867 protein-coding genes, 10 tRNA genes, 6 rRNA genes, 2 pseudogenes and 2 riboswitches (2 of these 887 running past the window's edge) are annotated in these 891,059 nt (G+C 72.8%); of the genes and pseudogenes, 266 read left to right on the top strand and 619 right to left on the bottom strand.

Features of this window, described 5'->3' with window-relative positions:
- Positions 1-2,143, top strand: the 3' portion of a protein-coding gene (gene metE / locus EDD26_RS11265) for a 5-methyltetrahydropteroyltriglutamate--homocysteine S-methyltransferase (protein WP_123697797.1). The gene continues 128 nt to the left of window position 1, outside the view; 2,143 of the gene's 2,271 nt are visible here — the last part of the coding sequence; the start codon falls outside the window, past its left edge; the stop codon is at positions 2,141-2,143.
- A gap of 84 nt (positions 2,144-2,227) precedes the next feature.
- On the opposite strand, the gene EDD26_RS11260 is transcribed toward metE, so the two are convergent.
- Positions 2,228-3,121: a DUF808 domain-containing protein gene (locus EDD26_RS11260; RefSeq protein ID WP_123697796.1), complete on the bottom strand. Its 894-nt coding sequence runs from the start codon at positions 3,119-3,121 to the stop codon at positions 2,228-2,230.
- A gap of 184 nt (positions 3,122-3,305) precedes the next feature.
- On the opposite strand from EDD26_RS11260, the gene EDD26_RS11255 reads away from it, so the two are divergent.
- The 11 genes from EDD26_RS11255 to EDD26_RS11205 all read left to right on the top strand — a co-directional run bounded on the left by EDD26_RS11255 (position 3,306) and on the right by EDD26_RS11205 (position 12,388).
- Positions 3,306-3,518: a KTSC domain-containing protein gene (locus EDD26_RS11255; protein WP_123697795.1), complete on the top strand. Its 213-nt coding sequence runs from the start codon at positions 3,306-3,308 to the stop codon at positions 3,516-3,518.
- 16 nt (positions 3,519-3,534) lie between these two features.
- Positions 3,535-3,915, top strand: a complete 381-nt coding sequence (locus EDD26_RS11250) for a hypothetical protein (RefSeq protein WP_123697794.1) — start codon at positions 3,535-3,537, stop codon at positions 3,913-3,915.
- 189 nt (positions 3,916-4,104) lie between these two features.
- Complete coding sequence (locus EDD26_RS11245; RefSeq protein WP_123698559.1) at positions 4,105-5,703, top strand: TIGR04028 family ABC transporter substrate-binding protein; 1,599 nt, start codon at positions 4,105-4,107, stop codon at positions 5,701-5,703.
- A gap of 5 nt (positions 5,704-5,708) precedes the next feature.
- Positions 5,709-6,641 carry an ABC transporter permease gene (locus tag EDD26_RS11240; protein ID WP_123698560.1) on the top strand — a complete coding sequence of 311 codons (933 nt, stop codon included), beginning with the start codon at positions 5,709-5,711 and terminating at the stop codon, positions 6,639-6,641.
- A complete protein-coding gene (locus EDD26_RS11235) occupies positions 6,638-7,486 on the top strand; it encodes an ABC transporter permease (protein WP_123697793.1) in 849 nt (282 codons plus the stop codon). Before EDD26_RS11240 ends, EDD26_RS11235 begins: the two co-directional genes overlap by 4 nt.
- Entirely contained in the window at positions 7,483-9,138 is a 1,656-nt protein-coding gene (locus EDD26_RS11230) for a dipeptide ABC transporter ATP-binding protein (RefSeq protein ID WP_123697792.1), read from the top strand. Before EDD26_RS11235 ends, EDD26_RS11230 begins: the two co-directional genes overlap by 4 nt.
- Positions 9,138-10,166 carry an LLM class flavin-dependent oxidoreductase gene (locus EDD26_RS11225; RefSeq protein WP_123697791.1) on the top strand — a complete coding sequence of 343 codons (1,029 nt, stop codon included), beginning with the start codon at positions 9,138-9,140 and terminating at the stop codon, positions 10,164-10,166. Before EDD26_RS11230 ends, EDD26_RS11225 begins: the two co-directional genes overlap by 1 nt.
- Positions 10,156-10,797 carry a CMD domain protein gene (locus EDD26_RS11220; protein ID WP_123697790.1) on the top strand — a complete coding sequence of 214 codons (642 nt, stop codon included), beginning with the start codon at positions 10,156-10,158 and terminating at the stop codon, positions 10,795-10,797. Before EDD26_RS11225 ends, EDD26_RS11220 begins: the two co-directional genes overlap by 11 nt.
- The gene (locus EDD26_RS11215) at positions 10,794-11,408 is read left to right on the top strand and encodes an alkylhydroperoxidase domain protein (RefSeq protein ID WP_123697789.1); all 615 of its coding nucleotides are present in this window, start codon (positions 10,794-10,796) and stop codon (positions 11,406-11,408) included. The genes EDD26_RS11220 and EDD26_RS11215 overlap by 4 nt, the downstream gene beginning before the upstream one ends.
- The gene (locus EDD26_RS11210; protein WP_123697788.1) at positions 11,408-12,067 is read left to right on the top strand and encodes a VOC family protein; all 660 of its coding nucleotides are present in this window, start codon (positions 11,408-11,410) and stop codon (positions 12,065-12,067) included. The genes EDD26_RS11215 and EDD26_RS11210 overlap by 1 nt, the downstream gene beginning before the upstream one ends.
- Before the next feature lie 84 nt (positions 12,068-12,151).
- A complete protein-coding gene (locus EDD26_RS11205) occupies positions 12,152-12,388 on the top strand; it encodes a dodecin family protein (RefSeq protein WP_123697787.1) in 237 nt (78 codons plus the stop codon).
- A gap of 78 nt (positions 12,389-12,466) precedes the next feature.
- Here EDD26_RS11205 and EDD26_RS11200 read toward each other — a convergent pair whose 3' ends face one another.
- Positions 12,467-13,696, bottom strand: coding sequence for a cobalamin-independent methionine synthase II family protein (locus EDD26_RS11200; protein WP_123697786.1), 1,230 nt, complete (start codon positions 13,694-13,696; stop codon positions 12,467-12,469).
- A 208-nt stretch (positions 13,697-13,904) separates the two neighbouring features.
- Here EDD26_RS11200 and putP point away from each other — a divergent pair, with 208 nt between their 5' ends.
- The 3 genes from putP (at position 13,905) to EDD26_RS11185 (ending at position 20,897) form a co-directional block, all read left to right on the top strand.
- Positions 13,905-15,461: a sodium/proline symporter PutP gene (gene putP / locus EDD26_RS11195; protein ID WP_123697785.1), complete on the top strand. Its 1,557-nt coding sequence runs from the start codon at positions 13,905-13,907 to the stop codon at positions 15,459-15,461.
- Between the two features lie 139 nt (positions 15,462-15,600).
- Complete coding sequence (locus EDD26_RS11190; RefSeq protein WP_123697784.1) at positions 15,601-19,554, top strand: Pls/PosA family non-ribosomal peptide synthetase; 3,954 nt, start codon at positions 15,601-15,603, stop codon at positions 19,552-19,554.
- Entirely contained in the window at positions 19,551-20,897 is a 1,347-nt protein-coding gene (locus EDD26_RS11185; RefSeq protein ID WP_245989866.1) for a M1 family metallopeptidase, read from the top strand. Before EDD26_RS11190 ends, EDD26_RS11185 begins: the two co-directional genes overlap by 4 nt.
- Before the next feature lie 133 nt (positions 20,898-21,030).
- On the opposite strand, the gene EDD26_RS11180 is transcribed toward EDD26_RS11185, so the two are convergent.
- The 6 genes from EDD26_RS11180 to EDD26_RS11160 are packed head-to-tail and all read right to left on the bottom strand — an operon-like array spanning position 21,031 to position 27,310.
- The gene (locus EDD26_RS11180) at positions 21,031-22,104 is read right to left on the bottom strand and encodes an oxidoreductase (RefSeq protein WP_123697783.1); all 1,074 of its coding nucleotides are present in this window, start codon (positions 22,102-22,104) and stop codon (positions 21,031-21,033) included.
- Complete coding sequence (locus tag EDD26_RS14865; protein WP_211333858.1) at positions 22,101-23,282, bottom strand: M20 family metallopeptidase; 1,182 nt, start codon at positions 23,280-23,282, stop codon at positions 22,101-22,103. Before EDD26_RS14865 ends, EDD26_RS11180 begins: the two co-directional genes overlap by 4 nt.
- On the bottom strand, positions 23,279-24,286 hold the full coding sequence (locus EDD26_RS14860; RefSeq protein WP_211333857.1) for a ketopantoate reductase family protein: 1,008 nt from the start codon (positions 24,284-24,286) through the stop codon (positions 23,279-23,281). Before EDD26_RS14860 ends, EDD26_RS14865 begins: the two co-directional genes overlap by 4 nt.
- On the bottom strand, positions 24,283-25,071 hold the full coding sequence (locus EDD26_RS11170; RefSeq protein WP_123697782.1) for an SDR family NAD(P)-dependent oxidoreductase: 789 nt from the start codon (positions 25,069-25,071) through the stop codon (positions 24,283-24,285). Before EDD26_RS11170 ends, EDD26_RS14860 begins: the two co-directional genes overlap by 4 nt.
- Positions 25,071-26,384, bottom strand: a complete 1,314-nt coding sequence (locus tag EDD26_RS11165; RefSeq protein ID WP_123697781.1) for an MFS transporter — start codon at positions 26,382-26,384, stop codon at positions 25,071-25,073. Before EDD26_RS11165 ends, EDD26_RS11170 begins: the two co-directional genes overlap by 1 nt.
- A gap of 26 nt (positions 26,385-26,410) precedes the next feature.
- Complete coding sequence (locus EDD26_RS11160) at positions 26,411-27,310, bottom strand: polysaccharide deacetylase family protein (RefSeq protein WP_123697780.1); 900 nt, start codon at positions 27,308-27,310, stop codon at positions 26,411-26,413.
- Positions 27,311-27,484: 174 nt separating this feature from the next.
- Here EDD26_RS11160 and EDD26_RS11155 point away from each other — a divergent pair, with 174 nt between their 5' ends.
- A complete protein-coding gene (locus tag EDD26_RS11155) occupies positions 27,485-28,525 on the top strand; it encodes an Lrp/AsnC family transcriptional regulator (RefSeq protein WP_123697779.1) in 1,041 nt (346 codons plus the stop codon).
- 10 nt (positions 28,526-28,535) lie between these two features.
- Here EDD26_RS11155 and EDD26_RS11150 read toward each other — a convergent pair whose 3' ends face one another.
- From EDD26_RS11150 to EDD26_RS11140, 3 genes are all read right to left on the bottom strand, one after another.
- A complete protein-coding gene (locus EDD26_RS11150; protein WP_123697778.1) occupies positions 28,536-29,090 on the bottom strand; it encodes a 4'-phosphopantetheinyl transferase family protein in 555 nt (184 codons plus the stop codon).
- A gap of 251 nt (positions 29,091-29,341) precedes the next feature.
- Entirely contained in the window at positions 29,342-30,652 is a 1,311-nt protein-coding gene (locus EDD26_RS11145) for an alpha-amylase family glycosyl hydrolase (protein WP_123697777.1), read from the bottom strand.
- Between the two features lie 65 nt (positions 30,653-30,717).
- Positions 30,718-31,170 (bottom strand): nitroreductase family deazaflavin-dependent oxidoreductase, encoded by a 453-nt coding sequence (locus EDD26_RS11140; protein WP_123697776.1) that lies wholly within the window; start codon positions 31,168-31,170, stop codon positions 30,718-30,720.
- 135 nt (positions 31,171-31,305) lie between these two features.
- On the opposite strand from EDD26_RS11140, the gene EDD26_RS11135 reads away from it, so the two are divergent.
- Positions 31,306-31,941 (top strand): class I SAM-dependent methyltransferase, encoded by a 636-nt coding sequence (locus EDD26_RS11135; protein WP_123697775.1) that lies wholly within the window; start codon positions 31,306-31,308, stop codon positions 31,939-31,941.
- An 18-nt stretch (positions 31,942-31,959) separates the two neighbouring features.
- Here the strand turns inward: EDD26_RS11135 and EDD26_RS11130 are convergent, their stop codons facing one another.
- Entirely contained in the window at positions 31,960-33,012 is a 1,053-nt protein-coding gene (locus EDD26_RS11130; RefSeq protein ID WP_123697774.1) for a zinc-binding dehydrogenase, read from the bottom strand.
- Here EDD26_RS11130 and treS point away from each other — a divergent pair.
- Positions 33,011-35,341, top strand: a complete 2,331-nt coding sequence (gene treS / locus EDD26_RS11125) for a maltose alpha-D-glucosyltransferase (protein ID WP_123697773.1) — start codon at positions 33,011-33,013, stop codon at positions 35,339-35,341. The genes EDD26_RS11130 and treS overlap by 2 nt on opposite strands.
- 20 nt (positions 35,342-35,361) lie before the next feature.
- Positions 35,362-36,063, top strand: coding sequence for an RraA family protein (locus tag EDD26_RS11120; protein WP_245989863.1), 702 nt, complete (start codon positions 35,362-35,364; stop codon positions 36,061-36,063).
- A gap of 15 nt (positions 36,064-36,078) precedes the next feature.
- On the opposite strand, the gene EDD26_RS11115 is transcribed toward EDD26_RS11120, so the two are convergent.
- Positions 36,079-36,279 carry a hypothetical protein gene (locus EDD26_RS11115; protein WP_123697772.1) on the bottom strand — a complete coding sequence of 67 codons (201 nt, stop codon included), beginning with the start codon at positions 36,277-36,279 and terminating at the stop codon, positions 36,079-36,081.
- A gap of 65 nt (positions 36,280-36,344) precedes the next feature.
- A complete protein-coding gene (locus EDD26_RS11110) occupies positions 36,345-36,620 on the bottom strand; it encodes a hypothetical protein (RefSeq protein ID WP_123697771.1) in 276 nt (91 codons plus the stop codon).
- Between the two features lie 91 nt (positions 36,621-36,711).
- On the opposite strand from EDD26_RS11110, the gene EDD26_RS11105 reads away from it, so the two are divergent.
- Entirely contained in the window at positions 36,712-38,127 is a 1,416-nt protein-coding gene (locus tag EDD26_RS11105; protein ID WP_123697770.1) for a dihydrolipoyl dehydrogenase family protein, read from the top strand.
- A 3-nt stretch (positions 38,128-38,130) separates the two neighbouring features.
- Here the strand turns inward: EDD26_RS11105 and EDD26_RS11100 are convergent, their stop codons facing one another.
- Complete coding sequence (locus EDD26_RS11100; protein WP_123697769.1) at positions 38,131-39,114, bottom strand: aldo/keto reductase; 984 nt, start codon at positions 39,112-39,114, stop codon at positions 38,131-38,133.
- Between the two features lie 234 nt (positions 39,115-39,348).
- Here EDD26_RS11100 and EDD26_RS11095 point away from each other — a divergent pair, with 234 nt between their 5' ends.
- The 5 genes from EDD26_RS11095 to EDD26_RS11075 all read left to right on the top strand — a co-directional run bounded on the left by EDD26_RS11095 (position 39,349) and on the right by EDD26_RS11075 (position 42,677).
- Positions 39,349-39,726 (top strand): YciI family protein, encoded by a 378-nt coding sequence (locus EDD26_RS11095; RefSeq protein ID WP_123697768.1) that lies wholly within the window; start codon positions 39,349-39,351, stop codon positions 39,724-39,726.
- A gap of 7 nt (positions 39,727-39,733) precedes the next feature.
- The gene (locus tag EDD26_RS11090; RefSeq protein ID WP_123697767.1) at positions 39,734-41,005 is read left to right on the top strand and encodes an RNA polymerase sigma factor; all 1,272 of its coding nucleotides are present in this window, start codon (positions 39,734-39,736) and stop codon (positions 41,003-41,005) included.
- On the top strand, positions 41,002-41,847 hold the full coding sequence (locus tag EDD26_RS11085) for an alpha/beta fold hydrolase (protein ID WP_123697766.1): 846 nt from the start codon (positions 41,002-41,004) through the stop codon (positions 41,845-41,847). Before EDD26_RS11090 ends, EDD26_RS11085 begins: the two co-directional genes overlap by 4 nt.
- A gap of 227 nt (positions 41,848-42,074) precedes the next feature.
- Entirely contained in the window at positions 42,075-42,317 is a 243-nt protein-coding gene (locus tag EDD26_RS11080) for a hypothetical protein (RefSeq protein WP_148058739.1), read from the top strand.
- Between the two features lie 129 nt (positions 42,318-42,446).
- Positions 42,447-42,677, top strand: coding sequence for a hypothetical protein (locus EDD26_RS11075; protein WP_123697764.1), 231 nt, complete (start codon positions 42,447-42,449; stop codon positions 42,675-42,677).
- 4 nt (positions 42,678-42,681) lie between these two features.
- Here EDD26_RS11075 and EDD26_RS14760 read toward each other — a convergent pair whose 3' ends face one another.
- Complete coding sequence (locus EDD26_RS14760) at positions 42,682-42,852, bottom strand: three-helix bundle dimerization domain-containing protein (RefSeq protein WP_170165622.1); 171 nt, start codon at positions 42,850-42,852, stop codon at positions 42,682-42,684.
- 108 nt (positions 42,853-42,960) lie between these two features.
- Here EDD26_RS14760 and EDD26_RS11065 point away from each other — a divergent pair, with 108 nt between their 5' ends.
- Positions 42,961-43,146, top strand: coding sequence for a hypothetical protein (locus tag EDD26_RS11065; protein WP_123697762.1), 186 nt, complete (start codon positions 42,961-42,963; stop codon positions 43,144-43,146).
- Here the strand turns inward: EDD26_RS11065 and EDD26_RS11060 are convergent.
- From EDD26_RS11060 to EDD26_RS11030, 7 genes are all read right to left on the bottom strand, one after another.
- Positions 43,139-44,431, bottom strand: coding sequence for a D-alanyl-D-alanine carboxypeptidase family protein (locus EDD26_RS11060; protein ID WP_170165621.1), 1,293 nt, complete (start codon positions 44,429-44,431; stop codon positions 43,139-43,141). The two genes, EDD26_RS11065 and EDD26_RS11060, sit on opposite strands and share 8 nt — an antisense overlap.
- 115 nt (positions 44,432-44,546) lie before the next feature.
- Positions 44,547-45,563, bottom strand: a complete 1,017-nt coding sequence (locus tag EDD26_RS11055) for a LacI family DNA-binding transcriptional regulator (RefSeq protein WP_123697760.1) — start codon at positions 45,561-45,563, stop codon at positions 44,547-44,549.
- 1 nt (position 45,564) lies between these two features.
- Positions 45,565-47,070, bottom strand: a complete 1,506-nt coding sequence (locus EDD26_RS11050) for a sugar ABC transporter ATP-binding protein (RefSeq protein WP_123697759.1) — start codon at positions 47,068-47,070, stop codon at positions 45,565-45,567.
- A gap of 82 nt (positions 47,071-47,152) precedes the next feature.
- Positions 47,153-48,172, bottom strand: a complete 1,020-nt coding sequence (locus EDD26_RS11045) for an ABC transporter permease subunit (protein WP_123697758.1) — start codon at positions 48,170-48,172, stop codon at positions 47,153-47,155.
- On the bottom strand, positions 48,169-49,209 hold the full coding sequence (locus EDD26_RS11040; RefSeq protein ID WP_123697757.1) for an ABC transporter permease: 1,041 nt from the start codon (positions 49,207-49,209) through the stop codon (positions 48,169-48,171). The genes EDD26_RS11045 and EDD26_RS11040 overlap by 4 nt, the downstream gene beginning before the upstream one ends.
- Positions 49,206-50,741, bottom strand: coding sequence for a sugar ABC transporter ATP-binding protein (locus EDD26_RS11035; RefSeq protein WP_123698556.1), 1,536 nt, complete (start codon positions 50,739-50,741; stop codon positions 49,206-49,208). Before EDD26_RS11035 ends, EDD26_RS11040 begins: the two co-directional genes overlap by 4 nt.
- 86 nt (positions 50,742-50,827) lie before the next feature.
- On the bottom strand, positions 50,828-51,817 hold the full coding sequence (locus EDD26_RS11030; protein ID WP_123697756.1) for an ABC transporter substrate-binding protein: 990 nt from the start codon (positions 51,815-51,817) through the stop codon (positions 50,828-50,830).
- Between the two features lie 241 nt (positions 51,818-52,058).
- Between EDD26_RS11030 and EDD26_RS11025 the strand changes: the two genes are divergently transcribed.
- Together EDD26_RS11025 and EDD26_RS11020 are read left to right on the top strand one after the other, a co-directional pair.
- Positions 52,059-53,042, top strand: coding sequence for an aldose 1-epimerase family protein (locus EDD26_RS11025; RefSeq protein ID WP_123697755.1), 984 nt, complete (start codon positions 52,059-52,061; stop codon positions 53,040-53,042).
- A gap of 50 nt (positions 53,043-53,092) precedes the next feature.
- The gene (locus tag EDD26_RS11020; RefSeq protein ID WP_123697754.1) at positions 53,093-54,697 is read left to right on the top strand and encodes an FGGY-family carbohydrate kinase; all 1,605 of its coding nucleotides are present in this window, start codon (positions 53,093-53,095) and stop codon (positions 54,695-54,697) included.
- A 25-nt stretch (positions 54,698-54,722) separates the two neighbouring features.
- Here the strand turns inward: EDD26_RS11020 and EDD26_RS11015 are convergent, their stop codons facing one another.
- Positions 54,723-56,156, bottom strand: coding sequence for a dihydrolipoyl dehydrogenase family protein (locus EDD26_RS11015; protein WP_123697753.1), 1,434 nt, complete (start codon positions 56,154-56,156; stop codon positions 54,723-54,725).
- Positions 56,153-56,407, bottom strand: a complete 255-nt coding sequence (locus tag EDD26_RS11010; protein ID WP_123697752.1) for a DUF1272 domain-containing protein — start codon at positions 56,405-56,407, stop codon at positions 56,153-56,155. The genes EDD26_RS11015 and EDD26_RS11010 overlap by 4 nt, the downstream gene beginning before the upstream one ends.
- Positions 56,408-56,512: 105 nt before the next feature.
- On the opposite strand from EDD26_RS11010, the gene EDD26_RS11005 reads away from it, so the two are divergent.
- Entirely contained in the window at positions 56,513-56,866 is a 354-nt protein-coding gene (locus tag EDD26_RS11005) for a hypothetical protein (RefSeq protein WP_123697751.1), read from the top strand.
- A 32-nt stretch (positions 56,867-56,898) separates the two neighbouring features.
- On the opposite strand, the gene EDD26_RS11000 is transcribed toward EDD26_RS11005, so the two are convergent.
- Entirely contained in the window at positions 56,899-57,918 is a 1,020-nt protein-coding gene (locus tag EDD26_RS11000; RefSeq protein ID WP_123697750.1) for an aldo/keto reductase, read from the bottom strand.
- Positions 57,919-58,055: 137 nt separating this feature from the next.
- Here EDD26_RS11000 and EDD26_RS10995 point away from each other — a divergent pair, with 137 nt between their 5' ends.
- Positions 58,056-58,946, top strand: a complete 891-nt coding sequence (locus EDD26_RS10995) for a dihydrodipicolinate synthase family protein (RefSeq protein ID WP_123697749.1) — start codon at positions 58,056-58,058, stop codon at positions 58,944-58,946.
- A gap of 85 nt (positions 58,947-59,031) precedes the next feature.
- Entirely contained in the window at positions 59,032-59,220 is a 189-nt protein-coding gene (locus EDD26_RS14560) for a hypothetical protein (RefSeq protein ID WP_148058738.1), read from the top strand.
- A gap of 17 nt (positions 59,221-59,237) precedes the next feature.
- On the opposite strand, the gene EDD26_RS10990 is transcribed toward EDD26_RS14560, so the two are convergent.
- Positions 59,238-59,705: a MarR family winged helix-turn-helix transcriptional regulator gene (locus EDD26_RS10990; protein ID WP_123697748.1), complete on the bottom strand. Its 468-nt coding sequence runs from the start codon at positions 59,703-59,705 to the stop codon at positions 59,238-59,240.
- A gap of 82 nt (positions 59,706-59,787) precedes the next feature.
- On the opposite strand from EDD26_RS10990, the gene EDD26_RS10985 reads away from it, so the two are divergent.
- The 5 genes from EDD26_RS10985 (at position 59,788) to EDD26_RS10965 (ending at position 63,535) form a co-directional block, all read left to right on the top strand.
- Positions 59,788-60,525: an NYN domain-containing protein gene (locus EDD26_RS10985; RefSeq protein ID WP_123697747.1), complete on the top strand. Its 738-nt coding sequence runs from the start codon at positions 59,788-59,790 to the stop codon at positions 60,523-60,525.
- Between the two features lie 7 nt (positions 60,526-60,532).
- Complete coding sequence (locus tag EDD26_RS10980) at positions 60,533-60,958, top strand: hypothetical protein (protein ID WP_123697746.1); 426 nt, start codon at positions 60,533-60,535, stop codon at positions 60,956-60,958.
- Between the two features lie 47 nt (positions 60,959-61,005).
- Positions 61,006-61,647 carry a haloacid dehalogenase-like hydrolase gene (locus EDD26_RS10975; RefSeq protein WP_123697745.1) on the top strand — a complete coding sequence of 214 codons (642 nt, stop codon included), beginning with the start codon at positions 61,006-61,008 and terminating at the stop codon, positions 61,645-61,647.
- Between the two features lie 80 nt (positions 61,648-61,727).
- Positions 61,728-62,549 carry a polyphosphate kinase 2 gene (ppk2, locus tag EDD26_RS10970; RefSeq protein WP_123697744.1) on the top strand — a complete coding sequence of 274 codons (822 nt, stop codon included), beginning with the start codon at positions 61,728-61,730 and terminating at the stop codon, positions 62,547-62,549.
- A 107-nt stretch (positions 62,550-62,656) separates the two neighbouring features.
- Complete coding sequence (locus EDD26_RS10965) at positions 62,657-63,535, top strand: helix-turn-helix transcriptional regulator (protein ID WP_123697743.1); 879 nt, start codon at positions 62,657-62,659, stop codon at positions 63,533-63,535.
- A gap of 13 nt (positions 63,536-63,548) precedes the next feature.
- Here the strand turns inward: EDD26_RS10965 and EDD26_RS10960 are convergent, their stop codons facing one another.
- Positions 63,549-64,745 carry an MFS transporter gene (locus tag EDD26_RS10960; RefSeq protein WP_123697742.1) on the bottom strand — a complete coding sequence of 399 codons (1,197 nt, stop codon included), beginning with the start codon at positions 64,743-64,745 and terminating at the stop codon, positions 63,549-63,551.
- Between the two features lie 13 nt (positions 64,746-64,758).
- On the bottom strand, positions 64,759-65,106 hold the full coding sequence (locus tag EDD26_RS10955; RefSeq protein ID WP_123697741.1) for an ArsR/SmtB family transcription factor: 348 nt from the start codon (positions 65,104-65,106) through the stop codon (positions 64,759-64,761).
- A gap of 85 nt (positions 65,107-65,191) precedes the next feature.
- Here EDD26_RS10955 and EDD26_RS10950 point away from each other — a divergent pair, with 85 nt between their 5' ends.
- The 3 genes from EDD26_RS10950 (at position 65,192) to EDD26_RS10940 (ending at position 68,032) form a co-directional block, all read left to right on the top strand.
- Entirely contained in the window at positions 65,192-66,478 is a 1,287-nt protein-coding gene (locus EDD26_RS10950; RefSeq protein ID WP_123697740.1) for an NAD(P)-binding domain-containing protein, read from the top strand.
- Between the two features lie 79 nt (positions 66,479-66,557).
- The gene (locus EDD26_RS10945; RefSeq protein WP_123698555.1) at positions 66,558-67,553 is read left to right on the top strand and encodes a metalloregulator ArsR/SmtB family transcription factor; all 996 of its coding nucleotides are present in this window, start codon (positions 66,558-66,560) and stop codon (positions 67,551-67,553) included.
- A gap of 68 nt (positions 67,554-67,621) precedes the next feature.
- Positions 67,622-68,032, top strand: coding sequence for an arsenate reductase ArsC (locus EDD26_RS10940; RefSeq protein ID WP_123697739.1), 411 nt, complete (start codon positions 67,622-67,624; stop codon positions 68,030-68,032).
- A 245-nt stretch (positions 68,033-68,277) separates the two neighbouring features.
- Here the strand turns inward: EDD26_RS10940 and EDD26_RS10935 are convergent, their stop codons facing one another.
- Positions 68,278-69,060, bottom strand: coding sequence for an alpha/beta fold hydrolase (locus EDD26_RS10935; protein WP_123697738.1), 783 nt, complete (start codon positions 69,058-69,060; stop codon positions 68,278-68,280).
- A 123-nt stretch (positions 69,061-69,183) separates the two neighbouring features.
- Complete coding sequence (locus EDD26_RS10930) at positions 69,184-69,567, bottom strand: hypothetical protein (RefSeq protein ID WP_123697737.1); 384 nt, start codon at positions 69,565-69,567, stop codon at positions 69,184-69,186.
- Positions 69,568-69,948: 381 nt separating this feature from the next.
- On the opposite strand from EDD26_RS10930, the gene EDD26_RS10925 reads away from it, so the two are divergent.
- A complete protein-coding gene (locus EDD26_RS10925) occupies positions 69,949-71,580 on the top strand; it encodes a ribonuclease J (RefSeq protein WP_211333856.1) in 1,632 nt (543 codons plus the stop codon).
- Positions 71,581-71,621: 41 nt separating this feature from the next.
- Here the strand turns inward: EDD26_RS10925 and EDD26_RS10920 are convergent, their stop codons facing one another.
- The 3 genes from EDD26_RS10920 to EDD26_RS10910 all read right to left on the bottom strand — a co-directional run bounded on the left by EDD26_RS10920 (position 71,622) and on the right by EDD26_RS10910 (position 75,618).
- Entirely contained in the window at positions 71,622-72,215 is a 594-nt protein-coding gene (locus EDD26_RS10920) for a GNAT family N-acetyltransferase (RefSeq protein WP_123697735.1), read from the bottom strand.
- 99 nt (positions 72,216-72,314) lie between these two features.
- A complete protein-coding gene (locus EDD26_RS10915) occupies positions 72,315-74,255 on the bottom strand; it encodes an AfsR/SARP family transcriptional regulator (RefSeq protein WP_123697734.1) in 1,941 nt (646 codons plus the stop codon).
- 70 nt (positions 74,256-74,325) lie between these two features.
- On the bottom strand, positions 74,326-75,618 hold the full coding sequence (locus EDD26_RS10910) for a vanadium-dependent haloperoxidase (RefSeq protein ID WP_123697733.1): 1,293 nt from the start codon (positions 75,616-75,618) through the stop codon (positions 74,326-74,328).
- 211 nt (positions 75,619-75,829) lie between these two features.
- Between EDD26_RS10910 and EDD26_RS10905 the strand changes: the two genes are divergently transcribed.
- Positions 75,830-76,357: a hypothetical protein gene (locus EDD26_RS10905; RefSeq protein ID WP_170165620.1), complete on the top strand. Its 528-nt coding sequence runs from the start codon at positions 75,830-75,832 to the stop codon at positions 76,355-76,357.
- 19 nt (positions 76,358-76,376) lie between these two features.
- Here EDD26_RS10905 and EDD26_RS10900 read toward each other — a convergent pair whose 3' ends face one another.
- The 3 genes from EDD26_RS10900 to EDD26_RS10890 form a co-directional block, all read right to left on the bottom strand.
- Positions 76,377-76,790 (bottom strand): hypothetical protein, encoded by a 414-nt coding sequence (locus EDD26_RS10900; RefSeq protein WP_123697731.1) that lies wholly within the window; start codon positions 76,788-76,790, stop codon positions 76,377-76,379.
- A 4-nt stretch (positions 76,791-76,794) separates the two neighbouring features.
- Positions 76,795-77,250, bottom strand: coding sequence for a hypothetical protein (locus tag EDD26_RS10895; protein WP_123697730.1), 456 nt, complete (start codon positions 77,248-77,250; stop codon positions 76,795-76,797).
- Between the two features lie 346 nt (positions 77,251-77,596).
- Positions 77,597-77,824: a hypothetical protein gene (locus EDD26_RS10890; RefSeq protein ID WP_148058736.1), complete on the bottom strand. Its 228-nt coding sequence runs from the start codon at positions 77,822-77,824 to the stop codon at positions 77,597-77,599.
- A 118-nt stretch (positions 77,825-77,942) separates the two neighbouring features.
- On the opposite strand from EDD26_RS10890, the gene EDD26_RS10885 reads away from it, so the two are divergent.
- Positions 77,943-78,476 (top strand): hypothetical protein, encoded by a 534-nt coding sequence (locus tag EDD26_RS10885; RefSeq protein WP_123697728.1) that lies wholly within the window; start codon positions 77,943-77,945, stop codon positions 78,474-78,476.
- 632 nt (positions 78,477-79,108) lie between these two features.
- On the opposite strand, the gene EDD26_RS10880 is transcribed toward EDD26_RS10885, so the two are convergent.
- Entirely contained in the window at positions 79,109-79,792 is a 684-nt protein-coding gene (locus EDD26_RS10880) for a hypothetical protein (protein WP_148058735.1), read from the bottom strand.
- A 278-nt stretch (positions 79,793-80,070) separates the two neighbouring features.
- A tRNA-Ala gene (locus EDD26_RS10875) sits at positions 80,071-80,146 on the bottom strand.
- Positions 80,147-80,227: 81 nt separating this feature from the next.
- Here EDD26_RS10875 and EDD26_RS10870 point away from each other — a divergent pair.
- Positions 80,228-81,592: a TrkH family potassium uptake protein gene (locus tag EDD26_RS10870; protein ID WP_245989862.1), complete on the top strand. Its 1,365-nt coding sequence runs from the start codon at positions 80,228-80,230 to the stop codon at positions 81,590-81,592.
- Positions 81,585-82,295: a potassium channel family protein gene (locus EDD26_RS10865; protein WP_123697726.1), complete on the top strand. Its 711-nt coding sequence runs from the start codon at positions 81,585-81,587 to the stop codon at positions 82,293-82,295. The genes EDD26_RS10870 and EDD26_RS10865 overlap by 8 nt, the downstream gene beginning before the upstream one ends.
- Here the strand turns inward: EDD26_RS10865 and EDD26_RS10860 are convergent.
- The 9 genes from EDD26_RS10860 to pdhA form a co-directional block, all read right to left on the bottom strand.
- Positions 82,292-83,698, bottom strand: coding sequence for a YibE/F family protein (locus tag EDD26_RS10860; protein WP_245989861.1), 1,407 nt, complete (start codon positions 83,696-83,698; stop codon positions 82,292-82,294). The two genes, EDD26_RS10865 and EDD26_RS10860, sit on opposite strands and share 4 nt — an antisense overlap.
- A gap of 152 nt (positions 83,699-83,850) precedes the next feature.
- Complete coding sequence (locus tag EDD26_RS10855; protein ID WP_425453460.1) at positions 83,851-85,020, bottom strand: acyl-CoA dehydrogenase family protein; 1,170 nt, start codon at positions 85,018-85,020, stop codon at positions 83,851-83,853.
- A gap of 53 nt (positions 85,021-85,073) precedes the next feature.
- A complete protein-coding gene (locus tag EDD26_RS10850; RefSeq protein ID WP_123698552.1) occupies positions 85,074-85,934 on the bottom strand; it encodes an HpcH/HpaI aldolase/citrate lyase family protein in 861 nt (286 codons plus the stop codon).
- Between the two features lie 2 nt (positions 85,935-85,936).
- The gene (locus EDD26_RS10845; RefSeq protein WP_123697724.1) at positions 85,937-86,470 is read right to left on the bottom strand and encodes a MaoC family dehydratase; all 534 of its coding nucleotides are present in this window, start codon (positions 86,468-86,470) and stop codon (positions 85,937-85,939) included.
- Positions 86,467-88,401 carry an acetyl/propionyl/methylcrotonyl-CoA carboxylase subunit alpha gene (locus EDD26_RS10840; protein WP_123697723.1) on the bottom strand — a complete coding sequence of 645 codons (1,935 nt, stop codon included), beginning with the start codon at positions 88,399-88,401 and terminating at the stop codon, positions 86,467-86,469. The genes EDD26_RS10845 and EDD26_RS10840 overlap by 4 nt, the downstream gene beginning before the upstream one ends.
- Before the next feature lie 5 nt (positions 88,402-88,406).
- Positions 88,407-90,098, bottom strand: a complete 1,692-nt coding sequence (locus EDD26_RS10835; RefSeq protein ID WP_123697722.1) for a carboxyl transferase domain-containing protein — start codon at positions 90,096-90,098, stop codon at positions 88,407-88,409.
- Positions 90,099-90,102: 4 nt separating this feature from the next.
- Entirely contained in the window at positions 90,103-91,428 is a 1,326-nt protein-coding gene (locus EDD26_RS10830) for a dihydrolipoamide acetyltransferase family protein (RefSeq protein ID WP_123697721.1), read from the bottom strand.
- A complete protein-coding gene (locus EDD26_RS10825) occupies positions 91,425-92,462 on the bottom strand; it encodes an alpha-ketoacid dehydrogenase subunit beta (RefSeq protein WP_123697720.1) in 1,038 nt (345 codons plus the stop codon). The genes EDD26_RS10830 and EDD26_RS10825 overlap by 4 nt, the downstream gene beginning before the upstream one ends.
- Positions 92,459-93,577, bottom strand: coding sequence for a pyruvate dehydrogenase (acetyl-transferring) E1 component subunit alpha (gene pdhA / locus EDD26_RS10820; RefSeq protein ID WP_123697719.1), 1,119 nt, complete (start codon positions 93,575-93,577; stop codon positions 92,459-92,461). Before pdhA ends, EDD26_RS10825 begins: the two co-directional genes overlap by 4 nt.
- Before the next feature lie 174 nt (positions 93,578-93,751).
- On the opposite strand from pdhA, the gene EDD26_RS10815 reads away from it, so the two are divergent.
- A complete protein-coding gene (locus EDD26_RS10815; RefSeq protein ID WP_123697718.1) occupies positions 93,752-94,225 on the top strand; it encodes an Lrp/AsnC family transcriptional regulator in 474 nt (157 codons plus the stop codon).
- A gap of 17 nt (positions 94,226-94,242) precedes the next feature.
- Here EDD26_RS10815 and EDD26_RS10810 read toward each other — a convergent pair whose 3' ends face one another.
- Positions 94,243-94,809 (bottom strand): cyclodeaminase/cyclohydrolase family protein, encoded by a 567-nt coding sequence (locus EDD26_RS10810; protein ID WP_170165619.1) that lies wholly within the window; start codon positions 94,807-94,809, stop codon positions 94,243-94,245.
- Positions 94,810-94,890: 81 nt separating this feature from the next.
- Between EDD26_RS10810 and EDD26_RS10805 the strand changes: the two genes are divergently transcribed.
- On the top strand, positions 94,891-95,772 hold the full coding sequence (locus tag EDD26_RS10805; protein ID WP_123697716.1) for a VOC family protein: 882 nt from the start codon (positions 94,891-94,893) through the stop codon (positions 95,770-95,772).
- A 350-nt stretch (positions 95,773-96,122) separates the two neighbouring features.
- Positions 96,123-96,536, top strand: a complete 414-nt coding sequence (locus EDD26_RS10800; protein WP_148058734.1) for a hypothetical protein — start codon at positions 96,123-96,125, stop codon at positions 96,534-96,536.
- A 9-nt stretch (positions 96,537-96,545) separates the two neighbouring features.
- Here EDD26_RS10800 and EDD26_RS10795 read toward each other — a convergent pair whose 3' ends face one another.
- The 18 genes from EDD26_RS10795 to rplU form a co-directional block, all read right to left on the bottom strand.
- Positions 96,546-97,325, bottom strand: a complete 780-nt coding sequence (locus EDD26_RS10795; RefSeq protein ID WP_123697714.1) for an HpcH/HpaI aldolase/citrate lyase family protein — start codon at positions 97,323-97,325, stop codon at positions 96,546-96,548.
- The gene (locus tag EDD26_RS10790; protein ID WP_123697713.1) at positions 97,322-98,509 is read right to left on the bottom strand and encodes a CaiB/BaiF CoA transferase family protein; all 1,188 of its coding nucleotides are present in this window, start codon (positions 98,507-98,509) and stop codon (positions 97,322-97,324) included. The genes EDD26_RS10795 and EDD26_RS10790 overlap by 4 nt, the downstream gene beginning before the upstream one ends.
- On the bottom strand, positions 98,506-100,515 hold the full coding sequence (locus EDD26_RS10785; protein WP_245989860.1) for an SUMF1/EgtB/PvdO family nonheme iron enzyme: 2,010 nt from the start codon (positions 100,513-100,515) through the stop codon (positions 98,506-98,508). Before EDD26_RS10785 ends, EDD26_RS10790 begins: the two co-directional genes overlap by 4 nt.
- Positions 100,512-101,876 carry an ADP-ribosylglycohydrolase family protein gene (locus EDD26_RS10780; protein ID WP_245989858.1) on the bottom strand — a complete coding sequence of 455 codons (1,365 nt, stop codon included), beginning with the start codon at positions 101,874-101,876 and terminating at the stop codon, positions 100,512-100,514. The genes EDD26_RS10785 and EDD26_RS10780 overlap by 4 nt, the downstream gene beginning before the upstream one ends.
- Complete coding sequence (locus tag EDD26_RS10775) at positions 101,873-103,024, bottom strand: ADP-ribosylglycohydrolase family protein (protein ID WP_123697712.1); 1,152 nt, start codon at positions 103,022-103,024, stop codon at positions 101,873-101,875. Before EDD26_RS10775 ends, EDD26_RS10780 begins: the two co-directional genes overlap by 4 nt.
- A 78-nt stretch (positions 103,025-103,102) precedes the next feature.
- Positions 103,103-104,401 (bottom strand): ABC transporter substrate-binding protein, encoded by a 1,299-nt coding sequence (locus EDD26_RS10770; RefSeq protein ID WP_123697711.1) that lies wholly within the window; start codon positions 104,399-104,401, stop codon positions 103,103-103,105.
- Positions 104,402-104,450: 49 nt separating this feature from the next.
- Entirely contained in the window at positions 104,451-105,275 is an 825-nt protein-coding gene (locus tag EDD26_RS10765) for a carbohydrate ABC transporter permease (RefSeq protein WP_245989857.1), read from the bottom strand.
- An 11-nt stretch (positions 105,276-105,286) separates the two neighbouring features.
- The gene (locus tag EDD26_RS10760; protein WP_123697709.1) at positions 105,287-106,204 is read right to left on the bottom strand and encodes a carbohydrate ABC transporter permease; all 918 of its coding nucleotides are present in this window, start codon (positions 106,202-106,204) and stop codon (positions 105,287-105,289) included.
- Complete coding sequence (locus EDD26_RS10755; RefSeq protein ID WP_170165618.1) at positions 106,201-107,217, bottom strand: LacI family DNA-binding transcriptional regulator; 1,017 nt, start codon at positions 107,215-107,217, stop codon at positions 106,201-106,203. Before EDD26_RS10755 ends, EDD26_RS10760 begins: the two co-directional genes overlap by 4 nt.
- 201 nt (positions 107,218-107,418) lie before the next feature.
- Positions 107,419-107,802 (bottom strand): ribosome silencing factor, encoded by a 384-nt coding sequence (gene rsfS, locus EDD26_RS10750; protein WP_123697707.1) that lies wholly within the window; start codon positions 107,800-107,802, stop codon positions 107,419-107,421.
- A gap of 32 nt (positions 107,803-107,834) precedes the next feature.
- Positions 107,835-109,067, bottom strand: a complete 1,233-nt coding sequence (locus EDD26_RS10745; RefSeq protein ID WP_123697706.1) for a hypothetical protein — start codon at positions 109,065-109,067, stop codon at positions 107,835-107,837.
- Positions 109,064-109,669 (bottom strand): nicotinate-nucleotide adenylyltransferase, encoded by a 606-nt coding sequence (gene nadD, locus EDD26_RS10740; protein WP_123697705.1) that lies wholly within the window; start codon positions 109,667-109,669, stop codon positions 109,064-109,066. Before nadD ends, EDD26_RS10745 begins: the two co-directional genes overlap by 4 nt.
- Position 109,670: 1 nt before the next feature.
- On the bottom strand, positions 109,671-109,850 hold the full coding sequence (locus EDD26_RS10735; RefSeq protein ID WP_123697704.1) for a hypothetical protein: 180 nt from the start codon (positions 109,848-109,850) through the stop codon (positions 109,671-109,673).
- 37 nt (positions 109,851-109,887) lie between these two features.
- The gene (locus EDD26_RS10730; protein ID WP_123697703.1) at positions 109,888-111,135 is read right to left on the bottom strand and encodes a glutamate-5-semialdehyde dehydrogenase; all 1,248 of its coding nucleotides are present in this window, start codon (positions 111,133-111,135) and stop codon (positions 109,888-109,890) included.
- Between the two features lie 102 nt (positions 111,136-111,237).
- Entirely contained in the window at positions 111,238-112,017 is a 780-nt protein-coding gene (gene proB / locus EDD26_RS10725) for a glutamate 5-kinase (RefSeq protein WP_123697702.1), read from the bottom strand.
- On the bottom strand, positions 112,014-113,546 hold the full coding sequence (gene obgE, locus EDD26_RS10720; RefSeq protein WP_123697701.1) for a GTPase ObgE: 1,533 nt from the start codon (positions 113,544-113,546) through the stop codon (positions 112,014-112,016). Before obgE ends, proB begins: the two co-directional genes overlap by 4 nt.
- A 72-nt stretch (positions 113,547-113,618) precedes the next feature.
- Positions 113,619-113,873 (bottom strand): 50S ribosomal protein L27, encoded by a 255-nt coding sequence (gene rpmA / locus EDD26_RS10715; RefSeq protein ID WP_123697700.1) that lies wholly within the window; start codon positions 113,871-113,873, stop codon positions 113,619-113,621.
- Positions 113,874-113,888: 15 nt separating this feature from the next.
- The gene (gene rplU, locus EDD26_RS10710; RefSeq protein ID WP_123697699.1) at positions 113,889-114,197 is read right to left on the bottom strand and encodes a 50S ribosomal protein L21; all 309 of its coding nucleotides are present in this window, start codon (positions 114,195-114,197) and stop codon (positions 113,889-113,891) included.
- Between the two features lie 156 nt (positions 114,198-114,353).
- On the opposite strand from rplU, the gene EDD26_RS10705 reads away from it, so the two are divergent.
- On the top strand, positions 114,354-114,620 hold the full coding sequence (locus EDD26_RS10705) for a DUF4031 domain-containing protein (RefSeq protein ID WP_123697698.1): 267 nt from the start codon (positions 114,354-114,356) through the stop codon (positions 114,618-114,620).
- Here the strand turns inward: EDD26_RS10705 and EDD26_RS10700 are convergent.
- Together EDD26_RS10700 and leuE are read right to left on the bottom strand one after the other, a co-directional pair.
- The gene (locus EDD26_RS10700) at positions 114,617-117,229 is read right to left on the bottom strand and encodes an Rne/Rng family ribonuclease (protein WP_123697697.1); all 2,613 of its coding nucleotides are present in this window, start codon (positions 117,227-117,229) and stop codon (positions 114,617-114,619) included. The two genes, EDD26_RS10705 and EDD26_RS10700, sit on opposite strands and share 4 nt — an antisense overlap.
- Before the next feature lie 190 nt (positions 117,230-117,419).
- The gene (gene leuE, locus EDD26_RS10695; protein ID WP_123697696.1) at positions 117,420-118,103 is read right to left on the bottom strand and encodes a leucine efflux protein LeuE; all 684 of its coding nucleotides are present in this window, start codon (positions 118,101-118,103) and stop codon (positions 117,420-117,422) included.
- A gap of 60 nt (positions 118,104-118,163) precedes the next feature.
- Between leuE and EDD26_RS10690 the strand changes: the two genes are divergently transcribed.
- Positions 118,164-118,781: a vitamin K epoxide reductase family protein gene (locus tag EDD26_RS10690; RefSeq protein WP_123697695.1), complete on the top strand. Its 618-nt coding sequence runs from the start codon at positions 118,164-118,166 to the stop codon at positions 118,779-118,781.
- 106 nt (positions 118,782-118,887) lie between these two features.
- Here the strand turns inward: EDD26_RS10690 and ndk are convergent, their stop codons facing one another.
- The 7 genes from ndk to EDD26_RS10655 form a co-directional block, all read right to left on the bottom strand.
- Positions 118,888-119,298: a nucleoside-diphosphate kinase gene (ndk, locus tag EDD26_RS10685; RefSeq protein WP_123697694.1), complete on the bottom strand. Its 411-nt coding sequence runs from the start codon at positions 119,296-119,298 to the stop codon at positions 118,888-118,890.
- Positions 119,299-119,359: 61 nt separating this feature from the next.
- Positions 119,360-119,737 carry a M50 family metallopeptidase gene (locus EDD26_RS10680; protein ID WP_123697693.1) on the bottom strand — a complete coding sequence of 126 codons (378 nt, stop codon included), beginning with the start codon at positions 119,735-119,737 and terminating at the stop codon, positions 119,360-119,362.
- Positions 119,734-121,203, bottom strand: coding sequence for a bifunctional folylpolyglutamate synthase/dihydrofolate synthase (locus EDD26_RS10675; protein WP_123697692.1), 1,470 nt, complete (start codon positions 121,201-121,203; stop codon positions 119,734-119,736). The genes EDD26_RS10680 and EDD26_RS10675 overlap by 4 nt, the downstream gene beginning before the upstream one ends.
- Positions 121,200-124,478 (bottom strand): isoleucine--tRNA ligase, encoded by a 3,279-nt coding sequence (gene ileS / locus EDD26_RS10670; RefSeq protein WP_123697691.1) that lies wholly within the window; start codon positions 124,476-124,478, stop codon positions 121,200-121,202. The genes EDD26_RS10675 and ileS overlap by 4 nt, the downstream gene beginning before the upstream one ends.
- A gap of 197 nt (positions 124,479-124,675) precedes the next feature.
- Complete coding sequence (locus EDD26_RS10665; protein ID WP_123697690.1) at positions 124,676-125,506, bottom strand: DUF4097 family beta strand repeat-containing protein; 831 nt, start codon at positions 125,504-125,506, stop codon at positions 124,676-124,678.
- Entirely contained in the window at positions 125,503-126,195 is a 693-nt protein-coding gene (locus EDD26_RS10660) for a LuxR C-terminal-related transcriptional regulator (RefSeq protein ID WP_123697689.1), read from the bottom strand. The genes EDD26_RS10665 and EDD26_RS10660 overlap by 4 nt, the downstream gene beginning before the upstream one ends.
- Positions 126,183-127,421 carry a sensor histidine kinase gene (locus EDD26_RS10655; protein WP_123697688.1) on the bottom strand — a complete coding sequence of 413 codons (1,239 nt, stop codon included), beginning with the start codon at positions 127,419-127,421 and terminating at the stop codon, positions 126,183-126,185. The genes EDD26_RS10660 and EDD26_RS10655 overlap by 13 nt, the downstream gene beginning before the upstream one ends.
- Positions 127,422-127,609: 188 nt before the next feature.
- Between EDD26_RS10655 and EDD26_RS10650 the strand changes: the two genes are divergently transcribed.
- From EDD26_RS10650 to EDD26_RS10640, 3 genes are read left to right on the top strand one after another with little or no spacing between them, the layout of a single operon-like run.
- Positions 127,610-128,092 carry a hypothetical protein gene (locus EDD26_RS10650; protein WP_123697687.1) on the top strand — a complete coding sequence of 161 codons (483 nt, stop codon included), beginning with the start codon at positions 127,610-127,612 and terminating at the stop codon, positions 128,090-128,092.
- Positions 128,089-128,697 carry a hypothetical protein gene (locus EDD26_RS14755; protein WP_170165617.1) on the top strand — a complete coding sequence of 203 codons (609 nt, stop codon included), beginning with the start codon at positions 128,089-128,091 and terminating at the stop codon, positions 128,695-128,697. Before EDD26_RS10650 ends, EDD26_RS14755 begins: the two co-directional genes overlap by 4 nt.
- A 21-nt stretch (positions 128,698-128,718) precedes the next feature.
- Positions 128,719-129,573, top strand: a complete 855-nt coding sequence (locus EDD26_RS10640) for an aminotransferase class IV (RefSeq protein ID WP_123697686.1) — start codon at positions 128,719-128,721, stop codon at positions 129,571-129,573.
- Between the two features lie 24 nt (positions 129,574-129,597).
- Here the strand turns inward: EDD26_RS10640 and EDD26_RS10635 are convergent, their stop codons facing one another.
- Entirely contained in the window at positions 129,598-130,482 is an 885-nt protein-coding gene (locus EDD26_RS10635; RefSeq protein ID WP_148058733.1) for a hypothetical protein, read from the bottom strand.
- A 27-nt stretch (positions 130,483-130,509) separates the two neighbouring features.
- Complete coding sequence (locus EDD26_RS10630) at positions 130,510-131,112, bottom strand: TetR/AcrR family transcriptional regulator (protein ID WP_123697684.1); 603 nt, start codon at positions 131,110-131,112, stop codon at positions 130,510-130,512.
- Positions 131,113-131,189: 77 nt separating this feature from the next.
- On the opposite strand from EDD26_RS10630, the gene EDD26_RS10625 reads away from it, so the two are divergent.
- The gene (locus tag EDD26_RS10625) at positions 131,190-132,530 is read left to right on the top strand and encodes an MFS transporter (RefSeq protein ID WP_123697683.1); all 1,341 of its coding nucleotides are present in this window, start codon (positions 131,190-131,192) and stop codon (positions 132,528-132,530) included.
- A gap of 27 nt (positions 132,531-132,557) precedes the next feature.
- On the opposite strand, the gene EDD26_RS10620 is transcribed toward EDD26_RS10625, so the two are convergent.
- Positions 132,558-132,881 (bottom strand): GNAT family N-acetyltransferase, encoded by a 324-nt coding sequence (locus tag EDD26_RS10620; RefSeq protein WP_123697682.1) that lies wholly within the window; start codon positions 132,879-132,881, stop codon positions 132,558-132,560.
- A 53-nt stretch (positions 132,882-132,934) separates the two neighbouring features.
- A complete protein-coding gene (locus EDD26_RS10615; protein ID WP_170165616.1) occupies positions 132,935-133,720 on the bottom strand; it encodes a fructosamine kinase family protein in 786 nt (261 codons plus the stop codon).
- 40 nt (positions 133,721-133,760) lie between these two features.
- Here EDD26_RS10615 and EDD26_RS14750 point away from each other — a divergent pair, with 40 nt between their 5' ends.
- The 3 genes from EDD26_RS14750 to EDD26_RS10605 all read left to right on the top strand — a co-directional run bounded on the left by EDD26_RS14750 (position 133,761) and on the right by EDD26_RS10605 (position 136,871).
- On the top strand, positions 133,761-133,934 hold the full coding sequence (locus EDD26_RS14750; protein ID WP_170165615.1) for a hypothetical protein: 174 nt from the start codon (positions 133,761-133,763) through the stop codon (positions 133,932-133,934).
- Between the two features lie 100 nt (positions 133,935-134,034).
- On the top strand, positions 134,035-136,641 hold the full coding sequence (gene valS, locus EDD26_RS10610; RefSeq protein ID WP_245989855.1) for a valine--tRNA ligase: 2,607 nt from the start codon (positions 134,035-134,037) through the stop codon (positions 136,639-136,641).
- Positions 136,641-136,871, top strand: coding sequence for a hypothetical protein (locus tag EDD26_RS10605; RefSeq protein WP_123697680.1), 231 nt, complete (start codon positions 136,641-136,643; stop codon positions 136,869-136,871). Before valS ends, EDD26_RS10605 begins: the two co-directional genes overlap by 1 nt.
- A gap of 74 nt (positions 136,872-136,945) precedes the next feature.
- Here the strand turns inward: EDD26_RS10605 and EDD26_RS10600 are convergent, their stop codons facing one another.
- Positions 136,946-137,740 (bottom strand): class I SAM-dependent methyltransferase, encoded by a 795-nt coding sequence (locus tag EDD26_RS10600; protein WP_123697679.1) that lies wholly within the window; start codon positions 137,738-137,740, stop codon positions 136,946-136,948.
- Positions 137,741-137,853: 113 nt separating this feature from the next.
- On the opposite strand from EDD26_RS10600, the gene EDD26_RS10595 reads away from it, so the two are divergent.
- Positions 137,854-139,893 (top strand): M3 family metallopeptidase, encoded by a 2,040-nt coding sequence (locus EDD26_RS10595; RefSeq protein ID WP_123697678.1) that lies wholly within the window; start codon positions 137,854-137,856, stop codon positions 139,891-139,893.
- 54 nt (positions 139,894-139,947) lie between these two features.
- On the opposite strand, the gene EDD26_RS14555 is transcribed toward EDD26_RS10595, so the two are convergent.
- The 4 genes from EDD26_RS14555 to clpX all read right to left on the bottom strand — a co-directional run bounded on the left by EDD26_RS14555 (position 139,948) and on the right by clpX (position 145,189).
- Positions 139,948-141,978 carry an iron ABC transporter permease gene (locus EDD26_RS14555; protein ID WP_170165614.1) on the bottom strand — a complete coding sequence of 677 codons (2,031 nt, stop codon included), beginning with the start codon at positions 141,976-141,978 and terminating at the stop codon, positions 139,948-139,950.
- Complete coding sequence (locus EDD26_RS14745; protein WP_123697677.1) at positions 141,975-142,976, bottom strand: ABC transporter substrate-binding protein; 1,002 nt, start codon at positions 142,974-142,976, stop codon at positions 141,975-141,977. Before EDD26_RS14745 ends, EDD26_RS14555 begins: the two co-directional genes overlap by 4 nt.
- 52 nt (positions 142,977-143,028) lie before the next feature.
- A complete protein-coding gene (locus EDD26_RS10575; RefSeq protein ID WP_211333855.1) occupies positions 143,029-143,847 on the bottom strand; it encodes an ABC transporter ATP-binding protein in 819 nt (272 codons plus the stop codon).
- A gap of 64 nt (positions 143,848-143,911) precedes the next feature.
- Complete coding sequence (gene clpX / locus EDD26_RS10570; protein WP_123697676.1) at positions 143,912-145,189, bottom strand: ATP-dependent Clp protease ATP-binding subunit ClpX; 1,278 nt, start codon at positions 145,187-145,189, stop codon at positions 143,912-143,914.
- A gap of 121 nt (positions 145,190-145,310) precedes the next feature.
- Between clpX and EDD26_RS14550 the strand changes: the two genes are divergently transcribed.
- The gene (locus tag EDD26_RS14550; protein WP_170165613.1) at positions 145,311-146,003 is read left to right on the top strand and encodes a copper resistance CopC family protein; all 693 of its coding nucleotides are present in this window, start codon (positions 145,311-145,313) and stop codon (positions 146,001-146,003) included.
- Positions 146,004-146,070: 67 nt separating this feature from the next.
- Here EDD26_RS14550 and EDD26_RS10555 read toward each other — a convergent pair whose 3' ends face one another.
- The 3 genes from EDD26_RS10555 to tig all read right to left on the bottom strand — a co-directional run bounded on the left by EDD26_RS10555 (position 146,071) and on the right by tig (position 148,859).
- The gene (locus tag EDD26_RS10555; protein ID WP_123697674.1) at positions 146,071-146,733 is read right to left on the bottom strand and encodes an ATP-dependent Clp protease proteolytic subunit; all 663 of its coding nucleotides are present in this window, start codon (positions 146,731-146,733) and stop codon (positions 146,071-146,073) included.
- Positions 146,733-147,359 carry an ATP-dependent Clp protease proteolytic subunit gene (locus tag EDD26_RS10550; protein WP_123697673.1) on the bottom strand — a complete coding sequence of 209 codons (627 nt, stop codon included), beginning with the start codon at positions 147,357-147,359 and terminating at the stop codon, positions 146,733-146,735. Before EDD26_RS10550 ends, EDD26_RS10555 begins: the two co-directional genes overlap by 1 nt.
- Positions 147,360-147,506: 147 nt before the next feature.
- Positions 147,507-148,859, bottom strand: a complete 1,353-nt coding sequence (gene tig, locus EDD26_RS10545) for a trigger factor (RefSeq protein ID WP_170165612.1) — start codon at positions 148,857-148,859, stop codon at positions 147,507-147,509.
- A gap of 201 nt (positions 148,860-149,060) precedes the next feature.
- Here tig and sigK point away from each other — a divergent pair, with 201 nt between their 5' ends.
- Genes sigK through EDD26_RS10530 form a run of 3 tightly spaced genes read left to right on the top strand, consistent with a single transcriptional unit; the run spans position 149,061 to position 151,413 of the window.
- Positions 149,061-149,609, top strand: coding sequence for an ECF RNA polymerase sigma factor SigK (gene sigK / locus EDD26_RS10540; protein ID WP_245989854.1), 549 nt, complete (start codon positions 149,061-149,063; stop codon positions 149,607-149,609).
- On the top strand, positions 149,606-150,448 hold the full coding sequence (locus EDD26_RS10535) for an anti-sigma factor (protein WP_123697671.1): 843 nt from the start codon (positions 149,606-149,608) through the stop codon (positions 150,446-150,448). The genes sigK and EDD26_RS10535 overlap by 4 nt, the downstream gene beginning before the upstream one ends.
- A gap of 29 nt (positions 150,449-150,477) precedes the next feature.
- Entirely contained in the window at positions 150,478-151,413 is a 936-nt protein-coding gene (locus EDD26_RS10530) for a DMT family transporter (protein WP_123697670.1), read from the top strand.
- Positions 151,414-151,422: 9 nt separating this feature from the next.
- Here EDD26_RS10530 and EDD26_RS10525 read toward each other — a convergent pair whose 3' ends face one another.
- Entirely contained in the window at positions 151,423-153,063 is a 1,641-nt protein-coding gene (locus tag EDD26_RS10525) for a Na+/H+ antiporter (protein ID WP_123697669.1), read from the bottom strand.
- A 192-nt stretch (positions 153,064-153,255) separates the two neighbouring features.
- Here EDD26_RS10525 and EDD26_RS10520 point away from each other — a divergent pair, with 192 nt between their 5' ends.
- Positions 153,256-153,765 carry a mycothiol transferase gene (locus EDD26_RS10520; RefSeq protein WP_123697668.1) on the top strand — a complete coding sequence of 170 codons (510 nt, stop codon included), beginning with the start codon at positions 153,256-153,258 and terminating at the stop codon, positions 153,763-153,765.
- A 6-nt stretch (positions 153,766-153,771) separates the two neighbouring features.
- Here the strand turns inward: EDD26_RS10520 and EDD26_RS10515 are convergent, their stop codons facing one another.
- From EDD26_RS10515 to EDD26_RS14740, 3 genes are all read right to left on the bottom strand, one after another.
- Positions 153,772-154,212, bottom strand: a complete 441-nt coding sequence (locus tag EDD26_RS10515; protein ID WP_123697667.1) for a CHRD domain-containing protein — start codon at positions 154,210-154,212, stop codon at positions 153,772-153,774.
- Between the two features lie 87 nt (positions 154,213-154,299).
- Positions 154,300-155,319, bottom strand: coding sequence for a nitronate monooxygenase (locus tag EDD26_RS10510; protein ID WP_123697666.1), 1,020 nt, complete (start codon positions 155,317-155,319; stop codon positions 154,300-154,302).
- 38 nt (positions 155,320-155,357) lie between these two features.
- Positions 155,358-155,771 carry a hypothetical protein gene (locus EDD26_RS14740; protein WP_170165611.1) on the bottom strand — a complete coding sequence of 138 codons (414 nt, stop codon included), beginning with the start codon at positions 155,769-155,771 and terminating at the stop codon, positions 155,358-155,360.
- Positions 155,772-155,849: 78 nt separating this feature from the next.
- Here EDD26_RS14740 and EDD26_RS14735 point away from each other — a divergent pair, with 78 nt between their 5' ends.
- Positions 155,850-156,560 (top strand): SDR family oxidoreductase, encoded by a 711-nt coding sequence (locus EDD26_RS14735; RefSeq protein ID WP_170165610.1) that lies wholly within the window; start codon positions 155,850-155,852, stop codon positions 156,558-156,560.
- A 26-nt stretch (positions 156,561-156,586) separates the two neighbouring features.
- On the opposite strand, the gene EDD26_RS10500 is transcribed toward EDD26_RS14735, so the two are convergent.
- Positions 156,587-156,976, bottom strand: a complete 390-nt coding sequence (locus EDD26_RS10500) for a MerR family transcriptional regulator (protein ID WP_123697664.1) — start codon at positions 156,974-156,976, stop codon at positions 156,587-156,589.
- An 89-nt stretch (positions 156,977-157,065) separates the two neighbouring features.
- On the opposite strand from EDD26_RS10500, the gene EDD26_RS10495 reads away from it, so the two are divergent.
- The 3 genes from EDD26_RS10495 to EDD26_RS10485 all read left to right on the top strand — a co-directional run bounded on the left by EDD26_RS10495 (position 157,066) and on the right by EDD26_RS10485 (position 159,728).
- Positions 157,066-157,749: an NADPH-dependent F420 reductase gene (locus EDD26_RS10495; RefSeq protein WP_123697663.1), complete on the top strand. Its 684-nt coding sequence runs from the start codon at positions 157,066-157,068 to the stop codon at positions 157,747-157,749.
- A gap of 110 nt (positions 157,750-157,859) precedes the next feature.
- On the top strand, positions 157,860-159,167 hold the full coding sequence (locus tag EDD26_RS10490) for an NtaA/DmoA family FMN-dependent monooxygenase (RefSeq protein WP_123698545.1): 1,308 nt from the start codon (positions 157,860-157,862) through the stop codon (positions 159,165-159,167).
- Positions 159,168-159,728, top strand: coding sequence for a flavin reductase family protein (locus EDD26_RS10485; RefSeq protein WP_123697662.1), 561 nt, complete (start codon positions 159,168-159,170; stop codon positions 159,726-159,728). It begins immediately after the preceding gene.
- Between the two features lie 34 nt (positions 159,729-159,762).
- On the opposite strand, the gene mmuM is transcribed toward EDD26_RS10485, so the two are convergent.
- The 3 genes from mmuM to EDD26_RS10470 all read right to left on the bottom strand — a co-directional run bounded on the left by mmuM (position 159,763) and on the right by EDD26_RS10470 (position 162,758).
- The gene (mmuM, locus tag EDD26_RS10480) at positions 159,763-160,662 is read right to left on the bottom strand and encodes a homocysteine S-methyltransferase (RefSeq protein WP_148058730.1); all 900 of its coding nucleotides are present in this window, start codon (positions 160,660-160,662) and stop codon (positions 159,763-159,765) included.
- A 22-nt stretch (positions 160,663-160,684) separates the two neighbouring features.
- A tRNA-Pro gene (locus tag EDD26_RS10475) sits at positions 160,685-160,759 on the bottom strand.
- Between the two features lie 211 nt (positions 160,760-160,970).
- Positions 160,971-162,758: a redoxin domain-containing protein gene (locus EDD26_RS10470; protein ID WP_123697660.1), complete on the bottom strand. Its 1,788-nt coding sequence runs from the start codon at positions 162,756-162,758 to the stop codon at positions 160,971-160,973.
- Between the two features lie 160 nt (positions 162,759-162,918).
- Between EDD26_RS10470 and EDD26_RS10465 the strand changes: the two genes are divergently transcribed.
- Positions 162,919-163,608 carry a fasciclin domain-containing protein gene (locus tag EDD26_RS10465; RefSeq protein ID WP_123697659.1) on the top strand — a complete coding sequence of 230 codons (690 nt, stop codon included), beginning with the start codon at positions 162,919-162,921 and terminating at the stop codon, positions 163,606-163,608.
- 98 nt (positions 163,609-163,706) lie between these two features.
- Positions 163,707-164,396 carry a TetR/AcrR family transcriptional regulator gene (locus tag EDD26_RS10460; protein WP_123697658.1) on the top strand — a complete coding sequence of 230 codons (690 nt, stop codon included), beginning with the start codon at positions 163,707-163,709 and terminating at the stop codon, positions 164,394-164,396.
- A gap of 21 nt (positions 164,397-164,417) precedes the next feature.
- On the opposite strand, the gene EDD26_RS10455 is transcribed toward EDD26_RS10460, so the two are convergent.
- Positions 164,418-165,851, bottom strand: a complete 1,434-nt coding sequence (locus tag EDD26_RS10455; protein ID WP_123697657.1) for a GH1 family beta-glucosidase — start codon at positions 165,849-165,851, stop codon at positions 164,418-164,420.
- Between the two features lie 92 nt (positions 165,852-165,943).
- On the opposite strand from EDD26_RS10455, the gene EDD26_RS10450 reads away from it, so the two are divergent.
- The 3 genes from EDD26_RS10450 (at position 165,944) to EDD26_RS10440 (ending at position 168,321) form a co-directional block, all read left to right on the top strand.
- Positions 165,944-166,014, top strand: a tRNA-Gly gene (locus EDD26_RS10450).
- A 77-nt stretch (positions 166,015-166,091) separates the two neighbouring features.
- Positions 166,092-167,573: an HNH endonuclease signature motif containing protein gene (locus tag EDD26_RS10445; protein WP_123697656.1), complete on the top strand. Its 1,482-nt coding sequence runs from the start codon at positions 166,092-166,094 to the stop codon at positions 167,571-167,573.
- Positions 167,574-167,670: 97 nt separating this feature from the next.
- Positions 167,671-168,321 carry a hypothetical protein gene (locus EDD26_RS10440; RefSeq protein WP_123697655.1) on the top strand — a complete coding sequence of 217 codons (651 nt, stop codon included), beginning with the start codon at positions 167,671-167,673 and terminating at the stop codon, positions 168,319-168,321.
- 6 nt (positions 168,322-168,327) lie between these two features.
- On the opposite strand, the gene EDD26_RS10435 is transcribed toward EDD26_RS10440, so the two are convergent.
- The 3 genes from EDD26_RS10435 to EDD26_RS10425 are packed head-to-tail and all read right to left on the bottom strand — an operon-like array spanning position 168,328 to position 170,507.
- Entirely contained in the window at positions 168,328-169,347 is a 1,020-nt protein-coding gene (locus tag EDD26_RS10435) for an Fpg/Nei family DNA glycosylase (RefSeq protein WP_123697654.1), read from the bottom strand.
- 15 nt (positions 169,348-169,362) lie between these two features.
- Positions 169,363-169,848 carry a ribose-5-phosphate isomerase gene (locus tag EDD26_RS10430; RefSeq protein WP_123697653.1) on the bottom strand — a complete coding sequence of 162 codons (486 nt, stop codon included), beginning with the start codon at positions 169,846-169,848 and terminating at the stop codon, positions 169,363-169,365.
- A complete protein-coding gene (locus tag EDD26_RS10425; RefSeq protein WP_123697652.1) occupies positions 169,848-170,507 on the bottom strand; it encodes a mycothiol-dependent nitroreductase Rv2466c family protein in 660 nt (219 codons plus the stop codon). The genes EDD26_RS10430 and EDD26_RS10425 overlap by 1 nt, the downstream gene beginning before the upstream one ends.
- 87 nt (positions 170,508-170,594) lie before the next feature.
- Here EDD26_RS10425 and pepN point away from each other — a divergent pair, with 87 nt between their 5' ends.
- From pepN to EDD26_RS10400, 5 genes are all read left to right on the top strand, one after another.
- Complete coding sequence (gene pepN / locus EDD26_RS10420; protein WP_123697651.1) at positions 170,595-173,135, top strand: aminopeptidase N; 2,541 nt, start codon at positions 170,595-170,597, stop codon at positions 173,133-173,135.
- 14 nt (positions 173,136-173,149) lie between these two features.
- Positions 173,150-174,079 carry a mechanosensitive ion channel family protein gene (locus tag EDD26_RS10415; RefSeq protein ID WP_123697650.1) on the top strand — a complete coding sequence of 310 codons (930 nt, stop codon included), beginning with the start codon at positions 173,150-173,152 and terminating at the stop codon, positions 174,077-174,079.
- On the top strand, positions 174,079-174,462 hold the full coding sequence (locus tag EDD26_RS10410) for a globin (protein ID WP_123698544.1): 384 nt from the start codon (positions 174,079-174,081) through the stop codon (positions 174,460-174,462). The genes EDD26_RS10415 and EDD26_RS10410 overlap by 1 nt, the downstream gene beginning before the upstream one ends.
- Positions 174,462-176,081 carry an FAD-binding dehydrogenase gene (locus EDD26_RS10405; RefSeq protein WP_123697649.1) on the top strand — a complete coding sequence of 540 codons (1,620 nt, stop codon included), beginning with the start codon at positions 174,462-174,464 and terminating at the stop codon, positions 176,079-176,081. The genes EDD26_RS10410 and EDD26_RS10405 overlap by 1 nt, the downstream gene beginning before the upstream one ends.
- 93 nt (positions 176,082-176,174) lie before the next feature.
- A complete protein-coding gene (locus EDD26_RS10400; protein WP_123697648.1) occupies positions 176,175-177,365 on the top strand; it encodes a mannosyltransferase family protein in 1,191 nt (396 codons plus the stop codon).
- Between the two features lie 61 nt (positions 177,366-177,426).
- On the opposite strand, the gene EDD26_RS10395 is transcribed toward EDD26_RS10400, so the two are convergent.
- From EDD26_RS10395 to EDD26_RS10375, 5 genes are all read right to left on the bottom strand, one after another.
- On the bottom strand, positions 177,427-177,846 hold the full coding sequence (locus EDD26_RS10395; protein WP_123697647.1) for a cytochrome c oxidase subunit 4: 420 nt from the start codon (positions 177,844-177,846) through the stop codon (positions 177,427-177,429).
- Between the two features lies 1 nt (position 177,847).
- The gene (gene ctaD / locus EDD26_RS10390) at positions 177,848-179,566 is read right to left on the bottom strand and encodes an aa3-type cytochrome oxidase subunit I (RefSeq protein ID WP_123698543.1); all 1,719 of its coding nucleotides are present in this window, start codon (positions 179,564-179,566) and stop codon (positions 177,848-177,850) included.
- A complete protein-coding gene (gene ctaC, locus EDD26_RS10385) occupies positions 179,566-180,423 on the bottom strand; it encodes an aa3-type cytochrome oxidase subunit II (RefSeq protein ID WP_483923576.1) in 858 nt (285 codons plus the stop codon). Before ctaC ends, ctaD begins: the two co-directional genes overlap by 1 nt.
- Before the next feature lie 199 nt (positions 180,424-180,622).
- Positions 180,623-180,979, bottom strand: a complete 357-nt coding sequence (locus tag EDD26_RS10380; RefSeq protein ID WP_123697646.1) for a HesB/IscA family protein — start codon at positions 180,977-180,979, stop codon at positions 180,623-180,625.
- A 51-nt stretch (positions 180,980-181,030) separates the two neighbouring features.
- Positions 181,031-182,461: a M20/M25/M40 family metallo-hydrolase gene (locus tag EDD26_RS10375; RefSeq protein WP_123697645.1), complete on the bottom strand. Its 1,431-nt coding sequence runs from the start codon at positions 182,459-182,461 to the stop codon at positions 181,031-181,033.
- A gap of 136 nt (positions 182,462-182,597) precedes the next feature.
- Between EDD26_RS10375 and EDD26_RS10370 the strand changes: the two genes are divergently transcribed.
- A complete protein-coding gene (locus EDD26_RS10370) occupies positions 182,598-183,158 on the top strand; it encodes a DUF3043 domain-containing protein (protein ID WP_170165609.1) in 561 nt (186 codons plus the stop codon).
- 176 nt (positions 183,159-183,334) lie between these two features.
- Here EDD26_RS10370 and EDD26_RS10365 read toward each other — a convergent pair whose 3' ends face one another.
- The 25 genes from EDD26_RS10365 to EDD26_RS10245 form a co-directional block, all read right to left on the bottom strand.
- Positions 183,335-184,261 (bottom strand): hypothetical protein, encoded by a 927-nt coding sequence (locus EDD26_RS10365; protein ID WP_148058729.1) that lies wholly within the window; start codon positions 184,259-184,261, stop codon positions 183,335-183,337.
- Between the two features lie 172 nt (positions 184,262-184,433).
- Complete coding sequence (locus EDD26_RS10360; protein WP_245989853.1) at positions 184,434-185,471, bottom strand: quinone-dependent dihydroorotate dehydrogenase; 1,038 nt, start codon at positions 185,469-185,471, stop codon at positions 184,434-184,436.
- Positions 185,468-185,935, bottom strand: coding sequence for a transcriptional regulator NrdR (gene nrdR / locus EDD26_RS10355; RefSeq protein WP_123697641.1), 468 nt, complete (start codon positions 185,933-185,935; stop codon positions 185,468-185,470). The genes EDD26_RS10360 and nrdR overlap by 4 nt, the downstream gene beginning before the upstream one ends.
- Positions 185,935-187,245, bottom strand: a complete 1,311-nt coding sequence (gene hisD / locus EDD26_RS10350; protein ID WP_245989852.1) for a histidinol dehydrogenase — start codon at positions 187,243-187,245, stop codon at positions 185,935-185,937. Before hisD ends, nrdR begins: the two co-directional genes overlap by 1 nt.
- Before the next feature lie 18 nt (positions 187,246-187,263).
- Entirely contained in the window at positions 187,264-190,773 is a 3,510-nt protein-coding gene (gene dnaE / locus EDD26_RS10345) for a DNA polymerase III subunit alpha (protein ID WP_123697639.1), read from the bottom strand.
- Between the two features lie 44 nt (positions 190,774-190,817).
- Positions 190,818-191,738, bottom strand: a complete 921-nt coding sequence (locus tag EDD26_RS10340; RefSeq protein WP_123697638.1) for an RluA family pseudouridine synthase — start codon at positions 191,736-191,738, stop codon at positions 190,818-190,820.
- Positions 191,738-192,283 carry a signal peptidase II gene (lspA, locus tag EDD26_RS10335; protein ID WP_123697637.1) on the bottom strand — a complete coding sequence of 182 codons (546 nt, stop codon included), beginning with the start codon at positions 192,281-192,283 and terminating at the stop codon, positions 191,738-191,740. Before lspA ends, EDD26_RS10340 begins: the two co-directional genes overlap by 1 nt.
- A 71-nt stretch (positions 192,284-192,354) precedes the next feature.
- The gene (locus tag EDD26_RS10330; protein WP_123697636.1) at positions 192,355-193,065 is read right to left on the bottom strand and encodes a DivIVA domain-containing protein; all 711 of its coding nucleotides are present in this window, start codon (positions 193,063-193,065) and stop codon (positions 192,355-192,357) included.
- Between the two features lie 115 nt (positions 193,066-193,180).
- The gene (locus tag EDD26_RS10325) at positions 193,181-193,483 is read right to left on the bottom strand and encodes a YggT family protein (RefSeq protein WP_211333853.1); all 303 of its coding nucleotides are present in this window, start codon (positions 193,481-193,483) and stop codon (positions 193,181-193,183) included.
- 3 nt (positions 193,484-193,486) lie between these two features.
- On the bottom strand, positions 193,487-193,960 hold the full coding sequence (locus tag EDD26_RS10320) for a cell division protein SepF (RefSeq protein WP_123697635.1): 474 nt from the start codon (positions 193,958-193,960) through the stop codon (positions 193,487-193,489).
- 26 nt (positions 193,961-193,986) lie between these two features.
- The gene (locus EDD26_RS10315; protein WP_123697634.1) at positions 193,987-194,652 is read right to left on the bottom strand and encodes a YggS family pyridoxal phosphate-dependent enzyme; all 666 of its coding nucleotides are present in this window, start codon (positions 194,650-194,652) and stop codon (positions 193,987-193,989) included.
- Between the two features lies 1 nt (position 194,653).
- Complete coding sequence (ftsZ, locus tag EDD26_RS10310) at positions 194,654-195,811, bottom strand: cell division protein FtsZ (protein WP_245989851.1); 1,158 nt, start codon at positions 195,809-195,811, stop codon at positions 194,654-194,656.
- A 168-nt stretch (positions 195,812-195,979) separates the two neighbouring features.
- The gene (locus EDD26_RS10305; RefSeq protein ID WP_123697633.1) at positions 195,980-197,029 is read right to left on the bottom strand and encodes a cell division protein FtsQ/DivIB; all 1,050 of its coding nucleotides are present in this window, start codon (positions 197,027-197,029) and stop codon (positions 195,980-195,982) included.
- On the bottom strand, positions 197,026-198,429 hold the full coding sequence (murC, locus tag EDD26_RS10300) for a UDP-N-acetylmuramate--L-alanine ligase (RefSeq protein ID WP_123697632.1): 1,404 nt from the start codon (positions 198,427-198,429) through the stop codon (positions 197,026-197,028). Before murC ends, EDD26_RS10305 begins: the two co-directional genes overlap by 4 nt.
- On the bottom strand, positions 198,426-199,508 hold the full coding sequence (locus EDD26_RS10295) for a UDP-N-acetylglucosamine--N-acetylmuramyl-(pentapeptide) pyrophosphoryl-undecaprenol N-acetylglucosamine transferase (protein WP_123697631.1): 1,083 nt from the start codon (positions 199,506-199,508) through the stop codon (positions 198,426-198,428). Before EDD26_RS10295 ends, murC begins: the two co-directional genes overlap by 4 nt.
- 1 nt (position 199,509) lies before the next feature.
- Positions 199,510-200,730, bottom strand: coding sequence for a putative lipid II flippase FtsW (gene ftsW / locus EDD26_RS10290; protein ID WP_123698540.1), 1,221 nt, complete (start codon positions 200,728-200,730; stop codon positions 199,510-199,512).
- On the bottom strand, positions 200,696-202,222 hold the full coding sequence (gene murD / locus EDD26_RS10285; protein ID WP_123697630.1) for a UDP-N-acetylmuramoyl-L-alanine--D-glutamate ligase: 1,527 nt from the start codon (positions 202,220-202,222) through the stop codon (positions 200,696-200,698). The genes ftsW and murD overlap by 35 nt, the downstream gene beginning before the upstream one ends.
- Entirely contained in the window at positions 202,219-203,319 is a 1,101-nt protein-coding gene (mraY, locus tag EDD26_RS10280) for a phospho-N-acetylmuramoyl-pentapeptide-transferase (RefSeq protein WP_123697629.1), read from the bottom strand. Before mraY ends, murD begins: the two co-directional genes overlap by 4 nt.
- A complete protein-coding gene (locus EDD26_RS10275; protein ID WP_123697628.1) occupies positions 203,319-204,722 on the bottom strand; it encodes a UDP-N-acetylmuramoyl-tripeptide--D-alanyl-D-alanine ligase in 1,404 nt (467 codons plus the stop codon). Before EDD26_RS10275 ends, mraY begins: the two co-directional genes overlap by 1 nt.
- Positions 204,723-204,755: 33 nt before the next feature.
- Complete coding sequence (locus tag EDD26_RS10270; RefSeq protein WP_123697627.1) at positions 204,756-206,297, bottom strand: Mur ligase family protein; 1,542 nt, start codon at positions 206,295-206,297, stop codon at positions 204,756-204,758.
- A 40-nt stretch (positions 206,298-206,337) separates the two neighbouring features.
- On the bottom strand, positions 206,338-208,122 hold the full coding sequence (locus tag EDD26_RS10265; protein WP_245990092.1) for a peptidoglycan D,D-transpeptidase FtsI family protein: 1,785 nt from the start codon (positions 208,120-208,122) through the stop codon (positions 206,338-206,340).
- Positions 208,123-208,221: 99 nt separating this feature from the next.
- Positions 208,222-208,860 (bottom strand): cell division protein FtsL, encoded by a 639-nt coding sequence (gene ftsL / locus EDD26_RS10260; protein WP_123697625.1) that lies wholly within the window; start codon positions 208,858-208,860, stop codon positions 208,222-208,224.
- Positions 208,857-209,843 carry a 16S rRNA (cytosine(1402)-N(4))-methyltransferase RsmH gene (gene rsmH / locus EDD26_RS10255; protein ID WP_123697624.1) on the bottom strand — a complete coding sequence of 329 codons (987 nt, stop codon included), beginning with the start codon at positions 209,841-209,843 and terminating at the stop codon, positions 208,857-208,859. The genes ftsL and rsmH overlap by 4 nt, the downstream gene beginning before the upstream one ends.
- A gap of 98 nt (positions 209,844-209,941) precedes the next feature.
- Positions 209,942-210,373: a division/cell wall cluster transcriptional repressor MraZ gene (mraZ, locus tag EDD26_RS10250; RefSeq protein WP_123697623.1), complete on the bottom strand. Its 432-nt coding sequence runs from the start codon at positions 210,371-210,373 to the stop codon at positions 209,942-209,944.
- A gap of 248 nt (positions 210,374-210,621) precedes the next feature.
- Complete coding sequence (locus EDD26_RS10245) at positions 210,622-211,002, bottom strand: DUF3040 domain-containing protein (protein WP_123697622.1); 381 nt, start codon at positions 211,000-211,002, stop codon at positions 210,622-210,624.
- Between the two features lie 70 nt (positions 211,003-211,072).
- Here EDD26_RS10245 and EDD26_RS10240 point away from each other — a divergent pair, with 70 nt between their 5' ends.
- Positions 211,073-212,185: a polyprenyl synthetase family protein gene (locus tag EDD26_RS10240; RefSeq protein WP_245989850.1), complete on the top strand. Its 1,113-nt coding sequence runs from the start codon at positions 211,073-211,075 to the stop codon at positions 212,183-212,185.
- 3 nt (positions 212,186-212,188) lie between these two features.
- On the opposite strand, the gene EDD26_RS10235 is transcribed toward EDD26_RS10240, so the two are convergent.
- On the bottom strand, positions 212,189-212,521 hold the full coding sequence (locus EDD26_RS10235; protein ID WP_123698539.1) for an Rv2175c family DNA-binding protein: 333 nt from the start codon (positions 212,519-212,521) through the stop codon (positions 212,189-212,191).
- A gap of 66 nt (positions 212,522-212,587) precedes the next feature.
- On the opposite strand from EDD26_RS10235, the gene pknB reads away from it, so the two are divergent.
- Positions 212,588-214,513 carry a Stk1 family PASTA domain-containing Ser/Thr kinase gene (pknB, locus tag EDD26_RS10230; protein ID WP_148058728.1) on the top strand — a complete coding sequence of 642 codons (1,926 nt, stop codon included), beginning with the start codon at positions 212,588-212,590 and terminating at the stop codon, positions 214,511-214,513.
- Between the two features lie 12 nt (positions 214,514-214,525).
- Here pknB and EDD26_RS10225 read toward each other — a convergent pair whose 3' ends face one another.
- Together EDD26_RS10225 and EDD26_RS10220 are read right to left on the bottom strand one after the other, a co-directional pair.
- Complete coding sequence (locus EDD26_RS10225; RefSeq protein WP_123697619.1) at positions 214,526-215,908, bottom strand: class II 3-deoxy-7-phosphoheptulonate synthase; 1,383 nt, start codon at positions 215,906-215,908, stop codon at positions 214,526-214,528.
- 56 nt (positions 215,909-215,964) lie between these two features.
- The gene (locus EDD26_RS10220) at positions 215,965-216,678 is read right to left on the bottom strand and encodes a lysophospholipid acyltransferase family protein (RefSeq protein ID WP_123697618.1); all 714 of its coding nucleotides are present in this window, start codon (positions 216,676-216,678) and stop codon (positions 215,965-215,967) included.
- Positions 216,679-216,834: 156 nt separating this feature from the next.
- Here EDD26_RS10220 and EDD26_RS10215 point away from each other — a divergent pair, with 156 nt between their 5' ends.
- Complete coding sequence (locus EDD26_RS10215; protein ID WP_123698538.1) at positions 216,835-218,640, top strand: AMP-dependent synthetase/ligase; 1,806 nt, start codon at positions 216,835-216,837, stop codon at positions 218,638-218,640.
- 10 nt (positions 218,641-218,650) lie between these two features.
- Positions 218,651-219,487, top strand: a complete 837-nt coding sequence (locus tag EDD26_RS10210; RefSeq protein WP_123697617.1) for a class I SAM-dependent methyltransferase — start codon at positions 218,651-218,653, stop codon at positions 219,485-219,487.
- Here the strand turns inward: EDD26_RS10210 and EDD26_RS10205 are convergent.
- Positions 219,484-219,975, bottom strand: a complete 492-nt coding sequence (locus EDD26_RS10205; RefSeq protein ID WP_123697616.1) for a peptide deformylase — start codon at positions 219,973-219,975, stop codon at positions 219,484-219,486. The two genes, EDD26_RS10210 and EDD26_RS10205, sit on opposite strands and share 4 nt — an antisense overlap.
- Complete coding sequence (locus EDD26_RS10200; protein ID WP_123697615.1) at positions 219,972-223,376, bottom strand: pyruvate carboxylase; 3,405 nt, start codon at positions 223,374-223,376, stop codon at positions 219,972-219,974. Before EDD26_RS10200 ends, EDD26_RS10205 begins: the two co-directional genes overlap by 4 nt.
- A 66-nt stretch (positions 223,377-223,442) precedes the next feature.
- Between EDD26_RS10200 and EDD26_RS10195 the strand changes: the two genes are divergently transcribed.
- On the top strand, positions 223,443-224,366 hold the full coding sequence (locus tag EDD26_RS10195; RefSeq protein ID WP_123697614.1) for a ParA family protein: 924 nt from the start codon (positions 223,443-223,445) through the stop codon (positions 224,364-224,366).
- Positions 224,367-224,689: 323 nt separating this feature from the next.
- Here the strand turns inward: EDD26_RS10195 and EDD26_RS10190 are convergent, their stop codons facing one another.
- The 5 genes from EDD26_RS10190 to EDD26_RS10170 form a co-directional block, all read right to left on the bottom strand.
- Positions 224,690-225,274, bottom strand: a complete 585-nt coding sequence (locus tag EDD26_RS10190) for a MerR family transcriptional regulator (protein ID WP_123697613.1) — start codon at positions 225,272-225,274, stop codon at positions 224,690-224,692.
- 149 nt (positions 225,275-225,423) lie between these two features.
- A complete protein-coding gene (gene ftsR / locus EDD26_RS10185) occupies positions 225,424-226,107 on the bottom strand; it encodes a transcriptional regulator FtsR (protein WP_123697612.1) in 684 nt (227 codons plus the stop codon).
- Positions 226,104-226,556, bottom strand: coding sequence for an FHA domain-containing protein (locus EDD26_RS10180; protein WP_123697611.1), 453 nt, complete (start codon positions 226,554-226,556; stop codon positions 226,104-226,106). Before EDD26_RS10180 ends, ftsR begins: the two co-directional genes overlap by 4 nt.
- 133 nt (positions 226,557-226,689) lie before the next feature.
- Positions 226,690-227,004, bottom strand: coding sequence for an AzlD domain-containing protein (locus EDD26_RS10175; protein WP_123697610.1), 315 nt, complete (start codon positions 227,002-227,004; stop codon positions 226,690-226,692).
- Positions 227,001-227,783, bottom strand: a complete 783-nt coding sequence (locus tag EDD26_RS10170; RefSeq protein ID WP_123697609.1) for an AzlC family ABC transporter permease — start codon at positions 227,781-227,783, stop codon at positions 227,001-227,003. The genes EDD26_RS10175 and EDD26_RS10170 overlap by 4 nt, the downstream gene beginning before the upstream one ends.
- Between EDD26_RS10170 and EDD26_RS10165 the strand changes: the two genes are divergently transcribed.
- Genes EDD26_RS10165 through EDD26_RS10145 form a run of 5 tightly spaced genes read left to right on the top strand, consistent with a single transcriptional unit; the run spans position 227,782 to position 233,668 of the window.
- Positions 227,782-228,387, top strand: coding sequence for a DNA-3-methyladenine glycosylase I (locus tag EDD26_RS10165; RefSeq protein WP_123697608.1), 606 nt, complete (start codon positions 227,782-227,784; stop codon positions 228,385-228,387). The two genes, EDD26_RS10170 and EDD26_RS10165, sit on opposite strands and share 2 nt — an antisense overlap.
- Complete coding sequence (locus EDD26_RS10160) at positions 228,384-229,121, top strand: glutamine amidotransferase-related protein (protein WP_123697607.1); 738 nt, start codon at positions 228,384-228,386, stop codon at positions 229,119-229,121. The genes EDD26_RS10165 and EDD26_RS10160 overlap by 4 nt, the downstream gene beginning before the upstream one ends.
- Complete coding sequence (locus EDD26_RS10155; RefSeq protein WP_123697606.1) at positions 229,118-230,248, top strand: glycerate kinase; 1,131 nt, start codon at positions 229,118-229,120, stop codon at positions 230,246-230,248. The genes EDD26_RS10160 and EDD26_RS10155 overlap by 4 nt, the downstream gene beginning before the upstream one ends.
- A gap of 52 nt (positions 230,249-230,300) precedes the next feature.
- A complete protein-coding gene (locus EDD26_RS10150) occupies positions 230,301-232,838 on the top strand; it encodes an ATP-binding protein (RefSeq protein WP_123697605.1) in 2,538 nt (845 codons plus the stop codon).
- Entirely contained in the window at positions 232,835-233,668 is an 834-nt protein-coding gene (locus EDD26_RS10145) for a hypothetical protein (protein WP_123697604.1), read from the top strand. The genes EDD26_RS10150 and EDD26_RS10145 overlap by 4 nt, the downstream gene beginning before the upstream one ends.
- 1 nt (position 233,669) lies before the next feature.
- On the opposite strand, the gene EDD26_RS10140 is transcribed toward EDD26_RS10145, so the two are convergent.
- The 3 genes from EDD26_RS10140 to EDD26_RS10130 are packed head-to-tail and all read right to left on the bottom strand — an operon-like array spanning position 233,670 to position 236,625.
- On the bottom strand, positions 233,670-234,668 hold the full coding sequence (locus EDD26_RS10140) for an LLM class flavin-dependent oxidoreductase (protein WP_123697603.1): 999 nt from the start codon (positions 234,666-234,668) through the stop codon (positions 233,670-233,672).
- Positions 234,669-234,724: 56 nt separating this feature from the next.
- Complete coding sequence (locus EDD26_RS10135) at positions 234,725-235,903, bottom strand: acetyl-CoA C-acyltransferase (protein ID WP_123697602.1); 1,179 nt, start codon at positions 235,901-235,903, stop codon at positions 234,725-234,727.
- A gap of 44 nt (positions 235,904-235,947) precedes the next feature.
- Positions 235,948-236,625 carry a DUF6766 family protein gene (locus EDD26_RS10130; protein ID WP_123697601.1) on the bottom strand — a complete coding sequence of 226 codons (678 nt, stop codon included), beginning with the start codon at positions 236,623-236,625 and terminating at the stop codon, positions 235,948-235,950.
- 85 nt (positions 236,626-236,710) lie between these two features.
- Here EDD26_RS10130 and EDD26_RS14730 point away from each other — a divergent pair, with 85 nt between their 5' ends.
- Positions 236,711-236,848 (top strand): hypothetical protein, encoded by a 138-nt coding sequence (locus EDD26_RS14730; protein WP_170165608.1) that lies wholly within the window; start codon positions 236,711-236,713, stop codon positions 236,846-236,848.
- Positions 236,849-236,906: 58 nt separating this feature from the next.
- On the opposite strand, the gene EDD26_RS10125 is transcribed toward EDD26_RS14730, so the two are convergent.
- A complete protein-coding gene (locus EDD26_RS10125; RefSeq protein ID WP_123697600.1) occupies positions 236,907-237,509 on the bottom strand; it encodes a VOC family protein in 603 nt (200 codons plus the stop codon).
- Between the two features lie 126 nt (positions 237,510-237,635).
- Here EDD26_RS10125 and EDD26_RS10120 point away from each other — a divergent pair, with 126 nt between their 5' ends.
- A complete protein-coding gene (locus tag EDD26_RS10120) occupies positions 237,636-237,890 on the top strand; it encodes a glutaredoxin domain-containing protein (RefSeq protein WP_123697599.1) in 255 nt (84 codons plus the stop codon).
- A gap of 6 nt (positions 237,891-237,896) precedes the next feature.
- On the opposite strand, the gene EDD26_RS10115 is transcribed toward EDD26_RS10120, so the two are convergent.
- On the bottom strand, positions 237,897-239,873 hold the full coding sequence (locus tag EDD26_RS10115) for a sensor histidine kinase (RefSeq protein ID WP_170165607.1): 1,977 nt from the start codon (positions 239,871-239,873) through the stop codon (positions 237,897-237,899).
- Positions 239,874-239,955: 82 nt separating this feature from the next.
- Here EDD26_RS10115 and EDD26_RS10110 point away from each other — a divergent pair, with 82 nt between their 5' ends.
- Positions 239,956-241,080: a PQQ-dependent sugar dehydrogenase gene (locus EDD26_RS10110; protein WP_245989848.1), complete on the top strand. Its 1,125-nt coding sequence runs from the start codon at positions 239,956-239,958 to the stop codon at positions 241,078-241,080.
- Between the two features lie 6 nt (positions 241,081-241,086).
- Here EDD26_RS10110 and EDD26_RS10105 read toward each other — a convergent pair whose 3' ends face one another.
- Both EDD26_RS10105 and EDD26_RS10100 read right to left on the bottom strand, forming a co-directional pair.
- A complete protein-coding gene (locus EDD26_RS10105) occupies positions 241,087-241,929 on the bottom strand; it encodes an aldo/keto reductase (protein WP_123697596.1) in 843 nt (280 codons plus the stop codon).
- A gap of 38 nt (positions 241,930-241,967) precedes the next feature.
- Positions 241,968-244,466 carry an MMPL family transporter gene (locus tag EDD26_RS10100; protein ID WP_123697595.1) on the bottom strand — a complete coding sequence of 833 codons (2,499 nt, stop codon included), beginning with the start codon at positions 244,464-244,466 and terminating at the stop codon, positions 241,968-241,970.
- A gap of 111 nt (positions 244,467-244,577) precedes the next feature.
- Between EDD26_RS10100 and EDD26_RS10095 the strand changes: the two genes are divergently transcribed.
- Positions 244,578-245,153, top strand: a complete 576-nt coding sequence (locus tag EDD26_RS10095; protein ID WP_123697594.1) for a TetR/AcrR family transcriptional regulator — start codon at positions 244,578-244,580, stop codon at positions 245,151-245,153.
- Between the two features lie 9 nt (positions 245,154-245,162).
- Here the strand turns inward: EDD26_RS10095 and EDD26_RS10090 are convergent, their stop codons facing one another.
- The 4 genes from EDD26_RS10090 to EDD26_RS10075 are packed head-to-tail and all read right to left on the bottom strand — an operon-like array spanning position 245,163 to position 247,531.
- Positions 245,163-246,140 (bottom strand): zinc-binding dehydrogenase, encoded by a 978-nt coding sequence (locus EDD26_RS10090; RefSeq protein WP_123697593.1) that lies wholly within the window; start codon positions 246,138-246,140, stop codon positions 245,163-245,165.
- Positions 246,141-246,184: 44 nt separating this feature from the next.
- Positions 246,185-246,604, bottom strand: coding sequence for a DoxX family protein (locus EDD26_RS10085; protein WP_123697592.1), 420 nt, complete (start codon positions 246,602-246,604; stop codon positions 246,185-246,187).
- 1 nt (position 246,605) lies between these two features.
- Positions 246,606-247,028, bottom strand: a complete 423-nt coding sequence (locus EDD26_RS10080) for an organic hydroperoxide resistance protein (RefSeq protein WP_123697591.1) — start codon at positions 247,026-247,028, stop codon at positions 246,606-246,608.
- A 35-nt stretch (positions 247,029-247,063) separates the two neighbouring features.
- Positions 247,064-247,531, bottom strand: a complete 468-nt coding sequence (locus tag EDD26_RS10075; protein ID WP_245989847.1) for a MarR family winged helix-turn-helix transcriptional regulator — start codon at positions 247,529-247,531, stop codon at positions 247,064-247,066.
- Between the two features lie 103 nt (positions 247,532-247,634).
- On the opposite strand from EDD26_RS10075, the gene EDD26_RS14725 reads away from it, so the two are divergent.
- Entirely contained in the window at positions 247,635-247,805 is a 171-nt protein-coding gene (locus tag EDD26_RS14725) for a hypothetical protein (protein WP_170165605.1), read from the top strand.
- 4 nt (positions 247,806-247,809) lie between these two features.
- Here the strand turns inward: EDD26_RS14725 and EDD26_RS10070 are convergent, their stop codons facing one another.
- Genes EDD26_RS10070 through EDD26_RS10060 form a run of 3 tightly spaced genes read right to left on the bottom strand, consistent with a single transcriptional unit; the run spans position 247,810 to position 250,225 of the window.
- A complete protein-coding gene (locus EDD26_RS10070; RefSeq protein ID WP_123697590.1) occupies positions 247,810-249,255 on the bottom strand; it encodes a cryptochrome/photolyase family protein in 1,446 nt (481 codons plus the stop codon).
- A complete protein-coding gene (locus EDD26_RS10065; RefSeq protein ID WP_123697589.1) occupies positions 249,252-249,407 on the bottom strand; it encodes a DUF2256 domain-containing protein in 156 nt (51 codons plus the stop codon). Before EDD26_RS10065 ends, EDD26_RS10070 begins: the two co-directional genes overlap by 4 nt.
- Positions 249,408-249,442: 35 nt before the next feature.
- Positions 249,443-250,225, bottom strand: a complete 783-nt coding sequence (locus EDD26_RS10060) for a DUF1684 domain-containing protein (protein ID WP_123697588.1) — start codon at positions 250,223-250,225, stop codon at positions 249,443-249,445.
- A gap of 23 nt (positions 250,226-250,248) precedes the next feature.
- Between EDD26_RS10060 and EDD26_RS10055 the strand changes: the two genes are divergently transcribed.
- Entirely contained in the window at positions 250,249-251,784 is a 1,536-nt protein-coding gene (locus EDD26_RS10055; protein WP_123697587.1) for a class I adenylate-forming enzyme family protein, read from the top strand.
- Between the two features lie 16 nt (positions 251,785-251,800).
- Positions 251,801-253,024, top strand: a complete 1,224-nt coding sequence (locus EDD26_RS10050) for a beta-ketoacyl-[acyl-carrier-protein] synthase family protein (RefSeq protein ID WP_123697586.1) — start codon at positions 251,801-251,803, stop codon at positions 253,022-253,024.
- An 18-nt stretch (positions 253,025-253,042) separates the two neighbouring features.
- On the opposite strand, the gene EDD26_RS10045 is transcribed toward EDD26_RS10050, so the two are convergent.
- From EDD26_RS10045 to EDD26_RS10030, 4 genes are all read right to left on the bottom strand, one after another.
- Positions 253,043-253,870, bottom strand: a complete 828-nt coding sequence (locus tag EDD26_RS10045; RefSeq protein WP_123697585.1) for a MetQ/NlpA family ABC transporter substrate-binding protein — start codon at positions 253,868-253,870, stop codon at positions 253,043-253,045.
- Positions 253,871-253,893: 23 nt separating this feature from the next.
- Positions 253,894-254,565: a methionine ABC transporter permease gene (locus EDD26_RS10040; protein WP_123697584.1), complete on the bottom strand. Its 672-nt coding sequence runs from the start codon at positions 254,563-254,565 to the stop codon at positions 253,894-253,896.
- A complete protein-coding gene (locus tag EDD26_RS10035; protein ID WP_123697583.1) occupies positions 254,562-255,302 on the bottom strand; it encodes a methionine ABC transporter ATP-binding protein in 741 nt (246 codons plus the stop codon). Before EDD26_RS10035 ends, EDD26_RS10040 begins: the two co-directional genes overlap by 4 nt.
- Positions 255,303-255,411: 109 nt before the next feature.
- Complete coding sequence (locus EDD26_RS10030) at positions 255,412-256,545, bottom strand: hypothetical protein (protein WP_148058726.1); 1,134 nt, start codon at positions 256,543-256,545, stop codon at positions 255,412-255,414.
- A 119-nt stretch (positions 256,546-256,664) separates the two neighbouring features.
- Here EDD26_RS10030 and EDD26_RS10025 point away from each other — a divergent pair, with 119 nt between their 5' ends.
- The 3 genes from EDD26_RS10025 (at position 256,665) to EDD26_RS10015 (ending at position 259,679) form a co-directional block, all read left to right on the top strand.
- Positions 256,665-257,072, top strand: a complete 408-nt coding sequence (locus tag EDD26_RS10025) for a DUF3054 domain-containing protein (RefSeq protein ID WP_123697581.1) — start codon at positions 256,665-256,667, stop codon at positions 257,070-257,072.
- 52 nt (positions 257,073-257,124) lie between these two features.
- Positions 257,125-257,892 (top strand): phosphatase PAP2 family protein, encoded by a 768-nt coding sequence (locus EDD26_RS10020; protein WP_123698536.1) that lies wholly within the window; start codon positions 257,125-257,127, stop codon positions 257,890-257,892.
- 86 nt (positions 257,893-257,978) lie between these two features.
- Positions 257,979-259,679: an FAD-dependent oxidoreductase gene (locus EDD26_RS10015; protein WP_123697580.1), complete on the top strand. Its 1,701-nt coding sequence runs from the start codon at positions 257,979-257,981 to the stop codon at positions 259,677-259,679.
- An 82-nt stretch (positions 259,680-259,761) separates the two neighbouring features.
- Here the strand turns inward: EDD26_RS10015 and EDD26_RS10010 are convergent, their stop codons facing one another.
- From EDD26_RS10010 to EDD26_RS09975, 8 genes are all read right to left on the bottom strand, one after another.
- Positions 259,762-260,799, bottom strand: coding sequence for a group I intron-associated PD-(D/E)XK endonuclease (locus EDD26_RS10010; RefSeq protein ID WP_123697579.1), 1,038 nt, complete (start codon positions 260,797-260,799; stop codon positions 259,762-259,764).
- A 51-nt stretch (positions 260,800-260,850) separates the two neighbouring features.
- Positions 260,851-260,927: transfer RNA gene (locus EDD26_RS10005), tRNA-Pro, on the bottom strand.
- A 141-nt stretch (positions 260,928-261,068) separates the two neighbouring features.
- Positions 261,069-262,571, bottom strand: coding sequence for a S10 family peptidase (locus EDD26_RS10000; protein WP_123697578.1), 1,503 nt, complete (start codon positions 262,569-262,571; stop codon positions 261,069-261,071).
- A gap of 24 nt (positions 262,572-262,595) precedes the next feature.
- Positions 262,596-263,792 (bottom strand): acetyl-CoA C-acetyltransferase, encoded by a 1,197-nt coding sequence (locus tag EDD26_RS09995; protein WP_123698535.1) that lies wholly within the window; start codon positions 263,790-263,792, stop codon positions 262,596-262,598.
- A complete protein-coding gene (locus EDD26_RS09990) occupies positions 263,785-264,972 on the bottom strand; it encodes an amidohydrolase family protein (RefSeq protein WP_123697577.1) in 1,188 nt (395 codons plus the stop codon). The genes EDD26_RS09995 and EDD26_RS09990 overlap by 8 nt, the downstream gene beginning before the upstream one ends.
- A gap of 8 nt (positions 264,973-264,980) precedes the next feature.
- Positions 264,981-265,481, bottom strand: a complete 501-nt coding sequence (locus EDD26_RS09985; protein WP_123697576.1) for an FBP domain-containing protein — start codon at positions 265,479-265,481, stop codon at positions 264,981-264,983.
- Between the two features lie 92 nt (positions 265,482-265,573).
- Positions 265,574-267,016 carry a glyceraldehyde-3-phosphate dehydrogenase gene (locus EDD26_RS09980; protein ID WP_123697575.1) on the bottom strand — a complete coding sequence of 481 codons (1,443 nt, stop codon included), beginning with the start codon at positions 267,014-267,016 and terminating at the stop codon, positions 265,574-265,576.
- Between the two features lie 106 nt (positions 267,017-267,122).
- The gene (locus EDD26_RS09975; protein WP_123697574.1) at positions 267,123-267,920 is read right to left on the bottom strand and encodes a siderophore-interacting protein; all 798 of its coding nucleotides are present in this window, start codon (positions 267,918-267,920) and stop codon (positions 267,123-267,125) included.
- 97 nt (positions 267,921-268,017) lie between these two features.
- On the opposite strand from EDD26_RS09975, the gene EDD26_RS09970 reads away from it, so the two are divergent.
- From EDD26_RS09970 to pdxY, 4 genes are read left to right on the top strand one after another with little or no spacing between them, the layout of a single operon-like run.
- Entirely contained in the window at positions 268,018-269,280 is a 1,263-nt protein-coding gene (locus EDD26_RS09970; protein WP_123697573.1) for an MFS transporter, read from the top strand.
- Positions 269,277-269,534 carry an ATP-dependent Clp protease adaptor ClpS gene (locus EDD26_RS09965; RefSeq protein ID WP_123697572.1) on the top strand — a complete coding sequence of 86 codons (258 nt, stop codon included), beginning with the start codon at positions 269,277-269,279 and terminating at the stop codon, positions 269,532-269,534. The genes EDD26_RS09970 and EDD26_RS09965 overlap by 4 nt, the downstream gene beginning before the upstream one ends.
- Positions 269,531-270,049, top strand: a complete 519-nt coding sequence (locus EDD26_RS09960; RefSeq protein WP_123697571.1) for a DUF2017 family protein — start codon at positions 269,531-269,533, stop codon at positions 270,047-270,049. Before EDD26_RS09965 ends, EDD26_RS09960 begins: the two co-directional genes overlap by 4 nt.
- Positions 270,046-270,897 (top strand): pyridoxal kinase PdxY, encoded by an 852-nt coding sequence (pdxY, locus tag EDD26_RS09955; RefSeq protein WP_123697570.1) that lies wholly within the window; start codon positions 270,046-270,048, stop codon positions 270,895-270,897. Before EDD26_RS09960 ends, pdxY begins: the two co-directional genes overlap by 4 nt.
- Before the next feature lie 53 nt (positions 270,898-270,950).
- On the opposite strand, the gene der is transcribed toward pdxY, so the two are convergent.
- The 17 genes from der to EDD26_RS09875 all read right to left on the bottom strand — a co-directional run bounded on the left by der (position 270,951) and on the right by EDD26_RS09875 (position 286,891).
- Positions 270,951-272,456: a ribosome biogenesis GTPase Der gene (der, locus tag EDD26_RS09950; protein ID WP_123697569.1), complete on the bottom strand. Its 1,506-nt coding sequence runs from the start codon at positions 272,454-272,456 to the stop codon at positions 270,951-270,953.
- Positions 272,449-273,117 carry a (d)CMP kinase gene (gene cmk, locus EDD26_RS09945; protein ID WP_123697568.1) on the bottom strand — a complete coding sequence of 223 codons (669 nt, stop codon included), beginning with the start codon at positions 273,115-273,117 and terminating at the stop codon, positions 272,449-272,451. Before cmk ends, der begins: the two co-directional genes overlap by 8 nt.
- On the bottom strand, positions 273,114-274,193 hold the full coding sequence (locus tag EDD26_RS09940) for a prephenate dehydrogenase (RefSeq protein WP_245989846.1): 1,080 nt from the start codon (positions 274,191-274,193) through the stop codon (positions 273,114-273,116). Before EDD26_RS09940 ends, cmk begins: the two co-directional genes overlap by 4 nt.
- 31 nt (positions 274,194-274,224) lie before the next feature.
- On the bottom strand, positions 274,225-274,977 hold the full coding sequence (locus tag EDD26_RS09935) for a pseudouridine synthase (protein WP_245989845.1): 753 nt from the start codon (positions 274,975-274,977) through the stop codon (positions 274,225-274,227).
- Complete coding sequence (gene scpB / locus EDD26_RS09930; RefSeq protein ID WP_123697567.1) at positions 274,974-275,573, bottom strand: SMC-Scp complex subunit ScpB; 600 nt, start codon at positions 275,571-275,573, stop codon at positions 274,974-274,976. The genes EDD26_RS09935 and scpB overlap by 4 nt, the downstream gene beginning before the upstream one ends.
- Positions 275,560-276,369 (bottom strand): segregation and condensation protein A, encoded by an 810-nt coding sequence (locus tag EDD26_RS09925; RefSeq protein ID WP_123697566.1) that lies wholly within the window; start codon positions 276,367-276,369, stop codon positions 275,560-275,562. Before EDD26_RS09925 ends, scpB begins: the two co-directional genes overlap by 14 nt.
- Positions 276,353-277,201 (bottom strand): ParA family protein, encoded by an 849-nt coding sequence (locus tag EDD26_RS09920; RefSeq protein WP_123698533.1) that lies wholly within the window; start codon positions 277,199-277,201, stop codon positions 276,353-276,355. Before EDD26_RS09920 ends, EDD26_RS09925 begins: the two co-directional genes overlap by 17 nt.
- 117 nt (positions 277,202-277,318) lie before the next feature.
- Positions 277,319-278,344: a 1-aminocyclopropane-1-carboxylate deaminase gene (locus EDD26_RS09915; protein WP_123697565.1), complete on the bottom strand. Its 1,026-nt coding sequence runs from the start codon at positions 278,342-278,344 to the stop codon at positions 277,319-277,321.
- A 12-nt stretch (positions 278,345-278,356) separates the two neighbouring features.
- Positions 278,357-279,247, bottom strand: coding sequence for a site-specific tyrosine recombinase XerD (locus tag EDD26_RS09910; RefSeq protein WP_123697564.1), 891 nt, complete (start codon positions 279,245-279,247; stop codon positions 278,357-278,359).
- Positions 279,244-279,870 (bottom strand): NUDIX domain-containing protein, encoded by a 627-nt coding sequence (locus EDD26_RS09905; RefSeq protein WP_123697563.1) that lies wholly within the window; start codon positions 279,868-279,870, stop codon positions 279,244-279,246. Before EDD26_RS09905 ends, EDD26_RS09910 begins: the two co-directional genes overlap by 4 nt.
- The gene (locus EDD26_RS09900) at positions 279,870-281,534 is read right to left on the bottom strand and encodes a CTP synthase (protein WP_170165604.1); all 1,665 of its coding nucleotides are present in this window, start codon (positions 281,532-281,534) and stop codon (positions 279,870-279,872) included. Before EDD26_RS09900 ends, EDD26_RS09905 begins: the two co-directional genes overlap by 1 nt.
- A gap of 50 nt (positions 281,535-281,584) precedes the next feature.
- Positions 281,585-283,279, bottom strand: a complete 1,695-nt coding sequence (gene recN / locus EDD26_RS09895) for a DNA repair protein RecN (RefSeq protein ID WP_123697561.1) — start codon at positions 283,277-283,279, stop codon at positions 281,585-281,587.
- A complete protein-coding gene (locus EDD26_RS09890) occupies positions 283,276-284,178 on the bottom strand; it encodes an NAD kinase (protein WP_245989844.1) in 903 nt (300 codons plus the stop codon). Before EDD26_RS09890 ends, recN begins: the two co-directional genes overlap by 4 nt.
- Entirely contained in the window at positions 284,175-284,978 is an 804-nt protein-coding gene (locus tag EDD26_RS09885) for a TlyA family RNA methyltransferase (RefSeq protein ID WP_123697559.1), read from the bottom strand. Before EDD26_RS09885 ends, EDD26_RS09890 begins: the two co-directional genes overlap by 4 nt.
- Positions 284,971-285,111, bottom strand: a complete 141-nt coding sequence (locus EDD26_RS14720) for a hypothetical protein (protein WP_170165603.1) — start codon at positions 285,109-285,111, stop codon at positions 284,971-284,973. Before EDD26_RS14720 ends, EDD26_RS09885 begins: the two co-directional genes overlap by 8 nt.
- On the bottom strand, positions 285,108-286,088 hold the full coding sequence (locus EDD26_RS09880) for a Rossmann-fold NAD(P)-binding domain-containing protein (RefSeq protein ID WP_123697558.1): 981 nt from the start codon (positions 286,086-286,088) through the stop codon (positions 285,108-285,110). The genes EDD26_RS14720 and EDD26_RS09880 overlap by 4 nt, the downstream gene beginning before the upstream one ends.
- A 2-nt stretch (positions 286,089-286,090) precedes the next feature.
- On the bottom strand, positions 286,091-286,891 hold the full coding sequence (locus EDD26_RS09875; RefSeq protein WP_245989843.1) for an MBL fold metallo-hydrolase: 801 nt from the start codon (positions 286,889-286,891) through the stop codon (positions 286,091-286,093).
- Between the two features lie 73 nt (positions 286,892-286,964).
- Between EDD26_RS09875 and EDD26_RS09870 the strand changes: the two genes are divergently transcribed.
- A complete protein-coding gene (locus EDD26_RS09870; RefSeq protein WP_245989842.1) occupies positions 286,965-287,663 on the top strand; it encodes an aminoglycoside 3'-phosphotransferase in 699 nt (232 codons plus the stop codon).
- A gap of 61 nt (positions 287,664-287,724) precedes the next feature.
- Here EDD26_RS09870 and rrf (EDD26_RS09865) read toward each other — a convergent pair.
- The 5 genes from rrf (EDD26_RS09865) to EDD26_RS09845 form a co-directional block, all read right to left on the bottom strand.
- A 5S ribosomal RNA gene (gene rrf / locus EDD26_RS09865) occupies positions 287,725-287,841 on the bottom strand.
- A gap of 127 nt (positions 287,842-287,968) precedes the next feature.
- Positions 287,969-291,086: ribosomal RNA gene (locus EDD26_RS09860) — 23S ribosomal RNA — on the bottom strand.
- A 401-nt stretch (positions 291,087-291,487) separates the two neighbouring features.
- Positions 291,488-293,010 (bottom strand): 16S ribosomal RNA (locus EDD26_RS09855).
- The 16S, 23S and 5S rRNA genes sit together here, the layout of an rRNA operon.
- 529 nt (positions 293,011-293,539) lie before the next feature.
- Entirely contained in the window at positions 293,540-294,571 is a 1,032-nt protein-coding gene (locus EDD26_RS09850) for an HAD-IIA family hydrolase (RefSeq protein WP_123697557.1), read from the bottom strand.
- A complete protein-coding gene (locus EDD26_RS09845; protein ID WP_123697556.1) occupies positions 294,571-295,641 on the bottom strand; it encodes a hypothetical protein in 1,071 nt (356 codons plus the stop codon). The genes EDD26_RS09850 and EDD26_RS09845 overlap by 1 nt, the downstream gene beginning before the upstream one ends.
- 33 nt (positions 295,642-295,674) lie before the next feature.
- On the opposite strand from EDD26_RS09845, the gene EDD26_RS09840 reads away from it, so the two are divergent.
- Positions 295,675-296,718 carry a hypothetical protein gene (locus tag EDD26_RS09840; RefSeq protein ID WP_123697555.1) on the top strand — a complete coding sequence of 348 codons (1,044 nt, stop codon included), beginning with the start codon at positions 295,675-295,677 and terminating at the stop codon, positions 296,716-296,718.
- Positions 296,719-296,761: 43 nt separating this feature from the next.
- Here the strand turns inward: EDD26_RS09840 and rrf (EDD26_RS09835) are convergent.
- The 20 genes from rrf (EDD26_RS09835) to infC form a co-directional block, all read right to left on the bottom strand.
- Positions 296,762-296,878: ribosomal RNA gene (gene rrf, locus EDD26_RS09835) — 5S ribosomal RNA — on the bottom strand.
- A gap of 127 nt (positions 296,879-297,005) precedes the next feature.
- Positions 297,006-300,123, bottom strand: a 23S ribosomal RNA gene (locus EDD26_RS09830).
- Between the two features lie 401 nt (positions 300,124-300,524).
- Positions 300,525-302,047, bottom strand: a 16S ribosomal RNA gene (locus tag EDD26_RS09825).
- 523 nt (positions 302,048-302,570) lie between these two features.
- A complete protein-coding gene (gene tyrS / locus EDD26_RS09820; protein WP_123697554.1) occupies positions 302,571-303,875 on the bottom strand; it encodes a tyrosine--tRNA ligase in 1,305 nt (434 codons plus the stop codon).
- 19 nt (positions 303,876-303,894) lie between these two features.
- Entirely contained in the window at positions 303,895-305,310 is a 1,416-nt protein-coding gene (gene argH / locus EDD26_RS09815) for an argininosuccinate lyase (RefSeq protein ID WP_123697553.1), read from the bottom strand.
- Complete coding sequence (argF, locus tag EDD26_RS09810; protein ID WP_123697552.1) at positions 305,307-306,236, bottom strand: ornithine carbamoyltransferase; 930 nt, start codon at positions 306,234-306,236, stop codon at positions 305,307-305,309. The genes argH and argF overlap by 4 nt, the downstream gene beginning before the upstream one ends.
- Complete coding sequence (gene argB, locus EDD26_RS09805) at positions 306,233-307,174, bottom strand: acetylglutamate kinase (RefSeq protein WP_123697551.1); 942 nt, start codon at positions 307,172-307,174, stop codon at positions 306,233-306,235. The genes argF and argB overlap by 4 nt, the downstream gene beginning before the upstream one ends.
- Positions 307,164-308,342: a bifunctional glutamate N-acetyltransferase/amino-acid acetyltransferase ArgJ gene (gene argJ / locus EDD26_RS09800; protein WP_123697550.1), complete on the bottom strand. Its 1,179-nt coding sequence runs from the start codon at positions 308,340-308,342 to the stop codon at positions 307,164-307,166. The genes argB and argJ overlap by 11 nt, the downstream gene beginning before the upstream one ends.
- Positions 308,339-309,385: an N-acetyl-gamma-glutamyl-phosphate reductase gene (gene argC / locus EDD26_RS09795; RefSeq protein WP_123697549.1), complete on the bottom strand. Its 1,047-nt coding sequence runs from the start codon at positions 309,383-309,385 to the stop codon at positions 308,339-308,341. Before argC ends, argJ begins: the two co-directional genes overlap by 4 nt.
- A gap of 9 nt (positions 309,386-309,394) precedes the next feature.
- Complete coding sequence (locus EDD26_RS09790; RefSeq protein ID WP_170165602.1) at positions 309,395-310,060, bottom strand: SIMPL domain-containing protein; 666 nt, start codon at positions 310,058-310,060, stop codon at positions 309,395-309,397.
- Positions 310,061-310,089: 29 nt separating this feature from the next.
- Complete coding sequence (gene pheT, locus EDD26_RS09785; RefSeq protein ID WP_123697547.1) at positions 310,090-312,558, bottom strand: phenylalanine--tRNA ligase subunit beta; 2,469 nt, start codon at positions 312,556-312,558, stop codon at positions 310,090-310,092.
- Positions 312,558-313,604, bottom strand: a complete 1,047-nt coding sequence (pheS, locus tag EDD26_RS09780) for a phenylalanine--tRNA ligase subunit alpha (RefSeq protein WP_123697546.1) — start codon at positions 313,602-313,604, stop codon at positions 312,558-312,560. Before pheS ends, pheT begins: the two co-directional genes overlap by 1 nt.
- Positions 313,605-313,631: 27 nt before the next feature.
- Complete coding sequence (locus tag EDD26_RS09775) at positions 313,632-314,573, bottom strand: amino acid ABC transporter permease (protein ID WP_123697545.1); 942 nt, start codon at positions 314,571-314,573, stop codon at positions 313,632-313,634.
- Positions 314,570-315,217, bottom strand: coding sequence for an amino acid ABC transporter permease (locus EDD26_RS09770; RefSeq protein WP_123697544.1), 648 nt, complete (start codon positions 315,215-315,217; stop codon positions 314,570-314,572). The genes EDD26_RS09775 and EDD26_RS09770 overlap by 4 nt, the downstream gene beginning before the upstream one ends.
- 63 nt (positions 315,218-315,280) lie before the next feature.
- Complete coding sequence (locus EDD26_RS09765) at positions 315,281-316,204, bottom strand: glutamate ABC transporter substrate-binding protein (RefSeq protein ID WP_123697543.1); 924 nt, start codon at positions 316,202-316,204, stop codon at positions 315,281-315,283.
- Positions 316,205-316,242: 38 nt separating this feature from the next.
- On the bottom strand, positions 316,243-316,980 hold the full coding sequence (locus tag EDD26_RS09760) for an amino acid ABC transporter ATP-binding protein (RefSeq protein ID WP_123697542.1): 738 nt from the start codon (positions 316,978-316,980) through the stop codon (positions 316,243-316,245).
- Between the two features lie 78 nt (positions 316,981-317,058).
- Positions 317,059-317,868 carry a TrmH family RNA methyltransferase gene (locus tag EDD26_RS09755; protein WP_123697541.1) on the bottom strand — a complete coding sequence of 270 codons (810 nt, stop codon included), beginning with the start codon at positions 317,866-317,868 and terminating at the stop codon, positions 317,059-317,061.
- Position 317,869: 1 nt separating this feature from the next.
- Positions 317,870-318,256, bottom strand: a complete 387-nt coding sequence (rplT, locus tag EDD26_RS09750; protein ID WP_123697540.1) for a 50S ribosomal protein L20 — start codon at positions 318,254-318,256, stop codon at positions 317,870-317,872.
- Positions 318,257-318,290: 34 nt separating this feature from the next.
- Positions 318,291-318,485, bottom strand: coding sequence for a 50S ribosomal protein L35 (rpmI, locus tag EDD26_RS09745; RefSeq protein WP_123697539.1), 195 nt, complete (start codon positions 318,483-318,485; stop codon positions 318,291-318,293).
- A 10-nt stretch (positions 318,486-318,495) separates the two neighbouring features.
- A complete protein-coding gene (gene infC, locus EDD26_RS09740; protein ID WP_245990089.1) occupies positions 318,496-319,524 on the bottom strand; it encodes a translation initiation factor IF-3 in 1,029 nt (342 codons plus the stop codon).
- Between the two features lie 272 nt (positions 319,525-319,796).
- On the opposite strand from infC, the gene EDD26_RS09735 reads away from it, so the two are divergent.
- The gene (locus EDD26_RS09735) at positions 319,797-320,153 is read left to right on the top strand and encodes a DUF1844 domain-containing protein (RefSeq protein ID WP_245989841.1); all 357 of its coding nucleotides are present in this window, start codon (positions 319,797-319,799) and stop codon (positions 320,151-320,153) included.
- Here the strand turns inward: EDD26_RS09735 and EDD26_RS09730 are convergent.
- From EDD26_RS09730 to EDD26_RS09705, 6 genes are read right to left on the bottom strand one after another with little or no spacing between them, the layout of a single operon-like run.
- The gene (locus EDD26_RS09730; RefSeq protein ID WP_123697537.1) at positions 320,150-320,971 is read right to left on the bottom strand and encodes an SseB family protein; all 822 of its coding nucleotides are present in this window, start codon (positions 320,969-320,971) and stop codon (positions 320,150-320,152) included. The two genes, EDD26_RS09735 and EDD26_RS09730, sit on opposite strands and share 4 nt — an antisense overlap.
- Positions 320,964-321,713 (bottom strand): bifunctional 1-(5-phosphoribosyl)-5-((5-phosphoribosylamino)methylideneamino)imidazole-4-carboxamide isomerase/phosphoribosylanthranilate isomerase PriA, encoded by a 750-nt coding sequence (gene priA, locus EDD26_RS09725; protein WP_123697536.1) that lies wholly within the window; start codon positions 321,711-321,713, stop codon positions 320,964-320,966. Before priA ends, EDD26_RS09730 begins: the two co-directional genes overlap by 8 nt.
- Before the next feature lie 30 nt (positions 321,714-321,743).
- Positions 321,744-322,379 carry an imidazole glycerol phosphate synthase subunit HisH gene (gene hisH, locus EDD26_RS09720; protein WP_123697535.1) on the bottom strand — a complete coding sequence of 212 codons (636 nt, stop codon included), beginning with the start codon at positions 322,377-322,379 and terminating at the stop codon, positions 321,744-321,746.
- The gene (hisB, locus tag EDD26_RS09715; RefSeq protein WP_123697534.1) at positions 322,379-322,978 is read right to left on the bottom strand and encodes an imidazoleglycerol-phosphate dehydratase HisB; all 600 of its coding nucleotides are present in this window, start codon (positions 322,976-322,978) and stop codon (positions 322,379-322,381) included. The genes hisH and hisB overlap by 1 nt, the downstream gene beginning before the upstream one ends.
- A gap of 9 nt (positions 322,979-322,987) precedes the next feature.
- The gene (locus EDD26_RS09710) at positions 322,988-324,067 is read right to left on the bottom strand and encodes a histidinol-phosphate transaminase (RefSeq protein WP_123697533.1); all 1,080 of its coding nucleotides are present in this window, start codon (positions 324,065-324,067) and stop codon (positions 322,988-322,990) included.
- A 49-nt stretch (positions 324,068-324,116) separates the two neighbouring features.
- Positions 324,117-324,479, bottom strand: coding sequence for a hypothetical protein (locus EDD26_RS09705; protein ID WP_123697532.1), 363 nt, complete (start codon positions 324,477-324,479; stop codon positions 324,117-324,119).
- 221 nt (positions 324,480-324,700) lie between these two features.
- Between EDD26_RS09705 and lexA the strand changes: the two genes are divergently transcribed.
- Positions 324,701-325,324, top strand: coding sequence for a transcriptional repressor LexA (lexA, locus tag EDD26_RS09700; protein WP_123697531.1), 624 nt, complete (start codon positions 324,701-324,703; stop codon positions 325,322-325,324).
- Positions 325,325-325,327: 3 nt separating this feature from the next.
- Here lexA and hflX read toward each other — a convergent pair whose 3' ends face one another.
- Positions 325,328-326,866: a GTPase HflX gene (gene hflX / locus EDD26_RS09695; RefSeq protein ID WP_123697530.1), complete on the bottom strand. Its 1,539-nt coding sequence runs from the start codon at positions 326,864-326,866 to the stop codon at positions 325,328-325,330.
- Between the two features lie 21 nt (positions 326,867-326,887).
- Here hflX and EDD26_RS09690 point away from each other — a divergent pair, with 21 nt between their 5' ends.
- Positions 326,888-327,499, top strand: a complete 612-nt coding sequence (locus tag EDD26_RS09690; RefSeq protein WP_425453437.1) for a class I SAM-dependent methyltransferase — start codon at positions 326,888-326,890, stop codon at positions 327,497-327,499.
- Here the strand turns inward: EDD26_RS09690 and dapF are convergent.
- The 13 genes from dapF to dapA form a co-directional block, all read right to left on the bottom strand.
- Positions 327,483-328,349: a diaminopimelate epimerase gene (dapF, locus tag EDD26_RS09685; protein WP_123697529.1), complete on the bottom strand. Its 867-nt coding sequence runs from the start codon at positions 328,347-328,349 to the stop codon at positions 327,483-327,485. The genes EDD26_RS09690 and dapF overlap by 17 nt on opposite strands.
- Entirely contained in the window at positions 328,346-329,254 is a 909-nt protein-coding gene (gene miaA, locus EDD26_RS09680; protein WP_123697528.1) for a tRNA (adenosine(37)-N6)-dimethylallyltransferase MiaA, read from the bottom strand. Before miaA ends, dapF begins: the two co-directional genes overlap by 4 nt.
- A complete protein-coding gene (gene miaB / locus EDD26_RS09675) occupies positions 329,251-330,726 on the bottom strand; it encodes a tRNA (N6-isopentenyl adenosine(37)-C2)-methylthiotransferase MiaB (RefSeq protein ID WP_123697527.1) in 1,476 nt (491 codons plus the stop codon). Before miaB ends, miaA begins: the two co-directional genes overlap by 4 nt.
- A 40-nt stretch (positions 330,727-330,766) precedes the next feature.
- On the bottom strand, positions 330,767-331,237 hold the full coding sequence (locus tag EDD26_RS09670) for a hypothetical protein (RefSeq protein ID WP_123697526.1): 471 nt from the start codon (positions 331,235-331,237) through the stop codon (positions 330,767-330,769).
- Positions 331,238-331,319: 82 nt separating this feature from the next.
- Entirely contained in the window at positions 331,320-331,916 is a 597-nt protein-coding gene (locus EDD26_RS09665; RefSeq protein ID WP_123697525.1) for a regulatory protein RecX, read from the bottom strand.
- Positions 331,913-332,983 carry a recombinase RecA gene (recA, locus tag EDD26_RS09660; RefSeq protein WP_123697524.1) on the bottom strand — a complete coding sequence of 357 codons (1,071 nt, stop codon included), beginning with the start codon at positions 332,981-332,983 and terminating at the stop codon, positions 331,913-331,915. The genes EDD26_RS09665 and recA overlap by 4 nt, the downstream gene beginning before the upstream one ends.
- Before the next feature lie 159 nt (positions 332,984-333,142).
- On the bottom strand, positions 333,143-333,364 hold the full coding sequence (locus tag EDD26_RS09655; protein ID WP_123697523.1) for a DUF3046 domain-containing protein: 222 nt from the start codon (positions 333,362-333,364) through the stop codon (positions 333,143-333,145).
- Between the two features lie 10 nt (positions 333,365-333,374).
- On the bottom strand, positions 333,375-333,704 hold the full coding sequence (locus EDD26_RS09650) for a helix-turn-helix domain-containing protein (protein ID WP_123698528.1): 330 nt from the start codon (positions 333,702-333,704) through the stop codon (positions 333,375-333,377).
- 121 nt (positions 333,705-333,825) lie between these two features.
- A complete protein-coding gene (locus EDD26_RS09645; protein ID WP_170165601.1) occupies positions 333,826-334,365 on the bottom strand; it encodes a CinA family protein in 540 nt (179 codons plus the stop codon).
- A complete protein-coding gene (pgsA, locus tag EDD26_RS09640) occupies positions 334,362-334,961 on the bottom strand; it encodes a CDP-diacylglycerol--glycerol-3-phosphate 3-phosphatidyltransferase (protein WP_123697521.1) in 600 nt (199 codons plus the stop codon). Before pgsA ends, EDD26_RS09645 begins: the two co-directional genes overlap by 4 nt.
- A 35-nt stretch (positions 334,962-334,996) precedes the next feature.
- Complete coding sequence (locus EDD26_RS09635; protein WP_123697520.1) at positions 334,997-337,822, bottom strand: DNA translocase FtsK; 2,826 nt, start codon at positions 337,820-337,822, stop codon at positions 334,997-334,999.
- 67 nt (positions 337,823-337,889) lie between these two features.
- Positions 337,890-339,563 carry a ribonuclease J gene (locus EDD26_RS09630; RefSeq protein ID WP_281273320.1) on the bottom strand — a complete coding sequence of 558 codons (1,674 nt, stop codon included), beginning with the start codon at positions 339,561-339,563 and terminating at the stop codon, positions 337,890-337,892.
- A 96-nt stretch (positions 339,564-339,659) separates the two neighbouring features.
- Entirely contained in the window at positions 339,660-340,631 is a 972-nt protein-coding gene (gene dapA, locus EDD26_RS09625) for a 4-hydroxy-tetrahydrodipicolinate synthase (protein WP_425453436.1), read from the bottom strand.
- Positions 340,632-340,803: 172 nt separating this feature from the next.
- Here dapA and EDD26_RS14545 point away from each other — a divergent pair, with 172 nt between their 5' ends.
- Together EDD26_RS14545 and EDD26_RS09605 are read left to right on the top strand one after the other, a co-directional pair.
- On the top strand, positions 340,804-342,378 hold the full coding sequence (locus EDD26_RS14545; RefSeq protein WP_170165600.1) for a cell wall-binding repeat-containing protein: 1,575 nt from the start codon (positions 340,804-340,806) through the stop codon (positions 342,376-342,378).
- 104 nt (positions 342,379-342,482) lie between these two features.
- Complete coding sequence (locus EDD26_RS09605) at positions 342,483-344,084, top strand: cell wall-binding repeat-containing protein (protein ID WP_123697517.1); 1,602 nt, start codon at positions 342,483-342,485, stop codon at positions 344,082-344,084.
- 1 nt (position 344,085) lies between these two features.
- Here the strand turns inward: EDD26_RS09605 and EDD26_RS09600 are convergent, their stop codons facing one another.
- From EDD26_RS09600 to dapB, 4 genes are read right to left on the bottom strand one after another with little or no spacing between them, the layout of a single operon-like run.
- Positions 344,086-344,583, bottom strand: a complete 498-nt coding sequence (locus tag EDD26_RS09600; RefSeq protein WP_342769304.1) for a dihydrofolate reductase — start codon at positions 344,581-344,583, stop codon at positions 344,086-344,088.
- 8 nt (positions 344,584-344,591) lie between these two features.
- A complete protein-coding gene (locus EDD26_RS09595; protein WP_123697515.1) occupies positions 344,592-345,407 on the bottom strand; it encodes a thymidylate synthase in 816 nt (271 codons plus the stop codon).
- Positions 345,404-345,904: a hypothetical protein gene (locus EDD26_RS09590; RefSeq protein ID WP_245989840.1), complete on the bottom strand. Its 501-nt coding sequence runs from the start codon at positions 345,902-345,904 to the stop codon at positions 345,404-345,406. Before EDD26_RS09590 ends, EDD26_RS09595 begins: the two co-directional genes overlap by 4 nt.
- Positions 345,901-346,605, bottom strand: coding sequence for a 4-hydroxy-tetrahydrodipicolinate reductase (gene dapB, locus EDD26_RS09585; protein ID WP_123697514.1), 705 nt, complete (start codon positions 346,603-346,605; stop codon positions 345,901-345,903). Before dapB ends, EDD26_RS09590 begins: the two co-directional genes overlap by 4 nt.
- A gap of 65 nt (positions 346,606-346,670) precedes the next feature.
- Between dapB and EDD26_RS09580 the strand changes: the two genes are divergently transcribed.
- Complete coding sequence (locus EDD26_RS09580) at positions 346,671-347,129, top strand: GNAT family N-acetyltransferase (protein WP_245989839.1); 459 nt, start codon at positions 346,671-346,673, stop codon at positions 347,127-347,129.
- Between the two features lie 175 nt (positions 347,130-347,304).
- Here the strand turns inward: EDD26_RS09580 and EDD26_RS09575 are convergent, their stop codons facing one another.
- From EDD26_RS09575 to EDD26_RS09565, 3 genes are all read right to left on the bottom strand, one after another.
- Complete coding sequence (locus tag EDD26_RS09575; protein ID WP_123697513.1) at positions 347,305-347,907, bottom strand: histidine phosphatase family protein; 603 nt, start codon at positions 347,905-347,907, stop codon at positions 347,305-347,307.
- A 64-nt stretch (positions 347,908-347,971) separates the two neighbouring features.
- Positions 347,972-349,345, bottom strand: a complete 1,374-nt coding sequence (locus EDD26_RS09570) for a M16 family metallopeptidase (RefSeq protein ID WP_123697512.1) — start codon at positions 349,343-349,345, stop codon at positions 347,972-347,974.
- Between the two features lie 68 nt (positions 349,346-349,413).
- Positions 349,414-351,678, bottom strand: a complete 2,265-nt coding sequence (locus EDD26_RS09565; RefSeq protein WP_123697511.1) for a polyribonucleotide nucleotidyltransferase — start codon at positions 351,676-351,678, stop codon at positions 349,414-349,416.
- Positions 351,679-351,906: 228 nt separating this feature from the next.
- On the opposite strand from EDD26_RS09565, the gene EDD26_RS09560 reads away from it, so the two are divergent.
- On the top strand, positions 351,907-352,752 hold the full coding sequence (locus EDD26_RS09560) for a hypothetical protein (protein WP_123697510.1): 846 nt from the start codon (positions 351,907-351,909) through the stop codon (positions 352,750-352,752).
- Between the two features lie 124 nt (positions 352,753-352,876).
- Here the strand turns inward: EDD26_RS09560 and rpsO are convergent, their stop codons facing one another.
- From rpsO to EDD26_RS09525, 7 genes are all read right to left on the bottom strand, one after another.
- Positions 352,877-353,146, bottom strand: a complete 270-nt coding sequence (rpsO, locus tag EDD26_RS09555) for a 30S ribosomal protein S15 (RefSeq protein ID WP_123697509.1) — start codon at positions 353,144-353,146, stop codon at positions 352,877-352,879.
- A gap of 109 nt (positions 353,147-353,255) precedes the next feature.
- On the bottom strand, positions 353,256-354,503 hold the full coding sequence (locus tag EDD26_RS09550; RefSeq protein ID WP_123697508.1) for a PrsW family intramembrane metalloprotease: 1,248 nt from the start codon (positions 354,501-354,503) through the stop codon (positions 353,256-353,258).
- Positions 354,504-354,552: 49 nt separating this feature from the next.
- Positions 354,553-356,049 carry an aspartate ammonia-lyase gene (locus EDD26_RS09545; RefSeq protein WP_123697507.1) on the bottom strand — a complete coding sequence of 499 codons (1,497 nt, stop codon included), beginning with the start codon at positions 356,047-356,049 and terminating at the stop codon, positions 354,553-354,555.
- A gap of 92 nt (positions 356,050-356,141) precedes the next feature.
- Positions 356,142-357,377, bottom strand: coding sequence for a kynureninase (locus tag EDD26_RS09540; RefSeq protein WP_123697506.1), 1,236 nt, complete (start codon positions 357,375-357,377; stop codon positions 356,142-356,144).
- Complete coding sequence (locus tag EDD26_RS09535) at positions 357,374-358,405, bottom strand: amidohydrolase family protein (protein ID WP_123697505.1); 1,032 nt, start codon at positions 358,403-358,405, stop codon at positions 357,374-357,376. Before EDD26_RS09535 ends, EDD26_RS09540 begins: the two co-directional genes overlap by 4 nt.
- Complete coding sequence (locus EDD26_RS09530) at positions 358,402-359,271, bottom strand: tryptophan 2,3-dioxygenase (RefSeq protein WP_123697504.1); 870 nt, start codon at positions 359,269-359,271, stop codon at positions 358,402-358,404. Before EDD26_RS09530 ends, EDD26_RS09535 begins: the two co-directional genes overlap by 4 nt.
- A 30-nt stretch (positions 359,272-359,301) precedes the next feature.
- Positions 359,302-360,090: a N5-glutamine methyltransferase family protein gene (locus EDD26_RS09525; protein ID WP_123697503.1), complete on the bottom strand. Its 789-nt coding sequence runs from the start codon at positions 360,088-360,090 to the stop codon at positions 359,302-359,304.
- 53 nt (positions 360,091-360,143) lie between these two features.
- Here EDD26_RS09525 and EDD26_RS09520 point away from each other — a divergent pair, with 53 nt between their 5' ends.
- Together EDD26_RS09520 and EDD26_RS09515 are read left to right on the top strand one after the other, a co-directional pair.
- The gene (locus EDD26_RS09520) at positions 360,144-361,451 is read left to right on the top strand and encodes a M20/M25/M40 family metallo-hydrolase (protein ID WP_123697502.1); all 1,308 of its coding nucleotides are present in this window, start codon (positions 360,144-360,146) and stop codon (positions 361,449-361,451) included.
- Positions 361,451-361,855 carry an ATP-binding cassette domain-containing protein gene (locus tag EDD26_RS09515; protein WP_123697501.1) on the top strand — a complete coding sequence of 135 codons (405 nt, stop codon included), beginning with the start codon at positions 361,451-361,453 and terminating at the stop codon, positions 361,853-361,855. The genes EDD26_RS09520 and EDD26_RS09515 overlap by 1 nt, the downstream gene beginning before the upstream one ends.
- A gap of 390 nt (positions 361,856-362,245) precedes the next feature.
- On the opposite strand, the gene EDD26_RS09510 is transcribed toward EDD26_RS09515, so the two are convergent.
- The 10 genes from EDD26_RS09510 to EDD26_RS09465 form a co-directional block, all read right to left on the bottom strand.
- The gene (locus tag EDD26_RS09510) at positions 362,246-362,656 is read right to left on the bottom strand and encodes a hypothetical protein (RefSeq protein WP_123697500.1); all 411 of its coding nucleotides are present in this window, start codon (positions 362,654-362,656) and stop codon (positions 362,246-362,248) included.
- Between the two features lie 135 nt (positions 362,657-362,791).
- A complete protein-coding gene (locus EDD26_RS09505) occupies positions 362,792-363,721 on the bottom strand; it encodes a cation diffusion facilitator family transporter (RefSeq protein WP_123697499.1) in 930 nt (309 codons plus the stop codon).
- 29 nt (positions 363,722-363,750) lie between these two features.
- The gene (locus EDD26_RS09500) at positions 363,751-364,623 is read right to left on the bottom strand and encodes an aldehyde dehydrogenase family protein (RefSeq protein WP_123697498.1); all 873 of its coding nucleotides are present in this window, start codon (positions 364,621-364,623) and stop codon (positions 363,751-363,753) included.
- On the bottom strand, positions 364,623-366,062 hold the full coding sequence (locus EDD26_RS09495) for an aldehyde dehydrogenase family protein (protein ID WP_123697497.1): 1,440 nt from the start codon (positions 366,060-366,062) through the stop codon (positions 364,623-364,625). The genes EDD26_RS09500 and EDD26_RS09495 overlap by 1 nt, the downstream gene beginning before the upstream one ends.
- A gap of 8 nt (positions 366,063-366,070) precedes the next feature.
- Positions 366,071-367,081, bottom strand: coding sequence for a deoxyribose-phosphate aldolase (gene deoC, locus EDD26_RS09490; protein ID WP_123697496.1), 1,011 nt, complete (start codon positions 367,079-367,081; stop codon positions 366,071-366,073).
- Between the two features lie 135 nt (positions 367,082-367,216).
- Positions 367,217-368,167, bottom strand: a complete 951-nt coding sequence (locus EDD26_RS09485; RefSeq protein ID WP_211333851.1) for a bifunctional riboflavin kinase/FAD synthetase — start codon at positions 368,165-368,167, stop codon at positions 367,217-367,219.
- Positions 368,164-368,502, bottom strand: coding sequence for a hypothetical protein (locus tag EDD26_RS09480; RefSeq protein ID WP_245990082.1), 339 nt, complete (start codon positions 368,500-368,502; stop codon positions 368,164-368,166). Before EDD26_RS09480 ends, EDD26_RS09485 begins: the two co-directional genes overlap by 4 nt.
- Before the next feature lie 113 nt (positions 368,503-368,615).
- On the bottom strand, positions 368,616-368,987 hold the full coding sequence (locus EDD26_RS09475; protein WP_123697495.1) for a hypothetical protein: 372 nt from the start codon (positions 368,985-368,987) through the stop codon (positions 368,616-368,618).
- On the bottom strand, positions 368,984-369,889 hold the full coding sequence (gene truB, locus EDD26_RS09470) for a tRNA pseudouridine(55) synthase TruB (protein WP_123697494.1): 906 nt from the start codon (positions 369,887-369,889) through the stop codon (positions 368,984-368,986). The genes EDD26_RS09475 and truB overlap by 4 nt, the downstream gene beginning before the upstream one ends.
- A 9-nt stretch (positions 369,890-369,898) precedes the next feature.
- Positions 369,899-370,609: a 4a-hydroxytetrahydrobiopterin dehydratase gene (locus EDD26_RS09465; RefSeq protein WP_170165599.1), complete on the bottom strand. Its 711-nt coding sequence runs from the start codon at positions 370,607-370,609 to the stop codon at positions 369,899-369,901.
- A gap of 98 nt (positions 370,610-370,707) precedes the next feature.
- On the opposite strand from EDD26_RS09465, the gene EDD26_RS09460 reads away from it, so the two are divergent.
- On the top strand, positions 370,708-371,712 hold the full coding sequence (locus tag EDD26_RS09460) for a ketopantoate reductase family protein (RefSeq protein ID WP_123697492.1): 1,005 nt from the start codon (positions 370,708-370,710) through the stop codon (positions 371,710-371,712).
- Positions 371,713-371,794: 82 nt separating this feature from the next.
- On the opposite strand, the gene EDD26_RS09455 is transcribed toward EDD26_RS09460, so the two are convergent.
- Positions 371,795-372,496: a nucleoside/nucleotide kinase family protein gene (locus tag EDD26_RS09455; RefSeq protein WP_123697491.1), complete on the bottom strand. Its 702-nt coding sequence runs from the start codon at positions 372,494-372,496 to the stop codon at positions 371,795-371,797.
- Positions 372,497-372,536: 40 nt separating this feature from the next.
- On the opposite strand from EDD26_RS09455, the gene EDD26_RS09450 reads away from it, so the two are divergent.
- Positions 372,537-373,409 carry an HhH-GPD family protein gene (locus tag EDD26_RS09450; RefSeq protein ID WP_123697490.1) on the top strand — a complete coding sequence of 291 codons (873 nt, stop codon included), beginning with the start codon at positions 372,537-372,539 and terminating at the stop codon, positions 373,407-373,409.
- A 181-nt stretch (positions 373,410-373,590) separates the two neighbouring features.
- Entirely contained in the window at positions 373,591-375,006 is a 1,416-nt protein-coding gene (locus EDD26_RS09445) for an RNB domain-containing ribonuclease (protein ID WP_123697489.1), read from the top strand.
- Positions 375,007-375,010: 4 nt separating this feature from the next.
- On the opposite strand, the gene rbfA is transcribed toward EDD26_RS09445, so the two are convergent.
- From rbfA to ispG, 13 genes are all read right to left on the bottom strand, one after another.
- A complete protein-coding gene (gene rbfA / locus EDD26_RS09440; RefSeq protein ID WP_123697488.1) occupies positions 375,011-375,448 on the bottom strand; it encodes a 30S ribosome-binding factor RbfA in 438 nt (145 codons plus the stop codon).
- Between the two features lie 64 nt (positions 375,449-375,512).
- The gene (gene infB, locus EDD26_RS09435) at positions 375,513-378,287 is read right to left on the bottom strand and encodes a translation initiation factor IF-2 (RefSeq protein WP_123697487.1); all 2,775 of its coding nucleotides are present in this window, start codon (positions 378,285-378,287) and stop codon (positions 375,513-375,515) included.
- 72 nt (positions 378,288-378,359) lie between these two features.
- Complete coding sequence (locus tag EDD26_RS09430) at positions 378,360-378,638, bottom strand: YlxR family protein (protein WP_123697486.1); 279 nt, start codon at positions 378,636-378,638, stop codon at positions 378,360-378,362.
- Positions 378,639-378,677: 39 nt separating this feature from the next.
- Positions 378,678-379,667, bottom strand: a complete 990-nt coding sequence (gene nusA, locus EDD26_RS09425; protein WP_123697485.1) for a transcription termination factor NusA — start codon at positions 379,665-379,667, stop codon at positions 378,678-378,680.
- Between the two features lie 52 nt (positions 379,668-379,719).
- Positions 379,720-381,483, bottom strand: coding sequence for a proline--tRNA ligase (locus EDD26_RS09420; RefSeq protein WP_123697484.1), 1,764 nt, complete (start codon positions 381,481-381,483; stop codon positions 379,720-379,722).
- A gap of 50 nt (positions 381,484-381,533) precedes the next feature.
- Entirely contained in the window at positions 381,534-382,283 is a 750-nt protein-coding gene (locus EDD26_RS09415; protein WP_123697483.1) for a hypothetical protein, read from the bottom strand.
- Entirely contained in the window at positions 382,280-383,272 is a 993-nt protein-coding gene (locus EDD26_RS09410; RefSeq protein WP_123697482.1) for a vWA domain-containing protein, read from the bottom strand. Before EDD26_RS09410 ends, EDD26_RS09415 begins: the two co-directional genes overlap by 4 nt.
- Entirely contained in the window at positions 383,269-384,258 is a 990-nt protein-coding gene (locus EDD26_RS09405; RefSeq protein WP_148058724.1) for a vWA domain-containing protein, read from the bottom strand. The genes EDD26_RS09410 and EDD26_RS09405 overlap by 4 nt, the downstream gene beginning before the upstream one ends.
- Positions 384,249-384,749 carry a hypothetical protein gene (locus EDD26_RS09400; RefSeq protein WP_123697480.1) on the bottom strand — a complete coding sequence of 167 codons (501 nt, stop codon included), beginning with the start codon at positions 384,747-384,749 and terminating at the stop codon, positions 384,249-384,251. Before EDD26_RS09400 ends, EDD26_RS09405 begins: the two co-directional genes overlap by 10 nt.
- Positions 384,736-385,623, bottom strand: coding sequence for a DUF58 domain-containing protein (locus tag EDD26_RS09395; protein WP_123697479.1), 888 nt, complete (start codon positions 385,621-385,623; stop codon positions 384,736-384,738). Before EDD26_RS09395 ends, EDD26_RS09400 begins: the two co-directional genes overlap by 14 nt.
- Positions 385,624-385,631: 8 nt before the next feature.
- Entirely contained in the window at positions 385,632-386,636 is a 1,005-nt protein-coding gene (locus tag EDD26_RS09390) for an AAA family ATPase (protein WP_123697478.1), read from the bottom strand.
- A gap of 41 nt (positions 386,637-386,677) precedes the next feature.
- Positions 386,678-387,952, bottom strand: coding sequence for an MFS transporter (locus tag EDD26_RS09385; RefSeq protein ID WP_123697477.1), 1,275 nt, complete (start codon positions 387,950-387,952; stop codon positions 386,678-386,680).
- 7 nt (positions 387,953-387,959) lie between these two features.
- Positions 387,960-389,102: a flavodoxin-dependent (E)-4-hydroxy-3-methylbut-2-enyl-diphosphate synthase gene (ispG, locus tag EDD26_RS09380; protein WP_123697476.1), complete on the bottom strand. Its 1,143-nt coding sequence runs from the start codon at positions 389,100-389,102 to the stop codon at positions 387,960-387,962.
- A gap of 88 nt (positions 389,103-389,190) precedes the next feature.
- Here ispG and EDD26_RS09375 point away from each other — a divergent pair, with 88 nt between their 5' ends.
- Together EDD26_RS09375 and EDD26_RS09370 are read left to right on the top strand one after the other, a co-directional pair.
- Entirely contained in the window at positions 389,191-390,153 is a 963-nt protein-coding gene (locus EDD26_RS09375) for a ribonuclease HI family protein (RefSeq protein WP_245989838.1), read from the top strand.
- 136 nt (positions 390,154-390,289) lie between these two features.
- Entirely contained in the window at positions 390,290-391,114 is an 825-nt protein-coding gene (locus tag EDD26_RS09370) for a class I SAM-dependent methyltransferase (protein ID WP_245989836.1), read from the top strand.
- A 6-nt stretch (positions 391,115-391,120) separates the two neighbouring features.
- Here the strand turns inward: EDD26_RS09370 and EDD26_RS09365 are convergent, their stop codons facing one another.
- The gene (locus tag EDD26_RS09365) at positions 391,121-392,449 is read right to left on the bottom strand and encodes a M50 family metallopeptidase (protein WP_123697474.1); all 1,329 of its coding nucleotides are present in this window, start codon (positions 392,447-392,449) and stop codon (positions 391,121-391,123) included.
- A 46-nt stretch (positions 392,450-392,495) separates the two neighbouring features.
- Between EDD26_RS09365 and EDD26_RS09360 the strand changes: the two genes are divergently transcribed.
- On the top strand, positions 392,496-393,107 hold the full coding sequence (locus EDD26_RS09360; protein WP_123697473.1) for a hypothetical protein: 612 nt from the start codon (positions 392,496-392,498) through the stop codon (positions 393,105-393,107).
- 3 nt (positions 393,108-393,110) lie between these two features.
- Here the strand turns inward: EDD26_RS09360 and dxr are convergent, their stop codons facing one another.
- Complete coding sequence (dxr, locus tag EDD26_RS09355) at positions 393,111-394,193, bottom strand: 1-deoxy-D-xylulose-5-phosphate reductoisomerase (RefSeq protein ID WP_123697472.1); 1,083 nt, start codon at positions 394,191-394,193, stop codon at positions 393,111-393,113.
- A complete protein-coding gene (locus tag EDD26_RS09350; RefSeq protein WP_123697471.1) occupies positions 394,193-394,678 on the bottom strand; it encodes an OsmC family protein in 486 nt (161 codons plus the stop codon). The genes dxr and EDD26_RS09350 overlap by 1 nt, the downstream gene beginning before the upstream one ends.
- 57 nt (positions 394,679-394,735) lie before the next feature.
- On the opposite strand from EDD26_RS09350, the gene EDD26_RS09345 reads away from it, so the two are divergent.
- Both EDD26_RS09345 and ald read left to right on the top strand, forming a co-directional pair.
- Positions 394,736-396,067 carry an aminotransferase class III-fold pyridoxal phosphate-dependent enzyme gene (locus EDD26_RS09345; protein WP_123697470.1) on the top strand — a complete coding sequence of 444 codons (1,332 nt, stop codon included), beginning with the start codon at positions 394,736-394,738 and terminating at the stop codon, positions 396,065-396,067.
- Positions 396,067-397,179 (top strand): alanine dehydrogenase, encoded by a 1,113-nt coding sequence (ald, locus tag EDD26_RS09340; protein WP_123698521.1) that lies wholly within the window; start codon positions 396,067-396,069, stop codon positions 397,177-397,179. The genes EDD26_RS09345 and ald overlap by 1 nt, the downstream gene beginning before the upstream one ends.
- On the opposite strand, the gene EDD26_RS09335 is transcribed toward ald, so the two are convergent.
- The 9 genes from EDD26_RS09335 to EDD26_RS09295 form a co-directional block, all read right to left on the bottom strand.
- A complete protein-coding gene (locus EDD26_RS09335; RefSeq protein ID WP_123697469.1) occupies positions 397,146-399,824 on the bottom strand; it encodes an FtsK/SpoIIIE domain-containing protein in 2,679 nt (892 codons plus the stop codon). The two genes, ald and EDD26_RS09335, sit on opposite strands and share 34 nt — an antisense overlap.
- A 68-nt stretch (positions 399,825-399,892) precedes the next feature.
- Positions 399,893-402,046 (bottom strand): transglutaminase-like domain-containing protein, encoded by a 2,154-nt coding sequence (locus tag EDD26_RS09330; protein WP_123697468.1) that lies wholly within the window; start codon positions 402,044-402,046, stop codon positions 399,893-399,895.
- A complete protein-coding gene (locus EDD26_RS09325; protein ID WP_123697467.1) occupies positions 402,043-403,221 on the bottom strand; it encodes a DUF58 domain-containing protein in 1,179 nt (392 codons plus the stop codon). The genes EDD26_RS09330 and EDD26_RS09325 overlap by 4 nt, the downstream gene beginning before the upstream one ends.
- Position 403,222: 1 nt before the next feature.
- Complete coding sequence (locus tag EDD26_RS09320; RefSeq protein ID WP_245989834.1) at positions 403,223-404,173, bottom strand: AAA family ATPase; 951 nt, start codon at positions 404,171-404,173, stop codon at positions 403,223-403,225.
- A 17-nt stretch (positions 404,174-404,190) separates the two neighbouring features.
- Entirely contained in the window at positions 404,191-409,917 is a 5,727-nt protein-coding gene (locus EDD26_RS09315; protein ID WP_123697466.1) for a fibronectin type III domain-containing protein, read from the bottom strand.
- Positions 409,914-411,272 (bottom strand): serine/threonine-protein kinase, encoded by a 1,359-nt coding sequence (locus EDD26_RS09310; RefSeq protein ID WP_123697465.1) that lies wholly within the window; start codon positions 411,270-411,272, stop codon positions 409,914-409,916. Before EDD26_RS09310 ends, EDD26_RS09315 begins: the two co-directional genes overlap by 4 nt.
- Positions 411,272-412,114: a PP2C family protein-serine/threonine phosphatase gene (locus EDD26_RS09305; protein WP_123697464.1), complete on the bottom strand. Its 843-nt coding sequence runs from the start codon at positions 412,112-412,114 to the stop codon at positions 411,272-411,274. Before EDD26_RS09305 ends, EDD26_RS09310 begins: the two co-directional genes overlap by 1 nt.
- Before the next feature lie 59 nt (positions 412,115-412,173).
- Complete coding sequence (locus EDD26_RS09300; RefSeq protein ID WP_123697463.1) at positions 412,174-413,358, bottom strand: NAD(P)/FAD-dependent oxidoreductase; 1,185 nt, start codon at positions 413,356-413,358, stop codon at positions 412,174-412,176.
- Between the two features lie 9 nt (positions 413,359-413,367).
- Positions 413,368-414,420: a DUF4192 family protein gene (locus EDD26_RS09295; protein ID WP_123697462.1), complete on the bottom strand. Its 1,053-nt coding sequence runs from the start codon at positions 414,418-414,420 to the stop codon at positions 413,368-413,370.
- Between the two features lie 137 nt (positions 414,421-414,557).
- Between EDD26_RS09295 and EDD26_RS09290 the strand changes: the two genes are divergently transcribed.
- Complete coding sequence (locus tag EDD26_RS09290) at positions 414,558-416,282, top strand: gamma-glutamyltransferase family protein (RefSeq protein WP_123697461.1); 1,725 nt, start codon at positions 414,558-414,560, stop codon at positions 416,280-416,282.
- A 10-nt stretch (positions 416,283-416,292) separates the two neighbouring features.
- Here EDD26_RS09290 and EDD26_RS09285 read toward each other — a convergent pair whose 3' ends face one another.
- The 23 genes from EDD26_RS09285 to prmC form a co-directional block, all read right to left on the bottom strand.
- The gene (locus EDD26_RS09285; protein WP_123697460.1) at positions 416,293-417,246 is read right to left on the bottom strand and encodes an aldo/keto reductase; all 954 of its coding nucleotides are present in this window, start codon (positions 417,244-417,246) and stop codon (positions 416,293-416,295) included.
- 39 nt (positions 417,247-417,285) lie between these two features.
- Positions 417,286-418,908 carry a carbohydrate-binding domain-containing protein gene (locus EDD26_RS09280; protein WP_245989833.1) on the bottom strand — a complete coding sequence of 541 codons (1,623 nt, stop codon included), beginning with the start codon at positions 418,906-418,908 and terminating at the stop codon, positions 417,286-417,288.
- A gap of 35 nt (positions 418,909-418,943) precedes the next feature.
- Entirely contained in the window at positions 418,944-419,717 is a 774-nt protein-coding gene (locus EDD26_RS09275; RefSeq protein ID WP_245989832.1) for a polyphosphate polymerase domain-containing protein, read from the bottom strand.
- Positions 419,714-420,283, bottom strand: a complete 570-nt coding sequence (locus EDD26_RS09270; protein ID WP_245989831.1) for a DUF4956 domain-containing protein — start codon at positions 420,281-420,283, stop codon at positions 419,714-419,716. Before EDD26_RS09270 ends, EDD26_RS09275 begins: the two co-directional genes overlap by 4 nt.
- Positions 420,280-421,341 (bottom strand): glycosyltransferase, encoded by a 1,062-nt coding sequence (locus EDD26_RS09265; protein WP_123697458.1) that lies wholly within the window; start codon positions 421,339-421,341, stop codon positions 420,280-420,282. Before EDD26_RS09265 ends, EDD26_RS09270 begins: the two co-directional genes overlap by 4 nt.
- The gene (locus tag EDD26_RS09260) at positions 421,341-422,258 is read right to left on the bottom strand and encodes a phosphodiester glycosidase family protein (RefSeq protein WP_245989830.1); all 918 of its coding nucleotides are present in this window, start codon (positions 422,256-422,258) and stop codon (positions 421,341-421,343) included. Before EDD26_RS09260 ends, EDD26_RS09265 begins: the two co-directional genes overlap by 1 nt.
- 103 nt (positions 422,259-422,361) lie before the next feature.
- Positions 422,362-422,694 carry a TfoX/Sxy family protein gene (locus EDD26_RS09255; protein ID WP_123697457.1) on the bottom strand — a complete coding sequence of 111 codons (333 nt, stop codon included), beginning with the start codon at positions 422,692-422,694 and terminating at the stop codon, positions 422,362-422,364.
- A gap of 22 nt (positions 422,695-422,716) precedes the next feature.
- The gene (locus EDD26_RS09250; protein WP_245989829.1) at positions 422,717-424,165 is read right to left on the bottom strand and encodes a sensor histidine kinase; all 1,449 of its coding nucleotides are present in this window, start codon (positions 424,163-424,165) and stop codon (positions 422,717-422,719) included.
- Positions 424,162-424,893 (bottom strand): response regulator transcription factor, encoded by a 732-nt coding sequence (locus EDD26_RS09245; protein ID WP_425453434.1) that lies wholly within the window; start codon positions 424,891-424,893, stop codon positions 424,162-424,164. Before EDD26_RS09245 ends, EDD26_RS09250 begins: the two co-directional genes overlap by 4 nt.
- 102 nt (positions 424,894-424,995) lie before the next feature.
- Complete coding sequence (locus tag EDD26_RS09240) at positions 424,996-426,645, bottom strand: RecQ family ATP-dependent DNA helicase (RefSeq protein ID WP_123697456.1); 1,650 nt, start codon at positions 426,643-426,645, stop codon at positions 424,996-424,998.
- A 185-nt stretch (positions 426,646-426,830) separates the two neighbouring features.
- On the bottom strand, positions 426,831-427,550 hold the full coding sequence (gene yaaA / locus EDD26_RS09235; RefSeq protein ID WP_123697455.1) for a peroxide stress protein YaaA: 720 nt from the start codon (positions 427,548-427,550) through the stop codon (positions 426,831-426,833).
- A complete protein-coding gene (locus EDD26_RS09230) occupies positions 427,547-427,804 on the bottom strand; it encodes a F0F1 ATP synthase subunit epsilon (RefSeq protein ID WP_123697454.1) in 258 nt (85 codons plus the stop codon). The genes yaaA and EDD26_RS09230 overlap by 4 nt, the downstream gene beginning before the upstream one ends.
- Complete coding sequence (gene atpD / locus EDD26_RS09225) at positions 427,804-429,261, bottom strand: F0F1 ATP synthase subunit beta (protein WP_123698514.1); 1,458 nt, start codon at positions 429,259-429,261, stop codon at positions 427,804-427,806. The genes EDD26_RS09230 and atpD overlap by 1 nt, the downstream gene beginning before the upstream one ends.
- A gap of 24 nt (positions 429,262-429,285) precedes the next feature.
- Complete coding sequence (locus EDD26_RS09220) at positions 429,286-430,170, bottom strand: F0F1 ATP synthase subunit gamma (RefSeq protein WP_123697453.1); 885 nt, start codon at positions 430,168-430,170, stop codon at positions 429,286-429,288.
- A gap of 23 nt (positions 430,171-430,193) precedes the next feature.
- Positions 430,194-431,828 (bottom strand): F0F1 ATP synthase subunit alpha, encoded by a 1,635-nt coding sequence (atpA, locus tag EDD26_RS09215; protein ID WP_123697452.1) that lies wholly within the window; start codon positions 431,826-431,828, stop codon positions 430,194-430,196.
- A gap of 27 nt (positions 431,829-431,855) precedes the next feature.
- Complete coding sequence (locus EDD26_RS09210; RefSeq protein ID WP_123697451.1) at positions 431,856-432,641, bottom strand: F0F1 ATP synthase subunit delta; 786 nt, start codon at positions 432,639-432,641, stop codon at positions 431,856-431,858.
- On the bottom strand, positions 432,641-433,192 hold the full coding sequence (locus EDD26_RS09205) for a F0F1 ATP synthase subunit B (protein ID WP_123697450.1): 552 nt from the start codon (positions 433,190-433,192) through the stop codon (positions 432,641-432,643). Before EDD26_RS09205 ends, EDD26_RS09210 begins: the two co-directional genes overlap by 1 nt.
- Positions 433,193-433,199: 7 nt before the next feature.
- Positions 433,200-433,439: an ATP synthase F0 subunit C gene (gene atpE / locus EDD26_RS09200; protein WP_123697449.1), complete on the bottom strand. Its 240-nt coding sequence runs from the start codon at positions 433,437-433,439 to the stop codon at positions 433,200-433,202.
- 37 nt (positions 433,440-433,476) lie between these two features.
- Positions 433,477-434,307, bottom strand: coding sequence for a F0F1 ATP synthase subunit A (gene atpB / locus EDD26_RS09195; protein ID WP_425453433.1), 831 nt, complete (start codon positions 434,305-434,307; stop codon positions 433,477-433,479).
- Positions 434,308-434,467: 160 nt separating this feature from the next.
- On the bottom strand, positions 434,468-434,929 hold the full coding sequence (locus EDD26_RS09190; protein ID WP_123697447.1) for a Cg1360 family ATP-synthase-associated protein: 462 nt from the start codon (positions 434,927-434,929) through the stop codon (positions 434,468-434,470).
- On the bottom strand, positions 434,926-436,125 hold the full coding sequence (locus EDD26_RS09185; protein ID WP_123697446.1) for an MraY family glycosyltransferase: 1,200 nt from the start codon (positions 436,123-436,125) through the stop codon (positions 434,926-434,928). Before EDD26_RS09185 ends, EDD26_RS09190 begins: the two co-directional genes overlap by 4 nt.
- 4 nt (positions 436,126-436,129) lie before the next feature.
- Complete coding sequence (locus tag EDD26_RS09180; RefSeq protein WP_123697445.1) at positions 436,130-436,798, bottom strand: L-threonylcarbamoyladenylate synthase; 669 nt, start codon at positions 436,796-436,798, stop codon at positions 436,130-436,132.
- A 116-nt stretch (positions 436,799-436,914) separates the two neighbouring features.
- On the bottom strand, positions 436,915-437,775 hold the full coding sequence (prmC, locus tag EDD26_RS09175; RefSeq protein WP_123697444.1) for a peptide chain release factor N(5)-glutamine methyltransferase: 861 nt from the start codon (positions 437,773-437,775) through the stop codon (positions 436,915-436,917).
- A 109-nt stretch (positions 437,776-437,884) separates the two neighbouring features.
- Between prmC and cysK the strand changes: the two genes are divergently transcribed.
- On the top strand, positions 437,885-438,814 hold the full coding sequence (cysK, locus tag EDD26_RS09170; protein WP_123697443.1) for a cysteine synthase A: 930 nt from the start codon (positions 437,885-437,887) through the stop codon (positions 438,812-438,814).
- A 9-nt stretch (positions 438,815-438,823) separates the two neighbouring features.
- A complete protein-coding gene (gene epsC / locus EDD26_RS09165; RefSeq protein WP_123697442.1) occupies positions 438,824-439,378 on the top strand; it encodes a serine O-acetyltransferase EpsC in 555 nt (184 codons plus the stop codon).
- 370 nt (positions 439,379-439,748) lie between these two features.
- On the opposite strand, the gene EDD26_RS09160 is transcribed toward epsC, so the two are convergent.
- The 3 genes from EDD26_RS09160 to EDD26_RS09150 all read right to left on the bottom strand — a co-directional run bounded on the left by EDD26_RS09160 (position 439,749) and on the right by EDD26_RS09150 (position 441,269).
- Positions 439,749-440,120 carry a DMT family transporter gene (locus tag EDD26_RS09160; RefSeq protein ID WP_123697441.1) on the bottom strand — a complete coding sequence of 124 codons (372 nt, stop codon included), beginning with the start codon at positions 440,118-440,120 and terminating at the stop codon, positions 439,749-439,751.
- Position 440,121: 1 nt separating this feature from the next.
- On the bottom strand, positions 440,122-440,436 hold the full coding sequence (locus EDD26_RS09155) for a DMT family transporter (protein ID WP_123697440.1): 315 nt from the start codon (positions 440,434-440,436) through the stop codon (positions 440,122-440,124).
- Positions 440,437-440,446: 10 nt separating this feature from the next.
- Positions 440,447-440,509, bottom strand: a riboswitch (guanidine-III (ykkC-III) riboswitch).
- A gap of 1 nt (position 440,510) precedes the next feature.
- Positions 440,511-441,269 carry an IclR family transcriptional regulator gene (locus tag EDD26_RS09150; protein ID WP_123697439.1) on the bottom strand — a complete coding sequence of 253 codons (759 nt, stop codon included), beginning with the start codon at positions 441,267-441,269 and terminating at the stop codon, positions 440,511-440,513.
- 109 nt (positions 441,270-441,378) lie between these two features.
- Here EDD26_RS09150 and EDD26_RS09145 point away from each other — a divergent pair, with 109 nt between their 5' ends.
- From EDD26_RS09145 to EDD26_RS09135, 3 genes are read left to right on the top strand one after another with little or no spacing between them, the layout of a single operon-like run.
- Positions 441,379-442,830 (top strand): GntP family permease, encoded by a 1,452-nt coding sequence (locus tag EDD26_RS09145; protein ID WP_123697438.1) that lies wholly within the window; start codon positions 441,379-441,381, stop codon positions 442,828-442,830.
- Positions 442,827-444,080: a CaiB/BaiF CoA transferase family protein gene (locus EDD26_RS09140; RefSeq protein ID WP_245989828.1), complete on the top strand. Its 1,254-nt coding sequence runs from the start codon at positions 442,827-442,829 to the stop codon at positions 444,078-444,080. Before EDD26_RS09145 ends, EDD26_RS09140 begins: the two co-directional genes overlap by 4 nt.
- Positions 444,077-444,994: a beta/alpha barrel domain-containing protein gene (locus tag EDD26_RS09135; protein ID WP_123697437.1), complete on the top strand. Its 918-nt coding sequence runs from the start codon at positions 444,077-444,079 to the stop codon at positions 444,992-444,994. Before EDD26_RS09140 ends, EDD26_RS09135 begins: the two co-directional genes overlap by 4 nt.
- A 122-nt stretch (positions 444,995-445,116) precedes the next feature.
- Here the strand turns inward: EDD26_RS09135 and EDD26_RS09130 are convergent, their stop codons facing one another.
- The 12 genes from EDD26_RS09130 to lysA form a co-directional block, all read right to left on the bottom strand.
- Positions 445,117-445,506, bottom strand: a complete 390-nt coding sequence (locus tag EDD26_RS09130) for a hypothetical protein (RefSeq protein WP_123697436.1) — start codon at positions 445,504-445,506, stop codon at positions 445,117-445,119.
- Between the two features lie 23 nt (positions 445,507-445,529).
- Positions 445,530-446,120, bottom strand: coding sequence for a carboxymuconolactone decarboxylase family protein (locus EDD26_RS09125; protein ID WP_123697435.1), 591 nt, complete (start codon positions 446,118-446,120; stop codon positions 445,530-445,532).
- 83 nt (positions 446,121-446,203) lie between these two features.
- Positions 446,204-446,665: a P-loop nucleotide/nucleoside kinase family protein gene (locus tag EDD26_RS09120; protein WP_123697434.1), complete on the bottom strand. Its 462-nt coding sequence runs from the start codon at positions 446,663-446,665 to the stop codon at positions 446,204-446,206.
- A 7-nt stretch (positions 446,666-446,672) separates the two neighbouring features.
- Complete coding sequence (locus EDD26_RS09115; RefSeq protein ID WP_123697433.1) at positions 446,673-446,915, bottom strand: PLDc N-terminal domain-containing protein; 243 nt, start codon at positions 446,913-446,915, stop codon at positions 446,673-446,675.
- Positions 446,916-446,955: 40 nt separating this feature from the next.
- On the bottom strand, positions 446,956-448,101 hold the full coding sequence (locus EDD26_RS09110; RefSeq protein ID WP_123697432.1) for a ScyD/ScyE family protein: 1,146 nt from the start codon (positions 448,099-448,101) through the stop codon (positions 446,956-446,958).
- Between the two features lie 288 nt (positions 448,102-448,389).
- Positions 448,390-449,631, bottom strand: coding sequence for an MFS transporter (locus tag EDD26_RS09105; RefSeq protein ID WP_123697431.1), 1,242 nt, complete (start codon positions 449,629-449,631; stop codon positions 448,390-448,392).
- Between the two features lie 4 nt (positions 449,632-449,635).
- The gene (prfA, locus tag EDD26_RS09100; protein ID WP_123697430.1) at positions 449,636-450,715 is read right to left on the bottom strand and encodes a peptide chain release factor 1; all 1,080 of its coding nucleotides are present in this window, start codon (positions 450,713-450,715) and stop codon (positions 449,636-449,638) included.
- A gap of 1 nt (position 450,716) precedes the next feature.
- Entirely contained in the window at positions 450,717-452,873 is a 2,157-nt protein-coding gene (gene rho / locus EDD26_RS09095; protein ID WP_123697429.1) for a transcription termination factor Rho, read from the bottom strand.
- Between the two features lie 141 nt (positions 452,874-453,014).
- A complete protein-coding gene (gene thrB, locus EDD26_RS09090; protein ID WP_245989827.1) occupies positions 453,015-453,983 on the bottom strand; it encodes a homoserine kinase in 969 nt (322 codons plus the stop codon).
- Complete coding sequence (gene thrC, locus EDD26_RS09085; RefSeq protein ID WP_123697428.1) at positions 453,980-455,050, bottom strand: threonine synthase; 1,071 nt, start codon at positions 455,048-455,050, stop codon at positions 453,980-453,982. Before thrC ends, thrB begins: the two co-directional genes overlap by 4 nt.
- Before the next feature lie 9 nt (positions 455,051-455,059).
- On the bottom strand, positions 455,060-456,352 hold the full coding sequence (locus EDD26_RS09080; protein ID WP_123697427.1) for a homoserine dehydrogenase: 1,293 nt from the start codon (positions 456,350-456,352) through the stop codon (positions 455,060-455,062).
- Positions 456,349-457,737: a diaminopimelate decarboxylase gene (gene lysA, locus EDD26_RS09075; RefSeq protein ID WP_123697426.1), complete on the bottom strand. Its 1,389-nt coding sequence runs from the start codon at positions 457,735-457,737 to the stop codon at positions 456,349-456,351. Before lysA ends, EDD26_RS09080 begins: the two co-directional genes overlap by 4 nt.
- 181 nt (positions 457,738-457,918) lie before the next feature.
- Here lysA and EDD26_RS09070 point away from each other — a divergent pair, with 181 nt between their 5' ends.
- A complete protein-coding gene (locus EDD26_RS09070) occupies positions 457,919-458,614 on the top strand; it encodes a DNA-3-methyladenine glycosylase (RefSeq protein WP_123697425.1) in 696 nt (231 codons plus the stop codon).
- Positions 458,615-458,711: 97 nt separating this feature from the next.
- Positions 458,712-460,433 (top strand): NAD(P)/FAD-dependent oxidoreductase, encoded by a 1,722-nt coding sequence (locus EDD26_RS09065; protein ID WP_123697424.1) that lies wholly within the window; start codon positions 458,712-458,714, stop codon positions 460,431-460,433.
- 139 nt (positions 460,434-460,572) lie between these two features.
- Here EDD26_RS09065 and argS read toward each other — a convergent pair whose 3' ends face one another.
- Positions 460,573-462,231, bottom strand: a complete 1,659-nt coding sequence (gene argS / locus EDD26_RS09060; RefSeq protein WP_123697423.1) for an arginine--tRNA ligase — start codon at positions 462,229-462,231, stop codon at positions 460,573-460,575.
- Positions 462,232-462,293: 62 nt separating this feature from the next.
- On the opposite strand from argS, the gene EDD26_RS09055 reads away from it, so the two are divergent.
- Entirely contained in the window at positions 462,294-462,911 is a 618-nt protein-coding gene (locus EDD26_RS09055; protein WP_123697422.1) for a superantigen-like protein SSL4, read from the top strand.
- A 139-nt stretch (positions 462,912-463,050) separates the two neighbouring features.
- On the opposite strand, the gene EDD26_RS09050 is transcribed toward EDD26_RS09055, so the two are convergent.
- From EDD26_RS09050 to EDD26_RS09010, 9 genes are all read right to left on the bottom strand, one after another.
- Positions 463,051-463,842 carry a transglutaminase-like domain-containing protein gene (locus tag EDD26_RS09050; RefSeq protein ID WP_123697421.1) on the bottom strand — a complete coding sequence of 264 codons (792 nt, stop codon included), beginning with the start codon at positions 463,840-463,842 and terminating at the stop codon, positions 463,051-463,053.
- A gap of 37 nt (positions 463,843-463,879) precedes the next feature.
- Entirely contained in the window at positions 463,880-464,770 is an 891-nt protein-coding gene (locus EDD26_RS09045) for a type II secretion system F family protein (RefSeq protein WP_123697420.1), read from the bottom strand.
- Positions 464,770-465,699 carry a type II secretion system F family protein gene (locus EDD26_RS09040; RefSeq protein WP_245989826.1) on the bottom strand — a complete coding sequence of 310 codons (930 nt, stop codon included), beginning with the start codon at positions 465,697-465,699 and terminating at the stop codon, positions 464,770-464,772. The genes EDD26_RS09045 and EDD26_RS09040 overlap by 1 nt, the downstream gene beginning before the upstream one ends.
- Positions 465,696-467,141: a TadA family conjugal transfer-associated ATPase gene (locus EDD26_RS09035; protein ID WP_170165597.1), complete on the bottom strand. Its 1,446-nt coding sequence runs from the start codon at positions 467,139-467,141 to the stop codon at positions 465,696-465,698. Before EDD26_RS09035 ends, EDD26_RS09040 begins: the two co-directional genes overlap by 4 nt.
- On the bottom strand, positions 467,138-468,325 hold the full coding sequence (locus EDD26_RS09030; protein WP_123697418.1) for a CpaE/TadZ family protein: 1,188 nt from the start codon (positions 468,323-468,325) through the stop codon (positions 467,138-467,140). Before EDD26_RS09030 ends, EDD26_RS09035 begins: the two co-directional genes overlap by 4 nt.
- Positions 468,322-469,062, bottom strand: a complete 741-nt coding sequence (gene cpaB, locus EDD26_RS09025; protein ID WP_123697417.1) for a Flp pilus assembly protein CpaB — start codon at positions 469,060-469,062, stop codon at positions 468,322-468,324. Before cpaB ends, EDD26_RS09030 begins: the two co-directional genes overlap by 4 nt.
- 3 nt (positions 469,063-469,065) lie before the next feature.
- A complete protein-coding gene (locus EDD26_RS09020) occupies positions 469,066-470,055 on the bottom strand; it encodes a TadE/TadG family type IV pilus assembly protein (RefSeq protein ID WP_281273319.1) in 990 nt (329 codons plus the stop codon).
- A complete protein-coding gene (locus tag EDD26_RS09015) occupies positions 470,052-470,447 on the bottom strand; it encodes a TadE/TadG family type IV pilus assembly protein (protein WP_123697415.1) in 396 nt (131 codons plus the stop codon). The genes EDD26_RS09020 and EDD26_RS09015 overlap by 4 nt, the downstream gene beginning before the upstream one ends.
- Before the next feature lie 99 nt (positions 470,448-470,546).
- Positions 470,547-470,765, bottom strand: coding sequence for a Flp family type IVb pilin (locus tag EDD26_RS09010; RefSeq protein ID WP_123697414.1), 219 nt, complete (start codon positions 470,763-470,765; stop codon positions 470,547-470,549).
- A 347-nt stretch (positions 470,766-471,112) separates the two neighbouring features.
- Between EDD26_RS09010 and EDD26_RS09005 the strand changes: the two genes are divergently transcribed.
- From EDD26_RS09005 to EDD26_RS08995, 3 genes are all read left to right on the top strand, one after another.
- Positions 471,113-471,739, top strand: coding sequence for a TetR/AcrR family transcriptional regulator (locus EDD26_RS09005; protein WP_123697413.1), 627 nt, complete (start codon positions 471,113-471,115; stop codon positions 471,737-471,739).
- 36 nt (positions 471,740-471,775) lie between these two features.
- Complete coding sequence (locus EDD26_RS09000) at positions 471,776-472,414, top strand: A24 family peptidase (protein WP_123697412.1); 639 nt, start codon at positions 471,776-471,778, stop codon at positions 472,412-472,414.
- A gap of 43 nt (positions 472,415-472,457) precedes the next feature.
- A tRNA-Arg gene (locus tag EDD26_RS08995) sits at positions 472,458-472,530 on the top strand.
- 119 nt (positions 472,531-472,649) lie between these two features.
- Here EDD26_RS08995 and EDD26_RS08990 read toward each other — a convergent pair.
- Positions 472,650-473,618 carry a hypothetical protein gene (locus EDD26_RS08990; RefSeq protein WP_123697411.1) on the bottom strand — a complete coding sequence of 323 codons (969 nt, stop codon included), beginning with the start codon at positions 473,616-473,618 and terminating at the stop codon, positions 472,650-472,652.
- A 220-nt stretch (positions 473,619-473,838) separates the two neighbouring features.
- Between EDD26_RS08990 and EDD26_RS08985 the strand changes: the two genes are divergently transcribed.
- The 4 genes from EDD26_RS08985 to EDD26_RS08970 all read left to right on the top strand — a co-directional run bounded on the left by EDD26_RS08985 (position 473,839) and on the right by EDD26_RS08970 (position 476,208).
- Positions 473,839-474,432 (top strand): TetR/AcrR family transcriptional regulator, encoded by a 594-nt coding sequence (locus EDD26_RS08985; RefSeq protein ID WP_123697410.1) that lies wholly within the window; start codon positions 473,839-473,841, stop codon positions 474,430-474,432.
- Positions 474,433-474,474: 42 nt separating this feature from the next.
- Positions 474,475-474,780 carry a metal-sensitive transcriptional regulator gene (locus EDD26_RS08980; protein WP_123697409.1) on the top strand — a complete coding sequence of 102 codons (306 nt, stop codon included), beginning with the start codon at positions 474,475-474,477 and terminating at the stop codon, positions 474,778-474,780.
- A gap of 38 nt (positions 474,781-474,818) precedes the next feature.
- A complete protein-coding gene (locus tag EDD26_RS15050; protein WP_123697408.1) occupies positions 474,819-475,157 on the top strand; it encodes a heavy-metal-associated domain-containing protein in 339 nt (112 codons plus the stop codon).
- 187 nt (positions 475,158-475,344) lie between these two features.
- Positions 475,345-476,208, top strand: coding sequence for an SGNH/GDSL hydrolase family protein (locus tag EDD26_RS08970; RefSeq protein WP_170165595.1), 864 nt, complete (start codon positions 475,345-475,347; stop codon positions 476,206-476,208).
- Between the two features lie 21 nt (positions 476,209-476,229).
- Here the strand turns inward: EDD26_RS08970 and EDD26_RS08965 are convergent, their stop codons facing one another.
- From EDD26_RS08965 to EDD26_RS08950, 4 genes are all read right to left on the bottom strand, one after another.
- Positions 476,230-476,637, bottom strand: coding sequence for a VOC family protein (locus EDD26_RS08965; protein WP_123697406.1), 408 nt, complete (start codon positions 476,635-476,637; stop codon positions 476,230-476,232).
- Between the two features lie 10 nt (positions 476,638-476,647).
- A complete protein-coding gene (locus tag EDD26_RS08960) occupies positions 476,648-477,088 on the bottom strand; it encodes a helix-turn-helix transcriptional regulator (RefSeq protein ID WP_123697405.1) in 441 nt (146 codons plus the stop codon).
- A gap of 25 nt (positions 477,089-477,113) precedes the next feature.
- Positions 477,114-477,746: an arsenate-mycothiol transferase ArsC gene (locus tag EDD26_RS08955; RefSeq protein ID WP_123697404.1), complete on the bottom strand. Its 633-nt coding sequence runs from the start codon at positions 477,744-477,746 to the stop codon at positions 477,114-477,116.
- Positions 477,747-477,808: 62 nt separating this feature from the next.
- Positions 477,809-479,242 (bottom strand): helix-turn-helix domain-containing protein, encoded by a 1,434-nt coding sequence (locus tag EDD26_RS08950; RefSeq protein WP_123697403.1) that lies wholly within the window; start codon positions 479,240-479,242, stop codon positions 477,809-477,811.
- A 236-nt stretch (positions 479,243-479,478) separates the two neighbouring features.
- Between EDD26_RS08950 and EDD26_RS08945 the strand changes: the two genes are divergently transcribed.
- The 6 genes from EDD26_RS08945 to EDD26_RS08915 all read left to right on the top strand — a co-directional run bounded on the left by EDD26_RS08945 (position 479,479) and on the right by EDD26_RS08915 (position 486,533).
- Positions 479,479-481,344 carry a phosphoenolpyruvate carboxykinase (GTP) gene (locus EDD26_RS08945; protein WP_123697402.1) on the top strand — a complete coding sequence of 622 codons (1,866 nt, stop codon included), beginning with the start codon at positions 479,479-479,481 and terminating at the stop codon, positions 481,342-481,344.
- Between the two features lie 93 nt (positions 481,345-481,437).
- Positions 481,438-482,082: an FMN-binding negative transcriptional regulator gene (locus EDD26_RS08940; protein ID WP_123697401.1), complete on the top strand. Its 645-nt coding sequence runs from the start codon at positions 481,438-481,440 to the stop codon at positions 482,080-482,082.
- Between the two features lie 52 nt (positions 482,083-482,134).
- The gene (locus tag EDD26_RS08935) at positions 482,135-482,695 is read left to right on the top strand and encodes a sigma-70 family RNA polymerase sigma factor (protein ID WP_123697400.1); all 561 of its coding nucleotides are present in this window, start codon (positions 482,135-482,137) and stop codon (positions 482,693-482,695) included.
- Entirely contained in the window at positions 482,692-483,393 is a 702-nt protein-coding gene (locus tag EDD26_RS14715; protein WP_170165594.1) for a hypothetical protein, read from the top strand. Before EDD26_RS08935 ends, EDD26_RS14715 begins: the two co-directional genes overlap by 4 nt.
- A gap of 104 nt (positions 483,394-483,497) precedes the next feature.
- Positions 483,498-485,609, top strand: a complete 2,112-nt coding sequence (locus tag EDD26_RS08920) for a TPM domain-containing protein (protein WP_123697398.1) — start codon at positions 483,498-483,500, stop codon at positions 485,607-485,609.
- 117 nt (positions 485,610-485,726) lie between these two features.
- Positions 485,727-486,533: a PspA/IM30 family protein gene (locus EDD26_RS08915; protein ID WP_123697397.1), complete on the top strand. Its 807-nt coding sequence runs from the start codon at positions 485,727-485,729 to the stop codon at positions 486,531-486,533.
- Between the two features lie 134 nt (positions 486,534-486,667).
- Here EDD26_RS08915 and EDD26_RS08910 read toward each other — a convergent pair whose 3' ends face one another.
- Positions 486,668-487,219 carry a hypothetical protein gene (locus EDD26_RS08910; RefSeq protein WP_123697396.1) on the bottom strand — a complete coding sequence of 184 codons (552 nt, stop codon included), beginning with the start codon at positions 487,217-487,219 and terminating at the stop codon, positions 486,668-486,670.
- Between the two features lie 257 nt (positions 487,220-487,476).
- Between EDD26_RS08910 and EDD26_RS08905 the strand changes: the two genes are divergently transcribed.
- On the top strand, positions 487,477-488,262 hold the full coding sequence (locus EDD26_RS08905) for a crotonase/enoyl-CoA hydratase family protein (RefSeq protein WP_281273318.1): 786 nt from the start codon (positions 487,477-487,479) through the stop codon (positions 488,260-488,262).
- A gap of 75 nt (positions 488,263-488,337) precedes the next feature.
- Here EDD26_RS08905 and EDD26_RS08900 read toward each other — a convergent pair whose 3' ends face one another.
- A complete protein-coding gene (locus tag EDD26_RS08900) occupies positions 488,338-489,585 on the bottom strand; it encodes a glycosyltransferase (protein WP_123697395.1) in 1,248 nt (415 codons plus the stop codon).
- 53 nt (positions 489,586-489,638) lie between these two features.
- Here EDD26_RS08900 and EDD26_RS08895 point away from each other — a divergent pair, with 53 nt between their 5' ends.
- Complete coding sequence (locus EDD26_RS08895; protein ID WP_123697394.1) at positions 489,639-490,115, top strand: hypothetical protein; 477 nt, start codon at positions 489,639-489,641, stop codon at positions 490,113-490,115.
- Positions 490,116-490,152: 37 nt separating this feature from the next.
- Here EDD26_RS08895 and EDD26_RS08890 read toward each other — a convergent pair whose 3' ends face one another.
- The 16 genes from EDD26_RS08890 to EDD26_RS08815 form a co-directional block, all read right to left on the bottom strand.
- The gene (locus EDD26_RS08890) at positions 490,153-491,607 is read right to left on the bottom strand and encodes an amidase (RefSeq protein ID WP_123697393.1); all 1,455 of its coding nucleotides are present in this window, start codon (positions 491,605-491,607) and stop codon (positions 490,153-490,155) included.
- Entirely contained in the window at positions 491,604-492,035 is a 432-nt protein-coding gene (locus EDD26_RS08885) for a hypothetical protein (RefSeq protein ID WP_123697392.1), read from the bottom strand. Before EDD26_RS08885 ends, EDD26_RS08890 begins: the two co-directional genes overlap by 4 nt.
- Positions 492,032-492,427, bottom strand: a complete 396-nt coding sequence (locus EDD26_RS08880) for a hypothetical protein (RefSeq protein ID WP_148058722.1) — start codon at positions 492,425-492,427, stop codon at positions 492,032-492,034. Before EDD26_RS08880 ends, EDD26_RS08885 begins: the two co-directional genes overlap by 4 nt.
- A gap of 80 nt (positions 492,428-492,507) precedes the next feature.
- The gene (locus EDD26_RS08875) at positions 492,508-493,485 is read right to left on the bottom strand and encodes an SdpI family protein (RefSeq protein WP_123697390.1); all 978 of its coding nucleotides are present in this window, start codon (positions 493,483-493,485) and stop codon (positions 492,508-492,510) included.
- A gap of 53 nt (positions 493,486-493,538) precedes the next feature.
- Positions 493,539-493,943 (bottom strand): hypothetical protein, encoded by a 405-nt coding sequence (locus EDD26_RS08870; RefSeq protein ID WP_123697389.1) that lies wholly within the window; start codon positions 493,941-493,943, stop codon positions 493,539-493,541.
- Positions 493,944-494,040: 97 nt separating this feature from the next.
- On the bottom strand, positions 494,041-494,628 hold the full coding sequence (locus tag EDD26_RS08865; protein WP_123697388.1) for a GNAT family N-acetyltransferase: 588 nt from the start codon (positions 494,626-494,628) through the stop codon (positions 494,041-494,043).
- Between the two features lies 1 nt (position 494,629).
- A complete protein-coding gene (locus tag EDD26_RS08860; RefSeq protein WP_123697387.1) occupies positions 494,630-495,340 on the bottom strand; it encodes a uracil-DNA glycosylase in 711 nt (236 codons plus the stop codon).
- Positions 495,337-496,065 carry a Type 1 glutamine amidotransferase-like domain-containing protein gene (locus EDD26_RS08855; protein ID WP_123697386.1) on the bottom strand — a complete coding sequence of 243 codons (729 nt, stop codon included), beginning with the start codon at positions 496,063-496,065 and terminating at the stop codon, positions 495,337-495,339. Before EDD26_RS08855 ends, EDD26_RS08860 begins: the two co-directional genes overlap by 4 nt.
- A 99-nt stretch (positions 496,066-496,164) precedes the next feature.
- Positions 496,165-497,469, bottom strand: coding sequence for an aspartate aminotransferase family protein (locus tag EDD26_RS08850; protein WP_123697385.1), 1,305 nt, complete (start codon positions 497,467-497,469; stop codon positions 496,165-496,167).
- Between the two features lie 58 nt (positions 497,470-497,527).
- Positions 497,528-498,703, bottom strand: a complete 1,176-nt coding sequence (locus EDD26_RS08845) for an ABC transporter substrate-binding protein (RefSeq protein ID WP_123697384.1) — start codon at positions 498,701-498,703, stop codon at positions 497,528-497,530.
- An 86-nt stretch (positions 498,704-498,789) separates the two neighbouring features.
- On the bottom strand, positions 498,790-499,575 hold the full coding sequence (locus EDD26_RS08840; protein ID WP_123697383.1) for an ABC transporter permease: 786 nt from the start codon (positions 499,573-499,575) through the stop codon (positions 498,790-498,792).
- Positions 499,572-500,387 carry an ABC transporter ATP-binding protein gene (locus EDD26_RS08835; RefSeq protein ID WP_123697382.1) on the bottom strand — a complete coding sequence of 272 codons (816 nt, stop codon included), beginning with the start codon at positions 500,385-500,387 and terminating at the stop codon, positions 499,572-499,574. Before EDD26_RS08835 ends, EDD26_RS08840 begins: the two co-directional genes overlap by 4 nt.
- Positions 500,384-501,253, bottom strand: a complete 870-nt coding sequence (locus EDD26_RS08830; RefSeq protein ID WP_123697381.1) for an ABC transporter permease — start codon at positions 501,251-501,253, stop codon at positions 500,384-500,386. Before EDD26_RS08830 ends, EDD26_RS08835 begins: the two co-directional genes overlap by 4 nt.
- 4 nt (positions 501,254-501,257) lie before the next feature.
- On the bottom strand, positions 501,258-502,274 hold the full coding sequence (locus EDD26_RS08825; protein WP_123697380.1) for a TIGR03842 family LLM class F420-dependent oxidoreductase: 1,017 nt from the start codon (positions 502,272-502,274) through the stop codon (positions 501,258-501,260).
- Positions 502,275-502,317: 43 nt separating this feature from the next.
- Entirely contained in the window at positions 502,318-503,754 is a 1,437-nt protein-coding gene (gene hydA, locus EDD26_RS08820) for a dihydropyrimidinase (protein WP_123697379.1), read from the bottom strand.
- A gap of 10 nt (positions 503,755-503,764) precedes the next feature.
- Positions 503,765-504,613, bottom strand: a complete 849-nt coding sequence (locus EDD26_RS08815) for a nitrilase-related carbon-nitrogen hydrolase (RefSeq protein ID WP_123697378.1) — start codon at positions 504,611-504,613, stop codon at positions 503,765-503,767.
- A gap of 285 nt (positions 504,614-504,898) precedes the next feature.
- Between EDD26_RS08815 and EDD26_RS08810 the strand changes: the two genes are divergently transcribed.
- Genes EDD26_RS08810 through cofD form a run of 4 tightly spaced genes read left to right on the top strand, consistent with a single transcriptional unit; the run spans position 504,899 to position 508,820 of the window.
- Positions 504,899-505,879, top strand: a complete 981-nt coding sequence (locus tag EDD26_RS08810) for an ABC transporter substrate-binding protein (protein ID WP_123697377.1) — start codon at positions 504,899-504,901, stop codon at positions 505,877-505,879.
- Complete coding sequence (locus tag EDD26_RS08805) at positions 505,876-507,024, top strand: iron chelate uptake ABC transporter family permease subunit (RefSeq protein ID WP_123697376.1); 1,149 nt, start codon at positions 505,876-505,878, stop codon at positions 507,022-507,024. The genes EDD26_RS08810 and EDD26_RS08805 overlap by 4 nt, the downstream gene beginning before the upstream one ends.
- Positions 507,021-507,827: an ABC transporter ATP-binding protein gene (locus EDD26_RS08800; protein WP_123697375.1), complete on the top strand. Its 807-nt coding sequence runs from the start codon at positions 507,021-507,023 to the stop codon at positions 507,825-507,827. The genes EDD26_RS08805 and EDD26_RS08800 overlap by 4 nt, the downstream gene beginning before the upstream one ends.
- Before the next feature lie 24 nt (positions 507,828-507,851).
- Positions 507,852-508,820, top strand: a complete 969-nt coding sequence (gene cofD, locus EDD26_RS08795) for a 2-phospho-L-lactate transferase (protein ID WP_123697374.1) — start codon at positions 507,852-507,854, stop codon at positions 508,818-508,820.
- A gap of 15 nt (positions 508,821-508,835) precedes the next feature.
- Here the strand turns inward: cofD and cofC are convergent, their stop codons facing one another.
- From cofC to EDD26_RS08760, 7 genes are read right to left on the bottom strand one after another with little or no spacing between them, the layout of a single operon-like run.
- Positions 508,836-509,441 carry a 2-phospho-L-lactate guanylyltransferase gene (cofC, locus tag EDD26_RS08790; protein ID WP_123697373.1) on the bottom strand — a complete coding sequence of 202 codons (606 nt, stop codon included), beginning with the start codon at positions 509,439-509,441 and terminating at the stop codon, positions 508,836-508,838.
- Between the two features lie 50 nt (positions 509,442-509,491).
- On the bottom strand, positions 509,492-511,732 hold the full coding sequence (locus EDD26_RS08785; protein ID WP_170165593.1) for a transglutaminase-like domain-containing protein: 2,241 nt from the start codon (positions 511,730-511,732) through the stop codon (positions 509,492-509,494).
- Entirely contained in the window at positions 511,729-512,820 is a 1,092-nt protein-coding gene (locus tag EDD26_RS08780) for a DUF58 domain-containing protein (RefSeq protein ID WP_123697371.1), read from the bottom strand. The genes EDD26_RS08785 and EDD26_RS08780 overlap by 4 nt, the downstream gene beginning before the upstream one ends.
- Positions 512,820-513,818: an AAA family ATPase gene (locus EDD26_RS08775; RefSeq protein WP_123697370.1), complete on the bottom strand. Its 999-nt coding sequence runs from the start codon at positions 513,816-513,818 to the stop codon at positions 512,820-512,822. The genes EDD26_RS08780 and EDD26_RS08775 overlap by 1 nt, the downstream gene beginning before the upstream one ends.
- Positions 513,808-514,608, bottom strand: coding sequence for a coenzyme F420-0:L-glutamate ligase (gene cofE, locus EDD26_RS08770; RefSeq protein WP_123697369.1), 801 nt, complete (start codon positions 514,606-514,608; stop codon positions 513,808-513,810). Before cofE ends, EDD26_RS08775 begins: the two co-directional genes overlap by 11 nt.
- The gene (gene coaD, locus EDD26_RS08765) at positions 514,605-515,087 is read right to left on the bottom strand and encodes a pantetheine-phosphate adenylyltransferase (RefSeq protein WP_123697368.1); all 483 of its coding nucleotides are present in this window, start codon (positions 515,085-515,087) and stop codon (positions 514,605-514,607) included. The genes cofE and coaD overlap by 4 nt, the downstream gene beginning before the upstream one ends.
- A gap of 49 nt (positions 515,088-515,136) precedes the next feature.
- The gene (locus EDD26_RS08760; RefSeq protein ID WP_245989823.1) at positions 515,137-517,323 is read right to left on the bottom strand and encodes an ATP-dependent DNA helicase RecG; all 2,187 of its coding nucleotides are present in this window, start codon (positions 517,321-517,323) and stop codon (positions 515,137-515,139) included.
- A 71-nt stretch (positions 517,324-517,394) separates the two neighbouring features.
- On the opposite strand from EDD26_RS08760, the gene rsmD reads away from it, so the two are divergent.
- Both rsmD and EDD26_RS08750 read left to right on the top strand, forming a co-directional pair.
- Positions 517,395-518,015, top strand: coding sequence for a 16S rRNA (guanine(966)-N(2))-methyltransferase RsmD (gene rsmD / locus EDD26_RS08755; RefSeq protein ID WP_123697367.1), 621 nt, complete (start codon positions 517,395-517,397; stop codon positions 518,013-518,015).
- Positions 518,012-518,494, top strand: a complete 483-nt coding sequence (locus EDD26_RS08750; protein WP_123697366.1) for a GNAT family N-acetyltransferase — start codon at positions 518,012-518,014, stop codon at positions 518,492-518,494. The genes rsmD and EDD26_RS08750 overlap by 4 nt, the downstream gene beginning before the upstream one ends.
- Here the strand turns inward: EDD26_RS08750 and thiL are convergent.
- Positions 518,479-519,483 carry a thiamine-phosphate kinase gene (gene thiL / locus EDD26_RS08745; RefSeq protein ID WP_123697365.1) on the bottom strand — a complete coding sequence of 335 codons (1,005 nt, stop codon included), beginning with the start codon at positions 519,481-519,483 and terminating at the stop codon, positions 518,479-518,481. The genes EDD26_RS08750 and thiL overlap by 16 nt on opposite strands.
- Positions 519,484-519,675: 192 nt before the next feature.
- Between thiL and EDD26_RS08740 the strand changes: the two genes are divergently transcribed.
- Positions 519,676-520,134 carry a DUF3515 family protein gene (locus EDD26_RS08740; RefSeq protein ID WP_123697364.1) on the top strand — a complete coding sequence of 153 codons (459 nt, stop codon included), beginning with the start codon at positions 519,676-519,678 and terminating at the stop codon, positions 520,132-520,134.
- On the opposite strand, the gene EDD26_RS08735 is transcribed toward EDD26_RS08740, so the two are convergent.
- Positions 520,131-520,481, bottom strand: a complete 351-nt coding sequence (locus EDD26_RS08735; RefSeq protein ID WP_123697363.1) for an SseB family protein — start codon at positions 520,479-520,481, stop codon at positions 520,131-520,133. The genes EDD26_RS08740 and EDD26_RS08735 overlap by 4 nt on opposite strands.
- Positions 520,482-520,568: 87 nt before the next feature.
- Here EDD26_RS08735 and EDD26_RS08730 point away from each other — a divergent pair, with 87 nt between their 5' ends.
- Positions 520,569-521,207 carry an exonuclease domain-containing protein gene (locus EDD26_RS08730; protein WP_123697362.1) on the top strand — a complete coding sequence of 213 codons (639 nt, stop codon included), beginning with the start codon at positions 520,569-520,571 and terminating at the stop codon, positions 521,205-521,207.
- 121 nt (positions 521,208-521,328) lie between these two features.
- Here EDD26_RS08730 and EDD26_RS08725 read toward each other — a convergent pair whose 3' ends face one another.
- The 28 genes from EDD26_RS08725 to EDD26_RS08590 all read right to left on the bottom strand — a co-directional run bounded on the left by EDD26_RS08725 (position 521,329) and on the right by EDD26_RS08590 (position 548,472).
- Complete coding sequence (locus EDD26_RS08725) at positions 521,329-522,387, bottom strand: alpha/beta fold hydrolase (RefSeq protein ID WP_123697361.1); 1,059 nt, start codon at positions 522,385-522,387, stop codon at positions 521,329-521,331.
- On the bottom strand, positions 522,384-523,013 hold the full coding sequence (locus EDD26_RS08720; protein ID WP_123697360.1) for a CoA transferase subunit B: 630 nt from the start codon (positions 523,011-523,013) through the stop codon (positions 522,384-522,386). The genes EDD26_RS08725 and EDD26_RS08720 overlap by 4 nt, the downstream gene beginning before the upstream one ends.
- 1 nt (position 523,014) lies before the next feature.
- On the bottom strand, positions 523,015-523,788 hold the full coding sequence (locus EDD26_RS08715; protein ID WP_123697359.1) for a CoA transferase subunit A: 774 nt from the start codon (positions 523,786-523,788) through the stop codon (positions 523,015-523,017).
- A 3-nt stretch (positions 523,789-523,791) separates the two neighbouring features.
- Positions 523,792-524,733 carry an alpha/beta fold hydrolase gene (locus tag EDD26_RS08710; RefSeq protein ID WP_123698508.1) on the bottom strand — a complete coding sequence of 314 codons (942 nt, stop codon included), beginning with the start codon at positions 524,731-524,733 and terminating at the stop codon, positions 523,792-523,794.
- Positions 524,730-525,476, bottom strand: a complete 747-nt coding sequence (locus EDD26_RS08705; RefSeq protein WP_123697358.1) for a 3-hydroxybutyrate dehydrogenase — start codon at positions 525,474-525,476, stop codon at positions 524,730-524,732. Before EDD26_RS08705 ends, EDD26_RS08710 begins: the two co-directional genes overlap by 4 nt.
- On the bottom strand, positions 525,473-526,192 hold the full coding sequence (locus tag EDD26_RS08700) for a TetR/AcrR family transcriptional regulator (protein WP_123697357.1): 720 nt from the start codon (positions 526,190-526,192) through the stop codon (positions 525,473-525,475). The genes EDD26_RS08705 and EDD26_RS08700 overlap by 4 nt, the downstream gene beginning before the upstream one ends.
- On the bottom strand, positions 526,189-527,742 hold the full coding sequence (locus EDD26_RS08695; RefSeq protein ID WP_123697356.1) for a class I adenylate-forming enzyme family protein: 1,554 nt from the start codon (positions 527,740-527,742) through the stop codon (positions 526,189-526,191). The genes EDD26_RS08700 and EDD26_RS08695 overlap by 4 nt, the downstream gene beginning before the upstream one ends.
- A 4-nt stretch (positions 527,743-527,746) precedes the next feature.
- The gene (locus EDD26_RS08690; protein ID WP_123698507.1) at positions 527,747-528,877 is read right to left on the bottom strand and encodes a branched-chain amino acid ABC transporter permease; all 1,131 of its coding nucleotides are present in this window, start codon (positions 528,875-528,877) and stop codon (positions 527,747-527,749) included.
- 9 nt (positions 528,878-528,886) lie between these two features.
- Positions 528,887-529,765: a branched-chain amino acid ABC transporter permease gene (locus tag EDD26_RS08685; RefSeq protein ID WP_123697355.1), complete on the bottom strand. Its 879-nt coding sequence runs from the start codon at positions 529,763-529,765 to the stop codon at positions 528,887-528,889.
- Complete coding sequence (locus tag EDD26_RS08680) at positions 529,762-530,469, bottom strand: ABC transporter ATP-binding protein (RefSeq protein WP_123697354.1); 708 nt, start codon at positions 530,467-530,469, stop codon at positions 529,762-529,764. Before EDD26_RS08680 ends, EDD26_RS08685 begins: the two co-directional genes overlap by 4 nt.
- Complete coding sequence (locus tag EDD26_RS08675) at positions 530,466-531,224, bottom strand: ABC transporter ATP-binding protein (RefSeq protein WP_245989821.1); 759 nt, start codon at positions 531,222-531,224, stop codon at positions 530,466-530,468. The genes EDD26_RS08680 and EDD26_RS08675 overlap by 4 nt, the downstream gene beginning before the upstream one ends.
- Positions 531,221-532,429: a substrate-binding domain-containing protein gene (locus EDD26_RS08670; RefSeq protein ID WP_123697353.1), complete on the bottom strand. Its 1,209-nt coding sequence runs from the start codon at positions 532,427-532,429 to the stop codon at positions 531,221-531,223. Before EDD26_RS08670 ends, EDD26_RS08675 begins: the two co-directional genes overlap by 4 nt.
- A gap of 398 nt (positions 532,430-532,827) precedes the next feature.
- Entirely contained in the window at positions 532,828-533,316 is a 489-nt protein-coding gene (locus EDD26_RS08665) for an SRPBCC domain-containing protein (RefSeq protein WP_123697352.1), read from the bottom strand.
- Positions 533,313-533,660, bottom strand: a complete 348-nt coding sequence (locus EDD26_RS08660) for an ArsR/SmtB family transcription factor (RefSeq protein WP_123697351.1) — start codon at positions 533,658-533,660, stop codon at positions 533,313-533,315. Before EDD26_RS08660 ends, EDD26_RS08665 begins: the two co-directional genes overlap by 4 nt.
- Positions 533,661-533,732: 72 nt before the next feature.
- A complete protein-coding gene (locus EDD26_RS08655; RefSeq protein WP_170165591.1) occupies positions 533,733-534,935 on the bottom strand; it encodes a heparan-alpha-glucosaminide N-acetyltransferase domain-containing protein in 1,203 nt (400 codons plus the stop codon).
- A gap of 106 nt (positions 534,936-535,041) precedes the next feature.
- Positions 535,042-536,079, bottom strand: coding sequence for a class II fructose-bisphosphatase (gene glpX / locus EDD26_RS08650; protein ID WP_123697349.1), 1,038 nt, complete (start codon positions 536,077-536,079; stop codon positions 535,042-535,044).
- A gap of 176 nt (positions 536,080-536,255) precedes the next feature.
- Entirely contained in the window at positions 536,256-537,764 is a 1,509-nt protein-coding gene (locus EDD26_RS08645; RefSeq protein ID WP_123697348.1) for a tripartite tricarboxylate transporter permease, read from the bottom strand.
- Positions 537,764-538,318, bottom strand: coding sequence for a tripartite tricarboxylate transporter TctB family protein (locus EDD26_RS08640; RefSeq protein WP_123697347.1), 555 nt, complete (start codon positions 538,316-538,318; stop codon positions 537,764-537,766). The genes EDD26_RS08645 and EDD26_RS08640 overlap by 1 nt, the downstream gene beginning before the upstream one ends.
- Positions 538,315-539,280 carry a tripartite tricarboxylate transporter substrate binding protein gene (locus EDD26_RS08635; RefSeq protein ID WP_123697346.1) on the bottom strand — a complete coding sequence of 322 codons (966 nt, stop codon included), beginning with the start codon at positions 539,278-539,280 and terminating at the stop codon, positions 538,315-538,317. Before EDD26_RS08635 ends, EDD26_RS08640 begins: the two co-directional genes overlap by 4 nt.
- A gap of 37 nt (positions 539,281-539,317) precedes the next feature.
- Positions 539,318-540,328 carry a 4-hydroxythreonine-4-phosphate dehydrogenase PdxA gene (locus EDD26_RS08630; RefSeq protein WP_123697345.1) on the bottom strand — a complete coding sequence of 337 codons (1,011 nt, stop codon included), beginning with the start codon at positions 540,326-540,328 and terminating at the stop codon, positions 539,318-539,320.
- Between the two features lie 160 nt (positions 540,329-540,488).
- Positions 540,489-541,862 carry an MFS transporter gene (locus tag EDD26_RS08625; RefSeq protein WP_245989819.1) on the bottom strand — a complete coding sequence of 458 codons (1,374 nt, stop codon included), beginning with the start codon at positions 541,860-541,862 and terminating at the stop codon, positions 540,489-540,491.
- 133 nt (positions 541,863-541,995) lie between these two features.
- Positions 541,996-542,766, bottom strand: coding sequence for an SDR family NAD(P)-dependent oxidoreductase (locus EDD26_RS08620; RefSeq protein WP_123697344.1), 771 nt, complete (start codon positions 542,764-542,766; stop codon positions 541,996-541,998).
- Positions 542,767-542,789: 23 nt separating this feature from the next.
- A complete protein-coding gene (locus EDD26_RS08615; RefSeq protein ID WP_123697343.1) occupies positions 542,790-543,743 on the bottom strand; it encodes a 3-hydroxyacyl-CoA dehydrogenase family protein in 954 nt (317 codons plus the stop codon).
- Positions 543,744-543,745: 2 nt separating this feature from the next.
- Positions 543,746-544,684, bottom strand: coding sequence for a sugar phosphate isomerase/epimerase family protein (locus EDD26_RS08610; protein ID WP_123697342.1), 939 nt, complete (start codon positions 544,682-544,684; stop codon positions 543,746-543,748).
- Between the two features lie 120 nt (positions 544,685-544,804).
- Complete coding sequence (locus EDD26_RS08605; RefSeq protein WP_123697341.1) at positions 544,805-545,518, bottom strand: GntR family transcriptional regulator; 714 nt, start codon at positions 545,516-545,518, stop codon at positions 544,805-544,807.
- A complete protein-coding gene (locus EDD26_RS08600; RefSeq protein WP_123697340.1) occupies positions 545,515-546,273 on the bottom strand; it encodes a triose-phosphate isomerase family protein in 759 nt (252 codons plus the stop codon). Before EDD26_RS08600 ends, EDD26_RS08605 begins: the two co-directional genes overlap by 4 nt.
- Before the next feature lie 13 nt (positions 546,274-546,286).
- Positions 546,287-546,742, bottom strand: coding sequence for a ribose-5-phosphate isomerase (locus tag EDD26_RS08595; RefSeq protein WP_123697339.1), 456 nt, complete (start codon positions 546,740-546,742; stop codon positions 546,287-546,289).
- Positions 546,743-546,744: 2 nt separating this feature from the next.
- Positions 546,745-548,472 (bottom strand): dihydroxyacetone kinase family protein, encoded by a 1,728-nt coding sequence (locus tag EDD26_RS08590; protein ID WP_123697338.1) that lies wholly within the window; start codon positions 548,470-548,472, stop codon positions 546,745-546,747.
- A 188-nt stretch (positions 548,473-548,660) separates the two neighbouring features.
- Here EDD26_RS08590 and fbaA point away from each other — a divergent pair, with 188 nt between their 5' ends.
- On the top strand, positions 548,661-549,686 hold the full coding sequence (fbaA, locus tag EDD26_RS08585) for a class II fructose-bisphosphate aldolase (protein ID WP_123697337.1): 1,026 nt from the start codon (positions 548,661-548,663) through the stop codon (positions 549,684-549,686).
- A gap of 87 nt (positions 549,687-549,773) precedes the next feature.
- Here the strand turns inward: fbaA and EDD26_RS08580 are convergent, their stop codons facing one another.
- The 3 genes from EDD26_RS08580 to EDD26_RS08570 are packed head-to-tail and all read right to left on the bottom strand — an operon-like array spanning position 549,774 to position 552,813.
- On the bottom strand, positions 549,774-550,994 hold the full coding sequence (locus tag EDD26_RS08580) for a metal-dependent hydrolase family protein (RefSeq protein ID WP_123697336.1): 1,221 nt from the start codon (positions 550,992-550,994) through the stop codon (positions 549,774-549,776).
- Entirely contained in the window at positions 550,991-551,458 is a 468-nt protein-coding gene (locus tag EDD26_RS08575; RefSeq protein ID WP_123697335.1) for a GAF domain-containing protein, read from the bottom strand. Before EDD26_RS08575 ends, EDD26_RS08580 begins: the two co-directional genes overlap by 4 nt.
- A complete protein-coding gene (locus tag EDD26_RS08570) occupies positions 551,455-552,813 on the bottom strand; it encodes an MFS transporter (RefSeq protein WP_245989818.1) in 1,359 nt (452 codons plus the stop codon). Before EDD26_RS08570 ends, EDD26_RS08575 begins: the two co-directional genes overlap by 4 nt.
- 158 nt (positions 552,814-552,971) lie before the next feature.
- On the opposite strand from EDD26_RS08570, the gene EDD26_RS08565 reads away from it, so the two are divergent.
- Positions 552,972-553,880: a MurR/RpiR family transcriptional regulator gene (locus EDD26_RS08565; protein ID WP_123697333.1), complete on the top strand. Its 909-nt coding sequence runs from the start codon at positions 552,972-552,974 to the stop codon at positions 553,878-553,880.
- A 90-nt stretch (positions 553,881-553,970) separates the two neighbouring features.
- Here the strand turns inward: EDD26_RS08565 and EDD26_RS08560 are convergent, their stop codons facing one another.
- Positions 553,971-554,849 (bottom strand): SDR family NAD(P)-dependent oxidoreductase, encoded by an 879-nt coding sequence (locus EDD26_RS08560; protein WP_123697332.1) that lies wholly within the window; start codon positions 554,847-554,849, stop codon positions 553,971-553,973.
- A gap of 53 nt (positions 554,850-554,902) precedes the next feature.
- Between EDD26_RS08560 and EDD26_RS15045 the strand changes: the two are divergent.
- Positions 554,903-555,031 (top strand): annotated as a pseudogene (locus EDD26_RS15045) (TetR family transcriptional regulator); the annotation flags it as partial.
- A 156-nt stretch (positions 555,032-555,187) separates the two neighbouring features.
- Complete coding sequence (locus tag EDD26_RS14945; RefSeq protein WP_245989816.1) at positions 555,188-555,523, top strand: hypothetical protein; 336 nt, start codon at positions 555,188-555,190, stop codon at positions 555,521-555,523.
- A gap of 98 nt (positions 555,524-555,621) precedes the next feature.
- On the opposite strand, the gene EDD26_RS08550 is transcribed toward EDD26_RS14945, so the two are convergent.
- Positions 555,622-556,119 (bottom strand): hypothetical protein, encoded by a 498-nt coding sequence (locus EDD26_RS08550; RefSeq protein ID WP_123697330.1) that lies wholly within the window; start codon positions 556,117-556,119, stop codon positions 555,622-555,624.
- Positions 556,120-556,180: 61 nt separating this feature from the next.
- Complete coding sequence (locus tag EDD26_RS08545) at positions 556,181-557,203, bottom strand: 4-hydroxy-3-methylbut-2-enyl diphosphate reductase (RefSeq protein WP_123698504.1); 1,023 nt, start codon at positions 557,201-557,203, stop codon at positions 556,181-556,183.
- Between the two features lie 72 nt (positions 557,204-557,275).
- Between EDD26_RS08545 and xseA the strand changes: the two genes are divergently transcribed.
- Complete coding sequence (gene xseA, locus EDD26_RS08540; RefSeq protein WP_123697329.1) at positions 557,276-558,499, top strand: exodeoxyribonuclease VII large subunit; 1,224 nt, start codon at positions 557,276-557,278, stop codon at positions 558,497-558,499.
- Between the two features lie 50 nt (positions 558,500-558,549).
- Here the strand turns inward: xseA and EDD26_RS08535 are convergent, their stop codons facing one another.
- Together EDD26_RS08535 and argE are read right to left on the bottom strand one after the other, a co-directional pair.
- On the bottom strand, positions 558,550-559,830 hold the full coding sequence (locus tag EDD26_RS08535) for an MFS transporter (RefSeq protein ID WP_123697328.1): 1,281 nt from the start codon (positions 559,828-559,830) through the stop codon (positions 558,550-558,552).
- A complete protein-coding gene (argE, locus tag EDD26_RS08530) occupies positions 559,827-561,017 on the bottom strand; it encodes an acetylornithine deacetylase (RefSeq protein ID WP_245989815.1) in 1,191 nt (396 codons plus the stop codon). The genes EDD26_RS08535 and argE overlap by 4 nt, the downstream gene beginning before the upstream one ends.
- Before the next feature lie 114 nt (positions 561,018-561,131).
- Here argE and EDD26_RS08525 point away from each other — a divergent pair, with 114 nt between their 5' ends.
- The 5 genes from EDD26_RS08525 (at position 561,132) to EDD26_RS08505 (ending at position 566,257) form a co-directional block, all read left to right on the top strand.
- Positions 561,132-561,380 carry an exodeoxyribonuclease VII small subunit gene (locus tag EDD26_RS08525; protein WP_123697327.1) on the top strand — a complete coding sequence of 83 codons (249 nt, stop codon included), beginning with the start codon at positions 561,132-561,134 and terminating at the stop codon, positions 561,378-561,380.
- Positions 561,377-562,009, top strand: coding sequence for a DUF4245 domain-containing protein (locus tag EDD26_RS08520; RefSeq protein WP_123697326.1), 633 nt, complete (start codon positions 561,377-561,379; stop codon positions 562,007-562,009). Before EDD26_RS08525 ends, EDD26_RS08520 begins: the two co-directional genes overlap by 4 nt.
- A gap of 37 nt (positions 562,010-562,046) precedes the next feature.
- Positions 562,047-563,468, top strand: a complete 1,422-nt coding sequence (locus EDD26_RS08515) for a class II fumarate hydratase (RefSeq protein ID WP_170165590.1) — start codon at positions 562,047-562,049, stop codon at positions 563,466-563,468.
- A gap of 189 nt (positions 563,469-563,657) precedes the next feature.
- The gene (locus EDD26_RS08510) at positions 563,658-565,748 is read left to right on the top strand and encodes a prolyl oligopeptidase family serine peptidase (protein ID WP_123697325.1); all 2,091 of its coding nucleotides are present in this window, start codon (positions 563,658-563,660) and stop codon (positions 565,746-565,748) included.
- Positions 565,745-566,257, top strand: coding sequence for a tetratricopeptide repeat protein (locus tag EDD26_RS08505; RefSeq protein WP_245989814.1), 513 nt, complete (start codon positions 565,745-565,747; stop codon positions 566,255-566,257). Before EDD26_RS08510 ends, EDD26_RS08505 begins: the two co-directional genes overlap by 4 nt.
- 117 nt (positions 566,258-566,374) lie before the next feature.
- On the opposite strand, the gene EDD26_RS08500 is transcribed toward EDD26_RS08505, so the two are convergent.
- The 7 genes from EDD26_RS08500 to EDD26_RS08470 all read right to left on the bottom strand — a co-directional run bounded on the left by EDD26_RS08500 (position 566,375) and on the right by EDD26_RS08470 (position 572,688).
- Complete coding sequence (locus tag EDD26_RS08500) at positions 566,375-566,605, bottom strand: YbdD/YjiX family protein (protein ID WP_123697324.1); 231 nt, start codon at positions 566,603-566,605, stop codon at positions 566,375-566,377.
- 1 nt (position 566,606) lies between these two features.
- Positions 566,607-568,841, bottom strand: a complete 2,235-nt coding sequence (locus tag EDD26_RS08495; protein ID WP_123697323.1) for a carbon starvation CstA family protein — start codon at positions 568,839-568,841, stop codon at positions 566,607-566,609.
- Positions 568,842-568,962: 121 nt separating this feature from the next.
- Positions 568,963-569,310, bottom strand: coding sequence for a DUF3140 domain-containing protein (locus EDD26_RS08490; RefSeq protein WP_123697322.1), 348 nt, complete (start codon positions 569,308-569,310; stop codon positions 568,963-568,965).
- A 41-nt stretch (positions 569,311-569,351) separates the two neighbouring features.
- Positions 569,352-570,023 carry a methionine ABC transporter permease gene (locus EDD26_RS08485; RefSeq protein ID WP_123697321.1) on the bottom strand — a complete coding sequence of 224 codons (672 nt, stop codon included), beginning with the start codon at positions 570,021-570,023 and terminating at the stop codon, positions 569,352-569,354.
- Positions 570,020-571,051, bottom strand: a complete 1,032-nt coding sequence (locus tag EDD26_RS08480) for a methionine ABC transporter ATP-binding protein (RefSeq protein ID WP_123697320.1) — start codon at positions 571,049-571,051, stop codon at positions 570,020-570,022. The genes EDD26_RS08485 and EDD26_RS08480 overlap by 4 nt, the downstream gene beginning before the upstream one ends.
- Before the next feature lie 76 nt (positions 571,052-571,127).
- Positions 571,128-572,030 carry a MetQ/NlpA family ABC transporter substrate-binding protein gene (locus EDD26_RS08475; protein ID WP_123697319.1) on the bottom strand — a complete coding sequence of 301 codons (903 nt, stop codon included), beginning with the start codon at positions 572,028-572,030 and terminating at the stop codon, positions 571,128-571,130.
- Between the two features lie 100 nt (positions 572,031-572,130).
- Positions 572,131-572,688 (bottom strand): prepilin peptidase, encoded by a 558-nt coding sequence (locus EDD26_RS08470; protein ID WP_170165589.1) that lies wholly within the window; start codon positions 572,686-572,688, stop codon positions 572,131-572,133.
- A gap of 171 nt (positions 572,689-572,859) precedes the next feature.
- On the opposite strand from EDD26_RS08470, the gene EDD26_RS08465 reads away from it, so the two are divergent.
- From EDD26_RS08465 to EDD26_RS08445, 5 genes are all read left to right on the top strand, one after another.
- A complete protein-coding gene (locus EDD26_RS08465; RefSeq protein ID WP_123697317.1) occupies positions 572,860-573,669 on the top strand; it encodes a DUF4397 domain-containing protein in 810 nt (269 codons plus the stop codon).
- Positions 573,670-573,797: 128 nt separating this feature from the next.
- Positions 573,798-574,607, top strand: a complete 810-nt coding sequence (locus EDD26_RS08460) for a DUF4397 domain-containing protein (RefSeq protein WP_123697316.1) — start codon at positions 573,798-573,800, stop codon at positions 574,605-574,607.
- An 89-nt stretch (positions 574,608-574,696) separates the two neighbouring features.
- Positions 574,697-575,365 (top strand): class F sortase, encoded by a 669-nt coding sequence (locus EDD26_RS08455; RefSeq protein WP_170165588.1) that lies wholly within the window; start codon positions 574,697-574,699, stop codon positions 575,363-575,365.
- 29 nt (positions 575,366-575,394) lie between these two features.
- On the top strand, positions 575,395-575,964 hold the full coding sequence (locus tag EDD26_RS08450; protein ID WP_123697314.1) for an RNA polymerase sigma factor: 570 nt from the start codon (positions 575,395-575,397) through the stop codon (positions 575,962-575,964).
- Entirely contained in the window at positions 575,945-576,676 is a 732-nt protein-coding gene (locus tag EDD26_RS08445) for an anti-sigma factor (protein WP_123697313.1), read from the top strand. Before EDD26_RS08450 ends, EDD26_RS08445 begins: the two co-directional genes overlap by 20 nt.
- A 1-nt stretch (position 576,677) precedes the next feature.
- On the opposite strand, the gene EDD26_RS08440 is transcribed toward EDD26_RS08445, so the two are convergent.
- From EDD26_RS08440 to uppS, 3 genes are all read right to left on the bottom strand, one after another.
- A complete protein-coding gene (locus tag EDD26_RS08440; RefSeq protein ID WP_123697312.1) occupies positions 576,678-577,793 on the bottom strand; it encodes a winged helix DNA-binding domain-containing protein in 1,116 nt (371 codons plus the stop codon).
- A 132-nt stretch (positions 577,794-577,925) separates the two neighbouring features.
- Positions 577,926-579,263, bottom strand: coding sequence for an RNA 5'-3' helicase PhoH2 (phoH2, locus tag EDD26_RS08435; protein ID WP_123697311.1), 1,338 nt, complete (start codon positions 579,261-579,263; stop codon positions 577,926-577,928).
- Between the two features lie 205 nt (positions 579,264-579,468).
- On the bottom strand, positions 579,469-580,245 hold the full coding sequence (gene uppS, locus EDD26_RS08430) for a polyprenyl diphosphate synthase (protein WP_123697310.1): 777 nt from the start codon (positions 580,243-580,245) through the stop codon (positions 579,469-579,471).
- Between the two features lie 82 nt (positions 580,246-580,327).
- Here uppS and trhA point away from each other — a divergent pair, with 82 nt between their 5' ends.
- Both trhA and EDD26_RS08420 read left to right on the top strand, forming a co-directional pair.
- A complete protein-coding gene (gene trhA, locus EDD26_RS08425) occupies positions 580,328-581,095 on the top strand; it encodes a PAQR family membrane homeostasis protein TrhA (protein ID WP_123697309.1) in 768 nt (255 codons plus the stop codon).
- Positions 581,096-581,149: 54 nt separating this feature from the next.
- Positions 581,150-582,214, top strand: coding sequence for a trypsin-like serine peptidase (locus tag EDD26_RS08420; RefSeq protein ID WP_123697308.1), 1,065 nt, complete (start codon positions 581,150-581,152; stop codon positions 582,212-582,214).
- 187 nt (positions 582,215-582,401) lie between these two features.
- On the opposite strand, the gene secA is transcribed toward EDD26_RS08420, so the two are convergent.
- From secA to EDD26_RS08385, 7 genes are all read right to left on the bottom strand, one after another.
- Positions 582,402-585,215 carry a preprotein translocase subunit SecA gene (secA, locus tag EDD26_RS08415; protein WP_123697307.1) on the bottom strand — a complete coding sequence of 938 codons (2,814 nt, stop codon included), beginning with the start codon at positions 585,213-585,215 and terminating at the stop codon, positions 582,402-582,404.
- A gap of 114 nt (positions 585,216-585,329) precedes the next feature.
- A complete protein-coding gene (gene hpf / locus EDD26_RS08410; protein ID WP_123697306.1) occupies positions 585,330-586,034 on the bottom strand; it encodes a ribosome hibernation-promoting factor, HPF/YfiA family in 705 nt (234 codons plus the stop codon).
- 89 nt (positions 586,035-586,123) lie between these two features.
- On the bottom strand, positions 586,124-586,792 hold the full coding sequence (locus tag EDD26_RS08405) for a ComF family protein (protein ID WP_211333847.1): 669 nt from the start codon (positions 586,790-586,792) through the stop codon (positions 586,124-586,126).
- 62 nt (positions 586,793-586,854) lie between these two features.
- On the bottom strand, positions 586,855-588,507 hold the full coding sequence (locus EDD26_RS08400) for an LpqB family beta-propeller domain-containing protein (protein WP_123697305.1): 1,653 nt from the start codon (positions 588,505-588,507) through the stop codon (positions 586,855-586,857).
- Positions 588,504-590,216 (bottom strand): MtrAB system histidine kinase MtrB, encoded by a 1,713-nt coding sequence (mtrB, locus tag EDD26_RS08395; RefSeq protein WP_123697304.1) that lies wholly within the window; start codon positions 590,214-590,216, stop codon positions 588,504-588,506. The genes EDD26_RS08400 and mtrB overlap by 4 nt, the downstream gene beginning before the upstream one ends.
- 8 nt (positions 590,217-590,224) lie before the next feature.
- Positions 590,225-590,911 carry an MtrAB system response regulator MtrA gene (mtrA, locus tag EDD26_RS08390; protein WP_123697303.1) on the bottom strand — a complete coding sequence of 229 codons (687 nt, stop codon included), beginning with the start codon at positions 590,909-590,911 and terminating at the stop codon, positions 590,225-590,227.
- Between the two features lie 94 nt (positions 590,912-591,005).
- Entirely contained in the window at positions 591,006-592,796 is a 1,791-nt protein-coding gene (locus tag EDD26_RS08385) for an ABC-F family ATP-binding cassette domain-containing protein (protein ID WP_123697302.1), read from the bottom strand.
- Positions 592,797-592,995: 199 nt separating this feature from the next.
- Here EDD26_RS08385 and EDD26_RS08380 point away from each other — a divergent pair, with 199 nt between their 5' ends.
- Complete coding sequence (locus EDD26_RS08380) at positions 592,996-593,889, top strand: SGNH/GDSL hydrolase family protein (RefSeq protein WP_170165586.1); 894 nt, start codon at positions 592,996-592,998, stop codon at positions 593,887-593,889.
- 186 nt (positions 593,890-594,075) lie between these two features.
- Here EDD26_RS08380 and EDD26_RS08375 read toward each other — a convergent pair whose 3' ends face one another.
- A complete protein-coding gene (locus EDD26_RS08375; protein WP_123697300.1) occupies positions 594,076-595,008 on the bottom strand; it encodes a 4-(cytidine 5'-diphospho)-2-C-methyl-D-erythritol kinase in 933 nt (310 codons plus the stop codon).
- 60 nt (positions 595,009-595,068) lie between these two features.
- Here EDD26_RS08375 and EDD26_RS08370 point away from each other — a divergent pair, with 60 nt between their 5' ends.
- Complete coding sequence (locus EDD26_RS08370; protein WP_123697299.1) at positions 595,069-595,461, top strand: MmcQ/YjbR family DNA-binding protein; 393 nt, start codon at positions 595,069-595,071, stop codon at positions 595,459-595,461.
- A 48-nt stretch (positions 595,462-595,509) separates the two neighbouring features.
- Here the strand turns inward: EDD26_RS08370 and EDD26_RS08365 are convergent, their stop codons facing one another.
- On the bottom strand, positions 595,510-596,040 hold the full coding sequence (locus tag EDD26_RS08365) for a hypothetical protein (RefSeq protein ID WP_123697298.1): 531 nt from the start codon (positions 596,038-596,040) through the stop codon (positions 595,510-595,512).
- Positions 596,040-596,951 (bottom strand): 16S rRNA (adenine(1518)-N(6)/adenine(1519)-N(6))-dimethyltransferase RsmA, encoded by a 912-nt coding sequence (gene rsmA / locus EDD26_RS08360; RefSeq protein WP_123697297.1) that lies wholly within the window; start codon positions 596,949-596,951, stop codon positions 596,040-596,042. Before rsmA ends, EDD26_RS08365 begins: the two co-directional genes overlap by 1 nt.
- 168 nt (positions 596,952-597,119) lie before the next feature.
- Here rsmA and EDD26_RS08355 point away from each other — a divergent pair, with 168 nt between their 5' ends.
- Complete coding sequence (locus EDD26_RS08355; RefSeq protein WP_123697296.1) at positions 597,120-598,109, top strand: hypothetical protein; 990 nt, start codon at positions 597,120-597,122, stop codon at positions 598,107-598,109.
- 3 nt (positions 598,110-598,112) lie between these two features.
- Here the strand turns inward: EDD26_RS08355 and EDD26_RS08350 are convergent, their stop codons facing one another.
- Positions 598,113-599,066 (bottom strand): TatD family hydrolase, encoded by a 954-nt coding sequence (locus tag EDD26_RS08350; RefSeq protein WP_123697295.1) that lies wholly within the window; start codon positions 599,064-599,066, stop codon positions 598,113-598,115.
- Positions 599,067-599,180: 114 nt separating this feature from the next.
- On the opposite strand from EDD26_RS08350, the gene EDD26_RS08345 reads away from it, so the two are divergent.
- Positions 599,181-599,765, top strand: coding sequence for a hypothetical protein (locus tag EDD26_RS08345; protein ID WP_123697294.1), 585 nt, complete (start codon positions 599,181-599,183; stop codon positions 599,763-599,765).
- A gap of 135 nt (positions 599,766-599,900) precedes the next feature.
- Here EDD26_RS08345 and EDD26_RS08340 read toward each other — a convergent pair whose 3' ends face one another.
- The 3 genes from EDD26_RS08340 to rsmI form a co-directional block, all read right to left on the bottom strand.
- A complete protein-coding gene (locus EDD26_RS08340; protein WP_123697293.1) occupies positions 599,901-600,368 on the bottom strand; it encodes an SRPBCC domain-containing protein in 468 nt (155 codons plus the stop codon).
- A gap of 113 nt (positions 600,369-600,481) precedes the next feature.
- On the bottom strand, positions 600,482-602,032 hold the full coding sequence (gene metG / locus EDD26_RS08335) for a methionine--tRNA ligase (protein WP_123697292.1): 1,551 nt from the start codon (positions 602,030-602,032) through the stop codon (positions 600,482-600,484).
- Between the two features lie 54 nt (positions 602,033-602,086).
- On the bottom strand, positions 602,087-602,908 hold the full coding sequence (gene rsmI / locus EDD26_RS08330) for a 16S rRNA (cytidine(1402)-2'-O)-methyltransferase (RefSeq protein ID WP_123698499.1): 822 nt from the start codon (positions 602,906-602,908) through the stop codon (positions 602,087-602,089).
- 176 nt (positions 602,909-603,084) lie between these two features.
- Between rsmI and EDD26_RS08325 the strand changes: the two genes are divergently transcribed.
- Positions 603,085-604,848, top strand: a complete 1,764-nt coding sequence (locus EDD26_RS08325) for a dolichyl-phosphate-mannose--protein mannosyltransferase (protein WP_123697291.1) — start codon at positions 603,085-603,087, stop codon at positions 604,846-604,848.
- A gap of 7 nt (positions 604,849-604,855) precedes the next feature.
- On the opposite strand, the gene EDD26_RS08320 is transcribed toward EDD26_RS08325, so the two are convergent.
- Complete coding sequence (locus EDD26_RS08320; protein WP_123697290.1) at positions 604,856-606,598, bottom strand: thioredoxin domain-containing protein; 1,743 nt, start codon at positions 606,596-606,598, stop codon at positions 604,856-604,858.
- Positions 606,599-606,672: 74 nt separating this feature from the next.
- Between EDD26_RS08320 and EDD26_RS08315 the strand changes: the two genes are divergently transcribed.
- Positions 606,673-607,380 (top strand): alpha/beta hydrolase family protein, encoded by a 708-nt coding sequence (locus EDD26_RS08315; protein ID WP_123697289.1) that lies wholly within the window; start codon positions 606,673-606,675, stop codon positions 607,378-607,380.
- Between the two features lie 14 nt (positions 607,381-607,394).
- Here EDD26_RS08315 and EDD26_RS08310 read toward each other — a convergent pair whose 3' ends face one another.
- From EDD26_RS08310 to EDD26_RS08270, 9 genes are all read right to left on the bottom strand, one after another.
- On the bottom strand, positions 607,395-607,820 hold the full coding sequence (locus tag EDD26_RS08310; RefSeq protein WP_123697288.1) for a DUF2695 domain-containing protein: 426 nt from the start codon (positions 607,818-607,820) through the stop codon (positions 607,395-607,397).
- 436 nt (positions 607,821-608,256) lie between these two features.
- Positions 608,257-609,093 (bottom strand): aldo/keto reductase, encoded by an 837-nt coding sequence (locus EDD26_RS08305; RefSeq protein ID WP_123697287.1) that lies wholly within the window; start codon positions 609,091-609,093, stop codon positions 608,257-608,259.
- Positions 609,090-610,247, bottom strand: coding sequence for a bifunctional 2-methylcitrate synthase/citrate synthase (locus EDD26_RS08300; RefSeq protein WP_123697286.1), 1,158 nt, complete (start codon positions 610,245-610,247; stop codon positions 609,090-609,092). The genes EDD26_RS08305 and EDD26_RS08300 overlap by 4 nt, the downstream gene beginning before the upstream one ends.
- 169 nt (positions 610,248-610,416) lie before the next feature.
- Positions 610,417-610,950: a hypothetical protein gene (locus tag EDD26_RS14855; protein ID WP_211333846.1), complete on the bottom strand. Its 534-nt coding sequence runs from the start codon at positions 610,948-610,950 to the stop codon at positions 610,417-610,419.
- A 159-nt stretch (positions 610,951-611,109) separates the two neighbouring features.
- On the bottom strand, positions 611,110-611,928 hold the full coding sequence (locus EDD26_RS08290) for an enoyl-CoA hydratase-related protein (protein WP_123697285.1): 819 nt from the start codon (positions 611,926-611,928) through the stop codon (positions 611,110-611,112).
- Complete coding sequence (locus tag EDD26_RS08285; RefSeq protein WP_123697284.1) at positions 611,925-612,971, bottom strand: enoyl-CoA hydratase/isomerase family protein; 1,047 nt, start codon at positions 612,969-612,971, stop codon at positions 611,925-611,927. Before EDD26_RS08285 ends, EDD26_RS08290 begins: the two co-directional genes overlap by 4 nt.
- Positions 612,972-613,062: 91 nt before the next feature.
- The gene (locus tag EDD26_RS08280) at positions 613,063-614,157 is read right to left on the bottom strand and encodes an oxidoreductase (RefSeq protein ID WP_123697283.1); all 1,095 of its coding nucleotides are present in this window, start codon (positions 614,155-614,157) and stop codon (positions 613,063-613,065) included.
- Positions 614,154-615,065: a methylisocitrate lyase gene (prpB, locus tag EDD26_RS08275; RefSeq protein ID WP_123697282.1), complete on the bottom strand. Its 912-nt coding sequence runs from the start codon at positions 615,063-615,065 to the stop codon at positions 614,154-614,156. Before prpB ends, EDD26_RS08280 begins: the two co-directional genes overlap by 4 nt.
- Entirely contained in the window at positions 615,065-616,570 is a 1,506-nt protein-coding gene (locus EDD26_RS08270; RefSeq protein WP_123697281.1) for an MmgE/PrpD family protein, read from the bottom strand. Before EDD26_RS08270 ends, prpB begins: the two co-directional genes overlap by 1 nt.
- Before the next feature lie 151 nt (positions 616,571-616,721).
- Between EDD26_RS08270 and EDD26_RS08265 the strand changes: the two genes are divergently transcribed.
- Both EDD26_RS08265 and EDD26_RS08260 read left to right on the top strand, forming a co-directional pair.
- Entirely contained in the window at positions 616,722-617,432 is a 711-nt protein-coding gene (locus EDD26_RS08265; protein WP_123697280.1) for a hypothetical protein, read from the top strand.
- Positions 617,433-617,645: 213 nt separating this feature from the next.
- Positions 617,646-618,218 carry a hypothetical protein gene (locus EDD26_RS08260; RefSeq protein WP_123697279.1) on the top strand — a complete coding sequence of 191 codons (573 nt, stop codon included), beginning with the start codon at positions 617,646-617,648 and terminating at the stop codon, positions 618,216-618,218.
- 4 nt (positions 618,219-618,222) lie between these two features.
- Here the strand turns inward: EDD26_RS08260 and EDD26_RS08255 are convergent, their stop codons facing one another.
- Positions 618,223-618,888, bottom strand: coding sequence for a class F sortase (locus EDD26_RS08255; protein ID WP_123697278.1), 666 nt, complete (start codon positions 618,886-618,888; stop codon positions 618,223-618,225).
- Between the two features lie 8 nt (positions 618,889-618,896).
- Positions 618,897-619,670: a hypothetical protein gene (locus EDD26_RS08250; protein WP_123697277.1), complete on the bottom strand. Its 774-nt coding sequence runs from the start codon at positions 619,668-619,670 to the stop codon at positions 618,897-618,899.
- Between the two features lie 220 nt (positions 619,671-619,890).
- On the opposite strand from EDD26_RS08250, the gene EDD26_RS08245 reads away from it, so the two are divergent.
- Positions 619,891-620,505: a hypothetical protein gene (locus EDD26_RS08245; RefSeq protein WP_123697276.1), complete on the top strand. Its 615-nt coding sequence runs from the start codon at positions 619,891-619,893 to the stop codon at positions 620,503-620,505.
- Between the two features lie 60 nt (positions 620,506-620,565).
- Here the strand turns inward: EDD26_RS08245 and EDD26_RS08240 are convergent, their stop codons facing one another.
- The gene (locus EDD26_RS08240; protein WP_245990070.1) at positions 620,566-622,365 is read right to left on the bottom strand and encodes a DEAD/DEAH box helicase; all 1,800 of its coding nucleotides are present in this window, start codon (positions 622,363-622,365) and stop codon (positions 620,566-620,568) included.
- Positions 622,366-622,596: 231 nt separating this feature from the next.
- Between EDD26_RS08240 and EDD26_RS14705 the strand changes: the two genes are divergently transcribed.
- Positions 622,597-623,319: a hypothetical protein gene (locus EDD26_RS14705; protein ID WP_170165585.1), complete on the top strand. Its 723-nt coding sequence runs from the start codon at positions 622,597-622,599 to the stop codon at positions 623,317-623,319.
- A gap of 75 nt (positions 623,320-623,394) precedes the next feature.
- Here EDD26_RS14705 and EDD26_RS08225 read toward each other — a convergent pair whose 3' ends face one another.
- Together EDD26_RS08225 and EDD26_RS08220 are read right to left on the bottom strand one after the other, a co-directional pair.
- Positions 623,395-623,868: a cupin domain-containing protein gene (locus EDD26_RS08225; RefSeq protein ID WP_123697273.1), complete on the bottom strand. Its 474-nt coding sequence runs from the start codon at positions 623,866-623,868 to the stop codon at positions 623,395-623,397.
- 131 nt (positions 623,869-623,999) lie between these two features.
- Positions 624,000-624,989, bottom strand: a complete 990-nt coding sequence (locus EDD26_RS08220) for a hypothetical protein (RefSeq protein ID WP_123697272.1) — start codon at positions 624,987-624,989, stop codon at positions 624,000-624,002.
- Positions 624,990-625,209: 220 nt separating this feature from the next.
- Between EDD26_RS08220 and hrpA the strand changes: the two genes are divergently transcribed.
- The 9 genes from hrpA (at position 625,210) to EDD26_RS08175 (ending at position 637,460) form a co-directional block, all read left to right on the top strand.
- Positions 625,210-629,211 (top strand): ATP-dependent RNA helicase HrpA, encoded by a 4,002-nt coding sequence (hrpA, locus tag EDD26_RS08215; RefSeq protein WP_281273316.1) that lies wholly within the window; start codon positions 625,210-625,212, stop codon positions 629,209-629,211.
- A gap of 53 nt (positions 629,212-629,264) precedes the next feature.
- The gene (locus EDD26_RS08210) at positions 629,265-629,609 is read left to right on the top strand and encodes a DUF6804 family protein (RefSeq protein ID WP_123697270.1); all 345 of its coding nucleotides are present in this window, start codon (positions 629,265-629,267) and stop codon (positions 629,607-629,609) included.
- Between the two features lie 45 nt (positions 629,610-629,654).
- On the top strand, positions 629,655-630,857 hold the full coding sequence (locus EDD26_RS08205; protein WP_123697269.1) for an MFS transporter: 1,203 nt from the start codon (positions 629,655-629,657) through the stop codon (positions 630,855-630,857).
- A 68-nt stretch (positions 630,858-630,925) separates the two neighbouring features.
- Complete coding sequence (locus EDD26_RS08200) at positions 630,926-631,753, top strand: aldo/keto reductase (RefSeq protein WP_123697268.1); 828 nt, start codon at positions 630,926-630,928, stop codon at positions 631,751-631,753.
- A gap of 14 nt (positions 631,754-631,767) precedes the next feature.
- Positions 631,768-632,751, top strand: coding sequence for a TetR/AcrR family transcriptional regulator (locus EDD26_RS08195; RefSeq protein WP_170165584.1), 984 nt, complete (start codon positions 631,768-631,770; stop codon positions 632,749-632,751).
- A 90-nt stretch (positions 632,752-632,841) separates the two neighbouring features.
- Positions 632,842-633,795 (top strand): DUF4349 domain-containing protein, encoded by a 954-nt coding sequence (locus tag EDD26_RS08190; RefSeq protein ID WP_123697266.1) that lies wholly within the window; start codon positions 632,842-632,844, stop codon positions 633,793-633,795.
- 145 nt (positions 633,796-633,940) lie between these two features.
- Positions 633,941-635,248, top strand: coding sequence for a trypsin-like serine protease (locus EDD26_RS08185; RefSeq protein WP_123697265.1), 1,308 nt, complete (start codon positions 633,941-633,943; stop codon positions 635,246-635,248).
- A gap of 102 nt (positions 635,249-635,350) precedes the next feature.
- Entirely contained in the window at positions 635,351-636,709 is a 1,359-nt protein-coding gene (locus EDD26_RS08180; protein ID WP_170165583.1) for a maltokinase N-terminal cap-like domain-containing protein, read from the top strand.
- A gap of 34 nt (positions 636,710-636,743) precedes the next feature.
- The gene (locus EDD26_RS08175) at positions 636,744-637,460 is read left to right on the top strand and encodes an SGNH/GDSL hydrolase family protein (RefSeq protein WP_123697263.1); all 717 of its coding nucleotides are present in this window, start codon (positions 636,744-636,746) and stop codon (positions 637,458-637,460) included.
- 59 nt (positions 637,461-637,519) lie between these two features.
- On the opposite strand, the gene EDD26_RS08170 is transcribed toward EDD26_RS08175, so the two are convergent.
- Positions 637,520-637,864, bottom strand: coding sequence for a histone-like nucleoid-structuring protein Lsr2 (locus tag EDD26_RS08170; protein WP_123697262.1), 345 nt, complete (start codon positions 637,862-637,864; stop codon positions 637,520-637,522).
- 210 nt (positions 637,865-638,074) lie between these two features.
- On the opposite strand from EDD26_RS08170, the gene EDD26_RS08165 reads away from it, so the two are divergent.
- A complete protein-coding gene (locus EDD26_RS08165; RefSeq protein WP_170165582.1) occupies positions 638,075-638,548 on the top strand; it encodes a VanZ family protein in 474 nt (157 codons plus the stop codon).
- A gap of 24 nt (positions 638,549-638,572) precedes the next feature.
- On the opposite strand, the gene EDD26_RS08160 is transcribed toward EDD26_RS08165, so the two are convergent.
- From EDD26_RS08160 to EDD26_RS08125, 8 genes are all read right to left on the bottom strand, one after another.
- Positions 638,573-639,739 carry a nucleotide sugar dehydrogenase gene (locus EDD26_RS08160; protein WP_123697260.1) on the bottom strand — a complete coding sequence of 389 codons (1,167 nt, stop codon included), beginning with the start codon at positions 639,737-639,739 and terminating at the stop codon, positions 638,573-638,575.
- Positions 639,740-639,844: 105 nt separating this feature from the next.
- Positions 639,845-640,732: a UTP--glucose-1-phosphate uridylyltransferase GalU gene (gene galU / locus EDD26_RS08155; RefSeq protein WP_123697259.1), complete on the bottom strand. Its 888-nt coding sequence runs from the start codon at positions 640,730-640,732 to the stop codon at positions 639,845-639,847.
- 65 nt (positions 640,733-640,797) lie between these two features.
- Entirely contained in the window at positions 640,798-642,201 is a 1,404-nt protein-coding gene (locus EDD26_RS08150) for a tyrosine-protein kinase domain-containing protein (RefSeq protein WP_123697258.1), read from the bottom strand.
- 52 nt (positions 642,202-642,253) lie between these two features.
- Complete coding sequence (locus EDD26_RS08145) at positions 642,254-643,750, bottom strand: sugar transferase (protein WP_245989811.1); 1,497 nt, start codon at positions 643,748-643,750, stop codon at positions 642,254-642,256.
- Between the two features lie 112 nt (positions 643,751-643,862).
- Complete coding sequence (locus EDD26_RS14700) at positions 643,863-644,552, bottom strand: arsenate reductase/protein-tyrosine-phosphatase family protein (RefSeq protein WP_170165581.1); 690 nt, start codon at positions 644,550-644,552, stop codon at positions 643,863-643,865.
- Between the two features lie 79 nt (positions 644,553-644,631).
- Positions 644,632-645,663: a glycosyltransferase gene (locus EDD26_RS08135; protein WP_170165580.1), complete on the bottom strand. Its 1,032-nt coding sequence runs from the start codon at positions 645,661-645,663 to the stop codon at positions 644,632-644,634.
- Positions 645,664-645,668: 5 nt separating this feature from the next.
- Positions 645,669-646,841, bottom strand: a complete 1,173-nt coding sequence (locus EDD26_RS08130; protein ID WP_123697254.1) for a glycosyltransferase family 4 protein — start codon at positions 646,839-646,841, stop codon at positions 645,669-645,671.
- Positions 646,838-647,953, bottom strand: a complete 1,116-nt coding sequence (locus EDD26_RS08125) for a glycosyltransferase (RefSeq protein WP_123697253.1) — start codon at positions 647,951-647,953, stop codon at positions 646,838-646,840. Before EDD26_RS08125 ends, EDD26_RS08130 begins: the two co-directional genes overlap by 4 nt.
- Positions 647,954-648,317: 364 nt before the next feature.
- On the opposite strand from EDD26_RS08125, the gene EDD26_RS08120 reads away from it, so the two are divergent.
- Genes EDD26_RS08120 through EDD26_RS08110 form a run of 3 tightly spaced genes read left to right on the top strand, consistent with a single transcriptional unit; the run spans position 648,318 to position 652,046 of the window.
- A complete protein-coding gene (locus tag EDD26_RS08120) occupies positions 648,318-649,301 on the top strand; it encodes a glycosyltransferase (RefSeq protein ID WP_170165579.1) in 984 nt (327 codons plus the stop codon).
- Complete coding sequence (locus EDD26_RS08115) at positions 649,285-650,571, top strand: polysaccharide pyruvyl transferase family protein (RefSeq protein ID WP_123697251.1); 1,287 nt, start codon at positions 649,285-649,287, stop codon at positions 650,569-650,571. The genes EDD26_RS08120 and EDD26_RS08115 overlap by 17 nt, the downstream gene beginning before the upstream one ends.
- Positions 650,568-652,046 (top strand): lipopolysaccharide biosynthesis protein, encoded by a 1,479-nt coding sequence (locus EDD26_RS08110; RefSeq protein ID WP_123697250.1) that lies wholly within the window; start codon positions 650,568-650,570, stop codon positions 652,044-652,046. The genes EDD26_RS08115 and EDD26_RS08110 overlap by 4 nt, the downstream gene beginning before the upstream one ends.
- A gap of 22 nt (positions 652,047-652,068) precedes the next feature.
- Here EDD26_RS08110 and EDD26_RS08105 read toward each other — a convergent pair whose 3' ends face one another.
- Both EDD26_RS08105 and EDD26_RS08100 read right to left on the bottom strand, forming a co-directional pair.
- A complete protein-coding gene (locus EDD26_RS08105; protein ID WP_123697249.1) occupies positions 652,069-653,385 on the bottom strand; it encodes an O-antigen ligase family protein in 1,317 nt (438 codons plus the stop codon).
- A gap of 141 nt (positions 653,386-653,526) precedes the next feature.
- Positions 653,527-655,377: a heparin lyase I family protein gene (locus tag EDD26_RS08100; protein ID WP_123697248.1), complete on the bottom strand. Its 1,851-nt coding sequence runs from the start codon at positions 655,375-655,377 to the stop codon at positions 653,527-653,529.
- 327 nt (positions 655,378-655,704) lie between these two features.
- Between EDD26_RS08100 and galE the strand changes: the two genes are divergently transcribed.
- The 5 genes from galE (at position 655,705) to EDD26_RS08075 (ending at position 659,851) form a co-directional block, all read left to right on the top strand.
- Positions 655,705-656,715 (top strand): UDP-glucose 4-epimerase GalE, encoded by a 1,011-nt coding sequence (galE, locus tag EDD26_RS08095; RefSeq protein WP_123697247.1) that lies wholly within the window; start codon positions 655,705-655,707, stop codon positions 656,713-656,715.
- A gap of 93 nt (positions 656,716-656,808) precedes the next feature.
- Positions 656,809-657,807, top strand: a complete 999-nt coding sequence (locus EDD26_RS14850) for a hypothetical protein (protein WP_123697246.1) — start codon at positions 656,809-656,811, stop codon at positions 657,805-657,807.
- Between the two features lie 80 nt (positions 657,808-657,887).
- A complete protein-coding gene (locus tag EDD26_RS08085; RefSeq protein ID WP_123697245.1) occupies positions 657,888-658,676 on the top strand; it encodes a class I SAM-dependent methyltransferase in 789 nt (262 codons plus the stop codon).
- A 112-nt stretch (positions 658,677-658,788) separates the two neighbouring features.
- Positions 658,789-659,400 carry an NADPH-dependent FMN reductase gene (locus EDD26_RS08080; RefSeq protein WP_123697244.1) on the top strand — a complete coding sequence of 204 codons (612 nt, stop codon included), beginning with the start codon at positions 658,789-658,791 and terminating at the stop codon, positions 659,398-659,400.
- A gap of 4 nt (positions 659,401-659,404) precedes the next feature.
- Positions 659,405-659,851, top strand: coding sequence for a pyridoxamine 5'-phosphate oxidase family protein (locus tag EDD26_RS08075; protein ID WP_123697243.1), 447 nt, complete (start codon positions 659,405-659,407; stop codon positions 659,849-659,851).
- Positions 659,852-659,856: 5 nt separating this feature from the next.
- On the opposite strand, the gene EDD26_RS08070 is transcribed toward EDD26_RS08075, so the two are convergent.
- Both EDD26_RS08070 and EDD26_RS08065 read right to left on the bottom strand, forming a co-directional pair.
- On the bottom strand, positions 659,857-661,224 hold the full coding sequence (locus tag EDD26_RS08070; protein WP_123697242.1) for a glycosyltransferase: 1,368 nt from the start codon (positions 661,222-661,224) through the stop codon (positions 659,857-659,859).
- 51 nt (positions 661,225-661,275) lie between these two features.
- Positions 661,276-661,785 carry a hypothetical protein gene (locus EDD26_RS08065; RefSeq protein WP_123697241.1) on the bottom strand — a complete coding sequence of 170 codons (510 nt, stop codon included), beginning with the start codon at positions 661,783-661,785 and terminating at the stop codon, positions 661,276-661,278.
- 220 nt (positions 661,786-662,005) lie between these two features.
- On the opposite strand from EDD26_RS08065, the gene EDD26_RS08060 reads away from it, so the two are divergent.
- Positions 662,006-662,719, top strand: a complete 714-nt coding sequence (locus EDD26_RS08060) for a TetR/AcrR family transcriptional regulator C-terminal domain-containing protein (RefSeq protein WP_245989807.1) — start codon at positions 662,006-662,008, stop codon at positions 662,717-662,719.
- A gap of 66 nt (positions 662,720-662,785) precedes the next feature.
- Here the strand turns inward: EDD26_RS08060 and EDD26_RS08055 are convergent.
- Positions 662,786-662,861, bottom strand: a tRNA-Ala gene (locus tag EDD26_RS08055).
- A gap of 209 nt (positions 662,862-663,070) precedes the next feature.
- Between EDD26_RS08055 and EDD26_RS08050 the strand changes: the two genes are divergently transcribed.
- Positions 663,071-663,406 carry a hypothetical protein gene (locus EDD26_RS08050; RefSeq protein WP_123697240.1) on the top strand — a complete coding sequence of 112 codons (336 nt, stop codon included), beginning with the start codon at positions 663,071-663,073 and terminating at the stop codon, positions 663,404-663,406.
- 3 nt (positions 663,407-663,409) lie between these two features.
- Here EDD26_RS08050 and EDD26_RS08045 read toward each other — a convergent pair whose 3' ends face one another.
- The 4 genes from EDD26_RS08045 to EDD26_RS08030 all read right to left on the bottom strand — a co-directional run bounded on the left by EDD26_RS08045 (position 663,410) and on the right by EDD26_RS08030 (position 668,505).
- Positions 663,410-664,657, bottom strand: a complete 1,248-nt coding sequence (locus EDD26_RS08045) for a hypothetical protein (protein ID WP_123697239.1) — start codon at positions 664,655-664,657, stop codon at positions 663,410-663,412.
- A gap of 107 nt (positions 664,658-664,764) precedes the next feature.
- Positions 664,765-665,424: a GNAT family N-acetyltransferase gene (locus EDD26_RS08040; RefSeq protein WP_123697238.1), complete on the bottom strand. Its 660-nt coding sequence runs from the start codon at positions 665,422-665,424 to the stop codon at positions 664,765-664,767.
- A 10-nt stretch (positions 665,425-665,434) separates the two neighbouring features.
- Positions 665,435-667,747, bottom strand: a complete 2,313-nt coding sequence (locus tag EDD26_RS08035) for an LLM class flavin-dependent oxidoreductase (protein WP_123697237.1) — start codon at positions 667,745-667,747, stop codon at positions 665,435-665,437.
- Positions 667,748-667,869: 122 nt separating this feature from the next.
- Positions 667,870-668,505 (bottom strand): hypothetical protein, encoded by a 636-nt coding sequence (locus tag EDD26_RS08030; protein ID WP_123697236.1) that lies wholly within the window; start codon positions 668,503-668,505, stop codon positions 667,870-667,872.
- Positions 668,506-668,695: 190 nt separating this feature from the next.
- Here EDD26_RS08030 and EDD26_RS08025 point away from each other — a divergent pair, with 190 nt between their 5' ends.
- The 3 genes from EDD26_RS08025 to mscL are packed head-to-tail and all read left to right on the top strand — an operon-like array spanning position 668,696 to position 669,988.
- A complete protein-coding gene (locus EDD26_RS08025) occupies positions 668,696-669,289 on the top strand; it encodes a 5-formyltetrahydrofolate cyclo-ligase (RefSeq protein ID WP_123697235.1) in 594 nt (197 codons plus the stop codon).
- A 3-nt stretch (positions 669,290-669,292) separates the two neighbouring features.
- A complete protein-coding gene (locus EDD26_RS08020; protein ID WP_123697234.1) occupies positions 669,293-669,571 on the top strand; it encodes an FmdB family zinc ribbon protein in 279 nt (92 codons plus the stop codon).
- Positions 669,572-669,574: 3 nt separating this feature from the next.
- A complete protein-coding gene (gene mscL, locus EDD26_RS08015; protein WP_123697233.1) occupies positions 669,575-669,988 on the top strand; it encodes a large conductance mechanosensitive channel protein MscL in 414 nt (137 codons plus the stop codon).
- Between the two features lie 52 nt (positions 669,989-670,040).
- Here mscL and EDD26_RS08010 read toward each other — a convergent pair whose 3' ends face one another.
- The 3 genes from EDD26_RS08010 to EDD26_RS08000 form a co-directional block, all read right to left on the bottom strand.
- Complete coding sequence (locus tag EDD26_RS08010) at positions 670,041-670,241, bottom strand: hypothetical protein (protein WP_123697232.1); 201 nt, start codon at positions 670,239-670,241, stop codon at positions 670,041-670,043.
- Positions 670,238-674,056 (bottom strand): AAA family ATPase, encoded by a 3,819-nt coding sequence (locus EDD26_RS08005; RefSeq protein WP_123697231.1) that lies wholly within the window; start codon positions 674,054-674,056, stop codon positions 670,238-670,240. The genes EDD26_RS08010 and EDD26_RS08005 overlap by 4 nt, the downstream gene beginning before the upstream one ends.
- 77 nt (positions 674,057-674,133) lie before the next feature.
- On the bottom strand, positions 674,134-675,198 hold the full coding sequence (locus EDD26_RS08000) for a lipid II:glycine glycyltransferase FemX (RefSeq protein WP_170165578.1): 1,065 nt from the start codon (positions 675,196-675,198) through the stop codon (positions 674,134-674,136).
- Positions 675,199-675,340: 142 nt separating this feature from the next.
- Here EDD26_RS08000 and EDD26_RS07995 point away from each other — a divergent pair, with 142 nt between their 5' ends.
- Positions 675,341-675,676 carry a hypothetical protein gene (locus EDD26_RS07995; protein ID WP_148058720.1) on the top strand — a complete coding sequence of 112 codons (336 nt, stop codon included), beginning with the start codon at positions 675,341-675,343 and terminating at the stop codon, positions 675,674-675,676.
- 27 nt (positions 675,677-675,703) lie between these two features.
- Here EDD26_RS07995 and EDD26_RS07990 read toward each other — a convergent pair whose 3' ends face one another.
- A complete protein-coding gene (locus EDD26_RS07990; RefSeq protein WP_123697228.1) occupies positions 675,704-675,994 on the bottom strand; it encodes a DUF4287 domain-containing protein in 291 nt (96 codons plus the stop codon).
- A 105-nt stretch (positions 675,995-676,099) separates the two neighbouring features.
- Between EDD26_RS07990 and EDD26_RS07985 the strand changes: the two genes are divergently transcribed.
- The gene (locus EDD26_RS07985) at positions 676,100-676,678 is read left to right on the top strand and encodes a hypothetical protein (RefSeq protein ID WP_123697227.1); all 579 of its coding nucleotides are present in this window, start codon (positions 676,100-676,102) and stop codon (positions 676,676-676,678) included.
- 57 nt (positions 676,679-676,735) lie between these two features.
- On the top strand, positions 676,736-676,981 hold the full coding sequence (locus tag EDD26_RS07980) for a hypothetical protein (protein ID WP_123697226.1): 246 nt from the start codon (positions 676,736-676,738) through the stop codon (positions 676,979-676,981).
- Here the strand turns inward: EDD26_RS07980 and EDD26_RS07975 are convergent.
- The 7 genes from EDD26_RS07975 to EDD26_RS07945 all read right to left on the bottom strand — a co-directional run bounded on the left by EDD26_RS07975 (position 676,978) and on the right by EDD26_RS07945 (position 681,778).
- The gene (locus EDD26_RS07975; protein ID WP_123697225.1) at positions 676,978-677,742 is read right to left on the bottom strand and encodes a GAF and ANTAR domain-containing protein; all 765 of its coding nucleotides are present in this window, start codon (positions 677,740-677,742) and stop codon (positions 676,978-676,980) included. The two genes, EDD26_RS07980 and EDD26_RS07975, sit on opposite strands and share 4 nt — an antisense overlap.
- A gap of 37 nt (positions 677,743-677,779) precedes the next feature.
- A complete protein-coding gene (locus EDD26_RS07970; protein ID WP_123697224.1) occupies positions 677,780-678,490 on the bottom strand; it encodes a GAF and ANTAR domain-containing protein in 711 nt (236 codons plus the stop codon).
- A gap of 113 nt (positions 678,491-678,603) precedes the next feature.
- Positions 678,604-678,906 (bottom strand): hypothetical protein, encoded by a 303-nt coding sequence (locus EDD26_RS07965; protein ID WP_123697223.1) that lies wholly within the window; start codon positions 678,904-678,906, stop codon positions 678,604-678,606.
- A 154-nt stretch (positions 678,907-679,060) separates the two neighbouring features.
- Positions 679,061-679,135, bottom strand: a tRNA-Arg gene (locus EDD26_RS07960).
- Between the two features lie 92 nt (positions 679,136-679,227).
- Complete coding sequence (locus EDD26_RS07955; protein WP_123697222.1) at positions 679,228-680,034, bottom strand: NlpC/P60 family protein; 807 nt, start codon at positions 680,032-680,034, stop codon at positions 679,228-679,230.
- 100 nt (positions 680,035-680,134) lie between these two features.
- Positions 680,135-680,938: a C40 family peptidase gene (locus tag EDD26_RS07950; RefSeq protein ID WP_123697221.1), complete on the bottom strand. Its 804-nt coding sequence runs from the start codon at positions 680,936-680,938 to the stop codon at positions 680,135-680,137.
- A gap of 168 nt (positions 680,939-681,106) precedes the next feature.
- Positions 681,107-681,778 carry an iron-dependent transcriptional repressor DtxR gene (locus tag EDD26_RS07945; protein WP_123697220.1) on the bottom strand — a complete coding sequence of 224 codons (672 nt, stop codon included), beginning with the start codon at positions 681,776-681,778 and terminating at the stop codon, positions 681,107-681,109.
- 103 nt (positions 681,779-681,881) lie between these two features.
- On the opposite strand from EDD26_RS07945, the gene serC reads away from it, so the two are divergent.
- Positions 681,882-682,985, top strand: a complete 1,104-nt coding sequence (gene serC / locus EDD26_RS07940) for a phosphoserine transaminase (RefSeq protein WP_123697219.1) — start codon at positions 681,882-681,884, stop codon at positions 682,983-682,985.
- Positions 682,986-683,115: 130 nt separating this feature from the next.
- Here serC and EDD26_RS07935 read toward each other — a convergent pair whose 3' ends face one another.
- Both EDD26_RS07935 and EDD26_RS07930 read right to left on the bottom strand, forming a co-directional pair.
- On the bottom strand, positions 683,116-683,835 hold the full coding sequence (locus EDD26_RS07935; protein WP_123697218.1) for a DUF3027 domain-containing protein: 720 nt from the start codon (positions 683,833-683,835) through the stop codon (positions 683,116-683,118).
- Positions 683,819-684,196 (bottom strand): cold-shock protein, encoded by a 378-nt coding sequence (locus EDD26_RS07930; protein ID WP_123697217.1) that lies wholly within the window; start codon positions 684,194-684,196, stop codon positions 683,819-683,821. The genes EDD26_RS07935 and EDD26_RS07930 overlap by 17 nt, the downstream gene beginning before the upstream one ends.
- A gap of 97 nt (positions 684,197-684,293) precedes the next feature.
- On the opposite strand from EDD26_RS07930, the gene EDD26_RS07925 reads away from it, so the two are divergent.
- The 6 genes from EDD26_RS07925 to EDD26_RS07900 all read left to right on the top strand — a co-directional run bounded on the left by EDD26_RS07925 (position 684,294) and on the right by EDD26_RS07900 (position 690,840).
- Positions 684,294-684,608 (top strand): hypothetical protein, encoded by a 315-nt coding sequence (locus tag EDD26_RS07925; RefSeq protein WP_123697216.1) that lies wholly within the window; start codon positions 684,294-684,296, stop codon positions 684,606-684,608.
- Positions 684,608-686,308, top strand: coding sequence for a helicase-associated domain-containing protein (locus EDD26_RS07920; protein WP_123697215.1), 1,701 nt, complete (start codon positions 684,608-684,610; stop codon positions 686,306-686,308). The genes EDD26_RS07925 and EDD26_RS07920 overlap by 1 nt, the downstream gene beginning before the upstream one ends.
- Before the next feature lie 154 nt (positions 686,309-686,462).
- Positions 686,463-688,118, top strand: coding sequence for a DNA repair helicase XPB (locus EDD26_RS07915; RefSeq protein WP_123697214.1), 1,656 nt, complete (start codon positions 686,463-686,465; stop codon positions 688,116-688,118).
- Positions 688,119-688,173: 55 nt separating this feature from the next.
- Positions 688,174-688,869: a response regulator transcription factor gene (locus EDD26_RS07910; protein WP_123697213.1), complete on the top strand. Its 696-nt coding sequence runs from the start codon at positions 688,174-688,176 to the stop codon at positions 688,867-688,869.
- Positions 688,870-690,471: a sensor histidine kinase gene (locus EDD26_RS07905; protein ID WP_123697212.1), complete on the top strand. Its 1,602-nt coding sequence runs from the start codon at positions 688,870-688,872 to the stop codon at positions 690,469-690,471.
- 78 nt (positions 690,472-690,549) lie between these two features.
- Positions 690,550-690,840, top strand: a complete 291-nt coding sequence (locus EDD26_RS07900; RefSeq protein ID WP_123697211.1) for a WXG100 family type VII secretion target — start codon at positions 690,550-690,552, stop codon at positions 690,838-690,840.
- A gap of 191 nt (positions 690,841-691,031) precedes the next feature.
- On the opposite strand, the gene groL is transcribed toward EDD26_RS07900, so the two are convergent.
- The 3 genes from groL to EDD26_RS07885 form a co-directional block, all read right to left on the bottom strand.
- Complete coding sequence (gene groL / locus EDD26_RS07895) at positions 691,032-692,651, bottom strand: chaperonin GroEL (protein ID WP_123697210.1); 1,620 nt, start codon at positions 692,649-692,651, stop codon at positions 691,032-691,034.
- Between the two features lie 151 nt (positions 692,652-692,802).
- A complete protein-coding gene (locus EDD26_RS07890; RefSeq protein WP_123697209.1) occupies positions 692,803-693,357 on the bottom strand; it encodes a LytR C-terminal domain-containing protein in 555 nt (184 codons plus the stop codon).
- Positions 693,354-693,722 (bottom strand): DUF3263 domain-containing protein, encoded by a 369-nt coding sequence (locus tag EDD26_RS07885; protein ID WP_123697208.1) that lies wholly within the window; start codon positions 693,720-693,722, stop codon positions 693,354-693,356. The genes EDD26_RS07890 and EDD26_RS07885 overlap by 4 nt, the downstream gene beginning before the upstream one ends.
- Before the next feature lie 73 nt (positions 693,723-693,795).
- Here EDD26_RS07885 and msrB point away from each other — a divergent pair, with 73 nt between their 5' ends.
- Positions 693,796-694,194 (top strand): peptide-methionine (R)-S-oxide reductase MsrB, encoded by a 399-nt coding sequence (gene msrB / locus EDD26_RS07880; protein WP_123697207.1) that lies wholly within the window; start codon positions 693,796-693,798, stop codon positions 694,192-694,194.
- 66 nt (positions 694,195-694,260) lie between these two features.
- On the opposite strand, the gene EDD26_RS07875 is transcribed toward msrB, so the two are convergent.
- Complete coding sequence (locus tag EDD26_RS07875) at positions 694,261-695,196, bottom strand: DMT family transporter (RefSeq protein WP_123697206.1); 936 nt, start codon at positions 695,194-695,196, stop codon at positions 694,261-694,263.
- On the bottom strand, positions 695,193-695,717 hold the full coding sequence (locus EDD26_RS07870; protein WP_123697205.1) for a GNAT family N-acetyltransferase: 525 nt from the start codon (positions 695,715-695,717) through the stop codon (positions 695,193-695,195). Before EDD26_RS07870 ends, EDD26_RS07875 begins: the two co-directional genes overlap by 4 nt.
- 45 nt (positions 695,718-695,762) lie before the next feature.
- On the opposite strand from EDD26_RS07870, the gene EDD26_RS07865 reads away from it, so the two are divergent.
- Positions 695,763-695,834, top strand: a tRNA-Thr gene (locus EDD26_RS07865).
- A gap of 102 nt (positions 695,835-695,936) precedes the next feature.
- Positions 695,937-696,437: a hypothetical protein gene (locus EDD26_RS07860; protein WP_123697204.1), complete on the top strand. Its 501-nt coding sequence runs from the start codon at positions 695,937-695,939 to the stop codon at positions 696,435-696,437.
- A gap of 46 nt (positions 696,438-696,483) precedes the next feature.
- Here EDD26_RS07860 and EDD26_RS07855 read toward each other — a convergent pair whose 3' ends face one another.
- Genes EDD26_RS07855 through EDD26_RS07845 form a run of 3 tightly spaced genes read right to left on the bottom strand, consistent with a single transcriptional unit; the run spans position 696,484 to position 698,810 of the window.
- Entirely contained in the window at positions 696,484-696,864 is a 381-nt protein-coding gene (locus tag EDD26_RS07855) for a hypothetical protein (RefSeq protein ID WP_123697203.1), read from the bottom strand.
- 36 nt (positions 696,865-696,900) lie between these two features.
- Entirely contained in the window at positions 696,901-697,893 is a 993-nt protein-coding gene (locus tag EDD26_RS07850) for a DsbA family protein (RefSeq protein WP_123697202.1), read from the bottom strand.
- Positions 697,893-698,810: a DsbA family protein gene (locus EDD26_RS07845; protein WP_123697201.1), complete on the bottom strand. Its 918-nt coding sequence runs from the start codon at positions 698,808-698,810 to the stop codon at positions 697,893-697,895. The genes EDD26_RS07850 and EDD26_RS07845 overlap by 1 nt, the downstream gene beginning before the upstream one ends.
- 165 nt (positions 698,811-698,975) lie before the next feature.
- Between EDD26_RS07845 and EDD26_RS07840 the strand changes: the two genes are divergently transcribed.
- Both EDD26_RS07840 and EDD26_RS07835 read left to right on the top strand, forming a co-directional pair.
- On the top strand, positions 698,976-700,049 hold the full coding sequence (locus EDD26_RS07840) for an ABC transporter ATP-binding protein (RefSeq protein WP_123697200.1): 1,074 nt from the start codon (positions 698,976-698,978) through the stop codon (positions 700,047-700,049).
- A gap of 68 nt (positions 700,050-700,117) precedes the next feature.
- The gene (locus EDD26_RS07835) at positions 700,118-701,434 is read left to right on the top strand and encodes a DUF4032 domain-containing protein (protein WP_123697199.1); all 1,317 of its coding nucleotides are present in this window, start codon (positions 700,118-700,120) and stop codon (positions 701,432-701,434) included.
- Between the two features lie 149 nt (positions 701,435-701,583).
- Here EDD26_RS07835 and rlmB read toward each other — a convergent pair whose 3' ends face one another.
- The 4 genes from rlmB to EDD26_RS07815 form a co-directional block, all read right to left on the bottom strand.
- On the bottom strand, positions 701,584-702,555 hold the full coding sequence (gene rlmB / locus EDD26_RS07830; protein ID WP_123697198.1) for a 23S rRNA (guanosine(2251)-2'-O)-methyltransferase RlmB: 972 nt from the start codon (positions 702,553-702,555) through the stop codon (positions 701,584-701,586).
- Positions 702,552-703,961, bottom strand: coding sequence for a cysteine--tRNA ligase (gene cysS, locus EDD26_RS07825; protein ID WP_123697197.1), 1,410 nt, complete (start codon positions 703,959-703,961; stop codon positions 702,552-702,554). Before cysS ends, rlmB begins: the two co-directional genes overlap by 4 nt.
- Before the next feature lie 130 nt (positions 703,962-704,091).
- Complete coding sequence (ispD, locus tag EDD26_RS07820) at positions 704,092-705,234, bottom strand: 2-C-methyl-D-erythritol 4-phosphate cytidylyltransferase (RefSeq protein ID WP_245989805.1); 1,143 nt, start codon at positions 705,232-705,234, stop codon at positions 704,092-704,094.
- 126 nt (positions 705,235-705,360) lie between these two features.
- A complete protein-coding gene (locus EDD26_RS07815; RefSeq protein ID WP_123697195.1) occupies positions 705,361-705,849 on the bottom strand; it encodes a CarD family transcriptional regulator in 489 nt (162 codons plus the stop codon).
- A gap of 244 nt (positions 705,850-706,093) precedes the next feature.
- Between EDD26_RS07815 and EDD26_RS07810 the strand changes: the two genes are divergently transcribed.
- Positions 706,094-706,564, top strand: coding sequence for a hypothetical protein (locus EDD26_RS07810; protein ID WP_123697194.1), 471 nt, complete (start codon positions 706,094-706,096; stop codon positions 706,562-706,564).
- Between the two features lie 22 nt (positions 706,565-706,586).
- Here the strand turns inward: EDD26_RS07810 and EDD26_RS07805 are convergent, their stop codons facing one another.
- Both EDD26_RS07805 and EDD26_RS07800 read right to left on the bottom strand, forming a co-directional pair.
- Entirely contained in the window at positions 706,587-707,270 is a 684-nt protein-coding gene (locus tag EDD26_RS07805; protein WP_123697193.1) for a response regulator transcription factor, read from the bottom strand.
- Complete coding sequence (locus tag EDD26_RS07800) at positions 707,267-708,421, bottom strand: sensor histidine kinase (protein ID WP_123697192.1); 1,155 nt, start codon at positions 708,419-708,421, stop codon at positions 707,267-707,269. Before EDD26_RS07800 ends, EDD26_RS07805 begins: the two co-directional genes overlap by 4 nt.
- 168 nt (positions 708,422-708,589) lie before the next feature.
- On the opposite strand from EDD26_RS07800, the gene phoU reads away from it, so the two are divergent.
- Positions 708,590-709,294, top strand: a complete 705-nt coding sequence (gene phoU / locus EDD26_RS07795; protein WP_123697191.1) for a phosphate signaling complex protein PhoU — start codon at positions 708,590-708,592, stop codon at positions 709,292-709,294.
- A gap of 82 nt (positions 709,295-709,376) precedes the next feature.
- Here phoU and EDD26_RS07790 read toward each other — a convergent pair whose 3' ends face one another.
- From EDD26_RS07790 to EDD26_RS07780, 3 genes are all read right to left on the bottom strand, one after another.
- A complete protein-coding gene (locus tag EDD26_RS07790) occupies positions 709,377-710,126 on the bottom strand; it encodes a phosphoglyceromutase (protein WP_123697190.1) in 750 nt (249 codons plus the stop codon).
- A gap of 70 nt (positions 710,127-710,196) precedes the next feature.
- Positions 710,197-711,909: an ABC1 kinase family protein gene (locus EDD26_RS07785; RefSeq protein WP_123697189.1), complete on the bottom strand. Its 1,713-nt coding sequence runs from the start codon at positions 711,907-711,909 to the stop codon at positions 710,197-710,199.
- Between the two features lie 39 nt (positions 711,910-711,948).
- The gene (locus tag EDD26_RS07780) at positions 711,949-712,509 is read right to left on the bottom strand and encodes a PadR family transcriptional regulator (protein ID WP_123697188.1); all 561 of its coding nucleotides are present in this window, start codon (positions 712,507-712,509) and stop codon (positions 711,949-711,951) included.
- Positions 712,510-712,604: 95 nt separating this feature from the next.
- On the opposite strand from EDD26_RS07780, the gene EDD26_RS07775 reads away from it, so the two are divergent.
- The gene (locus EDD26_RS07775) at positions 712,605-713,444 is read left to right on the top strand and encodes a class I SAM-dependent methyltransferase (RefSeq protein WP_123697187.1); all 840 of its coding nucleotides are present in this window, start codon (positions 712,605-712,607) and stop codon (positions 713,442-713,444) included.
- Positions 713,445-713,560: 116 nt separating this feature from the next.
- On the opposite strand, the gene ygfZ is transcribed toward EDD26_RS07775, so the two are convergent.
- Genes ygfZ through EDD26_RS07760 form a run of 4 tightly spaced genes read right to left on the bottom strand, consistent with a single transcriptional unit; the run spans position 713,561 to position 715,654 of the window.
- On the bottom strand, positions 713,561-714,613 hold the full coding sequence (ygfZ, locus tag EDD26_RS07770; protein WP_123697186.1) for a CAF17-like 4Fe-4S cluster assembly/insertion protein YgfZ: 1,053 nt from the start codon (positions 714,611-714,613) through the stop codon (positions 713,561-713,563).
- Positions 714,610-715,227 (bottom strand): heme-binding beta-barrel domain-containing protein, encoded by a 618-nt coding sequence (locus EDD26_RS07765; protein WP_123697185.1) that lies wholly within the window; start codon positions 715,225-715,227, stop codon positions 714,610-714,612. The genes ygfZ and EDD26_RS07765 overlap by 4 nt, the downstream gene beginning before the upstream one ends.
- A 3-nt stretch (positions 715,228-715,230) precedes the next feature.
- Entirely contained in the window at positions 715,231-715,353 is a 123-nt protein-coding gene (locus EDD26_RS15005) for a hypothetical protein (RefSeq protein WP_281273315.1), read from the bottom strand.
- Positions 715,354-715,393: 40 nt separating this feature from the next.
- Positions 715,394-715,654 carry a hypothetical protein gene (locus tag EDD26_RS07760; RefSeq protein ID WP_123697184.1) on the bottom strand — a complete coding sequence of 87 codons (261 nt, stop codon included), beginning with the start codon at positions 715,652-715,654 and terminating at the stop codon, positions 715,394-715,396.
- A gap of 108 nt (positions 715,655-715,762) precedes the next feature.
- Between EDD26_RS07760 and EDD26_RS07755 the strand changes: the two genes are divergently transcribed.
- Genes EDD26_RS07755 through EDD26_RS07740 form a run of 4 tightly spaced genes read left to right on the top strand, consistent with a single transcriptional unit; the run spans position 715,763 to position 720,446 of the window.
- Entirely contained in the window at positions 715,763-716,404 is a 642-nt protein-coding gene (locus EDD26_RS07755) for a response regulator transcription factor (RefSeq protein WP_123697183.1), read from the top strand.
- Positions 716,401-717,234 (top strand): mycothiol synthase, encoded by an 834-nt coding sequence (mshD, locus tag EDD26_RS07750; RefSeq protein ID WP_123697182.1) that lies wholly within the window; start codon positions 716,401-716,403, stop codon positions 717,232-717,234. Before EDD26_RS07755 ends, mshD begins: the two co-directional genes overlap by 4 nt.
- 12 nt (positions 717,235-717,246) lie before the next feature.
- Entirely contained in the window at positions 717,247-719,508 is a 2,262-nt protein-coding gene (locus EDD26_RS07745) for an RNA degradosome polyphosphate kinase (protein WP_123697181.1), read from the top strand.
- Entirely contained in the window at positions 719,505-720,446 is a 942-nt protein-coding gene (locus tag EDD26_RS07740; RefSeq protein WP_123697180.1) for an NUDIX hydrolase, read from the top strand. Before EDD26_RS07745 ends, EDD26_RS07740 begins: the two co-directional genes overlap by 4 nt.
- 126 nt (positions 720,447-720,572) lie before the next feature.
- On the opposite strand, the gene EDD26_RS07735 is transcribed toward EDD26_RS07740, so the two are convergent.
- The 9 genes from EDD26_RS07735 to EDD26_RS07695 all read right to left on the bottom strand — a co-directional run bounded on the left by EDD26_RS07735 (position 720,573) and on the right by EDD26_RS07695 (position 730,297).
- The gene (locus tag EDD26_RS07735; protein ID WP_123697179.1) at positions 720,573-721,160 is read right to left on the bottom strand and encodes a DapH/DapD/GlmU-related protein; all 588 of its coding nucleotides are present in this window, start codon (positions 721,158-721,160) and stop codon (positions 720,573-720,575) included.
- A 107-nt stretch (positions 721,161-721,267) separates the two neighbouring features.
- Positions 721,268-722,047, bottom strand: a complete 780-nt coding sequence (gene pstB / locus EDD26_RS07730; protein WP_123697178.1) for a phosphate ABC transporter ATP-binding protein PstB — start codon at positions 722,045-722,047, stop codon at positions 721,268-721,270.
- Between the two features lie 5 nt (positions 722,048-722,052).
- Complete coding sequence (gene pstA / locus EDD26_RS07725) at positions 722,053-723,138, bottom strand: phosphate ABC transporter permease PstA (protein ID WP_123697177.1); 1,086 nt, start codon at positions 723,136-723,138, stop codon at positions 722,053-722,055.
- A gap of 3 nt (positions 723,139-723,141) precedes the next feature.
- Positions 723,142-724,074, bottom strand: a complete 933-nt coding sequence (pstC, locus tag EDD26_RS07720) for a phosphate ABC transporter permease subunit PstC (protein WP_123697176.1) — start codon at positions 724,072-724,074, stop codon at positions 723,142-723,144.
- A 106-nt stretch (positions 724,075-724,180) separates the two neighbouring features.
- Positions 724,181-725,290 (bottom strand): phosphate ABC transporter substrate-binding protein PstS, encoded by a 1,110-nt coding sequence (locus EDD26_RS07715; RefSeq protein ID WP_123697175.1) that lies wholly within the window; start codon positions 725,288-725,290, stop codon positions 724,181-724,183.
- Positions 725,291-725,691: 401 nt separating this feature from the next.
- A complete protein-coding gene (locus EDD26_RS07710; RefSeq protein WP_123697174.1) occupies positions 725,692-726,291 on the bottom strand; it encodes a hypothetical protein in 600 nt (199 codons plus the stop codon).
- 86 nt (positions 726,292-726,377) lie between these two features.
- The gene (locus tag EDD26_RS07705) at positions 726,378-727,007 is read right to left on the bottom strand and encodes a DNA-directed RNA polymerase subunit beta (RefSeq protein WP_123697173.1); all 630 of its coding nucleotides are present in this window, start codon (positions 727,005-727,007) and stop codon (positions 726,378-726,380) included.
- 47 nt (positions 727,008-727,054) lie between these two features.
- A complete protein-coding gene (locus tag EDD26_RS07700; protein ID WP_123697172.1) occupies positions 727,055-727,642 on the bottom strand; it encodes a hypothetical protein in 588 nt (195 codons plus the stop codon).
- A gap of 114 nt (positions 727,643-727,756) precedes the next feature.
- A complete protein-coding gene (locus EDD26_RS07695) occupies positions 727,757-730,297 on the bottom strand; it encodes an HAD-IC family P-type ATPase (RefSeq protein WP_123697171.1) in 2,541 nt (846 codons plus the stop codon).
- A 185-nt stretch (positions 730,298-730,482) separates the two neighbouring features.
- On the opposite strand from EDD26_RS07695, the gene EDD26_RS07690 reads away from it, so the two are divergent.
- Positions 730,483-730,555, top strand: a tRNA-Lys gene (locus EDD26_RS07690).
- Positions 730,556-730,655: 100 nt separating this feature from the next.
- Here EDD26_RS07690 and EDD26_RS15025 read toward each other — a convergent pair.
- From EDD26_RS15025 to EDD26_RS07675, 3 genes are read right to left on the bottom strand one after another with little or no spacing between them, the layout of a single operon-like run.
- A complete protein-coding gene (locus EDD26_RS15025) occupies positions 730,656-731,090 on the bottom strand; it encodes a DUF488 domain-containing protein (protein ID WP_123697170.1) in 435 nt (144 codons plus the stop codon).
- Positions 731,090-731,683, bottom strand: a complete 594-nt coding sequence (locus EDD26_RS15040; RefSeq protein ID WP_123697169.1) for a DUF488 domain-containing protein — start codon at positions 731,681-731,683, stop codon at positions 731,090-731,092. Before EDD26_RS15040 ends, EDD26_RS15025 begins: the two co-directional genes overlap by 1 nt.
- A gap of 18 nt (positions 731,684-731,701) precedes the next feature.
- Positions 731,702-732,388 carry a dual OB domain-containing protein gene (locus tag EDD26_RS07675; RefSeq protein WP_123697168.1) on the bottom strand — a complete coding sequence of 229 codons (687 nt, stop codon included), beginning with the start codon at positions 732,386-732,388 and terminating at the stop codon, positions 731,702-731,704.
- A 584-nt stretch (positions 732,389-732,972) separates the two neighbouring features.
- On the opposite strand from EDD26_RS07675, the gene EDD26_RS07670 reads away from it, so the two are divergent.
- Complete coding sequence (locus EDD26_RS07670; protein WP_123697167.1) at positions 732,973-733,671, top strand: phosphotransferase; 699 nt, start codon at positions 732,973-732,975, stop codon at positions 733,669-733,671.
- 138 nt (positions 733,672-733,809) lie between these two features.
- Here EDD26_RS07670 and EDD26_RS07665 read toward each other — a convergent pair whose 3' ends face one another.
- From EDD26_RS07665 to EDD26_RS07650, 4 genes are all read right to left on the bottom strand, one after another.
- On the bottom strand, positions 733,810-734,994 hold the full coding sequence (locus EDD26_RS07665; RefSeq protein ID WP_123697166.1) for an RtcB family protein: 1,185 nt from the start codon (positions 734,992-734,994) through the stop codon (positions 733,810-733,812).
- A gap of 295 nt (positions 734,995-735,289) precedes the next feature.
- Positions 735,290-736,222 carry an aldose 1-epimerase family protein gene (locus tag EDD26_RS07660; RefSeq protein WP_123697165.1) on the bottom strand — a complete coding sequence of 311 codons (933 nt, stop codon included), beginning with the start codon at positions 736,220-736,222 and terminating at the stop codon, positions 735,290-735,292.
- 45 nt (positions 736,223-736,267) lie between these two features.
- On the bottom strand, positions 736,268-736,690 hold the full coding sequence (locus EDD26_RS07655) for a hypothetical protein (RefSeq protein ID WP_123697164.1): 423 nt from the start codon (positions 736,688-736,690) through the stop codon (positions 736,268-736,270).
- 138 nt (positions 736,691-736,828) lie between these two features.
- Positions 736,829-736,902: transfer RNA gene (locus EDD26_RS07650), tRNA-Leu, on the bottom strand.
- A gap of 152 nt (positions 736,903-737,054) precedes the next feature.
- Here EDD26_RS07650 and EDD26_RS07645 point away from each other — a divergent pair.
- Positions 737,055-738,413, top strand: coding sequence for an ABC transporter substrate-binding protein (locus EDD26_RS07645; RefSeq protein WP_123697163.1), 1,359 nt, complete (start codon positions 737,055-737,057; stop codon positions 738,411-738,413).
- Between the two features lie 74 nt (positions 738,414-738,487).
- On the opposite strand, the gene EDD26_RS07640 is transcribed toward EDD26_RS07645, so the two are convergent.
- From EDD26_RS07640 to EDD26_RS07630, 3 genes are all read right to left on the bottom strand, one after another.
- Positions 738,488-739,483, bottom strand: a complete 996-nt coding sequence (locus EDD26_RS07640) for a carbohydrate ABC transporter permease (RefSeq protein ID WP_123697162.1) — start codon at positions 739,481-739,483, stop codon at positions 738,488-738,490.
- On the bottom strand, positions 739,480-740,478 hold the full coding sequence (locus EDD26_RS07635) for a carbohydrate ABC transporter permease (protein ID WP_425453418.1): 999 nt from the start codon (positions 740,476-740,478) through the stop codon (positions 739,480-739,482). Before EDD26_RS07635 ends, EDD26_RS07640 begins: the two co-directional genes overlap by 4 nt.
- Positions 740,479-740,596: 118 nt before the next feature.
- On the bottom strand, positions 740,597-740,959 hold the full coding sequence (locus EDD26_RS07630; RefSeq protein WP_123697161.1) for an A1S_2505 family phage non-structural protein: 363 nt from the start codon (positions 740,957-740,959) through the stop codon (positions 740,597-740,599).
- A gap of 33 nt (positions 740,960-740,992) precedes the next feature.
- Here EDD26_RS07630 and EDD26_RS07625 point away from each other — a divergent pair, with 33 nt between their 5' ends.
- Together EDD26_RS07625 and EDD26_RS07620 are read left to right on the top strand one after the other, a co-directional pair.
- Positions 740,993-741,532 carry a gamma carbonic anhydrase family protein gene (locus EDD26_RS07625; protein ID WP_123697160.1) on the top strand — a complete coding sequence of 180 codons (540 nt, stop codon included), beginning with the start codon at positions 740,993-740,995 and terminating at the stop codon, positions 741,530-741,532.
- A gap of 81 nt (positions 741,533-741,613) precedes the next feature.
- A complete protein-coding gene (locus tag EDD26_RS07620; RefSeq protein ID WP_170165577.1) occupies positions 741,614-742,108 on the top strand; it encodes an SRPBCC domain-containing protein in 495 nt (164 codons plus the stop codon).
- Between the two features lie 7 nt (positions 742,109-742,115).
- Here the strand turns inward: EDD26_RS07620 and EDD26_RS07615 are convergent, their stop codons facing one another.
- Together EDD26_RS07615 and glyA are read right to left on the bottom strand one after the other, a co-directional pair.
- Entirely contained in the window at positions 742,116-743,003 is an 888-nt protein-coding gene (locus EDD26_RS07615) for a bifunctional methylenetetrahydrofolate dehydrogenase/methenyltetrahydrofolate cyclohydrolase (protein WP_123697158.1), read from the bottom strand.
- The gene (glyA, locus tag EDD26_RS07610) at positions 743,000-744,331 is read right to left on the bottom strand and encodes a serine hydroxymethyltransferase (protein ID WP_123697157.1); all 1,332 of its coding nucleotides are present in this window, start codon (positions 744,329-744,331) and stop codon (positions 743,000-743,002) included. The genes EDD26_RS07615 and glyA overlap by 4 nt, the downstream gene beginning before the upstream one ends.
- Positions 744,332-744,385: 54 nt before the next feature.
- A riboswitch (ZMP/ZTP riboswitch) is annotated at positions 744,386-744,464 on the bottom strand.
- Positions 744,465-744,601: 137 nt separating this feature from the next.
- On the opposite strand from glyA, the gene EDD26_RS07605 reads away from it, so the two are divergent.
- Both EDD26_RS07605 and EDD26_RS07600 read left to right on the top strand, forming a co-directional pair.
- Complete coding sequence (locus tag EDD26_RS07605) at positions 744,602-745,372, top strand: SDR family NAD(P)-dependent oxidoreductase (protein WP_123697156.1); 771 nt, start codon at positions 744,602-744,604, stop codon at positions 745,370-745,372.
- Between the two features lie 120 nt (positions 745,373-745,492).
- Entirely contained in the window at positions 745,493-746,005 is a 513-nt protein-coding gene (locus EDD26_RS07600) for a DinB family protein (protein ID WP_123697155.1), read from the top strand.
- Between the two features lie 106 nt (positions 746,006-746,111).
- Here EDD26_RS07600 and EDD26_RS07595 read toward each other — a convergent pair whose 3' ends face one another.
- A complete protein-coding gene (locus EDD26_RS07595; protein ID WP_123697154.1) occupies positions 746,112-749,687 on the bottom strand; it encodes a bifunctional proline dehydrogenase/L-glutamate gamma-semialdehyde dehydrogenase in 3,576 nt (1,191 codons plus the stop codon).
- 135 nt (positions 749,688-749,822) lie between these two features.
- Between EDD26_RS07595 and EDD26_RS07590 the strand changes: the two genes are divergently transcribed.
- The gene (locus tag EDD26_RS07590; protein WP_123697153.1) at positions 749,823-750,710 is read left to right on the top strand and encodes a LysR substrate-binding domain-containing protein; all 888 of its coding nucleotides are present in this window, start codon (positions 749,823-749,825) and stop codon (positions 750,708-750,710) included.
- 42 nt (positions 750,711-750,752) lie between these two features.
- On the opposite strand, the gene EDD26_RS07585 is transcribed toward EDD26_RS07590, so the two are convergent.
- The gene (locus EDD26_RS07585; RefSeq protein ID WP_123697152.1) at positions 750,753-751,592 is read right to left on the bottom strand and encodes a PhzF family phenazine biosynthesis protein; all 840 of its coding nucleotides are present in this window, start codon (positions 751,590-751,592) and stop codon (positions 750,753-750,755) included.
- Between the two features lie 174 nt (positions 751,593-751,766).
- On the opposite strand from EDD26_RS07585, the gene solA reads away from it, so the two are divergent.
- A complete protein-coding gene (gene solA / locus EDD26_RS07580; RefSeq protein WP_170165576.1) occupies positions 751,767-752,954 on the top strand; it encodes an N-methyl-L-tryptophan oxidase in 1,188 nt (395 codons plus the stop codon).
- 15 nt (positions 752,955-752,969) lie between these two features.
- On the opposite strand, the gene EDD26_RS07575 is transcribed toward solA, so the two are convergent.
- On the bottom strand, positions 752,970-754,193 hold the full coding sequence (locus tag EDD26_RS07575; RefSeq protein WP_123697150.1) for an MFS transporter: 1,224 nt from the start codon (positions 754,191-754,193) through the stop codon (positions 752,970-752,972).
- Here EDD26_RS07575 and EDD26_RS07570 point away from each other — a divergent pair.
- From EDD26_RS07570 to EDD26_RS07555, 4 genes are all read left to right on the top strand, one after another.
- Positions 754,162-754,386, top strand: a complete 225-nt coding sequence (locus EDD26_RS07570) for a hypothetical protein (RefSeq protein ID WP_123697149.1) — start codon at positions 754,162-754,164, stop codon at positions 754,384-754,386. The two genes, EDD26_RS07575 and EDD26_RS07570, sit on opposite strands and share 32 nt — an antisense overlap.
- A 38-nt stretch (positions 754,387-754,424) precedes the next feature.
- A complete protein-coding gene (locus tag EDD26_RS07565) occupies positions 754,425-754,712 on the top strand; it encodes a DivIVA domain-containing protein (protein WP_170165575.1) in 288 nt (95 codons plus the stop codon).
- 39 nt (positions 754,713-754,751) lie between these two features.
- Entirely contained in the window at positions 754,752-755,603 is an 852-nt protein-coding gene (purU, locus tag EDD26_RS07560) for a formyltetrahydrofolate deformylase (RefSeq protein ID WP_123697147.1), read from the top strand.
- Between the two features lie 102 nt (positions 755,604-755,705).
- On the top strand, positions 755,706-758,999 hold the full coding sequence (locus EDD26_RS07555) for an ExeM/NucH family extracellular endonuclease (protein ID WP_123697146.1): 3,294 nt from the start codon (positions 755,706-755,708) through the stop codon (positions 758,997-758,999).
- A 69-nt stretch (positions 759,000-759,068) separates the two neighbouring features.
- Here the strand turns inward: EDD26_RS07555 and EDD26_RS07550 are convergent, their stop codons facing one another.
- The 3 genes from EDD26_RS07550 to EDD26_RS14685 all read right to left on the bottom strand — a co-directional run bounded on the left by EDD26_RS07550 (position 759,069) and on the right by EDD26_RS14685 (position 765,024).
- On the bottom strand, positions 759,069-762,470 hold the full coding sequence (locus EDD26_RS07550; protein ID WP_123697145.1) for an error-prone DNA polymerase: 3,402 nt from the start codon (positions 762,468-762,470) through the stop codon (positions 759,069-759,071).
- A 93-nt stretch (positions 762,471-762,563) separates the two neighbouring features.
- Positions 762,564-764,123, bottom strand: a complete 1,560-nt coding sequence (locus EDD26_RS14690) for a DNA polymerase Y family protein (protein WP_245990062.1) — start codon at positions 764,121-764,123, stop codon at positions 762,564-762,566.
- A 217-nt stretch (positions 764,124-764,340) separates the two neighbouring features.
- A complete protein-coding gene (locus tag EDD26_RS14685) occupies positions 764,341-765,024 on the bottom strand; it encodes a hypothetical protein (RefSeq protein ID WP_170165573.1) in 684 nt (227 codons plus the stop codon).
- A gap of 130 nt (positions 765,025-765,154) precedes the next feature.
- On the opposite strand from EDD26_RS14685, the gene EDD26_RS07540 reads away from it, so the two are divergent.
- Genes EDD26_RS07540 through EDD26_RS07530 form a run of 3 tightly spaced genes read left to right on the top strand, consistent with a single transcriptional unit; the run spans position 765,155 to position 768,126 of the window.
- The gene (locus EDD26_RS07540) at positions 765,155-766,120 is read left to right on the top strand and encodes a 1-phosphofructokinase family hexose kinase (protein WP_245989803.1); all 966 of its coding nucleotides are present in this window, start codon (positions 765,155-765,157) and stop codon (positions 766,118-766,120) included.
- A gap of 56 nt (positions 766,121-766,176) precedes the next feature.
- On the top strand, positions 766,177-766,623 hold the full coding sequence (locus EDD26_RS07535; RefSeq protein ID WP_123697143.1) for a GNAT family N-acetyltransferase: 447 nt from the start codon (positions 766,177-766,179) through the stop codon (positions 766,621-766,623).
- Positions 766,624-766,635: 12 nt separating this feature from the next.
- Positions 766,636-768,126, top strand: a complete 1,491-nt coding sequence (locus EDD26_RS07530) for an alpha-amylase family glycosyl hydrolase (RefSeq protein WP_123697142.1) — start codon at positions 766,636-766,638, stop codon at positions 768,124-768,126.
- Positions 768,127-768,210: 84 nt separating this feature from the next.
- Here the strand turns inward: EDD26_RS07530 and EDD26_RS07525 are convergent, their stop codons facing one another.
- The 6 genes from EDD26_RS07525 to EDD26_RS07500 form a co-directional block, all read right to left on the bottom strand.
- Complete coding sequence (locus tag EDD26_RS07525) at positions 768,211-770,019, bottom strand: ABC transporter ATP-binding protein (protein ID WP_123697141.1); 1,809 nt, start codon at positions 770,017-770,019, stop codon at positions 768,211-768,213.
- A complete protein-coding gene (locus tag EDD26_RS07520) occupies positions 770,016-771,929 on the bottom strand; it encodes an ABC transporter ATP-binding protein (RefSeq protein ID WP_123697140.1) in 1,914 nt (637 codons plus the stop codon). Before EDD26_RS07520 ends, EDD26_RS07525 begins: the two co-directional genes overlap by 4 nt.
- Positions 771,930-772,247: 318 nt before the next feature.
- Positions 772,248-772,793 carry a P-loop NTPase family protein gene (locus tag EDD26_RS07515; RefSeq protein ID WP_123697139.1) on the bottom strand — a complete coding sequence of 182 codons (546 nt, stop codon included), beginning with the start codon at positions 772,791-772,793 and terminating at the stop codon, positions 772,248-772,250.
- A gap of 225 nt (positions 772,794-773,018) precedes the next feature.
- A complete protein-coding gene (gene purH / locus EDD26_RS07510) occupies positions 773,019-774,725 on the bottom strand; it encodes a bifunctional phosphoribosylaminoimidazolecarboxamide formyltransferase/IMP cyclohydrolase (RefSeq protein ID WP_123697138.1) in 1,707 nt (568 codons plus the stop codon).
- On the bottom strand, positions 774,722-775,345 hold the full coding sequence (gene purN / locus EDD26_RS07505; protein ID WP_170165572.1) for a phosphoribosylglycinamide formyltransferase: 624 nt from the start codon (positions 775,343-775,345) through the stop codon (positions 774,722-774,724). The genes purH and purN overlap by 4 nt, the downstream gene beginning before the upstream one ends.
- A gap of 26 nt (positions 775,346-775,371) precedes the next feature.
- The gene (locus EDD26_RS07500) at positions 775,372-776,922 is read right to left on the bottom strand and encodes a cell division protein PerM (RefSeq protein WP_123697136.1); all 1,551 of its coding nucleotides are present in this window, start codon (positions 776,920-776,922) and stop codon (positions 775,372-775,374) included.
- 151 nt (positions 776,923-777,073) lie between these two features.
- On the opposite strand from EDD26_RS07500, the gene EDD26_RS07495 reads away from it, so the two are divergent.
- Complete coding sequence (locus EDD26_RS07495; protein WP_123697135.1) at positions 777,074-779,290, top strand: NADP-dependent isocitrate dehydrogenase; 2,217 nt, start codon at positions 777,074-777,076, stop codon at positions 779,288-779,290.
- A 103-nt stretch (positions 779,291-779,393) separates the two neighbouring features.
- Here EDD26_RS07495 and EDD26_RS07490 read toward each other — a convergent pair whose 3' ends face one another.
- Both EDD26_RS07490 and EDD26_RS07485 read right to left on the bottom strand, forming a co-directional pair.
- Positions 779,394-780,221, bottom strand: coding sequence for an endonuclease domain-containing protein (locus tag EDD26_RS07490; protein ID WP_123697134.1), 828 nt, complete (start codon positions 780,219-780,221; stop codon positions 779,394-779,396).
- 144 nt (positions 780,222-780,365) lie between these two features.
- Positions 780,366-781,178, bottom strand: coding sequence for an MBL fold metallo-hydrolase (locus tag EDD26_RS07485; RefSeq protein ID WP_123697133.1), 813 nt, complete (start codon positions 781,176-781,178; stop codon positions 780,366-780,368).
- A 98-nt stretch (positions 781,179-781,276) separates the two neighbouring features.
- Here EDD26_RS07485 and EDD26_RS07480 point away from each other — a divergent pair, with 98 nt between their 5' ends.
- Positions 781,277-781,750: a nitroreductase family deazaflavin-dependent oxidoreductase gene (locus EDD26_RS07480; RefSeq protein ID WP_123697132.1), complete on the top strand. Its 474-nt coding sequence runs from the start codon at positions 781,277-781,279 to the stop codon at positions 781,748-781,750.
- Here the strand turns inward: EDD26_RS07480 and EDD26_RS14680 are convergent.
- The 3 genes from EDD26_RS14680 to sucC form a co-directional block, all read right to left on the bottom strand.
- Entirely contained in the window at positions 781,747-781,914 is a 168-nt protein-coding gene (locus EDD26_RS14680) for a hypothetical protein (protein ID WP_170165571.1), read from the bottom strand. The genes EDD26_RS07480 and EDD26_RS14680 overlap by 4 nt on opposite strands.
- Positions 781,915-782,047: 133 nt before the next feature.
- The gene (sucD, locus tag EDD26_RS07475; protein ID WP_123697131.1) at positions 782,048-782,947 is read right to left on the bottom strand and encodes a succinate--CoA ligase subunit alpha; all 900 of its coding nucleotides are present in this window, start codon (positions 782,945-782,947) and stop codon (positions 782,048-782,050) included.
- An 11-nt stretch (positions 782,948-782,958) separates the two neighbouring features.
- Positions 782,959-784,125, bottom strand: a complete 1,167-nt coding sequence (gene sucC, locus EDD26_RS07470) for an ADP-forming succinate--CoA ligase subunit beta (RefSeq protein WP_123697130.1) — start codon at positions 784,123-784,125, stop codon at positions 782,959-782,961.
- A 186-nt stretch (positions 784,126-784,311) separates the two neighbouring features.
- Here sucC and EDD26_RS07465 point away from each other — a divergent pair, with 186 nt between their 5' ends.
- Positions 784,312-785,034, top strand: a complete 723-nt coding sequence (locus tag EDD26_RS07465; RefSeq protein WP_123697129.1) for a VIT1/CCC1 transporter family protein — start codon at positions 784,312-784,314, stop codon at positions 785,032-785,034.
- Between the two features lie 15 nt (positions 785,035-785,049).
- Here EDD26_RS07465 and EDD26_RS07460 read toward each other — a convergent pair whose 3' ends face one another.
- Genes EDD26_RS07460 through EDD26_RS07450 form a run of 3 tightly spaced genes read right to left on the bottom strand, consistent with a single transcriptional unit; the run spans position 785,050 to position 787,928 of the window.
- Positions 785,050-785,610, bottom strand: a complete 561-nt coding sequence (locus EDD26_RS07460) for a DM13 domain-containing protein (protein ID WP_123697128.1) — start codon at positions 785,608-785,610, stop codon at positions 785,050-785,052.
- A 51-nt stretch (positions 785,611-785,661) separates the two neighbouring features.
- A complete protein-coding gene (locus tag EDD26_RS07455) occupies positions 785,662-786,336 on the bottom strand; it encodes a response regulator transcription factor (RefSeq protein WP_123697127.1) in 675 nt (224 codons plus the stop codon).
- A complete protein-coding gene (locus EDD26_RS07450; RefSeq protein ID WP_211333845.1) occupies positions 786,333-787,928 on the bottom strand; it encodes an ATP-binding protein in 1,596 nt (531 codons plus the stop codon). The genes EDD26_RS07455 and EDD26_RS07450 overlap by 4 nt, the downstream gene beginning before the upstream one ends.
- Before the next feature lie 163 nt (positions 787,929-788,091).
- On the opposite strand from EDD26_RS07450, the gene EDD26_RS07445 reads away from it, so the two are divergent.
- From EDD26_RS07445 to EDD26_RS07430, 4 genes are all read left to right on the top strand, one after another.
- A complete protein-coding gene (locus EDD26_RS07445) occupies positions 788,092-789,132 on the top strand; it encodes a Bug family tripartite tricarboxylate transporter substrate binding protein (protein WP_123697125.1) in 1,041 nt (346 codons plus the stop codon).
- On the top strand, positions 789,129-789,683 hold the full coding sequence (locus EDD26_RS07440) for a tripartite tricarboxylate transporter TctB family protein (protein WP_123697124.1): 555 nt from the start codon (positions 789,129-789,131) through the stop codon (positions 789,681-789,683). Before EDD26_RS07445 ends, EDD26_RS07440 begins: the two co-directional genes overlap by 4 nt.
- Complete coding sequence (locus tag EDD26_RS07435; protein WP_123697123.1) at positions 789,683-791,350, top strand: tripartite tricarboxylate transporter permease; 1,668 nt, start codon at positions 789,683-789,685, stop codon at positions 791,348-791,350. The genes EDD26_RS07440 and EDD26_RS07435 overlap by 1 nt, the downstream gene beginning before the upstream one ends.
- Before the next feature lie 131 nt (positions 791,351-791,481).
- Entirely contained in the window at positions 791,482-791,853 is a 372-nt protein-coding gene (locus tag EDD26_RS07430) for a VOC family protein (RefSeq protein WP_170165662.1), read from the top strand.
- Between the two features lie 69 nt (positions 791,854-791,922).
- Here EDD26_RS07430 and EDD26_RS07425 read toward each other — a convergent pair whose 3' ends face one another.
- Positions 791,923-793,878, bottom strand: a complete 1,956-nt coding sequence (locus EDD26_RS07425) for an FAD/NAD(P)-binding protein (protein ID WP_123698495.1) — start codon at positions 793,876-793,878, stop codon at positions 791,923-791,925.
- Positions 793,879-794,150: 272 nt separating this feature from the next.
- Here EDD26_RS07425 and EDD26_RS14675 point away from each other — a divergent pair, with 272 nt between their 5' ends.
- Positions 794,151-794,321, top strand: a complete 171-nt coding sequence (locus EDD26_RS14675) for a hypothetical protein (RefSeq protein ID WP_170165570.1) — start codon at positions 794,151-794,153, stop codon at positions 794,319-794,321.
- 38 nt (positions 794,322-794,359) lie between these two features.
- Here the strand turns inward: EDD26_RS14675 and EDD26_RS07420 are convergent, their stop codons facing one another.
- From EDD26_RS07420 to EDD26_RS07410, 3 genes are all read right to left on the bottom strand, one after another.
- Positions 794,360-796,738: an ATP-dependent helicase gene (locus EDD26_RS07420; RefSeq protein WP_123697122.1), complete on the bottom strand. Its 2,379-nt coding sequence runs from the start codon at positions 796,736-796,738 to the stop codon at positions 794,360-794,362.
- A gap of 93 nt (positions 796,739-796,831) precedes the next feature.
- Positions 796,832-799,285 carry a lamin tail domain-containing protein gene (locus tag EDD26_RS07415; RefSeq protein WP_170165569.1) on the bottom strand — a complete coding sequence of 818 codons (2,454 nt, stop codon included), beginning with the start codon at positions 799,283-799,285 and terminating at the stop codon, positions 796,832-796,834.
- A gap of 108 nt (positions 799,286-799,393) precedes the next feature.
- On the bottom strand, positions 799,394-800,365 hold the full coding sequence (locus tag EDD26_RS07410) for a glycerophosphodiester phosphodiesterase family protein (protein WP_123697120.1): 972 nt from the start codon (positions 800,363-800,365) through the stop codon (positions 799,394-799,396).
- Positions 800,366-800,497: 132 nt separating this feature from the next.
- Between EDD26_RS07410 and EDD26_RS07405 the strand changes: the two genes are divergently transcribed.
- Positions 800,498-801,484: a Bax inhibitor-1/YccA family protein gene (locus EDD26_RS07405; protein ID WP_123697119.1), complete on the top strand. Its 987-nt coding sequence runs from the start codon at positions 800,498-800,500 to the stop codon at positions 801,482-801,484.
- Between the two features lie 61 nt (positions 801,485-801,545).
- Here EDD26_RS07405 and EDD26_RS07400 read toward each other — a convergent pair whose 3' ends face one another.
- The 14 genes and pseudogenes from EDD26_RS07400 to EDD26_RS07335 all read right to left on the bottom strand — a co-directional run bounded on the left by EDD26_RS07400 (position 801,546) and on the right by EDD26_RS07335 (position 815,336).
- Positions 801,546-801,944 carry a VOC family protein gene (locus tag EDD26_RS07400; protein ID WP_123697118.1) on the bottom strand — a complete coding sequence of 133 codons (399 nt, stop codon included), beginning with the start codon at positions 801,942-801,944 and terminating at the stop codon, positions 801,546-801,548.
- A gap of 75 nt (positions 801,945-802,019) precedes the next feature.
- Positions 802,020-803,009: a bile acid:sodium symporter family protein gene (locus tag EDD26_RS07395; RefSeq protein WP_123697117.1), complete on the bottom strand. Its 990-nt coding sequence runs from the start codon at positions 803,007-803,009 to the stop codon at positions 802,020-802,022.
- Between the two features lie 76 nt (positions 803,010-803,085).
- Positions 803,086-803,541 (bottom strand): Fe-S cluster assembly sulfur transfer protein SufU, encoded by a 456-nt coding sequence (gene sufU, locus EDD26_RS07390; protein ID WP_123697116.1) that lies wholly within the window; start codon positions 803,539-803,541, stop codon positions 803,086-803,088.
- Entirely contained in the window at positions 803,538-804,818 is a 1,281-nt protein-coding gene (locus EDD26_RS07385; RefSeq protein WP_123698494.1) for a SufS family cysteine desulfurase, read from the bottom strand. The genes sufU and EDD26_RS07385 overlap by 4 nt, the downstream gene beginning before the upstream one ends.
- A gap of 79 nt (positions 804,819-804,897) precedes the next feature.
- Complete coding sequence (locus EDD26_RS07380; protein WP_123697115.1) at positions 804,898-806,175, bottom strand: RNA polymerase sigma factor; 1,278 nt, start codon at positions 806,173-806,175, stop codon at positions 804,898-804,900.
- Positions 806,176-806,179: 4 nt separating this feature from the next.
- Positions 806,180-806,629: a YciI family protein gene (locus tag EDD26_RS07375; protein WP_123697114.1), complete on the bottom strand. Its 450-nt coding sequence runs from the start codon at positions 806,627-806,629 to the stop codon at positions 806,180-806,182.
- Positions 806,630-806,673: 44 nt separating this feature from the next.
- Positions 806,674-807,378, bottom strand: a complete 705-nt coding sequence (locus tag EDD26_RS07370; RefSeq protein WP_123697113.1) for a hypothetical protein — start codon at positions 807,376-807,378, stop codon at positions 806,674-806,676.
- Between the two features lie 252 nt (positions 807,379-807,630).
- Positions 807,631-809,202 (bottom strand): glutamine-hydrolyzing GMP synthase, encoded by a 1,572-nt coding sequence (gene guaA, locus EDD26_RS07365; RefSeq protein ID WP_123697112.1) that lies wholly within the window; start codon positions 809,200-809,202, stop codon positions 807,631-807,633.
- On the bottom strand, positions 809,202-809,732 hold the full coding sequence (locus EDD26_RS07360) for a DUF3817 domain-containing protein (RefSeq protein WP_245989800.1): 531 nt from the start codon (positions 809,730-809,732) through the stop codon (positions 809,202-809,204). The genes guaA and EDD26_RS07360 overlap by 1 nt, the downstream gene beginning before the upstream one ends.
- 9 nt (positions 809,733-809,741) lie before the next feature.
- Positions 809,742-810,575 (bottom strand): SURF1 family cytochrome oxidase biogenesis protein, encoded by an 834-nt coding sequence (locus tag EDD26_RS07355; protein WP_123697111.1) that lies wholly within the window; start codon positions 810,573-810,575, stop codon positions 809,742-809,744.
- A gap of 77 nt (positions 810,576-810,652) precedes the next feature.
- A complete protein-coding gene (locus tag EDD26_RS07350) occupies positions 810,653-812,437 on the bottom strand; it encodes a glycerol-3-phosphate dehydrogenase/oxidase (RefSeq protein ID WP_123697110.1) in 1,785 nt (594 codons plus the stop codon).
- 34 nt (positions 812,438-812,471) lie between these two features.
- A complete protein-coding gene (locus EDD26_RS07345; RefSeq protein WP_123697109.1) occupies positions 812,472-813,596 on the bottom strand; it encodes a GuaB3 family IMP dehydrogenase-related protein in 1,125 nt (374 codons plus the stop codon).
- 481 nt (positions 813,597-814,077) lie between these two features.
- A pseudogene (locus tag EDD26_RS14940) lies at positions 814,078-814,464 on the bottom strand (PadR family transcriptional regulator); the annotation flags it as partial.
- Positions 814,461-815,336, bottom strand: a complete 876-nt coding sequence (locus EDD26_RS07335) for a DUF4097 family beta strand repeat-containing protein (protein WP_123697108.1) — start codon at positions 815,334-815,336, stop codon at positions 814,461-814,463. The gene EDD26_RS07335 and the pseudogene EDD26_RS14940, both read right to left, overlap by 4 nt.
- A gap of 641 nt (positions 815,337-815,977) precedes the next feature.
- On the opposite strand from EDD26_RS07335, the gene EDD26_RS07330 reads away from it, so the two are divergent.
- Positions 815,978-816,877 (top strand): hypothetical protein, encoded by a 900-nt coding sequence (locus EDD26_RS07330; protein ID WP_148058719.1) that lies wholly within the window; start codon positions 815,978-815,980, stop codon positions 816,875-816,877.
- A 342-nt stretch (positions 816,878-817,219) separates the two neighbouring features.
- Here EDD26_RS07330 and guaB read toward each other — a convergent pair whose 3' ends face one another.
- Positions 817,220-818,728 carry an IMP dehydrogenase gene (guaB, locus tag EDD26_RS07325; RefSeq protein ID WP_123697106.1) on the bottom strand — a complete coding sequence of 503 codons (1,509 nt, stop codon included), beginning with the start codon at positions 818,726-818,728 and terminating at the stop codon, positions 817,220-817,222.
- Positions 818,729-818,906: 178 nt separating this feature from the next.
- On the opposite strand from guaB, the gene EDD26_RS07320 reads away from it, so the two are divergent.
- Genes EDD26_RS07320 through EDD26_RS07305 form a run of 4 tightly spaced genes read left to right on the top strand, consistent with a single transcriptional unit; the run spans position 818,907 to position 823,119 of the window.
- Positions 818,907-820,328 carry a branched-chain amino acid ABC transporter permease gene (locus tag EDD26_RS07320; RefSeq protein ID WP_170165568.1) on the top strand — a complete coding sequence of 474 codons (1,422 nt, stop codon included), beginning with the start codon at positions 818,907-818,909 and terminating at the stop codon, positions 820,326-820,328.
- A gap of 1 nt (position 820,329) precedes the next feature.
- Positions 820,330-821,346 (top strand): branched-chain amino acid ABC transporter permease, encoded by a 1,017-nt coding sequence (locus EDD26_RS07315; RefSeq protein ID WP_123697104.1) that lies wholly within the window; start codon positions 820,330-820,332, stop codon positions 821,344-821,346.
- Positions 821,339-822,322: an ABC transporter ATP-binding protein gene (locus tag EDD26_RS07310; RefSeq protein ID WP_123697103.1), complete on the top strand. Its 984-nt coding sequence runs from the start codon at positions 821,339-821,341 to the stop codon at positions 822,320-822,322. Before EDD26_RS07315 ends, EDD26_RS07310 begins: the two co-directional genes overlap by 8 nt.
- Positions 822,319-823,119, top strand: a complete 801-nt coding sequence (locus EDD26_RS07305) for an ABC transporter ATP-binding protein (protein WP_123697102.1) — start codon at positions 822,319-822,321, stop codon at positions 823,117-823,119. The genes EDD26_RS07310 and EDD26_RS07305 overlap by 4 nt, the downstream gene beginning before the upstream one ends.
- A 248-nt stretch (positions 823,120-823,367) precedes the next feature.
- On the opposite strand, the gene EDD26_RS07300 is transcribed toward EDD26_RS07305, so the two are convergent.
- The gene (locus tag EDD26_RS07300; protein WP_123697101.1) at positions 823,368-824,654 is read right to left on the bottom strand and encodes an ABC transporter substrate-binding protein; all 1,287 of its coding nucleotides are present in this window, start codon (positions 824,652-824,654) and stop codon (positions 823,368-823,370) included.
- Positions 824,655-824,896: 242 nt separating this feature from the next.
- Here EDD26_RS07300 and EDD26_RS07295 point away from each other — a divergent pair, with 242 nt between their 5' ends.
- The gene (locus EDD26_RS07295) at positions 824,897-826,033 is read left to right on the top strand and encodes an AI-2E family transporter (RefSeq protein WP_123697100.1); all 1,137 of its coding nucleotides are present in this window, start codon (positions 824,897-824,899) and stop codon (positions 826,031-826,033) included.
- A 69-nt stretch (positions 826,034-826,102) separates the two neighbouring features.
- Here EDD26_RS07295 and rarD read toward each other — a convergent pair whose 3' ends face one another.
- Both rarD and groES read right to left on the bottom strand, forming a co-directional pair.
- On the bottom strand, positions 826,103-827,017 hold the full coding sequence (gene rarD / locus EDD26_RS07290; protein ID WP_123697099.1) for an EamA family transporter RarD: 915 nt from the start codon (positions 827,015-827,017) through the stop codon (positions 826,103-826,105).
- A 67-nt stretch (positions 827,018-827,084) separates the two neighbouring features.
- Entirely contained in the window at positions 827,085-827,381 is a 297-nt protein-coding gene (groES, locus tag EDD26_RS07285; protein WP_123697098.1) for a co-chaperone GroES, read from the bottom strand.
- 162 nt (positions 827,382-827,543) lie between these two features.
- Here groES and EDD26_RS07280 point away from each other — a divergent pair, with 162 nt between their 5' ends.
- A complete protein-coding gene (locus EDD26_RS07280) occupies positions 827,544-828,710 on the top strand; it encodes a class I SAM-dependent methyltransferase (protein ID WP_123697097.1) in 1,167 nt (388 codons plus the stop codon).
- 81 nt (positions 828,711-828,791) lie between these two features.
- Here the strand turns inward: EDD26_RS07280 and EDD26_RS07275 are convergent, their stop codons facing one another.
- From EDD26_RS07275 to glmS, 8 genes are all read right to left on the bottom strand, one after another.
- A complete protein-coding gene (locus EDD26_RS07275) occupies positions 828,792-829,589 on the bottom strand; it encodes a hypothetical protein (RefSeq protein WP_123697096.1) in 798 nt (265 codons plus the stop codon).
- A gap of 132 nt (positions 829,590-829,721) precedes the next feature.
- On the bottom strand, positions 829,722-830,096 hold the full coding sequence (locus tag EDD26_RS07270; RefSeq protein ID WP_123697095.1) for a DUF4190 domain-containing protein: 375 nt from the start codon (positions 830,094-830,096) through the stop codon (positions 829,722-829,724).
- Between the two features lie 95 nt (positions 830,097-830,191).
- Positions 830,192-831,238, bottom strand: coding sequence for a tRNA (adenosine(37)-N6)-threonylcarbamoyltransferase complex transferase subunit TsaD (tsaD, locus tag EDD26_RS07265; protein ID WP_245989798.1), 1,047 nt, complete (start codon positions 831,236-831,238; stop codon positions 830,192-830,194).
- Positions 831,235-831,702 (bottom strand): ribosomal protein S18-alanine N-acetyltransferase, encoded by a 468-nt coding sequence (gene rimI / locus EDD26_RS07260; RefSeq protein WP_245989797.1) that lies wholly within the window; start codon positions 831,700-831,702, stop codon positions 831,235-831,237. The genes tsaD and rimI overlap by 4 nt, the downstream gene beginning before the upstream one ends.
- Positions 831,699-832,265, bottom strand: a complete 567-nt coding sequence (gene tsaB, locus EDD26_RS07255) for a tRNA (adenosine(37)-N6)-threonylcarbamoyltransferase complex dimerization subunit type 1 TsaB (RefSeq protein ID WP_123697094.1) — start codon at positions 832,263-832,265, stop codon at positions 831,699-831,701. The genes rimI and tsaB overlap by 4 nt, the downstream gene beginning before the upstream one ends.
- Positions 832,262-834,205 (bottom strand): tRNA (adenosine(37)-N6)-threonylcarbamoyltransferase complex ATPase subunit type 1 TsaE, encoded by a 1,944-nt coding sequence (gene tsaE, locus EDD26_RS14840; protein ID WP_211333843.1) that lies wholly within the window; start codon positions 834,203-834,205, stop codon positions 832,262-832,264. Before tsaE ends, tsaB begins: the two co-directional genes overlap by 4 nt.
- Complete coding sequence (locus tag EDD26_RS07245; protein WP_123697093.1) at positions 834,205-834,570, bottom strand: holo-ACP synthase; 366 nt, start codon at positions 834,568-834,570, stop codon at positions 834,205-834,207. The genes tsaE and EDD26_RS07245 overlap by 1 nt, the downstream gene beginning before the upstream one ends.
- 33 nt (positions 834,571-834,603) lie before the next feature.
- The gene (gene glmS, locus EDD26_RS07240; protein WP_123697092.1) at positions 834,604-836,451 is read right to left on the bottom strand and encodes a glutamine--fructose-6-phosphate transaminase (isomerizing); all 1,848 of its coding nucleotides are present in this window, start codon (positions 836,449-836,451) and stop codon (positions 834,604-834,606) included.
- A 34-nt stretch (positions 836,452-836,485) separates the two neighbouring features.
- Here glmS and coaA point away from each other — a divergent pair, with 34 nt between their 5' ends.
- Entirely contained in the window at positions 836,486-837,418 is a 933-nt protein-coding gene (gene coaA, locus EDD26_RS07235; protein ID WP_245989795.1) for a type I pantothenate kinase, read from the top strand.
- A gap of 97 nt (positions 837,419-837,515) precedes the next feature.
- Here coaA and EDD26_RS07230 read toward each other — a convergent pair whose 3' ends face one another.
- Entirely contained in the window at positions 837,516-838,469 is a 954-nt protein-coding gene (locus tag EDD26_RS07230) for an EamA family transporter (RefSeq protein WP_123697090.1), read from the bottom strand.
- Between the two features lie 109 nt (positions 838,470-838,578).
- Here EDD26_RS07230 and EDD26_RS07225 point away from each other — a divergent pair, with 109 nt between their 5' ends.
- Complete coding sequence (locus EDD26_RS07225) at positions 838,579-839,106, top strand: CGNR zinc finger domain-containing protein (RefSeq protein WP_245990059.1); 528 nt, start codon at positions 838,579-838,581, stop codon at positions 839,104-839,106.
- A gap of 51 nt (positions 839,107-839,157) precedes the next feature.
- A complete protein-coding gene (locus EDD26_RS07220) occupies positions 839,158-840,525 on the top strand; it encodes an APC family permease (protein WP_123697089.1) in 1,368 nt (455 codons plus the stop codon).
- A gap of 73 nt (positions 840,526-840,598) precedes the next feature.
- On the opposite strand, the gene glmM is transcribed toward EDD26_RS07220, so the two are convergent.
- Genes glmM through rplM form a run of 3 tightly spaced genes read right to left on the bottom strand, consistent with a single transcriptional unit; the run spans position 840,599 to position 842,901 of the window.
- Positions 840,599-841,951, bottom strand: coding sequence for a phosphoglucosamine mutase (gene glmM / locus EDD26_RS07215; RefSeq protein ID WP_123697088.1), 1,353 nt, complete (start codon positions 841,949-841,951; stop codon positions 840,599-840,601).
- Between the two features lie 3 nt (positions 841,952-841,954).
- Positions 841,955-842,434, bottom strand: coding sequence for a 30S ribosomal protein S9 (rpsI, locus tag EDD26_RS07210; RefSeq protein WP_123697087.1), 480 nt, complete (start codon positions 842,432-842,434; stop codon positions 841,955-841,957).
- A 20-nt stretch (positions 842,435-842,454) separates the two neighbouring features.
- Complete coding sequence (rplM, locus tag EDD26_RS07205; protein ID WP_123697086.1) at positions 842,455-842,901, bottom strand: 50S ribosomal protein L13; 447 nt, start codon at positions 842,899-842,901, stop codon at positions 842,455-842,457.
- A 227-nt stretch (positions 842,902-843,128) separates the two neighbouring features.
- On the opposite strand from rplM, the gene EDD26_RS07200 reads away from it, so the two are divergent.
- Positions 843,129-843,773 (top strand): HAD hydrolase-like protein, encoded by a 645-nt coding sequence (locus tag EDD26_RS07200; protein WP_123697085.1) that lies wholly within the window; start codon positions 843,129-843,131, stop codon positions 843,771-843,773.
- A 26-nt stretch (positions 843,774-843,799) separates the two neighbouring features.
- On the opposite strand, the gene truA is transcribed toward EDD26_RS07200, so the two are convergent.
- Positions 843,800-844,624: a tRNA pseudouridine(38-40) synthase TruA gene (gene truA, locus EDD26_RS07195; protein WP_123697084.1), complete on the bottom strand. Its 825-nt coding sequence runs from the start codon at positions 844,622-844,624 to the stop codon at positions 843,800-843,802.
- Between the two features lie 90 nt (positions 844,625-844,714).
- On the opposite strand from truA, the gene EDD26_RS07190 reads away from it, so the two are divergent.
- Positions 844,715-846,502, top strand: coding sequence for a glycoside hydrolase family 15 protein (locus EDD26_RS07190; protein ID WP_123697083.1), 1,788 nt, complete (start codon positions 844,715-844,717; stop codon positions 846,500-846,502).
- A 58-nt stretch (positions 846,503-846,560) separates the two neighbouring features.
- Here EDD26_RS07190 and rplQ read toward each other — a convergent pair whose 3' ends face one another.
- The 20 genes from rplQ to EDD26_RS14655 form a co-directional block, all read right to left on the bottom strand.
- Positions 846,561-847,148 (bottom strand): 50S ribosomal protein L17, encoded by a 588-nt coding sequence (gene rplQ, locus EDD26_RS07185; RefSeq protein WP_123697082.1) that lies wholly within the window; start codon positions 847,146-847,148, stop codon positions 846,561-846,563.
- A 36-nt stretch (positions 847,149-847,184) separates the two neighbouring features.
- The gene (locus tag EDD26_RS07180; protein WP_123697081.1) at positions 847,185-848,174 is read right to left on the bottom strand and encodes a DNA-directed RNA polymerase subunit alpha; all 990 of its coding nucleotides are present in this window, start codon (positions 848,172-848,174) and stop codon (positions 847,185-847,187) included.
- 99 nt (positions 848,175-848,273) lie between these two features.
- Entirely contained in the window at positions 848,274-848,672 is a 399-nt protein-coding gene (gene rpsK, locus EDD26_RS07175; protein ID WP_123697080.1) for a 30S ribosomal protein S11, read from the bottom strand.
- A gap of 24 nt (positions 848,673-848,696) precedes the next feature.
- The gene (gene rpsM, locus EDD26_RS07170; protein WP_123697079.1) at positions 848,697-849,074 is read right to left on the bottom strand and encodes a 30S ribosomal protein S13; all 378 of its coding nucleotides are present in this window, start codon (positions 849,072-849,074) and stop codon (positions 848,697-848,699) included.
- 288 nt (positions 849,075-849,362) lie between these two features.
- Entirely contained in the window at positions 849,363-849,476 is a 114-nt protein-coding gene (gene rpmJ, locus EDD26_RS07165; RefSeq protein ID WP_004008316.1) for a 50S ribosomal protein L36, read from the bottom strand.
- 68 nt (positions 849,477-849,544) lie between these two features.
- Positions 849,545-849,766: a translation initiation factor IF-1 gene (infA, locus tag EDD26_RS07160; protein ID WP_123697078.1), complete on the bottom strand. Its 222-nt coding sequence runs from the start codon at positions 849,764-849,766 to the stop codon at positions 849,545-849,547.
- A gap of 116 nt (positions 849,767-849,882) precedes the next feature.
- Positions 849,883-850,776 (bottom strand): DUF3419 domain-containing protein, encoded by an 894-nt coding sequence (locus EDD26_RS07155; RefSeq protein ID WP_148058718.1) that lies wholly within the window; start codon positions 850,774-850,776, stop codon positions 849,883-849,885.
- 120 nt (positions 850,777-850,896) lie between these two features.
- Complete coding sequence (locus EDD26_RS07150; RefSeq protein ID WP_123697076.1) at positions 850,897-852,030, bottom strand: mannitol-1-phosphate 5-dehydrogenase; 1,134 nt, start codon at positions 852,028-852,030, stop codon at positions 850,897-850,899.
- Positions 852,030-852,461, bottom strand: a complete 432-nt coding sequence (locus EDD26_RS07145; RefSeq protein ID WP_123697075.1) for a PTS mannitol transporter subunit IIA — start codon at positions 852,459-852,461, stop codon at positions 852,030-852,032. The genes EDD26_RS07150 and EDD26_RS07145 overlap by 1 nt, the downstream gene beginning before the upstream one ends.
- A 13-nt stretch (positions 852,462-852,474) precedes the next feature.
- Positions 852,475-854,040, bottom strand: coding sequence for a PTS mannitol transporter subunit IIBC (locus EDD26_RS07140; protein ID WP_123697074.1), 1,566 nt, complete (start codon positions 854,038-854,040; stop codon positions 852,475-852,477).
- Positions 854,041-854,071: 31 nt separating this feature from the next.
- Positions 854,072-854,326 carry an HPr family phosphocarrier protein gene (locus EDD26_RS07135; RefSeq protein WP_123697073.1) on the bottom strand — a complete coding sequence of 85 codons (255 nt, stop codon included), beginning with the start codon at positions 854,324-854,326 and terminating at the stop codon, positions 854,072-854,074.
- A gap of 113 nt (positions 854,327-854,439) precedes the next feature.
- A complete protein-coding gene (locus tag EDD26_RS07130) occupies positions 854,440-855,210 on the bottom strand; it encodes a hypothetical protein (RefSeq protein WP_123697072.1) in 771 nt (256 codons plus the stop codon).
- Positions 855,207-856,097: an ABC transporter ATP-binding protein gene (locus EDD26_RS07125; protein ID WP_170165566.1), complete on the bottom strand. Its 891-nt coding sequence runs from the start codon at positions 856,095-856,097 to the stop codon at positions 855,207-855,209. The genes EDD26_RS07130 and EDD26_RS07125 overlap by 4 nt, the downstream gene beginning before the upstream one ends.
- Entirely contained in the window at positions 856,094-856,711 is a 618-nt protein-coding gene (locus EDD26_RS14665) for an ABC transporter ATP-binding protein (protein WP_170165565.1), read from the bottom strand. The genes EDD26_RS07125 and EDD26_RS14665 overlap by 4 nt, the downstream gene beginning before the upstream one ends.
- The gene (locus EDD26_RS14660) at positions 856,711-857,853 is read right to left on the bottom strand and encodes a hypothetical protein (protein WP_170165564.1); all 1,143 of its coding nucleotides are present in this window, start codon (positions 857,851-857,853) and stop codon (positions 856,711-856,713) included. The genes EDD26_RS14665 and EDD26_RS14660 overlap by 1 nt, the downstream gene beginning before the upstream one ends.
- Positions 857,850-858,248 (bottom strand): hypothetical protein, encoded by a 399-nt coding sequence (locus tag EDD26_RS07115; protein WP_123697070.1) that lies wholly within the window; start codon positions 858,246-858,248, stop codon positions 857,850-857,852. The genes EDD26_RS14660 and EDD26_RS07115 overlap by 4 nt, the downstream gene beginning before the upstream one ends.
- Positions 858,245-858,796 carry a hypothetical protein gene (locus EDD26_RS07110; protein WP_123697069.1) on the bottom strand — a complete coding sequence of 184 codons (552 nt, stop codon included), beginning with the start codon at positions 858,794-858,796 and terminating at the stop codon, positions 858,245-858,247. Before EDD26_RS07110 ends, EDD26_RS07115 begins: the two co-directional genes overlap by 4 nt.
- Before the next feature lie 19 nt (positions 858,797-858,815).
- Positions 858,816-859,397: a stage II sporulation protein M gene (locus EDD26_RS07105; RefSeq protein WP_123697068.1), complete on the bottom strand. Its 582-nt coding sequence runs from the start codon at positions 859,395-859,397 to the stop codon at positions 858,816-858,818.
- Position 859,398: 1 nt separating this feature from the next.
- Positions 859,399-859,677 (bottom strand): uberolysin/carnocyclin family circular bacteriocin, encoded by a 279-nt coding sequence (locus EDD26_RS07100; protein WP_123697067.1) that lies wholly within the window; start codon positions 859,675-859,677, stop codon positions 859,399-859,401.
- Positions 859,678-859,754: 77 nt separating this feature from the next.
- Positions 859,755-859,958 (bottom strand): helix-turn-helix domain-containing protein, encoded by a 204-nt coding sequence (locus tag EDD26_RS14655; RefSeq protein WP_170165563.1) that lies wholly within the window; start codon positions 859,956-859,958, stop codon positions 859,755-859,757.
- Between the two features lie 151 nt (positions 859,959-860,109).
- Here EDD26_RS14655 and EDD26_RS07095 point away from each other — a divergent pair, with 151 nt between their 5' ends.
- Positions 860,110-860,580, top strand: coding sequence for a helix-turn-helix domain-containing protein (locus EDD26_RS07095; protein ID WP_170165562.1), 471 nt, complete (start codon positions 860,110-860,112; stop codon positions 860,578-860,580).
- Positions 860,525-861,016, top strand: coding sequence for an ImmA/IrrE family metallo-endopeptidase (locus EDD26_RS07090; RefSeq protein WP_123697065.1), 492 nt, complete (start codon positions 860,525-860,527; stop codon positions 861,014-861,016). Before EDD26_RS07095 ends, EDD26_RS07090 begins: the two co-directional genes overlap by 56 nt.
- On the opposite strand, the gene map is transcribed toward EDD26_RS07090, so the two are convergent.
- From map to EDD26_RS06970, 24 genes are all read right to left on the bottom strand, one after another.
- Positions 860,943-861,773, bottom strand: coding sequence for a type I methionyl aminopeptidase (gene map / locus EDD26_RS07085; protein WP_123698488.1), 831 nt, complete (start codon positions 861,771-861,773; stop codon positions 860,943-860,945). The genes EDD26_RS07090 and map overlap by 74 nt on opposite strands.
- Positions 861,773-862,354 (bottom strand): adenylate kinase, encoded by a 582-nt coding sequence (locus EDD26_RS07080; RefSeq protein WP_123697064.1) that lies wholly within the window; start codon positions 862,352-862,354, stop codon positions 861,773-861,775. The genes map and EDD26_RS07080 overlap by 1 nt, the downstream gene beginning before the upstream one ends.
- Positions 862,355-863,686 carry a preprotein translocase subunit SecY gene (secY, locus tag EDD26_RS07075; protein ID WP_123697063.1) on the bottom strand — a complete coding sequence of 444 codons (1,332 nt, stop codon included), beginning with the start codon at positions 863,684-863,686 and terminating at the stop codon, positions 862,355-862,357.
- 60 nt (positions 863,687-863,746) lie between these two features.
- The gene (gene rplO / locus EDD26_RS07070; RefSeq protein ID WP_123697062.1) at positions 863,747-864,211 is read right to left on the bottom strand and encodes a 50S ribosomal protein L15; all 465 of its coding nucleotides are present in this window, start codon (positions 864,209-864,211) and stop codon (positions 863,747-863,749) included.
- On the bottom strand, positions 864,204-864,392 hold the full coding sequence (gene rpmD / locus EDD26_RS07065) for a 50S ribosomal protein L30 (RefSeq protein ID WP_123697061.1): 189 nt from the start codon (positions 864,390-864,392) through the stop codon (positions 864,204-864,206). The genes rplO and rpmD overlap by 8 nt, the downstream gene beginning before the upstream one ends.
- On the bottom strand, positions 864,389-865,108 hold the full coding sequence (gene rpsE, locus EDD26_RS07060) for a 30S ribosomal protein S5 (RefSeq protein WP_123697060.1): 720 nt from the start codon (positions 865,106-865,108) through the stop codon (positions 864,389-864,391). Before rpsE ends, rpmD begins: the two co-directional genes overlap by 4 nt.
- Positions 865,105-865,476, bottom strand: a complete 372-nt coding sequence (rplR, locus tag EDD26_RS07055) for a 50S ribosomal protein L18 (protein WP_123697059.1) — start codon at positions 865,474-865,476, stop codon at positions 865,105-865,107. The genes rpsE and rplR overlap by 4 nt, the downstream gene beginning before the upstream one ends.
- The gene (gene rplF, locus EDD26_RS07050; protein WP_123697058.1) at positions 865,476-866,012 is read right to left on the bottom strand and encodes a 50S ribosomal protein L6; all 537 of its coding nucleotides are present in this window, start codon (positions 866,010-866,012) and stop codon (positions 865,476-865,478) included. The genes rplR and rplF overlap by 1 nt, the downstream gene beginning before the upstream one ends.
- A gap of 6 nt (positions 866,013-866,018) precedes the next feature.
- Positions 866,019-866,417, bottom strand: a complete 399-nt coding sequence (rpsH, locus tag EDD26_RS07045; protein ID WP_123697057.1) for a 30S ribosomal protein S8 — start codon at positions 866,415-866,417, stop codon at positions 866,019-866,021.
- 82 nt (positions 866,418-866,499) lie between these two features.
- Complete coding sequence (gene rplE, locus EDD26_RS07040; RefSeq protein WP_123697056.1) at positions 866,500-867,066, bottom strand: 50S ribosomal protein L5; 567 nt, start codon at positions 867,064-867,066, stop codon at positions 866,500-866,502.
- Positions 867,059-867,430, bottom strand: coding sequence for a 50S ribosomal protein L24 (rplX, locus tag EDD26_RS07035; protein WP_123697055.1), 372 nt, complete (start codon positions 867,428-867,430; stop codon positions 867,059-867,061). Before rplX ends, rplE begins: the two co-directional genes overlap by 8 nt.
- 3 nt (positions 867,431-867,433) lie before the next feature.
- Positions 867,434-867,802 (bottom strand): 50S ribosomal protein L14, encoded by a 369-nt coding sequence (gene rplN / locus EDD26_RS07030; RefSeq protein ID WP_123697054.1) that lies wholly within the window; start codon positions 867,800-867,802, stop codon positions 867,434-867,436.
- A 26-nt stretch (positions 867,803-867,828) separates the two neighbouring features.
- Positions 867,829-868,113, bottom strand: a complete 285-nt coding sequence (gene rpsQ, locus EDD26_RS07025; RefSeq protein WP_123697053.1) for a 30S ribosomal protein S17 — start codon at positions 868,111-868,113, stop codon at positions 867,829-867,831.
- Positions 868,113-868,448, bottom strand: coding sequence for a 50S ribosomal protein L29 (gene rpmC / locus EDD26_RS07020; protein ID WP_123697052.1), 336 nt, complete (start codon positions 868,446-868,448; stop codon positions 868,113-868,115). The genes rpsQ and rpmC overlap by 1 nt, the downstream gene beginning before the upstream one ends.
- Positions 868,448-868,867: a 50S ribosomal protein L16 gene (gene rplP / locus EDD26_RS07015; protein ID WP_123697051.1), complete on the bottom strand. Its 420-nt coding sequence runs from the start codon at positions 868,865-868,867 to the stop codon at positions 868,448-868,450. Before rplP ends, rpmC begins: the two co-directional genes overlap by 1 nt.
- A 3-nt stretch (positions 868,868-868,870) precedes the next feature.
- Positions 868,871-869,593 carry a 30S ribosomal protein S3 gene (gene rpsC / locus EDD26_RS07010; protein WP_123697050.1) on the bottom strand — a complete coding sequence of 241 codons (723 nt, stop codon included), beginning with the start codon at positions 869,591-869,593 and terminating at the stop codon, positions 868,871-868,873.
- Complete coding sequence (rplV, locus tag EDD26_RS07005) at positions 869,593-869,961, bottom strand: 50S ribosomal protein L22 (protein ID WP_123697049.1); 369 nt, start codon at positions 869,959-869,961, stop codon at positions 869,593-869,595. Before rplV ends, rpsC begins: the two co-directional genes overlap by 1 nt.
- A 25-nt stretch (positions 869,962-869,986) precedes the next feature.
- Positions 869,987-870,268: a 30S ribosomal protein S19 gene (rpsS, locus tag EDD26_RS07000; RefSeq protein WP_123697048.1), complete on the bottom strand. Its 282-nt coding sequence runs from the start codon at positions 870,266-870,268 to the stop codon at positions 869,987-869,989.
- Between the two features lie 12 nt (positions 870,269-870,280).
- Positions 870,281-871,120, bottom strand: a complete 840-nt coding sequence (rplB, locus tag EDD26_RS06995) for a 50S ribosomal protein L2 (protein WP_123697047.1) — start codon at positions 871,118-871,120, stop codon at positions 870,281-870,283.
- Positions 871,121-871,139: 19 nt separating this feature from the next.
- Positions 871,140-871,439, bottom strand: a complete 300-nt coding sequence (gene rplW / locus EDD26_RS06990; protein WP_123697046.1) for a 50S ribosomal protein L23 — start codon at positions 871,437-871,439, stop codon at positions 871,140-871,142.
- Positions 871,436-872,110, bottom strand: a complete 675-nt coding sequence (rplD, locus tag EDD26_RS06985) for a 50S ribosomal protein L4 (RefSeq protein WP_123697045.1) — start codon at positions 872,108-872,110, stop codon at positions 871,436-871,438. Before rplD ends, rplW begins: the two co-directional genes overlap by 4 nt.
- Positions 872,111-872,112: 2 nt before the next feature.
- Positions 872,113-872,763 carry a 50S ribosomal protein L3 gene (gene rplC / locus EDD26_RS06980; RefSeq protein WP_123697044.1) on the bottom strand — a complete coding sequence of 217 codons (651 nt, stop codon included), beginning with the start codon at positions 872,761-872,763 and terminating at the stop codon, positions 872,113-872,115.
- A gap of 8 nt (positions 872,764-872,771) precedes the next feature.
- Positions 872,772-873,080: a 30S ribosomal protein S10 gene (rpsJ, locus tag EDD26_RS06975; RefSeq protein WP_021010896.1), complete on the bottom strand. Its 309-nt coding sequence runs from the start codon at positions 873,078-873,080 to the stop codon at positions 872,772-872,774.
- 389 nt (positions 873,081-873,469) lie between these two features.
- Positions 873,470-873,727, bottom strand: coding sequence for an Rv0909 family putative TA system antitoxin (locus EDD26_RS06970; protein WP_123697043.1), 258 nt, complete (start codon positions 873,725-873,727; stop codon positions 873,470-873,472).
- A 129-nt stretch (positions 873,728-873,856) separates the two neighbouring features.
- On the opposite strand from EDD26_RS06970, the gene EDD26_RS06965 reads away from it, so the two are divergent.
- On the top strand, positions 873,857-874,807 hold the full coding sequence (locus tag EDD26_RS06965; protein WP_123697042.1) for an arginase family protein: 951 nt from the start codon (positions 873,857-873,859) through the stop codon (positions 874,805-874,807).
- On the opposite strand, the gene EDD26_RS06960 is transcribed toward EDD26_RS06965, so the two are convergent.
- The 6 genes from EDD26_RS06960 to hutH form a co-directional block, all read right to left on the bottom strand.
- On the bottom strand, positions 874,788-875,897 hold the full coding sequence (locus EDD26_RS06960) for an FAD-dependent oxidoreductase (RefSeq protein ID WP_170165561.1): 1,110 nt from the start codon (positions 875,895-875,897) through the stop codon (positions 874,788-874,790). The genes EDD26_RS06965 and EDD26_RS06960 overlap by 20 nt on opposite strands.
- Positions 875,894-876,625: a methyltransferase domain-containing protein gene (locus tag EDD26_RS06955; protein WP_123697041.1), complete on the bottom strand. Its 732-nt coding sequence runs from the start codon at positions 876,623-876,625 to the stop codon at positions 875,894-875,896. The genes EDD26_RS06960 and EDD26_RS06955 overlap by 4 nt, the downstream gene beginning before the upstream one ends.
- Before the next feature lie 11 nt (positions 876,626-876,636).
- Positions 876,637-877,782: a type III polyketide synthase gene (locus tag EDD26_RS06950; RefSeq protein ID WP_123697040.1), complete on the bottom strand. Its 1,146-nt coding sequence runs from the start codon at positions 877,780-877,782 to the stop codon at positions 876,637-876,639.
- 185 nt (positions 877,783-877,967) lie between these two features.
- Positions 877,968-879,170, bottom strand: a complete 1,203-nt coding sequence (gene hutI / locus EDD26_RS06945; protein ID WP_123697039.1) for an imidazolonepropionase — start codon at positions 879,168-879,170, stop codon at positions 877,968-877,970.
- Between the two features lie 12 nt (positions 879,171-879,182).
- The gene (gene hutU / locus EDD26_RS06940; RefSeq protein ID WP_123697038.1) at positions 879,183-880,841 is read right to left on the bottom strand and encodes a urocanate hydratase; all 1,659 of its coding nucleotides are present in this window, start codon (positions 880,839-880,841) and stop codon (positions 879,183-879,185) included.
- Positions 880,841-882,442: a histidine ammonia-lyase gene (hutH, locus tag EDD26_RS06935; RefSeq protein WP_123697037.1), complete on the bottom strand. Its 1,602-nt coding sequence runs from the start codon at positions 882,440-882,442 to the stop codon at positions 880,841-880,843. Before hutH ends, hutU begins: the two co-directional genes overlap by 1 nt.
- 181 nt (positions 882,443-882,623) lie before the next feature.
- On the opposite strand from hutH, the gene EDD26_RS14535 reads away from it, so the two are divergent.
- Entirely contained in the window at positions 882,624-883,430 is an 807-nt protein-coding gene (locus EDD26_RS14535; RefSeq protein WP_170165560.1) for an IclR family transcriptional regulator, read from the top strand.
- Here the strand turns inward: EDD26_RS14535 and EDD26_RS06920 are convergent.
- A complete protein-coding gene (locus EDD26_RS06920) occupies positions 883,427-884,665 on the bottom strand; it encodes an MFS transporter (RefSeq protein WP_123697035.1) in 1,239 nt (412 codons plus the stop codon). The two genes, EDD26_RS14535 and EDD26_RS06920, sit on opposite strands and share 4 nt — an antisense overlap.
- 70 nt (positions 884,666-884,735) lie before the next feature.
- Between EDD26_RS06920 and EDD26_RS06915 the strand changes: the two genes are divergently transcribed.
- The gene (locus EDD26_RS06915) at positions 884,736-885,647 is read left to right on the top strand and encodes a LysR family transcriptional regulator (RefSeq protein WP_170165559.1); all 912 of its coding nucleotides are present in this window, start codon (positions 884,736-884,738) and stop codon (positions 885,645-885,647) included.
- Positions 885,648-885,666: 19 nt separating this feature from the next.
- Here EDD26_RS06915 and EDD26_RS06910 read toward each other — a convergent pair whose 3' ends face one another.
- From EDD26_RS06910 to fusA, 7 genes are all read right to left on the bottom strand, one after another.
- Positions 885,667-886,338 carry a hypothetical protein gene (locus tag EDD26_RS06910; RefSeq protein ID WP_123697033.1) on the bottom strand — a complete coding sequence of 224 codons (672 nt, stop codon included), beginning with the start codon at positions 886,336-886,338 and terminating at the stop codon, positions 885,667-885,669.
- 103 nt (positions 886,339-886,441) lie between these two features.
- Complete coding sequence (locus EDD26_RS06905) at positions 886,442-886,672, bottom strand: SCO4848 family membrane protein (protein ID WP_123697032.1); 231 nt, start codon at positions 886,670-886,672, stop codon at positions 886,442-886,444.
- The gene (locus EDD26_RS06900; RefSeq protein ID WP_245989794.1) at positions 886,665-887,231 is read right to left on the bottom strand and encodes a dTDP-4-dehydrorhamnose 3,5-epimerase family protein; all 567 of its coding nucleotides are present in this window, start codon (positions 887,229-887,231) and stop codon (positions 886,665-886,667) included. Before EDD26_RS06900 ends, EDD26_RS06905 begins: the two co-directional genes overlap by 8 nt.
- A gap of 66 nt (positions 887,232-887,297) precedes the next feature.
- Positions 887,298-887,723: a DUF1801 domain-containing protein gene (locus EDD26_RS06895; protein ID WP_123697031.1), complete on the bottom strand. Its 426-nt coding sequence runs from the start codon at positions 887,721-887,723 to the stop codon at positions 887,298-887,300.
- Between the two features lie 48 nt (positions 887,724-887,771).
- Positions 887,772-888,536 (bottom strand): hypothetical protein, encoded by a 765-nt coding sequence (locus EDD26_RS06890; RefSeq protein ID WP_123697030.1) that lies wholly within the window; start codon positions 888,534-888,536, stop codon positions 887,772-887,774.
- A 79-nt stretch (positions 888,537-888,615) separates the two neighbouring features.
- A complete protein-coding gene (gene tuf / locus EDD26_RS06885; protein ID WP_123697029.1) occupies positions 888,616-889,809 on the bottom strand; it encodes an elongation factor Tu in 1,194 nt (397 codons plus the stop codon).
- A gap of 150 nt (positions 889,810-889,959) precedes the next feature.
- Positions 889,960-891,059, bottom strand: the 3' portion of a protein-coding gene (gene fusA, locus EDD26_RS06880) for an elongation factor G (protein WP_123697028.1). Its footprint extends 1,015 nt past the window's final position; 1,100 of the gene's 2,115 nt are visible here — the last part of the coding sequence; its start codon lies beyond the right edge, outside the window; it ends in the stop codon at positions 889,960-889,962.

The raw sequence follows: 891,059 nt of genomic DNA, 5'->3' as shown, positions 1-891,059 counted from the left end.
CGAGGCGGCCCGCGCCAACCGGCTCGCCGACCTGCAGCGGCTCGTCGCGCTCGGCCTGCGCGCCGATGACGCATCGATCCCTGTCGAGGGCGCGCACTACGACCACGTGCTGGATGCGACGCTGACGTTCGGCGCGGTGCCCGCCCGCCTGCGCGGACGACTGCCGTCGGGCCTCGCTGGCGAGTGGCTGCTCGCGCGCGGCGCCGGCGACGACGTGCCGCTCGAGATGACGAAGTGGCTCGACTCGAACTACCACTACCTGGTGCCCGAGCTCGACGCCGCGTCGAACTTCTCGCTCGCGGACACGCGCATCGTCGATCGCTTCGTCGAGGCCGGCGCGGCTGGCGTGCACGCCCGGCCGGTCGTCGTCGGACCCGCGACCTACCTCGCGCTCGCCAAGGGCACCGGTGTCCGCCCGCTCGACCTCGCGGAGCGGCTCGTGCCCGCCTACGCGGCGCTCGCCGCGGCGCTCGCCGCCGCGGGCGCCACCTGGATCCAGCTCGACGAGCCGGCGCTCGTCGCCGACCACGAGGACGCCACGCTCGCCGAGCTGCAGGACGTCGCGCGCGCCGGCATCGAGGCCGCTCGGGCGGCAGGCTTGCGCGTGCTGCTGCACGTCGGCCACGGCGACGCGGCCGGCCGGGTCGAGCCGCTCGCCGACGCGGTCGACGCGCTCGCCGTCGACCTCGTGCGCGGCACGGCCCCCGAGACCGACGGCGTGCAGCTCGTCGCCGGCGTCGTGCACGGCCGCAACGTCTGGCGCACCGACCTCGACGCCGCGCTCGAGGCGCTGCGCGCCCTCGCGGAGCGCGGTCCCGTCTCGGTCGGCACGAGCACCACGCTGCTGCACGTGCCGCACGACCTCGACGCCGAGGCGGCGCTCGAGCCGCGGCTGCGATCGTGGCTCGCCTTCGCCGACCAGAAGGTCGCGGAGGTCGCGACCCTCGCCGCCGCGCTCGCGGGAGACGTCGACGAGGCTGCGTTCGGCGCCGCCCGCGCGGCGATCGACGACCGGCGCGCGGCGCCCGGCGTGCACGACGGCGCGGTGCGCGAGCGCCTCGCCGCGCTGCCTGCCGACGCCCGCACGCGCAGCCCGTACGACGATCGCGCCGCGCAGCAGCGGGCCGCGCTCGAGCTGCCGCCGCTGCCGACGACCACGATCGGCTCGTTCCCGCAGACGGGCGACATCCGCTCGGCCCGAGCGCGCAACGCGCGTGGCGAGCTCGACGACGCCGGCTACGCCGAGGTGCTGCGCGACGAGGTGCGCCGCGTCGTCGCGCTGCAGGAGGAGCTCGGCCTCGACGTGCTCGTGCACGGCGAGCCGGAGCGCAACGACATGGTGCAGTACTTCGCCGAGCACTTCGACGGCTTCGCGCCGACGCAGCACGGCTGGGTGCAGTCCTACGGCTCGCGCGCGACGCGGCCGTCGATCCTGTGGGGCGACGTGGCGCGCCCGGAGGCGTTCACGGTCGAGTGGATCGCCTTCGCGCAGTCGCTCACCGACCGGCCCGTGAAGGGCATGCTCACGGGACCCGTCACGATCCTCGCGTGGTCGTTCGTCCGCGACGACCAGCCGCTCGGCGAGACGGCCGACCAGGTGGCGCTCGCGCTCGCCGACGAGATCGCCGACCTCGAGGCGGCCGGCATCCGGATCGTGCAGGTCGACGAGCCGGCGCTGCGCGAGCTGCTGCCGCTGCGGCGCGAGGCTCGGCCCGCCTACCTGGACTGGTCGGTCGGGGCGTTCCGGCTCGCGACCGCCGCGGCGGCGCCCGCCACGCAGATCCACACGCACCTCTGCTACTCGGAGTTCAACACGGTCGTCGACGCGATCGACGGGCTCGACGCCGACGTCACGAGCATCGAGGCGGCCCGATCGAAGATGGAGGTCGTCGACGCGCTCGCCGGGCACGGCTTCGGGCGCGGTATCGGACCCGGCGTCTACGACATCCACTCCCCGCGGGTGCCGGCGCGCGAGGAGCTCGACGAGCTGCTCTCGATCGCGACCGGCGCCATCTCGGACGAGCTGCTGTGGGTGAACCCCGACTGCGGGCTCAAGACCCGCGGCTACGCCGAGACGGTCGAGAGCCTCGGCAACCTCGTCGAGGCGGCCCGCCGCGCTCGCGCGGCAGTCGCCGTGGCATGAGCGGCGTGCGGCTCGCGGTCTTCGACGCCCTGCCCGACGCAGGCTCGATCGGCCGGATCGCGGGTGAGCGCCGCGAGCCGCACGTCAGTGCGCGGTGCCGACCGGCGCCTTGCGCTTGAGGAGGCGGGAGACACCGAGCACGATCCCGACGACGACGATGCCGAGCACGAACCCGAACAGGGCGGACACGGCGGTGTCGGCGAGCCAGACGATGACCGGGCCTGCTGCTTCGACCGCATCCGTCACGGCGTGGAGCAGGTCGTAGGGGGCGTGCCAGATCGTCTCGGCGAGGTTGGCGATCACCAGGTGCCCGCCGACCCACAGCATGGCGACCGTTCCGACGACGCTGATGACCTTGAACACGACCGGCATGGACCGGACGATGCGTGCACCCGTGGCGCGCGCCGCCGGCGCCTCCTTGGCCATGAGGTGCAGCCCGATGTCGTCGATCTTGACCAGCAGGCCGACGGCGCCGTAGACGAGCGCCGTCATCCCGAGGCCGATCACCACCAGAGCGGCGAGGGTCATCCAGATGCCGAGGTCCGGGTCGAGGCTCGCGAGCGAGATGAGCATGATCTCGGTGGAGAGGATGAGGTCGGTGCGGACGGCGCCGGCCACCAGCTTCTTCTCGTCCCGCACCTCGGTCTCGTCGGCGGCGTGGTGGAAGCCGAACCACTCCATGACCTTCTCGGCGCCCTCGAAGCACAGGTACGTCCCACCGACGATCAGCAGGTACGGCAGCACCCAGGGTGCGAACGCGGACAGGAGGAGCGCGAGCGGGATGATGATGAGGAACTTGTTGAGCAGGCTCCCTCGGGCGATCCGCCAGACCACGGGGAGCTCGCGTGCCGGGCTGAGCCCCTGCACGTACTGCGGGGTGACGGCGGCGTCGTCGATGACGACGCCGGCGGTCTTCGCGCTCGCCTTGAGAGCGGCAGAGAGAATGTCATCGACGACGGCGAGCAGGCCGACCGACATGGGAGCTCCTCAGGGGTAGGTGCACCGCGTGCAGCGGTGGCGACGGGACCGAGCGCGAACTTCGCCTACGTCCATTCTCTCCTGCCGAGATGGACGAAGGCCTCGCCGACCTCGCGGAGGCGGCCGCCGCGCTCGCGTGGCAGCCGCCGCGCGCCGAGGCGGCCGACAGGGCTACCGTTGGCGCATGCCGCGGATGCAGCACGTGGAGTCGTCGAGCGTCGACGCGGTCGGCTTCGATCCCGCGCGCAACGAGCTCACCGTCCGGTTCGTGAGCGGCGACACCTACGTCTACGGCATGGTGCCGCGCGCCGTGTTCGAGGCGCTGCTCGGAGCCGACTCGATCGGGCGGTTCGTGAACGAGCGCATCAAGCCGCGCCACCCGGTGCGGAGCTCGTGATGCCGCGGGAGGCCTGATGCTCACCCTCGCGCTCGCCCGCCGCATCCGCGATGCCGGCGTGCTGTGGGAGCCCGCGCCCGGCGACCGCTTCACGATCGACCGCGAGAGCGTGGCCGGCGACGTGTTCTGGATCAGCCACCTCACGATCGACGTGCACGTGATCCAGGGGCAGCCCGTGCTCGGCTTCAACGGCACCACGGAGTGGGCGCTCGACTCCGTCAGCCTCGACGAGGCGCTGTGGCTGCCGCGCGAGGACCAGCTGCGCGAGCTGGTCGGCGACCGCCTGCTCGCGCTCGAGGCGGGCGACGGCTGGGTCGTGCGGACGGTCGACGGGCGCTTCCGCGACCCGGACGTCGAGGTCGCGTACGCGCTCGCGCTGCTCGCCGCGCTGGAGTGACCCGCTCCCAGCCTGTGTGACGTCATGTTGCGCCGCGAGGTGCGACCGGCCTCCGTGATCGGCTTTGCTTGTGTCAGCACCAAGCACCGCTTATGGAGGTCCCTCGTGATCCGCATCACCCCCCACCGCACCCCGCTCCGCCGACGGCCGTCCGTCCGCCTGGCCGTCGCAGCCGGCGTCGCCTCGACGATGGCCCTGACGGCCTGCGCCGCGGGCGAGGCCGCGGCACCGGGCGCCGCGAGCGATGGCCCGGTCACCGGCGGCACGCTCACCTACCTCGAGCACCAGGCCTACACGACGCTCTACCCGCCGGCCGCGGGCTTCTACCCCAACGGCGCGCTCGTGAACAACCTCACCGCGCGGCTGCTGCACCAGGACCCCGAGACGCTCGAGCTCGAGCCGTGGATCGCCACCGCGCTCCCGGAGGTCAACGGCGACGCGACGGAGTACACCTTCGACATCCGCACCGACGTGACGTACTCCGACGGCACGCCGCTGACCGCCGAGAACGTCGTCGCCAACCTCGACCTCTTCGGCCTCGGCGACCAGGACCGAGCGCTCATCGTGTCGGAGGCCGTCAACAACTACGAGCGCGGCGAGGTCGTCGACGACGACACCGTGCGCTTCCACTTCCGCGCCTCGGCGCCCGGGTTCGCGCAGGCGGTGTCGACCATCAACTCCGGCCTGCTCGCCGACGCGACGCTCGAGCGCGACTCCGAGGGCTTCGGCCCTGGCAACGCCGCCGACATCATCGGCGCGGGCCCCTTCACGGTCGAGTCCGAGGAGGTGGGCACGAGCATCCGCCTCGCCGCCCGCGAGGACTACGCGTGGGCGCCGCCGTCCGCCGAGAACCAGGGCCGACCCTACGTCGACGCCGTCGACATCGTCATCGCACCCGAGGACAGCGTGCGCATCGGCTCGCTCGCCTCCGGCCAGGCGCACATCGCGCGCCAGGTCGAGCCGCAGCACGAGGAGCAGGTCACGAGCGCCGGGCTCTCGCTGCACGCCGCGCAGACGAACGGCGTGAACAACGGGCTGAGCTTCCGCTTCGACCACCCGCTGCTGCAGGACATCGACGTGCGGCGGGCGCTCATCGCCGGCATCGACCGCGAGGAGGTCGTCTCGTCGATCTTCTCGGACGCCTACCCGCTCGCGACCTCGTCGCTCTCGAGCACCGCGCTCGGCTACAGCGAGCAGGAGGACGCCTACGCCTACGACCCCGACCTCGCCGAGCAGCTGCTCGACGACGCCGGCTGGGTCGTCGGCTCGGACGGCATCCGCGTCCGCGACGGGCAGCGGCTGCACCTCGTGGTCAACGAGGCGCTCCCCCAGCCCCGCTCCCGCGACGTCATCACCCTCGTCGCGCAGCAGCTGCGCGAGATCGGCGTCGAGCTCGAGCTGTTCCAGGGCGACCAGGCCGCCCAGACGGCCGCGTCGACCGACATCGACCAGGTCCAGATCTACCACTCCATGGTCGGCCGGGCGGACTTCGACGTCATCAAGAGCCAGTTCTCGATCGACAACCGCAACACGCTGCTGAACGAGGGCGCGGACGGCCAGCCGATCGACGCCGACCTCGAGGCGCTGCTCCAGGAGGTCGCCTCCGAGCCCGACACCGAGGCCCGCGCCGCCGCATCCGCCGCCGTGCAGGCCCACCTCACCGAGCAGGCCTACGTGCTGCCGTTCTTCGAGGAGCCGCAGGTCTACGGCGTGCAGCCGCAGGTGCACGGCTTCGAGACCGAGTCGGTCGGCCGCCCCACGCTCTCGGGCGTGTGGCTCGAGGGGTGAGCCGGATGCGCTTCGCACTCCGCCGCACCGGTCAGGCCGCGCTCGTCGTCGTCGCGACGTTCGTGCTCGCCTTCCTGCTGCTGCAGGCGCTGCCGGGCGACGCGATCGTCGCCCGGTACGCGAGCCCCGAGCTCGGCCTCACCGCGGCACAGCTCGACGAGCTGCGCGCCGTCTACGGCACCGACCAGCCGATCTGGGTGCAGCTGTGGCAGTCGGCCGCGGGCTTCCTGACCGGCGACCTCGGCACCTCGCTGCAGAGCGGCGCGAGCGTCGAGACGCTGCTCGCCGCTGCCCTGCCGTCGACGCTGCTGCTCGCCTCCCTCGGCTTCGTCGTCGCGGTGCTGCTCGCCGTCGGCATCGCGGTGGCCGCGACGAACGGCCCGGGATGGATCCGTCGCGGCTTCCGCTCCCTCCCGCCGCTGTTCGTCTCGATCCCGGTGTTCTGGCTCGGCATCGTGCTGCTGCAGGTGCTCTCGTTCCGGCTCGGCCTCGTGCCCGTCATCAACGCGAGCCCGGCCGAGGCACTCATCCTGCCCGTCCTCACGATCGCGGTGCCGATCGCCGCCCCGCTCGCGCAGGTGCTCATCCGCAGCATCGACGACACCGTCGCCGAGCCGTTCATCGCGGTCGCCCGCTCGCGCGGCGCCGGCCCCGGCTGGGTGCTGTCGCGCGAGGTGGCGCGCAACGCGCTGCTGCCGACGCTCACGATCGCCGGCGTGCTGTTCGGCGAGCTCGTCGCCGGGGCGGTCGTCACCGAGACGGTGTTCGCCCGCTCCGGGCTCGGCCGGCTGACGCAGGAGGCGGTCGCAAATCGCGACATCCCGGTGCTGCAGGCCATCGTCGTCATCTCGGCGATCGGCTTCGTCATCATCAACCTGGTCGTCGACCTCGTCTCCCCCGCGATCGACCCGCGCCTCCGCCGGGCGGTGCACGCATGAGCGCGATCACCGCCGCGCTCGGCGAGCGCACCGCGCGGCCGTCGGTCCGGCCTCGCCCGGCGGCGACGCTCGTGCTCGCCGTCGTGGTGCTCGCGATCGCGCTCGCCTGGGCCGTGCTGCCCTGGCTCTTCACCGCGCAGGACCCGATCGCGGGCGTCGCCGCGGATGCGCTGCAGGCGCCGAGCGCCGCGCATCCGTTCGGCACCGACGCGACTGGCCGCGACCTGCTCGCGCGCGTCATCTTCGGCGCCGGCAACTCGCTCTCGGGCGCGGCGATCGCCGTGCTCGTGGGGCTCGTCGTGGGCACGGCCATCGGCGTGCTCGCCGGCTCGCTCGGTGGACTGCTCGAGGAGGCGCTCATGCGCGTCGTCGACGTGCTGCTCGCCATCCCCGGGCTGCTGCTCGCACTGAGCGTCATCGTGCTGCTCGGCTTCGGCGTCGCGAACGCGGCGATCGCCGTCGGCGTCACCTCCATCGCCGTCTTCGCCCGGCTCGCCCGCTCGCAGGTGGTGCGCGTGCGCCGCAGCGACTACGTCGAGGCGGCGTTCGGCTCCGGCGGCACGTTCCTCGGCGTGCTCGGCAGGCACGTGCTGCCGAACTCGCTCGGCGCGGTGCTCGCCCTCGCGGCGCTGCAGTTCGGCAGCGCCATCCTGCAGATCTCGACGCTCGGCTTCCTCGGCTACGGCGCTCCGCCGCCCATCCCCGAGTGGGGCCTGCTGATCGCCGAGAGCCGCGACTACGTCGCCACCGCCTGGTGGCTCACCACCCTGCCCGGCGTCGTCGTCGCCGGCGTCGTCCTCTCGGCGAACCGCGTCGCCGCCGCCATCAGGGAGAGAAGCGCATGACCGATCCACTGCTCCGCATCACGGACCTCGCCGTCTCCTATCGCTCGCGAAGCGGCCGCCGCACCGCGGTCGACGGCGTCAGCCTCGAGCTCGGCCGCGGCGAGGTGCTCGCGCTCGTGGGCGAGTCCGGCTCGGGCAAGACCACGATCGGCCAGTCGGTCATCGGCCTGCTCGCCCCCGGCGGGCGCGTCGACCGCGGCGCGATCGAGCTGCAGCTCGCCGGCGGCCCGCTCGACCTGACGCGACTGCCCGCGCGCGCGGTGCAGGAGCTCCGCGGGCGCCGCATCGCGCTCGTCCCGCAGGATCCCGGCACCTCGCTCAACCCCGTGCGCACGATCGGCGCCTCCGTCGCGGCGCCGCTGCGCATCCACCGCTGGGGCACGCCCGACCGCATCCGCCGCCGCGTCGTCGAGCTGCTGGACCGCGTGGGCCTCGACGACCCGGAGCGACGTGCCGGGCAGTACCCGCACGAGCTCTCCGGCGGCATGCGGCAGCGCGCCCTCATCGCCGCCGCGATCGCGCTCGAGCCGGAGCTGATCATCGCCGACGAGCCGACGAGCGCGCTCGACGTCACCGTCCAGCGGCGCATCCTCGACCTGCTCGACGACCTGCGCGACGAGCTCGGCTCGAGCGTGCTGCTCATCACCCACGACCTCGCGGTCGCTGCCGAGCGCGCCGACCGCATCGCGGTGCTCCGCGCCGGTGCCGTCGAGGAGGCCGGCGCCACGAGGGAGGTGCTGCGCGAGCCGGCGAGCGCCTACACGGCCGAGCTGCTCGCCGACGCTCCGGCGCTCGACGACGAGTCGCCGCGGCCGCCGCGGCTGCCCGGCGAGCCGTTCCTCGTCGTCGACCGTCTCGTGCACGACTACGGTCGCGGCCGGGATGCGTCCCGCGCCGTCGACGACGTCTCGTTCGCGGTGGAGCGCGGCACGACGCACGCCCTCGTCGGCGAGTCCGGCTCGGGCAAGACGACGATCGGCCGCGCGGTCGCGGGCTTCCACGGCCCCTCGAGCGGGGACATCCGCATCGGCGCGCACGACGTGCCGGCCGAGCGCCGGGACCGCGCGCTCCGCCGCGTCGTGCAGCTCGTCTCGCAGAACCCCTACGCATCGCTCGACCCGCGCCGCACCGTCGGGCAGACGATCGGCGAGCCGCTGCGCAACTGGCGCCCGGCCGACGGCGGCGTGCGCGACCGCCGAGCCCTCGCCCGTCGCGTCGCGACCGCCCTCGACCGCGTCGCGCTGCCCGCCGACGTCGTCGACCGGCTGCCTGCCGAGCTGTCGGGCGGGCAGCGGCAGCGCGTCGCGATCGCCCGCGCGCTCATCATCGAGCCGGAGCTCGTCGTCCTCGACGAGGCGGTCTCGGCGCTCGACGTGACCGTGCAGTCGCAGATCCTCGAGCTGCTCGAGCAGCTCCAGCGCGAGCTGGGCCTCACCTACCTGTTCATCACCCACGACCTCGCGGTCGTGCGCCGCATCGCCGACACCGTCACGGTCCTGCGGCGCGGCCGGGCGGTCGAGACGGGCACCGCGCAGCAGGTGCTCGGCCAGCCGCAGCACGAGTACACGAGGGCGCTGCTCGACGCGGTGCCCGCACCCGACTGGCTGCGGGACCTCCGCGGCCCGCGACGACCCCAGCTGGAGGTGGCGTGATGGCGCCCTCGATCGGATTCTTCACCCGCGTCCTCGACGACGCCTCGGCGCCCGAGCGGTACCGCATCGCGCTCGACCAGGTGGCGCTCGCCGAGCAGCTCGGCTACCGCACCGCCTGGGTCGCCCAGCACCACCTCGACGGCGCCGAGGGCGGCCTGCCCTCCCCGTTCGTGCTGCTCGCCGCGGCTGCGGCACGCACGTCGCGCATCCGCCTCGGCACGGCGATCCTCACGCTCGCGCACGAGCAGGCCGCGCGCGCAGCCGAGGACGCCGCGGTGCTCGACGCGATCGCCGACGGCCGCGTCGAGCTGGGCCTCGGCACCGGCGGCAGCCCGCGCACGCTCAGCGCGTTCGGCGAGGACGCCGCGCACCGCCGCGCCATCTACGACGCGAAGCTCGTGCGGCTGCGCTCGCTGCTCGACGGCTCCGCCGACGTCGAGCTCTACCCGCGCGCCCACGGACTCGCGGACCGCATCTGGCAGGCCACGTTCTCGGCCGAGGGCGCTCGCACCATCGGCGCGCACGGCGACGGGCTCATGCTCTCGCGCGTGCAGCCGCCCCCCATAGACCTGCCCGCCGGCGCCTCGCCGCCGCGCGTCTGGGACGTGCAGCGGCCGCTCGTCGATGCCTATCTGGAGGCGCTGCCCGCGGGCGTCGCTCCGCGCGTCCTCGCCTCGCGCAGCGTCGTCGTCGTCGACCCGGCGGAGCGCCGGTCGGTGCGGGCGCTCGCCGAGCAGGGCATCGGGCGCCAGCTCGAGCAGCTGCAGGGCGTGACGCCCGGCTCGCTCTCGATCGACGAGCTGCTCGAGCGCAGCGAGACCCACCTCGGCACCCCCGCAGAGGTCATCGACTCGCTCGCAGCCGACGTCGTCGCCGCCGGTGCCACCGAGGTGTCGGTCCAGGTCCACTCGGTCGATCCGCACCCCGCCATCGCGGCGCGGTCGATCGAGCTGTTCGCGCGAGAGGTCGCGCCCGCGCTCGGCTGGAAGGTCGGGCACCGACTGCAGGAGGAACGCCATGTCGCATGACGTCATCGACCACCTCGCCGAGATCCCCGCGGGATCCCGGCTCGACGAGATCCGTCGGGCGAGGCCCGACGCTCGCGAGCACGCGCAGCAGAGCTTCCTCGCGCTGCTCGAGCCCGCCGATCCCGGCCGGCTGTCGCTCGCCGACCGCTACGCGGTCGCGGCCTACGTCTCGCTGCTGCACGACGCCGCACCGACGCCGACGCGAGCGTCCTCGTTCTACCTCGAGCTGCTCGGCGACGAGGCGGATGCCGACCTCGTGCGCGCCGTGCGGCGCGCAGCCGACGAGGGACGAGCATCCGGCCCCTACGGCGGCTACCGCGAGCCCGGCCTCGCCGACGAGGCGCTGCCCGGCCCGGTCGCCGTCGTCGACCGAGCCTCGATCCCCGCGCGGCTCGCCGCCGCGCTCGAGCACGCGCACCTGCTCGTGCTGCACCCGCGCGACGCGAGGCCCGCATCGCTCCGCGCGCTCGTCGACGCCGGCTGGGAGGCCGACGCCATCGTGTCGCTGAGCCAGCTCGTCGCGTTCCTCGCATTCCAGCTGCGGCTCGTGCACGGCCTGCGGACGCTCGCCGCCACGCCGGCCGCGGGCGACACCCCCACCCACCACGAGCTGCAGGAGGCACGCGCATGAGCGGCACCCACGACCGCACCCCGATCCTCGACCACTCGGAGCTGCGACGGCCCGAGGCCTTCACGCAGCGCGGTCTCGGCTGGGCGCCGTGGGCGCCGCCCGTCCCGGAGGACGAGCTCACCGACGCGCAGCGCCACGCGCTCGTCGAGGCCTCGCGCTCGTCGAGCCCCTACTTCCGGCTGCTCGCGCGAGACCCCGAGGCGCTCCGCGCCCGCACGCTCACCGACCTCGACATCTTCGGCAACGAGGCGGGCGGGCTGCCGCGCTGGGAGCGCGAGCTCTCGGCCGCCGCGGCGTCGCGCGTCAACGGCTGCGTCTTCTGCGCCTCCGTGCACGCCAGGGCCGCTTCGCGGCTCTCCGACCGCACCGACGACGTGCAGCGCCTGCTCGACGAGGGCGTCGGCGCGCGCGTCGACGACCGGTGGGACGCGATCGTCGACGCCTCGGCGGCGCTGACCGCGACCCCGGCCGCCTTCGGTCCCGAGCACGTCGAGCGGCTGCGCGCCGCCGGCATCGACGACGCCGGCATCGTCGACCAGGTCGCCGGCGCGGCGTTCTTCAACTGGGCGAACCGGCTGATGCTGTCGCTCGGCGAGCCGGAGGTCGTCTGATGGGCGCGCCCGCGATCCTCGACCACGTGGTGCTGGCCGGCCCCGACCTCGCCGCGACGATCGACGAGGTCGAGCTGCGCACCGGCGTGCGCGCGCCGCTCGGCGGCCGACACCCGGGCGGCACAGCGAACGCGCTCATCGGGTTCACCCGTGGCGGCCGGCGCGTCAAGCAGTACCTCGAGCTGATCGGACCCGACGCCGAGGGCGGGTGGGCGGCATCCGAGATCGGCCGGTTCGGCATCGCCGAGCTGCCGGCGCCCGCCGTCGTGAGCTTCGCGATCGCGCCCCACGACCTCGACGCGACGGTCGAGCGCGCGACGGCCGCGGGCGCCGGCATCGCCGCCTTGGTGCCGCTGTCGCGACGCACGCCCGACGGCCGCGAGCTCGCGTGGCGGCTCGGGCTGCCCGAGGACGAGCGGCAGCCGCCGTTCCTCATCGACTGGGGCGACACGGCGCATCCGGCGCTCGACGACATCCCCGCGCTCGAGCTGCTGGCTGTCCGGCGGCTCGCGACCGACGTCGCCGCGGAGACCGCGCGCCTCCGCGCGCTGGGCGTCGAGGTCGGCGACGGACGCGATGCGCTCGAGGTCGTTGCCGCCGACGCCGACGGCATCGAGATCGAGGTCGAGGTCGACGGCCTGCCGGTCGTCCTCCGCTGAGAGGCGGGCCCTTCCGCTGATCCGCGATCCGCGCTTGGCTGTCGGTGCGGGGGCTTCCCCGCACCGCGGTCAAGGAGGACGGCAATGGCATCTGTCGCACGCATCACGACGATCAGCGCTCGCTCGGAGAAGAGCTTCGAGGACGCGATCACGCAGGGCATCGCCCGGGCGGGTCAGACGCTCCGAGGGATCGAGGGCGCCTGGGTCAAGGACCACGTCGTCAACATCAAGGACGGCAGCATCACGTCGTGGCAGGTCAACCTCGAGGTGACGTTCGTCCTCGACGACGCCGGCGCCGCGGTCGACGCGTCAGCCGACTGACATCGGGTCCGACGGACCCGGCCTGAGCGCGGTGACGGTGCACGCCGCCGCCGCGCGCAGGCGCGCCTCACCGGAGGGTCAGACGATCGAGACCGAGGCGCCCAGGCGCTGCTCGGCGAGCCGCGCGCCCCGACCGAGCGACTCGAGCTTGGCGACGGCGATCGACGGGTGGATGCGTCCACCGAGCCCGCAGTCGGTCGACGCGATGACGCGCTCCGGGCCGACGATGCGCGCGAACCGCTCGATGCGGTCGGCGACGAGCTCGGGATGCTCGACCACGTTCGTCGCGTGGCCGATGACGCCCGGCGCGATGCGCTTGCCGTCGGGCAGCGCGACCTGCTCCCAGACGCGCCACTCGTGCTCGTGGCGCGCGTTCGCCGCCTCGAAGGAGTAGCTGCCCGCGTTGACCTCGAGCACGAGGTCGACGATCTCGGCGAGGCCGATGTCGGTCGTGTGCGGGCCGTGCCACGAGCCCCAGCAGAGGTGCAGCCGCACCTGCTCCTCCGGGAGGCCGCGGATGGCGTGGTTGAGCGCCTCGACGCGGATGCGGGTGAAGTCGAGGTAGTCCTCGATCGACGGCTCGGGGTTGATCTGGTCGAAGTTCTCGGCGAGCGAGGGGTCGTCGATCTGCACGATGAGGCCGGCATCGACGATGGCGCGGTACTCCTCTCGGAGTACCTCGGCCCATGCCCAGATGTGCTCCTCCTCGCTGCCGTAGTGGCGGTTCGCGATGCGCGACGCCGACCCCGGCGAGAGCGCGGTGAGGAAGCCCTGCTCGGCGCCCGACCCCTCGAGGCCCGCCTGCAGGTTGGCGATGTCGGCGGCGATGGCGTCCTGGCCGATGTAGCGGAGCGCGCCGGTCGTGGCGGGGAACGCGGTCGCGGGCGTCGACTCCAGCAGCGGGTGCTCCGGGTCGAGGTAGGCGTCGGCGAAGCGCACCCAGTCGCGGCGGTCGGGGAACGACGTCAGGCGGATGTCGCCGGGCGCGGAGCGCTGCGGCGCCTCGGTGAAGATGTCCTCGCCGGTGACCTCGAGGCCCGCGACGCGCTGGAAGACGTAGCTCCACCAGGCGCCGTAGTCCTGCGCGCTCGACATCGCCTTGCCGTACTCGCCGTCGCCGATGATCGTGACGCCCAGCTCGCGCTGGCGGCGCACGAGGTCGGCGACCGCGGCGCTGAGCAGCGACTCGAGCTCGGGGGTGCGCTCGAGCGTGAGGCCGTCGGCCGCGAGCGTGCGGGCGGCGTTGGCCGCGAGCAGCTCGGGCGTGCGGGGCAGGCTGCCGGCGTGCGAGACGTCGATGCGGGGCATGGTGACCTTCCGGTGACGGGGACGAGTGGTCGCGACGCTACCGACGCGCGGCACGCGCATCGACTCCCCCGGTCACGCTTCGTCACACATCCGGCCGCCGCAGCCGACCGTCCGATCGGCGGCGCGGCGCGCCGGGTGTGACCGTTCGCATCCGTTCCTGTGCACAGACCCTGCGTAGGCTGTATGCCGACCCCACGAGGAGACGACGATGTCAGACACAACCTTCCAGCTGCTCGCGATCGCGATCTACTTCGCCGCCATGATCGGCATCGGCGTCTACGCCGCGCGCAAGACGAAGAGCCACGAGGACTACATGCTCGCCGGCCGCGAGCTCAGCCCGTTCACCGCGGCCCTCTCCGCGGGCGCGTCGGACATGTCCGGCTGGCTGCTCATGGGCCTGCCCGGCGCCATCTACGCCGCCGGCCTCATCGAGGCCTGGATCGCCATCGGCCTCACGATCGGCGCCTACCTCAACTGGAAGCTCGTGGCTCCGCGCCTGCGCGCCTACACCGAGGTGGCCAGGAACTCGATCACGATCCCGAGCTTCTTCGAGAACCGCCTCCGCGATCGCACGCGGGCGCTGCGCCTCGTCTCGGGCATCATCATCCTGGTCTTCTTCACCTTCTACGTCTCGTCCGGAATGGTCGCCGGCGGCGTCTTCTTCGAGTCGACGTTCGGGGCGAACTACATCTGGGGCATGCTCCTCGTCAGCGGCGTCACGCTGCTCTACACGCTGTTCGGCGGCTTCCTCGGCGCGTCGCTGACGGATGTCGTGCAGGGGCTGATGATGGTCATCGCCCTGATCCTCATCCCGGTCATCGCCTTCTTCACGGTCGGCGGCCTGCAGGGCGTGCAGGAGGGCATCACCGACTCCGGCGCGGAGCTCAGCGGCCTCATCCCCACGGACGTCGACGGCATGGTCGTGCTCGGCATCATCTCGTCGCTCGCCTGGGGCCTCGGCTACGTGGGCCAGCCGCACATCATCGTGCGCTTCATGGCGCTCAAGTCGGTCGCCGCCGCGAAGCCGGCGCGGCGCATCGGCATCAGCTGGATGGTCATCTCGCTCATCGGCGCCGTCGTCTCCGGCTTCATCGGCATCGCCTTCGTGCAGCAGTCCGGCATGCAGATCGACAACCCCGAGACCGTCGTGCTCGCGATGTCGCAGGCGCTGCTGCACCCGTTCGTCGCCGGCCTGGTGCTCGCCGCCGTGCTCGCCGCGATCATGTCGACGCTCTCGAGCCAGCTCATCGTCTGCTCGTCCGCGCTCGTCGAGGACCTGTTCCAGGTCTTCGTCAAGCGGCAGCCGTCGCAGAAGGTGCTCGTGCTCCTCGGTCGGGCGTGCGTGCTCGCCGTCGCCGCGGTCGCCGCGGTGCTCGCGATCAACCCGTCCGACACGATCCTCGGCCTCGTCGGCTTCGCGTGGGCAGGCTTCGGCGCGGCCTTCGGCCCCATCGTGCTGCTGAGCCTCTTCTGGCGCCGGCTCACGGCGATGGGCGCGCTCGCCGGCATGATCGTCGGCGCTGCGACCGTCTTCATCTGGGACGCGATCGAGCAGGCCACCGAGATCGGCTTCTTCACGCTCTACGAGATCGTGCCGGGCTTCGTGCTCAACCTGCTGGTCGCGATCGTCATCAGCCTCGTGGTGCACCGCCACGACCCCGAGGTCGACGAGGAGTTCACCCGCACGGGCCAGATCGTGGCGCTCAAGCCCGGGGAGTCCCACGTGAGCGCGGCGGCTGCGGCCGACCGCAACGCCCTGCCCTGATCGGCGACGCCGCGCCCGATCGTCACCGGGGAGACCGGACCGCCCCAGAGCGGACACCCGCCGTTCACCCGGCGACACCGGGCGCCGCGGTAGCGTGATCGGTCGCGGCCACCGGGCGCGGCGGGCACACGGAGGCGAGATGAGCGAGACGATCGACGGCGTCCTGGCGGGGGCGCACCTCGCGCCCCCGCCCCGCACCCTGCTCGACGTGCTGCGCGACAGCGTGCAGGCGAACCCCGACGGCTCCGCGATCGAGGACGCGGCGGGCGCGCTCAGCTACCGGGAGCTCATGGCTGCCGTCGTGCGCACCGCAGCGCGCCTGTCGCTCGAGGGCGTCGGCCGGGGCGACCGCGTCGGCATCCGGATGCCGTCCGGCACGCGGGACCTCTACATCGCGATCCTCGGGGTCATGGCCGCCGGTGCCGCGTACGTGCCCGTCGACGCCGACGACCCCGAGGAGCGCGCGACCCTCGTCTTCCGCGAGGCCGCGGTCCGCGGCGCCATCACCGGTGCCGGGCAGTACACCGCGGTGCGCGCCGACGACGCGCCCGCCCCCGCGACCGCGCTCTTCGCGGGCGCGCCCGCGCATCCGAGCACCGCCGGCCTGCCCATCCCGTCGCTGCCCACGCCCGACGACGACGCCTGGGTCATCTTCACCTCCGGCTCGACCGGCACGCCGAAGGGGGTCGCCGTCAGCCATCGCTCGGCCGCCGCGTTCGTCGACGCGGAGTCGCGGCTCTTCCTGCAGGAGGAGCCGATCGGACCGGGCGATCGCGTGCTCGCCGGCCTGTCGGTCGCGTTCGACGCCTCGTGCGAGGAGATGTGGCTCGCGTGGGCGCACGGCGCGTGCCTGGTGCCGGCGCCGCGGTCGCTCGTCCGCAGCGGCATGGACCTCGGTCCGTGGCTCACGCTCCGCGGCATCACCGTCGTGTCGACCGTCCCGACCCTCGCCGCGCTCTGGCCGGCCTCGTCCCTCGAGGACGTGCGGTTGCTGATCTTCGGCGGCGAGGCGTGCCCGCCCGAGCTCGTCGACCGGCTCGCGACCGACGGCCGGGAGGTGTGGAACACCTACGGCCCCACAGAGGCGACCGTCGTCGCGTGCGCGGCGCTGCTGGTGCCGGGCGAGCCGGTGCGGATCGGGCTGCCGCTCGACGGCTGGGACCTCGCGGTGGTCGACGACCGAGGTCGGCCGGTCGCCGACGGCGACATCGGCGAGCTCATCATCGGCGGCGTCGGCCTCGCGCACTACCTCGACCCCGCGAAGGACGCCGAGCAGTACGCACCGCTGCCGTCGCTCGGCTGGGACCGCGCCTACCGCTCGGGCGACCTCGTGCGGTTCGACCGCGACGGACTCTTCTTCCAGGGTCGCGCCGACGACCAGGTGAAGGTGGGGGGCCGCCGGATCGAGCTCGGTGAGATCGAGGCGGCGCTGCAGCAGCTGCCCGGCGTGCAGGCGTCGACCGTCGTCGTGCAGCGCACCGACGCGGGCAACCAGGTGCTCGTCGGCTACGTCGGCTGCGACGTCGCGGCGTTCGACCGAGGGGCGGCGCTGGCCCGGCTCCGCGCGGAGCTGCCCGCTGCGCTGGTGCCGCTGCTCGCACCGATGCCCGAGCTGCCGACCCGCATCTCGGGCAAGGTCGACAAGGCCGCGCTCCCCTGGCCGCTGCCCGGGGCGCTCGACGCAGCCGACGTGGCGGCCGCCGACCCCGCGATCGGGCTGCTCGCCGCCGACTGGCAGGCCGTGCTCGGCGTGCCGGCCTCCGGCGCCGACGCCGACTTCTTCGCGCTCGGCGGCGGCTCGCTCGCCGCCGCCCAGCTCGTCACGCGCATCCGCTCGCGCTCGCCCGAGTTCACGGTCGCCGACATCTACGCCTACCCGCGGCTCGGCGCGATGGCGGCCGAGCTCTCGGCACGCGCGAGCGGCGGTGCGCCGGAGCCGGCCTCGACCCACGACGTGACGCGCACCCCGCGCGGGACGCAATGGATCCAGACGCTCCTCGGCGTGCCGCTCTTCATCCTCAGCGGGATGCGCTGGCTGCTCGCCGCGCTCACCGCGAGCACGATCCTGAGCGGCCTCGACGGCTTCGAGGCGCTCCCCACCGCCGAGCCGTGGCTGCTCGTCGTCGGGCTCGCGGTCTTCGCGACGCCGTTCGGGCGCATGGCGATCGCCGTCGTCTGCGCGAGGCTGCTGCTGCGCGGCGTGCAGGCGGGCGACCACCCGCGCGGCGGTCGCGTGCACCTGCGCCTCTGGCTCGCCGAGCAGGTGGCGCAGCAGGTGGGCGCGGTCAGCCTGGCGGGCGCGCCCTGGGTCACGCTCTATGCCCGGGCGCTGGGCGCCCGCATCGCCGAGGACGTCGACCTGCACGCCGTGCCGCCCGTGACGGGCATGCTGCGCGTGGGCCGCGGCGCCTCGATCGAGCCGGAGGTCGACCTCAGCGGCTACTGGATCGACGGCGACGTGGTGCGCATCGGCGCGATCCGCATCGGCGCCCGCAGCGCCGTGGGCGCGCGCTCGACGCTCGCACCCGGCACCCGCATCGGCAAGGACGCGGTCATCGCGCCGGGTTCCGCGGTCTTCGGTCGCGTGCGCTCCGGCGAGCGATGGGCGGGGTCCCCGGCGAGCCGCGTGGGCGCGGCGAAGTCGTGGTGGGCACCCGAGCGCCCGCCGCGCGACGCGCGCTGGGCATGGGCGTACGGCGCCTCGGCGATCGGCCTGTCGCTGGTGCCGATGCTCGCGCTCATCGCCGGCGGTGCGGTGGTGGCGGCCGGCGTGGCCGGTGCCGAGTCGCTCGGCGAGGTCGCCCTCCGCGCACTCGCTTGGATCGCACCCGCCACGGTCGTCGCCGGCCTCGTGCTCGCCGCGCTCGTCGTGCTCAGCGTGCGACTGCTCGCGATCGGCATGACCGAGGGCGTCTTCCCGGTGCACAGCGCCAACGGCTGGCGCGTCTGGGCGACGGAGCGCGTGCTCGACATGGCCCGCACCGCGCTCTTCCCGCTGTACGCCTCCCTCGCGACGCCCACCTGGCTGCGACTGCTCGGCGCGCGCGTCGGCCGCGACGCCGAGATCTCCACGGTGCTGCTCGTGCCCACGATGACCACGATCCACTCCGGCGCGTTCCTCGCCGACGACACGCTCGTCGCCTCCTACGAGCTCGGCGGCGGCTGGGTGCGCATCGCCCACGCCGAGATCGGCGAGCGCGCGTTCCTCGGCAACTCCGGGATGGCGGGCGCGGGCAATCGCATCCCCAACGACGCGCTCGTCGCGGTGCTCTCGGCGGCGCCCCGCAAGTCGAAGAAGGGCTCGTCGTGGCTCGGCTCGCCGCCCGTCGCCCTGCGGCGCACCGCGGTCGTGGCTGACGACTCGCGCACCTACTCGCCGCCCCCGCGACTGCGGGTGGCGCGCGCCCTGTGGGAGCTGTGCCGCATCGTGCCCGTCATCGTCACGTGCGCGCTGGGCGGCGCCGTCATGCTCGCACTGCTCTGGATCGTGGATGCCTGGGGCGGCCTCGCGGCGGCGCTCCTCAGCGGTGTGGTGATGCTCGCCGCGGGCGCGGTCGCCGCGGCCGTGAGCACCGCGGCGAAGTGGGCGATCGTCGGACGCATCCGCGTCGCCGAGCATCCGCTCTGGTCGTCGTTCGTGTGGCGCAGCGAGGTCGCCGACACCTTCACCGAGATGGTCGCGGCGCCGTGGTTCGCCCACTCGGCGGCGGGCACGCCCGCGCTGGTCTGGTGGCTGCGGAGCCTGGGCGCGACGATCGGCGACGGCGTCTGGGTCGAGAGCTACTGGCTGCCGGAGGCCGACCTCGTGACGCTGCGCGACGCCGCGACGGTCAATCGCGGCTGCGTCGTGCAGACGCACCTGTTCCACGACCGGATCATGTCGATCGACGCCGTCGTGCTCGAGCACGGTGCGACGCTCGGGCCCCACAGCGTCATCCTGCCCGCCGCGACGATCGGGGAGCACGCGACGGTCGGCCCAGCGTCGCTCGTCATGCGCGGCGAGCTCGTGCCCGACCGCAGCCGCTGGAGCGGCAACCCGATCGGCCCGTGGCGCGAGGTCACCTTCGCCGACTACCACGCGGTGAGCGGGTGAGCCCCGCGAGCGGCGCTCGGCCAGCGGTGGACGCGTACGCGCCGGGCTCCGGCGACGTCGCGTGGGATGCGCTGCACTACGACCTCGCCATCGACTACCGGATGGCCACCAACCGGCTCGACGGCGTCGCGCGGATCACGGGTCGGGCCACGACCGAGCTGCGCGCGATCGTGCTCGACCTCGTCGGGCTGCGCGTCAGCCGCGCGACGCTCGACGGGGCGCGACTGCCGCACACCGCGCGCGGCCCGCACGTCACCGTCCGGCCCGCGACGCCGATCCCGGCTGGGGCTCGGTTCGAGCTGGAGGTGGCCTACGGCGGCCAGCCCGCGCCGCGGCGCACGAGCTGGGGCCTCGTCGGGTGGGAGGAGCTCGAGGACGGCGTCATCGTGGCGTCGCAGCCCACCGGCGCGCCGACATGGTTCCCGTGCAACGACCGGCCGTCGAACAAGGCGACCTACCGCATCCGCGTCACCACCGAGCAGTCGTACCGGGCGGTCGCGACCGGCACGCTCGTCGAGGAGCGCACGTCGTCCGGGCGCACGACCCGCACCTTCGAGTGCCGCACGCCGGCCGCGACCTACCTCGCGACCGTGCAGATCGGCCGCTACGTGCGCCGCGCGACGACCGGCGCGGAGGTGCCGGTGGTCGCCTTCTACCCCGCCGCGCTCGAGCGCCGAGTGGTCGCCGACCTGGCGACGCTGCCCGCGATGCTCGCGTGCTTCGTCGAGCGGTTCGGGCCGTATCCCTTCGACGACTACACGGTGATCGTCACGCAGGACGACCTGGAGATCCCGCTCGAGGCGCACGCGTCGGCGATCTTCGGGGCCAACCACATCGACGGCAGGGGCGTCGAGGAGCGGCTCGTCGCGCACGAGCTCGCGCACCAGTGGTTCGGCAACAGCGTCGGGGTGGCCGCCTGGCAGCACATCTGGCTCAACGAGGGACTCGCCTGCTACGCGGAGTGGCTGTGGTCGGAGGCTGCCGGTCGCGAGTCGACGGACGCCCTCGCGCGCATCCACCACAAGCGGCTCGCGGCGCTGCCGCAGGACATCGTGCTGGGCGATCCGGGGCCCGCGCTCATGTTCGACGACCGCGTCTACAAGCGGGGGGCGCTGCTCGTGCACGCGCTGCGCCTCGCGCTCGGCGACGTGCGCTTCTTCGGCCTGCTGCACGACTGGACGGCGCTGCACGTCTCGTCGACGGTCACCTCGGACGACTTCCGGCGCCTCGCGGCGCAGATCGCGGAGCGGCCGCTCGACGAGCTGTTCGACGCGTGGCTCGTCGGCACGGCGCTGCCGCCACTCCCGCAGCGCGGCGGCAGGAAGCGGCGCTTCCGACGCTGAGGCGCGGGCGGGACCGCACCCGCGAGGTGGGTCTACCCGCGACGGGTGGGCCTACCCGCGACGGGTGGGCCTGCGGGCCCACCCCTCGCGCACGCGGCCACCCGTCGGCGACGGTGACGCCGGCAGGCGTCGCTCAGTACGCGCGCCGGTACTGCTGCGGATGCCAGTCGACGTCGACGCCGAGCTCGCCCGCCCAGCGGATGGGCAGGTTCGGGTCGCGGAGCGCCGCTCGCCCGACGCGGACCGCCGCGACGCCGCCGCGCAGCACGGCGTTCGCCTGCTCCGCGGTCTCGATGAGGCCCACGGCCGACACCGGTACGCCCTCCGCCGCGATGCGCTCGGCGAGGTGCACCTGGTAGCCGGGGCCGACCGGGATCTCGGCGAGCACGACCCCGCCGGAGGACGCGTCGACGAAGTCCGCGCCAGCCTCGAGCGCCCACGCCGCGACCTGCGCCGCCTGCTGCTCGTCGAGCCCGCCGTCGGTCCAGTCGGTCGCCGAGAGGCGCACGAGCACCGGCAGCGCCGGCAGCTCGGCACGGATGGCACGCACGACGTCGAGCAGCAGCCTCGAGCGCCCGGCGAGGTCGCCGCCGTACCCGTCGACGCGGCGGTTGGTCAGCGGCGAGAGGAACTGGTGCAGCAGGTAGCCGTGCGCGCCGTGCACCTCCACGACGTCGAAGCCGGCCTCGACCGCGCGCTGGGCAGCCGCGACGAAGGCCGCGACGATCCCGTCCAGCTCGCTCGTGGCGAGCGCCCGCGGCGCCGCGAGGCCGAGGATCGCCTCGTCGGACGCGGAGACCGTCGGCCAGCCGCCCTCGTCGATCGGCACGGAGCCGCGGCGATCGCCGTCCCTGCCGAACCCGGCGAAGGTGCCGGCCTTGGCGCCGGCGTGGCTCAGCTGCACTCCGATCGCGGCACCCGCCTGATGCGCGAAGTCGACGATCGGCCGCCAGGCGTCGCGCTGCTCGTCGTTCCACAGACCCGTGTCCTGCCGGGTGATCCGACCCTCCGGCGCGATCGCCGTCGCCTCGACCACGAGCATCCCCGTGCCGCCGGAGGCGAGCGCGCCGTAGTGCACCCGGTGCCAGGCGGTCGGGACGCCGTCGTAGGCCATGACCGAGTACTGGCACATCGGTGCGATCCAGATGCGGTTGCGCACGCGCAGGCCGCGCACCTCGATCGGATCGGTGATCGACGGCGCGCTCACCGCGACGCCGCCGACGCCGCCTGGGCCACGGGCTCGGCGCTCCCGAGCCGCCCCAGCACGAGCGCCGCGATCGCGCTGCGCTCGAGCATCCCGTCGATGCTGATCCACTCGTGCCTCGCGTGCGCGCCGTCGCCGACCGCGCCGAGGCCGTCGAGGACGGGCAGCCCGAGCGCTGCAGCGAAGTTGCCGTCGCTCGCGCCGCCGACCGAGATCTCGCGCACCACGGTGCCGAGCTCCTCCGCCGCCGACTCGGCGAGCGCGAACAGCCGCGCCGTGCCGTCGGACCGCGGCATCACCGGGCGGTTCCAGCCGCCGGCGACCTCGACGGCGGCGCCGTCGCGGTGCGGCGCGAGCTCGGCGAGCAGCGCGTCGATCCTGGCGCGCTCGGCGTCGTCCGACACGCGCACGTCGACGAGCGCCGTCGCGGTGCCCGCCGTCACGTTCGATCGCGAGCCGCCGTGCAGCGTGCCGACGTTGACGCTCGTGCCGGCGGCGAGGTCGCTCGCGCCGTGCAGCGCGAGCACGACCCGCGCGATCTCGTCGATCGCGCTCACGCCGCGCTCGGGGTCGAGGCCCGCGTGGCCCTCGATGCCGCGTGCCGTCACCTCGAAGATGCCGACGCCCTTCCGCGCGGTCTTCAGCGCGCCCTCGGCGCTCGCCTCGAAGACGAGCACCGCGTCGCAGTCGACGACCTCGGCCTCGATCACGGGGCGGGAGGCGGGCGACCCGATCTCCTCGTCGCCGTTGAGCACGAGACGGATGGCGGGCAGCGGCAGCCCGGCGGCGCGGGCGGCGCGGATGGCCCAGACCGCCTGCACGAGCCCCGACTTCATGTCGAATGCGCCGGGCCCGGTGAGCCGGTCGCCCTCGATGCTGACGGGCCAGCCGGCGAGCGTGCCGAGCGGCCAGACGGTGTCGTAGTGGCAGAGGATCGCCACCTGCCCGGCGCCGCCGCTCGCGGCGATGTCGAGGATCGCGATGTCGCCGTGGGGGCCGCCGTCGACGATCCGCTCCTGGTCGGGCGCACCCAGGCGCTCGGCGACCCAGCCGCGCACCCAGTCGAGCCCCGCGTCGAGCGCGGCGCGGTCGTCCGAGGGCGTCTCCTGCTCGAGGTACGCGACGAGGTCGGCGACCATCGCGTCGCGCGCATCCTCGATGTACGTGCGGACCGCGCTCATGCTGCTGCCATCCCGTCGAGCTCGGCGAGGTGCGCCTCGTCCATCGCGATCGCGCCCGTCTCGAGCCGCACGATCGCGTCCACGAGCCAGGCGGTGAGCGGCGTCGGGATGCCGTGCCGCTGCCCCGCGGCCACGACCGGTCCGTACTGCGTCGGCACCTCGGTGCGACGACCGCGCACGGCGATGTCGCGCCAGATGCCGGACCGCTTCTTCGTCTGCGTGGCGAGCCACGCGACGAGGCCGTCGGTCGCGGCGTCGGCCTCGGCGGCGCCGGCGAGGTAGTCGCCCGGCACGAAGGCGTCGAACCCCTCGAGGGCGATGCCCTCCGCCGTCGCGACGGACAGCACCTCGCGCACGAGCGCGTGCATGCCCCTGCGGTGCCGGTCGATGAGGTCGCCCATGTCGGCGTCGGCGAGCGCCGTCGCGACGAGCATCGCGCCGAAGCCGAGCTTCGACCAGAGGAAGCCGTCGACGTTGTCGGTGACGATCGGCTCGCCCCAGTGCCGGAGGTCGTGGGCGAGGGTGCGCACGCGGTCGCTCACGGGGCCTGCGTGCTCGCCCAGGGCGATCGCGCCGATGCCGCCGTCCTGCACGACCCCGGGGCCGATGACGTCGGCGAAGAGGTCGACGAACGCGGCCACGGTCCGGTCGGCGCCCACGTGCGACGCGATCGTCGCCTCGTTGAGACCGTTCTGCATCGACGCGACCCAGCCGTCGTCGGCGAGCCGCGGCGCGATCCAGGCGGCGACGCCGTCGGTCGCCTGGGCCTTCACCGCGAGCAGCACGGCGCCGAGCTGCTCGGGCGCGTCGTCGGGGGTGCTGATCGGCAGGTTCGCGAGCAGCGCGCCGCTCGGCTGCTCGATGCGCAGGCCGTGCTCGCGCACGGCCGCGACGTGCGCTGCGTCGGCGTCGATGAGCTGCACGTCGGCTCCCGCGAGGTGCAGGTGCACCGCGAGAGTGCCCCCGATGGCGCCCGCGCCGACGATCGTGTACTGCGAGGTCATGCGAGACCCTCCTCCTGGCCGATGGCCGTCCAATGCTGCGGCAGGTGCCATGCGCCGGTGGACGATCCGCCGTCCACGCGCAGCACCTCGCCGGTGATCCACTCCGCCTCGTCGCCCGCGATCCAGACGACCGCGCGCGCGATGTCCGACGGTCTCCCCCGCCGGCCGAGCGGCGTGCCCCCGACGGCGTCGGCGTACTCCTCGGTGACGGGGTTGACGTCGCTGCCGACCTCGACGAAGCCGGGCGCGACCGCGTTCACGCGGATGCCGTGCTGGCCGAGCTCGAGCGCCGAGGCGCGCGTCGCCGCCTCCAGCGCCGCCTTCGACGTCGAGTACGGCGCCGCTCCCGGCCGGGCGCGGAGCGCCGCGCCCGACGAGATGTTCACGACGCTCGCCTGCCTGCCCGCCGCGATCGCCCGCTTGGCGAGGGCGACCGTGAGCAGCACCGGTGCTCGGCTGTTGACGTCGAGCACGAAGTCCCACGTGCGCGCGTCGAGCTCGAGGAAGGGCGTCGCCGGGTAGACGCCCGCGCTCGAGACGAGCACGTCGACGGGGGCGTGCGCCCAGGCGGCGTCCATCACCTCGTCGTGCGCGTGCTCGCCGCGCAGGTCGGCCGCGACGGTGGCGCACGAGGCGCCCCCGGCGGCGCGCACGGCCTGCGCGGTCTCCTCGAGCGGTGCCGCGTGCAGGTCGACGAGCGTCAGGGCGTCGCCGCCGCGCGCGAACGCGATGGCGACCTCCCTGCCGATCCCGCTGCCGGCGCCGGTGACGAGCACGTGGCGCATCAATCGAGCTCCTTGCCCTTGGTCTCCGGCATCGTCAGGTAGACGACGAGGCCGATGGCGGCCGCCGCGGATGCGTACGCCCACACCCAGTCGCCGAATCCGCTCGTGTTCATCCACGTGGTGACGTAGGGCGCCGTGCCGCCGAAGATCGCGACCGCGAGCGCGTAGGGCAGGCCGATGCCGGTGGCGCGGACCTCCGGCGGGAACTGCTCGGCCATGATGACCGCGCAGTTCGCCGAGTAGCCGACGAGCAGGACGACGCCGATGAGCTCGATGGCCAGCAGGGTCCAGAAGTCGCCGTTCAGCAGGGTGAAGGCAGGCCAGGCGAAGATCAGGAAGCCGCCGGCGAACATCGCCATCGTGGGCTTGCGACCGATCTTGTCCGACAGCAAGCCTCCGAACGGCAGCAGCACGATGAAGACGATCATGGCGATGACGTTCGCGAGCAGGGCGAGGTTCAGCGGGATGCCCGTGGTCACCGACGCGTACGTCGGCATGAAGTTGACCCACATGTAGTAGAGGAGCGTGCCGGCGATGGTGATGCCGAAGACACGCAGGCTCGCACCCGGGTGGTCGACGATCATGCGGACGAAGGCGTTGTGGCGACGGGGCGAGTCGGCCTGCTGCACGCGCTGCTTGCCCGTGGCGAACGAGTCGGTCTCCTCGACCGAGCGGCGCAGCCACAGCCCGACGAATCCGAGCGACGCGGCGAAGATGAAGGCGATGCGCCAGCCGTAGCTGTCGATCGCGTCGTCCGGCAGCGTCGTGGTGATGACGGTGCCGACGCCGGAGGCGATGAGCACGCCGGCGGCCACCGAGACCTGCTGCCACGATCCGGCGAACGCCCGGCGCTTCGGCGCGGCCGACTCGACCAGGAAGGCGGAGGCCGAGCCGAACTCGCCGCCCGCTGCGAAGCCCTGCGCCAGGCGCGCGAGCACGAGCAGCAGCGGCGCCGCGATGCCGACCTGCTCGTACGTCGGCGCGAGGCCGATCGCGAGGGTGGCGACCGCCATGAGGGTGATCGTGAAGAGCAGCCCTCGCTTGCGACCGTGGCGATCGGCGTACGAGCCCATGACCGCCGCGCCGACGGGTCGCATGATGAAGCCGACGGCGAAGATCGCGAGGGTGGAGAGCAGTGCGGCGATGTCATCGCCGGGCGGGAAGAAGTGGTGGGCGAAGATCGACGAGAAGGTCGAGTAGATCGCCCAGTCGACGAACTCGACGGCGTTGCCGATGCTGCCAGCGACGATGGCCTTGCGGCCCTTCTTGCTGAGCTTCGTCTGGTGGACGGTCTCGCTGATGGTGGTGGTCATGGCTGCTTCTCTCGAGGTGCTGCGGGTCAGAGGAGGGTGCGGACGTGCGACGCGAGGTCGGCGTGCGTGCCGATCCAGACGTCGTCGAAGGAGCGGATGTGGGCCAGGAGGTCGTCCAGGATCCGGATCCGCGAGCGGTGCCCGATGATGTGCGGGTGCATCGTGAGCTGGAAGAGGCCGCCCTCCGCGCGCGCTGCATCGAACTCGTCGATCCAGATCTGCGTCAGCTGGCGGGGCGGCATGTGGGGGCGGAGGCCGCCGAAGCGGTCCATCATCAGGTACGGCGCGTCGTCCCGGATCCACTCGACCGGGATCTCGACGACGCCCGTCCGCTCGCCGCGCTCGAGCAGCTCGTAGGGCTCCGAGTCGGCCATGAGCGACGAGTCGTACGCGAACCCGAGCTCGCGGATGACTCGCAGGGTGCTCGCGGAGAAGTCCCACGACGGCGTGCGGATGCCGGTGGGTCGGACACCGGTCTGCGACTCGAGCACGTCGAGGCTACGACCGACGAGGTCGAGCTCGTCCTCGTACGTGAGCGCCGTGTTGCGCTCGTGGATCCAGCCGTGCACCGCGAGCTCATGACCGGCGGCGACGTAGCCGGGCGCCTCGTCGGGGCGCAGCAGCGCGCAGACGGCGGGCATGTAGAACGAGGCGGGCGCCTCGTGGCGGCGCAGCAGCTCGAGGATCCGCGGCACCGCGACGCGCGCGCCGTACTCGCCCTGGGCCATCCGGCCCGGTGACGTCTCGCCGTCGCGGAGCGACGGCGTCTCGTGGTCGGAGTCGAACGACAGGGCGACCGCCACGCGCGCACCTCCGGGCCATCGGGCTGCGGGGTCGTCGCTCACGAGCGATGCGCCGGCGCGCACGTGCTCGACGTGCGAGCGCCACTCCGCTTCGGTCCACTGCCACGGCTGCTGCGATTCCATGTGCTCTCCCTCGAGGCGATCGATGCCGCTTCCGCGTCACCATCTCCGCCGACTATAGGCAGAACCGTAGCGCGACGCAAGCGTCATGGGCATTCCAATCACGTTTCGCGCACGTAACGGCAATCTTCGCCAACTGCTCCGGTGACGACCCCGCGCCCTCGGTATCGTGAGGCCATGCAGCGCTTCCCGCCCGGCGAGCTCCCGGCCCTCCTCGACGCGACCGACCTCGACATCGTCGCCGCGCTGCACATCGCGCCGCGCGTGCCGACGGCAGTGCTCGCCGATGTCCTCGGCATGCCCACGAGCACCGCGAACCGCCGGCTGGCGCGCATGCAGCAGGACCATCTGCTCCGCACCGTCGGCCGCTACGCGTGGCAGCTCATCACCTCGAGCAACCCGTTCGAGCTCTGGATCACCTCGGCGCCCGGCGAGTCGCGCGCGGTGCTCGAGCAGCTGCTGCGCATCCCGGATGTGCAGTTCGCGATGCACGCCAGCGGACCGGCCGACATCTACGCCAACCTCTACCCCCTGCGCGGCTCCGATCCGGAGGAGCTGCTCACCGAGCGGATCCCGTCCATCCCGGGCGTGCGCGCGATCGACAGCCGCATGATCCTCGAGTCGGCCAAGGTGGGCCAGTCGTGGCGGTTCCAGCGGCTGGCCGACGAGCAGGTCGCCACCCTCGAGCAGCACCGCACCCCGGTCTCGGAGCCGCCGCTGCGGAGCCTCGACGACCTGTCCGAGCTGGAGTTCCAGACCATGCGGGCGCTCGGCGCGAACGCGCGGGTCTCGGCGGCCGAGGTGGCGCGGCAGGTCGGCACCTCCGCGTCGACGGCGTCACGGGCCATCCGGATGCTGCTGGCGACCGGTGCCGTCTCGCCGCGCGTCGAGATCCAGCCGGAGCTCGTCGGCTACCCGCTGAACGCGGTCGTCTCGATCGACGTGCGGCCTCGAGCGGTGCAGTCGCTGCTCGACTCGCTCGTCGACCACCCGAGCGTGCGGCTGCTGAGCACCGTCACGGGCGACGCGCCGGTGAGCCTCTACGCCGTGTTCGCAGGTCCCGCCGACCTCTCGCGATTCGTGCTCGACGACCTCGGCAGCCGACGCGACGTGCGCTCCACCTCGAGCGTCGTCGCCCTGCGCCTGCAGCGCCGCTACTGGATCGACCGCGACGGCCACCACCTCGGGGCGCAGGTCGAGGGCGTGCTGCGGCGCTGAGCGGCAGGCGTCAGTCGCGCTCGATGGCGAGGCCGACGACGAGGCCGGGTCCGAGGTCGATGTCGTGGAGGTCGTAGGCGCGGGCCGCGCCAGGCACGGAGCCGACGAGGCCAGCGTCGCGGGCATCGAGCACCACAGTCGCCGGCTCGACGCGGAGGCCGCGGCCGTCGGCCTTCAGCACCGCCTCGATCCGCGTCCAGCGCCGCAGCAGGTCGTCGTCGCAGGGCAGCTCGTCGTCGCGGCGCAGCAGACCGCGCAGCGCCTCCACGCGACCCGGTGCGGCCTCGCGCAGCTCGGCATCGACGCCGATGCGGCCGCCGCGCCGGGCTGCGGCGACGTGCCGCGCTCCTGCGTGCGCGAGCGAGACCGCGACGCCCCGCGCCTCAGGCGGCGCCATCACGACGGGCCGCCCGTGCGGACCGCCGCAGTCCGGGCACCGCTGCACGATCGAGACGGATGCGGCGTCGACGCCCGCGAGCTCTGCGACGAGCGTGCGTGCGAGCGCGCGACCAGCGTCCGCGCCGCCGCGCACCTCGCCGACGACCGCCCCCGCTTCGCGCTGCACTGGGCCATCCTCGCAGTCGATCCGACCGGCAGCGTCGGCGCGACAGGTGGCCCTACGCGCGACAGGTAGCGGCGCGCGGGCACCCATCGGGCGCGAGGGCACCCCTCGGGCGCGCGGGCACCCCTCGGGCGCGCGGGCACCTGTCGGGCGCGCGGGCACCCGTCGGGCGCGCGAGCACCTCTCGGGCGCGCGAGCACCTGTCGGGCGTGCGGGCACCCGTCGACGGTCGCGCCGGCAGCCGGCGCAGCCCGTCAGCTGCTGAGCGTCGCCCAGCCGTGCGGCGGGAGCGCGACGCGATCGCCCGCAAGCTCGCCGTCGCCGGCGAGCAGCTGCGTCGCGTCGGCGACGGGGAGGCGCACCGCAGCGTCGGTGACGTTGAGCGCCGTGACGATCGCCGCATCCGCGGTCGCCGTGCGCAGCACGATCGTGCCGTTCTCGACCACGACGACGTCGGTGTGCGCCCGCGTCAGCCACGGGTGCCGGCGGCGGATCGCGATCAAGGTGCGGTGCAGGTCGAGCGTGCTGCGGGTCGCGTCGTCGAGCTCGTCGGCGGGCGTCGGCCGCTCGGGGAACTCCGGCCGGATGGCGTCGTCCCCGCCCCAGCGCTCCTCCTTCACGGCCTCGAGGCCCAGCTCGTCGCCCGCGTACACCGACGGGATGCCCGCCACCGTGCACAGCACCGCGAGCGCGTGCGGCACGAGGTCGCGGCCGACCGAGGTCGCGATGCGCGTCACGTCGTGGTTGCCGAGGAACGTGTAGGGCACGAACGTCGCGAGCAGTGCGTTGTGGCGGCCGATCGCGTGCTCGAGCTCGAAGAGGTTGCGCTCGGCGAGGCTGTGCCAGATGCCCTGCCACAGCTCGTACTGCGTGACGGCATCCATCGTCGACGACTCGACGATCTCGGCGTACTCGCCGTGGATGACCTCGCCGAGGAACCACGCGTCCGCGTGCTGCTCGCGCACCGCAGGCAGCACGCGCGCCCAGAACTCGCTCGGCACGCTGTAGGCGGCGTCGAGCCGCCAGCCGTCGATCCCGCGGTCGAGCCAGTGCAGCATGACGCGCGTCACGAGCTCGGCGGCGGCGTCGCCCCCGTGGTCGAGGGCCACGAGCGCCTCGTGGCCCTCGAAGACCTCCGCGTCGCCGCCCGCACCGAGCTGGAAGAGCGCCGCCTCGTCGCTGCCGGGATCCGCGAGCGCCGCCCGGAACGCGGGGTGCTCGCGCCCGACGTGGTTGAAGACGCCATCGAGCAGCACGCGGATGCCGCGCTCGTGCGCCGCCGCGATCAGCCTGTCGAAGTCGGCGTCGTCGCCGAGCCGCGGGTCGATGCGGAAGTGATCGGTCGTGTCGTAGCCGTGCGTGGTGCTCTCGAACACCGGCCCGAGCGCGATGCCGTTCAGCCCGAGCTCCACGACGTGGTCGAGCCACGACTCGAGCCGCGGCAGGCGGTGCACGATCGGCTCACCCTCGGGATCGTCCCGGTCGCGGATCTGCGCGCCCGTGAAGCCGAGCGGGTAGACGTGCCACCACATCGCCGACAGGGACCAGTGCTCGGGATCGCGCATCCCCCCATTCTGACGCGTGCGCCGGCATTCTGGTGCGTGCGCCGGACGCGTCCCTGCGAGCCGCGTCAGCGGCGCTCGAGCACCACGACCGCGGTGTGCGGCCGCAGCTGCGCGGCCGCAGCGATGTCTCCCCAGCCGTCGAATCGCGCGATCGCCGCCCACAGCTGCGCCCGCTCGTCGCTGAGCGCCTCGCGCGCGCGCACCCGCACGACGCCGTCGACGGTGTCGGCCCACGCATCCGGGTGCGCCTGCAGGTTGAGCCACCAGGCGGGGTCGGCCGCCGCCCAGCCGTTCATCGCCAACGTCACGAAGGCGCCGTCGTGCTCCATGTAGCCGATGATCGCGCTGCGCTCCTCGCCCGAGCGCCGACCCGTGGTGCGCAGCCGCAGCATGCCCATGACGCCGGGGCGCGCGCGCCGCAGTCCGCGCCTGGTCGTGCGGTAGAGCAGCCGGTGCACGACCCACGCGCCGCGGACGAACCAGCGCGGCGGGAGTGCGGGCGTCCGCGTCGTGGCCATGGAGCACCTCCGGGTGAGCGCACGGCCTCCCCACGATGGCCGCGGCGGGCGTACGGTGCCAGCGTAGGGCGCCCGCTCGCTCGACGCCATCGCGGATGCGGCTGCACGGCGGCCCAGCAGGCGGAGGAGGACGGCATGGCGCATCGCGACGGCGACGACGCGTCCGCCCTCCAGCGGCGGGTCTGGGACAGGGCGGCCCCCGACTACGACGCGAGCATGGCGCGCCTCGAGCGCATCTGGTTCACCGGCGGCCGCGAGTGGCTCGGCGCGCGGGCCGTCGGCCGAGTGCTCGAGGTCGGGGTCGGCACCGGCACGAACGTGCCGCACTACCCCGCCGACGCGGTCGTCACCGGCGTCGACATCAGCCCCGGGATGCTCGCCGAGGCGCGCTCGCGCATGGCGGCGCTCGGCCGCCCGGTGACGCTGCTCGAGGGGGATGCGCAGCGGCTGCCCGTCGACGACGCCGCGTTCGACACGGTGGTCTGCGCGCTCGCTCTCTGCAGCATCCCGCAGCCCGCCGTCGCCATCCGCGAGATGCACCGCGTGCTCGTCCCAGGCGGCCGGCTGTTGCTGCTCGACCACGTGGCGAGCAGCGCGTGGCCGCTGCGCGCGGCGCAGCGGCTGGTCGAGCTCGTGAGCGTGCGGGTCGCGGGAGAGCACTTCACCCGCCGCCAGCTCCCGCTCGTCGAGGCGGCCGGATTCACGATCGACGAGGACGAGCGGCTCAAGCTCGGCACGATCGAGCGCATCCGGGCCACGAAGCGCACGTGACGCGAGCCGGATGCGGTCCTAGGCCTCCGGTCCGCCCAAGCGGGGATCCACCATCGTGATGCCTGCCGCCGTCGCGCGATCGAATGCGGGCAGGAGCGTCACGAGCTCCTCGAGCCCCACCGTGCGCTCCACGAGCCGCTGCGGCGCGAGCACGCCGCGCTCGATGAGCGCGAGCATCCCCGGGTAGTCGCGCGCCGCCATGCCGTGGCTGCCGAGCACGTCGAGCTCCCACGCGATGACGCGCGACATCGGCACGCGCGGGTGCCCGTCGATGGGCGGCAGCAGGCCGATCTGCACGTGCCGCCCGCGGCGGCGCAGGCTCAGCAGGGCATCCGCGCTCGTCTGCTCGCTGCCGACGGCGTCGACCGCGACGTGGCTGCCGCCGCCGGTGGTCGCGGCGACCGCGGCGGGCACGTCGGTGCCGTCGGCGAGCACGGCGTGCTCGGCGCCGAGCTGCAGCGCGAGCTCGAGCGCGGCCGGGTTGCGGTCGATCGCGATGGGCCGGGCGCCGAGCGCGCGGGCGATCATCACGGCGCTGAGCCCGACGCCGCCGGCGCCCACGACGGTCACCCACTCCCCTGCCTCCACGCGCGCCCGGCTGACGAGCGCGCGGTACGCGGTCGCGAAGCGGCAGCCGAGGCTCGCGGCGGTCGCGAAGTCGACGCCGTCGGGGATGCGCACGAGGTTCGCGTCCGCGGCGTGGAGCGCGACCTGCTCGGCGAACGAGCCCCAGTGCGTGAAGCCGGGCTGCTCCTGCTGCGGGCACACCTGCGCCTCGCCCGCGAGGCACCACTCGCACCGCCCGCAGCCGCACACGAAGGGCACCGTCACCCGGTCGCCCACCCGCCAGGCGACCACGTCATCGGCCACCGCGGCCACGACGCCCGCGAGCTCGTGGCCGGGCACGTGCGGGAAGGCGATGTCGTCGTGCCCCGCCCAGGCGTGCCAGTCGCTGCGGCACAGCCCGGTCGCCATCACCCGCACCACCACGCCGCCGGGCGGCGGCACGGGCGATGGCACATCGCGGACCGCGGGCGTGCCGCGGACGGCGTCGAGGATGAGGGCGCGCATGGCACGATCCTCGCAGGCGCGACGGGCGCCGAGGCGTGCCGCGCGCATCCGCCCGGACCGCGTCGCACACGAGTCCCGCCCGAGCTGTCGTGATAGGACTGCACACGTGGATGAGCCCGACGAGCACGGCACCGAGATCACCTACGACGAGCAGCGCTACCCCGCTCGTCCCCGACGGCTGCGCCCGCGCGACCAGTTCCGCGGCGGCAGCGTGCGGCGGTTCAGCACCGACCCGCGCACGGCCAACGCGTCGAACCCCTCGTACGTCGAGTGGCTCGTGCGGCAGTCGATGCTCAAGGACTCCGACGTCCTGAGCCGCCAGCTGTCGGGGCAGCCCTCGATGTGGCGCAACCCCTACGCGCGACCGGATGCGCGCCGCGCGATCGGCACGAGCGACGTCTGGTTCACGGCCTACCCGATCTCGCTCATCACGCGGCCGGGGCAGTCGTTCCTGGAGGCGCTCGGCGACGACGCGCTCTGGGCCGCGTTCGAGCACGTCGGCATCAACGGCCTCCACACCGGCCCGGTGAAGCGCGCCGGCGGCATCACCGACTGGCGCGAGACGCCGAGCGTCGACGGCCACTTCGACCGCATCAGCACCCAGATCGACCCGGCCTTCGGCAGCGAGGAGGCGTTCCGCCGCCTCTCCGACGTCGCCGACTCGCACAACGGCAGCATCATCGACGACATCGTGCCGGGTCACACGGGCAAGGGCGCCGACTTCCGGCTCGCCGAGATGGCGTTCAAGGACTATCCCGGCATCTACCACATGGTCGAGATCCCGCCGGAGGACTGGCACCTGCTGCCCGACGTGCCGGAGGGCCGCGACGCGGTGAACCTCGACGCGGCGTGCGAGCGCGAGCTCGCCGAGCGCGGCTACATCATCGGCGAGCTGCAGCGCGTCATCTTCTACACGCCAGGCGTGAAGGAGACGAACTGGAGCGCGACCGCGCCGGTGCTGGGCGTCGACGGCAACGAGCGCCGCTGGGTGTACCTGCACTACTTCAAGGAGGGCCAGCCGTCGATCAACTGGCTCGACCCGACCTTCGCGGGCATGCGCCTCGTCATCGGCGATGCCCTGCACTCGCTCGGCGACCTCGGCACGAGCGCCCTGCGCCTCGACGCGAACGGATTCCTCGGCGTCGAGAAGAGCGCGGAGGGCCTGCCGGCATGGTCGGAGGGGCACCCGCTCTCGCACGCGGCGAACCACATCATCTCGGGCATGGTGCGCAAGGTGGGCGGCTTCACGTTCCAGGAGCTCAACCTGACGATCGAGGACATCCGCGACACCGGTGCCGTCGGCGCCGACCTGTCGTACGACTTCGTCAGCCGCCCGGGCTACCACCACGCGCTCGCGACCGGCCACACGGAGTTCCTGCGGCTCACGCTCATGACGTCGCTCGATCTCGGCGTGGAGCCGGTCGGGCTCGTGCACGGGCTGCAGAACCACGACGAGCTGACCTACGAGCTCGTGCACTGGGCGACGCGCCACCGCGACGACACCTACGTCTTCCGCCACGAGGAGATCTCCGGCGGCTCGCTCGCCGAGCTCATCCGCGCAGAGCTCACCGAGGCGCTCACCGGCAGCGCCGACTACAACCGGGTGTTCACGCAGAACGGCATCGCCTGCACCACGGCGTCGCTCATCGCGGCGACGCAGGGCTTCGCGACGCTCGACGAGATCACCGACGAGGCGATCCCCGCGATCCGCGACGCCCACCTGCTGCTCGCGAAGTACAACGCGTGGCAGCCCGGCGTCTTCGCGCTCTCGGGCTGGGACCTCACCGGCATGCTCACCGTGCCGGCCGACCAGGTGCAGGACCTCATCGCGACCGGCGACACCCGCTGGATCGAGCGCGGCGCCCACGACCTCATGGACGCGGCGCCGGACGCCCCGGGATCGTCGGCCGGGATGCCGCGCGGCCGCGCGCTCTACGGATCGCTGCCGTCGCAGATCGAGCAGCCGGACTCGTTCCTCAACGGCCTCGCCGACGTGCTGACGATCCGCCGAGAGGGCGGCATCGCGACCGCCACGCAGCTCGACGTGCCGCACGTCGCGCACCCGGCCATGCTCGTGCTCGTGCACCGCCTCGACGACGGCGACCACACCGACGAGGATGCGCGCATCCAGGTGACGGTGCTCAACTTCTCGGGCGAGGCGATCGAGGGCACCGTGCACTCGGAGGCGCTGCAGACCCAGTGCGACGTCATCGACGCCGCGACCGGCGACAGCATCGGCCACGTCGACGACCTGCAGAGCTTCAGCGTGAGCCTGCCGCCCTACGGCGGGCTGTTCCTGACGCTCGAGCCGATCGCGGACGAGGGCTGACGCCCGAGGGTCGGAGCATCGTGACCGCCGAGATCCTCGCCGCGTTCCGAGCGCTCTCGACCCCGCACGTCGCGGACGGGTGCATGCGGCTCGGGCTGCCCGTGCGGTGCGCGCCGAGCGGCATGCGGGCCCTGCAGAGCGGCGTGCACGTCGTCGGGCGAGCGCTGCCGGCGCAGCACACGGGCAGCGTCGACGTGTTCCTCGAGGCGATGGAGCGGGCGCAGCCCGGCGACGTGCTCGTCGTCGACGACGGCGGCCGCACGGATCGAGCCTCCGTGGGCGACCTCGTCGCACTCGAGGCGGTCGGCGCCGGGATCGCCGGGATCGTCATCTGGGGCCTGCACCGCGACACCTCGGAGCTGCGCGAGATCGGCCTGCCGGTGGTGAGCCTCGGCACGTCGCCGACCGGGCCTGCGTCGGCGGATCCGCAGCCCGTGGACGCGCTCGAGCGCGCCCGCTGCGGCGAGCACGAGGCGACCCGCGACGACCTCGTGCTCATCGACGACGACGGCGTCATCCTCGTCGCGCTCGAGCACGCGGGCGCCGTGGCGGATGCCGCTGCGGCCATCCGCGACGCGGAGCGCCGGCAGGCGGCCGCCATGGCCTCGGGCACCTCGCTGCGCGAGCAGCTGCGCTTCGCGGACTACCTCGCGGCGCGCAACGAGCGCGGCATCAGCTTCCGCGAGCACCTGCGGAGCCTCGGCGGCGCGATCGAGGAGTGAGCCGCCGCGGCGGGCTCAGTCCAGGCCCGCCGCCCACGCCAGCAGCACGAAGCAGGCCGCCGTCACGGCGACCGGGATCGCGACGACCGTCGCGACGCGGGCCATCGAGGTGCCGGCCGGCCGGTCGGGCGCGCGCAGCTCGAAGAGGACGAAGCCGCCCATGACGAGGATGCCCGCCGTCCACCCGAGGCCGACGAGGAGTGAGGGATCGGGCACGCGCCCATCATCGCGGCATGCACGACCGCTGTCGAGGGTGGATCCGGGCCGCGGCGCGACGCCGCTCAGGTGTGCGAGGCCGCGAACATGATGGCCACGACGCAGAGCACGAGCGTGCCGAGCACCACGCCGAGGATCGCGGGTGCCACGCGTCGGTCGCGCCCCGCCTGGTGGCGGCGCACGCCGACGAGCCCCAGCACGATCGCGACCGCGCCGAGCGGCCCGGCGACGAGGTCGCTGACCACCGGCACGAGCGCGCAGACGAGCGCGACGACACCGAGCACGAGCGCGTACTCCCCCGCCCAGCCGCCGCCGCGATGACCCGGTGGCTCGTCGCGCATGGGTCGATTCTGACGCACGCGAGGCTCGGGCCGGCTGGACCCGCGGCGCGCGCCGCTCGACGGACGTCGAACGGGCACGAGAGGATGCAGCATGACCACCTCGGAGCGCGGCTCGCACGACTACGACCTCATCGTCATCGGCGCGGGCGCCGTCGGGGAGAACGTGGCCGACTACGCCGCGCGGCGCGGCGCTCGGGTCGCGATCGTCGAGTCCGAGCTCGTCGGCGGCGAGTGCTCCTACTGGGCCTGCATGCCGTCGAAGGCGCTCCTGCGGTCGGGCCACGCGCTCCGCGCCGCCCGTCGCGTCGCGGGCGCGCACGAAGCCATCTCGGGCGGGATCGACGCCTCCGCCGTCCTCGCGCGGCGCACGTCGTTCACGAGCGACTGGGACGACTCGGGGCAGGCCGAGTGGGTCGCCTCGGCCGGGATCGACCTGATCCGAGGGCGAGCGCGCCTCGTCGGCCGCGGCCTCGTGCAGGTGGGCGACCGCACGTGCTCGGCGCGCGCCGTCGCGCTCGCGACCGGCTCGGTGCCGACGCTGCCCGACATCCCCGGCCTCGCGGACGCCGCCCCGTGGGGCACCCGCGAGGCGACGTCCGCCGATCACGTCCCCGCCCGCCTCGTGGTGATCGGCGGCGGTGTGTCCGGTGTCGAGCTGGCATTCGCGTTCTCGTCCTTGGGCGCTCGGGTCACGCTGCTCGCCCGCGGCGGCCTGCTCCGCCGCGAGGAGCCGTTCGTCGGTGACCTCGTCGCCGCCGCCCTCCGCGAGGAGGGCGTGGACGTGCGAGACGGCGCCACGCCCACCCGCGTCGAGCGAGGGGACGACGGGATCGTCTCGATCGAGCTCGAGGACGGCGGGAGGCTCGAGGCCGAGGAGCTCCTCGTCGCGACCGGCCGTCGCCCGGCCCTCGACGACCTCGGACTGGAGGACGTGGGTGTCGGCACCGACCTGGGGGTCGACGACACCATGCTCGTCGCCGGCACCGACTGGCTCTACGTGGTCGGCGATGCGAACGGACGCGCGCTGCTGACGCATCAGGGCAAGTACCAGGCGCGGGCGGCCGGCGAGGCGATCGCGGCGCGGCTCGACGGCTCCCCCGTCGCCGACGCCCCGTGGGGCCAGCACGTCGCGACCGCCGACCACGGCGCGGTGCCGCGCGTGGTGTTCTCCGACCCGGAGGTCGCCGCCGTCGGGCTCACCGAGGCGCAGGCGCGCGAGGCCGGCATGGAGGTCCGCGCGGTCGAGCACGACATCGGCAAGGTGGCGGGCGCGAGCCTGCACGCCGACGGCTACACGGGCAGGGCGAAGCTCGTCGTGGACGAGCAGCGGCAGGTCGTGGTCGGCGCGACGTTCGTGGGCCAGGACGTCGCCGAGCTGCTCCACGCCGCGACGATCGCCGTCGTCGGCGAGGTGCCGATCGACCGGCTGTGGCATGCCGTGCCGGCGTATCCGACGATCAGCGAGGTATGGCTGCGCCTCCTGGACGCGTACGGCCGGCCCAGCTGAGCGTCACCAGCGGCCGGCGACGTGCGGCGCGATGACCTCCCGGTAGACGGCCTCGACGCCGGCGAGCGCCTCCGCTGACAGCGGCGGCAGCTCGGCGGCGGCCGCGTTGCTCCGCGCCTGCTCGACGCTCCGCGCGCCGGGGATCACCGTGCTGACGCCCGGCTGGTCGATGATCCATCGGAGCGCGAACTGCGCCATGGTCGCCTCGGCGGGCACGAGCGGCGCGAGCCTCCTGACGGCCTCGAGGCCGGTCTCGAACGGCACGCCCGAGAAGGTCTCGCCGATGTCGAACGCCTTCCCCTCGCGGTTGTAGGTGCGGTGGTCGTCCTCGGCGAAGGTCGTGCGCTCGTCGTACTTCCCCGAGAGCAGGCCGCTCGCGAGCGGCACCCGCACGATGATGCCGACGTTCGCATCGGCGGCGGCGGGCAGCACCGCCTCGAGCGGCGCCAGCCGCAGCATGTTGAGGATCAGCTGCACGGATGCGACGCCCGGCCGGGCGACGGCGGCGAGCGCCTCCGCGCGGGTCTCGACGCTCACGCCGTAGGCCGCGATGCGCTCCTCGGCGACGAGCGTGTCGAGCGCGTCGAACACCGCGTCCTGGCCGTAGACCGCGGTCGGCGGGCAGTGGAGCTGCACGAGGTCGAGGCGCTCGACGCCGAGGTTCTCGCGCGAGCGGTCGACCCACGACCGCAGGTGCTCGAGGGTGTAGTGCTCGGGCAGCTGCGGCACCCGGCGCCCGGCCTTCGTCGCGACGACCACGTCGTGGTCGCCCAGCTCGCGGAGGAACGCGCCGATGATCCGCTCGCTCCTGCCATCGCCGTAGACGTCGGCCGTGTCGAAGAAGCGGACCCCGCTGTCGTGCGCCGCGCGCAGCACGGCGATCGCGTCCTGCTCGCTGACGTCGCCCCAGTCGGCGCCGAGCTGCCAGGTGCCGAGGCCGATCACCGAGACGCTGCGCCCCGTCCGTCCGAGCGTCCGCTGCTCCATCGCATCCCCATCCCGTCGAGTCCGTGTGGTCGATCCCAGTATGGGCGCCGCGTGCTCCGGGACGGCTCCATGAGCGGATGCGGCGCGACCTGTCGATCGGCGGGCCGCTCGATCGTCATCCCCTCGACGGCCGCACCGGCCGCCACGACGAAGGGACCTCCCATGACCACCACCCCCACCACCACGACCCCTCGCTCTACGCTGTCGCGTGAGACCGGCTCGAGGAGGACCACCATGCGCTACACGCTGCTGCTGCACTACCCCGAGGCGACCGCGGAGACGCTCGGCGCCGAGGCCCTCGCCGAGGGCCAGCGCGCCTTCGCGAGCTACGCCGCCACGCTCCACGGCGCGGGCGTGCTCGTCGCCGGCGAGGTGCTGCAGCCGTCGGTCGCGAGCACCACGGTGCGGATGCGCGACAGTGCCCTGCAGGTGCAGGACGGCCCCTTCGCCGACACCAAGGACCAGCTCGGCGGCACGATCGTGATCGACGTGCCCGATCTCGACGCCGCGATCGAGTGGGCGCGGCAGGCGCCGCCCGTGCACTGGGGCGCCGTCGAGATCCGCCCCGGCGCCGTCCACACGGTCGACGGCGCCTGGACCCCGAGCGCCTGAGGCCCGCATGAGCACCCAGGAGGCGCGGGCGGCAGCAGAGCACGCCGCCCGCACCTCCTACGGCCGGCTCGTCGCGCTGCTCGCCGCCCCCACCGGGGATCTCGCGCTCGCCGAGGACGCCCTCGCCGCCGCCTTCGAGGAGGCGCTGCGCCGCTGGCCCGCCGCGGGCGTGCCCACGAACCCCGACGGCTGGCTGCTCACCGTTGCGCGCAACCGGCAGCGGGATGCGTGGCGCTCGGCAGCCGCGCGCACCTCCGCACCGCTCGACGACGACAGCGCGGCCTGGGATCCGCTCGAGCGGCACGACCCGGACGCGATCGGCGACCGCCGGCTCGAGCTGCTGTTCGCGTGCGGGCACCCGGCGATCGACCCGGCGGCGCGGGCGCCGCTCATGCTGCAGGCGGTGCTCGGCTTCGAGGCCGCCCAGATCGCGCGGGCGTTCGCGCTGCCGCCGGCGACGATGGCGCAGCGGCTCGTGCGGGCGAAGCGGCGGATCAAGGATGCCCGCATCCCCTTCGCGATCCCCGATCGGCGAGCGATGCCCGAGCGGCTGCCCGCCGTGCTCGAGGCGATCTACGGCTGCGCGGCGATCGCGTGGCGCGGCGACGCGGCGTCGCTCGCCGGCGAGGCCCGCTACCTGGCGGTCACGCTCGCGACGCTGCTCGAGCGCGAGGCCGAGGCGTGGGGGCTCGCGGCGCTCACGACCTTCTCGCTCGCGCGCCGGCGAACCGGCGCGTTCGTCCCGCTCGAGGAGCAGGATCCGCGCGACTGGGATGCCGCCCTGCTCGAGGAGGCCGAGCAGCACCTCCGCCGCGCGCGCCCCGACGGCCCGCCGGGGCGCTTCCAGCTCGAGGCGGCGATCGACGCCGTGCACTGCGACCGCCGGCGCACGGGCTCGACCGACTGGCGCGCGCTCGAGGTGCTCTACGCGGCGATGCTCGCGACCGCGCCGAGCCTCGGCGCGCACGTCGCCGCCGCGGCCGTGACCGCTCGGCTGCACGGGCCGGCCGCGGGGCTCGACGCGCTGCCGCACGACGCCGACGACTTCCAGCCGTACTGGGCGACGCGGGCGCACCTCCTCGCGGCCGCGGGTCTCGACGCGACCGCGGCGTTCGAGCGCGCTGCGGCGCTCGCCGATGACGACGCCGTCGCCGAACACCTGCGCGAGCGCGGCCGCGCCGCTCGCGCCCTCCGCCACGATCCGAACCGCGTGTCCGGTCGCTCCGAACACCCTCAGCCAGCACCCGCCACGCAGCCCCGACGAGGAGGACCTCCATGACCGACATCCCCGTCAACACCCGCATGCTGGGTCTCAAGGACGTGCGCGTGCACGTCGAGGACCACGGCACCGGAAGGCCCGTCGTGCTGATCCACGGCTGGCCGCTCTCGAGCGCGTCCTGGGCGCCGCAGCGCCAGGCGCTCCTCGACGCCGGCTACCGCGTCATCGCCTACGACCGCCGTGGCTTCGGCCACAGCGACAAGCCCAAGACGGGCTACGGCTACGACACCCTCGCCGACGACCTCGCCGGCCTGCTCGAGCAGCTCGACGTGCGCGACGTCACGCTCGTCGGCTTCTCGATGGGCGGCGGCGAGGTCGCGCGCTACATCGCGCGGCACGGGCAGGAGCGCCTGCGCAGCGTCGTCTTCGCCGCGGCGGTGCCGCCGCGCATGATGCAGACCCCGGACAACCCGGATGGCCCGCTCACCGTCGCGAAGGCGACCGCGATGACGGCACAGCTGACGGCCGACCGCGAGGCGTTCTTCGACGGCTTCACGAGGGACTTCTTCTCGGCGAACGCCGATGGCGACGTGCTCGTGACCGAGGCGGAGCGCCAGCAGGCGATCACGCTGTGCCTGCAGGCCGACAAGCTCGCGGCACTCGAGGCCATGCAGTCGTTCGGCATCACCGACTTCCGCGACGACCTCGAGCTCGTGACGGTGCCGACGCTCGTGCTCCACGGGGATGCCGACGGCATCGTGCCCTTCGAGGGATCCGGCAAGCGCACCCACGAGGCGATCCCGGGCAGCGAGCTCGTGCTCATCCCGGGTGCCCCGCACGGGCTGAACGCGAGCCACCCCGCCGAGTTCAACGCGGCGCTGCTCGACTTCCTTCAGCGCTAAGACCGGCACCGCGGCCGCCCCGCCATCGCGGGGCGGCCGCTCGGCGCCCGGGCGACGCGCCGGGGATTGCCCCTCGCGCTTGTCCCCCAAGCGCGATAGCGTCGGAGCACTGGCCATCGACTTGATGGCAGCCAGCGCAAGCCTCATCCGCAGGTGCGTCCCATTCCCTCTCAGCGCACGTAGCGACTCCGCTGTCTGGCTTCCACAGAAGGGCCCTGGTGGCCGTCATGTTGGATCTGACACTGTTCTCCCCGCTCCTCGTGGCGGCCTCGATCTTCATCCTCGTCGTCGTCGGCATCGTCGTCGTGCTGCGCGTGAGCCTGGCGCGGAGCATCGCCCGCTCGCGCACCGTGGGCCCGGCCCCGATCTCCGCGCCGGCGCCCGACGACACCGGCGCGATGCGACCCGACGACACGGGCGCGATGCGACCCGACGACACCGGCGCGATGCGCGCGGCCGAGTCGATCTGACCGGTCGGCCGTGGGTCAGCCATCGTGGCCGGCGTGTTTCGGCTCGGTGAACGTCTGGTGCACACCGTTGTGCGCCGCCGCAGTGCACCGCCATGCTGGTGGCATGAGCCCCAACGACGGAGCGCGAGCGTGACCATCCATCGCCCGACAGCGACCGCGTCGCGCCACAGCTCGCGCGACGAGGCGGTCGATCGGCTCTACTGGATCCTCACCGAGCTGGACGCCGAGCGCACCGTGTCGTGGGCCGAGGTCGAGCGGCGCGCCATCGCCTACGAGCCGGCAGCGCGCGACGACGCGTGGAGCGTGGCCGAGGGCTCGGCGCTCGAGGCCATCGTCCGGGCGTCGCGGCGCCGGGTGTGACGGGCTAGTCCCGCTTCGCGGCTCGCTTGAGACGCTTCTTCGCGGCGCGCTCGGTGAGCACGAGCAGGAAGTCCTGCACCGGGCTGTGCTCGATCGCGGAGAGCTCCTCCTCGACGATCCGGTCGACCTCGTCGCGGTCGTACTCCGGATGCGTCGCGATGAGCTTCGCAGTCACCTGCGAAGCGATCTCGTCTCGGTCCACGATGCCTGCCACGACGCAAGAATTGCACAGGTTCTGCTTGCACGCCAAGCCGCCCGACGAGCCCTGGATACGCTCGCCGGGATGCAAGAGACGACCACTGCGCACGACCTCGCCCACGAGCTCGGCCACACCGACGCGGGCCGCGCGATCCGCGTCTTCCTGCGCAACCCGGACGACGGTCGAGGCCTGTTCGACGGGCACCGCATCTTCGCGCCATACCGCTTGACGCACGAGCAGGCCGAGCGGGTGCGAGAGCGCTTCAGCTGATCGATGCCCCGTTTAGGGCTCCCGCGCGATCCTGCTCGAACCGCCAGCCGAGCACCTCGCCCATGTGCTCGAGCCGCCACCCGAGGGTCGGTGGGCGCGGCGCGCCGGCGGTGTCGAGCCACGCGAGCTCCTGCTCGACGCTGCTGGTCACCGTGAGCGCCACGCTGGCCTGCGCGCCGACGGCGAGCTCATCCGGGATCTCCAGGTCAGCGGTCGCACCGTGCTCGCGCCACACGACGATGCGCAGCGCCGTCCGCGACCGCAGCTCGATGCGCTCGCCCCACGACGCGTCGTAGGTGGCGATCACGTCGCCCGCACCGACGACCTCGCGCTCGGACAGGTTGCGCGCGACGCTCTCGACCAGTCGCACGATCGCCGCGTCCCGGTCGGCCGATCGACCGATGCCGAGCAGCGCCGCGTGGATGCGGAAGGTCCGGTCACCGACCTCGACGGAGGCACCCACGACGACGGTCCGACCCGACCGGTTGAGGCTCCCCGTCTTCCCGCTGTCGATCCCCGCAGCGCCGAGCGCTCCGTTCGTGCTCGCGACGGGGCCGAGCCCCGGCAGCCACGCCGCGCGCTGCCCAGAGATGGCGCGGAGCGTCGGAGCGTCGTCCACGAGCGCCATCAGCCGCGCGACATCGACGGCGCTCGCGGTGTTGTCGGCGCTGAGGCCCGTCGCGTCGACGATCCGGATGCCGTCCAGGTCGTGCGCCTCGAGCCATCGCCGCGCCTCACCGAGGTAGTTGCGCGTGGTCCCGAACGCCCACGTCGTCAGCGTCGTCGAGGCGTTCGCCGCGCTGCGGAGCATCGACGCGTCGAGCAGCTGGCGCTGGGTCAGCTGCTGCCCGACCGTCACCGGCAGCACGGATGCGCCCTCGCGCGTCACGGCGCGCAGGTCGTCGACGTCGCCCTGGCCGATCGTGATCGTCGGCCCCTGCTCGTCGGCACCGAGCGGGTGTCGCTCGAGCACCACGAGCGCGGCGACGAGCTTGGCGATGCTGGCGATCGGCATCGGCCCCGCGGCGCCGAACGAGCCCTCGGCCCCGTCGACGCCCACCACCCGGAACGCTCCGGCGGCCGACGACCCCGGCCAGTCGATCGCGGCGGGCGCGGCAGCCACGCCGAGATCCGCCCCGACAGCCGCACCCGCGAGCGGGGGCGCGGGCTGCAGCGCCGTCACGGTGAGCGCGGTGCCACCGCCGACGAGCAGCGAGGCCGCGAGCAGCGCGGCGACCGCCCGACCGAGCCACCACCGCCTCCCGCGCTGCCGCGCCGGGGTCATCGCGTCGCGCTCGGCATCTGCATGCCCCCAGCATGCGCCCATCGCGCTGCCCGTGGGAGGCCCTGCCGAACCCTCCTGCCGCGATGCAACGCCGCACGTGCCGCCGCGGGCCCGTTCACGGTCGAGCGCGCGTCGATCCCCGCACGATGAGCCGCGTCGGCAGCGGCGCGTCCTGGCTCGCGCTGTCCGGCTCCTCGATCGCGATGAGCACCTTCTGCATCATCAGCTCTCCGAGCCGGTCGAAGTCCTGTCGCACGGTGGTGAGCGGCGGATCGAGGTAGGCCGCTTCCGGCACGTCGTCGAAGCCGACCACGCTCACGTCCTCGGGCACGCGCAGTCGCCGCTCTCGGAGCGCCGCGAGCAGGCCGATGGCCATCTGGTCGTTCGCGACGAAGACGCCGTCGCCCGCGCGCAGCTCGAGCGTCGACCCGACCCGGTAGCCGCTCTCGGCGCTCCAGTCGCCGGCCGCCGGGTCGCTCGCCACGAGGCCGTGCGCGGCGAGCTCGTCGCGCCAGCCGCGCACCCGCTCGACCGCGTCGGGCATGCTCGCCGGGCCCGCGATGTGCAGGATGCGCTCGTGCCCGAGCTCCGCGAGGTGCCGCACCGCGGATCGCGCGCCGCGGTACTGGTCGATCGAGATCGTCGTCGACGACGCGCGCGGCGTCGCGGCGACCGCGACGAGCGGCACGCCGAGCTCGATCGTGCGGATCGCCTCGAGCACGGCGACGTCGATGACGATGAGCACGATCGCGTCGACGCGCTGGCGCAGCAGCTCGTCAACGGCCGCGCGCACGTCCGTCACCTCGTGCGTCAGGGCGTGCACCGCGTGCACGCTGTACCGCGCCTGCCGGGCCGCGAGGTTGAAGCGCAGCGCGATCGACGTCGGGCCGTAGTCGGGCACTCCGGGCGTGACGAGGCCGATCGTGCGCGTCCGGCGGGTGACGAGGGCGCGAGCGGCCGGGGACGGGCTATAGCGCAGCTGGGCGATCGCGTGCTCGACGCGCTGCCGCGTCGCGGGCCGCACGTTCGGGAGGTCGTTGAGCACGCGCGAGACCGTCTGGTGCGAGACGCCCGCGAGCCGCGCCACGTCGAAGATGTTCGCGGCCTTCGGCGCCGCCTCCTCGTTCGTCATCTCAGTCGTCGCCGCTCTCCGCCACGGCCGCGAGCAGCGACTCGACGGTGAGCCCGTCGGCGTCGAACGACCCGACCGCGAGCCCGTCGCGGAGCGCGACGACCCTGGTCGCGAGCCCGACGACCTCCTCCGGCTCCGCCGAGATGAACAGCACCGCCACCCCGTTGGCGGCGAGGTCCTCGACGAGGTGCTGCACCTCCGACTTCGCGCCCGCATCGATGCCGCGCGTCGGCTCGTCGAGGATGAGCACCCGCGGCGACAGGCACAGCAGGCGTGCGAGCAGCACCTTCTGCTGGTTGCCGCTCGACAGCGTGCCCGCCGGCCGCGAGGGATCGGCGGGCTTGATCGCGAGCGCCTCGATCCAGCTCTCGGCGAGCTCGTCGCGCTGCGCGCGCGAGAGCGGCCGGAGCGTGCCGCGCTCCGCCTGCAGCGCGAGCACGATGTTGTCGGCGACGCTCATCCGGTCGACGATGCCCTCCGCCCGGCGATCCTCGGACGCGTAGACGACCCCGAGCGCGATCGCGTCGCGCGGGTGCGCGAGGTCGCGACGGACGCCCGCGATCTGGACGGTGCCCGACACCGGGCGCTCGACCCCGGAGATCCGGCGTGCGAGGGCCGTGCGTCCGGAGCCGACGGCACCGACGAGCCCGACGATCTCGCCCTCGGCGAGCTCGAGATCGATCCCGGCCGCGCGGCCCCCGACGATGGCGCGAGCGACGACGTGCGGCACGCCGGCGCCCGGCTCGCCGGTGCCGGCAGCATCCCGCCGGGGCTCGGCCGGCGTGCTGCCCGTCATCTGCTCGAGCAGCTCGACGCGCAGCACTTCGCGCGTGCGGTGCTCCCCTACGCAGCGACCCTCGCGCAGCACCGTCACCCGGTCGCAGACCTCGTAGACCTGGTCGAGGAAGTGCGAGACGAACAGGATGGCGACGCCGCGGTCGCGCAGCTCGAGCACGACGCGGAAGAGCTCGGCGATCGCGTCCTGCTCGAGCCGGGCCGTCGGCTCGTCGAGCACGAGCACGCGCGCGTCGGCGGCGACGGCCCTCGCGATCGCGACGAGCTGCTGCGACGAGCGCGGGTGCGCGCCCAGCAGCGAGGCCGGGTCGATCCGGATGCCCAGCTCGTCGAGCGCCGCGGCGGCGGATCGGCGTGCGCGCCGCCAGTCGATGCGGCCGCCGCGCCGCGGCTCGTGCCCGATGCTCAGGTTCTCGGCGACCGAGAGGTTGGGCAGCAGCTCGAGCTCCTGGTGGACGACGCTGATGCCCGCAGCCTGCCCCTCGCGCGGCGATCGGTGCTGCACCGGCACGCCGTCGAGCAGCATCGTGCCCGCCGCGAGCGGGATCGAGCCCGTGATGGCCTTGATGAGCGTGGACTTGCCCGCCCCGTTCTCGCCCAGCAGCGCGTGCACCTCGCCCGGCAGCAGCCGCAGGTCCACGCCGTCGAGCACGGTCTGCGCCCCGAAGCGCACCGTCGCGCCGCGCAGCTCGAGCACGGGGGCGGCGGTCATGGCTCCAGTATCGCGCCGCCCCGGTGGTGCGACGTGCGCCCTCGCGGCAGACACGTGCGCCGGTGCTCCCCGACCGGCGGCCTCAGCGCCGGTCGGCGCGAGCGACGATGAGCCGCTGCACGATGATGAACAGCAGCAGCAGCCCGCCGATGATGATGCGCGTCCACGACTGGTCCGCACCGGTGAAGCTGATGACCGACTTGATGCCGCCGTAGACGAGCACGCCCACGAGCGAGCCGAGCACGTAGCCCTGACCGCCCGCGAGGAGCGTGCCGCCGATGACCACGGCGGCGATCGCGTCGAGCTCGGTGCCCACGCCGTTCAGCGGGTAGCCCGCCCCCGAGTACGCGGTCAGCATGAGGCCGGCGAGGCCGCCGCACACGCCGCTGATGAGGTAGACGATCACCTTGGTGCGGCCCACCGCCAGGCCCATGAGCCGCGCCGACTGCTCGCTGCCGCCGATCGCGTAGACGGTGCGCCCGAAGCGCGTCCAGCGCAGCACCGCGGCCGCGATCGCCACGACGAGCAGCGCGATGATGCCGGTCGGCGTGAGGTACCAGTCACCGATCCGCAGGCGCGTCGACTGCAGCCACAGGACGACGGGATCCTCGACCCGGATCGACGACAGGCTCACCACGAAGGCGAAGCCGCGGGCCAGGAAGAGCCCGGCGAGCGACGCGATGAAGGGCTGCACGTCGAAGTACTGCACGAGCGCCCCGATGAGGGCGCCGATCGCGGCGCCGCCGAGGATCATCGCGGGCAGCACGACGAGCACCGGGATGCCGTCGGCGAGCATCTTCGCGCCGAGGATGCCCGTGAACGCCATCACCGAGCCGACCGACAGGTCGATGCCGCCGGTGAGGATCACGAAGGTGAGGCCCACCGCGAGCATGATGAGGTACGCGTTGTCGAGCAGCAGCGCCGACAGGTTGCGCGGCGTGATGAAGTTGCCGAAGGTCAGCTCCGCGCCCACGAACAGCACGACGAGGATCGCGACGGCGGCGAGCGTCGGCGAGAGCGGCGCGAAGCGCCGGAGCCGGTCGCCGAGCGCCGGGCGCGCGGTCGGGGCGTCGGCGGCAGGCGGGGGTGCGATGGTGGTCATGCGGTCACCTCGGTACGTTCGGGCGTGCGACGCGCGCGGAGGCGCGCGGCAGCTGCGGAGGTCCACCCGTGCACGCGAGGGGACTGGATGAGGACGACGATGATGACGGCCGCCGCCATGAAGACGGGGCTCACGGCCGGCGGCACGCCCAGGAACGTGATGGTCGACAGCAGCGTCTGGATGGTGAGCACGCCGATGACCGTGCCGGCGATGCTGAACCGGCCGCCCATGAGCGAGGTGCCGCCGAGCACGACGGCGAGGATCGCGTAGAGCTCGATGTAGAGGCCGGCGGCGTTCGCGTCGGCCGCCATGATGTTCGAGCTGTAGAGGATGCCGGCGACGCCCGAGAGCACGCCGCTCGCGATGTAGGCGCCCCAGACGATGCCGCGCGAGCGCACACCGGCGAGGCGGCTCGCGCTCGGGTTGATGCCGACCGCTTCGGTGAGCATGCCGAGCGCCGTCCGGCGCTCCAGCAGCACGATGACGGCGATCGCGACGAGCGAGACGTAGAGCGCGAACGGCAGGCCCACGAGGTAGCCCTGCGCCATGAAGCGGTAGGGCGCGCTCGTGACGGTCGTGATGAACCCGTCGGTGATGAGCAGCGCGACGCCGCGCCCCGCGAGCATGAGCACGAGCGTCGCGATGATCGGCTGGATGCCGAGCACGGCGACGAGGAATCCGTTCCAGACGCCCAGCAGGAGTGCGAGGGCGACGCCCATCACGATCGCGATCATGACGGTGCCGACGCCGTCGGGGTCGGACGACGAGTCGATGAAGGTGAGCGACACCGAGCCGGACACGGCCATGATCGCCCCGACCGACAGGTCGATCCCTCGCGTGGCGATGACGATCGTCATGCCGAGCGCGACGAGCATGAGCGGCGCCGAGTTGCGCAGGATGTCGATGAGCGAGCCGTAGAGCTCGCCGTCGCGCACCGTGATGCCGAGGAACGACGGCCGGGCGACCGTGTTCACGACGACGAGGGCGACGAGCGCGAGGACCGGCCAGAGCAGCCGGCTGCGGAGGACGGCCCTCATGCTGCTGCCCTCACGCCTTCGTTCGCGATGTAGCCGATGAGGCCGTCGATGTCGACGTCCTTCGAGTCGAGCTCGCCGATCTTCCGGCGGTCGCGCATGACGACGACGCGCTGCGCCAGGCGCAGCACCTCCTCGAGCTCCGACGAGATGAAGATCACGGAGAGGCCCTCGGCCGACAGCTCGGCGACCTTGCGCTGGATGTCGGCCTTCGCGCCCACGTCGATGCCCCTCGTCGGCTCGTCGAGGATGAGCAGGTCGGGCTCGACCGCGAGCCAGCGCGCCAGCAGCACCTTCTGCTGGTTGCCGCCCGACAGGTTGCGGATGGGGGTGTCGGGGTTCGCGGGGCGCACGCCGAGCGCCTCGATCGCCTCGCGGGCGATGCGGTCGCGCTCCTCCTTGCCGACCACCCGCATCCATCCCCTGCGGGCCTGGATGCCGAGCACGATGTTGTCGGCGACGCTGAGGTCGCCGATGATGCCCTCGCCGCGGCGGTCCTCGGACGAGAACGCGATGCGCTCCCCGATCGCGTGGCGCGGCGTGGGGATGCGCACCTCGCGGCCACCGATCGCGATCGTGCCGACGTCGGCGCGGTCGGCGCCGCACAGCAGCCGCACGAGCTCCGTCCGGCCGGAGCCGAGCAGGCCGGCGAGGCCCACGACCTCGCCGCGGTGCACCTCGATGTCGCTCGGCTCGATCGAGCCGCGCCTGCCGACGCCGCTCGCGCGCAGCACCGGCGTCGCATCGCGGTCGATCGTGCGCTCGGCCGTCGTCGCGACCGCTTCGAGCTCCGCGACGGCGCGGCCGATCATCTGCGAGACGAGCTCGTCGCGCGGCAGGTCCCTGGCCAGGTGCTCGCCGATGAGGCGGCCGTTGCGGAGCACCGTGATGCGGTCGGAGATCTCGTAGACCTGGTCGAGGAAGTGGCTGACGAACAGGATCGCGACGCCGCGGTCGCGCAGGTCGCGCATGACGCCGAAGAGCTGCTCGACCTCGCTGCGGTCGAGGCTCGAGGTCGGCTCGTCGAGCACGAGCACCGTGGCGCTCGTCACCATCGAGCGCGCGATGGCGACGAGCTGCTGCAGCGCGATCGAGTGGCTCGAGAGCGTCGAGCGGGTGTCGAGCGAGAGCCCGAGGCTCGCGAGGTGCCGCGCAGCCTCGCGGTGGGTGGCGCGCCAGTCGATCCCCCACGCCCGGCGCACCTCGTTGCCGAGCATGACGTTCTCGCCGACGGAGAGGTTGGGGCAGAGGTTGACCTCCTGGAAGACCGTCGAGATGCCGGCGGCCTGCGCGTCGGCGGTGCCGTGGAAGTCCCGCTCGGCGCCGTCGACGACGATCGAGCCGGCGTCGATCCGGTAGACGCCCGTGAGCGCCTTGATGAGCGTCGACTTGCCGGCGCCGTTCTCGCCCATCAGCGAGTGGACCTCGCCCCGGCGGAGCGTGAAGTCGACGCCGTCCAGGGCGAGCACGCCCGGGAAGGCGATGGTGATGTCGCGCATCCGGACGACGGCGTCCGTCGCGGTGGGCTGCAGCATGGTGTGCCTCTCGATGGAGCGGCCGTGCCCGGTCGAGAGTCGACCGGGCACGACCATGGCGGATGCGTCCGCCGGTTCCGATGGGATCAGTAGGGCCGGGTGTCGATGACCTCGGCGGCCTGCTCGCTCGTGAAGCTCTGGTCCTCCACGAAGTAGGCGGGCTCGACCTCCTCGCCGTCGAGCACCTGGCGCACGAGGTCGGCGACCTGCTCGCCGAGCATCGGGTTGCACTCGACGATGAAGTTGATCTTGCCGTCGACGAGCGCCTGCATGCCGTCGCGCACCGCGTCGATCGAGACGATCTGGATGTCCTCGCCGGGCGTCAGGCCCGCGGCCTCGATCGCGTCGATCGCGCCGAGCGCCATGTCGTCGTTGTGCGCGTAGAGCAGGTCGATCTCACCGGCGTGCGCCTGCAGGAAGCCCTCCATCACGGTCTTGCCCTCGGCACGCGTGAAGTTGCCGGTCTGCGACGCGAGCGTCGTGATGCCCGAGCCCTCGATGGCCTCCAGGAAGCCCTCCGCGCGGTCGTTGGCCGGCGCCGATCCGGTCGTGCCCTCGAGCACGACCATGTTCGTCTCCTCGTCGCCGAACGTCTCGACCGCCCACTCGCCGGCCGTCTGGCCCTCCTTGCGGAAGTCGAGGCCGACCCAGGTCGCGTACAGGTCCTCCGACGCGCTCACGGTGCGGTCCTCGAGGATCACCGGGATCTCCGCGTCGGCGGCCTCCTGGAGCACGTCGTCCCAGCCGTCCTCGACGATCGGGGCGATGACGATGGCGTCGACGCCCTGGTTGATGAAGCTGCGCACTGCGGCGATCTGCGCCGCCGGGTCGTTGTCGGCCGCGTTGAAGACCAGCTCGAAGCCGTTCTCCGCGGAGAACGCCGCGCGCATCGACTCGGTGTTGGCGCTGCGCCAGCCGCTCTCCGCACCCGTCTGCGCGAAGCCGACGGTGATCACGTCGCCGTCGGCGCCGTCGCTGCCCGCGGGTGCTCCCGCGGTGGAGCCGGCGCAGCCCGTGACCAGCAGCGCGACCGCGCCGAGCGCCAGTGCGCCCTTGATCGTGGATCTCTTGACCATGTTCGGACCTCCTCGTCCTGTGCCCGGCATCGTTGCCGGATCGTGCGCTGGCCGGAGGCTCTCGCACTGCGGCGATGTTAACCCTCACATTTCGCGTTCGGGGGAGTTCCCGAGGTAACGGTTCGATAACGATGATGCGAGGGCTTGGCGGTCATATGGGCCGTGTCGCGCCTCTTCGCGCGTCGTACGTGAGCGATCACATGGAGTGGCGACATCCCCGCCGTGCCCGCATACTGGTGCCATGGAGCGACGAGGCCCGACCGCAGCAGCAGCGCGCGAGCGCTCCCGGCCCCGATCCGGCGACCAGTACGAGCTGCGGCACGGCACGGCCTCCGCGGTGATCGCGAGCGTCGGGGCCTCCCTGCGCGAGTACCGCGACGACGACCGCGATCTCGTGGTGCCCTACCCCGCCGACGCCGTCCGGCCCGCCTACCGGGGCGCGACCCTCGTGCCGTGGCCGAACCGCGTCATCGGCGGCGAGTACGCGTTCGGTGGCGTCGTCCGCCGCCTCGACCTCTCCGAGCCGGAGCGGGGACACGCCCTGCACGGCCTCGGCGCCTGGCGCTCGTGGGAGCTCGTCGAGGCCGACGGCGAGGCCGTCTCGCTGCGCCTGCTGCTCGAGCCGACGCTCGGCTACCCCTGGCGGCTCGAGATCACGACAACCTTCGCGCTCGGCGCGGACGGGCTGGCGCAGCGGGTGCGCGCCGTCAACCTCGACGACGCGCCCGCCCCCTACGGCACCGCGCCGCACCCCTACCTGGTGGCCGGCCCCGGCCCGCTCGAATCGTGGTCGCTCGAGGTGCCCGCCGAGCGCGTGCAGCTCGTCGAGCCGGACTCGCTGACCCCGGTCGGCATCGCGGGGGTCGGAGAGGGCGACGGCGAGCTCGACTTCCGCACCGCCCGCGCCATCGGCTCGACGAGCATCGACCACGCCTACACCGACCTCCGCCGCGACGAGCGCGGCGTCGCGAGCGTGGTCATCACCGACCCGCAGGCCGGGACCGGCGTGCGGATGTCGTGGGACGAGCAGTGCCCGTGGGTGCAGGTGCACACCGCCGACCTGCCGTCCGGCGACCGCGCGCTCGGCCACCGGATCGGCCTCGCGGTCGAGCCGATGACGTGCGCGCCCGGCGCGATGGACGAGCGGCGCGAGCACGTCGGCCCGATCACCGTGCTCGCGCCCGGCGACGACCACACCGCATCCTGGACCCTGGCGCCGGCGTGACCGACCGCCGGACCCCGCACGACGACCCACCCACGCCCTCGAGGAGCAGCATGCAGACCGAACCGACGACCGCGCTGGACGCGCTCCGCGACGGCACCACCAGCCTCGGGATCGAGCTCGGCTCCACCCGCATCAAGGCCGTGCTGGTCGACGACGACGGCACGCCGATCGCATCCGGCAACGCGGCGTGGGAGAACGAGCTGCGCGACGGGTTCTGGACCTACAGCCTCGACGCCGTGCACGAGGGGCTCCAGCGCGCGTACGCATCGCTCGCCGACGACTGCGAGCGCCAGTGGGGCGCCCGCCCCCAGCGCATCGGCGCCATCGGCGTCTCGGGCATGATGCACGGCTACCTCGCGTTCGACGCCGACGGCTCCCTGCTCGTGCCCTTCCGCACGTGGCGCAACGCGACGACCGCGCGCGCGGCCGAGCTGCTCACCGCCGAGCTCGGCGTGCGGATGCCGCTGCGCTGGTCGGCGTCGCACCTGCTGCAGGCGGTGCTCGACGACGAGGAGCACGTCGGCCGGCTCGCCGCCATCACCACGCTCGCGGGCTACGTGCACCGGCTGCTCGGCGGCGCGCCCGTGCTCGGGCCGGACGACGCCTCCGGCATGTTCCCGCTCGCGCCCTCCGGCACCGAGTACGACGCGGAGCTGCTCGCCGCCTTCGATGCGCTGGCCGCTCGCCACGGCGCGGAGGGCCTGCGCATCGCAGACCTGCTCCCCCAGGTCCGCACGGCGGGCGACGACGCCGGAAGCCTCTCGGATGCCGGCGCTCGGCTGCTCGACGCCACCGGCGCACTGCAGGCTGGCGCCGCGCTGTGCCCGCCGGAGGGTGACGCGGGCACCGGCATGGTCGCCACAGGCGCGCTCGCGCCCGGCACCGGCAACGTGAGCGTCGGCACGAGCATCTTCGCGATGATCGTGCTCGACGCCGTGCCGACCGGCGAGCCGCTCGATGCCGACATCGTCGCGACGCCCGGCGGCAAGCCGAGCGCGATGGTCCACTGCGACAACGGCACGGCCGAGCTCGGGGCGTGGGCGGGGCTCTTCGGCCAGTTCGCGGCAGCGGCCGGCGTGACGCTCGCGCCCGACGAGGTGTTCGCGGCGATGCTCGGCGGCAGCGCGGGCGGGAGCGTCGACGAGCTCGTCGCGTACGGCTTCATCTCCGGCGAGCACGCCATCCACCTGCCGCAGGGCCGGCCGCTGGTCGCGCGGCGGGCGGGCGCCGACCTCACGCTCGCCGGCTTCGCGAAGGCGCAGCTGCTCGGCGCGTTCGGCGCGCTGCGGCTCGGCATGCAGCAGCTGACCGACACCGGCGTGCGGCTCGACGAGCTCGTCGCCCACGGCGGCGTCTTCCGCACCCCGGGTGCCGCGCAGCCGCTGCTCGCAGCGACGCTCGACACGCCGGTCCGCGTGACGCCGAGCGCCGGCGAGGGCGGCGCGTGGGGCATGGCGCTCCTCGCCCGCTACCGGCTCGACCGCATCCGCGGCGACGAGCGCGCCCTCGAGGACTGGCTGCTCGATCGCGGCGGCATCGACCCGGGCACCGTCGAGCAGCCGGATGCCCGGCTCGTCGAGGAGTGCGCGGCCTACCACGAGCGGTGGCAGGCGGCGCTGCCGCTCGCGCGGCTCGCGCCGGACGTGCTCGCCTGAGCTCCCCCGCCGCGCGGGTGCGCCGCTAGTGCAGCTCGCTCGCCCGCGTCGGCTCGGCGAGCACGGCGCGGGCGGCGAGGCCGACGATCGCCGTGTAGGTCGGGTAGGCGAAGCGCACGTTCGCGAGCGTCGCGACATCGATGCCCGCCGCCATCGCCGTCGTCACGGACTGGATGACCTCGACCGCGTTCTCGCCGACCGCGTGCGCGCCAAGGATGAGCGACCGGCGCCGGTCGGCGATGAGCTTGAGGAAGCCGGTGCCGCGATCGTCGATCACCGCCCGGTCGAGCTGGTCGTACCGCACCGTCGCGACCACGCACTGCTCGTCGCGTGCGCGCGCCTGCTCCTCGGTGAGCCCGACGCCCGCGTAGTCGGGGTCGGTGAAGCCGCCCGCGGGCAGCAGCAGGTGCGACGTGCGCCGGTTCGCGCCGACGACGGCGTTCTCGGCCGCGGCCTCGCCCTCGAACTGGGCGGCCTGCACGAGCATGTCGCGACCGTTCGCGTCACCCACCGCGTAGATGTGCGGCACGGCGCTCCGGAAGTACTCGTCGACCGGGATCGCGGAGCGCTCCGGCCGGATGCCCGCGCGCTCGAGCCCGAGGTCGTCGACGTCGGCGGGCCAGCCCGCCGCCATCACGACGGCGTCGAAGCGCTCGGCCTGCGCCTCGCCCGCGTCGGTCCAGCGCAGCTCGATCCGGTCGCCGTCCACCCGGCGCAGCTCGTCGATCGACGCGATGCCCGCGCAGACGGTCACCCCCACCCGGCGGAACGCGGCGCTCACCTCGTCGGCGATCGCGGCATCCGAGGGCATGAGGATGCGCGGCGCGATGTCGAGCAGCGTCACCTCCGCGCCGAACGCGTTCAGCACGGTCACGAGCTGCGCACCCGTGTTGCCGCCGCCGATCACGGCGACCCGGGACGGCAGCGCAGCGAGGTGCAGCACCTCCTCGGGCATCGTCGCGAGCTCGGCGCCGGGGATGGGCAGCCGCCGGGAGTGCCCGCCGACGCAGACGAGGATCGATGCCGCGCGCACCCGCCGGCCGCTGTCGAGCACGAGCGTGTGCGCATCCTCGAAGCGCGCGCGTCCCTCCTCGATGAGGTCGACGCCGGCGTCGGCGAAGCGCTGGGCCTCGCGCTTCATCGCGCGGACCTCGTCGACGCGGCCGTGCACGCGCTCGACGAGCGTCGGCCAGTCGATGCCGACGCCCGACACCTCGACGCCGTGCTCGTGCGCGGTGCTGGCGTCGCGGATGAGCCGTGCCGCCTTCGCGAGCACGCGCGTCGGCACGCAGCCGCTGTTGACGCAGGTGCCGCCGAGGTGCTCCGCCTCGAGCACCACCACCGTCGCGCCCAGCTCTCGCGCTCGGAGCGCCGCGGCGGTGCCCGCGGGTCCCGCGCCGATCACCGCGATGTCGTAGTCGTCCGCCGCCTCGTCCACCGTGGCTCCCTCTCCCGTCATGCCCGCGACTCCGCCGCCTCGCGGCAGCTCGCCGACACGACCCTCGTCGTGCTCGCCGGATGCCGGAGCAGCGCCGCGGGCGGTCGCACCGGCCGCAGCTCGAGCGTGCCGCCGCAGTTGGGGCACGCGCGTCCCGGGAAGGCATCGACGCACGCCGGGCACCACGTGCACTCGAAGGTGCAGATGTAGGCCACGTCGCTGGGCGCGAGATCCCGGTCGCAGCATTCGCAGTTCGGGCGCAGCTCGAGCATGGCCGCAAGCGTAGGCCACGCCGTGTCTGCCTGGCCCAAGCGACCGGCAGATGAACAGTGGCCCAGACGCTTGCGCGCGCGCGCGCCTCCCTGCATGCTCGCACCATGAGCGCACTGACTCCGGCCGCAGGCGGCCTCCGTGGCCGCGTCCGGGCCGGCACGCGGCACGACGCGTGGCCGCTCGCCATCATCTCGATCGTGGTCGCCGCCGCTGCCGCTGCCGTGCTGCAGCTCGCCGCGTGGGTGAACACCGTCGACGGCCCCGTCGAGCTGTTCTTCATCGTGGGGATGGTGCTGCTCGTGTGGGCGGCGATCGCCTGCCTCGCCACCGTCATCGTGCTGCTCCGCACGGCTCGAGGTGGCGGCGCGAGCGCCGTCGTGACAGCGGCGGCCGTCGCGATCGTCGCCGTCACCGCGACGCTGCACCCGCTGCTCGGCTCCGGCGGCGCCACGGGCTGACGCGCCGGACCGCTCCCCGAGCGGAGCCGCCGTCAGGGACGACCGGCGTCGGCCGGCGCGAGCACCGCATCGATCTCGTCGAGCACGGCGTCGTCGAGCGGGGTCGCATCGAGCGCGGCGATGTTCGATTCGAGCTGCGCGACGCTGCTGGCCCCCACGATCGCCGACGTCACGCGCTCGTCGCGCAGCACCCACTGCAGGGCGAGCTGCGCGAGCGTCTGGCCCCGCCGGCGCGCGATGGCGTCGAGGTCACGCGCGATCGCGACCTTCGCGTCCGTGATGTCACCGGAGCGGAGCGAGCGCGAGTGGGTCGCGCGCGACCCCGAGGGCACGCCGTCGAGGTACCGGTCGGTGAGCAGCCCCTGCGCGAGCGGCGAGAAGACGACCATCCCCATGCCGAGGCGGCCGACCGCGTCGAGCAGGCCGTGCTCGACGCGCCGATCGAGCATCGAGTACCGCGGCTGGTGCAGCAGCAGGCTGCTGCCCAGACCGGCAATGGTGGCGGCGGCCGCCTCCGTCTGCTCCGGCGAGTAGTTGGAGATCGCGGCGTAGCGGGCGCGACCCGAGCGCACGATGTCCGCGAGCGCCCCCATGGTCTCCTCGAGCGGCGTCTGGGGGTCGGGTCGGTGGTGGTAGAACACGTCGACGTGGTCGAGCCCCATTCGCCGCAGGCTCTGGTCGAGCGATGCGAACAGGTACTTGCGCGAGCCGCCGTCGCCGTAGGGGCCGGGCCACATGTCGTAGCCCGCCTTCGTCGAGATCACGAGCTCGTCGCGGTGCGGCATGAGGTCGCGCTCCAGGTGCCGGCCGAAGCCGTCCTCCGCAGCGCCGTAGGGCGGACCGTAGTTGTTCGCGAGGTCGAAGTGCGTGATCCCGAGGTCGAGCGCGCGGGTGAGGATCGCCCGCTGCGTCTCGAACGGCGTGGTCGCGCCGAAGTTCTGCCAGAGGCCGAGCGACAGCGCGGGCAGCCGGAGGCCGCTCGAGCCGGCCTTGCGGTAGACGGCGCCGGCGGCCTCGTAGCGGTCGCCGGCGGCGGTGTAGCGATCGGTCATGGCGTCCTCCGATGGTTCGTCGCGGCGACCCGCACGATCCTGGACCGTAGCAGCGCTCCGCTGCGCGACGATGGAGCGCGGGCTCGGCGTCGTGCACCCGGCGCGAGCCCGCAGCATCCCGACCACAGAGGAGACCCGTGTTCACCGGACTCAGCGCCTTCCCCCTCACCCCACTGCGCGACGACGCGGTCGACCACGAGGCGCTCGCCGCGATCGTCCGACGGCTCGTCGCCGCCGGAGTCGACAGCATCACCGTGCTCGGCTCGACCGGGTCCTACGCCTACCTCGACCGCGCGGAGCGCCAGGCGGCCATCGCGACCGCCGTCGAGCACGCGGACGGCGTGCCGGTGTTCGCCGGGGTCGGTGCGCTCCGCACCAAGCACGTGCTCGAGCACGCGGCCGACGCGCAGGACGCCGGCGCGCAAGCCCTCCTCGTGGCACCGGTGAGCTACCAGCCCCTCACCGCCGACGACGTCCTCGGCCTCTTCACCGACGTCGTCGAGCACACCGACCTGCCGGTGATCGTCTACGACAACCCCGGCACGACGCGATTCGCCTTCGACGACGCGCTCTACGCGCGGCTCGCCGACCTCCCCGGCATCGCGTCGATCAAGATCCCGGGCATCGCCGACGCGGCGGCCGCGCACGAGCGGCTGCGCGAGCTCCGCGAGCTCCTGCCGGACCGCATCACGATCGGCATCTCCGGTGACGCGCACGCCGCCCGGGGGCTCGCGGCCGGCTGCGACGCCTGGTACTCGGTGATCGCCGGCACGATCGCGCCGCCGATGGTCGCGCTGACGCGGGCGGCGCTCGCGGGCGACCACGACGCTGCCGCAGCCGCATCCGCGCGACTGCAGCCTCTGTGGGACCTGTTCGCCGAGCACGGCAGCCTGCGCGTCACCGCTGCGATCGCCGAGCACCTCGGCATGGCGACGCGCAGCTGCCTCCCCCGCCCGATCCTCGGCCTCGACGACGAGCAGCGCCGCCGCGTCCACGCGGTCGTCGCCGAGCTCGAGCTGGAGGCCTGAGCACCCTCCGCGCGAACGGTGCGCCTGGTACGATTAGTGCACGAAGGTTCGACGCCGGGAGCGGCTCGGGCGGAGCCTCGGACTGATGGAGCCAGCCATGGACGCGCAGCAGCAGCCCACCCCCGTCACGCTCGACGGTCAGCGCCGCCGCGACCCGCAGAGCTTCACGCGAGGCGACGTGCTGGCGATCAAGCTGGCGATCTCCGGCGGCATCGTGCTGTCGCTCGCCGCGACCGCGGCCTTCGTCGCGCTGGTGGTGCTGCCCGGCCTCTGACGGCCGGACAGCGTCGACTAGGCCTTCGGCGAACGGTCGGCGGCGTCCATCAGCCGCCCCATCAGCGAGCGCAGCTGCTCCAGCTCGTCGAGCTCGAGCCCCAGCCGCTCGACCATCGTGCCGGGCACCGCCGACGCCTTCTCGCGGAGCAGACGGCCCTCCTCGGTCAGGGCGATGTCGAGCGTCCGCTCGTCGCCGGGCCGGCGCGTGCGGGACACGAGCCCGGCAGCTTCGAGGCGCTTCACGAGCGGCGAGGCGGTGGCGGGCTCGAGCCGCAGCATCTCGCTCAGCGTCCTGAGCGAGAGCGGCGAGGAGCCCCACAGCGCGAGCATCACCAGGTACTGGGGATGCGAGAGGCCGAGCGGCTGCAGCACCGGCCGATACGCGTTGACGATGCTGCGCGACGCGGCCGCCAGGGCGAAGCAGACCTGGCGCTCGAGCGCGAGCGGATCGTCTGCGATCTGCTGCTCCTGCTCCTGCTCCATCCCGCTCCCTTGGTCGATCGTTCCGATCCCTCAGCCTAAGCGCCCGCGCGGAGGCCGAGCGTGCCACTGCCATGCTGGACCCATGGCGAAGCCTCACGACCTGCTGGCCGTCCTCGTCGACGCCGACAACGTCTCGCCGGCGAAGATCGGCGCGGTGCTCACCGAGATCGCGCGCTTCGGCACCGCCTCCGTGAAGCGCGTCTACGGCGACTGGACGCGGCCGGAGCTGAGCTCGTGGAAGCACGCCGCCAGCGAGCACGTCATCCAGCCGATGCAGCAGTTCGCGAACACCACGGGCAAGAACGCGACGGACAGCGCACTCATCATCGATGCGATGGACCTGCTGTACACGCGTCGCTTCCAGGGCTTCTGCATCGTGTCATCCGACAGCGACTTCACCCGCCTCGCCTCCCGCATCCGCGAGGAGGGGATCACGGTCTACGGCTTCGGCGAGCGGAAGACGCCCGAGGCCTTCCGCAACGCCTGCGACCAGTTCACGTACCTGGAGGTGCTCGACGCCCCCGCGGCCGAGAGCGCCGCGACCGCACCGGTGCCGACCCGAACGCCGACGCCCAAGCTGCGCGCGGACACCAAGCTCGTCTCGGGTCTGCGTGCCGCTGTGGACGCCGCGTCCGGCGAGGACGGGTGGGCAGACCTGGGAGCGGTGGGCCAGTTCATGCGCAAGCAGCACCCCGACTTCGACTCCCGCAACTGGGGATACGCGAAGCTGTCCGACCTCGTGCGCGCGACCGAGCTCTTCCTGGTGGGTCCGCGTCCGCAAGGCGGCCTGCAGATGCGCAAGCGCGGGAACGGGAGCTAGGAGCGCCATGGCGAAGCAGCGCTCGAAGCGACCGAAGCCGTCCGCGCCCCCGGAGGAGCTGACCGTCGTCGTCTGCCGCGGCGGTGACTGCGGCAGCCGGCGCAAGCATCCGGAGGTCGACCACAGCGCGCAGCTCACGGCCTTCCGCGATGGCACGGCTGGATCGGCGAAGGTCGTCCCGAGCAAGTGCCTCGACGCGTGCGAGCACTCGAACGTCGTGGTGGTGCTGCCGAGCGAAGCTGGCAGCGCTGCCGGTGCCACGCCCGTCTGGATCGGCGAGGTGAACGACACCGCGGTGACGAGCGACATCGTGGAGTGGGTGAACGCCGGCGGCCCCGGGGTCGCGCCCGACCCGACGCTCGTGAGCATCCAGGAGTTCCGGCCGACGCGCCTGAGCCGCAGCGAGCTGCAGCCCGGTCACGCCCTGCCCTGACGCCGCTCGCCGGGCACTGCAGGGCAAGCACTGGCAGGCTGACGACCATGACGGATGCGGTGCTCGACCTCGACGGCGTGCTCTCGACGCGCGACACCTTCGCCACGCTGCTGGTCGAGGCGGCTCGCCGCTCCCCCGTCATGGGCGCGCGCAGCGCTCCCGCGCTCGCCCGCTGGCTGCGCGCCGGTCACGACGTGCCGCGGCACGCGGCCGCCTCCCGTGAGGTGGCGCGCACCCTCCTGCGCGGCATGCCTGAGCCGATGTACGACGCGCTGGCGCGCGACGTCGGGGCGCGGCTCGGCAGGATCGCGAGCCGTCGCTCGATGCTCGAGGTGGCAGCGGGGCTGCAACGCGAGGGCGCGCACATCGTCGTCGCCACCGGCTCCGAGCACCGCCTGGCAGCGGCGTTCCTCGCCGCTGCCGGCGTCGAGCACGACCTGCTGCTGGCCTCCACGCTCCGCTGGACGCCGACCGGCCCCGTCTTCGAGCGCCACATCCGCGGCGCCAGCAAGCTCACGGCGATCCGCGAGGCCGGCATCCCGATCGAGCAGCGGCGCTTCTGGACCGACTCGTTCGACGACTACCCGACGGCCGAGGCGGCCGCATCCGTCGTGCTCGTCGCGCCGTCGCGACACTCCGCAGCGCGGTATCGCGCGAGCCCGGTGCCGTTCGAGCTGCTGCTGCGGTGACCTTCCGGGCGTGCCTGCCATGATGACCGAGCGGCCGAACGCCAACCGGCGGATCCGCTCCCCGATCGAGAGCACACGCCATGGCGAGCAAGAAGCAGGGCAAGAAGCAGAAGACCCGACGCGTCGACAAGCAGAAGTACGAGCAGGAGCTCAAGCGCCTGCAGGTCGAGCTCGTCAGCATGCAGCAGTGGGTCATCGCGGCCGACGCCCGCATCCTCGTCCTCTTCGAGGGCCGTGACGCCGCCGGCAAGGGCGGTGCGATCAAGCGGGTGATGCAGTACCTCAACCCGCGCCACGCCCGCGTGGTCGCGCTGCCGCAGCCCACCGAGCGCGAGAAGGGCCAGTGGTACTTCCAGCGGTACATCGAGCGGCTGCCCACCAAGGGCGAGATCGTGCTGATGGACCGCTCCTGGTACAACCGCGCCGGCGTCGAGCGCGTGATGGGCTACTGCACCGAGGAGGAGTACGACCGCTTCCTCGCGCAGGCGCCCGTCGTGGAGCAGATGCTCGTCGACGACGGCATCATCCTCGTGAAGTACTGGTACTCCGTCTCGGACACCGAGCAGGAGAAGCGATTCCGGTCCCGGCTCAACGACCCGATGCGGCGCTGGAAGCTCTCGGACACCGACCTGCTGTCGATCACCAAGTGGGAGGACTACTCCCAGGCCAAGGACGCCATGTTCGACGTCACCGATCGGGCGCACGCGCCGTGGTGGTCGATCAACAGCGACGACAAGCGCGCTGCTCGGCTGAACACCATCAAGCACCTCCTCAGCCAGGTCCCGTACGACCGGCTCGACCCGGACGAGGTCGACTTCCCCGAGCGGCCCGCCCCCGCCGGAACGGCCCGCCCGCCGCTCGAGGAGCTCCGGTTCGTGCCCGATCACGCCGCGACGCTCTGAGCGCGGAGCCCGGAGGCTCGTCTGCGCCGAGACCTACCTGGCCCGCACCGGTGAGGGGTAGTGACCGTGCCTCCCGGCCGGCGAGCGCCGCGCGTAGCGTGGTCGGCATGGGAGACGTCAGGAACGAGGTACGCGAGTTCCTCAGCTCGCGCCGCGCGCGCATCACGCCGCAGGACGCCGGCCTGCCCGCGTACGGCGGCAACCGACGCGTCCCCGGCCTGCGCCGCGAAGAGGTCGCGATGCTCGCAGGCGTCTCGGTCGACTACTACGTCCGCCTCGAGCGGGGCAACCTCGCGGGAGCCTCGGAGAGCGTCCTCGACGCGCTCGCCTCGACGCTCAAGCTCGACGACGCAGAGCGGCAGCACCTGTTCGACCTCGCCCGCGCGAGCGGGCCGACACGACCCCGTCGCGCCCGCGCGACCAGCGCCGTGCGCCCCGCCGTCCAGCAGGTGCTCGACGCGATCGACAGCCCGGCGTGGGTGCGCAACGGCCGGCACGACATCCTGGCGACCAACCGGATGGGCCGGGCCCTCTACGCCCCCGTCTTCGACGACCCGCGACGGCCCGTGAACACGACGCGCTTCGCCTACCTCAACCCCGCGGCTCGCGTGTTCTGGCGCGACTACGATCAGATCGCGAACGACGCCGCCGCGATGCTGCGCATGGAAGTCGGCAGCAACCCGCACGACCCTGACCTCATCGCCCTCGTGGGCGAGCTGTCGATGCAGAGCGAGCTCTTCCGCCAGCGCTGGGCATCCCGCGACGTGATGTTCCATCGCAGCGGACGCAAGCGCCTCCACCATCCGGTCGTCGGGGATCTCGACCTCGACTACGAGTCGATGGAGCTCCCGAGCGAGCCCGGGCTGGTGCTCAACGTCTACACCGCGGCTGCGGGATCGCCGACCGCGGACGCGCTGCGGATGCTCGCCTCGTGGGCGGCGACGCAGGAGGCGACGCCCGCTGCAGAGGCGGTCTCCGAGCGCTGAGGCGCTCGCGCCGTCACGTGAGGCGGGCCAGCGCGAGGCCGACGAGCGCGAGGGCCGCGGCGAGGAGCCCCATCATGGCGTAGGAGCCCGTCGCGACGGCGAGCACGGGTCCGAGCGCGGGCCCGACCGCCGTCACCGCTGTGATGGGCGCGGCGAAGGCGCCGTTGATCGCCCCGTAGTCCCGTGTGCCCCACCGGTCCGCGACCGCGGATCCCTGCACGAGCGTCTGCGCGCCGCGCACGGCGCCCGCGCCGATGCCGATCAGGATCAGCAGCCATGGCGGGCCGGGCACGACGGCCAGCAGCCCGAGGGTGAGTGCGCTCGCTGCAGCGGTCAGGGCGAGCGGCACCCACGGCGACGCGGCGTGCGGCAGCGCGACGTACAGGACCCGGCCGAGCACCTGGCCGGCGCCCAGCAGCCCGAGCCCCCACGCCGCGAGCTCGTACGTCATGCCGCGCTCGGTGGAGAGCGGGATGATCGCGAGGGTCACGCTGTACAGCGACGCCGCGACGGCGATCATCGACAGCTCCAGCGCCCAGAACCGCCGCGTGCGCAGCACCGTCGAGACGGTGTGTCGCGGCTCATCCGCAGGGCTCGGAGGCCGTGGCGGCCAGACGCGCTCGAGGCTCCACCAATGCAGCGGCGTGGTCGTCACGACGAGGACGGCCGCGAGCACGAGCATGGCCGCGCGCCAGTCGAGCACGCTGAGCAAGCCCGCGACCACGGGAGCGAAGACCGTGGACGCGAGGCCGCCCGCGAGCGTGACGACGGTCATCGCGCGACGACGGTCGGCTGCGTGCCTGCGCGTGATGACGGTGAACGCCGCCTGGTACAGCACGGCCGACTGCCCCGATCCGACCACGATCCAGCCCAGCACGAACCAGGGCACGTCGTGTGCGGAGCTGACGATCACGAGGCCGACCGCCCCGACGACGCTGCCACCGGTCATGATGAGCCGCGGGCTGCTGCGGTCGAGCCATCGCCCGACGAGCACCCCGGCGATCGCAGACGTCACGAGCCCGGCCGAGAAGGCCAGCATCACCGTGGTGAGCGCCCATCCCGTGTCGGCCGCGATGACCGGCGCGGCGACGATCAGGGCGTAGTAGAGGATGCCCCAGCTGATGACCTGACCACCGGAGAGCGCGGCGAGCCGCCAGCGGCCGGCTCGGGCTGCGAGCGCGACCCCGTCGGCCGGAGCGTCGGCGCTCACGCAGCCGCTCCCGTCAGAAGGCGCGGAGCGCGGAGGCCGCGGCGTCGAGCGCTGGCCGGACCACGGAGTAGTAGGCCCACTTGCCGCGCTGCTCGCGCTCGACCAGTCCGGCTTCCGCGAGGATCCGCATGTGGTGCGACACCGTGCCCTGCGAGAGCCCGACCGGATCGGTGAGGTCGCAGATGCACGCCTCGCCCTGCTCGCCCGCGGCGATGAGCGACAGCAGTCGGACGCGTGTGGGATCGGCCATGGCCTTGAACGTCCTCGCGATCCGCGCGGCCTCGTCGACGGTCACGGTGGGCTCCGCCGGGGTGCAGCACGTCTTCGACGCGTCGGCGACGATCGTCGTGGTTGCGGTCATGGCGGCAGTCTGCCACACGCATTGACAAACGTCGATACGTTGTTGCACGATCGACGCATCGACATCCTTCGATACGAGGAGCACCATGACCGACCTTCCTGTCATCGTCATCGGCGCCGGCCCGCAGGGCCTCGCCGCAGCGGCGCACCTGCTCGAGCGCGGCTTCAAGCCGATCGTGCTCGAGCGGGGCGCCGGCGCGGGCGCTGCCGTCTCGGAGTGGGGCCACGTGCGGCTCTTCTCGGCATGGGACGAGCTCGTCGACTCGGCGAGCCGGCGGCTGCTGCAGGCGGCGGGGCACGCCATCCCGACGTCGGGCTACCCGAAGGGCGAGGCGTGGGTGCGGGACTACCTGGTGCCGCTCGCGGACACACTCGGCGACCGCATCCGCTTCGGCCTGGAGGTGACGTCGGTCACGCGCCTGGGCCGCGACAAGGTCGTCGATGGCGGCCGCGACGAGCAGCCGTTCGCCGTGCGCGTCGTCGACCACGACGGTCGCGAGCAGCGCCTGCTCGCACAGGCCGTGCTCGACGCATCCGGCACCTGGAGCCAGCCCGGGCCGGCGGGCGCCGACGGCACCCCCGCGCTCGGCGAGCGGGCGGCCGCGGTGCACATCGGGTACCGCATCCCGGCCGACGTGCGCGCACTGGCCGGCGCGCACGTCGCGGTCGTCGGCGCAGGCCACTCCGCGGTGCACGCGGTGCTGCGCCTCGCCGAGCTCGCGGAGCGCCACCCCGGCACCCGCGTCACGTGGCTCCTGCGGCGTCCGTCGGTCGAGGGCGCGCTGGGCGGTGGCGAGGCGGATGCGCTCCCCCAGCGCGCGTCGCTCGGGGTGCGCGCTCGCCGCGCGATCGAGCGAGGCTCGGTCGAGCTCGTGACGGGCTTCCGGGTGGATGAGATCCGCACGTCCGGCGACGGCGTCGTGCTCGTCGCCGAGGACGGCCGCGAGCACGGACCGATCGCTCGGCTGTTCGCCCTCACTGGGTTTCGTCCCGACCTGTCGATCCTGTCGGAGGTGCGGATCGCGATCGATCCCGCGCTCGACTCGGTCGCGGGCCTGGCCGCGGAGATCGACCCGAACGTCCACTCCTGCGGCACGGTCGCGGCGACCGGCGCTGCCGAGCTCGCGCAGCCCGAGCGCGGCCTGTACGTGATCGGGGCGAAGAGCTACGGCCGTGCGCCGACCTTCCTCGCGCTCACCGGCTACGAGCAGGTGCGGAGCGTCGTCGCCGAGCTCGCCGGCGACCACGAGGCGGCCGCGCGCAACGAGCTCGTGCTGCCCGAGACGGGGGTCTGCGGCGGCAGCGGCGACTTCGGCGGGAGCAGCTGCTGCGCCGCGCCGGTGCCGATCGAGCTGGAGCGCGCGACGGTGTGACCGAGATCAGCATGCTGGTCGCTGCAGGACGCTCCCGGTTGCGTCGTGCATCGATGTCCGTCAATATAGAAGCGTGTCGATACAAGGACGGGGGACCAGCACCACGGCGACGAGCGCTCCGTGCTCGCCGACCGCGTCCCACGCCATCAGCGAGCAGGCCGCCTCAACCGTCGCCGCGGCGCTGAAGTCGCTCGCCGACCCGCTGCGGCTGCGCATGCTCTCGGCCATCGCCTCGGACCCTCGAGGCGAGTCCTGCGTGTGCGACCTCGCCGAGCTCGCCGACGTCTCGCAGCCCACCGTCTCCCACCACCTGAGAGTGCTCAAGGATGCGGGTGTGCTCGTCTCCGAGCGCCGAGGCACGTGGGTCTGGTACTCGATCGATGCTGCCGCCCGACCCGCGATCACCGCCCTGCTCGAGAGCTTCGCTCCGGCGGCGCTCACGCCCCCTCGCGATGCAGCGCTGCACCTCGGGCTCGATGACGTCGACGAGGCCCTCACGCATCTCGCGTCCTCGCTGAGGTCGCGGTTCCCCGGGGTGAGCCCCGACGCGGTCACCGGCGTCGTGCGCGAGTCCTACGCCGGGCTCGCGCGCACCGCGAGGATCACCGCGCACCTAGTGCCGCTGACGGAGCGCTTCGCCCGGCAGCGCCTCGCCGACCTGACGCGCGATCGCGCCGCGGGGGCGCCGCAGGTGCTCTTCGTCTGCGTGGCGAACGCGGGTCGCTCGCAGCTCGCCGCCGCGCTCGTCCAGCAGCTCTCGCAAGGACGCGTCGTGGCACGCTCCGCCGGCTCCTCCCCCGCCGCTGCGGTCCACCCGACCGTGCGCCCGCTGCTCGCGTCGATCGACGACGCCGCCGAGTCCGAGGCCTTCCCCAAGCCGCTCACGGACGATGCCGTCCGCGCCGCCGACGTCGTCGTCACCATGGGATGCGGCGACGTCTGCCCGATCATCCCCGGTGTCCGGTACGAGGACTGGGCGGTGGGCGACCCCGCGCTCGCGTCGCCCGAGGGCGTCGCCGCGATCCGCGACGACATCGCGCAGCGCGTCGAGCGCCTCGTCGCCGAGCTCGTCTGAGCAGCCGGTCATCCGCCGCACCACCCCGTTCGTCCGCAGGCCACCTCCGACCCCGAGAGAGAGTCACCATGTCTGAGCACCCCACCGTCCTCTTCGTCTGCGTGCACAACGCCGGCCGCTCCCAGATGGCCGCCGGCTTCGCGACGGCACTCTCGAACGGCGCGGTCGAGGTGCTGTCCGCCGGGAGCGCACCGAAGGACCAGATCAACCCGGTCGCCATCGAGGCGATGGCCGAGGTCGGCATCGACATCGCCGGCAACACGCCGAAGGTGCTGACGGTCGACGCGGTCCGCGAGTCCGACGCCGTCATCACCATGGGCTGCGGCGACGCCTGCCCGATCTTCCCCGGCAAGCGCTACGAGGACTGGGAGCTCGAAGATCCGGCCGGCAAGGACATCGAGACGGTCCGCCGCGTGCGCGACGACATCCGCGGTCGCGTCGAGCGCCTGCTCGCCGAGCTCGTGCCGAGCGCGGGCTGATCATGGGTCAGCTCGACGTCGGCACGCACCGCCGCCTACCCGGGACCACCTACCCCGAGCGCGCGCCGCGTCCTGCGCTGCCGAGGCGCTGATGGTCACGCGGTCGAGCGTGGGGTCGATACCGTTCGAACCAGGGCGGGAACCGCACCGAGCTGGGCTGCTCCGCCTCGAGAAAGGTAGCCGTGACTCCCTGACGCGGCGTCGCCGGGCACCCGTTGCTTCGGTGCCCGGCGGGACAGCCAGTCTCAGTCGGTGCTGCTGAGGATCAATTGGGTCGCTTCGTGCGGTGCGTCCCACTGTGGGAAATGACCGCATCGCTCGAACCAGTGCAGCACCGCGTCGGGGAAGCGTGCCGCTGCGCGCGCAGCCTGCTTCGGCACCGTCACCAAGTCACGACGCCCCCAACCGATCGTGACTCGACCGGGCACTGAGCCTGCGGGGGCGCCCTGTTGCTTGGGCCCCTTGGTCAGAGCGTCCATGGCGGCGCCGGTGGCCGGAGCGTCCGCCAGCCCGCGCACGTCCGGCAGCACGGTCTCGAGGTCGAGCGCCCAGGGCCGCGCCGAGAACTGCGACAACAGGATCGTCCTGCCCGCCGAGGTCCCGAGCAGTGATGGCAACATGCCGCGCAGCGCCCGGACCAGAGCGATCGACGGCCGCAGCGTCGCGCCGAAGACGAGGAGCTCGCGGTCGCTCCAGAAGCCGCCCGGGTTCAAAGCCACGGCATCGCCGCCGACTCCCCGGCGCGCGAGCTCGAGAACGATCCTGCCGCCCATCGATTGGCCGGCCGTGGCGACCCCTTCCAGACCCTGGTCGCGGATGAAGTCCGCGACGGAGTCGGTCAGGGTCGCGATGGAGACCTCGCCGGTCAACGGTGGCGTCTCGCCGAATCCTGGCAGATCGACAGCGATCACCTCACGGTGCGCTGCCAGGTCGTCGATGATCGGGGACCACGATCGCCATCCTGCGCCCAGACCGTGCACGAGCAACAGCGGGCTGCCGCTTCCGCGTCTCACATGGTGCAACGTCATGCCGGGAACGCTATACCCCTCGGGCGTCGGCGTCCTCGGCCACCGCAAGCCGATCCGCCTGCGACGTCGCCGAGCCCGCCGGCGATGCAGCAGTCGCACGGCGCTGCGGATCGACGCCCGCTGCTAGGCCGCGCGCACCCCGTCCTGCTGCGCCGACGTGCTGCTGGCGACGAGCTCGGTGAGCGAGAAGCGCACCGCGACCGCCGCCGTGCCCTGCACGTGCGGGTCGTCGGCGATGAAGCGGCCGCGCACCAGCTCACCATGGATGGCGTCGAGGTGCCGCAGCCGAGCGATGACGTAGAGCAGCTCGCTCTCGAGGACCGCTGACTTGTGCAGGAGCACCTCTCGCTCGACCCAGTTGCGCGCGTGCTGCAGCGCCTCCGCATGGGCGGCGCGGTGCCGCTCGAGGCTTCGCGCGGCCGCCCGGGCGTCGAGGCCGGGCTCGATGTCGCCGCGCAGCAGCTCGATGGGTAGGGTCCGGTTGTCGTTGAAGGTTCCGAGGCTCACCGAGAGTGTTCGGAGCCCTCGCGTCGGCGGACGGGAATCGCGATCCTTGACCGCGTCCAGCAGCCCCGCTCCAGGCGCGGCGGGCGGATGCACCTAGACTGATCCACGGAGACGGCAGCACGGCCTCGCCCTGTTCAGCGCTTCGACCGTCGTCCTCCGTGGCTGCGAGCGGCTGCCCCAAGCGCTCCGCACCACCGGGCCCGGCGATCCTGGCTCATCCAGCATCCGCCCGTCCGAAGCATCACGGGCCCTGAGCGCACCGCGCTCCCCCTCACGCACCACGAACTTCCAAGGAACGATCCCATGCGAAACGCCAGAACCGCCAAGCCCGCGCGACACCATCTCGAGCTCCCCGCTCCCGCAGCCCTGAAGAAGGGGGCGATGCGGATCACACCCCTGGGTGGGCTCGGCGAGATCGGCCGCAACATGACCGTCTTCGAGCACGAGGGCAAGTTGCTCATCGTCGACTGCGGCGTGCTCTTCCCCGAGGAGCACCAGCCGGGCATCGACGTGATCCTGCCCGACTTCTCGGCCATCCGGTCCCGGTTGGCCGATGTCGTCGGGATCGTGCTCACGCACGGCCACGAGGACCACATCGGCGGCGTGCCCTACCTGCTGCGCGAGCGCGCCGACATCCCCATCATCGCCTCGAAGCTGACGCTCGCCTTCATCACCGCGAAGCTCGAGGAGCACCGCATCAAGCCGCAGACGCGCCAGGTGCGGGAGGGCGATCGGATCGATGCGGGCCCGTTCGACCTCGAGTTCCTCGCCGTCAGCCACTCGATCCCCGACGGGCTCGCCGTCGCGATCCGCACGGCGGCCGGCCTCGTGCTCCACACCGGCGACTTCAAGATGGACCAGTTCCCCCTCGACGGGCGCACGACCGACCTGCCCGGATTCGCGCGGCTGGGCGACGAGGGCGTCGACCTGTTCCTCGTCGACTCGACGAACGCCGACGTGCCCGGCTTCATGATCCCGGAGGAGGACCTGGCTCCGGCGATCGACCAGGTGTTCCGCACCGCTCCCCGTCGCATCGTCGTCTCGAGCTTCGCCAGCCACGTGCACCGCATCCAGCAGATCCTCGACGCCGCCGAGCGCCATGGCCGCAAGGTCGGGTTCGTCGGCAGGTCGATGGTGCGCAACATGGGCATCGCCGCCGATCTCGGCTACCTGCGCATCCCTGACGGTCTCGTCGTCGAGATGAAGGCCCTCGAGAAGCTGCCCGCGACCGACATCGTGCTCATCTGCACGGGGTCGCAGGGCGAGCCGATGGCGGCGCTGTCGCGCATGGCCAACAAGGACCACGTCATCGACATCGGCGAGGGCGACACCGTCCTGCTCGCCAGCTCGCTCATCCCCGGCAACGAGAACGCGATCTACCGGATCATCAACGCGTTCACGCGGTGGGGCGCGAACGTCGTGCACAAGGGCAACGCGAAGGTGCACGTCTCCGGGCACGCCAGCGCCGGCGAGCTCGCGTACTGCTACAACATCCTCCGACCGACCGCGGTGCTGCCCGTGCACGGCGAGTGGCGGCACCTCACGGCCAACGCCGCGATCGCGATGCGGACCGGCATCGACGAGAAGCAGGTCTTCGTCGTCGAGGACGGCGTCTCGATCGATCTCGTCGCCGGGAGCGCCCGCATCAGCGGCCGCGTCGCCGCCGATCACATCCTCGTCGATGGCACCACGATGGGTGTCGCCACCGAGGCCGCCCTCACCGACCGGCGCGTGCTCGCCGAGGAGGGCACCATCACGGTGCTCGCCATCATGGAGCACGCCTCGGGCCGGCTGACCGAGCCGCTGGAGTTCTTCAGCCGTGGCTTCGTCGAGGAGGCCGGCTGGGAGAAGACGGCGGCGAAGACGATCGAGGATGCGCTGCGGAGCGCTGCCGAGTCGACGTCGCGCAACCGCGAGGACGTCGAGACGCTCATCACCCGCACCCTGGGGCGCTGGCTGTCGCGTCGGCACCGCCGCAACCCGGTGATCACGACCATCGTCGTGGAGGAGTGAGCCCCCGCCGCTGACGGTTGGCGGCGGCCCTCCCGCGCGCGTCAGCCGCTGGCGGGCGGCACCGTCTTCCGCATCACCGTCTTGCTCTTGCCGATGTGCCGCTCGAAGGTGAAGCCCGCCTGCTCGAACATCGCCCGGGTGCCGTTGTGGAGGAACGACGACGACGTCCGCTTGCCGGCGACGAGCTCGTTGGGGAACGAGACGACCTCGCCTCCACCCGCCTGCGCGATCAGCGCGAGCGCGCCATCCAGGGCCTCCCGAGCGACGCCAGAGCGTCGGTGGTCGCGGTCGACGAAGAAGCAGGTGATGCGCCACGGCGCCGGCCTCGTCTCCCCCGCGTCGTACTGCTTGCGGTGGTAGATGCCCGGCAGCTCGGCCGGGCTGCCGTACTGGCACCAGGCGATCGCGTCGTCGCCGTCGAAGACGAGGGCTGCGTGAGCGACGCCCTCCGCGACGAGTCGCTGCTTGAACGTCGGCCCGTCGTGCTCGCGCTTCACGGTGAGGTCCGTATCGCCGTGGAAGTACGAGCAGTAGCACCCGCCCCAGACCCCGTTGTGCTTCTGCGCGAGCGCGAGCCATGCCGGATACGTCTCCGGCGTCAGCGGCTTGATCACATGCGCCGTCGTCGTGGCCATCGCTGCCTGCCCTCTGCCGGTCCCCGGACCGTGCGCGGACCTCACCGTACCCGGCCGGCTCGGCGCGAACTACCTCGAGATCCGCCGCGGCTATCAGGGCTAGGGCAGCGTCTGCGCGGCGACGAGTCCTGCGGTCTGATGCGCCGTCGAGGCGTCGAGGAACGCGCGCTCGACCGCGGTGAGCGCGGGATGGGCCGCGGCCTGCCAGCGCCGGGCGGTCGTCAGCCTGCCGCCGCGGTAGACCTCGCTGTCGGGTCGACCCATGGCGTCCCAGCCGTCGGCGGTGGCGCCCAGGTGGCGCATGATCCGCTGCCCCTCGACATCGTCCGCGAGCCAGTCCCTGAGCCGCGGCCACGCGCGAGCGAGCCCGTCGTGCGACAGCTGCACCGTCTCCTCATCGGTCGTGAGCAGGCGCGCATCCACGAGCCGATCGACGATCCGCGCATGGGCGTCGTCGATCGCGATCCGTGAGCGCTCGACCCGGCGCGCGAGCACCGTGCCGTCGGCCGTCACCTCGACCAGGCGGAGCAGGATGTCGCGCAGCAGGAGCGCCTCGCGGGTCGAGAGGGCGGCGAGCACCCCTTCTGCGACCGTCGCGACGGCACCGTCGATCTCACCGGACGCCCGGTAGCCATCGACGGTCAGCACGCGGCCCTCGCGACGCGCCCAGACCTCGCACAGGGCGTGTGAGAGCAGCGGCAGCGCTCGCCCCGTGGCGTCTCGGAGGAGGATCTCGACGAGCCCAGGCTCGAGGATCAGCCCAGCCCGCTCGGCGGGCTGCTCGACCACGGCCCGCAGCCGGGCTGGGTCCAGCGGAGCGAGCATCAGCAGGTGCGACGGGATGGTCTGCGCGAACCCGTCGCGAAGGGCGAGGCTCCCGAGGCGGTCGGCGCGCATCGCGACGACCAGCATCCCGGCGAGCGCGATGCGCGACAGGAGGGCGAAGAACTCGTCGAGCTCGTCGGGATCCTCTACAGCGAACGCCCGCTCGCACTGGTCGACGATGAGGAGCGATGGCCCGATCGTGAGTCCGACCTCGCGAAGCGCGTCGGCCGGATGCTCCCCCGGCGTCACGATGGCGACCTCGACGCCGCGTGCCAGCAGCTGCGCGCCGATCCCGGCCCTGACGAACGACGACGTGCCGACGCCCGATGGCCCGGAGACGAGCAGCATGCCGTGCTCGTCGAGCGTCCGCACCGCTGCGGCCACCTCCTGCTCCCGACCGACGTAGCGCTCGGCGTCGCCGGTCCCCGCGGGGTCCGGACCGAAGTACGGGCACTCCGGGTTCGCACTCCGGAGCACATGCTCCGACAGGAGGTGAGGATCCTGTCGGAGGATGGCCGCCTCCAGGTCGGCGAGCTCCGTGCACGGTTCGAGCCCGAGCTCCGCGACGAGCAGCCGCCGAGCCTTGCGCACGGTGCCCAGCGCATCCGCCTGCCGACCCTGGCGATACTGCGCCACGGCGAGGATCACCCAGCGGCGCTCCCGGAGCGGCGCCTCGGCCACGCGGGCGCACGCCGACGTGGCGACCTCCTGCACCTCCCCCGCCTGCAGCTGCGCGTCGAGGAGCAGCTCCTCGACGCTGAGCCGCATCTCATCGAGGCGACCGGACGCGATCTGCGCCGGCTGCCAGTCGGGGAGCTCGACGAACGGCTCGCCCCGCCACAGGGCGAGCGCCTCCGCGAAGGTGTGCGCCGCGCGCTCCGGCTCGCCGACAGCCAGCTGCTCCGTGCCCCTCGCCGCGAGCAGCTCGAACCACGCGGCGTCGACCTCGAGGTGCTCCGGCAGCAGCCGATACCCGCGCGCGGTGGTCTCGATGCGCGCAGGCTCGATGCGTCGCCGCAGCCGCATGATGCACCCGGCGATCACGTGCGTCCACGAAGCCGGGCGGTGGTCGCCCCACAGCGCCGCCGCGAGCGACTCGACCGAGGCAGAGGCACCCAGCCGGACGGCGAGCGCACCCATCACCGCTCGATCCCTCCGCGCCAACGCGATGCGGCCGTCGTCGAGGGTCAGCGCTCCGAGGACGCGCACCTCCATGGCGCCACTGTGACCCTGCCGAGACCCTCCGTCAAGACGGCGGATGCCGCGCCGACGAGCGCCGGCGTGCTCAGCCGTTCGACGGGTGGAAGTGATGGGCGAGCACCCAGTGCGTCACCCGCTTGCTGATGTCGGTGCCGTCCTCCACGGCCGAGCGGAAGTGGATGCCGCCCCAGATGCGGGCGTTCGTCGCCTCGTAGGTCAGGTCGGACGGCCGTTCGAACGTGCGGTCACCGAGCCCGGTCAGACTGGGGATCGTGAAGTCGATCCGCGACGTGTGCAGGAACCGCGCGACCACCCACCCCGCGGCGGGCGTGATGCACGAGTGCGCGCTCGGATACTCCGGGTGGTTCGGCGTCGCCGGGAGCAGCGATGACCACGACGGATCACCCACGGTCGCGGCGTTGCCGTCGGTGTCGCCGGCTCGGATGGCCGTGACCGGGCGCCAGAACGCGTAGTGGTACTTGGCGTCGAGGCAGGCCATCAGCGCGTCCGCGTACGTCACCGACATCATCGCGAGGAACCGTGCAGCATCGACGACGTCGAGCTCATGCTCGAGCACGAAGCTGCGGAACGCGCCGCGCGCCTGCTGGACGGGCGCTTCTGCCCAGAACCTCGCCGCCAGGGTCTGCTCCTCGGTGCGCGTCGTGCTGGCGCTCGAGCCGATCTCACGGACCTCGTCGTACTCGCGAGCCCACTCCGCGCTGCTCAGGTCGGGCGGGCCGGCGGGCCGGAACTGGTCGGCCGAGGCGAGCGCGAAGGGATCCATGAGACCCAGGTACGTACCCACCGGAGGCGTCAGCGCGGTCGGCAGCCAGACCCCCGGGATCGGCGGGTCCGGCGGTGTGTAGGTGACCGGAGCCCGGAAGCCGTCGTCGGCTCGCGCGGCGATCACAGCGGCCGCGACCTCGGCGCCGATCGCCACGCCGTCGTTCTCAGCGGTCCCGTCCGGGATCGCGGCCAGCGCTGCGGCGTAGGCAGGTTCCACGATCGTCGCGGACTGACCCGGCAGGTAGTGGCTCAGCACGCCCCTCGCAGCGGCGGCGACCGCCGCCTCCGTGGAGGCACCGTCGGGCGCATCCGCGTCGACGAGGAACGGCTCGTACCCGCCCTCGACGGCCATCACCGAGTCGTAGACGGCGACCGCCACGTACCCGAAGATGGTGTGCCCTTCGGCCGGAGAGAGCGCGGCGGCCGTGAACGCCTGCGTGCCGACGGCATCCCAGCTCGCGACGGATGCATCCGGTGGGCCGGACTCGTCGTGTCCGTGGCCGCCGGTGGTCGGGCCCGCCATCCCGACGACGGACATCGTCACGAGGAGGGGTGCGAGCAGCACCGCCATCCGCGAAGTCTTGGATCGCATGTCATCTCCCTGGGGCGTCGGGCTGCAGCCCGTCAGATGGGATGACCGTTCTGTCACGCAACGGTATCAGCGCGGTATCAGGCCCGGCGGCGCTCGCAGCGCTCGCACGAACGAACGACGATCCGTTGACTCGCGGCCGCTCACCGTGCAACCGTTCGCCAGCACCTTGGAAAGGAGCCGCGATGGAGCTACACACGCGGAGCGCGACACGATGCTCCAAGCCCTGATGACCACGCCTCGGTCGGCCGTCAGGGTCACTGCTGCTCTGCTCGCGGCGGCGACGCAGGCGGGCTGCGCCGGCAGTGGAGCGGTCGTCGCTCTCGATGACGCTGGAACTGCGGTCTGCTCGCCCGCTGACGACGAGGGGCGAGCAGTGTTCGGGATCAGCACGATCCAGAATGTGTCGGGCTCCGACGTCGAGGTCAGCGACGCAGGGCTGGTGGGCGCAGCCGGCATGGAGCTGATCGGACTCGAGCTGCGCGCGATGGACGACACCGACGCGCACATCGTGGGGGGCGACTACGACCGCTTCGGGCCTAGCGCGATCGCGCTGCCCCAGAGCATCGCCAGGGCTGAGTCGTCCGTGACGCTGATCGGGGTGCGTGTCGACCCGGGCGCGAGCGGCTCAGCCGACGGGATATCGCTGTCGTTCCGGGGCAGCGATGGCTCCGGCGAGGTGGAGACGCTCATCGCGATGCACGTCGTGCCCGCGGACCAGGTGTGCGAGATGGCTCCCTAAGAGGCATCACACCTCCTCGCTAGAGCACGGAGATGACGATGAGGGCGGGCACCGCCGCCGAGACGGTCCAGTCGAGCACGAGCTCACCGCGGAACGCGGGCTCGCTCCAGAACGCTCGGGAGTCGAGGAACCGGACGACGGCGACGGTGAGGACGAGTGCAGCGAGAGCGATGCCGGCGCTGAGGCGCACCAGCTCCCACGGTGCCAGGAGCGCGAGGCCGCCGATGACGCTGGCCGCGAGGAGCCCGTTCGCGATCGCCATGGCTCGACGACTCGCTGCCGCGCCATCTGCAGCCCCGATGAGCGCACTCGGGATCACCGTCTCGATGAGCGTCTTCTGCACTCGCCACCAACGGTGCGAGAGCCCGAACGCCACGAACGCCGCGGCGAGCAGGACGCGCAGCACGAGCTGCGCGATCGCGATCGCGTCCATGGCGTCAGTACGCGCAGAGCGCCAGCTCTGCCTCCTCGGCGAGGATGCGGTACTCCTCGGGCGACCAGCCGTACCGATCCGCCATCTCCCCGTGCTCGACCGCATCGCCCTCGAGGCTCTCGTCGACGTACAGCCGGTCGCACCACTCGTAGCCGACGCCGACGACGAGGTGCCGGAACTGCTCGAGCGACTCGCCCTCGGCAGGCGGCAGCTGCGAGCCGGCGGCGCGCAGCTCCTCCGCCACCTCCTCGGCGAAGTCGAGCTGCCACTCGCGGTTCTCCTCCTGCCACTGCTCCTCGGCCTCGGCATCGAACTCGTCGTAGGCCGGGTCGTCGGCAGGTCCGTACGAGCCGTCGTAGCTCACCCATCCCGAGTCGAGTCCAGGAGGAGCGATGACGCATCCGGTGAGCGCCGCCGCCATCGCGGCGGCGACCGTGAGCGAGGCGAGGATGCGGCGCATGGGCGGCCTTTCGTGCAGGCGGGCTCGGGCGGCCGCGCTGATGCTCGTCGCTCCGTGTGGAGTGTCGCATGAAAGGCGATCATTCCTCTACATCGACAGCCGTCCGTCGGTGCGTACCGAGCGGAGCGCCCGGCGCTCTCCGACGGCGTGCTCAAGCGAGATGCACTCCCGCTCCAATGCGGAGCCGATCCGATCGCTCCGAGCCGAGGCTGCGCTCGCACGCGAGCCGCTCCCCCGATTCGAGGCGATCCAGGCCGTGGCACCGTTCAGCAAGCAGCGCCCGTCTTGCACGCCGCTCCCGGTGAAGCCGGTGGGGGCTGTACGAGACAGCATCGGGTCATATAGCTCAGCCACCCCCGATGGGAGCTTCATCGTCGCGCGAACGACGCTTGCGGCGATCCGCCAACCACCACATCACCGCACCGATCAGCATGAGGAGCAGCGCCAGCGCAGTCACGACGTACCGCCACGTAGCACCCGGTGTGCCGAAGGTCGCGATGGCGATACACGCCCAGCCGGCGATCAAGAGCCATGCCAGAGGGCCGGATTTCCGCGAGCCCGACCCGCTGTCCACGCGCACAGTGTTACACGCGCGCTCGAGCAATGGTGGTTCGCACGCCTTCTTGAGGAACGGCGTCCCGTCGTAGTGCCTCGAGGCGCGCAACGGCAGCCCGTCCATCTAGTGTCGAGCCATGCGGGCGATCCCCCAGACAACGCAGACGCTGGGCGTGCAGTGGGCGCGCTCGCCGCGAAGGGAGTACCGCCCGACGGGATTGCTGCGCCGTTGGACGCCGGTCGATGTTCCCGCGAGCCGGTACCTCGATTGGACCGTCGACGGCGAAGCGATCGGTGACTGGTTCGCGGATGACGACGACCCCCGGTTCGAGACGACTTGGTTGAACGAGACCGACCGCGACGTCAAGATGATTGAGGCGAGCTTGCGGGCACTGCTCGGCGAGCGGACGCGACGGCACCGAGAGGTAGCGTTCGACGAGGGTCGAGTTGCGCTCCTCTTCTGCGCTCAGTGCGGCGGCCTCGGGTGCGGAGCGATCACCGCGGACGTCGCGTTCACGACCAACACCGCCGAATGGCGCGACATTGCGCGCGAGGACGGGGCGATCGGTGGGTTGTTCCCGAACCCGCCACCTCGCACCGTCGTCTTCGACCGCAGCCAGTACGAGGTGACAATTCGGACCCTCCTGGCGGACTGGACCAAGCGCGCCTGAGCGAGTGGTGGTTTGCGCGGCTCGTCGAGCGTCGAGCTACTTGGGCGCCCCTTCGGGTCCATTAAGTTCACCCACGCCTCGCAATCCGCGAGCCTGATCCGTAACACTCCTGTCGATGCCGTGCGAACGATAAGAGCAATGATGCGGTCTTCGAAGCCTCGGCAGAATCCGCTGCGGGCGGCCGTCTTCTTGCTTGCTGGGGGACCGTGCTTGCGGCGGGCGGCTGGTGGATGCTCGAGGCCTTGGGTGCGGACAACGTGATCAGCTCCAGCCGCGGCACCGTAGCGATGACCGCCTGGCCCGCCATCGTCACAGGCGTGGGGGTCGCGATCTACGGTGCAATCCTTCTCGTGCGACACCGGCGTCGCTGACTCCGCTCGCTAACGCCCCGTCCCCACTGCCGCCACTGATAGCCGAGTACGCGCGACTGTTCGACCCGGTGATGAGACGCTCCTCGCAGAGATCGCCTCCCTCGAAATCGAGGAGCCCGGCAAGAGGCCGGTGCACGTCGACGACGCCGTGCGCGCGACCGTGCGGGCGCATCTCTAGCCGGGTCTCTCCTGGAACATCTGAAGCTCGGGCCGCTTTCCTAGGCTCCCCGCTGCATGGTGGTCGGCGCGCCTTCTCGAGCATCAGTCCAACCGGGGCGTCTCGTTTCGCTCCGACGCGCCAAAGCGCGATCGCACCGCGTGGGCACATTCGTCCACCCCCGCTGCGGATAGGTATGCCCCGTAGAGCCAGTCCTCGCTCATCGGCGCGAACGCCAACGACGGTCCGGACCCACCTTTGAGCCGCACATCGATCGTCCATGGCGCGTAACCGCTGCCGAGCGTTGTTCTCCCCATCGTCACCGCCTCGATCTGACTGCCGGTGACAGACATCGCGATGCGCGTCGCCGACCAGCCACTCCACACATCCAGGCGGCCTCTCGAGACCACAAGGATCGGCAAGGCGGCAACGTAGCCGGGTGGCACAGGATCGCCGCGGCGTTGAGCGCCGATGAGCACCGTGTCGCTCGAGTATGCGGGTATCACCAGCGCCTCCGGGAAACTGGATCGCAACCGCGCCAGGCGCCGATGTTGGGCGACCGCGAACGCGGATATCCCGGCCGATGCGACTACAAGACTGCATGTCGCAATCGCGACCAAGGTGAAGGCCCACTGCGCCTCGCCAGACACAACGGCCGATGCTCCGAAGCTCACGACAGTCATGGCTGCCGCGATCGCGATAAGAGCGAAGGCTCTGTAGGGCGCGGCGCCGGCCACCCCGTTGTGCTCGCAGCGCTCGCGAGCTGCGGCGTTGTTCCGCCTTCTCATCAGGGCCGAGTATCGCACTTGGCGATGGCGGCCACTCGCGGGCGGCACGGAGTCGCCAACGGTGGCGGTGACGATGCGCCGAATGACGCTCAGCAGCAGCTACGGGCCGTGAACGATTTCCGGAGGCACCTGTGTGCCAGTCGCGCCGTTCGGCTCCGCTCGCACGCAAGCCGCATGATCGGCACCGCGACGAGGACCGCACCCGCGCCCAAAGGCGGCGACCGACCTGGTCCGACGCGCTCTAGATGCACTAAAACCCCCCGCTGTGCGGGGGGTTTTGGTGGATCTGGGGGGACTCGAACCCCCGACCCCCTGCATGCCATGCAGGTGCGCTACCAGCTGCGCCACAGACCCTCTGCTGCTCTCGGAGCAACCAGATAACTCTACAACACGTTGGGACGGGAAGTCACATCGGCGGGCGTATAGTCGTCGCTCGTGCACGCCACGCGTCCCCAACGGGGGCTCACCCACTTCTGGCAACGCCAGCATCCCGCTCGTCGAATCTTCACCGGCTTCGTCGTGCTCAACCTCACCGGTTGGGCACTGCTCATGCTGCCGATGTCGAAGCAGGGCCCGGGCGGCGCCAGCTGGATCGAGGCGCTGTTCACCGCGGTCTCCGCGGCGTGCGTGACCGGCCTCACGGTCGTCGACACGGCGCTGTACTGGACGCCCTTCGGCCAGGTCGTCATCCTGCTGCTCATCCAGCTCGGCGGCCTCGGCGTGATGGTGTTCGCGAGCCTCATCGGCATCGCCGTCGTCAAGCGCCTGAGCCTCGGCTCTCGGCTGACGACCGCGCAGGAGGCGCACGCGACCGGGATCGGCGGGCTGCGCAAGCTGATCGTGAGCATCCTGCGCATCGCGCTCGTCGTCGAGGGCACCGTCGCCGTCATCCTGTGGCTGCGGTTCTGGCTCGGCCGCGGCGAGGATCCCCTGCACGCGCTGTGGCTCGGCGTGTTCCACGCGGTCTCGAGCTACAACAACGCCGGCTTCGCGCTCTTCAGCGACAACCTCATGGGCTTCGTCGACGATCCCTGGATCCTGCTGCCGCTCGCCGGCGCGACCATCGTCGGCGGCCTCGGCTTCCCCGTCATCATGCAGGTCCTCAAGCACGCGCCGAACCCCCGCCGGTTCTCGATGCACACGTGGCTCGTGCTAGTCGGCACGGTGGCCCTCCTCACCCTGGGCACCGTCGCGATCGCGGTGCTCGAGTGGGCCAATCCTGCGTCGCTCGGCGCACACCCGACGGGCGTGCGCATCCTCGAGGCGTTCTTCCACTCCGTGCAGACGCGCACCTCGGGCTTCAACGCGCTCGACATCGGCACGTTCCACCCGGAGACGCTGCTCGTGATGGATGTGCTCATGTTCATCGGCGCCGGACCGGCCGGCACCGCCGGCGGCATCAAGATCACCACCTTCGGCGTGCTGGCGGCGATCATCATCGCCGAGGTCCGCGGCGACCCCACCGTGACGCTCTTCGGCAAGCGGCTCTCGCGCGCCGTGCACCGTGAGGCGATCACCATCGCGCTGCTGTCGGTCGGCCTGTGCTTCGTCGCGACCCTCGCGATCATGCACCTCACCGACGTCGACCACGACCGCGTGCTCTTCGAGGTCATCTCGGCGTTCGGCACCGTCGGCCTCTCGACCGGCATCACGGCATCCATCGGCACGCCGAGCCAGCTGATCCTCATCGTGCTCATGTTCATCGGCCGCGTCGGGCCCATCACGGTCGCCACGACGCTCGCCCTCCGACCCCGCAGGCTCGCGTTCGAGCTGCCGAAGGAAAGGCCCATCATTGGCTAGGCTCCGCAATCCGTTCGATCCGAGCACCATCGGATCGGCCTCCTCGGTCGCCGTCGTCGGCCTCGGCCGCTTCGGCACGTCGCTCTCGCTCGAGCTCATGGCGCACGGCACCGAGGTGCTCGGCATCGACGCCGACGAGGAGGTCGTCCAGGGGCTCAACGGTCGGCTCACGGCCGCCGTCACGGGCGACGCCACCAAGCCGGAGCTGCTCGAGCAGCTGGGCGTGGCCGACTTCGACCGCGTCGTCGTGGCGATCGGCACCGACGTGACCGCCAACATCCTGGTGACGAGCCAGCTGCTGCGCCTGGGCGTCCGTGAGGTGTGGGCGAAGGCGCTCGACGAGCGGCACGCGCTGATCCTCGACCAGCTCGGCGTGAAGCACGTGGTGCGCCCGGAGGCCGACATGGGCCGGCGCGTCGCGCACATGGTGCGGGGCGCGCTCGAGGACTTCATCGAGGTCGAGGCCGGCTACGCCGCGGTGCTGCTCGAGGCGCCCCTGCCGTTGCTGGGCGTGCCGCTGCGCGAGCTGGGACTGCAGGCCAAGCACGGCGTCGGCATCGGCGCCGTGAAGCGCGAGGGCTCCTGGATCCTCTCGACGGTCGAGATCCGTTTCGAGCGCGACGACATCCTGCTCGTGCACGGCCCGACGCCGAAGGTCGAGGCGTTCGCGGCCTCCGCGGCGAAGCTGCGCGCGAAGGCCTAGCGGCCGCCGCTCGAAGCGGGCCGAACCGCTGCGTCGTCGGCGGCACCCGGCACGACGAGCGCCGCGATGGCCGTCGTCGCGGGGATCGCCAGCACCAGGCCGATCGATCCGACCAGCGTGCGCACGATCTCCTCCACCACCTCGCCTGTGGTGAGCTGCAGGTCGAGCGGCGCATCCGTCAGCGACAGCACGAGCAGCAGCGGCAGGGCGGCACCGACGTAGGCGAAGGCGATCGTGTAGACGGTCGACGCGATGTGGTCGCGGCCGATGCGCATCGCGCGCGAGAAGAGCTCCCGCCGGGTCGCGCCTGGCGCGACGGCGCGCAGCTCCCAGACGGCCGACGCCTGCGTGATCGTGACGTCGTTGAGCACGCCCATGCCCGCCAGGATCAACCCGCAGACGAACACGTCGGAGAGGTCGACCGTGGTCTGGGTGAAGAGCAGCCGCGACTCCTCGGTGCTCGTGCCGAGGATGCGCGACGAGCCGGTCGCGATCCAGGCCAGCGTCGCGGTGAGCGCGAGGCCGAACATCGTGCCGAGCAGCGCCGTCGTCGTGCGCGTCGTGAAGCCGTGCGCCACGTAGAGCACGATGAACATCACGATCGACGCGGTGACGAGCGCGACCGGCAGCGCCGGCCGTCCGGAGAGCAGCGCGGGCAGCGCGAAGCCCCAGATGGTCGCGAAGGCGCCGGCGAGCCCGACGATCGCCGCGAGGCCGCGCCACCGGGCGACGAGCACGACGACGAGCACGAACGCGGCGGCGAGCAGCAGCAGCGGCACCTCGCGGGCGAAGTCGACGAACACGTAGGAGGTGCCGAATCCCTCGGCCTCCGGGATGTCGAAGACGCGCATCCGGTCGCCGGGTCCCACCTCGGCGACCGCCTCGGGCGACATCACGACCTCGACGAGCGACCCGTCGTCCAGCTGCGCCGCGACCAGCGAGGTGTCGGGGTTCGCGGCGCCGATCGCGGTCGCCTGCAGCACGCTCGCACCCTCGCCCAGGTACGACATCCGCTCGGGCATCGCGTCGGCTTGCGGCCACAGAGCGACCAGGCCGCCAAGCGTCGCGAGCAGCAGCGGTGCGAGGATCAGCCAGAGCACCATCCGCGATCGGCGGCTGACGGGCTGCACCGTGCCGCCGCCGTGGCCGTGTCCGTGTCCGTGTCCGTGGCCATGACCGCCGGTTCCGGCGTGGGCGTCGGCATCGGCGCGCAGGATGCCGTGACCGGTCGCGGCCTCATCGCGCGCGGCGACGCTCCGCGAGCGACGCTCGCCGCCCCAGGCGTGGATCGGCTCGTCGTCGTCGTCGCCGTGCCAGTCCGGCGAGTCGAGCGGGCCGCGACCTCCACGAGCGCGATGCCGCTCGTTGCGGTAGCCGTCGCCTCGCTCGTCGTCCCCGTCCATGCGCTCTCGCCCCACGCCGTCTCCCCCGCTGTCCGCTCGGCGCGCGCAGGCTATCAACGGCGCGGCGGCCGGGCGGCGCGCTCGCCCGCGCGTTGAGGGTTTGCGTCCGGGTGGCCCTCACCTCGGACGCAAACCCTCAACGGGCACGCGGGTCAGGCGCCGAACGACTTCTCGAAGCCGAGCGAGCGGGCGATGATCGCGAGCTGCACCTCGGTCGAGCCCTCGCCGAGGGTGAGGATGCGGCAGTCGCGCAGGTGCCTGGCCACCACGTTCTCGTTCATGAAGCCCGCGCCGCCCCAGATCTGCGTCGCGTCGTTCGCGTTCGCGACCGCCGCCTCGGAGCCGATGAGCTTGGCGAGCGACGCCTGCTCGGTGAAGGGCAGGCCCTGGTCGATGCGGCGAGCCGCGTCGTGCATGACCGCACGCGCCGCGTGGACGCGCGAGCGCATCCGCGCGATCGTGAACGCGATGTGCTGGTTGTCGCCGATCGGCCGGCCGAAGACGACGCGCGTCTTCGCCCGCTCGATCGCCTGCTCGAGGCAGCCCTGCGCGGCGCCGACGCACAGCGCCGCGAACGCGACGCGGCCCTCGTCGAGCACCGACAAGAAGTTCGAGAAGCCCTTGCCCCGCGCGCCGAGCAGGTTGCCCTCGGGCACGCGCACGTTGTCGAAGACGAGCGGGTGCGTGTCGGAGGTGTTCCAGCCGATCTTGTCGTAGGCCGGCAGCGCGGTGAAGCCGTCGATCGGCGTCGGCACGATGATCGTCGACAGCTCGGGCTTCTCCTGGCCGTCCTTGCCCACCTTGCGGCCGGTGACGCACGTGACCGTCACCACGGAGGTGATCGGGGTGCCGGAGTTGGTGATGTACTGCTTCGTGCCGTCGATGCGCCACCAGCCGTCCTCGAGCACGGCGGTCGTCTGCGTCGCGCCGGCGTCGCTGCCGGCCTGCGCCTCGGTGAGGCCGAAGGCGGCGAGCGCCTCGCCGCGCGCGAGCGCCGGCAGGTAGGTGCGCTTCTGCTCCTCGGTGCCGAAGCGGTAGATCGGCATCGCTCCGAGCCCGAGGCCCGCCTCGAGCGTGACCGCGATCGACTGGTCGACGCGGCCGAGCTGCTCGACGGCGACGCACAGCGACATGTAGTCCTTGCCCTGCCCGCCGTACTCGACCGGGATCGGCAGGCCGAACAGGCCCATCTTGCCCATCTGCGCGATGATCTCCATCGGCAGGCGGCGCGCGGTGTCGTACTCGTAGCTCGCGGGCGCGACGACCTCGTCGGCGAAGCGGCGGACGGTGCGGGCGAGCTCCTGGTGCTCGGGGCTCAGCATCTCGGTGCCGTCGACGACCTCGTCGGCTGCGGGGCGGTTCAGTGCCGTGGTGGTCATGGCGTGCTCCCATTCGTGGTGGTGGCTGCGGACGATCCCCGGGCGACGACGCTTCTGGCGTGTCGGAGGATCGGTTCGTCGACCATGCGTCCCTCGAAGGAGAAGACGCCTGGCGTGGTCTCGGCGGCAGCGAGGATGCGCTGCGCCTCGTCGAGCTGCGCGGCCGTCGGCGCGAAGGCGCGGCGGTAGGGCTCGACGTGGTTCGGGTGGATCGCGGCCTTCGCGCCGAAGCCGGATGCCGCGGCATCCACCGCCTCGGCGTGCGCGCCGTCGAGATCGGCGATGTCGGTCCGGATGGCGTCGATCGCGGTGACGCCGAAGGCTCCGGCGGCGAGCAGGATGCGGCTGCGGGCGTGGGCGGCGACCTCGCGGTAGGCGCCGGCGTCGTCGCGGCTCGACGTGCCGCCGAGCGAGGCGACGAGGTCCTCCGCGCCCCACATCATGCCGACCACCGATGGGTGGGCGGCGAGTGCTTCGGCTTCGAGCACGCCGCGCGCCGTCTCGCACAGCGCGACCACGCGCACGCCGGGCAGCGCCGCGACGACGCGGTCGACCTCGTCGACCGACTCGGCCTTGGCGAGCATCACGGTGCGGAACGGAGAGTCGGCGACCGCGGTGAGGTCGTCGTCGAAGCCGCGGGCGGTGGCGGCGCTCACCCTGACGATGGTGCGGTCGACGTCGAGCCGGGCAGCGACGATCGCGTCGCGGGCGGCGGCCTTCGCGTCGCTGCCGACGGCATCCTCGAGGTCGAGGATCACCGCGTCGGCGCGATCGGCCGCCTTCTCGAAGCGGTCGGGCCTGTCGCCCGGGCAGAACAGCAGCGCCGGACCCATGCCCAGCTGCTTCGAGGAGAGCATGCTCACGACGCCCCCTCCGGGTCGGCCTGCATGAGCACCTGCCGCACGGCCTTCGCGACGACCTCGCCGTGCTGGTTGCGCGCGAGGTGCTCGAAGGTGGCGATGCCCTGGCCCGGCCGCGACCGGGACACGCGCTTCTCGAGCACGCGCGTCTCGCAGTAGATCGTGTCGCCGTGGCGCACCGGCGCCGGGAACGTCACCTCGCTGAACCCGAGGTTCGCGACGATCGTGCCCTGGGTGAGCTGCCCGACCGACAGGCCGACCATGGTCGCGAGCGTGTGCATCGAGTTGACGAGCGGCTCGCCGAACTCGGTCGTCGCGCTGTACGCGCGGTCGAGGTGCAGCGGTTGCGTGTTCATCGTCAGCGTCGTGAAGAGCACGTTGTCGGTCTCGGTCATCGTGCGGCCGGGACGGTGCTCGTAGACCACGCCCTCCTCGAGCTCGTCGAACCAGAGCCCTCGCTGGGTGATGCGCCGCGCGGCGGGCTCGGGCGCGGGCTCGGTCGCGGGCGCTGCCGCGGTCGTCTCGTCGGTCATGCCGCTGCCTCCTCGGGGGTCACGGTCGCGAGCTCCTGCCCGCGCGTCACCTGCTCACCGACGGCGGCGTGCAGGCGCACGGTGCCGGCGACGGGTGCGCGCAGCACGTGCTCCATCTTCATGGCCTCGACGCTCACGATCGCCTGCCCCTCCGCGACCGAGTCGCCGTCAGCGGCGTGCGCGGCCACGACGGTGCCCGGCATCGGGGATGCGAGGGTCGGCTGCGCGGGACCGCGGCCGCGGCGGATGCGCGGGGGCGCCTCGACGAGCCAGTCGCCCTCCTGCGTGCTGACCCACGTGCCATCGTCGGTCCGCAGGATCGGCGCATCTCGCCGGGTCGCGACCTGGTCGACCTGGCCGTCAGCCCGAGTGACGATGCATCGGTCGCCGAGCACCTGCACCGCGGCCAGCCCGTCGCCGTCACGGAGGCGGACACGTCGCCCGACCGCTCCGCCGATGCGCCAGCCGTCCGGCCGCCAGGCGCCCAGGACGTAGGGCAGCAGGGCCATCGGGTCGGCTGCTGCCATCGCCAGCACGTCGCTGGGGATCCGCACCGAGGCGATCCGCTCGCCCTCCCTGTCGATGAAGCCGGTGTCGAGGTCGCCTGCGCGCACGCTCGGCTCATCGAGCAGCGCGCGCAAGAATCCGCGGTTCGTGACGACCCCGAGGATGCTGGTCTCGGCGAGCGCGCCACGCAGCCGCTCGAGGGCCGCGTCCCGCGTGGGGGCGTGGGCGATCACCTTCGCGATCATCGGGTCGTAGCTCGAACCGACCTCGGTGCCCACGCCCACGCCGTCGTCGACGCGGATGCCGCCGTGCCCGTCGCTGTCGAACGGCCAGGTGAGGTCGAGCACCGTGCCACCGGTCGGCAGGAAGCCTGCCGCCGGATCCTCGGCGTAGATGCGCGCCTCGATCGCGTGCCCTGTGAGGTGCACATCGTCCTGCGCGATCGCGAGCGGCTCGCCCGCCGCGACGCGCAGCTGCTGCTCGACGAGGTCGACGCCGGTGACCATCTCGGTCACGGGGTGCTCGACCTGCAGGCGCGTGTTCATCTCCATGAAGAACGGCTCGTCCGGGCGGTCGGCCGCGACGATGAACTCGACCGTGCCGGCGCCGACGTAGCCGACGGAGCGGGCCGTCTCGACGGCGGCCGCGCCGATGGACGCGCGCTGCGCCTCGGTGAGGAGCGGGCTCGGCGCCTCCTCGATGACCTTCTGGTGGCGGCGCTGCAGCGAGCACTCGCGCTCGCCGAGGTGGATGACGTTCCCGTGCGCGTCGGCGAGCACCTGCACCTCGATGTGGCGCGGGTTCGTCACGAAGCGCTCGATGAAGAGCGTGTCGTCGCCGAACGACGACGCGGCCTCGCGCCGGGCGGCGGCGAGCGCCGACGGCAGGCCGGCGGCCTCGTCGACGCGGTACATGCCCTTGCCGCCGCCGCCGGCAGCGGGCTTGATGAGCACGGGGAAGCCGACGCGCTCGGCACCGGCGATGAGTGCCGCGTCGTCGAGTCCAGGCTCCGCGATGCCCGGCACGGTCGCGACGCCGCGCGACTCGACCGCATGGCGGGCGGAGATCTTGTCGCCCATCGTCTCGATCGCCGAGGCGGGCGGTCCCATGAAGACGATGCCGGCATCCGCGCAGGCCTGCGCGAACGCGGCGTTCTCGGAGAGGAAGCCGTAGCCCGGGTGGATCGCCTGCGCGCCGGTGTCGCGCGCCGCCTGGATGATCTTCTCGATCGACAGATAGGTGTCGCGAAGCGGACCGGAGCCGAGCGAGACGACCTCGCTGAACCGCAGGTGGTGGGGCGAGGGGTCGTCCTCGGCGCGCACGGCGACCGAGCGGATGCCCAGCTCGTCGAGCGTGCGCGCGATGCGCTTGGCGATCTCGCCGCGGTTGGCGACGAGGACGGTGTCGAACATCTGCGATGCCATGGCGCTCACATCCTGAACACGCCGAAGCGCGGCTCGGGCAGCGGCACCGCGGTGACGACGTCGAGCGCCATCCCGAGGATCCGGCGCGTGTCTGCGGGGTCGATGACGCCGTCGTCCCAGAGCCTGGCGGAGGCGTAGTAGGGGTTGCCCTGGGTCTCGTACTGCTCGCGCACCGGGCGCTCGAAGTCGGCCTGCGCCTCGGCCGACCACTCGTCGCCCGCGCCTTCGATCTGCTCGCGCTTGACGGTGGAGAGCACGGATGCGGCCTGCGGCCCGCCCATGACGCTCACACGCGCGTTCGGCCACAGCCACAGGAACCTGGGGTCGTAGGCGCGGCCGCACATCGAGTAGGTGCCGGCGCCGAACGAGCCGCCGACGACGACCGTGAGCTTCGGCACGCGCGTCGTCGCCACCGCGGTGACCATCTTCGCGCCGTGCTTGGCGATGCCGCCGCGCTCGGCCTCCGAGCCGACCATGAAGCCGGTGATGTTCTGCAGGAAGACGAGCGGCACGCCGCGCTGGTCGCACAGCTCGATGAAGTGCGCGCCCTTCATCGCCGACTCCGAGAAGAGCACGCCGTTGTTCGCGATGATGCCGACCGTGTGCCCGTGCAGCTCGGCGAAGCCGGTGACGAGCGTCTCGCCGTAGCCGGCCTTGAACTCGTGGAACGCGCTGCGGTCCACGATGCGCGCGATGATCTCGCGGGCGTCGTAGGGCGTCTGCAGGTCGGGCGGGATGGCGTCGTAGAGCGTCGCGGGATCGACGGCAGGCGCGATCTCGTCGTCGTCGTCGGCGGCGAGCGGCGTGGCCGAGAGCACCCCGAACGACCGCGTCGAAGACGGCACGGCGCAGGGGAGGCCGCGGTCGCTGTCGGGCAGCGCCTCGACCATGTCGCGCAGGATCTCGAGCGCGTGCTCGTCGTCGTCGGCGAGGTGGTCGACGACGCCCGAGATCTCGGCGTGCAGCACGCCGCCGCCGAGCGACTCGGCGTCGATCACCTCACCGGTCGCCGCCTTCACGAGCGGCGGGCCGCCGAGGAAGATCGTGCCCTGGTCGCGCACGATCACCGTCTCGTCGCTCATCGCCGGCACGTAGGCGCCGCCGGCGGTCGACGAGCCCATGACGGCCGCGAGCTGCGGGATCCCGAGGGCCGACATCTGCGCCTGGTTGAAGAAGATGCGGCCGAAGTGCTCGCGGTCGGGGAAGACCTCGTCCTGCATCGGCAGGAAGGCGCCGCCCGAATCGACGAGCGCGATGCAGGGCAGGCGGTTCTCGCGAGCGATCTGCTGCGCGCGCAGGTGCTTCTTCACCGTGAGCGGGAAGTAGGTGCCGCCCTTGACGGTCGCGTCGTTCGCGATCACCATCACGTGTCGGCCGTGCACGAGGCCGATGCCGGCGACGACGCCCGCCGACGGCGCATCCTGACCGCCGGTGCCATCGACGTCCTTGCCGTAGACGCCCCACGCCGCGAGCGGCGCGACCTCGAGGAACGGGCTGCCCGGGTCGAGCAGCGCGTCGATGCGGTCGCGGGCCAACAGCTTGCCGCGCGCGACGTGCCGCTCGCGCGACGCCTCGGGTCCGCCGAGCGCGACGCGGTCGAGCCGCTCGCGCAGCTCAGCGACGAGCGCCTCCATCGCGGCGCGGTTCGTGCGGGCGGCGTCGCCGCCGGGATCGACGTGGGTCGGGAGCCGGTGCATGCCCCTACCGTGCCAGTGCGAGGCTGGGACGCTCGAGCACCGCGGCGACATCGGCGAGGAAGCCGGCCGCCTCGCGCCCGTCGAGCACCCGGTGGTCGAACGAGACGGTGACCGTGCAGACGTCGCGCAGCACGATCTCGCCGTCGTGGGCCCACGGCATCTTCCGCACCGCGCCGATCGCGAGGATGACCGACTCCCCAGGGTTGAGGATCGGGATGCCGCCGTCGACGCCGAAGACGCCGACGTTCGAGACGGTGATGTTCGACGACGTGAGCTCGGCCATCGACAGCGCGTTGTCGCGGGCGCGCGTGGCGCGGTCCTTGATCGCAGCGGTGAGCGCGAGCGCATCCATGGCCTCCGCCTCGTCGATCGAGGCGACCACGAGGCCGCGCTCGGTCGAGACGGCGATGCCGAGGTTGACGTGCGCGAAGCGCTCGAGCTCGTTGGTGTCGGCGTGGAACGACGACGTGACGTCGGGCCAGCGCTTCGCGGCGAGCAGGATCGCCCGGCACGCGAGCGCGAGGAACGACGCGTCGCCCGAGCGGGCGAGCGCGAGCGTCTCGGTGACATCGACCTGGTGGAAGGTCGCGGCGTGCGGCACCGTCAGCGCCGACTGCGACATCGCGGCAGCGGTGTGCTTGCGGAGCCCCGTCACCTTCTCGCGGGTGGACGCAGGCGCGGCAGCGGTGGCCGGTGCCGCGGATGCGCTGCCGTGCGACTCGAGGTCGGCGCGCGTGACGAGCCCGTCGGCGCCCGATGGCCGCACCGACTGCAGGTCGATGCCGCGCTCCTTCGCGAGCTTCCGCACGGGCGGCATGGCGCGGTTCGCGCGCCGCTCGGCGGGTCGCTCGGTGCGCGAGAAGGGCTCGACGTCCCAGGTGCGCTTGGCGCGCACGGGCTTGCCGCCGTGCACCGTGATCGAGCCGACGAGCACCGAGACCTTCTCGGGCTTCGCCTCCGGCTCGATCGCCGCGGGCGTCTCCTCGATCGTCTCGTCGGGGGTCGCGACCGGGCCGGCCTCGGGCGACGGCACTGGTTCCTCCGCGATCGGCTCGTCAGCCGCCGGCGCATCCGCTGCCGGTGCACCGCCCGCGCCGTCGACGTCGAACTCGATGAGCGGCGCGCCGACGGCGACGGTCTCGCCCTCTGCGGCGTGCAGCTTGGTGATGACGCCCTCGTAGGGGCTCGGCAGCTCGACGACGGCCTTCGCCGTCTCGATGTCGGCGAGCGGCTGGTTGAGCTCGACGGTGTCGCCCTCGGCGACGCGCCAGGAGACGACCTCGCTCTCGGTGAGGCCCTCACCGAGGTCGGGCAGCAGGAACGTCTTCATCGGGCGGCTCCTGCCGTGGCGAGTGCGGATGCCGAGTCGAGCTCGTCGCGCGAGCTGCGGCGGCCGAGCGTGCGGTCGACGGCGTCGAGGATGCGGTCGAGGCTCGGCAGGTAGTCGTGCTCGATCGCCGACGGCGGGTAGGGCGTGTCGTAGCCGGTGACGCGCTCGGGCGCAGCCTCGAGGCTCGAGAAGGCGCGCTCGACGACGGAGGTGATGAGCTCGCTCGAGACCGAGACCTCGCCGGGCGCCTCGTGCGCGACGACGAGCCGGCCGGTGCGGCGCACCGACTCGACGACGGTGTCGACGTCGAGCGGCGAGATCGAGCGCAGGTCGATGACCTCGATCTCGATGCCCTCGTCGGCGGCGGCGATCGCGGCGCGGAGCGCCGTCTCGACCGTCGGGCCGTAGGCGGCGACGGTCACGTCGCGGCCGGCGGCGACGATGTTGGCGGTGTCGAGGTCGCGGACGATCGAGCGGTCGACCTCGCCCTTCGTGTAGTACTTGCCCTTCGGCTCGAAGAAGAGCACCGGGTCGTCGCTCGCGATCGCGGCGCGCAGCGTGGAGTACGCCTCCTGCGGCGTCGACGCGGTCACCACGCGGAGGCCCGCGGTGTGCGCGAAGTAGGCCTCGGGCGACTCGGAGTGGTGCTCGACCGAGCCGATCGCGCCGCCGAACGGCACGCGGATGGTGAGGGGCACCTTGACGCGGCCCTTCGAGCGGAAGTGGAGCTTCGCCACCTGCGCGACGATCTGGTCGAAGGCGGGGTAGATGAAGCCGTCGAACTGGATCTCGGCGACGACGCGGAAGCCGCGGTAGCCCATGCCGATCGCGGTGCCGATGATCGCCGACTCGGCGAGCGGCGCGTCGATCACGCGGTCCTCGCCGAAGCGCGCCTGCAGGCCGTCGGTGACGCGGAAGACGCCGCCGAGCTTGCCGATGTCCTCGCCCATGAGCAGCACGCGGTCGTCCCCCTCGAGCGAGTCGGCGAGCGCGGCGTTGACGGCCTTCGCGAGCGTGAGCGTCTCGGTGGTCATCGGTTCCCCTCGATGGATGCGGCGAACGCGCGGCGCTCGGCCTGCTGGCGCTGGATGCGCTTCGTCGGCTGGTCGTAGACGTGCTCGAACATCGCGTCGGCGTGCGGCGCGACGGCGTGCTCGGCGGCGGCGCGGAGCTCCTTGGCGAGCTCGTCGGCGCGGATCTTCGCCTCGGCGCGGACGGCCTCCATGTTGGCGCCCATCCGCTCGAGCGCGCGCTCGACGCGGTCGATCGGGTCCTTCGCGGTCCACTCCTCGAGCTCGGCCTCGTCGCGGTAGCGCTTGGGGTCGTCGGTCGTGGTGTGCGGGCCGCGGCGGTAGGTGACGGCCTCGATGAAGGTCGGGCCGCCGCCGGAGCGGGCGCGCTCGAAGGCGATGCGCGCGGCCGCGTGCATCGCGAGCACGTCGTTGCCGTCGACGCGCATCGACGGGATGCCGAAGCCGGTCGGGCGCAGCGCGAGCGGCGTGCCCGACTGCACGCGCACGGGCTCGGAGATCGCGTACTGGTTGTTCTGGCAGAGGAAGACGACCGGCGCCTGGAACGCGGATGCCCACACCAGCGCCTCGTTGACGTCGCCCTCGCTCGTCGCGCCGTCGCCGAAGCAGGCGAGCGCGACGTCGTCGGAGCGGTCGAGCTTCGAGGCCATCGCGAAGCCGGTCGCGTGGAGGCTCTGGGCGCCGATGATGATCTGCGCCGGCGCCATCCGGATCTCCTGCGGGTCCCAGCCGCCGTGCGCGTAGGCCTTCCAGACGTTGGCGAACTCGGCGAGGTCGACGCCCTTGAGCAGGGCGAACGCGTGCTCGCGGTAGGAGCCGAAGACCCAGTCCTCGGTGCGCAGCGCGCGGGCCGGGCCCACTTGCGCGGCCTCCTGGCCGAGCAGCGGCGGCCAGAGCACGAGGTGGCCCTGGCGGGTGAGGGCGAACGCCTCGGTGTCGAGCCGGCGCACGCGCACCATGTCGACGTAGAGGTTCGTGAGGGCCGACTCGTCGATGTCGGTCAGGTGCGGATCGAGCAGCGCATCCGGCAAGCGGGAGCCGTCGAGGTCGAGCACGCGCAGCGGGCAGTCGAGGCCGACGGCGAGCGCGGGGTCAGGTGCTGGCACGGTGATCGACACGGTCGAACCTCCTCGTTCGAAGCGCCTCTTGAGCGCCTGTCGCTGCGCCGGACGGGTGCATCCGGTGAGCGTGGCTCGACGCTACCTCGGGGCTGCACTTCGCGCAATCAGCGACACACGCCCTGCGCTTCTCGCCCATTCCGGTGCGCTCGTGGCTGCGCTAGATTGCGCACCATGCGCATCGTCGATGACACCGACCGCAGGATCCTGCTCGAGCTGACGCGGCATCCCCGGATCACGAACGCCGCGATCGCCGAGCAGCTCGGCCTCGCGCGCAACACCGTGCAGTCGCGCGTCGCCGCGCTCGAGGCGTCGGACGCGCTGCAGGGCTTCGACCGCCGCTTCCACGCGGCGGCCCTCGGCTACCCGCTCACCGTGTTCATGGCGACGCACGTCGACCAGCCGCGCATCGACGCCGTGGTCGAGCAGCTGCGCGAGATCCCGGAGGTCGTGCAGGCGTTCGGGCTCTCGGGGCAGGCGGATGTGCTCGTGCGCGCCGTGTGCCGCGACGCGGAGGACCTCTACCGGGTGAACAAGCTCGTGCTCGCGTGCGACGGCGTCGTGCGCACCGAGACGTGGCTGTCGATGGGCGAGCTCATCCCCTTCCGGCTCGCGCCGGTGCTGGAGCGCGACCTCGGGCGCCGCTGACGCAGACGCCGACGACGTCAGGCGCGCGCGTCGAGCGCGTCGTCGAGCGCTGCCACGAGCGTCTCGCGCCGCTCGCGCAGGGCGGCGGATGCGCCTGACCCGTCGCGCTCGAGCGTCGCGAGGTTGAGCTCGGCAGCGCGGAGCGCGGCACGGGCGGCGCCGGCGATGAGGTCGCCGCCCGACAGCACGTCGCTGACGAGCGCGCGCTTGACGACCGGCTCGGCCTCCGCGGCGAGCGCGAGCGCGTCGACGAGCGCCGCCAGCAGCTCGAGCGGCCGCTCGGTCGCGGCGACCGTCGCGGACTCCAGCGCCGCGTCGTCGCCGCCGTCGCCGCTCGCGTCGATGACGGCGCCGAACGCGGCGACGTCCGCGTCGGCTGCCGGGGTGACGCGCTCGAGGATCGCCTCGCCCCGCTCGCGCAGGCTCGCCGGCGCGTCCTCGGTGATGGTGAGCGCCATGAGCACGAGGCCGATCCCGAAGGCGCCAGCCACCGCGGCGATCGAGCCGTTGCCGGGTGTCGGCTCGGACGAGGCGGTGCGCCGCAGCAGCTCGTCGGCTCGCAGGGACCACACGCTGTCGCTCACGACCGTGGAGCCTAGCCGGGCGGTCCGGGCGCCCGCCCGGAATGCCCGCCCGCCGCGGGCGTTGCCTCCTGTGGAGGAACCATGACCACGATCGACCTGCTGCCCGACGCCACCGCGATGGGCCCCGTGATGCTGAAGACCGCGAAGCTCGCGCGGCTCGTGCACTGGTACACCACCGGCGCCGGCCTGCAGCACGTCGCCGAGCGGCCGGGTGCGGTCGAGCTGGGCGTCGACGGCCGCACCATCCTCGTGCTCGAGGAGGCGCCCGACCTGCGCGGACCGAGCCCCTCCGACGCGGGGCTGTTCCACACAGCGATCCTCTTCCCGACCCAGGCGGCCCTCGCGGCCGCGGTCGTGCGGATGTCGCAGATCCCGGGCATCCAGTTCGCCGGCACCGGCGACCACCACGTCTCCGAGGCCTTCTACTTCGCCGATCCCGACGGCAACGGCGTCGAGCTCTACGCCGACCGGCCCCGCGATCGGTGGGAGTGGGCGAACGGGCACGTGCACATGACGACGGAGTTCATCGACCCGAACGGCTTCGTCGACGAGCACCTCGATCGCGGCGCCTTCGGCACCTCGCAGGTCGCGCCGGCTGACGCGAGGGTCGGGCACGTGCACCTGCAGGTCGGCGACGTGCCGACCGCTCGCGCCTTCTACGTCGACGCGCTCGGATTCGCCGAGACCGCGTCGCTCGGCGGCACCGCGCTGTTCGTGAGCGCGGGCGGCTACCACCACCACATGGCGATGAACGTCTGGAACTCGCGTGGCGCCGGCCGTCGTGCCGACACGCTGGGGCTCGGCCGGGTCGAGATCACCGTGCCCGATGCGGATGCGCTGGGCGCCGCCCGCCAGCGGCTCGCGGCGCGCGGCGTGGCCGTCGCGGACGACGGCCGCAGCATCCGCTTCGACGACCCGTGGGCGAACGCGATCACCCTGACCCCCTTCTCGCTCGTCGAGTAGCAGCCCCTCCCGCTCGTCGAGTAGCAGCCGCGCTCCTCGCTCACCGAGTAGCAGCCGCGCTTCTCGCTCGTCGAGTAGCAGCCGAAGGCCGCGTATCGAGACGACGCCCCTCCCGCTCGTCGAGTAGCAGCCGAAGGCCGCGTATCGAGACGACCCCACCCCGGCACCGACGAACTCTCAGCATCATCGCGAACACTGTGTGGAAACGGTCGGGAGGGCGCGATGACCTCGGTGCAGAGGCGGAGGTCCGAGCAGGGCAGGCGCTGGGCGCGCCTCGGACGATGAGCGGCCGGCACGCGCCCGACGAGCGCGCCCAGGCCGAGCGGCTCGTTCGCCATCGACGACGCGCCATGCGGTTCGTCGCCCTCGGCGTCGTCGTGACGGTGCTGGGGCTGGCGCTGCTCCTCCTCACCGAGCCGACCACGACCACCGGGCTGGAGCAGCAGCCGCGCGCGTGGGCGGTCGGCGTCGTCGTGCTCGGTCTGTGCATGACCATCGCGTCGCTGCTCTCCCGCTCGGCGCCGTCGACGGAGCCGCGGTCGAGGCGACCGGGCCGACCCTCGTGGCTGCTGCTGGCGATCGCGGCGTGCGGGCTGGCCACGCTGGCTGCCACCGTCAGCGCGGGCTACGAGCATCCATGGAGCTACGTCTCGCCCACCCTGCTGACCGTGTACCCGCTCGCGATGTACGCGCACCAGTCGTGGCGGTATCGGCGCTTCGTGAACGCGCGAGCGGCCTCGCCGCGGCGGCGCGCGGTGGGGTGATCTGCTCGATCACCCGTCCCGGCGGGCGAGGATCCTCTCCGCGCGCGCCCGCATCGCCTCGTCGACCATCTGGCCGTCGGCGAGCGTCGTGACGCCGACGCCCTCAGCGAGCGCCGCGAGCACCCCCTCCGCCCAGGCGACATCGTCCTCGCTCGGCGCGAACGCCCGGCGGATGACCTCGATCTGCTTCGGGTGCACCGCCGTGCGCCCGCCGAAGCCGAGCGCCGCCCCCGCCCGGCAGTCGGCCTCGAGCCCGTCGAGGTCGGCGATCGCCGGGTAGACCGACATGAGCGGCGCCGGCAGTCCCGCGCCCCTCGCGGCGAGCACGAGCAGGATGCGCAGGTGCTCGATCATCGCCGGGCTCGTCGCGCCGAGGTCGCTCCGCAGGTCGGATTCCCCCAGCGCGACCGAGGCGACAGCGGCGTGCGCGGCGATCTCGTCGAGCCGCGCGACGCCCACCGCATCCTCGACGATCGCGTGCAGCCGTCGGGAGTCGAGATCGAGTCGATCGACGACCGCGTCGAGGTCGGCAGCGCCGCGCACCTTCGGCACCCGCAGCTCCACCTCGTGCGCCGCGAGCATCTCGAGGTCGTCCAGCCCGCCGATCCGCACCTGCAGCCCGATCGGGCCGCGCTGCCGCAGGAACTCGTCGACCGCCTCCCGCGCGACCGCCTTGCGGTCGTGCGCCACCGCATCCTCGAGGTCGAGGATGACGACATCCGCGCCCGACTCGACGGCCTTGCCGAAGCGGTCGGGCCGATCCCCCGGCACGTACAGCGCGACGGTCACACGATCCCCCGGTCCCGCAGCGCCCGAGCCTGCTCGGGCGTGATCCCGAGCTCGGCGAGCACCGCGTCGGTGTCCTCGCCGTGCCGCCTGCCGGTGTGCCGCACCTCGCCGGGCGTCGCCGACATCCGGAACAGCACGTTCTGCATGCGGATCTCCCCCAGCTCGGCGTCGTGGATGGGCAGGATCGTACCGAGCGACGCGTACTGCGGGTTCGCCATCACGCCCGAGATGTCGTCGACGACGCCGATGGCCGCCTCGACCCGCTCGAACTCCCCGACGACCTCGGCGAGCGTGCGCTCGGCGATCCAGCCGCCGACCGCCGCGTCGAGCTCGTCGACGTGCTCGACGCGCGTGCGGCCCGAGGCGAACCAGGGCTCGGCGATCACGTCGGGCCGACCGACGAGCGCCATGACGCGCTCGGCGACCGACTGCGACGACGTCGACACCGCCACCCAGCGGCCGTCGGCGGTGCGGTAGACGTTGCGCGGCGCGTTGTTGACCGATCGGTTGCCGACCCGCGGCTGCACGAGCCCGAGCTGGTCGAACGCGGTGATCTGCCCGCCGAGCAGCATGAGGATCGGTTCGATGATCGCCATGTCGATCACCTGCCCCTCGCCCGTGCGCTCCGAATGCCGCAGCGCGATCGCGCAGGCGTAGGCCGTCGCGAGCGCGGTGATGCCGTCGGCGAGGCCGAAGGGCGGCAGGATGGGCGGCCCGTCCGGCTCGCCCGTGATCGCGGCGAACCCGCTCATCGCCTCGGCGATCGAGCCGAAGCCGGGCTGGCGCGCCATCGGACCCGACTGCCCGAAGGCGGTGACGCGCGCGATCACGAGCGCCGGGTTCGCCTCGTGCAGCTGTGCCGGCTCGAGTCCCCACCGCTCGAGGGTGCCGGGCCGGAAGTTCTCGATCAGCACGTCGGCGCCGCGCGCGAGCTCGAGCAGCAGCGCCGCGCCCTCCGGCTGCGAGAGGTCGAGCGTCGTCGTGCGCTTGCCGCGCCCGAGCGTCTTCCACCACAGGTTCACGCCGTCCTTGGCGGGGCCGTGCCCTCGCGACGCGTCCGGTCGCCGCGGATGCTCGACCTTGATCACGTCGGCGCCGAAGTCGCCGAGGAACGTCGCCGCGAGCGGGCCGGCGAAGAGCGTCGAGACGTCGAGCACGCGCACGCCGTCGAGCGGGCCGGTCATCGCGGATCCCCCGTGCCGTGGTCGACGTCGGACCGGAGATCCCAGGCCAGGCGGAAGCCGATCGCGCTCGAGCGGTCGATGCCCGTGCGCAGCCACGCGAGCGACCGCTCCGGCGGTTGCGGGCCGCCGTCGGCGTACCAGTCCGAGCCGGTCACGGCGCGCTCGCTGCCGCCCTTGAGGATCGTCCTCCGGGTGATGCCGTCGGTCATCTCGCTCTCCGTCCAGTTCCACACCCGCGGGCTGCGCCGCTCCAGCGCGGCGCCCGCGACCTGCCACTCGTGGTCCGTCGGCAGCCGCGCGCCGACGGCGGCGGCGAAGCGGCGCGCGTCGTCGAGGTCGACGTGCGTCACGGGCGCGTCGGGCGCCCCCGTTCGCGGCTCGAGCCCCGCATCGCGGGCGGCGGCGTTCCACTCGGCCACGCTCACCTCCCGGCGCGCGATCGCGACCGCGCCGAGCTCGGCGCGCACCTCGAACTCGCGCTCGTCGTGCAGCCGCGGCGGCAGCGGCTTCCACTCCTCGACGTACGGCGCCTCGCCGTAGAGGCCCGTCTCACGCCGCCGCCACCGCACCCGCAGCTCGTGCGCGCCTGCCGGCACCAGCACGGCATCCGCGGGCGGCGCAGCGCTCGACCTCGGCACGCGGATGCGCTCGGTCGCGCGAGCGGGGAACGCGGCATCCGCCCACGCCGGGTCGTCATGGGCAGGATCGGCGGCCGCCGCCTCGAGCAGCCCCGGCAGCCATGCGGGTGCCTCGCCGCGCACGGCGAGCACCCCGGCGATGCCGTGCGCGGGGATCGTCAGCTCGCCGTCGGTCGCAGCTCCCCGTCCCAGGTCCCACAGCGCGCCCTCGACCGGCGCGAGGAAGCGCCCCGTGACCGGCTCGTCGCCGCGGTGCACGAGCGTCACGAGCGTGACGTCGCCGAGCGTCCAGGTCGTGCCGTGGACGCCGAGCTCCGCCGCCTCCGCCGTCGCACCCGCGAGCGGTGCCCACTCCCCCTGCTCGAGCAGCTCGTGGCACGCGCGCTGCACCCGGGAGATGGTGCGCAGCGTCGCGCGATCGCGCGCGCTCCAGCCCACCCACACGCCGAAGACGGCATCCCAGACGAGCACGCCCGTGCCGTTCATCCACGCCGTCTGCAGCTCCTCCGCATGCGAGCGGTTCCACCGCCGCACGCCGTGCAGCATGTGCCGGCGCTCGACGAGCCGCGCGCGCTGCACGCCCGGCGCGCGCGAGTCGGCGAACCACTGCGACCACGACAGCACGTGGTCGCGCAGTCGCTCGTTCGGCGCTCGTGACTCACCCTCGAGCGCCAGCGGCCGGTCACCGCCCACCGCCGCGAGGAACGCCGGGTCGGCCTGCTTCAGCGTGTCGAGGAAGACGCCGTCGGCGCCGAGCTCGTCGGCGACGAGCCGCAGCGACTCGCCGTCCGAGCGCTCGCGGCCCGACGCATCCGTCTCGCGCCGCGTGCCGGTGTCCCACGGGTTGTAGTCGAGGAAGACGCGCACCCCGGCCGCGTGCAGGTCGGCGACGAGCGCGGCGAGGCGCGGCACGTCGCGGTACCAGTCGAACTGGTTGCGCTCGTCGATGCCGATGCACGGGTAGGTGTGCCAGAGCACGAGCCCGTCGAGGCCGCCGAGGTCGTCGTAGGCGGCGAGCAGTCGATCGGGCGTGAAGCGCCGCTCCTGCCAGTCCCACAGCCGCTCGTCCCAGAGCCAGATCTGCGCGGCGACGCGGCAGCGCGCAGCCCACGAGACGGCGTCGTAGGCGGCGTCGTCGTGCGCGAGCCGCGACCGCGCGGCGGCGGCGAGGGCGGCGAGCTCCTCGCGCCAGGCGGGCCACTGCGCGGCGTCGTCCGGCGCGGCGAGGATCTTCGCGATGTCGAACGCCGCGTCGGCCAGCCGCTCGTCGCCGAGCGCGGGCAGCGGCACGGCGGTCGGCAGGTCGATCGGGCGCGGCACGAGCGGGTCGAACGCGTTCGTGGGCGCCTCGTCGGGGTCGATGGTCACGAGCCCGCCTCCGCGAGCGCGAGGGTGCGTGCGGCGAGGTCGTCGAAGCGCACGCCGTCGAAGCCGGCGAGCGTCGTGCGGTAGACGCCGCGGATGGGCGCGGCCAGGTCCGCGGGGATGGCCGCGGTGCCGGCCGCACCGAGCAGTCCCCCGACGCTTGCGCCGACGGAGTCGGTGTCCCAGCCGCCCGCGACCGCGAGCCCGACGCCGCGCGCGAAGTCATCGCGACCGCGGAGCGCAGCGAGCACGAGGAGCGCGGTGTTGCCCAGCACGTGCACCCAGTGCAGGTGCCCGTAGGCGCGGTGCAGCTCGTCGAGGCATGCCTCGTCGTCGCGGTCGCTCGCGGCGAGCGACTGCCCGAGCCGCACGGCATCGGCGAGCCGCGAGCCGCTCGGCACGCAGGCGAGCCCCGCCTCGACCGCTGCCTCCACGCCGGCTCCGGCGACGGCCACCGCTGCGGCGCCTGCCATGAACGCTGCCCCGTGGACGCCGGCGCGACGGTGCGTGAGCCGCGCATCCGTGACGGCGAGCTCGGCCGCCGGGGCCGGATCGCCCGGATGCGCCCAGCCGTAGGCGTCTGCGCGGATGAGCGCGCCGATCCAGTCGACGAACGGGTTGCCGCGCACCGCGGCGACCTCGGGCTCGTCGCCCGAGAGCAGGTTGCGGTAGGCGATGCGCTCGGCCGTGAAGACACGGCCGGCGGGCAGCTGGTCGAGCCAGAGCTGCGCGATCGCGCTGGTGGTGAGCTCGCCTGCGGTCGCGCGCTCCTGCGCCACGAGCGCGAGGATCGCGAAGTTGAGGTCGTCGTCCTCGGGCATGCCGTCGATGACGCCGTCGAGGCTCGTCGGCCGCGAGCGCCGGTTCCACGGCCAGCGCGCCGCGATCTCCGGGTCGAGCCCCTGCTCGGTGAAGTAGCCGCGCACCGGCCAGCGGCCGGTGGACTCGGCGATCGCGCGGATGCCGTCGCGCGGGATCTTCTCGACCGGCTTGCCCACGAGGCAGCCGATGGCGCGGCCGAGCCACGCGCCACGGAGGCGGTCGTCGAGGCCGTCGGCGACCGGCACGGTCGGCGGCTCGAGCGCCATCGAGGCCCAGGCGTCGGGCTCCCGCTCGAGGAGCGAGGCGGGCCGCGGCAGTGCGGTCGCCGCCTCGGTGACGCGGGCGGCGGTCGCGCGCAGCCCCTCGTCGGCGCGTTCGGGGGTGGCGCCGCTCACCGGTGCGGTGAGCGAGCCGCCGGCGGCGACGAGCTCGTCCTCGAGGGCCGAGACGTCGAGCCCGTCGAGCCGAGCGGCGACGAGGGCGTGCGCGGCGAGGTCCTCGGGCTGGGTCCAGCTCAGCCGCAGCATCGGGCCCGCGCTCACGCCTCGAGGCCCAGCGCGAGCGCCGCGCTCCGCCGGTCGCGGTGGCGCTCGTCGTCGGCGCGCCACACCTCGGCGGCCACGCCCGCCATCACGGCGCCGCTCGCGCGCAGGTCGAGGCGCGATGCCGCGCCGACCTCGTCGATCCACTCGGCGGGCACGCTGCCGAGACCCCCGAGCGCGCCGGCGACGGAGCCGGCCATGACCGCGATCGAGTCGGAGTCGCGCCCGTAGTTGACGGCGCCGAGCACGGCCTCGCGGTAGTCGCCGTCGCACGCGGCGAGCAGGCCGAGGGCGATCGGCAGCTCTTCGATCGCCTTCGTGCGGCTCGGGAGCCGGGCGTCCATCGACGGCTGCCGGTAGGCATCCCCGACGGTGTCGAACGGGCGCACCGCGTCGCGCAGCACCGCGAGGCCGCCGTCGCGCCAGCCGTCGAGCCGACGGCCGGCGCCGACGACCGCCTCGAGCGCCGCCCGGGTGCCGTCGCGGGCGAGGCCGATCGCCACATCCAGCACACCGTCGAGCGTCGCGCCGGGGGCGGAGGCCGCGGCCACGGCGGCGGCGAAGACGCCCGCCGCCTCGCGGCCGTAGCTCGACTGGTGCGCGCCCGCGATGTCGATCGCCTCGGCGTAGGCGCCGCGCGCGTCGCCCGCGTTCACGAGCCCGACCGGGCCGACGTACATCGTCGCGCCGCAGTTGACGACGTTGCCGACCCCTGCCTCGCGCGGGTCGATGTGCCCGTAGTGCAGGCGGGCGACGAGCCACTTCTCGGCGAGGAAGACGCGCTGCAGCGGCAGCGCCTCCGCCTCGAGCTCCGGGATCCACTGCACCTGCCCGATCATGCGCGGCACCAGGTGATCCGCGATGTCGTGCGCCGTGAGGTGCCTGCGCACCTCGGCGTAGACGTCGACGAGCAGGTTCGTCATGAGGGTGTCGTCCGTGACGTGGCCGTCGCCCTTGTGGTACGGCGCGATGGGGCGAGCGCGCCGCCAGTCGTCGAGGAACGGCGGGACGATCCCCTCGATCGTGCCGCCGTAGCGCTGCTGGATCGTCTCGGGGGTGTTGCCCTCGGCCGCGCCGCCGAGGGCGTCGGCGACGGCCGCTCCCGCGAGCGACGCTGTCGCGATGTCGGCGAAGGATGCGTCGGTCATGTCGTCTCCGGATCGGTGCGGGCGTGCGCGGTCGGTGCCGCGCAGGGGGCGGCGTGCGCCCCCTGCGCGGCGATGCGACTACTGGATGGAGTCCCAGCCCTCGGTCAGCTGCGTCGACAGCTGCTCGAGGGTGATGGCGTTCGAGAGGTACTGCTGGAACGCGGGCGTCGCGTACTGGTCCTTCCACTGCGGGTAGTTCACCGCGAGCTGGAAGGGCGCCGCCTCGAGCACCGCGCCGGAGGCGAGCATCTCGGCCCAGCCGGTCTGGCCCTCGGTGGCGGTGGCGAGCGCGTCGCGCGCCGCGCCGGTCGTCGGGATCAGGCAGTCGCCCTCGCCGACGGCCGCGAGGTTCTCGGCCTGCATGTAGTAGTCGATGAACGCCGCGGCGCGATCCACGTACTCCGAGTCGGCCGAGACCGAGAGGGTCTGCGGCGAGGTGCCCTGCGCGGCGCCCGCGCTGCCCGCGAGCGGCGGCAGCACCGTCCACTCGAAGCCCTCGGGCGCGGTGTCGGCGATCTGCTGCGCGAGGAACGAGCCGCCGATGTACATGCCGTACGACCCGCCGAGGAAGCCCGGCAGCACGTCGGCGCCGGTCTGCGTGAGCGTGACGGGGTCGAGGGACTGGTCCTCGTAGGCCATCGCGTGCACCGTCTCGGGGATGGCGAGCTCGCCCTCGCCGATCTCGATCGTCGCCTCGCCCTCGGGGTCGACCTCGAAGAAGGTGCCCTCCTCGCCGAGCGCGAGGTTCATGAACGGCGCGGTCGGCGACTTCAGGCCCCAGCCGAGGCCGTAGGTGCCGTCGGCCGTGAGCTCCTGCGCGATCGAGCGCAGGTCCTCCCAGGCGAGCGACTCGCCGGTCGGCACCTCGACGCCGGCCGCCTCGAACGCCGCCGTATTGGCGAACGCGACGTACGACTGCATGATGGTCGGCGCGGCGAAGATCTGGTCGTTCGCGGTCACCGTCGACCACACGCCCTCCGAGACGTCGCCCCGCAGCTCCTCGCTGAGGAACGGCGTCAGGTCGGCGAGGTAGCCGTCATGGGCGAACCCCGCCATGTCGGACGCCTCGTTGTGGATGATGTCGGGCGCGTCGCCGCCCTGGAACTGCGTCACGAGCTGGTCGTGCACGTTGTCCCAGGAGCCCTGGACGAGGTCGATCTGCGTCTCGGGGTGCTCCGAGTTCCAGGAGTCGACGATCGACTCGGTCGCCGCGATCGTGGCGTCCTGGAAGGCGAGCGACTGGAAGGTGAGCGTGACCTCCTCGGTGGGGTCGGTCGTCTCGGTGGCGGTCGGCGCCTGGCCGCCGCCGAAGGCGCAGCCGGTCAGCAGCAGAGCGCCCGCCGCGAGCGTCATCGCGGCGCGGGGTGTGCGGTGCATGGTGTCTCCTCGGGATGGGTGGGGTGGAGATGGGTGGATGGGTGGATCGTCAGCCCTTGACGGCGCCCGAGAGCAGGCCCGACGTCAGGCGACGCTGGATGAGCGCGAAGAACAGCAGGCTCGGGATCGCAGCGAGCAGCGATGCCGCGGCCAGCTGGCCCAGCTGCACCTGGCCCTCGGCGCCCACGAAGAGCGCGAGCCGCTGCGGCAGCGTCTGCAACGCCTCGTCCTTGATGAGCACGAGGGCGAAGAAGAACTCGTTCCACGAGCCGATGAAGGCGAACAGGCTGGTCGCGACCAGGCCGGGGGCCAGCAGCGGCAGCACGATCGAGACGAGCACGCGCCACTTCGGCGCCCCGTCCATCGCGCCGGCCTCCTCGAGGTCGACGGGGATCGACGCGACGTAGCCCTGCAGCATCCAGAGCGCGAAGGGCAGCGACCAGACGACGTAGACGACCACGAGCCCGCCGAGCGAGTTGCCGAGCCCGAGCGGCTGCAGCATCAGGTAGAGCGGGACGATGATGAGGATGAACGGGAAGACCTGCGACAGCAGGATCCAGCCGGTCGCGAGCTTGCGGAGCCGGGTGCGGAAGCGCGCGAGCGCGTAGGCGGCCGGCAGCGAGACGGCGACGACGATGAGCGTCGTGACGAGCGCCACGATGAGGCTGTTGCCCGCAGCCTGGATCAGGTTCGCCCGGTCGATCGCGGCCGTGAAGTTGTCGAGGTTCCACTGCGCAGGCAGCAGCTGCGGATCCGGCGACTGCAGCTCGCGCTGGCTCTTGAAGGCCGTCGTGAACAGGAACAGCAGGGGGAACGCCAGGAAGATCATGAACAGCACGATCGCGACGTACTGGAGCACCCGTCCGAGAGGCAAGCGACGTCGTCTCATGCCTCTCGCCCCCTCGCCTGCGAGCGCAGGTAGAAGAACAGGAAGATCGCGATCACGATGACGATGACGTTGCCCATCGCGCTCGCGAGCCCGAAGTTGCCGTAGCGGAACGCCTCGTTGTAGGCGAAGAGCATCGGCAGCATCGTGCCCCACGCTCCCGCCGTCAGCACGTAGACGAGGGCGAAGGAGTTGAAGTTGTTGATGAAGTCGAGCGTGGTGATCGCGATGATCACCGGCCGCAGCGCCGGCAGCGTCACCGAGAAGAAGCGCTGCCAGGTGCCGGCGCCGTCAATCTGGGCCGCCTCGTGCAGCTCGGCGTTCACGCCCTGCAGGCCGGCGAGGAGCGTGATGGTGGTCTGCGGCATGCCTGCCCAGACGCCGACGACGATCGCGGCCGGGAGCGCCGTGGAGGCCTGGCCGAGCCAGTTGATGGAGTCGGGCAGGCCGACCGCACCGAGCCCGCCGTTCACCGCGCCGTAGGTCGGGTGCAGCATGAGGCGCCACATGATCGCGATGATCACCGGTGGCATCGCCCACGGGATGAGCGCGAGCGTGCGCGCGATGCCCTGGCCCCAGAGGTTCGCGTTCAGCAGCAGCGCGAGGCTCAGCGACGCGAAGAACTGGATGATCGTGACCGAGAACGCCCAGATGAGGCCGATCCCGAACGAGTTCCAGAAGAGCTCGTAGCCGGCGAGCTCGACGTAGTTCTCGACCCCGGTGAACTCGACGGTCGCGTTGCGCGCGGCCGTCGCGTTCGTGAAGCCCAGCGCGATGCCCTGCAGCAGCGGCCAGACGCTGAAGACCAGGATCGGCAGCATCGCGGGCAGGAACAGCAGCCACGCGCCGCGCTCGGGCCCGAACCGCGATCTGCGGGTCAGCCTCCGCTCGGCGACGACGACATCGACGGCGCTCATGGGCGGTCCCTCCTGGTGGACGACTCGCGCACGACGAGGCGCGGCACGACGGTGGCGTGCGAGATGGCGTCCGCTTCGCCGCGGAGCGACGCGAGCAGCTGCTGGGCGGCGAGCGTGCCGCGCGCCTCGGCGCCGAGGTCGACGCTCGTGAGGCTCGGGATCGCCATCTGCGCGAGCTCGGTGTCGTCCATGCCGACCACGAGGCAGTCCCCCGGCACCGCGATGCCGGCGTCCGACAGCACCCGCAGGGCCGCGAAGGCGATGAGGTCGTTCGCGGCGACGATCGCGTCGAACGAGCGCGCGGATCGCTCGAGCAGCGCGTCGATGGCGGGCAGCGCGGCCGCATGCGTGAAGTCGTCGGCGGCGACCACGAGCGCGGGATCGAAGTCCAGCCCCGCGGCATCGAGCGCCAGGCGGTAGCCCTCGAGGCGCATGCGCCCTGGCGTGGTGTCGACGGGGCCGTTCACGAACGCGATGCGCTGCGCGCCCTGCGCCACGAGGTGGTCGATCGCGAGCTGGACGCCGGCGCGCGAGTCGGCGCCGACAGCCCCGTGCACCGCCGTCAGCGGGAGCGAGCCGATCACGACGGTCGGCACGCGCGCCGCGTCGAGCGCCTCGAGCACCTGCGGCTCCGGGCGCAGCGGGACGACGATGAGGCCGTCGATCGTGCTCGGGCCGAAGCGGCCGATCGCCGCCGCGACGTCTGCCGGGTCCTGCGCCTGGGCGACGAGCAGGTGGCGGTCGTCGGCGGCGAGCTCGTGCTGGACGGCGCTCGTCATGCGGGCGTAGACGGGGTTGGCGGCATCCGGCACGATCATGGCGATCTGGCCGATCGTCCCGCCCTGCAGCGCACGCGCCACCGCGTTGGGCCGGTAGCCGAGCTGCTCGGCGACGAGGCGCACGCGCTCGGCCGTGGCGGCGGAGGCGCCACCGCCGTGCAGGGCCCGGCTGGCGGTGGCGACGGAGACGCCGGCGACCTGCGCGACCGCGGTGATCGTCGGGAGACCGGCCATGCCCTGCTCCGCTCCGAGCGCCATCGCTCATGCCGTGGTGGTCGCGACTGGAAACGTTTCCAATCGGTCGAGTGCGACGATACGACACGGCCGAGGTGGAGCGCAAGCCCGACCTCGGAGCCCCCGATCACGGACCGCCCTGACGCGAAGCAGCGCGCGGCCCGGAGGCCGCGCGCTGCGTCGATCGTCGAGGGTGGTGGACTACTGCGTGGAGGACTCCGGTGCCGCAGGCAGCTGGAGGTCGATTACGCCGGCATCGCGCCAGAGCCGCTCGAGCTGGTAGTAGGTGCGCTCCTCCTCGTGGAAGATGTGCACGACGATGTCGGAGAAGTCGAGCAGCACCCAGCGGCCGTCGGCGCGGCCCTCGCGGCGCACCGGCTTCGCGCCGACGAGGATGAGCGCATCCTCGATCTCGCGGGCGATGGCGCTGACCTGGCGCTCGTTGCGACCGGTCGCGATGAGGAAGACGTCGGTCAGCGGCAGCTGGCCGGAGACGTCGAGCCCGACGAGGTCGACGGCGAGCGCCTTGTCGGCGGCGAGCGCCGCGGCGCGGGCGAGCGCGACGGCCTTCTGGTCGGCGCTCATCGAGCGCCCGTGGTGTTCAGTGCCATACCTGGTCAGAGCCATCCCTGCGTGAGCGCCAGCGCGAGGAAGCCCGCGACGGCGACGGCGAATCCGCCCGCACCGACGCCGATGGCGATGGGCCACACGGTCGAGCGCTGCTTCTGGGGTGCGATCTGCACCCGAGCGTTGGCATAGGAGGAGACGGCCTTCGATGCGCGCACCGGCGCCGCCTCGGGGCTCGAGACCTCGCCGTCGGCGACGTCGGCGTCGACGTCGCTCCCGTCGATCGAGGCGCTGCCGCGGCCGGACGAGGCGAAGCCCTCCGGCACGTCGATCGAGCCGGTGACGAGGAGGCCGTCGGCACCCTCGAGCTGGAAGTCAGGGGCGTCCGAGCCTGCGGGCAGCACGAGCGCGTTCGCGGTGATCGACGAGGCCGACGAGCCGCCGGTGCCGGCGACGCCCTGCTCGCGCAGGTCGGCGATGTGGTGCTCGGAGGTGTCGGAGACGACGTTGACGATCACGGGGAGCCGCTGCGACTGCCCGCGGGTCGGCCCGGTCTGGATGAGCTCCTCGGCCTCCGCGGCGGCGCGGTGGTCCTCGAGCTCGGCGGGCGTCGACTCGGCGACGCGGCGCGACGAGACGCGGGGCAGCTCGACGATGACCTCGTCGATCTCGAGGCCGTCGACCTCGGCGTCGTCGACGGTGTCGAGGCCCTGCACGTCGTCGACCGGCACGGCCGAGCGGCGCGCGGAGGACGGCGCGGGCACGGATGCCTTCGGCTCCGGCGCGATCTCCGCCTCGATGACGTCCAGCTCGTCGACCTCGTCGGGCTCGATGCGGTCCATCGCGACCGTCGCCTCGAGGACGGGCTCCTCGCGGACCGGCTCCTCTCGGACCGGCTCCTCGACCTTGGCCTTGCGGCGGCCGAAGAAGCGGCCGACCGGGCTCGCGGGGCGCTCCGGCTCGACGGCCGGCTCGGGCTCGATCGGCTCGGCCTCCACGGGCTCTGCCTCGACAGGCTCGGTGTCGACGGGCTCTGCGTCGACGGCGTCGACCGGCTCGAGCGCGGGCGCTGCGTCGTCGAGGGACTGCACCTCATCCGGCGCGGCGGGCACGCTCGGCGCGGAGTGCCGACCCTCGTGGGCCGGAGCATCGCTCGGCGCGGAGTGCTCGGGCTCCTCGTCGGGCACCGGCGGCGCCTCGCCCGTGCGGGCCAGCTCAGCAGCGCGCTCGAGCTCTCGAAGCTGCCGTCGCGTCAGCGGGCGGCCCTCGTTCGCATCGGTCATGCTGTCAGTCTCCGGTACAAGTCGTGCTTGCTGATGTATTGAACCACCCCGTCAGGGACCAAGTACCAGACGGGATATCCGGCGCGGACGCGCGCACGGCAATCGGTCGAGGATATCGCAAGTGCCGGGATCTCCAGCAGTGAGACACGTCCCGGCGGGAATCCGGAGATCGAGAGGTGGTGCCCAGGGCGGGTGACGGCGACGAAGTGGGCGAGCTCCCAGAGCTCGTCCTGGTCCTTCCACTCCACGATCGAGGCGAACGCATCCGCCCCGGTGATGAAGAACAGCTCGGCCTCGGGATGCGTCGCCCGCACGTCGCGGAGCGTGTCGATCGTGTAGGTCGGGCCGGCGCGATCGATGTCGATGCGGCTGACGCGGAAGCGCGGGTTCGAGGCCGTCGCCACGACCGTCATGAGGTAGCGGTGCTCGCTCGGCGACGCGTGGCGCTTCTGGTACGGCTCGCCGGTCGGCACGAACACGACCTCGTCGAGGCCGAAGTGCTGCGCGACCTCGCTCGCCGCGACCAGGTGGCCGTGGTGGATCGGGTCGAACGTGCCGCCCATGATGCCAAGGCGGCGGCGACGCTTCGGTGCGGCGTCGATGTCAGGCGTTGCCGTGGACGTCGTGCCGCTCAGCGCGGTGCGAGACGTCGCGGAAGGAGCGCAGCACGATGGCCGAGATGATGAAGACGGCAGCGGCGATGCCGCCGGCGATGTACGGGCCAGCGCCCGCAGCCTCTTCGGCGTGCTCAGCCGCGGCGGCGAGGAGTGACAGGGTCATCATGGGTGTGCCTCCGATCCAGCAGCAAGCCTAGCGCGGGTCAGGCCCGCACCTGCCCCGTCCCGCGCACGATCCACTTGCTGCTCGTCAGCTCCGGCAGGCCCATGGGTCCGCGCGCGTGCGACTTCTGCGTCGAGATGCCCACCTCCGCGCCGAAGCCGAACTCGCCGCCGTCGGTGAAGCGGGTGGATGCGTTGTGCATGACGACCGCGGAGTCCACCTCCGCGAGGAACCGCGCCGCCGCATCGGCATCGTCCGTCACGATCGTGTCGGTGTGGTGCGTGCCGTAGCGGTTGACGTGCTCGATCGCGGCGTCGACGTCGTCGACGACGCCGATCGCGATGTCCATCGAGAGGTGCTCGGTCGACCAGCCGCCCTCGCGGAGCGGTTCGGGGTCGGCGACACCGGGGAGCTCCGCGTCGGCGTGGATCGTGACGCCCGCCTGTTGCAGGGCGAGCGCGATCGCCGGCACCGCGGTGTCGGCGACGTCGCGGTGCACGAGCACCGTCTCGAGCGAGTTGCAGACGCTCGTGCGCTGCGTCTTCGCGTTGAGCACGATGTCGAGCGCCATCGGCAGGTGTGCTGCGCGATCGACGAAGGCGTGCACGACGCCCGCGCCGGTCTCGATGACGGGCACGGTCGACTCGGTGACGACGCGCTCGATGAGGGCGGCGCTCCCCCGCGGCACGAGCAGGTCGATGAGGCCGCGGGCGCGCATGAGGCGGCCGGCGCCGTCGCGGCCGAATCGGTCGATGGTCTGCACCGACGCGCGAGGGAGGCCGGCGCGCGCGATCGCCCCCTGCATCGCCTCGACGAGCACGGCGTTCGTCAGCTCCGCCGCGGAGCCGCCGCGCAGCACGACCGCGTTGCCCGAGCCGAGCGCGATGCACGCGAGGTCGACCGTGACGTTGGGGCGCGCCTCGTAGATGACGCCGATGACGCCGAACGGCACGCGCACCTCGGTGAGCTCGAGGCCGTTCGGCAGCGTGCGCTCGCGCAGCACCTCGCCGATCGGGTCGGGCAGCACGGCGAGTGCCCGGGCGGCGGCGGCGAGGCCGGCGATGCGCGAGGCGTCGAGCAGCAGCCGGTCGAGCAGCCCGGCGTCGAGCCCGGACGCGCGGCCGCGCTCGAGGTCGTCGGCGTTCGCGGCGAGGATCGCGTCGGCGGCGTCCTCGATCGCGTCGGCGATCGCCTCGATGGCGGCGTGCCGCTGCTCGGCCGGCGCGACGCCGAGGCTGCGCGAGGCGCGCTTCGACTCGGTCAGCAGCGCGTCGAGCTCGTCAGGCATGCCTCGATCCTAGAAGCGCTTGGGAATTCTCAACGTCGCGGGTGGCGGCTCGTCGCGCAGAGCGGCTCGTGCGACCACAGGCGACGTTGAGATCCTCGGCGGTCAGCGCCGGGCGTCGGGGTTCGGCTCGAACTCGGTGCCGAGCCGCTCGCCGCCGATGAGGCGCTCGAGCAGCGGCGTCGCGGTGACCGTCACGCGCACGCCCGCGTCGGCGGCGAGCCGCGCGGCGTCGACCTTCGTCATGGCGCCGCCGGAGCCGATGTGCGAGCCGCTCGCGCCCAGGCGCACGCCGTCGAGCGGGTCGCCGTAGGGAACGTGCTCGATGGGCTCCGAGCCGGGCTCGTCGGGCGGCGCGGTGCGCAGCGAGGCGATGTCCGAGAGCAGGATGAGCCGGTCGGCGCCGACGAGCCGCGCGACGAGCGCCGCGAGCCGGTCGTTGTCGCCGAAGCGGATCTCGTGCGTCGCGACCGTGTCGTTCTCGTTGACGATCGGCAGCATCCGCAGCTCGAGGAGCCGCTCGAGCGCGTTCCGCGCGTTGACGCGGTGCGAGTCCATGTCCATGTCGGACGCGGTGAGCAGGATCTGTGCCGCGACCACCTCGTGGCGGGTGAGGCTGCGCTGGTAGCGGTTCATGAGCACGTTCTGGCCCACCGCAGCGGCCGCCTGCTGCATCGGCAGGTCGGCGGGACGCGCGTCGAGGCCGAGGTAGGGCATGCCCGTCGAGATCGCGCCCGACGAGACGAGGATCACCTGGCCCTCGCGGTGCAGCCGGGCGAGCCCGTCGACGAGCGGCTCGATCTGGCCGCGCCGCTCCCCCGAGATCGACGACGAGCCGACCTTGACGACGATCCGCTCGCCGGCCCGGAGGTCGAGGGTCGTCATGCCTTGTCGTCCCAGCGCTGGACCTCGAACCCCTCGTCGTCGGTCCAGACGCCGCCGTCGCGCTCGCCCAGGAGGTCGTCGCGCGCCGCCTGCTTCGCGTCCATGCGCTCGTGGTACTCGCGGCGGCGCTCCTCCGTCGTGCGACGGTCGTTGCGGTCGAGCCGCGGGTCCGTGCCGCGGTTGCCCACGAGCTCGGCGGCGGAGGCCATGGTCGGCTCCCAGTCGAAGACGATGCCGGCGCCCGGGCCGATCACGACGGTCGCACCCGCGACCGCGCCGGCCTTGAGCAGCGCGTCCTCGGTGCCGAGCTTCGCGAGCCGGTCGGCGAGGTAGCCGACGGCCTCGTCGTTGCGGAAGTCGGTCTGCGCGACCCACCGCTCCGGCTTCGCGCCGAGGATGCGGTAGACGGGTCCGTCGTGGCTGCCCTCGACCTTGACGACGTAGCCGTGGTCGTCGATCGCCTTCGGGCGCAGCACGATGCGCTCGGGCGCCGGCACGACGGCCTTCGCCGCGCGGTCGGCCTCGACGAGGTCGGCGAGCGCGAACGACAGCTCGCGGAGGCCCGTGTGAGCGACCGTCGAGATCTCGAAGACGCGGTAGCCCATCGCCTCGAGCTCGGGCCGCACGAAGTCGGCGAGCTCGCGCGCCTCGGGGACGTCGATCTTGTTGAGCGCGATGAGCTGCTGGCGCTCGAGCAGCGGCGTCTGGCCGTCGGGCACCGGGTACGCCTCGAGCTCGCGCAGGATGACCTGCAGGTCGCTGATCGGGTCGCGGCTCGGCTCGAGCGTGGCGCAGTCGATGACGTGCAGCAGCGCGGAGCAGCGCTCGACGTGGCGGAGGAACTCGAGGCCCAGGCCCTTGCCCTCGCTCGCGCCCTCGATGAGGCCGGGCACGTCGGCGATCGTGTAGCGGGTCTGGCCCGACTCCACGACGCCGAGGTTGGGGTGCAGGGTCGTGAACGGGTAGTCGGCGATCTTCGGGCGGGCCGCGCTCATCGCGGCGACGAGGCTCGACTTGCCGGCGCTCGGGAAGCCCACGAGCGCGACGTCGGCGACGGTCTTCAGCTCGAGCGTGACGTCGCCCTCGACGCCGGGGGTGCCGAGCAGCGCGAAGCCCGGGGCGCGGCGCTTCGTGCTCGAGAGCGCGGCGTTGCCGAGCCCGCCCTGGCCGCCGGCGGCGACGACGAGCCGCATGCCGGGCTGGTTGAGGTCGGCGAGCTGCTCCCCCGACGCATCCGTCACCACGGTGCCGACCGGCACGGGCAGCTCGAGGTCCTGGCCGGACGTGCCCGACTTGTGGTCGCCCTGGCCGGGCATGCCGTTGTCGCTCGAGCGGTGCGGAGCGCGGTGGTAGCCGAGCAGCGTCGTGATCTGCGGGTCGGCGACGAGCACGATGTCGCCGCCGTCGCCGCCGTTGCCGCCGTCGGGGCCTGCGAGGGGCTTGAACTTCTCGCGCTTGACGGAGACGCAGCCGTGACCGCCGTGCCCTGCGCGCAGGTGCAGCGTCACCTGGTCGACGAATGTCGCCATGAACTGTCTCCTTCGATGCGAGAGCGGGGCGGGCCGAAGCCCGCCCCGCTCATCGGATGCTGATGTGGTGCGTCAGACCGCTGCCACGATGTTGACGACCTTGCGGCCGCCCTTGTTGCCGAACTCGACAGCGCCGGCCTCGAGGGCGAACAGCGTGTCGTCGCCGCCACGGCCGACGTTGGCGCCGGGGTGGAAGTGGGTGCCGCGCTGACGGACGATGATCTCGCCGGCCTTGACGACCTGGCCGCCGAAGCGCTTCACGCCGAGGCGCTGCGCGTTCGAGTCACGACCGTTGCGGGTGGACGATGCGCCCTTCTTGTGTGCCATTGTCTGTCAGCCCCTTTACTTGATCTCAGTGACCTTGAGGCGCGTGAGCTCCGAGCGGTGGCCCATGCGGCGCTTGTAGCCGGTCTTGTTGCGGTAGTGCTGGATGCGGATCTTCGGGCCGCGCAGGTCGGTGACGACCTCGGCCGTAATCTTCACCTTGGCGAGCGCGTCGACGTCCGTCGTCACCTTGTCGCCGTCGACGAGCAGCACGGGGGCCAGCTCGACGTTGCCGTTGTCGTCACCGGCGATGCGGTCGACGACGAGCACGGTGCCGACCTCGACCTTCTCCTGCCGGCCGCCGGCGCGCACGATTGCGTACACCACGATGGGATCCTCACTGTTGGTACGACTCCCGGCCGAACCGGGACGAAGCTTGTAGCGCGCGCGAATTCGCGACGTGCGCCAGCGAACAACGATACAGGTTCGCGGCGCTCTCGGTCAACACGGCCGGGCCCGCGTGGCGCGGACTACGGTGGGCGGATGGCGATCCTCGTCGACGAGCCCCTCTGGCCGAACCACGGCACGATGTGGGCGCACCTCGTGAGCGACGCGTCGCTCGACGAGCTGCACGCCTTCGCCCGCGCCGCGGGCATCCCGGCGCGCGGCTTCGACCATGACCACTACGACGTGCCGGCGGAGCGGATCGACGCGCTCGTCGCGATGGGCGCGCAGCGCGTGCCCCCGAAGGAGCTCGTGCGGCGGCTCATCGCGAGCGGGCTGCGCGTGAAGGAGCGCGACCGCCGCTAGCGCTGCTCGTCGGGCTTCGCGGTGATGACGCCCGAGGATGCGCGGCGCGAGCGCCGAGCCGCCTTGCCGGTGCCGGGCGCGGGCGTCGCGATGGCGTCGAGCGCGCTGCCGAGCAGCCCGTCGAGGTCATCGGGGGTCGCCTTCGCCGCGACGGGCTCGTGCGCCGGAGCGACGGGTATGTCGAGGATCGTGACGACCGGCTCGGCTGCGACGGCCTCGACCGCCGCCTTCGAGGGGGTCACGATGCCGCTGACCTGCTCCGCCGGCTGCTCGCTGCGCCGCTCGCGCTGCTCGGCGGGCTGCTCGACGTGCTGCGGAGGCAACTGCTCGTCGCGCGCATCGCCGACCGGTGCGTGGTGGCCGTGCTGCTCGCCCTCGACCTTGCCCTTGCCCGCCGCGGCGATCTGCGAGAGCCCCTTGCGCAGGTCCTCCGTGATCGCGTGCGTGCCGCCCGCGGGCTGCTGGTGCTGGTGCTGGTCGGGCTGCTGCGAGTCCGACTGCTTGCCGCGGCCGCGTCGGCTGCGGCCGTTGCCGGCGCCGCCGCCGTTCTCGGGCTGCTGCTGCTGGCGCTGCGACTTCGAGATCGGCTCGTGGTGCACGATCACGCCGCGGCCCGCGCACACCTCGCACTGCTCGGAGTACGACTCGAGGAGCCCGAGGCCCAGCTTCTTGCGCGTCATCTGCACGAGGCCGAGGCTCGTCACCTCCGCCACCTGGTGCTTCGTGCGGTCACGGCTGAGGCACTCGATGAGGCGGCGCTGCACGAGGTCGCGGTTCGACTCGAGCACCATGTCGATGAAGTCGATCACGATGATGCCGCCGATGTCGCGCAGCCGCAGCTGGCGCACGATCTCCTCGGCCGCCTCGATGTTGTTCTTGGTGACCGTCTCCTCGAGGTTGCCGCCGGCGCCGACGAAGCGGCCGGTGTTGACGTCGACGACGGTCATGGCCTCGGTGCGGTCGATCACGAGCGAGCCGCCCGAGGGCAGCCAGACCTTGCGGTCGAGCGCCTTGTCGATCTGCTCCGAGATGCGGAAGTGCGAGAACGGGTCGTCGGTGCCCTCGTAGGCCTCGACGCGGTCGAGCAGGTCGGGCGCGATCGCCTCGAGGTACTCGCGGATCGTGGTGAGCGCCTCCGAGCCCTGGATGACGAGCTTGTGGAAGTCCTCGTTGAACACGTCGCGGACGATCTTCACGAGCAGGTCGGGCTCGGCGTGCAGCCGCTGCGGCGCTGAGCCGGTCTTCTTCTGCTGCTGGATGCGCTCCCACTGGCGGGTGAGCCGCTCGACGTCGCGCGTGAGCTGGTCCTCGGTCGCGCCCTCGGCGGCGGTGCGCACGATGACGCCGACGCCCTCCGGCAGCACCTGCTTGAGGATCTTCTTGAGGCGCGCGCGCTCGGTGTCCGGGAGCTTGCGCGAGATGCCGTTCATCGAGCCGCCGGGCACCGACACGAGGTAGCGGCCGGGCAGCGAGATCTGGCTCGTCAGGCGGGCGCCCTTGTGGCCGACCGGGTCCTTCGTGACCTGCACGAGCACGGTGTCACCGGGCTTGAGCGCGAGCTCGATCTTGCGGGGCTGGCCCTCGAGCTCGGCGGCGTCCCAGTCGACCTCGCCGGAGTAGAGCACGGCGTTCCGGCCGCGGCCGATGTCGACGAAGGCGGCCTCCATGCTCGGCAGCACGTTCTGCACGCGGCCGAGGTAGACGTTGCCGATCAGGCTCGACTCGGATGCCTTGGCGACGTAGTGCTCGACGAGCACGCCGTCCTCGAGCACGGCGAGCTGCACGCGGTCGTGCTTCGAGCGCACGATCATCTGGCGCTCGACGGCCTCGCGGCGCGCGAGGAACTCCGTCTCGGTGACGACGGTGCGGCGACGACCGGCGTCGCGGCCCTCGCGGCGGCGCTGGCGCTTGGCCTCGAGGCGCGTCGAGCCGCGCACCTTCTGCGGCTCGGTGATGAGCGGCTTCTCGTCCTCTGCCTCGCGGGGCGTGCGCCCGCGCGTGCGGGTGCGGCGCGAGCGGCGGGCGCCCTGCGGGCGCTCGTCCTCGTCGTCGTCGTCCTCGTCGTCCTGCTCCTCGTCGTCGCGCAGCGACGGGAGGGCGGGGAGCGCGGCGAGGTCGGGCGCGTGGAACACGATCCCGAACGGGCTGGTCGGCAGCTCGGGGAGCGCCATCGCGGCGGCGCGCGCGTCGTCCGCGGGCTCGTCGGAGGCGGGGGCCTCGCTCGCGGGGTCGGTGAGGCCGGGCTCGTGGCCGGGCTCCGCCGCCTGCGAGCCGGCGAGCGCCGGCGCGGCGGACTCGGTCGCGGCGGCGTCGGCAGCTGCGGTGTCGGCCGCTGCGGTGTCGACCGCCGCGGTGTCGACGGCCGCGGTCTCGGGCTGCGCGCGCTCGAGCACGGTGTTCGCCGTGATCGGGTCTGCGGCGCCCGCTGCGAGGTCGGTCGCGGCCGCCTCGGTGCCGGCGTCCGCCGTCTCGGCCACGGCGTCATGCGCAGGCGCATCCGCTGCGGACCGCTTGCGCGTCGTCGCTCGCTTCCGCTTGGGCCGCTCAGCGGGCGCCTGGGCCTCGCCCGCGGTGCTCTCGGTCGGGAGGGTCGTGTCGTTGTCCACCATCGCTGGCGCTCTCCTGCCGCAACCGGCGCCGCCGGTCGCCATCTCGCTCGCGACCGGGGCGCGCCCCGGCGCGAATCCTTCCTGGCACCCCCTTGCGGGGATGGCCCGGGCTAGACGTGCTGCCCGGAAAACTGTGGTGTGCGCCCGGAGGGCGCGCTGCCGGGAAGTCTACCCCACCGCCGACGATCGCTCACGGCAGCACGACGCGCACCGCGAGGGCCACGAACGCGAGGGCCGCGACGAGGGTCGCGACGATCGCCGGCCAGCCGTGCGGCTGCACGCTCCTGCCCACCTTCGCGCCGATCAGCACGACCGCCGCGAGGTAGGCCGCGGAGATGAGCTCGAGGATCAGCATGAGCACCGCGAGGTCGCCGAGCGGCGTCGGTGAGTCCGGGTCGATGAACTGCACGAAGAACGACGCGAAGAAGAGGATCGCCTTCGGGTTGAGCAGGCTCGTGACGAGCGCCGTGCGGAACGGCGCGAGCCGCGGGCGGGCGATGATCGGGTTCGGGGCGGTCGGCGGATGCGTCGGGTTCTCGGTGGGCGCGGGCTCCGCGGAGCGGCGTCGCTTCGCCGCGATGCGGGCGAAGGCGCTGCGCACGAGGCCGACCGCGAGCCAGCAGAGGTAGGCGGCGCCCGCCCACGTGAGGATGCGGAAGACGATCGGGTTCGTCGAGAGCGCCTGCGCCGACAGCACCGCGAGCACCATGAGGATGGCGTCGCCGAGGAAGACGCCGAGCGTCGCGCGGAAGCCCGCGCGGCGGCCGGCGCGCAGGGCGGTGGTCGCGACGTAGAGGCTGTTGGCGCCGGGCAGCAGCACGATGACGACGACGCCCGCGGTGAAGGCGGCGAGCGTGGCCGCGTCGAGGCTCATCGGGCCGCACCCGGGCGGATCGCATAGCGCGGGCTGGTTGGATGGGGCGCAGGAGGCTCCATGAACGACACCCGTCCCGCCCAGATCGCCGCACCCGTGTGGCTCGGCGTCGTGCTCATCATCACCGGCCTCCTCGGCCTGCTCGGGGCGTTCTCGCTCTCGGTCGAGCGCATCGAGCTGCTGCTGCACCCTGAGGAGGCGCTCGGGTGCGACCTGAACCCGTTCCTCACGTGCTCGGGCGCGATCGAGTCCGACCAGGGTGCCGTCTTCGGCTTCCCCAACCCGTTCCTGGGCCTCATGGCGTTCCCGGCTCCGATCATCATGGGCGTCCTCACCCTCGGCCGCGTCGCGATGCCCCGCTGGGTGTGGACGATCTTCTCGATCGGCGTGCTCGGCGCGATCGTGCTCGTGCTCTGGCTCGCGCAGCAGTCGATCTTCGTGCTGGGCTTCGTGTGCCCGTGGTGCTTCCTGGTCTGGCTCGCGATGTACGCGATGGCGTTCCCGCTCTGGACCTGGGCGTTCGGCGCCGGCGCGCTGCCGGCGCCCGCCGGCCTGCGACGCGTGGCGGCGCGCTACTCGGCGTGGGGCTGGGTGCTCTCGCTGACGCTCGCGGTGATCCTGGTCGTGACGATCATGATCGCCCTCCCCGGCATCCCGCGCTTCCTCTTCGCCTTCTAGCCCTCCGTCTACGTCGAGCTTCCCCGAACTCCGGGTTTCGGTCGTCGAGACCCGGAGTTCGGGGAAGCTCGGCGGATGGGGGTCGGGGCGGATCCGCCGGGTCGGGTCAGGCGAACCAGAGCGCGAGCTCGCGCGCGGCCGACTCCTCGGAGTCGGAGCCGTGCACGAGATTCTGCTGCACCTTGAGGCCCCAGTCGCGGCCGAGGTCGCCGCGGATCGTGCCGGGGGCGGCGGTCGTCGGGTCGGTGGTGCCGGCGAGCGAGCGGAAGCCCTCGATCACGCGGTCGCCCTCGAGGCGGATCGCGACGGACGGGCCCGAGAGCATGAAATGCACGAGCGGTTCGAAGAACGGCTTGCCGCGGTGCTCGTCGTAGTGCTCCTCGAGCAGCGCGCGCTCGGGCTGGACGAGCTTGAGGTCGGCGACGACGTAGCCCTTGGCCTCGATGCGGGCGAGGATGGCGCCGGTCAGCTGGCGCTGGACGCCGTCGGGCTTGATGAGGACGAGGGTGCTCTGCATGCCGCCAGCCTACCGAGCCGCTCACCGACTCCTGTGAGCGGTCGCCCCGGCACGTGAGCGGTCAGGTGCCCGGGGCTCCCCGCGGGTCGAGGCCCTGCGCGCGCCGCTGCCGCTCGATCTGGCGCGCCTTCACGAAGCAGTAGATCCACAGCCCCACGAGCACGATCGCGACGACGCCCCACACGGGCTCGAACCAGGTGAGCGCGACGACCGCGGCCTGCGTGACGAGGCTCGCGATCCAGCCCCACGGATGGCGCAGCAGCGGCATCGTCGCGATCAGCAGCACGCCGACGACCGCGAAGGCGAGGGGTCCCGGCCAGTCGCGCGTCACACCCCAGACGGCGAGCGCGCCGAACGCGATGCCGGCGGTCTGCAGGCCGTGCACGACGCGCAGCAGCGACTCCATCGCGCCGCGCGCCGGGCGCTGCCGCGGGCTCACGACTGCTCCTCGTCGGTGATCTCGACGGTCGCGGCCTGGCGGCGCGCATCCGGGCGGCGCAGCCACCCCTGCTCGCGCGCGTGCCCGAGCACGTCGCCGAGCAGCGTGATCGAGCCCGTGACGACGACGGCGCCGTCGCGGTCGGCGGCCGCCTCGCGCGCGGCCTCGACAGCGGTGCCGAGCTCCGGCTCGACGAGCACGCGGTCGGCGCCGAGCACGGCGACCGCCTGCGCCGCGAGGTCGTCCGCGGGCAGCGCGCGCTCCGACGTCGACTGCGTCACGACGAGCTCGTCGATGACGGGCTCGAGCTCGGTGAGCACGCCCGTGACGTCCTTGCCGACGAGCACGCCGAGCACGAGCGTGACCTTCTCGAGCCCGAACACGTCGCCGAGCGCAGCGCGCAGCGCGCGGGCGCCGTGCGGGTTGTGGGCGGCGTCGAGCACGACGAGCGGATGCGCACCCACCACGTCGAGGCGGCCGGGCGACGTCGCGGCGGCGAAGCCCTCGGCGAGCACCTGTGCGGTGAGCGGCTGCGACCCGCCGCCGAGGAACGCCTCGACCGCGACGAGCGCGAGCGCGGCGTTCGCGCCCTGGTGCGCGCCGAGCAGCGGCACGAGCTGGTCGATGTACTCGGCGGCGAGGCCGCGGACCGTGATGAGCTGCCCGCCGACCGCGACGGTCTGCGACGCGAGCGCGAAGTCGCGGCCCTCGACGAGCAGACGCGCGCCCACCTCCGCGGCGCGCTCCTCGAGCACCGCGAGCGCCTCGGGCTCCTGCGCGGCGGAGACGGCGATAGCGTCGGGCTTGATGATGCCGGCCTTCTCGCGCGCGATCGCCTCGACCGTCGTGCCGAGCCGGTTCGTGTGGTCGAGCGCGACGGGCGTGATGACGGCGACATCGCCGTCGGCCACGTTCGTCGAGTCCCAGGTGCCGCCCATGCCGACCTCGAGCACGGCGACGTCGACCGGCGCATCCGCCATGATCGCGAACGCGAGCACCGTGAAGGCCTCGAAGAACGTCAGCCGCCGCTCCCCCGCCGCCGCGAGCTCCGCGTCGACGAGGTCGAGGAACGGCGCGACGTCGTCGTAGCCGCGCGCGAACGCCTCGTCGCTCACGGGCTCGCCGTCGATCGCGATGCGCTCGTTCACGCGCTCGAGGTGCGGGCTCGTCAGCAGCCCCGTCCGCAGGCCGTGCGCGCGCAGCAGCGCATCCGCGATCCGCGCGGTCGAGCCCTTGCCGTTCGTGCCGGTGATGTGGATGATCCGGAACGCCCGCTGCGGGTCGCCGAGCAGCTCGACGGCACGACGGGTCGCCTCGATGCGGGGCTCGACGGCCTGCTCCCCCGCACGCTCGAGCAGCGCCTGATAGGCGGCCTCGGCCGCCTCGCGGTGCTCGAGCGACTCGAGGATGCGGTCGTCGATGCTGCCCTGGTCGTCGCTGCCCTGGTCGGCGGTCAGGTCGGTCATGCGGCCACCTTCTCGATCGTGATCGCGAGCGGCGACCCGTCGCCCACGCGGTGCGCGGTGCGGCCGTCGGCCAGCTCGCCCATGGTGTCGTCTATGCGATCGACCGAGAGCTCGGTCGCGAGCGTCTCGGCGGCGACGAGCGCGCGGTTCGCCTCGAGGGCGGCGACGCCGTGGGCGTCGGACCCGAGGGCGAGGCGGATGCGGTCGGAGACGTCGAGGTCGGCCTCCTTGCGCGCCTGCTGCACGGCGCGGACGACGTCGCGCGCGAGGCCCTCCGCCTCGAGCTCCGGCGTCGTCGCGGTGTCGAGCACCACGAAGCCGCCGGTGGGCAGGAAGCCCACCGCCGCCGTCTCGTCGGCGACCTCGAGCGCGAGCTCGAACTCGCCCTCCTGGAGCGCGATGCCGCCGGCGACGACGGTGTCGCCGTCGGCCGTCCAGTCGCCCGCGCGCGCGGCCTGGATCGCGCGCTGCACGTCCTTGCCGAGGCGAGGGCCCGCGGCGCGCGCGTTGACCTGCAGCCGGCGGGAGATGCCGTAGCGCTCGAGCGCGTCGGGGCCGGCGGCCTCGAGCACGACCTCGCGCACGTTGAGCTCGTCCTGCAGCACGGCGGCGAACGGCGCCACGTCGACGTCGCCGACGACGGTGAGCGTCGGCAGCGGCAGCCGCACGCGCTTCCGCGCCTGCTTGCGGAGCGCGTTGCCGACGCTCGCGATCGCGCGCACCGCGTCCATCTGCGCGACGAGCTCGGCGTCCGCCGGGAGGTCCGCGGCATCCGGCCAGTCCGTCAGGTGCACCGAGCGGCCGCCGGTGAGGCCCTTCCAGACCTCCTCGGTGACGAGCGGCGAGAGCGGGGCGGCGACGCGCGTGAGCGTCTCGAGCACCGTGAAGAGCGTGTCGAACGCCTCGCTCCCCGAGCCATCCTCCCGCACGCCCTGCCAGAAGCGGTCGCGCGATCGGCGCACGTACCAGTTGGTCAGCACGTCGATGAACTCGCGCACGGCGAGCGTCGCGCCGGTCGCGTCGAGCCGCTCGAAGGCGGCGGTCGCCGTCTCGACGGTCTCGCGCAGCTTCGCGAGGATGTAGCGGTCGAGCACGTCGGTCGACGTCGTCGAGCGCTGCGCGAGGTACGGCTGCCCGCCGCGCGCGCGGTTGGCGTAGGTGGCGAAGAAGTACCAGGTCGACCACAGCGGCAGGTGGAACTGCCGCAGCGCCTCGCGGATGCCCTCCTCCGACACGATGAAGTTGCCGCCGCGCAGGATCGAGCCCTGCATGAGGTTCCAGCGCACCGCATCCGACCCGTAGGTGTCGAACGACTCGTTCACGTCCGGGTAGTTGCGGCGCGACTTCGACGCCTTGAACCCGTCGTCGCCGAGGATGATGCCGTGGCTGATGACGTTCTCGAACGCCGGGCGGCCGAAGAGGGCGACCGAGAGCACGTGCATGACGTAGAACCAGCCGCGCGTCTGGCCGATGTACTCGGTGATGTAGTCGGCGGGGCTGTGCTCCTCGAACCACTGCTCGTTCTCGAACGGGTAGTGGAACTGCGCGAACGGCATGGAGCCGGAGTCGAACCAGACGTCGAGCACGTCGGGGATGCGGCGCATCGTCGAGCGGCCGGTCGGGTCGTCGGGGTTCGGGCGCGTCAGCTCGTCGATCGCCGGCCGGTGCAGGTCGGTCGGGCGCACGCCGAAGTCGCGCTCGAGCTCGTCGAGCGAGCCGTAGACGTCGACGCGCGGGTGGTTCGGGTCGTCGCTCTTCCAGACCGGGATCGGGCTACCCCAGTAGCGGTTGCGGCTAATCGACCAGTCGCGCGCGCCCTCGAGCCACTTGCCGAACTGGCCGTGCTTGACGTTCTCGGGCACCCAGTTGATCTGCTCGTTCGCGGCGAGCAGGTCGTCCTTGATCTCGGTGACGCGCACGAACCAGCTCGAGACCGCCTTGTAGATGAGCGGGTTGCGGCAGCGCCAGCAGTGCGGGTACGAGTGCACGTACGAGGCCTGGCGCAGCACGCGGCCGGCGTCCTTGAGCAGCTTCGAGAGCGGCTTGTTCGCCTCGAAGACCTGCATGCCCGCGACCGGCGCGACCGCGTCGAGGAAGCGGCCGCCGTCGTCGACCGAGAGGATCGTCGGGATGCCCGCGGCGTTCGACACGCGCTGGTCGTCCTCGCCGTAGGCGGGCGCCTGGTGCACGATGCCGGTGCCCTCGCCGGTGGCGACGTAGTCGTCGACGAGGATCTGGAAGGCGTGCTCGGTGCCCCAGACGTCCGCGTCGGCGTAGAAGTCGAAGATCGGCGCGTAGCGCACGCCCGCGAGCTCGGCGCCGGCGAGCGTGCGCGTCGCGGCGTCGACCGCGTCCTCCGCGGAGTCGTAGCCGAGGTCCTTGAAGTAGCCCGCGATCGTCGCGGTCGCGAGCAGGAAGTCGCCGTCCCCGGCGGTCGTGCCCTGCGGGCCGGCGGGCACCACCGAGTACTCGACCGCGGGGCCGACCGCGAGCGCGAGGTTCGTCGGCAGCGTCCACGGGGTGGTCGTCCAGGCGAGCGCCTTGACGCCCGTGAGGCCGAGCGCATCCGCCGCCTCGCCCTCGAGCGGGAAGGTGACGGTGAGCGTGGTGTCCTGGCGGTCCTGGTAGACGTCGTCGTCCATGCGCAGCTCGTGGTTCGACAGCGGCGTCTCGTCGCGCCAGCAGTACGGCAGCACGCGGTAGCCCTCGTAGGCGAGGCCCTTGTCGTGCAGCGCCTTGAACGCCCAGATGACGCTCTCCATGTAGGTGATGTCGAGGGTCTTGTAGCCGCCCTCGAAGTCGACCCAGCGCGCCTGGCGGGTGACGTAGTCCTCCCACTCGTCGACGTAGCGAAGCACCGACTCGCGCGCCCGAGCGTTGAAGACGTCGACGCCCATGGCCTCGATCTCGGCCTTCTCGGTGATGCCGAGCTGCTTCATCGCCTCGAGCTCGGCCGGCAGGCCGTGCGTGTCCCAGCCGAACACGCGCGGCACCTGCTTGCCGCGCATGGTCTGGAAGCGCGGGAAGACGTCCTTCGCGTAGCCGGTGAGCAGGTGGCCGTAGTGCGGCAGCCCGTTCGCGAACGGCGGGCCGTCGTAGAAGACCCACTCCTCGCAGCCCTGGCGCTGCTCGAGGGAGGCCTTGAAGGTGCCGTCGCCCTTCCAGAAGGCGAGGATGCCCTGCTCGATGGCCGGCAGGTCCGGGCTCGCGGCGACGCTGCGCTGGCCGCTGTTGCCGGCCTCGGTGGTGAGCGGGTATCGGCTCTGCTCGGTCACGCTGGGTCTCCTGCATCCTCGGAACTGTCGGATGCGGGGACGCTCTCGCGCGGTACCACCCCGCTTGCGGCCCGCACGCGGACCGCCGCTTCGTGCTCGGGCTGTGACGGGCCTGCCCCGTTCGGATCTACTGGGCGTCGCCGCCGTTCTCCCGACCGCTCCCCGGTGATGGCCGGATCGATGCGTGTGCCCCGATCCTACCGGCTCTCGCCCCGCAGCGCGACGCTGCCGGCGCTCACCTGCACGTCGATCGTGGCGCGCGCATCCGCGTCCTCGTCGACGTCGATCGTCGCGTCGCCCGCCGAGACGTCCTGCGTCACGGCGTAGTCGCCGGCGGGGATCCCGAGCTCGATGCTGCCCGCGCTCACCTCGGCGTCGATCGATGTCGGCTGCTCGCCGGTGAGGGCGCCGATGATGCGGCCCGCGCTCACGTCGAGCACGACGGCGCCGGGGGTCGCGAGGTCGAGCCGGGCCTCGCCGGCGGAGACCTGCAGGCCGAGCGACTCGGCGTCGCCGGCGAGGTCGATGCTGCCGGCGCTCAGGCTCACATTCGCGGTGCCCCAGGTCGCGTCGGCCTCGAAGCTGCCGGCGGCGACGTCGGCCGCGAGGTCGAGCCCCTCTCGCTCGAGCCCGGCGGGCAGGGTCAGCACGACGTGCTCCTCGCCGCCGCGGCCGCCGAACCAGCCGCCGAAGCCCCACCAGCCCCAGCGGCGGTCGGTGTCGACGCGCAGGGTCGCGCCGTCGCGTTCGAGCCGCCACCGCTGCACGGGGCCGCCGTCGGTCGAGGCGTCGAGCCGCGCCTCCGCGACGTCGTCGAAGCGCACCTCGAAGCCCGCGGCCGCGCTGTCGATGCGCAGCGCCTGCACGCCGTCGGCCGACGCCGTCCACGACTGGCTCGTCGGGCTGTGTGCGGCGACCCCGCGGATGACACCGCCGCCGACGGCGAAGACGAGGCCGATCGAGCCGAGCACGATCAGGATGATGCTGATCCACCGGCCGGGCCGGGTGGAGGTGGTGGGGATGGTCATCGGATGCCTCCGGGCTGGTCGTTCGGTCGGTGCGAGTCGTGGTCGGTCGGCGCGTCGAGGTGGGCGAGCACGGCGAGCACGCGGCGGTTGCCGTCCTCGGGCTCGAGCTCGAGCTTCTGGAACACCGCCGAGATGTGCTTCTCGACGCTGCCGGCCGAGACGTAGAGGCGGTCGGCGATCGTCTGGTTCGACGACCCCTCCGCCATGAGGGCGAGCACCTGCCGCTCGCGGGGCGTGAGCCGCTCCATCCGCGCGTCACGCCGGCGGCGGGCGAGCAGCTGGCTCACCACCTCCGGGTCGAGCACCGTGCCGCCCGCGGCGACCTGCTCGACCGCGCTCAGGAAGTCGCGGATGTCGGCCACGCGGTCCTTGAGCAGGTAGCCGAAGCCCGACGGGCCGCTCGCGATGAGGTCGGCGGCGTAGCGCTCCTCGACGTACTGCGAGAGCACGAGCACCCTCGGCCGGTCGCCGCGCGAGCGGATCCCGATCGCGGCGAGGATGCCCTCGTTCGTCCTGGTCGGCGGCATCCGCACGTCGAGGATGGCGAGGTCGGGGTCGGTGGCCGCGATCGCGGCCTCGAGCGCGCTCGCGTCGGGCAGCTGCGCGACCACGTCGTGGCCGGCGTCGGTGAGGAGCCTCGCGATGCCCTCGCGGAGGAGCACGCTGTCCTCGCAGATCAGGATGCGCACGGGACCGTCACCTCGATCGCGGTCGGGCCGCCTGCGGGGCTCGTGAGGGTGAGGGTGCCCCCGACGCCCGCGACGCGGTGCGCGAGGCCGTCGATGCCGCCGCCGATCTGGCGCTCGGCGCCGCCGATGCCGTCGTCCTCGATGCGCGCCCAGAGGGTCGCGACGCCGTCCTGCATCTGCCGCGTGCGGATCGCGACCCGGATGCGGCTCGCCCTCGCGTGCTTCTGCGCGTTCGTGATGGCTTCGGCGATCGCGAAGTAGACGGCGGTCTCGGCGTCGCGGGAGCAGCGGCGGTCGAGCCGCGCATCCACTTCGACGGGGATGGGGCTGCGGGCGGCGAGCGCCGAGATGGCGGCGTCGAGGCCGCGGTCGTCGAGCACGGCCACGTGGATGCCGCGGGCGAGCTGCCGGAGCTCGGTGACCGCCGACTTCGACGAGGCGTGCGCCTCCTCGATGAGCGCCTTCGCGCCCTCGGGGTCCGCCTCGATGCGGTCGCGGGCCATGCCGAGCTGCATCGCGATCGAGACGAGCCGGGGCTGCACGCCGTCGTGGAGGTCGCGCTCGATGCGGGTGCGGTCGAGGTCGGCGGCGCGCACGGCGCCGTGGCGGCGGTCGCGCTCCTCGCGAGCCTCCTGCTCGAGCCGCTCGCGGTCGTCGGGCACGAGCAGGCCGAGGGTGACGTTGCGGTGCGCGATGGCCAGGCCGACCGTGCCGGCGACGCCGGCGGCGAGGGCGAGGATGCCCAGCAGCGGCGCCCACTCGACGGGGACGGCGAAGCTCGTGAGCGGCACGGTGACCGTCTCCGCGGCGCCGAGGCCCGCGAGGGCGAGCGGCACGCCGATGCCGACGAGGCCGAGCAGCGGCAGGGTGATCGCGCCGAAGATGCTCGCGAGGAAGAAGCTGAGGAGCGCCCGCCAGTGCTGGCCGTCGGAGACGATGCGCAGCAGGCGGTGCGGCACCCGGAGCCAGTCGGTGCGCGGCGAGCGGCGCCAGACGGCGGCGGGCACCGGTGCGCCGTAGAGGCCGGCGATGCGCTCCCGCTCGAACCACGCGACGGCGAGCATCGCCAGCATCGCGAGCGCGAGCAGCAGGAAGCCGACGAGCACGACGAGCGTGGCGATGCCGCTGGCCGTCAGCACGGCGATCGTGGTGAGGATGGGGAGCCCCAGCGACCCGAGGAGCGCGAGGTGCGCGACGGTCGCGAGGATGGTGCCGGTTCGTTGCATGGCTCCACGCTAGGACTGGCGGGAGCGCCCGGTACGGCGGCTGTCCGGAAGCCTTGCGGGGGCTATCCCCCAGCCTCGCCGGTCGAGCCGCACGGCCGCCCCGGCGGCCGCGCGAGTCGAGGCAGAGCGCGCCGACCGGCTCGACCGGCAGATCCCGGCTCCAAAGCCCTCACCGATACCCTCGCCCCATGATCGACACCCGCATCCGCACCGCCGCCGCAGCGCTCGTCCTCGCCGCCGGCCTCGTCGTGAGCGGCTGCGCGAGCGCCCCGACGCCGAGCCCGACGGCGACGGCGACGGCAGACGCGGCGACCCCGACCCCCGAGCCGCAGACGCAGGCGCAGCAGTGCGCGCAGCTCATGACGGACGTGCAGGGCATCGCCGCCGACGTGCCGCGGGTCGGCGAGCTGCTCGGCACCGACCCCTTCGGAGCGCTCGCGCTCGTCGGCGACATCTCGAACCGGGTCGGCGACCTGCACCTGCGCGTGACCGACCCCGAGCTCGTGCAGCGCATCGAGCAGATCCAGGCCGGCTGGGACGCGATCGTGCAGGATGCCCAGGAGTCGCTCGGCTCCGGCGACGTGACGGCGATCGAGCGCGTCAGCGCATCGCTCACCGAGCTCGGCCAGCAGGTGTCCGACCTGCAGCAGCTGTGCACGGGCACCCCGTGAGCATCCACCGCGCGGGCACCCACGGCACCGCCGCCCGCGCTCGCCGTGCGGGCCTCGTCGTGCTCGCCGCGCTGGCGATGAGCGGCTGCGTGATCCTGCCGCCGCCGCTGCCGACGCCCGCGCCCCCGGCGCCGACCGCCGCCGGACCCGCCCCCTCGCGGTCCGCGGCCGAGCCGGCGCCCAGCGGATCCGCGCCGACCCGGCCGAGCCCGTCGCCCACCCAGACCCAGCCCACGGAGCCCGCGCCCACCGAGCAGGCGCCCGAGCTGCCGGAGCCGACGGCCGAGGAGTGCGCCGCGGCCGACCAGGCGCTCGCCGCGATCGTCACCCGCTCCTCGCAGGTGCTCGACGCCGTGCCCGCCGACGGCGAGCCGGACTGGGCCGCCGCCGACGCCGTGGTCGCCGAGCTGCCGGTCATGCGCGACGCGTTCATCGCACAGACGACGAGCGTCGCGCTCGCCGAGAGCTTCCGCGAGCTCGACCAGCCCATCGTCGACATGACCGAGGCGGTCGGCACCCGAGACAGCCTGGTCGTGACGCTCTCGTCGGCATCGGTGGCCTTCGCGGCCCCCGCCGCGCTGCTGCCGTGCGCGGGCATCCTCTGATCCCGCCCCTACGCTGAGCGCATGGCCGCTCCCCTGCTCGCACTCCTCGACGGCACCATCGCCGACGTGACCTCCCCGCTCGTGCGGGCCGACGACCTCGGCGTGGTCCGCGGCGACGGCGTGTTCGACGCGACCCTCGTCCGGCGGGGCGCCGACGGCGCGCCGCACGTGCGCGACCGCGAGGCGCACCTCGACCGGCTCGAGCGCTCCGCCGAGATCCTGCAGCTGCCCGCGCCCGACCGGGCGGGCTACCAGCGCGCGATCGACGCGCTCGTCGCGGCGTGGGACTTCGACGCCCGCCCGGAGGCGCTCATCCGGCTCGTGCTGACGCGCGGTCCGGAGTCGGGTGGCGACCCGACCGCGTTCGCGCTCATGGCGCCGCTCGCGGGGTCCGCGGTCGAGGAGCGCGAGCGCGGCATCGCGATCACGCTGCTGGGACGCGGCCACGACGGCGACGAGGTCGCGGCGATGCCGTGGCTGCTGCCCGGCGCGAAGAGCCTGTCGTACTCGATCAACATGGCGGCGAAGCGGCATGCCGTGCAGCACGGCTTCGACGACGTCGTCTTCGTCGCGCCCTCGGGCCGGCTGCTCGAGGGACCCACGTCGACGCTCGTCATCGACCGCGGCGGGAGGCTCCTGACGCCGTCGCAGGACGGCATCCTCGCCTCGATCACGCTCGAGCACCTGATGCGCGACGCACCGCATGCCGGGCTCGAGGTGGCGTTCGCGGCGCTCGAGCCGGCCGACCTGCTGTCGGCCGATGGCGCATGGCTGCTCTCCTCCGGGCGACTGCTCGCCGCCGTCACGAGCGTCGACGGCGAGCCGCTGCCGCGCTCGCCGCTCGATGGTGAGCTGCGCCGCATCCTCGACGTCTGAGGCCGCGGCCTCAGGCCGTCTGCGTCAGGACAGTGCCGCGACCTGCGCCCGGACGAGGGCGGTGACGGCCTCGGTCGGCGCGCCCTCGTGGACGACCGCGATGAGGATGGCGCCGTCCGCGGCCGCGTCGACCACGAGCGCGGCGCCATCGCCCGAGAGCACGGCAGCCGCCGCGAGCGTGGGGCTGCCACTGCCGAGCGTGCCGTCGGCGGTCACGACGCCCTCGCAGGCGACGCCCAGCGCCTGGATCGCGGCGACGGCCGCCTGCGCGGCGGCCTCGCTCGGGTAGCGCACGACCACGAGGTCGATGGGAGCGCCGGGCGCAGGGTCGGCGTGCAGCGTGGCGGATGCCGCTTCGAGCGCCTGACCGTCGACCGCGTCGGCGGCGCTCGCGCAGCTGCCGGTCGCCGACCGGGCTGCCGCGACGTGCGGCAGGGCGACGGCGGGCGCGATGGCGCCGGGCGGCGCCGCCTCGACCCAGGCGGCGGTGCGGGCACCGGTGGCGTCAGCCCACTCGAGCGGTGCGAGCGCCGCGGCGCGCGGGAGCAGGGCGACGAGCGAGGTGAGCTCGGGCGTGGGCGAGGCCGACGGCGTCGGTGATGGCGACGGCGGTCGCGACGGAGCCGGAGTCGCCGGCGGCGGCGTCTCCCGCGACTCGGGCGGCGTCGCGCTCGGCCGGAGCGGCGTGTGCCGCGCCGTCGGCGCCGGGGGCTCCGGCACGCCGATCGGCGGAGAGAGCGAGGGCCGTGGCTGCGCGACCGCGACCGGCGCCTGCGTGACGAGCGGCGGCGGCGACACCACGGCGACCGGCGGCGGCTCAGCCGGCAGGGCGCAGCCCGCGAGCGCCGCGCCGGCCAGCAGGGCGGCGGCGGCCATCACCGAGCGAGGAGGGCGCCACACGAGCACCATGATGCGCCCCGACGGCGCTGTCCCCCATCAGCCGCGCGGATCGTTGCTCAACCGTGACGCCGCGGCGATCGGCACGAGCGCGGCGCGCATCGCGTCGGCCGCTCGCGGACGGCCTGGTGTGCCGGCCCAGGCGACGAGCGCGGCGCACGCGGCGGCGACGATCGCGACCGGGGCGACCGCGGCATCCACCGACTCCGGCAGCGCATCGCGCTCGAGCGCGAGCGCGAGCGCGGCACGTTCGACGAGCGGCTGCAGGCGTGCCGGAGCGCCGTCGCGCAGCGCCTCCTCGGCGCGCATGGCGCGGGCATCCCGCAGCGCGGTCGGCGGGGTTGCGTTCCACGGCTCGACGGCGCGCGCGATCGCCGCGACGAGCCGGCCGACGGCATCCGGGCCACCGGCGTCGAGCGCCGCGCCCGCGCGCGCGATCGCGGCGTCGAGCTCGACCCACAGCGCATCGGCCTTCGAGTCGCAGTACGTGAAGACGGTGCCGCGGGAGACCCCTGCACGACGGGCGATGTCGTCGACGCTCACGGCGTCGTAGCCGTGCTCGAGGAACAGCTCGAGCGCTGCCTCGTGGATGGTGGCCGCGCTCGATGCGCGCGGCCGCCCGGGGCCCTTCTTCGCGGTCATGGGAATCCTCTCGTGGCGCTATTGTTGCACTCGGTACGACAACCCCGCGCCGCGGACGGCGCGCCTGAGGAGCAACCGTGAGCACCACCACCGCGCCCGCGCGCACAGCCACGTCCCGCGTCGCGGCCGCCGCCACCGTCGGTACCGCGCTCGAGTCCTACGACTTCTACACCTACTCGTACTTCGCCGCGTTCTTCGCCGGGCCGTTCTTCTTCTCGGCGCTCGGCGCCACCGGCGCGCTGCTCGCCTCCTTCGCGACGATCGGCATCGCCTTCGTCGTGCGGCCCATCGGCGCGGTGCTCTTCGGTCACCTCGGCGACCGCATCGGCCGCCGCGCCACGCTCATCATCACGATCACGCTCATGGGCGTCGCGACGGGCCTCGTCGGCCTGCTGCCGACGGGCGAGGGCTGGGCGATGCTCGGCGGCGTCGCGCTCGTGCTGCTGCGCGTCGTGCAGGGCCTGTCGCTCGGCGGCGAATGGGGCGGCGCCGTGCTGCTCGCGACCGAGCACGCGGATGCCCGTCGGCGCCCGTTCTTCGCGTCGCTGCCGCAGCTCGGCTCCCCCATCGGCTCGGTCGCGGCGGGCGGCCTGATGCTCGTGATGTTCTCCGCCCTCGGCGGCGAGGCGATGGCGGCGTGGGGTTGGCGCGTCCCGTTCCTGCTCGCGATCCCACTCATCGCCGTCTCGCTCTACCTGCGCTGGTCGGTCGACGAGACGCCCGTCTTCAAGGCGATCGCCGCGCAGGGCACGCGCGAGCGCAACCCCGTCTGGGCCGCGGTCCGCACGCAGCCGGCCGCCTTCGGCGTCGCCATCCTCGTCGCGCTGCTCGGCATCGGCTCCTACTCGCTCATGAACACCTACACGATGGGCTACGGCGTCGCGGAGCTCGGATACGACGAGATGCAGCTGCTCGCCGCGGCGACGATCGGCGGGCTGCTGCAGTTCGTGACCGTGCCGTTCTTCGGCTGGCTCGCGACGCGCATCGGCTCGGCACGTGTCGTCGCGCTCGGCGCGGTCGGAACGCTCCTCATCGCCTTCCCGATCTACTGGCTGCTCGGCTCGGCGACCTTCGCGGTGCTCGTGGTGCTCATGGTGGTCGGCGGCATCCTGCCGACCGCGTCGTGGGCGGCGCTCGGCGGCACGATGCAGGAGCTCTTCCACGGCCGCCACGCCTACTCGGCGCTGTCGCTCGCGTACGCGATCGCCGCGGTGCTCTCGGGCTTCATCCCCTACCTCACGGCCGAGCTCGGCACCCTGACCGGCGGCGCCTGGTGGCACCCCGGCGTCGTGCTTGCGGCGCTCTCGGCGCTCACGCTCGTCGGCGCGATCGCGGCCGGCCGGATGCGTCGCCTCGGCGACGAGGACGCCGACGCCGCGCAGGCGGTCATCGCGGAGGAGCAGCCGGTCCCTGCCTGAGCCGGCCCGAGCCGGGCCGCCCTGGCCTCAGAGCTTCGGCGGCAGCGCCTGCAGCATCGCGGGCGTCGCGCGATCGACGCTCGCGCCCCACTCGTCTGCGTGCCGCTCGACGTACTGCTTGACGAGCGGGCAGACGGCGACGATGCGGAGGCCCTCGTCGCGCGTCGCCGTGAGCGCGCGCTCGATGACGAGGCTCGCGAGGCCGTGGCCCGAGAACTCGGCGCTCACGACCGTGTGGAAGAAGATGCGATGCCCGTCGTGGTCGTGGAACTGCGCGAAGCCCGCGGCGGTGCCGTCGGCCTCGACGACGAACCGGTCCGGGCCGCTCTGCCTGCTGACGGAGGTCTCCATACCGCCAGCCTGGCACCGCGCGCCCGCCACGGCGAGCCCCATCCCCGTGCTGCTCAGCCGAGCGTGCGCGCGACCTCGACCGCCCGTCCCGAGTAGCCGCCGCCGAAGAGCAGCGTGTGCACCAGCAGCGGCTGCAGCTGCTGCATCGGGATGCGGTCCCGCCAACCGTCGGCGAGCGGGGCTGCCTCGTCGTAGGCGGCCAGCACCGCCTCCAGCCGCGGCAGCCCGAAGAGCGCGAGCATCGCGAGATCCGTCTCGGCGTGCCCGCCCTGCGCGTGCGGGTCGATGAGCACCGCGCCGGTGTCGACGTCGCTCCACAGCACGTTGCCGCTCCACAGGTCGCCGTGGATGCGCGCGACCGGCGGCACGCCCGCCGGCTGCGGCGCGTCGAACGCGCCCTCGGCCATCCGGTCGACCGCGCGAGCGGCGATGCGGGCACCGTCGGCGTCGAGCCTGCCGAGCGCGACGCAGCGCTCGAGGATCGGTCGCACGGAGGTCGTCGCCCACGCCTCGCCCCAGCCCTCGCCGGTCGGCTCAGCGGCGAGCAGCGTGCGCGACGAGCCGACCTCGAACGGCGCCGTCGCCGCGGGCGGCGGACAGCAGTGCCAGGCGGCGCCGCTCGCGTGCAGCGCGGCGAGGCTGCGCCCGAGCGCCTCGGCGCGCGCGGGCGTCGCCGCCGCCTCCGCCACCCGGGCGACGTGCAGCGCCGAGCCGTCGAACCGGGCGCGCGCGATCCGCGTGCCGCCGACGGCCTCGGCCTCCGCGAGCCACGCAAGCCCGGCCGCCTCCATCGCGAGCGCGTGCGGCGCGCCCGCGCGCGCCCGCTTCACCACGTCCATGGCGCAACCCTGGCACGCCGCGGCCGATAGCGTGGTCGGCATGGCACGCTCCCCCAAGCCCGCGCCGCTGTGGATCTGGATCGTCGCGGCGGCGTGCTTCGCGATCGCCGCGCTGCTGCAGCGGGACGTCCTCAGCCAGGTGCTCTTCGGCGTCGCCGCCGGCGCGCTCGCGGTCACCGCCGTCCTGCAGTGGCGCAGGGCCCGGGCGCGCTGACCGCCGTAGACTCTCCCCAGCACAACCAGGCATCAAGCCGCGGCCTCATCCCGAGGCGGCAGCACAGACGCGATGCCGCGCACATCGAAAGCGAGACGCCATGAGCGCCATGCCCACGTCCGGGACGCCCGCCACGCCGGGGATGCCCGAGAAGCCCGCCCTCGAAGGACTCGAGGCCAAGTGGGGCGAGCACTGGGAGGCAGCGGGCACGTACCGCTTCGATGCCGCCGAGCTCGACCGCGACGCGATCTACTCGATCGACACGCCGCCGCCCACCGCATCCGGCTCGCTGCACGTCGGCCACGTGTTCTCCTACACGCACACCGACCTCATCGCGCGGTTCCAGCGCATGCGCGGCAAGCACGTCTTCTACCCGATGGGCTGGGACGACAACGGCCTCCCGACCGAGCGCCGGGTGCAGAACTACTACGGCGTGCGCGTCGACCCGACGCTCGCCTACGACCCCGACTTCACGCCGCCGCAGCAGGGCGGCGAGGGCAAGAGCTCGAAGGCCGCCGACCAGCTGCCCGTCTCGCGCAAGAACTTCATCGAGCTGTGCGAGCGCCTCACCGAGGAGGACGAGGAGCGCTTCGAGCACCTGTGGCGCACGCTCGGCCTCTCGATCGACTGGTCGCAGACCTACCGCACGATCTCGGACGACGCCCGCCGCACGTCGCAGCTCGCCTTCCTGCGCAACTTCGAGCGCGGCGAGGCGTACCAGGCGGATGCGCCCACGCTCTGGGACGTGACGTTCCGCACCGCCGTGGCCCAGGCCGAGCTCGAGGACCGCGAGCAGCCCGGCGCGTACCACACCATCGTCTTCACGAGTCGGGACGGCGACCTGCGCATCGACACGACGCGCCCCGAGCTGCTGCCCTCGTGCGTCGCCGTGGTCGCGCATCCCGACGACACCCGCTACCAGCACCTCTTCGGCACCACCGTGACGACGCCGGTCTTCGGCGTCGAGGTGCCGTTCGTCGCGCACGAGCTCGCGCAGATCGACAAGGGCACGGGCGTTGCCATGATCTGCACGTTCGGCGACGTGACGGATGTCACGTGGTGGCGCGAGCTGCAGCTGCCGAACCGCTCGGTGATCGGCTTCGACGGCCGCTTCGCCGCCGAGGCGCCCGAGGCGCTCTCGAGCGACGCCGCGCAGGCCGCCTACGCGGAGCTCGCCGGCAAGACGGTGTTCAGCGCGAAGAAGGCGATGGTCGAGCTGCTGCAGGCCGCCGGCCGCATGATCGGCGAGCCGAAGCCCATCCAGCACCCGGTGAAGTTCTACGAGAAGGGCGACAAGCCGCTCGAGATCGTCTCCACCCGCCAGTGGTACATCAAGAACGGCGGCCGCGACGAGGCGCTGCGCGAGCGGCTCGTCGAGCTCGGCCGCGAGATCGCCTGGCACCCCGAGCACATGCGCACCCGCTACGAGAACTGGGTGCACGGCCTCAACGGTGACTGGCTCATCTCGCGCCAGCGCTTCTTCGGCGTGCCGATCCCCGTCTGGTACGCGCTCGACGAGGAGGGCGAGCGCGACTTCGACCGCGTGCTGCTGCCGACGCCCGACCAGCTGCCGCTCGACCCGACGAGCGACGTGCCCGAGGGCTACGACGAGTCGCAGCGCGGCGTGCCCGGCGGCTTCGCCGGCGAGATCGACATCATGGACACCTGGGCGACCTCGTCGCTCACGCCGCAGCTCGCCGGTGGCTGGGCGCGCGGCTCCGAGCTGTGGGAGAAGCTGACGCCCTTCGACCTGCGCCCGCAGGGCCAGGACATCATCCGCACGTGGCTCTTCTCGACGCTGCTGCGCTCGATGTTCGAGGACGGCCGCGCACCCTGGCAGCACGCGGCGCTCTCCGGCTGGATCCTCGACCCGGACCGCAAGAAGATGTCGAAGTCGAAGGGCAACGTCGTCACGCCGCTCGGGATGCTCGAGGACCACGGCTCCGACGGCGTGCGCTACTGGGCGGCGTCCTCGCGCCTCGGCGTCGACGCGACACTCGACCCGCAGAACCCGAAGATGATCAAGATCGGGCGCCGCCTGGCGATGAAGGTGCTCAACGCGGCGCGGTTCGTGCTGTCGATGGAGGGCGCGCCCGGCGAGGTCACGGAGCGGCTCGACCGCGAGATGCTCGCCGAGCTCGCCGCCGTCGTGCGCGCCGCGACGCGCGCGTTCGAGGGCTACGACCACGCGAAGGCGCTCGAGACGACCGAGGCGTTCTTCTGGACGTTCTGCGACGACTACCTCGAGCTCGTGAAGGAGCGCGCCTACGCCGGCGATGCGGCCGGCCGCGCCTCGGCGATCGCGGCGCTCCGCACGGCGATCGACGTGCAGCTGCGCCTGCTCGCCCCGTTCCTGCCGTTCGCGACCGAGGAGGTCTGGTCGTGGTCGCACGACGGGTCGATCCACCTCGCCGCGTGGCCGGACGCCGACGAACTCGCCGCCCTGCCCGGGATGACGGATGCCAGCCCGACCGGCATGCTCTCGGCCGTCGGCCAGGCGCTCATCGGCATCCGTCGAGCCAAGACGGATGCGAAGGCGAGCCAGAAGACGCCCGTCGCCTCCGCGGTGATCGCCGTGCCGGAGGCGCTCCGCGAGCACCTCGAGGCCGCCACCGTCGACCTCAAGGCCGTCGGTCGCATCCGCGACCTGTCGATCGTCGAGGGCGACCAGCTCGCCGTCGGCGAGATCGTGCTCGAGGAGTCCTGATGCAGATCGGCACCCGGTGGGCGGTCGGCGGCGAGGCGCCGCAGACCGTGCCGGTCGCGATGCGCGCGGCCATCGACGACGAGGAGCGCACCCTCGTCGAGCTGGGTGCCGACACCTCGTCATGGCGCTGGACGCTCACGTGGCTCGAGGGGCTGCCGGTCGTCGAGCTCGACGACGGCACCACGATCCGCCTCGACGGCGACGACGTGCTCGTCACCCGAGCCGACTGACCCGACTTCTCAACGTCGCGGGTGGTCGCACGACGCGATATGCGCGTCGAGCGACCACTGGCGACGTTGAGATCTCAATCGGCGGCGAGGATCCAGCCGTGGATCATCGCCATCCAGCCGTCGTCGTCGGCCGTCCACGCCGCCCACGCGGACGCGATCGCCTCGCGCTCCCGCGCGTCGGCCAGGCCGTGGCGCTCGGTGCCATCGGCGAACGCGGAGTGCAGCGCGCGCTCCTGCCACTGCCCGCCCCAGAACGCCCGGCCGCGCTCCGACTCGAAGCACCACGTCTCGACGTCGGTCTCGATGCGGCCGAAGCCAGCGGCGCGCGCCCAGGCCTTGAGTCGCGCGCCGGCGTCGCCGTCGCCGCCGTTCGCGCCCTGCAGCGCGACCATCAGCTCGCGCCAGCGGGCGAGCTCCGGCGAGAGCGGATGGATCGTCGTCGCCGAGTAGATGACGTCGCGGGCCGCGACGAGGTCGCCGGCCGCCCTCCAGGCGGTGAGCGCCGCGACCGGGTCGCCGAGGTGCTGCAGCACCTGGTGCGCGTGCACGACGTCGAAGCGCTCACCGGGCGACGGGTCGTAGGCGTCGCCGACGCGGAACTCGACGTTGGGCACGCCCGCCTGCTCGGCCGCCGCGCGCGCCGTCTCGACGACCTCCGCGCTCATGTCGATGCCGACGACGCGGCCGGTGCTCCCCACTCGGCGGGCGAGGTCGATCGTGATCGAGCCGGGGCCGCAGCCGACGTCGAGCACGCGCATCCCCGGCGCGAGCAGCGGCGAGAGGTAGGCGGCGGAGTTCGCGACGGTGCGGGCAGCATGCGCGGCGACGACGCTCGCGTGGTGCCCGTGGGAGTAGGTGGCGTGCCCCATGCCCGGAGTCTAGGACTCCTGATTCTCAACGTCGCCAGTGGTCGTTCGCCGGGCACATCGGCCCGCGCGACCACTGGCGACGTTGAGAAGGGCGGGCGTCCTAGGGTGGTGGGATGACCAATCCCTTCCTCTCGCCCAGCACGCTCCCCTACCAGCTGCCGCCGTTCGCCGACATCCGCGACGAGCACTACGAGGAGGCGCTCGAGGCCGGGTTCGCCGAGCAGTCCGAGGAGGTGCGCGCGATCGTCGAGGCTGACGACGAGCCCACCTTCGAGAACACGATCGAGGCGCTCGAGCGCAGCGGCCAGGTGCTCTCGCGCGTCGCCCACGTCTTCTTCAGCATGACCTCGACCGACTCGTCGCCGTTCCTGCAGGAGCTCGAGGAGCGCTACGCGCCCCGCTTCGCTGCGCACGCCGACTCGATCACGCTCGACCCGCGCCTCTATGCCCGCGTCGCCGCGCTGCACGAGTCGCCCGACCCCTCCTGGACCGAGGAGCAGCGCTACCTCGTCGAGCGCAAGCACACCGAGATGACGGTCGCCGGCGCAGGCCTCGAGCCCGAGGCGCGCGAGCGGCTCAAGGAGCTCAACCAGCAGCTCGCGACCCTCTCGGCGCGCTTCGACAAGCACCTGCAGGCCGACACCAACGACCTCGCCGTCGTCATCGACGACGCCGCCGAGCTCGACGGGCTCTCCGCCGGCGAGATCGAGGCGGCCGCGCAGGCCGCCGCCGACCGCGGCCTGGAGGGCAAGCACCTCGTCACGCTCCCGCTCTTCTCTGGCCACCCGTGGCTCGCGTCGCTGACCAACCGCGACGTGCGCCAGCGCATCATGGAGGCGTCGCTCGCCCGCGGCACCCGCGGCAACGAGCACGACAACCGCGCGACCGTGCTCGAGCTCACCGCGCTCCGCGCCGAGCGCGCCGCGCTGCTCGGCTTCGCCACGCACGCGCACGCGATCATGGCGGATGAGACGGCACGCGACCCCGAGCGCGTCCTGTCCATGCTCACCCGGCTCGCGACGCCGGCCGCGGCGAACGCCGCGGCAGAGGCCGCGGCGCTGCAGGCGCAGATCGACGCATCCGGCGAGTCCTACGAGCTCGCCGCCTGGGACTGGGACTACTGGACCGAGAAGGAGCGCACCGCGCGCTTCGACGTCGACACCGCGGCCCTCCGCCCCTACTTCGAGGCCGAGCGCGTGCTGTGGGACGGCGTCTTCCACGCCGCGAACCAGGTGTACGGCATCACGTTCGAGGAGCGCGCCGACCTCGTCGGCTATCACCCCGAGGTGCGCGTGTTCGAGGTGCGCAACGAGGACGGCAGCGAGGTGGGCCTCTACCTGCTCGACCTCTACACGCGCGACTCCAAGCGCGGCGGCGCCTGGATGAACTCGCTCGTGCAGCAGAACGCGCTGCTCGGCCACCCGACCGTCGTGATGAACAACCTCAACGTGCCGAAGCCCCCGGCCGGCACGCCCACGCTGCTCACCTTCGACGAGACGACCACGCTCTTCCACGAGTTCGGCCACGCGCTCCACGGGCTCTTCGCCCAGGTGACGTACCCGTCGTTCGGCGGCACGAACACCTTCCGCGACTTCGTCGAGTTCCCGAGCCAGGTGAACGAGATGTGGATGCTGTGGCCCGGCATCGTCGAGCACTACGCGAAGCACATCGAGACGGGCGAGCCGCTCCCCGCCGACGTCATCGAGCGCCTGCAGGCCTCCGAGTCGTTCAACCAGGGGCACGACACGAGCGAGTACCTCGCCGCGTCGCTGCTCGACCAGGCGTGGCACGCGCGCACGGCGGGCGACGAGGTGACGGACGTCGCGACGTTCGAGCGCGACGCCCTGGAGCGAGTGGGCCTCCTGAGCGACACCGTGCCGACGCGCTACTCGACCGGCTACTTCCAGCACGTCTTCTCGGGCGGCTACTCCGCCGGCTACTACTCGTACATCTGGTCGGAGGTCATGGACGCCGACACGGTCGAGTGGTTCAAGGCGCAGCCGTCGATCCGCGAGGCCGGGCAGCGCTTCCGCGAGCGGCTGCTCGGCGTCGGCGGCTCGAAGGACCCGCTCGAGGCGTTCCGCGACTTCCGCGGCCAGGACGCCGACCTCGCGCACCTGCTGAAGCGCCGCGGGCTCGACGCCGCGGCCTGACCGGCGAGCCCGGCCGGCCTGGCCGCTGACCCGCGAAACGGGTCAGCGGCCGGGTCAGCGGGAGCGGCCCGCCTGCAGCACGAGCCAGATGAAGTACGGGATGCCGACGAGCGCGGTCATGATGCCGGCCGGCAGCTGGGCCGGCGCGATGAGCGTGCGGCCCAGGGTGTCGGCCATCAGCGTCAGCGAGCCGCCCAGCAGCGCCGCGAGCGGCAGCAGCACCCGGTGCCTCGCGCCGACGATCGCCCGCGCGGCGTGCGGCGCCACGAGCCCCACGAACGCGACGACGCCGATCGCGGCGACCGCCGTCGAGGCCAGCACGACCGCGATGGCGAGCGCGATGATCTGCACGGCCGTCAGCCGCACGCCGAGGAGCCTCGGCGTGGCCTCGTCGAGCTGGGCGAGGTCGAGGTCGCGGTGCATCCAGGTGAGCGCCAGCAGCGACAGCACCACGGCGATCGCCACCGGGAGCACGTCCTCGAAGCCGCGGCCGTAGGTCGAGCCCGAGAGCCAGACGATCGCCTTGCCGCGGTTCCACGGGTCGGTGATGACGATCAGCATGCTCGTGAGCGCCGCGGTCGCCGCCGAGAGGGCGAGCCCCGTCAGCACGAGCCGCAGGCTCCCGAGCCTGCGCCAGCCGACGAGCACGAGCACGAGCACGCCGGCGATGGCGCCGCCGGCGAGCGCGCTGCCCGCCACGAGCCAACCGGCGGCGACGGGCACGAGCGTGATGATGCTCACGGCCCCGAGTCCCGCGCCGCCGGCGACGCCGAGCAGGTAGGGCTCCGCGAGCGCGTTGCGCGCGACCGCCTGCACGAGCGCTCCGGAGAGCGCGAGCGCGACGCCCGCGAGCACCGCGGCGGCGACCCGCGGGGTGCGGGTGTCGAGCGTCACGCGCACGGCGTCGCCGGCGCGGCCGGCGAGCCAGTTGACGACGTCGCCGAGCAGCAGCAGCCGATCGCCGAGCAGCACGGCCGCGACGGTCATCGCCGTCAGCACGACCGCCGCGATGACGATCGGCAGCCAGGCGTGCTTCGCGATCGTGCGGGCGCCGAGCACCGACATCGACTCGGTCTCGGCCGCACCCGCCATCGTGCGGGCGAGCACGATGATGCAGACGGCGCCGACGAGGCTCGTCACGACGCCGGTCGGCACGTCGAGCGAGGCCGTGCCGGGCAGCGCCGCGCGCAGCAGCACATCGGCACCGACGACGAGCACCGCGCCCGCGAGCGCGGCGAGCGGGATCGCCACGACGTGGCGGGCGGCCCCGGGGATGCGGCGCGCGACCATGCGGATCACGATCGGCGCGGCGAGGCCGACGAAGCCGATCGGGCCGGCGATCGCCACGGCGGCCGCGGCGAGCGCGACCGAGGCGATGAGCGTGCCGAGCCGCAGGCGGCCGACGCCGACGCCGATCGTGGTTGCAGCCTCCTCGCCGAGCGCGAGCACGTCGAGCCGGCGGGCGAGCACGAGCAGCACAGCGATGCCGACGAGCACGATCGGCAGCAGCTGCGCGACGGTGTCGATGCCGTTCTGCGACAGGCGCCCGACGCCCCAGGCGTAGAGGCCGGCCGTCTCCTGCTCGTTGAGGATGATCGTGACGGTCGTGACCGACTGCAGCGCGAGCGCGAGCGCGGTCCCGATGAGCACCATCTGGGTCGTCGACCCGCGCCCGCGGCCGATGGCCACGACGGCGAGCGCCGCGATGAGGCCGCCGACGAAGGCGATGCCGGCGCCGCCGATGCCGGGGAGGCTGATGCCGGCGACGGCCGCGATCGCGATCGCGGCGCTCGCACCGCCGTTGACGGCGAGCGTGTCGGGCGAGGCGAGCGGGTTGCCGGTGAGCGTCTGCATCGCGTAGCCGGCCGCGCCGAGCGCGAGCCCGACGACGATCGCCGCGGCGATGCGCGGCAGCCGGCTCTCGACGATGACGGACGCGTGGCTCGCGTCGCCGCCGAGCCAGCCCAGCAGCTCCTGCAGCCCGAGGTCCGTCGTGCCCTGCGTGGCGTGCCACCCGGAGAGGGCGACGAGGCCGACGAGGAGGGCCGCGCCGAGCGCGAGCCCTCCCGGTCGGATGCGTGTCACGGGGCGGGCGAGAGCGCCGCGACGAGCGCGTCGAGGTAGGCGGTCATCGACTCGACGCCGCCGAAGAGCCAGATGCCGTCGGGCAGCCGGTGCACGTTGCCGGCCTGCACGGTCGGCAGCTCGGTGTAGATCGCGTTCGACGCGAGCTGCTGGGTGAAGACGTCGCGCTCGCCGACCGTCATGTAGACGATGTGCGTGCCCTCCTCGAGCGCCGTCAGGCCCTCGACGTCGGTGACGCCGAGCCCGTACTGCGCGTCGCCCTCGCCCGGCCAGCCGTTGACGAAGCCGATCGACTCGAAGGCGGCGGGCAGCAGCGCGCCGTCGGCGTACGGCCGGATCTCGACCTGGCCGCCGTTCTCGTAGCCGTCCATGTGCGCGAGCGGCGTGCCGGTGAGCCCGGCCTCCTCGACGGTCGCCGAGAGCTCCTCGACGTGCGCCTCGTACGCGGTGATCGCCGTCTCGACGGCGTCCTGGCCGCCGACGGCTTCGCCCACGAGGCGGAGGTCGGCGTACATCGTGCCGATCGGGTCGGCCGCGTCGGCACCCTGCAGCACGAGCACGGGCGCGATCGCCTCGAGGTCGGCGTAGGCCGCGTCGTCGGCGCCGAGCACGGTGACGATGAGGTCGGGCGCGAGGCCCGCGATCGCGTCGATCGAGGGCTCGATGCGCGTGCCGACATCGGTCGGCTCGCCCTCGAGGGGCGCGCCGGTGCCCGACCAGTCGGTGTAGCCGGCGACGTCGGCGACGCCGACCGGCGGCACGCCAGCGACCTGCAGGTGCTCGACGGCGGCCCACTCGAGCGCGACCACGTCCTCGACCTCGGCGGGGATCTCGACCTCGACGCCGCGCGCGTCCGTCAGCGTGACGGCCTCGCTCGAGGCGCCGGGCGCGGCGCTCTCGGCGGGCGCCTCGGTGGTGCCGCACGCGGCGAGAGCGAGCGCGGTGAGCACCGCGACGCCGGCCAGGACGGGCCTGGCGGGCAGGATTCGCTGGGACATGGTCAGCCTTCCTCGGCCCGAGGCGTTGCCTGCGGGCCTGATGTGGAGCGAGTCACGCGGCGCGGGACACGGTGAGCCGGCGGCGGAGCCGCTGCGGCCGGATGCGCAAGCCCTCTGCGAGGGGCTCGACGTCGATGGGCACCTCGTACGCGGCGCTGAGGCGCTCGGCCGTCAGCACCTCCGTGGGCGTGCCGGTGGCGATGATGCGGCCGTGCACGAGCAGCACGACCTCGTCGGCGACCTCGGCCGCCTGCTCGAGGTCATGCAGCACGATGCCGACGGCGACGCCGTCGTCGGCGAGGTCACGCACGATCTCGAGGATCTCGCGCTGGTACCGCATGTCGAGGTACGTCGTGGGCTCGTCGAGCAGCACGATCCCGGTCTGCTGCGCGAGGCACGTGGCGAGCCAGACGCGCTGGCGCTGCCCGCCGGAGAGCTGCGAGACGGGGTGGTCGGAGAGCTCGGCGATGCCGGTGGCGGCCATGGCCCGGTCGATGACGTCGGGGCCCTGCGGGTCGCCCGCGCGGAAGCGGCCGCGGTGCGCGAACCGGCCGTAGGCGACGACCTCGCGCACGCTCACGCCGGAGGGGTCGGGGTGCGACTGGGCGAGCAGCGCGATGCGGCGGGCCAGCTCGCGCTCCCCCAGCCCCGACGCGTCGGCGCCGTCGGCGAAGACGACGCTGCCGTGCGTCGGGCGGTGCAGGGCGGTGAGGCCGCGCAGCAGCGTCGACTTGCCGCTGCCGTTCGGGCCGACCAGCGCGGTGACCGATCCGGGCTCGAGCGCGATGGATGCGTCGTGGACGATGCGCTCGCGGCCGTACGCGAGGCTGACGTCGGTGGCGCGCAGCGCGCCGGGTCCCGTGGAGGTCACGAGGTAAGGATAGCCTTACCTCAGCGCTGGGAGCAATCCGAGCGGCGCGGCGGCCCGGGTCCGCTCAGGCGGAGAGCTCCTCGATGTCGTCGGCCGTGAGGATGACCGGCGACTCGGTGCCGGCGACCGACTCCTTCGTCACGATGACGCGCTCGACCGACTCCCGCGACGGCACCTCGAACATCACCGGCGCCAGCACCGTCTCGAGGATGGACCGCAGGCCGCGGGCACCCGTCTTCCGCTCCACCGCGAGATCGGCGATCGCCTCGAGCGCCTCGGCCTCGAAGTCGAGCTTGACGCCGTCGATCTCGAACATCCGCTGGTACTGCTTGACGAGCGCGTTGCGCGGTCCGGTGAGGATCTCGACGAGCGCCGACTGGTCGAGCGGCGAGACGGTCGCGATCACCGGCAGGCGGCCGATGAACTCGGGGATGAGGCCGTACTTGTGCAGGTCCTCGGGCAGCACGTCCTGGAAGACGTCGAGGTTGGGCTTGAGCGACGCGACCGGTGCGCCGAAGCCGATGCCGCGCTTGCCGGAGCGGTTCGCGATGATGTCCTCGAGGCCCGCGAACGCGCCGGCGACGATGAACAGCACGTTCGACGTGTCGATCTGGATGAACTCGGAGTTCGGGTGCTTGCGGCCGCCCTGCGGCGGCACCGAGGCGACCGTGCCCTCGATGATCTTCAGCAGCGCCTGCTGCACGCCCTCGCCGGAGACGTCGCGAGTGATCGACGGGTTCTCGGCCTTGCGCGCGACCTTGTCGATCTCGTCGATGAAGACGATGCCCGTCTCGGCGCGCTTGACGTCGTAGTCGGCGGCCTGGATGAGCTTCAGCAGGATGTTCTCGACGTCCTCGCCCACGTAGCCGGCCTCGGTGAGGGCGGTGGCGTCGGCGACCGCGAACGGCACGTTGAGCTGGCGCGCGAGCGTGGCGGCGAGGTACGACTTGCCGCAGCCGGTCGGGCCCACCATGAGGATGTTCGACTTCTGGATCTCGACGCCGTCGCCCGCCTTGTCGGCCGACTCGAGCTGCTGCATCGCGGCGATGCGCTTGTAGTGGTTGTAGACGGCGACCGCGAGCGACTGCTTCGCGCTCCGCTGCCCGACGACGTACTCCTCGAGGAACGCGAAGATCTCGCGCGGCTTCGGGAGCGTGAAGCCCTCCTGCGCCGTCGTCTCGCCGGCCTCCGCCATCCGCTCTTCGATGATCTCGTTGCACAGCTCGACGCACTCGTCGCAGATGTACACCGCGGGCCCCGCGATCAGCTGCTGCACCTGCTTCTGGCTCTTGCCGCAGAACGAGCACTTGAGCAGGTCGCCGCTCTCTCCGAGTCGCGCCATGTCGCTTCTCCACATCGTCGTAGGCGCAGGCCGCGCCCGTGCATCGAGCCTAGAACACCCCGGTGACACCGGCGACGCCCACGCCGAGGCGGCGCAGATCCGCGGCGCGTACGCTGAGCGCATGATCGCCGCCATCACCGCCGTCGCCGTCGCCCTGCTCCTGCCCGCCCACGCATCCGTCATCGGCTCGACGCCCGAGGACGGGGCCACGATCACCGAGCAGCCCGGCTCGCTCAGCGTCGTGCTCAACGAGGCGATCATCGACGTCCCGGGGGCGGAGGGCGGCAGTGTGCTCCAGATCACGGATGCGGCGGGCCTGTACTACGGCGACGGCTGCACGACCGTCGACGGCGACACCGTCTCGGTCGACGCCGAGCTGGGCGCCGCGGGTGACTACACGCTCACCTACCAGGTGGTGTCGGCCGACGGCCACCCGGTCTCCGGCGAGATCGCCTTCGCGTTCGAGCCCGTCGACGCCGTCGGTGGCCCCGACGGCGCGGCCGCCGCGCCGGTGTGCGACACCGCGGCCGCCGCCCCCGTCGAGACGCCCTCCGGCACGACGCCGGCGACCGCCGAGCCGGCGACCTCTGCACCCGCCGAGACCCCGTCCTCGAGCGGCGAGGTCGCGGCACCGCAGACCACGGCGACCGGCCCCGACGAGCCCGAGTCGACGGATGCACCGGGCGTCGACCCCGGCACCGACTCGACCGGCCCGTGGCCGACGGTCGCCGTCTTCGTGCTCGCGATCCTCGCGGCGCTCGCCTTCATCGCCTACCGGGTGAACCGCCGTCGCAAGGACCGCGGCAACGCCTGACGCCTCCGGGAATGCAGAAAGGGCCGGCCCCGCGGGGCCGGCCCTTCTCCGTGCGATCGAGCTGCCGTCAGACGACGAGCTGCGCCGTCTTGCGGCTGCCGAGCACCTGGTCGATGAGCCCGTACTCGAGCGACTCCTCGGCCGACAGGAACGTGTCGCGCTCGATGTCCTTCGACACCCGCGCAACGTCGTGGTTCGAGTGCTTCGACAGCGTCTCCTCGAGCCATCCGCGCATCCGCAGCACCTCGCGCGCCTGGATCTCGATGTCGGAGGCCTGGCCGCGGCCGGCGTCCGAGGTCGCCGGCTGGTGGATGAGGATGCGGGCGTTCGGCAGCGCCAGGCGCTTGCCGGGCTCGCCGGCTGCGAGCAGCACGGCGGCGGCCGAGGCCGCCTGGCCGAGGCAGACCGTCTGCACCGCGGGACGGATGTACTGCATCGTGTCGTAGATCGCCGTCATGGCCGTGAACGAGCCGCCGGGCGAGTTGATGTACATCACGATGTCGCGGTCGGGGTCCTGCGACTCGAGCACGAGCAGCTGCGCCATGATGTCGTCCGCGGACGCGTCGTCGACCTGCACGCCGAGGAAGATGATGCGGTCCTCGAAGAGCTTCGCGTAGGGGTCCTGGCGCTTGAAGCCGTAGGGCGTGCGCTCCTCGAAGCTCGGCAGGATGTAGCGCGAGCCGGGCATCTGCAGCGCGTTGCCGCCCGCCTGGAACGTGGGAGTGTCCATCAGTTGCCCTCCTGGCCGGTGATGTCGTCGAAGGCTGAGCCCTCCTGGTCGGTGCCGCCGCCGCCGGTGACGTCGGTCGCGGAGTCGCGGACGTGGTCGACGAATCCGTACTCGAGCGCCTGCTGCGCGGTGAACCAGCGGTCGCGGTCGCCATCCTCGTTGACCTGCTCGACGCTCTTGCCCGTGCGCTCGGCGGTGATCTCCGCGAGGCGCTTCTTCATGTCGAGGATGAGCTGCGCCTGGGTCTGGATGTCGCTCGAGGTGCCGCCGAAGCCGCCGTGCGGCTGGTGCAGCAGCACGCGCGCGTTCGGCGTGATGTAGCGCTTGCCGGCGGTGCCGGCGGTGAGCAGCAGCTGCCCCATCGAGGCGGCCATGCCGATGCCGACGGTCACGATGTCGTTCGGCACGAACTGCATGGTGTCGTAGATCGCCATGCCGGCCGTGATCGAGCCGCCGGGCGAGTTGATGTAGAGGTAGATGTCCTTGGTCTGGTCCTCAGCCGCGAGGAGCAGGATCTTGGCGCAGATCTCGTTCGCGTTCTCGTCGCGCACCTCCTCGCCGAGCCAGATGATGCGATCGCGCAGCAGTCGGTCGAAGACCGACGGCGCGAAGACGGGTTCAGCCACGGGTGACTCCTTCTCTCGATTCGTCTCCAACCCTAGGCGGCGAACACGACGCGATCTGCCGTGTTCGCCGCAGGCGGAGGGTGCGGCGGAGGACGTCCCCTGGCACGCGAGAGGGGCCGGGCGCGCAGCCCGGCCCCTCGTCGTGGATCAGTCCTCGGTGTGCTGCGCGGCGAGCTTCGCCTCGGCCTCGCGGATGGCGCCCTCGACGTCGTCCTCGTCCACCTCGTTCGACGGCAGGAAGTCTGACAGGTCGACCGTCTCGCCCTTGTCGTCGACGACCGTGACGCGGCCGAGCAGCGTCGACAGCGTCTTGCCGCGGAGGATGTCGCCCAGCAGCACCGGCAGCTGGCCGTTCGCCTCGAGCGCGGTGACGAGCTCCTGCGGTGCCATGCCGTACTGCGCGGCCTGCTGCACGATGATCTGCGTGAGCTCCTGCTGCGTGACCTGCAGGCCCTCCTCCTCCGCGAAGCGGTCGAAGATCATCTGCTGCTTGAGCACCTTGCGGGTCTCCTGGCGGACCTCCTCGCCGTGCTCGGCGTCCTCGGCGCGGTTCTCGGCCTCGAGGTGGCGGACCACCTCGTCCTCGACGACGGCGGAGGGGATCTCGATCTCGACGGCGTCGACGAGCTCGTCCTGGAGGCGCTGGCGCGCCTGCTCGGCCTGGCCGAGGCGGCCGCTGCGGCCGGCCTGCACCTTGAGGTCCTCGCGCAGCTCGTCGATCGTGTCGAACTGGCTCGCCATCTGGGCGAAGTCGTCGTCGGCCTCGGGCAGCTCGCGCTCCTTGACGGCCTCGACGACGACCTTGACCTCGGCGTCCTTGCCGGCGTGGTCGCCGCCGACGAGCGTCGAGGTGAAGGTCGTCTCCTCACCGGCGGTGAGCGACTCGACGGCCTCGTCGATGCCGTCGATCAGCTCGCCGGAGCCGACCTCGTAGGAGATGCCGCTCGCGCTGTCGACGACCTCGCCCTCGATCGACGCGGTGAGGTCGAGCTGCACGAAGTCGCCGTTCGCGGCCGGGCGGTCGACGGTGACGAGCGTGCCGAAGCGGCCGCGGAGCTCGTCGAGCTCCTTCGCCACGGCCTCCTCGCCGACCTCGATCGCGTCGACGGTGATCGTGCGGCCCTCGACGGTGGGCAGCTCGAAGTCGGGGCGGACGTCGACCTCGATCTCGAGCACGAGGTCGCCGGAGAAGTCCTTGACCTCGGGCCACGCGGTGACGTCGGCCTGCGGGCGGCCCATCGGGCGGATGCCGGCCTCGGCGACGCCCTGGCGGTAGAACTCGTCGATCGACTCGGAGACGGCCTGGTTCAGGATGTCCTCGCGGCCGACGCGCTGGTCGATGATCGCGGTGGGCACCTTGCCCTTGCGGAAGCCGGGGACGCTGATCTGCTCGGCGACGGTCTTGTACGCCTGGTCGATCGCGGGACGCAGCTCTGCCGGCTCGACCGCGATGGTGAGCTTCGTGCGCGTGTTCTCGATCTTCTCGACCGTGGTCTTCACGAGGTGGTCTCCTGTGGTTCGTCGTTGGGCGGGCACTGGATGCCCGCGGCGCGCGTGGGCACGCCGGATCCGCCGCGAGAGGGCGGACCACCGCCCGAGTCTACCCGCTGGTCCGCCGAGTCCAATCCGAGTGGGCGCATGTGACGAACCACCGTCATGACCGCGCTCGCCCTCGTCGCTCCGCCTGCAATACTCAGGCGCGTGGAGACGACCCTCGAGCAGTGCCTCGTGCGCGCCGCCGACGGCGACCAGCGAGCCTTCGCGCAGCTGTACGACGCGACGTCGTCGCGCGTCTTCGGACTCGTGCTGCGCATCCTGGTGGATCGCGCGCAGGCGGAAGAGGTTGCGCAGGAGGTCTACCTCGAGGCCTGGCGTCAGGCGAAGCGCTTCGATCCCGATCGCGGCGCCGCCATCAGCTGGCTGCTGCAGATCGCGCACGCCCGTGCCGTCGACCGCGTGCGCGCCTCGCAGTCGCAGCGGGACCGCGACGCCCGCATCGGCGTGCGCGACACGGCGGTGCCCATCGACATGGTGTCCGAGCAGGCGGAGATCTCGCTCGAGGCCGCTCGCGCCCGGAAGGCGCTGCGCGAGCTGAGCGACCCGCAGCGCGAGGCCATCGAGCTCGCGTACTTCGACGGGCTGACGCAGACCGAGATCGCCGAGCGCGTCGGGGCGCCGCTCGGCACGGTCAAGACGAGATTGCGCGACGGCATGGTCCGTCTGCGCGGCATCCTGGGGGTGACGGCATGAACGGCGACCAGCGGTCCATCGACGACCTCGCCGCGGCGTACGCGCTCGACGCGCTGAGCGCAGACGAGCGGGCCCGGTTCGAGGCGCTCGCCTCGCCGGAGGCGAGGGCGGAGGCGGAGGCGCTCGCCGACACCGCCACGCTGCTCGCGGGCGACGCCGTCGCACCGCCGCCTTCCCTGCGCGCGTCGGTGCTCGACGCGATCGCGCGGGAGCCGCAGCTGCCTGCGGAGGCACCGGCCGAGGCCGCCGAGCCCGTCCGGCTCCCGTCGGTCCAGCCGGCCGCGCTCACGCCCGTGTCGATCGAGCCCGAGTCGTTCGGCGGCGGATCGGTCGACCCGAGCCGCACGCGCCGGCCCACCTCCGGAGGCCCCGGCCCCGCGGAGCGCCGAGCCCGCGCGCGCTGGCGCCCGCTCCGCGCCGTCGGCGCGGTCGCAGCCGGCGCCGCGCTGCTCCTCGGCGGCGTCGCGCTCGGCACGCAGCTCGGCGGCGACTCGCGCCAGGAGGCGCTCGGCGCCGTCGTCAGCGCGTCCGACGCGGAGCGCACCGAGGTCGAGATGCCCGACGGCTCGATCGCGACCGTCGTCTGGTCGGCAGAGCGCGGCCAGTCGGCGATCCTCTTCGACGGGCTCAGCGCCGCGCCGGAGGGCAGCACCTACCAGGCCTGGTACATCGACGCCGACGGCCCGCAGAGCGCCGGCACGTTCGAGGCCGGCGGCGGCGCGACCGCGTTCCTGCTCGACGGCGCGCTCACCGCGGGCAGCGCGGTCGGCGTGACGGTCGAGCCCGACGGCGGCTCCGACGCCCCGACGACCGACCCCATCCTCGTCGTCGAGACGTAGGCCGCTCCGACCCTGCGATACTCGGCAGGATGTCCGAGACGCCTGCCCCGCACGAGCCCGACGCGTCGCGAGGCCGACTCGGTCCCATCGCCGTCGCCGTCGCCGCCGTCGCGCTCATCGTCACGTGGAGCTCCGGCTTCGTGGGCGCCGAGCTCGCGGCACGGGCCGGCGGCGAGCCGGTCACCGTGCTCGCGTGGCGCTTCGTCGTGCTCGCTGCGCTCCTCGCCGTCGTGATGCTCGTGCTGCGGCGGCGCTGGCCGGGTCGGCGCAGCTGGCTCCGGCAGGGCACCATCGGGCTGCTCAGCCAGGCCGGCTACCTGCTGCTCGTCTTCGAGGGCGTGCGCGCGGGCGTCGACGGCGGCACCTCGTCCCTCATCGCCGCCCTGCAGCCGATGCTCGTCGCGACGATCGCGGGTCGCGTGCTCGGCGAGCGCGCCACCCGGTGGATGTGGTGCGGCATGGTCGTGGGGCTCGTGGGCGTCGCGCTCGTGGTCTCCGGCGCGCTCGGCGGTGCGGGCGCGCCGCTCTGGGCGTACGCGCTGCCGTTCGGGGCCGTGCTGTGCCTCGGCACCGGCACCGTGCTGCAGCGCCGCTGGCACCTGGACGACGACCTGCTGCAGACGATCACGATCCAGGCCGTGGTCGCGGCCGTCGCCTTCATGGCCGTCGCGCTGCTGCGCGGGCAGGCCGCGCCGCCGACCACGCCCGAGGTCTGGTTCGCCATCCTGTGGCTCGTGCTGCTCGCGAGCCTCGGCGGCTACGTGCTCTACATCACGGTCACCCGCTCGCACGGCGCGACGTTCGTGAGCACGCTGCTGTACCTGACGCCGCCGACGACGATGCTGTGGGTGTGGCTGATCTTCGACGTGCCCGTCACGCCGCTCGGCCTCGCGGGGCTCGCGGTCGCCGCCGCGGGCGTCGCCATCGTGCTCGTGGCGCAGCGGCGGGCTGCCCGGGGCGACTGAGCTCGCCGGTCAGTCGATCGGCTCGACCCCGGTGAGCCGCAGCTCCTCGACGTCGAGGCGCGACTGCACGCGCCGGGCGACCGCGTCGTCGACGACGCCCTCGCGGCGCAGCTGCTGCAGCACCTCCCGCTTGCGCTCGAGCAGCGCGAGCCGCAGGTGCGCGTACTGCTCGTGCCGCGCGCGGGGAGGCGCGGGCTGCGGCCGCGGGGCGTCGACGAGCACGGCGGACTCCCCCGCGTCCGTCTCGGTGCGCGCAGCCGGCTCGTCGCGCGCATCCGTGGTCACCAGATGGTCCTCGTAGTCGCGCAGCAGGCGGGCGCGCGTCTCGTCGTCGATGCCGTGCTTCGCGGCGAGCTCCGTCATCGCCGCGAGCGCCGCGTCGGTGATGGCGCGCTCCGCGAGCTGCAGCTCCCGCTGCTCGGAGGCGTCCTCCGGCAGTCGCGCCCAGCGCACCACCGCGGGCAGCGCAGGCCCCTGCACGAGCAGCGTCAGCACGATGACGCCCGCTGCGACGAAGATGATGTCGTCGCGGGCCGCGAGCGGCGTGCCGTCCGCGGCGACCGTCGGCACCGAGAGCGCGATCGCGAGCGACACGGCGCCCCGGAAGCCCGCGACCGAGCTCACCACCCGCGCGCGGTAGGTCATGCGGCGCGCGCGCTGCGAGGGCCGCCGGTCGAGCATCCGGATCGCGTAGGCGCTCAGCGACAGGAAGGCGAAGCGCACGAGCAGCAGGCCGGTCCACACCGCGACGGTGAGCGCCACGAGCCTGCCGAGCGCTGCCGCGTCGGTCTGGTGCGCGATGAGCTGCACCTCGAGCCCGATGAGCACGAAGAGCGCACCGTTGAGCACGGCGGCGCCGAGCGGCCACGCCGCCTCGGTCTGCCGGCGCGACGCCGCGGTGCTGATGCGGCTGCTGGCATAGGAGACCGCGAGGCCCGCGACGACGACGGCGAGCACACCGGAGCCGTGGATGAGCTCGGCGGCGAGGAACGCGGCGAACGGCGTGACGAGCAGGGCGATGTTGATCGACATCGCGTCGCGCACCCGGCGCAGCACCAGCAGTGCGAGGCCGGCGACCGCGAGCCCTGCGGCGGCGCCGCCGAGGTACGAGAGCAGCACCATCCCGGTGATGTCGAGCGGCGTGAATCGGCCGCCCACGGCGACGCCCACCGCGATCGCGTAGACGACGAGCGCGGTGCCGTCGTTCGTGAGGCTCTCGGCCTTCAGCAGCATGAAGTTGCGGCGCGGCAGCGAGCGTCCGAGCGCGGCGACCGCCGTCGCATCCGGCGGCGCGACCGCGGCGCCCAGGATGAGCGCGACCTCCCACGGCACACCGAACAGGTGGGCGATGCCCGCGACCGCGAAGGCCGTCGCCACCACGAGCAGCGTGCTGGCGATGACGATGCCGCGCAGGTCGCGGCGGATGGAGCGGAGCGAGGTCGTGAGGCTCTCCCAGAAGAGCATCACCGGCAGGAAGACGAGCAGCATCGTCTCGGGCGGCAGCTGGATCTCGCGCAGCTCCGGCACGAAGCCGAGTAGCAGGCCGAGCAGCACGAGCAGCAGTGGCGCCGCGAGGCGCAGCCTGGGCGCGAGCAGCACGCCCACGAGCACCGATGCGCCGAGCAGCACCGTGACCTCGAGTCCATCCATCGCGCACCTCCCCTGCCAGCGTCCCGCGCGGCCGTGTCGCCGCGATGACGCGGCGATGTCGCTTCGGCGACAGAAGTCCATGGTGCGCTCGACGGGGATGATCGCGGCAGGGCCTGTCGGTGCCCCTCTCGCGCTGCTGGTCGCGATCGCGGGGCCGCGCGGCGAGACTGGGAGCCCACCCAGGAGGACGCCATGGCCGCCGATCTGCTCTCGAGCCTCGACCTCGCGCGTCGCGACGAGCCCACGCCGCAGCTCGACGTGCACGCGAGCCTGCTCGACTGGCTCGCGTTCCAGCGCCACGAGTTCCGCCGCAAGTGGCGCGACCTCTCCCCCGAGCAGCTCGCCGCGTGGTCGGTGCCGCCGGTCGAGCTGTCGGTGCTGGGCCTCATCCGTCACATGCAGCAGATGGAGCATCACTACCTGACGTGGGGGCTCGGGGGCGGTGAGCGCATCGAGACCTATGGCGACGACGACTACGCGGGCGGATCCGCGGCGACCGTCGAGGAGGACGTGCGGCTGTACCTCGCGGAGGTCGCGCGGGCGGATGCCGCCATCGCCGCCATGCCGGCGCTCGACGCTCCCGGACGGGGCAGCGGCGCACCGCTCTCGCACCTGCTCATCAAGATAATCGACGAGTACGCGCTGCACAGCGGGCAGGCGCACATGCTGCGCTTCGCGGCGCTCGGGCGGGTGCAGCGGTAGCGACCGCTACTTCAGCTGCCCGCGGATCTCGCCGGGCGGGTTGGTCGGGGTGTGCACGTTGACGTAGTACGACCGCGGGTTCGCCTCGATGGCCGCGAGCAGCATCGGGTCGGCGGTCGTGCAGGTGTCGACCTCGAAGCTCGTGGCGGCGACGACGGACAGCGGGACGACCACAGGACCGGGCGCGTTGCGCGGTGCTACATGGATGTGCGCGGCGGCGGCCGGAGCCGACAGGCCGTCGACCTCGAGCGTGTAGCAGAGCTGGTCGCCGTCGATCTCGTAGCTGAACCAGCCGTGCGCACCGAAGTCGTTCGGCGCGGGCACCTCCTGCCCGCCGTTCAGCGGGATCGCGGGCGCGGCGTTCGCAGCGCCGGCGGAGGTGAGCGTCAACGCCGCGGCCGCGGCGAGGGTGAGGGCGGTGATGCGGGTGTTGCGGGTCGTGCGCATGGCGTGTGCTCACTTCTCAGGGCCGATCCCTGGTCGATCCGGACGCTACGCCGAGCGGGCGCGGCGCACAACGCCCCGTTCGGCCGATCAGGGCTCCGGCGTGAGGACGTCGAGGATCTCGGCGATCGGCGCCTGCCGCGCCTCGCGCCAAGCCTCGCCCGCCCAGAGGTGCAGTCGCGATGCGTCGCCCGCGGCGGCCGCATCGGCGCGCATCGCCCGCGTGAGGTGGTGCAGGGCCGGGTAGCCGGAGGGCGCGCCGGCGTCATGCCGCTCGACGAAGCCGTTGACGAGGGCTCGGGCCGGGCGGCCGGTGAAGGCGCGCGTGAGCGTCGTCCGCTCGAACGCGGGGTCGACGAGCGCCGCGCGATGCGTCGCGGACGTGCCCGCCTCGTCGGCGAGGAGGGCGGCGGTGCCGATCGCGACCGCATCCGCGCCGGCCTCGAGCAGCGCCCGCACCTGCTGCGGGCGGGCGACGCCGCCCGCGGCGACGATCGGGAGCGTCGTCGCCGCACGAACCGCGGCCACGAGCTCGAGGAGCGGCATGTCGGCCGGCAGCACGCCCTGCGCCCAGATGCCGGAGTGCCCGCCCGCGGCGGCGCCCTGCACGACGAGCGAGTCCACGCCGGACGCTGCCGCCTCGCGTGCCTCGTCGACCGATGTGACCGTCTGCATTGAGGGGATGCCGGCGTCCGCGAAGGCGGCCAGCACCGCCCGATCCGGCAGCCCGAACGTGAACGAGACGAGCGGCACGCGGGCCTGGAGCAGCAGCGCGACCTTCGCATCCCACGCGTCGTCGTCCTCGCGCTTGGACGGCACGGGTCCGCCGCCGAGGTCGTCGCGGATGCGCTCGGCGTAGCCCTCGTAGTCGGCATCCGCGATGGGGTGGAGGTTCGGCACGAAGAGGTTGACGCCGAAGCGCTCGGTGCCGCGAGCGCGCACCTCGTCGATCTGGCTCGCGAGCGCCTCAGCGCTCTTGTAGCCACCGGCGAGCTGGGCGAAGGCGCCTGCCTCGGCCGCCGCGGCGACCAGCTCGGCGGTGCTCGGCCCGCCCGCCATCGGCGCGACCATCACGGGGCGGGTGTCGTCGAGCAGCGCAGCGGGCGTCATCGTCCCATCGTCCCGTACCGTCCCGCTGTCGGATGACCTCAGTCCTGACGCGTCACGACGATCTCGAGCGGGAAGATCGCGACCGGTGGGCCGAGGGCCGACTCCGACAGCCGCACGGTCAGGTAGCCCGCGACCACCGCGCCGAGGACGAGCCCCCAGGCGACCCCGAGCACGAGCCGGCGCACGCGCCGGACGAAGACGGGGTCGTGGCGCTGCCACTGCATCACGAGCCAGGCGAGCGCCACGAGCCCGACGACGGCACCCTGCACCTCGCGCATGACGTGCACCGTGGCGGACCATCCCGGTTCGTCGCCACCGCCGACGCCGGTCGACCCCAGCGCGAACGTCAGCAGCCACGCGGCGAGGAACCCGAGCACGAGGAAGCGGATGCCCCAGTCGCGTCGCTCCGTGAAGTCGACGTCCGTGAGCTGCGTCGTCGCGCTTTCGGTCATGACGCTCACCCTGGCCGAGCGCCGGAGGAAGCGCAATGGCAGCGGGCAAGCGTCGGAGCGCGGCGCTACCGTGAGCGCGTGGAAGCTGCAGTCGTCGTCGGGGCTTCGAGCGAGATCGGGCGGGCCATCGCGGAGTACTTCGCGAGCCGCGGGCTCGCGCTGCACCTGTGGGGGCGTGACCGTGACCGGCTGGCGCAGACCGGGATCGCGTGCGAAGCGGCAGGCGCCGGCGCGATCAGCGAGACGGTCGTCGACCTCGAGGACGCCGAGCAGCTGCGCGCGGCGGTCGCGGGCGTGGTGGAGAGCGGGCAGTCGATCGTCGGGCTCGTCTGGGCGGCCGGTCAGTTCCAGTGGGGCCGGTTCGACACCGTCGATCCAGCCGGCGCGGAGAGCGTCCTGACGACGACCTTCACCGCTGCGGTCACGACGACGCAGCTCCTGCTGCCGTCGCTGATCGCTGCGGCGCCCTCGACCGTCGTGTTCGTCGGCTCAGGCGCGGGCCGTCAGGCGTACGCCGACAACGCCGCGTACGTCGCGGCGAAGCACGGCATCCGTGGCTTCGCGGAGGCCCTCCACCTGGACGTGTGCGACGAGGGCGTCACCGTGGGCATCGTCAGCGCGGGGCTGGTCACCGCCGGGGCGGGCCAGTTCGCTCCCGCCGCCCGCGAGCGTCCCGATGCGATGCTGCGGCCGATCGACATCGCCCGAGCGGTGCAGTTCATCGCCGAGTCGCCGGCCAACGTCTGCCCCACCGAGATCGTGCTCCGTCCCGCGACGCGACACCTCTGAGGGGCGACCGCTCCCGCACCCAGCGCTCAGCTCGCCAGCCGCTCCCGCGTGTGGCCGTGCGAGGCGTCGATCGCGTCGATGTAGGCCGTGATCGCGTCGCGGTTCTGCGTCAGGAAGGCGATCTTCTCCGTCATGCGGTCACGCTCGCTGACGAGCAGCTGCCGCAGGCCCGGTTCCGCGTCGTGGACGACGATCGTGCGCGACTGATGCAGGCACGGGAGGATGTCCGCCACGATCCGAGTGGGGATGCCCGCATCCACCAGTCCACGGATCTTCTGCACCCGGTCGACGAGGTACTCGTCGTAGTCCCGATAGCCGTTGCTCAGCCGATGGGGCGTGATGAGTCCCTGCTGCTCGTAGTAGCGCAGCATCCTCGCCGGTACCCCGGTCCGTGCGGCGAGCTCTCCGATGCGCATGCGAACGATCCTGACGTCGACTTGACCTTGACACTGATGACAACCTTCAGACTAGCAGTGCACGTTCGGACACCAACAGGAGGAGCACCATGACGACCATCGGCTTGATCGGCAGCGGCAACATCGGCGGCGGGATCGCGCGCCTGGCGATCGCCGCGGGCTACGACGTCGTGCTGAGCAACAGCAGGGGCCCGGAGACGCTGGCTGACCTGGTCGCGGAGCTCGGTCCCGGTGCACGAGCCGCGACGCCGGCAGAGGCCGCCGCGGCGGGCGACCTCGTGGTCGTCTCGGTGCCGCTGCGTGCGTACCCGGACGTGCCGGTCGCCGAGCTGCGCGGCAAGACCGTCATCGACACGAACAACTACTACCCGGAGCGCGACGGGCACATCCCGGCGCTCGACGACGAGTCGACGACCACGGCGGAGCTGCTGCAGGCGCACCTGCCGGACTCGACCGTCGTGAAGGCGTTCAACAGCATCTACTTCCCGCACCTGGCGAGCCTGGGCCGGCCCTCCGGCGACCCCGAGCGCTCGGTGCTCCCCGTCGCCGGTGACGACGCCGCGGCGAAGACTGCGGTGACGGAGTTCCTCGACACGATCGGCTACGACGCGCTCGACGTCGGTCCGCTGGCCGAGGGGTGGCGCTTCCAGCGCGACATGCCTGCCTACACGGCTCCCTACTTCGCCGGCACCGACCCCAACGAGGGCCGACCCGTCGGCCGAGCAGAGCTGAGCGACCGGCTCGCAGAGGCCAAGCGGTACCGCGACCTCTGAGTCAGCACCATCCAACGCCGCGGGACGCCCCGCGGCCGATCCGCCGCGCCTCGGCACGCCTGCCGAGGCCTGCATCCACGAGAAGGACGAACTTGAGCAACGACCGCACGATGATCCTGGGGATGCACCTCGGGAACGGATACGGATCCCAGGGAGCCGCCTGGCGCTTCCCTGGTGTTGATCCCGCGAACTACGCAAGCTTCGACGCCCAGGTGCGCTACGCACAGGCCGCTGAGCGCGGGAAGTTCGCCTTCCTGTTCCTGCCCGACTTCCCCGGCCTGCAGGGCGATCTCGCCAGCGAGTCTCCGCAGATCACGCTCGAGCCGATGCTGACGCTCGCGGCGATCGCGCGCGAGACCGCGCGCATCGGCCTGGTCGCCACCGGCTCCACCACCTTCAACGAGCCGTTCAACATCGCCCGCCAGTTCAAGGCGCTCGACGTCATGAGCCACGGGCGCGCCGGATGGAACGCCGTCACCACGAGCGACCCCGGCGCCGCCGCGAACTACGGCCAGACGATCGCGCCTCGGCCGGAGCGCTACCAGCGGGCGCACGAGACGATCCAGATCGCGCAGGCGCTCTGGGGCAGCTGGCAGCGGGACGCGTGGCTGCAGGACACGGCGGCCGGCCGCTTCGCCGATCCCGAGAAGATCCAGCCCATCAACCTCCAGGGACAGCACGTCGCCTCCCGCGGACCGCTGCCCATCCCTCCGTCCGAGCAGGGGCAGCCCGTCATCTTCGCCGCGGGCGGCGGCGACAATGGGATCGAGCTCGCCGGACGCTACGCGAGCGGCGTGATCGGTGCGGCCTTCACCATCGAGGATGCCCGCAGTCAGCGCGCCGCCGTCCGGGACGCCGCCCGTCGGGCTGGCCGCGACCCCGACGAGGTGAAGTTCTTCGCCGGAGTCATGCCGGCGATCGGCCCCACGAAGCGGGCCGCGCTCGATCGACGAGTGAGGCTCGGCGAGCACAGCGCCCCGGCCCGCGTCTCATACCTCGGTTCGATGCTGGGCCTCGCCCTCGACGCGAGGCAGCTCGACGAGCCGCTGAGCGCGTCGCAGCTGACCATCGCGCGCGCCAGCGAGTTCGACCCGCGCTCCGCACGCGCGCTCGAGGTCGCGCGGGAGGGGTGGACGCTGCGCGAGATCCTCGCCCACGGCGTCATCGACTACCACCCGACCCCCGTCGGCACCGCCGCCGTCACCGCTGACCACATGCAGGAGTGGTTCGAGGCGGGCGCCTGCGACGGCTTCTGGGTCTCGATCGACGTGAACGAGGACGGCATCGACACCTTCGTCGACGAGGTCATGCCGATCCTGCAGGAGCGCGGACTCTTCCACCACGACTACGAGGGATCCACCCTCCGCGACCACCTCGGGGCGCCGGCGCAGTACGGCCTCGACCCGCGTGTCTCCTAGATGGGCCGCGAGACGCCGCATCAGCACGCGCAGTCCCCGACCGTCGAGGCGGTCCTCGACCAGCATCGGTACCGGGCGATCTTCCGCCAGCACGCAGCCGCGGTCGCGGTGGTGACCCTCGACGGGCCGACCGGCCCCGTCGGCTTCACCGCGACGTCGGTCATCTCCGTGTCCGCCAGCCCGCCGGTGCTCGCCTTCTCCGTCGCCGGCACGTCGTCGTCCTGGCCGGCGCTCTCGACGGCCGAGACGGTCGTCGTGAACTTCCTCTCGGCCGACCAGGCCGACGTGTCGGCTCGCTTCGCGACGCCCGGCATCGACCGGTTCGCCGACCGCGGGTGGGACCGCCTGCCGACAGGCGAGCCCGTACTGCATGGCGTGCGGGCGCGGGTGCGGGCGCGAGTCCTCGACCGGATCCCGGCCGGGAGCAGCTTCCTCGTCACCCTGCTCGGCCTCGACAGCGATGCGCCGCGGCGCGACGCACGACCGCTCATCTACCTCGACCGGACCTATCCCCTGCTGCAGAGCCAGGGGACGGACCATCCAGCGTCAGCCGTTGACTGACCGCTGCTCGTCTTCCCCGCGAGCGCGCTGATCCTCACCCGAGCGTTCGCGCGATCTCGGCGATGGCGGCCGGGCCGACACGGCAGCAGCCGCCGATGAAGCGGGCGCCAGCCTCGGCCCAGGAGCTGGTGAGCGCCGCATCGAATCCAGGCTCGCCGACCCATCGACGGGCTGCGCCATCCCAGGTCTCGCCGGAGTTGGGGTAGACGACCGCGGGCTTGCCGCTCGCCGCGACCGCGGCGCGCACCGCCGGCAGCGCATCGCCGGGCGTGCAGCAGTTCACGCCCACCGCCACGATGTGCTCGCGGTCGGCGGCGAGCGCGAACGCCTCGGCCGCCGGACGACCGTCCCGCAGCCGATCCCCAGCGACGGTGCACGAGAGCCAGGCGGGCGTCCCGAGCTCGTCGACGAGATCGAGCAGCACCGAGACCTCGTCGAGATCCGGGATCGTCTCGAGCGCGAGCAGGTCGGGCCCGGCGCTCACGAGCAGCTCCATCCGCGGCCCGTGAAAGTCGCGGAGGGCGCTCCGACTCATCCCGTAGCGACCGCGGTACTCCGACCCGTCGGCGAGCACGGCACCGTACGGGCCCACGGATGCCGCGACCAGCCGGACCGCGCGGTCCCCAGCCGCCGCGGCGACCTCGTCTCGCGCCTGCCGGGCGATCGTCACGCTCTGCCGGATGAGCGCCTCGGCCTCCGCGCGCGTCATGCCGGCGTGCTGGAACCCGCCGAGGCTCGCCTGGTAGCTCGCTGTCGTCGTGACCTGCGCGCCGGCCTCGAAGTACGTCCGGTGCACGGCCGCGATCTCGCCGGGCGCGTCGCGCAGCAGCCGGGCCGTCCACAGCTCGTCGGTGAGATCGTGACCGCGGTCGGCGAGCGCGTTGGAGAGTCCGCCATCCAGCACGACGACCGGCGCCATCCCCGGTGCCAGCACCTGCACATCCTCTCGGAAGGAGTCGGGGCGACAGGATTCGAACCTGCGACCTCCCGCCCCCAAAGCGGGCGCTCTAGCCAAGCTGAGCTACGCCCCGTAGGGATCGCTCCCGTACGAGTGGCGAGTCTACCGGCGGCTGAGCGGGCCCTAGCCACAGTCGACTCGACCCCTTCCCGCCGACCGGACCCGTTGCAGCGGGTCGAGTCGACCGGAAGGGGTCGAGTCGGCAGAGCGGGGAGCCCGTGATGCGCCGGACTCCCCGCAACCTGTGACGCGGTCGGTCACCGCGGCCGCTCAGCGCCCGCCGATCATCCGAAGGTGAACGAGTAGGCCTCGACGCCGGCGGGGACCGTCACCTCGATCGTGCCCTGGCGGCTGGCGTCGACCCGCAGCAGCTCGTACGACCGCGGTGTGCCCGAGACGGGGATCTCGACGCGCTCGCCATCGACGTCCGCGACGACCGTGCCCTCCCCTGCGAGCACCATCCGCACCTCCTGGCCGCGGTACTGCAGCCGCACGTCCGCCGCGTCGCCGCGCGGGGTGACGAACTGCGTCTCGAGCTGCCACGCGCCGTCGAGCGCGAAGGTGTCGGCGGCCTGCTCGGCCGGGTAGGCGAAGTCCTCGGTCTGCGTGGAGTAGCGCTCCTCGCCGCCGAAGTTCTGCACCTTGGTCGTGCCGAGGTACGACTCGGGCGTGATCTCGGTGTTCACCGGCGTCTCGTCCGACATCTCGGTGACGGCGGGCAGCTCGACATCCGGGTTCGCCTGCTGCAGCAGCTCGCGGATCATCTGCTCGCCCTCCCGGTACTGCCCCTCGCCGAAGTGCACGTTGCGCACGGTGCCCTCGGCGTCGATGAGGTAGCGCGCCGGCCAGTAGGCGTTGCGGTAGTTCGTCCAGGTCGAGAGCGAGTTGTCGATCGCCACCGGGTACTCGATGCCGAGCGCCTCGGCGCCCTGGATGACGTTCGGCCGCTCCTTCTCGAACGCGTACTCAGGACTGTGCACGCCGATCACCTGCAGACCGGCATCCGCGTAGGCGTCGTGCCAGGCGTTCATGTGCGGCGCCGAGCGCTGGCAGTTGATGCAGGAGTAGGCCCAGAAGTCGACGAGCACGACCTGCCCGCGGAGCTCGGCGAGGTCGATCGGCTGGTCGCCGTCGGTGTTGAACCACGAGTCGATGCCGCGGATGCTCGGAGCCGTGCCGCACTCCTGCAGCTCGGTCGCGCCCGGGTCGCAGAGATCCAGGTCCTGGTTCTCCTCGGTCTCGAGGCCGCCGATCGAGATCGCCTCCTGCACCTCCTCGTTGCCCGCGATGTACTCCTGGATCGCCGAGGTGTAGTCGGGCACGAGCCGCTGCAGCCGCGCCGGCACGTCGAAGACGAGGCCGAGCGCGAGCAGCAGCATGAGCGCACCCGAGACGGTGCGGATGACGCCCTGGCGCTTGCGGAAGGCCTTGATGCGCTCGGCGAGGCCGCGGCCCGCGAGCGCGAAGAACAGCAGCGGCAGCGCCGCGCCGATGGCGAAGGAGACGGTGAGCACGACGGTGTCGGGGCCGATCTGGCCGGTGGAGCCCGCGACCGTGATGGCGGCGAGCACCGGTCCGGCGCACGGCACGTAGACGGCGCCGAGCGCGAGGCCGAGCGGGAAGCCCTGGAGCTTCGACGACTTCTCGCCCGCGGTCTGCAGGAACGGGAGCTTCTCGAAGGGCTTCTCGAGCAGGTGCTGGAACTGCGGCACGATGAGGCCGACGCCGATGAGCGCGAGCACGATGATGCCCGCCCACCGCAGCACGTCCTGCGGGAGGCCGAGGAGGCTGAGCACGAGGCTGCCGGCGAGCGTCATGAGCGTGAAGCTCACGACGATGCCCGAGATCACGAGGTAGGGCCGCCAGCGCGAGATCGACCGCTGCTTGACGCTCGCGCGGGTCGCGGTGGCGACGCCGCCGCTCCCCTGCGCGGCGTCGGCGGAGGCATCCGAGGCCTGCTCGTCACGCGCGGACTGCATGCCGCCCGAGAAGAGGATGACGGGCAGCACCGGGATGATGCATGGCGAGATGCCGGTGATGAATCCACCCAGCAATCCGATCAGGGCGAGCATGGTGCCTCCTTGGCGAGTTGCCGATGGTTCGGCGCGGCGGCGCTCCCGGATGGCCTCGGATGTCGATGAGCGATCTTCCAATCCGCGTCTCGCAGGTCTCCGAACCCCTGGCATCACCGGCTCGCACGGGCCGGCAACCCAACAGGGAAGGAGAGCAGCGATGCTCACCAAGAAGAACCCCAAGATGGCCGGGCTCGTGCTCGTCGGCACGGCGACGCTCGTGCTCGCGGGCTGCTCGATGGGCGGCTCCACGACGGCTGACGAGACGATGGAGCCGACGACGGCCCCCAGCGCCTCCGAGGAGTCGATGGAGACCGAAGCCGCGATGGACCCCGCCTACGACAACCTTGTCGGCGCCGGCTGCGCGATGTACGACGAGGCGGTGCCGGACGGCGCGGGCTCGATCGTCGGCATGTCCCAGGACCCGGTCGCGGTCGCGGCCTCGAACAACCCGATGCTCACGCAGCTCGTCGCGGCCGTCTCCGGCCAGCTGAACCCGGATGTCGACCTCGTCGACACGCTGAACGGCGACGAGTTCACGGTCTTCGCACCGGTCGACGACGCCTTCGCGGCGCTGCCCGCCGAGACCGTCGAGATGCTGCAGACGCCCGAGGGCGCCGAGACGCTCAGCACGGTGCTGACCTACCACGTCATCCCCGGCCAGATCGCGCCCGACGCGATCGCCGGCACCCACATGACGGTCCAGGGCGAGGAGCTCATGGTCGAGGGCGACGCTGACGAGCTCATGGTCAACGGCGACGCCGCGACCGTCGTCTGCGGTGGCGTCCAGACCGCCAACGCCACGGTCTACCTCATCGACTCGGTGCTCATGCCGCCGTCGATGGGCTGATCCAGCAGCACACGCATCGAAGGGGCCGGTCCGCGAGGACCGGCCCCTTCGTCGTGCGCGCGATCGTCGGGCTGAACGCGTTCAGCCAAGATGGGTGCATGACGAACCAGAGCGGTGCCACGAAGGGCGCCCGCACCGCGGCCCGCATCCGCGAGGTCGCGTTCGCCGCGCTGCGTGAGGACGGCTGGCGCGCGACGACGATGCGCGGCATCGCCGACCGCGCCGGGGTGTCGCCCGGCACGATCTACCTCTCGATGCCCTCGAAGGACCACCTGCTGCTCGCGCTCTACGACGAGACGGTCATCCGCATCGAGCAACGGGCGATCGAGGCCATCGCCGGGGTGCGGCCGTTCGCCGCGCGGCTGGGCATCGCGCTCGACATCGCGCTCGACGAGATCGCGCCGTTCCACCGGGTGGCGACGGAGGCGCTCGGCCAGGCGATCACCGCGGACTCGCCCGTGAGCCCCTTCGGCGAGGCGTCGAGGGCGTCGCGAGAGCGGATGGTGGGGCTGTTCGCGACCCTCGTCGAGGGATCCGACCTGCTCGCCGACCGCCAGCTGCGTCGAGCCCTGCCCGAGCTGCTCTGGGGGCTGTTCATGGCGGGCATGCTCGCGTGGACGACCGACCGCAGCCGCGACCAGCGGCGCACCCAGGCGCTGCTGCAGCAGGCGGTGCCGATGATCGACCGCGCGATCCGGATCACCGCGGTGCCGCTGCTGCGGGCGCAGGTGCGCGACCTGCTCGCCCTCACGGCCGCGCTGAAGGAGCTTCCCGATGACGACGCGTGAGCGCCGCCACCTCGCCACGAGCTAGAGCGTGCGCTCCCGGATCATCCGCGCGAGCTCGAGCCCGGAGTCCTTCACGGTGCGCTCCTGGGTGTCGTAGTCGACGCGCACGATGCCGAAGCGCTTGTGGTAGCCCCACGCCCACTCGTAGTTGTCCATGAGCGACCAGTAGAAGTAGCCCTTGACCGGCACGCCCGCGTCGATCGCATCGAGCACCGCGCCGATGTGGAGGCGGAGGAAGTCGACCCGCTCGGCGTCGTGCACGCGCTGCTCACCCGTCGCCGCATCCGTGTCGAGCACGTCGTCGTAGGCCGCACCGTTCTCGGTGACCCAGAGGTCGACGCCCTTCGGGCCGGCGTAGTCCTCGTGGAGGCGGCGCAGCAGCCGGGTGAGCCCCTCCGGCTGCACCTCCCAGCCCATGGTGGTCGTCGGCAGTCCGCGCGAGTGGATCTCGACGCCGTCCGCGGCGGGGAACGGGCTGCGGATCGGCCGGTCGGTCGGCGCATCCTGCAGCATCGGCTCCGCCAGGGGCTCGAACGAGCACGCGTCGCCGTGGTAGTAGTTCACGCCCAGGACGTCGATCGGCGCGCCGATGATGGCGAGGTCGCCGTCCTGCACGACCGCGTCGAGGCCGAGGTGGCCGACGTCGGCCAGCAGCGTCTCGGGGTAGCTGCCGCGCAGGATCGGGTCGACGAAGAAGCGGTTGTACTGCTCGTCGATGCGCCGTGCGGCGTCGACGTCGGAGGGATTCGTCGGGTCGACCGGGTCGGCGACCGTGAAGTTGAGCGTGATGCCGAGCCGCTCCGCGCCGGCGTCGCGCAGCGCCTGCACGGCCATGCCGTGCGCGAGCAGCAGGTGGTGCCCGGCGGCCAGGCCGTCGGCGACGCTCTGCCGGCCGGGGGCGTGGGCGCCCGCGATGTAGGAGAGGAACGACGAGCACCACGGCTCGTTGAGCGTCGTCCAGTTGTCGACGCGGTCGCCGAGCTTCTCGTGCACGGCGAGCGCGTAGTCGACGAAGCGGCTCGCGGTGTCGCGCGACGGCCAGCCGCCCGCCTCCTCGAGCACCTGCGGCAGGTCCCAGTGGTAGAGCGTGAGCCAGGGCATGATGTCGGCGTCGAGCAGCTCATCGACGAGCCGCGAGTAGAAGTCGAGGCCCGCGGCGTTCGGCGCACCGCCATCAGGGCATACGCGCGACCAGCTGGTCGAGAAGCGGTACGACTGCAGCCCGAGGTCGCGCATCATCGCCACGTCGCTGGGCATGCGGTGGTAGTGGTCGCACGCGATGTCGCCGGTGTGGCCGTCGATCACGGCGCCGGGCACGCGGGCGAACGCGTCCCAGATGCTGGGGCGACGGCCGTCCTCGGCCGCGGCGCCCTCGATCTGGTAGGCGGCGGTCGCGCCGCCGAGGATGAGGTCTGTGGGGATGCTGCGCTGCACCGCACGAGCGTATCCCGCCATCCGGGGTGCCGATGTGCATGCCGGATGCGGTGCGGATGGCGCCGACCGGATGCGGTAGATTCGACCAGTCCCGACGCGCGAGCGCGGGGCGCGCGGGCGTAGCTCAATGGTAGAGCCTCAGTCTTCCAAACTGATTACGCGGGTTCGATTCCCGTCGCCCGCTCTGTCGTCCTCCACAGCCCCCCTCGAGCGGGCGCCGCCCCGCCGGGCCGTGTCAGTGGCCGGTGGGAGACTGCGCCCATGTCGACGGAGATCCAGGCCTCTCGGTGGCCGGTGCACCGGCAGCTGCCGGTGCCGCTCGACCCCGCCGCGGCCAACGGGCCGCTCTGGCTGCGGGGGCCGCGACCCGGCGACGTGGCGGACCCCGACGACCGCGTGGCGACGCCGGCTGAGACGGGTTCCGAGCTTGCGCCCGTGCCGGTGCCGCTGCCTGTGGACGTGCCCGTGCCGACGGTGCAGGATGTGCGCGCGTCGGCGATCAAGATCGTCGTCGACCTCGACGCCGCGATCGCGGGGCTGCAGGCGATGCGCACCCACGCGCTCGCCGGGCTCGGGCTGCTGGCGCTCGAGGAGGCCGGCGACGCGCACCTCGACGCCGGGATCGTCATGCGAGACCTCGCGAACGAGCTCGCACTCCGCCAGCGCCGCAGCGACCGCACCGTCGAAGCCGAGATCGACCGCGCCATGCGGATCCTCGACGAATGGCCCGCAACCCTGCGCGCCTGGGGCGAGACCCGCATCCACCAAGGACACCTCCGCGTCATCACCGACATCGGCGCACCACTCAAGACGCCGGAAGCACGAGCCGCGTTCGAGGCGGCCCTGCTGCCCGTCGCCGAGACGACGACCCCGGCACGGCTCGCGAAGATCGCCCGCCGCGAGCTCGAGCAGCTCATCGAGGAGCCGCTGACCGAGCGGCACCGCATCGCCCGAGACGGACGCGAGGTGTTCGTCACCGACCTCGCCGACGCCATGTCGAGACTCGTGCTCGTCATCCCCACCGTCCTCGCCCACGGCATCCTCGACCGCGCCACCGAGATGGCGCGCGCCGCCGACCCGAACGACCCGCGCACCGCCGACCAGCGCCGCGCCGACGCATGCTGCGACCTGCTGCTCACCGGCGAGCCGACCGACCGGGCATTGGCGGGCATACGCGCCCAGGTCTCGATCGTCATCCCGGCGACCGTGCTCCTCGGCGACGACGGCAGCGACGACAGCCGCGACGACAGCGCCAGGCTGCGCAGCGGCGCGCTCGTCGACCCCGACACCGCCCGCTGGCTCGCCGGCGTCACGAAGACCTGTACCCGCGTGTTCACCGACCCCGTCAAGGGACACGTCATCGCGGCCGACACCTACCGGCCATCGCGCAAGGTCCGGCGACTGCTGCGCGAACGAGACCAGCGGTGCCGATGGCCCGGCTGCTGCGCCAAGGCCGAGCACGCCGACATCGACCACACCATCGCCTGGATCGACGGCGGGAAGACCACCCCCGGCAACCTCGCCCACCTCTGCAGACGACATCACATGCTCAAGGGCGCCGTCCTCCCCGCCGGCAGACGATGGAAGGTGACCCAGATCGAACCCGGCGTGCTCCAGTTCGAGTCACCGATGGGCGCCGTGTACGTCGACGAGCCCGAACAGGTGGGCCCCAGGTTCACCGAGAGCTACACCGAATGGCTCTGGCGAGGGACGTTCGGGCCGGCACCGAAGGCGCTGTTCTAGTCGATCGGTCTCGATACGCGTGCCGCTGCGCGACGCGCTACTCGACCAGCGTGGTGGCGGCGCCCGCGCTCACAGCCGCACGCAGTAGCGTGCCGGTGTGCAGGCCAGGCTCGTCTCCCGTCCCCGCCGGCAGGGCTCGACCCGGCTCGGCGCGGCCCTCGTCGCGATCGCATCGCTCGCCCTCGCCGCCTGCGTCGCGATGCCGCCCTCGACGCCCGACGACCCGGCCATCCCCGAGAGCCCAACGCCGGTCTTCAGCGACATCGCGCCCGCGCCGACCACCAACGGCCCCACCGATCCCCCGGTGCCGACGACCGCGCCCGGCGAGTTCTCCTACGGCGACACCGTGACGATCCACACCGACCGCGGGTCGACGTGGGAGGTCACGGCCCAGCGCTCGATCGATCCGGCCGACGACCTCGCCGCGATGACGGGCGGAGTGCCGCGCGCCGGCGAGCGCTTCGTCATCCTCGAGCTCGAGATCACGAACGTGGGCGTCATCACGACGCATCCGATGCACGACATGACCTTCGCGTACCAGCCCGACGGCGGACCCTTCACCGACCAGAACTCCGCGTCGACCGCAGCGGCACCGAACGACCTCGGCTACATCTACGACTTCGCGCCCGGCGACAGCGAGGTCGCGCAGGTGATCGTGGCGGTGCGCGCCGACGACCCGACCGGATCGTGGGTCATCAGTCCGTCGGAGTCGGGGATCGACGCGGCGACGCTGTATCGGTGGCGCTGAGGCGCGTCACAGCTGGCAGCCGGAGCACCAGTAGAGCTTGCGCCCCTGCATCGTCTCGAGCGCGATCGAGGTGCCGCAGCGACGGCACGGCTGACCCTCACGCTTGTAGACCCAGTGCCGGTCGGCGCGGTTCGCGAGCGCCGCAGCCCGACGCGCGCCGCGCAGCCCGTCGATCGTGAGCATCTGCCCGGTCTCGACGCCGATGCGCAGCAGCTTCACCCAGTCCCGCCAGAGCCGGCGCAGCTCGTCCTCCGGCACGACGTTGCCCGGGCGGTGCGGATCCATCCGGGCGCGGAACAGCAGCTCGGCACGGTAGACGTTGCCGATCCCGGCGACGACCGACTGGTCCATGAGCAGCTGCCCGATCGCCTGGCCCGACCGTGCGGCGCGCGCGACGAAGCGGTCCTCCGCGCGCCGGCGCGACTCGGTGGGGGCCTCCGGATCGGGACCCAGCCGATCCGCGAGCGCCCGCACCTGCGCGGGCTCGAGCACCTCGCACACGGTCGGGCCGCGCAGGTCGGCGACGGCGGCCGCGGTGAGGATGCGCACGCGCACCTGCCCGACCGGCTCCGGCGGGAAGTCCCCGACCTCGCTCGCCGTCTCGCGCTCCCCCGCGCGCAGCCGGGCGAGCCGCGGCGCGCCGATCGACGCGATCGAGTCCTCGTGCTCGCCGTCCGTGCCGGCACCGCCGCCGACGCCGCGCATGCCGGTCTGCCCCGTCCGGGCGGCACCCACCGCGAGGGTGCTCGCGAGGATGGTGGGGTCGACCGAGATGGCGCCCGCGAAGTCCCACGCGCCGTAGATGCCGAGGTGCACGTGCAGCACCCGGTCCGGCGCCGCCGCGGTGCCGTCGAACCCCAGCAGCAGGTGCTTGCCGATCGCCTCCGACGAGGTGATCGTGCGGCCGTCGAGCTCGGCGGCGCCGACCTCGAAGCGGCCCTGCGGGCTCGTCACGGCGGCGCGGCTGCCGACGAAGTTCGCCCCGAACTGCCGGGCGATGCGATGGACGGAATGCCCCTCAGGCATCGGAGCCTGCAGTCATCAGTCGATCTCGTGGCCCGCGATGCTGCCGGTCGTCTCGTACTCCCCCAGCTGCGCGATCCGCCGCGCGTGGCGCTCAGCGCCCGAGAACGGCGTCGCGAGGAACGCGTCGATGATGTCGAGCATCTCCTGCTCCGAGTGCTGGCGCGCACCCACGGCGACCACGTTCGCGTCGTTGTGCTCGCGCGCGAGCTCGGCCGTCGGCAGGCTCCAGGCGAGCGCCGCACGCACGCCCTCGACCTTGTTCGCCGCCATCTGCTCGCCGTTGCCGGAGCCGCCGAAGACCACGCCGAGCGCCTCGACGCCCGCACGCTGATCGCGCACGACCGCCCGCGCGGCGTTGATGCAGAACGAGGGGTAGTCGTCCTCGGGGTCGTACTCGGCGGGGCCGTGGTCGACCACCTCGTGGCCTGCCGCCTCGAGGTGGGCGACGAGCCGCTTCGACATCTCGAAGCCGGCGTGGTCGGTGCCGACGTGGACGCGCATCAGGCGACCTGCGGCTCGTCGGCGACCCGGTCGAAGACCGGACCGCGCGTGCGGGAGCGCTTCAGCTCGAAGAAGCCGTCGATCGACGCGGCCGCGACGACGCCGTCGAAGAGCCGCAGCGCCTCCTCGCCGGTGGGCGCCGGGCTCACGACGGGGCCGAAGAACGCGACGTCGTCGACCGCGACGACCGGGGTGCCGACGTCGTCGCCGACGAGGTCGATCGCCGCCTGGTGGGTGCCGCGCAGCGTCGCGTCGTGCGCATCCGTCTCGTCGGCGAGCGACGCGTCGAGGCCCACCTCAGCGAGCGCCTCGGCGACGATCGCGTCGTCGTCCTTGCGGCGGTCGTGGTGGATGCGCGTGCCGAGCGCGTCGTACAGCGGCTTGACGACCGCGTCGCCGCCAGCCCCGCGAGCCGCGGTGACGAGGCGCGTGAGGCGCATCGAGCGCGGCATCCGCGCGAGGTACTCGGCCGGCAGGTCGCGGCCCTCGTTGAGCACGGCCAGGCTCATCACCTGCCAGTCGACGTCGAAGCCGCGGGTGTCGGCGACCTCGCCCAGCCAGCGGGACGTCATCCACGCCCACGGGCAGGTCGGATCGAACCACATCCGCACGCGCGGCTGGGCCTCGGGGACGGTCTCGATCGGGGTCGTCGCACTCATGCCTCGATGCTAGCGACGGCACGGCGGGGGCCGCGCCGCGCGGCACTACGCTGGTCGCACCTGCACCACAGTCACAAGGAGTCCAGCGTGCCCGGAGAGAACCTCACTCGCGTCGAGGCCCAGGAGCGCGCGGCGCTCGTCCAGGTCGAGAGCTACGACATCGCCCTCGACCTCACCACCGGCGACGAGGTGTTCCGCTCGACGACGAGCGTGCGCTTCACCGCCGAGGCCGGCGCCTCGACGTTCATCGACCACATCTCCCGCACCGTGCACTCGGTCACGCTCAACGGCGCCGAGCTCGACGTCGCGAGCGTGAACGACGGCGTGCGCATCCAGCTCGACGGCCTCGCCGCCGAGAACGAGCTGACCGTGGTCTCCGACGCGCTGTACGTCAACACCGGCGAGGGCCTGCACCGCTTCGTCGACCCGGTCGACGGCGAGGTCTACCTCTACTCCCAGTTCGAGGTCCCCGACTCCCGTCGCGTCTTCGCGGTCTTCGAGCAGCCCGACCTCAAGGCGACGTTCCGCTTCACCATCACCGCGCCCGCTCGCTGGCAGGTCGTCTCCAACCAGCCGACGCCCGAGCCCGCCGTCGACGGCGAGACCGCCGTCTGGTCGTTCGAGCCCACGCCGCGCATCTCGAGCTACATCACCGCGCTCGTCGCCGGGCCCTACGAGGTCACGCGCTCCGAGCTCTCGTCGAGCGATGGCCGCGTGATCCCGCTCGGCATCTTCTGCCGCGCGTCGCTCGCCGAGCACATGGACGCCGACTACCTCTTCGACATCACCCGCAAGGGCTTCGCCTTCTTCGAGTCGCAGTTCGGCGTCGCGTACCCGTTCGAGAAGTACGACCAGCTCTTCGTGCCGGAGTTCAACGCCGGCGCGATGGAGAACGCCGGATGCGTGACGTTCACCGAGTCGTACGTGTTCCGGGCCCAGGTGACCGACGCCATCCGCGAGCGCCGGGTCGTGACCGTGCTGCACGAGCTCGCGCACATGTGGTTCGGCGACCTCGTGACGATGCGCTGGTGGAACGACCTGTGGCTCAACGAGTCGTTCGCGGAGTGGGCGTCGACGCTCGCGACCGCCGAGGCGACCGAGTGGACGAACGCCTGGACCACGTTCCAGGCGATGGAGAAGACCTGGGCCTACCGCCAGGACCAGCTGCCCTCGACGCACCCGATCGTCGCCGAGATCCGCGACCTCGAGGACGTGCAGGTCAACTTCGACGGCATCACCTACGCGAAGGGCGGCTCCGTCCTCAAGCAGCTCGTCGCCTGGGTGGGGCTCGAGGCCTTCATGCAGGGCGTCGGCGCGTACTTCCGCAAGCACGCGTGGGGCAACACCGAGCTCGCCGACCTGCTCGCCGAGCTGGAGACGGCCAGCGGGCGCGACCTCAGCGAGTGGAGCCGGCTGTGGCTCGAGACGGCCGGCGTCAACACGCTGCGCCCGCGCATCGAGACGACCGCCGACGGCATCATCTCGTCGTTCGCGATCGAGCAGACCGGCCCCGCCGAGTGGCCGACGCTCCGCCCCCACCGCCTCGCGATCGGCTTGTACGAGGAGGAGGATGGCGTGCTGCGCCGCACCCACCGCGTCGAGCTCGACGTCGACGGCGCCGAGACCCCCGTGCCCTCGCTCGTCGGCCACATCCGACCCTCGCTGATCCTCATCAACGACGACGACCTCGCCTACGCCAAGATCCGCCTCGACGAGTCGTCGATGCGCACCGCGCTCTCGGGCCTCCGCACCATCGAGGACCCGCTCGCGCGCGCGCTCGTCTGGGGCGCGGCATGGGACGCGACGCGCGACGCCGAGACGCCCGCGAGCGACTACGTCGAGCTCGTGCTCGCGAACATCGGCGCCGAGACCGAGTCGACGACCATCCGCCTCGCGCTCGCTCAGCTCGGCCTCGCGGCCCGCTCGTACGTGCACCCGTCGCGCCGCGCCGAGACGATCCGGCGCGTGGGCGACGGCCTGTGGGAGCTCGCCGCCTCCGCCGAGGCAGGGTCGGATGCGCAGTTCCAGTTCGCCGGGGCCTTCGCCGGCCTCGCGTCGACGCCCGAGCACGTCGAGATCCTCCGCGGCCTGCTGAGCGGCGGAACGTCGCTCAGCGGCCTGGAGATCGACGCCGACCTGCGCTGGCAGCTGCTCGACGGCCTCGTGCTGAACGGCGCGGCCGGCGAGGAGGAGATCGCCGCGGAGCTCGCAGCCGACGACACCGCGACAGGCCGGCAGTTCGCCGCTCGCGCGCGTGCGACCATCGCCACGCCCGATGCCAAGGAGGCCGCGTTCGCGTCGGTCGTCGACGAGGCCGGCGCCTCGAACATGATCGTGCGCTACACGGGCCTCGGCCTCGCGCACGTGAACGACGCCACCGTGCTGACGGGTCTCATCCCCCGATACCACGACGCGATCCAGCAGATCTGGGACTCGCGCACCTACCAGGTGGCCGAGGGGCTGCTCGTCGGCCTCTACCCGGCGTCGCTCGCGAGCCAGGAGCTCGCGGATGCCACCCGCGGCTGGCTCGCGGCGAACACCTCGGCCGTGCCGGCGCTGCGCCGCATCGTCGTCGAGCACCTCGCGGGCGTCGAGCGCGCGCTCTCCGCGCAGGAGCGGGACGCCTGATCGGGGCCGCCGGGATGAGGTTCGAGACGAGCACGCCGCCCGACGGCGTGGACTGGGCCGCGGTCGCGGCCTGGTGGGACGCGTGGGGCGCGCCGATCGGCATCCTCATCGTCATCGTGGGCGCGTTCATCGCGTTCCGGGTGGTCAGGACGATCATCGGCCGCGTGGTCGGCGGCGTCGTGAGCGGGGTCAAGCGCCGCGCCGACGCCGCCGACACCGAGGCGCTCTCGAACTCCCCGCTCGCGCAGGTGCGCGTCGTGCAGCGCACCCGCGCGATCGGCAGCGTGCTCAACACGATGCTCGCGTGGGTCATCGCGGCGCTCGCGCTCATCCTCATCCTCAGCATCCTGGGCGTGAACGCTGCGTCGCTCGTGGCGATGGCGAGCTTCCTGGGCGCCGCGGCAGGCATCGGCGCGCAGGGCGTCATCAAGGACTTCCTCAACGGGCTGTTCATGGTCTTCGAGGACCAGGTGGGCATCGGCGACCTCGTCGACCTCGGGGCCGCATCCGGCGTCGTGGAATCGGTCGGCATCCGCGTGACGCAGGTGCGCGACGTCGAGGGCACGCTCTGGTACGTGCGCAACGGCGAGATCCTGCGGGTCGGCAACCGGTCGCAGGGCTGGGCGCGCGTCATCATCGACCAGGCGGTGCCCTACGACGCCGACGTCGACCTCGTCGAGCGGCAGCTGCTCGACGTCGCGACGGCCATGAGCGAGGAGCCCGAGTGGCTCGGCCGCGTCATCGACAAGCCGGAGACCTGGGGCATCGAGTCGGTGTCGCCCGATGCGGTCGTGCTGCGGCTCGTCGTCCGCACGCGCGCCAACGCGCGCGACGACGTGGCCCGCGAGCTGCGCCGACGCGTCAAGGACGGCCTGGACGAGCTCGGCCTCGACCTGCCGTCGGTGCAGAAGGTCGTCGGCGACGGCCTGGAGGCGAAGCCGTGATGCAGTCGCTCCACGAGGCCGTCGGCGGCGAGCCCTTCTTCCGCGCGCTCGTGCACGAGTTCTACGAGCGCGTCTGGGCCGACGACGTGCTGCGGCCGATGTATCCGCAGGACGACCGCGCGGGCGCCGAGGAGCGCTTCCGGATGTTCCTCGAGCAGTACTGGGGCGGTCCGCAGACGTACAGCGAGCAGCGCGGACACCCGCGGCTCCGGATGCGCCACGCGCCGTTCTCCGTCGACCCGGACGCGCGCGAGCGCTGGCTCGCCGCCATGCGTGGCGCCCTCGACGCGCTCGACCCCGCGCCGCTGCACCGCGCGGAGCTCGACGAGTACTTCGAGCGAGCCGCGACGGCCATGCTCAACCGCAATCCGCTCATCCGCTGATGGACGTCATCGTCATCGGCGCGGGCCTCGCCGGCCTCGTCACGGCGTGCGAGGCGCTCGAGCGCGGTCGCACGGTGCGCATCGTCGAGCAGGAGGGACCGCAGTCGATCGGCGGCCAGGCGTACTGGTCGTTCGGCGGCCTGCTGCTCGTCGACTCCCCCGAGCAGCGCCGCCTCGGCATCGCCGACTCGCCGGGGCTCGCCAGGGCCGACTGGCTCGCGACCGCCGGCTTCGACCGCGACGAGGATGCCTGGGGCCGGCAGTGGGCGGACGCCTACCTCGAGTTCGCGCACCGCGAGCTGCGTCCGTGGCTGCGCGAGCTCGGCGTGCGGCTCTTCCCGGTGGTCGGCCACGCGGAGCGCGGCGCCCGCACGCCGGGCGGGCACGGCAACACCGTGCCCCGCTTCCACATCGTCTGGGGCACCGGGCCCGGCCTCGTCACCCCCTTCACGCGACTGCTGCGGGACGCGGTCGCCGACGGCCGCGCCTCCCTGTCGTTCCGGCACCGCGCGACGCGCCTGCTCGTCGAGGACGGCCGGGTCGTGGGCGTCGCCGGCGACCGGCTGGCCCAAGATCTGACCGTGCGGGGCGAGCCGTCGAGCCGCGACGTCACGGGCGCGTTCGAGCTGCGCGCCGAGTCGGTCGTCGTCGCGACCGGCGGCATCGGCGGCGAGCTGGAGCGCGTGCGCGAGCTCTGGCCCGCGCGCCTCGGCGCCGCGCCGCGCGAGGCCGTGCGCGGCGTACCGCTGCACGTCGACGGCTCCGGCCTGGCGATCGCGAACGACGCGGGCGCACGGCTCGTGAACGGCGACCGCATGTGGCACTACACCGAGGGCATCGCGAACTGGGATCCGGTCTGGCCGCAGCACGGCATCCGGATCCTGCCGGGTCCGTCCAGCCTGTGGATCGATCATCGCGGGCATCGGCTGCCGTCGCCCAACTACCCCGGCTTCGACACCCTCACGACGCTCGAGCACCTGCGGTCGGTGGGCGCGGAGCACTCGTGGTTCGTGCTCACGCAGTCGATCGTCGAGAAGGAGTTCACGCTCTCCGGCTCGGAGCAGAACCCCGACCTCACCGGTCGCAGCATCCGCCGCCTCGCGCAGCGCGTGCTGCCCGGCGCGCCCGCGCCGGTGCAGGCGTTCCTCGACCACGGCGAGGACTTCGTCGTCGCGCACAGCCTCACCGAGCTGCTCGACGGCATGCAGCGGCTCGAGGACATCGACCGTGCCGCCGTGGTCGCCGCGATCGAGGAGCGCGACGCCGCGGTCGCCGACCCGGCGTCCACCGACCCGCAGGCCGTCGAGATCCGCAGGGCGCGCGAGTACATCGGTGACCGGCTCGTGCGCACGGCGGCACCCCACCGCATCCTCGACGAGCGCCACTGGCCCCTCATCGCGGTGCGTCTGCGCACGCTGACGCGCAAGACGCTCGGCGGCATCCAGACCGATCTCGACGCGCGGGCGCTCGGCGCCGACGGCGCACCCATCCCGGGGCTCTTCGCCGTCGGTGAGGCTGCGGGCTTCGGCGGTGGCGGCGTGCACGGCTACCGAGCGCTCGAGGGCACCTTCCTCGGCGGCTGCCTGCACACCGGGCGCCGCGCGGGCCGCGCCGTCTGACCCCCGATCCCCTCAGGCGACCACATCGGGCCTGTCCGCACGAGCGTCGCATCACCTAGGCTCCCCCTCGTCGGACCACTCGGGGAGGCCCTGTTGTCGACGCTCGCACTCCCCGTCTCGCGCCGCTCCGCGATCAGCTGGGTCATGCGGTCCGGCATCCGCTACTGCCTCGCCATCTGGCTGCTGCAGCGCATCGGCATCCAGCTCGTCGGGCTCGTCGTCGTGCTCGTCGCGGGCGCCCCGGTGGGCGCCCCCGACGGCTTCTTCGGGATCTTCTACCGCTGGGACAGCGGCTACTTCGCGTGCATCGCCTCCTACGGCTACGTCGGGCAGCTGTGCGACGGCGGCGCGGGCAGCGAGCGCATCGCCTTCTTCCCGCTCTACCCCATGCTGTCGTGGGCCGTCGCGTGGGTGGTGTCGCTCGGCGCCGTCGGCCTGGACGGCATCGTCTTCGGCATGTGGCTCGTCGCCGCGATCGCCTCCATCCTCGCGACCGTCGGCGTCTACCGCATCGCGCAGCACCAGTTCGACGCCGGCACCGCGCGCCGGGCCGCCGCGCTCTTCGCCTTCAGCCCCTACGCCGTCTTCCTGGTCGCCTCCTACTCGGAGGCGCTCTACCTCGCCGGCGCGGTCTGGGCCTGGCATGCGTGCCTCCGCGGCCGGTACTGGATCGCCGGCGCGCTCGGGATCGTCGCGACCGCGAGCCGCGCGAGCGGCATGTTCCTCGTCATCGCGCTGCTCGTGCTCTACGTCGTCGGCCTGCGGCGCCGCGGCGAGCGGTTCCGCATCGTCGACCTCATCGCCGTCGGCAGCTCCGGGCTGGGCGTGCTCGCCTACTGGGTGTGGCTGTACGTCGCGACCGGGGACCTGCTCGCGTGGTTCCACGCGCAGAGCGAGGGGTGGAACCGGCGCACCCGCTGGCCATGGGAGACGCTCTTCAACCAGGGCATCCACGTGCTGCGCGAGCCGAAGCTCGACTGGCAGATCCAGGCCGTCCTCGAGGCGGTCGCGGCCGTCGGCATCGCGATCTGCGTGGTCGTGCTCGCCCGCCGCAAGGACTGGGGGTCGGCGACGCTCGTCGGCACGACCGCCGCATCGCTCATGACGAGCAACAGCTACCTGTCGCTGGCCCGCAACACGCTCACGATGTTCCCGATCTTCGTCCTGCTGGCCGACCTCACCCGTGGCAGGCGCAGGCGATGGTTCTGGGTCGCGCTCTGGATCGGCTGCGCGCTGCTGCTCTTCAACACCGTGCAGCTCGCCCTCGGCAACTGGGCCGACTGAACGACGGAGCGCCCCGTCCGATGGACGGGGCGCTCGGTCGTTCGAGACGACGGGTCGTGCGTCAGCGGCTGAAGTTGCCGCGGTAGTACTCGTACACCCAGCCGACCAGCATGATCAGGAGCAGGCCTGCGCCGATCGGGATGAGGAAGGTCGGTCCGGCCAGCGAGACGAACAGCAGCGCGAGCGAGCCCGCGAGCAGGATCGGCCACCAGCTCCATGGGGAGAAGTGCCCCTCGTCCGGGTCTGCGTCGTCGATCTCGGCCTCCAGCATGTCGGAGGGGTGCTCCGCGTGCTGCGAGCGGCGCGTCAGCACCAGGTAGAAGCCGATGAACGTCGACATGATGCCCGTGAGCGCGAGGCCCAGCGTGCCGGTCCACTCCACCTCGCCGTCGTACGCGGCCATGTGCCACAGCGTGTAGACCGCGGCGGAGAGGAAGAAGAACGCGGCGAGCACGCCGAGGATGATGATGTTCGCGCGCATGTCAGCGCACCTCTCCGTCTGCCAGGTCGACCACGGGTCGCTGCGGGGCGTCCTTGAGCGGCCCCACGCCGACGCCGTACTGCGGACCCGCGTTCGGGTGGTGCAGGTCGAAGGCCGGCGACTCCGAGCGGATGCGCGGGATCGAGGTGAAGTTGTGGCGCGGCGGCGGGCAGCTGGTCGCCCACTCGAGCGAGCGGCCGGTGCCCCACGGGTCGTCGACGGTCACCTTCGGCGCGGTGCGCGCGGTGATCCAGACGTTCCAGAGGAACGGCACCATCGACAGCGCCAGCAGCATCGCGCCGATCGTCGACACCTGGTTCATCCAGGCGAAGCCGTCCTCCTCGAGGTACGTGTAGTACCGGCGGGGCATGCCGATGACGCCGAGCCAGTGCTGCACGAGGAACGTCATGTGGAAGCCGATGAAGAGCATCCAGAAGTGCACGTGACCGAGGCGGTCGTTGAGCATCTTGCCGGTCCACTTCGGCCACCAGAAGTAGAAGCCCGAGAACATCGCGAACACGACCGTGCCGAACACCACGTAGTGGAAGTGCGCGACGACGAAGTACGTGTCGGAGATGTGGAAGTCGAGCGGCGGCGAGGCGAGGATGACGCCGGTGAGGCCACCGAAGGTGAACGTCACGAGGAAGCCGAGCGCCCACAGCATGGGCGACTCCCACGTGATCGAGCCCCGCCACATCGTGCCGATCCAGTTGAAGATCTTCACGCCGGTCGGCACCGCGATGAGCATCGTCATGAGCGCGAACCACGGCAGCAGCACCGTGCCGGTGACGTACATGTGGTGCGCCCACACCGTCACCGAGAGGGCAGCGATCGAGATCGTCGCTCCGACGAGCGTGTTGTAGCCGAAGATCGGCTTGCGCGAGAAGACCGGGATGACCTCGGAGATGATGCCGAAGAACGGCAGCGCGATGATGTAGACCTCGGGGTGCCCGAAGAACCAGAACAGGTGCTGCCAGAGCACGACACCGCCGTTGGCCGGGTCGTAGACGTGGCCGCCGAAGATGCGGTCGACCGCGAGGCCGAAGAACGCCGCCGCCAGGATCGGGAACGCGATCACGACGAGGATCGACGTGATGAGGATGTTCCAGCTGAAGATCGACATCCGGAACATCGTCATGCCCGGGGCGCGCATCGTGATGATCGTGGTGATGAAGTTGACGCCACCCATGATCGTGCCGAAGCCCGAGAGCGCGAGGCCGAGCACCCAGAGGTGCCCGCCGACGCCCGGCGAGAAGGCGCTGTCGCTCAGCGGCGTGTAGGCCGTCCAGCCGAACGCGGCCGCGCCCTGCGGGGTGAGGAAGCCGGCCACCGCGATGAACGAGCCGAACGAGTACATCCAGAAGGCCATCGCGTTGAGGCGCGGGAAGGCGACGTCCGGTGCACCGATCTGCAGCGGCATGAGCACGTTGGCGAAGCCGGCGAAGAGCGGCGTCGCGAACATCAGCAGCATGATCGTGCCGTGCATCGTGAAGAGCTGGTTGTACTGCTCCTCCGTCGGCACGATCTCCAGGCCCGGCGCGAACAGCTGGGCACGGATCAGCAGCGCCATGACGCCGCCGATCAGGAAGAACACGAACGACGCGATCAGGTACATGTACCCGATGGTCTTGTGGTCGGTGGAGGTGATCCACTTGACCAGGACGTTGCCCTTGCGCTCAGCGGTCGGGCTGACCGCGGGTCGGGTCGCCGTGGCGGTCATCACTCGCCCTCGCCTTCATTGGTCGTGTCGACGCTCTCGTCGCGCTCCGGGTCGATGTTGCCATCGCCCGTGTGGGTGTTCAGGGTCTCGTCGATCGGGCCGACGAAGCCCTGCTGCTCGAGGCTCTCGAGGTAGGCGTCGTACTCCTCGGGGCTGACGAGCTCGACGTTGAAGAGCATGGCCGAGTGGAACTCGCCGCAGAGCTCCGCGCACTTGCCGGCGAGGATGCCCTCCTGGTCGCCCGTCTCGAAGTACATGTGGTTCGTGACGCCCGGGAGCATGTCCTTCTTGTAGAGGAACTCCACGATCCAGAAGGAGTGCGCGACGTCGCGCGACTCGAGGGTGATCTCGATGGACGAGTTCGTCGGCAGCACGAGCGTCGGCAGGGTGCTCGCGTCGAGCTGGCTCGAGTCGGGCTCCTCCTGCACCTGGATGCTCTGGTAGTGCACCGGCTCCTGGCCCTCGCGGTCGTACACGAAGTCCCACGCCCAGCGCTTGCCGTAGACGGTGATCGAGTAGTCGGGGTCCTCGATGGGCTCCTCGATGATCGCCTGGTCACGCGCCGTGAACGCGAAGAAGCCGGCGACGAGGATGACGGGGACGATCGTGAAGAAGATCTCGATCGGCATGTGGTAGCGCAGCTGCACCGGCAGGCCGGTCTGGCCACTGCGACGGCGGTAGGCGACGGCGGCCCAGATCATCAGGCCCCAGGTGATGAGGCCGACGGCCAGCAGCACGATCCACGAGGTCGTCCAGAGGCCCATGATGCGGTCGACGTGGTTCGTCAGGCCCGGCTGCGACGGCATCCATCCCTGCATCTGCGCCTGGGTGCATCCGGCCAGCGCAAGCGCGACCACCACCGCCAGCGGGGCAGCGATCAAACGGGTTCGACGATTGCGCAATGTCTTCCTCCGGGTCTGTCAGCGTCTCCCTCGATCCTAGTACCCACAGACCTCGCTCAGGCGCCTGCGACGCGGCCCACAAGGCCCCGTGGAACGCGACGACGCCGCCGATCCGGAGGGGATCGGCGGCGTCGGTCGGCCGGGCGTCGGGGGTCTAGTGGAACGAGTCCCCGCAGGCGCACGAGCCCTGCGCGTTGGGGTTGTCCATCGTGAAGCCCTGCTTCTGGATGGAGTCCTCGAAGTCGATCGTCGAGCCGTCGAGGTAGGGCACGCTCATGCGGTCGACGACCACGCCGACGCCGTCGAAGTCGCGCACGACGTCGCCGTCGAGGGTGCGCTCGTCGAAGTACAGCTGGTAGATCAGGCCGGAGCAGCCACCGGGCTGCACGGCGACCCGCAGCCGCAGATCGTCGCGGCCCTCCTGGTCGAGCAGTCGACGCACCTTGTCGGCGGCCACGTCGGTCAGGGTCACCCCGTGCGTCGCCACCTCGGACACCTGCTGATCCGTCATCTGCTGCTCCTCTCGCCAGACTCTGCCGGGACAACGCCCGGCGGCACCATCCTATTCCGCGCTGCTCCCGGCCGTGCGATCCCCTGCTCGCGCGAGCAGCAGCGCCTCGGCGCCGATCGCCCGGCGCAGCACGCCGAGGTGCTGCGACTCGTTCGGGCTGTGGGCCATCGTGGCGGGGTCCTCGACGCCCGTCACGAGGATCTGCGCGCCCGGGAACTGCTGCACGAGGTCGGCGATGAACGGGATCGAGCCGCCGATGCCGGTCTCGACCGGGTCGGCGCCCCACGCATCCGCCATCGCCTGCTTCGCCTCGGTCGCGCCCCAGCCGCTCGCGTCGACCAGGAAGGGGTCGCCGAGGTCGATGCTGTCGAGCTCGATGTGCGCGCCGAACGGCGTGTGCGCGCGGATGTGCCGCTCGATCGCCGCGAACGCGTCGGCGGCCGACTGGCCGGGCGCGATGCGGGTCGAGAGCCGGAACCGGACCGTCGGCAGGATCGTGTTGGACGCATCCGGCACGCTCGGCGCGTCGACGCCGGTGATCGTCGCGGCCGGCTTCGCCCAGAGGCGGCGCAGCAGCGGGCCGGTGCCGATGAGGTCGACGCCGTCGAGCACGGCGCCCTCCTCCCGAATGTGCGCCTCCGACTGCTCGGGCACGTCGAGGTCAGCCTCGGTGAGGCCCTCGATCGCGACCGAGCCGTCCTCGCTCCAGAAGCTCGCGGCGAGCTTGGCGAAGGCCATCATCGCGTCGGGGACGACGCCGCCGAGCATGCCGGAGTGGCTGGCGTGGCCGAGCGTCGTGAGCCGCACGTTGAGCGCGACGTTGCCGCGCAGCGCGATCGTGAGCGACGGCACCTCGGTCGACCAGTTGTCGCTGTCGGCGACCACGATGAGGTCGGCGCTCAGCACGTCGGCGTGCTGCTCGAGGAAGCGCTTGAAGGAGCGGGAGCCGTGCTCCTCCTCCCCCTCGATGAAGAGCGCGATGCCGACCTCGGGGTCGAGCACCTCGGCGAGCGCGCGGACGGCGGCGATGTGCGCGATGACGCCCGCCTTGTCGTCGGAGGCGCCGCGGCCGTAGAGGCGCTCGTCGACCTCGGTGGGCTCGAACGGCGGGGTGCGCCACAGCGACTCGTCGCCCCACGGCTGCACGTCGTGGTGCGCGTAGAGCAGCACGGAGGGTCGGCCGGCTTTGGCCGCGCGGGTCGCGAGCACGGCGGGCTGGCCGAGAACGTCGGTGTCGCCGATCGGCGCGCGCTCGATCGACACGCGCTCGAAGACGCCGGTGCCCTCGGCGAGGGCGGCGACGGCCTCGGCGCTCGCCTGCACGTGGGCGGGGTCGTAGGCGTCCCACGCGACGCTCGGGATGCGCACGAGGGCCTTGAGGTCGTCGACGGCGCGGTCGAAGCCGGCGTCGACGGCGGCGAGCACCGCCCGGTCCCTGTCGGAGAGGCCGGCGCGCTCGGAGAGGTCTGTCGGAAGGGTCATGCGCTCGATCCTAGGCGGCGCGCCCGCACATGCTCGGCGGTACCATGGGATGCTGCCGCCGGGGCGATCCGACGGCGCAGCCCTCCGGCGCCGACGCACTCCGCGTCGACGCATCCGACGTCGAGAAGGACCTCACGTGCCGCTCTTCAGCCGCTCCGACGCCAGCAAGGCTCAGCCCGAGCCGCAGCCGGAGGTGCGCCGCACGCCGAAGCAGTCCGAGCAGGTCGCGCGCAACCGCCGGCCGCTCGTGCCCGCCGACCGCAAGGAGGCGCGCAAGCAGTCGCAGGACAAGATCCGCGCCGAGCGCGAGAAGGCCCGCCGCGGCTTCGAGCAGGGTGACGAGAAGTACCTCCCCGCGCGCGACAAGGGCCCCGTGCGCCGCTACGTGCGCGACTTCGTCGACGCCCGGCTCTCGATCGGCATGCTCGCGATGCCGATGATGATCGTCGTGCTCGTGCTGACCTTCATCAACGACCCGCAGTGGCGCATCATCGCCAACCTCGTGCTGTGGGGCTTCGTCGTCGTGGTCATCCTCGACTCGGTGCTCATGGCCTGGCAGCTGCGCCGCGCGGTCCGCGCGAAGTTCGGCGACAAGGATGCGAAGGGCCACGGCTGGTACGCGACCATGCGGTCGGTGCAGCTCCCGTTCATGCGCATGCCGAAGCCGAAGACGACGCTCTTCAAGTACCCGGTCTGAGTCGGGCGGCCGCCGGCGCCATCGCGCGGCTGCGGCTCCCGAGTGTCGGGTTGCTGCGAGAGTGTCCCGTCACTCCCTCAAGAACTCGACACTCCGGTCGGCGTTCATCGGCCTGTGTCGGGTTGTTGCGGCAATGTCCCGTCACTCCCGCACGTATTCGACACTTGCCGCGGCCGCTACGGCGACCGGCGCTCGAGCGTCGCGGCCAGGTCGCCGAGCCAGCGATCCGGGCTCGGCACGAAGTCGCGGTTCGTGGCCCGCACGACGAGCAGGCCGATGCGCTCGAAGTCGCGGTACTTCTGGATGTCGCGGTCCCACTGCCCCTTCGCGCGGTGCCCGTCACCCTCGTACTCCTCGACCACGCGGTGCTCGCGGTGCGCGAGGTCGGCACGCCCGAGCAGCAGGCCGGTCTGCGGGTCGAACACCTCGACCTGCACCTCCGGCTCGGGCATGCCCGCGTCGACGATGAGCAGCCGCATGTCGGACTCGCGCGGCGACTCGACGCCTTCCCGGATGCGCGGCAGCGCCGCGCGCAGCGCTGCCGCGCCGCTCCGGCCGACCCACCGCTCGACCTGCTCGCGCAGCTCGTCGATCGACGCGAGCGGTCCGGGGATGCGCCGGCCCGGGTAGTTGTCGGCAGCCGTGACGATCGCGTCGCCGAGCACGACGAGCTCGTGCACGGTGCACCGGCCGCCCATCAGCGCCCAGGCGAGCGGTGCCGGTGCGACCGGCAGCCCGTCGACCCACCACGGCTCGAGCCCGTCGGCCGTCAGCCGCCGCACGCGCACGCCCTCCCGCTCGGGCTTGCCGCGGCCCTTCAGCGAGACGAGCTCGACGACCTCCTCCCGGGCGAGCCGCCACGGCACCGGCAGCCCGAGCACGGCGAGCGCCGAGACACCGGCGACGCACTGCCACGGCCGGATCAGTGGCGCATAGGCGGCCGCCCGCTCGACGAGCGTCTCCGGCCCCTCGACCGCGCGGATGCCGCGGAACGGCTTCGCGAGCGCGCCCGCCCGGAGACGGTGGGCACTGAGCCCCGCTTCGATGCCCTCCCCGACCAGGAAGCCGCGGGCGGCGAGGGTCTCGGGCAGCTCGTCCATCACGGCCGGAGGTTGGCACACCCCCGCGGAAGGCGTCCGCGCTCTCCACAGCCACGTCATCCGCTCCCCGGCTGCGCGCAGCGCCCACCCGCCCGCTCGGCCGATCGGCTCGGGCCAGAGTGCCGGGTTGCTGCTGGAGTGTCGCGACACTCCCGCAGGAACCCGACACTCGGCGCTATGCCGAGGCGAGCAGCCCGCGGTTGATCTCGCGCGCCCAGCCGGGGCCGCGGTAGATGAAGCCGGTGTAGCCCTGCACGAGGCTCGCGCCCGCGGCGATGCGCTCGCGCACGTCGTCGGCCGTCTCGACGCCGCCGACCGAGATGACGTCGACCTCCGCGGGCAGCGCCGCACGCAGCAGCCGCAGCACCGCGAGCGATCGGGCTGCGACGGGCGGGCCCGACAGTCCGCCCTGCCCCGCCGCGGCGACGGCATCCGCTGGGCTGCGGAGGCCCTCGCGGCTGATGGTCGTGTTCGTCGCGATGACGCCCGCGAGGTGCAGCCGCGCGGCGAGCGCCGCGATGCCCTCGACCTGCTCGTCGTCGAGGTCGGGGGCGATCTTCACGAGCACTGGCACGTCGCCGGCCGCACCGCGGATCGCGGCGAGCAGCGGCTCGAGCAGCCGCTCGTCCTGCAGGCCGCGCAGCCCCGGGGTGTTCGGCGACGACACGTTGACGGCGAGGTAGTCGGCCACCGGCGCGAGCGCCCGCGTCGACGCGAGGTAGTCCCGCTCCACCGCGGGGGCGTCGTCGGCGTCGACGATGCGGCTCTTGCCGATGTTCACGCCGATCACCGGACGCGAGGCCGCCTCGCGGGCCGCGGCGATGCGATCGGCTGCTGCTGCCGCTCCGCCGTTGTTGAAGCCCATCCGGTTGACGAGCGCGCGGTCGTCGACGAGCCGGAACAGCCGCGGCTGCGGGTTGCCGGGCTGCGCGTGCGCGGTCAGCGTGCCGACCTCGACGTGGCCGAAGCCGAGCGCGCCGAGCCCGGCGATCATCGTGGCGTCCTTGTCGAAGCCAGCTGCGATGCCGAACGGCGTCGGGAACTCGCGGCCGAGCGCCCGGGTCCGCAGCCCGGCATCGGTGCGGACGCCCGGCCGGGCGGCACCGACCGCGCGGATCGCGCGCGCGCCGAGGTGGTGCGCGGCCTCCGGGTCGACGCGCGAGAAGCCGTGCCGGAACAGCAGGTCGTAGGCGGTCACTGCTGCACGGGTCACTGCTGCTCCTCGTCGGGCCGCTGGTCCTCGCGCAGCGCGCGGATGGCGTCCTCGAAGTCGTCGAGGGAGTCGAACGCGTTGTAGACGCTCGCGAACCGCAGGTAGGCGACCTCGTCGAGCTGCCGCAGCGGCGGCAGCACCGCGAGGCCGATCTCGTTGGCGTCGATCTGGCTGGCGCCCGTCGCGCGGATCGTCTCCTCGACCGACTGCGCGACGCCCGCGAGGTCGGCGTCGGTGACGGGTCGGCCGCGCACGGCCTTCCGCACGCCCTCGATGACCTTCTCGCGGCGGAACGGCTCGAGCACGCCCGACCGCTTCACGACCGAGAGGCTCGCCGTCTCGGTGGTGGTGAAGCGCCGGCCGCACTGGGTGCACTGCCGGCGACGGCGGATGGAGGTGCCGTCGTCGCTCGTGCGGGAGTCGACGACGCGGGAGTCGGGGTTGCGGCAGAACGGGCAGTGCATCAGCGCGCCTCCTCGAAGCGTGCCTCGATCGCCTCGCCGTGCGCGGGCAGCCCCTCGGCGGCCGCGAGCGCCGTGACCGCGGCGCGCACCTCGGCGAGCGCCTCGCGGTCGTAGCGCACGACCTGCTGCGGGCGCAGGAAGGTCGCGGCGCCGAGACCGGCGACCCTGCGCGCCTGGCCGCCCGTGGGCAGCACGTGGTTCGAGCCGGCCGCGTAGTCGCCGAGGCTCACGGGTGCGTGCGGGCCGACGAAGATCGCCCCGGCGTGGTGGATGCGCGCGAGCAGTGCGTCGTCGTCGGCCGTCAGCAGCTCGAGGTGCTCGGGCGCGTACGCGTCGCTCACGCGCGCCGCGGCCGCGAGGTCGGCGACGAGCACGATCGCGGACTGCTCCCCCGTGAGCGCCGCCCGCACCCGCTCGGCCGCGGGCGTCTCGGCAGCGCGGCGCGCGACGGCCGCGTCGACGCGGTCCGCGAGCCCGGCGTCGTCGGTGACGAGCACCGCGCTCGCGAGCTCGTCGTGCTCGGCCTGGCTGACGAGGTCGGCGGCGACGAGCTCCGCGTCGGCGCTCGCGTCGGCGATGACGAGGATCTCGGTCGGCCCCGCCTCGGAGTCGACGCGCACGACGCCCGAGACGAGCCGCTTCGCGGCGGCGACGAAGACGTTGCCGGGACCGGTCACGACGTCGACCGCGTCGAGGCCGATGCCGGCCACGCCGTGCGCGAGCGCCGCGATCGCGCCGGCCCCGCCCATCGCGTAGACCTCGTCGATGCCCAGCAGCGCGCACGCGGCGAGGATGGTGGGGTGCGGCAGGCCGCCGTGCTCGGCCTGCGCGGGGCTCGCGACCGCGATCGACGCGACGCCGGCCGCCTGGGCTGCGACGACGTTCATGACGACGCTCGACGGGTAGACGGCCTTGCCGCCGGGCACGTAGAGGCCCACCCGGTCGACCGGCTGCCAGCGCAGCTCGACGACCGCGCCGGGCGCGAGCTCGACGCGCGAGGGCGGCGGCACCTGCGCGGCCGAGCCGACGCGCACGCGGGCGATCGCCGTCTCGAGCGCGTCGCGCACCTCGGGCGCGAGCGACACCAGCGCACCCCTGATCTCGGCCACCGGCACGCGCACCGCCGCGGGGCGCACCCGGTCGAAGCGCTCGGCCTGCTCGACGAGCGCCGCCTCGCCGCGCTCCCGCACGTCGCGCACGAGCTCGGCGACCGCGGGCAGCGCCGCCTCGACGTCGACCGCCGGCCGCGGCAGCAGCGCGCGGAGCGTGCGGTCGTCGGGCAGGGAGGTCAGGTCGAGGCGTCGGAGCACATGCTCCATCGTACGGAGTCAGGCGATGGACGCCGGGCCCAGCAGGCTCTTCAGCTCGCCGAACAGGTCGCTCGAGACGCGCACCTGCTGCGGCAGCGCGAAGACGCGCTCGAGGTCGGGCCGCTCGAGCGCGAGCCGCACGTCGGTGGGGCCGGCGTGCCGCTCGAGCAGGCCGCGCAGCTCGCGCATCGCGGTCATCGACGCGCGCCGCTCCGGGATGCGCAGCTCGAGCGGGCGGGTCTCGTCGACCGGCTGCACGTCCGGCGTGTCGATGCTGTTCGCGTGGATCGTGAAGCTGTCGTCGCGGGTGCGCACGCGGCCGCGCACGACCACCACCTGGTCGGCCTGGAGCGTGTGCCGGAACTCCGTGTAGCTCTTGCCGAGCACCATCACCTCGAGCTCGCCGCCGAAGTCCTGCAGCGCGAAGATGCCGTAGGGGTTGCCGGAGTTGCGCGCGACGCGGTGCTGCACGCTCGTGACGAGGCCGGCGAGGATGACGGTGTCGCCGTCCTCGGCGGTCTCGGCGAGGTCCTGGATCTGGTGCGTCGCGTGCTTCGCGAGCTCGAGCTCGAGGCCCGCGAGCGGGTGGTCGGAGACGTAGAGGCCGAGCATCTCGCGCTCGAACGCGAGCTTGTCCTGCTTGCCCCACTCGGGCCGGTCGGGCACCCGGTCGGCGACGGTGTCGAGGTCGTCGAAGAAGTCGCCGAAGAGGTCGACCTGGCCGTTCGCCTCGTTGCGCTTGATCGAGACGGCCGCGTCGACGGCGTCCTCGTGGATCTCGAGCATCGCCCGCCGCGTGGCGCCCATGGTGTCGAACGCGCCCGACTTGATGAGCGACTCGACGGTCCGCTTGTTGGCGACGCCGAGCGGAACCTTCTTGAGGAAGTCGTGGAACGACGTGTAGGCGCTCTCGCGCTCTCGCGCCGCGATGATGCCCTCGACGACGCCCTCGCCGACGTTCCGCACCGCGCCGAGGCCGAAGCGGATGTCGTCGCCGACCGCGGTGAAGTAGAGGGTCGACTCGTTGACGTCCGGCGGCAGCACCGTGATGCCCATCCGCCGGCACTCCGACAGGTAGATCGCCATCTTGTCCTTGGAGTCGCCGACGCTCGTCAGCAGCGCCGCCATGTACTCGGCCGGGTAGTGCGCCTTGAGGTAGGCGGTCCAGTAGGAGATGACGCCGTAGGCGGCGGAGTGCGCCTTGTTGAAGGCGTAGTCCGAGAACGGCAGCAGCACGTCCCAGAGCGCCTTGACCGCGGCGGCCGAGTAGCCGCGCTCGAGCATGCCGCCCGAGAAGGCCTCGAACTGCTTGTCGAGCTCCGCCTTCTTCTTCTTGCCCATCGCGCGCCGCAGGATGTCGGCCTCGCCGAGCGAGTAGCCGGCGACCTTCTGCGCGACCGCCATCACCTGCTCCTGGTAGATGATGAGGCCGTAGCTCTCCCCCAGGATCTCGGCGAGCGGCTCCTCGAGCTCCGGGTGGATGGGCGTGTTCTCCTGCAGCCCGTTCTTGCGCAGCGCGTAGTTCGTGTGCGAGTCGGCGCCCATGGGGCCGGGCCGATAGAGCGCGATGACGGCCGAGATGTCGCCGAACGAGTCGGGCTTCATGAGGCGCAGCAGCGAGCGCAGCGGCCCGCCGTCGAGCTGGAAGACGCCGAGCGTGTCGCCGCGCTGCAGCAGCTCGTAGGCGCCGCGGTCGTCGAGCGGCAGCGTCTCGAGGTCGATCTCCTCGCCACGGTTCGCGCGGATGTTGTCGAGCGCGTCCGAGACGATCGTGAGGTTGCGGAGCCCCAGGAAGTCCATCTTGATGAGGCCGAGCGACTCGCACGCCGGGTAGTCGAACTGGGTGATGATCGCGCCGTCCTGCTCGCGCTTCATCACCGGGATGATGTCGATGAGCGGGTCGGACGACATGATGACGCCGGCCGCGTGCACGCCCCACTGGCGCTTGAGGTTCTCGAGCCCGCGCGCGGTCTCGAAGACCGTCTTGGCCTCCGCATCCGTCTCGATGAGGGCGCGGATGTCGCCCGCCTCCTTGTAGCGCGGGTGGTCCGGGTCGAAGATGCCCGAGAGCGGGATGTCCTTGCCCATCACGGCGGGCGGCATCGCCTTCGTGAGCTTCTCGCCCATGCCGAACGGGAAGCCGAGCACGCGCGACGAGTCCTTGAGCGCCTGCTTCGACTTGATCGTGCCGTAGGTGACGATCTGCGCGACGCGCTCGGAGCCGTACTTCTCGGTGACGTAGCGGATGACCTCCGGGCGGCGCCGGTCGTCGAAGTCGATGTCGAAGTCGGGCATGGAGACGCGGTCGGGGTTGAGGAAGCGCTCGAAGATGAGGCCGTGCTCGAGCGGGTCGAGGTCGGTGATGCGCATCGCGTACGCGGCCATCGAGCCCGCGCCGGAGCCGCGGCCGGGGCCGACCCGGATGCCGTTGTCCTTCGCCCAGTTGATGAAGTCGGCGACGACGAGGAAGTAGCCGGGGAAGCCCATGTTCGAGATGACGTCCATCTCGTAGTCGGCCTGCCGGTGCACCTTCTCGGGCACGCCGCCCGGGTAGCGGCGCTCGAGGCCGACCGCGACCTCGTGCCGGAACCAGGTGTCCTCGGTGTGGCCCTCCGGCACCGGGTAGCGCGGCATGTAGTTGGCCTGCTCGTCGAACGTGACGTCGCAGCGCTCGGCGATGAGCAGCGTGTTGTCGCACGCCTCGGGCATGTCGCGGAAGAGGTGCCGCATCTCGGCGGCCGACTTCACGTAGTAGCCGCCGCCCTCGAGCTTGAAGCGGTTCGGGTCGTCCATCGTCGAGCCCGACTGCACGCACAGCAGCGCCTCGTGGCTCTTCGCGTCCTCGGCGTGCGTGTAGTGCAGGTCGTTCGTCGCGAGCAGCGGCAGCTCGAGCCTGCGGCCGATCTCGAGCAGGTCCTCGCGCACCCGCTTCTCGATCTCGAGCCCGTGGTCCATGATCTCGAGGAAGTAGTTCTCGCGGCCGAAGAGGTCGCGGTACGACGCGGCCGCCTCGACCGCGGCGTCGAACTGGCCGAGCCGCAGGCGCGTCTGCACCTCGCCGGAGGGGCAGCCGGTGGTCGCGATGAGGCCGCTCGAGTGGCGCTCGAGCAGCTCGCGGTCCATGCGCGGCTTGAAGTAGAAGCCCTCCATCGACGCGTACGACGAGAGCCGGAACAGGTTCTTCAGCCCCTCGTCGTTCTCGGCGAGCAGCGTCATGTGCGTGTACGCGCCACCGCCCGACACGTCGTCGCCCGAGGCGGCGTCCTGCCCGCCCCACTTCACGCGCGTCTTGTCGGAGCGGTGCGTGCCGGGCGTGATGTAGGCCTCGGTGCCGATGATGGGCTTCACGCCCTGGGCCCGCGCGGCCTTCCAGAACTCGTAGGCGCCGAACACGTTGCCGTGGTCGGTCATCGCGACGGCCGGCATCCCCTGATCGCCGACGGCCTTCATGAGCTCGCTGATGCGAGCTGCGCCGTCGAGCATCGAGTACTCGGTGTGGACGTGGAGGTGCGCGAAGGAGTCTGCCATGGCCCCTCGATCCTACGGGCGGGGGCCCACGCGACAGGCCGGGGTCACTCCTGGCGGAGCTGCTCCAGCGCGGCCGCGAGGTCGGCCGGGTAGGTCGACTCGAAGACCACCCGCTCCCCCGTCCCCGGGTGCCGGAAGCCGAGCCGCATGGCGTGCAGCCACTGCCGCGAGAGGCCGAGCCGGGCGGCGACGGTGGGGTCGGCGCCGTACATCGTGTCGCCGAGGCACGGATGCCGGTGGGCCGCCATGTGCACGCGGATCTGGTGGGTGCGGCCGGTCTCGAGCTCGATCTCGAGCAGGCTGCCGCCGCGATACGCCTCGAGCGTCTCGTAGTGGGTGATCGCGTGCTTGCCGCTCGACACCACCGCGAAGCGCCACTCGTGGCTCGGGTGCCGGCCGATCGGCGCATCGATCGTGCCGGTGAGCGGATCCGGGTGGCCCTGCACGGCGGCGTGGTAGATCTTCTCGACCTCGCGGTCGTGGAACGCCGCCTTGAGCGCCGAGTAGGCGCGCTCGCTCTTCGCGACCACCATGAGCCCGCTGGTGCCGGCGTCGAGCCGGTGGACGACGCCCTGCCGCTCGGCGGCCCCGGACGTGGCGACCTGGAAGCCGGCGGCGGCGAGCGCGCCGACGACGGTCGGCCCCTGCCAGCCGACGCTCGGGTGCGCTGCCACGCCTGCGGGCTTGTCGACCACCACGATGTCGTCGTCGTCGTGCACGATGCCGAGGTCCGGCACGGGCGTCGCGACGAGCCGCGGCTCCTCGCGCGGCCGCCAGCTGAGGTCGAGCCACGCGTCGGCGCGCAGCCGGTCCGACTTGCCGAGCACCGTGCCGTCCTGGACGGCACCGCCGTCGTCGAGCATCGTCACGACCGCGGTGCGCGACAGGCCGAGCAGCTTGGCGAGCCCGGAATCGGCGCGGGTGCCGTCGAGGCCCGGGGGCACCTGCAGGAAGCGGGACTCCATCAGGGCCGGTCCTCCGGGTCGAGCGGTTGCGTCGCGTCGAGGTCGACCGCTCGCTCGCGCTTCGGCTCGTCCGTGCGGCGCACGCCGTCGAGCCCGATGTTCAGGAGCACGAGCAGCACGACGCCGATCATCGACGAGACGATGAAGATGTCGGCGATGTTGAAGATCGCCGGGAAGCCCCACACCTGGATGAAGTCGATCACGTGCCCGACGAAGAAGCCGGGCTCGCGCGTCAGCCGGTCGGTCAGGTTGCCGAGCGTGCCGCCGAGCAGGCCGCCGAACGCGATCGCCCAGAGCGGCGAGCGGATGCTGCGCAGCTGCGTGACGATGAAGACCACGACCGCGGCGGCCAGGATCGTGAAGATCCAGGTCGAGCCGGCCGCGAACGAGAAGGCCGCGCCGGGGTTGCGGACGAAGTGCCACTGCAGCAGCTCGCCGAGCACCGCCCGCTGCTCGCCCTCCGCCATCGAGGCGAGGACCCACTCCTTCGAGAGCAGGTCGGCGACCCAGACGACGACAGCGGTCCCGAGGACGAGGCCCAGCATCCGCCAGGCGGTCGACCTCGGGACCGTCGTGCTGTCGCCAGCCGTGCTGTCCTCAGGCAAGGAGCGCGCGCTCAGCTTCCGCCCTGGCCGCCGAAGGCGAGCGAGGACGAGCGGTCGAGGTCGCGCAGCTGGCTCTCGATGTAGCCGCGCAGCTTGAGGCGGTAGTCGCGCTCGAAGCTCTTGAGCTCGTCGATCTTCGCCTCGAGCGCGGTCTTCTGCTGCTCGAGCTTGCCCTTCTGGTCGTCGAACTCCTGCTCGAGCACGACCTTGCGCTGCTGGGCGTCGTCCTCGATCTGCTGCGCGGCGGCCTCGGCCGCGGCGATGAGCTCGTCGCGACGCGCCTCGCCCGCCGCGACGTGCTCGTCGTGCAGGCGCGTGGCGAGGGCGATGAGGCTGTTGGCCTCGGTGCTGCCGGCCGCTGCGGGCGCGGGCGCCTCGGCGATCGGCGCGGGCTGCTCCTCCTGCTGCTGCTGGGGCTCTGCGGGCGCCTCGGCGGGCGCGGCTGCGCGCTCGGCGAGCTGCTGCTTGAGCTGCTCGTTCTCGGCGCGGAGGCCGTCGAGCTCTGCGGTGTCGATGGGAGCCTGGACGACCGAGGAGGCGACCTCGCCGCCGGACCGGAGCGTGGCGTTCTCGGCGCGGAGCGCGTCGTTCTCCTCGGTGAGGCGTCGCAGCTCCGTGACCACCTCGTCGAGGAAGTCGTCGACCTCGTCCTGGTCGTAGCCGTCCCGGAAGCGCGTCGTCTCGAAGCGCTTGTGGACGACGTCGTCAGGAGTCAGAGCCATGGCATGCCTTTCTTGCTCGGCTGCGGCCCCGATCGGGCCTGCAGCGCAGATTCACTGTACCCGTCGCGGACGGCGTGGTGACGATCCTAGCCCGAGGGCCCGATCCACCCCGGCGTCAGGCGAAGCGGAAGGGGTTGACGATCGCGATGAGGATGATCAGCGCGAGCATGAGCACGAGCATGGCGAGGTCGAGCATGACCCCGCCGACGCGCACCGGCCGCACGACGCGGCGCACGAGGCGCAGCGGCGGGTCGGTCACGCGGAGGAGCCACACCGACAGCACGAGCCAGAAGCCCGAGGGCTTCCAGTCGCGCCGCAGCTGCCGCACCAGGTCGAGGATGATGCGCGCCCAGAGGATGTAGAGCGCGAGGTTCGCGGCGGTGTAGACGATCCACGCGAGGATCGAGACGAAGGGCACCCGTCAGTGCGCGAAGACGGCCGAGTCGGTGTCCTCGTCGACCGAGCGGCCGCCGGAGACGGCGATGTGCTCGGGCGTCAGCAGGTACACCTTCGTCGTGACGCGCTCGATGCGGCCCTCGAGCCCCTGCGTGAGGCCCGCGGAGAAGTCGATCAGGCGACGGGCGTCGCCGTCGGTCATCTGCGACAGGTTGATGATCACCGGGGTCCCGTCGCGGAACGCCTCCGCGATCGCCTTGGCATCCTTGTACTGGCGCGGGTGCACCGTCAGGATCTCGCTCATGTCGCTCACCTTCTGCGCCGGGCGGAGCTTGGTGACGGGCGCGCGACGCGGCTCCTCCACCCGCTCCCGCGGCTGCGGGGCACGGTCGTGCCGGTCCTGCTCCTCGGTCCGCTCAACAGGGCGGACCTCCTGGGTCAGCTCGTCCTCCTCGGCGAAGCCGAAGTAGATCGCCGCCTTCTTCAGTGCGTTGCTCATGGGTCCTCCTCGTGGCTGGATTCACGCTATCCGTCGGCCGGACGGTTTCCGGTGATTGCGGTGCCGATCCGCAGGTGTGTCGCGCCGTGCTCGAGCGCCTCGCGCCAGTCGGCGCTCATGCCGGCCGAGATCCACTGCGCGTCGGGGTCGATGGCGCGCACGCGCTCCGCGTGGCGGGCGAGGCGCTCGAACGCCCTGCCCGGCTTCTCGCCGAGCGGCGCGACCGCCATGACGCCGCGGAGCCGCAGCGCCGGCGAGGCGGCGACGCGCTCGGCGAGCGCGTCGAGGTCGGCCGGCGCGACGCCGCCGCGACCCGGGTCGTCCGTGAGGTTGACCTGCACGAGCGCGTCGCGCCGCGGCCGCTCGTCACCGCCCTCGAGCACCTCGACGAGCTCGGTCGAGTCGATCGAGTGCAGCACGTCGGCGTAGCGCGCGACCTGCCGCGCCTTGTTGCGCTGGAGCTGACCGACGAAGTGCCACGTGAGCCCGAGGTCGGCGAGCTCCTCGGCCTTGTCGCGCGACTCCGGGTGCCTGCTCTCGCCGAAGTCGCGGTGCCCCGCCTCGGCGAGCTCGCGGACGAGCGCGGCAGGGTGCCGCTTCGTCACCACGATCAGCGTGACGCCGCGCGCCCGGCGCGCGTCCTCGAGCTGCTCGAGGAACGCGGCCAGGCGCGCGGCGGGGGCGTCGGTCACGTCAGCGGAGGAAGTCCGGGAGGAACTCGTCCTCCTCCTCGTCCACCTGCGTGAGCGGCTGCACCGGACCGGTGAGGTGGTCGGCGACCGGGGGCGTCGGGACGACCCGGCGCTCCGGCTCGGCCGCCGGCGTGCTCGAGCTCGCGGGGCGCAGCCCCATCTCGGTGCGCGCGGCGGTGCGGATGACGGAGTCGTCCTCCTTCGCCACCGGGCCGGGGCCGTCGAAACCGGCCGCGATGACCGTCACCCGGACCTCGTCGCCGAGCGTGTCGTCGATGACCGTGCCGAAGATGATGTTCGCCTCCGGGTGCACGGCCTCCTGCACGAGCTTCGCCGCGTCGTAGGTCTCGTGGATGCCGAGGTTGCTGCCGGCCTGGATCGACAGCAGCACGCCGTGCGCGCCGTCGATCTTGGCCTCGAGCAGCGGGCTCGCGACCGCGAGCTCCGCCGCCTTGATGGCGCGGTCGGCGCCGCGCGACGAGCCGATGCCCATGAGGGCGCTGCCCGCGCCCTGCATGACGCTCTTGACGTCGGCGAAGTCGACGTTGATGAGGCCCGGCGTGGTGATGAGGTCGGTGATGCCCTGGACGCCCGCGAGCAGCACCTGGTCGGCGGTCTCGAAGGCCTCGACCATCGAGATGCCCATGTCGCTGATCTCGAGCAGGCGGTCGTTGGGCACGACGATGAGCGTGTCGACCTCGTTCTTGAGCGCCTCGACGCCCGTCTCTGCCTGCTGCCGGCGACGGTTGCCCTCGAACGAGAACGGCTTCGTCACGACGCCGACGGTGAGCGCACCGAGGCTCTTGGCGATGCGCGCGACGACGGGTGCGCCACCGGTACCGGTGCCGCCGCCCTCGCCCGCGGTGACGAAGACCATGTCGGCGCCCGCGAGCGCCTCCTCGATCTCCTCTGCGTGGTCCTCTGCCGCGCGGCGGCCGACCTCGGGGTCGGCGCCCGCGCCGAGGCCCTTGGTGAGCTCGCGGCCGACGTCGAGCTTGACGTCGGCGTCGCTCAGCAGCAGCGCCTGCGCATCGGTGTTGATGGCGATGAACTCGACGCCTCGCAGGCCGAGATCGATCATGCGGTTCACGGCGTTCACGCCGCCGCCGCCCACGCCGACCACCTTGATGACGGCGAGGTAGTTGTTGTTGGAAGTCACGGTTCCGGCCCCTCGATCGAAGTCTCAACCTCTAGTTGAAGTTTAGAGAATTCCTCACTTCATGTTGACGAGGACGACGCTACGGGCGGCGGCGGCGTGCGGTCGGGAGCGACTCGGTGTGTCGCGACGCGATGTCGCAAGAAAAAGAATCGTCAGGTTCGAGCGGGCTCAGGACCCGCGCACGACCGGGTGCTCGGGGGCTCGCACGTCGAGCACGCGGGCGACCGCGGGGTCCTGGGTCGCGAGCAGCGCGGCGACCACGTCGGCCTTGAGCCGGCTCTCGTCCGCGCCGCCCCACTGCACGACCTGCCCGCTCGCGAGGGTCAGGCGAATGTCCGAGGGCGAGCCCGCCTCGATGGTCTGCGTCGCGGTGAGCACCTCGGTCGGCACCGACACGAGCACGCTCGCGACGGCGTCGAACTCCTCGCTCCCCGGCTCGATGCCGACGAGCCGCGGCAGCGAGCCGGTGTCGGCGGCGACACCCCCGAGCACCACGCCCGCGGCGTCGATCACGACCTCGCCACCGTCGCCAGGCACGATCGCGACCGGCCGGCGCTCGACGATGTGGACGATGACCGTCGACGGCGGCACGACCTCGAGCCGGAACGACTCCACCTGCGGGATCGCCTGCAGCCGCTCGGCGACGCCCGCCTCGGTGACGGTGGCGATCGGCTCGCCGACGCTGTCGGCGAGCGCGGCCTGCACCGCCGCGGGGTCGAGCCGCTCGGCGCCCTCGACGCGCACGTCGCGCACCGACATCAGCGGCGACCACACGAGCCCGACGAGCAGCAGCAGCGCGAGCACGAGCCCGCCGACGGCCAGCAGCGCCGTGCGCAGCTGGCGCCGGCGGCCTGCGGTGAATCGCCGCACCTCCGCCCGCTCGCTGCGGACGCGCGCACGCCGCGCCTGCGCCGCCGCGCGGCGGGCCTCGCGGGCCTCCTCGCGCTCGTCGGCGCGCTGCGCCTTCTGGGCGGCGCGCCACGCCCGGTCGACGCGCTGGGCGTGCGAGCCGCGCTCGGGCACGGGCTCCGCGGCGGGCTCGAAGACCGGCTCGTCGTCGAGGTCGGCGTAGGCGCTCAGCGCCCAGCGCCGCTGCGGCGGCTCGGCGTCCTCGGCGGGCAGGTCGACGGGGTGGACGGCCGGGTCGTGCGGCGACGCACCCGGCGCCGCCTGCTCGGCCGGCTCGTCGAGCCGGTCGAAGCCGTCAGGTCGCCTCACGCGCCGTCGCCCACCTCGAGCGCCGACAGCACCTGCGGGATGATCCGGTAGACGTCGCCGCACGAGAGCGTGACGATGATGTCGCCCTCGCGGGCGATCGCCGCGGCCCGCTCGGCGGCCTGCTGCCAGTCGGGCAGGAAGTCGACGTCGCTCGGATCCTCGAAGCGCTCGGCGACGAGCGCGCCGGTGACGCCGGGGATGGGGTCCTCGCGCGCGCCGTAGACGTCGAGCACGACCGTGTGGTCGGCGACCCGCTCGTAGACGGCGGCGAAGTCGCCCGCCATGTCACGCGTGCGCGAGTAGAGGTGCGGCTGGTGGATCGCGATGATCCGGCCGTCGCCGATGACGGTGCGGGCGGCCGTGAGCGCGGCGTCGACCTCGGCGGGGTGGTGCGCGTAGTCGTCGAAGACGCGCACGCCGCGCCGCTCGCCGTGCAGCTCGAAGCGACGGCCGGTGCCGCGGAAGGCCGCGAGCGCCCTGGCGCCGTCGACCGGCGCGACGCCCATCGCGACGAGCGTCGCGAGCGCGCCGGCGGCGTTCACGGCGTTGTGCCGGCCGGGCACGCCCGCCTCGAGCTCGAAGCGCTCCCCCGCGATCTCGACGGTGCACGACGCGACGTCGCCCACGCGGATGTCGACGATCCGCACGTCGGCGTCCTCGGCCTCGCCGAAGGTGATGACGCGCTCGTGGCGCATGAGCGCGCGCACGCGCTGCGCGCCGGGGTCGTCCGCTGAGATGACGACCGCCTCGCTCGCGCGGTCCGCGAACTCGGCGAACGCGGCGTCGAACGCCTCCGGCGTGCCGTAGTGGTCGAGGTGGTCGGTGTCGATGTTCGTGATGAGCGCGACCGCGACGTCGTAGAGCAGGAACGAGCCGTCGGACTCGTCGGCCTCGAGCACGAACGCGTCGGAGGTGCCGTGGCCGCTCGAGGCGTCGAGCCCGCCGATGACGCCGCCGTTCACGAAGCCCGCGTCGATGCCGAGCCCGTGCAGGCCGACGACGAGCATCCCGGTCGTGGTGGTCTTGCCGTGCGCGCCCGCGACGGCGATGACGCGCTTGCCGCGCGCGAGCACGTGCAGCGCCTGCGAGCGGTGCAGCACGGGCACGCGGCGCTCGCGCGCGGCGACGAGCTCGGGGTTGTCGGGCCACAGCGCGCTCGTGACGACGACCGCGTCGACGTCGGCGGGCAGGTGGGCGGCGTCGTGGCCGATGCCGACGTGCGCGCCGCGCTCGACGAGCCGGTCGACGGTGGCGGAGCCCGAGCGGTCGGAGCCCGAGACGGCGATGCCGGCATCGAGCATCATGTGCGCGATGCCCGACATGCCCGAGCCGCCGATGCCGATGAAGTGCACCCGCTCGATCGTCTCGGGGATCGGCTGGGTGAGATCCGGTTCGATCACGACTGCCTCCTCGTGGCTGCGGCCCGCTCGATGAGGTCGCTCATCCGGTCGCTGCCGTCCGTCGCGCCGGCTCCCGCGCTCGCGGTGGCCATCGTGGCGATGGCGTCTGCGTCCCGCAGCAGCGGCACGAGCCGTGCGCGCACCCATTCTGCCGTGAACTCGGCGTCGGCGACGAGCAGTGCGCCACCAGCGGAAACCTGGTCCGCCGCGTTCATCCCCTGCTCGCCGTTGCCGTACGGCAGCGGCACGTAGACGGCGGGGAGGCCGACGGCCATGAGCTCCGACACGGTGAGGCTGCCCGCGCGGCAGACGACGAGGTCGGCGGCGGCGAGCGCGAGGTGCATGCGGTCGAGGTACTCGATCGCGACGTAGTGCGGCACCCTGGCCGGCTCGAAGTCGGTCTGCCGGCCGCCGGAGAGGTGCAGGACCTGCCAGCCGGCGCCGACGATGTCGGGGGCGGCGGCGACGATCGCGCGGTTGATCGAGCGCGCGCCCTGCGAGCCGCCGGTCACGAGCAGCGTGCGCCGCGCGGGGTCGAGCCCCAGCTCGACGCACGCGTCGTCGTGGAGTCCCGCCCGGTCGAGGCCGGTGATCTCGGGGCGCAGCGGCATGCCGACGAGCTCGCCGGCCAGCCGGGTCGACCGGTACGAGAGGCCCACGAAGTCGGTCCAGCGAGCGCCGAGCAGGTTGGCCATGCCCGGCTTCGCGTTCGCCTCGTGGATGACGATCGGCACGCCCTCGAGCCGCGCGGCGCGGTAGGCGGGCGCGGACGCGTAGCCGCCGAAGCCGACGACGACGTCGATCCGTCGCTCGCGGATGAGCGCGCGCACGTCGCGGACGGCGCGCCGCCATCTCGCCGGGAAGCGCAGCGCGGCGAGGTCGGGCCGACGCGGGAAGGGCAGCTTCTCGATCGTGACGAGCTCGAGGCCGGCGCGCGGGACGAGCTCGCGCTCGAGGCCCTCGCGGGTGCCGAGCACGACGAGCGCCGCGTCGGGGTGCCGCTCGCGCAGCCGCTGCGCGGTCGCGAGCAGCGGGTTGACGTGGCCGGCGGTGCCTCCGCCGGCGAGCAGGACGCGCACGTCAGCCCCTCGCCGAGAGCTCGCCGCGGTAGCGGGGGTTGTCGACCCGCTCGAGCGAGAGCACGATGCCGATGATGAGGAGCGCGGCGATGAGCTGCGAGCCGCCGGACGAGATGAAGGGCAGCGGCACGCCGAGCACCGGGAGCAGCCCGAGCACCACGCCGATGTTCACGATCGCCTGGCCGATGAGCCAGACCGTCGCGGCGCCCGTGACGACGCGCGTCATCTGCAGCGTCGCCTGCCGCACGATGCGCAGCATCGTCCAGGCGAGCAGGGCGAAGAGCGCGAGCACGACGGCCGCGCCGAGGAGCCCGAGCTCCTCGCCGATGATGGCGAAGATGTAGTCGTTGTCGGCCTCGGGCAGCCACGACCACTTGGCGCGCGAGTTGCCGAGCCCGACGCCGAAGAGGCCGCCGGCGGAGAGCGCCCAGGTGCCGTGCAGCTGCTGCCAGCATCCGGAGTAGTAGTCGGCGTCGGTGCAGCCCTGCACGAAGGCCGAGATGCGGCGCACGCGCGAGGGGCTCGAGAGCACGACGGGCACGGCGAGCAGCACGAGGCCCGCGACGGGCAGCAGCAGGTGCCACCACTTGACGCCCGCGAACCAGAGCGCGCCGAACGACAGCATCACCATGATGACGACGGTGCCGAGGTCGCTGCCGAGCAGCACGAGCCCGATCGAGAGCCCGGCCACGGGTGCCGCGGGGATCCACGCCTGCCAGAAGCTGTCGATGCGCTTCTGCTTGCGGGTCATGATCATGGCGAGCCACACGCAGAGCGCGACCTTCACGAACTCCGACGGCTGCAGCGAGAAGCCGCCGATGCCGATCCAGTTGCGGTTGCCGTTCGCGCCGAAGCCGAGCGGCGTGAAGACGAGCATCTGCAGCGCGATGCCGAGGCCGACGCCGATCCACGCGAGGCGCTGCCAGATCGTGGCGGGCAGCCGCGCGGCGAGCAGCATGAGCACGATGCCGATGGCCGCGAAGGCGCCCTGCTTCGCGAAGTCGGTGAAGAAGGAGGCGTTGGCGACGTAGCTCTCGACCGACGACGACGAGAGCACCATGATGAGCCCGAAGGCGACGAGGAACAGCGTCGTGCCGAGCAGCAGCGCCGCGTTGAGGGTCGGCGCGCCGAACATCGACCGCACGCGCACGAGCGCGCGCCTGCCCGTCCGCTCGGCGCGGCCGCCGTCAGTGGTCGAGGCGGGAGCCGTCGTCGTCACCATGGGCTCCCCCTTCTCGATCTCGCTCGGCTCGATCTCGCTGTGCCCGCACGGCCTCGGCGAAGCGGTCGCCTCGGGCTGCGTAGTCCTCGAACTGGTCCATGGATGCGGCCGCCGGCGCCAGCAGGACCGTGGTGCCGGGCGCGGCGTGCGCTGCGGCGGCCTCGACGGCCAGCCGCATCACGGCTCCAGTGTCCGCCGTGTCGACCTCCACGAGCGGGATGCCCGGCGCGTGTCGCGCGAACGCCTCGCGCACGGGACCGCGCTCGACGCCGATGGCGACGGCGGCCACGATGCGGCGGGCGTGCCGCTCGACGAGCGGCGCGACGTCGGCGCCCTTGAAGAGCCCGCCGACGATCCACACGACGCGCTCGAAGGCGCTCAGCGATCCCTCGGCCGCGTGCGGGTTCGTCGCCTTGGAGTCGTCGACCCAGCGCACGCCGCCGACGTCGGCGATGAGCTCGGTGCGGTGGCGGTCGAGCCGGAACGAGCGGATGGCGTCGCGCACGTGCGCGGGCTCGGCACCGAACGCCCGGGCGAGCGCGGCCGCGGCGAGCACGTTGCGCGTCATGTGCGGCGACCGCAGGCCGCCGGGCTCGAGGTCGTCGAGGCTGCCGAGCTCGAGCGCCTGGCGGTGCCGGTCGTCGAGGAACGCGCGGTCGACGAGGATGCCGTCGACGAGGCCGAGGTCGCTCGGCCCTGGCACGCCGAGGCCGAAGCCGATCGCGCGGCAGCCCTCCACGACCTCCGCCTCCTCGACCATGCGCTGCGTGGCCGGGTCGTCGATGCCGTAGACGGCGGCGATGCGGGCGTTGCGGTAGACCTTCGCCTTCGCGGCGCGGTACGCGGCCGCGGAGCCGTGCCAGTCGATGTGGTCGTCGTCGATGTTGAGGCACGCCGCCGAGTGGGGCCAGAGCGCGCCCGGCCCGTCGTCGGCCATCGCGTGCAGCTGGAAGCTCGAGAGCTCGACCACGAGCACGTCGAAGCCCTGCGGGTCGCGGACGGCGTCGAGCACGGGGGTGCCGATGTTGCCGACCGGCGCGACCCGGAGCCCCGCCGCGCGCAGCATGTGCGCGGTGAGCTGGGTCGTGGTGGTCTTGCCGTTCGTGCCGGTGATGAGGATCCACTCGGCCGCGCGCACCTTGTCGCGCACCCGCCAGGCGAGCTCGATGTCACCCCAGACCGGGATGCCGCGGTCGGCCGCGGCGACGAGCCACGGGTGGTCGGGGCGGAGCCCCGGCGACGCGATCACGAGCTCCGCGTCGGCGAGCGCCTGGGGCACCTCGTCGCGGCCGGCGTCGACGATCGGCACGTCGAGCACGCCCAGGATCGTGCGGCGCTCGTCGTCGACGCGCTCGGCGACCGCCGTCACGGCGGCGCCGAGCTCTGCGAGGGTGTCGACGGCGGCGAACCCCGTCACGCCGAGGCCGAGCACGGCGACGCGCAGCCCCGACCAGTCGTGGTGCCAGGAGGCGAGGTCGTCGACGCGAGTCATCGCGGGTGCACCGTCCACTCGAAGTAGAACGCGCCGACGGCCGCGGCGACGAAGAGCCCGGTGATGATCCAGAAGCGCACCACGATGGTGACCTCGGCCCAGCCCTTGAGCTCGAAGTGGTGGTGCAGGGGCGTCATGAGGAACACGCGCTTGCCGCCGGTCGCCTTGAAGTAGGCGCGCTGCACGATCACCGAGCCGGTCACGATGATGGGCAGGCCCGCGATCACGATGAGCAGCAGCTGCGTGTCGGTCATCACCGCGAAGCCGGCGAGCGCGCCGCCGAGCGCGAGCGAGCCGACGTCGCCCATGAAGATCTGCGCGGGGCTCGTGTTCCACCAGAGGAACCCGATGAGCGCGCCCATGACCGTCGCGGCGAGCGTGGCGATGTCGAGCGGCTGCGCGACGTCGTAGCAGCGGGCGGCGTCGCCGGGCGGGAGCTGGCTGAGGCACGACTGGTTGAACTGCCAGAACGCGATGAACACGTAGCCGACCATCGACAGGATCATCGAGCCGGTCGCGAGCCCGTCGAGGCCGTCGGTGACGTTCACCGCGTTCGCCGCGGAGACGTTGATGACGGTGATCCAGAGCACGAACAGGATGATGCCGAGCGCGCCGAGCGGCGCGAGGTCGAGCCACGGGATGTCGCGCACGCCCGAGATCACCGGGTCGGCGAGCGGCATGCCCGTCGATCCCGCCGGGATCGTGAGCACGAGCACCGAGAACACGACCGAGACGATGAGCTGACCGGCGACCTTCGCCCAGCCGCCGAGGCCGAGGGATCGCTGGTTCGAGATCTTCAGGTAGTCGTCGACGAAGCCGACGGCGCCCATCCCCACGATGAGCAGCAGCACGAGCAGCGCCGGCAGCGTGGGCGGGTCCTGCCCCAGCAGCTTGCCGCCGAAGTAGCCGACGAGCGTCGCCACGATGAAGATGAGGCCGCCCATCGTGGGCGTGCCGCGCTTGACGTGGTGCGACTGCGGGCCGTCGTCGCGGATGAACTGGCCCCAGCCGATGCGGGCGAAGCCGCGGATGAACAGCGGCGTCGCGAGCAGCGACACGAGCAGCGCGATCCCCGCGGAGGCGAGCAGCACGAGCATCAGCGGCCGCCGATCCGGTCGGCGAGGGGCTGCAGGCCCGACACGTTCGACGACTTGAACAGCACGACGTCGCCCTCGACGAGCTCGCTGCGCAGCAGCGCCTCGGCCTCGTCGGCGGTCTCGACCCAGGTGGTCTCCTGGCCGTACGACGACTCGAGCTCCGCCGCATCGTGGATGGCCTTCGCGCCCGCGCCGACCACGACGAGGCGGTCGATGCGCACGCGCACGGCGAGCCGGCCGAGCCGGTCGTGCTCCTCGACGGCGTGCGGTCCGAGCTCCGCCATCTCGCCCAGCACCGCGATCGAGCGGCGCCCTGCCTGGCGCGTCATGTGCGCGAGCGAGCGCAGCGCCGCCGCGGTCGAGTCGGGGCTCGCGTTGTAGGCGTCGTTGATCACCGTGATGCCGCCGCCCGGCTCGAGCAGCTCCATGCGCCCGCGCTCCGCGCGCTCGAGCGTGCCGAGCGCCTCGACGGCCTGCCCGAGGTCGAGCCCGAGCGCGTCGGCGACCGTGAGCGCGGCGAGCGCGTTCATCACGTGGTGCTCGCCGAGGATGCGCATGCGCAGCGGCCAGGTCTCGTCGCCGCGGTGGATGGTCGCGATCGTGCCCTCGAGGGTCGAGTCGATGCCGCTCGCCCAGAGCGCGGTCGGCTGGTCGTCGCTGCCCGCGTCGGTCCCGAACCACGCGATGCGCGCGCGCGTCGATGCGGCCATGCCCGCGACGCGCTCGTCGTCGCGGTTGAGCACGGCCACGTGCTCTGGCCCGAGGTCGCGCACCATCTCGGTCTTCGCGCGCGTCGTCGCCTCGACGCCGCCGAACTCGCCGGCGTGCGCGAGCCCGACCTTGAGCACGACGCCCAGGTCGGGATGCGCCATCGCGGTCAGGCGCGCGATGTCGCCCTCGACGCTCGCGCCCATCTCGAGCACGAGGTAGCGGGTCGCCTCGTCGATGCGGAGCATCGTCATGGGCGCGCCGACCTCGTTGTTGAACGACTTGACGGGGCTCACCGTCGGCCCGTGCTGCTCGAGGATCGCCTGCAGCATGTTCTTCGTCGTGGTCTTGCCGTTGGAGCCGGTGATGCCGATCACCGTGAGCTCCCCGGCCGCGCGCACGCGTCGGATGACCTCGGCGGCGAGCGCGCCGAGCGCCACGACGCCGTCGGGCACGACCACGTGCGGCACGTCCTGCTCGAGCGGTCGCTCGGCGACCACGAGCGCCGCGCCCGCGGCGATCGCCGCGTCGATGAAGCGGTGCCCGTCGGTCACCTCGCCCGGCATCGCGAAGAACACCGCGCCGTCGGCGACGAGCCGGGAGTCGGTCTCGACCGAGCCGGTCACCACGACGTCGTCGCCGTGCAGCGTGCCGCCGACGGCCGCCGCGATCTCGCTCGCGCGCATCGTGAGCATCAGCGCTTCCTACCCATCAGTGCTCGCTACCCATCAGTTCCAGCCCGCCTCGTGCAGCGCGAGCCGCGCCTCGTCGCGCGCGACGAACGGCTCGCGGCGGCCGGCGACGTCGCGGTAGTCCGCGTCGCCGGGGCCGGCCCACAGCACGGTGTCGCCGGGACCGACGAGCGCGAGCGCGGCGCGGATGGCGTCCTCCTCGGGCGACGACTCGATGACCGGCTTGTCGCCGGCCGCGGCGCGCGCGCCCTCGAGCACCTGGGCGCGGATGCTCGCGGCGTCCTCGGTGCGCGGGTTGAAGTCGGTGACGACGACGGCGTCCGCGAGCTCGGCGGCGATGCGCCCCATCTCGGCCCGCTTCGTCGTGTCGCGGTCGCCGTCGGCGCCGAAGAGCATGACGAGCCGGCCCTCGGTGACGCGGCGCAGCGCCTGCAGCGTCTGCGCGAAGGCGTCGGGGCTGTGGCCGTAGTCGACGAAGACCGACGGGCCCCCGTCGCCGGAGACGCGCTCGATGCGGCCGGGCAGGGTCGCGCGCATGCCGCGGTCGATGACCTCGGCGACGCCCTCGATCTCGAAGCCGTCCTCGACGAGCATGAGGATCGCGATCGCCGCGTCGACGGCCATGTGGCGGCCGATGAACGGGATCTGCACCTCGATCGCGCCGCCGTCGATGCCGGTGAGGGTGAAGGAGGTGGAGACGGCCGTCTCCTCCCAGATGTCGACGTGCCAGTCGGCGCTGCGGTCCGGGTCGCTCGTCACGGTCGTCACGGGGATGCGGCTGCGCTCGGCGACCTTGACGCCCCAGTCGGTGTCGACGCACACGACGCCGCGCTCGGCGCGGTCGGGCGTGAAGAGCTCGAGCTTGACGTCGAAGTAGGCGTCCATCGAGCCGTAGTCGTCGAGGTGGTCGTGGCTCAGGTTCGTGAAGGCGACGACGTCGAAGACGACGCCGTCGATCCGGTGGCGCTCGAGCGCCTGCGCGCTCACCTCGAGCACGGCGGCGCGCACGCCCGCCTCGCGCATGCGGGCGAGCAGCGCGTGCAGCTCGCTCGCCTCGGGCGTCGTGAGCTTCGACGTGACGACGAGGTCGCCGACGTGCCGCTCCGCGGTGGTCGAGAGCCCGGTGACGAAGCCGAGGTCGGCGAGCAGCCCCTCGAGCATGAACGCCGTGGAGGTCTTGCCGTTCGTGCCGGTGATGCCGAAGAGCTTCGGCGGCTGCTCGTCGGTGCGGTACACCCACGCGGCGATCTCGCCCAGGGCAGCGCGCGGCTCGTCGACGACGATGACGGGCACGTCGGTGTCGAGCATCGCGGCGCCGGCCGGGTCGGTCACGACGGCCACGGCGCCGCGCTCGAGCGCCGCGGCCGCGAACTCGGCGCCGTGCCGGTGCGCACCCGGCAGCGCCGCGAAGATGTCGCCCGGCTGCACGTCGGAGGAGTCGATCGTGATGCCGGTGACCTCGACCCCGTCGAGGTCGGCGTCGACCTGCAGGTCGAACTCGTCGACGAGCCCGGCGATGGGCCGCGGAGCGGGATGCTCCGGACGCAGGATCCTCGGGGTCACGCCCGCCACGGACATCCTCTCCTCAGTGCTGTCACGCCCGCCGCCGTCTCGCCGGTCAAGGCTGCTCCTCCGCCGGCCACTCGAGCGGCACATCGGATGCCGGGGTGGTGCTCGGGGGGATGTCGTAGTGGCGGATCAGAAGGTTCACCATATCGTGGAAGGCGGGGATCGCCCCGCCGCTGGTGCGGATCGTCTGGGGGCTGTCGAACAGCGTCAGCACCACGAACTGCGGGTCGTCGACCGGGAACACTCCGGCGACGGAGATCATCATCCGCGACGGGTCGTAGCCCGAGCCGTCCTCATAGGCCATCTGCGCGGTCCCCGTCTTCGCGGCGATCCGGTAGCCCTCGATCGGGAACGTCTCGTAACCGTAGTCCGTGACGACGTGCTCGAGCACCTCGAGCGTCTGGCGCGCGGACGAGGCGCTCACGACGCGCTCCCCCTCGCCCGTCTCGGGCGTCGTCACAGTGCCGTCGGCGGCCGTGCAGCTCGCGATCAGGCGCGCGGGGAGGTGCTCGCCGCCGTTCGCGAGCGCCTGGTACGCGGAGGCGAGCTGGATGGGCGTGGCGGCGATGCCCTGCCCGAACAGCACGTTGAGCCGTGTCTGAGGGTCGAGCGCCGACGCGTCGCGCAGCGGCACCGCCTGCTCGCCCGCGAAGCCGACGGCGGACTGCTCGCCGAAGCCGAAGCGGTCGAGGTAGTCGAAGTAGTCGGCGCGGTCCATGTCCTCGGCGAGGCGCACCATGCCAGAGTTCGACGAGTTGACGAGGATGCCTGCGGCCGTCCACTGCTTGACCTCGTGCGAGTGGGCGTCGCGCACGCGCACGCCCGGCTCGGTGTAGGTCCACGGCACGCTCAGCTGGTCGCTCGGCTCGACGAGGCCGAGGTCGACCATCGCGGCGAACGAGAAGGTCTTGAAGATCGAGCCCGGCTCGTAGGCGGCGGTGAACGCGCGCGAGCCGCGGTCGCGCTGGTCGGACGCGGTGGGAGCGTTCGGGTCGACGGTCGCGGACTCGGCGACGGCGGCGATGGTGCCGTCGGTGCGCATGATGATCGTCGTGCCGCTGCGCGCCCGCAGCTGCGCCGTGTACTGCTCGGTGAGCTGCTGCGCCTGGTACTGCACGTCGGCGTCGATCGTGAGCTGCACCGTGCCGCCGTCGACGGCCGGGTCGGTGAGCATCGAGCCCGGGATGGGGGTGCCGTCGGCGCCGCGGTCGAAGGTGCGCGTGCCGTCCTGGGCGTCGAGGCACGCGTCCTCGCTGCGCTCGATGCCGGCGAGCGGCTCGCTCTGACCCATGAAGCCGACGAGGTTGCCGCCGACGGAGCCCGCGGGGTAGACCCGCTGCGGGTTGAGCCGCAGGTACACGTACGGCAGGTTCAGGTCGCGCACGGCCTCGTACTGCGTCGCGGTGAGCCCGCTCGCGAGCAGCAGGTAGTCGGACTCCGGGTTGCGCTCGAGCTCGGCGAGGATCATCGCCTGCAGGTCGAGCGGGTCGTCGCCGGTGATCGCGGCGATGCGCTCGAGCGCCTCGCCGCCGGTCACGGTCGCGTCGACGCCGTCCACCTCGGGGACGAGGTCGCGCGTGTACTGCGGCGAGATCGTCAGGTCCCAGCGGTCGACGCTCTCGGCGAGCACGGTGCCCGCGGCGTCGACGATCGGGCCGCGGGTGCCGAAGATCGTCTGCGAGACGCCCCGTCGCCCATCCGCCTCGGCGTTGAGCGCCTCGGCGCGCACGAGCTGGATGTCGGCGAGCCGCACGACGAACGTCGCGAGCAGCGCGAACGTCAGCGCGGCGACGAGCATCGTCCGCACCCGGTTCCGGCTGCGCTTCCGCTTCACGGCCAAGGGCACCTCCGCTTCAATCGCTCGCAACGGCGAGCCTCGGTCGAGTCACCGCACGCTAGCGGCCCGGCGGCCTCCAGGCGGGCCGCCACGCCCTCACTCCCCCGTGGTGGTCGGGAGGAGCGTGCCGGGTGCGGGCTGGTCGGCCGCCTCGGCCGCGGTCGGCGCCGCGGCGGCGCTCAGGCCGGCGGGGAGGAGCATGCCCGGGTGCGGGCGCACCGCCGCGGCCTGCACCTGCTGCACGGTCGCCGCGGCCTGCGGCGCCTCCGCGAGCAGCGCGTTGGGCACGTGCATGCCGAACTGGTCGATCGCGGGCACCTGCATGTGGAGCGCGTCCGGTCCGCCGGCGGTCACGGCACCGCCGAGCGTGAGGAACTGCGAGGGCTGGCCGGCGAGCATGCCGAGCTCGTCGGCGGCGACCGCGACGTGCTGCGGCGACGACAGCACCGCGATCTCCTCGGCGAGCGTCTGCTCGGTGCGGGCGAGCGCGGTCGACTCGCCCTGCAGGCCGCTCAGCCGGTACGCGCCCTCGCTGATCGCGACCGAGAGGCCGAGCTGCGCGACGATGATGCCCGCGAGGCCGACGAGCCCGACGATGCCGTGCACGAGGCGCGGCGCGCGGCGCGGCGCGATCGCGGGCAGCGCCCGCAGGTGGCGCTCGCGCTCCGGCCGCTCGGCGGTCGGCAGGGCGCGCAGGTCGATGGCGGCGTGGCTCTGCACGGCGGCGGTGCTCATGACAGCTCCTCGGTGGTCGATGCGGGTCGGATGCGCTCGGCGGCTCGGAGCCGGACGGGCGCGGATCGGGGGTTGACGGCGCGCTCGGCCTCGTCGGCGAGCTCTGCGCCCTTGACGAGCAGCCGCAGCTGCGGCGCGTGCTCTGGCAGCTCGGCCGGCAGGTCGAGCGGTGCGGTGGAGGATGCCGCGGCCTGCAGGGCACGCTTGACGATGCGGTCCTCGAGCGACTGGTACGCCAGCACGACGAGCCGGCCGCCCTGCCCGAGCGCGCCGATCGCGGCGGGCATCGTGCGCTCGAGGATCGCCAGCTCCTGGTTGACCTCGATGCGCAGCGCCTGGAACACGCGCTTCGCGGGGTGGCCCTGGTTCGACAGCGCGCGCGGCGTCGCCGCCTGCAGGATGTCGACGAGCTGCTTCGAGGTCTCGATCGGCGCGGTGTCGCGCGCCGCGACGATCGCCCTGGCGTAGCGGTCGGCGAGCTTTTCGTCGCCGTACTCGCGGAAGAGGCGAGCGAGGTCGCGTGCACCGCGCTCGGCGAGGATCGTGGCGGCCGTGACGTCGCCGTCCTGGTCCATGCGCATGTCGAGCGGCGCGTCCTTCGCGTAGGCGAAGCCGCGGTCGGCGGCGTCGAGCTGCAGGCTCGAGACGCCGAGGTCGAGCAGGATGCCGTCGGCGGCGCGGACGCCCGCGGCGCGCGTCGCGAGGTCGATGCGGTCGTAGGTCGCCTGCACCGGGCGGAAGCGGTCGCCGAAGCGCGCGAGGCGGTCGCCGGCCAGCCGGATCGCGTCGGGGTCGCGGTCGATGCCGGCGACCACGAGCGTCGGGTGCGCGGCGAGCATCGCCTCGGTGTGGCCGCCCATGCCGAGCGTGCCGTCGACGACGACCGGGGTGCGGCCGGCTGCGGCGGCGACCTCGATCGCGGGGGCGAGCAGCTCGAGCGTGCGCTCGAGCATGACCGGGGTGTGGAGATCGGCTGCGTCCATGTCGTGCCCTGCTCCCGTCCCGGCCCCTGATCCCCATCCGTTCGACGCGCCACCGGGGAAGGTGCGGCGCGGCGGACAGCTGGGAGTCACGAGCCGGGTCAGAAGATGCCGGGGATCACCTCCTCGGTCGTCGAGGCGAAGTCGGCCTCCTTGGCCGCGTAGTACTCGTTCCAGGCGGCGGTGTCCCAGATCTCGGCGCGGGTGCCCGCGCCGATGACCGTGAGGTCGCGGCCGAGGCCCGCGTAGTCGCGCAGGTTCGCGGGGATGGTGATGCGGTGCTGGCTGTCGGGCTGCTCGCTCGACGCGCCCGACAGGAAGAGGCGGAGGAAGTCGCGGGCACCGGACGAGGTGAGCGGCGCCTGCCGGATCTGCTCGTGCACGTGCTCGAACTCGCGGATCGAGAAGACGTAGATGCAGCGCTCCTGGCCGCGCGTGAGCACGAGGCCGCCCTCGAGCTCCTGGCGGAAGCGGGCGGGGAGGATGACGCGGCCCTTGTCGTCGAGCTTGGGCGTGTGGGTGCCGAGGAACACACCGCCCCCTCTCGTCCGGCCTGCGAGATGCGCCGACGTCTGCCGACATCCTCCACTCTACTCCACTTACCGCCACTGGACCCGCGTTTCATTCCTCGAATCGCCGCACATTCCAAGCGATTCCTGGGGCCGATCGGTGGAGGGAGTCGACGGCCGATCGGGCGCGTCGGCAGCCGGCGCCGCGTCCGGGCACGCGAAAGGGGCCAGCGCTGATCGCGCTGGCCCCGTCGTGGAGGTGTGTGGAGGGACTAGCCCCTGGTGTTGCGGTCGTCCCACTCCTGGGCGAGCCGGTCCATGAGGCCGGGTCCCTGCTTCGCGGCTGCGGGGCCCTCGCCCGGACGGCCGCGGCCCACGGCGTCGTCGCCGGTGGCGGGCTTCGAGGCCGAGAGCGCCCAGAGCGCTCCGACGACCGCGACGCCGAAGCCGGCGACGCCGATGATCGCGAGCTTCATGAGCACGCCCACGACGATGAGCACGAGGCCCACGGCGATGCCGAGCACGCCGATGGCGACCTTCGTGTAGTCGACGGTGCGAGGACCGCTCGACGTGTTCACGATGTCTGCCTCGTGCTTGTAGAGATTGCGCTCCATCTCATCGAGCAGACGCTGCTCGTGCTCGGAGAGGCCCATCTCGCACCCCCTTCGCTCGACCGGTGCGGGTGGAAGTCTACGCGTGTCTGCTGTCAATAGCATGTGGGTTGTGTCGGCACAGCAGCGCTTCGCCCGAGCCGTCGAGGGCTCGATCCAGCAGTACCTCGATGCGCGCGAGCGCACCCTGACGGAGATCTCGCCGGATGCCGCGACGCTGCTGCGGCTCGTGCGCGAGATGGTCTCCGGCGGCAAGCGGGTCCGGAGCTCGTTCGTGCTGTGGGGCTGGCACGCCGTGACGGCGGCGCGGGCGGATGCCGACCGCACCGCGGGCACCGAGCAGGACCCGGCGTGGGCCGACGTGATCGGCGTCGCGACGGCGATGGAGCTCTTCCACGCCGCCGCGCTCGTGCACGACGACATCATCGACGCCTCCGACACCCGCAGGGGCGGGCCGGCGATGCACCGCGCGCTCGAGGCCGTCCACCGCGACGGCCAGTGGGTGGGCGATGCCGCCTCGTGGGGCTCGAGCTCCGCGATCCTGGTCGGCGACCTGCTGCTCAACTGGGCGGACGACCGCATGCTGCTCGCCTGCCGCGGCACGGCGCACGGCGACGCCGTGCACGACGCCTACCGCCGCATGCGCGAGGAGGTCACCTTCGGGCAGTACCTCGACGTGCTCGAGGAGGCGGCCTGGATCCGGCAGGACCCGGAGGCGCTGCTCGACCGCGCCCACACGGTCGCCGTCTACAAGTCGGCGAAGTACTCGGTCGAGGCGCCGCTCACGCTCGGCGCGCTGCTCGCGGGCGCGAGCGACGCGCAGCTCGACGCGCTCGCCGGCTACGGGCTGCCGGTCGGCGTCGCGTTCCAGATGCGCGACGACCTGCTCGGCGTCTTCGGCGACCCGGAGGTGACCGGCAAGCCCGCCGGCGACGACCTCCGCGAGGGCAAGCGGACGGTGCTCATCGAGATCGCGCGGCAGCGGCTCTCCCCCGGCGTGCGCACGATGCTCGACGAGCTGCTCGGCGACCGCGAGCTCGACGAGCGGCAGGTGGCGATCCTGCAGGACGCCATCCAGCGCTCCGAGGCGCCGTCGCGGCTCGAGGCGCTCATCGACCGGGCGGTCGGCGAGGCGCTCGAGGCGCTGCACGAGGGCGAGCTGTCGCGCTCCGCGGTGCTCGAGCTCGAGCGGCTGGCCGACACGGTCGCGAAGCGCGACCGGTAGCGCTCAGCCGAGCAGCTGGGCCGCCTTGCGCACCGACGCCTTGCCGCCGGCGCGCATCGCCGCGATCGGCGACATGCCGAGCGAGTCGTCCTCGGCGAGCAGCCAGTCGATCGCCTCGTCCTCGGTGATCCCCTGGTCGAGCAGCACGAGCAGCGTGCCGCGCAGCTCGGTGAGCGGCTCCCCGTCGCGGATGCACAGGGCGGGCACCTGGAGCGGGCCGTTGCGCCGCGTCGCGGGCAGGCGGTGCTCCTCGATCAGGCGGTGGATGCGTCCGACCGGCTGACCCAGGAGGGTCACGAGGTCGGGCACGGCGAGCCAGGCGTTGTCTTGCGTCACCCCTCCATCCTGCCATTCCGGCGTGGGTGCCTGGCAAGGGCGCCGGCGCCGCCTATCCTCGCCATCGTGCCCGTCGACCCCCGCGATCCCGTCATCGGACGCACGATCGACCGTCGGTACGCGGTCGGCGAGCGCATCGCCCGCGGCGGCATGGCGAGCGTCTACGAGGGGCTCGACATGCGGCTCGACCGCAAGGTCGCCGTCAAGGTCATGCACCCGCACCTGGGCGACGACGAGCACTTCCGCGAGCGCTTCATCCAGGAGGCGAAGGCTGCCGCGCGGCTCGCGCACCCCAACGTCGTCAACACCTACGACCAGGGCGAGGAGGACGGCCTCGCGTGGCTCGTCATGGAGCTCGTGCCGTCGATCACGCTGCGCGACCTGCTCGTCGACCGCGGCCGCATCACCCCCGAGCAGTCGCTCGACGTGCTCGAGGCGATCCTCGCCGGGCTCGCCGCCGCGCACCGCGCGGGCATCGTGCACCGCGACCTCAAGCCCGAGAACATCCTGCTCGCGCACGACGGGCGCATCAAGATCGGCGACTTCGGGCTCGCCCGCGCGGCGACCGCGAACACCGCGACCGGCAAGGCGCTGCTCGGCACGATCGCCTACCTCTCCCCCGAGCTCGTCACCCGCGGCCTCGCCGACGCCCGCAGCGACATCTACGCCGTCGGCATCATGCTCTTCGAGATGCTCACGGGCACCCAGCCGTTCACAGGCGACGAGCCGATGCAGATCGCGTTCCAGCACGCGAACGAGCAGGTCCCGCTGCCCTCGAGCGTGACGCCCGGGGTGCCGGAGGCGCTCGACTCGCTCGTGCACTGGGCGACGCAGCGCGACCCCAACCTGCGGCCGGCCGACGCGTCCGAGATGCTCGCCGAGCTGCACGCCGTGCGGGAGCGCGGCATCGACCGCCCGACGACCGTGCTGCCGGTCGTCGGCGAGGACGACCGGTCGACGACGATCATCGAGCGGCCGCGGCCGCAGCGCCGCCGCCAGCTCGTTGCTGAGCCGCAGGTCGTGGAGGACGCCGGCGACGGCGTCGCGACGACCGCGCTCGCGCGCCGGGTCACCGTGCGCCGGCGGCGCGGCATGCTGTGGCTCGCCGTCGTCATCATCGGCGCGCTCGTCGCGGCGGGCGTCGGCTGGTGGTTCAACCTCGGGCCGGGCGGCAGCGCCACCGTGCCCGCCGTGACCGGAGAGACGCAGGACGCCGCCGTCGCGCTGCTCGCCGAGCACGGCATCGAGGTGGCGGGCACCGTGTCCGAGCCCGACTACGACCTGCCTGCTGGCCATGCGCTCCGCACCGATCCGGACGCGGGCACGGTGCTCGCGAACGGCGAGGCGGTGCAGCTCGTGCTGTCGTCCGGCCGGCGCAGCCTGCCGCCGCCGGCCGTCGCGGGGAGCCCGGTCGACGACGCGCGCGCCGCGATCGAGGCAGCGGGCTTCGCGGTCGCCGAGGGCGAGCCCGACAGGATCTTCGACGGCGCCACCGCCGGCACCGTGCTCGCCGCCTTCACGCCCGACGGCACCGACGTCACGCAGCTCGAGGCGATCGAGGAGCGCACGCCGATCGCGCTGCGCGTCTCGCTCGGCCCCGTGCCCGCCGAGGCCGGCCAGGTCGCCGCCGAGGCGGAGGCGGCGCTCGTGCAGGCCGGGCTCGTCGTCGACTTCTCGGCCGAGGAGCACTCGACCGAGGTCGAGCAGGGCCGCCTCATCTCGCTCGCGATCCCCACCGACCGGCCGCTCCGCAGGGGCGAGGCAGTGAGCGGCGTCGTGTCGCTCGGGCCGCGGATGCTCGAGGTGCCGGACGTCGTCGGCAAGCCGATCACGGAGGCGGTGCAGGCCATCCGCGCCGCCGGCCTCGTGCCGGACCTGCGCACGAACGTGCCCGAGCCGCTCCAGGCCCTCGCGACCATCCTGTCGCAGGACCCCGGAGCGCCCGGGCCGGTCGTCGAGGGCTCGACGGTCGTGCTGGACGCGACGTACTGAGCCGGCGCGGCGCTACGGCCGCTGCGCCGCCCGCAGCTCCTCGGCCACCAGGAACGCGAGCTCGAGCGACTGCATGTGGTTGAGCCGCGGGTCGCAGAGCGACTCGTAGCGCGTCTCGAGCGCGAGCTCGTCGATCTCCTCCGCGCCGCCGAGGCACTCGGTGACGTCGTCGCCCGTGAGCTCCACGTGGATGCCGCCCGGGAACGTGCCCACCGCGCGGTGCGCCTCGAAGAAGCCGCGCACCTCGTCGACCACGTCGTCGAAGCGGCGCGACTTGTAGCCGTTCTTCGTCGTGATGCCGTTGCCGTGCATGGGGTCGGTGACCCACAGTGGCGTCGACTCGAGCGACTTCGAGGCCTCGAGCAGCGGCGGCAGCGCGTCGCGGATGCGACCGGCGCCCATCCGGGTGATGAACGTGATGCGGCCGGGCTCGCGCTCGGGGTCGAGCTTGTCGACGAGCGCCTCCATGTCGGCGGGCGTCGTCGAGGGCCCCAGCTTCACGCCGATCGGGTTCCGCACGCGCGAGAAGAAGTCGACGTGCGCGCCGTCGATCTCGCGGGTGCGCTCGCCGATCCACTGGAAGTGGCTCGAGGTGTTGTAGGCGAGGCCGGTGCGCGAGTCGATGCGCGTGAGCGGGCGCTCGTAGTCCATCAGCAGGCCCTCGTGGCCGGTGAAGAACTCCACGCCCCGCAGCTCGTCGAAGTTCGCGCCGGCGGCCTCCATGAAGCGCACGGCGCGGTCGATCTCGCCGGCGAGCGCCTCGTAGCGCGCGAACGACGGGTTCTGCGCGAAGCCCTTGTTCCACGAGTGCACCTGGCGCAGGTCGGCGAAGCCACCCTGCGTGAAGGCGCGCACGAGGTTGAGGGTCGACGCGGCCATGTGGTAGCCGCGCAGGATGCGCTGCGGGTCGGCGGTGCGCGACTCGAGCGTGAAGTCGAAGCCGTTGACGATGTCGCCGCGGTACGCGGGCAGCGTGAGGTCGCCGCGGGTCTCGGCATCGCTCGATCGCGGCTTCGCGAACTGGCCCGCCATGCGGCCCATCTTGATGACCGGCATCGCCGAGCCGTAGGTGAGCACCACCGCCATCTGCAGGATCGTCTTGACCCGGTTGCGGATGTTGTCGGCCGTCGCGCCCGCGAAGGTCTCGGCGCAGTCGCCGCCCTGCAGCAGGAAGGCGTGCCCCTGGGCCGCGGCGGCGAGCCGCTCGCGCAGCATGTCGACCTCGCCGGCGAAGACGAGCGGCGGCGCGCTGCGCAGCTCGCGGCGCACGTGCTCGACCGCATCCTCGTCCGGCCACGCGGGCTGCTGCTTGATCGGCAGCGCGCGATACGCGTCGAGGCCGTGCTCGAGGGAGCGTCGCTCGTCCGGGTCGGTGATCGCGATGGTGTCGGTCATGCCAGCCTCTGCTTCATGCGGCGCCGAGCGCGCCGCAGATCAGTCTAGCGAGCGGGTCATCGCCCGCGCTTCGCGGCGAGCGCGCTGCGCTCGGCCTCGACGCGCGACTTCACGCTCGACGCGTACACGTCGACGTACTCCTGGTCGGAGATGCGGTTGAGCGCCACCATGATCTCGTCGGTGATGGAGCGCAGCACGAAGCGGTCGCCCTCGAGGTTGTAGTAGCGCGAGAAGTCGAGCGGCTCGCCGAAGATGATGCCGATGCGGCCGACCTTCGGCAGCTTGCGGCCGATGGGCATGATCTTCTCGGTGTCGACCATGACGCACGGCACGACCGGGACGCGCGCGTCGAGCACCATGCGCGCGACGCCGGTGCGGCCGCGGTACAGCTTGCCGTCGGGGCTGCGCGTGCCCTCGGGGTAGATGCCGATGAGGCCGCCGTCCTGCAGCTGCTGGAGCGCGGCGTTGAGGCTCTGCGAGCTCTTCTCGCCGCCCGAGCGGTCCATCGGCAGCTGCCCGACCGCGAGGAAGAACCAGCGCACGAGCTTGCCCTTGAGGCCCGGGCCGTTGAAGTAGTCGGACTTCGCGAGGAACCAGACGCGGCGGTCGATGACGAGCGGCATGAGGAAGGAGTCGATGACCGAGAGGTGGTTGCCGGCGATGATCGCGCCGCCGTGCTCGGGGATGTTGTCGAGGCCGACCACCCACGGCCGGAAGACGCGCGTCATGAACGGCCCAACCACCCAGTGCCGCAGCAGCCAGTAGAACATCGCACCTCCTCCGGGCCCCGAGCCTAGGGCAGGTGTGGAAGCCCGACGGACATGCGCCCAGCCTGCCGCCGACCTGCGTGCCCGACCATAGGATGAGCCCAACGCACGACAGCCGAAGGAGTCGCAGTGCCAGAGATCACCGTCCCCGAGGGCGTCATGCCGCCGGTCGTCGCCGCTGACCCGGAGGCGAACGTCACCGACCTGCTCGAGGAGACGCTCCTGAACCACCCGGACGCGCCGCTCTTCGCGGTGCCGGAGGGCGAGGGCTGGCGCGACATCCCGACGCGCGAGTTCCACCGCCAGGTCATCGCCCTCGCGAAGGGCTTCGTGGCCGCGGGCGTGCAGCCCGGCGACTTCGTCGGCTTCATGTGCAAGGTGCGCTACGAGTTCTCGCTCGTCGACTTCGCGCTCTGGTACGCCGGCGCGCGCATGGTGCCCGTCTACGAGACGTCCGCGCCCTCGCAGATCCAGTGGATCCTCTCCGACGGCGGCGCGACCCGCGTCATCCTCGAGGACGCCGACCTCGTCTCGCGCTTCGACGAGGCGCACGGCGACCTGCCGGCCATCACCGACGTGTGGCGCATCGACCGCGGCGACCTCGACCGGCTCGTCGAGCGCGGCGTCGACGTGCCCGACGACGAGATCGAGCGGCGCCGCTCGATGGCCCGCGGCAGCGACCTCGCGACGCTCATCTACACGTCGGGCTCGACCGGCCGCCCCAAGGGCGTCATGCTCACGCACGCGAACTTCGTCGAGCTGTGCCGCAACGCGCGCGTCGTGATGGCGGATGTCGTGGGCCCGGGCACGTCGACCCTCCTGTTCGTGACGCAGGCGCACGTCTTCGCCCGCTTCATCTCGGTGCTCGCGATCGCCGCGAGCGTGCGCGTCGGGCACCAGTCCGACACGAAGAAGCTGCTCGCCTCGCTCGGCTCGTTCAAGCCCACCTTCTTCCTCGCCGTGCCGCGCGTGTTCGAGAAGGTCTACAACGCGAGCGAGCAGAAGGCCGAGGCCGGCGGCAAGGGCAAGATCTTCCTCCGCGCGGCCGAGGTCGCGGTCGAGCACTCGAAGGCGCTCGACGCCGGCCACGTGCCGCTCGGCCTCAAGCTGCAGTTCGCGCTCTTCGACCGGCTCGTGCTCAACAAGCTCCGCACCGCCATGGGCGGGCAGGTGCGCTACGCCGTCTCCGGCTCCGCACCGCTGTCGACGTTCCTCGCGCACTTCTACCGCTCCCTCGGCATCCGCATCCTCGAGGGCTACGGCCTGACCGAGACGACCGCGCCGCTCACCGTGAACGTGCCCGACCGCTTCAAGATCGGCACCGTCGGACCGGCGCTGCCCGGCAACGGCGTCAAGATCGCCGAGGACGGCGAGGTGCTCGGCAAGGGCGTCGCCGTGTTCGACGGCTACTGGCACAACGAGCAGGCGACGAAGGATGCGTTCACCGAGGACGGCTGGTTCCACACCGGCGACATCGGCTCGCTCGACGCCGACGGCTACCTGACGATCACGGGTCGCAAGAAGGAGCTGCTCGTCACCGCGGCGGGCAAGAACGTCGCGCCGAACACGCTCGAGGACCCGATCCGCTCGAACACGATCATCGGGCAGCCGGTCGTGGTCGGCGACCAGAAGCCGTTCATCGCCGCCCTCATCACGCTCGACGGCGAGATGCTCGCGACCTGGCTCGAGAACCACGGGCACGACCGCACGATGTCGCTCGAGCAGGCGGCCGCGCACCCCGCGGTCGTCGAGGAGGTGCGCAGCGCCATCCAGAAGGCGAACACGCTCGTCTCGCGCGCCGAGTCGGTGCGGAAGTTCGCGATCCTGCCGGTCGAGTTCATCGAGGCCAACGGCCACCTGACGCCGAAGATGTCGATCAAGCGGCAGAACATCATGGACGACTTCAAGGCGCAGATCGACGACATGTACGCGTCGAACTCGACCGCGCACGACGTCGGCGCGTGACCGGCATCGCATGATCGTCCCCGCCACCGCGCACGGCACCGCGGCGGTCGCCGACCACTACGACGAGCTCGACGCGGTCTACCGCAGCCTGTGGGGCGAGCACGTGCACCACGGGCTGTGGACGACCGGTCGTGAGCGGCCTGCCGAGGCGGTCGAGGCGATGGTCGACGCGGTCGGCGAGCGGCTGCGGCTGCAGCCGGGCGCGGCGTGCGTCGACATCGGCTGCGGCTACGGCGGCACCGCGCGCCGGCTCGCGGCGACGCGGGGGGTCCGGGTCGTCGGGTTCACGCTCTCGGGCGAGCAGGCGAGGCACGCAGCCACGATCCCCGTCGCCGACGTCGACGTCCGGGTCCGCGACTGGCTCGACAACGGCCTCCCCGACGCCTCGGCCGACGCCGCGTGGGCGATCGAGTCGAGCGAGCACATGGCCGACAAGCAGGGCTTCTTCGACGAGGCGCACCGCGTGCTGCGGCCCGGCGGCCGCCTCGTCGTCTGCGCGTGGCTCGCGGAGACGGGCGCGCGCGGCTGGAAGGTGCGCCACCTGCTCGAGCCCATCTGCAGCGAGGGCCGGCTGCCCTCGATGGGCACGCGCGAGGAGTACGCCGCCATGGCGCGCACCGCGGGCTTCGAGGTGGTCGGCTACGACGACGTCAGCCGCCGCGTCGCCCGCACCTGGACGATCTGCACGGGCCGGATGCTGCGCGCGGTCGTCGTGGACCCCGAGATGCGCCGGCTCGCGCGCACCGCGCGCAACCGCGTCTTCGCGCTGTCGCTCCCCCGGCTCATGCTCGCGTACCGCACCGGCGCGATGCGCTACGGCATCTTCACGCTCGAGAAGCCGGCCTAGTACCAGGGAGCCTTGCGCACCTCGGCCATCGCGACCGAGCGCATCGGCTTCTCGAGCGCCTGCAGGTACAGCTTGCCGTCGAGGTGGGCCACCTCGTGCTGCAGCATCTGCGCCATGAGCCCCTCGCCCTCGAGCACCACCTCCGCGCCGTCGAGGTCGACGCCCTCCACGCGGCAGAACGGGTGCCGCGGGGTGGGGAAGCCCAGCTCCGGCACCGACAGGCATCCCTCGTCGACGAGCACCGGCTCGCCGCGCACCTCGACGATGCGGGGGTTCAGCACGTAGCCGACCTCGCCGTCGACGTTGTAGGAGAAGGCGGCCTTCGCGACGCCGATCTGGTTGGCGGCGACGCCCGCGCGACCGGGCACCTGCACGGTGTCGAGCAGGTCCTGCACGAGCGCGGCGGTCGCGGGCGCCGACGGGTCGACGGCCGCGGCGCGCTCGCGCAGCACCGGGTCGCCGAATACGCGGATGTCGCGGACGCTCATGCCGGGCGCACCACCGCGATGAGGTCGCCGGCCTCGACGGGCGTCGTGCCGGTGAGCGCCATCCGCTCGACCGTGCCGGCGACGGGGGTCGTGATCGCGGCCTCCATCTTCATCGCCTCGATCGTCGCGATCGGGTCGCCCGCGGCGACCGTGTCGCCCTGCGCGACCTTGACCGTCACCGCGCCCGCGAACGGAGCCGCGACCTGGCCGGGCACCGACGCATCCGCCTTCTCCGCCCGCGGCTTGTCGACCGTGACCGAGCGGTCGCGCACGTACACCGGGCGCAGCTGGCCGTTGAGCACCGTCATGACCGTGACGATGCCGTCGTCGTCGGGCTGGCCGACCGCCTCGAGCTCGACGTTGAGGGTCACGCCGCGGCCGATGCCGACCTGGTGCTCCTCGCCCGGCTGCATGCCGTAGAGGTAGTCGATCGTGTCGACGACCGAGAGGTCGCCGAACTGCGCGCGCGTCTCCTTGAACGCCCGCGTGGGGCCGGCGAAGAGCAGCTCGTTGAGCGCGTCCTGCCGGTCGGCGCCGGGGGCCTCGAGGCGGGTGCGCTGCTCGCCGGTGAGCGGCGTGATCGAGATGTCGACGTCGCGCCCCTCGAGCACCTTCGAGCGGAACGGCTCGGGCCAGCCGCCCGGCAGGTCGCCGAGCTCGCCGGCCATGAAGCCGATGACGGAGTCGGGGATGTCGTACTTGCGCGGGTCGCGCTCGAAGTCGTCCGGGTCCACGCCCTGCGCGACGAGCTGCAGCGCGAGGTCGCCGACGACCTTCGACGAGGGCGTCACCTTCGTCGGGCGGCCGAGGATGCGCGACGCTGCCGCGTACCAGTCCTCGATCTTCTCGAAGTCGTCGGCGAGGCCGAGCGCGATCGCCTGCTGCCGCAGGTTCGAGAGCTGGCCGCCCGGGATCTCGTGGCGGTACACGCGGCCGGTGGGGCCGGGCAGGCCCGACTCGAACGGCTTGTAGAGGCGGCGGACCGCCTCCCAGTAGGGCTCGAGGTCGCTCGCGGCGTCGAGCGAGAGCCCGGTGTCGCGGTCGGTGTGCGCGACCGCGGCGATGAGCGCCGAGAGCGACGGCTGGCTCGTCGTGCCCGCCATCGGCGCGCTCGCGACGTCGACGGCGTCGACGCCCGCGGCGGAGGCGGCGAGCAGGGTCGCGAGCTGACCGCCGGCGGTGTCGTGGGTGTGGAGGTGCACGGGCAGGTCGAAGCGCTCGCGCAGCGCGGCGACGAGCTTCGACGCGGCGCCCGCGCGCAGCAGGCCCGCCATGTCCTTGATCGCGAGCACGTGCGCGCCGGCGTCCACGATCCGCTCGGCGAGCGCGAGGTAGTAGTCGAGCGTGTAGAGGTCCTCGGCGGGGTCGAGCAGGTCGCCGGAGTAGCAGAGCGCGACCTCCGCGACCGTCGTGCCGGTCGCGAGCACCGCATCGATCGCGGGGCGCATCTGGTCGACGTCGTTGAGCGCGTCGAAGATCCGGAACACGTCGATGCCGGTCGCGGCGGCCTCCTCGACGAAGGCCTCGGTCACCTCGGTCGGGTACGGCGTGTAGCCGACGGTGTTGCGGCCGCGCAGCAGCATCTGCAGCGGGATGTTCGGCATCGCCTCGCGGATGGCGACGAGCCGCTCCCACGGGTCCTCGCCGAGGAAGCGCAGCGCGACGTCGTAGGTCGCGCCGCCCCACGCCTCCATCGACAGCAGCTGCGGCGTCATGCGCGCGACGTGCGGCGCGACCGCGACGAGGTCGGCGGTGCGCACGCGGGTCGCGAGCAGCGACTGGTGGGCGTCGCGGAAGGTGGTCTCGGTGACGGCGAGCGAGGTGCGCTCGCGGAGCGCCTTCGCCCAGCCGGCCGGGCCGAGCTCCTGCAGGCGCTGGCGCTCGCCGTCGGGCGCGGGCGCCTCGAGGTCGATCGTCGGCAGCTTGATCGCCGGGTTGATGACGTCGACGGCCTCGCCGTTCGGCTGGTTGACCGTGACGTCGGCGAGCCAGGCGAGCACCTTCGACGCCCGGTCCTTCGGCGGGTTGATGCGCGTGAGCTCCGGGTGCTCGTCGATGAAGTGCGTCGACACGTCGCCGGCGCGGAAGTCGGGGCTGTCGAGCAGGTTGAGCAGGAACGGGATGTTCGTGGCGACGCCGCGGATGCGGAACTCGCTCACCGCGCGGTGGGCGCGGCGGATCGCGGTGTCGAGGTCGCGGCCGCGGCACGTGACCTTCGCGAGCATCGAGTCGAAGTGGGCGCTCACCTCGGTGCCGGGGTTGATCGTGCCGCCGTCGAGGCGCACGCCCGCCCCGCCGGGCGAGCGGTACGCGGTGATGCGGCCGGTGTCGGGGCGGAAGCCGTCGGCGGGGTTCTCGGTCGTGACGCGGCACTGCAGCGCCGCGCCGTGCATCTGGATCTGGTCCTGCGTGAGGCCGAGGTCGACGAGCGACTCCCCCGCGGCGATGCGGATCTGGCTCGCGACGAGGTCGACGTCGGTGATCTCCTCGGTGACCGTGTGCTCGACCTGGATGCGCGGGTTCATCTCGATGAAGACGTGCTGGCCCTCGCGCTCGCCCGCGGTGTCGAGCAGGAACTCGACCGTGCCGGCGTTGACGTAGCCGATCGAGCGCGCGAAGGCGACCGCGTCGCGGTAGAGCGCGTCGCGCTGCTCCTGCGAGAGGTTCGGCGCCGGCGCGAGCTCGACCACCTTCTGGTGGCGGCGCTGCACGGAGCAGTCGCGCTCGAACAGGTGCACCGTCTCGCCCGACGCGTCGGCGAGGATCTGCACCTCGATGTGGCGGGGGCGCACGACGGCCTGCTCGATGAACATCGTCGGGTCGCCGAAGGCGCTGTCTGCCTCGCGCATGGCGGCCTCGAGCGCGTCGCGCAGGTCCTCGCGGCGCTCGACGAGGCGCATCCCGCGGCCGCCGCCGCCGGCGACCGCCTTGCAGAAGACGGGGAAGCCGAGCTGGTCCGCGCCCGCGACGAGCGCCTCGAGGTCGGTGGTGGCGGGGGTCGAGGCGAGCACGGGCACGCCGGCCGCGATCGCGTGCTCCTTCGCCGTCACCTTGTTGCCGGCCATCGCCAGCACCGTCGGGCCGGGGCCGACGAACGTGATGCCCGCCTCGGCGGCGGCGGTCGCCAGCTCGGGGTTCTCGCTCAGGAAGCCGTAGCCAGGGTAGATGGCGTCGGCGCCGGCGTCCTTGGCGACCCGGATGATCTCGCTCACCGTGAGGTAGGCGCGCACCGGGCGGCCGGGCTCGCCGATCTGGTACGCCTCGTCGGCCTTCTGGCAGTGCAGCGAGTTGCGGTCCTCGTGCGCGTACACGGCGACCGTGCGGATCCCCAGCTCGTTGGCGGCCCGGAAGGCGCGGATCGCGATCTCGCCACGGTTGGCGACAAGCAGCTTCGAGAACATGGCGGATTCCTCCGAGAGGTGCGGCGACGCGGTCTTTCCAATCTAGTGCCGCTAGGCTTGGCCGCCGTGCACGTACTCTCGATCAGCTCCCTCAAAGGCGGTGTCGGCAAGACGACCGTGACCCTCGGTCTCGCCTCCGCAGCCTTCGCCAAGGGCCTCCGCACGCTCGTGGTCGACCTCGACCCGCAGTCGGACGCCTCGACCGGCATGGACATCGAGATCGACGGGCGCCTCAACGTCGCCGACGTGCTCGCGAACCCGAAGGACAAGATCGTCCAGCAGGCGATCTCGCCGTCCGGATGGACGCAGGGCCACGGCGGCACGATCGACGTGCTCATCGGCTCGCCGTCCGCGATCAACTTCGACGGCCCGCATCCGACCATCAAGGACATCTGGAAGCTCGAGACGGCGCTCACGACCGTCGAGGACGACTACGACCTCGTGCTCGTCGACTGCGCCCCGTCGCTCAACGCCCTGACGCGCACCGCGTGGGCTGCCTCCGACCGCGTGCTCGTCGTCACCGAGCCCGGCCTGTTCTCGGTCGCGGCCGCCGACCGCGCGCTGCGCGCGATCGAGGAGATCCGCCGCGGCCTGAGCCCGCGCCTGCAGCCGCTCGGCATCGTCGTGAACCGCGCCCGCCCGCAGTCGCTCGAGCACCAGTACCGCATCCAGGAGCTCAAGGACATGTTCGGGCCGCTCGTGCTCGAGACGATCCTCCCCGAGCGCACGTCGATGCAGCAGGCGCAGGGCGCCGCCCGTCCGCTGCACGTCTGGCCGGGCGAGGGTGCCCAGGAGATGGCGCTGCAGTTCGACGAGCTGCTCCAGACCGTGCTCACCGCCTCCGGCCGCGCCGGCGACGAGGCCGCGTCGGGCCGCAAGGTGCCCGCGCCGACCGCAGCGGTCGACGCAACCGCGGCTGCCGAGCTCGAGGCGGCGGCGGAGGCCGACGCCTCGTCGACGAGCTCTCCGGCGCCCGACAAGCACCAGTAGGAGCGCCGAGCGGCGAGCGATCCGCCGCCGCGACGAGTGTCGACTTCCGGTCGGAGTGTCGCAACACTCCCGCATCAACCCGACACTCCCGCCCGGGTCACCGCGTCCTTGCACGCCGAGTGTCGACTTCTTGTCGGAGTGACGCGACACTCCCGCAGCAACCCGACATTCGCGCCTCACGACACCGCGCCTGCGACACCGGGCTCACGCCACCGCGCGCACGACGCGACGGGACCAGCCCAGCGTGCGCGGCACCCGCATCCCTGCGCCTTTCAGCCCGGCGAGCCGGGCGCTGCTGCACAGCGGCCGCCGACCCGACCCCGTCAGGCCGTGCGGCTGCGGCGCGCGCGGCGCGCCGCGAGCTCGTCGACGTGGCTGTCGTCGACCGGGGTGACCTCGAGCTCGATGAGCTGGGTCTCGACCTCGCGCAGCACCTTGCCGACGGCGATGCCGAACACGCCCTGGCCGCGGCCGAGGAGGTCGATGACCTCGTCGCTCGAGGTGCAGAGGTAGACGCTCGCGCCGTCGGAGATGAGCGTGGTCTGGGTGAGGTCGCGGACGCCGGCCTCGTGGAGCTGCTGGATGGCGACGCGGATCTGCTGCAGCGAGATGCCGGTGTCGAGCAGGCGCTTGACGAGCTTCAGCACGAGGATGTCGCGGAACGAGTAGAGGCGCTGGCTGCCGGAGCCGTGCGCGGGGCGCACGGTCGGCTCGACGAGCCCGGTGCGCGCCCAGTAGTCGAGCTGGCGGTAGGTGATGCCGGCGGCGTCGGCGGCGATCGCGCCGCGGTAGCCGACCGCGTCGGTCTCCTGCGGCAGCCCGTCGGTGAACAGCAGGCCTGCCTCGAAGCGGCCGCCCTCGGTGGTGCCGGTGCTGCCCTGGGTGTCATCCCGGCTGCCGTCACGCATGGCCGTTCCTTCCGCTGGCTGGGCTCAACCTTCAAGAAGAGATTGAGTGTTCGGCCCTACCGTAGCGACCCGCTCCCCCGTCGCCCCGCATCTGGCTCGCGGTTCGGCGTGTCGGAGCCGAGTCTACGCCCTGGCGCCCACGCGCGCCCTCAGGCGTCGAGCGCGTCGCGCGTGAGGAGCTCGCGGACCGACTGGATCTGGCCGGCGAGGTCGCGCGCCGCCTCGGCCGCCTTCGCCTGGCTGCCCGTCTCGCGACGGCCGCGCATGGGCTTGAGCGCCGACTCGATGAGCGCCGCCTCGCGCTGCGCCGACTGGCGCATGCCGCGCAGGTGGCGCGGCTCGATGCCGTAGCGCTGCAGCTCGACGAGCGCGCGCAGCGCCTGCACGGCCTCGTCGCCGAACGGCTCCGCACCCGGGAGCAGCTGGGCGGAGAGCGCGTCGGTGAGCAGCTGCTTCGACGCACCGGCCTCGGCCTGCAGCTCCGCGCGCGACAGCCGGCGCTCGGCGGTCAGGATCGACGGCGCCTCGACGCGCACGTTGGCGCCGGGGATCTGCGGCGTGCGGCCGTGGTCGATGTCGTCGAGGTGCCCGAGGATCACCTTGAGCGGCAGGTAGTGGTCGCGCTGCAGCGTCAGGATGTAGCGCAGCCGCTCGAGGTCGGCGGCGTCGAACTTGCGGTAGCCCGACGGCGTGCGCTGCGGCGAGATGAGGCCCTGGTCCTCGAGGAACCGCAGCTTCGACGGCGAGAGGTCGGGGAACTCCGGTCCGAGCTTCGCCAGCACCTGACCGATCGAGAGGAGTCCGGCAGGCTTCCTCGCGGCTTGGGCGCTCACGCCCGGGCGTCGAGGTCGAGGCGGGAGCGGTAGAAGGTGAGGCGGAACTTGCCGACCTGGACCTCGGCGCCGTCGCGCAGCACGGCGCGGTCGACGCGCTCGCCGTCGTGGTACGTGCCGTTGAGCGAGCCGAGGTCGCGCAGCTCGAACGTCGTGCCCTCGCGCGTGAACTCGGCATGACGGCGCGAGACCGTCACGTCGTCGAGGAAGATGTCGGCGTCGGGGTGACGACCGGCGATCGTGGAGTCCTGGTCCAGCAGGAAGCGCGCGCCCACGTTCGGGCCGCGTCGCACGACGAGGATGGCGGAGCCTGACGGCAGCGATGCCACGGCCTCGCGGTCCTCCGCCGAGGTGCCCGACAGCATCGCGGCGAGCTGCGCGCGGTAGTCGTCACCCCACGACTGCGTGCTCTCGCCGTCGGGTCCCCTGCGCGGGTCCTGCTCGGTCATGCGCTTCCTCCACGCGATGGCGCCGGCGGTCCGGCGGTGACGATCAGCATACGGTCTCGAGGCGGCGTCCGGACTCGGAGCCGGCGTCGCCTGAGACGCCCACCCTAGCGAACCCCGCGGGCCCGTGGCGCCGTCACGGCAGCCCCGCGAGCTGGCGCAGCAGCGCGGCCGTCGCGGCGGCTGCTGCGACCGCAACGATGAAGGGTGCGCGCACCGCGAAGAGGCCCGCCGCGACCGCGACCGCGGGGATCCGCGCGTCGAGCACGATCCCGCCGTCGCCGCCGAGCATCTGCACGGCGACGAGCCCCGCGAGCAGCGACACGGTGAGCAGCTCGAGCGTGCGGCGCGGCCGCGGCTGGTCGAAGAGCCGCGGCGGCACGGCGTAGCCGAGCAGCTTGATCGCGAGCACCGCGATGCTCGCGAGCAGGATGAGGTGCCAGGTCGTCATGGGCGCCCGCCCCGCGGACGCGTCGGTCCGGCGTGACGGGAGCCGTGCACCTCGGCAGGACCCGGGTCGGGCAAGCGCGACTCGTGCTTCGGCCCGAGCCAGTTCGTCAGCCCGACGACGACGCCGACCGCCGCGGCGACGATCACGGGGAGCCCCGCGGGCAGCACCGGCAGCAGCGACGCCGCGACCACCGCGCTCGCCGCGGCCACCGCGATCGCCTGCCGCGCGCGCAGCCGGGGCCAGAGCAGGCCGACGAACGCGGCCGCGGCAGCCGCGTCGAGCCCCCACTGCTTGGGGTCGCCGAGCAGGTCGCCGAGCAGCGCGCCCGCGAGCGTCGCGAGGTTCCACCCCACCCAGATGCCGACGCCCGTGACCCAGAAGCCGACGCGCTGGGCGCGCGCGTCGGGCTGCGCGAGCGCCACGGCCGTCGACTCGTCGATCGTCACGTGCGCCGCGACCGGGATCATCGCGCCGCGGGGCGCCACCACCCGGCGCATGCTCATGCCGTAGAGCGCGTTGCGCAGCCCCAGCATCGCCGCGCTCGCCACGCCCGCGATGCCGCCGCCCGCGGCCATCACGCCGATGAACGCGAACTGCGAGCCGCCCGAGAACATCAGCGCGCTCAGCACCATCGTCTGCCAGAGGTCGAGCCCCGCGGTGATCGAGAGGGCGCCGAACGAGAGCCCGTACGCGCTCGTCGCGATGACGACGCTGAGCCCCGCGCGCCACGCGCGCCGCTCCGCATCCGTCTGCACCGGACCAGCGTACGTTGAGGGCATGCACCTGATCGTCGGCGACGACCGCCTCGCGCGCCCGCTGTGGGCCGCGTCCGACCCGCTGCTGCGCGACTACTACGACCGCGAGTGGGGCATGCCCGTGCGCGACGAGACCGGCCTCTTCGAGCGGCTCTCGCTCGAGGCCTTCCAGTCGGGGCTGTCGTGGTCGACGATCCTGCGCAAGCGCCCGGCGTTCCGCGCGGCGTTCGCGGGCTTCGACCCGGATGCCGTGGCCGCGTTCGACGACGCCGACGTCGCGAGGCTCATGGACGACGCCGGCATCGTGCGCAACCGCCGCAAGATCGACGCGACGATCGGCAACGCGCGCGCCACGGTGGCGCTGCGCGCCGAGGGCGGGCTCCCGGCGCTCGTCTGGTCGTTCCAGCCGGAGTCGACGCCCGCGCCCGAGACGTTCGCCGACGTGCCGACGCAGTCGCCGGAGTCGATCGAGCTCTCGAAGGCGCTCAAGCGCCGCGGCTTCGCGCACGTCGGCCCCACCACGATGCACGCGCTCATGGAGGCGGTCGGGATCGTCGACACCCACCTGGTCGGCTCGCACCGACGCGGCTCGAGCGGCGTCTGGACGGCCGAGGGGCGGCGAGCATGAGCCGCATCCTCATCGTGCAGTCGCGGCCCGAGGACGACGTCGCCGCTGCCGAGCTCGAGGCGATGGTGCGCTTCGGGCGCCTCGACGAGGGCCGCGTCGAGCGCATCCGGCTCGACCGCGACCAGCCCGCCATCGACCTGGCCGGCGTCGACGCCGTGCTCATCGGCGGCGGCCCCGCGAACTTCAGCGACGACCCCGAGCTGCGGCCCGCGGCGCACGCCGGCGTCGTGCCGTGGCTCACCGCGCTCGCGACGCAGGTGATCCGCGACGACATCCCCTACCTCGGCGCGTGCCTCGGCCTCGGCGCCGTCGTGCACGCGCTCGGCGAGCGGATGGTGCGGGGCATCGCGGAGTCGGTCGCGCCCGTCGAGCTGAGCCTCGTCGGCGAGGACTGGCTCATCGAGGGCCTCCCCCGCGCGTTCACCGCGTTCGGCGGCCACAAGGAGGGCATCCGCGAGGCCCCCGCGGGCTCGGTCGCGCACCCCGTCACGACGCTGGCCGTCTCCGCCGCCTGCGTGCACATGCTGCGGGTGGGCGAGCACGTCGTCGCGACGCAGTTCCACCCCGAGCTCGACGCCGACGGCCTTGAGCAGCGCATCCGCGCCTACCGCGACCACGGCTACTTCTCCCCCGACGAGGTCGACGACCTCGTCCGTGCCGGCCGGGCCGCGCACGTCGAGCATCCGCAGACCATCCTCGCCCGCTTCGCCGAGCGGTACGGGCTCACGCGATGACCCGGGTGGTCGCGGCCTTCGACGCGTTCAAGGGCAGCCTGACGGCGCTCGAGGCATGCGAGGCGGCCGCCCGCGGCGTGCGCGCCGCGGTGCCCGGCGCCGAGGTCGTGCTCGTGCCGATGGCGGACGGCGGCGAGGGCAGCCTCGACGCGCTGCTCGCGCGCGGCGGCGAGCTGCGGTCGACCGCGACGGTCGACGCGATCGGGAGGCCCGCGATCGCGCAGTGGACGCTCGACGGCGGCCACGCGGTGATCGAGCTCGCCCAGGCCGCGGGCCTGCCCCAGGTCGAGGACGCGCAGCTCCGGCCGCTCGAGGCGTCGACCGAGGGGCTGGGCCGCGTCGTGCTCGACGCGCTCGATGCCGGCGCGACGGAGCTGACGCTGCTGCTCGGCGGCTCCGCCACCACGGACGGCGGCGCCGGGGTGCTCACCGCGCTCGGCGCACGGCTGACCGATGCCGCGGGCAGCCCCGTCGGCGCGGGCGGCGGCGGCCTCGGCGCGCTCGAGCGCATCGACGTGACGGCGATCGATCCGCGGGCGCTGGCCGCGCGCTGGCGCTTCGTCACCGACGTGGACGCACCCCTCACCGGGCCGCGCGGTGCGGCCGCGGTCTTCGGGCCGCAGAAGGGCGCGACGCCCGCCGAGGTCGCGACCCTCGACGCCGCCCTCGGCCGGCTCGCGAGCGCCGCGGCCACCGCCCTCGGCGTGGAGCGCGCGGCGATCGCCGACGTGCCGGGCGCCGGGGCGGCCGGTGGCGCCGCGAGCGTGCTGCGCGCCCTCACCGGCGGCGAGATCGTCGCGGGCGGCGCCTGGTTCGCGGGACTCGTCGGCCTCGACCGGGCGATCGCCGGCAGCGCGCTCGTGCTCACCGGCGAGGGCAGGTTCGACGGCCAGTCAGCAGGCGGCAAGGTCGTCTCGGTCGTGCACGCCGCCGCCCGCGCACAGGGCGTGCAGCTCTGCGTGCTCGCGGGTGCGGTCGACGCGCACGCCGCCGCGGCGATGGGCGTGCCGGCGATCTCGATCGCGGCCGGGCCGGCGGACCTCGGCGCGCTGCAGCGCGACGCGGCCGACCTGCTCGCCGCAGCCGCGGCATCCGTCGCCCGGCTCACCCTCCGCGAGGCGCCGTAGCGCCGGCACGCGACGGCTGGACACGCCGCTCGCGGGGAGTCAGACTGCGTGCATGGATGAGGCGGACACGCCGATCCGCACGCCTGACCAGCGGCTGCGCGTCTTCGTCAGCTCCACGCTGAAGGAGCTGGCGGCCGAGCGCCAGGCGGTCCGGTCGGCGATCGAGGGGCTGCAGCTCGCGCCGGTGATGTTCGAGCTGGGATCCCGGCCGCACCCGCCCCGCTCGCTCTACCGCTCCTACCTCGCGCAGAGCGACGTCTTCGTGGGCATCTACGGCGAGCGCTACGGCTGGGTGGCGCCGGGCGAGGCGGTCTCGGGGCTCGAGGACGAGTACGCGCTCTCCGGTGAGCTGCCGTCGCTCATCTACGTGCTCGACCCCGCGCCGGAGCGCGAGCCGCGGCTCGCGGCGCTGCTCGACCGCATCCGCGCCGACGACCGCGTGTCGTACCGCGCCTACCGCGACGCCGACGAGCTGGCGACGCTCGTGCGGCAGGACCTCGCGACGCTGCTCGCGGAGCGCTTCGACGCCGGCCGGCCGCGCGGCGCGCTGCGCGCCGACGCGATGCCGGGCATCCCCGCGCCCTACAGCGCGATCGTCGGCCGCGACGCCGAGCGCGACGCGCTGCTCGCGATGCTCGACCGCCCCGACGTGCGGATCGTGACGATCGTGGGCGACGGCGGCATCGGCAAGTCGCGGCTCGCGATCGAGGTGGCGGGGGCGGCCGCGGCCGCCGGTCGCCCGGTCGCCTTCGCGATGCTCGAGACGATCACCGTGCCGGAGCGGGCCATCACCGTGATCGCCCGCTCGCTCGGCGTGCGCGACACCGGCGACGCGCCGCTCGAGCAGAAGGTCGTCGAGGCGCTCGCCGATCGCGACGTGCTGCTCGTGGTCGACAACCTCGAGCACGTGCTGGGCGCCGTCGGGCTGCTCGTGCGGCTCATCGGCGCCGCCCCGCGGCTGACGCTGCTCGTGACGAGCCGCTCGCCGCTGCGCGTGCGCGCGGAGCGGCTCTTCCCGCTCGGTCCGCTCGACGCCGCCGCAGCGGCGGCGCTCTTCGAGGAGCGCGCGGCCGCCGTCCGACCGGGCTTCCGACTGGGTCCCGAGAACGAGGCGACGGTCGCCGAGATCTGCCGCCGGCTCGACGGCAGCCCGCTCGCGATCGAGCTCGCGGCCGCGCGCATGGTGTGGATGCCGGTCGACGAGCTGCTGCGCCGGCTGGAGTCGGCGCTCACCCTGCTCGTCGGCGGCGCGCGCGACCTGCCCGAGCGCCAGCAGGCGCTGCGCAGCACGATCCAGTGGAGCGTCGACCTGCTCGATCCGAGCGCCACCGAGGCGCTCACCGCGCTCGCCGTGCCCGCCGGCCCGTTCGCGGGCAGCACCGCCGAGCAGGTGCTGGGCGCCGCCGGCATCGCCGATCCGACCGCCGCGATCACCGCCCTCGCCGAGGCGAGCCTGCTGCGCCACGAGGACCATCGGGGCGCGCCGATGCTCGCGCTGCCCGTGCTCGTCCGCGCGTTCGCGCGGGAAAACGGACCCGCGTCGCTGCTCGAGACCGCCAGGGCGGCGTGGATCGACCACTACCGGCAGGTCGCGTCGGATGCGGAGGCGGCGATGCGGGGCGCGTCGCAGCTCGCGACGCTGCGACGGCTCGACCTCGAGGCCGAGAACCTCGGCGGCGTCGTGCGGCTGCTGCTCGACGACCGCCGGCTCGACGACGCCGCCGAGCACGCGTGGTCGCTCTACCTCTACCACTGGATCGCCGGCCACCTCGGACTCGTGCGCGAGTGGATGACCGAGCTGCTCGCGCTCGCCGAGCGCGAGTCGATCCCGCTCGGCGTGCGCACGCGAGCGATCGCGCTCTACTACACCCACGCCATCCGCTTCTGGCAGGAGCCGACGTCGGACGTCGTGCCCGGGATGCAGGCCTCGCGCGACCTCTTCGCGGAGGCGGAGGACCCCGGCGGCGCCGCCCTCGCCGACGTCTCGATCGGCCTGGGACTGCTGACGCTGCCCGACGGGCCCGACGTTCCCGCCGCGACCGCCGTGCTCGAGCGCAGCCGCGCCGGCTTCCGCGCCGTCGGGGATGCGTGGGGCGAGGCGATGACGCTCGTGATGCTCGGCCGGATCGCCCTGCTCACCGGCGACATCGGCGGGGCGCGCGAGCGCTTCGAGGAGAGCCTCGCGCTCGCGACGGCGCAGCACGAGCTGCTCGGCATCGGCATCGCTCGCAACCACCGCGGCTGGGCGCGGCTGTTCGCGGGCGACGTCGAGGGCGCGGCTGACGACCTCGGCACGAGCCTCGACGAGTCGCTCGCGCTCGGGCACGACGAGGGCGTCGCGTACGGGCTCGAGGGCTTCGTCGGCGTGCGCGGCGCCCAGGGCGACGCGGTCACCGCGGGCGTGCTGCAGGGCGCGGCGCAGTCGTTGCGGCGCCGGAAGGGCGCGCTCAACCGCAGCGGGTTCGACTTCTCGACGATGGTCGTCGCGCGGCTGCGGGATGGCGGGGCGGGCGAGTCGTTCGACGGCGCGGCCCAGCGCGGCGCGACGATGCCGCTCGTCGACGTGCTCGCGCTGGTCCGCGCACCATGATCGAGCGGCCGCTGCCGGCGACGCGCTGGATCGCGCTCGCGATCGTGCCGTTCCTCGTCGTCGCCGTCGTGGTGCTCTTCGCGGCGCCCGAGCGCACGGGCGAGCTGTTCGCGTGGCCGATCGCCCCACCGCTCTCGGCCTTCGTGCTCGCCTCCGCGTATCTCGGCGGCATCGCCTACTTCCTCGCCGTCTGGCGCACCCCGAGCTGGCACCGCGTGCGGCACGGGCTGCCGGCGGTGGCGGTGTTCGCCACCGCGCTGCTCGTCACGACGCTGCTGCACCTCGACCGCTTCTCGGCCAACCTGCCGTTCGCCGTGTGGCTCGTGCTCTACGCGACCACGCCGGTCGCGATGGTGTGGCTGCTCGTGGTGCAGCGCGGGCACGGTCCCGGCGCGCGCCGGGGTGCGGTGCCGGAGGGCGACGTGGCGATCCCCGCCGCGGTGCGCGTCGCGCTCGCGGCGATCGGGCTCGCGGCGCTCGCGGCCGGCGCCGCCGCGCTCGTGGTGCCCGCGTGGCTCGCGGAGCTCTGGGCATGGCAGCTGACACCGCTCACCGCTCGCGCGACCGGCGCCGTGCTCACCCTCACCGGCGTCGTGAACCTCGCGATGCTGGGCGACCGGCGATGGAGCGCCTTCCGCATCCTCTACGGCGCCCAGCTGCTGAGCCTCGCCGCGATCGTCGTCTCGCTCGTCGTCCGCCGCGACGACCTGCTGTGGGACCGCCCCCTCACGGTGCCGTTCCTCGCCCTCGTGGCCGCCGCCCTGCTCGCCTACGGCGCCGTCACCGTGTGGTGCGAGCTGCGGCTGCGGCGCGCGCGCGCCACGGCGTGACTCAGGCCGCTGCGTCCCGAAGGCCGCCCGCCGCCTCGAGCAGCTCGATCGCGCGGATGCGCTCCGCGGTCGTGCCGTGCACGGCCATGATGAGCTCGTCGGCGTCGGCCTCCACCTGGAAGCGGCGGAGGGTCGCCACCGCCTCGTCACCGGTGCCGAGGGCCGTGTTGCGCACCATCGTCGCGATGTGCGCCGCCTGCGGGCTCGCCGCGAGCGCGTCGAGCTCGTCGTCGCCGACCTGCTGCGCGATCGGGCTGTCGCGCAGCAGCAGGCCGCGCACGCGCGCCCGCACGAGCTCGCGCTGCATCTGCATCGCCTCGTCGCGCGAGGGCGCGACGACCGCGTTGATGCCGGCGATCACGAACGGCGCGTCGAGCTGCGCGCTCGGCTCGAACCGCTCGCGGTAGACCGCGACGGCCTGGTGCAGGGCGTCCGGCGCGAAGTGCGACGCGAAGGCGTACGGGAGGCCGAGGGCGGCCGCGAGCTGCGCGCCGAAGAGCGACGAGCCGAGGATCGTCAGCGGCACGTTCGTGCCGTGGCCGGGCACCGCCTTGATGCCGGGCACCGTCGGCGAGCCCGACAGGTAGCCCTGCAGCTCGACGACGTCCTCGGGGAACCGCTCGGAGGCGCGGATGTCGCGGCGCAGCGCCGTCCACGTGCGCTGGTCGGTGCCGGGCGCGCGGCCCAGTCCCAGGTCGATGCGGCCGGGGTGCAGCTCGGCGAGCGTGCCGAACTGCTCGGCGATCACGAGCGGCGAGTGGTTGGGCAGCATAACGCCGCCGGCGCCGAGCCGGATCGTCGACGTGTGCGCGGCGACGTGGGCGATCAGCACGCTCGTCGCGCTCGACGCGATCGTCGCCATGTTGTGGTGCTCGGCGTACCAGACGCGGGCGTAGCCCAGGCGCTCGGCCGCCTGGGCGAGCTCGACGGAGCCGGCGAGGCTGGCGCCTGCGGTCTCTCCAGGGGCGATCGGGGCGAGATCCAGCACAGACAGACGCATCCGACCAGCCTAGGCCGGGCGGGTGCCGGGCGTCGGCGCCCTTCGCTCTCAGCGGATCAGATCGCCTCGAGCACCACCGCGGAGCCCTGGCCGCCGCCACCGCAGATGCCGCTCGCGCCGATCGCGCCGCTGCCCAGCTGCTGCAGGCGACGGGCGAGGTGCCCGACGATGCGCGCGCCGGATGCGCCGATCGGGTGGCCCAGCGAGACGGCACCGCCGTTGGCGTTGACGATCTCGGGGTCGACGCCGAGCTGCCGCGTCGACGCGACGCCGACCGCCGCGAACGCCTCGTTGATCTCGACCGCCTGCAGGTCGCTCGCCGACCTGCCCGCGCGTCGGAGCGCCTGCTCGATCGCGTCGGCGGGCTGCGAGTGCAGCGACACGTCCGGGCCGGCGACGAAGCCGGTCGCGAGCACGCGGGCGAGGCCGGTGATGCCGTGCTCGGTCGCGTAGGCGTCCGACACGAGCACGACCGCAGCGGCGCCGTCGGTGATCTGCGAGGCGTTGCCGGCGGTGATCGACCCCTCCGGGGTGAACGCGGGGCGCAGCGCGGCGAGCGACTCGACGGTGGTCTCCGCGCGCACGCCGTCGTCGACGGCCACGGTCACGGTCTTCCGGCCGGCCTTCGCCTCGAACGGCACGATCTCGCCGTCGAGCGTCCCGTCGGCCTGCGCGCGCACGAGCCGGGCGTGCGACGCGGCGGCGAACTCGTCCTGCTGCTCGCGCGTGACCTCGAACGCGGCGTTGTAGCCGTCGGTCGACTCCCCCATGGGCACGTGCTCGAAGGCATCCGTCAGCCCGTCGAACTGCATCGTGTCGGTGAGCGAGAGCTGCCCGAACTTCGCGCCGGCGCGCATCGGCGCGGCATGCGGTGCGAGCGTCATCGACTCCTGGCCGACGGCGACGACGACGTCGGCCTCGCCGAGCTGGATCATGCGGTGGCCGGTGACGATCGCCTCGGTGCCCGAGAGGCACACGGCGTTGACGCCGAGCGCCGGCACGGTCATCGGGATGCCGGCGCCCACCGCCGTCTGGCGCGGCGGGTTCTGCCCCACGGCGGCCTGCAGCACCTGGCCGACGATGACGGCGTCCACCTCGGTCGCGGCGATCCCGGCCTTCTCGAGCGCGTGCTTCGCCGCGTGGGCGCCGAGCGCCGTCGAGGGCACCTGGGCCAGCTGCCCCAGGAACTTGGCGAACGGGGTGCGCGCGTAACCGGCGATGATCGTCTCGGGCATGGGGCTGCTCCTTCGCAGTCGGGATGCGACCAGGGTACCCGCGCTCACCCGGTCTGCGAGTGCGGGGCCGAGACCGGCTTGGACTCGGGCGAGCCCCGCTCGCGCAGCCAGATCGACGCCCAGACGATCGCCGCGACGGCGAGGAACTCGCTCTGCCAGTTCTGCATCGACTCGAACCAGAACTGCGACGTGCCGAGGTAGCCCAGCACCGAGACCGGCTCGCCGCCGTGCTGCAGCTGCTCCTCGTTGTACGCCCCGGCACCCCCGATCGCGTGGAGGGCCATCGACAGCAGGAACAGCACCGAGAAGAAGATGAGCAGCGAGTGCTCGTAGAGCTTGAGCACCATCCCGCCGCGCCGCACCGGCCAGGGCGTCGCTGCGGTGACGCGCGCGTGCCGCGGGTCCTCGTCGACCGGCTCCTCGCTGTCCGGGTCCTTCGACTCCGCGGAGCCGCGCTGGAACAGGTAGGCGGTCAGCAGCACGTACGACGCCATCTGCAGGAACTCCGACTCCCAGTTCTCGAACGTCGCCTCGGCGAAGTCGGGCGTCGCGAGGTAGGCGAGCGGCGAGATCGGCTCGCCGCCGTGCTGCACCTGCTCGTCGGATGCGACCGCCGCGCCGGTCACGACCATCGCGGCGAGCGTGGCCACGAAGATGCCGAGCAGCACGAGCAGCAGCCCGTGGTCGCGCAGCCAGCTGCTGGAGCGGAAGCGTCTCGCCATGATGTCTCCTCTCCCGGAAGGTGCGCTCACGGTACTCCCGGGATCGGGGAGTACAACGGGAGTCCCGACGAGAGGAGTCGCAGCGATGAGCGACCAGCAGAGCCCCGACGAGCGCACCGTCGACCCCGAGGACCGCGACGCGCAGCCGCTCGACGAGCAGCAGCAGGACGCCGAGACCGAGGAGGACACCGCCTCGGGCGGTGCCCCGCAGCCGCCGGCCTGACGACGGCAGCACGAAGGGCCGGGCGCGCTGCCCGGCCCTTCGTCGTGTCAGGCGGTGGTCAGCGGTCCGTGCGCTGCTCGTCCGCCGGCCACTGGTCGGCGGTGTCCTCGTGGCCCGCGGTCTCGTCGGGCTGCGCGCCCTCCTGGTACCACTGCTGCGCGGAGTCCTGGTGCCCGCCCTCGGTGGCCACCTCGTCGGCACCCGCGGTGCCGGCGGTCGTCCCCGCGCTCGCCCCGCCGCTCGCCCCGCCGTTCGCCTCGCCCGCGATGTTCACCATCCACAGCACGCCCCAGCGGTCGACGAGCATGCCGAACGTGTCGCCCCACGGCGACTCGACGAGCGGCTCGAGGACGTTCGCGCCGTCGCGGAGCGCCTCCCAGTAGCGGGTGAGCGCGACGGCGTCGTCGCCGGAGAGCGAGACCTGCTGCGTGCCGTTCGGCTGCGGCATCGTCGGGGGCGTGTCGGCACCCATGAGCGTGTGCCCGTCGGCCGTCGTGAGCTGCGCGTGCATGACCAGGTCGGCGTCGTCGGCGCCCTGGTTCATGCCGGACTCGCCGAAGGTGCTGACGACCAGGTCGCCGCCGAACACGCCGTGGTAGAAGTTCATCGCCTCGCGCGCTTGGCGGCCGAACGCGAGATAGGGGTTGAGCAGGGTTGCCATGCGGACTCCTCGGTCTTGACTCCGTGCGGCGGTCGGCCGCGTGCCGCCAGCATGGCGCAGCCGCACCCCGTGCGCCAGAGCGGAGGCTGGACGGACTTGGCGGCGCGGTCGCGTAGCGTTGCAGGCATGACCGACTCGACGATCCAGGTGTACGGCGCCGACTGGTGCAGGGACTGCCGACGCACGAAGCAGCAGCTCGACGGCCTCGCCGTCGACTACGCCTACATCGACGTCGAGCACGACGACGCGGCGGCGCAGCGCGCGCAGCAGATCGCCGGTCGGATGAACATCCCGGTCGTCGTCTTCCCTGACGGCACCCACCAGGTGGAGCCGTCGAACGCCGACGTCGAGGCGAAGCTGCGCGAGCTCAGCCTGCTCTGAGCCGCGTCACGCGGGGAGCGGCAGCCGCAGCTCGGCCGTGAGCCCGCCCTCGTCGTTGCGCGCGAGCTCGACGTCGCCGCCGTTGCGACGGGCGAGCTCCGCGACGATCGCGAGGCCCAGGCCCGTGCCGGCCACGTTCGCGCGCTCCGCGCCCGGCGCGCGGTAGAAGCGCTCGAACGCCTGCGCGAGCTCCTCGTCGGTCATGCCCGGCCCGGTGTCGGCGACGACGAGCAGGGCCATCCCGTCGTCCTCGCGCGCGGCGAGGCGGATGCGGCCATCCTCGGGCGTGAACTTGATCGCGTTCATGAGCAGGTTCGTGATCGCCCGCAGCACGTCGCCGCGCGCGCCGAGCACGGCCACGTCGCCGGGCGCGATGGAGACCTCGATCCCCTTGGGGTCGCTGACCACCCGCAGGTTCGCGACCACCTCCTCGAACACCGCGACGCCGCTCAGCTCGTCGAGGTGCTGCGGCCTGGTCGGCGCGGTCGCGCCGCCGCTGAGCGTCAGCAGGTCCTCGACGAGCTCGGCGAGGCGGTGCGCGTTGCGGTCGATCACGTCGAGCCAGCCGCGCTTCGCGGGCGCGACGGCCTCGGAGTCCGCGAGCAGCTCGGTGTACCCGACGATGCTCGTGATCGGCGTGCGCAGCTCGTGGCTCGTCGTCGCGAGGAAGTCGTCGCGCTGGCGCTCGAGCTCGGCGCGGATGGAGCGCGCCGACTCGCGCTCGACCTCGGCCTCCACCTGCGTCTGCTGCGCCTGCAGGATCGAGGTCACGTCGAGCAGCTGCACGGCGAAGCGGTCCTCGTCGCCCTCGATAGCGTTGGCCGCGACGGTGATCGAGCGGCCGCCGACGGTGGTGACCGAGGTCTGCTCGGCGCTGTGCAGCGCCTGGACCGCGGCGACCTCGATGCGACCGGCCCACACGTCGCGGTGGCCGAGCTCGGGATCGAGCAGCGAGCGCGCCGCGCGGTTGGTCCAGACGACCCGCGTCTCGTCGGCGTGCCGCACCGCGATCGCGAGGCCGATCCGCGCGTCGACGAGGCTGCCGCTCAGCAGCAGCGTCGAGGCGTCGAGCCGACGGGAGAGGGCGCGCAGCTCGTACTGCGCCGAGCACAGCACCACCCCGAACCCGGCGAAGCTGACCAGCAGCACCTCGAGCAGCGCGGCGCCCTCGACGATGCCGATCGCCTCGCCGCTGAAGGGTCCGCCGCCGGCGAGCGTGAGGACGAGCATCGCGAGCGACGCGACGAGCGTCTCGAGCAGCACGAGGCGGATCGGGAACCGGAAGGCCGCCCATGCCAGGAACGGGTAGAGCGTGAAGGCGAGCGGCAGCGACACCTCGGGGTGGAACACGACGGCGATCGCGAGCGCGAGCAGCGACGCCTGCACGGCCATCTCCAGCACGCCGGCACGGACCGGTATGCGCGGCGGCAGCGCGGCGAAGGGCGCGATCGTGAGCATCGCCGCCGCGTGCGACGCGGCGACGAACGGCGCGGTCGGCCAGAGCTCGCCGTCGCCGACGAGGGCGCGTGCGGCACCGATGAGCGCACCCCCGACGACGGCGGAGACCGCGGTGGCGCTCGCGAACCGCAGCGCGGCCCGCAGCGACGAGAGGCGGAAGGTGTGCCGCCACGGCTGCAGCACGCCGAGCGCGGCCGCCGTGCCGATCGTGTCCGCGACGCCGAAGGCGATCGCGAGCGGCAGCGGCCGTCCGCCGATCGCGTTCGCCGCGGCGGTGGCGACGAGCGCGAGCGCGAGCGCGAGCGGGATGCGACCGGCCGGCAGGAGCATGGCGAAGCCGAGCGCGATGCCGGCCGCCGGCCACCAGACGGCCACGCCGGTGCCCGGCGGCGCGAAGGCCGCACCGCCGACGCCGGCTGCGAGCAGCAGCGCCGCGGCGAGCACCCAGCCCCACCACGGCACCGGGCGGTGCGGCGGGTGCGCGGCGTCCGCGTACGGCGCCGCCGCTGCGGGCGTGGTGCTCATGAACCAGAAACCTACGCGCCCCGACGCCCCCGCGCGGCGCACGACGCCGCCGTAGGCTGGTTCGGAGCGAAGGAGCACGGCCATGCGAGACCGCACCCGCCTGAGCGCGACGACGCGAGCGGCCGTCGTCATCGGCATGGTCGCCCTGACCGCGACCGCCTGCGCGCCGGTCGAGCAGCCGACGCCGAGCTTCAGCCCGATCGCGACGGGCGCGACCACCGAGCCCCCGCCGACCGCCTCCTTCGACCGCGGATCGCTCGAGGCGCCCGCCGAGGTGGCGACCGGGCTCGAGGCGCCGTGGTCGATCGCGTTCACCGACACCGGGGCCGCGCTCGTGAGCCAGCGCGACGCCGCCACCATCCTGGAGCTGGCGCCGGACGGCGGGGCGACGGCCATCGTGAAGGTCGCGGGCGCGGCGCCGCGCGGCGAGGGCGGGCTGCTGGGCATCGCCGTCGGCGATGGGCATCTCTACGCGTACGTCACGACCGCAGAGGACAACCGCGTGCTGCGCACGACCGTCTCGGGCGATCCCGGCAGCCTCGTCTTCGGCGAGCTCGAGACGGTGCTGGAGGGGCTCCCCGCCGCGGGCAACCACAACGGCGGCCGCATCGCCTTCGGCCCGGACGGCATGCTCTACGTGACCGCCGGCGATGCCGGCGAGCCCAGCAGGGCCCAGGATCCCGAGAGCCTCGCGGGCAAGATCCTGCGGCTCGAGCCCGACGGCAGCATCCCCGCCGACAACCCGATCCCCGGCTCCGCCGTCTACTCGCTCGGGCACCGCAACCCGCAGGGGCTCGCGTGGGACGACGACGGAGCGCTCTGGGCGACGGAGTTCGGCCAGGACACCTGGGACGAGCTCAACCGCATCGAGCCGGGCTCGAACTACGGCTGGCCGACCGTGGAGGGCATCGCCGCCGACGAGCGCTTCGCCGATCCCGTGCAGCAGTGGCCGCCCAGTGAGGCGAGCCCGAGCGGCATGGCGCACGCCGACGGCCGGCTGTGGATCGCGAACCTCCGAGGGCAGTCGATGCGCGAGGTCGACCTCGGCTCCCCTGCCGAGTCGACCGTCCACTGGCTCGGCCGCTTCGGGCGCATGCGCGACGTCGTCGCCGCGCCGGACGGCGCGCTCTGGGCGCTCACGAGCAGCACCGACGGCCGTGGCTCCCCCGCGGAGGGCGACGACCGCATCCTCGCCTTCGCGCCCTAGCCGGCGTCAGAGCTCCTCGTACACCCGCGGGTCCTGGTCCGCGAGCCGGCCGTCGGCGCGCCCGAGCGCCGTGATGGCCGCGACCTCGTCGTCGGTGAGCGTGACGTCGACCGCGCCCAGGTTCTCGCGCTGGCGCTCGGCCGACGCCGCCTTCGGCAGCGGCACCGCGCCGCGCGCGATCGCCCACGCGAGCACGACCTGCCCGGCGGTCGCCTCATGCGCGGCGGCGATCTCGGCGATCTCCGGCCGGTCGAGGATGTCGTTGCCCCGTCCGAGCGGACTCCACGCCTGAGTGATGATGCCGTGCTCGCGGTCGAAGGCCAGCTGCTCCTCCTGCGGGAAGTACGGGTGCAGCTCGACCTGGTTCACCTCCGGCAGCACGCCGGTCTCCGACCGCAGCCGCTCGAGGTGCTCGGGCAGGAAGTTGCAGACGCCGATCGCCCCCACGAGGCCGCGCTCCTTCGCCTCGACGAGCGCGCCCCACGCCTCGACGTACTGCCCGATCCTCGGGTTGGGCCAGTGGATGAGGTAGAGGTCGAGCGATGCGAGACCCGTCCGCGCCACGCTCTCCTCGATCGTCGCGATCGCGGCGTCGTGCGCGTGGTGCCGGCCGGGCAGCTTCGACGTGACGATGAGGTCGCCGCGCTCGACGCCGTGGCGGTCGGCCGCGCGGGCGGCGGCGCCGACCGAGCCCTCGTTCTCGTAGTTGAAGGCGGAGTCGAGCAGCCGGTAGCCGCCCTGGATGGCGCGCTCGATCGCCGCCGATCCTGCGCGGCCCTTGAGCCGGTACGTGCCGAAGCCGAGCACCGGGAGGGTGAGGCCGCTGTGCGCGGTGGTGGTGGGGATCATCGGAGCTCCTCTCGCGTGCACCCTACGCGTCGGCGCCGTCAGTGGTGCGCGGGGTGCTGCCGCTCGAGCGCGGCGCCCTCGACGTCCACGTTCGGGATGATGCGGTCGAGCCATCGGGGCAGCCACCACGCGCCCTTGCCGACCAGGTGCATGATCGCCGGCACCAGCAGCATCCGCACCACGAACGCGTCGAGCAGCACGCCGAGCGAGAGCCCGAGGCCCATCGCCTTGATGATGACCGACTCCGAGGCGATGAAGCCCGCGAAGACGGCGATCATGATGAGGGCGGCCGCGACCACGACGCTGCGGCCGGCGCGGAAGCCGCGCGCGACCGCGAGGCGCGCCTCCGCGCCGTGCATGTACGCCTCGCGCATCCCGGTCGTGAGGAAGAGCTGGTAGTCCATCGCCAGGCCGAAGAGGATGCCGACGAGGATGACCGGCAGGAAGCTGAGGATCGGGCCCGGCTGGTGCACGCCGAACAGCTCGCCGAGCCAGCCCCACTGGAACACCGCGGTGACGGCGCCGTAGGTCGCGAAGAGCGAGAGCACGAAGCCGCCGGTGGCGATGAGCGGCACGAGCAGCGAGCGGAAGACCATCACCATGATGAGGAACGAGAGCCCCACGACGACCGCGAGGTAGAGCGGCAGCGCGTCGGCGAGCCCCTCGGAGATGTCGATGTTGCTGGCGGCCTGGCCCGCGACGCCGAGCGCCATGTCGCCGTCCACCGGCGGCATCGTGCGCAGCTCGCGCACGAGCGCCTCGGTCGACTCGCTGTTGGGGCCCTCCGCGGGCACGACCTGGAACACCGCGAGGCGCTCGTCGTCCGAGACGGCGATGGGGGCGACCGCGACGACGTCGTCCTGGGCCGCGAGCTCCCGGGCGACGGTGAGCTGTCGCTCCTCGACCTCGAGCTCGTCGAGGTCGCCCGGCAGGGCGGCCGTGACGAGCAGCGGGCCGTTCTGACCCTCCCCGAAGGCAGCCTCGGTGAGCGTGAACGCGCGGTAGGCGGTCGAGTCCGCCGCCTCGGAGCCGCCGTCGGGCAGGCCCAGGCGCATCGAGAGCGACGGGATGGCGATCGTGAGCAGCACCGCGACCGCGAGCACGGCGCTGATGATCGCGCGTGCGTTCGACATCGGCCGCACCGCCTGCAGCGCATCCGCCGTGGATCCGTCGGCCTCGGCCGCGGCGGCCTTCGCGATCGCGCGGCGGCTGAGGATGCGACGGCCGGCGAGGCCGAGCAGCGCGGGCGTGGCCGAGATCGCGATGAGCACCGCGACCGCGACGCTCACGGCGCCCGAGACGCCCATCAGGCCGAGGAAGGGGATGCCGGTGATGCCGAGCGCGAGCAGCGCGACGATCACGGTGATGCCGGCGAAGACGACCGCGTTGCCCGCGGTGCCGTTCGCGAGCCCGATCGACTCGACGACGTCGGCGCCGCGCAGCAGCTGCTTGCGGTGCCGGTAGATGATGAAGAGCGCGTAGTCGATCCCGACCGCGAGGCCGAGCATGAGGCCGAGGATGGGCGTCACCGACGCCATCTGCACGAGCCCGGAGAACGACAGCATCGCCATCGCGCCGATCGCGACGCCGAAGATGGCGGTGACGATCGGGAGCGCCGCCGCGAGCAGCGAGCCGAGCACGACGACGAGCACGACCGCCGCGAGCGCGACGCCGACCGCCTCGCCGACGCCGACGATCTCCGGCACGCCCTGCGCGATGTCGGTCGAGAACGAGATCTCGACACCGTCGATCGGCTGCGACAGGAAGTGCGCCATGGTGGCGTCCTTCGACTCCTGCGGCAGCTCGAGGCGGGTCTCGGTGTACGAGACGGTGACGAGCGCGGTCGCGCCGTCGTCCGAGACGAGCCGGATGCCGTCGGCGAGCTCGAGCAGCTCGGTGCCGCGCTCGAGGCGGGCCGCTTGGGTCTCGAGCTCGGCCTGGCCCTCGTCGAGCTGGGCGCGCTGCTCCTCGACGACCGCGCGCTGCGCATCGAGCTGCGCCTGCTGGGCGTCGAGCTGAGCGGTCGGGAAGCCCGCGGCCTCCGCCTGCGCGCGGCCGGCGTCGAGCGCGGCCTGGCCGGCCTCGAGCTGGGCGGCGCCCGCCTCGAGCTGCGCGCGGCCGTCGTCGATCTGCTGCTGTCCGGCCTCGAGCTGCGCGCGGCCGTCCTCGAGCTGGCGCTGCTGCTCGGCGCGCTCCTCCTCGGTGGCGAAGGGGTCGTTCACCGCGGCGACGTCGGGCAGCCCCTCGGCGCCGTCGATGAGCGCCGTGACTTGCTCGCGCTGCTCGTCGGTGATCGCGCCATCGGTGGCGTGCACGACCACGGTGCCCGTCGCGCCGGCGAAGTCCGGCAGCTCCTGCTCGAGCTCGGCGATCACGTCGCCGGAGGCGGTGCCGGGGATGTCGAAGCTCGACGAGAGCCCCTTGAAGCCGACGAGGAAGCCGCCGACGGCGACGCCGAGGATGACGATCCAGGCGATCAGGACCGTCCACGCGCGACGTGCGGCGAACGTTCCGAGGCGGTGCAGCAGCTCGGCCAATGGGTGCCCTTCCAGCTCCGCGAGAGCGCGTGGCCGGGCCAGGCGCTCCCGACTCCGACAAGCCCGCCTAAGATAACACGCAACGTCTCGTCTATGATCCGAGGAGGACCCGTGGCTCTACCCCGCACCGGCCCCGTCCGCAGCGAGCCGGCGCGCATCGCGATCCTCGAGGCGACCGCCGCGCTCTTCGCAGAGGTCGGCTACGACCACCTCACGATCGAGGGCATCGCCGCGCGCGCGGGCGTCGGCAAGCAGACGATCTACCGCTGGTGGGGCTCGAAGGGACCGCTGGTCGCCGAGTGCCTGCTCGAGGGCCGGCTGCTGCCCGGCCGCCTCGCGCTGCCCGACACCGGGGACGTGCGCGCCGACATGGCTGCGTGGCTCACGACCGTCTTCCGCGTCATGGAGGCCGAGCAGCGCCTCGTGCTCTCGCTCATCGCGGCAGCCGCCGAGCATCCGGAGGTCGGCGCGGGCCTGCGCGACAGCCTCACCGGCTCCGCGTCGATCTCCGGCCGGCTGGACGCCGCGATCGGGACGACCGCCAACCTCCAGCCGGGGGCGCTGACCGGCGAGCTCGCGGAGGCGCTCATCGGCGCGGTGGTGCTGCGCGCGCTCAGCCGCGAGCCGGCCGGGCCGGCCGACGCCGAGCGCTTGCTCGACGCCGTGCTCGGCGCGCCGACCGGCTGACCGCCGAGGCTACGGTCGCAGCAGCACCTTGCCGACGCGGCCGGGCGTCAGGCTCGCGAGCACGGCGCCCCGCACGTCGTCGAACCCGTGCACGCTCGAGACGGGCAGCGTCAGCTCGCCCGTGCCGATCCGCTCCGAGAGCTCTGCGAAGAGCCGCTGCTTGAGCGCCGGCGCCATCTGGCGGCTCACCATGCTGCCCCAGAAGCCGCGCACCGTCGCCTGCTTGAAGATGAGGTCGCCCGACGACAGCTCGAGCGTCGGCGAGCCCATCGCACCGAACGCCACGAGCGTGCCGCCCTCCGCGAGCACCGACAGCACATCGCCTGCCGACGAGCCGCCGACCGAGTCGACGCCCGCCACGATCGGCGCCCCGCCCGTGATGGCGCGGATGCGGTCGGCCCAGCCGTCCTCGGAGGTCGCCACGACGTCGTCGATGCCCGCGTCGCGCAGCTCGTCGACGCCCTCGGGGCGACGCACGAGACCGACGACGCGCACGCCCCGTGCTCGCGCGAGCTGCGCGACCATCCGGCCGACCGCGCCGTTCGCAGCGTTCTGCACGATCCACTGCCCGGGCTCGAGCGAGAGGGCCTCGAGCAGGCTGATGGCGCTGAACGGCATCGCGACCAGCTGCGCGGCGGCCTGGTCGGGCAGCCCCGCAGGGGCGGGCATGAGCGCCACCGCGTCCGCGACGAACTGCTCGGCCCAGACGCCGAAGATGCCACCCGCGATCACGCGGTCGCCGACCGCGAGCGCCTCGACGCCCTCGCCGACCGCCTCCACCACGCCGACCGCCTCGGTGCCGCTCGCGGCGGGCAGCTCCGGCTTGAAGCCATAGGTGCCGCGCACGGTCCAGAGGTCGTGGTTGTGGATGGTGGCGAGCGTCGTGCGCACGCGGACCTGGCCGGGGCCGGGCTCGGGGGTGGGGCGGTCGAGGACGTGCAGCACGTCCTCCGGCTCGCCGAACTGCTCATGGACGATGGCACGCATGCGTGCTCCTCTCGGTCGGGTGTGTCAGGTGGGTCGGTGAGTGCTCACGCCACGGGGCGGCTACGCGCGCGCCATCGGCGACGGAGCGCATCCCATGCGCCGGTCGACCACAGGGCGACCGCGACGAGCACGGGCTGGAAGAACAGGCGGCCGAAGCGTGCGGCGTCGGAGTCGAGGCCGAAGCCGTCGCGCCCCTCCGCCCACTGCGCGATGTTGCCGGGGAAGACCGCGACGAAGAACGCGGCGACGATCCATCCCACGAGCGCGCGGTGGCGCCGGACGACGATGAGCGCGATGCCCAGGACGATCTCGACGACGCCCGATGCCACGACGGTGACGTCGGTGTCGAGCGGCACGAAGCCGGGCACTTGCGCCTGGAACTCGGTGCGGGCGAACGTGAGGTGGCCGATGCCGGCGAAGGCGAGCGCCGCGCCGAGCAGCACCCGCACGATCGCGCGCGCCACGTCAGTCGTCCGAGACGGCGATGGAGACCTCGATGTTGCCGCGGGTCGCGTTCGAGTAGGGGCAGACGGTGTGGGCGGCGTCGACGAGCTCGCGGGCGCGGTCCTCCGCGACGCCGGGCAGCACGACCTCGAGGTGCACCGACAGCTGGAAGCCGCCGGAGCCGTCCGGGCCGATCTGCACGCGGCTGCCGACGCTCGAGTCGGTGAGGCGCTCGCGCTGCGAGCGCGCGACCGACTGCAGCGCGGAGTGGAAGCACGCGGCATAGCCGGCGGCGAAGAGCAGCTCGGGGTTGGCGCCCGCGCCGGAGCCGCCCATCTCCTTCGGCACGGCCATCTCGAGGTCGAGCCGGCCGTCGACCGTCGTCACGCGACCGTCGCGGCCGGCTCCGGTCGACAGTGCCTCTGCGGTGTACAGCACGTCCATGGTGCTCCTCTCGTCTCGACGGCGCGGATGCGTCGTCATCGTCGTCCGGTGACCGACGAGGGATCGTCGGTCACCGCGTGCATCGATGCGGTGATGCCGTGCAGGGTCGCCAGCATCCGCTCGCCGTCGACGTCGCCGTCGAGGCCGAGCCCGCGTGCCACCGCGGACGGGATGTGCGCGAGCTCGGCCCGGAGCGCGACGCCGCGCGGGGTGGTGCGCACCTCCACGACGCGGCCGTCGGCGCTGCTGCGCTCGCGCACGACGAGGTCGTCGCGCTCCATGCGCGCGAGCAGCGGCGACAGCGTGCCGCTGTCGAGCTGCATCTGCTCGCCGAGGTCCTTCACGCTCTGCGGCCCCTCGACCCAGAGCGTGACGAGCACGAGGTACTGCGGGTACGTGAGGCTCCACGGCTCCAGCAGCGCGCGGTACGCCTGCGTCGTGGCGCGGGCGGCGGAGTAGAGCGCGAAGCAGACCATCCGGTCGGTCACGGGCTGCGAGGGCATGGCTCGAGCCTCGCACAGATATCGGTTGTGCACAACCTATTGACGGCGGCTGGGCGGCGAGGTCAGGCTCGAGGGTGACCCGACCCGCCACGGCGCGGTCCTCATGGCCAGCGTCGGCCTTGGACCCCACTCGCTCGTCATCGACGGGGCGGCGCTCCCGTTCGGCGAGCGGCTGGAGCTGCCCTGGGCCGACACGGCGCCGATGCACGAGGTGCCCGCCGACTACCGCTCAGCGTGCCCCGCCGTGGGGGGCCTCATCGGCATCGGGCACTGACGGCTCAGCGCTCGGGCTCGCGTCGTGCCCGCATCTGCGCGAGCGGCAGCGCGAGCCGCGGATTGCCCTTGAGCACGGCCTCGTGCCGCTGCAGGAAGTCCCAGTAGCCGTCGGTGAACGCCGACTCCTTCGCCGCACGTGCGGACGGCCACCAGCGGCCCATCCGCTGCAGGTAGGCGCCGCCCGAGACGTAGGGCTTCGTGCCGACCATGCCGCCGTCGGCGAACTGGCTCATGCCGAAGACGTTCGGCACCATCACCCACTCGTACGCGTCGACGAAGAGCGAGAGGAACCAGCGGTTGACGGATGCCGGCGCGTAGCCCTCGAGCAGGAACCAGTTGCCGAGCACCATGAGCCGCTCGATGTGGTGCGCATAGCCGTGGCGGAGCACGCGCTCGAGCACCGTCCGCACCGGGACCGGGAGCTCGTCCGGGATGCCATCGCCGGTGTACCACCACGGCTCGAGCTCGCGCGTGAGCCCGAGCGCGTTCGCGCCGTCGAGCTCGGGATGCGCGCGGTACATGCCGCGCATGTACTCGCGCCAGCCGATCACCTGGCGCACGAAGCCCTCGAGCGACGGCAGGGGCACGTCGCCGCTCGCCTCGAGCACCGCGTCGACGACGTCGTGCGGCGTGAGCAGCCCGAGGTTGAGCGAGGGCGTCAGCACCGAGTGGAAGAGCACCGGCTCGTCGGCCGCCATCGCGTCCTCGAAGCGCCCGAACTCGGGCAGCCGCTCGTCGACGAACGCGCCGAGCCACGCGCGCGCATCCTCGTGCGTGACGGGGAGCCAGAAGTCGCGCGCGTCGCCCGGATGGTCGGGGAAGCGCTCGCGCACCTCGTCGATGACCTCGAGCGTGATCGCGTCGGGCTCTCGCCGCGGCACGGGCGGGATGTCGATGCCGCCCTTCGGCAGCGGCTCGCGGTTGTCGACGTCGTAGTTCCAGCGACCGCCGGCGGGGCTCTCGCCCTCCATGAGGATGCCGGTGCGCTGGCGCTGCCAGCGGTAGAAGTCCTCCATGCGCGCCCGCGGGTGGTCGCGGAACCAGGCGTCGAGCTCTGGCTCGGGCGTGAGGAACGCCCGGTCCGCCCAGCGACGCGTGCGCATGCCCGCCCGGGCCGCGATGCGATCGATGCGCCGATCGACGCCACGGTCGGCGGCGCGCATCCACGCGATGCCCTCGGCGCCGTGCCGCTCGATGAGCCGGGTGACGCCTTCGGCGAAGGAGAGCCCGTCCCCCAGGCGGACGGTGCGCACGGTGCGGCCCTCCCGCTCCAAGCGGTCGACCATGTGGCGCATTGCCGAGAGCACGAGCACGATCTTGTGCTGGTGATACGGCAGCCGGTCGAAGAGCGCCGCCGACTCGACGAGGAACAGCTCATCGATCTCGTCGTCATCGAACGCGGGATGCCGCTCGAGCAGCTGCGTGCCGAGGATGAGCGCGGCCTTCATCGAGCGCGGCGCACCTTCGCCGCTGCCGCGCGGCAGGAGCGCGAGCAGTAGCGCACCTGCTCCCACTGATCGCGGCTCGCCCAGCGCTTGCGATCCTCGAACGGACGGCCGCAGTGCTCGCAGGGCTTCTGCTCGCGCGGTGGGCGGGGCATGGCGACAGTGTGCCGGATGCCGCTGACAGCGCTGGTCAGCGCGCCTCGTCGTAGACGGGCATCCGCTCCCCCACGCCGACCCGCAGGTCGAGCCGGTTGCCGGGCGGCGGCATCGGGCAGACGTAGTGGTCGCTGAAGGCGCACGGCGGCAGGAACGAGCGGTTGAAGTCGAGCGTCGTGACGCCGTGCTCGTCGGGCAGCCGGGGGCGCAGGAAGCGGAACGGGTACTGCTCGTCGCCCGCCGCGTCGGCGAAGACCACGGCGAGCTCGCCATCGCCACGGGTCGCGATGAGCGACCGCTCGCGGCCGCCGAGCTCGAACGCGAGCGTGCCGGCGTCGCGGCGGGTCGTGCGATGCCCGTCGACGGCCTCTACCTCGAGCGGCTCGTCGCTCGGCGTCCAGCGCGCCGTCACCACCCACGCGTGATCCGGTCGATGCGTCGCGATCTCGCGCAGGCGCACCCGGCGATCGGTGTTCGGGTCGATGCGACGCAGGGCCGGGACGCCCTCCCGCACGAAGGCGCGCACCAGCGCGTCGCCGGCGACGAGCGTCTCGCCCGCGTGGAGGGTGACGGTGTCGGCCACCGGCGAGCCGTCGCGATGCCGGTAGCCGGATGCCTGCAGGCCCGTCCCGACGACGAGGTCGCCATCCGCGCGCCAGCGGCCGTCGACGCCGTCGACCGCCTGGTCGGCGTCGCTGAGCCAGACCGTCGCCGCGAGCGCCGCGATGCCATGCGGACCGGCGACCGTGCGCCAGCGCACCGCCTGCCAGCGCCGCCATGCTTCCTCGAACTGCGCTGCGTCCCTGAAGTCCGTCACGGCGCCGAGCCTAGACTCGCAGGGTGACGTTCACCGGCAGCATCATCGCCGTCGCCGAGTCGGATCCCGGGCGGCTCGCGCTCGCCGGCGACGGGGAGCGCATCACCTACGGCGATCTGCGCGCCGAGTGCTCGCGCATCCGCAGCGGCATCGAGCAGCTGCTCGGCGGGCCCGGCGCGACGCCTGCGGGACGCACGAGCGCGGAGACCGGCGGCGTGCCGATCATCGCCATCTCACTGTCGCGCGCGATCGACATCGCGCGCTGGATCAGCGGCGTGACGTCGTTCCGCGCGATCATCGCCGTGCTCGACCCGCTGTGGCCCGAGGAGCACCGGCTCGAGACCATCCGTCGCGTCGACCCGGCGATCGTCGTGACCGACGACGCGAGCTTCGAGCACGCGCTGGCAGGGCTCGAGCCCTGGGGAGGCACGGCCGTGTCGCTCGACCGCTTCGACGCGGTGGCGGCGGAGGCGCCTGCCTCGGCCGGCCCGGAGGTGCGGCCGCGCGACGAGCCGTTCCTGCTGCTGTTCACGTCCGGCACGACCGATCTGCCGAAGGGCTTCCTGCGCACGCGGGGCAGCTGGGACATCAACGTGAGCGTGAGCCGCGCCTTCCTCGGGGCGGAGGAGGGCATGCGCACGCTCGCGCCGGGGCCCGTCTCGTACAGCCTCACGCTCTACGCGCTCGTCGAGGTGCTGGCGACGGGCGGCTCGTTGCACCTGCAGTCGGGCTTCGACGCGGTCGCCGCGGTCCGCACGATCGAGGAGGAGCGCATCGAGCGCTTCGTCGGGGTGCCGGCGATGCTGCTCGCGCTCGCCGCGGCCGCCGAGCGCTCGCCGTCGGGTGCGGGAGCGCTCGCGTCGCTCCGCACGGTCATCACCGGCGGCGCCAACCAGGGCGAGCGCATCCGCGACGTGTTCGAGGCCGCGGTCCCGGGCGCGCGGCTGCGCAGCTACTACGGCGCCTCCGAGATCGGCTTCATCGGCTACAGCGACGTCGGCGACGGCACCCGGCTGACGCCGTTCGACGGCGTCGAGGTGGCTGTGCGCGACGACGCCGGGCGGTCGCTCCCGGATGGCGAGATCGGCACGCTGCACGTGCGGGTCGCCTCGGCGGTCGAGGGCTACCTCGCGGCGACGAGCGCCGAGCGCATCACCGATGCCGACGGCTGGTCGAGCGTGCACGACCTCGCCGCGCTCGCGGACGGCACGATCGAGCTCGCCGGGCGCGCGGGCGACATCGCCGTCTCGGGCGGCCACAAGGTGTCGCTGCCCCAGGTCGAGCGCGCGCTCGCGACCGTGCCTGGCTGCGAGTCGTGCTGCGCGGTGGCGCTCCCGGATGCGTCGCTCGGCGCGATCGTCGCGGTGGTCGTCGAGGGCGACCGCGACGCCGTGCCCCCGAAGGCGCGCATGCAGCAGGCGCTGCGACGGCTGCTCGCCCCGCAGTTCGTGCCGCACCGCTACTACCGCGCGGCTGCGCTGCCGCGCACCGCGGGCGGCAAGATCCGCCGCGTCGCGGTGGCCGACCTCATCGCCGACGGCACCGCGGAGCGGCTGTGAACGCGGCGGAGCGGCCGTGAGCGCCCGCGCCTTCGTCACCGGCATCGGCGCGGTGACGCCGAACGGCCTCGACATGGCGTCGACGTGGGACGCCGTCGTCGGCGGCCGCAGCGGCATCCGCGCCCTCGAGGGCATCGACGTCTCGGACCTCGCGGTCAAGGTCGGCGGGCAGGTGCGCGGCTTCGACCCGCTCGCGCACGTCTCGCGGAGCGACGCCAAGCGGCTCGACCGGCACGCGCTCTACGGCATCGCGGCCGCCGCCGAGGCGATGGCGGGCTTCGTCGCGCATGACCCGCACCGGTTCGGGGTGACCGCCGCGACCGGCTCGGGGGCGGTGTCGCTCACGCAGGACGCGGTGCGAGCGCTCGACGCGAACGGCCCGCGCCGGGTGCCGCCCGGTGTCGTGGTCTACGGCGGTCCGGATGCGGCGGCCGCGTTCCTGAGCGAGCGGTACGGCGCGCTAGGGGCCGGCGTCGGCACCGCCGCGACCTGCGCGAGCGGCGCGGTCGGGCTCGGCGACGCGCTGCGCGCGATCCGCCACGGCTACGCCGACGCGGTGCTCGTCGTCGGCGCGGACGACTGCCTGAACCGCGTGAACCTCGCGGTGAACTCGATGCTCGGCGCGCTGGCGCCGGGCTTCGCCGACGAGCCGTGGCGGGCGAGCCGCCCCTTCGATCGGGCGCGCAGCGGCTTCGTCATGTCGGCCGGCGCCACCGCGCTGCTCGTCGAGTCCGAGGAGCATGCGCGCCGCCGCGGGGCGAACGTGCTGGGCGAGATCGCCGGCTACGGCGTCACCTCCGACGCGTACCACGCGACCGCGCCGCGCCCGGATGGCAGCGGCGCCGCCGCCGCGATGCGCCAGGCGCTCGACGACGCGCACTGCTCCCCCGCCGACGTCGACCACGTGAACGCGCACGGCACCGGCACGCCGCTCAACGACGCGATGGAGGCCGCGGCGCTCCGCACCGTCTTCGGCGACGGGCTCGGCGCGGTGCCGGTGACGTCGACGAAGTCGACGACCGGCCACCTGCTCGGCGGCGCCGGCACGCTCGAGGCGGCACTGTCGCTGCTCGCGATGCGCGACGGCGTCATCCCGCCGACGATCAACCTCGACGATCCCGCGTTCCCCGAGCTCGACGTCGTCGCGCACGACGCTCGGCCGGCGGCGCTGCGGACCGTGCTGTCGACGTCGTTCGGCTTCGGCGGCCACAACGCCGCGCTCGTGCTGCGCTCGGTCTGACCCGCGAGCCGGCTCGGCTCAGAACGCCGGCGGCACCCCGAGGCCCTCGAGCACCTCGCGCACGCGGTCGCTCGTCAGCGCGCGCTGCAGGGCGGCGATGGCCGGCGAGTCCGCGTTGCCGGCGCGCGTGACGAGCGCCACCTCGAAGCGCTCGTCCTGCTCGACGACGAGCCCGTCGTCCTGGGGCGTCAGCCCGATCTGGCGGGCGAACGACGGCAGGTTGTAGACCGCATCCGCCTCGTCGTAGGCCGTGTTGAGCTGCAGTAGGTCGACCTCGGTGATCTCGAGGTTCCGTGGGTTGTCGACGATGTCGCTCACGCGGGCGGCGAAGCGCTCGACCGCGGGATCGAGGGTGATGATCCCGTTGTCGGCGAGCAGCTGCAGGGCGCGGGCGGCGTTCGCCTTGTCGTTTGCGATCACGACGCTGCCGCCGTCGGGCAGGTCGTCGAGCGACTCGAGGGTGCGGGAGTAGAAGGCGACGACCGTCGCGTAGACGGGCTGCACGACGACGAGGTCGGCGCCGTTCCGCTCGTTGAACTCCTCCATGAACGACTCGAACTGCACCACGTTGGCGTCGATCTCGTCGTTCTGCACGAGCACGTTGGGCTGCACGTAGTCCGACACGGGCACGAGCTCGACCTCGTAGCCCTCCTCGATCACCTCGGCGGCCGCCTCGACCGCGTCGGTCATGGGGGTGACGGTGGCCGCCACCCGGATCGTGACGATCTCGGCGGCATCCGCGCCGCCCGGTGCGGCGCAGCCGGTGGCGAGCAGGCCGACGCCTGCCGCGAGGGCGGCGAGGGCGTGGCGGATGCGGTGGCGGGGTCGTGCGGATGCGCGGGTCATGGGAGCCTTCCGGGTCGTGCGGGTCATCGCTTGTCGAGGGCGCTCGAGACGCGCTCGCCGGCGGTCTGCAGCAGCAGGACGCCGATGATGACGATCGCGATGATCGAGTACATGAGGGGGTAGTCGTACTCCTGGTAGCCGAAGCGCAGGGCGAAGTCGCCGATGCCGCCGCCGCCGACGATGCCGAGCACCGTCGAGTACGAGATGAGGCTGATCGCCGCGGAGGTCAGGGCGTAGACGAGGCCCGACCGACCCTCGACCAGGAGGAAGTGCACGACCGTCTGCCGCACATCCGCCCCCATCGACCGGGCGGCCTGCAGCACGCCCGGCGGGATCTCGAGCAGGATCTGCTCGACGAGCCGGGCGTAGATGGCGACGCCCACGAAGCAGAGCGGGAAGGTCGCGGCCTCGGTGCCGAAGGTCGTGCCGTAGAGCGCGCGGGTGAGCGGGATCAGGAAGACGACGAGCAGCAGGAAGGGGAACGAGCGGATGACCGACACGTAGAGGTTGGCGATCCGCCAGACAGGCTTGCGCTCCAGCGCACCGCCGGGGCGGGTGAGGAAGATCGTGACGCCGAGCGGCAGGCCGATGATGACGGCCGCCGCGAGCGAGAACGCCAGCATGTAGCCGGTCTCGGCGAGCGCGATGCCGATCTGGTCGGCGTTGGCGGCGAGGGATGTGAGCAGACCGTTCATGCGCCGAGCACCCGCTGCGCGTGCTCGAGGTAGCTCGCGTGCTCGCGGCCGTAGTCCGTCCGCGCGACCGGGAAGACGCTCCGCAGCACGCCCTGCTCGAGCACCGCGACGCGGTCGCAGATCGCGCCGACCGCCTCGAGCTCGTGCGTGACGAGCACGACGGTCGTGCCGAAGTCGCGGCGGGCGTCGGCGAGCAGCTGCAGGATGCCCTCGGTCGTGCGGCTGTCGAGCGCGCTCGTCGGCTCGTCGGCGAGCAGCAGCCCGGGCCGCGTGACGAGCGCGCGGGCGATGGCGACGCGCTGCTGCTGGCCGCCGGACAGTTGCGCCGGGTAGTGGTGGGCGCGATCGGCGAGGCCGACGTAGTCGAGCAGGCTGTCGACGAGCTGCGGGTCGTTCGTGCGCTGCAGCTTGAGCGGCAGGGCGACGTTCTGCCGCACCGTGCGGTTCGATAGCAGGTTGAAGCCCTGGAACACCATCCCGATGCGCCGGCGGAGCGCACGCAGCTCGCGGGTCGCGAGCGCCGCGGGATCGGTGCCGAGCAGCCGGATGCTGCCCGCGGAGGGGTGCTCGACCGCGTCGAGCAGGCGCAGCAGGGTCGACTTGCCGGCGCCCGACTCCCCGATCACGCCGATGATCTCGCCGCTCGCGACGTCGAGGGTGACGTCGTCGAGGGCGCGCGTCGTGCCGTAGCTGACCGTCACGTGCTCGAGGGAGGCGACCGGGTCGCTCGTGGGCATGCGTCGGCCTTCTCTCGCGCGGCGGGCTTTGTTGGGCTGAGTCCAACAATAGCGGCCCTTCAGTGCGGAGCTCCGGCCGAATCGGAGCGGTCGCGCGCGTGGCCGTGTGTCACGCCTTGCCGGTCGCGAGCTCCTGCAGCTTCTCGTCCTGGATGGAATCGAGCAGCGCGTCGCGCTGCTTCTCGAGCAACTCCTTCTTCGCGTCGTCCTTCTCGGCGTCGATCGGTCCCTTCATTCGGGCGGCGCGCTTGAGCATCGTGACGTCCGAGTAGGCGGTGAACACGGCCTCGGTGAGCTCTGGCAGCTCGGCGTCGCGATCTCGGTTGAGGAACTTCGCCGCGAGGTCTGCAGTCACGGCGGCGGGCTTCCACTTCTTCAAGTCTTCGTCGTCGGCGCCGTGAGCCTTGACGAGGGCGTAGGGCCAGGGTCCGCGAACCTGGTCTCCTGCCTGGAACGGCCAATCCTCGCTCCAGCTCCCTGCCGCCGCGTGCCTGAGCACCTGGTCCTGGCCGTCCACGTAGAAGCTGCGGCCGTCCACCTCCAGGAACTCCTCTGGCACGCCGACAGACTCGAAGACGTCCTTCGACGCGTAGCCCGCCACCACGTTGTCTGCCTGCCCTCGAGTGAGGACGCGGTTGTCCTCCGTGAGGAGCACGAAGCCAGCGCGCTGCGCGACGGCACCTGGGTCCGCAATGGAGAGTGGCCAGTCCATGCTGATGACGCCGGACCCATCGATCGCCCGATCGAGCAGCGCGATGCCGAGCTTCGCGCCCGCTCCTGCGACACCGACGATGGCTTGTGCGCTCGCCGCACCCGCTGGCCCGGCGAGCGCCATGCCTCCGATCAGCACCGGCAGTCCGGCGATGTTCGCCGCAGCGTCCGCCCATGCCTGGACGACGTCACGCGGGAAGTAGTCGAACTTCAGCTTCACGGAGATCGAGAGCAGCGTGGCCGACTCGGCTGGCGAGTAGTAGATGACGCGCGTGCCGGCGGTGCCGCTGTGGAGCGGCACCGTCTCACGCGATGCCACACCGTCGCCCCACCAATTCATCGCGACGACGGAACCGGCCGGTGCGTCCGGGTCCTTCGCCGTGGACATGACCAGGAGCTCTCCGTCGCGCATCCGAGTGCTCCCGACGTAGACGGAGACAAGCTCCACCTTGAGGGGCTTCCCAATACCGATGGGTTCGAACTTGACGGTCTCCCCGCGCACGTCGACGACGTCGTCTGCTTGGAACAGCATCTGCTTCTCCCTTGTCCGCCCCCTCGAGGTCAGGCTGATGCGACGCGCGCCTCCGCGCAAGACGCCAATTCCACGACGTCTCGGGCATGGCATGGCGCCACGGTCGATACGGTCTGAGCATGGCTTCGCCGCGCCGCGCCCCCGCACCCCGCCCCACGCCGGCGCGTGCCGTCGGTGCGCTCGTCATAGACGTCGTGCTGGTCGTCGCCTTCGCCGCTGTCGGTCGCGCGACCCACGAGTCCGGCGTGCTCGGCGAGGGAGGCATCGGCCTGCTGACCACCGCGTGGCCCTTCGTCGTCGCCCTGGGGCTCGGGTGGCTCGTGTCGCTCGCCTGGCGTCGACCGTTCGCGCCGCTCCGCACCGGTCTCCCCGTGTGGGCCGTGACGCTGGTCGGAGGGATGCTGCTGCGCGCGCTGTCCGGGCAGGGCACCGCAGTGCCGTTCGTCATCGTGGCGACGCTGACGCTCCTGGCGCTGCTCGTCGGCTGGCGGATCGTCGCGCGTGCGGTCCGACGCCGGTCGACGTGAGACCATCAGGCTCTGCTCCGTCGCCGAGCAGCCGCCCTACGTCGGGATCGACATGACCCAGCAGCTCACGCGCAGGCAGCGCCTCCGCGAGTGGAACGACAAGTTCATCGTCGAGGAGCGCCGGCTCGACCCGGCGGCGCGCAGGCGGCTCTACGTCACCGCCGCGGTGCTCGTGGTGATCGGCGCGGTGCTGTTCGCGACGCTGCTCATCGGTGTCGTCACCCAGACGGGGTTCGAGCGCCTCGACGTGCCGGTCGACGCCTGGTTCGACCAGTTCCGGTCGCCGGACACCACGACGGCCATGATCGTGCTCGCGATCATCTTCGGTCCGGTCGCGCTGCCGATCATCGTGCTGGTCGTCGTCGTGACCTGGTCGATCACCGCGAAGCACCTCTGGCGGCCGCTGCTGCTCGCGGGCGGCATGCTGACCGGCGTGCTCCTGGCGCTGACGATCGCCCCCATCGTGCAACACCCGCGCCCGCCGATCGGCGAGATGCTGTTCGGCCCGGACCACACGTTCTCGTTCCCCTCAGGGCATGTGCTGGGCGCCTCCGACTTCTTCCTGCTGCTCGCGTTCCTGATCGCGAGCAGGCTGCAGAAGACGTGGTTCACGGTGCTCTCGGTCGCGGTGGCGATCGCGATGATCGTCGCGCAGGCGGCCGGGCGGATCTACCTCGGCTACCACTACCTGACGGATGTCTCCGCGTCGATCGCGCTGTCGATGGTGATCGTCGGCGCAGTGATCGCGATCGACACGAAGCGCACCGTGAAGGTGCCAGGCGAGCAGCTGTCGGCGACGCCGATCGTCGCGGACCGCTGAGCGACGCCGCGGCGGTCTTGCGGCCGTTGCGCGACTGCTGCGCGGGACCATACTGGTGCCGGGTGGGGCATCGATGAGGAGGCGCCATGGCTGACGGACGAGGCGAGACGAGCAGCACGAGCGCCCCAGAGCCGTTCCGCACGACGAGGGGTCCCTCTCCGCTGAGGACGGACCAGATCGAGGTGCTCAAGGGATACGGGCGGTCGATGACGACGGAAGCCGGCCAGACGCTCTTCCGAGCAGGCGACACCACCAACGACTTCTTCGTCATCCTCGAGGGTGAGGTGCGGGTGGTCGACGACTTCGCCGGCACGGTGCGCACCATGGGGATCTTCGGCCCGGGAACGTTCCTCGGCGACCTCTACATGCTCACCGGGCAGGGCGTGCCCCTCTCCGCGGTCGTGAGCGTCGGGGGCACGTTGCTGGCCGTCCCCAGGGACCGCTTGAAGAAGGTCGTCACCGAGGAGTCGGATCTCTCGAACCTCATCCTCGACACCTTCATGGCCAGGCGCTCGTTCCTGATGAAGACCGGGGTCGGCCTTCGGATCGTCGGCTCCCGCCACTACCGTGATGCGACCCGGCTTCGAGAGTTCGCCACCCGCAACCGGCTTCCCCACGTGTGGATCGACCTCGACGACGATCGGGAGCGCGCCGAGGCGCTGCTCGAGCGGTTCGGCGCGAAGCCGTCCGACGCCCCCGTCGCGATCTGGCAGGGCGACCATGTGCTCAGGAACCCCAGCAATCCCGAGCTGGCGCGCATCATGGGACTCACGGTGGACCTGCCGAAGGGCCGCACGTACGACCTGGTCGTCGTCGGGGCGGGGCCAGCGGGCCTGGGCGCCGCGGTCTACGGGTCGTCCGAGGGTCTCCAGACGCTCGCCCTCGAGGCGGTCGCCCTCGGTGGGCAGGCGGGCACGAGCTCACGCATCGAGAACTACCTGGGCTTCCCCGTGGGTCTCTCCGGCTTCGAGCTCGCGACCCGCGCCCTGACCCAGGCCGACAAGTTCGGCGCCGAGACCGCCGTGCCCGAGGAGGCGGTGAGCCTCACGAGGGACGGCGCCTGCTACCGCATCGGCCTCCGCGACGGCGGCGAGGTCCTGGCGCGCAGCGTGATCGCCGCATCCGGCGCTCGATACGTGAAGCTCGACGTCCCGCGTCTCGAGGAGTTCGAAGGCGTCGGCATCCACTACGCGGCCACGGAGGCCGAGGTGCAGCGATTCGAGGGCGAGGACGTGATCGTCGTCGGCGGCGGCAACTCGGCAGGGCAGGCTGCGGTGTACCTCGCGAGGCGCACGAGGAGCGTGCGTCTGCTCATCCGCGGGAGCGATCTCACGAAGGGCATGTCGAAGTACCTCGTCGACCGGGTGCGGGCCGCCGCGAACATCGAGGTCCTTGGGAACACCGAGGTGAGAGCGCTCGAGGGCGAGGACCGACTCGACGGGATCGTGGTCGAGGACAACCGCTCGGGCTCGCGCCGCCCCATCGGCACGAGCGGGCTGTTCGTCTTCATCGGTGCCCAGGCGAACACGAGCTGGCTCCACGGCGCGGCCGAGCTCGATCGACGCGGCTTCGTCCTGACCGGGAACGCCTTGGACGCTTCTGCGCTCCAGGGCGAGCGATGGCAGGGGCTCTCGCGGCAGCCGTACAACCTGGAGACGAGCCTCGTGGGCGTCTTCGCCGCGGGCGATGTGCGCAGCGGCTCCGTCAAGCGCTGCGCGTCCGCAGTGGGCGAGGGCGCGATGGCCGTGTCACTCGTCCATCAGTACCTCGCCGAGACCGCGGCGTGAGGCAGGCGCATCCTCGGCATCACGGTCGTGCCCGCAGGACCTGACGCCTGCGGCCCCTCGACCGTCTCGAAGAGCGCGGGTGCTACTCGTGGGTCGAGTCGCCCCGCCGGGCATCCGGCTCCGCCCGCAGAGCGTCGGCGATCTCCTCCTCCGGACGCGGCGCCTCGGTCTGATCGGCCTCGAGCTCCGGGATGCTCGGCTCGCCGGGGCTCGGAACGTGGTGCTGAGCGGCGTGCTCGTCCTGGGACACGTGGACCCCTTCCGTCGATGACGGCCACAGCGTACGCGGTGCCGCCGCCTCTGCGCCTGCGGGACCAAGGATTCTCCAGGCACTGGGTAGACGGAAGCTCTCGTAGGCCCGGAGGTGGATCGCCTGCAGTCCTCCCACCGAGGCGAGCGGGATGAGATAGCAGTTGAGGTCGCCGTCGATCACGAAGAACTCATCGATCTCGTGCGCGCTGTAGGTCTTGCGCTCACGACCCGCGGTAGAGAGGTAGACCTTCCAAGAGTCCGCCACCCGCACGGTGGTGGTCTTGACCTGGACCCGACGGACAGTCGCACCATCGTTGACGAGCAGGTCGTAGCGACTCGGTTCGAGCGGCCACGACACGTCCCAGCCGCAGAGCGAGTACCAGGATGCGGCCAGCAGCGCCCCCGCGCGAGCAAGATGACGAAGCTGAGGCGTCGGTGCATGTCTGGGCAGCGCCGGGCTGCGGACGTCGAGGCGCGCGACGTCCAAGCCAATGCGCGCTGCGTGACCGATGACGGTGGCGAGAGCCGCGTCGCTCTGCAAATCGAGTCGCTCGACAACATCGCTCCACTTGCGAGCGACCCTGACTGCTTCGGTGATCTGCGCGTCGCTCCATCGACGCTGACCTCGGAAATGCTCGTAGTCGGCGCCAACCCGGTCGGCCCGGCTGCGCAACGCCCGGATGGCGTTGCCCGATGTCCCAGCGAGGCCGAGCTGTCGCAGCACTCCCCGCCACGAGGATGCAGCGGCGATGGCGACCGCGAGCTCCTCGTCGGAGTAGCCGGGTATCCGGGCCATGCAGACACCTTCGCGCCGACCACCCACATCGGGGCGCAACCCGTCGACCGGACACAACGCGGATACGTCCATACGACGATGAGGCCCCTCCCGAAGGAAGAGCCTCACGCGGTTCATGCGATGTGGTCGGGCTGACAGGATTTGAACCTGCGACCCCCTGACCCCCAGTCAGGTGCGCTACCAAGCTGCGCCACAGCCCGTCGATCTTGCGATCGATCTGCCCGAAGGCAACTGCAACAGACTAGCGCATCCGAAGCGACGCGGAGGTACGACGGACGCGGTCGATTCGTTCCCTTGGGCTTGTTCGCTCGACTTCGATGCTCACGCGTGCGTGCGGTTTTCTATTGGGGCAGCGATGCGGCGAGCCCCGAGCGCCGGCGCACGAAGTCCGCGAGGTCCGCCGACTGCGCGACGCGCGACGGCTCGTGGACGTACATCATGTGTCCGGCCTCGTAGTAGCGGTGCTCGAGGTTGTCGCGCAGGGCCTCGGGGATCTGCAGGTGCGCGACCGAGTCCTCGGCCGCCGAGAATGGCGTCGCACCGTCGAACCAGCCGTAGGCGAAGTGCACGGCGAGGTGCGGGTTCTGCCGCATCGCGCGGGAGAGCCGGTCGATCACATAGACCGGCGCGTTCTCGAACTCCTTGTAGCTCCACTGCTCGTTCACGTTGAGGCCGAACACGTGGAACGGCCCCGTGTCGCGCACCCCGAGGTCGTGGTGGAGGTAGTGCTGGAACGCCGCCGCGTACGGGCCGAGGATCGCGTCCATCGACGGGTCTGCGTCCATGTGCTCGGCGATGCCGCTCGCCGCCGGCCCCGTGAACCGCGAGTCGAGCCGGCCGACGGTGAGCCCGCGGTCGCGCAGCAGCTCCCCGAAGTAGCGCCAGTGCTCGATCCGCAGATCGGCGCGATCGATGTACGACTCGGCGAGCCCGGTGAGCCGCGCGAGGATCGCGACCGCCGCGGCCCGCTCGTCGGAGCCCAGGCGCGCACCGCGCGTCAGCACCCACGGGTAGTCCCGCGCGGCGTACTCGCGCGCCTCCTCGACGACCTCCTCGAGCGACCGCCCCTCGTGGAAGCCGTGTCGCCAGGCGGTCGCCGCGTAGAACGGCAGGTACATCGCGTGCGCCCGGTCACCGCCGCGCTCGAAGTTCGCGGTCGAGAAGTCGAGCACGCTCGAGATGAGCAGCAGCCCGTTGAGGTACATGCCGAGCTGCTCCTGCAGCAGCTGCGCGAGCCCCGCGGCACGGGTCGTGCCGTACGACTCCCCCGCTAGGAACTTCGGGCTCATCCAGCGGCCCTCGGCGGTCACCCACTGGCGGATGATCTCGGCCACTGACTCGATGTCGGCGGTGAAGCCGTGGAACTCCTTCGCCTTCTGCCCCTCCACGGGCCGCGACCGCCCGGTCGAGACCGGGTCGATGAAGACGAGGTCCGAGACCGCGAGCAGCGACTCGGGGTTGTCGACGAGGCCGTAGGGCGGGGCGGCGAGCGAGCCCGCGTCGCCCATCACCACGCGCTTCGGACCGAGCAGGCCCATGTGCAGCCAGACGCTCGCGGATCCGGGCCCGCCGTTGAAGGCGAACGTGACGGGCCGCGTCGTGGGATCCGCGTCGTCGGCCGTGTAGGCGGTGATCGCCACCTGGGCCCGCGGCTTCCGGCCGCGGAAGACGTCGTCCTCGACCTTCTCCTGCCACAGCACCACCCGGCCGGCGCGCGCCGTGTAGGCGAGCTCGCCCTCGGCGGTCGTCAGGGTGTGCTTCGTGATGACGAGCTCGTCGACCGCGTGCACCTCCGGCGTCTTCGTCGCGTCATCGGTGGGCTTGGCATCGGAGCTGTCGGTCACCCGACCGACACTACCGAGGCGCGGTCAGACCCGCTCGATCACCATCGCCGAGGCCATGCCGCCGCCCACGCACAGCGTCACGAGCGCGCGCCGGCCACCGCGCCGCTCGAGCTCGTCGAGCGCGGTGCCGAGCAGCATCGCGCCGGTCGCGCCGAGCGGATGCCCCATCGCGATCGCGCCGCCGTTCACGTTCGTCCGGTCGGCGTCGACGCCCGTCTCGCGCATCCAGTGCAGCACGACGGATGCGAAGGCCTCGTTGACCTCGAAGAGGTCGATGTCGTCGATGCCGAGCCCTGCCCGGGCGAGCACGCGCTCGGTGGCGGCGACGGGCCCGGTGAGCATGAGCGTCGGGTCCGAGCCGATCGAGGTCGCGGCCACGATCCGAGCACGCGGCGCGAGACCGAGCGATGCGGCCGCGGCCTCGCTCGCGATCACCACGAGCCCGGCGCCGTCGACGATGCCCGACGAGTTGCCCGCGGTGTGCACGTGGTCGATGCGGGAGAGCTCCGGGTGCCGCTGCCGCACGACCTCATCGAAGCCGCCCTCGCCGAAGGCTGCGAACGCGGGCGCCAGGCCGGCGAGCCCCTCGAGGCTCGTGCCGGCGCGCGGATGCTCGTCGCGGTCGAGCAGCACGCCGCCGTCGCCGTCGACGACCGGCACGATCGACCGCGCGAAGCGCTGCGCGTCCCAGGCCGCCGCCGCGCGCTGCTGCGACTGCAGCGCGAAGCGGTCGACGTCGTCGCGGCTGAAGCCGTCGAGCGCGGCGATCGCGTCGGCACTCACGCCCTGCGGGATGAGGCTCCACGGCTCGAGCGCGCTCGCATCGGTCGCATAGGGGCCGCCATCGCTGCCGAGCGGCACGCGCGTCATCGCCTCGACGCCACCAGCGACGATCAGGTCGTCGAAGCCGGCCGCGATGCGCGCGGCCGCAGCCGTGACGGCCTCGAGGCCGGATGCGCAGTAGCGGTTCACCTGCATCCCCGGCACCGCGTCCGGCAGTCCGGCCGCGTGGACGGCCGCGCGCGCGAGCACGCCACCCTGCTCCCCCACGGCCGAGACCGTCCCGAGCACGACGTCGTCGATCCGGTCGCCGGGGACGCCGCGCGCCTCGAGCGAGGCGAGCAGCCCACCCGCGAGCCGGACGGGGTGCACCTCGGCGAGCGCGCCGCGGCGCCGGCCGCGCGGCGTGCGCAGGGTGTCGAGGATGAAGGCGTCAGCCATGGAGCAGCCGCCCGCCTCCGACCACGGCGAGCCGCGGCGGCACGCGCACGAGCGCATCCATCGCATGCTCCGCCTCGACGAGCACGACATCCGCTCGAGCGCCGACGACGAGGTCGTGCTGCTCGCGGCCCGCGAACCGCCCGGCGCCCCGCGTGGCGATCTCGACCACGCGGTGCAGGTCCTCGTCGCGCACGAGCGACGACGCGCGCGCGTACTGCCACGCGATCCCCAGCGTGTCGCCGGTGCCGTAGGGGCTCCACAGGTCGCGGATGCCGTCGGTCCCGAACGCGAACCCCACGCCGGCCGCGTCGAGCTCGTGGAGCGGCAGCTGCGGGAGCCGCAGCGGCGCGACGGTGGTGAAGGTGATGCCGAGCTCGCCCATCGCCTGCAGCAGGTCCCGCCGGCGCGCGTCGGGCAGCTGGGCGATGGCGAAGCCGTGGGCGATGTTGACGCGCCCCTCGAGCCCGAGCGCCTGCGTGCGCTCGACGATGAGCTCGAGCTGGAAGGCGCCGAGCTCGGCGGCGTCGTGCAGGTGGATGTCGATGCCGACGCCGTGGCGCTCGGCGATGGCGAAGATGCCGTCGAGCTGGCCGACCGGGTCGCGATCGATCGATGCCGGGTCGAGCCCGCCGACGTGCTCGGCCCCGGCCGCCGCGGCCTCGTCGAGCAGCGCCAGCACGCCTGGCCGCCGCAGCACCCCGTCCTGAGGGAAGGCGACGATCGTCGCCTCGATGGCGCCGCCGTAGGCCGCGACCGCCTCGCGCACGACCTCGATGCCGCGCGTGCCGAGCTCGAGGTCGACGTCGACGTGCGTGCGCAGGATCGTCGTCCCGTGGCGCGCGTGCGCGTCGAGCACGGCCGCCGTGCGCTCCACGCTCGGGATGCCCAGCTCGGCGCGCCGCGCGCGCTCGTGGCGGATGCGCCCGTCGGTGCCCCCCTCGCCCCCGTACGGCTGCCACGGCAGCCCGAGCCACGACTTGTCGACGTGGGCGTGCGCGTTGACGATCGAGGGCAGCGCGAGGAGCCCCCGACCCTCCAGCGTCCGTCCCGGCGAGGGAGGCGCCGCGGGGTCGTGCGGCACGATGGCGCCGATCCGGTCCCCGTCGAGCTCGAGGTCGACGGCGGCACCGCCCCATGGCCGCACGTTCGCGATCCGTGCGAGCCGCGCCTCCTCAGCCATGCGGCGCCTCAGCCGTCCAGCGCCTCGCGCAGCGCGCGCTCGACGCGTGCGGCGAAGCCGGTCACGCGACCGTGCAGCCCCTCGGCGCGCGACGCGATCCGGTCGCGGTTCAGGAGGTGCGGCGGCCCGGTGCGGATGATGTGCGAGCACGACAGGTCCTCGCAGATGTAGGTGCCGATCGAGCTCCCGGTGTCGCCGCCGGGTCCGGCGAGCCGGGCGCTGAACATGCGGACCTGCGTCGCGGGCTGCGTCGAGTGGCACAGGGCGCACATCGCAGCGATGCCGGGCCGCATGCCGCCGGGTGCGGCGCGCACGACGAGCCCGACGAGCCGGTCGCCCTGCCAGAGCACCATGTAGCCGAGCCGCGACGAGTGCGGGTCTCGCCAGCCCAGGTACTCCCGCTCGGCCCAGATCGTCTCGTGCAGACCGGGGATGGGCAGCTGGTCGAGCTCGCGCGGCGTGGCGTTCACGAAGCACGCCCGGAGCTCGGTCTCGGTCACCTCGCGCATGGCGTCGAGGCTAGCGGACGCCCCTGGACGAGGAGGGGGTTTGCCGCCGTCGGGCCTCCACCCAGGAGAGTCCCGACGGCGGCAAGTCTGTGTCAGGCGGGCAGCAGCTGCCGCGCCTTGGCCATCTGGTCGGCCATGTGCTCGATCACGCGCACGACCTGCGACGAGTAGCCGTACTCGTTGTCGTACCAGACGTAGAGCACGAGGTGCCGGCCCGTCGCGATCGTCGCGAGGCCGTCGACGATGCCTGCCCGGTTGTTGCCGACGAAGTCGGTGGAGACGACCTCGGCGGAGTCGGTGAAGTCGATCTGCGCCCGCAGCGCGCCGGTGAGCGACGTCTGCCGCAGCAGCTCGTTCACCTGGTCGCGGGCGACGGGCCGCTCGAGCGTCAGGTTGAGGATCGCCATCGACACGTCGGGCGTCGGCACGCGGATCGCGTTGCCCGTCAGCTTGCCCTCGAGGGCGGGCAGCGCCTTCGCGACCGCCTTCGCCGCGCCGGTCTCGGTGAGCACCATGTTGAGCGCCGCCGAGCGGCCGCGGCGCGCGCCCTTGTGGAAGTTGTCGATGAGGTTCTGGTCGTTCGTGTACGAGTGCACCGTCTCGACGTGGCCGTGCTCGATGCCGTACGCCTCGTGGACGACCTGCAGCACCGGCGTGATCGCGTTCGTCGTGCACGACGCCGCGGTGACGATGGTGTCGGTCGCCGCGATGTCGTCGTGGTTGACGCCGAAGACGATGTTCTTGAGCGGGCTCTTGCCGGGCGCGGTCAGCACGACGCGCTCGACGCCCGGGCGCTGCAGGTGCTGGGCGAGCCCGGCCTCGTCGCGCCACCGGCCGGTGTTGTCCACGACGATCGCGCGGTCGATGCCGTGCGCCGCGTAGTCGACCGTGGTCGGGTCGTCGGAGTAGATGACCTGGATGAGCGTGCCGTTCGCGAGGATCGTCGACGCCTCGCGGTCGATCTCGATCGTCCCCTGGAAGGCGCCGTGCACGGAGTCGCGGCGCAGCAGGCTCGCGCGCTTCTCGAGGTCGTCCTCGCCGCCGCGGCGCACCACGATCGCGCGCAGGCGCAGCCCCAGGCCGCTGCCGGCGTGACCGATGAGGATGCGGGCGAGCAGGCGACCGATGCGGCCGAAGCCGTAGAGCACGACGTCGGTCGAGTCGTCCTGCGACCACGACGGCAGCTCGGCGACGTGCTCGCGCACCCATGCCTCGAAGCCGTCCGCCGGCGCTTCGCCGAGGATCAGCCCCAGGTCGAGGGAGATGCCTCGGAGGCCGAGCTCGTCGACGATGCGCAGCACGCGGATCGAGTCGTCGATGCTCAGCACGCGCTCGTCGACGCGGCGGGCCCACCGGTGGGCCTTCAGGATGTCGACCGGCGACTGGTTGACGAGCTTCTTGCCGTGCACGTGCGTGACGACGTCGCGCTCCCGGTACAGGCGGCCGAGGATCGGCACCGCGGACTCTGCGAGGGCGAGGCGGTCGAGCCACGCCTGGTGGGCGGTGTCGACTGCGGTGGATGACGTCGTGGGCACGTCTTCACGATAGGCAAGCCCGTGAGGCCGCTCGGGCCGATCCGGGGGTCAGGATGCGTGCAACGTCACCGTGGTGAAAGTTCCGCGGAACTTTCCCCCGCACCGCTCAGTCGACGTAGGACTTGCCGAGCTTCCAGTAGCCGGTGAACGTGATGCGGCGCTTGTCGATGCCGCGGTCGCGCACGAGGTGGCGGCGGGCGCCGGTCGCGAGCGACTGCTCGCCAGCGTTGTACGCGTAGCCGAACTCCTCGGGCATCCGCAGGCCGCGCAGCTCCTCGAGCGCCGCCTGGCCCTCGCGCACGTCGCCGCGCTCGACCCAGCGGATGTCGATGCCGGCCGGGCGGGCGAAGTCCTGGATGTCGTCGCGGTGGCCGATCTCGATGACCGCGGTGCCGCGCGCGTCGTCGGCGAGCGAGCCGCAGATGCCCGCGATCGCCGGCAGCACCGACTCGTCGCCGACCATGAGCACCTCGCCCTCGAGGCCGTCGTCGTTGTAGAGCAGGCCCTCGTCGAGCAGCACGGCGCGCTCGCCCGGCCGCGCGGCGATCGCCCACGCGGCGCCGGGGCCCGGGTCCTCGTGGCAGACGAAGTCGATGTCGAGCTCGCCGGAGTCGAGGCGGAAGTCGCGCACCGTGTAGTTGCGGATCCACGGCCGGTGCGATGCGCGCATCGCCAGGTACTGCGGGAACCAGGTCGACGGGCTCTTCGGCACGCGCAGCTCGTCCTGGTCCTCGCGGCGCATGAAGAAGCGGAACCACTGGTCGTAGCCCTGCGGCGTCATCGCGTGCACCTCGTCGCCACCGAGGGTGACGCGACGGATGTGCGGCGACACCTGCTGGTTGCTGAGCACCTCGAGCTCGACGAACTTCGGTGCGACTGCTGCGACGCGCTCTGGTCCCGCCATGATGCTCCTCGGTGCTTCATCCTGTGGTGCGCCTCAGGTGAGGCAAGCCTTACCTGACAATGTAGCAAAGGGTCGGGACCGCCGTACGATCGAGGGAATGCAGCTCACTCCCCCTCGACGCCTCGCCGCGCTCTTCACCCTCGCGCTCGGCGGATTCGGCATCGGCACCACCGAGTTCGCGACCATGGGCATCCTCCCGCTCGTCGCGGCCGACCTCGTGCCGGGCTTCGGCGCCGATCCGGCGTCGGGCATCGCCCACGCCGGCTGGATCATCACCGCCTACGCGCTCGGTGTCGTCGTGGGCGCCCCGCTCGTGTCGATCTGGGCGGCGCGGATGTCGCAGCGCACGCTCGTGCTGCTGCTCGTCGCCGCGTTCGCCGTCGCCAACCTCGCGAGCGGGCTCATGCCCACCTTCGAGCTCACGCTCGTCAGCCGCTTCCTCGCCGCGATCCCGCACGGCGCCTACTTCGGCGTCGCCTCCCTGCTCGCGGCGCGCATCATGGGGCCCGGCAGGCAGGGCGCCGGCGTCGCGCTCGCGCTCTCGGGCCTCACGATCGCGAACGTGATCGGCGTGCCGCTCGGCACCTGGCTCGGCCAGGTCGCCGGCTGGCGCTGGACCTACGTCGCGGTCGCCGTGATCTTCGCCGCCACGCTCGCCCTCGCGCTCGCCTTCCTGCCGCGCGTCCCCGGCGACCCGACGCGCAGCGCGCGCCGCGAGCTCACGGCCTTCCGCAACCCGCGGCTGTGGCTCATGATCGCCGTCGCGTGCATCGGCTTCGGCGGCTTCTTCGCCGTCTACTCCTACGCGGCCGAGATCGTCACGCGCGTGGCGCTGCTCCCGGAGTCGGCGATCGCCTGGCTGCTCGCGACCGTCGGCCTCGGCATGACGATCGGCAACATCATCGGCGGCTGGGCGAGCGACAAGAGCATCCGCCGCACGATCATGACCGCGTTCCCGCTCTTCATCGTCACGCTCGTGCTGCTCGCGCTGCTCGGCGCGATGCCGGTCGCGCTCTACGTGCTCGCCTTCTGCTTCGGCGGCTCGAGCTCCGCGCTGATCCCGACCATCCAGGCCCGCATCATCCGCACCGCTGGCGAGGCCGAGCTGCTGGGCGCCGCGACGAACCACGCGGCCTTCAACGTGGGCAACGCGCTCGGCGCGGCGCTCGGCGGCGCGGTCATCGCGGCGGGCTTCGGCTACCTCGCGCCCGCGTGGCTCGGCGTCGTGCTCGCCGCCATCGGCTTCGCGCTCGCGCTCTGGAGCCTGCGCGTCGACCGCGGCCCGGACACCGCCGCGCACTCGATCGTCGCCACCGTACTCGGGCCCACCACCGCGGGCATCGAGGTGATCGACCGATGAGCGAGGTCGAGCAGCCCAGCGACACCTGGTCGACCGTGCTGTGGGACGACGAGGTGACGCTGCAGCCCTACGTCGTGCATGTGCTGATGCACCGGTTCGGCCTCACCCGCGAGCGTGCGCTCGAGCTCATGGAGCTCGCGCAGCGCGACGGCCGCGCCGTCGTCGCGCACGGCGCCCGCGAGGAGCAGGAGATGCACGTCGCCGGCCTCCACGGCGACGGGCTGCTCGCGACGCTCGAGCGGGCCGCCTCGTGAAGTCCTGGCAGACCGACGGCGACGGCGCCGCGTGCTCGATGCTCGCGGAGGAGGCCGACATGCTCGCGACGCTCGGCCGCCAGGTGCTCGGGCTGCACCGCGCCGTCATCGACCGCACGGCCGTCGAGTCCGACCCCGTGATGGCCCGGCTCTACCCGGACGCCTACGAGGATGCCGCCGACGCGGCCGAGTTCCGCCGCTTCGCCTCCGGCGACATCGCCTACGCGCGCATGCAGTCGATGACCCGCATGGTCGTCGACCTCGAGTCGGCGCTGCCGACCGAGGAGGGCGGCGACGTCGTGCGCATCGAGGTCGACGCGGCGGGCGCGGATGCGTGGCTGCGCGCGCTCGGCGAGGTGCGGCTCGTGCTGCACGTGCGCACCGGGCAGGACAGGGCGGAGCTGCCCGACGACGTCACCGACGACGACATCGCGCAGCTGCGCGACGTGATCGACTGGGTCGGCTTCGTGCAGGGGACGCTGCTCGAGGCGCTGGATGGGAGGATGCAGGGATGAGGTTCCTGTCGATCCAGTCGCACGTCGCCTACGGCCACGTCGGCAACTCCGCCGCCGTCTTCCCGCTCCAGCGCATCGGCCACGAGGTGTGGCCCGTGCTCACCGTCAACTTCTCGAACCACACGGGCTACGGCTCGTGGGGCGGCCCGCTCATCCCGGCCGACGACGTGCGCGCCGTCGTGCAGGGCATCGAGGACCGCGGCGTGCTCGGCACCGTCGACGGTGTGCTCTCGGGCTACCTGGGCGGCGAGGAGATCGTCGACGTCGTCATCGACGCGGTCGCGCGAGTCAAGGCCGCGAACCCGTCGGCGACCTACACGTGCGATCCCGTGATGGGCAACGCCACCTCCGGCTGCTTCGTCGCGCCGACGATCCCGCCGCTCATCCGCGAGAAGGCGCTCCCCCACGCCGACATCCTCACGCCGAACCAGTTCGAGCTCGGCTTCATGACCGAGACGTCGCCCGACACGATCGACTCGACGCTCGAGTCTGCCGACCGCGTGCGCGACCTCGGGCCCCGCACGGTGCTCGTCACGAGCGTGCTGCGGCCCGACCGCGAGGACGACACCATCGAGATGCTCGCCGTCGACGACGAGGGCGCCTGGATCCTGCAGACGCCCCGCCTGCCGTTCAAGGCGAACGGCTCGGGCGACGTCACGAGCGCCGTCTTCACCGCGCTCTACCGCGAGACCGGCTCGGCCGCGACGGCGCTCGAGCGCACCGCGTCGAGCGTCTTCGACCTGCTGCAGGCGACGCTCGACTCGGGCGAGCGCGAGCTGCGCCTCGTGCAGGCGCAGGACGCGTTCGCGCACCCGCGGATGCAGTTCCGCGCGCGGCAGGTGCGCTAGCGGTCACGCTCGTCGAGTAGCAGCCGGCGAAGCCGGCCGCGTATCGAGACGACCTACGTGCGGCGCTCGCGCTTCTCGCGCACGCGCATGTTCACCTGGATCGGCGACCCTTCGAAGCCGTAGTCCTCGCGCAGGCGACGCGTGATGAAGCGGCGGTACTGCGGGTCGAGGAAGCCCGTCGTGAAGAGCACGAAGGTCGGCGGCCTGGTCGAGGCCTGCGTCGCGAAGAGGATGCGCGGCTGCTTGCCGCCGCGCAGCGGGTGCGGGTGGGCGGCGACGATCTCGGCGATGAAGGCGTTGAGCTTGCCCGTCGGGATGCGCGTGTCCCACGACTCGAGCGCCTGCTCGAGCGCGGGCACGAGCTTCTCGAGGTGGCGGCCGGTGCGCGCCGAGATGTTCACGCGCGGCGCCCAGTCGACGTGCGCGAGGTCCTGCTCGATCTCGCGCTCGAGGTAGCGCCGGCGCTCGTCGTCGAGCTGGTCCCACTTGTTGAAGGCGAGCACGAGCGCGCGGCCCGACTCGAGCACGAGGTCGACGATGCGCACGTCCTGCTCCGAGAGCGGCTCCGTGACGTCGAGCATCACGACCGCGACCTCGGCCTTCTCGAGCGCGGCCTGCGTGCGCAGCGTCGCGTAGAAGTCGGCACCCTGCTGCAGGTGCACCCGGCGGCGGATGCCTGCCGTGTCGACGAAGCGCCACACCCGGCCGCCGAGCTCGATCTGCTCGTCGACGGGGTCGCGCGTCGTGCCCGCCATCTCGTTGACGACGACCCGCTCCTCGCCGGCCGCCTTGTTGAGCAGGCTCGACTTGCCGACGTTCGGGCGTCCGAGGATGGCGACGCGGCGGGGTCCGCCGATCTCCTCCTTCGCGACCGCCGAGATCTCGGGCAGCTTCTCCATCGCGAGGTCGAGCATGTCGGCGACGCCGCGGCCGTGCACGGCCGAGACCGGGATCGGCTCGCCGAGGCCGAGGCTCCACAGCGACGAGGCCTCGAGGTCCTTGCGCGCGTCGTCGGACTTGTTGGCGACCAGCAGCACGGGCCGGTTCGACTGACGCAGCATCCGCACGACGTGCTCGTCGGTCGAGGTCGGGCCGACGTTGACGTCGACGACGAAGAGCACCGCGTCGGCGAGGTCGACGGCGATCTCGGCCTGCTGCGCGACCGACTTGTCGATGCCGCGCGCGTCGGGCTCCCACCCGCCCGTGTCGACGAGCGTGAACTGGCGACCGGACCACTCCGCCTTGTAGGAGACGCGGTCGCGCGTCACGCCCGGCGTGTCCTCGACGACGGCCTCGCGGCGGCCGAGGATGCGGTTCACGAGCGCGGACTTGCCCACGTTCGGGCGGCCGACGATCGCGAGCACCGGCAGCGCCGGCATGATGCGGATCGCGTCAGGGCCCGCGTCGGCCAGGTCGAGGAGGGCGGCGTCCTCGTCGTCGAGCTCGTAGTCGGCGAGGCCGGCGCGCAGCGCGGAGACGCGTGCCTCCTCGGTCTCGGCCGGGTCAGTGGCGTCGGTGGCGTCGATGGCGTCGTCGGACGCGAAGTTCTCGTCAGTCATGGCTCTCCTCGGTCACGAGGCGCACGATGGCCTCGACCGTCTCGTCGAAGGTCAGGTCGGTGGAGTCGACGACGGTCACGCCGTCGGCTGCGGTCATGAAGTCGGACACCGTCGAGTCGGCGGCGTCGCGGGCGGTCAGCCTGGCGCCGACCTGCTGGTGGTCGCCGCCCACGTCGCCGAAGCGGCGACGGATGCGCACGGCCTCGTCGGCGGTGAGCAGCACCCGCACGTCGGCGTCGGGCGCGACGACGGTGGTGATGTCGCGACCCTCCGCGACGATGCCGGGCTCGGCGTCGCGGATGATCGCGCGGAAGCGCTCGTTGACGGCGGCGCGCACGGCCTGCACGCGGGCCACGCCCGAGACTGCGGCGGAGATGCGCTCGGTGCGGATCGGCTCGGTCACGTCGTGGCCCGCGATCGTGACGCGCTGACCGGCCGCGTCGACGGTGACGTCGACGTCGAGCCCCTCGAGGGCCGCGATGACGGTCGGCTCGTCGTCGGTCGAGCCGCCGCGCTCGAGCACGAGCCAGGCGATCGCCCGGTAGGCGGCGCCGGTGTCGAGGAAGCGGAAGCCGAGCTCGCGCGCGACCGCGCGCGCGACCGACGACTTGCCGCTGCCCGCGGGCCCGTCGATCGCGACGACCGTGCTCGATCGGCTCATGCGACGACCTGCCAGCCGAGCGCCTCGAGCGCGTCGTGCAGGTGCACGACGGCCTCGGGCAGCACCGTGATCTCGGCGACGCCGAACTGGGCGCCCTCCGCGTGGTCCATCCGCACGTCCTCCAGGTTCACGCCCGCGTCGCCGATGTCGACGAGCAGCCGCGCGAGCTGGCCGGGGCGGTCGTCGACGCGCACCTGCACGCGCGTGAACCGCGTGTGCGTGCCGTGCTTGCCGGGGAGCCGCGCGACGCCCTCGTTGCCCGCCCGCAGCGCATCCGCGACGGCCTTGCGGCTGCCGGCGGCGTCGACGTCGTCGAGCGCGGCGACGAGCGTCGCGAGGTCGACCTGCAGCGCGCGCAGCTGCTCGACGACCGCGGGCGCGTTCGCGCCGAGGATCTGGATCCACAGCGCCGGGTCGCTCGCCGCGACGCGCGTGACGTCGCGCACGCCGCCGCCCGCGAGCCGGAGCGCCTCGTCGGGCGCGTCGGCGAGGCGCGCCGCCATGAGCGACGAGACGAGCTGCGGCACGTGGCTGATGATCGCGACCGACCGGTCGTGCTCGTCGGGGCTCGACTCGATCGGCACCGCGCCGAGGTCGAGGATGAGGTCGTCGACGAGGCTGCCGCGCTCGTAGGAGATGGCGTCATGGCCGGCGATCACCCACGGGCGCCCGACGAACAGGTCGCCGGAGCCGGCGAGCGCACCGGAGCGCTCGCGCCCGGCCATCGGATGGGAGCCGAGGTAGCGGCTGATGTCGGCGCCGAGCTCGCGCAGCTGCGCGAGCGGCACGGCCTTGACCGACGCGACGTCGGTGACGACGGCGTCCGGGAACGCCGCGAGCTCCGCGGCGACGACCTGCGCGGTGACGTCCGGCGGCACGGCGACGACGATGAGCTCAGGGCGGTCGCCCCGCTCGGCGAGGCGGCCGGCGCCGTAGTCGGCGGCGAGCCGCATCGCGGTCGGGCTCGCGTCGGCGAGCTGCACCTCGACGCCGCGCGCGGCGAGGCCCAGGCCGATCGACGTTCCGAGCAGCCCGGTGCCGACGATGCGCACGGGGCCGCGCAGGCGGTGGGTCACGAGTGCTCCTCGCAGGCGGTGGGGTGGGGGGTCAGCGCTGCGACCTCGAGATCGTGAGGATGGCGCCGCGTTCCATGGTAGTGAGTTCCCGCACCTGCCCCGACCGCAGCGTGCCGAGGTGCAGCGGGCCGAAGCTGCGCCGCACGAGCTCGACCACCGGGTGGCCGACGTGGTCGAGCATCCGGCGCACGATGCGGTTGCGGCCGGAGTGGAGCGTCAGCTCGACCATCGAGTGCCCGCGCGACGGCGTGCCGACGAGCCGCGCCGCGTCGGCGTGGATCTCGCCGTCGTCGAGCTCGAAGCCGTCGAGCAGCCGGCGGATGACCCGCTGGTCGACCGTGCCGCGCACCTTCGCGACGTAGGTCTTCTCGACCCCGAACGACGGATGCGCGAGCACGTGCGCGAGCTCGCCGTCGTTCGTGAGCAGCAGCAGGCCGGAGGTGTCGGTGTCGAGCCTGCCGACGTTGTAGACGCGCTCCTCGATCGGGTCCGTGAACTCGCGCAGGTCCGGCCGCCCCTGCTCGTCGGCCATGGTCGAGACGACCCCGGTCGGCTTGTTGAGCATGAGGTAGCGCTTGGTCGCGTCGAGCTGGATGGCCGTGCCGTCGACGAGCACCTGCGCGTCGGGGCGGATGCGGCTGCCGAGCTCGGTCACGACGGCCCCATCGACCGAGATGCGGCCGGCGACGATCATGTCCTCGACGACGCGACGGCTCGCCACGCCGGCGGCGGCGAGCACCTTCTGCAGGCGCTCGCCCTCGGCGCTCGGATCGGTGGGGGTCACAGGCTCAGCTCCTCTTCGCCGTCGGGCAGCAGCGGCGAGATCGGCGGCAGCTCGTCGAGCGAGTTGAGGCCGAGCTGCGTCAGCAGCAGCTCGCTGGTCTCGTAGTGGATCGCACCCGTCTCGGCGTCGGCGAACGCCTCGCGGATGAGGCCGCGCCCGAGCAGGGTGCGCACGACCGAGTCGACGTTGACGGCGCGGATGGCGGCGACGGCGCCGCGCGTGATGGGCTGCTTGTAGGCGATCACGGCGAGCGTCTCGAGCGCCGCCTGCGACAGCCGGGTCGGCTGCTGCGTGAGCACGAAGTCGGCCGCGTCGACGTCATAGGCGGCGCGCACGTACACGCGCCAGCCGCCACCGACCTCGCGCAGCTCGAAGCCACGCTCCGGACCGTCGCCGCGCCCGTCGTAGTCGGCGCGGAGCGCCTCGATCGCGGCCTTGACGTCCTGCACCGGCGCGCGCAGCGCGGTCGCGAGGTGCACGGCGCCCTGCGGCTCGTCGGCGACCATGAGGATCGCCTCGATGCGACGCTCGAGCGGCAGGTGCGAACGATCGACGACCGCCTCGTCCGTCGCCGCATCCGTCTCATGCATGGTCATAGTCTGCCCCCAGCGCGACGAGGTCCTCGTCGCGGAAGTCGTGGCCGGTCCAGCTGATCGAGAGCTCGCCGAGCGGCTCGAGCTGCTCGAAGGTGACGGCGGCGTGGCGGTAGAGCTCGAGCACGGCGAGGAAGCGCGCGACGATGACGCCGCGCGTCGCCTCGCCGGCGATGAGCTCGCGGAAGGTGGTCGTGCCCGACTGCCGCAGCCGCGCCACGATGTGCGCGGCCTGCTCGCGGATCGAGACGAGCGGCGCGTGCAGGTGCGCGAGGCCGACCGTCGGCAGCTCCTTCGGCGTGAGCGCGAGCAGCGCGAGGGCCGCGAAGTCGTCGGCCGAGAGCGTCCACTTGAGCTCCGGCGTGCGCTGCCGGAACCGCTCCTCGAGCCGCACCGAGCGCGCGTGGCGGTTCGACTCCTCGCCGATGCGCTCCGACATCCAGAGCGCCGCCTGCTTGAAGGCGCGGTACTGCAGCAGCCGTGCGAACAGCAGGTCGCGCGCCTCGAGCAGCGCGACGTCCTCGCTGTCGACGACGTCGCCGGCGGGCAGCAGCGAGGCGATCTTGAGGTCGAGCAGGGTCGCGGCGACGACGATGAACTCGCTCGCCTGCTCGAGCTCCTCGTGCGTGTCGAGCGTGCGCACGTAGGCGATGAACTCGTTCGTGACGCGGCCGAGCGAGATCTCGGTCACGTCCATCGACCGGTTGCCGATGAGCGTCAGCAGCAGGTCGAACGGCCCGTCGAAGTTGTCGAGCGCGAGGCGGAAGCCGCGCTCGTCCTCGTCAGGCGATCGCGCCACGGGCGATCAGCTCGCGCGCGAGCTGGCGGTGCGCCTCGGCGGCCGCATGCTCGGGCGCGAACTGGGTGACGGGCTGGCCGGCGACGGATGCGTCCGGGAACTTCACCGTGCGGCGGATGACGGTCTCGAGCACGATGTCGCCGAACGCCCCCACCACGCGATCCATGACCTCGCGCGCGTGCAGCGTGCGGGCGTCGTACATGGTGACCAGGATGCCGTCGAGCTGCAGCGCGGGGTTCAGGCGGTCCTGCACCTTGTCGATCGTCTCCTTGAGGAGCGCGACGCCGCGGAGCGCGAAGAACTCGCTCTCGAGCGGGATGAGCACGCCGTGCGCGGCCGTGAGCGCGTTCACCGTCAGCAGGCCGAGCGAGGGCTGGCAGTCGATGAGGATGAGGTCGTAGTCGTCGGCGACCCGGCGCAGCACGCGGGCGAGGATCTGCTCGCGCGCGACCTCGTTGACGAGGTGCACCTCGGCGGCCGAGAGGTCGATGTTCGCGGGGATGACGTCGAGGCCCTCGACGCTCGTGTGCTGGATGGCGTCCTTGGGGTCGAGGCGCGGGTTCAGCAGCAGGTCGTAGATGGTGGTCGCGTCGTGGTTGTCGACGCCGAGGCCCGCGCTCAGCGCGCCCTGCGGATCGAAGTCGATGGCCAGCACGCGGCGGCCGTACTCGGCGACGGCGGCGCCCAGGTTGATGCTCGTCGTCGTCTTGCCGACGCCGCCCTTCTGGTTGCACATCGTCACGATGCGCGCGGGGCCGTGGCTGCGCAGCGGCTTCGGCTCCGGGAAGTCGCGCATCGGGCGCCCGGTCGGCCCGAGCGCGGGCGCCTCCATGCCGGCCAGGGTCTCGTTGCGCGTGCTCACGCCTCCGAGTCTAGGAACGCCCGGCCGCTTCGCCGCGCAGGCCGTCGCGGCGTGTATCTCAACCTCTGGTTGAGCCTCAGGGAGCGCTCAGCTCCACGGGAAGACGCCGGAGTAGGCGTTGAGCGCCGGCTGCCCGCCGAGGTGGGCGTACAGCACCGTCGAGTCGCGCGGGATGTCGCCGGAGCGCACGAGGTCGATGAGGCCGGCCATCGACTTGCCCTCGTACACGGGGTCGATGATCATCGCCTCCGTGCGGCCGGAGGTGAGGATCGCGTCGATCGTCGACGCGACGGGGATGCCGTAGAGGTCGCCCGCCCACCCCTCGAGCACCAGGATCTCGTCGTCGCGCAGCTCGCGCTCGAGACCGATCAGCGCGGCGGTGTGCCGGGCGATGCGCGCGACCTGGTCGCGGGTCTTCTCGATGGTCGCGGATGCGTCGATGCCGATCACGCGCCGCGGCCGGCCGCCGGCGTCCTCGAGCGCCGCGAAGCCGGCGATCATCCCCGCGTGCGTCGAGCCGGTGACGGTGCAGACCACGATCGTGTCGAAGAAGACGCCGAGCCCGCGCTCCTGCTCGGCCACCTCGTAGGCCCAGCTCGCGAAGCCGAGGCCGCCGAGCGGATGCTCGCTCGCGCCCGCCGGGATGCCGTACGGCGTGCCGCCCGACTCCTCGACCTCGCGCAGCGCGTCCTCCCAGGAGTCGCGGATGCCGATGTCGAAGCCGGCCGGGTCGAGCCGGCTGTCGGCGCCCATGATGCGCGAGAGCAGCAGGTTGCCGACCTTGTCGTTCACCGGGTCGTCCCACTCGACCCACCGCTCCTGCACGAGCCGGCACTTGAGGCCGAGCTTCGCGGCCACCGCCGCGACCTGGCGCGTGTGGTTCGACTGGACGCCGCCGATCGAGACGAGCGTGTCGGCGCCCGAGGCGATCACGTCGGGCACGATGTACTCGAGCTTGCGGGTCTTGTTGCCGCCGAACGCGAGCCCTGAGCTCACGTCCTCGCGCTTCGCCCAGATGGCGGCGCCGCCGAGGTGCTTCGTGAGGTTCTCGAGCGGATGCACCGGGCTCGGCCCGAACGTCAGCGGGTAGCGGTCGAAGTCCGTGATGGCCATGGCCGATGGTATCTAGCGAGCCCTCGGATGCGCGGTCGTGTACATGTCGCGCAGCGTGTCCGCGGTCACGTGTGTGTAGATCTGCGTCGTCGCGACGGACGCGTGCCCGAGCAGCTCCTGCACGACGCGCACGTCGGCGCCGCCCTCGAGCAGGTGCGTCGCGAACGAGTGCCGGAAGGTGTGCGGCGAGACGTGCGGCACCTCCGCCTCCTCGGCGACGCGCTGGATGACCTCCCACGCCGCCTGGCGGCTGAGGCGGCCGCCGCGGGCGCCGAGCAGCAGCGCGGGCGTGCCGCGCCCGTTCGCGGCGAGCGCCGCCCTCCCCCGCACGAGCCACGCATCCGTGGCGGCGCGCGCGAACGAGCCGACCGGCACGAGCCGCTGCTTGCCGCCCTTGCCGGTGACCTTCACGAGCGACTCGCCGATGTCGTCGACGTCGAGCGCGATGAGCTCCGAGATGCGGGCGCCGGTCGCGTAGAGCAGCTCGAGCAGCGCGCGGTCGCGGAGCGAGGCGGGGTCGTCGCCGACCACCGTGTCGAGCAGCCGCTGCATCTGCGACACCGAGATCCCCTTCGGCAGCCGGGACGGCAGCTTCGGCGGGCGCTGGTCCTTCGCGACGTCGTCGGTGGCGACGCGCTCGTCGACGAGCCAGCGGTGCAGCGCCTTCACGGCCGACAGGTGCCGCGCCACCGACGATGCGGCGAGGCCGCGGTCGGCGAGGGACGAGCGGAAGGCGGCGACGTCATCGGCAGAGATCGTCGACGCATCCTTCACGCCGCGCGCCTCGAGCACCTCGAGGTAGCCGGTGAGGTCGCGCCGGTAGGCGGCGACCGTGTGCTTCGACAGGCCGCGCTCGATCGCCAGCTGCCGCAGCAGCCGCTCGACGGCCTGCTGGGGGCTCACCGGTGCAGCGGATGCCAGTCGAACGGCACGTCGACGGGGTGTGCGGCGAGCAGGTGCGCCGTGCCGCCGCCCGTGCGCATCGCCGCGAGCGCGAGCGCCGCCGACAGCAGGGTCGCGTTGTGGATCCGCATCGCGAGCGCCGCCTCGACGATCTCGTCGAGCGGCACCCAGCGCCGCTCCATCTCGGCCTCCTCGTGGAAGCGGTCGAAGGCGTCGGGCAGCTCGCGCACGTCGGTCGCGAGGTAGACGCGGATGATCTCGGTCGAGCCGCCACCGCTCGTCGAGACGTCGAGCAGCGTCTGCCAGCCGTCTGCCGCGAGGTCGGTCTCCTCGGCGAGCTCGCGCTTGGCGGCGTCGAGCGGGTCCTCGCCATCCACGTCGAGGAGCCCTGCCGGCAGCTCCCAGAGCGTGCCGCCGGCGGGATGCCGGTACTGGTGCACGAGCATGAGCTCGTCGCGCTCGTTGACCGCCGCGATCGCGACGGCACCCGGGTGCACGACGACCTCGCGGCGGATGCGGGTGCCGCCGAGCTCGAACTCCTGTGCCTCGACGTCCCACACCCGGCCGTCGAAGAGCCGCTCGCGCGCGAGCACGGGCTGCGCCCCGAGCGAGTCGGCGAGCATCAGTCCGTCGCCGCGTCGGTCTCGTCGGTCTCGTCGAACAGCTTCGACGCGCGCTGGCGGTCGAGCGCCGCCGCGACGAGGCCGCGGAAGAGCGGATGCGCTCGGTTCGGCCGGCTGCGCAGCTCCGGGTGCGCCTGCGTGGCGATGTAGAACGGGTGGCCGGGCAGCTCGACGTACTCGACGAGCGTGCCGTCGGGCGACAGCCCGCTGAACGCGAGCCCTGCGGCGCCGATCTCCTCGCGGTAGGCGTTGTTCACCTCGTAGCGGTGGCGGTGGCGCTCGTGCGAGACCTCCTCGCCGTAGAGGCGAGCGGCGAGCGAGCCCTCGGCGAGCTTCGCCTCGTAGAGGCCGAGGCGCATCGTGCCGCCCAGGTCGCCGCCGTGGATGTGCTGCTCCTGCTCCGCCATCGTCGCGATGACGGGCGCGGGCGTGGCCTCGTCGAACTCGGTCGACGACGCGCCCTCGATGCCGGCGAGGTTGCGCGCCGCCTCGATGACCATGCACTGCAGGCCGAGGCAGATGCCGAGCGTGGGGATCTCGTTCTCGCGCGTGAACTTGAGCGCGCCGAGCTTGCCCTCGATGCCGCGGATGCCGAAGCCGCCCGGGATGATGATGCCGTCGAGGTCGCCGAGCGCGGCCGCAGCGCCCTCGGGCGTCTCGCAGTCGTCGGAGCGCACCCACCTCACGTTGACCTTCGACTGGTTCGCGAATCCGCCGGCCTTGACCGCCTCGGTCACCGACAGGTAGGCGTCCGGCAGGTCGATGTACTTGCCGACGAGGCCGATCGTCACCTCGTGCTTGGGCTGGTGCACGTTGTCGAGCACCGGCTGCCAGCGCGACCAGTCGATGTCGCCGGCCGTGAGGCCGAGCTGCTGGATGATGTAGGTGTCGAGGCCCTGCTCGGTGAGCATGGTGGGGATGTCGTAGATCGAGGGCTTGTCGATCGCGTTGACGACCGCCTCCTCCTCGACGTCGCACATGAGCGCGATCTTCTTGCGGTTCGAGTCGGAGACCGGGCGGTCGCTGCGCAGCACGAGCGCGTCGGGCTGGATGCCGATCGAGCGGAGCGTCGCGACCGAGTGCTGCGTCGGCTTCGTCTTCTGCTCGCCGGACGCGCCCAGGAACGGCACGAGCGAGACGTGCACGAAGAAGACGTTGCCGCGGCCGAGCTCGTGGCGGATCTGGCGGGCCGACTCGATGAACGGCTGCGACTCGATGTCGCCGACCGTGCCGCCGATCTCGGTGATGATGACGTCGGGCTGCGGGTCGCCCTCCGACTGCAGGCGCATGCGGCGCTTGATCTCGTCGGAGATGTGCGGGATGACCTGCACGGTGTCGCCGAGGTACTCGCCGCGGCGCTCGCGCTCGATGACGCGCGAGTAGATCTGCCCGGTGGTGACGTTGGCCGCCTGCGACAGGTTCACGTCGAGGAAGCGCTCGTAGTGGCCGATGTCGAGGTCGGTCTCGGCGCCGTCGTCGGTCACGAAGACCTCGCCGTGCTGGAACGGGTTCATCGTGCCGGGGTCGACGTTGAGGTACGGATCCAGCTTCTGCATCACGACGTGCAGGCCGCGAGCGGTGAGGAGGTTGCCGAGCGATGCGGCGGTGAGCCCCTTGCCGAGCGACGAGACGACACCACCCGTGACGAAGATCTGCTTGGTCACCTTGGGTCTGGCGGCGGTCCCGTTTGCACTTTGGTTCACGGGCTTCGAGCCTATCCCACGACGGTGCTGTGAGCCAGCAGCTCGCGCGCGTGGGCGAGGGCCGTGTCGGATGCGCTGCCCGACAGCATGCGCGCCAGCTCGGCCAGGCGCTCGTCGCCCTCCACCAGGGCGACCTGGGACGCGGTGATGCGGCCGTCGGTGCCCTTCACGACGCGCACGTGGCTCTCGGCGAAGGCGGCGACCTGCGCGAGGTGCGTGACGACGATCACCTGGCAGTGCTGCGCGAGCCGCGCGAGCCGGCGGCCGATCTCGGTCGCGGCAGCGCCGCCGACGCCGGCGTCGACCTCGTCGAAGACCATGGTGGGCACGCTCTCGTCGGCGAGCGCGACCTCGATCGCGAGCATGATGCGGCTGAGCTCGCCGCCGGACGCGCCCTTCTGCACCGGGCGCGGGTCGGCTCCGGGATGCGGGGCGAGCAGCATCGTGACCCGGTCGCGGCCGTGCTCACCGAGGTCGGGCAGCTGCTCCACCTCGACGACGAGCCGCGCGTCGGGCATCGCGAGCGCGCGCAGCTCAGCGCCGACCGCCTGCTCGAGGCGGCGGGCGGCGTCGTGCCGCATCGCGCTCAGCCGGTCGGCCACCGCGGTCGCTGCCGCGAGGTGGGCCGCCTCCTCGGCGTCGAGCCGCGCGAGCTCTGCGTCGTCGCCCTCGAGCTCGACGAGCCGGAGCGCCGCGGGGGGCGCCGCCTCGAGCGCCTCGTCGAGCGCCCTGCCGATGCGCCGCTCGAGCGCCGTGAGCGCCGCGCGCCGCTCCTGCACCTCGTCGAGGCTGCGCTCGGGGCGCTCGAGGTCGTCGAGCGCGCGGACGATCGCCGACGACGCCTCCTGCAGCAGCGCATCCGCCTGCACGAGCAGGTCGAGCGCATCGGCGAGCGAGCCGTCGTCGCCGGCCGCGCGCTCCACGAGGCGCCGCGCGTGCCCGGCGAGCGTGACCGCGTCCGGCTCGTCCTCGTCGTTCGCGAGCGCGGCCCGCGCCTCGGCGAGCTGCAGCCGCAGCCCCTCGGCATGCTCGAGCCGGTGCGCGAGCGCTGCGAGCGCGTCCTGCTCCCCCGGCTGCGGGTCGACCGCCTCGAGGTCCTCGAGCTCGACGCGGATCGCGTCGGCCTCGGCCGCGCGCGCGTCGTGCTCGCCGCGGATGCGCGCTGCCGCGTCGCGCGCGTCGGCCCAGGCCGCGTGCTCGGCCCGGTACTCGGCGAGCAGCGCGCGGAGCGGCTCGCCGGCCGCGCGGTCGAGCGCATCCGCCTGCGCCTCCGCGGAGCGGAGCCGCTGCTGGTCGGACTGGCCGTGCACCGCGACGAGCCGGTCGGCGAGCTCGCGGAGCAGTCCCGCCGGCACGGCGGCACCGCCGGCCTGTGCTCGGGACCTGCCGGCACCATCCCCCGTGCGCGTGAGCGCCCGGCCGAGGATCAGCTCGCCCTCGTCGACGCTGCCGCCGGCGTCCTCGACGAGCGCGACCGCCTCCGGGTCATCGACGATCCAGACGCCCTGCACCGCCGCGCGCTCCTCGCCCGCGCGGATGACGCCCGCATCGGCGCGCTCGCCCCGCAGGAGCGCGAGCGCCTGCACGAGCATCGTCTTGCCCGCACCCGTCTCGCCGGTGATCGCGGTGAAGCCCGCGCCCACCGGCACCCGCGCCTCGTCGATCACGCCCAGCGAGCGGATCGTCAACTCGTCGAGGCGGGTCACGGTCGCGGCCGCCGGAAGCCCTCGACGGGCAGGTGGAACTTCGCGACGAGCCGGTCGGCGAACGGCGCCCGCGAGAGGCGCGCGAGGCGCAGCGGACGCGCGTCGCGGGTCGCCTCGATGCGGGAGCCCTGCGGCAGCGGGAACGAGCGGCGCGAGTCGCACCACAGCATCGCCGCGCTCGTGGAGTCCTCCGCGATCGTCACCGCGAGCGTCGACGTGGGCGCCACGACGAGCGGCCGGGTGAAGAGGGCGTGCGCACCGAGCGGCACGAGCAGCAGCACCTCGGCGGTCGGCCAGATGATCGGGCCGCCGGCCGAGAACGAGTACGCGGTCGAGCCCGTCGGGGTCGCGAGCAGCACGGCATCGGTGCCGAACGACGAGATGGGGCGCCCGTCGATCTCGAGCAGCGTCGAGATCATGCGGCCGGCGCCGACCTTCTCGATCGCCGCCTCGTTGACCGCCCACGTCTCGTGCACGAGCTCACCGTCGTCGAAGACGCGCACGCGCAGCGTCAGCCGCTGCTCGACCTCGTAGTCGCGCAGCAGCGCGCGCTCGACCACCTCGGCGGTCTCTGCGACCTCCGCCTCGGCGAGGAAGCCGACGTGGCCGAGGTTGATGCCCAGCAGCGGTGCACCGATCTCGCGCTGCAGCTCGGCTGCGCGCAGGATGGTGCCGTCGCCGCCGAGCGTCATGATGAGCTCGACCTCGTGCTCGTCGCCCGGGTGGTGCGGCTCGACGGCGTCGAGGCCGTCGCGGCTGGCGAGCAGCACGTCGCGGTCCTCGCCGAGCACGACCGGGATGACGCCCGCCTGCAGCAGGCGGGCGGCGATGGACGCGGCCGTCGTGACCGCCTCTTCGCGTCCGGGGTGGAACGCGAGCAGGAACCTGCGGTCGCTCACCGTGCCTCCCTCGACAGTCGCGCGGACGCGTCCAGCCATTCTGTCGGATTCGCGCCGCCGGTCGCCGTGAGGTGCGCGAGGTACTCGAGGTTGCCGCGCGCGCCGACGATCGGGCTGGCGATGAGGCCGGCGGTGCCGAGCCCCGCATCCCACGCCGACCACAGCACCTGCTCGATCGCCTGCGCGCGCAGTCCCGGGTCGGTGACGATGCCCTCGCGCACGCCCGTCCTGCCCACCTCGAACTGCGGCTTGATGAGCACGATCCAGTCGGCGTCGGGCGCCGCGACCCCGCGGAGCGGCGGGATCGCGAGGCCGAGGGAGATGAACGAGAGGTCCGCGGTGACGAGCGTCGGCGGCGGCTCGATCGCGCCGGGCTGCAGGTCGCGCACGTTCGTGCCCTCGATGAGGGTGATGGGGTGCGCCGCGACGTCGAGCTGGAACTGGTCGTGCCCGACGTCGAGCGCCGTGACGTGCTCGGCGCCCCGCGCGAGCAGCACCTGGGTGAAGCCCCCAGTCGAGGCGCCGGCGTCGAGGGCACGACGTCCTGCGGGGTCGACGGCGAAGGCGTCGAGCGCGGCGAGCAGCTTGTGCGCCGCGCGCGACACCCAGGCATCGCCGCCGGAGACCGCGACGTCGGCATCGGCAGCGACCCTGTGGCTCGGCTTCAGGACCGTTCGGCCGTCGACCGCGACGAGCCCCTCGGCGATGCGCTGCTGCGCCTGCGTGCGGCTGCGGACGAGGCCGCGCTCGACGAGCGCCTGGTCGAGCCGGACGGCGCCGGTGCCGGGCTCGTCAGCCACGCACCGCCCCGAGCTCGGCCTGCAGCCGGTCGTGGATGCGGGCGAGCTGGTCGGCGCGCTCCTCGAGCGGCTGCTGCTCGAGCAGGTCGAGCTCGTCGACGAGTCCGTCGACCGCGCTGTCGTGGTCGGTCATGCCTCCGAGGCTAGCGAATCGATCGCGGCCAGCTCGTCGGCGCGCGAGAGCCGCGTAGGGCTGTCGCGACCCGGGCCCAGGGCTCGCTCGTCGGCGTGCGCGGCCTCGAGCGTCGCCCGGAGGTGGCGGTGCGTCCCGCCCGCCGCGCGGTACCGGGCGCTCGAGCGCTGCGCGTGCGAGGCGATCGCCGCGGGCAGCGTGAGCGTGAGCGCGCGAGGCCCCGCCCAGTGCCCGATGTCGAGCGCGGCCAGCGCGTCGTCGGAGGCGAGCACGAGCTCGCCCAAGTGGCCCGCGACCTCCCTCGCCGTCGCGATGAGCCGGTGCAGCGCCGTCTCGGCGCCCACCGCGTTGACGACGTCGCTGCGATCCGGTGCGCGCTCCACCAGGAACGCGGCGAGGTCGCGCACGTCGATCGTCTGCGTCGGCTGATCCCTGGCCGGCACGAGCACCGGTCCGGTGCCGGCGAGCGCGAACCTGCCGACCCAGTAGCCGAAGCGCCCGCTCGGGTCACCAGGCCCTCCGATGAGCCCCGGCCGGACGATGGCGAGCCGCTCGCCGAGCCGTGCCCGCGCCGCGCGCTCGATCCAGGCCTTCGCCCCGGCGTAGTCGTCGCCGGAGCCGTCCTCGGGCACGAGGTCGTCGTCCTCGTCCGCGCCGACGGGCGCACCCTCGACGCGCTGCGCGGAGACCGACGAGACGAACGTCCAGTGCCGCGCCCGGTCGGCGAGCTCGTCGAGCGCGCCCGACGCGTGCGTGGGCACGCTCGTCACGTCGACGACCTCATCCCACTCCCCTTCGAGCGCGTCGTAGGCGTCGTGGCGGTCTCGGTCGCCCACCACGAGGTGGGCGCCGTCCGCGACCGGTCCCCCCGTCCCGCGCGCGAGGCACACGACCTCAGCGCCCTCCGCGACGTGGCCCGCCGCCACGAGCGCGCCGAGCCATCGCGTGCCGCCGAGCACGAGCACGCGCCGGGTCATCGTCAGTCGATCCCCGCTGCCCGCGCAGCCGCGACCGCGCCGCCGATGCCCTCGAGCCACGCGTCACCGTGGCCGGGGAGCACCGCGTTCGCCCCCGTGCGCTCCAGCACCTCGAGCGACGCGAGCGCGAGCTCCGGATCGTTCGTGGCCGCAGCCGCGACGACGCGCGGACCCGTCTTGGCCGTGTAGGGGTCGAGGGTGACGAGGGCGTCGCCCACGATGACCGCATCGCGGTCGGGCAGGTGCAGGGCGACGTGCCCATCGGTGTGCCCCGGCGTCGCGAGCACGCGCGGCGCGCCGGGCACGTCGAGCGTCGTGCCGTGCTCGAGCGCCGAGTGCTCACGGATGCCCTGGACTCCGAGCGCGCCGACGTTCACCATCGCGGTGAGGATCGGCAGCGCCGCGGGGAACCGCAGCGGGTAGAGCAGCCTCGGCCGCGCGGGCCGGTAGCTGTAGGGATGCGCCGCGATCGGCGCGTCCGCCGGGTGGAGCCAGATCGGCACGCCCGCGTCGCGGAGCCCAGCGGCCATCCCGAGGTGATCGAAGTGCGCGTGCGTCAGCACGAGTGCTCGTACATCGGCAGCGCTGCGGCCGATCGCCGCGAGCGCACGCTCGAGGTGCCGATGGCTGGAGGGGAAGAGCGCGTCGACGAGAGTGATGGCACCGCCGTCCTCGATCAGGTACGCGTTGGCGGAGGCGTGCTGCAGCATGTGCACGCCCGGCGCGATGTCACGGCGGAACAGCGCGCGCTGTCGGCGCCGCACGGCACCGAGCGGTCGTTCGGAGGGGGTCGTCCTGCTCATGGCCCCCATCCCACTCCAGCGGCCTGGGAACCGCCAGAGCCTCATGCTGGTCACCCGGGGGTAGCGTCGGGTCGTGCCCGCAGCAGCCGCCGGTCTCCCGCCAGCGGGAACGCCGGTGCCGACGGCCATCGTGCGCATCGCCGGCGACGACGCAGTGACGCTCGTCTGGCAGAACGAGCTCGGCGGCATGACGGCGCGCATCGAGCGGCCGAGCGGAACGCTCTTCGCGAAGTGGGATCCCGCCGACAGCCCGGCCTCGCTCGCCGGCGAGGCGCAGCGCATGCGTTGGCTCGCGCGGGCAGGCATGCGGGTGCCTGTCGTCGTCGGGCTGCTGAGGGACCCGACCGGTGATGTCCTCATCGCCGAGGCGATCCACGGGGTGTCCATCGTGACCGAGACGTCGCTGCAGCATCCGGAGCGCGCAGCAGCGGCGCTCGGCGAGGGCCTGCGGCGGCTGCACGCGCTGCCCGCCGCCGACTGCCCCTTCCCCGCGCCGTCCTGGGCCGCGTCGCAGCGGATCGACGACCCGGTGGTCTGTCACGGCGACCCCTGCGCACCGAACACGCTCGTCGCCGGAGGTGCCTTCGCAGGACTCGTCGACCTGGGTGACGCGGGCATCGGGGACCGTTGGTCCGACCTCGCCATCGCATCGTGGTCGTTGGCATGGAACGGACTCGGCGCTGCCGAGCCGGCGTTCTGGGACGCCTACGGCGCACGCAGCGACGCCAGGCGGCTCGCGCGGTGGCGAGCGCTCTGGGCGCCGCCTCTCTGAGCACGCTCGTACAAATGAAAAAAGGGGCCCCAGATCGTTCTGGGGCCCCTTTCCAAGGTAAGTCCGGCGGTGTCCTACTCTCCCACAGGGTCCCCCCTGCAGTACCATCGGCGCTGAGAGCCTTAGCTTCCGGGTTCGGAATGTGACCGGGCGTTTCCCTCTCGCTATGGCCGCCGAAACACTATCGATGTTTCAGTCTGCACAGCTCTCCACACGGTGTCGATGGGACACGGGGTGGAGGGCTGCAGTTCCCGACCGTCTATCGGGAACCACAAAGTGGACGCGAGCAGCAAGCTCATGTAGGTGTTATCAAATTATCGGCTTATTAGTACCGGTCAGCTTCATGGGTCTTTAGTCCCCACTTCCACATCCGGCCTATCAACCCAGTAGTCTGGCTGGGAGCCTCTCGCCCGAAGGCATGGAAGTCTCATCTTGAGGCCGGCTTCCCGCTTAGATGCTTTCAGCGGTTATCCATCCCGAACGTAGCTAATCAGCGGTGCTCCTGGCGGAACAACTGACACACCAGAGGTTCGTCCAACCCGGTCCTCTCGTACTAGGGTCAGATCCTCTCAAACTTCCTACGCGCGCAGCGGATAGGGACCGAACTGTCTCACGACGTTCTAAACCCAGCTCGCGTGCCGCTTTAATGGGCGAACAGCCCAACCCTTGGGACCTACTCCAGCCCCAGGATGCGACGAGCCGACATCGAGGTGCCAAACCATGCCGTCGATATGGACTCTTGGGCAAGATCAGCCTGTTATCCCCGAGGTACCTTTTATCCGTTGAGCGACAGCGCTTCCACAAGCCACTGCCGGATCACTAGTCCCGACTTTCGTCCCTGCTCCAGTTGTCACTGTCACAGTCAAGCTCCCTTGTGCACTTACACTCGACACCTGATTGCCAACCAGGTTGAGGGAACCTTTGGGCGCCTCCGTTACTTTTTGGGAGGCAACCGCCCCAGTTAAACTACCCACCAGGCACTGTCCCTGAACCGGATTACGGTTCGAAGTTAGATATCCAGAGTGACCAGAGTGGTATTTCAACATTGACTCCACCCGAACTAGCGTCCGAGCTTCACAGTCTCCCACCTATCCTACACAAGCCACACCGAACACCAATACCAAGCTGTAGTAAAGGTCACGGGGTCTTTCCGTCCTGCTGCGCGTAACGAGCATCTTTACTCGTAGTGCAATTTCGCCGAGTTCGCGGTTGAGACAGCTGGGAAGTCGTTACGCCATTCGTGCAGGTCGGAACTTACCCGACAAGGAATTTCGCTACCTTAGGATGGTTATAGTTACCACCGCCGTTTACTGGGGCTTAAATTCTGAGCTTCGCTTGCGCTAACCCTTCCTCTTAACCTTCCAGCACCGGGCAGGCGTCAGTCCGTATACATCGTCTTGCGACTTAGCACGGACCTGTGTTTTTAGTAAACAGTCGCTTCCCACTGGTCTCTGCGGCCTTCAAACGCTTCCGGCAGCTAGTGCCGTCACGCCTCAGGCCCCCCTTCTCCCGAAGTTACGGGGGCATTTTGCCGAGTTCCTTAACCACGATTCTCTCGATCTCCTTGGTATTCTCTACCTGACCACCTGAGTCGGTTTGGGGTACGGGTGACTAGAACCTCGCGTCGATGCTTTTCTAGGCAGCATAGGATCACAGACTTCCCTCTAAGGGTTCGGCAAAGCTCTCAGGCTATGTGTGGGACGGATTTGCCTATCCCACGCCCTACGGCTTACCCGGACTCAACCATCGGCCCGGTTCTGCTACCTTCCTGCGTCACACCTGTTAATACGCTAGCCGCACCAGCATAGGGTCGAGTGCTAGCCCAAGGACGTCACCCCGAAGGGATCGGTCCAAGGATTCGGACTCTTAGCATTACTGGATTGACTTGGGCGGTTCTTCGCCAGCTCAGGAGTATCAACCTGATGTCCATCGACTACGCCTGTCGGCCTCGCCTTAGGTCCCGGCTTACCCAGGGAAGATTAGCTTGACCCTGGAACCCTTGGTCTTTCGGAGGACATGTTTCTCACATGTCTTTCGCTACTCATGCCTGCATTCTCACTCGTGTGGCGTCCACGGCTGGATCACTCCGCCGCTTCACTCGCCACACGACGCTCTCCTACCAATCCGTACGCCTGGACCGCTTTTGAGGGCGGCCGAGCTGTTGTACGAATTCCACGACTTCGGTGATGTGCTTGAGCCCCGCTAAATTGTCGGCGCAGAATCACTTGACCAGTGAGCTATTACGCACTCTTTCAAGGGTGGCTGCTTCTAAGCCAACCTCCTGGTTGTCTAAGCAACTCCACATCCTTTTCCACTTAGCACATGCTTAGGGACCTTAGTCGGTGGTCTGGGTTGTTTCCCTCTCGACGATGAAGCTTATCCCCCACCGTCTCACTGCTGCGCTCTCACTTACCGGCATTCGGAGTTTGGCTGACGTCAGTAACCTTTTGGGGCCCATCGGCCATCCAGTAGCTCTACCTCCGGCAAGAAACACGCAACGCTGCACCTAAATGCATTTCGGAGAGAACCAGCTATCACGAAGTTTGATTGGCCTTTCACCCCTATCCACAGCTCATCCCCTCAGTTTTCAACCTAAGTGGGTTCGGTCCTCCACGAGGTCTTACCCTCGCTTCAACCTGGCCATGGATAGATCACTTCGCTTCGGGTCTAGGACATGCGACTGAATCGCCCTATTCAGACTCGCTTTCGCTACGGCTACCCCTCACGGGTTAACCTCGCCACATATCGCTAACTCGCAGGCTCATTCTTCAAAAGGCACGCTGTCACAGCTACTAAGGCTGCTCCAACGGTTTGTAAGCAAACGGTTTCAGGTACTATTTCACTCCCCTCCCGGGGTACTTTTCACCTTTCCCTCACGGTACTTGTCCGCTATCGGTCATCTGGGAGTATTTAGGCTTACCAGGTGGTCCTGGCTGATTCACACGGGATTTCTCGGGCCCCGTGCTACTTGGGATGAACCTCACGCCATCGCATGGTTTCGGCTACGGGATTGTCACCCTCTTCGATGGACCTTTCCAAGTCCTTCGCCTACCACGGTCTGTAACGTTCGCTGCTCGGCAGAGCAGCTGAGATGTCCCACAACCCCGATCGTGCAACGCCTGCCGGCTATCACACACGATCGGTTTAGCCTCTTCCGCGTTCGCTCGCCACTACTTACGGAATCACTGTTGTTTTCTCTTCCTGTGGGTACTGAGATGTTTCACTTCCCCACGTTCCCTCTACCCGCCCTATATATTCAGGCGGGAGTCACTGGGTCGGCACGCCGCCCAGCGGGGTTTCCCCATTCGGAGATCCTCGGATCGAAGCTTGTTTATCAGCTCCCCGAGGCTTATCGCAGATTACTACGTCCTTCATCGGCTCCAGATGCCAAGGCATCCACCGTTTGCTCTTAGAAATTTGACCACATACATGAGTATTGTTGGTTAATCGGCAGCCCGAAGGCTGCTGACCAATGATCTATATAGATCATCTGACTCGAGCCGAAGCTCGAATCTAAGATGCTCGCGTCCACTGTGTAGTTCTCAACATACGGTCGGTACCGTCAGCCTCAGCGCACTGCGCTTCAGCCATACGGTCCAGAGGAGTCCGAAGACGCCAAAAGGCGCCGTCTGGTCCCTCAGGACCCAACAGCGTGCATGCACCCGGTCTCCCCCACCCCACCGTTCCACGCTGCGAGCAGCGGTACTGAGCGGGAGAAGATCCCCCGAGCGCCAATGTCAATGTTCCACCCTTGAGCTGACCACCGGTCGACGTGTGCGACCGAAGTGGCTCTGCGCCGGCTAAGCCGGCGAGATGCTCCTTAGAAAGGAGGTGATCCAGCCGCACCTTCCGGTACGGCTACCTTGTTACGACTTAGTCCTAATCACCGATCCCACCTTCGACAGCTCCCTCCAAAAGGTTAGGCCACTGGCTTCGGGTGTTACCGACTTTCATGACTTGACGGGCGGTGTGTACAAGGCCCGGGAACGTATTCACCGTAGCGTTGCTGATCTACGATTACTAGCGACTCCGACTTCATGAGGTCGAGTTGCAGACCTCAATCCGAACTGAGACCGGCTTTTTGGGATTCGCTCCACCTTGCGGTATCGCTGCCCATTGTACCGGCCATTGTAGCATGCGTGAAGCCCAAGACATAAGGGGCATGATGATTTGACCTCATCCCCACCTTCCTCCGAGTTGACCCCGGCAGTATCCCATGAGTTCCCACCATTACGTGCTGGCAACATAGGACGAGGGTTGCGCTCGTTGCGGGACTTAACCCAACATCTCACGACACGAGCTGACGACAACCATGCACCACCTGTATACGAGTGTCCAAAGAGTTCACTGTCTCCAGTGCGTTCTCGTATATGTCAAGCCTTGGTAAGGTTCTTCGCGTTGCATCGAATTAATCCGCATGCTCCGCCGCTTGTGCGGGCCCCCGTCAATTCCTTTGAGTTTTAGCCTTGCGGCCGTACTCCCCAGGCGGGGAACTTAATGCGTTAGCTACGACACGGAGACCGTGGAATGGTCCCCACATCTAGTTCCCAACGTTTACGGCATGGACTACCAGGGTATCTAAGCCTGTTTGCTCCCCATGCTTTCGCTCCTCAGCGTCAGTTACGGCCCAGAGATCTGCCTTCGCCATCGGTGTTCCTCCTGATATCTGCGCATTCCACCGCTACACCAGGAATTCCAATCTCCCCTACCGCACTCTAGTCTGCCCGTACCCACTGCAAGCCCGAGGTTGAGCCTCGGGTTTTCACAGCAGACGTGACAAACCGCCTACGAGCTCTTTACGCCCAATAATTCCGGACAACGCTTGCACCCTACGTATTACCGCGGCTGCTGGCACGTAGTTAGCCGGTGCTTTTTCTGCAGGTACCGTCACTTTCGCTTCTTCCCTGCTAAAAGAGGTTTACAACCCGAAGGCCTTCGTCCCTCACGCGGCGTTGCTGCATCAGGCTTGCGCCCATTGTGCAATATTCCCCACTGCTGCCTCCCGTAGGAGTCTGGGCCGTGTCTCAGTCCCAGTGTGGCCGGTCACCCTCTCAGGCCGGCTACCCGTCGTCGCCTTGGTGAGCCGTTACCTCACCAACTAGCTGATAGGCCGTGAGCTGATCCTTGACCGAAGTTCTTTCCACGACCAGGAGATGCCTCCGGTCGTCGTATCCGGTATTAGACGCCGTTTCCAGCGCTTATCCCAGAGTCAAGGGCACATTGCTCACGTATTACTCACCCGTTCGCCACTAATCCGGAGGAGCAAGCTCCTCCTTCATCGTTCGACTTGCATGTGTTAAGCACGCCGCCAGCGTTCGTCCTGAGCCAGGATCAAACTCTCCGTAAAGAAAAGTTGCATACCGCCGGCAAGCCGACGGCAGCGAGTTTGATGCTGACAAAATAGACTGTCTACTGACAATCTGTCTCATCCAAAGGAATCGTTGTCCCCGAAGGGACGACGAGTTAATATTTTGGCATTTGACATTGTGCACGCTGTTGAGTTCTCAAGGATCAGACGCTCCCGTACCTCACCATCTCTGGATCCGTGCCGGGGCAACTTCTCTATCGTAACCACTTCTCAGCCCGTGTCAAATCGACACGCGGTGCAGAACCGAACCCGCGCCAGCCGACCGCACCAGGCAGCCGTCCGTCGCGCCGAGCGCTCCGCACTGTCAACATTGAAGTGATCTGTCACCGTACTCGCACCAGACGCGACACGCTACAGCGTGGCGCCTATCGGCGAGGAGGTGGTCCCTCTTGATCCGCTGGCCAGTCCGGCTCTGCGTCTTTGGGGTGACGAGGGATTACGTTACACGCGCCCAGCCCCCACGCGCCAAACCAGCCGCATCCCGGGCGTGTCGCCCCGGACTCCCGCCTCAGAGCGCGAGCAGCTCCGGCGCGACGCGGAGCCCGAGGACCGGGCGGTCGGCCGACCAGACCGCCGCGCACGCAGCGCGGATCGTGTCGACCGGACGCTCGCCGGCGCGCACGAGCGAGATGTCGATGCCGGAGCGGCGCACCGCGGCGGTCCCCACCTCGAAGTAGACGTCGCCCGTCGATGTCTCGAGGGTCTCGCGCAGCGGCAGGATCGGCGCGGTCAGTCCGCGCAGGTCCTCGATCACGTGGTCGGGCCGCATCGACGCATCCGCACCGATGAGGCTCGCGCCGCGGTCGATGCCGGTCAGCACGAGGATCGAGCGGATGCCGGTGCGGCGGGCGCCGAGGATGTCGGTGTCGAGGCGATCGCCGATCATCGCCGGCGCCTTGGCGCCGAAGCGATCGGTCGCGAGCTCGAACATCGGCGTCTCGGGCTTGCCTGCGAACTCCGCGAGCCGGCCGACCGCGGTGTGCACCGCGGAGACCAGGGTGCCGTTGCCCGGCGCGATGCCGCCGGCGACGGGGATCGTCCAGTCCCCGTTCGTCGCGATCCAGGGGATGCCGCCGTCCTCGGGCTTCCGCTGCAGCGCGAACGCCGCCTCGGCGAGATCCTTCCAGCCGACCTCGGGGTGGAAGCCCTGCACGACAGCCTTCGGCCGATCAGCGGCAGCGCGCACGACCCGCCACCCGCGCGACTCGATCTCGACGACGATGCCCGCTCCCCCGACGACGAGCACGGGATCGCCCGGCTCGAGGTGCGGGGCGAGCAGCCGCATCGCGGCCTGCGGGCTCGTCACGACCTGGTCGGGTCGCACCTCGAGGCCGAAGGACGACAGGTGCTCGGCGACGTCGGCGTCGGTGCGGGACGCGTTGTTCGTCAGGTACGCGGTGGGCAGCCCCGTCGCTCGGATGCTGTCGACGGCGTGCGGGATCGCGGCCGCGCCCTGGTAGACGACGCCGTCGAGATCGATGTACAGGCAGTCGATGCCGTCGAGCGGGGTCGCCGCGGCACTCTTGCGGAAGAGCGCCATCAGCGCTCGTCGTCCCGCCGCTCGTCGGTCAGCTCGTCGCCGAAGAGCGCGTCGCCGAAGAGCGCGTCGCCGTGCGGCGCCGGAGCCTCCGCGGGCGGAGCGTCGTCGACGGCCGGCTCGGGCTCAGCAGCCGGCTCGGGCTCATCAGCGTCGTCAGCCTCATCCGCGTCATCCGCGTCATCCGCGTCATCAGCGTCATCCGCGTCATCCGCCTCATCAGCGTCATCAGCGTCATCCGCGTCATCCGCGTCATCCGCCTCATCAGCGTCATCCGCGTCATCCGCCTCATCAGCGTCATCAGCGTCATCCGCGTCATCCGCCTCATCAGCGTCATCAGCGTCATCAGCGTCATCAACCGGCTCCTCCGCCGAATCGACGCGCTCCGAGATGATCGAGACCGCCTCGAGCTCACCGGGTGCGAGCGCCGCTTCAAGCGCATCGATCGCGCGATCCGCGAGCTCGAACCACTCCGCAGCTTCGTCATCGCGACCGAGCTCCTCGAGCACACCGCCGTAGCTGGCGAACAGCGCCGGGCTGTACTCGAACGCCTTGTCCTTGCGCAGCTCGGGGATGCGCAGCTCCTCGAGCGCCGCCTCGCCCTGCCCGAGGTCGAGTCGCGCGCCGGACTTCACGATCGCGAGCTCGACCCGCACGTTGGTGTCGAGCGACTCCGCCTCGACCGACCGAGCGAGCTCGAGCGCCTTCTCGGGTCGTCCCATCCCGCGCTCGCAGTCCGCCATGAGCGGCAGCTGGTCGTCGCGGCCGGTGATGCGCCGGTACGTGCGCAGCTCGCGCAGCGCGAGCGCGAAGTCACCCAGCTGGTACGCGGTGATCGCGAGCGTCTCGCGCACGACGCCGATGCGACCGGCGCGGCGCGCCGCCGCCAGCGCATGCTGGTGCGCGAGCTGCGGGTCGTCGTCGATGAAGCGCGACGCCATGGCCATGTGCTTCGCGACGAACTCCGCGTTGTCCTTCGTCAGGGTCTTCAGCTGCGCTCGTGCGCCGATGTCGAGGTCCTCGGCGACGACGTCGTCGGGGAGGATCGGCGGCACGAACTCGTCGTCGCGCACCTGCTTGAAGCTCTCGCCGGAGCCGTCGCCTCGGTGCTCGAAGTCGCGGCCCGGGCGCGCGGCATCGCGCTGCGGACCCTGGTTGCGCTCGCGCTGCGTGTCGCGTCGACGCTGGTCGTCGCGGCCGTAGCCCTGGCCCTCGCGCTGCGGCGGGCGCCGATCGGCCTCGCGCTCCAGCCGGCCGTCGGAGCCATCGGCGCGGTAGCCGGTGTCACCGGGACGCAGCGGCTTGCGCTCGGGCTGCGGACGGGAGTCGCGGGCGCCGAAGCTCCGCTGGCCGTCGCGCTGGGGCGGACGACGGTCCCCATCACGAGGAGGACGCCGGTCACCGTCGCGCTGCGGACGCGAGTCACGATCGCCGAAGCGACGGTCTCCATCGCGCTGCGGACGGGAGTCGCGGTCGCCGAAGCGACGGTCGCCATCGCGCTGCGGACGCGAGTCACGGTCGCCGAAGCGACGGTCTCCATCGCGCTGCGGACGGGAGTCGCGGTCGCCGAAGGTGCGCTGGCCGTCGCGCTGCGGAGGCCGGCGGTCACCGTCGCGCGGCGGACGACGGTCCCCATCACGGGGAGGACGCCGGTCACCGTCGCGCTGCGGACGCGAGTCACGATTGCCGAAGCGACGGTCTCCATCGCGCTGGGGACGGGCATCGCGGTCTCCGAAGCGACGCTCACCATCGCGCTGCGGCGGCCGGCGGTCGCCATCGCGCGGCGGACGACGGTCGCCATCGCGCGGCGGACGACGATCGCCATCGCGGGGCGGTCGCGAGTCGCGGTCGCCGAAGCGACGCTCTCCGTCACGCTGCGGCGGACGTCGGTCGCCGTCTCGCTGCGGACGGCTGTCCCCGCCGGCGCGGTAGCCGGTGTCGCTCGAGCGGAACGGCTTGCGATCGCCCTGCGGCGGGCGGCGGTCACCATCGCGCTGCGGCCGACGGTCACCGTCGCGCGGCGGACGGCGATCTCCATCGCGCTGCGGACGCCGGTCGCCCGAGGGGCGACGTCGGTCGTCGTTCCGATCGGAGCTGCGATCTGCCTGGTCGTTCATGGCACCATGCTCCCATCAGGGTCGTACAAATGAAAAAAGGGGCCCCAGATCGTTCTGGGGCCCCTTTCCAAGGTAAGTCCGGCGGTGTCCTACTCTCCCACAGGGTCCCCCCTGCAGTACCATCGGCGCTGAGAGCCTTAGCTTCCGGGTTCGGAATGTGACCGGGCGTTTCCCTCTCGCTATGGCCGCCGAAACACTATCGATGTTTCAGTCTGCACAGCTCTCCACACGGTGTCGATGGGACACGGGGTGGAGGGCTGCAGTTCCCGACCGTCTATCGGGAACCACAAAGTGGACGCGAGCAGCAAGCTCATGTAGGTGTTATCAAATTATCGGCTTATTAGTACCGGTCAGCTTCATGGGTCTTTAGTCCCCACTTCCACATCCGGCCTATCAACCCAGTAGTCTGGCTGGGAGCCTCTCGCCCGAAGGCATGGAAGTCTCATCTTGAGGCCGGCTTCCCGCTTAGATGCTTTCAGCGGTTATCCATCCCGAACGTAGCTAATCAGCGGTGCTCCTGGCGGAACAACTGACACACCAGAGGTTCGTCCAACCCGGTCCTCTCGTACTAGGGTCAGATCCTCTCAAACTTCCTACGCGCGCAGCGGATAGGGACCGAACTGTCTCACGACGTTCTAAACCCAGCTCGCGTGCCGCTTTAATGGGCGAACAGCCCAACCCTTGGGACCTACTCCAGCCCCAGGATGCGACGAGCCGACATCGAGGTGCCAAACCATGCCGTCGATATGGACTCTTGGGCAAGATCAGCCTGTTATCCCCGAGGTACCTTTTATCCGTTGAGCGACAGCGCTTCCACAAGCCACTGCCGGATCACTAGTCCCGACTTTCGTCCCTGCTCCAGTTGTCACTGTCACAGTCAAGCTCCCTTGTGCACTTACACTCGACACCTGATTGCCAACCAGGTTGAGGGAACCTTTGGGCGCCTCCGTTACTTTTTGGGAGGCAACCGCCCCAGTTAAACTACCCACCAGGCACTGTCCCTGAACCGGATTACGGTTCGAAGTTAGATATCCAGAGTGACCAGAGTGGTATTTCAACATTGACTCCACCCGAACTAGCGTCCGAGCTTCACAGTCTCCCACCTATCCTACACAAGCCACACCGAACACCAATACCAAGCTGTAGTAAAGGTCACGGGGTCTTTCCGTCCTGCTGCGCGTAACGAGCATCTTTACTCGTAGTGCAATTTCGCCGAGTTCGCGGTTGAGACAGCTGGGAAGTCGTTACGCCATTCGTGCAGGTCGGAACTTACCCGACAAGGAATTTCGCTACCTTAGGATGGTTATAGTTACCACCGCCGTTTACTGGGGCTTAAATTCTGAGCTTCGCTTGCGCTAACCCTTCCTCTTAACCTTCCAGCACCGGGCAGGCGTCAGTCCGTATACATCGTCTTGCGACTTAGCACGGACCTGTGTTTTTAGTAAACAGTCGCTTCCCACTGGTCTCTGCGGCCTTCAAACGCTTCCGGCAGCTAGTGCCGTCACGCCTCAGGCCCCCCTTCTCCCGAAGTTACGGGGGCATTTTGCCGAGTTCCTTAACCACGATTCTCTCGATCTCCTTGGTATTCTCTACCTGACCACCTGAGTCGGTTTGGGGTACGGGTGACTAGAACCTCGCGTCGATGCTTTTCTAGGCAGCATAGGATCACAGACTTCCCTCTAAGGGTTCGGCAAAGCTCTCAGGCTATGTGTGGGACGGATTTGCCTATCCCACGCCCTACGGCTTACCCGGACTCAACCATCGGCCCGGTTCTGCTACCTTCCTGCGTCACACCTGTTAATACGCTAGCCGCACCAGCATAGGGTCGAGTGCTAGCCCAAGGACGTCACCCCGAAGGGATCGGTCCAAGGATTCGGACTCTTAGCATTACTGGATTGACTTGGGCGGTTCTTCGCCAGCTCAGGAGTATCAACCTGATGTCCATCGACTACGCCTGTCGGCCTCGCCTTAGGTCCCGGCTTACCCAGGGAAGATTAGCTTGACCCTGGAACCCTTGGTCTTTCGGAGGACATGTTTCTCACATGTCTTTCGCTACTCATGCCTGCATTCTCACTCGTGTGGCGTCCACGGCTGGATCACTCCGCCGCTTCACTCGCCACACGACGCTCTCCTACCAATCCGTACGCCTGGACCGCTTTTGAGGGCGGCCGAGCTGTTGTACGAATTCCACGACTTCGGTGATGTGCTTGAGCCCCGCTAAATTGTCGGCGCAGAATCACTTGACCAGTGAGCTATTACGCACTCTTTCAAGGGTGGCTGCTTCTAAGCCAACCTCCTGGTTGTCTAAGCAACTCCACATCCTTTTCCACTTAGCACATGCTTAGGGACCTTAGTCGGTGGTCTGGGTTGTTTCCCTCTCGACGATGAAGCTTATCCCCCACCGTCTCACTGCTGCGCTCTCACTTACCGGCATTCGGAGTTTGGCTGACGTCAGTAACCTTTTGGGGCCCATCGGCCATCCAGTAGCTCTACCTCCGGCAAGAAACACGCAACGCTGCACCTAAATGCATTTCGGAGAGAACCAGCTATCACGAAGTTTGATTGGCCTTTCACCCCTATCCACAGCTCATCCCCTCAGTTTTCAACCTAAGTGGGTTCGGTCCTCCACGAGGTCTTACCCTCGCTTCAACCTGGCCATGGATAGATCACTTCGCTTCGGGTCTAGGACATGCGACTGAATCGCCCTATTCAGACTCGCTTTCGCTACGGCTACCCCTCACGGGTTAACCTCGCCACATATCGCTAACTCGCAGGCTCATTCTTCAAAAGGCACGCTGTCACAGCTACTAAGGCTGCTCCAACGGTTTGTAAGCAAACGGTTTCAGGTACTATTTCACTCCCCTCCCGGGGTACTTTTCACCTTTCCCTCACGGTACTTGTCCGCTATCGGTCATCTGGGAGTATTTAGGCTTACCAGGTGGTCCTGGCTGATTCACACGGGATTTCTCGGGCCCCGTGCTACTTGGGATGAACCTCACGCCATCGCATGGTTTCGGCTACGGGATTGTCACCCTCTTCGATGGACCTTTCCAAGTCCTTCGCCTACCACGGTCTGTAACGTTCGCTGCTCGGCAGAGCAGCTGAGATGTCCCACAACCCCGATCGTGCAACGCCTGCCGGCTATCACACACGATCGGTTTAGCCTCTTCCGCGTTCGCTCGCCACTACTTACGGAATCACTGTTGTTTTCTCTTCCTGTGGGTACTGAGATGTTTCACTTCCCCACGTTCCCTCTACCCGCCCTATATATTCAGGCGGGAGTCACTGGGTCGGCACGCCGCCCAGCGGGGTTTCCCCATTCGGAGATCCTCGGATCGAAGCTTGTTTATCAGCTCCCCGAGGCTTATCGCAGATTACTACGTCCTTCATCGGCTCCAGATGCCAAGGCATCCACCGTTTGCTCTTAGAAATTTGACCACATACATGAGTATTGTTGGTTAATCGGCAGCCCGAAGGCTGCTGACCAATGATCTATATAGATCATCTGACTCGAGCCGAAGCTCGAATCTAAGATGCTCGCGTCCACTGTGTAGTTCTCAACATACGGTCGGTACCGTCAGCCTCAGCGCACTGCGCTTCAGCCATACGGTCCAGAGGAGTCCGAAGACGCCAAAAGGCGCCGTCTGGTCCCTCAGGACCCAACAGCGTGCATGCACCCGGTCTCCCCCACCCCACCGTTCCACGCTGCGAGCAGCGGTACTGAGCGGGAGAAGATCCCCCGAGCGCCAATGTCAATGTTCCACCCTTGAGCTGACCACCGGTCGACGTGTGCGACCGAAGTGGCTCTGCGCCGGCTGAGCCGGCGAGATGCTCCTTAGAAAGGAGGTGATCCAGCCGCACCTTCCGGTACGGCTACCTTGTTACGACTTAGTCCTAATCACCGATCCCACCTTCGACAGCTCCCTCCAAAAGGTTAGGCCACTGGCTTCGGGTGTTACCGACTTTCATGACTTGACGGGCGGTGTGTACAAGGCCCGGGAACGTATTCACCGTAGCGTTGCTGATCTACGATTACTAGCGACTCCGACTTCATGAGGTCGAGTTGCAGACCTCAATCCGAACTGAGACCGGCTTTTTGGGATTCGCTCCACCTTGCGGTATCGCAGCCCATTGTACCGGCCATTGTAGCATGCGTGAAGCCCAAGACATAAGGGGCATGATGATTTGACCTCATCCCCACCTTCCTCCGAGTTGACCCCGGCAGTATCCCATGAGTTCCCACCATTACGTGCTGGCAACATAGGACGAGGGTTGCGCTCGTTGCGGGACTTAACCCAACATCTCACGACACGAGCTGACGACAACCATGCACCACCTGTATACGAGTGTCCAAAGAGTTCACTGTCTCCAGTGCGTTCTCGTATATGTCAAGCCTTGGTAAGGTTCTTCGCGTTGCATCGAATTAATCCGCATGCTCCGCCGCTTGTGCGGGCCCCCGTCAATTCCTTTGAGTTTTAGCCTTGCGGCCGTACTCCCCAGGCGGGGAACTTAATGCGTTAGCTACGACACGGAGACCGTGGAATGGTCCCCACATCTAGTTCCCAACGTTTACGGCATGGACTACCAGGGTATCTAAGCCTGTTTGCTCCCCATGCTTTCGCTCCTCAGCGTCAGTTACGGCCCAGAGATCTGCCTTCGCCATCGGTGTTCCTCCTGATATCTGCGCATTCCACCGCTACACCAGGAATTCCAATCTCCCCTACCGCACTCTAGTCTGCCCGTACCCACTGCAAGCCCGAGGTTGAGCCTCGGGTTTTCACAGCAGACGTGACAAACCGCCTACGAGCTCTTTACGCCCAATAATTCCGGACAACGCTTGCACCCTACGTATTACCGCGGCTGCTGGCACGTAGTTAGCCGGTGCTTTTTCTGCAGGTACCGTCACTTTCGCTTCTTCCCTGCTAAAAGAGGTTTACAACCCGAAGGCCTTCGTCCCTCACGCGGCGTTGCTGCATCAGGCTTGCGCCCATTGTGCAATATTCCCCACTGCTGCCTCCCGTAGGAGTCTGGGCCGTGTCTCAGTCCCAGTGTGGCCGGTCACCCTCTCAGGCCGGCTACCCGTCGTCGCCTTGGTGAGCCGTTACCTCACCAACTAGCTGATAGGCCGTGAGCTGATCCTTGACCGAAGTTCTTTCCACGACCAGGAGATGCCTCCGGTCGTCGTATCCGGTATTAGACGCCGTTTCCAGCGCTTATCCCAGAGTCAAGGGCACATTGCTCACGTATTACTCACCCGTTCGCCACTAATCCGGAGGAGCAAGCTCCTCCTTCATCGTTCGACTTGCATGTGTTAAGCACGCCGCCAGCGTTCGTCCTGAGCCAGGATCAAACTCTCCGTAAAGAAAAGTTGCATACCGCCGGCAAGCCGACGGCAGCGAGTTTGATGCTGACAAAATAGACTGTCTACTGACAATCTGTCTCATCCAAAGGAATCGTTGTCCCCGAAGGGACGACGAGTTAATATTTTGGCATTTGACATTGTGCACGCTGTTGAGTTCTCAAGGATCAGACGCTCCCGTACCTCACCATCTCTGGATCCGTGCCGGGGCAACTTCTCTATCGTAACCACTTCTCAGCCCGTGTCAAATCGACACGCGGTGCAGAACCGAACCCGCGCCAGCCGACCGCACCAGGCAGCCGTCCGTCGCGCCGAGCGCTCCGCACTGTCAACATTGAAGTGATCTGTCACCGTACTCGCACCAGACGCGACACGCTACAGCGTGGCGCCTATCGGCGAGGAGGTGGTCCCTCTTGATCCGCTGGCCAGTCCGGCTCTGCGTCTTTGGGGTGACGAGGGATTACGTTACACGGGCCACACCCCCACCCCGCAAACCACGCACATCCCGGGCGTGTCGCCCGGGGACTCAGGCTGCGGGGGCGGCGTCGACGCCCGCGAGCGTCTTCTTGCCGCGCCGCAGCACGGCGAAGCGCCCGTGCAGCAGCCGACCGTCGAGCGTGGCGCCCGGGTCGTCGATCCGCTCGTTGTTCACCGACACCCCGCCCTGGGCGATCGCGCGCCTGCCGTCGGAGAGCGAGTCGACGAGACCGGTCTCCTGCAGCAGCTGCAGCACCGGCGCATCCGGCGTCGCGGTCGCCTGCTTGTCGAGCGATCCGACCGCGGCGGCGAGCGTCGGGAGGTCCAGGGCGGCGAGGTCGCCGCTGCCGAACAGCGCCTGCGATGCGTCGATCGCCTGCTGCGTCGCGTCCGCGCCGTGGATGAACGACGTCGCCTCGATCGCGAGCACCCGCTGCGCCTCGCGCCGGAAGGGCGCCTCGGCGGTGGCGGTCGCCAGCTGCTCGATCCGCTCCTGCGGCAGGAACGTGAACGACTTGAGCAGCTGCACGACGATCGCGTCGTCCTGGTTGAGCCAGAACTGGTACATCGCGTACGGCGTCGTCAGGTTGGCGTCGAGCCAGACGGCGTTGCCCTCGCTCTTGCCGAACTTGCGGCCCTCGGCGTCGGTGATGAGCGGGGTGCCGATCGCGTGCGCATGCACGCCCTCGGCCTTCCGCAGCAGCTCCGTGCCGGCGGTCAGGTTGCCCCACTGGTCGCTGCCGCCGGTCTGCATCAGGCAGCCGTACCGCCGGTGCAGCTCGAGGAAGTCCATCCCCTGCAGCACCTGATAGCTGAACTCGGCGTAGGAGATGCCCTCGTCGGACTCCATCCGCGCCGCGACCGCGTCCTTGCGGAGCATGGTGCCGACGCGGAAGTGCTTGCCCACCTCGCGGAGGAAGTCGACCGTCGACAGCGGCGCCGTCCAGTCGAGGTTGTTGACGAGCCGCACGGCGCTCTCCCCCTCGTCCGAGAGGAAGCGCAGCACCTGCGCCTGCAGGTAGGTCACCCACTCGGCGACGGTCTCCCGCGTGTTGAGCTGCCGCTCGCTCGTCGGCTTCGGATCGCCGATGAGGCCGGTCGAGCCACCCACGAGGGCGAGCGGCCGGTGGCCAGCGAGCTGCAGCCGGCGCATCACGATCAGCTGCGCGAGGTTGCCGAGGTGCAGGCTCGGCGCGGTCGGGTCGAAGCCGCAGTAGAAGGTGATCGGGTCGCCGCCGAGCAGCGTGCGCAGCGCCTCAGGATCGGTCGAGACGTGCACGCTGCCGCGGTACTGCAGCTCGTCCCACACGTTGTCGAATGCGGGGTCGAGCTGGATGGGCGCGGGATCGATCACGGTTCGAACCTACCGGGGATCAGCGGCCGTCGAGGCGCGCGAGGCGCGCGTCGAGGGTCGCGAGCTGCGCATCGACCGCGCTGCGAGCCGTGCCGCCGATGCCGTCGCGCGACGCGATGGCCCCGTCGACCGTCAGCACCTCGCGCACCTCGGGCGTCAGGTGCTCGCTCACGCTCCGGTACTCGTCGTCGCTCGCCTCGTCGAGCTCGATGCCGCGCTGCTCGCACAGCCGCACGAGCGCGCCAGAGATCTCGTGGGCCTCGCGGAACGGCACGCGCCGCTTCACGAGCCACTCGGCGACGTCGGTCGCGAGCGCGTAGCCGGCGGCCGCGCCCTCGCGCATCCTGGCCTCGTCGAAGTCGAGGGTGGCGACCATCCCGGCGAAGGCCGGCAGCAGCACCTGCAGCTGGTCGACGGCGTCGAAGACGGGCTCCTTGTCCTCCTGCAGGTCGCGGTTGTACGCGAGCGGCAGCGCCTTGAGCGTCGCGAGCAGGCCGGCGTGGTCGCCGATGAGCCTGCCCGCCTTGCCGCGGGCGAGCTCGGCGATGTCGGGGTTCTTCTTCTGCGGCATGATCGACGACCCGGTCGAGAACCCGTCGTGCAGCCTCGCGAAGCCGACATCGCGCGTCGACCAGAAGATGACCTCCTCGGCGAGCCGCGAGAGGTCGATCGCCGTCATCGTCAGCACGAAGGTCAGCTCGGCGACGACGTCGCGCGCGCTCGTCGCGTCGATGGAGTTCGGGCTCGGCGCCGCGAGCCCCAGCTCGTCCGCGACGACGGCCGGGTCGAGCCCGAGCGTCGAGCCGGCGAGCGCACCGGCGCCGTAGGGCGACTCGCTCGCGCGCACCCGCCAGTCGGCGAGCCGCTCGAGGTCGCGCAGCAGCGGCCAGGCGTGCGCGAGCAGGTGGTGCGCGAGCAGCACCGGCTGCGCGTGCTGCAGGTGGGTGCGGCCCGGCATCGGCGCGGTCGGATGCGCATCGGCCTGCATGCGCAGCGCCTCGATCACCGCGCGGATGCCGCGCTCGACCTCGTCGGTCTCCTCGAGCATCCACACGCGCACGAGCGTCGCGATCTGGTCGTTGCGGGAGCGGCCGGCGCGGAGCCGGCCGCCGAGCTCCGGCCCGACGATCTCGATGAGGCCGCGCTCGAGGGCGCCGTGCACGTCCTCATCGGACGCCGCCGCGGCGAACGCACCGCTGCGGACCCGGTCGCTCAGCTCGTCGAGCGCCGCCCGCATCGCGGTGAGCTCCGCGTCGTCGAGCAGCCCGGCGACGTGCAGCGCGGTGGCATGCGCCTTCGAGCCGCGGATGTCGAGCTGCGCGAGCCGCCAGTCGAAGTGCGTCGACTTCGACAGCCGCGCCATCTCGGGGCTGGGGCCGGAGGCGAACCGGCCGCCCCACAGCGATCCCTCGTTCGTGCCCTGCTGGTCGCTCATGCGTCGGCCCGCTCGAGCAGCCACGCGAGCAGCGCCTTCTGCGCGTGCAGCCGGTTCTCCGCCTCGTCCCAGATGATCGACTGCGGGCCGTCGATGACGTCGGCCGTCACCTCGAAGCCGCGGTCGGCGGGCAGGCAGTGCATGAAGACCGCGTCGGGCGACGCGAGGTCCATGAGCGCCTGGTCGACCTTGAAGCCGCCGAAGGTCGCGACGCGCTCGGCCTTCTCGTCCTCCTTGCCCATCGACACCCAGGTGTCGGTGACGACGACGTCGGCGCCGGCGACAGCCTCGGTCGCGCTCGTCACGACCGTCGCGCTGCCGCCCGTCTCGGCGGCGATGCGCTGCGCATCCGCGACCACGCTCGACTCCGGCACGTACTCGGCCGGCGCGCCGACGCGCACGTGCATGCCGGCGGTCGCGCACGCGAGCAGGTAGGACTGCGCCATGTTCGACCGGCCGTCGCCGACGAAGGCGACGGTGAGGCCCGCGAGCTCGCCCTTGTGCTCCTGCATCGTGAGCAGGTCGGCGAGCAGCTGGCACGGGTGGAAGTCGTCGGAGAGCGCGTTCACGACCGGCACCGTCGTCCCGGCGGCCATCTCCTCGAGGCCCGCCTGCGCGTAGGTGCGCCACACGATCGCGGCCACCTGGCGCTCGAGCACGCGAGCGGTGTCGGCCGCGGTCTCCTTGCCGCCGAGCTGGCTCGACGCGGTCGAGATGATGAGCGGCGAGCCGCCGAGGTCGGAGATGCCGACGTGGAACGACACGCGCGTGCGCGTCGACGACTTGTCGAAGATCACGGCGACCGAGCGGGGGCCGTCGAGCGGGCGCTCGCCGTAGCGGTCCTGCTTCATCCGCACCGCGCGCTCGAGCACCTCGCGCTGCTCGGCGGGGCTCAGGTCGTCGTCGCGGAGGAAGTGGCGGGTCATGCGGGGTCCCCTGTCTGGGTGGGTGCGTGCGCGGATGCCGGGCTCGAGGGCGTGGCGCGCACGACCTCGGTGCCCGAGCCCGCGCTCGTGAAGATCTCGGTGAGGATCGAGTGCGGCGAGCGGCCGTCGATGATCGCGGCCTTCGGCACGCCGGCGCGCACGGCGGTGAGGCACGCCTGCATCTTCGGGATCATGCCCGACTCGAGCGTCGGCAGCAGCGCCTCGAGCTCGTCGTCGGTGATCTCGCTGATGAGCGAGTCGCGGTCGGGCCAGTCGCGGTAGAGCCCCTCGACGTCGGTGAGGATGACGAGCTTCTGCGCGCCGAGCGCTGCGGCGAGCGCGGCGGCCGCGGCGTCTGCGTTGATGTTGAGGCTCTCCCCCGGCCGGTCGCCGTCGGGCGCGATCGACGAGACGACCGGGATGAGCCCGGCGTCGAGGAGCCGGTGGACGCCTGCCGGGTCGACCGCCACGACGTCGCCGACCTGGCCGAGGTCGACCTCCTCGCCGTCGATCACGGCACCGCGTCGGCGGCCGGTGAAGAGGCCCGCGTCCTCGCCGGAGAGGCTGGCCGCGAGCGGTCCGTGCGCGTTGATGAGCGACACGAGCGTGCGCCCGACCTGGCCGGTGAGCACCATCCGCACGACGTCCATCGCCTCGCGGCTCGTGACGCGGTAGCCGCCCCGGAACTCGCTCTCGATGCCGTGGATGCGGAGCGCCTCGTTGATCTGCGGCCCGCCGCCGTGGACGACCACGGGCTGGATGCCGACGTGGCGCAGGTAGACCATGTCCTCGGCGAACGCGCGCTGCAGCTCGGTGCTCACCATGGCGTTGCCGCCGTACTTGACGACCATGGTCGCGCCGCGGAAGCGCTCGAGCCACGGCAGCGACTCGATGAGCGTCGCGGCCTTGTGCGCCGCCGCCTCGGCCCTAGCTGGCATATGCGGAGTTCTCGTGGACGTAGTCGTGCGTGAGGTCGTTCGTGCGCACGGTCGCGGTCGCGTCGCCCGCGAACAGCTCGATGAGGATGTGCGTCGCGCGCGGCGAGAGGTCGACCTCCTCGCGCGGCCGGTCGGGCTCGCCCGCGTGGCAGACGCGCACGCCGTTGAAGTGCACGTCGACGGCGTAGGGATCGAAGGACGCATCGGTCGTGCCGATCGCGGCGAGCACGCGGCCCCAGTTGGGGTCGTTGCCGAAGATCGCCGCCTTGAACAGGTTGGACCGCGCGACCGAGCGGGCGACGACGACCGCCTCCTCCTCGCTCGCGGCGGAGCGCACCTCGATGGCGATGTCGTGGGTGGCGCCCTCGGCGTCGCCGTGCAGCTGCGCCGCGAGGTCGTCGCACACCGCGGTGACGGCGGCGGTGAGCGCCGCCTCGTCGGGCCGCGAGCCGGACGCGCCCGACGCGAGCAGCAGCACGGTGTCGTTCGTCGACATGCAGCCGTCCGAGTCGAGCCGGTCGAACGTCGTGCTGGTGGCCGCCCGGAGCGCCCGGTCGAGCACGTCGGCGTCGGCCTGGGCGTCGGTGGTGAGCACGACGAGCATCGTCGCGAGCCCCGGCGCGAGCATGCCGGCGCCCTTCGCCATGCCGCCGACGGTGAAGCCGTCGGTCGTCACGACCGCCTGCTTGGGCTTCGAGTCGGTCGTCATGATCGCCTGCGCGGCGGCGAGGCCGGCAGCGTCGTCGGCCGCGAGCGCATCCGCGGTCAGGTCGACCCCGCGCAGCACGGCGGCGCGGAACGCCTCGTCGCCGACGCCGATGAGTCCGGTCGAGCACACCTGCACGTCGATCGCGCCGATCGGCTGCGTTGCCGTGCCGAGCCGCTCGGCGACCCGCTCGGCCGTCTGGTGCGTCGTCTGGAAGCCGAACGCGCCCGTGAAGCAGTTCGCGCCGCCCGCGTTCAGGATCACGGCTCGCGCGGTGCCGCCGGCGATCGCCTGCTGGCTCCAGAGCACCGGGTTGGCCTTCGCGCGGTTCGAGGTGAAGACGGCGGCCGCCGCGTCGAGCGGCCCGTCGTTCACGACGAGGGCCACGTCGAGGCCACCCGACGCCTTGACGCCCGCGGCGACACCGGCCGCCCGGAAGCCGCTCGCGGCGGTCACGCTCACGGCGCGACCCCGTCGATCGGCAGACCCATCTGCTCGTCGAAGCCGAGCGCGATGTTGGCCGACTGGATCGCCGCACCCGCCGTGCCCTTGCCGAGGTTGTCGATCGCGGCGATCATCACGACGCGGCCGGCCTCGTCGTCGAGGCCGACGCCGATGTGCACGGAGTTCGAGCCGAGCACGTCGGCGGTGCGCGGGAAGGTGCCCGCCGGGAGCATGTGGATGAAGCGCTCCTCGCCGTACGCCGACAGCCACGCGCCGCGCACCTCGTCGGCCGTCACATCGCCGACGAGCGGTGCCGTGACGGTCGCGAGGATGCCGCGCGTCATCGGGACGAGCACCGGCGTGAAGGAGTGGCGGATGTCGGTGGCCCCGACCGCGCGCAGGTTCTGCGCGATCTCGGGCAGGTGGCGGTGCGTGCCGCCGACGCCGTAGGGCGTCGCGGAGCCGGTGAGCTCGGCCGCGAGCAGGTTCGTCTTCGCGGCGCGGCCGGCGCCGGAGGAGCCGACGGCGAGCACCGACGTGAGCGCCGTCGCGTCGATGAGGCCCGCGGCGATGCCGGGTGCGGCGGCGAGCGTCACCGCGGTCGCGTTGCAGCCGGGCACCGCGATGCGGCGCGCGGCGCGCAGCTCGCGGCGCTGCCGGCCGCCGTCGGCGAGGATGAGCTCCGGCATGCCGTAGGGCCAGGAGCCGGCGTGCTCCGTGCCGTAGAAGCGCTGCCAGTCGGCGGCGTCGTGGAGCCGGTGGTCGGCGCCCGCGTCGACGATGAGCGTCGACTCCGGGAGCTGCGCGGCGATGCCGCCCGAGTGCCCGTGCGGGAGCGCGAGGAAGACCACGTCGTGCCCCGCCAGCACCTCCGCAGTCGTCTCCTGGAAGGTCAGCGAGGCGAGGGAGCGCAGGTTGGAGTGGACGGAGACGAGGGGCTGCCCGGCATTGGCGTGCGCCGTGACCGTGCGCACCTCCAGCTCGGGGTGCTGGGCGAGCAGCCGGAGCAGCTCGCCGCCCGCGTACCCGCTCGCGCCTGCGACGGCGACGGAGAGGCTCATGCCTCCAGGCTAGTCGCCCGCCCGATCCGCTTCCGCCGCGAAGCCGACCTCGACGGCGGCGCGCACCTCGAGCTCGCCAGCGGCCAGCTCGATGGCGGCGCCGCTGTCGCTCGCCGCCATGAGCTCGATGCCGCGCGCCTTCGCCATCGGCGGGCGCGGTGCCGTCGCCTCCGGCTCGCGGATGCTCGTGATGGCCGGCGTGCCGAGCCCGGCCGCCGCCGCGTAGTCGGCGGCCCGAGCCACGGCGTCGGCGATGGCGCGGGAGCGGGCGCGGCCGGCGAGCTCGCGCTCGGTGCCCTCGGCGAGCGACCACGCGATGCCGCCGACCTCGTGCAGCTGCTCCACGCCGAGGTCGCCGATCCACGCGCCGAGCGCCTCGACGTCGACGAAGGTCGCGGTCACGGATGCGGAGGCGGTGAAGACCAGTCGCTGCGGCTGGCCCTCCCCCACCCACTCCCGGTGGTGCGAGACCCAGACGCGGTCGGCGTGCCACGACTCGACGGCGCCCGAGGCGGCGAAGGCCTTCGCCTCGGCCGCCACCCGGGCGTGCCCGGTCGCGACCCGGCCCATCGCCTCGTCCGGCGCATCCGCCTGCCACCGCGACTGGACGGTGACGGTGGCGCGCTCGGCGGCCGCTCGCTCGACGGCCTCGCCGCGCACCAGGATCTCGACCATGCGCCGCATGCTACTCGTGGCGCCTGGCGCTACTCCCGCAGGCGCGCGCCGTGCCGCTCGGTCGCGACCGCGAGGCCGGCGAGCTTCGCCTCCGATGCCTCGGCCGCGGTGAGCGTGCGGTCGTCGGCGCGGAACCGGAGCGCGAACGTGAGCGACTTCTCGTCCTCGCCGAGCCCGGCGCCTCGGTAGTCGTCGACGAGCGCGATGTGCTCGAGCAGCGCACCGGCGCCGTCGCGGACCGCGCGACGCACGTCGCCGGCCGGCACGTCGACGGGGACGACCACTGAGAGGTCCTGCGTCGCGGCGGGCACGGGCGCGATGCGCTGCGTGTCGAGGCTGACGCGGGCTCGTGCGATGAGCAGGCTGAGGTCGAGCTCGGCCACCGCGACGACGCGCGGCAGGTCCGCTGCCGCCGCGACCGCGGGCAGCAGCTCGCCCGCCAGCCCGACGACCGTCTCGCCGAGCAGCAGCTCCGCCGTGCGGCCGGGGTGCAGCCAGGGCCGCTCCGACTGGCGCAGCTCGAGCTCGAGGCCGAGCGTGCGGGCGATGCGCTCCGCCGCCTCGACCGCGTCGGCGATGCCGTAGCGCACGGCTGCGACACCGGGCTGCTTGCGCACCCGCTCGCCGACCAGCAGCACGGCCGCGTGGTCGGGCTGGGCGGGCAGGCGGTCGAGCTCGGCGAGCGCGTCATCCTCCGGGCGGCTGGTCGACGCGGGCAGCGACTCCGTGCCCTGGCCGTCGACCGCGTGGAACACCCGGCCGAGCTCGAAGAGCGCGAGGTCGGTGAGCCCGCGGCCGAGGTTGCGGTGCGCGGTGTCGAGCATGCCCGGCAGCAGCGCGGTGCGCAGCCACGGGCGCTCGCCGTCGAGCGGGTTCTCGAGCCGCACGGGCTCGGCGCCGGTGAGCCTGGCCTGCTGCTCGCTCACGAAGGGCGCGACGAGCACCTCGGTGAGCCCGGTCGAGGCGAGGGCGTCAGCGACCCGCCGGCGCAGCCGCTGCGGCCGCGTGTAGCCGCGCCCGGGAGGCGCGACCGGCAGCACCGAGGGGATGCGGTCGAACCCGACGATGCGGGCGACCTCCTCGACGAGGCCCTCGCGGTCGACGAGGTCGCGGCGCCACGTGGGCGGCGTGACCGTCCAGGCATCCGGGGCCTCGTCGATGGTCGCGCCGATCCGCTCGAGCGCGTCGCGCGCCTCGTCGACGGTGTAGTCGGCACCGGTGTAGGTGCTCCAGTAGCCGACCGGGATGGTGATGGGCGCCATCGCGGGCACGTCGCCCACGTCGGCGCCGAGCTCGTCGATCGTGCCGCCCGCGAGCTCGACGAGGAGCTGGGCGACGCGCGCCGCCGCGGCAGCGGCGACGGCCGGGTCGACCCCGCGCTCGTAGCGCTTGGACGCCTCGGAGAACAGCTTGTGGCGGCGGGCGGTGCGGCCGATCGTGACCGCGTCGAACGTCGCGGCCTCGATGAGCACGTCGGTCGTCGACGCGTCCATCTCGGTCTCGGCGCCGCCCATGACGCCGGCGAGGCCGATCGCGCCGCGGTCGTCGGTGATGAGCAGGTCCTCGGTCGACAGCGCGCGGTCTGCGCCGTCGAGCGTCGTGAGGCGCTCCCCCTCGGCCGCGCGCCGCACGACGATGCCGCCGCGGAGCTTGCCGAGGTCGTAGCCGTGGATGGGCTGGCCGAGCTCGAGCATCACGGCGTTCGTGATGTCGACCGGGAGCGAGATCGAGCGGATGCCCGCGAGCCGCAGGCGGGACGCGAGCCAGGTCGGGGTCGGCCGGCTCGGGTCGATGCCGCGCACGACGCGCGCGACGAAGCGCGAGCAGCCCGCGCGACCCCGGATGGGCGCCGCATCGCGCAGCTCGACCGGGAATCCGGATGCCGTGCCCGGCTCGAGCGCCGCTGGATCGCGGAAGGCCTGCCCGGTCGCCGATGCCACCTCGCGGGCGATGCCGCGCAGCGACAGCGCGTAGCCGCGATCGGGCGTGACGTTGATCTCGACGGCCTGGTCGTCGAGCCCGAGGATGGCGAGCGCGTCGTCGCCGATCTCACCGGGGATGCCGAGCACGTCGAGGCGCATGATGCCGTCGTGGTCGTCGCCGAGGCCGAGCTCGCGCTCCGAGGCGATCATGCCGTCGGAGACGTGGCCGTAGGTCTTGCGGGCGGCGATCTCGAAGCCGCCGGGCAGCGCCGAACCGGGCAGGGTGACGACCACGCGGTCGCCCTCGACGAAGTTGAGCGCACCGCAGACGATGCCGCGCACGCCGCCGTTGGCCTCGCCGACGTCGACCTGGCACCAGCGGATCGTCTTGCCGTTCTTCTGCGGCTCCTCCACGATCTCGAGCACGCGGCCGACGACGATCGGACCGCGGAGCTCGCCGCCGTGGACGGCCTCCTCCTCGAAGCCCACGCGCACGAGCGTCGCGTGCAGCCAGTCGGCGGTGTCGTCCTTCGGGATCTCGACCAGCTCGCCGAGCCATGACAGCGGGATCCGCATCAGATCACCATCCCGAACTGCTCCGTGAAGCGGACGTCGCCCTCGATCATGTCGCGCATGTCGTCGAGCAGGTAGCGGAACTGGAGGGTGCGCTCGATGCCCATCCCGAACGCGAAGCCGGAGTAGACGTCGGGGTCCACGCCCGCGGCGCGCAGCACGTTCGGGTTGACCATGCCGCACCCGCCCCACTCGACCCAGCGCGCGCCGCCGCGCATGCCGGGGTGCCACACGTCCATCTCGGCGCTCGGCTCGGTGAACGGGAAGTAGTTGGGGCGCAGGCGGATCTTCGCCTCCTCGCCGAACATGGCGCGCGCGAGGTGCTCGAGCGTGCCGCGGAGGTTCGCCATCGTGATGCCCTTGTCGACGGCCAGGCCCTCGAGCTGCGTGAACACCGGCAGGTGCGTGGCGTCGATGTCGTCGGTGCGGTAGACGCGGCCGGGCGCGACGATGTACGTCGGCAGCTCGCGGGTCAGCAGCGTGCGCACCTGCACGGGGCTCGTCTGCGTGCGCAGCACCATGTGCCGGTCGGCCGGCGCGACGTAGAAGGTGTCGGACTCGCTGCGGGCGGGGTGGTCGGGGTCGACGTTGAGCGCGTCGAAGTTGTACCACTCGTGCTCGAGCTCCGGTCCCTCGGCGACCTCCCAGCCCATCCCGACGAAGACGTCGCTCATCTCGTCCATGAGCATCGTCAGCGGGTGGCGCCCGCCGCGCGACCGGATGCGCGGCAGCGCGGTGACGTCGACCCGCTCAGCCTCGAGCTGCGCGGCCTCCTCGACGAGCGCGAGCTCTGCCTGGCGCGCGGCGATCGCGTCGGCGACCCGAGCGCGGCCGGCGCCGATCGTCTGACCCGCCGCCTTGCGGTCGGCGGGAGCGATGTCGCGCAGGCTCGCGTTGAGCGAGGCGAGCTCGCTGCCCTGCCCGTTGTGGGCGGACTTCGCGGCCTGCAGGTCGGCGGTCGTCGAGGCGGCGTCGATCGCGGCGAGCGCCGCGGTCACCGCGGCGTCGACGCGCGCGCCGAGGTCGGCGTGAGCATCGGGGGTTGGCACCCGACGATCCTACCGAGCGCCGAGGGGTCAGCCTCCCTGGCCGCCCACGCCCGCGCCCGGCAGCCGCGTGATGTCCGCCTGCGGGTCGGTGACCTCGCGCATCGCCTGCGTCGAGAGCGGGATCGCCTGCGTCGCGGTGCCGTCGAGGTTGCGTCCGCCGCGGCGCGGGCGCGCCATCCGCTTGGCCAGCGCGCGCACGATGGCGGACAGGCTCAGGTTGATGGCGAGGAAGATCGCGAGCATCACGAAGAACATGGAGAGCGCGTAGGGGCCGCCCTGGCGGTCGTAGAAGTCGACGAGCTGACGGCCGATGCGGATGATCTCCGGCGAGCCGACGATGTAGCCGAGCGAGGTGTCCTTCAGCAGCACGATGAGCTGCGCGAGGATGATCGGCAGCATGATGCGGAGCGCCTGCGGCAGCTCGATCTCGAGCGTCGTGCGCAGCGGCGTGAGGCCGATCGCCAGTCCGCTCTCGCGCTGGCCCTTCGGCAGCGACTTCATGCCGGCGCGGAGGGCCTCGCCGATGATCGCGCCGTTGTAGACGATGAGCGCCCAGACGACGGCCCAGTAGGCGCCGGTCGAGAAGACGATGAGGATGAACAGCATCATCAGCAGCACGGGCATGCCGCGGAAGAACTCGAGCACGATCGTGACCGGCACCCGCACCCACGGCGTGTAGGCGTTGCGCAGGATCGAGAAGACGATGCCGAGGACCATCGCGCCGACGGCGGCGATGGCGGCGATCGAGAGCGTGGTGCCGAGGCCGACCATGAGGCCGCGCGCGCCGAACCACAGCTGCGGGTCCTGGAAGATGTCCCAGCGGTCCTGGTAGAAGGCCCCGCCGAGCCACAGCTGGTAGGCGGCGAGCGCGAGCGCGGCGACTGCGACGACCGCGAAGACGATCGAGAGGATGCGCGACCGCTTGATCGCGTTGGGCCCGGGGGCGTCGAAGAGGACCGAGCCGCTCATCGCTGCACGCTCCACTTGCGCTCGAGGGCGTCGACCAGCTGGCCGAGCGGCACCGTGATGATGAGGTAGCTCAGCGCGATCCCCAGGAAGATCTGGAGCGACTGGTCGCCGTAGGTGTTGGAGAGGCGCTGGGCGACCGAGACGAGCACGAAGACGAAGAAGCCGAGCGCCACCGACGTGTTCTTGACGAGCGCGATCACGACGTTGATGACCGGCGGCAGCACGCTGCGGAAGGCCTGCGGCAGGATCACGAGGCTCATCGTCTGGCCGAAGCCGAGCCCGATCGACCGGGACGCCTCCGCCTGGCCGAGCGGCACCGAGTTGATGCCCGAGCGCACCGCCTCGGCGAAGAAGGCGCTCGTGTAGTAGGTGAGGGCGATGATCGCGCCGAGGGTGAAGTCGAGGACGATGCCGAGCTTGGGGAGCACGAAGGCGGTGAAGAAGAACACGAGCGTCAGCGGGGTGTTCCTCGCGACCTCCGTCCAGACGGCCGCCACCACGCGCAGCGCGGCCACGGGCGACACCCGCATGCCCGCCAGCAGGATGCCGATGGGCAGGCCGATGAGCGTCACGACTGCGGTCAGCAGCAGTGTCGCGCCCATGCCCTGCAGCCAGAGCGGCCAGTTCTCGAGAAGTGCTTGCATCAGTCCCTCATCCGGCGGCCGGGTGCGGGAGGAGGACCTCCCGCACCCGGCTCGGGTGATCGATCAGTAGCGGTCGGGTGCCGGGAACTCGGGGGTCGGCAGCACAGCGCCTGCCGTCTGCTCCCAGAGCGACGCCATGGTGCCGTCGGCGACGGCCTCCTCGAGCACGTCGTTGATGAACGTGCGGAACTCGTCGTCACCCTTCTCGATGCCGAGGCCGTAGGGCTCCTGCGTGAAGGTCGCGCCGCCGTCGACGAGCTCGAACTCGCCGGCGTTCTGGTCGACGAAGCCGGCCAGGATCACGTTGTCGGTCGTGACCGCGACGACCTGCCCGTTGCGCAGCGGGTCGAGGCAGTTGGAGTAGGTGTCGGTCGCGTTCAGCACGGCGCCGTACTCGTCGACGATGCGCGCTGCCGGGGTCGAGCCCTCGACGGAGCAGACCTGGAGGCCGGAGACGTCATCGGGACCGGTGAGGCCCTCGGGGTTGCCCGCCAGCACCATGAGCGCCTGGCCGGCCTCGTAGTACGGCCCGGCGAAGTCGATCTTCTCCTTGCGGGCGTCGTTGATCGTGTACGTCGCCGCGACGAGGTCGACGGTGCCGTTCTCGATGAACGTCTCGCGGTTGGCGGAGACGGTCTCCTCCCACTGGATGCCCTCGAACGGGATGCCCAGCTCGGCCGCGATCAGGGAGCCGACGGCGACGTCGAAGCCCTCGGGCGCGCCGTCCGGGCCGACGAGGCCGAACAGCGGCTGGTCGAACTTCGTGCCGATCGTGATCGAGCCTGCCTCGGCGAGCTCGGCCATGGTGGTGCCGGCCTCGAACTCGGGCGCCTCGGCGACCTCCAGGCCGTAGGGGTGCTCGGTGGCCGCGCCCGTCTCCGCGGGCTCCTCGGGGGCCTCGGACGACGTGGTGCCGGCAGGGCCGCCGCACGCGGTGAGGGCGAGGACCGCGACGGCGGCGACGCCCAGCGTCAGCTTGGTGCGCATGGGTGCTTCTCCTTGAGTGGTGGTGCTTCGGGAAGGGGTCAGTGGGTGAGGATCTTCGACAGGAAGTCCTGGGCCCGCTCGGTCTGCGGGTTCGAGAAGAACGACTCCGGCGTCGAGTCCTCGAGCACCTTGCCGTCGGCCATGAAGAGCACGCGGTCCGCCGCCTTGCGGGCGAAGCCCATCTCGTGCGTGACCGTGATCATGGTCATGCCGCCGTGCGCGAGCTCGACCATGACGTCCAGCACCTCGTTGATCATCTCGGGGTCGAGCGCGCTCGTGGGCTCGTCGAAGAGCATGAGCTTCGGCTCCATCGCGAGCGAACGGGCGATCGCGACGCGCTGCTGCTGCCCGCCCGAGAGCTGGGCGGGCATCTTGTTGGCCTGGTTGGCGATGCCGACGCGCTCGAGCAGCACCATCGCCTGCTCCTCCGCCTCCTTGCGCTTCTTGCCCCGCACCTTCATCGGGCCGAGGGTCACGTTCTCGAGGATCGACTTGTGCGCGAAGAGGTTGAACGACTGGAAGACCATGCCGACGTCGGCCCGCAGCTGCGCGAGGCCCTTGCCCTCGGAGGGCAGCTTGACGCCGTCGATGCGGATCTCGCCGTCGTCGATCGTCTCGAGGCGGTTGATGGCGCGGCAGAACGTCGACTTGCCGGAGCCGGAGGGCCCGATGACGACGACGACCTGGCCCTTGGGGATGCTGACGTTGATGTCGTTCAGCACGTGGAGTTCGCCGTAGTGCTTGTTGACGTGGTCGAGCTCGACGAGGGGCTGCATGCCGCCATCAAAGCACGACCTATGGCCCGGCTGAGCGCGCGATCCCCGGATCGAAACGAAACGGTTACACGGCGCCCGTCAGCTGCGCTGGGCGAACGCGCTCTGGTAGAGGCAGACCGACGCAGCGGTCGCGAGGTTGAGCGACTCCGCGCGTCCGTAGACGGGCAGCCGCACCGCGCGGTCCGCGAGGGCGAGCGTCTTGGCGTCGAGCCCGCGCGCCTCGTTGCCGAACAGCCACGCGGTGGGTCGGGCGAGCACGCCCTCGGCCTGCAGCGCGACGAGGTCCTCCCCCGTCACGTCGGCCGCGAGCACCGAGAGCCCGGCGGCCGCAGCGGCCTCGACGGCGTCGAGCGTCGAGGCGCCGACGGCGATGTCGACGTGGAAGAGCGACCCGGTGGTGGCGCGCACGACCTTGGGCGCGTAGGGGTCGACGGAGTTGGCCGTGACGATGACGGCGGATGCGCCGGCGGCGTCGGCCGCGCGCAGGATCGTGCCGAGGTTGCCGGGGTCGCGCACCTCGTGGAGGATCGCGACGAGCGGGTGCTCCTCTGCGGCGGCGCGCTCGATCGCGTCCTCGAGCCGCACGGGCGACTGGCGGGCGACGGCCACGACGCCCTGCGGGTGCACGGTGTCGGCGAGCGCGGCGAGCGCGCGGTCGGAGACGGCGGTCAGCGTGGCATGCTGCCCGGCCCGCTCGAGCAGGTCGGCGTGGCGCTCGCGCGCGGCGTCGGTGACGAAGACCTCGACGAGCTGCGCGGGCTGCCAGCGCACCGCCTCGTCGAGCGACGCGGGGCCCTCCAACAGGAACAGCCCGGTCGATGACCGGGCTGTTCGCTGCTGGAGTCTCGCAGCCTCTCGCACGCGGGGCGCGCGGGGGCTGTCGAGCATGTCAGGCTGCGTTCTTCGGCGCCGACGTGTCGGCCGGCAGGGCCGCCTTCGCTGCCTCGACGAGGGTCGCGAACGTGGCGGGCTCGTGCACGGCGAGCTCGGCGAGCATGCGACGGTCGACCTCGATGCCCGCGAGGCCGAGGCCCTGGATCAGGCGGTTGTAGGTCAGGCCGTTCGCGCGCGACGCGGCGTTGATGCGCTGGATCCACAGGCGGCGGAAGTCGCCCTTCTTGGCCTTGCGGTCACGGAAGGCGTAGACGTGCGAGTGGAGCAGCTGCTCCTTCGCCTTGCGGTACAGGCGCGAGCGCTGGCCCCGGTAGCCGGAGGCCTGCTCGAGGATGACGCGACGCTTCTTGTGGGCGTTGACCGCCCTCTTGACACGTGCCATGAGTCTGTTCTCTCTTGTCTCTCAGTCGCGCGCGTCAGCGGGCGAGCAGCTTCTTGATGATCTTGGCGTCGGCGGGCGCGAGCACCTTGTCCTTGTTGAGGCGGCGCGTCTGGACCGACGACTTCACCTCGAGGTTGTGGCGCATGCCGGCCTGCTGCTTGCGGATCTTGCCGGTGCCGGTGATCTTGAAGCGCTTCTTCGCACCGGAGTGCGTCTTCTGCTTGGGCATTCTTTTTCTCCTACTCGGATGCTGGCTTGCCGGCGGGCGGACCTGCGGGCTTGGCCTTGGGCGCTGCGGGCTTGCCGGCCGCCGAGGGCGCCGCGGGCGTGGCCGCGGGCTTCGGGACCGCGGGCTTCGCGGCGGGCTTCGGAGCCGCGGGCGCGGCGGAAGGGGTGCCGGCCGGCTTCGCGGCGGCGGGCGACGCGGACGCGGGGCGCGGCGCCATGGACGGGCGCGGTGCGCCGGCCGGGGTCGGCTGCACGGTGCGCGCCGTCTGGCGGGGGCGCGAGTCCGACGACTCCGACGACGGGCGCGACGAGCTCGAGGCGCTCGACGGGCGCGACGACGAGCTGCTCGCGGGGCGCGAGCTGCTGGCCGGCCGCGAGGTGCCGGTCGAGGGGCGCGACGAGCGCGACTCCGAGTCACCGGTCGCGGCGCTGCGGGCGGGCAGCACCGGACGAGCGGGACGCTCGGCATCGAGGGCGGCCTGGTGCGCCGCCTGGCGCTCGGCCTCGGCACGACGCTTCTCCTGGTCGGCGGCGCGCTGGGCCGAGCGGGCGGCGTTGAGCTCCGCCTTCGCGTCCGACTTCGAGCGCATCGGACCGACGATCATGACCATGTTGCGTCCGTCGATCGTCGGCGACGACTCGACCGAGCCGAACTCGCCGATGTCCTCCGCGAAGCGCTGCAGCAGGCGCACACCCAGCTCGGGGCGCGACTGCTCGCGGCCGCGGAACAGGATCATGGCCTTGACCTTGTCGCCGGCCTTCAGGAAGCCCTCGGCGCGCTTGCGCTTGGTCTCGTAGTCGTGCTCGTCGATCTTGAGCCGGAACCGGACCTCCTTGAGGACCGTGTTCGCCTGGTTGCGACGTGCTTCCTTGACCTTCTGAGCCTGCTCGTACTTGAACTTGCCGAAGTCCATGATCTTGACGACGGGCGGGCGGGCGTCGGGCGCGACCTCGACGAGGTCGAGCTCTGCCTCGCGGGCAAGGCGAAGGGCATCCTCGACCCGGACGACGCCGACCTGCTCGCCGGCAGGGCCGACCAGTCGGACTTCAGGGACGCGGATGCGCTCATTGGTGCGGGGATCGCTGATCGCGGGCTCCTTCTCGTTTGCGTGCTGTGTGCTGGTGCACGGCGAACGAGGAGCCGACGCGCGGATCTGCTGCGCGGCTCAGCACCTGGCGACGAAGCGTCGCGGTGCCGTTGACCCGTTAGCCTGGAACGACTGCGGGTGGGATTGCTCCTCTTTCACCTCCGGGCGCGAAGCCCGAAACCTGCAGAAGCCTACCAGAGACCGACCTTCGGGAGAAGAGTGCGATGACCGACGCGATGCAGCACGACCACGACGACGCCATCGCCGAGATGCGCGACATCGCCGAGGTGCCCGCGGTCGAGCTGATCAACACCGTCGCGATCCACCTGCTGAGCGCGGCCGCCGTGAAGGTCGGGCTCGCCGACGACCCCGAGCAGCAGCTCGACCTCGACGAGGCGCGGAAGCTCATCAACGCCCTCGCAGGGCTCGTGACGGCCGCCGCGGCCGAGATCGGCGGCATCCACGCCGCGCCGCTGCGCGACGGCCTGCGCTCGGTGCAGCTCGCCTTCCGCGAGGCGAGCACCATCCCCGACGCGCCCGGCAAGGGTCCGGGCGAGAAGTTCACCGGGCCGGTCAACTAGCGCTCGAGCTCGGCGCGCGTGACGGCGAGCGCTGCGGGCGCCACGAGCGGCAGGCTCGCGGCACCGCCGTCCCAGCGGTGCACCCGCACGGCGACGCTCGCGATGCGCTCCCGCACGACCTCCGCGCCGCCGAGCGCCTGCGCCGCGCGCTGCACCTGGCCGGCGGCGTCGGGCGTGCGGTCGACGAGCGCGTGCACCTCGAGCTCCGCGCCGACCAGCGTGCAGCGCGGATCGCCCGTCGCGAGCACGACCGCCTGCACGGCCGGTGCTGCGAGCAGCGCGTCGAGCACGGCGGCGTGCACGGCCGGATCCTCGACCCCCCAGCGCCAGGGCTCGTCGGTCAGCAGCGCGGTGAGCATCGAGCGGCCGAGCACGAACTCGCCCTCGCCGCCCGGGTCGACGACGATGCGCGCCGGTCCGTCCAGCGCGGCAGCCGCGGCGCGCTGGACGCTCGTGGGCACCGGGCGTGCCCGCGGGTTCCACGCCTGCATGGCGTCGACGCCCGAGAACATCGGCAGGATCGGCTCGCCGTCGGGACCCAGCACCGTGACGATCGACAGCTCCTGCGTCTTGTCGACGGTCCTGCCGCGGTCGTCGACGCCCATCTCCCCCGCCGCCGCGAGCAGCGGCACGAGCAGGCGCTCGCCGCGCAGCGCGTCGACGACGGCTGCCCGGCCGGCGGTCCCGTCGGCGAGGGCGCGCACCGCCTCCCGGTAGCCGGCGGGCGGCGAGCCGTCGTCGCCGGCGTAGGCGGTGTCGTGGTGGTCGAACGAGCGGCCGGCCCACGGCCGCCCGGCCGAGTCTGCCGCCTCAGGCACTCGCGACGTCGAGCGCGGCGGCGAGCGTGAACGCGCCCGCGTAGAGCGCCTTGCCGACGATGGCGCCCTCGACGCCGTGCGGCACGAGCTCGCGGAGCGCGGCGATGTCGTCGAGGCTCGCGATGCCGCCGGAGGCGACGACGGGCTTCTCGGTGCGCTCGGCGACCTGCCGCAGCAGCTCGATGTTCGGGCCCTGGAGGGTGCCGTCCTTCGTGACGTCGGTGACCACGTAGCGGCTGCACCCGGCGGCCTCGAGCCGATCGAGCACATCCCACAGGTCGCCGCCGTCCTGGGTCCAGCCTCGTGCCGCGAGCGTGGTGCCGCGCACGTCGAGGCCCACCGCGATCTGCTCGCCGTACTCCGCGATGACGGAGGCCGTCCACTCCGGGTTCTCGAGGGCCGCGGTGCCGAGGTTGATGCGCTTCACGCCGGTGGCGAGCGCGGCCTCGAGCGAGGACTCGTCGCGGATGCCGCCCGAGAGCTCGACCTGCACCCGGCCGCGGACCGCCTTGATGACCTTCTTGATCACGCCGCGGTTGTCGCCGCGGCCGAAGGCGGCGTCGAGGTCGACGAGGTGCAGCCACTCGGCGCCCTGCCGCACCCAGTCCTCGGCGGCCTCGACCGGGCTGCCGAACGACGTCTCGGTGCCGGCCTTGCCCTGCGTCAGCCGCACCGCCTTGCCGTCGGCGACGTCGATGGCGGGCAGCAGCTGGAGCTTGGGCGACTGGTTGAAGTCGGTCATGGGGGTTCGATGCCTTCCGGGGGTAGGAGCTCAGAGGCCGCTGACCCAGTTCCGCAGCAGGCGGATGCCCGCGTCGCCCGACTTCTCGGGGTGGAACTGGGTGGCGGCGAGGGGGCCGTTCTCGACGGCGGCGATGAATCGCTCGCCGTGCTCGGCCCACGTCACGCGCGGCTGGCGGATGCGCGGGTGCGGGTCGATGCTCCACTCGGTGGCCGCGTAGGAGTGCACGAAGTAGAAGCGCTCGTCGCGGAGCCCGGCGAAGAGCGTGGAGTCGTCGGGGGCGTCGACCTGCGCCCAGCCCATGTGGGGCAGGATGTCGGCCTGCAGCCGGCGGATCGTGCCGGGCCACTCGTCGAGGCCGACGGTCGGGCTGCCGCCCTCCTCGCCGCTCGAGAAGAGCACCTGCATGCCCACGCAGATGCCGAGCACCGGGCGAGAGCCCGCGAGGCGTCGGCCGATGAGCTCGCCGCCGCGGATCGCCTGGATGCCGGCCATGCACGCGGCCATCGAGCCGACGCCCGGCACGACGAGGCCGTCGGCCTCCATGACCGCGCTGCGGTCGGCGGTGAGCGTCACGTCGGCGCCGGCCGCCTCGAGCGCCTTCGCGGCGGAGTGCACGTTGCCGAGCCCGTAGTCGAGCAGGGCGACGCGGGGACGCGCCGCCATCAGAGCGCGCCCTTGGTCGACGGCACGCCGGTGACGCGGGGGTCGCGCTCGACCGCGACCCGGAGCGCGCGCGCGAAGGCCTTGAACTCGGCCTCCGCGACGTGGTGGGGATCGCGGCCGGCGAGCACCTCGACGTGCGCGGTGATCCGGGCGTTCAGGGTGATCGCCTCGAAGACGTGCCGCACGAGCGAGCCGGTGAAGTGGCCGCCGATGCGGTGGAGCTCGAAGCCGGCCGGCTCGCCGCCGTGCACGAGGAAGGGGCGACCGGAGAGGTCGACGACGGCGCGCGCGAGGGCCTCGTCGAGCGGCACGGTGGCGTCGCCGTAGCGCCGCACCCCTGCCTTGTCGCCGAGCGCCTCTGCGAGCGCGAGGCCGAGCGCGATCGCGGTGTCCTCGACGGTGTGGTGCGCGTCGATGTCGGTGTCGCCGGACGCCTCGACCGTGAGGTCGATGAGCGAGTGCTTCGCGAAGGCCGTCAGCATGTGGTCGTAGAACGGCACGGTCGTCGAGATCGACGAGGTGCCGTCGCCGTCGAGGTCGAGCGAGAGGCGGATGCTCGACTCGCTCGTCGTGCGCTCGATGGAAGCAGTGCGGGCCATGCGTCGATCCTATTCCGCGCCGAGCTCGGCCATCGCGGCCAGCAGCGCGCTCGTCTCGGCCCGCGTGCCGGCGGTGATGCGCAGCGTGTGCGGCAGGCCGACGTCGCGCACGAGGATGCCGCGGTCGAGCAGCGCGCGGAACGTCGCCTGCGGATCGGCGACGCCGCCGACGAGCACGAAGTTGGCGTCGGACGGGTAGGGGTCGAAGCCCATGGCCGTCAGCTCGTCGACGATCCGGTCCCGCTGGGTGCGCAGCTCGTCGACGCGCGACAGCATCTCGTCGCTGTGGCGGAGCGCGGCGACCGCAGCAGCCTGCGTGATCGCCGACAGGTGGTACGGGAGCCGGACGAGCCGGAGCGCATCGACGACCGCGGGGTGCGCGGCGAGGTAGCCGACGCGGATGCCGGCGAACGCGAACGCCTTGCTCATCGTGCGGGAGACCAGCAGGCGCGGGTACCGGTCGAGCAGCGAGAGCGCGGTCTGGCTGCGGTCGTGCGCGAACTCGGCGTACGCCTCGTCGACGAGCACGATGCCGCGCGCAGCCTCGGCGGCGGCCTCGACGACGTCGAGGCCGATCGCCGTGCCGGTGGGGTTGTTGGGCGAGCAGAGGAAGACGACGTCCGGGTCGTGCTCGGCGATCGCGGCGCGCACGGCGTCCGGGCTGATGGTGAAGTCGGCGGCGCGCGGCACCGGCACCCACCGCATGCCGACGCCCTGCGCGAGCAGCGGGTACATCGAGTACGTGGGGGTGAACGACAGCAGCGAGCGGCCGGGGCCGCCGAAGGCCTGCAGCACGTGCTGCAGCACCTCGTTCGAGCCGTTGCCCGCCCACAGCTGCGCGGGCTCGAGGCCGTGCCCGAGGTAGTCGGCGAAGGCACGGCGGAGCGCGTCGAACTCGCGGTCCGGATAGCGGTTCGCGTCCGGGAGCGCGCGAGCGATCTCCTGCACGATGTCGAGCGCGACCGCCTCCGGCACGCGGTAGGCGTTCTCGTTGACGTTGAGCCGCACCGGCACGTCGAGCTGCGGGGCGCCGTACGGCGTCAGCCCGCGCAGGTCGTCGCGGATGGGGAGGTCGTCGAGGCTCGTCACCGAACCAGCCTAGGACGGCGCGCGAGCCGCGCCGGGCGCGGCCCCGCGCTCAGCGCGAGTAGTGCGCGGGGATCGCCAGCTGCTCGCCGGGCTGGATCGCGCCGGCGATGCCGTTGAGCAGCTCGATCTCGGCGATCACGTCGCGCGGGTCGGCCTCGGGGGCGACGGCCTCGGCGATCTGCCAGAGCGACTGGCCCGGCAGCACCGTGATGTGCTCGAACTCGGCGGTGCTGGTGGAGGACGACGCGACGGCGCCGGCGAGCGCGCCGCCCAGGACGCCGGCACCGGCAAGGGTGCCCGCGACGATGACGGGGGCGGCGACGAGCAGCGCGAGGGCGCGGCGACCGCGCGGCGTCATGCGCACCCGGACGGTCGGCGTGCCGGTGATGCGTGCGGTGGCGATGGCAGTCATGGCCTGCTCCTCTCGTGGGATCCGCAGCCGGTGCTCGGCCGGGAGCACCGGCCGCGAATCTCTGTTTCGAACCTATCTTCGATTCCACGGATGCGTCAAGCCCTGTCGCGGAGAATCTCCACGACACGCTCGAACATCCGTTTGATCCGGGCACCCTGTCGGATACGCTTTCGAACCACCAGGAGTCAAGCAGGGGCTACTGACATCGAGAGCGGGCGGGCATGGCGAGGCAGCTGACGGACAAGCAGCAGGCGATCCTGCAGATGATCCAGCGAGCGGTGCGCCAGCGCGGCTACCCGCCCAGCTACCGCGAGATCGGCGACGCCGTCGGGCTCTCCTCGCTCTCGAGCGTCACCCACCAGCTCGGCCAGCTCGAGCTCGCCGGCGCGATCCGCCGCGACCCCTCGCGCCCCCGCACCATCGAGGTGCTCGTCGACGACGAGGTCGACGAGACCGCCGGCAGCGTCGACCAGGCCACGTTCGTGCCGCTCGTCGGCCGCATCGCCGCCGGCATCCCGATCACGGCGGAGCAGCAGGTCGAGGACGTCTTCCCGCTGCCGAAGCAGCTCGTCGGCACCGGCGACCTCTTCATGCTCAAGGTCGTCGGCGACTCGATGATCGACGCCGCGATCTGCGACGGCGACTGGGTCGTCGTGCGACAGCAGCAGACGGCCGACAACGGCGACATCGTCGCCGCGATGCTCGACGGCGAGGCCACCGTGAAGGTCTTCAAGCAGCGCGACGGCCACACGTGGCTGCTGCCCCGCAACTCGGCGTTCGAGCCGATCCTCGGCGACGAGTCCGACGTGCTGGGTCGCGTCGTCGCCGTGCTGCGAGCCGTCTAGGCGTCAGGCGGCCGGCTCGACCCGGAACTCCGCCAGCTGCGCGAGCGCCGCCTCGGTGACCTTCGCGTCGACGCGCGTGCCCGCCTCCTCGTAGGCCTCGCGCAGCACCTCGAAGCGGTCGTGGAGCATCGCGATGATGTCGCCACGGTCGAACGGCACGAGCAGCGACACCGCGACCTCGGGCCGCGGCAGCAGCTCGGCGATCCTCGCGAGGATCGCGTCGACGCCCTCGCCCGTCCGCGCGGAGGCGAAGACGCCGTCCGGCTGCAGACCGCGCAGCACGAGCCGCTCGTCGTCGCTGATGAGGTCGGCCTTGTTGAACACGACGACCTCGGGGATCGAGCGCGCGCCCGTCTCGCCCAGCACGTCGCGCACGGTCGCGATCTGCGCCGCCGGGTCCGGGTGGCTCGCGTCGACGACGTGCACGACGACGTCCGACTCCGCCACCTCCTCGAACGTCGAGCGGAACGCCTCGACGAGCTGGTGCGGCAGGTTGCGCACGAAGCCGACCGTGTCGGCGATCGTGAACTCGCGGCCGTCGGGCGTGGTCGAGCGCCGCACCGTCGCGTCGAGGGTCGCGAACAGCGCGTTCTCGACCAGCACGCCCGCGCCGGTGATGCGGTTGAGCAGGCTCGACTTGCCGGCGTTGGTGTAGCCCACGATCGCGACGCCCGGCACCTCGAAGCGGTCGCGGTTCGCGCGCTTCGCCTGCCGCGCGGGCCCGAAGCCCTTGATCTGCTTCCGCAGCCGCGCCATGCGGGTGTGGATGCGACGGCGGTCGAGCTCGATCTTCGTCTCACCCGGTCCGCGCGAGCCCATGCCCGCGCCCTGGCCGCCGACCTGGCCACCAGCCTGGCGCGACATCGACTCGCCCCAGCCGCGCAGTCGCGGCAGCAGGTACTCGAGCTGCGCGAGCTCGACCTGCGCCTTGCCCTCGCGGCTCGTGGCGTGCTGGCTGAAGATGTCGAGGATCACCGCCGTGCGGTCGATCACCTTGACCTTCACCTGGTCCTCGAGCGCGCGGCGCTGGCTCGGTGAGAGCTCGCTGTCGGCGATCACGGTGTCGGCGCCGAGCTCCTTGACGATGGCGGCGAGCTCCTCCGCCTTGCCGCGGCCGACGTAGGTCGCGGGGTCGGGGTTGGGGCGGCGCTGCAGCATGCCGTCGAGCACCCGAGCGCCGGCTGTCTCGGCGAGCGCGGCGAGCTCGCGCAGCGAGTTCTCGGCGTCCTCCGCACCGCTCGCGCCGCCCGAGTAGACGCCGACGAGCACGACGTTCTCGAGCCGGAGCTGGCGGTACTCGACCTCGGTGACGTCCTCGAGCTCGGTGCGCAGCCCGTCGACCCGTCGGAGCGCAGCGCGATCCGCGCGCTCGAGCTGCGCGCCGTCGACGTCGTCGCCGAACCCCGCGTCGAGCGCGGTGTCGTCGTCCTGCAGCGCTTGCGCGCGCTCGCCGAGCACGTCGTCCTCCGACGCCGCCCAGGCCAGGATGCGCTCCGTCGCGCGCCCGGGACCGGTGGGTCCGCTGTCCTGCGGTGCTGCCATGCTTCGTCCTTCGCTACTGTCGTGTCCGTGCCGGACCACTACTTCTCACCCGATCCCGCCGCGCCCTCGTCCATCCGGACCATCCGGGTGCCCATCGCGGGCGAGGAGCGGGAGATGGTCACGGCCACCGGTGTCTTCTCCGGAGACCGCCTCGACGTCGGCACCGCGGTGCTGTTGGATGCCGTGCCCGCACCCCCCGAGGCCGGCGAGCTGCTGGACCTGGGCTGCGGCTGGGGGCCGATCGCCACGACGCTCGCGCTCCGCTCCCCCGCCGCCCGCGTGTGGGCGGTCGACGTCAATGCCCGAGCGCTCTCGCTCGTGGAGCGGAATGCCGAGCTGCTCAGCATATCGAACATCACGGCCGCCTCGCCCGAGCTCGTGCCGGAGGACGTGCGGTTCGACGTCATCTGGTCGAACCCGCCCATCCGCATCGGCAAGGCCGAGCTGCACGCGCTGCTGGAGCGGTGGATCCCGCGGCTGGCGCCCGGGGCCACGGCGTGGCTCGTGGTGCAGAAGCACCTCGGCGCCGACTCGCTGCTGCGGTGGCTCGCGGAGCGCTTCGAGGGCTTCGACGTCGAGCGCGCCGACTCCCGGAAGACGTACCGCATCATCGCCGTCACCGCGCCGGACTGAGCGTCTCTCCGCGGAAGACGATCTCGGCGGGCCCGGTGAGCCAGGCGTGGCCGCGCTCGTCGACGTCGACCTCGAGCCGGCCGCCCGGCACGTCGACGATCCAGCGGTCGGCGGCGTCCCCCGACCAGTGCCGGGTCGCCATCGCCGCGGCGACGGCGCCCGTGCCGCAGGAGAGCGTCTCGCCGACGCCCCGCTCGTGCACGCGCATGCGGATCGAGCCGATGCCGTCGGCGATCGCCCCGGGCACGACGAACTCGACGTTCGCGCCGTCGACGGGTGCCGGGTCGAGCGACGGCGCCCGGTGCAGGTCGAGGCCGGCCAGCTCGTCCTCGCTCGCGAGGGCGACCACGACGTGCGGGTTGCCGGTCGACACCAGCAGGCCCGGCCGGTCGACCTCCAGCCCGTCGGCGGCGACCAGGGCCATCTCGCCGAGCTCGAAGGGGCCGAGGTCGACGGAGAGCAGCTCCCCGCGGCGCACGACGCGCTTGACGCCCGCGCGCGTGGCCACGTCGATCGCACCGCCGTCCGGCAGCTCCTCGAGCCCCGCCTCGAGCAGGTAGCGCACGAACACGCGCACGCCGTTGCCGCACATCTCGCTCACGCTGCCGTCGGCGTTCCAGTAGTCCATCGCCCAGGTGCCCTCGGCCGCGCTGTCGAGGATCGCGACGCCCGTGGCGCCCGCACGCACCGCGCGGATGACGCCGTCGCCGCCGACGCCGAAGCGCCGGTCGGCGAGCGCGCGGACGCGCTCGGGCGTGAGCGGCGCGCTGCCGTCGGCGTCGGCGACCAGCACGAAGTCGTTGCCGGTCCCGTGCCCCTTCGAGAAGCCCTGCGGGATCACCTGCGTCATGCTCCCAGGCTACCGACCGCTCGGCGCGCGAGCTCGGCCGAGTCCATCGGGGGCGCGGCCGGGTAGCGCTGGAACCACGACACCTGGCGGCGGGCGTAGCGGCGCGTGAGCGCCTGCGTGCGTTCCACCGCCTCCGCCTCGTCGATGCGCCCGTCGAGCTGGTCGAGCGCCTGGCGGTAGCCGATCGCCTGCTGCGCGGTCGTGCCCCGCTCGATACCGGCCTCGCGCAGCGCGCGCGCCTCGTCGACGATGCCGAGCGCCCACATGCCCGCGACGCGCGCGTCGAGGCGCTCGACGAGCGCGGCGCGGTCCGCGCGCACGTGCTGGATGATCGTCGGCCGCACGAGCGACTTCTCGGGCGGCAGCCCCACGCGGAAGGGCTCGCCGGTGAGCGTGACCGCCTCCAGCGCGCGCACGAGCCGCCTGCCGTTGTGCGGGCCGATCGCGGCGGCGGCGCTCGCGTCGACGGCCGCGAGCCGCGCGTGCATCGCCGCTGCGCCCGACGCCTCGAGCTCGGCCTCGAGGGCGGCGCGGAGCGCTGCGTCCGTCGCGGGGAAGGCGAAGTCGTAGAGCACGCTCGAGGCGTAGAGGCCGCTGCCGCCGACCAGGATCGGCACGGCGCCGCGCGCCTCGATCGCCGCGATCGCTCCCAGCGCGGCATCGCGGTAGGCCGGCACGGCGGCGTCCTGCCAGGGCTCGAGCACGTCGAGCAGGTGGTGCGGATGGCCGCGGCGCTCGTCGACGCCCGCCTTCGCTGTGCCGATGTCCATGCCGCGGTACAGCTGCATCGCGTCGCAGTTGACGATCTCGGCGGTTCCGCCGAGGCGCGCGACGGCGTCGGCGATGTCGAGCGACGTCGCCGTCTTGCCGGTGCCGGTGGCCCCGATGACGGCGATGAGGGTCACGTGGCGCGGAGCACGGGCAGGCCGAGGGAGACGGGGCGCGGGCCGCCGCCGGCGACGGGCGCCGGCACGGCGCACGAGTCCGCCTGCGCGCGATCCCACGCGTCGCCCGCGCGCGTGCGCCGCAGCGCGACCGGCCCGTCGTCGGCGATGAGGTGGAACGGCGCCGCGTGCGTGACGGCCACCGTCACGACGTCGCCGGGGCGCGGCACGTCGGCGCCGGGCGCGAAGTGCACCAGCCGGTTGTCCTCGGCGCGGCCGCTGAGCCGGTGCGTCGTCACGTCCTTCCTGCCCTCGCTGTTCGAGACGAGCACGTCGACCGTGCGGCCGACCTGCGCGCGGTTCTCCTCGAAGGCGATGCGGTCCTGGAGCGCGACGAGGCGCTCGAAGCGCTCCTGCACGACCTCCTTCGGCACCTGGTCGGGCATCGTCGCCGCAGGGGTGCCCGGCCGGATCGAGTACTGGAACGTGAACGCCGACGCGAAGCGCGACGCCTCGACGACCCGGAGCGTCTCGGCGAAGTCCTCCTCGGTCTCACCGGGGAAGCCGACGATGATGTCGGTCGTGATCGCCGCGTGCGGGATGCGCTCGCGCACCCGGTCGAGGATGCCGAGGAACCGGGTCGAGCGGTAGGAGCGCCGCATCGCGCGCAGCACACGGTCGGAGCCCGACTGCAGCGGCATGTGGAGCTGCGGCATCACCGCATCCGTCTCGGCCATCGCGTCGATCACGTCGTCGGTGAACGCCGCCGGGTGCGGGCTCGTGAAGCGGATGCGCTCGAGGCCGTCGATCTCGCCCGCGGCCCGCAGCAGCTTGCCGAACGCGAGTCGGTCGCCGAACTCGACACCGTACGAGTTGACGTTCTGGCCCAGGAGCGTGACCTCGACGACGCCGTCGTCGACGAGCGCCTGCAGCTCGGCGAGCACGTCGCCGGGCCTGCGGTCGCGCTCCTTGCCGCGGAGCGACGGCACGATGCAGAACGTGCACGTGTTGTTGCACCCGACCGAGATCGACACCCAGCCCGCGTAGGTGGATTCCCGCTTCGAGGGCAGCGTCGACGGGAACACCTCGAGCGCCTCGAGGATCTCGACCTCCGCCTCGCCGTTGTGGCGGCTGCGCTCGAGCAGCGTCGGCAGCGAGCCGATGTTGTGCGTGCCGAAGACGACGTCGACCCAGGGCGCGCGCTCGACGATCGTCGAGCGGTCCTTCTGCGCGAGGCAGCCGCCCACCGCGATCTGGAAGCCGGGCCGCTCGCGCTTGGTCTTGGCGAGCTGCCCCAGGTGCCCGTAGAGCCGCTGGTCGGCGTTCTCGCGCACCGCGCAGGTGTTGATGACGACGACGTCGGGCGCGCCGTCCTCCGCCTCGACGAGGCCCGCCGCCTCGAGCGAGCCGCGCAGGCGCTCCGAGTCGTGGACGTTCATCTGGCAGCCGAACGTCTTGACCTCGTAGGTGCGCGCTGGAGCGATCACGGACATGTCGCCCAGGCTACCCGCGCTCGATCGAGCGCTGCGCTCGTCAGCCCTGCGTCGCGTTCAGCTCGTAGGTGTTCCCGTCGGTGCCCTGGCCCGACAGGCTCATCGAGCCGTCGGTGGCCGTGCCGGAGAGCGACACGTCGAACGTCTCGCTGCCGCTCTCGTCGACGGAGATCTGCGTGATGGTCATGTCGAGCGTGTCGCCGCTGAGCGTCCACACGTCGCCGGGCGAGTCGAACTCGCTCCCCGCCCAGTCGGCGAAGTCGATCGTGCCGTCCTCGTTGAGGGTGAAGGCGATGTCGGTCACCTGGCCGTTGAAGTCACCGGTCCAGCTCGTGCCGGCGAGGTCGCCGGTGCCCGCGCCGGGGTCGCCGGAGCCGGGGTCGCCCGAGACGACCGGTGCCTGCGTGGCCACGGGTGCGCCGCCCATCGGAGGCAGCTGGATGCAGCCCGTCAGTGCGAGCAGCGAGGCGCCTGCGAGGGCGGGGACAGCGAGGAGGCGGGTCGTCTTCATGGGAGCAACCTATCCTGCGGCTGAGCGTTCGTACCTGCACACGCGCTGAGTTTTCTTCCGGTCGGTGCTCTCTGCCGATCGGTCAGCGGAACCGCGGCCCCTGCGTGCTCGGGCCCCTGGATCGCTGCGGCCTCGTGCGCTCGATCGCGATCCTCACCGTGCCGCCGGAGAAGCCGCGCCGCTGCAGGTAGCCGGTGAGGCGGCGCTCGGCCGTCTCGTCGTCGAGGCTCCCCGAACGGCGTCGTCGCTCGGCAGCGGCGTCGATCGCGCGCTGGAGCTCGTCGTCACGATCCGCCTCGTCGAGCTCGTCGGGGTCGAGGCCGCGCTTGCGCAGCTCTGCCGCCACGCCGCGCTCGCCCAGGTGCTTGCGCTCGCGCAGCCGCTCCGCAGTGTCGCGGGCCAGCTGCGCGTCGTCGACGAGCCCCTCGGCCTCGAGCCGGTCGAGCACGGCGGCCCGCACCTCCGGCTCGACGTCGCGCCGCTCGAGCGTGCGGTCGAGCTCCTGCCGGCTCGCTGCGCGGCGGCCGAGCGCGCGCAGGGCGATGGAGCGCGCCGACTCCTCGTCGACGGGCTCCATCGCCGCTGGCTCGTCGCCGAACCCCTCCGCGTCGCGCTCGGCGTCGCGGGCGACCCAGGCCGAGAGCTCGGTGACGCCCGCCAGACGGTCGGAGTCGCTCACGCGCCCTGGCGCCCCTGCCTGCGTGCGTCGAGCGACTCGACGCTGCCCTGCGCCTCGGCTGCTGGCTTGCCGGCGCCGATGCCGAGCTTCGTCAGGATCTGACGCTCGATCTCGGCCGCGATGTCGGGGTTCTCGATGAGGAACTGCCGGGCCTTCTCCTTGCCCTGGCCGAGCTGGTCGCCGTCGTAGGTGTACCAGGCGCCCGACTTGCGGACGATGCCGTGCTCGACGCCGAAGTCGATCAGGCTGCCCTCGCGCGAGACGCCGATGCCGTAGAGGATGTCGAACTCGGCCTGCCGGAAGGGCGGGGCCATCTTGTTCTTCACGACCTTGACGCGCGTGCGGTTGCCGACCGCCTCGGTGCCGTCCTTGAGCGTCTCGATGCGACGGATGTCGAGCCGCACCGACGCGTAGAACTTCAGCGCCTTGCCGCCCGCGGTCGTCTCGGGGCTGCCGAAGAAGACGCCGATCTTCTCGCGCAGCTGGTTGATGAAGATCATCGTCGTCTGCGTCTGGTTGAGCCCACCGGTGAGCTTGCGGAGCGCCTGCGACATGAGGCGGGCCTGCAGGCCGACGTGGCTGTCACCCATCTCGCCCTCGATCTCGGCGCGCGGCACGAGCGCCGCGACGGAGTCGATGACGACGAGGTCGATCGAGCCGGAGCGCACGAGCATGTCGGCGATCTCGAGCGCCTGCTCGCCCGTGTCGGGCTGCGAGACGAGCAGCGCGTCGATGTCGACGCCGAGCTTCTTCGCGTACTCGGGGTCGAGCGCGTGCTCCGCGTCGATGAAGGCGGCGATGCCGCCGGCCTTCTGCGCGTTCGCGATCGCGTGCAGCGTGAGCGTGGTCTTGCCGGAGGACTCGGGGCCGTAGATCTCGACGATGCGGCCGCGCGGCAGTCCGCCGATGCCGAGCGCGACGTCGAGCGCGATCGAGCCGGTGGAGATGGTCTCGACCGGTGCGCGCTCCTCGCTGCCGAGGCGCATCACCGATCCCTTGCCGAACTGGCGGTCGATCTGGGCGAGCGCCGCCTCGAGGGACTTCTCGCGGTCTGCGGGTGTGGGCATTGCTGGGCCTTCCGTCGGTGGTGCGCTCACGCTACGGCGGGCCGCTGACATGCGTGCGGCCCCAGCACCCGCCTGTGGATGACGGTGCCGTCGTGCCTCATCAGCCTACGCGCGCATCGAACGAGTCTTCGAACGACGGGCGGCGTGTCGCGACCCCGCTCAGGCGCGCGGCGCGCGCATCCCGCGGCCGTGGCGGCGCTCGGCCGGCACGTCCTTCGCGTCGCACAGCGCCTGCCAGATGGCGCGCGCGGGCACACCGGCGGCAAGGGCCTCAGCGGCCGTGCGGCCGCCGAGGCTCCCCAGCGTCATGTCGGTCATGAGCACCGCGCCGAGGGCGCCGAATTCCTCTGTGACCGCGAGCTGCAGCTCGCTCGTCCTCACCCGCGCTCCCTCAGCGGACGGCCGCGTCGAACTCCGCCACGAGCTCGTCGGGCAGCGTGTCGGGCACCGTCGAGCCGATCGAGTCGAGCTCGCCGTAGCTGAGCCCCTCGAGCACCGCGAGCCGGTCGCCCACCTCTCGGAGGATCTTCGACAGCGGCACCTCGAGGGCGTCGGCGACCGAGGCGAGGATCTCGCTCGAGGCCTCCTTCTGACCGCGCTCGACCTCGCTGAGATAGCCCAGCGCGACCGAGGCGCGCGAGGCGACCTGGCGCAGCGTCCTGCCCTGTCGGAGGCGGACGTCGCGCAGGACGTCGCCGATCTCCTGTCGTACCAGCACCATGGTCTCCCCCTTCACCGTGGCCGGATGCATCAGCATAGTCGCAGGCTCCCTGCGCCCAGCCGTGCTCGGTTCGATGTTGACAACATCAGTGTCACATCCGGCATTCCGCACCGGCCCCTGGTCAGGATGTGGATTCGCTGTGCATCACGAGGTCGGTGCGATCGAGCGCGGCGTCGAGGTCCGCGAGCGCCGCCTCGAGCGCCGCGTGCCGCACGGCCTCACGGTCGCCGAGCACGACGTGCGACGACGCCTCGGCGACGAGCCCGTCGTTCGTCTCGAGCTCGATGCCGATGTGGAACTCGCCCGGCGGGTGGTCGTCCTGCGCGCCCGGGCCTGCGACGCCGGTCGTCCCGAGCCCGATCGTGCATGCCGACCGGTCGAGCGCCGCGAGCTGCCGCACGCCCCTCGCCATCCAGATCGCCACGTCGGGGTCCACCGCGCCGCGCTCCGCCAGCAGCGACGCCGGCACGTGCAGCACCCGCTGCTTCATCTCCGTCGCGTAGGCCACGACGCCGAGCCGCAGCACGACCGAGGCGCCCGGCGTGCGGACGAGCGTCTCCGCGACCAGGCCGCCGGTGAGCGACTCTGCCACCGCGATCGTCACGCCCCGCGCCGCGGCTCGCGCGACGATCCGGGCGGCCAGCTCCTGTGCTTCCATCATCGTCCTCTCACTGCGTGCACCACGAACTCGATCCCCGAGTAGACCGTGAGGGCGACGGCGATCGTCATCGTGACGACGCACACCCACACCGCCCAGTCCCCCAGCCACGCCTGCAGCGGCAGCAGCGCGAGCGGCAGCGCGATCGCCTGCGCCATCGTCTTGGCCTTGCCGGCCCAATCGGCCGCGATGACCACCTGCTGCGCCACCACGAGCCGGTACACGGTGATGCCGACCTCCCGCACGAGCACCACGATCGTGATCCACCAGGGCAGCTCCCCGAGCAGCGAGAGCACGACGAACGCGCTGCCGGTGATGGCCTTGTCAGCGATCGGGTCGATGAGCTTGCCGAGATCGGTCACGAGGCCGCGTCCGCGCGCGATCTGCCCGTCGACGAAGTCGGTGGCGATCAGCACCGCGAACAGCACGGCCGCCATCGTGCGCGCGAGCGAGGGCTCGGGGTTCGTGAGCGCGACGACGATGAAGACCGGGGTGAGCAGGATGCGCGCGAACGAGATGAGGTTGGGCACGCTGGCGACGCTCGCCGGCTCGTCGCCGCGCCGCCAGATGCGGCCGCGCCACGGACTGAGGATCCCCATGCTGCGAGGCTACCGACTCGAGCCGAGCGGGTCGGTCAGTCGCGGCCCGTGAGCGACCAGGCGTCCTGGTCGTCGTCGTCGGCCTCCACGACCTCCAGCCCGTCGCGGTTCGCCTCGTCGAACGGGTCGGCGTAGCGGTCGTCGGCCTCGATCCAGGCGGCGCCGTCGTCGTCCGCGGCGTCGTCAACGTCGTCGGCGCTGTCCTCCCGCGACGCGGGCGCGGGCGCCGGCGCCGGCGCGGCGGCCGCGCGCGGCGCAGCGGTCGGGCCCTCCCCGCGCAGCGACGCGAGCACCGTGGCGAGGTTGTCCGGCGGCACGAGCACGTCGCGCGCCTTCGACCCCTCCGACGGACCGACGATCTCGCGGGACTCGAGCAGGTCCATGAGTCGACCGGCCTTCGCGAAGCCGACGCGCAGCTTGCGCTGCAGCATCGACGTCGAGCCGAACTGCGTCGAGATGACGAGCTCCGCCGCGGCGCAGAGGTCCTCGAGGTCGTCGCCGATGTCGCTGTCGATCTCGCGCTTCTCGGCGACCTCGGCGACGTCGTCGCGGTACTCGGGCTGCGCCTGCCCGGTGACGTGCTGGACGACGCGCTGGATCTCGGCCTCGTCGACCCAGGCGCCCTGCACGCGCATCGCCTTGTTCGCGCCCATGGGCAGGAAGAGGCCGTCGCCTTGGCCGATGAGCTTGTCGGCGCCCGGCTGGTCGAGGATGACGCGCGAGTCGGTGACGCTCGAGACCGCGAACGCGAAGCGGCTCGGCACGTTCGCCTTGATGAGTCCGGTGACGACGTCGACCGAGGGGCGCTGCGTCGCGAGCACGAGGTGGATGCCGGCCGCGCGGGCGAGCTGGGTGATGCGCACGATCGAGTCCTCGACGTCGCGCGGTGCGACCATCATGAGGTCGGCGAGCTCGTCGACGACGACGAGCAGGTACGGGTAGGGCTTGAGCGCGCGCTGGCTGCCGGCGGGCAGCACGATCTCGTCGGCGCGCACGGCCTTGTTGAAGTCGTCGATGTGCTTGTAGCCGAACGACGCGAGGTCGTCGTACCGCATGTCCATCTCCTTCACGACCCACTGCAGCGCCTCTGCCGCCTTCTTGGGGTTCGTGATGATCGGGGTGATGAGGTGCGGCACGCCCTGGTAGGCCGTGAGCTCGACGCGCTTCGGGTCGACGAGCACCATCCGCACATCGGCGGGGGTCGAGCGCATGAGCAGGCTCGTGATCATCGAGTTCACGAACGACGACTTGCCGGAGCCGGTCGAGCCGGCGACGAGCAGGTGGGGCATCTTCGCGAGGTTCGCGACGACGTAGCCGCCCTCGACGTCCTTGCCGATGCCGATCGTCATCGGGTGCTTCGAGTCGGCGGCCGCGCGCGAGCGCAGCACGTCGCCGAGCTTGACGATCTCGCGGTCTGGGTTCGGGATCTCGATGCCGATCGCGCTCTTGCCCGGGATGGGCGAGAGGATACGGACCTCGTTCGACGCGACGGCGTAGGAGAGGTTCTTCGACAGGGCCGTGACGCGCTCGACCTTGACGCCGGGCGCGACCTCGACCTCGTAGCGCGTGACGGTCGGGCCGCGCGAGAAGCCGGTGACCTTCGCGTCGACGTTGAACGAGCTGAGCACCTGCGTGAGGGAGGCGACGATCTCGTCGTTCGCGGCCGAGCGCGCCTTGGGCGGGTCGCCCTGACCGAGCGAGGCGATCGAGGGCAGGCGGTAGGGGCGCTCGCGCGGGGGCGCGGCGGGCGCGGCCGGCGCCACGGCATCCGCGACCTCGACGGCCTCGTCGTCGCCGACGATCTCGCCGGTGTGCTTGCGCATCGCCTCCTCGGCCTGCTCGAGCGAGGCGAGCACAGCCGTGGCGTAGTCGTCGTGCTCGTCGGCGTCGGCGGCCGGCAGCGGCTCGACGACGGCGGCCGGCACGCGGTCGACGTGCGTGGTCGGCTGCTCGCGGTCGACGAGCACCGGGGTGTCGTAGGCGGGGTCGACCTCGCGGCCTGTGGCGTTGCGGCGCCAGAACGGCAGCGCGTCGGGATCGTCGACGAGCTCGTCGTCGGCGATCTGGGCGGCCTCCGCCTTGGCGAGCTCCTTGGCGTCGCGGCGCTCGCGGCGCGCGGTCTCGCGCTCCTCGGGCGTCGCGGTCTCGACGCCGAACAGGTAGCCGTAGAGCTCGCGGAGGCGGTCGGGGATGCGGTTGGGGGCGGTGCGGGTGATGACGAGCACCGCGAAGGCGGCGATGAGGCCGCAGATGATGCCGGCGCCGATGCCGGTGACGAGCGCGGCGAGCGGCGCGGCGATGACCCATCCCAGGATGCCGCCGGCGTCGGCGAGCGCGGGCATGCCGAGCGAGGCGTCCGGCATGCCGAGCACGACGTGGCAGAGGCCGGCGACGGCGATGAGCAGCATGGCAAGGCCGACCCCGACGCGGCCGTTGTCGCTCACGGAGGCCGGGTGCCGGAACATCCACAGCGCCAGCAGCACGAGCACGACGGGCAGCGCGATCGCGACCTGGCCGAAGAGCCCGCCGAACGTGTAGGCGGAGATCGCCTGCGCGACCGGGCTGGTCGGCAGGATCCACTCCACGATGGCGCCCGCGATGGCGAGCAGCGTCAGCAGGAACGGCACGCCGTCGCGGCGCTCGTCCTTCGCGAGCGACTCGCGGCCGAACACCCGCGCGCCGGCGCCGGTGGCGTGGGCGAGGCCCATCCAGACGCGCTGGCCGACGCCGGGACCGTGGTCCTCGAAGGTCGGCTGCGCGGTGGCCCCGCGCGTGCGCTGCACCTTCGTGGTCGCGGTGGCACCCTTGCCCTTCGAGGCGGCGCTGGTCGAACGCGGGCGCGTCGGCTTGGTCGTGGACATGCGCACACCCTAAGCGCGGGCGCCGACGCCGCCGCGGAGGCGCTCCGCGGCGGCGTCGATGCGACGCCTAGGCCTCGATGACCACCGGGACGATCATCGGGCGGCGGCGGATGCGCGTGCCGACCCAGCGGCCGACCGTGCGGCGCACGACCTGCTGGTACTGGTGCTGGTCGCGCACGCCCTGCTCCCCCGCCTCAGCGAGCGCCTTGACGATCTTCGGGCGGATCTCGTCGAAGACCTTGTCGTCCTCGGCGAAGCCGCGGGCGTGGATCTCCGGCCCGACGATGACCTTGCCGGTCTGCGGCTCCAGCGCGATGAAGATCGAGATGAAGCCCTCCTCGGCGAGGATCCGCCGGTCCTTGAGGTCGGCCTCGTCGATGCGGCCGACGGAGGAGCCGTCGACGTAGACGAAGCCGATCTCGACCTGGCCGGCCACGCGGATCCGGTGGTCCTTGAGGTCCCAGACGGTGCCGTTCTCGCCCACGAACGCACGCTCGCGCGGCACGCCGGTGTCGATCGCGAGCTGCGCCGCCGCGTGCAGGTGGCGGTACTCGCCGTGCACCGGGATGACGTTGGCGGGTCCCAGGATGTTGTAGCAGTAGAGCAGCTCGCCGGCGGACGCGTGGCCCGAGACGTGCACCTTCGCGGAGCCCTTGTGCACGACCTTCGCGCCGAGCTGCATGAGCCCGTTGATGATGCGGAAGACCGCGTTCTCGTTGCCCGGGATGAGGCTCGACGCGAGGATGACGGTGTCGTCCGCGCCGACCTCGATGCGGTGCTCGCCGTTCACGATGCGGCTCAGCACGGCCATCGGCTCGCCCTGCGAGCCGGTCGACATGTAGACGACCTCGCGCGGCGGCAGGTTCTCGGCGCGCTTCTGCTCGATGACGACGCCGTCCGGCACCTTGAGGTAGCCGAGCTCGGCGGCGATGCCCATGTTGCGCACCATCGAGCGGCCGACGAACGCGACCTTGCGGCCGTTCTCGGCCGCCGCGTCCAGGACCTGCTGCACGCGGTGCACGTGGCTCGAGAACGAGGCGACGACGACGAGGCCGGTGGTCTTCGCGATCACCTGCGAGATGACCGGGCCGATCTCGCGCTCGGGCGCGGTGAAGCCGGGCACGTCGGCGTTCGTCGAGTCGACCAGGAACGCGTCGACGCCCTCCTCGCCGAGCCGCGCGAAGGCGCGCAGGTCGGTGATGCGGTCGTCGAGCGGCAGCTGGTCCATCTTGAAGTCGCCGGTGTGGAGCACGAGTCCGGCACGCGTGCGGATCGCGACCGCGAGCGCGTCGGGGATGGAGTGGTTGACGGCGATGAACTCGGTCTCGAACGGGCCGAGCTGCTCGATCTGGCCCTCGCGCACCGTGTGCGTGTAGGGCTTGATGCGGTGCTCCTTGAGCTTCGCCTCGATGAGGGCGAGCGTCAGCTGCGAGCCGAGCAGGGGGATGTCGGCCTTGAGGCGCAGCAGGTAGGGCACCGCGCCGATGTGATCCTCGTGCCCGTGCGTGAGCACGACGCCGACGACGTCGTCGAGGCGGTCGCGGATGGGCCCGAAGTCGGGCAGGATCAGGTCGACGCCGGGCTGGTGCTCCTCGGGGAAGAGCACGCCGCAGTCGACGATGAGCAGCTTGCCGTCGAGCTCGTAGACGGTCATGTTGCGGCCGACCTCGCCGAGGCCGCCGAGCGGGATGATGCGGAGCGTGCCTGCCTCGAGCGGGGCAGGCTGGATGATGGCCGTCAATGGCCCTCCTTCGTATGGAGCCCGCCGTGCGGCGAGCGGATGCGGTGGGGTGCGCGCGCCGGGCGCGCTGTCGTCTGCGGGGCGGAGCCTGCGGGGCTATCGCGTGGTGCCGTGCACCTTGGGCAGCGCGCCGCCGGCGGCCGCGTTGCGGTCCGGCCGGAAGCGGCTGAGGTCGAGGCCGTCGACGCCCCGGACGAGGGCGATCTCGTCCTCGATGAGCGCGGCCTCGGTGTCCTCGGGGCCGACGAGCGGCAGGCGCACGCGCGGGCTGCCGATGCGGCCGAGGCCGTGGAGGATGTACTTGCTGGCGACCGTGCCGGGCACGTGCGTCATGGTGGCGCGCACGAGCGGCTCGAGCGCCTTGTGCTGCTCCTGCGCCGTGTGCAGGTCGCCCGCGTTCACCGCGTCGATCATGGTGCGGTACGGACGCGGGGCGATGTTGGCGGTCACCCCGATGAGGCCGGAGGCGCCGATCGCGAGGTGCGGCAGCACGTTCGCGTCGTCGCCCGAGAAGTAGAGCAGGTCGGTCTGGTTGAGCACGCGGCTCACCTCGGCGAAGTCGCCCTTGGCGTCCTTCACAGCGAGGATGTTCGGGTGCTTGGCGGCGCGGACGAGGGTCTCGAAGCGGATCGGGATGCCCGACCGGCCGGGGATGTCGTAGAGGATGACCGGCAGATCGGTCGCGTCGGCGATCATCCGGAAGTGCGTGAGGATGCCCGACTGCGTCGGCTTGTTGTAGTACGGCGTCACGATCATCACGCCGTCGGCGCCCGCGAGCTCGGCCTGCCGGTAGAGGTCCATCGCGTGCGCGGTCTCGTTCGAGCCGCCGCCCTGGATGATCTTCGCCCGGTCCCCCGCGACGGCCTTCGCAACCTCGACGAGGCGGATCTTCTCGGGGTCCGTGAGCGTCGACGTCTCGCCGGTCGTGCCGGAGACGACGATGCCGTCGGCGCCGTTCGTCACGACGTCGTCGATGAGCCGCTCGACGTCGTCCCAGTCGACCTCGCCATCGACGCCCATCGGGGTCACGAGCGCGACGAGCACCTGGCCGAAGGGATTGGCGTTCACCCTCCCAGGGTACCGCGCCATGCGTGCAGCGGGTCCTGGCCCGATGCAGAGATGCAAGAAACGCAATTCTGCAACATCGTTCGCATGCGACACTGGTAGCAGATCATGCGCAGGCTGCACATCGCCGCAAGCGCAGGATCGCCGCACCATCGCCTCAGCATCAAGGACAGCCATGCGCGCCCTCATCTCCATCGCCGCCGCGTTCGCCCTCGTGGTCGCCGGTCTCACCACCGCTGCCGCGCCTGCCGAGGCGGTGACGACCGAGCGCTACGCCGGTGCGGACCGCTACGCGACGAGCGTCGCCATCTCGCGCGCCACGAACGCCGGCACCACGGTGTTCCTCGCGAACGGCGAGAAGTTCCCGGATGCGCTCGCCGCCGGCCCGGTCGCGGCGGCGGAGCGGGCGCACCTGCTGCTGACCGCGCCCGGCCAGCTGCCGGCCATCGTGGCCCAGCGCATCGGCGAGCTCCGGCCGACCGAGATCGTGGTCGTCGGCTCGCAGGCCTCCGTCTCGGCCGCCGTCGCCTCGCAGGCGGCGGGCATCAGCGGCGCGCGCGTCACCCGCATCGGCGGCGTGGACCGCGTCGACACGTCGCTGCGGCTGCTCGACCGGCTCGCGGCGCGCGGCGCGGTCAGCACCGTCTGGGTCGCCTCCGGCTTCGACTTCCCCGACGCGCTCGTGGCGGCATCCGTCGCCGGACGGGCCCGGGCGGCCGTCGTGCTCGACCACCACGCCGCCGACGCGGCGTCGGCGCGGGCCTGGGCCGACCGGGTGCGTCCCGCCGTCAGCGGTCGCCACGTGCGGATCGCGGGCGGCGAGCCCTCGGTGAGCGCCGCCGACGCGCAGGCCCTCCGCGGTGCCGGCGCCGCATCCGTCACGCGCTACGCCGGGCAGGACCGCTACACGACAGCGCGCATCATCAACGACGCGTTCGCCGCGACGCCGGCCGAGCCGACGATGCTCCTCACCACCGGCAGCAACTTCCCGGACGCCCTCTCCGGGGCCGTGCACGCCTCGCTCCGCGGCGTGCCCATGTACCTGACGACCGGCACCTGCAACACGGCGATCGCCGACATGCTCCGCGGCGAGGCGACCCAGCGCGGCATCACCCGGGTGATCGGCCTGGGCACCGCCACCACGATCAGCAACACGTCGCTCTCCCTCGGGCCGTGCCCCCGCACGCTCGCCGACGAGGTGGGCGACGCGTACGGCAGGTTCGCGGCCCGCTCCTACAGCGGCACGGGCGACCGGGTCATCGATCTCGGTGCGGGCATCCCCTTCGCCCAGATCCGCGCCAGCATGCCGAGCGGCGGCATGAACCAGATCGGCGCGCTCGACGCCGGCCACCAGCTCGTCGACCTGCCGCTGTCGATCACGGGCGCCTACGCGGGCACGTCGCTGCTCGCGGTCGACAGCCGCGCCACGCCGGCGCGCTTCCTCCAGGTGACGTCGGCCGGCTCGTGGACGATCCAGGTCAGCGACCTTACGAGCGCGCCCGTGCTGACCGGCTCCGCGAGCGGCAGCGCCGACGCGGTGTACCTGTACGGCGGCGTCGCCCGCACGGTCGAGGCGAGCAGCAGCGGGGCGTCGTTCTTCGGGGTGCGGGAGGTCGCGGGCCCCTACGCGACGCAGGCATGGCCGTTCTCGGCGTGCTGCGAGCCGTTCACGAGCTCGGGCCAGCTGCGCGCCGGCCCGTCGGTGCTCGGCGTGATGGCCGAGGACTCCTGGACGCTCAGGTTCCGCTAGGCCGTTACCGAATCGCAATGCGATCGGGGCTCTTCTTGCGCTTTCGGCAAGCATAGGATTCGGACAGCCGCGCGCCGCGGCGCACCGACTCGAATGGAGCCGCCGTGGCAGCCGTCAAGCGCATCGCCCTCGCCCTCGTCCTCGCACTCGCGCTCGTCGCGGCCCCGCTCTCGACGGCCCCATCGGCCGAGGCGGTGTCCACGATCCGCATCCAGGGCGCGGACCGCTTCGCGACGGCGGTCGAGGTCTCCAAGTGGACCGAGGGATGGGCAGCGCCGCGGGGCACCGTCTACCTCGCCTCCGGCCTGAAGTTCCCCGACGCGCTCGCCGCCGCTCCGGTGGTCGCGGCGGAGGGCGGCCACCTGCTGCTGACCCGCCCCGAGGCGGTCGACGCCACCACGATGGCGCGGATCGAGGCGATCGACCCGGCCACGATCGTCATCGTCGGTTCCGAGGCCTCGATCTCGGCGAACGTCGCCACCCAGCTCGAGGCCGCCACGGACGCGGAGGTCGAGCGCCTCGGCGGACGCGACCGCGTCGAGACCTCGCTCCTGCTGCTCGAGCGCCTGGCCTCGCAGGGCCCCGTCACGAACGTCTGGGTCGCATCCGGCCACACCTTCCCGGATGCGCTCGTCGCGGCGTCCGTCGCCGGCCGCGACCGCGGTGCGATCGTGCTCGACTACCACGACGGCACGACCGCGGGTGCGAGCGCGTGGCTCGACCGCGTGCGCGGCGTCGTGCAGGGCATCCCGGTCCGCATCGCGGGCGGCACGCCGTCGGTGAGCGCCGCAGACGAGGCAGCGCTCCGCGGCGCCGGCCCCCTGAGCGTCGACCGCTACGCGGGTTCCGACCGCTTCCTCACCGCGATCGAGATCAACCGCGCCTTCGCGCCGACGTCCCCGAGCGACCCGACGATGCTCGTCGCCACGGGCGAGAACTTCCCCGACGCGCTCGCAGGGGCCGTCCACGCCGCGCTGCGCCAGGCGCCGATGTTCCTCTCCCCCGGCGGCTGCCAGGACTACCGCGCCGACATCCTCCGCGGCGAGGCGCTCGGTCGCGGCATCCAGACGATCATGGGGCTCGGCAGCGCGGCGTCGCTCACCGATCCCGCGATGTCGCTCGGGCCGTGCCCCGTCTTCACGTCGCTGCAGGCGTCCATGGGCGCCGAGTACGGCACGTTCGCGCCGCGCTGGTACGCCGGCTCCGGCTCGCGCACGATCGACCTCGGCGCCACGCTGCCCACGGGCATCGTGCGGATGACCTTCGCCGACGCCGGCCACCACCGTGCCGTGACGCTCGGTGCGGACGGCGCGGAGGACGAGCTGCTGGTCGACCAGCCCGGCGCGTACCGGGGCACCGTCCTCTTCGAGGGCAAGCTCAGCCCGTCGACGCGGTCGATCCGGATCACCGCGACCGGCGACTGGACCATCGAGGTGCTCGACGTCCGGCACGCGCCGGACTTCCAGCGCAGCGCGTCCGGCGACTCCGACGCCGTCTACCTGTTCGGCGCATCCTCGTCGGAGGTGGTCGCGAAGTACAGCGGCAGCGACACCTTCGTCGCATGGGAGCTCTTCCAGCAGGACGGCGTCTTCGACGGCTACCTCGTCGTCGAGATGGGTGCCGGCACGCAGCGCGTGCCGATCGGCCCCGGGCCGAGCATCCTGAGCGTCTACGCGACCGACGACTGGTCGCTCGACCTGCAGTAGGTCAGCGGCGCGCGGCCCGCTCGAGGGTGCGGTAGGCGTAGCGGAGGCCCGTGCGGCTGACGTGCCACCCCTCGGCCGGGTCGCGCGCGACCTCGCGCCACGACGCGTCCGCGACGGGCGCTGTCGTGTCGCCGGATGCGTCGAGGTCGATGTCGGTGACCTCGAGCCGATCGGCGCGGTCCATCGCGTCGCGGTAGACGCGGCCCCCGCCGATGATCCACACCTCGTCGCCGATCGCGCACGCGGTCTCGAGCGCGTCGTCGAGGCTCCGCACGATGCGGGCACCCGGTGCGACGTAGTCGTGGTCGGAGGTGATGACGATGTTGTCGCGGTCGGGCAGCGGGCGGAAGCGCTCCGGGAACGACTCCCAGGTGCGGCGGCCCATCACGACCGGGTGCCCCGTGGTGATCGCCTTGAAGCGCGCCATGTCCTCCGGCAGGCGCCACGGCATGTCGCCCGCTTCGCCGATCACACCGTCGCGCGCCTGCGCCCAGATCATGCCGAGCATCAGACCGCCACGGGCGCCTTGATCGCCGGGTGGTGCTCGTAGCCGACGACCTCGAGGTCGTCGTACTCGACGTCGAGCACCGAGTCGCGATGCGTCCGCAGCCGCAGGGTCGGCAGCGGGAACGGCTCGCGCGAGAGCTGCTCGGTGACCTGGTCGACGTGGTTGTCGTAGATGTGGCAGTCGCCCCCGGTCCAGATGAAGTCGCCCACCTCGAGGCCGGTCTGCTCGGCGATGAGGTGCGTCAGCAGCGCGTAGCTGGCGATGTTGAAGGGCACGCCGAGGAACATGTCGGCCGACCGCTGGTACAGCTGGCACGACAGCTTCCCGTCGGCGACGTAGAACTGGAACAGCGCGTGGCAGGGCGCGAGCGCCATGCTCGGGATGTCGGCCGGGTTCCACGCCGAGACGATCAGCCGGCGCGAGTCGGGGTTGCGGCGGATCTCGTCGATGACCTGCTGGATCTGGTCGATCGTCTCGCCGCCGGGCGTCGGCCACGAGCGCCACTGCACGCCGTAGACCGGGCCGAGCTCGCCATCCGCGTCGGCCCACTCGTCCCAGATCGTGACGCCCCGCTCCTGCAGCCAGCGCACGTTGGAGTCGCCGCGCAGGAACCAGAGCAGCTCGAGCGCGATCGACTTGAAGTGCACGCGCTTCGTGGTGATGAGCGGGAAGCCCTTCGACAGGTCGAAGCGCAGCTGGCGGCCGAACACCGAGCGCGTGCCGGTGCCGGTGCGGTCGCTCTTGTGCTCGCCGTGCGCGAGCACGTCGGCGAGGAGCTCCTCGTAGGGGTGCGCTCCGGGCTCGTTCGGGGTCATGATGCCTCCTGGCGTCCAGTCTTCCGCAGCCGCCGCAGCTGCCGGCGCAGGCCGAGGGATGTGCGGGCAGCGTGTCGCGCGCGGCGGCGGTCGCGCGCCGCGTCGTAGGCCATCGACAGCCGCAGCCACGATGCCCACGACTCCGGGTTCGCCTCCACGTCGGCCTTCGCGATCGGGAACGCCTGCTCGGCGGCGTCCTTGTCGGCGCGGCCCGACGGCGTGCCGGGCAGCGGCGCGGGCATGCCGCCCTCGGCCTCGAGCTCCGCGACGGCGCGCTCGAGCTGCGCGCCGAACACGACCTCGCGGACGAGCGCCCATGCGCCCGCGAGGAAGGTGACGACGACCGCGACGCCGACGACGATCGCGAGGGGCTCACCCGTCGCGATGAACCGCACCGCGCGGTCGCCCGCGAGGATGACGTAGAGCGCGAGCAGCGCCGCCATCGCGAGCGCGACGGACTTGCGGAGGCCGACGCGCGCGGCGGGGCGATCGGTCACGACAAGCCCAGCAGGTCGTCGATGCCGACGGTCACGCCCGGCTGCCGCTCGGCGCGCAGCGCGAGCAGGATGCCGGCGCTGTACGAGTCGCTCGAGGTCGTGTCGTGCCGGATCGTGAGGGTCTCCCCCGTGCCGCCGAAGACGATCTCCTGGCGCGCGACGACGCCCGGGAGGCGGAGGGCGTGCACGGGCACGCCGGCGATGATCGTGCCGCGGCCGGGCTCATCGGGGGTCGCGGGCCGGAAGCCGCGCACCGCGCCGATCGCCTCGGCCGTGCGGGTCGCCGTGCCGCTCGGGGCGTCGCGCTTGCGGTCGTGATGGGCCTCGACGACCTCGACCGCGGTGAAGTGCCGGGCGGCGATCGTCGCGAGGTGCGTCTCGAGCACGCTGCCGAGCGAGAAGTTGGGCACGATGCGGATGCCCTCCGCGCCGCGGTCGCGCAGGTCGCCGATGCGCTCCTGCGTCCATCCGCTCGTGCCGACGACGACGGGCACGCCCGCGTCGACGGCGGCGTCGACGAGCCGCTCGCTCGCATCGAGCACGGTCGCGTCGAAGACCGCGTCGAGCCCCGACAGGTCGAGGCCCTCGCGCACGTCGAGCTCCACCGGCTCGAGGTCGTCGGCTGCAGCGACCAACCGGAGCGCCAGGGCGCCGAGCCTGCCGGTCGAGCCCGCGATGCCGATGCGCCTGGTGCCTGCCATGGCGTCAAGCCTACGGCCCCGCCCGCGCGGCGACCGCGGGCGGGGACCGGTCGTAGGCTTGACGGGTGGCTGTCACGATCGCACCCGAGGACCCCGCTTCCGCCGTCGCGCAGGCCCTGCTGCGCGCCTACTTCTCGGACCGCGCGATCTCGTTCGTGGGCGGCGTCTACACGCCGAAGCCCGCGGACCCCGCGACGCTGCGCGCCCCCGAGGGCGCGTTCCTCGTCGCCTGGTCGGACGGCGAGCCGGTGGGCTGCGGCGCGCTGCGCCGGCTGTCGCCGGAGCGGTTCGAGGTGAAGCACCTCTACGTGGCACCGGCGGGCCGCGGCATGGGCACGGGCGCGTCGCTGCTCACCGCGCTCGAGGCGCGGGCGGTCGAGCTCGGCGCGACCGAGGTCGTGCTCGACACGAACAGCGCGCTGACGGCTGCGAACCGGCTCTACACGACCCGGGGCTACGCATCCGTGCCCGCCTACAACGACAACCCGAACGCGACGACCTGGTTCCGCAAGCCGCTCGCCTGAGCGCACCTCCGGGTCGCGGCATCCGCACCCGTGCACAACGCAAGCCCGATCGACGATCGGCGCGCCGCCCACGGAGTGGCCCTCCGTCAGCCGCGCGACGGGACCCGCGGGCTTGCGTTGTGCGGAGGGGCGCGGAGGGGCGCGGCGGGTCGGTCGGGGCTCGCTGGCTCCGCCGCTAGTACGGCTGCGGGATCGGGAGGCCGGTGCGGTCCTCCGGCGGCAGGTGGCCGAGGTCGTTGTGCACGACGAGCTGCGGCGGCTTGCCCGAGCGCCGCCGGATGATCGTCAGGCCGCAGTTCGCCTGGTTGAGGCCCATCCACTGCCAGTGCGGCGACTGCATGACCTCGCGCACGAACCAGCCGATGACGAAGTTGTGGGTGATGAGCAGCTCGTTGACGTCGCCGCGCGACGGGCGCAGCCAGTGCTCCGCCGCGTCGTGCATCTGCGCGGCGCCCGCCTCGGCCTCCGCGGGCCGGATGCTCTTCAGGAACGACTGGAAGGGCAGCGGCGTGTCCGGCTCGAGCCCCGACGGGATGCAGTCGAGCAGCAGCGACGACGGCTCGAACTCGACCGCCGGGAGCCGCTGCTGCATGATCGCTGCGGTCTCGGTCGCGCGCAGCAGCGGCGACGTCCAGGCGCTGTCGAAGTGCACGCCCGAGAGCCGCTGGGCGATGGCGTGCGCCTGCCGGACGCCGCGCGGCGAGAGCCTGCCGTCCTCGACGCCGTGCTCTGCGTCGACCTGCTCCCCATGTCGTACCAGGTAGAGCAGGTGCGCCATCGTTCCTCCACTCGGCGCATCGATGCGCCGGTCCGTGCAGGGCGCGTCAATGCCCTCGTGATCGTCATGGAGCGGCTGCGGCCGCTCCATCCACCCTAGCCGAGCCGGGGGACACGAGCTGCGTGTCGAGGCCCTCCGGCACCTGGCCGACGGCCGCGATCGAGCGGGATCCGGATGCCAGCTCGGCGGCGAGCGCGCGCACATCCGCGTCGGTGACGCGATCGATGCGCTCGAGCGTCGCGTCGATGTCCAGGAACTCCCCGAGCGTCAGCTCGGCCCGGCCGAGCCGCGACATGCGCGTGTCGGAGTCCTCGAGCGCGAGCGCCGAGCCGCCCGCGAGCTGGCCCTTCGCGCGCCGCAGCTCCTCGTCGCTCGCGCCGTCGGCGAGCCGCTCGAGCTCGCCGAGCATGAGCTGCGCCACCTCGAGCGTCTTCCGCGGCGCGCACGCGGCCGCCATGCCCATGAGGCCGGCGTCGGCGTAGCCGGATGCGTAGGAGTAGACCGAGTAGGCGAGGCCGCGCTTCTCGCGGATCTCCTGGAAGAGCCGCGACGACATGCCGGCCCCGAGGACGGCGTTGAGCACCGCCATCGCGCCGCGCCGGGGGTCGGTCGCGGTGATGCCGGGCGTGCCGATCATGAGGCTCACCTGCTCGAGCGGACGCTGCACGACGGTCAGCCCGCCGGCCGCGTAGGGCTGGGCCGCGCGGTCGCGCCGCGGCCGCGGGCTCGCGGCGCCGAGGGACCAGCCGTAGCGCACGAGCGCGAGCTGCAGCTGCTCGACGACCGCGTCGTGGTCGACGGCGCCCGCGACGGTGACGACGAGGTCACCCGCGGCGTAGTGCTCGCGGTAGTGCTCGGCGACCCGGTCGCGCGAGACCTCGGTGATCGAGGCGGGCGTGCCGCCGATCGGCCGGCCGAGCGGCGCCTCGAGCCCGAGCACGAGCTCGCTCAGCCGCTCCCCCGCGACGTCGCCCGGGTCGTCGTCGGCCATCGCGAGCTCTTCGAGGATGACGTCTCGCTCGCGCTCGAACTCGTCGGGGTCGAGCAGCGACGAGGTCACCATGTCGGCGAGCACGTCGACCGCCATCGGCAGGTCGCGGTCGCGCACCTTCGCGTAGTAGCAGGTGTGCTCCTTGGCGGTGAGCGCGTTGTGCTCGCCACCCACCTCGTCGAAGGCCACCGCGATGTCGAACGCCGACCGCGTCGGCGTGCCCTTGAACAGCAGGTGCTCGAGGAAGTGCGTGGCGCCGCGCGCGTCGTCGCGCTCGTCGCGCGAGCCGACCGGCACCCAGAAGCCGACCGTCGCGCTCAGCGCCCCCGGCACGCGCTCGGTGAGCACGCGCACGCCGCTCGGCAGCACGACGCGGCGCACGAGCGCACCGCCCGCTGCTGCGATGGCGATCTCAGGGGTCTCGAGCGGGAGCTGGACTGCGGGCATCCGTCCAGCCTAGGCGCAGACGACGGATGCCCCCACCCGCGAGGGTGAGGGCATCCGTCGTGGAGCGACTACTCGGCCGCGTCCGCCGACTCCGTCGACTCGACCGCATCCGCAGCCGGCGCCGACTCGTCGACGATCTCGAGCGAGAGCTTGCCGCGGTCGTCGATCTTCGTGATCTCGACCTGGATCTTCTGGCCGATCGACACGACGTCCTCGACGCTCTCGATGCGCTTGCCGCCGTTGAGGGCGCGCATCGCGGTGACGTGCAGCAGGCCGTCGCGACCCGGGAGCAGCGAGACGAAGGCGCCGAACGACGCCGTCTTCACGACGGTGCCGAGGTAGCGCTCGCCGAGCTCCGGGTTGAGCGGGTTGGCGATCGCGTTGACCGCGGCGCGCGCGGCCTCCGCCGAGGGGCCGTCGACGGCGCCGATGTAGACGGTGCCGTTGTCCTCGATCGAGATCTGGGCGCCCGTGTCGTCCTGGATCTGGTTGATCGTCTTGCCCTTCGGGCCGATCAGCTCGCCGATCTTGTCGACCGGGATCTGCACGCTGATGACGCGCGGCGCGGTGGGCGCCATCTCGTCGGGGGCGTCGATGGCGGCGTTGAGGACCTCGAGGATCTTCGTGCGCGCCTCCTTCGCCTGCGTCAGCGCGCCGTGGAGCACGGAGGCGGGCAGGCCCGAGAGCTTCGTGTCCAGCTGGATGGCCGTGATGAACTCGGGCGTGCCGGCGACCTTGAAGTCCATGTCGCCGAGCGCGTCCTCGGCGCCCAGGATGTCGGTCAGCGCCGCGTAGCGGACCTGGCCGTCGACCGTGTCGCTGACGAGGCCCATCGCGATGCCCGCGACCGGAGCGCGCAGCGGCACGCCGGCGTTGAGGAGCGCGAGCGTCGAGGCGCAGACCGAGCCCATCGACGTCGAGCCGTTCGAGCCGAGTGCCTCCGAGACCTGGCGGATCGCGTAGGGGAACTCGTCGCGGCTCGGGAGCACGGGCATGAGCGCACGCTCGGCGAGCGCTCCGTGACCGATCTCGCGACGCTTCGGGCTGCCCACGCGGCCGGTCTCACCGGTCGAGTAGGGCGGGAAGTTGTAGTTGTGCATGTAGCGCTTCGACGTGACAGGGCTGAGCGAGTCGATCTGCTGCTCGAGCTTGAGCATGTTGAGCGTCGTGATGCCCATGATCTGCGTCTCGCCGCGCTGGAAGATCGCGGAGCCGTGCACGCGCGGCACGACGGCCACCTCGGCGTCGAGCGGACGGATGTCGGCGAGGCCGCGGCCGTCCATGCGGATCTGGTCGGTGAGGATGCGGCCGCGGACGACCTCCTTCGTCACCGCCTTGTAGGCGCCGGAGACCTGCGTCGCGACGATCGGGTCGAGCTCGCCGCGCTCGATGCGCTGCGAGATCTCCTGCTTGACCTGCTCCTTGAGCTGGTCGTCGGCGTCCTGGCGCTCGAGCTTGCCCGCGATGCGGTAGACCTCGCCGAGACGGTCCTTCGCGATGCCGCGCACGGCCTCGAGGGCCTCGGGCGAGTAGGGCGGGAAGAGCGGGTACTCCTGCGTCGGCTTGGCGGCGGTCTTGGCGACCTCGGCCTGCGCGGCGACGAGCTGCTTGATGAACGGCTTCGAGGCCTCGAGGCCCTGCGAGACGATCTCCTCGGTGGGCTTCACCGCGCCGCCCTGGATGAGCTCCCAGGCGTTGTCGGTGGCCTCGGCCTCGACCATCATGATGGCGACGTCCTCGACGCCTGCGGCGTCGGTGACCACGCGGCCGGCGACGACCATGTTGAACACGGCCTGCTCGAGCTGCGAGTGCTTCGGGAACGCGACCCACTGGCCGTCGATCAGCGCGACGCGGACGCCGCCGATCGGGCCATCGAACGGCAGGCCGGAGAGCTGCGTCGACATGGACGCGGCGTTGATGGCGAGCACGTCGTAGAGCTCGTCCGGCTCGATGGCGAGCACGGTGACGACGACCTGCACCTCGTTGCGGATGCCCTCCACGAACGACGGGCGCAGCGGCCGGTCGATGAGGCGGCACGTGAGGATCGCGTCGGTCGAGGGGCGGCCCTCGCGACGGAAGAACGAGCCGGGGATGCGGCCCGCGGCGTACATGCGCTCCTCGACGTCGACGGTGAGCGGGAAGAAGTCGAAGTTGTCCTTCGGGTGCTTCGAGACGCTCGTGGCGCTCAGCAGCATCGTCTCCTCGTCGATGTACGCGACGGCTGCGCCCTGGGCCTGCTGCGCGAGGCGGCCGGTCTCGAACCGGACGGTGCGCGTGCCGAATCGGCCGTTGTCGATGACAGCCTCGGCGAATGTGATCTCGGGACCTTCCATGAAGGTCACTCCTCTCCTGTGCCCGCGAGGGCACGACATGGATGTCGTGCACCGATCGCGGCACGGAGTGGTCATCAGTGGAGAGCGCCGAAGGCGACTTCGGCACCCTCCACCAACGACCAGCTCTCGAGCAGGTGCGAATCGGGCGCACGACGGCCGCAGACGCGGCCTCGGACAGGCTATCAGCACGGGCCGCGGAACCCCAGGAGGACGCGCTTCAATCGACCCGTGCCCATGCTGCCGCAGCCCGACCTCCGCCCCCTGCAGCAGCCGCGCTCGAGGGAGGCCGACGGCCATGCGCGGCGGTGGCTCCGCGCGCACCGCCAGCCGGCGGACGCGCCGGCCGTCGGGCTCGCGGTCGCCGGGTGGGTGCTGCTGCTGCCCGGCGCGCTGCTCGTGCTCGCCGCGCTGCCAGGCGACGCCGATCCGGCGATGCCGGTCGTGGGCGGCGTGCTCGCCGGCATCGGCGCCGCCCTGCTCGCGTGGCGCGCCGGCCGCCGACGCGATGCGCTCCGACGCACCGCTCGACTGCTGCCGTTCGCGGAGGCGAACGGGCTCGGCTACGCGCAGCGCGCGCTGCTCGGGCCGAAACCCGCCGCGGCGCTGCGGGAGGGCTTCGACTGGGTCGCGCGCGACGTCCTGCGCGCGCCGGATGGTGCGGAGTGGGGCGTCTGGCGGTACCGGCTGCTCGCCCGCAGCGGGCATGAGGAGCTCCGCGGCTACGTCGAGCTGCCGTGGGCGGCAGCCGCACCGGCGCCCGGCTTCGTCGCTGCGCTCCGCGACGCACCGATGCCGCTCGACGTCGAGGTGGCGGGCGGCACGCTCACGGTCACGGCCCGCTCCGGGTGGCGGATGGACGATCCGGCGGTGCAGGCGCTCGTGCACCGCATCCGCACGCTCGCGGCGACGCGCGACGGCGAGCGCGCTGCGGTCGCGTCGGTGCCGATGCCGCCCATCGCCTCCACGGCGGCGGGTCGGCGCCAAGCGGCGAGCGCGCTGCTGATCGGCGCGGGCGTCGCCGTCGCGGCGGTCGCGCTCGCCGTCGGGCAGGCGCTCGTGCGCGCCGCCGCGTAGCACGAAGGAGGGTGGTCCCTGAGCGACGAAGGAGGGTGGTCCCTGAGCACCGACGAAGGGTGGTCCCTGAGCGACGACGAAGGGCCGCCCCCGCAGGGACGGCCCTCCTCGAACGCTTCGAAGGCTAGCGGCGTAGACCGAGGCGCTCGATGAGCGCGCGGTAGCGGGAGATGTCGATCTCCTGGAGGTAGCCGAGCAGGCGGCGACGCTGCCCGACGAGCAGCAGCAGACCACGACGCGAGTGGTGGTCGTGCTTGTGCTCCTTCAGGTGCTCCGTGAGGTCCTTGATGCGGCGCGACATGAGCGCGACCTGCACCTCGGGGCTTCCGGTGTCGCCTTCGTGCGTGGCGTACTCCTCGATGATGGCCTTCTTGATCTCTGCGTTCAGGCTCATGGTGTGAAACCCCTCTCTCCTCGCAGCGCGGTGCCCCTGCCCGATGCAGGAGCGCTCTCTGTCCGCGGCCGGTCTACGGCAACCGCTCGACTCTACCAGAGATGGGGGTTCAGCGGCGCGGCGGCCAGGCGGCGTCGAGGTCGCCGAAGCGCTGCACGCGCGCGGTCGGGGCCGCGACGGGCGCGCCGACCGCCATCGCCACCGGCTGGCCCATCACCGCGGAGGCCATCCCCCGACGGTGCTGCACGAGGCGCGCGAGCAGCGTGGCCTCGTCGGCCATGCTGCTGCGGCTGCGATCGCGGCCGACGAGCGCGCGCTGCCGGCTGTTGGCGAGCCGGGTGGCGGTGATGATGTAGTCGCGCATCGTGCGCCGCAGGCCGCGCTTCCGCGCCCAGGCCAGGAGCGAGGCCCGGCCGTCACCCGTCGAGAGGCGCTCGACCTCCTCGGCGGTGAACCATCCGGCACGGCCGTAGTCGTGCAGGCGAGCGCGGGTGATGCGGATCTCCTGCCGCAGCAGCAGCCAGACGAGCGCGGCCGCGAGCACGCAGAGCGGCACCTGCACGACGAGGTAGTAGACGAAGAAGCCGACGGTGCCGCCGGGCACCCACCAGCTCGCCGAGTTCCACAGCGCGTGCAGGAGCGCCGAGACGAGCCAGCCGGCCGGGAACGCGAGCAGGATCCACCAGCGCGAGCGCAGCCGCGCGGCGAGGCCGAGCGCGAGCCCGATGCCGACGGCGGTGAAGATCGCGTGCGTGAGCGGGCTCATGATGCCGCGCAGGAAGAAGATGAAGGAGCCGTCGCCCGACTCCGCGAGCGACGTGCCGAAGTAGAGGATGTTCTCGGTGAACGCGAACCCCGCGGCCGAGAGCGCCGCGAAGACGACGCCGTCGACCGGGCCGTCGAACGTGCGCCGGAAGAACAGGAACATGATGACCACCGGAATGGACTTCCACAGCTCCTCGGTGATCGGCGCCTGCACGACCGTGGCGTAGAACTCGTACTGCTCCTGCGACTGCAGGAAGGGCGTGACGATCGGCTCGAGCACCCACGTGTTGAGCGCGAGCGTCAGCAGCACCGCGGCGACGCCGCCCCACAGCGCCGCGAACCACATCGCGATGCGCGGCTCCGGCTCCCAGCGGTCGATCGCGAGCACCGCCCAGATGACGAACGAGAGCGGCACGAGCGCCATCACGCCGGAGGTCGCGACCACGAGCGGGTTGCCGATCGCCCCGCCCAGCACGAGGATCACGCCGAAGGACGCGAGCGCGAGCACGGCGATGCCGATGATGCCGGCGATCAGCCCGACGTCCGGGCCCTTGGGCTGCGCGAGCGGCGACAGTGGAGCGGTGGCGGTCACGCAAGGAGCGTAGCGAGTCCCGCCCCGCTCCTCGCGGTCAGCGTGCCGGTCAGGGCAGGTCGTCGGGCGCGATCACCGGGATCGCCTGCGTCACCGGCTGGAGCCCCGACAGCCGCGCGGGCGCGAGCAGCTTCTCGACCCGCTCGCGGTCCATGAGGCCGCCCTCGACCACGAGGTCGGCGATCGACTTGTGGCTCGTGAGCGCCTCGTGCGCGAGCTTCGCCGAGTCGGCGTAGCCGAGGTAGGGCGTGAGCGCCGTGACGACGCCGACCGACGTGCCCACCATCAGCCCGAGCCGCTCGCGGTTCGCCTCGATGCCGTCGACGCAGTTCACGCGCAGCGTCAGGCACGCCTGCGTCATCCAGTGCAGGCTCTGCAGGATCTGGTGCGCGATGACCGGCTCGAACGCGTTGAGCTGCAGCTGTCCGGCCTCGGAGGCGGCGGTGACCGTCGCATCCGACCCGATGACCGCGAACGCGACCTGGTTGACGACCTCCGGGATGACCGGGTTCACCTTGCCGGGCATGATCGACGAGCCTGCCTGCTTCGGGGGCAGCGTGATCTCGCCGAGCCCGGCCTGCGGACCGGACGACAGCAGTCGCAGGTCGTTGCAGATCTTCGAGAGCTTCACGGCGCAGCGCTTGAGCGTGCCCGACAGCGTCATGAACACGCCCGTGTCGCTCGTCGCCTCGATGAGGTCGGCGGCCGCGACGATCGGGAGGCCCGTGAGCTCCGCGAGGTGGCGGCATGCCGCCTCGGCGTAGCGCGGGTCGGCGGTGATGCCGGTGCCGATCGCGGTGGCGCCGAGGTTGACCTCGCTGAGCCACGCGATGGTCTCCTCGAGCCGGTCGCGATCCTCGCGCAGCGTCACGGCGAAGCCGCGGAACTCCTGCCCGAGCGTCATCGGCACGGCGTCCTGCAGCTGCGTGCGGCCGACCTTGAGCACGTCGCGGAACTCGACCGCCTTCGCGTCGAACGCGTCCGTCAGCCGCACGAGCTCGTCGAGCAGGCGGCGGAGCGTGAACGACATCGCGACCTTGATCGACGTCGGGTAGGTGTCGTTCGTCGACTGCGAGCGGTTCACGTCGTCGATGGGGCTGAAGTGCTCGTAGTCGCCCTTGGCGTGGCCGAGCTCGACGAGGCACGCGTTGGCGATGACCTCGTTCGTGTTCATGTTCGTCGAGGTGCCCGCGCCGCCCTGGATGACGCCGACCTTGAACTGGTCGTGCAGCTCGCCGCCACGGATGCGCCGGCAGACGCGGTCGATGAGGTCGGCCTTGTCGGGGTCGAGCACGCCGATCTCGCGGTTGGCGCGCGCGCACGCCTGCTTCACGACCGCGAGCGCGTTGACGAGGTCGGAGTAGACCGAGATCGAGCGGCCCGTGATGGGGAAGTTGTTGAGCGCGCGCTCCGTGTGGATCCCCCAGTACGCGTCGGCCGGCACCGGCAGCTCGCCGAGCGAGTCGCGCTCGATGCGCGTCGGGCCGGCGTAGAAGCGCTCGCCCTGCGGGGCGGGGTCGAGCTTGTACGTGGGGGTGTCGGTCATGCTGGCTCCATTGCCTTCGGTGCCCGGTGGCCGGGTGGGCGTCGCGGGCGCGGACGCGGGTGCGGGGTTCGCATGTGAAGCGTAGCCGCCGGTCATGCCAGCGCGGCCCGGAGCTCCTCGCCGATCGCCGCGACGCCGGTCTCCACCTCGGCGAACGTGGTGCTGAGCGGCGAGAGGCCGACCCGGATGCCGTCGGGGCCGCGGAAGTCGGGGATGACGCCGCGCGCCCAGAGCCGCTCGGTGACCTCCCGGAAGGCCGGATGCGTCACGGTGAGGTGGCTGCCGCGCGTCGGCCCCGCCGGCGGGCTCGCGAGGCGCGCGCCGAGCGGGAGCACGTGCGCCTCGAGCGACGCCTCGGCGAAGTCGGTGAGCGCGACCGACTTCTCGCGCACCGCGTCGACGCCGACCTGCTCGAGCAGCTCGACCATCGCCTCCAGCGCGACGGTCGCGAGCACGGGCGGCGTGCCGCTCGCGAAGCGGCGCAGGTCGGGCGCCGGCTCGTAGCGCGGCGCCATCGCGAAGACGTCGGCCGCGCCCATCCAGCCCTGGATCGGCTGCGCGAGCGCCGTCTGCAGGTCGCGACGCACGTAGCCGAAGGCGGGCGAGCCGGGGCCGCCGTTGAGGTACTTGTAGGTGCAGCCGACCGCGAGGTCGACGCCGCTCGCGTCGAGCGCGGTCGGGATGACGCCGGCCGAGTGGCACAGGTCCCACAGCACGAGCGCGCCGGCGTCGCGCGCTGCGGCGGTGATGCCCGCCACGTCGGCGACGTGGCCGGAGCGGTAGGCGACGTGGCTGAGCAGCACGAGCGCGGTGCGCTCCCCCACGATCGCGCGGACCTGCTCGAGCGTCGCCCCGGCCGCGCGGTCGACCTCGATCCAGCGGATCTCGAGCCCGCGCTCCGCGGCGACGCCCTCGACGATGAACCGGTCGGTCGGGAAGCTGTCGTCCTCGATGACGATCTCGGTGCGACCGCTCGCCGACTGCGCGTCGACCGCGGCGCGCACGAGCTTGTAGAGCAGCACGGTGGTCGAGTCGCCGATGAAGGCCTGACCGGCGGCCGCGCCGACGAGCGCGCCGAGCCGGTCGCCGAGGTCGTAGGGGCGGCGCATCCAGCCCTCGTCCCAGCCGCGGATGAGCCGCGTGCCCCAGTCGTGACCGATGAAGCGCGCGAAGCGCTGCTCGAGCGCCGTGAGCGGTCGGCCGAGCGAGTTGCCGTCGAGGTAGGAGACGACGCTCGGGTCGCGCACGAACGCGGCGGTGTGCGCCGCGAGCGGATCTGCGGCGTCGAGCGCGGCGGCGAGCGCTGCGGTGTCTGCTGGGGTGGTCATGCGTCCTCCATGTCGAACCAGGTCACGGGCAGCGGGCCCGCTCGGTGCAGGTGCTCGATCGTCGACTCGTCATCGATGACGTCGGCTGGCAGCCGCGTCACGGTGGGCCCTGGGAGCAGCAGCCACTCGCACAGCAGCGCGTCGACGAGCGCGGTGCCCTCGATCCCCGCTTGCCGCAGCGCGGCGAGCTCGTTGGGGTCGAGGTCGAAGTGGGTGATGCCGTTGCCCAGGTCGGTGCCGTAGGCCACCGCGCCGCCGTTCGCGGCGAAGCGCGCGAGGTTGTCGGTCGCCCGAGCGAAGGCGATGTCGTCGCCGTCGCGGCCGTGCATGGCGAGCGTCGACACCCAGGTCTGGCTCGCGGCGGCCGCGGCGATGAGGTCATCGCTCAGCCGCTCCGTCCAGGGCGCGTGCGCCAGCACGTCCACCCCGGCGAGGAGCGCCCGCTCGGCCTGCCCGGGGCCCTGCACGTGCGCCACGAGCAGCAGCCCGACCTCGTGCGTCTCGGCCACGATCGCGGCGAGCAGCGCGTCGTCGGGCACGGGTCCGTCCTCGGCGTTGAGCGCGACCTTGATGACGGATGCGCCGGCGGCCGAGTGCGCCCGGATGGCGCGGGCGGCGTCGCTCGCGTCCGCCAGCTCGACCACCGCGCCCGGCGGCGCCCACTCCCGCATCGAGGGGTAGCCGCCGACCGCGGCGTGGAACGGACCCGCGACGCGCACGTCGAGCCCTCGGTGCGCACCGCGCGCCGCGGCGCTCAGCCCGGGCAGCGCCTCCGGTGCCCAGCCGAGGTCGAGCACCCGGCCGAGGGCGCTCGGCGCCGCGACCCCGGCCTCCGCCAGCCCGAGGTGCACGTGCGCGTCGGTGATCGGAGGCATGAGCACACCCTGGACGTGCCGGCGGACGCGCTCGGGCGCCTCGTCGGGCGGCACGAGCCGCATGCCGGTCTCGCTCAGCTCGACCACCGCATCCGTCACCCACCGGCCGCCGATGCGCGCGCGGTCGACGCGGGCGATGATCGGCGCGGTCACCCCTCGAGCCGCGTCCGCACGGCGTAGAGCTCGGGGAAGAACGTGAGGTCGAGCGCGCGGCGCAGGAAGTCGGTGCCGCTCGAGCCGCCCGTGCCGGTCTTCATGCCGATGGTGCGCGAGACCGTGCGCAGGTGCCGGAAGCGCCAGAGCTGGAAGTTGTCCTCGAGGTCGACGAGCTCCTCGCACGCCTCGTACTCGCGCCAGTGCTCCGCGCCCTCCGGCTGCCCGGCGTCGGTGTAGATGCGCGTGAAGACGTCGACGAGCGGCTCGCTGAAGACGTGCGCCTTGCGCACGTCTCGGTCGAGCACCTCGTCGGGCACCGCGTGGCCGCGGCGGGCGAGCAAGCGCAGGAACTCGTCGTAGAGGCTCGGCCGCTCGAGCTCGGCCGCGAGCGCCGCGTGGTCGGCCGGGTTCGAGGCGAAGACCTGCAGCATCCGCTCGTGCTTGTTGCCGAGCGCGAACTCGACGAGGCGGTACTGCGCCGACTGGAAGCCGGAGGCGCTCGCGAGCGCGCCGCGGAACTGCACGTACTCGGTGGGCGTGAGCGTCGCGAGCACCGACCACTGCTGCGTCAGCACCTCCTGGATGTGCTTCACCCGCGCGATGCGCTTGAGCGCCGCGCCGAGCTGGTCCGCGGCGAGCAGCGCGCGGGCGTCGTCGAGCTCGTGGATCACGAGCTTGAGCCACAGCTCGGTCGACTGGTGCTGGATGATGAACAGCAGCTCGTCGTGGTGCTCCGGCTCGCTCCGCGGGTGCTGCGACGCGAGCAGCGTGTCGAGGCCGAGGTAGGAGCCGTAGCTCATCCGCTCCCGCAGGTCGGTGACGATGGTCGACTCGATCTCGCGCGTGTTGTCCGCGACGCCCACGGGGGCCTCCTTCGATGCTTGGCCCCAACGCTAACGCGCGGCGCGCACCGCCACGAGCACGGTCGCGCCCAGCTCCTCGTCCGCGCGCTGCTCGACGCCGCCGAGCCCGGCGCGCTGCAGGATGCCGCCCGCGACATCGACCTGCTCGGGGGCGAGCTCGATCGCCACGGTGCCACCCGGCGCGAGCCGCGCCGCGATCGCCGGGGCGAGGGCGCGCAGCGGAGCGAGCCCGTCGGCGCCGCCGTCGAGCGCGAGCAGCGGCTCGTGGTCCCGGGCGTCGTGGGGCAGGTGCGCGAGCTCGCGCGTCGGCACGTAGGGCAGGTTCGCGGCGATGACGTCGAAGGCGGCGGATGCGTCGAGCACGTCGGGCGAGTCGGCCTGCAGCACGAGGGCGGTCGGCAGGTTCTCGCGGGCGCACGCGACGGCGACGGGGTCGGCGTCGATCGCGACCACCTGGATGCCCGGCACCCGGTGCATCGCGAGCGCCGCGATCGCGCCGGAGCCGCAGCCCAGGTCGAGCAGGCGCGCGCCCGGCGGCAGCGCGCGCAGGGCGTCGGCGACGATGGTCGCGAGCAGCACCGTGCGCCGGCGCGGCACGAAGACCCCCGGCCGCACGACGACGCGCAGCTCGGCGAAGGCGGCGGTGCCGACGATCTGCTCGATCGGCTCCCCCGCCACCCGGCGCTCGACCAGCAGCTCGAGCGCGGCAGCGTCGCTCGCGGCGCGGCCGAGCTCGGCCAGCTCGTCCTCGGCGAAGACGCTGCCGCTCGCGCGCAGGGCGTGCACGAGCCGGGCATCCGCCGCGCGCGCAGCCGCCATCGCTCCCCCGTCCGCCCCGGAACCCCGGTCGGCGACGACGATAGCCTGCTCGCGTGGTGGGCATCGATGACCGGGCGATCGACGACCTGATCGCGCTCGTGCAGCTGCCGACCGAGCGCGAGGAGCAGCTGCCCGCGTTCCAGGCGGCGCTCCGCGATCGCTTCCCGCGGCTGTTCTCGGCGCTCGAGGTCGAGCCCGTCGGCGCGACGCTGCTCGCCCGCTGGCCCGGCCGCGGCGACGACCCCGGCGCCGGCCCCGCGCTGCTCATGGCGCACCAGGACGTCGTGCCCGCACCGCCGGAGGGGTGGACGCATCCGCCCTACAGCGGCCACCGCGACGCGACGCACGTATGGGGCCGCGGCACGCTCGACGACAAGGGCTCGCTCGTCGGCATCTGCGTGGCGATCGAGGCGCTGCTCGCCGAGGGCTTCCGGCCGGCGCGCGACGTGTGGCTCGTCTTCGGCCACGACGAGGAGACTATGGGCACCGGGGCCGCGTCGGCCATCGCGGCGCTCGACGCAGCGGGGGTGCGGCCGGCGTGGGCGCTCGACGAGGGCGGCGCGATCATCGAGCCGCCGATCGCGGGCGTCCAGCGCGACGTCGCGGTCGTCGGCGTTGCCGAGAAGGGCTTCGCGAACATCCGGATGCGCGTCGCGCAGCTCGGCGGGCACGCGTCGACGCCGCCGCGGCTCGCGGCGACCTCGCGGCTCGCCCGCGCGATCCGGCGGCTCGACCGCGCGCCGTTCCCCCGCTCGCTGCCCGAGCCGTCGCTGCGCATGCTCGAGCTGCTCGGCGCGGAGGCGCGCGGCGCGCAGGGGGCCGTCCTGCGGCGGGTGCGGCGGTCCCGCCCGGTGGTCGAGCGCATCCTGGCCCGCGGTGACGAGACGCGCGCGATGCTCTCGACCACCGCGGTCGTGACGCAGCTGTCGGGCTCCGCCGCGCCGAACGCGCTCGCCGAGGAGGCGGTCGCCGTCGTGAACGCGCGCATCGCGACCGGCTCGAGCGTCGACGACACGCTCTCGCTCCTCCGGCGCGCGATCGCCGACCCGCTCGTCGAGCTCGAGGTGCTGCACGGGCACGGCCCGAGCCCCGAGAGCCCCGCGAGCGGACCGGGATGGGTCGACATCGAGGCGACGGTCGCGCGGCTGCGCCCCGACGTGCTCACCGTGCCGTACGTGATGCTCGGCGGCACCGACGGCCGGCACGCGCACCGCATCACCGACCGCGTCTACCGCTTCACGCCGTTCGCCATGACCCGCGAGGAGCGCCTGACGCTGCACGCGCGCGACGAGCGCATCCGCATCGACACCTGGCTCGACGGCTGCCGCTGGTACGCCGACCTGATCGAGAAGAGCTGCTGATGACCCGCTTCGCCATCGACGCGCCCACCGCGCTGCGCATCGTCCGGGAGGGCGTCGACGTCGGCGACCACCAGCTCGTCGGCGCGGGAGCGCTGCGCTCGCAGGCGATGCAGCTGCTCTACGGCGCCGTGCGCTCGGGTGAGGTCGACGAGGGCGAGGTGCGCGCGGTGCTCGACGGGATCGCGGGCCTGAAGATGCGGCTGCTCGGCGATCGCGTCTCGCGCGCGACCGCGTGGAGGATCGCGACGCACCTCGACTGGGACGACGTGACGCTCGCCGAGCCGCTCGCGGTCGCGACGCTCCAGGCCGACGTGCTCGTGACCGACGACCCGGTGCTCGTGGGGGCGGCGGCGGGCCTGGTGGAGCGGGTGTCGTGGGAGGGGTTCGTGCGGGGGCTCGGGTGAGAGGTCGCTTCGCGGGGTTGCGGGGTTGCGGGTCGGCCGGGTCGGCCGGGTCTCTCGCTAGCCGGAGCGGCTGGCTGACGGGGCGGATCGGCCGGGATGCCGTGCGGGGCGCGTGGGTGCGTCGGTCGCGGTGGCGGTCGGTCGTCGTTCGTCTGGTCGTCGTCCGTTTGCGGTACCGAGTGGTCCCCGTGCGGTTTGCGGTACCGAATGGTTGCTCCGGCGGCGTACAGGCGACCACTTCGTACCGCAAACCGGCTCGGGGCGTCTGCGCTCCCCCGTTTGCGGTACCGAATGGTCGCTCCGGCGGCGTTCAGGCGACAATTCGGTACCGCAAGTCGGCGCGGGGCGTCCGTGCTTCCGTCGCCGTACAGGCGTACCCGGACGTGCGGCCTAGGGCCGTGGCTGCAGCGTGCGCCAGACCTGCGCGGCGGCTACGCCGAGGACCACGCCGACACTCACTGCGGCGACGATGACCAGCACGAGCGACTCTCCCCATACGACCGTCGCGCTGAGCGCCAAGAGCAGCACCATGCTCTGGACGAGCATGCCGGTGTGCCAGGCGCTCCATGACGGCATCCCCCACCAGGAGCCGTTGGCACCGGCGCTGAGCGGCAGCACCACGAGCATGACGAACGGCAGCGGCCACCACCAGCCCGGCTGATCGCGGCCGACGACCGAGACCGTGATGAAGACAGGTATGACGATCGCGAGCGCGTAGCGGCACAGCAGCATGCGCGTCGTCGTCTCGCGCGGCGCCTCCTCGTCGACGCGCCCCGACACCGGGTTCGCGATCCGCTCCATCGGGGCCTCCTCGCGGCCAACCTAACTCGCGACGGCACGTTTCCGGTACCGATCTGCGGGTGCGGGCGACCTGGACCCGCAGATCCGTACCGGAGATCACCGCCCAACCGCGGTTTGGGAGACGGCAACCGCGCGTCAGGCGTGCGTCGGGCGCTCGTGGTCCGCGTGGCCGGGCGGCTCGAGCTGGAACGTCGCATGCTCGAGCGGCACGGGGAAGTGCTCGGCGACGCAGGTCTGCAGCGCGTCGAGGATGCGCGGGGCGTGCCCGTCGTGGAAGCATGCCTCCTCGACGACGACGTGCGCCGTCAGCTGATGCGAGCCCGTGCCGAGCGTCGAGGCGTGCAGGTCGTGGACGGCGAGCACGTGGGGCTGCTGCTCGAGGTGCGCGCGCACGTCGTCGAGGTCGAGCTCCGCCGGCGCCGCCTCCAGCAGGATCCGCCCGGTGTCGCGCAGCAGCACGACCGACCGCGGCACGATGAGCGCCGCGACGAGCGCGCTCGCGACGAGGTCGGCCTGCTGGAAGCCCCACAGCCAGATCGCCGCGCCGGCCGCGATCACCGCGACCGAGCCGATCGCGTCGTTCAGCACCTCGAGGAACGCCGCACGCAGGTTGAGGCTCGAGCCGCGGCCACCGGCCAGCACGGCGAGCGCGACGAGGTTGCCCACGAGCCCGACGACGCCGAAGGCGAGCAGCAGCGGGCCGGGCACCTCCGTCGGCTCCGCGAGCCGGCGCACGCCCTCGACGACCACGACGAGCGCGACGATGAGCAGCGCCGCGGCCTGCGCGGCGGCCGCGAGCACCTCGACGCGCACGAGTCCCCACGTGCGGCGCCCCGACGGCGGCCGGCGCACGAGCGCCTGCGCGCCGAGCGCGACACCGAGTCCCGCCACATCCGTCAGCATGTGCACCGTGTCGACGAGCAGCGCGAGGCTGCCCGTGACGATCGAGCCGACCACCTGCGCCGCGAACAGCGCCGCCGTGATGCCGAAGGCGATCGCGATGCGGTTCGTGCCCGCCCCGCTGCCGTGGGCGTGCGCATCCGCGTGCACGTGGCCTCCGCCCATGACGACGGCGCTCCGCTGCCGAGCCGCCGCTAGAGGCGCGACTTCGTGTGCCAGACCGTCTTCGTCTCGGTCAGCGCGAGGATGCGCTGCGGCGTCTCCGGCGCGAGGCCGGGCTCGGGGCGGATGACGCGCTTGAGCGTGTCGGCCGCGATCACCTCGAGCTCCACCCAGTCGAGGCCGCCGGCGCCGGTGAGGTCGAGCGCGTTGACGTCGGCGTGACCCGCGAGCCACGGCGCGAGCTCGGCCGGGTCGCCGGTGAGCACGTTCACGACGCCGCCGGGCAGGTCGCTCGTCGCGAGCACCTCACCGAGCGAGATCGCCGCGAGCGGCGAGGACGCGGCGGGCACGACCACGACGGCGTTGCCGGTGACGAGCGCGGGTGCGATGACCGACGTGAGGCCGAGGAGGCCCTGCTGCTGCGGGGCGACGATCGCGACCACGCCGGTCGGCTCGGGCACCGACAGGTTGAAGTACGGGCCCGCGACGGGGTTGGCGCTGCCGCCGATCTGGGCGATCTTGTCGGTCCAGCCGGCGTGCCACACCCACAGGTCGACGGCGTCCTCGACCTGCTGCTGCGCCCGGGCGGCGCTGAGGCCCTCGCTGCGCACGAGCTCGTCGACGAACTGCGCCTTGCGCCCCTCGAGCACCTCGGCGACCCGGTAGAGCACCTGCCCGCGGTTGTACGCAGTCGCGCCAGCCCAGCCCGGCTGCGCCTTGCGGGCGGCGCGGACGGCGTCGCGCGCATCCTTCCTGGATGCCTTCGCGACGTTGGCGACGAAGCCGCCGTCGGGGCTGCGCACCTCGGTCACGCGGCCGGACTCGCTGCGCGGGAAGGCGCCGCCGATGAAGAGCTTGTAGGTCTTCGGCACGTCGAGGCGCGTCGCCGTCTTCGTGGTCGCCATCACTTGCCTGCCTTCAGGTATGCCTGCATCCCCTGGATGCCGCCCTCCCGGCCGTAGCCGGACTCCTTGTAGCCGCCGAAGGGGCTCGTCGGGTCGAACTTGTTGAACGTGTTCGTCCACACCACGCCGGCGCGCAGCTTGTCGGCGACGGCGAGCACGCGGCTGCCCTTGTCGCTCCAGATGCCGGCCGACAGCCCGTACGGCGAGTTGTTCGCCTTCGCGATCGCCTCGTCGGGCGTGCGGAAGGTGAGGACCGACAGCACCGGGCCGAAGATCTCCTCGCGCGCGATCGTCGACGACGCCTCGACGCCGGTGACGACGGTGGGCGGGAACCAGTAGCCCTGCGCGGGGATCTCGCACGCGGGCGACCAGCGCTCGCCGCCCTCGGCCTCGCCGCGGTCGACGAGCCGGGTGATGCGCTCGAGCTGCTCGGCCGAGTTGATGGCGCCGACGTCGGTGTTCTTGTCGAGCGGGTCGCCCAGGCGCAGCGTCGACATGCGCTCCTTGAGGCGCTCGAGCACCGCGTCGTGCACGTTCTCCTGCACGAGCAGCCGGCTGCCGGCGCAGCACACCTGGCCCTGGTTGAAGAAGACGCCGTTGACGATGCCCTCGATCGCCTGGTCGAGCGGGGCGTCGTCGAACACGATGTTCGCGCCCTTGCCGCCGAGCTCGAGCGTGAGCTTCTTGTCGGTGCCGGCGATCGCCTTCGCGATCTCGCGGCCGACCGCGGTCGAGCCGGTGAACGCGACCTTGTCGACGTCCGGGTGCCGCACGAGCGCGGCGCCCGTGTCGCCCGCTCCGGTGAGCAGGTTGACGACGCCAGCGGGCAGGCCCGCCTGCTCGCAGATCTCGGCGAACAGCATCGCCGTGAGCGGCGTCGTCTCGGCCGGCTTCAGCACCACCGTGTTGCCCGCGGCGAGCGCCGGGGCGACCTTCCACGCGAGCATGAGCAGCGGGAAGTTCCACGGAATGATCTGCGCGGACACGCCGTGCGGCTGCGGCGCGGCGCCGAGGCCGACGTGGTCGAGCTTGTCGGCCCATCCGGCGCAGTGGAAGAACCACTGGGCGACGAGCGGCACGTCGGCGTCGCGGGTCTCCTTGATCGGCTTGCCGTTGTCGAGCGTCTCGGCGACCGCGAGCTCGCGGGCGCGCTCCTGCAGCAGCCGCGCGATGCGGAAGAGGTACTTGCCGCGGTCGCGGCCGGACATCGGGCCCCAGACGGTGCGGAAGGCGGTGCGCGCGGCAGCGACCGCCGCATCCACGTCGCCCTCGTCGGCCGACGCGAACATCGCGATCCGCTGCTCGGTGGAGGGCGAGATCGAGGCGAACGGCGTGCCGCCGCCGTCGACCCACTCGCCGCCGATCCAGAGCCGGTAGTCGTCGCGCAGGTCGAGGATGGAGGTCGACTCGGGAGCCGGCGCGTAGTCGAGGAATGCCATGGGGTGCCTCAGTCGATCGTGACGTAGTCGGGGCCGGAGTAGCGGCCGGTGGAGAGCTTCTGGCGCTGCTGCAGCACGTCGTTGAGCAGGCTCGACGCGCCGAAGCGGAAGAGGTGCGGGTCGAGCCAGGTCTCGCCGCACGTCTCGGCGACCGTGACGAGGTACTTGATGGCGTCCTTCGCGGTCGAGATGCCGCCGGCGGGCTTGACGCCGATGCGCTCCCCCGTCAGCCGCTCCCAGTCGCGCACGACCTGGAGCATGAGCAGCGTCACCGGCAGCGTCGCGGCGGGCTGCACCTTGCCGGTCGAGGTCTTGATGAAGTCGCCGCCCGCGAGGATCGAGAGCCAGGAGGCCCGGCGCACGTTGTCGTAGGTGACGAGCTCGCCGGTCTCGAGGATGACCTTGAGGTGCGCGTACGTGCCGTCGTCCCGGCGGCACGCCTCCTTCGTCAGCACGATCTCGTCGAAGACCTTGCCGTAGTTGCCCTCGAGGAAGGCGCCGCGGTCGATCACCATGTCGATCTCGTCGGCGCCAGCGGCGACCGCGTCGCGGGTGTCCTGCAGCTTCACGGGCAGGCTCGCGCGGCCGGCCGGGAAGGCCGTCGCGACCGCCGCGACGTTGATGCCGTCGTCCTTGCCCGCGCTCCAGGCGGAGCCGAGCGCGTCGACCGCGTTGCCGACCATGTCGCCGTAGACGCAGACCGCCGCGGGGCGGGGCGTCGAGGGGTCGGATGCGTCGGGCACGAGCGCCTTCGCGACGAGCGAGTGCACCTTGCCGCGGGTGTCGGCGCCCTGCAGCGTCGTGAGGTCGATCATCCGGATGACGAGGTCGAGCGCCGCGCGCTTCGAGGTGGTCTTGATCGAGCGCGTCCCGAGGCCGGCGGCGCGGGCCTCGAGCCCCACGGCGTCGACGGTCGGGAGGCCCTCGAGGTGCTGCCGGAGCGCGACCTCCGAGAGGTCGCTGCCGAGCAGCTGGACGGCGCGCTCTGCGGGCGCGAGCGCTGCGCTGGGTGTGGTCACGCTGTTCCTCCTGCTCCGCCGCGGTGCGGTTCTCCGCCAGGTGTGTCGCGGCTTGCGGGTGCAGGGCAGTCTACCGGCCGAGCCCGCCCTCCCTGCGACGCCGAGGGCGCTCGCCGGGGCGACGACGGTCGATGCTCAGGCGGTCGCGGCGGTGATGCGCTCGCGCGTCCGCTCGACGTCGCGGCCCATCTGCGCGATGAGCTGGTCGAGGCTCTCGAAGCGGTGCATCGGGCGCACGAAGTCGACGAGCTCGAGCGCGATCGGCCGGTCGTAGAGGTCGATGTCGACGTCGAGCAGGTACGCCTCGACGGTCTTCGCGGCGACGCCGTCGAAGGTGGGGTTGTCGCCGATCGAGACGGCGGCGGCGAAGGTGCCGGCGTCGACGTGCGCGAGGGCGGCGTAGACGCCGTCGGCGGGGATGAACCCCTCGACCGGGGCGCCGAGGTTCGCCGTCGGGTAGCCGAGCGAGCGGCCGCGCTGGAAGCCGCGCACCACGTCGCCGCGCAGCAGGTGGCGGCGGCCGAGCATCCCGTTCGCCTCGTCGATGCGGCCGAGCGCGAGCGCCTCCCGGATCCAGGTGCTCGAGACGCGGCGGCCGTCGGCGAAGCAGATGTCGTCGATCGACTCGACGCGCGCGCCACGCGGCTCGGCGAGCTCGCGCAGCAGCGCGGCATCGCCCGCGCCGCGGGCACCGAAGCGGAAGTCGTCGCCGACGAGCAGCACGCGCGCGCCGAGGCCGTCGAAGAGCACGCGCTCGGCGAACTCGCGGGCGGGCTGCGCGGCCGTCTCGGGCGTGAAGGGCACGACGACCACACGGTCGGCGCCGGCGGCGCGGAGCAGCTCGACCTTGTGGGCGAGCGAGACCAGCGGCACCGGCGCGCGGTCCGGGCGCACCACCTCGAGCGGGTTGCGGTCGAACGTGACGACGGTGGTCGACAGCCGCTCCGCGCCCGGCTCAGCGGGCTCGGCGAGCGCGCGCAGCTGCTCGATGATGCGCTGGTGGCCGATGTGCACGCCGTCGAACTTGCCGACCGTGATGGCGGAGGGGACGGACTCGAGCTCGTCGATCCAGGCCATGCCGCTCATGCCGTCACCCGCTCGCGGCTCGCGCGCAGCCACCAGAGGCCGAGGAACGGCAGCACCGCGGGGATGAACAGGTAGCCCATGCCGTAGCGGCTCCAGACGGTGTCGTGCGCGAAGAGCTCGGGCGCGACCAGCGAGAGCGTGCCGACGACGAGCACGCCGACGAGCTCGAAGCACACGGCGGCGAGCGCGACCGTGCGCGAGGCGTCGCCCCGCATCGCGAGCGCGACGGTCGCGACGAGGTAGACGACGGCGGCGACGGCGCTCAGCGAGTACGCGAGCGGCGCCTCGTCGAAGCGCTGCACGATCTGCACGAACGAGCGCCCGGTGGCCGCCATCGCCAGCACCGCGTAGACGGCCACGAGGACCCGGCCGATGCCCGCATGCTTCCGCTCGCTCACTCGTCCGATCCTAGTCCTCGCACGGTCGCTCGCTCGCGGGCGGCGGGCGGTCAGGCGACCTGCACGAACCAGATCTGGTGCATCCGGTAGACCATCACCGCGACCGCGAGGATGCCGACGCCGACGACGAGGGTCGCCCACTCGCCCTTCTTGTCGACGAGCGCCCACAGCACCGCGGCCGGCGGGATCATGAGCGCGGTGATGAGGTAGGTCCAGTACTCGAGCAGGTCGCCGGTGGGGCCGGCGCCCGCGAGCGGCGCGATGATCGACGCGACGGTCTGGACCACGAGCGTGAGCATCGCGATGGCTGCGCCGGCGAAGACCCAGTCGTTGAACGGGCGGCGCGCGAGGCCGACCACGGCCACGGCCGCGCCGATCAGCCCGAGGGCGCTCGCCTGCGCGAGCATGAGCCAGCTGATCACGCTGCGCCCCCGGTGCCGGTCGGGAAGTTCGTGACCGGCAGCAGCCGACGGCCCGCGACGCGCGCGATGCCGACGAGCCGGTCGCCGTGGACCGCCGCGACGATGCCAGACTCCCCCTCGAGGGCAGCGGTGCGGCGGCCGTTGGCGAGGTCGGCGGCGCGCTCGGCGTCGAGCGTCGCGACCGGCAGGATGCGGGCGGCCGCCTCGGCGGGCGGCAGCAGCAGGTCGCGCGCGGCCTCGGGCAGCGCGTCGGCATCGGGCGCGCCGTCGACCGAGAACGGGCCGATGCGGGTGCGGCGGAGCGCCGACAGGTGGCCGCCGACGCCGAGCGCCGCGCCGAGGTCGCGGGCGAGCGCGCGGATGTACGTGCCGCTCGAGCAGTCGACGACGACGTCGGCCTCGGCGACGGCGCCGGGCCGGAACGCGACCACCTCGAACCGCGCGACGGTCACCGGCCGCGCCTTGAGCTCGACCTGCTCCCCCGCCCGCACGCGGGCGTACGCGCGCTCGCCGTCGACCTTGATGGCGCTCACCGACGACGGCACCTGCTCGATGTCGCCCGTGAGCGCCGCCATCGGCGCGACGAGGTCGGACTCCGACAGGTGCGACGCATCCCTCGTCGCGGTGACCTCGCCCTCGGCGTCGTCGGTCGTGGTCGCGGCGCCGAGCGCGACGGTCGCCGTGTAGGTCTTGTCGAGCCCGACCATGTGCGTCAGCAGCCGCGTGGAGGGACCGACGCCGAGGATCAGCAGCCCGGTCGCCATGGGGTCGAGCGTGCCCGCGTGACCGACCTTCCGCGTGCCGAGCGCCCGTCGCGCGCGGCTCACCGCGGTGTGGCTCGTGATGCCCTGGGGCTTGTCGACGAGCAGGATGCCGTCGGGGTCTGCGGGGGCTGCTGGCACCCGTCGACCCTAGTCGCTCGTCGGCGGACGCTCCTCGTCGGGGCCGCCGCCCGGGTCCTCGTCGAAGTCCTCCACGTCGGGCCACGACGCGATGTCGACGCCGTGGTTCTCGGGCGACGCGATCGTCCACCAGCGCCCGGGCTCCTCCCGCACGATGCGGCCACCGGCTGCCACTGCCGCGGCGACGCGCGCCTCGGCGTGGTCGGCGGGCACCGAGATGTCGATGTGCGTGCGGCCCCTGCCCGGCTTGGGTGGGTCGAGCTCGTGCAGCCAGACGTGCGGGTTGCGCCGCTGGGGGTCGATCGCATCCTCGTCGCCGAGCAGGTCGTAGCCCATCACGGCCGCCCAGAACGGCCGCACGTCGGCGCCGCGGTCCTGCGCGACGGCGATGCCGGTGACCATGAGAGTCGAGGGATCCGAGCGGCATCCGAGCCGCCGCGCCGCCTCCGAGATGCCCTGGGCGAGGCGCGCGTCGGCCGCGCTGAGGCCGCCGTCGCGCCGTGTCGCCGTGCGGATCGTCACGCCCCGCGGCCGCAGGTCGACGTCGGGCGCGTGGCCGACCGCGGCCGCGACATCACCGATGGCGGTCGCGAGCTCGACCGCCTGCGCGAACGAGTCGCACGCGTAGTGGGCGTGCGCGCCCCAGAACAGCACGCGCCAGTCCTCGACGCCGGGATGCTCGTGGAAGCGCTTGGCGGTCAGCCGGGGTCCGTCGGTCATGGCGAGCCTCCTCCCCCGCACGCCGTCGCACGGGCCCGGTGGAAGCGTAGATCGCGCCGCAGACATCCGGCCAGCGCGGCGCGTATAGCCTGCTCGGCATGGCGATCGAGGACGGCCAGCGGCAGCCGCGGCAGCGCATCGCGGTGATCGGCGCCGGGGCGATCGGCGGCACGATCGCGGCGCGGCTGGATGCCATCGGTCACCACGTGACCGTCACCGCGCGCGGCGAGCACCTCGCGGCCGTCCGAGCGCACGGGCTGCGACTGCGAGGGGCCTTCGGCCTGCACACCGCCCGCGTCACGGCCCTGGAGCTGCTGCAGGACGCACCCGACCTCGCGATCCTCGCCACCAAGGCGACCGGCGCGGCGGCCGCGATCGAGGCGAACCACGCGCGGCTCGCGGGGGTGCCGCTGCTCGTGGTGCAGAACGGCCTCGGCGGCGAGCTCGCCGCGGCCGAGCTGCTCGGGCACGGTCGCGTCGCCGGCGGGATCGCGCTGATGGCGGCGAACTCCATGGAGCCGGGCGTCATCACGGTCACCGCGGCCGGCGACACCATCGTCGGCGGCGCCGAAGGGGCGCGGTTCGCGGCGGTGCTCGGCGAGGCTCTGCCCACGAGCGAGACGCCCTCGATCGAGGGCGCCCAGTGGACGAAGCTGCTCATCAACATGGTGAACGCGCTGCCCGCGATCGTCGGGCACTCGGTGCAGGACGTCATCCGCGACCCGGGGCTGCGCCGCGTGATGCTCGCCTCGATGCGGGAGACGACGCAGATCGGACTGGCCTCGGGCGTGCGCTTCCAGCCGCTGCAGGGGCTGACGCCGCTCATGGTGCGGATCGTCGCCTCCGCACCCCGGCGGATCGCCCAGCAGGTGCCGCTCCGCATCAAGGAGCGGCTCGGCGACGTGCCGAACCTCGGGTCGACGCAGCAGTCGATCCGGCGTCGGCAGCCGACGGAGGTCGATCACATCAACGGCGCGGTCGTCGCGGCTGCGGCGCGGCTCGGCCGCGAGGCGCCGGTGAACGCGGCGCTCGTCGAGCTCGTGCACGAGGTCGAGCGGACGGGGCGGTTCCTGCCGGCGTCGGTGGTGCGGCGGCTCGCGTAGCGCTGGGCTCCTCTCGCCCCGTCGCCGTGGTCTCGACTCGGTCAGCGCGCTGCGCGCGCGGACCGGCTCGACCAGCAGCTGGTCAGCAGGTGTCGGCGAAGACCTGCTTCGGCCACCGCCAGTCGCTGTTGTCGACGATCACGAGCGCCTTCTGGCGCGGACGGACGGTGCGCTCGTAGTGGTCGTGCGCCTCGCGGTAGCGCCGGTGCGACGCGTGCTGCACGTCGGGGTGCGCGCCGTCGCGAGCGCGCATCCGCTCGCCGCGCACGCGGTCGTCGGCCTCGAGGTAGAGCACCGCGTGCCACTTGCCGGCGAGCGCCGGGCGCTGCAGGAACACCCCGTCGACGAGGAGCACCGCATCCGGACCCGCCGTCTGCCACTCCATCTCGACCGAGCGGTCGGCGTGCAGGTCGAACGCGCGCGTCATGAAGCCGGTCGAGCCGCCCATGCGGAACGGGTGCAGCAGCACCCGGTCGAGCAGCTCGACGTCGAAGGCGTCCTCGTAGTAGCCCTTCGGCGAGTCGCGGCCCTGCCGGTAGCGGAACGCCTGCGACCGGTGGAAGTCGTCGGCGCTCGCGCGGAACGCCTCGACGCCGGCGCGCGCGAGCGCGACCTGCAGGGCATCCGCGAACCGGGTCTTGCCCACGCCGTCGCGGCCCTCGATCGCGACGAGCCGACGGCCGCGCGGATTGCGGCGCACGAGCAGCTCGGCGAGGCTCGTGTAGAGGGCCTTCTGCTCGGGCGTCCAGGACGCTGCCTTCATCAGGAGGGCGGAGTCGACCATGCCGTCAGCCTAGGCGGTCTCGCTCGTCTACCCTGGCGGGATGCTCGGGACCGCCTCCGTCGCCGCGCTCGCGGGCTGGTACCGCGACAACGCGCGCGACCTCCCATGGCGCCGGCCCGACTTCGACGCGTGGGGCACGCTCGTGAGCGAGATCATGCTGCAGCAGACGCAGGTGTCGCGCGTGGCCGTCGAGATCGACCGCTGGCTCGAGCGCTGGCCGACGCCCGCCGACCTCGCAGACGCGCCCACGCACGAGGTGCTGCGGCAGTGGGGCACGCTCGGGTACCCGCGCCGGGCGCTGCGGCTGCAGGACGCGGCGCGGGCCATCGTCGAGCGGCACGGCGGCGACGTGCCGCGCGACGTGGCCGCGCTGCTCGCGCTCCCGGGGATCGGCGACTACACCGCGCGCGCGGTCGCCGTCTTCCACTTCGGCGACCGCCACCCGGTCGTCGACACGAACGTGCGCCGCGTGATCGCCCGCGCGGTGCACGGGCAGGGCGAGGCCGGCCCCACCGCGAGGCGCGACCTCGCCGACGTCGAGGCGCTGCTGCCGGACGCCCCCGCCGACGCATCCGTCACCTCCATCGCGCTCATGGAGCTCGGCGCGCTCGTCTGCACGGCGCGCGCTCCGAGGTGCGATGCGTGCCCGATCGCCGACGCGTGCGCGTGGCGCGCGGCCGGCTACCCGGCGTACGAGGGCAGGCGCGCGCCGCGCCAGGGCACCTTCGCAGGCAGCGACCGGCAGGCGCGCGGCACGGTGCTGCGCGCGCTCCGCGCGGTCGACGTGCCGCTCGCGGAGTCCGAGCTGGCGCCCCTCTGGCCCGATGCCGCGCAGCTCGATCGCGCGCTCGCGTCGCTCGCCGCCGACGGCCTCGTCGTGCGCGCTGACGGATCGGCCCGCCTCCCGGACTGAGGGAGCTCCTCCCACCCGCGGTGCCAGGCCCGCCTGCGCACAACGCAAGCCCCCGCGCGACGACCGGCGCCAGCATCCGCACCTTGCCGGATCCGCCGCACGATGTCGCCTCCGGGCTTGCGTTGTGCGGAAGCGGGCCGGGGCGGGGCGGGCCGTCAGGCTGCCCTACTAGGTTGTGCGCATGCCGGCACGACATGCGCGTCTGACCGAGGCGAGCGACGAGCTCGCCGCCGCCCTCGCCGAGATCCGCGCGGAGCTGGGGCTGACGGCCGAGCTCCCGCCCGAGGCGGAGGCGGAGGCGGCCGCGCTCGCCGCGGATCCGCCGCTGCCCGAGCCCGACCAGACGGGCGTCGCGTTCGTCACGATCGACCCCGAGGGCTCGACCGACCTCGACCAGGCGCTCCACCTCGAGCGCGACGGCGACGGGGTCGTGGTGCGCTACGCGATCGCCGACGTGCCCGCGTTCGTGGCACCGGGCGGCCCGATCGACGTCGAGGCGCGCCGCCGCGGCCAGACGATGTACGCGCCGGACGGCAGGGTGCCGCTGCACCCGCCGGTCCTGAGCGAGGGCGTCGCGAGCCTCCTCGCCGGGCAGGTGCGGGGCGCCTACGTCTGGACCATGCGGCTGGATGCGCGCGGCGACGTGGTCGCGACGACGCTCGAGCGCGCACGGGTGCGCTCCCGCGAGCAGCTGACCTATGCCGAGGCGCAGCAGCGCATCGACGCGGGAGACGCCATGCTGGGCCTGCTGCGCGAGGTCGGCGAGCTGCGGATCGCGCTCGAGGCCGAGCGCGGCGGCGCGAGCCTCGACATGCCGGAGGAGCAGGTCGTGCGCGAGGGCGACGAGTACCGCATCGAGCGGCGCGAGCTGCTGCCGGTCGAGCGCTGGAACGCGCAGCTGTCGCTCATGACCGGCATGGAGGCCGCGAACCTGCAGCTGCGCGCGAAGCGCGGCATCCTGCGGACGATGCCGACGCCGCCGGCGGCCGACGTCGAGCGCTTCCGTCGCGAGGTGCGGGCGATCGGAGAGGAGTGGGCCGACGGCGAGCACTACGGCGCGTTCCTGCGACGCCTCGACCGCGCGCGCCCGACGACGCTCGCGATCCTGCAGGCGGCGCGGCGGCTCTTCCGCGGCGCGGCATACACGGTGCTCGACGACGCGTCCGAGGCGTCGGCGCTCGAGCAGGCGGCCATCGGTGCGCCGTACGCGCACGTGACCGCGCCGCTGCGGCGGCTCGTCGACCGCTACGCGCTCGCCCACTGTGAGGCGATCGCGAACGGCCGCGAGATCCCCACGTGGGCCGCCGAGGGGCTCGCGGGTCTGCCGGGCATCATGCAGGCGTCGGCGCAGGCCGCGTCGAGGCTCGAGCGCGAGTCGATCGACGTCGTGGAGATCGCGGTGCTGCGGTCGCGCATCGGCGACACGTTCGACGCGGTGGTCGTGGACTCCCGGAAGGAGGGGTCGACGATCCAGCTGCTCGACCCGCCGACCGAGGCGGCGTGCGACACGGACGCCGAGCCTGGCACGCGGATCCGCGTGCGGCTGACGGACGCGGACCTCGCCGAGCGGCTGCTGCGCTTCGCCGAGGTCCGCTGAGCCGTCAGTCCTCGTCGTCGATCTCGCGCGGCTTCTTGTAGGGGTCGGCGTCGCCCGCGTACTGCGCGGCGGCGGCCGCCTCCTGCGCGGCGCGGTCGCGCACGCGCGCCTCGTCGAGCAGGTGCTCGATCGACGCCGCGTTCTCGGGCAGCGCGTCGAGGAAGAACTCGATCGACGGCGTCAGCCGCAGCGTCAGGCCCTTGCCGATCTCGCGGCGCACGACGCCCTTCGCGCTCGTGAGTGCCCTCGCGGTCTCCTCGCGCTCCTCATCGGTCCCGTAGACCGTGTAGAAGATCGAGGCGTGCTGGAGGTCGCCCGTCATGCGCACCGCCGTGATCGTCACGAAGCCGAGCCGCGGGTCGCGCACCTCGTGCTCGAGCGCGCGCACGGTGATCTCGTGGATGCGGTCGGCGATCTTCCTCGCCCTGGGGTTCTCTGCCATGTGGTTCCTCCGGTCCTAGAGACAGGTGTGGGGCGACCGCAGTCGCCCCACACCCGATTGCGCGTCAGACGCGCGGCTTCTCCACCATCTCGGTGGTCTCGATCTCGTCGCCGATCTGCAGATCGTTGAACTTGCCGAGGCCGATGCCGCACTCGAAGTCCGTGCGGACCTCGGTGACGTCGTCCTTGAAGCGGCGCAGCGACTCGATGGCGAGGCCATCGGCCAGCACGACGCCGTCGCGGATGACGCGAGCCTTGGCGTTGCGGGTGATCGTCCCCGAGCGCACGATGCAGCCGGCGATGTTGCCGAACTTGGACGAGCGGAACACCTCGCGGATCTCCGCCACGCCCGACTGCTTCTCCTCGAACTCCGGCTTGAGCATGCCCTTCAGCGAGTTCTCCACGTCCTCGATGGCCGCGTAGATCACGTTGTAGAAGCGGATGTCGACGCCCTCGCGGGCGGCGCGCTCTCGTGCCTTCGGGTCGGGGCGCACGTTGAAGCCGATGATGACGGCCGAGTCGACCGTCGCCAGGTTCACGTCCGACTCGGTGACGGCGCCGACGCCGCGGTGGATGATCCGCAGGTCGACGGTGTCGTCGATCTCGATCTTCATGAGCGACTCCTCGAGCGCCTCCACGGCACCCGACACGTCGCCCTTGATGATGAGGTTGAGCGTCTCGACCTTGCCCTGCTCCAGCGCCAGCTTGAAGTCCTCGAGCGACAGGCGCTTGCGGGCCTTCGCCAGCTGCGCGTTGCGCTCCACGGCCTCGCGCTTCTCAGCGATCTGGCGCGCGGTGCGGTCCTCCTCGGTGACGATGAAGCTGTCGCCGGCGCGCGGGACGCTCGAGAGGCCCTGCACCTGGACGGGCATCGACGGGCCGGCCTCCTGGACCAGCTCGCCGCGGTCGTCGACCATCGCACGGACGCGGCCGTAGGCCGTGCCCGCGACGATCGCGTCGCCGACGCGCAGCGTGCCCGACTGGATGAGCACGGTCGCCACGGCGCCGCGGCCCTTGTCGAGCCTCGCCTCGATCGCGACGCCGCGAGCCTCCTTGTTGGGGTTGGCCCGCAGGTCGAGACCTGCGTCTGCGGTGAGCAGCACGGCCTCGAGGAGCTCCTCGATGCCGGTGCGGGCGAGCGCGGAGACGTCGACGAACATCGTGTCGCCGCCGTACTCCTCGGTGACGAGGCCGTACTCGGTGAGCTGCTGGCGCACCTTGGCGGGGTTCGCCCCCTCCTTGTCGACCTTGTTGACCGCGACCACGATCGGCACGTTGGCCGCCTGGGCGTGGTTCAGCGCCTCGATCGTCTGCGGCATGATGCCGTCGTCGGCCGCGACGACCAGGATCGCGATGTCGGTCACCTGCGCACCGCGGGCACGCATGGCGGTGAACGCCTCGTGGCCCGGGGTGTCGATGAAGGTGATCGCGCGGTCCTCGCCCTCGTGCTCCTTCCAGACCTGGTAGGCGCCGATGTGCTGCGTGATGCCGCCGGCCTCGCCGTCGATGACGTTCGCATCGCGGATGGCGTCGAGCAGGCGCGTCTTGCCGTGGTCGACGTGACCCATGACCGTGACGACGGGCGAGCGGTAGACGAGGTCCTCGTCGGTCTCGTCCTCGAGCTCCTGCTCGAGGTCGATGTCGAAGCCCTCCAGGAGCTCCTTGTCCTCGTCCTCGGGGCTGACGATCTGGACCTGGTAGCCCAGCTCGGCACCCAGCAGCTCGAAGGTGGCCTCGTCGAGCGACTCCGTCGCCGTCGCCATCTCACCGAGGTGGAACAGCACGGTCACGAGGTCACCGGGGCTCGCGTCGATCTTCTCGGCGAAGTCCGCGATCGATGCGCCGCGGCGCATGCGGATGACCGTGGTGCCGTCGCCGCGACGGACCTTGACGCCGCCGATCGACGGCGCCTCGCGCATCTCGAACTCGAGCCGCTTCGTGCGCTTCGACTTGCGGGACTTGCCCTTCGCGCCGCCCTTGCCGAACGCGCCGGCCGTGCCGCCGCGACCGCGGCCACCACCACCGGGACGACCCGCGAACGCGGGACCGCCGCGGCCCGGAGCACCGGGACCGGGAGCGCCGGCGCCGGGGCGCTGGAAGCCGCCGCCGGGGCGACCGCCGGCTCCGGGTCGGCCGGGGCCGCCGGTGCGCGGGGCGCCGGGACGGGGAGCGCCGGGACGCGGTGCGCCCGGGCGGGGAGCGCCGGGGCGCGGAGCCACGGGACGCGGGCCGCCGGGGCCCGCCTTGCTCGTGAACGGGTTGTTGCCGACGCGCGGCCGGCCCATGCCCTGCGCGGACGCGAACGGGTTGTTGCCCGGACGCGGTGCGCCGGGGCGACCCATCGGGCGGGGGATGCTGCTGCCGCTGTCGCCGTCACCCTGCTGCGCGGGCGCGGCGGGTGCGGGCGATGCGGGTGCGGGCGATGCGGATGCGGGTGATGCGGGTGCGGGCGATGCCGGCGCGGGGGTCTGCGCGGCCGGAGCCGGCGCAGCCTTCGGAGCGGGCGTCGGCGCGGGCGCCGCGGTGGATGCGGGTTCCGGCGCGGCCTGCGGGGCCGCGGGAGCCGCAGCCTTCGGGGTCGCGGCGGGGGCGGCCGCTGCGGGCGTTGCCGATGCCGGCTTCGCCGACGGTGCGGCCTTGGCCGGTGCCTTCGGGGCCGCGGCCGCGGGTGCGCTCGCGCTCTCGGACGCCAGGGCGGCCTTCAGCTTGCGGGCGACCGGGGGTGCGATCGCCGAGGCGGGTCCCTTGACGAACTCGCCCATCTCCTTGAGCTTGGCCATCGCGACCTTGCTCTCGACGCCGAGCTCGGCGGCGATCTCGTGCACGCGTGGGTTTGCCACGTTCTCTCCTGTCCTGGTCCGCCCAGGACAGGGCGGACTCATTTGCTGACGGGTCTCATTTCGAGCTGCTCATCAGTTGTCCATGTGCTTTTCATTCCTTCGGTCGGGGCTCGGGTCGAGCCCGTCCTGGGCCCATCGTGCGATGGGTGACGTGTCCAGGCGCTGGCGCAGCGCCCGCGGGATCGCGCGGACCGCGCGTTCCACGCACTGCTGCGTCGGATGCACCCACGCCCCTCGGCCGGGAAGCCGTCGATCGGGATCGACGACCGCCGCTCCGCCTGCGCTCACGATCCGCACGAGATGTGCGGGTTCAGTGCGCGCGCGACAGCCAAGGCACGTACGGATGCTCATCAGTCTAGCGCAGACACGCCCGGGACGCAGGTGGGCGTGTCACTCATCCATGACCGAGTCGGGCTGGATGTCGATCTTCGCGCCGGTCAGCTTCGCCGCCAGGCGGGCGTTCTGGCCCTCCCGGCCGATCGCGAGCGACAGCTGGAAGTCGGGCACGAGCGCGCGCACCGCCTTCGTCTTCTCGTCGAGCATGAACGCATCCGACACCCGCGCGGGGCTCAGCGCGCTCGCGACGAAGGCGGGCAGGTCCTCGGAGTAGTCGACGATGTCGACCTTCTCGTCACCGAGCTCCGCCTGCACCGCGCGCACGCGGGCGCCGAGCTCGCCGATGCACGCGCCCTTCGCGTTGATGCCGGGACGGGTGGCGCGCACGGCGATCTTCGTGCGGTGGCCGGCCTCGCGCGCGATCGCGACGATCTCGACGGCGCCGGAGGCGATCTCGGGCACCTCGAGCGCGAAGAGCCGGCGCACGAGCGACGGGTGGGTGCGGCTCACGGTGACCTGCGGACCGCGCTGGCCGCGCTCGACCTTCGTGATGTAGACGCGCATCCGCTGGCCGTGCTTGTACTCGGCGCCCGGCACCTGCTCCTCGGGCGGCAGCAGCGCCTCCATGTCGTCGCCGAGCTTGACGTGCACCATGCGCGGGTTCGTGCCCTGCTGGACGACGCCGGCGATGATGTCGCCCTCGCGGTCCTTGTAGGCGCCGAGCACGGTCTCGTCGCTCTTGTCGCGCAGCGCCTGGAAGATGACCTGCTTCGCGGCGGATGCGGCGATGCGGCTGAAGTCCTCGGTCGTCGCGACCGACTCGCCGATGCGGTTGCCGTCCTCGTCGAGCTCGGGCTCGAAGAGCGTCACCTCGCCGGTCGCGCGGTCGACCTCGACGCGCGGCTGCGGCGCCGCGGCATCGTGCTTCTCGCCCGAGCGGAGGTGCGCCTGCAGGATCGCCTGCTCGATGATGTGGATCAGGGCGTCCGAGGAGATATCCCGCTCGCGCTCGACGGTCTTCAGCACGGTCAGATCGATCTTCACTTGTGGGCTCCTTGTTCCGCGTCCATCCGGCATCCGATGCCGACCGATCAGTCTAGCGCCCCAGCGCCTCCTCCAGCGCGTCGAGCGCGACCTGCTGCCGCTCCCCCGTCGCCCGGTCCCAGACGTCGACGAGCCCCTCGTGCGCGTCGCGGCCGACGATGACGATCTGCGGCACGCCGATGATCTCGGCGTCGCCGAACTTGACGCCCGGCGAGACCTTGGGGCGGTCGTCGAAGAGCACCTCGAGCCCGCGCGCCTCGAGGCCCGCGATCACGGTCTCGGCGACCTCGAAGGCGCGCGCGTCCTTGCCGGTCGCGACGACGTGCACGTCGAACGGCGCGATCTCGCGCGGCCAGATGATGCCCTTCTCGTCGTGCGACCGCTCGACGATCGCCGCGAGGTTGCGCGTGACGCCGATGCCGTACGAACCCATCGTGACGGTGACGAGCTTGCCGTTCTGGTCGAGCACCTTGAGGCCGAGCGCCTCGGCGTACTTGCGGCCGAGCTGGAAGACGTGGCCGACCTCCATGCCGCGCTCGAGCGTGACGGGACCGGAGCCGTCGGGCGCGGGGTCGCCGGGGCGCACGTCGGCCGCCTCGACCCATCCGTCGCCCGCGAAGTCGCGGCCCGCGACGAGCCCGAAGACGTGCTTGCCCGGCTCGTTCGCGCCGGTGATCCAGCTCGAGCCGTCGACGACGCGCTTGTCGAGCAGGTAGCGGATGCCGGTGGCGGCCTCCTCGCCGAGCACCGCGCCGGCGGGCGACCACGGCCCGATGTAGCCCTTCACGAGGCCCGGGTTGGCCGTGAAGTCGTCCTCGTCGGCCGCGGTGACGTCGGCGGGCTGGAACGCCACCTCGACGCGCTTCTGGTCGACCTCGCGGTCGCCCGGCAGGCCGATGACGACGAGCTCGCGGCTGCCGTCGACGTGCGTGAGCCGCAGCACGACGTTCTTCAGCGTGTCCGCCGCCGTCCAGGCGCGGCCGTCCTCGCGCGGGAAGCGCGCGTTCGCGTCGGCGACGAGGGTGTCGATCGTGGGCGTGTCGGGGGTGTCGCGCACGACCGCCGCGGGCTGGCCCTCGATGGGGAGCGGCTCGGGCGCGACCGTCTCGAACGCCTCGACGTTCGCGGCGTAGCCGCCGGCCGAGCGCACGATCGTGTCCTCGCCGACGGGCGTCGGGTGCAGGAACTCCTCGGACTTCGAGCCGCCCATCGCGCCCGCGTCGGCCGAGACGATCACGTACTCGAGGCCGAGGCGCTGGAAGATGCGCTCGTAGGCGTCGCGCTGGCGCTGGTAGGAGGCGTCGAGGCCGGCGTCGTCGACGTCGAACGAGTAGGCGTCCTTCATCGTGAACTCGCGCGCCCGCAGCAGTCCCGCGCGGGGCCGCGCCTCGTCGCGGTACTTGTCCTGGATCTGGAAGATCGTCAGCGGCAGCGCCTTGTAGCTCGAGACGAGGTCCTGCACGAGCAGCGTGAAGACCTCCTCGTGCGTGGGGGCGAGCAGGTGATCGGCGCCCTTGCGGTCCTGCAGGCGGAAGATGCCGTCGCCGTACTCGGTCCAGCGGCCGGTGCGCTCGTAGGGCTCGCGCGGCAGCAGTCCGGGGAACAGCACCTCCTGCGCGCCGGCGGCCTCCATCTCCTCGCGCACGACCCGCTCGATGTTGCGGCGCACGCGCAGGCCGAGCGGCAACCACGAGTAGAGCCCGGCGCCGGCGCGGCGGATGTAGCCCGCGCGCAGGAGCAGCCGGTGGCTCGCGACCTCGGCCTCGGCCGGGTCCTCGCGGAGGGTGGTGAAGAAGAGCTCGGAGAGGCGGATCACCCTGCGAGTCTAGGGACTCGCCGGTGTCGCGGGCTCACGGTGTCATGGGCTCACCAGGGGCGGTCGACGGGCGGGCCGCCGCCGTCCTCGCCCTGGTCGTACTGGTCCTGCTGCTGCTGCTCCTCCTGCGCGCCCTGGTTCTGCTCCTCGAGCTGCTCCTCGGGGGTCTGCGGCTCGCCCTCGCTGTCGCCCTCGCCCTCCCCCTCGCCCTCACCGTCACCGGACGGGTCCTCGATCTTCTCCTCGATGCGCGGGGTCGCGGCCTCGAGCTGCTCGGCGGTGTCGGCCTCGTTCGGCAGCGGCTCGTCGAGGCAGCCGTCCGGCACCCCGTCGATGAGCCCGAGCGCCTCGCCGTAGAAGCCGTTCGCGGTCGGCACGTCGCCGGCCTCGCGCGCGACGTCGCCCTGCTTCTCGATCGTGGTGACGAGCGAGGCGACGATGATGCAGTGCTCGTGCACCTGCGGGGGCGTGACGGGCTCCCCGTGCAGCACGAGCGACTCCTCGAGCGCCGCCCTGCCCTCCTCGAGCGAGCCCGCCATCGCCAGGCTCACGCCGAGGTCGAACGGGCCCTTCCACGGCTCGACCCAGTTCCACAGCTCGAGCCCGCGGGCCGCCTCGGCGCCCTGCGCGTAGGCGCGCGCCTCGAAGCGGTCGATCGCGGTCTGCGAGAGCACGTTGACGCTGATGAGCTTCGTCGCGACGACGAGCACCGCGAGCGCCACGGGGATGAGCCCGAGCATGAGCCACCAGCGCAGCGTGCGTCGCTGGCCGTCGGTGAGCACGCGACGGCGGCGGTTCATCGCGACCCCTCCCTGCTGAGGATGCCGCGGGTCCCGCGGAGCGAGCGGGCGAGGCTGAGCGCCTCCCACGCGAGCAGCAGCGCGATCGGCACGCCGAGCACCCAGGCGATCTCGAGCCGCGCCTCCTCGGTGCGGTCGAGGTTCGCCTCGCCGTCGGCCGCGGCCATCGGGCCGAGCGCGTCGGCGATGGGCAGGCCGGGGGCGCGGTGCAGGTAGGTGATGCCGAGCTGGTCGGCGATCGCGCCGAGCTGCCCCTCGTCGATGCGCGAGAGGGCATCGCCGCCGGCGGGATCCTGCACGTACCGGTCCTGCACGGCGGGGTCGAAGCTCGACACGCGCATCCGCCCGCCCTGCTCGGTGCCGTAGCCGAGCACGAGCCCGCGGTCGACGAGCCCGGCGACGTCGTCGAACGACTGCGGCTGCTCCTCGGCGGTGTGCTCGCCGTCGCCGAGGTAGAACACGATCGCGGGCGAGTCGGGCTCGGCCGCCTGGCTGCGCTCGAGCTCGGTCTTGAGCAGGTCGTGGGCGACGGCGACGGAGGTGCCGCGCGACTGCTGCGCGATCTCGGGGCGCAGCGCCCGCACCATCTCGATCACGGCGGAGCCGTCGTCGGTGAGCGGCACCCGCAGGATGGCCTGCGAGTCGAAGGAGATGACCGAGAGGTCGGCGCCGGCGAAGGCGCGCGCGATCTCGACGACGTCCTCCTGCATGCCGGTCAGCCGCGGGTCGCTCCCCCAGTCCTCGGCGGCGATGGACTGCGACGTGTCGATCACGATGAACACGCGCGCCTGGATCGTCGCGGTGGGCACCTCGCCGCCGGGCAGGGCAGGGCGGAACGCCATCGCGACCGCGAGCAGCACGAGCAGCGAGCGGCGCAGCCACGCGAGCCGGCGGCCGCGCACCGCGACGAGCTGCCAGAGGCAGAGCGCGAGCATCGCGACGCCGAGCACGGCGACCACGATCGGCAGGGTCGGGTGGAAGGTGATCACAGGCGCACCCTCCAGGCTGCGAGGCAGACGCCCGCGACGAGCACGAGCACGATGAGCGGCAGCGCGCCGGGCCGGTCGATGATCTGCACCTGCGGCGGGGTCTCGATGTAGCCGGCCTCGATCGCGTTGACGCGGTCGACGATCTGCGGCACGGTCTGGGCGAAGTCGAGCGCGAAGTAGGCGCCGCCGGTGCCCTCGGAGACCTCGCGCAGCTCCTGCGAGGCCATGTCGCCGCCGAAGTCGAACGGGTTGATCGCGTAGACGCGCACCTCGTTGTCGACGGCGAGCTGGCCGGCCTGCGGCAGCGAGAAGATCTGCTGGCCGTTCACGACGTTGTCGGTCGCGAGGATGATCGACCGCGGCCGCTCGCTCGCCTCGAGGTCGGCGAAGTCGAGCACGCACGAGGCGAGCCCGTCGCCGACGAGGGATGCGCCGAGGCCGCTCGCGGTGCCCGCGAGGTAGTTGAACTGCTCGTCCGGGCCGAGCGTGCCGCTCAGCGCCCGCTGGTAGCGGCCGAGCTGGCCGGCGATGTAGTCGTAGTCGCTCGTGAGCGGGAAGGCCATGACGCTCGACGCGTCGAAGATGCGCATGCCGATGCGCTCGCCGTCGAGCTCCGACGCGATCTGCTGGTAGACCCCCAGGATCTCGGCGTCGACGTCGACCATCGACCCCGAGACGTCGAGGCACAGCACGATGTCGCGCTTGTAGTCCTCCTCCTGGTTCGCGCTGATGCCGGACGGACGCGAGCCGATCGCGCCGGCGACCGCGACCCCGACGAGCGACGCGACGAGCGCGCCGCCGATCCACAGCCGGTAGCGCAGCAGCGCGCCGCGGAACGCGGCCAGCGACGTCATCCGGTCGACGTGGGCGACGGGCAGGCCGCGATCGCGCTTGCGCCGCGGCAGCCAGAGCCCGAGCGCCGCGAGCAGCAGCCCGATCCCGACCGCGATCGGCAGCACCCACGGCCACAGCAGCGTCACATCCACGTCGACACCACCTGCCGCGCCGAGGCGATCGCCGCATCGGGGTCGTGCTTCGCCGCGCGCCGGAACGACGACGGGTAGTACTGCTCGACCGCGCCGTGCACGCTGGGCAGGTCGGCGCCCTGCAGGTCGCGCAGCGTCATCACCTCGGCGACGACGCCGGTGGACTCGTGCGCGAAGAAGCGCAGCACCAGGCTGAGCCGCTGCGCGAGGCCGCGGGCGTCGAGCTCGCCGCGCTCGTGCTCCTCGGCGACCTCCTCGATCATCCCGAGGTACTTCTGCTTGACGCTGCGCACGTCGATGGGCACGGGCGGCGGGGGCGGCGGCTCGAGGATGCCGCGCGGGCGCGTCCAGAGCCACGCGAAGGCGTAGGCGGCCAGCACGAGCAGCAGCGCTGCCGCGCCGAGCAGCCACCACGGGCCGTAGCCGAACGGCCCGTACGTGTCGGGGGCGGGCAGCTGCGCGAGCGCGGCCGCGCGATCAGCTGCGCGCACGGCGGTGCCTCTCGAGCAGGCGGAAGAGGCCGCTGATCGCGCCGGCGCTGTCGCCGATGCGCACGGAGGCGATGCCGAGGGTGCGCAGGCCCGCCTCGAGCCGCTGGCGCCGCTCGGCGGTGGCCTCGTCGAACGCCCTGCGGAGCCCGCGGTCGCGGCGCAGGAACGGCGGCAGGCCGAGCCCGGAGTCGACGCCGACGAGCTCGCGGTGGTCGCGGTGGCGCGACATGAGGTCGGCGTCGCCGATCGAGACCCACAGCACCTCGTGCCGGGTGTGGAGCCTGCCGAGGTGCACGTCGAGGTCGTGCGTGTAGGCGAGGTCGTCGGCGATCACGACGATGATCGAGCGCCGGCGCATCCGCCGCACCGCCTGCCCGAGCACCCCCTCGAGGTCGGAGCGCGGCCCCTCGAGCGCGATCGTCTCGTCGACGCGCCGCAGCATCCGCTCGAGGTGCGACTCGGAGCCGCCCTCCTGCATGCTCTCGAGCCGGTCGGCGTCGCCCATGAGCAGGCCGACGCGGTCGCCGTGCCGGGTCGCGAGGTAGCCGAGCACCCCGGCGACGAGGATCGCGATCTCCTGCTTCGTCTCCCCCGACTCCGCCGTCGCCGCCATGTTGCGGCCCGAGTCGACGACGAGCAGCAGGGTGTGCTGCCGCGACGCGATGTAGCGCTTCACGAGCGGCACGTGGCTGCGCGCGGTCGCCTTCCAGTCGATGTCCTTGACGTCGTCGCCCGGCTGGTACTCGCGCAGGTCGTCGAAGTCGTGGCTGCGCCCGTGGTGGATCGACGCGTACTCGCCGTCGAGCAGCTCGAGGGTGCGGCGGTGCGCGTGGATCGACATGGTCGTCTTCACCTTGCGCAGTCGTCGCTCCACGACGGGTCCTACGGGGTCCGCACAGCGGCGAAGATCGCGTCGATGATCTCCTCGCTCGTCACGCCGTCGGCCTCCGCCTCGTAGCCGAGGATGAGGCGGTGCCGCAGGATGGCGTGCCGGAGGTCCTTGACGTCCTCCGGGATCACCCAGTCGCGGCCCTGCACGAGCGCGAGCGCGCGCGACGCCTGCGCGAACGACAGGGAGCCGCGGGGGCTCGCGCCGTACTCGATGTAGCCGGCGAGCTGCGCGCCGATGTAGTCCTCGGCGTGCCGCGTCACGTACATGAGCTGCACGACGTAGTTCGTGATCGCCTGGTCGACGTAGACCCGCTTCACGAGCGCCTGCAGGAAGCGCACGTCGTCGAGCGACGCGACCGGCTCGTCCGGCGCCTCGAAGACGCCCGTCTCGGCGCGGCGCACGATCTCGGCCTCCTCCGTCGGCGACGGGTAGGTGAGGATCTCCTTGAGCAGGAAGCGGTCGAGCTGCGCCTCGGGCAGCGTGTAGGTGCCCTCCTGCTCGATCGGGTTCTGCGTCGCGAGCACGAGGAACGGCTCCGGCAGCCGGTGCGTCTCGCCGCCGATCGAGGTCTGGCGCTCCTGCATCGCCTCGAGCATCGCCGACTGCGTCTTCGCGCTCGAGCGGTTGATCTCGTCGAGCAGCACGAAGTTGGCGTGCACCGGCCCGAGCTGGGTGCGGAAGTCGCCGGAGTGCTGGTCGTAGATCTGGGTGCCGACGATGTCGCTCGGCAGCAGGTCGGGGGTGCACTGGATGCGGTGGAACGAGGCCGTCACCGATCGCGCGAGCGTCGCGGCGGCGGTCGTCTTCGCGAGCCCCGGCACCGACTCCATGAGCACGTGGCCGCCCGTGAGCAGCGCGACGAGCAGCGACCGCAGCAGCTGGTGCTGGCCGACGACCGTCGACTGGAACGACTGCTCGACCGCGCGGATGATGCGCTTCGCGCGCTCCAGCTCCTCAGGCGTGATGGGGTCCCGGCCGGGGACTGCGTTCGACACGGGCGCTCCTTCTTGCAGGGTGGCGGCGGCGGTCGCCTCGCTCACGGTACCCGGCGGCCGGTGCGAGCCGCTGGACGGCCGCTGGACGGAGCGTCGTCGCCGGCGCCGTCGCCGGGCCGACGCGTCGCGAGCACCGCCGCGACCGCGACCGTCGCGATGACCGGCAGCATCGCGAGGTTGAGGCCGCCGTACCCGGCGAGCCCGAGCAGCGGGCCGGCCGCCGCGCCCGCGGCGGCGCCCGCGAGGCCCATGACGAGGTCGCTGCGGCCCTGCAGCGCCGGCCGCAGGGCCGGCACGACGGCGCCCGCGACGATCGTCGACCCGGCGACCGTCGCGGCGCTCCAGCCGAGGCCGAGCAGCGCGAGCCCGACGGGTGCGAGGTCGGGCCCGAGCAGCAGGTTCGCGACGACCGACGAGAGCAGGATCGCGGCGCCCAGCAGCGTCGTCGCGCGCGGGCCGACGCGGTCGGTGAGCCAGCCGAAGACCGGCGACAGCGCGTACATGCCGGCGGTGTGCGCGCTCATCGTGAAGCCGATGAGGGCGAGCGCGTGCCCGGCGTGCTCGAGGTGCACGGGCGTGAGCGCCATCACCCCGACCATGGTCGCGTGCGCCGCGGCGACGGCGACGACGGCCGCGACCGCGCGCGGGTGGTCGCGCAGCCGCAGCTGGGCGGCCGGGCCGACCGCGGCGGGCGCGTCGGCGCGGCTCTCGAGCAGCGGGTCCGGCCGCAGCAGCAGCCAGAGCACCGCCGCCATGAGCGCGGTCGCGGCGCCGGAGATGACGTAGGCGCCGACGAGGTGCGGCAGCCCGAGCGCCGTGCCGAGCGCGTCGCCCGGCGCGATGAGGTTGGGGCCGACGATCACGCCGATCGTGGTCATCCAGACGACGAGCGCCAGGTCGCGCCCGCGCCGGGACGGCTGCGAGAGGTCGGTGGCGGCGAAGCGCGACTGGAGGTTGACGGCCATCGCGCCGCCGAGCAGCAGGAAGCCGGGCAGCACGATCCACGGCGAGCCGAGCGCGCCGCCGACCGCGAGCAGCACCGTGCCGACGAGCGCGAGCAGCGCGCCGGCGGTGAGGGCGATGCGCCGGCCGCGCCGGTGCGCGAGACGCGCGAGCGGCAGCGCGAGCCCGGCGCCGCCGAGCGTGAGCAGGGTCGCGGCGAGCCCGGCGAGCTCCTCGCGCCCGGTCACCTGCGCGACGAGCAGCGAGCCCACGCCCAGGGCGACGCCGTTCGCGACGCCGCCGAGCGCCTGCACCGCCGACAGCACCACGAGGGTGCGGCGCTGCGACGGGTGCGGCGCCCCTGCGGCGGTCACGGCCGGCTCAGGCCGTGACGACGGTGGCCTCGCCCGCGGGCAGGCCCTGCTCGGCGGCGAGCTTGCGCGCCTCCTCGATGAGCGTCGGCACGATGAGCGCCTCGGGCACGGTCTTGACGACCTCGCCCTTGATGAAGATCTGCCCCTTGCCGTTGCCAGATGCGACGCCGAGGTCGGCCTCGCGCGCCTCGCCGGGACCGTTGACGACGCATCCCATGACGGCGACGCGCAGCGGCACCTGCACGTCCTTGAGGCCCTCGGTGACGGCGTCGGCGAGCGAGTAGACGTCGACCTGCGCGCGGCCGCACGACGGGCACGACACGATCTCGAGCTTGCGCTCGCGGAGGTTGAGCGACTGCAGGATCTGCAGGCCGACCTTGATCTCCTCGGCCGGCGGGGCCGAGAGCGAGACGCGGATGGTGTCGCCGATGCCCTCGGCGAGCAGGATCGCGAAGGCCGTCGACGACTTGATCGTGCCCTGGAACGCCGGGCCGGCCTCGGTGACGCCGAGGTGCAGCGGCCAGTCACCGCGCTCGGCGAGCATCCGGTAGGTCTTCACCATGACGACCGGGTCGTTGTGCTTGACCGAGATCTTGAAGTCGTGGAAGTCGTGCTCCTCGAACAGGCTCGCCTCCCAGACCGCCGACTCGACGAGGGCCTCGGGCGTCGCCTTGCCGTACTTCTCGAGCAGGCGCGGATCGAGCGAGCCGGCGTTGACGCCGATGCGCAGGCTCACGCCCGCGGCCTTCGCGCGCTTCGCGATCTCGCCGACCTGGTCGTCGAACTTGCGGATGTTGCCGGGGTTCACGCGCACGGCGGCGCAGCCCGCGTCGATCGCCTGGTAGACGTACTTCGGCTGGAAGTGGATGTCGGCGATGACCGGGATCTGGCTCTTCTTCGCGATGATGTGCAGCACATCCGCGTCGTCCTGGCTGGGCACCGCGACGCGCACGATGTCGCAGCCGGTCGCCGTCAGCTCGGCGATCTGCTGGAGCGTCGCGTTGATGTCGGTCGTCTTCGTCGTGGTCATCGACTGCACCGAGACGGGCGCGTCACCGCCGACGAGCACCTTGCCGACCTTGATCTGCCTGCTCTTGCGACGGGGCGCGAGCGTGAGCGGCTCGGGCTTGCCGAGATTGATGGCTGCCATGGTCGCAAGCCTACGCGCGCTGGCCCTGGGAGCGGCGCCGCCCGCCCGCCCGGCCGGTCGCCGGGTCCGGGACTGCGATGATCGAGGCGTGATCACGGCAGCAGCGGACGGCTCCTCCCTCGGCAATCCCGGGCCCACCGGCTGGGGCTGGTACATCGACGACGCCCGCTGGGCGGCGGGCGGCCAGCGGCAGGGCACGAACAACATCGGCGAGCTCTCGGCGGTGATCGACCTGCTGCAGCAGACCGAGGGCGTGGACGAGCTGCTGATCCTGTGCGACAGCCAGTACGTCATCAAGTCGATCACGCAGTGGATGCCCGGCTGGAAGCGCAAGGGCTGGCGCAAGGCCGACGGCAAGCCGGTCATGAACCGCGAGCTGCTCGAGGAGCTCGACCGCCTCATGACGGCGCGGAAGGCGGCCGGGGGCGTGGTGCGCTTCGAGTGGGTGAAGGGCCACGCGGGGCATCCGCTCAACGAGGAGGCGGATCGGCTCGCGAACGGCGCCGCGACCGCCTACCAGCGCGGCGCGGTGCCGGATGCGGGGCCCGGGTTCGGCGGCGTGACGCGCGCCCCCGCGCCGCCTGCCGCCGCCGCGCCGGCACCCGCAGCGCCCGCGCCGGCACCCGCGCGGCCGTCGACGTCCGTCGGCCTGTTCGACGACCTCGACGGGTTCGGCGCCGACGAGGCCCTCCCTGCCGCGGACCCGGCCGCGGACCCCGACGAGGCGGCCGTCGTGCGCCTCGAGCGCGAGCTGCTGCTCGACGAGGTGCGTGCCGACCGCACGCGCGTCGCGGCGCTGCTGCATCCCGAGTGGGAGGAGATCGGCGCGTCGGGCCGCCGCTGGAGCCGCGAGCAGCTGCTCGCCGAGGTCGCCCCGCTCCCCTCGCCGGTCGAGCTCGAGCTGCTCGCCGCCCATCGCGTCGCCGCCGACGCGCTGCTCATCGTCTGGCGAGGCACGGGCCAGAGCGAGGCGCTGCGCAGCTCGCTCTGGGTGCGCGCCGACGGGCGCTGGCGCCAGCGGTTCCACCAGGGCACGCCGCTGCAGGGATAGCCGCTCGAGAGGTCACCACCGCAGCGATCGCATCTGGTGGCGGCGCGGCGACCGGAGTTCAGTGGGCGGTGCCGACGAGCCCGCTGCACCGACGCAGCCCCTGCCGCTCGCCGCGACGAGCTGGAGGATGCGGATGGTGCCCGAACCGGATGATCAGGCGCTCAAGGCGAAGCATCGGACGATGTGGGCCTCGGGCGACTACCCGACCATGGTCGAGACGTTCCTGCTGCCCCTCGGACCCCGGCTCGTGGCCGCCGCCGGCATCGAGGCCGGCGCGCGCGTGCTCGACGTCGCGGCCGGCACCGGCAACGCGTCGCTCCCCGCGGCCGCAGCCGGCGCCGAGGTGACGGCGAGCGACCTCACGCCCGAGCTGCTCGAGGCCGGCCGCCGCCGTGCCGAGGAGGCCGGGCTGCAGCTCGAGTGGGTGGAGGCCGACGCGGAGCACCTGCCGTTCGCGGACGCGTCGTTCGACGTCGTGATGTCGTCGATCGGCGTCATGTTCGCCCCGCACCACCAGGCGGCGGCCGACGAGCTCGTGCGCGTCTGCGCGCCCGGCGGCACCGTCGCGCTGCTGAGCTGGACGCCGGAGGGGATGCTCGGCGCGCTCTTCCGCACCATGAAGCCGTTCGCGGCGCCGCCGCCTCCGGGCGCACAGCCGCCGCCCCTCTGGGGCAGCGAGGCGCACCTCGCCGAGCTCTTCGGCGAGCGGGTCCGGTTCCACGCGCTCGAGCGCGAGACCCTCGAGATCACCGCCTTCGCGCAGCCGCGCGACTACGCCGTGCACTTCCAGGCGAACTACGGACCCACCATCGCGGCGCGCGCGAACGCGGCGCGGGAAGGCAGGGCCGAGGAGTTCGACGCCGCCCTCGACGCGTTCTGCGACGAGTGGGATCGCGGCTCGGGCGGCCGCGCGCGCTTCGAGAAGGAGTACCTGATCGCGGTCGGCACCCGCACCGCGTAGGGCGGCCTAGCCGCCGAAGACGCTGATCGGCTTGACGATGTCGGCGTAGATGAGCAGCGCGCTCATGATGCCGAGCACGCCGGTGACGACGAGCGTCACGGGCACCCACTTCGCGGTGTCGAGGGGCTTCGCGACCGTGCCGCGCAGCCGCGCCCACCCGCGGCGCACGGCGTCGACGACAGCGCCGAGCACGTGGCCGCCGTCGAGCGGCATGAGCGGGATGAGGTTGAAGACGAAGAGCGCCACGTTGAGGCTCGCGAGCAGCTGCACCATCGCGCTCACGCGCTCGAGCACCGGCACCTGGTCGAGCGCGGCGATCTCGCCTGCCATGCGTCCGACGCCGACGACCGACATGGGGCCGTTCGGGTCGCGCTCCCCCGGCCCGAACGCCGCCTCGGCGACGTCGATGAGCCGCTGCGGCAGGTTGAGGATGAGCTCGCCGACGCGCACGACGTTGTCGCCGACGGCGGGGAGCACGGCGGATGCGGGCTGCTGCTCGATGGCGTAGAGCGGCCCGACGCCGACGAAGCCGATGGTCTCGGTGACGGGCGCGCCGCCCGACTCGACGCGCTCGCCGCGGTCGTCGAAGACGTAGCGCTCGGTGGCGAGCGGCGTGACCTCGAGCGCGAGCTCCCGGCCGTCGCGCTCGATCTCGAACGACGTCGCGACGCCTGCGCGGTCGCGGATCGCGGCCTGCACGTCGGCCCAGCCGGCGACGGGCTGCCCGTCGATGCGCACGATCGTGTCGCCCGGGAGCATGCCAGCGGCCGCCCCGGGCGCCTCGGGATCGCCGGCCGCGCACTCGGTGCGCTCCTCCGTCGCCGAGATGACGCACTCCGAGACCGCCGAGACGGTCGTCGACGGCACGGCGACGCCGAACCCGCACAGCACCAGCGCGTAGAGCACGGTCGCGAGCAGCAGGTTCATGGTCGGCCCGCCGAGCATGATGACGATGCGCTTCCAGGTCGCGAGCCGCCAGAAGGCCCGGTGCTCCTCGCCCTCGTGGATCGTCTCGGCGCTCGAGTCGCGCGCGTCCTGCACGAGCGTGTCGAGGAATCCGGTCGAGGCGTCGCGGGACTCCCCGCCCGGTCGCAGCGGCGGGAACATGCCCGACATCGAGATGTAGCCGCCGAGCGGGATGGCCTTGACGCCGTACTCCGTCTCGCCCTTGCGGAACGAGAAGAGGGTCGGGCCGAAGCCGATCATCCACTGCCCCACGCGCACGCCGAACGCCTTCGCGGGCCACAGGTGGCCGAGCTCGTGCAGGCCGATCGAGACGGCGAGGCCGATGACGACGACGAGCACGCCGACGATGTAGAGGAGCACGGGTTCCATCGCCGCTCAGGCTAGCCGCATAGCCGATGTCCCTACGCTGTGGCGCATGGCAGGCGGCCCAGCATCGACCGGCGCGACGGCGGTCGCCGAGCGCATCCCCAAGCAGGCATCCGACGGCCGCGGCATCGTGCTCGGCGTGGTCGGCCTCGCGCTCGTGCTGCTGCTCGCCTGGATCATGACCCGGCCGGACGCCGACCCGGTCCGGCAGACGGCGACCGTCGAGGGCGGCGTGCCCGGTCCCGTCGGGTCGTGGAGCGGCGCGCAGCTCGAGCACGCGGCGATCGTCATGCGCGCCGGCCGCGACCTGGGCATGTCCGAGCGCGACGTGCAGGTCGCGGTGATGACGGCGATGGGCGAGTCGAGCCTGCGGGTGCTCGACCGCGGCGACGACGCCGGCCCCGACTCGCGCGGGCTGTTCCAGCAGCGCGACCCGTGGGGGCCCTACGAGGTGCGCATGGACGCCTACGGCTCGGCCGTGCTCTTCTACCGGGCGCTCGCGGAGGTCGGCGGACGCGACGCGATGGAGCCGACGCTCGTCGCGCACGCGGTGCAGATCAACCGCGATCCGAACCACTACGCCCGCTGGTGGGACGACGCGGCCGAGGTGGTCGCGGCGATCGACCGGGCGGGCGTCGTGGTGGTCGTCGAGCGCGTCTAGGGGCTATCGGCCGACGCCGCACACGTCGTCGGCGACGCGGCGGGCCCAGCGCTCCGCCTGCAGGACGAGCTCGAGCGTCAGCTCGCCCGGCTCGTGCTGCTCGAGCACCCGCTCGATCGCCGGGATGATGTCGAGGAAGCCGATCTCGCCGGCGTGGAAGGCGTGCACCGCCTGCTCGTTCGCGGCGTTGAAGACGGCCGGGTAGGTGGAGCCGAGCTGCCCGACCCGCTTCGCGAGCGCGACCGCGGGGAAGGCGGTCTCGTCGAGCGGCTCGAACGTCCAACTCGAGGCGGTCGTCCAGTCGAGCGGCGCCCCGACGCCGGGCACCCGGTGCGGCCAGTCGAGGCCGAGCGAGATGGGCAGCCGCATGTCGGGCGGCGAGGCCTGCGCGATCGTCGAGCCGTCGACGAACTCGACCATCGAGTGCACGATCGACTGCGGGTGCACCGTCACGTCGATCTGCGCGAGCGGGACGTCGAACAGCAGGTGCGCCTCGATCACCTCGAGCCCCTTGTTCACGAGCGTGGCGGAGTTCGTCGTCACCATCGGCCCCATGTCCCACGTGGGGTGCGCGAGCGCGTCCGCCGGGTCGACGTCGGCCATCCGCTCGCGCGACCAGCCGCGGAACGGACCGCCGGATGCCGTGAGCACGAGGCGGCGGACCTCCCCGTGGTCGCCCGCGCGCAGGCACTGGGCGATGGCGGAGTGCTCGGAGTCGACCGGCACGATCTGGCCGGGCGCCGCTCGCCGCATGACGAGGTCGCCGCCGGCGATGAGCGACTCCTTGTTCGCGAGCGCGAGCGTCCTGCCCGCGTCGAGCGCGGCGAGCGTGGGCGCGAGCCCGACCGAGCCGGTGATGCCGTTGACGACGACGTCGCAGTCGACCGACTCGATCATCGTCACGGCCGCGTCGGCGCCGAGCGCCGCCTCGCAGCCGAAGGCAGACTGCTGCTCCTCGAGCCCCGCCCTGTCGCTGCCGGCGACGAGCCCGACGACCTCGAAGCGGTCCGGGTTGGCGCGGATGACGTCGAGCGTCTGGGTGCCGATCGACCCGGTCGAGCCGAGGATGATGACGCGGCGGCGCATCAGCGCTCTCCCTGCTCGCCCGCGACGACGATGGTGGGCTCGTGCAGCACCGGGAAGGCGACGGACGAGGCGATGAAGCAGTCGCGACCGGCCTGCCCGTGCGCGTCGAGCGCATCCGCCGCCCGCGCGGCGTCGGTGATCGTGACGACCGGGTGCAGCACCGCCTCGGTGAAGCGGCCGCCGGAGCCCTCGGTCACCATCGTGCCGGTCGCGGCGTCGCGGTAGGCGGTGACGACGATGCCGCGGCTCGCCGCCTGGTGCAGGTAGGAGAGCATGTGGCACTGCGCGAGCGCGGCGAGCAGCAGCTGCTCTGGGTTGTGCCGCCCGCGATCGCCGCGGAAGGTCTTGTCGGCGGAGCCGAGGATGTCGGGCAGCCCGTCGATGCGCACGACGTGGTCGCGGGCGTAGGAGCGGTACGTCCTCGTGCCCTCGTCGCCGGCCCCGGTCCACTCGACCTCGACGGCGTAGGCGTGCTGCATCGGCATGGGATCAGCGTAGGCGTCGCACGCTCCCGGCTCGCTGCCCGGCGTAGGATCGAGCGCATGACCGACATCGCCACCTCCGCGCCGTCCCGCTCCGTCGTCACCGAGATCCCCGGCCCGAAGAGCCGCGCGCTGCTCGAGCGCAAGGCCAAGGCGGTGCCGCAGGGCATCCCCCACCAGCTGCCCGTCTTCATCGAGTCCGCGCACGACGCGATCATCACCGACGTCGACGGCAACCGCTTCATCGACCTCGGCTGCGGCATCGGCGTGACCACCGTCGGCCACACGAACGACGCCGTCGTCGCCGCCGTGCGCGAGCAGGTCGGCAAGCTCACGCACTCGCTGTTCGGCACCACGCCCTACGAGCCCTACGTGCGCGTCGCCGAGTACCTCGCCGCCCACACCCCCGGCGACCACGACAAGAAGACCTTCTTCGTCAACTCCGGCTCCGAGGCCGTCGAGAACGGCGTCAAGGTCGCCCGCAAGTTCACCGGCCGCCGCGCGGTCGCCGTCGTCGAGCACGGCTACCACGGCCGCACGAACCTGACGATGACGATGAACTACAAGCCGGCCCCCTACGCGACCGGCATGGGCCCGCTCGCGTCCGACATCTTCCACGCGCCGGGCTCCTACCCGCTGCAGGACCAGCTCGACGGCGTCGAGGCCGCCGAGCGCACCCAGTACTACCTCGAGAAGCACGTCGGCGTCTCCGACCTCGCGTGCCTCGTCATCGAGCCCATCCAGGGCGAGGGCGGCTTCATCGTGCCCGCCGACGGCTACCTGCCGGCGATGCAGGAGTGGTGCACCGCGAACGGCGTCGTCATGATCGCCGACGAGGTGCAGTCCGGCATCTGCCGCACCGGCACGACCTTCGCCTCCGAGCAGCTGGGCTGGGTGCCCGACATGGTGCTCTCGGCGAAGGGCATCGCGGGCGGCCTGCCGCTCGCCGGCGTCACCGGCCGCGCGGAGATCATGGACTCCGTGCACGTCGGCGGCATCGGCGGCACGTTCGGCGGCAACCCGGTCGCGTGCGCCGCGGCGGTCGCCGTCTTCGAGCAGATCGAGGCGAACGACCTCAACGCCGAGGCGCAGCGCATCGAGCGCGTCCTGCGCCCGCTGCTCGACGGCCTCGCCGAGCAGCACCCCGAGATCATCGAGGTGCGCGGTCGCGGCGCGATGCTCGCGATCGAGTTCATCGACCCCGAGTCGGGCGCACCCATCCCGACCGCGCCGATCTCGCAGGCGGCGGGCCTCGACGGCGTGCTCGTGCTCACGGCCGGCACCGACTACAACGTGCTGCGCTTCCTGCCGAGCCTGAAGATCACCGACGACCAGCTGCGCGAGGCTGTCGACGTCATCGGCCGCGCGATCGCCTCGACGAAGTCCGTGTGATGCTCGTCGGGGTCCCGCGCGAGACCAAGGCCGACGAGGCGCGCGTCGCGCTGACGCCCGCCGGTGCGGCGGAGCTCGTCGCTCGTGGCCACGAGGTCGTCGTCGAGGCCGGCGCCGGCCTCGGCAGCGGGATCCCGGACGAGGCCTACGTGGCCGCCGGCGCGCGCACCGTCGCGACGGCCGCGGAGGCGTGGGCCTCGGAGCTCGTCGTGAAGGTCAAGGAGCCGACGCCCGCGGAGCTCGGCTTCCTGCGCGAGGACCTGACCCTCTTCACCTACCTGCACCTCGCGGCGTCGCCGGAGCTCGCGCAGGCGCTGCTCGAGCGCGGCACCACCGCGATCGCCTACGAGACGGTGCGCGCGCCCGACGGCTCGCTGCCGCTGCTCGCGCCCATGAGCGAGGTCGCCGGCCGGCTCTCGGTCACCCAGGGCGCGTCGCTGCTCACCGCGCCGGCGGGCGGCGCGGGGCTGCTGCTCGGCGGCGTGCCGGGCACGCGCGCCGGCCACACGGTCGTGCTGGGCGGCGGCGTCGCCGGCACCGCGGCGGTCGAGATGGCGGTCGGCCTCGGCTCGCGCGTCACCGTGCTCGACGTCTCGCTGCCGCGGCTGCGCCAGTTCGACGTCGTCTACGGCGGGCGCGTGCAGACGCTGCACTCCAACCTCGTCACGGTGGCAGAGTCGGTCGCCGATGCCGACCTGGTGATCGGCTCGGTGCTCATCCCCGGCGCGAAGGCGCCCAAGCTCGTCACGAGCGCGATGGTCGAGGGCATGCGCCCCGGCTCGGTGCTCGTCGACATCGCCATCGACCAGGGCGGCTGCTTCGCCGATTCCCGGCCGACGACGCACCGCGAGCCGACGTTCCGCGTGCACGGCTCGGTGTTCGCGTGCGTCGCGAACCTGCCGGGCGCCGTGCCGCGCACCTCGACGTCGGCGCTCACGAACGCGACGCTCGCCGCGACCACGCGCATCGCCGACCTCGGCTGGCGCGAGGCGCTGCGGGCGGATGCCGGCCTCGCGCAGGGGCTCAACACGAGTGGCGGGCAGGTCGTCCACCCGGGCGTCGCCTCGTCGCTCGGCGCTCAGGCCGTGCCGGTCGACTCGCTGCTCGGGTAGCGCAGCCGCTCGAGGCGCCCGTCGAGGAGCACCCACGCGGGTGCCGCGCGCATCGGCGGCGCCGGCGGCGCGTGTCGCAGCACCTGCCGCAGCTGCCGCTCGTCGACCCCGAGCACGACGACCGGCCGGTCGGCCCGCAGCCGGTCGAGCTCGCCCCACGCCGCCTCCCACTCGGCGACCGTGCCCGCGACGACGTCGCCGGGCTGCCCGGGACGTGCCGCGTCGTGCTCGAGCGCCGGCATCGCCGCCGCGGGTCCGAGCACGATCGCAGCGCGGCCGGCCGGCATCGGCACCGCGCGCGGCGCCCGGCGCGGCGCCCGCCCCTCCGCGGTCGCGAGCTGGATGCGCTCGTCGCGCAGCCAGCCGGCCCCTGGCGGCAGCGTGCCGTCGTGGAGCGCGCCGGCACCGCCCGCCACGACGTGCTCCTGCCTGCTGGCGATCCGCAGCAGGACGCGCAGCTCGGCGAGCGGCGCGAGCTGCCCCATCGCGCTCGAGGCGCGCCGCGCGGTGAGCGCGACCGGCGCCCCCTCGCGCATCCTGCGCGCGAGCAGCTGCACGACGATCGCCTGCTGCTCCTCCCCCAGTCGTGCGAGCTGCAGGTCGAGGTCGTCGACGACGAGCGGCGCGGCGCCCGCGCGCTCCGGCTGCGGCTCCCACAGCGCGTCCCACAGCGCGTCCTCCCGGTCGACGACCGGGCAGCCGAGCTGCGTCGCGAGCAGGTCGGCGAGCCCCGTCCTGCCGCTCGCCGCGCCGCCGATCGCGAGCAGCGGCCCGTCGATCGACGGCCGCCACAGGGCGGCGGCGACGCGCTGCTCGGCCGGCAGGTCGACGAGCCCGAGGCGGATGCCGTCCCCCGGCACGGCCGCGAGCGGGAGCCGCTCGGGCAGCGGCTCGCACCACGGCCGCGGCGGGCGCGGCTGCCCGGCGGCGGCCGCCACGAGCCGCGCGAGGTGCGCGGGCGAGGCGACGGCCGCCTGTGCCGCGCGCGTCGCGCCGCCGCTCACGCGGACGACGCAGCGGCCGCGCGCCTCGAGCGGGATGGCGGCCGCGTCGGCGGTGCCGGTGATGGCGAGCGCATCGTGCGGCTCGGTCACCCGCAGCGAGATCCGGATGCCGCAGTTGGCGAGCAGGGCGTCGCGCACGGCCTCGGCGGGCCGCTGCGTGCACAGCACGAGGTGCACGCCGAGCGAGCGGCCACGCGCGGCGAGGTCGACGAACAGCCGATGCAGGTCGGGCAGCTCCTGCAGCATCGCCGCGAACTCGTCGACGACGATCACGAGCCGCCCGAGCCCCGTCGCCTCGTCGATCGCGCGCGCGCCCTGCGCCGCGAGCAGCCGCTCGCGCCGCCGGAGCTCTGCGCGGAGGCTCTCGATCGCGCGCCGGGCGCCCGCCTCGTCGAGGTCGGTCATGACGCCGACGCAGTGCGCGAGCGACGCGATCGGCGCGAACGACGAGCCGCCCTTGAAGTCGACGAGCAGGAACGCGACCTCGGCGGTCGACCTGCCCGCCGCCATGGCCGCGACCCACGCGAGCAGCAGCTCGCTCTTGCCCGAGCCGGTCGTGCCGCCGACGACGGCGTGCGGGCCGTCGCGGACCAGGTCGAGCTCGATCGGCGCGTCGTCGGCGAGGAAGATCGCGGCGAGCCCACCGGTCGCGACCGGCAGGGCGTCGAGCTCGACGCGGCCGGGCCCGACCGCGCCACGGATGCCCGCGCGCGCCGCAGCACGCGCGAGCAGCGCGACCGCTGCCGCCGCCTCCCGCTCGGCGAGCGCCACCGGAGCGCACGTGCGGTCGCCGCTCCCCGGCGGGCGCAGCCGCGCGCGGTCGAGCGCGACGTGCACCACGACCCGGCACTCGCGCGGCAGCGCCGAGGCGACCGCTGCGGTCGCCACCGTCGCCTCGAGCCCGTCGCCCACGAGGCGCACGATCGCGCCCGGCTCGCGGTGGAGCGGGTGCGGCGCGGCCGCGAGCCAGTCCCACGCCGGGTTGTCCGGCGCGATGAGCGCCGCGGCATCCGGCGGCACGGCCTCGAGCAGCTGCACGACCGCGGCGCGAGCGATCGCGAGGGAGACGGGCGCCGGCCCGACGAGCCCGAGGCCCTCGCTCGCGTCGACGAGCACCGGCCCGAGCAGGGTGGCGGCGGCGGAGCGCAGCCGCTCGGCCGCGGCCGCGGCGCCGATGCTGCGCACGAGCCGGTCGGTCGCAGGCACGTCGCCCTCGACGGCGACGCCCGAGGGCAGCGCGCCGATGCCGAGCACGATCGGGAGGCCGTCGCCCGCCACCGGCCGCCAGCGGTGCGGATCGTGCGCGGGTCGCGCCGCGAGCGCGCGCGGTCCCGGATGGGCGCGCGAGAGCGCTGCCCGCCGCTCGTCGAGCGCGGCGTCGACCCGGTCGGCGACCGCCGCGAGCTCCGCGCGCCAGCGCTCCTCCTCGCGCCGCCGACGCCGGCGCCGAACGCGCCGCCCGTCGCCGAGGCTCGCGAGCGCGATCACCGGGCCGAGGAGCGCGAGCACGAGCACCGTGGGCGTCTGCAGCAGCAGCCAGAGCGCGCCGGCGCCCAGTACCGGGGCGATGCTGGCGAGCAGCGGGAACGACGCGGGCTCGGGCTCGGACGGTGCTCGCGGCAGTGCGATGCGCGTCTCCATGCCGGCAGGATGGCCGCCGCCGAGCGCGTGCCGTCGTGGCCCCTGCCGACCCTGTGGAGAGCGCCGCCTCAGCGGCCGACGAGCGACGCCGGGTTGAGGCTCGCGAGCAGCGGGCGGAGCCTTCCGGCGCCGGCGTCGCGGGCGGCGAGCACGTCGTCGCTCAGCCGCCACGCGTCGTCCACCTCGGCGTCGGTCGGCGGCGCAGCTGCGAAGACCGCGCGGTCGACGCGCTCGGCGAGCTCGCGCATCCGCTCGTCGGCGGCCGCCTGCTCGAGCCGCGTGCCATCGGGCTGCGGCGGCTCGCCGCGGTCGCGCAGCCGATCGACGAGCTCGATCCATGCCCCCTCCGCGCGCTCGCGCGGCGCGTCCGCGCGCCGCCGCCTGCGGCGCCGCACGACCTTCGCGACGACGAGGCCGACGGGCAGCGCCGCGACGAGCGCGAGCAGCCCCAGCACGGCGGCACCGGCGCCCAGCACGGCCAGCAGCCGCGAGGCCGGGTCGCCGGTGTCCTGCGGCGCGCTCGGCGCCGCGGGGTCGGCGCCCTGCTCCTGCCCTCCCGGGGCCGGCACCGGCGCCTGCTGCGCGGGCGGCTCCTCGACGACCGAGGGCGCGCCGTCCTCCTCCTCGGGGATGGGTCGCTCCTCCGCGACGACGTCGATGCCGACCCAGCCGGACGTGGTGCGCACCTCGATCCAGGCGTCCGCGTCGGCGCCGCGGACGACGGTCGGCACGCCGGCCTCGACGACGTCGGGCGTGTAGCCGACCACGACGCGCGCGTCGAAGCCGAGCTGCCGGGCGAGCAGCATCGCGGCCGTCGCGTACTGCTCGGCGTCGCCGATCATCGGCTCGCGGAACAGCTCCTCGAGCCGATCGAGCGAGTGGCCGGGGCGCGACGGCGCCTCCTCCTCGAGCACGCCGTGGCTGACGTAGCCCGCGGCCCGGAGGCCGTCGACCATGGCGGCGAGCCGCTCGCCCTGGGTGCTCGCCTCTCCCGTCCACGAGGCGAGCGCCTCCAGCATCGCGTCGGGGAGCACCTCGGAGCCCTGCACAGGATCGGCGGGCTCGAGCGCGGCCACGCCATCGCCCGCGACCACCGGCGTGCCGGGCTCGACGAGCAGCTGGTAGCCGTCGCCGGCACCGAGCCCCGGGGCGACGACGAGGGCGCCGAGCGCCGCGTCGCGGTGGAGTCCGGAGGCGAGCAGGTCGGAGCGCGGACCGACGAAGCGGATGCCGGACGCCACGCCGACGCTCGGGAGCCACGGGCCGCGCAGCTCGCCGATCGTGATGCCGACGATGCGGCCCCGCCCCTCCTCCGCGCTCGCGACGCGCTCGAAGGCGGCCTTTCCGACGCCGAGCACCTCGCCGTCGTAGTCGTCGAGCGCGGCGACGCGGATGCGGTCGCCCGGCTCGAGGCCGGTCGCGGTCAGCTGGGTGGCCTCGCGCGCGTCGACCGCCCAGTTCGCGCGGTAGCCGGAGAGCGGCGAGGCGCCCTCGAGCGTCACGGACGACGCGCTGTCGCCGCGCAGCACGATGCGCTCGGGCAGCGGCAGCAGGGCGCCAGCGGCTGCCCCACCGCCGCCCGCGAGCAGCGCGACGAGCGCGCCGGCGCCGACGCGGCGCGCGAGCGACGACAGCGCGCGCGGCGCGCGGCTGCGGCGGCGGGCCTGCCGCACGACCGTCACGTAGGCGGTGATCGGCACGATCGTCAGCAGCCCCGTGAGCCACGGCGCTGGCAGGTCGGTCGGCCCCCAGAGTATCGCCCAGATGGCGAGGAGGGCCGGCACGAGCGCCGCCGCCTCCGCGCGGCGCGATCGCAGCGCGAGCGTGACCGCCACGATCGTGCCCGCGAGCACGAGCACGATCGGCGCCATGAGCAGCGAGTCGCCGGTGCCGACCGGCAGGCCGATCGTGAGCAGCCGCCGCCAGGCGAGCACGAGCGCGGCGCTCGCGTCGGCGAAGGCGGGCAGCCACTCCCCGCGCGGGATGCGCTGCGGCGCGGTGAGCGGCACCGCCAGCAGGGCGAGCGCGACGACGCCCATGGTCGCGAGCAGTGCCTTGCTCCAGCGGCGCCAGGCGCCGACCGCCGCGATCGCGGCGCCGACGAGCAGCGCCACGGCGAGCGCGACGACGAGCTGGGGCGTGCCGAAGATCCACCACATCGGCACGCACGCGGCGGCGATCGCGAGCATCACGAGCCCCGCGCCGGGTGCGCGGGCGATCACGGCGACCTCGACTGGCGGATGCCGCGGGCCAGGTCCTCGATCGCGCCGACCGTCACGACGTCGGCGTCGCCGAGCCGCGACCGCGCCGGCGCCGCGCCGACGGCCGCCCGCACGACGATCGACACCACGCCCGCCGGCATGCCGTTCGCGGCGGTGCGCAGCGTGCGCGGCGCGACGGTCGATCCGGTGATGAGCCAGGCGACGCTGCCGGGCGCCCCGCCGCGGGAGGCGCGGGAGGCCTGCGCGATGCCGTGGGCGCTGCGCGGCTCGAGCACCGCGAGCGCGTCGAGCAGCCGCTCGCGCGTCGCGGCGTCGATCGGCTGCGCCGCCCCGCGCTCGGTCGCGGGGCTCTCGACGACGCGCACCGTGCGACGGTCCGCGATCGCGGCGAGCGCGAGCGTGCCGACGAGCGAGAGCGCGAGCTCGAAGTCGTCGCCGTCGTACTCGGAGGGGTCGGTGGAGACGACGATGAGCGTGTCGGCGCGGCGCGACGGCTCGAACTGGCGCACGAGGAGGGTGCCGTGCCGCGCGCTCGAGCGCCAGTGCACGAGCCGCCGGTCGTCCCCCGGCGAGTACTCGCGCAGGCTGTGGAACGAGACGTCGTCGGCCGTGCGCTCGGCCGCGGCCTCGCCGTCGAGGTCGCGGACGATGCCGCCAGCACCGCCCGGCAGGCGCACGACGCGCGGGTGCACGACGAGCGTGCGCGTCTCGGTCAGGTGGTGCCGCCGCTCGAGCACGCCGAACGGGTCGGTGCGGAGGATCGTGGCGGGGCCGATCGTGCGCAGCCCGCGCCTCGAGGTGTCGAGCGGCACGCTGCGCAGCACGCTCGCGCCGACCTCGAGCGGCGGGATCTCGAGCACCGCTTCCTCGTCGCCCACGTTGAGGTCGACCTGGCGGGGCGTCGCCGCGCGCGACGGGCGGGCGATCTCGACGAGCGCGAGCGCCTCCGCGCCGACGGGCACGCGCTCGGCGCTCAGGCCGATCCTGGCGCGCGCCCACCGCTCGCCGACGATCCACGGGATGGCGCCGAGCATGAGGCAGCCGGCCGCGACGGCCGCGACGATCGCCTCGCTCCAGCCGAGCGTGCGGGCGAGCACGATGCCCATCACGACGGTCGCCAGCAGCGTCCACCCCCACGGGGTGAGCGCGCGCAGGGCGCCGTCGAGCCAGCGCATGTCAGCGCCTGGGCGGCGCCACGGTGAGCATGAGCTGCTGCACGATGCTCTCGGGCCGGACGTCGTCGAACTCCGCCTCGGGCTGCAGGACCAGTCGGTGCGCGAGCGCGGGCACCGCGAGCGCCTTGACGTCGTCGGGGGTCACGTAGTCGCGCCCGTGGATGGCGGCCCAGGCCCGGGCCGTGCGGACGAGCGCGAGGGCCCCGCGCACCGAGACGCCGAGGCGCACCTCGTCGGCCTCGCGCGTCGCCTCCACGAGCCGCGCGACGTAGTCGACGATCGACGGCTCGACGTGCACGCCGCGGATGACCGCCGCCATCGCCTGCACGGTCGCCGCATCCGTCACCGGGCGGAGGTCGTCGGGCGAGACCTCCTCGCCGGAGTCGGCGAGGATGCGCAGGGTCGACGCGTGGTCGGGGTAGCCGATCGACGCCTTGAGGGCGAAGCGGTCGAGCTGCGCCTCCGGCAGCTCGTAGGTGCCGGCGTGCTCGATCGGGTTCTGCGTGGCGATCACCATGAACGGCTGCGGCACCGAGTGCGGCACGCCGTCGACGGTGACCCGGCCCTCCTGCATCACCTCGAGCAGCGCCGACTGCGTCTTGGGGCTCGCGCGGTTGATCTCGTCGGCGAGCACGACGTTCGCGAACACCGGGCCCTGCCGGTACTCGAACTCGCCGGCGCCCTGGCTCCACACGCTGACGCCGGTGATGTCGCCGGGCAGCAGGTCGGGCGTGAACTGGATGCGCGTGGACGTGCCCGAGATCGAGGCGGCGAGCGCGCGGGCGAGCGACGTCTTGCCGGTGCCGGGGTTGTCCTCGATGAGCAGGTGGCCGTGGCTCAGCATCGCGGTGAGCGACAGCTGCACGACGTGCGGCTTGCCGACGAGCACCCGCTCGACCCGCTCGACCACCCGCTCGGACAGCTCCTGGATGCTCGCGACGTCGACGCCCACGGGCGGCTCCCCTCTGTTCACAGCCCGCAGCCCGCCACGGTGGGCGACGGATCCCGGAGGGGATCGGACTCCAGATAGGTTACGACGCCCCATGCCTCGACCCGGGTCGCACCGGCGGGCACGCGCGACGTCGACGGCCGCTCGTCGGTCCACCTGCCGTCGACGAGGTAGCGGGCGACGACGCTCCCCCGCGCATCCGCGGTCGCGTTGACGGGCGCGCGCGCGTCGAGCGGCACGAGCGGCGTGCACGCGTCGACGGTCGCGCGCAGGCTGAGCGGCGTCGCGCTGCCCACCGTCGTCGGCTCGGAGCAGACCGCGTCGGAGCCGGCGCCGGACGGCGCGCAGACGCGCACGTCGACGGATGCCTCGCGGCCGTAGGTGAAGGAGGTGGTGGTGGGCGTCACCCACGACCCCGCGCCCACCCGCTGCCAGACCGGATCGGTCGCCTGCGGCGACTGCACGGTGCGCGCCTCGAACCAGAGGCCGTCGGCCGCGGCCGGGATCGCGACGATCTGCACGTCGCGGGCGTCGTCGCGCACCTGCGCCCCGCCGGCTGCGATCGTGACGTCGGAGGGCGCGACCGGAGCCGGTCGGCCGAACACGGGGTCCGAGACCGAGACGGCGCAGTGCCAGCCGTTGTCCGCCGTGACGGCGACGACGGCGCGCGCCCCCTCGGCGATCGTCAGGGTCGCGCTCAGCGCCGCGGTGCCCGCCGGCTCCCCCGTGCCGGTGCTCGAGCAGCCGAGCGACGGGACGTCGGCCGCCGCGACGATGCGGGCGGTGTAGCGCACCCGAGCGGCGCCGCCGGCGTCGACCGCCGACCAGCGCGCGGTGACGCTGCCGCCGCTGCGGTCCGTGATGAGCACCGGCGTCGTGCCCGGCTCGCCGACCGCGGTGAACGGCACTGGAGCGGCGGGCCAGCGCCACGCGTCGTCCGGGACGCCCGCGTCGTTGGCCGCCGCGACCTCGATCGCGTACGGGCGACCCGGTGTGAGCCCCGCGATGACGGCGGCGCGCTCGGCCGCGCCGACCCGCACGAGCCGATTCGTGCCGCTGCCGGTGATGCGCACGAGGTAGGCCTCGATCGGCGTGCCGCCCTGCGGCTGCGGCACGGCGCGCCACGCGACCCGCACGGCGCCGGGCTCCGCGTCGGGCACCGCGGCCACGCCCTGCACGAGCGCCGGCAGCCGGTCGGCGTGCACCGGCTCCGAGGGAGCGGACGGCTCGCTCTCGCCGAGCGCGTTCGTCGCGATCGCGCGCAGCCGCAGCTCGACCCCGGCCTGGAGCCCCTCGACCGTGCACCGGGGCTGGGCGCCGCACGCCACGTCGACGCCGGGACCGACGATGCGGTAGCCGGTGATCGGGCTGCCGTTGTCGACCGGCGGGTCGATCGCCATGCTCACGACGCCGTCGACGTGCTCGTCGAACACCTGCACGGGAGGCGCCGGCGCGTCCGGCACGTCCTGCACGGTGATCGTGATCGGGCTCCACACCCCGCGCCGCGGGTCGCCGGTGATGTCGAGCACGAGCACCTGCACGATCGTCGCCCCGATCACGGCGCCCGGGCGAGCGGAGAGCGTCACGGCGCCGTCCTGCAGCCCGGCGTCGATGCCGCGCGCGGCGGCACCGGTGGCGCGGAGCGCGCCGATCCGCAGGGGTGCGTCCGGGAACGGGTTCGACGCCTCGTCGTTCGCGAGCGGCGTCACCTGCCCGCTCGTGCCGCGCTGCAGCGTGACCGCGTCGGCGACCGGCGAGACGAGCGGCCGCGTGGTGGAGATGACGGAGAGCACGACCGTGCCGGGCACGCCCGCGCCCGCGCCGTCGCGCGCGCCCACCTGCAGCTCGGCGGTGGTGCCGGGATCGGTGTCCGGCAGCGCGCGCACAGTGAGCGCGGAGCCGCTGACCGACGCCTCGAAGCCCTCCGGCGCGCCGTCGACGACCGACCATGTCGCCGCGGCGAGCCGCGCGGGATCCGGGGCGCGCGTGACCCGCGCGAGGTCGATCGTGCGCTCGCTGCCGGGCTCGAGCTGCACGAAGGAGCCGAGCACCGTGAGCGGCACGTCGTCGCCCGCCGTCACCTCGATCGGCAGCACGATCCTGCCCACCCGCCCGTCGGGGTCGGTGGGGCTGTCGCCGTCGGTCACCTCGAAGGTGATGCTCGCGGGGCCGAAGTAGCCCGGCGGGGGCACGAAGCGCAGCGTGCGCTCGTCGATGACCGGGTTGGAGCCGTCCGTCGGCGACGCCTCCACGGCGCTCGCGTCGGTGAGCAGCGCGCCGTCGCCGTCGACGGTCACGACCACGGCGTCGATGTCGATCTCGAGCGTCTCCCCGGCTGCCACCGTGAGGGGTGCGACGCCGGGCCGCAGCTGCGGCAGCGCGTCGAGCCTGCCGGGCACGGCGATGACGGCGGTCGCGGTCTCGCCGGGCGCGTCGGTGCGCGACACCGAGAAGGGCACGAAGCGGGTGCGGTCGGCGACGGCGATCTCGATCGTGCCGTCGTCGCGGAGCGCCACGCCCTCGACCGCCATGGGCAGGTCGGCCTCGAGCACGTCGGTGCGGCCGTCGCGCACGGACGCGTGCGCGAGCGGCGAGATGCGCACGGCCTCGGCGTCGGCGATCGACTCGATGTCGACCTGCACGTCGTCGACGTCGGCCACCGGCGGGGGCGCCGCGGGGTCCACCTCGATGCGGAGCCAGCTCGACGACCTGGTGCCGGCCGCGTTCTCGACGGTCACCACGACGCCGATGCTCGTCGCCTCGAGCCCCGCGGTCACGAGCACGGCGCCGTCGCGCACCTCGGCGGACGCGCCGGGCGACCCGGTCTCGACGCCCACGATCTCGAGCGGCAGCCCCGCGGGGTCGCTGTCGTTGTCGAGCACCGGCACGACGAGGGTCGAGTCGGGGCGCATGACCGCCTCGTCGGCGCGCAGCACCGGCGGCAGCGCGGCGTCCGGCTCGACGACCGCGACGCGCACGGTGCCCTCGCTCACCGCGCCCAGGTCGTCGACGACCCGGTAGCGGAAGGCGTCGGTGCCGAACGAGTAGTCGCCCGCCTGGTAGCGCAGCGTCGACCGGCCCTCCCGCGTCACGAAGCCGAGCGCCGGGGCCGAGGACGGGCCGAGCAGCTGCACGGGGTCGCCGTTCGGATCGGCGTCCGAGAGCGGCAGCGGGATGTCGATGCTCGCGCCCGCGACGACGCGCGCCTCGACGGTCGGCGCGTCGGGCGCGGCGTTCGTGGTGCTCGCCTGCTCCGCGACCCGGAGCGTGATGTCGGCGGTCGCCGTCTGGCCGTCGGGGCCGCGGACGCCGTAGGTGGCGGTGAAGGTGCCGGCCGCGTCGCCGGCGACGTACCGCATCCGCTCACCGTCGACGAAGAGCATGCCGGCCTCGGGCGGGGCGACGATCTCGGTGTCGAGGGTGAGCGCGAGCCCGTCGGGCTGCTCGTCGTTCACGAGCACGGGGATCTCGACGAGCCCGCCCGGGCGGAGCGTCACCTCGTCGTCGCGCGCGATCGGCGGCTGCACCGACGCGGCCGCGGCCGCCGAGACGAGCACCTCGCCGGTCGTCGTGGCGACGCCGTTCGTGACGGTGTACCGCACCGTCGCCTGCTCGGCGAGGTCGTCGGTGAGGGTGAGCCGCAGCCGCTCGGCGTCGACGACCTCGGCGCGGACGGCGGTCGAGTCGCTCTCGGCCGTGCGCAGCGCGACGACGCCGCCGGCGGGGTCGTGCGCGAGCCGATCGACGTCGATCGCGACCGTGCCGATCGCGGGCAGCGCGACCCGCTCCGGCATGGTCACCGGCGCCGACGAGGCGTCGGCGCCCTCGAGCACCCGCACGACGACCGCGCCCTCCTGCGTCGCCTGGCCGTCGGTCACGACGTAGTCGAACCGCAGGAGGCCGGGCTCGGTCGGGGTGACGATGATCGTGTCGTCGGCGAAGCTGGGCTCGACCGGCTGGGAGGCCGCGACGACGTTGTGGAGGCTGAGCGGGCCCGCGCCGCCCTGCGCGGCGAGCAGCGGCTCGAGCACGAGGCGCTGGCCGACGCGGGTGACCGCGGTCACGGGCTGCGCGGCGATCGCCACCGACCCCGCGTGCACGGTGACGGCGATCGCCTCCGTCGACGTCGACCGCCCGTCCGAGACGGTCACCTCGATCTCGCGCTGCGCGCCCGCGAGCCCGTCCCGGAACTCGAGCCGCCCGTCGGCCCGGACGCTCACGCTGTCGGGGGCATCGACCGTCGCGCCGACGACCGCGAGCGGGTCGCCGTCGGGATCGACCCAGCCGTCGAGCGCGTCGAGGGCGAGCGTGCCGCCGGCGGCGACGGTCGCCTGCACGGGCCGCTCGAGCACCGGCGGCTCGTTGCCGCCGCGCACGGTGACGGTGGCGACCGCAGCCGCGGTCGCGGTGCCGTCGGAGATCTCGTACGCGATCCGCGTCTCGCCCTCCTCCGGCGCGTCGAGGCGGATGCTGCGGCCGTCGGGCGCGATCGAGGCTGCCGCGTCGGCGCGGTCCGACTCGACCTCGGTGAGGACGATGGGATCCCCGTTGACGTCGGTGTCGTTGAGCAGCACCGGCAGCAGCGTGGCGGCGCCGGGCCGTGCACCGAGCGCGTCGTCGGCGGCGATCGGAGGGGCGGGCGCGGCCTCGACGACCTCCTCGACGGTCTCGCCCTCCGCGGGCTGCTCCGGGGCGGGGCTGTCGCCCTCGGTCTCCCAGCCGACGATCCGCTCGCCGTCGTGGTCGATCGCCCACGCGTCGCCGCTGCCGTCGTCGACGAGCGCGGTCGCGCTGCCGCGCTGCAGGATCCGCAGGTCGGGGTCGAGCGCGACCTCGTCGAGGCCGAGCACGACCGGCTCGGCCTCGGCGCAGTCGCGCCAGCCCACCCCGTCGCTCCAGGCCGCGAACGTGCATCCCTCGCGCACGACCGGCGCGGCCGGCACGCCGCCGGAGCCGGATGCGAGCACCTCCTGGGTCGGCACGCCGAGCGCCTGCCGCACGAGCGCATCGCCGGTCGCGTAGAGCACGGTGCTCGCGCTCGGCCCCGGCTCCTGCAGGCGCAGGTCCTCCCCCTGGACCGAGGTCTGCCACGTCCGCGTCGACAGCACGCCGGATCCGGCGTCGAAGAGCACCCACTCGTCGCCGAGCGCCGTCAGCTGCAGCGCCGGCGCCGACGGCGAGACGGGTGCGCGCTCGCTCGCGACGGTCTCGCCCGCCTCGTCCACCCGCAGCACGCGGCCGAGGCCGGGCGAGGCGGCGAGCAGGCTGTGCTCGCCGAGCACCGCGACGCCGCCGCGGCCGAGCGCGACGACCGGCTCGCCGAGCTGCGCGCCCTCCGCGATCGCGCCCGTGGTGGTGCGCCACACGTCGCCGGTGCTCGGCGCGGTGACGACGACGCGGTCGTCCCGCACGCCGACGACGGCGCCGGCGACGATCGGGACCGCGGGCCCCGGCTGCGCCTCGCCGTCGCGCACGACGCGCACCGTCGAGGCGTCGCGATCGACGAGGACGGTGCCGCTCGGGCTCTGGTGCGCCTCGTCGACGCCTCCGACCCGCACGATGCGCTCGATCGTGCCGTTCGCGGTGTTCGCGAGCCCGATCGCGCCGGCGGCGCCGTTGGCGACCCAGACGCTCGACCCGTCGAGCTGCGGCTGCACCGCGACGTAGCCCGGGCTCAGCACCGCACCGGCGACGACGCCAGCGACGAGCAGCGTGCCCAGCGCGGCGCCGGCGGTGCGCCGCTTCACGGCAGCGGCTCCCCGCACGCGGTCGTGACGTCGCCGGTCGAGCCGTCGCGGTTGACCGCGATGTCGATGCAGAGCCGCTCCCCCGCGTCACCCGTCATGGTGAACGCGCGTCCGCCCTGGATGAGCGCATCGCCCGTCGACGTGCGCACGTGGTACGTGTCGGTGTCGACCAGGCCCGGGTCGGGCCACGCGAACACCACGCGGCCCGACTCCGGCGTCACGGCCACGTCAGCGACGACCGGGATGCGCTGCGAGACGCTCGAGAGCGCCACGGCCGCGACCGCGACGATGCCGAGCACGACGACGCTCGCGAGGCCGACGCCGAGGCCGACCGCGAACCGCTTCGGCTGCTGCGGCTGCCGCCTGCCGGTCGAGGCGGAGATGTCGACGCGGCTGCCGGTGATGCCCGGCGAGCGGCGCGACCGGCGCTGGCGCAGCCGCAGGGCATCCGCGTCCTCGTCCGAGGTCGTCTCGGGCAGCGGCGCCGCCGCCCACGCGTCGACCTCGACCTCGATCGGCGTCTCGTCGAACCCGAGCTCGCGCTGCACGCCCTGCAGCTCGACCAGCATCTGCTCGACGCTCTCGAAGCGGTCGGCGGGCCTCGCCGCGAGCGCGCGGTCGAGCACCCGCCGCAGCGGCGCCGGGATCGCGCGGGACGGCAGCAGGTCGTGCGCGATGATCCGCTCGGTGAGGGCGGCGTGGTCGTTGGCCCTGCCCGGGTGCTCTGCGGGGCTGCGCCCCGCGACGAGCGAGAAGAGGGTGGCGCCGAGGGACCAGACCTCTGTCGCGATCGTGCCGCCGGTCTCGCCGCGCAGCACCTCGGGCGCGGCCCAGGGCACGGAGACGCCCGCGGTCTCGGTCGCGTCGTGCTGCAGCCCGGCGATGCCGAAGTCGCTGAGCACCGGGTGGCCGAACGCGGTGGTGAGGATGTTCGCGGGCTTGATGTCGCGGTGCAGCACGCCCGCTCGGTGCGCGGTCTCGATCGCCGCGCCGACCCGGATGCCGACGCGCAGCGCCGCCTCGGGCGCGAGCGGCTCGGTGCGGAAGCGCTCGCCGAGCTCGGGGCTCGCGAGCTCCATCACGAGGTAGGGTCGGCCGTCGCTCGCGACGCTCGCGCCGAAGACCGTCAGGATGCCCGGATGCGACGACAGCCGTCCCATGAGGTTGACCTCGCTGCGGAACGAGCGGCGGACGTCCTCGTCGACGAGCTCGGCGAGCAGCACCTTGACCGCGACGGGGCGGCGCGGCAGCGCCTGCTCGTACAGGAACACGTCGGCGTAGCCGCCCGTGCCCAGCACGTGCAGGTGCGAGTAGCCGGGGAGGACCGGCGGCGCTGAGGGGAGCCGCCTCGCCATCAGGACCGCCTGGTCTCCTCGTCGCGCAGCGTCGTCCGGGGGACGGTGCGGTCGACGTCGTCGACCGTCGGCGCCTTCGTCACGTCGATGACGATGACGGTCACGTTGTCGCGGCCGCCGCTGTCGAGGGCGGCGGAGACGAGCGCGGAGGCGGCGGCGGCGGGCTCGTCGTGCTCCCAGAGGATGCGCTCGATCTCGATGTCGTGCACCTCCTTGGTCAGCCCGTCGGAGCACACGAGCAGCCGCAGCTGCGGCATGATCGGCAGCAGGAAGTAGTCCGGCACCGGGTCGATGCCGGCGCCGACGCCGCGCGTGACGACGTTGGCCTCGGGGTGCGTCTCGGCCTCCTCCTCGGTGAGGAGTCCGGCATCGATGAGCTCCTGCACGACGGAGTGGTCGATCGTGATGCGGGTGAGCCGCTCGCCGAGCATCGCGTACGTGCGCGAGTCGCCGACGTTGAAGACGGCGAAGTGCGGCGCCCCCTCGTGCATCGCGAACGCGCAGCCGGTCACGGTCGTGCCCGCGGAGCCCTCCCCGTCGCCCAGCTTCTCGATCTCGTCGGTCGCGCGGCGGAGCGCCTCGACGACGTCGATCGGCTCGACCGACTCGAGCGAGCCGAGGCCGCCCAGCTGCTCGGCGACGGCCTTGCTCGCGAGGTCGCCGTGCGAGTGGCCGCCCATGCCGTCGGCCACCGCGAAGACCGGCGGCTGCGTGACGAGCGAGTCCTCGTTGTGCTGGCGGCGGAAGCCGGTGTCGGTGGCGCCTGCCCAGCGCACCGCGAACTGCCGGCCCTCAGGCCCCTGTGTGGCGTGCTCGCCGGTCGCCGCTCCGATGTGGGTCACGATCCCCAGTCTTCCATGCCGTGGCTGATGCGCCCGCATCGCGTGCGCACGCCGTCCAGCTAGAGGCGGCCCTTGAGGATCCGGTGCCAGTACACCTGCGGCAGCGCGTAGCGGTCGAGCGCGTACCAGAGCGGGCTCGAGCGGATCTCGTCGGGCACCGGCAGGCTGCGCCGCACGCGCAGCTCCCGGTCGTACTCGCCGAACGAGAGGCTGCGCCGCGCGGTCATGATGGGCGCGACGGTGTAGCCGTCGTACCGCTGCAGCGGCTGCCCGCCCCGGGCGCGGCGGATGTTCTCGACGACGGTCGTCACCTGCTTGCGCAGCGCGCCGCCGGTGCGCGCGTCCCCGAGGTCGGCGCCGTCGCCGACCGCCCAGATGCGCGGGTGCTCGGGGTGGCGGAGCGTCTCCGGATCGACGGCCACGAAGCCGCCCGTACCCTCGGCGTCGAGCCCGGATGCCGCGATGAACGGGTGGGGCGCGTAGGGGGCGTGGAGCACGATGAGGTCGGCGTGCTCCGTGCCCGAGCCGTAGGGCCCGACGAGCGCGACCGCGTCGCCGTCGATGCTCTGGAGGCGGGTGCCGAGCCGCACGTCGACGCCGTAGTCGTCGAGGTGGCGCCGGATCTCGCGCTCGATCGCCTCCACCCGGTGGAGCCGCGCGCCCTCGTGGACGAGCACGACCTCGATGCGGTCGAGCACCCCGGCGGCGCGCCACGTGTCGCACGCGATGAACAGCGGCTTGAAGGCCGTCTCCTGACCCGAGGCAGGCTGGCCGTGCACGTGGAAGATCGCGCGGCCGCTCGTCGTCGCGGCGATCCGGGACCGCGCGCGCTCGAGCTCGCGGTCGTCCCACGTCGTGATCGCGGTGCCCTCGGCGAGCGCGCGCTCCGCGCCGGGGAGCAGCGACCAGTCGATCCGGGCGCCGGGGGCGAGCACGATGTCGGCGCCGCGCACCTCGCGGCCGTCGGCGCAGCGGACGATGCGGCGCACCGGATCGATCGCGACCGCAGCGGTGCGGTACCACTCGACGCCCTCGGGCACGAGCGAGGACTGCTCGCGGACCAGCTCATCCTGGCGCGCGCGGCCCGTGCCGACGTAGTGCTGCAGCGGCTTGTAGACGTGCCGCTCGGCGGGCTCGATCATGCCCACGTCCCTGCAGCCCTTGCGGAGCAGGTGGGCGGCCGCCGACAGGCCGCCGTTGCCGCCCCCGACCACCAGGACGTCGTGCACGCGTTCGCTCGTCATGCCGCGACGCTACTCCCCGGACCTCTGCCCGAGCACCCAGTCGGGAGCGCCCTTCGCGTCGACGATGTCGCGCAGCAGCGGCGCCATCGAGAGGCCGGGGTCGATGGCCATCGCGAGCTCGGCGCAGCGGCCGGCGGTGCGGCCCCGACCGACGAAGAAGAGCAGGAAGCCGACGATCACGAGCAGCGGCGCTCTCGCGTCGAGCGGCGTCGCCTCGGCGATCGCCGTCCACCGGCGCAGCCGCTCGTGGAGGCGGTCGGCATCGGGCGCCGGACCGCAGCCCAGGAAGCGCCCCGCCGCATCGTCGGCGGCGAGCGCGCCGTCGCGGTCGATGGCGGCGAGCGTCGCGGCGGCGGCGTCCGGGCCGTCCAAAGCCAGCTCGATCGCGATGTCGCGCAGCACCGGACGGGCGACGAGCGCGACGGCCACGGCTGCCGCCTTCGCCGGGTCGATGCCGAGCGGGCCGGGCCCGGCGTCGAGCCGCGGCGCGAGGTCCACCGCGCGCTCGAGCGCCGCGATCGCCCCCTGCGCGGCGGCCTCGACCTCGATGGCGCCGAGCGCGTCGAGCCACTGCGCGACGGCGAGCGCCGCGGGGCCGTCGGAGCCGCTCGGCGTGCCAGGGAGCGGCGGGAGCTCCGGCACGCCCGGCGCCGGGTCGTCGAGCAGGTCGAGCTCGGCGAGCGGGCCGCGCGCGCCGTCGGGCATCGCGTAGTCGCCCCACGCGTCGGGCCCGAGCGCGAGCAGCTCGAGGCAGCGGATGCCGTCGCGCGCGAGCCGCTCGGCGAGGCTCGCGAGCGGCGTCCGGAGCGGCAGCGGTGCGGTGCCGAGCGCCTCGGCGAGGCACGCGACGAGCACCACGGCGTCGGCGCCCTGCGCCCCGTTGCGGATCGCGCGCGCGATCGCGGGGACGGAGCGCCGGGCGGGGAGGTCGAGCACCATCGGCATGCCCGACCTGCCGCGGCGGAACGGCAGCGCGACGAGCGCGGGCGGCTCGGGAGCGCCGACGAGGCGCGGCAGCAGCCGGAGGAGCGATTGCGGTGTGCTGATGCGGACGGTGTCCATGGCGCGCACTCTGCGGCACCCGCGCCGCCGGCCGCTCCCCGTCGGCACCGGGCTGTGGACGACGGCGGCGCACGGTCGGTGCTGCGGCGCCGCGGTCTCCGGCCGGAGGTCAGCGCGCGCGGGTTAGCCTGAGCCCCATGATGCGCACCAGACCGCCGCTGCAGGGTTCGTTCGGAGCGGTCGCGTCGACGCACTGGCTCGCGTCGTCGAGCGGCATGGCCGTGCTCGAGCGAGGCGGCAACGCCGCCGACGCGGCGGCCGCCGCGGGCTTCGTCCTGCACGTGGTCGAGCCGCACCTCAACGGGCCGGGCGGCGACCTGCCCGCCATCGTCCGTCGCCCGGAGCAGGCGCCGCGGGTGCTCGCCGGCCAGGGCGTCACGCCGGCGTCGGCGACGATCGAGCGGATGCGCGCCGAGGGCATCGAGCACATCCCCGGCACCGGGCTGCTCGCGGCGGTCGTGCCGGGCGCGGTGCCCGCGTGGCTCGCGCTCGTGCGCGACCACGGCTCCTGGGCGCCCGCCGACGTGCTCGCGTTCGCGATCGAGCTCGCGGAGCGAGGCCACCGCGTGCTCCCCCGCGTCGTCCGCACCATCGCCGGCCGTGCCGACTTCTTCCGCGAGCACTGGGCCTCCTCCGCCGCGCTGTGGGCCGACCCCGCCCCCGCCGCGTGGGACGTCATCCGCAACCCCGCGCTCGCCGAGACCTACCGCCGCCTCGCCGACGCCGGCCGCGGCAAGGGCCGCGAGGCCGCGTGCGACGCGGCGATCGCCGCCTGGAGCGAGGGCTTCGTCGCCGAGGCGATCGACCGGCACGCGCGGCAGCCGGCGATGGACTCCACCGGCGCCGCGCACGCTGGGCTCCTCACCGGCGACGACCTCGCCGCCTGGCGACCCAGCTGGGAGGACACGGTCGCGATGCACTGGCGCGGGACGACCGTGCACAAGGTTGGCGCGTGGTCGCAGGGCCCGGCGCTGCTCGCGGCGCTCGGCATCATGGACCCGCTGCTGCCCGATCGTGCGGAGGCGCTCGACGCCGACCTCGTGCACGTCGCGGCGGAGGCGACGAAGCTCGCGCTGGCCGACCGGGACGCCTGGTTCGGCGACGGCGCCGACCTCTCGCGGCTGCTCGACGCGGACTACCTCGCGGAGCGCAGGGCGCTCATCGACGGCACGGCTTCGCTCGAGCTGCGGCCGGGCGCGCTCCGCGGGGACCCGCGCCTGGCGCGCATGCCCGAGGGCGCGCCGGCGACCCGCGCCGCCGGCACCGGCGAGCCCACCCGCGGCGACACCTGCCACATCGACGTCGTCGACCGCTGGGGCACCGTCATCTCCGCGACCCCCTCCGGGGGCTGGCTGCAGTCGAGCCCCGCGATCGCAGAGCTGGGCTTCTGCCTCGGCACGCGGGCGCAGATGCTGTGGCTCGAGCCCGGGCTGCCGACGAGCCTCTCGCCGAGCATCCGGCCGCGCACGACCCTCTCCCCCACGATGCTCGTCGACGACGACGGCGCGACCGCAGCCCTCGGGACGCCCGGCGGCGACCAGCAGGACCAGTGGCAGCTGGCGATGCTGCTGGGACTGCGCGTGCTCGGCCTCGACCCGCAGGCGGCGATCGACGCGCCCTCGTGGCACGTCACGCACCTCGTGTCGTCGTTCGAGCCGCGCACGTGGGAGCCCGGCGGCCTGCACGTCGAGTCGCGGCTGGGCGACGCGACGATCGCCGAGCTTCGCCGCCGCGGGCACGTCGTGACGGACGCCGGCCCCTGGTCGCTCGGTCGGCTCTCGTTCGCGTCGCACGAGCCCGACGGCACCATCCGGGCGGCGTCGAACGCGCGCGACGAGCAGGGCTACGCCGCGCTGCGGTGAGCCCGCGCGATCAGGCGAAGAGCGCCGAGATCTCCTCGACCGTCTCGGCCTCGAGCTCGCCGCGTCCGGCAGCCGCGTTCTGCGCGACCTGCTCGGGGCGCGTCGCGCCGGCGATGACGCTCGTCACCGCGGGCTGCGCGAGCAGCCACTGGAAGGTGGCGTCGAGCATCGTGCGGTCGGCGCGGCGGACGATCCGCTCGTACTCGGCGATGCGCGACCAGTCGGTCTCCTCGAGCAGCTGCGGCTTGAGCGCCGTGAGCCGCGCACCCTCGGGGCCGGTGCCCTGCGAGTACTTGCCCGAGAGCAGGCCGTTGGCGAGCGGGAAGTAGGGCAGGAAGCCGATCCCCACCTCGAGCACTGCGGGCAGCACCTCGCGCTCCACGCCGCGGGCGACGAGCGAGTACTCGTCCTGCGCCGAGACGAAGCCGTGCTCGCTCTCGACCTCGGCCGCCTCGCCGATCTGCTCGGCGGTGAAGTTCGAGTGGCCGTAGGCGCGGATCTTGCCCTCGGCGACGAGCTCGTCGAGCGCGCGCACCGTCTCCTCGATGCGCGTCGACTCGTCGGGCGTGTGCAGCTGGTAGAGGTCGATCCGGTCGGTCTGCAGGCGGCGCAGCGACGCCTCGACGGCGTTGCGGATGTACGTGCGCGCGCCCTTCGGACCCCACGACTCGGTGCCCTCGATCGCGAAGCCGGAGTGGCCCCACTTCGTCGCGAGCACGACCTTGTCGCGCCCGGCGCTCCCCGCCTTCGCGAGCGCGACGCCCATGAGCGTCTCGGAGGTCGTGGCGGGGTTGCCGTAGATGTCGGCGGTGTCGAAGAGCGTGATGCCGTGATCGATCGCCGCGTGGATGACGGCGTCGGTGCCCGCCTGATCCTCCGTCGCCGTGCCCCTGCGGCCGAAGTTGTTGCATCCGAGGCCGATGGGCGAGACCTCGATGCCGCTGTTCCCGAGCGTGCGCGTCATGCCTCCACCCTAGGACCCGTCGGCATCGAGGCCGCGCCGCTACGGGCGGCCGCCGGGGCCGCCCATGCCGCCGCCTGCGCCTCCGCCCTGGCCGCCCATGCCGCCGCCGGTCGCGGTGCCGAGCGTGACGGCCGTCTCGGTCCCGTCGACGACGACCGTCGCGGCGTCTCCCGTCAGCCCTGCGGCCGAGAACACCACGTTCGAGAACGCCGCCTCGGCCGCGAACGTCGCGATCGTCGCGCCTTCCGCGTCCAGGACCTCGATCGTCGAGCCGGCGTCGCCGGTCGCCTGTGCCTGCAGCCACGACTGCGTCGACGCGGCGTCCGGTGACTCCGCCATGCCCGCGGAGCCGACCGCGAGGAGCGTGCCGCCGGTGACCGTCAGTCCCCCGTTCGCGTCGAGCGCGCCGTTGCCGTCGCTCGACGGCCCCCAGACCACGACCGTGCCGCCCGAGACCTCGATCGAGCCGTTCGAGTCGAGGCCGTCCCCACCCGAGCGGAGCGTCACCTCCCCGCCGGTGATCGCGACCAGCTCGCCGGAGTCGGCCATGCCGCCGCCCATCCCGCCCGCGCTCGCGTCTGCCGTCGACGATCCGGCAGAACCGTTGATCGCGTCGTCGTCAGCAGTCACATCCACCGCGCCGCCGTCGATCTGCACGAGCGCCGACTCGAGCCCCTCGTCCGAGCCCTCGACGGTGATCGTGCCGCCCGCGATCGCGAGCGCGACGTCGGCGTGCAGGCCGTCGCCCGTGGCGTCGACCGTGACCGTGCCGCCCGCGACGAGGATGTCGCTCACGGCGTTCAGGCCGTCGTCGCCGGCCGTGGCGGTGATCGTGCCGCCCTCGATGCGGATCCACCCGCGCTCCGCCTCGTCGGCGTTGTCGCTCTGCAGCGCGTCGCCGCCGGCGGTGAGGGCGAGCGTCCCGTCCTCGACCTGGATCGAGTCCTTGCCGCGCAGCGCCTCGTCGGCGGCGGTCACGTCGATCGTCCCGCCCACGACGGCGAGGTCGTCCTCGCTCGTGATGCCGTCGCCGGATGCCTCGAGGCGCAGGGAGCCGGTGCCGGAGAGCGTCAGGTCCGCCTCCGAGAAGATGGCCGCGTTCGCCTCTGCGTCCTCGGCGTAGGTCGAGGTGTCGACGATGGAGCTCTCGCTGCCCTCGGCGAGGTGGATCGCCACGTCGTCTGCCGTCTGCACCTCGATGGCCGAGCCGGCGTCCGAGGCGATCGCGGCGCCGTCGAGCACGAGGACGACCTGGGCGTCCTCGGGAGCCGCCACGACGATGCGGCCGTCGAGCGAGCCGGAGAGCCGGTAGACGCCGGCCTCCGTGATCGTGACGATCCCGTCGGCGCTCGTCACGCCGCTCGCGGCGGTCGCCCCGGTGCCGGCGAGCGTGACGTCGATGGCGTCGTCGACGCTCCACTCGTCCTCGCGCACGACCGTGCCGTCCTCGTTCGCCGCTGCGAGCTCGTCGAGGGTCGCGCTGACGACCGACGTCGTCGTGCCGCTGGCCCCGCTCGCCCCGGCCGCGACCTGGGTCAGTCCGGCCTCGACCGCGGTGCAGCCGGCGAGCAGGATGCCGCTCGCGACGATCGCGAGGGCGGGCGCGAACCCGCGCCGCCGGAGGCGTGCGAGGCGGCCGGTGCGCATGTTGGTGGTGTCCACGGGTCTCTCCTGGTGGTGGTGGTCGGTCGTGGTCGTCATGCGGCGATGCGCTCGGCATCGGCGAAGCACCGGCGCAGCACGCCGTGCCAGCGGTTCGAGGGCAGGTCCGGGCGCAGCGCGGCGAGGCCTGTGGCGAACTTGCTGACGCGGTCGGGACGGTGCCCGGCGCGCCAGAGCAGCCGGTCGACGGGACCTGCGCCGCTCGAGGCCTTCGTCTCGACGATGACGAGGCCGGGCGTCCGCATCGTCGTGCCGTCGTCGAGCTGCCATGCGAGCTCCGTGTCGACGGTCGCACGGGTGGCGCCGTCGGGCAGCAGCAGGGTCGTGCGCCGGTAGGTCGTCTCGACCACGGGGGCGAGCGGTGGCGCTGCGAGGCCGATCGCCGCGAGGCCCTCGTCGGCGTAGGCGCGGCCGTCGTCGGTGAGCACCTCGCGGTCGTCGAGCGCGTACTCGATGCGCTCCTTCACGGTCGTGCCCCTCCCGCCGCGCGTCTTGAGCTCGAGGTAGGAGCGGCCGGCGTCCACGTAGGTGCGGGTGCGCAGCTTGAAGCGGCGCCGCCGGCCGTGCGCGGCGAGGCGGTAGGCGAGCAGGTCCGGCGAGTCGAAGTAGCAGGATGCGTACGCGAGCGAGCGCTCGCCGTCGATCTCGAGCGCCCGGGTGCCCTCGGGCAGCCGGCCGAGCACGGCGCCGGCATCGCCCGCGCGGAGCGCGTACTTGCGGTCCACGCGGGTCAGCAGCGCTGCGGCTGCCGTGAGCTCGTCGAGCGAGACCGGCTCGAGGCGGCCGAGCGCCTGCGCGACGCCGCTCACGCTGCGACCGCCTGCCGCGCGCGCGGAGCAGGGCTCCATCGCACGTCGACGAGCGTCGAGTCGTCGACGAGGTCGAGCTCGACGACGGTCGCCTGGCGGACCCGGCCTCCGGTGAGCCGCTCGAGCTCGGCGACGAGCTCGAGCTCGTCGACGACCGCGCGGTCGAGGCGCACCATCTGCTGGCGGTGCCCCGCGAGCAGCCGCGGATGGTCGACGATCGCCATCGCCACGATGACGAGCGCGATGAGGCCGATCGCGACCGGCAGGCTGCTGCCGCCGAGGCCCGCGACGAGGCCGATCGCGAGGGATGCGAAGTAGTACGCCACCTCGCGCTGCGAGATCTCTGTCGAGCGGAGCCGGATGATCGACAGCACGCCGAAGAGGCCGAGCCCGACGCCGATCGAGGCGGTGGCGCTCGCGAGCACGAGGCTGACGGCGAGCACGCCGACGTTCACGCCGACGAAGGCGACCAGCAGGTCGCGGCGGCGGTGGCGACGGAAGTAGAGGCCGAAGGCCATCATGGCGATCGCGATCGCGTCGATGCCGATCATGAGGATGTCGTTCACTGGTGCTCCAAGCGTCGTGGGTGTGGTTCGGTCGTGGGGGTCGGGTCCTGGACGGGCGCGAAGACGCCGAAGCGCTGCGCGAGGTAGGTCGCCGCGGCGAGCGCCAGGTCGATGCCGACCTTCGCCGGCAGGAGCGCCGCGCCGGCGGCGACCGCGAGCTGCAGGGCGGTCGCACCGACGGCGATCGTGCCCGCCGCGAGCAGGGCGTAGCGACGCGCCTGGGCACGGACGCAGCCGGCCGCGACGAACACCCATCGGCGGCCTGCGGCGAAGTGCACGGCGCCGCTCGCGGCCCGTGCCAGCACGGCCGCGATGCCGGCGACGCCGAGCACCGCGGACAGCGCGACGACGAGCAGCGCGTCGAGCGCGAAGCAGACGGCGCCGAGCGCGAGGAAGCGGCCGATCGGCGCGAGCAGCGGCGCGACGACGCGCGCGGAGTCGATGAGCGGACGGAAGTGCGACGACGCGTTGCCGGCCAGGTAGATGGTCGCGATCGGTACGCCGCGGAGCGGCACCCGCCGCCTCGACGCCTCGAGCAGCACGCGCTGCTCGTGGTCGAACCGATCGCCCGGCACGGCTGCGATCCACGGCAGCGCGTCGCTCGGGAGACCCCGGAGGCCGGTCTGCGCGTCGCCCACCCGGACGCCGGAGGCGAGCGCGAAGAGCGAGCGGGCGACGGTGTTGCCGACCCGGCTGCGCACCGGCACCGCCCCGGTGAAGCGGCGCTCGCCGAGGGCGATGGCACCGGGCACGATCGCGGCCTCGACGGCGGCGACGTCCTGGGGCCGGTGCTGGCCGTCGCAGTCGGCGGTGACGATGTCGGCACCCGGGTGGGCAGCGCGCACGTGCGCGATGCCGGTGCGGAGCGCCGCTCCCTTCCCCCGGTTGCGCTCGTGCACGAGGACGGTCGCGCCGCGCCGCCGCACCCTCGCGAGGACGGCGGCGGAGTCCGGGCCGCTGCCGTCGTCGACGACCACGACGTGCCGGGGCGCGAGCGCCTCCACGAGCAGCTCGAGGCGCTCGTCGGGGTCGAGCGCGCAGATCAGGACGACGGCCATCAGCCGGCCACGTACAGGATGTCGCTCGTGGCGCGCTCGCCGCCGTTCGACGGCTCGGTGACGACCTCGCCGTCGACGACCATCGTCGAGGATCCGCCGCCGTCGAGGTTGTACGCGGTGACCGCCCCGAGCCCCTGCACGTAGACGGCGAGCTCCGAGAGGGTCATGCCCGCGCTCGCGTCGCTGCGGCCGTCGACCACGACGAACGCGACGCTGCCGTCGGCGAGCACCGCGATCGCGGTGCGGGGCTGGTCGCCCTGGATCGAGTGGTTCCCGATGTTCGTGTCGACCTCGACGGCATCGATGCCTGCGACGACCTCGCCGTCCTCGACGAGCGCCGGCCCGAACGAGAGCGTCTGCCACGCGCCGTCCGCGAGCAGCTCCTCGCCCGTCGTGGCGGTCTCGTCGACGATGGCCGCCGTGCCGTCGCGGTACAGCACGAGCGCCTCGCGCGCGCCCTCGTCGCGGTACAGCACGCCGTTGCGGATGACGATGCCCGAGTCGCGGAAGCCGTAGTAGTCGCCGTTGATCGCCAGGCTCGCGCCGACGCCCTCCGCGATCACGCTCGGCAGCTCGGTGATGTTCTCGCCGAAGGCGTCGTCGGCGAACGCGCTGCGCAGCTGGGTCATGGCGTCGAGGTCGATGACGGCGGTCGTGACGACCGCCACGTCGGTGCCGCTCCCGACCGTCTCGGTCGTGACCGCGAACGCGGCCGCCTCGGTCGTCGTGGTGACCGCCGACGAGCCCTCTGCGGCGGAGGCGCTCACGACCTCGACGTGCTCGACGAGGAAGCGGTCGAGCGCCCACGCGACGCCGCCGACGACGGTCATGCACGCGACGAGGGCCGCGGCGATCGCGAGGCGGATGCGAGTGGAGAGCGGGCGGCGGACAGCGGTGCTGGGCGGTGCGGAGTGCATGCCTCCAGGTCTACGGATCGCTCCCTACCCGGAGCAGAACCGATGCTTGGTCGCGCATGAGCGCCGTCGAGCCGCCAGCAGTGCGGCGGCTATGCACTGGCCCTCAGGGCCGCGGCCGCCGTGCCTTCGCGGGCTTGTGCGGCTGGGTGCTCGCGATGGTCTGGGCGACCTCGTGCAGCCAGTCGGTGTCGTCGAGCGCGTCGTCGTCGACGATGCCGTAGGGCTTCGATCCCGGGTATGCCTCGCCACGCGGCAGGTGCTCGGTGAGCTCGCCCGCCTCCGGGACCAGCTTGAGCAGCAGCGTGTCGTCGCAGACGAAGCCGAAGATCCGGTCGTCGCAGTAGATGGCCTGCTCGCCGAACATGGGCTGCAGCCGCACGGGCAGCGGCTCGAACGCCGCGCGGATGCGATCGAGGGTCTCTGGCCGGTTCGTCACGGCTCGATGCTAGGCCGCGCGGTCAGGTGAGCGGGAGCCGGACGATGAGCTCCGTGCGTCCGGGCGCGCTGTCGACCTCGATCGTGCCCCCGTGCGCGGCGACGATCGCCTGCGAGATCGAGAGACCGAGCCCCGTGCTGCCCGCCGCGCGGTGGCGCGACGCATCGCCGCGCACGAAGCGCTCGAAGAGGCGCGAGCCCAGCGCCGGGTCGATGCCCGGCCCGTCGTCTCGGACGCGGATCTCGGCGTGGGTCGCATCGTGCGCGAGCGATGCGGTGACGGTCGTGCCCGCCGGCGTGTGCGCCCGGGCGTTGCCGAGCAGGTTCGCGATCACCTGCCGGATGCGGCCCTCGTCACCGCGCACCTCGACCGTCTCGTCGACGTGGAGGACCCACTCGTGGTCGGGTGCTGCTGCGTGCGCGTCGCTGACGGCGTCCACGAGCACGAGCGCGAGGTCGACGGGATCGCGCCGCAGCTGCTGGCCGGCGTCGAGCCGCGCGAGCAGCAGCAGGTCGTCGACGAGCGAGCTCATGCGCACCGCCTCGGCGCTGATCCGCTCGAGCGAGCGCTCCTGCGTCGGCGTCATGGGCGCGTCCTCGCCCTGCGAGAGCTGGGCGTAGCCGCGGATCGAGGCGAGCGGCGTGCGCAGCTCGTGGCTCGCGTCGGCGATGAAGCGGCGCAGCTGCTGCTCGCTGCGCTCTCGTGCTGCGAGCGAGGTCTCGACGTGCGACAGCAGCGTGTTGAGCGCGAGCCCGACGCGCCCCACCTCGGTGTGCGGGTCGGTGTCTGCGGCGGCGACGCGGTCCGGCAGCTCCACCGCGCCGGCCGCGAGCGGCCGCTCGGCGACGCGCTGCGCGATGCCGGTCACCCGCTCGAGCGGCCGCAGCGCCCGCGTGACGACCAGGGCGAGGCCCACGACGACGAGGATGAGCGCCGCGCCCATCACGACCGCCAGGATGCCGGTGATCGCCCCCGTCGTCGCATCGACGTCGTCGAGCGAGCTGCCGGAGATGATGGTGCGGCCGTCTCGGGCCTCCGCCGCGACCCGGAAGGTCCCCAGCTCACCGCCGAGGTCGATGGTCGTGGGCGCGCGCTCGCCGAGGTCGGCCGCGAGGAGCGCCTCGAGCTGGGATGACGCCAGCGGCACCTCCTCGCCGTCGACGCCCGCGTAGGTGGCGCTCGTCGCGGTGCCTGCGCCGTCGACCACCACCTGGAGCGTGCCGATCCGCGCGGCCGGCTCGAAGCCGCTGCCGCCGGGTCCACCGGGATTGCCGTCGGGCTCACCGCGGGGGCCGGCGGCGAAGTCCAGGCCTGCGAGCACCTGCTCGTCGAGCCGCTCGATCTCGGCCGATCGCAGCGCCGACATCGTGATGATGCTCGTGAGGAGGAGCGCGAGCGCGACCAGGACGCTCGCGCCGGTCACGATCGTGCGGCGCAGCGTCCAGGCGCGACGGGGGGCGCGGCGCTTCACGCCGGCTTGATCGTGTAGCCGACCCCGCGCACGGTGTGGATCATCGGCTCGCCGAGCTGATCGATCTTCTTCCGCAGGTAGGAGATGTAGATCTCCACGATGCTCGACTTGCCGCCGAAGTCGTAGCTCCAGACGCTCTCGAGGATCTGTGCCTTGCTGAGCACCCTCCGCGGGTTGCGCATCAGGAACCGCAGCAGCTCGAACTCCTTCGCGGTGAGCGTCACGGCCGTGCCCGCACGCTCGACCTCGTAGGTCTCCTCGTCGAGCACGAGGTCGCCCACCTGGAGCCGCGGATCGGCGTCGGCGATCGCGACGTGGCGGCGCGCCATCCGCCGGAGCCGCGCGACGACCTCCTCGAGGTTGAACGGCTTCGTGACGTAGTCGTCGCCGCCCTCCTCGATGCCGGCGATGCGGTCCTCGACCGCGTCCTTCGCGGTCAGGAACAGCACGGGCACGTCGTTGCCCGTCGCGCGGATGCGGCGCAGCACCTCCATGCCGTCGATCGTCGGCATCATGATGTCGAGCACGATGATGTCGGGCTGGAACTCGCGGACGGCGTTCAGCGCCTCCTGCCCGTTGCCCGCCGTCCGCGCCTCCCACCCGTCGTTCGACAGCGCCATGCGCAGCAGCTCGCTCAGGTTGACCTCGTCGTCGACGACGAGCGCGCGCACGGGCATCCCGTCGGGGCGCACGAGCGGGGTGCGCGGGCTGGTCGGGGTCATGGCCATAGTCAACCGGATTCTCGAGCGGATGATCGGGCCGCCGATGCGCGCCCTCCGGCATCGTGCCGCCGCGCCGTGAGGCGCACCTTGACGGTTCCTTGGTGGCGGCTAAGCAGCGGGCAGCGGCTGCAGCACGCCGGTGCGCTCGAGCGTCTCCACCGCGAGGGTCTTGTAGCCCTCCTCGTCGAACAGCACGGTGATGCGGTCGCCGTCCTCGCTGACGACGCTGCCCTCGCCCCACGCCTCGTGGCGCACCTCGAGCCCCACGCGCCAGCTGCCATCCGCGTCCCCCTCGCCGCGCGCCTCCTCGACGCGCGCGGCCGATCCGCTCCTGCACGTGTCGCACGCACCGCAGCGCTCGGGCAGCTCCTCGCCGAAGTAGCCCAGCAGGAACCGGCGGCGGCAGCCGCCCGTCTCGGCGTAGCCCCGCATCATGTCGATGCGCGAGCGGTCGACCCGGCGCCGCGCCTCCGCGAGCCTCGCCGCCTCGGCGACGGCGGGCTTGACGGTGCCCTCGCGCCACACGAGGTCGCCGTCCCCGTTGGTCTCGAGCGCACCGGTCTGCTCGAGCAGGTTGACCGCGGAGGTGAGCCGGCTCGCGCCGACCTCGAGCCGCTCGCGCAGCCGCTCGGGCGGCACGGGCTGCTTCGCGCGCCGGATGCGGGACGCGACCTTCGACAGCATGTCGGTGTCGGCGGAGCCCCCGGTGCGGAACCGGTGCACGCCGAAGTCCTCCTGCCGGAAGTAGAGCGCCGCGAGGGCCGGCTCGCCGTCGCGGCCGGCGCGCCCGATCTCCTGGTAGTACGCGTCGAGCGACTCGGGCGCCGCGGCGTGCAGCACGAACCGCACGTCGGCCTTGTCGATGCCCATGCCGAAGGCCGAGGTCGCGGCGACGACCTCGGCGCTGCCGTCGGAGAAGGCGTCGTGCACCCGCTCGCGCTCGGCGCGGGAGAGCCCTGCGTGGTACGTCTCCGCGCGCGTCCCGGCCGCCTGCAGCTCGTCGGTGAGCTGCTCCGCCTGCTTGCGGGTGGCGACGTAGACGAGCCCGGGCTTCGCCTCGGCGCTCGCCCGCTCGACGACCATCCGCCGCTGCTCGTCGTCGTCGGCCACCCGGTGGGCCTCGAGGAAGATGTTCGGGCGGTCGAAGCCCCGCACCACCTGATGGGCGTCGCGCATCCGCAGGCGCTCGACGATCTCGTCGCGCACGGGCGGTGCCGCGGTCGCCGTGAGGGCGATCGTCGTCGGATGCCCGAGCGCCTCGATCACGTGGCCGAGCCGCAGGTAGTCCGGACGGAAGTCGTGCCCCCACGCCGAGACGCAGTGCGCCTCGTCGACGACGAAGAGCGTCGCGCGCAGCCGGCGGAGCCGCTCGACGACCTCGTCGCGGGCGAGCTGCTCGGGCGCCAGGAAGAGGAAGCCGGCCTCCTCGGCCTCGAGCTCCTCCCATGCCTCGCGGGTCTCGGTCGCGCGCTGCGACGAGTTCACGGCGACGGCGGGGTCGGCGCCGAGCGCTCCCAGCTGCTCGACCTGGTCGCGCTGGAGCGCGATGAGCGGCGACACGACGATGGTGAGGCCGTCGGTGAGGCCGGCGGCGAGCTGGTAGATCGCCGACTTGCCGTGGCCGGTCGGCATGACCGCGAGCACGTCGTGCCCGTCGAGCGCGGCCTGGACCGCCTCGCGCTGCCCGGGCCGCAGCTCCGCCCACCCGAGGTCGGCGGCACCGGCGGCGATGGCGTCGGTTTGGGGTACATCTGGCATGCACCGATGCTAGGAGCACGTGCCCGCACGCGCGCTGTACCCCGATGTTGCTGGTCGAGCCGCACGGCCGCCCCGGCGGCCGCGCGAGTCGAGACCACGTCCGTGCCAGGGAGGAGCGCCTGTCGCGACGGTCTCGACTCGGGCGGCGCGCAGAGCGCGCCGTCCGGCTCGACCAGCATCGCGGGTCAGCGGGCGGCGACGAGCCGCGGGTCCTGCACCGTGAGGCGCAGGCCGGCGTCCGTGCGCTCGAGCGGCACGTCCGACGACGCGGCCCACGCGACGAGCGCATCCGCCGAGTCCGCCACGACGCGCGCCGCGGCGAGCGACCGCACGAGCGCGCCCTTGCCCGCCTTGTTCCAGTGGTTCAGCGCCTTGCCGTCGGGCGAGACGATCTCGACCGGCACGGCGCCCGCGACGGGCGCGAGCGACGCGTAGGCCTTCGAGCGCAGGTCGAGCGCGAAGCCCTCGATCACCGATCCGGCCCCCGACCACAGCTCGCGCATCCGCTCGCCGGGCAGCTTCGTGTGCTCGGACACCTTGTAGACGGGGATGCGGTCGGAGGCGCGCAGGAAGCCGAGCAGCGCCGACTGCACGACGACGTGGCTGTCGAGCCAGGCGCGCGCGTCGGGCGCGAGGGACGCGGCATCGAGCGCGTCGAAGAGCACGCCTGTGTAGCGCTCGATGGCGGGCATCGTCGCGGACGTGCGCACGGCGGCGTTGTCGGCCGCGGCGCGCGCCTTCGCGGGCGTCGAGACGTCCTGCCCCTCGGCGACCAGGCGGTCGAGCGCCGCCAGTGCCCGCGAACGGGCGACGGCCAGCCCGGGGTATCCCAGACCGGCCGTCGTGAGCGGTTCGCCCGTCCCGCCTGCCGCCTTCGTCTCGCTGGGCGGCAGCAGGACGATCACGCGAGCTTGGCGTTCCTGGCCACGATCTCCACGCGGTCGTGGTCGACCGAGAGGAAGCCGTCCTCGGCATCCACCTTGTGGACGGTGCCGGACGCGTCGGTGACGCGCACCTGGCCCTCGGCGAGCACGGCGAGCAGCGGCTCGTGGCCCGTCAGGATGCCGATCTCGCCCTCGGTCGTGCGCGCGACCACCTGCGAGGCGTCACCCGACCAGACCTCGGCCGCGGCCGACACGATGCTGACGGCGAGAGCCATCAGCCGTTCTCCTTCTGGATCTGCGCCCACTTGGCCTCGACGTCCGAGATGGCGCCGACGTTGAAGAACGCCTGCTCCGCCACGTGGTCGAACTCGCCCTTGGCGATCGCGTCGAACGACTCGACGGTCTCCTTGAGCGGCACGGTCGAGCCCTCGACACCGGTGAACTTCTTCGCCATGTAGGTGTTCTGCGAGAGGAACTGCTGGATGCGGCGTGCACGCGACACGACGATCTTGTCCTCCTCGGAGAGCTCGTCGACACCGAGGATCGCGATGATCTCCTGCAGCTCCTTGTTCTTCTGGAGGATCTGCTTGACCGTGGTCGCGACGCGGTAGTGGTCGTTGCCCAGGTAGCGGGGGTCGAGGATGCGGCTCGTCGAGGTCAGCGGGTCGACGGCCGGGTAGAGGCCCTTCGACGCGATCTCTCGCGAGAGCTCCGTCGTGGCGTCGAGGTGCGCGAACGTCGTGGCCGGGGCCGGGTCGGTGTAGTCGTCAGCGGGCACGTAGATGGCCTGCAGCGACGTGATCGAGTGGCCGCGGGTCGACGTGATGCGCTCCTGCAGGATGCCCATCTCGTCCGCGAGGTTCGGCTGGTAGCCGACGGCGCTGGGCATGCGGCCCAGCAGCGTCGAGACCTCCGAGCCGGCCTGCGTGAAGCGGAAGATGTTGTCGACGAAGAGCAGCACGTCCTGCTTCTGCACGTCGCGGAAGTACTCCGCCATCGTCAGCGCCGAGAGGGCGACGCGGAGTCGCGTGCCCGGCGGCTCGTCCATCTGGCCGAAGACGAGGGCGGTCTTGTCGAAGACGCCCGCCTCCTCCATCTCGTGGATGAGGTCGTTGCCCTCACGGGTGCGCTCGCCGACACCGGCGAACACCGAGACACCGCCGTGGTCCTGCGCGACGCGCTGGATCATCTCCTGGATGAGCACCGTCTTGCCGACGCCGGCGCCGCCGAAGAGGCCGATCTTGCCGCCGAGCACGTAGGGCGTGAGCAGGTCGATGACCTTGATGCCGGTCTCGAACAGCTGCGTCTTCGACTCGAGCTGGTCGAACGAGGGCGCGTTGCGGTGGATCGACCAGCGCTCGGTGACCTCGAGCGTCTCGCCCTCGCCGAGGTTGAGCGCCTCGCCGATGACGTTGAAGACCTTGCCCTTGGTGATGTCGCCGACGGGCACCATGATCGGGTCGCCCGTGTCGCGCACCTCCTGGCCGCGGACGAGGCCGTCGGTCGGCTTGAGGGCGATGGCGCGCACGAGGTCGTCGCCGAGGTGCTGCGCGACCTCGAGCGTGATCTCCTGCGGCTCGGTGCCCGCGCCGAGGTCGACGGTGGTCTTGAGCGCGTTGTAGATGCCCGGGATGGCGTCGTGCGGGAACTCGATGTCGACGACGGGCCCGGTCACGCGAGCGACGCGGCCGACGCCGACCTGCTTCTGCGAGGCCTCTGTGGTGTCAGTGATGGTCATGGTGCTTGCCTTTCGTGGCTACTTCGCCGAGGCGAGGGCGTCCGCGCCGCCCACGATCTCGGAGATCTGCGTCGTGATCTCGGCCTGGCGCGCGTTGTTGCGCAGGCGGGTGTAGTCGGTGATGAGCTTGTCGGCGTTGTCGGAGGCCGACTTCATCGCCTTCTGGGTGGCTGCCTGCTTCGCGGCGGCCGACTGCAGGAGGGCGTTGAAGATGCGGCTCTCGACGTAGACCGGCAGCAGTGCGTCGAGCACGCCCGCGGGCTCCGGCTCGAACTCGTAGAGCGGGAACTGCTCGGCGCTCTCGGCGCCCGAGGCCTCGACGATCTCGAGCGGCAGCAGCCGCACCGAGGTCGGGTCCTGCGTCATCATGCTGACGAAGCGGTTGTAGACGACGTGGATCTCGTCGACCTGCTCCGAGACGTACGCCTCGAGCACCGCGTCGGCGATCTCCTGCGCGAGCTCCGGGCTCGGCGTCTCCGACTGCCCCGTCCACTCGCGCACCGCGGTGCGCTTGCGGAAGCGGAAGTAGCCGACGGCCTTGTTGCCGACCAGGTAGTGGTCGACCTCCTTGCCCTCAGCCTCGAGCTTCGCCCGCAGCTCGCTCGCCTCGCGCAGGATCTGCGAGTTGAACGCGCCGGCGAGGCCGCGGTCGCTCGTCAGCACGACGATGGCCGCGCGCTTGAGCTGCGGCCGCTCGACCGTCAGCGGGTGCGCCTCGTTGGAGTACGTGGCGACCGCGCTGACGGCGCGCGTGAGCGCGCGAGCGTACGGCGTCGAGGCGTGCACGCGTGCGAGCGCCTTCTGGATGCGCGATGCAGCGATGAGCTCCATCGCCTTCGTGATCTTCTTGGTCGTCTGCGCAGACTTGATCTTCTGCGTGTAGACCCGGAGCTGGGCTCCCATGTCGCCTCCTCAGCGAGCTCGCGTCAGCGACGGCCCTTGACGATCTGCTCCTGGTTGACGTCCTCGACCATCGGCGTGTCGGACTCGGTGCCCGGGTCGGTGATGCTCGACTCCGGCTTCGACTGCCAGTTCTTGACGAACGCGTCGACCTCGGACTCGAGCATCGCGAGCGTCGCGTCGTCGAGCACGTTCGTCTCGCGCAGCGTCGACAGCACCGTGCCGTTGTGGCGCATGTGCTCGAGCAGCTCCGACTCGAACTGGAGCACCTGGTTCACCGGCACCGTGTCGAGCTTGCCGTTCGTGCCGGCCCAGATCGAGACGACCTGCTCCTCCACGGGGTACGGCGAGTACTGCGGCTGCTTCAGCAGCTCGGTGAGGCGAGCGCCCCGGTCGAGCTGGCGGCGCGACGTGGCGTCGAGGTCGGAGGCGAACATCGCGAACGCCTCGAGCGAGCGGTACTGCGCGAGCTCGAGCTTGAGCGTGCCGGAGACCTTCTTGATCGACTTGACCTGCGCGTCGCCGCCGACGCGGGACACCGAGATGCCGACGTCGACCGCGGGGCGCTGGTTGGCGTTGAACAGGTCGGACTGGAGGAAGATCTGGCCGTCGGTGATCGAGATCACGTTGGTCGGGATGTAGGCCGAGACGTCGTTGGCCTTCGTCTCGATGACCGGCAGGCCCGTCATCGAACCGGCGCCGAGCTCGTCGGACAGCTTCGCGCAGCGCTCGAGCAGGCGGGAGTGCAGGTAGAACACGTCGCCCGGGTACGCCTCGCGGCCCGGCGGGCGGCGCAGCAGGAGCGAGACGGCGCGGTAGGCCTCTGCCTGCTTCGACAGGTCGTCGAAGATGATGAGGACGTGCTTGCCCTCGTACATCCAGTGCTGGCCGATGGCCGAGCCCGAGTACGGCGCGAGGTACTTGAAGCCGGCCGGGTCGGATGCGGGCGACGCGACGATGGTCGTGTACGCCATCGCGCCGGCGTCCGCGAGCGCGCCCTTCACCGAGGCGATGGTCGAGCCCTTCTGGCCGATCGCGACGTAGATGCAGCGGACCTGCTTGTTGACGTCGCCCGACTCCCAGTTGGCCTTCTGGTTGATGATCGTGTCGATCAGGATGGCCGTCTTGCCGGTCTGGCGGTCGCCGATGAGCAGCTGGCGCTGGCCGCGGCCGACCGGGATCATCGCGTCGATGGCCTTGATGCCGGTCTGGAGCGGCTCGTGCACCGACTTGCGCTGCATGACGCCCGGTGCCTGGAGCTCGAGGGCGCGGCGGCCGCTCGAGGCGATCTCGCCGAGGCCGTCGATCGGGTTGCCGAGCGGGTCGACGACGCGGCCGAGGTAGCCCTCGCCGATCGGGACGGAGAGGACCTCACCGGTGCGGGTGACCTCCATGCCGGCGACGATGCCGCCGAACTCACCGAGCACGACGACGCCGATCTCGGTCTCGTCGAGGTTCTGCGCGAGGCCGAGCGTGCCGTCCGCGAAGCGCACGAGCTCGTTGGCCATGACGCCGGGCAGGCCCTCGACGTGGGCGATGCCGTCGGCGGCGTCGATGACGTGGCCGACCTCGGCCGTCGTCGACGTGGATGCCTCGTAGGACGAGACGAAGTCGGCGAGTGCGCCCTTGATCTCGTCGGGGCTGATGGTGAGCTCTGACATGTGTCTTCCTCTTCGAATGCCTTCGACCTAGCCGAGCTTCAGGCGCAGGTCGGTGAACTTGGAACGGACGGTGCCGTCGATGACGTCGTCGCCGATCGCCACCCTGAGGCCGCCGACGACGGCCGGGTCGACGACCTGCTGCAGCTGCAGCGTGCGGCCGTACTGGCGCTCGAGGCCGGCGCGGAGCCGGTCGAGCTGGGCGGTCGGGAGCTCGCGCGCCGAGGTGACGGTCGCGATCGAGCGACCGGCTGCGGCTGCGACCTCGGTCGCGGCGCCGCGGAGCAGCTGCCCGATGCGGCGCCCGCGCGGCACGCGGACGAGGTGGTCGAGGATCACGGTGGTCGCCTCGCTCGCTCGCCCGCCGATGAGCCGCTGCAGCAGCGCCGCCTTGTCGTCGGCCTTGCCGAGCACGCCGCCGAGCGCGAGCTCGAGCTGCGGGTCGGAGGAGACGATGCGCGCGAACGAGGCGATCTCGCCCGCGACGTCGGCGCCGGCGGCTCCGCGCACCGCGATGCGGATGCCCGCGTCGTCGATGGCGCTGAGGATGTCGGCGGCGTCGGACCAGCGCTGGCGCGCCAGGTGCGCGACGATCGAGACCGCCGGAGCACCGAGCTGCCCGAGCACGCGCTCGGCGAGAGCCGCCCGCGCATCCGGAGGCGAGACCGGGTCGGCGAGCGCCGCGAGCACCTGCGGGCTGCGCTCGATGGCGCGCGATGCCTGGAACAGGTCCCGCGCGTCGTCGAGGCCGGCCTGCGGCTGGCGCACGAGTGCTTCGTCGATGCCGGTCCGCGCCTGGCTGGTCGCGCTGCCCACTAGCGGTTCGCCCCGTCGTGCTCGAGCTCGGCCAGGAAGCGGTCGACGATCGCGGCGGACCGCGCGTCGTCCATCGACTCGCCGACGACCTTCTCGGAGAGGCCGAGGGCGAGCGTGCCGACCTCGGTCTTCAGCGACGTGAACGCAGCCTGGCGCTCCGCCTCGATGCGCTGGTGCGCCTGGGCGGTGATGCGCTCGGCCTCGTCGTTGGCGCGAGCCTTGAGGTCGGCCTCGATCTTGGCGGCGTCGGCGCGAGCCTGGTCCTTGATGCGACCGGCCTCGGCACGGGCCTCAGCGAGCTGGGTGTTGTACGACTCGAGCGCGGCAGCGGCCTCGGCCTGCGCGGCCTCCGCCTTCTTGATGCCGCCCTCGATGGCTGCGGAGCGCTCGTCGAGCAGCGCCTGCATGCGCGGGAGGATGACCTTCCAGAAGATCAGCAGCAGGACGACGAAGATGACCGCCGACCACAGGATGTCGTACGGCGCGGGAAGCAGGGGGTTCGGTGTGGCCTCCCCCGACTCCTCCGCGAGGAAGAGAGGAGTGGTGAGCATCCGTGGCTCAGTTCGTCATGAAGAAGTACGTGGCGATGCCGATGAACGCCAGTGCCTCGGTGAAGGCGATGCCGATGTACATGAGCACCGTCAGGCGACCCTGCAGCTCCGGCTGGCGAGCGACCGACTCGATCGTCTTGCCGACGACGATGCCCACGCCGATGGCGGGGCCGATCGCCGCGAGGCCGTAGCCGACGGTGCCGATGTTGCCGTTGATCTCGGCGAGGATGGTCGTGGCGTTGTCCACGGTGGTTCCTTTCTGCGGTTCCGGTTGCCCGGAAGGGTCAGTGCTCTTCAGCCAGCGCGAGCTGGATGTAGACAGTGGTCAGGAGGGCGAAGACGTAGGCCTGCAGCACTGCGACGAGGACCTCGAAGAGCGTGAAGGCGAAGCCGAAGGCGAACGTGCCCACGCCGAAGAGCGTGTAGAAGCCACCGGCGGAGAAGAAGAAGAACTGCGTGGCCGCGAAGAACAGCACGAGCAGCAGGTGCCCGACGACCATGTTCATCATGAGTCGGAGCGTGAGCGTGATGGGGCGCAGGACGAAGGTCGAGACGAACTCGATCGGCGTCACGATGATGTAGAGCGGCCACGGCACGCCGGGCGGGAAGAGCGCGTTCTTGAAGAACGCTCCCGGGTGCTTCTTGACGCCGGCGTAGATGAACGCCCCGTAGGCGACGAGCGCCAGCACGAGCGGCACGCCGATGACACCGGTGCCCGCGATGTTGAGGAACGGCACGATGCCCGTGATGTTCATCGACAGCACCATGAAGAAGATCGTGGTGATGAGCGGCAGGAAGCGCCGGCCGTCCTTCTCGCCGAGCAGGTCGTAGGCGATGCCGTCGCGGACGAAGCCGAGGCCCATCTCGACGATGCTCTGGCCGCGCGTCGGGATGAGGCGCATCTTCCGGGTGCCGAGGACGAAGATCAGGATGATGACGAGCGCCGACAGCATGCGGATGAGCATGATGCGGTTGATGCCGAAGATCGGCTCGTCGCTGCCGAACCACTCGATCGTCGGATCCGCGAAGAGCACGATGTCCGGGAAGAAGTCGGCGATCGACGGCGGATGGAACGGCTCGGGCTCGGTTCCAGCGGCAGCCAGCGGCGTCAGCAAGGCGTTCAGCGTGTCTTCCTCAACCTCAGGGCGCCTGGCGCCGGTTCGACGTCGGTGCACCCCCTCGCGCGGGCACGCTCGAAGCTGAGCGCGGCAGTGGGGGGAGCGACTACGACACTATCAGAGAGGTGGGCGGCAGCGGGCCCCGACGACGCCTCCATCACGCCCGTGCGCCGGATGCCGGGCGCCCCTGCGTCTCGTCGTCGGCGTCGCTGTCGATCGTCGGCTGGCGGCTCGTGGCGATGACGACGCAGTCGATCACGAGCGAGCCGATGACGGCGGCGACGAGCGACCCGAAGGCCACGCCGCGGTGCAGCCACTCCTGGTCGCCGAGCACGAAGACCAGCACGATGAAGAGCACGAACTTCAGCAGCCAGCCGCCCAGCACGATGCCGAAGAACGCGCCCGAGATCATGACGCCGCGCGACGCCTTGAAGGCGAGCAGGATGCTCACGGCCGTCAGCATGCAGAAGATGATGGCGAGGGCGGTGCCGACGAGCGCCGACGCGAGGCCTGCGCCCGCGGCGAGCAGCCATCCGACCACGCCGCCGACGACGGCGACCGCGGCTGCGAGGATGCCTCCCCAGAGCAGGATCCGCTGCATGATCGCGGTCGTGGTCACCGGATGTCTCCTCGTGTGTCGATGGTCTGGCTGCGCTGCGTGTCGATCGGCTCGAGTCCCCTGCGCGCAGCTCGGCGCTCGCGCAGCACGCGCAGCAGCGTCTGCCACACGCGCCGGCTGACCGGCGCAGCGGTGAGCACCGCGCACACGAGGAATCCCGCGACCATGATACCGATCGCCACCCACCAGGGCTGGAACAGGAAGATCAGGCAGCCGATCGAGACCACGGCGGTCCACGCGTAGAAGATGAGCACCGCGCCGAGGTGCGAGTGGCCCATGTCGAGCAGCCGGTGGTGGAGGTGCTTGCGGTCGGCGGCGAAGGGGCTCGAGCCGTTCACGAGCCGGCGCACGACGGCGAGCACGAAGTCGGTGAGCGGGAGCAGCAGGATCGCGAGCGGCAGCAGGATGGGGATGAAGGCCGGCAGGATCTGGCTGCGCCCGCCCATGGTGGCGAGGTCGATCTGGCCGGTGACCGCGATCGCGCTCGCCGCGGTCATGAGCCCGAGCATGAGCGCTCCCCCGTCGCCCATGAACATGCGCGCGGGGTGCCAGTTGACGGGCAGGAAGCCGAGGCAGACGCCCACGATGATCGCCGTGATGAGGCTCGCGAGCGAGAAGTAGGCGTTCTGCTGGCCCTGGTTGGCGCTGATGATGAAGATGTAGCCGAAGAACGCCGTCGAGCCGATGATCGTCGTGCCGGCGACGAGCGCGTCGAGGCCGTCGATGAAGTTCACGGCGTTCATCACGAGCACGATGAGCAGCACCGTGAGGCTGATCGCCATCGTCGACGACGGCACGGTGAGCCCGCCGATCGGGAGGCTGACGATCTGCACGCCGAAGATCGCGACCCCCGCGGCGACCAGGATCTGCGCGCCGAGCTTCAGCATCCAGTCGAGGTCGTAGAGGTCGTCGAGCACGCCGATCGCGCAGATCGCGACGGCGCCGGCGAGCAGCGTCCAGATGCGCACCGGCTCGGCGAAGACGCCCGAGAGCTCGGGGATGAGCGCGGCGACGCCGAAGGCGCCGAGCAGCCCGAGGCACATCGCCACGCCGCCGAGGCGCGGCGTCGGCCGGGAGTGCACGTCGCGGTCGCGCACCGGAGGGTGGATGCCGAACCGCAGCGCGAGGCGCAGCACGACCCGGCTGGTGAGGAACGTGATGACCGCCGCGACGGCCGCGACGGCCAGGAAGATCACGGCATCACCCGTCGACGAGCAGGTCGCCGAGCGCCTCGGCGATCACGGCTCGCGGCAGCACGCCCTGGCGCACGATGCGGAACGTGCCGGGGGTCGAGCAGTCGAGGATCGTCGAGCCGTTCTGCTCCCCCGCCGCGGCGGTGCCGCCGACGGTGCCGGCGTCGAGCACGACGGCGACGCTGTCGCCGAGCATCTCGGCCGCCGCCGCCGCCTCGGTCGGCGCCGGACGCCCGTGCAGGTTCGCGCTCGAGACCGCGAGCGGGCCGGTCTCGCGCAGCAGGCCGATCGCGATGGGGTGGTCGGGCACGCGGATGGCGACGGTGCCGCCGGTGTCGCCGAGGTCCCAGGTGAGCGACGGCTGCGCGCGCAGGATGACGGTGAGCGGGCCGGGCCAGTGCGCGTCGAGCAGCGGCTCGAGCTCGGCGGGCACCGACTCCGCGAGCGCGCTCGCCATCGCGCGATCGGCGACCAGCACGGGCGGCGGGAACCCCCGGTCGCGGCCCTTCGCGGCCAGCAGCCCGGCGACCGCGGCGTGCGAGAACGCGTCCGCCGCGATCCCGTAGACGGTGTCGGTCGGCATCACGATGCAGCGGCCGGCGGCGATGGCCGTGCGGGCGGCGCGCACGCCGTCGAGCAGGGACATCGGGTCGGCGCAGTCGTGGATGGCGGGCACCCGCTCATCGTACCGGCGCACCCGCGCCCACCCCCTTCACCCCGATCGCCGAGCTTCCCTGAACTGCGGGCTTTCGTGGCGGAAAGCCTCGGTTCGGGGAAGTTCGGCGAAGGCGGTCAGCGGATGGCCGCCGTGACGCGGTCGCGGCCCGTCAGGTCGCGGTGCGTGCGCGCGTCGTGGAAGCCCGCATCCTCGAGCATCTCGCGGATCGCGGCCGACTGATGCTCGGCGTGCTCGAAGGCGACGAGCCCGCCGGGGGCGACGAGGTCGGCGGCGAGCGGCGCGAGATCGCGCACGAGGTCGAGCCCGTCGACGCCCGAGTAGAGCGCGCGGTCCGGGTCGAAGCCGCGCACCTCCGGGTCGGCCGGCACGGAGGCGTGCGGCACGTAGGGCGGGTTCGACACGAGCGCCGAGAGGGAGCCCGCGTGCACGCCAACGGCCGCGAGCGCCGCGGCGTCGCGCGCGTCGGCGTGCAGCAGCACGATGCCGGGTGCGAGCGCGGCGATGTTGCGGCGCGCCCACGAGAAGGCCGCGGGGCTCTGCTCGACGGCGACGACGCGCGCGCCCGCCTCGCGGGCGAGCGCGATCGCCACGGCGCCGGAGCCGGTGCCGACGTCGAGCACGGTGGGCGCGACCGCTGCGCGGAGGTGGTCGAGGGCGACCTCGACGAGCAGCTCGGTCTCGGGCCGCGGTGTGAAGACGCCGGGGCCCACCCGCAGCTCGACGTGCCGGAACGGGGCGGAACCGGTGATGTGCTGCAGCGGCTCGCGCGCCTCCCGGCGGGCGACGCCGGCGCGGAACCGGTCGAGCGCATCCGGCTCGAACGGCCGCCCCATGGCCATGTCGACGCGGATCTCGCCGACGCCGCTCCGCGCGGCCCACGCTGCGAGCAGCTCTGCATCGGGTCCGTGGATGCCCGCGAGGGCGAGCCTCGCGCGCGCGTCGCGGACGTCGTCGCCGACCGATCGTTCGTTCACGGGCCAACGCTATAGCGGCCGGGTGTCCCCCAGTGCTGCAGGGCACCGGGCGCCCAGCCGAGCGCCCCTACACTGAAAGGAACGCTTCCATCGGGTGAAAGGACAACGCATGGCGCGCATCTTCGACGACATCACCGCCACCATCGGCGGCACTCCCCTCGTGCGCCTCCAGCGCACGAACGACACGCACGCGACCGTGCTCGTCAAGGTGGAGTCCTTCAACCCCGGCGCATCGGTGAAGGACCGCATCGGCCGGGCCATCATCGACGCGGCGGAGGCCGATGGGTCGCTGCAGCCCGGCGGCACGATCGTCGAGGGCACGAGCGGCAACACCGGCATCGCGCTCGCCATGGTCGGCGCCGCGCGCGGCTACAAGGTCATCCTGTCGATGCCCGAGACGATGTCGGTCGAGCGGCGCGCCATCCTCAAGGCCTACGGCGCCGAGCTCGTGCTCACGCCCGGCCCCGACGGCATGCGCGGCGCGGTCGAGCGGGCGCAGCAGATCGTCGAGGAGACGCCGGGCGCGATCCTCGCCCGCCAGTTCGAGAACGAGGCGAACATCCGCGTGCACCGCGAGACCACCGCCGAGGAGGTCTGGGCCGACACCGACGGCGAGGTCGACGTCTTCGTGGCCGGCGTGGGCACGGGCGGCACGATCACCGGTGCCGGGGGCCGCCTCAAGGAGCTGAAGCCCGAGCTGCACCTCGTGGTCGTCGAGCCCGCGGACTCGCCGCTGCTCTCCGAGGGCAAGGCCGGGCCGCACAAGATCCAGGGCCTCGGCGCCAACTTCGTGCCGGCCATCCTCGACACCGGCATCTACGACGAGGTCGTCGACGTGCAGCTCGACGACGCCGTGCGCGTCGGCCGCGAGCTCGCCGCGAAGGACGGCATCTTCGCCGGCATCTCCTCCGGCGCGATCGTCTGGGCCGCGCTCGAGATCGCCCGCCGTCCCGAGTCGGCCGGCAAGACGATCGTCGCGATCGTCTGCGACACCGGCGAGCGCTACCTCTCGATGCCGATCTACGCCGACCTGGCCTGAGGGGCGCGGATGGGCCTGCTCAACGTCCGCGAGGACATCGAGAACGCGAAGCGGCACGACCCGGCCGCGCGCGGCGCTGTGACGATCGCGCTCACCTACTCGACCCTGCACGCGGTCTGGGCCCACCGCATCCAGCACCGCCTGTGGCACGCCGGCGCGCGCTCGCTCGCGCGCGCCGGCAGCCAGTGGACGCGCTTCATGACGGGCGTCGAGATCCACCCGGGCGCGCGGCTCGGCCGCCGCTTCTTCATCGATCACGGCATGGGTGTCGTGATCGGCGAGACCGCCGAGGTCGGCGACGACGTGATGCTCTACCACGGCGTCACGCTCGGCGGCACGGCGAACGCCGCCGTGAAGCGCCACCCGACGCTCGGCCACCGCGTGCTCGTGGGCGCCGGGGCGAAGATCCTCGGGCCGATCGCGCTCGGCGACGACGTCAAGGTCGGGGCGAACGCGGTCGTGCTGCACGACGCGCCCTCGGGCGCGACGCTCGTCGGCGTGCCCGCGAGGCCGGTCGCGAGCACCGCGCCCGCCGAGCTCCCGCACATCGAGTACTCGATCTAGCCGCCGCTGCTGCCCGAGCGGTCACTCCCGCGCCCGAGCGGTCAGTCCCGCGCCCGAGCGGTCACTGCCGCGGTTCAGCGGTCACTCCCGCCCCCGAGCGGTCAGTCCCGCGCCCGACCGGTCAATCCCGCGCGTGAACGGTCAACGCCCCGTCGAGCGGCCGACGTCGCACACTGCGGCGTTCATGCGCCCCGAAGCGACCACTCGGACGACCACGCGACCGCTCAAGCTCCGAACTGACCACTCGTACGCCAGATTGACCACTGACGCGCCCAGATGACCACTCACACGCCGAGCTGACCACTCACGCGCCCAGATGACCACTCAGGTACCGAGATGACCGCTCGCGCGGGAGCCAGCGCTCGGCGGGTCAGTCGGGGGTGGACGCGGTGGCCTCGGCAGGCGAGGCGTGCGGGCGCTCGGTGAGGGCGAGGCCCGCGACCGCCACGAGGATGCCCGCCAGGAAGAGCAGCATGAGCGGGTTCCAGGGCTGCACGCCCGTGACGAGCGCCCAGATGACGGTGAGCGCGCCGCCGACGCCGGTCCAGACCGCGTAGCCGGTCGCGAGCGGCACCGTCTGCACGGCCCGCTCGAGGCCGACGAAGCTCAGCACGGCGGTCACGGCGAAGACGATCGTCGGGACGGGCTCCGAGAAGCCGGCGGACGCCCCGAGCGCCGTCGCCCAGACGGCCTCGAGGACGGCGCTCGCGAGCAGTACGAGCCACGCGGTGCGCGCGCGCACGTCAGCTCACCAGCTTCAGGCCGACGAGGCAGCCGACGAGCAGCACGAGCAGCAGCGAGCGCACGACCGTGAGCCCCTCCTTGCCGCGCGCCGCCTGCAGCGCCACGGTGGCGACCGCACCGACGCCCACCCACACCGCGTAGGCGGTGCCGGTCGGGATCTCGAGCATCGCCCACGCGAGGCCGCCCATCGACGCGAGCATCGCGACGACGAACAGCACCGTCGGCCGCCAGCGGCGGAAGCCCTTCGACGCCTGCATCGCGGTCGCCCACACCGCCTCCAGGAGGCCGGCGGCGATCAGGATCACCCATGCCATGACGAGCCCTTCCGGCCGTCTTGTCGCTGTGCGGGTACGGCTCCCTCGTCCGCGGCTCTGCGGCGAGCCTGCCCTCAGGCTACCCGCCGGCCGCCGATCGAGGCCGTCAGCCGGTCGGCGGCGCCGACCACGTCGTCGATGAGCGCGGCGCACCGCTCGTCGGTGAGCCGCAGCGTCGGCCCCATCACGGTGAGCGCGCCGGCGAGCTCGCCGTGCGCGTCGAACACCGGCGCCGAGACGCCGCTCGCCGCCTCCACCCGCTCCCCCGCCGTGATCGCGTAGCCGTCGGCCCGCGTCCGCGCGACGACCGCCCGCAGCGCATCCGGATCGGTGATCGTCGAGCCGGTCAGCGCCGCGAGCGGTGTGGCGAGCACCTCCTCGAGCAGGTCGTCGCGCCAGGCGAGGATGACGCGCCCGGCGCTGCCCACGTGCAGCGGCTGGATGCGCCCGACGTACATCGCGCGCTTGAGCCCGTGCAGCGTCTCGGCGACGCCGACGCACACGCGGGCGCCGCGCTCGGGGATGAAGAAGCACGCCGTCTCCCCGGTCGTGTCGCGCAGCGCCGCGAGCTGCGGCGGCAGCAGGTCGCCGAGCGCCCTCGCGCGCACCGCCGGACCGGCCCAGAACGCCATGCGCGCACCGATCGCGTACGCGTCGCCCGAGCGGTCGAGGAAGCCGTGCTCGACGAGGTTGCCGAGCAGCCGGTGCGCGGTCGACGCGGGGATGCCCGTGGCCCGGCGGATGTCGGCGGCGGTCATGCTCGGCTGCTCGAGCGTGAAGGCGTCGAGGATCGCGGTGATCTTCGCGAGCACGAGCAGCGGCACTTCGGTCATGGCGCGATCCTATGGCCGCGCGACACGCCGGACTACCCGCGATGTGGCATCTGTCCTACGATGTGGGAATCCGTGGCGCCGAGCGCCACCCTCAACGGAGAGGGATCCCATGCCCGAGTGGACCATCCTCGCGATCGTCGCGGTCGTCATCGTCGCGGTCGTGATCATGATCGTGCGGCTGCACGTCAACCCCGTCATCGCGCTCGCGATCGGCGCGGCCGCCATCGGCCTCATGAGCGGACTCGGCGCGCTCGGCACCGTCGAGACCATGGCCACCGGCTTCGGCGACACGATGGCCGAGGCCGGGCTGCTCATCGCCTGGGGTGTGCTCATCGGCTCGCTGCTCAACCGGATGGGCGCGATCACCCGGCTCGTCGAGTCGCTGCTCAAGCTCTTCGGCCCGAAGGGCGTGCCCTTCGCGATCGGCGTCTCGTTCGCGACCTACCTGCAGACGATCTTCGTCGACGTGATGATCGTGCTCGCCGCGCCGCTCGCCCGCAGGATCGCGCCGCGGCTCGGCAAGGCGGGCGTCGGCATCATGGCCGCGACCTTCGCCATCAGCCTCGAGACCGGCATCGCGCTCATGGTGCCCGGCATCGGCGCCGTCATGATCGCGGCGAGCCTCGGCATCCCGATCGGGCAGATGCTGCTGTGGGGCTTCGTCGTGGTCGTGCCCACCGTGATCGTCTCGATCCTCATCATGACCATCGCCTTCCGCGCCGGCTTCTGGAACCCCGAGGGCGATGAGCAGGAGATCATCCAGGACGGCGACGAGCCGGGCGGCGCGGATGCCGACGGCCGCTCCGGCGCGGACGCGCCCCGCTCCGTCTCGGGTGCCACGCGGTCGATCCCGGTCGCCGGCGACGGCGCGCAGCGCTCGAGCGTCGCCGTCGCGGAGCAGGAGGACGAGGCCCGTCGCCTGCCGCTCCTCGTGCTCTTCGCACCGCTGCTGCTCTCGCTCGTGCTCATCGCCGTGGGCGCGCTGCTCGACATCGCCGAGGCCGAGGCGCCGGCGATGCAGTTCCTCGGCTCCCCCGCGATCGCGCTCCTCATCGGCGTCATCGGCACCGCGCTCATCGCGCGCCGCGCGCTCGGCCGCACCGAGCTCGAGCGCGCGCTCGTCCACGGCTTCAAGGACGCCGGCCAGATCTTCGCCCTCACCGGCGTCGGCGGCGCGCTCGCGGCCGTCATCGCCGCGGGCGAGCTCGGCGACCTGCTCACCGGCTACCTCGGCGCCTCGGCCTTCGCGCCGATCGTGCTCGTCTGGGTCTTCGCCGCGGTGCTCCACATCGCGGTCGGCTCGGTGACCCTCTCGGCGATGACCGCGGCGGGCATCCTCGCACCGGTCGCCGCGAGCCTCGGGCTCAACCCGATCCTCATCGGCCTCGCGGCCGGCGCGGGCGCCCTCTTCTGCATCCACGTCACCTCCAACACCTTCTGGCTGCTGCAGTCGTTCCTCGGCCAATCGGTGCGGGGCGCGCTCAAGTCGGTGACCGTCGGCGTCTCGGTCGCGAGCATCGTCGCGCTCGGCATGGTGCTGCTGCTGTCGGTCGTGCTGTGAGCGGCGTCGTGCAGGAGCGGCCCCTGCAGGGCATCCGGGTGCTCGAGCTCGGCAACTACATCGCGGCGCCCACCGCCGGGCGGCTGCTCGCCGACTTCGGCGCCGACGTCGTCAAGGTCGAGCGGCCCGGCACCGGTGACGAGCTGCGGCGCTGGCGGCTGCACGCGGGTGACACCTCGATGCTGTTCCGCACCATCAACCGGGGCAAGCGCTCGGTCGTGCTCGACCTCCGCAGCGACGCGGGCCGCGCGGCCGTGCTCGCGCTCGCGGCGGAGGCCGACGTCGTGCTCGAGAACTTCCGCCCCGGCACGCTCGAGCGCTGGGGCATCGGCCCGGCCGAGCTCGAGGCCGTCAACCCCGACCTCGTGCTCGTGCGCATCTCGGCCTTCGGCCAGACCGGCCCGATGTCGGCGCGGCCCGGCTTCGCGGCCGTCGCGGAGGCGTACGGCGGCTTCCGGGAGCTCGTGGGCGAGCCGGGCAGGCCCCCGAGCCGCACCGGCTTCTCGATCGGCGACTCGATCGCCGGGCTCTACGCGGCGTTCGGCGCCGTCATGCGGCTGCTCGAGCGCGAGCGCGCCCGCGCCGCCGCCGACGGCACGGCGCCGCGCATCCCGCTCGACGCGCGCGCGATCGACGTCGCGCTCAACGAGGCGATGCTGTCGGTGACCGAGTCGCTCGTGCCGGAGTTCTCGGCCTACGGGCAGCGCCGCGAGCGCACCGGCGGCCGGATGGAGGGCATCGCGCCGTCGAACGCCTACCTGTGCGGCGACGGCAGGAGCATCGTCGTCGCGGGCAACGGCGACGGCATCTTCCGCCGCTACATGGAGGCGATCGGGCGGCCCGACCTCGGCGCCGACCCGGCGCTCGCATCGAACGAGCTGCGCTGGGCGCGCCGCGACGAGCTCGACGACGCGATCGGCGCGTGGACGGCTGCCCGCTCGAGCGGCGACGCGCTCGACGCGCTCGACGCGGCGGGCGTGCCCGCCGGCCCCATCTACAGGGCGGAGGACGTCATCGCCGACGAGCAGTACGCGGCGCGGGAGATGATCCAGCGCTTCGACATCAACGACGGCGCGGGGATGCGCGAGGGCGTCGCGATGCCCGGCATCGTGCCGGTCGTCGGCGGGCGGAGCCTGCCCATCACGCATCCGGGCCCGGACCTGGGAGCCGACACCCGCGAGGTGCTGGCCGAGTGGCTCGGCTGGGACGCGACGCGAGCGGATGCGCTCGTGCAGGAGGAGGCAGCATGACGGTCGGGATCCGCGACGTGACGCTCCGCGACGGGCTGCAGCTCACCGGCAAGCCGCTGCCCACCGAGCGCAAGGTGCGCCTCGTGCGCGAGCTGCTCGCGCTCGGTGTCGAGCACGTCGAGATCGGCTCGATGGCGCGGCCCGACCTCGTGCCGGCGATGGCCGACACGCTCGACGTCGTCGCGGCGCTCACGCCCGACGAGCTCGCGCGCTGCTGGGTGTGGGTCGCGACGCCGCGCCACGTCGAGCGGGCCGCGGCCGCCGGGGTCACGCGCTTCCAGTATTGCTTCTCGGCGAGCGACAGCCACAACCGGGCGAACATCGGCCGCGACACCGAGGCCTCCATCGCCGCGATGCCCGACGCGCTCGCCGCCGCGCGCGCGGTCGACGGCGAGCTGCAGCTCTGCATCGCGACGACGTTCACGTGCCCCTTCGAGGGCGAGGTGCCGCTCGAGCGCATCGAGCGCATCCTCGGCGACGATCGCACGGCCGGCGCGAGCGACGTCGTCATCTGCGACACGCTCGGCCAGGCGCATCCCGCCGTCGTGCGCGAGCGGGTCGGGCTCGCGGCCGCGCGCCGTCCGGAGGCGGGCCTCGTGTTCCACGGCCACGACACCTGGGGCGCGGGGGTCGCGAACGCGCTCGCCGCGGTGGACGCGGGCGCGGACGTCGTCGACGGCGCGCTCGGCGGCCTCGGCGGCTGCCCCTTCGCGCCCGGGGCGTCCGGCAACACCTCGACCGAGGACCTCGCCTTCACCCTCCGGCCCGCCTGGTCGAGCCCCGACTCCTTCGCGGCCCTCGTGCGGCTCGGCGAGGAGATCACCGGCGCGCTCGACGAGCCGGACCGCGCGCGCGTGCGCGGCGGCGCCCTCAGCCCGCAGGCGCGCGCGTTCCCCTGGACGCTGCGGGCCTGAGCGGCGCGCCGCCCGGCGTCGGAGTCCCCGCGCGCCACGAGTGTCGGGTTGCTGCGCGAGTGTCGCGACACTGCCGCAGCAGCCCGACACGCAGCGCTGAGCCGGCGCGAGCGCGCGGCCGCTCAGTCGGCTGGGCGGCCGTCGACGTCGCCGGGCGCGTCGTCGCCGAGCGCCGAGTGCGCGCGCCAGGTGGCGAGCGCGAGCCCGACCGCGAGCACGACGGCGGCGAGCACGGCGAGCACCGCCCACTCCTCGATGCCCGCAGCCGCACCCGCGGCGAGCGCGCCGAGCGCTGCGATGGCGGCGACGGATGCGGTGAGCCAGGTGAGCGGCGTCGCCGCGCGGTGGGTGCGCCGGTAGGTCGGCGCATCCGCGCGCAGCCGCTTGCCCGGCAGGCCGAGCGCCGGCGACGGCGCGATGCGCCCGAGGCCGATCGCGTGGACGACGACCGCGATCGCGACGGCTCCGGCAGCCAGCAGCGCGGAGCCGAGCCACGTGAGGAGCACGTCCATGGCGCCATCCTGGCACGGGCGGATCAGGCGGTCGCGGCCCGTCCGTAGGTGACGGCATCCAGCACCGCCGGCGGCGCGGCGGCACGCAGCTCCGCGTCCGGGATCGCGCCGAGGGCATCGTTGACCGTCGAGAACGCGATGCGCGCCGCGATGTAGGCGGTCAGGCCGAGGATGGCCCGATCGTCGAAGCCCGCCCGGCGCAGGGCATCGACGTCGGCGGCGGTCGTCCCGTTGGGGTCGCGCACGAGCTGCCTCGCCCACGCGGCGATCGTGCGCTCGTCGTCGTCGAGGCCCTCGTCCGTGCCGTCGAGCACCGCGCGCGCGGTCGGCGCGTCGCTCGCCCTCGCGAGGCGCGTGCCCCAGGCGAGCGAGCAGTACGCGTCGCCCATCGCTGCCGCGAGCGCGGTCACGACGATGCCCTTCTGCCGGAACGTGAGTCCCGCGGTCTCGGCCGCCTCGACCGAGAGCGCCGACCACGCATCCTGCACCGGGGGCGCCTGCGCCCACACGCGCGTGAGGTTCATGACGTAGCCGTCGTCGGCGATGTCGGCGGCGTACGTCGCCTCGACCGCCTCGCTCGGCTCTGGCTCTGCGAGGAAGCCCCCTGTGCCCATGACGTGCCTCCTCGGTCGCACCGGATGCGCGCCAGGCTAGCCGCGCGGGGCGGCAGCGTCCAGGCGAGCCCGGGCTGGCGGCGTCAATCCGTGCGGACCTCGCGGTGCGGCTCGTCGTCGCCCGGCCAGTCGAAGCCGGCCACGAACGCCGCGAGCGCGTCCTGCTCGAGCAGCACCGACTCCGGCCCGGCCTCGCGCCCTGCGACGCGCGCGGCGAGCGACGCCATCGAGGCGCGCACGACGACGAGCTCGTGCTCGGCGCCGATCGCGTCGCAGCGCTCGCGCCAGGCGTCGCGCACCCAGCGCGCCGAGAGCGAGCCGTCGACGACGACCCGCTCCCCTGCCTCGACCGCGTGCACGAGGCGGGCGTGCAGGTCGGCGTCGATCGCCGCCATCAGCTCGGGCGTGAAGGCGCCGTCGTGCACGCCGCGGGCCCAGGCCTCTCGGTCGAACGAGAGCACGAGCGCACCGCCCGCCTCGAGCTCGCGCGCGATCGTCGTCTTGCCGGCGCCCGCGGGCCCGCAGAGGAGCGTCACCTGCGCCATGCGCGGCCTAGAGGCTCGGCAGGCGGCCGGCGGCGCGGCGCGGGCGCAGCACGAACCACGCGACGGCGCCCAGCACCGGGAGCGCGAGGATGACGAGCAGCCACACCACGGCGCCGAGCCCCGAGAGCGCCCGCTCGCGCAGCACCTGCACGATCGCGACCGCCGCGAGCGCGAGCAGCGCCAGGACCACGACCGTCCAGACGACGTCGTAGCCCGTGGGCAGCAGCGGGTTCGCGACCTCGGGGAGCATGCGGCGAGCGTATCTCGCGGTGCGCTCGCCGCCGCTCGGCTCAGCGCAGGTCGACCCGGATGGCGGAGCCCTCGCCGGGTGAGATCGAATCGATCGTCAGGTACGCCGAGTGCCCGCGGATCGCGAGCCCGTACGGCGCCGACAGGCCGTCGACGACCGCCTCGTGCACGGATCCGCCCGGCGTCACCGCGCGCAGCGACCCGACGTGCCCGTCGAAGAAGTTCTCGTCGTCGAGCTGCACGGCGTACAGGGTGTCGCCCTTCCACGCCAGGCTCGTCACCATCGTGAGGCCCGTCGCGTACGCCGAGACCTGCCCGTCGCGCGTCACGCGCCAGATCGTCGAGCCACCGGTCGGGAAGGGGAAGCCCGTCAGCTGCGACACGTAGTAGGCGCCGTCGGGACCGACGGCCACGTCGGTGGGCACCGCCTGCGGGCTCACCTCGCCCGGTCCGAACGGGTTCGGCACCGGGTCGCCGTTCGGGAACACGGCGACCGTGCGCTCGCCGCCGCGGCCCACCCGCAGCAGCGCGTTGCCGCCCGCGTCGGTGACCGCCCAGCGTCCGTCGCCGAGCGAGACGAAGCCGGTCGCGTTGCTGTCGGGCGGCACGTTGCCGTCGGGGTTGCTCGCGACCTCGAACGCGTTGATGTCGGCCACGAGGCTGAGATCGGCGCCGGTGAGCGGAGTCCACCGCATCCGCGCCGAGCGCAGGGTGCCGAAGGCCGCGTACTCGGCGGGCAGGTCGGCGCGCGCCGTCGCTGCCCCGGTCATCCCGCCGATCAGCACCTCGATGCGGTTGCCGCGCACGGCGACGTCGGATGCGCCGACCACCTCGCCGTTGAATGTCATGGTCGGCAGCCCGGTGACGACCTGCCGCTGCTCGGCGCGGCGGTGGTCGGGCCGCCGCACCTCGGTGACGGCACCCGTCAGGCCGCAGACCTGGAAGGCCGGGTCGACGCCCGGGATGGCGGCGCACGCGTCCGCGACGCCTGCTTCCGCGATGTAGAGGCTCCCGCCCCGCCCGAGCGAGAGCTGCCTGGGGTTGTCGAGCCCGGTCGCCACCGTGACGACGTCGTCATCGGAGTGGCCGCCGGCGTAGGCGGGAGCGCCGGCGACGGCGATCAGGCTGAGACCCAGGACCGCGGCGGCCGCCGCCGCGGTCGCCCTGGATCGGAGGTTGCGAGACATGGGGGCTCCTCTTCATCACGCACGCGGCGGGATGCCGCCGCGCACCAGCGTCCGCCTGACCCGGCGGCACGACAAGCCCCCATCTCGGCGGGGCGAGGGCCGAGCCGCGCAGCGCCACCCGCTGGTCGAGCCGCGCGAGTCGAGACCACCGGCACAGCAGAGCGGATGGTCTCGACTCGATCAGCGCGCGAAGCGCGCGGACCGGCTGGACCAGCAGGGGCGCGCGGACCGGCTCGACCAGCAGAAGGGGCGCGCGGACCGGCTCGGTCGGCGGAGCGAGGGGCGAGGCTATCGAGCCGTGCGACCGCGGGCGATCGGCGACGCCGCGAGCCCGATCGCCGCGATGGCGAAGCCGCCGCAGACGATCGCGAGGGCCGGCCCGACGCCGATGGCGTCGCCGAGCACGCCCGCGAGCGGGGCGGCGACGACGACCATCGCGCGGTTGACCGTGCGCATCGTCGCGTTCATGCGCGCCTGCATGCGATCGGGCGTCGCCCGCTGGCGGAGCGCCATCTCGCTCGGGTTCGACAGGCCCATCGCGACGCCGGCCGCGGCGAGCCCCGTCAGCACGAGCGCGAGTCCGCCGCCCTCCGGCAGCGCGAGCAGCGCGGCCGCCGCGACCACCGCCCACGCGAACGGCAGCAGCGACCGCTCGAGGATGATCGTGCGCGCGAAGCCCAGCCGCCCTGCGACGAGCCCGGCGAGCGCGGTGCCCGCGAGCGTGGCCGCACCGAGCACGCCGAGCGCGAGCCCGAGCCCGCCGGGCCCCGCGTCGAGGTCGACGAGCACGAGCGGCACGAGCAGCGTCATCGCGGCGCCGTTGCAGAGGAACCACACGTGCGTCCAGCGCGCCTGCGGCCCGAGCCGCGGATGCCGGTGGACGAAGTGCAGCCCGTCGAGGATCGAGCGCCCGAGCCCGCGCTCGCGCCGCGTTGCGCGCGCATCTGGCGGCAGCGTCGCGAGCACCACCGCCGAGACGAGGTGCGCGCCAGCCGCGAGCAGCAGCGAGACCGGAGCGCCGAGCCAGGCGATGACGACACCCGAGATCGCCGGTCCCGCCGACTGCGCCGCGTTCGACCCCGCATCGAGCCGCTGGTGCGCGGGCAGCAGCCGCTCGCGGTCGACGAGCCGCGGCACGAACGCCTGCGACGCGGCGTCGTTGACGAGGCTCGCGGCGCCGAGCAGCACGGCAGCGAGCAGCAGCACCCAAAGCGACCCGCCGCCGGACAGCCAGGCGATCGCGAGACCGCCGAGCACGAGCGCCCGCAGCACGTCGCTCACGAGCATCACCGTGCGGCGCCGCAAGCCCTCGACGATCGCGCCGACCAGCAGCCCGAGCACCACGTACGGCAGGAAGCGCGCGGACGACAGCCAGCCGACCTCCGTGGCGCCGCCGCCGAGGTCGAGCACGACCATCGTCTGCAGCGCGATCACCGCGAGGCCGATCGCCGTCTCGGTCGCGACCTCCACGCTCCAGAAGCGCCAGAACGCCGCGCCGAGACCGCGTCGGTCCCGGGCGGCGTCGGTCATCCGGTCAGGCGTCGCCCGCGAGGGCAGCGAGCTGCGCCTCCTCGTCGGCCTGGATGCACGAGTCGATCACCGGCTGCAGCGCGCCGTCGAGCACGGCGTCGAGGTTGTACGCCTTGTAGCCCGTGCGGTGGTCGGCGATGCGGTTCTCGGGGAAGTTGTAGGTGCGGATGCGCTCCGACCGGTCCATCCCGCGGATCTGGCTGCGGCGCGCGTCGGACGCCGCCGCATCCCGCTCCTCCTGCTGCCTCGCGAGCAGGCGCGCGCGCAGCACGCGCATGCCGGCCTCGCGGTTCTGCAGCTGGCTCTTCTCGTTCTGCATCGACACGGTGATGCCGGTCGGGATGTGCGTGATGCGCACCGCCGAATCGGTCGTGTTCACGCTCTGGCCGCCCGGGCCCGACGAGCGGTAGACGTCGATCTTGAGGTCGTTCTGATCGATCGCGACCTCCTCGGGCTCGTCGACCTCGGGGAAGACGAGCACGCCGGTGGTGGAGGTGTGGATGCGGCCCTGCGTCTCGGTCGCCGGCACGCGCTGCACGCGGTGCACGCCGCCCTCGTACTTCAGTGACGCCCAGACGCCCTCGGACGGGTCGCTCGACGAGCCCTTGAACGCGATCTGCACGTCCTTGAACCCGCCCATGTCGCTCGCGGTCGACTCGAGCATCTCGATCTTCCAGCCGCGGGCCGAGGCGTAGTGCGAGTACATCCGCACGAGGTCGGCCGCGAACAGCGCCGACTCCTCGCCGCCCTCGCCGCCCTTGACCTCCATGATCACGTCGCGGCCGTCGTCCGGGTCGCGCGGGATGAGCAGCCTGCGGAGCCGCTCCTCGGTCTCGTGGGCCGCCGCCTCGAGCGACGGCACCTCCTCGGCGAACGCCTCGTCCTCGCGCGCGAGCTCGCGGGCGGCGGCGAGGTCGTCGACCGCCGCGCGCCAGCGCTCGTGCGCGACCTTGATCTGGCTCAGCTCCGCGTACCGCCGGTTCACCCGGCGCGCACGACCCGCGTCGGCGTGCAGCGCCGGGTCGGCGAGCTGCAGCTCGAGGTCGGCGTGCTCGGCAAGCAGGCCCGAGACCGACTCGAACATGTCAGTCCTTGTCGTGCTGGCCGGGCACCGACTTCGAGACCTTCATGAGGAACTCGACGTTCGACTGCGTCTCCTTCAGCTGCTTGAGCACGAGCTCGAGCGCCTGCTGGGTGTCGAGGCCCGCGAGCGCCCTGCGGAGCTTCCACATGACCTTCGTCTCCTCGACGCCCATGAGCATCTCCTCGCGGCGCGTGCCGGAGGCGTTGACGTCGACGGCGGGGAAGATGCGCTTGTCGGCCATGTTGCGCGAGAGGCGCAGCTCCATGTTGCCCGTGCCCTTGAACTCCTCGAAGATGACCTCGTCCATCTTGGAGCCGGTCTCGACGAGCGCGGTCGCGAGGATCGTGAGCGAGCCGCCGTGCTCGATGTTGCGCGCGGCACCGAAGAACTTCTTCGGCGGGTAGAGCGCGCTCGAGTCGACGCCGCCCGAGAGGATGCGGCCCGACGGCGGTGCCGACAGGTTGTAGGCGCGGCCGAGGCGGGTGATGCCGTCGAGCAGCACGACGACGTCGTGGCCGAGCTCGACGAGGCGCTTCGCACGCTCGATCGCGAGCTCCGCGACGATCGTGTGGTCCTCGGCGGGCCGGTCGAAGGTCGACGCGATGACCTCGCCCTTGACGGTGCGCTGGAAGTCGGTGACCTCCTCAGGGCGCTCGTCGACGAGCACGATCATGAGGTGGACCTCGGGGTTGTTCTCGGCGATCGCGTTCGCGATGGCCTGCATCACGAGCGTCTTGCCGGCCTTGGGCGGCGAGACGATGAGGCCGCGCTGGCCCTTGCCGATCGGCGACACGAGGTCGATGACGCGGGTCGAGAGCTTGTTCGGCGTCGTCTCGAGGCGGAGGCGCTCCTGCGGGTAGAGCGGCGTGAGCTTCGAGAACTCGACGCGCGTGAGCGCGTCCTCGACCGACTGGCCGTTCACCGAGTCGACGCGCACGAGCGCGTTGAACTTCTGGCGGTTCGACTGCTGCTGCTCGCCCTCGCGCGGCTGCTTGATCGCGCCGACGACGGCGTCGCCCTTGCGGAGGCCGTGCTTCTTGACCTGCGCGAGCGAGACGTAGACGTCGTTCGAGCCGGGCAGGTAGCCGGAGGTGCGCACGAAGGCGTAGTTGTCGAGCAGGTCGAGGATGCCGGCGACGGGCAGCAGCACGTCGTCCTCGTGCACCTCGAACTCGTCGCCCTGCACGCGCCCCCGGGTGCGGTCGCGACCGCGGCTGCGGCGCGAGCCGTCGGCGTCGGCCTGCGGCTGCTGCTGGGGCTGGTTGCCGGGCTGGCCCTGCTGACCGCGGCCACGGCCGCGGCCGCGGCGGCCCTCGTCGTCGTCCTGCTGCGGCTGCTCGTCCTGGCCCTGCTGGCTGCCCTTGCCGCGGCTGCGGCGACGGCGCGAGCCGCCCTCGCGCTGGCCCTCGCCCTGGGCGTCGCCCTGGCCCTGGTCCTGGCCGCGCTCGTCAGCGCCGTCCCGGTCGTCGGAGCGCTCGTCGGCGGTGACCTCGACGACGGCAGCGCGCGCACGGGCGGCCCGGTCGTCGGAGGTGCGGTCGCCGGAAGTACGGTCGTCGGAGGTGCGGTCGGCGTCGGCGCGGTCACCGTCGCGCGCGTCCGTCGCCTCCGCACCGGTCGTCTCGGCGACCGGAGCGTCGGGCTGCGGTGCCGGCTGCTCGTCGGAGGGCGCGCCGGACTTGGCGCGCGAGCGGCTCGAGCGGGCGCGAGGCGCGCGCTTGGCGGGCACCTCGTCGGCGGGGGCCTCGTCGGTCGCTGCGGCCTCGGTATGCATGGCGTCGGCCTCGGCGGGCGTCTCGGTCGCCTCGGCGGCGGGCGCCTCAGCAGCAGGTGCCTCGGCAGCGGCGGCGGTCTTCGACCGGCGCGGTGCGCGGCGCTTGGGGGCGGCCCCCTCGGCCGGGGCGGCGGCGGGCGCCTCGGCCTGGGCCTGCTCGGCCTGCGCGGGCTCGGCCTGCGCCGGCTCGGCGGTCGGCTCAGCCTGGGCGGGCGCCTCGGCCTGCTCGGCCACGGACGACGACGTCGCGCGGCGCGAGCGGCGCTTCGGCGCGGTCTGCGCGGGCGCCTCGGCCTGTGCGGACGTCGAGGCGTCGGGGCTGGTGGTCTGCGCGACAGCGGCGTCGTCAGACGTCGGGATGCTGTCGATGATCTCGCTCGTCATGGGCGAGTGCTCCTTCGATGTCGGCCCGCGCGCGATGCTCGCGGGCGTGGGACCACGTCTCCCGCTGCGCTCACGGCCGCGGTGCGGACGTCGGGCGCATTCAGAATGCGGAGAGAGGAGTCAGAATGTCCCCTCGCGCGGCTAGGCCGCAGCGGTGCTGGGGACGGGCTCCACTGTACCACCGCGGATGTCGACGGCCAGCAGGCGCGCGTGCCACGCCTCCGGCCGATCCTCGACGATGCGGGCGGCCTCCAGCCGGGCGGCCGGGTCGCTCGCGAGCACGAGCACCGAGGGGCCGGCGCCCGACACGACGGCCGCGTGGCCGGCGGCCCGCAGCGCCGCGACGAGGGCGCTCGTCTCGGGCATCGCGCTCGCCCGGTAGATCTGGTGCAGCCGGTCCTCGGTGGCGTCGAGCAGCAGCTCGGGGCTCTGCGTCAGGGCCGCCACGAGCAGCGCGGATCGCGACAGGTTGAAGACGGCATCGGCGTGCGGCACCTCGGTCGGCTGCAGGCTGCGCGCGAGGGTGGTCGACATCGTCGCCTCGGGCACGGCGACGAGCAGCGAGACGCCGCGGTGCACGGCGAGCTGCTTGTGGCGCGGGCCCGTCTCGTCGACCCACGCGATGGTGAGGCCGCCGAAGATCGCGGGGGCGACGTTGTCGGGGTGGCCCTCGAGCTCGGTCGCGTAGCGCAGCACGTCCTCGTCGCTGACGTCGACGACGCCCTCGAGCAGGCCCTTGGCCGCGAGCACGCCCTCGACGATCGCGGCACCGGAGGAGCCCATGCCGCGGCCGTGCGGGATGCTGTTCGTCGCGGTGATGGCGATGCCCGGAGGCACGACGCCCACCCGGTCGAAGACGTGCAGGAGCGCGCGCGCGACGAGGTTCGTCTCATCCGTCGGCACCTCCCCCGCGCCGACGCCCGTGACGTCGACCCGCACGCCCGACTCGGTCGCCTCGACCTCGAGCTCGTCGTGCACGTTGAGCGCGAGGCCCAGCGTGTCGAAGCCCGGGCCGAGGTTCGCGCTCGTCGCCGGCACGCGCACGTGCACGCGGCGGCCCACCGGCACGCCGGCCGGAGGGGTGACGCCCGTCGCGTCGGCGGCCGTCACGCGAGGCCCAGCATCTGCGCGACCTGCACGGTGTCGGCGTCGGCCGACTCGGGCGTGGCGTCCGAGCCGTCCTCGAGCCGGAGGCCCCACGCCGCGTCCTTCAGGCCATGGCCCGTGACGGTGAGCGTCACGGTCGCGCCCGCGGGGATCTCACCCGCGGCGTGCCGCTCCAGCAGGCCCGCGACCGAGATCGCCGAGGCCGGCTCGACGAAGACGCCCGTCGAGGAGGCGAGCAGCCGCTGGGCGCGCAGGATGTCGGCGTCGTCGATGGCGCCGATGTAGCCGCCGGACTCGTCGCGGGCGGCGAGCGCCTGCTGCCATGAGGCGGGGTTGCCGATGCGGATCGCGGTGGCGACGGTGTCGGGGTCGCGCACGACCTCGCCGCGCACGATCGGCGCGGCGCCGGCGGCCTGGAAGCCGATCATGCGCGGGCGCCTGGTGGCGGTGCCGGCCGTCTCGGCCTCGGAGAAGCCGCGCCAGTAGCTCGTGATGTTGCCGGCGTTGCCGACCGGCATGATGTGGATGTCGGGCGCGTCGCCGAGCACGTCGATGATCTCGAGCGCCGCCGTCTTCTGGCCCTCGATGCGGTCGTCGTTCACCGAGTTGACGAGGTGCACCGGGTAGCGGTCGGCGAGCTCCTTCGAGATCTCGAGGCAGTCGTCGAAGTTGCCGCGGATCTGCACGATGCGCGCGCCGTGCACGACCGACTGGGCGAGCTTGCCCATCGAGATGCGGCCCTCCGGCACGAGCACGATCGCCTGGATGCCGGCCGCGGCCGCGTAGGCGGCAGCCGCCGCCGAGGTGTTGCCGGTCGACGCGCACGCGACGGCCTTCGCGCCGCGCTCCACGGCGCGCGAGACCGCGACCGTCATGCCGCGGTCCTTGAAGGAGCCGGTGGGGTTCAGCCCCTCGAACTTCACGAGCACGCGGGCATCGGTCATGGTCGACAGCGCCCTCGACTCGATGAGCGGGGTGCCGCCCTCGCCGAGCGTCACGACCGTCGACGCATCCGTCACGCCGAGCGTGTCGGCCCACTCGCGGAGCACGCCCTGCCACTGGTTCGCCATGTCTGCCTCCTAGTCGATGAGTCGGATCACGCTGTCGATCCGCTCCACGTCGGTGTGCGCTTCGAGCGCGTCGAGCACGGACGCGATGCGCGCCTCGCTCGCGGTATGGGTGCCGAGCACGAGCGAGGCGTGCGCCTCGCGCGCGTCCTGCCGCACGGACTCGACCGAGACGCCGTGCTCGGCGAAGAGCCCCGCGACCGCGGCAAGCACGCCCGGCCGGTCGGCGACGGTGAGCGCGAGCTCGTGGCGCGCCAGCACGTCGCCGAAGGGGGCGATCGGCAGGTCGGCGTGCGTCGACGACGCGGCACCCGGGCCGCCCAGCACGTGGCGGCGGGCGATCGAGACGAGGTCGCCGAGCACGGCGGAGGCCGTCTCGGGCCCGCCGGCGCCCGCGCCGTAGAACATGAGGTCGCCCGCCGCCTCCGCGGTGACGAAGATCGCGTTCTTCGCCTCGCGCACGGCGGCGAGCGGATGCGTCGCGGGCAGCGAGACGGGATGCACCCGGGCCGACACGCGGTCGCCGCCCTCGCCGGGCAGGCGCTCGCAGATGGCGACGAGCTTCAGCACGCGGCCGGTGCGCTCCGCCTGCGCGACCATCGCATCCGTGATGCCGGTGATGCCCTCGCGGTGCACGAGCGCACCCGGCACCGAGGTGTGGAAGGCGAGCGACGCCAGGATCGTCGCCTTCGACGCGGCGTCGAAGCCCTCGATGTCGGCGGTCGGATCGGCCTCGGCGTAGCCGAGCTCGGTCGCGACCCGCAGCGCGTCGGCGAGCGACGAGCCCTCGGTGTGCATGCGGTCGAGGATGAAGTTCGTCGTGCCGTTCACGATGCCCATCACCCGCGTCACGCGGTCGCCCGCGAGCGACTGCTCGAGCGGGCGGATGATCGGGATCGCGCCGCCGACCGCCGCCTCGTAGGCAACCTGCGCGCCGAGGATCTCGGCGGCGTCGAAGAGCTCGGGGCCGTGCGCGGCGACCAGCGCCTTGTTCGCGGTGACGACGTCGGCGCCGGAGGCGAGCGCGTCGAGCAGCAGGGTGCGGGCCGGCTCGATGCCGCCGAGCAGCTCGACCACGATGTCGGCGCTCGCGACGAGCGTGCCGAGGTCGCTCGTCATGAGCTCCCGCGGCAGGTCGACGTCGCGCTGCGCGTCGACGTCGCGCACGCCGATGCCCACGAGCTCGAGCGGCGCGCCCACGCGGGCCGCCAGCTCGTCGGCGTGCTCGAGCAGCAGGCGGGCCACCTGCGAGCCGACGCTGCCGGCGCCGAGCAGCGCGATGCGGAGGCTGCGGTACGAGTTCATGCGTCTCCTGGGGTCGCTGCGTCGAGTCCCGCGTCGCGGGCGAGCAGGTCGTCGATCGACTCGCGGCGCACGAGCACGCGCACGGCGCCGTCCCGCACGGCGAGCACCGGCGGGCGGGGCGTCGCGTTGTAGTTGGAGGCGAGCGAGTGGCAGTAGGCGCCGGTCGCGGCGACCGCGAGCAGGTCGCCGGGCGCGACGTCGGCGGGCAGCCACTCGGAGTCGACGACGATGTCGCCCGACTCGCAGTGGTGGCCGGCGACGCGGGCGAGCGCCGGGGCGGCGTCGGAGGCGCGATCGGCGATCCGCGCCGAGTAGTGCGCGCCGTAGAGCGCCGGCCGCGGGTTGTCGCCCATCCCGCCGTCGACCGAGACGTAGGTGCGGACGCCGCCGTCCAGGTGCACCGGCTTCACGGTGCCGACCGTGTAGGCGGTGATGCCCGCGGGGCCGACGATCCAGCGGCCCGGCTCGATCGCGATGCGCGGCACCGGCACGCCGAGCTCGTCGGCGGCGGCGCGCACGGCATCCGCGAGCGACTGCGCGATCTGCTCGATCGGCTCCGGCCGGTCGGTGCCCGTGTAGGCGATGCCGAAGCCGCCGCCGAGGTTGAGCTCGGGCAGCGGCGCGTCGGCGCCCAGCTCGGCGTGCAGCGCGAGCATGCGGCGCGCCGACTCGGCGAAGCCGCTCGCGTCGAAGATCTGCGAGCCGATGTGCGTGTGGAGGCCGACGAGCTCGAGGCTCGGCAGCTCGCGGATGCGCGCGACGAGCGCCGGCGCCTCGCCGACCGACACGCCGAACTTCTGGTCCTCGTGGCTCGTGGCGAGGAACTCGTGGGTCGAGGCGTGCACACCGACGGAGATCCGCAGCCGCACGCGCTGCACGCGGCCCGCGCGCTCGGCGGCGGCCGCGACCCGCTCCGCCTCGATCGCGGAGTCGAGCACGAAGGTGCCGACACCCGCGGCGACGCCCGCCTCGATCTCGGCGAAGCCCTTGTTGTTGCCGTGGAAGCCGATGGCCTCGGGCTCGACGCCGGCGCGCAGCGCGATCGTCAGCTCGCCGCCCGTGCACACGTCGATGCGCAGCCCCTCGGCGCGCATCCAGCGGGCGACGTCGGCCGTCAGCAGCGCCTTGCCGGCGTAGTAGACGTCGACGCCCCGCTGGTCGAACGCGGCCTCGAACGCGTCGCGGATGCGCCGCGCACGGTCGCGCGCGACGGCCTCGTCGACGAGCAGGAACGGGGTGCCGTGCGCCTGCGCGACCTCGCGGAGGTCGGCGCCGCCGATCCGCACGGCGCCGTCGACGCGCTCCGCGCCGGCGGGCCAGACGCCGTCGGCGAGCGCGTTCGGGTCGCCCGCGTCGAGCAGCTGGGGGGCGAGCGGATGCGGCACGGGACTCCGTCCGTGTGTGGTTCATGGGGCTCGCGCTCCGGTGGGCTGGGAGCGCTGGCGGCGACGGCGCTTGTGGCGCTGCTCCCCATCCTATGAGGCCGCGCATGGCGGCTCCGCCGCCGCGGCCGGCCCGTCCGCAGCCCGGGCCGGCCTGTGAGCGCCGTGCCCTACGGTGGCGTGCGTGCCGACTCCTCCCCCGTCGTGGTTCGAGCGCGACCCGCTCGAGCTCGCACCGCTGCTGCTCGGCGGCGTGCTGCGCCGCGCGGATGCCGCGGGCGCGGTCGCGCTGCGGGTCACCGAGGTCGAGGCCTACCGGGGCGCCGACGATCCCGGCGCGCACAGCTTCCGCGGCATGACGCAGCGGAACGCGACGATGTTCGGGCCGGGCGGGCACGTCTACTGCTACTTCACCTACGGCATGCACCACGCGGTGAACATCGTGGCCGGGCCGGCCGGCTCGGGCTGGGGCGTGCTCGTCCGGGCCGGGGAGGTCGTCGAGGGTCGCGCGCTCGCCCTCGAGCGGCGCTCGGCGCGGCGCGCGTCGCCGCCGACGGGCGAGCTCGCCCGCGGTCCCGGCAACGTCGCGCAGGCGCTCGGCGCGACGCTCGCGGACGACGCGGCGCCGCTCTCGGATGCGACGTTCGCGGACTCGACGCTCTCGGATGCCACGCCGGCCGGGCCGAGCGCGGCCGGGTCCGCCGAGCGGGGCGCGTGGTCCTTCGTGCCAGCTGCGGCATCCGTGCCCCATGCCACCGGACCGCGCGTCGGCGTCAGCGGGCCGGGCGGCGACGCGATCGCCCACCCGTGGCGCTACTGGATGCCGGGCGAGCCGAGCGTCTCGGCGTACCGCCCCGCGACGCCGCGACGGCGCGCATAGCCGCGCAAGCGATGCCTTGAGGGGCCAGGAGCGCCGGGGCTACACTCGCCGCGAGGCGGCCCGGCCGCCGCGCGCGTGCGGATCCCGAGGAGCGCCCATGGAGGCCAACCCGTCCAGCCCGTCGACCGCGATCCTGGTCGTCGCCGCCGATGATGACGTGCGGGAGGCCCTCCTCGAGCCGCTCGAGCGGCGCTACGCCCAGGACTACCTGATCCTGAGCGCGGAGGGGCCGGCGGACGGCGTCGCGGCGCTCGACGAGCTGCGGGCAGCAGGGGGCGACATCGCCCTCGTGCTCGCCGATGACGCATCGCCGGTCGGCGATCACGACAACGTCTTCGCGGCGGCGCGGCGCGCGTTCCCCGACGTGCGCCGCGGCTACGTGATCGAGTGGGGCTCGTGGGCCGACCGGCGCACCGCGGATGCCGTGCTGCAGCTCATGACGCACCTGCAGATCGACTACTACGTCGTGCGGCCGACGCACTCCCCCGACGAGTCGTTCCACCGAGCGGTCACCGACTTCCTGCGCGAGTGGGAGGCGTCGGTCGGCAAGCGCCATCGCGCCTTCACGGTCATCGGCGACGGCGCGAGGCCGCGCACGCACGAGCTGCGCCGGCTGCTCCACCGCAGCGGCGTGCCGGCCGACCACCTCGCCCCCGACTCCGCCGACGCGATCGCGCTGCTGGAGGAGGCGGGCGTGGAGGCCCCGGAGTCCGCGGCAGCGGGCGCGCCGCTCGTGCGCACCCCGGCCGGGCGCATCCTGGTCGATCCGAGCGATGCCGAGCTCGCGCGCGCGCACGGCCTCACCACCGCGCTGCCGTCGGGCGTCGTCGACGTGGCGGTCGTCGGCGCTGGGCCCGCCGGGCTCGCGGCCGCCGTCTACGCCGCCTCCGAGGGGCTCGAGACGCTCGTGCTCGAGGTCGAGTCGATCGGCGGGCAGGCCGGGTCGAGCTCGCTGATCCGCAACTACCTCGGCTTCTCGCGCGGCGTCTCGGGCGCGGAGCTCGCCCAGCGGGCCTACCAGCAGGCGTGGGTGTTCGGCGCGCGGTTCGGCCACACCCGGCGCGTGGCGGGCATGCGCGTCGGGGAGGTCTTCGAGCTCGACGTCGCCCCGGACGAGACGGTGCGCGCACGGTCGGTCGTGCTCGCGACCGGCGTCACCTACCGGCGGCTCGCGGCGCCCGGGCTCGAGCCGTTCGTCGGCGCGTCCGTCTTCTACGGCGCCTCGTCGGTGGAGGCGCGCGCGCAGGCGGGCCGCGACGTGCTCGTCGTGGGCGGCGGCAACTCCGCGGGCCAGGCGGCGCTGCACCTCGCGCGCTACGCGGGCTCCGTCTCGATCGTCGTGCGCGGCGAGGGGCTCGCCGCGAGCATGTCGCGCTACCTCATCGACCAGCTCGACGCCGCTGGCGTGCGGCTCGTCACCGGCGCGCGGGTGGTCGACGCGAGCGCCGCCTCCGCGGACCGGCTCGAGCGCGTGGTGCTGGAGCGGACCGGGTCAGGCGAGCGGTTCGAGGTGCCGGCGCACGCGGTGTTCATCACCATCGGCGCCAGGCCGCACACCGAGTGGCTGCCGCCCGAGGTGCTGCGCGATCAGTGGGGGTCGGTCATCACCGGGCCGGAGGTGCTCGCCGAGGGCGGGCGGCGAGCGTGGCTCGGGGCGCCGGGCACGGAGCCGACGCTGCTCGAGACGTCGGTGCCTGGTTGCTTCGCCGTGGGGGATGCGCGGCGCGGCTCGGTGAAGCGCGTCGCCTCGGCGGTCGGCGAGGGCTCGGTGGTCATCTCGTCGGTGCACAAGCACCTCGGGCCGATCGCGGGCGGCTGACCACCGCGCTGTCAAGTGCCGCTGGTGAAGGAGCACGGGCCGGAGGCCCGCGCGTATCGAGACCACCCCCGACCGAGCGAGTCATGATCTCGATACGCGCCGCTTCGCGGTGCCCCTCGATCAGCAGAGGAGGAGGCGGCTACATCCGCTCCGGCGCCGAGACCCCGACCGTCGTGAGCGCGGTGCGCAGCACCTGGCCCGTCGCGTCGTTGAGCCACAGTCGGGTGCGGTTCAGCGCACCGACCGGCTCGTCGCCCTGCGGCGCGACGCGGCAGGCGTCGTACCAGCGGTGGTAGAGCCCGGCGAGCTCCTCGGCGAACCGCGCGACGCGGTGCGGCTCGCGCAGCTCCGCCGCCTGCGCGAGCACGCGCGGGAAGTCCGCCAGCGCGCCGAGCAGGGCTGACTCCGTCTCGTGCGACAGCAGCGACGGGTCGAACTCGCTCCGGTCGACGCCCGCGGCCTCCGCGTTCCGCGCGACCGCCGACATCCGGGCGTGCGCGTACTGCACGTAGTAGACGGGGTTGTCGTTCGTGCGCTGCGTCAGCAGCTCGAGGTCGATGTCGAGCGGCGTGTCCGCGCTCGAGCGCACGAGCGAGTAGCGGGCGGCATCGACGCCGACAGCCTCGACGAGGTCCTCCATCGTGACGATGGTGCCGGCCCGCTTCGACATCCGCACCGGCTGCCCGCCGCGGATGAGGTTGACCATCTGGCCGATCATCAGCTCGAGGTGCACGTGCGGGGTGTCGCCGAACGCGGCGCACATCGCCATCATGCGGCCGACGTAGCCGTGGTGGTCGGCGCCGAGCATGATGATGCACTCGTCGAAGCCCCGGTCGCGCTTGTTCTGGTAGTAGCCGAGGTCGCCGGAGAAGTACGCGGGCTGGCCGTTCGAGCGGATCACGACGCGGTCGCGGTCGTCGCCGAAGGTCGTCGTGCGCAGCCAGATCGCGCCGTCCTCCTCGAACACGTGGCCGCGCTCGCGGAGCACCTCGATGGCACGGTCGACGGAGCCGTCGGACTGCACCTGGTGCTCGTGGAAGTAGACGTCGAAGTCGACGCCGAACTCGTGCAGGTCCCGGCGGATCTCGTCGAACATCAGCGCCACGCCGTGCTCGCGGAACGTCTCCTGCAGGGTCTGGTCGTCGAGGTCGAGCAAGTCGCCGTCGTACGAGTCGTCGACGCGACGGGCGATGTCGGCGATGTACGCGCCGCCGTAGCCGTCCTCCGGCGTCGGCTCACCCTTGAACGCGGCGACGAGGCTCTTCGCGAAGCGGTCGATCTGCGCGCCGTGGTCATTGAAGTAGTACTCGCGGGTGACCTCGGCGCCCTGGCGCTCGAGCACGCGGCCGAGGCTGTCGCCCACCGCGGCCCAGCGGGTGCCGCCCATGTGGATGGGGCCGGTCGGGTTCGCCGAGACGAACTCGAGGTTGATGCGCACGCCCGCGAGCGCGGTGCCGGCGCCGTAGGCGTCGCCCGCCTCGACGATCGTGCGGGCGAGCTCGCCGGCGGCGCCCGCCGAGATCGTCAGGTTGATGAAGCCCGGTCCGGCGACCTCGGCGCGCTCGATGCCGTCGACCTCGGCCAGCGTCGCGGCGACGTCGTCGGCGAGCTCGCGGGGCGGGACGCCGACGCGCTTCGCGAAGCGCATCGCGGCGTTCGTCGCCCAGTCGCCGTGGTCGCGGTTGCGGGGGCGCTCGAGCACGATGTCGCCCTCGCTGACCTCCACGTCGGCCGCGCGTCGAGCGACCGCGGAGCGGACGGCGGCGAGCACGGCGAGCGAGAGATCGGAAGGCTGCATGGGGTCGATCGTAGTCCGCGCGGCGTCGCCACGACGCCGGTGGCGGCCCGTACCCTGGGCCCATGTCGAGCTCCAGCCTGCGCTTCCGCCGTCTCCTCCCGGTCGCCGTGGTGGCGGCGGCGACGGCCCTCGCGCTCACCGGCTGCCAGCCCGGCGCGCTCGCCCCGAGCGAGTCCTCCGACGCCCCCGAGCCGTCGTCGAGCGCCTCCGAGCAGCCGCAGCCGCAGCCGACGCCGAGCGCGTCCGAGACGACGCCCGGGTCGGAGCCCGAGTCGCCCACCCCGACGCCCGCGCCCACCGGCACCGCGCTGCCGACGACGCCGCCGGTCGCGGGCGACCTCGACTGCAGCGAGGTCTACACGGCCGACCAGCTGTACGAGTTCAACCCGAACTTCGCGCCGTCGAGCGACGAGGGCTCGCTGCCCGGCGCGATCGACGACGTCGCGGACGCCGGCGGCACCGTGTGCGCCTACCAGCACGTGACCGGCATGGACCGGCTGCTCATCGGCGTGCTCACCGACGCTGCGGGCTTCGCGGCCCCGGCCTTCGAGTCGGTCGGCGACATGGGGGTCGCGACCTCGCCGCAGGGCGGTGCGATCGTCGCGGTCGCCTCGCAGTACTTCGACCAGGCGCAGGACGCGCAGCCGGTCATCGACCAGGTCGCCGACAACCTCGACTGACCCGCACCTCCCCCGCGCAGGCTGGTCGACCCTGGGTGGTCACGACACGCCGCGGCGGAGGCCTCGCTCCCGGCGCGTCGTGACCACTCCGGCTGTCGGCCACGGCGCGTCGTGACCACCCCGCGCGAGCGGGGCGGGGTCAGGCGATCCGGATGCGCTGCGTCGGGTCGTCGACCGCGTCCGGCGCCAGATCGTCGTCGCCCGCCTCGACCGTGAGCGACTGCAGCAGCACGGGGTTGCCGCTCGTCGTCGCCCACGCCGTCTCGAGCGCATCCGCGCCCGTCGCGATGCGGATGAGGCTGCCGCGCGGCGCGAGGCCCGTCGCGTCGACGACCCACCACTGCCCGTCGATGTGCACCTCGGCCACGGCGTGGAAGTCCGGCGGTCGCAGCCCCGGCGCGTAGACGCCGACGTAGCGCGCCGGGATGCCGGCCGCGCGCGCGAGCGCGATCATGACGTGCGCGTAGTCGCGGCACATGCCGCCGCGCTTCTCGAGCGTCGTGACGGCGGAGTCGTCCATCGCCGACAGCGAGGGTGAGTAGGTGAAGCCGCGCGCGATCCACTGCCGCATGGCGGCGATCGCGTCGAAGCCCGTCGCGCGGCCGAAGCGCTCCTCGACGAAGCCCCGCAGCGCGCTCGCCTCGACGTAGCGCGAGTCCTCGAGGTAGCGCGCGGCATCGCCCTCGTCGACCGGGCGCTGCGAGCCGCCGACGCTCGTCTGCACGTCGACGGCGAGCGTGCCCGCCGGCGCGGTGAAGACGAGCTCCCTGGTGTCGTGGGCGGCGGGCAGGGTGCGCCAGTCGACGGGCGCCCCGTCGACGGTGACCGAGATGCGATCGGCGGACGCGTAGTCGGCGGCCGGCAGCACGAGGAGGATGACGTCGGTGTCCCCCACGAGGTTCATCGTGAAGGCTGCATGGGCGGTGCGCATAGGCCTCGATCCTCCCACGGACGGACCGGTGCTGCGGCTAGAGGCCCGAGCCGGAGAACGAGTCGACGAGGCCCATGACGGCGGGCGCGAGGATGACGATGAAGAGCACCGGCAGGATGCACAGCATCAGCGGGAAGATGACCTTCACCGGCACCTGCTGCGCCTTCTCCTCGGCGCGCTGCCTGCGCTTCAGCCGCATCTCCGACGCCTGCGTGCGCAGCACATCGCCGACGGAGATGCCGAAGGCGTCCGCCTGCAGGACGGCGCGGATGAACGTGCGCAGGTCGTCGACGTTGTTGCGCTCGCCCAGCTCGCGGAAGGCCTGGCTGCGTGAGAGGCCCATCCGCATGTCCTGCAGCGTGCGCTTCAGCTCGCTCGCCAGCACGCCCTTGCCGTTGGAGGCGACCCGCATGAGCGCCGCGTCGAATCCGAGGCCGGCCTCCACGGCGATCGTCATCTGGTCGAGCGTGTCAGCCAGCTCGAGCTGCACCTTCGCGTCGCGCTCCTGCCCTCGCCCCAGCAGCAGGAGGTCCGGGAGGAAGTAGATGGCGACCGCGAGCACAGCGACGAGCGCGATCAGGATGGGCGCGGGACGCGCGCTGATCACGAGGAGCAGGAGCAGCACCGACACGGGCACCCAGACGAGCTTCAGCGTCAGCAGTCGCCCCACCGGGGCCGTCTGCGGGCGGCCCGCCCGAGCGTGCTGCCGCTCGAGGAGCGACACGATCGGCGACGGCGTCACCGCTCGCGCGATGCGCTCGAGCGCACCGACGTCGGAGCGCGCCACTTCGACCGGCGCGACGATCCGTTCACCGCGCTGCAGGTTCGCGAGCGTCCGCGCTCTGACCGGCTGCACGGCGGTCATCAGCACGAGGGCGATCGCCGTGAGCCCTGCCGCGACGAGGACCGCGAGGATCGTGGGCGACATCAGAACTTCACCTGCACGACCTTGCTCAGCCACACGCCACCAACGGTGAAGAGCACACCGGAGAACACGAGCAGGCCGATGCCGATGCCCGTCTGCACGAGCGGCAGCAGGTACGTGGGATTGATCAGCACGAGGAAGCCGCAGACTGCGAACGGCAGGACCATGAGGATCACGGCCGACATCCGTCCCTCGGCACTGAGCGAGGCGACGTGGCGGCGTATCTGGCCGCGCTCGCGGATCGTCCCTGCGACCCGGTCGAGCACCTCCGCCAGGCTGCCACCGACCTCTCGGTTGATCGCGATGGCTTGCGTCGCCCACCGGAAGTCCTCGCTGGACATGCGCTCGGCGGCCTCTTCGAGGGCCGCGACGACCGGCCTGCCGACGCGCGTCTCGTTCACGATGCGCGCGAGCTCGGAGGCGGTCGGCTCCTCGGACTGCTTCGCCACCGACGTCAGCACCTGCATCATGCTGTAGCCCGCCCTGAGGCTCGACGCCATCAGCTGCAGCGTGCCGTCGAGCTGCTCGCCGAACGCGCGCCGTCGGCGCTCCACCCTGACCCGCACGAGCAGCACGGCGGCCACGGGTGAGAGCATCGCCGCGGGCGCTGCGAAGAGCCCGCCGCCGAGCAGCAGCGTCACCGCGACGAGCGCGAGAGATCCGACCGCGACCAGGAAGACGAAGTCCTGCGGGCGCATCCGGATGCCGGCGAGGTCGAGGCTCGTGGCGAGCGATCCCGAGCGGGGACGGATCAATCGGCCGACGAGACCGGTCGCCGCCTCCGCGGCACCAGCGAGGGCGCCCTCGCCCTCCTCGGTCACGGGCCTGCGGCGCTCTCGCGGCAGCCGTGCGCCCCGCGGCGACGCGAGGAGCAGCACGGCGGCGCCGGCGCCCAGCGCGACGGCGCCCGAGGCGATCCCGACGAGCATCATCGTGCGGGCGGGTCGAACATGCCCGCGGGCAGCGGGATGCCGAGGTCATGGATGCGCTCGAGGAACTTGGGGCGGACACCGGTGGGCAGCGGCACGCCGATGAACCGGCCCGTGTGGTCCTGGCCGGCGGTGTAGTCGAAGAGGTACACGTCCTGCAGGGTGACGACCTGGCCCTCCATGCCGACCACCTCGGTGACCGCCGTCACGCGGCGCGTGCCGTCGCGGAGGCGCTCCAGCTGCACGATCACGTCGACGGCCGAGGCGATCTGCTCGCGGATCGCACGGAGCGGCAGCTCCATGCCGGCCATCAGCACGAGCGTCTCGAGTCGCGCGATCGCGTCGCGCGGGGAATTCGCGTGCACCGTCGACAGCGATCCGTCGTGCCCCGTGTTCATGGCCTGCAGCATGTCGAGCGTCTCACCGCCGCGCACCTCGCCGACGACGATGCGGTCGGGCCGCATGCGGAGGGAGTTGCGCACGAGGTCGCGGATCGTGATCTCTCCCTTGCCCTCGATGTTCGAGGGACGCGACTCGAGCCGCACGATGTGGTCCTGCTGCAGCTGCAGCTCCACCGCGTCCTCGATCGTGATGATCCGCTCCCCCGACGGGATGAACGACGAGAGCACGTTGAGGAGCGTCGTCTTGCCGGTGCCGGTGCCGCCCGAGACGATGACGTTGAGCTTGCCCTCGACGCACGCCTGCAGCAGCTGCGCCATCTGCGGCGTCAGCGTGCCGAAGCGGATGAGGTCGGGCACCTTGAAGGGGTCCTTCGAGAACTTGCGGATCGTGAGCGTCGACCCGGAGAACGCGAGCGGAGGGATGACGGCGTTGACGCGCGAGCCGTCCTCGAGCCGGGCGTCGACCATCGGCGACGACTCGTCGATGCGGCGACCGATCCGGGTGACGATGCGCTCGATGATGCGGCGCAGCTGCTCCTCCGACGTGAAGCGCACGGGAGCGCGGCCCAGCTTGCCCGACTGCTCGACGTAGACGTTGTCGGGACCGTTGACCATGATCTCGGTGACGGTCGGATCCTCGATGAGCCGCTGCAGGGGACCGAGGCCCAGCACGTCGTCGCGGACCTCATTGATGAGGCGCTGCCGCTCCTCGCCGGTGAGCGGTGCCTGCTCTGCCTCGACGACCGCGTTCAGCTCCTCCCGCACGAGGGCGTGGAGCTGCTCCTCGGAGAGGTCGGGATCGTTGATGCGCGTGCCGATGCGCACGAAGAGCGCCTCGGCGGCCCGCTGCTTGAGCCCGATGAGGCCGTCGAGCTGCTGCGGCCGATCCTCCACCGGCGCAGTCGGCTGCGATGCCTCGCCGCGCTGGGCGACCGTCCGGTCGGGCGGCGCGACTGGAGCGGCGACGGGTGCACGGCGGACCTCCTCCTGGAGCGCGGGCGCGCCGCCTCGCTTGGCGGACAGCCGCTCGGCAAGGCTGCTCATGCTGCTGCCCTGTGCCGGCCGTTCGCGCGACGCGCGCCGGTCTCTGCGTAGAAGGTGATGAGCTTGCGCATCTGCTTGGCCACCGGATCCTTCGGGCGCTGCAGCACGATGGGCACGCCGGTGTTGAGCGAGGCGGTCACCGAGCGCGAGATCGGGATCGTCAGGTCCACCTTCGTGCGGATGGTCGCCTCGACGTCGGAGACGCTCAGACCGGCCTTCGGGTCGGCGAAGTTGAGCAGCACCTGCCGGGCGTTCGTCAGCATGCCGAGCTCGCGCAGCGTCGCGACCTCCTTGCGCAGCCCGCGGGCTCCCGCGACATCGAACGTCGTCAGCAGCACGGGGTCGGTCGTGTGGTCGAGCGCGGCGAGCGTGCGCGGCTCGAGCCCCGCCGCGGTGTCCACCACGACGTAGCGGAACTGGGCGCTCAGGCTCGCGAGCAGCTCGCTCACCTGCTCGGGCGTGACGCTGTCAGCGGCGGCCGGGGTGTCGGGCGCGCAGACGACGAGGAGTCCGGACGAGTGCTGCGTGAGCCGGGTCTTGAGCGCGATCGGGTCGCGCAGGACGTGACCCTGCAGCACGTCATCGAGCGCGTACTCCGGCTCGATGTTGAGCGCGGTCGCGACGTCGCCGAACTGCACGTCGAGGTCGACGAGCACGACGGCACCGGGCGCGGATTGCGCGAGCCCGACCGCGAGGTTCGTCGCGAGGGTGGTCTTGCCCGCGCCGCCCTTCGGCGACAGCACCGTGAGGACGCGCCCGGGGGCGATCATGGTGTTCGCTACTGCCGGCGGTACGTCGGGCTGCGCACGGCGGGTCTGCACGGCCTGCCCGACCCGCAGGAGCGCTGCGCGGAGCGTCTCGACATCGACGTGCTCGGGCAGCACGTCGCGCACACCGACGCGCATCGCCGCGATGGAGAGCGCCTCCGGATCGCCGATCAGCACGAGCCCGGTGCCCGGCAGCTCTCGGTCGAAGCGTCCCGCGAGCGCGAGCGCGTCGTGCGGTGCTCGGGTCGCGTCCAGCACGAGGACGTCGGGCAGCGCCTGGTGCTGCACGTGCGCGAGCAGCTGCGCGGGATCGGACGGCAGCGGGTGCGACGGCACCGCGATGCATGATCCGCCCGCCGCCTGGTGCACGCGGGTCTGCAGGTCGGTGGAGTCGGTGGTCAGCAGCACGTTGGTCATTGGAACGCCTCTATAGGGGTGACGAGACGGGTGCCGTCCTCGGGGACGTCGGCGCCCTCGAGCGAGAGCCAGATCTGGCCGAACTCGGCCCCGAACACGAGCTGCTCGGCATCGGCGGCCGAGAGCGCGAAGGTGACCATGATGGTGTCCTCCGCCTCCTGCTCGACCTCGTCGCCGTTCTCGTCGGTGACGACACCAGACGCGCCGGTGACGGCGGTGACGAGCACCTTGTGCAGGATGAGGTGGGTCTGGTCGCTCTCGGAGTTCTCCGTCGACGTGCCCGTGACGACCGTGCCGGAGAGGAACACGCCGACCGTGTCACCGGGTCGCAGCTCGCCACCGATCACGCGGCGGGTCTCGAGCTGCAGCGACAGCTGGTGCATGTTCGGCGGCACCTCGACGACCTCGGGAAGGCCTTCCGGCGACTCGAAGCGCGCCGTGAGCAGCTGCTCACCGGGCTCGAGGTCGGCGTTGGTGAGCAGGCCGGCGACGTCGGCGAGATCGGCGACGCCGCCGGGGACGACTGCGGCGGCAGGCAGCTCGGCCACGGAGACCGATTCGGCGATCGCCTCTGCCGGCGTGCCCGCCGCGATCGGCTCCGCGACGACCAGCACGCGCGCGGGAGCCATGTCCGCCATGGCCCGGGCGTCAGCGCCCGATGCGTACATGAAGGTCAGCACGCCGCCTGCCGCGGCGATGAGCAGGGCGACGAGCGCCACGATGATGCGTCGGATCATGAGTCATCCCTCCTCAGGGAGTCGGAGCTCGACGACCGACGCGCCGAGCTGAGGACCGCCGGAGCTGTACTCGAAGTCCGAGTCGAGGTCGGCGTATCGGAGGAACGTGCCGCGCATGCAACGCTGATTCGTGCTGCACGGTCGGTCCGGCGTCTCGTACTGCCCGGCGAAGTAATAGGAGTCGAGGCGGAAGGCGACGTAGCCGAAGATGTCGTACTTGGCGTTGTTGCCCTGACCGACATAGACGTCGAAGACGGGCAGCAGGACGGTCTGGCCGATCCATTGGCTGAAGTCCGAGGGCGAGCAACCGTTGGGAGGTGCGTTGCCAGGGTCGGAGGGCGCCCACGAGTCGATGTCCGTGACTGCGTCGCCGCAGCCGTCAGTCGGCTCGAGCCATCCGAAGCCACCGGGAACGAGATTGCCGCTCGGCCCAGTGCAGTCGGTGCCCGACGTCTTCGTGGCCAGGATCGTGCGGGTGACGCCGGCCGCCGGGATCTGGAGACCGACCACCTGATTCGCGGTGTTCCGGATCGCCGGGAGACCGGCCTGCACGGCGAGCTCGCACCACGAGAAGGCGAACGGCATGACGGCGGGACCACCGGTCGGGTAGCCCCACGATGCCGCCGACCGCGCCTCGATGGCGACATCATCCTCGCCTGCGGCGCCACCGAACCAGAAGTCGCGCTCTGAGTCGTTCGCCACCTCGACCCAACCCGGGTCCAGTTCTGCGCTCGCGGTCGGAGCGCCGCCGGCAGGAGCGTTCGCGGTCGCCAGCTCCTGCGCGACCGCGTCGGCCACATCATCGGTGCATGGGGCGACCGAGCACTGCTGCGCGATCGCGAGCGCACCGGCGTCGGCGCCATGCTGCAGGCGCTGCCGGTCCGTGAACATCGCGGACGCGTCGATCGCAAGGGCAGCCACGATGAGCAGCGGCACCATGAGGATGCCGACCCATACGGCGACCGCGCCGCGGTCATCGCGGGAAGACCTCATCCGTTGCATCGCATGCTTCCTGTACCCGTGAGTGTGATGGCGCCGAGCCCCAGCAGCGAGAAGTCCTCGAGCTCGATGGTGACGTGCGCGAGCCGATCGTTCGTGGCGGAGGCCGCAGTGGCGCACGCACTCAGATCGACGGTGATATCGGTGGCGGCGAGCGCCACCGAGGAGGAGGCGGAAGCCTGAGCGGTGCTCCTGGCGAGCGCGACGGCATCCGTCGCGTTCGTGAGCGTGGCGACGCGCACACCGTCGCGCGCCGCGTTGTCGAGCACCGACTGGATGTGGAACATGTAGCCGAAGGCGATGATCCCGATCGTCATCATCGCCAGCAGCGGCAGCACGAGCGCGAACTCGACGAGTGCGGCGCCGCGATCTCCGCGTCGTTCCATTGAGGCCTCTGATCTTCCTGTCGCAGCGATCCCCTGACGAGACTGCGGCACCTGGCACGAATGCCAGGTGCCGCACACGACGTCCGCGAAGGGTTCGGATCAGCCCTCGGTCGCGGCGCCACCCGTGGTGTCGACGGAGTCGGCGACGCCGGTGAACAGGTCGGCGAGGATCGGCGTCAGCAGCACGACGGCGGCGATGACCGCAGCAGCCATGAGGGCGACGAGGATGCCGTACTCGACTGCGGTCGCGCCGCGGTCGTTCTTCTTGTCGAAGCGGTCGGCGACGAAGGTCTGGGCAGCGATGATGAAGGCGTACATGGGGGGGGTCCTTACGTGACAGGGGCCGGGGCTGGGGTTCCGGTGCCGAGCGAGGTGCCGACCCCGTTGGGCCGACTGCAGGATCGTGTCACGTAGTTTGCCCAAAGTGCAACAATGCGTAGTCTCAGTTTTTGCCCAAGAGGGCCGTTGCTCCCTCAGCATCTCGCCCGAATGGCTATTCTTGGTTGACCGAAACAGTGTTACAGCGCAGACTGGCCCCGCCACGGCGCATCCCAGACCGACACATGCGGACACCTTCGCGAGACCGGACATCACCATGAGACACCCCCGCTTCCCTGCCCCTGCAGACCACAGCATCGACCGTGCGACAGCCCGAGCGGTGCGTCATGCCTGACGCCACGCACGCACCCGAGGAGCTCGGGCTGCGCGAGCGGAAGAAGATCCTGACCCGCGAGACGATCGCGAGCGCGGCCTTCGAGCTCGTCCAGCAGCACGGCATCGACGAGGTGACCGTGAACGACATCGCGGAGCGGGCCTTCGTGTCCCCCAGGACCGTCTCCAACTACTTCTCCTCCAAGGAGGCGGCGATCGTCGCGGCCGACGAGCACGAGCCGATCGAGATGCTCGCCGGGTTCGACGAGCGGCCCGAGGACGAGCCCCCGCTCCAGTCGCTGCGGGCCGTGCTCGCTGGGACGGTGCGGACCTGGACCGACGACTACGTCGAGCGGCTTCGCGCCAAGGAGCAGCTCATCGACCGTGCGCCGGCACTGCTGCCGCACCGCATGGCGCAGTACGACGAGCTCGAGGACGCCATCCGGATCGCGGTCGCGCAGCGCGAGGGGGTCGACCCTGACGTGGACCCGTTCTCCCGGCTCATCGCGGGCGCAGCCGCCGCGGCGGTCAAGACCGCCATCCGCGTCTGGGTCAACACCGGCGCCGGCCCGCATGACCTCGCCGAGCTCGTCGAGCACGCGTTCGACGATCTGGAGTCGGGTCTCAGCCACGCGGCCTGATCCCCGGCATCGCGCCGCTGGCATAGCATCGGCGCGATGCCGCCGATCGTGATCGCCCTCTCCGCAGCGCTGTGCGCCGCGGCAGCGGCATCGCTGATCGGACGGGCCCGCCGGATCGCCGCGAGCGACTCCCCGTGGCTGCGCCCGTGGGTGGCCGGCCTCCTGGGCGCCGTCGGCGGGGCGTCCGCTGCCGCCGTGACGGAGCACTGGGCGGTCACCGCGGCGCTCTGCGCGCTCGCCATCGGCTGCGCACTCCTCGTACCGGTCGACCAGGCGGTGCTGCGACTGCCGGATGCGATCGTGTGGCCCACGACGGGTGCGGTGCTCGCGATGCTGCTCGTCGCTGCCGGAGTGACCGGTGAGTGGGGGCGGCTCGGCACGGCGGTCCTCGCCATGCTCGCCGTCGGCGCCGGCTACTTCGTGCTCGCGTTCATCTCCCCCACGAGCCTCGGCCTCGGCGACGTCAAGCTGTCGCTCGTGCTCGGCCTGACCCTCGGATGGTTCGGCTGGCCCGCGGTGCTGCTCGGCGTCCTCGGCGGCTTCCTGGTGTTCGCGCTCGCCGCGCTCGGCCTGCTCGTGGCGCGGCGCACGACGATGCAGGCCGAGCTGCCGTTCGGCCCGTGGATGATCCTCGGTGCGGCGCTCGGCCTCGCCTGGGTGACGGTCGGCGGCTAGTCCGCGCCAGTGCTAGATTGGGCGCTGCTGCCTCGGCAGCCCGGCCCCCATAGCTCAGGGGATAGAGCGTCTGCCTCCGGAGCAGAAGGCCGCAGGTTCGAATCCTGCTGGGGGCACGAACATGCGTGTCGAAGGCGCTTTCGCGCCTTCGACGTTCGTGCCCCCTCGGGCCCGTCCCGGGCCCGAGCCACCGATCCGCTTGACGGAGGCCATTTCGCGCCTCCAGCGAAAGCCCTCAGCGCCCGCGCTGCCCCGCCGTCTCCTCGCGCGCATGCGCCTCGATGAGATCGCTCACCCCTCCCTGGAACAGCGACAGCCCGAGGCCGAGCAGGATGCCGCCGAACAGCAGCAGCGCCTGTTCGAAGCGCGACTGGTCTCGATTCTCGAACAACCAGGTCGGCTGGTCGGTGTAGAGGAAGTCGCTCGCGAACCAGCTCGGGGTGTACCAGGTGCTCCACCCGGTCGAGTCGGGCGATGCGACGGGATACGAGTCCTCGATCGTCGCGCTCGTCGCCCGCTCGACCCAGAGGTACGCCTGCAGGCCCGTCAGCTCGTCGTCGCCGCCCTCGATCGTGGTCGCGTTGAACTGGGGCGCGAAGAGCGTCGATCGAACAGCCGCCATGGGGCTGCCGCCGCCCGTCGCCCACAGGACCGTCGACGCGATCGTGCAGCCGTGCGCGAGCGGCCTGCCCCCGTCGCTCGCATCCAGGGCCGGCACGGCGTCACCGGCGTAGATCGTCGACAGCTCGCCCTCGATCCGCAGGAACGCGAGCTCCGACTCCTCGACGTCCGCACCCGTCGCGGAGAGCAGGTCCGAGCTGCGGTCGATGTCGTAGGCCCGCCTCGTCGACGGATCGAGCTCGGCGGCGGCGACCGCAGACGGCGCGACCGCGTCGGCGCCGCACGACACGGCGCCCTCCAGGCCTCGACCGACGAGAGTCAGCTGGAAGTCGATGGGTGCCCGCTCGGCGCCCGAGTCGGACTTCTCCGCCAGCTCCACCGCGAAGCGGAAGCGGTACTCGCCGGCATCGTCGATCTCGGAGCGCACCTGCACGGTGTACGGCCGCCCGTCACCCTGCGTCGCCACCACGATCAGCGGCCGCGTGCCCTGGTCCGGCCAGCGCTGCTGGTAGACCCGGAGCACGAGCGGGATGACGAGCGCGAGGATCGCGAGACCGAGTCCCAGCATCAGCCAGGCCTTCACGCGCCGCGCCTGCCGCTGTGTCCACATGAGCCCGCCTGTCTGTGGCGCCGGACCGGGCGCGCCGCGCGGTCTGCCGACGCGCGTATGATAACAGCGTTGCCAGGGCGATGGCCGCCCCGTTGTGCTCGGCGCACATCCGAGAGGGCGTTGGGGTACACGACACGCGGATCGATCACACCTGCGTCTGAAACAGCGTCCGTGACCGCGTACGCTCTGCATCATGGGAAGACCACGCCTGCATGACGAGCACCTCCGCCAGCGCCTCCTCGAGGCCGCGACGGAGCTGATGGCGACCGAGGGACCTGACTTCTCGCTGCGCCCGCTCGTCGCATCGATCGGCACGTCGACCTCGGCGGTCTACTCGCTCTTCGGCTCGCGCGGCGAGCTCCTCGAGGCGATCACGCTCCGCGCCGCGAGCTCGCTCGTCGACGCGCAGAACGAGGCAGACGTCGACGACCCGGTGCAGCGCATCCTGGGCCTCGCGCACGCTTGGCGCCAGTGGGCGACCGAGAACGCGTCGATGTTCCAGGTGGTCTTCGGGCGCGGCGAGTCGACGCCTGCGGTCGACGAGGCGCGCGACAGCACCACCGAGCCGCTGCTGCGCGCTGTCCGGTCCGCGGTCGAGCAGGGCGTGCTGCACGGCGACCCCGAGACGTCGACGCGCACGATCTTCGCGGCCATCCACGGCGCCATCACGCTCGAGCTGCTCGGCCTGTATCCCGCCGAGCAGGCCGACGCGCTCTTCGACGCGCAGCTGGCCGCGATCTGGCGCAGCTGGGCGACGCCGGAGCACGTCGACGCGGTCGCCGCCTGAGGCATTGCCACCCATACCCCTCAGGGGTATCATGGACGCATCATGAGCATCGCCACCGCCGCCCCCACGCACGGCTACACCGCCGACAAGGACGCCCTCCTCAAGCGCCTGCGCCGTGCTGAGGGCCAGGTGCGCGGCGTCGCGCGGATGGTCGACGAGGATGCGTACTGCATCGACATCCTGACGCAGGTCTCCGCCGCCACGAAGGCGCTCGAGACCGTCGCGCTGCAGCTGCTCGAGGACCACCTCGCGCACTGCGTCGCCGAGGCGGCCGAGTCCGGCGGCCCCGTCGCGCAAGCGAAGCTCGCAGAGGCGAGCGCCGCGATCGCGCGCCTCGTCCGCTCCTGATCGATCCCGCAAGCCATTCGCACGAGGAAGGCACCACCATGCTCCAGAACATCGAGATCCTGGCCACCCCCGCCGAGGCTGAGGCCGACGCGCAGGCGCAGGCCGGCGGCTGCTGCGGCGGCGGCGCCTGTGGCGTCTCGTCGGCTGCGACCCCGTCTGCGACCGCGCAGACGTTCGAGGTCGACGGCATGACGTGCGGCCACTGCGTCTCGTCGGTCACCGAGGAGCTCTCCGGGCTCGCGGGCGTCGAGGGCGTCGACGTCCAGCTCGTCGCCGGCGGCCGCTCGACGGTCACCGTCTCCGCCGACGCACCGCTGCGCCTCGATGACGTGCGCGCCGCCGTCAGCGAGGCGGGCTACACGCTCGTCGAGGCCTGAGCCAGAGCCCAGCGCCGATCCGAAGCATCGCGAGCGCCGGTCCCCTCGGGGGCCGGCGCTCTGCTCGTGGTACCGCGTGCGCCGGCGCCTCGCCGCTCGGACCCCTGGCGCACGAGCGCCGCGCGGGTCTAGTGTCAGTGCAGATCCCCGCGGTCACGGCGCTCGGATCCCGTCGTCAGGGGTCATCATGCAGCGTCGCTCGATCGCCATCCTCGCCGCCTTGGTCGTGGGCGCCTCCGCCCTCGCCATGGCCACCCCCGCCTCGGCGTCCGACCCGCCGGACGGCGCCGTCTACGTCGCACTCGGCGACTCCGAGGCCGCCGGCACCGGCAACCTCCCCTACGTCGACAGCGATTGCCTGCGCTCCCGCAGGGCGTACCCGGCGCAGCTCGGCGACACGCTCGGCACCGGGGTCGCCTCGAGCGCGTGCGCAGGGGCGACCACGGACGATGTGATCGCGACCCAGCTCGGTGACCTCGGCGTCGACACGCGGCTCGTCACCATCACCGCGGGCATCAACGACGTCGCGTGGCAGCGGGTGCTGCTCGAGTGCCGTGCCGGCGGCGACCCGCTGGCCTGCGGCCAGGCGCAGGCCGACGCCTTCGCCGCCATCGCCGCGCTGCCCACCGACATCGCGCAGATGCTGGCGGCCGTGCGCAGCCAGGCGCCGAACGCGCAGATCCTGGTCACCGGCTATCCGCTGCTGTTCGGCGATCTCGCCGACGGCGTCTGCAGGGCCGGCACCTACCGCGGCACCCACGTCGTCTTCAGCGCCGCGGACACGCAGTTCGTCAACACCGGCATCGAGCTCGTGAACGCCGCGATCCTCGGCGGGCTCGTCGGGTACATGAGCGCGACCGGCGACGAGGGCGTCTCGTACGTCGACGTCACCGCGGCCTTCGACGGCCACGGCCTCTGCGACTCGGGCAGCCCGTGGATCAGCCGGGTCATCTCGGGCACCGCCACGGTCGATCGCGGGTTCCACATCGACGGCCGCGGCATGCGGGCGTACGCCGACGCGCTCGCGGCCGCGGCGCCCGACATCCCCTAGCCCCGCGCGGCGGGCGGCGAGCTACGCGGCCTGCTCGATGCGCACGAGGTTGCCCGCGGGGTCGCGCAGCGCGATGTCGCGCACGCCCCAGAACTGGTCGGTGGGCTCCTGCACGATCTCGACGCCGTCGGCGCTCGCCGCGCGCTCGAACACCGCGTCGAGGTCGCCGGCCCGCAGGTTGACGCTGCCGAGCTCGCCCTTCGCGAGCAGCGCCGCGATCGCCTCGCCGTCCTGCTCGGACCGCCCGGCGCGCGGATGCGACAGCACGAGCTGGATGCCGGGCTGCGACGGCGGCGACAGGGTCACCCAGCGGAACCCCTCGTTCTCGACCTCGCTCGTCACCGACATCCCGAGGACGTCGCGGTAGAAGGCGACCGCGGCATCCGGGTCGTCGACGATGACATGCACTGCGCTGATGGAGATGCTCATGCGGTCGAGGCTATGCGGGCACCGCCCGGCGCGCTTCTCGGAACCTGCTCGACGGATCGCCCTTGCGGGGCCGCGTCAGCACCATCGCCAGGCAGCCCGGCATGCCGTCGAGCGCCTCGTGATCACGGGCGCGGTAGGCGCTGGGCGTCTCCCCCATCAGCTTCGTGAAGCTCGCCGAGAACGAGCCGAGGCTCGTGCACCCGACCTGCATGCATGCATCCGTGACGCTCACCTCGCCGCCGCGCAGCAGCGCCGCGGCGCGCTCGATGCGCCGGGTCATGAGGTACGCGTACGGCGTCTCGCCGTAGGCGTCGCGGAAGCGGCGGCTGAAGTGGGCGCTCGACATCAGCGCGGTGCGCGCGAGCGCCGCGACGTCGAGCGGCCGCGCGAACTCGCGGTCCATCCGGTCGCGCGCGCGCCGGAGCCGGCGCAGCTCGTCGAGGTCGACCATCGGCCCATCATCGCCGATGCGCGGCTCAGTCGGGCAGGGCCTCGACGAACGCGGTCACCTGCCGGCGCACGCGGTCGCGGATGCGCCGCACCTCGTCGGTGCTGAGCCCAGCCGGGTCGTCGAAGTCCCACACCTCGATGCGCTGGCCCTCGACGAGGTCGAAGGGGTGCTCGATGAGCATGGTGATGATCACGTCGGCGGCCCGCGCGAGGTCGTCGGTGACGGGCTTCGGGAAGCTGTCGGTGAGCGGCACGCCGTCCTCCGCCATCACGTCGCCGACCGTGCGCAGCACCTGGTCGGCCGGGTTCAGCGCGCCCGAGAGCGCCACGACCCTGCCCTGGCCCAGCACGTTGAGGTAGGCGGCGGCCATCTGCGAGATGCCGTCGTTGCGGATCGACTCGACCAGCACGCGCAGCGGCGCGCCCTCGGCGTGGGTCGCCCGACGGTCGAGCGCCTCCAGCCGATCCCCCGCGAACTGCAGCGCGAGCGGCGGCAGGTGCGAGTGGACGCGCGCGCCCCGCGCGAGCGTCGCGTGCGACTCGAAGACCACGCGCTCGACGAGCTGCGGATCGAGGCCCGGATGGCGCGCGGCGAGGCGCTTCGCGCCGCTGCGCAGCACCGCGTCCGGCGAGCTGCCTCCGTCGTCGGACTCGATCATGTCGGCTCCTTCGGTCGACCCCGCGCGTCCAGGCTACGGGCGGCCGGAGCGCCTGCCAAGGGTCAGAGCGCGGGCGCGTGGCGCTCGAGGAAGCCGTAGAGCTCGGCGTCGTCGACGCCGGGGTAGGTGCCCGACGGCAGCGGGGCGAGCGTGTGCTGGTGCATGCGGGCGGACGCCCACGACTTGCGACGCCAGCGCTCGACGAGCGCGTCGTCCGGTCGCGCGCAGCACCGCTCGTCGGGGCACGTCGAGACCTCGCGGAACGCGGTCTGGGCGCCGCGGAAGTACTTCGCGTCGTCGAAGCGCACGCCGAAGGAGATCGAGAACTCGCCGTCGGCGCCAGAGCCGGTCTGCGTCGAGCACCAGTACGTCCCATTCGGGGTGTCGGTGTACTGGTAGAACTCCGTCGTCCGCGAGGTGCGCTCGAACGCGCTGCGGGCGGCGAACTTGCGGCAGACGAGCTGGCCCTCCGCATGACCGGACGCGTCGACCGGGATGGGGATGCCGTCGTTCTCGTACACGCGCGACAGCGCGCCGTCCTCCTGCACCCGCAGGAAGTGCACGCGCAGGTCGAGGTGCGTGGTGGCGAGGTTCGTGAAGCGCATGGCTGCGGTCTCGTGCGTCACGCCGAATGCGTCGCGGAAGTCCTCGACCGCGAGGTTGCGCTCCTTCTTCGCCTTCCGCAGGTACTCGACGGCCCGCGAGCGCGGCATGAGGGTCGCGGCGGCGAAGTAGTTGATCTCGAGCCGCTGCTGGAGGAACTCGCTGTAGTCCTGCGGCTCGTGGTGGCCGAGCAGCCGGTGCGCGAGCGCCTGCAGCGACATCGAGCGGAGGCCGTGGCCGCCGGGGATCGACGCCGGCGGCAGGTAGATGCGGCCGTTCTCGAGGTCGGTGACCGAGCGCGTCGAGTGCGGCAGGTCGGTGACGTAGACGAGCTCGAAGCCCAGCCGGGCCGCCATCTCGCTGACGGTGCGGTGCGTGAGGCTGCCGCCCTCGTAGCCGACGGCGCGCAGCTGCTCCTCGGCGAGGTCCTCGATCTCGGGCAGGGCGTTCGACTGCTCGCGCATCCGGTGCCGCAGCGCAGTGGCGTCGCGACGCGCCTGCTCGGGGGTGGCGATGGCCTCGCGCGCCCGGCGGTCGAGCTCGCGGTGCATGCCGACGAGGGCTGCGAGCAGGTCGTCGCCCATCGAGCGCGTCGGGCGCACGGTCGGCAGCCCGAGGCGCCGGTAGCTCGCGCCCTCCTGCAGGCGCTGCAGGTCGAGCTCCATGCGCGAGCGCTCGCTCGGCGGCTCGGGGTCGAGCAGCTGCGCGGTGCCGACGCCGAGCACCTCGGCGATCGCCTGCAGGTGGCTGAGCTTCGGCTCGCGGTGGCCGTTCTCGATGAGCGAGAGCTGGCTGCCGGCCAGGCCGATCCGCTCCCCCAGCGCATCGAGCGTCAGCCCGGCGGTGGTGCGGAAGTGCCGGATGCGGTGCCCGAGGATTGCTGCGTCGACCATGGCACCAGTGTACGAAACTTCTGCCGATCCTTCCGGCATGCGTCTCACCGGCAGTCTCGCCGGGCAGATCCGGCGTAACGGCGGACCCTGATCGCGCCGACTGCGGCCGCGGATGGGTCGATTCCCCGCGACTAGCCCGCCATCGGTCGCAGCGACGCTTCACGACTGCGAAGGAAACCGCGAATCTTCTCTCGGAGAGACGGCTCCAGAGCGTAAGCGGCGCGCAGACTCGGAGCATGACGATCCTTCCCGCTGCTCCGTCCCGCTCCGCCGCCAAGCCCGTGCGGGCGAAGGCGGTGCACGCGCCCGAGGGCGCCGACCCCGGCGTCGTCGCCTGGGTCGCTAGCGTCGCGAACCTGCTCGAGCCCCGCGACATCGTCTGGTGCGACGGCTCCGCCGAGGAGCTGCAGCGCGTCACCGACGTGATGCTCGAGGCCGGCACGATCGTCCCCGTCCCCGCGCGACCGGGCAGCTACCTCGCCCGCTCCCACCCGGGCGACGTCGCCCGCATGGAGGACCGCACGTTCATCTGCGCCGAGGACGCGGACGACGCCGGACCCACGAACAACTGGCGCGACCCGCAGTCGATGCGGCAGGTGCTCGGCGGCCTCTTCGACGGCGCCATGGCCGGCCGCACGATGTACGTCATCCCCTTCTCGATGGGACCTGTGGGCGGCCCGATCTCGAAGCTGGGCATCGAGCTCACCGACTCTCCCTACGTCGTCGCATCCATGCACTTCATGACCCGCGTCGGCACGGCGGCCCTCGAGGCGATGCACGGCACCGACGACTGGGTGCCGGCGGTGCACTCGGTCGGCGCGCCGCTCGCCGAGGGCGAGCAGGACGTGGCCTGGCCGTGCAACCCGACCCGCTACATCTCGCACTTCCCGGAGACGCGCGAGATCTGGTCGTTCGGCTCGGCCTACGGCGGCAACGCGCTGCTGGCGAAGAAGTGCTTCGCGCTCCGCATCGCGTCGGTGCAGGCGCGCGACGAGGGCTGGCTCGCCGAGCACATGCTGCTGCTGCGCATGAAGCACGAGGACGGCCGCCAGCTGCACCTCGCGGGCGCCTTCCCGTCGGCGTGCGGCAAGACGAACCTCGCGATGCTGCAGCCGACGATCCCCGGCTGGACCGTCGAGACGCTCGGCGACGACATCGTCTGGATGCGGCCCGGCCCCGACGGCCGGCTCTGGGCGATCAACCCCGAGAACGGCTTCTTCGGCGTCGCCCCCGGCACGAGCGAGAAGACCAACGCGACCGCGATGGCGATGATGGACCACGACACGATCTTCACGAACGTGGCGCTCACCGCCGACGGCGACGTCTGGTGGGAGGGCATGACGAAGGAGACGCCGGAGGGCCTCATCGACTGGCAGGGACGCCCCTACGACCCGGCCAACGGCCCGGCGGCGCACCCCAACGCCCGCTTCACCGTGCGCGCCGAGCAGGCGCCGTCGATCGCGCCCGACTGGGACGCCCCGACGGGCGTGCCGCTCGACGCGATCATCTTCGGCGGCCGCCGTCCCTCGCAGGTGCCGCTCGTCATGCAGGCGCGCGACTGGGAGCACGGCGTCTACGTCGGCGCGACCGTCTCGAGCCAGCAGACCGCCGCCGCGGAGGGCCCGGTCGGCGAGATCCGCCGCGACCCGTTCGCGATGCTCCCCTTCTGCGGCTACAACATGGGCGACTACTTCACGCACTGGATCGACATGGGCCACCGGCTGGGCCGCGGCGCGCCGAAGATCTTCTCGGTCAACTGGTTCCGCCGCGACGACGAGGGCGGATTCCTCTGGCCCGGGTTCGGTGAGAACGCGCGCGTGCTCGAGTGGATCGCGGGCCGCGTCGCCGGCACCGCGAGCGGCGTCGACACCGCGATCGGCGTCATGCCGGCCGACGACGCGCTCAACCTCGACGGCCTCGACATCGACCCCGCGGTGATGGAGGAGCTGTTCGAGATCGACGCGAAGGCGTGGCTCACCGAGCTCGTCGACGTCGAGGCGTTCTTCGGCCAGTTCGGCCGCGCGCTGCCCACGGGCCTCGTGCGCCAGCTCAACCACGTGCGGTGGCGCCTCGAGCACATGCAGCAGGCCGTCGCCGCCTGACCCGTCGGGGCGCGACCTCGCCGAAGTTCCCTCAACCGCGGGTTTCGCGATCGAAATCCCGCGGTTGGGGGAAGTTCGGCGGAGGATGGGGGCATGCAGCCGAATCCGCAGTACCGCATCGGGATCGATGACGTGCGCGCGCTCGCCCGGCGCGCGCCCTGGATGCTGCTCGTCTCGCATCCCGCGGCCGGCATGGTCGCCTCGCCGTCGCCGGTGCTCGTCGACGACGAGCACCCTGACGCGCAGGACGATGGGCTCGTGCTCGTCACCCACCTCGGCCGGGCGGATGCGCGCGGCCACGGCCTGCTCGCGGAGCGCTCCCCGGAGCAGGGGCCGCCGCAGATGCTCGTCGTGGTGCAGGGCGAGCACGGCTACATCTCCCCCAGCTGGTACGTCGGCGACGACCGCGGGCAGGTGCCCACGTGGAACTTCGAGATGGCCACGCTCACGTGCGACGTCGAGGTGCTCGATGCGGACGAGAACCTGCGCGTGCTGCACCGCCTGGTCGAGCACTTCGAGGGTCAGTACGCGTCGGATGGCGGCGTCCGGCTCGACATCGACGACGAGGGCAACCGAGGCATGGCGATGGGCACGGTGGGCCTGCGCCTGCGCGTCCGCGACTTCGATGCGAAGGCGAAGATGAGCCAGAACAAGTCGCCCGAGACGCGCGCCAGCGTGGTCGCGCAGCTCGACGCATCCCACCCCCGACTCGCCGCGCGCATGCGTGCCGCAGGCTGAGCCCCAACCATCGACGCCGCTCGTTCGTCCTAGAGGGTAGGAGGAGACTCGCGTGCCAGCCCGGTGGGAGCAGGTCTGCGCCGAGCTCGTCGCCCACCGGGGCGAGGCGCTCGTACGGTACGCGATGCTCCTGAGCGGCGACGAGGAGGAGGCGCGCGACATGGTGCAGGACGCCCTGGCGGCCACGTTCGGCCGACTCCGCAACGGCTTCGAGGTGGAGCAGGCGGAGGCCTACGTGCGCAAGGCGATCGCCAACAAGTTCCTCGATCGCGCCCGCCGGGGCCAGCGGTGGCGGCGCATCGCCCCGCTCGTCGTCGAGCGCGAGGGCGTCGACTCGGGCGCGACGCTCACGGGCGAGCGGCTCGACATGGCGCACCGGCTGCAGCGGCTCTCGCCGCGCGAGCGCGCCTGCATCGTGCTGCGCTACGACGAGGACCGCACGGTCGAGCAGATCGCCACCGAGCTCGGCATCTCCGCCGGTGCCGTGAAGCGGTACCTGTCGGATGCGCTCGGCAAGCTGCGCGGCATGCTCGAGCGGGAGCAGGGACGGGCGGACCGCGAGGCGGGCGGCGCCGCGGCGGAGCAGGACCGGACGACGGGCGAGCGCACATGAGCGACGACGAGCTGCGGCGGCGGCTGCACGACATCCCCGGTCCCGGGCCGGGCATCGACGTGGACGCGGTGCTCGCGGGCGCGCGGCGCACCCGGCGGCCGAAGGTGGCAGCCGTCACCGCTGCCACGGCGGGCGCGGGGATCCTCATCGTCGCCCCCTTCGTCGCGCCGGGCCTCCAGTCGTTCCAGCCCACGAGCGCGCCGGGGCTCGCCGAGGACGCCGGCGCGCCCGCGCAGGAGGAGGGGGTCGGCGGCGGCGACGCCGGGTCGACGGAGACCGGCGCCACCGAGGCGGGTCCCGCCGATGGCGCTGCGCTCGCCGACGCGTGCGCGGCAATGACTGCATCAGGCATCGGCATCCAGCTGCGCTTCCTCGACGACCCCGTCGACGGCGCGTCGGAGCTCGCCGTCTCGAGCCTCCTGGACGTGGATGCCACCATCACGCTCGAGGCGGCCGGCAGCGCCGCGGTCGATGCGCAGGGCGTCCCGCTGGCTGCGGCGCTGGACCCGGGCCGAGTCCTCCGCCTCGAGCTCACCGCTCGCGCCACCGGCTCGACCCCGGTCGACCTCGGCCCGCGCGCGGACTGCGGCGTCCCCGGCGAGGCCGCCGGCATCGCGCCGCTCGCCCTCGTGACGCTCGTGCACGACGGCGAGACCTCGACCGCGATCGTCGTCGGCGACCCCTGGGGCGTTCGCTGAGAGCGGCGCGGACGGGGGTCATCCCCCAGGCTCCCGCTCACGTCCGCTGGCTAGACTCGCGCCAGGTCGGCACCCCCGAGACGTGCCGGCAGCGGGGAGCGCAGATGCAGGCCAGGATCGTCCGTCCGTTCGCGGTCGTCGCGATGGGGGCCGCAGGCCTGCTGGCGCTCTCGGCCGGCGCGCTCGTCGCCGAGGACCCCGTCGACGTCGGCACCGACCCCTTCGTCGACACGACCGGCGACTACCAGGCCGACGACGCCGCGGTGACGGCGCAGCTCGAGGAGGCGAACGCCGCATCCGACGGCGACGTGTTCGTCGTCGTGGTCGACTCCTACGACGGCATCGACCGCGGCGAGTGGTCGGTGCAGTCGGCCGAGGCCTCCGGGCTGGGCCAGGACGACCTGCTCGTCACGATCGCGATGGACGACAGCCAGTGGGGCTACGGCTACCCGCAGGGCTTCCCACTGTCGGAGGCCGAGGTCAACCAGATCGCCCAGGAGTCCCTGCTCCCGGCGCTCAACAACGGCGACGTCCCCGGCGGCGTGACGGGCTTCTCCACCGCGGTCGGCGAGGCGATCGCGACGGGCGGCTCCGAGGGCGGCACGGAGGTCAACATCGACCCGTGGCCGGTCGTGCTGCTCGTCGGCGGCGCGGCGGTGGTCGGCGGGGGCGCGTTCCTCGTCACCCGCGGCATGCGCTCGCGGCGCAAGAAGCAGGGCGAGGTCGCCGAGCGAAAGCAGCAGCAGCTGAGCCTCGAGGAGCTGAAGCAGCGCGCCGACATCGCGCTCGTGCAGCTCGACGACACCGTGCAGGCGAGCGAGCAGGAGCTCGCCTTCGCGAACGCGCAGTTCGGCGAGGAGGCCGTGCGGCCCTACCGGGAGGCGCTCGACAAGGCGAAGGCCGGCCTCACCGAGGCGTTCGCGCTGCAGCAGCAGCTCGACGACGCCTTCCCCGACTCCGACCAGGAGCGGCACGAGTGGTCGAGCCGCATCCTTCAGATCGCCAACGGCGCGGGCACCGAGCTCGCGAGCCACGCGACCTCGTTCGAGCAGCTGCGCGACCTCGAGCGCACCGCGCCGCAGGTGCTCGAGTCGCTCGTGCAGTCGCGCCAGCAGCTCGACGGGCGCATCGCGAACGCGCGGCAGATCCTCGACCGCCTCGACGACGTGCACGCGGGCGCATCCATCGACCCGGTGCGCGAGAACATCGCGGGCGCCGAGCGGCAGCTGCCGAACATCGACCAGTCGCTCGCCGCCGGCCGCGACGCCAGCCAGCAGGGCAACGGCTCGAACGCGGCGCTCGCCGTGCACGCGGCCGAGGCGGCGCTCGCGCAGGCCTCCGGCCTGCTCGCCGCGGTCGAGCGCGCCGAGCGCGACCTCGGCAACTCCCGCCGGCAGCTCGACGAGCTCGTGCAGGACTCGATCGGCGACATCGCCGCCGCCAAGACGCTGCGCAGCACCAGCACGGTCGACCTCGCGCCGCTCATCCAGCACGTCGAGGAGCAGGTGCGGGTCGCGCAGCAGCGCCCCACCGACACCCTCACGGTGCTGAGCAACCTGCAGCGCGCCAACCAGCGCCTCGACGAGGCGACCGCGCAGCTGCGGCAGGGCGGCGGCCAGCTGCAGCGTCAGCAGGTGGGCCTCGACCGCTGGATCGAGTCGGCGCGCGCGAACATCGACCGCGCCGAGGACTACATCCACACCCGTCGCATGGGCGTCGGCCCTCACGCGCGGCAGCTGCTCGCGACCGCGCAGCAGGAGCTCGCGCAGGCGCTGCGGCTGCGCGAGGCCGACCCGGCCACCGCCTCGCAGTACGCGCAGGCGGCGTCGCAGCACGCCGAGCAGGCGATGCAGGATGCGTCGGGCGACGTCGGCGGCTGGGGCGGCCGGGCGCAGAACCCCTACTACCGCGGCGGCCGCGGCGGCGGCATGGGCGGCGGGCGCGGGCAGGACATGCTCACCGGTGGCCTGCTCGGCTACATCCTGGGCGACATGCTGAACGGCCCGGGCGGCGGCATCGGCGGGCACGCCGGCGGCTACACCGACCCCTTCGGCGGCGGCGGCGGCGAGGGCGGAGGCGGCGGTGGCGGCCTCGGCGACCTCTTCTCCGGCGGCGGCGGCTCGTTCGGCGGCGGCGGGGGCGGCGGCTTCTTCGGCGGCGGCTTCTCCGGCGGCGGCGGCGACTTCGGAGGCGGAGGCGGCTTCTTCGGCGACTGACGCGACCCGACCCGTGCACGGACCAGCGATCCCACCGACTCACACGTAGACATCCGACCCATGACCAGAGCACGATTCCCATGGCCGCTCCGGCGGCAACAGCAGGAAGGAACATCCATGTCCAAGCAGTCCATCCTCGGCCGCATCTCGCAGCTCGCGAAGGCCAACATCAACGCACTCCTCGACCAGGCCGAGGACCCCCAGAAGATGCTCGACCAGATGGTTCGGGACTACACGAACTCGATCGCCGAGGCAGAGTCGGCCATCGCGCAGACCATCGGCAACCTCCGCCTGCAGGAGCAGGACTACCAGGAGGACGTGCGCGCCGCGGAGGACTGGGGCCGCAAGGCTCTCGCCGCCAGCCAGCGCGCCGACGAGCTGCGCACCACCGGGTCCCCCGACGCCGCGAAGTTCGACAACCTCGCCAAGGTCGCCATCGGCAAGCAGATGCAGTCGGAGTCGGAGGCACGCGCCGCCGAGCCGTCGATCCAGTCGCAGAACGAGGTCGTCGACAAGCTGAAGACCGGCCTCGACACGATGAAGGGCAAGCTCGACCAGCTCAAGTCGAAGCGCTCCGAGCTCATCGCGCGCGCGAAGGTCGCCGAGGCGCAGACGCAGGTGCACGACGCCGTGAAGTCGATCGACATCATGGACCCGACGAGCGAGATCGGCCGCTTCGAGGAGAAGATCCGTCGCGAGGAGGCACGGGTCGTCGGCCAGCAGGAGCTCGCCGCGTCGTCGCTCGACGCGCAGTTCGAGGCGCTCGAGGACGTCGGCCGCGAGACCGAGATCGAGGCGCGCCTCGCTGCGCTCAAGCACGACCAGCAGCGGGCCGTCGGCGGCGGCACGCAGCAGGGTGCGATCGGCGGCTCGCAGCAGAGCACGCAGGGCGACACCGTCGAGGCCGAGGTCGTCGACCGCTAGGACGTCGACCGCTCCTGAGCGGTGCAGCCGAAGGCGGAGGTCCGTGGGCCTCCGCCTTCGTCGTGCCCGGCGCGGATGGGTCAGGCGCCGCAGTGCTGTCACACGCCGCAGTGCTGTCAGACGCCGCAGTGCTCTCAGATGCCCCAGTGCTCGAGGATCGCCTCGCAGAAGTCGTCGTTCGTGCCCGTCGAGCCGAAGATGACCTCCTCGCTCAGCACCTGGTCCGTCGCCACGTCGATCACGACCAGCAGCCGGACCTGGCCGTCGCCCTTGGCGAGCACCTTGCCGTCGCTGCCGATGAGGCGCTGTCCGCCCGTCAGCAGCACGGTGATGCTGATCGTGCCGTCACCGTTGTCGACGATCTCATGATCCCTCGAGAGCGTGTTCGGCTGGATGTCGGTGACCGTCATGCCGTCGTAGGTGAACGTCTGCACGGTGCGGGTGCGCTCGTGGAACCACAGGAGCTCGCCGTCCCCCCGCGTCCTGATGGTGCCGGATCCGGTGACCTCGAAGGTGTAGGCCGCATCCACGCCCGCACCGCAGAAGTCCCCGATGACGCCGCTCCCGGAGTCCTCGATCGTGTAGCGCTCGACGACCTGGGCGCCGGCCGGAGCGGCGCCGGCGGCGATGAGGCCGCCGACGAGGACCGCGGTGATGAGTGCGCGGGTCTTGGTGTGCTTGAACATGGTGGTGCCCTTCGGTGGAACGGAACTTCCGGACGGACAGCGCCCACCGCGTGACCCGCGCACCCGCACCAGCGGTCGGCTGCGCCGGCGACATCGTCCGCCGCCGAGCGTAGGCCGCGACCAAGGCCTGCGGTACTCCCCGATCTGCCCCTCGGGGCGGAGGTGGTCGACGGCGGATCGCGGTCGCGCGGCCCGGCGTTTGGAGGGGGTGGACGAACGTCCACTCGCTGCGCACCGCCCGCCGCTAGGTTGACGGCGTGACCGAGACGACTCCGCGCGTCGCGATCGAGCGACGCGGCACCATCCTCCACATGACCCTCGACCGGGTCGACAAGCGCAACGCGGCCGACGAGCGGATGCTGCAGGAGCTGTCGCTCGCCTACGGGCAGCTCGACCGCGACCCGACGCTGCGCGCCGGCGTCGTGAGCGCCCGCGGCGACCACTTCACGGCCGGGCTCGACCTCGCCGACATCGCGCCGAAGCTCGCGACCGGGCGCATCCGGCTGGTGCCCGACGGCGGGCTCGACCCGTGGGGGCTGCAGACGCCGCCGGTGCGGAAGCCCGTCGTGCTCGCCGTGCAGGGCACGTGCCTCACGCTCGGCATCGAGCTGGCGCTCGCCTCGGACATCGTGGTCGCGGCCGACTCGACGGTCTTCGCGCAGCTCGAGGTCGCGCGCGGCATCATGCCCTTCGGCGGCGCGACCGTGCGGTTCCCGCGGCTCGGCTGGGGCGACGCGATGCGCTGGGTGCTGACCGGCGACCGCTTCGACGCCGCGGAGGCGCACCGCATCGGGCTCGTGCAGGAGGTCGTGCCCGCGGGGACGGAGCTCGAGCGGGCGCTCGAGCTCGCCGAGCGGATCGCCGCGCAGGCACCGCTCGCCGTGCAGGCGACGCTCGCCGCGGCGCGCGAGGCGCTCGTCGACACCGCCGATGCGGTCGGCTCGCTGCTGCCCACGGTGCAGCGGCTCGGGATGACGAACGACGCGCGCCGAGCCGCCGAGGGCTACCTCGACGGGAAGCCCATCCCCTTCCAGGGCGACTGAAGGGCTGCCGCCGCCGAGGTGGCCTCGACTCGCGCGGCGCGCTGCGCGCGCTGCGCGGCTCGACCAGCAGTCGGGTCAGGCGCGCGACGGGATCGTCGACCGGTAGACGGTCTCGAGCTCCTGCGCCACGTCGCGCCATTCGCGGCGGCTGACGATGCGGCGGCCCGCGAGCCCCAGCTCGACCTGCAGGTCGACGTCCTCGAGGATCGCGCCCACGGCCTGCGCCCACTCGGCGGGATCGCGGCCGTCGACGAGCACCCCGGTCTCGCCGTCGACGACCGACTCGACGAGCCCGCCGACGCGCGACGCGACGACCGGCGTGCCGCTCGCGGCCGCCTCGAGCGGCACGAGGCCGAACGACTCCGTGCGGCTCGGCACGACGACGACATCCGCCGCGTCGAGCAGGCGCGCGAGCGCCGGCCGCTCCAGGCTGCCGATGTGGCGCACGCGCCCCTCGACGCCGATCTCGCGCGCGATGTCGTGCAGCGACTCGAGGTACCGCTCGTCGCCCGGCGTGGCGTCGCCCGCGACGACGAGCACCGCATCCGGCAGGTGCTCGAGCATGCGCACGGCGAGGTCCTGGCCCTTGAGCGGCTGCACGCGGCCGACGCAGACGACGAGCCCGTCGGCGGGCCGCACGCCGAGCCTCGCTCGCACCTCGGCGCGCGAGGCGACCGGGCGCGGCTGGAAGAGCAGCGCGTCGACGGCCGGCGGCACGAGCCAGACGCGCTCGGCGGATGCGCCGATGCCGTCGCAGAGCACGTCGACCTCCGCGCGCGAGACGGCGGCGATCGCGTCCACCTCGCCGGCGAGGTAGCGCTCGGTGAGCACGCGACGCTCTGGCTCGGGGCGCTCGTCGGTCGCGAGCCTGCGGTTCTTCTCCTCGGCGAGGGTGTGGAACGTCTGCACGATGGGGATGCCGAGCGACAGCGACACCGGCAGCGCCGCGAGGCCCGAGAGCCAGTAGTGCGCGTGGATCACGTCGTACGAGTCGGTCGCCGCGAGCGCGGCGCGCTCGAGCTCGGCACCGAACGCGTCGGCCAGGTTGGGCAGCTCGTGCTTGCGCACGACGCCGCCGCCGGTCGCGAGCGCGTAGAGCGTCACGCCTGACGCGATCGCGTGCGAGTGAGGCGCGCCGGCCGAGCGGGTGAAGACGTCGACGTGGTGTCCGCGGGCGGCGAGCGCCATCGCGCTCTCGAGCACGAGCACGTTGAGGCCGCCCGCGTCGCCCTTGCCAGGGCGATCGGTCGGCGAGGTGTGCATCGAGACGACCGCGATGCGCAGCGGCTCCGCATCGGGGATGCCGAACGGCTCGGGGCGCATGCGTCCAGGCTATCCGCGCGCCCCCGCCCGCGCATCCGAGTACGGTCGTCGCCATGAGCTCCTCCGACACCCCGCTCGCGCGTGCCGGACGCCGGCTCGGCGTCGCCGGCCGGACCGCATCCGGACCCGCCTTCCGCGCGCTCACCGCGCCCCCGGTCGCCCGCGTGGGCCACCGCATCGCGACGGGCGCGGCGCGCCTCTGGGGGCGGATCCTTCGCGGCGAGGAGCGGCAGGTCGGTGACCTCACCGTCGTCTCGGGGCTGCCGAGCTGGGCGTTCGGCCGCGGCGGCACGACCATCGGCGCCGTGTTCCTGACGAAGGACGCGGTGACGCCCGACATCCTCGAGCACGAGGACGTGCACCGGCGGCAGTGGGAGCGCTACGGGCTGTGGTTCATCCCGATGTACGTCGCCGCAGGCGCCGATGCGCTGCAGAACCGCTTCGAGGTCGAGGCCGGCCTCGAGCTGGGCGGCTACCTCCCCAAGCCCCGCAGGAGTCCCGACGGAGCGGCTGGCACCTCGAGGGGGTAGTGCCCTCGCGCTGCCAGCTGCTCCGTCGAGAAGGACGCTAGGGGCGCATGGCGGTGACGACGCGCTGCGTCCAGGGGATGCGGCGCTCGAGCTGGCGGCCGATGGCGAGCAGCGTCGCCTCCTCGCCGGGGCGGCCGATGAGCTGCACCCCCATCGGCAGCCCGTCGGGGGCCGGCGCCGTGCGGTGCACCGGGAGCGCGATCGCCGGGAGGCCGACCATGTTGACGAACGAGGTGTGCGGCGTGTGCAGCACCTGCGCGTCGAAGTCGGCCTCGCCATCCTGCGGGTACCAGTCGAGCGGGCGCGGCGTGAGCGCCGTCGCCGGCGTGAGCACCGCGTCCCACGGCGCGAACGCCGCGAGCACCCGCCGCTCGAGCTCGGTCGCCCAGAGCTGCGCGGTGGCGAGCCCGCCCGCGGTGAGGTGGTCGCTCGTGTCGATGATCCAGCGCGCGAGGGGCTCGAGCAGGTGCCGGTCCTCGCGCGCGATCGGCACGGTCGCGGCGCCCCCGCGCCACAGGGCGGTGAACGCCTCCGCGTAGCCCGAGACGCCGAGGAACCCCGACGCGTCCGGCAGCGCGACCTCGCCGATCTCGTGGCCGAAGGCCTCGAGCGCGCGGATCGCGGTCGCGACCGCGTCGTCGGCCTCCGGCGCGATGCGGATGTCGTGGGTCGCGTCCCACGGCGTGCCCGTCATGACCGCGATGCGGAAGCGCCCCTCGCCGCGCACGGCGGCGGCGAGCAGCGAGCCGTCGTCGCGCTCGGGCGACCGCAGCGTCAGCGCGTGCGGCGTCACGCCGTTGACGCGGCCGATGAGGGCGTCGGTGAGCAGCGCCACGTCCATCACCGAGCGCCCGATCGCGCCGGCCGTGACGAGCCCGCCCACCTGGCCGACGCCGCCGTTGGCCGGGATGCGCCCACGCGTCGGCTTGAGCCCGACGAGACCGCACGTGGCGGCGGGGATGCGGATCGAGCCGCCGCCATCGGAGCCGGGCGCGAACGGCAGCAGCCCTTGCGCCACCGCGGCTGCGGCGCCGCCGGACGAGCCGCCGGCGTGCAGGCCGGGATGTCCCGGCAGCGTCGTCGCGCCGTGCAGCGCCGAGCGCGTGTAGCCGGCGAAGCCGAGCTCGGGCGCGGCGGTGCGGCCGAGCACCACGCCGCCCGCGGCGTCGAGCACGCTCGCGACCGGGTCCGTGACGTCGGCGATGGCGCCCGCCTGCCAGCGGCTGCCGAGCGACGCCGGCTGCCCGGCGCGGCGCGTGAGGTCCTTGTCGGCGAACGGCAGGCCGTGGATGAGCCCGGTGCGGTCGTCGGCGTCGTCGACCGTCCGCGCGCGGGCGAGCGCGAGCTCGGCGTCGACGTGCACGATCGCGTTGGCGTCGTCGAGCCGGTCGATGCGGTCGAGGAAGTGCTCGGCGACCTCGACGGCGCTCAGCTGGCGCGCGTGCAGCAGCCGCCAGAGGTCGAGCGCGCCGAGCTCGTGGATCGCGCTCACGCGTCTGCCGCCGATCGCCGGGCGAAGGTGATGTGCTGCGCGAGCCAGCCCGTGCCGACGCCGACCGCGAGCGCGACGAGCACGCGCAGCGGCTGCCCGGCCGCGCTCGTCGCCCACACGAGGGCAGCGCTCGTCGCGAGCCCGCCGGCGATGCCCAGCAGCCAGCGCAGCAGCGCCACCGGCGCGCTGCCGGCGAGGGCGCGCAGGATGAGCGCGAGCATCGCCATCACCGCACCGAGCACGACGCCCAGCAGGAGCGACCAGAGGGCGATCGAGATCCACAGCACGACGTCGGTGCCGGCGGCGGACTCGACGGCGGCGGCGAGCACGACCGCCTCGGCGAGCACCGCCGCGATGCCGACCGCCCAGAGCGCCACCTGCCACAGCCGCCAGCGGAACGGCGCCGCGGCGCGTGCCCCCGCGGTCACCCGAAGTACCTGCCGGCCCGGCGCTGCAGCCGCTTGCGCTCGGTGCGCTCGCGCATCTGGTCGCGGCTGGCGTAGTTCGTCAGCTCGCGGAACGGATCGCGGCCGACGAAGCGCGACGGCTCGGCGATGATCGCCGCGATCGCCTTGTCGAACTCCCAGTACTCGCCGATGCGCGTGCCCTGACCGGGGTTCACGTGCCGCAGGCGGGCCTCGAACCGCACCTCGTCGCGCACCTCAAGCTGCACGATGAAGCCGCGCGTCGCGCCCGCGACCGACACCATCCAGAACCCAGGGCCGAGGTCGGTCACGGTCGCGCTCGGGTCGCTCGCGGCCGCCGCCACCTGCGCGTCGGTGTGCTCGCGCGTCTTCCGCCAGTCCTCGAACTCGGTCACGGAGCCATCGTGGCACCGCGCGGTGACATGGGCGACCGGCGACCGCGTCGCGCTGCGGCTCGTCGCGGTCATCGTGCGCATCACCGCTGCGCGCCGCCGCCGACGCCCCGCTCGGCGTCCCGGGCGCGGGCGACGAGGCCGGCGAGCGTCGACGCTCCCTGCTGCGCGTCGTCGACCGTCACCGCGAACCTCGACCCCTCGCGGGTGGTGACGACGATGCCCGGGCCACGCCGCAGCACGATCGCGAGGTGCCCCGGCAGGCCGCGGTAGCCCCATCCGCCCCACCCGAGCGGCTCGATCTCGTGCGCCTCCACGACGCGGATGCGCTCGAGCGGGATCGTGCGCAGTGGCAGCATCAAGAGCGCGCCGCGCACCCGCAGCCCCTCGGCGTCGACCGTGACGCGGATGCGCGCGAGCGCGAGCGTGATCGCCGCACCGGCGAGGAGCACGCCCGCGACGAGGATCGACAGCCACGGGCCCGCGACCGGCAGCACGGCCGCGACGAGCACGCTGCTGACGGCCAGGACGATGCCGAGCAGCAGGAACGGCGTCGAGCGCGCCTCGCCCCGCCACGACCGCTCGTCGGTGGGGGCGAGCGGCAGCACCGGCTCGTCGAGGTGCGGCACCCGGTCGTCGCGCGGGTGGATGAGCCACGGCACGAGCAGCAGCAGCACCGCGCCGAGCAGCAGCGCGAGCCACGGCCCGAGCACCGCCTCCTGCGCGCTGCCCGCCTCGACGGTCGTGACCGCCGAGACGACCCACGCCGCGGCGAGCATCCCTGACACGGCGGCGAGCAGCGAGAGCAGCGTCGCCCGGGTGCGGCTCGACAGCCGCACGGCTGCGAGCACGAGCCCGGCGACGAGCATCGCGCCTGTGATCGACAGCAGCGTCACCGCGGTCGGCACCGTCGCCGAGATGCCGTCGGCCACGCCGGTGTCCGACCAGTGCGTCGCGATCGAGGCCGGCAGCCGCGGCGCGAGCGCCACCCAGGTCGCGGCGATCACCGACGGCGGCAGCGCCAGCACGAGCGCCGCGAGCCACACGCGCGCCCGATCCATGCCCCCATCCTCCCGGACGACGGCTGCTCGCTCGACGCGCGCGACGGTGGGCCTCAGCGGCGCGAGCGCAGCAGGCCGATGCAGGTGGCCACGAGCGACGTCCACGCGCCGAGCAGCACCCCGACCGGGGCGAGCTCGATGGCCATCTGCGTGAGCGCGAAGAGCAGCCCGGTCGCGCAGGCGACCGCGAGCACGACGATCGAGACCGCGCGCCAGTACGGCACGTCGTGCGCCAGCTCCCGGCGAGCCACGACGACGCCGACCGCGGCGAGCACGCCCGGGATCAGGCCGTAGCCGCTGCCGACCGCGAGCGCCTGCAGGTCGGGGATGGCCGCGAGCGCGATCAGGGCGCCGCTCACCACGCCGACGGCGACGGCGACCGCCGCCGCCCAGCCGACGGCGAGCGCGAAGCCGGGGTGCGCGCGATGGGCGTGGTCACGGTGCTGGACGGCGGTCATGGATGCCTCCCCGCGACGGCGCGGCACCGCCGCTGGGCCCAGCATCCTCCGGGCGGCGGCCGTCCGCAATCCGCGTCCGCGGCAGCGCGGATGTGCGTCAGCGCTTCTTGCGCAGCGACTTCTGCAGCAGCACGATCCCGAGCTCCCGCCCGAACTTCTGGCCGACCCGGCCCATCCGCCCGATCTCGTCGAACCCCAGCCGCTCGTGCAGGCGGATCGACGCGTCGGCGCCCTGGTCGGCGATCACGGCGATCATCTCGCGCACGCCGCGCGCCTTGGTCGCCTCGATGAGCGCCTCCATGAGCGCACGCCCGAGGCCGCGGCCGGTCGCGGCGGGCGAGAGGTACACCGACGACTCCACCGTGTAGCGGTAGGCGCTGCGCTGCTTCCAGGGCTGCACGAGCGCGTAGCCGAGGATCGCGCCGGTCGCGCTCTCGGCGACGATGAAGGGCAGCTGCAGCTCGGTCGCCTCGCGCAGGCTGCGCCGCCACTGGCCGAGCGTCTTCGGGCGCTCGTCGAACGTGACGGTGGAGTTCAGCACGTAGTGGCGGTAGATGTCGCGCACGACCGGCAGGTCGGCCGCGGCGACGGGCCGGATCGTGAACGCGAAGTCGGGCTCGCGGTGCTCGGGCTCGCGCAGGTGCGCCGGCAGGCGGCGACGGCGCTCGTACTCCTCGGGCAGCACGTCAGGCCTCGCGCTCGACGGGGATGCGCCAGTCGATCGGGGCCGGGCCCTGCGCCTCGAGCGCCGCGTTGGCGCGCGAGAAGGGCCGCGAGCCGAAGAACCCGCGACTCGCCGACAGCGGCGACGGGTGGGCGGAGGCGATGACGGGCGTCTCCCCGAGCAGCGGCGCGAGCAGCTGCGCCTTCGCGCCCCACAGGATCGCGACGAGCGGGAGCGGCTCGCCGTCCGAGCCTCGGCGCGCGACGAGCGCTCGGATCGCCGCCTCGGTCACCTGCTCCCATCCCCAGCCGCGATGCGAGTCGCTGACGCCCGCGCCGACCGTGAGCACCCGGTTGAGCAGCAGCACGCCCTGGTCGGCCCAGGCGGAGAGGTCGCCGTGCGGCGCCGGCTCGATCCCCACGTCGTCCTGCAGCTCGCGGTAGATGTTCTGCAGCGAGCGCGGCAGCGGCCGCACGTGCCGCTCGACCGCGAACGACAGCCCGATCGGGTGCCCGGGCGTCGGGTATGGGTCCTGGCCGACGATGAGCACGCGGACGGCGTCGAGCGGCTGCCGGAACGCGCGCAGCACCGCGTCGCCCGCAGGCAGGTAGGGGCGGCCCTCCGCGGTCTCGCGCCGCAGCCGCTCCCCCAGCTCGCGCACGACGGGCTCGACGGGCGCGAGCGCCTCGGCCCAGCCTGCGTCGACGAGCTCGCGGAGCGGCGCGACGGTCATGCCGCGGGAGCTGCGGCGAGCACGGCGACCGTGACCCGGTCGGTGTCGCCGGCGCGGTCGGCGGTCCAGACGCTGCCGTCGCCCGCGACCTCGAGGCCACCGGCGCCGACGATGAGGGAGGTGCACTCGTCGATCGCGACGACCCGGTCGGCGAGGCCCGCCGCGACGATCGCGATCGCCCGCGAGACGGTGCCGTACTGCGCCGCGTGTACGTCGACGACGAGGTCGACGAGCCCGAGGCCCGCGTCGAGCGTGACGTCGTCGAGCCCCTCCGCGCTCGCCTGTGCCACGACGGGCACGCCGCCGATGCGCCAGCCGCCCAGCAGCGCGACGTCGCCGGCGATCATCGCGCCCGCGGAGTAGCCGGCGTAGGGCACGCCGGTCGAGACGAGGCCGCGGATGGTGTCGGCGGCCGGCATGACGGCCGCGTGGTAGCCGGGCGTGAGCCCACCGCCGATGAAGATGCCGTCGGCGCCGCCGAGGTCCGTGGGCAGCAGCGTGCGCTCGGCGGTGAGCTGCACGATGCGCACCTCCCCCGCGCCGAGCTTGACGAGGTCGGCGCGGTAGTCGTCGTGCCAGGTCTCGCCCTCGGCCGCATCCGCGGCCCACAGCACGACCACGATCACGGGTGCGCCCTCGGCGCGCTCGCGGGCCTCGGCGACGAAGCGGCCGGTCCAGCGCGACTCGTCGTCGGCGTCGCCGCCGCCCAGCAGATGGATGCTCATGCGTCCGAGTCTGCCAGTCCCTCGCGGAGAACTCTCAACGGAGCGACTGGCTGCACGAGGGGATAGTGCCCTCGCGTCACCAGCTGCTCCGTTGAGGATTCACGAGAGGGCGGCGAAGGCCTCGTCGAGGATCGCGAGGCCCGCCCGGGCGTCGTCGTCACCCATCACGAGCGGCGGCACGACGTGCAGGCGGTTGTCGGCGGCGAACGGCACGTAGCCGCGCTCCATCAGCAGCCCCTTGAGCTGCGCGACGACGGATGCGTCGACCGGCTCGCGCGTGGCGCGGTCGGCGACCAGGTCGAGCGCCCAGAAGCAGCCTCGGCCGCGGACCTCGCCGATGACGGCGTGCCGCTCGGCGAGCGCCGCGAGCCCCGGCCCCAGGATGTCGGCGCCGAGGTGCGCGGCATGCTCGACGATCCGCTCCTCGCGCATCGCGTCGATCGACGCGACGATCGACGCCGCCGCGAGCGGGTGGCCCGCGTAGGTGAGCCCGCCGGGGATGGCCCGCTCGCGGAAGGTGTCGAGGATGTGCTCCGCCATGATGACGCCGCCGACAGGCACGTAGCCGGAGTTCACGCCCTTCGCGAAGGTGACGAGGTCGGGGCGGACGCCGTCGTGCTGGTGCGCGAACCAGCGGCCCGTGCGGCCGAAGCCCGCCATCACCTCGTCGAGGATGAGCACGATGCCATGCCGGTCGGCGAGCTCGCGCAGCCCCTGCAGGTACCCGGCCGGCGGCACCAGGATGCCCGCGGTGCCCGGCACCGACTCGACGAGGATCGCCGCGAACGTCGACGGCCCCTCCGCCTCGATCACGCGCCGCGCGTGCTGCAGCGCCCGCTCGCACTCCTGCTCCTCGCTCTCCGCCCAGAACTCCGAGCGGTACAGGAAGGGGCCGAAGCAGTGCACGTGGCCGGTCGAGAACTCGTTGCCCACCCGGCGGTGGTCGCCGGTCGCGTTCACCGCCGCGCCGGTGTTGCCGTGGTACGAGCGGTAGTGCGAGAGCACCTTCGCGCGACCGGTGTGGATGCGCGCCATCCGGATGGCGTTCTCGACGGCATCCGCACCGCCGTTCGTGAAGAACACCGCGGCCATGTCGTCGATCGTCGACAGGATGCGCTCGGCCGCCTCCCCGCGCCGCAGGTTCGTCGTGGCCGGGGCGACGGTCGCGAGCTCCGCCGCCTGCCGCTGGATGGCCTCGACGACCCGCGGGTGCGCGTGACCGATGTTCGTGTTCACGAGCTGGCTCGAGAAGTCGAGGTACTCGCGCCCGTCGTAGTCCCACAGCCGCACGCCCTCGCCGCGCGCGACCGTGAACGGATTCGTCGTCCCGTGCTTCGACCAGGAGTGCAGGATCAGCCGGTCGAGCTCGCGGGCGCGCTCGCCGTCGGGGTCGGGACTCGTCATGGTCGCTCCTCGGTCACGCAGTCGTAGGGTCGCGGGTCGCTCCGGACTCTACCGAGCGCTACTGGCCGCCCTCCTGCAGCTCGACCTCGATCGGCGCGAAGTCCTCGCCGGTGACGTCGACGCCCTCGGCCTCGAGCTGCTCGAGCGCCTGCTCGACGTACTCATTCGTCCACGCGCCGTCGTCGGGCGCGGCGGTGAGCACCGTCGCGCCGTCCTGGTTGCGTGTGCTCATGGCGATGTCGACCGTCTGCTCCCAGGCATCCTCGTCGATCATGCCGATGCCGTCCTCGGACGGCCAGATGAGGCTGTTCGTCTCGTTCACCATCCACAGCTGGTGCGAGGCGCCGAGCTGGCTGCCGGCGTCGACGACGATCTGCGCCGCCTCCTCGGGGTTGTCGCGCGCGTAGAGCCAGCCCTCGATCGAGGCCTTGATGAACGCGACCGTGGTGGCCTCGAACTCCGGGTCCTCGAGCCGCTCGCTCGATGCCCAGATGGCGTCCTGCAGCATCGCGGTGCCGACGTCGTTCCAGTCGAGCACCGAGAAGTCGTCGGCCGTGTAGAGCTCGCCCGTCTCGGGGTCGACGCTCTCGAGCAGCTGCGCGTACTCGTTGTAGGTCATCGCCTGCGCGGCGTCGATGTCGCCGGCGAGCAGGCCCGACATGTCGAACGCCTGCTGCACGAGCGTGACGTCGGTCATCGGGTCGAGGCCGGCCTCGGTGAGCGCGGCGAACAGCTCGAACTCGTTGCCGAAGCCCCACGAGCCGACGTTCTTGCCGGCGAGGTCCTCGACCGAGTCGATGCCGGCGTCGGCGAACGAGACCTGCAGCGTGCCCGAGCGCTGGAAGATCTGCGCGACGTCGGTGATCATGGCGCCCTGCTCGCGGCTCGCGAGCGCCTTCGGCACCCACGCGATCGCGAAGTCGGCGCCCCCGTCGGCGAGCACGGTCTGCGGCACGATGTCGGCACCGCCCTCCGTGATCGTCACGTCGAGCCCGGCCGCCTCGTAGAAGCCCTGGTCGACGGCCGCGTAGTAGCCGGCGAACTGGCCCTGCGCGAACCACTGCAGCTGCAGCGTCACGGGGGTCAGCTCGCCGTCGGCGCCGGCGCTCTCGGACTCGGTGGGTGCGGCGCCGGTGGAGCAGGCGACGAGCACGGCGGATGCGACGGCTGCGGCGGCGGCGAGGACGGCGCGGCGGCGGCTGCGCGACGCGGACGGCGGTGCGGAACGGTGCATGGTGGGCTCCTCGGGGTGGGTGCTGGTGGTGCAGGTGCTGGTGGTGCGGATGTGGCCGTGCGGATCGGGCTGGGCGCGCGAGCGCGTCAGCCGACGGGGATGCGGGCCCAGCGGCTCGCGAGACGCTCGAGCAGGAGCGTGACGGTGTAGAAGATGAGGCCGAGCGCGATCGCGGCGACGACGTACGCCCAGGCGCGGGCGTAGCCGGACTGGGCGGCGGCGCTCGCGATGCGGCTGCCGAGGCCGTTCTGCAGGCCGCCGAAGTACTCGGCAACGATCGCGGAGATCACCGCGACCGACGAGGCGATCGTGAGCCCGGCGAACACGAAGGGCACGGCGCCGGGCATGGTCACCATCCGCGTCGCCTGCCAGCCGCTCGCCCCGTAGGCGCGCATGAGGTCGCGGTGCACGGGGCGCACCTGGCGCAGCCCGCGCAGGGTGGTGATGAAGACCGGCACGAACGAGGCGATCGCGACGACGATGATGCGCGGCATCTCGCTCGTCGCGCCGTACATCGTCTGCAGCACCGGCGCGAGCGCGACGATCGGCACGACCGCGATCGCGGCGACGAGCGGCGCGACGACCTGGTCGAGCCAGCGCACGCGCGCGGCGAGCGCGGCGACCACGACCGCCACGACCGCGCCGAGCAGCAGCCCGACGAGGGCGTTCCTGCCGGTCGCGAGCGCGGCCTGCGCGACGCCGGCGATCGCCGCCTGCAGCTGGGCGAGGATCGCGCTCGGCGCGGGCAGCAGGTAGGGCTGGATCTCGAGCGCTCGCACGCCGACCTCCCAGAGCGCGAGCGCGGCCACGCCGAGCGCTGCGGGTGCGGCGATCCGCACCCAGCCGCGGTCGGTCCAGTGCGCGCCGGTCATCGCGCCTCCGCCCCGCGCGGCGCGGCGCCCTCCCGGCCGTGTAGCGCCTCCCGCACGGACGTGACCGAGCGGAAGAACGCTTCCGTCTCGCGCACCGCGTCGTCGGCGGCGCTCGCGACGGGCGCGCGCTCGACCGTGACGACGTCGGTGATGCGACCGGGCCGCGGGCTCATCACGACCACCCGGTCGGCGAGGAAGACGGCCTCGGGGATGGAGTGGGTCACGAAGACGACGGCCGCGCCGGTCTCGGCGCGGATGCGCAGCAGCTCGCCCTGCAGCCGCTCGCGCGTCATCTCGTCGAGCGCGCCGAACGGCTCGTCCATGAGCAGCAGCCGCGGGTGCTCGGCGAGCGCGCGGGCGATCGCGACGCGCTGCTGCATGCCGCCGGAGAGCTGGTCGGGGTGCCGGTCGGCGAACTCCGCGAGCCCGACGAGCTCGATGAGCTCGTCGGCGCGGGCACGGCGGTCGGCGGCGGATGCGCCGTGCAGCTGCAGCGGGAGCTCGACATTGGCGCGCACCGTGCGCCACGGCAGCAGGCCGGACTGCTGGAAGGCGATGCCGTAGGCGCGCTCGAGCCGCGCCTGGCGCGCCGGCATGCCGAAGACGCGCACCTCGCCGGCGCTCGGCTCGTCGAGGTCGGCGATGAGCCGCATGAGCGTCGACTTGCCGCAGCCGGAGGGCCCGATGAGGGCGACGAACTCGCCCTCGGCGACCGTGAGGCTCACGGCGTCGAGCGCGCGCACGGTGCTCGCCGCCCTGCCGGCCTTCGTCTCGAACACCTTCGTGACGTCCGCCACCTCGACCGCGCTCATCGCGCCTCCGCTCTCCGGTAGTCGCGGAGCGCGAGCCCCGCGAGCGCGACGATGCCCGCCGCGACGAGGCCCATGACGACGGCGCCCGCGATCGGCGCCCAGGCCTTCGCGGGATCCGAGGAGCCCGACTGCGCGTACTCGACGATGAGCCGGCCGATGCCGCCGCGCGCGCCCGTGGACACCTCGGCGACGACGGTGCCGATGATCGCGGTCGCGGCGCCCAGCCGCAGCGACGACAGCAGCTGCGGCACGGCGGCGGGCAGCCGCAGGAACCGCAGCGTGCCCCACCAGCCGACCCCCTGCGCGCGGAACAGGTCGAGGTGCTCCTGCTCGGGCGCGCGGAGCCCGCGCAGCGTGCCGATCGCGATCGGGAAGAACGCGAGGTACGAGGCGATCACGGCCACGCTCATCCACCGCTCCCACTGCAGCGCGCCGAGCTCGAGCCGCCCGCCCCACGCGACGACGAGCGGCGCGAGCGCGATGAGCGGCACCGTCTGGCTGAGGATGAGCCACGGCAGCATCGCGCGGTCGGCGAGCCGGAAGCGCTGCATCACGAGCGCGAGCAGCACGCCGACGACCGCGCCGAGCAGCAGCCCGATCGCGGCGGTGCCGAGCGTCTGCGCCGCGGCACGGGCGACGGCGACGACGACCAGCTCGCCCGCCGCGCCGGTCGCGGGCTGGAAGGCACGGGCGACGGAGTCCCACACGTGCGGCATCGCCAGGTCGGTCGTGCGCGGCAGCAGCACCGTGCCGCCGAGCGCGACGCCCTCCGCCGGCCCGAGCGCCTTGTAGAGCTCCCAGAGCGCGGCGAGCCCGAGCGCGCCGAGGGCTCCGAGCAGCAGCGGTCGCGCGCCCCGAGCCCTCATGCGGTCACGACCTCGCCTTGGCGGTCTCGCGGAGCGCCGGGATGATCCGCTCGCCGTACTGGCGGAGCGTCTCCTCCTTGTCGTCGTGCATGACGTAGGCCGCGAACTGGTCGACGCCGAGCTCCCGCAGCCGGGTGAGCTTCTCGATGTGGTCGTCCGCGGTGCCGAGCACGCAGAACCGGTCGACGATCGCATCCGGCACGAAGTCGACGTGGTCGTTGTCGGCCTTGCCGTGGGTGTTGTAGTCGTAGCCGGTGCGCGACTCGATGTAACTCGCCAGATCCTCGGGGATCGCGCTGCCCTTGCCGTACTTCGCCACGATGTCGGCGACGTGGTTGCCGACCATGCCGCCGAACCAGCGCGACTGCTCGCGCTGGTGGTCGAGGTCGTCGCCGACGTAGGCGGGCCCGGCCACGCAGATCCTGATCGACATCGGGTCGCGGCCCGCGTCGCTCGCCGCGGTCCGCACCCGCTCGATCATCCACTTCGTGATCTCGGGGTCGGCGAGCTGCAGGATGAAGCCGTCGGCGACCTCCCCCGCGAGCTTGAGCGCGAGCGGCCCATAGGCGGCGACCCACACCGGCAGCTCCGAGCCGTGCGACCAGGGCAGCCGCAGCGTCACGCCGCCGACCTCGACGGCGCGGCTCGAGCCGAGCTCGCGGATGACGTGCACGGCCTGCCGCAGCTCCTTGAGCGTCGTCGGCTCGCCGCCCGAGACGCGCACCGCGGAGTCGCCGCGCCCGATGCCGCAGATGGTGCGGTTGCCGTACATCTCGTTGAGCGTCGCGAACGTGGAGGCGGTGACGCTCCAGTCGCGCGTCGCGGGGTTCGTGACGAACGGCCCGACGGTCACGCGACGGGTCGCCGCGAGCGCCGCCGAGAGGATCACGTACGGCTCCTGCCACAGCACGTGGCTGTCGAACGACCACACGTGGCTGAAGCCGTGCACCTCGGCGAGCTGGGCGAGCTGCACGAAGCGGCTCGCGGGCGGGTTGGTCTGGAAGACGGCGCCGAACTCCATCATGCTCCTCGTCGTCGCGCGGGTCTGGCCGCAGGGATGCGCATCACAGCAGGTACTGGCTCAGGCCGCGCTTCACGAACGAGCCGTCGCCGGCTCGCCCGAGGTACTGCCGGTCGTCGACGACGACGCGGCCGCGGCTCAGCACGGTGTCGACGTGCCCGTCGATCTCGAACCCCTCCCAGGCGGAGTAGTCCATGTTCATGTGGTGCGTCTGCTCCACGCCGATCGACGTGTGGCCTGCCGGGTCGTAGACGACGATGTCGGCGTCGGCGCCGGGCTGGATGACGCCCTTCTTCCCGTACAGGCCGAACATGCGCGCGGGGGTCGTCGCGGTGATCTCGACCCAGCGCTCGAGCGAGATGTGGCCGTCGACGACGCCCTGGTACAGCAGGTCCATGCGGTGCTCGACCGAGCCGATGCCGTTCGGGATCTTCGAGAAGTCGCCGCGGCCGAGCTCCTTCTGGTCCTTCATGCAGAAGGGGCAGTGGTCGGTCGACACCATCTGGATGTCGTTCGTGCGCAGCGCGCTCCACAGCTCGTCCTGGTGGTGCTCGTGCTTCGAGCGCAGCGGCGTCGAGCAGACCCACTTCGCGCCCTCGAAGTCGCCCCACTCGTCGCTGCGGGCGCCGAGCTGCTCCTCGAGCGAGAGGTAGAGGTACTGCGGGCACGTCTCGCCGAAGACGTTCTGCCCGGCGTCGCGGGCCGCGGCGAGCTGCGCGACCGCCTGCTTCGCGCTCACGTGCACGACGTAGAGCGGCGCGCCGGTGAGGTTCGCGAGCATGATCGCCCGGTGCGTGGCCTCCTCCTCCATCTGCCAGGCGCGCGCGACGCCGTGGAAGTAGGGGTCGCTCTTGCCCTGGGCGAGCAGCTGCTGCACGAGCACGTCGATCGCCGGCCCGTTCTCGGCGTGCATCATCGTCATGAGTCCGGTGTCGGCCGCGACCTGCATGGCCTTGAGGATCTGCGCGTCGTCGGAGTAGAAGACGCCCGGGTAGGCCATGAACAGCTTGTAGCTCGAGATGCCCTCGTCGGCGAGGCCGCGGAGCGCCGTGAGCGACGCCTCGTTGACGTCGCCGACGATCTGGTGGAAGCCGTAGTCGATGGCGCACTGCCCGGCCGCCTTCTCGTGCCACGCGGCGAGGCCGTCCTCGATCCGCTGGCCGTACGTCTGCACCGCGAAGTCGATGATCGTGGTCGTGCCGCCCCAGGCGGCGGCGCGCGTGCCCGTCTCGAAGGTGTCGCTCGCGGCGGTGCCGCCGAACGGCAGCTCCATGTGGGTGTGCGCGTCGATGCCGCCGGGGATGACGTACTTGCCGGTGGCGTCGATGACGCGGTCGACGGAGCGGGCGAGGTCGACGCCGAGCAGCTCGCTGCCGGGCGCGAGGACAGCGCGGATCGTCTCGCCGTCGACGAGCACGTCGGCGAGGGAGCTGCCGGTGGCCGACACGACGGTGCCGCCGCGGATGAGCGTGGTGGTCATGGCGGCGCCCCTACGGCTTCGCGATCCGCGTGTAGGAGTCGGGGCGGCGGTCCCGGTAGAACTGCCAGTCGTCGCGCATCTGCCGCACGACGTCGAGGTCCAGGTCGCGCACGAGCAGCTCCTCGTGCCCCTCGGCGCCGCGGTCGCCGACGAAGTTGCCGCGCGGGTCGATGACCTGGCTCGTGCCGTAGAAGTCGACGGCGAGCTCGCCGTACTCGTTGTCCTCGCGCCCGACCCGGTTGGGCTGCAGCACGAAGTAGCCGTTCGCGACGGCGGCCGCTGGGCCCTCGACCTCCCACAGCCGGTTCGAGAGCCCGGGCTTCGTCGCGTTCGGGTTGAAGACCATGTGCGCGCCGGCGAGGCCGAGCTCGCGCCAGCCCTCGGGGAAGTGCCGGTCGTAGCAGATGTAGACGCCCACCTTGCCGACGGCGGTGTCGAAGACGGGGTAGCCGAGGTTGCCGGGACGGAAGTAGAACTTCTCCCAGAAGCGGTCGAGGTGCGGCAGGTGGTGCTTGCGGTACGTGCCGAGGATCGAGCCGTCGGCATCCACGACGACGGCGGAGTTGTAGTAGACGCCGGTCTGCTCCTCCTCGTAGATCGGGAGGATCGCGACCATGCCGAGCTCCTTCGCGAGCGCCGCGAACCGCTGCACGATCGGGCCGTCGGCCGGCTCCGCGTAGGCGTAGTACTGCTTGTCCTGCGTGATGCCGAAGTAGGGGCCGTAGAAGAGCTCCTGGAAGCAGATGATCTGCGCGCCCTGCTCCGCGGCCTCCCGCATGAACGCCTCGTGGCGATCGAGCATCGATGCCTTGTCGCCGGTCCAGGTGGTCTGGGTGATCGCTGCACGAACCGTGGTCATGCTCTTCCTCGACTTCCTCGCGTGGACGACGGCCGACGCTGGCCCCCGTGAGGAGCACTCTCCGGCCCACTGGGCGCCACCGTCAAGAGGACTCTGCATTCCCGCGGTTTCGCGGGTGTTTCCCGAAGGTTGCTGTCTCGCTCGAGACCGCGGCCGTGGGAGGCGGCGGTCCGTGGCGCTGGACGGATGCGGCCGCGCCGCGGGCGTAGCATGGTGGTGCGCCGGGCATCACCTCCGCGCGCGGACCGCAGACCGTTCGCGCCAGCCTGCCCAGGAGCCCCGCCGATGCCCTTCCGCCTTCGTCCTCTCGTCGTCGTCGCCGCCGTGCCGCTGCTCGTGCTCGCGGGCTGCGCCTCCACCGGCCCCGCGGCTGAACCGACGGCTGGCGCCGCCGCGCCGGCGGCCGCGGTGCAGGACTGCGGCGTCGACGTGGCGCCGCGCGCCGAGCCCGCCGAGCGCATCCTCGCCGTGAAGTCGACCGCGGCGGAGCTCGTCGTCGCGCTCGGCCTCGGCGACGCGCTCGTCTCGACCGCCTTCCTCGACGGTCCGCTCGAGATGTCTGGCACCGAGGCGCCGCCGACGATCGAGGGCATGCCGTCGCGCGAGGCCGTGCTCGCGCTCGAGCCGGATGCGGTGGTGGCGGGCTGGGAGTCGGCGTTCGCGCCCGAGGCTGCGGGCGACCGCGCCGCGCTGCACGACCTCGGCGTGACGACGTGGGTCTCCCCCGCCGCGTGCCGGTCGGTCGACGTCGCGCCGCTCACGTGGGATGCGCTGCTCGGCGAGCTCGAGGACGCCGGCACCGTGCTGGGCGTGCCCGACGCGGGCGCCGCGCTCGCCGACGAGCAGCGGACGGCGCTCGACGCGATCGAGCCGCTCGGGGACGACGGCACGGAGGCCACCGCGCTCTGGTACTCGTCGGGCGATGACGCGCCCTACGTCGGCGGCGGCTCCGGCGCCCCGCAGCTCGTGCTCGAGTCGGCGGGGCTCGAGAACGTCGCCGCGGATGTCGCCGAGCCGTGGACGACGATGTCGTGGGAGGCGCTCGCCGCGAGCGACCCCGACGTGATCGTGCTCGTCGACGCCGCGTGGCACACGGCCGAGTCGAAGATCGAGCGGCTGCGGGCGAACCCGGCGACGGCGCAGCTCGACGCGGTGCGGGAAGGCAGGTTCGTCGTCGTGCCGTTCCCGATGGCGGAGGCGGGCGTCGGCTCGGTCGACGCGGTCGGGCTCGTCGTCGACGGCGTGCGGGCGATGGCGCTGGGATGACCCGCATCGCCGACGGCACGAGCGCCGGCGCCACGAGCGCGGCCTCGACGAGTGCTGCCGCGACCAGCGCCGCTCGGTCGGGCTCGGAGCAGCGAGCGGCCGGGTCGCCCGTCACCGCCCGCCGCCGTCGGCGGTGGGTGCTGCCGGCGCTCGGCGCGCTGCTGCTCGCGCTCGGCGTCGCCGCGGCGTGCATCGGGGTCGCGGGCGTCGCTCCCGCCGATGCGCTCGCGGCGATCGCCGCCAGGCTCGGCGTGGGCGCGAGCCCGCTCGGCGCGGTCGGCGACGCGATCGTCGTCGATCTGCGGCTGCCGCGCATCCTCGCCGCCGCGGCCGTCGGCGCGGGCCTCGCGATCGTGGGTGCGGTGATGCAGGCGCTCGTGCGCAACCCCCTCGCCGACCCCTACCTGCTCGGCGTCTCGTCCGGCGCCTCGGTCGGAGCCGTGCTCGTGCTCGTCACCGGCCTCGGCGCCGGCCTCGGCGCGCTCGGCGGTGCGGTGCTGCCCGCCGCCGCGTTCGCGGGCGCGCTGCTCGCGCTCGTCGCGACCCTCGGGCTCGCGGGTGCCGCGGGCGGGGCGACCCCCACCCGGACCGTGCTCGCGGGCGTCGTCGTCGCATCCGCCGCGAGCGCCGTCGTGAGCCTCGTGATCTTCTGGCGCGCCGACGGCGACGCGTTCCGCGAGATCCTCGCGTGGCTGCTCGGCTCGCTCGCGGCGTCCTCCTGGTCGAGCGCCACGATCGCGCTCGTCGGGGCCGCGCTCGCGCTGCCGCTGCTCGCGAGCGGCCGGCTGCTCGACGCGCTCGCCCTCGGCGACAGCACCGCGGGTGCGCTCGGCGTCGACGTGCGCCGCACCCGCTGGGTGCTGCTCGTGGCGTGCGCGCTCGTCACCGGCGCCCTCGTCTCGGTCTCGGGCGCGATCGGCTTCGTCGGCCTCGTCGTGCCGCACGCGGTGCGGCTGCTCGTGGGCGCGTCGCACGCGCTGCTGCTGCCCGCGAGCGGCCTTGCCGGCGCGATCGTGCTGCTCGTCGCCGACACCGTCGCCCGCGCCGCGTTCGACCCGCGCGAGCTGCCGGTCGGCATCGTGACGGCGCTCATCGGCGCACCCGTCTTCGCGGCGCTCATGCTCACTGGTCGGGTGCGCTCATGAGCGGGGCGCGCCACGGCCTGGCGGTCGAGCGGCTCTCGGTCGCGGTGCGCGGACGCGCGCTCGTCGACGGCGCGTCCTGGTCGGCGCCGGCCGGGCAGATCACCGCGCTCGTCGGCCCGAACGGCGCCGGCAAGTCGACGATGCTGCGCGCGATCGCCGGGGTGCTGCCCGAGCGCGCGACGCGCGCCGGCGCCGTGCTGCTCGACGGCGCGCGGCTCGACGGCTTGCCCGCCCGGGAGCGCGCGCGCCGCATCGCGCTCGTCGAGCAGTCGACGGATGCCGTGCCGCAGCTGACGGCGCGGGAGGCGGTGCGGCTGGGCCGCACGCCGCACCACCGCATGCTCGGGTTCTCGCTCGGCGACGAGCGCCTCGTCGAGGCCGCGCTCGCGGATGCCGGGGCGACGGGGCTCGCGGAGCGGCAGCTCGGCGAGCTCTCCGGCGGCGAGCTGCAGCGCGTGCACCTCGCGCGCGCCCTCGCGCAGCGCCCGGCGGTCGGTCAGCCGAGCGCGCTGCTGCTCGACGAGCCGACGAACCACCTCGACGTCGCCTGGCAGCTCGAGCTGCTCGCGCTCGTGCGCAGGCTCGCCGACGACCGGCCGGTCGTCATGACGGTGCACGACCTCGGGCTCGCCGCGACCCACGCCGACCGGGTCGTGCTCGTCGACCGCGGCAGGGTGCTCGCGGAGGGCAGCCCGGACGCGGTGCTGACGGCCGAGCGCATCCGCTCGGTGTACGGCGTCGAGGCGACGATCGACGCGGCGCCGGACGGCGTCGCCATCCGCTACCGGAGGCTGACGGCATGAGGATCACCGCATGAGGATCACGGCATGAAGATCACGGTGCTCGCGGGCGGCGTCGGCGGCGCGCGCTTCGCGCTCGGGCTGCGGGACGCGGCGCGCGAGCTGCACGGCGACGCCGACATCCGCATCGTCACGAACGTCGGCGACGACGTGTGGCTCGCGGGCGTGAAGGTGTGCCCCGACCTCGACTCGCTGCTCTACGCGCTCGCCGGGGTCGGCGACACCGAGCGCGGCTGGGGGCGCGCGGGCGAGAGCGAGCGCGTCGCCGCCGAGCTGACCGCCTACGGCGTCGGCTGGCCGTGGTTCACGCTCGGCGACCTCGACCTCGGCACGCACCTGGCCCGCACGGCCATGCTGCGCGACGGCGCGACCCTCACCGAGGCGACCGCCCGGCTCGCGGCGCGCTGGCCGGTCGGCGCGACGCTGCTGCCCGTCACCGACGACGAGGTGCCGACGCACGTCGTGACCGACGAGGGCGTGCTGCACTTCGAGGAGTGGTGGGTGCGCACGCGCGCGCAGCTGCCGGCGCACCGGTTCGTCCAGCACGGGGTTGAGCGGTCGCGGATCGCACCGGCCGCGCGCACGGCGATCGCGGACGCCGACGTCATCCTGCTCGCGCCGTCGAACCCGGTGGTGTCGATCGGCACGATCATCGGCATCCCGGGCGTGCGCGACGCGCTCGAGACGGCGACGGCGCCCGTCGTCGGCGTCGCGCCGATCATCGGCGGCCGGGCCGTGCGCGGCATGGCGGAGGCGTGCCTCGCGGCGATCGGCGTCGAGGCGGATGCGGCCGCGATCGCCGCGCACTACGGCGCGCGGTCAGCGGGCGGGCTGCTCGACGGGTGGCTGCTCGCTGAGGAGGACGCGGCGTCGCTCGCGACGGTCGAGGCGCTCGGCATCCGCGCGGCGGTGCGCCCGCTGTGGCTCACGCCGGGCGCGCCGGCGGCGCAGGTCGCGCGAGACGCGCTGCAGCTCGCGGCGTCGATCGCCGGCTGAGCACCCGGCGCGCAGTCAGCTCGAGAGCGACGCCGCGTCGAGCACCGCGCGCGTGTGCTCCCCCACGCCGAGCTCCATCGCGAGGTGCAGGTCGGCGAGCTCGTCGACGTCGATCCGCAGCCCCGAGTCCGGCGCGATGGGCAGCGGCGCGTGCCCGGCACGCCGATGGAGCGCTGCCGAGCCCGGGCCGAAGCGGGGGCGCAGCGCCTCCGCGCGGCGCGCCGCGAGCAGCGTCGTGCCCGTGGCGACCGCGTCGGGCACGTACGACCGCTCCTCGTGCTCCGCGAGGAGCAGGGCGGCATCGAGCACCTCGGCCGTGAGCGCGGGGAGGTCGCCGAGGATGACGGCGGCCGGCTGCTGCGGCTCGAGCTGCGCGAGGCCGGTGGCGATGGCGGCGCGGAGGCCGGCGCTCGGGTCGTCGACGACCTCGATGCCGTCGATCCCCTCGGTCACCGCCGGATCGCAGGTGACGACGACGACGCGGCCGATCGAGCCGGCGTCGCGTGCGGCGCTGATGACGTCGCGGGCGAACGCGACCGCGAGGGCCGCGCGGGCGTCGCCCGCATCGAGGCGCGACTTGCCGATCGAGCCCTTCACAGGGATGACGACCGCCCACTCCATGGCGCCAAGCCTACGATGACGCGGATGCGCTGCCCGACGCACCCGCTCCGCTACTCGTCGTGGAGCGGCGGCACGACGCGGAACAGGCTCGGCGGCAGCAGCGCGCTCAGCACGCGCCGCCACGGCGGCAGCGCGTCGGCGAGCGCGCGCCTCCCCCGGCGCACGTCGTCGTCCAGCACGCCAGGCTCGCGCGGGCCGTCGTCGAAGACGGCGCGCTCCGCCGCGAGCCGCACCCGGTCGGCAGCGGCCGCGCCCGCCGGAGCGCGCGCGGCGATCGCCGCCTGCACCTCGCCCGGCGTCGCCGAGCCGGGCAGCCGCACGCCCGCATCCGCGAGCGACGCGCGCAGCTCGAGCCACGCGCCGGGCGCCCCGCGCCGCAGCCGCAGGGCGCGCTGGGCGGCCCGCACGAGCATCGGCAGCGCGAGCAGCAGCAGCACGCCGAGCGCGATGAGCCACCCGCGCACCGCCGCCCAGTCGATCGCGATGCCGGGCCCCGGGGCGGCGGTGGGCTGACCCGGCGCTGCGGATGCGCCCGGCGAGGCCGACGGGCTCGGCGAGGCGGAGGGCGTGAGCGTCGGCGTCGGCGCGGCGGAGGTCGCGCTCGGCGTCGGGCTGGGCGTCGTCTCGTCGCCCTCGGGGCTCGCGACGCCGGTGCCGGCGCCGGGCGTCGTCTCGACCCGCACCCAGCCCGCGCCGTCGACCCACGCCTCCGCCCAGGCGTGGAAGTCGTTCGTCGTCACCGATCGGCCGCCGGCGATCTCGGCGCCCGGCAGGAACCCGATCACGACGCGCGACGGCACCCCTGCCCCGCGCAGCAGCGTCGCCGTCGCGCTCGCGTAGTGCACGCAGTAGCCGGCGCGCGTCTCGAGGAATCCGGCGAGCGCATCCCAGCCGGTGCCGCCGCCGCCCGCGAAGCCCGGCAGGTCGAGCTGCTCCGAGTAGTTCCACACGCCGCTCGTCATGAACCCGTGCACGGCGAGCACGCGCCCGCCGGCCGACATCCCCTCGTCGACGAGCGCCGCGCCCTGCGCGCCGATCGCCTGCGCCTCCGGCGGCAGCTCGAGCCAGGCGTCGTGGCCCGTCGAGCCCGTGCCGGCCGGCAGCACCTCGAGCAGCGGCGAGCGGCTGCCCGTCGCGGTGTACTCCAGCCCGGACTCGACGACGCCGGACTCGACGCGCAGCGCGTCGTTCGCGTCGTCCCAGCCGGCGCCGTCCGGCGGCGCAACGTCGAGCGCGCGCTCCGGCATCGGCAGGCTCTCGGCTCGCACGTCGCTCATCCGGACCGTCATCTGCAGCAGCGGTGCCGCGTCGGCGCCCTCGACGAGCACCGCGGGCTCGGCGGCCTGCGGCTCGACGTCGACGAAGCCGTTCGGCCCGGCCTGCGAGAGGGTCGTCACGCGCGTGACGGTCGGCTGGCCGTCGGTGGTCGCGTAGGTGAAGACCGACCGCGGATCCGGCCGCCGCAGCTCGTCGCCGAGGTCGATCGAGGCGTCGAGGATCGGCGTCGACGGCTGGAACAGGTCGTCGAGGGTGGGCAGGTCGACGTCGACCTCGCGCGGGCTCGGCGCGACGAGCGGCACGGCCACCGCGACGAGCGCGGCGACGGCGACGAGGCCGATCGGTCCGGCCCACGGGCGTCCGAGCACGAGCCGCTCGTCGATCGAGGGCGCGGCGAGCGCGAGCGCCGAGGCGGCGACGCCCGGCAGCGCGTGCCACCACGGCACGTCGACGCGGAACGCGATCGGCAGCAGCAGCGGCACGGCGGCGAAGAGGATGGCGATCGCCGGCGCCCGCAGCGCGAGCCCGATGAGATCGACGTGCACCGCCAGCACCGCCGCGGCCACCACGACGACCGCGAGCACCGGCGGCTCGAGCGCGATCGGGGTGGCGATGGCCCACGCGACGTCCTGCACGCCGACCGTGAGCACGCGCAGCGACTCCTCGACGGATGCGGGCGTCGGGATGACGCCGATCAGCGCGTCGTCGGCGGCGGTGAGCGCGGTCGTCCATCCGACGCCGACGATCGCGGCCGCGGCCGATCCGGCGAACGTCGACCACGCGGCCCGCGCGAGCGCCGCGGCGATCCCCATCGACACCACGGCGAGCAGCACGGGCCACAGCCACTCGGTGCCGAGCACCGACTGCGTCGACCACAGCCACGCGACCGGCAGCGCCGCGAGCGCGAGCGTCTCGACGAGCCCCGCGCGGCTGCGCGGGCGCCGGCGGTCGCGCGGCGCGGCCGCGGTGGTCGCGGGTCGCTCGGGCGCGGCGGTGAAGGCGGGGGCGGTCATCGGAGCTCCCTCGCCGGCCCGACGCCGTCGATCCAGCGCTGGACGCGCACGCGCGACCCGGGCATGAGCCGGGTGTGCGGGGCATCGAGGTCGGCGACGAGCCAGAGCGTCGAGCCCGGCGCGAGCGTCCATCGCTCAGGCGCGGCCTCCTCGAGCGCGACGACGTGCGCCGCGGCGCCCTCCCGCTGCGCCGGCTCGCCGCGGGCGACCGCCGCGAGCGTCGCGAAGGCCGCGAGCGCCGCGTCGCGGTCGCGCCAGTCGGCCGTGGCGATGCTCGGCGCGCCGGTCTCCGCCACCTGCACGATGCGGTCGCGTCCGGCGAGCGCGCGCACGATCGAGCAGGCGGCGCGCGCGAGCCGGTCCTCCGCGTCGCGGCCGCGCCCCGCGGCGCCGGCCGTGTCGACGAGCACGAGCAGGTCGTCGGTGGCGGGGTTCGCCTCCTGCCGCACCATGAGCTGACCGCGCTTCGCCGACTGCCGCCAGTGCACGCGCCGCTGGGGATCGCCGGGTCGCCACTCGCGCACCATCGCGTCGATCTCGTCGGCATTGCGGGTCTGCGACTGCTGCCCCGCCTCGCGGTTGGAGCGGAGCGACGCCGAGGGCACCGACAGCAGCGCGGGGCCGACGACGACGCTCGAGCGCGGATCGACGGAACGGGTCGAGCGCATGACGCGGAACGGGTCGAGCGACGTGACCTCGACCGGCGCGAGCCGCCAGCGGCCTCGCGGCTGGTCGCCGAGCGGCACCTCGGCGGCGCCGTCGTCGTCGAGCGTCCCCTCGAGGTGGAGGTAGCGCTCGGGCCCCGGCGCCCAGGTGGCCCACCGGTCGCCCGCCTGCCGGCGGTCGGCGGCGATGCGCAGCGCCGCGTGCTGCCCCTCCTCCAGCACGCCGGGTGCGGTGACGCGCACGCGCGTCGCCGTGCCGAGCACCCACCAGGCGCCGAGCAGCACGATGCCGAGGCACAGCGCCGCCGGCACGAGCAGCACGGCCTGGCGCTCCCAGTAGCCGGCGACGGCGAGCGCGACGCCCAGCAGCACGAGCACGATCCCCCGCGCCGTCGGGCGGGCGCGGGCTCGATCGCGCGCCATCAGCGCATGACGGGGGCGACCGTGGTCGCGAGGGCGTGCGCCACCACCCGCCGGGCGTCGTCGTGCCGCGCGTGCGGGTCGTGCATCACCAGGTGGTGCGGGAGCACGTGCACCGCGAGCTCCTTGACGTCGTCGGGCGAGAGCCAGTCGCGCCCGAGCAGGTGCGCGCGCGCCTTCGCGGCACGCACGAGCTGCAGCGTGGCGCGCGGGCTCGCACCCAGCCGCACCTCGTGGTGATCGCGCGTCGCGCGCGAGAGCCGCACGGCGTAGCGCTCGACGAGCTCGTGCGCGCGCACCGAGCGGGCGACGCCGATCTCCTCCCGGAACTGCTGCTCGGTCGTCGCCGGGCGCACGGCGTCCAGTGGCTGCGCGACCTCGCGCGCCTGCACCATCGCGAGCTCCGCATCCTGGTCCGGGTAGCCGAGCTCGAGCCGCGCCATGAAGCGGTCGCGCTGCGCCTCGGGCAGCGCGTAGGTGCCCTCCATGTCGATCGGGTTCTGCGTCGCGACGACGAGGAACGGCGTCGGCAGCACGTGCGTGATGCCGTCGACGGTCACCTGCCCCTCCGCCATGCACTCGAGCAGCGCCGCCTGCGTCTTCGGGCTCGCCCGGTTGATCTCGTCGGCGATGACGATGTTCGCGAAGACCGGCCCGGGCTGGAAGCGCAGCTCGCCGGTCGTCTGGTCGAGCACCGACATGCCGGTGATGTCGCTCGGCAGCAGGTCGGGCGTGCACTGGATGCGCCGGACGGTGCCGCCGATGGCGGCTGCGAACGCCCGCGCGAGCTGCGTCTTGCCCACCCCCGGCACGTCCTCGAGCAGCACGTGCCCCTCGGCGAGCAGCACGGTGAGCACCGTGCGGATCTCGTCGGCCTTGCCGGAGATGACGGAGGCGACGGCGCGCTCGATGCGCGATCCCGGCGTCTCGACGACGGGCTCGCCGGGCGACGACGTCCGCGCCGGCGCGCTCACGACCGCGCGGGGGTCCTCAGCCTGCATGCGATGCTCCCGCCTCTGCCAGTGCGTCGATCCTGCCCGCCTCGCGACCGGCCCGGTAGGCCTCGTCGCTGCCGAGGTGGAACATGTCGCCCTCGCGACGCACGAGCCGGGTCGCGCCCGGCTCGTCGAGGTCGGCGACGTGGCGGCCGAGGCCGCGCACGAGCACGACCGGCACCCCGTCGGCCTTGCCCGCGACGAGCTCGGCGGCGCCGGCGATCTCGTCGGCGATCGCCGGCGCGGTGACGAGCAGCGGCCGGCCGTTCGCGTCGGCGCTCACCGGCTCGAGCACGCGGATGCCCGCGGCCCCGATGGCGACGTCGGTCTGGCCCATGCGCCAGGCGCGGCCGAGCGTGTCGCTCACGATGACGCCGATGGCGGCGCCGAAGCGCGACCGCAGCCGCTCGGCGATCGCGCGGGCCGACGCATCCGAGTCGAGCGGGAGCAGCAGGATCGTGCCGTCATCGGTGTTCGAGGCGTCGACGCCCGCGGCGGCGAGCACGAGCCCGGTGCGGTGCTCGACGATGCGGGTGATGCCGCCCGGGAAGGCGCGCGAGGCGACGAGCCGCACCGACTCCTCGGTGATCGCCTGCTCGCGCTCGGCGGCCGGGCGGATGCGGCCCTCCGCCTTCGAGACGACCTTGCTCGTGACGACGACGATGTCGCCATCGACGGGCGCGAGCGGCGCGACGGCGTCGGCCACGATGGCGGGCAGGTCGTCGCCGGGCCGGATCTCGCCGATCCCCCGCACGGCGCGCAGCTCGAGGTCGGCGGTGGGCGCCGGGTCGCTCATCGCGACTGCAGGAACGTGGCGACCGCGCGGGGCACGTAGGGGCTGATGTCGCCGCCCAGCTCGCTCACCTGGCGCACGAGGCTCGACGAGACGTGCGCGTTCTCGGGGTTCGGCAGCATGAAGATCGTCTCGACGCCGCCGAGGTTGCGGTTGACGATCGACATCGGCGTCTCGTACGAGAGGTCGGTCGACGAGCGGATGCCCTTCACGAGCACCTCCGCCCCCACCTGCTGGCAGTAGTCGACGAGCAGGCCCATCGACCAGTTCGCGATGCGGATCTCGCCCGTGATGCGCGCCTCCTCGATCGAGCGCTCGATGAGCGCCTCGCGCTCCGGCACCGGCAGGAACGCCTGCTTGTCGGGGTTGTGCGTCACGACGACGTGCACCTCATCGAAGATGCTCGCAGCGCGGCCGATCACGTCGAGGTGCCCGAGGGTCACGGGGTCGAAGGAACCGGGCACGACGGCGATGCGGGGCATGGGCAGAAGCGTACCGGTGGTGGCTATGGAAGCCGCTCGCTCCGCGCCGTCACGCCGTCACGAGCGCCGCCCGCGCATCCGGGTCCAGCCGCGCGTGCACCGCGAGGCGCAGCGCCGGATGCTCGGCGAGCGTCGCGTCGTCGTCGAGCACGGCGCGGGCGGCGTCGCGCGCCGCCTCGATGATCGACACGTCGCGCGCCACCCGCAGCACCCGCAGCCCGCTCCGGCCGCCCGACTGCGCGGCGCCGAGCACGTCGCCCTCGCCCCGCTGCTCGAGGTCGACCTCGGCGAGCGCGAAGCCGTCGAGGGTCGACGCGACGGCGTCGAGCCGCTCGCGTGCTGGTGAGAGCGGATCGGTCGCACTCACGAGCATGCAGAGGCCCGCGTGCTCGCCGCGGCCGATGCGTCCGCGCAGCTGGTGCAGCTGCGAGACGCCGAAGCGGTCGGCCGAGAGCACCACCATCATCGTCGCGTTCGGCACGTCGACGCCCACCTCGATCACGGTGGTCGCGACGAGCACGTCGATCTCGCGCGCCCGGAACGCGCGCATCACCGCATCCTTCTGCTCGGTCGTGTCGGCACCGGTGAGCGGCGCGATCTGCCGGCCGACGAGCGCGGGCACCTGGCGCAGGCGCTCGAGGGTGGTGGTGACGTCGTCGACCGGCGGCTGCGGGCGGCCGTCCTCCGGCGCCTCCTCGTCGCGGTCGATGCCCTCGAGCTTGCCGGGCGCGATCGCCGGGCAGACGACGAACGCCTGCCGCCCGGCCGCGAGCTCCTCGCGCATCCGCTCCCAGATGCGCCCGAAGAGCTGCGGCTGCTCGGCCGGGTCGACGACGAAGGTCTTGATGGGGCTGCGCCCGGCGGGCAGCGAGCGGATCGTCGAGACGTCGAGGTCGCCGAACGCCGTCATCGCGATCGTGCGCGGGATGGGCGTGGCCGTGAGCACGAGGGTGTGCGGGTGGACGCCCTTGGCGCGCAGCGACTCGCGCTGCGCGACGCCGAAGCGGTGCTGCTCGTCGATGACGACGAGCCCCAGCTCGGCGAAGCTCGTGCGCTCGCTCAGCAGCGCGTGCGTGCCGACGACGATGCGGGCAGAGCCGGCGGCGATGCGCAGCAGCGCGCGCTTGCGCTCGGAGGCCGGCATCTGCCCGGTGAGGAGCGTCGGCTGCAGCTCGGCGGCGAGGTCGGGCCCGAGCGCCCGGGTGATCGAGCGCAGGTGCTGCACCGCGAGCACCTCGGTGGGCGCGAGCAGCGCCGACTGGCCGCCAGACTCGGCGACGACGAGCATCGCCCGCGTCGCGACGACGGTCTTGCCCGAGCCGACCTCGCCCTGCACGAGCCGGTGCATCGCCGTGCCGCTCGCGAGGTCGGCGAGGATCTCGTCGCCGGTGGCCCGCTGGTCGTCGGTGAGCCGCCACGGCAGGCTCGCGTCGAAGCGCTCGAGCAGCCGACCCGGATGCCTCGGCGCGGTCGGCAGCGTGTCGAACCAGTCGCGGGTCGCGAGCAGGTAGGTCTGCAGCAGGAACGCCTCGTGCCACGCGAGCGTGTGCCGCGCGCGATAGGCGTCCTGCTCGACCTTCGGCTGGTGCGCGAGGCGCAGCGCGTCGGCGACCGGCATGAGCTTCTGCGCCCGCCGCACGGCATCGGGCACCGGGTCGGGCACGTCGCCGAGCGCGTCGAGGCCCTGTGCCACGAGCGCCTGGATCTTGGTCGTGGCGAGCGTGGCGGTGGCCGGGTAGATCGGCACCGGCTGGTTGGCCCACTCCTCGGCGTCGATGCCCTCCGCCTCGTCGAAGAGCTCGTAGTCGGGGTGCGCGAGCTGGCGCTTGCCCTTGTAGACGCCGACGGTGCCCGAGAACAGGGCGGTCACGCCCTGGTGGAGGTCGTCCTTGCGCCACGACTGGTTGAAGAACGCGAGGTCGAGCTCGCTCGTGCCGTCGGTGATCGTGATGCTCGTGAGCGTGCGCGGCCGGCCCTTCGCGTCGCGCTGCAGGTCGCGGTTCTCGACCGAGCGCACCTTCGCCACGACGGTGACGTGCTCGCCGGGCACGAGGCTCGCGAGCTCGGTGAGCTCGCCGCGCTTCGCGTAGCGCCGCGGCAGGTGCCACACGAGGTCGCCGAGCGTCTGCATGCCGAACGCGCGCTCGAGCTTCGTCGCGGCAGCCTTCGGCAGCACGCGCTCGAGCGGACGCTCGAACCCGTCGGGCAGCGCCCCGCCCGCCCTCTTCGTCGCCACCCGCCCAGGGTAGGCCGTGCCGCCGACGGGCACGGACGCATCCGCCGGTCCGCACCTGCCAAGATGGCCGCATGACGCGGATCGTCGGAGGCCTCGCGGGCGGGGCGAGACTGCATGTGCCGGGGCCGGGCACTCGGCCCACCTCCGAGCGGGTGCGGGAGGCGATCTTCAACGCGCTCGACGCTCGCGGCCTGTGCGACGGCGCGCACGTGCTCGACCTCTTCAGCGGCTCGGGCGCGCTCGGGCTCGAGGCCGCGAGCCGCGGCGCCGAGTCGGTCGTGCTCGTCGAGCGCGAGCGCGGCGCGGCGAACGTGGCGCAGCGCAACGCCGAGATCGTCGCGAAGGCCGGTGCCGTGCGAGCGCTCGTGGAGCAGGTGGCGGTGCACCAGTACCTGCAGCGCTCCGGCCGGCAGTTCGACCTCGTCTTCGTGGATCCGCCCTACCGGCTCCCGGCGCACGAGATCTCGGCGGTGCTCTCGGACCTCGCGCCGCTGCTCGCGCACCCCGCGATGGTCGTCGTCGAGCAGTCGAAGCGCGCCGAGCCCCTGAGCCTGCCGGGCGACCTCGAGGTCGAGCGGAGCCGGGACTACGGCGACACGCGGGTGCACTACCTGACGACGAGCGGCCTGGCCAACGACGTCGTGCCGCCGGATGCGCATCCCGAGGCCGGGCAGGCGGACGCGGACGCGTGACCGTCACGATCGAGCCCGCCGACTTCGGCGACCCGGCCCTCGTCGCGTTCCTGCAGGCGCACCTCGACGACCTCGCCCCCACCGCGCCGCCGACCAGCCAGCATGCGCTCGACCTCGCCGGCCTCCAGCGGCCGGGCATCCGCGTTTGGACGGCGCGGTCGACGGATGCGGCCGTCGTCGGCACGGTCGCCCTCGCGCCCGTCGAGGCGGGCCACGAGGAGCTCAAGAGCATGCGCACGGATCCGGCGCGGCGCGGCGCGGGCATCGGCGCGACGATGCTGCGCCACGCGATCGGCGACGCCCGCGCGCGCGGCGTCGGCCGCATCTCGCTCGAGACCGGCAGCCAGCCGTTCTTCGCCCCCGCTCGAGCGCTCTACGCGAAGCACGGGTTCGTCGAGTGCCCGCCGTTCGGCAGCTACCTGCCCGACCCGAACAGCACCTTCATGACGCGCTCGCTCGAGGATCAGCCCGCGCGGTAGGGATCCCAGCCGCGCGGCTCGAGCGGCTCCCCGTCGAGCGTGACGTCGCCCTGCACTTCCGCGGGCTCGACCAGGCCGATGCGCCGCACCGGGTGCCCGGCGAGCTCCGCGGGCGGCACGACGCCGGCCGGCAGCGTGACGAGCAGCGCGTGGTCCTCGCCGCCGTGCAGCGCTGCGGGCAGCGCCGCGTCCGGCGACGCGGCGGCGACGGCTGCCCCGTCGAGCGCGATCCGCACGCCGGAGGCGCGCGCGACGCGGGCGGCGTCGAGCGCGAGGCCATCGGAGACGTCGAGCATCGCGGTGGCGCCGAGATCGGCGAGCAGCGTGCCGGCCCCGATCGGGGTGACGGGGGCGAGCTGTGCGGCGATGGACGCGCCGTGCGCACCCGCGCGCAGCAGCTCGGCGGCGTCCCGGTCGGGCTCGGCCGCCTCGTCGACCGCTTCGACGAAGAGGTGGCGCAGCCCCGTCGCCGCCAGGCCGAGGTCGCCGACGACCCAGACCGCATCCCCCGGCCGCGCGCCGGAGCGCAGCACCGGGGCACGCCCCTCGAGGTCGCCGAAGGCGGTCACCGCGATGACCGCGTGCCGGGCCGTGCCGAGGTCGCCGCCCACGACGCCGACCCCCGGCGCCATCGCGGCGATCGCGTCGGCGAGGCCGCGCGCCAGCTCCTCGAGCGCGGCGATGCGGGTCGACGGCGGCACCGCGAGCGCGACGACGAGCGAGGTCGGGCGCGCGCCCATCGCCGCGACGTCGATGAGGTTGGTCGCGACGGCCTTCCAGCCGAGGTCGTGCCAGCGCGACCAGCCGAGCCGGAAGTCGGCGCCCTCGAGCATCGTGTCGGTCGTGACCACGAAGCGCCCGTCGGGTGCGGCGACGACCGCGGCGTCGTCGCCCGGGCCGAGCGCGGTCGCGTCGCCCTCGGGCAGCAGCGGCAGGAAGCGCCGCAGCGCCTCGAGCTCGCCGGCCTCGTGCAGCGTGGCGTCGTCCATGGGGCAACGGTAGCCCGCGTCCGGTCCGTGCCGCGTGCCGCCGGATGTCCTGCTGGCACCCTCGTGAACCGGATGCGCCGCGCGCCCCGCGCGCTCGATCGGGCAGAGCCGCGCTCGGACCCCGCCCGGCGCTCGGTGCAGCGCTCCGCCCGATCGAGCTCGCGCCGCCGGCCCCGCCGATAGTCTCGAGGGGTGCGCATCCTCCCCCTCGCCGCGGTCGCGGCCGCCGTGATCGCGCTCTCCGGCTGCGCTGCCGCCGTCATCCTGCCGCCCGCCGACGAGGCCTCCGCGCCCGGCTGCGCCGCGCTCGTCGTCTCGCTCCCCGAGGCGCTGGGCGACGAGAGCCTGCCGCAGCCGCTCGAGCGCCGCACCACGACGGCGCAGGGCGCGTCGGCGTTCGGCGACCCGAGCGCCGTCACGCTGCGCTGCGGCATGCCAGAGCCCGCGCCGTCCACCGCCCGCTGCATCACGATCGGCGAGGTCGACTGGCTCGAGGTCGCGGCGGAGGAGAACATCTGGACGTTCGTGAGCTACGGCCGCTCCCCCGCGACCGAGGTCGTCATCGACACGGATGTCGTCAGCGCCGTGACCGCGCTCGAGGGCGTCTCGAGCGCCGTCGCCCGCACCGACCGCACGGGCGCCTGCACCTAGGCCGCGTCCTCCGCGAGCACGTCGGGCAGGAACACGCGCCCGTCGTCGTGGCCGGGGTCGAGCACGATCGCGTGGCCCGGCGGGATGGCCGCGGCGAGCTCGGCGCCCGTGACCTTCAGGTGCCGCTTCGTGCGCGTGGCGAAGCCGCCGATGCGCTGCGTCGACGTGAACGCGACGACCAGCTGCATCCCCTTGTGCGGCAGCACGAGGAACCGCCCGGAGGCCGGATCGCGCGGGTCGCTGACGACCGCCGGCACCACGAGCTCCGCCTCGCGCACGACCGCCCAGGCGGCGACGTGGTCGGTGGCGGGGATCGTCTGCAGGGCGTCGAGCGTCGGGTTCTCCATGCAGCGATCCTCCCAGAGGTGATGACGGGCGTGCTCGCGGCGGGCGCCGCGGCGGGTGGTGTGGGCGCGCTCTGGGAGACTGGACGCATGGCCCTCGACTTCACCGCGATCGACTTCGAGACGGCCAACGGCAACGCCGCATCGGCCTGCGCGGTCGGCCTCGTGAAGGTGCGCGACGGCCTCGTGGTGGACCGGTTCTCGACGCTCATCCGCCCCACGGCGCCCTACGACGAGTTCTGGGAGTGGAACACCCGCATCCACGGGATCTTCGCCCATCAGGTGCTCGACGCCCCCGACTGGGTCGAGACGCAGCGGCAGATCCTCGAGTTCGGCGGCGACGACGTCTACGTCGCCCACAACGCCGGCTTCGACCGCGGCGTCATGCGCGCGGCCGCGAAGGCGGCCCGGCTGCCCGTGCCCGACATGCGCTGGACCGACTCGCTGCGGATCGCCCGCAAGACGTTCGCGCTCGAGTCGTACCGGCTGCCGGTCGCGGCGCTGGCCGCCGGGTTCGACGACTTCCGCCACCACGACGCCGCCGGCGATGCCGAGGCGTGCGCGGCGATCGTCATCGGTGCGGCGAAGCGCCACGAGCTCGACGAGCTCGGCGACCTCGTCGCGCGCTGCATGTCGGCCGTCCACGAGATCGGCGAGCGGCACGAGGAGCTGCGCGAGCTCGAGGCGGCGCGCCGCAACGCGCAGCGCGAGCGGCCCTGGTGGCAGTAGCCGCCACCCAGCACCGGCCCGCCGCGCTCATGGACCCGATCCCGGACGGTGGACCCGCGATCTGGGGTCCACGATCGGGAGTCGGGTCCGCGAGCCGGACCGGTGCGTGGACGCGCCTGCGTCAGTCGTTCGCCGCGACGTGCGCGAGCAGCTCCTCCGCGAAGCGCGCCTCGTCCTCGAGGTGCGGCGAGTGGCCAGCGCCCTCGAAGACGACCTCCCGGTAGGCGCCGCCGCTCGCGGCGTACGCGTCGAGGACCGCGCGGGTCTGCGCGATCATCGGCTGCGGCGGCGCCGCCTCCTCCCCCGGCCAGCCCGGCACGATGCCGTGCTTGCCGAGCGTGTTGAACTCGAAGAACGACTCGTCCGCGACGATCGCGTCGTGCGCGCCGCGGATCCACAGGATGGTGGGCTTCACGGACGCCTCGACGATGCCCGTCAGGTCGAGGTGCGCGACCGACATCGCGTTGAGGATGCCGCGCCCGCCGGCCGCGAAGCCGGGCCACGAGTCGGAGGCCACGCCGTCGCCCGGCTGGTTGTCGGGTCCGGTCCTCGTCGACAGCATCGACTCGACCCAGAGGTCCTCGCGGCCGTCGTAGAAGCCGGGCGCGACGTAGCTCGAGCGGAAGACGCTGCGCGGGCTCGTCGGCTCGTCCGCCGACGTGTCGCCCGCCTCGAGCCGGGCGATGAAGTCGGCGTTGACGCCCAGGCCGCCCGTGCCGGCGGCGTCGGGCGTGCACGGCGTGCCGTCGAGCCGCGAGCCGAAGCCGTGCGGCGGCACCGGCGCCTGCAGCGTGATCGACCGCACGAGCTCCGGCCGGTCGAGCAGCAGCTGCAGCACGACGCCGCCGCCCATCGACCAGCCGACGACGTGCACCCCCGAGAGGCCGAGCGCGTCGAGCACCGACGCCACGTCGTCGGAGAGGTCGCGGAGGCCGCGCGTCGCGTCGACGGGGAGCGCCTCGCTGTCGCCGTAGCCGCGCAGGTCGATCGCGACGCTCGGGCGCGGGAGCGCGAGCATGAGCGGCTGGAAGAAGAGCGACGACGACACGTTGCCGTGGATGAGCACGATCGGCGTGGCGTCGCGCGCGCCGGCATCGGTGCCGGGCGCGCGGAGCACGGATGCCCGGAGCCGGTCGGTCTCGACGAAGGCGTGCTCGACGCCCGCGAGGATGGTGCTCACGCGAGGATCTCCGGCTCGGTCTGCTCCCGCAGCTCCTCGAGCGTGACGCCCGGTGCGAGCTCGACGAGCCGCAGGCCCTCGGGCGTCACGTCGAGCACGGCGAGGTCGGTGATGATGCGGTCGACGACGCCCTTGCCGGTGAGCGGCAGCGAGCACGCGTCGACGATCTTCGCCGAGCCGTCCTTCGCCACGTGCTCCATGAGCACGATGACCTTCGCGGCGCCGTGCACGAGGTCCATCGCGCCGCCGGGACCCTTCACCATCTTGCCGGGGATCATCCAGTTGGCGATGTCGCCGGAGGCCGACACCTGCATGGCGCCGAGGATGGCCGCGTCGATCTTGCCGCCGCGGATCATCGCGAACGACGTGGCCGAGTCGAAGAACGACGTGCCCGGCAGCGTCGTGACGGTCTCCTTGCCGGCGTTGATGAGGTCGGGGTCGACCGCATCCTCGGTCGGGTACGGGCCGACGCCGAGGATGCCGTTCTCGCTCTGCAGCACGACGGTCACGTCGTCGGGCACGTAGTTGGGCACGAGCGTCGGCAGGCCGATGCCGAGGTTGACGTAGTTGCCGTCCTCGAGCTCCTGCGCCGCGCGCGCGGCCATCTCGTTCCTGGTCAGTGCCATCTCAGCTCTCCTCTCGAACCGTGCGGCGCTCGATGCGCTTCTCGATGTCGGTGCCCACCTCGACGATGCGGTGCACGAACACGCCCGGCAGGTGCACGGCATCCGGGTCGATCTCACCCGGCTCGACGAGCTCCTCGACCTGCGCGATGCAGATCCGGCCCGCCATCGCGGCGGGCGGCGAGAACTGGCGCGCCGCCTTGTTGAAGACGAGGTTGCCGTGGCGGTCGCCGCGGAGCGCGTGCACGAGCGCGAAGTCGGTCGTGATCGCCTCCTCGAGCACGAACTCCCGCAGCTCCCCGTCGACCTCGAACGTCGCCGTCGGCTTGGGCGCGGATGCCTTCGCGACCGTGCCGTCGGCGTTGTAGCGCTGCGGGAGGCCGCCCTCCTGCACCTGCGTGCCGACGCCCGTGCGCGTGTAGAACGCCGCGATGCCGGACCCGCCGGCGCGCAGCTTCTCGGCGAGCGTGCCCTGCGGTGTGAGCTCGAGCTCGAGCTCGCCAGTCAGGTAGCGGCGCTCGAACTCCTTGTTCTCGCCCACGTACGACGACGTCATCTTGTCGATCTGGCCGGCGCGCAGCAGCAGCCCGAGGCCCCAGTCGTCGACGCCGCAGTTGTTCGAGACCACCTTGAGGCCTCGCACGCCGCGCTCCTCGAGCGCCCGGATGAGCGCCATCGGATTGCCCGAGAGGCCGAAGCCCCCGACGGCGAGCGTGGCGCCGTCCTGGATGTCGGCGACGGCCTCCGCCGCGGAGCCGTAGGTCTTGTCGATCGCCATCGGTCAGCGTCCCTCTCTGTGCGCCGCAGCCACGGAGGCAGCGGGTCCCGCGCCGGTCGCGACGAGCGAGACCGCGTCGAGCACGGCATCCGCCCCCCGGCCCAGCAGGATCGTGTAGTGGTTCGTGTGCTCGACGTCGCGCACCGCGAGCTCGGGCAGCCGCGACGTCCATGTCGCGAGCCACTCGTCATCGTAGAGGCCGGGTGTCTCGTCGAAGAGGCCGCGCGGGCTGCGCAGCAGCCGCATGGGCACGCGCAGCGCCTGCAGCGCCTCGGCGTAGCCGCCGCGCCCGTCGAGCTCGACCAGGTTGGCGATGACCGCGTCGGGCGTGGCCGACGGCCGGAGCGCACCGTCGACGTCGACGAGGTCGTAGTCGACGTACTCCTCGATCGCGGCGTTCCAGTAGGGCCCGAAGGCCGGGTGCTGCCGCCAGAAGTCGCGGTACGCCTCCGCTGACGGGAAGGTGCGGCGCAGCCGCTCGATGGCGGGCCCCAGCACGTCCTCGGGGCTCACGTCGTCGGCCGCGGGCCGCAGCGGCACGCCGCCGTCGATGAGCACGAGCGCCTCGACGAGCTCGGGGTGCGCGGCGGCGAGCCGCACGGCGACGTACGCCCCCATCGAGTGGCCGACGACGATCGCTCGGTCGAAGCCGGCCGCGGCGATCGCCGCGGCGACGTCCTCGGCGTGCTGCTCGAGCCCGTACGGTCCAGGCAGCGCGCGGGAGCTGCCGCGACCGCGCAGGTCCATCGCCAGCACCGGTGCCGACAGGCGGTCGGCGACGTGCGCGAAGGAGCGGTGGTTGGCCGTGATCCCGTGGATGGCGACGACGGGCGTGCCGGACGCATCCGGCCGCCAGAGCGTCGCGACGAGCTCGCCGCCGTCGACCGCGACGCGCAGCGACCGCGCATCGGCGTGCTGCTCGTGCTGTGCCTGCTGCTCGCTCATCGGGCGCTCCACCCGCCGTCCATGACGTACGACGTGCCCGTCACCATGCCCGCGTGCGGGCCGGCGAGCCAGGTGGCGAGCGACGCGACCTCCTCGGGCTCGACGAGGCGCTTGATCGCCGCCTCGGTGAGCATGACCTTCTGCAGCACCTCATCCTCGGGGATGCCGTGCGTCTTGGCCTGGTCGGCGATCTGGCTCTCGACGAGCGCCGTCTTGACGTAGCCGGGGTTGATGCAGTTCGACGTCACCCCGTGCGGGCCGCCCTCGAGCGCCGTGACCTTCGACAGCCCCTCGAGCCCGTGCTTCGCGGCGACATAGGCCGACTTGAAGGCGGAGGCGCGGATGCCGTGGACGCTCGAGAGGTTGATGATGCGCCCGAACCCGCGCTCGTACATGCCCGGCAGCGCCGCCCGGATGAGCAGGAACGGCGACTCGAGCATGAGGGTGTGGATGCGTCGCCACATCTCGGGCTCGAACTCCTGGATCGGGGCGACCCGCTGGATGCCCGCGTTGTTGACGAGGATGTCGGCCTCGAGCGACAGCGACTCGAGCGACGCGACGTCGAGCAGGTCGACCTCCCACGACTCGCCGCCGAGCTCCTGCGCGAGCGCGTCGGCCGCCGCGCCGTCGCGGTCGGCGATGACGACGGAGGCGCCCTCGGCCGCGAACGAGCGCGCGATGGCGGCGCCGATGCCCGCCGCGCCACCGGTGATGACGGCCCTGCGGCCGGAGAGCGTGCTCATGAGTCCTCCTTGACGTGCGCCGTGGCGCGCTCGGTGGTGCTGTGCTGGCTGGTGCTGTGCTGGGTCGTGGGGTCTTGGCCGGTCGCGGCGGCGGCCGTCGATGCGGCGGTGCCGAGCGCGCGCTGCACGAAGGCCACCATCTCGTCGAAGACGTCGTCGGGCACGGGCGTCGCGCCCGAGCCGAAGGCGCCGTCGTCGCCGGTCGGCCAGAGCACGTAGCGCATGCCGATCATCTCGCCGACGCCCATGAGTGCCCACGCCGCGACCTCCGGGTCGACGTCGCCGATCTCGCCCGCCGCCCTGGCCCGCGTGAGGCCATCGCGGTAGCCCTCGACGATGCGTTCGTAGTGCCGGCGCATCGCGCCGGGCGACACGTACTCCGCCTCCCGCACGACGCGGTAGAGCGCCGGGTGCTCGGCCGTGAAGGCGAAGAACTCGCGGAAGCCCTCGCGCTCCGCCTCGGCGCGGTTGGCGCCGCGCGCGGCGCCGTCGCTCATGGCCTTGCGCACGCGCCGGTTGAGGTCGTCGACGAGCTGCTCGAACAGGTCGAGCTTCGACGAGAAGTACAGGTAGAAGGTGCCCTGCGCGACCCGGGCGCGCTCGGTGATGCGCGAGATCGACGCCGCTTGGTAGCCCTGCTCGGCGAACACCGCCTCCGCGGCCGCGAGCAGCTTCGCCTTCGTCTGCTCGCCGCGCTTCGTCCTCGGCTGGTTCATCGCGCCTCCGCCCGGGCCGCCTCGAAGGCGGCGATGAGCGCCCGGCGCAGCGGCTTGCCGCTCGTCGTGCGCGGGATGCCGTCGACGACCAGGAAGCGCTTGGGGTGCTTGAAGTCGGCGAGCCTGCCGTCGAGGTGCGCATGCAGCGCCGCGTCGTCCGCGGGCTCGGCCAGCACGACCCACGCGACGAGCTCCTCGCCCCAGCGCTCGCTCGGCACGCCCGCGACGGCCGCGTCGATCACGGCCGGGTGCTCGAGCAGTGCGAGCTCGACCTCGATCGGCGCGATCGACTCGCCGCCCGACCGCACGATGTCCTTCACCCGGTCGACGATGCGGATGCGGCCGCTCGCGTCGCGCGCCACGAGGTCGCCCGTGCGCAGCCACGGTCCCAAGCTCGCCGCGGCGGTCGCCTCCGGATCGCGGAAGTAGCCCTGGAAGACCGCGGGCCCGCGGACGAGCAGCTCCCCCGTACCGGCGCCCTGCTCGACCCGGCCGTCGACGAGCAGCGCGACGTCGACGTGCGGGTAGGGGCGCCCGACGGTGCCCGCATCGCTCTCGTCCCGCGTGAGCGCGACGTTCGGGGCCGCCTCGGTGAGGCCGTAGCCCTGCCGCACGACGATGCCCGTGCGGGCCAGCTGCTCGGCGGCCCGCGGGTCGAGCATGCCGCCGCCCACCACCGCCGTGCGCACGCTCGACAGGTCGCGCGCCTGGAAGTCAGGGTGCTGGATGAGCGCGCGGAACGTGGTGGGCACGCCCATCGTCGCGGTGACGCGGTGCCGCTCGATGAGGGCGAGGGCGCGTCCGGCGTCGAAGGTGCGCTCGAGCACGACGCACGCACCGACCCACCAGGCGAGCAGCGGCTGCACGTTCCAGCCGGCGACGTGGTGCTGCGGGAGCACCTGCAGCACGATGTCGTCGGGCGTGAGCGGTGTCGCGCGCGAGAGCGAGAGGTTGGCCCACGCGCAGTTCGCGTGGCTGAGCACGACGGCCTTCGGCGCGCTCGTGGTGCCGGAGGTGAAGAGCATCAGCAGGGCGTCGTCGTCCCGGGGCGCGGCGGCGGCGACCGGGCGGAGCGCATCCGGCACCGACGACTCCGCCCCGGCGGCGCCGAGCGCGGTCGTCGGGATGCGCGTCGAGGCCGCGTCGCCGAGCCGCTCGAGCGCGGCGTCGGCGACCGGCCGGTGGTCGTCCTCGACGAGGAGCAGCGAGGGGTCGGCGATCCGCAGCTGCGCGGCGAGCTCGCCGGCGGTCAGGCGCCACGAGAGCGGGACGAGCACCGCGCCCGCCTTCGCGCACGCGAACAGCAGCACGACCTGGTCGGCGGTCGAGCCCGTCACCGTCGCGATCCGGGCGCCCAGGCCGTGCCCGGCCTCCCCGAGTGCGTGCGCGAGCGCGGTGGCCCGCGCCTCGAGCTCGCCGTACGAGACGACGACGCCGCGGTCGACGATCGCCGCCCGCGCGGGCTCGATCGCGGCGCGGTCGGTCGTCCACCGGCCCAGGGTGAGCGGGCCCGGCGTCCCCGGACCGTCCGTGCGAGCGTCGTCGACCATGCGCCTAGGCTTCCATGTCCTGCAGCACCGCGGGCTCCTCCGCGTCGCGCCGGCCGCCGCGCCGCCGCGTGACGCGGTGGGCGATGCCGACGATGCCGCCGGGCGCGAACATCACGACGAGCACGAAGAGCATCCCGAGGATGAACAGCGGCTCGGAGAGCGGGATGCGCAGCACGTCGGGCAGCCCGGCGATCGCGTCGCTCGAGGCGAGCGCCGCGAGCCGCTGGTCGAGCAGCGTGTAGACGATGCCGCCGACGATCGCGCCCCAGCGGTAGCCGACGCCGCCGAGCACGACGATGACGAGCAGGGTGAGGGTGAAGTCGCTCGTCGAGATGCGCGGCGTCGCGCTCGACTGCAGCAGCATGAAGCCCATCCCCGCGACCGCGGCGAGCACCGCGGCGGCCGAGAAGAGGAACAGCCGCACGAGGTAGGGCCGCAGGCCCAGCACCGTCACGCGCAGCTCGTTCTCGCGGGCGGCCGCGACGACGTGGCCGAGCCGCGAGCGCTCGACCCACACGCACGCCAGGTAGACGATCACGAGGATCGCGAGTGCGAGCCAGTAGAGGTTGCGGGTGTTGATGACGCCGACGAGCCAGTCGGGCACGACGGCGACCGTGAGGGTGACGCCCTCCTCGCCGCCGGTGAGCCCGCCGACGTTGCGCCGGATCATCACGTTCATCGCCTGGGCGATCGCGAGGGTCACCATCGCGAACGAGATGCCGCTCACCCGCAGCGCGAGCGCACCGACGAGGTTGCCGAGCACGAGCGCGACGACCAGCGTGATGACGATCGCGAGCAGGAAGACGGCCTCGCTCGGCATGCCGGTGGGCGCGAGCAGCCGCAGGACGATGCCGAGCCCGTACGCGCCGGCGGCGAAGAACATCGCGTGGCCGAACGACAGCATCCCCGCCACCCCGAAGATCAGGTGGTAGCTGAGCGCGAGCGCGGCGATGAGCATCGCGTACGCGAGCACCGTGAGCGTGCCGGGCGTGTAGGTGGGGCCGGGCAGCACGCCGGGGATGTCGATCGCGAGCAGCGGCAGCATGGCCGCGACCGCGATGGCGGCGGCGCCGGCCGCGATGCGGCCCCACCGGGATGCGAGGCCGCGGCGGGCGGAGGCGAGGAAGGTGTGCATCGTCATCCCCTAGTGCGTGACCTTGCCCATGAGGCCGGTCGGTCGGACGAGCAGCACCGCGGCGAGCGCGAGCACGACCGCGAGGTCGCCGGTGCCGCCGAGGTAGAAGTTCGCGAACTGCTGGATGACGGCGACGAGCACCGAGGCGATCGCGGCGCCCGAGAGCGAGCCGAGCCCGCCGATGACCGTCACGATGAAGGCGTAGATGAGCAGCGACGTGCCCTGGTGCGCGCCGACCTGGCCGTAGTACACCGAGGCGAGCACGCCCCCGAGCCCCGCGGCGGCGCCGCCGATCGCGAAGACGATCGTGAACGCGCGGCGCACGTCGATGCCGAGCGCGGTCACCATGGTGCGGTTCTCGACGCCCGCGCGGATGACGAGGCCGTAGCTCGTGCGCCGCAGGAACAGCACGATGAGCGCGAGCACGACCGCCGCGGAGCCGATGAGCAGCCAGCGGTCGTTCGGGATGTTCGCGCCGAGCACGTTCGTCGTCTGGCCGAGCCACTCCGGCAGCCGGATCTGGATCGGGTCGGTGCCCCAGATGCCCTCGAAGAGCGCGACCGACGCGAGCCCGAGCCCGACGGTGACGAGCACCTGCTCGATGTGCCGGTTGTAGAGCGGGCGGATGAAGACGAGCTCGGTGATGGCGGCGACGAGCGCGCCGACCACGAGTCCGACGAGCATGCCGACGAGCAGGCCGCCCCAGCTGCCGTCGCCCACGCGGCGGCCGACCTCCCAGCCGAGGAACCCGGCGAGGGTGAGGAACGAGCCGTGGGCGAAGTTGAGCACGCCCATGAGCCCGTAGATGAGCGAGAGGCCGCTCGCCACCAGGAAGTAGAGGGCGCCGAGCCCGACGCCGGTGATGAGCAGGAGCAGGACGGTGGTCACGCGGCCTCCTGGTCGGTCGCGACGCCGAGGTGGCGGTGCACGAGGTCGGAGTCGAGGAACTCGGCGGCCGGGCCGGTGTGCACCACGCGGCCGCCCGAGAGCACGACGACGGTGTGCGCGAGCGCCCGCACGACCTGCAGGTTCTGCTCGACGAGCAGCATGGGCGTGCGGTCCGCGGCGGCCTCGAGCGCCGTCGTGACGGTGCCGACGATGAGCGGCGCGAGCCCCTTCGTCGGCTCGTCGACGAGCAGCAGCCGGTTCTCGTTCATGAGCGCGCGCGAGAGCGAGACCATCTGCTGCTGCCCGCCGGAGAGCGTGCCCGCCTGCTGCTTGGCGCGCTCGATGAGCTCGGGGAAGAGCTCGGCGACGATCGCCCGGTTGGGGGCGCCGCCCCGCTCCGCGAGCCGCAGGTTCTCCTCGACCGTGAGGCCGCCGAAGACCTCGCGATCCTCGGGCACGTAGGCGATGCCGCGCTGCACGATGCGGTGCGTGAGCAGCCCGTCGATGCGCTGCCCGGCGAACGTCACCTCGCCGGTGCGCTCGGTGAGGCCGAGGAGCGCCTTGATGGTCGACGACTTCCCGACGCCGTTCCGGCCGAGCAGCGCGGTGACGCCGTGCTCGGCGACGTCGAACGAGACGTCCTCGACGACCTGCTGGCCGCCGATGTGGGCGTCGAGTCCGCGGACGGTCAGGATGGCGCTCACACCGACTCCCCGAGGTAGGCCTTCTGCACGGCCGGGTCGGCCATGACGGCCTTGGGCGTGTCGATGACGAGCAGCTCGCCGTGGTGCATGACCGCGACGCGGTCGACGAGGCCGAGCAGCACCTCCATGTGGTGCTCGACCATCAGCACGGTGCGGCCGGAGCGATGCAGCGTGCGGATGACCTCGACGAGCCCGGCGACGTCGCCGGAGCCGACGCCCGCCATCGGCTCGTCGAGCAGCACGACCTGCGGCTCGGTGGCGATGAGCATGGCGATCTCGAGCTTGCGCTTGTCGCCGTGCGAGAGCACCCCGGCGGTGGTGCCGAGGTGGTGGTCGAGCCCCACCTCCCGGAGGCAGCGCAGCGCGACGCCGCTCGCCTCGTCGTCGGCGCGCGGGAACCGCCAGGGGCTCGTCGCTCCCCCGATCCTCGCCTGCGCGGCGAGGCGCACGTTCTCGCCCGCCGTGAGGCCGGCGAAGACGCTGGAGGTCTGGAACGTGCGGCCGAGACCGGCCCGCGCCCGCTGGTGCACCCGCTGACCGGTGACGTCGTCCCCGCCGAGCAGCACCCTGCCGCTCGTCGGGACGGCGACGCCCGAGATGATGTTGAACAGCGTGGTCTTGCCCGCGCCGTTGGGGCCGATGACCCCCACCATCTCGCCGGTCGCGACCTGCATCGTGACGTCGCGCAGGATCCGCGCACCGCCGATCTGCAGGCCGACGGCGTCCAGCTCGAGCGCGGGCCGGTCGGCCCTCACTGGCCCGCGACCGGAGGCGCGACCATCTCGGCGTCGATCGCCTGCACGAGCTCCGGGGCCCACGTGCCGCCCTCGTCGACGAGCCGCACCTGGAACATCGGCTGGATGAGCGCGTGGTCCTCGGCGCGGATCGTGAGCTCGCCCTTGACCGACTCGAAGGTCCAGCCCTCGAGGGCGGCGATCATCGCGTCGACGTCGCCGCGGCCCTCGGTGATCGCGTGCACCAGCATCTGCGCGCCCACGAAGCCGTCGACCGTGAACAGGTCGGCCTCCTGGCCAGCCTCCTCGAGGAACGCGTCCATCGCCTGCGCGGGCTCGGTGTCGGTCGCACCCGGGAAGTAGTGGTTGAGGAACTGGATGTCGGCGGAGCCGGGGCCGTAGGCCTGGTACGACGCGCGGTCGGCGAGGCCGGTGACGACGGTCGTCGACTCGAGCACCTGCTGCTGCGCGAGCGCCTCCCACATCGCGCCGGTCGTCGCGCCGGCCCACGCCACGAAGACGAGGTCGGGTGAGGCCGCCGAGATCTGCTGGGCGAAGGGCGTGAACTCGGTGGCGTCCTCGGCGACCAGGATGGGCGTGACGGTCGCGCCCTCGCCGCCGAGCACGGCCTGCACCGAGGCGACGTTGCCCTGGCCGAACGCGTTGTCCTGGGCGAACACGACGATGTTCGAGCCCTCGACGCTGTCGAGGAAGGTCGCGGCGGTCGCGACGTCCTGCAGCGTCTGCCTGCCGGAGCGGAAGGTCTGGTCGTTGACGCCCGTGATCGCGTCGGCGGCGGCCGGGCCGGAGAGGAAGAGGGTGTTGTTCTGCGCCGCCTGCTCGGCGACGGCGAGCGAGACGCCGGAGGCCGCGGAGCCGCCGATGATCTGGAAGCCCTGGCCGATGACGTCCTTGGCCTGCGTGACGGCGGTGTCGGGGTTGCCCTGGTCGTCGATCCACTCGATCGTGAGGTCGATGCCCTCGATCTCGCCGGTGCCCTCGGTGGCGTAGTCGAGGCCGGCCTCGAAGCCCTGCTGGTAGCTCTCGCCGTAGGCGGCGAGCGGGCCGGTGATCGACGTGATCATGCCGACGTTGACGGCGACGCTCTCCTCGCCGCCGTCGCTGCTCCCGGCGGAGGGGGCCGGTGCGGTGGTGGGCGCGCACGCCGTGAGCGCGAGCGCAGCGAGGGCGATGCCCACGCCGGCGAACTTCGTTGTCCTGCGCATGAGTTGCCTTTCGAGCAGAGCGAGCCTCAGCTGGCGCATGCTCGGCGGGCGAGCGAGCACTCCGTCGTGCGGCTTCACGGTGACCATAACCTGACAGGTGGTTCAGGTTTCAGGTCCAGCATGCGACGAGGCGCGCCGCGTGTCAAACCGCCGCCGCCACTGTGACCGGATCGTGACCATCCCGGCGGCGCGCAGCCCCGCGACAGGTGGCCGGGCTCGCGACGGGTGGGCGCGCCCGCGAGCGGTGCGGCTGCTGGCCCACCCCTCGCGGGCAGCGCCACCGGGCGGCGCGGCGGGCGCGGCCCGCTAGCCGCAACAGCGAGAGGGACCCGATCCCGGCTCGCGGACCCCTGATCTCGGGTCCACGAGCCAGGAACGGGTCCACCGGCTGCGTGACGTCAGCGGGCGAGCTCCGACCACCGGTCGTCGAGCCGGTCGAAGCCGGCGTCGATGCCCTCAGCCATGCCGCTCGCGTAGGCGCCGTCGCGCATCTCCTTCGACGCGTAGGTGATGACCGTGCGCATCGTGGTCACGCCATCCGCCTCGACGAAGGTGACGACGTTGTTCGTGGGCGGGAGCTCCATGCCGCCCATCGCGGACCCGCCCATGTGCTCGGTGCTGACGAGGCGGTGCGGCTCGTCCGCTTCGAGGATGTCGCCGTGGATCTCGAGCTCACCCTGTGCGTCGACCCACACCCAGCGGAACGTGCCGCCGGTGCGCATGTCCATCTCGCACACCGGGAACTCGGTCTCGGGGTCGGGCCCGAGCAGCCACGTGCGGACGATCTCGGGTTCGGTGTAGGCCCGCCAGACCTCGGACGCCGGCGCGGTGAAGGTGCGCTCGTAGGCGATCGAGGTGTCGTCGGGCATGCTGAACTGGGTCTTCATGATGGCTCCTTCTGGGTCCCCGACGTGAGGTGCGCCTCGAGGCGGTCGAGTCGGGCGTCGACCTCCACTTCGAACTGCGAGACGAAGACGGCAGCGCGGATGAGCGGCGCGAGCTCGATGATCCGGTGGATGCGCTGCGCGTCGCGCTCCGCGCGGATCAGCCCGGCCTCCTCGAGCACCTTGCAGTGCTTCGAGACGGCCGGCTGGCTGAGCCCGGCGAGCGCGGTGAGCTCGGTGACGGTCGCGGGGCCCGACCGCAGCCGCAGCAGGATGCGGCGGCGCGTGCGGTCGGAGAGCGCGGCGAAGATGCGGTCGAGCGCCTCGTCGTCGAGCCCGAGCTCCATGTCCATCACCTCTGTCCATCACCTCTTGGTTCTATAACTAGTTGGCAATGTACGCCGACGCCGTCGCGGATGTCAACCCCGCGCGTCGGAGCCGATCGGTGCTGACGGCGGCGCCTCCCGCGCCCTGCCTGCTGCGGCGTCCGCGCATCGGCCGACGACCGTCTCGAGCGGCCCGCGCGCGCCGGCGCTCGCGAGCACCGCTCCCAGCGCGATCGCGATGCCGACCTGCAGCGCCCACGCGACCCAGCCCGCGGCGAGCCAGCCTGCCGGCCCCTGTGCGAGCGGCACGAGCGCCGAGAGCAGGGTGACGTGCACGACGTAGATCGAGAGCGGCGCCGCGCCGGCAGCGCGCAGCGGCTCGATCGCGCGAGCCGAGCCCTGTGGCAGCGCTGACGCGAGCAGCGAGAGCAGCGCGATCACCAGGAGCGCGATGCCGACGGTGCGCGCGATGTCGGCGGGCGTGCCCGTGTGCGGCGCTGCGAGCAGCTGCCAGACGGGCTCGACGCCCGGGACCGCGCCGTACCCGTTCGCGAGCAGGTCGTCGCGAGCGAGCTCCGGCCCGCCCGGGTACCGCGCCCCGATGAGCCGCAGCCCGAGCTCGCTCGCGACGACGCCGAGCGCGACGAGGGCGGCGCCGACGCCCGCGAGCGTGAGGAGCGCCGGGCGCTCCCTGCCGCGGGACCGCGCCGTGGCCAGTGCCCGCGCGACGAGCATCCCGATGAGCAGGTAGACCAGCCAGACGAGCGCGGGGTAGACGCCGGTGAGCGCGATGTCCTGCAGCGTCCCGCGCGGGTCCGCCACGAGCGTCACGATCGAGCTCGTCTCCGGGAGCACGCCGAGCCGATCGCGCGCGACGGCGACGAGCCAGCCGGCCGAGCCCGCCAGCACGAGCGCGACGGCGGCGACGGCCCAGGTCGGCAGCAGCAGGAACGCGGATGCCGCCATGATCGCGAGCCCGAACGGCGCGAGCACGACGTAGACGGCCGAGGCGATCGGCGCGAGCAGCAGCCCGAGCACGAGCACGACGAGGCCGCGCGCGATGGTCGCGCGCACCGCCGCCGCCCGCTGCCCGACCCGGAGCCGCGATCGCGCGGCGAGCGCGACGCTGACCCCGCCGAGCACGGCGAACAGGGTCGAGGGCGGCCCGTCGATGAGCGCGACGACGCCGGGCCCTGGCTCGGGCTCCGAGAAGGCGAGCGTGTGCGAGGCCATCATCCCGGCCACGGCGACGAGCCGCGCGAGGTCGATGCCCACCCACCGTGCGGAGCCGCTCACCCGTCCATGGTCGCGCATCGCCGCCTCCGGAACCGTCGAGCTTCCCCGAACGGCGGGTTGCGCGGCGCAGAACCCGCAGGAGAGGGAAGTTCGGCGGACCGGGGGGTCAGTCGCGGTGCGAGTCCTTCTCGAGCCACTTCTCGGCGCGGTGCTCGGCGATGACGCGGCGGGCCGTGCCGGTCTTGGAGCGCAGCACGAGCGACTCGGTGCGGATCAGCGGACCCTTGCGGCGCACGCCGTCGAGCAGCTGGCCGTCGGTGACGCCCGTGGCGACGAAGTAGGTGTTGTCGCTCGACACGAGGTCGTCGAGCGCGAGCACGCGGGTGAGGTCGTGGCCCGCGGCGATGACCTTGCGGTGCTCCTCGTCGCTCTGCGGCGACAGGCGCCCCTCCATGAAGCCGCCGAGCGCCTTGATCGCGCAGGCGGTGATGACGCCCTCGGGCGTGCCGCCCGCGCCGGCGCACATGTCGATGCGGCTCTCCCAGCGGGATGCGTTGATGCCGCCGGCCACGTCGCCGTCGCGCATGAGGCGCGTGCCTGCGCCTGCCGCGCGGATCTCCTCGATGAGCTCGGCGTGCCGCGGGCGGTCGAGCACGGCGACGACGATCTCCTCGACGTCGCGGCGCTTCGCCTTCGCCAGCTCGCGGATGTTGTCGCCGATCGACTGCTCGAGCGAGATGACGCCGATCGCCTCCGGCCCGGCGACGAGCTTGTCCATGTAGAACGCGTCCACCGGGTCGTACATCGTGCCGCGGTCGGCGACGGCGATGACGCTGAGCGCGTTCTGCCGACCGGCGGCGGTGAGCGAGGTGCCGTCGATCGGGTCGACGGCGATGTCGCAGGACGGGCCGCGGCCGTTGCCGACGTGCTCGCCGTTGAACAGCATGGGCGCCTCGTCCTTCTCGCCCTCGCCGATGACGATGACGCCGTCGAACGCGACGGTCGCGAGGAACGTGCGCATCGCATCCACCGCCGCACCGTCGGCGGCGTTCTTGTCGCCGCGGCCGATGAACGGCACCGCACGGATGGCCGCGGCCTCCGTCGCGCGGACGAGTTCCATCGCGAGGTTGCGGTCGGGGTTGTCGAAGACGGGGGCCTTCTGCGAGTCGAGCTGCTGCGCCACGGGTGCCACGGTGTCCTCCATCGGTGAGCCTGCTTCGAGCGTAGTGAGGGGATGCGCCGGACCCGCCACCCGGGCGCCGAAAGTCCCGCGGTTCCTTCGCCGACGCGAAAGGCCGGATCGGGGTGTCGCGGGTCCCGATCCGGCCTTCGTCCACGCATCCGCTCCTCACCGGCAGCGGATGCAGGTCTTGCTCGCCGTCAGCCGACGAGTGCCTGCTCCTTGCGGCGGCGGAGCGCGCCGCGGGCCAGTCCGACGAGCCTCGGCAGCAGCACCATCACGACGGCGAGCAGCAGCACGCCGACGGCGATGGGGCTCTGGAAGACGACGCCGAGGTCGCCCTGGCCGATCGCGCTCGTCTGCACGAGCGCCTTCTCGAAGAGCGGGCCGAGCACGAGGCCGAGCACGAACGGCGCGAGCGGCAGGTCGAGCTCCTTCATGAGGTAGCCGAGCACGCCGAAGATGAGCACGAGCCACACGCTGAACATGTTGTTGCCCACCGAGTACGCACCGACGAGCGACGTCAGCAGGATGATCGGGTACAGGTAGCCGTACGGGATCCGCAGCATCTGCGCGAACACCGGCGCGAGCGGCAGGTTGAGCACGAGCAGCAGCACGTTGCCGATGAAGAACGAGACGAGCAGTCCCCAGACGAGCTCGGGCTGCGTCTCGAACAGCTGCGGGCCCGGCTGGATGCCGAAGATCGTGAACGCTCCGAGCAGCACGGCCGTGGTCGCGCCGCCGGGGATGCCGAGCGCGAGGGTCGGCACGAAGTTGGCGTTCGCGGCCGCGTTGTTCGCGCTCTCCGGGCTCGCGACGCCCTCGATCGCGCCCTTGCCGAAGTTCGCCTTGTTCTTGCTGACGCGGCGCTCGATGCCGTAGGACATGAACGACGCGAGGGTCGATCCGGCGCCCGGCAGCATGCCGAGCAGGAAGCCGATGCCCGAGCCGCGCAGGATCGCCGGCATGGAGTCGGTGATGTCCTTGCGCTTGATCACCATGTCCTTGAAGCGGGCACGGATGGGCTTCGCCGCCCCGACGCGGATCTGGTACAGCACCTCGCCGAGCGCGAAGATGCCGATCATCACCTCGACGAAGGGGATGCCCGAGAGCAGGTTGACGTTGTCGAACGTGAAGCGCTGGGTGCTGCCGGTGCCGGGGAAGATGCCGACGGTGGCGACGAGCAGGCCGAGCGCCGCCATGAGCCCGCCGCGCACGAGCGCGCCGCCCTGGAACGTGACGACGATCACGAGGCCGAGGATCATGATCGCGAACATCTCGACCGGCTGGAACTCCAGCGCGATGCTCGCGAGCGGTGGCGCGAGCGCCATGAGCAGCGCGAGCGAGATGATCGCGGCGATGAACGAGCCGATCGCGCTGATCGCCAGCGCGGCACCCGCCCTCCCCCGCTTCGCCATCTGGTAGCCGTCGAGCGTCGTGACGACGCTCGCGGCCTCACCGGGCGTCGAGATGAGCACCGAGGTGATCGTGCCGCCGTACTGCGCGCCGTAGTAGATGCCGGCGAGCATGATGAGCGCCGTGACGGGCTCCATGACGAAGGTGAGCGGCAGCAGCACGGCGACGCCGGTGGTCGAGCCGAGGCCCGGCAGCAGGCCGATGACGGTGCCGAGCACGACGCCGACCGCGCACCAGAGCACGTTCTCGAGCGTGAGGGCGGTCTGGAAGCCCAGGATGAGGTTGTCGAGCATCAGATGAGTCCGATCAGCCCGGTGGGCAGGGGCACGTTGAGCAGCACCCCGAAGATGAGGTGGACGATCCCGACGGCGACGACGCTGACGATGATCGACGAGATGATCGGCCGTCGCTCGACGACGATCGCGATGGTGAGCATGAGCACGCCGAGCGAGATGAGCAGGCCGAGCACGGGCACGAGCAGCAGCGCGCCGAGCAGCATGCCGCCGACGACGACGAGCATGCGGTTGCGCTGGCGTTGCGTGCGGCCGAGCGCGTCGATGTCCGGCGACTCCTCGACCGTGTCGATCGCGGCGGCGTCAGCCTCCGCCTCGACGCCCGTGAGCTGCTCCGCCGGGTGGGCCGGCTCGCGCCGCAGCAGGATGGAGGCGGTGTCCACGCCCGCGAGCACGACGATGATGATGCCGAGCGCGACGGGCAGGAACCCCGGGCCGATCTGTCCGTTCTCCTGGGCGACGCCGTAGCCCCATCCGCCGATGGCTGCAGCGAGGCCCAGGAGCGCCAGGGCCGCGCTGAACGCGGCCCTGACGATCCTGGGCGAGAGCGTCACTCTGCCAGCGCCGCTTCGAGGTCGGCCGAGTTCTGGCCGAGGTACTCGACGAACTCGTCGCCGTAGATGGCGTTCGGCTGCATGAGGTTCTCCTCGATGTAGGTCGTGTACTCCTCGCTCGCTGCGTACTCCTCCGCAGCGGCGATCCAGTAGTCGCGCGCCTCGTCGCTGATGCCGCCCGGAGCGATGAAGCCGCGCCACTGGGCGAAGGCCACGTCGATGCCCTGCTCGATCGCCGTGGGGACCTCGGCGATCTGCTCGTACTCGTAGCGCTCCTCGGAGAGCGAGCACAGCGCGCGCAGGTCGCCGGACTCGAGCTGGCCGAGCACCTCGCCCGGGTTGAGCGAGCCGACCTGGACGGTGCCGCCGAGCAGGCCGGCGATGACCTCGCTGCCGCTCTCGTAGGGCACGCGGTCGAAGGTGACGTCCTGGTCCTGCTCGATGAGCGAGAAGACGATCTCGTCGAGGCTGATCGCGCCCGAGACCGCGACGACCACGCCGTCGGACTTGGCCGCGTCGACGACGTCGGTGCAGGTCTCGAACGGGCTGTCGGCCGGCACGACGACGAGCGTGTAGTCGTCGCCGAGCTTCATGATCGGGGTGAACGACTCGTAGTTGTAGTCGACCTCCGTCGTGAGCGGCAGCGACAGCAGCGTGGTCTCCGAGGCGAGCAGGTAGTTCGGGTTGCCCTCCTGCGCGAACAGGTGCGAGTAGCCGACGGCGCCGGAGCCGCCCTCGCGGTTCTCGACCGTGACGGTCGCGCCGCTCGCGGTCTCGAGGCCCGAGGCGATCGCGCGGCCGGAGGCGTCGGAGCCGCCGCCCGCCGAGAACGGGACGATCATGCGGACGTCCTGCGGCTCGAACGCGCCGTCTGCGGCGGGCGCGCCCGAGGTGCTGGAGCAGCCGGCGAGGGCTGCGACGGCGACGGCGCCGATGAGGGCCGTGGTGGTGCGTGACTTCATTGTCGGTTCCTTGCTGTGGGTGGTGGGAGGGAGAGGTCTAGGCGAGCTCGCGCGCCGCGCGGCGCTGCGCACCGACGCCGACGGCGGTGCTGAAGGCGTGCTCGTAGGCGCCGGTGGAGGCGACGCGCTGGCCGACGACGTCGAAGGCCGTGCCGTGGGCGGGCGTGGTGACCGCGACGCTGAGGCCGCCGGCCATCGTCACGCCGCGGTCGAAGCCGAGCAGCTTCACGGCGATCTGGCCCTGGTCGTGGTACATCGTCAGCACGCCGTCGAAGGCGCCGTCGCGGGCCTTGAGGAAGATCGTGTCGCTCGGGAAGGGCCCGCTCGCGTCGACGCCGCGCGAGCGCAGCTCCTCGATGGCGGGGGCGATGATGTCGATCTCCTCGCGGCCGAACTTGCCCGACTCCCCCGCGTGCGGGTTGAGCGCGCAGACGCCGATGCGCGGCGCCTCGATGCCGCGGGCGCGCAGCACGCGCTCGAGCAGCTCGCCGCGCTCGACGACGAGGTCGAAGTCGATGAGGCCGGCGACCTCGGCGAGCGAGCAGTGGCTCGTCACGCGCGCCGTGACCAGCTCGGGGAGCACGTTGAGCTCGGTCGCGGCGGTGCCGTCGTCGAGCACGGTCTCGAACCACGACATCTCGTCGTTCTCCTGCATGCCCGCGAGGTGGAGCGACGACTTGTTGAGCGGGGCGAAGACGATGGCGTCGACCTCGCCGGCCTTCGACAGCTCGAGCGCCGTGCGGAGGCTCGCCATCGCCCACTGCCCGCCCTCGCGGGTGGCCTGCTGGCGCACGAAGCCGCCCTCGGGGCGCTCGCCGCCGTTGTCGATGAGCTGCGGCACGCCGGTGCCGGCCTCGCGCGTCCAGGAGAACTCGACGCCGGCATCCGCCATCGCGTCCGTGAGCTCCTGCTCGTCGCCGATGAGCAGGATGTCGGCGGCCTCGGTCGTCGACGCCTGCGCGAGCTGGCGTGCGACGAGCTCCGGGCCGACACCGGCCGGGTCGCCGAAGGTGAGCGCGATGCGGGGTCGCGAGGTCTGCTGCGTCATGTCACTCCGTCGTGTCCAGGGCGCCGATCGGTGGCGTTCTGAGAATCCTATAGGAAATAGCAGCGAGGATCCACACTTCGCTCTGCATCGATCCGGTAACGACGAGGACGGGGCCGGGAGCGAGCTCCCAGCCCCGTCCAGGGGTGCGTGCGCGACGCGATCAGTGGCCGGGGGCCACCGTCTCGGCGTCCTCCTCGAGCAGCGAGTCGGCCTTGGCGCTGAAGAACTTCGTGCCGAAGAGCATCGCCGCCGCGAGGAAGGCGAAGACGCCGAGCGAGACGACGCCCCAGGCGCCGGAGTCGGTCGGCACGGCCTCGTTGATGCCCGTGCGCATGAGCGGCGCGACGAAGCCGCCGAGGTTGCCGAGCGAGTTGATGAGGCCGATGCCCGCCGCCGCCGCCGTGCCGGTGAGGAACGCCGTCGGGTACGACCACGTGATCGGTCCCACCGAGAGGAAGCTCGCCACCGCGATGGTGATGAACAGGATGCCGAGGATCGGCTGGCCGTTCGCGCCCGCCCACGCCGAGGCGAGGATCGAGACACCGGTGATGATGTAGAACGCCGTGCCCCAGTTGCGGCGGCGGACGATCGTGTTCGCGGCCTTGCCGAAGAAGTAGCACGCGAAGAGGCCGACGAGCCACGGGATGGCTGCGACGAGGCCGACCTGCCAGCCGACCTCCTGGCCGATGAGGTTCGAGACCTGCTGCGGCAGGTAGAACGTCGTGCCGTAGACCGCGATCTGCAGGCAGAAGTAGATGATGGTGAAGTACCACACCTTCCAGTTGCCCATCGCGCGCCAGATGCCCGTCGGGCCGTCGGACTCGCGGACCGTGTCCTCCTTGGCCATCACGTCGATGAGCGCGCGCTTCTCGTCCGCGTTCAGCCACTTGGCGTCCTGCGGACCGTTGATGAGCAGGAAGATCGCGGCGATGCCCGCGACGACGGCCATCATGCCCTCGACGAAGAACATGACCTGCCAGCCTGCCCACGGCGTCAGCGTCTCGCCGAAGCTGATGAGGCCACCGGAGAGCGGCGCGCCGAGCATCTGCGAGAACGGCTGCGCGAGGTAGAAGATCGCGAACATCTGCACGCGGTGCTTGTTCGGGAACCACTCGGAGAGGAAGAGGATGACACCCGGGAAGAGGCCGGCCTCGGTGACGCCCAGCAGGAAGCGCAGGACGATGAACGACGTGTCGTCCGTCACGAACGCGAACGCGGCGGCGACGATGCCCCACGTGATCGCGATGCGCGCGAGCCAGAAGCGGGCGCCGAACTTCTTGAGCAGCAGGTTCGACGGGATCTCGAAGATCGCGTAGCCGATGAAGAAGATGCCCGCGCCGAGCGCGAAGGCGCCCGCCGAGATGCCGCGATCCATCTGCAGCGCGTCCTCCGCGAAGCCGACGTTCGTGCGGTCGAGGAAGGCGACGAAGTACAGGATCACCAGCATCGGCATCAGATGCTTGGCGGCCTTCTTGATGGCGGAGTCGAGGGCGGGGTTCGCCGGGGACTTCGCGCTCAGAGCCGTGTCGGACACAGAACTCTCCTTTGAGTGCGGGTTGGGTGGTTCGTCAGAGGATGGATGGGAGCAGGAGCCACAGTCCCACACCGACGAGCACGATGCCGAGGGCGAGGAACAGGATGCGGGACTTCGACCAGTGCCGCATGGCTCAGTGCATGTAGAGGCCGCCGTCGACGTTCAGGGTCTGCCCCGTCACGAATCCGGCGTCCTCGGAGATCAGGTAGGCGATGGCCGCCGCGATGTCGCGCGGCGTGCCGATGCGCGGGAGCACGCCGTCGGCCGCCATGGCCGCCTTGCGCTCCTCGGTGAGGGTGCCGCCCATGATGTCGGTGTCGATCGGGCCGGGCGAGATGGCGTTGACCGTCACGCCCTGCGGGCCGAGCTCGCGGGCGACCGAGCGGGTGAAGCCGATCACGCCGGCCTTGGCCGCCGAGTAGACGGTCTTCGAGAAGGTGCCGCCGCCGCGCTGCGCCGAGACCGACGACAGGCTCACGACGCGGCCGACGCCGTGCTGCACCATCGACTCGACGGCGCGCCGCGTCGCGTAGTGCACGCCGTTCATGTTGATGCCCATGACGCGGTTCCACTCGTCGGCCGTGACCTCGAGGTACGGCACCGGGCTCGAGACGCCCGCGAGGTTGACGAGCGCGACGACCTGCGGCAGCGCCGCCTCGAGCTCGTCGAAGGCGGCGCGCACCTGCGCCTCGTCCGCGACGTTCGCGCCGGCGCCCGCGGCCTGCACGCCGTGCTGCTCGGCGATCTCGGCGGCGACGGCCTTGGCCGCGTCCGCGTCGAGGTCGATGATGCCGACGTTCCAGCCGAGCTCGGCCAGGTGGTGGGCGGATGCGCGGCCGATGCCGCGCGGGGAGGCCGCGCCGGTCAGCACGACGGTCTTGGACTCGGGGAAAGCGGTTGCCATGGTGTGCGGATGCCTCTCGCGGATCAGTGGATGGGGGCCGGGCCGAGCTCGTCCATGAGCTGCTTGATGGCCACGTACGCCTTGTTGCGGTAAGCCACCAGCTCGGCGGTGCGCTCGGCGGGCACGTCGAGGTAGCCGGCGCCGGTCTTCGTGCCGAACTTGCCGGCGTCGACGAGCTCCTTGAGGGAGTCCGGCGTCGCGAAGCGCTCGGGCCAGCGCGTCTGCAGCGATGCGTAGCAGAACGCGTACACGTCGAGGCCCGCCATGTCGGCGATCGCGAACGGCCCGAAGACCGGCAGGCGGAAGCCGAAGGTCGTGCGCACGATCGTGTCGATGTCGTCGGGCGTCGCGACGCCCTCCTCCACGAGCTGGGTGGCCTCGTGGAAGAGGGCGTACTGCAGCCGGTTGAGCACGAAGCCGGTCGCGTCGCCGACGCGGGCCGTCTCCTTGCCGGTCGCTGCGACGATCTCCTCGACCACGGGCAGCACCGACTCGTCGGTGCCCGCGTGGGCGATGAGCTCGACGCCCGGGATGAAGGGCGCCGGGTTCGAGAAGTGCACGCCGAGGAAGCGCTCGGGGTGCTCGACGGCCTCGGCGAGCGAGCCGATGAGGATCGTCGAGGTGTTCGAGCCGATGATGGCGTCGGGCCGAGCGGCGGCCGAGATGCGCGCGAGCGTCGCGTGCTTGATCTCGATCTTCTCGGGCACGGCCTCCTCGATGAAGTCGGCGTCGGCGACGGCCGACTCGATCGACTCCGCGGCGGTCAGCTTGGCCTCGATGCGCTCGACGGCGTCGGCCGGGAAGAGGCCGTCGGCGGCGAACTGCGCCGCCTCCTCGAGCAGGCGCGCGCGGTTCTGCTGCGCGATCTCGGCGCTGATGTCGGCGATCTGCACGTCGTAGCCGGCGAGCGCGAGCACCTGGGCGATGCCGCCGCCCATGTAGCCGGATCCGACGACGGCGATGGTCTTCGTGGTCATGTTCAGCCCTTCGGGAGGAGCGAGCGCAGGTAGCGCTGGTTGGTGGAGCAGTTGCCGAGGCTGTCGCCCCCGTAGTGCTCCATGAGGAAGATGCCGTCGAAGCCGAGCTCGAGCGCGTCGCGCACGACCTGGCGGTAGTTGATGAGGCCGGCCTCCATGGAGCTCGGGACGCTCGTGGCCCACGAGCCGTCGGCGGCCTCGTCGCGCGTGTAGTTCTTGACGTGCCAGTAGTTCGCGTAGGGCAGCGTCTTCGCGTGCATCTCGCGCCAGTCCTCGATCGGCCGGTGGAGGCGGATGAGGTTGGCGATGTCGGGGTTGAGGCCGACGTTGTCGAGCCCGATCTCCTCGACGAGGCGCACGGCCGAGTCGGCGGTGCCGAGGAAGGTGTCCTCGTACATCTCGAGCGACATCTTGAGGCCCACCTCGGCGGCGTGCGTGCCGAGCTCGCGGAGGCGCGAGACGGCGGCCGCCCACAGCTCGGGGTCGTCCGGGTCGTTCACGGGGCCCTGCGCGGTCCAGAACCACAGCGCCTTGCGCTGCGCGTCGCTGAACGGCTCGTGCAGGCCGGTCGAGAAGACCTCCATGCCCCACTCGGCTGCCGCGTCGATCGTGCGGTGCGCGTACGCGAGGTTGCGCTCCTCGTGACCGGGCATGATGACGCTCTGGCGCTGCAGGTGCACCGAGGGGAACCGGATGCCGTGCGCGTCCAGGATCGAGAAGAGCTCGTCCTTGCGGCTGGGCTCGAGGTCGGCGGGGCGGATGTGGCTGTCGGCGAGCTCCGCGAGCGAGAAGCCGACGTCCGCGACCTGCGCGAACGCCGCGTCCCAGACCTCAGGGGTCGCGTCGTGGAGCGCGACGCCGTCGCGCGACACGGGCGGGATGCCGTGCAGGCACGTGGCGATGGGCCAGGTCTCTGCGGTGAATGCGTGCTGGTCTGCCATCTCGTCTGCTCCGTTGCATCGGTGGGCCGCTCGGCCTCGAAAAGATCCTATAGGAAAGGTAATCTGATAACGCTCTGCGCGCAACCCCGTCGCGTGGGCGCTGGGCCGGCCGCCGCTCCCCTACGCCGACTCGTCGCGCACGGAGCGCAGGCGCACGCCCTCGATGTGCGCACGCATCGCGGCGGTCGCCGCCTCGGCGTCGCCGCGCTCGAGCGCCTCGAGCACGCGCTCGTGCTCGCTGTGCGCCTCGCGCACGTCGCTCGTGCCTCGCAGCACCGCCTGCCGGAGCCGGTGGGTCATGGCGCCGAGGTCCTCGTGCATGCCGACGAGGTAGCGGTTGCCCGCGGCGGCGAAGATCGCCCGGTGGAACGCGCTGTCGGCCTCGAAGTAGTCCTGCGTCGTCCGCACGGGCACGTCGGCGTCGCGCTCCATCGCCTCGACGACGCGGTCCGCGCACTCCTGGTGCAGCCGGTGCGCGAGGCGCAGCTCGTCGAGCACCGCCTGCGCGCGCGGGGCGGCGAGGCGCGTGGCCTCGAGCTCGAGCATGAGGCGGGCGTCGAAGAGCTCCGAGAGCTGCTCCCGCCCGAGCGGCGGTGCCACCCGGTAGCCCTTGAGCGCCTCGCGGGTGACGAGGCCGGTGCGCTCGAGCTGCACCATCGCCTCCCGCACCGGCGTGGGCGAGACGTCGAGCTGCTTCGCGAGCGAGTCGATCGACAGCCGCGAGCCGGGCTCGACGTCGCCCTCGAGCAGCATCTCGAGGATGAGCTCGTAGACGCGGTCGCGCAGGCCGCGCCGCTCGAGGTCGCCCACCCGCAGGGGCAGCTGCGCGGTCATCGCGCGCCCCGCAGCGCGAGCGCCTCGTCGAGGATGGTGCCGAACGCCGCCGGGTCGTGCACGAAGCGGCCGAGGAACATGCCGTCGACACTGTCGGCGATGCGCGGCAGCAGCCCGGGGCCGGCGCTGCCGCCGTAGATGACCTGCGCGTCGAGCTGGTCGTCGGCGAGGTGCTCGCGCAGCGCGCTCGCGACCGCTCGGATGTGGTCGTCCCCCGCCGGTCGCGGGGCGCCGATCGCCCACACCGGCTCGTAGGCGACGACGAGCCGGCCGATCGCGTCCGCCTCCCGGGCAAGCGCGAGCGACGCCTCGAGCTGCCGGATGCACGCGGCGGCCGCCGCGGCAGGCGCGCCCTCGTCGGTCTCGCCGATGCACAGCACCGGGGCGATGCCGTTGCGGAGCGCGGCCGCGACCTTGAGCGCGACGGTGGCGTCGCTCTCGCCGAACATCGCGCGGCGCTCGGCGTGGCCGATCTCGGCGAGCGAGACGCCGTGCTCCGCGAGCTCGGGTGCCGACACCTCGCCGGTGAAGGCGCCGGAGTCCTCCCAGTGCAGGTCCTGCGCGCCCACGAGCATCCGCGCATCCGACGCGATCGCGACGACCTCGGGGATGGACGGGAAGGTGGGGATGACGAACGGCTCGACGACACCGCCCTGCACCGCGGGGTGCTCGGCGCAGATGGCCGCGACGGCGCGCGTCCACTCGAGCGTGCGCGCGCGCCCGAAGTACATCTTCAGGCTCGAGCCGATCAGCATCCCGGACAAGCGATCAGCCCTCGTACGCGCAGATGTCGTCGACGTTCGCCTGCGAGTGGCTCGACGGGTCGAAGGTGTACGTCAGCCACTCCTTGGCGAGGCGGCGGGCGAGCTCGATGCCGACCACGCGCTGGCCCATGCAGAGCACCTGCGCGTCGTTCGAGAGCACCGCGCGCTCGACCGAGAACGAGTCGTGCGCGGTGACGGCGCGGATGCCCGTGACCTTGTTCGCCGCGATCGCGACGCCGAGGCCGGTGCCGCACACGAGCAGCGCCCTGTCGGCCTCGCCGCGCGCGATGCGCTCGGCGGCCTCGATCGCGACCTTCGGGTAGGAGGTGGCGCCGTCGGCGTCGTCGACGCCCACGTCGACGACGGACTCGACGAGCTCGTGCGCCTCCATGTCGCGCTTGAGGATCTCCTTGTAGTCGAAGCCGGCCTTGTCGCTGCCGACGATCAGGCGAATCGCCATGGTCACTGCTCCCTGTCTGTGGTGAGGACGTCGTAGATGGTGCTGCAGATGAGCGCGAACGACACGGCGCCCGGGTCGGGCGTGCCGATCGACTTGTCGCCGTGCGACTTCGCGCGCCCGAGCGTCGCGGCGAGCGCCGCGGTCTCCTGGGCGGCCTCGTCGGCGACGCCGGCGGAGTGCCCCCACGCGTCGCGCAGGCGCTGGCCGTCGGCGATGCGGCGGGAGAGGTCGTCGGAGAACGGCACGATCGCGTCGACCATCGTCTTGTCGCCGACCTTCGCCTTGCCGAACGCCATCACGGCGTCCTTCGCGGCGACGATGCCGTCGGCGACCGTCTGGGAGGTGACGTGGCGGTCGTCGCCCACGTGCTCGCCGAGGGTGCGGAGCATCTCGCCCCAGATCGCGCCGGAGGTGCCGCCCGCGCGGTCGCTCCACGCGTCAGCCGCCCACGTGAGGGTGGTCTTCGCGCCGGCGCCGGCGCGGAACGCCGCGGTCGCCGCGTCGCTGCCCGCGCGCGAGCCGCGCTGCATGCCGATGCCGTGGTCGCCGTCGCCGGCGACGGAGTCCATGTGGCCGAGCTCCTCGGCCGCCTCGTCGATCGCGTCGGCGACCGCCGCGAGCGAAGCCGCGATGAGGTGCGCGGCGTCGCGCGACTCGGCGGTCGACTCGGGCACGTCGTGGGTGGCGATGATCGCCTCGACCGCGTCGGCCTGCTGCTGCGGCGCGACGGAGCCCTTGCGGAACCCGGCGCTGTCGGCGGGGGCCGACCACAGGCGCTCGAGCTCGTCGTCGAGCCACAGGAGCGTGAGCGAGACGCCCGCCATGTCGAAGCTCGTGCAGAGCTCGCCCACCTCGGGCTCGACGATCGTGAGCCCGCGCCCCTCGAGCAGCGCGTGCACCCGGCGGTAGACGACGAACATCTCCTCGTACTTCACGCTGCCGAGGCCGTTGAGCAGCGGCACGACGCGCGAGCCCTCGACCTCGACGCCCTCGGGCACCTCGTCGAGCAGCTTCTCGACGAAGAGCTCGGCGAGCTCGTCGGCGGTCGGCACGTCGACCTCGTCGATGCCGGGCTCGCCGTGGATGCCGAGGCCGACGGCCATCTTGCCCTCGGGCACCGAGAAGAGCGGCTCGGTCGCGCCGGGCAGGGTGCAGCCCGAGAACGCGACGCCGAACGAGCGCGTGCGCGCGTTCGCGGTCTGGGCGACGCGCTCGACACCGTCGATGTCGTAGCCCGCCTGGGCCGCGGCGCCCGCGACCTTGAAGACGGCGAGGTCGCCCGCGATGCCGCGGCGCTCGTCGAGCCGGTCCTTGGGCGCGCTCCAGATGTCGTCGGTGACGGTGACCGTGCGCACGTCGATGCCCTCGGCGCGCAGGCGCTCCTGCGCCTGGTCGAAGTGCAGCACGTCGCCCGCGTACTTGCCGTAGCTCAGCAGCACGCCGAGGCCCTGGTCGGCCTGCTTGGCGATCGCGTAGACCTGCTGGGCCGACGGCGAGGCGAAGAGGTTGCCCATCGCGGCGCCGTGCGCGAGCCCGGGGCCGACGAGGCCGCCGAAGGCCGGGTAGTGGCCGCTGCCGCCGCCGATCACGAGCGCGACGGTGGGCTCCTCGGCCTTCGTCGAGCGGACCACGCCGCCCGGGGCGGCCTGCACCCAGCGCGAGGCTGCTGCAGCGAAGCCCTCGATCATCTCGTCGGCGAACTGGGACGGATCGTTGAACAGCCGCGTCATTGCGCTCTCCTCATATAGGAACCCCATGCGGGGCGGGCACTCCGGGAAATCCTATAGGAAGTTGGGTTCGCTGTCACCCCGCTCGCGCGCATCCGCCCTCGGACTCGCACCTCCCCCGACCTAGACTGATGCCGATCCCGCGCGGCCCGGCACCCGGGCCCGCGACCAGACGAGTCAGGAGTCCAAGGATGCCCGTCGCGACCACCGAGCAGTACGCAGCCATGCTCGACAAGGCCAAGCAGCACGCCTTCGCCTACCCCGCCATCAACGTGTCGTCGTCGTCGACGATCAACGCCGTGCTCCAGGGCCTCACCGAGGCGGGCTCGGACGGCATCATCCAGGTCACGACCGGCGGCGCCGACTTCTTCGCCGGCCAGAGCGTCAAGAACCGCGCGGGCGGCGCGATCGCCTTCGCCCGCTTCGTGACGGAGGTCGCGAAGGCCTACCCGATCACGGTGGCGCTGCACACCGACCACTGCCCGAAGGACGCCCTCGACGGGTTCGTCTTCCCGCTGCTCGACGCGAGCGAGGAGGAGGTCCGTGCGGGCCGCGCGCCGCTCTTCCAGTCGCACATGTGGGACGGCTCGTCGGTGCCGCTCGAGGAGAACCTCGAGATCGCGAAGCAGATCCTCCCCCGCACGCACGCGCTCGGCCAGGTGCTCGAGGTCGAGATCGGCGTCGTCGGCGGCGAGGAGGACGGCGTCAGCCACGAGATCAACGACCAGCTCTACACGACCCTCGACGACGCGATCGCGACGGTCGAGGCGCTCGGCCTCGGCGAGCAGGGCCGCTACATGGCGGCGCTCACCTTCGGCAACGTGCACGGCGTCTACAAGCCGGGCAACGTCCAGCTGCGCCCAGAGCTGCTCGGCGAGATCCAGGCGGGCATCGCGTCGAAGTACGGCACCGATGCCAAGCCGCTCGACCTCGTCTTCCACGGCGGCTCCGGCTCGACCGACGAGGAGATCGCCGAGGCGGTGCGCAACGGCGTCATCAAGATGAACATCGACACCGACACGCAGTACGCGTACACGCGCTCGGTCGCGGGCTCGATGTTCTCGGGCTACGACGGCGTGCTGAAGGTCGACGGCGAGGTGGGCAACAAGAAGGCCTACGACCCTCGCGCCTGGGGCAAGGCGGCGGAGTCGGCGATGGCCGCCCGCGTCGTCTCGGCCACGCAGCAGCTCGGCTCGGCCGGCTGGTCCGGCAAGTAGCACCCCCACGGATTCTCAACGTCGCCGGTGGTCGCACGAGGCGCTCTGCGCGACGCGTGACCACCGGCGACGCTGAGAAGACAGCGGCTAGGAGCGGCGGTCGATGACGACGGCGCCGCCCTGCACCACGACCTCGGGTCGGCCGTCCGCGAGCGCGGCGACGTCCTCGAGCGGGTCGCGGTCGAGGATCACGAGGTCGCCGTGCGCGCCAGGGGCGATGACGCCCAGCTCGCCCTCGCGCTGCAGCAGCCGCGCGGCCGTCGTTGTCGCGCTGCGGATGGTGTCGAGCGTCGGGACGACGTCGGCGCGCACCGCGAACTCCTGCGCCTGGTGCCGCTGCATGCCGCCCAGCAGGTCGCTGCCGTAGCAGAGGTTGACGCCGCCGCGGTGGGCCTTCTCGAGCGCCTCCATGCCGCCCGTGAGCACCGCGTCGACCTTCTCCCAGTTCTCCTGCGAGAGCCCGAACTCGCGGCCCTCCTCCTTGAGCGAGTGGTAGGTCACCAGGTTCATCGTGAGGAACGCGTCGTGCTCGAGCAGCAGCTCGATCGACTCGTCGTCGAGCAGGTTGCCGTGCTCGATGCCGCGGACGCCCGCCCGGAGCGCTCGGTTGATGGAGCGGCCGGTGTACGCGTGCGCCGTCACGTAGCGGTTGGCCGCCTCGGCCTCCTCCACGACCGCCGCGATCTCCTCGAGCGAGTACTGGGTCGAGTCGATGCGGTCGGTCGGCGATGCGACGCCGCCACCGGCCATGATCTTCACGTGGTGGGCGCCCTTCCGCAGCTCGTCGCGCGCGGCGTGCCGCACGGCATCCACGCCGTCGGCGATGCGGCCGATGTGCGAGCACGTGTAGTCGCCCTGCACGTGCGACTCCCCTCGCTCGCGCGGGTCCGCGTGCCCACCCGTCTGCGACAGCGCCTTGCCGCCGAAGAAGAGGCGGGGCCCGCGCAGCAGGCCCTCCCGCTGCGCGTCGTGCAAGCCGAAGTCGGCGCCCGCGACGTCGCGCACGGTCGTGAAGCCGCGGTCGAGCATGTCACCCATGAGCCGCGACGCCTGCATCGCGACGTAGTTGGGCGACTCGGCGCCGAGGCTCCCGAGCGCCGCGGTGTGCGCCGTCACGTGCACGTGGCAGTCGATGAGGCCCGGCAGCACGAAGCGGCCCCCGGCGTCCACCTCCCGCACGTCGCCGCGCGCCGGTCGCTCGTCGACGTCGACGAAGCGGCCGTCGCGGATCGTGAGGTCGCCCTCGCGGTACGTGCCTGCGGCGACGTCGAGCCAGGTGGCGTCGCGGACGATGAGGTCGGCGGTCATGCGGGTGCTCCTTCGCTGTCGGTGGTGACGGGTTCCGGCGGCGCCAGCTCGTCGATGATCCGCTCCGCGAGCGCGACGCGCTCCGGCGTGTAGGTGCCCTCGGCGCCGCACAGGTTGACGGTCCCCCAGTTGGACCCGTCCGCTCGCCGCAGCGGCACGTTCAGGATCGAGCCGACGCCGAGCGAGGCGATCAGCCCGTGGTCGGCGAAGATCGTCTCGAGCTCGGCCGGCGTCGCCGCCAGGAACGTCGAGGCGGAGTCGCGCGAGATGGCGATCCACGCCGGACTCACCTCCGTGGCGACGTCCTTCCACCCGCCGACGGGGTACTCCGCCGGGTGCGACGAGTAGATGCGCTCCATCCGGGTGCCGCCGCGCGTGAACGCGAGCACGGTGAAGAGGATGACGCCCACCTCGTGCTCGATGCGACGGTGCAGCTCGGACCAGCCGATCGCGGGGTCGGTCATGAGCGCTTCGCCTCCTTCGCGGCCTGGCGGATGGCGACCGCGCCGGTGATGTCCTCGAGCGATCGGCCGGCGGTGCGCTCGGCGAACAGCAGCGTGCAGACCACGCCGACCGCCAGCACGGCGGTCGTGAGCCCGAAGACGCCGATGAAGCCCCACTGCGCGGCGAACGTGCCGATGATGAGCGGCGCCGAGATCGAGCCGATGCGGCCGAACGACGAGCTCATGCCGACGCCCGTGGCGCGCAGCCAGGTCGGGAACACCTCGGGCGTGTAGGCGTAGACGCCCGCGTAGGTGCCGTTGAGGAAGAACGACAGCATGATGCCCGCGATCGTGACGAGCACCGGGTCCTCCGCCTGGCTCATGAAGAACGCGGAGCCCGCGGAGCCGACGAGGTAGAGGGCGATCGTGAACTTGCGGTCGAGCTTCTCGTTGAGCCACGCGGCGCTGAAGTAGCCGGGGATCTGTGCGAGGTAGATGTAGAGCGAGTAGGTGAAGCTCGTCGTGACGTCGATGCCCTTGTCGACGAGCAGCGTCGGGATCCAGGTGAAGAACCCGTAGTACGAGAAGGTGATGACGAACCAGATGAGCCACGTCGTCGCGGTCACCCGCCACATGGCCCGGCTCCACAGGTAGCGCACGGCCTTCGCGAACCCGAACTTCGTCGGCGCCTCCTCCTCGGCGGCGTTCGGGTCGACGGGTGGCAGCTCGGCGCCGGTCGCGCGGCGCACGCGATCCTCGAAGGTCGCGACCACCCGCTCCGCCTCGTCGTGCTTGCCCTCGCTCACGAGGAATCGCGGCGACTCCGGCAGCGCCCGCCGCCACCACAGCAGCATGACGATCGGGATGAACGTGATGACCTGCGCCCACCGCCAGCCCTCGTCGATCTCCGGCACCACGAAGCGGCCGATGAGCGCGGCGGCCACGAAGCCGAACGAGAAGAAGCCGGCGAGCGCGCCGATGAACCACCCGCGCCGGTGCTTCGGCACGAACTCCGCGAGGAAGGGCGCGATGATCGCGCTCTCGGCCCCCGCGCCGGCTCCGGCGATGATGCGGAAGGTGAGGAAGCTCTCGAAGCTCCACGACACGGCGGCCGCCAGCGATGCGACCGCGTAGAGCGCGAGCGCCCACATCATGACCTTCTTGCGGCCGATCTTGTCGCCGAGGTAACCGGCGAGCAGCGCCCCGAACAGGAAGCCGAAGGGCGAGGCGGAGCCGACCATGCCGAGCTGCGTCGCCTCGAGCGAGAAGACCTCGCGGACGCTCGGCATGAGGAAGGCGACGATCGCGCTGTCCATGCCGTCGAAGGTGTAGCCCAGACCGCCGATGAGGAGCAGGGCGAAGTGTGGTCGACTCATCGGCAGGCGGTCGAGTCTGGCGCTCAGGGACACGAGGACTCCTTCGTCGGCGCACTGGCGGTCCAGCGCAAGTGGTGCAACAGTAATTGCAGAGTCGCGCAACATGCAAGAGCCTTTGCAAGCATGGCCCTCGACCGCGTCCGACAGAATCGAGCCTCATGGAGACCCAGCCGGCCTCGGCGCCGCACCACGACCGCGACGACCGCGAGCCGCTGACCCCGGATGCCTGGCTCCGGTCACGGCTGCCGCAGGCGAAGATCGGCGCGTCGGCGCAGAAGGTCGTCAACTACCTGCTCGTGAACGTCGGCGAGGCGGGCTTCGCGAAGGCCGCGGATGTGGCGGACGCCGTGGGCGTGAGCGTCTCGAGCATCACGCGGCTCGCCCAGCAGCTCGGCTTCGAGGGATGGCCGCACCTGCAGCACGAGCTGCGCGCGCGGTACCTCGCGCAGCTCACGATGGCCGACGTCGCCGAGATCCACAGCGTGACCGATCCGCCGTTCCAGGGCTCGCTGCGGCGCGACGCCGTCTCGCTCGCCGAGACCATCGCCTCGCTCGACGACCGCACCATCGCACGGGTCGCAGAGCTCCTGCACGGGGCCACGCGCATCCACGTCACCGCGATGGGCAGCTTCGCCGCGGTCGGGCTCGCCCTGAGCCACAACCTGCTGATCGCCGGCTACCCGACCCAGGCGCTGCTCGACCGGGACGCGCTGCTCACGAACACCGTCGCGACGCTCGGGCCCGGCGACGTGCTCGTCGTCTGCAGCTACTGGCGCCACTACCGCACGGTCGTCGGCGCCGCGGTGGCGGCGCACGACCGCGGCGCGCGGATCGTCGCGATCGCCGACTACCTGCCGTCGCAGCTCGCGGAGGTCGTCGACGAGGCGGTGCTCATCCCCGCCGAGGGCTCCTCGTTCTTCGCCTCGCTCACCGTGCCGATGGCGGTGCAGCAGGGCATCATGGCGACGCTCGCGCGCCTCGATCCCGAGCGCACCCGCCGCCAGATCAGCGAGACGGAGCGGCTCTGGGCGGAGGTCGGCCTGCTCATCGACCCCCGCTCCGACTGACGGGATCGGGCCGCCGCAGCGAGCGCGACCACGAGGGAACGGCGACGACTGCGCTGCTGCGGGACGGGCGTCCGAGCCGCGTGGCGACGCTCACTCGCGTGGGACCGCTGCCGTCATCTGCTCGGAGGCCGCCCACAGCTCCGCCGCGAGCACCGGATCCTCGGCCCGCCTCGATCGGCCGATGAGCTGGGCGCCGCCGCGCATGTGCAGCATGCGCTCGGGCCCGACGAAGGCGCCGCCGGGCACATCGCCGGTTGCGGCGAGCAGGGACGGCAGCGCCCCCTCGTCGGCCGACTGGCCGAGGACCGGGACGAGCCGGTCCCAGAGGTTCGGGCGCTGCCCGGCGGGCCGGTCGTAGATCGCGGTCCTGACGAGTCCCGGATGCGCCGCGAGTGCGCGCACGGAGGACCCCGACGCGCGCAGTCGCCGGTCCAGCTCGGCGGTGAAGAGCAGGTTGGCGAGCTTCGAGTCGGCGTAGGCCTGGCCACCTCGGTACGGGCGTCTGCGCCAGTCGAGGTCGGCGAGATCGAGCCGGCCCATGCGCTCAGCCTGCGAGGCCACAGACACGACCCGGTCGGTGATCTGGCGCAGCAGCAGCGTCGTCAGCAGGAAGTGCCCCAGGTGATTCGTCCCGAACTGGAGCTCGTGCCCATCCGCGGTCCGCTGCAGGTCCTTCGACTCGACTCCGGCGTTGTTGATGAGCACCGCGACCGGCTCATCGATGCCGCTCACGAACGCCTCCACCGACTCCAGCCGAGCGAGGTCGAGCGTGCGCACGCGGTGGGTGCCCGGGATGCCGGGGAGCGACGAGGCGACGACACGCCCCTTCTCGGCGTCGCGGACCGCGAGGACGATGCGCGCCCCCGACGTGGCGAGCGCGACCGCCGTCGCCCGGCCGATGCCGCTCGAGCTGCCGGTGATGATGACGGTCGCGTCGGCCAGAGCGTGGCCGGAGCCGGAGATGTTCATGAGGCCGAATGTAGACACTGTCTACACGCGTGTCAACCGTCTACCCTGAGCGCATGGCTCAGCAGGCGCGTTCCTACCACCATGGGTCGCTCCGAGAGGAGCTCGTCCGGGAAGGTCGTGCGCTCCTCGAGGAGCAGGGACCGCAGGCAGTCACCGTGCGGGAGCTCGCCCGACGCGTCGGCGTCAGTCACGGTGCCCCCTTGCGCCACTTCGCGGATCGAGACGCGCTCCTCGACGCGATCGCCGCGAGCGGCTTCGACGAGCTGCGGGCGCAGCTTGAGGCCGCTCGAGGCCCCGAGGACTTCGAAGCGCGCTTCACCGCCTACGTCCGCGGCCACGTGCGGTTCGCGCAGCGCCACGCTGCCCTGATGCGACTCATGTTCGCGTCCGCAGGCGGCGAGCGACCCGAGCGTGGCCCGTCGGCGCAGTCCTCGGCGGAGCGGTTCTTCGCGCTGGGATCGGAGCTCCTCGGCAAGCAGGACCCAGAGGCGCTCGGCCCGCTGCCGTTCTTGCTCGCGGCGACGACGGAGGGCATCAGCGCGATGGCGTGCGCCGGCCGGCTGCCTCCGCACCGGGTGGACGAAGTCGTCGACGCGGCGGTGCGGATGCTCATGCCGCTGGCCCTGCAACAGCTCGGCGAGGCTCTCGACCCAGTGACGGAGCGAGGCGCCTGACTCGAGCCTCCGCGCGAGGTCAGGCCAGCGCTCTCAACGTCGCCAGTGGTCGGACGAGGCGCTCTGCGCGTCGCGCGACCACTGGCGACGTTGAGCGATCACTCCCAGTCGGTGTCGTCGACGATGCTGTCGGTGCCCTCGGGGAGCACGGTGTCGTCCACGCCGTTGTCGTCGCTGTCGATGCCCGACTGCGTGCCGCCGTGCTCATCGGGGATGTCGGCGGGGTCGTCGCCCTCGTGCTCCTCGTCGTGCGCCTCGGCGCCCTCGGGCGCGTCGTCGTCGTCGATCTCGTCGAGCTCGTCGGTCGCGAGCACGCGATCGTCGTCCGCGGGGTCGCCCATCGACTCGTCGAAGTCCTCGCCGGCGGCCATGCGATCCGCCCACTGATCGGGGTCGGCGACGTCGCCGTCGTCCACCGGGGTCGTCGAGACGGCGCCGAGCGCGCCCTCGTCGTCGTCGACCTGGTCGGTGTCGATCGCGCTCGCCTGGCGCACCGCGTCGGTGCCCTCGGGGGCGATCCCCGCGCCGCCGTCGCCGGCTGCGCCTGCCGCGGTCGCCTGCGTGCTGTCCTCGTCTCGAAGCTGCTGATCCGTCATGCCGCGAGCGTATCCAGGGCCGCTGGGAGTGTGCCAGGAACGACCGCTCCGCGCTGGCGCGTCAGCGGTTGCGGCTCGGGCGCAGCTCCTTGGGGAGCGAGAAGATGAGGTCCTCCTCGGCCGTCCGCACCTCGGTGATGTCGCGGTAGCCGGCGTCCTCGAGCTCGGCGAGCACCTCGCGCACGAGGCCCTCTGGCACGCTCGCGCCGCTCGAGACGCCGATCGAGCGCACGCCCTCGAGCCACTCCTGCTGGATCTCGGTCGAGTAGTCGACCCGGTAGGCGGCCTTCGCGCCGTACTCGAGGGCGACCTCGACGAGTCGCACCGAGTTCGAGGAGTTCGCGCTGCCGACGATGATCACGAGGTCGGCGTCGGGCGCGACCTTCTTGATCGCGACCTGCCGGTTCTGCGTGGCGTAGCAGATGTCGTCGCTGGGCGGGTCCTGCAGGTTGGGGAACCGGGCGCGCAGCCGGCGCACGGTCTCCATCGTCTCGTCGACCGAGAGCGTCGTCTGGCTGAGCCAGACGAGCCGGTCGGGGTCCTGCACCTGCACGGTGTCGGCCTCGTCGGGGCTGTTGACGATCGTGACGTGGTCGGGCGCCTCGCCCGCCGTGCCCTCGACCTCCTCGTGGCCCTCGTGGCCGATGAGCAGGATCTCGAAGTCGTCGCGCGCGAACCGGACGGCCTCGCGGTGCACCTTCGTCACGAGCGGGCACGTCGCGTCGATCGCGTCGAGGCCGCGGTCGGCGGCCGCCTGCACGACGGCGGGGCTCACCCCGTGGGCGCTGAAGATGACGCGCGCACCCTCGGGCACCGCATCCACCTCGTCGACGAAGATCGCGCCCTGCGACTCGAGCGTCGAGACGACGTGCTTGTTGTGCACGATCTCCTTGCGCACGTAGATGGGGCCCTCGTACTGCTCGATGGCCTTCTCGACCGCGAGCACCGCGCGGTCGACGCCCGCGCAGTAGCCGCGCGGCGTCGCGAGCAGGATGTGCTTGCCGCCGTCGACGGGGCGGTCCTGGAGCCGACCCCGGCGGAGCGCGGGACGCGGGGCGTCGAGCGGGACTCGTCCGTTCGTGATCGTCACCTGCCCAGTCTACGTTGGACTGACGATGAGGCGCCCGTGCGTGGCGCCGCGGAGGACGGGAGCTGCATGGCCGAGCGGATCACCGGCACGCCTGACGAGCCGTGGAGCGTCGAGCGCCTCGGCGGCGAGCTGAAGTCCTACATCGGCCGGCTCGGCTACCTGTGGGTCGAGGGCGAGATCACGCAGTGGTCGGCGTCGCGCGGCAACGTCTTCGGCAAGCTCAAGGACGTCTCCAGCGACTCGACGGTGTCGTTCAACGTCTGGAGCTCGACGCTGTCGCGCATCGAGGGAGAGTTCCGCCAGGGCGACCGGGCCGTGCTGCTCGTGAAGCCCGACTACTGGCCGCGCGCAGGCACGCTCTCGATGGTGACGGCGCAGATCCGCCACGTCGGGCTCGGCGACCTGCTCGCGCGGCTCGAGGCGCTCCGCCGGTCGCTCGCGGCCGAGGGCCTGTTCGACGCCGCGCGCAAGCGGCCGCTCCCCTTCCTGCCCGGCACCGTCGGCCTCATCACCGGCCGCGACTCCGACGCCGAGAAGGATGTGCTGCGCAACGCGCAGCTGCGCTGGCCTGGCGTGCGCTTCCGGGTCGAGCACGCCGCGGTCCAGGGCGACCAGACGGTGCCCACGGTGCTCGCGGCGCTCGAGCGCCTCGAGGCCGACCCCGAGGTCGAGGTGATCGTGATCGCGCGCGGCGGCGGCGACTTCCAGAACCTGCTCGGCTTCAGCGACGAGCGCCTGCTGCGCGCCGTCGCGGCCGCCACGACGCCGATCGTCTCGGCGATCGGGCACGAGGCGGACCGGCCGCTGCTCGACGACGTCGCCGACCTGCGCGCCTCCACCCCGACGGATGCGGCGAAGCGGATCGTGCCGGACGTCGCCGAGGAGCTCTCGCGCATCGCGCAGGCGCGGGCGCAGCTGCGGGCCCGCGTGACGCAGCACGTCGCCCGCGAGGCCGAGCGGCTCGAGGCGCTCCGCACCCGGCCGGCGCTCGCGCGGCCGGAGTCGATGATCGACGCGCGCGCCGACGACCTCGCGCGGCTCACCGCGCGCGCCGACGAGCTCGCGGGCCGCGTCGTCGAGCTCGGCGGCCAGCGGCTCGACCACCTGCGGCAGACGCTGCGGGCGCTCAGCCCGCAGTCCACGCTCGACCGGGGCTACGCGGTGGTGCAGACCGCCGCGGGCTCGGTCGCGCGCGACGCCGCATCCGTCGCCGCGGGCGACCAGCTGCTCGTCACGCTCGCGAGCGGCACGCTCGACGCCGAGGTGCGCGCCGCGCATCCCGAGCGCTGACACGGCGATGCCCCGGTCGCTCGAGGCGACCGGGGCATCGTCATGCGGGCTCAGCGCTGCGCGTAGCGCTTCCGCACGAAGTACAGGCCGACGAGCGACAGCACGGCGATCGCCATGTAGTACAGGCTCGGCGCGTTGAGCGAGCCGGTCGCCTGCAGCAGCCAGGTGAGCACGAGCGGCGCGATGCCGCCGAGCAGCGTGACGCCGACGTTGTACGTCACCGACAGGCCCGAGCCGCGGATGTCGGCGGGGAACATCGACGACAGCAGGCCCGGCAGCGGCGCGAAGTAGAACGCCATGATGACGCCGAGCAGCGCGATCGCGACGACGAGCGCCACGACGCTGCGCAGGCTCACGATCAGCTGGAAGATCGGCCACGCGAGCACGAGCGCGGCGACCGCGGCGTAGGTCATGATGCGTGCCGGCCCGAAGCGGTCGGCGAGGTGCCCGACGTACGGCGACAGGAACACGGTGATGGTGCCGGCGACGACGCCCCCGAGGTAGGCGGCGGCCGGCGGGATGTCGAGGTTCGTCACCGCGAACGTCGGCATGTACAGGATCATGTAGACCGAGATCGTCGCGACGCCGATGACGGCCGAGCCGGCCAGCAGGCGGCCCCAGTGCTCGCGGAAGAGCGTGCCGAGCGGCGACTTGCGGCGCTCGGTCGTGCCGAGCTCGTCCGGCTCCGACAGCCGCGCGCGGATGTAGAGGCCGACCGGGCCGATGAGCAGGCCGACGAAGAACGGCACGCGCCAGCCCCACGCGTACAGGTCCTCCTCCGAGAGCCAGGTGTTGAGCGCGAAGCCGAAGCCCGACGCGAGCAGCATCGACGCGCCCTGCGCCGCGATCTGCCACGACGCGTAGAACATCTTCTTGTGCGGTGCCGTCTCGATGAGGAACGTCGTGGCGGTGCCGAACTCGCCGCCGGCCGAGAAGCCCTGGATGAGCCGCGACAGCAGGATGATGACGCCGCCCCAGACGCCGACCATCGCGTAGGTCGGCGCGATCGCCATCAGCAGCGTCCCGACCATCATCAGCAGCAGCGTGATCGTGAGCGCGTTCTTGCGCCCCTTCCGGTCGGCGTAGCTGCCGAGGATCATGCCGCCGAGCGGGCGGATCAGGTAGGTCGTCGCGAAGGTCGCGAACGTCAGGATGAGCCCGTAGGCGCCCGCTTCCGGGAAGAAGTTCGCCGTGATGACGACCGCGAACGAGGCGTAGACGATGATGTCGAACCACTCGAGGGCTGCGCCGATCGAGCTCGAGATCACCGCCTTCTTGGCTGCGGCGAGCCGCTCGGGCGTCACCTCGGTCGTGGGTGTTGCAGTGGTCATGCTGACTCCTCGTCAGAGCCGGAGAGGCCCGTGATCAACCGGTCGATGAACGCCTCGCACTGCGCGATCTGCGCGAGGTCGATGAACTCGTCGGGGGCGTGCGCCTGGGCGATGTCGCCCGGGCCGCACACGACGGTGGGGATGCCCGCCTGCGCGAACAGGCCGGCCTCCGTGCCGTAGGTGACCTTCGTGTCGCTCGGCTCGGCGCCCCACGCCGCGGCGAGCGCGACGATCTCGGCGTCGGCGGGCGTGTCGACGCCGGGCGCCGCCGCGGTGACGGTGAGCTCGACGCTCGCACCGGGGTGCTGCTCGCGCATCGCGGCCTCGATCCGCCGGCACTCCGCGCGGAAGCGCTCGGTGAGCGCGTCGTGGTCGACGGTGGTGAGCGCGCGGTACTCGAAGAGCACCGTGCACTCCGCGGGGATGGTGTTGACGGCGATGCCGCCCTCGATGCGGTTCACGCTCACGGTCGTGAAGGGCACGACGTAGGCCTCGTCGAAGGGCCCATCCGCGCGCATCTCGTCGGCGACGCCCTGCACGAAGCGCACGAGCTCGGCGGCGTAGGCGATCGCGTTCACGCCCTGCGGCGTGAGGGACGAGTGCGCCGCGAGACCGCGCACGTCCACGCGGAACACGTTCATCGACTTGTGGCCGCGCACGACGCGCATGCTCGTGGGCTCCCCCACGACGCAGCCGCGGGGCTGCAGGTCGCGACGGACGATCTCGTCGACGAGGTCGACGGCGCCGACGCAGCCGACCTCCTCGTCGTACGAGAGGGCGAGGTGGATGGGCTCGGCGAGCGTCGCCTGCGCGAGCGCCGGCAACTTGGCGACGACGACGCCGAGGAACGACTTCATGTCGGCGCTGCCACGCGCGTACAGCCGGCCGTCGCGGATCTCGGGGGCGAACGGCTCGCTGCTCCACACCTGGCCGTCGACGGGGACGACGTCGGTGTGGGCCGACAGCACGACGCCGCCGGTGACCGTGCCGTCGGCCGCCGGGAAGGTCGCGAGCAGGTTGGCCTTCCGCCCGTCGGGGCTCGGCACGAGCACCGGCTCGACGCCGACCGCGGCGAGGCGCTCCGTCACGTGGTCGATGAGCTCGAGGTTCGACTCGCGGCTGGTGGTGTCGAAGCGGATCAGCTGCTCGATCTCAGCCATGGTGGCGTCGGCGGGTGCGATGGGCACGGCAGATCCTCACGGTCGTCGGGATGTCTGATCTCGATTTTCGCACGCGCGCCGTACCCCGATGCGCACGAGCACGCCACGGCGTGCGCGAGCGCTGCGCGGTAGGCTGGAGCCGTGACCAATCCCGACCCCGCAGCGCCCGTCGCCGAGCTCGGCTACGAGGCCGCGCGCGACGAGCTCGTGCGGGTCGTGCACGCGCTCGAGTCCGGTGGCGCGTCGCTCGAGGAGTCGCTCGCGCTCTGGGAGCGCGGCAACGCGCTCGCCGATCGCTGCGAGGAGTGGCTGCAGGGCGCGAAGGCCCGCCTCGACGCCGCGCGCGCCTCCGGGCCCGCCGCGACGGCGCAGGAGGCCGGCCAGGCATGAGCCGCGAGCGCCGCATCGTCGCCGAGCTCGGTCGCCCGGAGACGCCCGAGGAGATGGCCGCGCGCAAGGCGGCAGCGTCGAAGCGCCACCGCGACAACCAGACGTTCGGCAACCTGATCGCCGCCATCGTCGTCTGCCTCGCGGTCGTGCTCGTCATGGTGCTCGTGGTCGTCCGGCCGGGCCTCCCCGAGCGGGAGCCGTTCGACGTGCCGGCCGCCGCCGCGGCGGCGCAGGGCGTCGTCGACGCCCCGCTCGTCGTGCCCGCGCTCCCCGAGGGCTGGTCCGCGAACCTCGCCGAGCTCCGCACCGGTGCCGACGGCATCACCACCTGGTACGCCGGCTACGTCACCCCCGACGAGCAGTTCCTCTCGTTCACGCAGGCGGTCGACGCCAACCCGACCTGGCTCGTGACCGCGACCGAGGACGCCCCGCCGACCGGCGAGCGCGAGATCTCCGGCATCACGTGGACGGAGCACGACCAGCGCGCCGCCGAGGATCCCGGCAACCTCGCCTACGTGCTCACCACCGAGCGCGGCGCATCCACCGTCGTCGTCGCGGGCACCGCGGGCGACGCCGAGCTGCAGACCTTCGCCGAGGCAGTGAGCGCGCAGCTCGCGGCCGGCGAGTGACCCACCACCACCACGCACGACCCGGAGGCACGACGACGTGAACGCGCAGGACCAGTACCGCATCGAGCACGACACGATGGGCGAGGTGCGCGTCCCGAAGGACGCGCTGTACGCCGCGCAGACGCAGCGCGCCGTCGAGAACTTCCCGATCTCGGGCTCGGGCCTCGAGCCCGCGCAGATCGTCGCGCTCGCCCGCATCAAGCGCGCGGCGGCGATCGCCAACCGCGAGCTCGGCATCCTCGAGGCCGACGTCGCCGACGCGATCGTCGCCGCGGCCGACGAGATCATCGGCGGCGCGCACCACGACCAGTTCCCGGTCGACACCTACCAGACGGGGTCCGGCACCTCGTCGAACATGAACATGAACGAGGTGCTCGCGACCCTCGCCACGCGCCACCGCGCCGCTGCCGGTGGTGACAGCGCGGTGCACCCGAACGACCACGTCAACGCGTCGCAGTCGTCGAACGACGTCTTCCCGACCTCGGTGCACATCGCGGTCACCGGTGCGCTCATCGAGCAGGCGATCCCCGCCCTCGAGCACCTCGCCGAGGCGCTCGAGGAGAAGGCGACGCTCTGGGCGGACGCCGTGAAGCCGGGCCGCACGCACCTCATGGACGCGACGCCCGTCACGCTCGGCCAGGAGTTCGGCGGCTACGCCGCGCAGGTGCGCTACGGCATCGAGCGCATCCAGGCCGCGCTCCCCCGCGTCGCCGAGGTGCCGCAGGGCGGCACGGCCGTCGGCACGGGCATCAACACGCCGCTCGGCTTCCCCGAGCGCGTGATCGCCGAGATCGCCGCCTCGTCGGGGCTCCCGATCACCGAGGCGCGCAACCACTTCGAGGCGCAGGCCAACCGCGACGGCCTCGTCGAGGCATCCGGCGCGCTGCGCACGATCGCCGTGTCGCTCACGAAGATCAACAACGACCTGCGGTGGATGGGCTCGGGCCCGAACACGGGGCTCGGCGAGCTGCGCATCCCCGACCTGCAGCCGGGCTCGTCGATCATGCCCGGCAAGGTCAACCCGGTCGTGCCGGAGGCCGTGCTCATGGTGTGCGCGCGCATCATCGGCAACGACGCGACCGTCGCGTGGGCCGGCGCCTCTGGCTCGTTCGAGCTCAACGTGCAGATCCCGGTGATGGGCACGGCGTTGCTCGAGTCGATCCGGCTGCTCTCGAACGCGTCCCGCGTGCTCGCCGACAAGACCGTCGCCGGCCTCGAGGCCGACGTCGAGCGCGCGGCCGCGCTCGCCGGCATGAGCCCGTCGATCGTCACCCCGCTCAACCGCCTGATCGGCTACGAGGCCGCCGCGAAGATCGCGAAGCACTCGGTCAAGCAGGGCATCACCGTGCGCGAGGCGGTCATCGACCTCGGCTACGTCGAGCGCGGCGAGCTGTCGGAGGCCGACATGGACAAGGCGCTCGACCTGCTGTCGATGACGCACCCGGGCGTCGCGAAGTAGCGCGCTCGACGCGAGGGGCATCCGCTGCGGCGGGTGCCCCTCGCTCGTGCGCGGGGGCGCTCGCACGACGCAAGCCCTGCTGGGCGCTGAAGACGCGGATCGGCGGGGCTGGTCGCGACAGCAGCGCGATGCGGGCGGAGGGCTTGCGCTGTGCGGGAGGCTCCCCGGCCCGGCTCGTAGGCTGGGCGGATGCGCTACCCCGAGGTGAGACGAGACGACACCGTTGAGACCGTGCACGGGGAGGCGATCGCCGACCCGTACCGCTGGCTCGAGGACGGCGAGAGCGCCGAGACGCGCGCCTTCATCGAGGCGCAGAACGCGTTCGCCGAGCCGGTGCTCGCGCAGCTGCCCGCCCGCGACGCGTTCCGCGAGCGGGTGTCGGCGCTGCTCACCGCGCCGACCCGCGGCTGCCCGTGGGTGCGCGGCGGCCGCGCGTTCGCGTGGCACAGCGACGGCCAGAACCAGCCGGTGCTCGTCACCGCCGAGTCGGTCGACGAGCTCGACGACCCGGCCGCCGCGCGCGTGCTGCTCGACCCGAACGGCCTGTCCGACGACGGCACGGTCGCCGTCACGATGGCGTCGGTCAACCCCGAGGGCACCCTGCTCGCCTACGGCGCGGCCGACGGCGGCTCCGACTGGCGCACCATCCGCGTCCGCGACGTCGCGACGGGTAAGGACCTCCCCGACGAGATCCGGTGGACGAAGTGGAACGGCGCCGTCTGGCTGCCGGGCGGCCGCGCGTTCAGCTACTGGGCCTACGACGCGCCCGCCGGCGACGCGCTGACCGACGAGATGGGCGCCGGCCGCCTGCTGCGGCACGACGTCGGCACGGACCCCGCCGAGGATGCGGTGCTCTTCACTCGGCCGGATGCACCGCGCATGTTCGCGCGCCACTGGCCGCGCGACGACGACTGGTTCGTGCTCTCGACCGACACCGGCTCGTCGAGCGGCAACGACCTGGCCGTGCGGCGCCACGGCGACGACGCGCTCCGGCAGCTGGTCGAGGGGCACGAGCACGAGTGGAACGCGATCGGCATCCACGACGGCTCCCTGTTCGTCGTGACGGACGAGGGCGCGGCGCGCTACCGGCTCGCCGCGTTCGACCTCGCGTCCGGCCGCGAGTCGACCGTCGTGCCCGAGCACGCCGAGGACGTGCTGCTCGACGCGTCGCTCACCGCGACGGGCCTCGTGCTGGAGTACTCGCACGACGCGAGCCACCGCATGCAGCTCGCCACCTTCGCCGGGGACCTCGGCGACGACGTGCCACTCGGCGACGGCGTCTCCATCACCGGCTCCGATGCGAGCCAGGACTCCGGCGTCGTGCTCGCGACCACCGAGAGCTTCGTCGACCGCGGCACCCGGCACGTCGTCGAGGTCGACGGCGCACGGCTCGTCGCCCACCGCATTCTGCCGACGCCCGGTGCCGCGGCGCCCGCCGCGACCACCGAGCGCATCCGCGCGACGTCGACGGACGGCGCGACCGTGCCCGCGTTCCTCGTGCGCCCCGCCGACGACGACGGCAGCGCGCCGCGGCCGACCCTCATCTGGGGCTACGGCGGCTTCAACATCCCGATGAATCCCGGCTTCCGGGCGGTGCTCGCGGCGTGGGTCGCGGCCGGCGGCGTGCTCGTCGTGCCGAACCTGCGCGGCGGCGGCGAGTTCGGCACCGACTGGCACAAGGGCGGCACGAAGGAGCGCAAGCAGCAGGTCTTCGACGACCTGTTCGCGATCGCCGAGCACCTCGTCGCGACCGGTGTCACGACGCACGCGCAGCTCGCGCTCCACGGCCGCTCGAACGGCGGGCTGCTCGCGGGCGCCGCGCTCACGCAGCGGCCGGAGCTGTGGGCCGCCGTGCTGCCCGGCGTCGGCGTGCTCGACATGCTGCGGTACCACCGCTTCACGATCGGCTGGGCGTGGGCGAGCGACTACGGCGACCCCGACGAGGCGGAGGCGCACGCGTACCTCCGTGCCTACTCGCCCCTGCACAACGTGCGCGAGGTCGCGCATCCGCCTACCCTCATCACCACCGGCGACCACGACGACCGCGTCGTGCCCGCGCACTCCTTCAAGTTCGCGGCCGAGCTGCAGCGCGCGCAGGCGGCGGCCAGGGCCGCCGGGCTCGACGCGGACGCGCCCGTGCTGCTCAGCGTCGACACGCGCGCCGGGCACGGGATGGGCAAGCCGAAGGATGCCGCCGCGCTCGAGTTCGCCGACCAGCTGGCGTTCGCGGCGCACCACACGGGCCTCGACGGCGGGCTGCGCGAGGGGCAGGCGCCGTGAGCGTCGAGTGGGAGACCGCGGCCTGGAGCGCGGCGGTCGCCGACCTCTGGGACCGCGTCGACAGCACGCCCCCCGACGAGGCGATCGCCGCGATGCGGTCCCTCGCGGCCGCGTACCCGGGTGCCGACGGGCGGGCGGCGTTCGAGCTCGCGGGGATGCTCGACTCGCTGGGCCGCGAGCACGACGCAGAGCGCGAGTACGAGCGGGCGCTCGCGCTCGGCCTCGACGCGGAGCGGCACGCGCAGCTCGCGGTGCAGTACGGCTCGACGCTGCGCAACACCGGCCGCCTCGACGAGTCGATCGCGGTGCTCGCGGCGGCACCGGAGCATCCGTCGACCGGGGCGTCGCCGCGCGTGTTCCTCGCCCTCGCGCTGCACAGCGCCGGCCGCCACGACGAGGCGCTGCGGGTCGTCATCGAGGCGCTCGAGCCGACGCTCCCCCGCTACAACCGCTCGGTGCGCGCCTACGCCGAGGCCCTCACCGAGCCCGAGCGGCCCGCCACGCGCTGATCGGTCGCTCGTGGCTGCTGGGAGCGGTTCCGAGCAGCCAGAGGCGACCGATGGCGGTCATCGCCGGGCCGGAGCGGCCAATCGAGGCTCCTGCCAGGCAAGCGTGGGCCGATCGGGTCAGCAGCAGCGGCCCTCGGGGTTCGCGTCCTGGCGGCGGTACTCGTCGCGCCAGAACGCGCGCTCCGTCATCGGCTCGCGGTCGGGGTGCATCCGCCGCTCGTGGTCGACGTAGGCCTGGTACTTCGACTCGCCCGTCACGCCCTTCGCCCACCAGATGAGCGCGCGCCACGCGCGCGCGAGGAGCGCACCGGCGGCTGCCGGGCGCCCCTCGCTCGCGGATGCGGTCATCTCAGTGGCCGGTCCGGCGGCGCTGCTGCTCGGCCGGCAGCGCGTCCCACTGCTGCTGGATCTCGCGCTCCTCGGGGGTCGGCAGGAAGCCGGCCGGGGCGAAGATCGCCGACTCGGTGCGCTCGTCCTCGTGGTCGACGACCTCGGTGGAGCGGAACGCCTTGATGACGTTCGCGACCGAGAAGCAGATCACCACGATCGTGAGCACCACGAAGATGATCGAGAGCGTGCCCTGGATCATCGTGTTGCGCACGACCGACTCGAGCGCGGCGACGCCCTCGGTCGTGCCGACCGACGTCTCCCCCGCCGCGAGCGCGTCGCGGAAGCGGAAGTGGTTGGCCCAGTAGCCGACGGCGGGCACCGGCGAGAACACCTTGAACGCGGAAGCGGTGACGGTGACGACCGTCACGAACGCGAGCGGCACGGCCACGATCCACAGCGAGCGGAAGGTGCGGCGCTTCGCCACGATCGCGAGCACGACCGCGAGCGCGATCGCGGCGAGCAGCTGGTTGGCGATGCCGAACAGCGGGAACAGCGTGTTGATGCCGCCCAGCGGGTCGGTGACGCCCATGATCAGCACCGCGCCCCACGCGGCGACCATGATCGCCGTGCAGATCCAGGCGCCGAGCGTCCAGGACGTGTCCTTGAACTTCGGGAAGACGTTGCCGAGCGAGTCCTGCAGCATGAAGCGCGCGACACGGGTGCCGGCGTCCACCGCGGTGAGGATGAACAGCGCCTCGAACATGATCGCGAAGTGGTACCAGAACGCCATCATGGACGGCCCGCCGATCCAGCTCTGCATGATGTTCGCGAGGCCGAGGGCGAGCGTCGGCGCACCGCCGGTGCGCGACACGATCGACTCCTCGCCGACCGCGGCTGCGGTGGCCGAGAGCTGCTCGGGCGTGACGCTCACACCGGTGAGGCCGAGCGACTGCACGAAGGCGGCAGCGCCCTCGATCGTGCCCTGCGTGTTCGCGGCCGACGAGTTCATCGCGTAGTAGATGCCCTGGTCGATCGAGATCGCGGCGACGAGCGCCATGATCGCGACGAACGACTCCATGAGCATGCCGCCGTAGCCGAGGAGGCGCGTCTGCTTCTCCTTCTCGACCATCTTCGGCGTCGTGCCCGAGGCGATGAGCGCGTGGAAGCCCGAGAGGGCGCCGCACGCGATCGTCACGAAGAGGAACGGGAAGAGCGAACCCGGCCACACCGGTCCGCTGTCACCCGCGGCGAACTCCGTGAACGCGGGCACCGAGATCTCGGGGCGGACGAAGATGATCGCGAGCGCGAGCGCGACGATCACGCCGATCTTCATGAACGTCGAGAGGTAGTCGCGCGGGGTGAGCAGGATCCAGACCGGCAGCACCGCGGCGAGGAAGCCGTAGATGACGATGCCCCACGCGATCGTGACGCGGTCGAGCGTGAAGAGCTCCTGGCCCCAGGCGGTCTCGGCGACCATGCCGCCGCCGATGATCGCGGCCATGAGCAGCACGAAGCCGATGATCGAGATCTCGAGCACCTTGCCCGGGCGGATCCAGCGCAGGTAGACGCCCATGAAGAGGGCGATCGGGATGGTCATGGCGACCGAGAAGACGCCCCACGGGCTCTCGCCGAGCGCGTTGACGACGACGAGCGCGAGGATCGCCGTGATGATCACCATGATGAGGAGCGTCGCGAGGATCGCGGCGGCGCCGCCGACCCGGCCGAACTCGTCGCGCGCCATCTGGCCGAGCGAGCGGCCGCCGCGGCGCATCGAGAAGAACATCACGAGGTAGTCCTGCACCGCGCCCGCGAGCACGACGCCGACGATGATCCAGATCGTGCCGGGCAGGTAGCCCATCTGCGCGGCGAGCACCGGGCCGACGAGCGGGCCGGCGCCGGCGATGGCGGCGAAGTGGTGGCCGAAGAGCACGCGGCGGTCGGTGGCGACGTAGTCGCGGCCGTTGGCCTTGTACTCGGCGGGCGTCGCACGCGTGTCGTCGGGGCGCACGATCTTCCGCTCGATGTACTTCGAGTAGAAGCGGTAGAAGATCAGGTAGGTCGAGACGGACGCGAACACGAACCAGATCGCGTTCACGGTCTCGCCGCGGACGACGGCGAGCATCACCCAGGCGATGCCGCCGAGCAGCGCGATGGCCGCCCACAGTGCGATCTTGAGCGGCGTCCACCGCTTGGATGTGGTCTCCTCGGCCGCCGTGGGAGGCAGCGCGGGCTTCGATGTGGCGACGTCGGCCATCGGTGGATCCTTCTCTGCGCGGGGGATGTGCGGGTCGTACCCAGGGAAAGCCTAGCCCGGACATAGCGGCGGGGACCCCTCCTCGCCGCCGCGCGATCGGCCCGTTCGCGTCGCGCGCCGCTCAGCCCTGCGGGTCGTGCCCCCAGTTCATGAGCGAGTACCGCCACGGCGTCTCGGTCACGTCGCCGTCGGGCCGCTGCTTCGCGTGCCGCGCGACGTAGCCGACGACCTTCCGCATGTGGGCGTAGTCGTCATCGGTGAGGTCGGCCTGCTTCGTGCGGAGGATGGCCACGATCCGTCTCCCGGAGGCGTGGCCCGCCGACTCGTCCCCCTCGTGCTCCTTCTGCCCGACGGCGCGCGACTCGTCCGTCTCGAGCCACCGCTCGATCTCGGACGCCGTCATCGTCACGGCCTCGTGGAAGTCGTCCCGGATGCGGTTGCGGTCGTCGTCGCTCAGCTCGTCGCTCATGCGCACCGATCCTGCCCCATCCGCGGGGGACGCGCGAGCGCTCAGCGGCGCAGCACGAGCCGTGAAAGAGCGTTCCCGACGGCCTGCACGACCTGCGTGATGACGATGATGATGACGAGCGCGCTCCACGTGACGACGGGTTCGAACTGCCGGAAGCCGTAGGAGAGCGCGTAGTCGCCGAGCCCGTCGCCGCCGACGATGCCCGCGACGGCGGACATGTCGATGAGCGCGACGATCGCGAAGGTGAAGCCGAGGATGAGCGGACCGAATGCTTCAGGCAGGATCACCGTGCGGATGATCCGCCACGGACCCGCACCCATCGCACGCGCAGCCTCGATGACGCCCGGCTCCACCGAGACCAGGTTCTGCTCGACGATGCGCGCGATGCCGAACGTGGCCGCGATCGAGATCGAGAAGACGATCATCTCGTTGCCGATGCCCGTGCCGATCACGAGCCTGGCGATGGGCTGCATGGCGGCGAGGAAGATGATGAACGGGATCGGCCGGAACGTGTTGACCAGCACGTTGAGGACCCAGAAGACGATCGGCTGCTGCAGCACGCCGCCCTTCCGGGTCACGTAGAGCGCGGTGCCGACGATGAGGCCGGCGGTGCCGCCGAACAGCAGTGAGAGTGCGACGAGCCACAGGGTGACCCCCGTCTGCTCCAGCAGCGCGGGGAGCAGCCCGGACACCTGCGCGATGAGCTCGCTCATGCGAGCACCTCCTGGACGTGGACGCCCCCGCCGAGACCGGAGAGCGCGGTCTCGACGGCATCGGCCTCGCCTCGCACCGCGATGGTCAGCAGTCCGTAGACGCGGCCCTGGATGTCGTCGACGCCGCCGTGCACGAGCTGGAAGTCGACGCCCGCACGCGCGAGCGCGGCGAACACCCGCGCGTCGGATGCGCCGGTGTCGGTGAACGAGATGGTGAAGAGCCGGCCCTCGTGCCGAGCCCGCAGCGCTTGCAGGGCAGCGCCGTCGGGCAGCGCACGCACGACCGTCTTCACGAAGCGCTTCGCAGTGTCCGTCTGCGGGCGGGTGAACACGTCGTAGGTGTCGCCACTCTCGACGACGCGGCCGCGGTCCATCACGGCGACCTTTGCGGCGATGCGGGCGATCACGTCCATCTCGTGCGTGATGACGACGATCGTGACGCCGAGCTCGCGGTTGACGCGCGCGAGCAGGTCCAGCACCTCGTCGGTGGTCTCCGGGTCGAGCGCGCTGGTGGCCTCGTCGGCGAGCAGGATGGAAGGCGATGCCGCCAGCGCGCGTGCGATCCCGACGCGCTGCTGCTGGCCGCCGGAGAGCTGCTCGGGGTATGCGTCGGCCTTCTCCTCGAGTCCGACGAAGCGCAGCAGCTCGTCGACCCGGGCCGCGCGCTCGGCCCGCGGCATGCCGACCACCTCGAGCGGATACGCGACGTTGCCGCGGATCGAGCGCGAGCGCAGCAGGTTGAACCGCTGGAAGATCATGCCGATGCCTTGGCGCACGCGGCGCAGCTCACCGGCCGGCAGCGCTGTGATGTCGACGCCGTCGATCTCGATCGAGCCGGCAGTGACCGGCTCCAGCCCGTTGATGAGGCGCACCAGCGTGGACTTGCCGGCGCCGGAGTAGCCGATGACGCCATGCACCTCGCCGCGCTCGATCGAGACGGAGACCCCGTCGACGGCGGCGACCGGCGTGCCGCCACGCCTGGAGGGCGGGTACGACTTGCTGACGTCGGTGAGCTGGATGTGTGGCATGGCGCTCTCTGGCTCGTGGCGATCGGGGGTCGTGCGGCGCGGGCGCCCGGCGGTTCGCCGTCGCCCGCGCCGGTGGTCAGCCCTGCGCCTGGAGCGACTCCTCGACCTCGACGAGCGAGGCCTGCAGATCGGCGGCGGGGGTGGTCGCGAACACGGCGGTGCCGCCTGCGACCTCCTGCAGGCCGTCCAGCACCTCCTGGTTCGACTGGAAGATCTCGACGAGCTGCAGCAGCACCTCGTCGTCTGCGTCGTCTGCGCGCGCCGCGAAGATGTTGACGTAGGGCAGGGCCGCCTCGTCGCTCGGGTCGTCGGCGACGAGCGCGTCCTGCGACGACAGCCCGGCCGGGCCGAGGAAGTCGTTGTTCACGATCGCGGCAGCGACATCGGGCAGCGAGTTGACGGTCAGTGCAGCATCGACCGCCTCCACCTCGACCCGCGACTCGGGCAGCACGTCCTCGAGCGTCGACGCCGGGCTGCCGCCCTCCGCGAGCGCGATGAGGCCGGCCGACTGCAGCACGAGCAGGCCGCGCGCCTGGTTGACGGTGTCGTTCGGGACCACGACGGTCTCGCCGTCGGGGATGTCGTCGACGGACTCGTACTTGTCCGAGTAGAGGCCCAGCGGGTAGATCGCGGTCGCCCCGATCGGCTGCAGGTCTTCGCCCGACGAGACGTTGTAGTCGCCGAGGTACTGGACGTGCTGGAACTGGTTGACGTCGAGCTCGCCCTCGCTGAGGGCGGGGTTCGGCTGCGTGTACTCGGTGAAGTCGACGATCTCGAGCTGGATGCCCTCGGCCTCGACCGCCGCTTCGTACACGGCCCAATAGGGGTCCGAGGCGCCCACGACGCCGAGCTGCACAGGGTTCTCGGCGGAGCCGAGCTCAGCGCTCTCGGAGCTGGCGGCGCTGCTGCAGCCGACGAGGGCGACGGCGAGGCCGACGGTGCCGGCGATGGCGAGCGGACGGGCGGTGCGGATGCGCATGGTGGCTCCTTCTTGGGGGATGCACCGACGGTACGTATCTGACAGCCATCGCTACCAATCCGCGCGTCACGAACCGTCACAGAGCGGGCGGCATCCGTGCTCACCCTGCGCCGCTGGCGCCCGCCGCGGCCGCGATCGCGTTGCCGAGCAGGAGCGCCGGCCCCAACGGCACGGTGCGCCGACCCGCCACGAGCGCCGCAGCGCCCGCGACGCCGCCGAGCACGACCGATGCGGCGAGGCCGGTGAGCGGCGCGGCCCATCCGAGCGTCGCGGTCGCGAGTGCGAGCGCGAGGCCGAGCTTGACGTCGCCCATGCCCATGCCGCCCGCGACCGCCATCGCGAGCAGCACGAGCCCGCAGGCGAGCGCCGCGAGCGACGCGAGGTCGCCCTGGGCGACGCGCACGGTGGCGGCAGCGGCACCGAGCAGCAGCAGCGGCACGGTCAGCGCGTTCGGCAGCCGCCGCTCGGCGACGTCGATCCGGGCGAGCGCCGGCGCAACGCTCGCCGCGACCGCGAGCGGCACGATCGCGACGGCATCCCAGCCGCCGAGCGCGAGCAGCGACGCGGCGCTCACCGCTGCCGGGGCGCCTAGCAGGTCGACCGCTCGCGCGCGATGCCGCGAGCGCAGCCGCACCGCCTCCGCCGACGTCGTCGTCACCCGGGCGACGCTAGTCCGGCCCTCCCCTGCGCCGCCGCCGCTCTCCACAGCGCCCGGTCGATAGCTGCGAAGCCGAGCCGGTTTCATAACACTGCTATCTTTCTGCTCCGCCGTCGCTGAGGATGGGGGACAGCGCGACGCAGCGTGCGGCGCCCGGTGTGAGGAGACCCCATGAAGGGCACGATCGTGATCAGCGCCGGCGCCGCACTCGCGCTCGTCGCGCTCGGCGGTGCACCCGCGCTCGCGGCCGGCGACGACTCGACGGTCTCGGTGCTGCACATGATCCCCGGCATCACGGTCGACGCGTACATCGACGGCGAGGAGGCGATCACCGACTTCGAGCCGGGTGAGCTGACCGACCCGATCCAGCTGGCGCCGGGCGTCTACGACGTGCAGCTCTACTACGACGGCGAGACGCCCGACACGGCCGAGCCCGCCGTCGAGGCGCTCGGCGTCGAGGTGCCAGCGGGGCAGAACCTCACCATCACCGGCAACCTGACCGCGGACGACCAGCCGACGCTCTCGGTGTTCTCGAACAGCACCGAGCCGGTCGCCGCCGGGCAGGCGAGGCTGACCGTCCGCCACCTCGCCGCCGCACCCGCCGTCGACGTGCGCGCCGACGGCGCGGTGATCGCCGGGAGCCTGACGAATCCGGACGAGGCGCTGCTCGAGGTGCCGGCCGGAGCCGTCTCCGTCGACGTGGTGCTCGCCGGCACCGATGACGTCGTGATCGGACCGGTGGACGTCGAGCTGGCAGAGGGCGCGAACACGATCGTGACGGCGTGGGGCAACGCGCGGCAGGAGAGCCTCCAGCTCGCGGTGCAGGTGGTCGATGCGCACACGCCGCCGAGCGGCGTGCCGTCGGGCCTCGGCGGCGCCGGAGCGCAGGGCGCGCTGGGCGTCATGCTCGCCGTCGCCGGTGCGCTGGGGCTCGCCGCCGTCAGCGCTCGCGCCTCGCGCGTGCGTGCAGCGCGCCCGTGACGCGTGCCGTCGCCCTGCCGCGACACGCCCGAGATGCAGCTGCCGCGATCGCTGCAACCTGGCACGGGGTCCCCGCCGATATGGAGGTAGACGGCGCATCCGGCGCCGCGCACCTCGAGGAGACCACCATGAAGCGCAAGCTCGCGATCGGCATCGGCGCCGCTCTCGCTCTGACGGCAGCCGGCGGCGCACCCGCCATGGCGGCCGAGACCGACTCGACCGTCTCGGTGCTGCACGCCGTGCCCGGCATCACCGTCGACGTCTTCATCAACGGCGAGGAGGCCATCAGCGACTTCGAGCCCGGCACCCTGACCGACCCGATGATGCTCGCCGCCGGCAGCTACGACATCCAGGTGTTCGCCGACGGCGGCACCCCCGACACGGCAGAGCCGGCCATCGAGGCGATGGGCGTCGCCGTGCCGGAGTCGGCCAACCTGACGCTCGTCGCGCACCTCACCGAGGGCGGCGACCCGACGCTCTCGGCGTTCGCGAACGACACCGAGGCGGTCGCCGCCGGACAGGCGCGCCTCACCGTGCGCCACCTCGCCGCCGCACCCGCGGTCGACGTGCGCGCGAACGGCACCGCCATCGTCGAGGGCCTCACGAACCCCGATGAGGCAGCGCTCGAGACCGCGGCGGGCGCCGTCTCGGCGGACGTCGTGCTCGCGGGCACCGACACCGTCGCGATCGGCCCGGCCGACCTCGACCTGGCGGAGGGCGCGAACAGCATCGTGACCGCCTGGGGCAGCGCCGAGGACGGCAACCTCGCCCTCGCGGTGCAGGTCGTGCAGGCGCACAGCGCGCCGAGCGGCGTGCCCTCGGGCCTGGGCGGCGCGGAGGACCAGCGCGCGCTGGCCATCTCGCTGCTGCTCGCCGGAGCGGTCGGCCTCGCGCTGATCGCCACGAAGACGCTGCGCCCCGCAAGGGAGCGCGGCTGAGCATGGACGCTGAGCGGGGGCTCTCGTCGCGCATCGCGCGGCGGGAGCCTTCCGTGCGTCCTGGCTCCCGCGGCGGTCGCGTGGCTACCGTGGCCGCCGCGGTCATCGCCGTCGCGGCGCTCGGGACCGGCGCCGTGCTGCTCGCGCAGCTGCCGTCGGCCCCGAGCGTCGCGCCGCAGCCGAGCGCCTCGCTCGGTGCGGACGCAGGAATGACGGAGCCGGCTGCGCCCAGCGCATCCGCCCCGCCGTCCGGCACGATCCCGACCGGCGTGGGCGTGCGCGACGCCTCGCCGCCCGCACCGGTCGCGGTCGACGCGCCGGCCGCGGTCCGCGTGCCGTCGGTCGACCTCGAGCTCGGGGTGGTCCCCGTCGGCGTGCGCGACGACGGCCAGATGGATGTGCCCGACCTCGTGCAGGAGATCGGCTGGTACCGCTTCGGCCCGGCGCCCGGCGCCGACACCGGCTCCGCGGTGTTCGCCGCCCACGTGGACAGCGACATCGGCAGCGCGCCGATGGCGTCGGTGCTGCGGGCGGCGGAGGGCGACGCGGTCGAGATCTCGACGGCCTCCGGCGCAGAGCTGCGCTACCGCATCACGAGCATCGAGCAGGTGTCGAAGGACGAGCTGCGGCTGGACGCGCTGTTCGCCCGCGACGGGGAGCACGTCGTGCGCCTCGTCACCTGCGGCGGCGAGTGGGACGCCGCCGCGGGCGCCTACGAGGACAACATCGTCGTCACCGCTGTCCTGGACGCGCCGTGAGGCGCATGGCCCGGTGATACCGTCTGGCCGTGGACGACGGAGTGACGGATGTCGAGCGGCTGTCGCTCGCGTTCGCGGCCGACGCCTCCCCCGAGACGCTGCGCCTGGCGTACGAGCGCTGGGGCGGCATGGTCTACGCGATCGCCTGCCGGGCGATGGCCCCGCACGATGCGGAGGATGTGGTGCAGCAGACCTTCGTCTCCGTGTGGCGCTCCCGCGACGCGTACGACGCCGCGAACGGGCCGCTCGGCGCCTGGATCATCGCGATCGCCCGCCGGCGCATCGCGGACCACTACCGCAGCCGGGCCGCCAAGGAGCAGGCCTTCGACCCCCACGACCTCGCAGAGCGCCTCGAGCGCGGTGAGGGCGACCCGGTGCTCGACGCCGTGGCCGACGCGCTCACCGTCCAGGAGGAGCTCGAGCGCATCGGCGAGCCCCAGCGCACCATCGTCCGGCTCGCGGTGCTCGAGGACCGCTCGACCGCCTCGATCGCCGAGGCGCTCGACATGCCGATCGGCACCGTGAAGAGCCACTTGTCGCGAGCGCTCCGAAGACTCAGGGAGAGATGGGAGGACACCCATGCAGCACCTGTCGACTGACGCGCTCACCGCGCTCGCGCTGGGCGAGTCCGACGCGAGCGCCGAGCACCTCACGACCTGCGCGCACTGCCGAGCGGAGGTCTCGTCGCTCCGCGTCGCGGCCGACCGCTTCCGCGCCGCCGACGTCTCGCCGGTCGAGCCGCCCGCAGCGGTCTGGGACCGGATCGCCGCCGACATCGCCGCCCTCGACGAGCCGGTTCCCGCCCCGATCGGGCAGCCGGCCGCGCCCTCGACCCGCGCCTCGGCGACCCGCTCGCCCGACGTGGCCCGCCACCGGCGATTCAGCGGCCGAGCGCTCATCGCCGCGTGCGCGGCCTCCGCGGTCGTCGCGGCGAGCCTCGCCGTGCTGCTCGTGACGCAGCTCGGCGGCGGCCCCCGGTCGACCGACGTCGCGGGCGCCGTGCTCGAGCCGCTCGGCTCGAGCGTCGCACCCGCTCGCGCCGAGGTGATCGAGCGCGACGGCCAGCGCCTGCTCGTCGTCGACGCGGATGCGCTGCCTACCGTCGACGGGTACCTCGACGTCTGGCTGCTCGACGCGGACGCGCAGCAGATGGTGAGCCTGGGCGTCATGGACGCGGCCTCGACCGAGCTCGCGCTGCCCGCAGACCTCGACCTCGCGGCGTTCCCGGTCGTCGACGTCTCGGTCGAGCCCTACGACGGCGACCCGACCCACTCCGGCGACAGCATCTGGCGCGGCGCGCTCGAGCTCTGACTCAGCGGTGCGGCCACTCCGCGAGCGCGGCATCGATCCGGCGGCGGGTCACCGCGCTCACCGGCTCGACGAGCTCGAGCAGCGGCTCGACCGGCGCGCTCGGATCAGCGGCTGGCCCCCGGGCGGTCGCGCGGCGTGATCGCGCGGCGCTGGAGCGTCCCGCGGCGCCCGACGCCGGGAACCGCCACGTGCCGACCGCTGCGCCGTCGACGACGACCATGGGCCGGAAGACACCGTTGCCGCCCGGCACGACCGCCGCCAGCACCGCGGGGCTCGCGACGAGCGACCGGTCGCGGTAGCCGAGCAGCAGCTCGTCGAAGCCCGGCACGAGCACGACGTCGGAGGACTCCCCCGCCGCGCCCGCGACGACGAGCATCTCTCGGCCCTCGACGAGCACGGCCTCGAGCCCCTCGATGCGGGCGAGCGACGCGCGCACGATCGCCTTCGGCAGCCCGAGCCACCACGCCACGTCATCGGGGTGCACGGGGCCGCGCGCCCCGACGAAGCGGCGGAGCGCCTCGTCGAGCGCACGCTCCGGCTCCGGGACCGAGGGGCGCGGCCCGCCGACGAGCAGCTGATCGCGGCCATCGAACGGGCCGAATCGCAGGATCCCGTCGTAGGAGCCGAGCGCGAGCAGGTGGTAGCCGCGACCGCCAGCCGTCGAGACACCGGCCGCCTCCCACGCGGCGAGCATCGCGGAGCGGAGCAGCGGCCCGTCCGCGAGCACCTCGACCAGCACGTCGGCCGCACGCTCGGCGGTCGCCTGGTCGATGCCGCGCACCTCGCACATCCGCCACTCCTGCCGGCGCATCCGCTCGGCCGTCCAGGCGTGCAGCACGGCGAGGTCGTCGGCCGCGGCGACGAAGAGCGTGCCGCGCATCGCCCACGAGCGCACGAGCCCGTCGTCGAACGCCGCGCGCACGTCGTCGAGCGTCGTCCCGGGCGTCGAGCGCGCCGCGATCGCGCGCAGCACCGCCGGCAGGTCCTGCCCCTGGAGGGCGACCGAATGGCGGACAGCCTCGAGCGGCGTGCGCGTCGAGCCGAGCCATCCGCCGGTGACGAGCCCCTGCGACACCATGCGCATCCGCCGCGCCTCGACCGCCGTCAGCTCCCGCACCCCGCCGACGCTACTCGCCCGCGCCCACGCGCCAGCACCGCGTGGGGACCCCTCCCACCCTCGGGGACCCGGTGCACCGGGTCCCGCTGGGAGGAAGGGGTCCCGCAGCCGTCGGCCGCGCGCGATCGGCGGTCAGTCCTCCAGCAGGCTCGTCACGAGCGCCGCGATACGGCTGCGCTCGCTGCGCTGCAGCGTGATGTGGCCGAAGAGGTCGTGCCCCTTGAGCGTCTCGATGACGCTCGCGACGCCGTCGTGGCGGCCGACGCGCAGGTTGTCGCGCTGCGCCACGTCGTGCGTGAGCACGACGCGCGAGTTCTGCCCGATGCGGCTCAGCACCGTCAGCAGCACGTTGCGCTCGAGCGACTGCGCCTCGTCGACGATCACGAACGCGTCGTGCAGCGAGCGGCCGCGGATGTGCGTGAGCGGCATCACCTCGAGCATGCCGCGCGCCGCGACCTCGTCGAGCACGTTGTCGCTCACGAGCGCGCCGAGCGTGTCGTAGATCGCCTGGCCCCACGGGTTCATCTTCTCGGCGGCGTCACCCGGGAGGTAGCCGAGCTCCTGGCCGCCGACCGCGTAGAGCGGGCGGAAGACGATGACCTTCTTGTGCAGCCTCCGCTCGAGCACGGCCTCGAGGCCCGCGGCGAGCGCGAGCGCCGACTTGCCGGTGCCGGCGGAGCCGCCGAGCGAGACGATGCCCACCTCGTTGTCGAGCAGCAGGTCGATCGCGAGCCGCTGCTCGGCCGAGCGGCCGTGCACGCCGAAGACCTCGCGGTCGCCGCGCACGAGCGAGACCTCGCCGCGGCGGGTGACGCGGCCGAGCGCCGAGCCGCGCTCGGACGAGATGACGAGGCAGGTGTTGATCGGCAGGTCGGCGACCTTGCTGGTCTCGAGCCGCTCGTCCTCGTAGAGCCGGTTGATCTGCTCGCCCGAGAGCGCGAGCTCCGCCGTGCCGGTCCAGCCCGAGTCCACCGCCTGCTCGGCGAGGTACTCCTCAGCCGGCAGGCCGATCGACGCCGCCTTGACGCGCATCGGCATGTCCTTCGAGACGATGCAGACGTCGAGCCCGTCGCCCGCGAGGTTCGAGGCGACCGCGAGGATGCGTGAGTCGTTGTCGCCGAGCTGCAGCCCGCTGGGCAGCACCTGCTGGTTCGAGTGGTTCAGCTCGACGCGCAGGCTCCCGCCGCCCTCCGTCGGCACCGGGAAGTCGAGCCGCTCGTGCGTGACCCGCAGGTCGTCGAGGTTCCGCAGCGCCTTGCGCGCGAAGTAGCCGATCTCCGGGTCGTGCCGCTTCTTCTCGAGCTCGGCGATCACGATCACGGGGATCACGACGGCGTGCTCGGCGAAGCGGTGGATCGCCCCCGGATCGGACAGCAGCACGCTCGTGTCGAGCACGTAGGTGCGCTGGCGGGTGTCGAGGCCCTCTGCCTCGGCGACGCCGCTCTGGGGGGTGGTGGCGAGTTCAGGCACGTGACGCTCCCTTGCCGACCCTGGGGTCGGTATCACGCGGCCGTCACCTCCGTGTTGCTCGCGGACGCGAAGGCCGCTCGCTGTCGGGCGGAACTGCCCGACAGGGCCGAATCTACGCTCGCCCCCGGCGCATCCGGCGATCCGACACACGCGGCCTCAGCCAGAGTTCACCGGATCGAAACCTGGGCTTCAGGTCGCCGCCCGGTCAGCGCCCGTAGCGCCGCTCGCGCAGCCCGTACGAGCGCACGGCGCGCAGGAAGTCGACCTCGCGCAGGTCCGGCCCGAGCGCCTCGACGAAGTAGAACTCGCTGTGCGCGCTCTGCCACAGCATGAAGTCGCTCAGCCGCTGCTCGCCGGAGGTGCGGATGACGAGGTCGGGATCCGGCTGGCCGGCGGTGAAGAGGTGCTCGGCGATGAGCTCGGGCGACAGGCGCTCGGCGATCTCGGCGACGCTCGCGCCGTCGGCGCCCTCGAGGATCTTGCGCACCGCCTCGACGAGCTCGTGCCGGCCGCCGTAGCCGACGGCCAGGTTCACGACGATGCCGTCCTGGTCCGCGCTGCGCGCCACCGCACCCTCGAGCGCCGCGACGAGCGGGCGCGGCAGGCCGCGGGTGTCGCCGACGTGGCGGATGCGGCGGCCGGGCAGGCGCGACAGGTCATCGGCGAGCTCGGCGATGATCTCGCACAGCTCGCCGAGCTCCTCGCCGCCGCGGCCGGTCAGGTTGTCGCGCGACAGCAGGTAGAGCGTCACGACCTCGACGCCGATCTCAGCGCACCAGTCGACGAACTCCCGCAGCTTCGCGGCGCCGGCGCGGTGCCCGTGGCCCGCGCTCTCGAGCTTCTGCTCCCGGGCCCAGCGGCGGTTGCCGTCGATGATCATGGCGATGTGCCGAGGCACCGCAGTGCGCTGGAGGTCGCGTCGCAGCCGCCGCTCGTAGTAGCGGTAGACGAGCCGTGATCCCGGCGAGCTGCGCAGTCGCACCCGTCGAACCTACCGGGCGCTCGTCCCCCACGTCGGCATCGGCATGCTCGACGCGGTACTGCGTACGCCGTACGCTGTCGTCATGGCACTGCAGTCCGAGCCGGCAGGCGCGTCGTCCGACCGGCCCTCCCCCGAGGTCCGGGTCAGCGACCCGTCCTCCGCGCACCTCCCGCTCATCGAGGCGGCCGGCGACTCGATCGTCGAGGCCGCCGTCGAGCAGAAGCCCACGTGGCGCGGCTGGATCCACGCAGGGACGGCGCCCCTCGCGCTCATCGCCGGCATCGTGCTCGTGGTGATCGCCGACGGCGCGACCGCGAAGGTCTCCACCGCCGTGTACGCCGCATCCAGCCTGCTGATGTTCGGCGTCTCGGCCGTCTACCACCGCTTCCACTGGCAGGAGCGCACGCGCGTGCTGCTCAAGCGGCTCGACCACGCCAACATCTTCCTGCTCATCGCGGGCAGCTACACGCCCATCGCGCTGCTGACGCTGCCGTCGCCCACCGACTGGATCCTGCTCACGGTCATCTGGGCCGGCGCCGTGCTCGGCATCGCGTTCCGCATCTTCTGGCTGCACGCGCCCCGCTGGCTCTACGTGCCGATCTACCTCGCCCTCGGCTGGGCCGCCGTCGCGTTCCTGCCGCAGATCTGGTCCGCGAACGCGATGACCGCGGCGCTCGTGATCGCAGGCGGGCTCGCCTACACGGTCGGCGCCATCGCCTACGGGATGAAGAAGCCGAACCCGTTCCCGGGCCGCTTCGGCTTCCACGAGATCTTCCACGCCTGCACGCTCGTCGCGTTCCTGTGCCACTGGACGGCGATCATGCTCGTCGCCGTCGCGCCGCCGGCCTGACGCCGCGCGCCGCGTTCACAGCGATCCTGCGGCGCACCGCCCTAGCGTCGCAGCATGCGCCTCGCTCGAACCGCCGCCGTGGCCGCAGCGGCGCTCGCCGTCCTGACGATGAGCGGATGCATCATCCTGGCGCCGCCGCTGCCCACCCGGCAGCCGCAGCAGCCGCCCTCGCAGACCCCGCGTCCGTCGGGCGAGCCGCAGATCGAGGTGCGGCCGGTCGAGCCGGACGCACCGATCACGACGACGGACGAGACGGCCGCCGACACCGGCGAGCTCTACGCCGGCTCGCAGGGAGAGACCGTCGACGGGTACTTCCCGGATGCCGCGCTCGACCTGGTGCTCGAGCCGACGCGCGGCACGGCCAGGGTCGCGCCAGGCATCGCGATGCCGGCGCACGACGGCGGCGACGAGCTGCTGGCCGGCACGCCGCACACGGCCGACGCGAGCCTGCTGCTCACGACCGTCGGTCGGCTCGTGCTCGAGGCGGACGACGCCGAGTACACGTGCAGCGGCACGGTCATCAACAGCGAGTCCGGGCTCGTCGTCGTCACGGCCGCGCACTGCGTCTTCGACGACGAGACGCGCGACTACTACGACCGGATCACCTTCGAGCCGGGCTACGAGCGCGGCGACGCGCCCTTCGGCACCTGGGAGGCCGAGCGCTGGTGGGTGCCTGACCAGTACCTCGAGTCGAACGACCGCTGGCTCGACGGCGCTGACGACGACGGCTGGATGGGCTTCGACTTCGGGTTCGTCCGCTTCGCGCCGCAGGGCGAGACGACGCTCGAGGACGTCGTCGGCGGACAGGGCGTGAGCTTCACGGCCGAGACGAACGGCGTGGTGATCGCCGGCTATCCCGGCAACGACGCGTTCGACGCGGAGGTGCTGCGCCACTGCGCCGAGGACGAGCTCGACTACGGCGCGGGCGGCGACGCGAACTACGGGGCGGACTGCGAGATGGGCGACGGCGCCTCGGGCTCAGGCTTCGTCTCGAACCTCGATCCGCAGACGGGGGCCGGGCACATCACCGCGGTCTACTCGAACGGCGGCGAGACGGGCGCCTATGGGCCGCCGCTCGGCGCCACCGCCTACAACGGCTTGCGCACGCTCGACGACTGACCCGCGCGCCTCCACCCGCTCGTCGAGGAGCAGCCGAATGCCGCTTCCCACCCGCTCGTCGAGTAGCAGCCGAAGGCCGCTCCCCCACGCTCGTCGAGTAGCAGCCGAAGGCCGCGTATCGAGACGATCCGCAGACGAAGGAGAGTGATCTCGATACGCGGCCGGACTCCGTCCGGCTGCTCCTCGATCAGCGGGAGGTGCCCTCGTTGTCGGCGTCCTGCAGCTGGCCGAACGCGCCCTTCCTCGGCGCGGTCTTGGCCGCCTTGTCGGCGGCGCGACGCTGCTCGCGGTTGCCGCCCGCGCCCTTCGGCTTCCCGGCGACCGCCGGGTTGCCGGAGCGCTGGCGCGCCTTGTCGGTCGCCGCGCCGAGCTCCTTGCCCCGCGCGTCGTGCACCGACGCCTCGCCGTCCTCGTCGGGCGCCGAGTAGGTGAGCGCCTCGGGGCTCTCCTCCTCCGGCTCCTCGAGCCCGCCGCCCTCGATCGCCGGCGCCTCGGGGCTGGTCCCCTGCTGCACCTTGACCTCGAGGTTGAACAGGAACGAGATCGACTCCTCGCGGATCGCCGACATCATCTGCTGGTAGAGCGCGAAGCCCTCGTTCTGGTACTCCACGACCGGGTCGCGCTGCGCCATCGTGCGCAGTCCGATGCCCTCGCGCAGGTAGTCCATCTCGTACAGGTGGTCGCGCCACTTGCGGTCGATGACCGACAGCACGACGCGGCGCTCGAGCAGGCGCATCGCGGGCGAGCCGAGCGACTCCTCGCGCTTCTGGTACGCGATCTTCGCGTCGGAGACGAGCTGCTCGTACAGGAAGTCGGCCGTCAGGCGCGGCTGCGCCTCGGCGACGACCTCGTCGATCGTGATGCCGACGGGGTAGATCTGCTTCGCCTCGGTCCACAGCGCCTCGAGGTTCCACTCGTCGCTGTCGTTGCCGACCGCGTGGTCGGAGACGAGCGAGCGCAGCGTGCCCTCGAGGAAGCCCTGCACCTTGCCCTCGAGGTCGTCGCCGTCCAGGATGTGCCGGCGGTCGGAGTAGATCGCCTCGCGCTGGCGGTTCATCACGTCGTCGTACTTCAGCACGTTCTTGCGCATCTCGGCGTTGCGCGACTCGATCTGCGCCTGCGCGGTGCGGATCGTGCGGGAGAAGATCTTCGACTCCAGCGGGATCTCGTCCTCGTCGGCGTCGACGGCCATGAAGCGCTCGGCGACGGAGCCGCCGAACAGGCGCAGCAGGTCGTCCTGCATCGAGAGGTAGAACCGGCTCTCGCCCGGGTCGCCCTGGCGGCCCGAGCGGCCGCGCAGCTGGTTGTCGATGCGGCGCGACTCGTGGCGCTCGGTGCCGAGCACGTAGAGGCCGCCGGCCTCGATGACCTTCGCGGCCTCCGCCTCGACCTCGGCCTTGACCTCGGCGAAGACGCCGTCCCAGCGCTCCTCGTACTCGTCCGGCGTCTCGGAGGGGCTGAGCCCGAGCTCCTGCATGCGCGTGACGGCGAGGTGCTCGGCGTTGCCGCCGAGCATGATGTCGGTGCCTCGACCGGCCATGTTCGTGGCGACGGTGACGGCGCTGACGCGGCCGGCCTGCGCGACGATCGCGGCCTCTCGAGCGTGGTTCTTGGCGTTGAGCACCTCGTGCTTGACGCCGGCCTTCGCGAGCAGGCCGGAGAGGTACTCGCTCTTCTCGACGCTCGTCGTGCCGACGAGCACGGGCTGGCCGGCCGCGTGCCGCTCGACGATGTCGTCGACGACGTGCTTGAACTTGCCCTCGACCGTCGCGTACACGAGGTCGGACCTGTCGGCGCGCTGCACCGGCTTGTTCGTCGGGATCGGGACGACGCCGAGCTTGTAGGTCGCCATGAACTCGGCGGCCTCGGTCTCGGCGGTGCCGGTCATGCCCGACAGCTTGTCGTAGAGGCGGAAGTAGTTCTGCAGGGTGACCGTCGCGACCGTCTGGTTCTCGGCCTTGATCTGCACCCCCTCCTTCGCCTCGATCGCCTGGTGGATGCCCTCGTTGAAGCGGCGGCCCTGCATGATGCGGCCGGTGTGCTCGTCGACGATGAGCACCTCGCCGTTCATGACGACGTAGTCGCTGTCGCGCTTGAAGAGCGCCTTCGCCTTGAGCGCGGTGTTGAGGAAGGAGATGAGCGGCGTGTTCGCCGACTCGTAGAGGCTGTCGATGCCGAGCAGGTCCTCGACCCGCTCGATGCCGGGCTCGAGCACGCCGACGGTGCGCTTCTTCTCGTCGACCTCGTAGTCGACGTCCGGGCGGAGCCGCTTGGCGATGCGCGCGAACTCGCCGAACCAGCGGTTCGCCTCGCCCGCCGCCGGGCCGGAGATGATGAGCGGCGTGCGGGCCTCGTCGATGAGGATCGAGTCGACCTCGTCGACGATCGCGAAGCCGTGGCCGCGCTGGACCATCGCCTCCTTCGAGTGCGCCATGTTGTCGCGCAGGTAGTCGAAGCCGAACTCGTTGTTCGTGCCGTAGGTGACGTCGGCCTCGTACTGCTCGCGCCGCACCTCCGGCGTCTGGCCCGAGATGATGCATCCGGTCGTCATGCCGAGGGCGCGGAAGACGCGGCCCATCAGCTCCGACTGGTAGCTCGCGAGGTAGTCGTTCACCGTGACGATGTGCACCCCGTCGCCCGTGATGGCGTTGAGGTAGGCGGCGATCGGGGCGACGAGCGTCTTGCCCTCACCGGTCTTCATCTCGGCGATGTTGCCGAGGTGCAGGGCAGCGGCACCCATCACCTGGACGTCGTAGGGCCGCATCCCGAGCGTGCGCTTCGCCGCCTCGCGCACCGCGGCGAACGCCTCGGGCAGCATGGCGTCGAGCGGCTCGCCGTCGGCGTAGCGCTGCCGGAACTCCGCGGTCTCGCCCGCGAGCTCCTCATCGGTCAGATCCTCGAACGCGTCCTCGAGCGCAGCCACATCCGCGGCGATGCGCTCCAGACGGCGCCGCAGCCGGCCTTCGCCGGCTCGGAGCATGTTCTCGAAGAAGTTGGCCACGAGGAATGCCTCCCGTGAGGTAGGGGTTCGGTCACGGTCCGTTGACCGACTGCTCATCGTAGCAACGCGCCACGAGCGGCACCCCAGAGCCATCTGGGGTGCCGCTCTGCGCGGTCAGGACGCGGCGCGCTCGCTCTCGCTGTCGGCCACGACACGGGCCTCGGTGCCGTCCTCGGCGGCCTCGTCGTCGAGGGAGATGACGCCGTAGGACCAGCCCTTGCGGCGGTAGACGACGGCGCACTCATCGGTGGCCTCGTCGACGAAGAGGTAGAAGGGGTGCCCGACCAGCTCCATCTGGTCGACGGCATCACGCACGCTCATGCGCTTGCCGGGGAACCGCTTCTCGCGGATCACCACGGGCGACCACTGGTTCTCGGCCTCGGGCTGCTCCTGGGCGACGACGGGGATCGCGCCGGTCGCGACGGCCTCGACGAGCGCTGGGTCGGCCGGGGTGACGGCGACCTGCTCGAAGCCGGTGACGGCGGCGTCGCGGAGCGGCGTGCGCCGGCGGGCGCTGTGGTCGTGGCGCTTGTCGTGGGCACGGCGGGCGCGCTCCATGATGCGGTGGAAGGCGGAGTCGAACGCCATGTACTTGTCGGGGCCGTCGGCCTCCGAGCGGATGATCGAGCCGGGGCCGTGGACGGTGATCTCGACCCTGCCGCCCGCGATGGCGGCGTGCGGATCCGCGTGTCGGGTGAGCTTGACATCGAGCGCCGTGGCCCGCGGGAGGAGCTGCGTGACCTTCGCGAGCTTCTCCTCCGCATATGCGCGGAACCGGTCTGTGATGTCTGCGCCCTTGGCGCCGAACGTGATGTCCATCGTGGCCTCCCGTTGGTCGGCGTCGGCGCTGCGGCGTGCAATGCCGACGTGCGTGGCCTGCACTCTACCCCCGGGCGCCGTGCGTCGGCTCACCTCCCCGGAACCCGCTTGGGCGTGCGCGCGACCGCGACGATCGCGACCGGCCGGCACCCCGCCGCGCGCAGGGCGCGCACCGCCTCACGCGCCGTCGAACCGCTCGTCACGACGTCGTCGACCACCACGACCGCGCGGCCCTCGAGCCGGCGCGCCGCGCTCGACGGCAGTGCGAGCGACCCCACCGCGGCGACCCGCCGGGCCTCGGCGGACCGCTGCTTCTGCGCGCCGCCGCCCCGGATGCGCCGCAGCGGCGTCGCGCGCAGCCCGGCCGCGCGCAGCACGAGCACGACCGGGTCGAAGCCGCGCCGCCGCATCCCAGCGCGGCTCGACGGCACGCGCACGAGCGCCCCCGCCGGTGCGGCGGCGATCGCGAGCACGAGCCCCGCGCCCAGCGCCCGCGCCTCCGCTCGGCCCCCGCGCTCCTTGCACGCTGCGACGAGCTCGCGCACCGGTCCCTCGTAGGGGGCCGCGGCGAGCAGCGGCACGCCGTCGAGCGCCTCCCGCAGCGGTCCGCCGCGCAGCGCCGCCGAGCACGCGCCGCAGACGGCGACGTCGACCGCGCCGCAGCCGGCGCACGCGACGGGCCACAGCACGCTCGCCGCCTCGCGGAGGGCCGCGGCGATCGACCCCCGGCCCGCCGCCGCTCGCGCCTGCATCCGCATGGCCCCATGATGCGGGCGGAGGCGTCGCCGTGCTCGTCGACGAGGGGCGCCTGTGGACGGCGCTACTGCTGCGTGGCGATGAGCGAGATCGGGCCGAGGCCGTCGGCCGCGGTCCAGACCCGGCCGCGCTGCGAGAGCAGCGAGCCGTCGGCGCCGAGCGCGCGGAGCGTGGAGGTGCCCTCGCTGCCACCCACGAGCGCCTGCACCGGCACGCCGGGCTGCGGCAGCTGCTCGGAGTCGCCGCCCACGACGAGCGTGGCGATCTGCGCCTGGTCGCCACCCGCGGCGAGCACCGCGATCTGCGTCGGCCCCGACCACGTCACGTCGGTCGCGACGCCGTCGAGCAGCGGCAGGGGGTACGGCTCGCCGAGCGAGGCGGGCCTCCCCTCGGCGTCGCGCACGATGGCCGCGACGAGCACCTGGCTCGCGTCGCCGTCGACCGTCACGATCGCGAGCCGCGAGCCGTCACGGGCGAGCTCCATCGCGGTGATGCGGCCGGTGCCCTGCGGCAGCCCCAGCTCGACCCGCTCGCCGTCGCGCCACGCGAGCAGCCGCTGCGGGGCCGAGCGCTCCTGCAGCAGCACCCAACCGCTGTCGTCGACGGTGCCCACCGATGCCGCGTCGGCGGAGATCGTCACGGGATCGGCGCCCGCCTCGATCCAGACCGCGGTCGTGCCGGTGTGCGCGACGCCGCCCTCGGCACCGACGGTGTAGCTCGTCGCACCGATCGCGCTGAGCGTCTGCCCGACGTCCTCGATCGTCGACGCCCCCGCCCCGATCGGGCGCAGCGACGTGCCGTCGAGCACGAGCGGACGCGGATCGACGGCCCCGAGGTCGATCGGCGGGCTCGCGGCGCTCGATGCCGAGAGGTCGGGATTGCCGCTGACCTCCACGACGACCTCGCGCACCCCGACCGTGCGCAGGGACAGCGCGAGCTGCTGCGAGAGCGCCTGCAGGCTGCCGGGGCCGAGCTGCTGGATCTGCGTGGCGTCGACCGTCACCGTCATGGTCGTGCCGTCGACGCGCGGCTCGCCCACCCGCGATGCGTCGGCGGCGCCCGACGTGACGACGGCCGGCGACAGCCAGGTGGAGGGGCCGTCGAGCAGCGCGTCGATGATGCGCGACGGCAGCGTGGTCGCGGTGCGCTCGAACCAGCGCACCTCGGGCACCGAGCGCGTGGCGTCCGGGGTCATCCAGTGCAGCGCGTGCATGCGGAACAGCTCGGCGAAGTGGAAGCTCGACAGCACGATGCCGTCCGGCGCGGCCGCGATGCGCCACTGGCCGTCCTGCAGCAGCATCTCGAACTCGAGCATCCGGTCATCGCCCGGGCGCCGGAGCGCACCGCCGGCGTCGACCTCGGAGATGGCGGCCACGACGGCGGTGGCCTGCGTCTCGCTGCCGAACGAGACCTCCGGCGGGCCGGCGCGCACGATCACGCCGGCGTCCGGCTGCCAGCGCTGCGCCTCGTCGCGCGTCAGGAACTCCCGAGCGATCGAGAAGTCGTCGTCCGGGCTGATGCCCGCGCTCAGGAAGCCGAGGATGATCTGCTCCTGCGTCGCGCCCTCCTCGGGCTCCTGCGCGAGGAAGACGAGGCCGTTCTCCTGCTCGCTCACGTCGACCACGCCCTCGGTGACGGCGCCGGAGTCGGGGATGGCGACGCAGCCCGTGAGCACGAGCACCGCGGCGGCCGCGATGGCGGCGAGGGAGCGGATCATCGGTCGGCCTCCTCGGTCGCGGCGCGCGGAGCGGGGTCGACGAGCGCGATCTCGACCGTGGGCTCGGCGAGCGCCATCCCGGCGTCGTCGGCCGGCGCTTCGAGCACGTGCGGGAGGTGGGGCAGCTCGATCGCCTGCGTGTCGGCGGGCGGCAGCTCGATCGGCGACGACACGGCGTGCGCGCCGGCGCGCGGCAGGGTGAGGCGGAACGCCGTGCCCTCCCCCGGCCGCGACCAGACGTCGATCCATCCGCCGTGCAGGGCCGCGTCGTCGCGGCTGATCGAGAGCCCGAGGCCGGTGCCGCCCGTGCGCCGCTGCCGCGACGGGTCCGCGCGCCAGAAGCGGTCGAAGACGCGCGCGGCCTCCTCCTCGGTCATGCCGACCCCGTGGTCGCGGACGGCGATCGCCGCAGCATCGCTCGTCGAGTCGACCGTGACGACGACGGGCCTGCCCTCGCCGTGGTCGATCGCGTTGGCGAGCAGGTTCTGCAGGATGCGCCGGATGCGCCGCGGATCGACCTCGGCCTCGAAGTGCCCGCCGGGCGCGACGAGCCGCAGCTCGGTGCCGCGCTCCGCGGCGAGCGGCTCGACGGCCGCGAGCTCACCCTCGGCGAGCCGCACGAGGTTCGTCGGCTCGATCTCGAGCTGCGCGGCGCCGGCGTCGAAGCGGCTCAGCTCGAGCAGGTCCGCGAGCAGCTGCTCGAAGCGCTCGATCTGCGTGTGCAGCAGCTCGACCGTCCTGCCCGCGACCGGGTCGAACGAATCCCTCCGGTCGTGCAGCACGTCGCCGGCGAGCCGGATCGTCGTGAGCGGCGTGCGCAGCTCGTGCGAGACGTCCGAGACGAAGCGCTGCTGCACGGTCGACAGGGTCGCGAGCTCGTTGATCTGCCGCGAGATGGAGTCGGCCATGTCGTTGAAGGAGCGGCCGAGCTTGGCGATCTCGTCGTCACCGCGGACCGGGATGCGGACGTCGTACTCGCCGGCGGCGATCCGCGCGCTCGACGCGGCGGCCGCCTCCACGGGCCCGACGACCATCCGCGCGACGAACCAGGTGATGAGCCCGATGAGGCCGATGAGCGCGATGCCGCCGAGCATCATCGTCAGCTGCATGAAGCCGAGCGTCGCCTGCGTCGACTGCAGGCTCGTGAGCAGGTAGAGCTCGTAGCGGCCGGCGAGCGGCACGTCGACGGTGGTGCCGACGATGATGCCGGGCTCGCCGCCGGTCTCCGACGCGAGCCGCACCGACTGGTAGAAGGGCAGGTCGGCCGATGCGGCGACGGCGCTGCGCAGGTCGGCGTGCAGCAGGTCGGTGTCGAAGCCCTGCGACTGCACGTCGTTCATCTGCAGCAGCGTCGACGCCTGCGCCTCGGCCCGGAGCATCGCGTAGTCGGTGCTCGAGCGCGACGAGATGACGCCGGTGACGGCGTCGAGCGCGCGGTCCTGCAGCGCGTCGACCTCTCCGCTCGTCAGGCTCTGCGTGACGGCCTCGTCGAAGATCTGCTGCATGCCGGCGGTCGCGCGCACGGCCTCGACGAGGGCCTCGTCGCGGCGCGTCTCGAAGAGGTTCTCGCCCACGGACGCCGACATGTAGCCGAAGACGCCGACGAGCGCGAGCATCGACAGCAGCATGCTGAAGGCGACGACGCGCGCCTGCAGCGAGCGCCGCAGGAAGCCCGTCGCCCGCTCCCAGCTCCAGCGCCGCCCGGCCATGCGCGGCCTCAGGCCTGGGGTGCGCCGGCGCGATAGCCGACGCCGCGCACGGTCGTCACGACCACGGGGTTGTCGACGTCGCGCTCGACCTTCGAGCGCAGGCGCTGCACGTGCACGTTCACGAGGCGCGTGTCGGCCTTGTAGTGGTAGCCCCACACCTGCTCGAGCAGCATCTCGCGCGAGAACACCTGGCTGGGTCGCGACGCGAGGGTGACGAGCAGCTCGAACTCGAGCGGCGTGAGCGCGATCGGGTCGCCGCCTCGGCGCACCTGGTGGCCCTCGACGTCGATCTCGAGGTCGGCGACCTTGAGCACGCCGGCGTCGGCCTGCCGCTGCGGGCGCAGCCGGGTGCGCACGCGGGCGACGAGCTCCTTCGGGTTGAAGGGCTTCGTGATGTAGTCGTCGGCGCCGGACTCGAGGCCGACGACGATGTCGGTCGGGTCGCCCTTCGCCGTGAGCATGATGATGGGCACGCCGGACTCGGCGCGCAGCTCGGTGCAGATCTGGATGCCGTCCTTGCCGGGCAGCATGAGGTCGAGCAGCACGAGGTCGGGCTTCACCTCGTGGAACCGGTCGACGGCCGCGGCGCCGTCGGCGCAGAACTCGAGCTGGTAGCCCTCGCCGCTCAGCACGATGCCGATCATCTCGGCGAGCGCCGGGTCGTCGTCGACGACGAGGATCGTCTGCTCCGTCATCGCGGCCCCTTCCGCCGGCGCAGGCGGCGCGGCTCTCGTCAGACTAGCCGAGCCGACTGGATGCACGGCCCGGCCCGCCGCTCGCGAGCGAGCCTCAGGCCTCGAGGCCCTCATGGGTCTCGAGCCACTGCTCCTCGAGCAGGGCGATGCGCTCGTCGACCTCGGCGAGCTCGGCCTGGAGCGCGGTGAGCGCGTCGAGGTCGCCGTGGTCGACCACCTCGAAGCGGTCGAGCACGCCCTTGCGCTGCGAGGTCGCCTTCGCGAGCCGCCGGTCGAGGCTCGCCGCCTCCTTCTCGAGCGCGCGACGCTCGGCGCCGCTGAGCCCGGTGGGCGCCGCCTGGGCGTCGCCCTTGGCGTCGGCGCTCGACGCCTTGCCCACCGAGCCCTTGCCCGACATCGCCAGGTACGCATCCACACCGCCCGGCACGTGCTGCAGGCGCCCGTCGAAGATCGCGTACTGGTGGTCGGTGACCCGCTCGATGAGGTAGCGGTCGTGGCTCACGACGATGAGGCAGCCGGCCCAGGAGTCGAGCACGTCCTCCATCGCGGCGAGCATGTCGGTGTCGAGGTCGTTCGTCGGCTCGTCGAGGATGAGCACGTTGGGCTCGTCGAGCAGGATCAGCAGCAGCTGCAGGCGGCGGCGCTGGCCGCCGGAGAGGTCCTTGACGAGCGTCGACAGCTCTCCGGAGCGGAAGCCGAGCCGCTCGAGCAGCTGCCCGGGGGTGAGCTCCTTGCCGCCCGAGGCGTAGCTCGTCTTGAGGTTGGCGACCACGGTGCGCACGGGGTCGTCCTCGTGCTGCGCGAGCTCGGCGAGCTCCTGCGTGAGCTCGGCGATCTTCACCGTCTTGCCGGTCTTCACGCGGCCCGACGTGGGGCGGATGCGCCCGGCGATGAGCGCGAGCAGCGTCGACTTGCCGGCGCCGTTGCGGCCGAGCACGCCGGCCCGCTCGCCCGGCGCGATGCGCCAGGTGACGTCGTCGAGGATCGTGCGGCCGCCGAGCTCGACGGAGGCGTCGACGACGTCGACGACGTCCTTGCCGAGCCGCGTCGCGGCGAGCTGCGCGAGCTGGATCGGGTCGCGCACGGGCGGCTCGTCCTCGATGAGCTGCGTCGCGGCGTCGATGCGGAACTTCGGCTTCGCGGTGCGGGCGGGCGCGCCGCGGCGGAGCCACGCCAGCTCCTTCTTCATGAGGTTCTGGCGCTTCGCCTCGCTCGCCGCCGCCATCCGGTCGCGCTCGACGCGCTGCAGCACGTAGGCCGCGTAGCCGCCTTCGAAGGGCTCGACGAGCTGGTCGTGCACCTCCCACGTGCCGGTGCACACCGCGTCCAGGAACCAGCGGTCGTGCGTCACGGCGACGAAGGCGCCGCGACCCGACGCGTAGCGGGCGTTCAGGTGGTCGGCGAGCCAGGCGATGCCCTGCACGTCGAGGTGGTTGGTCGGCTCGTCGAGGAAGAGCACGTCCCAGTCGCCGGCGAGCAGCTGCGCGAGCGCGACGCGCCGGCGCTGTCCACCGGAGAGGTCACCGATGCGCCCGTGCCAGTCGAGGTCGCCGACGAGTCCCGCGAGCAGGTCGCGGATGCGCGCGTCGCCCGCCCACTCGTGCTCGGGCCGGTCGCCCACGATCGCGTGGCTGATCGTCGAGTCGGGGTCGAGGGTGTCGCGCTGGTCGAGCACGCCCACCTGCAGGCCGCCGCGGCGGGTGACGCGGCCGCTCGTGGGCTCGAGGCTGCCGGCGAGCACGCGCAGCAGCGTCGACTTGCCGTCGCCGTTGCGGCCGACGATGCCGATGCGGTCGCCGTCGTCGAGCCCGAGCGAGATGGATTCGAAGACGGTGCGCGTGGGGAACGCGACGCCGACCCGCTCGGCGCCCAGGAGATGAGCCATTCGTTCATCATCCCGCACGTGACGGCGGCGCCGGGCCGATCGGCCCCTTCCGCCGCGCATGCGCCGGTGCCATGCTCTCGGCACGACCCCTGCTCGGGGCAGCCGCGCAGGGCAGGTCGCGCCGCCGGTCGGCGCGGCGCGCACGCTGCCACGAGCTCGCGGCAGCGCATCCGGAGGATCGATCGATCGCAGGTGCCCGATGCCCGACTCCCGGATCCGGTCGCGCTGGCCGCTCCCTCGGCTCGGCGCGGCGGCCGTCGCCGTCGCGGTGCTGCTCGCGGGCTGCGCCGCCGCGGGTCCGAGCGAGACCGCCGCGCCCGCCTCCGAGCCCGCCAGTGCCGCGCCCGACGCGTCCTCGACCCCGCCCGCGGGCCAGCTCGTCGTGCTCGGCGACTCGATCCCCTTCGATGCCCCGCAGGACTGCCCGGGATGCACCGGCTTCGTCGACGCGTACGCGGCCGCAGTGGGCGAGGCGCGGGGCGGGGCCCCGGAGGTGCAGAACCTGTCGCGCCACGACGGCGCCCGGGTCGCCGACATCCTCGAGCAAGTGGAGCGGGGCACCGTCGACACGGCGCTCGCCGGCGCGCAGACCGTCATCCTCTCCGCTGGCTTCAACGACCAGCCGCCCTACTGGCAGCCCGATGCGCCGTGCGTCGGCGAGGTCGGGACCGAGGAGCAGGCGATCGACACCGTCATCGCGACGACGCCCGAGTGCATCACCGAGGCGACGGCGGCCGTCCGCGCCGACTACGCGCAGCTGCTCGCCCAGATCCGCGAACGCGCTCCCGACACCGAGATCATCACGCTCACGTCCTACAACGCCTGGACGGGGTGGGAGGCGCTCGACGCCCGCGGGCCCGAGGACTCGAGTGCGGCGCAGGACGTGATCGTCAGCGCGCTCGAGCAGTGGCGCGACGCCGTCTGCGCCGAGACGGAGGCGGTCGGCGGCACGTGCGTCGACCTGCTCGCGCCGTTCAACGGCGCCGACGGGCGCACCGCGGCCGGTGACCTGCTGGCGGACGACTACACGCACCCGTCCCAGCTCGGCAACGACCGCATCCGGGACGAGCTGCTGGCGGCCAGCGCACCCTGACGCGGGTGGGGCGCGCGCGAGGGGTGGCCGCGCGCGCGACGGGTAGCCGCGCGCACGAGGGGTAGCCGTGCGCTTGAGAGGTAGCGGCGCGCGGCTACCTCTCGGGCGCAGCGCCACCTCTCGAGCGCGGACCCCGCGCGGACAGGCGCGAGCGCATGCGCATGCGCATGCGCCGGATGCGGCCGGTCAGTCGATGAGGCGGGCGCCCGGCACCGGGCCGGTCACCTTGACCGCCGTGAGCTGCGCGGCCGAGAGGCTCGCCTGCACCTCGATCGCCGACTCGATGCTGTCGCAGAGGAAGGCGACGGTCGGGCCCGACCCCGAGACGATGCCGGCGAGCGCACCGGAGCGCTCCCCCAGCTCGAGCGTGCCCGCGAGCCGCGGCATGAGCCGCAGCGCCGGCGCTTGCAAGTCGTTCTGCAGCACCTCCGCGAGCATCGACGGGTCACCCGCCCGCAGCGCCTGCAGCACTCGCGCATCCACGGTCGGCACGTCGTGGGCGGGCGCGATGTCGGCGGCGTGGAGCGCCCGGTGCTCGTCGAGCGCGCGGTAGACGTCGGGGGTCGACAGCCCCGCCTCGGTGTAGGCGAGCACCCAGTGGAACTGCCCGCGGGCGAGCGCGGGCGTGAGCCGGTCGCCGCGACCGGTGCCGACGGCGGTGCCGCCGGCGAGCGCGAACGGCACGTCGGCACCGAGCTCCCTGGCGATGTCGTGCAGCGCCTCGCGGCCCAGGTGCAGGCCCCACAGCTCGTCGCACGCGACGAGGGTCGCCGCGGCGTCGGCCGAGCCGCCGCCCATCCCGCCGGCGATCGGCACGTGCTTCTCGATCGACAGCGAGACGCCGCCGGTGACGCGGCCGCGACGCGCGAGCGCCATCGCCGCGCGGATCGCCAGGTTGTCGGCACCGGTCGAGAGGTGCTCGTGCGGCACCGGCCCCGAGAAGCGCACCGAGAAGTCGTCGGCCTCGGTCGCCTCGACGAACTCGTGCAGGCTCACGGCCTGGTAGGCGCTCGCGACGTCGTGGTAGCCGTCGTCTTGCAGCGCACCCACGCCCAGGTGCACGTTGATCTTGCCGGGCGCCTTCGCCCGCACCGTGCTCCTCCGACTGCCCTGCGCCACGGCATCCAACCTAGTGCGCTCGCGAGGCGCTTCCTGCGCGCCCGGCGCTACCCTCCCCCCATGGCGCACGAGATCATGTTCGATCCGGCGGATCCGGTGCTCGCCCGGGTGCGGGCGATCGCCCTCGCGCTGCCGGGCGCGCAGGAGAAGGTCTCGCACGGCCGGCCGGCGTTCTTCACGACGAAGGTGTTCGCCTACTACGCCGGCACGACGAAGGAGGAGCACGTCTCGGGCATCCATCCGCAGCGCCTGAGCGTGCTGCTCGAGCCCGACGAGCGGCTCGCGATGCTCGAGGAGGGCGCGATCGCGCCCGCCTACCTGGGGCCCTACGGATGGATCGCGGTCGAGCTCGAGGACGCCGACTGGGCGCGCGTCGCCGAGCTCATCGACGCGTCGTTCCGCGTGACGGCGCCGAAGCGGCTGGTCGCGGAGCTCGACGCGCGGTCGCGCTGAGCCGGATCGGCTGAGGCCGACCCGCGGCCCCGGATGAGCGGCGCCGGATCAGCGCGCGACGGCCGCGAAGATCGCCGCGATCTCGTCCTTCGCCGCCTCCATCGCCGCCGCATCCGACAGCCGCTCGATCGTGAGGTTGACGGGTGTGCCCGACCGGTTGGGCTGCTGCGCCGCGGCCGCGAGCCGGGTGCCGTCGCCCAGCCGCCAGCGCACGACCGGCTGCGCCGCCGCGAGGTTCTCGCCGTGCGAAGCGCCGTAGCGGGACTCGATCTCGGCGCGCACGGCGGCGAGCGCCGCCAGCCGCTCCCCCGGCACGGTGCGCGTCTGCGACACCGAGAACGTGCCGTCGGCCTGCTGGCCCGGGAGCCTGCCCTTGCGATCCTGCTCGAAGTCGACGGTGATGCCCTGCGACCACCACGGGTCGACGGCGTGCTCGGCGACGAGCCAGTCGGCGATCTGCCGGTGGCTCCACTCGAGCGCGCCGGCCGCCTGGAGCAGGTCGCGCCACTCCACGTGCGAGCGGCCGGTCGCCGCGCGCATCGCCTCGGCACCCATGTTGCGGTCGATGCGGTCGACCATCAGGCGTCCGCTGCAGATGCGGGCGTGTCGGGCGCATCGGCCGCCTCGGCGATGCGGATGAAGTCGTCGAGGTCGAGCGCCTCGCCGCGGAGCGTCGGCTCGACGCCGGCGCGCTCGAGCACGGCGGTCGCCGCGCCGGACGACCCGAAGACGCCGGACAGCGCCTGCCGCAGCATCTTCCGCCGCTGGCCGAAGGCGCCGTCGATGACGCGGAACGTGCGGCGCCGGAGCGCCTCGTCGCCGCGCTCCGGGCCGCGCCGGAAGCCGACGAGCACGCTGTCGACGTTGGGCACCGGCCAGAAGATCTGGCGCGAGACCTCACCCTCGAGCGCCCACTGCCCCCACCAGGCGACCTTCGCGCTCGGCGAGCCGTAGACCTTCGATCCGGGCGGGGCGGCGAGCCGGTGCCCGACCTCCGCCTGCACCATCACGAGTGCCCGGTCGATCGTCGGGAAGCGCTCGAGCAGGTGGATGAGCACCGGCACCGAGACGTTGTACGGCAGGTTCGCGACGATCGCCTGCGGCTCGAAGGGCAGCGCCTCGATGGTGAGGGCGTCGTGGTGCACGACCTCGAGCCGCGCCTCCGGCTGCTTGCGCTCCACGGTCCGCGGCAGCAGCTCGGCGAGCCGTGGGTCGATCTCGACGGCCGCGACCCGCGCGCCGACCTCGGTCAGCCCGAGCGTGAGCGACCCGAGTCCCGGTCCGACCTCGACGACGTCACGGCCTGCGACATCCGCGGTCCTGACGATGCGCCGCACCGTGTTGGCGTCGACGACGAAGTTCTGGCCCCAGCGCTTCGTCGGCGTCAGCTCGAGCGTCAGCGCGAGCGCGCGGATCTCGGTCGGCCCGAGGAGCGCCTCGGCGCTGCGTCCACCCGGTCGCGCCTCGCCGGCCTGGCTGTCGATGCTCATCCATCGACCCTATGCCGCGCGCGCGGCGGGCGCGCCCAGCGGTCGCGGGCAGGATGCTGGGACCGGGGATGGAACGTGGCCGAATCGTGACCGACCGGGCGTGACCTCGACCCGACACTGGACATGTCAGAGCGTGCGGGGAGACCGCCCGCCAGAGAGGACACCGCCGTGCGCCGATCCGAGAGCCACTCGCTCACCGCCATCGCTCCCGCCGGCGCGCCGAGCGCCCGGTCGCGTCGGATGCTCGCCCTCGTCGCGCTCGCCGGCTCCGCCGCGCTGCTGGCAGCGTGCGCGTCGCCGGGCACCTCGCCCACCACCGCGCCGCCAGAGCCGAGCGCTGCCGGCGACACCGGAGCCGCGCCCGTCGCGCTCGCCGAGGACCAGCTCCAGGCCGAGGGCCTCTTCGACGAGGTGAGCAGCGAGGGCTACGCCGTGCGCTGGCTGGAGGCGGGCGAGTCGATCGCCGTTGTCATCGGCGGCTCGGGCGGGGGCGGCGAGTGCATCCCGCAGCCGCACGCGGCCGAGCTCGGAGCGGTGGGCGCTGCCGTCGTCGTGTCCTTCGACCCGCCGGACGCGGCGATCGCCTGCACCGCCGACTACCGCCTGCACGGCTGGGAGCTCGCCCTCCCCATGAGCGTGCCCGTCGACCTGCCCACCGTGGTGGAGCTCGTGAACCTCCGCGGAGAGGAGGAGACCACCGAGGTTCGGATCGGTGCCGACGACCTCCTCGACGCGGGGCCGACCGCCGACCCGCAGCCGTCGCTCATCCCGGAGCCGTCGGCCGAGGGCGCGGCGCCCTCGCCCATCCCGCCCGACCAGCTGCCCGAGGCCGACGTCACGATGCAGGACGCGCAGGTGCGCTGGATCGAGCCGGGACGGCGGCTCGCGGTGATCCTGGGCGGCTCGGGCGTCGCCGAGTGCGTGCCGACGCCCGTCGCCGCGCGCACCACGGGCATCAGCGCCATCGCCGTCTCGTTCGAGTTCCCGAGCGAACCGATGGACTGCAGCGCCGACTTCCACCTCTACGGCTGGCAGTTCGAGCTCGAGGAGCCCGTCTCCGGCACGCTGCCAGCTGAGGTGACGGTGACGGGCACGACCGCTGCCGACAGCTCGACGGTGCTCGCCCTGCAGCCCGACGACCTGCTCAGCGCGCCGTAGCCATCAGTCCCAGGTGCCGTACGCGCGCAGCGTGTTGGCAGCGGTCTCGGCCGCGATCACGTCGGCCTCGACGCCGAGGCGGTCGGCGATGAAGCGCACCGTGAGCGGCGTGAGGTAGGGGCTGTTCGGCCGGCCGCGGTGCGGCGCGGGCGTGAGGAACGGCGCATCCGTCTCGACGAGGATCCGGCTGCGGTCGGCGACCGCGAGCGCCGCGTGCAGGTTCTTCGCGTTGGAGAACGTGACGGTGCCCGCGAACGACAGGTACCAGCCGTGCTCGGCTGCGATCCGCGCGAGGTGCTCGTCGCCGGAGAAGCAGTGGAAGACGGTGGTCTCGGGCGCGCCGACGCGCAGGAGCGTCTCGACCACGTCGTCGTGCGCGTCGCGGTCGTGGATCTGCAGCGCGATGCCGTGGCGCTTCGCGATGTCGATGTGCGCCTCGAACGACTCGAACTGGGCGCGCCGCCCGTCGTCGGCGGTGCGGAAGAAGTCGAGCCCCGTCTCGCCGACTGCGCGCACGCGGGGCTGCGCGGCGAGCGCGTCGATCGTGGCGAGCGCGTCGAAGAGCGTGTCGGCGTCGGCGTAGCCCGGCGCCTCGTTCGGGTGGATCGCGACGGCGGCGAGCACGCGCGGGTCCTGCGCCGCGAGCGCGGCCGACCACTCCGACGATTCGACGTCGCCGCCCACCTGGATGACGCCGGCGACCCCCGCCTGCTCGGCCGCGTCGAGCGCCGCCCAATAGGGGAAGTGCTCGCCGTCCTTGATCTCGAGGTGCGTGTGGTTGTCGTAGATCGGCACCCCGAGCGGCTCGGGCACGGGCGGCCGGGTCGTGTCGCGCTTGCCGTCGTCGTGCCGCTCGCGGATGTACTCCCCACCAGGGAGGGTCGTCTCGCGAGGACCCTCGGAGAGCGGGTAGGCGGCGCTGTCGAAGGGGGCGGTCCCGTCGTGGCTTGCAGGCATGGCCACCAGCCTACGAGCGCTCCGCCCAGGCCGATGCCGAGTCCCCGTCCAGGTTCTCCGATGGATCCGATGCCAGCATGGCCGGTGCAACGACCCGTCTGGAGGCCTCCCGGCATGCTGAGACTGCTCGCCCTGCCCGTCGCTCTCGCGGCGGTGCTCGCCTCGAGCGGGTGCGCAGCCGGTGACCGCGGAGGCGAGTCGACGGCGCCGGGGACGACGCCCGCAGAGGCTCCGGAGGCGTACCAGTCGCCGTCCGGCGAGGCTCCGGCGGGAGGCGATGGCGCGACGGGCGACCCGACGGAGTCCGCCGAGCCCGGCACCTCCCCGCCCGCGGCGATGAGCTCGACGGCCCCGACCCCGAGCGGCGATCCGGGCACGCCCGGCCTGCCCGAGGACAGCGGAGCATCCGTCGACGACGTCCTGCGGCTCGGCGCGGTCGCGACGTGGATCGAGCGGCCCGTGCTCATCGCGCTGTCGCTGCCCGCGACCGCCAGCTGCTGGGCGTTCGCCGGGGCGCCGGAGGCCGAGTCGACGACCCGGATCGTCGTCAGCGTCGAGGTGCCGACAACGTGCGAGGCGCCGGATGGCGCGCGCACCTACGCGATCCCGGTGCCACCGGGGATCGACGCGAGCGCCGAGGTGGAGCTCGCGGTGGTGGGCCTCGAGCACGAGTTGACGCTGACGCTGCCCGGGCGGTAGCGGCGCCGGGCGGCAGCGCAGAACAGACCAACAAGTGCACCGTTCTGCGCTTGAAGCGCTTCCAGAACAGCGGTTGGGTGCAACGTCTCGCTGATCGGCGCCGCGCCGACGCGCGCGAGACCCGCCGGCCTTGCGTCAGTGCGCGAGCCGCGCGAGCGCCTCATCGAGACGCTCGAAGTCCTCGTCCATGCCGCCGTCGATCCCGGAGGCCACCATCGCATCGCAGTCGGCTGCCGACGCGTACGTCGACGTGATCTCGAGCGAGCTGCGGCCGTCGGGCAGGTCGCGGAACTCCAGCACCTCGAGCGTCGGCCGGCCGGGCTCCGCCTGGAACTCCCACGTGTGCACGATGCGACCCTGCACCACCTCGTGGTACGAGCCCCAGAAGCGCCAGTCGCCGCCCATCTCAACCGTGTAGTCGAAGCGGCCGCCGGTGCGCGGCTCGAAGTGCTCGATGCGCAGGCGCGAGCCGCGTGGGCCCATCCACTGCGCGAAGATCTCGGCGGTCGTGTGCGCGAGCTGCACCGCCGCGGCGGATGCGTCGAACTCGCGGCGGTGGACGATCGACTGCGACCCGATGCGCTCGTGGCTGGTGGTGGCCATGCGGTGACACTACGCGCCGCTCGTGATGATCTCGATACGCGGCCGGGCTCCGCCCGGCTGCTACTCGATCAGCGGGTGATGCCCGGCTGCTACTCGATCAGCGAAAGTGTCGGTCAGGCCGCGGGCTGCGCCTGCTCGATGCGCGGGAAGAGCGGCGGCACCGTCGTGACGCGGCCCGTGCCCTCCCAGCGGTGCGCCTCGCGGATCGGCTGCGCGAGCACGTCGCCCTCGCCGCCGACGGCCGCCCAGAGCTTCTGCGCCGACTCGGGCATGACGGGCGCGAGCAGCACCGCGACGGCGCCGATGCCGTGCACGTTCGAGGCGAGCACCGCCGCGAGCCGGTCGCGCTGCGCGTCGTCCTTCGCGAGCACCCACGGCGCCTGCTCGGTGATGTAGCCGTTCAGCCGCTCGACGATCGCCATCGCGGCGTCGACCGACTCGTCGATCGCGAAGCGGTCGATCGCCTCGTCGGCGCGACGCACGGCATCCGCCACGATCGTCTGGATGTCGTCGTCGATGGCGACCGCGGGCACGACACCGTCGCAGTACTTGTGCACCATCGCGATGACGCGGCTCGCGAGGTTGCCGAGGCCGTTGGCGAGCTCGGAGTGGTACCGCGCGTCGAGGTCCTCCCACGAGAACGACCCGTCGGAGCCGAACGCGATCGCCGACATGAAGTAGTAGCGGAACGCGTCGACGCCGAAGACCTCGGTGATCTGGCGCGGCTCGATGCCGGTCGCCTTCGACTTCGACATCTTCTCGCCGCCGACGAGCAGCCAGCCGTGGCCGAAGACGTGCTCCGAGATCTCGAGCCCCGCCGCCATCTGCATGGCCGGCCAGATGACCGCGTGGAAGCGGGCGATGTCCTTGCCGACGATGTGGGTCGCCGGCCAGCGGCGGGCGAAGCGCTCCTCGTCGACGCCGTAGCCGTTGGCGGTGATGTAGTTGAGCAGCGCCTCGAACCAGACGTAGACGACGTGCGTCTCGTCCCACGGCACCTTGATGCCCCAGTCGAAGGTGTTGCGGCTGATCGACAGGTCGTTGAGGCCCTGCTTCACGAACTGCCGCACCTCGTTGCGCACGTGCTCGGGCTGCACGTAGTCGGGGCGCTCGTCGTAGAGCGCGAGGAGGCGGTCGCCGAACTCCGACAGCTTGAAGAAGTAGTTCGCCTCGCGCACCGTCTCGATCGGGCGGGAGTGGATGGCGCAGACCAGCTGCCCCTCGAACTCGCCCGTGCCCGGCACGAGGTCGTTCGGCGTCTTGTACTCCTCGCAGCCGACGCAGTACTGGCCCTCGAACTCGCCGTGGTAGATGTACCCGGCCTCCTTGAGGCGCTCGAGGAAGATGCGCACGCCCGCCTTGTGCCGCTCGTCCGTCGTGCGGATGAAGTCGTCGTTCGCGATGTTCAGCAGCTCGAGCTGCGGGATCCAGGCGGTCTCGACCAGCCGGTCGGTCCACTCCTGCGGGCTCACGCCGTTCGCGGCGGCGGTGCGCATGATCTTCTGGCCGTGCTCGTCGGTGCCGGTGAGCATCCACGTGTCGTCGCCCCGCTGCCGGTGCCAGCGGGCGAGCACATCGGTCGCGACCTCGTTGTAGGCGTGCCCGATGTGCGGCACGTCGTTGACGTAGTAGATCGGCGTCGTGACGGTGAAGCGCTCGGGCATGGGGTCCAGTCTAGGCGCGCGGCACCACGGCGGCCGAGCGTGTGACGCCCGGCGTCAGGCGGTCGTCGGATTCGCGAGCGCGGCCTGGTAGAGCGCGTTCCGCGGGTGCCCGGTCGCCTCGGCGACCTCCGCCGCGGCCTCCTTCAGCCGCATCCCGCCGGCCTTGAGCCGCAGCACCTGCTCGACCGCGGCGTCGAGATCGGCGAGCACGGGCACGGCCCCCTCGATGACGATGACGATCTCGCCCTTCACCCCAGCCTTGGCCCAGTCGACGAGCTCGGCGGCGGTGCCGCGGCGCACCTCCTCGAAGCGCTTCGTCAGCTCGCGGCAGACGGCGATGCGGCGGTCAGGCATCGCGCGGGCGATCGCCTCGATCGAGTCGGCGAGGCGGTGCGGTGCCTCGAACAGCACGAGGGTGCGCTCCTCGCGGGCGACGGAGGCGAGCATCCGGTCGCGCTCCCCCGCCTTGCGCGGCAGGAAGCCGTCGAACGCGAACCGGTCGGTCGGCAGGCCCGACAGGGCGAGCGCCGTGAGCACCGCGGAGGGGCCCGGGAGGCACGTCACCGCGACGCCGGCGGCGACCGCGGCCTGCACGAGCCGGAACCCTGGGTCGCTCACGGTCGGCATGCCGGCATCGGTGAGCACGAGCACGTCCTCGGCGCGGGCGCGCTCGACGAGGGCGGGCGAGGCGGCCTCCTCGTTGTGCTCGTGGAGGGCGACGAGCTGCGGCTGCGCCTCGAGGCCCAGGGCACGGATGAGCTGTCGGGCCGTGCGGGTGTCCTCGGCGGCGATGATCGGGGCCGTGGTGAGCGCCTCGCGCAGCCGGCCGCTCGCGTCGCCCAGGTTGCCGATGGGCGTCGCGCCGAGGATGATCACGCGGTCGAGGGTATCCCGCGGCTGCGGAAGCATCTCTGCGGTCCAGCCCGCGCTCCACGTGCGCTCGATCGGGCTGAGCCGGTCGCCGACCGGCATGGCCGCCTCACACCGCGCTCAGCCCGATCGAGCGCGCGCCCGGCGGGCTCGTCCGGGCGAGCAGTGCGAGAATCGGGCCCGTGACCCTGCCCCGCACCGCCGATGACGCCGACGGCGGAGGCGGCGAGCCGCGCGACGCGGAGCTCGGCGCGACGGCGACGGCGGTGACGGCTCCAGCACCGTCGCGCGCCGGCTCCCCGCGGCTCGCGCGCCTCACCGACGCGTACGGGTCGCTCGAGCGGCGCCTGACCGAGCCTCGCATCCGGCGGCGCATCGAGATCGCCGCGCCCGTCGCCATCCTCGGCCTCGCCGCGATCGCGCGGCTCGTCGGCCTCGGCAACCCGCACCTGCTCATCTTCGACGAGACCTACTACGTCAAGGAGGGCTGGTCGACCTGGCAGCTCGGCTACGAGGGCGAGTGGGCCGAGGGCGCGAACGAGCGCTTCGAGGCGGGCGACCCGGGCGCGCTGTCGACGGAGGCCGACTACGTCGTGCACCCGCCGCTCGGCAAGTGGATCATCGGCATGGCGATGGCCGTGTTCGGCATGGGCGACCCGTTCTGGTGGCGGCTGCCGAGCGCGCTCGCCGGCATCGCACTCGTGGGCCTCACCTACGCGGTCGCGCGCGGCCTGCTGCGATCGGTCGCGTTCGCCTCGCTCGCCGGCTTCTGGATGGCCATCGACGGGTTCGCGATCGTCATGAGCCGCACCGCGCTGCTCGACGGCATCCTCGCGGTCTTCGTGCTCGCCAGCGCGGGCGCGCTGCTGCTCGACCGGCGCGGCTCCCCCACGCGCACCGTGCGGGCGCTCGCCGCCCGGCGCGGCCGCTTCGGCGCCGCGCTCTGGAACCGGCCGTGGATCATCGTCGCGGGCGTGCTGCTGGGCGCGGGCTGCGCGACGAAGTGGTCGGGCGGCGCCTTCCTCGCCGTGTTCGGGCTCTGGATCGTCGTGATGGAGGCGCTCGATCGGCGGCGCGCGGGCTACCGGCATCCGTGGCTCGGCACCCTGCTGACGCAGGCACCGGCGAGCTTCGTGCTGCTCGTCCTGCCGGCGCTCGTCGTCTACGTCGCGAGCTACGCCGGCTGGTTCGACGGGGGCTGGGGCAGCCAGGTCATGCTCGAGCGGGCCGACCTGCGCTGGGGCGGGATGCTCGCGTGGGTGCCGCTCGGACTGCAGTCGCTGTGGGCGTACCACGCCCAGCAGCTCGGCTTCCACGTCGGGCTCACGAACGACCACGCCTACCAGTCGCCCGCGATCCAGTGGCTCTGGTTGGGACGCCCGACCGGCTTCAAGATGGTCACCGTCGAGGACGGCAGCTGGTGGATCACCGCAGTGCCGAACCTGCTCGTCTGGTACGCCGGCGTGCTCGCGCTCGGCTTCCTGCTCTTCCACCTCGGCCGCACGCTCGACCGCCGCGCCGCCCTCCTGCTGCTCGCCGTCGCGGCCGGCTACGTGCCGTGGCTCCTCTTCCCCGACCGCACGATCTTCTTCTTCTACGCGATCGTCTTCCTGCCGTTCCTCGTCATCGGCCTCGCCTTCGCGCTGCAGCAGCTCGTCGCGCTGCGCTCCCCCGCACGGGTCGCGGTCGGCGCGGATGCGCCCACCGCCCTCGACGCGGACCTGGCGGCCGCGATCCCGCCCGTCCCCGGCACGGACGCCGCCGCTCGGGCCACGGCCTCCGAGCCCGTCGACGACGTCGAGTGGCGGGCGGCCGCGTGGTCGATCGTCGCGCTGCTGGTCGTGACGAGCGTCCTCGTCGCCGCCTGGTACCTGCCGGTCTGGTACGGCATCCCGCTGCCGGACGGGCTGATGCGGCTGCGGTTCTGGCCGCCCAGCTGGCCCTGACGCCGGCTCAGTAGGGCTGCGGCAGCTCGCAGACGAAGCCCTCGCAGCGGTAGGCGGCGGGTGCGGTCTTGCCCTCGAGCAGCGCGAAGCCCGCGGCCGCGAGCTCGGCCGCCTGCTCGGGGGTCGCGACGAACGCGCCCGGCTCTCGGCGCAGCTCCTCCGGCGGATCGCCGATGAGCACGAGCGTGCGCGGCGGCTCTGCGATGCGAGCGGCGACGCGGAGCATCGCGGGACCCGCGATGGGGTTGCGGATGGCCAGGCGCGCGTCGAGGAGGCGAGCCGCCCGGTCGAGGTGGTCGGCGTCGCCGCTGAGCGCGAAGAGCGCGTGCAGGGCGCCCGCGAGGGCGGCCTGCCCCGAGGGTGCGTCGCCGTCGGCGTCGGGACCGAGCTGCAGCGCCGGTCCCTGCGCCGACGTGGCGGCCGGGTCGGGTGCCGCGTCGAGGATCGCGCGCGCGGCGATCGCCCAGCGCGCCTCGCCGGTCGCAGCGGTGAGCGCGAGCAGGCCGCTCGCGAGGCAGCCGGCGTCGGCCGCGGTCGCTCGCGCGGCGGAGGGCTGGCCGTCGAGGCTCGCGTGCACGAGCGCGGCGGGGTCGGCGGCGTGGTGCGCGAGCAGGTGCTCGGCGGCGCCGCGGGCGAGCTCGAGGGCGGCGCGGTCGCCGTCGCGCAGCGCGCGCACCGCGAGCGCCTCGATCGCGAGGCCGTTCGCGGCGGTGACGACCAGTCGGTCGAGCGGCGGCCGCTCGACGCCCGCCTCCGCCGGCGCGAGGTGCCAGCCGCCCTCCACCCTCCGCCCGTCGACGGTGGACTCCGCGTCCTCCGCCACCGCGAAGGCGCCGCCCGGCAGCCGCAGGACGTCACCGAGGAAGCCGACGAGGCCGCTCGCGACGGACTCCCGGCCCAGCAGCGTCGCGACGTGCAGCAGCTGCGCGTTGTCGACGAGCATCCGCTCGAAGTGCGGCACCGACCAGTCGCGCTGCGTCGCGTAGCGGAAGAAGCCGCCGTCGCGGCCTCGGAGGTGCGAGTAGCCGCCCGCGGCGACGACCGCGTCGTCGCCCGCGGCCGCGTCGAGCAGCCGACCGGCGAGCTGCGGATCGACGTCGACGAGTGCGAGCAGCAGCGGTGCCTGCGGGAACTTCTGCCCGGTGCCGAGGCCGCCGTGCTCCGGGTCCTCCGCGCGGGCGACCGCAGCGAGCGCCGCGCGCGCTGCCGCCGCGTCGGGCGCGTCCCCGTCGACGGCGGCCGACTCGCGCAGCGCCTGCTGCACCTGCTCGGCGGTGCCGACCACGGCATCCGGCTGCGTGCGCCACGCCTCGCCGATCGCGCCCAACACGTCGCGGAAGCCCGGGATGCCCTGCCTCGCGGCAGGCGGGAAGTACGTGCCGGCGTAGAACGGCAGGCCGTCGGGCGTGAGGAACACGCTGAGCGGCCAGCCGAGCTGCCGGGTGAAGGCCGACGCGGCGCCCATGAGTGCGGCGTCGACGTCGGGCCGCTCCTCGCGGTCGACCTTCACGGCGACGAAGCCGTCGCGCAGCAGCGCGCCCACCGCGGGGTCGGCGAAGGACTCGCGCGCCATCACGTGGCACCAGTGGCACGTCGCGTAGCCGACCGAGGCGAAGACCGGCACGCCCCGCTCGCGGGCCTCGGCGAACGCGTCGTCGCCCCATTCGCGCCAGTCCACGGGGTTGTCGGCATGCAGTCGGAGGTAGTCGCTCGTCGCTTCGGCGAGCCGGTTGTCGGCGGGTCGCTCCATGCACTCGACGGTACTCGCGCCGCCTGGCGGCGAGCAGGGCGGCGGCGGCGTGCTGGCATGCGAGGCTCGACGGCATGGATGTGCAGCGCAGGACCGAGCCGAGCCGGATCGTCGCCGTGCCGATCGAGCACCCGACGGTGCCGCACGTCGACGCGATCGTGGAGGTGCCGGATGCGGCGTGGGCGAGCGTCGTGCTGCTGCACGGCGCCGGCGGGTCGGCGACGCATCCGTGGATGGAGGGCGCCGCGCGCGGGCTCGTCGGCGAGGGCGTCGCGGTCCTGCGAGCGAGCTTCCCCAACGCGCAGGCGGGCAAGCGCCAGCCGGAGCGAGCGCCGAGCGCGATCGCGACGTGGCACGCGGTGATGGCTGCCGCCAGGGACCTGCTCCCTCATGAGCCGTGGGCGGGCGGCAAGTCGTTCGGCGGCCGGATGGCTGCCGCGGCGATCGCGGAGGGCATGCCCGCCGCGGGCCTGCTCTACCTGGGATACCCGCTGCACGCGCCGGGCAAGCCGGAGCGGGTGCGCGACGAGCACCTCCAGGGGATCCGCCTTCGGCAGCGGTTCCTGCAGGGCACGAACGACCCGTTCCAGTCGGGCGACCTGCTCGACCGGCTCGTCGAGCGGCTGCCCGACGGGCGCGTCGACTGGGTCACCGGCGGCGATCACTCGTTGCTGATCGCGGGCGGCGACCGCGATTCCGAACGGGTGGCGGAGGCGCTCGGGCCACGGATCGCCGCGCTGCTGCGCTGGTCGAGCCGCACCGCACCTCGGCCTCACCAGTGACCGCCTGGCGGGCGTCAGCGGTACGGCACGCGCGGTCGGCGCATCCGATGCCAGTGCACGCACGGCTGGGTCGATCCACGCCGAACGCCCGCGCACGGCGGCATGCCCTCGGGCGGCTCGGCCTCGAGCACGATGGTGCGGCCGTCGAGCTCGAGCTCGCGGCTCGTCGACCAGAGGTGCCACGCGGGCTGCACTGCGTTGCCCAGCACCTCGCAGTCGCAGTAGCCACCGCTCGCCTCGAGGCGCCGCTCGAGCTGCGTCGCCCGGGGCGCGACGAGATCGCGGTAGTGCGCGGCGAAGCGCAGGTCGCCGTCGCAGTCGTACCGCTCGAGCACGCGGTCGAGGTAGCAGGCGAGGCACTCCCCCGGGTTGGGCGCGAGCCAGGCGTCGAGGAGGCTGCGCACGTAGGACTCGGCATCGTCGGTGATCGATCGCTCCATGCGGCGCACGATGGCACGGCGCGCGCGGCGTGCGTGCGGCACATCCGCCGGCCTGTGCACAGCCGCCGAGCGGAGCAGAGCGCGGGCCGACCCGTGCGCCCGAGCCGGATGGAACCGATAGCGGCTGATGGACCCAGGATCTCGGGTCCAGGATCCGGAATGGGGTCCGCGAGCGCGCCGAGTCGCGCCGAAGCGGGGGCGCGGGGCGCCATCTGCTTTGCTGACCGCATGCGCGCATGGTCGAAGCAAGAGCTCCACATCGCGATCACCGCCGAGCGGGCCGCGGGCGACGGCGTCGCGGTGCTCGCCGGACGGATCGCCGCGCCGCGGGATCCGCGCCCCTGACGCGACTCGACCCGCTCCCGCCGACCCGACCCGCTGTGCGGGGTCGAGTCGGCGAGAACGGGTCGAGTCGAGCGGCGGGGCCGGGCTCGGGTCAGCTGACCTCTGCCGGGTCGGCCGACACGCGGCCGGCGGTGCCCTGGTCGAGCGCGTCGATCGCGGCGAGGTCCTCCGCGGTCAGCTGCACGGCCGCGGCGGCGAGGTTCTCGTCCATGCGCTCGCGGCGGTTCGACTTCGGGAACACGATCCGGCCGGACTGCAGGTGCCACGCGATCGTCGCCTGCGCCCACGAGATGCCGTGGCGCTCGGCGATCTCGCCGATGACGGTCGACGCGTAGTCGACCTTGCCCTGGCCGAGCGGTCCCCAGGCCTCGATCCGGATGTCGTGCTCGGATGCGAGCGCGGTCGTCGCGCGCTGCTGGAACTGTGGGTGCAGCTCGATCTGGTCGATCGCGGGCACGATGCCGGTCTCGAGGATCTCCGGCAGGTAGCGCTCGTCGAAGTTCGAGACGCCGATCGACGTCGTCAGGCCCTCGTCGCGCAGCGCGCCGAGCGTCTGCCAGGTCTCCACGGCGCTGCCGGCCGACGGCGTCGGCCAGTGGATGAGGTAGAGGTCGACGCGATCGAGCCCGAGCTTCTCGAGGCTCTCGCCGAGCGCGGCGCGCGCCTCGGCCTCGCCGCGGCGGTCGTTCCAGAGCTTCGTGGTGATGAAGAGCTCGTCGCGCGGGATGCCGCTCGCGGCGATCGCGCGGCCGACACCCTCCTCGTTGCGGTAGATCGCCGCCGTGTCGATGTGGCGGTAGCCGGCCTCGAAGGCGTCGAGCACGATGCGCTCGGTCTCGGCCGGGTCGACCTTGAAGACGCCGAAGCCGAGCTGCGGGATCGAGCGTCCGTCGTTCAGCTGCAGGGTGGGGATGGTGGCAGAGGTCATGCGGTCTCCTCGATGTCGGATGTGTCCTCGGGCAGTGCGGCCTGGTCGACGCCGTCGACATGGCGCTCGTCGTGGCCGACGTACTCCGAGAGGGGGCGGATGAGCGAGTTGTTGGCGCGCTGCTCGATGATGTGCGCCGTCCAGCCGGTCACGCGCGCGGCGACGAACAGCGGCGTGAAGATCGGCACGTCGAAGCCGATGAGCGCGTAGGCGGGGCCCGATGGGAAGTCGAGGTTGGGCTTGATGGGCTTCCGGTCGGCCATCGCCTGCTCGAGCGCGGTGTACATCTCGAGCGTCTCGGGCGAGCCGTAGTGGTCCGCGAGCCGCTCGAGGGCGGCGCGCATCGTCGGCACGCGCGAGTCGCCGTTCTTGTAGACGCGGTGGCCGAAGCCCATGATCTTGCGCTTCTCGTCGAGCGCGGTCTGCATCCACGCATCGGCCTTCGACGGCTCACCGACCTCCTGGAAGACCTCCATCACGGCCTCGTTCGCGCCGCCGTGCAGGTGGCCCTTGAGCGCGCCGATGGCCGCGGTGACGGCCGAGTACAGGTCGGCGAGCGTCGAGGTGACGACGCGGGCGGTGAAGGTGGATGCGTTGAACGAGTGCTCGGCGTAGAGCACCATCGACTGGTTGAACGCCTCGACGACGACCGGGTCGGCCTCCTCGCCGAACGCCATCCAGAGGAAGTTCGCGGCGTAGTCGAGGTCGTCGCGCGGCTCGACCAGCTCCTTGCCGTTGCGCCGGCGCTGCTCGTACGCGACGATCGCCGGCAGCACCGCGAAGAGCGTGAAGGCCTTGTCGAGGTCGGCGGAGGGGTCGTCGGCCTTGGGGTCGTTGGCGCCCACGATGCTCACGGCCGTGCGCACGACGTCCATGGGGTGCGCGTGCGACGGCAGCACGTCCATCACGGACCGCACGTTGTCGGGCAGGGTGCGGAGCGACCGCTCCTTCGCGCGGGCCTCGGCGAGCTGCTCGCCGGTCGGCAGCTCGCCGTGCCAGAGCAGGTGGGCGACGGCCTCGAACGGCTGCGTCGCGAGCTCCTGCACCGGGTAGCCGCGGTAGAGGAGCGAGTTCGTGTCGGGGTTGACCTTCGAGATCTCGGTGGTGTCGGCGACGACGCCAGCGAGTCCCTTCTTGATGTCGGACTCGGCCATGGTGCTCCTCGATGAACAGGGGGTGCGGGGCGCCATCCGACTCTAGGGCACGGCTCCCTGGCGACCGCCCGAGCGCGTTCCGCCCAGCGCGCAACGCCGCAGCGCCCCGCCGCGTGGGCGGGGCGCTGCGGGCGGGGCGCGCCGTCGGAGCAGCGCGCTGCAGGGTGGCTCAGTCGTTGGAACCGGCCGAGGGCGCCGAGACCGGCGACTGCGGCGAGGCGGGCGCCGGGGCGGACGCCGCGCTCGGCGCGGAGTCGACCGCGGGCGCCGGGATCGGCGCGGCTGCCGGCGCGGACGCCGGGGCGGGAGCCTGCTGCTGCGCGGGGGCGGGCGCCGGTGCCGGCGCCGGCGCGGGTGCGGGCGCGGGCGCGGGCGCGGGGGCCGTCACCGCGGACGGAGCGGATGCGGCGGTCTGCGCCGCCGGCGAGGCGGCGGAGCGGGTGGCCGACGGCGCCACCGCCGACGCGGTCGCCGACGGGGCGTCGCTCGCCGACGCGGCCGAGATCACGGACGCGTGCTCCCCCGTCGTCTTGATCGCGACCGTGCCGCGCTCGAGCACGTCGCCGCGCACGGTGCTGCTCTCGAGCACGCGGCCCTCCGCGTCGCGCAGCTCGACCGCGTTGGCGATCCCGGCTGCGCTCGCGGCGATGGCGCCGAGACCGATCGTGCCGATGGTGCTGATGGCGATCCACTTCGTGTGCATGGTGTGCTCCTCCTGGTGCGCAGGGGGCCCGGGTGGCCGGCCCTTCGTCTGCCACCACTCTCGCCACGGCTCGTGAGCCTGGGAGGAGGGGTGCGTGAGAGGGCTCTCACCGCGGTCGACGACCCCGCCGCGACCGAGTCGCGCGCTGGAGCGCCTGCGTCAGCGGTGCCGGAAGCGCGGCTCCCGCTTCTCGCTGAACGCCGCCATGCCCTCCTGCTGGTCCTCGGTGTCGAAGAGCGCCGTGAAGTGCTCGGTCTCGAGCGCGATGCCCTCGGCGAGCGGCATCTCGAGCGCGGCGTCCATGGCCGCCTTCGCGGCGACGAGCGCCGGCAGCGACTTCGCGGCGATCGACGCGGCCATCTCCTGCGCCTCGTCGAGCAGCCGGTCGGCCGGCACGACGCGCGAGATCAGCCCGATGCGCTCCGCCTCCTCGGCGCCGACGCGGCGGCCGGTGAGGATGATCTCGGCCGCCTTCGGGTAGCCGAGCGCGCGCACGAGGCGCTGCGTGCCGCCGATGCCGGGGATGACCCCGAGCGAGAGCTCCGGCAGGCCGAACGTGGCCGAGTCGGCCGCCAGGATGATGTCGCACATGAGCGCGAGCTCGCAGCCGCCGCCGAGCGCGTAGCCCGACACCGCCGCGATCACGGGCTTCCGCACGGCGGCGAACGCCGCCCATCCGCCGAAGTGGCCGTCGGCCCGCATCTCGGCCGTCGACTTCGTCGCCATCTCCTTGATGTCGGCGCCCGCGGCGAACGCCCGCTCCGAGCCGGTGACCACGATCGCGCCGATGCCGTCGTCGCCGTCGAGCTCGGTCGCCGCGGCGACGACCTCTCGCATGAGCTGCACGTTCAGCGCGTTGAGGGCCTCGGGGCGGTCGAGGTGGATCCATGCGACCCGGTCGCGCCGCTCGACGCGGATCGTGCGGTAGCCGCCAGTGCCCTCGGTCGTGCTGGGCTCGTTCGTGCTGGGCTCGGTCATGCTGCCTCCTCTGGCAGGGCGAGGTCGCCGTCGGGCGCGGGTGCGAAGCAGGCCTCCACCATGGCATCCGGCACCTGCTCGATGGTGGCGGGCTGCCAGGAGGGGCTGCGGTCCTTGTCGACGAGCTGGGCGCGGATGCCCTCGGCGAAGTCGGGCAGCAGGCTCACGTGCGACGAGACCCGGTACTCCTGCTCGAGCGCCTGTTCGAGGGTGGGCAGCGCGGCGGCGCGGCGAAGGGCTGCGAGCGTCACGGTCAGCGCCGTCGGCGAGCGCGTGGCGATGGTGGCGGCGAGGGCAGCCCCGGGCTCCCCTGCCGCGGCGAGCCGCTCGAGGATCGTGCGCAGGTCGTCCCCCGCGAACGCATCGTCGACGAGCGCGCGGGCGGCGGCGAGCTCGCCGGTGGGCGGGCGGGTCGCGACCGCTGCGATCGCCGCGTCGGCGTCGGTCGTCTCGAGGGCCGCGAGCAGCTCCGGGATCCGCTCCTCCGGGACGAACGCATCCGAGAGTCCGAGCAGGATCGCGTCGGCCGTTCCGACGTGCTCACCGGTGAGCGCGACGCGGGTGCCGAGCTCGCCGGGGGCGCGGGTGAGCAGCCAGGTCGCGCCGACGTCCGGCACGAAGCCGATCGTCACCTCGGGGAAGCCGATGCGGGTGGACTCGGTGACGACGCGGTGGCGCGCGTGCGCCGAGATCCCGACGCCCCCGCCGAGCACGATGCCGTGCTGGATGGCGACGACCGGCGTCGACGACCGGGCGATCGCGGCGTTCAGCGCGTACTCGTCGCGCCAGAACGCGCGGGCGGCGGACCCACCGGTCGCGGTGACGTCGGCGCGCAGGCCGACGACATCGCCGCCGGCACAGAGGCCGCGCTCGCCGGCGCCGGTGATCGCGATGGTGCCGACGGCGGGGTCGCGCTGCGCGGCGGCCAGGGCTGCGGCGATGCCGCGCACCATGTCGTGCGTGAGCGCGTTGAGCGCCTCAGGCCGGTGCAGCTCGATGGTCGCGAGCCGGCCGCGGCGATCGGTGCGCACGTGCTCGGGCATGGCGCCAGCGTATGTCGTCTCGATTGTCAACGTCGCGGGTGGTCGCTCACGCGCCATATCGCCTTCAACGACCACCTGCGACGTTGAGGAATCAGTGGGCGCGCTCCGGCACCCGCCGGGCGCGCGTGTACTGCGGCGGCCACACCGACGCATCCGCGACCCCGTCGAGCTCGGCCTCGGCGCCGAGCGCCCAGTGCGGGTTGCGCATCCAGGCGCGCGCGAGCATCACCGCGTCGGCGTCGCCGTCGACGAGCACCGATTCGGCGTGCGCCGGGTCCTCGATGAGGCCGACGGCGTTCACCTTCGCGCCGGTCGCCGCGCGCACGTCGCGCGCGAACGGCACCTGGTAGCCGGGCTCGAGCGGGATCTCCTGGCGGGGGTCGAGCCCACCGGAGGAGAGGTCGAACCAGTCGGCGCCGGCCGCGATCGCCACGCGCACGTGCTCGACCGTCATGGCGGAGTCGATGCCGCCGTCGACCCAGTCGGATGCGCTGAGCCGCACCATGAGCGCGGCCTCCGGCACCGCCGCGCGCACGGCCTCGACCACGCGCTGCAGCAGCAGCGTGCGCAGACCGCCCTCGCCGACGCCCCACTCGTCGTCGCGCGCGTTGGACAGCGGCGAGAGGAACTGGTGCAGCAGGTAGCCGTGCGCCGCGTGCACCTCGACCGCCTCGAACCCCGCGTCGACCGCTCGACGGGCGGCGACGGCGAAGCGCTCCGGCAGCGCCGCGACCTCGTCGGCCGCGAGCGCGCGCGGCGCTGCGTAGCTGCCGAACGCTGCCGCGCCGGCGCTGACGGTCGGCCAGCCGCCCTGCTCGAGCGGCACCGAGCCGCGGCCGCTCCACTCGCGGTAGGTCGACGCCTTGCGGCCGGCGTGGGCGAGCTGCACGGCGGCCACGGCCCCGTGGGCGCGGATGCGCGCGGCGATCGGCGCGAGCGCCTCGGCCTGCGCGTCGTTCCAGATCCCGAGGTCCTGCGGAGAGATCCGGCCGATGGGCTCGATCGCAGCGGCCTCGGTCATCACGAGCCCGGCGCCGCCCCTCGCGAACGAGGTGAGGTGCTCGCGGTGCCAGTCGCTCGGCATGCCGTCCTGCTCCTCGCACGAGTACTGGCACATGGGCGACACCCACGCGCGGTTGCGCACCTCGACCGGACCGAGCTGCACGGGCGAGAACAGCACGCTCATCGGGGCTCCGCCCCGGGCACCTCGAAGTCGAAGACGCCCTCGTCGAAGGCGCTATAGGCGGCGTAGTCGTTGAGCTCGTAGAGCCGGGCGCGCGTCTGCATGCGCTCGACCGCGCCGTCGAGGGTGCCGGTGTCGCGCAGCCCCTGGAGCTCCCGCTCGATCGCGCCCATCGCGATGCGCAGCAGCGAGACCGGGTGGATCGCGATGTTGACGCCCACGTCCTGCAGCTGCTGGTGGGTGAAGAGCGCGCTCTTGCCGAACTCCGTCATGTTGGCGAGGATCGGCACCTGCACGGCCTCGCGGATCGCCGCGAACTCCTCGAGCGAGGCCATCGCCTCCGGGAAGATCGCATCGGCGCCCGCGGCCTCCAGCGCCTTCGCGCGGTCCTTCGCCGCGTCAAGACCCCGGACCCCGCGGATGTCGGTGCGGGCCATGATGACGAGGTCGGCATCGCGGCGGGCCGAGACGGCGGCGGCGATGCGCTGCACCGCCCGGTCGAGCGACACGACCTCCTTTCCGTCGAGGTGCCCGCAGCGCTTGGGGTTGACCTGGTCCTCGAGGTGCAGGCCGGAGACGCCCGCGTCCTCGAGCTCGTGCACGGCGCGCGCGACGTTCATCGCCTCGCCGAAGCCGGTGTCGGCGTCGATGAGGGTCGGCAGGTCGGTCATGCGCGAGATCTCGCGGCCGCGCTGCGCGACCTCGGTGAGGGTCGTCAGGCCGATGTCGGGCAGCCCCAGCTCGGCCGCCATCACGGCGCCCGAGATGTAGACGCCCTCGAAGCCCAGCTGCTGGATGAGCGGCGCGGTCAGCGGCGTGAACGCGCCCGGGAAGCGCTGCAGCGTGCCGGAGGCGAGCCCCGCCCGCAGCGCCTGCCGCTTCTCGGAGGGGGTGACCGTCGTCGAGAGCACTAGAACAGGCCCTTCGTGGTGCCCTGGTCGACGGTGCCGGCCGGCGCGTAGACGGTGAGCTGGCGCACCTCGTCGACGCTCAGCTCGGGCAGCCGCTCGACGAGCGCGAGGAAGCGGTCGATCTCGGCGTCCTCGACGATGCCCTGCGCGAGCGTGCGCAGCTTCGACACGTACTCGGCGCGGCCGAAGGGCCGTGCACCGGCGGGGTGCGCATCCGCGACCGAGATCTCCTGCTCGATCACCTCGCCGGAGGTGAGCGTGATGACGATGCGGCCGCCGAACGCCTTCTTGTCGGGGTCCGGGTCGTGGTAGCGCTCGGTCCAGATCGGGTCCTCGACGGTCGTGATCTTGTTCCACAGCGCGACCGTGTCCGGCCGGCCGGCGCGCTGGGGCGCGTAGGAGTCGACGTGGTGCCAGCCGCCGTCCTGCAGGGCGACCGCGACGATGTACGGGATGGAGTGGTCGAGCGTCTCGCGCGAAGCGGTCGGGTCGTACTTCTGCGGGTCGTTCGCGCCCGAGCCGATCACGAAGTGCGTGTGGTGGCTCGTGTGCAGCACGATCGACTCGATGCCCTCCGGGTCGCGCAGCTCGGGCCGCTCGGCCGAGAGCCGGCGGGCGAGGTCGATCCAGGCCTGCGCCTGGTACTCGGCGGAGTGCTCCTTCGTGTACGTGTCGAGGATGCCGCGCTTGGGCTCGCCCGGCGCGGGCAGCGGCACGCTGTACGAGCCCTCCCAGCCGTCGAGCAGCTGCGCGATCACGCCGTCCTCGCCCTCGTAGATCGGCACAGGGCTCGTCTGCCCGCGCATCGCGCGGTCGACCGACTCGACCGCCATCTTCCCGGCGAACGCCGGGGCGTGCGCCTTCCAGGTGGAGATCTCGCCCTTGCGCGACTGGCGGGTGGCGGTCGTCGTGTGCAGCGCCTGGCCCACCGCCTGGAAGATCGTCTCGGCGTCGAGGCCGAGCATCGTGCCGATGCCGGCGGCGGCCGACGGGCCGAGGTGCGCGACGTGGTCGATCTTGTGCTTGTGGAGGCTGATCGCGCGCACGAGGTCGACCTGGATCTCGTAGCCGGTCGCGAGGCCGCGCACGAGCGCGTGCCCGTCGCAGCCGACGTGCTGCGCGACGGCAAGGATCGGCGGGATGTTGTCGCCCGGGTGCGAGTACTCGGCGGCCAAGAAGGTGTCGTGGTAGTCGAGCTCGCGCACGGCGACGCCGTTCGCCCAGGCCGCCCACTCCGGGCTGACGCGGTCCTCGATGCCGAACACCGCGGCGCCGGGCGTGTAGGGGTGGCGCTGCGCCTGCTCGCGCGCCGAGACGACCGGCGGCCGGTTGAGGCTCGCGATCGCGACGGAGGCGTTGTCGATGATGCGGTTGGCGATCATCTCCAGGACGTCGGCCTCCACCTCCACCGGGTCGACCGCGACCTGCGCGATCCTCCAGGCGAGCTGCTCCTCGCGGGGCAGGTTCTCGGCGCTCTTGTGGGCTCTCACGTCATGGTGCTGCATGCGCTCGAGCCTAGCCCGGAGCGGTCGGGCACCAGCCGTTGCCCGATCGTTACGCCGCTCCCGGGTGACGTCCGGATTCGCGGCGGGCCGACCGTTGAGAATGGCTCGAGGACGCGTCGCCGCGTCCCTCCCCTCCGTGAAAGGCACCGCCATGACCTCCGCCCGTCGCTCCGTGCTCGTCGGCGTCACCGCGCTCGCCCTGCTGACCGGCTGCACGCCGACGCCGGCTGCGCCGTCCGCGACGCCGACGCCGAGCGCGACGCCGACGCCGAGCGCGACGCCGTCGCCGAGCGCGACGCCGACGCCGACGCCGACGCCGAGCGAGACGCCGTCGCCCACGCCCGCCGCGTCGGCGACTCCTCCGGCCTCCGCCTCCGCGACGTGGCCGCGCTGCGCCGACGGCGTCGTCAGGGATCCGGAGGCCGGCTACACCGTGAGCTGGAACGTCGACACCTACGAGGAGCAGATCGCCGCATCGGATCCGCGCACCGGGTTCGAGCCGGAGGGGCTGCTCGACTCGGACGGCGTGCTCTGCTCGGTCGTCTACGACCACCCCGTCGACGGACCCGGAGCGGGTGTCGGCCGGTTCTCCACCGCCATCGTGCGCGATGCCGACCTGGTTGCCTCGGTGCAGGCGTGGGCGGCCGAGCACGGCTACGAGCCCCTGGAGTCGGGCGGCGAGACGACGGAGTACGTGCTCGGCGCAGAGGACGACATCTACGACGCCCGGCTGCACGCGTACGTCCTCGGCGACCCGACGTACGGCACCGCGGAGCTCGAGAACTTCGAGCGGCGGTCCGGGCTCGACCTCGAGCCCACGGACGTGGTGCTGACCCACGTCGCCTTCGAGACGGAGCAGTAGCGAGGGAGGTCGTAGCGAGTTGAACTCGTAGCGACCCGAGGCGACGTCCGCGCGATCGGGCCTGCCGCACGCGCTCCCGTCGGCGTACGATCGGCGCTGACCCTCGAGGAAGAGGCGGCCATGGCTCGGTCGAGCGCCCGCGCATCCCGGTTCCGCCGCTCCCTCGCGGCCATCGCCATTGCATCCGCCGCCGCAGCGTCCCTCGCCGGGTGCATGAGCGGCGGAGCGCCCGACCGGACCGACGTCGGCGCCACGGCCGCGCCCGCGACGCCGATCGGCGAACCGGGTCCGGAGGCGCGATGCGGGGACGGCGTCTACACCGAGGGCGACCCAAAGCTCGAGCCGTCCACCGACGCGCTGCACGCGGGCTTCGCGGTGCCGGATGCGCTCGCCGGCTTCGACGTGCTGTGCACGCTCAGCTGGCGGGCGCTGATGAACGACTGCGAGATGACGTTCTCGCGCGCCTACCTCGACGGCGGCGAGGCGGGCGCGCGGCGGTCGGAGATCGACGAGGCGCTCGTCGCGTGGTCGACGTCGCACGGTCTCGAGCAGACGGAGATCGGCATGTTCGACGACACGCGCAGCTACGGCATCGAGGTCGACCCGGCCGACGGTGCCCTGTCGACGGTGCTCCGGTGGGATGCGGTCAGCCGCTACGAGGGCGCCGACGAGGTGCAGCGCCACGCGGACCACGCCGGCATCCCGCTGGACGGGGCCGACGTGGTCGTCGCCTGGAGCGTGTGCCCGGCGCTGCAGGGTTGGGAGACACCGCCGGCAGGAGGCTGAGGGGCTAGGCGCTGCCGACGAGCCGCGCGAACACGACGTAGTTGTTCGGGTAGGGGCTCGACGAGTCCTCGCCCTTGTGGCACGTGATGAGCCGCAGCTCGGCGTCCGCGACCGGGTAGTAGACCGCGCGGGTCGGGAACGAGTCCTTCGCGAAGGTCTCCATGCTGTAGACCTCGAAGACCGCGACGGATCCGTCCTCGCGCGTGACCCGCACCTCGTCGCCCTCGACGAGCCGCGGGAGGTCGTAGAAGACGCCGCTGTCGTCGGTGGTGGAGTTGACCTGGCCGAGCAGCACGGATGCGCCGCGCTCGCCGGGTGTCGGCGAGCCGTCGTACCAGCTGCCGGGCGAGCCCTCCTCGCCGGGCGGCACCTCGAGGGCGCCGTCCTCGCGGATGCCCGTGTGGATCAGCGAAGCGTCGAGCCCGATGGTGGGGATCTGCACGCTGACGGGTGCCGATGCCTCGAGCACCAGCGGGTCGGATGCCGGAGCCGCGCTGGGCGTCTCGGCGGTGGGCGCCTCGGTGGCCGGGGCGCTCGAGGCTGCGGGTGCCGCGGTCGGTGCCTGCTCGCCGCTGCCCGCGCTGCAGGCGGTGAGGGCGGTGAGGGCGACCACGAGGGCCGCCGCCCCCGCCGTGAGGCGGAGACGACGGCCCTTGTTGTGCTCGATCATGAGATCGATCAGTTGTCGCGGACCACGCGACGACGGACGACGTACACGCCGGCAGCCGTCATGAGCGCGAGCGTGCCACCCAGGGCGACAGCGCCGAGGGCGGAGCCCTCCGTGCCAGCGGCAGCGACGGTCGTGACGTCGGTGTCGACGCCACCGGCCGGCGCGACCTCGAGGACGCCGCACAGCGCGGGCGACGTCGCGGCGAGCGGGAGCTCGGGGACGAGGTCGCTCGGGCTGGTGCCGGCCTCAGGCTGGCCGGCCGGGTCGAGGCCGTGCACGACGACGACGGCGGTGCCGTCAGCGAGCGAGTCGAGGGTGGCCTGGTCGAGGTCGAACGTCTCCTCGTAGGCGATGGTGTCGCCCGACGGCGCAGCCGCCAGGTCGAGGCCGCCCGCGGGGGTCTTGTCCGCGTCGCCCACGGAGAGCGTCGTGCCGATGTCGCCGTAGAACGGGCCACCCTCGGTGGTGCTGATGATGCCGTCACCGTTGGTGTCCGCGTCGTCGCTCGGGCACAGGCCCTGCGCGGCGATGTGGATGTGCTGCACGTGCGGGTACGGCGCGCCGTCGAACTCTGCCGCGAGGCCGGAGGCGTTGATCGTGACCGTGGCCGACGTGCCCTCGAGCTCGATCCATGCCTCGCCGGTCGCGCCGCTGCTGTTGAGCTCGTCGAGCATCGCGGAGTACGACTCCGCGTGATCGGCAGCCATCGCCGGCGCCGTGCTCAGCGCGACCATGCCCAGCCCGAGCGCCGGAGCGACGAGCAGGAGTGCTGATTTCTTCATGGGATGTCCTCTTCCTTGAAGTGTCGGGCCCAGGTGGTTGTGCCCTCTTCCTGCGAGGGGTTCGAGGCAGAGGCTCGGACGGATTGGATGGATCCGGGCCGCATCCGCTCCGTGTGATCCGATCGTGACCAATCCCGATGCGCTGCGGCGCCGAACCACTCCGTGCAACCACCGCGCGCGACGACGACATCGCGCGCATCAGACAGATCGGATGATCCCCATGGTCCACACGAGACGGCTCTCCGCCATCGTCGTCGCCGCCCTGCTGGTGACCGGTTGCGCGAGCGCTGCGCCCGCCGCCGAGAGCCCCGCGCCGGAGGCGTCGCACACGATGCCCGACGGCAGCGTGATGACCGGCGAGGAGCACGGCTCGCACGGAACCGGGCACGCGAGCGCCCAGGGGCCCTCCGAGGCCGCCGAGATGGTCTGCGCCGGACAGGTGACCGACGCGATCACCGCGATGCTCGACCTCGAGGGCGAGGTCTCGCCGTCGTCGACCTGGAACGAGCCGATGTTCACGTGCTCGTACGACGTCGACGGCGCGCCGCTCACGCTCTCGGTGCACGACGCGACCGACCTCGCGGTCGGCGAGGCGCACTTCGATGAGCTGCAGGCCACCACCGAGAGCGCGCGCGACATCGAGGGGCTGCTCGCACTCGGGATGCCGTCCTTCACGAACGATGCGGGGATCGTCTCGTTCCTCCGCGACGGCAAGACGCTGCTGGTCGACGCCACCCGCCTGCCCGACGAGCTCGCCGGCGGCACGATGACGCGGTCCGAGGCGGCCTACGCCGTCGCATCCGCCGTGCTCGTGTGCTGGGTCGAGCACGACTGAGCAGGAGCGGCGCCGCTCGATCGCTGAGGGCGCGGTGCCCGCGCAGCGGCGACCGACCGCTCAGCGCTTGTCGACGACCTTGCGCAGGTAGCGGATGCGGTCGCGCAGCTGCTGCATCGACGCCTGCGCGACCGGCGGCCCGCCGCAGACGCGCCGCGACTCCGCGTGCACGAGCGCGTGCGCCTCGCCGCGGCGCTTCGCCACGATGGCGACGAGCGAGTTGAGCAGCTGCCGCTCCTCGCGCATGTTGCGGTAGAGCGGCTCCGGCGCCTCCTGGCTCGGCGGCCGGTCGCGGATGCGCGCGGCTTGCCGCGCGTGCCGCCGCTTCAGCAGGTCGGAGACGTCCTCCGCGTCGAGGAGACCAGGGATGCCGATGAAGTCCAGCTCCTCCTCGGTGGCCGGCTCGACGAGCTGGCCGAACTCGGCGTCGCCGAACAGCACCCGGTCGAACGTGGCGCTCGACTCGAGCGGTTCCCACGTGAAGGGCGCGGCCTCGCGGTCGTCGCTGTCGCCGCGCTCCGCCGCATCCATCGCGTCGTCGTCGAGCAGCTGGTCGTCGGACTGCTCGCGGTCGAGCGCGTGGTCGCGCTGCCGCTCGAGCTCGGCGGCGAGCGTCAGGAGCGGCGGCACCGACGGCAGGAAGATCGTCGCGACCTCGCCGCGGCGCCGCGAGCGCACGAAGCGGCCGATCGCCTGCGCGAAGAACAGCGGGGTCGACGAGCTCGTCGCGTAGACGCCGACCGCGAGCCGCGGCACGTCGACGCCCTCCGACACCATCCGCACCGCCACCATCCAGCGCTGCGTGCCCTCGGAGAAGGCGCTGATCCGGTCGGAGCCGCCGGGATCGTCCGACAGCACGACCGTCGGCTCCTCCCCCGAGATGCCGCGCAGCAGCGCCGCGTACTGGCGCGCCTGCGCCTGGTCGGTCGCGATCACGAGGCCGCCGGCATCCGGCACCGTCTGGCGCACGTGCGTGAGCCGCACGTCGGCGCTGCGCAGCACCTGCTGGATCCACTCGCCGCCCGGGTCGAGCGCGGTGCGCCAGGCGCCGTTCGTGATGTCCTTCGTGTCGCCGTGGCCGAGGGTGGCGCGCATCTCGTCGCCCATCGACGTGCGCCACTGCATCGTGCCGGCGTAGGCCATGAACAGCACCGGCCGCACGACCCCGTCGCGCAGCGCGTGGTCGTAGGCGTAGGCGTAGTCGGTGCGCGAGAGGCGGATGCCGCGCTCGTCGCGCACGTACTCGACGAACGGGATCGGCGCGGTGTCGCTGCGGAACGGCGTGCCCGTGAGCGAGAGCCGGCGCGCGGCGGGGCCGAACGCCTCGAGCACCGCGTCGCCCCACGAGAGGGCGTCGCCCGCGTGGTGGACCTCGTCGAGGATGACGAGGCTCGGCGCCGAGCGGGTGATGCGCTCGTGCACCGGCGGGCGCGCGGCGACCTGCGCGTACGTCACGACGACCCCGTGGTACTGCCGGGGGTAGTCGCCGTCGCCGTTCGAGAAGTCGGGGTCGAGGCGGATGCCGGCGCGGTGCGCCGCGTCGGCCCACTGCTGCTTGAGGTGCTCGGTCGGCGCGACGACCGTGATGCGGGCGACGGCCCCGCGGCGGAGCAGCTCGGAGGCGAGCCGCAGGGCGAAGGTCGTCTTGCCGGCGCCCGGGGTGGCCGCCGCGAGGAAGTCGCGCGGCTCGGTGCGGAAGTACTGCTCGAGCGCCTCCTGCTGCCAGGCGCGCAGCGGCTGCGCCGTGCCCCAGGCGGCGCGCTCCGGGTAGGTCGGCGGCAGGTGATCGGCCGCGTAGGTGCCGAAGTGCTGGCCCTGCTCGGTGGCGTGCTGGCCGTGCTGCTGCGCCGAGTGCTGGATGCCCTGCTGCCCGGCGAACGCCCCGAACGGGGTTGCTGCGGGCTGGCTGGTCACTCGCTCCATCGTAGGCGCGGCCACCGACCTGCGCCGCGTGCGCGTGTCGCGCATCCTCGTCGCCTGATCCTCAACGGAGCGGGTGGTAGCGCGAGGTGATCGTGCCCTCGCGACACCACGTGCTCCGTTGAGATGGGGTTCGTCGCGGTTTCAGGGGCGTGCGCCTAGGCTGACCGCATGCACTACCTGCTCGGTCTCGCAGCGCTCGTCATGGGCGCCGCCATCGCGACCCGCCGCACGCGGCCGACGTGGTTCGTCGTGCTGACGGCCGCGCTCGTCGCGGTCGGCGCCCTGTTCGCCATCCTCAGCTACACGCGCGTCACCGACGGGCTCGGCCTGCTGCCCAACAGCATCATCGGCTGGGTGTTCGTGGGGCTGTCGATCATCACGATGCTCGCGTCGATCTTCGTGCTCGAGCGGCGCGGCGAGCACGGCGAGGAGCTGCCCCCGCTCATCGGCGACAACCCGTTCGACGGCGACACCGACGACTCGGACGACCCGACGCACGGCACGGCACGGCGGTCGGAGCAGGGCGCCGCGCACGGCACGGCGGGTGCGACCGCGCACGGCACGGCGCGTGCGACCGCGCATGACGCGACTGTCGCCTCGGCCACCGGCGCCGCGGCATCCTCCGGGGCCGCCGGCGCTGCAGCTGCCGGTGCACCCGGATACGCCGGTGTCGGGGCGTCCGGCACCGAGGCCTACGCAGAGGAGACCGTCATGAACCCCGCCCTTCCCGACGACGACACGACGTCGCACCCCGGCCCGAGCGAGCACGCCCACGACGGCACGACCGTGATCGGCGCGGACCCCGACATCGCGACGGCGCCCGCCGAGACCGACGTCGACGCGGCGCCGGAGGGCGACGCCTCGGACGACCAGGGCACGTCGCACCGCTGACGAGCATCCGCTCGCGCAGCCGCGAACGACGAGACGCCCGCCGATCAGCTCGGCGGGCGTCTCGTCGTCTCGGGGCTAGGCCTTCTCCTCGCCCTTCGTGTCGACCTCCTCGACCCACGACGGCGGCTCGTCGCGGCCCGCCTCCTCGTCGGCGTCGGCATCCTCGGCGGTGGGCTGGACGATGCCCTGCGCGTGGTGGGTCGGCGCGTAGATGGCGTAGAGGCGCATGGGCTCGTCGCCGATGTTGACGATGTCGTGCCACGTGCCGGCGGGCACCTGCACGCTCCACCCGTCGGAGACCTCCTGCTCGAACGGCAGGTCATCCTTCGAGGGGCCCATCACGACGCGCCCCCTGCCCGCGTCGAGGCGCAGGAACTGGTCGGTGCCGTTGTGCACCTCGAGCCCGATCGAGCTGCCCGGCGGGATCGACATGAGGGTCACCTGCAGGTGCTCGCCGGTCCAGGCGACGGTGCGGTAGTTCGAGTTCTCGCGCGTCGCCGTCTCGATGTCGAACGCGTTGCGCTGCGGTCCGTTGTCGTGGATGTCCATGCTCGGCATCCTGCCTGCGCCCCCTGGGAAGCGCCAGAGTGGCGCCGCCCGCGGCCGGCGCCGACTCGACCCCCTTCCGCCGAGCCGACCCGCTGCGGCGGGTCGAGTCGGCGCGAACGGGTCGAGTCGCTTCACGCCCGACCGATGCTGATGAGGAGCGGACGCACCCGGGGCAGGCCGTGAGACGCGAGCACGGCATCGAGCAGCGCGGGCCGCATCAAGTGTTCCCAGATCCAGCGCACGACGTCGTGCTCGAAGCGGAGATCGTCCTCCCGCGCCTTCTCGTCAGCGAGCGCCTGCGCCGCGGTCCTGCCTGCGCGATCGGCGAGCTCGCCGTACTTCACGGCGCCGTCGAACTCCCCCAGCAGCGGCCGACGGACGTCGCGAGTCCACCGCATGTCCGGACGGTACTGCCTGCCGCTCTGACCGGTCACCCACGGCTGCAGCTCCGGCGCAGGGTACCCGAGCTGGTGGATGCGCACTCGGCTGTACGACTCGCCGACCGACTCCGACGCGCCATCGGCGAAGCGGATGCACCACTCGGCTCGGCGCCGGCCTCGAGGTCCCTGCCTGGACAGCGCGTCGAGCACCTCGTCCACGCTGACCAGCCCGGCTCGCAGTGCCGCGTCGAGCGCCGCCACAGCCACCAGCGCGTCTCGCCTCCGTGCGACATCCGCGAGCGCGTACGCCGGCGAGCATGCGAGCAGCTCGCCCACCGTGACGGTGTCGAGCGCATCGAGCGCCACCGGGGAGTGGACCACGCCGGCCTTGGTGCCTGCAGTTCGGGCGCCCCCTGCGGTGAAGACCCACTCCGGCTCGACCCCGAAGGGGAGCCCGTGCACGGCGAGCGCGGATTCGCGCGCGAAGACGGGGTGGTCCCTGGTGGCCGAGACCGCCTGGATGCGGCTGAGGTACTGAGCCCGCCTGCTGGCGAGCCTCAACTCCTCCGTCTGCGCGTAGACGCCACGACGCACGCGTGCGAGCGACTCGTCGCGATCGGGCTGAGCGGCAGGATCGCCGCGGATCAGGTCTCGTCGGCGCCGCAGCGCCAGGAGGTCGCCCGGCTCCGTCCCTGTCGGCACGTCCCAGTCAGTCTTGGTCGGCGCATCTGGAGCAGTCATGCGCGCGACTGTCCCAGGATCGGCGACGTCACATCGGCGCGCGCTCCGGCTGCTGTGGACGAGTCGCCGCCGTTGACTCGACCCGTCGCCGTCGACTCGACCGCTTCCCGCGGCGACTCGACCCCTTCGCGCCGAGTGGACCTCGTACAGCGGGTCGAGTCGGAGAGAAGGGGTCGAGTGGGCGGATGCTCGCGGGCCGGGTCGGGGCGCGGGGGCGCGGGTGCGCGGGCACAGCGGAGCACGGGAGAATGGAGGGATGCGCATCGAGTACCCGGCTGATCTGCCCGTCAGCGCGGCGCGCGACGAGATCATGGCGGCGATCCGCGACCACCAGGTGGTGATCGTCGCCGGCGCGACGGGTTCGGGCAAGACTACGCAGCTGCCGAAGATGTGCCTCGAGCTCGGCCGCTCCAGCATCGGCCACACGCAGCCCCGCAGGCTCGCGGCGCGCACGATCGCCGAGCGCATCGCCGAGGAGCTCGGCGAGGAGGTCGGCGGCGCCGTCGGCTATAAGGTGCGCTTCACCGATCAGGTGAGCGCGGCGACGCAGATCAAGGTGATGACCGACGGCATCCTGCTCGCCGAGATGCACCGCGACCGCGACCTCAAGCAGTACGACACGATCATCATCGACGAGGCGCACGAGCGCAGCCTCACGATCGACTTCCTCATCGGCTACCTGCAGCGGCTCCTCCCCCGCCGCCCCGACCTCAAGGTGATCGTCACGAGCGCGACGATCGACCCGGAGTCGTTCAGCCGGCACTTCGGCGGCGCCCCGATCATCGAGGTCTCAGGCCGCACCTTCCCGGTCGACATCCGCTACCGCCCGCTCGTCGCGGAGGCGATGGACGAGGACGAGGACGGCGACGGCGAGCCCGACGAGCACGTCGACCTCGACCCGATCGACGGCATCGAGTCGGCCCTCGCCGAGATCGCCCGCGACGACAGCGGCGACGTGCTCGTCTTCCTGCCCAGCGAGGCCGACATCCGCGACGCGCAGGACCAGCTGCAGGGCCGGCTCGGCGCCACCACTGAGATCCTCCCCCTCTACGGGCGCCTGAGCGCCGCCGACCAGCACCGGGTGTTCGAGCGCTCGCACCGCCCGGGCATCCGCCGCCGCGTCGTGCTCGCCACGAACGTCGCCGAGACGAGCCTCACCGTGCCCGGCATCCGACACGTCATCGACACCGGCACCGCCCGCATCTCGCGCTACTCCGCCCGCAGCAAGGTGCAGCGGCTGCCGATCGAGGCGATCAGCCAGGCGAGCGCCAACCAGCGCTCGGGCCGCGCGGGCCGCGTCGCGCCGGGCATCGCGATCCGCCTCTACGCCGAGGCCGACTTCGACAAGCGCCCCGCCTTCACCGATCCCGAGATCCTGCGCACGAACCTCGCCGCGGTCATCCTGCAGGCCGCCTCGCTCGGCCTCGGCCCGCTCGAGGAGTTCCCGTTCCTGCAGCCGCCCGATTCGCGCGGCATCAAGGACGGCCACGACCTGCTGCGCGAGCTCGGCGCGATCTCGGCGAAGGGCTCCATCACGAAGATCGGCCGCGAGCTCGCGCGCCTGCCCGTCGACCCGCGGTTCGGGCGGATGGCGCTGGCCGGCCGCGACGCGGACGTCGCCCACGAGGTCATCGCCATCGTCGCGGGCCTGACGATCCAAGACCCTCGCGAGCGCCCGCTCGAGCGGCGCGAGGAGGCCGACCGGATGCACGCGCGCTTCGTCGACCCGACGAGCGACTTCATCACGCTGCTCTCGCTCTGGCGGCACCTGCAGGCGCAGCAGGCGGCGCTCTCGGGCAACCAGTTCCGCAAGGCGTGCAAGGCGGAGCACCTCAGCTTCCTGCGCGTGCGGGAGTGGCAGGACGTGGTGCGGCAGCTGACGAGGTCGATGGGGCTGAAGCCTCTCCGCTCGTCGAGCAGCACCGAAGGCGGGTATCGAGACGAGAGCCGCCATGGTGGTCTCGATACGCGGACTTCGTCAGCTACTCGACCAGCGGAGGGGGTGGGCTCCCTCGCCACGTCCGTCGACGCCGACGCCGTCCACAAGGCGCTGCTGTCCGGCCTGCTCGGCCGCATCGGCACGCTCGACGAGACGCAGAAGCCGCAGCAGTCGCGGCCCGGCGACAAGGGCGACAAGCGGCGGATGCGCGTGCGCCCCGAGTACCTCGGCGCCCGCGGCGCGCGGTTCCAGATCTTCCCCGGCTCGGCGCTCGCCAAGAAGCCGCCGCACGCGGTCATGGCCGCCGAGCTCGTGGAGACCAGCCGCCTCTTCGCCCGCAACGTAGCATCCATCGACCTCGCCTGGGCCGAGCCGCTCGCCGGCGACCTCGCGAAGCGGCAGGTGTCGGAGCCGCACTGGGAGCGCAAGCAGGGCGCGGTCGTCGCCTTCGAGAAGGTGACGCTCTTCGGCGTCACGATCGTCGAGCGGCGCCGCGTGCAGTTCTCGCGCATCGATCCCGAGCACGCGCGCGAGCTGTTCATCCGCCATGCGCTCGTCGACGGCGAGTGGGACAGCCCCCAGGACTTCGACCGCAGGAACAAGGAGCTGCGGCGCGAGCTCGAGCGGCTCGAGGAGCGCCAGCGCCGCCGCGACCTGCTCGTCGGCGACGAGGCGGTCTTCGACTTCTTCGACGCGCGCATCCCGGCCGACGTCGCGTCCACCCGCAGCTTCGAGGGCTGGTGGCGCGAGGCGCGGAAGACCACGCCCGACCTGCTGACGATGCGCCGCGAGGACCTCACCGGCGAGGACGCGACCGTCGACAGCCAGGCGTTCCCGACGAAGTGGCAGCAGGGCGAGCAGCGGCTGCGGCTCAGCTACCGGTTCGAGCCGGGCGCCGCCGACGACGGCGTGACGGTGCACGTGCCGCTCGCGGTGCTGCCGCGGCTCACCCCCGCCGGCTTCGACTGGCTCGTGCCCGGCATGCGCGAGGAGCTGCTCACCGCCATGATCAAGAGCCTGCCGAAGCACGTGCGCAAGCACGTCGTGCCGGCCGCCGACTGGGCACGCGGGATGCTCGCCGAGCTGCCGGCCGAGCCGCCGGCCGGCGGCGAGGGCCGCGGCGCCGCCTCCCGCTCGATCGCGGAGGTGCTCGCCGCGCGCATCTCCCGCACCGCCTACGTGCAGGCGGCGGCGACGGATGTCGACTGGCACCGCATCCCGGACCACCTGAAGCCGACCTTCGCGGTCGAGGACGGCCGGGGGCGCCGGCTCGGCGCCGACAAGGACCTCGAGGCGCTGCAGCGGCGCTTCGGCCAGCAGGCGCGCACGCAGGTGGCGAAGGTCGCCGTGAAGGTGACGAGCGACCTCGAGCGCGACGAGGTCGCCGGCTTCGACACCGAGCTGCCGGAGCACATCGACGTGCGGCAGGGCGGCAACACGGTGCGGGCCTACCCGGGCTACGCGATCACCGGGCCGGCGGCGAAGGGTGCGGGGGCAGGCAGGGCGACGGTCGGCATCCGCCTCTCCGCCACCCGCGAGGCGCAGCAGCGCGACCAGCGCGCGGCGGTGCGGCAGCTGCTGCTGCGGCAGGTGCCGAGCCCGGGGCCCTACGTGCAGTCGAACCTCACGGCGGCCGAGAAGCTGGCGCTCGGCGCGAGCCCCTACGCGTCGACCGACCGGCTGTTCGACGACCTCATGCTCGCGATCATCGACGCCGAACTGGGTACGACGGCTCCGGCCACGGTCGCCGACTTCGAGGCGCTGCGCGCCCGCGTCGCCGACGGCCTCGTCGAGCGGATGTTCGCGCTCGCGTCGCAGGTGGCGCGCATCCTGACCTCCGCCCGGCTCGCCGACCGCGCGATCCGCGACGGCGCGACCCTCGCCCACATGGCGGCGCTCGCCGACGCCCGGGGGCACCTCGACCAGCTCGTCTTCGACGGCTTCGTCAGCCGCACAGGCCTCGACCGGCTCGGCCGGTTGGAGGTCTACGTGCGCGCGATCGAGCACCGCGTGAAGCGGCTGCCGGAGACCGCCAACCGCGATCGCACGTGGATGACCGAGGTGGAGCAGGCGGTGGCGCTCTTCACCGCGGCGGGCGGCACGCTGCCGCTCGCGCCGGCGGTGACGGATGCCGTCCCCGGCACCGACGGATCGGCGAAGGCGGAGCGGCTCATCGCCGCCCGCTGGCTGCTCGAGGAGCTGCGGGTCAGCCTCTTCGCGCAGCAGCTCGGCACCGCAGGTCCGGTCTCGCTCCAGCGCATCCGGAAGGCGCTCGCGGACTGACGCCCTCCGCGGTGGCCGTACGGTGGAAGCCGACCCGGAGGAGTGCAGCACCCATGGAGCCAGACCGCTACGGCCCGAGCGTCCAGCGCAACGCGCTCGCCCCCGGCATCCTGCTGGCGATCGCGCTCGTCGTCGGCACGCTGCTCATCGGCAGCGAGTGGTACGAGACGCTCCGCTTCGTGATCGCCGTGCTCGCGCTCATCATCGGCTGGTTCGCGGTGCAGGCGAAGCACTGGTGGTGGGTGCCCGTCTTCCTCGCGATCGCGGTCGCCTGGAACCCGGTCGCGCCGTTCGACCTGTCGAGCCAGCTCGGGCTGCTGGCGCACGTCGGGGCCGCGGTCGTGGCGCTCGTCGCCGCGGTGCTCATCACGGCGCCGCGCGCCGACGCGGACCGCTGACGAGTCGGGCGCCGCGGAGGGCGCTCGTCGTCCTAGGCTGTCCTGGTGCGCGCGTACGGTGAGGTGCTGAGGGTCCCTGGGCTCGCGCGCATCATCCTCGCCCAGCTCATCGCGCGCTTCCCCGCGGGCATGTACTCGCTCGGCATCCTCATGCACATCGAGCACGAGCACGGCTCCTACACGGCCGCCGGTCTCGTGCTCGCCGCCTTCTCCGTCGGCATGGCGATCGCCGGCCCCTTCGTCACGCGGCTGATGGCCCGCTTCGGCACCGTCGCGGTGCTCGTGACGACGACCGCCGTGTCGGTGGCCGCGCTGCTGTCGATGGCCACGCTCAGCGTGCCGCTGTGGGCGGATGTGCTCGCCGGCGCCGTCGCGGGCGCCGCGATGCCGCCGGTCACGCCGACCGTGCGCACGCTCTACCCGCGCATGGTCCCGCAGCGGTTGCTGTCGCCGCTGTTCTCGTTCGACGCGGCGCTGCAGGAGATCATCTGGGTCTTCGGGCCGGTGCTGCTGACGCTGCTCGTCTCGGTCATGGGCACCGGGCCGACGCTCCTCGTCACCATCGCGATCCAAGCCGTCGGCGCCGCCTTCTTCATCGTCTCGCCGGAGGTGCGGCGGCTGCGCATCCCGCCGACCTCGCGCAAGCTCGGACGCGTGCTGCGGAAGCCGCCCGTGCTGCTCTCCGTCGTGGTCTCGGCCATGTTCATCGGCGGCTTCTCGGCGGTCGAGGCGGGCGTCGTCGCGACCTTCGGCGAGGGCGCGCTCGAGGCCGGCATCGTGCTCGCCGTGTCGGCGTTCGGCTCGCTCATCGGCGGCTTCGCGCTCGGCAGCCGTGGCATCACGCCGTGGTCGGTCGCGATCCGGCTGACGATCGTGCTCATCGGCATGGCGATCGCGCTGCCGATGACCGAGGTCGTCGGCCTCTCGATCGCGCTCTTCATCGCCGGCATCGGCACGGCGCCCGCGCTCGCCGCGTTCTCGGCGATCATCGCCGGCACGGTGAAGTTCGCCGACACCCCGGAGGCGTACGCGTGGATCGGCACCGGGCAGCTGCTGGGCGCCGCGGTCGGGTCGGCGGTGGCGGGCGTCTGCATCGACGCCATCGGCGGCGTCGGCGGCGTCTGGGTGGCGGTCGTGATGGTGGCGATCGCCGCGACGATCGCGGCGGTCTTCCGCCGGCACCAGCCCGACCTCCGCCACGGCATCGGCGAGCCGCCCGAGACGGCGCCCGTCGAGCTGCCGCGCTGACCGCTGCTCCCGCAGCCTCCCCCGAGCGAGGGAGGAGCCGGGCGGTCCCAGCCTGCGACAATCGAGCCATGCCCGCCGACCTGCCCCTGCTCGACGGGCGCAGCATGCCCGCGCTGGGCTTCGGCCTCTACAAGGTGCCGGCCGATGAGGCCGGCGCGGTCGTCGACGCGGGGCTCGCCGCCGGCTACCGGCTCATCGACGGCGCCGAGCTCTACGGCAACGAGCGCGAGGTCGGCGACGCGGTGCGGCGCGCGGTCGAGGGCGGGCTCGACCGCACGACCCTGACGGTGACGAGCAAGCTCTGGGGCGAGCAGAGCCAGTCGGCGGATGCCGTGCGCGCCTCGTTCGCGGCGAGCGAGGCTGCGCTCGGCTCCCCCGTCGACCTCTACATGATCCACTGGCCGCGCCCGGCGCGCGGGCAGTTCGTCGACGTCTGGCGCACGCTGATCGCGCTGCGCGACGAGGGCCGGATCCGCTCGATCGGCGTCTCGAACTTCACCGACGAGCACCTGCGGCGCATCATCGGCGAGACGGGCGTGTTCCCGGTCGTGAACCAGGTGGAGTCGCACCCGTGGCTGCCGCAGCACGAGCTGCGCGCCTTCCACGCGGCGCACGGCATCGTCACGCAGGCGTGGAGCCCGCTCGGCAGGTCGCGGCTGCTCGACGATCCTGTCATCGGGCGGATCGCCGCCGCGCACGGCGTGAGCCCGGCGCAGGCGATCATCCGCTGGCACCTGCAGCTCGGCGGCGGCCTGACGCCGAAGTCGACGCATCCCGAGCGCCTGCGCGAGAACCTCGACGTGGACGGGTTCTCGCTGGACGACGACGACCTCGCCGCCATCGCCGCGCTCGAGACCGGCGAACGCACCGGCACCCATCCCGACGACCGCCAGTGAGCGACGAGGCAGCTGTGACGAATCCGATCGAGCCGATCGACCCCACCCCCGACCTGCCGCACGCGGTCGCCGTGACGTGGGGCGTCGCCGAGCTGCCGCACCGCGGCCCGAAGCGCGAGCTCACCACCGAGCAGATCGTCGAGGCGGCGATCCAGATCGCTGACGCCGAGGGGCTCGAGGCCGTCAGCATGGGCAAGGTCGCCGCGGCGGTCGGGGTCGCGCCGATGTCGCTCTACCGGTACGTCACCGGCAAGGACGGCCTGCTGCTGCTCATGTACGACACGGCGAGCGAGGTGACGGTGCCCGGCGCGGGCAGCACCTGGCGCCAGCGGCTGCGCGAGTGGGCGATGTTCGTGCGCGCCGCCTACGACGCGCATCCGTGGCTCGCAGACCTGCCGCCCAGCTCCACGCCCACCACGCCGAACCGGCTCGCGATCATCGAGGCAGGCCTCGCCGCGCTCGAGGGCGTGCCCGCGCCCGACCGCATGAAGCTGCCCACGCTGCGGCTGCTGCTCGGCTACATCGCGCTCTACTCGAAGGCGTCGAGCGACGCGGCGGTCGACGAGGACGTGCGGCGCGCGCTGCCCGAGCTCGTCACCGACGAGCGCTTCCCGCTGCTCGCGCCCGCGGTGCGCGCAGGGGCATTCCAGTCGAACGACGTCGACGACGGCAGCGGCTTCGGCTTCGGCCTCTCGCGGCTGTTCGACGGCATCGAGCGGTGGCTCGAGCGCAACGAGCCCGATGAGCCGCTCGAGCGCCTGCCCGCGTCGATCCTCGACGACAAGCAGGTGCGCGAGGCGGGCAAGGTCGTCGAGGAGGCGCGCGCCCGGCTGCGGCAGGCGGAGGCGAAGGCGGCGGATGCGGTGGCCAGGGCTGCCGAGCGGCTGCAGGCGGTCGAGGCGCGCAACGAGGCCGCCGAGGCACGGGCAGCGGCGAAGGCCGACCTGCGCGCCGCCAAGGCGGAGGCGAAGGCCGCGAAGCGCGGCGACCGCGACTGACCGCGACCGGCGTCGACCGCCGTCGCCTGACGCCCGAGTCGTGCGAAAGGTTGGGCTGTGCTTCGGCCGGCGCGCGCGCACGCTGGAAGCATGACCCGCAGACTCCTGTCCATGGCCGGCATCGTCGCCGTCGGCGCCGTGCTCCTCACCGGCTGCGGCGCCATGGGCGCCTCGCCGTCGCCGGTCGTCGGCGCGCCCGCCCAGGAGGGCGGCGGCCAGGACGGCGGCATGCCGGACCTCGGCGGCAGCCCGGCGGAGGAGCCGAGCGTCGGCATCCCCGGCGCCGGCGAGGACCTCGGTGGCGTCGCCGGCGACGAGGACCGCTCCGTCATCATCTCCGGCACCCTCAGCATGCGGGTCGGCGACCCGATCGCGACGGCGGACGCCGTCTCCGATGCGGCCGTCGCCCGCGGCGGCGCGATCGACCGCCGCTCCGAGGGCGCGTCGACCGACTTCGAGCCGGCATGGGCGACGCTCACGGTGCGCGTGCCGGCCGCGGAGGTCGAGACCATGCTCACGGCCCTCCGCGAGCTCGGCGAGGTGACCCGCGTCGACATGGGCGAGGAGCAGGTCACGGCGCAGGTGCGCGACCTCGAGGTGCGCGTGAACGCGGCCCGCACCTCCGTGGACCGGCTCACGCAGCTGCTGACCACGGCCGCCGACACCGAGACGCTGCTCGAGGTCGAGGCGCAGCTCACCGAGCGCACGAGCGAGCTCGAGCAGCTGCGCTCGCAGCAGCGCGCGCTCGAGGACCTCGTGGCCATGTCGACGATCGGCGTCGACATCCGCTCGACCACGGTCGAGGGGCCGACGGGCACGCCCAGCTTCTGGGACGGGCTCGTCGCCGGGTGGGGCGCGTTCCTGGCCTGGGGCGCCGCGGCGCTCTTCGCGCTCGGGCAGGCGGTGCCGACCCTCATCGTGCTCGCGGTGCTCGGCCTGGTCGCCTGGCTCATCGTCCGACGCGTGCTGCGGCGACGCCCGCAGCGAGCGACGGTCACCGGACCGACGGTCGAGAACCCGGCGACGCCCGCTCCGGTGGAGTGATCCTGGGGTCCGGAGGCGGCCCCGCGAGCTTGCGACGTCGGCAACCTCCCTTCGGAGAAAGATTGCGAATACCCTCGACCGCAGGTTGAACCCTGCGCTACGCTCAGCGTCGGTCCTGCTCCCCAGCCCGTCACGAGGTCCCCGCTTGCGCCGCCCGCTCATCCTTGCCGTCATCACCCTTGGTCTCGGCGCCACCTTCATCGCCATCCCGCCCGCGCCCCCGGCGGTCTCCGCCGACGACATCCCTGCCATCCAGGAGGCGCACTTCGCGGTGATCGACGAGATCGCCTCGTGGGATGCGCGCACGCCCGTCTCGCGCATCGGCACGATCGAGGGCGACCCGGTCGCCGGCACCATCCGCATCGGCTGGGCCGGTGACGTGCCGAGCGAGGTGCGCGCCATCGCTCGCGACGCGCGCGCGCAGGGCATCGACGTCGGCTTCGTCGCGCAGGAGTCGAGCGAGGCGGAGCTGCTCGAGATCGCCTACGACATGGCAGCCTCCATGCCCGTCGAGGGCGCCTTCGCGATCGGCATCGGCCAGGACACGCTCTCGGTCGAGGTGCCCACCGCATCCGCGGCCGAGGCCGCCGGCACCGAGCCCATCGCGGTCGAGGGCGACGTCCGCGAGGTCATCGACGAGGCCCAGGATGCAGCAGCCGCGGTCGGCGCGTCGGTCTCCGTCGCGCAGACCGACACCGTGCCCGCCAACGCGGCCGCGGTGCCGCTCGAGGCCGGCGCCGCCATCGACCCGGCGGCGGTCGCCCCCATCCGCACGGCGCGCACGAACGACGTCGCCGTGCTGTCGGGCGGCATGCGCGTGCAGACGCAGTTCCGCAGCGGCGCGTTCGTCTCGTGCACCTCCGGCTTCACCGGGTTCTACGGCCACCGCCCCGTGATCGTCACGGCCGCGCACTGCAGCGACTACGCGGACGACCGCGCGGTGCGCAACGCCGCCGGCACATCGATCGGCCGCAGCGACCTGGTCGCCGAGCTGAACGACGGCGAGCTGCCGTTCGACCTCGGCGTCATCGCCGCGTCCTACGACGCGCGCACGCTCCCTCGCATCTACACCGGCAACACGACGACCGTCGACATCACGGGCACGCAGACCACCTGGCCGCCCTCGGGCTACCAGCTGTGCTCGTCGGGCCAGGTCACCGGCTGGAAGTGCGACCTGACCGCTGGTGGCGCCTACGTCACCTGCTACGGCACCCCGCGCGGGTCGGAGTGCATGCACGTGCAGATCGTGCGCTCGAGCGGCTCCTCGGCCTTCTGCCTCGGCGACTCCGGCGGCCCGGTCGTGAGCCGCCCGACGGATGCCGGCGCGCGCGCGGTGGGTGTCGTGTCGGGCATCCGCGGCACCGGCGGCACCTGCGCCGTCGAGGGGCTCATGGCGCCCGTCTCGCAGCTCGGCACGGTCGTCTACGGGCTGCAGCTGCACACGCTGCCGTAGGCACTGCCGCCGGTGGAGCCGGGCGGTGCGCGCGGCGCACCGTCCGCGTCGAGACCGCCGGCTGATAGCCAGCATCCAGAGCCACCCGGCATGATGGCCACCATGAGCGACCCCACGCCGACCGACGCTCCCTCCCTCACCGACGCATCCGTCCTGACCGCCATCGCGGCCTGGATGCCGACCACTCGCTGGTACCCGCTGAAGGGCCAGGAGGTCGACATCGCGCTCGAGACGAGCTACGACCTGGGCGATGCCGAGATCCTGCTGCTGCGCGCGGGCGACACCCTGCTGCAGGTGCCGGTCGCGTGGCGCGACGAGCCGGGCAGCTCGCCGATCGCGCAGCTCGACGGTCGCTGGCTCGTCGATGCGTGCAGCGATGCGGATGCGGTGCAGGCGCTCCTCGACGTCGCGACCGGCAGGCGGTCGGTCAACGGCCTCGACGGCGACGCGACCGCCGACCCGGCACCCGCGGGCGAGATCCGCGTGATCACGGGCGAGCAGTCGAACACCTCGATCATCGGCGGCGACGGCACCTGGATCGCCAAGGTGTTCCGCGTCGTCTCCCCCGGCGACAACCCCGACGTGGTCGTCACCGGGGCCCTCACCCGGGCGGGATGCGACCGCATCCCCCACCTGCTCGCGTCGGTGACGGCCGGCTGGCCGGCGGGTGACGCCTTCGTCACCGGCCACCTGCTCGCGGTGTCGGAGTTCGTCGCCGGCGGGCAGGACGCGTGGGAGCTGTTCCGCCAGCACGCCCTCGCGACGCTGCGCGGCGAGCAGCCCGGCGATGCGCCCGACGCCCGAGCGCTCGGCGAGGCGGTCGCGACGGTGCACCGCGACCTCGCGGCGGCCATGGGCACGGCCAGCGCGAGCGAGGCCGACACGCTGCGCTTCATCACCGGGCTCGAGCAGCGCATGGCGTGGGCGCGGCAGGAGGCGGCGGGCGTGCTCGGCGAGCTCCACGACGAGCTCCAGGCGGCCGCCGACCGGCTGCGCGAGGTCCGGCGGCTCGGTGAGCTGCAGCAGATCCACGGCGACCTCCACCTGGGCCAGGTGCTGCGCGGCGCGAACGGCGGCTGGGTGCTGCTCGACTTCGAGGGCGAGCCCCTGCGGCCGATGCACGAGCGGATGGTGCGCGAGCCGCGGCTGCGCGACGTCGTCGGCATGCTGCGCTCGTTCGACTACGCCGCAGGCTCCGCGCTGCAGGAGCTGCCCGACGCCGACGGCGCGGCTGCCGGCGACTGGGTGTGGCAGCGTCGCGCGGAGTTCCTGGCCGGCTACGCGGAGGCGGCCGGACCGGTCGACGAGTCCGACCCCGTCTTCACCGCGCTGCTGCTCGACAAGGCGCTCTACGAGGTCGTCTACGAGGTGCGGAACCGCCCGAGCTGGGTGGCGGTCCCCCTCGAGGCGGTCCGCGCGCTCGTCACCGCCCCGCCCTCCCCGCCCCCGCTGGTCGAGTAGCAGCCGGCGAAGCCGGCCGCGTATCGAGACCACGATGTCCCGCCGAGCGAAGGCCATCGCGGCCATCCTCGCCGCGGTCGCCCTGGCAGCGATCGCCGCGCTGCTGCTCTTGCCCCGATCCGCGGCCCCCGACCCGTCGGGGACCCCGACCGCGACCGCCGCCCGGACCGCCTCGACCTCCGCCCCCGACGACGCCCCGCTCGCCGTCTTCATCGGCGACTCGTACACCGTCGGCACCGCCACGCCGATCAGCGGAGCGGGCTTCCCGGCGATGCTCGGCGAGCTGCGGGGCTGGCGCGTGCAGAACCTGGCGATCGCCGGCACCGGCTACTCCACCGGCCGTGCCGACGGCGCTTGCGCATCGAGCGGATGCCAGTCGTACATCGGCGTGCTGCCGAGGGCGGTCGACGCCGATCCCGACATCCTGGTCGTCTCCGGCGGCCGCAACGACCTCCAGCGCGCGCACGTCGAGGCGGCGGTGACCGCCTTCTACGCCGAGGTGCGGCGTCAGCTGCCGGACGTCCGGCTCATCGTCACGTCGCCGCTATGGGACGATTCCCCCACGCCCGACGCATTGCTCGCGCTGCGCGAGCGCGTGGCAGCGGCCGCCGAGAATGCCGGGGCCGAATACCTCGATCTCGGCGACCTCTTCCTGGACCGGCCCGATCTCATCGCCTCCGACGATCTCCACCCGAATGAGGAAGGCCTGGCATTGATCGCGCGACGGATCGACGAGCTCCTCGCGCGGTGAGCCCCGACGACGAAAGAGAGCGCCGCCCCTCGGGGCGGCGCTCTTCCGTCTGCGTCGGATCAGCGGTTGTTGTACCGGTCGACGATGTCGGCCGGGATGCGGCCCCGCGTCGCGACCTTGAGCCCCTGCGACTCCGCCCACTCGCGGATCGCCGCGGTCTCGCCACTGCTGCCGCTGCCACCGCTGCGGCCAGCGGGAGCGTTGGTCTTGCGTCGTCCGGAGACGCGGCGCGATGCGCGCACGTAGTCCTCGAGCGCGTTCGAGAACTCCTCGATGTGGGAGTTCGTGAGGTCGATCTCGTAGTCTGCCCCGTCGAATGCGAATCGTACGGTGCGGCCTTCGCCGTCGCCGATCGCATCACCTGAGATATCGTCGACGAGCTGCACCATTGTCTTCTTAGCCATAGCGCAGAGAATACTCCCGGATGACCGCGAATCCAATTCGCTTCGCATTCCCCGGATATTGTCCCCCACTCGTTCACCCACATTGACTCGGACAATGGCCGATTCCGATCGCATTCGCGCACGCAGATGCCGATGCCGATGCCGACCGTCCGGGGTGCGCCTCAAGCGTCCCTGTGCCGCCGTGCCCGGCGGCCCGTGCAGACTGGATGCATGAGCCGGCTCTGGGAGATCCACGCGCGCGCCGTGCGGGCGTCCCTCCGCCGCGTGGGCGCCGTCGGGCTCGCGATCGTCGCACCCGTCGCGCTCCTCATCACCCTGGTGCCGACGCCCCTGCAGGCGCGCGCCAAGCCGCTCGTCGTCCGCGGCCTCGGATGGCTGCACGACCGGACGCTGCTCGAGTGGCTGAGCTGGACGCGACTCGAGGTGCTCGCGAACGTCGCGATGCTCGTGCCGGTCGCGCTGCTGCTGACGTTCGTGCTCGGCGCACGCCGATGGTGGCTCGCCACCGCGATCTGCGTCGCCGCGAGCGTCGGCGTCGAGACCGCGCAGCTGTTCATGCCCGCCCGGGTCACGTCGCTGCTCGACGTCGCCGCGAACGGCCTCGGCGCGCTCGCGGGCGCGGCGATCGCTGCGATCGCCGAGGCGATCGCCCTGCGAGCCAGGCGGAGGTCGCTCCGGCGCTGACCCCTGCGCCGGAGCGCGCTGCGCTCAGTCGCGGCCGTAGATGTCGCGCGTGTAGAGCTTCTCGGCGACGTCCTCGAGCTCCTCGGAGCGCCGGTTCGCGACGATCACATCCGAGCGCCGCTTGAACTCGTCGAGATCGCGGATGATCTCCGACCCGAAGAAGGTGTCCTCCTCGAGCGCCGGCTCGTACAGCACGATCTCGACGCCCTTGGCGCGCACCCGCTTCATCACGCCCTGGATCGACGACGCCCGGAAGTTGTCGGAGCCCGACTTCATGATGAGCCGGTGGATGCCCACGACCTTCGGCTCGCGCCGCAGGATGTCGGCGGCGACGAAGTCCTTGCGCGTGGTGTTCGCCGAGACCACCGCGGCGATGAGGTTCTGCGGCACGTCCTCGTAGTTCGCGAGCAGCTGCTTCGTGTCCTTGGGCAGGCAGTAGCCGCCGTACCCGAAGGACGGGTTGTTGTAGTGCGTGCCGATGCGCGGGTCGAGGCCCACGCCGCCGATGATCTGCGCGGCGTCCAGCCCGTGCGTCGCGGCGTAGGTGTCGAGCTCGTTGAAGTACGCGACCCGCAGCGCGAGGTAGGTGTTGGCGAAGAGCTTGATCGCCTCCGCCTCCGTCGGGTCGGTGAGGAGCACGGGCACGTCCTTCGCCTCCGCGCCCTCGACCATGAGGTCGGCGAACTGCCGCCCGCGCTCGCCGGTGTCGCCCACCACGATGCGCGACGGGTGCAGGTTGTCGTGCAGCGCGCGGCCCTCGCGCAGGAACTCCGGCGAGAAGACGATGTGCGCGCCCGGGTGCGCGGCACGCATCCGCTCGGTGAAGCCGACGGGCACGGTCGACTTCACGACGATCGTCGCATCGGGGGCGACCGCGACCACCTGCTCGATGACCGACTCGACCGACTTCGTGTTGAAGAAGTTCTCCTGCGGGTCGTAGTCGGTCGGCGTCGCGACCACGACGAGCCCGGCGCCCTCGAAGGCCGCTGCCGCATCCGTCGTCGCGGTGAGGCTCAGCTGCCTCGTGGCGAGGTAGTCCTCGAGCTCGACGTCGATGATCGGCGAGATGCGCGCGTTCACCTGCTCGACCTTGCGCTCGTCGATGTCCACGGCGACCACATCGTGGTGCTGCGCCAGGACAACTGCGTTCGAGAGGCCTACGTATCCGGTGCCGACGACGACGATCTTCACAGCTGCTCGTACTCTCTGCCGGCGGGCGCCGACGTCACTCTCGGGCGCCGGTGCGGCACCCTGTCAACCCTACTTCGGGGGCGTTCGTGATCGTGCGCGGCCGGCTCAGAGGCCGGCGACGAACTGCTTCAGCCAGTCCTGCAGCTCCGGGCCGATGTCCTCGCGCTCCGAGGCGAGCAGCACGTTGGCCTTGATGTAGTCGAGCCGGTCGCCGGTGTCGTAGCGGCGTCCGCGGAAGACGACGCCGTGCACACCGCCCGCGGCGTCGTCGCCGGCGAGCTCGAGCAGCGCGTCGGTGAGCTGGATCTCGCCGCCCTTGCCGGGCTCCGTCCGCTCCAGCACCCCGAACACCTCGGGGCGCAGCACGTAGCGGCCGACGATCGCGAGGTTCGACGGCGCCGTGCCGGCCTCGGGCTTCTCGACGAGTCCGGTCACGCGCACGACGTCGTCCTGCTCGGTCGCCTCGACCGTGGCGATGCCGTAGAGGTGCGCCTGCGACTCGGGCACCTCCATGAGCGCGACCACCGTCGTCTGCAGCGTCGACTGCACCTCGACCATCCGCTCGAGCAGGTGGTCGCGCTCGTCGATGATGTCGTCGCCCAGGAGCACCGCGAACGGCTCGTCGCCCACGTGCGCGCGTGCCCGGAGCACGGCGTGGCCGAGCCCCAGCGGGTCGCCCTGCCGCGTGTAGTGGATGTTCGCGAGCCCCGACGAGCGCTTCACCTTGGCGAGCCGCTTGACGTCGCCCTTCTTGATGAGCGTCGCCTCCAGCTCGGTGGCGCGGTCGAAGTGGTTCTCCAGCGCGTTCTTGTTGCGCCCGGTGACGAACAGCACGTCGTCGAGCCCGGCGCGCACCGCCTCCTCGACCACGTACTGGATCACGGGCTTGTCGACGACCGGCAGCATCTCCTTCGGCAGCGCCTTGGTCGCGGGCAGGAACCGGGTGCCGAGCCCTGCGGCGGGGATGACGGCCTTCGTGACGGAGGTCTGCATGGTGATGAACCTATCGATCGATGGTTACGCGACTGTGTCCGAGAGGCGTCGCGCAGTCGACGGCGCTAACCGCGCGCCTTCGCCTTGGCCTTCGGCTTCGTCTTCGTCTTGCTCAGCGCGTAGCCCTCGCCGTAGGCACCGTATGCGCCGTAGGCGTTCGCGGCCTTCGCCGGCAGCATCGTCAGGACCACGCCCGCGACGGGCGCGTCCACGTTCTCGAGCATGCCCAGCGCGACGTCGAGCTGATGGCGCGTCGCCCTGCCGCTCGCCACGACCATGATCGCGCCGGCGGTGTTGCGCGACAGCACCGCTGCGTCCGTGACGGGAAGGAGCGGCGGGGCATCGAAGAGCACCCAGTCGAACTCGGTCTCGAGCTGCGTGATGAGCGCCTGCATCGACTTGGAGCCGAGCAGCTCGCTGGGGTTCGGCGGGATCTGGCCCGACGGCAGCACGTAGAGCGACGACTCGCCCCACATCTGCACGGCGTCGACGAGCTCCGCCCGCCCGATGAGGACGTCGGTCAGGCCGACGCTGCCGTCGATGTTCATGTACTCGGCGACCTTCGGCTTGCGAAGGTCCGCGTCGATCAGGATCACGGTCTCGCCAGCATCCGCGAGCGCGAGCGCGAGGTTCGCCGCGGTGGAGCTCTTGCCCTCGCTCGGGGTCGAGGAGGTGACGACGAACGTGCGGCTGCGACCGTCCACCTCGACGAACTGCAGGTTGGTGCGCAGGGTGCGGTAGGCCTCGGAACGAGGGCTGAGCGGGTCCGAGTGCACGACGAGCGGGCGCTGCTTCGCCTTCGGGTCGAAGGTCATCGAGCCCACGACGGGCAGCTCCGTCACGAGCTTGAGGCCGCGCTCGTCGCGGATGCGGGTGTCCAGCACCTCTCGCAGGAGCGCGATCGCGATGCCGAGCGCCAGGCCGAGCAGGGCGCCGAGCGCGACGTTGAGCATCGGCCGCGGGCTGACCGGCGTCTGCGGCACGGTCGCCCGCTCCACCGTGGTCAGCTGCACCGGGCTGCCGCCCTCACCCGGCGACTCGATCTCGGCCACGGTCGTCGCGAGGCTCGCTGCGACGGCATCCGCGATGCGCGCGGCGAGCGCCGGGTCCTCGTCGACCGCGTTGATCTCGATGATCGTGGTGTCGAGCACGGGGCTGGCCGCGACCGACTCCGCGAGCGTCTGGCTGTCGAGCGTCAGGCCGAGGTCTGCGATCACGCGCTCGAGCACGTCCTGCGAGGTCGCGAGGCTCGCATACGTCTTCACTCGGGACAGCGTGAAGGAGTTGCCCTGCACCAGCTCGGCGCTGCTGCCGCCGCCCTGCGTCGACACGAACACCTGCGTCTGCGCGCTGTACGACGGCTGCTGCACCGTCGCGATCAGCGCACCGACGCCGACGCCGGCAAGCATGAGCGCGAGCAGCAGAATGACGTTCTTCCGCACGACCCGCAGGTAGTCGCTCAGCTCCACGGATGGGTTCCCTTCGGTCGCAGCGCCTCGAGCGAGACGTGCTGTCTTCGCGTCAGTACGCGCCGTCTCGCGCGACCACTGCCTTCGCGGTGCGCCAGAGGATCTGCAGGTCGGCGATGAGCGACCAGTTCTCTACATAGTAGAGGTCGAGCCGAACCGACTCCTCCCACGACAGGTTCGAGCGACCGCTCACCTGCCACAAGCCCGTGATCCCGGGCTTCACCAGGAACTTGCGGTGCACGTGCTGCTCGTAGAGGTCGACCTCGCGCTGCAGCGGGGGCCGTGGTCCCACGAGCGACATGTCGCCTGCCACCACGTTGAACAGCTGCGGCAGCTCGTCGAGCGAGAAGCGACGGGTGAAGCGACCGACCCGCGTGATGCGCGGATCGTGCTTCATCTTGAAGAGCACGGCGTTGCCGGCGTCATGTCCGTCGTCGCGCTCGTCGAGCAGCGTCGCCAGCACCTGCTCCGCGTCGACGCGCATCGATCGGAACTTGAGCATGCGGAAGCTGCGGCCCCGGAAGCCGATGCGCTCCTGCCTGAACAGCACCGGACCGGGCGAGTCGAGCTTCACCGCGAGCGCGATCAAGAGCAGGGGCACGGCCAGGACGAGGATCAGGGCGAGGCTCCCGAGGATGTCGAACATCCGCTTGATGAACCGCTCCGACCCCTCGAAGCGCGGCGTCTCGACATGGATGAGCGGCAGGCCGGCGACAGGCCTGGTGTGGATCCGCGGTCCGCCGACATCCGTGAGCGCGGGGGCGACGATGAGGTGCTGCCTGCCCGGCTCGAGGCGCCAGCTGAGCTCCCGGATCTTCTCGGGCGAGAGGTCGTCGCTGCCCGTCAGCACGAGGGTGTGCGCGTTCACGCGAGCGAGAGCGTCGATCGAGTCGTCGATGTCGCCGAGCACCGGCACCCCGAGCTTGCGGAGCCGGCCGTTGGCGACACCTCCAGGCACGCAGACGCCCTGCACGCCGAAGCCGGCGCGCTTTGCCGACCGCAGCTGCTCGACGATGTGGGCGACGCCAGCCGCGGAGCCCGCCACCACGACGCGGTTCTGGAAGTAGCCGCGGATGCGCATGCGAGTGAGCCACTGCCGCCAGACCTGGCGGGAGATGAGGAGGAAGACCAGACCGGTCGGCATCGCGATCGCGACGTAGGTGCGCGCGAACTCGTACTCGGTCAGATACGCGGTGATGGCGATGACGCCGAAGACGAAGAACGACGCGTTGAAGACGCGCACGTACTCGGTCGTCCCGGCCCCCAGCACCCGCGCGTCGCGTGAGCCCGATGCGGCCAGCGCGAAGAGCCACGCTGCAGCGATGACGACGCTGAACCACGTCGGATCCACGACACCTCGCCAATCGATGCCCTCGACGAGATCGCGGTCGCCCAGCACGGAGAGGTTGACGAACTGCGCGATGCCGACCGCGACGATGACGCAGGCGATGTCGGAGAGGAGGAGGCGCTCGGGGAAGCGAGCGACCCACGGCGGTGACGAGCGCCGGAGGGAGATGGTCTGGGACGCGCTCGGGGGGAGGCTGCTCACTGCTTGTCCTCCACCATCCGACATCTCCGCATCCGCTTCCCAAGAACTTCTAACGTTCACCATGATAAGCCTCAAGGATTCCCGAAGACGCGGCGCGCGATTCTGCCATCCGCTACATTCCGTGGTTCGCCGGCGATGGCCTGGTCGGAGCGGACAGCGACACGAGCGCATCGACGGTCCGGACGGTCCACGCTGCCACCACGTCGGCCGACTCGCGGTACACGGACGGCTGCAGCCGGTACGGGTCGATGATGTCGTAGTCCTCTCGGCGCGCGAGCGCCGGGACCACTCCGCGCGCCCTCCCCGCTGCCTCGACGACGCCGTGCATGAACGAGGCGAACCCCTCCGCTCCCAACGGCGCGACCTGCGACTCGAGCTCGCGCGCCGCGAGCGCCTCCACGATGCGCGCGAACTCGACGAGCGCGAACGCACGGCGATTCGCGCTCGGCAGGAGGCTCGCAGCGGCACCGCGGTGCTCGCGCGACATCCCGAGGATGAGATCCGCCCGCTCGACGTAGGCCGGCTGGATGCGTCGAGCGCGATGCGCTTCAGGGTGCGCGACACCCAGGCGGCGCGCCTCGGCGAGCGCCGCGGCATCCATCGGGCTGCCGTCGAAGCCGAGCGTCCCCGCGCTCTCGACCGTGAGCTGCCGGGTCGCATCGGGCCCGAACGCGGCGCCGAGGCGCTCCGAGAGCAGCATCGCCGCCTGCGGCGAACGACAGATGTTGCCGGTGCACACCGTCAGGACGCGGAAGCTGGAGCGGTCGCGGTGTGCGACCTCGCGCTGGCTCGGCAAGGGCATGCGATCGACGGTAGCGGGAAGAGGTGTCCAGCGTGTTACGAGCGCGGCGTCGAACCCGTGAGACACGACCGAGGTCGCATCAGCCGACGGCGTCGAGCGCCCGGGCGACGCGATCGACCGCGGCTCCGATGGAGAGCGCTCGCGCGTTCTCCTGGACGTGGAGCCCCACCGCTTCGGCGTACGCGGTGTCCTCCGAGAGGCGACGGACCACCGCCTCCCACGCGGCCGGCTCATCCAGCGGGAGCACGTGCCGCTCCCGCAGGCCGACGTCGGTGAACAGCATGTCCGCGCAGCCGAACTGATCGGAGAGCACCAACGGGATCCCGTGCAGCGCGGCTTCCACCGCGCTGCGGCCGAACGCCTCCCTGGTGGACGTCCCGACATACGCGCGCGCGTTGTCCCAGAGCTCGTCCTTCGCGATCCATCCAGGGACGCGCGGGTTGCCTGACGCCGCCACGCGCAGCTCCTCCTCGAGGGGCCCCGATCCGTACATCGCACCCGGCACGCCGGTCGCGTGCACCGTCCGGATGAAGAGCTGAGGATTCTTGTCTGAAGAGTAGCGAGCCGCCCACACGATGTCGCTTCCGAGCTGCTGCCCCTCGGCGGCTCGCTGCTGCGGCATCCGGATCCCAGGCGCCACGACGCGGTCGACACCACCTCCCAGCCCACGGGCGAGGATCTCCGTCGTGACCCATCGCTCCTCGGCGCGACGCAGCGCCAGGCGCTCGAGCCACCGCCACACCGTCCGCTTCGCGAGCGACGCCTCGTTGCGCTCCGGCCATGGCAGGCCACGCACGTATGCGATCCAGCGACGTCGTTCCAGCGCCAGCACCATGTCGCTCTGCGGGACGAGGCTCACGACCAGATCGGCGTCCGCGTAGGCCTCCGTCGCGCGCAGCGCACCGCGCAGGCGCATGATCCCGCCGACCCCGGCGGGTTCGGCGACGAACTCGGTCACACCGTCCACCTCGGCCGACGCGCCGCCCGCCGTGCTGGAGACGCCGAGCGCCGCGGTCCAGGGCAGTCCGATCTCGCGCGCGGCCGTGACGAGCTCGATCGCCGAGTTGTAGACGCCGCTCCGCGCGATGAGAGGCGCAGCGATGAAGCACACGCGCATCACGACGCTCGCGCCACGTCCGAGACCAGGTCGCAGAGCCGCTCCGCGACCTCGACGTCGGTCAGGAGCCCCGGCGTGCGCTGCGCCTCGGCCGACATGCGAGCCCGTCGTTCCGAGTCCGCCGCCAGGAGGCGGAGCTGGGCCGACAGGTCGCGCTCGTCGCGAGGCCGGAACTTCAGGCCGTTCACGTCGTGCGTGATCCACTCGGATGGTCCGCCCTCGTCCGCCACGATCGTGGGACGACCGGAGGAGAGATACTGCAGCACGTTCTGCCCGAGGGGCTCCGGACGGATGGAGCACTGGACGCAGATGTCGAGGTCCTGCAGCGCCTGCGCGACGTCGGCCACATGGCCCAGGAACCTGACGCGCTCCTGCAGACCGAGCTCCGTGGCGAGCCGCCGGAGGTCATCCACATACGCGTCGTGGCCGAACGCGGGCGCACCGAGGAAGTCGAGCGTGGCCGACCGGAGCTCCTCGACGGAGGCGAACGCCCTGATCAACAGCTCTTGGCCCTTCCACGGGTCGATCCGGGCCACCATGCCGACCCGCTGCACCGTCGGCCGCACGATCGGCGCAGCCCCACCGGACGGCTCCAGCCCAGCGGCGCTGGGGAGCACCACGGCGCGCTCCGTGCGGAGATGCCCGTCGGTCGTCGCCAGCGTCGCCTGCGAGTTCGCGACGACCGCCGCGGCTCCGGGGAGCGCGATGCGCCGCATCAGCTGTGTCGCGAGCCCGCCGATCGCGGCCGGCTCCACTCGGTCTCGCAGGTGGAGCACGAACGGCTTGCTCAGCACCCGTGCCGCGAGCGCCACGTAGACGCCGGATCGTGTGGTGTTGGCGACGAACACGTCGGCCGCCCGGAGCTCAGGCGCTCGGGTCAACGCCAAGACCGTGGACATGATCCGGGCCGCGGCGCCGAGGGGCGCCAAGCGATCGCCCCGACGTGACGCCAACGGCGGCTGCGCGACACCGATCTCCACGTGGTGGACGCCGGGCGCGAGCGCGTCGAACACGGTCTCTCGGGAGGCGCGTCTCGGCGTGACCAGCGTGGCGCTCCAAGGCACCTCGGATCGCAGCACCCGCGCCAGCGCCATCTCCGCGCCGCCCCGCTCGTTGCTGTGGTCGAAGAACGCGACCCGCACCGATCCCTCGCGCGGGTGCGCGTCGCTCACGTCCGATCCGCTTCGGATGCGTCGATGCGAGCGATCTCCCGATGCAGACGCTCAGCGAACCGGTGCTCGCTGAAGAGCGCTGCATGCTCCTTGATGGCCTCCGGGTCCCACTCCCGCGACTGGAAGCGGTTGACGGCGTCGACGATGGCGTCGGGCTCGGGAGCGTCGAAGTACTCGCCCGTCTCCCCCTCCTTGATCGTGTCGAGGAACCCTCCCCAGCGGAGCACGACCGCAGGCTTGCCGAAGCTGGCGGCCTCGATCGGCGTCAAGCCGAAGTCCTCGTAGCTCGCCGACACCACAGCGCGGCAGCGGTCGTACAGCCAGCGCATCTGCGCGTCGGACAGCGCTTCGCGCATCACGATCGTCGGCCCCGCCATCGCGGCGATCCGCCTCTGCTCCGGACCCGAACCGACCACCACCAGCGGCAGTCGCAGCTCGTTGAAGGCCGCCACGACCGCGTCGACGTTCTTGTACGTCAGGAGGCGAGAGATGCACAGGTAGAACGGCTGACCGAGCGGCGCGATGTCCACCGCTTCCTGGACTGCGTGGATGTCCACGGAGTGAGGGGCCGGCAGCACTTCCGCGTCGATGCCGTAGGCGTCGCGGATCCGCTGCTGCACCACCGTCGAGTTCGCGAAGTAGGTCGTCGCAGAGAGCGCCTGCTTCCGATCCCATCGCTTGAGCCCCGCCCGCAGCAGCGCCAGGGCGACCGCCCGCGGCCCGAACCTCGACTTCCCCAGGTAGGCGTCGGCGTGATACAGCCAGCGCGCCGGGGAGTGGCAGTACACGATCTTCGATCCGCTGGCCTGGAAGCCATGCGCCCACCCGCTCGAGCTCACGATGGTGTGCTGAGCGTCGACCCGGATCCGCTGGGCGGCGCCCGGCAGGAACGGCAGCGCGAGGCGGTGGCGCTTGCGGAACAGCTTGATCCGGTTCAGCGTTCCGGCGCGGACATCGACGCCCGTGAACTCCGGGTACGTCTCGGACGGCTCGTACAGCGTGGTGTGCACGCTCGCCTCCGGGAAGGCTCGGTGCAGCGCGAGCACGACCTTCTCCGCACCACCTCGTTGCGTGAGATAGTCGTGGGCGATGGCGATCCGAGGTCGAGGCACTCGACGATTCTACCGCGGGGGACGCGCCAGGACCGGGTTCTTCGCGATCCGCTGGACTGGCCGAGAGCAGAGGGCCCAGCCGTGAGGCGCAGCCGCGCATGCCCTGGACGCGATCGCGCCTCCCGGTAGGGTGGGTGACCAATCGATCGTCGCAACGTCGCACATCCTCGAGGACATCCCGAATCTGGAGACATGAGTGCCGACAACGCCCGAGCTCGATGCCACAGCCACCAATCGCGTCGCCGTCCTTCGACACAACCTCTTCGTCGCCTCTGAGACCTTCATCCGAGCCCAGGCCGGCGCACTGACGAGGTATGCCCCGTTCTTCGTGGCTCGACGACCGCTGCACCACACCCCCCCAGGCGTGGAGGCGTACTCCTCGAGCGACGGGGCTTCCGCGGTCGCCGACCTCCGGTACGCCATCACCGCCCGCTCGGGGAATCTCGAGCGCGTCCTGCGCGACCACGGCGCCGACGTCATGCATGCGCACTTCGGTCCCGACGGCCTCTACGCGAGTGCCGCTGCGCGCCGCCTCGCGCTTCCGCTCGTCGTGACCCTGCACGGCCGGGACGTCACGGTTCGCCCCTCGGAGCTCCTGCGCTCGCGCAAGCCGGTCGCCATCCGCTACGCCCTGGAGCGCCACAAGCTCGGCGATCGTGCCGCGCGGCTCATCTGCGTCTCGGACGAGATCCGCAATGCCGCGCTTCGCGCGGGACTTCCCGAGGACAAGCTGCTCACGCACTACATCGGGGTGGACACCGTCAAGTACGCGGTCCGACCGGGTGAGCGTGAGCCGCTGATCGTCCACGTCGCGCGATTCGTCGAGAAGAAGGGCACGACGGACCTCATCAGCGCCTTCTCGAAGATCAGCGAGCGTCACCCTCATCATCGCCTGGCACTCATCGGCGACGGGCCGTTGGCGCCGGCCCTTCGGTCCCAGGTTCGTGAGCTCGGCATCGAGTCGCGCGTCGACTTCGTCGGACGGATCGAGCCGGAGGAGGTGCGAGCGATGGTCGGGCGCGCCGAGGTCTTCGTCCTGCCGAGTGTGACCGCGAGCAACGGCGATCGTGAAGGCCTGCCGATCGCCCTCATCGAGGCGATGTCGCTCGGCACGACGGTGCTCGCCACTCGGCATTCGGGCATACCGGAGGCGATCGACAGCGCCGACGTGGGCACCCTGGTCGAAGAGCACGACGTGCCGGCGATCGCTGCCGCGCTCGACGAGATGCTCAGCGATCCGCGCGCGACTCGGGAGCTCGGCCTCGCTGGAGCTCGTCGCGTCCGAACGCACTTCGATCTCGCCACGCAGACCCGCCTCTTGGAAGGGATCTATGACGATGTCCGATGACACGAGGTCGACCGAGTCGCGGCCGCCCGCCGGACCGGTGCTCATCGGCGTGACCAACGCCGTGCTCTCGAACACCGGAGACGCGGCGATCTTCGAGGCGATCACGGTCTCGCTCCGACGAGCGTTCGGCGACGCCTGCCAGATCGTGGCGTTCGACTCGAACGCCTCCGTGACGTCGCGCCTGTACCCCGAATGGGAGATCCACCAGCAGCTCTCCGTCTCCCCGCCCCGTGAGCCGGCGCGCCTCCGCACCGTGCTCCAGCGCGTCAGGCACCGGTTGGTACGACTCCTGACCGACGACCGTCGGGCATCCCGGCTCCTGGAGGCGCCACTCGTCCGACGGTCGAGGTTCGCGCGCGCGTACCGGCGCTTCGAGGAGCTGGACGTCGTGGTGAGCAGCGGGGGCACCTACCTCGTCGACCACTACAACTTCGAGGCCCGAGTCCTCGAGCTCCGGCTCGCAGACGTCCTCGGCAAGCGGGTCATCCTGTGGACCCAGAGCATGGGGCCGTTCGAATCGTCTCGGGCGGTCTCGCAGATCGAGCGCATCGGCGCCGTGACTGACGCGGTCTTCTTCAGGGACGATCGGTCCGCGCGAGCGTGGTCGCGGCGGGTGCGAGGCTCTGACGCCGAAGCGCGGGAGGTGCCGGATGCCGTCTTCGCGTTGACGGCCCCGGTGCCGACCGCATCGACGGCTGCCGTCGAGCCGGTCCGGCGCGCCCTGCTCTCTGTTCGTGAGTGGTCTCGCGGCGTCGACGCGTCGTCGTTCGACACCGCGGCCTACGCCGCGTCGATGCGGTCCGCCGGCGCGCTGCTCGCGTCGAGCGGATGGGATGTCCGAGCCTTGTCGACCTGCCAAGGCGTGCCATCGTATGCGTACGACGACTCCGCAGAGGCCGCACGGATCTTCGCCGGCGGGGACGTCGACGTCGACCACGAGTTCCACTCCCCGGGTGGCCTGCTCAGCGAGCTGTCCTCCACCGGTCTCGTGGTCACCACCCGGATGCATCTGGCGATCCTGTCGTTGATCTCCCGAGTCCCGGTCATCGCGATCGCCTACGAGTTCAAGACGCTCGAGCTGTTCGCGAACCTGGGGCTCTCGGACTTCGTGGTCAAGATCGAAGACGTCACACCCGAGTGGATGACCGAGCGCATCCAGATGCTGCTGGATGAGCCGGAGCGAGCCCGACTGTCGCACGAGCGCCTGGCGCAGCTTCGAGCGGAAGCCGATTCGCCGGCCGGTCATCTTCGCAGGCTCCTCGAGCAGTGAACCGGGCTGCCGTCTTCGAGTCGCACGACTACGGCGACGGAGGTGATCGTTCCGGCGTCAACGGCGTGAAGTGGAACGCCATCGCGCTCATCGGCCGCCAGGGGCTCGTGCTCGCGTTCTCACTGCTCCTCGCTCGGCTCCTCGGGCCCGAGGCGTACGGCATCATCGCGCAGGCGGCGATCTACATCGCGTTGACCACGCTGATCCTCGACCAGGGCCTGACGGCTGCGCTCATCTCTCGCGCTCGAGTCACGCGGGATGTGGCCGGCGCGGCGGTCACGGTCAACTTCCTCCTGGCCGCCGCCCTGGCGGGACTCTCGGTGCTGCTCGCGGGTCCGATCGCCACGTTCTTCCGGACGCCAGAGCTCAACCTCGTGCTGATCGCCCTCGGCATGGGACTCATCCTCAAGGCGGCCGCCGTCGTGCCTCGGATGCTGCTGATGCGACGGATGCGCTTCAAGGCCATCGCGGTCGCCGACATCGCGGGGAGTGCGATCGGCGGCATCGCCGGTGTGGTGGGCTTCGCGTTCGGCGCGGACTACTGGGCCCTCGTCCTGCAGCTGCTCGTCAGCGACCTCGTCGCGGCCGTCATCCTCCAGTGGGCGGCGCGTCCGCCGGCACCGAACCTCAAGCTGAGCGTGCTCCGCGATGACGCCGGCTTCAGCGGTCGCGTGTTCGCCGGCAACCTCATCTCGTTCGCGTCGCGGAACACCGACAACATCCTGGTCGGACGATTCTTCGGCGCGGATGCGCTCGCCTACTACTCCCTCGCGTACCGAGTGCTCCTGACCCCCATCCAGATGATCGGCCAGGTCGTCACCCGAGTGCTGTTCCCCGCGATCTCCCGGTCGCGCGCGGACCTGCCTCGTGTCGGGGAGCTCATCCTTCGATCGACCGGTCACATCTCGTTGGTCGCATTCCCGCTCATGGGCCTGATCGCGGTATCGGCACCGGACACCGTCCCCACGGTCCTCGGCGATCAGTGGCTGCCCGCCGTCGGCGTGCTCCAGGTCCTCGCGATCACCGGAGCGCGCCAGGCCGTGACGGCGGTCAACGCGCCGGTCCTCCTCGGCCTGGGGCTGGCCCAGACCCATCTGCGCTTCAACATCCTGGCTGCCGCGGTGCAGATCGCGGGGATGGTCGCCGGGATGCCCTGGGGGTACTTCGGCGTCGCCGTCGGCTACACCATCGCGGGCATCCTGCTCACCCCGGTGATCATCGCGCTCCAGGTCAAGCACGCGGGCTTGTCCTGGGTCCGCCAGCTCCGCGTGCTGACCCCCGCGCTCGTGGGGTCGCTCGTGGCATGCGCCGCGTACGGTGCGCTCTTCCTGACCGAGATGCAGCCATGGGTCCGCATCATCGTCGGACTGCTGGCGGGCATGGTGACGTACGCCGGATACCTCTTCGTCGTCCACCGACGGACGTTCGACAAGGCGTTCGCGGACATGGTCGCGATCGTCCGAGGGCGTCGCTAGCGAGCGTCGTTCGCGACCACGCTCAGCTCGCTGATGGCGAGCGATCGAGCCGTGCACCGCTCGCCGCACGCGCTCGAGGCCTCCGCGAAGGCGCGGACGCTGCCTCCAACTGCTGCTTGACGGCGAGTGGAGATGCGCACGCGATGAGGAAGAGGACGCTGACCGACTGCCAGGTCAGCGCGTCGAACGAGAGGAACATCAGGCCGACGAAGATGACGACCATGCGGGAGAGCCCGTTGCCTCGGCGGAGCGCAGTCACCATCCCAGCGATGAGCAGCGTCGTCCCGACGATCCCTGACGCAGCGAGCTCGCGGACGAGCTGATTGTCGAAGACCGTGACCCCCGTGGTGGTCGTGATGGTGCCGTCCACGAGCAGATCTCGGGCGTTGTCGCCATTGCCGAAGATGACCGCGAGCGGAGACTGCTTCGTCAGGAGATCGGTGATCGAACCGAGGATCTGCGTGCGGTGCTCGTAGCTGGTCGAGTCCGTGAACCCTTGCAGGCCGAAGAGCGCCCCGACGTCCGAGAGGAGCAGGAGTGCGGCGCCCGCCAGGAGGCCGACGCACACGATCACGGGGCGCGAAGCGGATGAGCGCACGAGCAGCCACATCACCACCATCAGGACGATCGCGAGGATCGCACTGCGCGTGCCAGACAGCAGGAGGCCGAAGGCAGCGACGGCGAGCACCCAGACGTACCGGCGGCGACCCCGCTCGATCACCATCCAGAGGGCCGCGAGGAACGCGACTCCCGCGACCGTGCCGTAGGGGATGGGCCCGGCGAAGGTGCCGAGCACTCGACCGGCGAGCCAAGGCGCGATGTGGTTCACGCGCCCTTCGAGCCGATCGGACCCGTCAGGCCTCGGCCAGACGGCGTCCGCCCCGAGGAACGCTTCTGAGACGCCGAAGGCGACCTCGGCGAAGACGATGCATGCCAGGAGCACGGGGAAGTAGTCGGTGGTCGCGGCGCTCGTCCGACGGGCGAGCAGCACCACGAGGATCAGCGCGACCGTGGTCACCGCTCGGAGCGCTGCCGCGCTCGGCGTCAGGAAGACGATGGCGATCGCGGACGAGTAGACGAGGTACGCCAGGAGCAGACGATTCAGCCCGACGTACTGCCCGGCCTCATGAGGCGGGCGACGGAGCAGCGCGACCAGGCCGATCGCCGCGCTGCCGGCCGTGAGGACGACGACGTGCTCATCAGACGGCCCGAAGCGCGGGATCATCGCAGCGAGCACGACGATGGCGCTCAGCGCGATGTGCGGCACGAAGCGCGGGTGGTGCACCAGCAGCACGAAGACAGCGACGCCGACGAGCGCCACTGCGGTGAAGAGGATCATGGCTGGCCTCGGTCCTGGTGTCCGGAGATGCTTCCTCATCCTCCCACGCCGAGCGTCGCGCTCTGCGTCTGGCAGCCACACGCGTCAAGGGACGGAGCGAGGGGTCACCGGGTCAGCGACGCACCGTCGTCTGGTGGAGCGTCACACTGCGAGAGGTCGCAGGATCCGACCCGACAGCTCCTTCGGACCGAACTCGAAGTTCTGGAACTCGGTCGTGGCCGGGTAGTCGGAGAACTTGTACGCCCCGAACCTGACCTTCGGACCGTTCGCTCGGTTGTAGCCGAGCGGCACCGCCGCGTTGATCAAGGTCGCCCCGTTCAACCAGACCCCGAGCTCGCCCCCGCCCGAGCGGGAGTAGTTCGCGCGGATCACCAGGTTCTGCCACCGTCCCCGGGGCGCGTACCACGGACCGAGCGTGCGCGTCGTGATGCCAGCGGGCGTCCCGCTCCCCGCCAGGACAGGGACGCCATCGTCGGTGCGATAGCTCACGGCGAACCGGTCCCCTGGCAGCTGCTCGAGCGCGAGCTCTGGACCGAGGGCAGAGGAGTCAGCCGATGCGTTCTTCGTGTACCGGGTCTGGAACAGCACGACCTTCCTGGTGTAGACGGCGTCGTGCACGGTCGTGTTGACGCGGAAGGCGAAGGAGAACCAGTAGGGCCGGTCGTAGTCGAGGCAGTTCGGGACATGCACCTCGGATCGCACGCCGGCCGGGACGGTGGTCTCACCGATGAACGGTGCCTTGTCCACTCGGAACGAGATGTACGACCAACGAGAGGAGTCGAACGAGGCCGCCCACGTCTCCGGTGGCGCGTCGAGCGACGGTGTCATGGACCGAGCCGTGGTTCCGGCCGGGATCGAGTGGCCCGCCACCATCCCCGAGGCCCGCGAGAGACGCGCCTGCGACTCCGGCCGCGACTTGCCGGCGATCCCGTCGATGTTCGTGAAGCGCATCGGCATCCAGGTCGACGCGCCAGCGAGCTTCGAGATCCACCCGGACTGCCACCTGCTCCTGGCGACGAGGTAGAACTCAGCAACGGTGATGCAGGCATCGGGCCCGAACACCTCGGAGAAGGAGATCCTCGGCGACTGCGCGCTCACCTCGACGGGGACGCCGATCCAGCCGAACTCCAGGGTTCGAGCCACGAGGTAGAACTCGCTCGACGCCAGCTTCGGGTCGACGACGACGTCACCGCCGACGTACCCCGTCGGCGCGTAGGGCGGCGCAGCGTAGCGCTCGCCGAGCCAGGGGCTGGGGGCGCCCCCGGCTGTGACCATCAGGTCGCGGATCTCGAACGTCGCCTGCTGGTCCGGCGCACCATCGCCGGCCTCGCCGGTGAAGACCAGCTTCCAGCCGCTCGTCCCGCCGGGGGGCGCCGTGAGTCTCACCACGCACCGCTCGAAGCTCTGATCCCGGGCGGTGTACACGCGTTCGAGCGTCGTGCTCGTGCTGTCGGTGGTCCGGAGCAGGCTGACCATCAACGCTGCCTCGCGATGACCCACCACCTCGGTGATCCGCGCCTTGAAGCTCACCAGGATGCTCTCACCTGGCGCCGCGACCTCGAGGCGCGTCCGGACACCGCCGGAGTACCGGGACGTCGTGTTGCGCCCACGCCACCGGATGCTGCTGCCGTCAGCGGCGAGCAGTGTCTTCGGGGCGGAGGACCCGTGCCAGTCGAGGCCCTGCGGCAGCGTGTTGCTCCCGATGTCAGCGCCTCCGAACGGGAGCACGGACTGGAGCTTGTTCGGCAGGCCCGGCCCGATCTGGCCCCCGCCGACCACGTACTGCGAACGCGGGACTGCCACGCCCCTCCTGATGACCTCGCCTGTTCCGAGGTTGCAGTACATGAAGGCGGCGCTCGCCACCTCGGGGTCGGGGCTCGCGATCTGGAGCGGCGTCCACTTCGGGAGGAAGGTGCCGATCGTGCCAGCGGCCGCAGCCAGGAGGAGCCCTCGACGGCTCAGCTGCTGGGTCCAAGGATCGTTCAGATGCATGAGTGCCTCACGTTCTCGCTGCTGAAAAGCCTCATGCGGCCGACTCGGCCGCCTCTCGGCCGAAGTGAGTACGGCGCCTGAGTCGCTCCTCTTAAGGGTACCGAAACAGCAAGCCTGCGGTCCAGGACAAAGTGCTTGCACAGCGCAATTTGTAGTTCGACGATCGATCTACTGCCACGTCGGATCGACCACCGCGGCCGGCCGGCCGGCGTCAGCGGCGTCACGATCACCGAGCCGGTGAATGCTCGCCCGTGGTCCGGGGTGCAGCCTGCCGGTCTGACTGGTCGCGCTCGGTACGCTGGCCTCGTACCCGAGCACAGGAGACCCATGCGCGTACTGCTCACCGGCGGCGCCGGCTTCATCGGCTCCCACACCGCGATCGCCCTCGCCGAGCACGGCCACTCCCCCGTCGTGCTCGACGACCTCTCGAACGCGAGCCCCGCCGCGATCGAGCGCGCCGGCAGGCTGGCGGGCGTCGAGATCCCGATGGTCGCCGGTGACGCGGGCGACCGCGAGCTCGTCGGCCGCGTGCTCGACGAGCACGAGATCGATGCCGTCATCCACTTCGCGGGGCTCAAGGCGGTCGGGGAATCGGTCGCGCAGCCCCTCACCTACTACCGGGTCAACCTCGGCTCGGCGATCGCGACGCTCGAGGCGATGGCGGCGCACGGCGTCGACCGCTTCGTGTTCTCCTCCTCCGCCACCGTCTACGAGCAGCCGGGCGAGCTGCTGCGGGAGGACGCCCCGGTCGGCATCGACCTGCCCAACCCCTACGGGCGCACGAAGGCGATGATCGAGGCGATCGTCGCGGACGCAGCTGCCGCCGACCCGAGCCTCCGCGCGGCGGTGCTGCGCTACTTCAACCCCGTCGGCGCGCACGAGTCGGGCGACATCGGCGAGGACCCCAAGGGCGTGCCCAACAACCTCATGCCCTTCATCGCCCAGGTCGCGGCCGGCGAGCGCGAGCGGCTCCGCATCTACGGCGACGACTACGACACTGCCGACGGCACCGGCGTGCGCGACTACATCCACGTCTCCGATCTCGCCGAGGGTCACGTCGCTGCACTGGAGGCGCTCGAGCCCGGCGTGCTCACCGTCAACCTCGGCACGGGGATCGGCGGCAGCGTGCTCGACGTGCTGCACGCCTTCGAGCGGGCGGTCGGGCACGAGCTGCCGAGCGAGGTGGTGGCCCGGCGCCCGGGCGACGCCCCGGTGTCGACCGCCGACCCGACCCTCGCGCGCGAACGCCTCGGGTGGCAGGCGACGCGCACCCTCGACGACGCGGCGAGGGATGCCTGGCGCTGGCAGCAGCGCAACCCGCGCGGCTACCGCGGCTGACGCCCTCCATCACCGGCCCGGACTGGCCGCGGCGCACGCCGGGTACGCTGGCAGGCATCCATGCTCTGATCCGCGGAAGGATGCGCGTCCTCTATGCCGTCTGAAGGCACCCGACCCTGGGCCTACGCGGGCCTCGGCGCCGCCGCGCTCTTCGCGGTCGGCTCCGTCGTCGCCGTGACGATCGTCGGCGACCAGCGGCGCGCCGACGCGGAAGCCGCGAGCGGGTCGTCGAGCCAGCTGCAGGAGCGCTACGCGACCGCGGCGAGCGCGATCGACGCCTGGGAGGCTGCGCAGCTGCAGGCGCAGTGCGAGACGGACGCCCGCATCGTGGGCAGCGTGCAGCTCGAGCAGCGCATGGAGGCCGCCCTCGGGGGCGCGGCGATCGTCGAGGACGCGTACATCATCATCGAGGCCGTCGACCGCGCCGCGTTCGAGGAGAGCCGGGCCGCCGCGGTCGAGGCCTTCGCCGCCGGCTTCACGACGGAGGACGACGCTGCCGTCGCCGCGGAGTACGAGGGCGTCGCAGACCCGCTCGCGGCCTGCCTGGCGGAGGCCCCGCCGACCACCGAGCCCGCGCCGGCGGGGCTGACGGCCGACGACGTGGAGGCGCTCGAGTCCCGAGCAGCCGCGCTCGATGACGCCGCGCCGGACACCGCACGGCTCGACCAGCTCGACCAGGCGGTCACCGCCTTCGGGCCCGCCGTGCTGCAGGCCGCGGATGCGCGCGTCGCCGTCAACGGACTGGGCGCCACCGCCGACGCGCTCGGCGCGTCCGCCGAGCCCCTCCGCGCCCAGACGGTGCCGTCGCAGACGATCGACGCGCTGGAGGCGCTCACCGCGCACGCGCAGGCGGCGCTCGACCTGCAGGAGGCCATCGCCGCCGAGCAGGCCGCCGTCGAGGCGCCGGTGGAGCAGGCGCCCGCACCCGCTCCCCGCCCGGTGCGGCCCGCCCCCGCACCTGCGCCCGCACCGGCGCCGGCGCCGGCCCCGGCGCCGAGCGAGCCGACGCCGACCGAACCCGGCAACGGCGGCGACAACGGCGGCGAAGGCGGCAACGGCGGCGACGCCCCGACGCTCCCCGAGGTCCCGTAGCCCGACCCGGCTCGAGGCCCAGCCTCGGCGGCCTCGGGCGGACTCCGGGCGCGCCTCCGGTGCCGGGGCTAGCCTGAGGCATGAGCGTGCGCCAGCTCGCGTGGCGAGCACTGTACGAAGTGCTCGCTGCCCGCGTGCAGCGACCCGAGTGGGCGTTCATGAACTACGGCTACCTCGTGCAGCCTCCGGCGGACGGTCCCCCGCTCGACGCCGCCGACGAGCCCGACCGCCTCTGCATCCAGCTCTACGACCACGTGCTCACCGGCACCGATCTGCGCGGCGCTGACGTGCTCGAGGTGGGGTGCGGACGCGGCGGCGGCGCCTCGTTCATCGCGCGCTACCGAGCCCCCCGGACCACGATCGGACTCGATCTCTCCCGACGCGCGATCGCCCTGTGCCGCCGATATCGACGTGCCCCCGGACTCAGCTTCGTCCAGGGCGACGCGCTCGCGCTCCCGTTCCCCGACGGCGCGTTCGATGCCGTCGTCAACGTGGAGTCGTCCCACTGCTACAGCTCGATGGACGACTTCCTCGCCGAGGTGCACCGGGTGCTGCGCCCGGGCGGCAGCCTCCTCTTCGCCGATCTCCGCCCGGCGCGAGAGATGGCCGCGCTGCGGCGCGGGCTCGGCGAGGGTCCTCTCGAGCTCGTCGAGCTCCACGACATCACCGCGCACGTGCGGGGCGCGCTGGACATCGATGACGACCGGCGGCGCGCCCTGATGGAGGCGTGGATACCGCGGAGGTTCCACCGAGCCTTCGAGCCCTTCGCCGGCTTCCGCGGCACCGCCACCTTCGCGAGGCTCGAGCGCAGGGAGATCCAGTACGTCAGCGCGCGGCTCGTGAAGGCGGGAGCCTCCGAGGCGGCGTGAGCGATGCCGCGGCTCCGCGTCGCCCAGACGCCCGTGCCGACCTGCGACCCTCGACGGACGCGGCTCGCCCCTCTCCCTGGACCCGTCCAGCCCCCGGGTGCAGGCTGGGGCCATGGCCGAGACCTACCACCACGAACCCCCGTACACGATCGGCGTCATCTGCGGCAGCATCGCCGCGTCGTCGATCAACCGCCGCCTCGCGCGGGCGCTCATCAAGCTCGCTCCTCCCGCGCTGCAGTGCTCGTTCATCGAGATCGACCAGCTCGACCTCTACGACCGGGATCGCGACGACGCCTACCCGCCGGAGGCCGTGGAGCTCAAGCGCGCGATCACCGAAGCCGACGGCATCCTCATCGTCACGCCGGAGTACAACCGATCCATCCCCGGCGCGCTCAAGAACGCCATCGACTGGGCCTCCCGCCCCTACGGCGAGAACGCGCTCAACCGGAAGCCGGTCGGCATCATCGGCACCTCGCCCGGCGGCATCGGCACCGCCGTCGGCCAGCAGCACCTGAAGACGATCATGTCGTTCTGCAATGCCCCGATGATGAACGAGATCGAGGCGTACGTGCAGTACAAGGACGGGCTCGTCGACGACGACGACGACGTCACCGTCGAGTCGACGAAGGAATTCCTGAGCACCTACATGGCGGCCTACGACGACTTCGTGCGCCGGGTCCTCACCGTGCTGCCGAAGGCCGACGGCTCCACGGCGGCTGGCTGAGCGGATGCCGCCGCGCCCGCGGCCGCAGCGTCGTCGCGACACCGAGCGGCGGCTCTCGGAGGACGTCGACGTGTGGGTCGCGACCGCCTCCCCCACCGGCGAGGCGCACCTCGTGCCGCTCTCGTTCGACTGGGATGGCGACACGCTGCTGCTGGCCACCTCGCCGTCGAGCCCCACGGGGCGCAACCTCGAGGCGAAGGGCCGCGTCCGGCTCGGCCTCGGGCTCGTGCGCGACGTCTCGATGATCGACGGCGACGTCGAGGCGCTCGACATCGACGACGTGCCGGCCGCACGCGCCGACGCGTTCGCGGCTCGGGCAGGCTTCGACCCCCGCGCGTCGAGCGGGCGGATGCGGTGGTACCGCGTGCGCCCGACGGAGATCCAGGCGTGGCGCGAGGTCGACGAGCTGCCCGAGCGGCAGCTCATGCGCGGCGGCGCCTGGCTCGACTGACGGGTTCAGCCCGGCCGCACCAGCACCCTCCGCGCGACGATGACGTCCTCCTCGGAGGGCGGCACCTCCTCGGGCGGCGGCCGATCGCGCGTCCATCGGGTCGACTCCGCGTGCGGCGCCGGCAGCACGAGCCGCTCGATGAGCTCGGCGGCATGGCGCGCGCCGCCGAGCCGCTCGAGCTCTGCGGCGATCTCGAGCGCCCGCTGCTTGAAGCGGGGGTCGGTGCGCACCTTCCGCACCGCATCGCGCACCTGCGCGGGCTTCGGCCTGCCGGTGCGCAGGTCGACCCCCGCGCCCGAGTACGCCACCTGCGCGGCGATCTGCGGCTTGTCGAGCGTGCCGCCGGCGACGACGAGCGGCACGCCCATCGACAGCATCTCGAGCACCCCTCCCCAGCCGCCGTTCGTGACGCCGACCTCGCAGCTCGGCACGATCGCCGCGAAGGGGACGAAGTCGACGAGCCGCGCGTTCGGCGGCGGCTCGGTGCCGACGTCCCGACCGGCGGTGGTGCCCACGACGCGCACCGGCTCGTCGGCGAGCCCCACGATCGCGGGGACGAGCAGATCGGTGGGATCGGTGGTGAGCGTGCCCTGCGTCACGAACACCAACGGCGAGCCCTGCTCCAGGAGCGGCGCGACCCACGACGGTGTGGGTCGCGCCGCGGTCGGGGGCACCAGGCGGCCGACGAAGTGCACGGATGCCGGCAGATCGGTGCGCGGGAACTCGATCGACGGCGCCCCGGTGGCGATCACGAGCGTCGGCGAGTAGAGGGTGCTGTCGAACCGGCGGCCCGGGCCGAGGCCCAGCGACGCTCGCACCGCGCGATGCGGCCGGTCGAGCGGTGCCGTCATGGTCGGGGCGGCGCGGCGCAGCAGCGCATCCCGTGCCTCGCCGAAGCGGCCCCGGCCCGGTGCCAGGGCGAGCGCGCTCGGCGGCAGGTCCCGGCTCGGCATCGACAGCGGCACCACGGAGATGGTCGCCCACGGCAGGTCGAGCAGCTCGGCGGTGAGGCCGGCGCCGACCGCGAGCACGTCGGCGACGATCGCGTCGAACGGCGTGACCGCGTGCGCCGCGCACACGTCGTCGACCTGCCCGCGCGCGGTGCCGATGAACACGTCGCGCACGTTGGCGATCAGCCCGAGCGGCCCGGGGCCGCCGGCGTCGGGGAAGGTCTCGGAGAGCCGGGTCTCGTCGAAGTCCTGGGCAGCGCTCCACGGCAGGATCGCGCACCCCAGCCGACCGAACGCCTCCGCGTACCGGGCGCCGGTGTAGGCGGTCACGCGGTGACCTCGGTCGAGCAGCGCTGCAGCGACCGCGGTCATCGGACGGACGTGTCCCGCGAACGGCATCGCGGTGACGAGGATGTGTGCCACGCGGTCACGGTAGTGGCGCACTGGCCGCCTTCAGGAGAAACGCGGACAGTGTTATGAGAAGGGCTCGGTCGGCGCGGTGCTCGGCGTGCCGGAGGCGCTGGTCCTGCCGCAGGGGAGCCGCGGCTCGTCGGGCGGGACGTCGCCCCCACCGAGCTTGCGCCAGCGCGCCTCGAGCGTGATCGTGCGGTCCTCGACCTCGTCGAGCAGGTCCATCGCGAGATCGGGGCGCCCCATCCGCCGGGCGTAGAACACGAGCTCGACCTCGTCGAAGTCGCAGTGGAGCCCCTGCCCGATGACCCACAGCGGCGCCCTGGAGTTGCGCGGGATCACGCGCAGCAGCCCCGGATGGGTCGTGGTCATGAAGAGCGCCTCGAGGAACGACGTCGAGACGAGTCGCGAGACGGCGCCGGCGTGCAGCACGCCGCGGACACCCTCGCGGAGGATGCGCGCCTCGAACTCGGGCGTGACGGGCTTCCGCGACACGCCTCGCAGGCGAGCGCGGTCGAGTCGGGTGGAGACAGCGCCCACGAGCGTCGCGGTGAGGGAGTGCGTGTCAGGCATCGAGGACCGTTCTGGTGCAGGGCCGGCGCGAGGGCGCACGGGGACGCGGGGGCGCATGCCGCGGGCGGGCAGCGCGGACCGGGCCCCTCGCACCAGACGTCACCCCTCGCGGCCGTGTCGCGACTTACACCGTAAGCGTGAGTAGCGTGAGCATATCGCCGACCCGGCGGCAGCCGTCAACCCCGGATGGGGTACAAGTCTCGGAGGAGGCGATCGCGACGTGGCCCGCCAGAGGACGACGCCCGCCAACGGGTCCGCTGCGCGCCTCAGCCGCGAGCTGATCGTCAGCACCGCGCTGTCGCACATCGACCGGGCGGGCGCGCAGAGCCTGTCGATGCGGACGCTCGCGCAGGAGCTGGGGGTCGAGGCGATGTCGCTGTACCGCTACGTGCACGGCAAGGAGGACCTCCTCGAGGGGGTCGTCGCGCTGCTCATGGACGGGCTCGCGTCGGACCTCGATGCGGCGCTCACCGCGCACTGGCAGGGCTTCCTCCAGACCCTCGCCCATCGGGTCCGCAGCATCGCGATCGAGCATCCACGGGCCTTCCCGCTCGTGGCCACCAGGCATCCCTCGGCCCCGTGGCTGCGGCCGCCGCTGCGCAGCATCGAGATCGTCGACTCGTTCCTCAGCACGCTGATCGGCCACGGCTTCACGGATCGGCAGGCCGTGGACGCCTACCGGTCGTTCAGCAGCTTCCTGCTGGGTCAGCTGCTGCTGGAGTCCGCGGTGCGGGGCGCCGAGACGAGCCCCGTCGAGGAGCCCCTCGACGAGGGCGATGCCGACGTGCCACAGGCCGACGGCCAGGTGACCCTCGGGACGGCGTCCGAGGTGCGGCGGCTGCGCCCGCTGCTGAGCGAGGACCGCACCGATGAGGAGTTCGAGGTGTCGCTCGAGATGCTCCTCGACCGGTTGGACAGGGACGTCTCGCAGTAGCGCTGCTCGGACGGCGCGCCGCTGCAGAGACGAGCAGAGCCCCGCCTCGCGGCGGGGCTCTTCCGGTGGTGGACCCGGGGGGAATCGAACCCCCGACCTTCTCATTGCGAACGAGACGCGCTACCAACTGCGCTACGGGCCCGGACCGGATCAGCGTACCCGACGACGGCGGGCTCCACGAAATCGGCGCCGGCCGGGGCTTCGTCGTGCCGTCCGCGGCCGTTCACCTCCCGGCCACCGCACGCCGCTAGCGTCCGATCGTGCCTCGCGGCCAGTGCCGCCGCCATCGCGCTCAGCATCGCGCTGGCCGCGGTCATCGTCGTCGTCTGGCAGCCCTGCGCCGACGCGGCGATGCCGCTGCAGCCCGGGCTGTCGCCGAGCTGTGCCGCCGTCACGAGCGGGGCCAACACGGGCTGGATCGGCCTGCTGTGGCCGCTCGCGGTGGCCGCGGCGGGCTTCGCCGCCTACCGGCTGCTCACTCGCGGCTCCGGCGTCGGGCGCAGCGCGGTCGTGGTGGTGCTGGCGGTGTGCGCGATCGCGGCGAACCCGATCGTGGAGTACACGCTGCTCAACGCGGTGCCGCAGTCGTGGGACGAACCGCCTGGCACCGGCGCCCTCACCGCAGCGCTCTTCGCGCTGGCCGGGCTCGTGCTCGCGACGACCGCTGGCCGGCGCACGCGCGCCTAGCGGTCAGCCGACGCGGCGGAGGAACGCCTCGTGCACGTCGAGGCGCTCGAGCTCGTCGTCGACGACGCCCATCGAGGCGAAGCGCGAGCCGCTCGCGGAGCGCTCGACCCGCCGGGCGGGCTGCTCGACGCGCACGCGGTGCTCGTCCTGCTCGGTCTCGAGCGGTGCCGGCTCGATGATCACGGCCGGCGCTGCCGGAGCCGGGTCGGCGCGCATCTCGCGCACGGGCGCGACCGGCTGCGTCTCCGCCGTGCGGCGGTCTGCGGCCGGTTCGGTCGGCGAGGGGGTGCCGATCTCGCCGGTGACGATCTCGTCGAAGCTCGCCTCGAGCGCCGCGACGCGGGCGATGGGGCCGGAGATGGCGCGGCGATCCTCGGCGAGCTGCGCACGGGCGCGTCGCAGCAGCTCGTCGCCCGCGCGGTATTCGGGGCGCAGGCGCTGCTCGGGCACCGGCCGCGGCGACCAGGCCCGCGACGCGGTGGCCTCGTCCGCGGTCCCGGCGACCTCCGCCCGCGGGGTCTCGGCGGTGCCGAAGATGACGCCGGAGGCGGATGCCGCGGCGCGCACCGCGCCGGTGCGGTGCTGGCCGGCGCGCGTCGCCTGCCGTGCGACGACCTGCGTGGCCACGCGGGACTCGGCGGCGACCGCCTCCGCGGCGACCTCGCGGGCCTCGACCAGCGTGCGGACCTCGGGCGCGGATGACGCGACCCGACGCATCCGCGACGCCGACGCGTTCACGGCGACGAGCCCCGCCAGGCCGAGCACGGCGACGACGGCGCCGAGCGCGACCAGCGCCTGCAGGCCCGGCACGATGGCACCCGCGACGACCGCCACCACGGCGGTGAGCACGAGCGCGAAGCACGCCAGGCGGGTGCGGCGCAGGCGCTGGGCGCGCGACACCGTCGACTTCACCGCGGCGCGCACCTCGCGCTCGACCGCCTTGATCTGCTCGTCGAGCTCGCGTGCGCGGGCGACGGCCTTCGCGTGCTCCATCGCCTGCTTGAGGCGCGCCTCCTTGGCGACCGCCTTCTGCTGCACGGCGATGGTGCGGGCATCGGCCTCGATGCGCACCTCCTCCGGCGACTCGGCCGACTCGGCCATGATCCGCAGCGTCTGCTGCAGGCGGATGGCGTTGCGCTCGGTGGCGAGGTACTCGCGCTTGCGGGTCCAGACGGGCACCAGGTAGGCGACCCAGAGCACCACCGCGACGATGAGGACGAGGGACGTCCCGAGACCTGCGAACTCTGGCATGTCCTGCACGGTAGCGGCGGCGCGGGCCCGATCTCGGGAGGCCGTGCGGCGGTTCGCCACGCATCGGGAACATTGCCGCGCGAACGGCTCCGGCGCGCGCGCTCGGGTCAGCGCGCGGAGCCCGCGCGCGGGTCGCCGCCGACCTCGACCGGGTAGACGGAGCGGTCGAACGGCGGCACCCGGCCGGCCAGCCAGCGCTGCAGCATCGGCTCCGCGAGCTCCTCGCGGACGATCGCGAAGCACAGGTGGTCGCGCCAGTCGCCGTCGATGTGGATGTAGCGGCGGCGGCAGCCCTCGTAGCGGAAGCCGAGCTTCTCGACCACCCGCAGGCTCGCCACGTTCTCGGGGCGGATGCACACCTCCACGCGGTGCAGGCCCGCCGGGCCGAGCAGGTGGTCGGCGACGAGCGCGACCGCCGTCGTCGTGGCGCCGCGGCCGGCGAAGCGCTGCGCGATCCAGTAGCCGAGGGTCGACGACGCGAGCGCGCCGCCGGAGATGTTCGCGACGTTGAGCTGGCCGGCGAACTCGCCGTCGACCTCGATCGCGAAGGCCATGCCGGTGCCGTCGCGATCGGACTCGAGCAGCGAGCGGATCGACGAGCGGGTGTCGAAGCGGCCGCTCGGGCGGGTGCCCGGCAAGGTCGCCTCCCAGCGCTCGAGCCAGGGGCGGTTGGCGATCAGCTCGGCCTCGAGCGCCTTCGCGTCGCGCTGACGGATGCCGCGCACGGTGATGGCGCCATGGGTGAGCCGCGGCGCAGTGTCGAACACGAGAGCGAGCCTAGGCGGTTCGGCGGGGCGACCGCTCCGCGACGAGCGCGGCGGGCACGACGTTGAAGTTGTCGCGGAACAGGTTCTCGGGGTCGACCTCCGCCTTCAGCGCGCGCAGCCGCGCGAGCGTCGCCGGCGGGAACGCCTCCTCGAGCCGGCCGGGCCGCCGATCCGTCTCGAACGAGAGGTACAGGCCGGATGCGTGCGGCGCGACGAGCGTGTCCCACGCGGCGTCGAGGCGCGTGCGGTCCATGCCGAACGCGATCACCGAGAAGCCCGCGTCGCGGTGCGCGAACGCGGTCGCATCCGGGTCGACGTCGCCGATCGCGCCGCCCATGGCGCGGATCTGGAAGAAGAAGTGCGCGCCGGCGTCCAGGAAGCGCGCGAGCGCCGTCGCCACGGCCGGCGTGATCGAGCGCAGCAGCGCCGACCGGGTGGTGGGCTCCCCCTGCCCCTGATGCGGTCCCCCGGCCGCGTTGTCGATGACCCCCGCGTAGCGGGTCCGGACGACCTGCTGCTGCACGAGCGGCCCGACCGTCGCGAACGGCTGCAGGTGGTCGACGATCGTCTCGGGCTCGGAGGCGTCGACGGCGATCATCGCCTGCGCGATGCGCGACTGGCCGGGGCGGTCGCGGCCGATGAGCAGGAACGGCGTCACCGCGCGGTCGCTCGCCTCCGTGGCCGCGCCCCACCGCTCGAGGAGGTCGGCCGTGTCGCTCGCGTCGAAGGCGAGCTGCGCGAAGCCGATCTCGCCCACCGGCTGCGCGATCATCTCGAACGCCACGGCCACGCCGAGGTTGCCGCCGGCGCCGCGCATGCCCCAGAACAGCTCCGGGTGCTCGTCGCGGCTCGCGCGCACGAGCTCGCCGCTCGCGAGCACGACGTCGATCGACTCGACGTGGTCGATGGTGAGCCCGTGCTCGCGGCCGAGGAAGCCGACGCCGCCGGCCGTCGCGAGCCCGCCGACGCCCACCCCGCCGTAGTCGCCCGAGCTGATCGCCCAGCCGTGCGGGTCGAGCGCGGTCGCGACCTCGCCCCACGTCGCACCGGCGCCGACGCGCACGAGGCGCCGCTCCGCATCCACGACGTCGATGCGATCGAAGGCGCCGAGGTCGATGACGATGCCGCCGTCGTTCGTCGACCGGCCGGAGATGCCGTGACCGGCGGACCGGATGCTGAGCGGCACCCGCCCCTCCCCCACGCCCTGGCCGCGGGCGTAGCGCAGCGCATCCGCCACCTGGGCGGCGCTCGTCGGCCGCAGCACGATGCCGGGCCGGCCGCCGCGCAGGTAGGTGTGCTGCGCATCCGGGTACGACCAGGAGCCGGGCTCGACCGCCGTCGCCTGCAGGCTCGCGGGGACGGCGGCGTAGTCGATGCCCGCCGCGCGCTTCGCGAGCGCCGCCGCGGGGACCGCGGGCGCGGTGTCGGTGCGGCGATCGGCGCGCTCGGCGGCGACCTGCTCGCGCACCGCGGGCGCGACCTCTGCCATGAACCGCTCCATCAGCCCCGGGTCGTCGGCGGCGAGGATGAAGGTGCCGATGCCGTCGCCGAGCGCGAGCTCGACGAGCTCCTCCACCCACTGGTCGGGCGGGCCCTGCAGCCGTCCCGTGGACCGCTCGCCGATCTGGCCGCTGATGTTGAGCAGCCGGCGGATCTCGCGCGGGTCGCGGCCCGCCCGCGCGGCCGCCTCGTCGATGGTCCGGTTGCCGCGATCGAGGTCGCCGGGCTGCAGGTAGCCGAGGGATGGCAGCCAGCCGTCGCCGAGCCGGCCGGTGAGGCGCAGCATGCGCGGCTTGTAGGCGCCGATGTGGAGCGGGATCGGATGCGCCGGGCGCGGCCCGCGCTTCGCGCCGGCCACGCGATGGTGCTCGCCGTCGACGCGCACCCCGCCGCGCTCGCTCGTCTCCCAGATGCCGCGGATGATGGCGATCGCCTCGGCGAGCGCATCCACGCCCTCGCCGGGCGTCAACCTGGTGCCGCCCATCGCAGCGATCGCGTCCCAGAAGCCGCCGGCACCGAGGCCCAGCTCGACGCGGCCACCGGAGAGCAGGTCGAGGCTCGCCGCGCTGCGCGCGACGACGGCCGGCTGGCGCAGCGGCACGTTGAGCACGTTCGGCGCGATGCGGATGCGGTCGGTCGACGCCGCGATCCAGCTCATGAGCGTCCACGTGTCGTGGAACGCGGGCTGGTAGGGGTGGTCCTGGAACGTCGCGAGGTCGAACCCCGCCAGCTCGGCCGCCTGGGCGAGCCGCACCGGCTGCTGGGGTGGCTGGTTCGTCGGCGTGATGAACACGCCGTACTCGAGCTGGTGGCCGTAGTCCATGGCGATCGCGTCCCCGTCCCGGGCGCGTGCTCGCCCACCGGATCCAACCGCCCGGGGTGGGCAAGATTCCCACGGCGACGCGCGAGCGTCGCCGGGTGAGCGCGGGCGACCCCGGCCGGAGGTCAGACGGCTCGGCCGTCGGCGACCGGCCGCGGCGAGGTGCCCGACCATGCGCCGACCAGCGACCGGTAGGCCTCGACGACGTTCTCCTGCTGCTCGTGCGGCGTGGTCCCGGGCTGCGCGGACGCGTGCGCAGCGTTCCACAGCGCGAGCCGCAGCTCGGACGTCGGTTTCGGCCCTCCGTTCGCGAGCACGTCGGCCTCGTACCAGGGCAGCACGTGCGCGGCCCATCGCCGGCTCTCCCACTCGAACACCGGGATCGCGAGGGCCATGAGTCCGCAGCCCACGAGCAGCACCCACCACGTGCCGCTCGACGTGAGCGGCACGCCCGCGATGGCGACGCCGACGCCGACCACGCCGCAGATCCAGCCCGCCACGAAGAGCGCGGAGCCGCCCGGGTCCGCGGGCACCGCATCCCGCCCCGCGGCGCGCTCGATCGCATGCTGCACGGCACGCTGCTCGGCCACGGCGTCGGCGTGCCTCGCGGCAGCGCACGCGAGCGCGAGCACGAGCGACAGCCCACCCCAGAGGACCGCCGCGGACCACGGCGCCCCCTTCAGCGTCTGCAGGAGGGCGATCGCGGTCGTGACCCAGGCGAAGAAGGTCACGATGCGCAGCACGGTGATGAGCAGGGCCATGGCTGCCTCCAGGTCATCGGCGCCACTGGCGCCGCTCGGCGCTGTGTGCGCCGTGACGCGACCATAACCCCGTTATGGGACCTCTGCGGCGAATCCTGGGGCGTATCGACGCATCTCTTGAGGCCCTGCGCACGGCGCTCCCGCCGCGCGCATCGAGACGGCCTCCGCGACGACGCGCTAGCGTCGCCGTGTGAGCGACGACGAGTCCGCCATCGAGGACGCCAAGCGGCTGCTGCGGAGGCGCCTGCGCTCGCAGCGGGCGGAGCGCGGTCCGGCAGCGGCCGATCATGCGGCCTCCCTAGCCGACCACCTGCGGCGCCTCACCGAGACGCTCGGCGCCCGCACGATCTCGGCCTACCTGTCGCTGCCCGACGAGCCCGACACGCGCGTCTTCCTGCGCTGGGCCACGGGCGAGGGCATCCGCGTGCTGCTGCCGGTCATCCGCCCCGACGGCCTGCTGGACTGGGCAGAGCACGACGGCACCGAGACCGTCGAGGCGACGCTCGGCGTGCCGCAGCCCACCGGCGAGACGCTGCCGCCGACGGCGCTCGACGACGTCGACCTCATGCTCATCCCGGCGACCGCGGTCGGCCGCGACGGCTCGCGGCTCGGCGGCGGCCGCGGATTCTTCGACAAGACCATGGCGGCGATGGCAGAATGTCCCTTGGTCTATGCCGTGGTCCACGACGACGAGCTGTTCGACAGCGTGCCGCACGCGGCGTACGACCAGCCTGTCGACGGCGTCGTCACGCCGTCCGGGATCCACACCACATCGAGGAGCTGACCAATGCCCGTCTACGCCTACGCCTGCACCGCCTGCGGACACGCGTTCGAGGCTCGGCAGGGCTTCGACGAGCCGTCGCTCACGGTCTGCGAGCGCTGCCAGGGCGCGCTCCGCAAGCAGTACGGCACCGTCGGCGTGACCTTCAACGGCTCGGGCTTCTACCGCACCGACTCGCGGGCCGCGAGCGGCGCGGCGAAGGCGCCGACCGGCGGTTCCTCGTCGAGCTCGTCCGCGTCGTCCGGCTCGTCCTCGTCGAGCTCGTCCTCGAGCTCGAGCGACTGAGCCGTGGAGGGCTTCAAGAAGTTCCTGCTGCGCGGCAACGTCGTCGAGCTCGCGACCGCCGTCGTCATCGGCGCCGCGTTCACCGGGATCGTGAGCGCCTTCACCGAGGCGATCATCGATCCGCTGCTCGCGATGGCGTTCAACGCGGACGCGCTCGCGGGTGTGATGGTGGGCCCGTTCAAGCTCGGCCTGCTGATCGCCGCCGTCATCAACTTCCTCATCGTCGCCGCGGTCGTCTACTTCGTGCTGATCATGCCCATGGCCAAGCTCAAGGAGCGCCTCGACCGCAACCGCGAGCTCGAGCTCGCACCTGCGGAGCAGGTCGAGACCGACGTCGAGATCCTGCAGGACATCCGCGAGCTGCTGCGGGCGCAGGCGACGGCCTCGACGACGACGCCGGGCGCGCCGACCGCCTGACGCTGTCGCCGCCGAGGCGCACCGCCACCGGCGCGCTCGGTCCGCGGATGCGTCAGCCCCAGTGGGGCGGGACGTCCTGCCGCAGCTGCGCGTCGTTCTCGGTCGACTGCTGCTGCTCGCGCGGCGGCTCGCCCGTGTAGCCGGGTGTCGGCTCGGTCGACACCCGCCGGCCGCGCCGCCTGATCACGAGCGGCGTCGGCTCGTCGCCCTCGATGCGCTCGCCCTCGGGAGGCGGGCTCGCCTCACCGGTCACTGCGAGGCATCCGCCCCGACGAGCTCGGCGATGCGGTCGGCGACGCCCTCGGGGTCGGTGAACAGCTCGAACGCGTGCACGCGCATGGTGTGCCAGCCGAAGCGCCGCAGCACCTCGGGGCGCAGGCGCAGCGCCTCGCGCAGCGTGCGCTCGCCGTCGTCGTGGTCGGCCTCGATGGCCGCGCAGACGCCGCCGTTCGCGACCACGAGCGGCAGCTGCCCGTCGTACGAGACGTCGGCGCGCAGCCCCCGCCGCCGCAGGCGCGTGGCGAGGTCGATCATCAGCGGGTCGCCGCCGTGGAACGCCTTCGGCTGCTCCCCCGACGCGATGTCGAGCAGGATCTCGCGCAGCTGCGCGGCACCGTGCTGGAGCCGCTCGGGGTCGAGCTCGGCCGCGTCGAAGGCCGTGACGATCTGCATCGCCTTGCGCGCGCGCGTCATGGCGACCGCGAGCATCCGCTCGCCGCCCGGCTCGCCGAGCGGGCCGAACTCCACGTTGCGGCCGTGCTTCGTGTGCCCGTAGCCGACCGAGAAGATCACGCGGTCGCGGCTCAGCGCGCTCGCGTGCGTGATGTCGACGATGACGAAGGGCTCCTCGCGCTCCGCCACGACGAAGTCGGTGAGAGGGCCGCCGGCGCCGAGCGACGCCATGACGGCCTGCTGCAGCCGCACCTCGTGCTTCTCGTTGGCCGTGACGACCATGAGCGACTCCTGCGGCCGCGAGCGCGCGTGCTGCGTGACGAGCTGCACGACGCGCTCGACCTCGGCGTCCGGGCTCTCGACCGTCGCGGCGCCCTGCTCGGGCAGGCCGTGCGCGCCGTGCACGATCGAGCTCGTCAGCGATGCGTGGCCCAGGTAGGCGCCCGCCCACGGCAGCGCCTCGATGCGGCCCTCGTAGAAGCGCTCGTTGACGGCGGTGACGAGGTCGGCGCCGCCCGTGCGGTACGAGCGGGTGAGGCGCCGCGTCGGCAGCACCTGGCCGAGCCGCGACAGCGCCGATTCGGCGTGCAGCTCGTCGGGGGTCGCCAGCTCCTCGCTCGGCCGGACGCCGAGCGTCGAGATGCCGACGTCGAAGGGCGAGGGCGTCTGCGTCACCGAGTCGCCGAGCGCGATCACCTGACGCGCGCGGCTGATGGCGCCGGCCGCCTCGGCGATCGTGATCGCGCCGGCGTCGGCGATCACGACGGCGTCGAACGGGATGCGCTTCGGCACGCGGTGCAGGTCGTACGGCGACGCGAGCCACACGGGCGCGAGCGAGCGCGTGAGGTGGGGCGCGACGTGCTGCAGCTCGTCGGCGTCGACGGGGCCGGCCTTGATGAGCCGCTTGACCGCAGCCGCCTCGTCGCCGTGGTCGTCGATCGCGAGCCGCCACTGCTTGGCGAGCTGGTGCGCGAGGCGCGCGCTGGAGGCGTCGACATGCGCCTCGTCGACGAGCGCGAAGTCCTGCTCGAGGCGCTGGAGCACCTCGGTGTTGCCGCGCAGCAGCGCGCGCTCCTTGCCGAGCATCGCCTGCAGCGCGGACTGCCACCACGCGAGGTCGAGCTCGTGCTCGACCTGGTCGTCGGCGACGTGGCGGTTCGCGAAGTCGGCGAGCAGCGGGTCGAGGCCGAGGCGCTCGACCGACGCCATGAGCTCGGCGCGCTCCTGGATGTTCTGCAGCGCGTCGCTCGGCGCTGCCAGGCCGGCTACCCGCTCCTCGAGGTCGTCGAGCTGCAGGTCAGCGCTCGGCACCTCCGGGCTGAGCGCGGCGTCGAGGCGGCCGAGGCGCTCGAGGATGTCGGTGAGGCGGGCGTCGAGCGCGGCGAGGCCGGACGGCACCGCCGGGATCGACCCGTCGGGCGCGAACTTCGCCCAGAGCCGGCGCTGCTGCTGCGCGGCGATGAGCACGTCGTGCAGGTCGGGCACGTGCGCGCCGGGCCGCACGTACTCCTCCGCGAGCTTGCGGAGCCGGCGTCGCTGCATGCTGCCGAGCGCCTGCACCGCCTCGCGGCGCGGGCCGGTGGCGGTGATGAGCTCGCCGAGCGGGCGGTCGTAGATCGACGGCGTCATCACGTCGAGGGTCGCGAGCACGTCTGTGAGCAGCGCCACCTGGATCGCGAGCTCGGCGAGCGTCGCGGCGGGGCGCAGCTTCGTGTCGCCGATGACCCGCTTCGCCTGCGCGAGGAGGGCCGCGAGGTCACCGGGGCCGCCGTCCGAGCTGGGGCCGGCCAGCCGCTGCGCGTCGGCGAGCGCGGCGGATGCGTCGCCGGAGCTCGAGAACGACGCGCCGTACCAGGGCGTATCGCTCGGCCCGTACTTGAACTGCCCGAGCGCGGCGGCCTTGCGCATCGTCGCCGCCACGCGCGGACGGTCGGTGGCGAGCTCGCGGGTCGCCCGCTCGCTCAGGCGCGCACGGCTCGACGGCGGCGTCGGCAGCATCGCGAGCCGCGAGAGCTCCTTGAGGGCGTCGAGCACCGACACCTGCAGCTCGGGGTCGACGCGCTGGAGCGCGGCGCGGTAGTCGAGCAGCACCTTGCGGAGGCGCAGCATGGCCTCGTCGATCTCGGCCGTCTCGGGTCGCGGGCTCTGCTCGATGCGGCGGATGGCGGCGATGAGGTCGCGGCGCAGCGTCGCCTCCGAGACGGCGAGCGCCTCGAGCTTGGTGGCGGCGAAGCGGTCGGCGATGTCGCGCAGGGTGGCGCGGCGGGGGCTGACGACCAGCACGCGGCGATCGTCGCCGACGAGCGCGCCCACGACGTTCACGATCGTCTGCGTGAGGCCGGTGCCCGGGAGCGCCTCGACCACGATCGAGTTGCCGGCCGCGGCCTCCGCGATCACCGCGTCCTGCTCGCCGTCCGCGTCGAGCACGAGCCGGTCGACCTCGGGGTCGCGCTGGTCCTGCGGCGTCTCGTCGATGCCGGCGCGGCCCTCGCGCACCCGCCATGCGGCCTGCTCGTCGCCGCGCACGGCATCGAGCACGTCGTGCGGCTGCTGCTGCAGGTCGGTCACCATCGGCTCGCCGACGTCGGCGAAGGTCGACGCCAGCAGGCGCGCCTCGACCGAGAAGCCGGGCACGTGGGCGGCCGCCTGGCGCACCGCATCCAGCACCGCGTTCGGCGTGAAGGTGCCCTCGCCGGAGCCGAGCTCGACCAGCTGCCGCTCGTCGAGCCGCACGCCGTGGTGGCCGCGCAGGATGCTGGCGATGCGCGGGTTGACGAACGGGCGGCCGAGCACCTGCAGCTCGAAGTCGCGGCCGCGGCGGCGGATCATGAGCGGCCGGAGCAGCATGGGCCCGTAGACGACGCGGTCGCCATGCGGGAAGCGCACCATGCCGATCCCGAGGTGCACGGCGTCGATCGAGCGGGCGGCGGCGAGCTCGATGCCCTTCGACGCGATCGCCGCCGCGGCGCCGCGCGCGGCGCGCAGGGCGAGGTCGTCGCGGATGAGGCTCGAGAGGGCCGTCGGGCGGCCGGTGATGAACTGCGCGAGGCCGCCGGGATGCGTCGTCGACAGCTCGACGCGCGTGGCGGTGGTGTCGATGAAGTCGGTCAGCGGGCTCCGGCCGCCGACGCGGCGGAGCGCGCTCGCCCACGCCTCCCACTCGCCTTCGCGGCGCGAGCGCCGGGGCTCCGGGTCGGGCTGCCGCTCGGGCGCCCGGGCGGCCTGCGGCGCGGCGTCCTGCGCGGCACCCGACTGCTCGAACACCGGCGCACCGCCGAGGCCGTCGTCGGCGCTGTCGTCGTTCGGTGCCGCCGCGGGCTGCACGAGCTCGACCGCGTCGTGCGTCGCGCCGTCGACGGGCTCGTCGCCCAGGTTCTCGATCTCGTCTTCGCGCACACCGTCACGATAGTGAAGCGCCCGTGAGACGCGGCGGTGCCGCCCCGCAGAGCCGCAGAATCGGGCTCAGGCTCTGCCTAGAACCAGGCGTCGCCGGTGCGCCGCGTGTAGACGGCGCGCAGCCAGCGGCCTGCCTTCTGCCACAGCGCGTAGCGGCCGGAGAGCGGCAGCTCGAACGTCGGCATGTACCGGACGGGCTCCGGCGCCCACGCCGTCTTGAACGTGTAGAGGCCGCGGATGTCGCTCGTCTCCCACTCGGCCGGGTCGGGGATGTTCGCGAGCTCGTAGAGCGTCACGCCGTCGGCGTGGAGGTCCTGCATGATCTTCCACTGCATCAGGTAGGGCGCGAAGATCTTCGCGTTCTCGCGGATGCTGCCGGCGTCCTTGTACCAGGCGGTGTCGCCGAAGCGGATGACGAAGGCCATCGACTGCACCTCGCCCTCGTAGTGGGCCACGTAGAAGTGGCCCTGCCCGACGGTCTTGTAGACGTCCCAGATGCGCTGGAAGTACTCCGGGTGGCGGAAGTAGCCGCCGGAGCGCTCCTTCGTCTCGCCGATGAGGCGGTGCATCTCCGCCTCGTTCTCGGCCGTCATCTCGACCTTCGTGACCGTCACGCCGAACTTGTTCTCGGCGGCGCGGTAGGAGTTGCGGGCGCGCTTCTTGAAGCGGGCCGCGACCTCGTCGAGCGTGCCGGTGAGGTCGACGGCGACGGCGTGCTGGTACTGGCTCGAGGCGGCGCGCACCCAGCCGTTGCGCTCGAAGGCGGCGATGAGCGCCGGGTCCTCGGTCTCGAACGTCTCCATCTTCAGCCCGAACCAGCGCTTCGGGTAGGCCTTCGCCCGTGCGGTGATCGCGTCGACCGCCTCGGGCGTGATGCCGCTGACGCGCGGCAGGAAGAGGATGCGCCCGGCGAGCGGCGCGGTGCGCTCGAACAGCTGGATGGGCAGCTGCCGCTCGCCGTCGGCGGTCGGCACGGGGACGACGTCGCGCAGCGCGCGCCACGGGCTCGCCTCGCGGGTGCGGGCCCACGCATCCGACTGCATGTAGTGGGCGCGCGACTGCCCCTCGAGCACCTGCGCGTCCCACGTCGCTGCGTCGGTCGCCTTCGCGGGCCTCGGCTCGGCTGCAGCGGTGGTGCTCATGCGCTCGCTCTCGTGGGGGTGGGATGCGGTGGGTCGCGGTGCGATCGCACCGCCCTCGATGCTACCCGCGCCGCTCGCAGCGCGGCGGCGGGCGCGCTCGCCGACGGCAGCCGCGTCAGCGGCTCGACGTAGCGTCGCCGTCATGACCCTCCGCCCCGCCGAGTGGGACGTGCTCCACCCACTCGACGGGCACGCCATCGCGATCGTCCGGCTCGTGCAGCTCGGCACGGGCCGCGAGCCCTACTACCGGGCGGTCTCCCCCGAGCCGGACCGCGCGCTGCGGCGGCTGATCGGCTACTGGGGCACCGTCGACGAGGCGCACGAGGGCGTGCTGGCGCTGTACGAGCGCGCGTCCGGGCGCTCGCTCGCCGGCGGGGACCGCCCGCCGTCGCGGCCGCTCGTGCCGCAGAAGCCACCGCCCGGCTCGCCGCAGCAGGGCGCGCCCGCGCGGCCTCGACTGCATGCGGCCCGCGCATAGCGCTGCAGCCGCTCGAGGCAGGTGCCGTCAGGCCGGCTTGGTCGCCTTGCCGTCGAGCCAGAGCGTGTCGGCGTCGTCGCGGTGGCTGCCGGTCGAGCCGACGTGCTTCGCGTCGATCTGGGGGCCGTGCTTGATGACGTGCACGAGCGCCATCCCGTGCCCGCGCCCGAGGCCGTGATCGGCCTTCAGCCACTCGAGGATGGTGCCGGCCTTGACCGAGGGATCGTCGAAGCCCCGGTCCTTCGCCTGGTCCACGAGCGCTCGCGGGGTGAGACCGGTCTTCTCCTCGATCGCGTCGAGGTACGCCTGGAACGACATGGCGCTGACGGTACACCGCCGGACGCCGCCTCGGTGCGGGATCGCCTGGGCGATGCATCGAGGCATGAGGTGCATCGTCGAGGACGAGGGCATAGCGTTGCTCGCATGAGCGAGGCGACGTGGCGCGCCCTCGCGCACGCGCGTGTCGTGCTCTCCTGCGAGTCCGTGTTCGCGCGGCTCGAGATGCGCAGCCGCCTGGCGGCGATCGCCGACGTCGTGCCAGGCCAGCTCGCGACCGTCGCCCTGGCGGAGCTCGAGCCGCACGGCGACATCGGTGCGGACTCGGCCGGTGTTCGGGGGGCCGGTCGCGAACGTCGACTGGACGAGGTCACCGCCGCGATCGCCGAGCGCATCCGCACGGGCATCGACGAGGTCCAGTGGCCGGTCCCGGACGAGGGATACGACGTGGTGCTCACGGTGGACGTCGCCGCCGCGGTCTACGGCTTCGTCGCCGGGTGCGTCAAGCCGCTCGAGTCGCTCGTCGTGCAGCACGCGCACGGCCGCCACGACGAGCGCACCGCGCACCGGCTGCTGTCGCCGCGCCCGTTCTTCGACGCGGATGCCTTCACCGCGCTCGCCGGGCTGCTCAACCTCGTTGCGGCAGCCGAGGCCGCAGTGCACGAGGCGCAGCGCGACCACGACGCGGCTGTGCGAGACGCGGCCCCGGACGAGCACGACGGCTGAGCGGATGTCGCGACACGCGTCTACCGGTCGTCCAGGCAGCGGGTCTACCGTGCTGGCGTGAAGGACTCCCCGCCGGGGGTGACGACGTACTCGGACGCCGACATCGACGCGATCCTGACCGACCTCACCGCGCACGTGCCCGAGCAGCACCAGCTGCGCGCGTGGGCGAGCGAGTGCGGCATCCCCTGCAAGCGCGTGGTCGCGACGCCCGACCTCGCGTACGTCCGGCTCGCGGGCAAGGACGAGGCCGGCGGCTACGTCGTCCTGATGCTGCTCGACGGCATGTGGGAGCGGGTGTTCTAGCCCTCCTCGGGCTGCTCCTGCCCGCGTCCGGCGCGGTGCGCGATGCCCGGGATGTCCATCGAGCGGTCGACGACGCCTCGCGCCACCTCGTGCAGATTGAGGTTCTTCGTGCGGGCGTGCTCGCGCAGCACCCGGAACGCCTCCTCCATGTCGACGTCGATCGACGCGGCGAGGACCCCCTTCGCCTGCTCGATGAGCACTCGGCTGTCGAGCGCGCGCTGCAGCTGCTCGGCGATGATGCCGCGCTCGCGCAGCGCGCGCTCCTGCAGGATGCCGACCGTGGCGAGGTTCGCGAGCGCCTGGGCCACCGCGACGTCCGCGGGCGAGAGATCGCCCGTGCTCGTGCGGTACAGCCCCATGGCCCCGATGACCTCGGAGTGCACCCGCAGGGGCACCCCCAGCGATGAGTGGAAGCCCTCGGCGAGCGACGCCTCGCGGAAGTCCACCCAGTCGTCGCTCGTCGCCTCGACGTCGCTGACCGTGATCTGCTCGCCGGTGCGTGCGCACTCCACGCACGGGCCGGCATCGCCGTTGAGCTGCATCACCTCGACGAAGCTCGCGGCCTCGCTCGTCGAAGCGACGAGCTCGAGGTCGCCATGCCCGTTCTTGAGCAGCAGTCCGGCAGCCTGCGCATCGACGAGCTCGATGCACTCGTTCACCACGGTGTGCAGCAGCTGCACGACGTCGTAGTCAGAGGTCAGCGTCTCGGCGAGCGTCGCCAGCGCTCCGCTGAGGCGCTCCTCCCTCGTCACCTGGGTCATGGCGCACATCCCTTGCATCTGGAGATCATGGGGAGGATCACTCGGTCCCCCGTTCGTCGTGGAACGTCAAGCGCCGCGCCACCACGTCGCGCGCGACGGCATCGAGGGAGGCCCCCGAGGCGAAGGCGTGGGCGCGGAGCCGCGCGAACGCCTCGGTGGCCGACACGTCGAGCTGCACCACGAGGATCCCGGTCGCCTGGTGCACGACCCGCCGGAGCTCCGGCGCCGCGGCATGGACGCCGGGCTCCTCCTGGCTGGCCGAGACGGAGGCGAGCCGCATGGCGGCCGACGACGCGACGAGCGCGAGCGATCGGGCCGCAGCGACATCCGCGCCGCTCAGGTCGCCGGGCGCCGCTCGGTACAGGTCGACGACACCGACGATCGCAGCCCCCAGGTGCAGCGGGAAGGCGAAGAGGGCACGGGCCGACAGCTCGCTCGCCGCGGCCGCGAAGACGGGCCACGCCGAGGTGTCCGCGCGCACGTCCGGCACGAGCACGGCTCGCCCGCTCCGCAGCGCGCCCCAGTGCGGACCCTCGCCGAGCTCGAACTGCAGCTGCTCGAGCCGACCCGCGGTCGCATCGGTGGCTCCGAGCGTGGAGTGACTCGGCCCGGCCGCCACCGAGATCGACGCACCGGAGACCGGGAGCAGCTCGAGGAACGGAGCCAGCAGATCGGCGGCCGATTCGCGGAAGAGCGCACGGTCCTCGCCGGCCTCGGCCGACTCCGGGTCGAGGGTGCCGTCGGTCATGCGCCTCCCTCAGCCGCGGCCGACAGCGATCCCCTCCTGCAGTGGGGCGCGCAGCGCTCGGGAGCACGGCCATTCCTTGGCCAGAGCGTACCCCGCCCGCGCTGGAACGGCGATCAGTGCGCGTCATCGAAGGCATCCGCGGCTCGATCGTCGGGGCCGAAGAAGTCGCGCATCTCGCGACGGGTGCGGTAGAAGTCGCGCTGCTCCTCGAGCTGCGACTTGATGGCGAAGATCTCGATCGCCTGGCTCATCCCCGCGTGGTGGGCGAACACCAGCACCATGTGCTGCTGATCGTCGCCGCCGTAGGCGTCGATGCGATCGGCCAGATCCAGCAGGGCGTCCCGCGCCGGGCCGTCCGGCACGCTCGTCGCGGCGAGGAGCCGCAGCGTCAGGTCACGCTTGCTCTCTGCGCCCATCCCGGATCACGACCCCGGGATGCGCGCTGCGGCGCCGGTGCTCGCCGGCGGCCGGTGCCGGCGCGAGCGCCAGCCGCACCATCCTTGCCAGCGAGGACCCCATGCTCCGAATCTACGCGCTCTCGCGGCCGGCGCGGCGGCGGCTTCATCACGATGGTGCCCCTGGAGGGATTCGAACCCCCAACCAGCTCCTTAGGACGGAGATGCTCTTCCATTGAGCTACAGAGGCCAGGCCGGAACAGTCTACCGGCGGACAGCGAAGCGCCCGCCCCTCGGGAGGGACGGGCGCTCAGCGGATCAGCAGCGCTGCGGCTGCGAGGATCAGGTGACGTCGATGAAGACCGGGGCCGAGCCGCCGATGTTCACGCCGGCGACCACCGTGTTGTAGCCGGACCAGCCGCCGTGCACCGCACGGCCGCCACCGATGTAGATCGCGACGTGCGAGATGCCCTGGCCGCCGTTGGCGTAGTAGATCACGTCGCCGGGCGAGGCCTGCGACATCGGGATGGTCGGGCCGAGGTTGAAGAGGCCGTTCTTGCCCGTGTACGGCAGGCCGGCGGCGGCGATCGAGCGGCGGACGAGCTGCACGCAGTCCTGCGAGACGCCGACCTGGGCGAGCGCCGCGTTGGCGATGACGCTGCCTGAGGCACCGGCCGACGCGGCGGCGGGAGCCGCGGCTGCCGAGCTGGACGATGCCGCACCGCTGTTCGTGCGCGACTGCGCGGCGGGGGCCGCGGCCGCGGCGGCGGCCTGCTGGCGCTGCTGCTCGGCGGCGGCGGCCTGCTGGCGCTGCTGCTCGGCGGCGGCTGCCGCCTCGAGCTCGGCGCGGATGGCTGCCAGCTCGTCGGCGGTCGTGGCCTGCACCTCGAGGCGAGCGCTGTCCAGGCCGCTCTCGCCCGCGGTGACGACGCCGGAGACTGACTGCGCGTCCTGCGCGACGAGCGCCGACAGGGACTCCTGCGAACCGGTGTCCGAGCTCGCCGCGAAGGCGGGGAGGGCGAGCGGGGTGGCGAGGGCCGCGGCGACGGCGATGACGCCGACCCGACGGGCGTTGCGCACGATGGAGGCGCGGCCGAAGCGCTTCCGATTGGTCGGCTCGATGGCCGTCATCTCGGTCGAGGTCGTCACAGGCTGTTGCTCCAAAGCATTCGGGGTCGTGATGAGCCGCCGGGGCGGCACTTCGTCCTACGTTACCAAATCGTTATCGATTTGTCACCAGGCACACAGGTCAGCCGAAGCGGCGCACCTGCGGTGTTCCGAACGCCGCGACCATGGCCGCGTAGTTCGAGTACTTGACGGGCTTGCCGCTCGTCGCGGCGTGGATGATCTGGTTGCCGCCGGCGTAGATGGCGACGTGGCCGCTCCAGACGAGCAGGTCGCCAGCGGCGACGGCCGAGGCGGGCACCGGGGTGCCGTAGCCGGCCTGCGCGTTCGACGAGCGCGGCAGGTAGTAGCCGGCCTGGCCGAAGACCCAGGAGGTGAAGCCCGAGCAGTCGAAGCCGGTCGAGGGGCTCGCGCCGCCCCACACGTAGGGCACGCCGAGCTGCGACTGCGCGATGCCGACGATCGAGCCGTCGGAGGGCACGTTGACGGATGCGGGTGCTGCAGCGGCGGGCGCGGCGGCACCGGCGGCCGACGCGGCCGACGCGGTCGCGGTGACGGCGGCCGCGGCCTCGCGGGCGGCGGCGAGCTCGGCCTCGCGGGCCTCCTCTGCCGCGCGCGCCGCGGCGCGGATCTGCTCGAGCTCCTCGGCGGTGGTGCCGGCGAGGCCGTCGCGAGCGATGAGGTCGACCTGCGCATCCGCGGCGACCGTGACGACCTGCGAGTTCTCGGCGACGACGCTCGCGAGCTGCGCCTCGGTGAACTGCTCGCCCTGGGGCCCGAAGGCGGCGGCCGGCAGCGACAGCGCGCCGACGAGAGCGGCGGCGATGCAGACGACCCCGGCGCTCTTCACGCCCCGGCGCAGCGAGCCGCCAGCGGGTCGCTCGGCCATCGGTGAGACGGCGATGGCCGTCGAGTGCTGCAGCTTCATGTGTCGGTGTTCTCCCGGATGTCCCGGCGCCCCGCCATGCTGACGGGCCGCAGATCCTCGGGAAGACTAACCGACCGTTACCAATCTGTCACAATTCCTCACCACTACGCGGCGAGCCTCTGAGCGGCCTGGATGCCTCCTGGACGGCGCTCGGTCGGATGCTGGACGTCAGGCCGTCAGGTAGACGTGCTGCGCGAGCTCGAGCGGCAGGTCGATCGCCGCGCCGCCGACGACGCCGACGCGGATGCGGCGCCCCATGTCGGTCACGTGCACGCGGGCGCCCGGCACGACGCCGACGGCCTGCAGCTCCGCCAGCCCCTCGATGTCGTCCTGGATCGGCTCGCCGAGCCGGCGCACCACGTGCTCGCCGCGCGCCTCGGTCGCGGGCACGACCCCGGCGAGGAAGGCCTCGGCCGGCGGCAGCCCCAGCTCGGCGAGCCCCGGGATGGGCGTGCCGTACGGCGACTCGGTGGGATTGCCGAGGAGGGCGAGCAGCCGGCGCTCGACCTGCTCGCTCATCACGTGCTCCCAGCGGCAGGCCTCGTCGTGGACGAGGCTCCAGTCGAGCCCGATGACGTCGGCGAGCAGGCGCTCGGCGAGGCGGTGCTTGCGCAGCACCTGGGTCGCGAGCCGGCGGCCCTCGTCGGTGAGCTCGAGATGGCGGTCGGCGGCGACCACGACGAGGCCGTCGCGCTGCATCCGGTTGATGGTCTGCGACACCGTCGGCCCGGAGTGGTTCAGGCGCTCCGAGATGCGGGCGCGGAGGGGCGTGATGCCCTCCTCCTCGAGATCGAGGATGGTGCGGAGGTACATCTCAGTCGTGTCGACGAGATCTGTCACCCGCAGCTCCTGCTCTCCTGTGCTCCTGTGCTCGAGCCGGTGCGCGCGAGACGTCGCAACCGACTGGCCCCACCCTATTGGCCCCGCTCATAGGATCGTCTCCGTGAGCGACATCGTCATCCCCCGCGACCTCCTGCCCGCCGACGGCCGATTCGGGTGCGGCCCGTCGAAGGTCCGCCCCGAGCAGGTGGCGCGCCTGCAGTCGAGCCTCGACCTGCTCGGCACCAGCCACCGGCAGGCGCCCGTGAAGTCGCTCGTGCGCTCGGTGCGCGAGGGGCTCGCGCAGCTCTTCGCCGTGCCCGATGGCTATGAGGTGCTGCTCGGCAACGGCGGCTCGACGGCCTTCTGGGACGCGGCGGCCTTCGGCCTCATCGAGCGTCGCTCGCACCACCTCGCGTTCGGCGAGTTCGGCGCGAAGTTCGGCAAGGCAGCGGCCGCGCCCTGGCTCGAGGCGCCGAGCATCGCCTCGGCCGACCCCGGCTCCCGCCCCGAGCTCTCCGGGGTCGAGGGCGTCGACGTCGTGGCCTACCCGCACAACGAGACGTCGACCGGCGTCTTCCACCCGGTCGTGCGGGGCCAGGCGGATGCGCTGACGGTCGTCGACGCGACGAGCGCCGCGGGCGGGCTCGCGGTCGACGTCGCCGAGACCGACGTCTACTACTTCGCGCCGCAGAAGAACTTCGCCGCCGACGGCGGCCTGTGGCTCGCGGTCGTCTCCCCCGCCGCGATCGAGCGGATCGAGCGGATCGCCGCATCCGACCGATACATCCCCGAGTTCCTGTCGCTGCAGCAGGCGGTGACGAACTCGCGCCTCGACCAGACGCTGAACACCCCCGCGCTCGCGACCCTGCTGCTGCTCGACGAGCAGGTGCAGTGGATGCTCGGGCAGGGTGGGCTCGACGCCATGGCGGCGCGCACGGCCGAGTCGGCGGGGACGCTCTACGACTGGGCCGAGGGCCGCGCCGAGGCGACGCCGTTCGTCGCCGACCCCGCGCACCGCTCCAACGTGGTCGTGACGATCGACTTCGACGAGTCGGTCGACGCCGCCGCGCTCGCGAAGGCGCTGCGGGCCAACGGCGTCGTCGACACCGAGCCCTACCGCAAGCTCGGCCGCAACCAGCTGCGGGTCGCGACCTTCGCGGCGATCGACCCGTCCGACGTCGTGCAGCTCACGCGGAGCCTCGACTTCCTGCTCGACCGGGCGTAGCGGCGCGCACGGGCTGCCGCAGGATCGTCCTGCGGCGCTCCGGCGGCACCTCGACGAGCCGGGTCCTGCCGCCCTGCGCCCGGTCGCAGTCGAGGCTGCGGCGCAGGTCGACCTCCTCGGGCACCGAGGGTCAGGACGGCTGCCGGCCGTCCGCTCCGTCGTGGTCGTCCCAGCCGTCGTCGTCGGCGTCGGCAGCGGCGCCGACCTCGTCGTCATGGCCGAGCGCGGCATCCGCGTCGACGTCGACGTCGTCGAAGTCGTCGTCGAAGTCGTCCTCGAGGTCGGACTCGAGGTCGGACTCCAGCGCCTCGTCGTCCTCGTCGAGGTCGCCGTCGACGCCCGCGGCCTCCTTCGCCGCCAGGTAGTCGGCGAGCCGCTCCGACCAGGGCACCCAGGCGGGGGCGAGCAGCGACGAGTCGCCGGGCAGCAGCGCCACCTCGAGCACGGTCGGACCACCCTCGACGCCGCGGGACAGCAGCACCGTCCAGGTCCAGTCCGGGTAGCCGGGGAGCGCCGACGCGTGGCGGATCGCGAGGACCTGCGCCTGGCCGCCGTCCTCGAGCAGCGCGTCGAGCACATCGCCGACGGAGCCGCGGGGCGTCACCTCGTGGAGCGCTGCGGCGGCGAGCTCGAGCTCCTCGGGCGTGGGCGTCGTCGGCACGGGCGGTGCGGCTGCCGCGGCGGGCTCGGCGGGCGCATCCACCGCGCCGCTCTCGCCGGCAGCGGCGGCGGCGTTCGCATCGGCGACGTCGTCGAGCGGTGCGGCGTCGGCGGGCTGGGCGACGTCCTCGGTCGCCGCGTCGAGCTCGGCGGGCGCGCCGACGTCGACGGGATCAGGCGTCGAGGTCATCGGCGACCTTCCGCAGCATCTGCGCGACCGTCGATCCGTGGGCGGCGCCGGGGTAGCGGCCCCGGCGCAGGTCGTTGCCGATGGTGTCGAGCAGGCGCACGAGGTCCTCGACGATGATCGCCATGTCCTCGGTGTCGCGGCGCTGCGCGCGCACGGCGGTCGGGCCGCCCACCATCCGGAGCGAGAGCGCCTGCGGGCCGCGGCGTCCCTCGGCGATGCCGTACTCGACCTTGGCGCCGGGCTTGATCTGCACGTCGTCGGGCACCGCCGATGCGTGCAGGAACACCTCCACGCCGTCGTCCCCGGCGATGAAGCCGAACCCCTTCGCGTCGTCGAAGAACTTCACCCTGCCGGTCGGCATGGCACCCTCCAGCGCTGTGCATGGTGCGGCGCCCTGCCGCACGGACCCAGCGTAGTGTGCGGCATCCTGAGACCCCGACCCGCGATATCCTGGCCGGATGCCGAAGGCCAGCAAGAACCCGACGCAGCGACCGAAGCCGCGCGAGCGCTCCGCCGCTGCGGCGGAGCCCCGCACCGGGCGCGACGTCGCCGAGCGGATCCTCTCGGTCGCGGTCGTCGCGTTCGTCGCGCTGGCGGTGCTCGGCTTCGGCGCCACGATGGCGCACCTGGGCCTGCGCGACACGGTGCCGTTCTTCGCGTCCTCGCTGTGGCAGTTCTCCTACTGGCTGCCGCTCGTCGCCCTCCCGCTCGCGATCGTGTGCCTCGTCGCCCTGGTGGCCGTCAGCGCGGCCGGCAAGGCGCGCAGGCGCTGATGGACGTCGTCGAGCTCGCGGCACGCATCCAGGCGATGCCGGACGACGCGCTCGACCGGCTCGTCGTCGAGCGCCAGGCACCCCCGCAGCTCGGCTCGACCTTCGACCTCGCCGAGCACCTCCTGACGGATGCCTCGATCGGCCAGGCGCTCCGGTGGCGGTCGGCCGACGAGCTCGTCGCGCTCGCCGCCGGCGCCTCGACGCCGCGGCTCGACGCGCTGCTGCTCGGCGTCGACGGCGTCGCGATCCCGCAGGTGCGGGTCATCGCGGCGGCGGCCGAGGCCGTGCCGAGCGTGCCCGCCGAGGCTGCGGTCGAGAGCGCGATCGCCCCGCAGATGGCCATCGACGAGGCGATCAAGGTCTCGGAGCTCGTGCACCGCATCGCCGATGCGCCGATCACGCTCCGCAGCCGCGCCCAGCTGCCCGCCGCGACCGCCCGCGCGCTCGCCGCGGCGATCGACGCGGAGCCCGGCCAGCTCGAGGAGCGGCTCGAGCCGGCGGTGCTCGCCGGGCTCGTCGACCGCCACGACGGCCGGCTGCGCGCCACCGTCGACGCCGACGCCTGGCTCGCGGCCCCCGTGCCCGACCGCTGGTTCGCGCTGGCCAGCGCGTGGCTCGCGGCGACCCCCGATGCCGCCGCGGTCGCCGCGTGGTCGCGCGCGCAGTTCCCGCTCGCCGACGCGGCCGTGCTCGCCGAGCGCGAGCGGCAGCACCGCCAGGCCGAGCGGCTGGGCCTCGCGCACCGCGGCGCGCTCACGACGCTCGCCGCCGACCTGCAGCGCGACCTCGACGCAGCCCGGTCCGACGCCGCGCAGCCCGACGGCACGGGAGAGCCCGGCGGCACCGCCCGCGCGGCGCTCGCCGCGCACGTGCCGCCCGCCACCGCATCCGTCTACCTGCAGCCCGACCTCTCCGCCGTCGCGCCCGGACCGCTCGAGGCCGCGGTCGAGACGCGGCTGCGCCGCATCGCCGCGCTCGAGCGCGCGGGCATCGCCTCGCAGTGGCGCGTGACGGCGCAGAGCGTCGCGACCGGGCTCGCGGCGGGCGAGACGGCCGACGGGCTGCTCGCCTTCCTCGGCGACGTCTCGCTCACGGGCCTCCCCCAGCCGGTCGCCTACCTCGTGCGCGACACCGCCGCCCGCTTCGGCGCCCTGCGGGTTCGCGCGGTCGACCCGCTCGCCGAGGGCGGCGCCCGCGCGCAGGCGCGCAGCGACGACGAGCAGCTCATCCGCACGATCGCGGTCGACCGCGCGCTCGCGAGCGCCGGCCCGGTGCAGGCGGGCCCGCACCGCATCACCTTCCGCACGAGCGCCGAGGAGGCGCTGCAGGCGCTGCTCGAGGAGCGCTACCCCGCGGTGCTCGAGGACGACGCCGGCGAGCTCGTCGTGCGCGTGCCCGAGCGCGCCCCCCGCCGCGAGCGCGAGCGCAACCGGCTCGTCGCCCGCCTGCGCGACGCCGGCTTCGAGGTCGGCGAGCACGAGCGCGCGTGGCTCGAGCGGCAGCTGCAGGCGGCCGTGCGCGAGCGCATGCCCGTGCGGCTCACCGTCATCACCTCGGGCGACCCGGCCGACATCGAGCTCGTGCCGCTCGCCGTCGCGAACGGCCGGCTGCGCGCCCGCGACGCGGGGCGCGACGTGGAGCGCACGCTCCCGCTCAGCGCGATCACGAAGGTCGCGGGGCTCGGCGCCTCGCAGCACTGACCGCTCGCCACCCGCATCGGGTGGTCACGACACGCCGCCGGCGAGCCCCGGCGCACGGCGTGTCCTGACCACCCGGCGAGCGCGGCATGGGCAGGGCCGCTGCCCCGGCCGGCAGGGTTCTGCCGCAGGGACGCCGGGAGTAGGCTTGCAGGCTATGTCGCTCCCAGGTCCCCTCATCGTGCAGTCCGACCGCACCGTGCTGCTCGAGGTGGCGCATCCCGATGCCGCGACCGCTCGCCAGGCCCTCCAGGTCTTCGCCGAGCTCGAGCGCGCGCCCGAGCACATCCACACCTATCGGGTGACGCGGCTGGGCCTCTGGAACGCCCGCGCGGCGGGCCACACGGCCGACGAGATCATCGGCACGCTCGACCAGCACGCCAAGTTCCCGGTGCCCGCGGGCGTCGCGCAGGACATCCGCGAGACGATCGGCCGCTACGGCCGGCTCGTGATCGAGCGCGACGACGAGGGCCTCGTGCTGCGCAGCCAGGACCGGCCCGTGCTCGAGGAGGTGCGGCGCTCGAAGAAGATCGCGCCGCTGCTCGCCGGCCCCACGACCGACGGGATCCGCGTCGTCGACTGGGCGCGCGGCGAGCTGAAGCAGGAGCTCGTGAAGCTCGGCTGGCCGGCCGAGGACCTCGCCGGCTACACGCCCGGCACGCCGATGGAGATCGACCTCGTCGAGGACGGCTGGAGCATGCGGCCGTACCAGCAGGATGCGGTCGACCACTTCTCGAAGGCCGGCTCGGGCGTCGTCGTGCTCCCCTGCGGCGCCGGCAAGACGATCGTCGGCGCCGCGGCCATGGCCGCGACCGACACGACCACGCTCATCCTCGTGACGAACACGGTCTCGGCGCGGCAGTGGCGCAGCGAGCTGCTGGCGCGCACGAGCCTGCGGCCCGAGGACATCGGCGAGTACTCCGGGCACAGCAAGGAGATCAAGCCGGTCACGATCGCGACCTACCAGATCCTCACCGTCAAGCGCGCCGGTGAGTACGCGCACCTCGGCGTGCTCGACGCGCTCGACTGGGGCCTCATCGTCTACGACGAGGTGCACCTGCTGCCCGCACCGGTGTTCAAGCTCACCGCCGACCTGCAGGCGCGCCGCCGGCTCGGCCTCACCGCGACGCTCGTCCGCGAGGACGGCCGCGAGTCCGACGTCTTCAGCCTCATCGGCCCGAAGCGCTTCGACGCGCCGTGGAAGGAGATCGAGCGCCAGGGCTTCATCGCCCCCGCCGAGTGCTTCGAGGTGCGCATCACCCTCGACGAGGACGAGCGGCTCGAGTACGCGGCGTCCGGCGACCGGGACCGCTACCGCATCGCCGCGTCGAGCCCGCGGAAGATCCCGACGGTGCGGCGCATCCTCGAGGAGCACCCGGACGAGCCGACGCTCGTGATCGGCCAGTACCTCGACCAGCTCGACGAGCTGTCCGAGGCGCTCGACGCGCCGCTCATCACCGGCGAGACGCCGGTCTCGGAGCGCGAGGAGCTGTTCCAGGCGTTCCGCGACGGCATCGAGCGGGTGCTCGTGGTGTCGAAGGTCGCGAACTTCTCGGTCGACTTGCCGGACGCCTCCCTCGCCGTGCAGGTCTCGGGCTCGTTCGGCTCGCGGCAGGAGGAGGCGCAGCGACTCGGACGCCTGCTGCGGCCGAAGGGCGGCCGCACCGCGAGCTTCTACACGATCGTGGCGCGCGACACCGTCGACCAGGAGTTCGCCCTCGGCCGGCAGCGGTTCCTCGCCGAGCAGGGCTACGCCTACACGATCCTCGACGAGCACGAGCTGGGCCTCGCCGACCACGCCGCGGCCAACTGATGCGCTGGCGGCTGGCGTTCAGGAATCGCACAGGCAACGATCAGAGACTGAGCGCATGACTGAGCCCAGCGCCAAGATCCTCGTGGTGGACGACGAGCCCCACATCCGCGACCTGCTCTCCACGAGCCTTCGCTTCGCCGGCTTCGACGTGCGCGCCGTCGGCGCGGGCGCCGCGGCGATCTCGGCGGTGCTGGAGGACGAGCCCGACCTCATCCTGCTCGACGTCATGCTGCCCGACATCAGCGGCTTCGGCGTCACGAAGCGGCTCCGCGCATCCGGCTTCACGTCGCCCATCCTCTTCCTCACCGCCAAGGACGACACCGACGACAAGATCACCGGCCTCACCGTCGGCGGCGACGACTACGTCACGAAGCCCTTCTCGCTCGACGAGATCATCGCGCGCATCAAGGCGATCCTGCGCCGCACGATGGCCGAGACCGACGACGCCACGATCCACGTCGGCGAGCTCGCGATGAACCAGGACACGCACGAGGTCACCGTCAACGGCGAGGAGATCGAGCTCTCCCCCACCGAGTTCAAGCTGCTGCGCTACCTCATGCTCAACGCCAACCGCGTGCTGTCGAAGGCGCAGATCCTCGACCACGTGTGGGAGTACGACTTCAACGGCGACGTCGGCATCGTCGAGTCGTACATCTCCTACCTCCGGCGCAAGATCGACGACGGCGCCGCCGAGCCGATGATCGTCACGAAGCGCGGGTTCGGCTACATGCTGAAGTCGCCGAAGGCGTAGGTGCGGGGCGCGCTCGGTCGCCTGCTCGGCCGCACCACGCTGGCCGGGCGCATCAGCGCACTCATCGTCGTCGTCATGACGTTCGGGCTCGCGCTCGCGGGCATCGGCACGCTCAGCATCATCCGCGATGCGCAGGTGGCCGACGTCGACCGCGACCTCGAGCAGGCGATGCGCGCGTTCACGAGCGAGCCCATCACGCGCACCGACTCGCCCGAGCAGTGCGACCTGGCGCAGCGCATGCCCAACACGTACTACCTGGGCGTCGCGGATGCGTCGGGCACAGTGCTGTGCGACAACAAGCTGCCCGCGCCCGACAACCCCGACCTCTCCGGCCTGACGATCGGCACGGCGGCCGAGCAGGACACCGCCTTCACGCAGCGCTCGATCGACGGCGAGTCGAGCTGGCGCACGCTCGTCGCGCCCAGCACGGTCGAGGGCACCGGGGAGCTGCTGGTGTCGGTCGTCGCGGTCGACCTGGAGTCGCTCGAGTCGACGACCGCCACGTTCATGCTCGTCTTCGCCGGGTTCTCGCTGCTCGCGATCGTGCTCGGCGCCGCGCTCACGCGCATCCTCGCGGTCTCGACGCTGCGCGGCCTGCGGAAGGTCGCGGCGGAGGCACAGCGGTTCGCCGACGGCGACTACGACTCTCGCCTCACGGGTGAGAACCCGCGCACCGAGGTCGGGTCGCTGCAGCAGTCGCTCAACGCGATGCTCGACCGCATCGAGGTCGCGATCGAGCAGCGCGACGCGTCGGTCGCGCAGATGCGGCAGTTCGTGGGCGACGCGAGCCACGAGCTGCGCACCCCGCTCGTGTCGGTGCGCGGCTACGCCGAGCTGTACCGGATGGGCGCGATCTCGCGCCCCGAGGACGTCTCGAGCGCCATGGAGCGCATCGAGGGCGAGGCGAAGCGCATGGCCCGGCTCGTCGAGGACCTGCTGCAGCTCGCGCGGCTCGACGAGCGCCGGCCGCTCGACCTGCAGCCGCTCGACCTCGTGCCGCTCGTGAACGACGCCGCGAGCGACACCCGCGTCGGCGCGACCGACCGGCACGTGGCGGTGCTGCCGATCGCTGCCGACGAGATGGGACCCGTGGCTGGCGCCGTCGACGACGCGCCCTCGAGCGGCGTCTTCACGCCGCCGCCGCTCACGCCCCCCGCGATCGTGATGGGCGACGAGCACACGCTGCGGCAGGTGATCTCGAACCTCATCGGCAACGCCCTGCGCTACACGCCGGACGGCACGCCCATCGAGCTCGGCGTGGGCGTCTCGACCCGGCGCCGCGAAGCGGTCGTGCTCGTGATCGACCACGGCGAGGGCGTGCCGGAGGAGCTGCGCGAGCGCATCTTCCAGCGCTTCTTCCGCGCCGAGAGCTCGCGCGCCCGCGAGCTCGGCGGCTCCGGGCTCGGCCTCGCGATCGTCGCGGGCATCGTGCGCGCGCACCGCGGGCGCGTCGACGTCGTCGAGACGCCGGGCGGCGGTGCGACGTTCCGCATCGCCATCCCGCTCGCCGACGACTCGGCGGTCATGGCGCTCTCGCAGCGGCTCCGGCCCGAGGCCACCGCGACCGGCGATCCACAGGGCGTCCTCCGCGGCCGCGCCTGACCGGCGCATCCGCCTACCTTCTCCCTCGAGCGCGGACGCGCCGCGCGGGATCGAGGGGATCATGAGCAGGTACGGATCATGAGCAGGTACGGCGTCGACGCCGATGCGCTCCACGGCGCGCACGTCGGCGTGCGAGGCACCGGCTCGCGGGTGCAGTCGGAGGTCGCGGCCATGCTCGCACAGCTGCAGGCGCTGCAGGAGTCGTGGACGGGCCAGGCGTCCGTCGCCTTCCAGGCGCTCCTGCAGGAGTGGCGCGCGACCCAGCAGCGGGTGGACGAGTCGCTCGCGAACATCAACGAGGCGCTCGCAGCGGCGGGCCGCCAGTACGACGAGGTGGAGGCGGGCAACGCGCGTCTGTTCGGCGGCTAGGGCGCCCTGCCTCGCTGGTCGAGCGCCTCGCTGGTCGAGTAGCACGCGGCGGAGCCGCGCGCGTATCGAGACCACCCGGGTACGGCGAAGGGCCCCAGCACTGCTGCTGGGGCCCTTCGATCTGTCGGACTCCTGGGCCTCGATACGCGGCCGCCTTCGGCGGCTGCTACTCGACCTTCAGTCCTGCGGACTCAGAAGTCCATGCCACCCGTGGGGTCTGCCGGCATGGCCGACGCCTTCTCGGGCTTGTCGGCGACGACGACCTCGGTCGTGAGGAAGAGGCCGGCGATCGACGCGGCGTTGGCGAGCGCGGACCGCGTCACCTTGACCGGGTCGGAGATGCCCGCGGCGAGCATGTCGACGTACTCGCCCGTGGCGGCGTTGAGGCCGTGGCCCACCGGGAGGTTGCGGACCTTCTCGACCACGACGCCCGGCTCGAGGCCGGCGTTGAGAGCGATCTGCTTGAGCGGAGCGTCGACCGCGACGCGGACGATGTTCGCGCCCGTCGCCTCGTCGCCCGTGAGGTCGAGGCCGTCGAACGCGGTCTTCGCAGCCTGGATGAGCGCGACGCCACCACCGGCGACGATGCCCTCCTCGACAGCAGCCTTCGCGTTGCGGACGGCGTCCTCGATGCGGTGCTTGCGCTCCTTGAGCTCGACCTCGGTCGCGGCACCCGACTTGATGACGGCGACGCCACCGGCGAGCTTCGCGAGGCGCTCCTGGAGCTTCTCGCGGTCGTAATCGCTGTCGGTCGCCTCGATCTCCTGGCGGATCTGGCGCACGCGGCCGGCGATGGCGTCAGCCTCGCCCGCACCCTCGACGATCGTCGTCTCGTCCTTCGTGATGACGACCTTGCGCGCACGGCCGAGCATGTCGAGCGTCGTGTTCTCGAGCTTGAGGCCGACCTCCTCGGAGATGACCTGGCCGCCAGTGAGGATGCCCATGTCGGCGAGCATCGCCTTGCGGCGGTCGCCGAAGCCCGGAGCCTTGACGGCGACGGACTTGAAGATGCCGCGGATCTTGTTCACGACGAGCGTCGCGAGCGCCTCGCCCTCGACGTCCTCGGCGATGATGACGAGCTGCTTGCCCGCCTGGATCACCTTGTCGACGACCGGGAGCAGGTCCTTGATGTTCGAGATCTTCGAGTTGACGATCAGGATGTACGGGTCCTCGAAGACCGTCTCCTGGCGCTCGGGGTCCGTGACGAAGTACTGCGACAGGAAGCCCTTGTCGAAGCGCATGCCCTCGGTCAGCTCGAGCTCGGTGCCGAAGGTGTTCGACTCCTCGACGGTGACGACGCCCTCCTTGCCGACCTTGTCGATGGCCTCGGCGATCAGCGCGCCGATCTCCTCGTCCGCGGCCGAGATCGATGCCGTCGCGGCGATCTCCGCCTTGGTCTCGACCTCCTTGGCGTTCTTCAGCAGCTGCGCGGTGACAGCGGCCGTGGCCTTCTCGATGCCGCGCTTGAGCGTGATCGGGTCGGCGCCTGCGGCGACGTTGCGGAGGCCCTCGCGGACCAGCGCCTGCGCCAGCACGGTGGCCGTCGTCGTGCCGTCACCGGCGACGTCGTCGGTCTTCTTGGCGACCTCCTTGACCAGCTCGGCGCCGATCTTCTCGTAGGGGTCCTCGAGCTCGATCTCCTTGGCGATCGAGACACCGTCGTTCGTGATGGTGGGGGCGCCCCACTTCTTCTCGAGCACGACGTTGCGGCCACGCGGGCCGAGGGTCACCTTCACCGCGTCGGCGAGCGTGTTGAGTCCACGCTCCAGCCCGCGGCGGGCCTCCTCGTTGAATGCGATCATCTTTGCCATTGCAGTCTCGTCCCTCCTGGACGCTGTGGACGTTCAACTGGCACTCCAACAGGGCGAGTGCCAAGGCCCAAGTCTGGCACTCGGCACCTTCGAGTGCAAGCCAAGCACGCTCGGCCTCCGCGACCGGCCGTCGGGGCGGGGCCCGGCGGGGCTACGGCGCGATCGGCGTCGGCGCGTGGTCGACGTCGCCGTCCTCGCTCGGGGCGACGCTCGGCACCGTGCCGGGCGCATCCGTGCCGAGCACGATCGTGATCGGTGAGCCCGAGATGCGGCCGTCCGACTGCAGCGCCTGGCCGACCCCCAGCTGCTGCGCGAGTCCGCGCGCGATGGGCTCGAGCGCGGGGGCGTCGAACCAGACGACCGTGCGGTCGCCGACCTCGGTGGCGGATGCCGTCGCGACGACCGACCAGCCGGCGTCGGAGAGCGCCTGGCCCGCACCTGCGGCGACACCCTGCTCCCCCGTGCCGTCGAGCACCGTGATCGACGCGTCGATCGTCGGATCGATCTGCGAGGGGTCGGCGATCACGAGCGGCTGCTCGGTCGCGACCGGCTCGGGCACCGGCTCGATGCGCAGGCGGTCGAGCAGGAAGAGGCCGACCGCGGTGAGCACGACCGCCACCGCGAGCGCGGCGAGCAGGATCGCCCAGCGCGGCCAGCGGGTGTCGCCCGTGCTGCGGTGCGCGCCGACGCGGTGCGTGCGGCTCATGCGCCGTCGCGCAGTCGCAGCAGCCGGCGCACGAGCATCGGGTCGTGGTGGAGCGCCTGCGGCGTCTCGATCGCCGCGTCGAGCACCTGGTAGTAGCGCGTGGTCGACCAGCCGAACTCGGTCCGGATGGCCCGGGCCTTCGCGCCGCCGTGGCTCGACCAGCCCGCCTCGAAGTCGAGCACTGCGCGGATGCGCTCCTCCCGCGCCCGTGCGAGGTCGTCCGCCGCCGCACCCGGGTCGGTCGGCGCATCCGTCGCCTCGCCGATGCCGACGTGCTCGGGCCTGGCTGCCTCGGCGGCCGCGAACGCGAGGGCCGCCGCTTCGTCGGCAGTGCCCTTCGAGCGTTGGCGGGGCTCGGTCGACATGGAGTCGATCCTAGGCGTGGCGTCGCGTTCTGCCCGCCGCGAAACGCGCTCCGCCGCGGCGTAGCATCGAGGCATGACCGATCGAATCGAACGCTCCGACTCCGAGTGGCGCGAGACCCTCGCCCCCGACGCCTACCGCGTGCTGCGCCAGGCCGGCACGGAGCGCCCCTGGACCGGTGCGCTGCTCGACGAGCAGCGCCAGGGCGTCTACGCGTGCGGCGCGTGCGGCAACGAGCTCTTCGACGACCAGACGAAGTTCGACGCCGGCTGCGGCTGGCCGAGCTTCTACGAGGCCCGCGAGGACGCCGTCGAGCTCATCGAGGACCGCTCGCTCGGCATGGTGCGCACCGAGGTGCGCTGCGCCAAGTGCGGCAGCCACCTCGGCCACCTCTTCGACGACGCCCCGCAGACGCCGACCGGCGACCGGTTCTGCATGAACTCGCTCGCGATGACCTTCACGCCCGAGTCCTGACCGGGCGGCTGCCAGCTCGATCGGGCTGAGCGCGGACGCAGGCGGCCCGCGTCGCCGCCTGTGCGCTCAGACCGATCGAGCTGCCGCGCGCGCCGGGCGGCGGATGGCCGAGACGCCGACCGCCGCGATCGTGAGCGCCGCGCCGAGCAGCGACCAGGTCGTGACGGGGTGCCCGGCGGGGAAGACGACGTCGAGCAGCACCGACGTCACCACCTGGCCGCAGATGACGCCGAGGCCCATGGTGAGCACGCCCAGGTGGTGGACGGCGACCGACATGAGCGCGATGAAGACGATGCCGAGCACGCCGCCGACGTAGAGCCAGGGCTCCGTGGGCAGCGGTGCTCCGCGCACGCCCACGAGGGTCTGGACGAGCACGAAGAGCGCGAGCGCGATCGTGCCGACGACGAAGTTCGACACCGTCTGCGCGATCGCCGACTGCGCGTGCCGCTGCACGAGACCGCCCATCGCCTGCTGCAGCGACTGCAGCAGGCCGGCGAGGAACGGCAGCACGATGAGCCACGCGCCCTCGAGCTCGCCCGTGCCGACGAGGGCGAGGCCCACGGCGACGAGCGCGAGCACCCCACCGACGACGCGTGGCGGCGTGATGGCCTTCCTCGCCAGGCCGCCGAGGCCCATCCGGTCGACGGCGAGCCCGCTCATCGTCTGGCCGGCGACGACGCCGACCGTGTAGAGCGCGACGCCGAGCGTGCCGACGACGATGCCCTGGGTGGCGACGAGGAAGGCGCCGAGCAGACCCGTCGTCGCGTACCACCACGGCATCGAGCCGTCGCGGATCACGCCGATGAGGCGGCGCACGCCCGCTCGGGCGCCCGGCCACACGACGAGCAGGAGGGCGAGCACCGCGGTGCCGATGCCGAACGAGATGAGGGCGGCGAGCATGCCGTGCTCGAGGCGGGCGCCGAGCTCGCCGTTCACGCGGCTCTGCAGCGCGAGGCCGGTGCCGGCCCCGATCGATGCGAGCAGCCAGAGGAAGGCGGTCATGCGAGCTCCAGCGGGGTGAGGTCGGGGCGGGGATCGGTCGCGAGCCGCGCGAGCCGGATGACGTCGAAGCGCTCGTCGCGGCCGTGCTCGTCGACGTAGCGGAGCCGCTGCCGCTCGACGCCCTCTCGCACGAACCCCGCGCGCTCCGCCACTGCGACGGAGGCCGGGTTGTTGGCCCTCGCGCCGAGCTCGAGCCGGTGGAAGCCGTCGGCGAAGAGGCTGCGGGAGCGCGTGTCGAGCGCGCGGGCCGCGAGCCCGCGGCCGCGAGCGGCAGGGGCGAGCCAGTACGACATCCAGGCGGTGCCGTGGCGGAGGTCGCGATCGGCAGCCGAGATGCAGCCGACCGCGATGCCGTCGACGTCGATCGCGAGCGCGTCGTCGGCGATGTCGGCGAGGTAGGCGTGCGCCTCGTCGAGCGTGCGGATGGGCGGCGCCTGGCGGTGCAGATCCTCGGATGCCGCGAACGCGGCGAGCACGGCCGCCGCGTCGCGCTCGGGGTTCCAGGGACGCAGGCGGCTCACTGGGCAAGCCTAGAATGGCTGACGGTCCCGGGCGAACCGGGCCGCGCCTCCTTAGCTCAGTGGTAGAGCAACGCTCTTGTAAAGCGTAGGTCGTCAGTTCAATCCTGACAGGGGGCTCCGCTCGGCCGTCGGGGCGCTGCCTCTTCGCGGACGCGCGTGTTCCGGGCGACACGGACCGGGCTGCGCGCGCGGCATTGCGCGTCGTGCTGAGATGCAGCCATGGAGGACAGCACGGCTGATGCGTTCACGGTCGCTCACGCGCGCACGCTGGTCTTCGGCGACTTCCGCAGCAGCATCGATGCCGCCGTGATGGCGCTGCTCGACGGCGACGAAGCGCTCGAGGTCGCCGAGCTGGCCGGGGCGAGCCCTTCGCTGGGCTGGTCGGAGGCGCGAGCGCTCGTCCGGCGCGCGCATTCGGCGCTGGGCCTCGACTACCGGCCGATGTCCGACGAGGATGCGCAGGTGATCGCGCTCCGCGTCATGGTCATGGAGCACCGCAGCGGCGCGCGCACGTTGCGCGAGCTCACCTCGTGGGCACACGACGTGATCAGGCACGGTTCCAGCAGTCGTGCTGTCGAGCGGATGGTGCAGCTCGAGGACGACCTCGAGGTGTGGCAGCCGAGGCGCGATCGGGTCGAGGTGGACGCAGTGCTCGACGCGTTCCTCCGCGAGACGGCTGACGCGGTCTCGCGCTGGCGGCCAGCGGCGATCCGGCCATGAGCCGTCCCTCGACGGCACCCGCGGCGGTCACCCGCGACGCGCTCGTTCAGGCCCTAGCGACGGCGGCGAGCTCCTCCCGCGTCCGCTCGGCGAGCGCGCGGCTGAGCTCCTGCTCGGCGCGCGCCTGCGGATGGAGCCGATCGTCGTCGAGGAGGCCCTCCGTCACCTCGATCGCGGCGTCGACCTGCGCGCGCAGGAAGTCGAGGTCGGCGGCGGTCGCCTCGATGTCGAGGCTGGCCGATCGCGGCGGCCAGCCGACCGGTCCCTCGTCGTGCTGCGCATGCGCCTCGCCGGCCGCCCAGCCGCGCTCGCGCAGCGCTCGCGCATGCGCCACCATCGCGTCGTCGCCGTCCGACTGGAGCGCGACCGCGATGGCGTTGTCGAGCGCGGCGTCGATGATCAGCCAGGAGCCGACGGAGATCTGCATGCTGGAGGCTAGCAAGCGGCAGGCGCGCGGTCGGGACTAGGAGCGCGGCGCCTGCGCCGCGACGAACGCCGCCAGGGCGGCCGGATCGCTCACGTCGCCCGCGAAGGTGACGCCGTCGACGAGGATCGTCGGCACGCCGCGCAGCGGCTCGACGCCCTGCAGCGGCTCCTCGATCGCGCGCACCGTCGCCTGCCGCACCCACCACGCGAACGGCGCCGACGCGATGCAGTCGCCGACCTCCGCGCCCTGCTCGGCGGCGAGCGCCGTCACCTCGGCGGCATCGAAGCGCGTCGTCTGCAGGTGCTCGAGCAGCGCGCTCTGGAAGGGCCGGTAGGCGTCGGGGGCGCTGTCGGCGACGCACGCGAGCGCGTTCGCGCCGAGCGTCGACGCGTAGCCGTTGGCGATCTCGTCGCCGAGCGACACCGGCAGGTAGGCGACGCGCGCCTCCCCGTCGTCCGCGAGCCGCTCGAGCTCCTCGCCGCTCGCCGTGAGCGCCCGTGCGCAGTACTCGCAGTGCGGGTCGACGACGACGAGGATGTCGTGGATGCCGGACGGCGGCTCGACGGCCGCGGGCTGGCCCTCGGCGGGCACCGGTTCGGCCTCGACGACGCCGTCGGCATCGAAGGCGATGGCGTCGGCCATGTTCGCCGGGCCGTCGGCGGGTGCGAGCCGCACGATCTGGCCGCCGAGCGCCTGCTGGATGGTCTCGAGCGCCGGGTCGCGGATGACCCAGCGATCGGCGACGAGCACGGTCTGCTCCTGCAGCTGCCGCTCGGTCGCGATCGCCTGCGCCTCGTCGGCGTCGGCGGCGAGCACGAGCTCGGTGTCGGTGCCGCACGCGGCGACCACCGGATCCGTCTCGGTCGCGCGGTACTGCTCGACGAGGTCGCTGCACTCGCCGCCAGCCTCGAGGTAGGCGGCACCCAGCTCGCCGATCGTGGTGATCGGGGCGGGCGGGGTGGCGGCGCACCCGGCCAGCAGGGCGATCGCGGCGATCGCGAGCCCTGCCGGCCAGGCGCGCCGGCGCATCAGCCCTCGCTCGGCGCGGGCGTCTCCGACGGCGCGGGCGTCTCCGTGGCCTCCGGCGTCTCGGACTCACCGGTCAGCTGGCCGGCGGTGGCCGTGACGAACGCCTGGAAGCCGGCGGCGTCGCCGGGAGCGCCCTCGTACTTCTGGCCGTTGACGAGCACCGTCGGGGTGCGGTCGGCGACGACGCCGTCGGTGCCGGGCAGCGGCTGCGAACCGGCACGGATCGTCGCGTCCTCGGCCCAGCTCATGAAGCGGCCCTCGCGGATGCAGTCGGCGACGCCGGTCGACGGGTCGATGCCCGCGCCCTCGGCGATGCCGACGATCTCGTCGTTCGTGAGGCCGGCGGTCTGCTCGGCCGGCTGGTTGTCGTACATCGCGGAGTTGAAGGCCCAGAACTGGTCGGGGGCGAACTCGGCGACGCAGGCGGCCGCGGACGCGGAGCGCGTGGAGAACTTCGTGCCGAGCGAGAGCCGGTCGAGGATCGCGATCGGGTGCACCTCGACGGTCGCGGCGCCGGTGTTCAGCAGCTGCTCGAGCGTGGCGCGGTTGGCCTCGTCGAAGGCGCCGCACACGGGGCACATGTAGTCCTGGTAGATCTCGATCTGGATGATGTCCTGGCGCGGCTCGGTGGGCGTCGGCTCACCCTCGGCGGGCGTCGCGGGGGTGCGCTCGGCGACGAGGTCCTGCCCGACGATGATGCCGTTGCTCGCCATGTTCTGGGGGCCGGGGCCGGCGGGACGGATGCTGTTCACGATCACGACCGCGACGATCGCGACGATCGCGACGGCCGCGAGGATGATGCCGCCGATCGTCAGGCCGCGGCGCATCCGCTCGCGGCGACGCCGCTGCTCCTGCATCGCGCGTGCCTGCTCGCGCGCCTGCGCTCGGCGCTCGTTCTTCGTCAGCTTGTCGCTCATGCGTTCCTGTCCTGCTCGACCGGGATCCGGTGGCGCGCTGAGAGCACACGCCAGTTCCTAGGGTACCGGGCACTTCCCGTGCCAGGATGTCCCCGCGGGCAGTGCTGCCCGTACCGACCACTACGGATCGTCCGGCACGTACCTGCCGGTGGAAGGAAGACGACCATGGCGTCTGTGACGTTCGACAAGGCAACCCGTCTCTACCCGGGGAGCACGAAGCCCGCGGTCGACTCGATCGACCTGGAGATCGCCGACGGCGAGTTCCTCGTCCTCGTCGGCCCCTCCGGCTGCGGCAAGTCCACCACCCTGCGCATGCTCGCGGGCCTCGAAGAGGTCAACGACGGCAAGATCATGATCGGCGACCGCGACGTCACCGACATGCCGCCGAAGGACCGCGACATCGCGATGGTGTTCCAGAACTACGCGCTCTACCCCCACATGACGGTGGCCGAGAACATGGGCTTCGCGCTCAAGATCGCCGGCATCGCCAAGGAGGAGCGCGCGAAGCGCGTCGAGGAGGCCGCGAAGCTGCTCGACCTCGAGCCCTACCTCGGCCGCAAGCCGAAGGCGCTCTCGGGCGGTCAGCGCCAGCGCGTCGCGATGGGCCGCGCGATCGTGCGCCAGCCGCAGGTGTTCCTCATGGACGAGCCGCTCTCCAACCTCGACGCCAAGCTGCGCGTGCAGACGCGCACGCAGATCGCGTCGCTGCAGCGCCGCCTCGGCGTCACCACGGTCTACGTCACGCACGACCAGACCGAGGCCCTCACGATGGGCGACCGCATCGCGGTGCTCAAGGACGGCATCCTGCAGCAGGTCGGCACCCCCCGCGACCTGTACGCGAACCCGGCCAACGTCTTCGTCGCCGGCTTCATCGGCAGCCCCGCCATGAACCTCATGCAGCTGCAGACGAGCGACCAGGGCGTGCACTTCGGCCAGCACCTCACCCCGATCCCCCGCGAGCAGCTCGCGTCGGCGAAGGGCGGCCTCGTGGTCGGCGTCCGGCCCGAGGACATCTCGGTCGCCGAGCAGGGCGACGGCCTGCCCGTGCTCGTCGACCTCGTCGAGGAGCTCGGCGCCGACGGCTACCTCTACGGCCACGCGGACGTCGAGGGCAAGCGCGTCGACATCGTCGCGCGCGTCGACGGCCGCACGCACGCGTCGCTCGGCGACACGGTCTACATCACGCCGGACCCGTCGCACCTGCACCTGTTCGACAACGAGTCGGGCCTGCGCCTCTGAGGCGACGCAGCAGCAGCATCCGGAGGGCCCCCGCTGACGGCGGGGGCCCTTCGGCCTAGCATGGCGACATGCGCTCCGATCTGCGCATCACCTCCGCGGTGATGGATGCGACCCTGCTCGACCTGCCCTGGGAGGTGCCGCTCGAGGAGTGGACCGAGGAGGACGTCGTCCAGCTGCCCAAGGGCATCTCTCGGCACCTCGTGCGGTTCGCGCGGCTCGGCGGCCGCGTCGTCGCCATCAAGGAGACGACCGAGGAGATGGCCTCCCGCGAGTACTCGATGCTGCGGCGGCTGCAGCGCCTCGACGTGCCGTGCGTGGAGCCGCTCGCGGTCATCTCGGGCCGCACCGGCGCCGACGGGGAGGAGCTCGACTCGGTGCTCGTCACCCGGCACCTGCGCTTCTCGCTCCCCTACCGCGCGCTCTACTCGTCGTCGATGAAGCGCGACACCGCCCAGCGGCTCGTCGACGCGCTCGCCGGCCTGCTCGTGCGGCTGCACCTCGTGGGCTTCTACTGGGGTGACGTGTCGCTGTCGAACACGCTCTTCCGGCGCGACGCGGGTGCCTTCGCCGCCTACCTCGTCGACGCCGAGACCGGCACGCTCGAGCCGAGCGGGCTCTCGACCGGCCGCCGCGAGGACGACCTCGAGGTCGCGCGCGTGAACATCGCCGGCGAGCTGCTCGACCTTGCCGCCGGCGGACGGCTCGACGAGTCGATCGACCCGGTCGCGGTCGCGGCCTCGATCGTCGAGCAGTACCGGTCGCTCTGGCACGAGCTCATGAGCGACGAGGTGATCGACGCGTCCGAGCGCTGGCGCATCAGCGCGCGCATCGAGCGGCTCAACGCGCTCGGCTACGACATCGAGGAGCTCGCGATCCGCACCGGCGACGGCGGCACGACCGTGAACATCCAGCCCAAGGTCGTCGACCCCGGGCACCACCACCGCCGGCTGCAGGGCCTCACCGGCATCGACGCCGAGGAGAACCAGGCGCGACGGATGCTCAACGACCTCGACCAGTACGTGGCGCTGCAGCACGACCTGCGCCCGACCGTCGGCGACGAGGCGCTCGCGAACGAGTGGTTCGAGCGGGTCTTCGCGCCGATCGTCGAGTCGGTACCGCTCGAGCTGCGCGGCAAGCTCGAGGGCCCTGAGGTCTTCCACGAGGTGCTCGAGCACCGCTGGTACCTGTCGGAGCAGCGCCAGTGCGAGGTGCCGCTCGAGGAGGCGGCGACCAGCTACATCGAGACGCAGCTCTCCTTCCGCCGCGACGAGGCGGCGCTGCTCGGCGTGCCCGTCACGACGGCGATCTCGGTCGTGCCGATCGAGACCGGCGCGATCCTGCTCGAGGACGAGGACGACGACCCCGACTGGCGCGATAAGGTCTGAGCGCCCAATCGCTCGTCGAGGAGCTCACCCTCCCGCTCGTCGAGTAGCACGCCGAAGGCGCGCGTATCGAGACGACAGCCCCGCCCACCGTCCATTGATCTCGATACGCGGCCGGCTCCGCCGGCTGCTACTCGATCAGCATGGCTGCGTCAGCGGGAGCCGCGCAGCTTCGCGACCTCGTAGAGCGTGATCGACGCCGCGATGCCGGCGTTCAGCGACTCGGTCGCCGCGCCGATCGGGATCGAGACGATCGCGTCGCACGTCTCGGCGACGAGGCGCGAGAGCCCCTTGCCCTCGCTGCCCACCACGATCACGAGCGGCCCTGCAGCGAGCTCGAGCTCGTGGAGCGACACGTCGCCGTCGCCGTCCAGTCCGATGACGAAGCATCCCTGCGACTTCAGCTCCTTGAGCGTCGCGGTCAGGTTCGAGGCCATCGCGACCGGCACGCGCGCCGCGGCGCCCGCGCTCGTCTTCCAGGCGCTCGCCGTCACGCCGACCGAGCGGCGCTGCGGCACGATGACGCCCTGCGCGCCGAACGCGCCGGCCGAGCGGATGATCGCACCGAGGTTGCGCGGGTCGGTGATGCCGTCGAGCGCGACGAAGAGCGGCGTCTGGTGCCGGTCGAGCACCTGCTCGAGCAGGTCGACGGGGTGCGCGTACTGGTACGGCGGCACCTTGAGCGCGACGCCCTGGTGCACGGCGTCGTGGCCGGAGATGCGGTCGAGCTCCGGTCGCATCACCTCGAGCACGGGCACGCCGCGCTTCGTGGCGATCGACAGGATCTCCTTGACGCGGTCGTCCATCTCGAGCCGCGAGGCGAGGATGAGCGAGGTCGCGGGGATCTTGGCGCGGAGCGCCTCGAGCACCGAGTTGCGGCCGGTCACCATCTCGGAGTCGTCCTTCGCGGACGACGGCTTGCGGTGCCGCGGCGGCTGCGCGGGGCGGCCCTTCGCGGAGGCGGCCTCGAAGCGCTCGCGCGACGCCTTCCGCTTGCCGGCGGGGTGCCAGGATCGGTCCTCTGCCTTCGGGGTGGGGCCCTTGCCCTCGAGCGCCCTACGGCCGAGGCCGCCGGTGCCCTTGGAGGGGCCCTTCTTCCGCGGCGATCGCTGCGGCTTCGTCATGAGGTGCTCCAGGTGGTCGTGTGCTTGCCGTCCTCGACGAGGATGCCGGCGGCCGCGAGCGTGTCGCGGATGCGGTCGGATGCGGCGAAGTCCTTGTTCGCGCGAGCCTCGCGGCGCTCCGCGAGGAGCGTCTCGACGAGGCTCGACAGCGCATGGCTCTCGGCCGAGGGTACAGCCTGCCACGCCTTGTCGGCAGGATCGAGCCCCAGCACCCGCAGCATCGCGAGCGCCTCGCCGGCCCGCGCGAGCGCCGCGGCGTCGTCGCCGGCGTCGAGCGCGGCGTTCGCCGCGCGGGTGGTGTCGTGCAGCACGGCGACGGCCTGCGGGGTCGAGAGGTCGTCGTCCATGGCCGCGCCGAACGCATCCGGCACCGCCGACTCGGGCAGCTCGCCGACGCGTGCGGCGCGCTCGAGCATCCACTCGATGCGGCCGAACGCCGCCTCCGCCTCGGCGAGCGAGCCACCCTCGAGGCTGCCGGCGGCGGTGCGCAGGTCGATGGTCGAGCGGTAGTGCGGGGCGACCAGGAAGTAGCGCGCGACGATCGGGCGCACCGACGCGAGCAGGTCGGCGGCGAAGATGGAGTTGCCGAGCGACTTCGACATCTTCTCGCCGTCGACGTTGACGAGCCCGTTGTGGCTCCACACGCTGGCGAAGCCGAGGCCCGCGGCCGTCGACTGGGCGAGCTCGTTCTCGTGGTGCGGGAACCGCAGGTCGAGCCCGCCGCCGTGGATGTCGAAGCTGTCGCCGAGGTAGCGGCGCGCCATGGCCGAGCACTCGATGTGCCAGCCGGGACGGCCGTCGCCCCACGGCGAGGCCCACGATGCGGAGGCGGGCTCCTCGGGCTTCGACGCCTTCCAGAGCGCGAAGTCGCGCGGGTCGCGCTTGCCGCGCGGGTCGGCGTCGGCGGCCGGCTCCATCTTGTCGATCGACTGGCGCGTGAGCGCGCCGTACTCGCCCCACGAGCGCACGTCGAAGTAGACGTCGGCCGAGCCGTCGAGCGCGGGATACGCGTGCCCGCGCCCGATGAGCAGCTGGATGAGCTCGTGCATGCCGGGCACGGATGCCGTCGCGCGCGGCTCGTACGTCGGCGCGAGCACGCCGACGGCGCGGTAGGCCGCCGTGAACTCGAGCTCGATCCGGTAGGCGAGCGCCCACCACGGCTCGTCGACCGCGTTGACGAGCACCTTGTCGTCGATGTCGGTGACGTTGCGCACGAACGTGACGCGCAGGCCGCGGTGCGCGAGCCAGCGGCGCCAGAGGTCGTAGGCGACGGCGCTGCGCACGTGGCCGATGTGCGGCGACGACTGCACGGTCGGTCCGCACACGTACATCGACACCTCGCCCGCGCGGAGCGGCCGGAGGTCGACGACGGCCTGCCGCCGGGAGTCGTAGATGCGCACGGTCACGGTCCCCAAGGCTACTGGCGTCCAGCGCACCGGGACCCGCTCCACCCGACGGGACCCGGCGCACCGGGTCCCGTCGGGTGGACGGGGTCCCGTTCGGCGGGAGGGGCGGCCTGCCCGGGCCGGCCGCAGGTCAGCGGCGGATGAGCGCGGTCGCGATCGCCTGCACACCCTCCCCGCGGCCGAGGGCGCCGAGCCCGTCGGTCGTGGTGCCCGAGACGCTCACGGGTGCGCCGACCATCGCGCTGAGCGCGCCCTGCGCCTCGTCGCGGCGGGTGCCGATGCGCGGCCGCACGCCGAGCACCTGCACCGCGACGTTCACCGGCCGCCAGCCGTGCTCCGCGAGCCGCGCGACGGCGGCGCGCACGAAGACCTCGCCGTGGGCGCCCGCGTGCTGCGGGTCGTCGACCCCCACGAGCCCGCCGATGTCGCCGAGGCCGGCGGCGCCGAGCAGGGCATCGACGATCGCGTGGCACACGGCGTCGCCGTCGGAGTGGCCCTCGAGCCCCTGCCCCTCCCACTCGAGGCCTGCGAGCCGCAGCGGGCCGTCGCCGCCGAAGGCGTGCACGTCGGCGCCGACGCCCACCCGGATCGCCGGCCCCAGCAGCGACTCGGCGCGGTCTGCGTCGGCGGGGGTCGTGATCTTGAAGGCGAGGTCGTCACCGCGCACGGCCGCCACCGGGAGGCCGAGCGCCTGCACGAGCTGGGCGTCGTCGGTCGACGCGACGCGCGCATCCGCCTCGGCGTAGGCGCGGCGCAGCACCGTAGCGTCGAAGCCCTGCGGCGTCTGCATCGCCCGCAGCCCCGCTCGGTCGACGATCGCGCCGAGCTCGTCCGGCTCCGCGAGCGACGCCGGCGTGACCGCGCGGATCGTGTCGACGACCGGCAGCACCGGCACGACGGCGGATGCGCCGGCCCGCAGCGCCGCGATGACGCGCTCGACCTGCGCGGCGGGCGTCAGCGCGCGCGCCGCGTCGTGCACGAGCACCCAGCGCGCATCGCGCGCGGCGTCGAGGCCCGCGGCGACGGAATCCGCGCGCGTCTCGCCGCCCACGACGACGCTCACCGTGACGCCGGCGCGGGCGGCGATCACCGCGGCATCCGCCTCGAGGCCCGCGGGGACGACCACGACGAGCGCGGCGTCGATGGCGGCGAGGCCGCGGAGCGCATGCTCGAGGATCGGCGCGCCCGCCACCTCCGCGAAGGCCTTGGGCACGCCGCGGCCGAGCCGGGTGCCGCTGCCCGCGGCGACGACGATGAGGGCGGTGTCGGTCACGCGCCTCAGCCTAGACAACCGCGCGCACCCTCCCCCCGGGCACGAGAGAGGCGCCCGACCTTGGGGATCGGGCGCCTCGGCTCGGTGCATGAGGCGCGCGCGTGGGACGCGTGCGCCTCGAGCTGGTCAGACCGCGGGAGCGAGCGCCTCGTCGAGGCGAGCGGCTGCCGCGTCCTCGTCGGTGTGCTCCGCGAGCGCCAGCTCGGAGACCAGGATCTGCCGGGCCTTCGCGAGCATGCGCTTCTCGCCGGCCGAGAGGCCGCGGTCCTGGTCGCGGCGGGACAGGTCGCGCACGACCTCGCTCACCTTGATGACGTCGCCCGACGCCAGCTTCTCGACGTTCGCCTTGTAGCGGCGCGCCCAGTTCGTGGGCTCCTCGGTGAAGTCCGCCCGCAGCACCTCGAACACGCGGTCGAGGCCCTCCTCGCCGATGACGTCGCGAACGCCCACCATGTCGACGTTCTGCGCGGGGACCTCGATGGTGAGGCCGCCCTGCGCGACGTTGAGCTTGAGGTAGGTGGTCTCGACGCCCTTGATCTTGCGGACCTTGACCTCGGTGATCGTCGCGGCACCGTGGTGGGGGTAGACGACCGTCTCTCCGACCTCAAAGTTCATCGAATGCTCCTCGTCATAGCCAGAACCTTGATTTTATCACAGCGTGTCGCTCGCGGGCGCCGGGGCAGGCGTGGTTGGATCACGCCCCGCCGCGGCCCGGACCGGGTCACGATGCCCGGATCGGCACGGCGCGGGGCCCCGGCGGAAGCCCGTCGAGCCCTCGCCTCGTGCCGCGCCGCGCTAGACTCGCTTGCGACCGCGAGCGCACCCTCCAGCGCCCTCGGCCATCGTCGAAAGGGTCCTCGTGCAGCCTCGCACCGTCGCCGCAGCAGCAGCCGCAGCAGTCGTCGTCGCCTTCGCCGCGACCGGATGCAACATCCTGACGCCGCAGGCGACGCAGATCCAGTACGACGCATCCGACGGCATCTCGGGCCAGACGGGCACCGTCGAGTTCCACAACGCGATGCTCATCGGCGAGCCCGAGGGCGACGCGCTCAACCTCTCGGTCACCTTCACCAACCCCGGCGAGGCGACCTTCCTCGAGGTCCGGGTCGGCGAGGAGGTACAAGAGGTGCGCGTGGCCACCGGCGTCACCACCTACGGCTTCCCGGAGCAGCAGCTCGTCTTCGCTGCCGACGACATCGCCTACGGCGGTCACCGCAACGTCTCGTTCCAGGCCGACGGCGCGGAGCCGACCGGCGTCGAGGTGCAGATGATCTCGACCGAGTTCGTCGGCTACGAGACGCTCGCCCCGGTCGAGCCCGCCGCCGACTGACCCGCAGCGCCTGAGCGCCGGGTCAGCGCTCGAAGCGGTACCCCAGGCCCCGCAGCGTGACGACGCACGTCGGGTTCGACGGGTCCTCCTCGATCTTCGCCCGCAGCCGCTTGATGTGCACGTCGAGCGTCTTCGTGTCGCCGAAGTAGTCGCTGCCCCAGACCCGATCGATGAGCTGGCCGCGCGTCAGCACCCTGCCCGCGTTGCGCATGAGGTACTCGAGCAGCTCGAACTCGCGCAGCGGCATCGCCGTCTCCCGCCCCTCGACGGTCACGGTGTGGCTGTCGGCGTCGAGCCGCACTCGGCCGATCTCGACAACCGCGTCGTCCTCCTCGTCCTCCTCGACGGCGCGGCGGCGCAGCACCGCGCGGATGCGCGCGACGAGCTCGCGGGTCGAGTAGGGCTTCGTGACGTAGTCGTCGGCGCCCAGCTCGAGCCCGACGATCGTGTCGACCTCGCTGTCCTTCGCCGTCAGCATGATGATCGGCACCTGCGACGTCTGACGGATGTGCCGGCACACCTCGGTGCCGCTGCGCCCCGGCAGCATGAGGTCGAGCAGGATGAGGTCGGCGCCCTCCGTCTCGTACATGCGCACCGCCGCGTCGCCGTCGGCGGCGTGCGCCGTCTCGTAGCCCTCGAGCTCGAGCAGGTAGGCGAGGGGCTCGGCGAGCGCGGTCTCGTCCTCGACGATCAGGATGCGCGTCATGCGATCTCCTTCGGGGCGGTGGCGGTGGGGCCTGCGACGGGCAGGCGGAGCGTGAAGGTGGAGCCCTGACCCGGACGCGACCAGAGGGTGACCTCGCCGCCGTGGCTACTCGCGACGTGCTTCACGATGCTGAGGCCGAGGCCCGTGCCGCCGGTCACGCGGCTGCGTGCCGGGTCCACGCGGTAGAAGCGCTCGAAGACGCGCTCCAGGTCGTCGTGCGCGATGCCGACGCCCTTGTCGGTGACCGAGATCTCGACGACGCCGTCGGTCACCCGCACGCCGACGCCCACGTGGGTGGCCTCCGGCGAGTACTGCAGCGCGTTCGCGACCAGGTTCTGCACCGCCATGGTGATGAGGTCCTCGGAGCCCAGCACGTCGACCTCGTCGAGCACGCGCGGGATGACCCGCATCCGCTTGGAGTCGGCGAGCACGCGGTTGCGGTCCACCGCCACCTCGACCACGCGGCCGATCGGCACGCGCTCGGCGTGGTCGAGCGGGTCGTCGGACTGGATGCGCGAGAGGTCGATGAGCGCCTTGGTCATGCGCCCGAGGCGGTCGGCCTCGACCTGCATGCGCTGCGCGAACGAGCGCACCCGGTCGGGATCCTCCGCCGCCGCCTCGATCGCCTCGGCGAGCACGCTCACCGCACCGATCGGCGTCTTGAGCTCGTGGCTCACGTTGGCGACGAAGTCGCGGCGCACGCCGGCGAGCCGCAGCTCCTCGGTGCGATCCGCCGCGAGCACGAGCATGAAGCGGTTGCCGAGCGGCGCGACGCGCACGCGCAGGTGCACGTCCATGCCGGCGCCGATGCGGCCCCGGCGGTGGACGAGCTCGAGCACCTCCTGCTCTCCCGTGCGCCAGACCCGGCGCACGGCGGCGAGGATGTCGTGCGAGCGCAGCGCCCTGCCCTCGACGAGGTCGAGCGCGAGCGCGCCGGGCGACGAGAGGATCACCTGGTTCGAGCCGTCGAGCACGACGCCGGCGGACTCGAGCACCTGCACCATCGCGGCGATGCCGTCGGGGACCGGCTCGCTCGCGATGGCCATCACCTGGCGGCCGCGATGCGCGGCGATGCCGAGGAGGTGCACGGAGACCGCTCCGATCGCGAATCCCAGCAGGAGCGCGATGAGCACGTACCACGACGCATCCACCCTGTCAGCGTAGTCGGCGGCCACCTGCCGTTCGCCGCCGGGAGCCGGTCGCCGCCGAGGGTTCAGACACTGGACACCCGCCGGTAACCTGGGGCCAGAACACTGGGCGACAGGTCCGTGCCGTGCTCGACGCAGCGACGGCGCGGCGCACAAACGAGAGCAGGAGCCATGCGCGACGTATTCCAGCAGGAGCTGAGCGAGGTGCAGGAGCGCCTCGTCGACATCGCCAACCACGTCGTCGTCTCGATCGAGGCCGCCGTGCGCGCCTTCGGCGACTCCAACGTGCAGCTCGCGGAGCAGGTGATCGCGACCGACCCGATCATCGACGACAAGGCCGCGTCGCTCGACGAGCTCGCGATCGACATCATCGCCCGCCAGTCGCCGGTCGCCCGCGACCTGCGCATCGTCGTCTCGGCGCTGCGCATCTCGGCGTCGCTCGAGCGCATGGGCGACCTCGCGCGCCACATCGCGCTGCTCGCGCGCTACCGCTTCCCGATGCAGGTGGTGCCGGAGTCGCTGCAGCCGACGTTCGCCGAGATGGGCGCGAGCGACATCGAGATCGCGAAGATGCTGCGCGACCTGCTCGAGTCGCAGGACCTCACGCTCGCCGACCGCCTCGAGACGGCCGACTCGCACGTCGACAAGCTGCACCGCGACGTCTTCGCGCACGTGCTCGGCACGACGTGGGAGGGTGCGGCGCACACGACCGTCGACGCGACGCTCGCGAGCCGCTACCACGAGCGCTTCGCCGACCACGCGGTCGGCATCGCCAAGAAGGTCAAGTACCTCGCGACCGGCGACTGGACCGGCGACGACGACGCTCGCGCCGACATGGCGCCCGAGCCGGTGCGCGCGCAGCCCGCACCCGAGTGATGCCGCGGCGCGCGAGCGCCGACGACGCCACCGACGACGACGAAGGGCCCCGCCTGGTGCGGGGCCCTTCGTCATGCAGGGACTAGTGCTTGCTGCCCTGGCTCGCCACGGCGGCCGCGCCGGCCGCTGCCGCCTCGGGGTCCAGGTACTCCCCCGGGCCGAGCGGCATGTTGTCGTCGCCCAGGCGGTAGACGAGCGGGATGCCCGTCGGGATGTTGAGGGCCGCGATGTCGTCGTCGGAGATGCCGTCGAGGTGCTTCACGAGCGCGCGCAGCGAGTTGCCGTGCGCCGTGACGAGCACGGTGCGCCCGGCCTCGAGGTCCTTCGTGATCGTCGACTCCCAGTACGGCAGGAAGCGGTCGATGACGTCCTTGAGGCACTCGGTCGCGGGCACGTCGCCGTCGATGCCGGCGTAGCGGAGGTCGCCCGCCTGCGAGAACTCGTTGTCGTCGGCGATCGCCGGCGGCGGGGTGTCGAACGAGCGGCGCCAGAGCATGAACTGCTCCTCGCCGTACTGCTCGAGCGTCTCGGCCTTGTCCTTGCCCTGCAGGTCGCCGTAGTGGCGCTCGTTGAGCCGCCACGAGCGCGTCACCGGGATCCACGCGCGGTCGGCCGCGTCGAGGGCGATGTTCGCGGTCTGGATGGCGCGCGTGAGCAGCGACGTGTAGAGCACGTCGGGCAGCAGGTCGCGCTCGCGCAGCAGCTCGCCGCCGCGCTTCGCCTCCTCGGCGCCCTTGGCGGTGAGGCGGACGTCGACCCAGCCGGTGAACAGGTTCTTCTCGTTCCAGGTCGACTGGCCGTGGCGGAGCAGGATGAGGGTGCGCTCGGTCATGCCGCAAGCCTAGTTGGGATGGCCGCGCGGGTGCGTGCGGGCGGTCCGCGCTCGCCCTCGCCGCGGGCCGTCAGTCCGGGCCGCGACGTCCGAGGATCGGACCGACCACGACGAGCACGAGCGGCACTGCCGACGCGACCATGAGGGCGGTGCCGAGCTCCGGGTCGTCCGGTCGCAGCAGCGCACCGGCGAGCAGCAGCCCGGCGAAGAGCATCGCCGTGGCGAGCCGGCCGACCGCGCGCTCGAGCCGCGCGACCCGGCGGTCGAGGCGCGGCGTGCTGATGGCGAGGCGACCCTCCTCGGCGCGCGTGATGAGCGCATCCACCCGCCGCGGCAGCCGAGCGACGATGCCGGCGGTCTCGAGCACCTCCTGCGCGATGTCGCGCACGGCGCTGCCGCGCTCGTCGCGCACCAGCCGGCCTGCATAGGGCTCGACCGAGTCCCAGAGGTTGAACGCGGGATCGAGGTTGCTGGCGACGCCCGAGGTGAGCGACATCGCGCGGATGATGAGCAGGAAGTCCTCGGGCAGCTGGAACGGCAGCGAGCGCATGAGCTCGCCGAACTCCACGGCGAAGTCGCGGAACTCGCGCGGGTCGACGTCGCGCAGCTCGGCGAAGCCCATGCCGCCGAAGCGGGCGAAGGCGTGGCCCATCGCGCGTTCGAGCTCCGCGGTGTCGGCGGTGGGCAGCAGCGCACCGAGCTCCTGAATGGCCTCGACGAGGCCCTTGCCGTCGCGCGCCGCGGCCGCGATGAGCATCCGCCGGAGTCCGCGCCGGGTGCCGCTCGGCACCTCGCCCATCATCCCGAAGTCGACGAACGTGAGCCGCCAGTCCTGGCCCGCATCCGCACCGCCTGCGGTGCCCGGCGCCGCCACGACCGGCGTGACGAACAGGTTGCCCGGATGCGGGTCGGCGTGGAAGAAGCCGAGCGAGAAGAGCTGGTCGAACATGACGGCGGCGAAGGTCGAGGCGACCGCTGACGGGTCGATGCCCGCGGCGCGGAGGCCGTCGACGTCGTTGATCTTGATCGCCGAGACGTCGGAGAGGGTCAGCACGCGGCGGCTCGTGCGCTCCCAGACGATCTCAGGCGTCCGCACGCGGGCGTCGCCGGCGAAGGCGGCGGTGAAGCGCTCGGCGTTCGAGGCCTCGTGCAGGTAGTCGACCTCGAGCAGGCTCGTGATGGCGAACTCCTCGACGAGCGCCGGCGCGTCGACGCGGTCGGCGACGATCCGCACGCGCCGCAGCCAGCCGCCCACGCGCCGGAGCGCCGCGAGGTCGACGTCGACGATCGCCTCGATGCCGGGCCGCTGCACCTTCACGACCGCGTCGGTGATGCCGGTGTCGGCGGCGTCGAGCGCCGACAGGCGCGCGCGGTGCGCCTGGCCGAGCGACGCGGCGGCGATCGGCGTCTCGTCGATCCACGCGAAGGCGCGATCGAGCGGCATGCCGAGCTCCTGCTCGGCGAGTGCGCGCACCTGCGCGAACGGCACGGCCGGCGCCTCGTCCTGCAGCCCCTCGAGCTCGCGGGTGATCTCGGGCGGCAGCACGTCGAGCCTCGACGACAGGAACTGGCCGACCTTGATCATGAGCCCGCCGAGCTCGACGGCGAGCGCGTGGAAGCGTCGGGCGAAGCGCGTCATCCGGCGGCTCCGGCCGCGCGCCGCGAGGCGGGCGAGCCCGATCCTCGGCAGGAACAGCTCGAACCACCACATGATCGCGAGATGCCGGGCGGCGAAGCGCAGGATGCGGCGGTAGCGGGCGCGCGTGCTCCCGGCGTCGGGCATCGTCCCTCCTAGCGCCCGACGTGGGGTCGGCACCCGGGTTCAGTCCTGAGCGAGGATGGAGTAGAGCCTACGGCGCGCCTCGTCGAGCGCGGCCACCGCCTGGTGCACCTGCTCGGGCGAGCCCGTGCGGCCCACCTGCGCGGCCGCCTGCGCGAGCTCCATGCCGGCCTTCGGCAGCGCCGAGAACCCGCTCTCCCGCTCGCTCGTCGCGAGCCAGGGCGCCTGCCGGTCGGCGGCATCCGCCTCGGCCCTGCCGCCCTCCGTGAGCGCGTAGGTCTTGCGACCGTTCGCCTCCTCGGCGCTGATCAGCCCCTCGTCGGCGAGCAGCTGCAGCGTCGGGTAGACCGAGCCGGGGCTCGGCTTCCACGCGCCGCCGCTGCGCTCCTCGATCTCCTGGATGATCTGGTAGCCGTGCATGGGGCGCTCTGCGAGCAGCGCGAGCACGGCCGCGCGCACGTCGCCGCGACCCATCCGGGTGCCGCCGCGCCGCTCGAACGCGGTGCGCAGCTGCTCCATCGCCTCCCACACGCCAGCGCCGGGCCTGCCGTCGCCGAAGCCCCGAGGGCCGGCGTAGCCTCCGCCTGCGAATGAACCGTGCATGATGTCCTCCTCGCACCGCCGCGTCTCGACGATACGCAACGATATATCGCTCACGCAGCGTCGCGGAAGGGTGCAGAACCTATGAGAATGGATGCGTGGCCAAGCCGAGGGGGCGCATCACGCGCGGGACGACGGGCGTCAACCGACTGCGCCGGGTCGACCGCTGGATCGCCGCGCAGCCCGCGGCGCGCGTGCCCGGCGCGCTCGTCGTCGACCTCGGCTACGGCGCGAGCGCCACGACGAGCCTCGAGCTGCACGAGCGCCTCGCGCGCGGCAACCAGGGGGTCGAGGTGCTGGGCCTCGAGATCGACCCGGCGCGCGTCGCCCTCGCGACCGCCGAGCTCGCGCTCGCCCGCGAGGCCGGACCGACGCGCTACGGCCGCGCGATCGCGCCGGATGCCCGGGTGGCGTTCGCGCTCGGCGGCTTCGAGGTGCCCACGCCGCGGGCGCCCCAGGTCATCCGCGCGATGAACGTGCTGCGGCAGTACGACGAGCACGAGGTCGCCGGGCACTGGGCGACCATGCGGGCGCGGCTCGCGCCGAGCGGGCTGCTCGTCGAGGGCACCTCGAACGAGCTCGGCCGCGTCTGCGCGTGGGTCGCGCTCGACCCGACGGGGCCGAGGTCGCTCACGATCGCGCTCAAGGTCGACGAGCTCGGCACCGACGCGATGCCCGCGCCGTCGGTCGTCGCCGAGCGGCTGCCGAAGGCGCTCATCCACCGCAACGTCCCGGGCGAGCGCGTGCACGCGCTGCTCGTCGACCTCGACCGGGCGTGGGCGAGCGATGCGCCGCTCGCCGACTTCGGGGCCGGGCAGCGGTGGCAGTCGACGGTGCGGCGGATGCGCGACGCCGGCTGGCCGGTGGCCGACCGCCCGTCGCGCTGGCGCCTCGGCGAGCTCACGGTCGCCTGGGACGCCGTCGCCCCGCTCCCCTGACCGGGAACCCGACACCCGCGCGCACCTCCGCGGCGGAGTGTCGACTCTGTGCGCGAGTGTCGCGACACTCCCGCCACAACCCGACACCGGGCGAACGGCCCCTGATGGCCGGTGGGCTACGCGGTCGGGCGCTGCACCGCGCCGAGGCGCGGGAGGCGCGGCGGGCGGTGCGCGTGACCGGCGGTCGGCGGCACGAGCACCTGCTGGCCGGCCGCGACCGCGATGCCCTCGGCGCTCCGCACCGCGAGGTCCTCGTCGGTCGGGGTGCCGCGCTTCACGACCGCGAGCGCGATGGGGCCGAGCTCGTCGTGCATCGCCGAGGAGGTCACCGCCCCGACCTCCGCGTCGCCGCGCAGCACGACGTCGCCCGGTGCGACGGGCGCGTTCTGGCTGCCGTCGAGGTGCAGCAGCACGACGCGGCGCGGCGGGGCGCCGAGGTTGTGCACCTTCGCGACCGTCTCCTGGCCGCGGTAGCAGCCCTTCGAGAGGTGCACCGCGGTGGTGAGCCAGTCGAGCTCGTGCGGGATCGTCCGCTCGTCGACCTCGGCCAGCGCCGGGCGCCCGGCGGCGATGCGGAGCGCATCCGCCGCGAGCGTGCCGACGAAGCGCGCCGGGTCGAGCGCATCCGCCTCGGCGGGCGTCAGGATCGCCTCCGACCAGCGCCACGGCTCCCCCGTCGGCTCGCCGTAGCGCACACCGCCGGGCGCGACCTCGGGCCAGCCGTCGAGCCAGGCGAGCTCGCCCGCGGGCTCCCCCGCGGCGCCGACGACGACCGCCTCCGGTCGCTCGATGCCGACCTCCTTGTAGAAGCGCATCCGCGTGAGCCAGGCCTCGAGCGCGTCACCCGCACCGGCGTCGACGACGATCCACAGCGCGTCGCCCGTCTCGCGCAGCCGCAGCGCATGCTCGATGCGACCCTCGGGCGAGAGCACGAGCGTCTCGGCGGAGGCGCCGGCGGGCAGTCGGTCGACGGCCTGCGAGGTGATGGAGTCCAGCCACGGCAGCCGGTCGGGACCGGTGAGCCGCAGCACGTCGCGCGGCAGCAGCACGAGCGCGTCGCGGCGCAGCCGGCGCTGCTCGGCGACCGGGTTGCCGACGTGCAGCGGCAGCCCGTCGGGGCCGAGCACCGCTCCGGGGATCCGGCTCGCGAGCGCCTCGGCGGCGGTCACTGCTCGTTCGCCTCGCCGGGCACGACGCGCGTCAGGCGCGCCGACGCGTGGCTCTCGAGCCCCTGCCCGAGCGCGGCGAGGTCCCACGCCCACAGCAGGTGCTGGTCGACGAGCCCGAGCATGCGGGTGGATGCGGTGTGCTCCTTCGCGCCCGCGCCGCGCAGCACTGCGTCGGTCGCGAGGTCGATGCGCGGACCGGCGATCGTGCCGAGGTAGAGCTCAGCGACGCCCGTCGGGTGCGAGATGAGGGCCTGCAGGTCGAAGGCGCCGTCGGGTCGGCGGAGCGACTCCACCGCCGAGGCGTCGGGGTAGGCGGGCTCGCCCTCGGGCGGGAGCATGCCGGGGCCGGCGTCCGAATCGGCCGACGGCCGGGCGAGGCGCCAGAAGCCGCTCTCGGCAGCGAGCGGCGTCAGCTGGTCGTCGAGCTGCCAGGCGTACGCCTCGTAGGCGAGGTAGGGGTGGCCGTGGTGCGCGAACGAGACGCGCTGGGCGAACTCGTGCTCGACGGTGCGGTCGCCGACGGGGAACGACAGGACGCCGGTCCCCTCCCAGGTGCCGATGAGCCACTGCAGCGGGCCCAGCTCCGCCGGGAGCGTGGGATCGAGGTCGAGCATCGGCTAGCGCTGGCCCCTGAAGAGGTTGCGGATCACGACGAAGGAGATGCCGAAGATCGCGAGCATCGCCAGGCCGAGCAGGCCGAGGTAGAAGATCTCGAGCGCGACGATGGGGATTTCTGCCATGGCTCGATCCTAGCCGACCTCGCCCGATGGGACCCGGTGGTCAGAGGTGGGTCAGCGGCACGAGGATCGCGCTCGCCACGGCGAGGATGATCACCGAGCCGAGCACGGCCTCCGCGAGCCGGCCGACGATGCCCGGCACCGTCGGGCCGCCGAGCTGGATCGCGAACGCGGCGAGCGTGCAGGCGCCGAGCACGATCGGCATCCAGACGATGCCGTCGGTCGGCTGCAGCACGCCGACGAGGACGGCGCCGACGACGGCCAAGGCCCACACCGGCCACACGCTCGCCCATCGCCACGACACGCGCCCATCATCCCCCACCGCGGCTGGACGGCGATGCCCGCGCCGCATCCGCGCCGATTCGGGACCCGCTGCCGCGACCCGTAGGATCGATCGCAGGCAGGGGGCTGGATGGCGCACGTCGTGATCTTCACCCGCCGCGACCGGGGTGTGCTGCCGGGTCTCGAGCTCCTCGAGCACCGCGTGACCATGCTGCCCGGCACGGCGGAGGCGGTCGCGCACGCCCCCGACGCGGACGTCGTGGTGGTCGACGGCGCCGCAGAGCTCGCGGCCGCGAAGCAGCTGTGCCGGCTGCTCGAGCGCGACGCGGCGCCGCTGCTGCTCGTGCTCGCCGAGGGCGGCTTCGCCGCGGTGACCGCCGAGTGGGGCGTCACCGACATCGTCCTCGACTCCGCCGGTCCCGCCGAGCTCGAGGCGCGCATCCGCCTCGCGATCACCGGCGCGAAGACGAGCGGCCCGATCGTGGCGAGCGGCCTCTCGATCGACGAGGCGAGCTACCAGGCGAAGATCGACGGCCGCCCGATCGACCTCACCTACAAGGAGTTCGAGCTGCTGCGCTTCCTCGCATCGCACCCCGCTCGGGTCTTCACGCGCGAGCAGCTGCTGAGCGAGGTGTGGGGCTACGACTACTTCGGCGGCACCCGCACGGTCGACGTGCACGTGCGCCGCCTGCGCGCCAAGCTCGGCGACCTCGAGGGCGTCATCGGCACGGTGCGCGGCGTCGGCTACCGCTTCGAGCTGGCCGACGAGTGAGCGCGATCGAGCTGGCGCGCGCGCTCGCCGAGGCCTGCGCCGCGCACGACGGCGTGCCGCCGTTCAACGACCAGGCGCTCGTCGAGCTCGAGCGCGGCGAGCGCCGCACGATCGGCGACGCCGATGCGCTCGCCGTCATCAGCGACCGTGACCGGGAGGTGGAGCTCGCGGTGGTGCCCGACGCGCGCGGGCAGGGCCGCGGCGGCGACCTCGCGCGCCGGGTCGCGGCCGAGCTCGGTGCCTTCGACGCCTGGTCGCACGGCGACCTGCCCGCGGCGCGGGCGATCGCCGCGTCGCTCGGCATGGAGCGGGTGCGCACGCTGCTGCAGCTGCGCGCGCCGGTGCCGGCAGCGGATGCCGCCGACGATCGCCTGCCCGACGGCGTGCGCACGTTCGAGCCGCCCGACGCATCCGCGCTGCTCGCCCTCAACGCCGCCGCCTTCGCCGACCACCCCGAGCAGGGCCGCATGTCGGCCGACGACCTCGCCGCGCGCATGGCCGAGCCGTGGCACGACGACGCGAACCTCGTGGTCGCCGACGGCGAAGATCCGTCGACGCCCGGCGCCCTCGACGCCTTCGCCTGGGTGAAGCCCGACGGCGACGTCGCCGAGCTCTACGTGCTGGGCGTCTCGCCCGCGCGGCAGGGCGCGGGGCTCGGCCGGCGGATGCTCGCGGCCGCCTTCGTGCGGATGCGCGCGCTCGGCGCGACGACCGCGCACCTCTACGTCGAGGGCGACAACGCGCCCGCGCTCGCGCTCTACGACCGCGCGGGCTTCGACCGCTGGGCGATCGACGTGCGATGGAGGCACGCGCCGTTCACCGATGGTTGACATGATTGGCGCATGACCGACGGCATCGCGACAGACACCGGCCTCTCCGGCGACGAGTCCCGGCTCGACCGCAGGCGCACCGCGCGCACGCTCGAGGACGAGCAGAGCTTCCATGACGCGAACGCCGCCGACTTCGACGACTACGACGCCGAGCTCGACTGGTCGGCCGAGCTGCAGGGCGGCGAGACCGACGACGGCCTCCCCGCCGACCGCTTCCTCGACCGGGAGCTCTCGTGGCTCGCCTTCAACGAGCGCGTGCTCGAGATGGCGGAGGACCCGCGCACGCCGCTGCTCGAGCGCGCCAACTTCCTGGCGATCTTCGCGTCGAACATGGACGAGTTCTTCATGGTGCGCGTCGCCGGCCTCAAGCGGCGCATCGCGACCGGCCTCGCCGTGCCGACCAACGTGGGCATCGCCCCCGCCGAGCTGCTCGCGCAGATCGTGCAGCGCGCACACGAGCTGCAGCTGCGCCACGCGCGCGCCGCCCGCGGCTCGTTCGAGCCCGAGCTCGACGCCGCCGGCATCAGCGTCGTCGCCTGGCACCAGCTCACGCCCGAGGAGCAGGAGGCGATGTCGGCGCGCTTCGAGGCCGAGATCTTCCCGGTGCTCATGCCGCTCGCGGTCGACCCCGCGCACCCCTTCCCCTACATCTCGGGCCTCTCGCTCAACCTGGCCGTGCGGGTGCGCGTGCCGGGCGAGCCCGAGGACCAGTTCGCGCGCCTCAAGGTGCCCGCGGTGCTGCCGCGCTTCGTCGAGCTGCCCCGCTCGGGCCAGTCGCAGCGCTTCCTGACGCTCGAGGAGCTCATCGCGAACAACCTCGACGAGGTGTTCTCAGGGATGGAGATCGTCGAGCACCACGCCTTCCGCGTCACGCGCAACGAGGACGTGACGATCGACGAGGACGACACCGAGAACCTCATCAAGGCGCTCGAGCACGAGCTCTCGCGGCGCAAGTTCGGCCCGCCGATCCGCCTCGAGGTGTCGGAGGACATCGACGACGACACCTACGCGCTGCTCGTCGACGAGCTCGGCATCACCGAGCGCGAGGTCTACAAGCTGCCGGGCCTGCTCGACCTGAGCGGGCTCTTCCAGCTCGCGGGGCTCGACCGGCCCGACCTGCACTACACGAAGCGCGTGCCGGTCACCGCGGCCGCCTTCCTGCCGACCGACCAGGATGAGCGGGCCGACTTCTTCCAGGCCATCACCCGCAAGGACGTGCTCGTCCACCACCCGTACGAGTCGTTCGCGACGAGCGTGCAGGCGCTGCTCGAGCAGGCGGCCGACGACCCCGACGTGCTCGCGATCAAGCAGACGCTCTACCGCACCTCCGGCGACTCCCCCGTGGTCGCGGCGCTCATCCGCGCGGCCGCCGCCGGCAAGCAGGTGCTCGCGCTCGTCGAGGTGAAGGCGCGCTTCGACGAGCAGGCGAACATCCGCTGGGCGCGCCAGCTCGAGCGCGCGGGCGTGCACGTCGTCTACGGCATCGTCGGGCTCAAGACGCACTGCAAGCTCATGATGATCGTGCGGCGCGAGAACGGCCGGCTGCGCAACTACTGCCACATCGGCACGGGCAACTACAACCCGAAGACGAGCCGCATCTACGAGGACTTCGGCCTCTTCACCGACAACGACCAGGTCGGCCGCGACATCACCCGGCTGTTCAACGAGCTCTCCGGCTACGCGAAGGAGAAGTCGTTCCAGCGCCTGCTCGTCGCCCCGCGCCACCTGCGCAAGGGGCTGCTGCAGCGCATCGAGCGCGAGACGCGGGCGGCGCGCGACGGCCGCCCCGCGCGCATCCGGCTCAAGGTCAACTCGATCGTGGACGAGCAGCTCATCGACGCGCTCTACCGCGCGAGCCGCGCCGGCGTCGACGTAGAGATCTGGGTGCGCGGCATCTGCTCGATCAAGCCGGGCGTGCCGGGGCTGAGCGAGCGCATCACGATCCGCTCGATCGTCGGCCGCTACCTGGAGCACTCGCGCGTGTTCGCGTTCTGGAACGACGGCGACGAGGAGGTGTTCATCGGCTCGGCCGACATGATGCACCGCAACCTCGACCGCCGGGTCGAGACGCTCATCCAGCTCACCTCGAGCGAGCACAAGCGCGACATCCAGCAGCACTTCGACAAGGCGATGTCGCCCGAGACCGCGTCGTGGTGGGCGGAGGCCGACGGCACCTGGACGCGCAGGTTCTACCGCGAGGACGGCACAGCGCTCGACGACCTGCACCGCGACCGGATGATGCAGATCCAGCGGCGCAAGCGCTCCGGCCGATGACGGCCCAGCTGCCGGTGCTCGCCGCCGGCGCGCTCGTGTGGCGCGAGACGGAGGGCGAGGTGCGCGTGCTGCTCGTCGAGCGCACGCAGCACCGCGACCACTCGCTGCCGAAGGGCAAGCTCGACCCGGGCGAGACGCTGCCGCAGTGCGCGGCGCGCGAGATCGAGGAGGAGACGGGCGTGCGGATCGCGCTCGGGGCCCCGCTCGGCACGACCGAGTACCGGCTCCCGGACGGCCGCGACAAGGTCGTCTACTACTGGCAGGCGTTCGTCGACGAGGAGGAGGCGGAGCGCGCGCCCTTCGAGCCGAACGACGAGATCCTCGAGCTCCTGTGGCTGCCGCTCGCAGCGGCGAAGGCGCGCTGCACCTACGAGCACGACGTGGACGTCATCGAGCGCTTCGAGGAGCGGCTTGCCGCCGGGCACGCGCACACGTTCCCGATCATCGCGCTGCGCCACGCGAAGGCCGCGAACCCCTTCAACTGGGAGGGCGGCGACGCGTCGCGCCCGCTCACCGATCGCGGCGAGCGGCAGTCGCGCGCCGTCGCGCCGGGCGTCGCGGCCTTCGGCCCGCGGCGCATCGTCACGTCGAGCGCCGTGCGCTGCCGGCAGACGGTCGCGCCGCTCGCCGCGCTCACCGGGATCGCGCCGCGCGCGACCGCCGAGATCAGCCAGGAGTCGAGCGTCGACCCGCGCGCCGCGCTCGAGGCCCGCATCGCGAAGGCGGTGCGCAAGCGCCGCGGCACCGTGCTCTGCTCGCACGCGCCGATCATCCCCGAGATCGTCACCGCCGTCGTGCACGCCGCGAACGGCCTGGAGTCGGAGCGCACGCACCGCGCGTCGATGCTCCACACGGCGGAGTTCACGGTGCTGCACGTCAGCGCCGGCGACACGCCCGCGCTCGTCGCGCTCGAGACGCACGCCCCCGCCGAGCCCTGACCCAGGAGCCCCGCGGCGGGCGAGTGAGGGGCAGCGTGTCGCGCTGCTGCGCGAGTGTCGCGACACTGCGACTGCGCCCCGGCACTCGCCGCCGAGCGCGTCAGGCGGCCGCGTCAGCCGAGCGTGTCAGTCGGCCGCGGCCTCGAAGCCCGTCATGCGGATGAGCCTGGCCGGCACCCCGGCGACGATGCCGTTCGCGGGCACGTCCTTCGTCACGACCGCGCCCGCGCCCACGATCGCGCCGTCGCCGATCGTCACGCCCGGCACGACGGTCACGGAGGCGCCGAGCCAGACGCTGCGGCCCAGCACGACCGGCGCCGGCTGCATGTCGCCGCGGTGCGCGGGGTCGACGCCGTGGTTGAGCGTCGTCAGCGTGCTGCCGTGGCCGATGAGCGAGCCGTCGCCGATCGTGATCCCGCCCGTGTCCTGGAAGCGGCAGCCCATGTTGATGAAGACGTCCCTGCCGAGGCGCAGGTTCTTGCCGAACTCGCTCGAGAAGGGCGGGAAGACCGTCACCGACGGGTCGACCTCGGTGCCGGTCAGCTCGGACAGCAGGGCGCGCACCTCGTCGGGCGTGCGGTAGCCGCCGTTCAGCTCGGCGGTGACGCGCAGCGCATCCTGAGCGGCGCCGTGCATGAAGGCGTGCTCGGGCGAGCCAGCCTCGATCAGGGCGCCGCTGCGCACGTGGGCGAGGAACTCCTGCAGGGTGATCATCGCCACCACGCTACGCGCGCCCCGCGGTCCGGGATCTCAACGTCGCCGGTGGTCCATCAGCGCGAAATAGCGGATGCGGCACCACCGGCGACGTCGAGGACCCCGGATCAGCCGAAGCGGCCGGAGACGTAGTCCTCGGTGGCCTGCACGGTGGGGTTCGAGAAGATCTTCGTCGTCTCGTCGAACTCGATGAGCTTGCCCGGCTTGCCGGTGCCGGCGATGTTGAAGAACGCGGTCTTGTCGCTCACGCGGCTCGCTTGCTGCATGTTGTGGGTCACGATCACGATCGTGTACTCCTGCTTGAGCTCCTCGATGAGGTCCTCGATCGCGAGCGTCGAGATCGGGTCGAGGGCCGAGCACGGCTCGTCCATCAGCAGCACGTCCGGGCTGACGGCGATCGCGCGGGCGATGCAGAGGCGCTGCTGCTGACCGCCCGAGAGGCCGGAGCCGGGCAGCCCGAGGCGGTCCTTGACCTCGTTCCAGAGGTTGGCGCCGCGCAGCGAGCGCTCGACGAGCTCGTCCTGGTCGCCCTTCGACATCCGCCGGTTGTTGAGCATCACGCCGGCGAGCACGTTCTCGCGGATCGTCATCGTCGGGAACGGGTTCGGGCGCTGGAACACCATGCCGATCTGCCGGCGCACGTTCACCGGGTCGACGCCGGGGCCGTACAGGTTGGCGCCGTCGAGCAGCACCTCGCCGTCGACCCAGGCGCCCGAGATGACCTCGTGCATGCGGTTGAGCGTGCGGAGCACGGTCGACTTGCCGCAGCCCGAGGGGCCGATGAAGGCGGTGACGCTGCGGGGCTCGATCTCGACCGAGACTCCCTCCACGGCCTTGAAGTCGCCGTAGTAGACGTCGAGGTCGTTGATCTCGATGCGCTTGGACATGTTCCTTACCTTCCGGACTTCGGCGCGAAGAAGTGCGCGATGAGGCGCGCGCCGATGTTGAGCAGCATGACGATGAGGATGAGCACGAGCGCGGCCGCCCACGCTCGGTCGAAGTAGGCCTGCTCCTGCACGCCTGGGCTGACGTACTGGTTGAACGCGAACACCGGCAGCGTCATCATGCGGCCGTCGAACACGTTGTAGTTCATGTTCGTGGTGAACCCGGCGATGATGAGCAGCGGCGCCGTCTCGCCGATGACGCGGGCGATGGCGAGCGTGACGCCGGTGACGATGCCGGCGAGCGCCGTGGGCAGCACGACCTTCGCGATCGTCAGCCACTTCGGCACGCCGAGGGCGAGCGACGCCTCCCGCAGGTCGTTCGGCACGAGCTTGAGCATCTCCTCCGTCGAGCGCACGACGGTCGGGATCATCAGCAGGCTGAGCGCCACCGCGCCGCCGAAGCCGCTGCGCACGCCCTCCCCCGCGAAGAGCGCGAACAGCGCGTAGGCGAACAGGCCCGCGACGATCGAGGGGATGCCCGTCATGACGTCGACGAAGAACGTGATGGCCTGCGAGAGGCGGCCGCGGCCGTACTCGACGAGGTAGATGGCGGTGAAGATGCCGACCGGCACCGAGATGATCGTCGCCCACAGCGTGACGAGCACCGTGCCGACGATCGCGTGCAGCACGCCGCCGCCCTCGCCCACCACGTTGCGCATCGTGTAGGTGAAGAACTGGATGTCGAAGCGCGCGAGGCCGTTGACGAGCACGGTGGAGATCAGCGAGATGAGCGGCACGAGCGCGAGCAGGAACGCGCCGAGCACGACGCCCGTGACGAGCCGGTCGGTGGCCTTGCGCCCGCCCTCGATGAGCTGGCTGACCACGGTGATCGAGACCAGGTAGAGCACGAAGCCGATGATGACGGTCGAGACGAGGCTGAAGCCGGTGCCGCTCGCGCCGGCGACGAGCGCCGAGACGGCCCCGCCGACGACGAGCGCGACACCGAGCAGGGCCCACGGGCCCCACTTCGGCAGCTGCCCCGCGGTCAGCGGGTTGTTCGCCTCGCGGCGGGGAGCGGTGATCGTGGTGGTCATGGTCTACCTGCCTCCGTCCACGGTCGTCTTCGCGATGATCCACCGCGAGACGCCGTTGACGACGAGCGTGATCGCGAACAGCACGAGGCCGGACCCGATCAGCATGTTGACGGTGATGCCGTGCGCCTCGGGGAACCGCAGGGCGATGTTCGCCGCGATCGTCGAGGGGTTCTGCGAGCCGACCACCACGAAGGTGACGGCGCCGGCCGACGCGAGGACCATCGCGACGGCCATCGTCTCGCCGAGCGCGCGGCCGAGGCCGAGGATCGAGGAGGCGATGATGCCGGAGCGGCCGTGCGGCAGCACCGACATCGTGATCATCTCCCAGCGGGTCGCGCCGAGCGCGAGCGCCGCCTCCTCGTTGAGGCGCGGCGTCTGCAGGAAGATCTCGCGGCAGAGCGCGGTGATGATCGGCAGCACCATGACCGCGAGCACGATGGCAGCCGTGAAGATCGTGCGACCGGTGCCCGATGCGGGCGGCGTGAAGAGCGGGATCCAGCTCAGGTTCTCGGCGAGCCAGATGTACGCGGGCTGCATGAACGGCGCGAGCACCGTGATGCCCCACAGGCCGTAGATCACGGAGGGGATGGCCGCCAGCAGGTCGATGAGGTAGCCCAGGCCCTGCGCGAGGCGGCGCGGGGCGAAGTGCGTGATGAAGAGCGCGATCGCGATGGCGAGCGGCACGGCCATGAGCATGGCGAGGAACGCAGACCAGACCGTGCCGAAGGTGAGCGGCCAGACCCAGGCGAGGAAGCTGTCGTCATCCGGCAGCGGGCCGATGATCGCGGGCACCGCCTGCGCGACGAGGAAGATCGCGACGCCTGCGAGCGCGACGAGGATGAGCACGCCCGCGGTCGTCGAGGTGGCCTTGAAGATGATGTCGGCGGGGCGCTTCGGAGCTGCGGCGCGAGGCGCGGCCTGTGCTGCGGTGGTCATGGGGCTCCCAGTGGATTCGGGAAGGGGCCGGGCAGGCGTCCGGCCGGGGCGATCGAGCGCCCCGGCCGGACGAGTGCAGCGCGAGCGCTGCGCTGATCAGTCTGTCCTACTGGATCGTGTCGACGACCGCGAGGATCTCCTCGCGGAGCTCGTCGGAGATCGGCGCGTTGCCGGCGTTGGCCTGGCCGGCCTCCTGGCCCTCCGCCGAGGCGATGTAGCTCAGGTAGCCCTTGACGAGCTCGGCCTCGGCGTCGTCCGCGTAGTCCGTGCAGGCGATCGCGTAGGAGATGAGCACGAGCGGGTAGACCCCGGCCTCGGTCGACGTGCGGTCGAGCTCGACCGCGATGTCACCCTCGTGACGGCCCTCGACGCGCGGCGACGCGTCGACCGCGGCAGCAGCGGCGTCGGCCGTGAACGGCACGTACTCCTCGCCGACCTGCAGCGCGACCGTGCCCAGCTCGCCGGCGCGCGACGCGTCGGCGTAGCCGATCGTGTTCGTGCCGTTCGAGACGGCATCGACGACGCCCGAGGTGCCCTGCGCACCCTCGCCGCCGTAGGAGGCGGGCCACGTCTCGAACTCACCCTCGGTCCAGTCGGACTCGGCGGTCGCCGTGAGGTACTGCGTGAAGTTCTCGGTGGTGCCCGAGTCGTCCGAGCGGTGCACGGCCGTGATGGTCGCGTCCGGCAGCGTGACGCCCTCGTTCTGCGAGGCGATCGCCTCGTCGTTCCAGTTCGTGATCTGGCCCGAGAAGATCTTCGCGATCGTCGACGCGTCCATGTTGAGCGAGTCGACGCCCTCGACGTTGAAGATCACGGCGATCGGGGAGATGTAGACCGGCAGGTCGACCGGGAGCGTGTCCGGCACGCACGCGGCGAACTCGCCGGCGAGCTCCTCGTCGTCCAGGTAGGCGTCCGAGCCGGCGAACGAGACGCCGCCCGCGATGAACTGCTCGCGGCCCGCGCCGGAGCCGGCGGGGTCGTAGGTGATGTTGACGTCCTCGTTCTCGCCCTGGAAGCCGGCGATCCAGGCCTCCTGCGCTGCGCCCATCGACGACGCGCCGGCACCGGCGAGGTCGCCCGAGAGCGTGGACCCGGCGGGGGCCTCGGAGCCATCGGCCGGCGCGGTCGCGGCCGGCTCGTTGGCAGCGCAGGAGCTGAGCAGGATGGCGCCAGCTGCTGCGACGACCGCAGCGCGGCCGAGCTTCGTGAACTTCACGGTGTTCCCTTTCGGAATGTGGTTCGGTGCAGGGACTGCAGCGCCCTGGGTCTGGCGCACGCTTGCGCACCGCTGATCACGGTAGGCAGGCAGGGTGGCGGCCAGGCCCCGCGCAGGTGAACAGCCGGTGAACGGGGGCGCATGAGCGGCTCAAGGCGACGGCGACGGCCCCGGACATGCGAAGGCCGGGCCGCGAAACGCCTCTCGGCGGAAGGCCGCTCGCAGCGGCGAATATTGGAGCCCGGGGTTACGCGGCCCGGCTCGTCCAGGGTAGCGACCGGAGGCGCGTCATGCAGCCCTCTGCGCTCACCGCGAACGGTCCCCGCCGCCGGGCGCGTCGCCCGCGCATGCGACAGGGCGCCCGGGTCTCCCCGGGCGCCCTGGATGCTGCGACGCGGCGGTCACTCCACGTCGATGACCGTCTCGGGGACCTCCGGGTAGCCGTAGGCAGAGCGCAGGATGACCTGGGCGGGCTCGACGCCCTCCGGCAGCTGCACGACCGCGCGGGCCTGCGTGAAGGCCTGCTCGTCGGCGTAGAAGACGTCGTCCTCCGCGGTGACCGCGATCGTGTCGCGCCAGTCGTACTCGACCCCGTCGCTGCCCACGACGAAGATGTCGAACGAGCTGCTGAAGCCGAACGATCCCTCGAGGTGCTCGGCGTCGAAGAGGATGCCGACGAAGTAGGTGCCGGGCTCGGGCTCGCCCGACTGCATCGGCGGGTTCTCCTCGAGCGACGTGACGCTGAACGACCAGACGTCCCCTGCGCCGTCGTCGACCGTGAAGTCGTACGCGCCGTCGGCGGGCTCCGACGGCTCCTCCGAGGAGCCGGTCTCGCTCGGCTCTGCCGGCTCGGTCGCCTCGGTGGTGTCGACGGGGTCGGCCGGCTCGATGGGCGAGCCCGTAGGCGCCGCGGGGATCGCGGGCGGCATCGGGATGCAGCCGGTGAGCGCGAGGGCGCTCGCGCCCAGGATGAGCGCAGCGGCGAGGGGGCGGCGTGCCATGTCGGTCTCCTTCTCGGTGCCGACCGGGTGCGCGGCCGACGAGCCGAGCCTAGGGCGGGGTGGCGACGCCGCGCATCAGCACACGCTCAGACCAGGCTCTCCGATCGCCACATCCGCGCGCACACCCGCAGGTCGCCGGCGATGTCGGTGAGCGACGCCGCCAGTCGGGTGCGCTCGCCCGCGCGCTCCGGATGCACCGGCTCGTCGACGTGCGCCGCCTCGACCGCGCCCGCGGCGGTCACGGTCGCGAACGCGGCCGCGCGCTCGAGCGCGAGCGCGAAGTCGCCAGAGAAGACGCCGCGCAGGATCGTCTCCGAGAGGGAGCGGAGCTCGTCGGGCGTCGCCGGGGCGGGCACGCCCGCGACCACCGGGGCGGCCGTCGGCAGCGCATCCGCCCCCTGCTGGTAGAGCAGGGCCGCCTCGTCGGCGCGCTGCGTCACGAGCGCGTGCAGCAGGTTGACGCGCCACAGCGCGCCGGGCAGCGAGTGGGGCCGCGCGTGCGACCAGAGCTCGGCGACCGTGTCGATGCCGTCGTCCCTCGCGACGCGCAGGATGCGCTCGACCACGTCGGGGTCGGCACCGGAGCGGACGCGCGCGAGCAGCGCCTGCGCTGTCTCGCTCGCGAGCTGCAGCCGCACGGCAGGGTCGACGTCGCCCTCGATGCGGGAGAACCAGTCGTTCGAGAAGCGGGTGGGGCGCTTGAAGTGCTCAGCCATCCCCTCCATCATCCCGGATGCTGGCGCAGCCTGGATGGCGGGCCGCCTCAGCGGGAGAAGTCCCAGACCCCGCCCTGGTCGGTCGTCACGCGCACGTGGTCGATGCCGAGGCTCGCCGGCACGTGGAAGATGCCCACGCCACCGGTGATCGACGGCTCCTGCCCGGTCGTGAAGAGGTCGCCCTCGGCGTAGAACGAGCTCGCGGTGCTCAGCCCGTACTCGTCGCCGGTGGCGTCGTCCACGATGTAGATGTGGAAGGCGTGGTAGAAGTCGGGCTCGCCCTCGAGGAGCTCGGCGTCGACGAGCACCTCGACGAGCTGGAAGCCGGGCTCCGCCGCCTGGCCGCCCGAGTCGGTCTCCACGACGCGGCTGTCGGTGACCTCGAAGCTCCACACCGAGCCGTCCTGGCCCTCGGCGGTGATCTCGTACGGCCCCGCGGAGGCGGCAGCGGTCTCGCTGGGCTCGGTCGGCTCGGCGCTCTCGGTGGGCGCGGGCTCCGGCGCGGTGGTCGCCCCGGTGGTCGCGGCCGGCGCGGCCGGCAGCGGCGGCGCGGTCAAGACGCATCCGGCGGTGAGGGTGACGACGGCGGCGCCGACGAGCAGGGCGGTGGCGGAACGGCGGGCTGCGGGGGTCATGGGGCTCCTCGTGACGGTCTGGCACCAGCGTAGGTTCCGCGCAGCGGCGACGCACGCATCCCTCCGCCCCCGTGCTGCGCGTGTCGCCGGCGCCCGGCGATGCGGTCGCGCGGCTCAGGCGTCGGCGACGAGCGCAGGCGGCAGCTTGGGCGCCAGCCGGTGCCACACCTCGATGAGCGCGCTGCCGACCAGGCCGATGCCGATCGACGCCAGCAGCAGCGGCCCCTCGGGCAGCTGGAACTGGAAGAAGTCGCGCACGACGGGCACGAGCACCGCGACGACGAGCGCGACGACCATGAGCGCGACGATGCCCGCCCGCACGAGCGTGAACGGGCGGCACGCGATGCCGAGCACCCAGAGCCCGCAGACGGTGAGCGTGATGACCGCGGCCGTCTGCACCTGGCGCTCGTCGACCTCCGCGCCGCGGCCGATGAGCGTGATCGCGAGCACCGCGAGCGCCACCGTGACGCCGGCGGGGATCGTGAACCGCAGGCTGCGGCCGAGGAAGCCCGGAACGTAGCGGGTCGCGGCCGGCATGAGCGCGAGCACGAACGCGGGGATGCCGATCGTCAGGCCGTCGGTCGCCGAGAGCTGGCGAGGCAGGAACGGGTACTGCACGAGGAACGCCCCGAAGAGCAGCGCGAGCGTGAACGCGTAGGTCGTCTTCGTGAGGAAGATGCGCGACACGCGCTCGATGTTGGCGATCACCTGCCGCCCCTCGGCGACCACCTGCGGCAGGTGCGAGAAGCGCCCGTCGAGCAGCACGAGGCGCGCGACGGCCTTCGTCGCGGCCGCGCCCTCCCCCATCGCGATCCCCAGGTCGGCGGTCTTCAGCGCGAGGGCGTCGTTCACGCCGTCGCCCGTCATCGCCACCGTGCGGCCCATCGCCTGCAGCGCCTCGACGATGCCGCGCTTCTGCCCCGGCGAGACCCGGCCGAGCACGTGGTGGTCGGCGAGCACGGCCTTGAGCTCCTCGGCGTCGGTCGGCAGGTGCCGCGCGTCGTAGGCGTCGCCCTGGAGCGGGATGCTGACCTGGCGTGCAACGGCGCCGACCGTGCGGGGGTGGTCGCCGGAGATGACGCGCACCTCGACGCCCTGCGCTCGGAAGTACTCGAGCGTCGCGGCGGCGTCGTCGCGCACGCGCTCGCCGAACGCGACCACCGCCACCGGCCGCAGCGGCGGCAGCTCGAGCCGCTCGCACTGCTCCTGATCGATCGGATGCTCGGCGTGCGCGAGCACGAGCGCGCGACGGCCGGCCGCCGCGATCTCGAGCGCCCGCTGCCCGACCGCGCTGTCCCCGGCGCCGTCGCCGAGCACCGACTCCGGCGCGCCGAGCACCCAGGTGCCGCGCGCCGCGCCCGACGCGAACGCGACCGCGCTCATGCGCCGGGCGGACGAGAAGCCGATGACGGCGCTGGGCGCCAGCCCGGGCGCGTCGAGCGCCGGCCGGATGGCCTGCGCGGTGGGGTTCGCGTCCTCGTCGTGGCCGAACCAGGCGAGCGCGGCCGGCCACGCGGGCGTGCCGGGCTGCACGTCGACCGCGCGCAGCGCATCCGCCCACACCGCCGCCCGCGGGGTGCCGGCGTCGTCGACCGGCGTCACCTCGAGCAGCTCGACGTCGCCCTCGGTGAGCGTGCCCGTCTTGTCGAGGCAGATGACGTCGACGCGCGCGAGCCCCTCGACCGCGGCGAGCTCCTGCACGAGCACCTGGCTGCGCGCGAGCTTGACCGCGGCGACCGCGAAGGCGATCGAGGTCATGAGGATGAGCCCCTGCGGCACCGAGGCGGAGATCGCGGCGGTCGAGAGCACGACCGCGTCCTGCCACTCGCCGCTCGCGATCGCCGCGGCCCATCCGCCGCGCGCCTGCATCTGGCCGTTGAGGACGATCGCGATGAGCGGCACGAGCGCGATCGAGATCCAGGTGACGACGCGGTTGAGCGCGACGCGCAGCTCGGAGTGCACGAGCGAGAAGCGGCGTGCCTCGGCGGTGAGGCGGGCGGCGAAGGAGTCGCTGCCGACGCTCGTGAGCTGCACCGAGGCGGAGCCGGCCGAGACCGCGGAGCCCGAGAGCACGCCGTCGCCGACGTGCTTGAGCTGCGGCTCCGACTCCCCCGTCAGCAGCGACTCGTCGAGGTCGACGCCCTCGGTCGCCACGATCACCCCGTCGGCCGGCACCTGGTCGCCGCGGCGCAGCAGCAGGATGTCGTCCTGCACGAGCTCGCCCATCGCGACGTCGCGTCGCTCGCCGTCGCGCACGACCGTCGAGCGCTGCACGTGCAGCAGTGCGAGCCCGTCGAGCTTGCGCTTGGCGCTGTGCTCCTGCACGACGCCGATCACGACGTTCGAGATCGCCGCGAACGAGAAGAGCGCGTCCTGCCAGCGCCCGAGCACGATGAGCACGGCCGTGCAGACCGCGATCACGAGGTTGAAGAGCGTGAAGAGGTTGACGCGCAGGATCGACAGCAGGCTGCGGCTCGACGCGTTGGCGAGCCGGTTCACGCGGCCGTCCGCGATGCGCACCGCGACCTCGGCGGCGGTCAGCCCCGTCGCGGGGTCGGTGGTCGTCAGGATGCGCTGGTGGTCGACGTGACCGGCCGCGGGCGCGCCCGGGGCGTCGGCCGGCGCCGGCGTGCGGGCTGGGGTCTGAGCAGACATGCGGCTTCCTGGCAGGCGGCAGATCCGGGGACGGCGGACCCGGGGACCACTCTGGTCGCTCACCGCCGAGCACGGTAGGGAGGATCGCCCGAATCATCCGGGAGGTTGACCCCCGGGAGCGGGACCACGCGGCCCGGCCGTGCCCTGCGAAGGCACGCCCGCCGCCGCGGCTACCCTGGAGGAGCGGGCCTGTAGCTCAGTCGGTAGAGCGTCGGACTTTTAATCCGCTGGTCGTGGGTTCGAGCCCCACCGGGCCCACCGCATGTTGGCGGCTGCGTCGAGCGGTATGTAACGGGCCGCGGTTGCGTCGAGGCAACGCCAACTCGATCTCCGAACGTGCAGAGACTCAAACGAGACGTTACAGATGAGTGATCTCGACGCCACCCCAGGCAGCCGCGAGGTATTCGGCAGCAAGACGACGGTGACATCGCTCTGCGGTTGCTTCCGAACATAATAGGACGACGTTGTCGAAGTCGACGCGCTTGAGTTCCGTTTCTATTCGGCGCCCTCGGATAAGCCCAACATACCTCTCCTCGTACTCGGACCAGGACCAAGCGCCCTTCTTGTAAGCTTGGAGAAGCTCGCTGGTCGGCGCGAGGCGCACGTCATGGCGATACGTCATATTACATATCTCTCGAGCGAAAAACTCCAGGTCGTCTCGCTTCGAAAACCCGGCTAGTTGCGACACGTTGTTAAGTCGAGTGTCTACCAGCGCGGTGGCGCCACTGCTCCCAAGAAGAGCGAAGAATTGCGCAGCGCTCTTCTTAGTGAAGCCGATAGTGAACAACTTCATTAGTGCAACGCCAGTCGCTTGTCTACGTACGCGATCTCTGCTTCTTGCAGCTCAAGCGCCCGCTCGAGAAGCTGGTCATCGGTATCGATCAGGGAGGGACCGTCGAGGTGATGCTTCTTACGTAGTCGAGCCATGGCGTCGTCGTGAGATTCGACACTTCCGTCGCCGTGGATGTGTCCTATTCCGACACCGCGTTCCGCGAGGATCCGAGACACCAAGATCGTTCGGTGACAGTCAAGCGGTTCCTGCTCAGAGCACATCAACGCAACACTTTCCCTCGAAGCTCCATCTATAACCCGCCGAACCCCGGACGCAAAGGTAGCGCTCGAGGCCAGTCTGCTGTACTGCACCTTCCCCTCGCAGTAATCGCTCGCCACAGGGGACCGCGCACCGAGCTCCGAGCCTAGGAAAACGTATGCGATACCAGCGGCACGCAACGCGCGACTTAGTGCTTCCCGATTGAATTGTGGAGTGAAGCGACTCGCCGGGACCGATCTGACGTCTGCGATGGCAGTGACTTGGCGCTCGCTCAGGAGGGCAATGAACCGCTCGATGGAGTGCGTCGAATGCCCAATGGTAAGGACCCGGCTCACAGCACTCGCTCCCGCCGACTACCCAAGAATGACCGCCGCCACGAGCTTGTACGCGTAGCCCTCGTATGCTTCCCCGAGACTGACGGTCAGATAAGCCGCACCGATGAAGTGATCTTCCTGCTCCAGCCCGACGTATGCCCGCTCAACAAGAGGATCGGTGACCATCATTCTATACGACTCGGAACCGTGAGTGAAGGCAGCCTGAACTCGACGCTTGAAATTGTTATAGTCCGCGCTCGGAGCGAAAACGCGGTATTTGAGATCATCAACGTGAATCAGCCGGAGGGAATCCGTCATCGCTTGCGCTGTTCCCTGCGGAACGCGATCATGCAGACCGTGACGCGTACTGGAATCGTTCGCAAGCCACAGGTCTCTTGCGTCAGTGAGACCCGAAAGGTCCGCGGCGGTCGCTTCCCCCTCGTGTTTCCAATAGTAGTTGGGATCTAGAAGCCAATTCTCTGTCTGGTACTCGGCTGGCGCGGGTCTCAGCAGAGGCACCCGTGCAACGTCCAGGACCTTCGGGTCTGACCCGTCCTCGTACTGGCGCTCGATCTCAGACACTTCGCCGTGCGGGCGGGCGCTGACCGGCCGCACCCAGCCAGCGGGCGCGCCATCGACGAGCTCGATCCCCGCCATGCACCGGCCGCTCAGCTTGCGCGAGTTCGCGAGCAACAGCAGCGTCGGGTACTGGGGGTCTCGGGTCACGTTTGCAGTCTGCCACTAACCGCTGACAACCAGTTCCTAGCGCGTGCGCTTGACCGTCACCGCACCGGCCGTCGTCGTCGGCATGCGCCGTGATGCGACGCAATGTATGGACGACGCGTCATCATAGCTGGGCGCTGGTCTCGGCGTCAGCGTGCAGTCCTCGGTGGAAGGATCGTCCTCCGAACCGGAGGGTCCGAACTGCGCCGGGCCGGTCCGCGAACGGCGTATCACGCCGCTTGGTCGCGCGATACCTTAAATGGTCGCGCCCGAAGCACCTATCTGACTCGTCGATCTTCCCATTCGCAACGATGCGTGCGACAGTTGGCCGCACAGTTAGTGCGCCGCGGACGGGATGCACCCCTCTGTCCAGCGAACGCCATGGTGATAGCCGCGGTCGAGACGGCGCTGCTGCCATCCACCGCGGGGGTCGCGCTCACCGAGGTGTGCCGCGACTACGGTCGAACCGGCGTTGCGCGCGAACCGAGCGGTAGCCCCCGCTCGAGAGGTGCCCGCGCGCCGCTACCCCTCGGGCGCGGGGCTACCTGCGGCGTGGACGAGCGGCGATCGCTTGCGATGATGGGCGGATGCGTCAGGGAGCGGTCGGTCACGTGCGCGCGGTGGAGCGCGACGGGCGAGCGCTCGTCGAGAAGCGGCTGCGCGATCCGCTGCGCCATGACGCGGAGGCGCTCGCCCTGAGGGCTGTCGCCGGCATCGGCATCCCCGTGCCCGAGCTCGTCGAGGTGCAGCCCGGCTCCATCCTCATGACGCGCATGCCCGGTGAGCGGCTCGACGACGTCGCGCCCGACGTCCGGATCGACGGGCTGCGGGCGTCGGCCGCGCTGCTCCGCCGGCTGCACGAGCTCGAATCGCCACTGGGGCTGCCCGCGGCTCCCGACGACGCGGCGATCATCCGCCGCTACCGCGATGCGGGTGGTCCGCCGCTGCCGCTCGTCGTGCCTGCGGCCGCGCCGCCGGTGTTCTGCCACGGCGACTGGGGCGACGGCAACCTGCTGTGGGCGGATGGCCGCATCACCGCCGTGCTCGACTGGGAGAAGGCGCACCTCGGTGATCCGCTGCGCGAGGTGGCCCGCGCCGCGTGGGGTGCCGCGCGCAAGGATCCACGCTCGTTCGAGGCGATCGCGACCGGGTACGGCACCGATCCGGATGCCCTGCGGCCGTGGCTGCCCATCCACGCGGCCGAGCTCTGGCTGTGGTTCGCCGAGGTCGGGCCGCCGGAGTACCTCGAGCAGCTGACGGCCGAGCTGCTCGCCTGGCCCGCCTGACCGGCGGCCACGGGTGGGCTGCCACCGACGGGTGGGGCTGCGAACGACCGGTGGGGCAGACACCGAGAGGTGGGCCCGCAGGCCCACCTCTCGGCCGCCCGCCCACCTCTCGGCGACGGGGCAGTCACCGGCTCGGCGCTAGTCGCCCTTCACGTTCACGAGCTGGCGCAGCGTGTGCCGGATCCGCACTAGATCGCCGGCGTCGGCCATGACCTCGTCGATCGGCTTGTACGCCTGCGGGATCTCGTCGATGAACGCGTCGGTGTCGCGGTACTCGATGCCGACCATCGCCTCCCGCAGCTCGTCGCGCGAGAACGTGCGCCGGGCGGCATTCCGCGACAGCCTCCGCCCCGCGCCGTGCGGCGCGGAGTTGAGCGCGAGCGGGTTGCCGAGCCCCTCGACGACGTACGACGCGGTGCCCATCGATCCGGGGATGAGCCCGGGACGGCCCTCGTCCGCCTGGATCGCGCCCTTGCGCGACACCCACACCCGCTTCCCGAAGTGCGTCTCCGACTCCGTGAAGTTGTGGTGGCAGTTGATCCGCTCGAGCTCGTCGATGCCGGTGCCGACGAAGCGGCCCAGCTGGTCGGCGACCCGGTCCATCATCTCCTCGCGGTTGAGCAGCGCGAAGCGCTGCGCCCACCGCAGCTCGGCGATGTACCGGTCGAACTCGCGCGTGCCCTCCACGAGGTAGGCGAGGTCCGGGTCGGGCAGCTCGATCCACCACTGCTTCGCCAGCCGCTGCGCGATCGCGATGTGCCGCTGCGCGATCTTGTTGCCCACGCCGCGCGAGCCGGAGTGCAGGAACATCCACACCGCATCCGTCTCGTCGACCGAGACCTCGATGAAGTGGTTGCCGCTGCCCAGCGACCCGAGCTGCAGCCGCCAGTGCTTCGCGTAGCTCTCGGGGTCGAAGCCGCTGCGCTCCGCGAGCTGCTCGAGCTCGGCGACGCGCGGCTCGGCCGTCGGCCGCACCGTGCGGTTGTCGCGCCCCGCCGACAGCGGGATGCTGCGCTCGATCTGCTCGCGCAGCTCGGACAGCTCGCGACCGCCGTCGACGCTGGTGAGCAGGTCGTCGCGGCGCAGCTGGGTGCGCACGGCGATCATGCCGCAGCCGATGTCGACGCCGACCGCGGCGGGCATGATCGCGCCGAGCGTCGGGATGACCGAGCCGACGGTCGCGCCGCGACCGAGGTGCGCGTCGGGCATGAGCGCGAGGTGCGGGTGGATGAACGGCATGCCGGACGCGGTGCGAGCCTGCTCGAGGGTGGAGTCCTCGAGGATGCTCGCCCACGACAGCAGCCGCTTGGAGAGGGTCTCCATGGTGCCTTTCCTCCTGTGGGTGCGCTGGAGAGCGCGGTGGGGGCTGCCACAGGGTGCGGGCAGTCCCCCTCGCCGTGGAAGGGGCGTCCCGGACCCTGTCGGTCACGGGACGCGCGGAGCCGGAGGGCTACGCGGCCGGGGCCGGAGAGCATGGCTGGTGGAGGTCAGCGGGATTGACCCGGACCTCTGCTCGTTCGCGCTGCGCGCTCACGATCGCCACCTCTCGACGTGCCTGCCGTGCGGGATGCACAGCCTTGCGACAGTACGTCATGGCCGCTGACGCGTCAACGGCGGATCAGAAGCCGACCGGCGAGATGCCCCAGTGGCCGCGCCACGACTCCCCCGGCTCGAGCCACACGAGACCCTGGCCGGAGTTGAGCGCGTTCGCGGGCGCGCTCATCGGCTCGACCGCCGCAGCCTGCTTCGGCCCGCTCGCGGCGGGGAAGTCGCGCGGCGTGAAGACGACGACGTACGGGAAGGCGGCGTCCTGCCACAGCTCCGCCCCGCGGCCGGTCCCGTCGAGGAGCGACGACGTCGCCACACCGCCCACGAACTCCAGCCCCGCGTAGTTGTGGTCGACGTCGAGCTCGGTGAGGCTGCGGCCCGCGCGCAGGTCGGGCGCCGACGCATCCATCGCGTCGACGAGCGTCTCCTCGGTCGGGATGAGGTCGACCGCGTTGAAGACGCGTGCGGCCGGCACGGTGAGCGTCAGGCGCTCGGGCGCGGTGTCGCCGACCGCGAGGTAGGGATGCGCGCCGCACGCCCACGGCGCGCGCTCGGTGCCGACGTTGGTCGCCTCCTGCGTGACGAGCAGCCCGTCGTCGGTGAGCTCGTAGGTGACCGCCGTGTCGACCAGGAAGGGCCAACCACCCTGCGGGTGGATCGTGGCCTGCAGCACGAGGCGCGACGCCGAGTGCTCCAGCACCCGGTACGGTGCGAAGCGCAGCAGCCCGTGGCTCGCGTTGCCCTTGTCGCGCTCGGTGATCGGCAGCCGCTGCGTGGCGCCGTCGAGCTGCCAGTCGCCGCCCGCGACGCGGCCGCCCCACGGCGCGAGCACGATGCCCTGGCCCTTCGCGGGCCGGGCGTGCTCGGGGAACGGCTCGACGAGGTCCACCCCGTCGATCGTGAGCTCGCGCAGCGTCGCCGCGACCTCGGTGATCGTGGCGCGCAGCTCCGAGCCGTCGACGGTGCGCGAGATCGTGAACTGCTGTCCTGTGGGCGGCCGCATGCCGCGAGCCTAGCGAGCGAGCGCGCGGGCGCCGCCCCCGCCGCACTATCCCCCGGCGCAGACCGCGACCCCCGCGAGCAGCGCGACCGTCAGCGCCTCGAACTGCTCCTCGTCGAGGTAGCTGAAGGGCACGTCCTTGCCCTGGTAGCCGGCGCCGCGACCGACCATCGCGCGCGAGTGGATCAGCGGCTCCTGCTCCAGGCCGTAGTCCTCCATGAAGTCGGCGACGACCTCGTCGGCGACGTAGCCGCACTGCTCCTGCAGGTCCGGCGGGATGACGAACATGGCACCGAGGTCGCTGAGCGGGACCCAGGCGGTGCCGCCCTGCAGGTGGTGCTGGTACGCCGCGTCTGCCCACTGCTCTCGGTAGCAGTGATGGGCCGACGCCGCGGTCGCCCCCACCAGGGTCATCGCGACAGCGAGTGCGACGGTCGCGGTGGCGCGGCGGACGGGAATGGCGGTGGACATGGTGCTCTCCTCGTCGTCCTCCGGGGACTCCGTCGTCCCCGGGCGCCACGAGTCTCCTCCCCGCCACGGCGTCGCGGAAGCCGCGATCTCGAGCGTGCTGCGCTCGGTGCGGGGCCGGCTCCGTCGCTCGACGAGCGGTGCCCCCGCTGGGGTTCGAACCCAGACTGGGCGGAGTTTAAGTCCGCTGCCTCTGCCGGTTGGGCTACGGGGGCCGGGCCCGTCGGCCCGCCTCTAAACCTAGAGCGCCGCCGATCGGTTCCGGCGAACCTGGAGAAGCGCTTCTAGGTCGGGGTACAGGTTCGATGTACGGTCAGCCCAAGGCCGACGCAGGCTGCGTGTGGCCATCCGACATGAGGAGACCGACGTGAGAGCACGTGCTGGCGCAGCAGGCGCCATCGCAGCAGCGCTGCTGCTGACCGGATGCGGAGGCGCTGCAGGCAACGCCGAAGCCGACTTCGAAGCGGACCCGACTGGCGCGCTGAGCGGCTGGGGCTTCGAGAACACCGACGACGTGGGCCAGGCCCGCCTCGACCACGCCGCTGCGCAGCTCGAGGGCGTCGAGATCACGCTCGACCAGACCGCCTTCGACGCGCAGAAGTTCACGACGCTCGCGGCGTCGGGCTCGATGCCCGACGTGGTGCAGATCGACCGCCAGTTCGTGGCGACCTACGCGGCGCAGGGGCTGCTCATGCCGCTCGACGCGTGCTTCGCGGCGAACGACGTCGACCCGCAGCAGCGCTGGTACCCGCAGGTGGTGCAGGACGTGACGTGGGAGGACCAGGTCTGGGCGGTGCCGCAGTTCTACCAGCCGCCGCTCATCCTGACGAACGCCCGCGTCATGGAGGAGGCGGGCGTCGAAGCCTCGGACCTCGACCCGAGCGACCCGGTCAGCCTCATCGACGCCGCCGAGGCCATGTCGGCGACCGAGGGCGGCTCGATCTCGCGCGTCGGCTTCGACCCGCAGGGCGTCTCGAAGGCGGCGATGTGGATGCTGTCGTTCGGCGGCGGCATCGTCGACGAGTCGGGCGCTCCGACCCTCGACCGCGCCGAGAACGTGGAGGCCGCGGAGTTCCTGCAGCAGCTGTACGACGCGCAGGGCGGCTTCGCCGAGGTCTCGAGCCTCGTCGACTCGTTCGACCTCTTCGGCGACGAGAACCCGTACGTGACCGATCAGGTCGGCGCGGCCGTGTTCGACCAGTGGTACGTCAACGTGCTGACCCCCTACGCGGAGCAGGTCGAGATCGGCGCGGTGCCGCTGCGCGACCAGGAGGGCGAGGACTTCACCGCTGCTGGAGGCTCGTCGTTCGTCATCCCGGCAGGCGCCGCCAACCCGTCGGCCGCGTGCGCGTGGGCGCTCCAGCTGACCTCGCCGGAGGCGTGGCAGGCCGCGGCCGAGGCGCGCGCGACGACGACCGAGGCGGAGCCCGAGCGGCTCGGCATCAACGCCGGACTCTTCACCGGCTCGCCCGAGAGCGACACGGCGATCCGCGAGAACTTCGCGTCGGCCGAGGGCTTCCCCGGCTTCCAGGGCGCGATCGACTCGTACTACGACGTGGCCGCGGAGGGCACGTCGCTCGGTGGCTCCCCCGCCGGCCAGCAGATCCAGACGGAGCTGCAGAACGCGATGCAGTCGATCCTGCTCGGCGACAGCTCCGCGGAGGACGCGCTCGCCGCGGCCCAGGAGGCCGCGCAGCGCGCCTACGACCAGGTGTCCACCGAGTAGCCGACCGGCAGAGCGATGAGGGCGGGAGCGGCGATGCCGCTCCCGCCCTCACTGCGTGGTGCCGGTCGAGCCGCCTACCCCTTCCGGCCGGAGGTCGCGAGGCCCTCGATGAACGAGCGCTGCCCGAAGGCGAAGAGGATGAGCATCGGCAGCGTGACGATGAGCGCCGCGACCATGACGTACTGGTAGTCGCCGTGGCCACCGGTGGACGGGTCGTACTTCGTCATCGCGCTCGCGATGCCGAGCGGCACGGTGTACCCCTCCGCCGAGCCGACGTTGAGGTAGATGAGCGCGCCCTGCAGGTTGTTCCAGCTCGCCTGGAACTCGAAGAGGAAGACGATCACGAACGACGGCACCGACAGCGGGAAGGCGATGCGCCAGAACTGGCCCCACGCGTTCAGCCCGTCGATCCTCGCCGCCTCGAACAGCTCCTTGGGCAGCCCGAGGAAGAACTGCCGCTGCAGGAAGATGTAGAACGCGGAGCCGAACAGGTTCGCGCCCCAGAGCGGCACGTTCGTGCCCACGAGTCCCAGCTGGTTCCAGATGAGGAACGACGGCACGAGCGTCACCGCGCCCGGCAGCATCATGGTCGCGAGCACCACGCCGAACAGCACCTTGCGGCCCGGGAAGCGGTAGTAGGCGAAGCCGAAGGCGACGAGCGAGCTCGACACCGTCACGAGCCCGGCCGCGAGGATCGCGACCAGCAGGCTGTTGCCGAGCCAGCTGAGCAGCGGCAGCTCCTGGAAGATCTGCACGTAGTTCTCGGGCACCCACGTCTGCGGGATGAGCCGGTTGTCGAACACCTCGCCGCGCGGCTTGAAGCTCGCGGCGAGCAGCCACGCGAACGGGTACAGGAAGAGGGCGCTGCAGACGAGCAGCAGCACCCAGCGCACCACCTCGAGGACACGACCGAGCGGGCTGAGCGCCGGGCCGCGCTCGCGGCGTCGCCGCGGGCGCGACTCCCCGGCGGGCGGCGGCGTCGCACCGTCGGTGCGCTCGACCTCCTCCGCCTGCTCGGGCGTGAGGACGTACGCCTCCTGGACGCGGCCGGGCTGGATGGGCGAGCTCATCGCGCGTCCTCGCTCTCGTAGTAGACGAACCGGTTGCCCACCCGCATCTGGATGAGTGAGATGACCAGGATGATGACGAACAGGAGCCACGCCATCGCGGCGGCGAAGCCGAAGTTGAACTGCCGGAACGCCTGGTCGAACAGGTAGATCGCGTAGAACAGCGATGCATCCGACGTCCCGGCTCCCGTCTGCCGGTGGAAGAGCAGGAAGGCCTGGTCGAAGATCTGGAACGCCGCGATCGTGAGCACCAGCACGTTGAAGAAGATCGCCGGCGAGATCATCGGCACGGTGACGTTCCAGAAGCGCCGGCCGGCGCCCGCACCGTCGAGCGATGCGGCCTCGTAGAGGTCCTTCGGCACGTTCTGCAGCGCCGCGAGGAAGATCACCATCGTGCCGGCGACGCCCCACAGCGTCATGAGCACGATCGACGGCTTGACCCACGCCGGGTCGAGCAGCCACTGCGGGCCCTGGATGCCGATCGCTGCGAGCCCGCGGTTGATGGCGCCCTGGCTGCCGTTCAGCAGCAGCAGGAAGACGGATGCCGTGGCCACTGCGGGCGTCATCTTGGGCAGGTAGAAGATGGTGCGGAAGATGCCCGCACCGCGGCGCGCGCTGTTGAGCAGCAGCGCGAGCCCGAGCGCCAGGACGATCTCGAGCGGCACCGCGAGCACCGCGTAGTACAGCGTGTTCGCGAGCGCGATGCCGATCTTCGGGTCCTCGAAGAGCGCCTCGTAGTTCGCGAGCCCGACGGGGCGGGCGGTGTCGGTCGCCAGCTGGTAGCGGCTGAACGAGATCACGAGGCTGTAGACCATCGCGCCGAGCGTGAAGACGAGGAAGCCGACGATCCACGGAGAGATGAAGAGGTAGCCCGTGAGCGCCTCGCGCCGCTGGCTCTTCGTCAGGGGCGTCCTCGGTGCGCGCTTGCGCCGCGTGCGGCGATCGCCCGGCGGATCGCCGGGCCGTGTGGCGTCTGGAGCTGCGGTCGTCGTCGACACGGTGCCTCCTGGGGTCAGGCGGCCGGGTGGGAACCGCACTCCATGTAGTACCCCACTTCTCCGAGAAGCGCATCAGTTCTTCGAAGAAGCGATGGGGTACGGCGTCCCCGCGGTGCGGTCAGTCGCGCTCGAGCACCGCCCGGAACCGCTCCGGCAGCACCACGTTCCCGGGACCGCCGAGGAAGAGCGGCGCGATCTGCTCGGGCGTGTAGCCGGCGATGCCGCAGCCGATCTCCGTCACGAGCAGCTCGAGCTCGGGATGCTCGGCGGCGAAGGCGAGGAACGCCTGCACCTCGCGCTCGATCGTCGGCAGGCCGCTCATCGTGTCGATCGCGTAGGACTGGCCGTGCAGCCCGTGCCCCTCGCCCCACACGGCGCCGAAGCGCTCGAGCGCCATGCGCGCGGCTCCCGCCCCGTGGTGCCCGGACGCGTTCGATCCGAAGACGAACACCTGGTGCGGCTCCAGCGCCTCGATCCTCATGCCGTGAGGATACGCCGGGGCTACCCTGGCGCCATGACCGTCCACGAGCGCGCCACGATCATCCCGCTGCCTGGCCGCACCCCGCACCTGCCGAAGTCGGCGCTCGTCATGCCTGGCGCCGTCATCGCGGGCGCGGTCTCGCTCGGCGAGCGGGTGGGCATCTGGCCGGGCGCGAGCCTGCGCGCCGAGGAGGAGCCGATCACGATCGGCGAGGACAGCAACGTGCAGGACTCCTGCTCGCTCCACGTCGACCACGGCTCGCCGCTGCGCATCGGCGCTCGCGTCTCGATCGGCCACAACGCGGTCGTGCACGGCTGCACCGTCGAGGATGACGTGCTCATCGGGATGCACGCGACCGTCATGAACGGCGCGGTGATCGGCACCGGCTCGATCATCGCCGCCGGCGCGCTCGTCACCGAGGGCACCGTCATCCCCGAGCACTCGCTCGTCGCGGGCGTGCCGGGCAAGGTGCGCCGCGAGACGACCGAGGACGAGCGCCGCGGCATCGCGCGGAACGCCGACGTCTACAGCACGCGCATCCGGCTCTACGCCGACGCCATCCACACGCACTGACCCTCGCCGCCGGTGCCCACCGGCGGGCCTGGCGCTGTGGCGGGACGGATGCGTAGGCTCGGCCGCGGCGGAGGGAGCGAGATGGCGATCGCACGCACAGGCACGGTCACCGAGCACGGCGAGTCGGCCGAGCTCGCGCTCGAGCGGAGGGTCGCGGCCGACGCGATCGCGGTCTGGCCGTTCCTGACGGAGTCGCGCGAGCTCGGGATGTGGTTCGGCACCTACGCGGGCGACCCCGACTCGGGCGAGGTCGTCATGAGCATGACCGCCGAGGAGGGCGACGCGACGACCGCGGTCGAGATCCTCGACTGCCACGCGCCCGAGCACCTCGCGGTGCTCACCACCGACGAGCACGGCTCGTGGAGCCTCGAGGTCGAGGTCCTCGACGGCGGGCACGACGCCGGCTCGGGCGCCACGATCCGCTTCACGCACCACGACGTCGCGCTCTCGGCGCTGCCCGACATCGGCGCCGGCTGGGAGTGGTACCTCGACCGGCTGGTCGCCGCGCTCGCGGGGCAGCCGATGCCCGACTGGGACGACTACTACCCCGCGCTGCGCGACGCCTACGCCGCCTGACGCGCGGTCAGCGGGAGCGGACGGCCTTCTCCGCCATCTGCACGACGTTGTCGAGCAGCATGACGCGCGTCATCGGGCCGACGCCGCCGGGGACCGGCGACACCCATCCGGCGACCTCGCGCACGCCCGGGTCGACGTCGCCGAGCAGCTTCACGCGGCCCGTCTCGGCCGAGAGCCCGCGCGTGATGCCCACGTCGAGCACCGCCGCGCCCGGCTTCACCCAGTCCGCCTTGATGAGCCCCGGCACGCCGACCGCCGCGACGACGATGTCGGCCTCGCGCACCTGCGCGGCGAGGTCGGGCGTGCGCGAGTGGCAGAGCGTCACGGTCGCGTCGATGCCCTTGCGGGTCAGCAGCAGGCCGAGCGGCCGACCGACGGTGAGCCCGCGGCCGACGACCGCGACGGTCGCGCCGGCGATCTCGATGTCGTGGTGCCGCAGCATCCGCACGATGCCCGCCGGCGTGCAGGGCAGCGGCGAGTCGATCGGGCCGTCGACGCCGAGCACGAGCCTGCCGAGGTTGACCGGGTGGAGGCCGTCGGCGTCCTTCGCCGGATCCATGAGCTCGAGCATCGCGTGCTCGTCGTGCCCGGGCGGCAGCGGCAGCTGCACGATGTAGCCCGTCACCTCGCGCGCCTCGTTGAGGTCGCGGATGGCGGCGCGCACGTCGGCGGTCGACGCGCCGTGCGGCAGGTCGACGCGGATCGACGTGATGCCGACGTCGGCGCAGTCGCGGTGCTTGCCCTTGACGTAGGACTGGCTCGCCGGATCGTCGCCCACCAGGAGGGTGCCGAGCCCGGGCGTGAGGCCCTTCGCCTGCAGCCCCGTGACGCGGTCGCGGAGCTCCTCCTTGATCGCGGCTGCCGTGCGGTTGCCGTCGAGGATCTGCGCGGTCATCGCTCGACGCTCGATCCGAGCTCGTGCACCACCTCGGGCTGGCCGCTCGGGCCGACGCCGGGGTAGAGCGGCAGCGCCTGGGCGAGCGCCTGCACGCGCGTGCGGAGCGCGGGCAGGTCGGCGCCCGGCTGCAGCGCGAGCGCGATGACGTCGGCCACCTCGGTGAACTCCTCGTCGCCGAAGCCGCGGGTCGCGAGCGCCGGCGTGCCGATGCGGAGACCGCTCGTCACCATCGGCGGCCGCGGGTCGTTCGGCACCGCGTTGCGGTTGACGGTGATCTGGATCTCGTGCAGGAGGTCCTCGGCCTGCTTGCCGTCGATCGCGGCCTCGCGGAGGTCGACGAGCACGAGGTGCACGTCGGTGCCGTTCGAGCGCACCGAGATGCCCGCGTCCGCCACGTCCTGCTGCATGAGGCGCTCGGCGAGGATCTGGGCACCGCGGATCGTGCGCTCCTGGCGCTCCTTGAACTCCTCGCTCGCGGCGAGCTTGAACGCCGTGGCCTTCGCGGCGATGACGTGCATGAGCGGGCCGCCCTGCTGGCCCGGGAAGACGGCCGAGTTGATCTTCTTCGCGATGTCGGCGTCGTTCGTGAGGATGAAGCCCGAGCGGGGCCCGCCGATGGTCTTGTGCACGGTCGACGAGACGACGTGCGCGTGCTCGACCGGGTTGGGGTGCAGCCCGGCGGCGACGAGTCCGGCGAAGTGCGCCATGTCGACCCAGAGCAGCGCGCCGACCTCGTCGGCGATCGCGCGGAACGCGGCGAAGTCGAGCTGGCGCGGGTAGGCCGACCAGCCGGCGATGATGACCTTCGGCTTGTGCTCGACGGCGAGGCGGCGCACCTCCTCCATGTCGACGCGGCTCGTCTCGGGGTCGACGCCGTAGGCGACGATGTCGTAGAGCCGGCCGGAGAAGTTGATCTTCATGCCGTGCGTGAGGTGGCCGCCGTGGTCGAGCGAGAGGCCGAGGATCGTGTCGCCGGGGCGGGCGATCGCGTGCAGCACGGCCGCGTTGGCGGTCGCGCCCGAGTGGGGCTGCACGTTGGCGAACGCGGCGCCGAAGAGCGACTTCGCGCGCTCGATCGCGAGCGACTCGGCGATGTCGACGGCCTCGCAGCCGCCGTAGTAGCGACGGCCGGGGTAGCCCTCGGCGTACTTGTTCGTGAGCACGCTGCCGGCGGCCTCGAGCACGGCGACGGGCACGAAGTTCTCGCTCGCGATCATCTCGAGGTAGTCGCGCTGGCGGTCGAGCTCCTGCTGCAGCACGGCGGCGATCTCGGGATCGACCTCGAGCAGCGGGCTGTTGAAGGACGAGGGGAGGCGGTCGGACACGATGGCTCCTTCGGGCTCTGCGGCGCACGGGACGCCCGGCTTCTTGCACGCATGCTGCGTGGCCCAGGCGCGCGGCCGAATGTTCGCCGCTTCCCGGTGGTGCTCCACCTGTGCGCCAGTCGCGGCGCCTCCATCGTAGCCAACGGGCACGTGCCGGTGGGCGCGCTCGAGCGGCTCGCCGATCCTCGGGGAATGCTCATGCGCGACGCCTTGCGGACCGGGAGGCGCCGCGGGACGCTGTGGCCACCATCCCCCGTGCGAAGGAGCACCATGAGCCTCATCGACCTCACCGGCAAGGTCGCCGTCATCACCGGCGGCGGCAGCGGCATCGGCCGCATCACCGCGACCCTCTTCGCGAGCCTCGGAGCGCAGGCGGTGGTGAGCGACATCGCCGACACCGCGCACGAGACCGTCGCGGCGATCGAGGGCGACGGCGGCACCGCATCCGCGCACATCGGCGACATCGGCGACGCCGCGGTCGCCGATGCCATCGTCGCGGCGGCGGTCGAGCGCTACGGGCGGCTCGACGTGCTCGTGAACAACGCCGGGATCATGGACCACTTCGCGGGCGCCGCCACCGTCGACGACGCGCTGTGGGACCGGGTGCTGCGGGTCAACCTCTCCGCGCCCTTCTACCTCACGCGCGCGGCGCTGCGGGTGATGCTGCCGCAGGGCTCGGGCTCGATCGTGAACATCGCGAGCGAGGCGGGCATCCGCGGCGCGGCGGCGGGCGCGGCCTACACCGCGTCGAAGCACGGCCTCATCGGACTCACCCGCAACACCGCCTACACGTACGCGAAGCGGGGCATCCGGGCGAACGCCATCTGCCCGGGCGGCGTCGAGACGAACGTCATGACCGCCGACATCCAGCAGCACATCGACCAGGAGGGCATCGGCGCGCTCACGCCGGTGCACCAGTCGGCGATGCGCGTCGCGCAGCCGATCGAGCAGGCGAACCTCGCGGCGTTCCTCGCCTCCGACGCCGCGAGCAACGTCAGCGGCGCGATCATCCCCAACGACGGCGGCTGGTCGGCCGGCTGAGCCGCGGCCGGGCTCGGGCATCGTCCGCACCAGCGGGACCCGGTCGACCCTTCGGGACTCGGCGGACCGGGTCCCCGATGGTGGAGCGGGTGCCGGCGCCGCGCGTGCTTGGATCGGCGCATGGCCGACGACCGCACCCGCTCGCTGCTGCTCGGCGCGCTCGACGCGCAGCGGCGCCACATCCTCGACGCGGTCGAGGGGCTGACGGATGCGCAGCTGCGCACGCCCGCGCTGCCGTCCGGCTGGACGCCGATCGGCCTCGTGCGGCACCTGACGCTGGGCGGCGAGCGCTACTGGTTCCGCACCGTGATGGCGGGCGAGCCGCTCGACTACTGGCCGGCGGACCGGCCGGAGCTCGACGAGGGCAGGCCCGCCGACTGGCGCGTGGAGGCGGACGAGTCGGCGGAGGCGGTGCTGCGGCAGTACCGCGACGCGATCGCGCGCGCCGACGAGCTCATCGCGGGGCTCGCGCTCGACGCCCCGCCCGCGCGGCCGGATCCGGACTGGCCGGAGGGGCGGTTCGCCGACCTCCAGGCGGTGCTCCTGCACGTCATCCTCGACACCGCCACGCATGCCGGGCACCTCGATGCGGCGCTCGAGCTCATCGACGGCCGGCAGCACCTGGTGCTCTGAGCGGACCCGCACGAGCGGAACGGGACCCCTCCCACCTCGCGGGACCCGGTAGACCGGGTCCCGGACGGTGGAAGGGGTCCCGTCCGCAGCTGAGAGCCCCGTTGGGCTAGATGAGCCCGTCCGTGAGGTGGTTCGGCGTGCCGAAGCGGTGCGCCGTGATGGCGACCGCCTGCTCCCGCAGGAACGGCAGCAGCTCGAGCCGCCCGGACTCCGTCACCGCGTGGGCGATGATCGCCAGGTCGGGGCGGCCGTCGACCGCCTCGGCGAGCGCACGCACGCCGTCCGCGACCGAGTCGTCCGCGGCGAGGTAGCGGATGCGTCCCTGCTCGAGCCGCGCGGCCGAGCGACCGAAGGCGGCGTCGTCCTCGATCGTCACCGGGATGCTCGCCGAGGCGAGCGCCGCCCGCACCGCCGGCGCGGGCTCGACGGCCGTCGACACCCGCACCTCGGCACCGGCGCGCAGCGCCGCGGCGACGGTGCGCGCGAGCTGCGCGACGCGGCCGCCCTCCGCGAGGCGGATGACGACGCCCGGCATCGGCAGGTGGCGCAGGATGTCGCGCTCGGCGGAGAGCCGCTGCACGTCGATCGCGACGCCCAGCTCGGTCGCCCAGACGTGCTGGTCGCTGCCGGCCGCGCGCCGGAGCGCCGCGGCCTCGTCCACTGTGACCGACGCATCCGCCGGCCGCGCGAGCGTGTCGACCGCGTCGACGATCGCCTGCACCGCGGGCAGCTCGATGGCCTCGACCTGCCGCGCCTCGGCCGTGCGCCAGTCGACGAGCGGCATGAGGTAGCTCGGACCGCCCGCCTTCGTGGTCGGGCCGACGACCGAGCGCTTCCAGCCGCCGAACGGCTGCCGCTGCACGATCGCGCCGGTGATGCCGCGGTTGACGTAGAGGTTGCCCGCCTCGATCGTGTCGAGCCAGGTGCCGATCTCGTCGACGTCGAGCGAGTGGATGCCCGACGTGAGGCCGTAGTCGACCTCGTTCACGACCGCGATCGCCTCCTCGAGCGTCTCGACGCGCATGATGCCCAGGATCGGGCCGAAGTACTCGGTGCGGTGGTACTCGCTGCCGCGGCGCACGCCGGCGCGCACGCCGGGGCTCCACAGCTTGCCGTCGCCGTCGAGCCGCTTCGGCTCGATGACCCACGACTCCCCCTCGCCCAGCGTCGTGAGCCCCTCGAGCAGCTTGCCCTCAGCCGGCGCGATGATCGGGCCCATCTGCGCGGTCGGCTCCCACGGCATGCCGATCGTCAGCGAGCGCACGCCGTCGACGAGCTGGTTGTGCAGGCGCTTCGAGCGGCCCGCCTGCCCGACGAGGATGGCGAGCGACGCGGCCGAGCACTTCTGGCCGGCGTGGCCGAACGCGCTCGCGACGATGTCCTTCGCCGCCAGGTCGTAGTCGGCCGAGGGCGTGACGATGATGGCGTTCTTGCCGCTCGTCTCGGCGAGCAGCTGCAGGTCGGGGCGGATGCGCCGGAAGCCCTGCGCGGTCTCGAACCCGCCCGTGAGGATGACGCGGTCGACGCGCGGGTCGCCGATGAGCGCGTCGCCCAGCTCTCGAGCGCCGAGCTGCACGAGCTGCAGCACCTCCTTCGGCACGCCGGCCGCCCAGAGCGCCTCGACCATCGCGGCACCGGTGCGCGCGGTGGCGCGCGCGGGCTTCACGATGACGGATGCGCCGGAGGCGAGGGCCGCGAGGGTGGAGCCCGCGGGGATCGCGATCGGGAAGTTCCACGGCGGGGTGACCGCGATGAGCCGTGCCGGCACCGCGACGGCGCCGTCGACGCGGTCGAGGTCGCGGGCGCGCTCGGCGTAGTAGTGCGCGAAGTCGATCGCCTCGGAGACCTCGGGGTCGGACTGGTCGAGCGTCTTGCCGGCCTCGGCCGCGGCGACCTCCATGAGCTCTGCCCTGCGGGCCTCGAGCTCGGCGCCCGCCCGGTGCAGGATGGCGGCGCGCTCGTCGCCCGAGAGCGCGCGCCAGTCGGCGTTCGCCGCGATCGCGGTCTCGATGGTCGACTCGAGCGCTGCCGCGTCGCGCAGCGTCGCGGCCTCGACGAGGTCGATGCCGATCCGCGAGTCGCGGGCCCGCTCGCGGATGCCCGCGGCCCACGCCTGGTTCGCGGGCAGCGACGGGTCGGTGTCGGGGGCGTTGCGGAAGCCGTGCTCGGCGACCTGCGTGGGCGCATCGGTGCGGTCCTGGATGCGGTGGGTCGCGGGCGCCTCGGCGGCGAGCCCCTCGAGCGAGGCGAGGAAGCGGTCGCGCTCGCGCTCGAAGAGGTGCTCGTCCTTCGCGAGCTCGAACACGGCCGACATGAAGTTCTCGCGGCTCGCGCCCTCCTCGAGGCGACGGATCAGGTAGGCGATCGCGACGTCGAACTCGGCGGGGTGCACGACCGGCGTGTAGAGCAGCAGCCCGCCGACGTCGCGGCGGACGACCTCGGCCTGCCCCTGCGCCATGCCGAGCAGCATCTCGAACTCGAGGCCGGCCTCGACGCCGCGCTGCTTCGCGAGCAGCCACGCGAAGGCGACGTCGAAGAGGTTGTGGCCGGCGACGCCGAGCCGCACGGCGCGCACGCGCTCGGGCGTGAGCGCCCAGGCGAGCACGCGCTTGTAGTGGGTGTCGCTGTCCTGCTTCGTGTGCCAGGTCGCGAGCGGCCAGTCGTGCAGCGACGACTCGACCCGCTCCATCGGCAGGTTCGCGCCCTTGACGAGGCGCACCTTCACGGGCGCCCCGCCGTTCGCGATGCGCTCGGCCGCCCAGGTCTGCAGCCGCTCCATCGCGGGCAGCGCGTCGGGCAGGTAGGCCTGCAGCACGATGCCGCCCTCGTAGGTCTCGAGGCCCGGCTCCTCGAGGATCCGCGTGAAGACCGCCATGGTCATCTCGAGGTCCTTGTACTCCTCCATGTCGAGGTTGATGAAGGTGCCGGTCGCGGCCGCGCGACGGTAGAGCGGCAGCAGGCGCTCGATGACGTGCTCGACCGCGGCGTCGAACGCCCACGGCTGGTGCGGCGCGGTCGTCGCCGACACCTTGATCGAGACGTAGTCGACATCGGGGCGCTCGATGAGCGCGCGCGTGCCCTCGATGCGGCGCTCCGCCTCGCGGTCGCCCAGCACCGCCTCGCCGAGCAGGTTCACGTTCAGCCGGGCGCCGGTGCCGCGGATGCGCGCGATCGCCGCGCCGAGGCGCGCGTCTGTCGCGTCGATGATGAGGTGGCCGACCATCTCGCGGAGCACGCGCCGCGCGATCGGCACGACGACGTGCGGGGCGAGCGGCGCCACGCCGCCGCCCAGCTTGAGCGCCTGGCGCATCGGCCAGGGCAGGAACGCCGGCGCCTTGCCGGCGATCTCGCGGAGGGTCTGCGCGGCGACGTGCACGTCCTCCGGACGCACGACGCCGTCGACGAAGCGCACCGCGAACTCGAGGCCCGCCGGGTCGCGCAGCACGCCGGCGAGCTGCTCGGCGCTCGCGTCGGCGGGGATCTGCTCGGCCTGCTCGAGCCACGTGCGCACCTGCGCGACGATCGCCGGAGCGAGGGTCCGGAGGCTCTCGAGCTCGGCGTGCGCTGCGGTGCCCTCCTGTGCGGTGCCCTGCTGCGCGGCGGCCTGCGCCGCGGCGTCCTGCGGCTCGGTGCCCTGCTCGGTGATCTGCTCGATGCTGTGCTCGGTGGCGGCTGCGCCCATGCGGCTGCCCTCTCTCGATCGGACTGCGGACGCGCCGGCGCGCGCCGCGCCAAGTCTGCACCCGGCGACCATTCAGGTACAGTGACGGTTCGCGACGGATTCCCGTCACCGTCGACGATGCATCCGGAGGCCCTGTTGCTCGACGTCCGACGCCTGCGACTGCTGCGCGAGCTGCGGCTGCGGGGCACGATCGCCGCGGTCGCGGCCGCGCTCGCCTACGCGCCGAGCGCCGTCTCGCAGCAGCTCTCGGCGCTCGAGCGCGAGGTCGGCGTGCCGCTCACCCGCAAGCACGGGCGCCGGCTCGCGCTCACGCCCCAGGGCGAGCTGCTCGCGCAGCATGCGGAGGGCATCCTCGCCGCCCTCGAGTCGGCGGAGCGCGCCGTGGCAGCCTCGCTCGGCCGCCCGGTCGGCACCGTGCGCGTCGCCGTCTTCCAGTCGGCCGCGCTCGGGCTCGTGCCGCAGATGCTGCGGATCCTCGCCGAGACGGCGCCGGAGGTGCGGGTCGAGATGGTGCAGCGAGAGCCCGAGACCGCGCTCTACGACACCTTCGTCGGCGACTTCGACCTCGTGGTCGCCGAGCAGTACCCGGGCCACGCGGCGCCGCAGCACCCGGGCCTCGACCGGCAGCTGCTCATGACGGATGCGCTGCGGCTCGCGGTGCCGCCCGACAGCCCCGTCGAGCGCCTCACCGATGCCGCCCACCTGGCGTGGGTGATGGAGCCGGTGGGCGCCGCCTCCCGCCACTTCGGCGAGCAGCAGTGCCGGGTCGCGGGCTTCGAGCCGGACGTGCGGTTCGCGACCGCTGACCTGCAGGCGCAGATGCGGCTGATCGAGACGGGCCACGCGGTCGGGATCATGAACGACCTGACATGGGCCGGCGCCGAGGTCGGCTTCCGCGCGCTCGACCTGCCCGGCGCGCCGCGCCGCGAGGTCTTCACGGCAGCGCGCACCGCCTCCGACAGCAGTCCCGCCATCGCGGCCGTGCGCGAGGCGCTCGCCGCGGCGGTCCCGGCGGGGCTCTGAGCCGCGACCGGCGCCGCTTCGGGGCCGGCGCCGCGGTCCCCCTCAGCCGATGGCGCTGCCGCGGAAGCACGTGGTCGTGGCGCCGCCGACCCACACCGCGCCATCCGCATCGACGTCGATGACGATCTCGCCCGCGCGGCCGAGGCGCTGCCCCTGCGAGACGACGTAGGAGCCCGACACGGCGCCCGACGCGGCGAGCCACTGGCCGACCGAGGCGTTCATGCTGCCGCAGACCGGATCCTCGGGGACGCCGATGCGGGGTGCGAACGAGCGCATCTCGTACGCGTGCGGGGAGCCCTCCGGGTAGGCGCCGATCGCGCCGACCATCGCCGTGGGGATCTGCGAGAGGTCCGGATCGAGGCAGAGCACCTCCTGCGCGCTCGCGAGCTGCAGCACGCACCAGCCGGGCCCGTTGTCGACCCACTGGTGGGCGAGCACCTGCGAGCGCTCGATGCCGAACGCTGCCACGATCTCCGCGAGGTCGGCGTCGTCGAGGTTGCCGGTGCGGCGCAGCGGCGGCGCGGCGAACGAGAGCACCGCACCGCGCCGGATGTCGACGAGCCCGGCCTCGCACTCCTGCACGATGACGTCGCTCGAGCGCGGGGTGCCCCCGTGCTCGAGCCACGCGTGCGCCGAGCCGAGCGTCGGATGACCCGCGAACGGCAGCTCGCCGCCCGGCGTGAAGATCCGCACGCGGTAGTCCGCCTCGGGCGTCGTGGCCGGCGAGACGAACGTGGTCTCGGAGAGGTTCGTCCAGCGCGCGATGCGCTGCATGCGCTCGTCGTCGATCCCGCCCGCGTCGAGCACGACGGCGACCGGATTGCCGAGGTACGGGGTGGTCGAGAACACGTCGATCTGCGCGAAGTCATGCAGCTGGGTCATCGGGGGCCTCCTCTTCGCCGCCAGGCTCGCACACCGGGCCCGGCGTGCATCCGTCCACTCCGCGCGAACTGGTGACGTGCGCTCGGCGAGCCGAGCGACGGACCCCGTACGATGGCATCGTCGACAATCCGACGATCGGCTCGGAGCGCGACCTCGAACGGGAAGCGGTGGAGCATGGCGGCACTCGAGACGGACGTCGTGGTCGTGGGGGTCGGCTCCGTCGGGAGCATGGCGGCGTGGCAGGGCGCGTCCCGCGGGCTCCGCGTCATCGGCGTCGACCGCTTCTCGATCCCGGGGCCCTTCTCGGCCTATGCGGGCGAGTCGCGGCTCTTCCGCAAGGTCTACGCCGAGGGCGGCCACTACACGCCGCTGCTGCAGCGATCGCAGGACCTCTGGCGGGAGCTCGAACGGCGCAGCGGCACCTCGCTGCTCCGCACCACCGGCGGTGCGGTCACGTTCTACGACGAGCAGAATCCCGTGCTCGCGCGGTACCTGACGGCCGCGCGCGACCAGGGCCTCGCCCACGAGCTGCTGCGCGGCGACGAGGCGCGGGCGCGCTTCCCCGAGCACGTCGTCCGTGACGGGGACGTCGCGGTGTTCGACCCCGAGGGCGGCTACCTGAAGTCGGAGCGCGCCGTGGTCGCGGCACTCGCCGAGGCGACGCGGCTGGGCGCGCGGTTCCTGGGCGGGCGCAAGGCGCACGCGGTCGAGGCGCACGGCGATCGGTACGTCGTCAGGACCGATCAGGAGGAGATCGTCGCCGGCCGCGTGATCATCGCGCAGGGCACGGGTGCCGGGGCGCTCGGGAGGGAGCTCGGCGTGCATGTCGCCGTGCGGCCGCAGGTGCTCACCTGGTTCCCCACGGTCGAGCCGCAGTCGTTCAGCCGGGAGGACCTCCCCGTCTTCCTCCGCCGGGCGGAGGAGGACGGACGCGCGGACAGCGCCCGCTTCTACGGGTTCCCGAGCGCCGACGGCTGGACCGTGAAGGTCGCCGGCAGCGTCTACATGGACGAGGTCGAGTCGATGGAGCAGCCGCCGTCGTGGGACCCGTCCTACCTCGACCCGATCATGGCATGGGTGCGCGAGTTCCTCCCCGGGCTCATCCCCGAGCCCGTGAGGGTGGCGCTCTGCGCGGACGGCTACACGCCCGACGACACCGGCCTGCTGGGCACGGTGCCCGGGATGGAGGGCGTCGCCGTGGCGGTCGGCTTCTCGGGGCACGGCTTCAAGATGGCGTCGGCGATCGGCGCCGTCGCGACCGAGCTCGCGGTCGACGGTTCGACCGCGACCGACGTCGGCTTCATGGCCGCCGACCGCTTCCTCGCACCGGGCACCCGGCTCTCGCGGCTCGCGCTGCGCTGAGTCGCGAGCAGCGGGTCAGCGGCGCGCGAGGTCGCGCCGGTGCAGCAGCGCGTCGGCGCCCACGAGCACGAGCGCGATCGCGAGCCCGGCGAACAGCAGCCACGGCAGGGCGGCGACCCCGAGCGACTCGAGCACGAGGCCGCCGAGCAGCGCCCCCGCGCCGATGCCCACGTTGAAGCCGGTCGTGTACCAGGCCGACGCCTGCTGCAGGATGCGCTCGGACGCCGCCTGCAGCTGGCGGGTCTGCAGCAGCGCCGGCAGCGCGCCGAGCGCGAACGCCCACACCATCACCGCCGCGACGGTCAGCACCACCTGCTGCGAGAGGCCGAGCACGAGCATCGCCAGCAGGCCGGTCGCCATCATCGCGAGCGTCGACGCGGTGGGCCGCCGCCCGAGCCAGAGCGCGATCGCCACGACGGCGACGATGCCGACGATGCCGTAGGCGAGCAGCGCGCCCGAGAGCCACGACTCCGGGATGCCGGCGTGATCGACGAGGAACGGCGAGACGTAGGTGTAGAGCGCGTAGTGGCCGAGCATCACGACCATCGTCGACAGGATCGACAGGGCGACGCCGCGCACGCTCTTGCCCGGCTCCGGGATCGGCACGGCGACCGATCCGGTCGAGGTCGTGGCGGTGTCGCGCAGGTGGTCGACCGCCGGCAGCAACCGCCAGACGGCGACCGCGACCACGAGGCAGACGACGCCGAAGAGCGCGAACGACCAGCGCCATCCGATCAGCTGCCCGAGCAGCGTCGCGAGCGGCAGGCCGAGCACGTAGGCGAACGAGCCGCCCGTCGAGGTGATGGCGACGGCACGTGCGAGCTGCTGCGGCTGCACCAGGTAGGCGGCGTAGGCGCCGACGACGGTCCAGAAGATGCCGTGCACGATGCCGCCGATGACGCGGAAGGCGACCGACCACGCGTAGTCGGGCGCGAGCGCCGAGCCGAAGCAGCTCGCCGCGAAGACGACGAGCACCGTGATCACGAGCAGGTGCCGCGGCACGCGACGCGTGAGGCGGATGAGCGTGGTCGAGGATGCGACGACCGTGAACGCGAAGATCGTGACGAGCAGGCCGATCGCGCCCTCCCCCACGCCGAGCTCGCGGCTCATCGGCAGCAGCAGCCCCATCGGGAGCATCTCGACGGTGATGTTCGTGAACACCGCGAGCGCCAGCACGAGCAGCGCCGCCGTCGGGAAGGCGTCCTGGGTGCTCCCCTGCGCCGTCGCCCGCTCGCTCACGACCGGCAAGCCTACGGGCACCCGGCGGCGGCGCCGGCTCGACGCCGTCGTGCGCAGCCGGGACGCCGAGGCCGTGCGCTTCGCCATGGCGTGGGGCGCGTCGTCGTACCCGACCGACGAGGTCGACGCGACGCTCCAGGCGGCGGTCCGGGCGCTGCGGCCGCACGAGTCGAGCGCTGCTGACCGCGCCTGACGGGCAGCCGTTGTACCCCGGCCCGGTACGGTGGCAGGGTGTTCACCGCCGATGACGTGCTCGCGCTCACGTTCCCGACCGGGAACTCCTTCGTGTCGGGCTATGCCGTCGACGCCGTCGACCGCTGGCTCGGGCGGGTGGCCGAGACGCTCCGCGCCTACGAGGGACAGCCCGACGGCGAGCCCCTCATGCGCGCCGCCGATGCGCGCGCGGTGCGGTTCCCGGAGCGGCGCGGCGAGGCCTCCTACGAGCCGATGCCGGTCGACGACGCGATCGACATGATCGCCGCGACGCTCGCGATGCACGAGGCGGCAGCGCAGCGCTGACGAGCCGGGCGAGGGCGCCGCACCTCGTAGGATCTCGAGGTGACCTCGAACCACTGGATCCTGTCGTTCGTCTGCGACGACCGCCCCGGCATCGTCCACGCGATCTCCGGCGCGATCGTGGCGTGCGGCGGCAACATCACCGAGTCGCAGCAGTTCTCGTCGGCTGACACCGACCGCTTCTTCATGCGCCTGCAGGTCGAGGCGGAGGCCGAGCGCGCCGACTTCGAGGCGTCGCTCGCGCCGGTGGTCGAGCGCTACGGGATGCAGTGGCAGCTCGACGACGTCGGCCGTCCGCTGCGCACGCTCGTGCTGGTCTCGAAGGCCGCCCACTGCCTCAACGACATGCTCTTCCGCCAGCGCGCCGGGCAGCTGTCCGTCGACATCCCGCTCGTGATGGCGAACCACCCCGACCTCGGCGCGCTCGCCGCGTTCTACGACGTGCCGTTCGAGCACGCGCCGGTCGTCGACGCGGCGTCGAAGGCGGCGTTCGAGCGACGCATCCTCGAGGTCGTCGAGCAGGAGCGCATCGAGCTCGTCGTGCTCGCCCGCTACATGCAGATCCTCTCGCCCGAGCTGTGCGCGGCGCTCGAGGGCAGGCTCATCAACATCCACCACTCCTTCCTGCCCGGCTTCAAGGGCGCGAACCCCTACCGGCAGGCGCACGCGCGCGGTGTCAAGCTCATCGGCGCCACCGCCCACTTCGTCACCGCCGACCTCGACGAGGGCCCGATCATCGAGCAGGAGGTCGTGCGCGTCGACCACGCCCACACGCCCGCGCAGCTCGTCGCGATCGGCCAGGACGAGGAGTCGCGCACGCTCTCGCGCGCCGTGCAGTGGTTCGCCGAGGACCGCGTGCTGCTCGACGGGCAGCGGACGATCATCTTCCGCTGACCGCTCGCGCGGCCGTCACCGGCTGTTCACGAAGAAGTCGGGCGCGGCGTCACCGGCGCTGGCTATGTTGACGGTGTCCCTGCACCTCAACGGAGTGGATCCATGCGCGCACGCACCCTGCTCGGCACCTCGACGGTCGCCGCGCTCGCCCTCACGGGCCTCGTCGCCGTCCCGGCGCACGCGGCCGAGCACCCGGTCATCAACGAGTTCTCGGCCGATGTCAGCAGCACCGACGGCGGCGCCGAGTACGTGGAGGTGCTGGGCACGCCCGGCGCCGACCTGAGCGCGACGCACTCCGTGGTCGTCGTCAAGGGCGACAACCCGCACGACCAGGCGGGCCAGGTGCTGCAGTCGAACCCGGCTCCGGTGCTCGACGGCGCGGGCTTCGGGCTCGTCAGCTACCCCGAGAACGGCATCCAGAACGGCTCCGTGTCGATCCTCCTCGTCGAGGGCACCGCGACCGTCGGCCAGGTGGTCGACGCCGACCTCGACGGCACGATCGACGCGGGCGTCGGCTTCACGGTCGTCGACGGCGTGGGCGTGCACGACGGCGGTGCCGACGACCTCACGTGGGGCACGCGCCTCGGCGTCGCGTTCGACGGCGCCGCGTTCGATCCGGGCGGCGCGAGCCGCGTCCCCGACGGCACCGACACGGAGGCCGCGGCCGACTGGGTGCGCAACGCCTTCAGCGGCGCAGGCATCGCCGGCCGCACCGGCACGCCGGCACCCGGCGAGGCCTGGAACACGCCCGGTGCGCCGAACCGCGTGGCCGAGGTCGAGGAGCCCCCGGTCGACGCGACCTGCGGCTCGGACGCCGTGATCGCGATCGGCGCCGTGCAGGGCTCGGGCGACGCGACCACCATGGGCGGCCAGGCCGTCACCGTCGAGGGCGTCGTCACCCGCACGTTCCAGGGCTCGTCCGCCGTCGCGGGCTTCACGCTCCAGGACGTCGGCGACCGCGACGTCGCGACGAGCGACGCCATCTACGTCGCCGCATCCGGGGCCGCCGTCGCCGAGGGCGACGTCGTGCAGGTCGCCGGCACGGCAGACGAGAGCTCCGGCCTCACCCGGCTCACGAACGCGACGCTGCTCGACTGCGGCGAAGGCACGCTGCCGGCAGCCGTCGCCGTGACGCTGCCGCTCGACGACGCCGAGTCGACCGAGTCGATGCTCGTCACCCTCACGCAGGAGCTCACGATCCTCGAGTACTTCAACTTCGGCCGCTTCGGCGAGGTCGTCGTCGGCACCGAGCGTCAGGTTCAGCCCACCGCGGTCGCCGCCCCCGGCTCCGCCGAGGCAGCAGCCGTGCGGGCGTCGAACGCCGCGAACCGCATCACGATCGACGACGGCCGCTCCGCTCAGAACGCCGACCCCGCGATCCACCCCGGCAACCTCCAGCCGCTCAGCCTCGAGAACCGCTTCCGCGGCGGCGACACGATCACCGGCATCACGGGCGTGCTCGACTACGCCTTCGGCCTGTGGCGCCTGCAGCCCACCGAGGCAGGCACCTTCGAGGCGGAGAACCCCCGCGAGGCGGCTCCGCAGATCGACGGCGCGACGCTCGAGGTCGCGTCGTTCAACGTGCTCAACTACTTCACGACGCTCGACAGCCGCGGCGCCGTGACGGCGGAGGAGTTCGGCCGGCAGGAGGCGAAGATCGTCGCCGCGATCGACGAGCTCGACTCCGCGATCGTCGGCCTGCTCGAGATCGAGAACAACGACGGGCTCGCGCTCGAGACCCTCGTCGCCGCGCTCAACGAGGTCGCCGGTCCCAACGCCGACGGCAGCGCGCACTGGGCCGGCATCGACACCGGCACGCTCGGCACCGACGAGATCACCACGGCGCTCATCTACCAGCCGGCGCTCGTCGCACCCGAGGGCGACCACGCGGTGCTCGACGCCTCGGTCGACCCGCGCTTCGACACCTCGCTCAACCGGCCCGCGCTCGCCCAGTCGTTCCGCGACCTCGCGACCGACCGCGTCGTCACCGTCGCGGTGAACCACCTGAAGTCGAAGGGCTCGGCCTGCGAGGGCGACACCGGCACGCCGGAGCAGGGCAACTGCAACGCGGTGCGCACGCTCGCCGCGGACGCGCTCTCCGACTGGCTCGCGATGGACCCGACCGGCGTCGAGACCGACGGCTCGCTCATCATCGGCGACCTGAACTCGTACGACGACGAGGACCCGATCACGACGCTCGAGGCGGCCGGCTACACCGACCTGCTCCAGCAGTTCCAGGGCGAGGATGCGTACACCTACGTCTTCGACGGGCAGATCGGCTACCTCGACTACGGCCTGGCCGACGCCGCGCTCCTGCCCTCCGTGGTCGGCGCCGACGAGTGGCACGCGAACGCCGACGAGCCGAGCATCTTCGACTACACGATGGCGTTCAAGGCACCCGCGCAGGACGCGCTCTTCGCTCCGGACCCCTACCGCGCGAGCGACCACGACGCCGTCGTGATCGGCCTCGCCTTCGAGGCGGCGCCGCCGGTCGAGACCGTGGTCGAGACCTACGCGGGCGACGACCGCTACGCCACGAACGTCGAGACGTCCGAGGCGCTGTTCGAGCCGGGCACCGACGTGCTCATCGCCTCCGGGCAGGTCTTCGCCGACGCGCTCGCCGCCGGTCCCGCGGCGGCGCGCGCCGACGCGAGCCTGCTGCTGACGCCGACCGACGGCCTGCTGCCGGTCACGGTGGCGGAGCTCGAGCGCCTGCAGCCGGCCACGGTCACGATCGTCGGCGGCACGCCGTCGGTCTCGAGCGCGACCGCCGCGCAGATCACCGAGGTCGTCCCGAACGCCGCCGTCTCCCGCATCGCGGGCGCCGACCGGTACCAGACGGCGGCGCTGGTCGCCGAGCGGTACTTCGGCGACGCGACCGAGGTGCTGCTCGCGAGCGGCGAGCAGTTCGCCGACGCGGTGTCGGCGAGCGGCGTGGCCTCGGCCGTCGGCGACCTGCCGGTGCTGCTGACGCCGCGCGCCACGGCGAGCGAGCACACGATCGACGCGATCGAGTCGCTCGGCGCCGACACGGCGGTCGTGCTCGGCTCGAGCGCGACCGTGACGGATGCCACCGTGCGCGCCTACCGCGCCGAGGGCTTCACCGTGCCGCGCGTCGCGGGCGCCGACCGGTACGCGACGAACGCGCTGCTCGTCGAGCGCCTCGTCACGCCGACCGACGACCAGGCCATCGCGATCGCGTCCGGCACCAACTACCCCGACGCGCTCTCCGCGTCGATGGTGGCGGGCGCGCACCGCGCCCCGGTGCTGCTGGCGGCGAGCACGTGCGTGACGCTCGACGTCGAGGAGCTCATCGCGGCGCTCGCGCCGACGACGGTCTACAACGTCGGCGGCCTGCCGACGCTGGCGTCGAACGCGTGGCGCACCGGCTGCTGACCCGCTCCTGACCTGTTGAGGGTTTGCGTCCGAGTTGCCCTGCACTCGGACGCAAACCCTCGACTCGTCCTAGCGGAAGTCGCGCGAGCCGCTCGTCGGCACCTCGAAGCGGTCGAGCTTGTCGGCGAGCAGCGCGATCACGCCCTCCGGGGTGCGCTGCAGCATCCCGCGCACGATGAGCGCCGGCGCGTGCCGCGCGACCTGCCGCGAGTGCGCCCACAGGCCCTTCGAGCAGATGACGTTGAGCATCCCCGTCTCGTCCTCGAGGTTCATGAACGTCACGCCCTGCGCGGTGCTCGGCCGCTGCCGATGCGTGACGATGCCGGCCGCCTGCACGCGACGGCCCGGCTCGGCATCTGCGAGCGCCGTGATCGGCAGCACGCCGCGCTCCGCGAGCATCGCCCGCGCGTACCGCACCGGGTGATCGTCGGGCGCGACGCCGGTCGACCAGATGTCGAGCGCCACCTGCTCCTCGGCCGACAGCATCGGCAGCAGCGGCGGCTGCAGGCTCACCTGCGAGCCCTCGAGCTGGTCCTCGCGCTCGGTCGATGCGGGGCCGGCGAGCCACAGCCCCTCGCGGCGGCCGACGCCGAGCCCGTCGAGCGCGCCGGCGGTCGCGAGCGCCTCGAGCTCGCCGCGGTCGAGGTCGGCGCGGCGCGCGAGGTCGTGGATGTCGCGCAGCGGCGATGCCTCGCGGGCGGCGACGATGCGCGCGGCGGCGGCCTCCCCCATCCCGGTCACGCTCGACAGGCCCATCCGCACCGAGAACGCGCCGTCGCGGCGGTGCCGGGCGCGCGCCGAGAGCGACTCCGAGGCCTTCGGCGGCACCGGCGGCTGGTCGCGCTGCAGGCACGCGTCGTCGCCGCGCGGCACCGGCCGCCCGTGCAGCTCGAGGCCCGCGTCGACGGCCGAGTGCACGACGTCGGGCCGCAGCGTCTCGACGCCGTGCCGCAGCGCATCCGCCACGAGCGTCTGCGGCGACCAGAAGCCCATCGGCTGGCTGCGCAGCAGTCCAGCGAGGAACGCCGCCGGGTAGTGCAGCCGCATCCACGACGAGGCGTAGACGAGCTTCGCGAAGGCGAGCGAGTGCGACTCGGCGAAGCCGAAGCCCGCGAACGCCTCGATCTTGCGGTAGATCGACTCGGCGACGTCGGGCTCGACGCCGTTCGCCGCCATCCCGGCGAAGAGCTTGGCCTTGAGCGCCTCGATGCGCTCGAGCGAGCGCTTCGAGCCGATCGCGCGCCGCAGCTGGTCGGCCTCGCCCGCGTCGAAGCCGCCCACCGCGACCGACATCTGCATGAGCTGCTCCTGGAACAGCGGCACCCCGAGCGTGCGCTCGAGCACCGGGATGAGCAGCGGGTGCGGGTAGCTGATCGCCTCGGCGCCCGTGCGGCGACGGATGTAGGGGTGCACGGCCCCGCCCTGGATGGGCCCCGGGCGGATGAGCGCGATCTCGACCACGAGGTCGTAGAAGCAGCGCGGCTTGAGCCGCGGCAGCGTCGCCATCTGCGCGCGCGACTCCACCTGGAACACGCCCACCGCATCCCCCTCGCAGAGCATGTCGTAGACGCCGGCCTCCTCCGCCGGGATCGACGCGAGCGTCCACCGCTCCCCCACGAGCTCGGCCGCGAGCTCCATCGTGTGCGAGAGCGCGCCGAGCATGCCGAGGCCGAGCAGGTCGAACTTGACGAGGCCCATCCACTCGCAGTCGTCCTTGTCCCACTGCAGCACCGTGCGGCCGGGCATGCGGGCCGGCTCGATCGGGCAGACGGAGCCGACCGGCTCCTGGGTGAGCACCATGCCGCCGGAGTGGATGCCGAGGTGCCGCGGCGCGTGCAGGAACTCGCCCGCGAGCTCGGTGACGGCGGCCGGGATGCCCGGGGCGTCGGGGCTCGAGTACGACTCGACCGATTTCGACCAGGCGTTCTGCTGGCCGACCGCGTAGCCGAGCGCCTTCGCGGCGTCGCGCACCGCCGACTTGGGCCGGTAGGTGATGACGTTCGCGACCTGCGCGGCGTTGCGGCGGCCGTAGCGCTCGTAGACGTGCTGGATGACCTCCTCGCGGCGGCCAGCGTCGAAGTCGATGTCGATGTCGGGCTCCTCCTCGCGCATCATCGAGATGAAGCGCTCGAACGGCAGCCGGTAGCGGATCGGGTCGACGGCGGTGATGCCGAGGATGAAGCAGACGGCGCTCGCCACCGCGCTGCCGCGGCCCTGGCAGAGGATGCCCTGCGAGTGCGCGAAGTCGGCGATCTCGAACACGATGAGGAAGTAGCCGGCGAAGCCCTTCTGCTCGATGAGCCCCATCTCGTGGTCGAGTCGGGCGGCGACCTCGGGGGTCGGGCGGCCATCGGCGGTCGTGTCGTAGACGCGCGGAAGCCGCTCGTCGACGAGCGCCCGCAGCCAGCTGATCGGCGTGTGCCCATCCGGCACCGGGAAGTCGGGGAGCCGCGGCGATGCGGCGCGCAGGTCGAACGCGAGGGCGCGGCCGAGCGCGGCGGCCGTGTCGACCGCGCCCGGGAACGCGCGGAAGCGCCGCGCCATCACGGCGCCGCTGCGCAGCGACGGCACCCCACCGGCTGGCAGCCAGGCGTCGAGCTCGTCGATCGAGCGGCGCGCGCGCACCGCGGCGACCGCATCCCCGAGGTGCTGCTTCGCGGGGCTCGCGACATGCGCGTTCGTGGTGGCGATGAGCGGCAGCCCGCGCCGCTCGGCGAGGTCGGCGAGCACCCGGTTGCGCTCGAAGTCGCGCGGGTCGCCGATGTCGCTGAGCTCGACCACGACGCGGTCACGACCGAAGAGCGACATGAGGCGGTCGAGCTCGAGGCCGGCCGCATCCGCCCCCTCCGCCGATCCGCCGTGCCGCTCGAGCGCCTGCCGCACGCCGCCCTTGCGGCAGCCGGAGAGCACCATCCACTCGCCGCCCGCCGTCTCGGCGAGCCGTTCGAGCTCGAAGACCGGCCTGCCCTTCTCGCCGGGGGCGCCGCGCGCGTCGGTGGTCAGGTACCCGTCGGTGAGCGCCGTCGCGAGCGCCGTGTAGCCGGCCGGGCCGGTCGCGAGCGCCACCAGGTGGCTGCCGTCGGGGTCGGGGATGCCGTTCTGCGGCGCGTCGAGGCCGAGCGTGAACTCGGTGCCGAAGACCGTCGGCAGCCCCGCCTCTGCGGCAGCCTCGGCGAACCGCACCGCGCCGTAGAGCCCGTCGTGGTCGACGAGCGCGAGCGCCTCGAGCCCGAGCGCGCGCGCCTCGTTGACGAGCTCGGCCGGGCTCGAGGCGCCGTCGAGGAACGAGTAGTGCGAGTGGGCGTGCAGCTCGGCGTAGGGCGTGGTGGCGCCGGGCGCTGGCACGCCGATCCGCGGGCGGCGCGCCTCGTCGAGCTCGGCGGGATGCGGGCGGCCGCTGCCGACGTCGCGGTCGGAGAGGATGCCCTCGAGCTCGCGCCAGGGCATCGACGGGTTGTTCCAGCCGGCCATCGTCCCCCTCCTCCCCTTCCCTGCTTCTCAACGTCGCCAGTGGTCGCTCAAGCGCCTGAGCGGCTCGTGCTACCACCCGCGACGTTGAGGAGATCAGGCATAGCGGCCCTCGGCGAGCCAGAGACCGTCGGCCTGCAGCAGCACCCACGCCTCGCCCTCGCCGTCGAGGATCTGCACCCGGTGCACGACGTCGCCGAGGTCGCGGCGGCGGATGGGCCACGGCCCGGCCCAGGCGACGACGCGGCGGCGGGCGGATGCGGGCGGCGAGAACGACACCGGCGCCCCTTCCCGCACGTCGAGCGCCGCGGCCTCCACCTGCGCGCCCGCCGCGTCGAGCAGCCGCACCGGCAGCGGCGGCCGGAACACGACCGTCGGTCGCGGCGGCGGCAGCGCGCCCGGCCACGGCCCCGCCGCGGGAGCCGGTGCCGCATCACCCCAGGGCGTCAGCACGCCGCGCTCGGCGAGCAGCCTGCCGCCGCCCGGCGCAGCCGTCAGCACCGCCTCGCGGCCGAGCATCCCCTGCAGGCGCTCGAGCGCGTGCTTCGTGCGGTCGTCGATGTCGCCGCCGCCCCACAGGCCCGGCATGTGCGCGGCGTCCGCGTCGAGCCGCTCCGGGAGCGCCTGCACCTCGACGAGCGGCGAGCCGAGCTCGCTCTCGGTCAGCTGCCAGCGCATCCGGTCGACGATGTCGCCCGCGCGCAGGAAGCCCGGCTGGCGCCAGAGCCGCTCGCTGACGCGCCCCTCCTCGCCGCGCAGCACGATGCGGATCTCGCTGCACACGAGCCGCTGCTCGGCGAGCTGGCGCACGAAGCGCTCGACCGGCTCCCGCACGGCGAGCGCGAGCTCGTGCACCCCCTCGATGCCCGGCTCGAACGCGAGCCGCAGCACGCGCTCCTCCCCCAGCCCGTCGGCGTCGACGCGTCGGTCGTCCTCGCCGCGCGCGCGGGCGAGCGCGACGAGCCCCGCCTCGCCGAAGCGGTCGCGGATGCTGTCGTCGGGCAGCTTCGCGAAGCCGCCGAGGGTGTGCACGCCGAGCCGGTGCAGCATGCCCGGCAGCTCGTCGTCGCCGAGCACCCCCACCGGCAGCCCCTCGAGGAACATGCGGCTGCGGCCGGGCGGCACGATCGTCTCGCCCCTGCCGCCCGCGGCGAGCTCCGCGGCGAAGCGGTCGTCGGCGACGCCGAAGCTCGCCGTCAGGCCGAGCGGTGCGAGGGCGGCACGGACGGCCTCGATCGCCCGCGGCTCGGAGCCGTAGAACCTGCTGGCCCCGCGCATCCGGAACGCGAGCGCCCCGTCGCCGATCGGCTGGGCCGCCGGCACGACGGCGAGCACGGCGCGCACGACGCGCTCGAAGGCGAGCGCCTCGCCCACCGGGTCGGCGGGCGCGAGCGCGAGCAGCGGCGAGGCGGCCTGGGCGTCGCGCACCCGCATGCCGGTGCGCACGCCGTCGGCGCGGGCGCCCTCGTCGCACGCGACGATCCGCATGGCGTGCACGACGGCGCCCGGCGAGCCCTGCTCGCCGCCACCGGGCAGCGCACCGGTCTGGCGCGCGACGACGATCGGCCAGTCGGGCACCCGCAGCACGCCGATGCGGCTGCCGCGCAGGCGCACCGGGTGCGGCGCCGCAGCGCTGCTCGTCGTCTCGATCCCCACACTCAATGATCGAACATACGTTCGATCAGCGTCAAGCCGGTGCGGCGTGGCGCGTCGGGCGAGCTGTGCGCGGTCGCTCCCGCGGGAGCGCCTCAGCCGCCGCCGCTCGCGGACCTCGTTCCGGATGGTGGACCCCAGATCTCGGGTCCACCATCCGGGATCGGGTCCGTGCGGGCCGAGGGAGCCGCTCTCAGGGGCGTGCAGCCGACCCGCGCGGTCAGGCGGCGGGCTGCTCCTCGAGCTCCGGCTCGCGCTCGGGCATCCCCTCGCCGGCGATCGGGATCCGCGCGAGCCTCGGTGCCCCGCCCGATGCGGCTTCGACGACGAGGCTGCCCGCCGCGATCCTGCCGTCGCCGTCGGCGAGCCCCTGCCACTCGGCGCGGACCTGCCGCACGACGGTCGCCGCGTTCGGCCACGGCCCCTCGATGAGCAGCGTCGACGACGCCTGCCGCAGCCGGGCCGCGAGCCGGGCCGCCTCGGTCGGCGCGACCCGCCCTGGCGAGACGGCGAGCACGACCGGCATCGCCTCTGCGAGGCTCGCGACCACGTCGAGCCACGAGCGCCCCGGATGCGGCACGAGCGCCACGCGATCCATGGGCACGCCGAGGTCGCGGGCGGCCTCGAGCCCCAGGTCGGGCATCCCGACGATGGCGCCCCACGCTCCGCGCGGCATCGCCGCGCCGAGGCACGCGAGCGCGAGGCTCCGCGACTCGATGCTGTGGGCGGCACCGGAGCGGAGCCGGCGCACGACCTCGTCGAGCCCCGCTGGGATGGGCTCGACGAGGTCGGGCGCGGTGTGCTGGGGCGCGGCCTGCTGCATGCTGCGCAGCCGCTCGCGGAGCGCGTCGACGGTGGCCGTGCGGTCGTCGCCCGCCCGGCGCTCGAGCCTCGTCGACGCCATCCCCATCCTCCTATCTTCGAACATGTGTTCGAACAGGGCAAGCCTGCTCGGCGTGTCGACGGACGTCCCGCGTGGGATGATCGAGCCGCCCCGATCCGATCGGGATCGACCGCGACGAGGAGGCACCATCGTGACCAGCGCCGATGCCCGAAGCGTCGCACGCACCGCTGACGCGCCCGACGCATCCCCCTTCCTCTGCGTCACCACGAACCCCGCGATCGACATCACCTACACGATCGACGAGCTGCGGATCGGCACGAGCCACCGCGTGCCCACGGGCCTCGCCCGCGCCGGCGGCAAGGGCGTCAACGTCGCCCGCGTGCTGCACCAGCGGCACGAGCCGGCCATCGTCATCGCCCCCATCGGCGGCCCCGTGCACGCGCTGTTCGTGCACGACCTCGACCGCGCGGGCATCCCCCACCGCCTCATCGAGGTCGACGCCCACACCCGGCGCACCACGGCGATCGTCACGCCCGCCGGTACGACCAACCTCAACGAGCACGGCGCAGCGATCGACGCCGCCGACTGGGAGCGGCTGCTCGACATCGTGCGCGACGAGGTGGCCGGCGCGCGCGTCGTGGTCTCCTCCGGCTCGCTGCCGCCCGAGACGCCGCAGGGCTTCTGCGCGAGCGTCGTCGAGATCGCGAGGGCCGCCGGCACCCCCGTGCTCGTCGACGTCGGTGGCGAGCAGCTGCCGGTCGCCGTCGCGGCCGGCGCGACGGCGGTCAAGCCCAACCGCCACGAGCTCTTCGACGCGATGGGCGGCACCGACCCGCTCGACGCCGCCCGCCGCCTCGCGGCCCTTGGCACCGGCACCGTCTTCGCGTCGCTCGACGTCGAGGGGATGCTCGCGGTGCTGCCCGACGGCCGCGCCTGGCACGCCGCGCTCGACCTCGTGCTCGAGGGCAACCCCACCGGCGCCGGCGACGCCGCCGTCGCCGCGATCGCGCAGGCGATCACCGAGGGCGCGACGCTCGAGGAGCAGCTCGCGCGGGCGACCGCCTGGTCGGCGGCCGCGGTGCTCGCCGCGCAGGCGGGATCGATCGCCGACCCCGACGACCTCGGCGGGCGCATCCGCATCACCCCGATCGGCTGACCGCCGTTCATCCAACCGCCACATCGGCGTCGGCATGCCGCTGGTACGGTGTCGCCATGGAGACTCTGCGCCTCGAAGAGCTGTCAGCGGCCAACATCGTCGCGGCCAACGGCATGACCCTCAAGCGGGGTCAAGAGGCGTTCCTGGCGCCGAACGCGCGGCTCGAGGAGTTCGTGAACACCCAGAGCGCCTGGCAGCGGGTCGTCTTCGACGGCGACGAGCCGGTCGCCTTCGTGATGGCGAACTTCGACCCCGAGGTCGACCGCGAGGAGTACCGCTCGAGCGTGCTGCGGATGTACGTGGCCGGCACCTCGCAGCGCAAGGGCGTGGGCAGCTACACCGTCGAGCAGGTCGCCGACGAGGCCCGTCGCCAGGGCTTCGACAGCCTCTACGCCGTCTGGGAGGAAGGCGACCAGGGCCCCGGCAAGTTCTTCCAGGCCGTCGGCTTCGAGCCGATCGGTGAGAACGAGTACGGCGAGGTCATCGGGCGCAAGACGCTCTGACGAGAGCCGGCGATGCGCGCTGGCGTGCTGCGTCGCACGATCGCCGCGATCGGCGCCGCCGCGGTGCTCGCGGTGACGGGATGCGCATCCGCCGCGCCCGAGCGCCGCGACACCGGGATCGCGATGTTCCAGTGGACCTGGGACGCGATCGCGGCCGAGTGCCCGACGCTCGGCGAGGCGGGCGTCGCCTGGGTGCTGACCTCCCCGCCGCAGGAGCACGTCGACGGCGCGACCGCCGGCACCGGCTCCGACGGCTCGGAGTGGTGGTGGTCGTACCAGCCTGTGTCGTACCGGGTGGAGTCTCGGCTCGGCACCCGCGACGAGCTCGCGGCGATGACCGCGGCGTGCGACGAGGCGGGCGTCGACGTCTACGCGGATGCGGTCATCAACCACATGGCGGGCGTCGAGTCGGGCACCGGCTGGGCCGGCACCCCGTTCGAGCACTACCGCTACCCGTCGGCGGGCGCGGCCGTCTACGACCGCGCGGACTTCCACGACTGCGACCGCACGCCGGACGACGACATCGACGCCTACCGCGAGCCCTTCGTCATCCAGCACTGCGAGCTCGAGGACCTCGCCGACCTCGCGACCGAGTCGGAGCACGTACGGGCGACGATCGGCGCCTACCTCGACGACCTGCTCTCGCTCGGTGTCGACGGCTTCCGCATCGACGCGGCGAAGCACATCGACCCGGACGACGTCGCGGCGATCGTGGCTGCGCTCCCCGAGGGCACGCCGGTCATCAGCGAGGTCATCCGCGGCGCCGGCGAGCCGGTGCAGCCCGAGCAGTACACCGCCTTCTCGACCGTGTGGGAGTTCGGCTGGGCGGAGCGCGTCGGCTCCTTCGTGCACGACGGCTCAGCGCGGGCGCTCGCCGACCTCTCCCCCGCGTCGTACGGGCTGCTCGAGGAGCAGGCGCGCACCTTCATCGTCAACCACGACACCGAGCGCAACGACGCGACGCTCTCCTACCGCAACGGCGCAGAGCTCTCGGCGGCGACCGCCGTCATGCTCGCCTCGGACGACGGGATGCCCACGCTCTACTCCGGCTACGCCTTCAGCGACCGCGACCAGGGGCCGCAGCTCGAGCCCGACGGCTCGGTCGCGGATGCCTCGTGCACGGGCGAGGAGCACCCCGACGTCGTCGCCGGCGACGGCTGGGACGATCGTGCATGGGTGTGCCAGCACCGCTGGCCCGGCACGCTCGGGCTCGTCGCGTGGCGCTCGCGCGTCGTGGACGCCCCGCTGACGGCGGTGGAGGCGCACACGCGCGACGGCATGCTCGGCGCCGCGGTCTCCTATGCGCGCGGCAGCACCGGCCTCGCCGTGGTGAACGTCTCCGAGCATCGCCTTGCGCTCGCCGTGCCGACCGCGCTGCCCGACGGCGTGTACTGCGATGCCGCCCGGCCCGGATGCGTGCGCATCGGCGTCGAGGACGGCGAGGCCGGCATCGCGCTCGAGCCGTGGCAGGCGGTCGCGATCGACCGCTTCACGCGCCCGTAGCCGACGCATCCGCCCGCGACGCGCCCGTCGAGCGTTCGCGTCCGAGTGCAGGGCAACTCGGACGCGAACCCTCAACCGGCCGACTCAGACCAGCGACTCCCGCCAGGCGCGGTGCAGCGACGCGAACTTGCCGCCCGCGGCGATGAGCTCCGCGGGGCTGCCGTCCTCGATGATGCGCCCGTGCTCCATCACGAGCACCCGGTCGGCGATCGCGACGGTCGAGAGCCGGTGGGCGATGATGATCGCCGTCCGGTCGTCGAGCAGGGTCGTGAGGCCCTCCTGCACGAGCCGCTCCGACGGGATGTCGAGCGACGCCGTGGCCTCGTCGAGGATCAGCACGCGCGGGTCGGCGAGGAAGGCGCGGGCGAACGACAGCAGCTGCCGCTGGCCGGCGCTCACGCGTCCGCCGCGCTTGTTGACGTCGGTGCCGTAGCCGTCGGGCAGCGCCATGATGAACTCGTGCGCGCCGACCGCTCGGGCGGCCGCCTCGATCTCCTCGTCGCTCGCGCCCGGCTTGCCGAGCGCGATGTTGTCGGCGACGGTGCCCGAGAACAGGTACGCCTCCTGGGTCACCATCACGACCGCGCGCCGCAGGTCGTCGTTCGAGAGCTCGCGCAGGTCGACGCCGTCGAGCTTCACCGAGCCCTCGGTCGGGTCGTAGAAGCGCGAGACGAGCTTCGCGAGCGTCGACTTGCCGGCGCCCGTGGTGCCGACGAGCGCGATCGTCTGCCCCGAGGGGATGTGCAGGTCGAAGTCGGGCAGCACGACCTTGCCGCTGCTGTACGAGAACTCGACCGCGTCGAAGTCGATCTGCCCGCGAGACTCGGGCAGCGCCTTCGGCGCACCGGGCTCGCGCACCGTGGGCTCCTCCTCGAGCATGCCGGAGATCTTCTCGAGCGCCGCCGATGCCGACTGGTAGCCGTTGAAGAACATGCCGATGCCCTGGATGGGCTGGAAGAAGTTGCGCGCGTAGAGCGCGATCGCGAGCAGCACGCCGATCTGCAGCGACCCCTCCGCGACCCGCAGGCCGCCGACGAGCACGAGCGTCGCGATCGTGACCGCGCCGATCGCCATGATGCCGGGCTCGTAGATGCCGAAGATGTTGATCGTGCGGTAGTTGGCGTCGCGGTAGTCGTCGACCCGCTCGTCGAACTCGCGCTGGTTCGCGGGCTCCTTGCGGAAGGCCTTGACGGCGCGGATGCCCGTCATGGTCTCGACGAAGTGCACGATCATGCGCGCGCTCGTCGTGCGGGTCTCGCGGAACAGCAGCGTCGAGCGCACCTGGAACCAGCGGGTCAGGATGATCGCCGGGATGAGCGCGATGCCGATGATGAGACCCGACAGCGGGTCGAGCACGGTCATCGCGACGCCCGTGAACGCCATGAACAGCACCCCGCGCACGAGCTCGTTGAGCCCCTCGTCGAGCAGGTCGCGGATCGCCTCGAGGTCGCTCGTCTGGCGCGCGATGATGCGGCCCGACGTGTAGGACTCGTGGAACTCCAGGCTCAGCCGCTGCGCGTGCGCGAAGAGCCGCCGGCGCAGGTCGAACAGCACCGTCTGGCTGATGCGCGCGATGCCCACCGTGTAGAAGTACATGAGCACGCCGGCGAGCACCGCGGCGACGATGTAGGCGATCGTGGCGACCCACAGGGGCATCCAGTCCGCGCGCTCCATGATCGACGGCAGTCCGGTGTCGATGCCGTAGGCGATGAGCATCGGGCCGGCGATGTTCGCCGCGACCGCGACGACCACGAGCACCATCGTGACGACGACGCGCCACAGGTGCGGGCGCAGCAGCGTGCCGAGCAGCTTCCGCGAGCGCGCGCGGATGGCCTTCGACTCGGCCTTCGTGTAGTCGGTGCGGTCCTCGCCCTGCACGCCGTAGACGCTCATCGCGACACCTCCTCGTCCTGCTCCTGCTCGAGCTCGCGCTCGAGCGCGTCCACGTCGATCACCTGCATCGAGCCGGTCACGGCATCGATGCTCCTGCGGTCGAGCTCGGCCTCCTCGAGGCTCGAGATCACGTAGCGGTAGTGCTCGTTGCGCGCGAGCAGCTCCGAGTGCGTGCCGACGTCGTCGATGCGGCCGTCGCGCATGAGCGCGACGCGGTCGGCGAGCTGCACGGTGCTCGGGCGGTGCGCGACGATGAGCGCCGTGGTGCGGTCGAGCACGCTGCGCAGCGCCTCCTCGACCTGCGCCTCGGTCTCGACGTCGAGCGCCGAGAGCGGGTCGTCGAGCACGAGCACCGCCGGGTCGGCGGCCACGGCGCGCGCGAGCGCGAGGCGCTGGCGCTGGCCGCCCGAGAGCGAGAGGCCCTCCTCGCCGATCTGCGTGTCCAGGCCGTCGGGCAGGTCGCGGACGAAGCCGGCCTGCGCGATGTCGAGCGCGCGGTCGAGCACGTCGTCCGACGCATCCGGCACGCCCATCAGCACGTTCTCGCGCACGGTCGCCGAGAAGAGCGTCGCGTCCTCGAACGCCATCGCGACGTGCGTGCGCAGCTCCGAGAGCGACAGGTCGCGCACGTCGACGCCGTCGAGCAGCACGCGGCCCCCGGTGACGTCGTAGAGCCGCGCGGGCAGCGCGGTGAGCGTCGTCTTGCCGGAGCCGGTGATGCCGATGAGCGCCATCGTCTCGCCCGGCTCGAGCGTGAGCGTCGCACCGTCGACGAGGTCGCGCTCGTGCGGCTGGGCGTCCTGGTAGCGGAAGTGCACGTCGTCGAACACGAGCCGGCCGCGCGGCTGCGCGATGGTCGTCGGCGCCTCCGGGTCGACGATCGTGTTCTCGCTGTCGACGATCTCGTGGAAGCGGCGCGAGGCGTTCGACGCGTCGATGAGGAAGGCGAAGAGGAAGCCGATCGACTCGATGGGCCAGTTGAGCACCATCGCCACGGCGAAGAACGCGAAGAGCGTGCCCACCGAGAGCTGCCCGGTCGCGGCGAGCCAGACGCCCAGGAAGAGGCAGACGGCGTACGAGACGTACGGCACGATCGTCAGCCACATCCACAGGTGCCCGTCCATGCGGGCCTTGTCGATCTCGGTCTCGCGCAGGTTCGACGCCTGGTCGGTGAAGCCCTCGAGCGCGTGCCGGCCGCGGCCGAACGCCTTGAGCACGCGGATGCCGTGGATCGACTGCTCGACGGTGGTCGCGAGGTCGCCCGCCTGGTCCTGCGCCGAGCGCGAGATCGTGAAGTAGCGGCGCTCGAAGCGCAGCGCGACGAAGACGATCGGCGCGGAGAGCACGACGAAGGCGCCCGCGAGCACCGGGCTCCAGAAGAAGAGGATCACGATGCCGACGACGAGCGTGATCGCGTTGACGACGAGCAGCGGCATGCCGAAGGCGATGAAGCGGCGGATCATGCCGAGGTCCTGCACGGCCCGGCTCAGCAGCTGTCCTGACTGCCAGCGGTCGTGGAAGGCGACCGGCAGCGCCTGCAGCTGGCCGTAGAGCGAGCGGCGCATCGCCGCCTCGATCTGGGTCGAGGGCAGCGTCACGAGGATGCGGCGCATGTAGACGAAGAACGCCTCACCGAGCGCGAGCAGCAGGATCGCGAGCGCGACCGGCCACACGGCGGATGCGTCGGACTGCGCGAGCGGCCCGTCGACGAGCGCGCGCATGGCGATCGGCGTCGCGAGGCTCAGCAGCGCCGAGATGAGCGCGGCGACCGTGCCGAGCACGAGCCGGGGCAGCACCGGGCGCAGGAACGGCAGCAGCCGGGCGAGCGCGGACAGGTGGCTCGCGGTCTCTGGCTGCTCGGTCGGAGGCTGGGCGGGCGGGGACTGCTCGGGCGGGGGCGTCGAGGACATGAGGGCGATCCTTCGCGATCGCGAGCGTCGTGAGCCCGCGGTGCTGGTGCGACCGGTGGGTCGCGATGGTGGTGCTGCGTCCGACCTCGGGCGGTCGGCGCGTGCGAGCGAGGCTCGCGACGGGCTGCGAGGCCCTCCTGCTACCGGCGTCCGCGGACGTCGGTGCGGGCGAGGAGGGCGCGGGCGGCAGCGATCGGAGCGTTCGTCGTCGTGCTCATGGCATCCTCCTCGGTCGGCCGCGTCGGGGTGGCGCGGACAGCCTTCCATCCTAAGCAGTCGCAGCGCGGTGCGTCTAGCCCCGCAGCCTCGAGTCGCCCGTCAGAGCGACGCGAGCAGGCGGTCGGCGTCGCGAGGGCGGGCCAGCAGCACCACGGGCGGCGCCGACGCATCCGCGTGCCATGCGCGCATCCGCATCCGCTTGGAGCGCCATGACCGGACGTGCCACGCGATGATCGAGTGCCGCGACAGCGCCCTCGACAGGGTCTCGACGTTGCCGTTGCAGATGCGCTCGCGCGTGCGGATGCGCCGGAGCGTGCGGCGGACCAGCCGCGCGAGCGAGACGTGGCGGTCGTAGTCGAGCGCCACGATCGCGTCGATCCGATGCCACGCGTGCGACGCGTGCGACGACCAGAGCGTGTCGAGCACCCACGCGTCCTGCGCGATCACCGGCAGCACCCGCCGCAGCTGCTCGGCGTTCGGCACGGGTGTCCACTGCGGATCCCAGCAGAGATCGTCGACGAGCGTGACCGGCAGCCCGAGCCGCTCCCCCAGCGCGATCGCGAGCGTCGACTTGCCGGCGCCCGTGGCGCCGACGCAGAGGATGCGGCGCGCGCGGCGGACGTCGTCGACGGTGCCTGCGCTCACGGCAGCCAGGCTAGTGACGTGGAACGCCGCGCGGTGGTGAGGTCCCGCGACGGGTTGGGCCACCCGCGACGGGTTGGGCCACCCGCGACGGGTTGGGCCACCCGCGACGGGTTGGGCCACCCGCGACGGGTGGGGCCGCCCGCGACGGGTGGGGCCACCCGCGACGGATGGGCCCGCTCGGCCACCGGTCGCGGGCGGGCCCACCTGTCGGCGAGCCAGCGACGGTCAGTGCGCGAAGTGGCGCTCGCCCGTGAAGTACATCGTGATGCCGGCCGCGTTCGCCGCGGCGATGACCTCCTCGTCGCGCACCGAGCCGCCCGGCTGGACGACCGCGGTGACGCCAGCGTCGAGCAGGATCTGCAGGCCGTCCGCGAACGGGAAGAACGCGTCGGACGCGGCGACCGATCCGGCCGCGCGGTCGCCCGCGCGCTCGACCGCGAGCTTGCACGAGTCGACCCGGTTCACCTGGCCCATGCCGACGCCGACGGAGGCGAGGCCCGACGCGAGCAGGATCGCGTTCGACTTCACCGATCGGCAGGCGCGCCAGGCGAACTCGAGGTCGGCGAGCACGGCATCCGACACGTGCGACCCGCTGACGCGGCGCCAGGTGTGCGACGAGAACCCCTCGAACGTGTCGGGCTGCTGCACGAGCACGCCGCCAGAGACCTGCCGCAGCTCGGAGCCCTCGCGCGCGTAGCCCTCGGGCAGGCGCAGCAGGCGGATGTTCTTCTTGGCGGTCAGCAGCTCGAGCGCCTCGGGCTCGAAGTCGGGGGCGACGACGACCTCGGTGAAGATGTCCTTCACCGTCTCGGCCATCGCGCGCGTGACCGTGCGGTTCGCCGCGATCACGCCGCCGAAGGCCGAGACCGGGTCGCACGCGTGCGCGCGCTCGTGCGCCGACGCGATCGGGTCGGCGGCGCCGGCCGCGGCGACCGCGATGCCGCACGGGTTCGCGTGCTTGATGATCGCGACCGCGGGCTCCGAGAAGTCGAAGGCTGCACGGAGCGCCGCGTCGGCGTCGACGTAGTTGTTGAACGACATCGGCTTGCCGTGCAGCAGCTCGGCCTGCGTGATGCCCGCGCCGCCGGGCAGCGCGAAGATGCCCGCCTGCTGGTGGCTGTTCTCGCCGTAGCGGAGGCCCGAGACGAGCGTGGCGGCGCCGACCGCCTTGAGGAGGCCCGTGGCGCTCGACGTGTCGGGCGCTGATGCCTCGACCGCGGCCGGCGCCGGCGCGGCCTGCGCTGCGGGTGCCGCGGCCGGCTCGACCGGCTCGGGCTTCGGCGCGGCGGGCGCGGCGGGCGCCTCGACCGGCTCCCCCGCGAACCAGCGCGCCACGGCGCCGTCGTAGGCGGCGGTGTGCGCGAACGCGTCGCGCGCGAGCGCCCGGCGCTGCAGCAGCGTGAGGCCCGTGCCCGCGGCCTTCGCGATGAGCGGGTAGATGCGCGGGTCGGTGACGATCGCGACGTTGGCGTGGTTCTTCGCCGACGCGCGCACCATCGCCGGACCGCCGATGTCGATCTGCTCGACGACGTCGGCGTCGGCCGCGCCGGAGCGGACCGTCTCGACGAACGGGTAGAGGTTGACGACCACGAGCTCGAACGGCGCGATGCCGAGCTCGGCGAGCTGCGCCTCGTGGTGCTCGAGCCGCAGGTCGGCGAGCAGGCCCGCGTGGATCGCCGGGTGCAGCGTCTTCACGCGGCCGTCGAGCGCCTCCTGGAACCCCGTGACCTGCGCCACCTCGGTGACCGGGAGGCCGGCATCCGCCAGCATCTTGGCGGTCGAGCCGGTCGAGACGAGCTCGACGCCCGCCTCGGCGAGCGCGCGGCCGAGCTCGACGACCCCGCTCTTGTCGCTCACCGAGAGCAGCGCGCGCCGGAAGGGCACCAGGTCGCGCTCCCGGTAGAGGCTCGGGTCGTGCTGGGGTCCGCTCACTGTCTCTCCTCCGTGTCGCTCGCCGCTCGGCGTCGCTCGAGGCCGTGGTCGGCCAGGTCGCACGTGCCGTCGGCGATGTCGATGATCACGCTCGCGAGCAGGTCGCGCTCCACGAGCTTGATGCGGTCGTGCAGGGTGTCCTGCGTGTCGTCGGGCAGCACGGGCACGCGCTGCTGCGCCAGGACGGGACCCGTGTCGACGCCGCTGTCGACGATGATCACGGATGCGCCGGTCTGCGTCACGCCGGCCGCGATCGCGTCGCGCACCCCGTGCGCGCCGGGGAACTCGGGCAGGTACGCCGGATGCGTGTTGAGGATCGCGGGCTCGAAGCGCGCGACCGCGCGCGCCGACAGCAGCCGCATGAAGCCGGAGAGCACGACGACGTCGGGCTCGAACGCCGCGATGCGGTCGGCGATGCGGTCCGACCACGCCTCGCGCGGCGCCGCGAACGGCTCGACGAACGTCGGGATCCGGGCGGCGCGGGCGATGTCGAGGCCGGCGCACTCGCGGTCGGCGCCCACGGCGATGATCTCGGCCGGGACGCGGCCGGCGCGGGTGCGCTCGAGCAGATCCGCGAAGTTGGTGCCGCTGCCGGAGACGAGGACGACGAGGCGCAGCACGTGCTCCATCCTACGGCCCCGGCGATTCACCCGATCGGGCGGTCAGCCTCCGGGTCGCGCTCCGGGTCGCGCGTCCGCTCGTGCTCCGGATGCGGCGGCTCGGTCGCGTCGTCGGCCGGCCCGTCCCCTGCCTCCGCCTCGGACGGCGCGGCGTCGCGCGTCGTCCGCGGCATCGGTGCCACGGCCGCCGTCTCCTGCGCGTCGGGGTCGACGGCGGAGCTGTCGGTCACCGGCGCATCCGCATCGCGGTCGGCCACCTCATCCGTGCCGACCACGTCATCCGCGCCATCCGCATCGTGCACCGGCTCGTCACGGCTGCGGCCGAAGCCGAGCACGTCGCGCATCGACGTGCCCGCGCCCTCCTTGGCGAGCGCGCTCGCGCCGCGGCCGCCGGCGAGCATGCCGATGAGCAGCCCGGCGCCCACCTCGAGCGCAGCCCACGCGGCGACCTGCACGGCGTCCGGGCCGGTGAGCGACAGCCGGCCGGGACCCGCCGCGCCCGTCGCGAGCATCGCCGCGACGCCGAGCAGCGCGCCGGCGAGCACGCCGCCGCCGACCGCGGTCGCCGCGAGCTCCCACCAGTGCACCGGCCGATCGGCGCTGCCGGCGAGCGTGGTCTGGCGCGCGAACGCGCCCACCACGACCGCGGCGAGCACCGGGAGCGCGACGACGACGAGCATCCACGACTGCGTGTCCGGGTCGATCGCCGTCAGCATCGGCAGCGAGGGCACGGGGCCGAGGTCGGTGCCGAGCGGCGAGACGCTCGAGCCGCGCCCCAGCATGAAGCCCGGGCCGATCGCCCACGCGGCGCCCCACACGATCGCGACCGGCGCGAGCGCGAGCTGCAGGAGGAGGAGCACGCCTGCGCCGAGGTGCGTCACCTCGAGCGACTCCATGAGCAGCAGGCCGTCGGTGAAGCGCAGCAGCAGGCCGATCCCGACGAGCAGCGCGCCGACGCCGAGCACGCCGACCGCGCCGCCGATCCCCGCGCGCAGCGCCGCGCGCACCGGTCGCAGCCATCCGTCCTCGATGGTGAGCGCGCGCGCGAGCGCGTGCAGCCAGTCGTGGCCGCGCGCCGCGAGCAGGGCGCCGACCATGCCGACGAGCGCGACGAGCGCCGGGAGCGCGAACGCCTGGCCGAGGTTGGGGGCGGCGCTCGGATGCTGCGCGCTCACGCCCGCGAGCAGCCCGACGGCGCCGGTCGCGAGCGCGCCGGCGACGACGGCGATGCCGGTCTCGACGGGCGGCAGCTCGGCGAGCCGGCGGCCGCTGCGCCAGTGCAGCCAGAGGGTGACGAGCCCGATGCCCCAGGCGCCCAGCGTGAGCACGAACGAGCGCCCTGCCTCCTCGAGGCCGATCGCGAGCACCGCGTCCGGCGCGAGCGTGATGCCGACGTCGACGCCGTGGCCGAGCATCCACGCGTCGACCGCGATGCGCCACTGCAGCAGCGGGTCGCCGCCGAAGCCCTGGTCGATGCCCCAGACGGCGAGCAGCACGAGCGCGCACAGGACGAGGCCCACCGCCGCGATGGCGGCGGACTCGACAGCCTGGCCGATCCCGGCCCACACGCGACGCACGGCTGGCAACCCTACCGACGATCCGCTCGCCGGCCGTCTCCCCCGCCGCGCGCCGCCAGAGCCCGGTCGCGGTAGGTTGGAGGCGCATGGCGCGGCCGGCGCGAAGCGCTCTTGGCCGCCGTTCTACACGACCGCGAGGGGTTCGAGCCGCATGGCCAAGATCATCTACACGTACACCGACGAGGCGCCCATGCTCGCGACGCACTCGCTGCTGCCGATCGTCCGCGCGTTCGCCGCCGCGGCCGACGTCGAGGTCGAGAGCCGCGACATCTCGCTCGCTGGCCGCATCGTCGCGGCGTTCGCCGACCGGCTGCCGGCCGACCAGCAGGAGTCGGACGCGCTCGCCGAGCTCGGCGAGCTGGCGAAGTCGCCCGACGCCAACATCATCAAGCTGCCCAACATCTCGGCATCGGTGCCGCAGCTGAAGGCGGCCATCGCCGAGCTGCAGGGCAAGGGCATCGCCCTCCCCGACTACCCCGACGAGGTCTCGACCGACGAGGACCGCGACATCCGCGCCCGCTACGACGCGATCAAGGGCTCGGCCGTCAACCCCGTGCTCCGCGAGGGCAACTCCGACCGCCGCGCCCCGCGCTCCGTGAAGGAGTACGCGCGCAAGCACCCGCACTCCATGGGCGCCTGGCTGCCCGACTCGAAGACGGCCGTCGCGACGATGGGCGCCGGCGACTTCCGCGCCAACGAGCAGTCGGTGACGATGCCGGCCGACGACACGCTGCAGATCCGCCTCGTCACCGAGGGCGGCACGACCGTGCTCAAGGACGGCCTGCGCGTGCTCGAGGGCGAGATCGTCGACGCGACCTTCATGAGCGCCAAGGCGCTCGACGCGTTCCTCGTCGAGCAGGTGCAGCGCGCCCGCGACGAGCATGTGCTGTTCTCCGCCCACCTCAAGGCGACGATGATGAAGGTCTCCGACCCGATCATCTTCGGCCACGTCGTGCGCGCCTTCCTGCCGACGGTCTTCGAGCGCTACGGCGCCGCCCTCGACGAGGCGGGCCTCTCGCCCGAGAACGGCCTCGCCGCGATCCTCTCCGGGCTCGGCGAGCTCGACGAGTCGACCGCAGCCGGCGTCCGCCAGGCGATCGAGGACGGCCTCGCCGACGGCCCGCGCCTCGCGATGGTGAACTCCGACCGCGGCATCACGAACCTGCACGTGCCGTCCGACGTCATCGTCGACGCGTCGATGCCCGCGATGATCCGCCAGTCCGGCCACATGTGGGGCCCAGACGGCGAGGAGGCCGACACGCTCGCCGTGATCCCCGACTCGTCGTACGCCGGCATCTACCAGGTGGTCATCGACGACTGCCGCGGCAACGGCGCCTTCGACCCGACCACGATGGGCTCCGTGCCCAACGTCGGCCTCATGGCGCAGAAGGCCGAGGAGTACGGCTCGCACGACAAGACGTTCCGCGTCGAGCAGGCCGGCCGCATCGAGGTCGTGAACGCCGCGGGCGAGGTGCTGCTCGGGCACGACGTGGAGCCCGGCGACATCTGGCGCGCGTGCCAGACGAAGGACGTCGCGGTGCGCGACTGGGTGAAGCTCGCGGTCACGCGCGCCCGCGCATCCGCCACCCCCGCGGTGTTCTGGCTCGACAAGGGCCGCGCGCACGACGCGCAGCTGATCGCGAAGGTCGAGGAGGAGCTCGGCACGCACGACACCGACGGCCTCGAGATCGCGATCATGAGCCCCGTCGACGCGACGAAGCACGCGATCGAGCGCATCCGCCGCGGCGAGGACACCATCTCGGTGACCGGCAACGTGCTGCGCGACTACAACACCGACCTGTTCCCGATCCTCGAGCTCGGCACGAGCGCGAAGATGCTGTCGGTCGTGCCGCTGCTGAACGGCGGCGGGCTGTTCGAGACCGGCGCCGGCGGCTCCGCCCCGAAGCACGTGCAGCAGCTCGTCGAGGAGAACCACCTGCGCTGGGACTCGCTCGGCGAGTTCATGGCGCTCGCCGAGTCGTTCCGGCACCTGTCGGAGTCGACCGGCAACGCCCGCGCGGGCGTGCTCGCCGAGACGCTCGACGCCGCGACCGGCTCGTTCCTCAACGAGAACAAGTCCCCGTCGCGGAAGACCGGCGAGCTCGACAACCGCGGCAGCCACTTCTGGCTCGCGCGCTACTGGGCGGAGGAGCTCGCGGCGCAGACCGACGACGCCGACCTCGCGCAGACGTTCGCGCCGGTCGCCGAGGCGATGGTCTCGCAGACCGAGGCGATCGAGCGGGAGCTCGTCGCGGTGCAGGGCAGCCCGGTCGACCTCGGCGGCTACTACCGCGTCGACACCGAGCTGGCCGACGCGGCGATGCGCCCGAGCACGTCGCTGAACGCGATCCTCGCGCCGCTGCGCTGATCCGCACCGACGAAGGGCCCGGCTCCGGCCGGGCCCTTCGCCGTTCCCCGGCGGAATCGGCGCTCAGCGCTCACTGATCTGGATAGTGCGGTCGAAGGCCCCGTCAGCGCTGATTGCTCCGGTGGCGCGGCCACAGGTGGTCTCCCCGGCGCACGATCGCCAGGATTTCCTGCTCGATCGCCGGCCACTCGTCGTGGATCTGCCGGTAGCTGAGGCGCAGCACCAGGAACCCCGCGGCAACGAGCCGACGATCCCGCGCCCGGTCGCGCTCGTACGCCAGCGAGTCGGTGTGGTGCTCCCTGCTGTCGCACTCGATGACCAGTCGCTCCCCGAGCAGCACGTCCACCCGCATGCCCTGCAGCAGCCGCACCTGGATGCGCGTGGCGATGCGGAGCGAGCGCGTCCGCAGCCGCACCATGCTCTCCGTCCCGGCCTCCGACCGCCCGTCGGCGAGGTCGAGGAGCGCACGGATGCGCAGCGGCGCGAGCCTCGTCCACGCCTGCAGCTCGTCCTTTGTCGCGAGCCGCTCGTGCAGCAGGGAGTCGATGATGACGACGATGTCCTCCTTGCTCCCGCACCGCAGAACGCACCGGAAGCTGGTCTCGAGGTCGTCGATGACGCTCGAGACCGGCGGTTGCGGGCCGTGCGGCCTGCAGCCGGTGGGTCCGCGGTGTCGCGCCGAGCGAACGTGCCAGCCCTTCCGCTCCGGCACCCACGCACCGAGCAGCCGGAGCGCGCTGAAGCACGAGATGCAGCCACCGCTACGCACGGCCGCGAGCGCCTGCGGGACCGGGTCTTTGCCGAACCAGCCCGGGCGCACCCGCTGCAGGCCACCGTCCCGGACCGCGCACTCGATCTGCCACTTGCTCCAGCCCAGCACACCGAGCTGCGCGGCAGTGAGGATGCCGAGCTCGAACACTCGGGGGTCCATGGCGGGTCAACCTGCCACAGTCCGGCGGCCCGCCGTCGAGCGGCGGCGCCGCCTGTGGACCGCCCGGAGGATCTGTCGCCCAGGGACTCCTCGGCCGCGCTATCCGGTCGAACACGCGCTCGGCGCCGATTTCTCCGGAGTCGACTACGTCAGGTGGTCGAACGCGCCCGTCACCCAGCCGATGTGCCGCTCGGCGCTGCGGGCGATCGCCGTCGGGCCGTCCTCGACGACCTGGCCGGGGATGTTGCCGTAGACGCGGCGGAACCGCAGCTCGGCCGCGCGGTCCGCGAGCCGGCGCACGACGCCCGCCGAGAGCGGGATGTTGTTCGGGTACGAGCGCATGAAGCCGACGCTCGCGCGGTCGGGCTTCGGCTGCATCGTGTCGCCCGCGAGCAGCGACCCCTCTCCCTCGCTCCCGGCCTCCCACACGACGACGGCGGCGCCCGGGAAGTGCCCGCCGAGGCGCAGCAGCCGCACGCCGGGCAGCAGGTCGACCTCGTCGTCCCAGAGCTCGATGCGCTCGTGCTGGCGCTGCACCCACGACGCGTCGTGCCGGTTCACGAGCACGCGGGCGTCGAGCGCATCTGCCCACGCGCACTGCACGCCGAACATGTGCGGATGCGACGCCGCGACGACCGCCAGACCGCCGAGCTCGCGCACCTGCTCGACCGCCGCGTCGGTGATGGTGCTGAGCGGATCCCACAGCAGGTTGCCCTCAGTGGTCTGCACGAGGATCGAGCGCTGGCCGATGCCGACGGCCGGGTCGGAGGTGAGCGCCCACGCGCCCGGCTCGAGCTCGACGACGTCGATGTGCATGCCGTCGTCGGCGTGCTCGTCGGTGCTCGTCCAGATCTGGCCGTGCATCGGCACCCACTGGCGCTCGTCGGCGCAGATCGGGCAGGTCTCGGGCAGCGGCTCGGCGGCCTCGACGCCGCACGTCGCGCACAGGATCGTCATGCGCCCACTCTGCCGCGCGTCGGCGCCGAGCGCGAGGGCGACGCCCGGATGCGCCGGGCAACGCCCGGATGCGCCGGGTCTGGTCGTACGCTGCCGCCATGGCCCGCTTCCGCCGCTCGATCGTCCGCAGGCTCGCCGACCGCGCGATCGTGGCGCTCGCCCGGGCGGGCTTCGGCCCTGGCGGCGCGGTCGCGCTGACCGTGGCCGGCCGCTCGAGCGGCGAGCCCCGCACCACGCCGGTCACGCCGCTCGCGCTCGACGGTCGCGTGCACCTCGTCGCGCCCTACGGCGTCGTCGACTGGGTGCGGAACCTGCGCGCCGCGGGCGTCGCGACGATCGAGCGCGGGACGACGCACGAGGTGCGCGCCATCGAGCTCGCCGCCGATGACGCGGCACCGGTGCTGCGCGCGTACGTGCGCCGCACCCCGATCGTGCGGCCATACGTCGCTGCCGGGCCGGACGACGACCTCGCGGCCTTCGCCGCGATCGCCGCCCGGCATCCGGTCTTCGTCATCGAGCGCATCGGCGGAGCGGCGCCCGACGCAGCCTCGCGCTCGTCGGCCTCGGGCTAGTCGGCCTCGGGCTCTGCGGCCTCGTCCTCCTCGGGCTCGAACGTCGACGCCTCGTCGGTCGTCGTCGCGCCCAGCCCGTCCGGGTCGGCCGGGATCGTGCCGTCCTCGCCGAGGCCTCCCGGCTTCTTCGTGCCCTCGCTGTCGTGTCCCTCGTCGTGGCTCATCGCCGCCCCCTCCGTCGTGTCGATCGGTGCGGCAACCCTAGTGCGCGGGCCCGTGCGCGGGCAGGGAGCGCACACCGGCCGGGGACGCGAACAGGGCCCCGGCCGAAGCCGGGGCCCTGCAGAGCGGGTCAGCTCAGAGCGACTCGATGATCTCGCGCATGAGGCGGGCAGCCTCGGACGGCGTCTCGCCGACCTTGACGCCGGCGGCCTCGAGGGCCTCCTGCTTCGCCTGCGCCGTGCCCGACGAGCCGGAGACGATCGCGCCGGCGTGGCCCATCGTCTTGCCCTCGGGCGCCGTGAAGCCGGCGACGTAGCCGACGACCGGCTTCGTCACGTGCGCCTTGATGTAGTCGGCAGCGCGCTCCTCGGCGTCGCCGCCGATCTCGCCGATCATGACGATCGCCTTCGTCTCCGGGTCGGCCTCGAACGCCTCGAGCGCGTCGATGTGCGTCGTGCCGATGATCGGGTCGCCGCCGATGCCGATGGCGGTCGAGAAGCCGAGGTCGCGCAGCTCGAACATCATCTGGTACGTCAGCGTGCCCGACTTCGAGACCAGGCCGATCGGGCCCTTGCCGGTGATGTTCGCGGGCGTGATGCCCACGAGCGACTCGCCCGGCGTGATGATGCCGGGGCAGTTCGGGCCGATGATGCGCGTGGTGCCCGCGGACTTCGCGTGCGCCCAGAACTCTGCCGAGTCCTGCACCGGGATGCCCTCGGTGATGACCACGAGCAGGCCGATGCCGGCGTCGATGGCCTCGATGACCGCGTCCTTGGCGAACGCCGGCGGCACGAAGACGATCGAGACGTCGGCGCCGGTCTCGGCGATCGCCTCGGCGACGGTGCCGAACACGGGGAGCTCGACGGCGGAGCCGTCGGCGGCGGTGTGCGAGACGGTCGTGCCGGCCTTGCGGGCGTTCACGCCGCCCACGACCTGCGTGCCCGCGGCGAGCATGCGCGCGGTGTGCTTGGAGCCCTCGCCGCCGGTGATGCCCTGGACGATGACCTTGCTGTCCTTGTTGAGATAGATCGACATCTTCTGCTCTCCTAGGCCGCAGCCAGCTCGGCGGCCTTGGCCGCTGCCTCGTCCATGGTGTCGACGACGGTCACCAGCGGGTGGTCGGCGTCGGCGAGGATGCGTCGGCCCTCCTCGACGCTGTTGCCGTCGAGTCGCACGACGAGCGGCTTCGAGGCCTCGTCGCCGAGGATCTCGAGCGCCTTGACGATGCCGTTCGCGACCTCGTCGCAGGCGGTGATGCCGCCGAAGACGTTCACGAAGACGCTCTTCACGTCGGAGTCGCCCAGGATGACGTCGAGGCCTGCTGCCATGACCTCGGCGGATGCGCCGCCGCCGATGTCGAGGAAGTTGGCGGGCTTCACGCCGCCGAACGCCTCACCGGCGTAGGCGACGACGTCGAGCGTCGACATGACGAGCCCGGCGCCGTTGCCGATGATGCCGACCTGGCCGTCGAGCTTCACGTAGTTGAGGTCCGACTCCTTGGCCTTGGCCTCGAGCGGGTTCGCGGCGGCCTTGTCCTCGAGCTCCGCGTGGCCGGCCTGGCGGAAGTCGGCGTTCTCGTCGAGGGTGATCTTGCCGTCGAGCGCGATGACGTCGCCGCTCTCGGTGAGCACGAGCGGGTTGACCTCGACGAGGGTGGCGTCCTCCTTGTCGAAGACGCCGTAGAGCGTCACGAGCACGGGCGCGACCTTGGCGACGAGCTCCTCGGGGAAGCTCGCGGCGCGGACGATCTCCTCGGCCTTCGCCGCGTCGATGCCGACCGCCGGGTCGACCTCGACCTTGGCGAGCGCCTCGGGGCGCTCCTCGGCGAGCTGCTCGATGTCCATGCCGCCCTCGTACGAGCACATGGCGAGGTAGGAGCGGTTCGAGCGGTCGAGCAGGATGGAGAAGTAGTACTCCTCCTTGATCGCTGCGCCCTCGGCGATCATCACGCGGTGCACGGTGTGCCCCTTGATGTCGAGGCCGAGGATGGCCTCCGCGGCCGTCTTCGCCTCCGCCGGGCTCTTCGCCAGCTTCACGCCGCCGGCCTTGCCGCGGCCGCCCGTCTTGACCTGTGCCTTCACGACCACGACACCGCCGCCGAGCTCCGTGGCTGCTGCCTCGGCCTGCTCGGGGGTGTCGGCGGTGATGCCTCGCAGCACGGGTACCCCGTGCTGCTCGAACAGGTCCCTTGCTTGGTACTCATAGAGATCCACGCGTCATCCAATCCGTTGATGTTGGGGGATTCGCCTGGGCAAGCCTAGCGCCGACGCGCATGCGCCCCCGCTCGCTTTCGGTTCCCCGAAGCGTCAAGATTCGGCATTCGTACGGCTTTCGAACGAGCCTGGCCTTCGTTGCGGGGGCGCCGCGGAGCCCGGACGATGGATGCCAGGAGGACACCCATGGATCCAGCGCTCCAGCGCCGCCCCGACCTGCCGCCGCCGGTCGAGTCGATGGCCTCGAGGCTCAACTGGCTGCGTGCCGGCGTGCTCGGGGCGAACGACGGCATCGTCTCGACGTCGGCCCTCATGGTCGGCGTCGCAGGCGCGGGCACGACGCTCGCGGGCATCCTCACCGCCGGCATCGCCGCCCTGGTCGCGGGCGCCTTCTCGATGGCCGTGGGCGAGTACGTCTCGGTGTCGTCGCAGCGCGACAGCGAGCGGGCGGCGATCCGTCGCGAGCTGCGCCACCTCGACGAGAACCCCGAGGGGCAGATCGACCAGCTCGCGCACATGTACGAGCTCCGCGGCCTCTCACCCGAGACGGCGCACCTCGTCGCCGCCGAGCTGACGGCGTCCGATCCCCTGCGCGCGCACCTCGACGTCGAGTACAAGCTCGACCCGGAGGACCTCAACAACCCCTGGGCGGCCGCCGCCTCCTCCGCCGTCGCCTTCACCCTCGGCTCGCTCGTGCCGCTGCTCGCGGCACTGCTCTCGCCTGCCGCGTGGATGCCGTGGTCGATCGTGGTCGCGACGATCGTGGCGCTGCTGGTCACCGGCATCGTCTCGGCGCGCATCGGCGGCTCCGGCAAGCGGCTCGGGACGCTGCGCGTGCTGCTCGGCGGCATCATCGCGCTCGCGGCGACCTGGTCGATCGGCACCCTCCTGGGCTCGCCCGTGCACTGAGGCACCGGCCTCGGCTCACGCGAGGTCGAGCGGTGCCGCGCCGAACGAGACGGCGAAGCGCTCGCACCAGATCGAGACGCTCGTCACCTGCGCGAGGTCGACCCCATCGGGGATCGCGTACTGCTGGGTGCCCACGTTGCCGCGCAGCGGTCCGAGCGAGGTCCATGCCCCGTCGTCGAAGACGAACCACCCGTCCGTGCCCTCGATGACGGGCTGGTCGGTGAGCCACACGTGCAGGTCGGGCCCGTTCACGGTGTCGAGGCCGTCGAGGACGAGCACCCGTGCGCCGTCCTCGAGCTGCAGCACGCGAGCCGTGCCCGTGGTCGGGTGCTCGTGCGAGACCAGGGCGCCCGCCGCGAGCTCCACCGGCCCCGTCGGTGCCGCGAGCGTCGGCGACGCCGAGGGCGCTGCCGGAGCGGACTCCGCCACCGGTCCCGCGGTCGGCACCGCCTCGATGACCGTCTCGTCGTACAGCAGCCGCCAGGGCTGGAAGACGGCTCCCGCGACAGCCCCGACGAGCAGGACCGCGATCGCGGCGCCGAGCCACCAGATCCGTCGGCTGCGCGTGCGCTCCATGGCCTCGATCCCCGGTTCGTGCTGGGCGAAGGATACCAGCGAGGACGATGGTCAGCGCCGCGCGCTGTAGCGCAGCTCCGGCCTGCCCGTGCCGCCGTAGCGCGGCGCCACCTCGGCGCGGCCCTCGATCACCAGCCGCTCGAGGTAGCGGCGCGCGCTCACCCGCGACATCCCCAGGCGCTCGCCGATCTCGGCCGCGCTCGCCGACTCCTCCAGTGTCTCGAGCACGGCGGCCACGCGGTCGAGCGTCAGCTGCGACCCCGCCGGCGCCGGCCGCTGCCGATCCGCCGGCTGCAGCATGGCGTCGACCGCGCGCTGGTCGAGCACCTGCACGCCGAGCGCCTCCGCCTGCTCGAGCTCGGCCCGGATCGCCTCGAGCCGCTCGCGCATCGCCTCGAGCCCGAACGGCTTGACGAGGTAGTGGCGCACCCCGAAGGCGCGGGCCGCCCGCACGGTCTCGAGGTCGCGCGCCGCGGTCACGGCCACGACCTCGCCGGCGAAGCCGCGCGTGCGCGCGACCCGCAGCACCTCGATGCCCGAGGCGTCCGGGAGGTGCACGTCGAGCAGCACGAGGTCGGGGCGGAGCGCCTCGATCGCCTCGAGCGCGGCGCGCCCGGTCGCGGCCTCGCCCGCGACCACGAAGGCGCCGTGGCGCTCGACGAACCTGCGCGTGACGAGGGCGACCGCCTTGTCGTCCTCGACGATGAGCGCGCGCAGCGGCCTCATGCGCGCACGCCGCTCGGCACGACCGGCAGGCGCGCGACGAAGCGGGCACCGCCGAGCGGCGAGGGCTCCACGTGCGCGCTGCCGCCGAGCCGCTCGGCGACCCGTCGCACGAGCGTCAGTCCGTAGCCGCGCGCGAGACCCGCGACGTGCGACTTCGTCGACACCTCGATGTCGAAGATCGCGTCGCGCTGCGCCTCGGGCACGCCCGGACCGTCGTCGTCGACCGTGATGGTGACGACGCGGGCGCCGCCGTCGCCCTCGTCGTCGATCGCGACCTCGATGCGGCCCCCGTCCGACGCGTCCATGGCGTTGTCGACGAGGTTGCCGAGCACGGTCACCCAGTCGCCCGCCACGCCGACGGAGTCGGCGGGGCGGAGCGTCGATCCGGGCAGCACGGCCAGCTCGACGCCGCGCTCCTTGGCCTGCGCCCGCTTCGCGAGCAGCAGCGCCGCCACCTCGAGCTCGAGGATGCCGGAGGAGGGCTCGAGCGATGCGAGCGCGCCGCCCGCGCCCGCCCGCTCGATGACGCCCATCGCCGCCTCCGCCTCGCCGAGCTCGAGCAGGCCGCCGAGCGTGTGCAGGGTGTTGGCGAACTCGTGCTGCTGCGCGCGCAGCGTCTCGGTCATCCCCTGCGCGCCGGCGAGGTCGCGCAGCGCCGCGTCGAGCTCGGTGCGGTCGCGGAGGATCAGCACGGTGCCGACGGCGCGGTCGTCGACCACCACGCGGTCGACGCGGGCGACCAGCATCCGCTCCCCTGCGAGCACGAGCTGCTGCTCGCCGGCGTCGGCGAGCAGCGGATCGATCGGCGCGTCGAGCACCTCGGCGATGGGCGTGCCCGCGAGGTCGGCCCCCTCGCGTCCCAGCAGCCGCAGCGCCGCGTCGTTGCACAGCACGATGCCGCCGCGCTCGTCGAGCACCACGAGGCCGTCGCCGATGCCGTGCAGCGTCGCGTTGCGGGTCTCGAGCATCGACTTGATCTCGTCGGGCTCGACGCCGTAGATGCGTCGGCGCACGAGCGACGCCGCCCAGGAGGCGAGCACGACGCCGACGATCGCGGCGATGCCCAGGCAGAGGGCGAGGATCCAGACGGTGCTGAGCCAGTCCCGCTGCAGCTCCGCCTCGAGGATGCCCACCGACACCTGGCCCACCACGGCACCCGACTCGTCGAACACCGGCACCTTCGCGCGCCACGACGTGCCGAGCGTGCCGGTCTGCGTGCCGACGTAGACCTCGCCCGACTCGGCCGCCGTCGGGTCGGTCGAGACGCGCTCGCCGATCAGGTCAGGGTTGGGGTGCGAGAAGCGGATGCCGTCGGCATCGGTGACGACGACGTAGGTGACGTCGGAGGCCTCGCGGATCGTCTCGGCGATCGGCTGGATGATGGCCGACGGGTCGGGCTCGTCGAAGGCGTCGACCACCGTCGGCAGCCCGGCGGTCGACTCGGCCACCGCGATCATGCGGTCGAGGTAGGCGTCCCGGAGCGAGCGCTCCTGCAGCCAGGCCGCCGCGATCCCGGACCCGAGGATGACGACGAGCATGATGGCGCTCTGCAGCAGCACCAGCTGGGTGCGCAGCCTCATCGCCCGTCTCACGTCGCCCATGGTAGGCCGCGCCCGAGCGGCGTAGCCTCTGACCAGAACGACCGAAACGCACCTTTCGACCACAACCCCGGCGCACGCCTCCGCCCCCGTTACGGTCACAGCAGATCGCGACTCGGCATCGGTGCCGGGCGCTCAAGGAGGAGACGTGCGATCCATGCACCACAGCACCCAGCGCAGCACGCGCATCACCACCCTCGTCCGCGTCGGCATCGCCGGCGCTGCGGTCGTCGCCCTCGCAGGGTGCTCGACCGGCGGCACGCCGTCGGGCTCCCAGGGCGCCGACGGTGAGGCCGCGGCCATCACCGACGTGAGCGTCATCGCCCCCGCCGACCCCGGTGGCGGCTGGGACCAGACGGCCCGCGCCCTCGGCCAGACGCTCACCGACACGGGCCTCGTCGGCTCCGCCCCGGTCGAGAACATCGGCGGCGCGGCCGGCACGGTCGGCCTCGCGAGCCTCGCGACCGAGACCGACCCGAACACGCTCATGGTCATGGGCTCCGTCATGGTCGGCGGCGTCGAGACGAACGCCTCCGAGACGCGCATCGAGGACATGACCCCCATCGCGAAGCTCACCGAGGAGCCGCTCGTGATCGTCGTCCCGGCCGACTCGGAGTACCAGTCGCTCGAGGACCTCATCGACGCGATCGTCGCCGAGGGCCAGGGAGTCGCCGTCACCGGCGGCTCCGCGGGCGGCATCGACCACATCCTCGCCGGCCTGCTCCTCACCGAGGCGGGCGTCGAGGCGGCCGAGGTGCCGGCGACGCTCAACTACGTCGCCAACTCCGGCGGCGGCGAGGCGCTCACGATGCTGCTCGGCGGCACCGTCCAGGCCGGCATCTCCGGCGTCGGCGAGTTCTCGGAGTCCGTCCTCTCGGGCGACCTGCGCGCGCTCGCTGTGTCGAGCGAGGAGCCCGCGGAGGCCCTGCCCGACGTCCCGACCATCCAGGACGAGGGCATCGACGTGACCGTGACGAACTGGCGCGGCGTCATCGCCCCCGGCGGCATCTCGGACGAGGAGCGCACCGCGCTCATCGACCTCGTCACCGAGCTCCACGGCCAGGACGCCTGGGCCGAGGTGCTCGAGACGAACGGCTGGACGGATGCGTTCATGCCGGGCGACGAGTTCGACGCCTTCCTCACCGAGGACATCACCCGCACCCAGGAGACGCTGCGCACGATCGGCCTGATCGAATGAGCACCGCCTCGGCCGGCGCGCCCGAGCAGGGCGCGTCGGCCGCGGCGCGCGCGGAGCGGTCGTCCCGCATCGAGGCGATGATCTTCGTCGGGCTGCTCGTGCTGCTCGCCGTGGGCGTGCTCATCTCGACCACGACCATCCGCGAGCCCCCGGGCTCCACGAACACGCTCGGCGCCCGCGTCGTGCCCTACGGGGTCGGCGCCCTGCTGCTCGTCTCGTCGCTCGCCGTCCTCGTTGGCCAGCTCCGCGGTCGCTTCGGCCACCCCGAGGCGGGCGAGGACATCGACCTCGAGCACGGCACCGCCTGGATCCCGACCGGCATCCTGGCGCTCAGCTTCCTCTCCCTCATGCTCACCATCCCGTTCCTCGGGTGGCCCCTCGGCGTCACCGTCCTGTTCGCCGGCGCGTCGCTCGCGCTCGGCGCCAAGCGCTGGTGGGTCGCGGTGCTCATCGGCCTCGCCATGGGCGTCGTCACCCAGCTCGTGTTCGGCACGCTGCTCGGCCTCTCGCTGCCGCCCACCGGCACCCTCACCTCCTGGATCGGCATCTGATGGACACCTGGACCCTGCTGCTGGAGGGATTCGCCACCGCGCTGCAGCCGATCTACCTGCTGTACGCGCTGCTCGGCGTGCTGCTCGGCACCGCCGTGGGCGTGCTGCCGGGCATCGGCCCGGCCATGACGGTCGCGCTGCTGCTGCCGATCACGTACTCGCTCGAGCCCACCGCGGCCTTCATCGTGTTCGCCGGCATCTACTACGGCGGCATGTACGGCGGGTCGACGACGTCGATCCTGCTGAACACCCCTGGCGAGTCGGCGTCGATCGTCACCGCCCTCGAGGGCAACAAGATGGCGCGGGCGGGACGCGGCGCTGCGGCGCTCGCGACCGCGGCGATCGGCTCGTTCGTGGCCGGCACCATCGCGACCGTGCTGCTGACGCTCCTCGCGCCCACCGTCGCGCGCTTCGCCGTGAGCCTCGGCCCGGCCGACTACTTCGCGCTCATGGTGATCGCGTTCCTCACGGTCGGCGCGCTGCTGGGCGACAGCGCCTGGCGCGGCATGGTGTCGCTCGCCGTGGGACTCTTCATCGGGCTCATCGGCGTCGACACGCTCACGGGGCAGTCCCGCTTCACGTTCGGCGTCCCGCAGCTCGGCGACGGCATCGACGTCGTGCTCGTGGCCGTCGGCCTCTTCGCGCTCGGCGAGGCCCTGTACGTCGGCTCGCGGCTGCGGCACGGCACCATCCCGATCATCCCGATCACCCGAGGCTGGCGCACCTGGATGCGTCGCTCCGACTGGGCGCGCTCGTGGAAGTCGTGGCTGCGCGGCGCCGCGATCGGCTTCCCGATCGGCTCGATCCCCGCCGGCGGCGCCGACGTCGCGACCTTCCTGTCGTACGCGACGGAGCGCAGCGTCGCGAAGCCGGAGTACCGCAAGCAGTTCGGCAAGGGTGCGATCGAGGGCGTCGCAGGTCCGGAGGCGGCGAACAACGCGGCCGCCGCCGGCGTGCTCGTGCCGCTGCTGACGCTCGGCATCCCGACGACCGCCACCGCGGCGATCATGCTGAGCGCCTTCCAGACCTACGGCATCCAGCCCGGTCCGCGGCTGTTCGAGACGCAGTCGGCGCTCGTGTGGGCGCTCATCGCGAGCCTCTTCATCGGCAACACGCTGCTGCTCGTGCTGAACCTGCCGCTCGTGGGCATGTGGGTGAAGCTGCTGCAGATCCCGCGGCCGTACCTCTACGCGGGCATCCTCGTGTTCGCGGGCCTCGGCGCGTACGCGGCGAACTTCACCGTCTTCGACATCGGCGTGCTGCTCGTGCTGGGCGTGCTCGGCTTCTTCATGCGCCGGCTCGGCTTCCCGATCGCACCGCTCGTCGTCGGGGCGATCCTCGGCCCGATGGCGGAGGAGCAGCTGCGCAAGGCGATGCAGATCGGCCAGGGCGACCCGTCCTACCTGGTGCAGAGCCCCTTCGCGATCGTCGCGTACGTCGCGATGGCGCTCATCATCGCCCTCGCGCTGTGGCTCAAGCGCCGCCGCGCGCGCTTCGAGGCATCGCTGCCGCCCGCCGACACGGTCGCGATCGCGACCCTCGACGAGGAGATCGAGTCGCAGCAGCCGCACCCCGAGCTCGACCGCGGACGGCTCTCGACGCAAGCGCTGCCGCGGCAGCGCTCGACGTCGAACCACCCGGAGGGCCCGGACGTCGGCGGCGACTAGCCGCGACGCGGTGGATGCGTGGGAGGGGGGAGGCTGCGGCCTCCCCCTTCTGCATGTCGGCGGCCGGGCGTAGCGTCGCGCACATCGAGCGGTCGACGGCGACCGCCGGGATGGGAGCGACCATGGCCGCGATGGAGTACCGCATCGAGCTGATCTTCGTGCCGGTGCGCGACACCGACCGCGCGAAGGCCTTCTACACCGAGCAGCTGGGCTGGCACGCCGACTTCGACCAGGTGGTGCGGCCAGGCCTGCGCTTCGTGCAGATCACGCCCCCGGGGTCGGCGTGCTCGATCGCCTTCGGCGAGGGCATCGCCGAGGACGAGCCGGGCACGATGCGCAACGTGCAGGTGGTCATCGACGACGCGGATGCGACGCGCGCGGCGCTCCTCGAGGCCGGCGTCGACGCGAGCGAGGTCGACGAGCAGGACTGGGGCCGCTTCGTCACCTTCGCCGACCCCGACGGCAACCGCTGGACGCTGCAGCAGCTGCCCGCGCGCGAGTGAGCCAGCGCTGACGGGCCGACGCTGACAGGCCCCCAGGCGGGCCGACGCTGCGCTGCCGGTGCCGCCGCGTCAGCCGTGCAGCGCCGGCTCGTGCACCGAGGCGAGCGCGAGCACCCGCCGCGCCGCGAGGTCCGCGCCGCGCAGCAGCGGCGAGGGCACCCCCGGCGACGCACCGATCGCGCTGCCGGGCTGCGTGCTGAGCGCCGGGATGCCGAGCACGAGCACGCGCGCCGACGGCTCCCCCGCGCCGTCGACGAGCGCGAGGCCGAGGTGCATCCCGGCCGACGGCGGCACGGCGTCGAGGCTCGCGCTCGGCACGCGCGTGCCGTCGCGCGCCTCGAGCTCGTGCACGCGCGCCCGACCGGAGTCGAGCAGCGCCCGGAGCAGCGGGTCGTCGGTCTCAGGCACCGCGCCCTTCGACATCCGCGTCTCGGCGAGCGCGCGGGCGCGGACGACCGCGCCGGTGATCGGCGAGCGCGCGACGAACGCGCCGTCCTCCACCGCGACGGTGGTCTCGGGCCCGATGAGCCGCACGATCCCGGCCTCGATGAGCGCGAGCACCTGCCGGGTGCGCCCCGCCGGCGGACCGCTCGCCAGGAACAGCCCGTCGGCGTCGAACCAGCCGTGCACGTCGCGCACGCGCGAGCCCCACTCGACGACCCCGGCGGCCGCGAGCCCCGCCGCCGGTCCGCGCAGCACCGCCATCGCGCGGTTGACGGCCTGCCGAGGGCTCGTCCCCGGGTTCGCGATGCTGTCGAGCTCGTCCTCGACGAGGCGGGCGACCATGCTCGACCACGCCTGCGCGTCGACCGGCTCGCCGAGCGTGGGCCGGCGCAGGTGCTCGAGCTGCAGCAGGTGCTCGGGCGCCAAGCGGGCGGCCAGCAGGGCGTCGACCGCGCGCGTCGCGGCGCGCGCGGCGCCGGCACCCCGCGCCGGCAGCGGGAGCGCCCCGAGCTCGGCCTCGAGCGCGGCGATGCCGCCGTGGACGGCGCCGGGGTGGCGGGCCTCGGCCGCGGCGGCGCCCGCGAGCGCCAGATCGCGGGCGAGCACCGGCCAGACCTCCGCGGCGAAGTCCACCGACCCGGCCGGCCGCGCGCCGACCTCGGCGAACCACGCGGGCGTCGCGAAGCGCGGCTGCACCGGCAGCTGCGGCGCGCTCAGGTCGCCCTTGCTGCGGTACGGGATCCCGCGATGCGACCCGGCGTGGAGCCGGGGCTCGAGGCCGCTCGGCAGGTAGCGCAGCCGCCCGTGCGGGTCGCCGGGGACCGGCGCGAAGCGGCCGCCACGGCCCGCGGTGAGCTCGGCGACCACGTCGAAGAAGTTCGCGCCGAGGCCGCGGACGATGACGTCCTCCCCCGCCGGCAGCGCCGACCAGTCGCGCTCCGAGGGCATCCCCGGTGCGACGTAGACGAGCCCCAGCCGCTCGGCGTCGGCCGCGAGCGCGCGCACCTCGGCGTCGGGCCGTGACTGCACCATCCCCTGCGCGAGCACCACGGAGCCGGTGACGAGCCGCGCGCCGTCGGCGAGCACGACGGTGGCCGAGTCCCGGGACTCGACCACGTCGACGACCGTGCCGACGACGCGCCCGAGCAGGACGCCGCCCCGCGCCTCGATGCGGTCGAGCTGCTCGCCGTAGTACGCGCCCTGCAGTCGACGGGAGGGGAAGGAGCCGGGGTCGGTGCGTCGCGCCTCCCGCACCACCCACGCCGGGCGGCCCGTGCGCTCGCCCTCCGCCGCGACGCGCCGCGCCCACCCGACGAGCGTCTCGCCGTCCTCCGGCACCTCCTCGAGGCCGGTCGACGCGTCGGGATGGATGGTCGTCTGCGACGACGTCGTGTTGTTGAGGAAGTGCTCGGTCTGGTCGGTGCGCCAGGTCGCGCCCGCGCCGACCTCGACCCGGTCGACGATGACGATCGAGACAGCGCGACCGCCCGAGCGGCGGCGGTGGGCGGTGACGCGCTCGACGAGCGCGACCGCGCGGGGCCCGCCGCCGACGACGACCGCGTCCCAGCGATGCGGCCGCATCAGCGCACCACGCCGCTCGCCGGCGTGGAGGCGCGTGCCGGGGTGCCCGTGGTCGCGCACCCGCCCCTGGATCCGTCGTGCCCGCGTGCGGCAGCGGTGGGGAGCCGTCGGGTGGTGGGCATCCGCACCCTCCTTCGGTGTCGCGCGCGGGCAGGTGTGCATCCAGGGTGGCAGAAGGAGCACCTCTGGCCCACATCGCGTGACGTTGTGTGTCACTCGCTCGCGGAGCACCGGCCCTCGACGCGGGCGACCGCGGATGGGAGGCTTGGGGCATGCAGAGGCACGACGAGGAGCAGGTCCCGCCGGAGCTCGACCCGTGGTTCGAGCGCTACGACGACGACCGCCCGCCGCGCACGATGGCGCGCCGGTTCCGCCCGTTCATCGTCGGCGCGGCAGCGGTGACGCTCGTCGCGATGGTGCTGCTGGTGACGCAGGCGCTCTGACTCGCTGAGCGCGGCCGCCCGACGCGGGCCGCGCTCGGTCAGCCCAGCTTCTCGATCGGCGCGATCTTGATGAGCAGCCGCTTGCGGCCCGCCGAGCCGAAGAGCACCTCCGCGATCCGCTTCGCGCCGGCGCCGGTGACGGCCTGCACGCGGCCTTCGCCGAAGTCCTTGTGGCGGATCCGATCCCCCGGCGCGAGCTCGAGCCCCGAGTTGTCGCGCACCTCGGTGATGGTGTTCGCGAACTGCTTGGGCGGGGCCTTGGGCAGCGCCTTGGGCTCGCGGAAGCCGGTCACGAACGACTCGCGCGGCTCGTCCCGCCAGCGACCGGCGAGGGCGCGCTGCGGCGACGGCCGCACGGTCGACGGCGGCGTGCGCCAGTCGACGAGCTCCGCGGGGATCTCCTCGAGGAACCGGCTCGGCACCGCCGGCGACACCTCGCCGAACTGCGCGCGCGTCATCGCGAGCGAGATGTGCAGCCGCTGCCGGGCCCGCGTGATGCCGACGTAGAAGAGCCGCCGCTCCTCGGCCGGACCGCCGGGCTCCTGCGCCGAGATGCGGTGCGGCAGCAGGTCCTCCTCGACGCCGGTGATGAAGACCGCCTCGAACTCGAGGCCCTTCGCGGTGTGCAGCGTCATGAGCGACACCTGGCCGCCCGAGTCGTCGAGCTCGTCGGCCGCGGCGACGAGCGCCGTCTCGGTGAGGAAGTCGATGAGGGTGCCGCCCGGGTTCTGGCGCCGGAACTCCCGCGTCACCGCGACGAGCTCCTCGACGTTCTCGAGCCGCGCCGCGTCCTGCGGGTCGAGCGACCGCCGCAGCTGGTCGGTGTAGCCCGACCGGCTCAGCAGGTCGCGCAGCAGCTCCCCGGGGTCCGCCTCGGGCTGCGACGACCAGTGGTCGAGCAGCGCGGCGAGGTCCTTGATGGCTGCGGCGACCTTCGGGCCGAGCGCGATCTCGTCGACGCGCCGCATCGCATCCCGCAGCGTGATCTCGTGCTCGTCGGCGAACGCCTGCAGGGCAGCCTCGGTCGCGGGCCCGATGCCGCGCTTCGGCACGTTCATGATGCGGCGCAGGCTGAGCGGATCGGCCGGGTTCGCCACCGTGATGAGGTACGCCATCGCGTCCTTGATCTCGGCGCGGTCGTAGAACTTCGTGCCGCCGATCACCTTGTAGGGGATCGCGGTGCGAATCAGCACCTCCTCGAGCGCTCGCGTCTGCGCGTTCGTGCGGTAGAACACGGCGATGTCGCTGTACGACATGCCGCCGGAGGTGAGCTCGACGATCTCGTCGGCGACGAACTGCGCCTCGTCGTAGCCCGAGTAGCCCGTGTAGCCGACGATCTTCTCGCCGTCGCCGGAGTCGGTCCAGAGCCGCTTGGCGCGGCGGTCGAAGTTGTTGCCGATCACGGCGTTCGCGGCCGAGAGGATGTTCTGCGTCGAGCGGTAGTTCTGCTCGAGCAGGATCGTGCGCGCGCCGGCGAAGTCGCGCTCGAAGTCGGTGATGTTGCGGATGTCGGCGCCCCGGAAGGCGTAGATCGACTGGTCGGAGTCTCCGACGACGGTGAGCGAGGCGCCCGGCAGGTCGGCGCGCAGGTCGGGCAGATCGGTGCGGGACACGGGCTGGGTGAGCTCGCGGATGAGCGCGTACTGCGCTGCGTTCGTGTCCTGGTACTCGTCGACGAGGATGTGCCGGAAGCGCTTGCGGTACTGCGCCGCCACGTGCGGGAAGGCGCGGAACAGGAACACGGTCTGCGAGATGAGGTCGTCGAAGTCGAACGCGTTCGCCCGCCGCAGCTCGCGGTCGTAGTCGCGCCACAGCTCGAGGAACGCGGCGTCGAGCGGGTTGTCGAGGTTGGCGGTCCGCGCCCACGAGTCGACGTCGTGCAGCTCGTTCTTCGCCATCGAGATCCGCGAGGAGACGCCGCCGGGCGTGAGGCCCTGGATGTCGGCGCCGCGCTCCTTGATGAGGCGCTTGATGAGCGCGCGCACGTCGCCCGAGTCGTAGATCGTGAACGACTGCTTGAAGCCAAACTCCTCGGCCTCGCGGCGCAGGATGCGCACGCACGCGGAGTGGAACGTGCGGATCCACATGCCCCGCGACTCCTCGCCGACGAGGCGGTCGACGCGCTCGCGCATCTCGGCGGCGGCCTTGTTCGTGAAGGTGATCGCGAGGATCTGGCTCGGCCACGCCTCGCGCGTCGCGAGCAGGCCGGCGATGCGGTGCGTGAGCACGCGCGTCTTGCCCGAGCCGGCACCGGCCACGATGAGCAGCGCCGGTCCGCGGTGCACGACCGCCTCGCGCTGCGGCGGGTTCAGCCCCTCGAGCAGCTCCTCCGGGATGGTGTCGCCGCGCGGTCCGATCGGCGACGGCCGCTGCACATCTCCGAAGCCCTCGTCGTTCAGCCCCCACAAGTCGCTCATCAGATCGATTCTACGAGCCACCGGTGACGCGGCCCGCCGGTCTGTCCCGCGGCGACGGCCCGGATGGCGCGCATCCGGGCCGTCGTCGCCGCGTCAGGCCCTGCGCCGCGCGACGAGCAGTCCGAGGCCGGCGAGCAGCAGGAGCGCCGCCGCCAGCGGGGCTCCCATCGGCGCCTCGGCGCCAGTGCGGGGCAGGCTGCCGCCGCTCGCGCCGGGGTCGGCGCTGCCGCTGCCGGCTCCGGGCGTCACCGGATCGCCGCCGCCCGAGCCCTCGCCGGGGCCACCGGGCACCTCGCCGCCGCCGTCGCCCGGCCCGGGCGTCTCGTCGACCACGCAGGCGCCGCCTGCGGCGACGCGCAGCGAGACGCCCTCGTGCGCCGAGTCGGAGATCCACGCGACCGTCGGCACGGCGGTCGGGTCGACCTCGCACCAGTCGATCGCCAGGCCCTCGTTCGTGTAGCCCGCGGGCATCGTGGTCGGGGCGGCGACGTCGCGCTGGGCGGTGAGCTGGCCGTCGACGAACGCGAGCTCGGAGCTCGCGCTGTTGCACAGGTCGTCGCAGAGCGCCCACAGCGCGTTGCCGCCGGCGCGCCAGTCGAGCGCCATCGTCACCTCGACCGCCGGACCGGGCGACGCGGTCTGCAGCACCGTGACCTCGCCCGACGCCTGGAGCACCACGAGGTACAGCAGGCCGGTCTGCTCGACCGAGATGGCGAAGACGCCGTCGAAGTGGTCGCCGTAGGCCGCCGGGTCGAACGCGTGCGCGCTGCCCGTCGACCGGTCGAGCACGCCCAGCCGCGTCGCGTCGGCGTCGGAGATCCACTCGATCGCCTCGATGCCGACGTTCGCGCCCAGCTCGGGCAGTGCGCCTGCGGTCGTGAGGTTCCACTCGTGGGTCGACGTGGTGGCGCCGTCGGCGCCGAGCTCGACGCGGAGCACCGACGGCCGGCTGACGCCCTTGGCGGCGTTGTCGCGCTCGGTGGAGAGGAAGATCGTCCCGTCGCCGGCGACCGTGAGCCCCTCGGCGTCGGGCGTGCCCGTGCCGTCGGGGTAGGCCGGCACCCACGACTGCGCGATCGCGAACTGCGTCGCACCGGTCTGCTCGAGCTCGAAGATCTCGGCGTTGTCGTTGTTCACGGCGAACAGCGTGCCGTCGGCCGCGTAGTCGAGGCCCGACATGTCGTCGCCCCACGTGCCCGGCGCGACGGCGGGCACGACGTCGTCCGCGAAGGGCCACGGCTCCGTCTCGACCTCGGGCTCCTCGGCGGTCTCGCAGGCGTTGACGAGCTCGAAGCTGCCGGCAGCGGTCAGCGAGAAGGCGCCCGTCGTGTCGGGGCAGCGACCGTAGGTCGTGGTCGCGTGCGCCGTCCAGGCGTAGGCGTCGACGACGGCGCCGCTCGCGTCGCGGACCGTGACGGTCTCCTCGCCGCCGAGGCCGAAGCTCGAGCCGTAGGCATCGCCGTCGGTGATGACGCCGAGGTAGCCGCCCGACTCGATCGTCGTGCCCTCGGGGAGCACGATCGGCTCGTGCGTCGGGTCGCCGTCGAGGATCGTCCAGCCGGAGACGTCGACGGTGCGGACCGTGTCGGTGTTCGCGAGCTCGATCCAGTCGCCGCGGCCGTCGCCGTTCGACTCGACCTCGTTGAGCACGACCGGCGAGGTGACCGCGCGGACGGCGTTCGCGGCACCGGGCGTCGGCGCGGTGTCGACGAAGTCCCCGCTGCCGTCGGGCAGGCGCCCCTCGGTGGTGGCGTGCTCGGTCCACGCGTAGCCGTCGACCAGGCCAGTGCCGTCCGCGGTGAAGAGGCGGATCTCGTCGGCCTTCCCGAGCCCGAAGCCGGCATCGGTGGCCGCGTCGCGCGTCTCGACGACCAGGAAGGCGCCCGGCGCCAGCACCGTGCCGGATGCGATGGGCAGCGCGCTCAGGTCGTCGTCGTCGCGCAGGATCCAGCCGCTCACGTCGACGGGCGCAGCACCGGTGTTCAGCAGCTCCACCCAGTCCGGACCCCCCGCCGCGTCGTCGCTCTGCACCTCGTTCACCACGACGGGCGACTCGACGGGCTCCACGACGACCGGCACGCGACCGACGTTGGGCGCGCCGGGCGTCGGATCGGTGTCGACAACGTCACCGGTGCCGTCGGGCAGTCGGCCCTCGGTGAACGCGTGGTCCGTCCACGAGACCTCGTCGACGAGCGTGACGCCGTCGGCGGCGTAGACGCGCGCCGCGTCGTCGGCGCCGAGGCCGAAGCCGCCCGCGACGTCCGTCTCGAGCACCGCGAAGCCGCCAGGACCGATCACGGTGCCGGTGGGCACGCGCAGCGTGCGGGCGTCGTCGCTGTCCTTGAGCAGCCACTCGGAGATGTCGACGGGCGTCGTGCCGACGTTCAGCAGCTCGATGAAGTCGGGCGCACCCGTCGCGCTGCTCGACTGCACCTCGTTGATGACGATGTCGGCGTCCGCCGCGTGCGCGGCCGGGGCGGTGAGGAGGGTGGCCGCGAGCGCCGCCGGGAGGGCGGCGGCGAGCAGCGCGGAACGGCGTCGGCGCATGAGGGATCCTTCGTCGGTGGGGGTTCCCAGCCAACGCCTCGCAAGCATCCGGCAGGTGCCGCCAGGGGAACGCGAGGTGAACGATCGATGGCGACTCGGCCGCGGCCGTCACCCGGTCGGGAGCCGCCGCCAGAGGTCGGGGTGGTCGACGAACACCGCCTCGAGCCCGAGCGCCGCCACCGTCGCCCACTCGGTCGTCCAGTCGCCCCACGCCGCGTCGTGCGTGCCGAGCCGGTGCTCCGGCTCGAGGAAGCGGTTCTCGGGCCGCAGGGTCCAGGCGAGCGTGCCGAGCCCTGCTGCCCTGGCGCGCTCCACCAGGTCGCTCGGTGCGAGCTGCCCGGTGCTGCGGTCGAACAGCGACGCCTTGTCGACGCTGATCGCGTCGACGCGACGGCCGAGCGCGGTGAGCCCGGCGCCGGTGCGCTGCTGCGCGTAGGACGGCGCCCGGTCGTCGCCGACCAGGTCGGCCGCCGTGCCGTCCTGCTCCATGAGGTAGACGATCCGAGCCTCGACGCCGCGCTCGCGCACCGCGTGCAGCACCGACTCCTCGAAGCTCTCGACCGTCAGCCGCCCGCTCGACGACCAGTGCGTGCCGACCACCGCATCCGCCAGCAGCGCGTCGAGCGGGAGTCCGATCGATGCGTGATGCGTCGCGTGCTTGAGCTCGGCGACGACGTCGAGCCCCGTCGCGTCGGCGATCGCGAGGAGGTCGGTGAACCGGAGGACGCCGTCCAGGCCGTCGCGACGCGCGCTGAGCGGGCGCAGCCCGGGCAGCCGCTCGCGGGCGCGGAGCGTCGCCACCTCGGCCCAGGTGAGGTCCTCGACGAACCAGCCCTCGACCTCGACGCCGTCGATCGTCTGCGTGCGACGCCGGCCGGCGAGGCCCGGCCGATCGGCGATGTCCGTCGTCCCACCGAGCTCGTTGTCGTGCCGCACCACGAGCACGCCGTCGCGGGTCGCGACGAGGTCGGGCTCGACGGCATCGGCGCCGAGCTCGGCGGCGAGGCGCACGGCCGTCGCGGTGTGCTCGGGCGCCCATCCCGAGGCGCCGCGGTGGCCGATGACGCGAGTGGCTGGCACCGCGCCAATCTAGTGGGATGCGCCCTGGGCGAATCGTCCCCGTGACACAGCAAATGCTGGGGGTCGCCGGATACGCTGATCGCGTCCGCCCACCGGGGCGGCCACCCGTTCTTCCCGACAGGAGCAGATCCCTTGGCAGGCAACCCGGCGTTCCGCAACTCGCCCGCGTTCACCGAGAACGCGCAGCGCGCCTCGCAGGCTGTCCCCGGCGGCCAGCAGGCACCCTACGGCCAGCAGCCGTACGGTCAGCAGCCGCAGCAGTTCGGCCAGCCGCAGTATGGGCAGGCCCCGTACGGGCAGGCACCGTATGGCCAGGCTCCCTACGGTCAGCAGCCGTACGGCCAGCCGGCCATCCCCACGCCGGAGCAGCTCGACCAGCAGTTCGGTCGCCCCGCTGCCGGACCGCTCGAGACCGAGCGCCTCACCTACGACGGCGTGATCATGAAGACGGCCGTCACGCTCGGCGTGACCGCGCTCGGCTTCATCGTCACGCTCGGCATGCTGTTCGTGTCCGGCACCTCGCCGGCCTTCTTCGTGCTCACCTACGGCGGTGCGCTCGTCGGCTTCGTGCTCGCGCTCGTCAACATCTTCAAGAAGGAGCCGAGCCCGGCGCTCGTGCTCGCCTACGCGGCAGCGCAGGGCCTCTTCCTCGGTGGCTTCTCGGGCATCCTCGAGTTCGGCCCGATGGGCCTCGACGGCATCATCTTCCAGGCGCTGCTCGCCACCGCGTGCGTGATCGGCGCGACGCTCGCCCTCTACGCGTTCCGGATCGTCCGCACGTCGCCGCGCATGAACAAGATCTTCTTCATCGCGATCATCGGCTACGGCGCCTTCTCGCTGATCAACTTCGTGCTCATGCTCACCGGCGTGAACCAGGACCCGTGGGGCATGCGCTCGATGGAGATCTTCGGCATCCCGCTCGGCGTGCTGCTCGGCGGCCTCGCCGTGCTGCTCGGCGCCTACTCCCTCGTCATGGACTTCGAGGGCATCGAGATGGGCGTCAAGCGCGGCGTGCACAAGAAGTACGGCTGGTCGGCCGCCTTCGGCCTCACGATGACGATCATCTGGCTCTACGTCGAGATCCTGCGCATCATCGCGATCCTGCGGGGCAACAATTAGCGCACCCCGCTGACGCACGACGAAGGCCCCGGCAGACGCCGGGGCCTTCGTCGTCCCCGACCTACTGGTCGCGGCTCGACAGCACGCAGAACTCGTTGCCGTCGATGTCGGCGAGCACGGTCCACGAGACGTCCGGCCCCTGCCCGACGTCGATGCGCCTGGCGCCGAGCGCCTCGAGCCGCGCGATCTCGGCGTCGCGGTCGTCGCCCGTGTGCGGCGCGAGGTCCATGTGGATGCGGTTCTTCGTCGCCTTCTCGTGGTCGACGAGCACGAACGTGAGCCCGGGCGGCACCTGCTCGAACGAGAGCTTCGGCGCCAGCTCCTGCGCCCACTTCGGGATGAGGACGACCTCGTCGTCGGCCTCGTAGATGATCTGCCAGTCGAGCGCGTCGCCCCACCAGCGGGCGAGCCGCCCGGGGTCGGTCGACTCGATCACGTTCGAATACCAGCGCAGCGCCATCGCGGCTCCTCCTGTCGGTTGCGCGCAAGGGTACGCCCCGCCGCCCCGCTGGGGCGACGGGGCGCTCGACCCTCGTCAGCTGGCGACGGGCTGGTCGTCGAGCGCGGGCTTGGCGGTGCCGACGGCCTTCGGCGGGCGGCGCGACCAGTAGGAGGCGAGCAGCGAGCCCGACACGTTGTGCCAGACGGAGAAGATCGCCGCGGGCAGCGCCGACTCGGGCGTGAAGTGGGTGCGCGCGAGGCCTGCCGCGAGGCCGGAGTTCTGCATGCCCACCTCGATCGCGACCGCGCGGCGGGCGCTCTCGTCGAGCCCGACCGCCTTCGCCGCCAGGAAGCCGAGCGCGTAGCCGACGCCGTTGTGCAGGATGACGACCAGCGCGACGAGCAGGCCGACCGAGAGGATCGTCGACGCGGAGCCGGCGACGACCGCGAGCACCACGAGCGTGATGCCGAGCACCGAGACGAGCGGCAGCCACGGCAGGATCGCCCGCACGACCTTCGGCAGCAGCATCCGCAGGAGGACGCCGACGACCACGGGGATCAGCACGATGAAGATGATCGACTGGAACAGGGCCCAGGCGTCGACCGGCAGGTAGGAGCCGGCGAGCCACAGCACGAGCAGCGGCGTGAGCACCGGCGCGATGAGCGTCGACGCGGTGGTCATCGCGACCGAGAGCGCCGTGTCGCCCTTCGCGAGGTAGACCATGACGTTCGACGCGGTGCCGCCCGGCGCGGAGCCGACCAGCACGACGCCGACGAGCAGCTCGGGCGGCAGCTGGAACGCGAGCGCGAGGCCGATGGCCGCGAGCGGCATGATGACGTACTGCGCCACGACGCCGACCGCGAACGCCTTCGGCTTCTTGGCGATGACGGCGAAGTCGACCGGCTGCAGGGTCAGGCCCATGCCGAGCATGATGACGCCGAGCAGCGTGCTGATCCACGGCCCGATCGGCAGGAACGCCTGCGGGACCACGATGGCGATCGCGGCCGCCGCGAGGACGACGAGCGGGAACCAGGTGCCGGCGACGCGGCCGATGCGCTCGCCGACGGATGTGCTGCTGGACATATCAGACCTCCTGTGGGGACCTCTCATCCCATCACACGAGGCATGCCGCCGACGCCTCGGACATGCGCGCCGCGGCTCAGCGCGCGGCCTGGTCGAGCGCCTCCTCGAGCGCGACCCACGCGAGCATCGCGCACTTCACGCGCATCGGGAACCTCGCGACGCCCGCGAACGCCACCGCGTCGCCGAGCAGCGCCTCGTCGGGCTCGACGCCGCCGCGCGAGCGCAGCAGCTCGCGCATCGCCTCGATCCGCTCGTGCGCCTCGGCCACGGTCAGACCGGGTGCCTGCTCGGCGAGCACCGAGGCCGATGCCTGCGAGATCGAGCAGCCCTGGCCCTCCCAGCCGAGCGCGTCGACCGCGTCGCCGTCGAGCCGCACGCGCAGCCGGATCTCGTCGCCGCACGTGGGGTTGCGCAGGAAGCGCTCGGCGTCGAACGGCTCGATCGAGCCCTCCCCCTCGCGCCGCTTCGCGTGCTCGAGGATGAGCTCCTGGTAGAGGCCGGCGAGCGGGTCGCGCGGCGCCTCGCCCGTCATCGCCCGGCCCCGAAGTAGGCACGTACGCCCGAGAGCGCGTCGAGGAAGAGGTCGACCTCCGCCTCGGTCGTGTAGAGGTAGGCGGACGCGCGGGTCGTGGCGGCGACGCCGAGGCGCCGGTGCAGCGGCTGCGCGCAGTGGTGGCCCACGCGCGCCGCGATCCCCTGGGCGTCGAGCACCTGGCCGACGTCGTGCGCGTGCACGCCGTCGACGATGACGCTCGCGAGCCCCGCGCGCTCGGCGCCGGGTTGCGGACCCACGAGCCGCACGCCCTCGATCGAGGCGGCGCCCGATGCGAGCCGCTCGCCGAGCGCGAGCTCGTGCGCCTCGATCGCCGCCATGCCGACGCCCTCGAGGTAGTCGACCGCTGCGGCGAGGCCGACGATCGCCGACACCGGCTGCGTGCCGGCCTCGAAGCGCTGCGGCGCGGGCAGGAACTCGCGCTCGGTCATCGTGACGGTCGTGATCATCGAGCCGCCCAGGCGCGCGGGCGGCAGCGCGGCACCGAGCGCCTCGGCGAGGTACAGCACGCCGATGCCGCCGGGGCCGAGCATCTTGTGGGCGCTGAACGCGGCCGCGTCGACGCCGAGCGCGTGCAGGTCGACCGGCCGGTGAGGCACCGACTGGCAGGCGTCGAGCACGACGAGGGCGCCGACCGCGTGCGCCGCGGCCACGATCTCGTCGACCGGCGCGATGAGCCCGGTGACGTTCGAGACGTGGGCGACCGCGACGACGCGCGTGCGCTCGGTGATCGCCGCGAGCGCCGACGCCGCCGTCCAGACGCCGTCGTCGTCGACCTCGATCCAGCGCAGCGTCGCGCCGGTCTCGTCGGCGAGGCGCTGCCACGGCAGCAGGTTGGCGTGGTGCTCCGCCTCGGTGACGAGGATCTCGTCGCCCTCCCGGATGCGGAGGGCGGGGTCGACCGCACCCGCTCGGTTGGCCTCGGCGAGCGACAGCGCGACGGTGTTGAGCGCATCCGTCGCGTTCATCGCCCAGGAGATCTCGGTGGGCCGGGCGCCGACGAAGCGCGCGATGCGATCGCGGGCGACCTCGTAGTCGTCGGTCGCGAGCGCGGCGAGCGTGTGCGCGCCGCGGTGCACGGCGGCGTTGCGCTGCGTGCGGAACGCCCACTCGGCGTCGAGCACCTGGCGCGGCTGCTGGCTCGTGGCGCCGGAGTCGAGGTAGACGAGCGGCACGCCCGCCGGCTGCTCTGCGAGGATCGGGAAGTCGGCGCGCAGCGCCAGCACGCGGTCGTCGGTCAGCCCTGTCGTCGCGATGCTCGTCACCCTTCCACGGTAGTCGCCCCCGCCCCACCGCTGCCTCCTGGCCGCAACGGGTGGTCACGGAGCCGCGCGGTCAGCGCGTCGCGGCCCGGGCGAGGAGGATGGCGCGCTCGCGCTCGTTCTGCGTGCGCTCCGCTGCCTGGGCGAAGGCGGCGCGCGCCTCGTCGTCGCGGCCGAGCCGCGAGAGCAGCTCCCCGCGCACCGACGGCAGCAGGTGGCCGATCGCGAGCGCCTTCTCCCCCGCGAGCCGGTCGACGATCGCGAGCGCCGCTCCGGGGCCGCCGGCCATCGAGACGGCGACCGCCTTGTTGAGCGTGACGACGGGCGACGGCGCGACCTGCTCGAGCCCGCCGTAGAGCGCGACGATCCGCGCCCAGTCGGTCGAGGCGACGTCGGCGGCGACCGCGTGGCACTCGGCGATGGCGGCCTGCAGCGCGTAGGGGCCGAGGCCGCGGCCGAAGCCCTCCGCGCGGGCGAGCGCCGCGCGGCCGCGCCGGATCGCGCCGCGGTCCCAGCGCCGGCGGTCCTGGTCGGCGAGCAGCACCGGCTCACCCTGTGCGTCGACGCGCGCCGGGAAGCGGGCGGCGGTGAGCTCGAGCAGCGCGAGGAGGCCGTGCACCTCGGGCTCGTCAGGCTGCAGGGCGGCGAGCGTGCGGACGAGCCGGATGGCCTCGCGCGCGAGGTCGGGACGCATCCAGTCGTCGCCCGCCGTCGCCGCGTGCCCCTCGGTGAAGATGACGTAGAGCACGCCGAGCACCGCGGCGAGGCGCTGCGCCCGCTCGCCGCGCGGCGGCGCCTCGAAGGGCACGTGCGCGTCGGCGAGCGCCTGCTTCGCGCGCACGATGCGCTGCTGCACCGTCGCGACGGGCACGAGGAACGCGCGCGCGATCTCGGCGGTCTCGAGGCCCGCGACCACGCGGAGCGTGAGCGCGACGCGGGCTTGCGGCGCGAGCAGCGGATGGCACGCGATGAAGACGAGCCGCAGCACGTCGTCGTCGATCTCGTCCGGGTCCCACGGCAGCGCATCCGCTGCCTCGTCCTGCTCGCGCTCGAGGTCGTGGGCGATCGCGGCCACCCGGTCGTCGAGCCGCTCCCGGCGACGCCAGTGGTCGATCGCCTTGCGCTTCGCGACCGCCGTGAGCCAGGCCGCGCCGTTGCGGGGCACGCCGCGCTCCGGCCACTGCGCGAGCGCGTCGGCGAGCGCCTCCTGCGCGAGGTCCTCGGCGAGCGCGAAGTCGCCGGTGTGGCGCGTGAGGGTCGCGACGATGCGGGCCGACTCGATGCGCCACACGGCGACGACGGCTCGCCGGGCGGAGTCCTCCGCCCGGCGAGCCGCCTCGTCCGCCACCACGGGGTCAGCCGGCGGCGCCGCCGGGAGCGGTCGCGGCGCGCTTCGCGGCCTCCTGCTCGCGCCAGCCCTCCTCCTTCTGGATCCACTCGTTGTCGGCGGGGAAGTCGTCGGCGCCCTGCACGCGGCGCACCTCGAGCTTCGAGCCGGGGCCGAGCGGGCAGCGCTGCGCCCACTCCGCGGCCTCCTCCTTGGAGGCGACGTCGAGGATCCAGAAGCCGTTGAAGAGCTCCCTCGTCTCGCCGTAGGGGCCGTCGGTGACGAGCGGCGGGTCGGCCGAGAAGTCGACGACGAAGCCCTCCGACGCGTCGGACAGGCCCTCGCCGGCGAGCAGCACGCCGGCCTCGACCATCGACTCGTTGTACTTCCCCATCGCCTCGATGACCTGCTCGAAGGGCATCTCCTTGTACGCCTCGACGGCCTCGTCGTTCGAGCGCATGATCAGCATGTACTGCACGGTGTGACTCCTTGCGTGTGTGGGTCGTCGATCGACCCTCTCACTCAAGGCGTCGAACGGGAACGGTCTGGATCGACATCTGCCGCAGATCGCTTCGGGCTCGCCGGCCAGGCGCCCGCGGCGATGTACCAGCCTGCGCCGATCGCGCTCGCTGCGACGATGCCCGAGGGCAGCGTGCCGAGCGACGACATCGCCGCCGAGAGCAGCAGCAGCAGGAGCGCGGTGATGAGCGCCACGAAGGCGACGCGGCGTGGCCTGCCGCGCGCGCGCATCCGCAGGCCGCTCGCGGCCAGCAGCCCGGCGACGAGGCTCGCGAGCGCCGAGAGCATCGCCCGCTCCGCCCACATCGCGACGCGGCTCGCGTCGAGGGCGACGCCGGATGCGTCGTGCGCGATCGCGTCGCCGAGCAGCAGCAGGCTCAGCACCACGGTCGGCAGCACGCCGATGAGCGCGATGGAGCCGAGCCACTCTGCGCGCAGCCGTGCGCGATCCCAGGTGGCGCGGATCAGCAGCGCGACGGCGCCGAGCGCGAGCGCGCCGAGCAGGGTGCCGCCGATCGCCGGCCACAGCAGCGCGGCCTGGTCGTCGCAGATCCAGTCGACGCCCGAGAGCCGGCAGCCGAAGCGCAGCCGCGCCTGCAGGAAGCTCGCCGGGGCGAGGCTCACCAGTGCGCTCGCGACGAACCCGATGACGAGCAGCCAGAGCGCCGCCGCGCGGGCGGAGCGCTCGCGCGACTGGCCAGGACCCATACCGCGACGCTACTCCCCCGCGCCCCGCCCCGCCCCCGGCCGAGCCCTCGGTTCCAGCAGGACCCGCACCGGCCTGCCCTCCCGCCCCCGCGGAGCGCGGCGCGCGTGCGTCGCGGGGTGTCGAGTTATGACGAAGGCCGGATGCCCCTGCACCGGCACCTGAAGAAGGCCGGACGCCTCGTGGGGCATCCGGCCTTCGTCATTGTCTGAGCTGAGGAGCGACGCACGCGCGACGCGCGACCCCACGAACCCCTACTCCCACTCGATCGTCCCCGGCGGCTTCGACGTCACGTCGAGCACGACGCGGTTGACCTCCGGCACCTCGTTCGTGATGCGGTTCGAGATGCGTGCGAGCACGTCGTACGGCAGGCGCGTCCAGTCGGCGGTCATGGCGTCCTCGCTCGACACGGGGCGCAGCACGATCGGGTGGCCGTAGGTGCGGCCGTCGCCCTGGACGCCGACCGAGCGCACGTCGGCGAGGAGCACGACCGGGCACTGCCAGATCTCGCCGTCGAGGCCGGCGGCCGTCAGCTCGGCGCGCGCGATCGCATCCGCGCGGCGCAGGGTGTCGAGCCGCTCCTCGGTGACCTCGCCGATGATGCGGATGCCGAGTCCCGGTCCGGGGAACGGCTGGCGCGAGACGATGACCTCCGGCAGGCCGAGCTCGCGGCCGATGGCGCGCACCTCGTCCTTGAAGAGCGCCCGCAGCGGCTCGACGAGCTTGAACTGCAGGTCGTCGGGCAGCCCGCCGACGTTGTGGTGGCTCTTGATGTTCGCCGTCCCCGAGCCGCCGCCCGACTCGACGACGTCGGGGTAGAGCGTGCCCTGCACGAGCCAGCGGATGGGCTCGCCGTCGGCGGCCGCCTCGGCGGCGAGGTCGCGCTCCGCCTGCTCGAACGCGCGGATGAACTCGCGGCCGATGATCTTGCGCTTCTCCTCCGGGTCGGTCACGCCGGCGAGCGCCTGCATGAACCGCTCGCGCGCGTCGACGGTCACGAGCCGCACGCCGGTGGAGGCGACGTAGTCCTCCTCGACCTGCCGCCGCTCGTCCTGGCGCAGCAGGCCGTGGTCGACGAAGACGCAGATGAGCTGGTCGCCGATCGCCTCGTGCACGAGCGCGGCGGCGACGGCGGAGTCGACGCCGCCGGACAGGCCGCAGATCGCTCGGTCGGTGCCGACCTGCTCGCGGATGCGCGCGACCTGCTCCTCGATCACGTTGCCGGTGCGCCAGTCGCCCGGGAGCCCGGCGATGTCGTGCAGGAACGACTCGAGCACGCGCTGGCCGTGCTCCGAGTGCCGCACCTCCGGGTGCCACTGCACGCCGGCGAGCCTGCGCTCGCGGTCCTCGAACGCGGCGACCGGGGTGTCGGCGGTCGACGCCAGCACCGTGAAGCCCGCCGGCGCCTCCGCGACCGCGTCGCCGTGGCTCATCCACACCGTCTGCGCGTCGGGCTGCCCGTTGAGCAGCGCGCCGCCGCCGTCGACCTGCATCGCGGTCGAGCCGTACTCGCGGTTGCCGGTCTTCGCGACGGTGCCGCCGAGCTGCGCAGCCATCACCTGGAAGCCGTAGCAGATGCCGAACGTCGGCACCCCGAGCTCGAGGATGCCCTCGTCGAGCCGCGGCGCGCCCTCGGCGTAGACGCTCGAGGGTCCGCCGGAGAGCACGATCGCGGCGGGATCCTTCGCGCGGATCTCGTCGGCGGTGATCGTCGACGGCACGATCTCGCTGTAGACGTCGGCCTCGCGCACGCGGCGCGCGATGAGCTGCGCGTACTGCGCGCCGAAGTCGACGACGAGGACGGGGCGCTGGGCGGTGTCGGACATCATGCCTCCGGGGCGGTGGATGCGGGAGCGGGGGCGGCCGCCGACCTGGCGGCCCTCTCGGCCTCCAGGCGGGCGAGGTCGGCGAGCGCGATGCGGTGCATCGGACGCTCGACGAAGAAGGAGAGGAACGGCACGACGCCGCCGAGCGCCATGGCGAACAGGCGCTTGAAGGGCCAGCGGAGCAGGCTCCAGAGCCGGAACGACGCGAAGAGGTAGATGACGTAGATCCAGCCGTGCACGATCAGGATGCCGAGCGAGATGTTGACGCCCTCGCCGAGCGAGGTGATCTCGCAGCCCATGCCGCCGGGCACGAACAGCGAGTACCACTGGCATCCGGCACCCGGCGCGACCGCCTCGAGGGCGAGCGGGCCGCTCGCCCCGAAGGCGAAGACCTCGACGTGCGTCGGCGAGTACTTCAGCACCATCTCCGCCACGAGCAGCAGCAGGAAGATGCCCGTCACCCACGACATCACGCGGTAGAACGTGATCGCCGTGCGGATCTGGGGCAGCTGTTCGATCGGTCTCGGCACGTCTCCAGCCTATCCGCGGGCCGTGTCGCCGCCCGCTGCGGCGGCCTCCGCTGCGTCCTCGATGGCCTCGACCTCGCGCTCGAGCGCGTCCTTCACGAGTCGGTACCAGAGGTAGAAGGCGAAGAGCATGAACGCGACCCACTCGATCGCGTAGAAGATGTTGAGGGCGTTGAGCTGCGTGTCGGTGACGGGGCGGACCGACACGATCGGCTCGCCGCCATCGGCGAGCGCGCCGGATGCGTCGGCCGAGGCGGCGTCGAGGATCGCGTACGACCCGTAGACGCGGCCGTCGTACGCCTCCCACTCGTTGATGAGCGCGGCGACGCTCATCGCCTCGACCTCGTCGGTCTGGATGTCGCCCTGCGTCGGCGCCTCGGACGGCATGAGCCTGCCGACGAGCTCGCCCGCGTCGGCGGCGCCGCGCTGCTCGACGAGCGCCTGCGCCGCGGCAGGATCCGCGAACCACGCGAGCGCGACGGGCAGCGAGACGGGGTCGGCGCCGTCCTGCGGCACGAGGATGCGCCCGACCGCCCAGGTGCCGATCCGGCCGTCCTGCGAGCGGCCGGCGAGCGTGTCGAAGTCCTCCGGCACCCACTCCCCCGTGAACGAGACCATGCGGCCGCCGGCCTCGCTCGTGAGCGTCGAGCCGGGCACGGCCACGCTCTTGAGCGGCACGGCGGTCTCGGTGTCGCGCTCATCCGCCTGGCCCTGCTCGACCGCGCGGGCGATCTGCCACTGGCCGAGCAGCGCGAAGACGGCGGCGACCGCGAGGCACGCGACGAGCACGCCGATCCAGCGGGGCCGCGTCGCGACCTGCCGGAAGGTGGGGAAGGGGGTGCTCATGCACCCCCGAGTCTACCGGCGTCGACCGGCGCGGCGGCGACCCGGCTGCCCGCTCGACGAGCGGGCAGCCGAGGCGCTCAGGCCACCGGCTCCTGCCTGGTGCCGACAGCACTCGCGGTCGGGAGCGCGCCGAGCGGCACGATCTCCGGCGCCTCGAGGCGTGCCCGGTCAGCCGACTCGTCGTCGGGCAGCTCCTGGCTCGCGAGCTCGGCGGCGACGCGCTTGTTGTAGGTGTTGATCTCCTTCTCGATGCGCGCCTCGTCCCAGCCGAGCGCATCCGCCATGATCCGGGCGGCGACGGGGGCGGCCGCGACGCCGCGGTCCCACGACTCGATCGAGATGCGGGTGCGGCGGGCGAGCACGTCGTCGAGGTGCAGAGCACCCTCGTGCGTGCAGGCGTAGCGCACCTCCGCGCCGATGTAGTCGTCGGCGCCCGGCAGCGGCTCGGCGAGCTCCGGCTGCTGCCGGATGATGTCGAGCACCTCGTCCGTGAGCGTGCCGTAGCGGTTGAGCAGGTGCTCGATGCGGTGCTTGTGCACCCCGAACGCCCGCGCGATCCTGGCGCGCTTGTTCCACGCCGCGCGGTAGCCGACGGCGCCGAGCAGCGGGATCTGCTCGGTGCACGAGTCGGGCACCTTGCCGTCCATCGCGCTCGCCGCCTCGTCGATCGCGTCCTTCGCCATCACGCGGTAGGTGGTCCACTTGCCGCCGGCGATGAGCACGAGCCCCGGCACGGTGTGCGAGACGTAGTGCTCGCGCGAGAGGTTCGCGGTCGACGAGCCGTCGCTCGCCGCGAGCAGCGGCCGCAGCCCCGCGTAGACGCCCTCGACGTCGCTGCGGGTCAGCTTCGTCGCGAGCACCGAGTTCACGTGGTCGAGGATGTAGTCGATGTCGGCCGCCGTCGCCGCCGGGTGCGCCTTGTCGAGCTCCCAGTCGGTGTCGGTCGTGCCGATGATCCAGTGCCGGCCCCACGGGATGACGAAGAGCACGCTCTTCTCGGTGCGCAGCAGCAGGCCCATCGACGAGTGGAAGCGGTCGCGCGGCACCACGAGGTGCACGCCCTTCGACGCCCGCACCTTGAATTCGCCGCGCGCGCCGACCATCGCCTGGGTGTCGCCCGTCCACACGCCGGTCGCGTTCACGACCTGCTTCGCGCGGATCTCGAACTGCTCACCGGTCTCGTAGTCGTGCGCCTGCACGCCGACGACCCGCTCGCCCACCTTGAGGAAGCCCTCCGCGCGCACGCGGCTCGCCACGTGGGCGCCGTAGAACGACGCGGTGCGCGCGAGCTCGGCGACGTAGCGGGCGTCGTCGACCTGGCCGTCGTAGTAGGTGAGGCCGCCGACGAGCGCGTTCGGGTCGAGCGACGGGATCTGCTTGAGCATCTGCTTCTTGGTGAGGTGCCGGTGCATCGGCACCCCCGGCTTCATGAAGCCCGTGTAGCTGAAGGCGTCGTACATCGCCATGCCCGCGCCGATGTACGCGCGCTCGATGAGCGGCGTCGTGAGCGGGTAGAGGAACTTGACGGGCTTCACGAGGTGCGGCGCGAGGCGCTGCAGCAGCAGGCCGCGCTCGATGAGCGCCTCCCGCACGAGGCCGAAGTTGGCCTGCTCGAGGTAGCGGATGCCGCCGTGGATGAGCTTCGACGAGCGGCTCGACGTGCCGGAGGCGAAGTCGCGCCCCTCGATGAGCCCGACGCGCAGGCCGCGCGTCACCGCGTCGAGCGCCGCACCGGTGCCGACGATGCCGCCGCCGATCACGAGCACATCGACCTCGCGCTCGCGGAGCGAGGCGATCGCGGCAGCGCGCTCCTCGGGGCCGAGCTTCCTCGACCGACTCACGCTGTTGGTGGTCTCAGCCATGGATCCTCCTTGGATGCGCGCCCGGATGGGCGGTCTAGCGTGGCGGGCTGCTCTCCACGACCACGTCGATCCGCTGGAACTCCTTGAGGTCCTTGTAGCCGGTCGTCGACATGGCCTTGCGCAGAGCGCCCATGATGTTCGCCGTGCCGTCCGCGACCGGTGAGGGTCCGTTGAGCACGACGTCGAGCGGGCCGACCTGGTCGACCTGCACGCGATTGCCGCGAGGCAGCTTCTGGTTGTGCGCCTCCGGGCCCCAGTGCCAGCCGCGGCCGGGGGCATCCGTCGCACGAGCGAGCGCGGTGCCGAGCATGACGCCGTCGGCGCCGCACGCGAGCGCCTTGACGACCTGCCCGGAGGTGCCGAGCGAGCCGTCGGCGATGACGTGCACGTAGCGGCCGCCGGACTCGTCGAGGTAGTCGCGCCGGGCGGCGGCGACGTCGCTCACGGCGGTCGCCATCGGGGCCGCGACGCCGAGCACCTTCTCGCTCGTCGAGGCCGCGCCGCCGCCGAAGCCGACGAGCACGCCGGCTGCGCCGGTGCGCATCAGGTGCAGCGCGGCGGTGTAGGTGACGACGCCGCCGACGACGACGGGCACGTCGAGCTCGTAGATGAACTGCTTGAGGTTGAGGGGCGCGCCCCGCTCGGCGGAGACGTGCTCGGCGCTCACCGTGGCGCCGCGGATGACCATGAGCTCGACGCCCGCCGCGAGCACCGTCTCGTAGTGCTGCTGCACGGCCTGCGGGCTGAGGCTGCCAGAGACGGGCACGCCGGCGTCGCGGATCTGCGCGAGGCGGTCGCGGATGAGCTCCGGCTTGATCGGCTCGGCGTAGATCTCGCGCATGCGGCTCGTCGCGAGGTCGGCGGGGAGGCGCGCGATCTCGGCGAGCAGCGGCTCGGGGTCGTCGTAGCGGGTCCAGACGCCCTCGAGGTTGAGCACGCCCACGCCGCCGGCCCTGCCGAGCGCGATCGCGGTGGCCGGGCTCGTGACCGAGTCGGTCGGGGCGCTCATGACCGGGATCTCGAACTTGAAGGCGTCGATCTGCCACTGCAGCGAGACGAGGTCGCTGTCGCGCGTGCGCCGTGACGGCACGATGCTGATGTCGTCGAAGCCGTACCCGGTGCGGGCGCGCTTGCTGCGGCCGATCTCGATCTCCGTCACCCGCCCAGCCTATCCCGCAGGGAGCGAGGGACGCTCAGGACCCGAGCACGCTCTTGATGCGCAGCAGCGCCGCCTCGAGCTCGACCCGCACGGACGCGGCCTTCGCGGTGCTCACGCGCTCGCCACGATCGGCGCGCGCGGCTTCGCGCACCTGCTGGCGGAACTCCGTGAGGGCGAGGTCGATGTCGTGGACCGCCATGCGCGCGGCCGCGCGCTCGGCCGGGTGGGCCGCATCCGCGGAGGTGCCGGCCTCCGTCCACGACGGCGCTGCCGGTGACGACGCAGGCCAGGAGTGCTCGGGCCAGGACGGCTCGGCCTCCGGCCACGGCGCGGACGCCGGGTTCGGCACCGAGCTCGAGGGGCTCGACCGCCGCTCGCGCGCGGACGGATCCGGCGCCGACGCGGGCGGTGTGTGCGCCTCGAACCAGCCCCGCTCCTCGCGCTCCGGAGGCGTGGGCGTGCTCGGGGTGGGCGGCGTGCCGCGCGCATCCCGCTCGGCGGCCGCGAGGTCGGCCCGCAGCGCCTGCATCGCGCTCTTCACGCCCGCGCGCACGTCCGACGCCATCCGCCGCACCGAGTCGGTGATCTCGCCCTCGAGCTCGCGCAGCTCGCCCTCGCGCGCCGCGAGCTCCGCGCGTCCCGCGTCGGTGATCTCGTAGGTGGTCTTGCGGCCGTCGGTCGACTTCGTCAGCAGCCCCTCCTCCTCGAGCTTCGAGAGCCGCGGGTAGATGGTGCCGGCGCTCGGCGAGTAGGTGCCGCCGAAGCGGTCGCTCAGCGCCTGCATGAGCTCGTAGCCGTGGCGCGGCGCCTCGGCGAGCAGGCTCAGCAGGTAGAGGCGCAGCGCGCCGTGGCCGAACACGGGGCTCATGCGTCCCTCCGCACGACCGTGACCGAGCCCGAGACGGTGTTCGCGGCGAAGCGGAAGGCGTTCGCGCCCTCCACGACCTCGGTGCCGCCGCGCTTCGGCACGGCCCGGCCGACGATGCGGCCGCGGCCAGAGACGGTGCGCGTGGTGGCCCGGACGCCCTGGTCGGCGTCGAGCCGGAGCGTCACGTCGGCCGAGACCGTGTTGACGGTGATGCTGCGCGGGGCGCCGTGCACGTCGAGCAGCACCTCGCCGCTGACGGTGTCGACGCCGACCTCCTGCAGCGCGCCGGTCGCGGTGACGCTCGCCGAGACGGCGTTGACCGCGAGCCGGCCGGCGCCGCCCGAGACCTCGATGTCGCCGGAGACGGTGTTGAGGTCGAGGTCGCCGCGGTGCGACTCCACCTGCAGCGGACCCGACACGGTGCTGAGCGTGGCGCGGGCGGCGAGGCCCGAGACCAGGGCGGATGCGCTGACCTGCCCGAGCGAGAGCGCGACGTGCCGGGGCACGAGGATGCTCAGCTCGACCTTGGCCCGCACGCCCACGAGCGCCTTCACCGACTCCCACACGTCGTCCCAGCTCACGCGGGGGTGCGAGATCGACAGCCGGCCCTGCTCGAGCGTGACGGTGAGGTCGCGTCCCTCGACGCGGTGGACCTCGACGCGGGCGGTCGGCTCGTCGTGGCCGACGATGTCGACGCTGCCGCCGACGATGCCGACGCGGAGCGCCGTCACCGCGTCGAGGTCGATGACGCGGCTCTCGCCCTCGGCGATCGTCCAGCGCTCGGTGATGGCGTCGGCGCCGGACGCCGATGCGCCGGATGCGCTGCGCGGCCTCGTGTCGCCGGTCTCGTGCTGCGTGTTGTGCTGGTCCATGGCTGCCCCCTCAGGCTCAGAAACGCGATATATCGCGTCTGCTGCAACACACGATATATCGCGTCTGGGCACCCCGCAACCCCTCCTCCTTCACCTGTGCTCGTCGGCGGTGGCCTGACCTCCGAGGGGTGGCACCACCCGCAACGGGTGGACTCTCCCGCGACGGGTGGCTTTGGCCGCGACGGGTGCGGCTGCAGCTCCACCTCTGGCGGGTTCACCCACCCGTCGCCGGGATGCGAGCGGTGGGCGCGCCGGCCAGCGGTGGGGGCACCCGGGACCGGTGGGCCCGCCCGCGAGCCGGGGCCGCACCCGCGAGCGGTCGGCGCGCCCGCGAGCGGTGGGCGCGCCCGCGAGCGGTGGGTGTGCCCGTGACGGGTGGGGCTGCAGCTCCACCTCTTGCGGGATAGCCCACCTGTCGCCGGGAAGCGAGCGGTGGGCGCGCCGGCCAGCGGTGGCCGCTCCCGGGACCGGTGGGCCCGCCCGCGAGGGGTGGGCCTGCAGCACCACCTCTCGGGGCTCAGCCACCCGTCGCCCGGATCGCGAGAGAGCGGCCCGGTGCAGCGTACGAACGGACTGCCACTCCTCCACAGCCCAGGCCCCCGGCGCACGCCGAGCGGCGACGGTGGGGCAAGGTGCACCGCGTGACCCTGCCGCTGTTCGACTCCCACGACGGCCCCGATCGCCGGCTCTTCGACGACGCGTCCTTCGCGCAGGTCCGGCGCGGCTGGTACGTCGAGCGCCAGGCGCTCGACGCCCTGCCACGGCACCGGCGCCACCTGCTCGAGGTCCGCGCCGTCGCCGCGGCGCGCCCCGGCGCGATCTTCGCGAGGGAATCCGCGCTCGCACTCGCCGAGCTCCCCTGCGGCGATCCGCGCGACGTCTTCACGATCGGCAGCGCATCGACCTCGGGCTTCGCGGCCTGCGTGCGCCACTCGCATGCCGTCGTCAGTGACATGGACGTCGTCGTCACCGACGGGATCGCGCGATGCTCCACTGCCTACGCGCTCGCCGACCTCGCGCGCCGCGGCCGGCAGGTCGATGCCGTCGCGGCGCTCGACTGGGCGCTCCGCACGCGCGTCGTCGAGCGCGACGAGGTCGCCGACGCGCTCGCCCGGCAGGGACCGAGAGGGCGACGGAGAGCGGCGTGGGTGCTCGCGTTCGCCGACCCGCTCGCGGAGTCTGTCGGCGAGTCGTGGAGCCGGGTGCTCATGCACCGGATGGGGGCGCCGACGCCCGAGCTGCAGCCGAGGGTCGCGACGTCGATCGGCGACCGGTTCCCCGACTTCCGATGGGAGCGGCCGGGGATGCGCCCGCTCGCCGGTGAGTCCGACGGCGCGCAGAAGTACGGCGTGCTCGCAGACGCGAACGGCATCCAGCCGGTCGACGCGGTGATCGCCGAGAAGCGCCGGGAAGACGCCATCCGGGAGACCCACGACATGGTGCGCTGGATGTGGGACGCGCTGCTCAACCCCGCGCGCCTCGCGGCGAAGCTCGCGCTGGCGCACCTGCCGGTGCGCACACCGCTGCTCCCCGGCTGGTAGCTGGCTCGAGCCTGCGACCGGTGGGGTCGCCAGCGAGGGGTGGCGATGCGGCCCCACCTTCCGCGGGCCGCGCCACCTGTCGCGGGCGGGGCCACCCGTCGCGGGCGGGGCCACCCGTGGCGGCAGACCGACCCGTTGCGGGCGGCCCAGGGACCGCGAGCCGGCCGAGCCGGCGGCCGCCCACTCGTGGTGTTAGACGGCGAGGGGTGGGCTGGCCCGCGAGGGGTGGCCGTGCGGGCCCACCTGTCGCGGGCAAGCCGACCCGTCCCGAGGGGCCCCACCTCAGGTCCGCGCGCCGCTACCTCTCGCGCGGGCCGCTACCTCTGGACGAGCCCGAGCAGGTCAGCGGCGGTAGTTCGGCGCCTCGACGACCATCTGGATGTCGTGCGGGTGCGACTCCTTGAGGCCGGCGGCGGTGATCTGCACGAAGCGGCCCTTCTGCTGCAGCTCCTCGATCGTGCGCGCGCCGGTGTAGAACATCGACTGCCGCAGGCCGCCGACGAGCTGGTACGCGACCGAGCCGAGCGGGCCGCGGTACGGCACCTGGCCCTCGATGCCCTCGGCGATGAGCTGCTCGTCGCTCGGCACGTCGGCCTGGAAGTAGCGGTCGCGCGAGTACGAGGTCTTCTTGCCGCGCGTCTGCATCGCACCGAGCGAGCCCATGCCGCGGTACGTCTTGAACTGCTTGCCGTTCACGAGCACCAGGTCGCCCGGGCTCTCGTTCGTGCCCGCGAGCAGCGAGCCGAGCATGACCGACGAGCCGCCGGCGACGAGCGCCTTCGCGATGTCGCCGGAGTACTGCAGGCCGCCGTCGGCGATGATCGGGATGTCGGTGCCCGCGTCGTGCGCGGCGCGCGCGGCGTCGTAGATCGCCGAGACCTGCGGCACCCCGACGCCCGACACGACGCGGGTGGTGCAGATCGAGCCCGGTCCGACGCCGACCTTCACGGCGTCGACGCCCGCCTCGATGAGCGCCGCGGCGCCCTCGTAGGTCGCGACGTTGCCGCCGATGATGTCGATGCCGCTGAAGCGCTCGTCGCCCTTGAGCTTCGCGACCATGTCGAGCACGCCCTGGCTCTCGCCGTTGGCGGTGTCGACGACGATCACGTCGACGCCGGCCTCCGCGAGCGCCACGGCCCGGTCGAAGGCGTCGCCGAAGAAGCCGATCGCGGCGCCCACGCGGAGGCGGCCGTGCGCGTCCTTCGTCGCGTTCGGGTACTGCTCGACCTTGTCGAAGTCCTTGACGGTGATGAGGCCGCCGAGGCGGCCCTGCTCGTCGATCAGCGGCAGCTTCTCGAGCTTCGTCTCGTGGAAGATCGCGAACGCGTCCTCGCGGGAGATGCCCACCTTCGCCGTCTTGAGCGGCGCCGCCGTCATGACGTCGCGCACGAGCGTGGTGGCGAACTCCTCGCGCGGCACGAAGCGCATGTCGCGGTTCGTGACGATGCCGACGAGCACCCCGTCGGGGTCGACGACCGGCAGGCCGGAGACCTTGAACTCGCCGCAGATGCGGTCGACCTCCTCGATCGTCGCGTCCGCGTGCGTCGTGACCGGGTCGGTGATCATCCCCGACTCGGAGCGCTTGACGCGGTCGACCATCCCGGCCTGGTCCGCGATGGAGAGGTTGCGGTGCACGATGCCGATGCCGCCCTGGCGGGCCATCGCGATCGCCATCCGGTCCTCGGTCACGGTGTCCATCGCGCTCGAGACGAGCGGGATCGCGAGCCGGATGTTGCGCGAGAGCCTCGTGCCGGTGTCGGCCTCGCTGGGAATCACATCGGTGCGGCCCGGGAGCAGCATGACGTCGTCGTAGGTCAGGCCGATCGGGCCGAACGGATTGCGCATCTCCATCGCTTCCATCGTATCTATTCGGTAACGGTCGTGCGGCATCCGCATGAAGAAGCGCACAAGAGACCCGAAAGTGGACGGCGGCCCTCGAAGCGGCCGCTACTGTTTCACCACCGATGTAACGGGCATCACGCGCAGCCCATTCCCTTGCGCCCGCGCGGCCCCACGGCATGGAGGACACGTGAAGACGTCCAGCAGACCGCGACGGAGCGGGCTGCGGCGAGCAATCGCCGTCGCCCTCGCCGTCATGGGCATGGTGGCGGGTGGTGCGACCGCGGTCGCCGCCGCGCCCCTGGCCACGACCGAGCAGCCAGCTCCGTTCAACTTCAACGGCATCGTCCGCGACGGGCAGACGCCCCTCGAGGGCGTCGAGATCACCGTGACCGGTGACGGCGTCGAGGAGACCGTGGCGACGGGGGCCGACGGCCGCTGGATCGTCGGGGTCCCGGCGGCGGGCACCTACACGGTCTCGATCGACACCGCGACGCTGCCCGACGGCGTGACGCTGCGGGATGCGTCGTTCGAGAGCCGGGAGTTCGAGGTCGGCGGATCCACCTCGGTCGGCGTGCTCTTCCCGTTCGCGAGCGCCGACGGCGCTCCGGCGCCCTCCCCGAGCGGCGGCGGCAGCCCCGGCGACGGCGGTGCGAGCGGTGCGCCGACGACCGGCGAGGGCGCGGCGCCCGGCGGCGAGGCGTCCACCGGCGCCGCGTCGAACGACTTCGGCTCGCAGCTGCTGTCGCGCATCATCTCCGGCCTCAACTTCGGCCTCCTGCTCGCCCTCGCCGCGATCGGCATCACGCTGATCTTCGGCACCACCGGCGTCAACAACTTCGCGCACGGCGAGCTCCTCACCTTCGGCGGCGTGGTGTTCTACGCCACGACGACCCTCGTGAACTGGCCGGTCTGGATCGCGATCATCGTGACGCTCGTCGCATCGGCCGCGCTCGGCTGGGTGCACGACTGGGGCATCTTCAAGCCCCTGCGCCGGCGCCGCGTCGGCCTCGTGCAGGTGCTCATCGTGACGATCGGCCTCTCGATCGCGCTCCGCTACATGTTCCAGTTCCTCATCGGCGGCGGCACCGAGGGCCTCTCGGTCGACCCCGGCCCCGTGCTCGAGGTCGGCCCGGTGCTCATGCGCACGTCGAACGTCGTCAGCACGGTGATCGCGATCGTGGTGCTCATCGCCGTCGGCCTGTTCCTGACGCGCACGCGCATCGGCAAGGCGACCCGCGCGGTGAGCGACAACGCGAGCCTCGCTGCGGCGTCCGGCATCGACGTCGACCGCGTGATCCGCATCGTCTGGGTGCTCGCCGGCCTCCTCACCGGTGGTGCGGGCATCCTCTACACCTACTTCATCGGCGCCAACATCAAGTGGGACGTGGGCTTCACGATCCTGCTGCTGCTGTTCGCCGGCGTCACGCTCGGCGGCCTCGGCAGCGCCTTCGGCGCCCTCGTCGGGGCGGTGGTGATCGGCCTGGTCACCGAGATCTCGACGCTCTTCCTCGCACCCGACCTCCGGTATGCGATCGCGCTGCTCGTGCTCATCCTCGTGCTGCTGTTCCGACCGCAGGGCATCCTGGGTCGCAGGGAAAGGATCGGCTGACATGGACTTCCTCAGCGTCCTCAACACCGCCGCGGGCGAGATCCTCTCCCCCACCACCGCCGCGTTCGCGCTCGCGACCATCGGCCTCAACGTGCACTTCGGCTACTCCGGCCTGCTGAACTTCGGCCAGGCGGGCTTCATGGCGATCGGCGCGTACGCGTTCGCGATCTTCACGATGATGGCCGACCCAACCGCGACGCTCGGCTGGCCCGCGTGGCTCTCGTTCCTCGCGGCGATGCTCGTCGCGATCGTGTCCGCCGTGATCTTCGCGCTCATCCTCGGCATCCCGACGCTGCGGCTCCGCGGCGACTACCTCGCGATCGTCACGATCGCGGCCGCCGAGATCGTGCGCTTCACCGTCCGCACGCAGGACCTGACGAGCATCACGGGCGGCTCGCAGGGCCTCCGCGGTCAGGACTACAAGGGCGACTTCGACGCGATGAACCCGCTGACCGGCACCACCTACGGCTTCGGGCCGTGGACCGCCACGGCGTACGACACCTGGGTGCGCATCATCGCCTGGTCGCTCGTCATCGTCGCGCTCGTGCTCGTCTGGCTGCTCATGCGCAGCCCGTGGGGCCGCGTCATCAAGGGCATCCGCGAGGACGAGGACGCCGTGCGCTCGCTCGGCAAGAACGTCTACAGCTACAAGATGCAGGCGCTCGTGCTCGGCGGCACGCTCGGCGCGATCGCGGGCGTGATGTTCGTGCTCCCCCGAGCCGTGCAGCCCGACAACTTCGCGACCACGATGACCTTCTACATCTGGACCGCGCTGCTGCTCGGCGGCGCCGCGACCGTCTTCGGTCCGCTGCTCGGCTCGATCCTCTTCTGGGTGCTGCTGTCGTTCACCGGCGGCGTCATCAACGTGCTGCACGGCATGGGCCTCTTCGGCGACATGAGCGGCTCGCAGGCCGGCCAGATCCGCTTCGTGCTCATCGGCGTCGCACTGATGCTCCTCGTGATCTTCCGACCACAGGGCATCCTCGGCAACAAGAAGGAGCTGTCGTTCAATGTCTGACACGACCACGCCCCCGGTCACGCACCCGCTCGTCGACGGACCCGTCGGCCCGGGCTGCAAGAAGGTCGACCCGATCGTCATCGCGGATGGCGTGATCCGGCAGTTCGGCGGCCTCACGGCCGTCGACGTCGCGCACGTCGAGATCCCGCGCGGCAGGATCACCGCCCTCATCGGCCCGAACGGCGCCGGCAAGACGACCTTCTTCAACCTGCTCACCGGCTTCGACCGCCCGAACAAGGGCAGCTGGTCGTTCGAGGGCCAGTCGCTCGCGCACGTGCCCAGCCACAAGGTGGCGCGGCGCGGCATGGTGCGCACGTTCCAGCTGACGAAGTCGCTCGGCCGCCTCACGGTGCTGCAGAACATGCTGCTCGGCGCGCGCGACCAGCGCGGCGAGGGGCTGTTCGCAGCGCTCGTGAAGCCGCTGTGGAAGGCGCAGGAGCAGGCCAACACCGAGCGGGCAGACAACCTGCTCGCGCGCTTCAAGCTCGACGAGAAGCGCGAGGACTACGCGGCGTCGCTCTCGGGCGGCCAGCGCAAGCTGCTCGAGATGGCGCGCGCGCTCATGAGCGAGCCGACGCTCGTCATGCTCGACGAGCCGATGGCGGGCGTCAACCCGGCCCTCACGCAGTCGCTGCTCGACCACGTGCGCGGCCTCAAGGACGACGGCATGACCGTGCTGTTCGTCGAGCACGACATGCACATGGTGCGCCACATCTCCGACTGGGTGATCGTCATGGCTGAGGGCAAGGTCGTCGCCGAGGGCCCGCCCGAGACGATCATGCAGAACCAGGCGGTCGTCGACGCGTACCTCGGCGCCCACCACGACACCGACCTCGGCACCCTGACGAACCAGCAGGTGGCGGAGATCCACGAGGCCGCCGAGGACGAGGTGCCCGTCGACCCCGACGCGCCCTCGACGACGGCGGATGCGTCGCGCGACGCCACGACGGACGCCCACCAGGAGGGCCAGCGATGACCACGACCGGAGCCAGCTCGGCGACCACCCCGGTGCTCGAGACGAAGGAGCTCGTCGCGGGCTACCTGCCGGGCGTCAACATCCTCAACGGCTGCTCGATCGTCGCGAACCAGGGCGACCTGATCGGCATCATCGGCCCGAACGGCGCCGGCAAGTCGACGCTGCTCAAGGCGGTCTTCGGCCAGGTGAACGTCCGCGAGGGCAGCGTGCTGCTCAACGGCGACGACATCACCGGGCTCAAGGCCGACAAGCTCGTCGGCAAGGGCGTCGGCATGGTGCCGCAGAACAACAACGTGTTCCCCTCACTCACGATCGAGGAGAACCTCGAGATGGGCCTGTTCCAGCAGCCCAAGCTCTTCAAGGAGCGCTTCGAGTTCGTCGGCGGGCTCTTCCCGGAGCTCGTGAAGCGGCGCCGCCAGCGCGCCGGCAGCCTCTCCGGCGGCGAGCGCCAGATGGTCGCCATGGGCCGCGCGCTCATGATGGACCCCGCGGTGCTGCTGCTCGACGAGCCGAGCGCCGGCCTCAGCCCGGTGCGCCAGGACGAGACGTTCCTGCGCGTGGCGGAGATCAACAGCCACGGCGTGACCATCGTGATGGTCGAGCAGAACGCGCGCCGCTGCCTGCAGATCGCCCACCGCGCCTACGTGCTCGACCACGGCAAGGACGCCTACACGGGCACCGGCCGCGAGATGCTGAACGACCCGAAGGTCATCCAGCTCTACCTCGGCACGCTCGCGACCGACGTCGAGGAGAAGGCCAGGACCGAGGCGCACCCGACGGTCGATCCCGCCGTCTGATCCCAGCACGTCGACGAGGGGCTCCGCTGCGGCGGAGCCCCTCTCTCGTGCCTCCGGGACCGCACCGGGCGCTGCGCGCCGCTCCCCCGCGCGATTCCGCACGTGCCCTGGATGCCCGACACCACCTGCGGCTGGCGCGCGCGCCGCCCTGGCGCTCGGCATGGGCGTCGTGCGCTGCTCCCGCGCACGCGAAGAGGGCCCCGCCGGAGCGGGGCCCTCTCGTGCTGTGCTGCGTCAGCGCTGCCGGGTCACTCGTTGAGCGAGCCGAACTCCGACGACAGGAAGGTGTACTGGTTGTCGGCACCGTACTGGTAGATGCCGATGTACGCCTCGGTGGGGTCGCCGTTCTCGTCGAACTCGATCGGGCCGGAGGGGCCGTCGTAGTCGACGTCCTCGCCGTCGGCGATGAGCTGCAGGCACTCGGCCACGTCGGTGCACGCGGTGCCCTCGGTCGAGACCGCCTGCAGGTTGTCGCGGATGGTGATGGGGTCGGCGCTGCCACCGGTCGCCGCAGCGAGCGCAGCCAGGATGACCGCGTCGTACGACTCGGGACCGTAGGAGAAGTCCTGCAGGTCCGGGTCCTGCTCGAGCAGGCGGTCGCGGAACGTGTCGTCGGCCGGGTTGCCGGGCAGCGTGCCCTTCGCGCCGTCGAGCGTGCCCTCGGGGAAGTTGTAGCTGTTCGACAGGTTGCCGTCGACGAAGTACATGCCGGAGGCCGGGAAGCCCTGCGTCACGAGCTCGGGGACGATCTGCGCCGTCTCCGCGAACGCGAGGATGCCGATCGCGTCGGGCTGGCCCGCCATGATCTCGGCGACCTGCGACGTGAAGTTCGTGTCACCCGGGTTGTAGAGGACGCTGCCGGTGACGGTGCCGCCGGCGGCCTCGACAGCGAGTCGAGCGTTCTCCTCGAGGCCCGTGCCGTACGGGTCGTTGATCGTGATGAACGCCACGTTCGCGGCGCCGTCCGACGTCATGAGGTTGCCGAGCACGCGGCCCTGCAGCACGTCCGACGGAGCGGTGCGCCAGTAGAAGCCGTCGTCCTCGTAGTCGGAGAAGTCGGGCGACGTGTTGGCCGGCGAGATCTGCACGACCTGCGCGTCGATCAGCTGGTCGACGAACGTGAACGACACACCCGACGAGGCGGCGCCGATGACGACGTCCGCACCGGCCGAGACGAGCTCGCCCGCCGAGGCGGTGGCGATGTCGGTCGTGGTGTCACCGGAGTCGCGGTGCTGCACGTCGACGTCGAACTCGAAGCCCGCGGCCTCGAGGTCGGCGGCAGCCAGGTCGACGCCTGCGAACTCGGGCGGGCCGAGGTACGCGAGGTTGCCCGTCTGGGGCAGGATCGTGCCGACGACGAACGAGGTGTCGACCTCGCCGCCCTCGGTGGGGCCGGTCGAGCCGCCGGCCGAGCCGGACGGGGTGGGCGAGCCACCACCGGCGCAGGCTGCGAGCAGCAGGACGCCGGCGGTTGCGGCGCCGAGGGCCGCGGCACGACGGGGGTGCTGCCCCTTGGTGCGGAGGAAGGACTGCATTGTGCTCCTAAATTCCTACTGGAGGACGCGCGCTGGTACGCGTGTTGGCACAACAGTAGGCGAGCCCCCGACCGAAAACGGCCGTTCCGCGTTACGTCCTGGTAACGGTCTTGGCGCGAACGACCCGACCTTCCGGAGTCCTGCGGGATTCTTGAGCCCTGCTCACAAGGGTCGGGAGTAGGCGCGCTCGCGCGGTGCCCAGGCGGTCCGCGCTAGCGTTGCCGCCACTGCGAGAGGGAGCCATGGGACTGTTCGGCGACAAGGAATCCAGCGGCGACGCCCGCGTGCCCGTGCCGGTCGTGACGCCGACGGTGTGGGGCGACAGCTTCGGCCGCTTCGCGACCCGCGCGCTGCAGGGCATCATCCTGGTGGTGGCCATCACGGGCATCGTCTTCGCGATGACCCAGCTGACGCTCGTGACGATCCCCGTGACCATCGCCCTCATCCTGGCATCGGCCTTCGCGCCGGTGATGCGCTGGATGCGTCGTCGGGGCATGCCGAGCTGGCTCGCGACCACGATCTCGCTCGTCGCGATCGTCGCCGTGCTGAGCGGCGTCGGCTGGCTGATCGTGAACGCGGTGCGCTCGCAGTCGGGCGAGCTCGTGGAGCGCGCGTCGGGCGGCATCGACCGGGTGCTGGAGTGGGTCTCGACCCTGCCGTTCGCGCCGACCCCGGAGCAGATCCAGCAGGCGCGCGAGGCGGTCGTGGGCTTCCTGACGAGCGCCCAGTTCGGCTCCGGCGCCGCGGCCGGCGCCGCCGCCGCCGCGAACTTCCTCACCGGCTTCGCGCTCATGGTGGTCGTGCTCTTCTTCTTCCTCAAGGACGGCCCGCGCATCTGGGAGTTCCTGCTGCGCCCCTTCGAGGGCGAGCGGTACGCGCGCGGCAAGCGCATCGGCGCCAAGACGGTCGAGACGCTCGGCGGCTACGTGCGCGGCACCGCGGTCGTCGCGGCCGTGGACGCCATCGGCATCGGCGTCGTGCTCGCCATCGCGCAGGTGCCGCTCGCGCTGCCGCTCGCGGTGCTCGTCTTCCTGCTGGCCTTCGTGCCGCTCGTGGGCGCGACGATCGCCGGCGCGCTCGCCACGCTCGTCGCGCTCGTCGCCAACGGCCCGGTGGTCGCGCTCGTCGTGCTGGGCGCGGTCGTGGTCGTCAACCAGCTCGAGGGCAACTTCCTGCAGCCCGTCGTGATGGGCAGGTCGCTGCGGCTGCACGCGCTCGTGATCCTCATCGCGCTCACGATCGGCACCGTGCTCGGCGGCATCGTCGGCGCGGTGCTGTCGGTGCCTATCGCGGCCGTCGCGTGGGGCATCGTGCAGGTCTGGGACGGCGACGAGTGGCCGGCGCGCATGTTCCGCCAGAAGCGGCCGGAGGTCGCGTAGCCCCAGCGGCCGGAGGCCGCGTAGCCCGAGCGGCCGGAGGCCGCGTCGCCCCAGCGCTGCGCGGACGCGTCAGGCGGCGCGCGGCCTCGCGCGGTGCCCGCGGATGTGTCGGCCGAGCAGGTCCGTCGACACCAGCACGAGCGACGCCCAGACGAGCGCGAAGCCGATCCAGCGCTCGAGCGGCATCGGCTCGAGCATCACGAACGCGCCGAACAGGAACGAGATGATCGGCGCGAGGTACTGGGTGAACGCCAGGGCCGTGAGGGAGATGCGGCGGGCGGCCGACGCGAAGGCGAGCAGCGGGATGGCCGTGACGAGGCCGAGCAGCGCGGTGCCCCAGATGCCGGCGGCACCGTTCGCGCCCACCGTGAGCCCGTTGGCGGCGATCGCGACGCCCATCATGACGAGCGACGCGGGGAGCGCCGCGACCGTCTCGATCGTGAAGCCCGAGAGCGCATCCACCGAGCCGCCGACGCGCTTCTTGATGAGGCCGTAGATGCCGAACGACACCGCGACGGTGAGCCCGATCCAGGGCACCTCGCCGTAGCCGATCACCATCACGAGCACGCCGAGCGCCCCGAGGCCCACGGCGACCCACTGCACCGGCCGGAGCCGCTCCCCGAGGAAGAGCACGGCCAGCACGACGCTCACGAGCGGGTTGAGGAAGTAGCCGAGGCTCGTCTCGAGCACGCGGTCCGAGAGCACGCCGAGGAAGAACGCGGTCCAGTTCACGAGCACCGCGAAGCCGGCGAGCACGAGCGACCCGGTGTCGCGGCGGCTGCGCAGCACGGCGGCGAGGCGCCCCCAGCCGCGCGTCGCCGCGACGAGCGCGAAGGCCACCACGACCGACGCGATCACGCGCCAGCCGATGAGCTCGAAGCCGTCGATGCCGCGGGTGAGCTGCAGGTAGATCGGGACGACGCCCCAGAACGTGTACGCGAAGATCGCGTACCAGAGTCCGGTGGTCGTGCGCGGCTCGCTCATCGCTCCTCCTGGAACGGCGAAGGCGGCGCCCCCTCGAGGGGGCGCCGCCGACGGGATCGTCGCTGGGTCAGCGCTCGACGATGGCGAGCACGTCGCGAGCCGAGAGCACGAGGTACTCGTCGGCGCCGAACTTCACCTCGGTGCCGCCGTACTTGGAGTACAGCACCTTGTCGCCGACGGCGACGTCGATCGGAACGCGGTTGCCGTTGTCGTCGATGCGACCGGGGCCCACTGCCACGACCTCGCCCTCCTGGGGCTTCTCCTTGGCGGTGTCAGGGATGACGAGACCGCTCGCGGTCGTCGTCTCTGCCTCGACCTGCTTGATGACGATGCGGTCCTCGAGCGGCTTGATGGAAACCGACACGGTTGCCTCTTTCTTGTCAGACTCTGGGGCGCGTCCGGACGGGCCGGACGCCAGAGCAAGCCTAGGCGGTCGGCTGGCACTCGGTCAACATGAGTGCCAGCGATCCGGCCGTCAGGCACCCTCGCGACCGGCGCCGCGCCGCGCCGGTGCTTGGATGGAGCGATGGACGCCGAGGAGCTGCGACTGCTGCTGTCGAAGGACGGCCTCGCGCTGCTCGAGCGTGCGGAGGCGCAGCTCGACGACCGCTCCGACGTCGTCCGGGAGGTGTCGCGGCTGCGCGCCGACGGCCACGCGCCGGCGCTCGTCGCCGCGGTGCTGTCGCAGGCGCGGCTCCGCCGCCGCGCGCGGGCGAAGTTCGGCGAGTTCGCTGCCGGGATGCTCTTCACGGAGGCCGGGCTCGAGCAGGCGACGCGGCTCCGCGTCGCCGCCCACCACGCCGGCAGGATGCGCCGCGCGGGCATCGTCTCGGTCGCCGACCTGGGCTGCGGGATCGGCGCCGACGCGCTCGCCTTCGCGACGCTCGGCCTCGAGGTCACCGCCGTCGAGCGCGACGAGGCGACCGCCGCGATCGCCGCGTTCAACCTCGCCGCGTGGCACGCGACCGTGCTCCACGGCGACGCGCTCGAGACGCCGGTCGACGCGGAGGCGCTGTGGTTCGACCCCGCCCGTCGCGACGGCGCACGCCGGCTCAACGACCCCGCGGACTGGTCGCCCGCCCTCGACGCCGTCTTCGCCCGCGCGGCCGCGCAGCCGACCGGGGTCAAGCTCGCGCCCGGCATCGATCGCGCGCTGCTGCCGGCGGATGCCGAGCACCAGTGGGTCACGGACGGCCTCGAGACGGTCGAGGCGGTCGTGTGGACCGGGGCGCTCGCGCGCCCCGGCGTCGCCCGCAGCGCGCTCGTGCTGAGCGACGAGGGCGCGGAGGAGCTGACCGGTGAGGCGAGCCATCCTGAGCCGGGCGAGCTCGGCGAGTGGCTCTACGAGCCCGCCGGCGCGGTGATCCGCGCGGAGCTCATCGGCGCGCTCGCCGACCGCCTGGGCGCGACCGGGGTGAGCGACGGCATCGCCTACCTCTCGGCCGACCGCCACGTCGCGACCCCGCTCGCGCAGGCGTTCCGCGTGCGCGAGACGCTCCCCCTCGACGAGCGGCGCATCGCGCAGCGGCTGCGCGAGCTCGGCATCGGCGACCTCGAGATCAAGAAGCGGGGCGCCGACGTCGACCCGGCCGCGCTGCGCAAGCGGCTCAAGCTCAAGGGCGACAGCAGGGCCACGCTCATCGCGACGCGCGTCGGCGGGCGGCATCGGGCGATCCTGGCCGATCGCCCATGACCCCCATGACACCCGCGACCCCCTGAGCACGACGGAGCCCGCGACCGTTCGGCCGCGGGCTCCGTCGTCGTGCGAGGGCTGCTACATCTGCCCGATCGCGATGAGGTACGGGATCCAGCTCACGAGCAGGATCACGATCACGACGATCGAGATCACGGTCGCGACGACGCCGGCGAGCGCCGCGATGAGCGGCCACGGCTTCGCCTCGGGGTTCTTCTTCATGGCGACGAAGCCGAGGATCGCGCCGACGATGCCGCCGAGCAGGCCGATGCCGCTCATGAAGGCACCGATGAGGCTGAGGCCCGACACGATGAGCGCGGCGATCGTGATGCCCTTGAGCTTCTTCTGGCCCGGCTGGGCGAAGCCCTGCTGGCCGTAGCCGGCCGCGGGGTCGCTGTAGCCGGTCTGCTGCCCGTAGGCGGGCTGCTGGCCGTACGGCTGCTGGCCGTAGCCCTGCTCGGCGGGCGCCGACGGCTGGGCGTAGCCCTGGCCGTAGGCAGGCTGCTGACCGTAGCCCTGGTCGGGCGTCGACGCCTGGCCGTACGACGGCTGCTGGCCGTAGCCCTGGTCGGGCGTCGAGGCCTGGCCGTAGGACGGCTGCTGGGCCTGCTGCTGGCCGTAGGCGGGAGCGCTCGAGCCGAAGCCCTGCGCGTCCTGCGACGGCGCCTGGCCGTACGACGGCGCCTGGCCGTAGGTCGGGGCCTGACCGTAGGACGGGGCGGGCTGGCCCGCGTCGGGTGCCTGGCCGAACGACGGCGACGGCTGGGCCTGCTGGCCGAAGTCGGCGGCGGGCTGGGCGCTGTCGGCGGAGTCGCCGGCGGCACCCTCCTGGTCGGGTCGACGGAATCGGCCGTCGGCCGGTGGGAACTGGTCGCTCACGGGATCCTCCTTGCGATGCGCGACTGCGCGAGCACCACCGTACCCTGGTCAGGCGCGAGGAATCCTAGATTCCGCCCGGCGATCCGCGCCCCTCGAGGCGCGATCAGGACCGACCCGGCGGTCGGCGCCACGTCAGATGCCCGAGGCGGGCAGCTGCTCCACGATGGTGACGATCATCGCGATGCCCGCGACGGTCGCGGCGATGAGGCCGACGAGCGTGACGGCGCCGAGCACGATCGACCAGATCGCGAGCAGCCGGCCGTCGTCGCCCGTGCGCCGGATCTGCGCGAGCGCGATGGCGCCGAGGACGATCGCGGCGATGCTGCCGAGCCCCAGGAGGATCGTCGTCCCCGCCGCCGCGGCGACGATGGCGAGGACCGCGAGCAGGTTGGTCCGGGGTCCGGGGTGCGTCGGCGCCGACCACGCCTGCTGCGGGACCGTTGGCCAGGCCGCGGGCTGCTGCGGCGGCGCGCCCCAGCCCTGCTGCTGCCATGCGGTCGCGCTCATGCTGTGCCCCCTCGACGGATCCCGGCTCCCGATCCTGCCAGGCCGGCCTGTGCATCCGCCGCACCCGGCGCCGCGCGAGGGCTCGCCGCGGGGCGTCAGCGCACCTGCACCGTGCTCGCCTCGAGCGTCGACTCCGCCGCGAAGCCCGCCGAGCTCGGTGCGTCCCCGCGCGCGACGAGCATCGCGCCCACCGCGGCGATCATGGCGCCGTTGTCGGTGCAGAGGTCGAGCGGCGGGATGCGCAGCGCGACGCCGGCCCCGGCGGCGCGCGCCGCGGCGACCTCGCGCAGCCGGCGGTTTGCGACCACACCACCGCCGAGGAGCAGTCGCGGGATGCCGTGCTCGGCGCACGCGTCGAGCGCCTTCGAGACCAGCACGTCGACGACGGCCTCGCGGAAGCTCGCGGCGACGTCGGCGACCGGGAGCGGCTCGCCTGCGGCCTCGGCACGCTCGACGTGGCGCGCGACGGCGGTCTTGAGCCCCGAGAACGAGAAGTCCCACCGGTGCCGGTCGCGGTCCTTCGGCGCCGTGAGCCCGCGGGGGAAGCGGATCGCCTCGGCGTCCCCGTCGACGGCCGCCGCGTCGATCGACGGGCCGCCCGGGTAGGCGAGGCCCAGCAGGCGCGCCGTCTTGTCGAACGCCTCGCCCGCGGCGTCGTCGATCGTCTCCCCCAGCAGCTCGACGTCGCCGGCGAGGTCGCGCACGAGCAGCAGCGACGTGTGGCCGCCGGAGACGAGCAGGGCGATCGTCGGCAGCTCGAGCGGCTCGCCGGAGAGCACGTCGGCGGCGACGTGCCCGACGAGGTGGTTGACACCGTAGAGCGGCAGCTCGCGCGCCGTGGCGAGACCCTTCGCCGCGCCGATCCCGACCATGAGCGCGCCCGCGAGCCCCGGGCCCGCGGTCACCGCGACGGCGTCGATGTCGTCGAGCGTCATGGAGGCGTCCGCGAGCGCCGCGCGGATGGTCGGCTCCATCGCCTCGAGGTGCGCGCGGGCGGCGATCTCGGGCACGACCCCGCCGAAGCGCGCGTGGAGGTCCATCGACGAGGCGATGCGGTTCGCGAGCAGCTCGGTGCCGCGCACGATGCCGACGCCGGTCTCGTCGCAGCTCGTCTCGATGCCGAGCACGACCGGGCCGCTCACGGTCGCATCCGCTTCATCACCACGGCGTCCACGTCCTCCGGCTGGTAGTAGCGCGGCCGCACCCCGATCTCGACGAAGCCGGCGGATGCGTAGAGGCCGCGCGCCACGTCGTTGTCGGCGCGCACCTCGAGGAACAGCTCGCGCACGCCGCGCCGCTCGGCCTCGACGAGCAGCTCCGTGAGCAGCGCCCGGCCGATGCCGCGGCCGCGCGCGTCGTCGGCGACGGCGATCGTCTGCACGTCGCCCTCGACGCCCACCGCGCGCAGGCCCGCGTAGCCGAGCGCGCGTCCCTCGTCGTCGACGGCGAGGATGTAGCGGCCCCACTCGCTCGCGATCTCTGCCTGCATGGTCGCCGGCTCCCAGGCGCTCGCGGGGAACGCGGCGCGCTCGAGCGCCATGATCGCGTCGAGGTCGGCCTTGCCGGCGGTGCGGATGCGCACGCCGACGGGCTGCGCGCCGCTCACTGGCTCACCCGCTTCGGGCCGGCCGACGGCACCGCGTCGGCGTCGCGGAGGTAGAGCGCCTCGGGCACCTCGAGGGCGCCGCGCGCCGCCGCCCTGGCGAGCAGGGCGGCGTCGACGGCGTCGGCGTCGATCCGCGGCACGAGCGCGTGCTCGCCGGCGGGCGGGGGCACGGCGTCGGCCGGCGCCAGGTGCGGGCCGTCGGCGACGACGCCGTCGACGACGACGCTCCACGCGCGCTCGCGGCGCCGCACATCCGTCGTCACCTGCGCCGTGCCCTCGGTGACGCCGGCGTGGCTCGCGATGCCGCGGCAGGGCACGCCGAGGCCGAGCGCGGCCGCGCGAGCGGCGGCGATGCCGACGCGGAGCCCCGTGAAGGCGCCGGGACCCATGCCGGCGACGACGAGCGCGATGCGGTCGCGGCGGCCGTCGAGCGCGCGCTCGAGCATGCCGCCGAGGTGCTCGGCGTGCCGGCGGGTGTCGGCCGCCTGCTCGCGGAACACGACGTCGTCGCCGTCGACGACGGCCACCGACGTGCCGAGGGAGGTGTCGATCGCGAGGATCACTCTGCGCTCCCGTTTGTCGTCGAGGTGGTTGCGGCCGAGGTGGCTGCGGCCGAGGTGACCGCCATGGATGCTGCGCCGCGCGCGAGCGAGCGGACGCGGGCGGCATCCCAATCCTGCCCGTGCCCGCTCAGCCGCACGAATCGGGGCTCGTGGTCGTCGGCGTCGTCGCCGTCCGCGTCGCCGGCTGCGCCGCGGGCGAGCTCGACGCGCAGCCACGACTCGAGCGCGTGCTCGAGCGGCGCGCCCCACTCGGCCACGGTGATGGCGCCGTCGAGGTCGAGGTCGAGGTCGTCGAGCTGCGCCTCGTCGCCGGCGCCGCCCTCCTGCAGGCGATAGGCGTCGACGTGCTGCAGGTCGGGGCCCGCGTCGGTGCGGTGGGTGCGCGCGATGACGAACGTGGGGCTCTGCACCGTGCCGTGGGCGCCGAGCGCGCGGCCGATGCCGCGCGTGAGCGTCGTCTTGCCCGCGCCGAGCGGCCCGATGAGCAGCACCGCGTCGCCGGCGCGCAGCGCGCTGCCGATCCGCTCCCCCAGCGCCTCCATCGCGTCGGCGTCCGGCACGACGCCCGCGACCTCGACGGCGACGCGCGGGCCGATCATGCCGGTCAGCTCGGGCGCGGCCGCGAGCTCGAGCGCGACGGGGTCGCCGACCTCGGCGCGCTGGTCGCCGATGTCGAGCACGACCTGGTCCATCGCGACGCGGCCGCGGATCGGATGCGCGACGCCGCCGAGGTCGACCAGTCTGCCCGCAGCGGCGCGCGTGACACCGTCGGCGTAGCCGGCGCCGACGAGCGCGAGCGTCGTCTCGGCCGCGGTGACGTGCTCGCCGCCGTACGAGACGCCGAGCCCCGGCTCGACGCGCTTGACGCCGACGACCTCCGCGAGCAGCCGTCGCGGGTCGCCCTCGAGGTCGAGCTCGAGCACCCGGCGCGGGGCGAGCGCCGGCCCCGCGGCGACGACGCCGGCGCCGCGGGCCGCACCGCCCATCCGGGTCACGACCTCGTAGCCGATCGTGCCGGCGGCGGCGGCCCAGGCGTCGGCGCTCGGCTCGCCGCGCGCCGGGTCGCCCCAGAGCACGCCGTCGCCGTCGAGCGCCGGCTCGATGCGCAGCGCGTCGGCACCGATCGCGACGACGCGCGCCGCCCGACCGTCGACGACGACCGGGGCGCCGAGCGCGGGCAGCAGCCCGTCGTCGAGGCCGACGGCCGCGGCGCCGTCGACGAACGCGGCGCGCACGCGCATCGCGGGCACGAGCCCGAGCGCCGCGGCCCCGGCGCCGTCGCCCGCCGCGGGGCCGAGCGGGTCGATGCCGTAGGCGGCCATGCCGATGCGCACCATGTCGAAGCGCGCCGCCGGGATGCCGAGCGCACCCGCGGAGTTCGCGAGGTGCCGCACCTCGAGGCCGAGCGGGGCAGCGGCGTCGAGCGCCGCCTCGAAGTCGCGCAGCTGCGCGAGATCGGCCTCCGCGCTCGTGCCGGCGAGGTGCGACATCGCGCCTCGGATGCGAGCGCCGCCGTCGGCGAGGACGGCCGCCCGACGGATGGCGTCGGCGCGGTCGCCGCGCGCGATGCCGTTGCGGCCGAGGCCGGTGTCGAGCTTCAGGTGGATCGTCGCGCCCGCCGCGGCGGCGGCCTCGAGCTGCGCGATCGAGCTGACGGCCACCTCGATGCCGTGCCGCGCGGCGATCCGGAAGTCGACGCCCGGGCCGTGCAGCCACGCGAGCACCGGCGCGTCGATGCCCGCGTCGCGGAGCGCGAGCGCCTCTGCCAGGTCGACGACGCCGAGCATGGCCGCGCCGCCGTCGAGCATCGCCCTGGCCGCCGCGACCGCCCCGTGCCCGTAGCCCGCCGCCTTCACGACGCCGCAGACGGGCACGCCGACCTGCGCCGCGAGCGTGCGGACGTTCGCCGCGATCGCGGCGCCATCGACCTCGACGAGCATCAGGACTCCGCGATGACCGTCGCGGTCGCGATGCCGGCGTCGTGGCTCATCGACACGTGCAGGCGCGCGACGCCGATCGCCGCGGCGCGGTCGGCCGCGGTGCCGCGCAGCTCGAGCGACGGCTCGCCGCCCGGCCCCTGCACGACGACGAGGTCGATCCAGCGCATGCCCGCGTTCGCGCCGAGGGCCTTCAGCGCCGCCTCCTTCGCCGCGAAGCGCGCGGCGAGCGAGTGCGGAGCGCGCTCCCGGCCGTCGACGACGAGCTCGTCCGGGGCGAAGAGCCGCTCCTTGAGCCGCGGCGTGCGCGTGACGGCGCGCTCGAAGCGGGCGAGGTCGACGACGTCGACGCCCAGCCCGACGATCACGAGCCGACCCCGTGCATCCTCAGCGGATCCGGCTCACTCGACCGTGACCGACTTGGCGAGGTTGCGCGGCTGGTCGACGTCGAGCCCCTTCGCGGTGGCGAGCTCGAGGGCGAAGACGTGCAGCGGCACGACCTGCAGCACCGGCTCGAGCATCGGCAGCGTGAGCGGCACGCGCAGCACGACGTCGGCGTAGGGCAGCACGGCTGCGTCGCCCGCCTCGGCGACCGCGATGACGCGGGCGCCGCGAGCGCGGATCTCCTGGATGTTCGACACGATCTTCGAGTGCAGCAGCGGCTCGTTGCGCGGGCTGGGCACGACGACGAAGACGACCTGCCCCGGCTCGATGAGCGCGATCGGGCCGTGCTTCAGCTCGCCGCCGGCGAAGCCCTCCGCGTGGATGTAGCTGATCTCCTTGAGCTTGAGCGCGCCTTCGAGCGCCACCGGGTAGCCGACGTGGCGGCCCAGGAACAGCACCGAGCGGGTGTCGCTCATCCAGTGCGCGAGCTCGTGCACCGACCTCTGGTCGGCGAGCACCTGGCGCAGCTCGTCGGGCAGCTCGCGCATCTCGGCGACGACCTCGGCGATCGCCTCGTCGGTCATCGTGCCGCGCACCTTCGCGAGGTGCAGGCCGAAGAGCAGCTGGCCGATGACCTGCGCGAGGAAGGCCTTCGTCGACGCGACCGCGACCTCGGGGCCGGCGTGCGTGTAGAGCACCGCCTCCGACTCCCGCGGGATGGTGGCGCCCTGCGTGTTGCAGATCGAGAGCGTGCGCGCGCCCCGCGACGCGGCGTGCTGCACCGCCATCTTCGTGTCCATCGTCTCGCCCGACTGCGAGATGGAGATGACGAGCGTGCGCTCGTCGAGGAACGGGTCGCGGTAGCGGAACTCGTGCGCGAGGTCGACCTCGACCGGGATGCGCGCCCACGTCTCGATCGCGTACTTGCCCACGAGGCCCGAGTAGGCCGCGGTGCCGCACGCGACGATGACGATGCGGTCGATGCCGCGCAGCACCTCGGCGTCGAGCACGCCGAGCTCGCCCAGGTCGACGCCGTGGTCGGTGAGCCGGCCGCGCATGGTGTTCTCGACGGCCTCGGGGCCCTCCGAGACCTCCTTGGCCATGAAGGACGACCAGCCGCCCTTGTCGGCGGCCGACGCGTCCCAGTCGACGTCGAAGCGCTTGGCCTCGGACGGGTTGCCCTCGAAGTCGATGACGGTCGCGCTGTCGTCGGTGATGGTGACGATCTGGTCGTTGTCGAGCGCCGCGGCGTGCGGCGTGAACTTCACGAACGCGCTCACGTCGCTGCCGAGGAAGTGCTCGCCCTCGCCGTACCCGACGAGCAGCGGCGAGTTGTGCGAGGCGCCGACGACGACGCCCGGCTGCTCGGCGTGCATCGCGAGCAGCGTGAACTGCCCCTCGAGCCGCCCGACCGTGCGCTGCATCGCCGCGGTGAGGTCGCCGGTGTCGCGGTAGGCGCGGCCCAGCAGCTTCGCCGCGGCCTCGGTGTCGGTCTCGCTCGAGAAGGTCTCCCCCGCGGCCTCGAGCTCGGCGCGCAGCGCGGCGAAGTTCTCGATGATGCCGTTGTGGATGAGCGAGAGCCTGCCCTCGTCGCCGAGGTGCGGGTGCGCGTTCTCGTCGGTCGGGCCGCCGTGGGTCGCCCAGCGCGTGTGGCCGATGCCGGTCGTCGAGGCGGGCAGCGGCGCGTCCTCCAGGCTCGAGCGCAGCACCGCGAGCTTGCCGCCCTTCTTGCGCAGCGCGATCCCGTCGCCGTCGATCACCGACACGCCTGCGCTGTCGTAGCCGCGGTACTCCAGCCGGCTCAGGCCCTCCAGGAGCACCTCGACGGTGCCGCGATCACCGGTGTAGCCCACGATTCCGCACATGGACCCGATCCTAGCGGCGGTAGGCTCGCCACCGATGTCGCACCCGATCCAGTCGCCGTTCGTCGAGATCGAGCGTGCCGATTGGGCACGCCTCGCGCCCCGCATGCCGAACCCCCTCACCGAGGAGGAGGTGCGGCGGCTCCGAGGCACCGGCGACCGGCTCGAGCTGCGCGAGGTCGCCGAGGTCTACCTGCCGCTCTCGCGGCTCGTCAGCCTCTACCAGGAGTCGGCCTCGCGGCTGCACCGGGAGACGACCTCGTTCCTCGGCGCGACGGCGCAGCCCACCCCCTTCGTCATCGGCGTGGCCGGCTCGGTCGCGGTCGGCAAGTCGACCACCGCGCGCCTGCTCAAGGAGCTGCTGCGCCGCTGGGAGGGGTCGCCCAAGGTCGACCTGCTGACGACCGACGGCTTCCTGCACCCGAACCGGGTGCTCGAGGAGCGCGGCCTCATGCAGCGGAAGGGCTTCCCGGAGTCGTACGACCGGCGGGCGCTGCTCGGCTTCGTCTCGCGCGTGAAGTCGGGCGAGGCGGAGGTGCGGGCACCCGTCTACTCGCACCTCACCTACGACATCGTGCCGGGCGAGGAGGTGGTGGTGCGCCGCCCCGACATCCTCATCGTCGAGGGGCTCAACGTGCTGCAGCCGCCGCCCTCCGGCTCGCACCTGGCGGTCTCGGACCTGTTCGACTTCTCGATCTTCGTGGACGCGCGCACGAGCGCGATCCGCGAGTGGTACGTCGACCGCTTCTTCGCGCTCAAGGCGAGCGCCTTCCAGGACCCGCAGTCGTACTTCCACCGGTTCGCCGACATGTCGGATGCGAAGGCGCGCGCCTACTCGCAGGACGTCTGGGACTCCATCAACGGCCCGAACCTCGTCGAGCACATCCTGCCGACGCGGCCCCGCGCCGACCTCGTGCTGCGGAAGGCCGACGACCACACGATCCGGAGCGTGCTCCTCCGCAAGGTCTGATCGCCTCGGTCTCGGTACGCGGCCGGCTGCGCCGGCTGCTGCTCGACCGTGAGCCCTCCGGATGCAACGCCGCTTCGGAGCATCGCGTCCTCCGGGCTCACGGGCTCGGGATCCCCTCGACGATCGCCGGGGACCTCGAGGCGCGCGGCCGGTCGATCTGCCCCAGCTTCACGAGCACGACGCCGGCGATGATCGCGGCCGCGCCGACCCACTGCATGCCGCTCGGGAGCAGCGCGAGCAGCAGCGCGGTCCAGAGGATGCCGAACATCGGCTCGGCGTAGCCGACGAAGCTCGCGAGCGTCGCGCCCAGGCGGCGGGCGCCGAGGATGCCGAGCGTGTACGCGGCCGCGGTCGCCACGAGGATCAGCAGCGCCACCGCGACCCACATGGGCACCGTGCTGCCGGCGAGCTCGACGGGGCCGGTCGTGGCGACGAAGGGCAGCAGCCCGGTCGCGGAGGCGATGCCGAGCACGATCGCGCCCACCGCGAGCCCGAGGCCCGCGAGCGCGATCGGCGGCAGCTCGGAGTCGGCCTTCGACGCGGCCGCCCAGTAGGCGGCGTTGCCGACCGCGGCGCCGAGCGCGAGCAGCACCCCGACCGGGTGGAGGGCGGTGCCGCCGACGCCCGAGACGAGCGCGAGCCCGACGAGGGCCACGAGCGCGCCCACGATGGTGAGCAGCGCCGGCGCGCGCCGGGTGGCCAGCCATGTCACGGCGACGAGCAGCACCGGTCCGAGGAACTCGATGAGCAGGGCGAGCGCGGGCGAGATGTAGGCGACCGCGCTGAAGAAGGCGAGCTGGCAGAGCGCGACGGCGAGCAGGCCGAGCACGAGCACCTCGCGCCACGACCGCAGCACCGCGCCCCAGCGGCCTCGCAGCAGCCACAGGGTGGGCGCGAGCAGCACGAGGGCGCCGCCCGCGATGCGCACGAGCGTCACCGCGCCGGAGCTCCACCCGGCCTCGAGCAGCGAGGCGGCGAGGATGCCCGAGACGCCGAAGGTCGCGGCGCTCGTGAGCGCGAACGCGAGTCCGAGTGGACGTCGAGGATGCATGGGCCGCTCGCAGGGGTTCCGGGGCTACGATCGTGCTCACCAGGGCGGGCACCGGTCACGGCCGTCGGCCCTGACAGTCGTGAGCCTAACCGAGGGAACACCCGTGTCGATGCCGTACCCCCGCGAGCTCGTGCGGTCGCTCGAGTTCATCGCCGAGGTCTGCAACCGGCGCCGCGACGGACGGCTGCGCACCGCCGCGAGCCTGCGCGAGGTGTGCCTCGAGTGGGGCGTCCCCGGGGTCAGCCGGCTGAGCGGCGCGGATGCGGCGGCGACGTGGGCGCACCTGCCCACGGTGGAGCGGCTGTGGGACGGCCGGCGCGACGAGGTCGCCGCCCTCGTGAACCGCGTCTTCCGCGACACCGGCGCGCGCCCGCAGCTCGTGCGCCACGACGACTACGACTGGCACCTGCACGGGCTGCCGCCCGGGGCGCCGATCGCCGACTCGCTCGTCGTCAACGCCGCGATGGCGATCGTCGACCTCGTCCGCGCCGACGACATGGCGCGCTGCAAGCGCTGCGGGGACGACCGCTGCGACCGGATGTTCCTCGACCAGTCGCGCAACCGCTCTCGCCGGTTCTGCTCCACGACCTGCCAGTCGCGCACCAACGTGGCGGCCTTCCGGGCGAGGCACGCCTAGCCGGATTGCCAGGTATCGGCGTCCAGCGGAGCCGTGCCATCCTTGTCGACCATGGCGACCACCACGACTGACGGGCCGGCTTCCGGGACGAAGCTCAAGCGCGGCATCACGACGCTGCTCCTCTTCTTCTTCATCGTCGGCGACACGCTCGGTGCCGGCATCTACACGCTCGTCGGCAGGATGGCGGGTGACGTCGGCGGCGCCATCTGGATACCGCTCGTCCTCGCCCTCGTGCTCGCCCTGCTGACCGCCGGCACGTACGCGGAGCTCATCACGAAGTATCCGCACGCCGGCGGCGCAGCGCGCTTCGCGGAGCGTGCCTTCGACAAGCCGTACGTGACCTTCCTCATCGGCTTCCTCATGCTCTCGTCGGGCATCACGACGTCGGCGGCGCTCGCCAACGCGTTCGCGGGCGACTACCTGCAGGCGCTCGTCCCGGGCATCTCGCCGATCCCCGTGACGCTCGTGTTCATCGCGCTGCTCGTCCTCGTCAACATCCGGGGCGTGCGCGAGTCGCTCATGGCCAACGTCGGGGCGACGCTCATCGAGATGACCGGTCTCATCATCATCATCGCGGTCGCCGCGATCGTCTTCGGCTCCGGCAACGGCGACCCGTCGCGCCTGACGACCTTCGCGGAGGGCGTGCCGCCGCTCACCGGCGCGTTCGCCGCGACGATCACGGCCTTCTTCTCGTTCCTGGGCTTCGAGGCCGCCGCGAACATGGCCGAGGAGGTCAAGGATCCGAGCCGGTCGTACCCGCGCGCGCTCTTCGGCGCGATCCTCACGGCCGCCGTGGTCTACCTGCTCATCGCGGTGGGCGCCGCGATCGTCGTGCCGATCGACCAGCTCGCCACCTCCGAGGGTCCGCTGCTCGAGGTCATCGAGGCCTCCGGCCTGGCGTTCCCGCCGTGGCTCTTCGCGATCATCGCGCTCGTCGCGATCGGCAACGGTGCGCTGCTGTTCATGGTGATGGCCTCGCGCGCCACCTACGGCCTCGCGGAGGCGAAGCTGCTGCCGAAGGCGTTCGGCGCCGTGCTCTCCGGCCGCCGCACCCCGTGGGTCGCGATCGTCGTGGTCGGTGCCGTGACGATGGCGATGTCGTTCATCGGCGACGTCGGCACGCTCGCCGACACCACCGTGCTGCTGCTCGTGCTCGTCTTCATCTCGGCGAACGTGTCGGTGCTCGTGCTCAAGAAGGACAAGGTCGCGCACAAGCACTTCACCGCGCCGCGCATCGTCTCGGTGCTCGCGCTCATCGCCTCGATCGCCCTGCTGACGCAGCAGAGCCTGCAGACCTGGCTCATCGCGGGCGCCTACGTGGTCGTCGGCACGATCCTGTTCCTCATCGCCCGGGCCGCGCGCCGTCGCGAGCACCGACTGGGCACCGCGGAGCCGACCCGCTCGATCCCGCTCGAGTGACGGAAGAGGCGGAGGTCCGCTCGGACCTCCGCCTCGATCGGGCGCCCGCTGCGGACCGCGCTAGCCGTGCTGCCTAGGCGCTGACGCTCAGCTCGGCCCGCACGAGCGCCGCGAGCTCCTCGGCGATCGTCTGCGCGATGTGGCGCTCCTGCGCCTCGACCATCACGCGCACCATCTTCTCGGTGCCGGAGGGGCGCAGCAGCACGCGGCCGTCGGAGCCGAGCTCGGCCTCCGCTCGCGCGACCGCGTCGGCGATGGGTCGGTTGCCGCGGAGGCCCAGCCGGTCGACGCCGGAGACGTTGACGAGCACCTGCGGGTAGACCGTCATCACCGCGGCGAGCTCGGCGAGCGTCCGCCCGGTCCGCACCATCTCAGCCGCGATCTGCAGGCCGGTGAGGATGCCGTCGCCCGTCGTGGCGTGGTCGGAGAAGATGATGTGCCCGGACTGCTCGCCGCCGAGCGAGAGCCCGTACTCGCCGAGCGCCTCGAGCACGTAGCGGTCGCCGACGGCGGTCTGCACGAGCGCGATGTCGTGCTCGTCCATCGCGACCTTGAGGCCGAGGTTCGACATCACCGTCGCGACGAGCGTGTCCTGCACGAGCAGGCCGCGGCGCTGCTGCGAGACCGCGAGCAGGGCCATGATCTGGTCGCCGTCGACGACGCCCCCGTCGGCGTCGATCGCGAGGCAGCGGTCGGCGTCGCCGTCGTGGGCGATGCCGAAGTCGGCGCCCGACGAGCGCACGAGGGCGCGGAGCTGCTCGAGGTGCGTCGAGCCGACCTCGCGGTTGATGTTGACGCCGTCCGGGTCGTTGCCCATGACGGTGACCTTCGCCCCGGCATCCGCGAACGCGCGCGGGCTCACGCCGGCGGCTGCGCCGTGGGCGCAGTCGAGCGCGACGTGCAGGCCGCGGAGGCTCACGTCGAGCGTGCCGAGCAGGTGCACGAGGTAGCGGTCCTCGGCGTCCGAGAAGCGGCGCACCGTGCCGACCTCCGCGCCGATGGGGCGCAGCGGGGTGTCGGTCAGGGCCCGCTCGATCTCGTCCTCGACCGCGTCGGGCAGCTTGCGGCCGCCGCTGGCGAAGAACTTGATGCCGTTGTCGGGCGCCGGGTTGTGCGACGCCGACACCATCACACCGAAGTCGGCGCGGATGTCGGCCACGAGGTAGGCGGCAGCGGGCGTCGGGATGACGCCGGCGTCCAGCACGTCGACGCCGCTGGACGCGAGTCCCGCCGCGACCGCCGCGGCGATGAACTCGCCGGAGATGCGGGGATCGCGCGCCACGACGGCGACAGGGCGCCGCCCCTCCTGCCGGGCTGTTCGCCCGAGCACGAGTGCGGCGCCCTGTGCCAGCGCCAGCGCCGATTCAGCCGTGATGTCGAGGCCCGCGAGGCCCCGTACTCCATCCGTGCCGAAGAGGCGCGACATCGATCAGCGCTTCGAGTACTGCGGCGCCTTGCGAGCCTTCTTGAGACCGGCCTTCTTGCGCTCGATGACGCGAGCGTCGCGCGAGAGGAAGCCGGCCCTCTTGAGCTCGGCGCGGTTGTTCTCGACGTCGATCTCGTTGAGCGCACGCGCGATGCCGAGGCGCAGCGCGCCGGCCTGGCCCGAGGGGCCGCCGCCCGAGATGCGGGCGATCACGTCGTAGCTGCCCGCGAGCTCGAGGAGCGTGAACGGGTCGTTGATGAGCTGCTGGTGCAGCTTGTTCGGGAAGTAGTCCTCGAGCGTGCGGCCGTTCACCGTGAACGAGCCGGAGCCGGGGACGAGGCGCACGCGGGCGATGGCCTGCTTGCGACGACCGACGGCCTGGCCGCCGATGTTGACGACGCGCGGGGCACGAGGGGCCTCGGCTGCCGGCGTCTCGGTCGAGAAGCTCTCGGGAGCCTCGATGGAGTCTGCGATCTTCGCCATGTCTGGTGTCTCCTCGCGCCCTACTGGGCGACCTGGTCGAACGTGTAGGGGGTCGGCTGCTGCGCCGCGTGCGGGTGCATCGGGCCTGCGTAGACCTTGAGCTTCTTGATCTGGGCGCGGCCGAGCGAGTTCTTCGGCAGCATGCCGCGGATCGCCTTCTCGACGGTGCGGACCGGGAAGCGGTCGAGCATCTCGGCGTAGCCGACGGCCTTGAGGCCGCCCGGGTAGCCCGAGTGGCGGTAGGCCACCTTCTTGGCGAGCTTCTGCCCCGTGAGCGCCACCTTCTCGGCGTTCACGATGATGACGAAGTCGCCCATGTCCATGTGGGGGGCGAACGTCGGCTTGTGCTTGCCGCGGAGCATGGCAGCCGCGTGGCTGGCCAGGCGTCCGAGGACGACGTCGGTGGCGTCGATGACGATCCAGTCGTGCTGGACGTCGCTCGCCTTGGGCGAGTAGGTGCGAGTCATTGGTGCCTCACTGATCGAATGGATGGTCGTGAATCCCACTCCGAGGTGTTCTGCGCCGCGATGCGACGGAACGATCCGGTGGAGGGCTCATTCGGGCACGCGCAGGCTGCACGCACCAAGGGTCGAGCCTAGCCGTGCGGACAGCCCCGGGTCAAGCGGGGGCGCGGCGGCACCGGATGAGCGGATCCGCTGGCAGCCCGATCTGATACCTGGGAGGATGGAGGGACATGACTCCCCACGGCATCATCTTCGACCTCGACGGCACGCTCACCGACTCCAAGGAGGGCCTGCTCGCGAGCCTCCGGCACATGCACGACGCGGTGGGCTGGCCGCAGCCGAGCGATGAGGAGCTGCTGCGCTGGCTGGGCCCGCCGCTCGTGACCGTGCTCGCCGAGGCAGGCAGGACGCCCGACGAGATCACCGTCGCGCTCACCGCCTTCCGCGCCCACATGGCCGATGGCGGGCTCGTCGACTCGACGCTGTACCCGGGTGTCGACCGGCTGGTCGCCGACCTCGACGCGTCGGGTCGCCCGCTCGCGGTCGCGACCCACAAGATCCAGCGCGATGCCGAGGCGGTCATCGAGCACTACGCGCTCCGCCACCGCTTCCGCGGCGTGCACGGGCGCATCGACGGCGAGGCCGGGCACTCGAAGGCCCCGGTCATCGAGCGCGCCATGGCGTCGCTCGGGCTGCCGGCCGACCGCGTGGTCATGGTCGGCGACCGCATCAACGACATCGCCTCCGCGCGCGAGCTCGGCGTGCGGAGCATCGGCGTCGCCTACGGCTACGGCGGTCGCGCCGAGCTGGCCGAGGCCGGCGCCGACCGCATCGTCGAGACGGTCGACGAGCTGCGCGAGGCCCTCGCGGGCTGACCGCGCGCCTCAGGCGTGGAGGTCTCTCAGGCGTCGAGGTCTGCGGCGCTGCGACGCGCCCGCGCGCGCTCGGCCTGCGCGGCGAGCTCGTCGTCGGCCGGGTAGCCCACCCCGACGAGCGTGAGCCCGCGGGCGGGCATGAGTCCCGTGAGCGACGATCGGCGCCGCTCGTCGAGCAGCGCGACCGCCTGCGCGAGGCCCAGCCGGCCCTCTCCCACGCGCACGCACGCGGCGACGAGCGCGCGCACCATCGAGTGGCAGAAGGCGTCGGCGGTCAGCGATGCCGTGAGCAGCTGCCCCTCCCGCGCCCACGAGAACGCGCGCAGCTCGCGGATGGTCGTGGCGCCCTCGCGCGGCTTGCAGAACGCCGCGAAGTCGCGCAGCCCGACGAGCGCTGCCGCCGTGCGACGCATGGCGTCGACGTCGAGCGCCTGCGGCACGTGCGCGGCGGTGCGCCGCTCGAGCGGATCGGCGGGACCGGTGACGATCCGGTAGCGGTACGAGCGCGACACCGCCGAGAAGCGGGCGTCGAACCCGGCGGGCGCGACCGACGCCGCGCGCACCACGAGGTCGCCCTCGGGCGCCGCGAGCCGCGAGAGCCGGTGCGCGAGCCGCTGCGGCCGCTCGGCGGCGTCCGCGGCGATCGCGACCGGCACGTCGGCGTGCGCGACCTGCCCGCTCGCGTGCACGCCCGCATCCGTGCGGCCGGCGACCGTCACCCGCACCGGCTCGCGGGCGACCGTCGTGAGCGCCCGCTCGAGCTCGCCCTGGCACGTGCGCAGCCCCGGCTGCGCCGCCCAGCCGGCGAACCCGCCGCCGTCGTAGGCGAGGTCGAGGCGGATGCGCGGCATGCAGCAACCCTATGCACCGAGCGGCGCGGGCCACGCCGCTCGCACAGCGCCCTGGACGGGCCGCGGAGGTCGGCTCGATAGCCTCGCGCCATGCCGACGCCCCCGCAGCCCATCGAGGACTACGCCGTGATCGGCGACCGCACCACCGCCGCGCTCGTGGGCCGGGACGGCTCCATCGACTGGCTCTGCCTGCCCCACTTCGACTCCCCCGCGTGCTTCGCCGCCATGCTCGGGGAGCGCGAGCACGGCCGCTGGCGGATCGGCCCGACGGGCCCGGCCACGACCACGCGCCGCTACCTGCCCGGCAGCCTCGTGCTCGAGACCACGCACGAGACCGCGACCGGCACGGTGCGCATCACGGATGCGATGCCGACGGGCGACGACCGCGCCGACGTCGTGCGCATCATCGACGGCGTCGACGGCGTCGTCGAGCTCGAGCAGGACCTCGTCGTGCGCTTCGGCTACGGGCGCGTGCCGCCGTGGTTCCGGCGCGTCCGCGAGCACGGCGAGGAGGTGCTCGTGGCGATCGCCGGACCCGACCGGCTCGTGCTGCGCGGGGCGCCGCTGCCGAGGGCCCACCGGCACGCGCACCGCTCGACCTTCGAGGTGCGCGCGGGCGAGCGCTTCGAGCTCGACCTGTGCTGGCAGCACTCGTGGCTGCCGATCGCCGAGCCCGTCGGGGAGGCCGAGGTCGTGCGCACGACGATCGCCGAGTCGTCCGACTGGCTCGCGAGCCTCGACTACGAGGGCCCCTACCTCGAGGCGGTGCAGACGAGCGTGCTCGTGCTGCGCTCCCTCACCGATGACGCGACGGGCGGCATCCTGGCCGCCCCGACGACGTCGCTGCCCGAGTCACCCGGCGGCGAGCGCAACTGGGACTACCGCTTCACCTGGCTGCGCGACGCATCGCTCTCGGTCGACGCGATGCTGGCCGTGCGCCTCGACGAGCGCGTGGGGCTGTGGCGCGACTGGCTGCTGCGCGCGATCGCCGGCGACCCGGCCGACATGCGCATCATGTACCGCCGCGACGGCGGGCGCGAGCTGCCGGAGCTGGAGCTCGACCACCTCCCCGGCTACGGCGGCGCGACGCCTGTGCGGATCGGCAACGGCGCCGCCGAGCAGCGCCAGCACGACGTGCTGGGGCAGGTGATGCTGACGCTCGAGCGGCTGCGCGACATCGGGCTCGCCGACACCCTCGACGCCTGGCACCTGCAGCGGGCGCTGCTCGACGAGCTCGCCACGCACTGGGAGCAGCCGGACCACGGCCTGTGGGAGATGCGCGGCGAGCCGCAGCGGTTCACGCACTCGCGCGCCATGATGTGGGCCGCGTTCGACTGCGGCGTGCGCGCGGTCGAGAGCGGCTGCGACGGCGACCCGACGCGCTGGATCGAGCTGCGGGATCTGCTGCGCGACGAGGTGCTGACCCTCGGCTTCGACGCCGCCACCGGCTCGTTCCGCCAGCACTACGACACGAGCGAGGTGGACGCGTCGCTGCTGCAGCTGCCGACGATCGGCATCGTCGACGCGCGGGACCCGCGCTTCCTCGGCACGATCGCGCGCATCGAGCAGGAGCTGCTCGTCGACGGTCTGCCGCTGCGGTACCGCACGACGGGCGTCGACGGCCTCGCCGGGGACGAGCACCCGTTCGTGCTGTGCGCCTTCTGGCTCGTGATCGCGTACGCGCAGTGCGGACGGCTCGACGATGCGCGCGCACTCATGGAGCGGCTCATCGCGCTCCGCAACGACGTGGGCCTCCTCGCCGAGGAGATCGACCCCGCCACCGGCCACCACTGGGGCAACTTCCCGCAGGCGTTCTCGCACCTCGGCCTCGTGCTCGCGGCGGCCGAGATCGCGAAGGCCGAGCGCCGCGCCGGCTGATCGCGCCGCGCACGACGAAGGGCCCCGCTCGCGCGGGGCCCTTCGTGGTGGGGTGGACCTACTTGGTCTCGTCCTTGGCGGGCTCTGCCTCGACGGCCTCGTCGCCCGCCTCGGGCGCCTCGGTGGTCGCGACGTCGGCTGCAGCGGCGTCGGCCTCGGCGGCCTCGGTCGGGTCGACCACGGCCTCCTCGACCGGAGCCTCGTCGACCTTGGCCTCCTCGGCCTGCTGGTCGGCGGCTGCCGACGTCGCAGCGGCGGATGCCTTCGACTTCGAGACCTTCTTCTGCACCGGCTCGAGCACGAGCTCGATCTGCGCCATGGGGGCGTTGTCGCCCTTGCGGAAGCCGAGCTTCGTGATGCGGGTGTAGCCGCCCTCGCGCTCCGCGACGAGCGGCGCGATCTCGGTGAAGAGCTCGTGCACGACGCCCTTGTCGCCGATCACGCCGAGCACGCGACGGCGCGCGTGCAGGTCGCCGCGCTTGGCGAACGTGATGAGGCGCTCAGCGATCGGGCGGAGGCGCTTGGCCTTCGTCTCGGTCGTCTTGATCGACTTGTGCGTGAAGAGCGCGGCCGCGAGGTTCGCGAGCAGCAGGCGCTCGTGCGCAGGACCGCCTCCGAGGCGGGGACCCTTGGTGGGCTTGGGCATGGTTCGTTTCCCTCTAGTTCTTCAGTCGGCCCGCGTTCAGCGAGCGTCCTCGTCGTAACCGCTGTAGAAGTGCGCGCCGTCGAAGCCGGGCACCGCGTCCTTGAGGGACAGGCCGAGCTCGACGAGCTTGTCCTTGACCTCGTCGACCGACTTCTGGCCGAAGTTGCGGATGTTCATGAGCTGCGTCTCGCTCAGCGCCACGAGCTCGGACACCGTGTTGATGCCCTCGCGCTTGAGGCAGTTGTACGAGCGGACCGACAGGTCGAGCTCCTCGATCGGCGTGGCGAGCTCGCCGGAGCCGATGGCCTCGGCCGGCGCCTGGCCGATCTCGATGCCCTCCGCCTCGGCGTTCAGGTCGCGCGTCAGGCCGAACAGCTCGACGAGCGTGCGACCGGCCGACGCGATGGCGTCGCGCGGCGTGATCGCCGGCTTCGCCTCGACGTCGACGACGAGCGAGTCGAAGTCGGTGCGCTCACCGGCGCGCGTCGCGTCGACGCGGTAGGTGACCTTGAGCACGGGCGAGTAGATCGAGTCGATCGGGATGACCCCGGCCTCGGCGAACTCGTCGCGGTTCTGCGCAGCCGAGACGTAGCCGCGGCCACGCTCGATCGTCAGCTCGAGCTGCAGCTTCGCCGAGTCGTTCAGCGTCGCGAGCACGAGCTCGGGGTTGTGGATCTCGACACCGGCCGGAGCGGTGATGTCGGCGGCCGTCACCGTGCCCGCGCCCTGGCGCGAGAGGTAGGCGACCACGGGCTCGTCGTGCTCCGACGAGACCACGAGCTGCTTGATGTTGAGGATCATCTCGGTGACGTCCTCCTTCACGCCGGCGATCGTCGAGAACTCGTGCAGGACGCCATCGAGACGGATGCTCGTGACGGCTGCGCCGGGGATCGACGACAGGAGGGTGCGGCGGAGGGAGTTGCCGAGGGTGTAGCCGAAGCCTGGCTCGAGCGGCTCGATCGTGAACCGCGAGCGGTGCTCGGCGATGATCTCCTCGGTGACAGTGGGGCGCTGGGCGATCAGCACGTGTCGGTTCCTTTCGGTCGCGAGTCCGCTATATGACTCGCGTGTTCAGTGACGGCGGAATGCCGGGCGGGCGTGGACCGCCCGCCCGGCAGGAGCGACTTAGTTGCGGCGGGGCTTCGGCGGGCGGACGCCGTTGTGCGCCTGCGGCGTCACGTCGTGGATCGCACCGATCTCCAGGCCGGCGGCCTGGAGCGAGCGGATCGCCGTCTCACGGCCGGAGCCTGCGCCCTTGACGAAGACGTCGACCTTCTTCATGCCGTGGTCCTGCGCCTGGCGGGCGGCCGACTCGGCTGCCAGCTGGGCGGCGTAGGGCGTCGACTTGCGCGAGCCCTTCATGCCGACCGCACCGCCCGATGCCTGCGTGATGACGGCGCCGGTGGTGTCGGTGATCGACACGATCGTGTTGTTGAACGTCGACTTGATGTGGGCCTGGCCCACAGCGATGTTCTTCTTGTCCTTGCGACGCGGCTTGCGGACCGCGGACTTGGGAGCTGCCATTGTTCTCTACCTCTTCCCCGCGGCCTAGCGGCCGGCCTTCTTCTTGCCGGCGACCGTCTGCTTCTTGCCCTTGCGGGTGCGCGCGTTGGTCTTGGTGCGCTGGCCGTGCACGGGGAGACCGCGACGGTGGCGGATGCCCTGGTACGAGCCGATCTCGACCTTGCGGCGGATGTCCGCGGCGACCTCGCGACGGAGGTCGCCCTCCACCTTGAACGTGCCCTCGATGTGGTCGCGGAGCACGACGAGCTGGTCGTCCGTGAGGTCCTTGACGCGCGTGTTGCGATCGATGCCGGTGGCCTCGAGCGTTGCGATCGACCGGGTGCGGCCGACGCCGAAGATGTACGTCAGTGCGATCTCCACGCGCTTGTCGCGCGGGATGTCGACACCTGCGATGCGTGCCATCGTGTGTCTCCTTCAGGAGTTGTCGAGAGGTGTGGAGCAGCGGAGGTGCCTGGGCCTCTCCCCAAGGTGTCGCCCTCGTCAGAGAGCTCTTACCGCTGCTGGGTGTTCCCCTCCCGGTGGTCGAGTAGCGGGCGAAGCCCGCGTATCGAGACCAGGAGGTTCGTATTGAGTTGTGTCTGCGGCTGCCGTGGACAGCCGGGTCTCGATGCGCGCGCGCCTTCGGCACGTGCTCCTCGACCTTGAGTCCTCCGCGCGCAACGCGACTTCGTCGCATCGCGCGCTGCGGACTCAACCCTGCCGCTGCTTGTGGCGGGGGTTCTCGCAGATGACCATCACGCGACCGTGCCGGCGGATGACCTTGCACTTGTCGCAGATGGGCTTGACGCTGGGGTTGACCTTCATGTGTGCTTTCCTCGCTGGCCTCGTGCTCGCGCGAGTGCGCGAGCCGTTCCTTGTCCAGCAGCCAGTGGTTACTTGTAGCGGTAGACGATGCGACCGCGACTGAGGTCGTATGGGCTCAGCTCCACGATCACTCGGTCTTCCTGCAGGATGCGGATGTAGTTCTGCCGCATCTTGCCGGAGATGTGTGCGAGCACCACGTGCCCGTTCGAGAGCTCGACGCGGAACATCGCGTTCGGGAGCGCTTCGATCACCGAGCCTTCGATCTCGATGACGCCGTCTTTCTTGGCCATAGCCTCTTCTGTAACGTTTGGTTGCCGGTCATGCGAGTGCCGCGCACAGAGGGCGCGCGACACCAACGGTCAACTCTACGCGGGGTGCGGTTCGCAATGCAAGCCGGGCGTGTCGCTCAGCGGTGCACGACGATCGAGCCCCACAGCATCGCCCGGTCGCGACGCGCGCGCTTCGCCGCCTCGTCGTCCATCGTGGTCGCGAACGACCGCGCGATGACGGGACCGCCAGGGGTGACCGCCCGCACGGCTGCCTTCCGCAGGTCGCGCACCCAGCGCTCGTCCGCCCCGTCGACCACGTTCGAGAGCGAGATGGCGTCGTAGCGGCCGGGCTGGGAGCGCTCGAGGTGGTCGAGGAGCGGCTCGTCGATCCACTCGATCGCGGCGGGGTCGACGGCGGGCAGCCGGTGCCCCGGCAGGTCCTCCCCCAGCAGCAGCCGCCACGCGTACGGGTTGCCGCTCGGCGGGTGCTTGCGGAGCGCGCGAGCGATGCGGCCGCGGATGGCCTCGTCGAAGTGCGGCGGGATGGGCGTCGAGAAGTCGCGCAGGATGAGCGCCGAGAGCGCGCCGGCGGGCCCGAGCATCGTGCGCAGGATCGACGAGAGCGTGCGGTTGTCGAGCCGTGCCTTCCACTCCGCGGCGGCGCGGAGCGGGTCGTCCTCCTGCAGGAACTGCCGCACCCGCCGGCGGCTCCACGCCGGGCTCGCCGCGCGCACCATGCCGCGCCCGAGGTCGAACAGCCGCTCCGCTGCACCGGGCTCGAACGGGCCGCCCCCGACGCGGCGGCGGGCGTAGTCGAGCTGCTCGCGGTTCGCGCCGAGCGCAGACACCCGGTGGCCGGCGGCGGCGAGCGCCGCGGCGACCTCGCCCGCGCCGGCGGTGACGAGCACGCGGCTCGCCGGGGCGAGCTCCTCGAGCTCGATCCGCGGGTCGCTCCAGTCCCAGCCGTGCAGCAGCTGCTGGCGCGGGTTCGCGCTCGAGCGGCCCTTGCGCCGCGAGCCCCGGGTCAGCACGGACGGCTCCGCGTCAGCACGGCGCTCCGCGTCAGCACGGCGCTCCGCCCGCCGCCACCGGCCGTTCGGCACACCGCATCGCCCATGGTCCGATCCTGCCGCATCGGGGTCGGCGGACGCTCAGCCCTTCGCGGCCTGCACCACGCCGACGAGCTGCGCCTGCAGCGGCCCGCCGTCGATGCCGCTCACCTCGGCGACGAACGCCGCCGGGTCGAGCTCGGCGAGCAGCCGCTGCAGCTCTGCGGCCTGCTCGTCGCTCTCGGCGTCGAAGCGCAGCGCGCTCGCGTACGCGGCGACGAGGGCGTCCGCCGACTCGCCGCGCTCGGCGAGCTCGGCGGCCGGCTGCACGAAGCGCTCGTGGCGCGACAGCTTGCGCAGCGGCTGGCGGCCGATCCGCTCACACGTGTCAGGCAGCGCGGGGTTCTCGAAGCGCGCGATCGCGCGAGCGACGTAGGCGGCGTGCTCGTCGGGGTCGAAGCCGAACTTCGCCACGAGCAGGCGCGACGTGTCGGCCAGCGAGGCCTCGACCGCCGCGCGGATCTCGGGCGACTGCAGCGCCTCGGCGATCGTCTCGATGCCGGCCGCGTAGCCGGCGTAGGCGGTCGTGGCGTGGCCCGTGTTCACCGTGAACAGCTTGCGCTCGATGAAGGGCGCGAGGTCGTCGACGAAGTGGGCGTCGGGGATCGTCGGGGCGGCCACCGCGGACGACGTGCCGGCGAACGGCCCTCGGTCGATCGACCACTCGAAGAAGTCCTCGACCACGACGTCGAGGCCGTGGGGGTCCTGCGGCGGGATGATGCGGTCGACGGCCGTGTTGGCGAAGACCGCTCGGTCGGCCAGCTCGGGGGCTCCGTCGAGCACGAGCTCGCGCAGGGTGTCGGAGGCGCCGATCGCGTTCTCGCACGCCATCACCGTCACCGGGTCCCCGTCGCGGAGCGCGAGCCCCGCACGGATCACCGGCGCGATGAAGCGCAGCACCGTCGGGCCGACGGCGCACGTGACGACGTCGGCCTCCGCGACCGCGCGGGCCGCCGCATCCGGGTCGGCCGACGAGTCGATGCCCGTGAACCCCGTGACCGTGTGGATCCGGGCGTCCGGCCCCACCTCGCGCACCTGGTACGCGTCTGCCTGCTGCAGCATGCCGATGAGCTCGGGGTTGACGTCGACGAAGGTCACGTCATATCCGGCGCGGTGCAGGATCAGCCCGACGAAGCCGCGGCCGATGTTGCCGGCGCCGAAGTGGACGGCCCGCATCACTCGTTGACGTCGCCGAGCAGCTCGAGGATCGCCGCCGCGTCGGGGGCGGCCTCGAGCTTGGCGACCTCGTCCTCGTCGGCGAAGACGATGGCGATCTTCGACAGGATCTCGAGGTGGCCGCCGTCCTTGCCGGCGATGCCGACCACGAACTTCACCGGGTTGCCGTCCCAGTCGAGCGGCTCGTCGTAGCGCGCGACCGAGAGCGCCGAGTCGAGGATCGCGCCCTTCGACTCGTTCGTGCCGTGCGGGATGGCGAGCAGGTTGCCCATGTAGGTCGACACGCTCGCCTCCCGCTCCCGCATGGCGTCGGCGTAGTCGGTCGTGACGGCGCCCGCGGCGACGAGCATGTCGGCGGCCTCCTGGATCGCCTCGTCCTTCGTGGCGGCCTTCGGGGTGGTCGTGATCTGCTCGATCGAGAGGACGGGCATGGGGCTCCTTCTGCTACTGCGCGTTGGACTCGTCGACGAGGCGGACGACCTCGTCGTACTTCGGGCTGTTCATGAAGTTCTCGACCGAGACGTGCATGGCGTCGGGCGTGCGCTGCCGCGCGCGGTCGGTGAGGTCGCGGTGCGTGACGATCAGGTCGGCCGTCGACGCGTCGAGGTTCGCGATCGCGATGTTCGTGACCTCGACCCCCTCGATGCCGGCCTTCTTGATCTTGTTGCGCAGCACGCTCGCGCCCATCGCGCTCGAGCCCATGCCGGCGTCGCACGCGAAGACGATCTTCCGGATCGGCTCCGCAGCGACGGAGGTGCCACCTGCTGCACCGGCCGGCGCCGTGGCGCCCGGCGCGCCCGATGCGGCGGTCAGGTTCGACAGGTGCGCCGACTCCTTGCCCTTGTTCGCCGTCGTCTGCGCGACGGCGGCACCGAGCGCGTCGTCGCCCGCAGCCTCGCGCTCGAGGTCGCGCTTGCGACCGGCGCGCAGGATGACCGCAGCGACGGCGAACGTCACCGCGGTGGCGATGACGACCGAGAGCAGCACGCCCACGAGGTTGCCGCCGCCGACGAGGCCGGCCTGCACGGCCACGGCGAAGATGCTGCCGGGGGCCGCGGGCCCGGCGAGGCCGGTGTTCAGCAGCATGTTCGTCGCGACGCCGGAGGCGCCGCCGAGCACGAGCGCGAGGATGAGCGTCGGCTTCATGAGGGCGTACGGGAAGTAGACCTCGTGGATGCCGCCGAGGAACTGGATGATCGCCGCGCCCGGAGCGGTGGCGCGCGCGGCGCCGACGCCGAAGACGGAGAACGCGAGCAGCAGGCCGAGGCCCGGTCCGGGGTTCGCCTCGAGGAGGAACAGGATCGAGCTGCCGTCGTTCGCGACCTCGGTGGTGCCGAGCGGGGTGAGCACGCCGTGGTTGATGGCGTTGTTGAGGAAGAAGACCTTCGCCGGCTCGATGAGGATCGACGCGAGCGGCAGCAGGCCGGTCTCGACGAGCCAGCCGACGGCGCCGCCGACGACCGACATGATCCAGTTGACGATCGGGGCGACGATGTAGAAGCCGACGAGCCCCATGAGGAACGCGACGATGCCCGCCGAGAACATGTTGACGAGCATCTCGAAGCCGGCCTTGACCTTGCCGTCCCAGAGCTTGTCGAGCTGCTTCATGACCCATGCGGACAGCGGGCCGAGGATCATCGCGCCGATGAACATGTGGACGTAGCCGAGGCCGCCCTCGCCCTCGGCGTTGATCCGGTCGATCAGCAGGTCGGAGCCGGCGATCGCACCCATGACCGCGAAGGCGCCGACGACGGCGCCGCGCGTCTCGTAGACCATCCGGCCGCCGGTGCCGGCGATGAGGATGGGCAGCAGGTAGTGGATCGTCGGGCCGACGATCGTGGCGAGCCCCTCGTTCGGGAACGGACCGACAGGGATGAAGAGCGCGGTGAGGATGCCCCACGCGATGAGCGCCGGGATGTTCGGCATGATCATGCCGGAGAGGAAGGTGCCGAACTTCTGGACGGCGACGCGAGCGCCGCCCGTCTGAGCCGGTGCTGCGGTGGTGGTCATGGTCGACTCCGTGCTGGTGCCAGTGCCTGGGTCAGGCGTCGTGATCGGTGGAGAGGAGCTGCTCGAGCTCGTCGAGCGTCGCCTCGTCGTCCGAGGCGATCGTCACCTCGTCGCCCTTGGAGACGCCGAGCGAGATGACCGACAGGATGCTGGCGGCGTTGACCTGCTTGTCGCCCTTCGTGACGGTCACGGGGCTGGACGCCTTCGCCGCAGCCTGCGCGAACAGGGATGCGGGGCGGGCGTGGAGCCCGTGCGCGGACTCGACGGTGACGGTGCGCTCGGCCATGGTGCTCCTTCGCGGTCGGGCCTGGGCGGCCCGAGATCGCTGTCACGCTACCACCGGTGCTCGGGCGCTGGGGGACGCGTGTGCGGCGCTCCGGCGCGACCTCCCTCGGCGCGTCAGCGCGGCTGCGCGCCGCGGGCCCGGAGCCATGCCGCGAGCGCCGCCGCGACGGTCCAGCCGAGCACGCTCGCGAGCAGCAGCGGGAGCTGCGCCGCCGACGGCCCGTCGAGCACGACCCCCTCGCCGACCGGCAGCTCGGCGAGCGATCGCAGCGCGAGACCGGGCAGCAGCCACCACCTCGCGTCGGCGACCGGGGCCATCGCGAGCAGCCCGGCGAGCGCGGGCTCGGCCACGAGCGGCAGGCCTGCCCCGATGCCGAGGGTCGCGAGCGGCGATCGCGTCGCGTGCGCGAGGCACACCATCCACGCCGACCAGACGGCGACCGCGCCGAGGTGCGCCCCGGCGGCCGCGGGCAGCGCCCGGAGCGCCGACGCGTCGACGAGCGCGGCGCCCACCGCGGCGGACGCGATCGCGACCGCGCCGAGCCCGACGCCGAGGCCAACGGCCGGCACCGCGCCCGCCGCGATCCTGCGCCCGGCGTGGGGCACCGCGAGCGCCGCGTGCATCCACGAGCCGTCGCGGTAGGGGCCTGCGACGGCGAGCGCGGCGAGCACGGCGACCGCGACGGCCGCCGCCGAGCCGCGCGAGACGACCACCGTGCTCGCCTCGATCGCGGTGGCATCGTCGAAGGGCAGCACGAGCGCGGCCATCGCGAGCCCGCCGACGGACGATCCGGCGGCAGCCAGGGCGACCGCCCACCCCAGTCGCCGTCCGCGCATGGCCACGAGCTCGGCCGCCGCGAGGCTCCGGAAGCGCGGCCGGGTCACGGGGCGGCCCCGACGGCTGCGGCGAAGGCGTCGCTCAGCGTGGTGCGCCGCGGCGCGAGCTCGGTCAGCAGCACCCCGAGGCGCGCGGCGACGCGTGCGATCGCCGCCGCATCGAGCTCGCGCACCGCGAGCGCGTCGCCGCTGCGGCGGTGCACGACGGCGCCCGCCGCCTGCAGCGCCCTCGCGAGCCGCGGCTGGTCGAGCGAGCGCACGAGCACGACCGGCGAGGCGTGCGCGCGCAGGAACGCCTCGGTCGGGCCCTCGAAGCGCACGGCACCCGCGTGGAGGCACACGAGCCGGTCGAGCAGCGGCTCCGCCTCATGGAGCGCGTGCGCCGACAGCAGCACCGCGCCCCCGGCATCGGCGTGCGCCCGCAGCCGCGCCGAGAGCCATCGGCGGCCGCCGGGATCGAGCCCGTCGAACGGCTCGTCGAGCACGAGCACGCGCGGCTCGGCCAGCAGCGCGCCCGCGATCGCGAGCCGGCGGCGCTGGCCGAGCGACAGCGCGCGGATGCGTCCGTCGACGCCCGAGAGCCCGACGTCGGCGAGCGCCCGACGCGCGGCGCCGCGGTCGAGGCCCGCGCGGAGGGCGAGCGCGTCGAGGTGCTGCGCGGCGGTCTGGCCCGGCGCGGCGCCGAGCACGTCCGGGCAGCAGCCGAGCATCTCGGCAGGCGCCTCGAGGTCGGCGTAGGCCTTCCCCGCCACCCTCGCGACGCCGCCGCCTGCCTCGAGCCCGACGATGCGGCGCAGCGTCGTGGTCTTGCCCGCTCCGTTGACCCCGACGAAGCCGGTCACGGCGCCCCAGGGCACGGTGAACGCGACGCCGTCGAGCACCGTCCGCCCGCCGAACGCCGCCGTGAGCCCCGCGACCTCGATGGCCGCCCTCACGGCGAGATCCGTGCCCGGGGCTGCGAGAGGTCGAGGGCGCGCCCGCCCCAGTCGCGACGGCCGTGGTCGACCACGACCACGAGCCGCTCCACCGCCCAGGCGTCGATGCGCTCGCGGAGCGCCTCCGCGGCGGCCTCGTCGACGCCGAGCAGCGGTTCGTCGAGCAGCAGCACCGGCGCGGCGCCCAGCGTCGTCAGCCGCATCCAGGCGCGACGCGCCTCGCCGGTCGAGAGGGCATCGACCCGATCGTCGAGCCGGTCGGCGAGGCCCTCGTCGGCGAGCGCGCCGAGCGCCTCGAGGGCGGGCACGGCGGCGGCTCTGGCGAAGAGCGTCGCGTGCCGCCGGAGCGCCACGTGGCCCAGCAGCGCGATCTCGGTGCGGCACACGCGCCGCAGGCCGCGCGCCGCGCGCGCGTCCGCGCGCACCCCGCAGATCCGCACCTCGCCGACGGCCGGGGCGATGCCGCCCGCGAGCAGCTCGATGAGCGTGCTCTTGCCGGCGCCGTTCGCGCCGCGCACCCGCACGAGGCCCGGTCCGCCGAGCGACAGGTCCGGCACGGGCACGGCACGCCTGCCCCGACGCACCGCGCCGACGCCGCGGACCTCGATCGCCATCACGCGAGCCTGCGCGAGAGCACGGCGGTGCCGAGCACCCCGACGGCGATCGGGGTCGCGGCGAGCCATGCGGCCGCTGCCCCCGAGAGCAGCGCGCACGTCGTCGGTGCCGCTACGAGCGCGAAGGCGACGCTGCGCGCGAGCACAGCCGTCGGGTCGGGCTCGAGCACGAGCACGACGAGGACGGCAGCCGCGATCGCCGTCGCGGCGAGGCCGGCGCGCAGGCCCGCGTCCGTGCCGGCGAGCGCCCCGGCCGCGCTCCCGACGACGAGCCCGACGGCCGCCGCCGACGATGCCGCCGCCGCAACGGCTCGGGCGACGGCCGCGGCCGCCGCAGCGCCGCAATCGACGAGCGTCGCCTGCAGGCGGATCCACGGTCGGGCGTCGACGACGAGGCCGTCGCCCGCGATCCAGGTGGCGGCTGCGACGGCTGCCGCCCCGGCGGCGACCTCCGTGGGCGCAGCCTCGAGCACGGAGGGCACGACCCGCCATGCCGCTGGCCGCACGACCAGCAGCGCGACCGCCAGCACCCCCACCGCCGCGAGCCGACGCACCGCGACCGCGCGCATCGTCGTGCCGGCAGCGCCGACCGCGAGCCGCGCACCGGCGCGCAGCGCCGGCGGCACCGCGGCGAGCGCTCCGACGACGACCGCGGCGACGACGGCGACCGCCGCTGCCGGTGCGCCGCGAACCCCGAGCACGATTGCCGCGGCCGCCCCGAGCACGGAGGTCGGCACGATCGCCGGGACGCACGCCGCGAGCGCGCCCATCCGCGCGAGCGGTGCGCCGCCGAGGTCGAGCGCGCGCAGCAGCGGCGCGCAGCGCCCGAGCGCCACCGCGATCGACGGCGGTCCGCCCAGCAGGACGCGCCCGACCGGCGCGACGAGCGCGACGAGGACGACCGTCGCGGCCACGGGCCCGCTCCCCCACGCCGCCCGCGCGAGCTCCGTCGCGACCGCGAGCGCCATCGCGACCGCCGCCGAGATCCCGAGGCCGGCGCCCGCGAGCGGCCACCGCAGGGAGCGCACCGCCTCGGGCGACAGCCGGAGGGGCAGCATCGCCGCCGCCAGCACGGCAGTCGTCAGAGCCAGGTCGGCGCGCAGCCCTCGACGTCCGAGCCCAGCGCGCGCTCCGCTCGTCATCCGCGGTCCCGGGGCTCGGCGCCCAGCAGGTGGTACGCACCGGTGGCCGCGCCCGCGACGACGACGGCCCACCCCACGGCGATCGCGAGCGCGGATGCGCCCAGCCCGATCGTGACGGCGGCGACGAGGCCGAGGCACAGCGAGGCGATGCCCGCGAGCGGGAAGCGCAGCCGGCCGTCGAGCAGTGCCGGCACGGTCGCGACGATCGCGAGCGCCGAGAGCGCGAGCGCGAGCGGCGACGCGAGGTGCTCGCGACCGGTGGGCAGCTCGGCGGCAGCGAGCAGCGCCACGAGCCCTGCCGAGGCGAGCAGCGACACCGCCGCGAGCGTCCGCACGCCGACCGCGCTGAGCGGCACCCGGACCGCGAGCAGCGGCAGGCGGAACGAGCGCGTCATCCGAGGCACAGCAGCACCGCCGTCGCACCGCTCGCCGCGAGCGACCTGGCGTAGGAGCCGAGCGACGAGCGCCCCTCGGGGAACGCCGCGGGCACGATCGCCGCGACCGCCGCAGCGCCGAGCCACACGGGCCACGAGCGCTCGACCGCGGCGACGCCCTCGACGAGCGCGGCGACCTGCAGCCCCAGGACGATCGCGGCGAAGGCGGCGCCCCCGACCCCGAGCCGCGGTCGGCCGCGGCGCGCACAGAGGGCACGCGGGCCGAGCGCACGCTCGAGCAGCGCGGCGAGCAGCGCGCCGAGCCCGAGCAGGAGCAGGTGGATCACGACCGCCGCGCCCGCACCGACGGCGGTCGCCGTGCCCGCGAGCTGCGGGTCGCCGAGCGCCTCGGCCTGCTCGGCCACCGCGGCCTCGGCGACGGCGAGGAACGCCGGCATCCGCAGGCACAGGAGGGCCGTGGCAGCGGCGATGACGACCGCCCACACCCCGGGTGAGGTGCTCGCCTCGCCGCGGGCTCGCACGCCGGTCATGCCGGATGCGTGGATCATGGTGCTCCTCTCGATCCCATCAGCGGGCGTGCCCCGCGATGACGACGGCCTCGATGCAGGCGCCGATCACGACGAGCGCCGCGGCGACGAGGGTCAGCGCGAGGCTCGTCGGCAGCGCGCGACCGTAGGCAGCGAGGAACCGCACCTCGCTGCGTCGCGCAGCGGTCACGATGACCGCATGGACGGTGGGCAGCACGCCCGCGCCGCCGGCCAGCACGACCGCGGCGAGCTCGAACGCGATGTACGGGCCGACGCGCGTGAGCGCCTCGGCGGGGCCGAGCGCCGCGAGCACCGCGGCGCCCGACAGGCCGAGACCCGTGCCGAGCACGACGCCCGCGACGACGGTGAGCGTGCCGAGCGTCGGCGCCCCGGCCGCGAGGAGCGCGATCGCACCCAGGTTCCGCACGGCGATCGCGGCGGCGTCCCGGTCGCCGGCGAGCACCGCGACGTCCAGGTCGCCGGCGGCCAGCGCCGCGGCGTTGCGCGCCGCGAGCGCGCCGGCGGGTGCGGCGGCCGCGGCGACGACCGCGCCGAGCGCGAGCGCGGCGACGACGACCGACACCCCCGCCGACCGGGGCGTCGCGAGGGTGCCGGCGGGCATCTCAGGCCATCGCCAGCCTGCGCAGCTTGCGCTTGAGGTACCAGACGATGGTCGAGATGACGGCGCCGGCGATGCCGCCGCCGAGGATGATCGACACGACCGCGAGCGCGGCCCCGCCGATCTCGACCGCGGTCACGATCTGCGTCGCCGCCGCCGCGGACAGCCCGAAGCTGCCGACGAGCCAGGCGAGCGACAGGCCCGCCATCGCCAGCCCGACCGCCCCGACGCCCGCCGACGCGGCCCACACCGCGGCCTTGGCCCTGCGCGTCTCCATGTGCATGTGCTTCCTCCTTCGTCGCACCCGCTTGCCGGGTGCCCGTGCCGGTCGGCACGAGTCGGTGGCGGTCGCGGCGCGCATCAGCCCGTGCTCCCGCGGAGCCCGATCGCGATCGCGGCGGTCAGCCGGGCGACCAGTCCCGCCGGCGGCTCCATCGCGCCGCTCTCGACGCCCACGACGGTCGCGAGCGGCGCGCCCGCGAGCAGCGCGAGCTCCGCCTGGCTGAGGTCCGCGCGCGTCCGCAGCGCCGCGAGCGTCGCTCCGATGTGCGATTCGACCGTCATGCGGCAAACCATGCCAGGTTTTCGACCGACGCGCAAGTGCTTTTCGGAGGCGGCGTGGTGGAACGGACGGATTCCGCCGAGATCGGTCGAGAAGCGCCTCGCTTGTGCCGCGGCGGCGGCGGATACGCTGGGGTCGACGAGACGAGGTCCCATGTCCATCCACCTCCGAGGAGCGAGCGCGAGCGAGCGCCAGCGCTACGGCGAGCTCGTCCGTCCTGCCCGCGTGCGGCAGGGTCTCAGCCAGAAAGCGCTCGCCGCGCTCGCGGACGTCGACCGCACGACCGTCAGCAACATCGAGCGCGGGTCCGGCGCGCCGCAGGAGGACGTGCTGCGTCGCCTCTTCGCCGCCCTGGGCCTCGCCACCGACGCGCAGCCGCAGGACCCCGACGTCGAGCTCTGGACGGCGGTGATGGCCGAGCTGCTGTCGAACGTGCCGCCGGACCGCCGGCACCTGGCCGCGGACGCCGCGATCGCGACCCTCGCGGCCCACGTCCGCGCAGGCGTGTCAGCGGGCGAGGCTACGGTGACCGCGATCGCAGACGCCGACGGCACCGAGGAGCACCTGCATGGACTTGCGGCGAGGCGCGGCAGCGCTCGCAGGGACGAGCCCCACGCTGACTGAGCTCGTCGCCCTGTGCCGCGAGGCGGGGGTCGAGATGCGAGTCGCGCGCCTGCCGCCGGACTGGCTCGGCGCCTATGACGACGCCGGTCGCCGCATCCTGCTGGCCCGCGGCCTCACGCCGGTCGAGCAGCGCTGCGTGCTGGCGCACGAGCTGGGTCACGCGCTGCACGGCCACGCCGGCGGCTCGGCGGCCGACGAGCGCGCCGCCGAGCGCTTCGCCGCCCGCGTCCTCATCGACCCCGCGGCGCTGCGCGCCGCATCCGCCTGGGCGCACGACGACCACGAGCTCGCCGACGAGCTCGGCGTCACGGTCGACGTCGTGCGCGACTACCGGGCGCTCCCCGGCAGCGCCGGGGCGTGCGTCAGCGCTCGGGGATCGGCATCGGCACGACCCCGAGCGGCGCGAGCTCCGCGGCGCCGCCGTCGAGCGCCGTGAGCACCCAGATGCCGCCGGTGTGCACGGCGACCGAGTGCTCCCACTGGCACGCGTCGGACCCGTCGGCGCTGCGCACGGTCCAGCCGTCGCCGTCGACGGTCGTCTCCGCGCCGCCGTCGTGGATGATCGGCTCGATCGCGACGCACAGGCCGGGCTTCACCGCGGGCCCGACGACCCGGGTGCGGTAGTTGAACACCGGCGGGTCCTCGTGCATGCGGGTGCCGATGCCGTGGCCGATGTAGTCCTCGTCGATGCGGAAGTCGCTGTTGGCGTCGATGTGGTCCTCGACCGCGGCGCCGACCTCGCCGAGCTGCCGCGCGCCCGCGAGCGCTGCGATCCCCGCCCAGAGGGCGCCGCGCGTGACCTCGCTGAGGCGCTCGCGCGCCGCGGTGCGCTCGGGATCGCCGCCGGGGACCACGACGCTGATCGCGGCGTCGCCGTGGAACCCGCCGATCGTCGCACCGCAGTCGACGGTGACGAGGTCGCCCGGCTCGAGCACGCGGTCACCGGGGATGCCGTGCACCACGACGTCGTTGACGTTGACGCACAGGGTGTGCTCGTAGCCCGGCTCGAGCTGGAAGTTCGGCACGGCGCCGTGCTCGCGGATGACGCGCTCGGCGATCCCGTCGAGCTCGAGCGTCGTGACGCCCGCCCGGATGGCCGACTCGACCGCCTGGAGGGCGAGCGCGGTGATCCTGCCCGGCTCGCGCATCGCGGCGAGCTCGCGGCGCGACTTGTAGGGGCCGCGTCCGCGCATCACGCCGTGATGCCGCGCTCGGCGAGCCCGGCGAGCACGCGCTCGGTCACCTCGTCGACGGGTCCGATCCCGTCGACCTCGACGACGAGGCCGCGCTCCTCGAAGATCGCCACGAGCGGCGCCGTCTCGCGCTCGTACACGTCGAGGCGGTGGCGGATGACCTCCTCGGAGTCGTCGCTGCGGCCCTGCAGCTCGGCACGGGCCAGCAGCCGGCGCACGACCTCGTCGGTGTCGGCGACCAGGCGCACGACGGCGTCGAGCTGCTCGCCGCGGTGGAGGTTGACCCCGTCGAGGAACTCGACCTGCCCTGCGGTGCGCGGGTAGCCGTCGAGCAGGTAGCCCTGCTCGGCGTCCGGCTGCGCGAGGCGGTCGTCGATGAGCTCGTTCGTGAGCTCGTCCGGCACGTACTCCCCCGCGTCGAGGATGGCCGTGACCCGCTGGCCGAGCTCGGTCTGCTCCTTGATGTTCTGCCGGAAGATGTCGCCGGTCGAGACCGCCGGCACCCGGAGCGCCTCGGCGATGCGTGCTGCCTGCGTGCCCTTGCCCGCACCGGGCGGGCCGACGATGAGGAGGTTCGGCATCTAGCGGATCAGCCCTTCGTAGTGGCGCTGCTGCAGCTGCGCGTCGATCTGGCGGACCGTCTCGAGGCCGACGCCGACGATGATGAGGATGGACGCGCCGCCGAACGGGAAGTTCTGGTTGGCCCCCACCGTGGCGAGCGCGATCAGCGGGATGAGCGCGACGAGGCCCAGGTACAGCGAGCCCGGGAACGTGATGCGCGTCAGCACGTAGTCGAGGTACTCGGCGGTCGGGCGGCCGGCGCGGATGCCCGGGATGAAGCCGCCGTACTTCTTCATGTTGTCGGCGACGTCCTCCGGGTTGAAGGTGATCGCGACGTAGAAGTAGGTGAAGCCGACGATGAGCAGGAAGAACACCAGCATGTAGAGCGGGTGGTCGCCGGTCGTGAAGTTCGCCTGCACCCACAGCACCCAGTCGGCGGGCGTGGTGCCGTCGGCGGGCATGTTGAACTGCGCGACGAGCGCCGGCAGGTAGAGCAGCGACGAGGCGAAGATGACGGGCACGACGCCGGCCATGTTGACCTTGATGGGGATGTAGGTGGACTGGCCGCCGTACATCCGCCGGCCCACCATGCGCTTCGCGTACTGCACCGGGATGCGCCGCTGCGACTGCTCGACGAAGACGACGAGGCCCATGATGAGGACGCCGACGAGCAGCACCATGATGAAGGTGTTGGGGCCCTGCGTCTCGAAGATGATGCCGAGGGCGCCGGGGAACGTCGCGGCGATCGACGTGAAGATGAGCAGCGACATGCCGTTGCCGATGCCGCGCTCGGTGACGAGCTCGCCGAGCCACATGATGAGGCCGGTGCCGGCGGTCATCGTGATGATCATGAGCGCGATCGACCACCAGGAGTCGTTCGTCAGCAGGTTCTGGCACTGCGGCAGCGACGGGCCGCCGGTGGACGAGAAGAGCGCACCGGAGCGGGCGACCGTGATGAGCGTGGTCGACTGCAGCACGCCGAGCGCGATGGTGAGATAGCGCGTGTACTGCGTGAGCTTCGCCTGGCCCGACTGGCCCTCCTTGTAGAGGGTCTCGAAGTGGGGGATGACGACGCGGAGCAGCTGCACGATGATCGACGCCGTGATGTACGGCATGATGCCCAGCGCGAAGATGCTCAGCTGCAGCAGCGCGCCGCCGGAGAACAGGTTGACGAGCTGGTACAGGCCGGTCGCGGTCTGGTTCGCGGCGATGCACGCCTGCACGTTGCTGTAGTCGACGAACGGCGCGGGGATGAACGACCCCAGCCGGAACACCGCCACGATGGCGAGCGTGAAGAGGATCTTCCGACGCAGGTCGCGCGTCTTGAAGATGCGTGCGATGGCACTGAACACGTGCAGCCTTCCGAGAATGGCAATCGGGGCGGCCCGCGCACGGACCGCCCCTCAGCCTACTTACTTGACGGAGCCGCCAGCGGCCACGATCTTCTGCTCTGCAGCAGCCGAGACCTTGTCGACGCTGATCGTCAGCGCGACCGACAGCTCGCCGCCGGCGAGCACCTTGACGAGCTCGTTCTTGCGGACGGCGCCCTTGGCGACCAGGTCGGCCACCGTCACGTCGCCGCCGGCGGGGAACAGCGACTGCAGCTGCCCGACGTTGACGACCTGGTACTCGGTGCGGAACGGGTTCTTGAAGCCGCGCAGCTTCGGAGCGCGCATGACGCTCGTCAGCTGGCCGCCCTCGAAGCCGGGGCGCACGGAGTAGCGGGCCTTGGTGCCCTTGGTGCCTCGACCGGCCGTCTTGCCCTTCGACGCCTCACCGCGACCGACGCGCGTGCGCGCCTTCTTCGCGCCCGGCGCGGGCCGGAGGTGGTGGACCTTGAGCGCCGGCAGCTCGGCCGACTCGTTCTTGTCAGTCATTCTCGATCTCCTCGACCTTGACGAGGTGCCGCACCGTGTTCACGTAGCCGCGGTTCTGCTGGGTGTCCTCGCGCTCGACCGACTGGCCGATGCGCTTGAGGCCCAGCGAGCGCAGCGTCTCGCGCTGGTACTGCTTCTCGCTGATCACAGACTTGATCTGCGTGATCTTCAGCTTGCTCACTTGGATGCCGCCTTCGCGATCTCGGCCTCGTGCTTGGTGTGCTCCGCCTCGGCGCGCAGCAGGCGAGCCGGGACGACGCGGTCCACGTCGAGGCCACGACGAGCAGCGACCGCACGGGGCTCCTCGAGGGCGCGCAGCGCAGCCACCGTCGCGTGGACGATGTTGATGGAGTTCGACGAGCCCAGCGACTTGCTCAGCACGTCGTGGATGCCGGCGCACTCGAGCACGGCGCGCACGGGGCCGCCCGCGATGACGCCGGTACCGGCGGCAGCGGGACGGAGCAGCACGACGCCGGCAGCGGCCTCGCCCTGCACCGGGTGCGGGATCGTGTTGGCGATGCGGGGGACGCGGAAGAAGTTCTTCTTCGCCTCCTCGACGCCCTTCGAGATGGCCGTGGGGACCTCGCGCGCCTTGCCGTAGCCGACGCCGACCATGCCGTCGCCGTCACCCACGACGACGAGCGCCGTGAAGCTGAAGCGGCGGCCGCCCTTGACGACCTTCGAGACGCGGTTGATCGTCACGACGCGCTCGAGGAACTGGTTCTCCGTGCGGTCGTCGCGACGGCCGCGCTCGTTGCGCGTGCCGCGATCGCGGCTGCCGCGCCGCTGCTCGCGGGGCTCGTCGCGGTGGTCCGACGACGTCGCGGCATCGGCGGCCGGGGCCGTCGCAGCCTGCGTGGTGTCCGTCACCTGCGTGTCCTTGTTCTCTTCGCTCACAGTCCCAGCCCTGCCTCTCGTGCGCCATCGGCGATGGCCGCGACGCGACCGGCGTAGCGGTTGCCACCTCGGTCGAACACGACAGACTCGACGCCTGCCGCCTTGGCGCGCTCGCCGACGAGCTCGCCGACGCGCTTGGCCTTCGCCGTCTTGTCGCCGTCGAACGCGCGGAGGTCAGCCTCCATGGTCGACGCGGACGCGACGGTGATGCCCTGCGAGTCGTCGACGACCTGCACGAACACGTGGCGTGCCGAGCGGGTGACGACGAGGCGCGGCATCGAGCCGGTGCCGACGATCTTCTTGCGGAGACGTGCGTGGCGACGACCGCGGGCAGCCGACTTGCTCTTGCCTCGGGTACCGATGCCCATCACTTACCAGCCTTTCCAGCCTTGCGGCGGATCTGCTCGCCCGCGTAGCGGACGCCCTTGCCCTTGTAGGGCTCGGGCTTGCGCAGCTTGCGGATGTTCGCAGCCACCTCGCCGACGGCCTGCTTCGAGATGCCGCTGACGGTGAGCTTGTTGTTGCCCTCGACCGCGAACGTGATGCCGGCGGGCGGCTCGACGTTGACGGGGTGCGAGAAGCCGAGCGCGAACTCGATGCCCGTGCCCTTGGCGGCGACGCGGTAGCCCGTGCCGACGACCTCGAGGGACTTCGAGTAGCCCTCGGTGACGCCGACGATGTCGTTGGCGATGAGGGTGCGGGTCAGGCCGTGGAGCGAGCGCGACTGGCGCTCGTCGTCCGGGCGCGTGACCTGGATCTGGCCGTCGGCGACCTCGACCTGGATCGGCTTCGCGATCGGGGTCTGCAGCTCGCCCTTCGGGCCCTTGACGGTGACGACGTCGTCGTGCACCGTGATCTCGACACCAGCGGGGATGTCGATGGGGAGTCGTCCGATTCGTGACATGTCAGCTCACCACACGTAGGCGAGGACTTCCCCGCCGACGCCCTTCTGCTCGGCCTCACGGTCCGTGAGGAGGCCCGAGCTCGTCGACAGGATGGCGACGCCGAGGCCGCCGTGGACCTGAGGGATCTCGGTCGAGCGTGCGTACACGCGGAGGCCGGGCTTCGAGACCCGCTTGAGGCCGGCGATCGCGCGCTCGCGGTTGCCGCCGTACTTGAGGCTGAGGGTCAGCGTCTTGCCGACGCGTGCATCCTCGACCTTCCAGGCCGAGATGAAGCCCTCGCGCTCGAGGATCTCGGCGATGCTCGCCTTGAGGGTCGACGACGGCAGCGTGACCTCGTCGTGCATCGCCGTGTTGGCGTTGCGCAGACGCGTCAGCATGTCGGCGACCGGATCGGTCATCGTCATGGGTGGTTCTCCGTTCTGGTTTCGCTGCCCGTTCCGCGGACAGCGACCTTGAAGCTGCTCGGCGCCGGCGGCGCCGATGGGGTCAGGAGTCGGTCTTGAAGGGGAAGCCGAGCGCCTTGAGCAGCGCGCGACCCTCGTCATCCGACTTCGCCGTCGTGACGACGGTGATGTCGAAACCGCGGACGCGGTCGATCTTGTCCTGGTCGATCTCGTGGAACACGGACTGCTCCTGGAGGCCGAAGGTGTAGTTGCCGTTGCCGTCGAACTGCTTCGGGCTCAGGCCGCGGAAGTCGCGGATGCGCGGGAGGGCGAGCGTCAGCAGACGGTCGAGGAACTCCCACATGCGGTCGCCGCGGAGGGTGACGTGCGCGCCGATCGGCATGCCGTCGCGCAGCTTGAACTGCGCGATCGACTTGCGAGCTGCGGTCACCATCGGCTTCTGCCCGGTGATGAGCGTGAGGTCGCGGATCGCGCCCTCGATCACCTTCGAGTCGCGCGCGGCCTCGCCGACACCCGTGTTGACGACGATCTTCGTCAGTCCGGGCACCTGCATGACGTTGCCGAAGCCGAACTCCTCGCGGAGCTGCGGCACGATCGTCTCGCGGTACTGCTGCTTGAGCCTGGGCAGGCGCACTGCGGTGTCAGTCATTGGTCTTGATCTCCTTGCCCGACTTCGTCGCCACGCGGATCTTCTGCGTGGTGGTGACGCCGTTCTTCTCGACCGACGTGACCTCGCGGCGCACGCGCGTGGGCTTCTTCGACTCGGGGTCGACGAGCGCCACGTTCGAGATGTGGATCGGGGCCTCGTGGGTCTCGATGCCACCCGTGCGGGTGCCGCGGTTGGTCTGGCCGACCTTGATGTGCTTGGTGACGAGGTTGACGCCCTCGACGATCACGCGGTTCTGCTCGCGCAGGACCTCGATCACGCGACCGGTCTTGCCCCGGTCGCCGCCGCGCGACTCGCGCGCGCCGGCGATGACGACGACGAGGTCGCCCTTCTTGATGCTGGCCATGGGTCAGATCACCTCCGGTGCGAGCGAGACGATCTTCATGAAGCGCTTGTCGCGGAGCTCGCGACCGACCGGACCGAAGATGCGCGTGCCGCGCGGGTCGCCGTCGTTCTTCAGGATGACTGCTGCGTTCTCGTCGAACTTGATGTAGGAGCCGTCGGGACGGCGGGTGGACTTCACGGTGCGGACGATGACGGCCTTGACCACATCGCCCTTCTTGACCGCACCACCGGGGATGGCGTCCTTGACCGTGGCGACGATCGTGTCGCCCAGTCCGGCGTAGCGGCGGCCGGAGCCGCCGAGCACGCGGATGGTCAGGAGCTGCTTGGCGCCGGTGTTGTCGGCGACCTTGACGCGGGATTCCTGCTGGATCATGTCTGGATCTCCTTCGAGGCCGAGGCCTACTTGGCCTTCTCGAGGATCTCGACGAGGCGCCAGCGCTTGGTGGCGCTCGTCGGACGGGTCTCTGCGATCAGGACGCGGTCGCCGATGCCGGCGGCGTTCTGCTCATCGTGCGCCTTGACCTTCGACGACTTGCGGAGCACCTTGCCGTACAGCGGGTGCTTGACGCGGTCCTCGACCTCGACGACGACGGTCTTCTCCATCTTGTCGGAGACGACGTAGCCGATGCGCGACTTGCGGTAGCCGCGCTGGGCGGCCTCGCCCGTGGGCTGCTCGGTGGCCATCACTGCTCCTCAGACTTCTCGGCCGCGTCGGCCGTGGTGGCCTCGTCGGCCTTCTTGGCCTCGTCGGCCTTCTTGGACTTCTTCTTGTCCGCTGCCTTCTCGACGGGCGCCGGGGAGGCGCTGATGCCGAGCTCGCGCTCGCGGATCACGGTGTAGAGCCGTGCGATGTCGCGCTTCACGGCGCGCAGGCGGCCGTGGGCGTCCAGCTGGCCGGTGGCCGACTGGAAGCGCAGGTTGAACAGCTCTTCCTTTGCCCGCTTCAGCTCGACGACGAGTCGCTCGTCGTCCATGGTTGCGAGCTCGGCGGGCATGAGCTCCTTGGAACCGATCGCCATTATGCGTCAGCCTCCTCGCGCTTGATGATGCGTGCCTTGAGCGGCAGCTTGTGGATGGCTCGCATCATCGCCTCGCGTGCGAGCTCCTCGTTGACGCCGGCGACCTCGAAGAGGACGCGGCCGGGCTTGACGTTCGCGACCCACCACTCGGGCGAGCCCTTGCCGGAACCCATGCGGGTCTCGGCGGGCTTCTTCGTGAGGGGGCGGTCCGGGTAGATGTTGATCCACACCTTGCCGCCGCGCTTGATGTGGCGCGTCATGGCGATACGTGCGGCTTCGATCTGACGGTTCGTGACGTAGGCAGGCGTGAGCGCCTGGATGCCGTAGTCGCCGAACGACACCTTGGTGCCACCGGTGGCCTGACCGCTGCGCTTCGGGTGGTGCTGCTTGCGGTGCTTGACTCGACGGGGAATCAGCATGGTTTACGCCTCCACTGGTGCGTCGCGACGGGGGCCGCGACGCTCGCGCTGCGGCTTCTGGTTCGCCTGCTCGCGAGCGAGCTCGCGGTTGGTGAGCTCACCGTTGTAGATCCAGACCTTCACACCGATGCGACCGAAGGTGGTCTTGGCCTCGTAGAAGCCGTAGTCGATGTTCGAGCGGAGCGTGTGCAGCGGGACGCGGCCCTCGCGGTACTGCTCGCTGCGGCTCATCTCGGCGCCGCCGAGGCGGCCGGAGACCTTGATCTTGACGCCCTTGGCGCCGGCGCGCTGCGCCGACTGCAGGCCCTTGCGCATCGCGCGGCGGAAGGCCACGCGAGCGCTGAGCTGCTCCGCGATGCCCTGCGCGACGAGCTGCGCCGAGGCCTCGGGGTTCTTGACCTCGAGGATGTTCAGCTGGATCTGCTTGCCGGTGAGCTTCTCGAGGTCGGCGCGGATGCGCTCGGCCTCGGCGCCGCGGCGGCCGATCACGATGCCCGGGCGGGCGGTGTGGATGTCGACGCGGACGCGGTCGCGGGTGCGCTCGATCTCGATGCGGGCGACGCCGGCGCGGTCGAGGCTCGTGGACAGCATCTTGCGGATGCGGATGTCCTCGGCCACGTAGTCGGCGTAGCGCTGCCCCGGCTTGGTCGACTCGGCGAACCAGCGCGACACGTGGTCGGTGGTGATGCCGAGGCGGAAGCCGTACGGGTTGACCTTCTGTCCCATTACTTCTCGTCCTCCGTGGTCGGCGTCGCGAGCACGACGGTGATGTGGCTCGTCCGCTTGTTGATGCGGAACGCGCGACCCTGTGCACGCGGCTGGAACCGCTTGAGCGTGGTGCCCTCGTCGACGAATGCGCGCGACACGTACAGGTCGGCGTCGTCGAGGAACTCGTTCGTCGCGTCGGCCTTGACCCGGGCGTTCGCCATCGCCGAGGCGACGAGCTTGTACACCGGCTCCGAGGCGCCCTGCGGGGCGAACTTCAGGATCGCGAGGGCTTCCTCGGCCTGCTTGCCGCGGATCATGTCGACGACACGGCGGGCCTTCTGAGGGGTCACGCGGATGTGACGAACGCGAGCGATCGACTCAACCATTGCCTTCTCCTTCTTCGCCGCCGCCTTAGCGGCGACGACCCTTCTTGTCGTCCTTCACGTGTCCACGGAAGGTGCGGGTGGGCGCGAACTCGCCCAGCTTGTGGCCGACCATCGTCTCGGTGACGAAGACCGGGATGTGCTTGCGACCGTCGTGCACGGCGATCGTGTGGCCGAGCATGGCCGGCACGATCATCGAGCGGCGCGACCACGTCTTGATGACGTTCTTGCTGCCGGCCTCGTTCTGGCGAACCACCTTGATGAGGAGGTGGTCGTCGACGAACGGACCCTTCTTGAGGCTGCGGGGCATCGGACTCTCCTACTAGCGCTTCTTCTTGCCGGTCGAGCGGCGGCGGACGATGAGCTTGTCGCTCGGCTTGTTCGGCCGGCGGGTGCGACCCTCGGACTGGCCCCACGGGCTGACGGGGTGGCGACCACCGCTCGTCTTGCCCTCGCCGCCACCGTGCGGGTGGTCGACCGGGTTCATCGCGACACCGCGGACGGTCGGACGGACGCCGAGCCAGCGCTTGCGACCGGCCTTGCCCCAGTTGATGTTCGACTGCTCGGCGTTGCCGACCTCGCCGATCGTGGCGCGGCAGCGCGCGTCGACGTTGCGGATCTCGCCCGACGGCAGGCGGAGCTGCGCGTAGGGACCGTCCTTGGCGACGAGTCGCACCGAGGCGCCGGCCGAGCGGGCCAGCTTGGCGCCGCCACCCGGACGGAGCTCGATCGCGTGGATGACCGTACCCGTGGGGATGTTGCGCAGCGGCAGGTTGTTGCCGGGCTTGATGTCGGCGCCTGCGCCCGACTCCACGATGTCGTCCTGCTTGAGCTTGTTCGGCGCGATGATGTAGCGCTTCGTGCCGTCCTCGAAGTGCAGGAGCGCGATGCGCGCCGTGCGGTTCGGGTCGTACTCGATGTGCGCGACGCGGGCGTTGACGCCGTCCTTGTCGTTGCGACGGAAGTCGATGACGCGGTACTGGCGCTTGTGACCGCCACCGATGTGACGGGTCGTGATGCGACCGCTGTTGTTGCGGCCGCCCGTCTTGGGGAGCGGGCGCAGCAGCGACTTCTCAGGCGTCGATCGGGTGATCTCAGCGAAGTCTGCGACGGATGAGCCGCGACGACCGGGGGTCGTCGGCTTGTACTTGCGAATGGCCATGGTCTTGTTCCTTCCGTCCCTAGCCGACAGTCGTGAAGATGTCGATCGAGCCGGACTTCAGCTTGACGATGGCGCGCTTGACGTCCTTGCGCTTGCCGGTGCCGAAGCGGGTACGGCGCGTCTTGCCGACGCGATTGAGGGTGTTGACGCGCTCCACCTTGACGCCGAAGATCTTCTCGATCGCGAGCTTGATCTCGGTCTTCGTGGCGCGCGGGTCCACCTCGAACGTGTAGCTGCCCATGTCGATCAGGGCGTAGCTCTTCTCCGACACGATCGGGCGGATGATGATGTCGCGAGGGTCCTTGTTGTAGCCGCTCATCGGTTCTCGTCCTTCTCTGCCTCATCGGCCTTCGGGGCCTTGGGGGACTTGGCGGCGACGAACGCCTCGTAGGCGGCCTTCGTGAAGACGAGGTCGTCGCTCACGAGCACGTCGTAGGCGTTGAGCTGGTCCCACGTGAGCACGTGCACCTCGGGGAGGTTGCGCACGGCGAGCGAGGCACCCTCCTCGGCGCGGTCGAGCACGATGAGGATGTTCTTCGCGACGCCGAGCGCTGCGAGCATCTCGACGGCGACGCGCGTCTTGGGCGTGCCGTCCGTGGCGAACGACTCGACGACGTGCAGGCGGCCACCGCGAGCGCGGTCCGACAGCGAGCCGAGGAGCGCGGCGGCGATCATCTTCTTGGGGGTGCGCTGCGAGTAGTCACGCGGCGTGGGTCCGTGGACGATGCCACCACCGGTCATCTGCGGGGCGCGGATCGAGCCCTGACGAGCGCGGCCGGTGCCCTTCTGCTTGAACGGCTTGCGGCCGGCGCCGGAGACCTCGCCACGACCCTTGGTCGAGTGCGTGCCCTGGCGTGCGGCAGCGAGCTGCGCGACGACGACCTGGTGGATGAGCGGAACGTTCGTCTGGACGTCGAAGATGCTCGCGGGCAGCTCGACCGAGCCTGCCTGCTTGCCCTCGGCGTCGACGATGGCGACCTGGGTGGTCATGCTCAGGCTCCCTTCACAGCGTTGCGGACGAACACGAGTCGGCCGCGGGCACCGGGGACGGCGCCCTTGACGAGCATGAGGCCCTGCTCGAGATCGATCGAGTGGACCGTGAGGTTGAGCACCGAGACGCGCTCGCCACCCATGCGGCCGGCCATGCGCATGCCGCGGAAGACGCGGCTGGGCGTGGACGAAGCACCGATCGAGCCGGGCTTGCGGTGGTTGCGGTGCGCACCGTGCGATGCGGAGACGCCGGCGAAGTTGTGGCGCTTCATGACACCGGCGAAGCCCTTGCCCTTCGACGTGCCGATGACGTCGACCTTCTGGCCGGCGGCGAACAGGTCGACGCTCAGCTCCTGGCCGAGCTCGAACACGTCGGCGTTGTCGGTGCGGACCTCGGTGAGGTGGCGGCGCGGCGTGACGCCGGCGGCCTGGAAGTGGCCGGCAGCGGGCTGGTTGACCTTGCGCGGGTCGATCTGGCCGGCGGCGATCTGGATGGCTGCGTAGCCGTCCTTCTCGGGCGTGCGGATCTGCGTGACCACGTTCGGCGTGATCTCGAGCACCGTGACGGGGACGAGCTTGTTCTGCTCATCCCAGACCTGGGTCATCCCGAGCTTCGTGCCGAGCAGGCCGCGAGTCGTCGTGATCTTCGACATTGCGTTCCTTAGAGCTTGATCTCGATGTTGACGTCAGCGGGCAGGTCGAGGCGCATGAGCGAGTCGACCGCCTTCGGCGTCGGGTCGATGATGTCGATGAGTCGCTTGTGCGTGCGCTTCTCGAAGTGCTCGCGGCTGTCCTTGTACTTGTGAGGAGACCGGATCACCACGACCACGTTCTTCTCGGTCGGGAGGGGCACCGGGCCCACAACCGTCGCGCCCGCACGGGTCACGGTGTCGACGATCTTGCGCGCCGAGGAGTCGATGACCTCGTGGTCGTACGACTTCAGTCGGATGCGGATCTTCTGTCCCGCCATGGCTGACTCTCTTCCTGTCGACGCAGCCTGGGAGGGCTGCTCGCAACGCACCTGTCGATGCACCGCTGTTCTTCTGTCAATGCCCGCGAGGGGCGCGCACCGTACCGAGCACGGACATGCCATGCTCGAGTTCGGCGAAGTTCTTCTGTGTCGGCTGCCCGCGGCCCAGGATCGTGATCGTCCTGTGCACTGCCAGGGCAGTGAGCGGCGTGAGACGCCGCGTTTGCAACCTGTCGATTCTCGCACGGATGCGGATGCTCGTGCAACCCGGGCGTGTCGCGCCGACTCGGCAGTGCTGGCGCGGCGGCCGCGGCTCGGGGATCGGTCCGCACCGTGGCCGGACATGCGGAGGGGCGGGGTTCGCACCCCGCCCCTCGGTCGTCCGCGCGCTAGTGGCGCGGTGCGTCGTCCTGCGGCTGCACCGTGGCAGCGTCTGCGTCGTCCTGCGGGAGCGCGGCGTCTGCGCCGCCCTGCCCGAGGAACCGGTCCGCGTGCTCCTGCACGGAGTCGGTGCGGTCGGCGAAGCGCCCGCCGCTGAGCCTGTCGAAGCCGTCGCCTGCGCCCTGGATGATCCGGTCGCTGGTCTGCTCGCCCTGCTCGCTGCTGAGCGCTTCCTTCGCCTTGTTCACGAGATCGCCGATGCCCATGCACGCCTCCTGCCTACGCTCGCGACGGTCGCGGCGTGAGGACACCGAACCACACGAGCCTCTGAGCCGCCAGTGCGCCGGCTCGGCGCATCACCACCGCCCGGCGTGGGGCGTCGGTACGCTCGCGGCATGTCGCCGACCCCTCCTACGCTCCCCGCCACGCTCGCGGCCACTCCCCTGCCCCACGACCCCCGCTGGCCGCGCGCGGGCGCGTGGCCCGCGCTCGACGACGGCGCCGAGCAGCTCGACGCGGTCGTCCTCGGCATCGGCACGCACGCGACCTCGCTCAGCCCCACCGGCGCGCACGCGACCCCGGCTGCGGTGCGGGAGGCGCTGCGGCGCTACTCGCCGCACGCGACGGGGGCGGCGGTCGACGCGCTGCGGGTGGCCGACGCCGGCGACGCGGTCGACCCGGACCGCGACGAGGATGCCGCGACCGCGCTCGTCGCGCGCGCTGCGGGCCGCGCGCGGCTCGTGATCGCGATCGGCGGCGACAACGCCGCCACCGTCCCCGCGGCGCTCGGCAGCTGGGGCGCGTCGATCGGCACCGCCGGCCTCATCACGATCGACGCCCACCACGACCTGCGCGACGGGCGCAGCAACGGCTCCCCCGTGCGCCGGCTGCTCGAGGCGGGGCTCGACGGGCGGCGCGTGGTGCAGCTGGGCATCCAGGACTTCGCGAACTCCGCCGAGTACGCGCAGCGCGCGCGGGACGCGGGCATCACGACGATCTCGCGCGACGAGCTCGAGCAGCAGCCGCTCGCGGCGATCGCGGTGCGAGCCGTGTCGATCGCCGCCGCCGCCGGCGGGCCGGTGCACCTCGACGTCGACGTCGACGCGTGCGACCGCTCGGTGGCGCCCGGCTGCCCGGCATCGACCCCCGGCGGGCTGAGCGCCTGGCAGCTGCGCACCCTCGTGCGGGCCATCGCCGGCCACGCGGCGGTGCGCTCGGTGGACCTCGCCGAGGTCGACGCGACCGCCGACGCCGAGGACGGCCGCACCGTGCGGCTCACGGCCCTGTGCGTGCTCGAGTCGCTCGCGGGCCTCGCGGGGCGAGCGGTCACAGCCCCCGCATCGTGAAGGCCGCCCGCACGGCCGCGCTCCCGGGCGGCACCGCGAGCGCGCGCACGAGCGCGAGCCTGGCCTCGAGCTCCGCCCGGCCAGCGGGCGCGCCCATCGCCATGTTCCAGGCAGCCCGCCGCATCGCGCGCTCGGCGGCGCGGCGGCGCCCGCGCTCGTAGGCGGCGAGCTCGTCGGCGGGCGCGGTCCCGCGGGCGAGCGCCCGGTCGAGCGCGAGCCCGTCGAGCCAGCCGAGGCTCATGCCCTGCCCGCCGATCGGGCTCACCTCGTGCGCGGCGTCGCCCACGAGCACGACCCGTCCGCGCACGAAGCGCTCCGCGAGGCGCTGGCGCGCGAGGAAGGCGCTCGTCGTGGCGTCGGCCGGCAGCAGCGGCGGCTCCGGCACGCGCTGGTCGAGGATGCGCTGCAGCTGCGCCGTCGTCATCCCCGGCTCGGGTGCGGCCAGCCGCGCGACCCAGCGCCGCTGCCCGCCGGGCATCGGGAACGACTCGACGATCCCGCCGGGCTCGAGGTGCAGCATCGCCGTCGCACCCGCGCGGGTGGTGTCCGGCGCGTCGGCCATGGCGTAGCCGCCGACGCCGCGGCGCGGCAGCATCCGGATGCCGAGCAGCTGCCGGGTCGTGCTGCGGATGCCGTCGGCCCCCACCGCCCAGCGCGCCCGGACGGCGCCGTCCCCGTGCGTCGCGAGGGCGACCCGCTCGCCGTCGTCGTCGAGCCCGGCCAGCTCGATGCCGGTGCGCAGCGCGCCCGGGGCGAGCGCGTCGAGCCGCTCGCGCAGCAGCGCCTCGGTGCGGTGCTGGGGCAGCGCGAGGATGGGCTGGCCGCCGAAGCGCACGCGGGCGAGCAGCCTGCCCCGGCTGAGCGCGACGCCCGAGCGGATCTCGGTCGCCTCGGCGCGGACCGCCCCGCCCACGCCCGCGGCGTCGAGCGCGGCGAGCCCGGGCGGGTGGATGCCGATCGCGCGCGACGCGGCCGACGGGTCGGTCCGCCGCTCGAGCACGACGACGTCCACCCCGCGCTGCGCGAGCAGGCACGCGAGGTGCAGCCCGACCGCGCCGCCGCCCACGATCGCGACGTCGTGGTCGCTCACGGGCGGGGCCGGACGGGCTGGGCCCGGACGAGCTCGAGCCGGAACGGCACGCCCCGCCGCACGCCCCAGCCCGGCGGCACCGCGGCCGCGAGCTCGGCGGGCGTGTGGCTGCGCCGGATGGACGTGAGGCCGTCCGCGCGGATGTACGTGCCGCGCAGCAGCGTCGGCTCGAACGGGAGCGTGCCGGCCGCGAAGCCCGCGTAGGCGAGCGGGGAGCGCGCGATGTCGGCGTGCACCGCGACGCCGCCCGGGGCGAGCAGCGCCTCCGAGTCGGCGAGCAGCGCACCGAGCTCGCGGGACGAGAGGTGGTGCAGCACGTGGTTCGACACGATCACGTCGAAGCGCTCGCCGTCGGCGACGAGGTCGCCCGTCGCCGCCTGCCGCAGCTCGAGGCCCGGCACCGCGGGCTGCGCCCGGGCGTAGGCGATCGCGCGGGGCTCCGGGTCGATCGCGACCACCTCGAGGGCGCCGCCGTCGCGCGCGGCCCAGTGCAGCATCCGGCGCGGCAGATCGGCACCCCCGGTGCCGACGTCGAGCAGCCGCACGGCGCGACCAGCGCGCAGGCGCGGGCGGATCCAGCGGCGGTAGATCGCGCGCCGGCCGGAGACGACGGCGTTCACGAGGTCGAAGCGCGCATAGGTGCGCGCGAGCATCGCCGGGTCGCAGTCCGGGTCGTCCATGAGCTCGCGCACGTCCTCGTCGCGCGCGCGCAGCCGTCCGAGCGGCACGGCGGGGCCGCTCAGCCTCGGACGGTGAGCAGCGCCGACTCGACCGTGAGGCCCGGGCCGAACGCCATCGCGGCGACGCGGTCGCCGTCGGCGGCGCCCGGGTCGCGCAGGATGCGGTCGAGCACGAAGAGCACCGTCGCGCTCGACATGTTGCCGAAGTCGCGCAGCGTCTCGCGCGCCGGCACGAGCTGCGACTCGGAGAGCGCGAGCGTCGACTCGACGTGGTCCAGGATGCTGCGCCCGCCGGGGTGGATGGCCCAGTGGTCGATCGCGCCGCCCACCGCACCGTCGTGCAGCGCGTCGACGAGCGGCGGCTCCGACTCGAGCAGCGGCTCGATGGCGCCGGTCACGTGCTCGCCGATGAGCGACGGGACCGCGTTCGACAGCACCATCTCGAAGCCGTGGTCGCCGATGCGCCACGCCATGGCGCCCTCGCCCTGCGGCGTCGTGCGCGTCGCGAAGGCCTCGAGCGCGAAGCCGCGCTCGCCGGGCTCGAGCTCGCGCGCGGTCACGATGCCTGCCCCCGCACCGTCGCCGAAGAGCGACGTCGCGACGATGGTGTCGGGGTCGTTCGACGTGCGCAGGTGCAGCGTGCACAGCTCGACGCTGACGACGAGCACGACCGCCTCGGGGTCGGCCTGGCACAGCTGCGTCGCGAGCCGCAGCGCGGGCATCGAGGCGTAGCACCCCATGAAGCCGAGGTGGTAGCGCTGCACGCCGGCGCGCAGGCCGAGGTCGCGCGCGATGACGAAGTCTGGCCCGGGCGCGTAGAACCCGGTGCACGAGACCGTGATGACGTGCGTGACGTCGGCGGCCTCGATGCCCGGCACCGCGGCGATGGCCGCACCGCCCGCCTCGACGTAGAGCCGGGAGGCGTGCTCGGCGTAGACGTCGTTGCGCAGCCGGGTGCCCGGGTCGAGCAGCAGGCCGCTCGCGCGGTCGTAGAAGGAGGGGTCCTCGGCGGGCGGGCCGTCGAGCGTCAGCTCCTCGAGCACGGTGTAGCGGCGCTCGATGCCCGAGAGCCCGAACGAGGTCGAGACGATGCGCTGCGCGAGCCGCGACAGCCCCGGCTGCGAGCCGAACACCTCCTGGACGTCGGTCTGCACGAGCTGCGTCGGCGGCACGGCCGTCGACAGTCCTCTGAGGCTCACGGTCATGTCGCGAGCGTAGTGGTGCACCTTTGGAGCGGCCCTGGACGCGGCGAGCGTGCGCCGGCCCGGCGCCGATTGGTCGCTCCCCGCGCGGCCGGGCGTCGAGTGGTCGCGCATGGCGGTGCGGGAGGCCCACGAGCAGCCACGAGCGACCAATCGACGTCGACGTCGCGCGGACCGGCGCGGACCGCTCAGACCACCCGCTCGCCCGCCCGCCAGAGCGCGTGCACGAGCGGCACCCCCGGCCGGTACGCGAGGTGCGTGATCGACGGCGCGTCGAGCACCTGCAGGTCGGCGCGCGCGCCCGGGCGGATGCGCCCGAGCGGCGCGAGCGCGCGGCCGTCCGGCCCGACGCGCGGGGCGTCGCGGTCGAGCGCGACGGCACCGCCGAGCGTCGCCGCGCGCACCGCCTCCTCGATCGTGAGCCCCATCTGCAGCACCGCGGTCGCGACGCAGAACGCCATCGAGGTCGTGTACGACGTGCCCGGGTTGCAGTTCGTGGCGATCGCCACGACCGCCCCGGCGTCGAGCAGCCTGCGCGCGGGCGCGAGCGGCATGCGCGTCGACAGGTCGCACGCGGGCAGCACGGTCGCGACCGTGCCGCGGCCCCCGTGCCAGCTCTCGGCGAGCAGCAGCACCTCCTCCTCGTCGAGGAACGCGACGTGGTCGACGCTCAGCGCGCCCAGCTCGACCGCGAGCCGCACGCCGGGGCCGGGGCCGAGCTGGTTGCCGTGCACGCGCAGCGCGAGCCCTGCGGCGCGCGCCGCCTCGAGGACCCGCCGCGACTGCCGCTCGTCGAAGGCGCCCAGCTCGCAGAAGACGTCGACGGCGTCGACGTGCGGTGCGACGGCCGCGAGCATGTCGCCGACGACGAGGTCGACGTAGGCCTCGTCGTCCGACGCCTCCGAGGGCACGAGGTGCGCCCCCAGGAAGCTGACGGAGTCGGCGCGGCCTGCGGCGATGCGCGCGGACCGCAGCTCGTCGGCGACCGTGAGGCCGTAGCCGGTCTTCGTCTCGAGCGCGGTCGTGCCGCCGCGCAGCGCCTCGTCGACGAGCCGGTCGAGGTTGGCGGCGAGCTCCGCGTCGGTCGCCGCGCGCGTGGCGGCGACGGTGACCCCGATGCCGCCGGCCGCGTACGCCTCCCCCGCCATGCGGGCCTCGAACTCGGCGGTGCGGTCGCCGGCGAAGACGAGGTGCGTGTGGCTGTCGACCCAGCCGGGCAGCACCGCTCGTCCGCCGACGTCGACCAGCTCGTCGGCGGCCGGGGCGGCGGATGCCTCGCCGACCCACGCGACGAGGTCGCCGTCGACGACGACGGCAGCGTCGCGCATCCGGCCGAGCTCGTCGTCGTTCGTCGTCAGCTCGCCGATGCCGGTGAGGAGCGTGCTCGCCACGTCAGCGCCGCCTCACGCGCGATCGCGCATCGGCACGCGCACGTCGTGGTCGGCGGCGAAGCGGGCGGCCTCGTCGTACCCGGCGTCGACGTGGCGGATGACGCCCATCGCGGGATCGTTCGAGAGCACGCGCGCGAGCTTCTCTGCGGCGAGCGCTGAGCCGTCGGCGACCGTCACCTGGCCGGCGTGGATCGAGCGGCCGATGCCGACGCCGCCGCCGTGGTGGATCGAGACCCAGCTCGCGCCGGACGCGGTGTTGACGAGCGCGTTGAGCAGCGGCCAGTCGGCGATCGCGTCGGAGCCGTCGCGCATCGCCTCGGTCTCGCGGTACGGGCTCGCGACCGAGCCCGAGTCGAGGTGGTCGCGGCCGATGACGACGGGTGCCGAGAGGGTGCCGTCGGCGACCATCTCGTTGAAGCGCAGCCCCGCCCGGTCGCGCTCGCCGGCGCCGAGCCAGCAGATGCGGGCAGGGAGCCCCTGGAACTGCACGCGCTCCTGCGCCATCCGGATCCACTTCGCGAGGTGCGCGTCGTCGGGGAAGAGCTCGAGGATCGCCTCGTCGGTGCGGCGGATGTCCTCGGGGTCGCCCGAGAGCGCGGCCCAGCGGAACGGGCCCTTGCCCTCGCAGAAGAGCGGGCGGATGTACGCCGGCACGAACCCGGGGAACGCGAACGCGTCGTCGTAGCCGCCGAGCCGCGCCTCCGCGCGGATCGAGTTGCCGTAGTCGAACACCTCGGCCCCGGCCGCCTGGAAGCCGACCATCGCCTCGACGTGGCGCGCCATCGAGGCGCGCGCCCGCTCGGTGAAGCCCTCGGGGTCGCGCCGCCGCTCGGCGTCCCAGTCCTCGAAGGCGACGCCGCTCGGCAGGTACGCGAGCGGGTCGTGCGCGCTCGTCTGGTCGGTGACGATGTCGATCGGGGCCCCCATGGCGAGCAGCTGCGGCACGACGTCGGCGGCGTTCCCCAGCAGGCCGATCGAGAGCGGCGTGCCGGCGTCCCGCGCCTCGACGGCGCGCGCGAGCGCATCCTCGATCGTCGTCGCCTCGACGTCGAGGTAGCGGTGCTCGATGCGCCGCGCGATGCGGCTCGGGTCGACGTCGACGCAGATGGCGACGCCGTCGTTCATCGTGACGGCGAGCGGCTGCGCGCCGCCCATGCCGCCGAGCCCGGCGGTGAGCGTGATCGTGCCGGCCAGGCTGTCGCGGCCGAGCGCGCGGGCGACGGCGGCGAACGTCTCGAACGTGCCCTGCAGGATGCCCTGGGTGCCGATGTAGATCCAGCTGCCGGCCGTCATCTGCCCGTACATCGTGAGCCCCTCGGCCTCGAGGCGGCGGAACTCGGGCCACGTCGCCCAGTCGCCCACGAGGTTGGAGTTCGCGATGAGCACGCGCGGCGCCCACGCGTGCGTGCGCATGACGCCGACGGGGCGCCCCGACTGCACGAGCAGCGTCTCGTCGTCCTCGAGCGTCGACAGCTCGCGCACGATCGCGTCGAACGACGCCCAGTCGCGGGCCGCCTTGCCGGTGCCGCCGTAGACGACGAGCTCGTCGGGGTGCTCGGCCACCTCGGGGTCGAGGTTGTTCATGAGCATCCGCAGCGCGGCCTCCTGCTGCCAGCCCTTCGTGTGCAGCTCGCTGCCGCGGTGGGCCCGGACCTCGCGTGCGCCGTCCATCATCGGTCTCCTTCGTCGTTCGTCTCGGTCTCGGTCGCGGCAGCCCAGGAGCGGATGCGGTCGGTCAGCCCTGCCGCGAGCAGCACCGCGCCGCCCTGGACCTGCAGCCGCGTCATCTCGATGTCGCGGGCCAGGAAGCGGTCGGGACCGATCCCTGGCACGACCTGGCGGAGCAGCGCGATCGCCTCGCCCGTGCGCTCCCCCGGCGCCTCGGCGCGCAGCTCGATGCCGCGCGCGGCGGTCATCACCTCGATCGCCAGCACGCGCTCGAGCCCGTCGATCGCGCGGCGCAGCTTGCGCGCGCCGCCCCAGCCCATCGAGACGTGGTCCTCCTGCATCGCGCTCGACGGGATCGAGTCGACGGATGCGGGGACGGCGAGCCGCTTGAGCTCCGAGACGATGCCCGCTTGCGTGTACTGCGCGATCATGAGCCCCGAGTCGACCCCGGGGTCGTCGGCGAGGAACGGCGGCAGCCCGTAGGAGCGCGACGGGTCGAGGAACCGGTCGCTGCGCCGCTCGCTCATCGATGCCACGTCCGCGATCGAGATGGCGAGGAAGTCGAGCACGGCGGCGATCGGCGCGCCGTGGAAGTTGCCGTTCGAGACGACGCGGCCGTCCGGCATGACGACCGGGTTGTCGACCGCGCTCGCGAGCTCGACCTCCGCGACCCGCTCGGCGTGCGCCGCGGTGTCGCGCGCGGTGCCGTGCACCTGCGGCGCGCACCGCAGCGAGTAGGCGTCCTGCACGCGGGTGTCCTCCGGGCCCTTGTGGCTCATGACGATCGCGCTGCCGCGCAGCAGCGCCGCGATCTGCGCGGCGCTCGTCGCCTGGCCGGCGTGCGGCCGGAGCGCCATGAGGTCGGCCGCGAACGGGGCGTCGGTGCCGAGCAGGCCCTCGACGCTCATCGCGGCCGCGAGGTCGGCGGTGTCGAGCAGCCGGTCGAGGTCGGCGAGCGCGAGGCACAGCATCGCGAGCATGCCGTCGGTGCCGTTGACGAGCGCGAGGCCCTCCTTCTCGGCGAGCACGACGGGCGTGAGGCCGGCCGCTGCGAGCGCCGTGGCCGCATCCATCGTCACCGCCTCGCTCGTGCCGGGCTCGCCCGGGCGATCGACCTGCACGACGCCCTCGCCCATCGCGGCGAGCGCGACGTGCGAGAGCGGCGCGAGGTCGCCGGAGCAGCCGAGCGAGCCGTACTCGCCCACGACGGGCGTGATGCCCGCGTTGAGCATCGCGGCGTAGAGCTCGGCGGTCGCGCGGCGGATGCCCGTGCGGCCGGTCGCGAGGGTCTGCAGCCGCAGCAGCATGAGGCCGCGCACGACCTCGCGCTCGACCGGCTCGCCGCTCGAGGCGGCGTGCGAGCGGATGAGCGACTGCTGCAGGCGCGTGCGGTCGGCCGGCGCGATCGCGGTGTTCGCGAGCGCGCCGAAGCCGGTGGAGATGCCGTAGTGGGGGCGCACGTCGGCGGCGAGGTCGTCGATGACGGCGCGCGCCGCGTCGATGCGCTCGAGCGCCGCCGGGCTGAGCACGACCTCCGCATCGAAGCGGGCGACCTGCACGACGTCGTGCCGGCTGAGGGGGGCGTCTCCGATGATCACTGGCATGCCCCCATTCCACTGCCGCGGGCGCCCCTCCGCATCGGCTCCGCATGCTTTGCCGTCTGAGATCTCAGACTCCGCTACGCTCGCTGTCCACCGGGTGGTCACGACGCGCCGTGCGCGGGGCGCCCGCGCGGCGTGTCGTGACCACCCGCAGGGACGCCCGGCGGTGAGGACGGAGGGGCGCATGGGGACCGCGAGGATGCCGGCGGCGCGCAGCGCGCTGCGCGTGCTGTCGCTGCTGGCCGAGCAGCCGGGACCCGTGCGCGCGGCGACGATCGCGCGCGAGCTCGGGATGCCGCGCTCGAGCGCCTACCAGCTGCTGCAGGTGATGCGCGACGAGGGCTTCCTCGTGCACTACCCGGAGCTCGGCGCGTGGGGGCCCAGCGCGCGCGTGCAGCAGATCGGGTCGAGGGTCGCGGCCGCCACGCGGCTCGAGCGGCTCGCGCAGCCCATCCTCGACCGGCTCGTCGCCGCCGCGACCGTGCCCGCGACGAGCCATCTCGCGGTGCTCGCCGGCAGCGACGTCGCCTACGCGGGCCGCGGCGAGGGCAGGCGATCCCCCGCGACCGTGTCGCGCGTCGGCGTGCGGCTGCCGGCGGTGCGGACGGCGACCGGCCGCGCGATGCTCGCGGCGCTCGGCGACGACCAGGTGCGCGCGCTGCTGCCGCACGACCGCGACCTGGCCGGCGAGCGGCCGGCGACGCGCGCAGCGCTCACGACGATGCTCGCCGCGGTGCGGCGGCGCGGGTGGGCGACCGAGGAGGGCGAGGTCGACCCCGCGTACGGCTCGGTGGCCGCGGCCGCCTTCGATGCGGCGGGCGTGCCGGCCGCGTCGGTCGGCCTGACCTTCCGGCTGCTGGACGCGGGGCCTGTCGACGGCCCCGACTGGGCGGCGCTCGGCGAGCGGTGCGCCGCCGCCGCGGCGGAGCTCGGGCGCCGCCTCGGCGCGGCGCGAGCCGGGCTCGAGGCGGCGCCGCCCGAGGGCCCCTAGCGGGCGGACGCGGCCTGCATGGCCCGGCGCCCGGAGCGCTCCGCGCGCGCGGCGACGAGCGAGAGCACGAGCGAGACGACGACGAGCCCCATCGCGCACGCCGTGAGCGCGGGCCAGCCGGCGGCCTCGAAGGGCAGCCCGAGCGCCCAGCCGACGACCGCCGACCCCACGTAGAAGCCGATCGTGTAGAACGCGCCGGCCTGCGACCGCGCGATCGCGCTCGCCCGTGCCCCCACCTGCGAGGCGGCGGTCGCGTGCGCCAGGAAGAAGCCGAGCGTCGCGAGCACGAGGCCGGCGATCACGACCGGCAGCGGCGCCAGCGCGAGCAGCGCGAGGCCGACGAGCATGGTGCCGTGGCCCGCGAGCATCGTCGCGCGCGCCCCGATGCGGCCGGCGATCCAGCTCGACGAGCGCGACCCGATCGTGCCCGCCGCGTACGCGACGAAGATGAGCGACGCGACCGCGGGGGCGAGCGCGTACGGGGGCGCCTCGAGGCGGAACGCCAGGTAGTTGTAGACGCCCACCTGCACGCCGACGAGCAGGAAGGCCTGCAGGTAGAGCGACCGCAGGCCGGGCCCCCGGAGCGCCTCGGCCATGCGGCGGCGGCGCGGCTCGGCTGCGGGCGGCGGCCCCGCCGTCCTGCCGCGGATGGCCAGCAGGAAGACGACGATCGCCGCGGTGCCGACCGCGACGACGACGAGCACGGCCCAGCGCCATCCGACGAGCGGCGCGAGCGGACCGACGACCAGGCGGCCGGCGGCCCCGCCCACCGAGGTGCCGGCGATGTACGCGGCTGCGACGGCGGCGGCCGCGCGACCGCTCAGCCGCTCGTACGCGACGGCGACGCTCAGGGCCGGGACCGCGCCGAGCATCGCGCCGCCAACGAAGCGCACGGCGAGCAGCACCTCGGTGGTCGGCGCGAGGACCACCGCCGCCGAGAGCACGATCGAGCCGATCGCCGCGAGCCGCATCATCGCGAGCCGGCCGAAGCGGTCGGCTGCGAACGCCCACGGGATCACGGAGGCCGCGAGGCCGGCGGTCGCGAGCGAGACGGTGAGCGCAGCCTCGGACGGGGTCGCGCCCAGCTCGCGCGCGAGCTGGGGCAGCGCGCCCTGGATGGCGTAGAGCTGCGTGAAGGTCGCGAGCCCGAGCGCCAGGAGCGCGACGGTGAGCCTTCGGGGCGTGATGCTGATGCCCGCCGCCGGGCGTTCGACGGTGGCGGATGCGGCGGTCACGGCTCCGACGCTAAGCCATCGTCAGACGCATGACCAATGCCGCCCGACGCGCATCCCATACGCTGAGCGCATGCATGCCGCCCCGCACGACGCGCGACTGCTGCGCGACCTGCCCGTGCTCGTCGCCGTGCGACGCACCGGCACCGTCACCGCCGCGGCCGACGAGCTCGGCATCCCGCAGCCGAGCGCGACGCGGGCGCTGCAGCGTATCGCCGGGGTCGTCGGCGCCCCTGTGGTGCGGCGTGAGGGCAGGGGCGTCGCGCTCACGCCCGCGGGCGATGCGCTCGCCGACGCCGGGGAGGCGGCCCTGCGATCGATCGACGACGCCCTCTCGGCGATCGCCCGCGCCGGCGAGATCGGCGCCAGCGAGCTCGGCATCGCGTTCCAGACGATGCTCGGCGAGCGGCTCGTGCCCGAGGCGATCCGACGGTTCCGGGCACGCTGGCCCGCGGTCGGGCTGCGGCTGCTCCACGGCTCCCGCGCGACGTGCCTCGAGGCGCTCGCCGGCGGCACCGCCGACATCGCGGTCGTGGCCAGCCCGCCTGCGTCGCACGGCGCCGTGACGATGCTCTATGCGGAGCCGCTCGTCGCGGTCGCCGCCCCCGACCACCCGCTCGCCGGCATGCACGAGGTGTCGGTGGACGCGCTGCGCGCCTGGCCGCAGATCATGCTCGCGCCGGGCTTCGGCATCCACGACGCCGTCCAGTCGCTCTTCGCCTCGGCGGGCGAGGTGCCGGCGCCGGCGTTCGAGGTGGGCGACTACCGCGCGGCGCGCGGCCTCGCCGCGGCGGGTCTCGGCGTCGCCGTGCTGCCCCCGAGCCCCGCGCGCATCGACGACGGCGCGCGCGAGGTGCCGGTGCGGCATCCGCTCGCCCGGCGCGAGATCGGCGCCGTCGTCGCGGACCCGCAGGAGCCGGCGGTGCAGGAGCTGCTGCGCGCGCTCGTCGAGGCGGCGGCGCGACGGGTGCCCGGCGCCGCGTGAGCCACGCCGGGCGACCGGGTCAGCGGGGCACGCCGCCGTCGTAGGGGTCGTCGAGCCCGCTGGGGTCGTCGCCGCCCGACGGCGGTCGCAGCACCCCCGGGCCCTGCGGCGCGTCGGGACCGGTGGGCGCACCGGGCGTCGCGGGCGCACCCGGGGCATCCGGCAGCACCGGGACCTCCGGCGCCTCGGGGCTGCTCGGGTCGGGACCGCCGGGCACGTCCGGCGCGCCGGGCCCCGGCTCGAGCGGCTCGTCCGGCACGTCGGGCGCGGCGTCGCGCTCTGCCTCGAGCTCGGCGATGCGGGCCTTGTGCTCGTCGATCGCGTCGAGCCCCTCCTGCACCGAGCGCGTGTAGCGCTCGCCCGTCGCCTCCGCCGTGAAGTCGGCCTGTCCGTCGTACTGCACGTTCGGGTCCGGCGCGGGCGGCTCTCCCCCGGTGGGCACCGGCGGCTGCTCGCCGTCCGGCCCCGGCTCGTCCACGCCGTCGAGCGGCCCTGCCGCGTCGCCGCCGGGCAGGGGCGCGTCGCCGTGCTCGCCGTGCCCGACGCCCGTCGTCGCGCGATCGGACGTCGTCGGGCGGCCGGACGCCGTCGCGCCGCCCCTACCCGCGGTCGCGCCGTCGGTCGCCGTGCGCAGGGGCTTCTCGTCGTCGAGCGGCTGGTCGCCGCCATCGCGGATCGGGCTGTCTGCCATGGTCGCACCTCTCGTCAGCTGGCCGACGCGGCTGCGCCGACTGTCCCCCAGCCAACCGGATGCGCGCTGGACGCGCCATGGACGTCCGCGGCCGGGCCGCCGATCAGCGCGAGGCGAGCCACCAGATGCCGAGGACCGCCTGCGCGACCGCGATGACGAGGGCCGTCGCGATCAGCGTCCGGTGCACCGTGAGGAAGCGCGTCGCCTTCCCGGCCGCGTCGCGCGAGCGCGGGTCGGCGGCGATGCGGCGCAGGAACGCCGGCCAGACGACCACGCTGAAGGCGGCGCCGACGAGCAGCAGCACCGCGCCGGCGACGCCGACCGGGTCACCCACGGGCGAGCACCTCGGCGAGCGTCGGCGCGGCGAGGTCCTTCTCGCTGATGCGCGAGCGGTCGCCCGTGTCGACGGGCAGGGGCCAGTCGATGCCGAGTGCGGGGTCGAGCGGCGTGATCGCGACGCCGGTCATGCCGGGCACCCACTCGTCGGTGAAGCAGTAGACGTACTGCGTCGGGCTGTCGCCGGTCGACTGGAAGCCGTTGCACACGCCCTCCGGCACGATGATCTGCACGCCGGGCTCGAGCGGGGTCTGGAAGACGGCGCCGCGCGTGGGCGACTCGGGACGCGCGTCCACCCATGCGCCCCACGCCGTGCCGTGGGCGATCGCGATGAGCTTGACCATCGCCTCGCCGTGCATGCCGCGGATCGCGCCGGGGTTGGTCTCGGTCACGTTCACCTGCCGGAAGGCGGGCAGCGGGATGCCGGCGGCCTCGAACGCGGAGGCGCGGAAGAACTCCCGCACCGTGCCGCGATCCTCGATCACCTGCTTCATGCGGATGAGGGCGAGGCCCTCGATGGTCGTCTCCTGCGTCTCGAACTCGATGATCTGCACCACGCGTCCAGGCTATGGCAGTCGCGCGACCCGCCCAGCGCGGCCACCGGCGTCCCACCGGCCGGCTCGTCATCGCGCGAGGTCGTCCGGCCTGCTCCACGCGATCCTGATGAGCCGCCGCAGCACGTCCTCGTCGACCTCCTCGAGGCGCTTGACGTAGACGCAGCCCGCGCCCTCCGTGTACGCGCCGAGCGCGGGCATCAGCGCGGCGCCCTCCGCCAGGTCCTTGAGCCCGTAGAGCGAGATGGCGGCCCTGCGCGGCGAGAACGCCACCTTCGGCCAGTCGCCCTCGGTCGTCGACGTCCGGGACGGCGACACGGAGTGGTACGAGCCGTACCCGATCATGCTCGGCCCCCACATGGCGGGCTCCGCGCCCGTCTCCTCCTGCATGATCGCCGCCATGCGGTGGCCCTCCTCGACGCGTCGCGGGGGCTGCGCGGCGTCGAGGAACTCCTGCACGCTCACGTCGGTCGGTCTCGTCCGCTGCGCTGCCACGGCTCCATCCTCCGCTCGTGCGGCGTGCGCGTCCAGCCCCGCCGGCGCTCAGCCGCGCATCGTCGCGAGCCGCGCGCGCACGGCGTGGGCCAGCGCCCCCGGCCACCACGGCTCTCCGCCGGCCACCCGCTCGGCGAGCGCGGCGAGACCGAGCGCCGCGGTGGCATCGCCGCGCGCGAGGAGCGCGTCGAGCGCCGCCGCGAGCTCGGGATCCGTCAGCTCCACCCGCCGCCAGGGGTCATGCGGGTCGGCGGGGCCGACGGGCTCCGCGAGCAGCTGCGCGAGCGCGAGCAGCGATCCGGCGGCGTCGACGAGGTGGCGCCGCGCGGCGAGGCGCTCGCCGCGCGCGGCGCGCCCGCCGCCCACGAGCAGCGCGCGGTGCAGCGCCGTCGCGAGCGTCGCGGGATCGCGCGGCACGGGCTCGAGGGTCGGGCGGATGCGCGCCGGCAGGTCCCCGACGCGGTCGACGACGACCCGGTGGGCGCCGCTGCGGCTCGCGGCGAGCTCGGCGGGCGTGAACACCGCGTACTCGAGCAGGTGCCCGTCCTCGTAGACGACCCACGCGCCGTGCTCGGTGTCGCGCTCGTGCAGCGCGATCGGCGAGCGGCGGCTCGGGAGCCATGCCGCGGTCGCGCGCAGGCGCTCCACCGCGCTCGGCTCGGCGATGACGAAGAAGTCGTGATCGCTCCACGGGTCCGGCTCGTGCTCGGCGGCGGCGGTGCTGCCGACGAGCACGAGGCCGAGCACGCCGTCAGCGCTGGCGGCCCAGTCCGCGAGCCGGATCGAGAGTGCATCGAACTCGTCCCGCTCCACACCCGGATGCTAGCCGCCGGCCGGGCACGACGAAGGGGGCCAGGCCGAAGCCTGACCCCCTCCGAGCGCAGTCGGATGACTACTTGATGATCTTCGTCACCGTGCCGGCGCCGACCGTGCGGCCACCCTCGCGGATGGCGAAGCCGAGGCCCTCCTCCATGGCGATCGGCTGGATCAGCTCGACCGTCATGTCGGTGGTGTCACCGGGCATGACCATCTCGGTGCCCTCGGGCAGCGAGATGACGCCCGTGACGTCGGTGGTGCGGAAGTAGAACTGCGGGCGGTAGTTCGTGAAGAACGGGTTGTGACGGCCGCCCTCGTCCTTGGCGAGGATGTACGCCGTGCCCTCGAAGTTCGTGTGCGGCGTGACCGAGCCCGGCTTCACGACGACCTGGCCGCGCTCGACGTCCTCGCGCTTCGTGCCACGGAGCAGGAGACCGCAGTTCTCGCCGGCCCATGCCTCGTCGAGCTGCTTGTGGAACATCTCGATGCCCGTGACCGTGGTCTTCTGCGTCGGGCGGATGCCGACGATCTCGACCTCGGAGTTGATCGCGAGCGTGCCGCGCTCGGCGCGACCCGTGACGACCGTGCCACGGCCGGTGATCGTGAAGACGTCCTCGATCGGCATGAGGAACGGCTTGTCGCGGTCGCGGACCGGGTCCGGGATGTTCTCGTCAGCGGCGTCCATCAGGTCGACGATGGCCTGGGTCCAGGCCTCGTCGCCCTCGAGGGCCTTGAGCGCGGAGACGCGCACGACCGGAGCGTCGTCGCCGTCGAAGCCCTGGCTCGAGAGCAGCTCGCGGACCTCGAGCTCGACGAGCTCCAGGATCTCCTCGTCGTCCACCATGTCGGACTTGTTGAGCGCGACCATCAGGTACGGCACGCCGACCTGCTTGGCGAGCAGCACGTGCTCGCGCGTCTGCGCCATGGGGCCGTCGGTGGCGGCGACCACGAGGATCGCGCCGTCCATCTGGGCAGCACCCGTGATCATGTTCTTGATGTAGTCAGCGTGACCAGGAGCGTCGACGTGCGCGTAGTGGCGCTTCGGCGTCTCGTACTCGATGTGCGAGATGTTGATCGTGATGCCGCGCTGGCGCTCCTCGGGAGCGGAGTCGATCGACGCGAAGTCGCGCTGCACGTTGGTGGCCGACGGGTACTTGTCTGCCAGGACCTTCGAGATCGCAGCCGACAGCGTCGTCTTGCCGTGGTCGACGTGACCGATCGTTCCGATGTTGACGTGCGGCTTGGTCCGCTCGAACTTGGCCTTAGCCACTGTGTCCTCCTAGGACTGTTCTCATGAGTGCACCGCCGCGTCGCGGCAGAGCGTTCGGGTGGTGTGTGTTTATGGTACTTGCGTCCTCGGTCCAGGTGAAACCGAGGCGAGCGGCGGTGCGCCGGGGCGGCCTCTCGGCCGCCCCGGGCGTCACTCGCCCTTGCTCTTCTGGACGATCTCGTCCGAGACGGCCCGGGGGACCTCGGAGTAGGTCGAGAACTCCATCGAGTAGACGGCACGGCCGGACGTCTTCGACCGCAGGTCGCCGACGTAGCCGAACATCTCCGACAGCGGCACGAGGGCCTTGACGACCTTCACGCCCTGGGCATCCTCCATCGACTGGATCTGCCCGCGACGCGAGTTCAGGTCGCCGATGACGTCGCCCATGTACTCCTCCGGCGTGCGCACCTCGACCGCCATGAGCGGCTCGAGGAGCACCGGCTGAGCCTTGCGCGCTGCCTCCTTGTAGGCCATCGAGCCGGCGATCTTGAACGCCATCTCCGAGGAGTCGACGTCGTGCGCCGCACCGTCGAGCAGCGTCGCCTTGACGCCGACCGTCGGGAAGCCGGCGAGCACGCCGACCTGCATCGCGTCCTGCATGCCCGCGTCGACCGAGGGGATGTACTCACGGGGCACGCGACCGCCGGAGGTGGCGTTCACGAACTCGTAGGTCTCCTCGCCCGACAGGTCCATCGGCTCGAGCTTGATCTGCACCTTGGCGAACTGGCCGGAGCCACCCGTCTGCTTCTTGTGCGTGTAGTCGTACTTCTCGACCGTGCCCTTGATGGTCTCGCGGTAGGCCACCTGGGGCTTGCCCACGTTGGCCTCGACCTTGAACTCGCGCTTCATGCGGTCGACGAGGATGTCGAGGTGGAGCTCGCCCATGCCCTTGATGACCGTCTGACCGGTCTCGGGGTTGTTCTCGGTCCGGAAGGTCGGGTCCTCCTCCGCCAGCTTCTGGATGGCGAGGGAGAGCTTCTCCTGGTCGGCCTTCGTCTTCGGCTCGATCGCGACCTCGATGACGGGCTCGGGGAACGTCATCGACTCGAGCACGACCTGGTTGGCCGGGTCGCTCAGCGTGTCGCCGGTCGTCGTGTCCTTGAGGCCGATGACCGCGTAGATGTGACCGGCGGTCATCGAGTCGACCGGGATCTCCTTGTTGGCGTGCATCTGGAAGATCTTCCCGATGCGCTCCTTCTTGCTCTTGGTCGAGTTCGCGACCGCGGCACCCGAGTCGACGTGACCCGAGT

Origin of the sequence: Agrococcus jenensis (assembly GCF_003752465.1) — a bacterium.
GTDB classification, from domain to species: Bacteria; Actinomycetota; Actinomycetes; order Actinomycetales; family Microbacteriaceae; genus Agrococcus; species Agrococcus jenensis.
The sequence above is the reverse complement of the archived record's forward strand: the minus strand, read 5'-3'. Positions and strand labels throughout refer to the sequence as shown.

Excerpts from the sequence above, each read along its gene's own strand:
- EDD26_RS11260 (WP_123697796.1), bottom strand. The coding sequence starts at position 3,121 with ATGTCGGTCGGCCTGCTCGCCGTCGTCGATGACATTCTCTCTGCCGCT.
- EDD26_RS11255 (WP_123697795.1), top strand. The coding sequence starts at position 3,306 with ATGCCGCGGATGCAGCACGTGGAGTCGTCGAGCGTCGACGCGGTCGGC.
- EDD26_RS11250 (WP_123697794.1), top strand. The coding sequence starts at position 3,535 with ATGCTCACCCTCGCGCTCGCCCGCCGCATCCGCGATGCCGGCGTGCTG.
- EDD26_RS11245 (WP_123698559.1), top strand. The coding sequence starts at position 4,105 with ATGGCCCTGACGGCCTGCGCCGCGGGCGAGGCCGCGGCACCGGGCGCC.
- EDD26_RS11240 (WP_123698560.1), top strand. The coding sequence starts at position 5,709 with ATGCGCTTCGCACTCCGCCGCACCGGTCAGGCCGCGCTCGTCGTCGTC.
- EDD26_RS11235 (WP_123697793.1), top strand. The coding sequence starts at position 6,638 with ATGAGCGCGATCACCGCCGCGCTCGGCGAGCGCACCGCGCGGCCGTCG.
- EDD26_RS11230 (WP_123697792.1), top strand. The coding sequence starts at position 7,483 with ATGACCGATCCACTGCTCCGCATCACGGACCTCGCCGTCTCCTATCGC.
- EDD26_RS11225 (WP_123697791.1), top strand. The coding sequence starts at position 9,138 with ATGGCGCCCTCGATCGGATTCTTCACCCGCGTCCTCGACGACGCCTCG.
- EDD26_RS11220 (WP_123697790.1), top strand. The coding sequence starts at position 10,156 with ATGTCGCATGACGTCATCGACCACCTCGCCGAGATCCCCGCGGGATCC.
- EDD26_RS11215 (WP_123697789.1), top strand. The coding sequence starts at position 10,794 with ATGAGCGGCACCCACGACCGCACCCCGATCCTCGACCACTCGGAGCTG.
- EDD26_RS11210 (WP_123697788.1), top strand. The coding sequence starts at position 11,408 with ATGGGCGCGCCCGCGATCCTCGACCACGTGGTGCTGGCCGGCCCCGAC.
- EDD26_RS11205 (WP_123697787.1), top strand. The coding sequence starts at position 12,152 with ATGGCATCTGTCGCACGCATCACGACGATCAGCGCTCGCTCGGAGAAG.
- EDD26_RS11200 (WP_123697786.1), bottom strand. The coding sequence starts at position 13,696 with ATGCCCCGCATCGACGTCTCGCACGCCGGCAGCCTGCCCCGCACGCCC.
- putP (WP_123697785.1), top strand. The coding sequence starts at position 13,905 with ATGTCAGACACAACCTTCCAGCTGCTCGCGATCGCGATCTACTTCGCC.
- EDD26_RS11190 (WP_123697784.1), top strand. The coding sequence starts at position 15,601 with ATGAGCGAGACGATCGACGGCGTCCTGGCGGGGGCGCACCTCGCGCCC.
- EDD26_RS14865 (WP_211333858.1), bottom strand. The coding sequence starts at position 23,282 with ATGAGCGCGGTCCGCACGTACATCGAGGATGCGCGCGACGCGATGGTC.
- EDD26_RS14860 (WP_211333857.1), bottom strand. The coding sequence starts at position 24,286 with ATGACCTCGCAGTACACGATCGTCGGCGCGGGCGCCATCGGGGGCACT.
- EDD26_RS11170 (WP_123697782.1), bottom strand. The coding sequence starts at position 25,071 with ATGCGCCACGTGCTCGTCACCGGCGCCGGCAGCGGGATCGGCAGGGAG.
- EDD26_RS11165 (WP_123697781.1), bottom strand. The coding sequence starts at position 26,384 with ATGACCACCACCATCAGCGAGACCGTCCACCAGACGAAGCTCAGCAAG.
- EDD26_RS11160 (WP_123697780.1), bottom strand. The coding sequence starts at position 27,310 with ATGGAATCGCAGCAGCCGTGGCAGTGGACCGAAGCGGAGTGGCGCTCG.
- EDD26_RS11155 (WP_123697779.1), top strand. The coding sequence starts at position 27,485 with ATGCAGCGCTTCCCGCCCGGCGAGCTCCCGGCCCTCCTCGACGCGACC.
- EDD26_RS11145 (WP_123697777.1), bottom strand. The coding sequence starts at position 30,652 with ATGCGCGATCCCGAGCACTGGTCCCTGTCGGCGATGTGGTGGCACGTC.
- EDD26_RS11140 (WP_123697776.1), bottom strand. The coding sequence starts at position 31,170 with ATGGCCACGACGCGGACGCCCGCACTCCCGCCGCGCTGGTTCGTCCGC.
- EDD26_RS11135 (WP_123697775.1), top strand. The coding sequence starts at position 31,306 with ATGGCGCATCGCGACGGCGACGACGCGTCCGCCCTCCAGCGGCGGGTC.
- treS (WP_123697773.1), top strand. The coding sequence starts at position 33,011 with ATGGCACGATCCTCGCAGGCGCGACGGGCGCCGAGGCGTGCCGCGCGC.
- EDD26_RS11130 (WP_123697774.1), bottom strand. The coding sequence starts at position 33,012 with ATGCGCGCCCTCATCCTCGACGCCGTCCGCGGCACGCCCGCGGTCCGC.
- EDD26_RS11110 (WP_123697771.1), bottom strand. The coding sequence starts at position 36,620 with ATGCGCGACGAGCCACCGGGTCATCGCGGCGGCGGCTGGGCGGGGGAG.
- EDD26_RS11105 (WP_123697770.1), top strand. The coding sequence starts at position 36,712 with ATGACCACCTCGGAGCGCGGCTCGCACGACTACGACCTCATCGTCATC.
- EDD26_RS11100 (WP_123697769.1), bottom strand. The coding sequence starts at position 39,114 with ATGGAGCAGCGGACGCTCGGACGGACGGGGCGCAGCGTCTCGGTGATC.
- EDD26_RS11095 (WP_123697768.1), top strand. The coding sequence starts at position 39,349 with ATGCGCTACACGCTGCTGCTGCACTACCCCGAGGCGACCGCGGAGACG.
- EDD26_RS11090 (WP_123697767.1), top strand. The coding sequence starts at position 39,734 with ATGAGCACCCAGGAGGCGCGGGCGGCAGCAGAGCACGCCGCCCGCACC.
- EDD26_RS11085 (WP_123697766.1), top strand. The coding sequence starts at position 41,002 with ATGACCGACATCCCCGTCAACACCCGCATGCTGGGTCTCAAGGACGTG.
- EDD26_RS11080 (WP_148058739.1), top strand. The coding sequence starts at position 42,075 with ATGTTGGATCTGACACTGTTCTCCCCGCTCCTCGTGGCGGCCTCGATC.
- EDD26_RS11065 (WP_123697762.1), top strand. The coding sequence starts at position 42,961 with ATGCAAGAGACGACCACTGCGCACGACCTCGCCCACGAGCTCGGCCAC.
- EDD26_RS11060 (WP_170165621.1), bottom strand. The coding sequence starts at position 44,431 with ATGACCCCGGCGCGGCAGCGCGGGAGGCGGTGGTGGCTCGGTCGGGCG.
- EDD26_RS11055 (WP_123697760.1), bottom strand. The coding sequence starts at position 45,563 with ATGACGAACGAGGAGGCGGCGCCGAAGGCCGCGAACATCTTCGACGTG.
- EDD26_RS11050 (WP_123697759.1), bottom strand. The coding sequence starts at position 47,070 with ATGACCGCCGCCCCCGTGCTCGAGCTGCGCGGCGCGACGGTGCGCTTC.
- EDD26_RS11045 (WP_123697758.1), bottom strand. The coding sequence starts at position 48,172 with ATGACCACCATCGCACCCCCGCCTGCCGCCGACGCCCCGACCGCGCGC.
- EDD26_RS11040 (WP_123697757.1), bottom strand. The coding sequence starts at position 49,209 with ATGAGGGCCGTCCTCCGCAGCCGGCTGCTCTGGCCGGTCCTCGCGCTC.
- EDD26_RS11035 (WP_123698556.1), bottom strand. The coding sequence starts at position 50,741 with ATGCTGCAGCCCACCGCGACGGACGCCGTCGTCCGGATGCGCGACATC.
- EDD26_RS11030 (WP_123697756.1), bottom strand. The coding sequence starts at position 51,817 with ATGGTCAAGAGATCCACGATCAAGGGCGCACTGGCGCTCGGCGCGGTC.
- EDD26_RS11025 (WP_123697755.1), top strand. The coding sequence starts at position 52,059 with ATGGAGCGACGAGGCCCGACCGCAGCAGCAGCGCGCGAGCGCTCCCGG.
- EDD26_RS11020 (WP_123697754.1), top strand. The coding sequence starts at position 53,093 with ATGCAGACCGAACCGACGACCGCGCTGGACGCGCTCCGCGACGGCACC.
- EDD26_RS11015 (WP_123697753.1), bottom strand. The coding sequence starts at position 56,156 with ATGACGGGAGAGGGAGCCACGGTGGACGAGGCGGCGGACGACTACGAC.
- EDD26_RS11010 (WP_123697752.1), bottom strand. The coding sequence starts at position 56,407 with ATGCTCGAGCTGCGCCCGAACTGCGAATGCTGCGACCGGGATCTCGCG.
- EDD26_RS11005 (WP_123697751.1), top strand. The coding sequence starts at position 56,513 with ATGAGCGCACTGACTCCGGCCGCAGGCGGCCTCCGTGGCCGCGTCCGG.
- EDD26_RS11000 (WP_123697750.1), bottom strand. The coding sequence starts at position 57,918 with ATGACCGATCGCTACACCGCCGCCGGCGACCGCTACGAGGCCGCCGGC.
- EDD26_RS14560 (WP_148058738.1), top strand. The coding sequence starts at position 59,032 with ATGGAGCCAGCCATGGACGCGCAGCAGCAGCCCACCCCCGTCACGCTC.
- EDD26_RS10990 (WP_123697748.1), bottom strand. The coding sequence starts at position 59,705 with ATGGAGCAGGAGCAGGAGCAGCAGATCGCAGACGATCCGCTCGCGCTC.
- EDD26_RS10985 (WP_123697747.1), top strand. The coding sequence starts at position 59,788 with ATGGCGAAGCCTCACGACCTGCTGGCCGTCCTCGTCGACGCCGACAAC.
- EDD26_RS10980 (WP_123697746.1), top strand. The coding sequence starts at position 60,533 with ATGGCGAAGCAGCGCTCGAAGCGACCGAAGCCGTCCGCGCCCCCGGAG.
- EDD26_RS10975 (WP_123697745.1), top strand. The coding sequence starts at position 61,006 with ATGACGGATGCGGTGCTCGACCTCGACGGCGTGCTCTCGACGCGCGAC.
- ppk2 (WP_123697744.1), top strand. The coding sequence starts at position 61,728 with ATGGCGAGCAAGAAGCAGGGCAAGAAGCAGAAGACCCGACGCGTCGAC.
- EDD26_RS10965 (WP_123697743.1), top strand. The coding sequence starts at position 62,657 with ATGGGAGACGTCAGGAACGAGGTACGCGAGTTCCTCAGCTCGCGCCGC.
- EDD26_RS10955 (WP_123697741.1), bottom strand. The coding sequence starts at position 65,106 with ATGACCGCAACCACGACGATCGTCGCCGACGCGTCGAAGACGTGCTGC.
- EDD26_RS10950 (WP_123697740.1), top strand. The coding sequence starts at position 65,192 with ATGACCGACCTTCCTGTCATCGTCATCGGCGCCGGCCCGCAGGGCCTC.
- EDD26_RS10940 (WP_123697739.1), top strand. The coding sequence starts at position 67,622 with ATGTCTGAGCACCCCACCGTCCTCTTCGTCTGCGTGCACAACGCCGGC.
- EDD26_RS10935 (WP_123697738.1), bottom strand. The coding sequence starts at position 69,060 with ATGACGTTGCACCATGTGAGACGCGGAAGCGGCAGCCCGCTGTTGCTC.
- EDD26_RS10925 (WP_211333856.1), top strand. The coding sequence starts at position 69,949 with ATGCGGATCACACCCCTGGGTGGGCTCGGCGAGATCGGCCGCAACATG.
- EDD26_RS10920 (WP_123697735.1), bottom strand. The coding sequence starts at position 72,215 with ATGGCCACGACGACGGCGCATGTGATCAAGCCGCTGACGCCGGAGACG.
- EDD26_RS10915 (WP_123697734.1), bottom strand. The coding sequence starts at position 74,255 with ATGGAGGTGCGCGTCCTCGGAGCGCTGACCCTCGACGACGGCCGCATC.
- EDD26_RS10910 (WP_123697733.1), bottom strand. The coding sequence starts at position 75,618 with ATGCGATCCAAGACTTCGCGGATGGCGGTGCTGCTCGCACCCCTCCTC.
- EDD26_RS10905 (WP_170165620.1), top strand. The coding sequence starts at position 75,830 with ATGCTCCAAGCCCTGATGACCACGCCTCGGTCGGCCGTCAGGGTCACT.
- EDD26_RS10900 (WP_123697731.1), bottom strand. The coding sequence starts at position 76,790 with ATGGACGCGATCGCGATCGCGCAGCTCGTGCTGCGCGTCCTGCTCGCC.
- EDD26_RS10895 (WP_123697730.1), bottom strand. The coding sequence starts at position 77,250 with ATGCGCCGCATCCTCGCCTCGCTCACGGTCGCCGCCGCGATGGCGGCG.
- EDD26_RS10885 (WP_123697728.1), top strand. The coding sequence starts at position 77,943 with ATGCGGGCGATCCCCCAGACAACGCAGACGCTGGGCGTGCAGTGGGCG.
- EDD26_RS10880 (WP_148058735.1), bottom strand. The coding sequence starts at position 79,792 with ATGAGAAGGCGGAACAACGCCGCAGCTCGCGAGCGCTGCGAGCACAAC.
- EDD26_RS10860 (WP_245989861.1), bottom strand. The coding sequence starts at position 83,698 with ATGGACGGGGACGACGAGCGAGGCGACGGCTACCGCAACGAGCGGCAT.
- EDD26_RS10855 (WP_425453460.1), bottom strand. The coding sequence starts at position 85,020 with ATGCTGAGCCCCGAGCACCAGGAGCTCGCCCGCACCGTCCGCCGCTTC.
- EDD26_RS10850 (WP_123698552.1), bottom strand. The coding sequence starts at position 85,934 with ATGCTCTCCTCGAAGCAGCTGGGCATGGGTCCGGCGCTGCTGTTCTGC.
- EDD26_RS10845 (WP_123697724.1), bottom strand. The coding sequence starts at position 86,470 with ATGACCGACGAGACGACCGCGGCAGCGCCCGCGACCGAGCCCGCGCCC.
- EDD26_RS10840 (WP_123697723.1), bottom strand. The coding sequence starts at position 88,401 with ATGGCATCGCAGATGTTCGACACCGTCCTCGTCGCCAACCGCGGCGAG.
- EDD26_RS10835 (WP_123697722.1), bottom strand. The coding sequence starts at position 90,098 with ATGCACCGGCTCCCGACCCACGTCGATCCCGGCGGCGACGCCGCCCGC.
- EDD26_RS10830 (WP_123697721.1), bottom strand. The coding sequence starts at position 91,428 with ATGAAGACGTTCCTGCTGCCCGACCTCGGTGAGGGCCTCACCGAGAGC.
- EDD26_RS10825 (WP_123697720.1), bottom strand. The coding sequence starts at position 92,462 with ATGACCACCGAGACGCTCACGCTCGCGAAGGCCGTCAACGCCGCGCTC.
- EDD26_RS10815 (WP_123697718.1), top strand. The coding sequence starts at position 93,752 with ATGCGCATCGTCGATGACACCGACCGCAGGATCCTGCTCGAGCTGACG.
- EDD26_RS10805 (WP_123697716.1), top strand. The coding sequence starts at position 94,891 with ATGACCACGATCGACCTGCTGCCCGACGCCACCGCGATGGGCCCCGTG.
- EDD26_RS10800 (WP_148058734.1), top strand. The coding sequence starts at position 96,123 with ATGCGGTTCGTCGCCCTCGGCGTCGTCGTGACGGTGCTGGGGCTGGCG.
- EDD26_RS10790 (WP_123697713.1), bottom strand. The coding sequence starts at position 98,509 with ATGACCGGCCCGCTCGACGGCGTGCGCGTGCTCGACGTCTCGACGCTC.
- EDD26_RS10775 (WP_123697712.1), bottom strand. The coding sequence starts at position 103,024 with ATGACCGACGCATCCTTCGCCGACATCGCGACAGCGTCGCTCGCGGGA.
- EDD26_RS10770 (WP_123697711.1), bottom strand. The coding sequence starts at position 104,401 with ATGCACCGCACACCCCGCGCCGCGATGACGCTCGCGGCGGGCGCTCTG.
- EDD26_RS10760 (WP_123697709.1), bottom strand. The coding sequence starts at position 106,204 with ATGAGCGCCGTCGATGTCGTCGTCGCCGAGCGGAGGCTGACCCGCAGA.
- EDD26_RS10755 (WP_170165618.1), bottom strand. The coding sequence starts at position 107,217 with ATGGCCGGTCTCCCGACGATCACCGCGGTCGCGCAGGTCGCCGGCGTC.
- rsfS (WP_123697707.1), bottom strand. The coding sequence starts at position 107,802 with ATGAGCGCCGACCAGAAGGCCGTCGCGCTCGCCCGCGCCGCGGCGCTC.
- EDD26_RS10745 (WP_123697706.1), bottom strand. The coding sequence starts at position 109,067 with ATGACCGATGCGAACGAGGGCCGCCCGCTGACGCGACGGCAGCTTCGA.
- EDD26_RS10735 (WP_123697704.1), bottom strand. The coding sequence starts at position 109,850 with ATGATGACCCTGTCACTCCTCGCCGCCGCGGCTGAGCACGCCGAAGAG.
- EDD26_RS10730 (WP_123697703.1), bottom strand. The coding sequence starts at position 111,135 with ATGCCTGACGAGCTCGACGCGCTGCTGACCGAGTCGAAGCGCGCCTCG.
- proB (WP_123697702.1), bottom strand. The coding sequence starts at position 112,017 with ATGACGACCCTCGACCTCCGGGCCGGCGAGCGGATCGTCGTCAAGGTC.
- obgE (WP_123697701.1), bottom strand. The coding sequence starts at position 113,546 with ATGGCGACATTCGTCGACCAGGTGACGCTGCACCTGCGCGCAGGGCAC.
- rpmA (WP_123697700.1), bottom strand. The coding sequence starts at position 113,873 with ATGGCACACAAGAAGGGCGCATCGTCCACCCGCAACGGTCGTGACTCG.
- EDD26_RS10705 (WP_123697698.1), top strand. The coding sequence starts at position 114,354 with ATGGCGATCCTCGTCGACGAGCCCCTCTGGCCGAACCACGGCACGATG.
- EDD26_RS10700 (WP_123697697.1), bottom strand. The coding sequence starts at position 117,229 with ATGGTGGACAACGACACGACCCTCCCGACCGAGAGCACCGCGGGCGAG.
- leuE (WP_123697696.1), bottom strand. The coding sequence starts at position 118,103 with ATGAGCCTCGACGCGGCCACGCTCGCCGCCTTCACCGCGGGCGTCGTC.
- EDD26_RS10690 (WP_123697695.1), top strand. The coding sequence starts at position 118,164 with ATGAACGACACCCGTCCCGCCCAGATCGCCGCACCCGTGTGGCTCGGC.
- ndk (WP_123697694.1), bottom strand. The coding sequence starts at position 119,298 with ATGCAGAGCACCCTCGTCCTCATCAAGCCCGACGGCGTCCAGCGCCAG.
- EDD26_RS10675 (WP_123697692.1), bottom strand. The coding sequence starts at position 121,203 with ATGACCGACCTGACCGCCGACCAGGGCAGCGACGACCAGGGCAGCATC.
- EDD26_RS10665 (WP_123697690.1), bottom strand. The coding sequence starts at position 125,506 with ATGACCATCCCCACCACCTCCACCCGGCCCGGCCGGTGGATCAGCATC.
- EDD26_RS10655 (WP_123697688.1), bottom strand. The coding sequence starts at position 127,421 with ATGCAACGAACCGGCACCATCCTCGCGACCGTCGCGCACCTCGCGCTC.
- EDD26_RS10650 (WP_123697687.1), top strand. The coding sequence starts at position 127,610 with ATGATCGACACCCGCATCCGCACCGCCGCCGCAGCGCTCGTCCTCGCC.
- EDD26_RS10640 (WP_123697686.1), top strand. The coding sequence starts at position 128,719 with ATGGCCGCTCCCCTGCTCGCACTCCTCGACGGCACCATCGCCGACGTG.
- EDD26_RS10635 (WP_148058733.1), bottom strand. The coding sequence starts at position 130,482 with ATGGTGCTCGTGTGGCGCCCTCCTCGCTCGGTGATGGCCGCCGCCGCC.
- EDD26_RS10630 (WP_123697684.1), bottom strand. The coding sequence starts at position 131,112 with ATGACCGCGAAGAAGGGCCCCGGGCGGCCGCGCGCATCGAGCGCGGCC.
- EDD26_RS10620 (WP_123697682.1), bottom strand. The coding sequence starts at position 132,881 with ATGGAGACCTCCGTCAGCAGGCAGAGCGGCCCGGACCGGTTCGTCGTC.
- EDD26_RS10615 (WP_170165616.1), bottom strand. The coding sequence starts at position 133,720 with ATGGACGTGGTGAAGCGGGCGCGCGCGGGCGCGCCGCACGCGCTCGCG.
- EDD26_RS14750 (WP_170165615.1), top strand. The coding sequence starts at position 133,761 with ATGGCACGCTCCCCCAAGCCCGCGCCGCTGTGGATCTGGATCGTCGCG.
- valS (WP_245989855.1), top strand. The coding sequence starts at position 134,035 with ATGAGCGCCATGCCCACGTCCGGGACGCCCGCCACGCCGGGGATGCCC.
- EDD26_RS10605 (WP_123697680.1), top strand. The coding sequence starts at position 136,641 with ATGCAGATCGGCACCCGGTGGGCGGTCGGCGGCGAGGCGCCGCAGACC.
- EDD26_RS10600 (WP_123697679.1), bottom strand. The coding sequence starts at position 137,740 with ATGGGGCACGCCACCTACTCCCACGGGCACCACGCGAGCGTCGTCGCC.
- EDD26_RS10595 (WP_123697678.1), top strand. The coding sequence starts at position 137,854 with ATGACCAATCCCTTCCTCTCGCCCAGCACGCTCCCCTACCAGCTGCCG.
- EDD26_RS14745 (WP_123697677.1), bottom strand. The coding sequence starts at position 142,976 with ATGTCCCAGCGAATCCTGCCCGCCAGGCCCGTCCTGGCCGGCGTCGCG.
- clpX (WP_123697676.1), bottom strand. The coding sequence starts at position 145,189 with ATGGCGCGACTCGGAGAGAGCGGCGACCTGCTCAAGTGCTCGTTCTGC.
- EDD26_RS14550 (WP_170165613.1), top strand. The coding sequence starts at position 145,311 with ATGATCGCCGCCATCACCGCCGTCGCCGTCGCCCTGCTCCTGCCCGCC.
- EDD26_RS10555 (WP_123697674.1), bottom strand. The coding sequence starts at position 146,733 with ATGGACACTCCCACGTTCCAGGCGGGCGGCAACGCGCTGCAGATGCCC.
- EDD26_RS10535 (WP_123697671.1), top strand. The coding sequence starts at position 149,606 with ATGAACGGCGACCAGCGGTCCATCGACGACCTCGCCGCGGCGTACGCG.
- EDD26_RS10530 (WP_123697670.1), top strand. The coding sequence starts at position 150,478 with ATGTCCGAGACGCCTGCCCCGCACGAGCCCGACGCGTCGCGAGGCCGA.
- EDD26_RS10525 (WP_123697669.1), bottom strand. The coding sequence starts at position 153,063 with ATGGATGGACTCGAGGTCACGGTGCTGCTCGGCGCATCGGTGCTCGTG.
- EDD26_RS10520 (WP_123697668.1), top strand. The coding sequence starts at position 153,256 with ATGGCCGCCGATCTGCTCTCGAGCCTCGACCTCGCGCGTCGCGACGAG.
- EDD26_RS10515 (WP_123697667.1), bottom strand. The coding sequence starts at position 154,212 with ATGCGCACGACCCGCAACACCCGCATCACCGCCCTCACCCTCGCCGCG.
- EDD26_RS10510 (WP_123697666.1), bottom strand. The coding sequence starts at position 155,319 with ATGACGCCCGCTGCGCTGCTCGACGACACCCGCCCCGTGATGGTCGCG.
- EDD26_RS14740 (WP_170165611.1), bottom strand. The coding sequence starts at position 155,771 with ATGACCGAAAGCGCGACGACGCAGCTCACGGACGTCGACTTCACGGAG.
- EDD26_RS10500 (WP_123697664.1), bottom strand. The coding sequence starts at position 156,976 with ATGCGCATCGGAGAGCTCGCCGCACGGACCGGGGTACCGGCGAGGATG.
- EDD26_RS10495 (WP_123697663.1), top strand. The coding sequence starts at position 157,066 with ATGACGACCATCGGCTTGATCGGCAGCGGCAACATCGGCGGCGGGATC.
- EDD26_RS10490 (WP_123698545.1), top strand. The coding sequence starts at position 157,860 with ATGATCCTGGGGATGCACCTCGGGAACGGATACGGATCCCAGGGAGCC.
- EDD26_RS10485 (WP_123697662.1), top strand. The coding sequence starts at position 159,168 with ATGGGCCGCGAGACGCCGCATCAGCACGCGCAGTCCCCGACCGTCGAG.
- EDD26_RS10470 (WP_123697660.1), bottom strand. The coding sequence starts at position 162,758 with ATGCTCGCCCTGATCGGATTGCTGGGTGGATTCATCACCGGCATCTCG.
- EDD26_RS10465 (WP_123697659.1), top strand. The coding sequence starts at position 162,919 with ATGCTCACCAAGAAGAACCCCAAGATGGCCGGGCTCGTGCTCGTCGGC.
- EDD26_RS10460 (WP_123697658.1), top strand. The coding sequence starts at position 163,707 with ATGACGAACCAGAGCGGTGCCACGAAGGGCGCCCGCACCGCGGCCCGC.
- EDD26_RS10455 (WP_123697657.1), bottom strand. The coding sequence starts at position 165,851 with ATGGCGGGATACGCTCGTGCGGTGCAGCGCAGCATCCCCACAGACCTC.
- EDD26_RS10445 (WP_123697656.1), top strand. The coding sequence starts at position 166,092 with ATGTCGACGGAGATCCAGGCCTCTCGGTGGCCGGTGCACCGGCAGCTG.
- EDD26_RS10435 (WP_123697654.1), bottom strand. The coding sequence starts at position 169,347 with ATGCCTGAGGGGCATTCCGTCCATCGCATCGCCCGGCAGTTCGGGGCG.
- EDD26_RS10430 (WP_123697653.1), bottom strand. The coding sequence starts at position 169,848 with ATGCGCGTCCACGTCGGCACCGACCACGCCGGCTTCGAGATGTCGAAG.
- EDD26_RS10425 (WP_123697652.1), bottom strand. The coding sequence starts at position 170,507 with ATGAGTGCGACGACCCCGATCGAGACCGTCCCCGAGGCCCAGCCGCGC.
- EDD26_RS10415 (WP_123697650.1), top strand. The coding sequence starts at position 173,150 with ATGAGGTTCGAGACGAGCACGCCGCCCGACGGCGTGGACTGGGCCGCG.
- EDD26_RS10410 (WP_123698544.1), top strand. The coding sequence starts at position 174,079 with ATGCAGTCGCTCCACGAGGCCGTCGGCGGCGAGCCCTTCTTCCGCGCG.
- EDD26_RS10405 (WP_123697649.1), top strand. The coding sequence starts at position 174,462 with ATGGACGTCATCGTCATCGGCGCGGGCCTCGCCGGCCTCGTCACGGCG.
- EDD26_RS10395 (WP_123697647.1), bottom strand. The coding sequence starts at position 177,846 with ATGCGCGCGAACATCATCATCCTCGGCGTGCTCGCCGCGTTCTTCTTC.
- ctaD (WP_123698543.1), bottom strand. The coding sequence starts at position 179,566 with ATGACCGCCACGGCGACCCGACCCGCGGTCAGCCCGACCGCTGAGCGC.
- EDD26_RS10380 (WP_123697646.1), bottom strand. The coding sequence starts at position 180,979 with ATGACGGATCAGCAGGTGTCCGAGGTGGCGACGCACGGGGTGACCCTG.
- EDD26_RS10375 (WP_123697645.1), bottom strand. The coding sequence starts at position 182,461 with ATGACCCTTCCGACAGACCTCTCCGAGCGCGCCGGCCTCTCCGACAGG.
- nrdR (WP_123697641.1), bottom strand. The coding sequence starts at position 185,935 with ATGCACTGCCCGTTCTGCCGCAACCCCGACTCCCGCGTCGTCGACTCC.
- dnaE (WP_123697639.1), bottom strand. The coding sequence starts at position 190,773 with ATGGCAGACTCCTTCGCGCACCTCCACGTCCACACCGAGTACTCGATG.
- EDD26_RS10340 (WP_123697638.1), bottom strand. The coding sequence starts at position 191,738 with ATGGAGTCCCGCTTCCTGCAGGTGCCCCCGGGCCTCGACGGCACCCGC.
- lspA (WP_123697637.1), bottom strand. The coding sequence starts at position 192,283 with ATGCTGGGCCTCGTCCTCGGGACCGCTGTCGTCGTCTGGGTCGCCGAC.
- EDD26_RS10330 (WP_123697636.1), bottom strand. The coding sequence starts at position 193,065 with ATGGCTCTGACTCCTGACGACGTCGTCCACAAGCGCTTCGAGACGACG.
- EDD26_RS10320 (WP_123697635.1), bottom strand. The coding sequence starts at position 193,960 with ATGAGCAACGCACTGAAGAAGGCGGCGATCTACTTCGGCTTCGCCGAG.
- ftsW (WP_123698540.1), bottom strand. The coding sequence starts at position 200,730 with ATGGTGACGACGACGGCTCCCGCCTCGACCACTGACGGCGGCCGCGCC.
- murD (WP_123697630.1), bottom strand. The coding sequence starts at position 202,222 with ATGACTCGCGTCGACGACCTCGCCTCCTGGCACCACGACTGGTCGGGG.
- mraY (WP_123697629.1), bottom strand. The coding sequence starts at position 203,319 with ATGCTCGTGCTGCTCGCCTCCGCGGGGATCGCGCTGCTCGTGTCGCTG.
- EDD26_RS10275 (WP_123697628.1), bottom strand. The coding sequence starts at position 204,722 with ATGCTCACGATGCGCGCGAGCGAGATCGCGGCGGCCGTCGGCGGCACG.
- EDD26_RS10270 (WP_123697627.1), bottom strand. The coding sequence starts at position 206,297 with ATGTCCGTGGCGGGCGTGACCCCGAGGATCCTGCGTCCGGAGCATCCC.
- ftsL (WP_123697625.1), bottom strand. The coding sequence starts at position 208,860 with ATGAGCACCGCCGCCGTGCAGAGCCACGCCGCCATCGACCTGCGCGCC.
- rsmH (WP_123697624.1), bottom strand. The coding sequence starts at position 209,843 with ATGGACGCAGCCGATCTCCACACCCCGGTCATGCTCGAGCGCACGCTC.
- EDD26_RS10245 (WP_123697622.1), bottom strand. The coding sequence starts at position 211,002 with ATGGGCCTCTCCGAGCACGAGCAGCGTCTGCTCGATGAGATGGAGCGC.
- EDD26_RS10225 (WP_123697619.1), bottom strand. The coding sequence starts at position 215,908 with ATGACCGACACCATCGCGATCACCGACCCGGACGAGCGACGCTCCCTC.
- EDD26_RS10220 (WP_123697618.1), bottom strand. The coding sequence starts at position 216,678 with ATGTTCTACTGGCTGCTGCGGCACTGGGTGGTTGGGCCGTTCATGACG.
- EDD26_RS10215 (WP_123698538.1), top strand. The coding sequence starts at position 216,835 with ATGCCGCCGGTCGTCGCCGCTGACCCGGAGGCGAACGTCACCGACCTG.
- EDD26_RS10210 (WP_123697617.1), top strand. The coding sequence starts at position 218,651 with ATGATCGTCCCCGCCACCGCGCACGGCACCGCGGCGGTCGCCGACCAC.
- EDD26_RS10205 (WP_123697616.1), bottom strand. The coding sequence starts at position 219,975 with ATGAGCGTCCGCGACATCCGCGTATTCGGCGACCCGGTGCTGCGCGAG.
- EDD26_RS10200 (WP_123697615.1), bottom strand. The coding sequence starts at position 223,376 with ATGTTCTCGAAGCTGCTTGTCGCCAACCGTGGCGAGATCGCGATCCGC.
- EDD26_RS10190 (WP_123697613.1), bottom strand. The coding sequence starts at position 225,274 with ATGCGTGACGGCAGCCGGGATGACACCCAGGGCAGCACCGGCACCACC.
- EDD26_RS10180 (WP_123697611.1), bottom strand. The coding sequence starts at position 226,556 with ATGACCGAGCAGGACCCGCGCAGGGGACCCGACGGCGAGAGCACGCAG.
- EDD26_RS10175 (WP_123697610.1), bottom strand. The coding sequence starts at position 227,004 with ATGACGACCTGGCACCTCATCCTGCTCGCGAGCATCGCGGTGCTCGCG.
- EDD26_RS10165 (WP_123697608.1), top strand. The coding sequence starts at position 227,782 with ATGCACCTGATCGTCGGCGACGACCGCCTCGCGCGCCCGCTGTGGGCC.
- EDD26_RS10170 (WP_123697609.1), bottom strand. The coding sequence starts at position 227,783 with ATGCCCTCAACGTACGCTGGTCCGGTGCAGACGGATGCGGAGCGGCGC.
- EDD26_RS10160 (WP_123697607.1), top strand. The coding sequence starts at position 228,384 with ATGAGCCGCATCCTCATCGTGCAGTCGCGGCCCGAGGACGACGTCGCC.
- EDD26_RS10155 (WP_123697606.1), top strand. The coding sequence starts at position 229,118 with ATGACCCGGGTGGTCGCGGCCTTCGACGCGTTCAAGGGCAGCCTGACG.
- EDD26_RS10150 (WP_123697605.1), top strand. The coding sequence starts at position 230,301 with ATGGATGAGGCGGACACGCCGATCCGCACGCCTGACCAGCGGCTGCGC.
- EDD26_RS10145 (WP_123697604.1), top strand. The coding sequence starts at position 232,835 with ATGATCGAGCGGCCGCTGCCGGCGACGCGCTGGATCGCGCTCGCGATC.
- EDD26_RS10140 (WP_123697603.1), bottom strand. The coding sequence starts at position 234,668 with ATGCGTCTGTCTGTGCTGGATCTCGCCCCGATCGCCCCTGGAGAGACC.
- EDD26_RS10135 (WP_123697602.1), bottom strand. The coding sequence starts at position 235,903 with ATGCCCGAGACGATCATCGCCGGTTACGCGCGCACCCCGTTCGCCAAG.
- EDD26_RS10130 (WP_123697601.1), bottom strand. The coding sequence starts at position 236,625 with ATGGCGAGACGCTTCCGCTCCAGCAGCTGGCTGCGCGACCACGGGCTG.
- EDD26_RS14730 (WP_170165608.1), top strand. The coding sequence starts at position 236,711 with ATGAGCGACCAGCAGAGCCCCGACGAGCGCACCGTCGACCCCGAGGAC.
- EDD26_RS10125 (WP_123697600.1), bottom strand. The coding sequence starts at position 237,509 with ATGGCAACCCTGCTCAACCCCTATCTCGCGTTCGGCCGCCAAGCGCGC.
- EDD26_RS10120 (WP_123697599.1), top strand. The coding sequence starts at position 237,636 with ATGACCGACTCGACGATCCAGGTGTACGGCGCCGACTGGTGCAGGGAC.
- EDD26_RS10115 (WP_170165607.1), bottom strand. The coding sequence starts at position 239,873 with ATGAGCACCACGCCCGCAGCGGCGGCGCCGTACGCGGACGCCGCGCAC.
- EDD26_RS10110 (WP_245989848.1), top strand. The coding sequence starts at position 239,956 with ATGCGAGACCGCACCCGCCTGAGCGCGACGACGCGAGCGGCCGTCGTC.
- EDD26_RS10105 (WP_123697596.1), bottom strand. The coding sequence starts at position 241,929 with ATGATCCCCACCACCACCGCGCACAGCGGCCTCACCCTCCCGGTGCTC.
- EDD26_RS10090 (WP_123697593.1), bottom strand. The coding sequence starts at position 246,140 with ATGCGTGCCATCGTCCATGAGCAGTTCGGCGAGCCGGAGGACGTGCTG.
- EDD26_RS10080 (WP_123697591.1), bottom strand. The coding sequence starts at position 247,028 with ATGGACGTGCTGTACACCGCAGAGGCACTGTCGACCGGAGCCGGCCGC.
- EDD26_RS10075 (WP_245989847.1), bottom strand. The coding sequence starts at position 247,531 with ATGCCCTCGCAGCCCGTGACCGACCGGATGGTCTGCTTCGCGCTCTAC.
- EDD26_RS14725 (WP_170165605.1), top strand. The coding sequence starts at position 247,635 with ATGGCCAGCGTCGGCCTTGGACCCCACTCGCTCGTCATCGACGGGGCG.
- EDD26_RS10070 (WP_123697590.1), bottom strand. The coding sequence starts at position 249,255 with ATGAAGGCCGCGCTCATCCTCGGCACGCAGCTGCTCGAGCGGCATCCC.
- EDD26_RS10065 (WP_123697589.1), bottom strand. The coding sequence starts at position 249,407 with ATGCCCCGCCCACCGCGCGAGCAGAAGCCCTGCGAGCACTGCGGCCGT.
- EDD26_RS10045 (WP_123697585.1), bottom strand. The coding sequence starts at position 253,870 with ATGACCCGCGCATCCGCACGACCCCGCCACCGCATCCGCCACGCCCTC.
- EDD26_RS10040 (WP_123697584.1), bottom strand. The coding sequence starts at position 254,565 with ATGAACGGTCTGCTCACATCCCTCGCCGCCAACGCCGACCAGATCGGC.
- EDD26_RS10035 (WP_123697583.1), bottom strand. The coding sequence starts at position 255,302 with ATGCCCACGAGCGACCCGGTCGCCTCCCTCGAGCACGTGACGGTCAGC.
- EDD26_RS10030 (WP_148058726.1), bottom strand. The coding sequence starts at position 256,545 with ATGCTGTTCCAAGCAGACGACGTCGTCGACGTGCGCGGGGAGACCGTC.
- EDD26_RS10025 (WP_123697581.1), top strand. The coding sequence starts at position 256,665 with ATGGCTTCGCCGCGCCGCGCCCCCGCACCCCGCCCCACGCCGGCGCGT.
- EDD26_RS10020 (WP_123698536.1), top strand. The coding sequence starts at position 257,125 with ATGACCCAGCAGCTCACGCGCAGGCAGCGCCTCCGCGAGTGGAACGAC.
- EDD26_RS10015 (WP_123697580.1), top strand. The coding sequence starts at position 257,979 with ATGGCTGACGGACGAGGCGAGACGAGCAGCACGAGCGCCCCAGAGCCG.
- EDD26_RS10010 (WP_123697579.1), bottom strand. The coding sequence starts at position 260,799 with ATGGACGTATCCGCGTTGTGTCCGGTCGACGGGTTGCGCCCCGATGTG.
- EDD26_RS09995 (WP_123698535.1), bottom strand. The coding sequence starts at position 263,792 with ATGGCTGACGCCTTCATCCTCGACACCCTGCGCACGCCGCGCGGCCGG.
- EDD26_RS09990 (WP_123697577.1), bottom strand. The coding sequence starts at position 264,972 with ATGGCTGAGGAGGCGCGGCTCGCACGGATCGCGAACGTGCGGCCATGG.
- EDD26_RS09985 (WP_123697576.1), bottom strand. The coding sequence starts at position 265,481 with ATGCGCGAGGTGACCGAGACCGAGCTCCGGGCGTGCTTCGTGAACGCC.
- EDD26_RS09975 (WP_123697574.1), bottom strand. The coding sequence starts at position 267,920 with ATGGCGGGACCAGAGCGCGTCGCAGCAGTCGCACCGAAGTTCGTCGAG.
- EDD26_RS09970 (WP_123697573.1), top strand. The coding sequence starts at position 268,018 with ATGCAGCTCACTCCCCCTCGACGCCTCGCCGCGCTCTTCACCCTCGCG.
- EDD26_RS09965 (WP_123697572.1), top strand. The coding sequence starts at position 269,277 with ATGAGCGAGGTCGAGCAGCCCAGCGACACCTGGTCGACCGTGCTGTGG.
- pdxY (WP_123697570.1), top strand. The coding sequence starts at position 270,046 with ATGAGGTTCCTGTCGATCCAGTCGCACGTCGCCTACGGCCACGTCGGC.
- der (WP_123697569.1), bottom strand. The coding sequence starts at position 272,456 with ATGACTGACGAGAACTTCGCGTCCGACGACGCCATCGACGCCACCGAC.
- cmk (WP_123697568.1), bottom strand. The coding sequence starts at position 273,117 with ATGAGCCGATCGAGCACGGTCGTCGCGATCGACGGGCCCGCGGGCAGC.
- scpB (WP_123697567.1), bottom strand. The coding sequence starts at position 275,573 with ATGACCATGCATGAGACGGATGCGGCGACGGACGAGGCGGTCGTCGAT.
- EDD26_RS09920 (WP_123698533.1), bottom strand. The coding sequence starts at position 277,201 with ATGGAGGCGCCCGCGCTCGGGCCGACCGGGCGCCCGATGCGCGACTTC.
- EDD26_RS09915 (WP_123697565.1), bottom strand. The coding sequence starts at position 278,344 with ATGGCCATCACGGACTTCGACCGCTACCCGCTGACGTTCGGGCCGAGC.
- EDD26_RS09905 (WP_123697563.1), bottom strand. The coding sequence starts at position 279,870 with ATGCTCGCCGACTCGCTCGGGGCGCAGCCCGTGCTCGCGCGCGAGCGG.
- EDD26_RS14720 (WP_170165603.1), bottom strand. The coding sequence starts at position 285,111 with ATGACCGACCACGACAGCGCGGTCGACGGACTCGTCGACGAGCTCGAC.
- EDD26_RS09880 (WP_123697558.1), bottom strand. The coding sequence starts at position 286,088 with ATGACCCGGCGCGTGCTCGTGCTCGGCGGCACGCGATGGCTCGGCGCG.
- EDD26_RS09875 (WP_245989843.1), bottom strand. The coding sequence starts at position 286,891 with ATGAGCAGGACGACCCCCTCCGAACGACCGCTCGGTGCCGTGCGGCGC.
- EDD26_RS09850 (WP_123697557.1), bottom strand. The coding sequence starts at position 294,571 with ATGGCGCTCTTCCGCAAGAGTGCCGCGGCGACCCCGCTCGACGGCATC.
- argH (WP_123697553.1), bottom strand. The coding sequence starts at position 305,310 with ATGAGCGACCAGCAGGGCACGAACGAGGGATCGCTGTGGGGCGGCCGG.
- argF (WP_123697552.1), bottom strand. The coding sequence starts at position 306,236 with ATGACCCGCCACTTCCTCCGCGACGACGACCTGAGCCCCGCCGAGCAG.
- argB (WP_123697551.1), bottom strand. The coding sequence starts at position 307,174 with ATGCCAGCTAGGGCCGAGGCGGCGGCGCACAAGGCCGCGACGCTCATC.
- argC (WP_123697549.1), bottom strand. The coding sequence starts at position 309,385 with ATGAGCCTCTCCGTCGCCGTCGCAGGCGCGAGCGGGTACGCGGGCGGC.
- EDD26_RS09790 (WP_170165602.1), bottom strand. The coding sequence starts at position 310,060 with ATGGTCGAGATCCTGGTGCGCGGCGAGGCCGTCGAGCGAGCGGCCGCC.
- pheT (WP_123697547.1), bottom strand. The coding sequence starts at position 312,558 with ATGCGGATCCCGCTGTCATGGCTCGGCGAGCTGGTCGAGATCCCGAAG.
- EDD26_RS09775 (WP_123697545.1), bottom strand. The coding sequence starts at position 314,573 with ATGAGCGGCTCGGTCCTCTTCGACGCCCCCGGGCCCAACGCGATCAAG.
- EDD26_RS09770 (WP_123697544.1), bottom strand. The coding sequence starts at position 315,217 with ATGCAAGCACTTCTCGAGAACTGGCCGCTCTGGCTGCAGGGCATGGGC.
- EDD26_RS09765 (WP_123697543.1), bottom strand. The coding sequence starts at position 316,204 with ATGCGCACCAAGCTGACGCTGGGCGTCGCCGCCGTCGCGGTCCTCGCC.
- EDD26_RS09760 (WP_123697542.1), bottom strand. The coding sequence starts at position 316,980 with ATGCAGCCCCTCGTCGAGCTCGACCACGTCAACAAGCACTACGGCGAA.
- EDD26_RS09755 (WP_123697541.1), bottom strand. The coding sequence starts at position 317,868 with ATGCTCGACAGCCCCCGCGCGCCCCGCGTGCGAGAGGCTGCGAGACTC.
- rplT (WP_123697540.1), bottom strand. The coding sequence starts at position 318,256 with ATGGCACGTGTCAAGAGGGCGGTCAACGCCCACAAGAAGCGTCGCGTC.
- rpmI (WP_123697539.1), bottom strand. The coding sequence starts at position 318,485 with ATGCCCAAGCAGAAGACGCACTCCGGTGCGAAGAAGCGCTTCAAGATC.
- EDD26_RS09735 (WP_245989841.1), top strand. The coding sequence starts at position 319,797 with ATGACCGACGCGATGCAGCACGACCACGACGACGCCATCGCCGAGATG.
- priA (WP_123697536.1), bottom strand. The coding sequence starts at position 321,713 with ATGACCGACTTCAACCAGTCGCCCAAGCTCCAGCTGCTGCCCGCCATC.
- hisH (WP_123697535.1), bottom strand. The coding sequence starts at position 322,379 with ATGGCGGCGCGTCCCCGCGTCGCCCTGCTCGACTACGGGCTCGGCAAC.
- hisB (WP_123697534.1), bottom strand. The coding sequence starts at position 322,978 with ATGGCCCGCACTGCTTCCATCGAGCGCACGACGAGCGAGTCGAGCATC.
- EDD26_RS09705 (WP_123697532.1), bottom strand. The coding sequence starts at position 324,479 with ATGACTGCCATCGCCACCGCACGCATCACCGGCACGCCGACCGTCCGG.
- lexA (WP_123697531.1), top strand. The coding sequence starts at position 324,701 with ATGGCGAGGCAGCTGACGGACAAGCAGCAGGCGATCCTGCAGATGATC.
- hflX (WP_123697530.1), bottom strand. The coding sequence starts at position 326,866 with ATGGCAGCACCGCAGGACAGCGGACCCACCGGTCCCGGGCGCGCGACG.
- dapF (WP_123697529.1), bottom strand. The coding sequence starts at position 328,349 with ATGACGCAGGTGATCCCGCAGGGCTTCTCGAAGGGGCACGGGACCGGC.
- miaB (WP_123697527.1), bottom strand. The coding sequence starts at position 330,726 with ATGTCCGTGATCGCTCCAGCGCGCACCTACGAGGTCAAGACGTTCGGC.
- EDD26_RS09670 (WP_123697526.1), bottom strand. The coding sequence starts at position 331,237 with ATGAAGACGACCCGCCTCCTCGCTGTCCCCGCCCTCGCAGGCGCCTCG.
- recA (WP_123697524.1), bottom strand. The coding sequence starts at position 332,983 with ATGCCCACACCCGCAGACCGCGAGAAGTCCCTCGAGGCGGCGCTCGCC.
- EDD26_RS09650 (WP_123698528.1), bottom strand. The coding sequence starts at position 333,704 with ATGGTGCTGGTACGACAGGAGATCGGCGACGTCCTGCGCGACGTCCGC.
- EDD26_RS09645 (WP_170165601.1), bottom strand. The coding sequence starts at position 334,365 with ATGATGGAAGCACAGGAGCTGGCCGCCCGGATCGTCGCGCGAGCCGCG.
- pgsA (WP_123697521.1), bottom strand. The coding sequence starts at position 334,961 with ATGGGGATCCTCAGTCCGTGGCGCGGCCGCATCTGGCGGCGCGGCGAC.
- EDD26_RS09635 (WP_123697520.1), bottom strand. The coding sequence starts at position 337,822 with ATGTCCACGACCAAGCCGACGCGCCCGCGTTCGACCAGCGCCGCCTCG.
- EDD26_RS14545 (WP_170165600.1), top strand. The coding sequence starts at position 340,804 with ATGCGCGCCCTCATCTCCATCGCCGCCGCGTTCGCCCTCGTGGTCGCC.
- EDD26_RS09600 (WP_342769304.1), bottom strand. The coding sequence starts at position 344,583 with ATGATCTGGGCGCAGGCGCGCGACGGTGTGATCGGCGAAGCGGGCGAC.
- EDD26_RS09595 (WP_123697515.1), bottom strand. The coding sequence starts at position 345,407 with ATGACCCCGAACGAGCCCGGAGCGCACCCCTACGAGGAGCTCCTCGCC.
- dapB (WP_123697514.1), bottom strand. The coding sequence starts at position 346,605 with ATGGCAGGCACCAGGCGCATCGGCATCGCGGGCTCGACCGGCAGGCTC.
- EDD26_RS09575 (WP_123697513.1), bottom strand. The coding sequence starts at position 347,907 with ATGGCGCACCTGCTCTACCTGGTACGACATGGGGAGCAGGTCGACGCA.
- EDD26_RS09570 (WP_123697512.1), bottom strand. The coding sequence starts at position 349,345 with ATGCCCGCAGTCCAGCTCCCGCTCGAGACCCCTGAGATCGCCATCGCA.
- EDD26_RS09565 (WP_123697511.1), bottom strand. The coding sequence starts at position 351,678 with ATGGAAGGTCCCGAGATCACATTCGCCGAGGCTGTCATCGACAACGGC.
- rpsO (WP_123697509.1), bottom strand. The coding sequence starts at position 353,146 with ATGAGCCTGAACGCAGAGATCAAGAAGGCCATCATCGAGGAGTACGCC.
- EDD26_RS09545 (WP_123697507.1), bottom strand. The coding sequence starts at position 356,049 with ATGACCGACACCCCCACGTACAAGCTCGACCCCGCCCCGCAGGGCGAG.
- EDD26_RS09540 (WP_123697506.1), bottom strand. The coding sequence starts at position 357,377 with ATGACCACCCCAGCAGACACCGCAGCGCTCGCCGCCGCGCTCGACGCC.
- EDD26_RS09525 (WP_123697503.1), bottom strand. The coding sequence starts at position 360,090 with ATGGCGGCTGCGCGCGCGGCGGATGCCCGGCTCGTGCACGCCCTGCGC.
- EDD26_RS09515 (WP_123697501.1), top strand. The coding sequence starts at position 361,451 with ATGACCCGCTTCGCCATCGACGCGCCCACCGCGCTGCGCATCGTCCGG.
- EDD26_RS09510 (WP_123697500.1), bottom strand. The coding sequence starts at position 362,656 with ATGGAGCGGATCGCGAACCCGGTGTCGGGGCGCGTCGACGAGGAGGCG.
- EDD26_RS09505 (WP_123697499.1), bottom strand. The coding sequence starts at position 363,721 with ATGGGCGGAGGCCACGTGCACGCGGATGCGCACGCCCACGGCAGCGGG.
- EDD26_RS09500 (WP_123697498.1), bottom strand. The coding sequence starts at position 364,623 with ATGGCGACCACGAAGACGGCGACGCGCCTCGACGTGCCGAAGACCTAC.
- EDD26_RS09495 (WP_123697497.1), bottom strand. The coding sequence starts at position 366,062 with ATGGCATTCCTCGACTACGCGCCGGCTCCCGAGTCGACCTCCATCCTC.
- EDD26_RS09485 (WP_211333851.1), bottom strand. The coding sequence starts at position 368,167 with ATGAGCGGCATGGCCTGGATCGACGAGCTCGAGTCCGTCCCCTCCGCC.
- EDD26_RS09480 (WP_245990082.1), bottom strand. The coding sequence starts at position 368,502 with ATGGCGGCCACCGGGCGCTCGTTCGTGCAGATCGTGCAGCGCTTCGAC.
- EDD26_RS09465 (WP_170165599.1), bottom strand. The coding sequence starts at position 370,609 with ATGACCGACGGACCCCGGCTGACCGCCAAGCGCTTCCACGAGCATCCC.
- EDD26_RS09460 (WP_123697492.1), top strand. The coding sequence starts at position 370,708 with ATGGCGATCGAGGACGGCCAGCGGCAGCCGCGGCAGCGCATCGCGGTG.
- EDD26_RS09455 (WP_123697491.1), bottom strand. The coding sequence starts at position 372,496 with ATGGTCGACTCCGCCCTCCTGATGAAGGCAGCGTCCTGGACGCCCGAG.
- EDD26_RS09450 (WP_123697490.1), top strand. The coding sequence starts at position 372,537 with ATGCTCGGGACCGCCTCCGTCGCCGCGCTCGCGGGCTGGTACCGCGAC.
- EDD26_RS09445 (WP_123697489.1), top strand. The coding sequence starts at position 373,591 with ATGCCGGCACGACATGCGCGTCTGACCGAGGCGAGCGACGAGCTCGCC.
- rbfA (WP_123697488.1), bottom strand. The coding sequence starts at position 375,448 with ATGGCAGAGAACCCCAGGGCGAGGAAGATCGCCGACCGCATCCACGAG.
- EDD26_RS09430 (WP_123697486.1), bottom strand. The coding sequence starts at position 378,638 with ATGAGCATCCGTACGTGCCTTGGCTGTCGCGCGCGCACTGAACCCGCA.
- EDD26_RS09415 (WP_123697483.1), bottom strand. The coding sequence starts at position 382,283 with ATGAACCGCCGCCGTCGCGTGCTCACCGACGGCCAGCGACGCACGCTG.
- ispG (WP_123697476.1), bottom strand. The coding sequence starts at position 389,102 with ATGGCAGCCATCAATCTCGGCAAGCCCGAGCCGCTCACGCTCGCGCCC.
- EDD26_RS09365 (WP_123697474.1), bottom strand. The coding sequence starts at position 392,449 with ATGGAACCCGTGCTCCTCTACATCGTCGGCGTGCTCGTCGTCGTCATC.
- EDD26_RS09360 (WP_123697473.1), top strand. The coding sequence starts at position 392,496 with ATGGCAGGCGGCCCAGCATCGACCGGCGCGACGGCGGTCGCCGAGCGC.
- dxr (WP_123697472.1), bottom strand. The coding sequence starts at position 394,193 with ATGCGCCGCCGCGTCATCATCCTCGGCTCGACCGGGTCGATCGGCACC.
- EDD26_RS09350 (WP_123697471.1), bottom strand. The coding sequence starts at position 394,678 with ATGCCGATGCAGCACGCCTACGCCGTCGAGGTCGAGTGGACCGGGGCC.
- EDD26_RS09345 (WP_123697470.1), top strand. The coding sequence starts at position 394,736 with ATGACCGACATCGCCACCTCCGCGCCGTCCCGCTCCGTCGTCACCGAG.
- ald (WP_123698521.1), top strand. The coding sequence starts at position 396,067 with ATGCTCGTCGGGGTCCCGCGCGAGACCAAGGCCGACGAGGCGCGCGTC.
- EDD26_RS09335 (WP_123697469.1), bottom strand. The coding sequence starts at position 399,824 with ATGGAGACGCGCATCGCACTGCCGCGAGCACCGTCCGAGCCCGAGCCC.
- EDD26_RS09325 (WP_123697467.1), bottom strand. The coding sequence starts at position 403,221 with ATGCGCTGGCTCGACGGCGCCCTGCGCGCGCTCACCCCGTGGGGGTGG.
- EDD26_RS09310 (WP_123697465.1), bottom strand. The coding sequence starts at position 411,272 with ATGGCGAGGCGGCTCCCCTCAGCGCCGCCGGTCCTCCCCGGCTACTCG.
- EDD26_RS09300 (WP_123697463.1), bottom strand. The coding sequence starts at position 413,358 with ATGACGAGCGAACGCGTGCACGACGTCCTGGTGGTCGGGGGCGGCAAC.
- EDD26_RS09295 (WP_123697462.1), bottom strand. The coding sequence starts at position 414,420 with ATGGACACCGTCCGCATCAGCACACCGCAATCGCTCCTCCGGCTGCTG.
- EDD26_RS09290 (WP_123697461.1), top strand. The coding sequence starts at position 414,558 with ATGATGCGCACCAGACCGCCGCTGCAGGGTTCGTTCGGAGCGGTCGCG.
- EDD26_RS09285 (WP_123697460.1), bottom strand. The coding sequence starts at position 417,246 with ATGACGCGCACGCTCGGGAACAGCGGCATCGAGGTCTCGCCCATCGGC.
- EDD26_RS09265 (WP_123697458.1), bottom strand. The coding sequence starts at position 421,341 with ATGGCCGTCGTCCTGATCTGCGCGCTCGACCCCGACGAGCGCCTCGAG.
- EDD26_RS09260 (WP_245989830.1), bottom strand. The coding sequence starts at position 422,258 with ATGCACTCCGCACCGCCCAGCACCGCTGTCCGCCGCCCGCTCTCCACT.
- EDD26_RS09245 (WP_425453434.1), bottom strand. The coding sequence starts at position 424,893 with ATGGCCATGACCCCGACCAGCCCGCGCACCCCGCTCGTGCGCCCCGAC.
- EDD26_RS09240 (WP_123697456.1), bottom strand. The coding sequence starts at position 426,645 with ATGCCAGATGTACCCCAAACCGACGCCATCGCCGCCGGTGCCGCCGAC.
- EDD26_RS09230 (WP_123697454.1), bottom strand. The coding sequence starts at position 427,804 with ATGGCTCTCGCCGTCAGCATCGTGTCGGCCGCGGCCGAGGTCTGGTCG.
- EDD26_RS09220 (WP_123697453.1), bottom strand. The coding sequence starts at position 430,170 with ATGGGAGCCCAGCTCCGGGTCTACACGCAGAAGATCAAGTCTGCGCAG.
- atpA (WP_123697452.1), bottom strand. The coding sequence starts at position 431,828 with ATGTCAGAGCTCACCATCAGCCCCGACGAGATCAAGGGCGCACTCGCC.
- EDD26_RS09205 (WP_123697450.1), bottom strand. The coding sequence starts at position 433,192 with ATGCTCACCACTCCTCTCTTCCTCGCGGAGGAGTCGGGGGAGGCCACA.
- cysK (WP_123697443.1), top strand. The coding sequence starts at position 437,885 with ATGGCGCGCATCTTCGACGACATCACCGCCACCATCGGCGGCACTCCC.
- epsC (WP_123697442.1), top strand. The coding sequence starts at position 438,824 with ATGGGCCTGCTCAACGTCCGCGAGGACATCGAGAACGCGAAGCGGCAC.
- EDD26_RS09155 (WP_123697440.1), bottom strand. The coding sequence starts at position 440,436 with ATGGCATGGGTGATCCTGATCGCCGCCGGCCTCCTGGAGGCGGTGTGG.
- EDD26_RS09150 (WP_123697439.1), bottom strand. The coding sequence starts at position 441,269 with ATGACCGAAGTGCCGCTGCTCGTGCTCGCGAAGATCACCGCGATCCTC.
- EDD26_RS09145 (WP_123697438.1), top strand. The coding sequence starts at position 441,379 with ATGCCCGAGTGGACCATCCTCGCGATCGTCGCGGTCGTCATCGTCGCG.
- EDD26_RS09135 (WP_123697437.1), top strand. The coding sequence starts at position 444,077 with ATGACGGTCGGGATCCGCGACGTGACGCTCCGCGACGGGCTGCAGCTC.
- EDD26_RS09130 (WP_123697436.1), bottom strand. The coding sequence starts at position 445,506 with ATGGACGTGCTCCTCACGTGGCTCGGCTCCGCGCTGCTGGCTGCCGGA.
- EDD26_RS09125 (WP_123697435.1), bottom strand. The coding sequence starts at position 446,120 with ATGGGCACAGGGGGCTTCCTCGCAGAGCCAGAGCCGAGCGAGGCGGTC.
- EDD26_RS09120 (WP_123697434.1), bottom strand. The coding sequence starts at position 446,665 with ATGGCGCAGGTGACGCTCCTCTGCGGGCCCGCGGGCGCCGGCAAGACG.
- EDD26_RS09115 (WP_123697433.1), bottom strand. The coding sequence starts at position 446,915 with ATGCTCCCCGAGGTCGCGAACCCGCTGCTGCCCACGGGCTACGACGTC.
- EDD26_RS09110 (WP_123697432.1), bottom strand. The coding sequence starts at position 448,101 with ATGTCTCGCAACCTCCGATCCAGGGCGACCGCGGCGGCGGCCGCCGCG.
- EDD26_RS09105 (WP_123697431.1), bottom strand. The coding sequence starts at position 449,631 with ATGACCGACGCCGCCCGGGACCGACGCGGTCTCGGCGCGGCGTTCTGG.
- prfA (WP_123697430.1), bottom strand. The coding sequence starts at position 450,715 with ATGTTCGAGTCGGTCTCGGGCCTGCTTGCCGAGCACGCCGACCTCGAG.
- rho (WP_123697429.1), bottom strand. The coding sequence starts at position 452,873 with ATGACGAGCGAGATCATCGACAGCATCCCGACGTCTGACGACGCCGCT.
- thrC (WP_123697428.1), bottom strand. The coding sequence starts at position 455,050 with ATGGCGAACCAGTGGCAGGGCGTGCTCCGCGAGTGGGCCGACACGCTC.
- EDD26_RS09080 (WP_123697427.1), bottom strand. The coding sequence starts at position 456,352 with ATGAACTCGTACCGCAGCCTCCGCATCGCGCTGCTCGGCGCCGGCAGC.
- EDD26_RS09065 (WP_123697424.1), top strand. The coding sequence starts at position 458,712 with ATGGAGGCCAACCCGTCCAGCCCGTCGACCGCGATCCTGGTCGTCGCC.
- argS (WP_123697423.1), bottom strand. The coding sequence starts at position 462,231 with ATGCAGCCTTCCGATCTCTCGCTCGCCGTGCTCGCCGCCGTCCGCTCC.
- EDD26_RS09055 (WP_123697422.1), top strand. The coding sequence starts at position 462,294 with ATGTCGAGCTCCAGCCTGCGCTTCCGCCGTCTCCTCCCGGTCGCCGTG.
- EDD26_RS09050 (WP_123697421.1), bottom strand. The coding sequence starts at position 463,842 with ATGCGCACCGCCCATGCAGCCTTCACGATGAACCTCGTGGGGGACACC.
- EDD26_RS09045 (WP_123697420.1), bottom strand. The coding sequence starts at position 464,770 with ATGTCGCCCACGATCCTCGCGGTCCTCGTCGCGGCAGGGCTCACGGCG.
- EDD26_RS09040 (WP_245989826.1), bottom strand. The coding sequence starts at position 465,699 with ATGATGCTCGTCGGGATCGCCTCGGGCGCCGTCGCGCTGGGCGCCGGC.
- EDD26_RS09035 (WP_170165597.1), bottom strand. The coding sequence starts at position 467,141 with ATGAGCAGCCTTGCCGAGCGGCTGTCCGCCAAGCGAGGCGGCGCGCCC.
- EDD26_RS09030 (WP_123697418.1), bottom strand. The coding sequence starts at position 468,325 with ATGACCAACGTGCTGCTGACCACCGACTCCACCGACCTGCAGACCCGC.
- cpaB (WP_123697417.1), bottom strand. The coding sequence starts at position 469,062 with ATGATCCGACGCATCATCGTGGCGCTCGTCGCCCTGCTCATCGCCGCG.
- EDD26_RS09020 (WP_281273319.1), bottom strand. The coding sequence starts at position 470,055 with ATGAGGTCTTCCCGCGATGACCGCGGCGCGGTCGCCGTATGGGTCGGC.
- EDD26_RS09015 (WP_123697415.1), bottom strand. The coding sequence starts at position 470,447 with ATGGAACGACGCGGAGATCGCGGCGCCGCACTCGTCGAGTTCGCGCTC.
- EDD26_RS09010 (WP_123697414.1), bottom strand. The coding sequence starts at position 470,765 with ATGTACGCCTTCATCATCGCTGCCCAGACCTTCGTCGCCGACCGCTTC.
- EDD26_RS09005 (WP_123697413.1), top strand. The coding sequence starts at position 471,113 with ATGCCTGACGCCACGCACGCACCCGAGGAGCTCGGGCTGCGCGAGCGG.
- EDD26_RS09000 (WP_123697412.1), top strand. The coding sequence starts at position 471,776 with ATGCCGCCGATCGTGATCGCCCTCTCCGCAGCGCTGTGCGCCGCGGCA.
- EDD26_RS08985 (WP_123697410.1), top strand. The coding sequence starts at position 473,839 with ATGGGAAGACCACGCCTGCATGACGAGCACCTCCGCCAGCGCCTCCTC.
- EDD26_RS08980 (WP_123697409.1), top strand. The coding sequence starts at position 474,475 with ATGAGCATCGCCACCGCCGCCCCCACGCACGGCTACACCGCCGACAAG.
- EDD26_RS15050 (WP_123697408.1), top strand. The coding sequence starts at position 474,819 with ATGCTCCAGAACATCGAGATCCTGGCCACCCCCGCCGAGGCTGAGGCC.
- EDD26_RS08970 (WP_170165595.1), top strand. The coding sequence starts at position 475,345 with ATGCAGCGTCGCTCGATCGCCATCCTCGCCGCCTTGGTCGTGGGCGCC.
- EDD26_RS08965 (WP_123697406.1), bottom strand. The coding sequence starts at position 476,637 with ATGAGCATCTCCATCAGCGCAGTGCATGTCATCGTCGACGACCCGGAT.
- EDD26_RS08960 (WP_123697405.1), bottom strand. The coding sequence starts at position 477,088 with ATGGTCGACCTCGACGAGCTGCGCCGGCTCCGGCGCGCGCGCGACCGG.
- EDD26_RS08955 (WP_123697404.1), bottom strand. The coding sequence starts at position 477,746 with ATGATCGAGTCCGACGACGGAGGCAGCTCGCCGGACGCGGTGCTGCGC.
- EDD26_RS08950 (WP_123697403.1), bottom strand. The coding sequence starts at position 479,242 with ATGGTCGACGCAGCAATCCTCGGGCACCGCATCCGGCACTTCCGCACC.
- EDD26_RS08945 (WP_123697402.1), top strand. The coding sequence starts at position 479,479 with ATGACGATCCTTCCCGCTGCTCCGTCCCGCTCCGCCGCCAAGCCCGTG.
- EDD26_RS08940 (WP_123697401.1), top strand. The coding sequence starts at position 481,438 with ATGCAGCCGAATCCGCAGTACCGCATCGGGATCGATGACGTGCGCGCG.
- EDD26_RS14715 (WP_170165594.1), top strand. The coding sequence starts at position 482,692 with ATGAGCGACGACGAGCTGCGGCGGCGGCTGCACGACATCCCCGGTCCC.
- EDD26_RS08920 (WP_123697398.1), top strand. The coding sequence starts at position 483,498 with ATGCAGGCCAGGATCGTCCGTCCGTTCGCGGTCGTCGCGATGGGGGCC.
- EDD26_RS08915 (WP_123697397.1), top strand. The coding sequence starts at position 485,727 with ATGTCCAAGCAGTCCATCCTCGGCCGCATCTCGCAGCTCGCGAAGGCC.
- EDD26_RS08910 (WP_123697396.1), bottom strand. The coding sequence starts at position 487,219 with ATGTTCAAGCACACCAAGACCCGCGCACTCATCACCGCGGTCCTCGTC.
- EDD26_RS08900 (WP_123697395.1), bottom strand. The coding sequence starts at position 489,585 with ATGCGCCCCGAGCCGTTCGGCATCCCCGATGCGGAGCCGCTGCGCATC.
- EDD26_RS08895 (WP_123697394.1), top strand. The coding sequence starts at position 489,639 with ATGAGCTCCTCCGACACCCCGCTCGCGCGTGCCGGACGCCGGCTCGGC.
- EDD26_RS08875 (WP_123697390.1), bottom strand. The coding sequence starts at position 493,485 with ATGGATCGGGCGCGCGTGTGGCTCGCGGCGCTCGTGCTGGCGCTGCCG.
- EDD26_RS08870 (WP_123697389.1), bottom strand. The coding sequence starts at position 493,943 with ATGACCGCCGTCCAGCACCGTGACCACGCCCATCGCGCGCACCCCGGC.
- EDD26_RS08860 (WP_123697387.1), bottom strand. The coding sequence starts at position 495,340 with ATGACCGTCGCGCCGCTCCGCGAGCTCGTCGACGCAGGCTGGGCCGAG.
- EDD26_RS08855 (WP_123697386.1), bottom strand. The coding sequence starts at position 496,065 with ATGAGCATCCATCTGCTGGGCGGCGGCGACGCCGACGACGAGTCGCGC.
- EDD26_RS08850 (WP_123697385.1), bottom strand. The coding sequence starts at position 497,469 with ATGACGAGTCCCGACCCCGACGGCGAGCGCGCCCGCGAGCTCGACCGG.
- EDD26_RS08845 (WP_123697384.1), bottom strand. The coding sequence starts at position 498,703 with ATGCACCGTTCCGCACCGCCGTCCGCGTCGCGCAGCCGCCGCCGCGCC.
- EDD26_RS08840 (WP_123697383.1), bottom strand. The coding sequence starts at position 499,575 with ATGACCGGCGCGCACTGGACCGACCGCGGCTGGGTGCGGATCGCCGCA.
- EDD26_RS08835 (WP_123697382.1), bottom strand. The coding sequence starts at position 500,387 with ATGAGCGCGGTCGAGGTGGCGGACGTCACGAAGGTGTTCGAGACGAAG.
- EDD26_RS08830 (WP_123697381.1), bottom strand. The coding sequence starts at position 501,253 with ATGAGGGCTCGGGGCGCGCGACCGCTGCTGCTCGGAGCCCTCGGCGCG.
- EDD26_RS08825 (WP_123697380.1), bottom strand. The coding sequence starts at position 502,274 with ATGGAGTTCGGCGCCGTCTTCCAGACCAACCCGCCCGCGAGCCGCTTC.
- hydA (WP_123697379.1), bottom strand. The coding sequence starts at position 503,754 with ATGACCACCACGCTCATCCGCGGCGGCACCGTCGTGTCGGCCACCGGC.
- EDD26_RS08815 (WP_123697378.1), bottom strand. The coding sequence starts at position 504,613 with ATGACCACGGTTCGTGCAGCGATCACCCAGACCACCTGGACCGGCGAC.
- EDD26_RS08810 (WP_123697377.1), top strand. The coding sequence starts at position 504,899 with ATGCCCTTCCGCCTTCGTCCTCTCGTCGTCGTCGCCGCCGTGCCGCTG.
- EDD26_RS08805 (WP_123697376.1), top strand. The coding sequence starts at position 505,876 with ATGACCCGCATCGCCGACGGCACGAGCGCCGGCGCCACGAGCGCGGCC.
- EDD26_RS08800 (WP_123697375.1), top strand. The coding sequence starts at position 507,021 with ATGAGCGGGGCGCGCCACGGCCTGGCGGTCGAGCGGCTCTCGGTCGCG.
- cofD (WP_123697374.1), top strand. The coding sequence starts at position 507,852 with ATGAAGATCACGGTGCTCGCGGGCGGCGTCGGCGGCGCGCGCTTCGCG.
- cofC (WP_123697373.1), bottom strand. The coding sequence starts at position 509,441 with ATGGAGTGGGCGGTCGTCATCCCTGTGAAGGGCTCGATCGGCAAGTCG.
- EDD26_RS08785 (WP_170165593.1), bottom strand. The coding sequence starts at position 511,732 with ATGACCGCCCCCGCCTTCACCGCCGCGCCCGAGCGACCCGCGACCACC.
- EDD26_RS08780 (WP_123697371.1), bottom strand. The coding sequence starts at position 512,820 with ATGGCGCGCGATCGAGCCCGCGCCCGCCCGACGGCGCGGGGGATCGTG.
- EDD26_RS08775 (WP_123697370.1), bottom strand. The coding sequence starts at position 513,818 with ATGCAGGCTGAGGACCCCCGCGCGGTCGTGAGCGCGCCGGCGCGGACG.
- cofE (WP_123697369.1), bottom strand. The coding sequence starts at position 514,608 with ATGAGCGACCCGGCGCCCACCGCCGACCTCGAGCTGCGCGCCGTGCGG.
- coaD (WP_123697368.1), bottom strand. The coding sequence starts at position 515,087 with ATGCCCCGCATCGCCGTCGTGCCCGGTTCCTTCGACCCCGTGACCCTC.
- rsmD (WP_123697367.1), top strand. The coding sequence starts at position 517,395 with ATGACGCGGATCGTCGGAGGCCTCGCGGGCGGGGCGAGACTGCATGTG.
- thiL (WP_123697365.1), bottom strand. The coding sequence starts at position 519,483 with ATGGACGACGCCACGCTGCACGAGGCCGGCGAGCTCGAGGCGCTGCGG.
- EDD26_RS08735 (WP_123697363.1), bottom strand. The coding sequence starts at position 520,481 with ATGGAGAACCCGACGCTCGACGCCCTGCAGACGATCCCCGCCACCGAC.
- EDD26_RS08730 (WP_123697362.1), top strand. The coding sequence starts at position 520,569 with ATGGCCCTCGACTTCACCGCGATCGACTTCGAGACGGCCAACGGCAAC.
- EDD26_RS08720 (WP_123697360.1), bottom strand. The coding sequence starts at position 523,013 with ATGGCACTGACCAGGAACGAGATGGCCGCGCGCGCGGCGCAGGAGCTC.
- EDD26_RS08715 (WP_123697359.1), bottom strand. The coding sequence starts at position 523,788 with ATGGCGATCGACAAGACCTACGGCTCCGCGGCGGAGGCCGTCGCCGAC.
- EDD26_RS08710 (WP_123698508.1), bottom strand. The coding sequence starts at position 524,733 with ATGAGCGAGCAGCAGGCACAGCACGAGCAGCACGCCGATGCGCGGTCG.
- EDD26_RS08705 (WP_123697358.1), bottom strand. The coding sequence starts at position 525,476 with ATGAGCACGCTCTCCGGCCGCAGGGCCGTCATCACCGGTGGCGCGGCG.
- EDD26_RS08700 (WP_123697357.1), bottom strand. The coding sequence starts at position 526,192 with ATGAACCAGCCGAGGACGAAGCGCGGCGAGCAGACGAAGGCGAAGCTG.
- EDD26_RS08695 (WP_123697356.1), bottom strand. The coding sequence starts at position 527,742 with ATGGTCGACGACGCTCGCACGGACGGTCCGGGGACGCCGGGCCCGCTC.
- EDD26_RS08690 (WP_123698507.1), bottom strand. The coding sequence starts at position 528,877 with ATGCACACCTTCCTCGCCTCCGCCCGCCGCGGCCTCGCATCCCGGTGG.
- EDD26_RS08670 (WP_123697353.1), bottom strand. The coding sequence starts at position 532,429 with ATGCGCAGGACAACGAAGTTCGCCGGCGTGGGCATCGCCCTCGCTGCG.
- EDD26_RS08665 (WP_123697352.1), bottom strand. The coding sequence starts at position 533,316 with ATGAAGACCCAGTTCAGCATGCCCGACGACACCTCGATCGCCTACGAG.
- EDD26_RS08660 (WP_123697351.1), bottom strand. The coding sequence starts at position 533,660 with ATGGAGCTCGGGCTCGACGACGAGGCGCTCGACCGCATCTTCGCCGCG.
- glpX (WP_123697349.1), bottom strand. The coding sequence starts at position 536,079 with ATGGAGGACACCGTGGCACCCGTGGCGCAGCAGCTCGACTCGCAGAAG.
- EDD26_RS08645 (WP_123697348.1), bottom strand. The coding sequence starts at position 537,764 with ATGCTCGACAACCTCATCCTGGGCTTCCAGACCGCCCTCACGCTCGAG.
- EDD26_RS08635 (WP_123697346.1), bottom strand. The coding sequence starts at position 539,280 with ATGAAGTCACGCACCACCACGGCCCTCATCGGCGCCGTCGCCGTCGCA.
- EDD26_RS08630 (WP_123697345.1), bottom strand. The coding sequence starts at position 540,328 with ATGACGCAGCAGACCTCGCGACCCCGCATCGCGCTCACCTTCGGCGAC.
- EDD26_RS08620 (WP_123697344.1), bottom strand. The coding sequence starts at position 542,766 with ATGGCAACCGCTTTCCCCGAGTCCAAGACCGTCGTGCTGACCGGCGCG.
- EDD26_RS08615 (WP_123697343.1), bottom strand. The coding sequence starts at position 543,743 with ATGACCACGAAGACCATCGCCGTCGTCGGATCCGGCTACATGGGCGGC.
- EDD26_RS08610 (WP_123697342.1), bottom strand. The coding sequence starts at position 544,684 with ATGGCAGACCAGCACGCATTCACCGCAGAGACCTGGCCCATCGCCACG.
- EDD26_RS08605 (WP_123697341.1), bottom strand. The coding sequence starts at position 545,518 with ATGACCGCGCAGCTGCCCCTGCGGGTGGGCGACCTCGAGCGGCGCGGC.
- EDD26_RS08600 (WP_123697340.1), bottom strand. The coding sequence starts at position 546,273 with ATGCTGATCGGCTCGAGCCTGAAGATGTACTTCGGGCGCGCGCGCACG.
- EDD26_RS08595 (WP_123697339.1), bottom strand. The coding sequence starts at position 546,742 with ATGGCGATTCGCCTGATCGTCGGCAGCGACAAGGCCGGCTTCGACTAC.
- EDD26_RS08590 (WP_123697338.1), bottom strand. The coding sequence starts at position 548,472 with ATGACGCGGCTGTTCAACGATCCGTCCCAGTTCGCCGACGAGATGATC.
- fbaA (WP_123697337.1), top strand. The coding sequence starts at position 548,661 with ATGCCCGTCGCGACCACCGAGCAGTACGCAGCCATGCTCGACAAGGCC.
- EDD26_RS08580 (WP_123697336.1), bottom strand. The coding sequence starts at position 550,994 with ATGACCGCCGACCTCATCGTCCGCGACGCCACCTGGCTCGACGTCGCC.
- EDD26_RS08575 (WP_123697335.1), bottom strand. The coding sequence starts at position 551,458 with ATGACCGACCCCGCGATCGGCTGGTCCGAGCTGCACCGTCGCATCGAG.
- EDD26_RS08570 (WP_245989818.1), bottom strand. The coding sequence starts at position 552,813 with ATGAGTCGACCACACTTCGCCCTGCTCCTCATCGGCGGTCTGGGCTAC.
- EDD26_RS08565 (WP_123697333.1), top strand. The coding sequence starts at position 552,972 with ATGGAGACCCAGCCGGCCTCGGCGCCGCACCACGACCGCGACGACCGC.
- EDD26_RS08560 (WP_123697332.1), bottom strand. The coding sequence starts at position 554,849 with ATGAACATCTCCGGCTCCGGCCACGCTCTGGCCGACGCGACCGTCATC.
- EDD26_RS08550 (WP_123697330.1), bottom strand. The coding sequence starts at position 556,119 with ATGACGGATCAGCAGCTTCGAGACGAGGACAGCACGCAGGCGACCGCG.
- xseA (WP_123697329.1), top strand. The coding sequence starts at position 557,276 with ATGGCCGAGCGGATCACCGGCACGCCTGACGAGCCGTGGAGCGTCGAG.
- EDD26_RS08535 (WP_123697328.1), bottom strand. The coding sequence starts at position 559,830 with ATGACCACTGCAACACCCACGACCGAGGTGACGCCCGAGCGGCTCGCC.
- EDD26_RS08520 (WP_123697326.1), top strand. The coding sequence starts at position 561,377 with ATGAGCCGCGAGCGCCGCATCGTCGCCGAGCTCGGTCGCCCGGAGACG.
- EDD26_RS08510 (WP_123697325.1), top strand. The coding sequence starts at position 563,658 with ATGCGCTACCCCGAGGTGAGACGAGACGACACCGTTGAGACCGTGCAC.
- EDD26_RS08500 (WP_123697324.1), bottom strand. The coding sequence starts at position 566,605 with ATGACCGCATCCGCGAGCGAGGGGCGCCCGGCAGCCGCCGGTGCGCTC.
- EDD26_RS08495 (WP_123697323.1), bottom strand. The coding sequence starts at position 568,841 with ATGGCCGACGTCGCCACATCGAAGCCCGCGCTGCCTCCCACGGCGGCC.
- EDD26_RS08490 (WP_123697322.1), bottom strand. The coding sequence starts at position 569,310 with ATGAGCGACGAGCTGAGCGACGACGACCGCAACCGCATCCGGGACGAC.
- EDD26_RS08485 (WP_123697321.1), bottom strand. The coding sequence starts at position 570,023 with ATGAGCGAGCTCATCGCGCAGGTGTCCGGGCTGCTCCCCGCGCTGCTG.
- EDD26_RS08480 (WP_123697320.1), bottom strand. The coding sequence starts at position 571,051 with ATGCCACACATCCAGCTCACCGACGTCAGCAAGTCGTACCCGCCCTCC.
- EDD26_RS08475 (WP_123697319.1), bottom strand. The coding sequence starts at position 572,030 with ATGCGCATCCGCACCGCCCGTCCGCTCGCCATCGCCGGCACCGTCGGC.
- EDD26_RS08465 (WP_123697317.1), top strand. The coding sequence starts at position 572,860 with ATGAAGGGCACGATCGTGATCAGCGCCGGCGCCGCACTCGCGCTCGTC.
- EDD26_RS08460 (WP_123697316.1), top strand. The coding sequence starts at position 573,798 with ATGAAGCGCAAGCTCGCGATCGGCATCGGCGCCGCTCTCGCTCTGACG.
- EDD26_RS08445 (WP_123697313.1), top strand. The coding sequence starts at position 575,945 with ATGCAGCACCTGTCGACTGACGCGCTCACCGCGCTCGCGCTGGGCGAG.
- trhA (WP_123697309.1), top strand. The coding sequence starts at position 580,328 with ATGGCACTGCAGTCCGAGCCGGCAGGCGCGTCGTCCGACCGGCCCTCC.
- EDD26_RS08420 (WP_123697308.1), top strand. The coding sequence starts at position 581,150 with ATGCGCCTCGCTCGAACCGCCGCCGTGGCCGCAGCGGCGCTCGCCGTC.
- hpf (WP_123697306.1), bottom strand. The coding sequence starts at position 586,034 with ATGGACATCACGTTCGGCGCCAAGGGCGCAGACATCACAGACCGGTTC.
- EDD26_RS08405 (WP_211333847.1), bottom strand. The coding sequence starts at position 586,792 with ATGCGGATGCAGGCGCGAGCGGCGGCGGGCCGGGGGTCGATCGCCGCG.
- EDD26_RS08400 (WP_123697305.1), bottom strand. The coding sequence starts at position 588,507 with ATGATCCGCTCCCTCGCCGCCATCGCGGCCGCCGCGGTGCTCGTGCTC.
- mtrB (WP_123697304.1), bottom strand. The coding sequence starts at position 590,216 with ATGGCCGGGCGGCGCTGGAGCTGGGAGCGGGCGACGGGCTTCCTGCGG.
- mtrA (WP_123697303.1), bottom strand. The coding sequence starts at position 590,911 with ATGACGGAGCAGACGATCCTCGTCGTCGACGACGACCCGGCGCTCGCC.
- EDD26_RS08385 (WP_123697302.1), bottom strand. The coding sequence starts at position 592,796 with ATGGCTCATCTCCTGGGCGCCGAGCGGGTCGGCGTCGCGTTCCCCACG.
- EDD26_RS08380 (WP_170165586.1), top strand. The coding sequence starts at position 592,996 with ATGCCCGACTCCCGGATCCGGTCGCGCTGGCCGCTCCCTCGGCTCGGC.
- EDD26_RS08370 (WP_123697299.1), top strand. The coding sequence starts at position 595,069 with ATGGCGCACGAGATCATGTTCGATCCGGCGGATCCGGTGCTCGCCCGG.
- EDD26_RS08365 (WP_123697298.1), bottom strand. The coding sequence starts at position 596,040 with ATGGTCGACCGCATCGACCGCAACATGGGTGCCGAGGCGATGCGCGCG.
- rsmA (WP_123697297.1), bottom strand. The coding sequence starts at position 596,951 with ATGAGCATCGACAGCCAGGCCGGCGAGGCGCGACCGGGTGGACGCAGC.
- EDD26_RS08350 (WP_123697295.1), bottom strand. The coding sequence starts at position 599,066 with ATGCCTGCAAGCCACGACGGGACCGCCCCCTTCGACAGCGCCGCCTAC.
- EDD26_RS08345 (WP_123697294.1), top strand. The coding sequence starts at position 599,181 with ATGCTGAGACTGCTCGCCCTGCCCGTCGCTCTCGCGGCGGTGCTCGCC.
- EDD26_RS08340 (WP_123697293.1), bottom strand. The coding sequence starts at position 600,368 with ATGGCCACCACCAGCCACGAGCGCATCGGGTCGCAGTCGATCGTCCAC.
- metG (WP_123697292.1), bottom strand. The coding sequence starts at position 602,032 with ATGCCCGAGCGCTTCACCGTCACGACGCCGATCTACTACGTCAACGAC.
- EDD26_RS08320 (WP_123697290.1), bottom strand. The coding sequence starts at position 606,598 with ATGGAGCGACCCGCCGACAACCGGCTCGCCGAAGCGACGAGCGACTAC.
- EDD26_RS08315 (WP_123697289.1), top strand. The coding sequence starts at position 606,673 with ATGGATGTGCAGCGCAGGACCGAGCCGAGCCGGATCGTCGCCGTGCCG.
- EDD26_RS08310 (WP_123697288.1), bottom strand. The coding sequence starts at position 607,820 with ATGGAGCGATCGATCACCGACGATGCCGAGTCCTACGTGCGCAGCCTC.
- EDD26_RS08305 (WP_123697287.1), bottom strand. The coding sequence starts at position 609,093 with ATGACCTCTGCCACCATCCCCACCCTGCAGCTGAACGACGGACGCTCG.
- EDD26_RS08300 (WP_123697286.1), bottom strand. The coding sequence starts at position 610,247 with ATGGCCGAGTCCGACATCAAGAAGGGACTCGCTGGCGTCGTCGCCGAC.
- EDD26_RS14855 (WP_211333846.1), bottom strand. The coding sequence starts at position 610,950 with ATGCACACGAAGTGGATCGCCATCAGCACCATCGGCACGATCGGTCTC.
- EDD26_RS08290 (WP_123697285.1), bottom strand. The coding sequence starts at position 611,928 with ATGACCGAGCCCAGCACGAACGAGCCCAGCACGACCGAGGGCACTGGC.
- EDD26_RS08285 (WP_123697284.1), bottom strand. The coding sequence starts at position 612,971 with ATGCCCGAGCACGTGCGCACCGATCGCCGCGGCCGGCTCGCGACCATC.
- EDD26_RS08280 (WP_123697283.1), bottom strand. The coding sequence starts at position 614,157 with ATGAGCGTGCTGTTCTCGCCCGTGCAGCTCGGTCCGGTCGAGGTGCGC.
- EDD26_RS08270 (WP_123697281.1), bottom strand. The coding sequence starts at position 616,570 with ATGCAGCACCATGACGTGAGAGCCCACAAGAGCGCCGAGAACCTGCCC.
- EDD26_RS08265 (WP_123697280.1), top strand. The coding sequence starts at position 616,722 with ATGACCTCCGCCCGTCGCTCCGTGCTCGTCGGCGTCACCGCGCTCGCC.
- EDD26_RS08260 (WP_123697279.1), top strand. The coding sequence starts at position 617,646 with ATGAGCGGCGGAGCGCCCGACCGGACCGACGTCGGCGCCACGGCCGCG.
- EDD26_RS08255 (WP_123697278.1), bottom strand. The coding sequence starts at position 618,888 with ATGATCGAGCACAACAAGGGCCGTCGTCTCCGCCTCACGGCGGGGGCG.
- EDD26_RS08250 (WP_123697277.1), bottom strand. The coding sequence starts at position 619,670 with ATGAAGAAATCAGCACTCCTGCTCGTCGCTCCGGCGCTCGGGCTGGGC.
- EDD26_RS08245 (WP_123697276.1), top strand. The coding sequence starts at position 619,891 with ATGGTCCACACGAGACGGCTCTCCGCCATCGTCGTCGCCGCCCTGCTG.
- EDD26_RS14705 (WP_170165585.1), top strand. The coding sequence starts at position 622,597 with ATGCACTACCTGCTCGGTCTCGCAGCGCTCGTCATGGGCGCCGCCATC.
- EDD26_RS08225 (WP_123697273.1), bottom strand. The coding sequence starts at position 623,868 with ATGGACATCCACGACAACGGACCGCAGCGCAACGCGTTCGACATCGAG.
- EDD26_RS08220 (WP_123697272.1), bottom strand. The coding sequence starts at position 624,989 with ATGACTGCTCCAGATGCGCCGACCAAGACTGACTGGGACGTGCCGACA.
- EDD26_RS08210 (WP_123697270.1), top strand. The coding sequence starts at position 629,265 with ATGGAGCCAGACCGCTACGGCCCGAGCGTCCAGCGCAACGCGCTCGCC.
- EDD26_RS08200 (WP_123697268.1), top strand. The coding sequence starts at position 630,926 with ATGCCCGCCGACCTGCCCCTGCTCGACGGGCGCAGCATGCCCGCGCTG.
- EDD26_RS08190 (WP_123697266.1), top strand. The coding sequence starts at position 632,842 with ATGACCCGCAGACTCCTGTCCATGGCCGGCATCGTCGCCGTCGGCGCC.
- EDD26_RS08180 (WP_170165583.1), top strand. The coding sequence starts at position 635,351 with ATGAGCGACCCCACGCCGACCGACGCTCCCTCCCTCACCGACGCATCC.
- EDD26_RS08175 (WP_123697263.1), top strand. The coding sequence starts at position 636,744 with ATGTCCCGCCGAGCGAAGGCCATCGCGGCCATCCTCGCCGCGGTCGCC.
- EDD26_RS08170 (WP_123697262.1), bottom strand. The coding sequence starts at position 637,864 with ATGGCTAAGAAGACAATGGTGCAGCTCGTCGACGATATCTCAGGTGAT.
- EDD26_RS08165 (WP_170165582.1), top strand. The coding sequence starts at position 638,075 with ATGAGCCGGCTCTGGGAGATCCACGCGCGCGCCGTGCGGGCGTCCCTC.
- galU (WP_123697259.1), bottom strand. The coding sequence starts at position 640,732 with ATGCAGACCTCCGTCACGAAGGCCGTCATCCCCGCCGCAGGGCTCGGC.
- EDD26_RS14700 (WP_170165581.1), bottom strand. The coding sequence starts at position 644,552 with ATGCCCTTGCCGAGCCAGCGCGAGGTCGCACACCGCGACCGCTCCAGC.
- EDD26_RS08115 (WP_123697251.1), top strand. The coding sequence starts at position 649,285 with ATGACGATGTCCGATGACACGAGGTCGACCGAGTCGCGGCCGCCCGCC.
- EDD26_RS08105 (WP_123697249.1), bottom strand. The coding sequence starts at position 653,385 with ATGATCCTCTTCACCGCAGTGGCGCTCGTCGGCGTCGCTGTCTTCGTG.
- EDD26_RS08100 (WP_123697248.1), bottom strand. The coding sequence starts at position 655,377 with ATGCATCTGAACGATCCTTGGACCCAGCAGCTGAGCCGTCGAGGGCTC.
- galE (WP_123697247.1), top strand. The coding sequence starts at position 655,705 with ATGCGCGTACTGCTCACCGGCGGCGCCGGCTTCATCGGCTCCCACACC.
- EDD26_RS14850 (WP_123697246.1), top strand. The coding sequence starts at position 656,809 with ATGCCGTCTGAAGGCACCCGACCCTGGGCCTACGCGGGCCTCGGCGCC.
- EDD26_RS08085 (WP_123697245.1), top strand. The coding sequence starts at position 657,888 with ATGAGCGTGCGCCAGCTCGCGTGGCGAGCACTGTACGAAGTGCTCGCT.
- EDD26_RS08080 (WP_123697244.1), top strand. The coding sequence starts at position 658,789 with ATGGCCGAGACCTACCACCACGAACCCCCGTACACGATCGGCGTCATC.
- EDD26_RS08075 (WP_123697243.1), top strand. The coding sequence starts at position 659,405 with ATGCCGCCGCGCCCGCGGCCGCAGCGTCGTCGCGACACCGAGCGGCGG.
- EDD26_RS08065 (WP_123697241.1), bottom strand. The coding sequence starts at position 661,785 with ATGCCTGACACGCACTCCCTCACCGCGACGCTCGTGGGCGCTGTCTCC.
- EDD26_RS08050 (WP_123697240.1), top strand. The coding sequence starts at position 663,071 with ATGCCGCTGCAGCCCGGGCTGTCGCCGAGCTGTGCCGCCGTCACGAGC.
- EDD26_RS08045 (WP_123697239.1), bottom strand. The coding sequence starts at position 664,657 with ATGCCAGAGTTCGCAGGTCTCGGGACGTCCCTCGTCCTCATCGTCGCG.
- EDD26_RS08035 (WP_123697237.1), bottom strand. The coding sequence starts at position 667,747 with ATGGACTACGGCCACCAGCTCGAGTACGGCGTGTTCATCACGCCGACG.
- EDD26_RS08030 (WP_123697236.1), bottom strand. The coding sequence starts at position 668,505 with ATGGCCCTGCTCATCACCGTGCTGCGCATCGTGACCTTCTTCGCCTGG.
- EDD26_RS08020 (WP_123697234.1), top strand. The coding sequence starts at position 669,293 with ATGCCCGTCTACGCCTACGCCTGCACCGCCTGCGGACACGCGTTCGAG.
- EDD26_RS08000 (WP_170165578.1), bottom strand. The coding sequence starts at position 675,198 with ATGAGCACCACCGCTGCAGCCGAGCCGAGGCCCGCGAAGGCGACCGAC.
- EDD26_RS07995 (WP_148058720.1), top strand. The coding sequence starts at position 675,341 with ATGACCCTCCGCCCCGCCGAGTGGGACGTGCTCCACCCACTCGACGGG.
- EDD26_RS07990 (WP_123697228.1), bottom strand. The coding sequence starts at position 675,994 with ATGTCGTTCCAGGCGTACCTCGACGCGATCGAGGAGAAGACCGGTCTC.
- EDD26_RS07985 (WP_123697227.1), top strand. The coding sequence starts at position 676,100 with ATGAGCGAGGCGACGTGGCGCGCCCTCGCGCACGCGCGTGTCGTGCTC.
- EDD26_RS07975 (WP_123697225.1), bottom strand. The coding sequence starts at position 677,742 with ATGACCCAGGTGACGAGGGAGGAGCGCCTCAGCGGAGCGCTGGCGACG.
- EDD26_RS07970 (WP_123697224.1), bottom strand. The coding sequence starts at position 678,490 with ATGACCGACGGCACCCTCGACCCGGAGTCGGCCGAGGCCGGCGAGGAC.
- EDD26_RS07965 (WP_123697223.1), bottom strand. The coding sequence starts at position 678,906 with ATGGGCGCAGAGAGCAAGCGTGACCTGACGCTGCGGCTCCTCGCCGCG.
- EDD26_RS07950 (WP_123697221.1), bottom strand. The coding sequence starts at position 680,938 with ATGAAGCTGCAGCACTCGACGGCCATCGCCGTCTCACCGATGGCCGAG.
- EDD26_RS07935 (WP_123697218.1), bottom strand. The coding sequence starts at position 683,835 with ATGACCTCGACGCCTGATCCCGTCGACGTCGGCGCGCCCGCCGAGCTC.
- EDD26_RS07930 (WP_123697217.1), bottom strand. The coding sequence starts at position 684,196 with ATGCCGACCGGCAGGGTGAAGTTCTTCGACGACGCGAAGGGGTTCGGC.
- EDD26_RS07925 (WP_123697216.1), top strand. The coding sequence starts at position 684,294 with ATGCCGAAGGCCAGCAAGAACCCGACGCAGCGACCGAAGCCGCGCGAG.
- EDD26_RS07920 (WP_123697215.1), top strand. The coding sequence starts at position 684,608 with ATGGACGTCGTCGAGCTCGCGGCACGCATCCAGGCGATGCCGGACGAC.
- EDD26_RS07915 (WP_123697214.1), top strand. The coding sequence starts at position 686,463 with ATGTCGCTCCCAGGTCCCCTCATCGTGCAGTCCGACCGCACCGTGCTG.
- EDD26_RS07910 (WP_123697213.1), top strand. The coding sequence starts at position 688,174 with ATGACTGAGCCCAGCGCCAAGATCCTCGTGGTGGACGACGAGCCCCAC.
- EDD26_RS07900 (WP_123697211.1), top strand. The coding sequence starts at position 690,550 with ATGAGCAGGTACGGCGTCGACGCCGATGCGCTCCACGGCGCGCACGTC.
- groL (WP_123697210.1), bottom strand. The coding sequence starts at position 692,651 with ATGGCAAAGATGATCGCATTCAACGAGGAGGCCCGCCGCGGGCTGGAG.
- EDD26_RS07890 (WP_123697209.1), bottom strand. The coding sequence starts at position 693,357 with ATGAGCCGCACGCACCGCGTCGGCGCGCACCGCAGCACGGGCGACACC.
- EDD26_RS07885 (WP_123697208.1), bottom strand. The coding sequence starts at position 693,722 with ATGTCGACCGAGCCCCGCCAACGCTCGAAGGGCACTGCCGACGAAGCG.
- msrB (WP_123697207.1), top strand. The coding sequence starts at position 693,796 with ATGACCGATCGAATCGAACGCTCCGACTCCGAGTGGCGCGAGACCCTC.
- EDD26_RS07875 (WP_123697206.1), bottom strand. The coding sequence starts at position 695,196 with ATGACCGCCTTCCTCTGGCTGCTCGCATCGATCGGGGCCGGCACCGGC.
- EDD26_RS07860 (WP_123697204.1), top strand. The coding sequence starts at position 695,937 with ATGGAGGACAGCACGGCTGATGCGTTCACGGTCGCTCACGCGCGCACG.
- EDD26_RS07855 (WP_123697203.1), bottom strand. The coding sequence starts at position 696,864 with ATGCAGATCTCCGTCGGCTCCTGGCTGATCATCGACGCCGCGCTCGAC.
- EDD26_RS07850 (WP_123697202.1), bottom strand. The coding sequence starts at position 697,893 with ATGCGCCGGCGCGCCTGGCCGGCAGGGCTCGCGATCGCCGCGATCGCC.
- EDD26_RS07845 (WP_123697201.1), bottom strand. The coding sequence starts at position 698,810 with ATGAGCGACAAGCTGACGAAGAACGAGCGCCGAGCGCAGGCGCGCGAG.
- EDD26_RS07840 (WP_123697200.1), top strand. The coding sequence starts at position 698,976 with ATGGCGTCTGTGACGTTCGACAAGGCAACCCGTCTCTACCCGGGGAGC.
- EDD26_RS07835 (WP_123697199.1), top strand. The coding sequence starts at position 700,118 with ATGCGCTCCGATCTGCGCATCACCTCCGCGGTGATGGATGCGACCCTG.
- rlmB (WP_123697198.1), bottom strand. The coding sequence starts at position 702,555 with ATGACGAAGCCGCAGCGATCGCCGCGGAAGAAGGGCCCCTCCAAGGGC.
- EDD26_RS07815 (WP_123697195.1), bottom strand. The coding sequence starts at position 705,849 with ATGAACTTTGAGGTCGGAGAGACGGTCGTCTACCCCCACCACGGTGCC.
- EDD26_RS07805 (WP_123697193.1), bottom strand. The coding sequence starts at position 707,270 with ATGACGCGCATCCTGATCGTCGAGGACGAGACCGCGCTCGCCGAGCCC.
- phoU (WP_123697191.1), top strand. The coding sequence starts at position 708,590 with ATGCGCGACGTATTCCAGCAGGAGCTGAGCGAGGTGCAGGAGCGCCTC.
- EDD26_RS07790 (WP_123697190.1), bottom strand. The coding sequence starts at position 710,126 with ATGACCGAGCGCACCCTCATCCTGCTCCGCCACGGCCAGTCGACCTGG.
- EDD26_RS07785 (WP_123697189.1), bottom strand. The coding sequence starts at position 711,909 with ATGCCCGACGCCGGGAGCACGCGCGCCCGCTACCGCCGCATCCTGCGC.
- EDD26_RS07780 (WP_123697188.1), bottom strand. The coding sequence starts at position 712,509 with ATGCACGGTTCATTCGCAGGCGGAGGCTACGCCGGCCCTCGGGGCTTC.
- EDD26_RS07765 (WP_123697185.1), bottom strand. The coding sequence starts at position 715,227 with ATGCTCGACCTCGATCCCACGCTCCCGGCGGAGCTGGGCCCGCTGCAG.
- EDD26_RS15005 (WP_281273315.1), bottom strand. The coding sequence starts at position 715,353 with ATGGCAGAAATCCCCATCGTCGCGCTCGAGATCTTCTACCTCGGCCTG.
- EDD26_RS07755 (WP_123697183.1), top strand. The coding sequence starts at position 715,763 with ATGGCGCACGTCGTGATCTTCACCCGCCGCGACCGGGGTGTGCTGCCG.
- EDD26_RS07745 (WP_123697181.1), top strand. The coding sequence starts at position 717,247 with ATGACCGACGGCATCGCGACAGACACCGGCCTCTCCGGCGACGAGTCC.
- EDD26_RS07740 (WP_123697180.1), top strand. The coding sequence starts at position 719,505 with ATGACGGCCCAGCTGCCGGTGCTCGCCGCCGGCGCGCTCGTGTGGCGC.
- EDD26_RS07735 (WP_123697179.1), bottom strand. The coding sequence starts at position 721,160 with ATGATCACCCTGCAGGAGTTCCTCGCCCACGTGCGCAGCGGCGCCCTG.
- pstB (WP_123697178.1), bottom strand. The coding sequence starts at position 722,047 with ATGTCCAAGCGCATCGAGATCAACGACCTCGACGTCTACTACGGCGAC.
- pstA (WP_123697177.1), bottom strand. The coding sequence starts at position 723,138 with ATGACCACCACGATCACCGCTCCCCGCCGCGAGGCGAACAACCCGCTG.
- pstC (WP_123697176.1), bottom strand. The coding sequence starts at position 724,074 with ATGACCACCGCAGCACAGGCCGCGCCTCGCGCCGCAGCTCCGAAGCGC.
- EDD26_RS07710 (WP_123697174.1), bottom strand. The coding sequence starts at position 726,291 with ATGGCACGCCGCCCCCTCGCCGCTGCGCTCATCCTGGGCGCGAGCGCC.
- EDD26_RS07705 (WP_123697173.1), bottom strand. The coding sequence starts at position 727,007 with ATGGCTGAGCACTTCAAGCGCCCCACCCGCTTCTCGAACGACTGGTTC.
- EDD26_RS07700 (WP_123697172.1), bottom strand. The coding sequence starts at position 727,642 with ATGACCCCCGCAGCCCGCCGTTCCGCCACCGCCCTGCTCGTCGGCGCC.
- EDD26_RS07695 (WP_123697171.1), bottom strand. The coding sequence starts at position 730,297 with ATGTCTGCTCAGACCCCAGCCCGCACGCCGGCGCCGGCCGACGCCCCG.
- EDD26_RS15025 (WP_123697170.1), bottom strand. The coding sequence starts at position 731,090 with ATGAAGTTGTTCACTATCGGCTTCACTAAGAAGAGCGCTGCGCAATTC.
- EDD26_RS07670 (WP_123697167.1), top strand. The coding sequence starts at position 732,973 with ATGCGTCAGGGAGCGGTCGGTCACGTGCGCGCGGTGGAGCGCGACGGG.
- EDD26_RS07665 (WP_123697166.1), bottom strand. The coding sequence starts at position 734,994 with ATGGAGACCCTCTCCAAGCGGCTGCTGTCGTGGGCGAGCATCCTCGAG.
- EDD26_RS07660 (WP_123697165.1), bottom strand. The coding sequence starts at position 736,222 with ATGCGGCCGCCCACAGGACAGCAGTTCACGATCTCGCGCACCGTCGAC.
- EDD26_RS07655 (WP_123697164.1), bottom strand. The coding sequence starts at position 736,690 with ATGTCCACCGCCATTCCCGTCCGCCGCGCCACCGCGACCGTCGCACTC.
- EDD26_RS07640 (WP_123697162.1), bottom strand. The coding sequence starts at position 739,483 with ATGAGCTCGCCCATCCAGCCCGGCCGCGTCCAGGAGGCGTACGTCCTC.
- EDD26_RS07630 (WP_123697161.1), bottom strand. The coding sequence starts at position 740,959 with ATGAGGATCGAGGCGCTGGAGCCGCACCAGGTGTTCGTCTTCGGATCG.
- EDD26_RS07625 (WP_123697160.1), top strand. The coding sequence starts at position 740,993 with ATGACCGTCCACGAGCGCGCCACGATCATCCCGCTGCCTGGCCGCACC.
- EDD26_RS07620 (WP_170165577.1), top strand. The coding sequence starts at position 741,614 with ATGGCGATCGCACGCACAGGCACGGTCACCGAGCACGGCGAGTCGGCC.
- EDD26_RS07615 (WP_123697158.1), bottom strand. The coding sequence starts at position 743,003 with ATGACCGCGCAGATCCTCGACGGCAACCGCACGGCAGCCGCGATCAAG.
- EDD26_RS07605 (WP_123697156.1), top strand. The coding sequence starts at position 744,602 with ATGAGCCTCATCGACCTCACCGGCAAGGTCGCCGTCATCACCGGCGGC.
- EDD26_RS07600 (WP_123697155.1), top strand. The coding sequence starts at position 745,493 with ATGGCCGACGACCGCACCCGCTCGCTGCTGCTCGGCGCGCTCGACGCG.
- EDD26_RS07595 (WP_123697154.1), bottom strand. The coding sequence starts at position 749,687 with ATGGGCGCAGCCGCCACCGAGCACAGCATCGAGCAGATCACCGAGCAG.
- EDD26_RS07585 (WP_123697152.1), bottom strand. The coding sequence starts at position 751,592 with ATGACCCAGCTGCATGACTTCGCGCAGATCGACGTGTTCTCGACCACC.
- solA (WP_170165576.1), top strand. The coding sequence starts at position 751,767 with ATGGCGGCACTCGAGACGGACGTCGTGGTCGTGGGGGTCGGCTCCGTC.
- EDD26_RS07555 (WP_123697146.1), top strand. The coding sequence starts at position 755,706 with ATGCGCGCACGCACCCTGCTCGGCACCTCGACGGTCGCCGCGCTCGCC.
- EDD26_RS07550 (WP_123697145.1), bottom strand. The coding sequence starts at position 762,470 with ATGGCCGGCTGGAACAACCCGTCGATGCCCTGGCGCGAGCTCGAGGGC.
- EDD26_RS14685 (WP_170165573.1), bottom strand. The coding sequence starts at position 765,024 with ATGGCGTCGACGAGGCTCGAGCGCCGGGCGGGCGACGACCGCACGGCC.
- EDD26_RS07535 (WP_123697143.1), top strand. The coding sequence starts at position 766,177 with ATGGAGACTCTGCGCCTCGAAGAGCTGTCAGCGGCCAACATCGTCGCG.
- EDD26_RS07530 (WP_123697142.1), top strand. The coding sequence starts at position 766,636 with ATGCGCGCTGGCGTGCTGCGTCGCACGATCGCCGCGATCGGCGCCGCC.
- EDD26_RS07525 (WP_123697141.1), bottom strand. The coding sequence starts at position 770,019 with ATGAGCGTCTACGGCGTGCAGGGCGAGGACCGCACCGACTACACGAAG.
- EDD26_RS07520 (WP_123697140.1), bottom strand. The coding sequence starts at position 771,929 with ATGTCCTCGACGCCCCCGCCCGAGCAGTCCCCGCCCGCCCAGCCTCCG.
- EDD26_RS07495 (WP_123697135.1), top strand. The coding sequence starts at position 777,074 with ATGGCCAAGATCATCTACACGTACACCGACGAGGCGCCCATGCTCGCG.
- EDD26_RS07490 (WP_123697134.1), bottom strand. The coding sequence starts at position 780,221 with ATGGACCCCCGAGTGTTCGAGCTCGGCATCCTCACTGCCGCGCAGCTC.
- EDD26_RS07485 (WP_123697133.1), bottom strand. The coding sequence starts at position 781,178 with ATGACGATCCTGTGCGCGACGTGCGGCGTCGAGGCCGCCGAGCCGCTG.
- EDD26_RS07480 (WP_123697132.1), top strand. The coding sequence starts at position 781,277 with ATGGCCCGCTTCCGCCGCTCGATCGTCCGCAGGCTCGCCGACCGCGCG.
- EDD26_RS14680 (WP_170165571.1), bottom strand. The coding sequence starts at position 781,914 with ATGAGCCACGACGAGGGACACGACAGCGAGGGCACGAAGAAGCCGGGA.
- sucD (WP_123697131.1), bottom strand. The coding sequence starts at position 782,947 with ATGTCGATCTATCTCAACAAGGACAGCAAGGTCATCGTCCAGGGCATC.
- EDD26_RS07465 (WP_123697129.1), top strand. The coding sequence starts at position 784,312 with ATGGATCCAGCGCTCCAGCGCCGCCCCGACCTGCCGCCGCCGGTCGAG.
- EDD26_RS07460 (WP_123697128.1), bottom strand. The coding sequence starts at position 785,610 with ATGGAGCGCACGCGCAGCCGACGGATCTGGTGGCTCGGCGCCGCGATC.
- EDD26_RS07455 (WP_123697127.1), bottom strand. The coding sequence starts at position 786,336 with ATGAGGCCGCTGCGCGCGCTCATCGTCGAGGACGACAAGGCGGTCGCC.
- EDD26_RS07445 (WP_123697125.1), top strand. The coding sequence starts at position 788,092 with ATGCACCACAGCACCCAGCGCAGCACGCGCATCACCACCCTCGTCCGC.
- EDD26_RS07440 (WP_123697124.1), top strand. The coding sequence starts at position 789,129 with ATGAGCACCGCCTCGGCCGGCGCGCCCGAGCAGGGCGCGTCGGCCGCG.
- EDD26_RS07435 (WP_123697123.1), top strand. The coding sequence starts at position 789,683 with ATGGACACCTGGACCCTGCTGCTGGAGGGATTCGCCACCGCGCTGCAG.
- EDD26_RS07430 (WP_170165662.1), top strand. The coding sequence starts at position 791,482 with ATGGAGTACCGCATCGAGCTGATCTTCGTGCCGGTGCGCGACACCGAC.
- EDD26_RS07425 (WP_123698495.1), bottom strand. The coding sequence starts at position 793,878 with ATGCGGCCGCATCGCTGGGACGCGGTCGTCGTCGGCGGCGGGCCCCGC.
- EDD26_RS14675 (WP_170165570.1), top strand. The coding sequence starts at position 794,151 with ATGCAGAGGCACGACGAGGAGCAGGTCCCGCCGGAGCTCGACCCGTGG.
- EDD26_RS07420 (WP_123697122.1), bottom strand. The coding sequence starts at position 796,738 with ATGAGCGACTTGTGGGGGCTGAACGACGAGGGCTTCGGAGATGTGCAG.
- EDD26_RS07415 (WP_170165569.1), bottom strand. The coding sequence starts at position 799,285 with ATGCGCCGACGCCGTTCCGCGCTGCTCGCCGCCGCCCTCCCGGCGGCG.
- EDD26_RS07400 (WP_123697118.1), bottom strand. The coding sequence starts at position 801,944 with ATGGCGCTGCGCTGGTATTCGAACGTGATCGAGTCGACCGACCCCGGG.
- EDD26_RS07395 (WP_123697117.1), bottom strand. The coding sequence starts at position 803,009 with ATGTCCAGCAGCACATCCGTCGGCGAGCGCATCGGCCGCGTCGCCGGC.
- sufU (WP_123697116.1), bottom strand. The coding sequence starts at position 803,541 with ATGACGGGCGAGGCGCCGCGCGACCCGCTCGCCGGCCTCTACCAGGAG.
- EDD26_RS07370 (WP_123697113.1), bottom strand. The coding sequence starts at position 807,378 with ATGGGTCCTGGCCAGTCGCGCGAGCGCTCCGCCCGCGCGGCGGCGCTC.
- guaA (WP_123697112.1), bottom strand. The coding sequence starts at position 809,202 with ATGTCCGACACCGCCCAGCGCCCCGTCCTCGTCGTCGACTTCGGCGCG.
- EDD26_RS07355 (WP_123697111.1), bottom strand. The coding sequence starts at position 810,575 with ATGAGCACCCCCTTCCCCACCTTCCGGCAGGTCGCGACGCGGCCCCGC.
- EDD26_RS07350 (WP_123697110.1), bottom strand. The coding sequence starts at position 812,437 with ATGGCTGAGACCACCAACAGCGTGAGTCGGTCGAGGAAGCTCGGCCCC.
- EDD26_RS07335 (WP_123697108.1), bottom strand. The coding sequence starts at position 815,336 with ATGGACCAGCACAACACGCAGCACGAGACCGGCGACACGAGGCCGCGC.
- guaB (WP_123697106.1), bottom strand. The coding sequence starts at position 818,728 with ATGGAGATGCGCAATCCGTTCGGCCCGATCGGCCTGACCTACGACGAC.
- EDD26_RS07315 (WP_123697104.1), top strand. The coding sequence starts at position 820,330 with ATGGACTTCCTCAGCGTCCTCAACACCGCCGCGGGCGAGATCCTCTCC.
- EDD26_RS07310 (WP_123697103.1), top strand. The coding sequence starts at position 821,339 with ATGTCTGACACGACCACGCCCCCGGTCACGCACCCGCTCGTCGACGGA.
- EDD26_RS07305 (WP_123697102.1), top strand. The coding sequence starts at position 822,319 with ATGACCACGACCGGAGCCAGCTCGGCGACCACCCCGGTGCTCGAGACG.
- EDD26_RS07300 (WP_123697101.1), bottom strand. The coding sequence starts at position 824,654 with ATGCAGTCCTTCCTCCGCACCAAGGGGCAGCACCCCCGTCGTGCCGCG.
- EDD26_RS07295 (WP_123697100.1), top strand. The coding sequence starts at position 824,897 with ATGGGACTGTTCGGCGACAAGGAATCCAGCGGCGACGCCCGCGTGCCC.
- rarD (WP_123697099.1), bottom strand. The coding sequence starts at position 827,017 with ATGAGCGAGCCGCGCACGACCACCGGACTCTGGTACGCGATCTTCGCG.
- EDD26_RS07280 (WP_123697097.1), top strand. The coding sequence starts at position 827,544 with ATGGACGCCGAGGAGCTGCGACTGCTGCTGTCGAAGGACGGCCTCGCG.
- EDD26_RS07270 (WP_123697095.1), bottom strand. The coding sequence starts at position 830,096 with ATGAGCGCGACCGCATGGCAGCAGCAGGGCTGGGGCGCGCCGCCGCAG.
- tsaE (WP_211333843.1), bottom strand. The coding sequence starts at position 834,205 with ATGCTCGTCGAGGTCGATGGCGCCGCGATCGCGGCGAACGTCCGCACG.
- glmS (WP_123697092.1), bottom strand. The coding sequence starts at position 836,451 with ATGTGCGGAATCGTGGGCTACACCGGTGATCGCGGCACCGTCGAGGTG.
- coaA (WP_245989795.1), top strand. The coding sequence starts at position 836,486 with ATGTCGCACCCGATCCAGTCGCCGTTCGTCGAGATCGAGCGTGCCGAT.
- EDD26_RS07230 (WP_123697090.1), bottom strand. The coding sequence starts at position 838,469 with ATGCATCCTCGACGTCCACTCGGACTCGCGTTCGCGCTCACGAGCGCC.
- EDD26_RS07225 (WP_245990059.1), top strand. The coding sequence starts at position 838,579 with ATGCCGTACCCCCGCGAGCTCGTGCGGTCGCTCGAGTTCATCGCCGAG.
- EDD26_RS07220 (WP_123697089.1), top strand. The coding sequence starts at position 839,158 with ATGGCGACCACCACGACTGACGGGCCGGCTTCCGGGACGAAGCTCAAG.
- glmM (WP_123697088.1), bottom strand. The coding sequence starts at position 841,951 with ATGTCGCGCCTCTTCGGCACGGATGGAGTACGGGGCCTCGCGGGCCTC.
- rpsI (WP_123697087.1), bottom strand. The coding sequence starts at position 842,434 with ATGGCGAAGATCGCAGACTCCATCGAGGCTCCCGAGAGCTTCTCGACC.
- rplM (WP_123697086.1), bottom strand. The coding sequence starts at position 842,901 with ATGACTCGCACCTACTCGCCCAAGGCGAGCGACGTCCAGCACGACTGG.
- EDD26_RS07200 (WP_123697085.1), top strand. The coding sequence starts at position 843,129 with ATGACTCCCCACGGCATCATCTTCGACCTCGACGGCACGCTCACCGAC.
- truA (WP_123697084.1), bottom strand. The coding sequence starts at position 844,624 with ATGCCGCGCATCCGCCTCGACCTCGCCTACGACGGCGGCGGGTTCGCC.
- EDD26_RS07190 (WP_123697083.1), top strand. The coding sequence starts at position 844,715 with ATGCCGACGCCCCCGCAGCCCATCGAGGACTACGCCGTGATCGGCGAC.
- rplQ (WP_123697082.1), bottom strand. The coding sequence starts at position 847,148 with ATGCCCAAGCCCACCAAGGGTCCCCGCCTCGGAGGCGGTCCTGCGCAC.
- rpsK (WP_123697080.1), bottom strand. The coding sequence starts at position 848,672 with ATGGCAGCTCCCAAGTCCGCGGTCCGCAAGCCGCGTCGCAAGGACAAG.
- rpsM (WP_123697079.1), bottom strand. The coding sequence starts at position 849,074 with ATGGCACGCATCGCAGGTGTCGACATCCCGCGCGACAAGCGCGTGGAG.
- rpmJ (WP_004008316.1), bottom strand. The coding sequence starts at position 849,476 with ATGAAGGTCAACCCCAGCGTCAAGCCCATCTGCGACAAGTGCAAGGTC.
- infA (WP_123697078.1), bottom strand. The coding sequence starts at position 849,766 with ATGGCCAAGAAAGACGGCGTCATCGAGATCGAAGGCTCGGTGATCGAA.
- EDD26_RS07150 (WP_123697076.1), bottom strand. The coding sequence starts at position 852,030 with ATGCGGGCCGTCCACTTCGGCGCCGGCAACATCGGCCGCGGCTTCGTC.
- EDD26_RS07145 (WP_123697075.1), bottom strand. The coding sequence starts at position 852,461 with ATGCCCGTCCTCTCGATCGAGCAGATCACGACCACCCCGAAGGCCGCC.
- EDD26_RS07140 (WP_123697074.1), bottom strand. The coding sequence starts at position 854,040 with ATGACCACCACCGCAGCACCGGCTCAGACGGGCGGCGCTCGCGTCGCC.
- EDD26_RS07135 (WP_123697073.1), bottom strand. The coding sequence starts at position 854,326 with ATGGCCGAGCGCACCGTCACCGTCGAGTCCGCGCACGGGCTCCACGCC.
- EDD26_RS14665 (WP_170165565.1), bottom strand. The coding sequence starts at position 856,711 with ATGGCGATCGAGGTCCGCGGCGTCGGCGCGGTGCGTCGGGGCAGGCGT.
- EDD26_RS14660 (WP_170165564.1), bottom strand. The coding sequence starts at position 857,853 with ATGACGAGCGGAGCGCGCGCTGGGCTCGGACGTCGAGGGCTGCGCGCC.
- EDD26_RS07115 (WP_123697070.1), bottom strand. The coding sequence starts at position 858,248 with ATGACGCGCTCGTTCCGCCTGCCGCTGCTCGCGGTCCGGGTGCCGCTC.
- EDD26_RS07110 (WP_123697069.1), bottom strand. The coding sequence starts at position 858,796 with ATGATCCACGCATCCGGCATGACCGGCGTGCGAGCCCGCGGCGAGGCG.
- EDD26_RS07105 (WP_123697068.1), bottom strand. The coding sequence starts at position 859,397 with ATGCCCGCCGGCACCCTCGCGACGCCCCGGTCGGCGGGGGTGTCGGTC.
- EDD26_RS07100 (WP_123697067.1), bottom strand. The coding sequence starts at position 859,677 with ATGCACATGGAGACGCGCAGGGCCAAGGCCGCGGTGTGGGCCGCGTCG.
- EDD26_RS14655 (WP_170165563.1), bottom strand. The coding sequence starts at position 859,958 with ATGACGGTCGAATCGCACATCGGAGCGACGCTCGCGGCGCTGCGGACG.
- EDD26_RS07095 (WP_170165562.1), top strand. The coding sequence starts at position 860,110 with ATGTCCATCCACCTCCGAGGAGCGAGCGCGAGCGAGCGCCAGCGCTAC.
- EDD26_RS07090 (WP_123697065.1), top strand. The coding sequence starts at position 860,525 with ATGGACTTGCGGCGAGGCGCGGCAGCGCTCGCAGGGACGAGCCCCACG.
- map (WP_123698488.1), bottom strand. The coding sequence starts at position 861,773 with ATGCGCGGACGCGGCCCCTACAAGTCGCGCCGCGAGCTCGCCGCGATG.
- EDD26_RS07080 (WP_123697064.1), bottom strand. The coding sequence starts at position 862,354 with ATGCCGAACCTCCTCATCGTCGGCCCGCCCGGTGCGGGCAAGGGCACG.
- rplO (WP_123697062.1), bottom strand. The coding sequence starts at position 864,211 with ATGACTGACAAGAACGAGTCGGCCGAGCTGCCGGCGCTCAAGGTCCAC.
- rplR (WP_123697059.1), bottom strand. The coding sequence starts at position 865,476 with ATGGGCATCGGTACCCGAGGCAAGAGCAAGTCGGCTGCCCGCGGTCGT.
- rplF (WP_123697058.1), bottom strand. The coding sequence starts at position 866,012 with ATGTCACGAATCGGACGACTCCCCATCGACATCCCCGCTGGTGTCGAG.
- rpsH (WP_123697057.1), bottom strand. The coding sequence starts at position 866,417 with ATGACGATGACCGATCCGGTCGCCGACATGCTGACGCGTCTGCGCAAC.
- rplE (WP_123697056.1), bottom strand. The coding sequence starts at position 867,066 with ATGACTGACACCGCAGTGCGCCTGCCCAGGCTCAAGCAGCAGTACCGC.
- rplX (WP_123697055.1), bottom strand. The coding sequence starts at position 867,430 with ATGGCCAGCATCAAGAAGGGCGACCTCGTCGTCGTCATCGCCGGCGCG.
- rplN (WP_123697054.1), bottom strand. The coding sequence starts at position 867,802 with ATGATCCAGCAGGAATCCCGCGTCAAGGTCGCCGACAACACCGGCGCC.
- rpsQ (WP_123697053.1), bottom strand. The coding sequence starts at position 868,113 with ATGGCCACCGAGCAGCCCACGGGCGAGGCCGCCCAGCGCGGCTACCGC.
- rpmC (WP_123697052.1), bottom strand. The coding sequence starts at position 868,448 with ATGGCGATCGGTTCCAAGGAGCTCATGCCCGCCGAGCTCGCAACCATG.
- rplP (WP_123697051.1), bottom strand. The coding sequence starts at position 868,867 with ATGCTGATTCCCCGTCGAGTCAAGCACCGCAAGCAGCACCACCCGAAG.
- rpsC (WP_123697050.1), bottom strand. The coding sequence starts at position 869,593 with ATGGGACAGAAGGTCAACCCGTACGGCTTCCGCCTCGGCATCACCACC.
- rplV (WP_123697049.1), bottom strand. The coding sequence starts at position 869,961 with ATGGTTGAGTCGATCGCTCGCGTTCGTCACATCCGCGTGACCCCTCAG.
- rpsS (WP_123697048.1), bottom strand. The coding sequence starts at position 870,268 with ATGCCCCGCAGCCTCAAGAAGGGTCCGTTCGTCGACGACCACCTCCTC.
- rplB (WP_123697047.1), bottom strand. The coding sequence starts at position 871,120 with ATGGCCATTCGCAAGTACAAGCCGACGACCCCCGGTCGTCGCGGCTCA.
- rplW (WP_123697046.1), bottom strand. The coding sequence starts at position 871,439 with ATGAGCGGCTACAACAAGGACCCTCGCGACATCATCATCCGCCCGATC.
- rplD (WP_123697045.1), bottom strand. The coding sequence starts at position 872,110 with ATGACCACCCAGGTCGCCATCGTCGACGCCGAGGGCAAGCAGGCAGGC.
- rplC (WP_123697044.1), bottom strand. The coding sequence starts at position 872,763 with ATGTCGAAGATCACGACGACTCGCGGCCTGCTCGGCACGAAGCTCGGG.
- rpsJ (WP_021010896.1), bottom strand. The coding sequence starts at position 873,080 with ATGGCGGGACAGAAGATCCGCATCCGACTGAAGTCGTACGACCACGAG.
- EDD26_RS06970 (WP_123697043.1), bottom strand. The coding sequence starts at position 873,727 with ATGGGCATCGGCGATCTCGTGAACAAGGCGAAGGAAGCGCTCAGCAGC.
- EDD26_RS06965 (WP_123697042.1), top strand. The coding sequence starts at position 873,857 with ATGTCGCCGACCCCTCCTACGCTCCCCGCCACGCTCGCGGCCACTCCC.
- EDD26_RS06950 (WP_123697040.1), bottom strand. The coding sequence starts at position 877,782 with ATGACCGTGAGCCTCAGAGGACTGTCGACGGCCGTGCCGCCGACGCAG.
- hutU (WP_123697038.1), bottom strand. The coding sequence starts at position 880,841 with ATGGACGGCGCACGCGAGGTCCGGGCCCACCGCGGCAGCGAGCTGCAC.
- hutH (WP_123697037.1), bottom strand. The coding sequence starts at position 882,442 with ATGCCAGTGATCATCGGAGACGCCCCCCTCAGCCGGCACGACGTCGTG.
- EDD26_RS14535 (WP_170165560.1), top strand. The coding sequence starts at position 882,624 with ATGGGGACCGCGAGGATGCCGGCGGCGCGCAGCGCGCTGCGCGTGCTG.
- EDD26_RS06915 (WP_170165559.1), top strand. The coding sequence starts at position 884,736 with ATGCATGCCGCCCCGCACGACGCGCGACTGCTGCGCGACCTGCCCGTG.
- EDD26_RS06910 (WP_123697033.1), bottom strand. The coding sequence starts at position 886,338 with ATGGCAGACAGCCCGATCCGCGATGGCGGCGACCAGCCGCTCGACGAC.